897 protein-coding genes, 18 tRNA genes, 2 other RNA genes, 1 pseudogene and 3 riboswitches (2 of these 921 running past the window's edge) are annotated in these 909859 nt (G+C 61.3%); of the genes and pseudogenes, 457 read left to right on the forward strand and 461 right to left on the reverse strand.

What is annotated here, in order from left to right; translation table 11 throughout:
- A protein-coding gene (locus D4A92_RS15555) for an Rne/Rng family ribonuclease (RefSeq protein WP_203015283.1) crosses the window boundary here: on the reverse strand, positions 1 to 1229 show its 5' portion. The gene continues 1693 nt to the left of window position 1, outside the view; the window shows 1229 of its 2922 coding nt (coding positions 1–1229); it begins with the start codon at positions 1227 to 1229; its stop codon lies beyond the left edge, outside the window.
- A gap of 686 nt (positions 1230 to 1915) precedes the next feature.
- On the opposite strand from D4A92_RS15555, the gene D4A92_RS15560 reads away from it, so the two are divergent.
- The 3 genes from D4A92_RS15560 (at position 1916) to prfB (ending at position 7102) form a co-directional block, all read left to right on the forward strand.
- A complete protein-coding gene (locus D4A92_RS15560) occupies positions 1916 to 3172 on the forward strand; it encodes an N-acetylmuramoyl-L-alanine amidase (protein WP_203015285.1) in 1257 nt (418 codons plus the stop codon).
- 242 nt (positions 3173 to 3414) lie between these two features.
- Positions 3415 to 5868 (forward strand): penicillin-binding protein 1A, encoded by a 2454-nt coding sequence (locus tag D4A92_RS15565; RefSeq protein ID WP_203015287.1) that lies wholly within the window; start codon positions 3415 to 3417, stop codon positions 5866 to 5868.
- Between the two features lie 105 nt (positions 5869 to 5973).
- Positions 5974 to 7102, forward strand: a protein-coding gene (gene prfB, locus D4A92_RS15570; protein ID WP_167539704.1) for a peptide chain release factor 2 whose coding sequence is annotated in 2 segments (ribosomal slippage) — positions 5974 to 6042 and positions 6044 to 7102 — 1128 coding nt in all. Because the reading frame shifts where the segments join, the coding sequence is not laid out codon by codon here.
- A 58-nt stretch (positions 7103 to 7160) separates the two neighbouring features.
- Here the strand turns inward: prfB and D4A92_RS15575 are convergent.
- The 3 genes from D4A92_RS15575 to D4A92_RS15585 all read right to left on the reverse strand — a co-directional run bounded on the left by D4A92_RS15575 (position 7161) and on the right by D4A92_RS15585 (position 9231).
- Positions 7161 to 7880, reverse strand: coding sequence for a methyltransferase domain-containing protein (locus tag D4A92_RS15575; RefSeq protein WP_246753958.1), 720 nt, complete (start codon positions 7878 to 7880; stop codon positions 7161 to 7163).
- Positions 7881 to 7972: 92 nt separating this feature from the next.
- Positions 7973 to 8449, reverse strand: a complete 477-nt coding sequence (locus tag D4A92_RS15580) for a hypothetical protein (protein WP_203015289.1) — start codon at positions 8447 to 8449, stop codon at positions 7973 to 7975.
- An 8-nt stretch (positions 8450 to 8457) separates the two neighbouring features.
- On the reverse strand, positions 8458 to 9231 hold the full coding sequence (locus D4A92_RS15585; RefSeq protein WP_203015291.1) for an NAD kinase: 774 nt from the start codon (positions 9229 to 9231) through the stop codon (positions 8458 to 8460).
- A gap of 194 nt (positions 9232 to 9425) precedes the next feature.
- Between D4A92_RS15585 and D4A92_RS15590 the strand changes: the two genes are divergently transcribed.
- Both D4A92_RS15590 and D4A92_RS15595 read left to right on the forward strand, forming a co-directional pair.
- Positions 9426 to 9501: transfer RNA gene (locus D4A92_RS15590), tRNA-Thr, on the forward strand.
- Positions 9502 to 9586: 85 nt separating this feature from the next.
- Complete coding sequence (locus D4A92_RS15595) at positions 9587 to 10561, forward strand: MliC family protein (RefSeq protein ID WP_203015293.1); 975 nt, start codon at positions 9587 to 9589, stop codon at positions 10559 to 10561.
- A 24-nt stretch (positions 10562 to 10585) separates the two neighbouring features.
- On the opposite strand, the gene D4A92_RS15600 is transcribed toward D4A92_RS15595, so the two are convergent.
- From D4A92_RS15600 to rlmB, 3 genes are read right to left on the reverse strand one after another with little or no spacing between them, the layout of a single operon-like run.
- A complete protein-coding gene (locus D4A92_RS15600) occupies positions 10586 to 11800 on the reverse strand; it encodes a glycosyl transferase (RefSeq protein WP_203015295.1) in 1215 nt (404 codons plus the stop codon).
- Between the two features lie 37 nt (positions 11801 to 11837).
- Positions 11838 to 12629 carry an HAD-IIB family hydrolase gene (locus D4A92_RS15605; protein WP_203015296.1) on the reverse strand — a complete coding sequence of 264 codons (792 nt, stop codon included), beginning with the start codon at positions 12627 to 12629 and terminating at the stop codon, positions 11838 to 11840.
- Entirely contained in the window at positions 12629 to 13510 is an 882-nt protein-coding gene (gene rlmB, locus D4A92_RS15610; protein ID WP_203015298.1) for a 23S rRNA (guanosine(2251)-2'-O)-methyltransferase RlmB, read from the reverse strand. Before rlmB ends, D4A92_RS15605 begins: the two co-directional genes overlap by 1 nt.
- A 218-nt stretch (positions 13511 to 13728) precedes the next feature.
- On the opposite strand from rlmB, the gene D4A92_RS15615 reads away from it, so the two are divergent.
- The 4 genes from D4A92_RS15615 to D4A92_RS15630 all read left to right on the forward strand — a co-directional run bounded on the left by D4A92_RS15615 (position 13729) and on the right by D4A92_RS15630 (position 15922).
- A tRNA-Tyr gene (locus tag D4A92_RS15615) sits at positions 13729 to 13813 on the forward strand.
- 21 nt (positions 13814 to 13834) lie between these two features.
- Positions 13835 to 13908: transfer RNA gene (locus D4A92_RS15620), tRNA-Gly, on the forward strand.
- A 224-nt stretch (positions 13909 to 14132) separates the two neighbouring features.
- Entirely contained in the window at positions 14133 to 15308 is a 1176-nt protein-coding gene (tuf, locus tag D4A92_RS15625; RefSeq protein ID WP_203015300.1) for an elongation factor Tu, read from the forward strand.
- Between the two features lie 65 nt (positions 15309 to 15373).
- Entirely contained in the window at positions 15374 to 15922 is a 549-nt protein-coding gene (locus tag D4A92_RS15630) for a hypothetical protein (RefSeq protein WP_203015302.1), read from the forward strand.
- 6 nt (positions 15923 to 15928) lie between these two features.
- Here the strand turns inward: D4A92_RS15630 and D4A92_RS15635 are convergent, their stop codons facing one another.
- Positions 15929 to 16303 (reverse strand): pentapeptide repeat-containing protein, encoded by a 375-nt coding sequence (locus tag D4A92_RS15635; protein WP_006728790.1) that lies wholly within the window; start codon positions 16301 to 16303, stop codon positions 15929 to 15931.
- 234 nt (positions 16304 to 16537) lie between these two features.
- Between D4A92_RS15635 and D4A92_RS15640 the strand changes: the two genes are divergently transcribed.
- The 10 genes from D4A92_RS15640 to rpoC all read left to right on the forward strand — a co-directional run bounded on the left by D4A92_RS15640 (position 16538) and on the right by rpoC (position 29655).
- Positions 16538 to 17167 (forward strand): hypothetical protein, encoded by a 630-nt coding sequence (locus D4A92_RS15640; protein WP_203015304.1) that lies wholly within the window; start codon positions 16538 to 16540, stop codon positions 17165 to 17167.
- Between the two features lie 117 nt (positions 17168 to 17284).
- A tRNA-Trp gene (locus D4A92_RS15645) sits at positions 17285 to 17360 on the forward strand.
- A 179-nt stretch (positions 17361 to 17539) separates the two neighbouring features.
- Positions 17540 to 17740 (forward strand): preprotein translocase subunit SecE, encoded by a 201-nt coding sequence (gene secE, locus D4A92_RS15650; RefSeq protein ID WP_203015306.1) that lies wholly within the window; start codon positions 17540 to 17542, stop codon positions 17738 to 17740.
- A gap of 16 nt (positions 17741 to 17756) precedes the next feature.
- Positions 17757 to 18287 (forward strand): transcription termination/antitermination protein NusG, encoded by a 531-nt coding sequence (gene nusG, locus D4A92_RS15655; protein ID WP_054149597.1) that lies wholly within the window; start codon positions 17757 to 17759, stop codon positions 18285 to 18287.
- A 149-nt stretch (positions 18288 to 18436) separates the two neighbouring features.
- Positions 18437 to 18868 carry a 50S ribosomal protein L11 gene (rplK, locus tag D4A92_RS15660; protein ID WP_006728786.1) on the forward strand — a complete coding sequence of 144 codons (432 nt, stop codon included), beginning with the start codon at positions 18437 to 18439 and terminating at the stop codon, positions 18866 to 18868.
- A 2-nt stretch (positions 18869 to 18870) separates the two neighbouring features.
- Positions 18871 to 19566: a 50S ribosomal protein L1 gene (gene rplA / locus D4A92_RS15665; RefSeq protein WP_006728785.1), complete on the forward strand. Its 696-nt coding sequence runs from the start codon at positions 18871 to 18873 to the stop codon at positions 19564 to 19566.
- A 343-nt stretch (positions 19567 to 19909) separates the two neighbouring features.
- Entirely contained in the window at positions 19910 to 20428 is a 519-nt protein-coding gene (gene rplJ, locus D4A92_RS15670) for a 50S ribosomal protein L10 (RefSeq protein ID WP_203015308.1), read from the forward strand.
- Between the two features lie 61 nt (positions 20429 to 20489).
- Positions 20490 to 20867, forward strand: a complete 378-nt coding sequence (gene rplL / locus D4A92_RS15675) for a 50S ribosomal protein L7/L12 (protein ID WP_203015310.1) — start codon at positions 20490 to 20492, stop codon at positions 20865 to 20867.
- Positions 20868 to 21113: 246 nt separating this feature from the next.
- Positions 21114 to 25247 carry a DNA-directed RNA polymerase subunit beta gene (rpoB, locus tag D4A92_RS15680; protein ID WP_203015312.1) on the forward strand — a complete coding sequence of 1378 codons (4134 nt, stop codon included), beginning with the start codon at positions 21114 to 21116 and terminating at the stop codon, positions 25245 to 25247.
- Positions 25248 to 25443: 196 nt separating this feature from the next.
- On the forward strand, positions 25444 to 29655 hold the full coding sequence (gene rpoC / locus D4A92_RS15685; RefSeq protein WP_203015314.1) for a DNA-directed RNA polymerase subunit beta': 4212 nt from the start codon (positions 25444 to 25446) through the stop codon (positions 29653 to 29655).
- 201 nt (positions 29656 to 29856) lie between these two features.
- Here rpoC and D4A92_RS15690 read toward each other — a convergent pair whose 3' ends face one another.
- Entirely contained in the window at positions 29857 to 30150 is a 294-nt protein-coding gene (locus tag D4A92_RS15690) for a hypothetical protein (RefSeq protein WP_054149591.1), read from the reverse strand.
- Between the two features lie 508 nt (positions 30151 to 30658).
- Here D4A92_RS15690 and rpsL point away from each other — a divergent pair.
- From rpsL to D4A92_RS15850, 32 genes are all read left to right on the forward strand, one after another.
- Positions 30659 to 31030: a 30S ribosomal protein S12 gene (gene rpsL / locus D4A92_RS15695; protein ID WP_003507760.1), complete on the forward strand. Its 372-nt coding sequence runs from the start codon at positions 30659 to 30661 to the stop codon at positions 31028 to 31030.
- 86 nt (positions 31031 to 31116) lie between these two features.
- Positions 31117 to 31587, forward strand: coding sequence for a 30S ribosomal protein S7 (rpsG, locus tag D4A92_RS15700; RefSeq protein ID WP_006728778.1), 471 nt, complete (start codon positions 31117 to 31119; stop codon positions 31585 to 31587).
- Between the two features lie 32 nt (positions 31588 to 31619).
- Entirely contained in the window at positions 31620 to 33719 is a 2100-nt protein-coding gene (gene fusA, locus D4A92_RS15705) for an elongation factor G (RefSeq protein ID WP_203015319.1), read from the forward strand.
- 72 nt (positions 33720 to 33791) lie between these two features.
- Positions 33792 to 34967 carry an elongation factor Tu gene (tuf, locus tag D4A92_RS15710; protein ID WP_203015300.1) on the forward strand — a complete coding sequence of 392 codons (1176 nt, stop codon included), beginning with the start codon at positions 33792 to 33794 and terminating at the stop codon, positions 34965 to 34967.
- Between the two features lie 377 nt (positions 34968 to 35344).
- Positions 35345 to 35653 (forward strand): 30S ribosomal protein S10, encoded by a 309-nt coding sequence (gene rpsJ, locus D4A92_RS15715; protein WP_006728688.1) that lies wholly within the window; start codon positions 35345 to 35347, stop codon positions 35651 to 35653.
- A gap of 173 nt (positions 35654 to 35826) precedes the next feature.
- Positions 35827 to 36465, forward strand: a complete 639-nt coding sequence (rplC, locus tag D4A92_RS15720; protein WP_006728687.1) for a 50S ribosomal protein L3 — start codon at positions 35827 to 35829, stop codon at positions 36463 to 36465.
- A gap of 13 nt (positions 36466 to 36478) precedes the next feature.
- Positions 36479 to 37099 carry a 50S ribosomal protein L4 gene (gene rplD, locus D4A92_RS15725; protein WP_203015324.1) on the forward strand — a complete coding sequence of 207 codons (621 nt, stop codon included), beginning with the start codon at positions 36479 to 36481 and terminating at the stop codon, positions 37097 to 37099.
- Positions 37096 to 37389: a 50S ribosomal protein L23 gene (locus tag D4A92_RS15730; protein ID WP_006728685.1), complete on the forward strand. Its 294-nt coding sequence runs from the start codon at positions 37096 to 37098 to the stop codon at positions 37387 to 37389. Before rplD ends, D4A92_RS15730 begins: the two co-directional genes overlap by 4 nt.
- A 17-nt stretch (positions 37390 to 37406) precedes the next feature.
- Positions 37407 to 38243 carry a 50S ribosomal protein L2 gene (rplB, locus tag D4A92_RS15735; protein ID WP_006728684.1) on the forward strand — a complete coding sequence of 279 codons (837 nt, stop codon included), beginning with the start codon at positions 37407 to 37409 and terminating at the stop codon, positions 38241 to 38243.
- Between the two features lie 15 nt (positions 38244 to 38258).
- The gene (rpsS, locus tag D4A92_RS15740) at positions 38259 to 38537 is read left to right on the forward strand and encodes a 30S ribosomal protein S19 (protein WP_076395920.1); all 279 of its coding nucleotides are present in this window, start codon (positions 38259 to 38261) and stop codon (positions 38535 to 38537) included.
- A 2-nt stretch (positions 38538 to 38539) separates the two neighbouring features.
- Complete coding sequence (gene rplV / locus D4A92_RS15745) at positions 38540 to 38929, forward strand: 50S ribosomal protein L22 (RefSeq protein WP_006728682.1); 390 nt, start codon at positions 38540 to 38542, stop codon at positions 38927 to 38929.
- Positions 38929 to 39660: a 30S ribosomal protein S3 gene (gene rpsC / locus D4A92_RS15750; protein ID WP_203015326.1), complete on the forward strand. Its 732-nt coding sequence runs from the start codon at positions 38929 to 38931 to the stop codon at positions 39658 to 39660. Before rplV ends, rpsC begins: the two co-directional genes overlap by 1 nt.
- Positions 39661 to 39699: 39 nt before the next feature.
- The gene (rplP, locus tag D4A92_RS15755; RefSeq protein ID WP_006728680.1) at positions 39700 to 40113 is read left to right on the forward strand and encodes a 50S ribosomal protein L16; all 414 of its coding nucleotides are present in this window, start codon (positions 39700 to 39702) and stop codon (positions 40111 to 40113) included.
- An 11-nt stretch (positions 40114 to 40124) separates the two neighbouring features.
- The gene (rpmC, locus tag D4A92_RS15760) at positions 40125 to 40325 is read left to right on the forward strand and encodes a 50S ribosomal protein L29 (protein WP_006728679.1); all 201 of its coding nucleotides are present in this window, start codon (positions 40125 to 40127) and stop codon (positions 40323 to 40325) included.
- Positions 40326 to 40337: 12 nt separating this feature from the next.
- A complete protein-coding gene (gene rpsQ, locus D4A92_RS15765; RefSeq protein WP_006728678.1) occupies positions 40338 to 40574 on the forward strand; it encodes a 30S ribosomal protein S17 in 237 nt (78 codons plus the stop codon).
- A gap of 229 nt (positions 40575 to 40803) precedes the next feature.
- Positions 40804 to 41172, forward strand: a complete 369-nt coding sequence (gene rplN, locus D4A92_RS15770) for a 50S ribosomal protein L14 (protein ID WP_006728677.1) — start codon at positions 40804 to 40806, stop codon at positions 41170 to 41172.
- Positions 41173 to 41186: 14 nt separating this feature from the next.
- Complete coding sequence (gene rplX / locus D4A92_RS15775; RefSeq protein ID WP_006728676.1) at positions 41187 to 41495, forward strand: 50S ribosomal protein L24; 309 nt, start codon at positions 41187 to 41189, stop codon at positions 41493 to 41495.
- Positions 41488 to 42045: a 50S ribosomal protein L5 gene (rplE, locus tag D4A92_RS15780; protein WP_203015328.1), complete on the forward strand. Its 558-nt coding sequence runs from the start codon at positions 41488 to 41490 to the stop codon at positions 42043 to 42045. The genes rplX and rplE overlap by 8 nt, the downstream gene beginning before the upstream one ends.
- Before the next feature lie 33 nt (positions 42046 to 42078).
- Complete coding sequence (gene rpsN, locus D4A92_RS15785; RefSeq protein WP_203015345.1) at positions 42079 to 42384, forward strand: 30S ribosomal protein S14; 306 nt, start codon at positions 42079 to 42081, stop codon at positions 42382 to 42384.
- A 12-nt stretch (positions 42385 to 42396) separates the two neighbouring features.
- Entirely contained in the window at positions 42397 to 42795 is a 399-nt protein-coding gene (rpsH, locus tag D4A92_RS15790; protein ID WP_203015347.1) for a 30S ribosomal protein S8, read from the forward strand.
- Positions 42796 to 42838: 43 nt separating this feature from the next.
- Positions 42839 to 43372: a 50S ribosomal protein L6 gene (rplF, locus tag D4A92_RS15795; protein ID WP_006728672.1), complete on the forward strand. Its 534-nt coding sequence runs from the start codon at positions 42839 to 42841 to the stop codon at positions 43370 to 43372.
- Positions 43373 to 43384: 12 nt separating this feature from the next.
- Positions 43385 to 43747, forward strand: a complete 363-nt coding sequence (gene rplR, locus D4A92_RS15800; RefSeq protein WP_113462295.1) for a 50S ribosomal protein L18 — start codon at positions 43385 to 43387, stop codon at positions 43745 to 43747.
- Positions 43748 to 43891: 144 nt separating this feature from the next.
- The gene (gene rpsE, locus D4A92_RS15805; RefSeq protein WP_006728670.1) at positions 43892 to 44461 is read left to right on the forward strand and encodes a 30S ribosomal protein S5; all 570 of its coding nucleotides are present in this window, start codon (positions 43892 to 43894) and stop codon (positions 44459 to 44461) included.
- Between the two features lie 14 nt (positions 44462 to 44475).
- Positions 44476 to 44685: a 50S ribosomal protein L30 gene (gene rpmD / locus D4A92_RS15810; protein ID WP_006728669.1), complete on the forward strand. Its 210-nt coding sequence runs from the start codon at positions 44476 to 44478 to the stop codon at positions 44683 to 44685.
- A gap of 16 nt (positions 44686 to 44701) precedes the next feature.
- Positions 44702 to 45181: a 50S ribosomal protein L15 gene (rplO, locus tag D4A92_RS15815; RefSeq protein ID WP_203015349.1), complete on the forward strand. Its 480-nt coding sequence runs from the start codon at positions 44702 to 44704 to the stop codon at positions 45179 to 45181.
- 238 nt (positions 45182 to 45419) lie between these two features.
- Positions 45420 to 46760, forward strand: a complete 1341-nt coding sequence (gene secY, locus D4A92_RS15820) for a preprotein translocase subunit SecY (protein ID WP_203015351.1) — start codon at positions 45420 to 45422, stop codon at positions 46758 to 46760.
- Positions 46757 to 47407: an adenylate kinase gene (locus tag D4A92_RS15825; protein WP_203015354.1), complete on the forward strand. Its 651-nt coding sequence runs from the start codon at positions 46757 to 46759 to the stop codon at positions 47405 to 47407. The genes secY and D4A92_RS15825 overlap by 4 nt, the downstream gene beginning before the upstream one ends.
- Positions 47408 to 47638: 231 nt before the next feature.
- Positions 47639 to 48007, forward strand: coding sequence for a 30S ribosomal protein S13 (gene rpsM, locus D4A92_RS15830; RefSeq protein ID WP_054150977.1), 369 nt, complete (start codon positions 47639 to 47641; stop codon positions 48005 to 48007).
- A gap of 129 nt (positions 48008 to 48136) precedes the next feature.
- A complete protein-coding gene (rpsK, locus tag D4A92_RS15835) occupies positions 48137 to 48526 on the forward strand; it encodes a 30S ribosomal protein S11 (RefSeq protein WP_006728663.1) in 390 nt (129 codons plus the stop codon).
- A 97-nt stretch (positions 48527 to 48623) separates the two neighbouring features.
- The gene (locus D4A92_RS15840; RefSeq protein ID WP_006728661.1) at positions 48624 to 49634 is read left to right on the forward strand and encodes a DNA-directed RNA polymerase subunit alpha; all 1011 of its coding nucleotides are present in this window, start codon (positions 48624 to 48626) and stop codon (positions 49632 to 49634) included.
- Positions 49635 to 49749: 115 nt separating this feature from the next.
- Positions 49750 to 50172, forward strand: a complete 423-nt coding sequence (gene rplQ, locus D4A92_RS15845; protein WP_006728660.1) for a 50S ribosomal protein L17 — start codon at positions 49750 to 49752, stop codon at positions 50170 to 50172.
- Between the two features lie 209 nt (positions 50173 to 50381).
- Complete coding sequence (locus D4A92_RS15850; protein WP_203015356.1) at positions 50382 to 50960, forward strand: DoxX family protein; 579 nt, start codon at positions 50382 to 50384, stop codon at positions 50958 to 50960.
- A 51-nt stretch (positions 50961 to 51011) separates the two neighbouring features.
- On the opposite strand, the gene D4A92_RS15855 is transcribed toward D4A92_RS15850, so the two are convergent.
- The 4 genes from D4A92_RS15855 to D4A92_RS15870 form a co-directional block, all read right to left on the reverse strand.
- On the reverse strand, positions 51012 to 52397 hold the full coding sequence (locus D4A92_RS15855; RefSeq protein WP_348649884.1) for an RNA polymerase sigma factor: 1386 nt from the start codon (positions 52395 to 52397) through the stop codon (positions 51012 to 51014).
- Positions 52369 to 52797 carry a VOC family protein gene (locus D4A92_RS15860; protein WP_203015364.1) on the reverse strand — a complete coding sequence of 143 codons (429 nt, stop codon included), beginning with the start codon at positions 52795 to 52797 and terminating at the stop codon, positions 52369 to 52371. The genes D4A92_RS15855 and D4A92_RS15860 overlap by 29 nt, the downstream gene beginning before the upstream one ends.
- A gap of 6 nt (positions 52798 to 52803) precedes the next feature.
- The gene (locus D4A92_RS15865) at positions 52804 to 53241 is read right to left on the reverse strand and encodes a YciI family protein (RefSeq protein ID WP_203015366.1); all 438 of its coding nucleotides are present in this window, start codon (positions 53239 to 53241) and stop codon (positions 52804 to 52806) included.
- Positions 53242 to 53353: 112 nt separating this feature from the next.
- A complete protein-coding gene (locus D4A92_RS15870) occupies positions 53354 to 54226 on the reverse strand; it encodes a DUF817 domain-containing protein (RefSeq protein ID WP_203015368.1) in 873 nt (290 codons plus the stop codon).
- A 49-nt stretch (positions 54227 to 54275) separates the two neighbouring features.
- On the opposite strand from D4A92_RS15870, the gene D4A92_RS15875 reads away from it, so the two are divergent.
- Complete coding sequence (locus D4A92_RS15875; RefSeq protein ID WP_203015370.1) at positions 54276 to 54698, forward strand: DUF2809 domain-containing protein; 423 nt, start codon at positions 54276 to 54278, stop codon at positions 54696 to 54698.
- Here D4A92_RS15875 and msrQ read toward each other — a convergent pair.
- The 3 genes from msrQ to D4A92_RS15890 form a co-directional block, all read right to left on the reverse strand.
- Positions 54695 to 55342, reverse strand: a complete 648-nt coding sequence (gene msrQ, locus D4A92_RS15880) for a protein-methionine-sulfoxide reductase heme-binding subunit MsrQ (RefSeq protein ID WP_203019985.1) — start codon at positions 55340 to 55342, stop codon at positions 54695 to 54697. The genes D4A92_RS15875 and msrQ overlap by 4 nt on opposite strands.
- Entirely contained in the window at positions 55339 to 56289 is a 951-nt protein-coding gene (msrP, locus tag D4A92_RS15885; RefSeq protein ID WP_203015397.1) for a protein-methionine-sulfoxide reductase catalytic subunit MsrP, read from the reverse strand. The genes msrQ and msrP overlap by 4 nt, the downstream gene beginning before the upstream one ends.
- Positions 56290 to 56447: 158 nt before the next feature.
- Positions 56448 to 57050 carry a thermonuclease family protein gene (locus tag D4A92_RS15890; RefSeq protein ID WP_203015399.1) on the reverse strand — a complete coding sequence of 201 codons (603 nt, stop codon included), beginning with the start codon at positions 57048 to 57050 and terminating at the stop codon, positions 56448 to 56450.
- A gap of 232 nt (positions 57051 to 57282) precedes the next feature.
- Between D4A92_RS15890 and ilvD the strand changes: the two genes are divergently transcribed.
- Both ilvD and D4A92_RS15900 read left to right on the forward strand, forming a co-directional pair.
- Entirely contained in the window at positions 57283 to 59118 is a 1836-nt protein-coding gene (ilvD, locus tag D4A92_RS15895) for a dihydroxy-acid dehydratase (protein WP_203015401.1), read from the forward strand.
- A gap of 143 nt (positions 59119 to 59261) precedes the next feature.
- The gene (locus D4A92_RS15900; RefSeq protein ID WP_203015405.1) at positions 59262 to 59690 is read left to right on the forward strand and encodes a VOC family protein; all 429 of its coding nucleotides are present in this window, start codon (positions 59262 to 59264) and stop codon (positions 59688 to 59690) included.
- A 9-nt stretch (positions 59691 to 59699) separates the two neighbouring features.
- Here the strand turns inward: D4A92_RS15900 and D4A92_RS15905 are convergent, their stop codons facing one another.
- Both D4A92_RS15905 and D4A92_RS15910 read right to left on the reverse strand, forming a co-directional pair.
- Positions 59700 to 60464, reverse strand: coding sequence for a class II aldolase/adducin family protein (locus tag D4A92_RS15905; RefSeq protein ID WP_203015413.1), 765 nt, complete (start codon positions 60462 to 60464; stop codon positions 59700 to 59702).
- Positions 60461 to 61597, reverse strand: a complete 1137-nt coding sequence (locus D4A92_RS15910; protein WP_203015424.1) for a TauD/TfdA family dioxygenase — start codon at positions 61595 to 61597, stop codon at positions 60461 to 60463. Before D4A92_RS15910 ends, D4A92_RS15905 begins: the two co-directional genes overlap by 4 nt.
- Positions 61598 to 61713: 116 nt before the next feature.
- Here D4A92_RS15910 and D4A92_RS15915 point away from each other — a divergent pair, with 116 nt between their 5' ends.
- Positions 61714 to 62613: a LysR substrate-binding domain-containing protein gene (locus D4A92_RS15915; protein WP_203015432.1), complete on the forward strand. Its 900-nt coding sequence runs from the start codon at positions 61714 to 61716 to the stop codon at positions 62611 to 62613.
- A gap of 38 nt (positions 62614 to 62651) precedes the next feature.
- Here D4A92_RS15915 and D4A92_RS15920 read toward each other — a convergent pair whose 3' ends face one another.
- Positions 62652 to 63758 (reverse strand): polyheme membrane-associated cytochrome C, encoded by a 1107-nt coding sequence (locus D4A92_RS15920; protein WP_246753959.1) that lies wholly within the window; start codon positions 63756 to 63758, stop codon positions 62652 to 62654.
- A gap of 126 nt (positions 63759 to 63884) precedes the next feature.
- Here D4A92_RS15920 and D4A92_RS15925 point away from each other — a divergent pair, with 126 nt between their 5' ends.
- The gene (locus D4A92_RS15925; RefSeq protein ID WP_203015443.1) at positions 63885 to 65369 is read left to right on the forward strand and encodes a ferredoxin reductase family protein; all 1485 of its coding nucleotides are present in this window, start codon (positions 63885 to 63887) and stop codon (positions 65367 to 65369) included.
- 8 nt (positions 65370 to 65377) lie between these two features.
- Here the strand turns inward: D4A92_RS15925 and D4A92_RS15930 are convergent, their stop codons facing one another.
- Positions 65378 to 65776, reverse strand: coding sequence for a lysozyme inhibitor LprI family protein (locus D4A92_RS15930; protein WP_246753960.1), 399 nt, complete (start codon positions 65774 to 65776; stop codon positions 65378 to 65380).
- A 143-nt stretch (positions 65777 to 65919) separates the two neighbouring features.
- Here D4A92_RS15930 and D4A92_RS15935 point away from each other — a divergent pair, with 143 nt between their 5' ends.
- From D4A92_RS15935 to D4A92_RS15950, 4 genes are all read left to right on the forward strand, one after another.
- A complete protein-coding gene (locus D4A92_RS15935; protein WP_203019989.1) occupies positions 65920 to 66999 on the forward strand; it encodes a serine hydrolase domain-containing protein in 1080 nt (359 codons plus the stop codon).
- A 106-nt stretch (positions 67000 to 67105) separates the two neighbouring features.
- Positions 67106 to 68512 carry a DegQ family serine endoprotease gene (locus tag D4A92_RS15940; protein ID WP_203015445.1) on the forward strand — a complete coding sequence of 469 codons (1407 nt, stop codon included), beginning with the start codon at positions 67106 to 67108 and terminating at the stop codon, positions 68510 to 68512.
- Positions 68509 to 69819, forward strand: a complete 1311-nt coding sequence (locus D4A92_RS15945) for a replication-associated recombination protein A (protein ID WP_203015447.1) — start codon at positions 68509 to 68511, stop codon at positions 69817 to 69819. Before D4A92_RS15940 ends, D4A92_RS15945 begins: the two co-directional genes overlap by 4 nt.
- Before the next feature lie 83 nt (positions 69820 to 69902).
- Positions 69903 to 71408: a diguanylate cyclase domain-containing protein gene (locus tag D4A92_RS15950; protein ID WP_203015452.1), complete on the forward strand. Its 1506-nt coding sequence runs from the start codon at positions 69903 to 69905 to the stop codon at positions 71406 to 71408.
- Between the two features lie 206 nt (positions 71409 to 71614).
- Here D4A92_RS15950 and D4A92_RS15955 read toward each other — a convergent pair whose 3' ends face one another.
- Together D4A92_RS15955 and D4A92_RS15960 are read right to left on the reverse strand one after the other, a co-directional pair.
- Positions 71615 to 71926 carry a DUF1883 domain-containing protein gene (locus D4A92_RS15955; protein ID WP_006728636.1) on the reverse strand — a complete coding sequence of 104 codons (312 nt, stop codon included), beginning with the start codon at positions 71924 to 71926 and terminating at the stop codon, positions 71615 to 71617.
- A 222-nt stretch (positions 71927 to 72148) separates the two neighbouring features.
- Entirely contained in the window at positions 72149 to 72388 is a 240-nt protein-coding gene (locus tag D4A92_RS15960; RefSeq protein ID WP_203015454.1) for a DUF378 domain-containing protein, read from the reverse strand.
- Between the two features lie 574 nt (positions 72389 to 72962).
- On the opposite strand from D4A92_RS15960, the gene D4A92_RS15965 reads away from it, so the two are divergent.
- Entirely contained in the window at positions 72963 to 73322 is a 360-nt protein-coding gene (locus D4A92_RS15965) for an endonuclease domain-containing protein (RefSeq protein ID WP_203015456.1), read from the forward strand.
- A 288-nt stretch (positions 73323 to 73610) separates the two neighbouring features.
- Here D4A92_RS15965 and D4A92_RS15970 read toward each other — a convergent pair whose 3' ends face one another.
- A complete protein-coding gene (locus D4A92_RS15970; protein WP_203015458.1) occupies positions 73611 to 77393 on the reverse strand; it encodes a vitamin B12-dependent ribonucleotide reductase in 3783 nt (1260 codons plus the stop codon).
- A gap of 6 nt (positions 77394 to 77399) precedes the next feature.
- Here D4A92_RS15970 and D4A92_RS15975 point away from each other — a divergent pair, with 6 nt between their 5' ends.
- The 3 genes from D4A92_RS15975 (at position 77400) to D4A92_RS15985 (ending at position 80940) form a co-directional block, all read left to right on the forward strand.
- The gene (locus D4A92_RS15975) at positions 77400 to 77684 is read left to right on the forward strand and encodes a hypothetical protein (RefSeq protein ID WP_203015460.1); all 285 of its coding nucleotides are present in this window, start codon (positions 77400 to 77402) and stop codon (positions 77682 to 77684) included.
- Positions 77685 to 78235: 551 nt separating this feature from the next.
- Positions 78236 to 80146 carry a methyl-accepting chemotaxis protein gene (locus D4A92_RS15980; RefSeq protein WP_203015476.1) on the forward strand — a complete coding sequence of 637 codons (1911 nt, stop codon included), beginning with the start codon at positions 78236 to 78238 and terminating at the stop codon, positions 80144 to 80146.
- A gap of 164 nt (positions 80147 to 80310) precedes the next feature.
- On the forward strand, positions 80311 to 80940 hold the full coding sequence (locus D4A92_RS15985; RefSeq protein ID WP_203015478.1) for an NAD-dependent epimerase/dehydratase family protein: 630 nt from the start codon (positions 80311 to 80313) through the stop codon (positions 80938 to 80940).
- A gap of 35 nt (positions 80941 to 80975) precedes the next feature.
- Here the strand turns inward: D4A92_RS15985 and D4A92_RS15990 are convergent, their stop codons facing one another.
- Positions 80976 to 81803 (reverse strand): DUF1206 domain-containing protein, encoded by an 828-nt coding sequence (locus tag D4A92_RS15990; protein ID WP_203015480.1) that lies wholly within the window; start codon positions 81801 to 81803, stop codon positions 80976 to 80978.
- A gap of 385 nt (positions 81804 to 82188) precedes the next feature.
- On the opposite strand from D4A92_RS15990, the gene D4A92_RS15995 reads away from it, so the two are divergent.
- Both D4A92_RS15995 and D4A92_RS16000 read left to right on the forward strand, forming a co-directional pair.
- Complete coding sequence (locus tag D4A92_RS15995) at positions 82189 to 82551, forward strand: ArsR/SmtB family transcription factor (RefSeq protein ID WP_203015482.1); 363 nt, start codon at positions 82189 to 82191, stop codon at positions 82549 to 82551.
- Complete coding sequence (locus D4A92_RS16000; protein ID WP_425957860.1) at positions 82548 to 83087, forward strand: SRPBCC family protein; 540 nt, start codon at positions 82548 to 82550, stop codon at positions 83085 to 83087. The genes D4A92_RS15995 and D4A92_RS16000 overlap by 4 nt, the downstream gene beginning before the upstream one ends.
- 84 nt (positions 83088 to 83171) lie before the next feature.
- Here the strand turns inward: D4A92_RS16000 and D4A92_RS16005 are convergent, their stop codons facing one another.
- The 5 genes from D4A92_RS16005 to D4A92_RS16025 form a co-directional block, all read right to left on the reverse strand.
- Positions 83172 to 84860 carry a PQQ-dependent sugar dehydrogenase gene (locus tag D4A92_RS16005; protein WP_203015488.1) on the reverse strand — a complete coding sequence of 563 codons (1689 nt, stop codon included), beginning with the start codon at positions 84858 to 84860 and terminating at the stop codon, positions 83172 to 83174.
- A complete protein-coding gene (locus tag D4A92_RS16010; protein ID WP_203015490.1) occupies positions 84857 to 85297 on the reverse strand; it encodes a DUF2231 domain-containing protein in 441 nt (146 codons plus the stop codon). Before D4A92_RS16010 ends, D4A92_RS16005 begins: the two co-directional genes overlap by 4 nt.
- Positions 85298 to 85496: 199 nt before the next feature.
- Positions 85497 to 85994, reverse strand: coding sequence for a xanthine phosphoribosyltransferase (gene gpt / locus D4A92_RS16015; protein ID WP_203015492.1), 498 nt, complete (start codon positions 85992 to 85994; stop codon positions 85497 to 85499).
- 225 nt (positions 85995 to 86219) lie between these two features.
- Positions 86220 to 87062 carry a universal stress protein gene (locus tag D4A92_RS16020; RefSeq protein ID WP_203015494.1) on the reverse strand — a complete coding sequence of 281 codons (843 nt, stop codon included), beginning with the start codon at positions 87060 to 87062 and terminating at the stop codon, positions 86220 to 86222.
- Between the two features lie 120 nt (positions 87063 to 87182).
- A complete protein-coding gene (locus D4A92_RS16025; protein ID WP_203015496.1) occupies positions 87183 to 87968 on the reverse strand; it encodes a competence/damage-inducible protein A in 786 nt (261 codons plus the stop codon).
- Between the two features lie 190 nt (positions 87969 to 88158).
- Here D4A92_RS16025 and wrbA point away from each other — a divergent pair, with 190 nt between their 5' ends.
- From wrbA to D4A92_RS16055, 6 genes are all read left to right on the forward strand, one after another.
- Positions 88159 to 88755 (forward strand): NAD(P)H:quinone oxidoreductase, encoded by a 597-nt coding sequence (gene wrbA, locus D4A92_RS16030; protein ID WP_203015498.1) that lies wholly within the window; start codon positions 88159 to 88161, stop codon positions 88753 to 88755.
- Between the two features lie 165 nt (positions 88756 to 88920).
- Positions 88921 to 89184: a PilZ domain-containing protein gene (locus D4A92_RS16035; RefSeq protein WP_006728621.1), complete on the forward strand. Its 264-nt coding sequence runs from the start codon at positions 88921 to 88923 to the stop codon at positions 89182 to 89184.
- Positions 89185 to 89267: 83 nt separating this feature from the next.
- Positions 89268 to 89353, forward strand: a tRNA-Leu gene (locus tag D4A92_RS16040).
- 198 nt (positions 89354 to 89551) lie between these two features.
- Positions 89552 to 90586 carry an ABC transporter substrate-binding protein gene (locus D4A92_RS16045; RefSeq protein ID WP_203015507.1) on the forward strand — a complete coding sequence of 345 codons (1035 nt, stop codon included), beginning with the start codon at positions 89552 to 89554 and terminating at the stop codon, positions 90584 to 90586.
- Positions 90587 to 90727: 141 nt separating this feature from the next.
- Positions 90728 to 91516 (forward strand): ABC transporter ATP-binding protein, encoded by a 789-nt coding sequence (locus D4A92_RS16050; RefSeq protein ID WP_203015509.1) that lies wholly within the window; start codon positions 90728 to 90730, stop codon positions 91514 to 91516.
- Positions 91513 to 92331, forward strand: coding sequence for an ABC transporter permease (locus tag D4A92_RS16055; protein ID WP_203015511.1), 819 nt, complete (start codon positions 91513 to 91515; stop codon positions 92329 to 92331). The genes D4A92_RS16050 and D4A92_RS16055 overlap by 4 nt, the downstream gene beginning before the upstream one ends.
- Before the next feature lie 30 nt (positions 92332 to 92361).
- On the opposite strand, the gene D4A92_RS16060 is transcribed toward D4A92_RS16055, so the two are convergent.
- Positions 92362 to 92961: a hypothetical protein gene (locus tag D4A92_RS16060; RefSeq protein WP_203015513.1), complete on the reverse strand. Its 600-nt coding sequence runs from the start codon at positions 92959 to 92961 to the stop codon at positions 92362 to 92364.
- A 95-nt stretch (positions 92962 to 93056) separates the two neighbouring features.
- On the reverse strand, positions 93057 to 94511 hold the full coding sequence (locus tag D4A92_RS16065) for a TrkH family potassium uptake protein (RefSeq protein WP_203015515.1): 1455 nt from the start codon (positions 94509 to 94511) through the stop codon (positions 93057 to 93059).
- Between the two features lie 132 nt (positions 94512 to 94643).
- On the opposite strand from D4A92_RS16065, the gene ilvA reads away from it, so the two are divergent.
- Positions 94644 to 95858 (forward strand): threonine ammonia-lyase, encoded by a 1215-nt coding sequence (ilvA, locus tag D4A92_RS16070; protein WP_425958084.1) that lies wholly within the window; start codon positions 94644 to 94646, stop codon positions 95856 to 95858.
- Here ilvA and D4A92_RS16075 read toward each other — a convergent pair.
- Positions 95851 to 96840: an alpha/beta hydrolase gene (locus D4A92_RS16075; RefSeq protein ID WP_203015527.1), complete on the reverse strand. Its 990-nt coding sequence runs from the start codon at positions 96838 to 96840 to the stop codon at positions 95851 to 95853. The genes ilvA and D4A92_RS16075 overlap by 8 nt on opposite strands.
- A gap of 112 nt (positions 96841 to 96952) precedes the next feature.
- On the opposite strand from D4A92_RS16075, the gene D4A92_RS16080 reads away from it, so the two are divergent.
- Together D4A92_RS16080 and amt are read left to right on the forward strand one after the other, a co-directional pair.
- On the forward strand, positions 96953 to 97273 hold the full coding sequence (locus D4A92_RS16080; protein WP_203015529.1) for an HlyU family transcriptional regulator: 321 nt from the start codon (positions 96953 to 96955) through the stop codon (positions 97271 to 97273).
- A gap of 159 nt (positions 97274 to 97432) precedes the next feature.
- Positions 97433 to 100612, forward strand: a complete 3180-nt coding sequence (gene amt / locus D4A92_RS16085) for an ammonium transporter (protein ID WP_246753961.1) — start codon at positions 97433 to 97435, stop codon at positions 100610 to 100612.
- Between the two features lie 62 nt (positions 100613 to 100674).
- Here amt and D4A92_RS16090 read toward each other — a convergent pair whose 3' ends face one another.
- Positions 100675 to 101286, reverse strand: a complete 612-nt coding sequence (locus tag D4A92_RS16090) for an FMN-dependent NADH-azoreductase (protein WP_006728611.1) — start codon at positions 101284 to 101286, stop codon at positions 100675 to 100677.
- A gap of 129 nt (positions 101287 to 101415) precedes the next feature.
- On the opposite strand from D4A92_RS16090, the gene D4A92_RS16095 reads away from it, so the two are divergent.
- The gene (locus tag D4A92_RS16095) at positions 101416 to 102357 is read left to right on the forward strand and encodes a LysR family transcriptional regulator (RefSeq protein ID WP_203015532.1); all 942 of its coding nucleotides are present in this window, start codon (positions 101416 to 101418) and stop codon (positions 102355 to 102357) included.
- Between the two features lie 64 nt (positions 102358 to 102421).
- Here the strand turns inward: D4A92_RS16095 and D4A92_RS16100 are convergent, their stop codons facing one another.
- The 4 genes from D4A92_RS16100 to D4A92_RS16115 form a co-directional block, all read right to left on the reverse strand.
- Positions 102422 to 104410: a bifunctional 2',3'-cyclic-nucleotide 2'-phosphodiesterase/3'-nucleotidase gene (locus D4A92_RS16100; RefSeq protein ID WP_203015533.1), complete on the reverse strand. Its 1989-nt coding sequence runs from the start codon at positions 104408 to 104410 to the stop codon at positions 102422 to 102424.
- Positions 104411 to 104514: 104 nt separating this feature from the next.
- Positions 104515 to 104853, reverse strand: coding sequence for a PilZ domain-containing protein (locus D4A92_RS16105; protein ID WP_203015535.1), 339 nt, complete (start codon positions 104851 to 104853; stop codon positions 104515 to 104517).
- A 166-nt stretch (positions 104854 to 105019) separates the two neighbouring features.
- Positions 105020 to 105355, reverse strand: a complete 336-nt coding sequence (locus D4A92_RS16110; protein WP_203015537.1) for a PilZ domain-containing protein — start codon at positions 105353 to 105355, stop codon at positions 105020 to 105022.
- Between the two features lie 95 nt (positions 105356 to 105450).
- On the reverse strand, positions 105451 to 105912 hold the full coding sequence (locus tag D4A92_RS16115; RefSeq protein WP_054150114.1) for an Lrp/AsnC family transcriptional regulator: 462 nt from the start codon (positions 105910 to 105912) through the stop codon (positions 105451 to 105453).
- A gap of 157 nt (positions 105913 to 106069) precedes the next feature.
- Here D4A92_RS16115 and ald point away from each other — a divergent pair, with 157 nt between their 5' ends.
- Positions 106070 to 107188 (forward strand): alanine dehydrogenase, encoded by a 1119-nt coding sequence (gene ald / locus D4A92_RS16120; protein ID WP_203015545.1) that lies wholly within the window; start codon positions 106070 to 106072, stop codon positions 107186 to 107188.
- A 108-nt stretch (positions 107189 to 107296) separates the two neighbouring features.
- On the opposite strand, the gene D4A92_RS16125 is transcribed toward ald, so the two are convergent.
- Together D4A92_RS16125 and D4A92_RS16130 are read right to left on the reverse strand one after the other, a co-directional pair.
- The gene (locus D4A92_RS16125; RefSeq protein WP_203015547.1) at positions 107297 to 108394 is read right to left on the reverse strand and encodes a catalase family protein; all 1098 of its coding nucleotides are present in this window, start codon (positions 108392 to 108394) and stop codon (positions 107297 to 107299) included.
- Positions 108395 to 108517: 123 nt separating this feature from the next.
- A complete protein-coding gene (locus tag D4A92_RS16130; protein WP_203015549.1) occupies positions 108518 to 109069 on the reverse strand; it encodes an OmpA family protein in 552 nt (183 codons plus the stop codon).
- A 249-nt stretch (positions 109070 to 109318) separates the two neighbouring features.
- Here D4A92_RS16130 and D4A92_RS16135 point away from each other — a divergent pair, with 249 nt between their 5' ends.
- Positions 109319 to 110233: a DUF4344 domain-containing metallopeptidase gene (locus D4A92_RS16135; RefSeq protein WP_203015551.1), complete on the forward strand. Its 915-nt coding sequence runs from the start codon at positions 109319 to 109321 to the stop codon at positions 110231 to 110233.
- Positions 110234 to 110242: 9 nt separating this feature from the next.
- On the opposite strand, the gene sseA is transcribed toward D4A92_RS16135, so the two are convergent.
- From sseA to D4A92_RS16180, 9 genes are all read right to left on the reverse strand, one after another.
- A complete protein-coding gene (sseA, locus tag D4A92_RS16140; RefSeq protein ID WP_203015552.1) occupies positions 110243 to 111667 on the reverse strand; it encodes a 3-mercaptopyruvate sulfurtransferase in 1425 nt (474 codons plus the stop codon).
- Positions 111668 to 111693: 26 nt separating this feature from the next.
- Positions 111694 to 112425: an alanyl-tRNA editing protein gene (locus tag D4A92_RS16145; protein ID WP_203015554.1), complete on the reverse strand. Its 732-nt coding sequence runs from the start codon at positions 112423 to 112425 to the stop codon at positions 111694 to 111696.
- A gap of 20 nt (positions 112426 to 112445) precedes the next feature.
- On the reverse strand, positions 112446 to 113483 hold the full coding sequence (locus D4A92_RS16150; protein ID WP_203015556.1) for a cysteine synthase A: 1038 nt from the start codon (positions 113481 to 113483) through the stop codon (positions 112446 to 112448).
- 207 nt (positions 113484 to 113690) lie between these two features.
- A complete protein-coding gene (locus D4A92_RS16155; RefSeq protein ID WP_203015559.1) occupies positions 113691 to 114137 on the reverse strand; it encodes a type II toxin-antitoxin system VapC family toxin in 447 nt (148 codons plus the stop codon).
- Positions 114130 to 114384, reverse strand: a complete 255-nt coding sequence (locus D4A92_RS16160; protein ID WP_076396545.1) for a type II toxin-antitoxin system Phd/YefM family antitoxin — start codon at positions 114382 to 114384, stop codon at positions 114130 to 114132. The genes D4A92_RS16155 and D4A92_RS16160 overlap by 8 nt, the downstream gene beginning before the upstream one ends.
- A gap of 261 nt (positions 114385 to 114645) precedes the next feature.
- On the reverse strand, positions 114646 to 115050 hold the full coding sequence (locus D4A92_RS16165) for a hypothetical protein (protein WP_203015561.1): 405 nt from the start codon (positions 115048 to 115050) through the stop codon (positions 114646 to 114648).
- 234 nt (positions 115051 to 115284) lie between these two features.
- Positions 115285 to 116730 carry a cryptochrome/photolyase family protein gene (locus D4A92_RS16170; protein WP_203015563.1) on the reverse strand — a complete coding sequence of 482 codons (1446 nt, stop codon included), beginning with the start codon at positions 116728 to 116730 and terminating at the stop codon, positions 115285 to 115287.
- A gap of 105 nt (positions 116731 to 116835) precedes the next feature.
- Positions 116836 to 117063, reverse strand: a complete 228-nt coding sequence (locus D4A92_RS16175) for a hypothetical protein (protein ID WP_203015565.1) — start codon at positions 117061 to 117063, stop codon at positions 116836 to 116838.
- A 186-nt stretch (positions 117064 to 117249) separates the two neighbouring features.
- Positions 117250 to 117324: transfer RNA gene (locus D4A92_RS16180), tRNA-Asn, on the reverse strand.
- 164 nt (positions 117325 to 117488) lie between these two features.
- Here D4A92_RS16180 and D4A92_RS16185 point away from each other — a divergent pair.
- The 9 genes from D4A92_RS16185 (at position 117489) to exoR (ending at position 126457) form a co-directional block, all read left to right on the forward strand.
- The gene (locus tag D4A92_RS16185; RefSeq protein WP_203015567.1) at positions 117489 to 117770 is read left to right on the forward strand and encodes a hypothetical protein; all 282 of its coding nucleotides are present in this window, start codon (positions 117489 to 117491) and stop codon (positions 117768 to 117770) included.
- 154 nt (positions 117771 to 117924) lie between these two features.
- Positions 117925 to 118149 carry a hypothetical protein gene (locus tag D4A92_RS16190; protein WP_203015569.1) on the forward strand — a complete coding sequence of 75 codons (225 nt, stop codon included), beginning with the start codon at positions 117925 to 117927 and terminating at the stop codon, positions 118147 to 118149.
- A gap of 129 nt (positions 118150 to 118278) precedes the next feature.
- Positions 118279 to 118352, forward strand: a tRNA-Cys gene (locus D4A92_RS16195).
- A 208-nt stretch (positions 118353 to 118560) separates the two neighbouring features.
- Positions 118561 to 119232: a protein-L-isoaspartate O-methyltransferase family protein gene (locus D4A92_RS16200; protein WP_425957874.1), complete on the forward strand. Its 672-nt coding sequence runs from the start codon at positions 118561 to 118563 to the stop codon at positions 119230 to 119232.
- Positions 119233 to 119425: 193 nt separating this feature from the next.
- Entirely contained in the window at positions 119426 to 120388 is a 963-nt protein-coding gene (locus D4A92_RS16205; protein WP_203015571.1) for a PopZ family protein, read from the forward strand.
- Between the two features lie 114 nt (positions 120389 to 120502).
- Positions 120503 to 123433, forward strand: coding sequence for a valine--tRNA ligase (locus tag D4A92_RS16210; RefSeq protein ID WP_203015579.1), 2931 nt, complete (start codon positions 120503 to 120505; stop codon positions 123431 to 123433).
- A gap of 434 nt (positions 123434 to 123867) precedes the next feature.
- Entirely contained in the window at positions 123868 to 125121 is a 1254-nt protein-coding gene (locus tag D4A92_RS16215) for an OmpP1/FadL family transporter (RefSeq protein WP_203015582.1), read from the forward strand.
- Positions 125122 to 125351: 230 nt separating this feature from the next.
- Positions 125352 to 125633: a hypothetical protein gene (locus D4A92_RS16220; RefSeq protein ID WP_203015590.1), complete on the forward strand. Its 282-nt coding sequence runs from the start codon at positions 125352 to 125354 to the stop codon at positions 125631 to 125633.
- Positions 125634 to 125695: 62 nt separating this feature from the next.
- Positions 125696 to 126457, forward strand: coding sequence for an exopolysaccharide production regulator ExoR (exoR, locus tag D4A92_RS16225; RefSeq protein WP_246754118.1), 762 nt, complete (start codon positions 125696 to 125698; stop codon positions 126455 to 126457).
- Between the two features lie 73 nt (positions 126458 to 126530).
- Here the strand turns inward: exoR and xth are convergent, their stop codons facing one another.
- Both xth and erpA read right to left on the reverse strand, forming a co-directional pair.
- Entirely contained in the window at positions 126531 to 127316 is a 786-nt protein-coding gene (xth, locus tag D4A92_RS16230; RefSeq protein ID WP_203015592.1) for an exodeoxyribonuclease III, read from the reverse strand.
- A 5-nt stretch (positions 127317 to 127321) separates the two neighbouring features.
- Positions 127322 to 127654, reverse strand: coding sequence for an iron-sulfur cluster insertion protein ErpA (erpA, locus tag D4A92_RS16235; RefSeq protein ID WP_203015594.1), 333 nt, complete (start codon positions 127652 to 127654; stop codon positions 127322 to 127324).
- 197 nt (positions 127655 to 127851) lie between these two features.
- On the opposite strand from erpA, the gene D4A92_RS16240 reads away from it, so the two are divergent.
- The 14 genes from D4A92_RS16240 (at position 127852) to D4A92_RS16305 (ending at position 144417) form a co-directional block, all read left to right on the forward strand.
- The gene (locus D4A92_RS16240) at positions 127852 to 129069 is read left to right on the forward strand and encodes a deoxyguanosinetriphosphate triphosphohydrolase (RefSeq protein WP_203015596.1); all 1218 of its coding nucleotides are present in this window, start codon (positions 127852 to 127854) and stop codon (positions 129067 to 129069) included.
- Between the two features lie 60 nt (positions 129070 to 129129).
- Positions 129130 to 130890 carry an arginine--tRNA ligase gene (gene argS / locus D4A92_RS16245; protein WP_203015598.1) on the forward strand — a complete coding sequence of 587 codons (1761 nt, stop codon included), beginning with the start codon at positions 129130 to 129132 and terminating at the stop codon, positions 130888 to 130890.
- A 65-nt stretch (positions 130891 to 130955) separates the two neighbouring features.
- Entirely contained in the window at positions 130956 to 133991 is a 3036-nt protein-coding gene (locus D4A92_RS16250) for an SPOR domain-containing protein (protein ID WP_203015601.1), read from the forward strand.
- Between the two features lie 126 nt (positions 133992 to 134117).
- Positions 134118 to 135146: a beta-N-acetylhexosaminidase gene (gene nagZ / locus D4A92_RS16255; protein ID WP_203015603.1), complete on the forward strand. Its 1029-nt coding sequence runs from the start codon at positions 134118 to 134120 to the stop codon at positions 135144 to 135146.
- A 71-nt stretch (positions 135147 to 135217) separates the two neighbouring features.
- Positions 135218 to 136015 carry a segregation and condensation protein A gene (locus D4A92_RS16260; protein ID WP_203019995.1) on the forward strand — a complete coding sequence of 266 codons (798 nt, stop codon included), beginning with the start codon at positions 135218 to 135220 and terminating at the stop codon, positions 136013 to 136015.
- Between the two features lie 4 nt (positions 136016 to 136019).
- The gene (gene scpB / locus D4A92_RS16265) at positions 136020 to 136754 is read left to right on the forward strand and encodes an SMC-Scp complex subunit ScpB (RefSeq protein ID WP_203015609.1); all 735 of its coding nucleotides are present in this window, start codon (positions 136020 to 136022) and stop codon (positions 136752 to 136754) included.
- Between the two features lie 90 nt (positions 136755 to 136844).
- Positions 136845 to 137972, forward strand: a complete 1128-nt coding sequence (locus D4A92_RS16270) for an ABC transporter ATP-binding protein (RefSeq protein ID WP_203015610.1) — start codon at positions 136845 to 136847, stop codon at positions 137970 to 137972.
- 12 nt (positions 137973 to 137984) lie between these two features.
- Complete coding sequence (locus D4A92_RS16275; RefSeq protein WP_006728579.1) at positions 137985 to 138200, forward strand: twin-arginine translocase TatA/TatE family subunit; 216 nt, start codon at positions 137985 to 137987, stop codon at positions 138198 to 138200.
- A 113-nt stretch (positions 138201 to 138313) separates the two neighbouring features.
- Entirely contained in the window at positions 138314 to 139057 is a 744-nt protein-coding gene (gene tatB / locus D4A92_RS16280; protein ID WP_203015611.1) for a Sec-independent protein translocase protein TatB, read from the forward strand.
- A complete protein-coding gene (tatC, locus tag D4A92_RS16285) occupies positions 139054 to 139875 on the forward strand; it encodes a twin-arginine translocase subunit TatC (RefSeq protein WP_006728577.1) in 822 nt (273 codons plus the stop codon). The genes tatB and tatC overlap by 4 nt, the downstream gene beginning before the upstream one ends.
- 105 nt (positions 139876 to 139980) lie before the next feature.
- A complete protein-coding gene (gene serS, locus D4A92_RS16290) occupies positions 139981 to 141264 on the forward strand; it encodes a serine--tRNA ligase (protein ID WP_203015612.1) in 1284 nt (427 codons plus the stop codon).
- A 22-nt stretch (positions 141265 to 141286) separates the two neighbouring features.
- The gene (gene surE / locus D4A92_RS16295) at positions 141287 to 142057 is read left to right on the forward strand and encodes a 5'/3'-nucleotidase SurE (protein ID WP_203015613.1); all 771 of its coding nucleotides are present in this window, start codon (positions 141287 to 141289) and stop codon (positions 142055 to 142057) included.
- On the forward strand, positions 142054 to 142707 hold the full coding sequence (locus D4A92_RS16300; protein ID WP_203015614.1) for a protein-L-isoaspartate(D-aspartate) O-methyltransferase: 654 nt from the start codon (positions 142054 to 142056) through the stop codon (positions 142705 to 142707). Before surE ends, D4A92_RS16300 begins: the two co-directional genes overlap by 4 nt.
- Positions 142708 to 142887: 180 nt before the next feature.
- Positions 142888 to 144417: a peptidoglycan DD-metalloendopeptidase family protein gene (locus D4A92_RS16305; protein ID WP_203015615.1), complete on the forward strand. Its 1530-nt coding sequence runs from the start codon at positions 142888 to 142890 to the stop codon at positions 144415 to 144417.
- A gap of 73 nt (positions 144418 to 144490) precedes the next feature.
- Here the strand turns inward: D4A92_RS16305 and D4A92_RS16310 are convergent, their stop codons facing one another.
- Positions 144491 to 145363: an ATP-binding protein gene (locus D4A92_RS16310; protein WP_203015616.1), complete on the reverse strand. Its 873-nt coding sequence runs from the start codon at positions 145361 to 145363 to the stop codon at positions 144491 to 144493.
- A 205-nt stretch (positions 145364 to 145568) separates the two neighbouring features.
- Here D4A92_RS16310 and yajC point away from each other — a divergent pair, with 205 nt between their 5' ends.
- The 5 genes from yajC to D4A92_RS16335 all read left to right on the forward strand — a co-directional run bounded on the left by yajC (position 145569) and on the right by D4A92_RS16335 (position 150355).
- A complete protein-coding gene (gene yajC / locus D4A92_RS16315) occupies positions 145569 to 145913 on the forward strand; it encodes a preprotein translocase subunit YajC (RefSeq protein ID WP_203015620.1) in 345 nt (114 codons plus the stop codon).
- A gap of 62 nt (positions 145914 to 145975) precedes the next feature.
- Positions 145976 to 148528 (forward strand): protein translocase subunit SecDF, encoded by a 2553-nt coding sequence (gene secDF / locus D4A92_RS16320; RefSeq protein ID WP_203015622.1) that lies wholly within the window; start codon positions 145976 to 145978, stop codon positions 148526 to 148528.
- 4 nt (positions 148529 to 148532) lie between these two features.
- Entirely contained in the window at positions 148533 to 148931 is a 399-nt protein-coding gene (locus D4A92_RS16325; RefSeq protein ID WP_203015623.1) for an Mth938-like domain-containing protein, read from the forward strand.
- Between the two features lie 20 nt (positions 148932 to 148951).
- Positions 148952 to 149806, forward strand: coding sequence for a phytoene/squalene synthase family protein (locus D4A92_RS16330; RefSeq protein WP_425957885.1), 855 nt, complete (start codon positions 148952 to 148954; stop codon positions 149804 to 149806).
- Between the two features lie 99 nt (positions 149807 to 149905).
- Positions 149906 to 150355 carry a hypothetical protein gene (locus D4A92_RS16335; RefSeq protein WP_203015625.1) on the forward strand — a complete coding sequence of 150 codons (450 nt, stop codon included), beginning with the start codon at positions 149906 to 149908 and terminating at the stop codon, positions 150353 to 150355.
- 15 nt (positions 150356 to 150370) lie between these two features.
- Here the strand turns inward: D4A92_RS16335 and trmFO are convergent, their stop codons facing one another.
- The 3 genes from trmFO to tyrS form a co-directional block, all read right to left on the reverse strand.
- On the reverse strand, positions 150371 to 151780 hold the full coding sequence (trmFO, locus tag D4A92_RS16340) for a methylenetetrahydrofolate--tRNA-(uracil(54)-C(5))-methyltransferase (FADH(2)-oxidizing) TrmFO (protein ID WP_203015626.1): 1410 nt from the start codon (positions 151778 to 151780) through the stop codon (positions 150371 to 150373).
- A gap of 142 nt (positions 151781 to 151922) precedes the next feature.
- Positions 151923 to 152066 (reverse strand): DUF1127 domain-containing protein, encoded by a 144-nt coding sequence (locus D4A92_RS16345; protein ID WP_006728564.1) that lies wholly within the window; start codon positions 152064 to 152066, stop codon positions 151923 to 151925.
- 259 nt (positions 152067 to 152325) lie between these two features.
- Positions 152326 to 153582, reverse strand: a complete 1257-nt coding sequence (tyrS, locus tag D4A92_RS16350) for a tyrosine--tRNA ligase (RefSeq protein ID WP_203015628.1) — start codon at positions 153580 to 153582, stop codon at positions 152326 to 152328.
- A 137-nt stretch (positions 153583 to 153719) separates the two neighbouring features.
- Here tyrS and D4A92_RS16355 point away from each other — a divergent pair, with 137 nt between their 5' ends.
- Positions 153720 to 154856, forward strand: a complete 1137-nt coding sequence (locus tag D4A92_RS16355) for an anhydro-N-acetylmuramic acid kinase (RefSeq protein WP_203015630.1) — start codon at positions 153720 to 153722, stop codon at positions 154854 to 154856.
- Between the two features lie 3 nt (positions 154857 to 154859).
- On the opposite strand, the gene D4A92_RS16360 is transcribed toward D4A92_RS16355, so the two are convergent.
- Genes D4A92_RS16360 through D4A92_RS16375 form a run of 4 tightly spaced genes read right to left on the reverse strand, consistent with a single transcriptional unit; the run spans position 154860 to position 157070 of the window.
- Positions 154860 to 155714 (reverse strand): patatin-like phospholipase family protein, encoded by an 855-nt coding sequence (locus tag D4A92_RS16360; RefSeq protein ID WP_203015632.1) that lies wholly within the window; start codon positions 155712 to 155714, stop codon positions 154860 to 154862.
- A 46-nt stretch (positions 155715 to 155760) separates the two neighbouring features.
- Positions 155761 to 155970 (reverse strand): hypothetical protein, encoded by a 210-nt coding sequence (locus D4A92_RS16365; RefSeq protein WP_203015634.1) that lies wholly within the window; start codon positions 155968 to 155970, stop codon positions 155761 to 155763.
- Entirely contained in the window at positions 155951 to 156391 is a 441-nt protein-coding gene (locus D4A92_RS16370) for a putative toxin-antitoxin system toxin component, PIN family (RefSeq protein WP_203015636.1), read from the reverse strand. Before D4A92_RS16370 ends, D4A92_RS16365 begins: the two co-directional genes overlap by 20 nt.
- Position 156392: 1 nt before the next feature.
- Positions 156393 to 157070: an alpha/beta hydrolase gene (locus tag D4A92_RS16375; RefSeq protein WP_054150164.1), complete on the reverse strand. Its 678-nt coding sequence runs from the start codon at positions 157068 to 157070 to the stop codon at positions 156393 to 156395.
- Positions 157071 to 157275: 205 nt separating this feature from the next.
- Here D4A92_RS16375 and D4A92_RS16380 point away from each other — a divergent pair, with 205 nt between their 5' ends.
- From D4A92_RS16380 to D4A92_RS16405, 6 genes are all read left to right on the forward strand, one after another.
- Complete coding sequence (locus tag D4A92_RS16380; RefSeq protein WP_203015638.1) at positions 157276 to 158442, forward strand: cysteine desulfurase family protein; 1167 nt, start codon at positions 157276 to 157278, stop codon at positions 158440 to 158442.
- Positions 158443 to 158581: 139 nt separating this feature from the next.
- On the forward strand, positions 158582 to 160051 hold the full coding sequence (gene sufB, locus D4A92_RS16385; RefSeq protein ID WP_203015639.1) for a Fe-S cluster assembly protein SufB: 1470 nt from the start codon (positions 158582 to 158584) through the stop codon (positions 160049 to 160051).
- A 68-nt stretch (positions 160052 to 160119) separates the two neighbouring features.
- The gene (gene sufC, locus D4A92_RS16390) at positions 160120 to 160875 is read left to right on the forward strand and encodes a Fe-S cluster assembly ATPase SufC (RefSeq protein ID WP_203015641.1); all 756 of its coding nucleotides are present in this window, start codon (positions 160120 to 160122) and stop codon (positions 160873 to 160875) included.
- 31 nt (positions 160876 to 160906) lie between these two features.
- A complete protein-coding gene (gene sufD / locus D4A92_RS16395) occupies positions 160907 to 162184 on the forward strand; it encodes a Fe-S cluster assembly protein SufD (RefSeq protein WP_203015648.1) in 1278 nt (425 codons plus the stop codon).
- Positions 162177 to 163421 (forward strand): cysteine desulfurase, encoded by a 1245-nt coding sequence (locus D4A92_RS16400; RefSeq protein WP_203015650.1) that lies wholly within the window; start codon positions 162177 to 162179, stop codon positions 163419 to 163421. Before sufD ends, D4A92_RS16400 begins: the two co-directional genes overlap by 8 nt.
- Positions 163422 to 163433: 12 nt before the next feature.
- On the forward strand, positions 163434 to 163808 hold the full coding sequence (locus tag D4A92_RS16405) for an SUF system Fe-S cluster assembly protein (RefSeq protein WP_203015652.1): 375 nt from the start codon (positions 163434 to 163436) through the stop codon (positions 163806 to 163808).
- A 65-nt stretch (positions 163809 to 163873) separates the two neighbouring features.
- Here the strand turns inward: D4A92_RS16405 and D4A92_RS16410 are convergent, their stop codons facing one another.
- The 5 genes from D4A92_RS16410 to rutA all read right to left on the reverse strand — a co-directional run bounded on the left by D4A92_RS16410 (position 163874) and on the right by rutA (position 167643).
- On the reverse strand, positions 163874 to 164398 hold the full coding sequence (locus D4A92_RS16410) for a flavin reductase (protein ID WP_425958087.1): 525 nt from the start codon (positions 164396 to 164398) through the stop codon (positions 163874 to 163876).
- A gap of 14 nt (positions 164399 to 164412) precedes the next feature.
- On the reverse strand, positions 164413 to 165198 hold the full coding sequence (gene rutD, locus D4A92_RS16415) for a pyrimidine utilization protein D (protein ID WP_203015667.1): 786 nt from the start codon (positions 165196 to 165198) through the stop codon (positions 164413 to 164415).
- A gap of 174 nt (positions 165199 to 165372) precedes the next feature.
- Entirely contained in the window at positions 165373 to 165762 is a 390-nt protein-coding gene (rutC, locus tag D4A92_RS16420; RefSeq protein WP_203015668.1) for a pyrimidine utilization protein C, read from the reverse strand.
- Positions 165763 to 165808: 46 nt separating this feature from the next.
- The gene (gene rutB, locus D4A92_RS16425) at positions 165809 to 166555 is read right to left on the reverse strand and encodes a pyrimidine utilization protein B (protein WP_203015669.1); all 747 of its coding nucleotides are present in this window, start codon (positions 166553 to 166555) and stop codon (positions 165809 to 165811) included.
- The gene (gene rutA / locus D4A92_RS16430; RefSeq protein WP_203015670.1) at positions 166552 to 167643 is read right to left on the reverse strand and encodes a pyrimidine utilization protein A; all 1092 of its coding nucleotides are present in this window, start codon (positions 167641 to 167643) and stop codon (positions 166552 to 166554) included. The genes rutB and rutA overlap by 4 nt, the downstream gene beginning before the upstream one ends.
- Before the next feature lie 448 nt (positions 167644 to 168091).
- Between rutA and sufA the strand changes: the two genes are divergently transcribed.
- The 5 genes from sufA to D4A92_RS16455 all read left to right on the forward strand — a co-directional run bounded on the left by sufA (position 168092) and on the right by D4A92_RS16455 (position 171344).
- Positions 168092 to 168478 carry a Fe-S cluster assembly scaffold SufA gene (gene sufA, locus D4A92_RS16435; RefSeq protein WP_203015678.1) on the forward strand — a complete coding sequence of 129 codons (387 nt, stop codon included), beginning with the start codon at positions 168092 to 168094 and terminating at the stop codon, positions 168476 to 168478.
- Between the two features lie 121 nt (positions 168479 to 168599).
- A complete protein-coding gene (locus D4A92_RS16440) occupies positions 168600 to 169049 on the forward strand; it encodes an Lrp/AsnC family transcriptional regulator (protein ID WP_203015680.1) in 450 nt (149 codons plus the stop codon).
- Between the two features lies 1 nt (position 169050).
- A complete protein-coding gene (locus D4A92_RS16445) occupies positions 169051 to 169674 on the forward strand; it encodes a LysE family translocator (protein ID WP_203015688.1) in 624 nt (207 codons plus the stop codon).
- A gap of 155 nt (positions 169675 to 169829) precedes the next feature.
- On the forward strand, positions 169830 to 170570 hold the full coding sequence (locus tag D4A92_RS16450) for a helix-turn-helix transcriptional regulator (RefSeq protein ID WP_203015690.1): 741 nt from the start codon (positions 169830 to 169832) through the stop codon (positions 170568 to 170570).
- A 72-nt stretch (positions 170571 to 170642) separates the two neighbouring features.
- Complete coding sequence (locus D4A92_RS16455; RefSeq protein ID WP_203015693.1) at positions 170643 to 171344, forward strand: acyl-homoserine-lactone synthase; 702 nt, start codon at positions 170643 to 170645, stop codon at positions 171342 to 171344.
- A 217-nt stretch (positions 171345 to 171561) separates the two neighbouring features.
- Here the strand turns inward: D4A92_RS16455 and D4A92_RS16460 are convergent, their stop codons facing one another.
- The 6 genes from D4A92_RS16460 to gcvT all read right to left on the reverse strand — a co-directional run bounded on the left by D4A92_RS16460 (position 171562) and on the right by gcvT (position 177447).
- Positions 171562 to 171864 (reverse strand): hypothetical protein, encoded by a 303-nt coding sequence (locus D4A92_RS16460; RefSeq protein ID WP_203015695.1) that lies wholly within the window; start codon positions 171862 to 171864, stop codon positions 171562 to 171564.
- Between the two features lie 220 nt (positions 171865 to 172084).
- Positions 172085 to 172411, reverse strand: a complete 327-nt coding sequence (locus D4A92_RS16465; RefSeq protein ID WP_203015697.1) for a flagellar basal body protein — start codon at positions 172409 to 172411, stop codon at positions 172085 to 172087.
- A 190-nt stretch (positions 172412 to 172601) separates the two neighbouring features.
- On the reverse strand, positions 172602 to 172931 hold the full coding sequence (locus D4A92_RS16470; protein ID WP_203015699.1) for a DUF1236 domain-containing protein: 330 nt from the start codon (positions 172929 to 172931) through the stop codon (positions 172602 to 172604).
- Positions 172932 to 173066: 135 nt separating this feature from the next.
- Positions 173067 to 175925, reverse strand: coding sequence for an aminomethyl-transferring glycine dehydrogenase (gene gcvP, locus D4A92_RS16475; RefSeq protein WP_203015701.1), 2859 nt, complete (start codon positions 175923 to 175925; stop codon positions 173067 to 173069).
- Positions 175925 to 176287, reverse strand: a complete 363-nt coding sequence (gene gcvH / locus D4A92_RS16480; RefSeq protein ID WP_006728535.1) for a glycine cleavage system protein GcvH — start codon at positions 176285 to 176287, stop codon at positions 175925 to 175927. Before gcvH ends, gcvP begins: the two co-directional genes overlap by 1 nt.
- A gap of 20 nt (positions 176288 to 176307) precedes the next feature.
- Positions 176308 to 177447: a glycine cleavage system aminomethyltransferase GcvT gene (gcvT, locus tag D4A92_RS16485; protein ID WP_203015703.1), complete on the reverse strand. Its 1140-nt coding sequence runs from the start codon at positions 177445 to 177447 to the stop codon at positions 176308 to 176310.
- A gap of 149 nt (positions 177448 to 177596) precedes the next feature.
- Positions 177597 to 177684, reverse strand: a riboswitch (glycine riboswitch).
- Between the two features lie 186 nt (positions 177685 to 177870).
- On the opposite strand from gcvT, the gene D4A92_RS16490 reads away from it, so the two are divergent.
- Positions 177871 to 178242, forward strand: coding sequence for a hypothetical protein (locus D4A92_RS16490; RefSeq protein WP_203015705.1), 372 nt, complete (start codon positions 177871 to 177873; stop codon positions 178240 to 178242).
- A 72-nt stretch (positions 178243 to 178314) separates the two neighbouring features.
- Complete coding sequence (locus D4A92_RS16495; protein ID WP_203015707.1) at positions 178315 to 179394, forward strand: DUF1775 domain-containing protein; 1080 nt, start codon at positions 178315 to 178317, stop codon at positions 179392 to 179394.
- An 82-nt stretch (positions 179395 to 179476) separates the two neighbouring features.
- Here D4A92_RS16495 and D4A92_RS16500 read toward each other — a convergent pair whose 3' ends face one another.
- Positions 179477 to 179752 carry a hypothetical protein gene (locus D4A92_RS16500; protein WP_006728531.1) on the reverse strand — a complete coding sequence of 92 codons (276 nt, stop codon included), beginning with the start codon at positions 179750 to 179752 and terminating at the stop codon, positions 179477 to 179479.
- A gap of 196 nt (positions 179753 to 179948) precedes the next feature.
- On the opposite strand from D4A92_RS16500, the gene D4A92_RS16505 reads away from it, so the two are divergent.
- The 11 genes from D4A92_RS16505 to cobO all read left to right on the forward strand — a co-directional run bounded on the left by D4A92_RS16505 (position 179949) and on the right by cobO (position 191588).
- Positions 179949 to 180485, forward strand: coding sequence for a flavodoxin domain-containing protein (locus tag D4A92_RS16505; protein WP_203015709.1), 537 nt, complete (start codon positions 179949 to 179951; stop codon positions 180483 to 180485).
- Positions 180486 to 180545: 60 nt separating this feature from the next.
- Positions 180546 to 180923 carry a fluoride efflux transporter CrcB gene (gene crcB, locus D4A92_RS16510; RefSeq protein ID WP_203015711.1) on the forward strand — a complete coding sequence of 126 codons (378 nt, stop codon included), beginning with the start codon at positions 180546 to 180548 and terminating at the stop codon, positions 180921 to 180923.
- A gap of 94 nt (positions 180924 to 181017) precedes the next feature.
- A complete protein-coding gene (locus D4A92_RS16515) occupies positions 181018 to 182007 on the forward strand; it encodes an RluA family pseudouridine synthase (protein WP_203015713.1) in 990 nt (329 codons plus the stop codon).
- A complete protein-coding gene (locus tag D4A92_RS16520; protein WP_203015715.1) occupies positions 182004 to 182657 on the forward strand; it encodes an HAD-IA family hydrolase in 654 nt (217 codons plus the stop codon). Before D4A92_RS16515 ends, D4A92_RS16520 begins: the two co-directional genes overlap by 4 nt.
- 9 nt (positions 182658 to 182666) lie before the next feature.
- Positions 182667 to 183473 (forward strand): ATP12 family chaperone protein, encoded by an 807-nt coding sequence (locus D4A92_RS16525; RefSeq protein WP_203015717.1) that lies wholly within the window; start codon positions 182667 to 182669, stop codon positions 183471 to 183473.
- 63 nt (positions 183474 to 183536) lie between these two features.
- Positions 183537 to 184355 carry a hypothetical protein gene (locus tag D4A92_RS16530; RefSeq protein ID WP_203015725.1) on the forward strand — a complete coding sequence of 273 codons (819 nt, stop codon included), beginning with the start codon at positions 183537 to 183539 and terminating at the stop codon, positions 184353 to 184355.
- A 66-nt stretch (positions 184356 to 184421) separates the two neighbouring features.
- A riboswitch (cobalamin riboswitch) is annotated at positions 184422 to 184795 on the forward strand.
- A 185-nt stretch (positions 184796 to 184980) separates the two neighbouring features.
- A complete protein-coding gene (gene cobU / locus D4A92_RS16535; protein ID WP_203015734.1) occupies positions 184981 to 185511 on the forward strand; it encodes a bifunctional adenosylcobinamide kinase/adenosylcobinamide-phosphate guanylyltransferase in 531 nt (176 codons plus the stop codon).
- A gap of 3 nt (positions 185512 to 185514) precedes the next feature.
- On the forward strand, positions 185515 to 186591 hold the full coding sequence (gene cobW / locus D4A92_RS16540) for a cobalamin biosynthesis protein CobW (RefSeq protein WP_203015742.1): 1077 nt from the start codon (positions 185515 to 185517) through the stop codon (positions 186589 to 186591).
- A gap of 3 nt (positions 186592 to 186594) precedes the next feature.
- Entirely contained in the window at positions 186595 to 190455 is a 3861-nt protein-coding gene (cobN, locus tag D4A92_RS16545) for a cobaltochelatase subunit CobN (RefSeq protein ID WP_203015744.1), read from the forward strand.
- Positions 190456 to 190474: 19 nt separating this feature from the next.
- On the forward strand, positions 190475 to 190870 hold the full coding sequence (locus D4A92_RS16550; RefSeq protein WP_246754119.1) for a GFA family protein: 396 nt from the start codon (positions 190475 to 190477) through the stop codon (positions 190868 to 190870).
- Between the two features lie 85 nt (positions 190871 to 190955).
- A complete protein-coding gene (cobO, locus tag D4A92_RS16555; RefSeq protein ID WP_203015754.1) occupies positions 190956 to 191588 on the forward strand; it encodes a cob(I)yrinic acid a,c-diamide adenosyltransferase in 633 nt (210 codons plus the stop codon).
- A 3-nt stretch (positions 191589 to 191591) separates the two neighbouring features.
- Here the strand turns inward: cobO and D4A92_RS16560 are convergent, their stop codons facing one another.
- Positions 191592 to 192377 (reverse strand): TSUP family transporter, encoded by a 786-nt coding sequence (locus D4A92_RS16560; RefSeq protein ID WP_203015762.1) that lies wholly within the window; start codon positions 192375 to 192377, stop codon positions 191592 to 191594.
- A 349-nt stretch (positions 192378 to 192726) separates the two neighbouring features.
- Between D4A92_RS16560 and D4A92_RS16565 the strand changes: the two genes are divergently transcribed.
- From D4A92_RS16565 to D4A92_RS16605, 9 genes are all read left to right on the forward strand, one after another.
- On the forward strand, positions 192727 to 194106 hold the full coding sequence (locus D4A92_RS16565; RefSeq protein ID WP_203015764.1) for a sirohydrochlorin chelatase: 1380 nt from the start codon (positions 192727 to 192729) through the stop codon (positions 194104 to 194106).
- Positions 194106 to 195224: a hypothetical protein gene (locus tag D4A92_RS16570; protein ID WP_203015766.1), complete on the forward strand. Its 1119-nt coding sequence runs from the start codon at positions 194106 to 194108 to the stop codon at positions 195222 to 195224. Before D4A92_RS16565 ends, D4A92_RS16570 begins: the two co-directional genes overlap by 1 nt.
- Complete coding sequence (locus D4A92_RS16575) at positions 195221 to 195865, forward strand: precorrin-8X methylmutase (protein ID WP_203015775.1); 645 nt, start codon at positions 195221 to 195223, stop codon at positions 195863 to 195865. The genes D4A92_RS16570 and D4A92_RS16575 overlap by 4 nt, the downstream gene beginning before the upstream one ends.
- Positions 195858 to 197099, forward strand: a complete 1242-nt coding sequence (gene cbiE / locus D4A92_RS16580) for a precorrin-6y C5,15-methyltransferase (decarboxylating) subunit CbiE (protein ID WP_203015777.1) — start codon at positions 195858 to 195860, stop codon at positions 197097 to 197099. Before D4A92_RS16575 ends, cbiE begins: the two co-directional genes overlap by 8 nt.
- Entirely contained in the window at positions 197096 to 197833 is a 738-nt protein-coding gene (gene cobI / locus D4A92_RS16585; RefSeq protein WP_203015779.1) for a precorrin-2 C(20)-methyltransferase, read from the forward strand. Before cbiE ends, cobI begins: the two co-directional genes overlap by 4 nt.
- Positions 197833 to 199674 (forward strand): precorrin-3B C(17)-methyltransferase, encoded by a 1842-nt coding sequence (gene cobJ, locus D4A92_RS16590; RefSeq protein ID WP_203015797.1) that lies wholly within the window; start codon positions 197833 to 197835, stop codon positions 199672 to 199674. The genes cobI and cobJ overlap by 1 nt, the downstream gene beginning before the upstream one ends.
- On the forward strand, positions 199671 to 200447 hold the full coding sequence (gene cobM, locus D4A92_RS16595) for a precorrin-4 C(11)-methyltransferase (protein WP_203015799.1): 777 nt from the start codon (positions 199671 to 199673) through the stop codon (positions 200445 to 200447). The genes cobJ and cobM overlap by 4 nt, the downstream gene beginning before the upstream one ends.
- Complete coding sequence (locus D4A92_RS16600) at positions 200440 to 200895, forward strand: hypothetical protein (protein WP_203015801.1); 456 nt, start codon at positions 200440 to 200442, stop codon at positions 200893 to 200895. Before cobM ends, D4A92_RS16600 begins: the two co-directional genes overlap by 8 nt.
- Before the next feature lie 121 nt (positions 200896 to 201016).
- Entirely contained in the window at positions 201017 to 201982 is a 966-nt protein-coding gene (locus tag D4A92_RS16605) for a nucleoside hydrolase (RefSeq protein ID WP_203015804.1), read from the forward strand.
- Between the two features lie 84 nt (positions 201983 to 202066).
- Here D4A92_RS16605 and D4A92_RS16610 read toward each other — a convergent pair whose 3' ends face one another.
- Positions 202067 to 202213: a DUF1127 domain-containing protein gene (locus D4A92_RS16610; RefSeq protein WP_006728511.1), complete on the reverse strand. Its 147-nt coding sequence runs from the start codon at positions 202211 to 202213 to the stop codon at positions 202067 to 202069.
- Positions 202214 to 202785: 572 nt separating this feature from the next.
- Here D4A92_RS16610 and D4A92_RS16615 point away from each other — a divergent pair.
- The 5 genes from D4A92_RS16615 to D4A92_RS16635 all read left to right on the forward strand — a co-directional run bounded on the left by D4A92_RS16615 (position 202786) and on the right by D4A92_RS16635 (position 207190).
- Positions 202786 to 203895, forward strand: coding sequence for a DUF2157 domain-containing protein (locus D4A92_RS16615; protein ID WP_203015806.1), 1110 nt, complete (start codon positions 202786 to 202788; stop codon positions 203893 to 203895).
- Positions 203892 to 204467, forward strand: coding sequence for a GDYXXLXY domain-containing protein (locus D4A92_RS16620; RefSeq protein ID WP_203015808.1), 576 nt, complete (start codon positions 203892 to 203894; stop codon positions 204465 to 204467). Before D4A92_RS16615 ends, D4A92_RS16620 begins: the two co-directional genes overlap by 4 nt.
- Positions 204468 to 204616: 149 nt before the next feature.
- A tRNA-Leu gene (locus tag D4A92_RS16625) sits at positions 204617 to 204701 on the forward strand.
- Positions 204702 to 204885: 184 nt separating this feature from the next.
- Positions 204886 to 206364 carry a trigger factor gene (gene tig / locus D4A92_RS16630; RefSeq protein ID WP_203015810.1) on the forward strand — a complete coding sequence of 493 codons (1479 nt, stop codon included), beginning with the start codon at positions 204886 to 204888 and terminating at the stop codon, positions 206362 to 206364.
- Between the two features lie 76 nt (positions 206365 to 206440).
- Entirely contained in the window at positions 206441 to 207190 is a 750-nt protein-coding gene (locus D4A92_RS16635) for an MBL fold metallo-hydrolase (protein WP_203015812.1), read from the forward strand.
- 5 nt (positions 207191 to 207195) lie between these two features.
- Here D4A92_RS16635 and D4A92_RS16640 read toward each other — a convergent pair whose 3' ends face one another.
- The 6 genes from D4A92_RS16640 to D4A92_RS16665 all read right to left on the reverse strand — a co-directional run bounded on the left by D4A92_RS16640 (position 207196) and on the right by D4A92_RS16665 (position 213107).
- Entirely contained in the window at positions 207196 to 208410 is a 1215-nt protein-coding gene (locus D4A92_RS16640; RefSeq protein WP_203015814.1) for an MFS transporter, read from the reverse strand.
- A 155-nt stretch (positions 208411 to 208565) separates the two neighbouring features.
- Entirely contained in the window at positions 208566 to 209990 is a 1425-nt protein-coding gene (sthA, locus tag D4A92_RS16645) for a Si-specific NAD(P)(+) transhydrogenase (RefSeq protein WP_203015816.1), read from the reverse strand.
- A 148-nt stretch (positions 209991 to 210138) separates the two neighbouring features.
- On the reverse strand, positions 210139 to 211005 hold the full coding sequence (radC, locus tag D4A92_RS16650; protein ID WP_203015818.1) for a RadC family protein: 867 nt from the start codon (positions 211003 to 211005) through the stop codon (positions 210139 to 210141).
- A 114-nt stretch (positions 211006 to 211119) separates the two neighbouring features.
- Entirely contained in the window at positions 211120 to 211944 is an 825-nt protein-coding gene (gene map / locus D4A92_RS16655; protein ID WP_203015823.1) for a type I methionyl aminopeptidase, read from the reverse strand.
- Positions 211945 to 211985: 41 nt separating this feature from the next.
- A complete protein-coding gene (gene sfsA, locus D4A92_RS16660; RefSeq protein ID WP_203015825.1) occupies positions 211986 to 212705 on the reverse strand; it encodes a DNA/RNA nuclease SfsA in 720 nt (239 codons plus the stop codon).
- A gap of 18 nt (positions 212706 to 212723) precedes the next feature.
- Positions 212724 to 213107, reverse strand: coding sequence for a winged helix-turn-helix transcriptional regulator (locus tag D4A92_RS16665; protein WP_203015826.1), 384 nt, complete (start codon positions 213105 to 213107; stop codon positions 212724 to 212726).
- A 77-nt stretch (positions 213108 to 213184) separates the two neighbouring features.
- On the opposite strand from D4A92_RS16665, the gene D4A92_RS16670 reads away from it, so the two are divergent.
- Positions 213185 to 213514: a nuclear transport factor 2 family protein gene (locus D4A92_RS16670; RefSeq protein ID WP_203015827.1), complete on the forward strand. Its 330-nt coding sequence runs from the start codon at positions 213185 to 213187 to the stop codon at positions 213512 to 213514.
- A gap of 96 nt (positions 213515 to 213610) precedes the next feature.
- Here D4A92_RS16670 and D4A92_RS16675 read toward each other — a convergent pair whose 3' ends face one another.
- Complete coding sequence (locus D4A92_RS16675; RefSeq protein WP_203015835.1) at positions 213611 to 215443, reverse strand: PHA/PHB synthase family protein; 1833 nt, start codon at positions 215441 to 215443, stop codon at positions 213611 to 213613.
- Between the two features lie 160 nt (positions 215444 to 215603).
- On the opposite strand from D4A92_RS16675, the gene D4A92_RS16680 reads away from it, so the two are divergent.
- The 5 genes from D4A92_RS16680 to recJ all read left to right on the forward strand — a co-directional run bounded on the left by D4A92_RS16680 (position 215604) and on the right by recJ (position 221176).
- Positions 215604 to 216014 carry an SHOCT domain-containing protein gene (locus D4A92_RS16680; protein WP_246753962.1) on the forward strand — a complete coding sequence of 137 codons (411 nt, stop codon included), beginning with the start codon at positions 215604 to 215606 and terminating at the stop codon, positions 216012 to 216014.
- A gap of 230 nt (positions 216015 to 216244) precedes the next feature.
- Positions 216245 to 217462, forward strand: a complete 1218-nt coding sequence (locus tag D4A92_RS16685; RefSeq protein WP_203015839.1) for an LL-diaminopimelate aminotransferase — start codon at positions 216245 to 216247, stop codon at positions 217460 to 217462.
- 71 nt (positions 217463 to 217533) lie between these two features.
- Positions 217534 to 218853, forward strand: coding sequence for a homoserine dehydrogenase (locus tag D4A92_RS16690; protein ID WP_203015841.1), 1320 nt, complete (start codon positions 217534 to 217536; stop codon positions 218851 to 218853).
- Between the two features lie 169 nt (positions 218854 to 219022).
- Positions 219023 to 219232 carry a hypothetical protein gene (locus D4A92_RS16695; protein ID WP_203015842.1) on the forward strand — a complete coding sequence of 70 codons (210 nt, stop codon included), beginning with the start codon at positions 219023 to 219025 and terminating at the stop codon, positions 219230 to 219232.
- Positions 219233 to 219370: 138 nt separating this feature from the next.
- On the forward strand, positions 219371 to 221176 hold the full coding sequence (gene recJ / locus D4A92_RS16700; protein WP_203015844.1) for a single-stranded-DNA-specific exonuclease RecJ: 1806 nt from the start codon (positions 219371 to 219373) through the stop codon (positions 221174 to 221176).
- 36 nt (positions 221177 to 221212) lie between these two features.
- Here recJ and D4A92_RS16705 read toward each other — a convergent pair.
- The 5 genes from D4A92_RS16705 to gloA form a co-directional block, all read right to left on the reverse strand.
- Positions 221213 to 221287, reverse strand: a tRNA-Glu gene (locus D4A92_RS16705).
- Positions 221288 to 221457: 170 nt separating this feature from the next.
- Positions 221458 to 221532, reverse strand: a tRNA-Glu gene (locus tag D4A92_RS16710).
- Between the two features lie 170 nt (positions 221533 to 221702).
- Positions 221703 to 221777: transfer RNA gene (locus tag D4A92_RS16715), tRNA-Glu, on the reverse strand.
- A 160-nt stretch (positions 221778 to 221937) separates the two neighbouring features.
- Complete coding sequence (locus tag D4A92_RS16720; protein WP_203015846.1) at positions 221938 to 222906, reverse strand: hypothetical protein; 969 nt, start codon at positions 222904 to 222906, stop codon at positions 221938 to 221940.
- Between the two features lie 105 nt (positions 222907 to 223011).
- On the reverse strand, positions 223012 to 223452 hold the full coding sequence (gene gloA / locus D4A92_RS16725) for a lactoylglutathione lyase (RefSeq protein WP_203015848.1): 441 nt from the start codon (positions 223450 to 223452) through the stop codon (positions 223012 to 223014).
- A 182-nt stretch (positions 223453 to 223634) separates the two neighbouring features.
- On the opposite strand from gloA, the gene D4A92_RS16730 reads away from it, so the two are divergent.
- From D4A92_RS16730 to D4A92_RS16755, 6 genes are all read left to right on the forward strand, one after another.
- Positions 223635 to 224213, forward strand: a complete 579-nt coding sequence (locus D4A92_RS16730) for a cold-shock protein (protein WP_006728490.1) — start codon at positions 223635 to 223637, stop codon at positions 224211 to 224213.
- A 13-nt stretch (positions 224214 to 224226) separates the two neighbouring features.
- Positions 224227 to 224694, forward strand: a complete 468-nt coding sequence (locus tag D4A92_RS16735; protein ID WP_246753963.1) for a DUF192 domain-containing protein — start codon at positions 224227 to 224229, stop codon at positions 224692 to 224694.
- 104 nt (positions 224695 to 224798) lie between these two features.
- A tRNA-Pro gene (locus D4A92_RS16740) sits at positions 224799 to 224875 on the forward strand.
- An 84-nt stretch (positions 224876 to 224959) separates the two neighbouring features.
- The gene (locus D4A92_RS16745; protein WP_006728488.1) at positions 224960 to 225265 is read left to right on the forward strand and encodes an ETC complex I subunit; all 306 of its coding nucleotides are present in this window, start codon (positions 224960 to 224962) and stop codon (positions 225263 to 225265) included.
- Positions 225266 to 225298: 33 nt separating this feature from the next.
- Positions 225299 to 225375, forward strand: a tRNA-Arg gene (locus D4A92_RS16750).
- 159 nt (positions 225376 to 225534) lie between these two features.
- Positions 225535 to 226266, forward strand: coding sequence for a nuclease (locus tag D4A92_RS16755; protein WP_203015852.1), 732 nt, complete (start codon positions 225535 to 225537; stop codon positions 226264 to 226266).
- Between the two features lie 85 nt (positions 226267 to 226351).
- Here D4A92_RS16755 and D4A92_RS16760 read toward each other — a convergent pair whose 3' ends face one another.
- The 4 genes from D4A92_RS16760 to D4A92_RS16775 all read right to left on the reverse strand — a co-directional run bounded on the left by D4A92_RS16760 (position 226352) and on the right by D4A92_RS16775 (position 230685).
- Positions 226352 to 227125 carry an amino acid ABC transporter ATP-binding protein gene (locus D4A92_RS16760; protein ID WP_203015854.1) on the reverse strand — a complete coding sequence of 258 codons (774 nt, stop codon included), beginning with the start codon at positions 227123 to 227125 and terminating at the stop codon, positions 226352 to 226354.
- Positions 227126 to 227142: 17 nt separating this feature from the next.
- Complete coding sequence (locus tag D4A92_RS16765) at positions 227143 to 228294, reverse strand: amino acid ABC transporter permease (protein WP_203015856.1); 1152 nt, start codon at positions 228292 to 228294, stop codon at positions 227143 to 227145.
- 2 nt (positions 228295 to 228296) lie between these two features.
- Positions 228297 to 229490, reverse strand: coding sequence for an amino acid ABC transporter permease (locus D4A92_RS16770; protein ID WP_203015858.1), 1194 nt, complete (start codon positions 229488 to 229490; stop codon positions 228297 to 228299).
- Between the two features lie 166 nt (positions 229491 to 229656).
- Positions 229657 to 230685, reverse strand: a complete 1029-nt coding sequence (locus tag D4A92_RS16775) for an amino acid ABC transporter substrate-binding protein (protein ID WP_203015860.1) — start codon at positions 230683 to 230685, stop codon at positions 229657 to 229659.
- 356 nt (positions 230686 to 231041) lie between these two features.
- On the opposite strand from D4A92_RS16775, the gene D4A92_RS16780 reads away from it, so the two are divergent.
- Positions 231042 to 232232 (forward strand): cystathionine beta-lyase, encoded by a 1191-nt coding sequence (locus D4A92_RS16780; protein WP_203015862.1) that lies wholly within the window; start codon positions 231042 to 231044, stop codon positions 232230 to 232232.
- Between the two features lie 12 nt (positions 232233 to 232244).
- On the opposite strand, the gene D4A92_RS16785 is transcribed toward D4A92_RS16780, so the two are convergent.
- Positions 232245 to 233408: an FAD-dependent monooxygenase gene (locus D4A92_RS16785; RefSeq protein WP_203015864.1), complete on the reverse strand. Its 1164-nt coding sequence runs from the start codon at positions 233406 to 233408 to the stop codon at positions 232245 to 232247.
- Positions 233409 to 233437: 29 nt separating this feature from the next.
- Entirely contained in the window at positions 233438 to 233683 is a 246-nt protein-coding gene (locus tag D4A92_RS16790) for a zinc-finger domain-containing protein (protein WP_006728480.1), read from the reverse strand.
- Between the two features lie 163 nt (positions 233684 to 233846).
- Between D4A92_RS16790 and D4A92_RS16795 the strand changes: the two genes are divergently transcribed.
- Entirely contained in the window at positions 233847 to 234632 is a 786-nt protein-coding gene (locus D4A92_RS16795; protein WP_203015866.1) for an alpha/beta fold hydrolase, read from the forward strand.
- Between the two features lie 3 nt (positions 234633 to 234635).
- On the opposite strand, the gene D4A92_RS16800 is transcribed toward D4A92_RS16795, so the two are convergent.
- Complete coding sequence (locus D4A92_RS16800; protein WP_203015868.1) at positions 234636 to 235439, reverse strand: enoyl-CoA hydratase-related protein; 804 nt, start codon at positions 235437 to 235439, stop codon at positions 234636 to 234638.
- 71 nt (positions 235440 to 235510) lie between these two features.
- Here D4A92_RS16800 and cysE point away from each other — a divergent pair, with 71 nt between their 5' ends.
- The 8 genes from cysE to D4A92_RS16840 all read left to right on the forward strand — a co-directional run bounded on the left by cysE (position 235511) and on the right by D4A92_RS16840 (position 241761).
- Positions 235511 to 236335, forward strand: coding sequence for a serine O-acetyltransferase (cysE, locus tag D4A92_RS16805; protein WP_203015870.1), 825 nt, complete (start codon positions 235511 to 235513; stop codon positions 236333 to 236335).
- Between the two features lie 127 nt (positions 236336 to 236462).
- Complete coding sequence (locus tag D4A92_RS16810; protein WP_006728476.1) at positions 236463 to 236666, forward strand: DUF3126 family protein; 204 nt, start codon at positions 236463 to 236465, stop codon at positions 236664 to 236666.
- 207 nt (positions 236667 to 236873) lie between these two features.
- Positions 236874 to 237221 carry a phasin family protein gene (locus D4A92_RS16815; RefSeq protein ID WP_203015872.1) on the forward strand — a complete coding sequence of 116 codons (348 nt, stop codon included), beginning with the start codon at positions 236874 to 236876 and terminating at the stop codon, positions 237219 to 237221.
- A 241-nt stretch (positions 237222 to 237462) separates the two neighbouring features.
- A complete protein-coding gene (clpS, locus tag D4A92_RS16820; RefSeq protein WP_054151297.1) occupies positions 237463 to 237810 on the forward strand; it encodes an ATP-dependent Clp protease adapter ClpS in 348 nt (115 codons plus the stop codon).
- Positions 237811 to 237819: 9 nt separating this feature from the next.
- Entirely contained in the window at positions 237820 to 240297 is a 2478-nt protein-coding gene (gene clpA, locus D4A92_RS16825; RefSeq protein WP_203015880.1) for an ATP-dependent Clp protease ATP-binding subunit ClpA, read from the forward strand.
- 73 nt (positions 240298 to 240370) lie between these two features.
- Positions 240371 to 241153, forward strand: coding sequence for an AzlC family ABC transporter permease (locus D4A92_RS16830; protein ID WP_203015882.1), 783 nt, complete (start codon positions 240371 to 240373; stop codon positions 241151 to 241153).
- Entirely contained in the window at positions 241153 to 241482 is a 330-nt protein-coding gene (locus D4A92_RS16835) for an AzlD domain-containing protein (RefSeq protein WP_425957922.1), read from the forward strand. The genes D4A92_RS16830 and D4A92_RS16835 overlap by 1 nt, the downstream gene beginning before the upstream one ends.
- Positions 241483 to 241572: 90 nt before the next feature.
- Positions 241573 to 241761 carry a hypothetical protein gene (locus D4A92_RS16840; protein WP_203015884.1) on the forward strand — a complete coding sequence of 63 codons (189 nt, stop codon included), beginning with the start codon at positions 241573 to 241575 and terminating at the stop codon, positions 241759 to 241761.
- Between the two features lie 28 nt (positions 241762 to 241789).
- On the opposite strand, the gene D4A92_RS16845 is transcribed toward D4A92_RS16840, so the two are convergent.
- The 4 genes from D4A92_RS16845 to D4A92_RS16860 all read right to left on the reverse strand — a co-directional run bounded on the left by D4A92_RS16845 (position 241790) and on the right by D4A92_RS16860 (position 244689).
- Positions 241790 to 242209, reverse strand: a complete 420-nt coding sequence (locus tag D4A92_RS16845; RefSeq protein WP_203015886.1) for an HIT family protein — start codon at positions 242207 to 242209, stop codon at positions 241790 to 241792.
- A 71-nt stretch (positions 242210 to 242280) separates the two neighbouring features.
- On the reverse strand, positions 242281 to 243480 hold the full coding sequence (locus D4A92_RS16850) for a GNAT family N-acetyltransferase (RefSeq protein ID WP_203015888.1): 1200 nt from the start codon (positions 243478 to 243480) through the stop codon (positions 242281 to 242283).
- 10 nt (positions 243481 to 243490) lie between these two features.
- Complete coding sequence (locus tag D4A92_RS16855) at positions 243491 to 244222, reverse strand: glycerophosphodiester phosphodiesterase (RefSeq protein WP_203015890.1); 732 nt, start codon at positions 244220 to 244222, stop codon at positions 243491 to 243493.
- Positions 244219 to 244689, reverse strand: coding sequence for a RidA family protein (locus D4A92_RS16860; protein WP_203015892.1), 471 nt, complete (start codon positions 244687 to 244689; stop codon positions 244219 to 244221). The genes D4A92_RS16855 and D4A92_RS16860 overlap by 4 nt, the downstream gene beginning before the upstream one ends.
- Positions 244690 to 244805: 116 nt before the next feature.
- Here D4A92_RS16860 and D4A92_RS16865 point away from each other — a divergent pair, with 116 nt between their 5' ends.
- The 14 genes from D4A92_RS16865 (at position 244806) to lpxB (ending at position 259053) form a co-directional block, all read left to right on the forward strand.
- Complete coding sequence (locus D4A92_RS16865) at positions 244806 to 245636, forward strand: cell envelope integrity EipB family protein (protein WP_203015894.1); 831 nt, start codon at positions 244806 to 244808, stop codon at positions 245634 to 245636.
- Between the two features lie 189 nt (positions 245637 to 245825).
- Entirely contained in the window at positions 245826 to 246593 is a 768-nt protein-coding gene (rpsB, locus tag D4A92_RS16870; protein WP_203015896.1) for a 30S ribosomal protein S2, read from the forward strand.
- Positions 246594 to 246851: 258 nt separating this feature from the next.
- Positions 246852 to 247778: a translation elongation factor Ts gene (gene tsf / locus D4A92_RS16875; RefSeq protein WP_203015898.1), complete on the forward strand. Its 927-nt coding sequence runs from the start codon at positions 246852 to 246854 to the stop codon at positions 247776 to 247778.
- Between the two features lie 95 nt (positions 247779 to 247873).
- On the forward strand, positions 247874 to 248596 hold the full coding sequence (gene pyrH, locus D4A92_RS16880; RefSeq protein WP_054148019.1) for a UMP kinase: 723 nt from the start codon (positions 247874 to 247876) through the stop codon (positions 248594 to 248596).
- A 59-nt stretch (positions 248597 to 248655) separates the two neighbouring features.
- Entirely contained in the window at positions 248656 to 249216 is a 561-nt protein-coding gene (frr, locus tag D4A92_RS16885; protein ID WP_203015900.1) for a ribosome recycling factor, read from the forward strand.
- 50 nt (positions 249217 to 249266) lie between these two features.
- Positions 249267 to 250010: an isoprenyl transferase gene (locus D4A92_RS16890; RefSeq protein ID WP_203015902.1), complete on the forward strand. Its 744-nt coding sequence runs from the start codon at positions 249267 to 249269 to the stop codon at positions 250008 to 250010.
- Positions 250011 to 250018: 8 nt separating this feature from the next.
- Positions 250019 to 250852: a phosphatidate cytidylyltransferase gene (locus D4A92_RS16895; protein ID WP_203015904.1), complete on the forward strand. Its 834-nt coding sequence runs from the start codon at positions 250019 to 250021 to the stop codon at positions 250850 to 250852.
- 65 nt (positions 250853 to 250917) lie between these two features.
- Positions 250918 to 252051, forward strand: a complete 1134-nt coding sequence (rseP, locus tag D4A92_RS16900) for an RIP metalloprotease RseP (RefSeq protein WP_203015908.1) — start codon at positions 250918 to 250920, stop codon at positions 252049 to 252051.
- A 194-nt stretch (positions 252052 to 252245) separates the two neighbouring features.
- Positions 252246 to 254600, forward strand: a complete 2355-nt coding sequence (gene bamA, locus D4A92_RS16905) for an outer membrane protein assembly factor BamA (protein WP_203015910.1) — start codon at positions 252246 to 252248, stop codon at positions 254598 to 254600.
- A gap of 50 nt (positions 254601 to 254650) precedes the next feature.
- The gene (lpxD, locus tag D4A92_RS16910) at positions 254651 to 255715 is read left to right on the forward strand and encodes a UDP-3-O-(3-hydroxymyristoyl)glucosamine N-acyltransferase (protein ID WP_203015912.1); all 1065 of its coding nucleotides are present in this window, start codon (positions 254651 to 254653) and stop codon (positions 255713 to 255715) included.
- Positions 255708 to 256175, forward strand: coding sequence for a 3-hydroxyacyl-ACP dehydratase FabZ (fabZ, locus tag D4A92_RS16915; RefSeq protein ID WP_006728455.1), 468 nt, complete (start codon positions 255708 to 255710; stop codon positions 256173 to 256175). Before lpxD ends, fabZ begins: the two co-directional genes overlap by 8 nt.
- Positions 256172 to 256987, forward strand: coding sequence for an acyl-ACP--UDP-N-acetylglucosamine O-acyltransferase (gene lpxA, locus D4A92_RS16920; protein ID WP_203015913.1), 816 nt, complete (start codon positions 256172 to 256174; stop codon positions 256985 to 256987). The genes fabZ and lpxA overlap by 4 nt, the downstream gene beginning before the upstream one ends.
- 3 nt (positions 256988 to 256990) lie before the next feature.
- Complete coding sequence (locus tag D4A92_RS16925) at positions 256991 to 257872, forward strand: LpxI family protein (RefSeq protein WP_203015919.1); 882 nt, start codon at positions 256991 to 256993, stop codon at positions 257870 to 257872.
- Positions 257873 to 257877: 5 nt separating this feature from the next.
- Positions 257878 to 259053 (forward strand): lipid-A-disaccharide synthase, encoded by a 1176-nt coding sequence (gene lpxB, locus D4A92_RS16930; protein WP_203015922.1) that lies wholly within the window; start codon positions 257878 to 257880, stop codon positions 259051 to 259053.
- A 1-nt stretch (position 259054) separates the two neighbouring features.
- Here the strand turns inward: lpxB and D4A92_RS16935 are convergent, their stop codons facing one another.
- The gene (locus D4A92_RS16935; RefSeq protein WP_203015924.1) at positions 259055 to 260245 is read right to left on the reverse strand and encodes a GTP-binding protein; all 1191 of its coding nucleotides are present in this window, start codon (positions 260243 to 260245) and stop codon (positions 259055 to 259057) included.
- 92 nt (positions 260246 to 260337) lie between these two features.
- Positions 260338 to 261414 (reverse strand): zinc ABC transporter substrate-binding protein, encoded by a 1077-nt coding sequence (locus D4A92_RS16940; RefSeq protein ID WP_203015928.1) that lies wholly within the window; start codon positions 261412 to 261414, stop codon positions 260338 to 260340.
- Between the two features lie 100 nt (positions 261415 to 261514).
- Between D4A92_RS16940 and D4A92_RS16945 the strand changes: the two genes are divergently transcribed.
- From D4A92_RS16945 to D4A92_RS16955, 3 genes are read left to right on the forward strand one after another with little or no spacing between them, the layout of a single operon-like run.
- Positions 261515 to 262438: an ATP-binding cassette domain-containing protein gene (locus D4A92_RS16945; RefSeq protein ID WP_203015930.1), complete on the forward strand. Its 924-nt coding sequence runs from the start codon at positions 261515 to 261517 to the stop codon at positions 262436 to 262438.
- Positions 262431 to 263246: a metal ABC transporter permease gene (locus D4A92_RS16950; protein ID WP_203015932.1), complete on the forward strand. Its 816-nt coding sequence runs from the start codon at positions 262431 to 262433 to the stop codon at positions 263244 to 263246. The genes D4A92_RS16945 and D4A92_RS16950 overlap by 8 nt, the downstream gene beginning before the upstream one ends.
- 1 nt (position 263247) lies before the next feature.
- Positions 263248 to 263655 carry a Fur family transcriptional regulator gene (locus D4A92_RS16955; protein ID WP_203015933.1) on the forward strand — a complete coding sequence of 136 codons (408 nt, stop codon included), beginning with the start codon at positions 263248 to 263250 and terminating at the stop codon, positions 263653 to 263655.
- A gap of 10 nt (positions 263656 to 263665) precedes the next feature.
- Here D4A92_RS16955 and D4A92_RS16960 read toward each other — a convergent pair whose 3' ends face one another.
- The 6 genes from D4A92_RS16960 to D4A92_RS16985 form a co-directional block, all read right to left on the reverse strand.
- Positions 263666 to 264193, reverse strand: coding sequence for a gamma carbonic anhydrase family protein (locus D4A92_RS16960; RefSeq protein WP_203015935.1), 528 nt, complete (start codon positions 264191 to 264193; stop codon positions 263666 to 263668).
- 16 nt (positions 264194 to 264209) lie between these two features.
- Positions 264210 to 264482 carry a hypothetical protein gene (locus tag D4A92_RS16965; RefSeq protein WP_246753964.1) on the reverse strand — a complete coding sequence of 91 codons (273 nt, stop codon included), beginning with the start codon at positions 264480 to 264482 and terminating at the stop codon, positions 264210 to 264212.
- A 48-nt stretch (positions 264483 to 264530) separates the two neighbouring features.
- Positions 264531 to 265991 carry a D-alanyl-D-alanine carboxypeptidase gene (locus tag D4A92_RS16970; protein WP_425957933.1) on the reverse strand — a complete coding sequence of 487 codons (1461 nt, stop codon included), beginning with the start codon at positions 265989 to 265991 and terminating at the stop codon, positions 264531 to 264533.
- A 97-nt stretch (positions 265992 to 266088) separates the two neighbouring features.
- On the reverse strand, positions 266089 to 266883 hold the full coding sequence (locus D4A92_RS16975; protein WP_203015937.1) for a hypothetical protein: 795 nt from the start codon (positions 266881 to 266883) through the stop codon (positions 266089 to 266091).
- Positions 266884 to 267086: 203 nt separating this feature from the next.
- Positions 267087 to 267695, reverse strand: coding sequence for a transglutaminase-like cysteine peptidase (locus D4A92_RS16980; RefSeq protein WP_006728442.1), 609 nt, complete (start codon positions 267693 to 267695; stop codon positions 267087 to 267089).
- Positions 267696 to 268179: 484 nt separating this feature from the next.
- The gene (locus D4A92_RS16985; protein WP_203015947.1) at positions 268180 to 268791 is read right to left on the reverse strand and encodes a PilZ domain-containing protein; all 612 of its coding nucleotides are present in this window, start codon (positions 268789 to 268791) and stop codon (positions 268180 to 268182) included.
- 313 nt (positions 268792 to 269104) lie between these two features.
- Here D4A92_RS16985 and D4A92_RS16990 point away from each other — a divergent pair, with 313 nt between their 5' ends.
- Entirely contained in the window at positions 269105 to 269881 is a 777-nt protein-coding gene (locus D4A92_RS16990; protein ID WP_203015949.1) for a rhomboid family intramembrane serine protease, read from the forward strand.
- A gap of 102 nt (positions 269882 to 269983) precedes the next feature.
- Positions 269984 to 270418, forward strand: a complete 435-nt coding sequence (locus tag D4A92_RS16995; RefSeq protein WP_203015951.1) for a CBS domain-containing protein — start codon at positions 269984 to 269986, stop codon at positions 270416 to 270418.
- A 48-nt stretch (positions 270419 to 270466) separates the two neighbouring features.
- Here D4A92_RS16995 and D4A92_RS17000 read toward each other — a convergent pair whose 3' ends face one another.
- The 3 genes from D4A92_RS17000 to folE form a co-directional block, all read right to left on the reverse strand.
- Positions 270467 to 271423 carry a patatin-like phospholipase family protein gene (locus D4A92_RS17000; RefSeq protein ID WP_203015953.1) on the reverse strand — a complete coding sequence of 319 codons (957 nt, stop codon included), beginning with the start codon at positions 271421 to 271423 and terminating at the stop codon, positions 270467 to 270469.
- An 81-nt stretch (positions 271424 to 271504) separates the two neighbouring features.
- On the reverse strand, positions 271505 to 271957 hold the full coding sequence (hisI, locus tag D4A92_RS17005; protein WP_203015962.1) for a phosphoribosyl-AMP cyclohydrolase: 453 nt from the start codon (positions 271955 to 271957) through the stop codon (positions 271505 to 271507).
- Positions 271958 to 271971: 14 nt separating this feature from the next.
- A complete protein-coding gene (gene folE, locus D4A92_RS17010) occupies positions 271972 to 272577 on the reverse strand; it encodes a GTP cyclohydrolase I FolE (protein ID WP_203015964.1) in 606 nt (201 codons plus the stop codon).
- A 270-nt stretch (positions 272578 to 272847) separates the two neighbouring features.
- Here folE and D4A92_RS17015 point away from each other — a divergent pair, with 270 nt between their 5' ends.
- The 5 genes from D4A92_RS17015 (at position 272848) to D4A92_RS17035 (ending at position 277218) form a co-directional block, all read left to right on the forward strand.
- A complete protein-coding gene (locus tag D4A92_RS17015) occupies positions 272848 to 273294 on the forward strand; it encodes an iron-sulfur cluster assembly scaffold protein (RefSeq protein ID WP_203015966.1) in 447 nt (148 codons plus the stop codon).
- A gap of 2 nt (positions 273295 to 273296) precedes the next feature.
- Positions 273297 to 273665, forward strand: a complete 369-nt coding sequence (gene yidD / locus D4A92_RS17020) for a membrane protein insertion efficiency factor YidD (protein ID WP_203015970.1) — start codon at positions 273297 to 273299, stop codon at positions 273663 to 273665.
- 66 nt (positions 273666 to 273731) lie between these two features.
- A complete protein-coding gene (locus D4A92_RS17025) occupies positions 273732 to 274160 on the forward strand; it encodes a DUF2267 domain-containing protein (protein WP_203015972.1) in 429 nt (142 codons plus the stop codon).
- Positions 274161 to 274278: 118 nt separating this feature from the next.
- A complete protein-coding gene (gene thrS, locus D4A92_RS17030; RefSeq protein WP_203015979.1) occupies positions 274279 to 276276 on the forward strand; it encodes a threonine--tRNA ligase in 1998 nt (665 codons plus the stop codon).
- Between the two features lie 102 nt (positions 276277 to 276378).
- Positions 276379 to 277218: a lysophospholipid acyltransferase family protein gene (locus tag D4A92_RS17035; RefSeq protein ID WP_203015981.1), complete on the forward strand. Its 840-nt coding sequence runs from the start codon at positions 276379 to 276381 to the stop codon at positions 277216 to 277218.
- A gap of 3 nt (positions 277219 to 277221) precedes the next feature.
- Here the strand turns inward: D4A92_RS17035 and D4A92_RS17040 are convergent, their stop codons facing one another.
- Positions 277222 to 278175: a hypothetical protein gene (locus D4A92_RS17040; protein WP_203015983.1), complete on the reverse strand. Its 954-nt coding sequence runs from the start codon at positions 278173 to 278175 to the stop codon at positions 277222 to 277224.
- Between the two features lie 110 nt (positions 278176 to 278285).
- On the opposite strand from D4A92_RS17040, the gene D4A92_RS17045 reads away from it, so the two are divergent.
- The 3 genes from D4A92_RS17045 to D4A92_RS17055 all read left to right on the forward strand — a co-directional run bounded on the left by D4A92_RS17045 (position 278286) and on the right by D4A92_RS17055 (position 280762).
- The gene (locus D4A92_RS17045) at positions 278286 to 278870 is read left to right on the forward strand and encodes a nitroreductase family protein (RefSeq protein WP_203015985.1); all 585 of its coding nucleotides are present in this window, start codon (positions 278286 to 278288) and stop codon (positions 278868 to 278870) included.
- Positions 278870 to 279478, forward strand: a complete 609-nt coding sequence (locus D4A92_RS17050; RefSeq protein ID WP_203015987.1) for a flavin reductase family protein — start codon at positions 278870 to 278872, stop codon at positions 279476 to 279478. The genes D4A92_RS17045 and D4A92_RS17050 overlap by 1 nt, the downstream gene beginning before the upstream one ends.
- Positions 279479 to 279622: 144 nt before the next feature.
- The gene (locus tag D4A92_RS17055) at positions 279623 to 280762 is read left to right on the forward strand and encodes a DUF2336 domain-containing protein (protein ID WP_203020005.1); all 1140 of its coding nucleotides are present in this window, start codon (positions 279623 to 279625) and stop codon (positions 280760 to 280762) included.
- A 4-nt stretch (positions 280763 to 280766) separates the two neighbouring features.
- Here D4A92_RS17055 and D4A92_RS17060 read toward each other — a convergent pair whose 3' ends face one another.
- The 3 genes from D4A92_RS17060 to parE all read right to left on the reverse strand — a co-directional run bounded on the left by D4A92_RS17060 (position 280767) and on the right by parE (position 284668).
- Complete coding sequence (locus D4A92_RS17060) at positions 280767 to 281180, reverse strand: hypothetical protein (protein WP_203015989.1); 414 nt, start codon at positions 281178 to 281180, stop codon at positions 280767 to 280769.
- Between the two features lie 136 nt (positions 281181 to 281316).
- Complete coding sequence (locus D4A92_RS17065; RefSeq protein ID WP_203015991.1) at positions 281317 to 282555, reverse strand: AI-2E family transporter; 1239 nt, start codon at positions 282553 to 282555, stop codon at positions 281317 to 281319.
- 58 nt (positions 282556 to 282613) lie between these two features.
- Entirely contained in the window at positions 282614 to 284668 is a 2055-nt protein-coding gene (parE, locus tag D4A92_RS17070) for a DNA topoisomerase IV subunit B (RefSeq protein ID WP_203015993.1), read from the reverse strand.
- Between the two features lie 223 nt (positions 284669 to 284891).
- Between parE and D4A92_RS17075 the strand changes: the two genes are divergently transcribed.
- From D4A92_RS17075 to D4A92_RS17095, 5 genes are all read left to right on the forward strand, one after another.
- Positions 284892 to 285767 (forward strand): alpha/beta fold hydrolase, encoded by an 876-nt coding sequence (locus D4A92_RS17075; RefSeq protein WP_203020007.1) that lies wholly within the window; start codon positions 284892 to 284894, stop codon positions 285765 to 285767.
- Between the two features lie 143 nt (positions 285768 to 285910).
- Complete coding sequence (gene tpiA / locus D4A92_RS17080) at positions 285911 to 286681, forward strand: triose-phosphate isomerase (RefSeq protein WP_203015995.1); 771 nt, start codon at positions 285911 to 285913, stop codon at positions 286679 to 286681.
- A 108-nt stretch (positions 286682 to 286789) separates the two neighbouring features.
- A complete protein-coding gene (secG, locus tag D4A92_RS17085; protein ID WP_076396349.1) occupies positions 286790 to 287170 on the forward strand; it encodes a preprotein translocase subunit SecG in 381 nt (126 codons plus the stop codon).
- A 133-nt stretch (positions 287171 to 287303) separates the two neighbouring features.
- Positions 287304 to 288941 carry a CTP synthase gene (locus D4A92_RS17090; protein ID WP_281435252.1) on the forward strand — a complete coding sequence of 546 codons (1638 nt, stop codon included), beginning with the start codon at positions 287304 to 287306 and terminating at the stop codon, positions 288939 to 288941.
- Positions 288942 to 289047: 106 nt separating this feature from the next.
- Positions 289048 to 289488: a hypothetical protein gene (locus D4A92_RS17095; RefSeq protein WP_203016004.1), complete on the forward strand. Its 441-nt coding sequence runs from the start codon at positions 289048 to 289050 to the stop codon at positions 289486 to 289488.
- Positions 289489 to 289500: 12 nt separating this feature from the next.
- Here D4A92_RS17095 and D4A92_RS17100 read toward each other — a convergent pair whose 3' ends face one another.
- The 6 genes from D4A92_RS17100 to gltA all read right to left on the reverse strand — a co-directional run bounded on the left by D4A92_RS17100 (position 289501) and on the right by gltA (position 296481).
- Positions 289501 to 290715 carry a molybdopterin molybdotransferase MoeA gene (locus D4A92_RS17100; protein ID WP_203016006.1) on the reverse strand — a complete coding sequence of 405 codons (1215 nt, stop codon included), beginning with the start codon at positions 290713 to 290715 and terminating at the stop codon, positions 289501 to 289503.
- Positions 290715 to 291212 (reverse strand): cyclic pyranopterin monophosphate synthase MoaC, encoded by a 498-nt coding sequence (moaC, locus tag D4A92_RS17105; RefSeq protein ID WP_203016009.1) that lies wholly within the window; start codon positions 291210 to 291212, stop codon positions 290715 to 290717. The genes D4A92_RS17100 and moaC overlap by 1 nt, the downstream gene beginning before the upstream one ends.
- On the reverse strand, positions 291209 to 292024 hold the full coding sequence (gene trpC, locus D4A92_RS17110; RefSeq protein WP_203016011.1) for an indole-3-glycerol phosphate synthase TrpC: 816 nt from the start codon (positions 292022 to 292024) through the stop codon (positions 291209 to 291211). Before trpC ends, moaC begins: the two co-directional genes overlap by 4 nt.
- 16 nt (positions 292025 to 292040) lie before the next feature.
- The gene (gene trpD, locus D4A92_RS17115) at positions 292041 to 293057 is read right to left on the reverse strand and encodes an anthranilate phosphoribosyltransferase (protein WP_203016013.1); all 1017 of its coding nucleotides are present in this window, start codon (positions 293055 to 293057) and stop codon (positions 292041 to 292043) included.
- 25 nt (positions 293058 to 293082) lie between these two features.
- A complete protein-coding gene (locus tag D4A92_RS17120) occupies positions 293083 to 294972 on the reverse strand; it encodes a peptidylprolyl isomerase (RefSeq protein WP_203016015.1) in 1890 nt (629 codons plus the stop codon).
- A 219-nt stretch (positions 294973 to 295191) separates the two neighbouring features.
- A complete protein-coding gene (gltA, locus tag D4A92_RS17125) occupies positions 295192 to 296481 on the reverse strand; it encodes a citrate synthase (protein ID WP_054148057.1) in 1290 nt (429 codons plus the stop codon).
- Positions 296482 to 296963: 482 nt separating this feature from the next.
- Here gltA and D4A92_RS17130 point away from each other — a divergent pair, with 482 nt between their 5' ends.
- Positions 296964 to 299222 carry a ComEC/Rec2 family competence protein gene (locus tag D4A92_RS17130; RefSeq protein WP_246753966.1) on the forward strand — a complete coding sequence of 753 codons (2259 nt, stop codon included), beginning with the start codon at positions 296964 to 296966 and terminating at the stop codon, positions 299220 to 299222.
- Here D4A92_RS17130 and lexA read toward each other — a convergent pair.
- On the reverse strand, positions 299216 to 299932 hold the full coding sequence (lexA, locus tag D4A92_RS17135; protein ID WP_054148058.1) for a transcriptional repressor LexA: 717 nt from the start codon (positions 299930 to 299932) through the stop codon (positions 299216 to 299218). The two genes, D4A92_RS17130 and lexA, sit on opposite strands and share 7 nt — an antisense overlap.
- Before the next feature lie 208 nt (positions 299933 to 300140).
- Between lexA and D4A92_RS17140 the strand changes: the two genes are divergently transcribed.
- From D4A92_RS17140 to D4A92_RS17210, 15 genes are all read left to right on the forward strand, one after another.
- Positions 300141 to 300689 carry a DUF1003 domain-containing protein gene (locus D4A92_RS17140; protein WP_203016019.1) on the forward strand — a complete coding sequence of 183 codons (549 nt, stop codon included), beginning with the start codon at positions 300141 to 300143 and terminating at the stop codon, positions 300687 to 300689.
- Positions 300690 to 300709: 20 nt separating this feature from the next.
- Positions 300710 to 301603, forward strand: coding sequence for a VOC family protein (locus tag D4A92_RS17145; RefSeq protein WP_203016020.1), 894 nt, complete (start codon positions 300710 to 300712; stop codon positions 301601 to 301603).
- A complete protein-coding gene (gene kdsA, locus D4A92_RS17150) occupies positions 301600 to 302448 on the forward strand; it encodes a 3-deoxy-8-phosphooctulonate synthase (RefSeq protein WP_203016022.1) in 849 nt (282 codons plus the stop codon). Before D4A92_RS17145 ends, kdsA begins: the two co-directional genes overlap by 4 nt.
- Positions 302449 to 302660: 212 nt before the next feature.
- Positions 302661 to 303935 carry a phosphopyruvate hydratase gene (eno, locus tag D4A92_RS17155; RefSeq protein WP_203016024.1) on the forward strand — a complete coding sequence of 425 codons (1275 nt, stop codon included), beginning with the start codon at positions 302661 to 302663 and terminating at the stop codon, positions 303933 to 303935.
- A 138-nt stretch (positions 303936 to 304073) separates the two neighbouring features.
- Positions 304074 to 304391: an FtsB family cell division protein gene (locus D4A92_RS17160; protein ID WP_203016026.1), complete on the forward strand. Its 318-nt coding sequence runs from the start codon at positions 304074 to 304076 to the stop codon at positions 304389 to 304391.
- Between the two features lie 149 nt (positions 304392 to 304540).
- Positions 304541 to 305587 (forward strand): pyruvate dehydrogenase (acetyl-transferring) E1 component subunit alpha, encoded by a 1047-nt coding sequence (pdhA, locus tag D4A92_RS17165; RefSeq protein WP_006728405.1) that lies wholly within the window; start codon positions 304541 to 304543, stop codon positions 305585 to 305587.
- A gap of 15 nt (positions 305588 to 305602) precedes the next feature.
- Complete coding sequence (locus D4A92_RS17170; protein ID WP_203016028.1) at positions 305603 to 307009, forward strand: pyruvate dehydrogenase complex E1 component subunit beta; 1407 nt, start codon at positions 305603 to 305605, stop codon at positions 307007 to 307009.
- A 12-nt stretch (positions 307010 to 307021) separates the two neighbouring features.
- Positions 307022 to 308359: a pyruvate dehydrogenase complex dihydrolipoamide acetyltransferase gene (locus D4A92_RS17175; protein ID WP_203016030.1), complete on the forward strand. Its 1338-nt coding sequence runs from the start codon at positions 307022 to 307024 to the stop codon at positions 308357 to 308359.
- A 17-nt stretch (positions 308360 to 308376) separates the two neighbouring features.
- Complete coding sequence (locus D4A92_RS17180; protein ID WP_203016032.1) at positions 308377 to 309015, forward strand: SGNH/GDSL hydrolase family protein; 639 nt, start codon at positions 308377 to 308379, stop codon at positions 309013 to 309015.
- A 109-nt stretch (positions 309016 to 309124) separates the two neighbouring features.
- Positions 309125 to 309391, forward strand: coding sequence for a YdcH family protein (locus tag D4A92_RS17185; protein ID WP_203016034.1), 267 nt, complete (start codon positions 309125 to 309127; stop codon positions 309389 to 309391).
- A gap of 74 nt (positions 309392 to 309465) precedes the next feature.
- Positions 309466 to 310911 (forward strand): dihydrolipoyl dehydrogenase, encoded by a 1446-nt coding sequence (gene lpdA / locus D4A92_RS17190; protein WP_203016036.1) that lies wholly within the window; start codon positions 309466 to 309468, stop codon positions 310909 to 310911.
- A gap of 76 nt (positions 310912 to 310987) precedes the next feature.
- A complete protein-coding gene (locus tag D4A92_RS17195; RefSeq protein WP_040300877.1) occupies positions 310988 to 311242 on the forward strand; it encodes a GlsB/YeaQ/YmgE family stress response membrane protein in 255 nt (84 codons plus the stop codon).
- 38 nt (positions 311243 to 311280) lie between these two features.
- Positions 311281 to 312273 carry a lipoyl synthase gene (lipA, locus tag D4A92_RS17200; RefSeq protein ID WP_203016046.1) on the forward strand — a complete coding sequence of 331 codons (993 nt, stop codon included), beginning with the start codon at positions 311281 to 311283 and terminating at the stop codon, positions 312271 to 312273.
- A gap of 71 nt (positions 312274 to 312344) precedes the next feature.
- Positions 312345 to 312914 (forward strand): AAA family ATPase, encoded by a 570-nt coding sequence (locus D4A92_RS17205; protein WP_203016048.1) that lies wholly within the window; start codon positions 312345 to 312347, stop codon positions 312912 to 312914.
- Positions 312915 to 312923: 9 nt separating this feature from the next.
- Positions 312924 to 313376 (forward strand): type II toxin-antitoxin system RatA family toxin, encoded by a 453-nt coding sequence (locus D4A92_RS17210; RefSeq protein WP_203016050.1) that lies wholly within the window; start codon positions 312924 to 312926, stop codon positions 313374 to 313376.
- On the opposite strand, the gene D4A92_RS17215 is transcribed toward D4A92_RS17210, so the two are convergent.
- Entirely contained in the window at positions 313361 to 313867 is a 507-nt protein-coding gene (locus D4A92_RS17215) for a CinA family protein (protein WP_203016052.1), read from the reverse strand. The genes D4A92_RS17210 and D4A92_RS17215 overlap by 16 nt on opposite strands.
- Positions 313867 to 315075, reverse strand: a complete 1209-nt coding sequence (locus D4A92_RS17220) for a bifunctional 2-C-methyl-D-erythritol 4-phosphate cytidylyltransferase/2-C-methyl-D-erythritol 2,4-cyclodiphosphate synthase (RefSeq protein ID WP_203016061.1) — start codon at positions 315073 to 315075, stop codon at positions 313867 to 313869. Before D4A92_RS17220 ends, D4A92_RS17215 begins: the two co-directional genes overlap by 1 nt.
- Before the next feature lie 158 nt (positions 315076 to 315233).
- On the opposite strand from D4A92_RS17220, the gene dusB reads away from it, so the two are divergent.
- The 11 genes from dusB to bchJ all read left to right on the forward strand — a co-directional run bounded on the left by dusB (position 315234) and on the right by bchJ (position 329093).
- Complete coding sequence (gene dusB, locus D4A92_RS17225) at positions 315234 to 316250, forward strand: tRNA dihydrouridine synthase DusB (protein ID WP_203020009.1); 1017 nt, start codon at positions 315234 to 315236, stop codon at positions 316248 to 316250.
- Positions 316247 to 317380, forward strand: a complete 1134-nt coding sequence (locus tag D4A92_RS17230) for a two-component system sensor histidine kinase NtrB (RefSeq protein WP_006728392.1) — start codon at positions 316247 to 316249, stop codon at positions 317378 to 317380. The genes dusB and D4A92_RS17230 overlap by 4 nt, the downstream gene beginning before the upstream one ends.
- A complete protein-coding gene (ntrC, locus tag D4A92_RS17235; RefSeq protein ID WP_203016063.1) occupies positions 317380 to 318831 on the forward strand; it encodes a nitrogen regulation protein NR(I) in 1452 nt (483 codons plus the stop codon). The genes D4A92_RS17230 and ntrC overlap by 1 nt, the downstream gene beginning before the upstream one ends.
- Positions 318832 to 319011: 180 nt before the next feature.
- Positions 319012 to 321279: a sensor histidine kinase NtrY-like gene (locus D4A92_RS17240; protein ID WP_203016065.1), complete on the forward strand. Its 2268-nt coding sequence runs from the start codon at positions 319012 to 319014 to the stop codon at positions 321277 to 321279.
- Positions 321269 to 322633 (forward strand): sigma-54-dependent transcriptional regulator, encoded by a 1365-nt coding sequence (locus tag D4A92_RS17245; protein ID WP_203016067.1) that lies wholly within the window; start codon positions 321269 to 321271, stop codon positions 322631 to 322633. Before D4A92_RS17240 ends, D4A92_RS17245 begins: the two co-directional genes overlap by 11 nt.
- A 49-nt stretch (positions 322634 to 322682) precedes the next feature.
- On the forward strand, positions 322683 to 324059 hold the full coding sequence (trkA, locus tag D4A92_RS17250) for a Trk system potassium transporter TrkA (protein WP_203016069.1): 1377 nt from the start codon (positions 322683 to 322685) through the stop codon (positions 324057 to 324059).
- Between the two features lie 13 nt (positions 324060 to 324072).
- Entirely contained in the window at positions 324073 to 324936 is an 864-nt protein-coding gene (locus D4A92_RS17255) for a D-amino-acid transaminase (RefSeq protein ID WP_203016071.1), read from the forward strand.
- Between the two features lie 111 nt (positions 324937 to 325047).
- The gene (gene hfq, locus D4A92_RS17260) at positions 325048 to 325299 is read left to right on the forward strand and encodes an RNA chaperone Hfq (RefSeq protein WP_006728386.1); all 252 of its coding nucleotides are present in this window, start codon (positions 325048 to 325050) and stop codon (positions 325297 to 325299) included.
- A 67-nt stretch (positions 325300 to 325366) separates the two neighbouring features.
- Complete coding sequence (gene hflX, locus D4A92_RS17265) at positions 325367 to 326701, forward strand: GTPase HflX (protein WP_246753967.1); 1335 nt, start codon at positions 325367 to 325369, stop codon at positions 326699 to 326701.
- Positions 326702 to 326785: 84 nt separating this feature from the next.
- Positions 326786 to 328411 (forward strand): magnesium-protoporphyrin IX monomethyl ester anaerobic oxidative cyclase, encoded by a 1626-nt coding sequence (gene bchE / locus D4A92_RS17270; RefSeq protein WP_203016073.1) that lies wholly within the window; start codon positions 326786 to 326788, stop codon positions 328409 to 328411.
- Complete coding sequence (bchJ, locus tag D4A92_RS17275) at positions 328398 to 329093, forward strand: bacteriochlorophyll 4-vinyl reductase (RefSeq protein WP_203016075.1); 696 nt, start codon at positions 328398 to 328400, stop codon at positions 329091 to 329093. Before bchE ends, bchJ begins: the two co-directional genes overlap by 14 nt.
- On the opposite strand, the gene D4A92_RS17280 is transcribed toward bchJ, so the two are convergent.
- From D4A92_RS17280 to D4A92_RS17290, 3 genes are read right to left on the reverse strand one after another with little or no spacing between them, the layout of a single operon-like run.
- A complete protein-coding gene (locus D4A92_RS17280) occupies positions 329059 to 330276 on the reverse strand; it encodes an FAD-dependent oxidoreductase (RefSeq protein WP_203016077.1) in 1218 nt (405 codons plus the stop codon). The two genes, bchJ and D4A92_RS17280, sit on opposite strands and share 35 nt — an antisense overlap.
- A 6-nt stretch (positions 330277 to 330282) precedes the next feature.
- Positions 330283 to 331116: a nucleoside triphosphate pyrophosphohydrolase gene (gene mazG, locus D4A92_RS17285; RefSeq protein ID WP_203016089.1), complete on the reverse strand. Its 834-nt coding sequence runs from the start codon at positions 331114 to 331116 to the stop codon at positions 330283 to 330285.
- Positions 331117 to 331136: 20 nt separating this feature from the next.
- Positions 331137 to 331724 (reverse strand): deaminase, encoded by a 588-nt coding sequence (locus tag D4A92_RS17290; RefSeq protein WP_203016091.1) that lies wholly within the window; start codon positions 331722 to 331724, stop codon positions 331137 to 331139.
- Between the two features lie 269 nt (positions 331725 to 331993).
- On the opposite strand from D4A92_RS17290, the gene cysG reads away from it, so the two are divergent.
- The 5 genes from cysG to D4A92_RS17315 all read left to right on the forward strand — a co-directional run bounded on the left by cysG (position 331994) and on the right by D4A92_RS17315 (position 336951).
- Positions 331994 to 333436, forward strand: coding sequence for a siroheme synthase CysG (cysG, locus tag D4A92_RS17295; protein ID WP_203016093.1), 1443 nt, complete (start codon positions 331994 to 331996; stop codon positions 333434 to 333436).
- Between the two features lies 1 nt (position 333437).
- Positions 333438 to 333752 (forward strand): DUF2849 domain-containing protein, encoded by a 315-nt coding sequence (locus D4A92_RS17300; RefSeq protein ID WP_054158624.1) that lies wholly within the window; start codon positions 333438 to 333440, stop codon positions 333750 to 333752.
- A 15-nt stretch (positions 333753 to 333767) separates the two neighbouring features.
- The gene (locus D4A92_RS17305; RefSeq protein ID WP_203016094.1) at positions 333768 to 335441 is read left to right on the forward strand and encodes a nitrite/sulfite reductase; all 1674 of its coding nucleotides are present in this window, start codon (positions 333768 to 333770) and stop codon (positions 335439 to 335441) included.
- A 13-nt stretch (positions 335442 to 335454) separates the two neighbouring features.
- The gene (locus D4A92_RS17310; RefSeq protein WP_203016095.1) at positions 335455 to 335967 is read left to right on the forward strand and encodes a DUF934 domain-containing protein; all 513 of its coding nucleotides are present in this window, start codon (positions 335455 to 335457) and stop codon (positions 335965 to 335967) included.
- A 171-nt stretch (positions 335968 to 336138) separates the two neighbouring features.
- Positions 336139 to 336951 carry a ferredoxin--NADP reductase gene (locus D4A92_RS17315; RefSeq protein ID WP_203016096.1) on the forward strand — a complete coding sequence of 271 codons (813 nt, stop codon included), beginning with the start codon at positions 336139 to 336141 and terminating at the stop codon, positions 336949 to 336951.
- Between the two features lie 71 nt (positions 336952 to 337022).
- Here D4A92_RS17315 and bmt read toward each other — a convergent pair whose 3' ends face one another.
- The 4 genes from bmt to D4A92_RS17335 all read right to left on the reverse strand — a co-directional run bounded on the left by bmt (position 337023) and on the right by D4A92_RS17335 (position 341348).
- On the reverse strand, positions 337023 to 338042 hold the full coding sequence (gene bmt / locus D4A92_RS17320) for a betaine--homocysteine S-methyltransferase (protein WP_203016098.1): 1020 nt from the start codon (positions 338040 to 338042) through the stop codon (positions 337023 to 337025).
- Positions 338043 to 338166: 124 nt separating this feature from the next.
- Positions 338167 to 339219: a quaternary amine ABC transporter ATP-binding protein gene (locus D4A92_RS17325; protein WP_203016100.1), complete on the reverse strand. Its 1053-nt coding sequence runs from the start codon at positions 339217 to 339219 to the stop codon at positions 338167 to 338169.
- Positions 339212 to 340126 (reverse strand): ABC transporter permease, encoded by a 915-nt coding sequence (locus tag D4A92_RS17330; RefSeq protein ID WP_203016102.1) that lies wholly within the window; start codon positions 340124 to 340126, stop codon positions 339212 to 339214. The genes D4A92_RS17325 and D4A92_RS17330 overlap by 8 nt, the downstream gene beginning before the upstream one ends.
- A gap of 223 nt (positions 340127 to 340349) precedes the next feature.
- Positions 340350 to 341348, reverse strand: coding sequence for an ABC transporter substrate-binding protein (locus D4A92_RS17335; protein WP_203016104.1), 999 nt, complete (start codon positions 341346 to 341348; stop codon positions 340350 to 340352).
- 998 nt (positions 341349 to 342346) lie between these two features.
- Between D4A92_RS17335 and D4A92_RS17340 the strand changes: the two genes are divergently transcribed.
- Positions 342347 to 343801, forward strand: coding sequence for a cobyric acid synthase (locus tag D4A92_RS17340; protein ID WP_203016106.1), 1455 nt, complete (start codon positions 342347 to 342349; stop codon positions 343799 to 343801).
- Positions 343802 to 343839: 38 nt separating this feature from the next.
- Here D4A92_RS17340 and D4A92_RS25245 read toward each other — a convergent pair whose 3' ends face one another.
- From D4A92_RS25245 to D4A92_RS17345, 3 genes are all read right to left on the reverse strand, one after another.
- Positions 343840 to 343965 (reverse strand): hypothetical protein, encoded by a 126-nt coding sequence (locus D4A92_RS25245; protein WP_276307007.1) that lies wholly within the window; start codon positions 343963 to 343965, stop codon positions 343840 to 343842.
- Between the two features lie 135 nt (positions 343966 to 344100).
- Positions 344101 to 344223 carry a hypothetical protein gene (locus tag D4A92_RS25250; RefSeq protein ID WP_276307006.1) on the reverse strand — a complete coding sequence of 41 codons (123 nt, stop codon included), beginning with the start codon at positions 344221 to 344223 and terminating at the stop codon, positions 344101 to 344103.
- 243 nt (positions 344224 to 344466) lie between these two features.
- Positions 344467 to 344556: transfer RNA gene (locus D4A92_RS17345), tRNA-Ser, on the reverse strand.
- A 289-nt stretch (positions 344557 to 344845) separates the two neighbouring features.
- On the opposite strand from D4A92_RS17345, the gene D4A92_RS17350 reads away from it, so the two are divergent.
- From D4A92_RS17350 to D4A92_RS17380, 7 genes are all read left to right on the forward strand, one after another.
- Entirely contained in the window at positions 344846 to 345910 is a 1065-nt protein-coding gene (locus D4A92_RS17350; RefSeq protein WP_203016108.1) for a septal ring lytic transglycosylase RlpA family protein, read from the forward strand.
- Positions 345911 to 345972: 62 nt separating this feature from the next.
- Positions 345973 to 347145 carry a D-alanyl-D-alanine carboxypeptidase family protein gene (locus tag D4A92_RS17355; RefSeq protein WP_203016110.1) on the forward strand — a complete coding sequence of 391 codons (1173 nt, stop codon included), beginning with the start codon at positions 345973 to 345975 and terminating at the stop codon, positions 347143 to 347145.
- 120 nt (positions 347146 to 347265) lie between these two features.
- On the forward strand, positions 347266 to 347961 hold the full coding sequence (tmk, locus tag D4A92_RS17360; protein WP_203016119.1) for a dTMP kinase: 696 nt from the start codon (positions 347266 to 347268) through the stop codon (positions 347959 to 347961).
- Positions 347958 to 348983 (forward strand): DNA polymerase III subunit delta', encoded by a 1026-nt coding sequence (locus D4A92_RS17365; protein ID WP_203016126.1) that lies wholly within the window; start codon positions 347958 to 347960, stop codon positions 348981 to 348983. Before tmk ends, D4A92_RS17365 begins: the two co-directional genes overlap by 4 nt.
- A 186-nt stretch (positions 348984 to 349169) precedes the next feature.
- Complete coding sequence (gene metG / locus D4A92_RS17370; RefSeq protein WP_203016128.1) at positions 349170 to 350723, forward strand: methionine--tRNA ligase; 1554 nt, start codon at positions 349170 to 349172, stop codon at positions 350721 to 350723.
- Positions 350724 to 350727: 4 nt separating this feature from the next.
- Positions 350728 to 351513, forward strand: a complete 786-nt coding sequence (locus tag D4A92_RS17375) for a TatD family hydrolase (protein ID WP_203016130.1) — start codon at positions 350728 to 350730, stop codon at positions 351511 to 351513.
- A gap of 10 nt (positions 351514 to 351523) precedes the next feature.
- Positions 351524 to 352342 carry an MBL fold metallo-hydrolase gene (locus D4A92_RS17380; protein WP_203016132.1) on the forward strand — a complete coding sequence of 273 codons (819 nt, stop codon included), beginning with the start codon at positions 351524 to 351526 and terminating at the stop codon, positions 352340 to 352342.
- A 152-nt stretch (positions 352343 to 352494) separates the two neighbouring features.
- Here the strand turns inward: D4A92_RS17380 and D4A92_RS17385 are convergent, their stop codons facing one another.
- Together D4A92_RS17385 and D4A92_RS17390 are read right to left on the reverse strand one after the other, a co-directional pair.
- Positions 352495 to 353256: a metallophosphoesterase gene (locus D4A92_RS17385; protein WP_246753968.1), complete on the reverse strand. Its 762-nt coding sequence runs from the start codon at positions 353254 to 353256 to the stop codon at positions 352495 to 352497.
- A 104-nt stretch (positions 353257 to 353360) separates the two neighbouring features.
- A complete protein-coding gene (locus D4A92_RS17390; RefSeq protein WP_203016139.1) occupies positions 353361 to 355847 on the reverse strand; it encodes a glycoside hydrolase family 3 C-terminal domain-containing protein in 2487 nt (828 codons plus the stop codon).
- 243 nt (positions 355848 to 356090) lie between these two features.
- Here D4A92_RS17390 and D4A92_RS17395 point away from each other — a divergent pair, with 243 nt between their 5' ends.
- Positions 356091 to 356525: a DUF4864 domain-containing protein gene (locus tag D4A92_RS17395; protein ID WP_246753969.1), complete on the forward strand. Its 435-nt coding sequence runs from the start codon at positions 356091 to 356093 to the stop codon at positions 356523 to 356525.
- Between the two features lie 45 nt (positions 356526 to 356570).
- On the opposite strand, the gene tgt is transcribed toward D4A92_RS17395, so the two are convergent.
- The 5 genes from tgt to coaD all read right to left on the reverse strand — a co-directional run bounded on the left by tgt (position 356571) and on the right by coaD (position 360534).
- Complete coding sequence (gene tgt / locus D4A92_RS17400) at positions 356571 to 357701, reverse strand: tRNA guanosine(34) transglycosylase Tgt (protein WP_203016141.1); 1131 nt, start codon at positions 357699 to 357701, stop codon at positions 356571 to 356573.
- 3 nt (positions 357702 to 357704) lie between these two features.
- Positions 357705 to 358799, reverse strand: a complete 1095-nt coding sequence (queA, locus tag D4A92_RS17405) for a tRNA preQ1(34) S-adenosylmethionine ribosyltransferase-isomerase QueA (RefSeq protein ID WP_203016144.1) — start codon at positions 358797 to 358799, stop codon at positions 357705 to 357707.
- A gap of 93 nt (positions 358800 to 358892) precedes the next feature.
- The gene (locus tag D4A92_RS17410) at positions 358893 to 359402 is read right to left on the reverse strand and encodes a peptidylprolyl isomerase (RefSeq protein WP_203016146.1); all 510 of its coding nucleotides are present in this window, start codon (positions 359400 to 359402) and stop codon (positions 358893 to 358895) included.
- 40 nt (positions 359403 to 359442) lie between these two features.
- Complete coding sequence (locus D4A92_RS17415; RefSeq protein ID WP_203016148.1) at positions 359443 to 360012, reverse strand: peptidylprolyl isomerase; 570 nt, start codon at positions 360010 to 360012, stop codon at positions 359443 to 359445.
- 27 nt (positions 360013 to 360039) lie between these two features.
- Entirely contained in the window at positions 360040 to 360534 is a 495-nt protein-coding gene (coaD, locus tag D4A92_RS17420) for a pantetheine-phosphate adenylyltransferase (protein WP_203016155.1), read from the reverse strand.
- A gap of 210 nt (positions 360535 to 360744) precedes the next feature.
- Between coaD and D4A92_RS17425 the strand changes: the two genes are divergently transcribed.
- The 3 genes from D4A92_RS17425 (at position 360745) to D4A92_RS25255 (ending at position 361333) form a co-directional block, all read left to right on the forward strand.
- Positions 360745 to 360903, forward strand: coding sequence for a hypothetical protein (locus tag D4A92_RS17425; RefSeq protein ID WP_203016157.1), 159 nt, complete (start codon positions 360745 to 360747; stop codon positions 360901 to 360903).
- A gap of 83 nt (positions 360904 to 360986) precedes the next feature.
- Complete coding sequence (locus D4A92_RS17430; protein ID WP_157790736.1) at positions 360987 to 361139, forward strand: hypothetical protein; 153 nt, start codon at positions 360987 to 360989, stop codon at positions 361137 to 361139.
- Positions 361140 to 361198: 59 nt separating this feature from the next.
- Entirely contained in the window at positions 361199 to 361333 is a 135-nt protein-coding gene (locus D4A92_RS25255; RefSeq protein ID WP_006727707.1) for a hypothetical protein, read from the forward strand.
- Between the two features lie 172 nt (positions 361334 to 361505).
- Here the strand turns inward: D4A92_RS25255 and gyrA are convergent, their stop codons facing one another.
- Complete coding sequence (gene gyrA / locus D4A92_RS17435) at positions 361506 to 364325, reverse strand: DNA gyrase subunit A (RefSeq protein ID WP_203016159.1); 2820 nt, start codon at positions 364323 to 364325, stop codon at positions 361506 to 361508.
- Positions 364326 to 364520: 195 nt separating this feature from the next.
- Between gyrA and D4A92_RS17440 the strand changes: the two genes are divergently transcribed.
- A complete protein-coding gene (locus tag D4A92_RS17440) occupies positions 364521 to 365150 on the forward strand; it encodes a MarC family protein (RefSeq protein WP_006727709.1) in 630 nt (209 codons plus the stop codon).
- A gap of 123 nt (positions 365151 to 365273) precedes the next feature.
- Here the strand turns inward: D4A92_RS17440 and D4A92_RS17445 are convergent, their stop codons facing one another.
- Complete coding sequence (locus D4A92_RS17445) at positions 365274 to 365819, reverse strand: single-stranded DNA-binding protein (RefSeq protein ID WP_006727710.1); 546 nt, start codon at positions 365817 to 365819, stop codon at positions 365274 to 365276.
- A gap of 268 nt (positions 365820 to 366087) precedes the next feature.
- Between D4A92_RS17445 and uvrA the strand changes: the two genes are divergently transcribed.
- From uvrA to D4A92_RS17470, 5 genes are all read left to right on the forward strand, one after another.
- Positions 366088 to 369009, forward strand: a complete 2922-nt coding sequence (gene uvrA / locus D4A92_RS17450) for an excinuclease ABC subunit UvrA (protein WP_203016161.1) — start codon at positions 366088 to 366090, stop codon at positions 369007 to 369009.
- A gap of 3 nt (positions 369010 to 369012) precedes the next feature.
- A complete protein-coding gene (locus tag D4A92_RS17455; RefSeq protein WP_203016162.1) occupies positions 369013 to 369339 on the forward strand; it encodes a DUF4258 domain-containing protein in 327 nt (108 codons plus the stop codon).
- A complete protein-coding gene (locus D4A92_RS17460; protein WP_203016163.1) occupies positions 369336 to 369593 on the forward strand; it encodes a hypothetical protein in 258 nt (85 codons plus the stop codon). Before D4A92_RS17455 ends, D4A92_RS17460 begins: the two co-directional genes overlap by 4 nt.
- A complete protein-coding gene (locus D4A92_RS17465) occupies positions 369590 to 370393 on the forward strand; it encodes a DUF72 domain-containing protein (RefSeq protein ID WP_203016164.1) in 804 nt (267 codons plus the stop codon). Before D4A92_RS17460 ends, D4A92_RS17465 begins: the two co-directional genes overlap by 4 nt.
- A gap of 152 nt (positions 370394 to 370545) precedes the next feature.
- Positions 370546 to 372207, forward strand: a complete 1662-nt coding sequence (locus D4A92_RS17470; protein ID WP_203016165.1) for a Na/Pi cotransporter family protein — start codon at positions 370546 to 370548, stop codon at positions 372205 to 372207.
- A gap of 25 nt (positions 372208 to 372232) precedes the next feature.
- Here D4A92_RS17470 and D4A92_RS17475 read toward each other — a convergent pair whose 3' ends face one another.
- Positions 372233 to 373723 (reverse strand): NAD(P)H-hydrate dehydratase, encoded by a 1491-nt coding sequence (locus D4A92_RS17475; RefSeq protein WP_203016166.1) that lies wholly within the window; start codon positions 373721 to 373723, stop codon positions 372233 to 372235.
- Between the two features lie 351 nt (positions 373724 to 374074).
- On the opposite strand from D4A92_RS17475, the gene D4A92_RS17480 reads away from it, so the two are divergent.
- The 4 genes from D4A92_RS17480 to hspQ all read left to right on the forward strand — a co-directional run bounded on the left by D4A92_RS17480 (position 374075) and on the right by hspQ (position 377375).
- Positions 374075 to 374413: a P-II family nitrogen regulator gene (locus tag D4A92_RS17480; RefSeq protein ID WP_006727717.1), complete on the forward strand. Its 339-nt coding sequence runs from the start codon at positions 374075 to 374077 to the stop codon at positions 374411 to 374413.
- A gap of 62 nt (positions 374414 to 374475) precedes the next feature.
- Positions 374476 to 375885: a type I glutamate--ammonia ligase gene (gene glnA / locus D4A92_RS17485; protein WP_006727718.1), complete on the forward strand. Its 1410-nt coding sequence runs from the start codon at positions 374476 to 374478 to the stop codon at positions 375883 to 375885.
- 152 nt (positions 375886 to 376037) lie between these two features.
- The gene (locus tag D4A92_RS17490) at positions 376038 to 376958 is read left to right on the forward strand and encodes a DMT family transporter (protein WP_203016168.1); all 921 of its coding nucleotides are present in this window, start codon (positions 376038 to 376040) and stop codon (positions 376956 to 376958) included.
- Positions 376959 to 377045: 87 nt separating this feature from the next.
- On the forward strand, positions 377046 to 377375 hold the full coding sequence (hspQ, locus tag D4A92_RS17495; protein WP_203016169.1) for a heat shock protein HspQ: 330 nt from the start codon (positions 377046 to 377048) through the stop codon (positions 377373 to 377375).
- Positions 377376 to 377453: 78 nt separating this feature from the next.
- Here hspQ and D4A92_RS17500 read toward each other — a convergent pair whose 3' ends face one another.
- Positions 377454 to 378086, reverse strand: a complete 633-nt coding sequence (locus D4A92_RS17500) for an invasion associated locus B family protein (protein ID WP_006727721.1) — start codon at positions 378084 to 378086, stop codon at positions 377454 to 377456.
- A gap of 212 nt (positions 378087 to 378298) precedes the next feature.
- On the opposite strand from D4A92_RS17500, the gene D4A92_RS17505 reads away from it, so the two are divergent.
- The 3 genes from D4A92_RS17505 (at position 378299) to D4A92_RS17515 (ending at position 381927) form a co-directional block, all read left to right on the forward strand.
- On the forward strand, positions 378299 to 380164 hold the full coding sequence (locus D4A92_RS17505; RefSeq protein ID WP_425957975.1) for an extracellular solute-binding protein: 1866 nt from the start codon (positions 378299 to 378301) through the stop codon (positions 380162 to 380164).
- 98 nt (positions 380165 to 380262) lie between these two features.
- Positions 380263 to 380934 (forward strand): DsbA family oxidoreductase, encoded by a 672-nt coding sequence (locus tag D4A92_RS17510; protein WP_203016171.1) that lies wholly within the window; start codon positions 380263 to 380265, stop codon positions 380932 to 380934.
- Positions 380935 to 380991: 57 nt separating this feature from the next.
- The gene (locus D4A92_RS17515; protein ID WP_203016173.1) at positions 380992 to 381927 is read left to right on the forward strand and encodes a DMT family transporter; all 936 of its coding nucleotides are present in this window, start codon (positions 380992 to 380994) and stop codon (positions 381925 to 381927) included.
- A gap of 30 nt (positions 381928 to 381957) precedes the next feature.
- On the opposite strand, the gene mfd is transcribed toward D4A92_RS17515, so the two are convergent.
- Both mfd and D4A92_RS17525 read right to left on the reverse strand, forming a co-directional pair.
- Positions 381958 to 385464 (reverse strand): transcription-repair coupling factor, encoded by a 3507-nt coding sequence (mfd, locus tag D4A92_RS17520; RefSeq protein ID WP_203016175.1) that lies wholly within the window; start codon positions 385462 to 385464, stop codon positions 381958 to 381960.
- A gap of 5 nt (positions 385465 to 385469) precedes the next feature.
- Positions 385470 to 385784, reverse strand: coding sequence for a succinate dehydrogenase assembly factor 2 (locus D4A92_RS17525; RefSeq protein ID WP_203016177.1), 315 nt, complete (start codon positions 385782 to 385784; stop codon positions 385470 to 385472).
- A gap of 95 nt (positions 385785 to 385879) precedes the next feature.
- Between D4A92_RS17525 and recG the strand changes: the two genes are divergently transcribed.
- Positions 385880 to 387985 (forward strand): ATP-dependent DNA helicase RecG, encoded by a 2106-nt coding sequence (recG, locus tag D4A92_RS17530; protein ID WP_203016178.1) that lies wholly within the window; start codon positions 385880 to 385882, stop codon positions 387983 to 387985.
- A 12-nt stretch (positions 387986 to 387997) separates the two neighbouring features.
- On the opposite strand, the gene D4A92_RS17535 is transcribed toward recG, so the two are convergent.
- The 9 genes from D4A92_RS17535 to pcsA form a co-directional block, all read right to left on the reverse strand.
- Positions 387998 to 388726, reverse strand: a complete 729-nt coding sequence (locus D4A92_RS17535) for a DUF502 domain-containing protein (RefSeq protein ID WP_246753970.1) — start codon at positions 388724 to 388726, stop codon at positions 387998 to 388000.
- Between the two features lie 101 nt (positions 388727 to 388827).
- Positions 388828 to 390654: a glutamine--fructose-6-phosphate transaminase (isomerizing) gene (glmS, locus tag D4A92_RS17540; RefSeq protein ID WP_203016182.1), complete on the reverse strand. Its 1827-nt coding sequence runs from the start codon at positions 390652 to 390654 to the stop codon at positions 388828 to 388830.
- Positions 390655 to 390792: 138 nt separating this feature from the next.
- A complete protein-coding gene (glmU, locus tag D4A92_RS17545; RefSeq protein ID WP_203016184.1) occupies positions 390793 to 392154 on the reverse strand; it encodes a bifunctional UDP-N-acetylglucosamine diphosphorylase/glucosamine-1-phosphate N-acetyltransferase GlmU in 1362 nt (453 codons plus the stop codon).
- Positions 392155 to 392224: 70 nt separating this feature from the next.
- Positions 392225 to 392977 (reverse strand): FadR/GntR family transcriptional regulator, encoded by a 753-nt coding sequence (locus tag D4A92_RS17550; RefSeq protein ID WP_203016186.1) that lies wholly within the window; start codon positions 392975 to 392977, stop codon positions 392225 to 392227.
- Positions 392978 to 393124: 147 nt separating this feature from the next.
- On the reverse strand, positions 393125 to 394198 hold the full coding sequence (locus tag D4A92_RS17555) for a BMP family ABC transporter substrate-binding protein (RefSeq protein WP_203016188.1): 1074 nt from the start codon (positions 394196 to 394198) through the stop codon (positions 393125 to 393127).
- 40 nt (positions 394199 to 394238) lie between these two features.
- Positions 394239 to 395159, reverse strand: a complete 921-nt coding sequence (locus D4A92_RS17560) for an ABC transporter permease (RefSeq protein ID WP_203020015.1) — start codon at positions 395157 to 395159, stop codon at positions 394239 to 394241.
- A complete protein-coding gene (locus D4A92_RS17565; protein ID WP_203016190.1) occupies positions 395156 to 396247 on the reverse strand; it encodes an ABC transporter permease in 1092 nt (363 codons plus the stop codon). The genes D4A92_RS17560 and D4A92_RS17565 overlap by 4 nt, the downstream gene beginning before the upstream one ends.
- Complete coding sequence (locus D4A92_RS17570; protein WP_203020017.1) at positions 396237 to 397832, reverse strand: ABC transporter ATP-binding protein; 1596 nt, start codon at positions 397830 to 397832, stop codon at positions 396237 to 396239. The genes D4A92_RS17565 and D4A92_RS17570 overlap by 11 nt, the downstream gene beginning before the upstream one ends.
- A gap of 116 nt (positions 397833 to 397948) precedes the next feature.
- A complete protein-coding gene (gene pcsA, locus D4A92_RS17575) occupies positions 397949 to 398677 on the reverse strand; it encodes a phosphatidylcholine synthase (protein ID WP_203016194.1) in 729 nt (242 codons plus the stop codon).
- 188 nt (positions 398678 to 398865) lie between these two features.
- Between pcsA and D4A92_RS17580 the strand changes: the two genes are divergently transcribed.
- Complete coding sequence (locus D4A92_RS17580; protein ID WP_203016195.1) at positions 398866 to 400071, forward strand: UbiH/UbiF family hydroxylase; 1206 nt, start codon at positions 398866 to 398868, stop codon at positions 400069 to 400071.
- Here the strand turns inward: D4A92_RS17580 and D4A92_RS17585 are convergent.
- Complete coding sequence (locus tag D4A92_RS17585; RefSeq protein ID WP_203016196.1) at positions 400048 to 401010, reverse strand: AEC family transporter; 963 nt, start codon at positions 401008 to 401010, stop codon at positions 400048 to 400050. The two genes, D4A92_RS17580 and D4A92_RS17585, sit on opposite strands and share 24 nt — an antisense overlap.
- A 41-nt stretch (positions 401011 to 401051) precedes the next feature.
- A complete protein-coding gene (locus D4A92_RS17590; protein WP_054151323.1) occupies positions 401052 to 401798 on the reverse strand; it encodes a cytochrome c biogenesis CcdA family protein in 747 nt (248 codons plus the stop codon).
- A 183-nt stretch (positions 401799 to 401981) separates the two neighbouring features.
- Here D4A92_RS17590 and D4A92_RS17595 point away from each other — a divergent pair.
- From D4A92_RS17595 to D4A92_RS17620, 6 genes are all read left to right on the forward strand, one after another.
- Positions 401982 to 402057: transfer RNA gene (locus D4A92_RS17595), tRNA-Lys, on the forward strand.
- Between the two features lie 86 nt (positions 402058 to 402143).
- Entirely contained in the window at positions 402144 to 402509 is a 366-nt protein-coding gene (locus D4A92_RS17600) for a hypothetical protein (protein ID WP_203016197.1), read from the forward strand.
- A gap of 309 nt (positions 402510 to 402818) precedes the next feature.
- Complete coding sequence (locus D4A92_RS17605) at positions 402819 to 404117, forward strand: efflux RND transporter periplasmic adaptor subunit (RefSeq protein ID WP_203020019.1); 1299 nt, start codon at positions 402819 to 402821, stop codon at positions 404115 to 404117.
- A gap of 8 nt (positions 404118 to 404125) precedes the next feature.
- Positions 404126 to 404842: an ABC transporter ATP-binding protein gene (locus tag D4A92_RS17610; protein ID WP_203016198.1), complete on the forward strand. Its 717-nt coding sequence runs from the start codon at positions 404126 to 404128 to the stop codon at positions 404840 to 404842.
- Complete coding sequence (locus tag D4A92_RS17615; protein WP_203016199.1) at positions 404832 to 406037, forward strand: ABC transporter permease; 1206 nt, start codon at positions 404832 to 404834, stop codon at positions 406035 to 406037. The genes D4A92_RS17610 and D4A92_RS17615 overlap by 11 nt, the downstream gene beginning before the upstream one ends.
- A 121-nt stretch (positions 406038 to 406158) precedes the next feature.
- Positions 406159 to 406500, forward strand: coding sequence for a hypothetical protein (locus D4A92_RS17620; RefSeq protein WP_203016200.1), 342 nt, complete (start codon positions 406159 to 406161; stop codon positions 406498 to 406500).
- Positions 406501 to 406508: 8 nt separating this feature from the next.
- Here the strand turns inward: D4A92_RS17620 and D4A92_RS17625 are convergent, their stop codons facing one another.
- From D4A92_RS17625 to D4A92_RS17635, 3 genes are all read right to left on the reverse strand, one after another.
- A complete protein-coding gene (locus tag D4A92_RS17625; RefSeq protein ID WP_246753972.1) occupies positions 406509 to 407252 on the reverse strand; it encodes a phosphodiester glycosidase family protein in 744 nt (247 codons plus the stop codon).
- A 94-nt stretch (positions 407253 to 407346) separates the two neighbouring features.
- Positions 407347 to 408051 carry a ferredoxin gene (locus D4A92_RS17630; RefSeq protein WP_203016205.1) on the reverse strand — a complete coding sequence of 235 codons (705 nt, stop codon included), beginning with the start codon at positions 408049 to 408051 and terminating at the stop codon, positions 407347 to 407349.
- 98 nt (positions 408052 to 408149) lie between these two features.
- Positions 408150 to 409715 (reverse strand): trimethylamine methyltransferase family protein, encoded by a 1566-nt coding sequence (locus D4A92_RS17635; RefSeq protein ID WP_203016207.1) that lies wholly within the window; start codon positions 409713 to 409715, stop codon positions 408150 to 408152.
- Positions 409716 to 409985: 270 nt separating this feature from the next.
- Between D4A92_RS17635 and D4A92_RS17640 the strand changes: the two genes are divergently transcribed.
- Positions 409986 to 410687, forward strand: coding sequence for a corrinoid protein (locus tag D4A92_RS17640; protein ID WP_203016208.1), 702 nt, complete (start codon positions 409986 to 409988; stop codon positions 410685 to 410687).
- A gap of 26 nt (positions 410688 to 410713) precedes the next feature.
- Here D4A92_RS17640 and D4A92_RS25260 read toward each other — a convergent pair whose 3' ends face one another.
- Both D4A92_RS25260 and D4A92_RS17645 read right to left on the reverse strand, forming a co-directional pair.
- Positions 410714 to 410848, reverse strand: a complete 135-nt coding sequence (locus D4A92_RS25260) for a hypothetical protein (RefSeq protein WP_281435254.1) — start codon at positions 410846 to 410848, stop codon at positions 410714 to 410716.
- 53 nt (positions 410849 to 410901) lie between these two features.
- Positions 410902 to 411063, reverse strand: coding sequence for an entericidin (locus D4A92_RS17645; protein ID WP_203016209.1), 162 nt, complete (start codon positions 411061 to 411063; stop codon positions 410902 to 410904).
- A 38-nt stretch (positions 411064 to 411101) separates the two neighbouring features.
- Between D4A92_RS17645 and D4A92_RS17650 the strand changes: the two genes are divergently transcribed.
- Entirely contained in the window at positions 411102 to 411728 is a 627-nt protein-coding gene (locus D4A92_RS17650; RefSeq protein WP_203016210.1) for a DUF1638 domain-containing protein, read from the forward strand.
- 27 nt (positions 411729 to 411755) lie between these two features.
- On the opposite strand, the gene D4A92_RS17655 is transcribed toward D4A92_RS17650, so the two are convergent.
- Positions 411756 to 411923, reverse strand: a complete 168-nt coding sequence (locus D4A92_RS17655; RefSeq protein ID WP_203016212.1) for an entericidin B signal peptide protein — start codon at positions 411921 to 411923, stop codon at positions 411756 to 411758.
- A gap of 223 nt (positions 411924 to 412146) precedes the next feature.
- On the opposite strand from D4A92_RS17655, the gene D4A92_RS17660 reads away from it, so the two are divergent.
- The 10 genes from D4A92_RS17660 to D4A92_RS17705 all read left to right on the forward strand — a co-directional run bounded on the left by D4A92_RS17660 (position 412147) and on the right by D4A92_RS17705 (position 421920).
- On the forward strand, positions 412147 to 412794 hold the full coding sequence (locus D4A92_RS17660; protein WP_203016214.1) for an exopolysaccharide biosynthesis protein: 648 nt from the start codon (positions 412147 to 412149) through the stop codon (positions 412792 to 412794).
- Positions 412794 to 413579: a formyl transferase gene (locus tag D4A92_RS17665; protein ID WP_203016215.1), complete on the forward strand. Its 786-nt coding sequence runs from the start codon at positions 412794 to 412796 to the stop codon at positions 413577 to 413579. The genes D4A92_RS17660 and D4A92_RS17665 overlap by 1 nt, the downstream gene beginning before the upstream one ends.
- A gap of 108 nt (positions 413580 to 413687) precedes the next feature.
- Positions 413688 to 413990, forward strand: a complete 303-nt coding sequence (locus D4A92_RS17670) for a virulence factor (protein ID WP_006727754.1) — start codon at positions 413688 to 413690, stop codon at positions 413988 to 413990.
- Positions 413983 to 414582, forward strand: a complete 600-nt coding sequence (locus tag D4A92_RS17675) for a methylenetetrahydrofolate reductase C-terminal domain-containing protein (protein ID WP_203016216.1) — start codon at positions 413983 to 413985, stop codon at positions 414580 to 414582. Before D4A92_RS17670 ends, D4A92_RS17675 begins: the two co-directional genes overlap by 8 nt.
- A gap of 4 nt (positions 414583 to 414586) precedes the next feature.
- Positions 414587 to 415684 carry a methylenetetrahydrofolate reductase gene (locus D4A92_RS17680; protein ID WP_006727756.1) on the forward strand — a complete coding sequence of 366 codons (1098 nt, stop codon included), beginning with the start codon at positions 414587 to 414589 and terminating at the stop codon, positions 415682 to 415684.
- Positions 415685 to 415753: 69 nt separating this feature from the next.
- Positions 415754 to 416728, forward strand: coding sequence for a methyltetrahydrofolate cobalamin methyltransferase (locus tag D4A92_RS17685; RefSeq protein WP_203016217.1), 975 nt, complete (start codon positions 415754 to 415756; stop codon positions 416726 to 416728).
- A 127-nt stretch (positions 416729 to 416855) separates the two neighbouring features.
- On the forward strand, positions 416856 to 417071 hold the full coding sequence (locus D4A92_RS17690) for a BrnT family toxin (RefSeq protein ID WP_246754122.1): 216 nt from the start codon (positions 416856 to 416858) through the stop codon (positions 417069 to 417071).
- Positions 417058 to 417318 carry a BrnA antitoxin family protein gene (locus D4A92_RS17695; RefSeq protein ID WP_203016219.1) on the forward strand — a complete coding sequence of 87 codons (261 nt, stop codon included), beginning with the start codon at positions 417058 to 417060 and terminating at the stop codon, positions 417316 to 417318. Before D4A92_RS17690 ends, D4A92_RS17695 begins: the two co-directional genes overlap by 14 nt.
- Before the next feature lie 54 nt (positions 417319 to 417372).
- Positions 417373 to 419406: an ASKHA domain-containing protein gene (locus D4A92_RS17700; protein ID WP_203016220.1), complete on the forward strand. Its 2034-nt coding sequence runs from the start codon at positions 417373 to 417375 to the stop codon at positions 419404 to 419406.
- A 228-nt stretch (positions 419407 to 419634) separates the two neighbouring features.
- Positions 419635 to 421920 (forward strand): KAP family P-loop NTPase fold protein, encoded by a 2286-nt coding sequence (locus D4A92_RS17705; protein WP_203016223.1) that lies wholly within the window; start codon positions 419635 to 419637, stop codon positions 421918 to 421920.
- A gap of 108 nt (positions 421921 to 422028) precedes the next feature.
- Here D4A92_RS17705 and D4A92_RS17710 read toward each other — a convergent pair whose 3' ends face one another.
- Positions 422029 to 422625, reverse strand: coding sequence for an NAD(P)H-dependent oxidoreductase (locus D4A92_RS17710; RefSeq protein WP_203016229.1), 597 nt, complete (start codon positions 422623 to 422625; stop codon positions 422029 to 422031).
- Positions 422626 to 422723: 98 nt separating this feature from the next.
- Here D4A92_RS17710 and D4A92_RS17715 point away from each other — a divergent pair, with 98 nt between their 5' ends.
- A complete protein-coding gene (locus D4A92_RS17715) occupies positions 422724 to 423350 on the forward strand; it encodes a TetR/AcrR family transcriptional regulator (protein ID WP_203016230.1) in 627 nt (208 codons plus the stop codon).
- Here the strand turns inward: D4A92_RS17715 and D4A92_RS17720 are convergent.
- Entirely contained in the window at positions 423288 to 424739 is a 1452-nt protein-coding gene (locus D4A92_RS17720; protein ID WP_425957989.1) for a PLP-dependent aminotransferase family protein, read from the reverse strand. The genes D4A92_RS17715 and D4A92_RS17720 overlap by 63 nt on opposite strands.
- Before the next feature lie 64 nt (positions 424740 to 424803).
- On the opposite strand from D4A92_RS17720, the gene D4A92_RS17725 reads away from it, so the two are divergent.
- Positions 424804 to 425529 carry a pyridoxamine 5'-phosphate oxidase family protein gene (locus D4A92_RS17725; RefSeq protein WP_203016232.1) on the forward strand — a complete coding sequence of 242 codons (726 nt, stop codon included), beginning with the start codon at positions 424804 to 424806 and terminating at the stop codon, positions 425527 to 425529.
- Between the two features lie 46 nt (positions 425530 to 425575).
- Positions 425576 to 426205 carry a histidine phosphatase family protein gene (locus D4A92_RS17730; RefSeq protein ID WP_203016234.1) on the forward strand — a complete coding sequence of 210 codons (630 nt, stop codon included), beginning with the start codon at positions 425576 to 425578 and terminating at the stop codon, positions 426203 to 426205.
- A 4-nt stretch (positions 426206 to 426209) separates the two neighbouring features.
- Here the strand turns inward: D4A92_RS17730 and D4A92_RS17735 are convergent, their stop codons facing one another.
- Positions 426210 to 426644 carry an acyl-CoA thioesterase gene (locus D4A92_RS17735; protein ID WP_203016236.1) on the reverse strand — a complete coding sequence of 145 codons (435 nt, stop codon included), beginning with the start codon at positions 426642 to 426644 and terminating at the stop codon, positions 426210 to 426212.
- A gap of 98 nt (positions 426645 to 426742) precedes the next feature.
- Positions 426743 to 427639 (reverse strand): LysR family transcriptional regulator, encoded by an 897-nt coding sequence (locus tag D4A92_RS17740; RefSeq protein WP_203016238.1) that lies wholly within the window; start codon positions 427637 to 427639, stop codon positions 426743 to 426745.
- Positions 427640 to 427750: 111 nt separating this feature from the next.
- Between D4A92_RS17740 and D4A92_RS17745 the strand changes: the two genes are divergently transcribed.
- The 3 genes from D4A92_RS17745 to D4A92_RS17755 all read left to right on the forward strand — a co-directional run bounded on the left by D4A92_RS17745 (position 427751) and on the right by D4A92_RS17755 (position 429678).
- Positions 427751 to 427951, forward strand: coding sequence for a hypothetical protein (locus D4A92_RS17745; protein ID WP_203016240.1), 201 nt, complete (start codon positions 427751 to 427753; stop codon positions 427949 to 427951).
- Positions 427952 to 428089: 138 nt separating this feature from the next.
- Positions 428090 to 428308: a hypothetical protein gene (locus D4A92_RS17750; RefSeq protein ID WP_203016242.1), complete on the forward strand. Its 219-nt coding sequence runs from the start codon at positions 428090 to 428092 to the stop codon at positions 428306 to 428308.
- A gap of 344 nt (positions 428309 to 428652) precedes the next feature.
- Positions 428653 to 429678, forward strand: coding sequence for a GlxA family transcriptional regulator (locus tag D4A92_RS17755; protein WP_006727769.1), 1026 nt, complete (start codon positions 428653 to 428655; stop codon positions 429676 to 429678).
- 362 nt (positions 429679 to 430040) lie between these two features.
- Here the strand turns inward: D4A92_RS17755 and D4A92_RS17760 are convergent, their stop codons facing one another.
- The 4 genes from D4A92_RS17760 to D4A92_RS17775 all read right to left on the reverse strand — a co-directional run bounded on the left by D4A92_RS17760 (position 430041) and on the right by D4A92_RS17775 (position 435958).
- Positions 430041 to 431894 carry a hypothetical protein gene (locus D4A92_RS17760; RefSeq protein WP_203016244.1) on the reverse strand — a complete coding sequence of 618 codons (1854 nt, stop codon included), beginning with the start codon at positions 431892 to 431894 and terminating at the stop codon, positions 430041 to 430043.
- A gap of 90 nt (positions 431895 to 431984) precedes the next feature.
- Positions 431985 to 432806 carry a sulfite exporter TauE/SafE family protein gene (locus tag D4A92_RS17765; protein ID WP_203016246.1) on the reverse strand — a complete coding sequence of 274 codons (822 nt, stop codon included), beginning with the start codon at positions 432804 to 432806 and terminating at the stop codon, positions 431985 to 431987.
- Between the two features lie 383 nt (positions 432807 to 433189).
- On the reverse strand, positions 433190 to 433990 hold the full coding sequence (locus D4A92_RS17770) for a hypothetical protein (RefSeq protein ID WP_203016248.1): 801 nt from the start codon (positions 433988 to 433990) through the stop codon (positions 433190 to 433192).
- A gap of 153 nt (positions 433991 to 434143) precedes the next feature.
- Positions 434144 to 435958, reverse strand: coding sequence for a methyl-accepting chemotaxis protein (locus D4A92_RS17775; RefSeq protein WP_203016250.1), 1815 nt, complete (start codon positions 435956 to 435958; stop codon positions 434144 to 434146).
- Positions 435959 to 436134: 176 nt separating this feature from the next.
- Here D4A92_RS17775 and D4A92_RS17780 point away from each other — a divergent pair, with 176 nt between their 5' ends.
- On the forward strand, positions 436135 to 436524 hold the full coding sequence (locus D4A92_RS17780; RefSeq protein ID WP_203016251.1) for an acyl-CoA thioesterase: 390 nt from the start codon (positions 436135 to 436137) through the stop codon (positions 436522 to 436524).
- Positions 436525 to 436530: 6 nt separating this feature from the next.
- Here the strand turns inward: D4A92_RS17780 and D4A92_RS17785 are convergent, their stop codons facing one another.
- On the reverse strand, positions 436531 to 437298 hold the full coding sequence (locus D4A92_RS17785) for a helix-turn-helix domain-containing protein (RefSeq protein WP_203016252.1): 768 nt from the start codon (positions 437296 to 437298) through the stop codon (positions 436531 to 436533).
- Positions 437299 to 437447: 149 nt separating this feature from the next.
- Between D4A92_RS17785 and D4A92_RS17790 the strand changes: the two genes are divergently transcribed.
- Positions 437448 to 437885, forward strand: a complete 438-nt coding sequence (locus D4A92_RS17790; RefSeq protein WP_203016253.1) for a hypothetical protein — start codon at positions 437448 to 437450, stop codon at positions 437883 to 437885.
- 61 nt (positions 437886 to 437946) lie between these two features.
- On the opposite strand, the gene D4A92_RS17795 is transcribed toward D4A92_RS17790, so the two are convergent.
- Entirely contained in the window at positions 437947 to 438297 is a 351-nt protein-coding gene (locus D4A92_RS17795) for a DMT family protein (protein WP_006727781.1), read from the reverse strand.
- 358 nt (positions 438298 to 438655) lie between these two features.
- Between D4A92_RS17795 and D4A92_RS17800 the strand changes: the two genes are divergently transcribed.
- Together D4A92_RS17800 and uvrB are read left to right on the forward strand one after the other, a co-directional pair.
- Positions 438656 to 440632 (forward strand): putative bifunctional diguanylate cyclase/phosphodiesterase, encoded by a 1977-nt coding sequence (locus tag D4A92_RS17800; RefSeq protein ID WP_203016254.1) that lies wholly within the window; start codon positions 438656 to 438658, stop codon positions 440630 to 440632.
- A gap of 194 nt (positions 440633 to 440826) precedes the next feature.
- The gene (gene uvrB / locus D4A92_RS17805) at positions 440827 to 443907 is read left to right on the forward strand and encodes an excinuclease ABC subunit UvrB (protein WP_203016259.1); all 3081 of its coding nucleotides are present in this window, start codon (positions 440827 to 440829) and stop codon (positions 443905 to 443907) included.
- A 174-nt stretch (positions 443908 to 444081) separates the two neighbouring features.
- On the opposite strand, the gene D4A92_RS17810 is transcribed toward uvrB, so the two are convergent.
- From D4A92_RS17810 to D4A92_RS17825, 4 genes are read right to left on the reverse strand one after another with little or no spacing between them, the layout of a single operon-like run.
- Positions 444082 to 444756 carry a uracil-DNA glycosylase gene (locus D4A92_RS17810; protein WP_203016261.1) on the reverse strand — a complete coding sequence of 225 codons (675 nt, stop codon included), beginning with the start codon at positions 444754 to 444756 and terminating at the stop codon, positions 444082 to 444084.
- Positions 444741 to 445337, reverse strand: coding sequence for a hypothetical protein (locus tag D4A92_RS17815; RefSeq protein WP_203016263.1), 597 nt, complete (start codon positions 445335 to 445337; stop codon positions 444741 to 444743). Before D4A92_RS17815 ends, D4A92_RS17810 begins: the two co-directional genes overlap by 16 nt.
- The gene (locus D4A92_RS17820; protein ID WP_203016265.1) at positions 445337 to 445729 is read right to left on the reverse strand and encodes a hypothetical protein; all 393 of its coding nucleotides are present in this window, start codon (positions 445727 to 445729) and stop codon (positions 445337 to 445339) included. The genes D4A92_RS17815 and D4A92_RS17820 overlap by 1 nt, the downstream gene beginning before the upstream one ends.
- A gap of 3 nt (positions 445730 to 445732) precedes the next feature.
- The gene (locus D4A92_RS17825) at positions 445733 to 446566 is read right to left on the reverse strand and encodes a nucleoside triphosphate pyrophosphohydrolase family protein (protein ID WP_203016267.1); all 834 of its coding nucleotides are present in this window, start codon (positions 446564 to 446566) and stop codon (positions 445733 to 445735) included.
- A gap of 1087 nt (positions 446567 to 447653) precedes the next feature.
- On the opposite strand from D4A92_RS17825, the gene D4A92_RS17830 reads away from it, so the two are divergent.
- Positions 447654 to 448193: a hypothetical protein gene (locus tag D4A92_RS17830; protein ID WP_203016268.1), complete on the forward strand. Its 540-nt coding sequence runs from the start codon at positions 447654 to 447656 to the stop codon at positions 448191 to 448193.
- Positions 448194 to 448261: 68 nt separating this feature from the next.
- On the opposite strand, the gene D4A92_RS17835 is transcribed toward D4A92_RS17830, so the two are convergent.
- Together D4A92_RS17835 and D4A92_RS17840 are read right to left on the reverse strand one after the other, a co-directional pair.
- Complete coding sequence (locus D4A92_RS17835) at positions 448262 to 448555, reverse strand: DUF6074 family protein (RefSeq protein ID WP_203016270.1); 294 nt, start codon at positions 448553 to 448555, stop codon at positions 448262 to 448264.
- A gap of 297 nt (positions 448556 to 448852) precedes the next feature.
- Positions 448853 to 449479, reverse strand: coding sequence for a J domain-containing protein (locus D4A92_RS17840; protein WP_425958001.1), 627 nt, complete (start codon positions 449477 to 449479; stop codon positions 448853 to 448855).
- Positions 449480 to 449938: 459 nt separating this feature from the next.
- Here D4A92_RS17840 and D4A92_RS17845 point away from each other — a divergent pair, with 459 nt between their 5' ends.
- The gene (locus tag D4A92_RS17845; RefSeq protein ID WP_006724570.1) at positions 449939 to 450151 is read left to right on the forward strand and encodes a cold-shock protein; all 213 of its coding nucleotides are present in this window, start codon (positions 449939 to 449941) and stop codon (positions 450149 to 450151) included.
- Between the two features lie 77 nt (positions 450152 to 450228).
- Here D4A92_RS17845 and dusA read toward each other — a convergent pair whose 3' ends face one another.
- The 3 genes from dusA to D4A92_RS17860 form a co-directional block, all read right to left on the reverse strand.
- Entirely contained in the window at positions 450229 to 451296 is a 1068-nt protein-coding gene (gene dusA / locus D4A92_RS17850) for a tRNA dihydrouridine(20/20a) synthase DusA (protein WP_203016274.1), read from the reverse strand.
- An 81-nt stretch (positions 451297 to 451377) separates the two neighbouring features.
- The gene (locus D4A92_RS17855; RefSeq protein WP_203016275.1) at positions 451378 to 451815 is read right to left on the reverse strand and encodes a DUF1489 family protein; all 438 of its coding nucleotides are present in this window, start codon (positions 451813 to 451815) and stop codon (positions 451378 to 451380) included.
- A gap of 426 nt (positions 451816 to 452241) precedes the next feature.
- The gene (locus D4A92_RS17860) at positions 452242 to 453642 is read right to left on the reverse strand and encodes an L-serine ammonia-lyase (protein WP_203016283.1); all 1401 of its coding nucleotides are present in this window, start codon (positions 453640 to 453642) and stop codon (positions 452242 to 452244) included.
- Positions 453643 to 454239: 597 nt separating this feature from the next.
- Here D4A92_RS17860 and D4A92_RS17865 point away from each other — a divergent pair.
- The 3 genes from D4A92_RS17865 to D4A92_RS17875 all read left to right on the forward strand — a co-directional run bounded on the left by D4A92_RS17865 (position 454240) and on the right by D4A92_RS17875 (position 456508).
- Positions 454240 to 454932, forward strand: a complete 693-nt coding sequence (locus tag D4A92_RS17865) for a DUF599 domain-containing protein (RefSeq protein WP_203016285.1) — start codon at positions 454240 to 454242, stop codon at positions 454930 to 454932.
- 71 nt (positions 454933 to 455003) lie between these two features.
- A complete protein-coding gene (locus D4A92_RS17870; protein ID WP_203016291.1) occupies positions 455004 to 456017 on the forward strand; it encodes a DUF1624 domain-containing protein in 1014 nt (337 codons plus the stop codon).
- Between the two features lie 14 nt (positions 456018 to 456031).
- Positions 456032 to 456508, forward strand: a complete 477-nt coding sequence (locus tag D4A92_RS17875) for a methyltransferase family protein (protein ID WP_203016293.1) — start codon at positions 456032 to 456034, stop codon at positions 456506 to 456508.
- 24 nt (positions 456509 to 456532) lie between these two features.
- Here D4A92_RS17875 and D4A92_RS17880 read toward each other — a convergent pair whose 3' ends face one another.
- Together D4A92_RS17880 and mgtE are read right to left on the reverse strand one after the other, a co-directional pair.
- Positions 456533 to 456925 carry a MerR family transcriptional regulator gene (locus tag D4A92_RS17880; RefSeq protein WP_040299962.1) on the reverse strand — a complete coding sequence of 131 codons (393 nt, stop codon included), beginning with the start codon at positions 456923 to 456925 and terminating at the stop codon, positions 456533 to 456535.
- Between the two features lie 108 nt (positions 456926 to 457033).
- Positions 457034 to 458446, reverse strand: a complete 1413-nt coding sequence (mgtE, locus tag D4A92_RS17885; protein ID WP_203016296.1) for a magnesium transporter — start codon at positions 458444 to 458446, stop codon at positions 457034 to 457036.
- Positions 458447 to 458626: 180 nt separating this feature from the next.
- On the opposite strand from mgtE, the gene D4A92_RS17890 reads away from it, so the two are divergent.
- Both D4A92_RS17890 and D4A92_RS17895 read left to right on the forward strand, forming a co-directional pair.
- Complete coding sequence (locus D4A92_RS17890; protein ID WP_006726218.1) at positions 458627 to 459121, forward strand: peptide deformylase; 495 nt, start codon at positions 458627 to 458629, stop codon at positions 459119 to 459121.
- Positions 459122 to 459187: 66 nt separating this feature from the next.
- A complete protein-coding gene (locus D4A92_RS17895; protein WP_203016298.1) occupies positions 459188 to 459688 on the forward strand; it encodes a BON domain-containing protein in 501 nt (166 codons plus the stop codon).
- 55 nt (positions 459689 to 459743) lie between these two features.
- Here D4A92_RS17895 and D4A92_RS17900 read toward each other — a convergent pair.
- Positions 459744 to 459828: transfer RNA gene (locus tag D4A92_RS17900), tRNA-Leu, on the reverse strand.
- A 214-nt stretch (positions 459829 to 460042) separates the two neighbouring features.
- On the opposite strand from D4A92_RS17900, the gene lipB reads away from it, so the two are divergent.
- The gene (lipB, locus tag D4A92_RS17905) at positions 460043 to 460759 is read left to right on the forward strand and encodes a lipoyl(octanoyl) transferase LipB (protein WP_203016300.1); all 717 of its coding nucleotides are present in this window, start codon (positions 460043 to 460045) and stop codon (positions 460757 to 460759) included.
- Between the two features lie 4 nt (positions 460760 to 460763).
- Here lipB and D4A92_RS17910 read toward each other — a convergent pair whose 3' ends face one another.
- Positions 460764 to 461201 (reverse strand): helix-turn-helix domain-containing protein, encoded by a 438-nt coding sequence (locus tag D4A92_RS17910; RefSeq protein ID WP_006726215.1) that lies wholly within the window; start codon positions 461199 to 461201, stop codon positions 460764 to 460766.
- A 277-nt stretch (positions 461202 to 461478) separates the two neighbouring features.
- On the opposite strand from D4A92_RS17910, the gene D4A92_RS17915 reads away from it, so the two are divergent.
- The 8 genes from D4A92_RS17915 to fghA all read left to right on the forward strand — a co-directional run bounded on the left by D4A92_RS17915 (position 461479) and on the right by fghA (position 467900).
- Positions 461479 to 462411, forward strand: coding sequence for a DMT family transporter (locus tag D4A92_RS17915; protein WP_203016302.1), 933 nt, complete (start codon positions 461479 to 461481; stop codon positions 462409 to 462411).
- 99 nt (positions 462412 to 462510) lie between these two features.
- Complete coding sequence (locus D4A92_RS17920; protein ID WP_203016305.1) at positions 462511 to 463782, forward strand: hypothetical protein; 1272 nt, start codon at positions 462511 to 462513, stop codon at positions 463780 to 463782.
- Positions 463783 to 463839: 57 nt separating this feature from the next.
- A complete protein-coding gene (locus D4A92_RS17925; protein ID WP_203016307.1) occupies positions 463840 to 464457 on the forward strand; it encodes a GNAT family N-acetyltransferase in 618 nt (205 codons plus the stop codon).
- A 100-nt stretch (positions 464458 to 464557) separates the two neighbouring features.
- Positions 464558 to 465685: an S-(hydroxymethyl)glutathione dehydrogenase/class III alcohol dehydrogenase gene (locus D4A92_RS17930; RefSeq protein WP_203016308.1), complete on the forward strand. Its 1128-nt coding sequence runs from the start codon at positions 464558 to 464560 to the stop codon at positions 465683 to 465685.
- Complete coding sequence (locus D4A92_RS17935) at positions 465682 to 466137, forward strand: GNAT family N-acetyltransferase (protein WP_203016309.1); 456 nt, start codon at positions 465682 to 465684, stop codon at positions 466135 to 466137. The genes D4A92_RS17930 and D4A92_RS17935 overlap by 4 nt, the downstream gene beginning before the upstream one ends.
- 348 nt (positions 466138 to 466485) lie before the next feature.
- The gene (locus tag D4A92_RS25335; RefSeq protein WP_203016310.1) at positions 466486 to 466581 is read left to right on the forward strand and encodes a hypothetical protein; all 96 of its coding nucleotides are present in this window, start codon (positions 466486 to 466488) and stop codon (positions 466579 to 466581) included.
- 4 nt (positions 466582 to 466585) lie between these two features.
- The gene (locus tag D4A92_RS17945; protein WP_425958010.1) at positions 466586 to 467032 is read left to right on the forward strand and encodes a YaiI/YqxD family protein; all 447 of its coding nucleotides are present in this window, start codon (positions 466586 to 466588) and stop codon (positions 467030 to 467032) included.
- A 34-nt stretch (positions 467033 to 467066) separates the two neighbouring features.
- Complete coding sequence (gene fghA, locus D4A92_RS17950) at positions 467067 to 467900, forward strand: S-formylglutathione hydrolase (RefSeq protein ID WP_203016312.1); 834 nt, start codon at positions 467067 to 467069, stop codon at positions 467898 to 467900.
- A gap of 121 nt (positions 467901 to 468021) precedes the next feature.
- Here the strand turns inward: fghA and D4A92_RS17955 are convergent, their stop codons facing one another.
- From D4A92_RS17955 to D4A92_RS17995, 9 genes are all read right to left on the reverse strand, one after another.
- On the reverse strand, positions 468022 to 469629 hold the full coding sequence (locus D4A92_RS17955; RefSeq protein WP_203016313.1) for a glycoside hydrolase family 43 protein: 1608 nt from the start codon (positions 469627 to 469629) through the stop codon (positions 468022 to 468024).
- Between the two features lie 244 nt (positions 469630 to 469873).
- Positions 469874 to 470926 carry an L-glyceraldehyde 3-phosphate reductase gene (gene mgrA, locus D4A92_RS17960; RefSeq protein ID WP_203016314.1) on the reverse strand — a complete coding sequence of 351 codons (1053 nt, stop codon included), beginning with the start codon at positions 470924 to 470926 and terminating at the stop codon, positions 469874 to 469876.
- Positions 470927 to 471092: 166 nt separating this feature from the next.
- Positions 471093 to 472226 (reverse strand): Gfo/Idh/MocA family protein, encoded by a 1134-nt coding sequence (locus D4A92_RS17965; RefSeq protein WP_203016315.1) that lies wholly within the window; start codon positions 472224 to 472226, stop codon positions 471093 to 471095.
- A 28-nt stretch (positions 472227 to 472254) separates the two neighbouring features.
- Positions 472255 to 473016 carry a sugar phosphate isomerase/epimerase family protein gene (locus tag D4A92_RS17970; RefSeq protein ID WP_203016318.1) on the reverse strand — a complete coding sequence of 254 codons (762 nt, stop codon included), beginning with the start codon at positions 473014 to 473016 and terminating at the stop codon, positions 472255 to 472257.
- A gap of 59 nt (positions 473017 to 473075) precedes the next feature.
- The gene (locus D4A92_RS17975) at positions 473076 to 475535 is read right to left on the reverse strand and encodes a beta-mannosidase (protein ID WP_203016320.1); all 2460 of its coding nucleotides are present in this window, start codon (positions 475533 to 475535) and stop codon (positions 473076 to 473078) included.
- Positions 475536 to 475598: 63 nt separating this feature from the next.
- Positions 475599 to 476687 carry an ABC transporter ATP-binding protein gene (locus tag D4A92_RS17980; RefSeq protein ID WP_203016321.1) on the reverse strand — a complete coding sequence of 363 codons (1089 nt, stop codon included), beginning with the start codon at positions 476685 to 476687 and terminating at the stop codon, positions 475599 to 475601.
- A gap of 4 nt (positions 476688 to 476691) precedes the next feature.
- Positions 476692 to 477636, reverse strand: a complete 945-nt coding sequence (locus D4A92_RS17985) for a carbohydrate ABC transporter permease (protein WP_203016322.1) — start codon at positions 477634 to 477636, stop codon at positions 476692 to 476694.
- On the reverse strand, positions 477629 to 478531 hold the full coding sequence (locus D4A92_RS17990) for a carbohydrate ABC transporter permease (protein WP_203016323.1): 903 nt from the start codon (positions 478529 to 478531) through the stop codon (positions 477629 to 477631). The genes D4A92_RS17985 and D4A92_RS17990 overlap by 8 nt, the downstream gene beginning before the upstream one ends.
- Before the next feature lie 165 nt (positions 478532 to 478696).
- A complete protein-coding gene (locus D4A92_RS17995; protein WP_203016324.1) occupies positions 478697 to 479932 on the reverse strand; it encodes an ABC transporter substrate-binding protein in 1236 nt (411 codons plus the stop codon).
- 449 nt (positions 479933 to 480381) lie between these two features.
- Here D4A92_RS17995 and D4A92_RS18000 point away from each other — a divergent pair, with 449 nt between their 5' ends.
- Positions 480382 to 481419, forward strand: coding sequence for a LacI family transcriptional regulator (locus tag D4A92_RS18000; RefSeq protein WP_246753973.1), 1038 nt, complete (start codon positions 480382 to 480384; stop codon positions 481417 to 481419).
- A gap of 43 nt (positions 481420 to 481462) precedes the next feature.
- Here D4A92_RS18000 and D4A92_RS18005 read toward each other — a convergent pair whose 3' ends face one another.
- The 11 genes from D4A92_RS18005 to ccoN all read right to left on the reverse strand — a co-directional run bounded on the left by D4A92_RS18005 (position 481463) and on the right by ccoN (position 493333).
- Entirely contained in the window at positions 481463 to 482641 is a 1179-nt protein-coding gene (locus D4A92_RS18005; protein ID WP_203016325.1) for a GGDEF domain-containing protein, read from the reverse strand.
- A gap of 115 nt (positions 482642 to 482756) precedes the next feature.
- Positions 482757 to 483611 (reverse strand): MBL fold metallo-hydrolase, encoded by an 855-nt coding sequence (locus D4A92_RS18010; RefSeq protein WP_203016326.1) that lies wholly within the window; start codon positions 483609 to 483611, stop codon positions 482757 to 482759.
- A 75-nt stretch (positions 483612 to 483686) separates the two neighbouring features.
- Positions 483687 to 485108: an NADP-dependent phosphogluconate dehydrogenase gene (gene gndA / locus D4A92_RS18015; protein WP_203016328.1), complete on the reverse strand. Its 1422-nt coding sequence runs from the start codon at positions 485106 to 485108 to the stop codon at positions 483687 to 483689.
- A gap of 97 nt (positions 485109 to 485205) precedes the next feature.
- Positions 485206 to 485361, reverse strand: coding sequence for a cbb3-type cytochrome oxidase assembly protein CcoS (gene ccoS / locus D4A92_RS18020; protein WP_006726192.1), 156 nt, complete (start codon positions 485359 to 485361; stop codon positions 485206 to 485208).
- A complete protein-coding gene (locus D4A92_RS18025) occupies positions 485358 to 487667 on the reverse strand; it encodes a cation-translocating P-type ATPase (RefSeq protein WP_246753974.1) in 2310 nt (769 codons plus the stop codon). The genes ccoS and D4A92_RS18025 overlap by 4 nt, the downstream gene beginning before the upstream one ends.
- A gap of 2 nt (positions 487668 to 487669) precedes the next feature.
- Positions 487670 to 488158 carry a FixH family protein gene (locus D4A92_RS18030; protein ID WP_203016331.1) on the reverse strand — a complete coding sequence of 163 codons (489 nt, stop codon included), beginning with the start codon at positions 488156 to 488158 and terminating at the stop codon, positions 487670 to 487672.
- Entirely contained in the window at positions 488155 to 489741 is a 1587-nt protein-coding gene (gene ccoG / locus D4A92_RS18035) for a cytochrome c oxidase accessory protein CcoG (RefSeq protein ID WP_203016333.1), read from the reverse strand. Before ccoG ends, D4A92_RS18030 begins: the two co-directional genes overlap by 4 nt.
- Before the next feature lie 169 nt (positions 489742 to 489910).
- Positions 489911 to 490777 carry a cytochrome-c oxidase, cbb3-type subunit III gene (gene ccoP, locus D4A92_RS18040; RefSeq protein ID WP_203016335.1) on the reverse strand — a complete coding sequence of 289 codons (867 nt, stop codon included), beginning with the start codon at positions 490775 to 490777 and terminating at the stop codon, positions 489911 to 489913.
- A gap of 3 nt (positions 490778 to 490780) precedes the next feature.
- Positions 490781 to 490933 (reverse strand): cbb3-type cytochrome c oxidase subunit 3, encoded by a 153-nt coding sequence (locus tag D4A92_RS18045; RefSeq protein WP_203016337.1) that lies wholly within the window; start codon positions 490931 to 490933, stop codon positions 490781 to 490783.
- Between the two features lie 10 nt (positions 490934 to 490943).
- On the reverse strand, positions 490944 to 491675 hold the full coding sequence (gene ccoO / locus D4A92_RS18050) for a cytochrome-c oxidase, cbb3-type subunit II (protein ID WP_203016339.1): 732 nt from the start codon (positions 491673 to 491675) through the stop codon (positions 490944 to 490946).
- 14 nt (positions 491676 to 491689) lie between these two features.
- Positions 491690 to 493333, reverse strand: a complete 1644-nt coding sequence (gene ccoN / locus D4A92_RS18055; protein WP_203016341.1) for a cytochrome-c oxidase, cbb3-type subunit I — start codon at positions 493331 to 493333, stop codon at positions 491690 to 491692.
- 276 nt (positions 493334 to 493609) lie between these two features.
- Here ccoN and D4A92_RS18060 point away from each other — a divergent pair, with 276 nt between their 5' ends.
- Positions 493610 to 494107, forward strand: a complete 498-nt coding sequence (locus tag D4A92_RS18060) for a hemerythrin domain-containing protein (protein ID WP_203016343.1) — start codon at positions 493610 to 493612, stop codon at positions 494105 to 494107.
- 57 nt (positions 494108 to 494164) lie between these two features.
- On the opposite strand, the gene D4A92_RS18065 is transcribed toward D4A92_RS18060, so the two are convergent.
- The 8 genes from D4A92_RS18065 to hemN all read right to left on the reverse strand — a co-directional run bounded on the left by D4A92_RS18065 (position 494165) and on the right by hemN (position 502111).
- Positions 494165 to 494896, reverse strand: a complete 732-nt coding sequence (locus tag D4A92_RS18065) for a PAS domain-containing protein (protein WP_203016345.1) — start codon at positions 494894 to 494896, stop codon at positions 494165 to 494167.
- A gap of 236 nt (positions 494897 to 495132) precedes the next feature.
- Positions 495133 to 496056, reverse strand: coding sequence for a lipid A biosynthesis lauroyl acyltransferase (locus D4A92_RS18070; RefSeq protein ID WP_425958094.1), 924 nt, complete (start codon positions 496054 to 496056; stop codon positions 495133 to 495135).
- 10 nt (positions 496057 to 496066) lie between these two features.
- Positions 496067 to 497095, reverse strand: coding sequence for a zinc-binding dehydrogenase (locus D4A92_RS18075; protein WP_006726181.1), 1029 nt, complete (start codon positions 497093 to 497095; stop codon positions 496067 to 496069).
- A 172-nt stretch (positions 497096 to 497267) separates the two neighbouring features.
- Positions 497268 to 498557 carry a beta-ketoacyl-ACP synthase gene (locus tag D4A92_RS18080; RefSeq protein ID WP_203016349.1) on the reverse strand — a complete coding sequence of 430 codons (1290 nt, stop codon included), beginning with the start codon at positions 498555 to 498557 and terminating at the stop codon, positions 497268 to 497270.
- Positions 498558 to 498569: 12 nt separating this feature from the next.
- Complete coding sequence (locus tag D4A92_RS18085) at positions 498570 to 499775, reverse strand: beta-ketoacyl-ACP synthase (RefSeq protein WP_203016351.1); 1206 nt, start codon at positions 499773 to 499775, stop codon at positions 498570 to 498572.
- A 101-nt stretch (positions 499776 to 499876) separates the two neighbouring features.
- Entirely contained in the window at positions 499877 to 500350 is a 474-nt protein-coding gene (locus tag D4A92_RS18090; RefSeq protein ID WP_102020183.1) for a 3-hydroxyacyl-ACP dehydratase FabZ family protein, read from the reverse strand.
- 27 nt (positions 500351 to 500377) lie between these two features.
- Entirely contained in the window at positions 500378 to 500656 is a 279-nt protein-coding gene (locus tag D4A92_RS18095; RefSeq protein ID WP_003502893.1) for an acyl carrier protein, read from the reverse strand.
- A gap of 105 nt (positions 500657 to 500761) precedes the next feature.
- The gene (hemN, locus tag D4A92_RS18100; RefSeq protein ID WP_203016353.1) at positions 500762 to 502111 is read right to left on the reverse strand and encodes an oxygen-independent coproporphyrinogen III oxidase; all 1350 of its coding nucleotides are present in this window, start codon (positions 502109 to 502111) and stop codon (positions 500762 to 500764) included.
- A 189-nt stretch (positions 502112 to 502300) separates the two neighbouring features.
- Here hemN and D4A92_RS18105 point away from each other — a divergent pair, with 189 nt between their 5' ends.
- Positions 502301 to 503026 carry a Crp/Fnr family transcriptional regulator gene (locus tag D4A92_RS18105; RefSeq protein WP_203016355.1) on the forward strand — a complete coding sequence of 242 codons (726 nt, stop codon included), beginning with the start codon at positions 502301 to 502303 and terminating at the stop codon, positions 503024 to 503026.
- A gap of 60 nt (positions 503027 to 503086) precedes the next feature.
- Here D4A92_RS18105 and cbiB read toward each other — a convergent pair whose 3' ends face one another.
- The 4 genes from cbiB to cobA are packed head-to-tail and all read right to left on the reverse strand — an operon-like array spanning position 503087 to position 507217.
- The gene (gene cbiB / locus D4A92_RS18110) at positions 503087 to 504064 is read right to left on the reverse strand and encodes an adenosylcobinamide-phosphate synthase CbiB (RefSeq protein WP_203016356.1); all 978 of its coding nucleotides are present in this window, start codon (positions 504062 to 504064) and stop codon (positions 503087 to 503089) included.
- Positions 504061 to 505065, reverse strand: coding sequence for a threonine-phosphate decarboxylase CobD (cobD, locus tag D4A92_RS18115; RefSeq protein ID WP_203016357.1), 1005 nt, complete (start codon positions 505063 to 505065; stop codon positions 504061 to 504063). Before cobD ends, cbiB begins: the two co-directional genes overlap by 4 nt.
- Positions 505062 to 506363 carry a cobyrinate a,c-diamide synthase gene (locus tag D4A92_RS18120; protein ID WP_203016358.1) on the reverse strand — a complete coding sequence of 434 codons (1302 nt, stop codon included), beginning with the start codon at positions 506361 to 506363 and terminating at the stop codon, positions 505062 to 505064. Before D4A92_RS18120 ends, cobD begins: the two co-directional genes overlap by 4 nt.
- On the reverse strand, positions 506360 to 507217 hold the full coding sequence (cobA, locus tag D4A92_RS18125) for a uroporphyrinogen-III C-methyltransferase (protein WP_425958025.1): 858 nt from the start codon (positions 507215 to 507217) through the stop codon (positions 506360 to 506362). The genes D4A92_RS18120 and cobA overlap by 4 nt, the downstream gene beginning before the upstream one ends.
- Positions 507218 to 507324: 107 nt before the next feature.
- On the opposite strand from cobA, the gene D4A92_RS18130 reads away from it, so the two are divergent.
- Together D4A92_RS18130 and D4A92_RS18135 are read left to right on the forward strand one after the other, a co-directional pair.
- On the forward strand, positions 507325 to 508461 hold the full coding sequence (locus D4A92_RS18130; RefSeq protein ID WP_203016359.1) for a cobalt-precorrin-5B (C(1))-methyltransferase: 1137 nt from the start codon (positions 507325 to 507327) through the stop codon (positions 508459 to 508461).
- Entirely contained in the window at positions 508451 to 509143 is a 693-nt protein-coding gene (locus D4A92_RS18135; protein WP_203016360.1) for a cobalt-precorrin-6A reductase, read from the forward strand. Before D4A92_RS18130 ends, D4A92_RS18135 begins: the two co-directional genes overlap by 11 nt.
- Positions 509144 to 509155: 12 nt before the next feature.
- Here D4A92_RS18135 and D4A92_RS18140 read toward each other — a convergent pair whose 3' ends face one another.
- Positions 509156 to 512569: a DUF3971 domain-containing protein gene (locus tag D4A92_RS18140; RefSeq protein WP_203016361.1), complete on the reverse strand. Its 3414-nt coding sequence runs from the start codon at positions 512567 to 512569 to the stop codon at positions 509156 to 509158.
- 122 nt (positions 512570 to 512691) lie between these two features.
- Between D4A92_RS18140 and bcp the strand changes: the two genes are divergently transcribed.
- From bcp to D4A92_RS18165, 5 genes are all read left to right on the forward strand, one after another.
- Positions 512692 to 513159, forward strand: coding sequence for a thioredoxin-dependent thiol peroxidase (gene bcp, locus D4A92_RS18145; RefSeq protein WP_203016362.1), 468 nt, complete (start codon positions 512692 to 512694; stop codon positions 513157 to 513159).
- A 1-nt stretch (position 513160) separates the two neighbouring features.
- A complete protein-coding gene (locus D4A92_RS18150; RefSeq protein WP_203016364.1) occupies positions 513161 to 514006 on the forward strand; it encodes a ferritin-like domain-containing protein in 846 nt (281 codons plus the stop codon).
- 132 nt (positions 514007 to 514138) lie between these two features.
- Positions 514139 to 515449 (forward strand): peptidoglycan DD-metalloendopeptidase family protein, encoded by a 1311-nt coding sequence (locus D4A92_RS18155; RefSeq protein WP_203016366.1) that lies wholly within the window; start codon positions 514139 to 514141, stop codon positions 515447 to 515449.
- A gap of 227 nt (positions 515450 to 515676) precedes the next feature.
- Positions 515677 to 517194, forward strand: coding sequence for a DEAD/DEAH box helicase (locus D4A92_RS18160; protein ID WP_203016368.1), 1518 nt, complete (start codon positions 515677 to 515679; stop codon positions 517192 to 517194).
- 5 nt (positions 517195 to 517199) lie between these two features.
- On the forward strand, positions 517200 to 517607 hold the full coding sequence (locus tag D4A92_RS18165; protein WP_203016371.1) for an NUDIX domain-containing protein: 408 nt from the start codon (positions 517200 to 517202) through the stop codon (positions 517605 to 517607).
- Here the strand turns inward: D4A92_RS18165 and D4A92_RS18170 are convergent.
- From D4A92_RS18170 to D4A92_RS18200, 7 genes are read right to left on the reverse strand one after another with little or no spacing between them, the layout of a single operon-like run.
- Positions 517595 to 517936, reverse strand: coding sequence for a TfoX/Sxy family protein (locus D4A92_RS18170; protein WP_203016373.1), 342 nt, complete (start codon positions 517934 to 517936; stop codon positions 517595 to 517597). The two genes, D4A92_RS18165 and D4A92_RS18170, sit on opposite strands and share 13 nt — an antisense overlap.
- Positions 517937 to 517938: 2 nt before the next feature.
- A complete protein-coding gene (locus D4A92_RS18175; RefSeq protein WP_203016375.1) occupies positions 517939 to 519582 on the reverse strand; it encodes an NTP transferase domain-containing protein in 1644 nt (547 codons plus the stop codon).
- Positions 519579 to 520295 (reverse strand): XdhC family protein, encoded by a 717-nt coding sequence (locus D4A92_RS18180; RefSeq protein ID WP_203016377.1) that lies wholly within the window; start codon positions 520293 to 520295, stop codon positions 519579 to 519581. The genes D4A92_RS18175 and D4A92_RS18180 overlap by 4 nt, the downstream gene beginning before the upstream one ends.
- A complete protein-coding gene (locus D4A92_RS18185) occupies positions 520295 to 520624 on the reverse strand; it encodes an XdhC family protein (RefSeq protein ID WP_203016379.1) in 330 nt (109 codons plus the stop codon). The genes D4A92_RS18180 and D4A92_RS18185 overlap by 1 nt, the downstream gene beginning before the upstream one ends.
- Complete coding sequence (locus D4A92_RS18190; RefSeq protein ID WP_246753975.1) at positions 520621 to 521895, reverse strand: vWA domain-containing protein; 1275 nt, start codon at positions 521893 to 521895, stop codon at positions 520621 to 520623. Before D4A92_RS18190 ends, D4A92_RS18185 begins: the two co-directional genes overlap by 4 nt.
- 1 nt (position 521896) lies before the next feature.
- Positions 521897 to 522829 (reverse strand): AAA family ATPase, encoded by a 933-nt coding sequence (locus D4A92_RS18195; protein ID WP_203016381.1) that lies wholly within the window; start codon positions 522827 to 522829, stop codon positions 521897 to 521899.
- 26 nt (positions 522830 to 522855) lie between these two features.
- The gene (locus D4A92_RS18200) at positions 522856 to 523341 is read right to left on the reverse strand and encodes a flavin reductase (protein ID WP_203016382.1); all 486 of its coding nucleotides are present in this window, start codon (positions 523339 to 523341) and stop codon (positions 522856 to 522858) included.
- Positions 523342 to 523504: 163 nt separating this feature from the next.
- On the opposite strand from D4A92_RS18200, the gene D4A92_RS18205 reads away from it, so the two are divergent.
- A complete protein-coding gene (locus tag D4A92_RS18205; protein WP_246753976.1) occupies positions 523505 to 524599 on the forward strand; it encodes a branched-chain amino acid ABC transporter substrate-binding protein in 1095 nt (364 codons plus the stop codon).
- A gap of 6 nt (positions 524600 to 524605) precedes the next feature.
- On the opposite strand, the gene D4A92_RS18210 is transcribed toward D4A92_RS18205, so the two are convergent.
- Entirely contained in the window at positions 524606 to 525370 is a 765-nt protein-coding gene (locus D4A92_RS18210) for an SDR family NAD(P)-dependent oxidoreductase (RefSeq protein WP_203016383.1), read from the reverse strand.
- 210 nt (positions 525371 to 525580) lie between these two features.
- On the opposite strand from D4A92_RS18210, the gene rpe reads away from it, so the two are divergent.
- The 5 genes from rpe (at position 525581) to D4A92_RS18235 (ending at position 529194) form a co-directional block, all read left to right on the forward strand.
- Entirely contained in the window at positions 525581 to 526258 is a 678-nt protein-coding gene (gene rpe, locus D4A92_RS18215; RefSeq protein WP_069043787.1) for a ribulose-phosphate 3-epimerase, read from the forward strand.
- Complete coding sequence (locus tag D4A92_RS18220) at positions 526255 to 526974, forward strand: DUF2259 domain-containing protein (RefSeq protein WP_203016384.1); 720 nt, start codon at positions 526255 to 526257, stop codon at positions 526972 to 526974. Before rpe ends, D4A92_RS18220 begins: the two co-directional genes overlap by 4 nt.
- Positions 526974 to 527453, forward strand: a complete 480-nt coding sequence (locus tag D4A92_RS18225) for a hypothetical protein (RefSeq protein WP_203016385.1) — start codon at positions 526974 to 526976, stop codon at positions 527451 to 527453. Before D4A92_RS18220 ends, D4A92_RS18225 begins: the two co-directional genes overlap by 1 nt.
- A gap of 63 nt (positions 527454 to 527516) precedes the next feature.
- Entirely contained in the window at positions 527517 to 528818 is a 1302-nt protein-coding gene (gene purB, locus D4A92_RS18230) for an adenylosuccinate lyase (RefSeq protein WP_203016386.1), read from the forward strand.
- Between the two features lie 79 nt (positions 528819 to 528897).
- On the forward strand, positions 528898 to 529194 hold the full coding sequence (locus D4A92_RS18235) for a hypothetical protein (protein WP_203016387.1): 297 nt from the start codon (positions 528898 to 528900) through the stop codon (positions 529192 to 529194).
- Between the two features lie 10 nt (positions 529195 to 529204).
- On the opposite strand, the gene D4A92_RS18240 is transcribed toward D4A92_RS18235, so the two are convergent.
- Positions 529205 to 529996 carry a DUF2189 domain-containing protein gene (locus D4A92_RS18240; RefSeq protein WP_203016388.1) on the reverse strand — a complete coding sequence of 264 codons (792 nt, stop codon included), beginning with the start codon at positions 529994 to 529996 and terminating at the stop codon, positions 529205 to 529207.
- A gap of 242 nt (positions 529997 to 530238) precedes the next feature.
- Positions 530239 to 531897 (reverse strand): tannase/feruloyl esterase family alpha/beta hydrolase, encoded by a 1659-nt coding sequence (locus tag D4A92_RS18245; protein ID WP_203016390.1) that lies wholly within the window; start codon positions 531895 to 531897, stop codon positions 530239 to 530241.
- A gap of 167 nt (positions 531898 to 532064) precedes the next feature.
- Here D4A92_RS18245 and D4A92_RS18250 point away from each other — a divergent pair, with 167 nt between their 5' ends.
- A complete protein-coding gene (locus D4A92_RS18250; protein WP_203016392.1) occupies positions 532065 to 532619 on the forward strand; it encodes an RBBP9/YdeN family alpha/beta hydrolase in 555 nt (184 codons plus the stop codon).
- A 133-nt stretch (positions 532620 to 532752) separates the two neighbouring features.
- Entirely contained in the window at positions 532753 to 535266 is a 2514-nt protein-coding gene (locus D4A92_RS18255; protein WP_203016394.1) for a bifunctional diguanylate cyclase/phosphodiesterase, read from the forward strand.
- Positions 535267 to 535304: 38 nt separating this feature from the next.
- Here D4A92_RS18255 and D4A92_RS18260 read toward each other — a convergent pair whose 3' ends face one another.
- Positions 535305 to 535619, reverse strand: coding sequence for a DUF1476 domain-containing protein (locus D4A92_RS18260; protein WP_203016396.1), 315 nt, complete (start codon positions 535617 to 535619; stop codon positions 535305 to 535307).
- A 243-nt stretch (positions 535620 to 535862) separates the two neighbouring features.
- Between D4A92_RS18260 and purC the strand changes: the two genes are divergently transcribed.
- The 5 genes from purC (at position 535863) to D4A92_RS18285 (ending at position 538281) form a co-directional block, all read left to right on the forward strand.
- On the forward strand, positions 535863 to 536627 hold the full coding sequence (purC, locus tag D4A92_RS18265) for a phosphoribosylaminoimidazolesuccinocarboxamide synthase (RefSeq protein WP_006726144.1): 765 nt from the start codon (positions 535863 to 535865) through the stop codon (positions 536625 to 536627).
- Between the two features lie 18 nt (positions 536628 to 536645).
- Entirely contained in the window at positions 536646 to 536888 is a 243-nt protein-coding gene (gene purS, locus D4A92_RS18270; protein WP_069041250.1) for a phosphoribosylformylglycinamidine synthase subunit PurS, read from the forward strand.
- A 19-nt stretch (positions 536889 to 536907) separates the two neighbouring features.
- Positions 536908 to 537165: a hypothetical protein gene (locus tag D4A92_RS18275; RefSeq protein WP_203016398.1), complete on the forward strand. Its 258-nt coding sequence runs from the start codon at positions 536908 to 536910 to the stop codon at positions 537163 to 537165.
- Positions 537162 to 537833, forward strand: a complete 672-nt coding sequence (gene purQ / locus D4A92_RS18280; protein WP_054149748.1) for a phosphoribosylformylglycinamidine synthase subunit PurQ — start codon at positions 537162 to 537164, stop codon at positions 537831 to 537833. Before D4A92_RS18275 ends, purQ begins: the two co-directional genes overlap by 4 nt.
- 61 nt (positions 537834 to 537894) lie before the next feature.
- A complete protein-coding gene (locus D4A92_RS18285; RefSeq protein ID WP_203016400.1) occupies positions 537895 to 538281 on the forward strand; it encodes a hypothetical protein in 387 nt (128 codons plus the stop codon).
- Here D4A92_RS18285 and D4A92_RS18290 read toward each other — a convergent pair whose 3' ends face one another.
- Positions 538282 to 538542 carry a DUF1127 domain-containing protein gene (locus D4A92_RS18290; RefSeq protein ID WP_203016402.1) on the reverse strand — a complete coding sequence of 87 codons (261 nt, stop codon included), beginning with the start codon at positions 538540 to 538542 and terminating at the stop codon, positions 538282 to 538284.
- Between the two features lie 82 nt (positions 538543 to 538624).
- Here D4A92_RS18290 and D4A92_RS18295 point away from each other — a divergent pair, with 82 nt between their 5' ends.
- The 3 genes from D4A92_RS18295 (at position 538625) to D4A92_RS18305 (ending at position 542756) form a co-directional block, all read left to right on the forward strand.
- Positions 538625 to 540040 carry a PLP-dependent aminotransferase family protein gene (locus tag D4A92_RS18295; RefSeq protein WP_203016403.1) on the forward strand — a complete coding sequence of 472 codons (1416 nt, stop codon included), beginning with the start codon at positions 538625 to 538627 and terminating at the stop codon, positions 540038 to 540040.
- A 147-nt stretch (positions 540041 to 540187) separates the two neighbouring features.
- Positions 540188 to 542410, forward strand: a complete 2223-nt coding sequence (purL, locus tag D4A92_RS18300) for a phosphoribosylformylglycinamidine synthase subunit PurL (RefSeq protein ID WP_203016404.1) — start codon at positions 540188 to 540190, stop codon at positions 542408 to 542410.
- 112 nt (positions 542411 to 542522) lie between these two features.
- Positions 542523 to 542756, forward strand: coding sequence for a BolA/IbaG family iron-sulfur metabolism protein (locus tag D4A92_RS18305; RefSeq protein ID WP_054149753.1), 234 nt, complete (start codon positions 542523 to 542525; stop codon positions 542754 to 542756).
- 59 nt (positions 542757 to 542815) lie between these two features.
- On the opposite strand, the gene D4A92_RS18310 is transcribed toward D4A92_RS18305, so the two are convergent.
- Entirely contained in the window at positions 542816 to 543970 is a 1155-nt protein-coding gene (locus D4A92_RS18310) for a hypothetical protein (protein WP_203016405.1), read from the reverse strand.
- 121 nt (positions 543971 to 544091) lie between these two features.
- Here D4A92_RS18310 and D4A92_RS18315 point away from each other — a divergent pair, with 121 nt between their 5' ends.
- From D4A92_RS18315 to D4A92_RS18325, 3 genes are all read left to right on the forward strand, one after another.
- A complete protein-coding gene (locus tag D4A92_RS18315; protein ID WP_203016406.1) occupies positions 544092 to 544322 on the forward strand; it encodes a hypothetical protein in 231 nt (76 codons plus the stop codon).
- 107 nt (positions 544323 to 544429) lie between these two features.
- The gene (gene grxD / locus D4A92_RS18320) at positions 544430 to 544762 is read left to right on the forward strand and encodes a Grx4 family monothiol glutaredoxin (protein ID WP_054149756.1); all 333 of its coding nucleotides are present in this window, start codon (positions 544430 to 544432) and stop codon (positions 544760 to 544762) included.
- Between the two features lie 130 nt (positions 544763 to 544892).
- The gene (locus D4A92_RS18325) at positions 544893 to 546098 is read left to right on the forward strand and encodes a multidrug effflux MFS transporter (RefSeq protein ID WP_203016407.1); all 1206 of its coding nucleotides are present in this window, start codon (positions 544893 to 544895) and stop codon (positions 546096 to 546098) included.
- Between the two features lie 57 nt (positions 546099 to 546155).
- Here D4A92_RS18325 and D4A92_RS18330 read toward each other — a convergent pair whose 3' ends face one another.
- Positions 546156 to 546983, reverse strand: a complete 828-nt coding sequence (locus tag D4A92_RS18330) for an inositol monophosphatase family protein (RefSeq protein WP_203016408.1) — start codon at positions 546981 to 546983, stop codon at positions 546156 to 546158.
- A 177-nt stretch (positions 546984 to 547160) separates the two neighbouring features.
- Between D4A92_RS18330 and D4A92_RS18335 the strand changes: the two genes are divergently transcribed.
- Complete coding sequence (locus D4A92_RS18335) at positions 547161 to 547778, forward strand: thioesterase domain-containing protein (RefSeq protein WP_203016409.1); 618 nt, start codon at positions 547161 to 547163, stop codon at positions 547776 to 547778.
- Positions 547779 to 547783: 5 nt separating this feature from the next.
- Here the strand turns inward: D4A92_RS18335 and D4A92_RS18340 are convergent, their stop codons facing one another.
- From D4A92_RS18340 to rpsD, 5 genes are all read right to left on the reverse strand, one after another.
- Positions 547784 to 548365, reverse strand: coding sequence for a protein-S-isoprenylcysteine O-methyltransferase (locus tag D4A92_RS18340; protein WP_203016411.1), 582 nt, complete (start codon positions 548363 to 548365; stop codon positions 547784 to 547786).
- Positions 548362 to 549567 (reverse strand): alpha/beta fold hydrolase, encoded by a 1206-nt coding sequence (locus tag D4A92_RS18345; protein ID WP_203016413.1) that lies wholly within the window; start codon positions 549565 to 549567, stop codon positions 548362 to 548364. Before D4A92_RS18345 ends, D4A92_RS18340 begins: the two co-directional genes overlap by 4 nt.
- Before the next feature lie 176 nt (positions 549568 to 549743).
- Entirely contained in the window at positions 549744 to 550637 is an 894-nt protein-coding gene (gene ttcA / locus D4A92_RS18350; protein ID WP_203016415.1) for a tRNA 2-thiocytidine(32) synthetase TtcA, read from the reverse strand.
- A gap of 58 nt (positions 550638 to 550695) precedes the next feature.
- Complete coding sequence (locus D4A92_RS18355; protein ID WP_203016417.1) at positions 550696 to 551622, reverse strand: glutaminase; 927 nt, start codon at positions 551620 to 551622, stop codon at positions 550696 to 550698.
- Between the two features lie 113 nt (positions 551623 to 551735).
- Positions 551736 to 552353, reverse strand: coding sequence for a 30S ribosomal protein S4 (gene rpsD / locus D4A92_RS18360; protein ID WP_203016420.1), 618 nt, complete (start codon positions 552351 to 552353; stop codon positions 551736 to 551738).
- Positions 552354 to 552706: 353 nt separating this feature from the next.
- On the opposite strand from rpsD, the gene D4A92_RS18365 reads away from it, so the two are divergent.
- Entirely contained in the window at positions 552707 to 553528 is an 822-nt protein-coding gene (locus D4A92_RS18365; protein WP_203016422.1) for a D-alanyl-D-alanine carboxypeptidase family protein, read from the forward strand.
- A 45-nt stretch (positions 553529 to 553573) separates the two neighbouring features.
- Positions 553574 to 554809 (forward strand): peptidase T, encoded by a 1236-nt coding sequence (pepT, locus tag D4A92_RS18370; protein WP_203016423.1) that lies wholly within the window; start codon positions 553574 to 553576, stop codon positions 554807 to 554809.
- Positions 554810 to 554837: 28 nt separating this feature from the next.
- Here pepT and D4A92_RS18375 read toward each other — a convergent pair whose 3' ends face one another.
- The 8 genes from D4A92_RS18375 to D4A92_RS18410 all read right to left on the reverse strand — a co-directional run bounded on the left by D4A92_RS18375 (position 554838) and on the right by D4A92_RS18410 (position 562567).
- Positions 554838 to 556358 carry an ATP-binding protein gene (locus tag D4A92_RS18375; RefSeq protein WP_203016424.1) on the reverse strand — a complete coding sequence of 507 codons (1521 nt, stop codon included), beginning with the start codon at positions 556356 to 556358 and terminating at the stop codon, positions 554838 to 554840.
- Between the two features lie 100 nt (positions 556359 to 556458).
- Positions 556459 to 557595 (reverse strand): MFS transporter, encoded by a 1137-nt coding sequence (locus tag D4A92_RS18380; protein WP_203016425.1) that lies wholly within the window; start codon positions 557593 to 557595, stop codon positions 556459 to 556461.
- Positions 557596 to 557743: 148 nt separating this feature from the next.
- Positions 557744 to 557992 carry a DUF1127 domain-containing protein gene (locus D4A92_RS18385; protein WP_203016426.1) on the reverse strand — a complete coding sequence of 83 codons (249 nt, stop codon included), beginning with the start codon at positions 557990 to 557992 and terminating at the stop codon, positions 557744 to 557746.
- Between the two features lie 394 nt (positions 557993 to 558386).
- The gene (locus D4A92_RS18390; protein WP_246754124.1) at positions 558387 to 559613 is read right to left on the reverse strand and encodes a hemolysin family protein; all 1227 of its coding nucleotides are present in this window, start codon (positions 559611 to 559613) and stop codon (positions 558387 to 558389) included.
- A gap of 142 nt (positions 559614 to 559755) precedes the next feature.
- Positions 559756 to 560586, reverse strand: coding sequence for a glutamate racemase (gene murI / locus D4A92_RS18395; protein WP_203016428.1), 831 nt, complete (start codon positions 560584 to 560586; stop codon positions 559756 to 559758).
- Positions 560564 to 561397 carry an RNA methyltransferase gene (locus D4A92_RS18400; RefSeq protein WP_203016429.1) on the reverse strand — a complete coding sequence of 278 codons (834 nt, stop codon included), beginning with the start codon at positions 561395 to 561397 and terminating at the stop codon, positions 560564 to 560566. The genes murI and D4A92_RS18400 overlap by 23 nt, the downstream gene beginning before the upstream one ends.
- A 67-nt stretch (positions 561398 to 561464) precedes the next feature.
- Positions 561465 to 562052, reverse strand: a complete 588-nt coding sequence (locus D4A92_RS18405) for a hypothetical protein (protein WP_203016430.1) — start codon at positions 562050 to 562052, stop codon at positions 561465 to 561467.
- Positions 562049 to 562567 carry a hypothetical protein gene (locus tag D4A92_RS18410; protein WP_203016431.1) on the reverse strand — a complete coding sequence of 173 codons (519 nt, stop codon included), beginning with the start codon at positions 562565 to 562567 and terminating at the stop codon, positions 562049 to 562051. The genes D4A92_RS18405 and D4A92_RS18410 overlap by 4 nt, the downstream gene beginning before the upstream one ends.
- A 220-nt stretch (positions 562568 to 562787) precedes the next feature.
- Here D4A92_RS18410 and D4A92_RS18415 point away from each other — a divergent pair, with 220 nt between their 5' ends.
- Positions 562788 to 564002, forward strand: a complete 1215-nt coding sequence (locus tag D4A92_RS18415) for an NADP-dependent isocitrate dehydrogenase (protein WP_203016432.1) — start codon at positions 562788 to 562790, stop codon at positions 564000 to 564002.
- Between the two features lie 33 nt (positions 564003 to 564035).
- Here the strand turns inward: D4A92_RS18415 and D4A92_RS18420 are convergent, their stop codons facing one another.
- Complete coding sequence (locus tag D4A92_RS18420; protein WP_203016434.1) at positions 564036 to 564560, reverse strand: hypothetical protein; 525 nt, start codon at positions 564558 to 564560, stop codon at positions 564036 to 564038.
- A gap of 205 nt (positions 564561 to 564765) precedes the next feature.
- Between D4A92_RS18420 and D4A92_RS18425 the strand changes: the two genes are divergently transcribed.
- On the forward strand, positions 564766 to 566400 hold the full coding sequence (locus D4A92_RS18425; RefSeq protein WP_203020031.1) for a SulP family inorganic anion transporter: 1635 nt from the start codon (positions 564766 to 564768) through the stop codon (positions 566398 to 566400).
- A 5-nt stretch (positions 566401 to 566405) separates the two neighbouring features.
- Here the strand turns inward: D4A92_RS18425 and D4A92_RS18430 are convergent, their stop codons facing one another.
- The 3 genes from D4A92_RS18430 to recA form a co-directional block, all read right to left on the reverse strand.
- Positions 566406 to 567599 (reverse strand): GGDEF domain-containing protein, encoded by a 1194-nt coding sequence (locus tag D4A92_RS18430; protein ID WP_246753977.1) that lies wholly within the window; start codon positions 567597 to 567599, stop codon positions 566406 to 566408.
- 194 nt (positions 567600 to 567793) lie between these two features.
- Positions 567794 to 570451, reverse strand: a complete 2658-nt coding sequence (alaS, locus tag D4A92_RS18435) for an alanine--tRNA ligase (protein WP_203016436.1) — start codon at positions 570449 to 570451, stop codon at positions 567794 to 567796.
- A 151-nt stretch (positions 570452 to 570602) separates the two neighbouring features.
- Positions 570603 to 571691 (reverse strand): recombinase RecA, encoded by a 1089-nt coding sequence (recA, locus tag D4A92_RS18440; RefSeq protein ID WP_006726107.1) that lies wholly within the window; start codon positions 571689 to 571691, stop codon positions 570603 to 570605.
- A 242-nt stretch (positions 571692 to 571933) separates the two neighbouring features.
- On the opposite strand from recA, the gene D4A92_RS18445 reads away from it, so the two are divergent.
- Both D4A92_RS18445 and D4A92_RS18450 read left to right on the forward strand, forming a co-directional pair.
- Positions 571934 to 572878 carry a carbohydrate kinase family protein gene (locus D4A92_RS18445; RefSeq protein ID WP_203016437.1) on the forward strand — a complete coding sequence of 315 codons (945 nt, stop codon included), beginning with the start codon at positions 571934 to 571936 and terminating at the stop codon, positions 572876 to 572878.
- Positions 572879 to 572908: 30 nt separating this feature from the next.
- Positions 572909 to 573835 (forward strand): pseudouridine-5'-phosphate glycosidase, encoded by a 927-nt coding sequence (locus tag D4A92_RS18450; RefSeq protein ID WP_006726105.1) that lies wholly within the window; start codon positions 572909 to 572911, stop codon positions 573833 to 573835.
- Positions 573836 to 573920: 85 nt separating this feature from the next.
- Here the strand turns inward: D4A92_RS18450 and cckA are convergent, their stop codons facing one another.
- The gene (cckA, locus tag D4A92_RS18455) at positions 573921 to 576545 is read right to left on the reverse strand and encodes a cell cycle histidine kinase CckA (RefSeq protein ID WP_203016438.1); all 2625 of its coding nucleotides are present in this window, start codon (positions 576543 to 576545) and stop codon (positions 573921 to 573923) included.
- Between the two features lie 253 nt (positions 576546 to 576798).
- Here cckA and D4A92_RS18460 point away from each other — a divergent pair, with 253 nt between their 5' ends.
- Positions 576799 to 578259: a flagellar biosynthetic protein FliO gene (locus D4A92_RS18460; protein WP_203016439.1), complete on the forward strand. Its 1461-nt coding sequence runs from the start codon at positions 576799 to 576801 to the stop codon at positions 578257 to 578259.
- Positions 578260 to 578356: 97 nt separating this feature from the next.
- Here D4A92_RS18460 and dksA read toward each other — a convergent pair whose 3' ends face one another.
- Positions 578357 to 578776, reverse strand: coding sequence for an RNA polymerase-binding protein DksA (gene dksA / locus D4A92_RS18465; protein ID WP_006726101.1), 420 nt, complete (start codon positions 578774 to 578776; stop codon positions 578357 to 578359).
- Between the two features lie 275 nt (positions 578777 to 579051).
- Here dksA and D4A92_RS18470 point away from each other — a divergent pair, with 275 nt between their 5' ends.
- The 4 genes from D4A92_RS18470 to D4A92_RS18485 all read left to right on the forward strand — a co-directional run bounded on the left by D4A92_RS18470 (position 579052) and on the right by D4A92_RS18485 (position 582930).
- Positions 579052 to 579546 carry a SixA phosphatase family protein gene (locus D4A92_RS18470; RefSeq protein ID WP_203016440.1) on the forward strand — a complete coding sequence of 165 codons (495 nt, stop codon included), beginning with the start codon at positions 579052 to 579054 and terminating at the stop codon, positions 579544 to 579546.
- Between the two features lie 130 nt (positions 579547 to 579676).
- Positions 579677 to 581149, forward strand: coding sequence for a YcjX family protein (locus D4A92_RS18475; RefSeq protein WP_203016441.1), 1473 nt, complete (start codon positions 579677 to 579679; stop codon positions 581147 to 581149).
- Complete coding sequence (locus tag D4A92_RS18480) at positions 581146 to 582246, forward strand: YcjF family protein (protein WP_203016442.1); 1101 nt, start codon at positions 581146 to 581148, stop codon at positions 582244 to 582246. Before D4A92_RS18475 ends, D4A92_RS18480 begins: the two co-directional genes overlap by 4 nt.
- A 141-nt stretch (positions 582247 to 582387) precedes the next feature.
- Positions 582388 to 582930 carry a hypothetical protein gene (locus D4A92_RS18485; protein WP_006726097.1) on the forward strand — a complete coding sequence of 181 codons (543 nt, stop codon included), beginning with the start codon at positions 582388 to 582390 and terminating at the stop codon, positions 582928 to 582930.
- A 27-nt stretch (positions 582931 to 582957) separates the two neighbouring features.
- Here the strand turns inward: D4A92_RS18485 and folK are convergent, their stop codons facing one another.
- From folK to folP, 3 genes are read right to left on the reverse strand one after another with little or no spacing between them, the layout of a single operon-like run.
- Complete coding sequence (gene folK, locus D4A92_RS18490) at positions 582958 to 583482, reverse strand: 2-amino-4-hydroxy-6-hydroxymethyldihydropteridine diphosphokinase (RefSeq protein ID WP_203016443.1); 525 nt, start codon at positions 583480 to 583482, stop codon at positions 582958 to 582960.
- A complete protein-coding gene (folB, locus tag D4A92_RS18495) occupies positions 583463 to 583834 on the reverse strand; it encodes a dihydroneopterin aldolase (RefSeq protein ID WP_203016446.1) in 372 nt (123 codons plus the stop codon). The genes folK and folB overlap by 20 nt, the downstream gene beginning before the upstream one ends.
- A complete protein-coding gene (folP, locus tag D4A92_RS18500; protein WP_425958097.1) occupies positions 583831 to 584631 on the reverse strand; it encodes a dihydropteroate synthase in 801 nt (266 codons plus the stop codon). Before folP ends, folB begins: the two co-directional genes overlap by 4 nt.
- Before the next feature lie 178 nt (positions 584632 to 584809).
- On the opposite strand from folP, the gene D4A92_RS18505 reads away from it, so the two are divergent.
- On the forward strand, positions 584810 to 585436 hold the full coding sequence (locus tag D4A92_RS18505; protein WP_006726093.1) for a DUF922 domain-containing Zn-dependent protease: 627 nt from the start codon (positions 584810 to 584812) through the stop codon (positions 585434 to 585436).
- 293 nt (positions 585437 to 585729) lie between these two features.
- On the opposite strand, the gene D4A92_RS18510 is transcribed toward D4A92_RS18505, so the two are convergent.
- Both D4A92_RS18510 and D4A92_RS18515 read right to left on the reverse strand, forming a co-directional pair.
- A complete protein-coding gene (locus D4A92_RS18510; RefSeq protein WP_006726092.1) occupies positions 585730 to 586050 on the reverse strand; it encodes a 2Fe-2S iron-sulfur cluster-binding protein in 321 nt (106 codons plus the stop codon).
- A 118-nt stretch (positions 586051 to 586168) separates the two neighbouring features.
- Positions 586169 to 586543, reverse strand: a complete 375-nt coding sequence (locus D4A92_RS18515) for an Hpt domain-containing protein (protein WP_203016449.1) — start codon at positions 586541 to 586543, stop codon at positions 586169 to 586171.
- Positions 586544 to 587015: 472 nt separating this feature from the next.
- Between D4A92_RS18515 and D4A92_RS18520 the strand changes: the two genes are divergently transcribed.
- Positions 587016 to 592856, forward strand: coding sequence for a hypothetical protein (locus tag D4A92_RS18520; protein WP_203016450.1), 5841 nt, complete (start codon positions 587016 to 587018; stop codon positions 592854 to 592856).
- A 111-nt stretch (positions 592857 to 592967) separates the two neighbouring features.
- Here the strand turns inward: D4A92_RS18520 and D4A92_RS18525 are convergent, their stop codons facing one another.
- From D4A92_RS18525 to D4A92_RS18545, 5 genes are all read right to left on the reverse strand, one after another.
- Positions 592968 to 593603 (reverse strand): ABC-type transport auxiliary lipoprotein family protein, encoded by a 636-nt coding sequence (locus D4A92_RS18525; protein WP_425958099.1) that lies wholly within the window; start codon positions 593601 to 593603, stop codon positions 592968 to 592970.
- A gap of 26 nt (positions 593604 to 593629) precedes the next feature.
- On the reverse strand, positions 593630 to 595003 hold the full coding sequence (locus tag D4A92_RS18530) for an MlaD family protein (RefSeq protein ID WP_006726088.1): 1374 nt from the start codon (positions 595001 to 595003) through the stop codon (positions 593630 to 593632).
- Positions 595004 to 595006: 3 nt separating this feature from the next.
- Positions 595007 to 595816: an ABC transporter ATP-binding protein gene (locus D4A92_RS18535; protein ID WP_203016451.1), complete on the reverse strand. Its 810-nt coding sequence runs from the start codon at positions 595814 to 595816 to the stop codon at positions 595007 to 595009.
- Positions 595817 to 595827: 11 nt separating this feature from the next.
- Complete coding sequence (locus tag D4A92_RS18540; protein WP_203016452.1) at positions 595828 to 596979, reverse strand: ABC transporter permease; 1152 nt, start codon at positions 596977 to 596979, stop codon at positions 595828 to 595830.
- A gap of 171 nt (positions 596980 to 597150) precedes the next feature.
- On the reverse strand, positions 597151 to 598005 hold the full coding sequence (locus D4A92_RS18545) for a UDP-2,3-diacylglucosamine diphosphatase (protein ID WP_203016453.1): 855 nt from the start codon (positions 598003 to 598005) through the stop codon (positions 597151 to 597153).
- A 201-nt stretch (positions 598006 to 598206) separates the two neighbouring features.
- Here D4A92_RS18545 and D4A92_RS18550 point away from each other — a divergent pair, with 201 nt between their 5' ends.
- The 4 genes from D4A92_RS18550 (at position 598207) to D4A92_RS18565 (ending at position 603292) form a co-directional block, all read left to right on the forward strand.
- Positions 598207 to 600522 (forward strand): NADP-dependent malic enzyme, encoded by a 2316-nt coding sequence (locus D4A92_RS18550; RefSeq protein WP_203016454.1) that lies wholly within the window; start codon positions 598207 to 598209, stop codon positions 600520 to 600522.
- A gap of 115 nt (positions 600523 to 600637) precedes the next feature.
- Positions 600638 to 601348: a helix-turn-helix transcriptional regulator gene (locus tag D4A92_RS18555; RefSeq protein ID WP_203016456.1), complete on the forward strand. Its 711-nt coding sequence runs from the start codon at positions 600638 to 600640 to the stop codon at positions 601346 to 601348.
- A 117-nt stretch (positions 601349 to 601465) separates the two neighbouring features.
- Positions 601466 to 602107, forward strand: a complete 642-nt coding sequence (locus tag D4A92_RS18560) for an acyl-homoserine-lactone synthase (RefSeq protein ID WP_203016458.1) — start codon at positions 601466 to 601468, stop codon at positions 602105 to 602107.
- A gap of 129 nt (positions 602108 to 602236) precedes the next feature.
- Positions 602237 to 603292, forward strand: coding sequence for a DUF2865 domain-containing protein (locus tag D4A92_RS18565; RefSeq protein WP_203016459.1), 1056 nt, complete (start codon positions 602237 to 602239; stop codon positions 603290 to 603292).
- Here the strand turns inward: D4A92_RS18565 and bluB are convergent.
- From bluB to D4A92_RS18585, 4 genes are all read right to left on the reverse strand, one after another.
- Positions 603249 to 603986 (reverse strand): 5,6-dimethylbenzimidazole synthase, encoded by a 738-nt coding sequence (gene bluB, locus D4A92_RS18570; protein ID WP_203016460.1) that lies wholly within the window; start codon positions 603984 to 603986, stop codon positions 603249 to 603251. The two genes, D4A92_RS18565 and bluB, sit on opposite strands and share 44 nt — an antisense overlap.
- A gap of 41 nt (positions 603987 to 604027) precedes the next feature.
- A riboswitch (cobalamin riboswitch) is annotated at positions 604028 to 604217 on the reverse strand.
- Between the two features lie 39 nt (positions 604218 to 604256).
- Positions 604257 to 605093, reverse strand: coding sequence for a TolB family protein (locus D4A92_RS18575; RefSeq protein ID WP_203016462.1), 837 nt, complete (start codon positions 605091 to 605093; stop codon positions 604257 to 604259).
- A gap of 19 nt (positions 605094 to 605112) precedes the next feature.
- Positions 605113 to 605448, reverse strand: a complete 336-nt coding sequence (locus D4A92_RS18580) for a hypothetical protein (RefSeq protein WP_203016464.1) — start codon at positions 605446 to 605448, stop codon at positions 605113 to 605115.
- Between the two features lie 2 nt (positions 605449 to 605450).
- Entirely contained in the window at positions 605451 to 607130 is a 1680-nt protein-coding gene (locus D4A92_RS18585; RefSeq protein ID WP_203016466.1) for an NAD+ synthase, read from the reverse strand.
- Positions 607131 to 607312: 182 nt separating this feature from the next.
- Between D4A92_RS18585 and D4A92_RS18590 the strand changes: the two genes are divergently transcribed.
- Together D4A92_RS18590 and D4A92_RS18595 are read left to right on the forward strand one after the other, a co-directional pair.
- Positions 607313 to 609274: an LTA synthase family protein gene (locus D4A92_RS18590; protein WP_203016468.1), complete on the forward strand. Its 1962-nt coding sequence runs from the start codon at positions 607313 to 607315 to the stop codon at positions 609272 to 609274.
- A 203-nt stretch (positions 609275 to 609477) separates the two neighbouring features.
- Complete coding sequence (locus D4A92_RS18595) at positions 609478 to 610368, forward strand: hypothetical protein (protein WP_203016470.1); 891 nt, start codon at positions 609478 to 609480, stop codon at positions 610366 to 610368.
- 6 nt (positions 610369 to 610374) lie between these two features.
- Here the strand turns inward: D4A92_RS18595 and D4A92_RS18600 are convergent, their stop codons facing one another.
- Together D4A92_RS18600 and D4A92_RS18605 are read right to left on the reverse strand one after the other, a co-directional pair.
- Positions 610375 to 610770 carry a GFA family protein gene (locus D4A92_RS18600; RefSeq protein WP_203016471.1) on the reverse strand — a complete coding sequence of 132 codons (396 nt, stop codon included), beginning with the start codon at positions 610768 to 610770 and terminating at the stop codon, positions 610375 to 610377.
- 81 nt (positions 610771 to 610851) lie between these two features.
- Positions 610852 to 612228 (reverse strand): class II 3-deoxy-7-phosphoheptulonate synthase, encoded by a 1377-nt coding sequence (locus D4A92_RS18605; protein ID WP_203016472.1) that lies wholly within the window; start codon positions 612226 to 612228, stop codon positions 610852 to 610854.
- A gap of 243 nt (positions 612229 to 612471) precedes the next feature.
- On the opposite strand from D4A92_RS18605, the gene D4A92_RS18610 reads away from it, so the two are divergent.
- Entirely contained in the window at positions 612472 to 613329 is an 858-nt protein-coding gene (locus D4A92_RS18610) for an alpha/beta hydrolase family protein (protein ID WP_203016473.1), read from the forward strand.
- Between the two features lie 445 nt (positions 613330 to 613774).
- Here D4A92_RS18610 and gor read toward each other — a convergent pair whose 3' ends face one another.
- From gor to rpiA, 3 genes are all read right to left on the reverse strand, one after another.
- Positions 613775 to 615163, reverse strand: a complete 1389-nt coding sequence (gene gor / locus D4A92_RS18615) for a glutathione-disulfide reductase (protein ID WP_203016474.1) — start codon at positions 615161 to 615163, stop codon at positions 613775 to 613777.
- A gap of 116 nt (positions 615164 to 615279) precedes the next feature.
- Positions 615280 to 615819: a DUF2059 domain-containing protein gene (locus tag D4A92_RS18620; protein ID WP_203016475.1), complete on the reverse strand. Its 540-nt coding sequence runs from the start codon at positions 615817 to 615819 to the stop codon at positions 615280 to 615282.
- Between the two features lie 17 nt (positions 615820 to 615836).
- Positions 615837 to 616538: a ribose-5-phosphate isomerase RpiA gene (gene rpiA, locus D4A92_RS18625; protein ID WP_203016476.1), complete on the reverse strand. Its 702-nt coding sequence runs from the start codon at positions 616536 to 616538 to the stop codon at positions 615837 to 615839.
- Between the two features lie 146 nt (positions 616539 to 616684).
- On the opposite strand from rpiA, the gene D4A92_RS18630 reads away from it, so the two are divergent.
- The gene (locus D4A92_RS18630; protein WP_203016477.1) at positions 616685 to 617356 is read left to right on the forward strand and encodes an HAD family hydrolase; all 672 of its coding nucleotides are present in this window, start codon (positions 616685 to 616687) and stop codon (positions 617354 to 617356) included.
- A gap of 66 nt (positions 617357 to 617422) precedes the next feature.
- On the opposite strand, the gene D4A92_RS18635 is transcribed toward D4A92_RS18630, so the two are convergent.
- On the reverse strand, positions 617423 to 619294 hold the full coding sequence (locus D4A92_RS18635) for a L,D-transpeptidase family protein (RefSeq protein WP_203016478.1): 1872 nt from the start codon (positions 619292 to 619294) through the stop codon (positions 617423 to 617425).
- Positions 619295 to 619741: 447 nt separating this feature from the next.
- Here D4A92_RS18635 and fumC point away from each other — a divergent pair, with 447 nt between their 5' ends.
- A complete protein-coding gene (gene fumC / locus D4A92_RS18640) occupies positions 619742 to 621130 on the forward strand; it encodes a class II fumarate hydratase (protein WP_203016480.1) in 1389 nt (462 codons plus the stop codon).
- A gap of 47 nt (positions 621131 to 621177) precedes the next feature.
- On the opposite strand, the gene D4A92_RS18645 is transcribed toward fumC, so the two are convergent.
- Positions 621178 to 622050 (reverse strand): GGDEF domain-containing protein, encoded by an 873-nt coding sequence (locus tag D4A92_RS18645; protein ID WP_203016482.1) that lies wholly within the window; start codon positions 622048 to 622050, stop codon positions 621178 to 621180.
- A 167-nt stretch (positions 622051 to 622217) separates the two neighbouring features.
- Between D4A92_RS18645 and D4A92_RS18650 the strand changes: the two genes are divergently transcribed.
- A complete protein-coding gene (locus D4A92_RS18650; RefSeq protein ID WP_203016484.1) occupies positions 622218 to 623825 on the forward strand; it encodes a fumarate hydratase in 1608 nt (535 codons plus the stop codon).
- A gap of 216 nt (positions 623826 to 624041) precedes the next feature.
- Entirely contained in the window at positions 624042 to 625106 is a 1065-nt protein-coding gene (locus tag D4A92_RS18655) for a GGDEF domain-containing protein (protein WP_203016486.1), read from the forward strand.
- A gap of 13 nt (positions 625107 to 625119) precedes the next feature.
- On the opposite strand, the gene D4A92_RS18660 is transcribed toward D4A92_RS18655, so the two are convergent.
- Both D4A92_RS18660 and D4A92_RS18665 read right to left on the reverse strand, forming a co-directional pair.
- Positions 625120 to 625728: a pyridoxamine 5'-phosphate oxidase family protein gene (locus D4A92_RS18660; RefSeq protein WP_203016488.1), complete on the reverse strand. Its 609-nt coding sequence runs from the start codon at positions 625726 to 625728 to the stop codon at positions 625120 to 625122.
- A 63-nt stretch (positions 625729 to 625791) separates the two neighbouring features.
- On the reverse strand, positions 625792 to 626718 hold the full coding sequence (locus D4A92_RS18665) for an alpha/beta hydrolase (RefSeq protein ID WP_203016489.1): 927 nt from the start codon (positions 626716 to 626718) through the stop codon (positions 625792 to 625794).
- Positions 626719 to 626766: 48 nt separating this feature from the next.
- On the opposite strand from D4A92_RS18665, the gene D4A92_RS18670 reads away from it, so the two are divergent.
- A complete protein-coding gene (locus D4A92_RS18670) occupies positions 626767 to 627258 on the forward strand; it encodes a MarR family winged helix-turn-helix transcriptional regulator (RefSeq protein ID WP_203016490.1) in 492 nt (163 codons plus the stop codon).
- Here the strand turns inward: D4A92_RS18670 and D4A92_RS18675 are convergent.
- Complete coding sequence (locus D4A92_RS18675) at positions 627239 to 627601, reverse strand: gamma-butyrobetaine hydroxylase-like domain-containing protein (RefSeq protein ID WP_203016491.1); 363 nt, start codon at positions 627599 to 627601, stop codon at positions 627239 to 627241. The genes D4A92_RS18670 and D4A92_RS18675 overlap by 20 nt on opposite strands.
- A 205-nt stretch (positions 627602 to 627806) precedes the next feature.
- On the opposite strand from D4A92_RS18675, the gene moaA reads away from it, so the two are divergent.
- Positions 627807 to 628793 carry a GTP 3',8-cyclase MoaA gene (moaA, locus tag D4A92_RS18680; RefSeq protein WP_246754127.1) on the forward strand — a complete coding sequence of 329 codons (987 nt, stop codon included), beginning with the start codon at positions 627807 to 627809 and terminating at the stop codon, positions 628791 to 628793.
- Positions 628794 to 628817: 24 nt separating this feature from the next.
- On the opposite strand, the gene D4A92_RS18685 is transcribed toward moaA, so the two are convergent.
- Positions 628818 to 631352 carry a methyl-accepting chemotaxis protein gene (locus tag D4A92_RS18685; protein ID WP_203016493.1) on the reverse strand — a complete coding sequence of 845 codons (2535 nt, stop codon included), beginning with the start codon at positions 631350 to 631352 and terminating at the stop codon, positions 628818 to 628820.
- 229 nt (positions 631353 to 631581) lie between these two features.
- Here D4A92_RS18685 and D4A92_RS18690 point away from each other — a divergent pair, with 229 nt between their 5' ends.
- The 4 genes from D4A92_RS18690 to mobB are packed head-to-tail and all read left to right on the forward strand — an operon-like array spanning position 631582 to position 634871.
- A complete protein-coding gene (locus D4A92_RS18690) occupies positions 631582 to 632487 on the forward strand; it encodes a DMT family transporter (RefSeq protein WP_203016494.1) in 906 nt (301 codons plus the stop codon).
- Between the two features lie 29 nt (positions 632488 to 632516).
- Entirely contained in the window at positions 632517 to 633722 is a 1206-nt protein-coding gene (locus D4A92_RS18695) for a multidrug effflux MFS transporter (protein ID WP_203016496.1), read from the forward strand.
- Between the two features lie 4 nt (positions 633723 to 633726).
- The gene (gene mobA, locus D4A92_RS18700) at positions 633727 to 634353 is read left to right on the forward strand and encodes a molybdenum cofactor guanylyltransferase MobA (protein ID WP_203016498.1); all 627 of its coding nucleotides are present in this window, start codon (positions 633727 to 633729) and stop codon (positions 634351 to 634353) included.
- Positions 634350 to 634871, forward strand: a complete 522-nt coding sequence (mobB, locus tag D4A92_RS18705; RefSeq protein WP_203016499.1) for a molybdopterin-guanine dinucleotide biosynthesis protein B — start codon at positions 634350 to 634352, stop codon at positions 634869 to 634871. The genes mobA and mobB overlap by 4 nt, the downstream gene beginning before the upstream one ends.
- Positions 634872 to 634938: 67 nt before the next feature.
- Here the strand turns inward: mobB and D4A92_RS18710 are convergent, their stop codons facing one another.
- A complete protein-coding gene (locus D4A92_RS18710) occupies positions 634939 to 637179 on the reverse strand; it encodes an OmpA family protein (protein ID WP_203016500.1) in 2241 nt (746 codons plus the stop codon).
- Between the two features lie 360 nt (positions 637180 to 637539).
- On the opposite strand from D4A92_RS18710, the gene D4A92_RS18715 reads away from it, so the two are divergent.
- The 4 genes from D4A92_RS18715 to D4A92_RS18730 all read left to right on the forward strand — a co-directional run bounded on the left by D4A92_RS18715 (position 637540) and on the right by D4A92_RS18730 (position 640495).
- Entirely contained in the window at positions 637540 to 638313 is a 774-nt protein-coding gene (locus D4A92_RS18715; protein WP_006726051.1) for an ABC transporter substrate-binding protein, read from the forward strand.
- Positions 638314 to 638425: 112 nt separating this feature from the next.
- Complete coding sequence (locus tag D4A92_RS18720; protein WP_203016501.1) at positions 638426 to 639229, forward strand: ABC transporter permease; 804 nt, start codon at positions 638426 to 638428, stop codon at positions 639227 to 639229.
- Positions 639226 to 640056, forward strand: a complete 831-nt coding sequence (locus D4A92_RS18725) for an ABC transporter permease (RefSeq protein ID WP_203016502.1) — start codon at positions 639226 to 639228, stop codon at positions 640054 to 640056. Before D4A92_RS18720 ends, D4A92_RS18725 begins: the two co-directional genes overlap by 4 nt.
- A 172-nt stretch (positions 640057 to 640228) precedes the next feature.
- Positions 640229 to 640495, forward strand: coding sequence for an usg protein (locus D4A92_RS18730; RefSeq protein ID WP_006726048.1), 267 nt, complete (start codon positions 640229 to 640231; stop codon positions 640493 to 640495).
- 2 nt (positions 640496 to 640497) lie between these two features.
- Here D4A92_RS18730 and D4A92_RS18735 read toward each other — a convergent pair whose 3' ends face one another.
- Positions 640498 to 641235 (reverse strand): DUF2270 domain-containing protein, encoded by a 738-nt coding sequence (locus tag D4A92_RS18735; RefSeq protein ID WP_203020036.1) that lies wholly within the window; start codon positions 641233 to 641235, stop codon positions 640498 to 640500.
- Positions 641236 to 641360: 125 nt separating this feature from the next.
- Between D4A92_RS18735 and D4A92_RS18740 the strand changes: the two genes are divergently transcribed.
- The 4 genes from D4A92_RS18740 (at position 641361) to D4A92_RS18755 (ending at position 645465) form a co-directional block, all read left to right on the forward strand.
- Entirely contained in the window at positions 641361 to 642176 is an 816-nt protein-coding gene (locus D4A92_RS18740; RefSeq protein ID WP_203016503.1) for a methyltransferase domain-containing protein, read from the forward strand.
- A 95-nt stretch (positions 642177 to 642271) separates the two neighbouring features.
- Positions 642272 to 643837, forward strand: a complete 1566-nt coding sequence (locus D4A92_RS18745) for a hypothetical protein (protein ID WP_203016504.1) — start codon at positions 642272 to 642274, stop codon at positions 643835 to 643837.
- Between the two features lie 72 nt (positions 643838 to 643909).
- Positions 643910 to 644782 (forward strand): NAD(P)-dependent oxidoreductase, encoded by an 873-nt coding sequence (locus D4A92_RS18750; RefSeq protein ID WP_203016505.1) that lies wholly within the window; start codon positions 643910 to 643912, stop codon positions 644780 to 644782.
- A complete protein-coding gene (locus D4A92_RS18755; protein WP_203016506.1) occupies positions 644779 to 645465 on the forward strand; it encodes a DNA alkylation repair protein in 687 nt (228 codons plus the stop codon). Before D4A92_RS18750 ends, D4A92_RS18755 begins: the two co-directional genes overlap by 4 nt.
- 12 nt (positions 645466 to 645477) lie before the next feature.
- On the opposite strand, the gene D4A92_RS18760 is transcribed toward D4A92_RS18755, so the two are convergent.
- From D4A92_RS18760 to D4A92_RS18770, 3 genes are all read right to left on the reverse strand, one after another.
- Complete coding sequence (locus D4A92_RS18760; RefSeq protein ID WP_006726042.1) at positions 645478 to 645966, reverse strand: Lrp/AsnC family transcriptional regulator; 489 nt, start codon at positions 645964 to 645966, stop codon at positions 645478 to 645480.
- A 65-nt stretch (positions 645967 to 646031) separates the two neighbouring features.
- Positions 646032 to 646676 (reverse strand): uracil-DNA glycosylase family protein, encoded by a 645-nt coding sequence (locus D4A92_RS18765; protein WP_203020038.1) that lies wholly within the window; start codon positions 646674 to 646676, stop codon positions 646032 to 646034.
- A gap of 19 nt (positions 646677 to 646695) precedes the next feature.
- Positions 646696 to 647286 (reverse strand): thermonuclease family protein, encoded by a 591-nt coding sequence (locus tag D4A92_RS18770; RefSeq protein ID WP_203016507.1) that lies wholly within the window; start codon positions 647284 to 647286, stop codon positions 646696 to 646698.
- A 118-nt stretch (positions 647287 to 647404) separates the two neighbouring features.
- Between D4A92_RS18770 and D4A92_RS18775 the strand changes: the two genes are divergently transcribed.
- A complete protein-coding gene (locus tag D4A92_RS18775) occupies positions 647405 to 648940 on the forward strand; it encodes a sensor histidine kinase (RefSeq protein WP_203016509.1) in 1536 nt (511 codons plus the stop codon).
- Here the strand turns inward: D4A92_RS18775 and D4A92_RS18780 are convergent, their stop codons facing one another.
- Both D4A92_RS18780 and cobT read right to left on the reverse strand, forming a co-directional pair.
- Complete coding sequence (locus D4A92_RS18780; protein WP_203016511.1) at positions 648941 to 649363, reverse strand: diacylglycerol kinase; 423 nt, start codon at positions 649361 to 649363, stop codon at positions 648941 to 648943.
- The gene (gene cobT / locus D4A92_RS18785; protein ID WP_203016512.1) at positions 649356 to 650378 is read right to left on the reverse strand and encodes a nicotinate-nucleotide--dimethylbenzimidazole phosphoribosyltransferase; all 1023 of its coding nucleotides are present in this window, start codon (positions 650376 to 650378) and stop codon (positions 649356 to 649358) included. The genes D4A92_RS18780 and cobT overlap by 8 nt, the downstream gene beginning before the upstream one ends.
- Positions 650379 to 650501: 123 nt before the next feature.
- Here cobT and D4A92_RS18790 point away from each other — a divergent pair, with 123 nt between their 5' ends.
- The 3 genes from D4A92_RS18790 to D4A92_RS18800 are packed head-to-tail and all read left to right on the forward strand — an operon-like array spanning position 650502 to position 652242.
- Positions 650502 to 651287: an adenosylcobinamide-GDP ribazoletransferase gene (locus tag D4A92_RS18790; protein WP_203016513.1), complete on the forward strand. Its 786-nt coding sequence runs from the start codon at positions 650502 to 650504 to the stop codon at positions 651285 to 651287.
- Between the two features lie 35 nt (positions 651288 to 651322).
- Entirely contained in the window at positions 651323 to 651544 is a 222-nt protein-coding gene (locus D4A92_RS18795) for a DUF1289 domain-containing protein (RefSeq protein WP_203016514.1), read from the forward strand.
- Complete coding sequence (locus D4A92_RS18800) at positions 651541 to 652242, forward strand: TIGR02281 family clan AA aspartic protease (RefSeq protein ID WP_203020040.1); 702 nt, start codon at positions 651541 to 651543, stop codon at positions 652240 to 652242. The genes D4A92_RS18795 and D4A92_RS18800 overlap by 4 nt, the downstream gene beginning before the upstream one ends.
- Positions 652243 to 652251: 9 nt before the next feature.
- Here D4A92_RS18800 and D4A92_RS18805 read toward each other — a convergent pair whose 3' ends face one another.
- The 8 genes from D4A92_RS18805 to D4A92_RS18840 all read right to left on the reverse strand — a co-directional run bounded on the left by D4A92_RS18805 (position 652252) and on the right by D4A92_RS18840 (position 660374).
- Complete coding sequence (locus D4A92_RS18805) at positions 652252 to 653013, reverse strand: ABC transporter permease (RefSeq protein WP_203016515.1); 762 nt, start codon at positions 653011 to 653013, stop codon at positions 652252 to 652254.
- Positions 653010 to 653936 (reverse strand): ABC transporter ATP-binding protein, encoded by a 927-nt coding sequence (locus D4A92_RS18810; protein ID WP_203016516.1) that lies wholly within the window; start codon positions 653934 to 653936, stop codon positions 653010 to 653012. The genes D4A92_RS18805 and D4A92_RS18810 overlap by 4 nt, the downstream gene beginning before the upstream one ends.
- Before the next feature lie 78 nt (positions 653937 to 654014).
- Positions 654015 to 655229: a diguanylate cyclase gene (locus D4A92_RS18815; RefSeq protein WP_432445036.1), complete on the reverse strand. Its 1215-nt coding sequence runs from the start codon at positions 655227 to 655229 to the stop codon at positions 654015 to 654017.
- A 193-nt stretch (positions 655230 to 655422) separates the two neighbouring features.
- Complete coding sequence (locus tag D4A92_RS18820) at positions 655423 to 656247, reverse strand: response regulator (RefSeq protein ID WP_203016517.1); 825 nt, start codon at positions 656245 to 656247, stop codon at positions 655423 to 655425.
- A 151-nt stretch (positions 656248 to 656398) separates the two neighbouring features.
- Positions 656399 to 656671 (reverse strand): hypothetical protein, encoded by a 273-nt coding sequence (locus D4A92_RS18825; RefSeq protein WP_203016518.1) that lies wholly within the window; start codon positions 656669 to 656671, stop codon positions 656399 to 656401.
- Positions 656672 to 656781: 110 nt separating this feature from the next.
- Positions 656782 to 659382 (reverse strand): mechanosensitive ion channel family protein, encoded by a 2601-nt coding sequence (locus D4A92_RS18830; RefSeq protein WP_203016520.1) that lies wholly within the window; start codon positions 659380 to 659382, stop codon positions 656782 to 656784.
- Positions 659383 to 659503: 121 nt separating this feature from the next.
- Complete coding sequence (gene hutX, locus D4A92_RS18835) at positions 659504 to 660022, reverse strand: heme utilization cystosolic carrier protein HutX (RefSeq protein ID WP_203016522.1); 519 nt, start codon at positions 660020 to 660022, stop codon at positions 659504 to 659506.
- A 7-nt stretch (positions 660023 to 660029) separates the two neighbouring features.
- A complete protein-coding gene (locus tag D4A92_RS18840) occupies positions 660030 to 660374 on the reverse strand; it encodes an antibiotic biosynthesis monooxygenase family protein (RefSeq protein WP_054151069.1) in 345 nt (114 codons plus the stop codon).
- Positions 660375 to 660621: 247 nt separating this feature from the next.
- Between D4A92_RS18840 and D4A92_RS18845 the strand changes: the two genes are divergently transcribed.
- From D4A92_RS18845 to D4A92_RS18855, 3 genes are read left to right on the forward strand one after another with little or no spacing between them, the layout of a single operon-like run.
- Positions 660622 to 661500: a heme/hemin ABC transporter substrate-binding protein gene (locus D4A92_RS18845; protein ID WP_203016523.1), complete on the forward strand. Its 879-nt coding sequence runs from the start codon at positions 660622 to 660624 to the stop codon at positions 661498 to 661500.
- Between the two features lie 20 nt (positions 661501 to 661520).
- Positions 661521 to 662591, forward strand: coding sequence for a FecCD family ABC transporter permease (locus D4A92_RS18850; RefSeq protein ID WP_425958102.1), 1071 nt, complete (start codon positions 661521 to 661523; stop codon positions 662589 to 662591).
- Complete coding sequence (locus tag D4A92_RS18855) at positions 662591 to 663382, forward strand: heme ABC transporter ATP-binding protein (RefSeq protein WP_203016525.1); 792 nt, start codon at positions 662591 to 662593, stop codon at positions 663380 to 663382. The genes D4A92_RS18850 and D4A92_RS18855 overlap by 1 nt, the downstream gene beginning before the upstream one ends.
- A 319-nt stretch (positions 663383 to 663701) precedes the next feature.
- On the opposite strand, the gene D4A92_RS18860 is transcribed toward D4A92_RS18855, so the two are convergent.
- The 5 genes from D4A92_RS18860 to D4A92_RS18880 form a co-directional block, all read right to left on the reverse strand.
- Positions 663702 to 663777: transfer RNA gene (locus tag D4A92_RS18860), tRNA-Lys, on the reverse strand.
- Positions 663778 to 663926: 149 nt separating this feature from the next.
- The gene (locus D4A92_RS18865) at positions 663927 to 664844 is read right to left on the reverse strand and encodes a PhzF family phenazine biosynthesis protein (protein WP_203016526.1); all 918 of its coding nucleotides are present in this window, start codon (positions 664842 to 664844) and stop codon (positions 663927 to 663929) included.
- 76 nt (positions 664845 to 664920) lie between these two features.
- Positions 664921 to 665658: an NUDIX hydrolase gene (locus D4A92_RS18870; protein WP_203016527.1), complete on the reverse strand. Its 738-nt coding sequence runs from the start codon at positions 665656 to 665658 to the stop codon at positions 664921 to 664923.
- Positions 665655 to 666764, reverse strand: coding sequence for an endonuclease/exonuclease/phosphatase family protein (locus tag D4A92_RS18875; RefSeq protein ID WP_203016528.1), 1110 nt, complete (start codon positions 666762 to 666764; stop codon positions 665655 to 665657). The genes D4A92_RS18870 and D4A92_RS18875 overlap by 4 nt, the downstream gene beginning before the upstream one ends.
- A gap of 108 nt (positions 666765 to 666872) precedes the next feature.
- On the reverse strand, positions 666873 to 668096 hold the full coding sequence (locus D4A92_RS18880) for a PLP-dependent aminotransferase family protein (RefSeq protein ID WP_203016529.1): 1224 nt from the start codon (positions 668094 to 668096) through the stop codon (positions 666873 to 666875).
- Positions 668097 to 668297: 201 nt separating this feature from the next.
- On the opposite strand from D4A92_RS18880, the gene D4A92_RS18885 reads away from it, so the two are divergent.
- Positions 668298 to 669485 (forward strand): GGDEF domain-containing protein, encoded by a 1188-nt coding sequence (locus D4A92_RS18885; RefSeq protein WP_203016531.1) that lies wholly within the window; start codon positions 668298 to 668300, stop codon positions 669483 to 669485.
- Positions 669486 to 669559: 74 nt separating this feature from the next.
- On the opposite strand, the gene ilvC is transcribed toward D4A92_RS18885, so the two are convergent.
- On the reverse strand, positions 669560 to 670579 hold the full coding sequence (gene ilvC / locus D4A92_RS18890) for a ketol-acid reductoisomerase (RefSeq protein WP_054151077.1): 1020 nt from the start codon (positions 670577 to 670579) through the stop codon (positions 669560 to 669562).
- A gap of 23 nt (positions 670580 to 670602) precedes the next feature.
- On the reverse strand, positions 670603 to 671289 hold the full coding sequence (locus D4A92_RS18895) for a TetR/AcrR family transcriptional regulator (RefSeq protein WP_203016533.1): 687 nt from the start codon (positions 671287 to 671289) through the stop codon (positions 670603 to 670605).
- Positions 671290 to 671692: 403 nt separating this feature from the next.
- Here D4A92_RS18895 and D4A92_RS18900 point away from each other — a divergent pair, with 403 nt between their 5' ends.
- From D4A92_RS18900 to D4A92_RS18925, 6 genes are all read left to right on the forward strand, one after another.
- A complete protein-coding gene (locus D4A92_RS18900; protein WP_203016534.1) occupies positions 671693 to 671932 on the forward strand; it encodes a hypothetical protein in 240 nt (79 codons plus the stop codon).
- 102 nt (positions 671933 to 672034) lie between these two features.
- A complete protein-coding gene (locus tag D4A92_RS18905; protein ID WP_203016535.1) occupies positions 672035 to 672283 on the forward strand; it encodes a hypothetical protein in 249 nt (82 codons plus the stop codon).
- A gap of 99 nt (positions 672284 to 672382) precedes the next feature.
- A complete protein-coding gene (locus D4A92_RS18910; RefSeq protein ID WP_203013693.1) occupies positions 672383 to 672631 on the forward strand; it encodes a hypothetical protein in 249 nt (82 codons plus the stop codon).
- 97 nt (positions 672632 to 672728) lie between these two features.
- Positions 672729 to 672977: a hypothetical protein gene (locus tag D4A92_RS18915; protein WP_203016536.1), complete on the forward strand. Its 249-nt coding sequence runs from the start codon at positions 672729 to 672731 to the stop codon at positions 672975 to 672977.
- 109 nt (positions 672978 to 673086) lie between these two features.
- A complete protein-coding gene (locus tag D4A92_RS18920; protein ID WP_136538455.1) occupies positions 673087 to 673335 on the forward strand; it encodes a hypothetical protein in 249 nt (82 codons plus the stop codon).
- 132 nt (positions 673336 to 673467) lie between these two features.
- Positions 673468 to 673854, forward strand: a complete 387-nt coding sequence (locus tag D4A92_RS18925; RefSeq protein ID WP_069041168.1) for a DUF4087 domain-containing protein — start codon at positions 673468 to 673470, stop codon at positions 673852 to 673854.
- Here the strand turns inward: D4A92_RS18925 and D4A92_RS18930 are convergent, their stop codons facing one another.
- A complete protein-coding gene (locus D4A92_RS18930; RefSeq protein ID WP_203016537.1) occupies positions 673855 to 674319 on the reverse strand; it encodes an Lrp/AsnC family transcriptional regulator in 465 nt (154 codons plus the stop codon).
- Positions 674320 to 674483: 164 nt separating this feature from the next.
- On the opposite strand from D4A92_RS18930, the gene D4A92_RS18935 reads away from it, so the two are divergent.
- Positions 674484 to 675197 carry an aspartate/glutamate racemase family protein gene (locus tag D4A92_RS18935; protein ID WP_203016538.1) on the forward strand — a complete coding sequence of 238 codons (714 nt, stop codon included), beginning with the start codon at positions 674484 to 674486 and terminating at the stop codon, positions 675195 to 675197.
- A 16-nt stretch (positions 675198 to 675213) separates the two neighbouring features.
- On the opposite strand, the gene D4A92_RS18940 is transcribed toward D4A92_RS18935, so the two are convergent.
- Positions 675214 to 675966 carry a pyridoxine 5'-phosphate synthase gene (locus D4A92_RS18940; RefSeq protein WP_203016540.1) on the reverse strand — a complete coding sequence of 251 codons (753 nt, stop codon included), beginning with the start codon at positions 675964 to 675966 and terminating at the stop codon, positions 675214 to 675216.
- Positions 675967 to 676209: 243 nt separating this feature from the next.
- On the opposite strand from D4A92_RS18940, the gene D4A92_RS18945 reads away from it, so the two are divergent.
- From D4A92_RS18945 to D4A92_RS18955, 3 genes are all read left to right on the forward strand, one after another.
- The gene (locus D4A92_RS18945) at positions 676210 to 677187 is read left to right on the forward strand and encodes a hypothetical protein (protein ID WP_203016542.1); all 978 of its coding nucleotides are present in this window, start codon (positions 676210 to 676212) and stop codon (positions 677185 to 677187) included.
- A gap of 186 nt (positions 677188 to 677373) precedes the next feature.
- Positions 677374 to 678060 (forward strand): MerR family transcriptional regulator, encoded by a 687-nt coding sequence (locus tag D4A92_RS18950; RefSeq protein ID WP_203016544.1) that lies wholly within the window; start codon positions 677374 to 677376, stop codon positions 678058 to 678060.
- Positions 678061 to 678166: 106 nt separating this feature from the next.
- Positions 678167 to 678679, forward strand: coding sequence for a DUF4405 domain-containing protein (locus D4A92_RS18955; protein ID WP_203016545.1), 513 nt, complete (start codon positions 678167 to 678169; stop codon positions 678677 to 678679).
- A gap of 16 nt (positions 678680 to 678695) precedes the next feature.
- Here the strand turns inward: D4A92_RS18955 and D4A92_RS18960 are convergent, their stop codons facing one another.
- From D4A92_RS18960 to D4A92_RS18980, 5 genes are all read right to left on the reverse strand, one after another.
- Complete coding sequence (locus tag D4A92_RS18960; RefSeq protein WP_203016546.1) at positions 678696 to 679826, reverse strand: ATP-dependent DNA helicase; 1131 nt, start codon at positions 679824 to 679826, stop codon at positions 678696 to 678698.
- A 73-nt stretch (positions 679827 to 679899) separates the two neighbouring features.
- Entirely contained in the window at positions 679900 to 680274 is a 375-nt protein-coding gene (locus tag D4A92_RS18965) for a nitrile hydratase accessory protein (RefSeq protein ID WP_246753980.1), read from the reverse strand.
- Complete coding sequence (gene nthB / locus D4A92_RS18970) at positions 680261 to 680920, reverse strand: nitrile hydratase subunit beta (protein WP_203016548.1); 660 nt, start codon at positions 680918 to 680920, stop codon at positions 680261 to 680263. Before nthB ends, D4A92_RS18965 begins: the two co-directional genes overlap by 14 nt.
- Positions 680917 to 681567 carry a nitrile hydratase subunit alpha gene (nthA, locus tag D4A92_RS18975; RefSeq protein WP_203016549.1) on the reverse strand — a complete coding sequence of 217 codons (651 nt, stop codon included), beginning with the start codon at positions 681565 to 681567 and terminating at the stop codon, positions 680917 to 680919. The genes nthB and nthA overlap by 4 nt, the downstream gene beginning before the upstream one ends.
- A 9-nt stretch (positions 681568 to 681576) precedes the next feature.
- Positions 681577 to 682170: a LysE family translocator gene (locus D4A92_RS18980; protein WP_203016550.1), complete on the reverse strand. Its 594-nt coding sequence runs from the start codon at positions 682168 to 682170 to the stop codon at positions 681577 to 681579.
- 156 nt (positions 682171 to 682326) lie between these two features.
- Between D4A92_RS18980 and D4A92_RS18985 the strand changes: the two genes are divergently transcribed.
- Together D4A92_RS18985 and D4A92_RS25340 are read left to right on the forward strand one after the other, a co-directional pair.
- Positions 682327 to 683172, forward strand: a complete 846-nt coding sequence (locus tag D4A92_RS18985; protein ID WP_203016551.1) for an aldo/keto reductase — start codon at positions 682327 to 682329, stop codon at positions 683170 to 683172.
- 159 nt (positions 683173 to 683331) lie between these two features.
- Positions 683332 to 683868 carry a metalloregulator ArsR/SmtB family transcription factor gene (locus tag D4A92_RS25340; protein WP_203016552.1) on the forward strand — a complete coding sequence of 179 codons (537 nt, stop codon included), beginning with the start codon at positions 683332 to 683334 and terminating at the stop codon, positions 683866 to 683868.
- 68 nt (positions 683869 to 683936) lie between these two features.
- Here D4A92_RS25340 and ilvN read toward each other — a convergent pair whose 3' ends face one another.
- Positions 683937 to 684509, reverse strand: coding sequence for an acetolactate synthase small subunit (gene ilvN, locus D4A92_RS18995; RefSeq protein WP_006725998.1), 573 nt, complete (start codon positions 684507 to 684509; stop codon positions 683937 to 683939).
- Positions 684510 to 684525: 16 nt separating this feature from the next.
- On the reverse strand, positions 684526 to 686283 hold the full coding sequence (locus D4A92_RS19000) for an acetolactate synthase 3 large subunit (RefSeq protein WP_425959333.1): 1758 nt from the start codon (positions 686281 to 686283) through the stop codon (positions 684526 to 684528).
- A gap of 365 nt (positions 686284 to 686648) precedes the next feature.
- On the opposite strand from D4A92_RS19000, the gene D4A92_RS19005 reads away from it, so the two are divergent.
- Positions 686649 to 688778, forward strand: coding sequence for an ATP-binding protein (locus tag D4A92_RS19005; RefSeq protein WP_203016554.1), 2130 nt, complete (start codon positions 686649 to 686651; stop codon positions 688776 to 688778).
- A gap of 3 nt (positions 688779 to 688781) precedes the next feature.
- Here the strand turns inward: D4A92_RS19005 and miaA are convergent, their stop codons facing one another.
- On the reverse strand, positions 688782 to 689696 hold the full coding sequence (miaA, locus tag D4A92_RS19010; RefSeq protein WP_203020051.1) for a tRNA (adenosine(37)-N6)-dimethylallyltransferase MiaA: 915 nt from the start codon (positions 689694 to 689696) through the stop codon (positions 688782 to 688784).
- Here miaA and serB point away from each other — a divergent pair.
- From serB to D4A92_RS19025, 3 genes are read left to right on the forward strand one after another with little or no spacing between them, the layout of a single operon-like run.
- Complete coding sequence (serB, locus tag D4A92_RS19015; protein WP_203016555.1) at positions 689695 to 690585, forward strand: phosphoserine phosphatase SerB; 891 nt, start codon at positions 689695 to 689697, stop codon at positions 690583 to 690585. The genes miaA and serB overlap by 2 nt on opposite strands.
- Before the next feature lie 9 nt (positions 690586 to 690594).
- Positions 690595 to 691158, forward strand: a complete 564-nt coding sequence (locus D4A92_RS19020; protein ID WP_203016556.1) for a GNAT family N-acetyltransferase — start codon at positions 690595 to 690597, stop codon at positions 691156 to 691158.
- A gap of 48 nt (positions 691159 to 691206) precedes the next feature.
- Positions 691207 to 693582, forward strand: coding sequence for a putative bifunctional diguanylate cyclase/phosphodiesterase (locus D4A92_RS19025; protein ID WP_203016557.1), 2376 nt, complete (start codon positions 691207 to 691209; stop codon positions 693580 to 693582).
- Between the two features lies 1 nt (position 693583).
- Here D4A92_RS19025 and D4A92_RS19030 read toward each other — a convergent pair whose 3' ends face one another.
- From D4A92_RS19030 to D4A92_RS19055, 6 genes are all read right to left on the reverse strand, one after another.
- Positions 693584 to 695179, reverse strand: a complete 1596-nt coding sequence (locus tag D4A92_RS19030; protein ID WP_203016558.1) for a Do family serine endopeptidase — start codon at positions 695177 to 695179, stop codon at positions 693584 to 693586.
- Between the two features lie 110 nt (positions 695180 to 695289).
- Positions 695290 to 695475: a DUF2065 domain-containing protein gene (locus D4A92_RS19035; protein WP_203016560.1), complete on the reverse strand. Its 186-nt coding sequence runs from the start codon at positions 695473 to 695475 to the stop codon at positions 695290 to 695292.
- 4 nt (positions 695476 to 695479) lie between these two features.
- On the reverse strand, positions 695480 to 696436 hold the full coding sequence (gene hflC, locus D4A92_RS19040; protein ID WP_203016562.1) for a protease modulator HflC: 957 nt from the start codon (positions 696434 to 696436) through the stop codon (positions 695480 to 695482).
- 1 nt (position 696437) lies between these two features.
- Positions 696438 to 697571, reverse strand: coding sequence for an FtsH protease activity modulator HflK (gene hflK, locus D4A92_RS19045; RefSeq protein WP_203016563.1), 1134 nt, complete (start codon positions 697569 to 697571; stop codon positions 696438 to 696440).
- 152 nt (positions 697572 to 697723) lie between these two features.
- Positions 697724 to 698245 carry a dihydrofolate reductase gene (locus D4A92_RS19050; protein ID WP_203016564.1) on the reverse strand — a complete coding sequence of 174 codons (522 nt, stop codon included), beginning with the start codon at positions 698243 to 698245 and terminating at the stop codon, positions 697724 to 697726.
- A 22-nt stretch (positions 698246 to 698267) separates the two neighbouring features.
- Positions 698268 to 699062, reverse strand: coding sequence for a thymidylate synthase (locus D4A92_RS19055; RefSeq protein ID WP_203016565.1), 795 nt, complete (start codon positions 699060 to 699062; stop codon positions 698268 to 698270).
- A 115-nt stretch (positions 699063 to 699177) separates the two neighbouring features.
- Between D4A92_RS19055 and ssrA the strand changes: the two genes are divergently transcribed.
- The 4 genes from ssrA (at position 699178) to D4A92_RS19075 (ending at position 700776) form a co-directional block, all read left to right on the forward strand.
- Positions 699178 to 699554: a transfer-messenger RNA gene (gene ssrA, locus D4A92_RS19060) on the forward strand.
- A 194-nt stretch (positions 699555 to 699748) separates the two neighbouring features.
- The gene (locus D4A92_RS19065) at positions 699749 to 700252 is read left to right on the forward strand and encodes an SspB family protein (RefSeq protein ID WP_006725985.1); all 504 of its coding nucleotides are present in this window, start codon (positions 699749 to 699751) and stop codon (positions 700250 to 700252) included.
- Positions 700253 to 700302: 50 nt separating this feature from the next.
- Positions 700303 to 700491 (forward strand): DUF4169 family protein, encoded by a 189-nt coding sequence (locus tag D4A92_RS19070; protein ID WP_203016566.1) that lies wholly within the window; start codon positions 700303 to 700305, stop codon positions 700489 to 700491.
- Positions 700492 to 700554: 63 nt separating this feature from the next.
- On the forward strand, positions 700555 to 700776 hold the full coding sequence (locus tag D4A92_RS19075) for a ribbon-helix-helix domain-containing protein (protein WP_203016567.1): 222 nt from the start codon (positions 700555 to 700557) through the stop codon (positions 700774 to 700776).
- 49 nt (positions 700777 to 700825) lie between these two features.
- Here the strand turns inward: D4A92_RS19075 and D4A92_RS19080 are convergent, their stop codons facing one another.
- From D4A92_RS19080 to D4A92_RS19095, 4 genes are all read right to left on the reverse strand, one after another.
- Positions 700826 to 704557 (reverse strand): AsmA family protein, encoded by a 3732-nt coding sequence (locus tag D4A92_RS19080; protein ID WP_203016568.1) that lies wholly within the window; start codon positions 704555 to 704557, stop codon positions 700826 to 700828.
- A gap of 73 nt (positions 704558 to 704630) precedes the next feature.
- Positions 704631 to 706040, reverse strand: a complete 1410-nt coding sequence (locus tag D4A92_RS19085) for an FAD-binding oxidoreductase (protein ID WP_203016570.1) — start codon at positions 706038 to 706040, stop codon at positions 704631 to 704633.
- A 117-nt stretch (positions 706041 to 706157) separates the two neighbouring features.
- A complete protein-coding gene (locus D4A92_RS19090; protein WP_203016572.1) occupies positions 706158 to 709307 on the reverse strand; it encodes an efflux RND transporter permease subunit in 3150 nt (1049 codons plus the stop codon).
- Positions 709304 to 710506, reverse strand: coding sequence for an efflux RND transporter periplasmic adaptor subunit (locus tag D4A92_RS19095; RefSeq protein WP_203016574.1), 1203 nt, complete (start codon positions 710504 to 710506; stop codon positions 709304 to 709306). The genes D4A92_RS19090 and D4A92_RS19095 overlap by 4 nt, the downstream gene beginning before the upstream one ends.
- A 278-nt stretch (positions 710507 to 710784) precedes the next feature.
- Between D4A92_RS19095 and D4A92_RS19100 the strand changes: the two genes are divergently transcribed.
- Together D4A92_RS19100 and D4A92_RS19105 are read left to right on the forward strand one after the other, a co-directional pair.
- On the forward strand, positions 710785 to 713262 hold the full coding sequence (locus D4A92_RS19100; protein WP_203016576.1) for an ATP-dependent helicase: 2478 nt from the start codon (positions 710785 to 710787) through the stop codon (positions 713260 to 713262).
- A 76-nt stretch (positions 713263 to 713338) separates the two neighbouring features.
- Complete coding sequence (locus tag D4A92_RS19105) at positions 713339 to 714121, forward strand: glycosyltransferase family 25 protein (RefSeq protein ID WP_246753981.1); 783 nt, start codon at positions 713339 to 713341, stop codon at positions 714119 to 714121.
- A 12-nt stretch (positions 714122 to 714133) separates the two neighbouring features.
- On the opposite strand, the gene D4A92_RS19110 is transcribed toward D4A92_RS19105, so the two are convergent.
- The 3 genes from D4A92_RS19110 to D4A92_RS19120 all read right to left on the reverse strand — a co-directional run bounded on the left by D4A92_RS19110 (position 714134) and on the right by D4A92_RS19120 (position 717610).
- Positions 714134 to 714733 carry a thymidine kinase gene (locus D4A92_RS19110; protein WP_203016578.1) on the reverse strand — a complete coding sequence of 200 codons (600 nt, stop codon included), beginning with the start codon at positions 714731 to 714733 and terminating at the stop codon, positions 714134 to 714136.
- Between the two features lie 115 nt (positions 714734 to 714848).
- A complete protein-coding gene (locus tag D4A92_RS19115) occupies positions 714849 to 715130 on the reverse strand; it encodes a DUF6074 family protein (RefSeq protein ID WP_054151711.1) in 282 nt (93 codons plus the stop codon).
- Between the two features lie 140 nt (positions 715131 to 715270).
- Positions 715271 to 717610, reverse strand: a complete 2340-nt coding sequence (locus D4A92_RS19120; RefSeq protein ID WP_203016580.1) for a glucose/quinate/shikimate family membrane-bound PQQ-dependent dehydrogenase — start codon at positions 717608 to 717610, stop codon at positions 715271 to 715273.
- A 190-nt stretch (positions 717611 to 717800) separates the two neighbouring features.
- Here D4A92_RS19120 and pncA point away from each other — a divergent pair, with 190 nt between their 5' ends.
- From pncA to D4A92_RS19150, 6 genes are all read left to right on the forward strand, one after another.
- The gene (gene pncA, locus D4A92_RS19125) at positions 717801 to 718427 is read left to right on the forward strand and encodes a bifunctional nicotinamidase/pyrazinamidase (protein ID WP_203016582.1); all 627 of its coding nucleotides are present in this window, start codon (positions 717801 to 717803) and stop codon (positions 718425 to 718427) included.
- A gap of 89 nt (positions 718428 to 718516) precedes the next feature.
- A complete protein-coding gene (gene panC / locus D4A92_RS19130; protein WP_203016583.1) occupies positions 718517 to 719389 on the forward strand; it encodes a pantoate--beta-alanine ligase in 873 nt (290 codons plus the stop codon).
- 1 nt (position 719390) lies between these two features.
- A complete protein-coding gene (gene panB, locus D4A92_RS19135) occupies positions 719391 to 720218 on the forward strand; it encodes a 3-methyl-2-oxobutanoate hydroxymethyltransferase (protein ID WP_203016584.1) in 828 nt (275 codons plus the stop codon).
- 148 nt (positions 720219 to 720366) lie between these two features.
- Positions 720367 to 720708: a hypothetical protein gene (locus D4A92_RS19140; protein WP_203016585.1), complete on the forward strand. Its 342-nt coding sequence runs from the start codon at positions 720367 to 720369 to the stop codon at positions 720706 to 720708.
- Positions 720709 to 720908: 200 nt separating this feature from the next.
- Positions 720909 to 721619: an AzlC family ABC transporter permease gene (locus D4A92_RS19145; RefSeq protein WP_203016586.1), complete on the forward strand. Its 711-nt coding sequence runs from the start codon at positions 720909 to 720911 to the stop codon at positions 721617 to 721619.
- A complete protein-coding gene (locus tag D4A92_RS19150) occupies positions 721616 to 721927 on the forward strand; it encodes an AzlD family protein (RefSeq protein ID WP_006725968.1) in 312 nt (103 codons plus the stop codon). The genes D4A92_RS19145 and D4A92_RS19150 overlap by 4 nt, the downstream gene beginning before the upstream one ends.
- 3 nt (positions 721928 to 721930) lie before the next feature.
- On the opposite strand, the gene D4A92_RS19155 is transcribed toward D4A92_RS19150, so the two are convergent.
- Positions 721931 to 723766 (reverse strand): aminopeptidase P family protein, encoded by a 1836-nt coding sequence (locus D4A92_RS19155; protein WP_203016587.1) that lies wholly within the window; start codon positions 723764 to 723766, stop codon positions 721931 to 721933.
- A gap of 265 nt (positions 723767 to 724031) precedes the next feature.
- Here D4A92_RS19155 and D4A92_RS19160 point away from each other — a divergent pair, with 265 nt between their 5' ends.
- The gene (locus D4A92_RS19160) at positions 724032 to 724205 is read left to right on the forward strand and encodes a hypothetical protein (protein WP_006725966.1); all 174 of its coding nucleotides are present in this window, start codon (positions 724032 to 724034) and stop codon (positions 724203 to 724205) included.
- A 150-nt stretch (positions 724206 to 724355) separates the two neighbouring features.
- Here D4A92_RS19160 and D4A92_RS19165 read toward each other — a convergent pair whose 3' ends face one another.
- From D4A92_RS19165 to D4A92_RS19175, 3 genes are all read right to left on the reverse strand, one after another.
- Entirely contained in the window at positions 724356 to 725240 is an 885-nt protein-coding gene (locus D4A92_RS19165; protein WP_203016588.1) for a 50S ribosomal protein L11 methyltransferase, read from the reverse strand.
- An 87-nt stretch (positions 725241 to 725327) separates the two neighbouring features.
- Positions 725328 to 725927 carry an SCO family protein gene (locus D4A92_RS19170; protein WP_203016590.1) on the reverse strand — a complete coding sequence of 200 codons (600 nt, stop codon included), beginning with the start codon at positions 725925 to 725927 and terminating at the stop codon, positions 725328 to 725330.
- A gap of 119 nt (positions 725928 to 726046) precedes the next feature.
- Positions 726047 to 726280 carry a hypothetical protein gene (locus D4A92_RS19175; protein ID WP_203016592.1) on the reverse strand — a complete coding sequence of 78 codons (234 nt, stop codon included), beginning with the start codon at positions 726278 to 726280 and terminating at the stop codon, positions 726047 to 726049.
- A 60-nt stretch (positions 726281 to 726340) separates the two neighbouring features.
- Between D4A92_RS19175 and D4A92_RS19180 the strand changes: the two genes are divergently transcribed.
- The 4 genes from D4A92_RS19180 (at position 726341) to D4A92_RS19195 (ending at position 730359) form a co-directional block, all read left to right on the forward strand.
- A complete protein-coding gene (locus tag D4A92_RS19180) occupies positions 726341 to 727129 on the forward strand; it encodes a DUF2189 domain-containing protein (RefSeq protein WP_203016594.1) in 789 nt (262 codons plus the stop codon).
- A 194-nt stretch (positions 727130 to 727323) separates the two neighbouring features.
- On the forward strand, positions 727324 to 729291 hold the full coding sequence (locus D4A92_RS19185; protein WP_203016595.1) for a methyl-accepting chemotaxis protein: 1968 nt from the start codon (positions 727324 to 727326) through the stop codon (positions 729289 to 729291).
- Between the two features lie 2 nt (positions 729292 to 729293).
- Positions 729294 to 729758 (forward strand): chemotaxis protein CheW, encoded by a 465-nt coding sequence (locus D4A92_RS19190; RefSeq protein WP_203016596.1) that lies wholly within the window; start codon positions 729294 to 729296, stop codon positions 729756 to 729758.
- 238 nt (positions 729759 to 729996) lie between these two features.
- Positions 729997 to 730359, forward strand: coding sequence for a hypothetical protein (locus D4A92_RS19195; RefSeq protein ID WP_203016597.1), 363 nt, complete (start codon positions 729997 to 729999; stop codon positions 730357 to 730359).
- 208 nt (positions 730360 to 730567) lie between these two features.
- Here the strand turns inward: D4A92_RS19195 and D4A92_RS19200 are convergent, their stop codons facing one another.
- Both D4A92_RS19200 and D4A92_RS19205 read right to left on the reverse strand, forming a co-directional pair.
- Entirely contained in the window at positions 730568 to 731056 is a 489-nt protein-coding gene (locus D4A92_RS19200; protein WP_203016598.1) for a CreA family protein, read from the reverse strand.
- A 43-nt stretch (positions 731057 to 731099) separates the two neighbouring features.
- Positions 731100 to 731741 (reverse strand): 3'-5' exonuclease, encoded by a 642-nt coding sequence (locus tag D4A92_RS19205; RefSeq protein WP_203016599.1) that lies wholly within the window; start codon positions 731739 to 731741, stop codon positions 731100 to 731102.
- Between the two features lie 247 nt (positions 731742 to 731988).
- Between D4A92_RS19205 and D4A92_RS19210 the strand changes: the two genes are divergently transcribed.
- The 5 genes from D4A92_RS19210 (at position 731989) to D4A92_RS19230 (ending at position 737328) form a co-directional block, all read left to right on the forward strand.
- A complete protein-coding gene (locus D4A92_RS19210; protein ID WP_203016600.1) occupies positions 731989 to 732525 on the forward strand; it encodes a GNAT family N-acetyltransferase in 537 nt (178 codons plus the stop codon).
- Between the two features lie 166 nt (positions 732526 to 732691).
- Positions 732692 to 734803, forward strand: coding sequence for a DEAD/DEAH box helicase (locus D4A92_RS19215; protein WP_203016602.1), 2112 nt, complete (start codon positions 732692 to 732694; stop codon positions 734801 to 734803).
- A gap of 141 nt (positions 734804 to 734944) precedes the next feature.
- Positions 734945 to 735808 (forward strand): TIGR02587 family membrane protein, encoded by an 864-nt coding sequence (locus D4A92_RS19220; RefSeq protein ID WP_203016604.1) that lies wholly within the window; start codon positions 734945 to 734947, stop codon positions 735806 to 735808.
- Between the two features lie 11 nt (positions 735809 to 735819).
- Positions 735820 to 736230 (forward strand): hypothetical protein, encoded by a 411-nt coding sequence (locus D4A92_RS19225; RefSeq protein WP_203016605.1) that lies wholly within the window; start codon positions 735820 to 735822, stop codon positions 736228 to 736230.
- Positions 736231 to 736479: 249 nt separating this feature from the next.
- Positions 736480 to 737328, forward strand: coding sequence for a GGDEF domain-containing protein (locus D4A92_RS19230; RefSeq protein ID WP_203016606.1), 849 nt, complete (start codon positions 736480 to 736482; stop codon positions 737326 to 737328).
- A 2-nt stretch (positions 737329 to 737330) separates the two neighbouring features.
- On the opposite strand, the gene ligA is transcribed toward D4A92_RS19230, so the two are convergent.
- The 28 genes from ligA to D4A92_RS19370 all read right to left on the reverse strand — a co-directional run bounded on the left by ligA (position 737331) and on the right by D4A92_RS19370 (position 770291).
- Positions 737331 to 739487: an NAD-dependent DNA ligase LigA gene (gene ligA, locus D4A92_RS19235; RefSeq protein ID WP_203016607.1), complete on the reverse strand. Its 2157-nt coding sequence runs from the start codon at positions 739485 to 739487 to the stop codon at positions 737331 to 737333.
- A 63-nt stretch (positions 739488 to 739550) separates the two neighbouring features.
- Positions 739551 to 740363 carry an endonuclease/exonuclease/phosphatase family protein gene (locus D4A92_RS19240; protein ID WP_203016608.1) on the reverse strand — a complete coding sequence of 271 codons (813 nt, stop codon included), beginning with the start codon at positions 740361 to 740363 and terminating at the stop codon, positions 739551 to 739553.
- Positions 740364 to 740439: 76 nt separating this feature from the next.
- On the reverse strand, positions 740440 to 741888 hold the full coding sequence (cls, locus tag D4A92_RS19245) for a cardiolipin synthase (protein WP_203016609.1): 1449 nt from the start codon (positions 741886 to 741888) through the stop codon (positions 740440 to 740442).
- Between the two features lie 58 nt (positions 741889 to 741946).
- Positions 741947 to 743620 carry a DNA repair protein RecN gene (recN, locus tag D4A92_RS19250; RefSeq protein ID WP_203016610.1) on the reverse strand — a complete coding sequence of 558 codons (1674 nt, stop codon included), beginning with the start codon at positions 743618 to 743620 and terminating at the stop codon, positions 741947 to 741949.
- Between the two features lie 33 nt (positions 743621 to 743653).
- Complete coding sequence (locus D4A92_RS19255; RefSeq protein ID WP_425959331.1) at positions 743654 to 744460, reverse strand: outer membrane protein assembly factor BamD; 807 nt, start codon at positions 744458 to 744460, stop codon at positions 743654 to 743656.
- A gap of 279 nt (positions 744461 to 744739) precedes the next feature.
- Complete coding sequence (gene lpxC, locus D4A92_RS19260; RefSeq protein WP_203016612.1) at positions 744740 to 745696, reverse strand: UDP-3-O-acyl-N-acetylglucosamine deacetylase; 957 nt, start codon at positions 745694 to 745696, stop codon at positions 744740 to 744742.
- Between the two features lie 260 nt (positions 745697 to 745956).
- Positions 745957 to 747708 (reverse strand): cell division protein FtsZ, encoded by a 1752-nt coding sequence (gene ftsZ / locus D4A92_RS19265; protein ID WP_203016614.1) that lies wholly within the window; start codon positions 747706 to 747708, stop codon positions 745957 to 745959.
- A gap of 96 nt (positions 747709 to 747804) precedes the next feature.
- Complete coding sequence (gene ftsA / locus D4A92_RS19270; RefSeq protein WP_203016616.1) at positions 747805 to 749136, reverse strand: cell division protein FtsA; 1332 nt, start codon at positions 749134 to 749136, stop codon at positions 747805 to 747807.
- Positions 749133 to 750065: a cell division protein FtsQ/DivIB gene (locus D4A92_RS19275; protein ID WP_425959303.1), complete on the reverse strand. Its 933-nt coding sequence runs from the start codon at positions 750063 to 750065 to the stop codon at positions 749133 to 749135. Before D4A92_RS19275 ends, ftsA begins: the two co-directional genes overlap by 4 nt.
- Positions 750053 to 750979 carry a D-alanine--D-alanine ligase gene (locus tag D4A92_RS19280; protein ID WP_203016618.1) on the reverse strand — a complete coding sequence of 309 codons (927 nt, stop codon included), beginning with the start codon at positions 750977 to 750979 and terminating at the stop codon, positions 750053 to 750055. Before D4A92_RS19280 ends, D4A92_RS19275 begins: the two co-directional genes overlap by 13 nt.
- Positions 750980 to 751184: 205 nt before the next feature.
- Complete coding sequence (locus D4A92_RS19285; RefSeq protein ID WP_203016620.1) at positions 751185 to 752039, reverse strand: GGDEF domain-containing protein; 855 nt, start codon at positions 752037 to 752039, stop codon at positions 751185 to 751187.
- A gap of 68 nt (positions 752040 to 752107) precedes the next feature.
- Positions 752108 to 753082, reverse strand: coding sequence for a UDP-N-acetylmuramate dehydrogenase (murB, locus tag D4A92_RS19290; RefSeq protein ID WP_203016622.1), 975 nt, complete (start codon positions 753080 to 753082; stop codon positions 752108 to 752110).
- Positions 753083 to 754495, reverse strand: coding sequence for a UDP-N-acetylmuramate--L-alanine ligase (gene murC / locus D4A92_RS19295; RefSeq protein ID WP_203016624.1), 1413 nt, complete (start codon positions 754493 to 754495; stop codon positions 753083 to 753085).
- Entirely contained in the window at positions 754492 to 755613 is a 1122-nt protein-coding gene (gene murG / locus D4A92_RS19300; protein WP_203016626.1) for an undecaprenyldiphospho-muramoylpentapeptide beta-N-acetylglucosaminyltransferase, read from the reverse strand. The genes murC and murG overlap by 4 nt, the downstream gene beginning before the upstream one ends.
- A 6-nt stretch (positions 755614 to 755619) precedes the next feature.
- The gene (gene ftsW / locus D4A92_RS19305) at positions 755620 to 756774 is read right to left on the reverse strand and encodes a putative lipid II flippase FtsW (RefSeq protein WP_203016628.1); all 1155 of its coding nucleotides are present in this window, start codon (positions 756772 to 756774) and stop codon (positions 755620 to 755622) included.
- 1 nt (position 756775) lies between these two features.
- Positions 756776 to 758185 carry a UDP-N-acetylmuramoyl-L-alanine--D-glutamate ligase gene (murD, locus tag D4A92_RS19310; RefSeq protein ID WP_203016630.1) on the reverse strand — a complete coding sequence of 470 codons (1410 nt, stop codon included), beginning with the start codon at positions 758183 to 758185 and terminating at the stop codon, positions 756776 to 756778.
- Positions 758186 to 758192: 7 nt separating this feature from the next.
- Complete coding sequence (gene mraY, locus D4A92_RS19315) at positions 758193 to 759293, reverse strand: phospho-N-acetylmuramoyl-pentapeptide-transferase (protein ID WP_203016632.1); 1101 nt, start codon at positions 759291 to 759293, stop codon at positions 758193 to 758195.
- Positions 759294 to 759317: 24 nt separating this feature from the next.
- Positions 759318 to 760751, reverse strand: coding sequence for a UDP-N-acetylmuramoylalanyl-D-glutamyl-2,6-diaminopimelate--D-alanyl-D-alanine ligase (locus D4A92_RS19320; RefSeq protein WP_203016635.1), 1434 nt, complete (start codon positions 760749 to 760751; stop codon positions 759318 to 759320).
- A complete protein-coding gene (locus D4A92_RS19325; protein ID WP_203016636.1) occupies positions 760748 to 762202 on the reverse strand; it encodes a UDP-N-acetylmuramoyl-L-alanyl-D-glutamate--2,6-diaminopimelate ligase in 1455 nt (484 codons plus the stop codon). The genes D4A92_RS19320 and D4A92_RS19325 overlap by 4 nt, the downstream gene beginning before the upstream one ends.
- Before the next feature lie 59 nt (positions 762203 to 762261).
- On the reverse strand, positions 762262 to 764007 hold the full coding sequence (locus D4A92_RS19330) for a peptidoglycan D,D-transpeptidase FtsI family protein (protein WP_203016637.1): 1746 nt from the start codon (positions 764005 to 764007) through the stop codon (positions 762262 to 762264).
- Positions 764007 to 764393: a cell division protein FtsL gene (gene ftsL, locus D4A92_RS19335; protein WP_006725932.1), complete on the reverse strand. Its 387-nt coding sequence runs from the start codon at positions 764391 to 764393 to the stop codon at positions 764007 to 764009. The genes D4A92_RS19330 and ftsL overlap by 1 nt, the downstream gene beginning before the upstream one ends.
- 2 nt (positions 764394 to 764395) lie before the next feature.
- Positions 764396 to 765421, reverse strand: a complete 1026-nt coding sequence (gene rsmH / locus D4A92_RS19340; RefSeq protein WP_203016638.1) for a 16S rRNA (cytosine(1402)-N(4))-methyltransferase RsmH — start codon at positions 765419 to 765421, stop codon at positions 764396 to 764398.
- A 17-nt stretch (positions 765422 to 765438) separates the two neighbouring features.
- Positions 765439 to 765876, reverse strand: coding sequence for a division/cell wall cluster transcriptional repressor MraZ (gene mraZ / locus D4A92_RS19345; protein ID WP_006725930.1), 438 nt, complete (start codon positions 765874 to 765876; stop codon positions 765439 to 765441).
- A 383-nt stretch (positions 765877 to 766259) separates the two neighbouring features.
- Positions 766260 to 766658: RNase P RNA component class A (gene rnpB / locus D4A92_RS19350), an RNA gene on the reverse strand.
- 79 nt (positions 766659 to 766737) lie between these two features.
- Positions 766738 to 767928 (reverse strand): NAD(P)/FAD-dependent oxidoreductase, encoded by a 1191-nt coding sequence (locus tag D4A92_RS19355; protein WP_203016639.1) that lies wholly within the window; start codon positions 767926 to 767928, stop codon positions 766738 to 766740.
- Positions 767929 to 768013: 85 nt separating this feature from the next.
- Positions 768014 to 768538: a lytic transglycosylase domain-containing protein gene (locus tag D4A92_RS19360; RefSeq protein ID WP_006725928.1), complete on the reverse strand. Its 525-nt coding sequence runs from the start codon at positions 768536 to 768538 to the stop codon at positions 768014 to 768016.
- Positions 768539 to 768795: 257 nt separating this feature from the next.
- Positions 768796 to 769557, reverse strand: coding sequence for an N-acetylmuramoyl-L-alanine amidase (locus tag D4A92_RS19365; protein WP_203016640.1), 762 nt, complete (start codon positions 769555 to 769557; stop codon positions 768796 to 768798).
- Entirely contained in the window at positions 769554 to 770291 is a 738-nt protein-coding gene (locus D4A92_RS19370; RefSeq protein WP_203016642.1) for a J domain-containing protein, read from the reverse strand. The genes D4A92_RS19365 and D4A92_RS19370 overlap by 4 nt, the downstream gene beginning before the upstream one ends.
- A 319-nt stretch (positions 770292 to 770610) precedes the next feature.
- On the opposite strand from D4A92_RS19370, the gene D4A92_RS19375 reads away from it, so the two are divergent.
- The 3 genes from D4A92_RS19375 to D4A92_RS19385 all read left to right on the forward strand — a co-directional run bounded on the left by D4A92_RS19375 (position 770611) and on the right by D4A92_RS19385 (position 773605).
- Entirely contained in the window at positions 770611 to 771825 is a 1215-nt protein-coding gene (locus tag D4A92_RS19375; protein ID WP_203016644.1) for a pyrophosphate--fructose-6-phosphate 1-phosphotransferase, read from the forward strand.
- A gap of 45 nt (positions 771826 to 771870) precedes the next feature.
- Entirely contained in the window at positions 771871 to 772506 is a 636-nt protein-coding gene (locus D4A92_RS19380) for a LysE family translocator (RefSeq protein WP_203016645.1), read from the forward strand.
- Positions 772507 to 772639: 133 nt separating this feature from the next.
- Positions 772640 to 773605 (forward strand): lytic transglycosylase domain-containing protein, encoded by a 966-nt coding sequence (locus D4A92_RS19385; RefSeq protein ID WP_203016646.1) that lies wholly within the window; start codon positions 772640 to 772642, stop codon positions 773603 to 773605.
- Positions 773606 to 773614: 9 nt separating this feature from the next.
- Here D4A92_RS19385 and D4A92_RS19390 read toward each other — a convergent pair whose 3' ends face one another.
- Both D4A92_RS19390 and D4A92_RS19395 read right to left on the reverse strand, forming a co-directional pair.
- Positions 773615 to 774982 carry a serine hydrolase domain-containing protein gene (locus D4A92_RS19390; protein WP_203016647.1) on the reverse strand — a complete coding sequence of 456 codons (1368 nt, stop codon included), beginning with the start codon at positions 774980 to 774982 and terminating at the stop codon, positions 773615 to 773617.
- 90 nt (positions 774983 to 775072) lie between these two features.
- Positions 775073 to 776641 carry a putative bifunctional diguanylate cyclase/phosphodiesterase gene (locus tag D4A92_RS19395; protein WP_203016648.1) on the reverse strand — a complete coding sequence of 523 codons (1569 nt, stop codon included), beginning with the start codon at positions 776639 to 776641 and terminating at the stop codon, positions 775073 to 775075.
- Positions 776642 to 776781: 140 nt separating this feature from the next.
- Between D4A92_RS19395 and D4A92_RS19400 the strand changes: the two genes are divergently transcribed.
- The 4 genes from D4A92_RS19400 (at position 776782) to D4A92_RS19415 (ending at position 780895) form a co-directional block, all read left to right on the forward strand.
- Positions 776782 to 778032: a DUF3419 family protein gene (locus tag D4A92_RS19400; RefSeq protein WP_203016650.1), complete on the forward strand. Its 1251-nt coding sequence runs from the start codon at positions 776782 to 776784 to the stop codon at positions 778030 to 778032.
- Positions 778029 to 778697: a class I SAM-dependent methyltransferase gene (locus D4A92_RS19405; RefSeq protein ID WP_203016652.1), complete on the forward strand. Its 669-nt coding sequence runs from the start codon at positions 778029 to 778031 to the stop codon at positions 778695 to 778697. Before D4A92_RS19400 ends, D4A92_RS19405 begins: the two co-directional genes overlap by 4 nt.
- A gap of 130 nt (positions 778698 to 778827) precedes the next feature.
- Positions 778828 to 779607, forward strand: coding sequence for a glycoside hydrolase family 25 protein (locus D4A92_RS19410; protein WP_203016654.1), 780 nt, complete (start codon positions 778828 to 778830; stop codon positions 779605 to 779607).
- A 100-nt stretch (positions 779608 to 779707) separates the two neighbouring features.
- On the forward strand, positions 779708 to 780895 hold the full coding sequence (locus D4A92_RS19415; RefSeq protein WP_203016656.1) for a lytic murein transglycosylase: 1188 nt from the start codon (positions 779708 to 779710) through the stop codon (positions 780893 to 780895).
- A gap of 508 nt (positions 780896 to 781403) precedes the next feature.
- Here the strand turns inward: D4A92_RS19415 and metF are convergent.
- The 4 genes from metF to ettA all read right to left on the reverse strand — a co-directional run bounded on the left by metF (position 781404) and on the right by ettA (position 787669).
- Complete coding sequence (gene metF, locus D4A92_RS19420) at positions 781404 to 782312, reverse strand: methylenetetrahydrofolate reductase [NAD(P)H] (protein ID WP_203016658.1); 909 nt, start codon at positions 782310 to 782312, stop codon at positions 781404 to 781406.
- Positions 782313 to 783320: an ArsR/SmtB family transcription factor gene (locus D4A92_RS19425; RefSeq protein WP_203016660.1), complete on the reverse strand. Its 1008-nt coding sequence runs from the start codon at positions 783318 to 783320 to the stop codon at positions 782313 to 782315.
- A 168-nt stretch (positions 783321 to 783488) separates the two neighbouring features.
- A complete protein-coding gene (locus D4A92_RS19430) occupies positions 783489 to 785729 on the reverse strand; it encodes a methyl-accepting chemotaxis protein (RefSeq protein ID WP_203020057.1) in 2241 nt (746 codons plus the stop codon).
- A 290-nt stretch (positions 785730 to 786019) separates the two neighbouring features.
- Positions 786020 to 787669, reverse strand: a complete 1650-nt coding sequence (ettA, locus tag D4A92_RS19435; protein ID WP_203016662.1) for an energy-dependent translational throttle protein EttA — start codon at positions 787667 to 787669, stop codon at positions 786020 to 786022.
- A gap of 248 nt (positions 787670 to 787917) precedes the next feature.
- Between ettA and D4A92_RS19440 the strand changes: the two genes are divergently transcribed.
- The 3 genes from D4A92_RS19440 (at position 787918) to D4A92_RS19450 (ending at position 791853) form a co-directional block, all read left to right on the forward strand.
- Complete coding sequence (locus D4A92_RS19440) at positions 787918 to 788844, forward strand: alpha/beta hydrolase (RefSeq protein WP_203016664.1); 927 nt, start codon at positions 787918 to 787920, stop codon at positions 788842 to 788844.
- Between the two features lie 160 nt (positions 788845 to 789004).
- Positions 789005 to 790204, forward strand: a complete 1200-nt coding sequence (locus D4A92_RS19445; protein WP_203016666.1) for a CaiB/BaiF CoA transferase family protein — start codon at positions 789005 to 789007, stop codon at positions 790202 to 790204.
- The gene (locus D4A92_RS19450) at positions 790201 to 791853 is read left to right on the forward strand and encodes a thiamine pyrophosphate-binding protein (protein ID WP_203016667.1); all 1653 of its coding nucleotides are present in this window, start codon (positions 790201 to 790203) and stop codon (positions 791851 to 791853) included. Before D4A92_RS19445 ends, D4A92_RS19450 begins: the two co-directional genes overlap by 4 nt.
- A gap of 85 nt (positions 791854 to 791938) precedes the next feature.
- On the opposite strand, the gene D4A92_RS19455 is transcribed toward D4A92_RS19450, so the two are convergent.
- Complete coding sequence (locus tag D4A92_RS19455; protein ID WP_203016668.1) at positions 791939 to 792523, reverse strand: bifunctional transcriptional activator/DNA repair enzyme AdaA; 585 nt, start codon at positions 792521 to 792523, stop codon at positions 791939 to 791941.
- Between the two features lie 115 nt (positions 792524 to 792638).
- On the opposite strand from D4A92_RS19455, the pseudogene D4A92_RS19460 reads away from it, so the two are divergent.
- Positions 792639 to 793583, forward strand: a pseudogene (locus D4A92_RS19460) (DMT family transporter).
- A gap of 82 nt (positions 793584 to 793665) precedes the next feature.
- Here D4A92_RS19460 and D4A92_RS19465 read toward each other — a convergent pair.
- From D4A92_RS19465 to D4A92_RS19480, 4 genes are all read right to left on the reverse strand, one after another.
- Positions 793666 to 794007: a RidA family protein gene (locus D4A92_RS19465; protein ID WP_203016669.1), complete on the reverse strand. Its 342-nt coding sequence runs from the start codon at positions 794005 to 794007 to the stop codon at positions 793666 to 793668.
- A gap of 82 nt (positions 794008 to 794089) precedes the next feature.
- Positions 794090 to 794428: a TIGR01244 family sulfur transferase gene (locus D4A92_RS19470; protein WP_203016670.1), complete on the reverse strand. Its 339-nt coding sequence runs from the start codon at positions 794426 to 794428 to the stop codon at positions 794090 to 794092.
- An 86-nt stretch (positions 794429 to 794514) separates the two neighbouring features.
- The gene (locus D4A92_RS19475) at positions 794515 to 795342 is read right to left on the reverse strand and encodes a DUF4432 family protein (RefSeq protein ID WP_203016671.1); all 828 of its coding nucleotides are present in this window, start codon (positions 795340 to 795342) and stop codon (positions 794515 to 794517) included.
- Positions 795339 to 795791, reverse strand: a complete 453-nt coding sequence (locus D4A92_RS19480; RefSeq protein WP_246753982.1) for a MarR family winged helix-turn-helix transcriptional regulator — start codon at positions 795789 to 795791, stop codon at positions 795339 to 795341. The genes D4A92_RS19475 and D4A92_RS19480 overlap by 4 nt, the downstream gene beginning before the upstream one ends.
- Positions 795792 to 796002: 211 nt before the next feature.
- Between D4A92_RS19480 and D4A92_RS19485 the strand changes: the two genes are divergently transcribed.
- Entirely contained in the window at positions 796003 to 797328 is a 1326-nt protein-coding gene (locus D4A92_RS19485) for a L,D-transpeptidase (protein ID WP_425959288.1), read from the forward strand.
- Between the two features lie 113 nt (positions 797329 to 797441).
- On the opposite strand, the gene D4A92_RS19490 is transcribed toward D4A92_RS19485, so the two are convergent.
- From D4A92_RS19490 to D4A92_RS19525, 8 genes are all read right to left on the reverse strand, one after another.
- Positions 797442 to 798161, reverse strand: coding sequence for a ParA family protein (locus D4A92_RS19490; protein ID WP_203016676.1), 720 nt, complete (start codon positions 798159 to 798161; stop codon positions 797442 to 797444).
- A 265-nt stretch (positions 798162 to 798426) separates the two neighbouring features.
- A complete protein-coding gene (locus tag D4A92_RS19495; RefSeq protein WP_203016678.1) occupies positions 798427 to 799572 on the reverse strand; it encodes an iron-containing alcohol dehydrogenase in 1146 nt (381 codons plus the stop codon).
- Positions 799569 to 800954, reverse strand: a complete 1386-nt coding sequence (locus tag D4A92_RS19500) for an aldehyde dehydrogenase family protein (RefSeq protein WP_203016680.1) — start codon at positions 800952 to 800954, stop codon at positions 799569 to 799571. The genes D4A92_RS19495 and D4A92_RS19500 overlap by 4 nt, the downstream gene beginning before the upstream one ends.
- Positions 800955 to 801058: 104 nt before the next feature.
- Positions 801059 to 802426 (reverse strand): glutamine synthetase family protein, encoded by a 1368-nt coding sequence (locus D4A92_RS19505; protein WP_203016681.1) that lies wholly within the window; start codon positions 802424 to 802426, stop codon positions 801059 to 801061.
- 85 nt (positions 802427 to 802511) lie between these two features.
- A complete protein-coding gene (locus D4A92_RS19510; protein WP_006728337.1) occupies positions 802512 to 803552 on the reverse strand; it encodes a TRAP transporter substrate-binding protein in 1041 nt (346 codons plus the stop codon).
- A gap of 105 nt (positions 803553 to 803657) precedes the next feature.
- Entirely contained in the window at positions 803658 to 804995 is a 1338-nt protein-coding gene (locus D4A92_RS19515; RefSeq protein WP_203020059.1) for a TRAP transporter large permease, read from the reverse strand.
- Between the two features lie 8 nt (positions 804996 to 805003).
- Positions 805004 to 805513 (reverse strand): TRAP transporter small permease subunit, encoded by a 510-nt coding sequence (locus D4A92_RS19520; RefSeq protein ID WP_203016683.1) that lies wholly within the window; start codon positions 805511 to 805513, stop codon positions 805004 to 805006.
- A 105-nt stretch (positions 805514 to 805618) separates the two neighbouring features.
- Positions 805619 to 806389 (reverse strand): N-formylglutamate amidohydrolase, encoded by a 771-nt coding sequence (locus D4A92_RS19525; RefSeq protein ID WP_203016685.1) that lies wholly within the window; start codon positions 806387 to 806389, stop codon positions 805619 to 805621.
- Positions 806390 to 806573: 184 nt separating this feature from the next.
- Here D4A92_RS19525 and D4A92_RS19530 point away from each other — a divergent pair, with 184 nt between their 5' ends.
- The 8 genes from D4A92_RS19530 to D4A92_RS19565 all read left to right on the forward strand — a co-directional run bounded on the left by D4A92_RS19530 (position 806574) and on the right by D4A92_RS19565 (position 814843).
- Entirely contained in the window at positions 806574 to 807443 is an 870-nt protein-coding gene (locus tag D4A92_RS19530; RefSeq protein WP_425959328.1) for a MurR/RpiR family transcriptional regulator, read from the forward strand.
- Between the two features lie 186 nt (positions 807444 to 807629).
- Positions 807630 to 808688, forward strand: a complete 1059-nt coding sequence (locus D4A92_RS19535; protein WP_425959326.1) for an ABC transporter substrate-binding protein — start codon at positions 807630 to 807632, stop codon at positions 808686 to 808688.
- A gap of 98 nt (positions 808689 to 808786) precedes the next feature.
- Positions 808787 to 809677, forward strand: a complete 891-nt coding sequence (locus D4A92_RS19540) for an ABC transporter permease (protein ID WP_203016691.1) — start codon at positions 808787 to 808789, stop codon at positions 809675 to 809677.
- Positions 809674 to 810456, forward strand: a complete 783-nt coding sequence (locus tag D4A92_RS19545) for an ABC transporter permease (protein WP_203016692.1) — start codon at positions 809674 to 809676, stop codon at positions 810454 to 810456. The genes D4A92_RS19540 and D4A92_RS19545 overlap by 4 nt, the downstream gene beginning before the upstream one ends.
- Before the next feature lie 12 nt (positions 810457 to 810468).
- Entirely contained in the window at positions 810469 to 811521 is a 1053-nt protein-coding gene (locus D4A92_RS19550; RefSeq protein WP_203016693.1) for an ABC transporter ATP-binding protein, read from the forward strand.
- A gap of 74 nt (positions 811522 to 811595) precedes the next feature.
- Positions 811596 to 812639: a zinc-dependent alcohol dehydrogenase family protein gene (locus tag D4A92_RS19555; RefSeq protein ID WP_203016694.1), complete on the forward strand. Its 1044-nt coding sequence runs from the start codon at positions 811596 to 811598 to the stop codon at positions 812637 to 812639.
- A gap of 101 nt (positions 812640 to 812740) precedes the next feature.
- On the forward strand, positions 812741 to 813898 hold the full coding sequence (locus tag D4A92_RS19560) for an ABC transporter substrate-binding protein (protein WP_203016695.1): 1158 nt from the start codon (positions 812741 to 812743) through the stop codon (positions 813896 to 813898).
- Between the two features lie 75 nt (positions 813899 to 813973).
- A complete protein-coding gene (locus D4A92_RS19565) occupies positions 813974 to 814843 on the forward strand; it encodes a hypothetical protein (RefSeq protein ID WP_203016696.1) in 870 nt (289 codons plus the stop codon).
- 225 nt (positions 814844 to 815068) lie between these two features.
- Here D4A92_RS19565 and metH read toward each other — a convergent pair whose 3' ends face one another.
- Positions 815069 to 818830 (reverse strand): methionine synthase, encoded by a 3762-nt coding sequence (metH, locus tag D4A92_RS19570; protein ID WP_203016705.1) that lies wholly within the window; start codon positions 818828 to 818830, stop codon positions 815069 to 815071.
- A gap of 157 nt (positions 818831 to 818987) precedes the next feature.
- On the opposite strand from metH, the gene D4A92_RS19575 reads away from it, so the two are divergent.
- Positions 818988 to 820244 (forward strand): AGE family epimerase/isomerase, encoded by a 1257-nt coding sequence (locus D4A92_RS19575; RefSeq protein WP_203020061.1) that lies wholly within the window; start codon positions 818988 to 818990, stop codon positions 820242 to 820244.
- A gap of 74 nt (positions 820245 to 820318) precedes the next feature.
- Here the strand turns inward: D4A92_RS19575 and D4A92_RS19580 are convergent, their stop codons facing one another.
- A complete protein-coding gene (locus tag D4A92_RS19580) occupies positions 820319 to 821062 on the reverse strand; it encodes an SIMPL domain-containing protein (protein WP_246753983.1) in 744 nt (247 codons plus the stop codon).
- Positions 821063 to 821253: 191 nt separating this feature from the next.
- On the opposite strand from D4A92_RS19580, the gene D4A92_RS19585 reads away from it, so the two are divergent.
- A tRNA-Ile gene (locus tag D4A92_RS19585) sits at positions 821254 to 821329 on the forward strand.
- A 93-nt stretch (positions 821330 to 821422) separates the two neighbouring features.
- Here the strand turns inward: D4A92_RS19585 and D4A92_RS19590 are convergent.
- The 7 genes from D4A92_RS19590 to D4A92_RS19620 form a co-directional block, all read right to left on the reverse strand.
- Positions 821423 to 821719: a hypothetical protein gene (locus D4A92_RS19590; RefSeq protein ID WP_203016707.1), complete on the reverse strand. Its 297-nt coding sequence runs from the start codon at positions 821717 to 821719 to the stop codon at positions 821423 to 821425.
- A 53-nt stretch (positions 821720 to 821772) separates the two neighbouring features.
- On the reverse strand, positions 821773 to 822183 hold the full coding sequence (locus D4A92_RS19595) for a MarR family transcriptional regulator (protein WP_203016708.1): 411 nt from the start codon (positions 822181 to 822183) through the stop codon (positions 821773 to 821775).
- Positions 822184 to 822453: 270 nt separating this feature from the next.
- Positions 822454 to 823347, reverse strand: coding sequence for a Mu-like prophage major head subunit gpT family protein (locus D4A92_RS19600; RefSeq protein ID WP_203016709.1), 894 nt, complete (start codon positions 823345 to 823347; stop codon positions 822454 to 822456).
- The gene (locus D4A92_RS19605; protein ID WP_203016710.1) at positions 823344 to 824309 is read right to left on the reverse strand and encodes a phage protease; all 966 of its coding nucleotides are present in this window, start codon (positions 824307 to 824309) and stop codon (positions 823344 to 823346) included. The genes D4A92_RS19600 and D4A92_RS19605 overlap by 4 nt, the downstream gene beginning before the upstream one ends.
- Positions 824310 to 824984: 675 nt before the next feature.
- Entirely contained in the window at positions 824985 to 826409 is a 1425-nt protein-coding gene (locus tag D4A92_RS19610) for a ParB/RepB/Spo0J family partition protein (RefSeq protein WP_203016711.1), read from the reverse strand.
- Positions 826406 to 826729, reverse strand: coding sequence for a hypothetical protein (locus D4A92_RS19615; protein ID WP_203016712.1), 324 nt, complete (start codon positions 826727 to 826729; stop codon positions 826406 to 826408). Before D4A92_RS19615 ends, D4A92_RS19610 begins: the two co-directional genes overlap by 4 nt.
- The gene (locus D4A92_RS19620; protein WP_203016713.1) at positions 826726 to 827103 is read right to left on the reverse strand and encodes a hypothetical protein; all 378 of its coding nucleotides are present in this window, start codon (positions 827101 to 827103) and stop codon (positions 826726 to 826728) included. The genes D4A92_RS19615 and D4A92_RS19620 overlap by 4 nt, the downstream gene beginning before the upstream one ends.
- A gap of 349 nt (positions 827104 to 827452) precedes the next feature.
- Here D4A92_RS19620 and D4A92_RS19625 point away from each other — a divergent pair, with 349 nt between their 5' ends.
- The 3 genes from D4A92_RS19625 to D4A92_RS19635 all read left to right on the forward strand — a co-directional run bounded on the left by D4A92_RS19625 (position 827453) and on the right by D4A92_RS19635 (position 830160).
- The gene (locus D4A92_RS19625) at positions 827453 to 828127 is read left to right on the forward strand and encodes a hypothetical protein (RefSeq protein ID WP_203016714.1); all 675 of its coding nucleotides are present in this window, start codon (positions 827453 to 827455) and stop codon (positions 828125 to 828127) included.
- Positions 828128 to 828280: 153 nt separating this feature from the next.
- Positions 828281 to 828499, forward strand: a complete 219-nt coding sequence (locus D4A92_RS19630; protein WP_203016716.1) for a hypothetical protein — start codon at positions 828281 to 828283, stop codon at positions 828497 to 828499.
- A gap of 797 nt (positions 828500 to 829296) precedes the next feature.
- The gene (locus D4A92_RS19635) at positions 829297 to 830160 is read left to right on the forward strand and encodes a tyrosine-type recombinase/integrase (RefSeq protein WP_203016718.1); all 864 of its coding nucleotides are present in this window, start codon (positions 829297 to 829299) and stop codon (positions 830158 to 830160) included.
- A gap of 73 nt (positions 830161 to 830233) precedes the next feature.
- Here D4A92_RS19635 and D4A92_RS19640 read toward each other — a convergent pair whose 3' ends face one another.
- The 59 genes from D4A92_RS19640 to D4A92_RS19930 form a co-directional block, all read right to left on the reverse strand.
- Positions 830234 to 831580: a hypothetical protein gene (locus D4A92_RS19640; protein ID WP_203016719.1), complete on the reverse strand. Its 1347-nt coding sequence runs from the start codon at positions 831578 to 831580 to the stop codon at positions 830234 to 830236.
- Positions 831577 to 831870, reverse strand: coding sequence for a hypothetical protein (locus D4A92_RS19645; RefSeq protein ID WP_203016720.1), 294 nt, complete (start codon positions 831868 to 831870; stop codon positions 831577 to 831579). Before D4A92_RS19645 ends, D4A92_RS19640 begins: the two co-directional genes overlap by 4 nt.
- A 126-nt stretch (positions 831871 to 831996) precedes the next feature.
- Positions 831997 to 833144 (reverse strand): IS3 family transposase gene (locus D4A92_RS19650; RefSeq protein WP_203016721.1). Its coding sequence is split into 2 segments (ribosomal slippage): positions 831997 to 832898 and positions 832898 to 833144, totalling 1149 coding nucleotides; the frame shifts between segments, so codons are not numbered across the junction.
- Positions 833145 to 833173: 29 nt separating this feature from the next.
- Positions 833174 to 833377, reverse strand: coding sequence for a hypothetical protein (locus D4A92_RS19655; protein ID WP_203016722.1), 204 nt, complete (start codon positions 833375 to 833377; stop codon positions 833174 to 833176).
- Between the two features lie 31 nt (positions 833378 to 833408).
- Positions 833409 to 834407: a phage late control D family protein gene (locus tag D4A92_RS19660; RefSeq protein ID WP_203016723.1), complete on the reverse strand. Its 999-nt coding sequence runs from the start codon at positions 834405 to 834407 to the stop codon at positions 833409 to 833411.
- Between the two features lie 3 nt (positions 834408 to 834410).
- Positions 834411 to 834632: a tail protein X gene (locus D4A92_RS19665; RefSeq protein ID WP_203016725.1), complete on the reverse strand. Its 222-nt coding sequence runs from the start codon at positions 834630 to 834632 to the stop codon at positions 834411 to 834413.
- Positions 834629 to 835096 carry a phage tail protein gene (locus D4A92_RS19670; RefSeq protein ID WP_203016727.1) on the reverse strand — a complete coding sequence of 156 codons (468 nt, stop codon included), beginning with the start codon at positions 835094 to 835096 and terminating at the stop codon, positions 834629 to 834631. Before D4A92_RS19670 ends, D4A92_RS19665 begins: the two co-directional genes overlap by 4 nt.
- Positions 835093 to 837153, reverse strand: coding sequence for a phage tail tape measure protein (locus tag D4A92_RS19675; RefSeq protein ID WP_203016729.1), 2061 nt, complete (start codon positions 837151 to 837153; stop codon positions 835093 to 835095). Before D4A92_RS19675 ends, D4A92_RS19670 begins: the two co-directional genes overlap by 4 nt.
- 163 nt (positions 837154 to 837316) lie before the next feature.
- Positions 837317 to 837823 carry a hypothetical protein gene (locus D4A92_RS19680; protein WP_203016731.1) on the reverse strand — a complete coding sequence of 169 codons (507 nt, stop codon included), beginning with the start codon at positions 837821 to 837823 and terminating at the stop codon, positions 837317 to 837319.
- Between the two features lie 80 nt (positions 837824 to 837903).
- Positions 837904 to 838449 (reverse strand): phage major tail tube protein, encoded by a 546-nt coding sequence (locus D4A92_RS19685; protein ID WP_203016733.1) that lies wholly within the window; start codon positions 838447 to 838449, stop codon positions 837904 to 837906.
- A gap of 12 nt (positions 838450 to 838461) precedes the next feature.
- A complete protein-coding gene (locus tag D4A92_RS19690) occupies positions 838462 to 839718 on the reverse strand; it encodes a phage tail sheath family protein (protein WP_203016735.1) in 1257 nt (418 codons plus the stop codon).
- Between the two features lie 161 nt (positions 839719 to 839879).
- The gene (locus D4A92_RS19695) at positions 839880 to 840446 is read right to left on the reverse strand and encodes a hypothetical protein (protein ID WP_203016737.1); all 567 of its coding nucleotides are present in this window, start codon (positions 840444 to 840446) and stop codon (positions 839880 to 839882) included.
- Between the two features lie 10 nt (positions 840447 to 840456).
- On the reverse strand, positions 840457 to 841383 hold the full coding sequence (locus D4A92_RS19700; protein ID WP_203016739.1) for a tail fiber protein: 927 nt from the start codon (positions 841381 to 841383) through the stop codon (positions 840457 to 840459).
- 11 nt (positions 841384 to 841394) lie between these two features.
- Positions 841395 to 844583: a DUF4815 domain-containing protein gene (locus D4A92_RS19705; protein WP_203016741.1), complete on the reverse strand. Its 3189-nt coding sequence runs from the start codon at positions 844581 to 844583 to the stop codon at positions 841395 to 841397.
- Position 844584: 1 nt separating this feature from the next.
- Positions 844585 to 845748 (reverse strand): phage tail protein, encoded by a 1164-nt coding sequence (locus D4A92_RS19710; RefSeq protein WP_203016743.1) that lies wholly within the window; start codon positions 845746 to 845748, stop codon positions 844585 to 844587.
- Positions 845745 to 846617: a baseplate J/gp47 family protein gene (locus tag D4A92_RS19715; protein ID WP_203016744.1), complete on the reverse strand. Its 873-nt coding sequence runs from the start codon at positions 846615 to 846617 to the stop codon at positions 845745 to 845747. Before D4A92_RS19715 ends, D4A92_RS19710 begins: the two co-directional genes overlap by 4 nt.
- Entirely contained in the window at positions 846617 to 847015 is a 399-nt protein-coding gene (locus D4A92_RS19720) for a GPW/gp25 family protein (RefSeq protein WP_203016745.1), read from the reverse strand. The genes D4A92_RS19715 and D4A92_RS19720 overlap by 1 nt, the downstream gene beginning before the upstream one ends.
- A 26-nt stretch (positions 847016 to 847041) precedes the next feature.
- On the reverse strand, positions 847042 to 847278 hold the full coding sequence (locus D4A92_RS19725; RefSeq protein WP_203016746.1) for a hypothetical protein: 237 nt from the start codon (positions 847276 to 847278) through the stop codon (positions 847042 to 847044).
- An 11-nt stretch (positions 847279 to 847289) separates the two neighbouring features.
- Positions 847290 to 847823 carry a phage baseplate assembly protein V gene (locus D4A92_RS19730; RefSeq protein WP_203016747.1) on the reverse strand — a complete coding sequence of 178 codons (534 nt, stop codon included), beginning with the start codon at positions 847821 to 847823 and terminating at the stop codon, positions 847290 to 847292.
- A complete protein-coding gene (locus tag D4A92_RS19735) occupies positions 847816 to 848445 on the reverse strand; it encodes a hypothetical protein (protein WP_203016748.1) in 630 nt (209 codons plus the stop codon). Before D4A92_RS19735 ends, D4A92_RS19730 begins: the two co-directional genes overlap by 8 nt.
- Positions 848442 to 848918 carry a phage virion morphogenesis protein gene (locus D4A92_RS19740; protein ID WP_203016749.1) on the reverse strand — a complete coding sequence of 159 codons (477 nt, stop codon included), beginning with the start codon at positions 848916 to 848918 and terminating at the stop codon, positions 848442 to 848444. Before D4A92_RS19740 ends, D4A92_RS19735 begins: the two co-directional genes overlap by 4 nt.
- Positions 848915 to 849379 (reverse strand): gp436 family protein, encoded by a 465-nt coding sequence (locus tag D4A92_RS19745; RefSeq protein WP_203016750.1) that lies wholly within the window; start codon positions 849377 to 849379, stop codon positions 848915 to 848917. Before D4A92_RS19745 ends, D4A92_RS19740 begins: the two co-directional genes overlap by 4 nt.
- Positions 849380 to 849559: 180 nt before the next feature.
- Positions 849560 to 850099, reverse strand: coding sequence for a hypothetical protein (locus tag D4A92_RS19750; protein WP_203016752.1), 540 nt, complete (start codon positions 850097 to 850099; stop codon positions 849560 to 849562).
- Positions 850100 to 850230: 131 nt separating this feature from the next.
- Positions 850231 to 851127: a Mu-like prophage major head subunit gpT family protein gene (locus D4A92_RS19755; protein WP_203016754.1), complete on the reverse strand. Its 897-nt coding sequence runs from the start codon at positions 851125 to 851127 to the stop codon at positions 850231 to 850233.
- Between the two features lie 21 nt (positions 851128 to 851148).
- Positions 851149 to 851553 (reverse strand): hypothetical protein, encoded by a 405-nt coding sequence (locus tag D4A92_RS19760; RefSeq protein ID WP_203016756.1) that lies wholly within the window; start codon positions 851551 to 851553, stop codon positions 851149 to 851151.
- Between the two features lie 25 nt (positions 851554 to 851578).
- Positions 851579 to 852580 carry a phage protease gene (locus D4A92_RS19765; protein WP_203016757.1) on the reverse strand — a complete coding sequence of 334 codons (1002 nt, stop codon included), beginning with the start codon at positions 852578 to 852580 and terminating at the stop codon, positions 851579 to 851581.
- Between the two features lie 232 nt (positions 852581 to 852812).
- On the reverse strand, positions 852813 to 854000 hold the full coding sequence (locus D4A92_RS19770) for a phage head morphogenesis protein (protein WP_203016758.1): 1188 nt from the start codon (positions 853998 to 854000) through the stop codon (positions 852813 to 852815).
- Between the two features lie 2 nt (positions 854001 to 854002).
- Positions 854003 to 855667, reverse strand: coding sequence for a DUF935 domain-containing protein (locus D4A92_RS19775; protein WP_203016759.1), 1665 nt, complete (start codon positions 855665 to 855667; stop codon positions 854003 to 854005).
- On the reverse strand, positions 855661 to 857079 hold the full coding sequence (locus D4A92_RS19780; RefSeq protein ID WP_203016760.1) for a terminase large subunit domain-containing protein: 1419 nt from the start codon (positions 857077 to 857079) through the stop codon (positions 855661 to 855663). The genes D4A92_RS19775 and D4A92_RS19780 overlap by 7 nt, the downstream gene beginning before the upstream one ends.
- Positions 857079 to 857633 carry a phage protein Gp27 family protein gene (locus tag D4A92_RS19785; protein WP_203016761.1) on the reverse strand — a complete coding sequence of 185 codons (555 nt, stop codon included), beginning with the start codon at positions 857631 to 857633 and terminating at the stop codon, positions 857079 to 857081. Before D4A92_RS19785 ends, D4A92_RS19780 begins: the two co-directional genes overlap by 1 nt.
- Before the next feature lie 3 nt (positions 857634 to 857636).
- Positions 857637 to 857936, reverse strand: a complete 300-nt coding sequence (locus tag D4A92_RS19790; protein WP_203016762.1) for a hypothetical protein — start codon at positions 857934 to 857936, stop codon at positions 857637 to 857639.
- Positions 857933 to 858286, reverse strand: coding sequence for a DUF2730 family protein (locus D4A92_RS19795; protein WP_203016763.1), 354 nt, complete (start codon positions 858284 to 858286; stop codon positions 857933 to 857935). Before D4A92_RS19795 ends, D4A92_RS19790 begins: the two co-directional genes overlap by 4 nt.
- Positions 858283 to 858498, reverse strand: a complete 216-nt coding sequence (locus tag D4A92_RS19800) for a TraR/DksA C4-type zinc finger protein (protein ID WP_203016764.1) — start codon at positions 858496 to 858498, stop codon at positions 858283 to 858285. Before D4A92_RS19800 ends, D4A92_RS19795 begins: the two co-directional genes overlap by 4 nt.
- Positions 858488 to 859021: a hypothetical protein gene (locus tag D4A92_RS19805; RefSeq protein ID WP_203016766.1), complete on the reverse strand. Its 534-nt coding sequence runs from the start codon at positions 859019 to 859021 to the stop codon at positions 858488 to 858490. The genes D4A92_RS19800 and D4A92_RS19805 overlap by 11 nt, the downstream gene beginning before the upstream one ends.
- 1 nt (position 859022) lies before the next feature.
- Positions 859023 to 859994 (reverse strand): glycoside hydrolase family protein, encoded by a 972-nt coding sequence (locus D4A92_RS19810; RefSeq protein WP_203016768.1) that lies wholly within the window; start codon positions 859992 to 859994, stop codon positions 859023 to 859025.
- Positions 859995 to 860089: 95 nt separating this feature from the next.
- On the reverse strand, positions 860090 to 860485 hold the full coding sequence (locus D4A92_RS19815; protein WP_203016770.1) for a hypothetical protein: 396 nt from the start codon (positions 860483 to 860485) through the stop codon (positions 860090 to 860092).
- Positions 860482 to 860676, reverse strand: coding sequence for a hypothetical protein (locus D4A92_RS19820; RefSeq protein WP_203016772.1), 195 nt, complete (start codon positions 860674 to 860676; stop codon positions 860482 to 860484). Before D4A92_RS19820 ends, D4A92_RS19815 begins: the two co-directional genes overlap by 4 nt.
- Entirely contained in the window at positions 860676 to 861113 is a 438-nt protein-coding gene (locus D4A92_RS19825) for an ASCH domain-containing protein (protein WP_203016774.1), read from the reverse strand. Before D4A92_RS19825 ends, D4A92_RS19820 begins: the two co-directional genes overlap by 1 nt.
- Entirely contained in the window at positions 861113 to 861751 is a 639-nt protein-coding gene (locus D4A92_RS19830; protein ID WP_203016776.1) for a hypothetical protein, read from the reverse strand. The genes D4A92_RS19825 and D4A92_RS19830 overlap by 1 nt, the downstream gene beginning before the upstream one ends.
- Positions 861748 to 862113 (reverse strand): hypothetical protein, encoded by a 366-nt coding sequence (locus D4A92_RS19835; protein ID WP_203016777.1) that lies wholly within the window; start codon positions 862111 to 862113, stop codon positions 861748 to 861750. The genes D4A92_RS19830 and D4A92_RS19835 overlap by 4 nt, the downstream gene beginning before the upstream one ends.
- Positions 862103 to 862957, reverse strand: a complete 855-nt coding sequence (locus D4A92_RS19840) for a hypothetical protein (RefSeq protein WP_203016778.1) — start codon at positions 862955 to 862957, stop codon at positions 862103 to 862105. The genes D4A92_RS19835 and D4A92_RS19840 overlap by 11 nt, the downstream gene beginning before the upstream one ends.
- The gene (locus tag D4A92_RS19845; protein WP_203016779.1) at positions 862957 to 863277 is read right to left on the reverse strand and encodes a helix-turn-helix domain-containing protein; all 321 of its coding nucleotides are present in this window, start codon (positions 863275 to 863277) and stop codon (positions 862957 to 862959) included. Before D4A92_RS19845 ends, D4A92_RS19840 begins: the two co-directional genes overlap by 1 nt.
- Positions 863277 to 863924 carry a gp16 family protein gene (locus tag D4A92_RS19850; protein ID WP_203016780.1) on the reverse strand — a complete coding sequence of 216 codons (648 nt, stop codon included), beginning with the start codon at positions 863922 to 863924 and terminating at the stop codon, positions 863277 to 863279. Before D4A92_RS19850 ends, D4A92_RS19845 begins: the two co-directional genes overlap by 1 nt.
- Entirely contained in the window at positions 863921 to 864115 is a 195-nt protein-coding gene (locus D4A92_RS19855) for a hypothetical protein (protein WP_203016781.1), read from the reverse strand. The genes D4A92_RS19850 and D4A92_RS19855 overlap by 4 nt, the downstream gene beginning before the upstream one ends.
- Positions 864112 to 864408: a hypothetical protein gene (locus D4A92_RS19860; protein WP_203016782.1), complete on the reverse strand. Its 297-nt coding sequence runs from the start codon at positions 864406 to 864408 to the stop codon at positions 864112 to 864114. The genes D4A92_RS19855 and D4A92_RS19860 overlap by 4 nt, the downstream gene beginning before the upstream one ends.
- Before the next feature lie 11 nt (positions 864409 to 864419).
- Positions 864420 to 865073 (reverse strand): DUF3164 family protein, encoded by a 654-nt coding sequence (locus tag D4A92_RS19865; protein WP_203016784.1) that lies wholly within the window; start codon positions 865071 to 865073, stop codon positions 864420 to 864422.
- Positions 865074 to 865075: 2 nt separating this feature from the next.
- A complete protein-coding gene (locus tag D4A92_RS19870; RefSeq protein ID WP_203016785.1) occupies positions 865076 to 865369 on the reverse strand; it encodes a hypothetical protein in 294 nt (97 codons plus the stop codon).
- On the reverse strand, positions 865366 to 865686 hold the full coding sequence (locus D4A92_RS19875; protein WP_203016786.1) for a hypothetical protein: 321 nt from the start codon (positions 865684 to 865686) through the stop codon (positions 865366 to 865368). The genes D4A92_RS19870 and D4A92_RS19875 overlap by 4 nt, the downstream gene beginning before the upstream one ends.
- Positions 865687 to 865688: 2 nt before the next feature.
- Entirely contained in the window at positions 865689 to 865991 is a 303-nt protein-coding gene (locus D4A92_RS19880) for a hypothetical protein (RefSeq protein WP_203016787.1), read from the reverse strand.
- Positions 865991 to 867136, reverse strand: coding sequence for an AAA family ATPase (locus D4A92_RS19885; RefSeq protein ID WP_203016788.1), 1146 nt, complete (start codon positions 867134 to 867136; stop codon positions 865991 to 865993). The genes D4A92_RS19880 and D4A92_RS19885 overlap by 1 nt, the downstream gene beginning before the upstream one ends.
- A complete protein-coding gene (locus D4A92_RS19890) occupies positions 867102 to 869150 on the reverse strand; it encodes a transposase domain-containing protein (protein WP_203016789.1) in 2049 nt (682 codons plus the stop codon). The genes D4A92_RS19885 and D4A92_RS19890 overlap by 35 nt, the downstream gene beginning before the upstream one ends.
- Complete coding sequence (locus D4A92_RS19895) at positions 869147 to 869374, reverse strand: hypothetical protein (protein WP_203016791.1); 228 nt, start codon at positions 869372 to 869374, stop codon at positions 869147 to 869149. The genes D4A92_RS19890 and D4A92_RS19895 overlap by 4 nt, the downstream gene beginning before the upstream one ends.
- Complete coding sequence (locus D4A92_RS19900) at positions 869374 to 869838, reverse strand: hypothetical protein (protein ID WP_203016792.1); 465 nt, start codon at positions 869836 to 869838, stop codon at positions 869374 to 869376. The genes D4A92_RS19895 and D4A92_RS19900 overlap by 1 nt, the downstream gene beginning before the upstream one ends.
- Positions 869835 to 870659: a ParB N-terminal domain-containing protein gene (locus tag D4A92_RS19905; RefSeq protein ID WP_203016793.1), complete on the reverse strand. Its 825-nt coding sequence runs from the start codon at positions 870657 to 870659 to the stop codon at positions 869835 to 869837. The genes D4A92_RS19900 and D4A92_RS19905 overlap by 4 nt, the downstream gene beginning before the upstream one ends.
- A complete protein-coding gene (locus D4A92_RS19910; protein ID WP_203016794.1) occupies positions 870659 to 871033 on the reverse strand; it encodes a hypothetical protein in 375 nt (124 codons plus the stop codon). The genes D4A92_RS19905 and D4A92_RS19910 overlap by 1 nt, the downstream gene beginning before the upstream one ends.
- Positions 871030 to 871263, reverse strand: a complete 234-nt coding sequence (locus D4A92_RS19915; protein WP_203016795.1) for a hypothetical protein — start codon at positions 871261 to 871263, stop codon at positions 871030 to 871032. Before D4A92_RS19915 ends, D4A92_RS19910 begins: the two co-directional genes overlap by 4 nt.
- A gap of 2 nt (positions 871264 to 871265) precedes the next feature.
- The gene (locus tag D4A92_RS19920) at positions 871266 to 871814 is read right to left on the reverse strand and encodes a hypothetical protein (protein ID WP_203020097.1); all 549 of its coding nucleotides are present in this window, start codon (positions 871812 to 871814) and stop codon (positions 871266 to 871268) included.
- Complete coding sequence (locus tag D4A92_RS19925) at positions 871811 to 872197, reverse strand: hypothetical protein (protein WP_203016796.1); 387 nt, start codon at positions 872195 to 872197, stop codon at positions 871811 to 871813. Before D4A92_RS19925 ends, D4A92_RS19920 begins: the two co-directional genes overlap by 4 nt.
- Positions 872197 to 872514, reverse strand: coding sequence for a helix-turn-helix domain-containing protein (locus D4A92_RS19930; protein WP_203016797.1), 318 nt, complete (start codon positions 872512 to 872514; stop codon positions 872197 to 872199). The genes D4A92_RS19925 and D4A92_RS19930 overlap by 1 nt, the downstream gene beginning before the upstream one ends.
- Before the next feature lie 317 nt (positions 872515 to 872831).
- On the opposite strand from D4A92_RS19930, the gene D4A92_RS19935 reads away from it, so the two are divergent.
- Together D4A92_RS19935 and D4A92_RS19940 are read left to right on the forward strand one after the other, a co-directional pair.
- Positions 872832 to 873167, forward strand: coding sequence for a hypothetical protein (locus D4A92_RS19935; RefSeq protein ID WP_203016798.1), 336 nt, complete (start codon positions 872832 to 872834; stop codon positions 873165 to 873167).
- 632 nt (positions 873168 to 873799) lie between these two features.
- Positions 873800 to 874273 carry a hypothetical protein gene (locus D4A92_RS19940; protein WP_203016799.1) on the forward strand — a complete coding sequence of 158 codons (474 nt, stop codon included), beginning with the start codon at positions 873800 to 873802 and terminating at the stop codon, positions 874271 to 874273.
- Positions 874274 to 874368: 95 nt separating this feature from the next.
- Here D4A92_RS19940 and D4A92_RS19945 read toward each other — a convergent pair whose 3' ends face one another.
- From D4A92_RS19945 to D4A92_RS19970, 6 genes are all read right to left on the reverse strand, one after another.
- Positions 874369 to 875337 (reverse strand): hypothetical protein, encoded by a 969-nt coding sequence (locus tag D4A92_RS19945; protein WP_203016801.1) that lies wholly within the window; start codon positions 875335 to 875337, stop codon positions 874369 to 874371.
- Positions 875338 to 875391: 54 nt separating this feature from the next.
- Positions 875392 to 875763 (reverse strand): hypothetical protein, encoded by a 372-nt coding sequence (locus D4A92_RS19950; RefSeq protein WP_203016803.1) that lies wholly within the window; start codon positions 875761 to 875763, stop codon positions 875392 to 875394.
- 147 nt (positions 875764 to 875910) lie between these two features.
- On the reverse strand, positions 875911 to 876231 hold the full coding sequence (locus D4A92_RS19955) for an ATPase inhibitor subunit zeta (protein WP_203016804.1): 321 nt from the start codon (positions 876229 to 876231) through the stop codon (positions 875911 to 875913).
- 27 nt (positions 876232 to 876258) lie between these two features.
- Entirely contained in the window at positions 876259 to 876561 is a 303-nt protein-coding gene (locus tag D4A92_RS19960; protein WP_203016806.1) for a hypothetical protein, read from the reverse strand.
- 409 nt (positions 876562 to 876970) lie between these two features.
- A complete protein-coding gene (locus tag D4A92_RS19965) occupies positions 876971 to 877339 on the reverse strand; it encodes a hypothetical protein (RefSeq protein ID WP_425958871.1) in 369 nt (122 codons plus the stop codon).
- Positions 877340 to 877493: 154 nt separating this feature from the next.
- Positions 877494 to 877910 carry a secondary thiamine-phosphate synthase enzyme YjbQ gene (locus D4A92_RS19970; protein WP_203016808.1) on the reverse strand — a complete coding sequence of 139 codons (417 nt, stop codon included), beginning with the start codon at positions 877908 to 877910 and terminating at the stop codon, positions 877494 to 877496.
- Positions 877911 to 878014: 104 nt separating this feature from the next.
- Here D4A92_RS19970 and D4A92_RS19975 point away from each other — a divergent pair, with 104 nt between their 5' ends.
- On the forward strand, positions 878015 to 878476 hold the full coding sequence (locus D4A92_RS19975) for a heme-degrading domain-containing protein (protein WP_203016809.1): 462 nt from the start codon (positions 878015 to 878017) through the stop codon (positions 878474 to 878476).
- A 12-nt stretch (positions 878477 to 878488) separates the two neighbouring features.
- Here D4A92_RS19975 and D4A92_RS19980 read toward each other — a convergent pair whose 3' ends face one another.
- Positions 878489 to 878869 (reverse strand): YybH family protein, encoded by a 381-nt coding sequence (locus D4A92_RS19980; RefSeq protein WP_203016811.1) that lies wholly within the window; start codon positions 878867 to 878869, stop codon positions 878489 to 878491.
- A gap of 75 nt (positions 878870 to 878944) precedes the next feature.
- A complete protein-coding gene (locus D4A92_RS19985; protein WP_203016813.1) occupies positions 878945 to 879847 on the reverse strand; it encodes a LysR family transcriptional regulator ArgP in 903 nt (300 codons plus the stop codon).
- Positions 879848 to 879936: 89 nt separating this feature from the next.
- Between D4A92_RS19985 and D4A92_RS19990 the strand changes: the two genes are divergently transcribed.
- Both D4A92_RS19990 and D4A92_RS19995 read left to right on the forward strand, forming a co-directional pair.
- Positions 879937 to 880536 carry a LysE/ArgO family amino acid transporter gene (locus tag D4A92_RS19990; RefSeq protein WP_203016815.1) on the forward strand — a complete coding sequence of 200 codons (600 nt, stop codon included), beginning with the start codon at positions 879937 to 879939 and terminating at the stop codon, positions 880534 to 880536.
- A gap of 75 nt (positions 880537 to 880611) precedes the next feature.
- Positions 880612 to 881760 (forward strand): amidohydrolase, encoded by a 1149-nt coding sequence (locus D4A92_RS19995; RefSeq protein WP_203016816.1) that lies wholly within the window; start codon positions 880612 to 880614, stop codon positions 881758 to 881760.
- Positions 881761 to 881771: 11 nt separating this feature from the next.
- On the opposite strand, the gene D4A92_RS20000 is transcribed toward D4A92_RS19995, so the two are convergent.
- From D4A92_RS20000 to dnaG, 6 genes are all read right to left on the reverse strand, one after another.
- Complete coding sequence (locus tag D4A92_RS20000; protein ID WP_203016819.1) at positions 881772 to 882830, reverse strand: DUF930 domain-containing protein; 1059 nt, start codon at positions 882828 to 882830, stop codon at positions 881772 to 881774.
- 66 nt (positions 882831 to 882896) lie between these two features.
- Positions 882897 to 883295 carry a type II toxin-antitoxin system VapC family toxin gene (locus D4A92_RS20005; protein WP_203016821.1) on the reverse strand — a complete coding sequence of 133 codons (399 nt, stop codon included), beginning with the start codon at positions 883293 to 883295 and terminating at the stop codon, positions 882897 to 882899.
- Entirely contained in the window at positions 883292 to 883567 is a 276-nt protein-coding gene (locus tag D4A92_RS20010; RefSeq protein WP_203016823.1) for an AbrB/MazE/SpoVT family DNA-binding domain-containing protein, read from the reverse strand. The genes D4A92_RS20005 and D4A92_RS20010 overlap by 4 nt, the downstream gene beginning before the upstream one ends.
- A gap of 125 nt (positions 883568 to 883692) precedes the next feature.
- Positions 883693 to 885756, reverse strand: coding sequence for an RNA polymerase sigma factor RpoD (rpoD, locus tag D4A92_RS20015; protein ID WP_203016825.1), 2064 nt, complete (start codon positions 885754 to 885756; stop codon positions 883693 to 883695).
- A 383-nt stretch (positions 885757 to 886139) separates the two neighbouring features.
- Positions 886140 to 887447, reverse strand: coding sequence for an adenylate/guanylate cyclase domain-containing protein (locus tag D4A92_RS20020; protein ID WP_203016826.1), 1308 nt, complete (start codon positions 887445 to 887447; stop codon positions 886140 to 886142).
- Between the two features lie 81 nt (positions 887448 to 887528).
- Entirely contained in the window at positions 887529 to 889526 is a 1998-nt protein-coding gene (gene dnaG / locus D4A92_RS20025) for a DNA primase (RefSeq protein WP_203016828.1), read from the reverse strand.
- Between the two features lie 144 nt (positions 889527 to 889670).
- Here dnaG and D4A92_RS20030 point away from each other — a divergent pair, with 144 nt between their 5' ends.
- Complete coding sequence (locus D4A92_RS20030; RefSeq protein ID WP_203016830.1) at positions 889671 to 889973, forward strand: BrnT family toxin; 303 nt, start codon at positions 889671 to 889673, stop codon at positions 889971 to 889973.
- A complete protein-coding gene (locus tag D4A92_RS20035; protein ID WP_203016832.1) occupies positions 889936 to 890268 on the forward strand; it encodes a BrnA antitoxin family protein in 333 nt (110 codons plus the stop codon). Before D4A92_RS20030 ends, D4A92_RS20035 begins: the two co-directional genes overlap by 38 nt.
- A 51-nt stretch (positions 890269 to 890319) precedes the next feature.
- Here D4A92_RS20035 and D4A92_RS20040 read toward each other — a convergent pair whose 3' ends face one another.
- Positions 890320 to 890772 (reverse strand): GatB/YqeY domain-containing protein, encoded by a 453-nt coding sequence (locus D4A92_RS20040; protein ID WP_203016834.1) that lies wholly within the window; start codon positions 890770 to 890772, stop codon positions 890320 to 890322.
- A 316-nt stretch (positions 890773 to 891088) separates the two neighbouring features.
- On the opposite strand from D4A92_RS20040, the gene carA reads away from it, so the two are divergent.
- The gene (gene carA, locus D4A92_RS20045; RefSeq protein WP_203016836.1) at positions 891089 to 892294 is read left to right on the forward strand and encodes a glutamine-hydrolyzing carbamoyl-phosphate synthase small subunit; all 1206 of its coding nucleotides are present in this window, start codon (positions 891089 to 891091) and stop codon (positions 892292 to 892294) included.
- Between the two features lie 36 nt (positions 892295 to 892330).
- On the opposite strand, the gene D4A92_RS20050 is transcribed toward carA, so the two are convergent.
- Positions 892331 to 893743: an MATE family efflux transporter gene (locus tag D4A92_RS20050; RefSeq protein WP_203016838.1), complete on the reverse strand. Its 1413-nt coding sequence runs from the start codon at positions 893741 to 893743 to the stop codon at positions 892331 to 892333.
- 292 nt (positions 893744 to 894035) lie between these two features.
- On the opposite strand from D4A92_RS20050, the gene D4A92_RS20055 reads away from it, so the two are divergent.
- The gene (locus D4A92_RS20055) at positions 894036 to 894515 is read left to right on the forward strand and encodes a DUF2938 domain-containing protein (protein ID WP_203016840.1); all 480 of its coding nucleotides are present in this window, start codon (positions 894036 to 894038) and stop codon (positions 894513 to 894515) included.
- A gap of 13 nt (positions 894516 to 894528) precedes the next feature.
- Here the strand turns inward: D4A92_RS20055 and ypfJ are convergent, their stop codons facing one another.
- Both ypfJ and D4A92_RS20065 read right to left on the reverse strand, forming a co-directional pair.
- Positions 894529 to 895455 carry a KPN_02809 family neutral zinc metallopeptidase gene (ypfJ, locus tag D4A92_RS20060; protein ID WP_203016842.1) on the reverse strand — a complete coding sequence of 309 codons (927 nt, stop codon included), beginning with the start codon at positions 895453 to 895455 and terminating at the stop codon, positions 894529 to 894531.
- 119 nt (positions 895456 to 895574) lie between these two features.
- Positions 895575 to 896243 carry a glutathione S-transferase family protein gene (locus D4A92_RS20065; RefSeq protein WP_203016844.1) on the reverse strand — a complete coding sequence of 223 codons (669 nt, stop codon included), beginning with the start codon at positions 896241 to 896243 and terminating at the stop codon, positions 895575 to 895577.
- 179 nt (positions 896244 to 896422) lie between these two features.
- Between D4A92_RS20065 and D4A92_RS20070 the strand changes: the two genes are divergently transcribed.
- The gene (locus D4A92_RS20070; protein WP_203016846.1) at positions 896423 to 897448 is read left to right on the forward strand and encodes a zinc-dependent alcohol dehydrogenase family protein; all 1026 of its coding nucleotides are present in this window, start codon (positions 896423 to 896425) and stop codon (positions 897446 to 897448) included.
- A 9-nt stretch (positions 897449 to 897457) separates the two neighbouring features.
- Here the strand turns inward: D4A92_RS20070 and D4A92_RS20075 are convergent, their stop codons facing one another.
- Complete coding sequence (locus tag D4A92_RS20075; protein WP_203016848.1) at positions 897458 to 898945, reverse strand: amidase; 1488 nt, start codon at positions 898943 to 898945, stop codon at positions 897458 to 897460.
- 208 nt (positions 898946 to 899153) lie between these two features.
- Here D4A92_RS20075 and D4A92_RS20080 point away from each other — a divergent pair, with 208 nt between their 5' ends.
- Positions 899154 to 901529 carry a methyl-accepting chemotaxis protein gene (locus D4A92_RS20080; protein WP_203016850.1) on the forward strand — a complete coding sequence of 792 codons (2376 nt, stop codon included), beginning with the start codon at positions 899154 to 899156 and terminating at the stop codon, positions 901527 to 901529.
- A 68-nt stretch (positions 901530 to 901597) separates the two neighbouring features.
- Here the strand turns inward: D4A92_RS20080 and D4A92_RS20085 are convergent, their stop codons facing one another.
- Positions 901598 to 902314, reverse strand: coding sequence for a DUF1868 domain-containing protein (locus tag D4A92_RS20085; RefSeq protein ID WP_203016853.1), 717 nt, complete (start codon positions 902312 to 902314; stop codon positions 901598 to 901600).
- A 256-nt stretch (positions 902315 to 902570) separates the two neighbouring features.
- Between D4A92_RS20085 and carB the strand changes: the two genes are divergently transcribed.
- The 3 genes from carB to D4A92_RS20100 all read left to right on the forward strand — a co-directional run bounded on the left by carB (position 902571) and on the right by D4A92_RS20100 (position 906745).
- Positions 902571 to 906053, forward strand: coding sequence for a carbamoyl-phosphate synthase large subunit (carB, locus tag D4A92_RS20090; RefSeq protein WP_203016855.1), 3483 nt, complete (start codon positions 902571 to 902573; stop codon positions 906051 to 906053).
- A 168-nt stretch (positions 906054 to 906221) separates the two neighbouring features.
- Positions 906222 to 906416, forward strand: coding sequence for a DUF2283 domain-containing protein (locus D4A92_RS20095; RefSeq protein WP_203016857.1), 195 nt, complete (start codon positions 906222 to 906224; stop codon positions 906414 to 906416).
- A 143-nt stretch (positions 906417 to 906559) separates the two neighbouring features.
- Positions 906560 to 906745, forward strand: coding sequence for a hypothetical protein (locus D4A92_RS20100; protein ID WP_076394708.1), 186 nt, complete (start codon positions 906560 to 906562; stop codon positions 906743 to 906745).
- Between the two features lie 21 nt (positions 906746 to 906766).
- Here the strand turns inward: D4A92_RS20100 and D4A92_RS20105 are convergent, their stop codons facing one another.
- Positions 906767 to 907624, reverse strand: a complete 858-nt coding sequence (locus tag D4A92_RS20105; protein ID WP_203016859.1) for a DMT family transporter — start codon at positions 907622 to 907624, stop codon at positions 906767 to 906769.
- Between the two features lie 113 nt (positions 907625 to 907737).
- On the opposite strand from D4A92_RS20105, the gene D4A92_RS20110 reads away from it, so the two are divergent.
- Positions 907738 to 908196, forward strand: coding sequence for an SRPBCC domain-containing protein (locus D4A92_RS20110; protein ID WP_203016861.1), 459 nt, complete (start codon positions 907738 to 907740; stop codon positions 908194 to 908196).
- Positions 908197 to 908276: 80 nt separating this feature from the next.
- Complete coding sequence (locus tag D4A92_RS20115) at positions 908277 to 909821, forward strand: MFS transporter (RefSeq protein WP_203016863.1); 1545 nt, start codon at positions 908277 to 908279, stop codon at positions 909819 to 909821.
- A 9-nt stretch (positions 909822 to 909830) separates the two neighbouring features.
- On the opposite strand, the gene D4A92_RS20120 is transcribed toward D4A92_RS20115, so the two are convergent.
- On the reverse strand, positions 909831 to 909859 hold the final stretch of the coding sequence (locus D4A92_RS20120) for a UdgX family uracil-DNA binding protein (protein ID WP_203016865.1). It continues 1432 nt past the right edge of the window; 29 of the gene's 1461 nt are visible here — the last part of the coding sequence; the start codon falls outside the window, past its right edge; the stop codon is at positions 909831 to 909833.

The following is a 909859-nucleotide window of genomic DNA, read 5'->3' on the forward strand; positions in this document are numbered from 1 at the left end:
ATCTCGGAAATGTCCTTGTTGTAGAGGTCGCGGATCGAGCGCTTGATCAGCGAGCCCTCCTCATAGACCAGGCACGGCGCGGTGGAGGCGAGCGTCAGCGTGCGGACGTTCTCCCACAGGCGCATCAGATATTCGAAGTCGCGCTTGATCTCGACCTTGGTGCGGTTGGCACCGGCGGTGCGCAGGATCACGCCCATGCCCTGCGGCACTTCGAGCCCGCGGGCGATTTCCTTCAACCGCTTGCGGTCGGTCGGCTGGGTGATCTTGCGGGAAATGCCGCCGCCACGTGCCGTGTTCGGCATCAGAACCGAGTAACGACCGGCGAGCGACAGATAGGTGGTGAGAGCAGCACCCTTATTGCCACGCTCTTCCTTGGCGACCTGCACGAGCAGGATCTGCCGGCGCTTGATCACTTCCTGGATGCGATACTGCTTGCGCGGCTTGCGCTGGACGCGATCCGGAACCTCTTCCATGGCGTCTTCGGCGCCAACGGATTCGATCTCTTCCTTTTCTTCGACGTGATCGTCGTCATCATCGTCGCCGTCATCATCGTCACGACGGCCGCCGCGGCGTCCGCCGGCTTCTTCGGAAATCTCGTCCATGTCGACCATGGCAGCGATCGTGCCGCCATCGACGTCGTCGGAGCCTTCGCTGCCATCCTCGGCAGTGGTTTCCTCGGCGGCGGCCTTCTTGGCGCGCGGCTTGCGAACCCGCTTCGGCTTGGCCTTGGCCACAGGCTCTTCGGCAGCGACTTCGCTCTCGCCTTCGACGACGGCTGTTGCGGCGACATCAGCATCGGCTTCAGCCGCCAGTTCGGCTGCCACGTCATCAACGATCGCCGAGGTGACGGAGTTGGTGGTGTTGATACCGATGTCGGGCTGATCTTGCTGGGCAGGGTCGTTGAAGACCTCATCGCCTTCGACGTCGTTTTCCTTGCGGTGTTCTTCGGCTTCCGCACGAAGCAGTGCCTGACGGTCGGCAAGCGGGATCTGGTAGTAGTCGGGGTGGATTTCGGCAAAGGCCAGGAAGCCGTGACGGTTGCCGCCGTAATCGACGAAGGCGGCCTGCAGCGAGGGCTCGACCCTCGTTACTTTTGCCAGATAGATATTGCCGCGTATCTGCTTCTTGTGCTGGGATTCGAAGTCGAATTCTTCAATACGGTTACCGCGAACGACGACAACGCGCGTCTCTTCTTCGTGAGACGCGTCGATTAGCATTTTGTCTGCCATTTAAGCTGTGCTCCTCGGCGCCCTCGGTCGGTGGTCCACCCGCGCGCTGAACTTTAAAGCGGCTGGAACCTAGCGGACTGTGCGCCGGATATAGATGTGGACGCACGGAGGACCGGGTTTGCAACATACGGACGGACAGCGGGACACTTTCTGATCCCGATCCGTTCCTGGTTATGTAAACCTGTTGCAAAGACATCAAAAACCGTACGTCAACGACAATGATATGAACCCTATGGGCCCGATGAATGCTCGATAAAGAGCTGATGGTGGAGAGCCACCGATGATGTGCCGACCTTGTCGGCGTGTTGAACCAGTTTCAGGAAAAAATGCGGCGACGGCAGATGAATGTCCGATTGAACAGGCGCCAATTCCATTGTCTGAGGTTGGCAGCCGTGGGCGGAATTCTATCCCGTTTGCACTTTTATCCCTCGTTTGCCTTGTATGTTTTCTACGTCACAATAGCAAGAGCAAACGGATTTATGCCATAATGGCAGTGAATTAGAGACATTGCCTCTGTGTGCGTGATTCCGAGGGTGAAAGCGGTCCTGAATCGCAATTTCCACGCTCATCGGGCCGGCAGGGCGAGGCATGCGGCGGACAATTGCAGGAAATGGTGAAGCGTGCGGCTTGTGATTTGCATCACAGTTGTGACTTTGCCGCGACGGGGGCAGGATTTGATACGAGCATTGGCGGTACCGGCGGGGCGAAAACATGCGCTTTGGAGCCGAATCGTTCTGGCGGCGCTCGTCTGGCTGGCGCCGATTGCACCTGTTGTCGGCTCAGTTCATGCCGTGACCGCTGAGGCGCCTCTCGGACGTCTCGTGGCCTATGGCGCGCGCATCGCCGGAGATGAGGCGCGGACCCGCATCGTTCTCGACTTCGATCGCGCACCGACGATCGCCACCCGCTACATCGCCAACCCCGATCGTATTGTCGTCGACCTTCCGGCCACGGCCTTTGCCTTCGCGGCAGATGACCTGAAGGCGACCGGCCTGTTCAGCGACATTCGTTACGGCTCAATGGATGCGACTTCCGCCCGTCTGGTCCTGACGGCGGCACGTCCAGCGCGGCTTGCAACCGCCACCGTGATGCCGAACGAGGCTGAAGGCGGCTATCGGCTGGTACTCGATGCCGAACTGGTGCCGGCCCAGGAATTCGCCGCACTTGTCTCGGGTCAGGCCTGGAGCGAACCGCAGGAGGCTGCTTCGCCCACGAGCGCGCTTCCGGTCGCGGCTCCGGCGACCGAGGAGTTTATCATCGCGATCGACGCGGGCCATGGCGGTATCGATGCCGGCGCTACGGGGGCATCCACCAAGACGGCTGAAAAGGACATCACGCTCGCCTTTGCCAAGATCTTGCAAGAGAAGCTGAAGGACCTGCCGGGCATCCGCGCTGTGATGACGCGCGACGCCGACAAGTTCTTGTCGCTCTCCGAGCGCGTGCTGATTGCGCGCCAGAAGGGGGCCGATCTCCTGATCTCGCTGCATGCCGACACGCTGCGCCAGGCCGATATCCGTGGCGCTACGGTCTACACGATTTCGGACAAGGCCTCCGACCACATGGCGGCCCAGCTGGCGGAGCGCGAAAACTTTTCCGACACCATCGGCGGGGTGCAGCTGCCGACGGAAACGGAGCCTGAGGTCGGCGACATCTTGCTCGATCTGACGCGTCGGGAAACGCAGGCCTTCTCGATCGCCATGGCCCAGGCCGTGGTCGGTTCCTTCGAGGGGCAGATCTCGCTGATCAACAATCCCCACCGCCATGCCGGCTTCCGAGTTCTGCAGGCGCCCGATGTGCCCTCCATTCTTCTGGAGCTCGGATTCCTGTCCAACAAGGAAGACGAAAAGCTGCTGCTCGATCCGGTCTGGCGCGACAGGGTGGCCGATCTTCTGGTTGAGGCGATCAAGCGATATCGCGAGCCGCAGTTCGCCAATGGCGGTTAGGCAACATCGTGAAAGGGAAGCTGTGGTCGAGGCGGGTTTCTGCCGCTAACGGCCCTATTTTCCTCACATTGTCTCCGTTACTCCGATGTAGGTTACGCAAAGGTGAGCGATCGCGAATCGCCCGGCCTTACACGTGAAGTCCGCATGTCTTGCCATCCACCGCATGACGTGCAAAACGCCACAGGGTATGCGAAGCTCTAAAGAAGAGCGCGCGAACCTGAAGCAGAGCCGGTAGCGGAAACATGATCAGACTGATTGGATATCTCTTCGGATTGGCGTCCGTGCTTGCGCTCGGCGTCGCGGCGGTCATCGCCGTCTATCTGATAGGTGTAACCAAGGACCTGCCGGACTACGAGGTTCTCGCGAGCTATTCGCCGCCGGTCACGACCCGCATACATGCCGGCAACGGTGCGCTGATGGCGGAATATGCCCGCGAGCGCCGCCTGTTCCTCCCGATCCAGGCGATCCCGGACCGCGTCAAGGCGGCCTTCCTCTCGGCTGAAGACAAGAATTTCTACAACCATCCGGGCGTTGATATCACCGGTCTCGGTCGCGCGATCCTGGTTAACGTCCAGAACCTTGGGTCTGGACGTCGCCCGGTGGGCGCTTCGACGATCACCCAGCAGGTGGCGAAGAACTTCCTCCTGTCGTCCGACCAGACCATGGACCGCAAGATCAAGGAAGCGATCCTGTCCTTCCGCATCGAGCAGGCCTATTCGAAGGACAAGATCCTCGAACTCTATCTGAACGAGATCTTCTTCGGCTTGAATGCCTATGGCATCGCCGGCGCGGCACTCACCTATTTCGACAAATCGGTAACAGAACTGACCATCGCCGAAACCGCCTATCTCGCGGCTCTCCCCAAGGGCCCAAACAACTATCATCCCTTCCGCCGCACCGAAGCCGCGCTCGAGCGCCGCAACTGGGTCATCGACCGCATGGTCGAAAATGGCTTCGTTGTCCGCGAGGAGGGCGAGGAGGCCAAGAAGGAACCGCTCGGCGTCAACCTGCGCCGGACCGGATCCTCGCTCTTCGCCTCGGATTACTTCGCCGAGGAAGTCCGTCGCCAGATCATCGAACGGTATGGCGACCAGGCGCTCTATGAAGGCGGCCTTTCGGTTCGCACCTCGCTCGATCCGAAGATGCAGGTTGCGGCCCGCAAGGCGCTGCAGTCGGCGCTCCTGACATATGATCAGCGTCGCGGCTTCCGCGAACCGATCAAGACCATTTCGCTGGAAGGCGATTGGGGCGTTCCGCTCGCCGAAATCCCCGCGCTTGCCGATGTGCCGGAATGGAAGGTCGCCGTCGTGCTCGACGTCGCCGCCGATGGTGTCGATATCGGCCTGCAGCCGGCCAAGGAAGGCGGCGGTAAGGTCGTCGCCGAGCGCGTTCGCGGTCGCATTGCGCCTGGCGACATGGAATGGGCCTTCCGCTCCGCGAGTGCCGATCGGAAGTCGACCAAGTCGCCCATCGGTGTCCTCAATCCGGGTGACGTCGTCTATGTCGAGGCCAAGGAAGAGGGCTCGAGCGCCTATCGCCTCCGCCAGCTGCCGAAGGTGCAGGGCGGTCTCGTCGCCATGGACCCGCATACCGGCCGCGTGCTGGCACTTGCCGGTGGCTTCTCTTACGCCCAGTCCGAATTCAACCGCGCCACGCAGGCGATGCGTCAGCCCGGTTCGTCCTTCAAGCCCTTTGTCTACGCGGCGGCTCTCGACACGGGTTACACCCCGGCTTCGGTCATCATGGATGCACCCGTCGAATTCGTCTCCGGAGGTCAGGTCTGGCGTCCGCAGAACTACGGCGGCGGCTCGGCCGGTCCGCAGACCCTGCGCCTTGGCATCGAGAAGTCGCGTAACCTGATGACGGTGCGCCTCGCAAACGACATGGGCATGAACCTCGTCGCCGAATATGCCGAACGCTTCGGCATCTACAACAAGATGAACCCGGTGCTCGCGATGTCGCTCGGCTCGGGTGAAACCACCGTGATGCGCATGGTCTCCGCCTATGCCGTCTTCGCCAATGGCGGCAAGCAGATCAAGCCCACGCTGATTGACCGTATCCAGGACCGTCACGGCAAGACCATCTTCCGCCACGAGGACCGCATCTGCGAGGCCTGCAACGCCGAGCGCTTCACCGGCCAGGAAGAGCCTGTCGTCGTCGACAACCGCGAACAGGTTCTCGATCCGATGACAGCCTACCAGATCACCTCGATGATGGAAGGTGTCGTGACGCGTGGTACAGCTGCCGGCAAGATCAAGCTTGACCGCCCCGTCGCTGGCAAGACAGGCACGTCGAATGACGAAAAGGATGCCTGGTTCGTCGGTTACACGCCAGACCTGGTCGCCGGCGTCTATATCGGCTTCGACCAACCGGCGCCCATGGGACGCGGCTCGACCGGCGGTTCGCTTGCAGCCCCCGTCTTCAACGACTTCATGCAGATGGCAACGGCCGACACGCCACCCGGCCAGTTCTTCGTTCCGGCCGGCATGAGCTTCATTCCGGTCAATCGCACCACCGGCATGTTTGCCTATGAGGGCGAGCCCGACACGATCATCGAAGCCTTCAAGCCTGGCACGGGTCCGGCGGATTCGCTGTCGATCATCGGCATGGACGGTTACGCGGCGCCGGAGGAAATCCTGCGTGACTCGCCGCAGGCCAATCAGGCCGTCACCTCCGGTTCCGGCGGTCTGTTCTAATCCAATCCTTTCCATCCGTCGCAGCCCGGCCCTTTACATCAGGGCCGGGCGCAACTATGCGGAAGACCAGATTTTCACCAGTTTTAGAGGTTGAGAACCGAACGCATGCGTAATGAAATCGAGAATGTCGTCGACGAAATCAAGCAGGCCATAAGCCTGCTGAGGAGGCATCTTTGACTGGGACCAGGCGATAAGACGACTGGACTGGTTGAACAACAAGGCCGAGGATCCGAACCTCTGGAACGATGCCCAGGAAGCCCAGAAGCTGATGCGCGAGCGCCAGCAGCTGGATGACAGCATTGCTGGCGTGAAGCGTCTCGAACAGGCGATGAACGACAACATCGAGCTGATCGAGATGGGCGAGGAAGAGGGCGACGAGAGCGTCGTCAAGGACGCCGAGGACCAGCTCAAGGCCCTGAAGACGGAAGCTGCCCGCCGACAGGTCGAGGCCATGCTCTCCGGCGAAGCCGATGGCAACGACACCTATGTGGAAGTCCATTCCGGCGCCGGTGGCACCGAAAGCCAGGACTGGGCCAACATGCTTCTGCGCATGTATACCCGCTGGGCCGAACGCTCTGGCTTCAAGGTGGAAGTCCTGGAAGTGCATGACGGCGAAGAAGCCGGCATCAAGTCCGCGACCATCCTGATCAAGGGTCACAATGCCTATGGCTGGATGAAGACCGAATCGGGCGTGCATCGCCTGGTCCGCATCTCGCCCTACGATTCGAATGCCCGTCGCCACACCTCGTTCTCGTCGATCTGGGTCTACCCGGTCGTCGACGACTCGATCCAGATCGAGATCAACGAAAGCGATTGCCGCATCGACACCTACCGCTCCTCGGGCGCCGGCGGACAGCACGTCAACACGACCGACTCGGCTGTGCGCATCACGCATATCCCGACCGGCATCGCGGTTGCCTGCCAGCAGGAACGCTCGCAGCACAAGAACCGCGCCAAGGCCTGGGACATGCTGCGGGCCCGTCTCTACGAGGTGGAGCTGAAGAAGCGCGAAGAAGCAGCCAATGCCGAAGCCGCCTCCAAGACGGATATCGGCTGGGGTCACCAGATCCGCTCCTACGTGCTGCAGCCCTACCAGCTGGTCAAGGACCTCCGCACCGGTGTTGAAAGCACCGATCCGGATAGCGTCCTGAACGGCGAGCTGAACGAGTTCATGGAAGCAGCCCTTGCTCACCGCATCAGCGGCAAGGCTTCGGAAGTGTCGGATATCGACTGATCGCATCGATCAACGGACATGATCTAGGAAGGCGGAGCACCGGGTGCTCCGCCTTTTTTCATGCCTGCGCCGCAGTTTTCATTCGCGGCGGATCCGCAGTCGTCTCATCTGCCACGGTATGGCGTATCGCCGTGAAGGACTTGGCAAATCCGAGGAACGTCTCCGTGCAGATTGTGGCGTCTGGAAACAGGTGCTGCATCTGGCGGCGGTCGATGAGCGTCGCGTCCTCCAGGGCGCCCATCGCCTCGTCCAGGTTGGCGGCCTTCGGATAGAACCCCGTGCGCATCAGCAAATGCGCCCGATACCGCATCGGGTCCGGCAGCCAGTGTATGAAGGGCAGCCTGGCATGCGGCTCGATCGGGAAGGAGAAGCTCGGTGTCTGGATCGCGTAGGATGGCGCAAGCCGTCTGGCTTCCGATGCGAAAGCCCGCTTCCTGGTCCACGATCCCACATGTTCGATGACCGAATTGGAGAAGACGATATCGAAGGCATTGTCCTTGAACATCGGAAGCGAGCAGGCATCGCCGATGGTGGTCTTCACCCCTGGCAGATCGCTTGTCCCCCGGTCGGGAGAGCCTGAGATGTTGATGCACTCGACTGACGTGCGGGCCAGATCGAGACGCGATTGCCATGTGTTCCAGAATTCAGCTGTGCCTCCGAGATCGACGATGCTGCAAGAACCCTTCATGCGCACGACATCGCCGATCATGCGCCCAAGTTGTTCGATGCGCTTGAGGCGGAATCTGTTGCCGGACGAAGTGGGGGAGATGTTGAACATGGCGGGGATTCCGTAAGCTTCCTGAGAGGCAAGCTTTAAGGAATCTTAACCGCCCTTGTAAACCGCATAGCTAATAAAGGGTTAACGGAAATTCAGTTGCTCGCCCGTTCGACCTTGATGTCGCCAAGCTCGTCGATCAACACCGTCCATTCCTCGACACGTTCGGTCTCCGGCGAGGTCCTCAGATAGACAGTGGCGAAGAATCCAGGCGTTGCGGCAACGCCGGTCATGCTTTCGGGGCGAATGCCCGTGACATAGGGTTTGATGGCCGTGAACTCTTCGAGTTCGACGCTCTCGACAAGCCTGAGCCCGGCTTCGCCTGAGGCGATCATCTGCAGATGGATGCGGGCCGTCCGATCCGCCTGGCGGATGGCGACCAGCTTGTAGTAGCCGCGTTCACCGGCCTCGACCGGCGTATCGACACCCGCAACACCTTCCGGACCCGATTCCCAGTAGCCGCCGCTGATCACGAATGTGGCGGTCACGGGGAGCTCATCGATCTCGTCTGCGATCACCGGAGCGGATAAGAGCAGGGGGACCAGCAGGGCGAAGAGGGCGAGAAGCTTCATGGTGAACCTCAATCGGAAAACTGTTCGGCAATGATTCGGTCGGACCATGAGCGGTCGGGATCCGACAGGATGCGCGCCGTCGTGTCCTCCGACTGCGCGATCTCCACCCGAAGAACCGATTTGACCTCCGTGTGGTCCGCCACCGCGTTGACCGGCCGCTTCTCCGGCTCCAGCACCTCAAGCACCACGGTGACCTTGTCGGGCAGCAACGCCCCGCGCCAGCGCCGCGGACGGAAGGCGCTGACGGGTGTGAGCGCCAGGAGCGGTGCCTCCAGCGGCAGGATAGGCCCATGGGCCGAAAGATTGTAGGCGGTCGAGCCGACCGGCGTCGCCACCATCAGGCCGTCGCAGATCAGCTCCTCCAGCCGGACTTGTCCGTCGATTATGACCCGGAGCTTGGCTGCCTGATAGGACTGCCGCAGCACCGAGACCTCGTTGATCGCCAAAGCGAAGGAGACCGACCCGTCCGCATTGCTCGTCGTCATCTTCAGCGGGTGAAAATCATTCTCGACCGCCGCCGAGATCCGCTCGGTGAGCTCGTCCGTCGAATAATCGTTCATCAGGAAGCCGACGGAGCCGCGGTTCATGCCGTAGATCAGCTTGCCGCTGTTCATCGTGTCATGCAGGGTCTGCAGCATGAAGCCATCGCCGCCGAGTGCCACGATGACGTCGGCCTCGGCCGGCTCGGTATGGCCGTAGCGGCGAATCAGCTCATTGCGCGAAGCCTGGGCTTCGTCCGTATTGGAGGCGATGAAGGCGAGCGACCGGAACGTGCGAGACATGGCGAGCCCTGATGAAATGTCGCCAAGTGGTACATGACATCTACCTGTAACCACAAGCCGTTTTGCCCCGGAATCGGTTCGGCGCACCGGCGGGCGAAGCACTTGGCCTTCGGTCGCTTATTCACCATTTCCGCTAACCCTGGCCCGATTTTTTGCTTTACCGCAAACCGATTTCCGCCTAAACACCCCGCACTGCCCTTGTAGCTCAGTTGGTAGAGCACCTGATTTGTAATCAGGGGGTCGCGGGTTCGAACCCTGCCGGGGGCACCACTTCTCAGCACACATTGTGTTTTTTCCCATTGTCCTGACAGGCACTTCTTTGGCATGGTCTCGGCCGACAGCCGATGGAGACCCGATGCGCGAGACGTTTCATGCCGGCCTGGCTTTGGCCGCCACAGCCCTGTTTCTACTGCCGGCCGAGAGCCGGGCTGCCGACATCAAATATGCGTGTGAAGACGGCACGACCCTGACCGTTGCCTTCAGCGAAGCGCAAGCCGAGGTGACGATCCCAGACGGTTCGAAAGTGTCCCTGCCGCAGCAACCGGCGGCGAGCGGCTTCTGGTATTCGAATGGCCGCTTCGAACTCCGGGGCAAGGGCGAGGAATTGCAGTTTGCAATCGGCCGCATGGCTCCGGTCACTTGCCGCAATGCCGGCGAGGTTACGGGCCAGTTCGATCGTGCCACACGCGCCGAGGTCGAACTCGCCGAAAAGGACACCGGCTTCGACATGAAGGGCAAGCTGACCTGCCTGCGTTATCCCAATTTCACCCTGAAAGAACTCGATCTTGGCGAAAAGGGTGCCGCCGGCCTCTACATCGCCTCGTCCGAGGGTCCCTGCCAGCTCAATCCAACGCTCGACCGCAAGATTGAGGACGACACAGCCGGCTATCTCTGGGGAGCGGTTGGCCCTTACGCCTTCTTCCGCGGTGCCGACGGCTTGAATGGCGGCCTGCCATTCGTGGTCTATGACGCCCGCACGGGTGAGCGACTGTTACAGGACCTGATTGCCGGCGAGTTTGCCGCTCTTTCCCTGGTCGGAGAGGAGCTTACGCTCCGCTATCGCCGCACCTATGCCGCCAATTGTTCCTTGCTCGCAGCTCCGGAGAGCTGTGCTGCGACCATCCGGCAGGAGCTCGGCCTTGCCGCCGATCGTCCGATGCCCGATTGCCGCGCCGCCTATCAGCCGGCGATCGATGCCGATGCCGACGCTGCCGAGGAGATCGAAGCCTGGCCGAGCGTCATCGACTATCCGATCGAGCGCACGCTTTCGGCATCCGGCACATTCTTCGTCGCCGTCGAAGGCGATCTCACCTGCCGCCCTTCCATGTGAAGGACGGCAGCCGGGACTTCGTGCTTATGCCTCAGCATCGAGGCGGACGGCATCCTGTATGTCGCGCAGCAGATCCGGCAGGGCGGCCTGGACGCGGTTCCAGCTCGGCATGAAGGGCGTGGCATTCGGATTGTCGAGATAGACCTGTCCCGCCTCGATCAGGTTCGCCGCGAAGAGCTCGACGGCCTGTTCCTCGCGATGCCGGTCGGTGGTCAGCCCGTTCATCCGGGCATCGTGGTAATAGGTTTCCACCAGGTCCAAGGCTGTCCTGTAGTAGGTGGCCTTCAACGTCCGGAAGGCGTCATTGCCGAAGACCACGCCGTCTGTCGCGAGCTTGCGATAGAGCGCCTTGGTGATATCGATCGACATGCGTGACAGGCCCTTGGCCGCATCCTCGGGCGAGAGCGGCTGGTGCTTGTGGTCATAGGCGTCGGCAATATCGACCTGGCAGATCGACTGGGTGGAGTAGTTGCGCCACATCTCCGAGAGGACCCCGATTTCCAGTCCCCAGTCGGAAGGGATGCGGATGTCGGAGAGGATCTGGGTCTGCATGGCGAACTCGCCGGCGAGCGGATAACGGAACGCCTTGAGGAAGTCGATATAGGGGTGATGCCCGATCACCTTTTCCAGGCTGAGCAGCAGCGGCGTCACAAGCAGTCGCGTCACGCGGCCGTTGAGCGATCGGTCGGCAATGCGCGGATAATAGCCCTTGGAGAAGACGTAAGGGAAACGCGGATGGGCGACGGGATAGACGAGCCGCGCCAGCATGTCGCGCGAATACGTGACGATATCGCAGTCATGCAGGGCAACGACGCCGGCCTGCCGCGCGGCCAGCACATAACCCATGCAGAACCAGACATTCCGCCCCTTGCCCGGCTGGTCGGGCGAAAGCGCCTCTGCTTTGAGCTTCTCATCAAGGGCTCGCAGCCGAGGCCCGTCATGCCAGAGGATCGTATGCTTCTGCGGCAGGCGGGAGAAATATTGCTTCGCGTGCCGGAATTGCTCTTGGTCGGCCTGGTCGAGACCGATGACGATCTCGGAGATATAGGGCGCCTGCGACAGCTCGGAGACGATATGTTCGAGGGCAGGGGCTTCGAGTTCGGAATAGAGCGATGGCAGGATCAGCGTGATCGGTCGTGAGGCGGAAAAGACGCTGAGCTCCTTCTCCATCCGTTCCAGCGATCGTTCCCTGAGATTGTGCAGGGTAGCGACAACGCCGTTCTGATGAAAATCCGCCATGTCTAATCCTTTCGTGATCAAGCCGGTTGCGGCCGACTCAGAGAAACCCCGTGGCAACGAGTTTATGGATCATGATGTTCCAGCCCTTTGGACCGGATTGTTCCGAGCGCAAAATGGCACCCTCTCTCTCCCGTTGCGTGACGGGCAGGGGGCTGTGGGCCGGATTGGCAATGATGATGCCGCAATCGGCAGCTTCCAGCATCGTAAGATCGTTCGGCGCATCACCAAGCGCGACTGTGCGCACCGTCTCAAGTGCGTTGCGCTGATAATGCGCGACGACCTCTGCCATGCGCGCGGCCTTGGAAGTCTTGGGCATGAGCGTGAAGAAGCGCCCGCCCTGGACGGCGGTAAAACCATGCGCCTCGAGCAGCGCGATGAATGCCTGCCTTTGTGCCTCAGTGCCGGTGAAACGCCCCGGTTCGGAAAAGTGCCGTTGGCGAGCACGTTCGGCGGCGGGGAGTGGCAGTCCCGTCTCGGAGGCGACCCGCGCAACGTCCCAGTCACCAAAGCCTTCAAAGCGGGTGGTGAGCTCTTTAGGTAATCCCCTAAGAAGATCCCGTAAGCGACTGTAAGGACTCACCGAACGCATGCCGGCATCCTCGATATCTACGCCAAGACCGACGACGCCCGCGCCGTTTTCGACGATCATCGGATAGCCGATACCGATCGCTTCCGCGATCGGTCGCATCTCGGCTTCCGTCTTGCTGCTGGCAAGAATGACGGGAATGCCGCGTGATGCCAGAAGATCAAGCGCCGGCCGCGCCGCCTCGAAAGAATAGCTGTCGTGATCGAGCAGCGTTCCGTCGAGATCGGTGAAGACGAGCTTCATCAGCCCTTGGCCGCCAGATGCTGGCGCGAGGCATAGAGCGCAATCGCAGCTGCATTGGAGACGTTCAGCGACTTGATGGCGCCGGGCATGTCGAGGCGGGCGAGGGCGGATACGGTTTCCCGCGTCTTCTGCCGCAAGCCCTTGCCCTCGGATCCGAGCACCAGAGCGATCCGCTCACCGCTGAGGGCCTTTTCCATGGGGGCCGGCCCTTCCGAATCGAGACCTACCGAGAAGAAGCCGAGCTTGTGCAGCTCGCCGAGCGCATCCGAAAGGTTGGTGACCTGGATATAGGGGATGAGTTCCAGCGCGCCCGAGGCCGACTTTGCCAGCACGCCCGATTCCGTCGGGCTGTGCCGCTGTGTGGTGATGACGGCACCCGCATTGAAGGCGACCGCGGATCGCATGATCGCACCGACATTATGAGGGTCGGTCACCTGATCGAGCACCAGGATCAGCGGGCTGTCTTTCAGCGCTTCCAGACGGCGGACGGGCAGCGGACGGGTTTCCAGCATCACGCCCTGATGGATCGCTTCGGGACCGAGGATCTTGTCCAGATCCTGTGGTGTCACCGTTTCGAAGGGGATACCGAGGTTTTCCACAGAGGAGATCTCGAGCCTGACGAGTGCATTCTGTGTCGCCGAAAGCTTGATCAGCTTGCGCTCGGGATTGTCGAGGGCAGCGCGCACGGTATGTAGGCCGTAGAGCAGAACCTGCTCGGGCGCGAGCTTTGGTGGCGTCCAGTCGGCATTGCTCTTGCGTGGCTTTTGCGGCCCCGGCGTCGGGATTTCGCCCCGCTCACGCTTGGCATCGCGCACCTGGCGGCGCAGCGTTGCATAATGGGTGTCGCGGGCGGTTTTTTCGGTTTTCGGATCTTTGGCCATGCGCTCTTATAGCGGCGGGCAGGGGGCGGGCATAGACCCAGGCAGAAAATCCCCTGTGGGTCCGGGGATGTGTCTGGCCTCTGAAACTTTTCGGAATTTTTCGTCAAACTTCGTGTTGACATGAGCCGGTTGGGCCGTCATATACCCGCCGCAGATCAGGGGGCGACGCACTCTGGTCTGGACTAGAAAGCTTGGTCGCCAGATCCGGACGAAAGAATGGAGAGATGCCCGAGTGGTTAAAGGGGACGGACTGTAAATCCGTTGGCTCAGCCTACGTTGGTTCAAATCCAACTCTCTCCACCATTCGTCCTCGGATCTGAAAATGCGGGTATAGCTCAATGGTAGAGCAGCAGCCTTCCAAGCTGAATACACGGGTTCGATTCCCGTTACCCGCTCCAGACACATTCCGATCCTAACATCTGAATTTCAAACGGTATTCCGCTACTGCGTCGCCTAGCATGGAGTGCTTTGCGCAGCGTCAGGATTCGGCTGTGGAAACCGTGCATTTCGGCCTCCGGGAGGCTTGTCATTTAACGCTTGCGCATTGCGCATGAAAGCCTTAAACGGCGGGACCAAACCGGTTCGCCGGGGCAACCCCGTTTCGTTCACAGGAAGCATTCAAATGGCAAAGAGTAAGTTTGAGCGCAACAAGCCGCACGTCAACATCGGCACGATCGGCCACGTCGACCACGGCAAGACGTCTCTGACGGCAGCGATCACCAAGTATTTCGGTGAGTTCAAGGCCTATGACCAGATCGACGCCGCTCCGGAAGAAAAGGCGCGCGGCATCACCATCTCGACGGCGCACGTCGAATATGAGACGCCGAACCGCCACTACGCACACGTCGACTGCCCCGGCCACGCCGACTACGTCAAGAACATGATCACCGGTGCAGCGCAGATGGACGGCGCGATCCTGGTTTGCTCGGCAGCCGACGGCCCGATGCCGCAGACCCGCGAGCACATCCTGCTCGCCCGTCAGGTTGGCGTTCCCGCGATCGTCGTCTTCCTCAACAAGGTTGACCAGGTCGACGACGCCGAACTGCTCGAGCTCGTTGAACTCGAAGTTCGCGAACTTCTGTCGTCCTACGACTTCCCGGGCGACGACATCCCGGTCGTCAAGGGCTCGGCTCTGGCCGCTCTCGAAGACTCGAACAAGACGATCGGTGAAGACGCGATCCGCGAGCTGATGGCTCAGGTTGACGCCTACATCCCGACGCCTGAGCGTCCGATCGACCAGCCGTTCCTGATGCCGATCGAAGACGTGTTCTCGATCTCTGGCCGTGGTACGGTTGTGACGGGTCGCGTTGAGCGCGGTATCGTCAAGGTCGGCGAAGAAATCGAAATCGTCGGTATCCGTCCGACGACGAAGACGACCTGCACGGGCGTTGAAATGTTCCGCAAGCTGCTCGATCAGGGCCAGGCTGGCGACAACATCGGCGCACTTCTGCGTGGCGTGACCCGCGATGCGGTTGAGCGTGGCCAGATCCTGTGCAAGCCCGGCTCTGTCAAGCCGCACAAGAAGTTCATGGCAGAAGCCTACATCCTGACGAAGGAAGAAGGCGGTCGTCATACGCCGTTCTTCACCAACTATCGTCCGCAGTTCTACTTCCGCACCACGGACGTGACCGGCATCGTGTCGCTTCCGGAAGGCACGGAAATGGTTATGCCTGGTGATAACGTCACGGTTGAAGTCGAGCTGATCGTTCCGATCGCGATGGAAGAAAAGCTGCGCTTCGCTATCCGCGAAGGCGGCCGTACCGTCGGCGCCGGCATCGTCGCTTCGATCATCGAGTAATCGGTAATCTGATCGATCGATAAGAATAAAGAGGCCTCGCTGGAAACAGCGGGGCCTTTTCCGTTATGGATTATCTTATGCTCGTCACGCCTCAGCAGGCCGATGTGATCCGAAGCTTCCGTCACGAGATGAGGCTGGCTGGGTGCTGGGGTGCGTGTTTCGAGGTTGCTTGCTTTATCGAACATCAGTTTGGCTGGCGCCGCATCGATGGCGTGTATGAGTTGCCCGACGGACGCCCGATCTTTCTGCACTCATGGAACATGATGTCGGACGGCACCCTGGTGGATGGTACCGCAGATCAATTCGGGGAAGGGCGCGACATCGCGATCCATCCGTGCGGCAGCGCTGACCACTTAAGATACAGAGACAGATACACCGCAGCTCACAATCCCTTGAAAACGTCCTGGCTCGCTACGCGGCCTTATAGCGGTGTACCCGATCAGACTTTCTGGGATGATGAGGAAGCTCGCCGAACACTGGCTCCAGGTTGGTGGCTATCGGAGCCTCAGTCCTACGTCGCATGGTTCAAGAGTGGCGCGACCATGTATCCGATGTTCAGGACAATGCGAGAGGGTTACCGCCAGCGTGGCTATGAAATTGCCAGTCTGGAATGAGGGGCATCAAGCCCGCTGCAGCAGCTGCTCTTCGGCAAGCCGCAGGAGATCCGTCACCAGATAGCCGTTGATCGTCAGGCCCGTGAGATCGCATTCGGCAATCGACGTGCCGGCGAGGCTGGCGAATCGGATGGTGCTGCCATTGAGGTCGACATGGGTGAGGCTTGCTGCATGCATCACGACATTTTCCATGACCGCGGCATTCATCGCCACATTGCGGATCACCATCTGCTCGGCATTGGCATCGGTGATCAGGCTCCGGCCGAGGTCCACATTGCTGAAGACGGCTTCCTTGAGCGAGACGTCGCTGAAGCGGGCTTCCGACAGGTCGGCATCGTCGAACTCGGAACCGGGCAGGGCGGCATTGCTGATACGGATCATGGCTGTCCTCCGCGAGGGCGAGGGGTGAGTATCAGTCAAAGCCGAGAACATGGCAAGCGACGCCTGGTGCCTGCCAAAGGCCGCTCGTGTCGGGAAACCCCTGACATTCCCGCTGCATGGCTTCCATGCGCGTCTGCTACTTCTCCTCTGATTCCCGCTCGGTTACTTTTGAAACCATCCTGATTCGCCCTGGGCCCGTCATTGGCTGCGCCCCTTACGCCGGACGAACTGCCGATGGCACGCTCACCTCTCGCTACCTGGCTGCTGATTCTCTTGCCTCTCGTGCCATGGCCAGCTGCGGCGGAGGATAGCGCCTTTCTGTGGGCTGCGACGGGGTCTCCCGACGATCTCGGCCTTCGCACCGGCGTTGCCCTCGATATGCCCGGGCGCCCACGGCTCGGCGCCGAATCGAACCTGCGCCGCGCCACCCCTACCAATTCAGGCACGTCTCATCCGCCGATGCGCCTCTGGGGTGAGGTTGATCTCCGCAGGGCTGCGGCTAATCCGGCCTCCGTCGGTCTCACGGTCGATCTCGTCAGTGGTGCGGCCCGTGCAACACTCCGTCAATCCCGCGCACTGATGGACGAGGGGCCGGCGACCCTGTCTCTCGACCGGGCGCTCGAGGCCGCGCGCCGCACGGACGGCGATGCGGTCTTCACCGCCCGCCAGAATCTCCGGCTTTTCTTTGGCGGGATCGACACCACTGTGACAGGCGGCGTGGTGATGGACAGTGCCGCGCCGTTTCACGCCGAATTCGCCGTGGAGAAGCGCCTGCAGGCCGGCATCAAGCTGCGCGCAGTTATCTCCGATATCGCGTACGAACCTGCCGCGCGGGTCAATGCCCGGTTTGAGCGGCACTGGTGAGCGATGCCATTGGCCGCTCTGTGAAAAGCAGAAAAAAGACACTTGCCAATCCGGCGCGCCCGCCTTAAAGGGTGCTCCATGCCTCGGACGGGAGCGTTCCGGTCCGATGTAAGGCTTAGGGGTATAGCTCAGTTGGTAGAGCGGCGGTCTCCAAAACCGCAGGTCGTCGGTTCAAGCCCGGCTGCCCCTGCCAAGTCGCACGGCGCGCATCATGCTGCGACGAGCATAAGGATCTGGCAAAGCCGAAAGAGTGCTGGAGACGATTTCCTCTTGTGAAAAGGGGAATCGGTCTCTATGTAGGGTTCAAACAGACACGCGGTGCGTGGGGCTGACGAAGGTCGGCTTTACGCGCCGTCGATGCGTGGGCAATAAATGGCATCCAAGGGTAATCCATTCGCGTTTCTGCAGCAGGTACGCTCCGAGACGTCCAAGGTGACGTGGCCCTCGCGCCGCGAAACAGTGATTTCGACGCTCATGGTCCTGGCGATGGTGTTTTTCGCGGCGCTGTTTTTCTTCGGCGCGGACCAGCTGATCAGCTGGTTGCTCGGCCTTGTGCTGAGTGTCGGCAATTAATCGGGCGGAGACGAACATGGCGGCACGTTGGTACATCGTCCACGCGTATTCAAATTTTGAGAAGAAGGTCGCGGAAGACATCGAGAACAAGGCCAAGCAGAAGGGTCTTGATCATCTCTTCGAAAAGATCCTCGTCCCGACCGAAAAGGTCGTCGAGGTTCGTCGCGGCCGCAAGGTGGATAGCGAACGCAAGTTCTTCCCGGGCTACGTCATGGTGCGGGCAAACCTGACGGACGAAGCCTATCACCTGATCAAGAATACCCCGAAGGTCACGGGCTTCCTTGGTTCCGACAACAAGCCGGTTCCGATTCCGGATTTCGAGGCTGAGCGCATCCTGGGCCAGGTCCAGGAAGGCGTCGAGCGTCCGAAGTCCTCCGTGTCCTTCGAAATCGGCGAACAGGTTCGCGTCTCCGACGGTCCTTTCGCCTCCTTCAACGGGATCGTCCAGGACGTGGACGAGGAGCGTTCGCGCCTCAAGGTCGAGGTTTCGATCTTCGGTCGCGCGACCCCCGTCGAGCTCGAATACGGTCAGGTCGAAAAGGTCTGATCGGAAGAGGGGAGGCAACTCCCCGACCCGCGTGGGAGGATGGCGGTCTCTTAAGCCGGACCGTCCAGACGCACCACGCAACCGCAGCCGCCAACGTGATGTTGGCATACTGGATCGGGAAACCGGTCTGAAATGAAAGGCAGAGAGTAATGGCTAAGAAAGTTGCAGGCCAGCTCAAGCTCCAGGTCAAGGCAGGATCGGCTAACCCGTCCCCGCCGATCGGCCCGGCTCTTGGTCAGCGTGGCATTAACATCATGGAATTCTGCAAGGCGTTCAATGCCGCCACGCAGGAAATGGAAAAGGGTATGCCGATCCCGGTCGTCATCACCTATTACCAGGACAAGTCCTTCACCTTCGCAATGAAGCAGCCGCCGGTCACCTACTGGCTGAAGAAGGAAGCAAAGATCACCTCTGGCTCGAAGACTCCGGGCAAGGGTGCGAAGGTCGGTACGATCACCAAGGCGCAGGTCCGTGCAATTGCCGAAGGCAAGATGAAGGATCTGAACGCCGCCGACATCGAAGGCGCAATGCTGATGGTTGAGGGCTCTGCCCGCTCCATGGGCCTGGAAGTGGTAGGTTGATCATGGCCAAGGTAGCAAAGCGTATTCAGAAGATCCGCGAAGGCGTGGACCCGACCAAGCTGGTCGCCCTCTCCGACGCCATCTCGATGGTCAAGGAACGTGCCGTCGCCAAGTTCGACGAAACGATCGAAATCGCCATGAACCTCGGCGTCGACCCGCGCCACGCAGACCAGATGGTCCGCGGCGTGGTCAACCTGCCGAACGGTACGGGCCGTGACGTTCGCGTCGCCGTCTTCGCACGTGGCGCCAAGGCTGACGAAGCCAAGGCTGCTGGTGCAGACATCGTCGGCGCCGAAGACCTGCTCGAAATCGTCCAGGGCGGCAAGATCGACTTCGATCGCTGCATCGCGACCCCGGACATGATGCCGCTCGTCGGCCGTCTCGGTAAGGTTCTCGGCCCGCGTGGCATGATGCCGAACCCGAAGGTCGGTACAGTGACCATGGACGTCGCTGGTGCCGTCAAGGCTTCCAAGGGCGGTGCCGTCGAGTTCCGCGTCGAGAAGGCTGGTATCGTCCACGCCGGCATCGGCAAGGCTTCCTTCGACGCCAAGGCGCTCGAAGAAAACATCAAGGCCTTCGCTGACGCCGTCATCAAGGCAAAGCCGGCTGGCGCCAAGGGCAACTACGTCAAGCGCGTAGCGATCTCCTCGACCATGGGTCCGGGCGTCAAGATCGATCCGTCGACGGTTGCCGTCTGATCATGAATTCGGCCGGAGTGTCATGCTCCGGTCCACCAAGTTTCCGGCCTTTCGGGGCCGGAAATGTCTGGTTCTAAAGACCAGACACTCCTGTCCGAGATTGTGGGTGGCCTCAGGGCCTTAATGATTGCCCTCATGAGACGGGTAAGATCCGTATTTAAACGTCTGATGACGTCTTGAAGTTCGGTTCGAGCCTTATTCGCCTTATGCCTGGAGCGTGCTCCAAGCAGAGGGGACAGGATCCTCAAGCGTCGCTCGGGGTCCGACATGTTTGGATCCCTTGAGGCAAAGGCAAACCCGGTGGGGCCTGCAGGATTGCGGTCCCATCAACTGGAGACAGACAGTGGAAAGAGCGGAAAAGCGCGAATTTGTCACGGAGCTGAACGAAGTCTTCAAGGCTTCCGGTTCGGTTGTCGTGGCCCACTATGCTGGTGTCACAGTTGCGCAGATGAACGATTTTCGTTCGAAGATGCGCGCTGCTGGCGGCACCGTCAAAGTCGCGAAGAACCGTCTGGCCAAGATCGCTCTTCAGGGCACGGAAGCCGAAGGGATGAGCAATCTCTTCAAGGGTCAGACGCTGATCGCATACAGCGAAGACCCGATCGTGGCTCCCAAGGTCGTCATGGATTTCGCCAAGACCAACGACAAGATCGTTGTGCTCGGTGGTTCCATGGGCTCGACCACGCTGAACGCTGAAGCAGTCAAGTCGCTTGCGACCCTGCCTTCGCTGGACGAACTGCGCGCAAAGCTGCTGGGTATGATTCAGACCCCGGCAACCCGCATCGCAGGCGTTGTACAGGCCCCGGCTTCGCAGCTGGCGCGCGTTTTTGCGGCCTACGCAAAGAAGGACGAAGCCGCTTAAGGCGGTTTTTCGCTGTTCAATATTCAAACCAGTTCGAACCGAACTCTAAAGGACTAGTAAAATGGCTGATCTCGCTAAGATCGTAGAAGACCTCTCCTCGCTGACCGTTCTGGAAGCTGCTGAGCTTTCCAAGATGCTCGAAGAAAAGTGGGGCGTTTCGGCTGCTGCTCCCGTAGCTGTTGCTGCTGCTGGTGGCGGCGCTGCTCCGGCTGCTGCTGAAGAAGAAAAGACCGAATTCGACGTTATCCTCGTTGACGCTGGCGCCAACAAGATCAACGTGATCAAGGAAGTCCGCGGCATCACCGGCCTCGGCCTCAAGGAAGCCAAGGACCTCGTCGAAGGCGCTCCGAAGCCGGTCAAGGAAGCCGTTTCGAAGGCTGAAGCTGCCGACCTCAAGAAGAAGCTTGAAGACGCCGGCGCTAAGGTCGACGTTAAGTAATATCGGAATGCGGCGGGGGAAGTTTCTTCTCCCGCCCGTTTCCTCCGAACATATTACCCAGGAACCGTATGAAAACGGTTCCTGGGTAATGGGTTCTCAAGAGGATGGTCTTGACCCGCGCGCCCGGCAAACCGGCCGGCCGTCCGGATCTCGAGACGAGATTGAACGATCCATTTTTTGACGGAGCCGCCTGGCCAGCGGTCACCGTCTGTTGCAGGCCCGGGTGCAAACTGACAAGGAGCGACGATGGCTCAGACCCTTACCTTTAACGGTCGCAGGCGCGTACGCAAGTTTTTCGGAAAAATTCCAGAAGTCGCAGAAATGCCGAACCTCATTGAGGTTCAGAAGGCATCTTATGACCAGTTCCTCATGGTTGACGAGCCCAAGGGTGGCCGTCCCGACGAGGGGCTGAATGCCGTTTTCAAGTCCGTCTTCCCGATCACCGATTTCTCCGGTGCATCGATGCTGGAATTCGTCTCTTACGAATTCGAGCAGCCGAAGTTCGACGTCGACGAATGCCGTCAGCGCGACCTGACCTATGCCGCACCGCTCAAGGTCACGCTTCGGCTGATCGTGTTCGATATTGACGAGGATACGGGCGCACGCTCGATCAAGGACATCAAGGAACAGTCCGTCTACATGGGCGACATGCCTCTGATGACCAACAACGGTACCTTCATCGTCAACGGTACCGAGCGCGTCATCGTCTCCCAGATGCACCGCTCGCCGGGCGTCTTCTTTGACCATGACAAGGGCAAGTCCCACTCGTCTGGCAAGCTGCTGTTCGCTGCGCGCGTCATCCCCTATCGCGGTTCCTGGCTCGACATCGAGTTCGACGCCAAGGACATCGTGCACGCACGTATCGACCGTCGCCGCAAGATCCCCGTGACCTCGCTGCTGATGGCGCTTGGCATGGACGGCGAAGAAATCCTGTCGACCTTCTACTCGAAGTCCGTCTATGAGCGTGACGGCAAGGGCTGGCGCTTCCCGTTCAACCCTGAGACCCTCAAGGGTGCGAAGGCGATCTCCGACCTCATCGACGCCGACAGCGGCGAAGTTGTCGTCGAAGGCGGCAAGAAGCTGACCCCGCGTCTCCTGCGCCAGTTAACCGACAAGGGCTTGAAGTTCCTGAAGGCATCGGACGAAGACCTGTTCGGCAACTACCTTGCCGAAGACCTGGTCAACATGTCGACCGGCGAAATCTACATGGAAGCCGGCGCAGAGATCGACGAGAAGACGCTCCCGCAGATTCTCGACTCGGGCTTCGAAGAGATTCCGGTTCTCGGCATCGACCACATCAATGTAGGCGCCTACATCCGCAACACGCTTGCCGCCGACAAGAACGAGAACCGTCAGGACGCGCTGTTCGACATCTACCGCGTCATGCGTCCGGGTGAGCCGCCGACCATGGACTCGGCGGAAGCCATGTTCCAGTCGCTGTTCTTCGACGCCGAGCGTTACGACCTGTCGGCCGTTGGTCGCGTCAAGATGAACATGCGTCTCGACCTCGACTGCCCGGATACCGTCCGCGTTCTGCGCAAGGACGACATCCTGGCCGTGGTCAAGATGCTGGTCGAACTGCGTGATGGCAAGGGCGAGATCGACGACATCGACAACCTCGGCAACCGTCGCGTTCGCTCCGTCGGCGAGCTGATGGAAAACCAGTACCGTCTCGGCCTGCTCCGCATGGAGCGCGCGATCAAGGAACGCATGTCGTCGATCGAAATCGACACCGTCATGCCGCAGGACCTGATCAACGCCAAGCCGGCTGCTGCTGCTGTCCGCGAATTCTTCGGCTCCTCGCAGCTGTCGCAGTTCATGGACCAGGTGAACCCGCTGTCGGAAATCACCCACAAGCGCCGTCTCTCGGCTCTTGGACCGGGTGGTCTGACCCGCGAGCGTGCAGGCTTCGAAGTCCGCGACGTTCACCCGACCCACTACGGCCGTATCTGCCCGATTGAAACGCCTGAGGGCCCGAACATCGGTCTGATCAACTCGCTCGCCACCTTCGCACGGGTCAACAAGTACGGCTTCATCGAAAGCCCGTACCGCAAGATCATCGACGGTAAGGTGACGATGGACGTGGTCTATCTGTCGGCAATGGAAGAAGCCAAGTACTACGTGGCCCAGGCCAACTCAGAGCTGACGGCCGATGGCCAGTTCGTCGAAGAGTTCGTCGTTTGCCGTCATGCTGGCGAAGTCATGCTGTCCCCGCGCGACACCATTAACCTGATGGACGTCTCGCCGAAGCAGCTGGTTTCGGTCGCGGCCGCTCTCATTCCGTTCCTCGAAAACGACGACGCCAACCGCGCTCTCATGGGCTCGAACATGCAGCGTCAGGCCGTGCCGCTTCTGCGTGCCGAAGCCCCGTTCGTTGGAACCGGCATGGAGCCGATCGTGGCTCGTGACTCCGGCGCTGCCATCGGCGCCCGTCGCGGCGGCGTGGTCGACCAGGTCGACGCGACCCGTATCGTTATCCGCGCCACGGAAGATCTCGATCCGTCCAAGTCGGGCGTCGACATCTACCGTCTGCAGAAGTTCCAGCGCTCGAACCAGAACACCTGCGTCAACCAGCGCCCGCTGGTGACCGTTGGCGACATCGTCAACAAGGGTGACATCATCGCGGACGGTCCGTCGACCGACCTCGGCGATCTGGCACTTGGCCGTAACGCGCTCGTCGCGTTCATGCCCTGGAACGGCTACAACTATGAGGACTCGATCCTCATGTCGGAGCGCATCGTTTCGGAAGATGTCTTCACCTCGATCCACATCGAGGAATTCGAAGTCATGGCCCGCGACACCAAGCTTGGTCCGGAAGAAATCACGCGCGACATTCCGAACGTTTCGGAAGAAGCGCTGAAGAACCTCGACGAAGCCGGTATCGTCTACATCGGTGCCGAAGTTCAGCCGGGCGACATCCTGGTCGGCAAGATCACGCCGAAGGGCGAAAGCCCGATGACGCCGGAAGAAAAGCTTCTGCGCGCCATCTTCGGTGAAAAGGCCTCTGACGTTCGCGACACCTCCATGCGCATGCCGCCCGGCACGTTTGGTACCGTCGTCGAAGTTCGCGTCTTCAATCGCCACGGCGTTGAGAAGGACGAGCGCGCGATGGCCATCGAGCGCGAGGAAATCGAACGCCTCGCCAAGGACCGTGACGACGAACAGGCGATCCTCGACCGTAACGTCTACGGCCGTCTGATCGACATGCTCCGTGGTCAGGTCTCGATCGCAGGTCCCAAGGGCTTCAAGAAGGGCGTCGAACTCACCAACGCCGTCGTCTCCGAATATCCCCGCTCGCAGTGGTGGATGTTTGCAGTCGAAGACGAAAAGGTGCAGGGCGAACTCGAAGCGCTCCGCGGCCAGTACGACGAATCCAAGTCGCGCCTTGAACAGCGCTTCATGGACAAGGTCGAAAAGGTCCAGCGCGGCGACGAAATGCCTCCGGGCGTCATGAAGATGGTCAAGGTCTTCGTTGCTGTGAAGCGCAAGATCCAGCCAGGCGACAAGATGGCGGGCCGTCACGGCAACAAGGGTGTTGTCTCGCGCATCGTACCGGTCGAGGACATGCCGTTCCTCGAAGATGGCACGCATGTCGACATCGTCTTGAACCCGCTCGGCGTTCCCTCGCGTATGAACGTCGGTCAGATCCTTGAAACCCACCTTGCCTGGGCTTGCGCCGGCATGGGTAAGAAGATCGGTCAGATGCTTGAGGACTATCGCAAGCACCTCGACATCACCGATCTGCGCAAGGAACTGACGGAGATCTACGAGTCGGAAGCGCATGACGAAGTGAAGCACTTCGACGACGACGCACTCGTCAAGCTTGCCGAAGAAGCCAAGCGCGGCGTATCCATCGCCACGCCGGTCTTCGACGGTGCGCATGAAAGCGACGTCTCCGAGATGCTGACGCGTGCAGGTCTCAACCCGTCTGGTCAGTCGACCTTGTATGATGGTCGTACCGGTGAAGCCTTCGACCGTCAGGTCACCGTCGGCTACATGTACATGATCAAGCTGAACCACCTTGTCGACGACAAGATCCACGCCCGCTCGATCGGCCCGTACTCGCTCGTCACCCAGCAGCCGCTCGGTGGTAAGGCGCAGTTCGGCGGTCAGCGCTTCGGGGAAATGGAAGTCTGGGCGCTCGAGGCCTACGGTGCTGCATACACCCTGCAGGAAATGCTCACCGTGAAGTCGGACGACGTGGCCGGCCGTACCAAGGTCTACGAGGCGATCGTCCGTGGCGACGACACCTTCGAGGCCGGTATTCCGGAAAGCTTCAACGTTCTCGTCAAGGAAATGCGCTCTCTCGGCCTTTCCGTCGAACTCGAGAACTCGAAGCTTCTGCCGGAAGACGGCCAGCTGCCCGACGCAGCCGAGTAAGTTTGACAAGGCGTGCGTGGCGTAAGATCGCCGCGCACGCCATTCCCGGCTCGCCCCGAAGGCCAATATCGGGACGGGAAGGGGAGTTTCGCCGCATTTCGCGGTTATTGTCATTTCAGGGTCCGGCGCGGCATCCCGGGAATTCGCCGCCACCGCGACCCAATCGAGGGCTCTCTGCCCCATCAAGGAGACAGGCATGAACCAAGAGGTCATGAACCTTTTCAACCCGACAGTGCCGGCCCAGCACTTCGACTCCATCCGGATCTCGATCGCGAGCCCGGAAAAGATCCTTTCCTGGTCTTACGGCGAGATCAAGAAGCCGGAAACCATCAACTACCGTACGTTCAAGCCCGAGCGTGACGGCCTTTTCTGCGCGCGTATCTTTGGACCGATCAAGGACTACGAATGCCTGTGCGGCAAGTACAAGCGCATGAAGTACAAGGGCATTATCTGCGAAAAGTGCGGCGTCGAAGTTACGCTGTCGCGCGTTCGCCGCGAGCGCATGGGCCACATTGAGCTCGCAGCCCCGGTCGCCCACATCTGGTTCCTGAAGTCGCTGCCGTCGCGCATCTCCACGCTCTTGGACATGACGCTGAAGGATGTCGAGCGCGTTCTCTACTTCGAGAACTACATCGTGACCGAGCCGGGCCTGACCTCGCTCAAGGAAAACCAGCTGCTCTCTGAAGAAGAGTACATGATGGCCGTCGACGAGTTCGGCGAAGACCAGTTCACCGCCATGATCGGCGCTGAAGCCATCTACGAGATGCTGGCCTCGATGAACCTCGAGAAGATCGCTGGCGATCTGCGTGCTGATCTGGCTGAGACCACCTCGGATCTCAAGCAGAAGAAGCTGATGAAGCGCCTGAAGATCGTCGAGAACTTCATGGAATCCGGCAACCGTCCGGAATGGATGATCATGAAGGTCGTTCCGGTCATCCCACCGGATCTGCGCCCGCTGGTTCCGCTGGATGGCGGCCGCTTCGCGACGTCTGACCTGAACGATCTCTATCGTCGCGTCATCAACCGTAACAACCGTCTGAAGCGCCTGATCGAACTGCGCGCGCCTGGCATCATCATCCGCAACGAAAAGCGCATGCTGCAGGAATCTGTAGACGCGCTCTTCGACAACGGCCGTCGCGGCCGCGTCATCACCGGCGCCAACAAGCGTCCGCTGAAGTCGCTGTCCGACATGCTCAAGGGCAAGCAGGGCCGCTTCCGCCAGAACCTGCTCGGCAAGCGCGTCGACTATTCCGGTCGTTCGGTCATCGTGACGGGTCCGGAACTGAAGCTGCACCAGTGCGGCCTGCCGAAGAAGATGGCGCTCGAACTGTTCAAGCCGTTCATCTACGCTCGCCTCGACGCTAAGGGTTACTCCTCGACCGTCAAGCAGGCCAAGAAGCTGGTTGAAAAGGAAAAGCCTGAGGTCTGGGATATCCTCGACGAGGTTATCCGCGAGCATCCGGTGCTCTTGAACCGCGCACCGACGCTGCACCGCCTGGGCATCCAGGCCTTCGAACCGATCCTGGTCGAAGGCAAGGCTATCCAGCTGCACCCGCTCGTCTGCACGGCCTTCAACGCCGACTTCGACGGTGACCAGATGGCCGTTCACGTGCCGCTGTCGCTCGAAGCTCAGCTCGAAGCCCGCGTCCTGATGATGTCGACGAACAACATCCTGCACCCGGCTAACGGTCAGCCGATCATCGTTCCTTCGCAGGATATGGTTCTCGGCCTCTACTATCTGTCGATCCAGAACCAGAACGAACCGGGCGAAGGCATGGCTTTCTCCGACATGGGCGAACTGCACCACGCTCTGGAAAACAAGATCGTCACGCTGCACGCCAAGATCCGTGGCCGCTTCAAGACCGTCGACGCCGAGGGCAACCCGGTTTCGAAGATCTATGAAACCACGCCTGGCCGCATGATCATCGGCGAACTTCTTCCGAAGAACGTCAACGTGCCCTTCGACATCTGCAACCAGGAAATGACCAAGAAGAACATCTCCAAGATGATCGACACGGTCTACCGCCATTGCGGCCAGAAGGACACGGTCATCTTCTGCGACCGCATCATGCAGCTCGGCTTCACCCACGCCTGCAAGGCTGGCATTTCGTTCGGCAAGGACGACATGATCATCCCGGAAACCAAGGCGAAGATTGTTGGCGACACCGAAACGCTGGTCAAGGAATACGAGCAGCAGTACAACGACGGCCTGATCACTCAGGGCGAGAAGTACAACAAGGTCGTTGATGCCTGGGGCAAGGCCACCGAAAAGGTTGCCGAAGACATGATGGCCCGCATTAAGGCTGTCGAGTTCGACCCGGAAACCAACCGCCAGAAGCCGATGAACGCCATCTACATGATGTCGCACTCGGGTGCTCGTGGTTCACCGAACCAGATGCGTCAGCTGGGCGGCATGCGCGGCCTCATGGCCAAGCCGTCGGGCGAAATCATCGAGACGCCGATCATCTCGAACTTCAAGGAAGGTCTGACCGTTAACGAGTACTTCAACTCGACCCACGGTGCCCGTAAGGGCCTCGCAGACACCGCTCTGAAGACCGCGAACTCCGGTTACCTGACCCGTCGTCTCGTCGACGTGGCCCAGGATTGCATCGTCAACCTCGTGGATTGCGGCACCGACAAGGGCCTCACCATGACAGCGATCGTTGATGCCGGTCAGGTGGTTGCCTCCATCGGTGCCCGCGTTCTCGGTCGCACGGCCCTCGATGATATCGATCATCCTGTTACGGGTGAGCGCATCGTTGATGCCGGCAAGATGATCCTTGAGCCCGATGTCATCGAGATCGAAAAGGCTGGTATCCAGTCGATCCGCATCCGTTCGGCCCTGACCTGCGAAGTTCAGACCGGCGTTTGCTCGATCTGCTACGGCCGCGACCTAGCACGCGGTACGCCCGTCAACATGGGCGAAGCCGTCGGCGTTATCGCCGCACAGTCGATCGGCGAGCCGGGCACCCAGCTCACCATGCGTACCTTCCACTTGGGCGGTACCGCGACCGTGGTCGACCAGTCGTTCCTTGAAGCCTCGTACGAAGGTACGGTGCAGATCAAGAACCGCAACATGCTGCGCAATTCCGATGGCACCCTGATCGCCATGGGCCGCAGCATGGCCGTGATGATCCTCGACGAACGTGGTGTCGAGCGGTCCTCGCAGCGCGTGGCCTATGGTTCGAAGGTCTTCGTTGACGACGGCGACAAGGTGAAGCGCGGCCAGCGTCTGGCCGAGTGGGATCCATACACGCGCCCGATCATGACGGAAGTCGAGGGTATCGTGCATTTCGAGGACGTCGTCGACGGTATCTCGGTGCTCGAAGCCACCGACGAGTCGACCGGCATCACCAAGCGTCAGGTTATCGACTGGCGTTCGACCCCGCGCGGTACGGACCTCAAGCCGGCAATCGTCATCAAGGATGCCAGCGGCAATGTTCTGAAGGTGGCCCGTGGCGGCGAAGCCCGGTTCCAGCTCTCGGTCGACGCGATCCTGTCCGTCGAGCCTGGTCAGAAGGTCTCCCAGGGTGACGTGCTTGCACGTTCGCCGCTGGAAAGCGCCAAGACCAAGGACATCACCGGTGGTCTGCCGCGCGTTGCCGAACTGTTCGAAGCCCGTCGTCCGAAGGACCATGCCATCATCGCTGAGATCGATGGTACGATCCGCCTCGGCCGCGACTACAAGAACAAGCGTCGCGTCATCATCGAGCCGGCTGAAGACGGTGTCGAGCCTGTCGAATACCTGATCCCGAAGGGCAAGCCCTTCCACCTTCAGGAAGGCGACTATATCGAAAAGGGTGACTACATCCTCGACGGTAACCCGGCTCCGCACGACATCCTGGCGATCAAGGGCGTCGAGGCACTTGCCTCGTATCTGGTCAACGAAATCCAGGAAGTCTACCGTCTGCAGGGCGTTGTGATCAACGACAAGCACATCGAGGTGATCGTTCGCCAGATGCTTCAGAAGGTCGAGATCACCGACGCTGGCGACAGCCACTACATCGTGGGTGACAACGTCGACCGGATCGAACTCGACGACAACAACGACCGGCTGGTCGAAGAGGGCAAGAAGCCGGCATACGGCGATCCGGTCCTTCTCGGCATCACCAAGGCCTCGCTGCAGACGCCGTCGTTCATCTCGGCCGCATCCTTCCAGGAAACCACCAAGGTTCTCACGGAAGCTGCGATCGCCGGCAAGACCGACACGTTGCAGGGCCTGAAGGAAAACGTCATCGTTGGCCGTCTGATCCCGGCCGGTACCGGTGGTACCATGACGCAGATCCGCCGCATCGCCACGTCTCGCGACGACCTCATCCTCGAGGAACGCAAGAAGGGCACCGGCGCAGACGTCGCAACGCCGATGCTGCAGAACCTCGCTGGCGAAAGCGCTCCTGCCGCCGAGTAATCGGGAGCTGGACCGTTCTGAACCGAGAAAGACCGCCCGGAGCCATCTCCGGGCGGTCTTTTCGTTCCGACTCTTAGTGGGGAGGGCGGGCATCTGCCGCGCTTGCGGCTGCCGTCGCCACGAGCATGCGTCTTGAAACACGCAACGAAAAAGGCCGGTCGATGGACCGGCCTCTGGCTCTGCGGCTGTGTGGGTGTAATCTCAGGCGAAACGGATGATCGCGACTTCACCTTCGAGCGCGCCCTGATAGGCTGAGGCATGCGGCTCTTCGTCCGGCGCACCCGTGATCATGCCGATCTGGTCGAGGTCGGCTTCCAGGAAGCCTTCTTCAGAGAGCGCGTTCAGCGTCAGACGCACGGCCGTGTCATCGTCGGGGGCGGTCAGCATGACGTGCAGGTCGATCGGCTGGCCGCCTTCGGTCTCATAGGCCTTGGCGATGACGATGAACACCATCGGCTCGTCGCGATTGTTGTCATTGTCGGGGCTGGTGATCATGGCGCCTGGTCTTCCTGTTGTGCCGGATCGATTCTTTTGCCGCGGCCGATTCGACACACGGTGAGGGCGGTTGACCCTCTGTCTCTACCTATCTAGAAGTTTCGCGGCGCAAGCCAAGCCAAATCGTCTTCGCATCTCCGTTTTCCCATGCCGAAACCGCCAGACTCCCGGCCGGGCAGGGGGCTCAGGGCATTAATTGCGAGATGTGACTTGACGTTAAGGGGGGAAAACAGTAGTACCCCGGCCATCGGAGCCCATGTGAGATCGCATTTTTCGGGACGACTCGTCCTGAAGTTCATCTCAAACAGGTCTCCAAACGCACGTTGACGACACAAATGCTGCTCGCACGACGCACTCTTTCAGTGCGTCCTCTGTCTTTTGTGGTCCATCCGCGAAAACGGGTCGGGCCACATTTTGCGCATGAAGAAAACTGTGCGGCCGCCGCCGGAAACGGCAAACCAACAGGGCCTGAAAGGGCTTGAGACTAGATTTTGCAAGGGATGGGTATATGCCTACCGTAAACCAGCTGATCCGCAAGCCTCGTCAGGCACAGGTAAAGCGCAATAAGGTTCCTGCTCTGCAGGAAAACCCGCAGAAGCGTGGCGTTTGCACCCGCGTCTACACCACGACCCCGAAGAAGCCGAACTCGGCTCTCCGTAAGGTTGCCAAGATCCGCCTGACCAATGGCTTCGAAGTCATCGGCTACATTCCGGGTGAAGGTCACAACCTGCAGGAACACTCTGTCGTCATGATCCGTGGCGGCCGCGTAAAGGACTTGCCGGGTGTTCGTTACCACATCATCCGCGGCGTTCTCGACACCCAGGGCGTCAAGAACCGTAAGCAGCGCCGTTCGAAGTACGGTGCGAAGCGTCCGAAGTAAGCTTCGGTCCTTCATTCACAAGATACCGGCGCTGCGCGAGGTTCTCCGCGTGATAAAGCGTCCCTAACCGTTGAGAGACAAATAGTATGTCCCGTCGCCACAGTGCAGAAAAGCGCGAAATCAATCCGGACCCGAAGTTCGGCGATCTCGTCGTCACCAAGTTCATGAACGCCATCATGCTTCACGGCAAGAAGTCGGTCGCTGAGAGCATCGTCTACGGTGCCTTTGACGTCGTTCAGAACAAGTCCAAGCAGGAACCGATTGCGATCTTCCATCAGGCGCTCGACAACGTCGCGCCGCATGTTGAAGTCCGCTCGCGCCGCGTTGGTGGTGCGACCTACCAGGTCCCGGTCGATGTTCGTCCGGAGCGCCGTCAGGCTCTCGCGATCCGCTGGCTGATCACCGCTGCCCGCAAGCGCAACGAGACCACTATGGTCGACCGCCTTTCCGGCGAGCTGCTCGACGCAGCGAACAACCGCGGTAGCGCCGTCAAGAAGCGCGAAGACACCCACAAGATGGCCGATGCAAACCGCGCCTTCTCGCATTACCGCTGGTAATCAACCGATCGAATATCGAAAGGCAGTCCGTTATGGCTCGCGAATATAAAATCGAAGACTACCGCAACTTCGGCATCATGGCGCACATTGACGCCGGCAAGACCACGACCACCGAGCGTATCCTCTATTACACCGGTAAGTCGCACAAGATCGGCGAAGTTCATGACGGCGCAGCCACCATGGACTGGATGGAGCAGGAGCAGGAGCGTGGCATCACGATCACCTCGGCTGCCACGACGACCTTCTGGAAGGGTCGCGACGGCAAGATGCGCCGCTTCAACATCATCGACACCCCCGGCCACGTTGACTTCACCATCGAAGTCGAGCGTTCGCTGCGCGTTCTCGACGGTGCAGTAGCCCTTCTCGACGCCAATGCTGGCGTTGAGCCGCAGACCGAAACCGTCTGGCGTCAGGCTGAAAAGTACCACGTCCCTCGGATGATCTTCTGCAACAAGATGGACAAGACCGGCGCTGACTTCTACCGCTCGGTAGAAATGATCAAGACCCGTCTCGGCGCCACCGCAGTTGTCATGCAGCTCCCGATCGGCGCTGAGTCCGAGTTCAAGGGCGTTGTCGACCTGATCGAGATGAACGCTCTCGTCTGGCGTGACGAGTCCCTCGGCGCTGCCTGGGACGTTGTCGAAATCCCGGACGATCTGAAGGACAAGGCCGAAGAATATCGCGAAAAGCTGATCGAGACCGTTGTCGAGATCGACGAACAGGCGATGGAAGACTACCTGAACGGCATCATGCCTGATAACGACAAGATCCGTGCCCTGGTTCGCCGCGGCACCATCGACGTCAAGTTCCATCCGATGTTCTGCGGTACCGCCTTCAAGAATAAGGGCGTTCAGCCGCTGCTCGACGCCGTCGTCGAATACCTGCCTTCGCCGCTGGACATCCCGGCGATCAAGGGTATCGACTTCAAGACGGAAGCCGAGATCGAGCGTCATGCTGACGACGCAGAGCCGCTCGCCATGCTCGCGTTCAAGATCATGAACGACCCCTTCGTCGGTTCGCTCACCTTCGCACGCATCTATTCGGGCAAGCTCGAAAAGGGCGTGTCGGTTCTGAACACGGTCAAGGACAAGCGCGAGCGCGTCGGCCGCATGCTGCAGATGCATTCCAACAGCCGTGAAGACATCGAAGAAGCCTTTGCAGGCGACATCGTTGCTCTCGCTGGCCTCAAGGAAACGACGACAGGCGACACGCTCTGCGATCCCCTGAAGCCGGTTATCCTCGAGCGCATGGAATTCCCCGAGCCGGTCATTCAGATCGCGATCGAGCCGAAGACCAAGGGCGACCAGGAAAAGATGGGTCTTGCGCTCAACCGCCTGGCTGCTGAAGATCCGTCGTTCCGCGTCAAGACTGACCAGGAGTCGGGCCAGACCATCATCGCCGGCATGGGCGAGCTTCACCTCGACATTCTCGTTGACCGTATGCGTCGCGAGTTCAAGGTTGAAGCAACCGTTGGTGCTCCGCAGGTTGCTTACCGTGAGACGATCACGCGTCAGCACGAAGAAGACTACACGCACAAGAAGCAGTCTGGTGGTACCGGTCAGTTCGCGCGCGTCAAGCTCGTCTTCGAACCGAACCCGGATGGCGAAGACTTCAAGTTCGAGTCCAAGATCGTCGGTGGTGCAGTTCCGAAGGAATACATCCCGGGCGTTCAGAAGGGTATCGAAAGCGTTCTGTCGTCTGGTCCGCTCGCCGGCTTCCCGATGCTCGGCGTCAAGGCCACCCTCATCGACGGTGCCTTCCACGACGTCGACTCGTCGGTTCTCGCCTTCGAAATCGCATCGCGTGCCTGCTTCCGTGAAGCAGCCAAGAAGGCTGGCGCACAGTTGCTCGAGCCGATGATGAAGGTCGAAGTGGTAACACCTGAAGATTACGTCGGTGACGTGATCGGTGACCTGAACTCGCGTCGCGGTCAGATCCAGGGCCAGGAACAGCGCGGCATCGCGATCGTGATCAATGCTCACGTCCCGCTCGCCAACATGTTCAAGTACGTCGACAACCTGCGCTCCATGTCGCAGGGCCGCGCACAGTACTCGATGACCTTCGATCACTACGCACCGGTCCCGTCGAACGTTGCTGCTGAAATCCAGGCTAAGTATTCCGGTCAGAAGTGACCGGGATACCCCGACCGTCCAATTGAATTTGTGAATTTCCCCTGACGGGGACCAGAAAATGGAGAGCCGAAAATGGCAAAGAGTAAGTTTGAGCGCAACAAGCCGCACGTCAACATCGGCACGATCGGCCACGTCGACCACGGCAAGACGTCTCTGACGGCTGCGATCACCAAGTATTTCGGTGAGTTCAAGGCCTATGACCAGATCGACGCCGCTCCGGAAGAAAAGGCGCGCGGCATCACCATCTCGACGGCACACGTCGAGTATGAGACGCCGAACCGTCACTACGCACACGTCGACTGCCCCGGCCACGCCGACTACGTCAAGAACATGATCACCGGTGCAGCGCAGATGGACGGCGCGATCCTGGTTTGCTCGGCAGCTGACGGCCCGATGCCGCAGACCCGCGAGCACATCCTGCTCGCCCGTCAGGTTGGCGTTCCCGCGATCGTCGTCTTCCTCAACAAGGTTGACCAGGTCGACGACGCCGAACTGCTCGAGCTCGTTGAACTGGAAGTTCGCGAACTTCTGTCGTCCTACGACTTCCCGGGCGACGACATCCCGGTCGTCAAGGGCTCGGCTCTGGCCGCTCTGGAAGACTCGAACAAGACGATCGGTGAAGACGCAATCCGCGAGCTGATGGCTCAGGTTGACGCCTACATCCCGACGCCTGAGCGTCCGATCGACCAGCCGTTCCTGATGCCGATCGAAGACGTGTTCTCGATCTCTGGCCGTGGTACGGTTGTGACGGGTCGCGTTGAGCGCGGTATCGTCAAGGTCGGCGAAGAAATCGAAATCGTCGGCATCCGTCCGACGACGAAGACGACCTGCACGGGCGTTGAAATGTTCCGCAAGCTGCTCGATCAGGGCCAGGCTGGCGACAACATCGGCGCACTTCTGCGTGGCGTGACCCGCGATGCGGTTGAACGTGGCCAGATCCTGTGCAAGCCGGGCTCTGTCAAGCCGCACAAGAAGTTCATGGCAGAAGCCTACATCCTGACGAAGGAAGAAGGCGGCCGTCATACGCCGTTCTTCACCAACTATCGTCCGCAGTTCTACTTCCGCACCACGGACGTGACCGGCATCGTGTCGCTTCCGGAAGGCACGGAAATGGTTATGCCTGGTGATAACGTCACGGTTGAAGTCGAGCTGATCGTTCCGATCGCGATGGAAGAAAAGCTGCGCTTCGCTATCCGCGAAGGCGGCCGTACCGTCGGCGCCGGCATCGTCGCTTCGATCATCGAGTAATTGATTGAATTGGCGGCCCTGGGCCACAAGCCCGGGGCCGCTTTTTGTTTCCGTCTGTTGATTGGTGCAAGCCAGTTATGCAGACAGCGCGCATGTCGCCAATTCGTGCCGTCGGCCGGATTGACGAGAGGCCGTTTGCGGTGTATGTCGCCGGCCACGATCAGAATCGCACGGTGATTTGCACCGGCAGTTCTCAGCGCTGCAGATTTCAGGGCCTGGTGACGGGCTGAGTTCGGCAGGGCTCCTCATGAATGAAGAGAGTGACAGGGGCACCCCGGGGTGCGTCTGTGATTTTTGAAAATTAGGGGCCGGCCAGTCATGGTAATTCACTGTCTCTGCGTATGCGGGACGCAAGAAAAGAAACAAGGACAAGTCGAATGAACGGCCAGAATATCCGCATCCGCCTCAAGGCGTTTGATCACCGGGTTCTCGATGCCTCTACGCGGGAGATCGTCTCGACCGCAAAGCGCACCGGTGCAAGCGTTCGCGGCCCGGTACCGCTCCCGACCCGCATTGAAAAATTTACCGTCAACCGTTCGCCGCACGTCGACAAGAAGAGCCGCGAACAGTTCGAAATGCGCACGCATAAGCGCCTGCTCGACATCGTAGACCCGACCCCGCAGACCGTGGACGCGCTGATGAAGCTCGACCTGGCTGCCGGCGTTGACGTCGAAATCAAGCTCTAAGAAGAAATTCCGGCGAGAGCCGTAATAACAAGGAAGGTACGTGGCAAGACCTGCCAACGACTTCTCGAAACGGGAAACCCGATGGTTCGGAAGGGCCTGAGTGGAATCCTTAAACAAAGAGGAAAGGCCTGGATCACTTTTTCCCGGCCGCGACTCTCAAGAGGAATGAACCAATGCGTTCAGGTGTGATTGCACAGAAAGTGGGAATGACCCGCGTCTATAACGACGCCGGCGAACATATCCCGGTAACAGTTCTGCGTCTGGATAACGTACAGGTCGTGGCTCAGCGCACGGCCGACAAGAACGGCTATGTCGCGCTTCAGCTCGGTGCCGGTACGTCGAAGGTCAAGAACACGTCGAAGGGCCTTCGTGGTCACTTCGCAGCGGCGAGCGTTGAGCCGAAGGCCAAGCTCGTTGAATTCCGCGTATCCGAAGACAACCTCATCGATGTCGGCGCTCAGCTGACCGCGAGCCATTTTGAAGCCGGCCAGCTGGTCGACGTCACGGGCACGACGATCGGTAAGGGTTTTGCCGGTGCCATGAAGCGTCACAACTTCGGTGGTCTTCGTGCGACCCACGGTGTTTCCGTTTCGCACCGCTCGCATGGTTCGACCGGTTCGAACCAGGATCCGGGCAAGGTCTGGAAGGGCAAGCGCATGGCTGGTCACATGGGCCAGACGCGCGTCACCACCCAGAACCTCGAAGTCGTTTCGACCGATGAAGATCGTGGTCTTATCCTTGTGAAGGGCGCTGTTCCCGGTTCCAAGGGTTCCTGGATCATCGTCCGCGACGCCGTCAAGTCGGCGAAGTAAGGGAGCCAAGAACATGGAATTCAACGTCAAGACCCTCGAGGGCAAGGACGCTGGCAAGGTTTCTCTGTCTGAAGAAATCTTCGGCCTTGAGCCCCGCGAAGACCTGATCGCTCGCATGATCCGCTACCAGCTCGCCAAGAAGCGCGCCGGCACGCACAAGATCAAGGGCCGTTCGGAAGTCTCCCGCACCGGCTCCAAGATGTACAAGCAGAAGGGCACCGGTCGTGCTCGTCACCATTCGGCACGCGCTCCGCAGTTCCGCGGCGGTGGTAAGGCTCATGGCCCGGTTGTTCGCAGCCACGCCCATGATCTGCCGAAGAAGGTTCGTGCGCTCGCTCTGCGCCACGCCCTCTCTGCCAAGATGAAGTCGGAAGACGTGATCATCATCGACAACCTGGTTGCGGCAGAAGCCAAGACCAAGCTGCTTGTCGGTAGCTTCGCCTCGCTCGGCCTCACCAACGCTCTCGTCATCGGCGGCGCCGAAATCGACAGCAACTTCAAGCTCGCCGCTTCGAACATCCCGAACATCGATGTTCTGCCGGTTCAGGGCATCAACGTTTATGACATCCTGCGCCGCGGCAAGCTCGTGCTTTCCAAGGCTGCTGTGGAAGCTCTGGAGGAGCGGTTCAAATGACGGATCTTCGCCACTACGACGTGATCGTATCTCCGTCGATCACGGAAAAGTCGACCATGGTGTCTGAGTTCAACCAGGTCGTATTCAACGTCGCCAAGGGTGCAAGCAAGCCGGAAATCAAGGCTGCTGTCGAAGCCCTCTTCGGCGTCAAGGTCACCGCCGTCAATACGCTCGTCCGCAAGGGCAAGACCAAGCGTTTCCGCGGCTTCGCCGGCAAGCAGAAGGACGTCAAGAAAGCCGTCGTGACGCTCGCCGAAGGTCAGTCCATCGACGTGTCGACGGGCGTCTGAGGTAGGGAACAAGAACAATGGCATTGAAAAGCTACAATCCGACGACCCCCAGCCAGCGTCAGCTGGTCATCGTCGACCGCTCGGGCCTCTGGAAGGGCAAGCCGGTCAAGGCGCTGACGGAAGGTCTTTCGAAGAGCGGTGGCCGTAACAACTACGGTCGCATCACCGCTCGCTTCATCGGTGGTGGTCACAAGCGCACCTATCGTCTGGTTGACTTCAAGCGTCGCAAGTTCGACGTCGAAGGCACCGTCGAGCGCCTGGAATACGACCCGAACCGTTCGGCCTTTATCGCTCTCGTCACCTATACCGACGGCGAGCAGGCCTACATCCTTGCCCCGCAGCGCATTGCTGCCGGCGACAAGGTCATCGCATCGGAAAAGGCTGTCGACGTAAAGCCCGGCAACACCATGCCGCTGCAGTACATCCCGGTCGGTTCGATCGTCCACAACGTCGAGATGAAGCCTGGCAAGGGCGGTCAGATTGCACGTTCGGCTGGCACCTATGTCCAGCTCGTCGGCCGCGATGCCGGCATGGCAATCCTGCGCCTGAACTCGGGTGAGCAGCGTCTGGTTCCGGGCTCCTGCCTGGCCACCATCGGCGCTGTTTCCAACCCGGACCACGGCAACACCAACGACGGCAAGGCTGGTCGTACCCGTTGGCGCGGCAAGACCCCGCACAACCGCGGTGTCGTCATGAACCCGGTCGACCACCCGCACGGTGGTGGTGAAGGCCGCACATCCGGTGGTCGTCACCCGGTTTCCCCGTGGGGTAAGCCGACCAAGGGCAAGCGGACTCGCTCGAACAAGTCGACCGACAAGTTCATCATGCGCTCGCGCCACCTGAAGAAGAAGTAAGAGAGGTAGTCTGAAATGGCTCGTTCAGTATGGAAAGGTCCGTTCGTTGACGGCTATCTTCTCAAGAAGGCTGAGAAGGTTCGTGAAGGCGGTCGTAGCGAAGTGATCAAGATGTGGAGCCGTCGCTCCACCATCCTGCCGCAGTTCGTCGGTCTGACTTTCGGCGTTTACAACGGCTCAAAGCATGTGCCCGTCTCGGTCAACGAAGACATGGTCGGCCACAAGTTCGGTGAATTCTCTCCGACCCGGACCTATTACGGTCACGGTGCGGACAAGAAGGCGAAGAGGAAGTAACGATGGGCAAGGCAAAAACCGAACGCCGGCTCAAGGACAACGAAGCGCAGGCAGTCGCCCGCACGATCCGCGTCAGCCCCCAGAAGCTCAACCTGGTTGCCGCGCTTATCCGCGGCAAGAAGGTCGAGCGCGCGCTCGCTGAGCTGGAATTCTCCCGCAAGCGTATCGCCGGAACCGTTCGCAAGACTCTCGAGTCTGCGATCGCCAACGCCGAGAACAACCATGACCTCGACGTCGACCAGCTGGTCGTCGCCGAAGCCTATGTTGGCAAGTCGATCACCATGAAGCGTTTCCACGCTCGTGGCCGCGGCCGCGCATCGCGCATCGAAAAGCCGTTCTCGCACCTGACGATCGTTGTGCGTGAAGTCGAAGCCAAAGGGGAGGCCGCATAATGGGTCAGAAAATCAATCCGATTGGCTTCCGCCTCGGGATCAATCGCACCTGGGATAGCCGTTGGTTCGCCGACAACGCCGAATACGGCAAGCTGCTCCACGAAGACCTGAAGATCCGCAAGTATCTGATGGAAGAGCTGAAGCAGGCCGGCATTGCCAAGGTTGTCATTGAGCGTCCGCACAAGAAGTGCCGCGTCACGATCCATTCGGCTCGCCCGGGTCTGATCATCGGCAAGAAGGGTGCAGACATCGAGAAGCTTCGCAAGAAGATCTCGACGATGACCAACTCGGAAACCCACCTCAACATCGTTGAAGTGCGCAAGCCGGAAGTCGACGCAACCCTGGTTGCTCAGTCGATCACCCAGCAGCTCGAGCGTCGTATTGCATTCCGTCGCGCCATGAAGCGTGCCGTTCAGTCGGCCATGCGTCTTGGTGCCGAAGGCATCAAGATCACCTGCGCCGGCCGTCTCGGTGGTGCCGAAATCGCTCGTACCGAATGGTACCGCGAAGGTCGCGTTCCGCTCCACACCCTGCGTGCAGACATCGATTACGGTACGGCTGAAGCCGAAACCGCATACGGCATCTGCGGCGTGAAGGTCTGGATCTTCAAGGGCGAAATCCTCGAGCACGATCCGATGGCATCGGAACGCCGTGCGATGGAGGGCGATGCCCAGGGTCCCGCAAGCCGTGAACGCGGTGATCGTGGCGACCGTCGCCGCGAGAACGCTTGATTGAACGCTGGCGAAAGATAAGCTCGGAGAAGTAAGAAAATGTTGCAGCCAAAGCGTACAAAGTACCGCAAGCAGTTCAAGGGCCGCATCAAGGGCGTCGCCAAGGGCGGTTTTGATCTGGCATTCGGCGAATTCGGCCTGAAGGCTCTGGAACCGAACCGCGTGAACGCTCGCGAAATTGAAGCAGCCCGTCGTGCGATCACCCGCTATATGAAGCGTGCTGGTCGCGTGTGGATCCGCGTATTCCCTGACGTTCCGGTCACGGCCAAGCCGACCGAAGTTCGTATGGGTAAGGGTAAGGGTTCGGTCGAATACTGGGCGTGCAAGGTCAAGCCCGGCCGTATCATGTTCGAGATCGACGGCGTATCGGAAGAGATCGCGCGCGAGGCTCTTCGCCTCGGTTCCGCCAAGCTCTCTGTCACGACGCGCTTCGTACAGCGCATTGCAGAGTGAGGACCAAGTCGATGAAAGCCGTAGACGTACGCGCCATGAGCGCTGACCAGCTGAACGACGAGCTTGCAAAGCTGAAGAAGGAGCAGTTCAACCTGCGCTTCCAGAAGGCCACCGGCCAGCTCGAGAAGTCTTCCCGTATTCAGGAAGTCCGTCGTGACATCGCACGCGTGAAAACCATTGCCCGCCAGAAGGCGGCAGAAGCCAAGGCCTAAGGACCGAGAAATATGCCGAAACGCATTCTGCAGGGCGTAGTTGTCAGCGACAAGAACGACAAGACTGTCGTTGTTCGCGTTGAGCGTCGATTCGCCCACCCGCTGCTTCAGAAGACCGTTCGCCGGTCGAAGAAGTACAAGGCACATGACGAAGCCAACCAGTACAAGACCGGTGACGTCGTTTCCATCCAGGAATGTGCACCGATCTCCAAGGACAAGCGCTGGACGGTGATTGCCGCCCAGGCTTAATTTACGGACTTACTGCGCAAGGGCTTGCACCTTGCGCAGAAATCTGTATGAAGCAGGCCACTGGCTGAGAACGCTCGGAATCGGGCGTTCTTTTGCTTTGAGCGCACGGAAGGTCCCGTATGGGAAACCACCCTGTATTTTCCTTCCCGCGCACACCAGAAATTTATCATAAGCCGGAATAGGGGGCCTTGGCCCAACCGTTCGGGTTACAACAAGAAGGCGACCTGACATGATTCAGATGCAGACTAACCTCGACGTGGCGGATAATTCCGGCGCACGTCGTGTCATGTGCATCAAGGTGCTGGGCGGCTCCAAGCGCAAGTACGCTTCCATCGGCGACATCATTGTCGTTTCGATCAAGGAAGCGATCCCGCGCGGCCGCGTGAAGAAGGGTGACGTGATGAAGGCGGTTGTGGTTCGCACTGCCAAGGACATCCGTCGCGCCGACGGCAGCGTCATTCGATTCGATAACAACGCAGCCGTTCTTATCGACAACAAGAAAGAGCCTATCGGCACCCGTATCTTCGGACCGGTTCCGCGCGAACTTCGCGCCAAGAACCACATGAAGATCATCTCGCTGGCTCCGGAAGTACTGTAAGGGAGCGACGAGCGATGCAAAAGATTCGTAAGGGCGACAAGGTCGTCGTACTCGCTGGCAAGGACAAGGGCCGTTCGGGCGAAGTCCTCCAGGTCATGCCGAAGGAAGACCGTGCGGTCGTCCGTGGCATCAACGTTGTCAAGCGCCACCAGCGCCAGACGCAGACCGCGGAAGCCGGCATCATCAGCAAGGAAGCTTCGATCCATCTGTCGAACATCGCGATCGTCGACAAGGACGGCAAGCCGACCCGCGTCGGTTTCCAGGTCGTCGACGGCAAGAAGGTTCGTGTGGCCAAGCGTTCGGGAGAAGTGATCGATGGCTGAGTCCAAGTACGAGCCGCGGCTCAAGGCTGAATACGTAAACCGCATCCGCAAGGCTTTGCAGGAGCAGTTCTCCTACGCCAACGAGATGCAGATCCCGAAGCTCGACAAGATCGTCATCAACATGGGCGTGGGTGAGGCAACTGCCGACTCCAAGAAGCCCAGTGTTGCTGCTGCTGATCTTGCTGCGATCGCCGGCCAGAAGCCGGTCATCACCAAGGCCCGCAACTCGATCGCTGGCTTTAAGGTTCGCGAGCACATGCCGATCGGCGCAAAGGTTACCCTGCGCGGCGCCCGGATGTACGAGTTCCTGGATCGCCTGGTCAACATCGCGCTTCCGCGCGTTCGCGACTTCCGCGGCCTGAACCCGAAGTCCTTTGACGGCCGTGGCAACTTCGCCATGGGCATCAAGGAGCACATTGTGTTCCCTGAGATCAACTACGATAAGGTTGATCAGATGTGGGGCATGGACATCATCGTTTGCACGACGGCGACCAACGACGACGAAGCTCGGGCTCTTCTGAAAGAGTTCAACTTCCCGTTCCGTCAGTAACCGTAACGACGAGCGTAGAAGAGGAACTTCCATATGGCGAAGACAAGCGCAGTTGAAAAGAACAAGCGCCGCCGCAAGATCGTCGCGAACCAGGCCGCAAAGCGCGCCGGGCTCAAGGCCATCATCATGAACCAGTCCCTTTCGATTGAAGAGCGGTTCAAGGCAACCCTGAAGCTGGCAGAACTGCCACGTGACGGCTCCAAGACCCGCATTCGCAACCGTTGCGAAGTGACCGGTCGTCCGCGCGCTTTCTATCGGAAGCTCGGGATGTCGCGTATCGCGCTTCGTGAGCTTGGCAATACCGGCAAGGTGCCGGGCATTGTTAAGTCCAGCTGGTAAGGAGACGGTAACATGACGATGACTGATCCGTTGGGCGATATGCTCACCCGTATCCGGAATGGTGCCGCACGCCGCAAGGGCTCCGTTACCACTCCGGCCTCCAAGCTCCGTGCCCGCGTTCTCGACGTTCTGCAGGCCGAAGGCTACATCCGTGGCTACAGCCAGGTCGATTACGACAACGGCAAGTCCGAGATCACGATCGAACTGAAGTACTACGAAGGTTCTTCGGTCATTCGCGAAATCGGTCGCGTATCCAAGCCGGGCCGCCGAGTTTATGTCTCGGTTAAGTCCATCCCGCAGGTCGCGAACGGCCTCGGCATCACCATCCTTTCGACTCCGAAGGGTGTGATGGCCGATCACCAGGCTCGCGAACAGAACGTTGGTGGTGAGGTACTCTGCTCCGTCTTCTAAGACGGGCAGGGGATCTCCATAGCGAACAGACAGGATAAAAACTATGTCTCGTATCGGTAAGAAGCCCGTTCCGGTTCCGGCTGGTGTGACCGCCTCTGTCGAAGGCCAGAAGGTCTCCGTCAAGGGCCCGAAGGGTGAACTTTTCTTCGTCGCAAATGACGAAATCTCCGTGAAGCTCGAAGACAACGCCGTTGTCGTTCAGCCGAACAACGACTCCAAGGACGCTCGTTCGAAGTGGGGCATGTCCCGCACGATGATCGAAAACATCCTGAAGGGTGTTAAGGACGGTTACGAGCGCAAGCTCGAAATCAACGGCGTTGGTTACCGCGCGTCGCTGCAGGGCAAGAACCTGCAGCTGGCACTCGGCTTCAGCCATGATGTCGTCTATGAGCCGCCGGTTGGCATCTCGATTGCTGTTCCGAAGCCGACCGAAATCATCGTGTCCGGCATCAACAAGCAGCAGGTCGGCCAGGTTGCCGCCGAGATCCGCGAATATCGCGGTCCGGAGCCCTACAAGGGCAAGGGCGTCAAGTATGCCGAAGAGCGGATCGTCCGCAAAGAAGGCAAGAAGAAGTAAGGATCGCGCGAAATGGCAAGCAGAAAAGAAGCACTTGTTCGCCGTGCGAACCGCGTACGGCGTCAGATCAAGGCGGTGGCAAATGGCCGTCCGCGTCTGTCGGTACATCGCTCTTCGAAGAACATCTACGCTCAGATCATCGACGACGTCGCTGGCAAGACCCTCGCGGCTGCCTCGACTCTCGATGGCGGCCTGAAGGGCGAGCTCAAGACCGGCGCCGACATCGCAGCAGCAGCTGCCGTTGGCAAGCTGGTCGCCGAGCGTGCCGTCAAGGCTGGCGTCAAGGAAGTCGTCTTCGATCGCGGCGCCTTCATCTATCATGGCCGCATCAAGGCTCTCGCCGAAGCGGCTCGTGAAGGTGGTCTGACCTTCTAATCAAAGAATTTCCACCCGGACTTGCGTCCGGGTGGATTTCCGGCTTTATGCCGGTCACACCGGATTCCACCTTGACCCGACAGGGCAGGGTGGAACTTTGCGTAATCTGCCGATTGCACCCGGAAAAGAAAAAGGAAAAGGACAATGGCACAAGAAAAGCGTGGTTCGCGGGATGACCGTCAGAACCGTGAAGAGCGCGATAGCGAGTTTGTCGACAAGCTGGTCGCCATCAACCGCGTCGCTAAGGTCGTCAAGGGCGGCCGTCGTTTCGGCTTCGCAGCCCTCGTCGTCGTCGGCGACCAGAAGGGCCGTGTAGGTTTCGGTCATGGCAAGGCACGTGAAGTGCCGGAAGCCATCCGCAAGGCCACCGAAGCTGCCAAGCGCGATCTGATCTTCGTTCCCCTGCGTGACGGCCGTACGCTGCATCACGACGTCAATGGCCGCCACGGCGCCGGCAAGGTTCTGCTGCGCTCCGCCAAGGCTGGTACCGGCATCATCGCCGGTGGTCCGATGCGCGCCGTTTTCGAAACGCTCGGCATGTCGGACGTCGTCGCCAAGTCGACCGGTTCCTCGAACCCCTACAACATGGTTCGCGCAACGTTCGACGCCCTGAAGGCTCAGGTGCATCCGAAGGATGTGGCAGCTCAGCGTGGCCTCAAGTACGCTACGCTCCAGGCTCGCCGCGCTGCCTCCGGCAACGCAGCTGAAGAATAAGAGGAGTCTGATCCATGGCCAAGGCTACGAAGAAGACTGAAGCAAAGACGATCACGGTCGAGCAGATCGGTTCGCCTATTCGCCGTCCGGCTGTCCAGCGCGCAACGCTGGTTGGTCTGGGCCTCAACAAGATGCACCGGGTCCGCACCCTGGAAGATACACCTTCCGTTCGTGGCATGATCCGTGCTGTCCAGCATCTCGTTCGCGTCGTCGACGAGAAGTGAGACGGGGGAAGTCATCATGAAACTGAATGAAATCAAAGACAACGAAGGCGCTTCCAAGGAGCGTATTCGCGTAGGTCGCGGTATTGGCTCCGGCAAGGGCAAGACCGGTGGTCGCGGTGTGAAGGGTCAGAAGGCTCGTTCGGGCGTTGCTATCAACGGCTTCGAAGGTGGTCAGATGCCGATCTACCGTCGCCTGCCGAAGCGCGGCTTCAACAACATCTTTGCTTCTGAATACGTCACCGTTTCGCTCGGCCGTATCCAGACCGCGATCGATGCTGGCAAGCTCGACGCCAAGGCAACGGTTGACGCCGCTTCGCTCAAGGCAGCCGGCGTGATCCGCCGCGCCAAGGACGGCGTGCGCGTGCTCTCCGACGGCGAACTGAAGTCCAAGGTCACGATCGAAGTCGCCGGCGCCTCCAAGGCTGCTGTCGAGAAGATCGAAAAGGCCGGTGGTTCCATCAAGCTGCTCGAAGCAGCCAAGGAAGCCGCTGAATAAGTGACAGACAATCGCCCGGGGTGCTTCACACCGGGCGATTTTGCTCCCATATGTGAGCCTCACGATCCCAGGACGGAATGGACGACGTTTCGTCTTCCGGGTCATCTGGAAAACAAGGGTGTGAGGCATGCGGTTGTTCGCAACTTCTCCCGCGCCCTGTTTTCTGAAAAACAGTTTGAACGAATAGCCTCCGGTTTCGACGGATTACCGTCGCCGGTTTAGGTTTGCGGAGAATTCTATGGCTTCTGCAGCGGAACAACTGGCCTCGAACCTCAACTTCTCGACTTTCGCCAAGGCGGAAGATCTGAAGAAGCGTCTGTGGTTCACCCTGGCCGCATTGCTGGTTTATCGCCTCGGCACGCATATTCCGCTGCCCGGCCTCAACCCGGAGGCTTATGCCGCGGCCTTCCAGGGCCAGTCCGGTGGTATCCTCGGTCTTTTCAACATGTTTGCCGGTGGCGCGGTCGAGCGCATGGCGATCTTCGCGCTGGGCATCATGCCCTACATCTCCGCGTCGATCATCGTGCAGCTGATGACGTCGGTCGTGCCGACCCTCGAGCAGCTCAAGAAAGAGGGCGAGCAGGGCCGCAAGATCATCAACCAGTACACCCGCTACGGCACCGTGCTTCTCGGCGCGCTTCAGGCCTACGGCATCGCCGTCGGCCTCGAATCGGGGCAGGGGATCGTTGCCGACCCGGGCTGGTTCTTCCGCATTTCGACCGTTCTGACGCTGCTTGGCGGCACCATGTTCCTGATGTGGCTTGGTGAGCAGATCACCTCGCGTGGCATCGGCAACGGTATCTCGCTGATCATCTTCGCCGGCATCGCTGCCGGTCTGCCGGCCGCTGTCGCCCAAACGCTTGAACTCGGCCGCACGGGCGCGCTGTCCACCTTGCTGATTCTCACCGTCATCGTCGTGGCCATCGCCGTCATCGCGCTGATCGTGTTCGTTGAGCGTGCCCAGCGCCGTCTTCTGATCCAGTATCCGAAGCGCCAGGTTGGCAATCGCATGTTCCAGGGCGACACCTCGCACCTGCCGCTGAAGCTGAACACTGCGGGCGTCATTCCGGCGATCTTTGCATCGTCGCTTCTGCTCCTGCCGGCCACCGCTGCTGGCTTCTCCGGCAATAGCCAGCTTCCGGGCTGGGCGACGACGGTGATCGCCGCTCTGCAGCACGGTCATCCGGTCTATATGCTGCTCTACGGCGCGCTGATTGCCTTCTTCGCCTTCTTCTACACGGCCATCGTCTTCAATCCGAAGGATACGGCCGACAACCTGAAGAAGCATGGCGGGTTCATTCCCGGCATCCGCCCGGGTGATCGCACCGCAGAGTACATCGACTACGTCCTGACCCGCATCACGACGGTCGGCGCGGTCTATCTGGTTTTCGTCTGTGTCCTGCCAGAAATCCTCATCGCACGCACCGGGATCCCATTAGCCCTTGGTGGTACTTCGCTTTTGATTGTTGTCAGCGTGACCCTTGATACTGTAGCACAGGTTCAGGGACATCTGATCGCCCAGCAATATGAGGGCCTGATCAAGAAGTCGAAGTTGCGTGGAGGAAAGAGGGGACGATGAGACTGATTCTGTTAGGACCGCCGGGCGCGGGTAAGGGAACCCAGGCCCAGCGGATCGTGGAGAAGCACGGCATTCCGCAGCTCTCCACCGGTGACATGCTCCGTGCTGCGGTATCCGCGGGCACGGAGGTCGGGAAGCGCGCCAAGGCCGTCATGGATGCTGGCAAGTTGGTTTCCGACGAAATCGTCATCGCCATCGTCTCCGAGCGCATCGATGCGCCCGACTGTGCCAATGGGTTCATTCTCGATGGCTTTCCCCGGACGCTCGTCCAGGCGGATGCCACCGAGGCGATGCTCAAGGGCAAGGACCTTGACCTGTCGGGCGTGATCGAGATCCGCGTCGATGACGAGATCCTCGCGGACCGAATCGCCGGCCGCTACACCTGTGCAAACTGTGGCGCCGGTTATCACGACGAGAACCTGAAGCCGAAGGTGGACGGCGTTTGTGACAAGTGTGGTTCGACCCATTTCAAGCGTCGTCCCGACGATAACAGGGACACGGTCCGCACGCGTTTGCAGGCCTATTACAAGGAAACCTCGCCGCTGATCGGCTATTACCACGCCAAGGGTAAGCTGCATTCGGTCGACGGCATGGGTGAGATCGATGCCGTCACCGGCGAGATCGAGGCCATCCTGGCCAAGCTCTGACAGCCGTCAGTCTTAAGAATCTTCGCGGGGCCGGTTGCTTTTAGCCACCGATTCCGCTAAAGACCGCGCCAACTCGCGACATGACTGCGATCGGCGCGTTCTTCCAAAACGCTGGGAGACCGGGTTCGATCGTTTTGGTTTGTCGAGAACCCGAATTGTAATTGCGGCTCCTATGGGTCGTGTAACGAGACACCACTTGCCGGATGGCAACTGGAAGCAAGGAGAATAGGCGTGGCACGTATCGCTGGCGTCAACATCCCGACTGCGAAGCGCGTTGTTATCGCGCTGACCTACATTCACGGGATTGGACCGAAGTTCGCATCTGAAATCATGGAGAAGGTCGGTCTTCCGGCTGACAAGCGCGTTCACCAGCTGACCGACGCTGAAGTTCTTCAGATCCGCGAAACCATCGACCGCGATTACCAGGTCGAAGGTGACCTGCGTCGCGATACCGCGATGAACATCAAGCGTTTGATGGACCTCGGCTGCTACCGTGGCCTGCGCCACCGTCGTGGTCTGCCGGTTCGCGGTCAGCGCACGCACACCAACGCCCGCACCCGCAAGGGTCCGGCGAAGGCGATCGCTGGTAAGAAGAAGTAATTTTTTCGAGGCAGTTGGCAATAGGCAGTGGGCAGTAGGGATACTACTGGCTACTGCCTAAATCCTGTTGCCTCGATTGGTGTAGCCGCTGGCATTACGGCGGTGCTTAGATCAACTGAAAGGAAGACCATGGCCAAGGAAGCCACACGCGTCCGCCGTCGCGAACGCAAGAATATCTCGTCGGGCGTTGCTCACGTCAACTCGACCTTCAACAACACGATGATCACCATCACCGACGCACAGGGCAACGCAATTGCCTGGTCGTCTGCTGGTGCCAAGGGCTTCAAGGGTTCGCGTAAGTCGACCCCGTTCGCCGCTCAGATCGCTGCTGAAGACTGCGCCAAGAAGGCTCAGGAACACGGCATGAAGACGCTGGAAGTTGAAGTTTGCGGTCCGGGCTCCGGTCGTGAATCCGCTCTGCGCGCCCTCCAGGCTGCCGGCTTCATGATCACGTCCATCCGCGACGTGACCCCGATCCCGCACAATGGCTGCCGTCCGCGCAAGAAGCGTCGCGTCTAATCATTCTTCGTTTTGCCGGGCAGGCGGTTCGCCTTCCCGGTGCTTCTCATATTCGGCCGTCACGATTGAATGGTGATGGCGAACGGAAGGTAAAATCATGATTCAGAAGAATTGGCAGGAACTGATCAAGCCGAACAAGGTGGAATTTTCCTCCTCCGGCCGCACCAAGGCGACCCTCGTCGCCGAGCCGCTTGAGCGTGGCTTCGGCCTGACGCTCGGCAACGCTCTGCGTCGCGTTCTCCTGTCGTCGCTTCGTGGTGCAGCCGTCACGGCTGTCCAGATCGACGGCGTTCTGCACGAGTTCTCGTCTATCCCGGGCGTTCGCGAAGATGTCACCGACATCGTCCTGAACATCAAGGAAATCGCCATCAAGATGGACGGCGACGATGCCAAGCGCATGGTTGTCCGCAAGCAGGGTCCGGGCGTTGTTACCGCCGGTGACATCCAGACGGTCGGCGACATTGAGATCCTGAACCCCAACCACGTGATCTGCACCCTCGACGAAGGTGCTGAAATCCGCATGGAGTTCACGGTCAACAACGGCAAGGGCTATGTTCCTGCCGAGCGCAACCGCGCGGAAGATGCACCGATCGGTCTCATCCCGGTCGACAGCCTCTATTCGCCGGTCAAGAAGGTGTCCTACAAGGTGGAAAACACCCGCGAAGGACAGGTTCTCGACTATGACAAGCTGCTGATGACCATCGAAACCGATGGTTCGGTCACCGGGGAAGATGCAGTCGCTTTCGCGGCTCGTATTCTCCAGGACCAGCTCGGCGTCTTCGTCAACTTCGACGAGCCGCAGAAGGAAGCCGAAGAAGAAGCCGTCACCGAGCTTGCCTTCAACCCGGCGCTGCTCAAGAAGGTCGACGAGCTGGAGCTTTCGGTCCGCTCGGCAAACTGCCTGAAGAACGACAACATCGTTTACATCGGCGATCTGATCCAGAAGACCGAGGCAGAGATGCTGCGCACGCCGAACTTCGGTCGCAAGTCGCTGAACGAAATCAAGGAAGTTCTCGCTTCCATGGGCCTGCACCTCGGTATGGAAGTACCGGCATGGCCGCCTGAGAACATCGAAGATCTCGCCAAGCGCTACGAAGACCAGTACTGAAAAAGATAAAGGCAGGGCCGTCTCTGCCTTTTCCAGTCAAACTGCGGGTGAATGCCCGTATGTGTCAGGAAACGGCAGCCTCTGAGACAGAGCCTGCACTCAAAGGAGAATAGCAATGCGCCACCAGAAAGCCGGCCGCAAGCTGAACCGTACCGCCAGCCACCGTAAGGCGATGTTCGCCAACATGGCTGCTTCGCTCATCACCCATGAGCAGATCGTCACGACGCTCCCGAAGGCGAAGGAAATTCGCCCGATCGTCGAGAAGCTGGTCACCCTCGGCAAGCGCGGCGACCTGCACGCTCGTCGTCAGGCCATCTCGCAGATCAAGGACGTTGATGCCGTCAAGAAGCTCTTCGACGCCATCGCAACGCGCTACGCCACCCGCAACGGCGGCTACCTGCGTATCATGAAGGCCGGTTTCCGCCAGGGCGACAACGCCGCCATGGCTGTCATCGAATTCGTCGAGCGCGACGTTGACGCCAAGGGTGCAGCCGACAAGGCCCGCGTCGCCGCTGAAGCCGAAGCTGAAGCTGCGTAAGTTACTTCCCGCAAGGGAAGGTTCAAAAGGCCGGGTGAGCGATCACCCGGCTTTTTGCGTTCTGGGCCGGACCACAAGAAGGTCGGATGCACACGAAAACTTGACCGGAGCGGTCAAGTCTTTCCCAGACGCTTGATCTGCGTCAACAGCATTTGCTCTGACAGCGCTAACTTCGATCCATCGAATTATCGATGTAAAAGAGGTTCCCAATGGTTGACGCATCCATTTTCAGCAATGACAGATCCCATCTGATCATACCCTCGCTCTCGACCTTCTATGACCGCATCGCCCAGCCCATGGCTTGGTCGATCTTCCGCCTCGCTGTCGGCGGCATGCTGTTGATCGAGGGTTGGCCTAAGATCATGGCACCCTTCGCGCAGGTCGGATTTGTGGAAAAGCTTGGCTTCTATCCGGGCTGGCTCTGGTCACCGACGCTTGCTTTGCTGCAGGTCGGAGGCGGCCTCCTGATCGCGCTCGGCCTCTTCACGAGGCCCGCAGCGCTGGCCAATGGCGTGATGCTGGCTATCACCCTCTATTTCCACATGGCCAACCCGTATGGCGACGCCTTCCTCACCCAGGCCGGCATCGATGCAATGAAGGCTGGCAGCGAATTCTTCACGCCGCAGGCCATGGCACGGCTTGCTGATGGCGGCCATGTCTTCCTACATCAGGTGCAGAGCAAGGCAGAACTCGCTTCGCTCTTCTGGACGGGTGGCGCCTTTCTTTTCGCCGCCTTTGGTGGCGGCTACCTCTCGCTCGACCGGCTGCTGTTCAAGAAGCAGTTCTGATACTTGCGCAGCACAAGGACACCCGGTCGAAAGGCCGGGTGTCGTTTGTTTTCAGTCTTGCGCCTCGGCGCAGCAACGCACCCGACCCATCAGAAACGACCGCTCGGTCTCGTTCCCGCTCAGTTCAGCCGCTCGCTCAAACTCCACGCGCGCCTCCGACATCCGTCCCAGCCGCATCAGAAAATCGCCCTTGGCGGCATAGAGCGCCGCGTAACCCGCCAGCTGCGGCTCCGCCTCGATCTCCGCCAGCAGCGCAAGCCCCGTCTCGGGCCCGAACGCCATCGCATGCGCCACCGCCCGGTTCAGCGCCACGACAGGCGAGGGGACCCGCTCCAGCAACCGGTCATAAAGCGCAGCACTCAGCGCCCAGTCCGTATCCTCAAATCGCGACGCCCGCGCATGCACGGCTGCAAGCGCCGCCTGCAGCGCATAGATCCCGTCTTCGCCTCCAAGGCGCGTCACCGTCACCAGCCCCTCGAGCCCGCGCTGGATCAGCAACCGGTCCCACAGCCGCCGGTTCTGTGTCTCGAGTGTCTGCGCGCTGCCATCCGATCCGATCCGCGCCTTGAAGCGCGAGGCCTGCAACTCCATCAGAGCCAGCAGCCCATGCGCTTCAGGCTCTTCTGGCGCGAGCCCGACCAGAATGCGTCCGAGTCGCATGGCCTCGTCACAAAGCTGCGGCCGCATGAGGTCTTCGCCGCGGCTCGCCGCATAACCCTCGTTGAAGATCAGGTAGATGACCTCCAGCACCGAGGCGAGACGTGCATCGCGTTCCGATCCAATCGGCACCTCGAAGGCGACGTCACCCTCCCGCAGCACCTTCTTCGCCCGCACGATGCGCTGCGCGACTGTCGTTTCCTGCGTGAGAAAGGCCCGGGCGATCTCCACCGTCGTCAGCCCGGCAATGACCTTCAGCGTCAGCGCCGTGCGCTGGTCGCGGGAAAGGAACGGATGGCAGGCGGTGAAGATCAGCGACAGCCGCTCGTCGCCGATCGCGTCGTCGAGGGTCGCCTCGACGGCCTCGAAACCATCCACATGCGCGGTTTCGATGTCGTGCATAAGCGTGGCCTCGTGGCGTGCCATCATCCGGCGACGGCGCCAGAGGTCGACAGCCCGCCGCTTGGCCGTCGTCATCAGCCACCCACCCGGATTGGGCGGTGTGCCGGTTCGCGGCCAGGTTGCCAGCGCCGAAATGAGGGCCTCCTGCGCCAGGTCCTCCGCGAGGGTGAGATCGCCGACATGTCTTGCTAGCCCGGCGACCAGCCGGACTCGCTCGATACGATAGATCCTCTCGATGTCCGCGGCCGCAAGTGTCAGGTTCTTGGCAGCGCCTGCAGCCGGCTGTCCGTCTCGTCTCATGATCACGAGTATGGACGCGGCGTCAGCCCGGTCAACCACGGAGACCGGCTCAGGCGTCGACACCAGTCGTGTCGCCACCGGCAGCCGCCGGGTCCATCCAGAAGATTTCCCAGACGTGACCGTCAGGATCCTCTACCGACCGGCTCCACATGAAGCCGTGATCCTGCGGCGGGTTCGGATCGGCCCGTCCGCCGGCAGCGCTGGCGGCCCCGACAACCCGGTCGACATCCGCATGCGCCTCTACGGTCAATGCCAGAAGCGTCTGGCTCGTCGCCTTCGCATCGGCAATCGGGCGGGACGTGAACGTCCGGTAGAAGTCATGCGTCAGGATCATCACGCCGATCGTGTCCGTCACCATCATGCAAGCCGCATTCTCGTTGGAGAATTGCGGGTTCTTTGTCGCCCCCAGCGCTTGGTAGAAACCGGTCGAGGCAGCAAGGTCTGTCACGGGAAGGTTGATGAAGATCATCTTGCTCATGATGGCTCAGCCCTTCGACTTCTGCTGAGCCGCGAGCCCTTCGGCGGCGCGGTCATGGCTCGCCTGTCCTTCCGGTGATGCGATCTCGGCGAAATCCTCCATCTCGTAGAAGGGCCGGATCTCGATTTCGCTCGGTGCCATCATTGGGTTCGGGCAGCGTTTGACCCAGGCGACCGCCTCGTCCATGTCCTTCACCTCCCAGATCCAGTAGCCGGCGACCAGCTCCCTTGTCTCAGCAAAGGGGCCGTCGATCACCCGCCGATCGGGTCCGTCGAAGGTCACCCGCTTGCCCATCTTCGATGGCTTGAGCCCGTCGCCCGAGAGCATGATGCCCGCCTGCACCAGTTCTTCGTTGAACTTGCCCATGTCCTCGAACAGCTTGGCCGGCGGCATGATGCCTTCTTCACTGTCTTCCGTCGCCTTCACCATCACCATGACACGCATGTCTCATCTCCTCTCGTTGTCAGGACCTCTCTTGCGATCCTGCTCCCCCAACGAATGAGCTAAACCCATTTCGACACGGCATGCGAAAAAAATCTTTCGCAATCGGTTTCGGTCACTTCGGAATATGGATCGTGGCGCGGATATGCTTGAGCGAGGCGACGATCGTAAACGTCATCATCACCAGCAGCGTCCAGGAACTCCACTTGCCCAGATGCACCGTCGACCAAGCGCCCAACTGGTTCGGATAGTGCCAGATCGCAAAAAAGGTCGAGATGTTCTCTGCCACCCAGATGAAGAAGCCGATCAGGATGAAGGCAAGCAGCATCGGCATCTGCCGGTCGCGGTCGAAAGGCCGGTAGATCACGGTGGTGCGGGCGTAGAGCCCGATCGAGAGCGCTGCCAGATACCAGCGATAATCGCCGATGTAGTGGTGGGTGAAGAAGTTGAGATAGATCGCGACAGCCACCCCGATCGCCATCCAGTAGGGCGGGTGATGGCGGATCCTGACATCCAGCAATCGCCAGGCCTGGATGATGTAGCTGCCGACGGCGGCATACATGAAGCCGGAGAATAGGGGCACGCCGAGAAGCTTGGTGTAGGCGAAGTCCTGATAGGTCCAGGATGGATTGGCACCTGCTGTCTTGAAGGCCTCCAGTGCAAAGCCGACCGCGTGGAAGAGGCAGATCGCCTTCAGCTCGTCCATCGTCTCGAGCTTGGTCCAGACCATCCAGATCTGGATGGCGAGCGCGATGATCAGCAGCACGTCGTAGCGTGGAATACCGAAGAGGCCGGTGCGTGGCACCGCAAAGATCGAGATGAAGAACAGGCCGGCAAACAGGCAGGCGCGCGCTTCCTTGATTCCGAACATGACGAATTCGACGACGAATCGCCTGAAGCCGGTGAGCTGCGGATGCGGCGCATTGTCGATCAGTCGCCGGTCCAGCGCACTCAGCAGATCCCTGCGTCCCTCTGCCACCAGTGTCATTTGCCAGCCCCGCTGTTGCATTCCGTTGCAACCTCAGTACTAAGCGCTCATGGACGAAATCAAGGCAACGATGTCACAACGCCTGCGCCGGCTGGGGATGGCCTTTGCCATCATCGCGTGTGGCGTGGCTTTGAGGCTCGGCGGCTATGAGATCGGCCTGCCGTATTTTCTGGTGAAATACGGTGGTTCGACGCTCTGGGGCGCGATGGTCTTTTTCCTCATCGCCATGCTGCTGCCGCGACAGCCGATCGGACGCCTGACGCTCCTCGCCCTGGTAATCGCAGCGCTCACGGAGCTCACCCGCCTCTACCACACGGCCTGGCTCGACGAATTCCGCCTGACATTGGCAGGCGCGCTTCTGCTCGGACGTATCTTCTCCTGGTGGAATATCGTGGCCTATGGCCTCGGCATCGCCCTGGCAGCCTTCATCGAAGCGCGTCGTCTCACGCTTCCCGGCCAGCCGTCAGACTAGCGGGTCGCCCCCGCCATGCGCTTGGCCCGTTTCCGCTCCATGATCTTCGGCCTTGCCAGCCGGTAACCGAGCAGGAGGATCGTGACCGTGATGTAGAAGGCGGCTTCCGGATCGATCACCTTCAGCGACAGTGCATAGTGCAGGATTGCCGCGAGCAGGATCGGATAGGTCAGCTTGTGCAGTCTGTTCCATCGCGGACCGAGCCTTCGGATCGACCACTGATTGGAGGTCAGCGCGAGCGGGATCAGCATCAAGAGTCCTGCCATGCCGAGCATGATGTAGGGACGCTTCAGGATGTCGCCGGCAATCGACGACAGGATCAGGCCCCGATCCAGCGTCAGGTACACGGTAAAGTGCGCCAGCACGTAATAGAATGCCAATAGCCCAAGCGCGCGCCGATAGGCGATGAGATTGATGCCAAACAGGTCCCGCAATGGCGTGACCGCGAGCCCCAGGCAGAGAAAGCGGAAGGCCCAGAGCCCCAGCAGATGCTCGAAGGCGCGCACGGGATCGGCGCCTAGCCCGCCATAGATCCCAAGATAGAAGGCATAAAGCCCCGGCATCAGCCCGATGGCATAAAGCGCCCAGATCGACGCCGGCTTGTAGCGGGCGGGCAGGGCAGGGAGTGCAAGCGCAGCCATCAGTAGAACTTCGTCAGGTCCATGCCGTCATAGAGACTTGCGACCTCGTCGGCATAGCCGTTGAACGGCAGCGTATCGATCCGCGCGCCACCGAAGAGCCCATTCGCTTCGCCGATCCGCCGCTCGGTCGCCTGGCTCCAGCGTGGGTGATCGACCTCGGGATTGACGTTGGCGTAGAACCCGTATTCCGACGGCTGCAACAGGTTCCAGGTCGACGCTGGCTCCTCTTCCGTCAGCGTGATCTTGACGATCGACTTGATGCCCTTGAAGCCGTATTTCCACGGCACGACGAGCCGGATCGGGGCTCCGTTCTGGTTGGGCAGCGTCTCGCCGTAAAGGCCGGTCGCAAGGATGGCCAGCGGATGGCGTGCCTCATCTAGGCGCAGGCCCTCGCGATAGGGCCATTCCAGCGCCTGGAAGATGCCGGCCTGTCCCTGCATCTCCTCGGGTCGGACAAGCGTTTCGAAGGCGACATACTTCGCAGAGCCCAGCGGCTCCACCCGGTCAAGCAAAGCTGAGATCGGGAAGCCGATCCACGGGATCACCATCGACCAGGCTTCCACGCAGCGCATCCGATAGACGCGCTCTTCCATCGGGATCTCGCTCATGATCGTTTCGATGTCGATCACCTGCGGCTTGGCGACCAGTCCGCCCACTTCGATCGTCCACGGCCGCGTCGTCAGCGAGCCCGCATTGCGCGACGGATCTTCCTTGCCGGTGCCGAACTCATAGAAATTGTTGTAGGTCGTCACATCCTCTTTCGAGGTCAGCTTCTCGTCGAGCGTGTAGATGCTCGGCTTGGCGGCAAGCGGTGCGGCCAAAGCCGGAGAGCCGAGCCCGGCCGCGGCGATCCCGCCGGCCGCCACGCCCATGAATTGCCGTCGCTTGAGGTAGAGCGACTTCGGGGTGATCTCGGAACTTGCAATCTTGGGCGGATGGTAGACCGGCATGGCTGACCTCTTGAGGCTCTCTCTGTCTTTCTAAGATAGAAGACGGGAGCATAGAGACCAGAGTTTCATCGTCTGGAAAAGAAGTCCGACAGGAACAATTTCGTGTAGGTCCGTATCGGCCGGCGGGTGTAAGGATTCGCGTCGATTGCCGACACGCGTCAGCCACACCAGCTCTGCTTGTGACCTTCCCAGCGATGCGCAATGCCGCGTGCAATCAGATCGTCGCCGACGGAGCGTCCATCCTGCAGGACTACCCGAAGCTTGCGGCCATATTGGTCCACGTCGCGTCGCTCTCGCCGTTCCATGACAAGGCCGCCGCCATTCAACGCGTCGAGGAGCGCAACCTGTGCCTCGAGCCCGAGGGCGCGTTCCCGCTCGCAGGCAGGGCGCCCGATCTCCGGCGTGTTGATATCAGAGATCCGGTATTTCACCGCCCGGTACCAGAAGGTGTCGCCATCGACGACGCAATTGATCCGCTGCGCCCCGGCGCAGGTCACGAAGCGGCCCTCGATTGGCTCCGAACGGGGGGCGACGGCGCCGGTGATGGCGTAGTCGATCAGCTTGTTCGATGCCGGGACGACCAGATAGGAATAGGGAAGCTTTTCGAAATGAATGACGGCGAGCACAGCAAGACACGCCATCATCAGGATGCGCCGCATCCGGTAGAGTGCTTTGAGCGGGTTCCAGCGCGGCGCAGGCTCGGGATTGAGCTTCTGACGGGCATCTTTCAGCAGGATCACGCGGGCAGGTTTCCGGGTCATCATGACTCCTCCTTCCGCGGTAAACTCTAATAAACACGTCTTGCCGCAGGCTTAACCCGATCACTCAAATGCGAATGAATTCGCCCTCGCCGTGAGCCCAAGGCGTACCGATTTGCCCCTGGATGCTAGTGACAGGGCAGGGGACATGGCTTAGACCAGTTCCAAAATGGCCGCCTTGCCTTGGCGCCGAGGGTGCAGGCATGGCGGCGAACAAGCCATCGAGGTGACACCCATGCCCGTCTATCGTTCGAGAACCACCACCCACGGCCGCAACATGGCCGGTGCCCGCGGCCTCTGGCGCGCGACGGGCATGAAGGACGGCGATTTCGGCAAGCCGATCATCGCGGTCGTCAACTCCTTCACCCAGTTCGTGCCCGGCCACGTCCACCTGAAGGATCTCGGCCAGCTCGTCGCGCGTGAAATCGAAGCCGCCGGCGGCGTCGCCAAGGAGTTCAACACGATCGCCGTCGATGACGGCATCGCCATGGGCCATGACGGCATGCTCTATTCGCTGCCGTCACGCGAGATCATCTCCGACTCGGTCGAATACATGGTCAACGCCCACTGCGCCGATGCCATGGTCTGCATCTCCAACTGCGACAAGATCACGCCCGGCATGTTGTCCGCCGCCATGCGCCTCAACATCCCCGCCGTCTTCGTCTCCGGTGGCCCTATGGAAGCGGGCAAGGCGATCCTGCAGGGCCGCAAGGTGGCGCTCGACCTCGTCGATGCCATGGTTGCCGCCGCCGACGACAGCATCTCCGATGCCGATGTCGATGAGATCGAAAAGGCCGCCTGTCCGACCTGCGGCTCCTGCTCCGGCATGTTTACCGCCAATTCGATGAACTGCCTGACCGAAGCGCTGGGCCTCTCGCTGCCCGGCAACGGGTCGACGCTCGCCACCCATGCAGACCGCAAGCGCCTCTTCGTCGAGGCCGGCCACCTGATCGTCGACATCACCCGCCGTTACTATGAACAGAACGACGAAAGCGTTCTGCCGCGCAACGTCGCCTCCAAGCAGGCTTTTGAAAACGCCATGGCTCTTGACATCGCCATGGGCGGCTCGACCAACACGGTCCTGCACATCCTGGCAGCCGCCCATGAAGGCGGCATCGATTTCACCATGGATGACATCGACCGCCTATCGCGCCGCGTGCCCTGCCTCTCCAAGGTGGCCCCGGCGAAGCAGGACGTGCACATGGAAGACGTCCACCGCGCCGGCGGCATCATGCGCATCCTCGGCGAACTCGACCGCGGCGGCCTGATCAACCGCGATTGCCCGACCGTGCATGCTGAAACCATCGGCCACGCCATCGACCGCTGGGACATCACCCGCACCAATTCGGAAACGGTTCGCGAATTCTTCAAGGCCGCCCCCGGTGGCGTTCGCACCACCCAGGCCTTCTCGCAGGCCTCGCGTTGGGACGATCTCGACACCGACGGCGAAAAGGGCGTCATCCGCTCGGTCGATCATCCGTTCTCCAAGGATGGCGGTCTCGCCGTCCTGAAGGGCAACATCGCGCTCGACGGTTGCATCGTGAAGACGGCGGGCGTCGACGAATCGATCCTGAAGTTCAAGGGCCCGGCCCGTGTGTTCGAAAGCCAGGACGCAGCCGTGAAGGCGATCCTGTCCAACCACATCGTCGCCGGCGACGTCGTCGTCATCCGCTATGAAGGCCCGAAGGGCGGCCCGGGCATGCAGGAAATGCTCTATCCGACGAGCTATCTGAAGTCGAAGGGCCTCGGAAAGGCCTGCGCTTTGGTCACCGACGGCCGCTTCTCCGGTGGCACCTCGGGCCTCTCCATCGGCCACGCCTCGCCGGAAGCAGCCCAGGGCGGCGCGATCGGTCTGGTGCGCGAAGGCGACCTGATCGACATCGACATTCCGAACCGCACGATCAACCTCGTCGTCGATCCCGCCGAACTGGAACGCCGTCGCACGGAACAAGACAAGCTCGGCTGGCAGCCTGCCGAAAAGCGCAAGCGCAACGTCACGACAGCACTCAAGGCTTATGCCGCCTTCGCCTCGTCCGCTGACAAGGGTGCGGTGCGTCAACTGCCGGAATAAGCCTCGAACAGCGCATCAGGAGGCGGCGAGCCGCCTCCTGACTCTCCGCATTTGCCGGAGATCCAGAACCTGCCGGAAGTCCGTCTTCCTGCCGGCTAGCTGGCCAGCCGCCAGCCTGAATTCCCTGACCCTCAGGAGCCGCGATGACCGTCCCCTTCAGCCTCGTCGGCATCGACCACGTCGTCTTCATCGTCGACGACATGGACAAGGCGCTCCGCTTCTATCACGACGTGCTCGGCTGCCGCCCGGGCTACACCTATCCGGCGCTCGGCATGGAGCAGGTCTGGTGCGGTGCAGCCCTGATCGTGCTCTGGGACATCACCCACCCGGGCGGCCAGAAAGCTGCCCCGCCCGTCGCCGGCGGCCGCAATGTCGACCACGTCTGCATCGCAACCGGCCCCTTTGACCACGACGAGCTGAGGGCTCATCTCGCAAGCCACGGTGTGGCGATCGACCGCGAAGCCCTGCACGGCGGCGCGCGCGGCATGGGCCATTCCTTCTACGTGAAGGACCCCTTCGGCAACACGATCGAGATCAAGGGCCCCGCCGAATATCCGGATGGGCGTGGCTGACGCCATGCCTCAATCCCGGTAGCTCGGATCCTCCTTGTCGAGGCACGACTTCAGATAGGCGAAATGCTTCTCCGCCATGCCGCGATACGGAATCCAGCCATCTGACGTGCCTTGCGCAATCTCATCCGACAGCACGGCCAGCGGCCGGCCGGTCGAGAGCGCTAGAACCATGGTTTGCGCCGCTTTCTCGAAGAAGTAGAGGTCCTCAAAGGCATCCGCCACGGTCTCGCCGGCGACCGAGACGCCGTGATTGCCCATGACCAGTACCGCCTTGCCGCGGATCATCTCGGCCAGCCGTTCGCCTTCTTCCTCCGCATCCGCAATCCCGCCGAAGTCTAGGTCATAGCCGATCCGGCCGAAAAACCGCGCCGTGTTGTTGTCGAGCGGCAGAAGCGTCGGATCCTTCAGGCAGGAGAGCGCCACCGCATAGGGCGAATGGCAATGCAGAATGACGCGCGCCTCCGGCAGCATCCGGTGCAGCGTGCCATGCACGGTCCAGGCTGACGGATCGGGCGCATTGGGCCGGTGCATCACATCAGGATCATCGGCATCGAGCAGCAGCAGATCGGTCGCCTTGACCGTGGCAAAATGCTGCCAACGCGGATTGAGCAGGAACTTGCGCCCATTCGCCGAGACCGCTGCGCTGAAATGATTGCCGACCGACTCGCTCCAGCCGAAGCGATGGCAAAGCCTGAAGGCGGCGGCAAGATCCTGACGCAGCGTAGTGAGTGCTGCCTCGTCGAGCATGTCGTTTCCGGAAGCCGCGATATTCATGCCTTGAACCGTCCTTCCGTCGTCAGCGCCCGAAAGGTCGAGCGCATCTCCTCCCGATCAGCATAGCAGCCGCGCAGATAACGATCACCGCTGGTTGCCGAATAGGCCATCCGCCCATGCACGATGCGGTGATTGTCGAACACCATGCAGTCGCCCGCCTTCATCAGGAAGCGCATCATGAACTTGTCGTCCTGCAGCATTTTGCCGAAGCGGCAGAAGGCCGGATAGTAGTCATCGAGCACGGTCTGCGGCAGGTCGAACAGGTCGGCCATGTGCTGGCTGATCGTAAGCCCCGAGACCTCGCCATGTTTGTCGAGCTCGATCACGCGCTGCCGCGAGCGCATGTCATAGGTATCGTGCTCGCAGAAGAACGGAATGTCGATTTCCGACAAGAGCTTGAAGCCTTCAGGATCGATCTCCCGAAAGGCATTCGCCACCGCTACCCCGTCCGAATAGATGCTCATGCCGCCCTCGACGGTGTTCGCCCGGCAATGCAGGAACTGGATGCCCGGGGCGTGTTCCTCGGCCGGCGTGTCGGTATGCAGCTCCAGCGCCTTCGCTGTATAGGCGGTGTTGGTCGGGTTGATATGCGTCTTCACGTCGAAATAGTCGCCAAAGAAGGTCGGCCGTACATGACCCATCAGCTTGACGGTTTCCGTCAGTCCCTCATCGCTGTCGGGCATGTCGGTCACGATCGTCAGCCCCTCGACGATCATCGCCTTGATCCACTCCGCCACCTTGGCCGGATCGCGCATCAACTCCGGCTGCGAGAAACGCGGGATATTGGGATAGTGGTCGCTGAACCACGCCTTGCGCGGCAGGTCGGCCGGATCGGGCCGATGTTTGCCCTCGGTATAGAGCTCAAGCAGCGCCAGCGGAAAACGTGACACATGATTTTCGCCCGCCCAGCGGATGACAAGCGTATCCCCATCCAACTCGGCGCTATCAGCGCGCGGTGCAGCCGACAGATGGAAGATGTCGAAGCTCCGCTCGCGCGTCTTGCTGTCGAAGGAGCTGGGGCAATTGTCACGCAGCCAGTAGTAATTGAAATAGGCCTGTTTTCCCTCCGAAAGCGGCAGGTGAAGGCCTTTGTCGGCGAGTGTCACGGCCCCAGTCGCAACATGCATGTTCATCGTCGGGTTCCTTAAGTCAGGATGGTCGAAAGCGGATCGGATTTGACCATCATCATCCGGCTTTGCAGGAGAAACCAGACCGATTATGCTTATGCTGAGTTAAGCTGGAGGTTAAGTTGAGCCGTCTGCCGCCCCTGCGCCTTCTGACCACTTTCGAGGCCGTCGCCCGCCTCGGCTCGATGCGCGAGGCGGCAAGCGCCCTGAACGTTACTCAGCCCGCCGTGACACAGGCTCTGAAGGCGCTCGAAGATCATGTCGGCGCCGTCCTGATCGATCGCACGACGCGCCCCGCGCGCCTCACTGAACCCGGCCAGCAACTCGCCCGCGCCACCCGCGATGGCCTCGACCTGATCGCCGACACGATCGAGGAAATCCGCACCAGCACCGGCCTCGAAGACCAGCGCTTGACCGTCGCCTGCACCATGGGTTTTGCCACGCATTGGCTGATGCCGCGCCTCAGCGACTTCTACAGCCGAAATCCCGGTCTCTTCGTCAATGTGCAGGTGCCGCCCACCGACCTGGCGCAGATCTGGCCTGGCGCCGATCTCGTGCTGCGCTACGGCCGTGGCACCTGGACTGATGGGGAGACGCTGCGCCTGTTTGACGAGACCGTGTGTCCCGTCGGTCGCCCGGCCCTGGTGGAAAGCCTGCTCGCAAAAGGCGATGGGCTGGATGCCGCACCGCTCATTCATGTTCGCACCGTCGAGGCGCGACACTGGGAAGGTTGGGGCGACTATTTCGCTAGGCGCGGTCTGCCCAAGCCGCGCGGTCAGTCTCATGTCTTCGACAACTATGTTCAGGCAGTCCAAGCGGCGCTAGACAGCCGCGGCCTGATGCTCGGCTGGCGCTCGATCACCGAAAGGCTCGTCGCCGATGGCAGCCTCAAGCCCTGGCCCGATGCCGCGCTTGATCTCGGCACCGCCTATTTTGCAACCGTCGCACCGGAGGCAGCAAGGCGGCCGGCAGTCAGGGCCTTTGTTGCCTGGCTGGGAGAGAAGACGGAGGCGGAAAGTTAACCCGCTGACGCGACATCAGCGGGTTGCCCCTCTCGCCCTCACGGCCGAGAGAGCCGCGCCATGTCGATCTCCACGGCCGATGATAGGCTTTCGAGGCTGTCATACAGCAATTGCAGGAGATAGGCCGGATTGTGGACATAGCCGGCCGGGTCCTTCATCACGACCTGGTAGTTGTAGGCGGCCTTGAGCAGGCGAGGGGTCCAGGCCTTGTAGGCATTGTCGCGCACCGCTTCCTCGTCGCCGATGACCCCGTCTCCATTCGTATCCCCGAAGAAATACGGATGCCGGTCCTTGTGATAGCCAATCGGCGCGCCGAGCACTGCCTCCCCATAGATCTTGATCGCGTCGTAAAGCCGTTCATGCAGGGTGCCGATCTCGCCATGCACGCCTTCCCGGATATCGCCGTCCCCATCGAAGTCGGCATGCCGCATGCGGATCTCGCGGATCGACTCCACGCCCCGGTGACAGCTTGCACAGCTGTCTTCCGCCACCTTCGTCGTGTGCGGATCGTGACAGGCGACACAGCTGTTGGCGCTTGGCACATGCTGGAAGCGTCCTGCATAGGTCTTGCCGGGATAGTGATAGCCGCTTGCCGTATCCGCGCCATGCATGGTCGCGGCGGCCACCGCATAATGGATATTGATGAAGGAAAGCTCGCCCGACACCTCGTCTTCGCTGAGTGTCCCGACGGCCTTGGTGACGGCTGCACCTGACTGCCGACCCTGATGGCAGACGGTGCAGGTCGCGGAGCTTCCCAGTCCACCAATCTCCGTGCCGGATGGGAAGCGCACCGCATCCAGCGCATGCGCCGGCTCGGTATGACAGGAAGCACAGCCGATCGGCGAATTGATCACGCCTGGTTTCTCGATGCTTCCTGCAGCGCTGCCGTCTGCGCCGAGAAAATCGAGGAAGCCCGTCTCGGAGTGGCAGGTGGCGCAAGCCTTCGGCACCTCGCCGTCCTTGTTCCAGTAAGTGAAGGACGGGGAGTGGTAGTTGCCGTGTGGCGAAGTCAGCCAGGCTTCGACCAATTTGCTGATCGGACTGTCGTCGCTCGCCAGCACCGATGGTGCGGCGACCAGAACGGCGGCCCATGCCAGCAGGGTGGTGAAAAGGGTGAAAAGGCGGGTTGGTCGTCGCGGCGTCATGGGATCCTCCTCGGTCTTATGCGTCGTGGCGATGGGAGCATGATGAACGGCAAAGCGACGTTGCGACATGACCGAGATCAATTCCGGACCGTGTTTTTCTGCTAGAAAGGCGTTCAGGAGGACCTCATGACCGAAACCGTGACGCCCGGCATGCCTGCCATGTCGCAACGCTCCACCCGCCGCTTGCCCCGTCTGCCGGCCAGCCTTCTGGCGGCCCTCTATCTCGGGCTATGCACCCTGCCGCTTGCTCTCTCCCTGATGACGGATGTTTCGCCGCACGATCCGCTGGAGCGACTGGCCGCCGGCCTCGGCATGATCGGACTGGCCGGCATGGCCGTGCAATTCGTGACGTCGGGCCGCTTCGAAGTGGTCTCGGGCCGGCTCGGCATCGACAAGATCATGGCCTTTCACAAGCTGGCAGCCTGGTGGATCCTTTTGGCCATCGTGCTCCACCCCCTGGCCTATGTCGCCCCGACCTGGCTTGAGGATCCCGATCTTGGCGCGGAGCGTCTGGTCGCCTACCTGACCCGGCCACATTATCGCTCCGGCGTGATTGCCTGGGCAGCCCTCGTGCTCCTGGTCCTGTCGTCGGCCCTGCGCAATCGTCTGCCCTGGCGCTACGAAGTCTGGCGAGGAACGCATCTCGTTCTCGGGACGGTGGCGATCGCTGGCGGGCTGCACCATGCCATGTCCACCGGCCGATTTGCGGCGAAGGGGCCTCTGGAAGTCTACTGGTTGCTGATCGCCGCCACGATTATTGCAGTACTGGCGATCCTCTATGGCTATCGCTGGCTCAATCTCCATCGCAGGCCATGGCGGCTCCGGTCCGTCACGCGTCGGGCCGATCGTCTTTGGGAACTCGACATCCAGCCCGCCGAAAATACACCGCCGCTCGATTATCACGCCGGCCAGTTTGTCTGGATGACCGAAGGCGGCAGGCGCTTCCCGCTGTTCGATCACCCGTTTTCGATCGCCGACAGCCCGACCCGCCCGGGCTTGAGCCTGATCATCAAGGAGGTCGGCGACTTCACCCGTGGCATCGGCAATCTGCAGCCCGGCACGCCGATCGGCATTGACGGTCCCTATGGTGAATTCGCCCTGGAGGCTCATCCGGGCGAGGCGGTGCTCCTCGTCGCCGGCGGTGTCGGCATTGCGCCGATCATCGGCATGCTGCGCGACCTCATCGCACGGCGCGACAAACGGCCCATCCGGCTCGCCTATGCGGTGGGAACGCCGAGTAATTTCGCCTGTCTGGAGGAAATAGCTGCAGCTCACGCCGCGCTCGACCTGAAAGTCCTTCTGATCAGCGAAGATTCGCCACCTGGCTTCGAGGGTGCTGTCGGCCGGCTAGACCACGCCCGGCTGAAGGACCTTCTTGATGGGATCGAGCCACGCAGCTGTGTCGCCCTGATGTGTGGCCCGGGCGGCATGGTTTCGGCCATCTCCGATACCTTGCTCGATCTCGGCCTTCCCATGAAGAACGTGGTCTATGAGCGGTTCGACTACGCCGGTGGGGCATCCTCGCGCCAGGATCGCCGTCGTAGCCTTGCCTTTGGCGGCGTAGCAGCCCTGCTGGCAACGGCCTTGTCGCTCTATTATTTCGGCAGTTAGAAAATACCCTAATTGACTTGCTCTGTGGGCGGCACGCCCTCAATGAGGCTCAGCACTTCGCCAACCCCGTTGCGCAGCTCTGCCATACGGCTGGCATAGGCGGCGGCCAGGCAGTCGAGATTGGCCTCGCAGGCGCGGCGCTTTTCCAGCCATTCGATTTGCGAGGTTTCCAGCGCGCCACGGCTGCCCATCGGCAAGACTTCGCGCAACAGTTCGAACGTCGTCACCATGCGAACATCCATGTCGTTGAGGTCGATGTTGTGGCAGATCGCCACCTCGTCGGGCGCAAGGCCAGGCGTACGGCAATCGAAACTGGCGGCCTGAAGCGGTTGGGGAAGGGCGATCACCATCGGGCTGGCGAAAGCGATGGCGGCGAGGGTGGATGTCATGAAGCGGGTTCGAGACATGGTCGGTCTCCTTTCCTGATGACGGGGCAACGGTTGCCGAGGTCAGAACGTTCCGCCCGCGGTTTTCTGCGGATCCGTCACGATCCGGTGAGATCATGGCACTTCGGGCTTTTCTCATGCGCAATGCTCACTACCTTGGTCCCATGCACAGACGAACATTCCTTTCCATACTCGGCGCCTCCGGTGCCGTCTCCGTCCTCTCGGGCCGTCAGGTGCTGGCACAAGCCGGCACGCCGGAGGCTACGCCCCCGGTTGAGCCGCCCGCAGCAACCTCCGGGGAGCTCGACGTATTGCGTCCGCGCATCGCCAACCTGCTGGAGGAGGCGCGTCGGCTCGAGACGCTGGAAACGGTGATCGTGACGCGCAATGGGGAGACGCTCGGCGAACGCGCCTATGGCAACAACTCGCTGACTGGTTCGACGAACATCAAGTCGGCGTCGAAATGCGTCGTTTCCGCGCTGGTCGGGATCGCCATCGACAAGGGCCTGCTGGAAGGCGTCGACCAGCGGATCGAGACGGTCTTGCGCTCGGAATTTCCTGCCAATCCCGATCCCCGCCTGTCGCAGATCACGATTGGCCACCTGCTTTCGATGCGCGCAGGTCTCGACCGCATGTCCGGCGCGAACTACGGCCGCTGGGTCTCGAGCCGCAACTGGACCCGTTTCGCACTTACTGCCGATTTCGTCGGAGAGCCCGGCGGCGGCATGCTCTATTCGACCGCTTCAACACATCTGCTCTCCGTCATCCTTACCAAGGTCTCCGGCAAGCCGACGCTCGCTTTGGCCCGCGAATGGTTTGAGCCACTCGACGGTTTCCGCATAGGCTCCTGGGATCGCGACCCCCAGGGCTATTATCTCGGCGGCAATCAGATGGCGATGACGCCGCGGTCGCTGCATGCCTTTGGAGAACTTTATCGACGGGGTGGCGTCACCGAGGACGGTACGCGGCTCATCTCGGAAGACTGGATCCGCGAAAGCTGGATCCGCCGCACGAACTCCGTCTTCAACGGCGATGGCTACGGCTACGCCTGGTTCCTGAAGCAGCTCGGCGGCGAGCAGGTGAACTATGCCTGGGGTTACGGGGGGCAGATGCTCTACATCGCTCCGAACCTCGGTTTGGCGGTCACCATGACCTCGAATGAAAGCGCTCCATCGGCACGCACCGGCTACCGAGACGAGCTTCACGGGCTTATGACGAGGATCATCGAAACCGTCAGCACTTGAGGCCAGCGCGCGTTATCCCCATCTGCGATACGACTTCCTTGGTTCTGCCTATTTGACGGCGCACGAACCGGGTCTAGAACGTCCATATCGCATGAAGGATCATCGCATGCCGCGTTTCGACTGCCTCAAACCTCTTGCTGTCATCATCGCCCTGATCGCGCCGGTCACCACCCCGGCGCTTGCCCAGGATAAGGCGGTGCCGAAAAGCCAGGTCGAAATGCAGCTCTCCTTCGCGCCGCTGGTCAAGCAGGCGCGGGGCGCTGTCGTCAATGTCTATGCCGAGCGTCTGGTCCAGACCCGCCCCAGCCTGTTTGCCGGCGACCCCTTCTTCGAGCAGTTCTTCGGCCAGCGCATGCCGAACCGCACTGAAAAGCAGTCCTCGCTCGGCTCTGGTGTCATCGTCGAGGCGGACGGCGTCGTCGTCACCAACAACCACGTCATCGATGGCGCCGACGACATCAAGGTTGCGCTTGCCGATGGCCGGGAGTTTCCGGTCAAGGTCGTGCTGAAGGACGACCGGCTCGATCTCGCGGTTCTGAAGTTCGAGACCAACGAAGTCATGCCGACGCTTCCGATCGGCAATTCCGATGCAACCGAGGTCGGCGATCTCGTGCTGGCGATCGGCAACCCCTTCGGCGTCGGCCAGACGGTGACCTCGGGCATCGTCTCGGCGCTGGCCAGAAACCAGGTAACGGAAGGCGATTTCGGTTTCTTCATCCAGACCGATGCCGCGATCAATCCCGGCAATTCCGGCGGCGCGCTGGTCAACATGAACGGCGAGCTGATCGGCATCAACACGGCGATCTTCTCGCGCGGCGGCGGCTCGAACGGTGTCGGCTTCGCCATCCCCGCCAATCTCGTCCGCGTATTCCTCGATGCCGCCGACCGCGGTGATGCGTCCTTTGAGCGTCCTTACGTTGGCGCGAGCTTCGAGCCGGTGACCTCTGATGTCGCCGAGGCACTCGGCTTGAAGACCGTGCGCGGCGCGCTCGTCGTGCGTGTCGTCGAGGGTGGGCCGGCCGAAAAGGCGGGCCTCAAGCCGGGGCAGGTGGTGACCGCCGTCAATGGCGTCCCCGTCGAACATCCCGATGCCCTCGGTTATCGGCTGACGACCACAGGTCTCGGCGAAACTGCCGAGCTCAGCGTGCAGCAGGATGGTCGCGAAGAGACGATCGAACTGGCACTTGCCGCCGCTCCGGAAACGCGTCCGCGCGACATTCAGCTCATCGAGGGGCGCAGCCCCTTCGCCGGCATCCGTGCGGGCAATCTTTCGCCCCGCCTTGCTTACGAGTTGAAGATGGCCTCCGAAGTGACCGGCGTCGTCGTGACCGAAGTCGTGCGCGGCTCGCCGGCCGCCCGTCTCGGCTTTGCCCCGCGCGACATCGTTGTGGCCGTGAATGGCGAGCCGATCGCATCCGTCGATGATCTGCAGACCATGGCCGAGAGCGATCCGGGCTTTTGGCGTGTCGAGATCGAGCGCGGCGGTCAGCGCATCCGGCAGATCTTCCGATGAGCGATCTCTTTGCGCCGCAATTGTCGAAGGAAATGGCCGAGCGTCGTCCGCTCGCCGATCGTTTGCGGCCGAAGAACTTGGGCGAGGTGACCGGTCAGGAACACCTGACCGGCGAGGATGGCGTGCTCGCCCGCATGATCGCCTCCGGCTCGCTTGGTTCGATGATCTTCTGGGGCCCGCCGGGTACCGGCAAGACAACCGTCGCCCGGCTCCTGTCCGGCGAGGCGGGGCTTGCCTTCGAGCAGATCTCGGCGATCTTCTCCGGCGTCGCCGACCTCAAGAAAGTCTTCGAGAGCGCGCGCCTGCGCCGCATGGAAGGCCGCCAGACTCTGCTCTTCGTCGACGAGATCCATCGCTTCAACCGCGCCCAGCAGGACAGCTTCCTGCCCGTCATGGAAGATGGCACCGTCATTCTGGTCGGTGCGACGACCGAGAACCCCAGCTTCGAACTCAACGCCGCTCTTTTGTCCCGCGCCCGGGTCCTGACCTTCAAGAGCCACGATGCGGAAAGCATCGAGACGCTTTTGAAGCGCGCCGAGGAAACAGAAGCCAAGCCGCTGCCGCTGGATGACGATGCCCGTCAGGCCCTCATCCGCATGGCCGACGGTGACGGCCGTGCTTCGCTCACCTTGGCCGAGGAAGTCTGGCGCGCCGCCCGTCCGGACGAGGTCTTCGACACCGAGGGCCTCGGCCGCATCGTCCAGCGCCGCGCGCCGGTCTACGACAAGGGGCAGGACGGCCACTACAATCTGATCTCGGCGCTGCACAAGGCGGTGCGCGGTTCGGATCCCGACGCCGCCCTCTACTATCTCTGCCGCATGTTCGATGCCGGGGAAGATCCGCTTTATCTCGGCCGCCGCCTGGTGCGCATGGCGGTCGAGGATATCGGCCTTGCCGATCCGCAGGCGCTTGTCGTCTGCAATGCCGCCAAGGATGCCTATGATTATCTGGGCTCCCCGGAAGGCGAATTGGCGCTGGCGCAGGCTTGCGTCTATCTCGCAACCGCTCCGAAGTCGAACGGCGTCTATGTCGCCTACAAGGCCGCCATGCGCGCCGCCAAGGAGCACGGCTCCCTTCTGCCGCCCAAGCATATCCTGAACGCCCCGACCAAGCTGATGAAGGCGGAAGGCTACAACGAAGGCTATCTCTACGACCATGATCAGCCGGATGCCTTTTCCGGCCAGGATTATTTCCCGGAGAAAATGGGCCGCAAGACCTTCTACGATCCGCCGGAGCGTGGTTTCGAGCGTGAGATCAAGAAGCGCCTCGACTGGTGGGCGAAGCTTCGCCGCGAGCGGGGCGGCTGATAGAGGCTTGCCTATCGTCATTTCAGCTTAAGCCGTCTTTAAGCGCTGTGCCCTAGACTTGCCGGCCGAACAGGGGATCGTGCATGGCGAAAGAGATGGATGGATGGCAGATGCCGGGCATGACCGGCGCGCCGCGCCTTGGCCTGCCGGCCATGGTGAAGCTGTTCTCTATTGTCCTCATCACGCTTTCGGCCTTGTCGCTGCTCTTCATCGGCCACATCGCTTCGCGCAAGGCCGACGACATCGCCGCCGAAAAGCAGATCCTGCTGCTGGAGAATGTGCTGCGCGATCGCCAGAGCCTGCTGGCTCGCGACCAGCTCGGTCTGGCCCGCTGGGATCGCTCGGTGAAATACATCACCCTCAAGTTTCACGCCTCTTATGTCATCGAGGAATTCGTCTCCTCGCTCTGGTACGATTTCGGCCATGAGCGCACCTTCCTGATCGGCCCCGGCGGTCGCGTTCTGATGTCGGCCTGGCAGGACAAGGTGGATCTGACCGCCCGCGACCTGAGGCCCGGCGATGACCTGAAGGCGATTGCCGATCTGGCGCTGACCCGCCACCATGCCCATCGCACAACGATCAAGGGTGGCTTTGGTCAGCACCCGGTGCCGGCATCGCAGGTCCATGCCATCGCGGCCTTCGGCTTTGCCGAAGTCGACGGCGAGGTGATGCTGGCGACCGCCATGGCGATCGTTCCAGATGACGGGGAGGTGGCGCTGCCGGAAGGCGATCCGGTCATCCTGGTCTCCGCCCGTCCGATCGATGCCGATCTGGTGGCCGATCTCAACTCCCAGCTCGAATATGAAAACCTGCAATTCCGTCGCAACGGGGACGGCATGCTGGTGGTGAAGAGCGCTGACGGTCAGGCGCTCGGCAGCTTCGACTTCGGGCTGTTCAAGCCGGGTGCCGATATCTGGACCATCACCGTTCCCGCCGTCGTCCTGCTCTGCGGCCTCATGCTGGCCGCAAGCTTCGTGCTCGGCCGCTATATCGGCCGGCTGTCGGAGCGGCTGGAGGAGAGCGAAAAGCGCAACCGCGAGCTCGCCCATCGGGATGCGCTTTCGGGCCTTGCCAACCGCCTCTGCTTCGACAACGCCCTGAACGAGGCTGCCGAGCGACTGGCTCACGCGCCCTTTGCGGTGATCGCCTGCGATCTCGACCGCTTCAAGGCCGTCAACGATCTCCATGGCCACGCTGCCGGCGACGAGGTCATCCGCGTCGTGGCAGAGCGGCTTCGCGAGGCCGTTGGCGAAAGCGGTCTGGTCGGCCGTGTCGGTGGCGACGAATTCGTCATCCTCGTCCACGCCTTCCGCGACCGGCCGCGCCTGTCGATGCTCGCCCAATCGATCATCGCCTCGGTCTCCCGGCCGATCACGCTATTGAGCGGACCGGAGGTCGATGTCGGCATCAGCCTCGGTCTGGCGATTGCGCCCGAAAACGGTGCGGCCGCGCGGCCGATCATGGCGATCGCCGACCGGGCGCTTTATGCCTCCAAGCAAGGTGGCCGCGGCCGCGCCTTTTTCGCCGAGGATCTGGTTCCGGAGGACGGGGCGGGGGAAACATCAACGACTGGTGTCGACGCGGCCTGATGATCCCGAGGCGAGCCGCCAAGGGCTCTGTCGCTTTCAATGGAGGAGTCAGGCTCCTGCCATCGACTTCAAGCGCCGCCGGCTTGTCTTGCTGCCAGGTGATGACGATGGCCTCGACAGCACGCTCATCCCGCTTTCGGTGAGAGAGCGAGCGGGTCTGCATGGGAACGGGAGGCGATTGCCGGAGGAGGCCGTGCGGAACCTTTTTACGAGGCTCTCTGCTTCGGCTGCACGGCAGGAGCGGCGATCATCTTGACCTTGGATTCGGCCAGTCCGTGATGGCCTTCCATGTCGACGATCAGATGCCAGTGGCCGCTTTCCGGAATGGCGATTTTCAGAGGCGACTTCTTCGCCACGCCACCGAGAAACTTGTAATCGAGCGTTTCCTTGAAACGCTGGAAATTCGTCGGCGTCATCAGGCGCACATTGTTCACGGCCGACAGTGTCACCTCGATGATCGTGCCAGCGCGCTGTTCCTTCAGGTCGTAATGGGTGAAGCGGAAGGTCGGTTTGGACATTTCGCTTGGGTCTCCGTCCGTCTTTTAAGCTATCGTAATGTACCGCAAGGCCGTTAAGGAAGCGTTGGGCGGCCGGGCCTGAAAGAGCGGGCAGGGCGGACTTTTTTGGGACGGCCTGTTCATTCGAACGAAAGGTGCCAGCCGAACGAAAACAGGGCCGGCATGGCCGGCCCTGTGAACTGCAGGCTGCAAAGGCGACCGCAATCTGAAGACGGGTTTCGATCAGCGATGACCGCCGATATTGGCTTCCGCCCGCGTCTCGCCGACCGACATGGCCTTGGCGAAGGGGACAATCTGCCAAAGGGCCGACAGGCCTACCAGAACGTAAACGATCGTGGCAAGCGCCGTATCCTGACCGCCGAACAGGGTGGCGACGAGGTCGAAATTGGCCAGCCCGACGAGCAGCCAGTTGACGCCGCCGACGATGACGAGCAGCAGTGTGATGAGGTTGAGTGCGCGCATGATGTTCTCTCCTTGGCTGTTGTGAAGAGCTAACAGTTTCAATTGCGATTGGTTCCGGTGTCCTGCTTCTCGCCCAATGGGGACTGCGGGCGGTCGAACGCCCTCATGCTGAGGTGCCCGCGTGAAGGGCGGGCCTCGAAGCATCCTGCGCTGATGGCCTCGCCCTTCGAGGCCGACGAGGTCGGGCACTTCAGGGTGAGGGAAAACTAATGCCCGAGCTTCGCCGCCTGTCGGGATCGCTCCCTCCGGGCGGGTTGAAACTTGCCCTCGGGTCAAATCCGAGGGAGCGTAGGACGGGTTACTTTGGCGTGCAGGTCATACCATTGCGTTGCGCGTTGCTGATGCAATCGCTTTTGTTGACGTAGCTCTCGGCCGATGCGCCCACAATTCTGCCGTTTGGTGCCGTCCGTCGCCACCGCCAACCATCGCTCTTATAGATCTCCCAGGTATCACCATTTCGGTCCTTGCAGCTTTCCATTATGTCCTCCCTCCGAAAGCAGCCTTGATACCTATCGGAAGCCTCTTTCCTTCGCCACGAACCAGGTGCAATCTCTGGTGGCTTCGAGGGGCTCGAATGACACATCGCGAGGTTCCACAGCATCACCGCCGTTTTGCCCGCACCATGCGGGCGGATGCCACTTGGGCCGAGAACCGGCTCTGGCAGGTGCTGCGGACAAAACAGCTCGGCTGCTTCAAGTTCCGGCGGCAGGTGCCGCTTGATGGTTACATTCTTGATTTCGTCTGCTTCGAGGCAAGAGTGATCATTGAGGTAGATGGACATCAGCATGCCGAGAGTGAGCGCGATGCCCAGCGGGATGCTTGGTTTCGCTCCCAGGGCTTTCGGGTGCTGCGGGTCTGGAACGGCGAGGTCCAGGACAATCTCGATGGCGTCTGCAGTTTCATTCTGGCGGAGTTGCGGAACTGCGGCGAATGAGGCGAATGAGGCGGCCCTATCTCCCCCCTTGCGGGGGAGAAAGCGATTTCGATGAATTAGTCGTGGCGCAAGCCACGGCTAAACATCTGAAATCGCAAGAGAGGGGCTTGGTCAGGTATTCGCCAACGGAACCGTGCCCCTCTCCAGGAAAATCTGAAGTTTAGGCGGCTTGCGCTCGCCTAAGCCTTCGATTTTCCGTCCTCCCCCGCTTGGGGGGAGGTGGGGTGCCCAAAACCACTTCGGCCCGAGGTTTCCCCCGGGCCGAAATCTCGATCAAATGTCAACCAATCAGCTGCACCCGCTCGTGGCACCGCAAGTATCGCACTTCTCGCAAGTCCCATTCCGCACCATCGTGAAGTTCTGGCATTCCGAGCACATGTTGCCCGTATAGCCCTGCGCGATCGAGCGCATGCGGCGGGAGGCCTCGAGCTTCTTGGCGTCGGCCTTGGCGGCGGCTGCCTCGTCCGCTGCGGCGTCGGAGAAGACGCTTTCGGAGGCGATTTCCTCGGCCAGTTCAACGGCGCGCTCCTCGTAATCGCGCTTGAAGGACACGACTTCGGAGGTGGCAACAGCGGTCGTCACTTCGAGCTTGCGGGCGGTGGCGCCCGAAGACGAGAAGGCGGTGACGGTGGCCGAGGCCTTGGCGGGGGCGGCGGTTGCTGCACCCTTGGGCTCGGCGCTTGCCGCAGCCGGCATATGGCTGGAGACGAGCGTCGGCTTGTAACCGCGGGTCAGGCCCTTGGAGACGACGTCGGCCTTGCCTTCCTTCATGCCGCGGCCAAGTGCCGTGGTGGTGAAGTCCGAGGTGTCGACATGCGCGAGGTCGTGGCGGCCGAGATAGGAGATCGCCAGTTCGCGGAAGACGTAGTCGAGGATCGACGTCGCATTCTTGATCGCGTCGTTGCCGGTGACCATGCCGGCCGGCTCGAACTTGGTGAAGGTGAAGGCGTCGACATATTCCTCGAGCGGCACGCCATACTGCAGGCCGAGCGAGACGGAGATGGCGAAGTTGTTGATGAAGGCGCGAAGGGCCGAGCCTTCCTTGTTCATGTCCAGGAAGATTTCGCCGAGACGGCCGTCGTCATATTCGCCGGTGCGCAGGAAGATGGTGTGACCACCGATCTTGGCCTTCTGGGTATAACCCTTGCGGCGGGTCGGCAGCTTTTCCTGTTCGCGCACGACGCGGTCGACGATGCGCTCGACGATGCGTTCAGTGATGGTGACCGCCTGGGCCGCCATCGGCTGGGCCAACAGTTCGTCGACGCCGTCCTCGTCATCCTCGTCCTCGATCAGCGAGGCGTTGAGCGGCTGGGAGAGCTTCGAGCCATCGCGGTAAAGCGCGTTGGCCTTGAGCGCCAGCTTCCAGGACAGCATGTAGGCGGCGCCGCAATCTTCGACGGTCGCTTCGTTCGGCATGTTGATCGTCTTGGAGATCGCACCCGAGATGAACGGCTGGGCCGCTGCCATCATGCGGATGTGGGATTCTACCGACAGATAACGCTTGCCGATCTTGCCGCAGGGATTGGCGCAATCGAAGACCGGCAGATGTTCGGCCTTGAGGAAGGGCGCGCCTTCGAGCGTCATCGCACCGCAAACGTGGATGTTGGCGGCCTCGATGTCCTTCTTCGAGAAGCCCATGTGGTCGAGCAGGTTGAAGCTCATATCGGCGAGCTGCTCGTCGGAAACCTTCAGGGTGTCCTTCAGGAAGTCGGCGCCGAGCGTCCACTGGTTGAAGACGAACTTGATGTCGAAGGCAGCCTTCAGCGCGCCGTTGACGGCTTCGATCTTCTTGTCGGTGAAGCCCTTGGCCTTGAGCGAGGACGGGTTGATGCCCGGCGCCTGGTTCAGGTTGCCATGGCCGACGGCATAGGCGTCGATCTCGGCGATCTGGCTTTCCGAATAGCCGAGCGAGCGCAGCGCTTCCGGAACGGCAGCGTTGATGATCTTGAAGTAACCGCCACCGGCGAGCTTCTTGAACTTGACGAGCGCGAAGTCGGGCTCGATGCCGGTCGTGTCGCAGTCCATGACGAGACCGATCGTGCCGGTCGGCGCGATGACCGAGACCTGGGCATTGCGGTAGCCATGCTTTTCGCCGAGCTCGAGCGCCTTGTCCCAGGCAGCCGTCGCATGGGCGACCAGGGCCGGATCCGTGCACTCGGCATGGACCAGCGGGACCGGATTGACGGAGAGGCCTTCATAGCCGTCCGACAGACCATGGGCGGCGCGGCGATGGTTGCGGATCACGCGCAGCATGTTGTCGCGGTTCGGTGCAAAGCCCGGGAAGGGGCCAAGTTCCGAAGCGATTTCGGCTGACGTCGCATAGGACACGCCGGTCATGATGGCGGTCAGCGCGCCGGCGATGGCGCGGCCTTCGGCCGAGTCATACGGAATGCCGGAGGACATCAGCAGGCCGCCGATATTGGCGTAGCCGAGGCCGAGCGTGCGGTATTCATAGGAGCGTTCGGCGATCTGGCGCGACGGGAACTGCGCCATCATCACGGAGACTTCGAGAACGACGGTCCACAGACGAACGGCATGTTCGTAGTCGGCGATGTCGATCTTCTTGGTCTTCTGATCCTTGAAGCGGAGCAGGTTCAGCGAAGCCAGGTTGCAGGCCGTGTCGTCGAGGAACATGTATTCCGAGCACGGGTTCGACGCGCGGATCGGGCCCGCTGCCGGCGAGGTGTGCCAGTCGTTCATCGTCGTGTTGAAGTGCAGGCCCGGGTCAGCGGATGCCCAGGCGGCATAGGAGATCTTGTCCCAGAGGTCGCGGGCCTTCAGCGTCTTCATCACCTTGCCGTCCTTACGGGCGGTCAGGTTCCAGTCGCCATCGTTTTCGACGGCGCGCAGGAAGTCGTCCTTCAGGGAGACCGAGTTGTTGGAGTTCTGGCCGGAGACCGTGAGATAGGCTTCCGAATCCCAGTCGGTGTCATAGGTCTTGAAGTCGAGATCCTTGTAGCCCTGCTGGGCGAACTGGATGACGCGCTTGATGTAGTTTTCCGGAACCTGGTCCTTCTTCGCGGCCTTGATTTCGCGCTTGAGGGCAGGGTTCTCGTTCGGGTCGAAGCAGGCGCCGTTGTCGGCCTCGCAGTTGACGCAGGCCTTCATGATCGCCTTCAGATGCTTGGCGACGATCTTGGAGCCGGTGACGAGGGCGGCAACCTTCTGCTCTTCCTTCACCTTCCAGTCGATATAGGCTTCGATATCCGGATGGTCGATGTCGACGACGACCATCTTGGCCGCACGACGGGTGGTGCCGCCGGACTTGATGGCGCCGGCCGCCCGGTCGCCGATCTTCAGGAAGGACATGAGGCCCGACGAACGGCCGCCGCCCGAAAGCTTTTCGCCTTCGCCGCGCAGATAGGAGAAGTTGGAGCCGGTGCCGGAGCCATACTTGAAGAGACGCGCTTCGCGGACCCAGAGATCCATGATGCCGCCTTCGTTGACCAGGTCATCTTCGACGGACTGGATGAAGCAGGCATGCGGCTGCGGATGTTCATAGGCCGACTTGGACTTTACCAGCTTGCCGGTGAAGGGGTCGACATAGAAATGGCCCTGGCCGGGGCCGTCGATGCCATAGGCCCAGTGCAGGCCGGTGTTGAACCACTGCGGAGAATTCGGTGCGACGCGCTGGGTGGCGAGCATATAGGCGAGCTCGTCCTTGAAGGCGGCCGCGTCTTCTTCGGAGGAGAAATACTTGCCCTTCCAGCCCCAATAGGCCCAGGTGCCGGCCAGGCGATCGAAGACCTGGCGTGCATCGGTTTCCGAGCCGTAGCGCTCGTTCTCGGGGAGGGCCGCGAGTGCCTTTTCATCGGCAACCGAGCGCCAGAGGAAGGAAGGAACATCGTTCTCCTCAACCTTCTTCAGCACCTTCGGCACGCCGGCCTTGCGGAAATACTTCTGGGCGAGAATGTCCGCCGCCACCTGGCTGAACTGGGCGGGGACGTCGATGTCGGCAAGACGAAATACGATTGAGCCGTCGGGGTTCTTGATCTCGCTGATGGCCTTGCGGAACTCGATCTCCGCGTAAGCGGACTGTCCCGGTTTGGTGAAGCGACGTTCAATGCGCATCTGCCTGTGTCCCTCGATCTTGGGCGCCGGAAATTCGGCGCGATAAAACATGTCGTCTGCACGCCGAACCGCGCAGCCGTTCACTTGTTCGTCCGTCAGGTGATTCATCCGGAGATGATGACCCTGTATATGGTAGAGATGGTGGCTGCAAACACTAAATATGGTACTAACAGTTTATTGCCGCCAGATCTGAAACCCCCGCCCGGCGGTCAAAAATCGCACAAATTTCCTGGCGCGGAAGGCGTCGTCAGAACGCCGTTCCACTTGCAAGAAAGCCGCTACAATGTTTGATGAAACCCGGCCTCGTTCATGCCCGGTCCAGTCGCCGCCGCAACAGGATCCATTAACATCGTCCCGACTGATTCCGTCAAGGGGTGGTCTGTGAAGGAAATGTTAACGCTATATGTTGTGGTGTTACATTGTGGATAACGGGCAAAAGAGCGAAGTCACGGGAATGAAAGGGCTTTCTCGGTCGATGTGACGCATGCCGCCGCGGATGTCTCTCCGTCAACCAGATGTCACGGGCTATATTTCGTCCCGAAATGACCCGTCTGAGCGAACGGCGCCCCGGATTTGAGGGCTTTCGCGAAAGACCGCGCCTGTTGCTCAAAAACCTGGGGATGACCCGCGCCAAGAATCAGTGCCTTGACATGCGAAATCGGCGACCGCGTCGCGCCTTCCCGGGACCACCTAAAAATCATATGCGTCTTTCCTGTATTTCGTAGCAACGAAATCGCAACATGTCCCACGTATTGAGGGAGGCATACGTATGGAATGAGCTCCATGCCCGGCCGGTCAGGGCCGCCTGCCAGGATGGCGGGTTCGCACGGAGTGAAATTTCCATGAGTATTGCCAATCTTTCCATTCTGAAGAAGGTCAGCCTTGTCGTCGTCCTGATGGGCGTGGCGGCCGCCGCGATCGCGGCTGTGGGCGCAAGCGGCCTGTCCTCGCTGGGCGCCGCCCTCAAGGATACCGGCGCCCGCGAAGAGGTGGCCCGCGAGGCCATGGACCTGCGCGTCGACATCATCGCCATTTCGCGCATGACCTACCAGCTGGCGCTGGCGCCTGAGAAGGCCGCCGACTTTGCCGCCGAGACCGACAAGCGTGCCGCTGAAATGCTGGCACGCCTGCCGAAGATCGCAACCACTGCGAGCCCGGCCGAAGCCCAGATCCTCGAACGCACCAAGCAGGCGCTCGACGCCTACTTCAACCAGATTCGTGAAATGGTGGCCGTCGCTGCCACGCCCGCCGGCCAGGATCTCGCCGTCATGAAGGCCGAGCTTGCCAAGGCGCTCGAGGCGCAGAAGACGGTGACTGCTGTCGTCAAGGAATATTCGACCTCGTCGGCCGAGAGCCTGACGGGTTCGCGTGAAAACGCGCTGGCGGCCTCCGGCTTCACCATGCTGGTCCAGATCGTCACTGCCGCCGTCTGCATTCTCGCAGGCGTCGCGATCAGCTTCCTGCTTGCCCGCCGCGGCATCGTCAACCCGATCCGCAGCCTGACCGCCGTCATGACGGAAATGGCCTCTGGCAAGCTTGGCAGCAGCATTCCGGGCACCGAGCGCAAGGACGAAATCGGCGAAATGGCGCGTGCGCTCGAAGTCTTCCGCACGAACGAAGAGCAGATGCGTGCGATGGAAGCCCAAGAAGCGGCACTGCACGCCCAGAGCAAGGATCTGCAGACCTCGATCAGCGGCATTGTTGCCGCTGCCGCTGCCGGCGACTTCTCAAAGCGCATTGGCAAGACCTATGAGGATGCGGACCTGCAGCGCTTCGCCGCCTCGGTCAACGAGCTGGTCGAAAGCGTCGATCGTGGCGTGACCGAAGTGCGCCGCGTCATTGCAGCGCTCGCCGATGCTGACCTCACGCACGACATGCAGGGCCAGTTCCAGGGCGCCTTTGCCGAACTGCAGGGCAACGTCAACCAGACCATGGCCGTTCTGCGCCAGACCATGCAGAACATCCTGAGCGCTGCTGGCACGATCACCGGCAATTCCGGCGAGCTGTCGTCGGCCGCCAACCAGCTTGCCCGCCGCACCGAGCAGCAGGCCGCTTCGCTCGAAGAGACCGCCGCAGCGCTTGAGGAAATCACCACCACGGTCAAGACCTCGACCCAGCGCGCCAAGGAAGCCTCCCATATGGTCGAAGAGACCAAGTCGAGCGCTGGCAAGTCGGGCGACATCGTCCGCAACGCGATCGACGCCATGGGCCGCATCGAGCAGTCCTCGCAGAAGATCAGCCAGATCATCTCCGTGATCGACGAAATCGCCTTCCAGACCAACCTCTTGGCGCTGAATGCCGGCGTCGAAGCTGCGCGCGCCGGTGAAGCCGGTCGTGGTTTCGCCGTCGTCGCACAAGAGGTTCGCGAACTGGCTCAGCGCTCGGCCAATGCCGCGAAGGAGATCAAGACCCTGATCAACACCTCAGCCGAGGAAGTGAAGGGCGGCGTGTCGCTCGTTCTGTCCACCGGCGAGGCGCTGAAGGAGATCGAATCGCTGGTCAACCGCGTCAATGATCACGTCGTGACGATCGCCCGTGCCGCCGAAGAACAGTCGGCAGCCCTCGGCGAGATCAACACCTCGGTCAACCACATGGACCAGATGACCCAGCAGAACGCCGCCATGGTCGAAGAGACGACGGCCGCCAGCCAGGTTCTCGCTGGCGAAGCCCGCCAGCTGCAGGCGCAGCTTGCCCGCTTCAAGCTGGAAGGTGGCGCATCGGCCGGCTCGGCAGGCTATCGCACGGCCGCCTGAGGAAGTTCGGAAAATCGCTAATTCGCGAACAAGAGAAGCGCCACAGCGATGTGGCGCTTCTTTCGTTTGTGTGATGGAACGGGCAGTCTTGGCATGCATTGAGGCCTGCATCGCGCACTGGCGCTGGCCCTGAGGCGAGACATCGGAATGAAGGAGACGGGATCATGCATCTGTTGCTGTTGGGCGCCACCGGACTTGTCGGCAGTCATGTCCTCAATCTGGCGCTCGCCGACCCACGCGTGTCGACGGTGACCGCCCCGACCCGCCGGCCGTTGCCGGAGCGACCAAGCCTTTCGGCGCCGATCGTCGATTTCGATGATCTTCCTGAGGACCCGTCGATCTGGTCCGCCGATGCCGTGATCTGTGCTCTCGGCACCACGCTGAAAACGGCCGGATCACGCGAGCGCTTCCGTCAGGTCGACCACTACTATCCTCTGGAAATTGCACGGCTTGCAAAAGCTCACGGTGCACGGGCCTTCGTTCTCAACTCTGCGAAGGGGGCCGACGTGAAGTCGCTCTTTTTCTACAGTCGGGTCAAGGGTGAGACGGAGCGTGATATCCTGCAGCTCGGCTTCGATCGAGCCGTGCTGGTCCGCCCCGGGCTTATCTATGGCCCGCGCCAGGAGCCACGGCCGATGGAGCAGTGGGCGGGCAGGGTGCTTTCAATGCTGAATCCGATCCTGCCGTCGTCTCTGAAGGCGAACCCGCCGGAAGCCATCGCCCGCGCCATGCTGGATGCCGCCGTGTCGGCGGCACCGGGGGTGACCATCGTGCCATCGCAGGATCTGCTGTAGTGGCAGGTGACGGCATCGACGGTCGTTCTTATGCGTCAGTTTGCACGGCCGATAGGTAGCTGACGGCGCAGGTCGCCGGCCTCGGGCGCATTGATGCGCCGGTAACGCGCCTCGACGAAATTGTAGAGACCGAAGGCGCCAAGACCGAGCGCGACGACGCCATAGACCACGCTGCCGAAGGGGAGCTGACGGACCCAGGCCAGTGCCTCTGCGGTGCCGCCAGCCTGTTCTGGATTGACCGTGAAGGCCGCATAGACAAAGAAGCCGCCAACGATCGCAAAGACGACGCCGCGGGCGACGAGACCGTAGATGGAGATGAGCACAGCCGGCGAATTGCTGTTGGCATCGAGGTCCAGATATTTACCGAAGCCGCGACGCAGGCCCTTGATGGACGTCACCACGCCACCAGCCACGAAGCCGAGACCGGTCAGCCCGGCGAGATAGCGCCCGAATGGCTGTGACATGATCCAGGCGGCAAGCCCCGCTTCGCCGCCCGACCCGCTGTTCGACCCGTAGGCAAGTGCGAGCGTCAGAGCGGTCATGGCGAGACCGGCGTAGGTGATCGCGCTGCCGAACATCGCGCCACGAATAATGTAGCCCTTGGCGTTTTCGTCATGGCCATCGGCATTGGCCAATGCCTGAGCAAGCCGCCAGACCACGAAGCCGGCGAGCCCCAGACCGATCAGCCCGATCCAGATCCTCCCGAACGGCTGCTGCAGGATGGTTTCGAGAGCCGATTGCGTGTCGGCCTCACCGCCGGCGATGCCTGAAAACAGAGCGAGCCCCGCAATCATCAGAAAAACGATACCCCGCGCGCCATAACCGGCCCGTGCCATCAGATGAAATTTCGACCGCGTATTCATGAAAAGCCTCTCCTTCTGTGCGGATGAAACGGAGCAGGGGAGACAGGGTTCCCTCCAGGGCTATCGGACCGGTCCGGGGACAGCATCGGAACCGAAGCCATGGCGGTGGGTTACCCGCTGAGGTAACGAGACGGGAGGATTTTATGGTGACGGAGCCAAGCGAAAACGGCCAAGGCACTGAGGTGCGACGGTCCACCGAATATTCCGCGCAGTCAGACAGTGGCGCAAAACCCGGATTTGCGCTCTCCGCCTGGTCGCTCATCGTCGGCGGTTGCTTTCTCCTCTTGGTTCTCGGCTGGCTATTTTTCCTCTGAGAAACATGCGCGTAGACCATCATTAAACCACATGGTTGACAATTGACGGGTGATCGTCGATATTCAACCGCATGGTTGATATTTCACACAATTCTTTGGACATGATCTTTCACGCGCTGGGCGATGAGACGCGTCGGCGCATGCTGGCGGCCCTTTCGCAAGGAGAAAGGAGCGTCGGCGAACTGGCCGAGCCTTTCTCTATGTCGCTCGCCGCCGCCTCCAAACACATCAAGGTCCTCGAAGCCGCAGGCCTTATCCGCCGCGAGATCCGAGGCCGTACCCATCTCTGCCGATTGGATCCGGGACCGCTTGCCGGTGCCCACCAGTGGCTGAGCGCCTACGAGCACTTCTGGACCGGCCGGCTGGATGTCCTCGAACGGCTCCTCCGAGCGGAGGATGCCGCATTTCCCCGACAGAAACCTGATGGAGAATGACGATGACGGAAAGACTGGACGTAAATCCTTATGGCCGAGTGACCGAGCCCGCAACGCTGGTGATCGAGCGCCTGTTGCCCGGGCCGGCTTCGCGGATCTGGTCATATCTGACCGATGGCGAGATGCGGCGCAAATGGCTCGCTGCGGGCAGCATGGAGGAGAAGGCGGGTTCGACCTTCGAACTGGTGTGGCGCAACGAGGAGCTGACGGACCCGCCGGGCGCTCGGCCGGAAGGCTTCAGCGAGGAGATGCGAATGACGAGCCGCGTGCTCGAGGTGCAGAAGGAAAAACGGCTCGTCTTCACCTGGGGCGAGAGCGGTGAGGTCGCCTTCGATCTGAAGGCGGACGGGGATGAGGTGCTGCTGACCATCACCCATCGCCGCATTTCCGATCGTGCCAACCTGCTCATGGTCGGTGCGGGCTGGCACATGCATCTCGATATTCTCAGCGCCCATCTGGACGGCCGGCGGGCGGAGCCCTTCTGGGACGGCTGGCTCAAACTCAAGGACGAATACGATCGCCGTTTGCCAGCCTGATCGCGGAGCCTTTGTGACCGAATCGAAAGCCCTCCGTCTGTCTGGCGGAGGGCTTTCTCGTTTTTTCAGAGCCCGATGGGTCGATTAGGGTTGCGCAGGAGCCGGCGTTGCAGGCGTCGCGTCCTGAACGGCACCTTCCGGTCCCGTCGCCGGGACATCCGTCTGGGGCGGTGTCGGAGGCGCAAGCGTGCCATCGCCGGTATTGGCCGGCGCGTCCGGGGTCGGTGCGACGGCCGGATCTTCGGCGGGCGGCGTTGTGGCGTCCGGCGCAGGGCTAGCAGGCGTAGGCGTTTCCGTTGCGGGCGTGCCCTCGGCCGGTGCGGTTGCTGGCGCTGCGCCTTCGACGGCTTCAGCAGCACCGGCCTGTTCCTCAGCGACCGGCGAGCCCGGCGGCATTTCATCCGTGCCGAGCGGTTCGGAAAGGGCGGTCGCATTCTGCGCAGCGACGCGCCAGACCGTATTGCCGGCATCGTCGGCAACCAAGAGCGCGCCGGTTCCATCGAAACCAAGACCGACGGGGCGGCCGCGGGCTTCTTCGTCGGGATTGAGGAAGCCGGTCACCACGTCTCGGGCTTCACCCGACGGCATGCCGTTTTCGAAGGGCACGTAGAGCACCTTGTAGCCATTGAACTGGTCGCGGTTCCAGCTGCCGCGATTGCCGACAAAGGCGCCGTTCGCATACTCCTCGGGCATGGCCATGCCCAAGGAGAAGGCGAGACCCAAAGCGGCCACATGGCTCGAGAGCGCATAATCCGGCTTGATCGCCTGCTCGACCATGTCGGGCCGCGGCGGATGCAGGCGCGGATCGACATGCTGGCCGAAATAGCTCCACGGCCAGCCGTAGAAGCCGCGGTCCTGCACCGAGGTCATATAGTCGGGTACGAGATTGGGGCCGAGCTCGTCTCGTTCGTTGACGACGGTCCAGAGCGCGCCGCTCTCGGGGTTGATCGTCAGGCCGTTTGGGTTGCGCAATCCCGACGCATAGATGCGCGAGGCACCGGTTTCCCGGTCGATCTGCCAGATCGCGGCGCGGCCCTTTTCGGCCTCCAGACCGCGTTCGCCGGCATTCGAGTTCGAGCCGACCGAGGCGTAGAGGAAGCGGCCGTCGGGGCTCAGCGCCAGATCCTTGGTCCAGTGGTGATTGATCGGGCCGCCCGGCAAGGGGGTGAGGACGCGCGGCGGCGTGGTGATCTCGTTCTGCCCGAGCTGATAGTCATATGCGAGGACCGCATCGGCGGCCGCGACATAGAGGGTATCGTCGGCAAAGGCGAGACCGAAGGGGGAGTTGAGATCGGTGAGCAGATCATGTCGCTCGTCCACGGTGCCGTCACGATCCGTGTCGCGCAGCAGCGTGATGAGATTGGTGGGTTTGTCGTTACCGCCGCTGCCGGCCGCAAACGCCATGATGAAATCACGAATAACGTCTTTGGGCCGCTCCACCGGCTTGCCGGGTGGGGCCTTGCTTTGCACCACAAGCACGTCGCCGTTCGGAAGCGTGTGCACGGTACGCGGATTGGCAAGATCGCGGGCGTATGCGGTGATGGTGAAGCCCTCCAGTACGTCGGGGGTCTCGTTTTCCCCCCATCCAACGACTTCCGCGACCTTGAGGTCAGGCAGCAGGGACTGGCGGGGCTCCGGCAGGACCGGGTCGGGGCCGATCTGGCTGGTGATGTCGAAATTGCCGTTGTCGTCGCTGCAGCCGGCAAGCGCCAGCACAAGAACGGCGGTCGAGGCGAGGGCGGCGTGACGGAGCGTCAGGGTAGAGCGGGTCATGGCGTTCTCCAGGCGTCGGCGCTGCGCTGTTCGGCGGTGAGGTAGACACAGGCGATCATGGCAATGACGGTGATCAGGGATGTGGCAAGGCCATAGGGCACAATGGCCGTCCAGCCGTCGCCGGCATGGATGAAGCTGTTGATGAAGGCGAGCACCAGAACCGCGAGATAGGCGATGACCGCCGGCCAGCCGGGGCGAAGAGCACGCGTGGCGGGACGGGCGAGATCGATCAGACCGGCGAGAATGGACAAGGCACCGAAGATCAGGCCGAAGAACAAGAGCCAGTCGGAAAAATTGCTCCACATCAGATGCGAGGTTCGCCAGTAGAGGATGTCTGTGATCAGCGTCAGCGTGAAGCAGACGAAAGGAAATGGGACGAACAGCGCCGACACCGGGTAGGCGTTCGATGCTGTCGGCGGCGAGTGAAGGGTGGCCATCAGTTGCTCTCTACCGTTGGGAGTGGAACATGAGAGCCATACGGCCGAGCGGCCGAATTGTTCCGTCCCATCACCAGCCGTGAGCAATAAGCGAGGCGGCTAGCCGAGAAGTTGGAGAGTAGGAGCGTTTTTGCCGGCCAAGAAAAAACCCGCCTGCGGGTGACAGACGGGTTTGATGAGGATGGCGGCGAGACTTGGATCAGCCCTTGGAGCCCTTGGCGATCGGCTCCTGATAGGTGAAGCCCATGTCCCAGGGGAAATAGATCCAGGTATCCTGGGACACCTCGGTGACGAAGGTGTCGATGGTCGGCACGCCCTTCGGCTTGGCATAGACGCAGGCGAAATGCGCCTTCGGCATCATCTCGCGCACTTCAAGCGCCGTCTTGCCGGTATCGGTGAGGTCGTCGACCACGAGCACACCTTCGCCGCCATTGACCATGAGTTCGGCGGTGATGCCCTTCAGCAGGTTCATTTCGCCCTGGTTGACATAGTCATGATAGGAGGCGACGCAGACCGTCTCGATCAGGCGGATGTTGAGCTCGCGCGAGATGATCGCCGCCGGTACCAGGCCGCCGCGGGTGATGCAGACGATGGCGCGGAATTCCTGACCAAGACCGGCAAGGCGCCAGGCGAGTGCGCGCGCGTCGCGGTGGAACTGATCCCAGGAAACGGGAAAGGCTTTATCGGGGAGAGACATGCACGGGGCTCCGCTGGCTGGATGATATCGTCCGCGCCGGATTGCGGCGCCGTCGACCGGATCCTTTCAGGCGGGCCGCTTTGCACGGGTCCCGAAACGCGTTTCGCGCGGCAGATACCGCGCGAACCTCGTCCCCTCAAAGGGTTCCAGTCTTTGGCCGTTGCTATTAGCGGGAATCCGAAGCCTCTGGCAAGGCCTCGCGTTCCCGCCCGATTAGTCGATCAATCAGCGCGACAGAAGCGTCAGTGCCGTCATCGAATCGAGCAGCGTGCGGGTGACGCCGCCGAACAGCATTTCCCACCAGCGTTTGTTGCCATAGGCGCCCATGACCAGGAGATCGATGGAGCTGTCCGACAGGCGGTTCTCGATGGCGATTGCCGGGTCGAGACCGGTCTTTTCCGACGCCGTGACGGTCACCTTGATCCCGTGGCGGGCAAGCGAAGCGGCGAGCTCGGCGCCGGCGATTGCGCCGGTCTGGGTGGAGGTGTCGGAGGCGTCGACGGTGAAGATCTCGACCTCTTCGGCCGCCATCAGGAAGGGCAGGGCATCGAAGGTGGCGCGGGCCGCCTCACGCGAGCCGTTCCAGGCGACGAGCACCCGGCGGATCGGTTTCGGTGCCTTCAGGATATGCGGGATGAGCAGCACCGGCCGTCCGCTTTCGAACAGGAAGCTCTCGAGTTCGGAACGGGTTTCGGACAGCATGCCCGCCTCGCCCTGAGCGGCGATCACGAGATCGGCGCTGCGCGCGCTGTCGATCAGGGCGGCGGAATTGAAGCCGGAGGATGTGACAAAGCTGCGCCATTCATGCGACAGGCCTTCGCGGTTGCCGATCTCGCGAAAGATCCGCTCCACGCTTTCCGTCTCCTGATGCGCCATGTCCTGCAGCGCCTGCACGGTCGCAGGGTCCGGGATCTCCATCGGCGCGACCAGCGGCACCATGGCCACGGCCTCCGCATGGGCGCCGATCACATGCGACTGAAACTGGTTGGCAATGGCGACGGCGAAATCCGCCACCTGTTGCGTGGTTTTCGGTGTGTCCAATATGGCAAGAAGTGTGCGGTAACCCATGGTCGTCTCCTCTTGCGGTCCTTATTCAACGTCCGCATGAGATAACTATGGGTTCCGTTACGTTGTTCCGCCTTGACCGAGGTCAAGTCAGGAGGGGTTTGAGGCACAAAGGAAAGCGGCTCAGGCCACCTCGCCGGTGCCGAGATCGCGCGTGGCGGCCGCATCCTTCTCGTTTCGGATCGCATCGATCATCGCCTCGACATCGGCGGCGGCCGCATCGACGATCGCCTGGTCGCGTGCCCTGACGATAAGCTCGGTCGAGAAGCGCCGGCCATCGAAATGTGGATAGGAGCCGATCGAGGTTTCCGGATGCGCTTTCTGGATCGCGCCAAGCGCCGTGCCGATATCGCCTTCACCGAAGGGGCAGGCGATCGAGCGCGACAGCACCCGCTGGCCGGCCGGCAGTGTTTCGATCACATGCGCCATCATCGCCTGGAAGACCTGCGGCACGCCGGCCATCACATGCACATTGCCGATGATGAAGCCGGGGGCGGTCGAGACCGGGTTCGGAATATGGCGGCTGCCTTCCGGCATGCGCGCCATGCGCTGGCGGGCCTCGGTGAATTCCAGCCCGCGGCCAGCATACATGTCGCCGAGCAGCTTCATGGCGTCAGGGTCGTGCAGGCAGGGCGCGCCGAAAGCCTTGGATACGGCATCCGCCGTGATGTCGTCATGCGTCGGGCCGATGCCGCCCGAGGTGAAGACATAGGTGTATTTCGACCTGAGCGCATTCAGCGCCTCGACGATCGCATCCTCCTCGTCCGAGACGATGCGGACCTCTTTCAGATCGATGCCGGCAACCGTCAAAAGGTCGGCGAGATGGCCGATATTCTTGTCCTTGGTGCGGCCGGACAGGAGTTCGTCGCCGATGGCGAGCATGGCGGCGGTCTTGATCGTCGAGGTCATGGATGAAGTCCTATGGGAATGGGGCAGGCGGGGACCGAGAGGTTACCGTTTTATGTCCGTGAAGAGAAGTAAAGGCACTCATTGATTGAACACTGCGTTCCCGCAGCCGCGACTGGTTCCCGGCGTGGAATGCGCTACATGTCGCACATCCACAGCGCGGCAGGGCCGCATGTTCAAAGGGAGATACGACATGGCCAAGGTACTGGTTCTCTATTATTCCGCTTACGGTCACATCGAAACCATGGCCTATGCCGTTGCCGGAGGCGCAAAGTCGGCCGGCGCCGACGTCACCGTCAAGCGCGTTCCGGAACTGGTGCCGGAAGATGTCGCCAAGGCTTCCTATTACAAGATGGACCAGCAGGCCCCGATCGCCGACCCCTCCGAGCTTGACCAGTATGACGCCATCATCGTCGGTGCCGGCACCCGGTACGGCACGGTCGCCTCGCAGATGCGCAATTTCTGGGATCAGACCGGCGGCCTCTGGGCCCAGGGCAAGCTGACCGGCAAGCTCGGCTCGATGTTCACCTCGACCGCGACCCAGCATGGCGGCCAGGAAACCACCATCATGGGCTTCATCCCGACCTTCCTGCATCACGGCATGGTCTATGCCGGCCTGCCCTACGCCTTCCAGGGCCAGATGGGTGTTAGCGAAGTCATGGGCAACTCGCCCTACGGCGCCTCCACGATCACGGCCGGCGACGGTTCGCGCCAGCCGTCCGAGATCGAGCTCGAAGGTGCGCGCTATCAGGGCGCCCATGTCGCCAAGCTGGCTGCCAAGCTCGCTTGATAACTGGAATTGACGATCGTCAAAAGGCGGGGCGCAAGCTCCGCCTTTTTTCGTTTCTGCGACAGCTGTGCTGCCCGATCGTTAAAATGCGACCGGTCGATTGAAGCCTTTGTTGAGCGCTTCTGTGCATTCTTACGGTTGTAAGGCCTGAAAGGATGCATGCCCATGGAACAGCCAGATCGTCGTCGTCAGCCCCGCCTTCGGGCGCTTAAAGCCGGCCGCGCCATTCTCCCCGGCGGCCATTCCACCTTCGACTGCATGATTCGCAATCTCTCGCCGCTCGGCGCCAAGGTGAGCTTCGAATCGACCGCCGACATTCCCCCTCAATTCCGCCTGCGCCTCGAGGACGGCACGACCCATGACTGCGCGGTCAAATGGCGCAGCCCCCGCGAGATCGGCGTCGAATTCCTGGATGCACTGGCAAGCTGAGTGATAGATGACACGGGGCGGGCCACAGCATTGGTCCGCCACCCTTGACGCGTCCGCCGATCTGATCGAAACAGGGCCCGCATGCGGACGTGGCGAAACTGGTAGACGCAAGAGACTTAAAATCTCTCGGCCTTAGGTCATGCGGGTTCGATCCCCGCCGTCCGCACCAATATTGCTATTTCTTATTTGACTGTTAGCGCTGACCCGTTCCCTTCGGGGCAGGTCTTTGATGTCGTACATCTCTTTGCATTCAATGCGCCAAATTTGTGCAGATCCATTTTTGACGAAAGTTTGAGCATTTTCCGCTTTGCGGGTTCCGCGTTTCCTGCTTTGATGCGCCCATCAAAAACAAGGGGAGCTCAAATCCATGATCACAAGACGTCTCTTTTCGGCCTCGGTTGTTGCGGCGGGTCTGCTTGCCGGCGTGACGCTGCCGGTCGGTCAGGCGCATGCCGAGACGGCCATCAAGTTCACGCTCGACTGGAAGTTCGAGGGCCCAGCCGCCGGCTTCCTGCTGGCGCAGGACAAGGGATATTTCGCAGCGGAAGGCCTCAATGTGACGATCGATTCGGGCAATGGCTCGGTCGAGGCGATCCCGCGCGTGGCAACCGGCGCCTATCAGATGGGCTTCGGCGACATCAACTCGGTGATCAAGTTCCTGGATGAGGATCCGTCCCAGAAGGTCAAGGCCGTGATGATGGTCTATGACAAGCCGGTCTTCTCGGTCGTCGGCCGCAAGTCGCTCGGCGTGACCGAAGATCCGAAGTCGCTGGAAGGCAAGAAGCTCGGCGCTCCGCCGCCGGATGGCGCGTTTGCGCAGTGGCCGGCCTTCAAGCAGGCCGCCGGAATTGACGACAGCGGCATCACCATCGAATCGATTGGCTTTCCCGTTCGCGAGCCGATGCTCGCCAAGGGCGATGTCGATGCCGTCTTCGGCTTTGCCTTCTCGGTCATCCTGAACCTCAAGGCGCAAGGCATTCCGGCCGACGACATCGCGACCATTCTGATGGCCGATAACGGTCTGAACCTCTATGGCAACAGCGTGCTGGTGAACTCCGACTTCGCCGCTGAAAATCCCGAGGCTGTGAAAGGCTTCCTGAAGGCGCTTGCCAAGGGCTTTGCCGATGCCGTTGCCAATCCGGAAGAGGGTGCTGCCGCTGTCTTGAAGCGAAACGAGACGCTGAATGTCGATATCGAGAAGGAACGTCTGGAAATGGCCAATGCCATGAACATCAAGACGCCCTATGTTGTCGAAAACGGCATGGGCAGCGTCGACATGGCACGCCTTTCCGCCTCGATCGAGACGCTCAAGGTCTCCATGGGCCTGAAGGGCAATGTCACGGCCGAGCAGGTCTTCGACGGAAGCTTCCTGCCGGCCAAGGAAGAGCGGATGTTGCCTTGATGGTCTGACCCTCCTCTTGAGGGGGAGGGTCGAACCGCAGGTTCGAGGTGGGGTGACCTTTGCGAGATCACCCCACCCCTGCTTCGCAGCGACCTCACCCTCAAGGGGAGGTTGGGTAATGCAACATTGACCGGAGCCCCGATGTCCCACCTCGTTTCCATCGACAATGTCGACATGCGCTATGGCGGCGCCGACGGAACGCTTGCCGTAGCCGGCCTCACCATGCGCGTCGACAAGGGCGAATTCTCCGCCGTGGTCGGTCCGTCCGGCTGTGGCAAGTCGACCCTGATGAAGCTCGTGACCGGGCTGCATATCCCGCAATCCGGCGTCGTCATCGTCGCCGGCCAGCAGGTGACCAAGCCGGTCTCGATCGTCGGCATGGCTTTCCAGAACCCGACCATGCTGCCCTGGCGCACGACACTCGAAAACATCCTTCTGCCGCTTGAGATCGTCGAGCGGCATCGCCATCGCCTTCGAGCCAACAAGAAGGAATATGTCGAGAAGGCCGAGAACCTCCTGGAGATCGTCGGCTTGAAGGGCGTCGGCTCGAAATTCCCCTGGCAGCTCTCCGGCGGCATGCAGCAGCGCGCCAATCTCTGCCGGGCGCTGATCCACGAGCCGGAACTGCTGATGCTCGACGAGCCCTTCGGTGCGCTCGACGCCTTCACCCGCGAGGAGCTCTGGTGCGTCATCCGCGATCTGCATGCGGCCCAAGGCGTGACCATCGTGCTCGTCACCCATGACTTGCGCGAGGCGGTCTTCCTTGCGGATCGGATCTTCGTGATGAGTGCCAGACCCGGAAAGGTGGTCAAGGAACACACGGTGCCCTTCGCGCGGCCAAGGGATCTGGAACTGATGTACCAGACCGAGTTCAACGACATGGTGCATGTGCTGCACGGCGAGATCGCAAAGGCGAGGGTGGCGGCATGACGATGACGATCGAGACAGCGCCGACCCGCCCGGTGGTAAAGCCGCTGATGCAGCGTATCAACTGGGTGCGGGCGGCACCCTTCCTCTACACGCTGGCGCTCTTTGCCATCTGGGAACTGACGGTCATCGTACTCGACATGCCGCCGACCATCCTGCCGGCACCATCACGCGTGTTCGAGGCGGTGGTGCAATACTGGTCGCCGATCTGGAAGAACTCGCTGCAGACCCTCTACACGACGACGCTCGGCTTCATGATCGCCGTTGTCGCCGGACTGGGGCTCGGTCTCTTCATCGGCTGGTCGAAGTCCATCTATGCCGGGCTCTACCCCTTGATGATCGGCTTCAATGCGATCCCCAAGGTGGCGCTCGTGCCGATCCTCGTCATCTGGTTCGGCATCGGCACCGTGCCGGCAGTGCTGACCGCCTTCCTGATCTCCTTCTTCCCGATCGTCGTCAATGTGGCGACGGGGCTTGCCACCATCGAACCGGAGACGGAAGACGTGCTGCGGGCGCTGGGCGCCAAGAAGCTCGACATCATGCTGAAGGTCGGCATTCCCCGGTCGATGCCCTATTTCTTCGGTTCGCTGAAGATTGCGATCACGCTCGCCTTCGTCGGCTCTGTTGTCTCGGAGACGGTGGCCTCGAATTACGGCCTCGGCAACATGATGAGCTCGGCCCAGAGCCAGTTCAACGTGCCCCTGGTTTTTGCCGGGCTTCTGGCGCTCGCGGTCGAAGGCATCGCCATGTATGCGCTAATGGCCTGGCTCGAAAAGCGCATGACCGGCTGGGCGCACCGCTCGACCATGGCGAATTGATCCGACACACTGAACGCCCGATATGGGCGTTCAGCTCTTGTCTTTCAGCGTGAAGGCCAGTTCGAAAGGCGTCGAGCGCTCCGCGATCACGTCGTTCACGGTATAGCGCAGCACATAGCTGCCGGGTTTGGCGCCATCCACGTCGAGCGTCAGATGGGTGTAGATCTCGATCGCATCCGAATGGCCGGTGAAGGTGAAGTTGCCGAATTCCTTTTGCAGCGCGAGCGTCTTGCCTTCGTCGTCGGTCAGTTCGAGATCGACGGTGAAATGCGATTGGCGCTGGTTGTTGGGCGCTGGCTGCCATTTGAGCCCGGCCACCTCGACATAGGTGATGAGTTTCTCTCCGGTAGCGAAGACCGGCTCCGCTTTTGCGGTATAGGCCCTGTAGGCCTTCGGGACTTCCGTGATGAAGACGGCGCGTGGGACCGTGAGCGGCAAGCTCTGGCTGAAAGCTGCAAGCCCCGAACGCATCGCCTCGAAGGCACCCTTTGCATCGTTTTGTGCCGCAAGCTTCTCCGCCTCGATCGCGGCATCAAGAAGCGGGCCGGCCGTGACCGGCGCCGCAGAAAGAAGTGCGCCGACAATGGTGACGGCAAGGCCGCGGGCAGGGGCTTGGTATTTCAGAAACACGTGATTCTCCGGCTTTGATTCAGCCGGAGTGTGGGAAGAACCAAGCCCGGGCGTCAAGCGCGGAGCGGTTCTCTGCGATCACGTTGGCCTGATGCTCACGAGCGCCAGAAAATAGGCACCAGCAGCACCATGACGGTCAGCACTTCGAGACGGCCGAGCAGCATGGCGAGCGACAGGATGTAGAGTTCCGGATCGTGCATCGTGGCGAAGTTGCCGGCCGGGCCGATCAGCGACCCGATGCCGGGGCCGACATTCGAGAGCGCCGTGATCACGGCGGACGAGGCGGTGGTGAAATCGTAGCCGGCCAGCGCCATGGCAAGGCTGCCCATCACCCAGATGAAGATATAGGCGCTGAAGAACAGGAACACGGCGCGCTGCGTATCGGCATCGACGATCTGGTTGCCGTAGCGGACGGAATAGACGGCATTCGGGTAGATGAGCCGCTTCAGGCCAGTGACGATGATGTTGAAAATGATGACGAAACGGTAGGCCTTGATGCCGCCGGCCGTCGAGCCGGAGCAGCCGCCCATGAAGGTGGCAAAGAAGGCGGCTGCGACCGCAAACGGCCCCCACATCGTGTAGTCCTCACTGGCATAGCCTGTCGTCGACAGGATCGATGCGAAATTGAAGAGGGAATGCGAGAGTGCCAGCGGCAGGTCCACGCCATTGCGCAGATGGTTGTAGAGCGCGGCAGAGATGGCAAAGGCTGTGAGATAGCCGAGAAAGACCAGAATCTGCGGATCGCGCAGGGCGTCGAGGCGCCCTTTGATAAAGAAGACGATCAGGATCGAGAAGGGCAGGCTACAGACCGTCATGAAGAAGGTTGCGATCCCGCGAAGCGCATAGCTGTCGAAATAACCGAAGGAGGCGTCATGGGTGGAGAAGCCACCGGTGGCGATCGTTGTCAGCGCATGGTTGAGCGCATCGAAATGGCTCATGCCGAAGACATCATAGGCGATCATGCAGATCAGGGTGATCGCGACATAGATGGCGACGAAGGCACTGGTAAAGGTCGCAATGCGTGCGAACGGCTTGTCTGCGATGTCGGAGGATTCCATCTTGAAGAAGGAAACCCCGCCCACTCTGAGGAATGGCAGCACGAACAGGCCGAGCGCCACAATCCCGATCCCGCCCAGCCATTGCAGCAGCGAGCGCCAGACGAGGAGGCCGGGCGCCATGTCGTCCAGTCCGGAAAGAACGGTCGAGCCTGTCGTCGTGATCGCCGAAACCGATTCGAACAGGGCTTGAGCAAAGGTGAGGTCGAGCTGAGAGAAATAGATCGGGATCGCACCGACCAGCGAAAAGGTGGCCCAGAGCACGTTGACGAGGAGAAAGCCCATGCGCTTGGAGAAGGCTGGCGGCGGCCCGCGCGTTGCCATGGCTGCCGTGACCGACAGACCGCCAACCATGGCTGCAGACACCGTAAAGACAGACCAGTGGGGATCGCCATAATAGAGGTCCACCATGGCCGGGATCAGCATGGCCGTCGACAGATAGAGCCCGCACAGGGCTGCGATATAGACGACGGAGCGGAGCAGATTGGTATTCAAGGAATGACTTCCGTCTGTTGCAACGCAAAGAGGCTTTGTCTCTGCCCGATGTCTATGCCATAGCGGGGCTCTGTCCAAAATTCAACGGAGGCTGACGTGACCCCCGATCAGGTCGACCAAGCGCTGGAAGCCATGCGCGGGCTTTTCCCCGAGACGCCGCTGCAGCTCAACGAGCATTTGAGCGCCCGTTACGGCGCCAATGTCTATCTGAAGCGCGAGGACCTGACGCCTGTTCGCTCCTACAAGATCCGGGGCGCCTTCAACTTTTTCCGCAAGATCGTCGCCGACAGCCCCTCCGGCACCACCTTTGTCTGCGCCTCCGCTGGCAATCATGCCCAGGGATTCGCCTATGTCTGCCGCCATTTCGGCGTGCAGGGCGTGGTCTTCATGCCGGTGACGACGCCGCAGCAGAAGATCGACAAGACCCGCATCTTCGGCGGCGAATTCATCACCATTCGCCTGATCGGCGATATCTTCGATCAGTGCTATCAGGCGGCCCGCGAACATGTCGAAGCGATCGGCGGCTATATGGTGCCGCCCTTCGACCATCCCGATATCATCGAGGGCCAGGCGACGGTAGCGGCTGAAGTGATGCAGCAGCTGCCGGAAGGCGTGACGCCTGATCTCGTCATCATGCCGGTCGGCGGCGGCGGGCTCTCGTCGGGCATGACCGGCTATATGGCCGGCAAGGTTTCGCCCGAGGCGATGATCTTCTGCGAACCCCAGGGCGCACCGAGCCTGAAGAAGAGCCTTGAAGCCGGCAAGGTCATCACGCTGCCCAAGGTTGATAATTTCGTCGATGGGGCAGCCGTCGCCCGGATCGGCGACCATAATTTCGGAGCGCTGAAGGCCTTCCGCCCCGACCAGGTGCTGATCGTACCGGAAAACGCGATCTGCGTGACCATGACCGACATGCTGAATGTCGAGGGCGTGGTGCTGGAACCAGCAGGGGCGCTGGCACTGGCGGCCCTGGATCTTCTGCCGCGAGTCGCCTTGAGCGGTCGAACGATCGTCGCCGTCGTCTCCGGCGGCAATTTCGATTTCGAGCGTCTGCCGGACGTCAAGGAACGCGCCATGCGTTACGCCGGCTTGAAGAAATACTTCATCCTGCGTCTGCCGCAGCGCCCAGGCGCGCTGCGCGACTTCCTCAACCTGCTTGGGCCCGAAGACGATATCGCCCGCTTCGAGTACCTCAAGAAGTCGGCACGCAACTTCGGTTCGATCCTGATCGGTATCGAGACGGGCAAGCGCGAGAACTTCGCAGAGCTGTTCGACCGCTTCGATCAGGCAGGCCTTGGCTTCGAGGACATCACCGAAAACGAGATCCTCGCCAACCTGATCATCTGATGCCCTGGCCGGCGAGCCAGTCCAGGATGATCTTCGCAATCGGCTCGGTGGTCTCGGGCGAATAGGTATCGCCGGCAATCACATGGTTGTTGGCGTCGCCGGTCGGACCCGGATCGACGAGCGCGTGATCGGCACCCCAGCGCGCCGCAACCGCCGCCGTCCGTTCCGGCCTGACAACCTTGTCCTCGACAGACTGAAGGAAGAGGGCGGGAACGCGGATCTCCTCTACCGGCGTGTGGCTGGCCAGCCGGACCGATTGCGCCATGGGAATGAGCGCGGTTACTGGATAATTCGTCGTCCAGTTGTGCGCGTTGAGCGGGCTGATCGGGTCGAAGCCCGTGCGCTCGCCGATGATCAGCCGGGCAAGAGAGCCGCCGAACGGACCGGTCAGCAAGAAGCTACCGGAAGCCTGCACGCCATAATTGGGTGAGAGGAAAACCGAAGCTGCGATCTTCCCGGTAAGCGACGGGCGGCCGAGCGCCCAGGTGACGAGCGAAGCACCAGTGGACGTCGAGACAACGACGACGCGGTCGCCCAGACGTTTGCCGATGGCGAGTGCTTCGCCGACATCTGCCGCCCAGTCATCGATCGTCGCAAGGCCCAAGGCGTCGGGATCGTCGAGACCATGACCGGTAAGACGGGTGAGAAAGAGATTGGCGCCGAGTGCTTGTGCGACGCGGTCGGGCAGGGGGCGGACTTCCGCTGGCGAGGCGGAAAAGCCGTGCACATAGATGACCGAGACCGGCGTTTTGCTCTTCCGGGCGGGATCCGCCCAGACGATCTGCTTGGCAAGTCCTTCGCGGATGCGGCCAGCTTCACTCTCGCTGTCGGCGATCAGGACATCAAGCGAATCGAGCGGGGCGTCTGCGCCGATCTTTGCCTCGCGTTCCAGCGTGAGTACCGGTGGTCTGAGATAGAGAAAGACTGTAGCCGCGATGCTGATCAGAACGAGTGCAAGCGACAGGCCCATAACGATCCGCATCCCTCTGTCTCCGGTAGCCTTCCCGACCGAAGCGGACTGTATCACGCCATCATGACGCGGGAAGAAAACTGCCTGCTCTTCCTCGCTGGGCCTTGCTGTGCTAGGTCAGGCCATGTCTATCCTGTCCAGCATCCTCTCGATTTTCACCGGCGGTTCTTCTTCCGAAACTGCCGCCAAGCCAATGGCAGAGCCGCAGACCTACAAGGACTGCGTCATCCATGCCGAGCCCATGCGTGAAGGCAGCCAGTATCGTCTGGCCGGTCGCATCGTAAAGACCGTGGATGGTCGGTCGCTCGAGCGGAAATTCATCCGCGCCGACGTCTTCACCTCGTTCGATGATGCCCTCGACTGCACCTTCCGCAAGGCGCAGCAGATCATCGATCAGAATGGTCCGGCGCTTTTCGGTGACGGCGAGGAAACCCGCATCGTCTGACGATGCACTTCAATATCGCGAAGAAATGTTTCTTCGCGATCACCGAATGTTAATGATGCACCGCAACACTGGACCCTGAAATATTGTCCGGGTTTTCCAGTGATCATTGCGTTTCGCTCTATTTCATCCCTTGCTTTTCACGGCTTGGCAGCGAGCCTCGTGTTGGGCTTTCCCCTTCCGGTTCATGCGGCAGAGGCCGTGACCGCCCAGGCCGCCAAGGCCTCTGCGGATCTCGCCTGGCTAATGGCCGCCGCCGGCATGGTGATGATGATGCAGGTGGGATTCCTGCTTCTTGAAGCCGGCATGGTGCGCTCGAAGAATTCCATCAATGTCGCTCAGAAGAACCTCCTGGATTTTGTCTTCGGCGTCGTCGGCTTTGCGGTCGTTGGTTTCATGCTTGCCTTCGGCCGCTCCGGTTTCCTGCCGGTCGGGCTCGATCCTGACTATTTTCTGCTTCAGGGCCTCGACAGCTGGCTCGCCGGGTTCTTCGTCTTCCAGGTGATGTTCTGCGGCACGGCGGCGACCATCGTCTCCGGTGCCGTCGCCGAGCGCATGACCCTCTCGGCCTATGTGCTCGGGTCGATCATTCTGTCGACGCTGATCTATCCGATTTTCGTGCACTGGGTCTGGGGGACGGCGATCGGACCCAACTCCGGAGCCTTTCTCGCCAATCTCGGCTTTGTCGATTTTGCCGGCTCCACGGTGGTCCACGCCACGGGTGGCTGGATCGCACTTGCTGCCTGCCTGGTGATCGGAGCGAGACGCGGGCGTTTTGATGCCGAGGGACGCCCGGTGCGTCTTGCCGGCAACAATCCCGTTCTGGCGACCACCGGCGGCCTCATCCTGTTTTTCGGCTGGATTGGCTTCAATGGCGGCTCCACCCTGGCAGCCAACGCGGATGTGGCGCCGATCATCCTCAACACGGTTCTCGCTGGCGGCATGGGCACCTGCGTCGGCTATGTGATCGGTGCGAGGCAAGATGGCGTGGTGCTGCCGGAAAAGGCGCTATGTGGCATGCTGGGTGCGCTGGTCGCCGTCACGGCGGGCTGCCACCTGCTTGAGCCGGGTGGCGCCCTCCTCACGGGCGCGCTCGGCGCGATCGTCGCCATCGTCGGCAATCAGTATCTCGAACAGAAGCTCAAGGTCGATGATGCTGTCGGCGCCGTCGGCGTACACGCTTTTGCGGGTGTCGCGGGAACCCTTGCGCTTGCGCTTCTGGCGCCGGTCGATAGCCTGCCCCTCGGCGGACGATTCGATCAGTTCTACATCCAGCTTTTTGGTTCCGCGCTGAACTTCTACTGGGCTTTCGGCCTTGGCTATGCCTTCTTCTGGACGCTCGACAAACTCGTGCCCGTTCGCGTCACGGCCGAGGCCGAAGACATCGGCCTGAACGTCGCCGAACATGGGACGCGGCTGGGTGTCGGCCATGTCGAGGACGCTCTTTCAAAGCTCGTTTCCGGCAAAGCCGACCTTGGCGATCGGCTACAGGTCGATCCGGGCGACGAGGCGGAGAAGCTGACCCGGCTGTTCAACCACCTGATGGACAATATCCAGCAACAAGAACGCAATCGAAGCGCACTCGAATCCCAGGTCCGCGACCAGGAAGAGGCGGATCGGGTGACGGCGCTCGCCAACGCCACCTTTGAAGCGATCGTCATGCACGAAGGCGGCGTGATCATTGACGGCAACGAGCAATTCGAGGTGCTGACGGGTCGCAAGATTGCAGATCTCATCGGAACGTCGATCCTCGATGTTGTCGACCAGACCGGGCGGCGTATGCTGATCGAGGATCCCAATCCGGCGCCCGACGTGTCGCGAGAGTTCCAGATCGTCCGCGCCGACGGCTCAAGCATCCCGATCGAGGCACGGGGCCGCAACATCGAATATCGCGGCCGGCATATCCGGATCAGCTGTCTCGTCGATCTTCGCGAGCGCAAGGCAGTCGAAAGCCGCATGCGCCATCTCGCGCAGCACGATCCGCTGACGGGCCTTGCTAACCGCGCTCTGTTTACCGAGACGCTCGCTGCCCATGTCGAGCAGGCAAACGATGGATGGGGCTGCGGAGTTCTTCTGGTCGATCTCGACCACTTCAAGGACGTCAACGATCTCTACGGGCACCCGGCCGGCGACGAGGTGATCAAAGAGACAGCGCGTCGCCTGACTGCGGCACTCGGCCCTGCCGACATGGCGGCCCGCTTGGGCGGCGACGAGTTCGCGGTCATCCTCGGCAATTGCCATTTCGAGGCCCAGTGCGAGGATTTCGGCCGCCGCCTGGTTGAAGCCTTTCGGCAACCCTTCGACACCGGCCAGGGCGAACGCATCAAATGTGGTGTCAGCATTGGCGGTGCGCTTTGCCCCGAACATGCGGGCGAGCTCGACGAACTGATCGGCCGTGCTGACATCGCTCTCTATCACGCCAAGAAGTCCGGGCGGAACACGTTCCGTTCCTACCGCAAGGGCATGGACGAACTGATCGAGAAGCGACGCGCACTCGAAGCCGATATCGAGCGCGGACTGGAGCGCGGCGAGTTCGAACTCTATCTCCAGCCTCGGGTCTCGGCATTGGATGCTTTGATCGTCGGATACGAGGCTCTCGTGCGCTGGAAACATCCGGAGCGGGGAATGGTGCAGCCGGGTGATTTCATCCCCGTCGCCGAGGTCTCCGGCAAGATCATCGAACTGGGAGAATGGGTGCAGATCGAGGCCTGCCGTCTGGCAACCGGTTTCCCGGAGCATCTGCATATCAGCGTCAACGTCTCGCCGGTGCAGTTCCGCCATCCGCAGTTTCTGGAGCGGATCGAAGCGATCCTGGATGCGTCCGAGGTTTCGCCGCATCAGCTGGAGCTTGAGATCACGGAGAGCGTGCTGATCGATGATGACCAGCGGGCGCGCCTCATTCTCGGCCATTTGAAGACGCTGGGCTTGAGGATTGCGCTCGACGATTTTGGTACCGGCTATTCATCGCTCAGCTATCTGAGCCGCTACCCCTTCGACGTGATCAAGATCGATCGCAGCTTCGTGTCAGCCCTCGGAACCGAGGAGACGGCCGACGCCATCGTCCGCACGATCATCGATCTGGGCAGCGGGCTCGGCATGCGGGTCGTGGCGGAGGGTGTGGAGACGCTGGATCAGGCTCGTTACCTGAGCGTTGCTGGCTGTGACGAGCTCCAGGGCTATCTGCTGGGCCGCCCGCAGCCGGTCGACAGTATCGCATCCGAGGTGAGCGCGGAGATTGTCTCGGAACTGACCAACGTCGCGCGGCTTCAAGCGCGCCGCGACAAGCGCCTGTCCAGGACGGGGAGCGAGACAGGGCTTGCTCTGGCGGCAAACGGCAACTGAAGGACCTTGCCGTTTGCAAAATGAGGGCGGCAGCGCGGCTGCCGCGTTGGAGCGTTGATAGCTCAGGCAGCGCGCGCCAGTTCCTCGACCTTGGCCTTGGCAGAAGCCACGGCCTTTTCGGCGGCTTCCGGACCGTATGCCACGCCTTCGACATAGACAGTCTCGACCAGCTCGATGCCGAGGAAGCCGAGGACCGTCTTGAGATAGGGTTCAGCATGGTTCATCGGGGCGCCTGGGCCGGAGGAGTAGATGCCGCCGGCGGCGAGCACCAGATAGGCCTTCTTGCCCTTGGCGAGGCCGACCGGGCCGTTTTCCGTGTAGCTGAAGGTCAGGCCGGCGCGAGCGATGTGGTCGATCCAGCTCTTCAGCGACGAGTAGATGTTGAAGTTGATGAGGCCGGTGCCGATGACGATCGTGTCGGCGGCCATCAGTTCCGCGACGAGCGCGTCGGACGTGGCGACAGAAGCGGCCTCTTCAGCGGTGCGTGCATCAGCCGGCTTGCGGATCGCGGTGGTGAAGGCGCCGTCGACGTGGTCGAGCTGGGTTTCGACGAGGTCGCGACGGACCAGCGTGCCGGTCTCGCCGGCGAACTTCTCGGCGAGCTCGGTGGCGATCGCGTTCGAGAGGGATTCCGAGCCGCGCGGGCTGGAGGTGACGAGAAGGATGGAAGACATGTGCAATTCCTCGAATGGTGGTGGGCCCTTGGGAGCAGGCCTGCCATGCATCTATGTCCGACCACGCATCAATAAAACTGTGATAATCTAGATCGGTCATATCGAATAACTGGATGGATGCCCGATCGCATGGATGCCAATCCCACTCTCGACCAATTGCAGGTCTTTCTCACCGTGGCTGATACCGGAAGTTTTTCCGCAGCCGCCCGGCAGCTCAATCGCGCGCAATCGGTGGTGAGCTATACGATCGGCAATCTGGAAAGCCAGCTTGGCGTGACGCTGTTCGAGCGGACCGGTACGCGGCAACCCAGACTGACGGACGAGGGCAGGGCCATGTTGACCGACGCCCGACGCATCGTCGGCGATCTGCAGGTCATGCGCGCCAAGGTCCGCAGCATGCATCAGGGCCTGGAGGCGGAACTGTCGGTGGCGATCAGCGTGCTCGTCCCGACCGGCGCCATGCTGGCGGTGCTTCGGGAATTTCAGCAGCAGTTTCCATCCGTCTCGCTGCGACTGGAAGTAGGCGAACTCGGACGATTGGTCGAACTGGTAATGAGCGGCAAGGCGACCATCGGCATCGGCGGAGCGCCGACCCGGCAGGACGACACGCTGATCGTCGACCGGATCGGCCACAATTTTCTCCTGCCGGCGGCAGCGGCCGATCATCCGCTCGCGAGGCGCAAGGCCACGCTGTCGCTGCAGGACGTGCGCGAGGAGACCCAGATCGTCGTCAGCGACGCTTCGGATCTGACGTCGGGGCGTGATTTCAACGTGTTGTCGTTCAAGACCTGGCGGGTCAGCGACATGGCAACGAAACATCAGCTGATTCGTGGCGGCCTCGGCTGGGGTGGGCTGCCGGCCTCGATCATCCGCGAAGACATGGCGAGCGGCCGGATCGTGCATCTCGATCTGCCAGCCTATGAGCAGGGGTCCTACAATCTCTACGCCATCAGGCGGACCGACAATCCGCCTGGGCCTGCCGGCACTTGGCTGATCCGGGCCTTCGAAGAACAGCTGTCGAATTGCCCCATGGATCTGGCATCTTCGCCAGCGCTTGCCACAGCAGTTTAAGGAATCGATTCAACATCTTGAATCGATTCCGTTCTTGTTGAGCGATTGCGCCGTCTGCCGTGGTTCAGAGCGTCAGGCGGAACTTCGCAAATCCTTCCGCTGCTTCGCCGGCATCCTCGATCTGGCCGCCCTTGAAGTCGGCGAGGAAATCGCGTGCCTTCGGGCCGGTCTCGAAGACGACGGTGGTCTCGCCAATCGGTGCGAAGGACCAGTTGCCGTCGGCGGACGGATTGATCGTGCCCTGCTCGACGATGTAGCGGACGATGATGTCGCGGTTGGTGTCCGGTCCGACGAAGATCACCTTGTCGGAGGCGATTTCGGGGAATTTGCCGCCGCCACCGGCACGGTAATTGTTCGTCGCGACCGCGAAGGTCTGGCCAGGATCGATCGGTTTGCCGTCGAACTGCAGGTTGACGATGCGGCTTGCTTCCGGATGCACGACGACGCCGTCCTTGTCGTAGCGGGCGGGCTGCGTCAGGTCGATCTGGTAGGTGACGCCGTCGATCACATCGTAATTGTAGGACGGGAAATCCGGATTGATCAGGGGCGAATCCTTCGCGCCCTTTTCGACGCGATTGAAGATGCCGGCCGACATTTCCAGCCAGTTCTTCACCTGCTCGCCGGTGATCGCCACGGCCTGAATGGTGTTCGGATAAAGATAGAGGTCGGCGACGTTCTTGATCGCGATATCGCCGGCCGGCACGTCGGTGAAATAATCGGCACCGCCGCGACCGCCGGCCTTGAACGGGGCCGCCGCCGACAGCACCGGCAGATCCTTGTGCGGCCCATCCTTCAACATTTCCTTGATGTACCAAGACTGGGCAATCGAAACGATCTGGATCGACGGATCGTCGGCGACCAGCGCAAAATAGGAGTAGAGCGGCGCGGACGTCTTGCCGACCGGCGTGCGCACATAATCGAGTGTCGCCTGGTGTTCGGTCGCGACCGAGGCGATGACCTCGGGCTTGTCCTTGACGTCGGCCACGACCTTGCGGTTGTCGTCTCGGTGGTAGATCGGGCGTGCCTCGCAGGTGAAGTCGACGATCTTCCAGCTCGAGCCGTCTTTTTCGAGAAGCAGGTCGATCAGGCCCATATGCGAGCCCCAGAAGCCAGCCATGACCGCGGGCTTGCCGAGCAGCGTGCCTTTCACGGCATCCGCACCCGGCACGTTCTCGAAATCCTTCGGTCCGGGGAAGACGAGATGCTGGTGTCCGGTGAAGATCGCATCGATACCCTCGACGCCTGCGAGATAAAGCGAGGCGTTTTCCATGCCTTCGCTTTCACCATTCCCGTCGATACCGGAATGGGAGAGCGCAATCACGATGTCGGCGCCATCCTCCTTCATCTGCGGCACCCAGGCGCGGGCCGCCTGCAGGATGTCGCGGCTCATCGCCTTGCCTTCGAGGTTCTTCGCATCCCAGAGCATGATCTGCGGCGGCACGAAGCCGATGAAGCCAACCTTGATCGGGCTGGTTGCCCCCGATCCGTCGCGGATCTGCTTTTCGATGATGTGGTAGGGCTTGAAATAAAGCGGATCCTGCTTGGGATCAGCGGCAAGCTGCCCCTTGGTCAGATTGGCGCAGACGAAGGGAAATGTAGCACCCGCCAGCGTGTTGAACATGAAGTCGAGGCCGTAATTGAACTCGTGATTGCCGAGCGTGCCGCAATCATAGCCGAGCACGTTCATCGCCTTGATCACGGGATGCACGTCGCCAGGCTTCATGCCCTTCTGATAGGCCATGTAGTCGCCCATCGGATTGCCCTGCAGGAAGTCGCCATTGTCGATCAGCATCGAATTGCCGGCTTCGGCGCGGATCGAATCGATCAGGCTTGCGGTGCGCGAAAGGCCCATCGTGTCGTTCGGCTTGTCGGCATAATAGTCGTAAGGCATCACGTTGACGTGGATGTCGGTGGTTTCCATCAGCCTGAGATGCGCCTGGTTGCCATTGGCGCGCGCCGCAAAGGGATGAAGCGTGACGAGAGCCGCCGATGCGGCAATACCGCTCAAGAAGGAGCGGCGGGAAATCGGATGGAGATCGAGCAAAGACGGCATAGGGGCCTCACGAAGAACAGGTTCTGAAAGCGACGCAGGTTAGGTCGCTTTCAAGAGGCTTGCACCTCTAAAATGACAGGGATGAGACGTTGCTCCCTCCTGGGTCAGATCGGAACAAGGTTGCGGGGATCCCGATGGAAGTGGCGGAAGTAGGCGGTGACCTGCGCGACCGCATTGGTGGTCTGCTCGAATTCGAGCCCCATCTTGCCGGCGCGGTACCAGCAGACGGTGCATTCGATGTGGCCGAGTTCGGGGCAACTGACAGTCACTGTCGCGCCGCGCTTGGCTTCGATCCAGCCCTCGAGATGCAGGGCCATGCCGGTTCGGGAAATGTCGAGAATACGGACGTTGAACTTCTGGCCGATGAATTCCAGCGTTCCCCTGATATGACAGCGGATACGGTGGCTGCGGCGGCCGTCCGGGTTGAGTTTGGCAGCAAGCATAAAATTGCGCTCCGTCAAATTGATTGAAAGAAACGCAGGAAACCTCGGCCAGGCGCCTTAACGGCATCTGGCCAAGGTCATTAGAATGCGAGCGACCTCCTCAGGAGATTTTGGGTGTTTTGCCGGTTATGCGGGGTGTTTACCGTTAACTTCCGGTCCGAAGGGCTCAGCCGCGCAGGACCGGCCGGACTTCTTGATGATAGTTGCGGAAATAGGCCGCGACCTTGGCAATCGAATTGCTGTTCGGTCGGAACATGATGCCGATGCGGCCGCCATAGTTCCACCGGACGACGCCTTCGAGATGGCCGATATCCTCGTTTTCGATGATCACCTGACTGCCGGCGGCGGCGGTTAGCTTGGTGGCGAGTTCGAGCGCGAGGCCTGTGCGTGAGATGTTGATCACGCGCGCATCTGCCTGCTGCTGGAAATAATGGATCTTGCTGTCGAGCCGGCAACGGCTGCGGGGTGATTTGCGAACATCCATACCGAGATTATTGCTCATGATGCCGTCCTGAATACAAAAAGGAATGGCATGACCTTACGCAGCATCCGTAAGAACGGCCTAAAACAAATCATTAGGATTTTCAGGATCCTCGATCAAAGACCCACATTGGGACGTTCGATCACTTCGCGAAGCGCAAAACTCGAATTGATCTTCACCACATGCGGAAGCGCCGAGAGCCAGTCGCGGTGGATGCGCTCGTAGTCTTCGAGATCCTTGGCGGCCACACGCAGAATGTAATCGTACTCGCCCGACATCAGATAGCACACAAGCACGTTCGGACAGCGCTTCACGGCGGCCTCGAATTCGGTCAGCGTCTTGGCAAACTGGCCCGACAGCGAGATGTGCACGATCACCATCATCTTGTAGTCGATCGCCTTGTGCGACAGGCGGGCATGATAGCCGCTGATGACGCCGGATTTTTCCAGCATGTCGTGACGCCGCGAGCAGGCGGAGGGCGACAAGCCCACCGTTTCGGCAAGCTCGGCATTGGTCATCCGGCCATTCTCCTGAAGCGCCTTCAGAATGGCACGATCAATGGCATCCAGTTCCGCCATTCGTAGATTCTCCGTTTTGCAGCTGTCTGACGCAAGAAGCTGCGAATTGTCTGATGTCCCAGGCTTCACTTTGCAAGGACATTTTGTGCGGAGAATGTTTGAATTTCCGTATCTGAAACAAAGCAGCGCAGGCTGCGAATAAAAGAGAGGAACGCTTATGCGTGTCGGTTGCCCGAAGGAAATCAAAAACCATGAATACCGTGTGGGTCTGACCCCCGGTGCCGTCAGAGAATATGTGGCACATGGCCATGACGTCCTGATCGAAACGGGAGCAGGCGCCGGGATCGGCGCAGACGACCACGCCTATATCGCCGCTGGCGCGAAGATCGCAGCCTCGGCAAAGGACGTCTTCGAAAAGTCCGACATGATCGTCAAGGTCAAGGAGCCGCAGCCCTCCGAATGGGTGCAACTGCGTGAAGGCCAGATCCTTTATACCTATCTCCACCTCGCGCCGGATCCGGACCAGACCAAGGGCCTGCTCGATTCGGGCGTCACAGCCATTGCCTATGAAACCGTGACCGACGAGCGCGGCGGCCTGCCGCTTTTGGCGCCGATGTCGGAAGTCGCCGGACGCCTGGCGATCCAGGCGGGTGCGACGGCCCTGCAGAAGGCCCATGGCGGCCGCGGCATCCTGCTCGGCGGTGTGCCGGGCGTCTTGCCGGCCAAGGTTACCGTCATCGGTGGCGGCGTTGTCGGCCTGCATGCGGCCAAGATGGCCGTCGGTCTCGGCGCCGACGTCACAATCCTCGATCGCTCGCTGCCGCGTCTACGCCAGCTTGACGACATCTTCGGCGGTCGCGTCCACACCGTCTACTCCACCATCGATGCCCTTGAGCAGGAAACCTTCTCCGCAGATCTCGTCATCGGCGCAGTCCTGATCCCCGGTGCGGCTGCCCCGAAGCTGGTTACCCGCGAGATGCTGTCCGGCATGAAGAAGGGCGCTGTCATCGTTGACGTTGCCATTGACCAGGGCGGCTGCTTCGAGACGTCCCATGCCACGACCCATTCCGACCCGACCTACGAGGTCGATGGCATCGTGCATTATTGCGTCGCCAACATGCCGGGCGCGGTGCCGATCACCTCTGCCCATGCCCTCAACAATGCGACGCTGGTGCATGGCCTCGCGCTCGCCGACCGCGGTCTGCGCGCAATTGCCGAGGATCGTCACCTGCGCAACGGTCTCAACGTTCACAAGGGCCGCATCACCAACAAGCCGGTCGCAGAAGCCCTCGGTTATCCGGCGCATGCACCGGAAGCCGTGCTTAACGTTGCGTAAGGTTGCACTCTCCGGTCGCCTCACGCCGCGTCAGGTCCGCGAATGTAACGCGTAAAGCGGCCGATCCGGGCCGGCCTTCCCATCGGCCGGCCCGTTTTTATTCATCGATCAAGGCAGATCGGGCCTGCTCTTCGGCTCATGCATCGGACAGCCGATCAAGGCGCTGCGTTTGGCGGCTGCGACGGGATAGACTTCCCGGCGGGCGCGCATGACATTGCCGAGAGGTCGATGCTGCTCGATGCCGCGCCATGGACGGAAGGTCAGCCCGTCATCGACGGCGCGCGAGCGACCTTCCGACCAGCCCGTCTGCGGCGCCACGCTGATGGTCGCGATTTCCAGATAGGGGCTGTCTTCCTCGGGCCAGACGACGGAGGCATCCTCGATCGGCTGGGTCTCGAGATTGCGACAGAGCTGCGCGCGCAGGGTCCATTCTCCGCCATCGCGTGCCATGACCTCGGCGACCGCTTCGCGCAAAACATCGGGACCTTCGGATAGATCGATCCTGTCGTCAGTGAGGCGTTTGAAGCTCTCGGACCGCGGCACGAGGTCGAGCTTTGCCACATACTCGCCGAAGCGCAAGGGAACCTGGGTGTAGTAGTGTTCACCAAGCGGATGGGTCTCGGGATAACCGCCCATTGCTTTCAGCGCCCCGGCATCCGCCCCCATGGCCTCCAGTCCCCGGACGATCGGTCTGAGGATCCAGCTGAGCGCGCTCTTGGCCCACTCGACCCTGTCCGTGGTGCGGGCGATCAGTTGGATGTTCTTGGCAAAGCCGGCGGCATCCGGTGCGGCAAAGGCCGGCGCCGAGGCAAACAGAAAGTCCTGCGTCCGATCGCCTTCGCTGCCAGGCAACCGCGTACCCTCGACATCAAAGAGCTTGATTGCAAAGCCGCGGGGAAGTGAAACGCTGTCGCGCAGCGGGTCGCCGGGAATGGTCGAGATGCGGATGATGGCGGGATAGGTCCGCCCCGGTTCGGCGAAAATCCCCTGGCGCAGTTCGGCCGAAAGCTCCGGATGGACGGTGACGGTGGCTTCGAGCAGGGCATGGCTCTTGGCGTGCACGCTGCGTTGCGCATGTCCGAGATCTTCATGCGTCTTGCCGATGATGTAGAGCATGCTGTCCTTGATCTCTTCGATCGCCTCCTTTTCGTCGGCGGACGGGGTTTCAAGATCGGCATGGTAGCGGATGGGGGATTGATGCGGCATCGAGTGCTCCGTGGGGACGTGTTCCGGGGGAGTGAACGCGGGCCGCAGCCGCGTGTTCCTCCCCCGGAAACATCGATCCGTCGACGGGAGGACCAGCGCACTGGCCCTCACTCACGCACAAGATCAGCGGATGAAGTCGTCGATACGGCGGAGCGTGACGCGTCGGTTACGCCATTCCGATCGCTCGGTCGGGATCAGCAGGTAATCTTCGCCATAGCCGACGGTTTCAAGAACACGCGAGGGAATGCCGAATTCGCGGACCAGAACCATCTTGAGCGAGGCAGCCCGGCGCTCCGACAGGACCTGATTGGAATAGGCGGACCCGACCGCATCCGTGTGACCCTCGATCAGGAAGCGAACCGCGCGCCGGCGACGCAGCAGCTGTTCCATGGCGCGGGCGATCTGCTGCACCTTGCGAAATTCCGAACGCGGAATATCCGCTGAGCCTGTTGCGAAGTTGATCGCCTGGATATCGATCGAAGGCGCTTGGCGTCGAAGCTCCGGCCGCCGCTTGAACTCGTCGATGGTGACCCGGTTCCGCGGGGCGATCTGCCGCTGCGGAGCGGCATCCAGCCGCCGCATGATCATGTCTTCCGTGGGGGCTTCCTGTGCGAAGCCAACGACCGGCGACGCTAGAGCGCCCCCCAAGATTGTCAGAAACAGACGTCTGTCCATGGCGTGTCCTCCCTGTCTGGAATGTCGTGAGAGAAGCTTTTGCATGTCGCGGATGAATTTCAACTGAAGTCGGCGGTCAGCAAGCGTTCATCGACCAAGCTGCCGTAAGGCCGCGTATCGTTATGGCTGATGTCATCGACACGGCAGGGCCACGGGATGCGGCCTGTTTTTGTCAGAAATGGTGCTTCTCTCTCGCTTAACCTCTGCTGTAGATAATCGGCGAGCTATCAGGGGTTCGGGGTCTCTCACATGCTGTCAATCAAGTCTGTCGCCGTGGTCACGTTGGCATCCGTTGCCGCATGGCTCTGCCAGCCATTCACAAGTGTTCGGGCCGAGGAGCTGACGGCCGAACAGGTCGAGGAAGGCCAGCGTTTCGTCGTCAACAACGCCATCTTCATTCTCTTCCACGAGGCCGGCCACATGCTGGTCTCTGAGCTCAACCTGCCGGTTCTCGGCCGCGAGGAGGATGCCGTCGATGCACTTTCCTCCGTGCTGCTGCTAGGTGCCGAGGACGAGGACCTCAATACGACCATGCAGGATGCCGCCGATGGCTGGTTCCTGCTGGACGAAGCCAATGAGGACGGCCCCCAGGAAGACGACTTCATGGGCACCCACGGCCTCAACCGGCAGCGTGCCTATGCGATTGTCTGCATGATGACCGGCGCCAATGCCGAGTTCTTCAAGGAGTTTGCCGACTCGCTCGATTTTCCGGAAGAGCGCCGCCAGGAATGCGTTTTCGAATATCAAAGGGCCCGCGACAGCTGGATGAGCCTGCTCGCCGCCAACATGAAGGACGGCGTGAAAACGAGATTCGAGGTCACCTATGAGCCTGCCGGAAACGAGGACCTGCAGGGTTTCGCCGATCTCCTGAAGAGTGCGGGCGCGCTGGAGACCATCGCCACCGTCTTCGGCGAGGGCTACAATCTGAAAGACGGAATCAAGATCACCGGCAAGACCTGCGGCACGGAAAACGCATTCTGGTATGCGGGCGACCGCGAAATCACCTACTGCTACGAGATGGCCGCCTTTCACGCCGGTCTGATCGCCAATTGGTTCGAGAACCAGGCCGCTGGCGAAGAGGATCCGGACGGGGAGAACGTCGCTGACGAGGCTTCCGAGGAAGAAACGGAAGCCACCAGCGTCAAGCTGAAGAGGAAGGAATGAGCGACGGCGTCAGCCGTCGCGCTTGATCAGGGCAAGCAGTTCCTGATCTGTCAGGGGATCAACGAGGGCGTCATAGGTGCCGACGGGCGAGAAGCCGAACTGCTGGTAGAGCTGCAGTGCGCGCGGATGGTCGAGCGAGTTGGTGGTGACGGTGACAGTCTTCGGATTGCTCGCCCAGGCCGCGTAAAGACACTGCAGCAGGAACCATTTGCCGATGCCGAGCCCCAGCGCATGTTCGAAGAGGCCGAAATAGGAAAGCTCGACGAGTTCGTCATTTTCCTGCGACAGCTCGTAGAAGCCGGCCGGTGCGCCATTCACATAAAGAACCGAGATCGACACCTTCGGCGCGTGGATGATCGCCTTCAGCTGCTCGTCGGGCAGACGCAGGCGCTCATACCAATGCCAGCGCGCACCGACCTGGCGGTGCAGGAAGCGGTAGAAGGAAAGCGGGATTTCATGCGTGCGCATGATAGCGGTCTGGATATTGACCGGCACCGGCAAGCTGGATTTTGGCGGCGCCTTCATTTCGAGCCGGGTGACATGGGCGGTCAACGGCCCTGATGTCTTCGAGCCGAGCGGCGAAGCGTCGCCGGTGACGACAGGCGTATCGGTCTTCGACCCCCATTCCGACCAGGAGCCGTCATAGAGCGAATTGTCGGTATGCCCCAGGCTTTCAAGCGCCAGCGTCACGACGGCTGCCGTGACACCTGAGCCGCAAGACGTCACCACCGGATTGTTGAGATCGATACCGGCACTGGTGAAGATCGAGCGCAGCGTAGCGAGATCTTTCAGACGGCCGTTTTCCGACAGCGATGATGCAGGCACGCTGCGGGCACCCGGAATATGGCCGGAGCGCATGCCCTCGCGGGGTTCAGGCTCTTCGCCTGTGAAACGACCGGCAGGACGGGCGTCGGCAATCTGCTTGTCGCCCTCGTCAGCAATCCCGGACATCTGGTCGAAGGATGTGAGCCTTGCTCGGTCGAACTGCGCTTCGAAGGTAACGGGAGCCGGTTCTGGCAGGTCGGTTTCAAGCTTTCGCCCTTCCGCCTTCCAGCCATCGATGCCGCCTTCGAGTACGTAGACGCGGCGTGCGCCCATGACTCGGAACAGCCACCAGACGCGTGGCGCTGAAAAGAAGCCAGGACCATCATAAACGACGATCGTGTCCTCGGCGGAAATGCCGAGCTGGCCGACGGCCTGGGCAAAGAAGGAGGGCGAGGGCAGGGAATGGGGCAGGCCTGTGGTCGTGTCGGCGATCACGTCCTGGTCAAAGAAGACCGCACCTGGAATGTGGCCGGAGGCATATTCCACGGCGCCGTTGCGGTTATGCGCCGGCAGATACCAGGAAGCATCGACGAGCTTGAAGCCGGGAGACCCGAGGTTCTTTTCGACCCAATCCGCCGAAACGACGAAACGGCTTCTTTCACCGGACATGCACTTCTCCCGTACGTTCCTATGGCTTAGGTCTCCGGGGCTCCAAAGCGAATGCGGAACCGGCGGTTCTCCTTGCCCTTCTTTTCGATCTTGGCGATATGAATCGCACCGACCTCCTGGGTCTCGGAAACATGTGTGCCCCCGCAGGGCTGACTGTCAACGGCGGAATGCTCGCCGATACAGACCAAAGACACCCGACCAAGGCCGACGGGCGGGCGGACATTCTTCGACTTGACGATGCCGGGATTGGCCGCGAGCTCCTCGTCGGTGATCCACTGGAGATAAACGGGGTGATTTTCGCCGACGAGCTTCATCAGGTCTGCAGTCACCTGATCCTTGTCGATCGTCTCTGACATGTCGAAATCCACGCGGCTTTCCTCCTCGCCGACGGCAGCCCCCGTGATCGGATAGGAGCAGACAACGGAGAGCAGGTGGCAGGCTGTGTGCATGCGCATCAGCTTGTAGCGGCGTGCCCAGTCAACATGCAGAACGAGCTTTTCGCCTACAGAGGGCAGGGGCTCGCCGTCCAAAGGGCAGTGCAGGATGATGTCCTTGGTGGTGCCGTGGCGCGTTTCGGAAAGCTGGATGCGGCTGCCGTCTTCGCGCTCCAGAAAGCCGGTATCGCCCGGCTGGCCGCCGGATGCCGCATAGAAACAGGTCTGGTCGAGTTCGACCGCGCCGTCTTCATGCACTGATGTCACCACCGCCTCCGCCGTCGAGAGATAGAAATCGTCGCGGTAGAGGGCGATGGTTGTCATGGCTATGCTTTCAATAACAATCAGACAGTTTCGAAAGGAAGATCGAAGGCGGGGCGCTTTTCCAGCCAGGCCGGGACCGGCAGACCCTTCGAGCGCAGGAAATCCGGGTTGTAGAGCTTCGACTGATAGCGGTTACCGTAGTCGCAGAGGATCGTCACGATCGTGTGGCCGGGGCCGAGTTCCTTCGCGAGACGAATGGCGCCGGCAATGTTGATGCCCGAGGAGCCGCCGAGGCAGAGGCCCTCGTTTTCGACGATGTCGAAGACGATGTCGAGCGCTTCGGAATCGGGGATCTGATAGGCGAAATCGGGCGTGAAGCCTTCGAGGTTCGCGGTGATGCGACCCTGGCCGATGCCTTCGGTGATCGAGGATCCTGAAGATTTCAGCTCGCCGTTCTTGTAGTATTCGTAAAGCGCTGCCCCTTCCGGATCGGCGATGCCGATCTTCACCCCGGGCTTCCTGTTGCGAAGGCCAATCCCTGTGCCGGCCAGCGTGCCGCCCGAGCCGACCGCGCAGATGAAGCCATCGACGGCCCCGCCGGTCTGCTCGAAGATTTCCTTCGCGGTCGTCTCGATATGGGCGTCGCGGTTGACCGTGTTGTCGAATTGGTTCGCCCAGATCGCCCCGTTCGGCTCGGTCTTGGCGAGCTGGGCTGCGAGACGCCCCGAGATCTTCACATAATTGTTCGGGTTCTTGTAAGGCACCGCCGGCACTTCGACGAGCTCGGCGCCGAGCAGTTTCAGCGCGTCCTTCTTCTCTTGGCTCTGGGTTTCGGGAATCACGATCACGGTGCGATAGCCGAGCGCCTTGGCAACCAGCGTCAGCCCGATGCCGGTATTGCCGGCCGTGCCCTCGACGATCACGCCGCCCGGACGCAAGAGCCCGCGCCGCTCGGCATCACGGATGATGAAGAGTGCTGCGCGATCCTTCACCGACTGGCCGGGATTGAGGAATTCGGCCTTGCCGAGAATGGTGCAGCCGGTCGCCTGCGAGGCGCCCTTCAGCCGGATGAGGGGCGTATTGCCGATCGCCTCGAGCACGGAGGGGTGAAATGCCATGATGCCTGCCTTTTTTGTCTGACGCGGACACTAGAACCAAATGCGCGGGGAAGAAAACCGGGATGCCACGCAATTTTGTCCTTCTGGACAAGATTATGCGGGCGGCGGTCAGCGCGAAACGTGAACCGGTCTTTTCCGCCTGGGGGCAGGCAAAGGCAAGGAATGGCTTTTCGTGTGGCGGCGGGGAGAAGGAAAATGCGTTCGGGACTAGGATCTGAGGGCTTCCGGAAAATCACAGGCCACGCCAAGAGGCATGAAGTGCTTCAGATTGGCGGTAATCACCGTCAGCCCGTAGGCCTTTGCTGTGGCGGCAATCAGGATGTCGGCGAACCCGGGATGTGCGCCGCTCGCGGTAGCGACATCGTCTAGCCCGCCGGCGATCCGGGCAACGATGGGGTCGACGGGCAAGATTCGGTCGCCGAAGGTTTCAGTGATGGTATCGAGCCAGTCGCTTAAGCGCTGTGACCGCTCGAAGCCGCCGCGACGATGCAATCTGCGCAGGCCTTTCTCGATCTCGGCCAGGGTGATGGCCGACACATAGAGTACTTCGCTCTGTTCCCGGAACCAAACTTTCACGGCTTCGGATGGCGCTTGCTTCCGGTCGGGCGAAAGGAGCGAGATGATGTTGGTGTCGATCAGGAAGCCGCTACTCAAGCTCGACGTCCCGCATGGGGGACGGGTTTCGGTCGAGATCGGCGGGCCCGGGATAAGACATCAGGAACTCGCCGAAGTTTGGCCTGGGCTTTGCCATCACCCTTTTCGCCGCCTCTCCCGCTTCGACGCTGACCAGCATGGCGGCCGGCTTGCCGTGGCGGGTGATCGTCACGAACTCGCCGTTGGCGGCTTCATCCACAAGGCTCGCAAAACCGGCCTTGGCATCGGCAACACTCTTGGTCGACACGTGGAGCTCCAAAAATGACTATTTATAGTCAATTTAGCTTTTCGTGGAGGTTTGAGCAAGCGGGAGCTTGGCAGGTGTCGGGGCCACACGCGACGAGAGCAGCAGCTACGGCTAGACCATCCAGTCAGACTCGAAACTTTGCCACATTATGCTCGGCAAGGTAACTTGAGATATGCCTACGCGTCGGAGTTTGCGACTTTGGACGGCGCCTGATCCGGCGCCTACGCCGCAGGTCGGCGCTCCTACTCATCGAACTCCGCTTTACTCCGCAGAGCACCAGCGGTAATGATCGGTCATTTCGAGATTTTCATTCTCGCGCTTCAGCACGAATTCGCGTTTGTTCAGCACTTCCAGCCGGCTCTTATACTCCGTGACTGTCGTCGGCAAAATGCTCCAGGAGCGGTGGTAATAGGAGCAGCTCTCGTCGAATTGATAGACGTTTCCGGATTGGGTCACGTTGCTCAGCTTGCAGCTGGTCTTGCCGCTCTTCACACTCTTTCCGTCATAGATGAACAGCATTGAACCCTTGGGGTCGCTGCACTCATGCTGGGACTGGACGTAACGTCCCTGATCGATCTGGAGCAACTCGTTGGCGGCGACGGGCGTGGCAAAGGCGATTGCCAGCGACGCCAGGGCGAGGGGCGGGATCATATTGGTGAAATACATGCTTTCAGTCTCTTGTACTCGTAAAGGTCGATTAGAACGCCTGAGCGCTCTATCTCAGTTTGGTAGTTGGGTCGATATTACACAGGCGATATCAACCGGTTACCGGTTGCATCTGATTATGGTGATTTCTTGAATGGCCCAGCCAAAGCTGTCGACGACAGCTGCCGGTTGTTGCCCCAGCCGGCCGGGTCAGTTCCTCCACCGCCAGTGAGAGTGGGGCGCGGGCAAGAGCGTTTACTCCGCCCTCAACCCCTGAAACGCCGCCATCGCCGCATCCCTGGCCTTGCCGTGATCGACGATCGGCAGGGGATAGGTCTTGCCGAGGCTGACGCTCGCCTCTTTCAGAACAGCGAAGGGCGCCTCCGACGGCTTGTGGATAAATTTATCAGGCATGTCCTTCAGCTCCGGCACGAAGCGTCGGACGTATCGCCCCTCGGGGTCGAATTTCTCGCCCTGGCTGGTCGGATTGAAGATGCGGAAGAAGGGGGCGGCGTCGGCGCCGGAACCGGCGACCCATTGCCAACTGGCGGCATTCGAGGCCGGATCGGCATCGACAAGCGTGTCGCGGAACCAGCGCTCGCCTTCCCGCCAGTCGATCAGAAGATCCTTGATCAGGAAGGAAGCAACGATCATGCGCACACGATTGTGCATGAAGCCGGTTTGCCAGAGCTGGCGCATGCCGGCATCGACGATCGGGTAGCCGGTCTGACCCTTTTGCCACTTTTCGAGCAGGTCCGGTTCGTCGCGCCAGGGGAAGGCGTCGAACTTGGCGTTCCAGTTCTTGGTCGCGAGATCCGGAAAATGGAAGAGCAGATGATAGGAGAAATCGCGCCAGACGAGCTCCTTGCGGAAATGGACATAGTCCTCACTCGAATAGGCGTCCGACAGTCCTCGCGTCGCATGCCAGACGGAAGCGGGCGAGATTTCGCCCAGCGCGAGGTGCGGCGAGAGCATCGAGACATGCGCTTCGCCGGGAAAGTCGCGGCGGGTGCGATAGCCCTTGAGGCCGGATGCGATGAAATCGGTGAGGCGCTTCCTGGCACCGTCTTCGCCGGGTTGCCATTCGCTTTCAAAGCCTTTCGCCCAGTTCGGCTTAGTCGGCAGCAGGCCCCAGTCCGAAAGCGTCTCGCTTGTCGGCCAATGCTCAGGTGCGGTGAGCGAGTTTGGGGCCGGGATCGGTTCTGGCGGTTCGCCGGATCCGTCCAGTGCCTTCCAGAAAGGCGTATAGACACGGAAATGCCCGCCGGCCCCGGTCTTCAGCTTCGTCGGTTCGTGCAGGATCTGGCCGGCAAAGGTGCGCACGTCGATGCCATCAGCGATCAGTTTCGCCTTCAAGGCCTTGTCGACTGAGATGCCGGAGGGATCGTAGCGGCGATTCCAGAAGACCGCCGAAGCGCCAGCCTCCTTGATGAGATCCGAGAGCACGGCGTCGGCCGCGCCGCTACGCAACACCAGCTTCGCGCCGAGCGCGTCGAGTGACGCCGACAAGGCTTCGAGCGAATGATGCAGCCACCAGGCTTGCGCAGCACCGAGCGGTCCGGTGCCGGCGTGCTCCGGCTCCATTATATAAAGAGGAACTAAGCGAAACCCCTCGTCCAGCGCTGTTGCGAGCGCGGCGTGGTCGGAGATCCGGAGATCCTTGCGGAACCAGAGGATGAGCGTCTTGGCGGATTGCGGCATGCGTTGTTCTTCTTCGTTGGCTTTCAAAGCCATACGAAGGGTCACCGCGACAAGATCACGCTGCCATCACAAATCTGGGTTTTCGGCCGCGACGGGAAGCGGCGCTCAGGCGGCGGAGCGTGCGGTGGCGACCCGTCGGGCCTGTTCGGTCCGCAGCATGGCCATTATCTGCTGGGCATTTTCGCGGACATAGAGGCGATGCAGCTTTTCGGCGACTGGGGCGGTGGTCAGCAGGCAGGTATAGCCTTCCCGCTCATACCAGCGGAAATCCACCACATTGTCCATGTTGACATAGAAGGGAAAGCCGTCCCCATCGTGAAGCTCAAGCCACATCGGCCGTCCTCCTTGCATTCTTTTCCGTATGAGGAGGGAAATAGCAGCGAAAGGTGAAGAGGGGGTTTCGGAACCATTGCCGGAACGACCACCCAAGATCTTGTAGGTCTAAGGTTTGGCAGGCAGCTGAGGTGTCCGGAATCAAAAAGCCCGCTGCCTTTGTCAGGCGCGGGCTTTGAAATAAGATGGCTCCCCGGGCCGGATTCGAACCGGCGACCTGTCGATTAACAGTCGAATGCTCTACCGCTGAGCTACCAGGGAACAGCCGCTTGGCGCGGTGTGAGCGGGGTAATACTGATGCTCGCTCCGTTTGCCAAGCGGTTTTTCAAAAAAAATGTCATCGTCTTGTTTTTATTTGTGGGCTCACCATCTGGAGGGCGGTGGGAAAGGGGCCCAAAACCGCCGAAACGCAGGGAGTCTCGTGAATGCCAGAACGTCGCTATCGGCTCGACCAGCAGCGAGGTCGCCTTGTGCTCGGCAAGCTCGAAATCCCCGTTCCCCGTTCCAGAGCGGGTCGAATCGTGACAGGAACGGCGCTTGTCGGCGGTGGCTTTCTGGGCTTTCTGCCGATCCTGGGCTTCTGGATGCTGCCGCTTGGCCTGATCGTTCTCTCTCATGACCTACCGGCCGTGCGCCGCCGTCGGCGACGCATGACCGTCTGGTGGACCCGTCGCAAGGACACGCCGCGCCCCGGCCCTGAGGACTGAGGCACGCGAAGGAGCACATGTCATAGTGAAATGACCTGATGGTTCCAACCCGATACGCTGGGTGGACTCAAACGGGATACCGAACACGGCAGTCGCCGTCTGGTTCCCGGAAAGGTCAAACGACATGAGCATATTCATTCAGGCGGAGAGTTCCTTGATTCTGACGCCGAAAGATTTTCACATCATCGATCACGCGATGCGGGCGGCCGAGCCGGCTAAGCCCGCTTACTCCGATGACGGTCATCGGGAAGCGGTGGGCAAGGCGGTGATCCGGCTCTATACATCCGGCATGACCGATCCCGGACGCCTCGCCGAAGCCGCGAGCACCATGGCCGCAACACGCCTGCTCGATCGTCGTCGCTGGCGAGAGGACTCTTAAGGAAAATCGGGCGGGGAAGGGCGCCTTCGGGCATCCACAGGAGCGCCGCGAAATTTGATGAATTTCCCCTTGCGCTCACTCTCGATCCGTTCTAAATGCCGCCCACCACACGCACTTTTCTACTCGGATGGCCTCGTGGCGGAGTGGTGACGCAGAGGACTGCAAATCCTTGTACCCCGGTTCAATTCCGGGCGAGGCCTCCATCCGAACTTTCCCCATAGATACAATCGACTTTATCCTGGCGGCGTCGGCGATGTCGTCTTCGCGCGTCCCGCAAGAGCGACCGCGTCACTCGGCGGCCGCGATATTCTCGTGTGCGAGGAGAAGACCGGCTTGAAAGCGCCTCGCCCTGCAATTAAAGACACGGGTGGAATAAGCCGCTATGGCCGGTCGACACGGGGCGCGAATGAAATGATGGATTACGTAGCAGCACGCACCAAGATGGTGGATAACCAGATCAGGACGACGGACGTCACGTCCCATTCCGTGCTGACCGCCTTTCTTACGGTGCCGCGCGAAGCCTTCGTTGCAGCCGAGCTGAAGCCGCTCGCCTATATCGATGAGGACATGCAGGTGGCACCTGCCGCCAATGGCAATCCGGCCCGTTACATCATGGAGCCGTCGCCGCTCGCAAAGCTTCTGCAGCTGGCCGCCATCACCAAGGATGACCTCGTGCTCGAGGTCGGCTGTGGTGCAGGTTACGCCGCAGCACTTCTGTCGCTGCTCGCCGGTTCCGTCGTGGCGACCGAGAGCGACGAGGCGCTGGTGGCCCGTTCGACCGAAACGCTCTCCGAACTCGGTTATGACAATGTTGCCGTGGTCTCCGCCAGGCTGGAAGATGGTTATGCCGCCGAAGCGCCCTATGACGTGATCTTCGTCAATGGTGCCGTCGAGGAACTGTCGGAAACCCTGCTTGGACAGCTGCGCGAGGGCGGTCGTCTCGTGGCCGTCGTCGGTTACGGTAATGCGGCCCGCGCCCGCCTCTATGTGAAGAACGGCGGCATCACCTCCTATACCGAATATTTCAACGCCGCTGTGAAGCCGCTTCCGGGCTTCCGTAAGGCCGCCGAATTCGTCTTCTGAAGCGCAACGTTTATCGAGTGCATTCAAGGCCCGCCGCGTGCGGGCCTTTTCGTTGATGCGCAACAAAGCTGTGCATCACGGCAATTCATTCTGCGCACGTGATTTTTTTCGAGAGGCGCGTATCCTAGGGTGAGCGCGAATCGGTATGGGGCTTATGTCCCGACTGATATTTCTGAGGACAACGGGGATTAGTATGGCTCAGCCAAGCGTAGCGCGTGAACCGTCCATGGAAGAGATCCTGGCATCCATTCGCCGGATCATCGAGAGCAATGATCCCGTGAACGGTGGAAGCCTGACGGAGGATGCGGCGTCGCTGACCGACGATCAGGGCGAGAGCGACGAGGACATGGGCTATGACGGCGGCGAATTCGTCCCGGCCAACGATGCCGGTTCCGCTTTCCCCCTGTTTCCGCAGCGGGACATGGAGCGCGCCGAAGTCGAGCCGCGTCGTGAGCCGGTCCTCGAGCAGGCTTCGGAAGCGCCCAAAAGCGTGTCGCTCGCCGATCTCGCTGCCCGTGTGCGATCCGCATCCGAGCGCACGGAGCGTCCGAGCCCGCCGCAACTGTCCAACACGACTGCCCAAGTGACGGTCTCGCAGCCGCGTCGCGACAGCGAGTTCTCGACAGACAAGGCGCAGCATGAGGCGCCTGTCATGTCGACACGTCTCTCCGAAATGCGCGACCAGCAGCTGCGCCCAACGATCGCCGCCGAACCGGCTCAGGCACCAGTGCCGCGTGCCGAACAGGAAGCCGAGCGCCCCGCAGAACCGTCGCCGATCGCGCGCATGGCCCATGTTGAGGTTCGCGCTGAACGCAGGGAGCCGGCCTTCCTGGAACCCGAAATGGAGCAGGCAGAGCCGTCGTTCGAGGTGGACATGCAGGTATCTGCGGCTTCCGACGATATGCATCAGAACATAGAAAACGAGGGCCGAGATCTGACTGCGCTAGTTTCTGCCGCAACCGTCGAGCAGGTTTCGCGTTCCTTCTCCGAACTTGCCGCCGCGTTTGACGGCAGCGAGCGCCGTTCGCTCGACGAGGTCGCCGAAGAAATGCTGCGTCCGATGCTGAAAGACTGGCTCGACGACAATCTGCCGACGCTGGTGGAGCGCCTCGTGCGCGAAGAAATCGAACGCGTCGCCCGCGGTCCGCGACGCTGATCGAACTCCCTTTGGGGATCATGGGCCGCTCGCAAGAGCGGCCTTTTTTATTGACTTGGTTTTGTCAGTCCTATTTACCAAGCCACATCCAGAACTCGAAAATCCGGTCGGAAAATGCTCGAAAAGACCTATGATTCAGCCGCCGTCGAACCGAAAATCGCGAAAGCATGGGAAGACGCCGATGCGTTTCGTGCTGGCGCCAACGCGAAGCCCGGCGAGGACACCTTCACCATCGTGATCCCGCCGCCGAACGTCACCGGCTCGCTTCACATGGGTCATGCGCTGAACAACACGCTGCAGGACATCATGGTCCGCTTCGAGCGCATGCGCGGCAAGGATGTGCTGTGGCAGCCGGGCATGGACCATGCCGGCATTGCGACCCAGATGGTTGTCGAGCGCAAACTTGCCGAAAACGGCCAGAACCTTTCGCGCCGCGACATGGGCCGCGAAGCCTTCATCGAAAAGGTCTGGGAGTGGAAGGAAGAATCGGGCGGCCTGATCTTCAATCAGTTGAAGCGCCTCGGCGCCTCCTGTGACTGGTCGCGCGAACGCTTCACCATGGACGAGGGCCTGTCGGCGGCCGTTCTCGAAGTTTTCGTCACGCTCTACAAGGAAGGCCTGATCTATCGCGGCAAGCGACTGGTCAACTGGGATCCGAAGTTCGAAACCGCGATTTCCGACCTTGAGGTCGAGAACAAGGAAGTTGAAGGCCATATGTGGCACTTCAAATATCCGCTCGCCGGTGGCGAGACCTACACCTATGTCGAGAAGGATGAGGATGGCAACGTCACCTTCCAGGAGGAGCGCAACTACATCTCGATCGCAACGACGCGGCCTGAGACCATGCTCGGCGACGGCGCGGTTGCCGTTCATCCTTCGGATGAGCGTTACGCCGCAATCGTCGGAAAACTCTGCGAGATCCCTGTTGGACCCAAGGAGCATCGTCGCCTGATCCCGATCATCACCGACGAATATCCGGATCCGAAGTTTGGTTCGGGTGCGGTGAAGATTACGGGCGCGCATGACTTCAACGACTATCAGGTCGCGCGCCGCAACAAGATCCCGCTCTATCGCCTGATGGACACCCAGGCGAAGATGCGCGACGACGGCGAGGATTATGCCGTTTACGCAGCGCGCGCGCTGGAGATCGCCAAGACCGGCCATCTGCCGAACGAGGCTGAGGTCGACGACATCAATCTGGTGCCGGACGAGTATCGCGGCCTCGACCGCTACGAGGCCCGCAAGCGCATCGTCGATGCGATCAATGCGGAAGGCCTCGCGGTCACCGTCAAGGACGCTGAAGGCAACGACGTGCCCTTCGTCGAGAACAAGAAGATCATGCAGCCCTTCGGTGACCGCTCTGGCGTCGTCATCGAGCCGATGCTGACCGACCAGTGGTTTGCCGATGCCAAGACGCTGGCCGAGCCGGCGATTGCCTCCGTGCGCGAAGGTCGCACCAACTTCGTCCCGAAGAACTGGGAAAAGACCTACTTCGAGTGGATGGAAAACATCGAGCCCTGGTGCATCTCCCGCCAGCTCTGGTGGGGTCACCAGATCCCGGCCTGGTATGGTCCCGACGGTCAGGTCTTCGTTGAGAAGACCGAGGAAGAAGCGCTGCACTCGGCGATCCAGCACTACATCGCCCATGAAGGCCCCTGGAAGGCCTGGGTCGAAGAGAAGCTCGAGAACTTCCAGCCCGGCGAAATCCTGACCCGCGACGAAGACGTGCTCGACACCTGGTTCTCGTCTGCGCTCTGGCCCTTCTCGACGCTGGGCTGGCCGGAGGAGACGCCGGAACTGGCGAAATATTACCAGACCGACGTGCTGGTGACCGGCTTCGACATCATCTTCTTCTGGGTTGCCCGCATGATGATGATGGGCCTGCATTTCATGAAGGACGAGGACGGCAATCCGGTTGAGCCCTTCCACACGGTCTATGTGCATGCACTGGTTCGCGACAAGAACGGCCAGAAGATGTCGAAGTCCAAGGGCAACGTCATCGACCCGCTGGAGCTGATCGACGAATACGGTGCCGACGCGCTGCGCTTTACGCTCGCGATCATGGCGGCCCAGGGTCGCGACGTGAAGCTGGATCCTGCCCGCATCGCTGGCTACCGCAACTTCGGCACCAAGCTGTGGAACGCCACGCGGTTCGCCGAGATGAACGGCGTGAAGGCCGATCCGGCATTTCTGCCGGAGACCACCTCGCTCGCCATCAACCGCTGGATCCTGACGGAGCTTGCCCGCACGGAAGCCGAGGTGACCGAGGCCATTGAGGCCTATCGCTTCAACGACGCCGCCGGCAGCCTCTATCGCTTCGTCTGGAACCAGTTCTGCGACTGGTATCTGGAATTGCTCAAGCCCGTCTTCATGGGCGAGGACGAAAGCGCCAAGACGGAAGCGCAGGCCTGCGCGGCCTATGTGCTCGAGCAGATCTACAAGCTGCTGCATCCCTTCATGCCCTTCATGACGGAAGAGCTCTGGGCCCATACAGCAGGCGAGGGCGTGTCCCGCGACACCCTGCTCTGCCACGCCGACTGGCCGACGCCGGAATTCTCCGATGAGAATTCGGCAGCTGACATCAACTGGCTGATCGATCTGGTCACCGGCATCCGCTCTGCCCGTTCGGAAATGAACGTGCCGCCGGGCGCCACAGCGCCGCTCGTCGTGGTGGGTGCCAATGGCGTGACCCAGGAGCGGTTGATCCGTCATGATGCGGCGATCCAGCGTCTCGCCCGAGTCGAGGCGATTACCGTTGCCGATGTCGCACCGAAGGGCGCCGCCCAGATCATCGTCGGCGAGGCGACCGCCTGCCTTCCACTGGGTGCCTTGATCGATCTCTCTTCAGAGAAGGCCCGTATCGAAAAGGCGATCGCCAAGGTGGACCAGGAACTGGGCCGCATCGCCGGAAAGCTGGGCAACGAGAAATTCGTGGCCAATGCCAATCCGGAGGTGGTGGCTGCCGAGCGCGAACGCCAGCAGGAGCTCGAAGTGCAGAAGGCGAGTCTTCTGACCGCGCTTTCGCGGGTTATCGAAGCAGGTTGATCTGCGAAAGCTTCAGGAATGAAATTCTAAAGGCCGGATTTCACATCCGGCCTTTTCTTTTTGCGTCGCACCATGACCAGACAATTGCTTTGCTATCTTCCATATCGATTCTGACCGTTATCTTGTTGCTAATGCTCGATTTGCCTGCAGCCGCGATGCGAAATGCATAAATTTCGCCCAAATCGATGATCGGCAAAACTGTGGCGTGCATGCAACGCAGGGTGACATCCGTAAAATCGTTTTCTCAAAAACGAGAATCTATGGCAATATTTGAGATTATTTGTCCACGGCTGCGGCATTTTGACGTGCGCGTAAGGAACGTTACGTAAAAATTTCTGCAAGGGAACATTCCTGTGATGCCGATCACCGGATTGCCATCCTGTCGCACATGTCTAGTATGCCAAATCACAGTTTTGCCTGAATTGGGGAGAGATATGGCGAACCATTTGATGAAGACAACGGCCCTCGGCCTGATCGCAGCATGCGCATTCGTGGGAGGCGCGCAGGCAGGCGGTCTTGAACGTGGCGGTTACAACATCGACCTTCTGTTCGATCCGGGCCAGTATGTGTTCGAGAGCGGCGTGACCTATGTTGCGCCGGATCGCACGCTCAAGAATGTGCGGGATACGGATACTTCCAATCCAAATTTGGGAACCGGGGCACCGCAAGGTGGTGGCAATCTAAACTCACGTTCAAACTCGGTTGATGAGACAGAGAGCTACTTCGTTCCTCGAATTGGCTTTAAGGCGAACCTTACCGAAGGTGTAGCCTGCATGGCAGACTACTCCCAGCCTTGGGGTGCTCACACGAAGCCAGGTACAGACTGGGCTGGCGCGAACCAGAATGTTGAGACGAAAGTCAACAGTCATAACTATGCGCTGACATGCTCCTACAAGTTTGACGTCGGCCCGGGTCAGTTGCGGATTATTGGCGGCGGCTTCTATCAGGAGGTCGATGGCTTCAAGGAGCGAGTTGTAGTCGATCCGGCGTTCCTCGCCGGCATAGGTTTGACCGGGAGAACGGGCATCGGTCGCCTCGACCTTGAAGGTGATGGTTATGGCTGGCGTATCGGGGCAGCCTACGAGATCCCTGAATACGCTCTCCGTGCCAGCCTCGTATACAACAGCCAGGTCAAGCTGGATAACATCACGGGCACGCTGGATCTGCGTCAGGTTACATCCACTACCATCGAAAACGTCTACGGTTCGGCTGCCATGCCCGACTCCATCGAAATAAAGCTTCAGTCCGGGATTGCGCCGGATTGGTTGGCCTTCGGCTCGGTGAAGTGGACCGATTGGAGCCAGCTGCAGCGTATCCGCTTCTTTAATTCGACAACGAATGCGGAGCGTACCTCGCTTGACCTGGCCTATCGTGACGGCTGGACGGTCAGTGGCGGCATCGGCCACAAGCTGAACGACCAGTGGAGCGTTGCAGGTTCCGTGACTTGGGATCGTGGCACTTCTCAGGGCTTCGGTGCTCAGAGCGACACATGGATCTTCGGTACTGGTGTGTCCTACACGCCGTCGGAAAATGTTGAGTTCCGTCTCGCAGGTGCCGTCAGCCTGCTGACGTCGGGTAGTTCGGGCCAGATCACCACTGGTGGTGAAACCTATGGCAGCGACGTCTCCTATGACTTCGGCACCGACCTCGCAGCCGCCGTCTCGACGTCGCTCAAGGTTCGCTTCTGATCTCTTCGAAATCAAATCGATCGAAGCCCGGCTTGTCCGGGCTTCTTTCGTTTGGGGCCATGCTGCGGTTTTTCAGCTTTCCGGAATGTGATGATTCTGCAACATCGCGTCTATCGTTCCCGCCGGACCGCGCAACGGGCAAATTTGTCCATTTCCCGCCACAAACAAAGAGCACCGGTGTTTCAAGAAACGGCGGGGGCTGTTTCCGGACATGGTGTTAAGAGTTTCACATGAGCCTCTGGGGCGAAAAATCGGTGCTGATAGCAATGACTTCGGTCGCTTTTGGGGAGCGGCCAGACTGTCTCGAAGGGAAATTGGATGGGGCGCGATCGATCGCCCCGGTCTTGCCGGAAATCGGGTCTAGTCTCTTCTCCATGCAGACGAAAACACAAAAGAACCGTGACGGAAGCTCGGATCGGGCGACCGGTCATGAACCGTCTATTCATCGGTTGGATGTATTCTTCGGATCGGGCGCAGGTGAACTCGCCGCACAAGCGGGGCGAGGTTTCTGATGTCCATCATGACTTGGAAATTGTGCGGACCCATGCGTCTCGGTGACTGGAAGACTTCGGCGATGCTTCTGACGGCAGCTCTTCTGCTGTCGTCCAGCCCGTCCGCTCGCGCTTTCGACATGAATGCCGGCGTGAACAAGGAATCCGGTCCCTTCGATCTCTTCAAGTTTGGCTTCAATGCCTACAAGAAGGGCCAGAAGGAAGAGGCCGTCGAGGCCTATCGCTATGCGGCGGAAAAGGGTCATACCGGATCGCGCTGGGCGCTCGCCAACATGTATGCGGCCGGCGACGGCGTCGTCGAAAACGACTTCGAAGCCTTCAAGATCTATGCGGAGATCGCAAATCAGGGTGTCGAGCCGGGTTCGGCGGATACCGGCTTCTTCGTCAACGCCCTTCTTTCGCTCGCCCGTTATTACCGGCAGGGCATCCCGAACAGCCCCGTTAAGGCGGACCTCGCTCAGGCACGGCAGATCTACTTCCAGGTGGCGTCGACCTTTGGTGTACCGGAAGCGCAGTTCCAGCTGGCGCGTATGATCCTCGCAGGCGAAGGCGGCAGGGTGAATGTCCAGCAGGCCAAGAAGTGGCTGAACCTGGCGCGCAAGAGCGGCCATGCCGGCGCCATGTCGATCTTCGGCAATGTGCTTTTCGAAGAGGGGCAGACGGTACGTGGTCTCGCCTTCCTGACGGCTGCCCTGGAGCGGTGCAATCCGAAGGATTGTCCCTGGATGCAGGATCTGCAGGAGCGGGCTTTCTCTCTGGCCAACGAAGAGGATCGCCGCGTTGCGGTCGCTCTCGCGCCCGAAGTTTTCGAGCAGGCCGACTGAACCATTCAATCCGAACATCATATGAGAATGGGCGCCGCGGCGCCCATTTCTCTGTCTGCGATTCGTCCTGGTCTCAGAAGGCGAAATGCCCGACGACCGGTACGTGGTCGGACGGCTTTTCCCAAGCCCGCACATGTTTTTCGATCGCCGTCGAACGCAGTCGGTCGGATGCCTCGGGCGAGAGCATCAGGTGGTCGATGCGGATGCCATTGTTCTTCTGCCAGGCACCTGCCTGATAGTCCCAGAAGGAAAACAGCGGCGTCTCGTCATTCGTCGCACGCACGGCATCAACGAAGCCAAGATTTTCAAGACGGCGGAATGCAGCCCGTGTCTGCGGCAGGAAGAGTGCATCCGTGACCCACTGGCTCGGGTCCTTGGCATCATGCGGCTCGGGAATGACATTGTAGTCACCGGCAAGGATCAGCGGCTCTTCGAATGCCATGCGATCGCGCGCAAAGGCTTCGAGGCGTGCCATCCAGGCGAGCTTGTAGGGATATTTGACCGGGTCGTCGGACGGATTGCCATTCGGCAGGTAGAGAGAGACGACGCGTACCACGCCGCCATCGACGGAAAATACGCCTTCGATGAAACGCGCCTGCTCGTCGGTCTCGTCACCTGGCAGGCCGCGGTTCACTTCGTCGGGCTTGATCTTCGAAAGCAGCGCAACGCCGTTGAAGCCCTTCTGGCCGTGGGTCTCGACGTGATAGCCGAGCGCCTCGATCTCTCCACGAGGAAAGCCTTCATCGACAGATTTGATTTCCTGAAGGCAGGCGATGTCCGGATCGCTATCCTTCAGCCACTGGCACAGGTTCTCGATACGCGCCTTGACGCCGTTGATGTTCCAGGTGGCTATTTTCATCATGCTCATACAGAAAAGCTGGTGCCGCAGCCGCAGCTCGCCACCGCATTGGGGTTCTTGATCTGGAAAGACTGGCCGAGCAGATTGTCGACGAAGTCGATTTCGGAGCCGGCCATATAGATGATCGACATCGGGTCGATCAGCACGGTGGCGCCGTCACGCTCGATGACGATGTCGTCGCCAGCGGGTTGGCCGTCCAGGTCAAACTTGTAGGAAAAGCCCGAACAGCCGCCGCCTTCGACGGAGACGCGAAGCGCCGACTTCTCGGCATCAGCGGCTACGATTGCGGCGATTCGCTTCGCAGCGGCTTCGGAAAGGGTAACGGTTTCGGTGCTCATTCTGCCTCCTGCCGGGTTCAAGGCCCGGTGAAAACGGTTCTATTCGGCGCAAATCACCACAATGTCACGCAATTGCGCGACTTTTGATCCGGCGAAACGGCCCGAAGACCCTTCGGAACCCGCATCGCCTTGCGGCTTTGTCCGCTATAGGTATGAAGGCACAAGAGTTGCGTCAATGGGGAGCAAGCGGCACGCGCATGACGATCGATCAAGCAGCATTGGGTTTCGGGACCGGAGAGCGGGCAGTCTACGCGACCAATCCCTGGGCGAGCCGTGGCCGTCTCTTCGAAGAAGGGGGAAGCCTCACCCGCTCCGAATTCCAGCGCGACCGTGACCGCATCGTCCATACGACCGCCTTTCGCCGCCTGAAGCACAAGACCCAGGTCTTCATCGGCCCGGATGGCGACCATTACCGCACGCGGTTGACCCATACGATCGAGGTGGCCCAGATCGCACGCGCCTTGGCCCGCGCCCTGAAGCTCGATGAGGACCTGGCGGAAGGGGTCGCGCTCGTTCACGACTTCGGCCACACGCCCTTTGGTCATACGGGCGAGGACGCATTGCACGAGGTGCTGGAGCCCTATGGCGGCTTCGACCACAATGCCCAGTCGCTTCGCATCGTCACCAAGCTCGAACGGCGCTATGCCGATTTCGACGGCCTGAACCTGACATGGGAAGCGCTCGAAGGTCTGGTGAAGCATAACGGGCCGCTGCTGACGAAGGACGGGCAGGGGACACGCGGTCCGGTTCCGCAGCCGATCCTCGATTATTGCGAGATCCATGATCTGGAACTCTCGAGCTTTGCAGGGCTCGAAGCCCAGGTCGCGGCGATTGCCGACGACATCGCCTATGACACCCATGACATCGATGATGGCCTGCGCTCGGGTTACCTGACCTTCGACATGCTTGAGGACGTGCCCTTTCTTGCCGGCCTGATGAAGGAGGTGCGCGACCGTTATCCGCATCTCGATCCTGACAGGTTCACCCACGAGATCATGCGCCGCCAGATCACCCGCATGGTCGAGGACGTGATCAGCGTGGCGCAGGAGCGGCTGAAGACGGTCCAACCGCAGAGCGTCGAGGACGTGAGGGCGGCCTCGATGACCATCGCGACCTTCTCCGATCGCATGGCCGAGACCGACAAGGCAATCAAGAAGCTGTTGTTCAGCCGTATCTACCGCCACCCCGACATAATGCGCATTCGTGCGGCGGCCGCCGAGATCGTCACCGATCTTTTCAACGCCTATATGAACGACCCGAAGCTGATGAAGAGCCACTTCTGGGTGAACCATATTTCCGGCCTGAATGATGGCCAGAAGGCCCGCCATGTCGGGGACTATCTGGCCGGTATGACCGATACCTATGCGGTGCGGACGCATCGCGAGCTGTTTGACCGGACTCCCGAATTGCGATAGGCACCCGACGAAATTCTTTAGAGAACGCCGGGGCTGAGCTCCGGTGCGCAGGGACACGCCATGAACCTTTTCGCCGATTTCGAAATCCGGATCAAAGCAGCGCTCGACGAGATCGAGGCGGTGCGCGAGAAGCGCGACAGCCTCGACTTCAACCGCATCGTTGTCGAGCCGCCGCGCGATCCGAGCCATGGTGATGCCGCGACCAATGCCGCGATGGTGCTCGCCAAGGGCATGGGCATGAACCCGCGCGCGCTCGCTGACCTGATCGGCGAGAAGCTGAAGCAGGATCCCGACATTGCCGAAGTCGGCGTTGCTGGCCCCGGTTTCATCAATATCCGTCTTTCGGTCCCCTATTGGCAGCGTCTGTTGGCGACCATGATCCGTCAGGGAACCGATTTCGGCCGCTCCACGGTCGGCGCCGGCCATAAGGTCAATGTCGAATATGTTTCGGCCAATCCGACCGGCCCGATGCATGTCGGTCACTGCCGTGGCGCCGTCGTTGGCGACACGCTGGCCAACCTGCTCGGTTTTGCCGGCTACGAGGTGACCAAGGAGTACTATATCAACGATGCCGGCGCGCAGATCGACGTGCTCGCTCGCTCGGCCTTCCTGCGCTACCGCGAGGCGCTTGGTGAGGATATCGGCGAAATCCCGGCTGGTCTCTATCCGGGCGACTATCTGGTGCCGGTCGGCAAGGCGCTTGCGGACGAATACGGCACCAAGCTTTACGGCATGCCGGAAGAGGACATGCTGGCCATCGTCAAGGAAAAGTCCATCGATGCGATGATGGTGATGATCCGCGATGATCTCGCCACGCTCAACGTGCATCACGACATCTTCTTTTCCGAGCGCACGCTGCATGCCAACAATGCCGCGAAGATCCGCACCGCCATCAACGACCTGACCTTCAAGGGCCACGTCTATCGCGGCACGCTGCCGCCGCCGAAGGGCCAGCTGCCTGAGGATTGGGAAGACCGCGAGCAGACGCTGTTCCGCTCGACCGAAGTCGGTGACGATATCGACCGTCCGCTGATGAAGTCGGATGGCTCCTACACCTATTTTGCGGCCGACGTCGCCTACTTCAAGGACAAGTTCGATCGCGGCTTCTCCGAGATGATCTATGTGCTCGGCGCTGACCATGGCGGTTATGTGAAGCGGCTCGAGGCCGTCAACCGGGCCGTCTCGGAAGGCAAGTCAAAGCTGACGGTGCTGCTCTGCCAGCTGGTCAAGCTCTACCGCGACGGCGAGCCCGTGAAGATGTCGAAGCGCTCGGGCGACTTCGTGACGCTGCGGGAAGTGGTCGAGGAAGTCGGCCGTGATTCGGTGCGCTTCATGATGCTCTACCGGAAGAATTCCGAGCCGCTCGATTTCGACTTCGCCAAGGTGACCGAGCAGTCGAAGGACAACCCGGTCTTCTACGTGCAGTATGCCCATGCCCGGTGCATGTCGATTCTGCGCCAGGCGAGGGAGGCTTTCCCGGACCTCGACATCGAGCAGCTCGATCTGGCCAGTGCGGTAATGGGACAGATCGAAGATCCGACGGAACTCGCCCTGATTGGCAAGCTTGCCGAATATCCCCGGATCATCGAGGCGGCAGCACTGTCGCAGGAGCCGCATCGACTTGCATTTTACCTGCATGATCTGGCAAGCTCGCTCCATACTCACTGGAACAAGGGCAAGGATTCGCCCGAATTACGCTTTGTTAACGATAAACATAGAGAATTAACCATCGCCAGGCTTGGGCTGGTGCATGCTGTCGCCTCCGTGTTGAAATCGGGACTGGCCATTACTGGCACCGAAGCACCGGTAGAAATGCGATAGTATCGTCACCAATTCCCCACATTGCGCTGGCAGGCGTTGAGTCGCGTGAGTGAGTGGAACAGGTAATGGTACAGAAGCAGGCTGCAAACAGCATTCGATCGCAGGGCGACGGTTTCGCGGATGATGATCCGTTGGCTGAACTCGCCCGCATCGTTGGGTTCGATCAGCCGTTGAAGCGTGAGCCGGTTGTCTCGCTTCCGCAGGTGCCCGACATGGGGTCGGCCGAATTCAATCTCGAAGACGAATTGATGCGCGAGTTCGAGGGCTATGAAGCCTCGCCTGCGCCGGCTGCCTATGCGCCGCCGCTGTCCGCTCCCGAGCCGGTGGTCGCACGCCCGGCGCCAGCCCTTGTCGAGAGCGTCCCTGCGACCCACTATCGCGAGGAGCCCCGATTTGAGCCGGAGCCCATGGCTTCCTATTCTGCGCCGCAGGCCGCCTACGAGTCAGAGCCGGTCGAATACCCGGAGCCGGTCTCCTACGTCGAAGATCCCTATGTTTCCGACATGGACCTGTCCGTCGCAGATGCCCCGGAGCTTGGTCGTGTCGATGATGCGCCTGTCGCGGCGCGGGTCGAGCCGGAGATCGCCTTTGATCTTGCCGACGAGCTGGAATTCGCTGTCGCTGATGCCGATGTGCGTTCGGTAGAGCCGGTTGCGCCTCAGCAGCCGACTCAGGCCGAGGCGCCGCGTCTGCGGCTGCCGCTTGCGAATTTTTCCGCCCAGCCGGTCCGTCGTGCAGAGCCTCAGCTTGCGGTCGAGCCGCCGCGCGAAACCCCAGCATTTGATCTGTCGGACTTTGATGCGCCAACCGCGCCCTCGATTTCCGTCGCGCAGGAGCCGGTGGCGCTCGATTTCGGTAAGGCAAGTTTCGACTGGGGCTCTGGCCCGGTCGAGCCTATTCCGGCAAGCGCTCCGGTAGTGGAGCGGATCGAGCCCGTTGTTGCTCCGGCTATTTCGGCTGGTTTCAATGACTTTGGCTTGGAACCCGAGCCTCGTGCGGCGCAGCCGGTCGCAGCGTCTGCGCCGATTCCGGCGGCGGCTGCTTTGGACCGCGACGATGCCGAGTTCAGCTTCGATTTCCTGAACGAACTGGCGATCGACGAGGATGTCGATGTTGCGCCCCAGGCCTCAGAGCCTGTCGCTCAGCGCGCTGCCCCTGTGGTTGCCGAGGAGGAATTCGATCCCTTCCAGGATCAGGAATTCGATCTGCAGCTTGACGATATCGAACTTGATCTTTCGGAGCTCGATGTAGCGCCGCAGAAGCCTGCGCCTGTCGTCAGTGCCGCTGCATTCGCGGCGGCGCCTGCTGCCCCAGCGTTCGCGCCGGCTCGGGTCGAACCTGCGGTGACAGCGGCACCGTCATACGCTGCTGCGCCTTCTGTGCCTGCCTATGTCGCTGCACCAACCGTTTCGGCTTCCGCCTTCGCTGCGGCCGTCGCTCGTCCTGCGGTGGATAACCACGTCGTCGAGCCAGCTCCGTCAAGCGCGCCCGCGCGCTCTGCAACGCCGATCGATGACAGCTTTGCTTTCGATCCGTCCGAGATCTCCGAGCAGGACGACCTGCTGGAAACCTTGAGCGGCATGGACGTGCCGGACGTTCCGGTGGCCGACGCACGACCCACCCCAGCGACTCAGCCGGACTACGACATCGATATCGATGCGGAGCTCGCGACCTTGTTCGAAGAGCCCGTGGTTCCCGCAGCTCGCCAGCCGGCCCCGGCCGCAGGCAGCCGTGTTGCTGCAGCGGTCGCACCGGCAGCCGCAGTGGGTGTTCGCCCAGCTGCCGCACCACTCGACGATTTCGACGCTTTCGAAAAGGCATTGGAAGAAGATTTCCGCACCTCAATGACCTCCTCGGGCGCTCTGGAGCCAGAAAGCCGTGGTCACATCACCATCTCAGGTGAGGGGCAGGGCTTCCGGTTCCGTCACATCAAGCCCTATTTGATGGCGGGCACAGCCGTGATCGTGTTGCTCGCAGGCGCTGGCGGCCTCTATGCCTGGCTCGGAAGCGGTGCTATCGGCACGCTGAGTGGAGGTGAGCCGCAGGTGATCGCTGCCGACAAGTCGCCGGTGAAGATCGTCCCTGACGATCCGGGCGGCAAGTCCGTCCCGAACCAGGACAAGGCCGTTTATGATCGGGTGGCTGGCAATGGGGTCGAAGATCCCACGCAGCCTAGCTTGATTTCCTCGCAAGAGCAGCCAATCGATGTCGTACAGCGTACCCTGATCCCGGAAACGCTGCCGATGGATGGTGGAAGCGAAGCCCTGGCGACACCGGTCGGAGAAACCGAGGATCCGCGTCTGCTCCCCGATGGCCAGCCGCCGCAGGCCGCCGCCGAAGACCCGGCGACGATCACGCCGCGCAAGGTGCGCACGATGATCGTTCGTCCCGACGGTACGCTGGTTGCACAGGAAGTCCCGGTCGAATCGGCTCCGGCTTCGGTCCAGACGGCGTCCGCGCCTTCGTCTCAGCCGGCAGCCGACGCTCCGCTGCTCGCGCCGCCGAGCGTGCCGAATAGCAATGCCGGTGATGCCGTCAGAACGGTCGACACGCGCGTTGTGAACCCGGACGCTGCGGCGTCGGCGTCGTCGGCGGCTGCGCCTGCTGCGGCGACGACCGCTCCAGCTGAACTGGCCGCAGCCGAGACGTTATCGGCTCCCGCAGATGCGACTACGTCGCGTGCACCGGTTCCGACGACCCGTCCTGCAGACCAGCCGGTCAACGTCGTTGGCACAGTGACGGATCAGGGCAATCTTCGCGCGTCTGCGACGGCAGCGACACAGCCGGCCGCTCAGGCTGAGGTTGCTGCCGCATCTCCGGCCGCTGTAACGCCTGCGCCGGCCTCGACTGCGCCGGCTGGAAGCTTCGGCGTACAGATCGCGTCCTTGCCGTCCGAAGCCGACGCGCAGAAGAGCTACCGCAACCTGTCCTCCAAGTTTGGCAACGTGTTGGGAGGCAAGCCCTGGGAAATCCGTCAGGCGGACATCCCCGGTAAGGGCACCTTCTACCGCGTCCGCATCGTCGCAGACTCCAAGGATGAAGCCGTGGCGCTCTGCGAGCAGTATCGTGCCGCCGGTGGCAGCTGCCTCGTTTCGCGCTGAGGTCGGACCCGATTTTAGAATCTTGAAGAGGCGGAACCGCGTGTTCCGCCTCTTTTCTTGTGTATGAGGGGCTAGGCTCTCTTCCGGTCCCTTCGGCTTTTTCATCCCCATCGATATGGTCTTTCCATGACAGCACAGTCCCGCCCCGCCAAAGCCATGATCCTCGGTTGCCTCGGCCAGCGCTTGAGCGCCGACGAGAAGGCCTTTTATCGCGATGAACAACCTTGGGGTTTCATCCTCTTCGGTCGCAATATCGGCGAGGCCGAGCAGGTCAGGGATCTGGTTGCCGAGATGCGCAAGACCGTCGGTGGCGGAGCAGAAGTGCCGGTCCTGATCGACCAGGAAGGTGGGCGTGTGCAGCGCATCCGCGAGCCGATCGCACCCCGTTATCCCTCCGGCGCCGATCTCGGTGCGCTTTACGATCAGGATGCCGAGAAGGGCTTGCGCGCCGCCTGGCTGATGTCGCGTCTGCATGCCTTCGATCTCTATCGCCTCGGCATCAATGTCGATTGCCTGCCCGTTCTCGACGTGCCGATCCCAGGGGCAAGCAATGTCATCGGCAATCGTGCCTATTCCAACGACCCCTATGTGGTCGCGAAGATGGGGCAGGCGGCAGCGGATGGTCTGAAGGCCGGTGGCGTCCTGCCGGTCATGAAGCACATGCCGGGACACGGTCGCGGTATGGCCGATAGTCACCACGAGCTCCCGGTCGTCACCCTACCTCGCGCCGAACTCGAGGCGCATGACTTCGTGCCCTTCAAGGCGCTGGCCCAGGAGTTGATGGGCATGAGTTGCCATGTCGTGTATACCGACATTGACCCCGATCATCCGGCCTCGACCTCGCGCATCGTCACCGAGGAGATCGTGCGCAAGGCGATCGGCTTCGAGGGGCTGCTGATGTCCGACGATATCTCGATGAACGCGCTGGAAGGCACAATCGGCGAGCGGGCAGTGCGCATCGCCGCTGCCCTCGATGTCGTCCTGCATTGCCATGGCCATATGGACGAGATGAAAGCCGTTGCGGCTGCCGTGTCCGAGCTCTCCGGCAAGGCACGGGAGCGAGCCGATGCTGTGGAAGCGGCCTTTGGCCTTCCCGACAAGGCCGACGAGCAGGCCCTGCGTGACGAATTCGCCAACCTCACGGCGGTGGCCTGATGGTGCGCGGCCCTGTCCAGCCGACGGTTCTGAACCGGCCCTCCCAGGGGGAGACGCCGGTCCCGACGCCGATGGACAGCCTCTGGCAGGACACTGCCGAAGAGAGGGCCGCGAGTGACCCCGCTCTTCTGATCGATGTCGCTGGCTTCGAAGGACCGCTGGATCTCCTGCTCTTCCTCGCCCGCAACCAGAAGGTCGATCTTGCCCGCATTTCGGTGCTGGCATTGGCGGAGCAGTATCTGCTTTTCATCGAGAGCGCCCGGCGCATCCGCATTGAGCTTGCCGCCGACTATCTGGTGATGGCCGCCTGGCTCGCTTATCTGAAGTCCCGCCTTCTGATCCCGCAGCAGCCGAAGGATGATGGACCCTCGGGGGAGGAAATGGCCCAGACGCTTGCCTTCCGCCTGAAGCGGCTGGAAGCGATGCGCGAGGCCGCGAACCGCCTCATCAACCGCAATCGTCTCGGGCGTGATGTCCACCCGCGCGGCGCACCGGAGCATGTGCCCTCGCGCGCAGTGAGTGCCTATGAGGCGTCACTCTACGACCTGTTGACCGCCTATGCCTCACTTCGTCAGCGTCAGGCGATAACGCAGGTCACCATCGAGAAGCGCCGGGTCTGGTCACTCTCGGATGCACGCGGCATTCTGACCCGCATGATCGGCGAGATTTCCGACTGGACGGCGCTCGACCATTTCCTGCTGCGTTATCTGCCGAGCCCGGAAGAGCGGGTGACTGCGATCGCCAGCGCCTTTGCAGCCTCGCTCGAACTGGTGCGCGAGGGACGCCTCGAAATCCGCCAGGACGGCGCCTTTCAGCCGATCTACATGCGCAGCGGCCCTAAGGCCGAGGCACTCAAGGCGGTGGAGTAAGCCCATGGCCGATGTCGAGGACCTTGAGCCGGAAGAGGGTGGGGATGCCGAGGAAAGCGGTCACGCCGCCTCCCTGCGCGCTGAACTCGACCGCCGCGAGGCGTTGCGCATCGCAGAAGCCCTCGTTTTTGCATCGGCCCAGCCGGTCTCGACGACGTTCATCGAGGAGCGCCTGCCGAGCGGCATTTCCGCAACGGATATCCTTCACCAGCTGAAGGAGGACTATGCCGCGCGCGGCGTAAACCTCGTGCAGGTCGATGACCACTGGGCGTTCCGTACAGCGGCCGATCTGTCCTTTGCCATTCGTAACGACGAGGCCGAGGTCAAAAAGCTCTCGCGTGCCGCGCTCGAAGTGCTGGCGATCATTGCCTATCACCAGCCGGTGACCCGAGCCGAAATCGAAGACATCAGAGGTGTCCAAACCTCGAAGGGCACGCTCGACGTGCTGATGGAGGCAGGCTGGGTGCGGTTTCGAGGGCGACGTCGTTCGCCGGGCCGTCCTGTTACGCTCGGCACGACCCGCGATTTTCTCGATCATTTCGGCCTGGAAGAGCTGCGCGATCTGCCGGGTCTCGAAGAGTTGAAGGGGGCAGGGCTGCTCTCTGGCCGCATCCCCGCAAACTTCAATATTCCGCTTCCCATGACCCATGACGATCTGACCGACGAGGAAGATCCGATCACGCAGCTTGACCTCGAAGAACTCGGCCTCTTGACTCCGGGCGGTGAAGCAGAGGAATAGGGTCAGCTTTTTCAACGGTGACCGGTGATGCCGGGTCGTGCGGTTTTAAAGAAACCGCGCCGATCCGGAATGAGCCGCGCGGACAGCAGAATGAACCCAGCGAAGATCCAGCATGGAGACGGCCAGCGCACGGCGGGCGTGACCTTTGCCGCGCGCCTGACCTTCGATGACATTCACCACCGTTACCACGGCAAGGAGACGATCCGTGGCGTCTCGTTGACGGCCGAACCCGGCGAAGTGCTTTGCCTCCTCGGTCCCTCCGGATCGGGCAAGACGACACTGCTGAGGATCGCAGCCGGCATCGAGGCGCAGGCCGCGGGCCGCGTCCTGATCAACGACCGCGAAGTGGCCGGGCCGCAGACCTTCCTGCCGCCAGAGAAGCGCGGGATCGGCCTGATGTTTCAGGACTTCGCGCTCTTTCCCCATATGTGCGTGCTCGACAATGTCCGTTTCGGACTGACCGCCTTGCCGCGCAAAGAGGCTGTGGCCGAAGCCATGGCCGCACTGGAGCGCGTCGGCCTCGCGCATTATGCCGAGAAGTTCCCGCATGCCCTGTCGGGCGGCGAGCAGCAGCGCGTGGCACTTGCGAGAGCGCTCGCTCCCCGGCCGAGCGTGCTTTTGATGGACGAGCCGTTTTCCGGCCTCGATTCGCGGCTGAAAGACACCGTGCGGGCAGATACGCTTGCAATTCTTCGTGAGACCCGCGCGACTGCCGTCGTCGTCACCCATGACGCCGAAGAAGCGATGCGCATGGCAGACAGGATTGCGTTGCTGAAGAATGGTCGGCTCGTTCAGGTCGGCACTTCGGACGATCTCTATCGTCGGCCCAACGACATTTTCGCGGCTGCCTTCTTTTCTGAAATCAACGAGTTTTCCGGAAAAGTGCGTGGCGGTCGTGTCGAGACGCCCTTGGGAGCAGCCGATTCCGGAGACATCGCCGAAGGCGCTGACGTCGAAGTTGCCGTGCGGTTGTCGGGTCTGTCCGTGCGCGACAGTGGCGGTGCCATTCCGGCCCGTATCATCGCGCGCCGCTTCCTCGGCGTCGTTGAACTGCTCGATCTCGCAGTCCCTGGCACCGAGCGGCCGGTTCGCGCGCGGATCCGGGCCGACATCTTGTCGCCTGGTGTGCGCGACGTGACGATTGCGGTTGAGCCCAAAGACATTTTGGTGTTTGAAAAGACACCGGAAAGCCCCTACATCGGGGAAACAAAAATCTAAGGAGTGGCAGGCATGGGTTCGTTTAGCATTTGGCACTGGATCATCGTTCTGGCGATCGTCCTGCTTCTCTTCGGTCGCGGCAAGATCCCGGAACTGATGGGTGACGTGGCCAAGGGCATTAAGAGCTTCAAGAAGGGCATGAGCGACGAGGACGAGAACCAGACGGCCTCGAACGCACAGCCGACCACCACGAAGACGGTCGACCACAAGGCCGACGAGGTAAAGTGATCGGTTAAAGCCGGTCGGACGGGCAGTTTTTCGACTGCCCGTTCTTCGTTGAAATGTTGGAAGACCGGCGCCCGGATTGAGGCGCCATTGCGTGGCATCAGGAGCCCGTTTGCATGCTGGATATTGGCTGGACCGAGCTTTTGGTGGTCGCCGTCATCCTGATCGTCGTGGTGGGGCCGAAGGATCTGCCGCCGATGATCAGGGCCTTTGGCAAGATGACCAAGCGCTTGCGTCAGACGGCGGGCGAATTCCGCGCCCAGTTTGACGAAGCCTTGCGTGAGGCCGAGCTCGATGATCTGAAGAATTCGGTCAACGACATCCGCTCGCTCAACCCTGCGAACACGATCCGCGAGACGCTCAATCCGCTGCGCCAGATGGGGCAGGAGATCAAGTCGGACCTGGAGCGTTCCACGCGCCTCGACACCAAGTCGGCTCCTCTGGATGATGGCTACGAGGACAATTCGATCCTCCCCGATGTGCCGCTCGGCCTTGGAGAACCACCCCAGGAACTGAGGCCCGTGACGCCGCCGCCGGCCGTTGCGACCCCAACCACCCCGTCCACGCCCGCGCCGGTTGCGACAACGGCACCCGCGACATCCGCCCCGGCCGCAGCGCCGGTCGTTGCGAAAAAAACGGCGGTCCGCAAGTCGGCGGCGGGCAAGACCGCATCTGCGGCCAAAACTGCCGTGCCGGCCAAACCTGCAGGCAAAACGGCGAAGCCAGCAGCACCCGCTGCCAAGGCGCCCGCCAAACTGTCTGCAGCTAAGGCCGAGGTCGCCAAGCCTGTCGCCGCGGAGAAGGCGGCTGCCAAGCCGGCGCTCCGGGCACGCAAGACCAAGAGTGAGGACCGCGCATGAGCGGCGATATCGACGACAAGCCCCAGCCGCTGATCGAGCATCTGATCGAGTTGCGTTCCCGACTGATCTGGGCGCTAGGCTCCTTTTTCGTCGCCTTCATCGTCTGCTTCTACTTCGCCAAACCACTCTTCAACATGCTGGTGGTACCGTACAAATGGGCGGTGGCCTGGGCCGGCATGGACCTTAGCAAGGCCGAGCTTATCTACACGGCGCCGCAGGAATTCTTCTTCACCCAGGTGAAGGTTGCCGCCTTTGGCGCCATGGTCATCGCCTTCCCGGTGATCGCGTCGCAGATCTACAAGTTCGTCGCTCCTGGGCTCTACAAGAACGAGCGTGCCGCTTTCCTGCCGTTCCTGGTTGCGTCGCCGCTGCTCTTCCTGCTCGGCGCCTCGCTCGTCTATTTCTTCTTCACGCCCATGGTCATGTGGTTCTTCCTCGCCATGCAGCAGGCGCCGGGTGAGGGCGATGTGGCGATCTCGCTGCTTCCGAAGGTTTCGGAATATCTGAGCCTGATCATGACGCTGGTCTTTTCCTTTGGCCTGGTGTTCCAGCTGCCGGTCATCACGACGCTTCTGGCACGGGTCGGAATTCTCGAAAGCCAGTGGCTGGCCGACAAGCGCAAGTACTTCATCGTCGTTGCCTTTGTCGTCGCAGCCGTGCTGACACCGCCGGATCCGCTCTCCCAGATCGGTCTTGCGCTGCCGACGATCCTTCTCTACGAGGTGGCTATCTATGCAGCGCGACTCGTGGAGAAGAGCCGTGCCAAGTCGGACCAAGAGGCCGCACTTGCCAAGGCGTCTTCGCCAGACGAGGCCTGATCGGCCGACAGCGTCGGCCGCTGCATCTTAACCCATTGAGACATGGGGCCGGACCTGGCCGCCGGCCAATCCGTTCCCGGTCGAAGCTCAAGACCTGGAACGACGATGCTCGATATCAAGTGGATCCGTGACAATCCCGAGGCCCTGGATGCAGCGCTGGCCAAGCGCGGCGCCGAACCGCTGTCTGCCGCGCTGATCGCGCTCGACCAGAAGCGTCGCGCCGTCGCCCAGGCGATGCAGGACATGCAGTCACGCCGCAACAGCGCGTCCAAGGAAATTGGCGCCGCCATGGCGCAGAAGAACATGGAGCTGGCCGAGAAGCTGAAGGCGGAAGTTGCTTCGCTCAAGGACACGCTGCCGGCGGCCGAAGAGGAAGAGCGCCAGCTCACCGCCGAGCTCAACGACGCCCTGTCGCGCATCCCGAACATCCCGCATGACGACGTGCCCGTCGGCAAGGACGAGCACGATAACGTGGTCGCCCGCGTTGTTGGAGAAAAGCCGACCTGGAATCACAAGCCCTTCGAGCACTTTGAAATCGGCGAAAACCTCGGTTACATGGATTTCGAGCGCGCAGCCAAGCTGTCGGGCGCCCGTTTCACCGTGCTGACCAGCCAGCTTGCCCGCCTTGAGCGTGCGCTCGGCCAGTTCATGCTGGATCTGCACACGTCGGAGCATGGCTACACGGAAGTCTCGTCGCCGCTGATGGTGCGTGACGATGCCATGTATGGCACGGGCCAGCTGCCGAAGTTCGCCGAAGACCTGTTCAAGACCACGGATGGCCGCTGGTTGATCCCGACGGCCGAGGTCACCCTGACCAACCTCGTCTCGGGCGAAATCCTCGACCAGGAAAAGCTGCCCCTGCGCTTTACAGCCCTTACGCCATCCTTCCGGTCGGAAGCAGGCTCGGCCGGTCGCGACACCCGCGGCATGCTGCGCCAGCACCAGTTCTGGAAGTGCGAGCTCGTCTCGATTACCGATGCTGAAAGCTCGATGGAAGAGCACGAGCGCATGACGGCCTGCGCGGAAGAGGTGCTGAAGCGCCTCGGCCTGCATTTCCGCACCATGACGCTTTGCACCGGTGACATGGGCTTCGGCGCCCGCAAGACCTACGACCTCGAGGTCTGGCTGCCGGGCCAGAACACCTATCGCGAAATATCGTCCTGCTCGGTCTGTGGCGATTTCCAGGGCCGTCGCATGAATGGCCGCTACCGCAACAAGGACGGCAAGGGCACGACCTTCGTGCACACGCTGAACGGCTCGGGCACGGCCGTCGGCCGCTGCCTGATCGCGGTGATGGAGAACTATCTGAACGAGGACGGTTCGATCACCGTGCCGGACGTGCTGCTGCCCTATATGGGCGGCATCAAGAAAATCGAGAAGGCGGCCTGATCACGCCGCAACCGGAGTGGCCATGCGCATCCTGCTGACGAATGACGACGGTATCCACGCCCCGGGCCTTGCCTCTCTTGAGCGCATTGCCCGAAGCCTTTCCGACGACGTCTGGGTCGTCGCGCCCGAGACCGACCAGAGCGGGCTCGCCCATTCGCTGACGCTGTCCGAACCCTTGCGTCTACGCGAGCTCGACGACAAAAAGTTTGCGCTTCGCGGCACGCCGACCGACTGCGTGATCATGGCAATCCGCAAGGTGCTCGACCGCAAGCCTGATCTCGTGCTGTCCGGCGTCAATGCCGGCGCCAACATGGCCGATGATGTCACCTATTCTGGCACGGTTGCGGGCGCGATCGAGGGAACTGTGCACGGTGTCAGGTCCTTCGCGCTGAGCCAGGCCTATAGCTATGAAACGGGCACCCCTATCCCGTGGCATGTTGCCGAGACGCTGGCGCCTGACCTGATCAAGAAACTGTCCAAGGTCGATCTGCCGCCGGGCACCTTCCTCAATCTGAATTTCCCGAACTGCGAACCCGGCGAAGTGCAGGGCATTGACGTGACCTCCCAAGGCAAACTGGACTTCGGCCTCTCGGTGGAAGAGCGCCAGGATGGTCGCGGCCTTCCCTATTTCTGGCTGCGCTTCGGCGACCGCAAGGGCAACTTCCGAGCCGGAACCGACATTCATGCGCTGCGCGAGAAGAAGATTTCCGTGACGCCGCTGAAGCTCGACATGACCGACTATGCGGTACAGGATAGGGTTGCGGCAGCACTGGTCGATGGGGATGCGGTGTGAGATCGGCTCTGGTCGAGCGCGAGGGCTTTGCGGCTCTGGTCCTGCGGCTGAGGGCTGAAGGCATCACCGATATCGATCTGCTGACGGCCGTCGAGCAGACGCATCGCTCAAGCTTCGTTCCGCCCGAATTTGCCCAGAACGCCTATTCCAGCCGCTCCATCCCGATCGAATGCGGGCAGTTCATGGAGGGGGCTGATCTCGCCGTTCGGCTGCTTTCCATGCTGCAGGTGAAGCCAGGACATCGCGTGCTTGAGATCGGCACCGGCAGTGGTTTCGCGACCGCCGTTCTCGGGCGGCTCGCCGAGCGAGTGATCTCGATCGAGCGATACAAGACCCTGATTGCGAGCGCTCAGCGTCGATTGGAGCAGCTTGCGATTCGCAACGTCATACTGCGTCAGGTAGACGGCTCGAACGGGTTGCCGGGCGAGGGGACCTTCGACCGGATCATCTGTACGGCGGCCTATCCCGTGATGCCCCGGTTCTTTGCTGAACAACTTGTATCCGGCGGCATGCTGCTCGCGCCGATCATGCTGGATGAGGAGCGCTGCGTCATGGTCCGTCTGACCAAGACCGGAAGCCGGTTCGAACGGGAGGATTTGTTCGAGGTGCCCTTCCTGCCGCTGCAGCCGAAGATTGCCCAGCACCTCTGAACTGATATTTTTCGGAACTCTTGAAAACCCTTTGAACGCAGGCGCAAGGGCGCCCGCCTTTGCATAATTTATATGCGCTTCGCTGAATTCGTTCATAACGAATCCACGGGGTTAACTGACCGGTAATACTAACGCGCTTTAATGAACCCACATCAAGTTGTGTCATATGTGGGTCGAGTCATGCGTAAAAGTGTATCGCCGAAAGCTGGATTGCCTGTCGCTCGTTTGTGCGGCGCGCTCCTCCTGGCGGGTACGGCAGCCGGGTGTAGTTCAGACGCCTCGCGCTTCAGCTCGGTCTTCTCCACCGACAGTCTGACAACCGCTTCCATTCCTCGTCAGCAGCGCAATCAGCCGCCGATCCCCACCGAGAATATCGGTGGCGGCGGCATGTATGGGCAGTCTCAGGCCATGGCGCAGCCGATGCCGGCAAGTCCGTCTTACGGGGCGCCGGCATCTGCCCGGGCTGCCAGCACCCCGGCCTCCGTCCAGCGTGCCGAACTTGCTGCGCCGTCTGGCTCTGGCAACAATTCCGACCGTTCTGCTGTCATGGCGCAGCCCTTCCCGTCTGCGCCTCAGCCGCAGACCGGTCAGGTTGCGGCCGTCAATCCAGGTCAGGTTCTGGCCGAGCCGACCTCGACCGGTTCGACGCCCCGCCAGGGCGGTTGGTCCACGGCCGGTGCTGCCCGCGTGACGTTGCGGCCCGGCGAGACCATCGCGACGCTCGCTGATCGCTACGGCGTGCCGCAGAAGGAAATTCTGAAAGCCAATGGTCTGACCCATGTCAGTGACGCGGCTCCCGGCCAGCTGGTGATTATCCCGACTTTTGGCGGCCCGAATGCGGCCCGCGCTGCGGCCGACGCTTCCGGGCTGCCGACCGATGGCCGCAAGCCGGTGCTGCCGGGCGACCAGCAGCAGAACGTCGCTGTCCTGCCGAATGCCCCGAATTCCCGTGAGAAGCAGCAGGTTTCGGCATCGGCCGCCACCGGCAAGTCGGATGCAGGCGCCGGTGCTAGTGCCGGTTCGCACATCGTGAAGCCGGGTGATTCCCTGGCGCGCATTGCCAAGGCAAACGGCGTTACGGTCGATGAACTCAAGAAGGCGAACGGTCTGACGACGGGCAATATCCGCATTGGGCAGGCGCTCGTGGTGCCGGCAAAGAGCAGCGCGGCTCCCGCCGTTGCCCAGGCTCCGGCTGCACCCGCCGCCGACCCGGTCAAGACGGCCTCCGTGCCGGCTGCTGGCCAGCCCGCCGAATATCAGGCCCCGGCCGCCAACAAGTCGGTCACGGAAGTCGCCGCTGCCAAGCCGGAAACGGCCGCCCCGGAAATGACCGGCATCGGCAAGTATCGCTGGCCGGCCCGTGGTGCCGTGATCGCCAATTTCGGCGCCAATATCGATGGCAAGCGCAGCGATGGTATCGCGATTTCCGTGCCGCAGGGCACGCCGATCAAGGCTGCCGAGAATGGTGTTGTCATCTATGCAGGCAACGGCCTGAAGGAACTCGGCAACACGGTTCTCGTCCGTCACGACGATGGCAAGGTCACCGTCTATGGCCATGCCGACAGCCTGTCGGTGCAGCGTGGCCAGAAGGTCCAGCGCGGCCAGACGATCGCGACCTCAGGCATGACCGGCAACGTCAAGCGTCCGATGCTGCACTTCGAAGTCCGCAAGGATGCAGCCCCGGTCAACCCGATCACCTACCTGGAATAGTGTGTTGCGTACCAGGTGGTGAAAAAGCCCGGAGCTCGCGCTCCGGGCTTTTCTGTGTCCAGTGGTGCCTGTTTCAGCGGCGGTCGGTGGAGATCCGCAGACGTCCGGCGAGATCCTGGATGTATTGCCAGGCGACACGGCCCGAGCGGCCGCCTCGGGTGGTCGCCCATTCCAGGGCCTCGTGATGCAACTGCTCGCGGGGAAGCGGCAGCGAAAAATGCGCGGCATAGCCGTCGATCATGGTCAAGTAGTCGTCCTGGCTGCATTTGTGGAAGCCGAGCCAAAGGCCAAAACGGTCGGAGAGCGAGACCTTCTCCTCGACGGCTTCCGACGGGTTGATCGCCGTCGACTGTTCGTTCTCCATCATGTGGCGTGGAAGCAGATGGCGTCGATTGGATGTCGCATAGAAGAGCACATTGTCCGGCCGGCCCTCGACCCCGCCGTCCAGTGCCGCCTTCAGGGACTTGTAGGCGGTGTCGTCATGGTCGAAGGAGAGGTCGTCGCAGAAGACAACGATCCGGTGCGGCGCATCCTTGATGATGTCGAGCAGGGCGGGAAGCGTCGCGATATCCTCCCGATGCACTTCGACGAGCTTCAGCGCGATGCCGTTCGTCTTGATGATGTCGGCATGGACGGCCTTGACCAGCGACGACTTGCCCATGCCGCGCGCGCCCCAGAGCAATACATTGTTGGCGGGAAAGCCTTCGGCGAAGCGCAATGTGTTTTCGTGCAGGATGTCGCGCACATGATCGACGCCGCGGATCAGGTCCAGTTCCACGCGGTTCGGGCGCTTGATTGGCTGTAAGTGGAGCCGTGCCGGAGCCCAGACGAAACAGTCTGCGGCCTCCCAGTCGTTGACGGCGGGCGCCGGCCCTGCCAGCCGTTCAACGGCCTCGGTGAGACGCTTCACTTCCGCCAGAAGTGCGCTCGCGGTCAGGTCGTCCATCGTTGTACTCCTCCTCGTCCGGTCAGGCTGTAGAAGCCTCAGCTCGGGCGGTATCACGCAGAATTGCGGGCATAAAGGGTAGGGCGCCTGAAAATGGTACGCTTCAGCGCTGTTTCTGTTGCATTCATGGGCTCTCTCACTATATTCCGGCGACCTGACGAGGGGGCCGCAGGGCTCTCCAATACGCTTTAATAGGGAGTCTTTCATGTTTATCACCGAGGCCTTTGCCCAGGACGCAGCCGCTCCGAGCGCTATGGGATCCGGACTGGAAATGCTGCTGCTCTTTGCGCCGCTGATGGTGGTCTGGTATTTCTTCCTGATCCGTCCGCAGCGGACGCAGATGAAGAAGCGTGAAGAGACCCTGTCTGCCATTCGTCGTGGCGATCAGGTGATCATGGGTGGCGGCATCGTCGCCAAGGTCACCAAGGTGATCGACGACAAGGAACTCGAACTGGAAATCGCCGACGGCGTGAAGGTTCGTGCGATGCGCCAGTATGTGGCGGAAGTCCGCGTCAAGGGCGAGCCGGTCAAGACCGAAACCGCCGCCTGATCCCGCTGGGCCGGCCTCGTGCCGGCCTTTGCCATTTTCCGATGCCCTGATTCGAGAGTTCCATGCTTTACATCTCCCGCTGGAAGACATTGTTCATCTGGTTGACCGTTGCGCTCGGCGTCTTTGTCGCCCTGCCGAATGCCTTCACGGACGAGGAACTGGAAGCATTTCCCTCGTGGTTCCCCACAAGCAAGGTGACGCTGGGCCTCGACCTTCAGGGCGGCTCGCATATCATGCTGAGGCTCGAGCGCCAGGACATCGTCAAGGAACGCCTGGAGACGATCGTCGGTGACGTCCGGACCCAGCTTCGCGAAGCCGGCATCCGCTACACGGGCCTTTCCGGCGTGGGCCAGCAGATCCAGGTGCGTATCACCGACGCGGACAAGGTGCCGGAAGCGATCGAGGCGTTGCGCTCGCTGACCGATCCCGTCAGCGTTGGCGGCCTGACCGGCGGCTCCGTGACGGAGGTTGCTCTCGAGCAGGCCGAAGGCGGCATGCTGCGCCTGACGCTGACCAATGATGGCATCGACTACCGTGTGTCTTCTGCCCTGACGCAGTCGATGGAAGTCGTTCGCCGCCGTGTCGACGAGCTCGGAACGACCGAACCGCTCATTCAGCGCCAGGGTGATGACCGTATCATCGTCCAGGTGCCGGGTTTGACCGATCCGCAGCGTCTGAAGGCGCTTCTGAACCAGACGGCCAAACTGTCCTTCCACATGGTCGACACGTCGATGCCGGTGATGGAGGCGATCAACACACGTCCGCCGGCACAATCGGAGGTCCTGTATTCGGCTGATGATCCGGCCGTTCCCTACCTCATCGAGCGTCGTGCGCTGATTTCGGGTGAAAACCTCGTTGATGCCCAGGCAGCCTTTGACCAGCGCACAAATGAGCCGGTTGTCAGCTTCCGCTTCGACAGCCGCGGTGCCCAGCGTTTTGCCCAGGCGACGCAGGAAAATGTCGGCAATCCCTTTGCCATCGTCCTCGACCAGCAGGTCATTTCCGCGCCTGTCATCCGCGAGCCAATCCTCGGCGGCTCCGGACAGATCTCCGGCAGTTTCTCGGTCGAAGGCGCAAACGACCTCGCCGTTCTGCTGCGCGCCGGTGCGCTTCCTGCCACGCTGACCGTCGTCGAGGAACGCACCGTCGGCCCCGGCCTCGGCCAGGACTCGATCAATGCCGGCGTGACCGCCAGCATCATCGGCGGTATCGCGGTCGTCGTCTTCATGCTCGCCTTCTACGGCACCTTCGGCGTGATGGCGAACATCGCGCTCGCGGCCAACATCGCCATGATCCTCGCGGCGCTGTCGCTGATCGGGTCGACGCTGACCTTGCCGGGTATTGCCGGTATCGTGCTGACCATGGGTATGGCGGTCGACTCGAACGTTCTGATCTACGAGCGCATCAGAGAGGAAGCCCGAAATGGTCGACCACTGGTGCAAGCGATCGAAGTCGGCTTCAAGAAGGCCTTTGCGACCATTGTCGACGCCAACCTGACGACCTTGATTGCGGCCGTCGTCCTCTTCTTCCTCGGGTCCGGTCCAGTTCGTGGCTTCGCCGTCACGCTGTCGATCGGTATCGTGACGACCGTCTTTACTGCCTTCACCCTGACCTTCTGGTTGATGGCGTTCTGGTACCGCTGGAAGCGCCCGAAACAGATTCCGAAGAGCGTACGCACCGGTTTCTTCGACAACCGCAACATTCGCTTCATGGCGGCCCGCAAGTTCAACTTCGGACTGGCCATGCTCATCTCGGTAGCCTCGCTGGTCGGGTTTGCGACTGTTGGCATGAACCTCGGGATCGACTTCAAGGGCGGCTCCATCATCGAAGTGCAGGCACGTGACGGAACCGCTGATCTCTCCGATATACGCGAGCGTCTGAGCCAGTTGAACCTCGGCGAAGTACAGGCCCAGGGCTTCGGGGACGATGCGAGCGCGCTGATCCGTCTGCAGGCGCAGGATGGTGGCGAGAATGCCGAACAGTCGGCTCTGACCAAGGTGCGTGGTGAACTGGAAGCCGAATACGACTTCCGCCGTGTCGAAGTGGTTGGACCGTCCGTCTCGAGCGATCTGACCTATTCCGCGACTGTCGGCGTTGCCGCCGCCCTGTTCGGTATCCTGATCTATATCTGGTTCCGCTTCGAGTGGCAGTTCGCGCTAGGCGCAATCATCGCGACACTGCATGACGTCGTCTTCACGCTCGGCCTGTTCGTCCTAACCGGCATCGAATTCAACCTGACCAGTATCGCGGCCATCCTGACGATTATCGGTTACTCACTGAACGACACGGTCGTCGTCTATGACCGCATGCGGGAAAACTTGAGGCGCTACAAGAAGATGCCGCTTGAGGTCCTGATCGACGAATCGATCAACCAGACGCTTTCGCGTACGGTGCTGACGGCCGGCAGTACGATCCTCGCACTTGGTGCACTCTATCTGTTCGGCGGCGAAGTCATTGCCTCCTTCACCTTCGCCATGCTGGCAGGCGTTCTGATCGGTACATTCTCGTCGATCTACATCGCCGGTCCGGTGCTGATCGCCTTCAAGCTGCGTCCGGAATCGTTCCAGCAGGACGATAGCGAAGGCGAGAAGATGCCGGCCAAGGCCGGAGCCTGACCCGATGGTCTTTGGCTTCGGAGACAAGGGCGTCACCATCCGTGACGCCCATTTCCCGGGGCGGCCCGGTATAGACAGTTACGGCAATGGCGGTTTCCGCTTCGCCGACATGTCGCATCGTGGGTCGCTTCTCCTGCTTCCCTCAGGCGTCTATGGCTGGGAGCAGACCGAGGAGGAGCCGATCACGCAAGCCTCGCTTGCGCGTGTGTTCTCCGAGGCCGGTATCGAGTTCCTGCTCTTGGGCACAGGTCGGCAATTGCGTCTTGTCGATCCCGATTTGCGGTCCGCGCTGAAGGCGAAGGGCATTGCCACCGATCCCATGGGAACCGGTGCTGCCGTGCGCACGTATAACATCATGCTGGCCGAGCAACGCCCGGTTGCCGCCGCCTTGATTGCCGTCTGATCATCGTCGAAAGGTGCATCGTGAGCGATATCCCGTCAGCCAATGAGGCGCTTTGCCTGCGGGCACTGCAGGAGACGGATCGCGACCGCTACCTGGCAAGCCTCCTGACGCCGGCCGATCGTCGTGCCGCGATCGTTGCGCTTTATGCCTACAATGCCGAGCTCGCCCGGGTGCGCGACCTCGTGCGCGAACCTTTGCCGGGCGAGGTGCGGCTGCAATACTGGCGGGATCTGCTGGAAGGTGCCGCCCATGGCGAGACGGCCGGAAATCCTGTCGCTGCAGAGCTTCTTCGCGCCGTGCAGACGTGGCGCCTGCCGGTGGCGCCGCTTGTCGCCATGGCCGACGCGCGCATCTTCGACCTCTACGACGATCCCATGGAAACGCCCGCGATGTTCGAAGGCTATGCCGGCGAGACGGCGGCGGCGCTCATTCAACTTTCATCTCTGGTTCTCGATGCTGAGGCAGCCGAGGCTGCCTCAGAGATCGCAGGCCATGCGGGTGTGGCACTGGCAGTTGCCGGCGCGATCCTGCTGATGCCGATCCATCGGGCCCGAGGCCAGGTTTACCTCCCCACACAGATCCTTGCTTCCGTGGGGCTCGACCGGGACGGATTTCTGGCCGGGGGCAACGACGAGCGGATGACCGCCGCCATCCAGGCCTTTGCCGGTTTCGGTCTCGATCACCTGCGCAAGGCGCGAGCCGCCGGGAGAATACCGAAGAGCCTGCTTGCCGCCTTCCTGCCTGCGACGCTGGCAGAATCGGTATTCAAGCGGGCGATGAAGATCGGCCATGCCTCTCTCTCGACCGATATTCGCCCGCCGCAATGGCGACGGCAGATGGCGATGATGCGCTTGCTGCTGACGGGTCGGCTCTGACACAGCGGCCACGTCCCGGCTACACCACGTTCACGCAAGGCTCGCCTGTTAGCAGCCATTGCGATAGTATGTGTGCGGGGAAGGACGCGAGATCTAATCATGGTGACTTGGGGTATCGTCTTTGCGCTCGTCCTGGCGCTGGCCTATTTCTCCCTGCGTATGATGCGCCAGGAGGATGAGGGATTTCAGGATGCTGGCCTCGCTATCCTCGAATTCGGCCGCGCCTTTCCGCAAGAGGCGATCCGCAGCCTGCACGCCACGGTCGACGGCAAGGCGGTCTTCGTCCGTCTTCATGACAACAAGGCAGGCTTCATGCGCAGCATGCGCAACCATTTCGCCTGCCATCTGATCGAGCCAGGCACCGTGCGTGTTCGCGCCTTGCCGAACGGCAAGGGCATCGCCGTCGAGTTTCTCGACGCATCCTTCCACAATGGCGAGTTCACTTTTGCGAACCCGGCAATCGCGGCAGAGGTGTCCCTCTGGCTGCTTGGAAACTACGTTGGCCATGCCGACCGGGAACAGGACACCGCCTCCAGCACGACAGGCTGAGGCCTGACGTCGCCGTCAGGCAGCACCCAGCCAGGTCTTGCAGTGTTCGAGTGCCCGTGCGGCGATCAGCTGTCGCTTCATGATCGTCTTGTCCTTGCCGCGGAAGCGCTTGACGCCCTCAGGCTTGATGATCGAACCGGGCTCAAGCTCGGGAAACAATCCGAAATTGATGTTCATCGGCTGGAACGAGCGCTTGCCCGGCTCCTCGTCGGAGACGATGTGTCCGCCGGTGATGTGATTGAGCAGCGAACCGAGGGCTGTCGTCGCCGGCGGAATGCTTGGTGTCTCGCCCTTGCGCTGCGCTGCTGCGAAACGGCCGGCGAGCAGGCCGATCGAGGCGCTTTCCACATACCCCTCGCAGCCTGTGATCTGGCCGGCAAAGCGCAGGCCCGGACGGGCCTTCAGCTGCAAGCTCTGGTCGAGCAGGGTCGGGGAGTGGATATAGGTGTTGCGGTGCAGGCCGCCGAGGCGGGCGAATTCGGCATTCTCCAGGCCCGGGATCATCCGGAAGATTTCCGCCTGGGCGCCGTAGCGCAGTTTCGTCTGGAAACCGACCATGTTGTAGAGCGTGCCCAGCGCATTATCCTGGCGCAGTTGCACGACGGCATAGGGCTTGACGGTCGGGTTGTGGGCATTGGTGAGGCCCATCGGCTTCATAGGCCCGTGGCGCAGTGTCTCGCGGCCGCGCTCGGCCATCACCTCGATCGGCAGGCAACCATCGAAATAGGGCGTGCCTTCCCATTCCTTGAAGCCGACGGCGTCGCCGGCAATCAGGGCGTCGACGAAGGCATTGTACTGGGCCTCATCAAGCGGGCAGTTGATATAGTCCTTGCCAGTGCCGCCGGGCCCGACCTTGTCGTAGCGCGACTGGAACCAGCAGATATCCATGTTGATGCTGTCGGTATGCACGATCGGTGCGATGGCATCGAAGAAGGCGAGCGCGTCCTTGCCTGTCCGTTCGCGGATGGCTTCGGCGAGCGCCGGCGAGGTGAGGGGGCCTGTGGCAATGATGGCGAGATCCCAGTCTTCCGGCGGCAGGCCGGTCACTTCCTCGCGGACGACCGTGATCAGCGGATGCCGCTGGATTTCGGCAGTGACAGCCTCGGAGAAGCCGTCGCGGTCGACCGCGAGTGCGCCACCGGCCGGGACCTGATGCCTGTCGGCGCAGGCCATGATCAACGAGCCGGCGAGCCGCATCTCGGCATGGATGACGCCGACAGCGTTCGACGTTGCGTCATCGGAGCGGAAGGAGTTGGAGCAGACCAGCTCGGCAAGGCCGTCGGTCTTGTGTGCATCCGTGCCGCGCACGCCGCGCATCTCGTGCAGAATGACCGGAACGCCGGATTGCGCGACCTGCCAGGCGGCTTCAGAGCCTGCAAGACCGCCGCCGATGATATGAATGGGGGAGAAGGTGCTGTTCGTCATGGGCGGCTCCATATCACGCCTCGCGGCGCGAGGTCCATCATGTCTGGAGCCATGCAGCGGGCCGGGCGTTCAATTTGATGAAGCCGGAATCAAAAACGGCACCATGCGGTGCCGTTTGACAGGCTGCTTTGCGCAGGTCCGATTAACGGAAAGAGCGCGAAGCGATGTTGCGGATCTCGTAGCGGGTGATGCCGATGTCGTTGAGGGTCTGCGAAGACAGGTTGCCCAGTTCGTTCATCGTGCGGCGGTAGCTGATCCAGTTCTTTGCAATGCGGATCGGGTTCATGGTCGTTTCCTCGTCGAATGTTCGCTGATCCTGCGGTCTTTCCCGCATCGGCGACTGACGTTCTTATACGCCCGTAAAACAATATTGTGCAGTGCAAATAATGTGCGACTGCTATGCATTTGTGCATGAGGTTGCCGTGATATGCGGCAGGGCGGGTAGGCTGGTGAAAAATGCGCCATAGGTTAACGGCTGTTGATCAATGCAGAAAAGCCCGCAATCGCGGGCTTTTCGGGTGTCGTCAGTGTAAGTCTTTAGACGGTCAGACAGGCTTGATGAGAATGTGCTTCTTCTTGCCCAGCGAAAGCTTGATGACGCCATCCGCTGTGACCTCTGCAGTTCCCACAGACATGCGCTCATCAGAGACGCCGGCATCGTTGATTTTGACCGCACCACCCTGGACATGACGACGGGCTTCACCGTTCGAGGCAGCAAGGCCCGCCTTGACGATCAGTCCGAGCAAGCCGATCCCGGCTTCGAGTTCAGCAGACGCGACTTCTACAGTCGGCAGCGTATCGGCAAGCGCCCCTTCCTCGAAGGTCTTGCGGGCCGTCTCTGCAGCCTGCTCAGCGGCTTCCCGGCCATGCAGCAGCGTCGTCACTTCGGTGGCGAGGATCTTCTTGGCTTCGTTGATCTCCGAACCACCAAGCGCTGCCAGACGTGCGATTTCGTCCATCGGCAGGATGGTGAAGAGCTTGAGGAAGCGCACGACATCGGCATCCTCGGTGTTGCGCCAGTACTGCCAGAAGTCATAGACCGGCAGCAGATCGGCATTGAGCCAGACGGCACCCGAGGCCGACTTGCCCATCTTGGCGCCGGAGGAGGTGGTGAGCAGCGGTGCCGTCAGCGCATAGAGCTGCGGTGTGCCCATGCGGTGGCCGAGATCGATGCCGTTGATGATGTTGCCCCATTGGTCGGAGCCGCCCATCTGCAGCCGGCAGCCGTAGCGCTGGTTCAGCTCGACGTAGTCGTATGCCTGGAGGATCATGTAGTTGAATTCCAGGAAGGACAAGGACTGTTCGCGGTCAAGCCGCGTCTTGACGCTGTCGAAGGAGAGCATGCGGTTGACCGAGAAATGCCGACCGACATCGCGCAGGAATTCGAGGTAGTTGAGGCCGCGTAGCCACTCGGCATTATTGACCATCAGGGCGCCGCCCTTCGGGCCCTTGTCATAGTCGAGGTAATGCGAGAAGCAGCGCTTGATCGAGGCGATATTCTCTTCGATCGTCTCGATGGTCATCAACTTGCGGGCTTCCTCCTTGAAGGAGGGGTCGCCGACCATGCCGGTACCGCCGCCCATCAGCGAGATCGGCTGGTGGCCAGTGGTTTGGAACCAGCGCAGCATCATGATCTGCATGAGGTGGCCGACATGCAAGCTGGATGCCGTCGGATCATAGCCGATATAGGCCGTCACGCTTTCCTTGGCGAGCAGATCGTCGAGCCCCGTTTCATCGGACATCTGATGAATGAAGCCGCGCTCGGAGAGGATGCGGAGGAAATCGGACTTGAACTTCGTCATGACGCTGTTGCTTTCGGTTCTCTGGTCTTTCGGTGGTAATCTTGGAAATCCGCGCGGGCTTTAGCATTGTTTTTTGAATTGTGCACCCGTCTCGGTCATGAATGTCCGGCGTGAACGGTAGCCGAATCGGGTGGCAAATGGCGGAAATCAGGACGGCGATCGGGTTGATGAGCGGCACATCGATGGACGGCATCGATGTGGCGCTTGTCCGCACCGATGGCGAGACGGTGGTCGAGCGCGGCCCCTTTCTCTCCGTGCCCTACGAACCGGCCTTTCGCGACCGGCTGAAGCGGGCGCTGGAAGATGCCAAGACGATCAGGCAACGCAACGAGCGGCCGGGTGATCTCTCACCTATGGAGAGGGACCTGACTCTACGTCATGCAGAAGCGGTCGCGCTTTTCCTGCGGCAGCAGCAGCTGAAGCCCGAGCAGATCGACCTCATCGGCTTCCATGGCCAGACGGTGCTGCACCGACCGGATGAGGCGCTCACCGTGCAGCTGGGCGACGGGCCGCTGCTGGCAGCCGAAACCGGCATCGACATTGTCTATGACATGCGCGCCAACGACATGGTCCATGGAGGGCAGGGCGCCCCGCTGGTGCCGGTCTATCACCAGGCTCTGGCGCACCAGATCCCGGCAGGTGACTGGCCGGTCTGTTTCGTCAATATCGGTGGCATTTCGAACCTCACCTTCCTCGACCGCGACGGCATAATCATCGGCTTCGACAGCGGACCGGGCAACACGCTGATCGATCAATGGGTCGAGGCCCATGCCGGCATCCCCTATGACGACGGCGGCCGCATCGCGTCGGAAGGTTCGGTCATTATGGCGCTCGCCGAGCGCTATCTGGACAATCCGTTTTTCACGGCTAGCAAGCGCCGGTCGCTGGACCGCAACGATTTTCGCCCGCCTGAGGGCCACGAGGCGGAGCTGTCCGATGGTGCGCGGACGCTGGCTTACATCTCGGCTGCGGCCGTCTTGAAGTCGGCCGGGCATCTGCCGGCTTTCCCGAAGACCTTCGTCATCTGTGGCGGGGGACGGCTGAACCGCACAATCATGGCCGATCTTGTGCGATTGGCCGCGGAGAGAGGAGCGGAGGTCATGAGCGCAGAACAGGCCGGCTTCGATGGCGACGCGATGGAAGCTGAGGCCTGGGCCTATCTGGCTGTACGATCGGCAAGCGGGCTGCCGCTTACCTTTCCGGGGACGACGGGTGTCGGTCAGCCGGTAAGTGGCGGAGTGCTCGTGGCGGCGTCCCGACAGCCGAGCAGCTGACTTTCACTTGACGGGGTCTGCAGCCGGTCCCTTTTGAGCAAAGGCGAGCCCATCCCGCAAACCCACTTCATAGGCATGGCGGATGCCGGCTGCGTCGCCGACAGAGAACTTGTTGACCGGGATGTCCTCGCTCGGGCCGACGACGATGCGATTGGCGACCGCCGGCGGCGTGCGGCCAAAACGAGTGGAGAGCAGCAGCGTCTTCCAGCCCTTCGCTTCGACCTCGCTCAGCTTCATCAGCGGCGGATTGTCGACGAGCCCGCCATCGAGATAGGCGCGGCCGCGGACCCGTCCGACCGGCATGAAGGGTGGGACCGAGGAGGTCGCCATCAGTGCATCGACCAGCTCACCGGGATAGTCGACATTGTGTGTGGAGAACCAGGTCGGACGCAATTTCATGCGAAGCCCTGCCTTCGAATGGGTGCCATCGGTCAACAGCTTTTCGATTTGGTAGGCGCCGATCGAGCCCAGCGCCCCGAGCGTGCCCGGCATCCAGTCCGGAACGCCTGAGAGCTGGATCAACATCGGCGGCGCAGCCTTCAAGGTGGCGAGTTCTGCCTCGCCGAATTCGCTGGCGAGCAATTGTCGAAACAGAGCACCGACGACCAGCGGCGATTGCCGCCGCCTCAGCGCCCGCCAGTCGATGCCACGATGCCCCTTTTCGGCGAATGCGAAGGCGGATTCGCGCACCCGATCGCCGACACCGGCAAGAAACATCGCGCCGTGATAGGCCCCGGCAGAAACGGACACATAGAAGCGCGGATTGAGTGGCTGATGCTGACTGAAGGCCTTCAAGAAGCCGCTCTGCCAGTAGCAACGGTTTCCGCCACCTGCGAGGCCGACGGCGTCAAATGTCATGGGTGAGGTCATTCAAAGCATCACAGTCTGTAATCGAACACGACGGTCAGTCGCGACGAAGCAAGGCGAGGGCTTCCGCCTCTCTTCCCCTGCCGCGGGCGGCCATCTCCTCGAACAAGCGGTAAGCTTCGTGTTGCTCCACCATTTCCGCTGCCATTTCTGATACCAGGCGTTCAGGAGAGACACCCTTTTCCGCCGCGATCAGATCCACCTTTTCGTGAACCTCTGAACTCAGCTCAACGGTTAAAGCGTTCATGTTCAAGCCTCCGAACGGTCGCTGCTGGTGTCTCGATCTTGATATGCGGAAACCTGAGCTCCGCCTTTTCGAAATCTCGGATGTTCGACGTAACGAGTATATGCGCGTTGGCCGAGATTGCCAATTCGATCAAGTGATTGTCGGCTTCATCGACGAGATTGGGCCGCCATTTGAAATGCGCCGTGCGCCAGTGGCAGCGAGAAACGAAAATTTCCAGCAATGCTAAACGTTCATTGGCGGACAATCGTGCCTGAACAAAAGGCTCGGTCCTGGAGAGAACGTCCCGGTACTCGAGTAGCAATGGACCGGACAGGAAAGGGACAAGGCGTCCGTCCAGGCACGCCTCGATCACTTTCGAGGCTGGGCCGCGGCCGATACAAGCGCTGACGAGAACGTTTGTATCGGCCACGATCCGGATCATCTTACCGGATCCGCTTGGCGGCCGGTTCGGGGACTAGTTCGCCATCGAGGCGACGGTCGAGATAGTCTTCGCATTCGCCCATCAGCGTTTCCACCTGGCCGTTGAAGAAGTGGTTGGCGCCCGGCACCGTCTTGTGGGTGATCAGGATACCCTTCTGGGTCTTCAGCTTGTCGACGAGGCCAAGCACATCCTTTTCAGGGGCCACCTTGTCGCTGTCGCCATTGATGATCAGGCCTGATGACGGGCAGGGGGCGAGGAAGGAGAAGTCGTAGATGTTCGGCTGCGGCGCGATCGACATGAAACCTTCGATCTCGGGGCGACGCATCAGGAGCTGCATGCCGATCCAGGAGCCGAAGGAATAACCGGCAACCCAGCAGCTCTTCGAATCCGGATGCAGGCTCTGCACCCAGTCGAGGGCCGACGCTGCATCCGACAACTCGCCCGCGCCATGGTCGAATTCACCCTGGCTGCGGCCGATGCCGCGGAAGTTGAAGCGAAGCGTGGTGAAGCCGCGCTTCTGGAACATGTAGAATAGCTGGTAGACGATCTGGTTGTTCATCGTTCCGCCGAATTGCGGATGCGGATGAAGGATGATCGCAATCGGTGCGCTCTTTTCCTTGGAGGGTTGATAACGGCCTTCGAGACGACCCGCGGGGCCGTTGAAAATCACTTCGGGCATTAGGTTCCGGTCCCTGACATTTTTGCGGTTCGTCAACACCAAATTAGAAAGCTGACTTGACGGCGTCAGTCAGCTTTTCTAGAACGAAGTTTAGAACCGTTCGAAACTGGATGGCGTCGCATCCGGGGTGAAGGTGTCATAAGGCAAGCCCGGCGGAAATTTCAAGGAAAATGCGCCGCCATGAGTATGGGAGTCTGAAGCAAGGATGGCCGCTGCGCGCATCTATCTCGACTGGAACGCCACCGCACCCCTAATGGGCGCGGCGCGCGAGGCCATGCTCGATGCGCTTTCAATGCCCGGCAATCCGTCTTCCGTTCATGCCGAGGGGCGCGCAGCCCGCGCCTCGATCGAAAAGGCAAGGCGCGAGGTGGCAAACCTCGTCGATGCCGAACCGGCGCATGTGACCTTCACCGCGAGTGCGACCGAAGCCGCCAATCACGTATTGTCGCCCGTCTATCGCATGGGTAAGTCCCGTGTGGCGCTCGGGCGTCTTTATGTTTCCGCTATTGAGCACCCCGCAGTGAGGGCCGGCGGCCGGTTTTCCGCAGATCAGGTGACGGAGGTTCCGGTGACCCGTTCGGGCATACTGGATGTCGATGCGCTGGCCGCTCAACTCGCTTCGCATGATGTGGCAGACGGTCTGCCATTGGTCGCCGTCATGCTCGTAAACAACGAAACAGGTATCATCCAGCCAATCCGGGAGATCTCCGCCACCGTAAAGAAGTTTGGCGGATTGCTGGTGGTCGACGCCGTGCAGGCGGCAGGCCGCATGCCGCTGTCGATCGCCGATCTCGGCGCCGACTTCCTGATCCTCTCTGCCCACAAGCTGGGCGGTCCCAAGGGCGTCGGTGCACTGGTGTCGCGTGGCGAGACCTTGATGCCGGAACCTCTGGTGCGTGGTGGTGGCCAGGAGAAGGGGCATCGCGCCGGGACGGAAAATCTCGCGGCGATCGCCGGCTTCGGGGCTGCCGCCTCGCGGATGTCGAAGGATCTGGTCGAGCGCAACGCGGCAATTGCAGCGTTACGCGACAGGGCCGAAGCCGGCATGCTGGCTGCGGCACCGGAGACTGTCATATACAGCCGGGGCGAAGCGCGGGTAGGCAACACCAGCTTTTTCCATCTGCCGGGGCTGAAGGCTGAAACCGGTCAGATCGCCTTCGATCTGGAAGGTGTCGCATTGTCGGCGGGTGCGGCCTGCTCGTCCGGCAAGGTGGGCGCCAGCCACGTTTTGACCGCGATGGGCGAGGACGCCGCAACCGGAGCGCTGCGCCTGTCGATCGGCCCGACGACAACGGAAACGGACATCGATCGCTTCGTTGCGACCTTTGAGAAGATTGCCGCCCGGCGAAATCCGGCTGGCCAAGCCGCATAAGCGGCGAAAAACCGGCCCGATCCTCGTTTTTCCCTTGCCAAGAGGGTGAAATGGTGGCTCGGGAACCTTAGATATGGCGGGTCACCGCCCAACGTTAACAAGCTGTCGGAATTTGGCCCGGCAAGATTGGAGAACGACCATGGCTGCTGTGCAGGAAACGATCGATCAGGTTCGCCAGATCGATGTGGATCAGTACAAGTATGGTTTTGAAACCACCATCGAAGTCGACAAGGCCCCAAAAGGCCTGTCGGAAGACATCGTTCGCTTCATCTCGGCAAAGAAGAACGAGCCGGAATGGATGCTGGAATGGCGACTAGACGCCTATCGCCGTTGGCTGACGATGGTCGAGCCCACCTGGGCGCGCGTCGATTATCCGAAGATCGACTTCAACGACATCTACTATTATGCCGCGCCGAAGACGGCTGCCGGCCCGAAGTCGCTCGACGAAGTCGATCCCGAACTTCTGAAGGTCTATGAGAAGCTCGGCATTCCCTTGAAAGAGCAGGAAATGCTGGCAGGCGTCCAGACCTCGAAGATCGCCGTCGATGCTGTTTTCGATTCGGTCTCGGTTGTCACGACCTTCAAGGCCGAACTGATGAAGGCCGGCGTGATCTTCATGTCGATCTCGGAAGCCATCCGCGAATATCCGGATCTGGTGAAGAAATATCTCGGATCGGTCGTACCGGTCACGGACAACTATTATGCGACGCTGAACTGCGCCGTCTTCACCGACGGCTCCTTCGTCTACATTCCGAAGGGCGTCCGCTGCCCGATGGAACTGTCGACCTATTTCCGCATCAACGAGAAGAACACCGGCCAATTCGAGCGCACGCTGATCATCGCCGAGGAAGGAGCCTACGTCTCCTATCTCGAAGGCTGCACGGCACCCCAGCGCGACGAAAACCAACTGCATGCAGCCGTGGTCGAACTCGTGGCGCTCGATGATGCCGAGATCAAGTATTCGACCGTCCAGAACTGGTATCCCGGCGACAAGGACGGCAAGGGCGGCATCTACAACTTCGTCACCAAGCGTGGCGATTGCCGTGGCGATCGTTCGAAGATCTCCTGGACCCAGGTCGAAACCGGTTCGGCCATCACCTGGAAATATCCGTCCTGCATTCTGCGCGGCGACGACAGCCAGGGCGAGTTCTACTCGATCGCCGTGTCGAACGGCCATCAGCAGGTCGACAGCGGCACGAAGATGATCCATCTCGGCAAGAACACCAAGAGCCGGATCATCTCCAAGGGCATTTCGGCCGGTGTGTCGCAGAACACCTATCGCGGCCAGGTCTCGATGCACCGCAAGGCGGAAAACGCCCGCAACTTCACCAACTGCGATTCGCTTCTGATCGGTGACACCTGCGGCGCGCATACCGTGCCCTATATCGAGGTGAAGAACTCGACGGCCAAGGTGGAGCACGAGGCGACGACCTCGAAGATCTCCGAGGACCAGAAGTTCTACGCCATGCAGCGCGGCATCCCGGAAGAAGAGGCGATCGCTTTGATCGTCAACGGCTTCGTCCGCGACGTCATCCAGCAGCTCCCGATGGAATTCGCGGTCGAGGCGCAGAAGCTGATCAACATCTCGCTCGAGGGTTCGGTCGGCTAAGGTCGACCACCCGCTCAGTCATTTCTCTGCGCTTCGCGCGTTACCCATTCGTCCGAAAGGATTTGTCTATGCTTGAAATCAGAAATCTCCATGCCCGCATCGCCGAAGACGGCACCGAAATCATCAAGGGTCTGAACCTTACTGTAAAGGCCGGTGAAGTGGCTGCCATCATGGGCCCGAACGGCTCCGGCAAATCAACGTTGTCCTACATTCTGTCGGGCCGCGAAGACTATGAAGTCACCGAAGGCGACATCCTCTATAACGGCGAGAGCATTCTCGAACTCGACCCGGCCGAGCGCGCTGCCAAGGGCATCTTCCTCGCCTTCCAGTATCCGGTCGAAATCCCGGGCGTCGCCACCATGCAGTTCCTCAAGGTTGCGATGAACTCGCAGCGCAAGGCCCGCGGCGAAGCCGAACTGACGACGCCGGAATTCATCCGCCGCGTCAAGGAAGCCGCAGGCGAGTTGAAGATCAACCCTGACATGCTGAAGCGTCCGCTGAACGTCGGTTTCTCCGGCGGTGAAAAGAAGCGCGCCGAAATCCTGCAGATGGCGCTGCTCGAGCCGAAGCTCTGCATCCTCGACGAAACCGATTCCGGCCTCGACATCGATGCGCTGAAGATCGTCGCCGACGGCGTCAACGCGTTGAAGCGTCCGGACCGCGCAACCGTCGTCATCACCCACTACCAGCGCCTGCTCGACTACATCGTGCCGGACAGCGTGCATGTTCTCTACCAGGGCCAGATCATCAAGTCGGGTGACAAGAGCCTGGCGCTGGAACTCGAAGCCAACGGCTATGCCGACATCACCGGTCAGGCAGCCTAAAGGGCTCTCAAGTTTTGAAGGAGTTGCAACGATGACATTGCAAGCGGCCAACCGGCTCACCGTAGCCGAGACCCAGCTCATCGACGCCTATACCAATCAGGTCGGCAGCCTTCCGGGCGATGGCGCCGTGCTTTTGAAGCGCGACGGCCTGTTCGACGCGCTGAAGCGCCAGGGCCTGCCGACGCGCCGCGTCGAGACCTTCCATTATACGGACCTCAAGGCGCTGCTGCGTGCGCTTCCGGCGGATGAGCCGCAGGCTGTTGCCAAGACGGTTGACCCCTTGGTGTCGGGCGCTCATGTGCTCAACGTCCTGCAGGGCGTGGCCCAGCGGCCGTCAGCGCTGCCGGATGGTCTGAGCATCGCACTCTACCGCGACGCGCTCTCCACGGGCGCCGCTGCCGACGGTCTGACAGCCTTCAACGCGGACGACACGATCGGCCGCCTGAACGGTGCCTTCGTGCGCGACGGCTTTACGCTCGAAGTGGCAGAGGACACGGAGATCGAAGCCCCGATCGAGCTGCAGTCGGTTCACGCGGCCGGTCAGCTGCATCTGCGGTTCCCCGCCAGCTTCGGCAAGGGTTCCAAGGCAACCATTATCGAGCGTCATGTCGGCCAGAGCGGTTCGGCCGCACTCGCCTCCGTCGTCGCCGATCTGAAGCTCGGCGAGGGTGCCGAGATCACCTGGGTGATCCTGCAGGGCGAAGGCGATGCCGACACGCATCTCGGCCAGATCCGCGCCGAACTGGGCAAGGATGCGAAGTTCAGGCTCTTCATCGTCAATGCCGGCGGCAAGCTGGTGCGCCAGGAAGTGCATGTGAAGACCGCGGGCGAAGGCTCCGACTTCATGCTACGCGGCGTCAACCTGCTCGGCGGCGAAACCCATACCGATGTCACCATGACACTCGGCCACGACGTACCGAACACCACCTCGACGGAAATCATCCGCAACGTCGTCTTCGATCGCGCCAAGGGCGTTTTCCAGGGCATGATCCGGGTTGCTCCGGATGCCCAGAAAACCGATGCCCGCATGGCCTGCAACACGCTGCTGATGTCGGATGATTGCGAGTTTTCGGTGAAGCCGGAACTCGAAATCTTCGCCGACGACGTGCAGTGCGCCCATGGTGCGACGGTCGCCGACATCCACAAGAGCCATCTCTACTACCTGATGTCGCGTGGCATTCCGGAAAAGAAGGCGCGTGCGCTGTTGATCAATGGCTTCGTTGCCGAGATCGTCGAGGAGCTCGAAAACGAGCCGCTCGTCGAGGCCCTGGAAGAGATCATCACCGACTGGCTGGAGCATCATGGCTGACACGATCGCGGTACGGACAGGATATGACGTCGAAGCCGTCAGGCGGGACTTCCCGATCCTGTCGCGCGAGGTCTACGGCAAGAAGCTGGTCTATCTCGACAACGCCGCCTCGGCTCAGAAGCCGAAGCAGGTAATCGACGCGATTAGCCACGCCTATTCAAACGAATATGCGAATGTGCATCGTGGCCTGCATTTCCTGTCCAATGCCGCGACGGACGCCTATGAAGCGGCGCGCGAAAAGGTGCGCCGCTTCCTGAACGCCCCCTCGATCGACGAAGTCATCTTCACCAAGTCTTCGACCGAGGCGATCAATACTGTCGCCTATGGCTGGGGCATGAAGCATATCGGTGAGGGCGACGAGATCGTGCTCTCGATCATGGAGCATCACTCCAATATCGTGCCCTGGCATTTCCTGCGGGAACGCAAGGGCGCCAAGCTCGTCTGGGCGCCGGTGACCGATGACGGCGCCTTCGATATGGAAGCCTTTGTTGGCTGCCTGACCGAGCGCACCAAGCTGATCGCCATCACCCATATGTCGAACGCGCTTGGCACCGTCGTGCCGATCAAGGAGGTCTGCCGGATCGCCCATGAACGCGGCATCGCCGTGATGGTCGATGGTTCTCAAGGCGCTGTTCACATGCCGGTTGATGTGCAGGATCTCGGCTGCGACTGGTATGCCGTGACCGGCCACAAGCTCTACGGTCCCTCGGGCATCGGCGTGCTCTGGGGCAAGATGGATCGCTTGAAGGATATGGACCCCTTCATAGGCGGCGGCGAGATGATCATCGAAGTCGCCGAAGACCGCGTCACCTATAACGAGCCGCCGCATCGCTTTGAGGCCGGCACGCCGCCGATCGTCCAGGCGATCGGTCTCGGCTATGCGCTCGACTATATGGAAGCGCTTGGCCGTCAGAACATTGCCGCCCATGAGGAGAGCCTGCGCGCCTATGCGCATGAGCGTCTCTCGGCGATCAATTCGCTGCGCATCATCGGCAATGCGCCGGGCAAGGGGGCGATCTTCTCCTTTGAACTGGCCGGCATTCATGCCCATGATGTCTCCACCATGATCGACCGTCGCGGCGTTGCCGTTCGCGCCGGAACCCATTGCGCCCAGCCGCTGCTCGCACGCTTCGGCGTGACCTCCACTTGCCGGGCGTCCTTCGGCCTTTATAACACACGGGAAGAAGTCGATGCGCTGGCGGACGCGCTGGATTACGCCCGCAGCTTCTTCGCCTGAGGAATGAACACCATGAGTGACACCGAAACCAAGCCCGACGTCCGCGAAGGTATCATCAACACGGCGATCCCGCCGGAAGAGGTCGCCCGCCTGTCGGACGATATCATCGCGGCGCTGAAGACCGTCTATGACCCGGAAATTCCCTCCGATATCTTCGAACTCGGCCTGATCTACAAGATCGACATCGAGGACGACCGCACGGTGAAGATCGTCATGACGCTGACCGCCCCCGGTTGCCCGGTCGCCGGCGAAATGCCGGGCTGGGTCGAGAATGCCGTCGGCTCGGTCGAGGGCGTCTCGGGCGTCGAAGTCGAGATGAGCTTCGATCCGCCATGGACGCCGGACCGCATGTCCGAAGAGGCGCAGGTCGCTGTCGGCTGGTACTGAGAGAATTAGGCAATTAACGAAACGGCCCGCATCAAGCGGGCCGTTTTGCGTTTCACTACAGATGTTTAGACGGTACGATAGGCCCTGTCGAAATAGACCAGCGCCTGACCCTCGTCGCGGGTGGTGACGTCGAGAACCTCGCAGAACAACACGTCATGGGTGCTGCCGTCATGCACTTCCGTGACCCGGCATTCGAACGAGACGAGCGCATCGACCAGGCGCGGCGTGCCGGATGCCGTCGTCTCCCAGGTGGCGGCGGCGAAACGTTCATCGACCGGCGTCTTGCCGCCGAAGAGCCGGCTGACAGGCTCGTGTTCTGCCGAGAGAGCATTGACCGTGACGAACCCGTTGGTGCTGACGGCAGGATAGGCGGAAGATCCCTTGTTGAGGCAGACGAGCAGCGTCGGCGGATTGTCGGAGACGCTGGTGACGGCGGTTGCTGCAAAGCCGGCGCGTCCGCCGGGGCCATCGGTTGTGACGATGGTGACGGCGGCGGCAAGCCGAGCCATGCCGTTGCGATAGGTCGCGCTCTTTTCCGGCGAGGTGGCTTCCGGTGCAGATGCGACAGGTGCGATGGTCTTGGTGGCCAGCATGGGCAATTCCTTCAGGCGTGTTCGAGGGTCGACAGAAAGTCGACGACCGCGCTGTTGAATGTTTGCGGATAGGTGACGTTGACGGCATGTCCACCGGCGACGGTGAGCACGAGATTTGCGTTTGGCAGGCCTTCGGCAAGGCGCAGCGACCGGGAATAGGGGACGAGCAGGTCGTCGCGGGTGGCGATGACGAGCGTCGGCGTCTGGATCTCGCCGAGCCTGTCGTCGACATCGAAGGCGCGCAGTGCTGCGATGCGGCGCAGGATGTTGTCGCGGCCCTGGAAATGGGCAAGCGCATGCGCCTCTTCCGCCGCCATCTTCTCCGGGTTTTCCGCCATGTAAATGGCGGGATAGAGGAAGAGCGGCTGTGCCTTGACGAAGGCCTCGACACCGGCGTTTTCCAGGAGCGCGATACGCACGTCGAAGCAACGTCCGGAATGCGGATCGGCCTTGCTCCACGCATTGATCAGCACGAGGCTTTCGATCAGCTCCGGCCGGCGCAGCGCCAGATCCAGCCCGATCAGACCGCCCAGCGCATGGCCCATGAAGTGGAATTTCTCAAGCTTCACTGCGTCGACGATTTCGAGAACGTCGTCGGCCATGGCCGGAATGCCGCCAGTCTCCGGCACTTCGCCACCCGTCTTGCCGCAGCCGCGATGGTCATAGGTGACGACGCGGAAACGCTCCGAAAGGGCAGGGATCTGCGGTGCCCAATACCCGCCCGAGCCGCCGAGGCCTGACGAGAGCAGGAAGGTCGGCGCATCGGGAGAGGTGAGGCCGTGGATGTCGTAATGCATGCGTGTTTGCTCTGGCTTGGCCCCTCACCCTGACCCTCGCCCCGCAGGCAGGGAGAGGGGATGGCCGCCCTTTGTGCAAGGGAAGCCCAGGTGCAGGCGATTGCGATCTGGTCGCTTCTCCCCGCTTGCGGGGAGAAGGTGGCGGCAGCCGGATGAGGGCGGCTTAAAGCCCGATCACTTTTTCCCGATATGCGCGACGGTCGCGATCTCGACCAGTGCATCTGGCTTCACCAGACCGCATTGCACGCAGTAGCGCGCCGGCTTGTCGCCCGGAAAATACTCGGCATAGACCTTATTGACGGCCTGATAGTTGGCCCAGTCGGTGACGAAGATGTGGTTCATGGTGACGTCTTCCATCGTGCCGCCGGCGGTCTCGATGACGGACTTGATGGTTTCCAGCACATGGCGCGTCTGGGCGCCGGCATCGCCGACATGCACGACGTCATTGTTCTTGTCGAAGGGAAGGGTTCCCGAGACATAGAGCATGCCGTCGGCAAGGGCGCCGGGCGAGTAGGGGGCGATCGGCTTCTGGGTGCCTTCCGGAACGACGATGGTCTTGGGCATTCTCACACTCTCCTGGTTTGATGGGGCCTTGTTGGAATGTTGATGATCATTCTCCTGCATCGGCAGGCGCTGCCTGTCCGATCGCGCCGCAGAAGTCGTTGACGTTCGCCACCCAGCCAAAGAACTTTTCGACATTGTAGACGGTCGCCTGCTGGATGAAGTCGGGGCCGAGGTGATGGGTCGCGTCCTCGAGCATCACACCGAAATATTCGAGGTGAAAGGCATCGCGCAGCGAGCTTTCCACGCAGACATTGGTGGCAATGCCGACGAAGACGAGATTGCGGATCCCGCGGGCGCGCAGCACCGAGTCCATATTGGTATTGAAGAAGCCGGAATAGCGGCTCTTCGGCACCAGGATGTCACCGGGCTTCGGCTGCAATTCGTCGACGATCGCGTAGTCCCAGGTGCCCTTGGCGAGCAGTTGCCCCTGCAGTTCGGGCCGTTTGCGCATTGTTTTCAGCGCATTCGACTTGTGCCAGTTGGGCGAGCCGGGGCCGCCAGCCTCGACATAGTCAGGATCCCAGCCGTTCTGGAAATAAACGACCAGAACGCCCGCTTCACGCGCCGCGTCGAGCGTCTTCTTGATATTGGCGATCGTGCCCTTGGCGCCGGATATGTCGAAGCCGGCAAGATCGACATAACCGCCTTCGGTCGAATAGGCATTCTGCATGTCGACAACGACGACCGCCGTTTCTGACGGCTTCAGGGTGATCGGCTCGGGACGGGCCGGAAGCGTGACGCTCTTCGTCAGCTCCGGGCGTGGCTGATAGCCAGCAACAACGGCCTCGCTCATTCGGCTGCCTCCAGCATCTGGGTGACATGGGCGCGGCTCTTCATCAGCGGCTGCACGTATTTGCCGAACTTCTCGATGCCTTCGAGGAAGTCGTCGAAGGTCAGCATGACGCCGCCGGTGCCAGGCACTTCGCTCATCTCGTCGAGCATGGCGGCGACTTCCGCATAGGAGCCGATCAGCGTTCCCATGTTGATGTTGACGGCGGAAACCGGGTTTGCCATGTGCCGCACATTGGTGTCTGAACCTGACTTGGTATCGACGGCGCTCTGCAGGCCGAGCCACTTTATGGCTTCCTCGTCTGCACCTGCCTTGTAGTGCTCCCACTTGGCGAAGGCTTCTTCGGTCGTTTCCTCGGCGATCACCATGGTCAGCACGAAGGAGCGCACATCGCGTCCGGTCTTCTCGGTGGCAGCAAGCAGGCGCTCGTTGGTGGGCGCGAATGCCTTCGGCGTATTGACTCCGACGCCGAAGCAGAAGCTGTAATCGGCGAACTGAGCCGAGAAGGCCATACCGGAATTGGAGGAGCCGGCGCAGATCAGCTTCACATCTCCTTCCGGGATGGGCTTCATCCGGCAATCATCCATCTGGAAATGCTTGCCCTTGAGGTCCGACTGGCCAGTCGTGAGCAGGTCCTTCAAGACGGTCGTGTATTCGGTCAGATATTCGTAGCGGTCGGAGAAATAGTCGTCGCCGGGCCACAAGCCCATCTGGCTGTATTCCGGACGCTGCCAGCCGGTGATCAGGTTGACGCCAAAGCGACCGTTCGAGATCGAATCGATCGTGGTGGCCATGCGTGCAATGATCGCCGGCGGCATGATCAGGGTGGCGGCCGTGCCGAACAGCTTGATCTTCGAGGTGACGGCGGCGAGGCCCGCCATCAGAGTGAAGCTCTCAAGATTGTAGTCCCAGAACTCCGTCTTGCCGCCGAAGCCGCGCAGCTTGATCATCGAAAGCGCGAAGTCGAAGCCGTATTCCTCGGCCTTCAGCGTGATCGCCTTGTTGAGCTCGAAGGTCGGTTTGTATTGCGGGGCATTCTCCGACAAGAGCCAGCCATTGTTGCCGATCGGGATAAAGACGCCGATTTCCATATCTGTTCTCCGCTTCTGGAGGCGCGCCGGGCGCCTTGTTTTGTTTCGCAGAGAATGAAGCAATTGCTGTGCCAGTCTTAAAATAAGAATCTAAACAGTCACTTAGGTATTGGCTGGCAAAATAATTTACCGAATGGTCAAAATTCATCTCGATTTCGAAAGCTTTTGCCCGGGTTTGCATCCGTTTCCGCTGTGCACTGCAATATTTTTGATCGCGATCGAGGGAAGCTTCATGCGAGGGGGCGTTTCAAGCTTCTGATAAAGATCAAGTTTTTTTCGCCTTGCTGTTGTGCACAAGGATTGATCATCATCAGGCGCAGGTCTGTCCGCAAAGCGCTTCCACTGGGGTCGGGAGCCCGCCTAAGCTATTGAACCGACGAGGCGCCTCCCTTACATTGCCAAGAGAAACGCCGGACCTTGAACCCGGTTGTTGATGGAGACTGTGCCGATGGGCTTTCAGGTAATGACCATGAGCGATGCGGCTGCCGCACGCGTCAGGGCGATCGTCGAGAATTCCGGTCCCGATGCCAAGGGCATCCGCGTGGGCATCAAGAAGGGTGGCTGCGCCGGGATGGAATACACCATCGATCTGGTGACCGAACCAAATCCGAGGGATGACCGCATCGAAAAAGACGGCTCCTCCGTCTGGATCGATCCGGCTGCGGTCCTTTACCTGCTGGGTACGGAAATGGGCTTCGAGACCACCACGCTGCGTTCCGGATTCACCTTCCACAACCCGAATCAGACGTCTGCCTGTGGCTGCGGCGAATCCGTGGAGTTGAAGGCGGCCGATCTGTCGGAGCTTGCAAAGCAGCGCCAAGGTGCGCCTGCATGATTTGACCGGCAATCCGGCGCTTGGGGAGTTGCACGCTTTTCATCCCGCGAGAATTCTCTTTTTCGCCGTAATTCGAAGAAATATCTTGCGGAATATCGATATACGCAAATAAACTGCGGCCATGGATACCAGTGACCGCAAAATTATCGATCTCCTGGCTGAAGATGCCCGTCGTTCGCTCGCCAGCATCGGGGATGTGGTAGGGCTTTCTCCGTCCGCCGTCAATGAACGCATCCGTCGCCTGGTCGCGTCGGGTGCCATCAGACGATTCACCCTTGAGGTTGATCCGGCGGCGCTTGGCCTGCCGATCACCGCCTTCATGCTGGTGACCCTGCCACAGGACACCGAACAGGCTGCCTTTCGCGATTATGCAGAAACCCACCCGGCCGTGCTCGAATGTCATCATGTGACTGGCAGCTGGTCCTATATGCTGAAGATCCGGACGGCCGACCTCACGGGCATCGAGACATTCCTCGCCGATTTGAAGGGCGAGCGCCTGATTGCCCGCAGCGAGACGATGATCGCGCTATCGACAGCGAGCGAACGCAGCTACGTGATCGGCACGGAGTGACATGGACGTGCTTCTTTTCGGGAAAGGGCTCGTGCTGGGCGTCGCGATAGCCGCACCACTCGGACCCATAGGGGCGCTCTGCATCAATCGTACGCTGGAGCGTGGCTTCTGGGCCGGCGTTGCCGGAGGGCTGGGCACCGCAATCGCCGACGGCGTCTATGCCGCCCTCGCTGCGGCGGGCTTCACCGCCCTTGGATCCTATCTCGGCTGGATCCAGTTTCCCCTGCAGGTCGCAGGCGGCTTGTTCCTGATCTATCTCGGTATTGCGGGTCTTAAGCCGCGGTCGGAGGTCACCGCAGCCAGGGTCCAGGCCCGAGGCCTGCTGTCGACGATCGCTGCGACCTTCCTGCTCACCATCGCCAATCCCGCGACGATCCTCACCTTCGCGGCGATTTTTGCCGGACTAGGCCTGGCGGCGGGCGAGGGTGGTTGGGAAGGCGTGCAACTGGTGGCGGGTGTCTTCTTCGGCTCGCTTGCCTGGTGGTTCTTCTTGAGCGGTGCCGTCACCGTGGTGCGCACGCGGCTCCCCCAGGGATTTGCAACCCTGGTCAGCCGGGTCTCCGCGTTCATTCTGATCGCCTTTGGCATGATTGCGCTGCTGCATGCCTTGTTGACCGCTATCTGAACCCTTCAACGCATGTCGGCTGATGCCGTCACCCTGCCGGTGAGCACTGTGAATGCTCCATCGATTCTCTTGGAAATCCAATGTTAATCGGATCGGCCGGTCGCGGGCTGTGCTAGAAGTCACAAATGTGACGACTGGCTATCTTGAGGGTGCGGATGTCAGACAGGCAGGCAACAGCCAATGCGATGTTCGATTTTATCACCGAATCGTCGCGAGCCCGCGACAATGAGGAAGTCCTCGCCTGCCTCGGCAAGGTGGCGAGTTCATTTGGCATGGACTGCTATGCAGTGTCCGGCATCCCGCTGCCCGGCGAGCGCATCGATCCCTATTTCATGCTGAATGCCTGGCCGGAAGGCTGGTTCGAGCGTTACGTGGAAGAAAACTATGTGCATGTCGATCCGGTGATCTACCGGACAAAGATGTCGAACGAGGCCTTCGTCTGGTCGGAAGCGCTGGCCGACAAGCCGCTCAGCCGTTCCGCCAAGCGCGTCATGAATGAGGCGACCGAGTTTGGCATGCTGGATGGCTACAGTGTGCCGCTCCATTCCGTTGGCGGCTTTCAGGCCATCGTCACCTTCGGTGCTCAGAAGGTCGAGCTGTCCAACGAGCAGCGGGGTGCCCTGCACATCGTTTCAATCTACGCGCACAACCGGTTGCGTGCTTTCCTCGTCGACAACAGCGAGCGTAGCGCCGCAGTTGCGGCCAAGGTCACGCCGCGCGAGCGCGAGGTTATTCTCTGGTGCTCGGCCGGCAAGACCAATTGGGAGATTGGCCAAATTCTTGGAATCTCGGAGAAAACAGTTCAGCATGAAATCGCGGCGGCAAGCCGCAAGTTGAATTCCGTGAACCGTGCGCAACTGATCGCCGAATCGATTCGGCTCGGAATAATCCGATAAATAGGCAGAACGGCCTATATTGAATTCGGGTCGCTTGTCGCAATCTGGCCCCTGGATTTTTTGGGGATCTGCATGCTTGCGACAATTCTGGGCAGGGACACGCATGACCATGCCGACGTCATGGAGCAGGTCTGGGCGTTTCGCCATCGCCACTTCGTCGATCGATTGGGATGGGAAGCCTGCCGTCGTGCCGACGAGCGGGAGATCGACCAGTTCGACGGCGACGAGGCCATCCATCTTCCGCTCATCGTCGGCGGTAATGTGGTGGGATATAGCCGCCTACTGCCGACCCTGAAGCCGCATCTCCTGTCGGATGTCTATCCGCATCTGATGGACGGTACTGACTGGCCGCGGGGGCCTCGCGTCTATGAATGGACCCGCTGCATTGCCGAAGTCTCCGACAAGACGATCGCGGGCGTGCCGATCTCCAACATCCTGATGACCGGGGTCATGGAATATTGCCTCGTGGCGGGCATCGGTACGCTGGTTGTCGAGACGCATCCCAAGCTCGTCAACCTGCTTCTGACGACCGGTTGGGATGTGATGCCGTTGGCGGCTCCGAGCTTGCTCGACGGCTCACTGATCGTTCCGATCACAGCCAAACCCTCCATGGCAGGGCTGCTGCGGCATCACGAACTCTACGGGATTACCGGCAGCGTCCTCGATCTCGAGCGCGCACCGGGCAATCCCTTCGCCGCGGCGGCCCTTCAACGTCTGGCCTTTGCCGAAGAACTTCACGGACATATAGAATATGCAAGAATTGCAGGAGAATGACATGCCGGATGGCCAACTTCCATCCTCTGAAATCTATGTTCGCTCGATCGTGGAAGAGCAAGTTCGTAGTCTTCGGGAGATCATCAAGGGCGTTTCGCAGAAAGCCCCGTTGAGCGATGACGCGCTCTTCCTCGATCATCTCCTGGAGATGGTGTCGCTTGCTGCCGCCGACGGTCTCGATCGCCGCCGCGCCGGTGGTGGACGAAAGCGCAGTGCCTCAGAAACCGACAGCGGACTGACGGACATCCGGCTCGATGTCGCAAAGATGGAGTTCGTCTCGCAACGCCTCGATCGCGCCCAATAAGTAGTCGCGAAGCTTCACCGGGTCCGTTGACCCGGTGTCGAGTTGTTCGAGCGCCTCGGTAATCTGAAACAGACAGTCCTCGACATAATCATTGGTGTGGATAGATGTGAGCGCTTGGTCGAGACGCTGCTTGATCAGGCCACGGATGCCGGCGGCGTCCCCGACCTGTGCGGAAAGGATCTGTGTCTTCAGGTAGTTGAGTGCGTCGTTATACATGCCATCCTCGATGCAACCTTATGCAACTCCCGACTGTGTCTGGATGTCCGGATCTTTGCAATCGGAGAATTCGCTCCCTAGGCTGCTTTTGCCGGACCGAGCAGCCGTTGGCCTAAAAAAGTCAGTGCTATCCGACCGTTGCGGAGATCGGTTGTGACGAGACGCGTCTTCACGTCACCGTTTTTTAGACGGTGAGCCGCGTGCATGGCGTGGCGAAGAATCAGTCGCGCTTGATGCTGAGCAGAACGTCCCAGATGTCCGCGCCGGTTTCCCAGACCGCAGCATTCGCCTTGAAGCCGATCTCAGCTTCGACGAGCGAGAGCATTTCCGAGGCAAGGTCGACGTTTGACATGTCATCGAGGGCCGGTCCGCCCGACGGGGCGACCGTGGCGGAGACACCGCCCTGGGCGCGACTGGTAAAGCTGGTTTCGAGGCGATCATAGCCGGGTGTCAGGGCATTCGCGACGTTGTCGGCGGTCGCAGCAAGGCGCGTCTGCTGCGCTTGCATGCCCGAAAGCGAGATACCCATGATCGCTGAGATACTCATCGTCTGTCCTGCCGTCGCGGTGGTCGTTGGGGCAGGATAGCGGACAGGTATTAGGACTTTCCGAACGGTCAGGGTTTCCGGCTGGACAAGGTGCTGTGAAGACTTGTTTGAATATGGGACAGTCACGCGGTATCGGAACGAAAAAGAACCCGGCCTGAGCCGGGTTCCGATGGTCTGACCGTCGAACAGGTCACTCGATGATCTGGATGATCTCGCGGGTCCGGGGGTCGACGATTACTCGGCGTTCGTTGACGACCGTGTAGGAGTAATCCTCGTAGCCATCGACCGGATAGAGTTCGACCGGATCTTCGATGACGCGACCGATCAGGACGTCGCCTTCATAAGGCACCGAGCGCACTTCGCGCTGCAGGACATAAGTTTCGACCGGAGCCGGTACAATGATGGTCGATTGCGAGGTGACCGGCGGGGCCTGCTGGATGATGACAGTTTCCTGCGCATTGGCCGACGCCGAGAGCGTCATGAGAGCCGCTGCACCAGCGAGGATAAGAGTATTGCGCATGTCTGTTCTCCTGTGTTGGACAGCGGGAAGAACGGGCTGTGGCCAGATCCGTTCCATCACAGGGTTTGTCAGAGTGTCACCACAAATGAAGAACGCCGCCTCAAGGGCGGCGTTCTCATGGCGAATTTCAGGCTCTTACTCTGCTGCTTCCGCGTAGGCTTCCATCGGCGGGCAGGTGCAGACGAGGTTGCGGTCGCCATAGACATTGTCGACGCGGTTGACCGAGGACCAGTACTTGTCCACCCGGAAGGCGCCCGGCGGGTAGCAGGCCTGTTCGCGGCTATAGGGACGTGTCCATTCGCCGACCAGGTCTTCTACCGTGTGCGGTGCGTTCTTCAGCGGATTGTTGGTCTTGTCCATCCGGCCTTCTTCGATGTCGCGGGCTTCCTCGCGGATCGCCAGCATCGCATCGCAGAAGCGGTCGATCTCGGCCTTGGTCTCGCTTTCCGTCGGCTCGATCATCAGCGTTCCCGCAACCGGCCAGCTCATGGTCGGCGCGTGGAAACCGCAGTCGATCAGACGCTTGGCGACATCGTCGACGGTCACGCCGGCAGAAGCCTGCAGCGGACGGGTGTCGATGATGCATTCATGCGCGACGCGACCCGAGGCCGACGTATAGAGCACGTCATAAGCGCCCTTCAGCCGTGCAGCGATATAGTTGGCGTTGAGGATCGCGACCTTGGTCGCCTGGGTCAGACCTTCGCCACCCATCATCAGGCAGTAGGACCAGCTGATCGGCAGGATCGACGGCGAACCGTAAGGGCCGGCCGAGACTGCACCTGGACGACCGTCGGTGACGACATGGCCGGGCAGGAAGGGAGCGAGATGCGCCTTGACGCCGATCGGCCCCATGCCCGGACCACCGCCGCCATGCGGGATGCAGAAGGTCTTGTGCAGGTTGAGGTGGGATACGTCAGAGCCGATATCGCCGGGACGCGAGACGCCCACCATGGCATTCATGTTGGCCCCGTCGAGATAGACCTGGCCACCGAACTGGTGGGTGATCTCGCAGATCTCGCGCACCGTCTCCTCGAACACGCCATGCGTCGAAGGATAGGTGATCATGCAGCAGGAGAGGTTGTCTGCATGCTGTTCCGCCTTTGCGCGGAAGTCATCGAGATCGACGTCCCCATTGTCCTTCGACTTCACCGGCACCACCGTCATGCCGACCATCTGGGCGGAGGCCGGGTTGGTGCCATGGGCAGACGTCGGGATCAGGCAGACGGTGCGGTGCGTATCGCCCCGCGACAGGTGATAGGCGCGGATCGTGAGCAACCCCGCATATTCCCCTTGAGCCCCCGAATTCGGCTGCATCGAGATCGCGTCGTAACCGGTAACCGCGCAGAGCTTTTCCGAGAGGTCGTCGATCATCTCCTTGTAGCCCAGCGCCTGATCGGCCGGAACGAAGGGATGGATGTCGGAAAATTCCGGCCAGGTGATCGGCAGCATTTCCGCCGTCGCGTTCAGCTTCATCGTGCATGAGCCGAGCGGGATCATGGCGCGGTCGAGCGCGAGATCGCGATCCGACAGCCGGCGGATATAGCGGGTCATCTCGCTTTCCGCGCGGTTCATGTGGAAGATCGGATGCGTCAGATACTCGCTGGTCCGCAGCAGATCTGTCGGGAGGCGGTATTCAGCGGAGAAATCATCAACCTTGAAACTACCGCCGAATGCACGCCAGACGGCCTCGAGCGTCGCCGGCCGCGTGCGTTCGTCGAGCGCAATGCCGACCTTGGTTTCGCCGACCTTGCGCAGGTTGACGCCCTCTGCAACGGCAGCCCGCATGATGAGGCCCTGCATATGGCCGACCTCGACGGTGATCGTGTCGAAGAAGGTCTCAGGTTCCACCGTATAGCCGAGCTTTTCTAGGCCCTTGGCGAGCAGCACCGTCTTGCGGTGCACCTGCTGTGCAATTGCCTTCAGGCCTTGGGGGCCGTGGAAGACCGCATACATGGAGGCCATGACGGCGAGTAGCACCTGCGCGGTGCAGATGTTCGACGTCGCCTTTTCGCGGCGGATATGCTGCTCGCGGGTCTGCAGCGACAGGCGGTAGGCGCGGTTGCCGCGGGCATCGACTGAGACCCCGACGAGACGACCGGGCATCGAGCGCTTGATCGCGTCCTTCACCGACATGTAGGCCGCATGCGGGCCGCCATAACCGACCGGCACACCGAAGCGCTGGGTCGAGCCGATGGCGATATCGGCACCCATTTCGCCGGGCGATTTCAGCAGCAGCAGGGCGAGAATGTCGGCAGCGACAGCGGCGAGCGCACCGGTCTGGTGCAGTCGGGCGATCAGGCCGGAGAAGTCACGGACATGCCCGTGCGTGCCCGGATACTGGAAGATCGCGCCGAAGACTTCCGTCGGGTCGAGATCGGTGAAGGGGTCACCTACGATAACATTCCAGCCGAGCGGCTCGGCGCGGGTCTGGATGACGGCGATGGTCTGCGGGTGGCAATCCTTGTCGACGAAGAAGCCGGTCGCCTTGGTCTTGGCGCTGCGCTGGCAGAGCGCCATGGCTTCCGCGGCAGCCGTTGCTTCATCGAGGAGCGAGGCATTCGCCACGTCGAGACCGGTAAGGTCGGTCACCATGGTCTGGAAGTTGAGGAGCGCCTCGAGGCGGCCCTGGCTAATTTCCGGCTGGTAGGGCGTGTAGGCCGTGTACCAGGCCGGGTTTTCAAGGATGTTGCGCTGGATCACCGGCGGCGTGATGGTGCCATAATAGCCCTGACCGAGGAGCGAGGTCAGGACCTTGTTCTTGTTCGCCGTCTCGCGCAGCTTGTCGAGCGCCTCGCGCTCGGTCATCGCCGCACCCCAGGTGAGCGGCACCTTCTGGCGGATCGAGCCCGGGACGGTCGCGTCGATCATCTCGTCGAGCGAGTGATAGCCGATCACCTTCAGCATCTCGGTCATCTCGGCGGGCGACGGGCCGATATGGCGCCGATTGGCGAAATCGTAAGGATCGTAATCCGTGAACTGGAATTCTGTCGTCATCAGGCGATCAGCTCCTTGTAGGCGGCCTCGTCGAGCAGGGCATCGGCGTCAGAAGGGTTGGCGAGCTTCAGCTTGAAGAACCAGGCCGCACCTTCCGGATCGGAATTGACCAGCGAGGGATCGTCGACAATCGCCTGATTGATCTCGACCACTTCGCCGTCGAGCGGGCAGTAGACGTCGGAGGCGGCCTTGACGCTCTCGACGGTAGCTGCGGTCCCGTCCTTCTTGAAGCTCGATCCTTCTTCCGGCAGTTCGACGAAGACGAGATCGCCGAGCTGGCCGGCGGCATGGGTGGTAATGCCGACGGTGGCAACATCACCCTCGATCTTCAGCCATTCGTGTTCAGCGGTGAATTTCAACATGGTTCTCTCCGGAGATTTTTTCAGCGTTTATAGGTGGGGGTGATGAAGGGAAGGGCAGAGACGGTAAGCGGCATCAGCTTGCCACGCACCTCCGCGAAAACCTGGGTGCCGGGTAGGGCGATCTCGGTCGGCACGTAACCCATGGCGATCGGGCCTTCGGCGCTCGGACCGAAGCCGCCGGAGGAGACGTGGCCGATCTCGGTCTTCCCCTCGGCGTCGGCAAAGAGCCTGGCCGGCGGGCGCACTGGGGCCTTGCCCTCGGGCTTCAACCCGACACGACGGCGGGAGACGCCATTATCAAGCTCAGCGAGAATCCGTTCTGCACCGGGGAAGCCGCCCTGGCGGGCGCCACCGTTCCGGCGCACCTTCTGGATGCCCCATTCGATCGATGCTTCGACCGGCGACGTCGTCGTGTCGATGTCGTTGCCGTAGAGGCAGAGGCCGGCTTCGAGCCGCAGCGAATCGCGGGCACCGAGACCGATGGGCTGACAATCGGGTTGGTCGAGCAAGGCTTTGGCGAGATCTGTGGCGCGGTCTGATGGCACCGAGATCTCGAAGCCGTCTTCGCCGGAATAGCCCGTACGGGAGACGAGGGCAGGGATGTCACCGAGCGAGACGTCTCGCACATCCATGAACTTCATCGATGCGACATCGGCAGACAATGCCGCAAGTACGGCTTCGGCCTTAGGGCCCTGCAGGGCGAGAAGCGCCCGGTCGTCATGCACGAGAACCTGAACACCATCAGGAAGCTTCGCCCGCATATGGGCGATGTCGGCATCCTTGCAGCCGGCATTGACCACGACCAGCAGGCGCTCGCCGAGGCGGGAAATCATAAGGTCATCGAGGATGCCGCCATTGTCATCGGTGAAGAAGCCGTAACGCTGGCGGCCGTCCTTCAGGCCGATGATGTCGACGGGAACGAGGGTTTCCAGCGCCCTGGCCGCGTCTTCATAAGTGCCGGAGGCGGCGACAAGTTCGACCTGGCCCATGTGGGAAACGTCGAAAAGGCCAGCGGCAGCGCGCGTATGCAGGTGTTCCTTCAGTACACCGGCCGGATACTGCACCGGCATGTCGTAGCCGGCAAAGGGCACCATCTTGGCGCCGAGAGATACATGAAAGTCGTAAAGGGGGGTGCGTTTCAGTTGGGTCTGATCGTCCAAGACGTCGCCTCCGGGTTTGAGCGCTCGCGCGCTTGCTCAATTCTGGGCACGGTTGTGCCGCTTCATGAGCCCCCTCTGTCCTTGTGCCTGAGATTGTTATCCCTTCGGCTTGGTCCGCTTTGGAAACGGGCCTCTCTCCAGAGTGCAGTCGACGCCTTGTGGTCCTTTTGCCTGAGAGTTTCCGGGGCGGTTGCTCCTTCGGCTCCGGATCAAACCGGTATCTCCCAACAAGGTCATGGAGGCATTATCTGGCAGTGTGGCGGCTTGGCAAGAGGCTGCGTCGCTCCCGAACAAATAATTGTCGCTGCGGCCTCGTATTTGCGGGGGCGCAAACATCTTGGTGTTTGCTCCGCAGGCGCGGCATCTCGCCACTTGGCTTGTCCCCGGCATCGCGATAAAGGATTTGGCGAAACGGGGGCATCGATGAAACCGAAGGTCAGGCCAGCGACGATCCTATTGCGCATCTTCTGCGCGATGGTCTTCCTGTCTGTCGGTTTTGGCCACCGGGCACCCGCCGCGCTTGCCAACGACATTCAGTCGGTCGCCTACGTGCTGCCCGACGGCTCTTTTGCCGATCTCTGCATCGCCGATATTGGCCAGAAGCATGCGCGCCCTGCCGCGGATTGCGAGGCTTGCCGTCTCGCCGGCGCCATCCTGCTGCCGGAACCTTCCGACCAGTCCTGGCTGCTCGACCGGTTCCCGAGTCTGGGTGAGATTGACCCGGTCGACTCGACCGTCCGCCCCAGCCATCTCCTCGATCGTCCACGCCTGCGCGATCCGCCGCTCTCCGTCTGATTGCCCTCATTCAATCGACGAAGACTTTAGACTGCCGACGGCCAAGAAGGACCGCGGCAAGGAGAGACACCCATGAAGACCAATCTCATTCTTGCAACCACAATTACCACGCTCGCATCGACCACGGCTGTGTTTGCCCACGCGACCTTTGCCAACCAGCCCGCCAAGGTCGGCTCCTATGTCGCCGCTACTCTGCAGGTGCCGCATGGTTGCGACGGCAAGGCGACCAACGAGGTCCAGATCAAGCTTCCGGAAGGCTTCATTTCCGCCAAGCCGATGCCGAAGGCTGGCTGGGACGTTGAGGTCATCACCGGCGACTACCAGAACAGCTACGACAATCACGGCAAGCAGGTGAAATCCGGCCCGGTCGAGATTCGCTTCAGGAATGGTGACCTGCCGGACAATTTCTACGACACCTTCGTCGTTTATGGGAAGATCGCGGCTGGCGACCCGGCGACCGGTCTGGCCTTCCCAACCGTTCAACTCTGCGGCGCTGACGCCAAGGTCGCCTGGGATCAGATCGCAGCACCCGGACAGGATCCGCACGACCTCAATGGTCCGGCACCGGTTCTCAACCTCGTCGCCGCTGAAGGCGGTGACCATGGCCATGGGGCGCATGGTGCACACGGTGCTCATGATGCCCATGCCGGACACGGAGCACCCGCTGAGCAGGCTGCGGCGGATGGCCACGGCGCGCACGGCGCCCATGGTGACCATTTCGGTCACGGCGATCACATGGCGGCCACCGATCCCGGCGGGTTTGAGACGGTGACCGCAGGCGATCTGGAACTGACCGCCGGCTTCACGAGGGCGATGCTGCCAGGCCAGCCTGTCGGTGGCGGTTTCATCACCATCGTCAATAAGGGCGGTGAGGACGACAAGCTGGTTTCCGCCACCTCAGCCCAGGCCGGCGAAGTCCAATTGCATGAGATGGCGATGGAAGGCGAGGTGATGAAGATGCGTCAGCTGACCGACGGCATCGCAATCCCGGCCGGTGAGACGGTTGAGTTGAAGCCGGGCGGCCTGCATCTGATGTTCTTCAAGGTGGCCGAACCCTTTCAGGAAGGCGCGACCGTCAACGTCACGCTGACCTTCGAGAAGGCCGGTGCCGTGGACGTGGCGCTGCCAGTCGGTCCGGCCCGGGGCAAGTGACCCTGATCGCTATGCCCTGAAAATACGAAACCGCGACCGTCACCGGTCGCGGTTTTTCATTGGCCGCAGGGGTCTTGGGAGATCAGGCGACCGAGCTTTTGTAGGCCTCGATCGTTTCCTTCAGTGTCGCCTGCTCGAATTGCTGTTGCGATGAGGTCAGGAAGTAGAGGGCGAGCGCCGGAGGCTGCACGACGTTGACGAGCGCCCGGAGCCGCAGATCTTCGCTCTGTGCTGCCTGCTGTGCCAGCATTCTCGTATGCTCTTCCACGTAGGACGCACGGGAGGCGCGTTGCGGCGGCTTCACCGGTTCCATCGCGTAGGCCGCGGTATGCGCAGAGACTGTGACAACCTGTGTCATGGGCGTTTCCCAGATATTACATAACGACATTAGCATAAACCACGGTTATCTATGCATCTTTAAGTCGAATGAGTGGTTTTGAATAAAAGTGTAATGGTTGCGTCGGCGTCTGAGGATGTCCCGCTTTGCGCCAGATCAAGGCATCATCCATGTCCTTGCAGCACTCTGAGTGCGTCATCAGGGAAGGACCAGAACCATGATTATTCTAGTCGGCTACGCGTCGATTGAGGGGCAGACACGCAAGATCGCGGAAGCGGTCGCGTCGGCGGTCGAGGCCGAAGGCGACCGGGCGCTTCTGTTCGACATAAGCTCCGGCGGCGAATACGCGGTTGGCCATCCGGAAGCGGCTATCCTTTGCGCACCGATTCACGCGGCGCGCTATCCGGCAGCCTTCACCGCCTTTGCCAAGCAGGAGGCGGTCTGGCTGAACAGTGTGCCAACGGCCCTCATCTCTCTTTCGCTGCTGATCCGCAGTGAATTCGAGGAAGAACGTGAGGAGGCCGCGCATTATCCCGACACACTTCTTGAGACCAGCGGCTGGAAGCCCGGCATGATCCATCACGCAGCCGGAGCACTCCGTTATACCGAATATGACTTCTTCAAGCGCTGGATCATCCGGCGTATGGCAGAGCATGAAAACGCTCCGACGGATGTCAGTCGCGACCACGAATTCACCGACTGGAAGGCGCTGTCGGCTTTCGTGGCGGAATTTCTGGCGTCGGCCAAGGCTTGACGCGGTGGCCCGAACCGGCTTGAACGGCGCGCGCAAGAGCCGTTAAAGCCGGAGGCATCCATGTTCCACATCCTGCTCGTCGCGATCGGCGGTGCAACCGGATCGGTAGCCCGCTATCTCACCGGGATTGCCATGACCCGCTGGCTGGGGATGGGCTTCCCCTGGGGCACGATCACCGTCAACATCGTCGGCTCGTTCATCATCGGTCTGTTGACCGAACTGCTGGCGCGTAGGTTCTCCGCCCCTATGGAGATGCAGTTGCTGCTGGTGGTCGGCTTCCTTGGAGGGTTCACCACATTCTCCTCCTTTTCACTCGATACAATGGCGCTCTTCGAACGTGGCGAAAGTCATCTGGCCCTGGCCTATGTCGGAGCGAGCCTTGTCCTGTCCCTCTCGGCCGCTTTCGGTGGTCTCGCCCTCGGCCGCAGCCTGTTCTGACGCCCGAGCCTGCATTTCCGCTTTCCCTTTCCGCCCGAAATCTACTAAAGGCACGGGATAAGTGGGTGGAGAACCCGAGCGAGAAAGTATCCTGATGGCAGGCATCGAACATATCACCGTGGAAGCCGACGAGGCTGGCATGCGGCTCGACCGCTGGTTCAAGATCCATTACCCGGGTCTGGGCTTCGGCGCGTTGCAGAAGCTTCTGCGCTCGGGCCAGGTCCGTGTCGACGGCGGTCGCGTGAAGACAGACGCCCGCGTTCAGCCCGGTCAGGTTGTGCGCGTTCCCCCCATGGATGTCGACGCCAAGAAGACCGGCCCGATCGCCAGCCACGATCTGAAGCACGGCGACGACCACGAACTCCTGTCGCGCATGCTGCTGCATGAAGACGAGAAGGTCTTCGTACTCAACAAGCCCGCCGGCCTTGCCGTGCAGGGCGGTTCTGGTCTCAATCGCCACATCGACAAGATGCTGGAAGCCTGGACGAGCCGGAAGGGCGAAAAGCCGCGCCTGGTGCATCGCCTCGACCGCGACACCTCCGGCGTACTCGTCGTTGCCCGTACGCGCGGCGCCGCCCAGAAGCTGACGGCAGCGTTTCGCGAGCGCGACACAAAGAAGATCTACTGGTCGCTGGTGAAGGGCGTCCCGCGCAAGCACGAGGACAAGATCTCGACCTGGCTCACCAAAGACCAGACCGACGAAGGCGACCGCATGCGAGTCTGCAGGCACGGCGAGGAAGGGGCGGACCACGCCATCACCTACTACCGTGTCATCGATACGGCAGCCCAGAACCTCGCCTGGCTGGAAATGGAGCCCTATACCGGCCGCACGCACCAGCTGCGCGTCCACGCGCTGCATATCGGGCATCCGATCATCGGCGATCCCAAATACTTCATCGACGACCACAACTGGGATTTCCCCGGCGGCGTCCAAAAGCGGCTTCATCTGCATGCCCGCTACATCGACCTGCCGCATCCGAATGGCGGTCGCCTGAAGGTTACGGCACCGCTGCCGCCGCACATGGTCCAGACCTGGAACCTGCTCGGTCTCGACCAGCGCGATGGTGACAGGGACGGCGAATGAAGCTTGTTCTGTTCGATTGCGACGGCACGCTGGTCGACAGCGCCGGCCTGATCCATGAAGTCATGCGCCACACCTTCACCGCCTTCGGCAAGCCGGAGCCCGCTTTGGAGACGACCAAGTCGATTATCGGCCTGACGCTCGACATCGCGATCGCCCGCATGGACGGCAAGCCGCATGCCGATGACGAAGCGGTCGCCATGGCGGCCCACTACAAGGCGATCTTTGCCGATGTCCGCCGTGACTCCGGTTTCGGCGAAACCATGTTCGATGGCATCCGCCAAGTCCTGGACGCGCTGATCGCCCGCGAGGATATCTGGCTCGGCGCCGTCACCGGCAAGTCGCGCCGCGGGCTCGAAACCATCCTTGAAGGTCATGGCCTCAAGCCCCATTTCCTCTTCTGCCGGACAGCAGACGACTGCCCGTCCAAGCCGCATCCGGCCATGGTAACGGAATGCTGTGACGAGGCAGGCATAGCGCCGCGTGAGACCATCGTCATCGGCGACGCGATCTACGACATGCAGATGGCGAAGGCCGCCGGTGCCACCGCGATCGGTGTCGCCTGGGGGTATGCCAAGGCCGACGATCTCTGGAAAGCGGGTGCCGATGCCGTGGTCGAGCGTCCGGCCGACCTTCTGGCCTATATCCACTAGGAGCTCTTGATGCGCGACGAACTCAGCCAGGACATTTTCGGGACCTTCATTCCGGAGCCCAGCCATGAGGATCCGGTGCGCCGGGCGCAGATCCAGATGAAGCGGCCGCTGCCGAAGCGCTTTTATGAGAGCGTCGGGATCGAGACCCGCGACGACGGCTTCTCCATTACGCTGGACGGAAAGTCGGTGAAGACGCCGGCGAAGAACCTCCTGACGCTGCCCACCCGTGAGGCAGCAGAACTCGTGGTCGCCGAATGGGCGGGGCAGGGCGAGTTCATCGATCCCGCGACCATGCCGATCACCAAACTCGCGAATACCGCCATCGACGCCGTTTCGAACAGTCTGGACGAAGTGTTCGACGAGATCGTCCGTTTCGCAGGCACTGATCTTCTCTGCTACCGCGCCGACGGCCCGAAAGAACTGATCGACCGTCAGTCGGCTCGCTGGGACCCACTGCTTGGCTGGATCTCGACCGCGCACGGCGCCCGCTTCATCCTCGTCGAGGGCGTGATGCATCAGGAGCAACCGAAGGAAGCCATTGCTGCTTACGCGCGCGCTCTCGAGCGTTACCGCGATACTTTCCAGATCTCCTGCCTCAACGTGGTAACCACGCTGACGGGCTCGGCTGTGCTGACCCTTGCCTTTGCCGAGGGCGCCTTCGATCTGGACGAAGTCTGGTCGCTTGCCCATCTCGACGAGGACTGGACCATCGAGCATTGGGGTTCTGATGCCGAAGCCGAAGCGCGTCGTGAGGCCCGTTACGGCGAGTTCGCATCGGCAGCGTCACTCTTCGCGACCCTTCAGGCGGCAAGTTAACTCTACACTAACCATAAATGGCGAATTCTCGGGCAGGTTCAGAATCACCTGTCCGGGGTCGTCATGTTCGCTTGCAGCCTTCGCATTGCCGTCGCCATGGGCTTCGCCCTGCTGCTCGCATCCTGCTCTGTCTTCTTCGGGCGCAGCATTGACCGTCCATTGGTCTACTACGTCCGCAACGTGACGGTCATGGCCGATGCGCGCATCCCGCTCGACCTCATCGAAAGCGTCGATCGCCGTGTCTCCGCTGCGATTGCAGCAACGCGTCCTCCTGCGGGTGCCGAGCGCGTCGTCCTGCTGGTCAAGATCGATCGCCTGGGATTTGGCGAGGGCGCCCGTCGGCGTCTCGCCCAGGCGAAGTTCACGGTAACAGCGACATCGGTCGAAACCGGGCAACCGGTCGCCCAGGGCGTATTCACCGTCAACAGCCCAACGGACGACCCGCGTTGGGCGCGTCAGGCGCTGGCGGAAGAGGTCGCAGCCCGGATCCGCTTTGCCTTCTCCCTGACCACGCCGCGTGTCCGCAAGCCCCTGCCGCAGCGAACCATTTCCACGCGGCTCGCTTCGGAACCGCCGCCGATAATTGTGCCGAACGCTCGGGCGGCATCGCCACGCGCTGCCTCGGCAGCGCCGCAGGCGGCGCCGCGTAAGCCTTCTGCTCTGACTACCCAGAATACGGCAGTTCCTCCGCCACCGCGTGAAATGGCGGCACCACCCGTGGCCGAGGTGCAGCCGCCGCAGCCCGCAGCCCCCGCACAACCTGCGCGTCGCGCCGCCGACATCGGCAAGGGTACGCCGGTCGAACAGGGAGCCGTGGGTACCATTCGCCTGCGGCCGGATTGCGACCCAGCCGTCACGCCGGACTGCTCCGCAAGCCCTTGATCGACCCTCGTGCGCAATGACGCAGCTCTCCGCCGCAGCTGTGATTGACTCGGCTTCGACCTCGGCCTAATCCTCGTGCTGGATGGTTTCCGAACGGCAGAGATGTTGTCCGGAGAGCAAAAGGGAATGCGAAGGCGTGGACCCCAACCGGGCACGCCGAACGCAGCCGACCCCGCGACTGTATTGCAGCGAGGGTTCTCCATCCGCTCTGCCGTTTCAAGTGGCAACAGGTCGCAGGGTGCGGCCGGCCGCTGAAAAACGGCAGGACGGAAAAGCCACTGGGGTGGCAACACGATCAGCCGGGGCAGGACGCCTCTTATTCTACGAATCGTCCGCTCTTTCGTGTTGCTAGCTAACCCTGGGAAGGCGAGGAGAACCCGACGGTCCTTTAAAGACCACGACCTGCGAGCCAGGAGACCTGCCATCCACGGGCATGGTGCCCACACTGGGGAGGTCTCCCCGTTGCCAGCACGGAGGTTGTCGTGGCGACACATTGTTTCGACGGGTCCTTGCGGTCCCGTGGATGTCCGTCCGTATCTGCGGGCAGGGCATCTCCTGATATTTCGTGCATGTTTGATGCATGCGCAGCAGGGCATCTGCGCGCGGTTGGGGGCCATGGCACTCCATGACCGCATCCCAATCCCGATCCATCCTGGTTCTCGGTGGCGCACGCTCGGGCAAGTCACGCTTTGCCGAGGGATTAGCGCGCGATACGCGCTTCGACAGGTTTTACCTCGCCACTGGCCGTGCCTGGGACGACGAGATGCGCGCCCGCATCGAGAGCCACAAGGCCGACCGAGCCAATGACGGCTGGACGACGCATGAGGAGCCGCTGGATCTCGTCGGGGTACTGAAGACGCTCGACAAGCCCGAGCGGGTGATCCTCGTCGACTGCCTGACGCTCTGGGTCACCAATCTGATGATGGAGGAAGGCCGTGACGTCGACGCAGACAGCGCGGCACTCGCCGCCAGTCTTGGGGAACTCAAGGCCACCATCATCTTCGTCTCCAATGAAGTCGGCCTCGGCATCGTGCCCGAAAACAAGATGGCCCGCGCCTTCCGCGACCATGCCGGCCGTCTCCACCAAGCCATCGCCGCAGAGGCGGCTGAAGTCTATTTTATCGCGGCGGGCTTGCCGTTGAAAATGAAGGGTTGAACCATGTTGCAGCAAAAGATCCCCGCCACCGTCATCACCGGCTTCCTCGGGGCCGGCAAGACCACCATCATCCGCAACATGCTGATGAATGCCGGCGGCAAGAAGATCGCGCTGATCATCAATGAATTCGGCGATCTCGGCGTCGATGGCGATGTGCTGAAGGGTTGCGGCGCTGACAATTGCACCGAAGACGACATCATCGAACTCACCAATGGCTGCATCTGCTGCACGGTTGCCGACGACTTCGTGCCGACCATGCAGAAGCTGCTCGACCGCGACGTGAAGCCCGACCATATCGTCATCGAGACCTCAGGTCTCGCTTTGCCGCAGCCGCTGGTCGCCGCCTTCAACTGGCCGGATATCCGCACCCGCGTCACTGTCGATGGTGTTGTTACCGTCGTCGACAGCGCGGCTGTTGCCGCCGGTCGTTTCGCCGATGACCACGATGCGGTTGCTGCCCAGCGCGCCGAGGACGACAATCTCGACCACGAAAGCCCGATCGAGGAACTGTTCGAGGACCAGCTGACCTGCGCCGACCTGATCGTCCTCAACAAGACAGATCTGCTGGATGCCGCCGGCATCGCCGCCGTACGCGCCGAGGTGACTGGCCGCACCAGCCGCAAGCCCTCGATGATCGAGGCGAAGAACGGCGAAGTGCCCTCGCTCGTGCTGCTCGGCATTGGCGCCAGCACCGAAGACGACATCGAGAACCGGAAGTCGCATCACGAGCTGGAGCACGAGGCGCTGCATGCCTCGGGCGAAGACCACGATCATCATCACGATCACGACGAATTTGAAAGCTTCGTCCTGAAGCTTGGTGCGATCAAAGACGCGTCCGATTTCATCGATCGCCTGAAGCCTGTGATCGAGAAACACGACATCCTGCGCCTCAAAGGTTTCATCGACGTGCCGGGCAAGCCGATGCGCCTCGTCATCCAGGCCGTCGGCACCCGCATCGAAACCTATTTCGACCGCCCCTGGACATCGGCTGAAAAGCGCGAAACGCGCATCGTCGTCATCGGCCTGCATGAATGGGACTTCGGTTCTGTGGTCGAGGACGTTCAGGCGGCGGCTGGCTGATCCATGCATCTCCTGCTTGCCCAGAAGGGATCGATCAGCGACGGCGACGAGGCGATCGATCTCGGCCAGACGCCAGGGGACGTGCTGTTCCTCTCGGCGGCCGATACGGAGCTGGCTGCGATCGCGGCCGCCGTGCAGGCGAGGGGCGGAGAGGCGGTTCGCTGGCGGCTCGCCAGCCTGATGACGCTCAAGCATCCGATGTCGGTCGATACCTATATCGAGCGCACGGCACGCCATGCGCGGCTGATCGTGGTCAGGGCGCTAGGTGGGGCGAGTTACTTTCACTATGCGCTGGAGGCGCTGCACGCCTCAGCCCGTCGCAGCGGCGCGGTCATCGTCGTGCTGCCGGGTGACGACAAGCCGGATGAGGGACTTTTGCCATTCCAGGCCTGTGCGGAGGACGATCGCCAGGCTCTCTGGACCTACCTGACCGAAGGCGGGGCGGGCAATGCCTCGGCTTTCGTGTCCTATGCCGAGGCTATTCTCGACGATACCGACCGTCCGGAACCGGCGCGTCCGCTGCTGAAGGCCGGCATCTGGTGGTCGGGCAGGGGTGTGATCGGGGTTGAGGAGTGGGAGAGGCTGGCCTCTCCTTCTCCCCGTCTAGGGGGAGAAGGTGCCCGGAGGGCGGATGAGGGGCAAAGCACCGAGCAAGACCAGCCTCTCACCCTGACTCTCTCCTTGGCTGCAGGGATAGGCAAGATTGCTCCCCTCTGCTTCTACCGTGCCCTCGTCCAGAGCGGCGAAACGGCACCCGTCGAAGCCATGGTCGAAGCCTTGAAGTCTGAGGGATTGATCCCGCTTCCTGTCTTCGTCTCGAGCCTCAAGGACCAGGTCTCGGTCGATACACTGCGCGCCGTTTTCACGCGCTTTCCACCAGCAGTCGTCATCAACACCACCGGTTTCGCTGTCTCGACCCCAGGCGCGGAAAAGCCTTCGACGGTGCTCGACGAGACCGGTGCCGTGGTGCTGCAGGCGATCTTCTCCTCCTCGCCGCGCGCCACCTGGGAGAACTCGACACAGGGCCTCAGCGCCCGCGATCTGGCGATGAGCGTCGCCCTGCCGGAAGTCGACGGCCGGGTACTGACCCGCGCCGTCTCGTTCAAGTCCAAGGCGCGCTTCGACGAGCGGGTCGAGGCCAACCTGGTGAGCCACGAGCCGGATGCCGGCCGCATGCGTTTTGTCGCCGAACTCGCCGCCAACTGGGCGAAGCTTCGGTCGGCCGAGCCTGCAGACCGTCGAGTGGCGCTTGTTATGGCCAACTACCCGAACCGCGATGGCCGCCTCGGCAACGGGGTCGGACTGGATACGCCCGCCGGCACGATGGAGGTCATGCGCGCCATGCGCGACGCCGGCTACGACGTCGCTGATCTGCCCGCTGACGGCGATATGTTGATGCAGGCCTTGATGGCCGGGCCGACCAATGCGGCGAATGACGGACGCGTTATTCGCGAACGCCTTTCCGTCAGTAATTACATAAAGTTCTTCGAGGATCTTCCCAAAGAAGTTCAGGAGCGCGTCACCACGCGCTGGGGCGCGCCAGAGAGTGATCCCTTCTATCTCGACGGTGCCTTCGCGCTGCCGCTAATGCGCTTCGGCAAGCTCATGATCGGCATCCAGCCGGCGCGTGGCTACAATATCGATCCCAAGGAAAGCTATCATTCGCCGGACCTCGTGCCGCCGCATGGCTACCTCGCCTTCTACGCCTTCCTCCGGCGGGAATTCGCCGCTCAAGCGGTGATCCACATGGGCAAACACGGTAATCTCGAATGGCTACCGGGCAAGGCGTTGGCGCTGTCGGAAACCTGTTTCCCCGAGGCCGTCTTCGGCCCGTTGCCACATCTCTATCCCTTCATCGTCAACGACCCCGGCGAGGGGACCCAGGCCAAGCGCCGCAGCTCCGCCGTCATTATCGACCACCTGACGCCGCCGCTGACGCGCGCCGAGAGCTACGGCCCGCTGAAGGATCTGGAGGCACTGGTCGACGAGTATTACGAAGCCTCGGGCGGCGACCCGCGCCGTCTGGTGCTGTTAAAGAAGCAGATCCTTGAGCTGATCGCCGACATCGGCCTCGACCAGGATGCCGGCATCGCCAAGGGCGAGGCGGATGACCAGGCGCTCGAAAAGCTCGACGCCTATCTCTGCGACCTCAAGGAAATGCAGATCCGCGACGGCTTGCATATCTTCGGGCTCGCGCCAGAGGGTCGGTTGCTGACCGATCTCGTCATCGCGCTGGCCCGGGTGCCACGCGGCCAAGGCGAGGGCGGTGATGCTAGTTTGCAGCGGGCGATTGCTGGAGATTTGCTCAAGACGAAAGGCTTCGACCCCCTCGATTGCGTCATGTCCGATCCGTGGACCGGGCCACGCCCCACGATCCTGTCCTTCATCACTGACGCCCCCTGGCGCACGGCGGGTGACACCGTCGAGCGTATCGAACTCCTCGCCGCAAAGCTCGTCGCCGGTGACCTCTCTTGCCCAGATGATTGGCTGCGCACCCAAGCCGTCCTCGCCGAGATCGATACCCGCCTGAAACCCGCCGTCGTATCCTCCGGCCCCGCCGAGATCGATGGCCTGCTTAAGGGCCTCGCCGGCCACTTCGTTTCCCCTGGCCCCTCAGGCGCGCCAACGCGCGGTCGACCTGATGTCCTGCCCACGGGACGTAACTTCTACTCTGTCGACAGCCGTGCTGTTCCCACACCGGCGGCTTACGAACTCGGCAAGAAATCCGCCGAGCTTTTGATCCAGCGTTATGTCCAGGATCACGGCGAATGGCCGACATCCTTCGGCATCACCGCCTGGGGCACGTCTAACATGCGGACCGGCGGCGATGATATCGCGCAAGCCTTGGCCCTCATTGGCGTCAAGCCGCTCTGGGACATGGCCTCGCGGCGCGTTACCGGCTTCGAGGTGATCCCGATGGCGATGCTCGGCCGGCCGCGAGTCGACGTCACGCTGCGTATCTCCGGCTTCTTCCGCGATGCCTTCCCAGAGCAGATCGCGCTCTTCGACAAGGCGGTGCGGGCGGTAGCGGCACTTGAAGTAGCGGCACTTGAAGAGGACGAGGAAGATAATCCGATCGCCGCACGTGTGCGGGCCGAAACCGAAAAGCTGAGAGGTGAAGGGCTGGACGAAAAACAGGCCGCGCGCCGCGCCGGCTACCGCGTCTTCGGTTCCAAGCCCGGCGCCTATGGGGCTGGCCTGCAGGCGTTGATCGACGAAAAGGGCTGGGCCGAGCGCGCCGATCTCGCCGAGAGCTATCTCGTCTGGGGTGGCTACGCCTATGGCGCGGGCGAGGAGGGCAAGGCGGAACGTGGTTTGTTCGAGGAGCGTTTACGTTCGGTCCAGGCCGTGGTCCAGAACCAGGACAATCGCGAACACGACCTGCTCGACAGCGACGACTACTACCAGTTCGAGGGCGGTATGACGGCAGCGGTCGAACACGTCGCGGGTGTAAGGCCCAAGGTCTATCACAACGACCATTCGCGGCCGGAAAAGCCCGTGATCCGGAGCCTCGAAGAGGAGATAGGCCGGGTCGTGCGCGCCCGTGTGGTCAATCCGAAGTGGATCGAAGGCGTCATGCGCCATGGTTACAAGGGCGCCTTCGAGATCACCGCAACGGTCGATTACATGTTTGCCTTTGCAGCCACCACGGGTGCCGTACGCGACCACCATTTCGAAGCCGTCTACCAGGCATTTATCCTCGACGAACGGGTGCGCGATTTCATGGCCGAGAAGAATGCCCCGGCCCAGAAGGAGCTCGCCGAGCGGCTGATCGAGGCGATCGAACGGGGCTTGTGGACGCCGAAGAGCAATTCGGCCAAGTTCAGATTGGGCGAAATGGTCGATGGAGAGTTGCATGTCTGACGTTCAGCAGAGTGGCCCGATGGCCTTGCGGGGGCATTGCCTGTGTGGAGGTGTGCGCTTCCGTACCTCTGGACCCGTCCGCAGCTCTGGTCATTGCCATTGCGAGAGCTGCCGCAGGGCTGCCTCTTCACCTGTAACGACCTTCTTCACCGTTCCGCGCGACAGCGCGCGCTTCGAAGGAGACAGTCTGCACTTTTACGCCTCATCCGCGGGTGTGCGGCGCGGCTTCTGCGGCAATTGCGGATCGCCCATGTCATTCGAGACTGAGCGGCGCCCTGATGATATCGATTTCTACGTCGCGAGCCTTGCTGATGGGCTTTCCGTAGCGATCCGCGAGCACTGGCACTGGGACGAGCGCGTCGACTGGCTCAACATAGTGGACGACTTGCCAAAGGGGCGAGGTGGCGTCTCTTGAAGACGGGTAGAGGGCGCGGTCACCGTTGTAGTAAACCGCAACCCATCTGGTTCGCAAAAAAAATCAATAGTTCCGGGAGTATGACATGACTGAGGAAACCATTGCCACCGCCGAGAGCGATCTCGCCCGCCACGCGGAAAAGATGGCCAAGAAGAAGGCTGCGCGCGACAAGATCATGGCGACGAAGACCGGCGAGAAGGGCCTGATCATCGTTCATACCGGCAAGGGCAAGGGCAAGTCGTCTGCTGCCTTCGGCATGATTTTCCGACACATCGCACACGGCAAGAAATGCGCCGTGGTCCAGTTCATCAAGGGCGCCATGTCAACAGGCGAACGGGACATGATCCTCAAGCATTTCTCGGATCTCTGCGACTTCCACACCATGGGTGAAGGCTTCACCTGGGAGACACAGGACAAGGCCCGCGACATAGAAATGGCTCAGGCCGCCTGGGAGAAGGCCAAGGAACTGATCCGCGATCCCTTGAATTCCATGGTGCTGCTCGATGAGGTGAACATCGCCATCCGCTACGACTATATCGATCTCGCCGAAGTGCTGGAATTCCTGGCGACAGAGAAACCGCCGATGACTCATGTCGTCTTGACTGGTCGCAACGCCAAGGACGAGCTGATTGAACTTGCCGATCTCGTGACGGAGATGGAACTGGTAAAGCACCCCTTCCGCTCGGGCATCAAGGCTCAGATCGGCGTGGAGTACTGAACCTCAGGCCCCGAGCCAAACACGGATCGGGTTGGTCGGGTCCGCCAGCAGTCGGATGGCGAGTGCGACGCAGGTAACGACCAGCAGCGGCTTGATGATCTTGGCGCCCTTGCGCATGGCGAAACGCGAACCGGTCTGGGCGCCGAGGAACTGGCCGACGCCCATCAGGAGGCCGACTTTCCAGAGCACCACGCCGCTGGCGACGAAGATCAGGAAGGCGCCGAGATTCGAGCCGAGGTTCAGAAGTTTCGTATGCGCCGTTGCCTTCAGCATGCCGAAGCCGGCAAGCGAGACGAAGGCGAGCATGAAGAACGAGCCGGTGCCGGGGCCGAAGACGCCGTCATAGAGGCCGATCAGCGGCACAAGCGTTACACCGAAGATGAAGGGCGTCATGCGCTGATGGCGGTCTTCGTCGGAAATGTTCGGCTTCAGCGCAAAATAGAGCGCGATGGCGACCAGCAGGAAGGGCATCAGCACCCGCAGCACGTCGCCTGGCACAACGGTTGCGATCAAGGCACCGATGGCGCCACCGATCACTGCCATGACAGCCATCGGCAGCTGCTTTTTCAGATCCACGTGACCTTTGCGCGCATAGGCGAGCGTTGCCGACCCTGCGCCGAACATCGACTGCAGCTTGTTGGTGCCGAGCGTTTCCAGTGGCGGAATGCCCGCGATCAGCATGGCCGGAATGGTGATCAGCCCGCCGCCACCCGCAATCGAATCGATGAAGCCGGCGATGAAGGCGGCAATGAACAGCAGCAGCAGGGCTTGTAAGGCGAGATCGGCCACGGGGAGACTCGTGAAGGGTGAGGGAAGGTGGCGCCGTTGTGGACCAAACGCCCCGGCTGTGCAACCGTGCGAGGCCATGTCGTGCAGGTCGCACAAGGGACATTCTGTGAACTGCCGCTTCCGTCACACAAAGCGCCGCAATCCGGTTTGACCGTTTGATAAGGCTTCGATAAAGCTCGTGGTAATGTGCGACGGCGCCTGTTCGACAGGCTGGAAATAGTCCGGTGCGGCCGACCCAATCAGGGGGCCAATTCCGGAGCTGTCCCAAAGGCCATGGACCACACCTTGCGAGGTGGATGGTTCGGCGCTTCGTACAGGCAGAAAAAACGAAGCAGGGAGGCCTTTGTCTATGGCGGAAAAACTCGGAATCATGGTCTGCGGCCACGGCAGCCGTAACCAGAATGCGGCGAAGGAGTTCGCCGTGATCGCGGAGGCGCTGCGCGCCCGCAATCCCGACATGCCGGTCGAGTACGGCTATCTTGAGTTCTGCAACCCGGTCATTTCGGCCGGTCTCGACAGCCTGCGTGAACAGGGTGTGACCCGCGTGCTGGCCGTTCCCGGCATGCTGTTTGCCGCCGGCCACGCCAAGAACGACATTCCCTCGGTTCTCAACACATACCAGGCGCAAAACCCCGGCATGGTGGTCAATTACGGCCGCGAACTCGGCATCGACTTGAAGATGATCCGTGCTGCTGGAGACCGCATCCAGACGGCCGTCGACGAGGCGAACGAGACATTAGGTTTCGTCGACAAGCACGAGACGCTGTTGACGGTCGTCGGTCGCGGCTCGTCTGATCCTGATGCCAATTCCAATGCCACCAAGGTCATGCGCATGCTCTGGGAAGGCATGGGCTTCGGCTGGGGGGAGACCTGTTACTCCGGCGTCACCTTCCCACTGGTCGAGCCGGGCCTGACCCATGCCGCCAAGCTCGGCTACAAGCGCATCGTCGTGTTCCCGTATTTCCTTTTCACCGGCGTGCTGGTGAAGCGCATCTACAGCTACACCGACGAGGTGGCAGCGCGACATCCCGAGATCCAGTTCGTCAAGGCGAGTTACCTCAATGATCACCCGCTGGTTCTGGATGCCTTCCAGGATCGCGTTCGGGAAATCCTCGAAGGCGCGGCTGTCATGAATTGCCAGATGTGCAAGTACCGCGAACAGGTGCTCGGCTTCGAAGCCGATGTCGGTCAGCGCCAGGAGAGCCACCATCACCATGTCGAGGGTATCGGCGGCGGGCTGGAAAACTGTCCTTGCAAGGGAGATTGTGATGCCTCCTGCCGCGATCCGGATTTCTGTCGCGAACACGGCCTGCCGTGGACGCCGGTGCACAGCCACGCCGAGCCGGCACCGCTGAAACCCGTGCCGGTGGCTGAGGCCTTCGACTATGCAGCGTCCTTCACGCTGGGCGGCAAATACGCAGCTCTCAAGGACAAGACGCCGGACCCCGAGCTGCAGGCCGTGATGGACACCCCATCCTCGGGCAAGGCGGCGCATCACGAGCATGGACCGAACTGTGGCTGTGGCCACCACGACCATGATCATGGGCACGACCACAGTCATGACCATGGGCACGACCATCACCATGATGGCCATGATCACGGCCATCACAATCATGCTCATGGGCACGCACATGAGCATGGCCATTCGCATGGTCACGATCACCACCATGCGGCTTATCCCCATGCCGACCATCCGCTGGGGCCGAAGTCTATGCAGAAGAAAAAGTAATGCCGCTCTTCGATCGCATCCTGATCGTCGACTGGTCCGGTGCCGGACAACCGGTCACCGGCAAGAACTCGCTCTGGGCCTGCCTCGCCCGGCGCGAGGGCGATCGCTGTGAGATCGAGTGGAACGAGAATTTTTCGACCCGTCACGCCTTCATGCAGCGGCTTGATGCGGTGGTCGGCGCAGCCGTTGCCGAAGGCAAACGCCTGCTCTGCGGCTTCGACTTCGCCTTCGGCTATCCGGCCGGCACCGCCGAGCGGCTGACGGGGGTGCCACACTGGCGTGCCCTCTGGCGCAAGATCGCCGATGAAATCGAGGATGCGCCTGACAACCGCAACAACCGCTTCGATCTCGCCTCGCGCTGGAACGCAACGCATTTTGCCGGTGAGCCTCGGTTTTGGGGACGCCCGCACCAGCATGCCTATGCCGATCTCTCCGACAAGAAGCCGCCGGCGCCGACAAAGGCACCGCTTGCCTTTCGCAGATCTGAGCAGTTCGCCAAGGGGGCTAAGTCCGTCTGGCAACTGACCTATAATGGCTCCGTCGGTAGCCAGACACTGCTCGGGATCGCACGGCTGTCGCGCTTCCTCGACGAAAGCAGCTACGCTGAACACGTCGCCGTCTGGCCGTTCGAAACCGACTTTGCCACGGCTTTCGAAAAGCCCGTCGTCTTCGCGGAAATCTACCCCTCGCTCTTCACGCTGGCCTCTCAGGACGAGGTGAAGGATCAGGCGCAGGTCCGCACCGTCGCCGAGGCCTTTCTACGCTTCGATGCGGACGGGCGGCTTCCTAGGCTGCTGGATCGTCCGCCGATGCTGACCGAAGAAGAGGTGTCAACGTCTATTGCCGAGGAGGGCTGGGTGCTCGGGATCGGGCATCGGGAGCTGGAGATCGCGGGTGGGGATACCCCCCTCTGGCCTGCCGGCCATCTCTCCCACAAGGGGGGGGAGCGGACTGCGGTGGCCGCCGATATCGCCGCTGATATCGATAGTCTATCCGCAACCGCCGGGGCTGCCTTGGGCGACCATGTAGCTGTGGCCGAGGCCGCCACACGGCACCACCCACTCTCCCCCCTTGTGGGGGAGATGTCGCGCAGCGACAGAGGGGGGTATCCCCGATGACGTCGCCCCTCGACTACATCCGCGACCCCGCCGAAATCTACCGCCAGTCCTTCGCCACCATCCGCGCGGAAGCCGCACTCGATCGTTTCCCCACGGTCCTCCAGCCACTGGTCATTCGCCTCATCCATGCCTGCGGCATGGTCGATCTCGCCGATGATATCAGATGGTCGGCCGGTGCCTTCGAGGCCGGTGCCGCAGCGCTTGAAAAGGGGGCTCCAGTTCTTGTCGATGTCGAGATGGTCCGCCACGGCGTGATCCGCCGGCTGCTTCCGGCCGAAAACGAGATCCTATGCCTGTTGAATGACGAGCGCGTGCGGCCCAAGGCCGAGGAGATTGGCAATACCCGCTCCGCTGCCCAGGTTGATCTCTGGGACGAACATCTCGGAGGGGCAGTGGTCGCGATCGGCAACGCGCCGACGGCGCTCTTCCGTCTTCTGGAGCGCATCGATGCGGGCGCGCCCAAGCCGGCAATCATCCTCGGTTTGCCCGTCGGCTTCGTTGGTGCCGCTGAAAGCAAGGACGAACTGATCGCCGATTCCAGAGGCATCCCTTACATTGCCGTGCGTGGTCGCCGTGGCGGTTCGGCCATGGCCTCGGCAGCAGTCAACGCCTTGGCGGGAGGGCTCGGCACCAATGTCTGACGCGCAGCACACCCCTTGGCTCACCATCATCGGCATCGGAGACAACGGGCTTGAAAGCCTCACCCCCGAGGCGCAGGCGGTCGTCTGGCAGGCGGAAACGCTTGTTATTGGCGAACGGCTCGATGCCGTCATCGATGGATCGAACCTGCCGGATCTGAAGCGAATCCTGACCTGGGGTGCGGGCTTCCGCGAGACGCTTACGGAAATCCTTAAACTGCGTGGCACGCCCGTAACGATACTGGCCACCGGCGACCCCATGCATTTCGGCATTGGTGCCACACTCCGGCGATATGTGGCGGCAGACGAAATGTTCGTCCTGCCGAGCCCGTCCGCCTTTTCGCTCGCCGCTGCCCGGCTCGGCTGGCCGCTGCAATCGGTGACGCAGATCTCGCTGCATGGCCGCCCGCTCGCCTTCCTCAATCGCCACGTCATGCCGCGCGCACGCATCCTGGCGCTGACCTCCGATGCTTCCACCGCGCAGGCCGCTGCCGTGCTTCTGGCGGAGCGCGGCTTCGGCGCTTCCGTGCTGCAGGTGCTCGAACATATGGGCGGGACGAAAGAGCGTATCTTGCGGATGACGGCGCTGGAAATGGCCGAGACATGCCCGGTCATTTCGGATTTCAACACGCTAGCTATCGATTGTGCCTGGGATGGGCCGCTTCTGGCTCCTGTGCCGGGCCTGCCCGATGACGCCTTCCGTCATGATGGACAGCTGACCAAACGCGAGATCCGCGCGGCGACGCTGGCCCAACTCGCGCCTTTTCCGAATGCTCGTCTCTGGGATGTCGGCGCCGGCTGCGGTTCGATTGCGATTGAATGGATGCGCTCTGGCATGGGCACCAGGGCAATCGCGATCGAGGCGAAACCCGAGAGACTGGCGATGATCCGCGAGAATGCCGAAATCCTCGGCGTGCCTGACCTCGATGTGGTCGAAGGCGAGGCGCCAGCGGTGCTGTCGGGCTTGAAGACCCCGGACGTGATCTTCATCGGCGGCGGCATCAGCGGCGAGGGGCTGTTCGAGGCCTGCTGGGAAGCGCTTGCCCCCGGCGGACGGCTGGTCGCAAATGCCGTGACGATAGAAGGCGAGGCGCGTCTCGTCGATCTCCGCAGCCGCCATGGTGGCGAACTCGCCCGCATCCAGGTGGCACGCGCTGCCCCGGTTGGCCGCTACTGCGGCTGGAAGTCGCTGATGCCGGTGACGATGTGGACGGTTGTAAAGGGAGAGGCTGAATGACCGGGAAACTCTATGGCCTCGGGCTCGGGCCCGGCGATCCGGAACTGCTGACCTTGAAGGCGCATCGCATCCTGACGCAGTGCCCGGTCGTCGCCTATCCCGCGCCCGATACCGGCCCAAGCTTTGCCCGCCAGATCGCGGCTCCCTACCTGACGGCTGCCCAGCTGGAAGTGCCGATCATCGTGCCGATGCGGGTCGAGCGCTTCCCAGCTCAGGACATCTACACCAAGGCTGCCGAGACGCTGTCGCATCATCTGGACGCCGGATCGGATGTCGCTGTCCTTTGCGAGGGCGATCCCTTCTTCTACGGCTCCTTCATGTATCTGTTCGAGCGGCTCGCGGATCGTTACCCGACCGAGGTCGTGCCCGGTGTCTCCTCGATGACGGCAGCGGCCGCCGGCCTGGGCCGACCGCTCGCTGCCCGCAACGATGTGCTGACCGTCCTGCCGGGACCGCTCTCGGATCAAGAGCTCGCCGCCCGTATCGAGGCGTCGGGTGCTGTCGCCATCATCAAGCTCGGCCGGCATTTCGCGCGTATCCGCACGCTGATCGAAAGCCTCGGGCTGACCGCCCAGGCGGGATATGCGGAACGCGTCAGCCTTGCCGAACAGAAGCTGACGCCGCTTGCCGACGTGGCAGAGGACACCGCGCCCTATTTCTCGATGATCCTCATCTACAAGGGTGAGGAGCGCTGGCATCCGGCACTCGCCAAGACGCTGGGAAGCGGGATCTGATGACTGACATCTCCGCATCACCCGCCACACCCGCCGTCGTCATCCTGAGTGCATCAGCCGCGTCCCTTGGCCGCCGCATCGCGGAGCAGATCGGGGGGGAATTGCATGCCGCCGCCGCCCGCGTCGCGGAGGCGGATGTGCGGTTTACCTCTGCGAAGAATCATATCCAGGCGCTGTTTGCCGCCGGCCGGCCGATCGTTGCCGTCATGGCCTCTGGCGCTTTGATCCGGCTGCTCGCCCCTGTGCTGTCAGACAAAAACTCGGAACCGCCGGTGCTCGCGGTGGCGGAAGATGGCTCCTCCGTCGTGCCTTTGCTCGGTGGTCACCACGGCGCCAACGATCTCGCGCGGAAAACTGCCGACCCCCTCGGCGCTCACGCCGCCATCACCACGGCTGGCGATCTCAGGTTCGGGTTAGCGCTCGATCAGCCTCCTCAAAGCTATGTGCTTGCCAATCAGCAGAATGCCAAGGCCGTCATGGCGGAGCTTGTGGCGGGTGCGGGCGTGCGGCTCGGGGGAGCATCCGCCGCCTGGCTCACCCAATCAAGACTTCCATTTGAACAAGAGGCCCGCGTGACGCTCTCCGTGACCGACCAACATAAGACCGCAGGCGAGCTGGAACTCGTCTATCACCCGAAGACGCTGGTGCTCGGTATGGGCTGTGAGCGGCATGCAAAGCCGGAAGAAGCGATCGCACTCGCCGAGGAAGCGCTCGCCAACGGTGGTTTCGCCCCTGCAAGCATCGCTGCCGTCTGCTCGATCGACCTGAAGGCCGACGAAACGGCAATCCACACCGTGGCCGCCCATTTCGGAGTGCCGGCCCGGTTCTTCAGCGCAGCCACGCTCGAAGCCGAGGCGCCTCGCCTGAAGAACCCGTCCGAGGTCGTCTTTGCCGAAGTCGGCTGCCATGGCGTAGCGGAAGGGGCAGCGCTTGCGGCTGTCGGCGCGTCCGGCAACCTCGTTGTCGAGAAGATCAAGTCCAAGGGCGCCACAGCCGCGATTGCGAGGGCCGCTGATATCATCGACCCGAAGACGGTAGGCCGTGCCCGCGGCACGCTTTTCGTCGTCGGCATCGGTCCGGGTTCGGAGGGCTGGCGCTCGCCCGAGGTCTCGCGCATGGTTGCGGCCTCAACCGATCTCGTCGGTTACTCGCTCTATCTCGACCTGCTCGGGCCTCTGGCGGACGGCAAGACCCGCCACGATTTCGATCTCGGCAAGGAAGAGGCGCGCGTCGTGCATGCCATGGAACTGGCCGGGCAGGGTAAGACCGTGGCGCTGGTCTGCTCGGGTGACGCCGGCATCTATGCCATGGCAACGCTGGTGTTCGAGCTCTTCGACAAGGGGGGAATCACCGATGCCGCAAGCCGGATCGAAGTGCAGGTTTCGCCCGGCATTTCCGCACTCCAGGCCGCCGCTGCCCGCATCGGCGCGCCGCTCGGCCATGACTTCTGCACCATCTCGCTCTCGGACCTTCTGACCCCCTGGGAGCATATCCAGCGCCGGGTAAAGGCGGCAGGCGAGGGCGATTTTGTCATCGCCTTCTACAATCCCGTCTCGATGAAGCGCCGCACGCAGCTCGCCTATGCCCGCGATGAATTGTTGAAGTATCGCCCGGCCACGACCCCCGTCATCCTCGCCACCAATCTCGGCCGCGAGGGCGAGAACGTCCGCACTGTGCCGCTTGGAGAATTGAACGTCGACGACGTCGACATGCTGACCGTCGTGGTGGTCGGCTCCTCGGAAAGCCGGACGGTGACGACGGGCGACGGCAAGACCTGGGTCTACACGCCACGCGGATATTCCGGGAAGGCAGACACTGGCATGAAGGGAAGTGAAGCATGACCGTCTATTTCATCGGCGCCGGGCCCGGAGCCCCCGATCTAATCACCGTGCGTGGCCTGCGCCTCATCGAGCGCTGCCCGGTCTGCCTTTATGCCGGCTCGCTGGTGCCGGAGGAGATCGTCGAGGCAGCACCAGAGGATGCCCTCGTCAAGGACACAGCTCCCATGCATCTCGACGAGATCATCGCCGAGATCGAGGCAGCCCATGAACGCGGCGAGGACGTCGCGCGCGTGCATTCCGGTGATCCCTCGATCTACGGCGCGATTGCGGAACAGATGCGCCGGCTCGATGCGGCAGGCATTCCCTATGACGTCGTGCCGGGTGTGCCGGCCTTTGCCGCGACCGCAGCACGGCTCAAGACCGAGCTGACGCTGCCGGAGATCGCCCAGACGGTCATCGTCACCCGCACCGAGATGAAGGCATCCTCGATGCCGGAATTTGAGACCCTGGAGATTTTGGGCAAATCCAGGGCGACGCTCGCGATCCATCTGTCGATCCGCAATCTCACCCATATCCGCGATACGCTGACGCCCTATTATGGCGAGGATTGCCCCGTGGTGATCGCCTATCGCTCGACCTGGCCGGATGAACTCTTCATCCGCACGACGCTCAAGGACATGGCCGAGGAAGTGCGCAAGGCGAAGATCACGCGGACCGCCTTGATCATGGTCGGCAAGGTCTTCGGCCATGTCGAGTTCCGCGACAGCGATCTCTATAATTCCGACTTCAGCCATGTGCTGCGCAATGTCGGGAAGAAGAAGGCTCGTGGCTGAAGCAGTGCGTCGGCGTCACGTAAGTTCGCTCATCGGCCGATATGCCGTCTTTCTCGCCGCATTCCTCGCCGGCTGTATTGTCACAGTGGCCACGGCATTCGTCTATCTCTTGGTCTACATGTCGCAAGGGCCGCTCAGGGAGTTCAGGAGCTATCTCGGCTACAACGTGATCGACAGCGGCACCGCCTGGCAATGGACCTTCAACATCATGTTGTGGGCGCTACCGGCGATTCCGCTCTGCCGCCTGATTCTGGGAGCAATGAGTGGCGTGCGACCGGCATGGTGGCGGATGGGTGTCGGCTACATGGCCCTCGGGCTTGTCATTTACGGTTTCGGCCAGCTTGCCTATGCCACCAACATCGATCGCGTCCTGCTGCGCGTAACCGGTTTGATTGTCATCCTGACAGCTGGCTATTGGTTCACCTGCCGTTGGATGGTCAGGCCGTGACGCCCGGATTCTAGGGCCGCAAGTCTGATCGGCGAATTCGCTGAAGAGCCGCCTTGATCGCTTTCCCGTTCACGGGGATTGGGATATGTAACGCGTTTCCCTGATACAGGACGTCACATTCATGCATAAAGTCATCTTCGATACGGATCCTGGCGTCGACGACGCCATGGCGCTCCTCTTCCTGCACCATCACCCCGACATCGACCTCCTTGGCATCACCACGGTCTTCGGCAATGCCGAGATCGATGTGACCACGCGCAACGCGCTTTATCTGAAGCGTGAATGGAAGATCGATTCACCCGTGTCGCGCGGTGCTGGCGAGACCTTCATCCCGCATCGCGTGAGCCATGCGCCGCCAAAATTCATCCATGGCGATGATGGCCTCGGCAATATCGGCGTGCCTGAGGTGACGGATGTCCATCCCGATCCGCGCCCCGCCCATCGCTTCATCGTTGAAACGGTCCGCGCCAATCCGGGCGAGGTGACCATCGTTGCCGTCGGCCGCATGACGAACCTTGCCAATGCGCTGAAGGAAGACCCCGAGATCGTCAATCTGGTGAAGGAGATCGTCATCATGGGCGGCGCCTTCGACGTCAACGGCAACGTGACGCCGGCCGCCGAAGCTAATATCCACGGTGACCCGGAAGCGGCAGACGTGGTGATGACAGCAAAATGGCCCGTCGTCGTTGTTGGCCTCGACGTCACAATGCAGACGGTGATGACGCGTTCGCAGCTCGCCGACATCCGAGACGCCGCCGGCACCAGCCGCGCACGTCTGCTCTTCGACCTGTCGCAGTTCTACATCGACTTCTACGAGGGCCTGGTCGACGACGGCATGGTCGTTCATGACAGCTGCGCTTGCGTCTATGTCGTGGCACCGGAACTCTTCAAGACCCGCAGCGGCGTCATCCGCGTCGTCTGCGGCGGCATTGCCGACGGCCAGACAATTCAGAAGCCGGATGGCCGTGGATTCGGTCCCTCCGACTGGGATGGCGACCTGCCGAGCCAGAAGATCTGCACCGAGATCGACGCACCGGCGGTTCTGAAGCTCATTCACGATGTTATCGTGTCTGTCCGCGAGGACTGACCGATATCCAGACAAAGAAAAACCCCGGATCTGGGAGGAGATCCGGGGTTTTTCTATTCTGTATCCGACCGAGGTCGGGACCAATCAGCCGTTGACGGCGTGACGGGCAACGCGACGGATGTCTTCGCGGCCAATGCCGAGGTCACGCAGTTCGCGGTCCGACATGCGGCCGAGTTCGGTGATGGTCTGACGATACTTGCGCCAATTGTTGAGCGAGCGAGCGATGTTCATGGGGTCTACCTCTTTGGTGGTTTGGACCCGTCTGTGGGCCCCTTCGAATTTGTTGATGTGAATATATGCTGCGATGCGAAATCATTGAAGACATAATGCGGCAGAGCACCCATGCGTCTTACGCATATCAAACGATTTAACCCATTGTTAACCGATGATTTTTTGTGCGTTTGCCTCAGATCCCATCGTGCATTGTATTTGGGCAGGTCATACGGCAGGCCGCAGTACAAGGCAGTCAGAAGTGGGGAGAAGACAAAAAAATAACGCTCACCGGGGGAGGAGGTCCGGTGAGCGTCATTTTTGCAGACCAACGACTGGGAGGAGGAGTGTCGTTGGCCAATCGATCCCGCTCTGGGAGGAGGAGTGAGCGGGTCGAAGAAGAAGCGCCAGAAGTTCCGTCGCTCTGTTGAGAATGAATATAGGCGACACGTACGACTTTGTGCAGTGCAAAAAGAGCATGGAAGGCATGCGGTTCTTGCATGGGCGGCTGGCTTTAATGCTCTCTGTGCCTTGCTGCTTGTTTTTCTGCCTGTGTCGTTTCAGATTGCCTTCGAATTCAAGGGGGCAGGCAGATGTACAGAGGCAGGTTGAAGCGCGACCTCGACGACTGGGTCAAGCGGGGGCTGATCGACACCGCCACGGCCACAAGGCTGCTCGATGACGTGGATCGCCGCGGCTCGGGCTTCAGCATCGGGTCGATCCTGTCGATGTTCGCAGCCGTCCTGATCGCGGCCTCTCTGTTGATGCTGATCGCCGCCAACTGGGAACTGATTCCCCGGCTGACCAAGGTCGCCGGCATCATCGGTCTGATCTGGATCTTTCATCTGGCGGCGCTGCTTGCAAGAAGCCGCGGCGCCGACCGCATTGCGGCCGCCTCCCTCGTTCTGGGCTCTGCGGCTTTCGGTGGGGCGATTGCGCTGATCGGCCAGTTGTATCACCTCTCGGGCGATACCTTCTCGGCCATGTTCCTGTGGTTTTCGGTGGCCGCCGTTTCGGCAGCCCTCTTCCGGTCGGGCGCGCTGGCCGTGGTGACTGGTGCACTCGCGCTCGTCACTTTCGGCGGCGGGTTCGACAGTTTCGGTTGGGATGTCGGTAGCCATGGCCTCTGGGCCTGGTGGCCGCCATTCGGGGCGGCCTTGGTCTTTGGCCTGTCGCGCTGGACGGCCGCGGACCGGGCCAAACACTTCGGCTACGTGCTTCTCCTCGCATGGATCTGGTGGATGGTCATACTGGAGCGGGGCGAGCTCTACGCCCTTGTCGTGGCCGTCGTCGCGACGCTTCTCTTCCTGGTCCTGACGCTGCCGCGTTCGCCTCTGGCGGACCTGCATCGCAGGCTCGGCGCGTCTGCCAGCTTCTACACCCTGATCATAGCGATGAGCGGCTTCGCCTATGTGCAGGGAAGTGCCATGGATGCGGTGTCGATCGCCGTGCTCGGCATCATCATTTTGGGGCTCTCGATCGCCGCCATCGCCCTGGATGGTCGTGACAATGGAGCGGTGCGTTTGCTTGCCTATGGGGCATTCGCGGCGGAAATTCTCTACCTGTCCTATGAGACGATCGATAGCATCCTTGGCACTTCCGCCTTCTTCCTGCTCTCTGGTCTCGTGGTGGCTGTGCTCGCCTTCGTGGTCGTTCGCCTCGAGAAGCGCTTTTCTCGTCCTGCCGCAGAGGTGAAGTCATGATCGCTGCCAAACCCTTTGCCGCTGTTGCGCTCTTCATCGCTCTCCTCCAGACGGCGATCCTCGGCTACATGATTGAGGGGCGGGCCGGCATCTTGAGGTCGGGAACGGAAGTTCTCTTGAAAACGGCGCCTGTCGATCCGCGTGACCTGCTGCGTGGTTACTACGTGGTGCTGACCTATGACATTTCGTTGGTGTCCATCGACTTGATCAATGGTCCGAGGCCTGAAACCGGGGAGGTGGCCCGACTCCATGTCCGCTTGAAGCCCGGAACGGACGGCTTCTGGAGTGTTGCTGAAGCCTCCTTTGATCCGCTTTCTCCGGAGGATGGCAGTGTGGTGCTGCGCTCCCAGCCCGTCACGATCTATGATTGGCTCTGGCAGAACACCGGAAACCTCACGGTCTCTTATGGCATAGAGCGCTATTACGTGCCTGAAGGCGAAGGCAAGCCGATCGAGGACGGCCGGAACCAGGGACGTGTTTCTGTCGCGGTTCGTGTTTCAGACGAGGGCCAGGCACAGATTCGTGCGCTGATGCTCGATGGCGAACCCCTCTACGAAGAGCCGCTCTACTGAACGGGGCCATTCGCCTGCTGAAATGCCTGTGAAGCATGCCGCGAGCGCCCTGCGACACTGTCATTTTTCCTTTGCGTGGGGGAAAACGGGTGTTATAGAGACGCGCGCTCCGGAGGGGCCATGCGCGAATGCGACATGCGCTTTTGGACGCGGGTATGGTGAAATTGGTAGACACGCCAGATTTAGGTTCTGGTGCCGCAAGGCGTGGGAGTTCAAGTCTCTCTACCCGCACCAGCTAAGCCGCGCGGGATCGACGAGAGAACACCGAGGTGTGGCTCCTGTCAGTCCGGCGCCGTTTTGCTTGGCAGATTGTTGACGAATTGCGACGCAGCCACGTCCGGGAAAATCAATTCCGGCGTCGTGCTCAGGGAAAACACCGGCTGTCCGAGCACGGCCGCCACGACATGAAGGTAAGAACATGCAGGTTATCGAAACGCTCGCTGAAGGGCTGAAGCGCGAAATCAAGGTCGTCATCCCGGCCAAGGACATGGAACAGCGCATGAACGAGCGTCTGGCCGAGGTGAAGGACAAGGTCCGCATCAACGGCTTCCGCCCGGGCAAGGTGCCGACCTCCCATGTCAAGAAGATGTACGGCAAGTCGATCATGGCTGAACTCGTCAACGAGATCATCCGCGACAAGCCGTCGGCGATCCTCTCGGAGCGCGGCGAAAAGTCGGCGACCCAGCCGGAAATCGTCATGACCGAGGACGAGAAGGAAGCGGAAAAGATCCTATCCGCTCAGGCTGACCTCGAGTTCACGCTCTCCTACGAAATCATCCCGGCGATCGAACTGAAGTCGGTCGACGGCATCAAGGTGACCCGCGAAGTCGTGGAAGTCTCCGAAGACGAGATCAACGAGCAGATCGAAAAGATCGCCGAGAGCGCCCGCACCTTCGAAGCCAAGAAGGGCAAGGCTGCTGATGGCGACCGCGTCACCATGGATTACCTCGGCAAGGTCGACGGCGTTCCCTTCGACGGTGGCAAGGACGAAGACGCAGAACTGGTCATCGGTTCGAACCGCTTCATCCCCGGCTTCGAAGAGCAGCTGGTCGGCCTGAAGGCTGGCGACGAAAAGGTCATCACCGTGACCTTCCCGGCTGAATACCCGGCAGCCAACCTCGCCGGCAAGGAAGCCACCTTCGACATCACCGTCAAGGAAGTCGCAAGCCCGGCCAAGACCGAAATCAATGACGAACTGGCCACCAAGCTTGGCGTCGAATCGGTTGAGAAGCTGAAGGAAATCGTTCGCGGCCAGATCGAAAGCCAGTACGGCAACGTCACCCGCCAGAAGGTCAAGCGTCAGATCCTCGACCAGCTCGACGCTCTCTACAAGTTCGAGTCGCCCTCGAAGCTCGTTGATGCCGAGTTCGAAAACATCTGGCGCCAGATCAACACCGATCTCGCCCAGTCCGGCAAGACTTTCGCTGACGAAGACACGACGGAAGAAGCAGCCCGCGAAGAATACCGCGCGCTTGCCGAGCGTCGCGTTCGTCTCGGCCTCGTTCTCTCCGAAATCGGCGAAAAGGCCGGCATCGAAGTGACCGAAGAAGAAATGCAGCGTTCGCTCTTCGCACAGCTGCAGCAGTTCCCGGGCCAGGAAAAGCAGATCCTCGACTTCTTCCGCAACACGCCGGGTGCTTCCGCTTCGCTGCGCGCGCCGATCTTCGAAGAGAAGGTCATCGACAAGCTGCTCGCCGAAGTCTCCGTCACCGACAAGACCGTGAGCAAGGACGAACTGCTCGCTGACGACGCCGAAGAAGGCGACAAGCCGGCAAAGAAGGCCGCTCCGAAGAAGAAGGCTGCCGCCAAGGCTGAAGACGCTGCAGAAGGCGAAGAAGCCGCACCGAAGAAGAAGGCTGCTCCGAAGAAGAAGGCCGCCGAAGGCGACGCCGAGTAATCTTCGTGGCATCATGAATTGAGAGAAAGCCGTCCTTCGGGGCGGCTTTTTCGTGTTTGAGGGATGGATAAAGAGCATGCAGATCAGGCTTATCAGGAGTGCGACGCTCGTCGTCGAAATGGCCGATGTCCGGCTGCTCATCGATCCCTGGCTGGCGAAGAAGGGGGAGGGAAAAAGCTATTCCGGCCGCGCTACCTCGCCGCTCGTCGATTTGCCTCTGTCGGTCGACGAACTGCTGCATGGCATCGATGCGGTCCTGGTTTCGCATCTGCATTCCGACCATTTTGACGATGCGGCTCAGCGGGCCCTGCCGAAATCCATGCCGATCCTCTGCCATGGTCGCGACAAGGTGGCGATTTCACAGATGGGCTTCGAAGACGTCCGGGCGATCGGGCAGGGGCTGACGCTTGGTTCGGTTCGGATCCGGGCAACGGATGGCAAACATGGCCCGCCGGAGGTGCTGGACGACATGGGTGAGGTCTCGGGCTTCCTGATCGAGGCGCCAGGCGAGCCGAGGCTCTATTGGGCGGGCGACACGATCCTGTGCCCGGAGGTGAAGGCCATCCTGGCGGATGAACGACCCGATGTCGTCGTGGTCCACGGCTGTAGCGCGCTCTGGAAGGGCAAGGGGCCATTGGTCATGGATGGTCCAATGGTCCTCGAGACGGTCAGCCTGTCAGGTCATGCAAAGGTTGTTGTCACCCATCTCGATGCGGTTGATCATGCGACGGTCTCGCGCGCCGATTTAAGGCAAATGGCTGCTACCGCCTCAATAGATCAGAGCCGATTGCTGGTGCCCGAAGACGGCGAAATTTTGAGCTTCTAGGCGGATCAGCTTTCAGAACTGGCACGCGCCACGCGTCGTTCCACCGACAAGAGACCGATCACGCCGAGCACGGCCAGCACCAGCCCGAGCCAAGCCGATCCGGAATAGCCAAGGTAATGCGAGCCGACCGCGAAGGCTGCCGCATTGATTCCATTGCCGAGGAAGGAATTGATCGGCAGGAAAGCCGTACCGAGGCCTGGGCGTCCGGGGAAAAGATCCTGGAAATAGCTGAGCGGCAGCGCCAGAAGTGCTGCAGCAAAGGCTGCACCAGGCAGCGCCAGCGCATATATGTGCCACGGTGCCGAAGCGAAGCTGAGGGCTGCCATATAGCCGCCGTAGCCAAGCGCCGCCGTCACGATCATGCCGACGATGCCGTGGCGCTTGAGCAGATGCGCCCAGATCAGCATGAAAGGGATTTCGACTAGTGCCGTCATGCCGGCGATCAGTCCGACATCGGCAGTCTTGCCGCCAAGCTGCAGCGTGAGGATCAGAGGCCAGACTGTGCCGCTAAGCCGCAAGGTCGAGGTAATCGCCGCGATCGAAACCATGCGGATCAGCACGTCGCGAGCGGCGAGTTCCTTGAGTGCCGCGAGAAAGCCGGGCGCCGAGGTGTCCCGGACCGGTCGGCTGGGCGGGGCCTTGAGCACAAAGGTCGCACAGATGAGGATGAACAGGCAAAACAGCGCGGCGAGCCCCCAGGCGCCGAGCATGTTGCCGGACGCCCCAAGTGCCAGCCCGAGGCCCGCTGGCGTCACCACCCAGGCCGCAGAGACGATGGCGCGCAAGGTGCCGTTGATCGAGGCTGCATCCGACGGTTCGATATCGCCGGTTTCCAGCCGCGCGCTGGCAAAGAGCAGGGAACTGGTGGCGTAGAAGAAGGGGACGACCAGCGAGGTCGCGCCAAGGAAGACCGGGACCGAGGGAAACAGGTAGATGGCGCCGTAGCCGATGACCCCCAACGCCGACATCGCCATCAGCATATGGCGCCTGTCACCCAACAGGTCCGAGAGTATGCCGAGCGAAACGCTGATGACGACGGCCGACACCGAGGAGACCAGCACAAGCAGCGAGAAGGCCTGATCGCTCATTCCCAGCGTGCCGATCGCGGTCACGGAAAGATACGGGATCGTTGCCCCGAAGGCCGAGCCCTGGGCGAAGATCATCAAGGACAAGACAAGCAATTGCGGACGGCCGGCAATCTGGCCGAAGGATGAAAACATCAGAAAATCTCTGCTGCAGCCGCAGCGAAAAATCGGCGAGGCGCCGGAAGGTTTAAAGAGAACCATCCTGACATGAGTCGCGCCCCGACGTCAGCCGGTCTCACGCAAGCGAGCAGCCTGCTGTCCGTTATTGGCTGCTTATCGCTGGCTAGGTTCTATTCCGCCGCCCGCCGCTCGATCTTCTCGATTTTCAGCTCGCCCATCCGGTTCCAAGCGTCGAGCCCGGCGATCTTGTAGGCTTCGGCGAGCGTCGGATAGTTGAAGGTGTTCTCGACGAAATATTCGACCGTGCCTTTGAGGTTCAGCACCGCCTGGCCGATGTGCACGAGCTCGGTCGCACCTTCGCCGACGATATGCACGCCGAGAAGACGGCGGGTCTTCAGCGAGAAGATCATCTTCAGCATGCCGCTGTCGAGGCCCATGATATGGCCGCGTGACGTCTCGCGGAAATGCGCAATCCCGGTTTCATAGGGAATGCCGCGCTGAATGACCTCTTCTTCGGTGAGCCCGCAGGTCGAGATTTCCGGCACCGCGTAAATGCCATAGGGAAAGAATTGTGGCGGATCATGAGACGGGGCGCCGACGGCATGGCGAGCAGCAATCCGGCCCTGCTCCATCGAAGTCGAGGCGAGCGACGGGAAGCCAACCACGTCACCAGCCGCATAGATCGTGGGGACGGTGGTCTGGAATGTCTCGGGGTTGACCTTCAACCGACCACGATTGTCGGCTTCGAGCCCTGCGGCTTCCAGGTTCAGCGAATCGACCGCTCCGACGCGACCGGCAGCGAAGAGGACCATTTCGGCGGTCAGAACACGACTGTTCTTGAGAGTGACGCGGCACTTGCCGTCGACTTTTTCCACGCCCTCTACCGTCTGACCGAAGATCAGCTTCATGTTCCGGTCGCGCAGTTGGTAGGTGAAGTCCTCGACAATTTCCTTGTCGATGAAGTCGAGCATTGTGTCGCGTGGCTCGACCACGGTCACGACCGTATCGAGCGCCGAGAAGATCGTCGCATATTCGATGCCGATGACACCTGCACCGATGACGATCATCGAGCGTGGCAGTTCCTTGATCTCGAGAATCTCGTCGCTGTCGATAATGCTTACGCCATCAAATGGAATGTGTGACGGCTTGAAGGGGCGCGTGCCGACGGCGAGCAGGACCGAGGCGGCCTGCACCTGCAGCACTTCGCCATCTTCCTTCGTCACCTCGATCGTATGCGCGTCGATGAATCGCGCCGTGCCGCGCATCTGCTGCACGCGGTTGCGGGAGAACTGATGCTCGAGCACCTCGACCTCGTGGTCGAGCGTGATGAGCAGACGGCGACGCAGGTCGTCCGCGTTGATTTCCTGCTTCACACGGTAGCTGCGGCCATAAAAGCCGCGCTCGCGCCAGCCGGTGAGGTTCAGGGCCGTCTCGCGCAGGGTCTTCGACGGAATGGTGCCGGTATGCACCGAGACGCCGCCGACGCGCGTGCCCTTTTCGATGACGAGAACCTTCTTTTCCAGCTTGGCAGCCTGGATCGCCGCACGGCGTCCGGCCGGTCCGCTACCTATCACGACGAAGTCATACTGGTTCATGAGATGCCTCTGATTCGCCTGCCGCAATGCTGCAGTGCACATTATCAAGAAGCAGTATGACAGGGCAACGTCACCGTTTCGTTATCATGCCGGAGCGGCGAGAGAGTTGAGGCACCCACGATCTGGGGGAGCCTTCAGGACCTGGCCGTCAGATCAGCCGCAGGCCCTTGAGGCTCGCATGGCCATCCTTGCCGATGATGATGTGGTCATGCACGGTGATACCCAGTGGCTTGGCGGTCTCGACGATGGTGCGGGTCATGTCGATGTCCGCTCGCGACGGTGTCGGGTCGCCACTGGGATGGTTATGAACCAGGATAATGGCAGTCGCTGACAGTTCGAGCGCCCGTTTGACCACCTCGCGCGGATAGACCGGCGTGTGATCGACGGTGCCGCGCCCCTGAATCTCGTCGGCAATCAGCACGTTGCGCTTGTCGAGAAAGAGAATGCGGAACTGCTCTGTGGTCTCATAGGCCATGGCGGCGTGACAGTAATCGATCACGGACGACCAGGAAGACAGGACCTGCTTTTCGCGAAGCTCGCTCTTCAGCATGCGCTGGGCGACATTGGCGATCAGCTTCAGATCGAGCGCCACTGTCTCGCCGACGCCCTTCACTTCCTGCAACAGCGCGGGCGGCGCACCGAGCACGCCGGCAAGCGTCTGGAAACGGGCAAGCAGTGCTTTCGCGATTGGCTTGGTGTCCCTGCGCGGAATCAGCCGGAAGAGCAGCAGTTCAAGGATCTCGTAATCTGCAAGTGCCGTCTCGCCTCCCTCGCGAAAGCGACTGCGTAGTCGCTCCCTGTGCCCCAGATAATGGGCCTCCGGCTGCAGTGCGGCGCGCGTCGACGCGGCCTTTGCAAGCGTGTTTTCTCTTGCTGGCTGCTCTGCGAAGAAGCTGCGCTCGTCGACTGCATCATGCGGCAGCTGTCGACCGGAGCCGAAGAGGTCGTTGACCTGTTGCGCGGCTGCGCCTTCAGGGCGCAGGGATTCACCTGAGAACGGAAGCTTGCTCGTCATGCCACCCAATCCTGACCCTCATGGTCGAGCGGCCGATCCGCCGCAAGGATATAGTGACACGACTGCCGCCGTGCGCAAGTTCAAGTTGCGGCAGGTCGTGTTGACGGGCGTCCGTCAGCCGAGGCCTGGACGGTCGAGGCCGGCAGGCGAGAGGGTGAAGATCTCGCAGCCATTGGCGGTCACGCCGACCGTATGCTCGTATTGCGCCGTCAGCGACCGGTCTCGGGTGACGGCGGTCCAGCCATCGGAGAGCACCTTCACATGCGGCTTGCCGAGATTGATCATCGGCTCGATGGTGAAGATCATGCCTTCGCGCAGTTCCGGACCCTCGTTCGCCTTGCCGTAATGCAAGATGTTCGGGCTGTCGTGGAAGAGGCGTCCGACGCCGTGACCGCAGAAGTCGCGTACCACCGAACAGCGTTCAGCCTCGGCATAGGTCTGGATCGCTTCGCCGATGGCACCCGTGCGAGCGCCGGGGCGCACGGCGGCGATGCCGCGCATCAGGCACTCATAGGTGACTTCCATCAGCCGCTCGGCGGCCCGTTTGATCTGGCCGACTGGATACATTCGGCTCGAATCGCCGTGCCAGCCGTCGAGCAGGTAGGTCACGTCGATATTGACGATATCGCCGTCGCGCAGCGGCTTGTCGTCCGGCATGCCGTGACAAACGACATGGTTGATCGAGGTGCAAACCGAATACTTGTAGCCACGATAGTTGAGTGTTGCGGGCAGGGCGCCGTGATCAGCGCCGAACTCGAAGACAAACTTGTCGATGGCAGCCGTCGTCACGCCGGGCTTCACCATCGGCACGAGCGCGTCGAGGCAGCGTGCGGTCAACTGGCAGGCGCGGCGCATGCCTTCAAAGTCCTCGGCGCCGTAAAGACGGATCGCGCCGGTATTCTTGAGCGGCGCCGTCGCCGCGTCGATATAGGTGACCATGGGGTACCTCTAGGAAATTCTAATCTAGGAGCTTTGCCCGTTCATAAAGCACGCAGACCGTCTTCGTCTATCGGGATGAGGCTTTCGGGCACGATTTTGAAGGGATCGAGGCGGCAGCGTACCGCATAGGCTTCGACACCGCAGGAGATGGCGCGGGTAAAGGCGCGGCCATAACCGGGGTCGAGATCGGCGCAGATCCTCAGGCGGTCGCAATCCGCGCGCTGGATGACGAAAAGCATCGCCGCTCGCCGGCCGGTCTCGACCAGGTCGCCCATTTCGTCGAGATGCTTGGCACCGCGTGTCGTGACACTGTCGGGAAACTCCGCGAGACCCGCCTCTCGGATGAAATGCACGTTCTTCACCTCGACATGCACGCTGCCCTTCGTCTCATCTTCGAGCAGGATGTCGATGCGCGAGTTGCGGCCGTAACGCTGCTCGCGCTTCAGGGAGGAAAAGCCTGAAAGTTCCGGTACAAGTCCGGCCAGGATCGCTTCCTCCGCGATGCGGTTCGGCATGGCGGTGTTGACCCCGACCACAATCCCGTCTGCCTCGACAAGTTCGAGGGCGTGAGCATATTTGCGCGTCGCGGCTTCGTGCTGCGAAAGCCAGATCCGTGATCCGGGTTCGGTGAGCCCACGCATCGAGCCCGTGTTCGGGCAGAACCCTGTGATTTCAGTGCCATCTTCCAGAAGCGCATCGAACAGGAAGCGCTTGTAGCGGCGCACGAGCCGGGCAGGGATGAGGGGCGGGGAGAAGATCATGACTGTTTTCGCAGAGGCTCAGGGAGCCTGATCGGCGTCGGGCTTGTTGATGGCCCATGTCAGCAGCGCATCCAGGGCGGGGCAGAGCGCCTGTCCCCACTCCGTCAGGCAATACTCGACCTTGGGCGGCACCTGATGATGAACGATGCGCCGGACTATCCCGTCGCTTTCCATCTGGCGCAACTGCTGGATCAACATTTTCTGCGAGATCCCCGGGATGGCGCGTTCGAGCTCAGAAAAGCGCAGAACGGCACCCCCGAACAGATGAAATAGGATCACCAGCTTCCAGCGACCTTCGAGGATTCGCAGCACGTTTTCCACGCCTTGAGCCCCGTCGGCGGGCGTCAGGAAGGCATCCTTACTTTTTAGTGGGTACCTTACTTTTTTGTCGGTTCTTGTCATTTTTGAAGCGTATCGCCATCTTCGTTTTCGAGCAAGCGCGCCGCTCTTTCGCAACTGAGAACGAAAGATCTGATCCCATGTCGAACACCATGACCGGGCCTCTCGAGGCCTATTTTGAAGGCCGAAATGCGCGCGACCTCGCACGAGCACTTTCTGGATTTTCCGAGACTGCCGTGGTCCACGACGAAAGCCGCATACATCGCGGCCCGCAGGAAATCCGCGCCTGGATGACGGAGACCATCGCGGCCTACGATGACCGTTCCGAACTTCTCGACGTTGAGGCCGATGGTGACACCTTCATTGCCACGGCAAGGGTCTCGGGGAACTTTCCGGGCGGCCCGATCACGCTGCGCTACCGCTTCGCGACCGAGCGCGGCCTGATCTCCAGCCTGGAGATCGCGCCATGACCGTGCAGTTCAGGACCTACTCGACGGAATTCGCCGGCAAGGTGACGACATTGTGAGATAATCGAGCCGAGAGGGGCTCATTGTCCCTCAGCGGCGCTAGACCCTCGCCAAAACGTAACGTCCGGGCGCATCGCCGATCGCATTCAGCGCATCGCCACCCGGCTTACGCGCCGGGACGCGTTCGTCGGCAAGGTTCTCGATCCAGATCTGCCAGTGAGGCCACCAGGAACCGGATGTCTCCTTGGCGTTCGCCATCCAGTCTTCGTAGGTTGCCGCAACCTTGCCATTGGTCCAGTACTGGTACTTCTGCTTGTCCGGCGGATTGACGACGCCGGCGATATGGCCCGAGCCTGAGACGACGAAATCGACCGGACCACCAAAGAGGCTGCTTCCCACGAAGACGGATTTCGCAGGCGCGATATGGTCTTCCTTGGTTGCCAGATTGTAGATCGGGATTTTCACGTCCTTCAGCGACAGCGTCTTGCCGGCGAGCTGCATCTTGCCCTGGCTCAGCGTGTTGTTGAGGTAGCAGTTGCGCAGATAGAAGGAGTGGTTCGCCGCCGCCATCCGGGTCGAATCGGAGTTCCAGTAGAGGAGATCGAAGGGCATTGGATCCTGGCCCTTCAGGTAGTTGTTGACGAAATAGGGCCAGATCAGCTCGGAGGAGCGCAGCATGTTGAAGGCCGCTGCCATTTTCGAACCGTCGAGATAGCCCGTGGACTTCATTTTCTGTTCGAGGCCCGACAGTTGCTCCTCGTCGACGAAGACCTTGAGGTCACCGGCATAGGTGAAGTCGACCTGGGTGGTGAACAGCGTGGCACTGGCGATCCGCTTGTTCTTCTCCTGGGCGTGAAGAGCCAGAGCCGCCGCAAGCAGCGTGCCACCGACGCAGTAGCCGATGGCGTTGACTTCCTTTTCTCCTGTCGCCTTCTCCACCGTGTCCAGCGCAAAATCGACGCCCTCGCGGATATAGGCTTCCCAGTCCTTAGCCGCGTGCCGCTCGTCCGGATTGACCCAGGAGATCACGAAGACCGTATGGCCTTGGTCGACGCACCACTTGATGAAGCTTTTCTGCGGATTGAGATCGAGAATGTAGAACTTGTTGATCCACGGTGGGCAGATGAGGAGAGGGCGCTTCAGCACCGTCTCGGTGGCCGCGTCATACTGGATGATCTCGCATATGTCGCTCTGGGCGATCACCTTGCCCGGCGTGATCGCCATGTTCTCGCCGACGGCAAACTTGCTGGTGTCCGTCTGCCGGATCCTGAGATCTCCGCCCCCGGCCGCGATGTCCTCGGCGAGCATCTGCATGCCCTTCACCAGGTTTGCGCCACTGCTCTGCACCGTCTCCTTGTAGAGTTGCGGATTGGTCGCCACGAAATTGGCGGGCGAGAGTGCGGCTGTGATCTGCCGCATGTAGAAATTGGCCTTGTGCCGCGTATGCTCGTCGAGCCCGCCGGCGTCATTGACCATCTTTTCGGCCCACTGGGTCAAGACGACATAGGTCTGGCGGAGGAAATCGAAGAATGGATTGCGCTCCCAGTCTTCGTCGGAGAAACGCTTGTCCTTGGGCAGGGGATCGGCGAACGCCTGGTCCGGTGTCGCGAATCGCGCCAGCGACCGGCTCCAGACGCCGAAGACGGCATTGAGCAGATGGGTCTGCGCTTCGAGCGTCCGCTTCGGGTCGGACATCCAGTATTCCGCCACCTTGCCCATGGTCTTGACCATTTCGGCAACCGGCTCGGCCATGGGATCGGCGATCTCCCCGGTTTCCCGGGGCTTGAGCCAGACGGATGCGGCCTTGCCGAGATTTTCCAGCGCCTTGGCCGCGTTGACGGTCAAAGCCTGCGGATCCTTGATGATATAGGGTTCGATCAGCTTCGGATCGAACGCGGCGTTCGCTTCGGCCTCTTCGCGCGTCCTGTCCATGCCGTCCTCCCCAGGATTGTTCTGGCGTCTTTTGTGTTTGCCTATCCTGCATGAAAACGACTACAAGTTCCAGCGATTGGCGCATAGTCTTTCGATGAGGATCGACGGTTGCGCCCTTGAGGAATGTTAGTTTTCCGCGCAGATGCGGGCGGTCGGGGCCATGGTGCACAAGAAGTTCAATCTCTCGGGTCATTCTCTGCAGGCGCTCGTGGTCGCCTTGGTCGCACTGATGGCAGGCACCGCGTGCCAGTCTTCTGCACCGGCCACGACGCAAGTCGCAGCCGCACCAACGGCACTTGAAGTTACCGTCGAGGATCCGGACAATCCGGAAGCGCCCCAGGCCCGGGCGACCTATCCAGACGGCTACCCGAATTTTGCCGGCTCGCTGAACGCTGCGAATGTCCAGTTGAGCAATGACGAGGCGACCGCGCTGCAGGCACAGTTGACCTCGCTCGGTGCGGCCCGCCAATCCGGCAGCATCAGTGAAGCGGCCTACCAGGCGAGACTGGCAGAACTGCGCAAGCTCGCAGCACAGCACGGCCCCGAAACGCAGGCTCTGATCGCCAATTAAGGCTTGCGCTGGCGGCGTTTTTTTCGCAAAGCAACCGAGGCGTTTTTGACATAAAATTTCGTCGGCGATTCAGGCCCTGCGTCGGATTTGCGACAAAATTTCCTGCGAGCGCTTTGATTGGGATATCATCACGCGCATCCGGTTTTGCGGTTCGTTGCGGAGCGTGTGGTCACTGGGACAACGAGCGCGCCTGCCGCGGTTTCTGATCCGCGCGGTTTCAGGGGTTGAAGATGGAAGAGTTTCACAAAGTCCGGCGCCTGCCGCCCTACGTTTTCGAACAGGTCAACCGTTTGAAGGCGAGCGCGCGAGCCGGTGGGGCCGACATCATCGACCTCGGCATGGGCAATCCCGATCTTCCGACCCCGCAGGCGATTGTCGACAAGCTGTGCGAAGTCGTCCAGGACCCGCGCACCCATCGTTACTCCTCCTCCAAGGGCATTCCGGGCCTGCGCCGCGCCCAGGCGGCCTATTACGCCCGTCGCTTCAATGTGAAGCTCAATCCCGATACGCAGGTCGTGGCGACGCTCGGCTCGAAAGAAGGCTTCGCCAATATGGCGCAGGCGATCACCGCGCCTGGCGACGTCATCCTTTGCCCGAACCCGACCTATCCGATCCACGCCTTCGGCTTCCTGATGACCGGCGGCGTGATCCGTTCGATCTCGATCGAGCCCGACGAGACCTTCTTCCCGCCGCTCGAGCGCGCCGTGAAGCACTCGATCCCGAAGCCGCTGGCGCTGATCATCAACTATCCATCCAACCCGACGGCACGCGTGGCGAGCCTCGACTTCTACAAGGACGTCATCGCATTCGCGAAGAAGCACGATATCATCGTGCTGTCCGACCTTGCCTATTCGGAAATTTATTTCGACGGCAATCCGCCTCCATCAGTGCTTGAAGTGCCGGGCGCGATGGATTGCACGGTCGAGTTCACCTCGATGTCCAAGACCTTCTCCATGCCTGGCTGGCGCATGGGCTTTGCCGTCGGCAACGAACGCCTGATCTCGGCGCTGACCCGCGTGAAGTCCTATCTCGACTACGGCGCGTTTACGCCGATCCAGGTGGCAGCGACCCACGCGCTGAACGGTGACGGCTCCGACATTGCGGAAGTTCGCAGTGTCTACAAGCGCCGCCGTGACGTGATGGTCGAGAGCTTCGGCAAGGCCGGCTTCGAAGTGCCGCCGCCGGCAGCCACCATGTTCGCCTGGGCCAAGATCCCGGAAAAATTCCGCCACCTCGGCAGCCTCGAATTCTCCAAGCTGCTCGTCGAAAAGGCCGATGTGGCCGTGGCACCTGGTATCGGCTTCGGTGAAATGGGCGACGAATATGTCCGCCTCGCTCTCGTCGAGAACGAGCACCGCATCCGTCAGGCCGCCCGCAACATCAAGAAGTTCCTGTCGACGGCCGACGAGACGATGCACAACGTGATTTCGCTCAACGCTCACCGTTGAGCCCACGTTGATACCCAGGCGGTCCCGTCAGGACCGCCTCACTTCCTTTTCGATGACGTCAGGAATGCCTCATGGCAAATGCCCTTAAAATCGGCGTGGCGGGTCTCGGCACCGTCGGTGCCTCGCTCGTCCGTATCCTCCAGACCCGCGCCAATGCGCTCGCCGTTGCCTGCGGGCGCCCGATTATCGTAACGGCCGTATCAGCCCGTGACGCTTCGAAAGATCGCGGCATCCAAATGGACGGCATCGCCTGGTATGCCGATCCGGTTGAGATGGCGAAGCAGGCCGATATTGAGGTTTTCGTTGAACTCGTCGGTGGCTCTGAAGGGGCGGCAGAAGATTCGGTCCGGGCCGCGCTTGGACGTGGTCTGCATGTCGTGACTGCCAACAAGGCGCTCCTGTCGCGCCATGGTGTTGAACTCGCCAAACTCGCCGAGGAGAAGGGCCGTCTTCTGAACTACGAGGCGGCGGTCGCTGGTGGCATTCCTGTCATCAAGACGCTGCGAGAATCTCTGACCGGCAATAACTTCTCCCGCATCTACGGGATCATGAACGGCACCTGCAATTACATCCTGACCCGGATGGAACGCGAGGGCCTGTCCTTTGCAGATTGCCTGAAAGAGGCTCAGCGCCTCGGTTATGCCGAAGCCGATCCGAGCTTCGACATCGAAGGCAATGATACGGCCCACAAGCTGTCGATCCTGACGACGCTTGCCTTCGGCTGCGAGATCTCGGCCGACCAGATCTATCTCGAAGGTATCACCAACATCTCGATCGAGGATATCCATGCGGCGGCCGACCTCGGCTATCGCATCAAGCTCCTCGGCGTTGCCCAGAAAACCGAAAGCGGCATCGAGCAGCGCGTCCACCCGACCATGGTGCCGCTCGATAGTGTGATTGCCCAGGTCGACGGCGTCACCAATGCGGTGGCGCTCGAATCCGACATTCTCGGGGAGCTGCTGATGGTCGGCCCCGGCGCTGGCGGCAATGCCACTGCCTCTGCCGTGCTCGGTGACATCACCGATATCGCCAAGAGCCGCCCCGGTGCCCAGGAAGTGCCGGTGCTCGGTCGTCCGGCCCACCTGCTGGAACCCTATCGCCAGGCCGCGATGCAGAGCCACGAAGGCGGCTACTTCATCCGCCTCACCGTTCAGGACCGCACCGGCGTATTCGCCAGCATCGCGACGAAGATGGCCGAGAACGCCATTTCGCTCGAATCGATCGTCCAGCATTCCAAGCAGCCGGTCACTCCGGATCGTCCCCAGACGATCATCCTCGTCACTCACGCGACGATGGAAAGCGCAGTCCGCAAGGCCGTGGGTGCCATCAAGGGCGAGGGTTATCTGATCGGCGAGCCGCAGGTGATTCGAATCGAGCGCCCGAAAACCTGAGCTCAATTGCTGCCGTTCGAGGGCCAGTCACGGCCTCCGGACGGTTCAGCACGGTCTGAAACCCCATTAATCTGATGATTTCGGCCCTGCCGGGACTTCCTCTCTCGCCAAAAGTCTAATGCGGGCGTAGTCTCCGCCCACGATCGGGGTCTTGGGGAGGAGTTCGTCGATGGCACTGGGCGAGGGGAGTGCGCGCTGGGACGACGTGGGCAATGGCCCGCTGCCACCAGACCGCAGCGATGAAACTGCCATGCATCAGAGCCAGGTTGAGCACGAAGGTTTGGGGGCCGGGCAGACGAATTCCGGCTGGGGTCCGCTCCTTGCCTTTGCGGCAGTGATGGCCGTTCCCTTCGCGCTGGTTGCCTGGTTGATGTCTTGATCCGGCTGAGACCGGATTGAATGAGGCCTCCTGCCTCTGGTGATTTTTTGCGATCGGTATAGAACGGGAAGGGGCGGTTCCGCCGCCTAAGGCCCTGTAGCGCAGCCACACCTTGGCCGCGCCCCGTAAAGAGCAAGAATGTCGACCGAACCGGTAGATCCCGTCATCCGCGCCTTTCTCGGCGTTGAACAGTCAGCAAGTGGCCAGCGCTGGATGTCGCGCACGGACCAGGCAGGCCAGAACAAGGCGCTGGCCATCAGCCAACTCCACGGCATTCCCGAGCTCGTAGCCCGCGTTCTCGCAGGGCGCGGCGTGGGCGTGGACGAGGCCCCGGCCTTCCTTGATCCGACGATCCGCAACCTGATGCCGGATCCGTCGAAACTCACCGATTGCGATGCCGCCGCTCACCGGATCGTCGAGGCGATCGACCGCAAGGAGCGTGTTGCGATCTTCGGTGACTACGATGTGGACGGCGCCGCCTCCTCGGCATTGATGGCTCGATTCCTGCATCATTTCGGCATCGAGGCCGAGATCTATATTCCCGACCGCATCTTCGAGGGTTATGGCCCGAATGCTGCTGCCATCGATCAGCTGATCGAACGGGGCGCTAATCTTCTCATCACCGTGGACTGTGGCTCGACCAGCGTCGAGGCTCTGGGGGCGGCGGAGCGCCGCGGCGTCGATGTCGTCGTCATCGACCACCACCAGATGGGCCACGAGATGCCGGTCTGCCACGCCCTGGTCAATCCGAACCGGGAAGACGATCTGTCGGGGCAGGGGCATCTCTGCGCGGCAGGCGTGGTCTTCATGGTTCTCGTCGCGACGCTCCGGGTTCTGAGAGAGGCAGGGCATCCGCATGCACGCTCGCTCGACCTGCTCGCCTGGCTGGATCTCGTGGCGCTGGCGACCGTTTGCGATGTCGTACCGCTCAAGGGCCTGAACCGCGCCTATGTGACGAAGGGGCTGATCGCAGCTCGCCATCAGAACAATGCTGGACTCGCTGCCCTCCTGCGGGTGGCCGGCATAGGCGGTCCGGTGACGCCCTATCATTTCGGCTTTCTTCTCGGTCCCAGAATCAATGCCGGTGGCCGAATCGGCGATGCAGCACTCGGCAGTCGTCTGCTGACGCTGGACGACGCAAGTGAGGCGGATCAGATCGCCGCCAAGCTCGACGAGCTCAACCGCGAGCGCCAGGCGATGGAGGCGGTGATGCTGGCCGAGGCCGAAGCCGAGGCCATGGCGGAATATGGAACGGGTGAGGCAGCCTCGGTCATCGTGACCGCCAAGGAGCACTGGCATCCGGGCATCGTCGGGCTGCTGGCGGCCCGGCTGAAGGAGAAGTTCAAGCGCCCCGCCTTCGCGATTGCCTTCGATCCTCTCGGCAAGGGCACCGGTTCGGGGCGCTCCATCAACGGCTTCGACATGGGCCGAATGGTGCGCGCTGCCGTGGACGAGGGGCTTCTGGTCAAAGGGGGCGGTCATGCCATGGCAGCGGGCCTGACGGTCGATCGTGCCAATCTCGGCCGGCTGCGCAGCTTCTTCGAGGAGCAGGCATCTTCGCAGGTCCTGGCGCTTGCGGCCAATCAGACGCTGAAGATCGATGGCGCAATCGGCGCATCAGGCGCGACGCTTGCACTGGTCGATCAGCTGGAAGCCGCCGGTCCCTATGGCTCCGGTCATCCGCAGCCGATCTTTGCCGTACCGCTACACCGCCTGAGGGACGCCCGTCCCGTTGGCACGACTCATATCAAGATCACGCTCGAAGGAATGGATGGCAGTCGACTGGAGGGAATCGCCTTCCGCGCTGCCGAAACCGATCTCGGCCATTTCCTGATGAACAACCGTGGCAGCCAGGTGCATGTCGCGGGTACGTTGAGCGCCGATCACTGGCAGGGCAACAGGCGCGTGCAGTTCCGCGTCATGGATGCTGCCAAGGCGCCCTGAACGGCTGAAAGTCTCTTCATGTCGGGGAGATCGAAGTGGCACGCCCTAGGGGAGTCGAACCCCTCTTCCCAGAATGAAAATCTGGTGTCCTAACCGATAGACGAAGGGCGCGTGCGCTTCGGTGGCGCCCTTATGGCCGGAACTTGGCCCAAGCGCAAGAGGTCTTGTAGCCCGTGTGACGTTTTTATCCACAGGCTTGCCGAGCGACCGTAACATAAAGACAAACAAGGACTTGGATCTTGTCGATCCACAGGTTCTCAGATGTTGGGGAGAGATCGAAGTGGCACGCCCTAGGGGAGTCGAACCCCTCTTCCCAGAATGAAAATCTGGTGTCCTAACCGATAGACGAAGGGCGCGTGCGCTTCGGTGGCGCCCTTATAGTCAGGCCTCCTGACGACCGCAAGCGGAAATTTAAAGATCGCAAGTGGAAAAATTCTGAGTGGGTGAAACCGCAGAATCGCGCCGTAACCGCGTACAGTGATACACCGATCAAGACGTTCATAATGTCTGGGAAAGAGAAACGAAGTGGCACGCCCTAGGGGAGTCGAACCCCTCTTCCCAGAATGAAAATCTGGTGTCCTAACCGATAGACGAAGGGCGCGTCTGCTTCGTGGCGCCCTTATAGTCAGGCTGTTTGAAGACCGCAAGCGGCATTTTCGCCTTTCATGCAAAAAATGTGACAGCGGCAACGAAGGCCCCGGAAATTGCGGATAATCCCTGTCTTTGGAAGGACTTGGCGCCCGCGTCGCTTGCCGGCGAAATCAAGGCTCCGCGGTCGCCGGTGGCGATTTCTTGCCGCCCTTCAAGAGATCCGAAAAGGATGGCAGCCATCCCTTCCTCTTCTTTGCAGTCTCGGCATCCGCCACCAGTTCCTCGGCAGAAAGTGGCTCGGCCGGATCGGCTTCCTCGACGGCACCCATGGCCTGCAACTGGTCTGGCGTCAGCTGAACCCGATCCGGTACCGATCCGGCAGGCTCGCGAAGTGCTAACATCTTTCGCTTTGGACGGGGATCCGAAAGCTTCCTCAAAACGGGTTCGTCGCCCCCAACGGCTGCAGGCTCGGCGAACGGTGCCTGAACTGCGGCTTCCGCGCGCGCCTGTTCCTCCAGTGCCCGCTGTTGCATCATCCTCTGCTGTTCGGGAGACGGGCTGAACAGGCTCTTGCTGACCGCATTGACACCGAGCGTCGGCATTTCGTTCGGCACGAGGCTGCCGCTCGGTACAGGTTCGCCAGCCGCAGCCTGGGCGCTAACTGGCTCCGTCGCCTGCACGGCTGCCGCCTGCTGCCTCTGACCGGCAGAGAACAGGCTGTTGCTCCTCGGCGAGGCATTGGTCGGCTGCATCGTAATGTCGCCGAGATCGGCGGCGGCCTGCCGGGGATCGCCTTGCATCGCCTGTTGCTGCAGGGCGAGAACTTCCGGCGGCGGCTCGGCAATGTCGCTATAGGCGGCGGCCATCGGCATTGGCTTGCGCTTCAGGCGCGCAGGGTCCGTCTCGTTCCGGGACGGCCTAGAGGCCGATGCGTCGGCAATCTGTCCCGAAACGGCACTCACATAGGGATCGCGGAACGCCTTCTTGCCGACAGACTTGCCGGACGCTTCTTCCGCGGGCGTGGCTTCTCCGAGCGAGAGCACTTCGTCCGCGCTCGTCTGGCAAGAGGCGAGCATCACGCCGCTGACGACAGCCAGAATGCCGAATGTCGGTCTGCGGGAATGGGATTTGCTGGTCATGGCAGGTCTCCGTCATCGCTCCCATCGGGGAAGCAGGGAGGGCCGCCGGGGCGGCCCTCGTCTGATGCGGAGACTAGGCGCGCAAACTTGCGCGAAGCGGTGGTCTTACCAGGCGCCGGTGTTCGGCATCGAAGCCCAGGGCTCGGCGGGGGCCAGGCTCTCACCCTTCTGCAGGATCTCGATCGAGATGCCATCCGGCGAGCGGACAAAGGCCATGTGGCCGTCGCGCGGCGGACGGTTGATGGTGACGCCATTGTCCATCAGCTTCTGGCAGATCGCATAGATATCGTCGACCTCATAGGCGAGGTGGCCGAAATTGCGGCCGCCCGTATAGTCTTCGGTATCCCAGTTGTAGGTGAGCTCCAGGCAGGGCGACATGTCGGCCTTGGCCTTGTCGAGATCCTTCTCGGCGGTCAGGAAGACCAGCGTGAAGCGGCCCTTCTCGTTTTCATAGCGGCGGATTTCGGTCAGGCCGAAAAGCTCGCAATAGAAGTGCAGGGAAGCCTCGAGATCCTTCACTCGGACCATGGTGTGTAGGTAGCGCATGGGTGTTCTCCTTTGACCCGGACGATATGGAACAGCAGTCAGCTTCGAGCAAGGCTGTGGTGCAAAAGCAATTGGTGAAATGTAAAACTAGGGCTTGCGCAGATCCGTTGACCAAATGTTAATCTGAATCTCAAGAATCAGTTAACTAAGCAATGTGACGCGTTTTCGAGGGGCTTGGGGAAATGGCGGACAGGATATCATCGAAGGGGCTCGGCGAGTTCGAAGAGCTGTCCGGAGAAGCCGTAGACCTGATCGAGATCACCGGCGTCGTCAAATGGTTCGACGTCGCCAAGGGTTTCGGCTTCATCGTTCCCGACAACGGCATGCAGGATGTCCTCCTGCACGTGACCTGCCTGCGCCGTGACGGCTACCAGACCATTCTCGAAGGCACGCGTATTGTGGCGCTCATCCAGAAGCGCGATCGCGGTTACCAGGCCTTCCGCATACTGTCGATGGACCAGTCGACCGCGATCCATCCGTCGCAGATGCCGCCGGTCCGCACCCATGTTCAGGTCACCCCAACCAGCGGGCTTGAGCGCGCTTTGGTCAAGTGGTTCAACCGTACCAAGGGCTTCGGCTTCTTGACCCGCGGCGAGGGCACGGAAGACATCTTCGTGCATATGGAAACCCTTCGCCGGTTCGGCCTGACCGAACTCCGTCCGGGGCAGACAGTGCTCGTGCGCTTCGGACCCGGAGACAAGGGGCTGATGGCGGCGGAAATCCATCCGGACAATCCCGGCCCCGCAGCGCGGGCGCATTGAGCCCGTGGTGCCTATGCCAAATCTTCTCAGAAGCGCCCTTGCGGCGCTTTTGCTGTTTTTCGCTCCTGTCGCTTCGGCCATGAGCGATGTGACCTTCGAACGCGGTCAGCTCGCCGTCGAAACGACTGCTGGCGGCACCATCACGATCGACGTGGAATGGGCCCTGACGGCCGAACAGCGGGCGAGGGGGCTGATGGAACGGCCGCCGCTTCCCGATCGCACCGGCATGTTGTTCGATTTCGGTGATACCCGCATGGTCACGATGTGGATGGCCAACACGCCATCCTCCCTGGACATGATCTTCATCGACGAAACCGGCCGCATCGTTCGCATCGCAGAGCGCACCACGCCCCTGTCCGAATCGATCGTGTCCTCAGGCGAGCCGGTCCGCTATGCCCTCGAGATTCGCGGCGGTCATGCGGCCGAACTCGGGCTCGATACATCCGCACGCCTGGTCTTGCCGCTCGATCTGCCGAAATGACGAAGTCTCCGCTCTCTGCCGCCTGAAAATTCAGTGCCGGTAAAACCGCTTTTTTACTGTTGCGGGGGCAGGGTGAACCGTGTATTCCGGCAACATTGCTGGAACGGAGTGTAGCGCAGCCTGGTAGCGCATCTGGTTTGGGACCAGAGGGTCGGGAGTTCGAATCTCTCCACTCCGACCAGCAATCAAAGGCCGCCGGCTAACGCGGTCGGGAAGTGTTCGGCAGGCTGCATTGCCGTTGAAGTCTTGGAGATGGATGAGACCCATGTCTGCAAAGATCTACCGCCCCGCGAAAACCGCCATGCAGTCCGGCAAGGCAAAGACCCATCTCTGGGTTCTGGAATTCGACCAGTCCGCGCCGCGCAAGATCGATCCGATGATGGGCTACACCACGTCGGGAGACACCCGCCAGCAGGTCAAGCTGACCTTCGAAACGCTGGAGCAGGCGGAAGCCTATGCCGCGCGCGAGGGTATCGAGTACCGCGTGATCCTGCCGAAGGAAGCCAAGCGCCAGGTCGTCTCCTACACCGACAACTTCCGCTACAATCGTCTGCAGCCCTGGACGCACTGATCCGGGCTCAACCGCTTTCGGCAGTCCCCAGACGGTCCCTTAGCTCAGCTGGATAGAGCAAGTGCCTTCTAAGCACTAGGTCGTAGGTTCGAGCCCTACAGGGATCGCCAAACTCTGCCATCATGTCTGCCGACATCTCAGGCCGCCGAGCATCGATGTCTCCCAGCTCAATTGACCTGTGCAGAAACGAAACAGCGCGACGTTTTTTCATGTCCGCCAACCTTTCGGAAACCCTTGGGCGTCATGATGCCGCTCACGAGAGGTTAACCATGTCCAGTCGCACCGCTTCTTCCCGCCGCGCGCCGGCAAAACGCCGCAAGTCGAGCCGTTCTTCCGCCGGTCAGGGCATGACATCCTGGCTCGCCATCCTCGCGGTGGTAGCCGGTGGTATCGCGCTCTATGACAACAGGGCCGTCGTCATCAAGCAAGTGTCGCCTTTGCTGTCGAAGGAGCGGTCCGTCGCGGCAAACCCGAAGCCAAAATCAGATACAAGCCGAGAGAAGCAGCCCCAGCCCCAGTCCAAGGCGCAAGCGGCGACCGCAAAGACGCCCGTGCCGCCGGCCGCGGTGGGTGTCGTCAAGGCGGCCGTTCCTCCGGTACGTCCAGCCACGGGCGCGACCGAGACGGCTCAGCTGACAGGAGAGAACTTCTCCGGCAAATTCTATTTCTGCGGCACCTCCGGCCTCGACAATTGCGTCATGAGCGGTGACACCTTCTGGTATCGCAAAACGAAGATCGTGCTGGCGGATATTGCCGCCCCACGCACCGATGGCGCCGCCTGCCAGCAGGAGCGCGACCGGGGCTTCGCAGCCAAGGTCCGCCTCAAGGATCTCCTGAGTTCTGGCCGATTTGATCTCGAGACGCTGAAGGTGCAAGCGGCAAGCGCTGCACCCGGGGTGATGCGGGTGGCGACCCGCGACGGTCGCTCGCTGGGCTCCATCCTTGTTTCGGAAGGTCTGGCCAAGCCGCGCATGGCCCGTCAGCAGAGTTGGTGCCCCTGACGGGAGATAGATATCTTTCCCTCGATGCAGAAGAGCCCGCCGCGGTGTCGCGGCGGGCTCTCGTGTTTCGTGGCTGACTGGCAGATCAGTGCAGGATCTGGCTGAGGAACAACCGGGTGCGCTCATGCTGCGGGTTGTCGAAGAACTCGGCGGGCGAGTTCTGTTCGACGATCTGGCCCTGGTCCATGAAGATCACGCGGTCGGCAACCTGGCGGGCAAAGCCCATTTCATGGGTGACGCAGATCATGGTCATGCCTTCTTCGGCAAGGCCGACCATGGTATCGAGCACTTCCTTGACCATTTCCGGGTCGAGTGCTGAGGTCGGCTCGTCGAACAGCATGATCTTCGGCTTCATGCAGAGCGCACGGGCAATCGCCACGCGCTGCTGCTGACCACCGGACAGCTGGCCCGGATACTTGTTGGCCTGTTCCGGGATCTTGACGCGCTGCAGGAAGTGCATCGCCACTTCCTCCGCATCCTTCTTCGGCATCTTGCGCACCCAGATCGGTGCCAGCGTGCAGTTTTCGAGGATGGTCAGATGCGGGAACAGATTGAAGTGCTGGAACACCATGCCGACTTCACGGCGCACTTCGTCGATCTTCTTCAGATCGTTGGTCAGTTCGATATTGTCGACGATGATATTGCCCGTCTGATGTTCTTCCAGGCGGTTGATGCAGCGGATCATCGTGGACTTGCCGGAGCCTGACGGGCCGGCGACGACGATGCGTTCGCCTTTCATCACCTTGAGGTTGATGTCTCGCAGCACGTGGAAATCCCCGTACCACTTGTTCATGTTGATCAGTTCGACCGCCACATCGGTGCCCGACGCGGTCTTTTTTGCGGAGTTGGCTTCAGCCATTGTTGTTCCCCTTGTCTTTATCGCTTGTGGCCGGTGTCGAGGTGCCGCTCCATGAAGGCGGAATAGCGCGACATGCCGAAGCAGAATATCCAGAATACGAAGCCTGCGAAGATCAGACCCGTGAGCGGTGTCACAGGTGTGGCCCAGGTGGCGTCGGTGAAGTTGAGACGGACGATGCCGAGGAGGTCGAACATGCCGATGATCGACACGAGCGAAGTATCCTTGAACAGACCGATGAAGGTGTTGACGATGCCCGGAATGACCAGCTTGACCGCCTGAGGCAGGATGATCAGGCGGGTCTTCTGCCAGTAGGAGAGGCCGAGCGAGTCTGCGCCCTCATACTGACCCTTCGGGATTGCCTGCAGGCCACCGCGCACGACTTCCGCCATATAGGCAGAGGCGAACAGCGACACGCCGACCAGCGCGCGTAGGAAGTTGTCGATCGTCCAGCCCGTCGGCATGAAGAGCGGCAGCATCACATTGGCCATGAACAGCACGGTGATCAGCGGCACGCCGCGCACGACTTCGATGAAGACAACGCAGATCATCTTGATGACAGGCATGTCCGAACGGCGTCCGAGTGCCAGCAGGATGCCGAGCGGTAGCGAGACGGCGATGCCGACAAAGGACAGGATCAGCGTCACCATCAGGCCGCCCCAGAGCGGGGTTTCCACCACTCGCAGGCCGAAGCCGCCATGCAGCAGGAAGAAGGCCACGATCGGGAAGATGATGAACAGCAGAAGGGCGTTGAGGCCCTTGCGCGGCGCCTTCGGGATCAGCATCGGTATCAGAAGGGCCACGAACATGACGCCGACGAGAATGACGCGCCAGCGTTCGTCGAGCGGGTAGCGCCCGAAGATGAACTGCGAGAAGCGGCTCTCGACAAAGGCCCAGCAGGCACCTTTCCAGCCGTCAGGCTGGGTGCCGCCCTGGGCGATCGTCGCGCAGACCGAGCGATCGGTGCCGAACCACGCAGCGTCGAAGAACAGGAAGTTCAGGGCGCCGGGCAGGGTGAGAGCCAGAACGGCAAGCCCGATGATGGTCAGGACGACATCCTTCGGGGTTGCCAGAAGATTCTTTCGAATCCAGCCCACGACGCTCGCTTCCGAGGTCGGCGGGGGCAGAGGGGCCAGCATTTCCTGGCGGACATAAGTATGTTCATACGCCATGATCAACGCTCCACCAGGGCCATTCTTGCATTGAACCAGTTCATGAAGAGCGAGGTCACAATGCTGATGGAGAGATAGACCACGAGCCAGATCGACACGATCTCGATGGCCTGGCCGGTCTGGTTGAGGGTGGTTCCGCCCGTCGAGACCAGTTCGGGAAAGCCGACGGCGACACCGAGAGACGAGTTCTTCGTCAGGTTGAGATACTGGCTGGTGAGCGGCGGAATGATGATGCGCATCGCCTGCGGTACCACCACGAGACGCGTCGTGGTCGACGGCTGCAGGCCAAGCGCGGACGCAGCCTCGGTCTGCCCTTTCGAGACGCCCTTGATGCCGGCGCGGATGATTTCCGCGATGAAGGCCGCCGTGTAGAAGGACAGCGCGAGATAGAGCGCGACGAATTCCGGTGCGATAACGGCGCCGCCGGACATGTTGAAGCGGCTTGCGACCGGATAATCGAAGGTCAACGGCGAGCCGGCCGCCAAAAAGGCGACAAAGGGCAGGCCGACGATCAGGCCGAGGCCGACCCAACCGCTCGGGAAGATCTGCCCGGTCCGCATCTGCCGTGCCTTGGCGAAGCGTGCGATGACGATGGCCAGCACGATGCCGACGAGCAAGGCGATCGGGATCACGCTTGCCCCGTCACCCCAGATCGGCTTCGGGAAGGCGAGGCCACGATTGTTGAGGAAGGTCGAGAACGGCAATTCGAGCGAGTCACGTGGCTGCGGCAGGGTCGCAAGCACGCCCGAATACCAGAAAAAGATCACGAGCAGCGGCGGCAGGTTGCGGAAGGCTTCCACATAGACGGTGCAGAGCTTGGCAATCAGCCAGTTCCGCGACAGGCGGCCGATACCGATGAGAAAGCCGATCACGGTCGCTGTGACGATACCGGTTGCAGCGACCAGCAGAGTGTTCAGCAGGCCAACCAGGATGGCGCGTCCATAGGTCGAGTCTGCACTGTAGTCGATGAGGCTCTGCCCGATATCGAATCCGGCGCGGCCATTCAAGAAGCCGTAGCCCGTTGCAGTGTTGCTACGGGCAAGGTTTGCGATGGTGTTGTTTGCAATGGTCCAGACGATAAACGTCATGACGGCGATCGTAGCGATCTGAAAGAAGATCGATCTTACTTTCGGATCGTAGATCAGCGAGCCAAAGCTCCGCCCTTCGGCGGGCAAACTGGTGGCGTGATCTGTCATGCTGTGCCAAATCCCCGAGGCTTCTGTGAGCCCTCAATGTTATTGTTTTTCGAGACAGCCGGCATTCTATCATAACGCCGCTGACCGCAGCGCGCGTGCCGGTCTGAACACGTAGTCCCGATAAGCGCGAGGCGGCTTTCGCCGCCTCGCAAAGTCCAGCCTGATCTTAGCGGATCGGCGGTGCGTACTGCAGGCCACCGTTGGTCCACAGGGCGTTCACGCCGCGCTCGATCTTGAGCGGGGTGCTGGCGCCGATGTTGCGCTCAAAGACTTCGCCGTAGTTGCCGACGCCCTTGATGATGTTGTAGGCCCAGTCATTGGTGAGGCCGAGGTCAGTGCCGATCTTGGTGTCGGCTTCGGCGCCGAGGAAGCGGCGGATGTCCGGGTTGGTCGTCGAAGACTTGATCTCGTCGACATTGGCCTGGGTGATGCCGAATTCTTCGGCCTGTACCAGGGCGTAATGCGTCCACGAAACGATGTCGAACCACTGGTCGTCACCCTGGCGTACGGCAGGTCCAAGCGGCTCTTTCGAGATGATTTCCGGCAGAACGATGTGGTCGTCCGGGTTGGTCAGCGTCAGGCGGATCGAATAGAGACCCGACTGGTCCGTGGTGTAGACGTCGCAACGACCGGCTGCGTAGGCTGCGTTCACTTCTTCAAGCTTTTCGAAGACAACCGGCCTATATTCGAGGTTGTTGGCCCGGAAGTAGTCTGCGAGGTTCAGTTCGGTTGTCGTGCCGGACTGAACGCAGACGGCGGCGCCCGAGAGCTCGAGAGCGGAGCTTACGTTCAGGCCCTTGGTGACCATGAAGCCCTGGCCGTCATAGTAGTTGACGGTGCGGAAGTTGAAGCCGAGCGCGGTGTCGCGGCTGATGGTCCAGGTGGTGTTGCGTGCGAGCATGTCGACTTCGCCAGACTGCAGTGCCGTGAAACGGCTCTGAGCGGTGGTCGGTGTGTACCTGACCTTGGTGGCATCACCGAAGATGGCGGCGGCAACAGCCTTGCAGTAATCGACGTCGAAACCGGTCCAGTTACCGGCGGCGTCCGGCGAAGCGAAGCCGGCAAGACCCGTGTTCACGCCGCACTGCACGAAACCCTTGGCCTTCACGTCATCAAGCGTCGCGGCGGAAGCTGCGGACGCGCCAAAACCCAGGACCGCAGCGCCGATGGCAGCTGACAGGAACTTGTTGTTCATTTTTCCCAACCTTTTTTCTCTTGTTGTATGCCAGCGACGGCCACCAGCCGAATTCAGCAGCGTACGTCGGCTCGCAGCCTCCCGGTGCGAGCATTCATATTCCATTCGTAAATTCATGCAGGGTCAAGTCTTTATGCCGCAGAACGGCCACAAAAGCGCGAATTTGCCAAATTCGCCCTCCGAATAGGCAAAAATGTGTGGTTTTTAGCCTGAAGTGATGAAAATCTCATCTTTTTGACTGTTCTGATGTGCTCGAACTGCAAGACTTGCGCCGCGGATCACAGAATTGTGCAACTTGACCGCCTCGCAAGGAGGCGCGAAAACCACGGCATCCGAGCCTGAGGAATCGTCAATCCATGAGCAAATCCAAAGACTGGCTGGCGTCTGCCGGCACCGACACGAGACTGTGCCATATCGGCTATGATCCGGCCGACTACCACGGCTTCGTCAATCCACCGGTGGTGCATGCCTCCACAGTCCTGTTTCCCAATGCGCGGGCCATGGAAACGCGGACCCAGCCCTACACCTATGGCACGCGCGGCACACCGACGACGGATGCTCTGTGCAAGGCGATCGATGAGCTGGAAGGGTCTGCCGGAACCATCCTCGTGCCGTCGGGCCTTGCCGCGATCACGGTTCCCTTCCTTGCCTTCCTGTCGGCCGGCGACCATGCGCTGATCGTCGATTCCGTCTATTCGCCCTGCCGCCATTTCTGCGACACGATGCTGATGCGCCTCGGTGTCGAGGTGGAGTATTACGATCCTGAGATCGGATCGGAAATCGAACGCCTTATCCGCCCGAACACCAAGCTTGTGCACACCGAAGCGCCAGGCTCCAACACCATGGAAATGCAGGATATCAGGGCGATTTCCGACGCGGCCCACAAGCATGGCTGTGTCGTTACGATCGACAACACCTGGGCGACGCCGCTCTATTTCCGCGCCCTGGATTTTGGTGCCGACATCTCCATCCACGCCGCCACGAAATATCCATCGGGCCATTCCGACATCCTGATGGGGACAGTCTCGGCCAATGCCAAGCACTGGCCCGTACTCAAGGAAGCGAACATCACGCTCGGCATCTGCGGTGCGCCCGATGACAGCTATCAGATCCTGCGCGGCCTGCGCACGATGGGCCTGCGTCTGGAGCACCATTACAAGAGCGCTCTTTCGGTCGCGCGATGGCTGGAAGGACGAGGCGACGTTGGGCAGGTCCTGCATCCGGCGCTTGAAAGCTTTCCCGGCCACGCCATCTGGAAACGGGATTTTAAGGGCGCGAGTGGCGTCTTCTCCTTCGTCCTTCCGGCAGCCTCCAGGGACAAGATCAAGCCCAAGGCGCATGCCTTCCTCGACGCCTTGCAGCTTTTCGGCCTTGGCTGGTCCTGGGGCGGCTACGAGAGCCTCGCGGTTCTGGTCAATCTCGAAGACCGCAAGATCCGTAAGGGGCCGACCGACGGCGTGGTGATCAGGCTTCAGATCGGCCTGGAGAATGTCGAGGATATCTGCGCTGATCTCGAGCGCGGATTTGCAGCGGCAGCCGCAGTCTGACGACGAAATCGCTCAGCCGTCGATCCGGTGGCCGTAGAGCCAGTCCAGGTCGGCGGCGAGCGTCTCGGGTGAGCGCAGCGACAACACGATGTCGCGCCCGAGCCGGAACGGGCCGCGTGCATGGTAGGCGAAGCGGTTGAATTCGCCGCGGGCCTTGACCCGGGCGGCGCGCGCCTTGCGTTCGGTCGTGAAGGTAGCAAGCGCTGAGGGCAGGGGTGCCCGCGCGACATGGGCCGCCAGCGCAAAGGCATCCTCGATGGCCATGGCTGCACCCTGTGCGGAAAAGGGCATCATCGCATGCGCCGCATCCCCAATCAGGATCGTGTCGCGCCCATTGTGCCAGTTGCCCTCGGAAGCCTGGTAGAGAGGCCAAAAGGTGGGGCGCTCCGCGCCGGCCAGAATGGTTCTGATGTCGCGGTGCCAGCCCGAAAACTGTTCGAGCAGCATGGCGCGCCGCGCCGCATCCGCATCGATCGCCCAGCTCTCGTCGCTCCTCGTTCCGGCAGCAATGGCAACCAGGTTGAAGCCCTCTATCTCGTTCAATGGATAGCTGACGAGATGCGCCTTGGCGCCGAGATAGGCGGTCACACCCGTCCGGGACAGAAAGCCCGGCGCCGCAGCCTGGCTGACGGTGAAGCGCCAGGCGATGTTGCCGGAAAAACTGACGCTCGGCGCACCGACGATCGCATCGCGGGCGACTGACCAGGCGCCATCGGCGCCGATGACCAGATCAGGTTTGCGATGGGTGATCGAGGCCAGGGCATCGCCCCCAACGCCCTGTACCCGATGGCCGAGATGCAGCCGGCAGAGCGGTTGGTTGAGCACCGCCCGCAGAAGTCCTTGCTGAAGGGTCGAACGATGCAGAACGCCGTAAGGATGACCCCAGCGCTTCCTGGCGAATTGTCCGGCGGGAACCGATGCCAGTGGGTGAAGGTCCTTGCCCGAGACGAGGCTGATTGCCGTCGGCTCCACCCAGTGACGCTCGAGTTCGGGGAGTACGCCAAGCGCGTCGAGGACGCGCGTCGCATTGGGCGACAGCTGCAGCCCGGCGCCGACTTCTCCGAGTTGCGGCGCCTGCTCGATGATATCGGAGGAAATGCCCTTGGCGGCGAGCGACAGGGCAGCAGTCAGCCCCGCCACCCCGGCTCCGACGATGGCGGCGTGCTTGATGGACATGGATATCGATGCCGATCGTGACGCCGCGGTCACGCCGCCTTGATGTGGAAGACGCAGCCCGGCGGGTTGGTCTGTTCAGCCTTCAGGCTCGGATTGTAGCGATAGAGCGTCGAGCAATAGGAGCAGACTTTTTCATTGTCGTGTCCCATGTCGATGAAGATGTGCGGATGGTCGAAGGGCACGGACGCGCCGGTGCACATGAATTCCTTCACGCCGACTTCGATCACGCGGTGACCGCCGTCGTTCTGAAAATGGGGAATGGTGTGGCCGGCCATGACTTGCTCCGAATGCTGTGCGAATTTGCGCGGACATTAGCGCCGTCGTCGCCAAATGTGTAGAGCCGGCGGAGCGCAAAAGTCACAGAAAATCTGCCTGCGGCAATTGATGTCATCGTCCCGATGGCTATGGTTGCCCGCCCGTGCACACAAGGACTGATCGATGAATCTCGACGCGCCGCCGTTTTCCTCCTTCCGCAACGATGGCCTCGACCTCGCCTATTTCGACGATGGTGATCCGGCCGGCGACCCGGTGCTGCTGATTCATGGCTTTGCATCCTCGGCAAGCGTCAACTGGGTCTATCCCGGCTGGCTGCGCACGCTGGGCGATGCCGGCTATCGGGTGATCGGCATCGACAATCGCGGCCATGGCGGAAGTGCCAAGCCGCATGATCCGGAAGCCTATCACCCGACCGCGATGGCGGCTGATGCTGCCGCTTTGCTCAGCCATCTCGGGATCCCCGATGCCCATGTCATGGGCTATTCGATGGGGGCCCGAATTTCGGCCTTTCTGGCGATCGAACATCCCGATCGCGTCCGCTCGCTGGTCTTCGGCGGGCTTGGCATCGGCATGTGCGACGGTGTGGGTGACTGGGATCCGATCGCCGATGCGCTGCTTGCGCCGTCGCTCGATGACGTGTCCCACGAGCGGGGCCGGATGTTCCGCGCCTTCGCCGACCAGACCAAGTCGGATCGTCTGGCGCTCGCCGCCTGCATCCGTACGTCACGGGATCTGGTGCGCCGAGATGATATTGCCAGGGTCGACATCCCGACCCTGATCGGAGTCGGCACAAAGGATGACATCGCCGGATCCCCGCATGAACTGGCCGAACTCATGCCGCGGGCCGTGGCGCTCGATATCCCCAATCGCGACCATATGCTGGCGGTTGGAGATCGCGTGTTCAAGAAGGCAGCTCTCGACTTCTATTCGGAGCTGGCCGGAAGCTGACGCTTAGCGGCCGGTGAAAACAGGCCGTCGGCGTTCGGCGAAGGCTGAGCGGCCCTCGCGATAGTCGGCGCTTTCGAAGGTCGTTGCACCAATGATCTCGGCTTCCCGCAGCAGGTCGTCGTCGGCCTGTTCGACGGCGCGCAAGGCGAGCTTCGACGCGCGCAGCGACAGGGGCGCATTGGCGGCGATCGTGTCCGCCAGGATCTGAACACGCTGTTCCAACTCGTCGGGCTCGGTGACTTCGGACAGGAAGCCGCAGCCGATGAGGTCTGAGGCCTTCATGGCCGCGCCGGTGTAGAGCGCGCGTCGCGCCATCTGGCTGCCGAGACCGCGCACGAAATCCTGGACTGCATCGGCCGGGTAGGCGAGGCCAAGTCTCGCGGCCGGGACCGCAAACACCGCATCGGATGCCGCAATCCTCAGATCCGCCGCCGCTGCGAGGCCGAACCCGCCGCCGTAGCAGACGCCCCTAATCGCTGCGATGATCGGAACCGGTGCCTCCCGAATTCCTGCAAACGCGCGGCTGTTCGAGGCCTCATAGACGCGTGCGGTCTGAGCATCCTTGCGTAATTCGGTAAATTCCGAAATGTCTGCGCCTGCGCTGAAGTCCGCAGCGCCGGCCCCGGAAATCACGATCACGCGTGCTTCCGCCTCGACATGCAGCCAATGAATGGCCTCGGGGATTGCCCGCCACATGGCCGCCGTCACGGCATTCTTGCGTTGCGGATTGTCGAGGATCAACAGCCCCGTTCCGGCCTCACGGAAAGCTTTGATAAAGCCATTGGCGAAGCTGATCGACTGTTTCATGCGGCCCCCATTTAAGTTCATCAGGTCTTGGACTATATAATGCGTCTTCACGACGAATGAGGAGACCGGCAATGGTCGCACACAACGACGTCCTCAAGACCGAGACCGTCAAGTCCATGGACCCGATCTGGGACAGCCTGCGGCAGGAAGCCCGCGTGGCCGCCGATCGCGATCCCATGCTGGCGGCCTTCTTCCACTCGACGGTGCTGAGCCACCGTTCGCTGGAAGACTGTGTGATCTACCGGATCTGCGAGCGGCTCGATCACTCCGACGTGCCGGCGATCGTGTTGCGCCAGGCGTTCGAGGCGATGATGGCAGATTGGCCGGAATGGACCGGGATTCTCCGCGTCGACATCCAGGCGGTCTACGACCGTGACCCGGCCTGCACGCGCTTCCTCGAGCCGGTCCTCTATTTCAAGGGATTCCATGCGATCCAGACCCACCGTCTGGCCCATTGGCTGTGGAACAATGGCCGGAAGGACTTTGCGCTTTATCTACAGAGCCGCTCGTCCAACATGTTCCAGACCGACATTAACCCGGCCGCACGGATCGGCAAGGGCATCTTCCTCGACCATGCGACCGGTCTCGTCGTTGGCGAAACCGCACGCATCGGAGACAATGTTTCCATCCTTCATGGTGTTACCCTGGGTGGTACCGGCAAGGAAGGCGCAGATCGACATCCGAAGATCGGTGATGGCGTGATGATCGGGGCAGGGGCCAAGGTTCTCGGCAATATTGAGGTCGGCAGCTGCTCGCGCATAGCCGCAGGCTCGGTTGTTCTGAAGCCCGTGCCGAAATGCACGACGGTCGCCGGCGTTCCCGCACGCGTGGTCGGGGAGGCGGGTTGTGCCGAGCCGGCGCGCTCGATGGACCAGATGATCGCCTCGGACGACTGACGGCACGAGAACGTGAACGGCAAGGTTTGCCCGGGTTCCCTGGGGCAAACTTCACTTCGCGTCTTTACAGGTCCGGAATGCCCGTGCGACAAGCGCGCACCCAAGAAACAGTCCACGGAGACGCAGTGTGAAGCCCGAAGAACTGAAGAAGCTCGACGCCTATTTCAAGCGCACCTTCAACCCGACGATGAGTGTGAAGGCCCGTCCGCGCAAGGACGATTCCGCTGAAGTGTATGTCGGTGACGAGTTCCTTGGCGTTGTCTTCAAGGACGACGAAGACGGTGACCTCTCCTACAACTTCTCCATGGCGATCCTCGACGTCGATCTGTGATAGCAGGAATGGTCGCTGCGGACTGAAGTTCGCCAGCGCTTCAAAAGAAGTATCATGAAGATGGGGCTGCGCCTGTTGGTGTGGCCCCGTTTCCTTATCCGGCTTACAATTGACGATTGTTGTGCGCCGCACAAATTCACTTGACCGTTTTTGTGCGACTGCTATGTTTCGGCTATCTGATATGCCGGACAGAAGGAGGATGCTCGCATGTTCAACATCGATGACGCCAGCAAAAAGAGCAAGGAAGCCATGGACACCATGCTGAAGAATTATTCGGAAGTGACCAAGGGTTTCCAGGCCATCGCCACCGAGGCAACGGACTACTCCAAGAAGTCGTTCCAGGATCTCGCGTCCTTCATGGAAGCCATGACTTCGGTCAAGAGCGTCGAGGCGGCCTTCGAGCTCCAGACGTCCTTCATGAAGTCCTCCTACGAGAGCTTTGTCGCAGAAGCGACCAAGATGGGCGAAATGTATGCCGATCTCGCCAAGATCGCCTACAAGCCTTACGAGGGCACAATCAACAAGGCCATGGCGCCGATGTCGTCGGCTGCCTGATCCAAGCTTGCGTGGAACCTGCGAGACCGGTCGTGCCCTGCACGGCCGGTCTTGTCATTTGTGCCTGCTGGTATAACCTATCCGTTCAATTTCCTCGCTTTTCGGCGCTTCGTGACAAATTGTCGTCACCGCTGTCCGGGGGGCTTAAAATCACCGCATAATGAACTACCTTACTGTGCTGAGTGTTCGTCCGCACCGATGTGTAACGGCAAACCGGCCGGACAACGGAGAATGAACTGAAATGACTGCCAAGCCGGTCTTCATGCAGAGCCAGGGTGACGGGGACAATGCCAATCGCGGCACCTCGGTGATCACCCGCACCAAGCCGAAGACGAAGAAGCCGAACCTGTATCGCGTCCTGCTTCTGAACGACGACTACACCCCGATGGAATTCGTGATCCATATCCTGGAGCGCTTCTTCCAGAAGGACAGGGAAGCCGCCACCCGCATCATGCTGCACGTCCACAATCATGGTGTCGGGGAATGTGGTGTCTTCACCTACGAAGTCGCCGAAACCAAAGTCTCACAGGTGATGGATTTCGCCAGGCAACATGAACATCCGCTTCAATGCGTCATGGAAAAGAAGTGAGGATCAGACGTGCCAACATTTTCACCCAGCCTCGAAAAAGCGCTGCATCAGGCCCTGACCTACGCCAACGAGCGTCACCATGAATATGCGACGCTGGAGCACCTGCTGCTCGCTCTGATCGACGACGCTGATGCCGCCGCCGTGATGGGGGCCTGCAACGTCAACCTCGATGCCTTGCGAAAGACTGTCGCCGATTTCGTCGACAACGATCTCGCCAATCTCATTACCGGCTATGACGAGGATTCTAAGCCGACTTCGAGCTTCCAGCGCGTCATCCAGCGGGCCGTGATCCATGTCCAGTCCTCGGGTCGCGAGGAAGTGACCGGCGCCAATGTGCTTGTTGCGATCTTCGCCGAGCGCGAAAGCAATGCCGCCTATTTTCTGCAGGAGCAGGAGATGACCCGCTACGATGCGGTCAACTACATCTCCCATGGCATCGGCAAGCGTCCGGGCGCGTCCCAGGTCCGCAGCCCGCGCAGCTCGGATGAAGGCGAGCCCGAGGCCAAGCAGGGCCGTGAGCCGGATGAAGCCTCGTCCAAGGGCAAGCAGGAGGCCCTGAAGGCCTATTGCGTCAATCTCAATGAGAAGGCCAAGACCGGTCGCATCGATCCCCTGATCGGTCGCCACGACGAAGTGAACCGCACCATCCAGGTTCTGTGCCGTCGTTCGAAGAACAACCCGCTTTACGTGGGTGATCCCGGCGTCGGCAAGACAGCGATCGCCGAAGGTCTCGCCAAGCGCATCGTCGAAGGTAAGGTGCCGGAAGCGCTCTCAGATGCCACGATCTTCTCGCTCGACATGGGCACGCTGCTCGCCGGCACCCGTTATCGCGGCGACTTCGAGGAGCGCCTGAAGCAGGTAGTCAAGGAACTCGAGGAGTACCCGGGTGCCGTGCTCTTCATCGACGAGATCCACACCGTCATCGGTGCGGGCGCCACTTCGGGCGGCGCCATGGACGCGTCGAACCTCTTGAAGCCGGCATTGTCTTCCGGTGCGATCCGCTGCATCGGCTCGACCACCTACAAGGAATATCGCCAGTTCTTCGAAAAGGACCGGGCGCTCGTCCGCCGCTTCCAGAAGATCGACGTCAACGAGCCGTCCATCGATGATGCGATCGAGATCATGAAGGGCCTGAAGCCCTATTTCGAGGACTATCACAAGCTCCGGTACACGAACGAGGCGATCAAGTCGGCTGTCGAGCTGTCGGCCCGCTACATCTCCGACCGCAAGCTGCCGGACAAGGCGATCGACGTGATCGACGAGACAGGTGCGGCCCAGATGCTGCTGCCGGCCTCGCGTCGGCGCAAGCTGATCACGGAGAGGGAAATCGAGGCTACCATCGCGACGATGGCACGCATTCCCCCGAAGACGGTGTCGAAGGACGACGAGATGGTGCTTGCCAATCTCGAAAAGGAACTGCGGTCCGTCGTCTACGGCCAGGACAAGGCAATCGAAGCCCTGTCGACCTCGATCAAGCTTGCCCGTGCCGGCCTGCGCGAACCTAACAAGCCGATCGGCTCTTACGTCTTCTCCGGCCCGACGGGCGTCGGCAAGACGGAAGTGGCCAAGCAGCTTGCCTCGTCGCTCGGTGTCGAACTCCTGCGCTTCGACATGTCGGAATACATGGAGCGGCACACGGTCTCGCGTCTGCTCGGTGCGCCTCCCGGCTATGTCGGCTTCGACCAGGGCGGCCTGCTGACCGATGGCGTCGACCAGCATCCGCATTCGGTCGTGCTGCTCGATGAAATCGAAAAGGCGCATCCGGACATCTACAACATCCTGCTGCAGGTCATGGACCATGGCCAGCTGACCGACCACAACGGCAAGAAGATCGACTTCCGCAACGTCATCCTGATCATGACGACCAATGCGGGCGCGTCGGAAATGGCGAAATCTGCGATCGGCTTCGGTTCATCCAAGCGGACCGGAGAAGACGAGGAGGCACTCAACCGCCTGTTCACGCCGGAATTCCGCAACCGCCTCGATGCGACGATCCCGTTTGCGCCGCTGCCGACGGAAGTCATCCATCAGGTGGTGCAGAAGTTCGTGATGCAGCTGGAAGCGCAGCTGTCCGAGCGCAACGTCACCTTCGATCTGTCCGAGCCCGCAATCGCCTGGCTGGCGAAGAACGGTTACGACGAGAAGATGGGTGCCCGTCCGCTGGGACGTGTCATCCAGGAGCACATCAAGAAGCCGCTCGCCAACGAGATCCTCTTTGGCAAGCTGAAGAAGGGCGGCGTCGTCAAGGTCGGGATCAAGACCGACGACACCGGCGCCGAAGTGCTCGATCTGGAGTCGATTGCAGAGGTGCCCGCCGTCAAGCCGAAGCCGGAAGCCGAAGTGACCTCGGCCAAGCCTGTCAAGGCGAAGCGCAAGCCGGCGGCCAAGGCGACGGCGATTGTCGATGAAGGCGAGGTCGCCGTCATCGACGAGGCACCGAAGCAGCCGAAGCGCTCAGCTGTGCCGAAGGTGCCGAAAAAGAAGTAAGCACCCAACGCTTTGAGAGACCCGTGCCGGGCGTTCTGCCCGGCACTTTCTTTTTGCCGATCCGGATTTTCAGATGTCTTCGGCCACTTCCGATATTTCCCATACACGGTGGTTTTTCACCGGCATGCGCGGCCTCTTCAGCCTGCCTGCGATCATCCTGATGATTTCATTCGTCGGCTTCTCCGCCTTCGCCCTCGAATCGGGCGTCAGCCGCGCGGAAGCGATGTTCATGACGGTCGCCGTGTGGGCTTTGCCCGCCAAGATGATCCTGATCGGCACCATGACCAGCGGCGCCAATCTGCTGGCGATCTTCCTCGCCGTGTCGCTCTCCTCCATCCGCATGATGCCCATGGTCGCCTCGCTCGTGCCGGAAATGCGCACCGAACGCACGCCGACATGGCTCTTGCTCTTCCTGTCGCATTTCATCGCGATCACCGCCTGGGTCTTTGCCATGGGCAGCTTCAAGACTGTGCCGAGGGAAGGGCGGGTCGCCTATTTCGCCGGCTTCGGCATCACCTTGGTGACGATCAACATGATCCTCGTCGGGGTCTGCTACGGGCTGGTGGCGAAGTTCCCCCCTGTTGTTGCCGGTCTGCTCTTCTTCCTGACGCCGGTCTATTTCATCGCATCGATCTGGGCGACGGGCCGCCAGTCCGTGGTCAAGGTGGGCTTCATCGTCGGTGCGGTATCCGGCCCGCTCCTGGCGCTGGTCATGCCCGGTTTTGACATCCTGGTTGCCGGGCTCGGCGGCGGCACGCTGGCCTACCTCTTCGACCGCTATGTGATCCGGGGAGGACAGAAGCAGGAAACCGTCGCTATCGCCGAGCCGACCGCTCAGACAGACGAGGTGGTCTGATGCAGGACTACTGGCCTTATATCGTCATCATCGTTGCGGGCTGGCTTGCCACGGACATTTGGCGCTGGCTCGGTGTCCTAGCCGGAAACCGGCTGCAGGAGGGATCCGAAGCGCTGAACTGGGTGAGGGCGGTCGCGACGGCTCTGGTGATGGCGGTGACGGCAAAACTCGTCGTCTTCCCGACAGGCACACTCGAAACCTCGCCGCTCTGGCTGAGGCTGGCGGCGGCTGCACTCGGCTTTGCCGCCTTCCTGCTGGCCGGTCAGCGCGTGATCGTCGGAGTCCTGGTTCCCCTGGCGATCCTGGGTGCCGGCCTGCTCTGGCTCTGACATCATGTCCGTTCACAGACACGTGTGATCGCTGGTATTGCCACATTTCGCTTCCCAAATCGGGTGTCCGATCAACCGGAGGATAGCGAAATGTCAAAGGTAGTACGCTTCCGAAAGCTGAAGCACGGGGACCCGCCCCGTTTCAAAGTCTTGCCTGATGATCTGCGCAAGACGGCGTCCCGCGATGGGGGCTGGAGTTCGACGGGCTCGTTCCCCCTGATGGTTCTTGCGCTCATCGGCTTTGCCGCCGTTCTGGTCGTCGGCGGCGTCATCGGCTGATGCGTGGCAAGCGAGGCTGGCGCTCCCCTCAGAGCGCCGCCTTGATCTTCTCGGCCTGGGCCTTCAACATCTCCACATCGGCCATGCCGCCCGCATGCGGCTTGAGCGGCACGCCTTCGTGGCGCGGGATAACATGGAAGTGCAGGTGGAAGACGGTCTGCCCGGCTGCCGGTTCGTTGAACTGGGCGACATAGACGCCATCGGCGTCGAAGGCGTCCTTCGCGGCGTTGGCAAGCTTCTGCACCACCGGAATAAGCTTCGCCAGCACCGCCGGATCGGCGTCGAGCAGGTTGCGCGAGCCGGTCTTCGGGATGACCAACAGATGCCCCGGCGCTTGCGGCATGACATCCATGAAGGCCAGCGTGTCGTCATCCTCGTAGAGTTTCACCGAAGGAATGTCGCCGGCCAGGATCTTGGCGAAGATGTTGTTGGGATCATAGGCGGTCATGGTGCTCTCCTCGATTTCTGCGGCCACTTAACGGCAAGGCAGGCTGCGCTTCAAGCCTGAGCTTGCAGCTCTCAACCGTCGAATTCCTCGCCTTCGCGTGGTTGGCGCTCGCCCTTGCGGAAGGGCGTGTGTTCCCCGAGATACTCGCCGATCTGGGCCACTTCGCGCTGCTCGTGTTCGAGATAGTCGGCGACCGCCCGGCGCAGCCCGGGATGAGCGATGAAGTGGGCTGAATGCGTGGTGACGGGTTCGTAGCCGCGCGCGAGCTTGTGTTCGCCCTGCGCGCCGGCTTCGACACGGGCAAGGCCCCTGTGAAGGGCGAAGTCGATTGCCTGGTGGTAGCAGACTTCGAAATGCAGAAAGGGGTGGTCCTCGGCGCAGCCCCAGTGGCGGCCGTAAAGCGCGTCCGAACCGATGAAGTTGATGGCACCCGCCACATAGCGACCGTCACGCTTTGCCATGACGAGCAGGATGTCGTCCGGCATTCGTTCGCCGACCAGCGAGTAGAACTGGCGTGTCAGGTAAGGCCGGCCCCATTTGCGGCTACCTGTGTCGATGTAGAACCGGAAGAACTGATCCCAGATCTCCTCCGTCAGATCGCTGCCCGTCAGCCAGTCGATGCTGATGCCGTTCTCGAGCGCGTTGCGCCTTTCCTTGCGCAGGTTCTTGCGTTTCGACGAGGAGAGTTCGGCGAGAAATGCCTCGTGATCGGCATAGCCGCGATTGATGAAATGGAACTGTTGGTCCGTGCGCTGCAGAAAGCCGGCTCCCTTAAGGGCAGGGAGCTCACCTTGCGGCAGGAAGGTCACATGCGCTGATGATGTCCCGAGTTCACGGCATACCTGTTCCAGCCCTTGTGCAAGCAGGCTCTGGACCCTTCCCACGTCCTCGCCCTGTCGGACGAGCAGCCGGGGCCCGGTGGCCGGTGTGAAGGGAATAGAAGCCTGAAGCTTGGGGTAATAGCTCCCACCCGCACGGTGAAAGGCGTCCGCCCAGCCGTGGTCGAAGACATATTCGCCCTGGCTGTGGCTCTTCAGGTAGCAGGGAATGGCGCCGATGAGGCGCCCTTCCTCTTCGAGCAGCAGATGGTGGCCCATCCAACCTGTCTCGGCGGTTGCTGAACCCGATTCCTCGACGGACGAGAGAAAGGCAAACGAGGTGAAGGGGTTGTAGCCTGGGGCGGAGCGGGACGCTCCAGTGAGCTCTCCCCATTCGGCGGAAGCGATCTCCTTGAAGGATCGCACTACACGGATCGTCACCTCGTCTGCCATGGATCTCCCGTCAGGCGATCGCCGGCGACTGGCGCGGGTCGAAGCCTTCGAATGTCATCTGGTCTGCATATTTATAGGTCTGTGCCCGCATGATTTCATCCCTGACGGTCCAGGTAATCACGGGTGTGCCCTTGTCACGCAGGCCGCTGACGAAGTCATTCGGCAGATGCGCGACGCAATACGACGTGAAATCGAGGCCGAGATCCATGGCTTCGCGATGCGCCGCAAAGTTTTCGGGCTTCACGCCTTCCGCAGTCAGGCCGACAGGCCAGGGGCATTCGGCGATCTTCAATGCCCGTAGCAGGTGATAGTCGAAGCTCATCAGCGCGACCTTGCCTTCGTAACCCTCGAGCACTTCGAGCACGGCCTCGACGAAACCGTCGTCCTGCTCGGCGTCCAGGCCCTTGAGTTCGATCACAAGCGGCACCTGGCCCTTCACGAGGTCGAGCATCTGGCGAAGCGTCGGGATCTTGTCCTTGGTGCCGCCGATCGACAGCATCCGTAACTCGCCGGCCGTGCGCTCACGCACCTCACCGGTCATGTTGCAGAGCCGCTGCAGGTCGTGGTCGTGGAAGACCATCGGGACGCTGTCGGAGGAGAGCTGGATGTCGCATTCGATGGCAAAGCCTGCCTCGATCGCCCGGCTGAAAGCCGAAAGCGTGTTTTCCCAGATCTCTCTGTTCATGTCGTGATAGCCGCGATGCGCGACGGGCACGTCCTTGATCCAGTCGATATGGCTCACAGGGCAATCTCCAGGATGGCGTCGATTTCGACGGCGGCATTCAGTGGCAGCTGCGCAACGCCCACGGCCGCGCGTGCATGTTTGCCGGCGTCACCCAGCACGTTTGCGATCAGGTTCGAGGCACCGTTGATGACGAGGTGCTGCTCGACGAAGCCGGGTGCCGAAGCGACGAAGCCGTTGAGCTTAACGATGCGGGTGATCCGCGAGAGATCGCCGGCGAGCGCTGCCTTGGCCTGCGCCAGGATATTGATGGCGCAGAGTTCGGCGGCTCGCTGCGCCTCCGGCAGCGCAACGTCACCGCCGACCAGACCGATCACTGCCACTTTTCCGCCTTCAATCGGCAACTGTCCCGAGAGGAACAGCAGGTTTCCGCTGATCACATAGGGCACGTAATTGGCGGCGGGGGCTGCGGCTTCCGGCAGGCTGATGCCCAGCGCTGCAAGGCGGCCGTCGATTGTGTCGGACATGGTCGATTCCCGGTCTGTTGATAAAAGTTGAGAAAGTTGTGGCGACGAAAAGCATGTCTCGCTTTTGCCGGATGTGTTCTTATAACATCGATGACGAGTCCAACAGGAGGGTGTCGATGTTTCCTTTGCGAATGGCGGTCCGTGCGACGCTTTCCCTGGCTGCCTTGAGTGCGACCGGGCAGGTTGCATCCGCGGCGACCGTCGGCCTCGTGCCGCATCGCGCCGTCTACGAGATCGGGCTGAAGGAAGCGTCCGACCGCTCCGGTATCGAATCGGTACGCGGCCGCATGGTCTATGAATTCAGCGGTTCGGCCTGCAAGGGCTTCAACACCCAGTTTCGTTTCGTCACCCGCATCGATGTAGGCGAGGGCGTGCGTGTTACCGACCAGCGTTCTTCCACCTTCGAAGATGTCGCGGCCGGCACATTTCGCTTTGAGAACAAGTCCTTCACCGACGATCAGCTCGACAAGGATGTCAGCGGCGCCGCAGCCGAGGCCGGCGGCAAGGTCAAGATCGAGCTGACAGGCCCCGACAAGCGGGCGCTTGAGCTTGCCGACAGCCGCTTTCCGGCCGAGCACATGCTCGAGGTGATCGCCCGGGCGCGAAAGGGAGAGCAGGTGTTCGAATCGCGGATCTTCGACGGCTCCGAGGATGGCGACCAGACCTACCTGACCACCACCATCGTTGGTGGCCCGACGAAGTCGAGCGACACAGATCCGGAAGCCAAGGCCCTGGAATCGCTCGGGGCCCAGGACTACTGGCCCGTGTCGATCGCCTATTTCGACGAGAAGACCAGGGGCGATCAGGAGCCGATCTACAGTCAGTCTTTCAAGCTGTATGATAACGGCGTCACACGCGACCTGACGCTGGACTATGGCGATTTCGTCCTTGCCGGCAAGCTGACCAAGCTCGAAGTTCTCGGCAAGCCAGACGTTGGTTGCCCGTAAAGCTGCCTGCCCGCCTGGGAATCGTTTGTTTTACCCTTGATTTTTGACCGGCGCCCCTGTATGGCCGGCCTTATTCCACACGTGAGGCTTGGGATTGACAGGGAGAAATCCTGCCGCTTCCGCCCGGTGGCAGGCCGAAAGGTCTGCTGTTTGCTTCACGGGGGTTCAACCGGAAAAGGAGAAAAAGGCATGGCATTGCCTGATTTTAGCATGCGTCAGCTTCTGGAAGCTGGCATTCACTTCGGTCACCAGACGCACCGCTGGAACCCGAAGATGAAGCCGTACATCTTCGGCGATCGTAACAACATCCACATCATCGACCTGGCTCAGACCGTTCCGATGCTGTCGCGCGCCCTTCAGGTCGTGTCCGACACCGTCGCTCGTGGCGGCCGCGTTCTGTTCGTCGGCACCAAGCGTCAGGCTTCGGAAATCATCGCTGACAGCGCCAAGCGTTCGGCCCAGTATTACGTCAACTCCCGCTGGCTCGGCGGCATGATGACCAACTGGAAGACCATTTCGAACTCGATCGCCCGTCTGCGCAAGCTTGACGAGATCCTGGCCTCGGAAGCCTCTGGCTACTCCAAGAAGGAGCGCCTGAACCTCGAGCGCGAACGCGAGAAGCTTGAAAAGGCTCTCGGCGGTATCCGCGACATGGGCGGCACCCCGGACCTGATGTTCATCATCGACACCAACAAGGAAAAGATCGCGATCGACGAAGCCAAGCGCCTCGGTATCCCGGTTGTTGCTGTCATCGACTCGAACTGCGATCCGGACTTGATCGACTATCCGATCCCGGGCAATGACGACGCTTCGCGCGCCATCGCTCTCTACTGCGACCTGATCTCGCGCGCTGCCATCGACGGCATTGCTCGCCAGCAGGGCGCTTCCGGTCGTGACATCGGCGCCTCTGCCGAAGCTCCGATCGAGCCGGCTCTCGAAACCGAAGCCGACGCATAATCGCGTATAGCGGCGGGCTCCCCGCCGCTTTTCCCGTCAAGGGAATGGCCGCCTGTGCGCTCTTCGAGCAGCGGGCGGCCTCCGTTCTTCCGGATGCCGCTTGCCATAGGCGAGAGGGCGTCGAAGACGGCCGATTGTTTCCGTGGTGACCTGCTTCATCACGTTGTCATACATCCGGGTACATTTCGTCCCCAACACAGCGGTCCTCCGTTCGCCCAAAGCCACGGATCGTCCGCCTGAACAGACAAGAGGCACACAATGGCTGAAATCACTGCAGCACTGGTAAAAGAACTGCGCGAAAAGTCCGGCGCAGGCATGATGGATTGCAAGAAGGCTCTGACCGAAAACAACGGTGACATCGAAGCCGCCATCGACTGGCTGCGCGCCAAGGGTATCGCCAAGGCCGACAAGAAGTCGGGCCGCACGGCTGCTGAAGGCCTGATCGGCATCAACGGCGCCGGCACCTCGGCCGTGGTCGTCGAAGTCAACTCCGAAACCGACTTCGTCGCCCGCAACGACGCCTTCCAGGACCTCGTCCGCGGTGTGGCTTCGGTAGCCATCGGCACCGACGGTTCCGTCGAGGCGATCGGCGCGGCCACCTATCCGGCCACCGGCAAGACCGTCACCGACACCATCAAGGATGCGATCGCCCATATCGGCGAGAACATGACGCTGCGCCGCGCCGTCAAGCTCTCGGTCGAAGACGGTGTCGTCGCGACCTACATCCACAATGCCGTTGCTGACGGCCTCGGCAAGCTCGGCGTTCTCGTCGCGCTCAAGTCGACCGGCAACAAGGACGTTCTGGCTGCCATCGGCCGTCAGGTCGCCATGCACATTGCCGCGACGAACCCGCTCGCCATCCGTTCGGAAGAAGTCGACGCCGCTGTTGCCGAGCGCGAGCGCAACGTCTTCATCGAGCAGTCCCGCGCTTCGGGCAAGCCGGACGCCATCATCGAAAAGATGGTTGAAGGCCGCATGCGCAAGTTCTTCGAGGAAGTCGCCCTTCTCTCGCAGGCTTTCGTCATCAACCCGGAAGTGACTGTCGGCGACGCCATCAAGGCTGCCGAAAAGGAAGCCGGCGCTCCGATCGAAGTCACCGGCATGGCTCGCCTGCTGCTCGGCGAAGGCATCGAGAAGGAAGAATCCGACTTCGCTGCCGAAGTCGCAGCCGCTGCCAAGGGCTGATTGCTGTTACCCTTCTTCGAGGGAAAACATCGGGCATCGCGTGACAACGCGATGCCCTTCGTGTATCCGGCACAGAATTGATCTCGGGAGTATTCATGTCAGCCAAGCCATTGTTCAAGCGCGTCCTCCTCAAGGCTTCGGGCGAAGCCCTCATGGGTAGCCAGGGATTCGGGATCGATGTGGCAGTGGCCGACCGGATCGCCGGAGACATCGCCGAAGCCCGCCGCATGGGCGTGGAAGTCGGCGTCGTAGTCGGTGGTGGCAACATCTTCCGTGGCGTGGCTGTCGCGTCGAAGGGTGGCGATCGCGTCACCGGCGACCACATGGGCATGCTGGCAACGGTGATCAACGCGCTCGCTCTCGCTACCTCGCTCCGCAAGCTTGATATCGACACCGTGGTTCTCTCGGCCATCGCCATGCCCGAGATTTGCGAAAGCTTCTCCCAGCGCGCTGCCTTGCACCACCTGGCTCAGGGCAGAGTGGTGATCTTCGCCGGCGGCACAGGCAATCCGTTCTTCACGACCGATTCTGCCGCTGCCTTGCGCGCCGCCGAAATTGGCGCACAGGCCATTTTCAAGGGCACCCAGGTGGACGGCATCTACTCGGCCGACCCCAAGAAGGACCCGGCCGCAACCCGCTTCGACAGCCTGACCCATGACGAAGTCCTGCAGAAGGGACTTGCTGTCATGGACGTCGCCGCCGTTGCGCTCGCACGCGAAAACCATATTCCAATCATCGTCTTCTCGATCCACGAGAAGGGTGGTTTCGGTGAAATCCTCTCCGGCGCCGGCCGTATGACGATCGTTACCGACAACTGATTTCACATGAATGGCGGCGATCTGATGCCGCCGACTGACAGAGCAATGGGAGAACCATGATGACCGCAGGGGTTGATCTCAACGACATCAAGCGCCGCATGGACGGCGCGATCAACGCGTTCAAGCACGACATCGCATCGCTGCGCACCGGCCGGGCCTCCGCCAACGTCCTCGATCCGGTCGTGGTCGAAGCCTATGGTTCGCGCGTGCCGTTGAACCAGGTCGCCAACGTCACGGTGCCGGAGCCGCGAATGCTCGGCGTGTCGATCTGGGACAAGTCGATGGTGGGTGCCGTCGACCGTGCGATCCGCGAAGCCAATCTCGGCCTCAATCCGATCGTTGACGGCCAGAACCTGCGTATTCCGTTGCCTGAGCTCAACGAGGAGCGCCGCAAGTCGCTGGTCAAGGTGGCACACGACTACGCCGAAAAGGCCAAGGTCGCGATCCGGCACGTACGCCGCGACGGCATGGACGGCCTGAAGAAGGCGGAAAAGGACGGCACGATCGGTCAGGATGACAGCCGCAGCCAGTCGGAGCGGGTGCAGAAGATGACCGACGAGACGATTGTCGAAGTCGACCGCTTGCTCGCGGACAAGGAAAAGGAAATCATGCAGGTTTAAGGCAGAGTCGTTTCTTTCGAGCACTCTCAACGCCGCCTGGATCCTCGCCAATGTCGACAGTTCAACATCGCATCGTTCCACAGCATGTTGCGATCATCATGGATGGCAACGGCCGCTGGGCAAACGCCCGGGGGCTTCCCCGGACGTTCGGCCATCGCAAGGGCGTTGAGACTGTCCGTGAGACCGTAAAGGCTGCCGGCGAGGCAGGCGTCGGATTTCTGACGCTTTTTGCCTTTTCCTCGGAGAATTGGCGGCGTCCGGAGTCGGAGATCAACGAGCTGTTTGGCCTGCTCAAGGCGTTCATTCGCCGAGATCTTGCCGATCTGCATAGGGCCGGTATCCGTATTCGGATCATTGGCGATCGTGTCAACCTGCGGGACGACATCCGCTCACTGCTCCTGGAAGCAGAAGAAACCACGACAAACAACACCGGCATGACGCTCGTCATCGCCTTCAACTACGGGTCCCGCGACGAGATCGCACGCGCCGCCGCACGCCTGGCGGCCGACGTGAAGGCTGGCCGGCTTGATCCGTCTCAGATCGATGCAAGCAAGCTCAACGACTGCCTGGATACCGCCGGCATCCCCGATCCCGATCTGGTGATCCGCACCAGCGGAGAGGAGCGTCTATCGAATTTCCTACTCTGGCAGGCAGCCTATGCCGAATTGATGTTCGTGCCCGACTTCTGGCCAGACTTCACGCCGGCACTTTTTGATTCCGTGCTCGAACGATATGCCGCCCGGGACCGCCGGTTCGGCGGCCTTTCGGCCAAAGCCGTGGCCGTCGGCTCATGATGCTCACAATGTCGCGAGAGCTCCAGCTTAGAATCGCATCCGCCATCGTGATGATTGCGGTGGTTCTGGCGGCAACCTGGTTCGGCGGTCTGGCGTTCAAGATCCTGGCTGCCGGTATTGGCCTGTTGATCTATTATGAATGGTCGACGATCACGCGACTCGCGGAAAACAGCATCCGGGCCAATGCCTTCGGCTGGTTCTCGATGGCAGTAATCAGTCTTAACATGTTGTTCGGGCGGGCGGAATTGACCGTGCCGCTGTTTGCGGGCCTGGTCGTCACGGCTGCAATCCCGGCCTTTCTGCGCCGTGTCAGTTGGTGGCAGCCGGGCGGACTGTTTTACGCAGGGCTGAGCGCAATCTCGCTCTCCGCCATTCGCGGCGAAGATTCGCTCGGTTTCATCGCCATGCTCTTCGTGTTCATCGTCGTGTGGTCGACTGACATTCTTGCGTATTTTGTCGGACGAGCGATCGGTGGGCCGAAGCTTGCACCGAAAATCTCTCCCGGCAAGACCTGGTCCGGCGCGATCGGGGGGACTGTGGCCGGCGTAATCGGCGGGCTCCTGATTGCGATGGCGCATTTCCAGGACGTTGGGCTTTGGGTTGCAATCGTTGCCTTCGCCTTGTCGGTCGCGAGCCAGATCGGCGACCTCTTCGAATCGTTCATCAAGCGCCGTTTCGGCGTCAAGGATTCGAGCCGCCTCATACCGGGGCATGGCGGCGTCATGGACCGTGTGGACGGCCTTGTATTTGCCTGTTTTGCCGCGTTCTTCTTGGCGATCGGCAGTTCTGCCGGCGGTGTCGGTACCGTCGTCTCGATGGGCGCCTTCCTCTTCGGTCTCTGAGGCGGGTAGCTGGCGTCAGGTGACGGGTATAAACTCTCGCTGAAGCGAGTGCAGGAAACGGACAGATGGATCACATCAGCGCAGTCTTCGGCTTTCTCGGCGGATACATCCTGCCTTACATTCTCATTCTGTCCCTGCTCGTCTTCATCCATGAGCTGGGCCATTATCTGGCAGGCCGCTGGTCGGGCATTCGAATTCTGGCATTCTCCGTTGGCTTCGGCCCTGAGCTGGTCGGCTACACCGACAAGCACGGCACACGCTGGAAAATCTCGGCGATTCCCTTAGGCGGTTATGTCCGGTTCTTCGGCGATGCTGATGCTGCGAGCCGTCCGGACGGTTCCCTTGCAGAAGAGTTGACCGAAGAAGAGCGCGCCCAGACCCTGAATGGTGCGAAGCTGTGGAAGCGGGCGGTTACCGTCGCCGCGGGTCCCCTTGCAAACTTCCTGCTCGCCATTGTCATCTTCGCCGGCATGTTCGCCTTTATGGGCAAGCCGGTTTCGGATCCCGTCGTTGCGGACATCAAGGCAGGCAGTGCGGCTGAAGAAGCCGGCATCCAGCGCGGCGATGTTCTGCTGGCTCTGGACGGCCGCATGATCGAGACCTTCGACGATGTCGTCCGCTACATCACCATGCGTCCGGAAATCCCGGTGGAAGTCACGGTGCGGCGTGATGGCCAGGAGATCGATTTTGCCCTGACCCCCAAGCGCGCCGTAACCAGCGACCGCTTCGGCAATGAGATGGAAGTCGGGCAGATCGGAATCATCACCGACCAGCAGGCGGGCAATTTCCGAATCGTGGAGCTGTCGCCGGTCCAGGCGGTGTGGGAAGGCGTGCGCCAGACTGGGCACATCATCACCGGGACCTTCGACTATATCGGCAACATGATCGCCGGCCGCATGAATGCCGATCAGCTCGGCGGCCCGGTTCGCGTGGTCCAGGCATCCGGGCAGATGGCGACGCTCGGCGTTATCGCTCTGTTAAATCTGGCAGCGGTTCTCTCCGTTTCCTTGGGGCTTTTGAACTTGTTCCCAGTTCCGGTCCTTGACGGCGGCCATCTCGTTCTCTACGCGATTGAGGCAGTGCGGGGGAAGCCCATGGGGCAGGGCGCACAGGAAATCGCGTTCCGCATCGGTATGGCGATGATCCTGTCTCTGATGGTCTTCGCCACTTGGAATGATATCAGCCGTTTGATTGGCTAAGGCGGGATCCCGCAAGCTGCGAAAGGATTTGTTTACGCTGTTTCAAATTGATAGTGGCGATTGGGCCACGCGTTGAAATGAAGTAAACAGAAATTAACGCGCGCACTTGCTTGTAGGGTAAAACCCGTTAAAACCACACACGGGCCGGAGTCGGGTGCCGACTTTGGGGCAATGGAAGAAGGTATAGTATACACATGAAGGCTGGTTCAAAGTTTTTGAACGCAGTATCGGCGGTCGCGCTGTCTGCTGGTGTCGTGTCTTCGGGCGCAGGTATTGCCGTTCTTGCGTCGGCAATTGCTGCCGAAGCCGCAGTGGTTCAGCGTATCGACGTACGCGGAGCTCAGCGTGTTGGTCCGGAAGCTGTGCGCTCCAACCTTTCGATCCAGCCGGGTCGGACTTTCTCCAATGCCGACATCGATGAATCGGTCAAGCGTCTCTACGCGACCGGCTTCTTCTCCGATGTCCAGATCTCCGTTTCCGGCGGTACGCTGGTGGTCACGGTTGCTGAAAACCAGCTGATCAATCAGGTGGTCTTCAACGGCAACCGCAAGATCAAGGACGACAAGCTCCAGGGCATCGTTCAGACGCAGTCCCAGGGTCCTTACAGCGATAGCCTGATCAGCGCCGACATCCAGCGCATCCGCGAAGCCTATTCCGCCATCGGTCGTTCCGATGTCGAAGTGACGACGCAGGTCGTTCCGGTCGCCGAAGGTCGCGTGAACCTGGCCTTCGTGATCAACGAGGGTGAGCGCACCAAGATCAGCTCGATCAATTTTGTCGGCAACAGGGCTTATTCCGATGGCCGTCTGGCTGCCGTTCTGCAGACCAAGGAATCGGGTATTCTGTCCTTCCTGACCCGTAAGGACGTCTACAACGAGGACAAGCTGCGCGCTGACGAAGAAGCGCTGCGCCAGTTCTACTACAACCACGGTTACGCCGACTTCCGCGTGATCTCGTCCGAAGCTGTCCTCAATGAGACCGGCAACGAATACACGATCAACATCACCGTTGATGAAGGTCAGCGCTATCGCTTCGGCGCAGTCTCGGTCGAATCGACTGTTGACGGCATCGATGGTTCGGAGCTCCAGGGTCTTCTCGAAACCCGCGAAGGTCAGACCTACAGCGCCCGTGACATTCAGAAGTCGATGGAAGCCATTTCTCGTCGCGTGTCGTCGGCCGGCTATCCCTTCGCTCGCGTCGTTCCGCGCGGTGACCGCAACTTCGAAACCAACACCATTGGCGTGACCTATCTGGTTGACCAGGGCGAACGCGCTTATGTCGAGCGCATCGAAGTGCGTGGTAACACCCGTACTCGCGATTACGTCATCCGCCGCGAATTCGATATCTCCGAAGGCGATGCCTTCAACCAGGAGACCATCTCGCGTGCCAAGCGTCGCCTGGAAGCTCTCGGTTTCTTCTCGGCCGTCAATATCTCGACTCAGGCCGGCAGTTCGCCGGACCGTGTGGTTGTGATTGTCGACGTACAGGATCAGCCGACCGGTTCGTTCGGGATCGGTGCCGGTTACTCGGTCGGTGACGGCGGTCTGGTTCTTGAAGCCTCCGTCGAAGAAAAGAACTTCCTTGGTCGTGGTCAGTTCATCCGCGTTGCCGCCGGTGGTGGTTTCGACGAAACGCAGACCTACAACTTCTCCTTCACCGAGCCTTACTTCCTCGGTTATCGCCTGGCTGCCGGCTTCGATCTGTTTAAGAGCTCGACCAGCGCGAATTCTTACTATGACTACGAAGAGCAGGGCGGTACCGTACGCGTCACTGCGCCGATCACCGAAGATCTGGCCACGACGCTGCGTTACACCTACAAGACCCTCGACTATATCAACGACGGCGCCTTTGGTGCGAATGGTGTTGCCGGTGGCGGTGATGACCGTGTGGCTGATCCGTACATCGATGCAATCACGGGCAGCACCTGGAAGCAGTCGATCCTTGGTCACTCGATCGTCTACAACACCGTCGATGACCGCCAGAACCCGCATGAAGGCATCTATGCGAGCTTCACGCATGAATATGCCGGTCTCGGTGGCGATTCCGAATACTACAAGGCCTTTGTCCGTGCTCGCGTCTACCACACGCTGTCGGACGAATTCGACATCGTCGGCTCGCTCGCGGGTTCGGCTGGTCATGTCGTTGCCCTCGGTGACAACCTGAACGTCTTCGATCAGTTCAAGATCGGTGGTAAGGAAATCCGCGGTTTCGACAACAGCGGTATCGGTCCTCGCATCAATGGCGACTCCATCGGCGGCACGACCTATTTCACGGCCTCGGCTGAAGCGACGTTCCCGCTTCCTCTCGTTCCCCAGGACCTCGGTTTCCGCGGCGCAGTATTCGCAGATGCCGGCACGCTCTACGGCAGCGACCTGCGGAGTCAGTCTGGCGTCGTCGGTACCGACATGTCGCTCCGTGCATCGGTCGGTGCAGGCGTGATCTGGAATTCGCCCTTCGGTGCGCTTCGTGTCGACTACGCGGTCCCGGTCGCCAAGGAAGACTTCGACGATACCCAGGAATTCCGTTTCAGCATGGCGAACCAGTTCTAAGACTGGCTGTCCAGAACTGCTGACAGGTTGACGTTCTGGAGCGTTTGCTGATGGACCATAATCATTTCTTTCCGCCCCATGTCGGGGTTGCCCTGGCTGCGCTTGCAGCCCAGACGGGGGCGGAATTGCAGGACGAGAGCCAGGGCGAACGGGTCGTAAGGTCAGTTTCGCCTGTCTCAAGGGCGAAGGAAGGGGATGTCTGCTACATCCTCTCCCGTCGCAACAAGGAAGAGCTGGCGACCTGCCAGGCGGCTGCAATCTTCTGTGAAAAGCCTCTTCTCTCTCTCATTCCCGATCATATTCCCGTTCTTCTCGCCAAGAGCGCGCAGACGGCCTTTGCTCTTGCAGGCGCAATCCTGCATCCGACGGGCTTGAAGCCCATACGGATGACGACCGAGCCGGCTCGAATCTCACCGGCAGCCTATGTCGATCCGACGGCAAAGCTCGAAGATGGCGTCGAAGTCGAGCCCATGGCGGTCATCGGTGCCGATGTCGAAATCGGCAGTGGTACGCGGATCGGTCCGGGTGCGGTGATCGGTCCCGGTGTTCGCATCGGTCGTGACTGTGTGATTGCCGGTGGCGCCACGATCCAGGTCGCCCTTGTCGGCAACAATGTCATCATTCATAACGGCGCGCGCATCGGGCAGGACGGTTTCGGTTACGCACCGGGTCCCCGTGGAATGTTGAAGATTGTCCAGATCGGCCGCGTGATCATTCAGGACCATGTCGAGATCGGCGCCAACACCACGATCGATCGCGGCACGATGGACGATACCGTGATCGGCGAGGGGACGAAGATCGACAACCTCGTGCAGGTCGGCCACAACGTTCGCATCGGCCGCCATTGCGGTATCGTCAGTCAGGTCGGCATCGCCGGCAGCACTGTCATCGGCGACGGCGTGATGATCGGCGGTGCCGCCGGCATCAACGGCCATATCAAGATTGGTGACGGCGCCCAGATCGCCGCCATGAGCGGCGTCCTGGCCGAGGTGCCGCCCGGTGAGAAATACGGCGGCGTTCCAGCCCGCCCGTTGAAAGATTATCTGCGCGAGGTGGCCGATACGCTCAGCCGCTACGATAGCCGCGCCAAGGAAAAAGGAGCCAGCAATGACTGAACTCGCGAAGAGCGAATTGGGATCGGCTGATATCCTCGAGATCATGAAGCTTCTGCCCCACCGCTATCCCTTCCTGCTGGTGGATAAGATCATCGAGATTGACGGCGACAACTCTGCCATCGGCATCAAGAATGTCACGGCGAATGAACCGCATTTCACCGGACACTTCCCGGAAAGCCCGATCATGCCGGGCGTCCTTTTGATCGAAGGCATGGCCCAGACCGCCGGCGCCATCTGTGCTCGGCTTCAGGGCGAGGGTGGCAATCTCGTCTACTTCATGACCATTGATAATGCCCGTTTTCGCAAGCCTGTTGTGCCGGGTGACCGCGTCGAATTCCACGTCGTCAAGCAGAAGCAGCGCGGCAATATCTGGAAGTTCCATTGCGACGCCAAGGTCGACGGTGCACTGGTCGCCGAGGCCGACATTGGTGCCATGATCATGCGCAAGGATCAGAAATGAGCCAGATCGCCGCAAGCGCCGTCATCCATCCGATGGCCGTGGTCGAAGACGGCGCGGTGATCGGCGAGAATGTGAAGATTGGGCCCTTCTGCCGGGTTGGTGCGCGCGTGACGCTGAAAGACGGCGTCGAACTGATTTCGAATGCTGTTGTCACCGGTCTGACCGAAATCGGCGCGGGCACGAAGATCCACCCGATGGCCGTGATCGGCGGTGTCTCGCAAAGCCTGCACGAGGCGGGCGAGGATTCCACGCTGGTTGTCGGTGCAAACTGCACAATGCGCGAAGGCGTGACGATGAACTGCGGCACGGTCGGCGGTGGCGGTATCACCCGCGTCGGCGACAACTGCCTGTTCCTGGCGAATTCCCATGTCGCCCATGACTGCATTCTCGGCAATGACATCATCCTGTCCAACAATGTCATGCTGGCCGGTCATGTTCACGTTGGAGACAAGGCGATTCTCAGCGGTGGCTGCGCCGTGCACCAGTTCACCCGTATCGGCCGTCAGGCATTCATCGGTGGTCTATCCGCCGTTGCCTATGATGTCATTCCCTATGGCATGCTGAACGGCAATCCCGGCATTCTCGGCGGCCTGAACGTGGTCGGCATGACACGCGCCGGGATCGAGCGCTCGGTAATCCACCAGGTCCGTCGCGCCTTCAAGCAGATCTTCGAAAGCGAAGGATCGGCGCGGACGAATGCGGCCGCCATTCGCGACGAATATCTGGACTGCGCGCCGGTGATCGAGATCCTCGACTTCATCGCCGCCGAAAGCGATCGGGCACTGTCCTCGCCCAATCGCGGCAAGAACTGAGTGATGACGGCGGCCGCTCAATCGGACGGCCTGCCACGGACCGGTCGCCTGGCCATTATTGCCGGCAGCGGAAAGCTGCCGCTTTTCCTGGCGGAAGCAGCACGCGCCGCAGGCGAGGATCCCTTTGTTCTCAGGCTGAAGAACGAGGCCGACGATATCTGGCAGGGCTTTGAAAATGCAGTCATCGGTGTCGGCGACATGGCCGGCCTGTCCGCCCTGTTTCGCCAGCATGACATTCGCCGGGTCGTCATGTCCGGTGCGGTCAAGCGCCGCCCGGCTTTCGGCGAAATCCGGGTCAATCTGAAATTCCTGCTGAAGCTGCCGATGGCGCTGAAAACGCTCATGGCCGGCGGCGACGATGCCGTGCTGCGCATGGTGATCGCGCTGATCGAAGCACAGGGCTGCGAAGTGCTGGGCGCCCACGAGATCCTGCCGGGATTGCTGGCGACGGTTGGACCGCTCGGTGCGGTCTCTCCGGATGGCGATGACGAGCGCGACATCGAAAAGGCGGCAGAGGCCGCGGAAGCCCTGGGCCGGCTGGATGTCGGGCAGGGCGCTGTTGCCGTCGGCGGCCGCATCGTGGCGCTGGAGGGCGTCGAGGGCACCGACGCGATGCTCGCCCGCGTCGAGGGCCTGCGTGCCGAAGGACGGATCTCCAGGCGCCGCAGGGGCGTTCTGGTCAAGCTCTGCAAACCCCAGCAGGATCTGCGCGCCGATCTGCCGACCATCGGCGTCTCGACCGTCGAGAATGCCAAGGCCGCCGGGCTTGCCGGGATTGCCGTTGAAGCCGGCCGTGCGCTGGTCGTCGAGCGTGAGGCGATGATTGCGGCGGCCAATGCCGCCGGTCTTTTCGTCGTCGGCCTGGATCGTTCGCGCAAGGAGTAGGCAGCATGTCGGACAAACCCTTGAAGATTGCCGTCATCGCCGGTGAGGTCTCAGGCGATCTCCTGGGGGCAGATCTGATCGCGCATCTGAGGACGATGCATGAAGGGCCTGTCGAACTCGTCGGCGTCGGCGGTGAGGCGCTTGAGGCTCAAGGATTGAAGTCGCTCTTCGACTTCTCCGAGCTCTCGATCATGGGCGTTACCCAGGTTCTGTCGAAGCTGCCGCGGCTGATAAAGCTGATCTCCTGGACAGCCGATTCCATTGTCGCGGCCAGACCGGACTTGCTCCTGATCGTCGATAGTCCCGATTTCACCCATCGCGTGGCTAAGAAGGTTCGACAGAAGCTGCCGGATCTGCCGGTCGTGAACTATGTCTGCCCCAGCGTCTGGGCGTGGAAGGAATACCGCGCCAAGGCGATGCTTGCCTATGTCGATGCCGTTCTCGCTGTCCTGCCCTTCGAGCCGGCGGTGATGCAGCGTCTCGGCGGTCCGGAGACCCATTTCGTAGGTCATCGGCTCGCAAGCAATGCCGACATTCTGCGCGTACGCGAGGCACGCAAGGCGAGGGGCGTGAGAGCGGCGGGCGACAAGCGGACCATCCTCCTCCTGCCCGGTTCGCGCGGTGGCGAAATCACGCAGCTTCTGCCGGTGTTCGGGGAAGCGATGCAGGAATTCGTCGCACGCAATCGCGAAACGCGTTTCGTGCTCCCCACCGTGCCGCGTCAGGAAGCACGCGTCCGTGAAATCACGAAGAGTTGGGCATTGAGACCCGAGATCGTGCTCGGCGACGAGGCGAAGTGGCGCGCCTTCGAAGAGGCAGATGCCGCGATCGCCGCATCCGGAACCGTGATCCTGGAACTGGCACTCGCGCATGTGCCCGTGGTCTCGACCTACAAGGGCGACTGGATCATCAGAATGCTCAGCCACCGTATCAAGATCTGGACCGGTGCGTTGCCGAACCTGATAGCCGACTACGCGGTCATTCCGGAATATTTCAACGATGTCTTGCGCCCCGCAAGCCTCGTCCGTTGGGCGGAACGGCTGTCGGCAGACACGCCGCAGCGGGCTGCCATGCTGCACGGCTACGACGACGTTTGGCAAAGGCTTCAGACGGAAAGGCCGGCCGGCGAAGCCGGCGCGGCCGTGGTTCTGTCGGTGCTTCAAAAGCGCGGCAGGCTCTGACTCAAGCCCATCGCACAAAGGGATCGGCAAGGCTTTCCCAGGCCGATGGCGTGAAGTTCTTTTCCGCCACAAGGCACGCATCGAGCTCGGCTTCGATCCTGCGCTGATCCATGGGATCGGCGCCGATGAAGACGAGTTCCTGTCGGCGGTCGCCCCATTCCGGGTCGAGATAGGGCGCCATCGCATCTAGGAAGCCGGGATCGTCTGGCCAGCGTGACTTCGGCACAGATGCCCACCAAAGCCCCATCTTCGTTGTCCGGACAAGCGGCCCCGCCTGGCTCATCTCGCCGACATGATGCGGACGGGTGGCAAGCCAGAAGAAGCCCTTGGCGCGAATGACGCCCGGCCAGGGGCGATCGAGAAAGGCGCGGAAGCGTGTCGGATCGAACGGTGCTCGTGCCCGGTAGACGAAGGAACGGATGCCATACTCCTCGGTTTCCGGGACATGATCCCGGAAGCCGTGCAACTCCTGGAACCACAGCGGATGGGTCTCCGCCTTGGCGAGGTCGAAGAGCCCGGTTCCAAGGATGTCCTTCGCCGCCACTTCGGCGAAATCGGTTTCGATCACCCGGGCATCGGCATTGAGACCAGCAATGATCTTGCGTGCCGCGTCGAGCTGATCCGGGGTCGCTGTGCCGACCTTGTTGAGGATAATGACATCGGCGAATTCGATCTGCTCGACAAGCAGATCGACGAGCGTCCGGTTGTCGTTGTCGCCAGCCGTTTCTCCACGATCGGCGAGGAAATCGCTGGAGGAATAGTCTCCGATCAGATTGGCGGCATCGACCACGGTCACCATTGTGTCGAGCTGCGCGATATCCGAAAGACTGCGGCCTTCCTCGTCGCGGAAATCGAAGGTGGTGGCGATCGGCAAGGGCTCCGCAATGCCTGTCGCCTCAATCAGCAGATAGTCGAAGCGCCCCTGCTCGGCGAGGCCGCGGACTTCGTTCAAAAGATCATCGCGCAGCGTGCAACAGATGCAGCCATTGCTCATTTCGACCAGTTGTTCCTGCGTCCGCGACAGGGCCGCATCACCGCCGCGCACCAGTGCAGCGTCGATGTTGACCTCGCTCATGTCGTTGACGATGACGGCAACGCGCAACCCATCGCGGTTTGCGAGTACGTGATTGAGCAGCGTCGTTTTTCCGGCGCCGAGAAACCCGGAGAGAACAGTGACAGGTAGCTTTTTCATGAGGCTCCTAGTTAATGTAATAACATAACAGTTGCGGATCTGAAAAAGGCGGAACCGAAGTCCCGCCTTTCTGGCTCGGGGGAGGGATGGGATTACTGAGACAGGCAGGTGCTCATCGACGTCGCCAGATTGCGCATTAGCTGGCCATACAGGGCAGGGCCGGCATCCAGCGCGCCACCTTCGGGATCGAGAACGCCGGACTTGGCTTCGGTGCCCTCCGTCACAACGCCGATCAGCTTCGGTTCGAACTGCGGCTCGGCGAAAACGCAGGCGGCGCCGAGTTCCTTGATCTTGGCCTGGATGGTCGACAGGCGCTCAGCACCCGGCATGGTTTCCGGGCTGACGGTGACCGAACCGGCAACGCGGACTCCGTAGCGGTTCTCGAAATACTGGTAGGCGTCGTGGAACACAATGAACGGCTTGTCGAGGACAGGCTTGAGCTGTGCGGCAATCTCAGTGTCGAGTGCGTCAATCTCTGCATTGACGGCCGTCAGATTGGCTTCGTAGGTCGACGTGTTCGACGGGTCAACTTCGACAAGGCTCTTGGCGATCTCTGTAGCCATGGCTTTCGCATTGGCCGGATCGAGCCAGAGATGCATGTCCGTGCCGCCATGGGCGTGGTCGTCATGATCGTGCTCGTGACCAGCCTCTGCTGCTTTCTCTTCGTGCGCATGTCCGTGGTCATGACCGTGACCGTGACCGTGGTCATGATCATGACCAGCCTCTGCGGTCTCCCCATGACCATGGTCGTCATGTCCATGATCATGGGCCTCTTCACCATCCTCGTCATGGTCATGCGCCTCGAATGCACCGCCTTCACGGAACGGAAGCTTCGTGAGGCCGGGCGCATCTTCGAGCTCGACGACCTTGGCATTCTTCGGCAGCGCTTCGAGCGGCTTCTCGAGGAAGGCTTCGAGCCCGGGACCAACCCAGAAGACCAGGTCAGCGTTTTCGAGTGCCCGAGCATTGGAAGGTTTCAGCGAGTAGGTATGCGGCGATGCTGCACCCTCGACGATCAGCGACGGTTCGCCAATACCCTTCATGATCGAGGCAACAAGCGAATGCACAGGCTTGATCGAGACGACGACATCCGGCGCTGCCGAGGCGAGCGTCGGAGACAGAAAGAGAAACGCCGTCGAGGCAGCCAGTCCGAGGCGATAGCGGGTCATGCACAGCTCCTAACGATAGTTATGTAATACTATTACCTAAGTTGCGTTATGCTATAACGTGTGCCATAGGAGGTGGCAACATCAAAATCTTGAGATTTCCATGAATGCGATGAAATCACTGGAGGCCGCACCGTTGGTGTCCCTCTCCGGCGCCGGTGTCTATCGAAACGGACGCTGGCTGGTCCGCGGTGTCGACTTTTCCGTCCGTCCCGGCGAGATCGTCACCCTGATCGGCCCGAATGGATCGGGTAAGTCGACAAGCGCCAAGATGGCGATCGGCGTGATCAAGGCAGACGAGGGCAGGGTGGAGCGCAAGCCCGGCCTGCGCGTCGGATACGTGCCGCAGCGCCTGAGTGTCGACTGGACCATGCCGCTCACGGTTCGCCGTTTGATGACGCTGACCTCCCCTCTGTCGAATACGCAGGTGGAAGAGGCTCTCGAGGCTGTAGGCATCGCCCACCTCGCACGTGCCGAGGTGCAGCACCTCTCTGGCGGCGAATTCCAGCGTGCTCTGCTGGCGCGTGCCATGGCCCGCAAGCCCGATATCCTTGTTCTCGACGAACCCGTGCAAGGCGTCGATTTCTCCGGCGAGATCGCTCTCTATGACCTGATTACTTCGATCCGCAACTCGACGGGATGTGGCATCCTGCTGATCTCGCATGACCTGCATGTCGTCATGGCCGAAACGGATACGGTGATCTGTCTCAACGGCCATGTCTGCTGTCGCGGGACGCCGGCGGCCGTCAGCCAGAGCCCGGAATATATGCAACTCTTCGGCGCCAAGGCAGCGCGGACGCTCGCCGTCTACAGCCACGACCATGACCACACCCATCTGCCGGACGGGCGCGTGCTGCATGCCGATGGCAGCGTCACCGACCACTGCCACCCGGATGATGGCCATCACGACCACCATGGCCACGATCATAGTCATCACGGGCATGATCACCATCATGATGGCCATGATCATCACGATGGGCACCCTGCCGCAACGTCGGTGAAGGACCGGGAGCACGGCCATGCTTGATGATTTCTTCGTGCGCGCCATCCTCGCCGGCATCGGCCTCGCTTTGACGACGGGCCCGCTCGGCTGCTTCGTGATCTGGCGTCGCATGGCCTATTTCGGCGATACCATGGCCCATTCCGCCTTGCTCGGCGTCGCTCTGTCGCTGTTCTTCTCGCTCAATTTGATGGTCAGCGTTTTCGTCGTCGCTTCAATGGTCTCGCTGATCCTGATCGTCCTGCAAAAGCGTCAGGGACTGTCGGCGGATGCCCTGCTCGGTATCCTTAGCCACGCAACGCTCGCCATAGGCCTCGTGATGGTCGCCTTCATGACCTGGGTGCGCTTCGACCTCATCGCCTTCCTGTTCGGTGACATTCTCGCAGTCACACCGACCGATGTTGCGATCGTCTGGATCGGCGGCCTGTTTGTCGTCTGCGTCATTGCCTGGCTCTGGCGGCCGCTGCTTGCCGGCACCGTCAATGTCGAATTGGCCGAGGCCGAGGGCATGCAGCCCGAACGTGCCCGCCTGATCTTCATGTTGCTGATGGCGCTCGTCATTGCGATTGCCATGAAGATCGTCGGTATCCTGCTGATCACATCCTTGCTGATCATTCCGGCCGCCGCCGCACGCCGTTTCGCCTCGACACCGGAAATCATGGCCGTTCTCGCCTCGCTCATTGGCGCCGTCGCGGTTGTCATGGGGCTCTTCGGCTCACTGACCTACGACACGCCGTCGGGACCGTCGATCGTCGTTGCAGCGCTTCTTCTCTTCCTCGTCAGCCTTCTGCCGCGTCCTGGCAGCAAGGCTCGCGACATCAGCACGAGGGCATGACATGACCAAGACCGATCTCACTCGCAATCAGTCGCTCGTCTTCGATGCGCTCATGCAGTCCGAAGGGCCCCTTTCGGCCTATACCTTGCTCGACAAGTTGCGCGAACACGGCTTTCGTGCCCCCTTGCAGGTCTACCGTGCGCTCGACAAACTGGTCGAGTTCGGCATGGTCCATCGCCTCGAAAGCCTGAACGCCTTCGTCGCCTGCGCCCATCCGCATGACGGTTGCAGCGGCCATGGCACCGTCGCCTTCATGATCTGCAACAAGTGTGGCCATGTGACAGAATTCCACGACCACGAAGTCGATCACCGTCTGGAAACGATTACCCGTGGCCGCAGCTTCAAGCCGGAAAAGACGACGATTGAAATCAGAGGGCTTTGTGCTCAATGCACGGAGATCGCGGCCTAGATCGGCAGTCTCAGAGTGGATGCAGATCGCGTGCAAAGCGGCGCCAGTTGCGCACATAGTTTTCGGCTGACAGCCGAAGCCCCGCAATAGCAGCGGCGTCAAGCTCTCTGATCACCCGTGCTGGGGAGCCGACGATCAGTGAGTTGTCCGGGAAGATCTTGCCCTCGGTAATCAGGGCGTTCGCGCCAACGAGGCAGTTAGCGCCGATGCGCGCGCCATTGAGGACAGTTGCTCCCATGCCGACAAGAGAATTGTTGCCGATCGTGCAGCCGTGAATGATCGCGTGGTGGCCGATCGTACATCCGTCGCCAATCGTGACACCCTTGCCGGGGTCAGTATGCACCATCACACCATCCTGGACATTGGTGCCTGCGCCAATCACGATTGGATCATTGTCGCCGCGCAGGACCGCCCCGAACCAGATGCCGACATCCTCACCCAGATGCACGTCACCGATGACCTGCGCATCGGGTGCCAACCAGAACCGGTCGGCGGAGGGAAGAACGGGTGCCTTGTCTCCGAGGCGATAAAGCGGCATCTCAGGCTCCTTTCCGTCAGCGGAGCCGCAGGATGACGGGGAACCGGCCGGACTGTGCCGAGACGTGCAGATGGATGTTGGCCTCCGGCTGCGAATAGCGCCAGGCGCGCGCGCCATGGCTGAGCAGCAAACCGATCAGATCCTTGGTCTTGGAGCGCTTTTCGCGCAAGCCAAGATCTGCCAGACGGTAGGCAGCTTCGTGGAGAGGATGCAGGACACTGCTGGCGGATGTGAAGCCGCCATTATCCTGATCCTCGACCAAGCCGTAGTGGAAGTCTTTCGATGCCATTTCGTGATCCTCGTAAACAATACAAATCGAGGGTTTCGGGCGATCGCGTTACTGGGCGGCGGCCCAGCAGCCGATTCCCTTCTTCTTGAGCGCGTTACAGGCGTTGACTGCCTCCTTTTGCTCGCCGAAGCCGCCAAATCGTGCGCGGAAAATCTTCTTGGAGCCGTCGCCGTAAGCAACGGTGAAGGGGGTGGCGGAACGCAATACCTGTCCGCCTTTCGCCTGCGCGTCTCGCAGGAGATCCATAGCCATCTGCTGGTCCGGCGATGTGCCGATTTGCACGACCCAACCGCCGGTTGGAACCGTCGAAGCCGTGGTCATGGAGTCGACGTCAGGAGGCGTTGTCGCGGCCGAGGCGACGGAGTGTGCAGCGGTTGCCGGCGCGACTGCGGCACCTTCGTTCGGCAGATAAGCCGGCGCTGGCTGCGGGACCGGAACTGGCGGCGCCGAGGCCGACGGAGCCGCTGCAGGCATGCTGTTGAGCGCTGCACTTGCAGCATTTCCAGCTGGCGCGGCTGCATAGGCCTGGGCAACGCCGGTGTAGCGGACGTCAGGCATGGGGCCTGTCTGCGGCAACTGCGGCAGACCGCCTGTCGTCGCAGTGGCAGAACCTGCAGGCGCCACAGACGTATTATTTTTGGCGATCAGATTGCTGCCGCCGCGCGAACTGGAGGCCGCCGGCATGTAGCGCTGAACCAGGCTGGTCATCTGCGCGTTGCGCCGTGCGCCGGAAGTTGCACCCAGCACAACAGCGACGATGGAGCGGCCGTCCGCCTCGGCAGATGTCGCAAGGTTGTAACCCGCAGCACGGGTGTAGCCGGTCTTGATGCCGTCGACGCCGCGGACCTGGCCAAGCAGACGGTTGTGATTGCCGATCGTCTGCTTGCCGAACTGGAAGCTGCGGGTGGAGAAGTAGCCGTAATACTGCGGGAAGTGCTGGCGGAGTGCGATGCTGAGACGAGCCTGGTCACGCGCCGTGGTCATCTGCGCGGTGTTCGGCAGGCCGTGGGCGTTGCGATAGGTGGTCTTGGTCATGCCGAGGCTGCGAGCCTTGGCCGTCATCATCTGGGCAAATCGCTGCTCGGACCCACCGACATATTCCGCAAGGGCTGTGGCGACGTCATTGGCGGAGCGAGTAACAAGCGCCAGGATCGCCTGCTCGACGGTAATGCTGCGGCCAGTGCCGACGCCGAGTTTTGATGGGGGCTCCTTGGCGGCATTGGCGGAAAACGGCACCTTGCTATTGAGCGAAATGCGACCGGCCTCCAGCGCCTCGAAGACCATGTAGAGCGTCATCATTTTCGTCAGCGAGGCCGGATAGCGCAGGCTGTCGGCGTTTTCGCTGTAAAGAACTTTGCCCGTCTTGGCGTCGATGACGATGCCGGCATATTTGGGATTTGCCTGGGCAGAGCCGACGGCAGCGACACTCGTCACAAAGACCGCAAACGCCGCGATGACAAGCCGACGGATTGCGGCTGCGAAGTTGGAGCTTCCGAAAACTTTATGCACCACGATACTCTTTAAATCTCACCATTGACGACCGGACGCTCTCCCCCAATCGCGACCATCTCGGGTGGACCCTACGGAATTAGCCTTACCAAGAGGTTTATGATGAACGGTCGGTTGACGTTTTGGATTGATTTTTAAGCATCGTGGTTGCCGCCGCAGGACCCGCGCGCCCTGAGACATAGGCGCGAACGGCCTCATCGATCGCCTGCCAGTCACCGAGCATTCGGCTCGAAAACCTGTAGAGAACCGTTAGATCCTCTCCGACATGGATGTCGCGCTGGCAATCGCTGCTCGTGGCCTTGTCTGCGGCCAACGGCAGGAGGCAGCGGATCGCATAGGTCGTTTCGTCAGGCGCTGTGGCCGTGAGCAGGCTTTCGCCCTCGTAGCCCGTTCCAGCCCTGAAGGCCTGGCTTCGCAGCCCGGCGAGTCCTTCAGCGATTTCCGGTTCGAGAAGGCTTCTGTAGATTGGCTCGACGCGCCCGGACATGTCCTTGGACATCGTGCTTTGCGAGATCTGCAGGAAGACAAGCGACTGCGAAACCGCCAGATCGTCGAAACGGCGTCGCTCTGCGCTGGAATAGCCGGTCATTTCCGGCCAGAGTAGATAGAGGTCGACCCGCTCGGCGACGCCGCTGCGGCGCTGGTGCTCGAAGCGGATGGTGTTTGCGGGAAAGGCGAGCCGGTCGCGGCCGATCGTGATGTCGACGATCTCGGTGCTTTCGCTGTGGCCTGCAAGTGATAGTCGCGCGCCATAGGCGCGGCCAAACCAGCTGATGGCGATCGAAGCGGCCGCAAGGATCAGAATGGTGCTCGTGGCGATGATCAGGAAGCGCGTCGAGATGAGCGGTGCACGCTCGTCTTCCGCCTGCAGGCCTTTGCCGTCGCCTCGCATCTCGCCCTGATCCTCTCGACGCGGCCCTGATTGAGTGCGGCCGCGAGATCAGACTTCGGTGAACGTGGTTAAATTCGGGTTAAGGTTTTCCATTGGTGCGGGCAAAAAAAGAGCCGGTCCCGGTTGGACGGGACCGGCTCATTGGCTCCGGTCGGGGGACGGGTAGGCGGGGACAGACCGGGCCAGAAGGCGATGGCAACGCGTTATTGCGAGACGCTGCCGACGTAGCTTGCGCGACCGTCCTGAAGCTTTACCCAGCGTGCCGGGTGGCTCGAAGACTGACGCTTCAAGTAGGTGTATTCGGTCTCGGACCACAGCAGCACCTTGTTGCGCATGTTGTCGAGAATGAAGTCGCCGTGGTCGGTTCGGACGGTGAGCACGGCATGCCCCTCGCCATTCGGCTGCAGGACGACGGTCATCAGGAGGTCTGCGGGATCCAGGCCGCGATCAATCAGCATCTTGCGCTTCAACAGCGCGAAATCTTCGCAATCGCCGACGCTGCGGGGATAGGCCCAGCGTTCTTCGACGCCATAGATCTCCAGGTCGGTCAGCGGCGTGATCGAGCTGTTGACGGTGTAGTTGACGTCGAGGATCGTCTTCCAGAGTTGCTCCGTGAGCAACATCGGTCCGCTATCCGTCTGGCCGCCTGCGCATTCGCCCTGATAGGTCTGGCAGAATTCGTAATGGCCGATCGGCGGATTGGCTTTGCCGACAACCTGCATGTTGGCCGGCATGGCCGAGACTTGAAAGGCCAGTGCGCCAGCGATGACGGCGGCCAGAGTTCCAATACCCAGATTTTTCTTTGTTGTCATTGGTTGTCTCCCGGTAATGGAGATAGCAATGACAGAGAGATTTTGATGGCCCGCGAATATTAGTGCTAAGATATAAGCTTAAGTCGACGAAAAAGAGAATCTATATTGAGTATCATTCGAATTATATTTGAATAAACTTCGTGGCAAATTTGATGAAAATTTGAACTGAATTGTACCTTTTGATGCGGTTCCAAATGCTCTTGTGGTGTAAAAACCTATTTAGATACAATTCGATAGCCGGCAGATGTGATTTCCGGTTGACCGTTCCGATGATTGTATTTCGGCTGCCAAGCGCGGCACACCCAGCCACCCTGGATGCTGCTGCTTCCTCCGGTCGCTGACCTCGAAAGCCGTTTTGGGCCAATTTCTGGCCTAAAATTTCCTGAAAAAAACTGTGCCGGTCTGAGACGATTTTCCTCTCGACATAGAAAAAGGCGCCTTGCGGTGTCCGCAGGCGCCTTGTCGGGGGAGGGATGTTGGGCCCTCACAGGAATTCGGTGAGCGCTTCCTTGGACTGCAGGGTCAGGAACTCGATGGCGACGCCTTCCATGAAGTGGCGAACCACGCGTCCCCGCATGTTGCCGAGGCGCACGGCCGTGCCGATCGGCGGACGAATATCGATATCGACGGCCGCACCCGAAAGCGACAAGTCCATCAGGCGGCAAGGATAGGTCTTGCCGTCTTCGAGCGTCAGTTCGGTTCTGGTCTGGCGCGGCGTCAGGCGATCGTGACGACGATCCTCCGGCAGTCCGAGCTCGTGTTTGTTGGCGATCCAGGTCAGCTGTGCCGCAAGCTTTTCACGCTTTCGAACGGTGGCGTTGATGGAGATGACGAAACCGTCATCGGTCAACTTGACCACGGTGCCCTCGATGCGCCCGAGATGATCGATATAAGCAATCACACGTTCGCCCGGACGCGGCATGCCGGCACATGCGAAGCGCACATCGCCTGGCGACATGTCGATAACCTTGCAGACATACTCCTCATAGCTGGCAAGCATGAGACGACCCTGCAGGCTGACGGCGACGCGCTGAAAGGCGCGTTGCTGTCCCGGCGAAGCGATCGTGTTCGTATGGCTTGCCTGCGTTGAGTACATCTCGGAGATTCTGTCTGTTTCTCTATGGCTCGACATTAGGGGGCGAGCCGTTAATATAGTGTTTGCTTTTGGGTGCGCTTTTTTCAGACGGAACGATATCGCCGCAGGATTAAGGTTAAGGATGGCTTTCGGTTGTGGGCGTCGCTTGCTCATGGCATGAGGGTTCTACCAAACGCGAAGGGCTTCCTTCGGCACCAACTCCAGTCGGCGCGACGATCCGCCTAGCGCCAGCAAGGCCACTCGGTTTCCGGGCGGCCTTTTTTTTATCCGCGGCCTGCATTACCTGATGGTTTCACAACAAAAGGAATTGCAGATGCAGGATGAGACAGGATCTCGAGGCGACGAGCGCCGCAGCAACGACGGGCTTGTGCCCGAGATCGGCGCGCGATCCGAAGAGAACCCGCCCGTTTTCAATCTGCCGACCGGCATCCTTGTGGCGCTCGCCCTGATCTGCGGGATCTATGCGATCCAGCAATTCCTTCTGTCGCCAGCACTCAACCAGTGGGTCGCCGTCGAATTCGGTTTCTCGCCAATCCGCTATCTCTATCCGCTCGACGAACAGTCGTTCGCCTGGCTGTGGACGCCGGTGAGTTATTCGCTGCTGCATGGCAGCTTCGAGCATCTCGCCTTTAACGGTCTTTGGCTTGCCGCATTCGGGACGCCCGTCTGTCGTCGCATCGGCGAGGTCAGATTCCTGTTGCTGTGGGTGGTGTCTTCAGTGGCTGCGGCCGCATTGCATGCATTCGTCAACTGGGGAGAGCCATCCTTGATGGTCGGCGCCTCCGGGGTGATTTCCGCCCTGATGGGGGCCGCGTGCCGATTCGCTTTCGGCGAACGGCAGCGCAGCCTGGCCCGATTGTCCGGATGGCAGCCTCCCTTGCTGTCGGTGGGGCAGGCCCTGGCTGATCGTACCGTCCGTGTCTTCATCATCGTCTGGTTTCTCGGCAATATTGCCATCGCCTTTGGCGTTCCGGTGCTCGGGGGTGGTTCCGCTTCGATTGCCTGGGATGCACATATCGGCGGCTTCCTGCTCGGCTTCTTCGGATTTGCAGCCTTCGATCCCCATACGGGCCGTCACACAAGGGCGTGATGCCGGACTTATTGCATTCTCCTTGAATAAAGGGCACCCTTCGTACTGGCGGTCCAAGGAGGGTTGGGCCGCCGCGCGAGTGTTCTATGCGAGGAGGAACCTATGCCTGCATCAGCCAGAAGCATACTCGAACAGAAGGGCCGCAACGTCATCACCATCAGCCCCAACGTGAGCTTGGGCGAGGCGGCCCGGGTGCTGGAAGAACACAAGATCGGTGCCGTCGTCGTCGTCGGCATGGAAAGCCGCATCGTCGGCATCTTCACCGAACGCGACGTGGTTCGTGCGATCGGGTCAGCCGGTAAGGATGCTTTCGACCAGCCGGTCTCGGCCTTCATGACAGCAAATGTCTATCGTTGCCGCGAAGAGACCGGCGTCAATGAATTGATGGAGATGATGTCCACCCGGCGTTTCCGTCACGTGCCCGTCGAGGATAACGGCAAGCTTTCAGGCATCATCTCGATCGGTGACGTGGTGAAGTCGCGCATCCGCGAGATCGAGCAGGAAGCCGAACACATCAAGGCCTATATCGCCGGCTGATTTCGAAGCTGAGCGAAGGCTCGTCAGAGGGTGCGGCCGAGACCGCTCCTAGCGGAGAACTGCTTCCTGCATGCGGCGGATTTCCGTGACACGGGCCTTTGCTTCCTCATAGCCGCGATCGATCGCCTCGCCGGCCCGATGAAATTCAGAAAGACCTATGTCGTTAAGACGGGGATGCAGGGCGAGGTCCGGCGGGTCACCGGCCAGCCGCGCCCTGGAAATGCGGTCCTGAATGATGTTGAAGGCCTGCACCATCACGCCGGTCAGGCCGACCTTGTTCGGTGCTCTTGCTGTTTCTGCACTCGCCTTGTCCGGCGATGACGCCTTGTGCTTGACCACGGCGGATCGCCCGAAAACGTCGTAATGCAGATTGACCGCCATCACCAGCGGCTGCTCATAGGCCCGGCAGACGGACACCGGCACCGGATTGACCAGCGCACCGTCGATCAGCGTTCGATTGTTGCAGTGAATGGGTTCGAAAATGCCGGGCAGGGCATAGGATGCCCGAAGCGCCGTGATCAGGCTGCCGCCGTCGATCCAGACTTCGTGGCCGCTGTTGAGCTCCGATGCGACCGCAACGAAGGGCTTCGGCAAGTCCTCGACATTCAGCCCTTCGAGGTGCTCCTGCATCCGCTTGGTGAGGCGCATGCCGCCGAGAAGCCCGCCGCCTCCGATGGTCAGGTCCAGCAGGGAGGCAATCCGGCGCATGGTCAGCGACCGGGCGAAGGCTTCCAACTCGTCGAGCTTGCCAGCGAGGTAACAGCCGCCAACCAAGGCCCCGATCGAGGTACCCGCAATCATCCCGACTTCGATGCCTTCCTCGTCGAGCGCTCTCAAGACGCCGATATGCGCCCAGCCTCGAGCCGCGCCGCCGCCAAGGGCAAGCGCCACTTTAGCCTTTGCGCGTTGCTCGGGAACGATTGGAACGGCCGGCAAACTGCCGCCGTCCTTGGCAGGTTGCGAAACAGTCGCGCCGCCGTTCGAAATCATGCTCCAGTTCAGCATCTCCGCTACCCCATAAGCTGAACACTCAGGGCTCCATTAGGACATCGTCTGCTTACGATTTCGTTATGCAGACGCCAGACGTCAATGACCGTAGACGTGATCCGGATCGAAGTGGCGGTGGTCGTCGGCAATCTTGAGAGACGGCTTTCCGTCCGCAAGCTGGGCAGTCCGGTAAAAGCAGGAGCGTCGCCCGGTATGGCAGGTCGCATCATGACCGGCAACCTCAACCTTTAGCCAGATTGCGTCCTGGTCGCAGTCGACCCTGATTTCCTTGACCGTCTGAAGGTTGCCGGAGCTCTCGCCCTTTTTCCAGATCTTGCCCCTGGAGCGGCTGTAATAGTGGCCGATCCCTGTTTCGAGCGTCAGCGCGATGGCTTCGGCGTTCATATGCGCCACCATCAACAGCTCTCCGTCCCGCGCATCTGTGACGACGGCGGTCACAAGCCCATGGTCATCGAACTTGGGGGTGAAGGCGAGACCCTCCTCGAGGATCTTCTTGTCTGCCGAGGGAGCATCGAACACAAAAGCGGACATGGGCACTCGCGGTCTTAGCGGCTCCGAACCATGGACATGAAGCGCGCCTGTTCGGCCGCATTGTCCTTGAAGGCGCCGGTGAAGGTTGTGGTGAGCGTCGTGGAACCCGTCTTTTGGATCCCGCGCATGGCCATGCACATATGCTCGGCCTCGAGGAAAACCGCAACCCCGCGTGGCAGCAGGGTCTCGTCGATTGCCTGGGCAATCTGCGCAGTCATGTTTTCCTGCGTCTGCAGGCGCTTCGCGAAGACGTCGACGATGCGCGCTATCTTCGACAGGCCGAGTACGCGACCCTTCGGGAGATAGGCGACATGCGCCTTGCCCATCACGGGCAGCATGTGATGTTCGCAATGCGAGAAGAAGGAGATATCCCGGACGAGCACCATGTCGTCATAACCGCCGACCTCCTCGAAGGTCCGCCCGAGTACGTCTTCGATATCAGCGCCGTAGCCGGAAAACAGCTCTTCATAGGCCTTTGCCACGCGGGCCGGCGTATCGAGCAGGCCTTCGCGTTCCGGATCGTCACCGGCCCAGAGCAAAAGCGTACGTACGGCCTGTTCAGCCTCTTCGCGCGTCGGCCGCGGGGCTTCTACGGACAGTTTCTTGACGATGGCATCCATGGCCTTGGTCTCCCGGTCCCGCGCGAGGCGGGCCGCTGGTTTGGCTTTGCCGGATTGTAAAGGCGTAATGCGGCTCATAATGCAAGTCCGTTATCGGTGTTTCAGCCGAGAAGATCGTTTCGTCCGTGGCCGGCCTGCGTTTGTCCTGTGCCTGTCGCTTCGATATAGTGTTCTGCGAGAGCGACAAAAAGACGGCCGCTGCGACATGATGAAGGCTGCATTGTAGCAACCACTCCCTATATACGGGAGAGGCGCTGAACCGGATTGACCATGGACGACATCTACAACACCAAGATCCTCGAATTTGCCGGAAATATCGGCCGCATCGGCGTGCTTGCCGACGCGGATGCCGTTTCGGAAAAGCATTCCAAGCTCTGCGGCTCCAAGGTTCGGGTCTATCTGAAGGCTCGCGACGGCGTGGTGACCGACTTCACCCATGAGGTAAAGGCCTGCGCATTGGGTCAGGCCTCGTCGGGAATCATGGCCCGCCATGTGGTCGGAGCAACATCCGCCGAACTGCGGCAAGCGCGGTTGGACATGTTGGCCATGTTGAAGGAAGACGGGGAGGGACCCTCGGGTCGTTTCGAGGACATGCGTTTCCTGAAGCCCGTCAAGGACTACAAGGCCCGCCACGCCTCCACGATGCTGACCTTCGATGCGGTTGTCGACTGTCTGGATCAGATCGAATCGCCGGCTGCCGCAGCCGAGGCAAGCTGATCATGTGCGGCAGCCCCGACTGTGGTCATCAGCCGGCAGGCGGCGGACTGAAGAGCCGCAATTGGCAGGGCCCCTTTCGCAAGACCCCGGGCCGGCTGCTCGGCATGGGCTTTATCCGTTTCTATCAGCTGACCTTTTCCAGCATCGTCGGCAGTTCCTGCCGCCATATGCCGACCTGTTCCGAATATGGCTACGAGGCGGTAGCGCGGCACGGTCTCTGGCGGGGTGGCTGGCTCACCCTCTTTCGCGTCGTCCGCTGCGGTCCAGGCGGCACCTGGGGTCCGGATCCCGTGCCCGAAACTTTGGCTCAGCGCTTTACCTGGTACACCCCTTGGCGCCTCTGGACCTTCGGACGCAAGCAGGCAACCTGATACCAATTCAAAGGCGGCCGGAATTCGCCTTAGGATCGATATGCCGAATCGCTCGGGAGATGACGGATGCCCATGCCCCTCGAATATCGCCAGGCCTCCGCCGACTTTGATGCCTTCATGAAGGATCTGGTCGCGAGCTCGATGCTCACATCGTCTCATCAGGCCTACACGATGTTGCAGGCTGTGCTGCAGGTCTTCCGGCGGCGGCTGACCTTTGCCGAGGCCATATCCTTCGCAAATGTGCTGCCGCCCGTTTTGCGCGCCATCTTCGTCAGCGACTGGGATGTCGATCTGCCCAAGTCACCCTTTGCTGAAAGGGATGAGCTGATGAGAGAAGTCCGCGCCTTCCGCCACGACCATAATTTGTCGACCGAAACCGCGATCGAAGATGTAACGTCAGCGATCAGGCGACATGTCGATCCTGCTGCCTTCGACCGCGTCATGAAAACCTTGTCCGCTAATGCCCGCGGTTTCTGGTCAATGGGATCACCCTAGCAAGATCCTTTACTCATCAGTACTTTCAGCCTATCAAGCGCCGGTTCGTGGCGGGGTTTTTGACCCCCGCAATTTTCACCACCCGCATTCGTTGGCGGGACTGGATCAGGAGACGTTTATGTCCGCTTCCGTAGCTCTCACTTTCCCCGATGGCTCTATCCGCGAATACGCAGCCGGCACGACCGGTGCCGAGGTCGCTGAATCCATTTCCAAGTCGCTGGCCAAGAAGGCCGTCGCCATCGCGCTCGACGGCACGCTCCGCGACCTCTCTGACCCGGTTGTCGGGGGTAAGATCGAGATCGTCACCCGCACCGATCCGCGTGCGCTGGAACTCATCCGCCACGATGCCGCGCACGTCATGGCAGAAGCCGTGCAGGAACTCTGGCCCGGCACCCAGGTGACCATCGGCCCGGTGATCGAGAACGGATTCTACTACGACTTCGCCAAGGACGAACCCTTCACGCCCGAGGATCTGCCGAAGATCGAAAAGCGGATGAAGGAGATCATCCAGCGCAACAAGCCCTTCACCAAGGAAATCTGGCCGCGCAACAAGGCGAAGGAAGTCTTTGCCTCCAAGGGCGAGAAGTACAAGGTCGAACTGGTCGACGCGATCCCGGAAGATCAGGATCTGAAGATCTACTATCAGGGCGACTGGTTCGACCTCTGCCGTGGGCCGCATATGGCGTCCACCGGGCAGATCGGCATGGCCTTCAAGCTGATGAAGGTCGCTGGTGCCTACTGGCGTGGTGACAGCAACAACCCGATGCTGACCCGCATCTACGGCACGGCCTTTGCCGAACAGGAGCAGCTGGACAACTATCTGCACATTCTGGCCGAAGCCGAGAAGCGCGACCACCGCAAGCTCGGCCGCGAAATGGATCTCTTCCATTTCCAGGAAGAAGGCCCCGGCGTCGTCTTCTGGCACGGCAAAGGCTGGCGCATGTTCCAGACGCTGACCTCCTACATGCGCCGTCGTCTCGAAGGCACCTATCAGGAAGTCAACGCGCCGCAGATCCTCGACAAGTCTCTCTGGGAAACCTCGGGACACTGGGGCTGGTATCAGGAAAACATGTTCGCCGTGAAATCGGCCCATGCCTTCATGAACCCCGATGACGAGGAAGCCGACCAGAAGGTCTTCGCCTTGAAGCCGATGAACTGCCCGGGTCACGTGCAGATCTTTAAGCATGGCCTCAAATCTTATCGCGAGCTTCCCGTCCGCCTCGCCGAGTTCGGCACGGTTCATCGCTACGAAGCCTCCGGCGCGCTGCATGGCCTGATGCGTGTCCGCGGCTTTACCCAGGACGACGCCCACGTCTTCTGCACGGAAGAGCAGATGGCGGCCGAATGCCTGCGCATCAACGATCTTATCCTGTCGGTCTACGAGGACTTCGGGTTCAACGAGATCGTCGTGAAGCTCTCGACCCGTCCGGAAAAGCGCGTCGGTTCGGACGACCTTTGGGATCGCGCCGAAAGCGTGATGATGGACGTGCTGAAGCAGATCGAGGAACAATCGGGCGGCCGCATCAAGACCGGCATTCTGCCGGGCGAGGGCGCCTTCTACGGTCCGAAGTTTGAATACACCCTGCGGGACGCCATTGGCCGTGAATGGCAGTGCGGCACGACCCAGGTCGACTTCAACCTGCCGGAACGTTTCGGTGCTTTCTACATCGACCAGAACTCGGAAAAGGTTCAGCCGGTTATGATCCACCGCGCCATCTGCGGCTCGATGGAGCGTTTCCTCGGCATCCTGATCGAGAACTTTGCCGGCCACATGCCGCTCTGGTTCGCGCCGCTGCAGGTCGTCGTGGCCACGATCACCTCGGATGCCGACGACTACGGTCGTGAAGTGGCAGAACAGCTCCGCGATGCAGGCCTGCAGGTCGAGACCGACTTCCGCAACGAGAAGATCAACTACAAGGTCCGCGAGCACTCCGTGACCAAGGTTCCGGTGATCATCGTCTGCGGCAAGCGCGAGGCGGAAGAAAAGACCGTCAACATTCGCCGCCTCGGTTCGCAGGACCAGGTGTCGATGCCGCTGACTGAGGCTGTAGCTGTGCTGGCAGGAGAAGCGACCCCGCCGGACGTCAAGCGCAAGCTGGCGAAACGTAAGGCCTAACCAAAATCGACCGTCTGACAGTGTGTTGCCGCACTGTCAGACGGCTGTCATCGAAACGGCATATGACGGTCCGATGACTTTCCGCATCACCGGAGCCTTTCCGTGAAGTTCAAAGAACTCTCCTACGCCAACGAACGCGACCCGAAGCTCAAGCGCTGGTTCATCCGCTCGATCGAGGGGCTTTCCGGTCGCGACCGTTTTACCCGGCTCTACGAGATCTGGCGCAACGATATCGTCGGCAAGACCGATCGCGTCTTCGGCAAGATGCTGGACCTGATCAATGTCGACCTGAAGGTCGAAGGCACCTGGCCGCCTGAATACATCCCCGAAGGCCCAATCGTCATCGTCGCCAATCATCCCTTCGGCATCGGCGATGGCATCGCTGTCTTGGCTCTCGCTGAACAGCTTGGCCGTCCGTTTCGTGTCCTCAACAACAATGAACTCCTGAAGGTGCCGGAAATGGCGCCTTACTCGTTGCCCGTTTCCTTCGAGGAAACCAAGGAAGCGCTCGCCATCAACATGCAGACCCGGCACGAAGCTTTGCGTCTGTTGAAGGAAGGCGTGACGGTCGTGATTTTCCCGTCAGGCGGCGTCGCGACCGCCAAGAAGGGCTTCGGTCGCGCCGAGGACCTTCCCTGGAAGATGTTTCCGGCCAAGCTTATCCAGGCTGCAAAGGCCAATGTCGTCCCGGTCTTCTTCGAAGGCCAGAACGGGCGTCTCTTTCATCTCGCCAGCAAGATCTCACTGACGTTGCGCGTGTCGCTGCTGATCCGGGAATTCCGCCGCCTGTCCGGCACAACGATCCGGGCACGGGTCGGCGTGATGATTCCCTGGGAAGAGTTGAGCACACATGCGGACCGCAAGGACCTGCTCGCAAAGCTCTTTGGCGCGGTATTCAGTATGGCGCCCGTCGAGCGCCGCAAACTCCGCCGCGCCGCCTAAGAGTCAGGACTGGTTGAGCATCAGCTCGACATCCATGTTGACCCCGGCCTTCACCTCGAAATCCCGCTGGAAGAGCTTGTCCTTGTTGCGTGCAACCGCCGTGTACTGGCCTTCCGCCAATACCATCACCGGGAAGGCGCTGACGCTTTCCGCCACGATGTCTCCGCCTGATGTCAGCACGGACCAGGCGGTATCGGCAATCGCTTCGCCGCCTTCTTCCGAGACGAGCTTGAAGCCGACCTGAGAGGCGCGGTGCTGGATGGTCGCTTCGGTGAGTTCGCCGGCTTCGACCGTAATATCGGCGCGCACCACGGCGTTGATCGAGCCATATTCCGACACGACATGATAGGTTCCGGCGTTCAGGCGGACGATGGTGTTCGGCTTGACATCCGCAAGCACCAGACCGCGCTCTCCATCTTCGCGGACTTCGGAGGCGTAGATGTCGAAACTCAGCTGCTTGTCGGGGATATGGGTGTCGGCGCCGGAGATGGCGCTCAGCGACATGCCGCCGGCATCGAGCACCAGAAGCTGATCGGCAACCTCGCCTTCGACCGGCACGGTGAGCTTTTTGGTGGCGCCAGCGCGGCCGAAGGAGACGTTGATGAAATAGTCGCCGGGCGCAAGCTGAAATGCTGCAGATCCGCCTTCTGCGCTGGCCAGCAGCGGCAGCTTGCCGTCTTCACCAGGGATGGGGCTGAAGACGCGCCAGGACAGCCCATGCTGCATCGGTTCGCCCTTGTCGGTGAGCTTGGCGTCCAGCTTGACGCTGCGCCCTTGCGTCACATTGGCGATCGCGGCTGCACCCGGAGCCGAAAACGCCTTCAGCTTCGGCATCTTGGTAGAGCCGTTCAGCTGTTTGAAGGTTTCAAAGGCTTCCTGAGCAAAGGACGGCGATGTTGCAGCCGAGGCCACAAGGAGCCAGAGCAGCAGCCGGACAAGACCAGATTGGCGGGACATGCGATGCACTGTGTGTTGACTTCCTTCCCAATGCCGGCAACTTCAAACCGAACCGCATGGCAATTTCAAGACCTGCCGCGACCGCAAAGGCCTATGAAGGTAACAAGAAAATGAAAAAAGACATCAAGCTGCTCGATTATCTGGCAGTTCGCCGCTCCGTGCCCGCTTTTCAGATGTGCGAGCCGGGTCCGGACAAGGCGGAAATCGAGTCGATTCTGACATTGGCGGTCCGCGTTCCCGATCACGGCAAGATCGCTCCCTGGCGCTTCATCGTCTACCGGGGCGAGGAACGCGCCCGGATCGGCGAAGAACTGCTGAAGATCGCGCTGGAGAAGAACCCGGGTCTCTCAGAGGAGATGATCCAGGTCGAACGCGCGCGTTTCACCCGGGCACCGGTGGTGATCGCAGTGATCTCGACGGCTGCCCCGCATGTGAAGATCCCGGAATGGGAGCAGGTCATGTCAGCAGGTGCCCTCTGCCTCAACCTGCTGATGGCGGCCAATGCCCATGGCTACGTCTCGAACTGGCTGAGTGAATGGTTCGCCTTCGACGAGCGCGCCCATCCGCTTCTCGGCGTAAAGGCTGGTGAGAAGGTAGCCGGCTTCATCCATATCGGCTCGACCGAGTTTCCGATCGTCGAGCGTCCGCGTCCGGCGCTGGAAGATCTCGTTTCCTGGCAGGGTGGCGAAGACTGATGTTCTATGACACCGAGACGAATGCCCATGGCATGGCACACGATCCCTTCAAGGCGATCGTGGCGCCGAGGCCGATCGGCTGGATCGGCACGAAGGGCAGGGATGGCATCCGCAACCTTTCCCCCTATTCCTTCTTCAACGCCGTCGGCGACCGACCGAAAATGGTCATGTTCTCGTCGAGCGGCCGCAAGGACAGCCTCAGAAACGTCGAGGAAACCGGCGTCTTCACGGCAAGCTTCGTCAGCCGGACATTGATGGACCGGATGAACGAATCGTCGGCCGCCGTTGCCTATGAGACGGATGAATTCGAGCTGGCGGGTCTGACCCCAGCACCCGGGAGAGTCGTCGACGCTCCCTATGTTGGGGAAGCCGTCGCGGCGCTCGAATGCCGGGTGACCAAGATCCTGACCTTGCCCGACATGGACGGGAATGACACCGACAGCCATGCCGTCTTTGGACAGGTCGTCGGCATCCATATTGCGGACGAGGTGATCCGGAACGGACGATTCGATCTGGCTGTTGCCGATCCAATCATGCGCCTGGGCTATATGGACTATGCCGGCATGGGGCCGATCTTCGAGTTGAAGCGGCCGAGCCAGAGAACCTGAGCAAGCCGCGACCCGGTCTTCGCCCTGCTGAACCGGGTCGGGTTTCGTGGTTAATGAACGTGGTGAACGTTTCTTAAACACTTTGATCCTACTGTCGAAACACCGAATGCTTCGGGTTTGTACAGGTGGCGAGTGGGTTCGACTTTGATCGTTGCAGCTTTTCTCAGATGGGTCGAAACGGCAAAGACGCAGGAGCGGGCGCGTGCTGCAAATGCGCTGGCTCGCGCCTATTTGAAATCCGACATGGCGCCCGAAGAACGGCAAGCTGCCCAAATGGCGATGACCTATCTGCTCGATGATCCCGCACCGCAGGTCCGGTTGGCGCTTGCGGACATTCTGGCTGTGGAGGAGCGCGCTCCACGGGCATTGATGGTGTCTCTGGCCGAGGATCAGCCGGAAATCGCTTCGGTCGTCATTCTGTGCTCGCCGGTTCTGTCTGATGCCGATCTGGTCGACATCGCCGGCCGTGGCACCGTCGAAACCCGTGCTCTGATTGCTGCCCGCAAGGAGGTCAGCGTTGGCGTGGCCGCAGCACTTGCTGAGATCGGCGATGCGGCCGAGCTTGAGGTGCTCCTGGAAAATCATGGCGCCCGCATCACTGCCTTTACCTTGCGCCGCATTGCCGAGCGTCACGGACACAACGAGCGAATCCGCGCCCTTCTTCTGGATCGTGACGATCTCACGAGTGGTGTGCGGCAACTCCTCGTCCAGTTCGTCACTGAAGCGCTCGCCGGCTCAGGTTTGGTGATCGGCGCCATCGGCAGCCGTCGCATCGAGCGAATCGCCCGCGAAGCCGGCGACAGCGCCACCATCGCCCTGCTTGCCGACGTTCATGGCGACGAACTCGTGCGTCTGACCGAACAGCTTCGCGTTGCCGGGCGTCTGACGCCCGCCTTCCTGATGCATGCGCTGTGCGCTGGACGGACCGACTTCTTCTCCTGCGCCATCGTTGCGATTTCCGGGCTCGATGAGCGCCGCGTACGCTCTATCCTCGCAACCGGACGCTTCCACGCCGTGCGCGCACTCTTGGAGTCAGCCGGGCTCGGTCGGGATGTCAGCCCGCTTTTCGTCGATGCCGTCATGTTGTGGCGGGGGCTCATCCAGTCGGCGAGCGGCTTCGACCTCGATCATATCGCCCACCGCCTGGTGCAGCGTTATCGCGGGGACAGCAATCTGAGCGAACCCGCAACAGCGCTCGTCGACATGATCGAGCGGCTTGCCATTGCGGAAGAACGTCGTCTGGCCCGGGATTATGCCTCAGGCTTTGCACTCGCTGCCGCCTGAGTTGTCAGGGCACGATCTTTTTCGCCACCCACGAATAGCTTTCCGACACGACGTGGATCGGCTTCTCGAAGATCATCTTGATCGCAGCCTTGCCGGGCAAGACCTCACGGACTGCGTCGACTGCACGGTCCTTCAGCGTCCGCTCCTGTTCCGGCGTCGGTGCCGCAGCCGCTGCAGCACTGTTCTCATTCTCCGCTGATTGAGCAGCCAACGCCTCCGTGATGTCAGGTGGAGGCATCTGGCAGACGGCCACGGCCGTGGGGTAGCCAATATTGCCGTAGCGTCCGAGCACCTGCTCCGACGCAGCGTTGCACAGCTCGATCGACACAAAGCGTTCTGCCGGCGTCTCAACGAACTCGCATTGGCTGACACTGTCGTCGCAGCCGAGGATCGTCATCATGATCAGTGCGGTCTTCATCGCAAGGGGCTCCCGTCGGGGTCGTTGGCGGTCAGACGAAACAGAATGATTGGAGCCGAAGCAAGGCAGGAGGCAGATGGCTCATCGACATAGGCCTCAAGATGCGCGGAGTGACTGCTTGGATCCGCAGCTCGCGCTAGGCAGCCGAGATCCGCTTGGCTTCAAGCTCCGATTCGGTGAAGAGATCGAGTTCCCCTTGTTCCTCCGAGGGAAGGACCTCATCCGAAAGCTCCACTTCGCGGATCCACTCGCGCCAGATGGACACCAGCAACGCCATCAACACCGGACCGATGAAAAGGCCCAGGAAGCCCATGGTTTTCACGCCTCCCACCAGACCGAAGAAGGTCGGCAGGAACGGCAGCTTGATCGGGCCGCCGACGAGGCGGGGACGGACCGTCTTGTCGACGATGAAGAGTTCGACCGAGCCCCAGATGAAGAGAGCGACGCCCTCGATAGTTGCGCCGCTGGCGACGAGATAGATCGAGACCAGCGTGAACGAGAGAGGCGCGCCGCCCGGAATGAGTGCCATGACGCCGGTGATCACCCCGAGGGTGACCGGGGACGGGACGCCTGCCAACCAATAGGCGATGCCGAGAATGATGCCTTCGCCAATCGCGATCAGCGTCATGCCGGTGACGGTGGAGCTGATGGTGGCTGGTACGACACGCGAAATTCGTTCCCAGCGATCAGGAAGAATGCGCTCGCCGAGCAGGTCCAGCTGGCGCGCGAAGCTCTTGCCGTCGCGGTAGACGAAGAAAAGTGCGATCAGCATGAAGAGAAGGGTCAAGACGAGATGGAACAGGCCATCGCCGGCTGCGATCACGGCACGGTAGATATTGCCGATATTGGCGCCGCTGACGATCTGGATCAGTTCGCCGATGGCACCGGGCTGCCCAACATGCTCCGTCCACTTCTGAGCCAGCCAGTCGCCGACGCGCGGCAGTGCGGCAATCCAGGAAGGAGGCGGGGTGCCCGTTGTGTTTGCTTCGACGGCCCAGGTGATCCACTGCCGGATTTCTTCAACGGCGTAAGAAATGGCGATGCCGATCGGCACGATCAGAAATGTCAGAATGAACAACAGTGCCAGCGTTGCGCCAAGCGTGGTGTTGCCGCCGATCTGATCAAGAAGCCGGTGGTAAAGTGGCCAGCTTGCAAAGGCGATGACGAGCGCCGCCAGCACAGGCACGACGAAACCGTGGAAAAAGTAGATCGAGGCAATCCCGATGAGCACCAGCAGCCAGCGTGCCACGGAGATCGGTGTGATCAGGGCGATGCGATTGGCCGTTGCCTGACCGAGCCAACGCGGCCCTTTCGACGGGGTCTGAATTTCAGCCTGACTCACGTTCTGGACTATCCCGTTAAAGCTGCCCAGCATATGGAGCATTCTAGCGCTGGAAACAAGCGGCGGCCCCGGAAGTGATCATCCAGACCCCTCAGATGTCGAGGTTCTCGGCGAAGGCGGCACGCTCCTGGATAAAGCGGAAGCGGGCCTCCGGCTTTGTTCCCATCAAGGCGTCGACCGCGTCCCGCGTGCCCTCGAAATCGACGTCATCGATCCCGACCCTGAGCAGCGTCCGCTTGCTCGGATCCATGGTCGTTTCCTTGAGCTGCGCCGGCATCATTTCACCGAGACCTTTGAAGCGTCCGATCTCGACCTTCTTGCCCTTGAAGACCGTCTCCATCAGCTCGGCCCGGTGGGCGTCGTCGCGGGCATAAACGGTCTTCGCACCCTGTCGAATGACGTAAAGCGGCGGAACGGCGAGATAGAGATGGTTGCCGCGGATGAGTTCGGGCATTTCCTGATAGAAGAAGGTGATCAGCAGCGATGCGATATGCGCGCCGTCGACGTCGGCATCGGTCATCACGATGATGCGTTCGTAGCGAAGGTCTTCCTCGCGATATTTTGTCCGCGTACCGCAGCCGAGCGCCTGAATGAGATCGGCGATCTGCTGGTTGGCCATCAGCTTTTCGCGGCTGGCTGAGCCGACGTTGAGGATCTTACCCCGCAGCGGCAGGATCGCCTGGTTGGCGCGGTTGCGCGCCTGCTTGGCCGAGCCACCGGCCGAGTCACCCTCGACGATGAAGAGTTCGGCGCCTTCGGCCGTGTTCTGGGAGCAGTCGGCAAGCTTGCCCGGCAAACGCAGTTTGCGCACGGCCGTCTTGCGATTGACTTCCTTTTCCTTGCGGCGGCGCAGACGCTCTTCCGCGCGCTCGATCACCCAGTCGAGCAGCTTGGCCGCTTCGTTGGGATTGTCGGCGAGATAATGGTCGAAGGGGTCGCGCAGCACGTTTTCGACAAGACGCTGGGCCTCGACGGTCGCGAGCTTGTCCTTGGTCTGGCCGACGAATTCAGGCTCGCGGATGAAAACCGAAAGCATGCCGACAGCGGAGATCATCACGTCGTCGGTGGTGATTTCCTTGGCGCGCTTGTTCTGCGTCAGTTCGGCATAGTTCTTCAGGCCCTTGGTGAGCGCAATGCGCAGGCCCGCCTCATGCGTGCCACCCTCGGGGGTCGGGATCGTGTTGCAGTAAGAGTGCAAAGCCGGATCGCCACCATACCAAGTGACTGCCCATTCCATCGCTCCATGGCCGCCGGTCTTCTCGGTCTTGCCGGCGAAAATCTCGCGGGTGACGGTGAACTCCTTGCCGAGCGTCGCGGCCAGATAGTCCTTCAAGCCTCCGGGGAAGTGGAAAACGGCCTTTTCCGGTATGTCGCCACCCTCGGGCACCATGCCCGGATCGCAGGACCAGCGGATCTCGACGCCACCGAACAGATAGGCCTTCGAGCGCGCCATTCGGAAAATTCGGCCCGGATCGAACTTCGCATGATCGCCGAAGATCTGCGGATCGGGATGGAAGCGAACCCGCGTGCCGCGACGGTTGTGCACTTCGCCCAGTTCTTCGAGCCCGCCTTGCGGGACGCCGCGCGAGAAGGTCTGGCGATAGAGCTTGCGATTGCGGGCGACTTCGACTTCGAGCAGGTCGGAGAGCGCGTTCACGACGGAGACGCCGACGCCGTGCAGACCGCCTGAAGTCTCATAGGCCTTGCCGTCGAACTTGCCGCCGGCGTGCAGCTTGGTCATGATCACTTCGAGCGTCGACTTGCCCGGTACCTGCGGATGCAGTTCGACCGGGATACCGCGACCGTTATCCGTGACCGTCAGGAAGCCCTGAGTATCCAAATGCACGTCGATAAAGTTGGCGTGGCCGGCCACCGCTTCGTCCATCGAGTTATCGATGACTTCAGCAAACAGGTGGTGCAGCGCCTTTTCGTCCGTGCCGCCGATATACATCCCCGGACGCATACGCACCGGCTCGAGGCCTTCGAGAACACGAATGGAGGACGCACCATATTCCTCGGCACCCGCACTTGAAGCAGGGGCAGTCGGTCGCGCGGCGGGCGCGGGCGCAGGGGTCGGCGTCGTCACGGTTTCCGTCTCGACCTTCTGGGCGAGCGGCATGCCGGAAAAGAGATCGTTGTCGTCCATGGCGTCGTTCGATACTCTGTTGCTGTTCGATGCCGGCTTCGCGGCACCTTCATAAAGCCGCCGCATCAGGCCAGTCGCATCTGCGAATCGGTCGGATTGTGCCAGAAAGGCAGGGCAGGCGCGAAGGACCAGAGAGCCGGCGCATGTTGAATTCGGGCCAGCTTTGCGTGGCGCATTTCGCGAAGGCAAGCGTGAGCCGAGAGGAAACCCATCTTCCATGCAGATGTCCACAGCTCATTTCCGCACTGCGGCGATTTCCTGCGTTCTCTTTCCGTTTCTGTTCCTGTCGAGTGCCAAAGCCAACACCATCGCACCATTCAAGGATGAGCTGTTTTCGAACCAGACGGTCCTGGAAAGTGGAGACAGCGGCGATTTCACCCGCATCGATTATGACGAGATGCGCGACATCAACGGTCGCGACAGTATCCCTGAGCGCCGCGTGAAGGAGCGCTATGTTTCGCTGAAGGTACGCAGGGTCCAGGAGAACCAGACACTGCAGCTCCCGACCGGGCCGATGGAGGTCGGACGGGTCGGCCGTGACCAGGGCCAGGCCTTCACCGTGATCTTCATTCACGGCAGGGGCGGGGACAGACGCCTTGGCCTGAACGACATCAGCTTCGGCGGCAATTTCAATCGCCTGAAGAACCTTGCCGCCGAAAACGGCGGCACCTATTACGCGCCTTCTGTGAGAAGCTTCGACGACAAGGGCGTAAGCGAGATCGCGTCCCTTGTTGGCTACGCCTCGGCCCAATCGGGTGGCAAGCCGGTGGTTCTGGCTTGTGCATCCATGGGCAGCTTCATCTGCTCGGGCCTGTCGCGTGATCCGGCAACCGTGGCGAAGCTCTCAGGCATGGCGATCCTCGGCGGGGCGCCGGATCCGGCGCTGCCGAAGAGTGCTGCAGCCAAGGCCAGGCTGCCGATCTGGTTCACCCATGGCAGCCGCGACAGCGTCTACGCAGCCGAAGGCCAGGTTTCTATTTACAGGAAGCTCCGCGCCGCCGGTCAGCCGGTTCGCTTTACTCTGTTCGAGACCGGATCGCACGGGACTCCGATGCGCATGTCGGATTGGCGCGCACTTCTCAATTGGCTGATCCGTTGAACGGTTGGTCTGCCGGTTATTCGGGCGCCAAAGGTTCACATTTTCACCATGTCGCCCGATAAACGGGCCAATTGGATAGCGCAATCTTTCCTTCCGGGCTCAGATTTGCTACTTCGCACAAGCGAAATAGGGGTTGAGACGATATGACACCGGATGTTCGCCCGCTTGTTGCGGGCAATTGGAAGATGAACGGCACACGAGCCTCGCTCGATCAGATCAAGGCGATTGCTGAAGGTGTCCAGGGACCATTGTCCGAGAAGGTCGAAACCCTGATCTGCCCGCCGGCAACGCTGCTTTATGTCGCGACCGCGCTGTGCACCGACAGTCCTCTGCAGATCGGTGCACAGGATTGCCATCAGAATGCCTCGGGCGCCCATACCGGTGATCTCTCGGCCGAGATGATCGCCGACTGCTTCGGCACGCATGTCATCGTCGGCCACTCCGAGCGCCGCACCGACCATGCCGAAACCGATCATCTTGTGCGCGCCAAGGCTGAAGCCGCCTATGCGGCGGACCTGACAGCCGTGATCTGCATTGGCGAGACGGCAGATGAGCGCAAATCCGGTCAGACGCTCGACATCCTTAAGCGTCAGCTTGCCGGTTCCGTTCCGGATGGCGCTACGGCAGAACGCACTGTGATCGCCTACGAGCCCGTTTGGGCGATCGGGACCGGCCTGACGCCGACCGTTGCCGACGTTGCGGAAGCGCATGCTTTCCTGCGTGCCGAACTCATCAAGCGTTTTGGCGACGTGGGCAAGAAGATGCGCCTTCTCTATGGCGGCTCGGTCAAGCCTTCGAATGCGAAGGAACTGATGGCGGTCGACAATGTCGACGGTGCCCTGATCGGTGGTGCGAGCTTGAAGGCAGCTGATTTCCTCGCCATATACCAGGTCTATGAGGAACTCACCGCCTAAGGGGCAAAGTCCCGAAATGCGGAAGAGGGGCTTTCAATGCCCGTTCCTCTCATGTAAAGAGCCGCCAACCTCATTGATTTTGCCCTTATCGGGCAGGATGGACATTCCATGCAGACCGTATTGCTCGTTATCTATCTCATGGTCGTCGTCGCCCTGATCGGCGTCGTCCTCATCCAGCGCTCCGAAGGCGGCGGCCTCGGTGTCGGCGGCGGCTCGGGCTTCATGTCGGCACGCGGCACGGCCAATGCGCTGACCCGCACCACAGCAATCCTCGCGACGCTGTTCTTCGTGATCTCCTTGGCGCTCGGCATCCTGGCTCGTCATGAATCGCGTCCGACCGACATCCTTGACCGAATCCCGGCAGGCAACGGCACGACCCAGGGCGGCGGCAGCGTACTCGACCAGCTCCCGGGCACCGCACCGGCTCAGTCGACGCCTGCGGCACCTGCAGCTCCTGCAGCAGACCCCAACGCCGTTCCGAACAACTGATCGGAACGACTTCCATCACTCCGGCGGGCTCCAGGGTCCGCCGGTTTTCTTTTGTCCATATTCCGCCGATTCCACGAAAAATGTGGGACAAACCCGATTAGGGCTGGCGGAATCGAATCTGAAACGGTATCCGGTGAAGCCCATGGCGCGATATGTATTCATCACTGGCGGCGTGGTTTCCTCTCTTGGCAAAGGAATTGCGGCCGCGGCACTCGGAGCATTGTTGCAGGCACGCGGTTACCGCGTACGTTTGCGCAAGCTGGACCCTTATCTCAACGTTGACCCGGGCACCATGAGCCCGACTCAACACGGCGAAGTCTTCGTCACCGACGACGGCGCCGAGACCGACCTTGATCTCGGTCACTATGAACGCTTCACGGGGCGGTCGGCCACCAAGACCGACAACATCACCACCGGTCGCATTTACAAGAACATCATCGACAAGGAACGCCGCGGCGATTATCTCGGCGCAACCGTTCAGGTCATTCCGCACGTCACCAACGAGATCAAGGATTTCGTCATTGAAGGCAATGACGAATACGATTTCGTCATCTGCGAGATCGGTGGCACCGTCGGCGACATCGAAGCCATGCCCTTCATGGAAGCGATCCGCCAGCTCGGCAACGACCTGCCGCGCGGCACGGCCGTCTATGTGCACCTGACCCTGATGCCCTATATCCCGGCGGCCGGCGAGTTGAAGACCAAGCCGACCCAGCACTCCGTCAAGGAACTGCAGGCGCTCGGTATCCATCCGGACATTCTGCTGGTACGTGCCGACCGCGAGATCCCGCAGGCCGAGCGCCGCAAGCTCTCGCTGTTCTGCAACGTGCGTGAAAGCGCCGTGATCCAGGCTCTCGATGTCGCCAACATCTATGACGTGCCGATGGCCTATCACAAGGAAGGCCTCGACAACGAGGTTCTGGCGGCCTTCGGTATCGAGCCGGCCCCGAAGCCACGTCTGGATGCCTGGGAAGAGGTCTGCAATCGCATCCGCACACCGGAAGGCGAAGTGACGATTGCAATCGTCGGCAAGTACACCGGCCTCAAGGACGCCTATAAGTCGCTGATTGAGGCGCTTTATCACGGTGGCATCGCCAACCGGGTGAAGGTGAAGCTCGAATGGATCGAGTCGGAAATCTTCGAAAAGGAAGATCCGTCGCCATGGCTCGAAAAGGTCAACGGCATCTTGGTGCCCGGCGGCTTCGGCGAGCGCGGTTCGGAAGGCAAGATCCTCGCGGCTCAGTTCGCCCGAGAGCGCAAGGTGCCTTATTTCGGCATCTGCTTCGGCATGCAGATGGCCGTCGTCGAAGCGGCGCGTCATCTCGCTGGCATCGAGAACGCGTCTTCGACCGAATTCGGCAAGACCGAAGAGCCGGTCGTTGGCCTTATGACCGAATGGATGAAGGGCAACGAGCTTGAAAAGCGTTCGGCTGTCGGCGACCTCGGTGGCACGATGCGTCTCGGCGCCTACAAGGCCTCGCTGAAGAAGGGCACCAAGATCTCCGAGATCTATGGCTCGACCGACATCTCTGAGCGCCATCGCCACCGCTACGAAGTCAATGTCGACTACAAGGACCGGCTGGAAGCCTGCGGTCTGGTCTTCTCGGGCATGTCGCCGGACGGCCTTCTGCCGGAAACCGTCGAATATCCTGACCATCCGTGGTTCATTGGTGTTCAGTACCATCCGGAACTGAAGTCACGCCCGCTCGACCCGCATCCGCTCTTCGCAAGCTTCATCGGTGCGGCCCTCGAGCAGAGCCGCCTCGTCTGACCTTTGCCTTCGATAGTGTTTGAGAAACCCGGCCTAGTGCCGGGTTTTTTTCGTTCAAGGCCTGCGCAAGGAACAACGTCTACTTCAGGTCGAGAAGGAGTTCGCTATGCGCATTTCAGACACAGGGCTTTATGTGCCGACCTACACCACCCGTAGCAAGCCTGCCCAGGAACAACTGCCGACCACAGCGGCCGGGTCCCAAACAACCGCACAACGCACCCTGGAGCGAGATCAATCGGCCTCAGGCCTTGCCTCGAACCTCTGGCAACTCCAGACGGGTGTGTATTCCAGCAAGGACGCCGCAGAGGCTGCCATGAAGCGAAATGATTTGCGTGCCGAATTCCTGGAGGAAAGCGCCAAAACGCCGGCCGAACGGATCCGTGACCTCTATTTGGAGGAGCACGGCCTGACGGAAGAGATGCTCGCCGAGATGCCGGAGGAGGATCGCAAGGCTGTCGAAGAGGAAATCGCAGCCTTGATCAAACGGCAATATGGAATGGAAGATACCACAGCCGAGGAAGGCAAGACGACCGCGACTGGGGTCTGATCTCACGATCCTTCAGAGGCGTAGAAGCATCACTGGCACGGTATCTCCTGCCTCGGCCGCCGGGGCATGGGGCGGCCTGACGATCAGGCAATCGGATTGCGAGAAAATTCGCATCATCGACGAATCCTGCTTGCCGAAGCTTTCGACCAGCGGGATACCGTCGTCCTGTTCCGTCAGCTTTGCGCGTACATAATCCTGCCGTTTGTCATTGGCGGGCAGGGCGGCCTGCAGTCGGGCTTGCGCCATGCGTCGGCGTGGCTTCCTGTGACCAAGCTTGCACAGCAGAGGCTCAAGAAAGAGAAGGCCGCAGACGAGGCTCGACACCGGGTTGCCCGGAAGTCCGAGCACATGCATGTTTTCGAGATGGCCTACCATCAGCGGCTTGCCTGGCCGCATGGCAATCCGCCAGAAGTCGAGTTCCATGCCGGCGGAAACCAGCGTCGATTGCACCAGGTCATGGTCGCCGACGGATGCGCCCCCGAGCGTGACGAGCACGTCGACGCCCAGTGCGCCTGCCTGATCTACGGCTTTTCGCAACAAGTCCCGATCATCAGGCACGATGCCAAGGTCAATCACCTCGGCGCCATTCTCGCGCGCCAGTGCGGCGATCCCGAAGCTGTTCGAACCGATGATCTGGCTGGGTCCAGGCGTTTGTCCGGGCGGCAGTAGTTCGTCGCCCGTCGCAAGGATCGCAATCCGCGGGCGGCGATAGACGGGCAGTGTCGCATGGTTCATCGCGGCGGCCAGCGTCAGGTGGCTGAAGTCCATGTGCAACCCCGCAGACAGCGCGACATCGCCTTCGACGAAATCCTGCCCGCGCGGTCGAATGTGTCGTCCGACTGTGACGGCAAAGGTAGTGCGGATTCTGTTATCGCCAAGCGTTTCGGCATCCTCCTGCAAGAGGATGCTGTCGGCTCCATCCGGAACGGGCGCACCGGTGAAGATCCGCACCGTCTCGCCAGGTCCTACCGTTCCGCCAAAACCATGGCCGGCCGCCGATTCGCCAATGACCGTGAGGATACTGCCGACCTCTGCCGCATCGGCTGCACGCAGAGCATAGCCATCCATGGCGGAGGCATTGAAAGGAGGCTGTGTGAGGCGGGCGAGCAGATTCGTCGCGAGGATGCGCCCGTTGGCCTCGTGAAGCGAGACTTCTTCGACATCGGTGACCGGATGGGCCGCGGCAAGCAGCCTTGCAAGGGCGTCGTCGACCGGCAGCAGCGACATCAGCCGCGCTCCGGGTGGCAGAAATCGCCCGATTTGCCGCCACTCTTCTCCATCACGCGGATCCCACCGATTTCCATCGTCTTGTCCACGGCCTTGGCCATGTCGTAGATCGTCAGGCAGGTGACAGAGACGGCCGTCAACGCCTCCATCTCGACGCCGGTCTTGCCGGTTAGCTTGACGGTCGCCGCGACGCGCAGCCCCGGCAGATCCGGGTCCTCCTCGATATCGACAGTCACCTTGGACAGCATCAGCGGGTGACACAGCGGAATGAGATTGCTCGTCTGTTTGGCCGCCATGATGCCGGCAATGCGGGCGGTGCCGATCACATCGCCCTTCTTGGCATTGCCCTCGCGTATCGTGGAAAGCGTCTCCGGCTTCATCTTCACGAAGCCTTCGGCGACCGCAATGCGAACCGTGTCATCCTTGGCCGAGACATCCACCATATGCGCCTCGCCGGAGGCGCCGATATGCGTCAGACCGCTGGACCCGGAAGTCATTCCGCAGCCAGCGCGCCGGTCTTGCCGGTCAAAAGCAGGCGGGTCGCCTCAGCGACATCGTCCTTGCGCATCAGGCTCTCGCCGACGAGGAAAGTTGTGATGCCCGATTTCTGCAGCCGCTGGCAGTCTTCATAGGTGAAGATGCCGCTCTCACCGACCAAGAGGCGATCGGCCGGAACCATGGCCGCGAGATCTTCGCTGACCGTGAGGCTGACGTCGAAGGTCCGCAGATTGCGGTTGTTGATGCCGACGAGGGGCGACTTGAGCTTCAGCGCCCGCTCCATTTCCTCGGCATCGTGCACTTCGATCAATACATCCATGCCGAGGTCGAAGGCGACGTTTTCCAGTTCCGAGGCCTCTGTATCAGACAGCGAGGCCATGATCAGCAGGATGCAGTCGCCACCCCAGGCGCGGGCCTCGTAGACCTGATAGGCGTCGAACATGAAGTCCTTACGCAGCGCCGGCAGGGAGCAGGCCTTGCGAGCGGCCGTCAGGTATTCGGGCGCCCCTTGAAAGCTCGGTGTATCCGTGAGTACAGAGAGGCAGGCGGCCCCACCGGCCTCATAGGCGGCCGCGAGTGCCGGCGGATCGAAATCCGGACGGATGAGCCCCTTGGAGGGGCTCGCCTTCTTGATCTCGGCAATGAGCCCGAACCGGCCTTCGTCCCGGGCGCTGAGAAGCGAACGGTAAAAGCCGCGCGGCACGTCTTGGCTCGCGATCCGGTCCTTGAGTTCCGACAGCGAGACGGCAGCCTTGGCGGCCGCGATTTCTTCCCGCTTGTAGGTTTCGATGCGCTTCAGGATATCGGTCATGGTTTGAAGATTACCCTCAAGCGGCAGAATTGGAAATGGCGATCAGCGTGTCGAGTGCCCGGGCTGCACTGCCGGTGTCCAGCGACTGGCTGGCGAGATGCATGCCCTCGGTCACGTCCTTGGCCTTGCCGGACACGATCAGCGAGGCAGCGGCGTTGCAGAGGGCCACGTCGCGATAGGCGGTCTTGGCGCCACCCAGTACGTCCCGCAAAGCGGTTGCGTTGACGGTGCCATCACCACCCCTGATCGCGTCGAGAGAAACGGTCTCCACGCCAAAATCGTCCGGTGTCAGCTCGAAGGTCCGGATTTCGCCGTCCTTCAGCTCTGCCACCTGGCTCGGTCCTGTCGTGGTGATTTCGTCCAGCCCACTGCCATGTACGACCCAAGCACTGGTAAGGCCGAGATCGCGCAAGGCTTCCGCCCCGGGAACGAGCCATTCCGGCGAATATACGCCGAACAGCTGCTTCTTGACGCGGGCAGGGCTGGAAAGCGGACCGACGATGTTGAAGATGGTCCGCGCCCCGAGTTCGACGCGGGCGGGGCCCACATGGCGCATGGCCGGATGATGCAGCTGCGCGAACATGAAGCCGATCCCTGCCTCGCGGATGCAGCGCGAGATCATGTCCGGCTCGATGTCGAGTTTGACACCGAGCTGCGATAGCGCATCGGCCGTGCCCGACTTCGAGCTCAGCGCCCGGTTGCCGTGCTTGGCAACGGGCACGCCGGCTCCGGCTACGATCAGGGCTGCCAGCGTCGAGATGTTATAGGTATTCGTCCCGTCACCGCCCGTGCCGACGATGTCGATGGCATCTTCGGGAGCATCGACCGGCACCATCTTCTGGCGCATGATCGACACGGCCCCGGCAATCTCGTCAACGGTTTCGCCGCGGACCCGAAGCCCCATCAGGAAGCCGCCGACCTGCGCCATGCTGGCTTCGCCCGACATCAGGATTTCGAAGGCGTCGCTCGCTTCCTGCCGCGAAAGCGGCTGGCGCGTGGCGATCTTGGCGATGAAGGGCTTCAACCCGGACATTCTCAACTCCCCCTCTGGCCGATGCTTATCGGACGATGGCCTGCTGGGCCAGCGCCTGATTGATCGTCACGCCATATTCCGACTGCAGTTGACCGACCATCTGGTCGAGGATGTCGTCGCCTGCGGAGTTCGCGACCTGAGCGATCTGCTCATCTTCATTGAGCGGCACGCCGCCGGTAGGCTGGTCACGGACGGCCGTGACCGTCAGCAGGATCTGCGTCGAAGGATCACCGCCGGACGCAGTCACCACGATGCCCTGCGGGCCGGAGAACGCGGCGGTCACCGCCGTCGGGCCGAGAACCGCATCTTCAGTACGGCGGGTGATGCCGGCCTTGCTTTCGACCGCAAGGCCCAGTTCGGCGGCGACTTCTTCCAGAGTGCCACCGTCTGCGACGCGCTGGCGCAGGCTCTCCGCCTTCGCACCGAGTGCTATGCGCTGCTGTTCTGCGGTCCAGTCGGCAATCGCCTTTTCACGCACTTCGGCCAGTTCGCGATCGCGCTCGGCCTTGATGTCGGTGACATCGAACCAGATGAAACCGTTATTGCCCATGGTGACCGGCAAGGCCTCGATACCGATTTCGGTGCGGAAGACGTCTGCGAGCAGTTTGTCCCGTTCAGGAATGCCGGCAACTTCCGTTTCGCGACTGTCGAGCCCGCGGCGGTCGATATCGGTGACAGTCACAGTCTGGAGCCTCAACTGGTCGGCCGCTTCCTTGAGTGTCGAGCCACCGGCCCGCAGATCTTCGAACTGGTCGTGGACCGATGTGAGATCGGCGATCGCCGCCTGCTCGGCCAGCGCTTCGCGGATCTCTTCCTTCACCTCGTCGAGGCTCTGGGTGCGGCCTTCCTTGATGTTGGTGACGCGCAGGATGACCGGGCCGAGAGCGCCGTCGACGACATCGGTGGTGCCGCCTTCGGCAGTCACGGCAAAGGCTGCCGCGGCAAGGGCCGGATCAGGCAGGCGGTCGCGGGTGAAGTCGCCGAGCAGCACGTCACTGGCGGTCTTGCCCTGATCGGTGACGAGCTGGTCGAAGCTCGTGCCCTTCTGCAGTTCTTCAACCGCTGCTTCCGCCATTTCGCGGTTTTCGAAGCTCAACTGCTCGATCGTGCGTGTCCCGGCAATCTCGTAGGAGGACTTGCGGCGCTCGTAGTCTTCACGGATCTGTTCGTCGGTGATGGAGGCCTTATCGGCAATGTCGGAGGGTTCCAGCTTCACATAGTTGAAGCTGCGATATTCCGGTGCGCGGTAACCGGATTTCGTCGTCTCGAACCACGCTGCCAGGGTCGCATCATCGGGTGCCTTGATGAGCTCGATATTGGCATTGGTGAGCAGGATGTAGTTGATGTCGCGGTTTTCGTAGCGATAGGCCTTGATCGCGTCGATCAGCACCTTCGGCGCAACGAAGCCGTCGGCTGTGGCGTCAACGATCTGGCTGCGGATGGCGACCTTCGAGCGTTCCTCGATATAGTCGTCTTCGCGAAGACCGGCATTGCGCAGACGGGAGGAAAACAGTGCGCGATCGAAGTTGCCGGCAGAGTTCTTGAAAGCCGGATCATCGGCAATCAGCTGCGCAAGCCGATCCTGGGAAAGACCGAGGTTCATGTCAGCAGCCAGCTGGTCGAGGGCAGCACCGGCGGCAAGCTGCGAGAACACCTGGGATTCGATGCCGAAGGCGCGGGCCTGTTCGGTTGTGAGCTGCATCCCGAACCGGTTGCTCATGTCGGCGACCTGGCGCTGATAGGCAAAGGCGAAGTCGGCCGAAGAGACGCTTTGATCGCCAACCGCAACGACAGTGTCTGACGTGTTGCTGAATAGCGAAGCTGAAACGCCCCAGACGCCAAAGGACAGGACGAGCAGCAGAAGCAAGATCTTGGCGAACAGGGTTCGGGAAGCTTTTCTCAAGAAGACGAGCATCGGGACGCATAAACCTCATTGTAAATCTTCGTCGGGGACGAAGCAGGTTGACTTCCTTAGAACAAAGCTCCGTGGAATTGAAGGCATCGGACGGCGAAATGCGCGACCATCACGGGGAGTTTGATCGCTGCCTTCGATAAGGGACGCAGTCGGCCCGCGCAGAACGAAAGAAGGCCGGACAAAGCCGGCCTTCTCGATACTCGAAGATGGAAGAAAGTCTCAGCGCTCCGAGAGCGCCTTGTAATCGCGCTTCGGCTCACCGGTATAGAGCTGACGCGGACGACCGATGCGCTGCTGCGGATCCTCGATCATCTCGTTCCACTGCGCGATCCAGCCGACGGTGCGCGCGAGCGCGAAAAGAACGGTGAACATGGTCGTCGGGAAGCCGAGCGCACGCAGCGTGATGCCCGAATAGAAGTCGACGTTCGGGTAGAGCTTCTTGTCGATGAAGTAGGGGTCGTTGAGCGCGATCTTTTCGAGCTCGAGTGCTACCTTCATCAGCGGATCATCGGCATGGCCTGTCGCTTCGAGGACTTCGTACATGGTCTTCTGCATGATCTTGGCGCGCGGGTCGTAGTTCTTGTAGACCCGGTGGCCGAAGCCCATCAGACGGAACGGATCGTTCTTGTCCTTGGCCTTGGCGATATATTCCGGAATGCGGTCAACCGAGCCGATTTCCTGCAACATGTTCAAGGCAGCCTCGTTGGCGCCGCCATGGGCAGGGCCCCAAAGGCACGCGATGCCGGCCGCGATGCAGGCGAACGGATTGGCGCCTGAAGAGCCGGCGAGACGCACGGTCGAGGTCGAGGCGTTCTGCTCGTGATCGGCATGGAGGATGAAAATGCGGTCCATGGCGCGCGCCAGAACCGGGTTCACCTGGTACTCTTCGCAGGGCACGGCAAAGCACATGCGCAGGAAGTTAGACGCATAATCGAGATCGTTCTTCGGGTAAACGAAGGGCTGGCCGACGTGATACTTGTAGGCCATGGCCGCGATCGTCGGCATCTTGGCGATCATGCGCAGCGAAGCGACCATGCGCTGATGCGGATCGGTGATGTCGGTCGAGTCGTGGTAGAAGGCGGAGAGCGCGCCGACCGTGCCGACCATGACCGCCATCGGATGGGCGTCACGGCGATAGCCGGAGAAGAACTTGCTCATCTGCTCATGCACCATGGTGTGGTGCGTAACGCGATAGTCGAAGTCCTTCTTCTGCGCAGCCGTCGGCAATTCGCCGTAGAGCAGCAGGTAGCAGACCTCGAGGAAGTCGCCCTTTTCAGCAAGCTGTTCGATCGGGTAGCCGCGATGCAGAAGCGTGCCTTCGTCCCCGTCGATATAGGTGATCTTGGACTCGCAGGATGCCGTGGACGTGAAGCCCGGATCGTAGGTGAACGTGCCCGTGTGCTTGTAAAGGGCGCCGATGTCGATGACGTCAGGGCCGATCGTGCCGGCCTTGACGCTCAGGTCGACCGTCTTGTCACCGAGTTTCAAAGAAGCGCTTTTGTCCGTCATGCTGATCCTCCGGAATTGGCGGGAAGGCGTCTTGAAAAAAGCCGCCATCGGTTAAGCGTGTGATGTAGCTATATGATACCGAAGTTAATGCCAAGCTATCCAAAGGGCAAATTGTGCGTCGCGAAAACAGCAACAATCGAACCGAACGGTTCTAATCGTTTGAAGCCCGAATAGGCGGCAAAAACACGATTCGTTGCACGCATTGATTGCTGACGGATTTCGCTTATTCTGTCGGCATATGGGGGCGATCCGGCCGGGTGTGGCTGATGGGAGAAACTGCGGAAATTCAGGGGGAAGGGCGCCTCCGGTCCGGTGATGTACTGGTCCGGCGAGACTTGCCTCGACCACTCGAAAAACGCGCAACACCCGGTTTATCGACGATCGGCCGTGCTGTCGCCGCTCGCGCTGTTTTGCATCGCATTCTCAGGCAGGTTCGACAGGACGTCTCAGACGAAAGTCGGCACGGGCATTTTTTCCTCTTCGTGCCCGTCTGGCTCGGCGCCGGTGCTGCAATCTGGTTTTCCGTTGGCCAACCACCGCCGGCCTTGGTCCTCGGACTGCTCCTTGCTTGCCTGGCTTTCGCGCTTTCGCGGGCGATACGCGACACCGTGGCGCATGTGGTCCTGTGGAGTTTGTGCCTGATCCTTCTCGGCATGCTGATGGCCGAATGGGAGACAAGGCGAGCGTCCACCGTGATCCTTGATCAGCCACTTGTCACCACGGTCACCGGGCTTGTCGAGCGACGGGAGGAGGGGGCGGGCGGTGAATGGCGTTACGTGTTGCGCGTGATCCAGACCGCAGAGCCGAGCATCCGACGGTCGCCGGCACGCGTGTCCCTTCTGGCCCGAAGCAAGCATGTGCCAGCTGCCATCGGCGAGCAATTGAGCGGTCGCGCCCGTCTCTCACCACCTTCAGGTCCGGCTTTGCCGGGATTGAACGACTTTAGCTTCCAAAGCTACTTCGCCGGCATCGGCGCTGTCGGCTTCTTCCTCGGTCCGCCCCAGGCCAAAACCTCCGCTTCATTGGCGGAGAAAGGTCTGTGGGATCGCTTCGACGCGTCCCTGTTCTCGCTCCGGGATCGCATTTCAAGCCGCATTCGCAGCATACTGCCCGGAGATCCCGGCGCCTTCGCTGCTGCGATCATTACCGGCGAACGCAGATCGATGTCGGAAGAGGCGACGGAGGCGCTGCGCGTCTCGGGCCTCGCCCATATCACCGCGATCTCGGGCCTCAACATGGCGCTTGCCGCCGGCATTTTCTTCGTCGGATTGCGAGGGCTTCTGAGCCTCATGCCGACTTTTGCCCACCGTTATCCGGTGAAGAAGATCGCAGCCGCCGGCGCGCTTCTGGCGACGACCGGCTATGTGCTTATATCCGGCTACCAAGTCACCGCGTTGCGGGCCTATCTGATGACGGCGGTCATGCTCGGAGCCGTCCTCTTCGACCGCCCGGCTGTCAGCCTCCACAATCTGGCACTTGCGGCAACCGCGATCCTCGCGGTCCAGCCCTCGACGGTGATGGGGCCTAGTTTCCAGATGTCTTTCGCGGCGACTGCAGCCCTGATTGCCGGTTACGCGGGGTGGCGGGCGCGACCGCGCGCGATCCTGCCTCGTGCCCGCTCGCTTGCCATGCGGATTGCTGCCGGGTTTGCCAAGTTCGTCGGCGGCACCCTGGCGACATCGTTCATCGGCGGGGTCTCGACCGCCGTCTTTGCCATCAGCCATTTTCACCGGCTGTCGACCCATGGACTCGAGGCAAACCTCGCCGCCATGCCGCTGATCTCGCTGGTCGTGATGCCGTCCGGCTTCATTGCCATGCTGCTCATGCCATTTGGCCTCGACGGCCCATTCTTCTGGATCATGGGTAAGGGCCTGGAAATGGTGCTCATTGTCGCTCACACCGTCTCCGGCTGGGGCGGCGGCTACGTCTTCCCGCGTCTGCCATCATGGTTCATGCCCGGCGCAATCGCCGGCATGCTCTTGCTGATGCTCCTCAGAACCCCGATCAGGCATGTCGGCACGGCTCTCATCGTCGCAACGCTCGCTGCTGCCTTCCTTGCTCCACGTTCCCCGGGTGGCGAACTGATGGTCAGCGAGGACGCACGGTTGGTCGCGATTCGGGTGGCAAGTGGCGACACGTCCATCATTGCCATCAACCGAGCCCGCCCGGCAGCCTTCATCTTCGATCAATGGCGGCCGGTGCTCGGTATCGATGAGCCAAGGCATCCGGTCATGCTCGACACGGTACCCCTGCCACCGGCGCCAGACCGGCGTACTGGGCAAACCCTGTCGGAGGAGCAGAGCAAACTGGCAGAGGCTGTATTTGACAGCCTACTCAAGGCCGCCGGCAGAGAACAGTTCACCTGTGTCAAGCAGGCCTGTGCCATCAGACTGGAGAACGGCAACACGCTGCTGACGCTGGAACGCCCGGATCTCATCGGAACAGCCTGCGACCGCGCTGATATCGTCGTTCTGTCGGCGCGCACACGCGTCAAAGCCTGCCGCTCTGGCGCGCTCCTGATTTCGGAGGCGAGCCAGCGCGCAACCGGCTCCCTCGAGATCGCGGGCCTAGCCGCCACCTCGCAAGCCATGACGGTCAGGTCCGCGCTCGACGGACCCTCCAGGCCATGGACGGCGCACCGTCTCTACGACTGGCGAACAGCCTCTTCCGAAAGCACGCATGAATTTGCGGGTCCAACTGGCACTGTCCGACCAAAGCTGGAGACCGATGCTGATCAGTGATAGCGGCGAATGAGGCCCACCAGCTTGCCCTGGATCTTCACGCGATCCGGAGGGAAGATGCGGGTTTCGTATGCCGGATTGGCGGCTTCCAGTGCAATCGATGCACCGCGGCGGCGGAAGCGTTTGAGTGTCGCCTCCTCGTCGTCGACGAGCGCCACGATGATGTCACCGGGATTGGCGTTAGAGGCATTGCGGATGATGACCGTATCGCCGTCAAGAATACCGGCCTCGATCATCGAATCGCCCTTGACCTCAAGTGCATAGTGATCGCCCGCGCCGATCATCTCAGCCGGTACCGTGATGTCATGAGTGTTGTTCTGAATCGCTGAAATCGGCACACCGGCTGCAATCCGGCCCATGACCGGCACGGAGACAGACGAACCGTTGTCCTCGACCGGCGGCTTGGTCAGCGCTGGCGCCGGTGGCGTCTTGCCGAGACTGCCCTCGATCACGCTCGGTGCAAAGCCGCGGCGCGGCTGGATGCTCGGCGAATAGGCTTCCGGAAGCTTGATGACCTCCAAGGCACGCGCCCGGTTCGGCAAGCGTCGGATGAAGCCGCGCTCCTCGAGCGCAGTGATCAGGCGGTGGATCCCGGATTTCGATGCGAGGTCCAGCGCATCCTTCATCTCGTCGAAGGACGGCGGGACACCCGATTCCTTCATCCGTTCATGGATGAAGAGAAGCAGTTCCTGTTGCTTGCGCGTCAGCATATGCGGTGCCCTCGGAGTGAAACAAATACAGAACAGACACTATATGTTCCAGTTGTGTTCCGCAAGGGTATAAATTTTCGTGAAGAGCCGGTGAGAAAATGCGATAGCCGCCTGCAAGGGTATTGAAACCGTCCGATTTTGACGTGCTGCAGTGCTGAGTGCAGATCTGGTCCGGGATCGGGCAAAACCGCCTTCGAGGGTGCTGTATATGTTGAAGGATATTGAGAAACTCGTTCTGGGGAAGTTGTCATCTGATCTTTCGTCAGCAGAGCAAAAGGTGCTGAAGCGGGCGCGGGAGCGCCGCACGGTGTCGACCAATGCCGGCGAGGACTTTTTGGCCCATGCGACCTTCGGTCAGCGGCTCGCAGACGGCATTGCACGGGTCGGCGGCTCCTGGGGATTCATCATCGGCTTCATGCTGTTTTTGGTCGCCTGGGTCATCCTCAACACGGTGATTCTTGCAACAGGTGCGCTCGATCCCTATCCGTTCATCTTCCTGAACTTGATCCTGTCGATGCTTGCCGCCGTCCAGGCGCCGATCATCATGATGAGCCAGAACCGGCAGGCGGAGCGCGATCGCTTCATGGCGGCGAAGGACTACGAGATCAATCTCAAGGCGGAGATCGAAGTCTTGGCCCTGCATCACAAGATCGACGAGCAGGTGTTAAAGGAACTGCGCGAAACCCGCGAGCAGATCGATGCCTTGCGGCAGGCGGTCGAAGGCCTTTCCATTCAGGCGTCCAATTCTCAGAATTGATGCAGAAACCGAGAGCAAACATGTCCAATTCCATTTCCTCACCCCGCGCTATCGATCATCTCGTATTGCCGATCACCGATCTCGAAACCGCCCGCGAGCGGCTCACTCACCTCGGATTCACCGTCGCGGCGGATGCCCGCCACCCTTTCGGCACCGAGAATGCCTGCGTTTTCTTCGCCGATGACACCTATTTGGAGCCGCTGGCCGTCGGTAGTCGGGAAGACTGTCTGGAGGCTGCGCGCACGGGCAATGTCTTTGTCGCTCGCGATCAGGCCTTCCGCTTTCGGCGCGTCGAGGGGCTCTCCGCCATCGTCGTGAAGACGGAAGATGCATTGGCGGACGATGCGGCCTACCGCGAGGACGGGATGAGCGCTGGCTCTGTGCTCGATTTCGCGCGCCAGTTTCGTTTTCCGGATGGCCAAACCGCGGAGGGGGCTTTCCGACTCGCCTTTGCAGCAGATCTCCGTGCGCCCGATTTCTTCGCCTTCGCCTGCCAGCGCATCAACCCGCTTCCGACCGATCGGGATTCCCTGCTTGTGCATGCCAACGGCGCGACAGGGCTCCGGCGCGTAGTGCTGGTCGAAGAGAACCCGAGCGACTTCCAATATCTCCTGGAAACGGTTGTTGATCAGCGGGATGTCACCGCCCATTCCTTCGGGCTCTCGATTCAGACCGCCAACGTCGCCGTCGACGTGCTGACACCGGAGGGTTTCCGGCTCCACTTCGGCCAGGAATTGCTGGTCTCGGAAAGGGGGCTCGTCGGGGCGGCCGTGGTTATTGCGGTTGATGATCTCGGCGTGACAGAAGCCTGCCTCGCTGCTAAGGGCGTCAGCTATCAAAAAACGGGCGCGCGCCTCGTCGTCGCGCCGGAAAAGGGGCAGGGGGTGACCTTTGCCTTCGAGGAGTTGAAATGAGCGTTTCTCCCAATTCGGAAGTCGTCGTCGGCGAAGGTCCGGCTAAGGCCGTCTTTTCCCAGAAAGGCCGTTTTGCCCTGATTGCCGGTCCCTGCCAGATGGAAAGCCGCGACCATGCCTTCATGATTGCCGGCCAGCTCGTCGAGCTTTGCCGCGAACTCGGCCTCGGCCTCGTCTACAAGTCGTCCTTCGACAAGGCGAACCGGACCTCGCTGTCCGCCGAGCGCGGCATTGGCCTGGAAACGGCGATGGAAGTCTTCGCGGACATCAAGAAGGAATTCGGCGTACCGGTCCTCACCGACATCCATACGGAAGAGCAGTGCGCCGCCGTTGCCCCGACTGTCGACGTCCTGCAGATCCCAGCCTTTCTTTGCCGCCAGACAGACCTTCTGGTGGCTGCGGCGAAGACCGGTTGCGCGATCAACGTCAAGAAGGGCCAGTTCCTGGCGCCCTGGGACATGAAGAATGTCCTGAACAAGATCACCGGTTCCGGCAATCCGAACGTCATGCTCTGCGAGCGCGGGGCCTCCTTCGGCTACAACACGCTGGTCTCCGACATGCGCTCGCTGCCGATCATGGCGGCGATGGGCGCGCCCGTCGTCTTTGATGCCACGCACTCGGTGCAGCAGCCTGGCGGACAGGGCGGCTCCACCGGCGGTCAGCGGGAATTTGTCGAGACGCTTGCCCGTGCGGCTGTTGCTGTCGGTGTCGGTGGCCTCTTCATCGAGACCCATCAGGATCCGGACAACGCCCCGTCGGATGGCCCGAACATGGTGAAGATCACCGACATGCGTCGGCTGCTCGAAAAACTCATCGCCTTCGACGATATTGCCAAGTCATCTTGAAAGCTTCCCGCGGCGCTTCAATCGGTTGAACCGGAAGCGCCGCAGGCAATTGCCGTTTAAATCGATTAGATTTCGTCCCTTCCGCCCCTGATCCGTCATTGTATTTTCCCGATCATCGGATAAGAGAGGATGACTCACAGGCGGGTCCAGCGGCTTATGCCCGGTGATCGGCCTTCGGAGCCTTGTCCAATTTCCGTCTACAGGGAGCGAACATGACCGCCATCACCGACATCATCGGCCGCGAAATTCTCGACAGCCGTGGCAACCCGACCGTCGAAGTCGACGTCTATCTCGAAGATGGCAGCATGGGCCGCGCTGCGGTTCCCTCGGGCGCATCGACCGGCGCGCATGAAGCCGTCGAGCTGCGTGACGGTGGCTCGCGCTATCTCGGCAAGGGCGTCGAAAAGGCGGTCGAAGCCGTCAACGGCGAGATCTATGACGCGATCGGTGGTCACGATGCCGAGAACCAGATCCAGATCGACAATCTGATGATCCAGCTCGACGGCACGCCGAACAAGGCCCGCCTGGGCGCCAACGCCATCCTCGGCGTTTCGCTCGCCGTTGCCAAGGCTGCCGCTCAGTCCTCCGGTCTGCCGCTCTACCGGTACGTTGGTGGCCCGAACGCCCATGTCCTGCCGGTGCCGATGATGAACATCATCAATGGTGGCGCGCATGCCGACAACCCGATCGACTTCCAGGAATTCATGATCGTGCCGGTCGGCGCCGAAACCATCCGCGACGCTGTTCGCATGGGTTCGGAAGTCTTCCACACGCTGAAGAAGCAGCTCGCTGCCGACGGTCACAACACCAATGTCGGTGACGAAGGCGGTTTCGCCCCGGGTCTGGCATCTGCTCCTGCCGCTCTCGACTTCATCATGAAGTCGATCGAAAAGGCCGGCTATCGTCCGGGCGAAGACATGCACATCGCGCTCGACTGCGCCTCGACCGAATTCTTCAAGGACGGCAAGTATGTCCTGGAAGGCGAAGGCCGTACGCTTGAGCCGGAAGCCATGGCCGAATACCTCGCCGAGCTGGCGGCAAAGTACCCGATCTTCTCGATCGAAGACGGTATGGCCGAAGACGACTGGGATGGCTGGAAGGCACTCACCGACAAGGTCGGCAAGAAGGTCCAGCTCGTCGGCGACGATCTCTTTGTCACCAATTCGGCCCGTCTGCGCGACGGCATCAAGATGGGTGTCGCCAACTCGATCCTCGTGAAGGTCAACCAGATCGGTTCGCTGTCTGAAACGCTTGATGCCGTCTCGACCGCCCACCGCGCGGCCTATACCGCCGTGATGTCGCACCGCTCGGGCGAAACCGAGGACTCGACGATCGCCGATCTCGCGGTTGCCACCAACTGCGGTCAGATCAAGACCGGCTCGCTGGCCCGCTCCGACCGTACCGCCAAGTACAACCAGTTGATCCGCATCGAGGAAGAACTGGGGCCGCAGGCCGTCTACGCCGGCGCCTCGATCCTGCGCGGCTGATCTCGGTCGAATTCCTTCGAAGCCCGTGCCGGTTCCCCGGCGCGGGCTTTTTCTTTTGCACTGCGATTAGGGTCAACGGTCGGTTAAGATCTGACGGTTACTCTTGCGACAAGTTTCGCGTTTCAGGGCATTGTCGGCATGTGGACCAGGCATCACAAGAAGAAGAAATACGGCCGTCTCATTCTTCCCGCTATCACCGTCGCTTTCCTGTCCTATTTCGGCTACCATTCCATCCATGGTGATTACGGCCTCAGGGCGGGGCAGGAATTCGAGCGCATCCGGCAAGAGCGTGCATCGGAGCTTGATAGGCTCGTGGCCCAGCGGACCGTCCTTGAAAAGGATGTCAGTCTCTTGAGTGATGGCTCTCTCGATGAGGACATCATAGACGAAAAGGCGCGCTATCAGCTCAACATGTCGCGCCCGGACGAAATCGTAATCTTCAACACCTATTTCTGATTAACCTGAATTCAGTTAATCGTAAATTTTTTAGTCATTACAGTTGCTTGCGGCGAATGATAGCCATGCATTTATGGCATTGCCGCCGTGCTCTTTCTTCCCTATTCTGTGCCCAACTTTGGACCATAATAAACCCATGGGAGGGATGCATGGCGCCTCGCAAGCCAGCAGCTGCGAACGGTCGGAAGTCTTCCGCCAAGTCAGCCGGCAAGGAATTCACCGGAAAAAACACGCCTGAATTTGGTGCAGACGAAGAACTTCACGCCTATCGTGAAATGCTGCTTATCCGCCGTTTCGAAGAAAAGGCCGGCCAGCTTTACGGCATGGGCTTCATCGGCGGCTTCTGTCACCTCTATATCGGCCAGGAAGCGGTCGTTGTCGGCATGCAGATGGCGCAGAAGGAAGGTGATCAGGTTATCACCGCCTATCGCGACCACGGTCACATGCTGGCAGCGGGCCTCAGCGCGCGCGGCGTCATGGCCGAGCTGACGGGTCGCCGCAGCGGCCTGTCGAAGGGCAAGGGCGGCTCAATGCACATGTTCTCGAAAGAGAAGCATTTCTATGGTGGCCACGGCATCGTGGGCGCGCAGGTTTCGCTCGGAACCGGTCTCGCCTTCGCGAACAAGTATCGCGGCAATGACAATGTTGCGGTTGCCTATTTCGGCGACGGGGCTGCAAACCAGGGTCAGGTCTACGAGAGCTTCAACATGGCTGCCCTCTGGCAGCTGCCGATCATCTACATCGTCGAAAACAATCGCTACGCCATGGGCACGTCGACGGCGCGCGCCACGGCGCAGTCGAACTACTCGCTGCGCGGCTCCGGCTTCGGCATCCCCGGCGTCCAGGTTGACGGTATGGATGTGCGCGCGGTGAAGGCTGCCGCCGATGAGGCGCTCGAGCATTGCCGTTCCGGCAAGGGTCCGATCATTCTTGAAATGCTGACCTATCGCTATCGCGGCCACTCGATGTCCGACCCGGCGAAGTATCGCTCCAAGGAAGAAGTGCAGAAGATGCGGTCGGAGCAGGATCCGATCGAACAGGTCAAGGCTCGTCTCCTCGAGAATGGCTGGGCTTCAGAAGACCAGCTCAAGGCGATCGACAAGGACGTGCGCGACATTGTCGCGGACAGTGCCGATTTCGCCCAGGCCGATCCGGAGCCGGATGTTTCCGAGCTCTACACCGACATTCTTCTGTAATCGGGGAGGGAACCCATGCCGATCGAAATTTTGATGCCCGCCCTTTCTCCGACAATGGAAGAAGGCACGCTTTCCAAGTGGATCAAGCAGGAAGGCGACACCGTAAAGTCTGGCGACGTGATCGCCGAGATCGAGACCGACAAGGCGACCATGGAAGTGGAAGCCGTCGATGAAGGCGTGCTCGGAAAGCTGCTGATTGCGGCCGGTACCGAGAACGTCAAGGTCAACACGCCGATCGCCGTTCTGCTTCAGGATGGTGAAAGTGCAGATGCGATGCCCGCGTCCAAGTCAGATGCCGACACGCCGGCTGCCGAAGCCGGTGACGCTGGCGGCAAGGCTCGCGCCGCTGCAGATGAGCCTGCATCCTCCGCAGACAACAAGGTTCCGGCCGCTCCAAAGGTCGAAGTGGCCTCCGATCCGGACGTTCCGGCCGGGACCGAAATGGTGACGATGACGGTGCGTGAAGCGCTGCGCGAAGCCATGGCCGAGGAAATGCGCGCCAACCCGGATGTCTTCATCATGGGTGAGGAAGTCGCCGAATATCAGGGCGCCTACAAGATCACGCAGGGGCTTCTGCAGGAATTCGGCGCCAAGCGCGTTGTCGACACCCCGATCACTGAGCATGGCTTTGCCGGCCTCGGCGTCGGTGCGGCAATGGCCGGCCTGAAGCCGATCGTCGAGTTCATGACCTTCAACTTCGCCATGCAGGCGATCGACCATATCATCAACTCGGCTGCCAAGACGCTCTACATGTCCGGTGGCCAGATGGGCGCGCCGATCGTCTTCCGTGGCCCGAACGGTGCAGCGGCTCGCGTCGGCGCCCAGCACAGCCAGGACTATGCAGCCTGGTACAGCCAGATCCCGGGCCTCAAGGTCGTCATGCCCTACACGGCAGCCGACGCCAAGGGTCTGCTGAAGGCAGCCATCCGCGATCCGAACCCGGTCATCTTCCTGGAAAACGAAATCCTCTACGGTCACTCCTTCGAAGTGCCGAAGATGGATGACTTCGTCCTGCCGATCGGCAAGGCACGCATTCACAAGACCGGCAAGGACGCGACCATCGTCTCCTTCGGCATCGGTATGACCTACTCGGTCAAGGCCGTCGAGGAACTGGCGAAGGAAGGCATCGACGTCGAGCTGATCGACCTCAGAACCATCCGTCCGATGGATCTGCCGACCGTCATCGAATCCGTCAAGAAGACCGGCCGCCTGGTGACCGTCGAGGAAGGCTATCCGCAGTCCTCCGTCGGCACCGAAATTGCGACCCGCGTCATGCAGCAGGCCTTCGACTATCTCGATGCGCCGATCCTGACGATCGCCGGCAAGGATGTGCCGATGCCTTATGCGGCCAACCTTGAAAAGCTGGCGCTGCCGAGCGTTGCCGAAGTCGTTCAGGCGGTCAAAACCGTCTGCTACAAGTAAGGGGGCAAGGTCATGCCGATCAATATCACCATGCCGGCCCTGTCTCCGACGATGGAAGAGGGCAATCTGGCCAAGTGGCTGGTCAAGGAAGGCGACAAGGTCAAGTCCGGCGATGTCATCGCCGAGATCGAAACCGACAAGGCGACCATGGAAGTGGAAGCCGTCGATGAGGGCGTCGTTGCCAAGATCGTCGTTCCCGCCGGCACCGAAGCCGTGAAGGTCAATGCGCTCATCGCGATCCTTGCCGAGGAAGGCGAAGACGTCGCAGCCGCTGCTGCCGGTGGCGGTTCGCCCGCCCCGAAGGCTGAGGCGGCTACTGCCCCTAAGGCGGAAGCAGAACCTGCACCTGCCGCGGCACCAGCTGCAGCGCCGGCTCCCGCAGCCGCATCGGCTTCACCTGCTGCCTCGACCGGTGAGCGCGTCTTTGCTTCGCCGCTCGCGCGTCGCCTGGCCAAGGAAGCCGGTCTCGACCTGAAGGCCGTATCGGGTTCAGGTCCGAAGGGCCGCGTGGTCAAGAGCGACGTCGAAAAGGCCGTCAGCACCGGTGGTGCTAAGGCCGCTCCGGCAGCAGCTGCTTCGACGGCCGCGCCTTCCCCGGTTATGGCCAAGGGTGCGTCGGAAGAAGCCGTTCTCAAGAACTTCGCCGAAGGCTCCTACGAGCTCGTGCCGCATGACGGCATGCGCAAGACGATCGCCAAGCGCCTGCAGGAATCGAAGCAGACCATTCCGCATTTCTACGTGTCCGTGGATTGCGAACTGGATGCCCTTATGGCGCTTCGTGCCCAGCTCAATGCTGCTGCACCTGAAAAGGACGGCAAGCCGGCCTACAAGCTCTCGGTCAATGACATGGTGATCAAGGCGCTGGCTCTCGCACTGCGCGACGTGCCGGATGCCAACGTCTCCTGGACCGACACCAACATGGTCAAGCACAAGCATGCCGATGTCGGCGTGGCTGTCTCGATCCCCGGCGGCCTGATCACACCGATCATTCGCAAGGCCGAGGAGAAGAGCCTGTCCACCATCTCCAACGAGATGAAGGACCTCGGCAAGCGCGCCAAGGACCGCAAGCTGAAGCCCGAAGAATACCAGGGCGGTACGACTGCCGTGTCCAACATGGGCATGATGGGCGTGAAGAGCTTCTCGGCCGTGGTCAACCCGCCGCATGCAACGATCCTTGCGGTCGGCGCCGGAGAAGAGCGGGTCGTGGTGAAAAAGGGCGAGATGAAGGTGGCGAACGTCATGACCGTGACGCTCTCGACCGACCATCGTTGCGTCGATGGCGCGCTCGGTGCCGAACTGCTCGGTGCTTTCAAGCGCTACATCGAAAATCCGATGGGCATGCTGGTCTGATCCGGGGGGCGGTTGAGATGAAGACCGTTCTTGCCTATGGCGACAGCCTGACATGGGGATACGACCCGGTAAATCTGGGTCGGCATGCCTACGAAGACCGTTGGACGAGTGTCTTGCAGAAGGCGCTCGGCCATGGGGTCCGGGTCATCGCCGAAGGCCTGAACGGCCGCACCACGGCCTATGACGACCATCTGGGCGATTGCGAACGTAACGGCACGAAGGTGCTGCCGACGCTTCTCGCGACGCACAAGCCGATCGACCTGGTGATCATCATGCTGGGCACGAATGACCTCAAGCGTGGTATTCAGGGCACGGCCATCGGTGCGACCAGTGGCGTCAAGCGTCTCGTCAAGCAGGTGCAGAAGCACGACTGGGGTTTCGAGTTCGAAGAGCCGGAGATCTTGATCGTTGCGCCACCTGCAATCCGTGAGACGGCCAATTCGGTGTTCGGCGCCATGTTCAACCACTCGGTGGAAGAAGGCGCCATGCTGGCCAGCATGTATCGCGACGCGGCGGACGAGGCCGGATGCGCCTTCTTCGATGCAGGATCGGTCGCAGAAACCACGCCGCTCGACGGAATCCATCTCGACGCTGAACACACCCGTGCCATCGGACGCGGCCTCGAGCCGATCGTCCGCATGATGCTCGGACTTTGAAAAATGCCGTGGCCTGCATCCTCTGACGGGCCGCGTTGATCAAAATCAAGGAGGTCTTGTGCGCTGCGTCTAACTTGAACCCATCAACCCCGACAGAGGAGATGGGATCATGTCGAACACACCGCACGAACTGGCAGTGGAATTCCCGGAACACGTTGCGCTGATGCGTCATCTGAAAGAAACGGATGGCCATTTCGCGAGATTGTTCGAAGCCTATCACGAGGTGAACCGGGCCATCCATCGCGCCGAAACCGATATCGAGCCTGCAGACGACTTCCACATCGTGGAAATGCGCAAGAAGCGGATGCAGCTCAAGGATGAAATCTACGGGATGCTGGTTCGTCACGAACCGGAAGCCGAGACACCCGCAGCCTGAGGGTTTCGCTTCCAGTCCCGAAACGGGCCTCCGTGAAAACGGAGGCTCTGAGGAAACCGAGGAGTGGAAGCCCCATGTCGAATGCTTACGACGTCATTATCATCGGCTCCGGCCCCGGCGGTTATGTCACCGCCATCCGTGCCGCCCAGCTCGGCCTGAAAACCGCGATCGTCGAGCGCGAACATCTGGGTGGCATCTGCCTGAACTGGGGTTGTATCCCCACCAAGGCGCTGCTCCGCTCAGCCGAAATCCTCGACCACGCCAATCACGCCAAGTCTTATGGTCTGACGCTCAACGGCACGATGACCGCCGACGTCAAGGACGTGGTCGCCCGGTCGCGCGGCGTTTCGGCCCGTCTGAACGGCGGCGTTGCCTTCCTGATGAAGAAGAACAAGATCGACGTGATCTGGGGTGAAGCCAAGCTGACGAAGCCAGGCGAAGTCGTCGTCGGCAAGATGACCAAGCCCGTCGTCGAGCCGCAGAACCCGGTTCCGAAGGGTGTCAAGGGCGAGGGCACCTACACCGCCAAGCACATCATCGTTGCGACCGGCGCGCGTCCGCGTGCGCTGCCCGGCATCGAGCCGGATGGCAAGCTGATCTGGACCTATTTCGAGGCGATGAAGCCGGACTTCATGCCGAAGTCTCTCGTCGTCATGGGCTCGGGCGCGATCGGGATCGAATTCGCCTCCTTCTACCGCTCCATGGGCGTCGACGTTACCGTTGTCGAGCTGATGGCCAACATCATGCCGGTCGAAGACGTCGAAATCTCCACATTCGCCCGCAAGCAGCTGGAAAAGCGCGGACTGACGATCATCACCGAAGCCAAGGTTTCCAAGGTCGAAAAGGGTGCAAACTCGATCACCGCCCATGTCGAGACCAAGGACGGCAAGATCCAGACGATCACCGCTGACCGCCTGATCTCCGCCGTCGGCGTCCAGGGCAACATCGAGAACCTCGGCCTCGAAACGCTCGGCGTGAAGACCGATCGCGGCTGCATCGTCATCGACGGCTATGGCAAGACCAATGTGCCGGGCCTTTACGCGATCGGCGACGTCGCCGGCCCGCCGATGCTCGCCCACAAGGCCGAGCATGAAGGTGTCATCTGCATCGAGAAGATCGCTGGTCTGCCGAACGTTCATCCGATGGACAAGGCCAAGATCCCGGGCTGCACCTATTGCAACCCGCAGGTCGCCTCGGTCGGTCTGACGGAAGCCAAGGCGAAAGAACAGGGCCGCGACATCCGCGTCGGCCGCTATTCCTTCGCCGCCAATGGCAAGGCGATCGCGCTTGGCGAAGACCAGGGCATGATCAAGACGATCTTCGACAAGAAGACCGGCGAACTCATCGGCGCCCATATGGTCGGTGCGGAAGTAACCGAACTCATCCAGGGCTTCGTTGTCGCGATGAACCTCGAGACGACGGAAGAGGAGCTGATGCATACGATCTTCCCGCACCCGACGCTCTCCGAAATGATGAAGGAAAGCGTCCTCGACGCCTATGGTCGCGTCCTCAACGCCTAAAGTCAGGTTGTGAAACGGGGCCTTGCCGCCTATATGGGCGGCAGGTTCCAACTGAATGGTCCGAAAGGGGCTCGACATGGCTGGTTTCGAAGTCGGCATCATCGCGACGATATTTTTCGGCGGTCTCGCAGGCTGGCTTGCCGGCAAGCTCATGGATATGCGCTTCGGCGTCTTCATGAACATCGTGATCGGCATCGTCGGTGCCGCGATCGCAGCTGCCATATTCCGCCGCCTTGGCATTTTTGTCGAAGGTGACTGGCTGGGCTATCTGATCACCAGCTTTGTCGGCGCAAGCATCCTCCTTTTCGTCGCCCGGCTCGTCCGGCGATAACCAGAAAGGCCGCGTCAGGCGGCACATAGGGTTTGATTATGGTCACCATTCTCGACAGGACCAATCTTTCGAATGCGGCACCCCTGGTGCCTGCAGACGAGAAGCGCATCCGCCATCCGGAAAAGGCCCACAAGCCCGACACCGAAGTGCTGCGCAAGCCGGAATGGATCCGCGTCAAGGCACCGACCTCGAAGGGCTATCACGAGACCCGCGAGCTCGTGCGTTCCCACAAGCTGGTAACGGTCTGCGAGGAAGCTGGCTGCCCGAATATCGGCGAGTGCTGGGACAAGAAGCACGCGACCTTTATGATCATGGGCGAGATCTGCACCCGCGCCTGCGCCTTCTGCAACGTCGCGACCGGAAAACCGAACCCGCTCGATCTCGATGAGCCGGCCAATGTCGCCAAGGCCGTCCGCCAAATGGGGTTGCAACACGTTGTCATCACCTCCGTCGACCGTGACGATCTCGCCGATGGCGGCGCCGAACACTTCGAAAAGGTGATCTGGGCCATCCGCGAAGCATCACCCGAGACCACGATCGAAATCCTCACGCCTGACTTCCTCAAGAAGCCCGGTGCCCTTGAGCGCGTTGTCGCCGCCAAGCCCGACGTCTTCAACCACAACATGGAAACCGTTCCCGGCAACTATCTGACGGTTCGCCCGGGTGCCCGTTATTTCCACTCCGTCCGTCTTCTGCAGCGGGTGAAGGAACTCGACCCGACCATGTTCACCAAGTCGGGCATCATGGTGGGCCTCGGTGAAGAGCGGAATGAAGTCCTGCAGCTGATGGACGACCTGCGTTCCGCCGACGTCGACTTCCTGACCATCGGCCAGTATCTCCAGCCGACCCGCAAGCATCATAAGGTCGAGCGCTTCGTCACGCCGGAAGAATTCAAGTCCTACGAGGACATCGCCTATACCAAGGGCTTCCTGATGGTCTCGTCGAGCCCGCTGACCCGCTCGTCGCACCATGCCGGCGATGACTTTGCAAGGCTGAAGGCAGCGCGGGAGAAGTTGGTGGCAAAGGTCTGAAGACGTCTCCAAACTTCCAAACGAAGTGAGACGGCGCTAAAGCAACCACACGCAAGGAGTGTGTGGTTGTGATGATGTTCACTAAATCGTTGGAAGATGGAGCCGCGCAATTGCGTCAGGCGCGGCGGATCATGGTCATCGGCTGCTCCGGCGGCGGCAAGTCCACATTGTCCCGCAAGCTCGCCGCCGCACTCGATCTCCCCAACCACTCGATGGATCGCGAAGTCTTCTGGCTTCCCGCATGGGTACAGCGCCCGAGAGCCGAGCAGCGCGCCATCATATCCGACATCGTCGGTCGCGAGCGATGGATCCTTGACGGCACCAATCCCTCGAGCTTCGACATCCGCCTGCATCGCACCGATCTTGTTATCTGGGTGCGGTTGCCGCGTTGGCGTTGTCTGCTTGGTGTTTATCGCCGGGCGGCGAAGTTTGTCGGCAAGCACCGGCCCGAAATGGCCGACGGCTGTGTCGAGAAATGGCCGGACCGCGAATTCCTTTCCTACATCTGGCACTTCGAGCGCCGCTTCTCGCCCCGCATCATCCAGGAAATCGAGCGTCACGGTCCGAACGTGCCCGTAGTCACCCTCAAATCCCACGGCGAAATGGCGCACCTGCTTGATCTTGCCGGGGTTCCTCATTAAGTCGCAGACATGCCACAGTTTGAAACCCGCCGCCTCGTCAAGCACTCGCCCGAACGTATGTATGCCCTCGTCGCCGACGTCGAGCGCTATCCTGAATTTTTGCCGCTCTGCGAAGCGCTAACCATTCGCTCGCGCCGCGAACGCGACGGGAAAGAATTGCTGCTGGCGGACATGACGGTGGGCTACAAGGCGATCCGCGAGACCTTCACGACGCAGGTACTGCTGGCAGCTGCCGAGCGCGCCATTGACGTGAAATACATCGAGGGACCGTTCCGGTATCTCGACAATCGCTGGCGTTTCGAAGAGGCCGGCGAGGGCGCCTGCTCGGTTCATTTCTACATCGACTACGAATTCAAGAACCGCATCCTGGGCGCGCTGATGGGCTCGATGTTCGACCGCGCCTTCCGCATGTTTTCGGAAGCCTTCGAGGCGCGCGCCGACAAGATTTACGCAGGCGTCTGAGCGGCGCCAGCCAGCATGTCGAGTGCTGTCCTAACGGTTGCGAGCCGCACCTGATCGCGGCCGATATCTCCGTAGCGCATCTCCCGGTAATCGATTTCCCCGCTGCGGCTCCGAAGTGCCAGATGCACCAATCCGACAGGCTTGTCAGCCGATCCGCCACCCGGGCCAGCAATGCCGGTCACGGCGACCGCCACATGGGCGTCTGAACGGATCAGTGCGCCTTGCGCCATCTGCAATGCTGTCTCCTTCGAGACGGCCCCGAAAGCTGCAAGCGTTACACTCGAAACGCCGATCAATTCCATCTTTGCCTGGTTCGTATAGGTGACGAAGCCACGATCGACGACCGCTGAAGAGCCGGCAATCTCCGTCAGCGCACCGGCGATCAGGCCACCGGTGCAGGATTCGGCCGTCGCAATCATCCAGCCGAGATCCCGATAGGCCGCGATGACCGTTGCGGCCTGCTGCTCGATATCCGCCGGATATATCCCCATCAGTCCGCTCCCCGGAAGACGACGGTTGCCGTTGCGATTGCGGCGATGCCTTCCCCACGGCCGACAAAGCCGATCTTCTCGTTGGTCGTCGCCTTCACCGAGCAGCGATCAAGCGAGATGTCGAGGATCTCGGCGAGCTTCTCCCGCATCGCCTGACGATGCGGCCCGATCTTAGGCTCTTCGGCAATTAGCGAAATATCCGCATTCATGATCGTGCCGCCGGCACCGCGCACGACCCTTGCTGCGTGTTCAAGGAAGATGCGCGATGGAGCGCCCTTCCATTGCATGTCCGAAGGCGGAAAGTGATCACCGATATCGCCGGCACCGCAGGTGGCAAGCAGTGCGTCTGTCAGGGCATGTAGCGCGACATCGGCATCGGAATGGCCCTTCAACTTCTGATCATGCGGAATGAAGATGCCGCAGAGCGTGACGCCGTCGCCGGGCTCGAGCTGATGCACATCATAGCCGTTTCCAGTGCGAACGTCGGGGAGGGCGCTAGCCTTCAGTTTCTCGTCGGCCATGGCGATATCTTTCTTTACGGTCAGTTTGACATTGTCGATCGAGCCCGCGACGAGCTGGACAGGTATGCCCGCCCATTCGGCGATCGAGGCGTCGTCGGTGAAGTCCACTGCTTGCTCGGTCGCGGCGCGCTCGTGGGCGGCCAGGATAGTCTCGTAGTGGAAGCTCTGTGGTGTCTGCGCCGCGTAAAGATCGTTGCGGGGCACGGTGGCTGTGACGACGCCCGAGGTGTCGCCCCGCTTGATCGTGTCCGAGACGGGTATGGCGGGCAGCACGGCCGGTTTTCCCGCATCGAGTTCGAGTGCGATCCGGTCCAGAAGAGCCTCGTCGACAAAGGGACGCACACCGTCCTGGATCATAACATGCCGAACGCCCCGATCGTGCAGGGCCTGCAACCCGTTGAGCACTGAAGCCTGGCGGGTGGCGCCGCCCTCGACCACGATCAAAGAATCCCGGGAAGAGAGATCGACAATGGCGGCTTCCAGCAACCCATGATCTTCCGGGTGGATGACGAGGACAATAGGACCACTTTTGGGCCAGTCGAGAAAGCGCTTCAGCGTGTGCCAGATGACAGGCTTGCCACCAATGCGCCTGTATTGCTTCGGCCCTTCGACGGAAGCGCCGGCGCGTTCACCTCGGCCAGCGGCAACCACGACGATCCCGATTGTTCCGCTCCGCTCTTGCTCCATCGCCTCGCCTGGTCCATGACACATTTTCTTCGCAACCGTGCTCTATCGGCTCGCCATCGGCTTTTCCAGCATTTGCACGAATTTTTGTCGAACGGTGAGCTTTGCCTCTTGGCAAGCCAGAGAACGCTGGCTAAAAATAGTGCAAATGCGCTCTATGCCTGAAAGATAATCATTTGAATTCCGTCGCGTTGGACACGCCCTTCAGCATTGGCCCGGTTCCCGTTCGGAACCGTGTCGTGCTTGCGCCGATGTCGGGCGTCACGGACCTGCCGTTCCGCCAGCTCGCCTTCCGCTTCGGCGCCGGCCTCGTGGTCACCGAAATGGTGGCGAGCCGCGAACTGGTCTTCAACGCAGCCGAAAGCTGGTCGCGGCTGAAAGGGGCAGGGCTCACCCCGCATATGGTCCAGCTTGCCGGACGTGAGGCGAAATGGCTGGCCGAAGCGGCGGTGATCGCTGAGGCCAATGGTGCCGATATCATCGACATTAACATGGGCTGCCCGGCCAAGAAGGTGATCGGCGGTTATGCTGGCTCGGCCCTGATGCGCGAACCGGACCACGCCCTGTCTCTGATCGAGGCGACCGTCAAGGCAGTGAAGATCCCGGTGACGGTCAAGATGCGCCTCGGTTGGGACGAAACCTCGCTCAATGCGCCCGACATTGCGACCCGAGCCGAGGCCGCCGGTGTGCAGCTGATTACCGTGCATGGCCGCACCCGAATGCAGTTTTACGAGGGCAAGGCGAATTGGGACGCGATCGCCGCCGTCCGTGACGCCATCCGGATTCCGCTGATTGCCAATGGCGACGTCGAAACGGTCGAGGATGCCCAAGAGATCCTGCGACGCTCCGGCGCCGATGCCGTCATGATCGGTCGCGGTTGCCAGGGCCGCCCATGGCATGCCGGCGTTCTCGCGGGGCATGCGGGACCTGCTGCATCCGAGATATCCGACGTCGTCGTCGAGCACTATCGGGCGATGCTCGAACATTATGGTGCCGAAGTCGGCGTGCGCCACGCCCGCAAGCACCTCGGCTGGTATCTCCATCGCCACGCGCCGGAACTCGCACCGGAGGCGAAGGCATCCATCATGACATCGAAGGATCAGGGCTTCGTTGTTGAAGCCTTGCGGCGGGCGCTCTCGGATCACGGTGGCGCCAGCGCCAGACAGGAGGCCGCATGACGGCGAATGACAAGAGCGGTGGCCTCGCCATGGCCGTGCTCAACGCCATCCAGAACCCGGTGGTGATGGTGGATGCCAATGGGCATATCGCTTTCGCCAACTGGGAGGCCGAGGCCTTTTTCGGCGCGAGCGCCACGCATCTCGCCCGCTACCGCATTTCGACATTCATCCCTTTTGGCAGCCCGCTTCTGTCCTTGATCGAACAGGTTCGTGAACGCCGTGCGCCGGTCAATGAATACCGCGTCGACCTCAGCTCGCCGCGTCTCGGCCAGGAAAAGCTGGTCGATCTCTATGTGGCACCGGTCCTCAGCCAGCCCGGCAATGTCGTGGTCGTTTTCCAGGAACGGTCGATGGCGGACAAGATCGACCGCCAGCTGACCCATCGCGCGGCCGCCCGATCCGTCACCGGCCTTGCCTCGATGCTGGCGCATGAAATCAAGAACCCGCTCTCCGGTATCCGCGGTGCTGCGCAGCTGCTCGAGACAGCCGTCACCGATGAAGATCGGGCGCTGACCCGCCTGATCTGCGACGAGACGGATCGCATCGTCTCGTTGGTCGATCGCATGGAGGTCTTTTCCGACGAGCGGCCGGTCGACCGTCAGTCGATCAACATCCATTCGGTGCTCGATCAGGTGAAGGCGGTGGCGAAAGCAGGCTTTGCCCGTAACATCAGGATCACCGAGAATTATGACCCGTCGCTGCCGCCGGTCTACGCAAATAGGGACCAGCTGGTGCAGGTCTTCCTAAACCTGGTGAAGAACGCATCGGAGGCCATCGGCGAGCGCTCCGACGGCGAAATCCAGCTGACAACGGCCTATCGCCCCGGCATTCGCCTCTCGGTCGCCGGCTCCCGCGAAAAGATCTCCCTGCCGCTCGAATTCTGCGTCCATGACAATGGCCCCGGCGTGCCATCCGACCTGCTCCCGCATCTCTTCGACCCCTTCATCACGACGAAGACGAATGGCTCGGGTCTCGGTCTGGCGCTCGTCGCCAAGATCATCGGTGCCCATGGCGGGATCGTCGAATGTGACAGCCAGGCGAGCCGTACCACCTTCCGGGTCCTGATGCCCATGTCGAAAGAGACGGCGCTCGAAGATGCGCCTTTGCCAAAATCCACGGGAACGAACTGATGACAGCGACGATCCTTGTTGCAGATGACGATGCTGCGATCCGCACGGTCCTGAACCAGGCGCTGAGCCGCGCGGGTTACGATGTCAGGATCACCTCCAATGCGGCGACCCTTTGGCGCTGGATTTCTGCGGGCGAGGGCGACCTCGTTGTCACCGATGTCATCATGCCCGACGAAAACGCTTTCGATCTTTTGCCGCGCATCAAGAAGGCGCGGCCGGATCTGCCGGTGCTGGTCATGAGCGCCCAGAACACCTTCATGACCGCGATCAAGGCGTCCGAGAAGGGCGCCTATGATTACCTGCCCAAGCCCTTCGATCTCACCGAACTGATCGCCATCATCGGTCGCGCGCTGTCGGAACCGAAAAAGCGACCCGCCCGTCTCGACGACGACACGCAGGATGGCATGCCGCTGGTCGGTCGTTCGGCAGCCATGCAGGAAATATACCGCGTACTTGCGCGTCTGATGCAGACGGACCTGACGCTGATGATCACCGGCGAATCGGGTACCGGCAAGGAGCTGGTCGCCAAGGCACTGCACGACTACGGCAAGCGCCGGAACGGTCCTTTCGTCGCCATCAATATGGCGGCCATCCCGCGGGACCTGATCGAATCGGAACTCTTCGGCCACGAGAAGGGCGCCTTCACCGGCGCCCAGAACCGCTCCACCGGCCGCTTTGAACAGGCCGAAGGCGGCACGCTCTTCCTCGATGAAATCGGTGATATGCCGATGGATGCTCAGACCCGTCTGCTCCGCGTGCTGCAGCAGGGCGAGTACACGACCGTTGGCGGCCGCACCCCGATACGCACTGATGTCCGTATCGTCGCGGCGACCAACAAGGATCTGAAACAGTCGATCAATCAGGGCCTCTTCCGCGAAGACCTGTATTACCGACTGAATGTCGTGCCGCTGCGCCTGCCGCCGCTTCGCGATCGCGCCGAAGATATCCCCGATCTGGTCCGACATTTCATCCAGCAGGGCGAAAAAGAAGGCCTCGATTCCAAGCGTTTCGACCACGAGGCGTTGGAGGTGATGAAGGCCTATGCCTGGCCCGGCAACGTGCGCGAGCTGGAGAACGTGGTACGCCGCCTGATGGCGCTCTACCCACAGGACGTGATTGCCCGTGAAATCGTCGAGCAGGAACTGCGCGCCGATGTCGCCGACAGCCCGATCGCCAAGGTCGGCATGCCCTCGGGCACGATGACGATTTCCCAGGCCGTCGAAGAGAACATGCGGACCTATTTCGCCTCTTTCGGCGATGCGCTTCCGCCCTCAGGTCTCTACGACCGCGTTCTGACCGAGATGGAGTATCCGCTGATCCTCGCCGCCCTGACCGCCACCCGTGGCAACCAGATCAAGGCGGCCGATCTGCTCGGCCTGAACCGCAACACGTTGCGCAAGAAGATCCGTGAACTCGGTGTGTCGGTCTACCGCAGTTCCCGCTCCGCTTGACAAGGCGCAAGCCGCCGTTGCAATTTCGCCACAATGCGTTGCTCAAAAGCCACGTTGCTTCGTGGCCTGACCCGCTGTTGGCGTGAGCCAGGTTCGTCGGAGTTTTGCAGCATACAATTTGCCGCGATCGAGAGATCGCCGCATTAACGAGATCCGGTTACGCGGATCCGGGGGAAGATGATGGCACGCGTGAGGACTGCCTCCGCAGCGGACGTCGACAGCGCGCTGGCGCAAGATCGGCGCGCATCCTTCGCACTGCCGGGCCTTTTATTGGCTGGCGGCGCGCTCCTGTGTGCGTCTCTGACCTTGCCGATTTTGCTGGGCCTCACGTCGATCGAGCCGACCTCAGAGGTCCTCGTTGCTTCTGCCGTCATCAATTCGCTGTTTATCGTCGGGCTTATGTTCCTGATCGGGCGCGAAGTGATGCGTCTCTTCAAGGCGCGCAACCGAGGCCGTGCCGCTGCGCGTCTGCACGTTCGAATCGTCGCCCTGTTCTCGATCATCGCGATCACGCCGGCGATCCTGGTCGCGATTTTCGCGTCAATCACCCTTAATGTCGGTCTCGACCGTTGGTTTTCGATCAGAACGCAGTCGATCGTCTCCTCGTCGATGAATGTCGCCCAGGCCTATATGTTGGAAAGCGCAAGCTATCTGCAGGGTCAGACGATCTCGATGGCCAACGATCTGGAGCGCAATCGCTCCCTCTTCTATCTTGATCGCCAGGGCTTCGTGGATCTGATGACGCGTCAGGCCCGGGGCCGCGGCATGCTGGGCGCCTTTCTGGTGCGCGAGGACGGATCGGCAATCAGCCAGGCAGATATCGATACGGACAAGCCACTTCCGGCCATTCCGCGCGATGCCCTTGGCAGCGCTGCTTCCGGCCAGCCGACGCTGATCCCGCCTGGCATCACGAACCTCGTCGGCGCCATCATCAAGCTGGACAGTATCTCCGGCACCTTCCTCTATACGATACGCGCCGTCGATCCGAAGGTCATGCAGGCCATGCGCTTGATGGAGGAGAACACCGCCGAATACCAGTCGATGGAAGATGGCCGAACGACGCTGCAGATCGCTTTTGCCATTCTCTATCTCGGCTTTGCGCTGATCGTTCTGCTCGCAGCGATCTGGACGGCAATTGCGGTTGCCGACCGGATCGTAAGACCGATCCGGCTGTTGATCGGCGCGGCCGACAGCATCGCCTCGGGGAACCTCAACGTCATCGTGCCGGTACGCGCCGCCGATGGCGACGTCGGCAGCCTGTCGCGGACCTTCAACAAGATGGTCTCGCAGATCCGCTCGCAGCGTGACGAGATCCTTGAGGCCAAGGACGAGGTCGACGACCGTCGCCGCTTCATCGAGGCCGTATTGTCCGGTGTCACGGCCGCCGTCATCGGCGTCGAGGACGATGGCATCATCACCATCGTCAACCCATCGGCCGAGTATTTCCTGGCATTGCCGGCCGAGCAGTTGATCGGACAGAAACTCGCCCTGGTGGCGCCAGAAGTGGATCGTGTTCTCGCAGAAGCAGCCGTCCGCCATCGCGGTGGTTACCGCGAGCAGATCAACATGATCCGCGGCGGCAAGGAGCGGACGCTCAATGTGCAGGTCACGCGCGAGGAGACACGCGGCTCGGTTGATTCCTATGTCATCACCCTCGACGAAATCACCGATCTGGTCGTGGCCCAGCGTTCGACCGCCTGGGCCGACGTTGCCCGGCGTATCGCACATGAAATCAAGAACCCGCTGACACCGATCCAGCTGTCGGCCGAACGCCTCAAGCGTCGTTACGGCAAGCAGATTGCCGAGGATGACAAGGCCGTCTTCAACCAGTGCACCGATACCATCGTTCGCCAGGTCGAAGACATCGGCCGCATGGTCGACGAGTTCTCGGCCTTTGCCCGCATGCCGAAGCCGACGAAGCAGCGTTCCGACCTGCGCGAAATCCTGACGGACGCCGTCTTCCTGCGCGAAATAGGCAGTGCTGAAATCGAATTCCAGCGTGATTTCGGCGATGAGCCGCTCGAAGGAAACTTTGATGCACGCATGCTGGCGCAGGCGGTCGGCAACATCGTCAAGAACGCCGTGGAAGCGATCGAAGCCGTGCCGAAGGACGAACTTGGCGAGGGCGGCAAGATCCTCGTCAGGTCCGCCTTCGACGGTGACCAGGACCGGTTCATTGTCGATGTCATCGACAACGGCCGTGGGCTGCCGAGCGAGAACCGCCACCGGATTCTCGAACCTTACATGACGATGCGCGAGAAGGGCACCGGCCTCGGCCTCGCCATCGTGAAGAAGATTATTGAAGAGCATGGCGGGCAGCTAGAGCTGCACGACGCACCGGCCGATTTCGACCGGGGCAGGGGCGCGATGATCCGCATCATCCTGCCGCGCGCAGACACTGCCGCCATCGAGACTGAAAGCGATAAGGAAAAGGTCCATGGCCTCTGATATTCTCGTAGTCGACGACGAAGAAGACATTCGCGAGATCGTCTCCGGCATTCTGAGCGACGAAGGGCATGAAACCCGGACGGCGCATGACGCCGATAGCGCGCTGGCCGCCATTTCGGATCGCGTGCCACGGCTGGTCTTCCTCGATATCTGGATGCAGGGCAGCCGCCTCGACGGCCTGTCGCTGCTCGACGAGATCAAGACCCGCCATCCGGAACTGCCGGTCGTGATGATCTCCGGCCACGGCAACATCGAAACCGCCGTCTCCGCCATCAAGCGGGGCGCCTTCGACTTCATAGAGAAGCCCTTCAAGGCCGACCGCCTGATCCTGATCGCCGAGCGCGCGCTGGAGAACTCCAAGCTGAAACGCGAGGTCTCCGAATTGAAGCGCCGCACGGGTGACGCGATCGAACTGATCGGTACTTCAGTCGCCGTCTCGCAATTGCGCCAGACGATCGAAAAGATTGCGCCGACCAACAGCCGCATCATGATCTTCGGCCCTTCCGGTTCGGGCAAGGAACTCGTCGCACGCATGATTCACAAGCGCTCGGCCCGCTCGGGCGGACCGTTCATCTCGCTGAACGCGGCGGCGATCACGCCTGATCGCATGGAGATGGCACTGTTCGGCACCGAGGGCACACCGGGCCAACCGCGCCGGATCGGTGCGCTCGAAGAGGCCCATCGCGGTATTCTCTATCTCGACGAAATCGGCGAAATGCCGCGCGAGACGCAGAACAAGATCCTGCGCGTGCTCGTCGAACAGCAGTTCGAGCGTGTCGGCGGATCCAAGCGCGTCAAGGTCGACGTCCGCATCATCTCGTCGAGCGCCTACAATCTGGAGAGCCTGATCGCCGAGGGTCGGTTCCGAGAGGACCTTTTCCATCGCCTGGCCGTGGTCCCGGTCAAGGTGCCGGCACTCGCCGAGCGCCGCGAGGACATCCCATTCCTGGTCGACATGTTCATGCGGCAGGTTTCCGAACACGCCGGCATCCGCCAGCGCAAGATCGGAGACGACGCAATGGCGGTTCTGCAGGCGAACGACTGGCCGGGCAATATCCGTCAGCTGCGCAACAACATCGAGCGGTTGATGATTCTGGCCCAGGGTGACAGTCCCGATTCGCCGATCAGCGCTGAAATGCTGCCGCAGGATCTCTCCGACATGTTGCCAAAGGTGTCCGCGCGTAACGATACCCACATCATGACGCTGCCGCTGCGCGAAGCGCGCGAGATGTTCGAACGTGACTATCTGATTGCCCAGATCAACCGCTTTGGCGGCAATATTTCACGGACCGCGGAATTCGTCGGCATGGAACGCTCGGCCCTCCATCGCAAACTGAAATCGCTTGGCGTATAAGCGGGCGAAACGAATCCGGTAGACGCGAACCTGGGGCAGGAAGCTTGCCATGAAAGTCATCATCTGCGGCGCGGGCCAGGTCGGTTATGGTATCGCCGAACGCCTCTCCCAGGAAGGCAACGACGTCTCGGTGATCGACACCTCGGCGTCGCTCGTCTCGCACATCACCGAGACCCTCGATGTCAGCGGTTATGTCGGTCACGGCGCCCATCCGGATGTGCTGGCGCGCGCCGGCGCAGACCAGGCCGAAATGCTGATCGCCGTCACGCTTTATGACGAGATCAACATGACGGCGTGTCAGGTCGCGCATTCGCTCTTCAACGTGCCGACCAAGATTGCCCGTATTCGCTCCCAAAACTACCTGCGTCCCGAGTATTCCGACCTTTTCAGTCGCGACAATCTGCCGATCGACGTCACGATCTCGCCCGAGATCGAGGTGGGCAAGATGGTCTTGCGCCGAATTTCCTTCCCTGGTGCCACCGATATCGTCCGGTTCGCAGACGACCATATTGCGATGCTCGCCATCGAGTGTATGGAAGATTGCCCTGTTGTCGACACGCCGCTCAATCAGTTGAGCGAACTTTTTCCCGATCTCATGGCCACCGTCTGCGCCATCTGGCGCAATGGCCGCCTGCATGTCGTTCGCTCGCAGGACCACCTGCAGGTCGGCGACCTCGCATATGTCATCTGCCAGCGGGACCATGCCCGTCGAACCCTTGGCCTCTTTGGCCATGAAGAACAGGAAGCGGCCCGTATCGTCATCGCCGGCGGCGGCAATATCGGCTACTACGTCGCTAAGTCCATCGAGCAGATGCAGCCAAAGACTCGTCTGAAGATCATCGAGAACGACCGCGAGCGCGCGCTGTCCGTATCGGATCAGCTGCAGGACGGCATTGTGCTGCATGGCTCGGCGCTCGACCAGAACATCCTGCAGCAGGCCGACATCCAGGATGCCGATCTGATGGTGACGCTCACCAACAATGATCAGACGAATATCCTGAGTGCTGCGATGGCCAAGCGCCTCGGCTGCAAGTCTGGCATGGCGCTGATCAACAGCCCGTCCTTCCACGATCTTGCCACCTCGATCGGCATCGATGCCCATATCAATCCGCGTGCCGTTACGATTTCGCGCGTGCTACAGCATGTGCGCAAGGGCCGTATCCGCGCCGTCTATGCCGTCCAGAAGGGCAAGGCCGAAGTGATCGAGGCCGAGGCGCTCGAAACCTCGCCGCTCGTCGGCAAACCCTTCCGGGAACTCGAATTGCCGCCCGGACTGCGCGTCGGCGCGATCCTGCGCGACAAGACCGTGATCCGCCCGGATGGCGAAACGAAGATCAAAGCCAAGGATCGCGTGGTCATGTTCGCAGCTGCCGACGCCGTGCGCCATGTCGAGCAACTCTTCCGCGTATCGATCCAGTATTTCTGAAAGAACCAGCCCCATGCCACGCATCGCCTATGTCAATGGCCGTTACCTGCCCCATGCCGACGCGGCGGTGCATATCGAGGATCGGGGATACCAGTTTGCCGATGGGGTCTATGAGGTCTGCGAAATTCGCCATGGGGTGATCGTCGATCTGACACGGCACCTCGACCGTCTTGACCGTTCGTTGTCCGAACTCCAGATGAAGGCCCCGATGAGTCGCGCGGCCCTGACCCAGGTCATTTGTGAAGTAGCGCGCCGTAATCGCGTTAAGAATGGTCTCTTCTATCTCCAGGTTACGCGCGGTGTGGCCCGGCGCGACCATGTCTATCCCTCAGCCGACACACCGCCGAGCCTGGTGATCACAGCCAAGATCACCGATCCCTCTGTCATCGCGAAGAAGAACGAGACGGGACTGAAGGCAATCACTCTGCCGGACAACCGTTGGGATCGCGTCGACATCAAGACTGTCGGCCTTTTGCCAAATGCCATGGCCCGTCAGGCGGCCAAGGAGAAGGGTGCGCAGGAAGCGATCTATGTCGATTCGCGCGGCATGGTGACGGAAGGGGCGGCGACCAATGTCTGGATCGTCGACAAGGATGGGGTGCTCGTCACCCGTCCCGCCGAACACGGCATCCTGCGCGGCATCACGCGCACAGGCCTGATGGACGTAACGGACAGGTTGGGGATCAACGTGCAGGAGCGCGAGTTTTCCCGCGAGGAAATGCTCACCGCGCGCGAGGTCTTCATCACCGCCGCCACCAGCATCTGTTTTCCGATCGTCGAAATCGACGGCCAGCCGATCGGAAACGGTCATCCCGGCGCCATGGCCGAGCGCATCCGTTCGACCTTTTTCGACGTTGCGGAGAAGACGGTGATTTGATACCACGTTTTTTCGGCGAAGGGACGAGGGGCATTTTCTCTGCGCTGATCAGTTAACAAACAATAATCACACCGGTCGCAAAGCACCGGCAAGAAAGAAAGAAGCGGCGCCATGGCGGAACGTTCTCAGAACCTGCAGGATCTCTTCCTCAACACCGTACGAAAGCAGAAGATTTCGCTGACGATCTTCTTGATCAACGGCGTGAAGCTCACCGGTGTTGTGACATCCTTTGACAATTTCTGTGTTCTCCTGCGTCGCGACGGCCATTCCCAGCTGGTCTATAAGCACGCCATCTCGACCATCATGCCCGGCCAGCCGATGACGATGTTCGAGAACGACGAAGCCTCTTCCGGACAGGACTGAGATCATCACAAGCCGAGATACAAAGAACGAATCGATCATCCCGGAGGACGAAAAGCGCCGGGATGACATGCGGGCGCTCGTGCTCGTGCCCGTCCTGAAGCAGGCGAAGGCGCAAGCACTGCCTGAAGGGGCCCCGCCGGCCCCGAGCCGGTCCAACGAAGCACGTCTCGAAGAGGCGATCGGCCTTGCCCGTGCCATCGACCTCACCATCGTTCAGGGTCTGATTGTTCAGGTCAACCAGCCGCGCCCGGCAACGCTGATGGGATCTGGCAAGATCGCCGAAGTGAAGGCACTGCTCGACGAGTTCGACGCGGGTCTCGTCATCGTCGATCACCCGCTCACGCCTGTTCAGCAACGCAATCTCGAAAAGGAATGGGGCGCCAAGGTTATCGACCGTACGGGCCTGATTCTTGAGATCTTCGGCCGCCGCGCCTCCACCAAGGAAGGCACGCTGCAGGTCGAGCTCGCCCATCTGAATTACCAGAAGGGCCGTCTGGTCCGTTCCTGGACCCACCTTGAACGCCAGCGCGGTGGTGCTGGCTTCATGGGTGGTCCGGGTGAAACCCAGATCGAAGCCGACCGCCGCCAGCTGCAGGAGAAGATCATCAAGCTCGAGCGCGAGCTTGAGCAGGTTGTTCGTACCCGCCAGTTGCACCGCGCCAAGCGCCGCAAGGTGCCGCATCCGATCGTGGCCCTGGTTGGCTACACCAATGCCGGCAAGTCGACGTTGTTCAACCGCATCACCGGTGCGGGTGTTCTGGCCGAAGACATGCTGTTTGCAACGCTCGATCCGACGCTGCGACGCATGAAGCTGCCGCATGGTCGAACCGTGATCATGTCGGACACCGTCGGTTTCATCTCCGACCTGCCGACGCACCTCGTTGCCGCCTTCCGCGCGACACTCGAAGAGGTGCTGGAAGCCGATCTGGTGCTGCATGTCCGTGACATGTCGGATCCGGATAACGGCGCCCAGTCGGCAGATGTCCTGCGCATCCTCGACGATCTCGGCATCGACGACAAGGAACGCGCCGAGCGCATCCTCGAAGTCTGGAACAAGATCGATCGTCTCGACCCTGAGAACCACGACGGCCTTCTGCAGAAGGCGGCGGGTCGCGAAAACGTCCTGCCGGTCTCCGCCGTCACGGGCGAGGGCGTCGACACCCTTCTCGACGTCATCTCGCAGCGCCTCTCGGGCGTGCTGACCGAAGCGACAATCACCATTCCCAGCGACAAGCATGCGGTGATTTCCTGGCTCTATGAAAACGGCATCGTCGATGGCCGTGAAGATCACGAGGACGGCTCCGTCAGCCTCGACGTGCGCCTGACCGATCGGCAGGCCAACGAGTTGGAGCGGAAGCTCGGCGGCCTGAAGCCCCCCGTCAGGGAAGACTGGGAGCGCTGAAAGCGCGTCTTCACCGCTTGATCCAGGTCAACTGATCGCTCGACCATGTGTGTCAACTTTTGTTTACACACACGGGAGGTGGTCATGCGCGTCGTCTTCATTCATCCGAACTATCATTCCGGCGGCGCCGAGATTGCCGGCAACTGGCCACCAGCCTGGGTCGCCTATCTCGGCGGCGCGCTGAAGTCCGCAGGCTTCACTGACATCCATTTCCTTGATGCCATGACCAACGACATGACCGAGGATCGGCTGCGCGAGGAATTGCGCAGTCTACAGCCGGATTTGATCGGCTGCACCGCAATTACCCCGTCGATCTACATGGCCGAGCGCTGCCTGGAGATCGCCAAGGAGGTCTGCCCTCAGGCGCTCCGGGTTCTCGGCGGCATCCATGCCACCTTCATGTACCAGCAGGTCTTGACCGAGGCGCCCTATATCGACGTCATCGTCCGTGGCGAGGGCGAGGAGATTATTGTCGAACTTGCCCGCGCCTTTGCCGCTGGAAATTGGAAGGTGGCGAGAGCAGGGATCAAGGGCCTCGCCTATGTCACCGACGACGGCAAGATCATCGCCACGCCCGCAGCCCCCACCGTGAAGAACTTCGATGCCGTCGAGCCGGACTGGACGCTGCTCGAATGGGAGAAATACATCTATGTGCCGCTCGGCGTGCGCGTCGCGATCCCCAACATGGCGCGCGGTTGCCCCTTCACCTGCTCGTTCTGCTCGCAGTGGAAGTTCTGGCGCGATTATCGCATCCGCGATCCGAAGAAGGTGGTCGACGAGATCGAAAAGCTAGTCAACGACCACCAGGTCGGCTTCTTCATCCTGGCCGACGAGGAGCCGACCATCAATCGCAAGAAGTTCATCGCCTTCTGCGAAGAGCTAATTGCCCGCGGCCTGCCGGACAAGGTGAAATGGGGCATCAACACCCGCGTTACCGATATCATCCGCGACGAGGAATATTTGGCCCTCTATCGCAAGGCCGGCCTCGTGCATGTCTCGCTCGGCACGGAAGCCGCCGCCCAGCTGAAGCTCGACCGCTTCAACAAGGAAACCAAGGTCGCTGAGAACAAGAAGGCGATCCGTCTGCTCCGTGAAGCCGACATCTTCACCGAGGCGCAGTTCATCGTCGGGCTTGAGAACGAGACGGCGGAGACGCTGGAAGAGACCTATCGCATGGCGCGCGACTGGAACCCGGATCTCGCCAACTGGGCCATGTACACCCCCTGGCCCTTCTCGCCGCTGTTTCAGGAATTGGGCGACAAGGTCGAGATCTTCGACTTCTCGAAATACAATTTCGTCACGCCGATCATGAAGCCAGATGCCATGGACCGGGCCGAACTGCTCGACCGCGTCATGAACAACTACCGGCGCTTCTACATGATCAAGGCGCTCTTTCATTACCCCTGGCGCGGCAAGGGTTTTCGCCGCCGCTATCTGCTGGGTTGCCTCAAGGCCTTCATGAAGGCTGGCTTCGAGCGCAAGTTCTACGATCTCGGCAAGCACAATTACTGGGGGCCGCAATCGAAGGACAAGGTCGATTTCGGCTTCGACATGAGCCGCAAGATCGCACCAGCCCAGATGGCCGACTGGCAGGCGGCCTCCGACAGAGCCAGCCAGCTGCGCGCCCGCAAGGCTGGTGCCGCGGAAGAAGCGAGGACACCCGTGCTTGCCTGCGGCGGAGGGCCGGAGAGCCACGATGCCCACGTCTGAGGCCCGCCTTTCGGGAAGGGAAGCTGAGGGCTCTGATGGAGAGACGGAACTTGCCCGCAGCGGCACGCCGATCTCTGACGGCAACGGCGCCCGGATCGGGCCTAACAGCCTGATCCAGACGGGACAGGCGCTCGCGGCGCTGTTTGGCGAAGAGACGGCGCGCATGATCTTCGACCGCGCCGGCATCGGCCATCGCTACGCCAATCCACCCGGCACGATGCTGGATGAACGAGAGCCGCAGCGGCTCTTCGCCATGCTTTGCGACACCTTGTCGGATCAGGATGCCACCCACGTCCTGGCGGAAGCCGGACACCGTACCGGCCACTATCTGCTGGCCAATCGCATCCCAAAACCGGCACGCCGCCTGTTGCCACACCTGCCAACCGCCGTCTCTTCTCGCCTGCTTGTCCTTGCCATCTCGGCTCACGCCTGGACGTTTGCCGGGAGCGGCCGGTTCTCAGCCGAGGTCCGTGCCTGGCGCCAACCGGTCATTCACCTGGCGATCAAGAATAACCCCTTGGCAACGCCCGGCTGCCCCTGGCATGGAGCCGTCTTCGAACGCCTCTTCGGAACCTTGACCGCAACCCAAGTTTCGGTGCTACACCCTCGCTGCCAAGCCAAGGGCAACGACTGCTGCGAATGGACGATTACGGCTGCGACCGGGTCACTGCGGCGGGCCTGAATGTCTCCGAGAGCTGCAGCCGACCGACCGGATCGAGAAGATCGCCCGTCACAAGCGTCGAGATGATGGATCGCACGCCCGGCAAGGTCGTCACGGGCGCGATCAGGTGATCGCGAAGCGCAGGCAGGAGACGGCTGTCCGATTGGTAGAAGGGTGTCAGCACCCGACTGAGAAACTGGTAGCTGCGCACATGCATCTGCCTTTGCCGCAAATGCCGCGCGATGGCTTTTTCCACATCCTGTGCGTGAACCAGCGCGGAGACGAGCGACGCAGCGTCGAGCAGCGCCATGTTTGCACCCTGGCCGAGTTGTGGGCTGGTCGCATGCCAGGCATCACCGATCTTCAGCGCATGGCGCCCGATCACCGGCGGACGCGTCTGGTGGCGATAGCGGGCATGAACCGGCTCCGCGACAGCCGCGAGCGGAAGCGCATCAGGCCAGAGCTTGGCCACAGCCTCCAGCCACGCGTCGCGTCCAGCCTTGACCCATTCCGGATGATCAGCGGTGCGCAGGCTCCAGAAGAAGGTCGCCATGGCGGACGCGCCCTCGTGGGCAGTGCCGACCGGCAGCACGCCGGCCATCCGTGAGGCACGGTCGTAGCGTTGTTCGAGCAGGTCCTCCTGGAAAGGCCCGTCATCGGGGAAGGGTACCGTTGCCCAAAGCGCTCCATAGCTGAGTTCGCTGTCCGGGCGACTGCCAATCGGCGAATTGGCACCCATGGCGTCTATGACAAGGTCTGCCGGCAATGAACGAGAACCATCTTGGAAGACGAGACGGGCACGAGGCCCCGGCTCAACGCCGTTGATCCGCGCCGACGCCTCGAAGATCACGCCGGCTGCTCGAGCCGCGTCGAACAAGGTGTCGAACAGCGCCACCCGCTGGACAGCGATCCCGAACTCGCCCGACCGGTAGCGCACGTCGAGCACCGGCTTGCCGCCGTCCTTCAACCGTCCGACCATCCGGTCGATGCGTCGTCCGCGCGCGGCGACTAGATCGAGAAGCCCCATCGCCGAGAGTACCTGAGCCCCCGTCGGCTGCAGCACGAAGCCGGAGCCCACCGGACGTGGCGCATCCATCTGGTCGTAGAGTGTCACAGAGGCGCCGAACCGGGCCAGCATCGTGCCGAGCGCAAGTCCACCTACACCCGCGCCTGCAATGACCACATCGAATCCATGGAGCTTCATGCTGGTTCAGCCGATAGGTCGCGTGAGGCTCTTGGCGGCCTGCCAGAGTTCTTCCATCCGTTCCAGCGAAGCCGCTTCCAGCGTTTCGCCTGATGCATGAAGAGAAGTTTCTATATGTCTGAAACGATTACGGAACTTCGTGTTCGTGCCGCGCAGTGCCTGTTCCGGTTCCGCCCCCACATGCCGGCCGATATTGACCAGTGCGAAGATCAAGTCGCCGAGTTCGTCCTTGACCTTGTCAGGTTTGTTTTCGGCCAGCGCCTCACGCAATTCGCCGATTTCCTCCTCGATCTTGTCGAGGATGGGCGTGGCCTCCGACCAGTCGAACCCGACCTTGGCGGCACGCTCTTGCAGCTTTAACGCTTCTGTGAGCGCCGGAAACGACCGCTGTACCGAGCCGAGATAGCCGGTGTCGGGATCGGCAGCGGATCCACGGGCCGCGCGGCGTGCGAGACGTTCAGCTTTCTCTTCCTGCTTGATCGTGTCCCACTGCGCCTTCACGGCTTCCGGAGTATCGGCATCCGAGCGGGCGAAGACATGCGGATGGCGGCGGATCATCTTTCGGCTGATCGCCTCGACCACGTCGCCGAAAGAGAACAGGCCTTCCTCTTCGGCAATCCGGGCATGAAAGACCACCTGCAGCAACAGATCGCCCAGCTCCTCGCAGAGATCATCAGGATCCTTGCGCTCGATCGCATCGGCCACCTCATAGGCTTCCTCGATCGTATAGGGCTTGATCGTCTCGAAGGTCTGGACGATGTCCCAAGGGCAACCCGTTTCGGGCTGGCGCAGCGCCGCCATGATTTCGAGCAGGCGATCGATGTCGGTGGAGGCTTCCATTTTTATCCCGTATGGCTCGCTCAGTTGAGCGGAATGTCGTTATCGCCCTTGGACGACTGGTAAGTCTCCGACAAAAGGTCATACTGAGCCTTGATACGGCTCACCTGTTCGAAGAGTGCGGGGCGATCGGCATCGCTGGCGGAGGCCACCATTTCGATCATCGCATGGCTCAGCCAGAAGGCGTTCTGCCGCCGATAGCCGCCCGGCTCCAGGCCGAAAACTTCCTTGAGGATCTTCAGGTCATGCGGAATGGCAAAGGCGTCGCGGCTGTCTTCATGGCTGAAGAAATAGTAGAAATTGTCGAAGCCGGCCCAGGTGATTGCCGACATGCACATCGTGCAGGGTTCATGGGTCGAGAGGAAGATCAGATCCCTCGTGTCGGGCCGTTCGCCCTGCTCGTAGAAGCGCTTCAATGTATGCACCTCGCCGTGCCAGAGCGGATTCTCCAGTTCGTTATTGGTCTCGGCAAGCACCAGCGATAGGTCCGACTTCCTGAGGATCGCGGCGCCGAAAACCTTGTTGCCGGCAGCGACGCCTTTGGTAGTCAGCGGCAGGATGTCATGTTCGATCACGTCGAGAAGGCGACGGGTAAGTTCGGGTGTGGTCAAGGTGGCGCGCTCCGCAGTCTTGTGCAATGCAATCTTAGCGCTTGCCGAGCAGCGGCCGAAAGGGAAATGATGCACCCACTTCGGTTTTCCCAGCCATTTAGGCGAGGGCGAGAGCGATCGCGTCAGACTTTGAACACAACGGTGCATTTTGCTCGCAAGGGCGAGGAGACTAGGACAGAAATACCTCAGTGCGGGGGCGAAGGGATTCCTGTTTCTTCAATTCTCAAAGCCGAAACGCGATGATGAGGCTTACTTTGAACGGATGATTCATGGCACAGCAGGACAAACAGCTTTCGGTCTTCCCGGCCTTCTTCAAGGTCGAGGGTAAGGTCGCCGCCGTCTTCGGAAACGGTGACGAGGCCTATGCCAAGGCGCGCCTGCTGAAGAACACCGAAGCCCGCATCATCGCCTATGCTGATGCCCCGGAAGAGGATTACGCTGCCTTTCTGGCTGCAAACGCAATTGAGCAGATCGCCAAGACTTTCGATCCCTCGCAAGTTCAGGTCGCGCGTCTGGTCTTTGCCGCAACGGGGCAGGGCGCTCTCGACCGCGAGATCGTGGCTGCCGCCCGCGCCGCCCGCATCCCGGCCAATGCCGTGGATCAGCCCGACTACTGCGATTTCTACACGCCGGCACTCGTCAACCGTGCCCCCATCGCCGTTGCCATTGGCACCGAAGGTGTGGGCCCGGTTCTCGCCCAAATGATCCGTGCCGACATCGACCGTCTCCTGCCGCGTTCGCTCGGCAAGCTTGGTCGTCTCGCCAATTCCTATCGCCGCGCCGTCGATCGCCTCGTCCCTCGTGGCGCTCCGCGTCGGCTGTTCTGGCGCGATTTCTTCAAGGGCAAGGTCGCCGATCACGTCGAGGCGGACGAGATCAGCCTGGCCCGCCGCGAAGCCACCCGCTTGTTGAAGGGCGTTGCTGCCGATCGCGTTGAAGGTCGCGTTTTCCTCGTCGGTGCAGGCCCGGGTGCGGAAGATCTGCTGACGCTGCGTGCCCATCGCCTGATGATGGAATGCGACGTGATTGTCTATGATGCCTTGGTCCCGCGCGAAGTCGTCGACATGGGCCGCCGCGATGCCGAGCGCATTCCCGTCGGCAAGCGCAAGGGCTGTCATTCGAAGTCGCAAAACGAGATCAACGCGCTCCTCGTCGAACTCGGCCATGCCGGCAAGCGCGTCGTCCGCCTGAAGTCCGGCGATCCGCTGATCTTCGGTCGTGCCGGAGAAGAGATGGCAGCACTTCGCGATGCAGGCATTCCCTACGAGATCGTCCCCGGCGTGACCTCGGCACTTGCTGCCGCTGCCGACTTCGAACTGCCGCTGACCCTGCGCGGCGTATCCTCGTCGCTGGTCTTCACCACCGGCCACGATTTGCAGGGTAACGTCCTGCCGGATTGGGCGCGGCTTGCGCTGTCGGGTGCCACAGTCGCCGTCTATATGGGCCGCACAGTGGCTGCCTCCGTCGCCGAACGCCTGATGGCAGGCGGCCTCGCCGAAGATACGACCGTTGTCGTGGTCGAAAATGCCGGGCGCCGCGACAGCCGCCTGCTGCACGGTACGCTCAAGGAATTGCCAGGCCTAGAGGCTCGCACGGAGCTGACGGGTCCGGTCATGGTTATTATCGGCGACGCCGTCGCCGGCGCCGATTTCAGCCGCTCCGAACCCTTGGGCGCGCGCGTGTCGGCCGAACTGGAAACGCAGAGGAATTGACATGGTAGACAAGGTTCTGACCGCAAACCGCCTGACCGACGGCATCGCCGTCTGGCTCGACGCCAATGGCCAGTGGACCGAGCGTCTGCAGGAAGCCTTCGTTGCCCGCCATGCCGAGGCTGTCGAAGCACTGGAAACCGCCGGCAAGCAGGCCTTTGCCAGCAATCTCGTGGTCGATGTGAACGTCATCGAGATCGAGGAGAAGGATGGCAAGCTGCGTCCTTTGCGTCTGCGGGAACGTATCCGGGCGGAAGGCCCAACCATTGCATATGCCGAAGGGCACGGTTATGCCGACCCGGCATTCATTGCGGCTTGAGGCCTGAGGTAAGACATGTATCGTTATGACGAATTCGACCACGCTTTTGTGTCGGCGCGTGTAGAGCAGTTTCGCGACCAGGTGGCCCGCCGCCTGTCGGGTGAGCTTGCAGAAGACGCATTCAAGCCGCTGCGCCTGATGAACGGCGTCTATCTCCAGCTTCATGCCTATATGCTGCGCGTCGCCATTCCCTATGGAACGTTGAACTCTAGGCAGATGCGCATGCTGGCCCATGTCGCCCGCAAATATGACCGCGGCTATGGTCACTTCACCACGCGCCAGAACATCCAGTACAACTGGCCGAAACTGTCCGACACACCGGCTATTCTTGAGGATCTCGCAAGCGTCGAGATGCACGCCATCCAGACCTCCGGCAACTGCATCCGTAACGTGACCGCCGACCATTTTGCTGGCGCTGCCGCTGACGAAGTCGCCGATCCGCGCCCCTATGCCGAGATCCTGCGTCAGTGGTCCTCGCTGCATCCGGAATTCTCTTTCCTGCCGCGCAAGTTCAAGATCGCTGTCACCGGCGCCGAAAAGGACCGCGCCGCGATCCAGGTGCATGACATCGGCCTGCAGCTGAAGAAGAACGAAGCGGGCGAACTCGGCTTCGCCGTTTATGTCGGCGGTGGCCAGGGCCGCACGCCGCTGATCGCCAAGAAGATCAACGATTTCCTACCGGAAGCCGACCTTCTGACCTACATCACCGCGATCGTGCGCGTGTACAATCTGCACGGCCGTCGCGACAATAAGTACAAGGCGCGCATCAAGATCCTCGTCCACGAGACGGGCGTCGAGGAGCTGACCCGTCAAGTGGAAGCCGAATTTGCCGAGATCCGCGACAGCGAATTGAAACTGCCGGAAGGCGATATCCGCGCGATCGAAACCTATTTTGCCCCGCCGGCGCTGACAGACCGTCCAGATGGCTGGGAAGCACTCGCTCGGGCCCAGAAGGCGGATCCGGCCTTTGCCTCCTGGGTCAAGCAGAATGTTCAGCCGCATCGTCATCCCGATTATGGCATGGTGACGATCTCGCTGAAGCCGATCGGCGGCACGCCGGGTGACGCGTCCGATGCGCAAATGGATCTGGTCGCCGACCTCGCCGAGCGTTACGCCTTCGACGAAATCCGCGTCAGCCACGAGCAGAACCTGATCCTGCCACATGTCGCCAGAGGCGATCTCTATACGCTCTACCAGGCACTCGAAAAGGCAGGCCTTGCCACCGCCAATTCCAACCTGATCACCGACATGATCGCCTGTCCCGGGCTGGACTATTGCGCGCTCGCCAATGCGCGCTCCATTCCGGTCGCGCAGGAAATCTCGACCCGCTTCGGTTCGCTGGAGCGCCAGCAGGAAATCGGCGAACTGAAGATCAAGATCTCAGGCTGCATCAATGCTTGCGGGCACCACCATGTCGGCCATATCGGCCTGCTCGGTGTCGAGAAAAAGGGTGCTGAGCTCTACCAGATCACGCTGGGTGGTTCAGGCGACGAGAACTCTTCGATCGGCGAGATCATCGGGCGCGGTTTCGAGCCGGAAAAGGTCACCGACGCCGTCGAGACCATCGTCGATACCTATCTCGGCCTGCGCCTTGATCCGAAGGAAACCTTCCTCGAAGCCTATCGCCGCGTCGGCCCGAAGCCGTTCAAGGACGCGCTCTACGGCAACGCCTCTGCCGAAGCCGCATGAGACTGGAAAAGTGATGACCAAGATCTGGAAAGAAACCGGTTTCGTCGAGGGCGATATCTGGGTGACAGAAACCGAAGAGCGCAAGGCAGGGGAGGGCGAAAAGGCCATTCTGCCGCTGGACGCCTTCCTCGATGCCGTTGGCGAAACCAACGACATCGGTCTTGGCGTATACATTGCGCCTGCCGATGACGTGAAGAAGCTCGAGCCGCATCTCGATCGCATCGCGCTGATCGCCGTTGCCTTCCCCGCCTTCAACGATGGCCGAGGCTTCAGCCATGCAACGCTGCTGCGCGAACGCCTGGGTTACACCGGCGAACTCCGCGCCGTTGGCGACGTGCTGATCGACCAGGTGCCGCTGATGCTGCGCACCGGCTTCGACAGCTTCGCCGTGACCAATCCGGTCGCCCAGCGCCGGCTTGCCGAAAACTGTCTTACGGGCGTAGCCCAGCGCTACCAGCCGACGGCTCGGGGATCCGAGGCGGTGGGCGGGTTCAGCTGGCGTCGTCTTGGCTCCACTGGCGCCTGAGACATCAAGAAATCGCTATGTGGAGGCGGCGAATTGACCTCGGTCAAGGATGCCGCCTTCGCTTTCATGGATATCTCGGCTGCGAAATCTGCATGCCGGCTGAATTGTGGAATGGGACGGTCTGGATTATAGGCTTGATCCCAATCGACTAAACGATAGGACCGACAGCCTATGAATGCTCCTGTGAAGACCGACAATGCCGAACTGATCGTGCCCGAGGGCGTCTATGCCGAAACGGTTCTGAGCGTTACGCATTACACCGACCATCTTTTCCGCTTCCGCATGACGCGACCGGCCGGCTTCCGGTTCCGTTCGGGCGAATTTGCGATGATCGGCCTGATGGTCGAGGGTAAGCCGATCTACCGCGCCTATTCAATCGCAAGCCCGTCCTGGGACGAGGAACTCGAGTTCTTCTCGATCAAGGTGCCGAACGGCCCGCTCACCCAGCACCTGCAGCGCATCCAGCCGGGTGACAAGGTGCTGATGCGGAAGAAGCCGACCGGCACGCTGGTGCTCGACGCGCTCACTCCCGGCAAACGTCTCTACATGTTCTCGACCGGCACCGGCATCGCGCCTTTCGCCAGCCTGATCCGCGATCCCGAGACCTATGAAAAATTCGAGGAAGTCATCCTCACTCATACCTGCCGCGATGTCGCCGAGCTGAAATACGGCTTCGACCTCGTGGACGAGATCAAGAACCATGAATTCCTCGCCGACCTCGTCGGCGACAAGCTCAAGCACTATGCGACGGTCACCCGTGAAGATTATCCCTTCCAGGGCCGCATCACGGACCTGATCGCAAACGGCAAGATGTTCACCGACCTCGGCGTGCCGCCGCTCGATCCCGCCATCGATCGCGGCATGATCTGCGGCTCGACCGCCATGCTGAAGGATACGAAGGCGCTGCTTGAACAGGCAGGCCTCACCGAAGGCGCCAACAACAAGCCGGCAGAATTCGTCATCGAGCGAGCCTTCGTCGGCTGAACCTCGAATGTATTCCGGAAACAGAAAGGGCGCCACCGGGCGCCCTTTTTCGTTGTTGCTCTCCAGAGAGATCAGTTGCCGCGGCGGCGGGGGCGACGGCTGCTTTCCTGCGCGCCGCTCTCGTCCGCGGTCTTGTTGCGCAGCGGCCCGATGCGATCGACGATGACGTCGAGAGTCGGGCGCGGGCCGGGCGTATAGTCGTCGAGCGCCTTACGCATGGCAGCGAGATGATCGCAGGACGTCCCGCAGCAGCCCCCGATGATCTTCGCACCGGCATCACGGGCGAGGCGGGCGTAGTCGGCCATCAGTGGCGGCGTGCCCGAATAGAAGATCTCGGTTCCGCGGAATTCCGGGATACCGCAATTGCCCTTGACGATCACGGTCGCCTCCGGGTTTGCACCGGTCATGTCGAGCAGGCTCTGCAGGATGTCGGATGCGCCAACGCCGCAATTTGCGCCGACCGCAAGCGGCCCGGAGCCGATATCGCCCGCGACCCCGTGGATGTCCTTCGGGTGCAGGCCCATCATGGTCTTGCCGGCCGTGTCGAAGGACCCGGTGAATGTATAGGGCATGCCGACCTTGACGGCAGCCTCGGCAGCCGCGCGGATTTCATCCGGCGACGACATGGTCTCGATCCAGGCAACGTCGGCACCGCCGGCCTTCAGGCCTTCCATCTGCTCGACGAAGGCCGCGACCGCATCCTCGTAGGACATCGCACCGAGTGGGATCAGCAACTCGCCGGTCGGGCCGACGGATCCAGCAACGATCACCTTGCGCGGGGCCTTGTCGGCAACCGAACGGGCGATCTCCGCAGCCTTTTTGTTCAATTCGTGCACGCGGTCCTGGGCATGGTGCAGCTTCAGGCGATGCCGCGTGCCGCCAAAGGAATTGGTGAGGATGATATCGGCGCCGGCATCGACGAAATCCTGATGAAGCTTGACGATCTTTTCGGGCTGCGCCTCGTTCCAGAGTTCTGGCGCCTCACCGGCCTCGAGTCCCTGGGCGAAGAGATTGGTGCCAGTCGCGCCGTCGGCGAGCAGCACGCCCTTTTCGGCCAGAAGTTCGGAGAGCGGATTGGAAGGGGTTGCCATGGCGGATCCTTTGATTGACATGCCAATCATATAAAGAAATCTTTATATCGTTTCAATCTCGAAAAAGAGAGCGGCCCCGCGAGCGACGGGGCCGTATTGCAGAAGACATCGTTCAGTATCGTCGCTATTCGGCGGCAATCTGGTTGTCTTCGTGACTCTTCGGCGTGACCATGGCGGCAATGATCTGCTGCAGATCGACGCGTCCGATTGGCGTGCCGCCGTCATTGGTGACGACTGCGCTCGATTGCCGCGCATCCGTCATGGTGCGGGCTGCAGCCTCCAGGACCGTTGCGCCCGGCATGGCGAGCCCTTCGGCTGTCCCGGTCAAAGGACCCATGATCGTATCGAGCCGGATGACCCGGCCGCGGTTCACTTCCTTGACGAAGGCCGAGATGTAATCGTCGGCCGGCTGCAGCACGATGTCTTGTCCGGAGCCCTGCTGAATGACTTCGCCATCCCTGAGGATCGCGATCTTGTCACCCAGGCGCAGCGCCTCGTCGAGATCGTGCGTGATGAAGACGACGGTCTTCTTCAGCTCCTGCTGAATGTCGAGCAGGACCGTCTGCATGTCGACGCGGATCAGCGGGTCGAGCGCCGAATAGGCCTCGTCCATCAGCAGGATGTCGGCATCGTTGGAGAGCGCTCGGGCAAGCCCGACACGCTGCTGCATGCCGCCTGAGAGCTGGTTCGGGTAATGCCCCTCGAAGCCCGAGAGCCCGACGCGGTCGATCCAGCGGCGGCCGATTTCCTCGCTCTTCGACCGCGGGATCCCCTGGATGTCGAGGCCGTAGACTGTGTTTTCGAGCACTGTCCGGTGTGGCAGCAATGCGAATTTCTGGAACACCATCGCCGTCTTGTGGCGGCGGAATTCCCGAAGCTCCAACGGGCTCATTTGACAGACGTCAACGCCGTCGTAGAGGACTTCGCCGGAGGTCGGCTCGATCAGCCGGTTGATGTGGCGGATCAGCGTCGATTTGCCGGAGCCCGACAGGCCCATGACGACGGTGATACCACCGCCGGGCATCTCGATGTTGATATCCTTGAGGCCAAGCACATGGCCATGAGTCTCGTTGAGCTCCGACTTCGACATGCCGGCCTTCACCTGGTCGATGAAGGCACCGCCATTGGGGCCGAAGATCTTGTAGAGATTGCGGATCTCGATGTCGTGACTAGCCATGGACCACCTCCGTGTGGCGCTGAAGGCGCTTGCCATAGGCCTGGCTGGCGCGGTCGAAGATGATAGCGATGGCAACGAGCGCGAAACCGTTGAGGAAGCCGATCGTCAGGAACTGGTTGGAGATAGCCTGGAGAACATTCTTGCCGAGGCCACCGACACCGATCATCGAGGCGACGACGACCATGGCAAGCGACATCATGATGGTCTGGTTGATGCCGGCCATGACGGTCGGCAGTGCGAGCGGGATCTGCACGTTGATCAGTTTCTGCCGCGGTGAGGACCCGAAGGCGTCTGCAGCTTCCAGCACTTCGCGATCGACCAGTCGGATGCCGAGATTGGTCAGGCGGATCATCGGCGGAACGGCATAGATGACGACCGCGATGACGCCCGGAACCTTGCCGATTCCGAAGACCATGACGACCGGGATGAGATAGACGAAACTCGGCATGGTCTGCATGACGTCGAGGATCGGATTGATGATGGATTGCGCTCTGTCCGATCGCGCCATCAGGATACCCAATGGGATGCCGATGATGATGGCAAGTAGGGTCGATACGGTGACGATGGCCAGCGTGACCATCGTGTCTTCCCAGAGACCGACGAAGCCAATGAACAACATGCCGATGATCGTCAAAGCCACGATGCGCAAGTTGCGGCTGGCGTAGTACACAATCAGGACCATCACCGCCAGAAAGACGAACCAGGGTGTGCTGACGAACAGCGCCTCAAGCCAGTTCAGGAAGAGCTGTAGTGGATGCGTCACAGCGTCGATGACATTGCCATAGGCACGCACGAAGCCCTTGAAACTGTCGTCGATACTCTTGCGCGCGACACGCATCGTTGTGCCGTCGATCGCCGGAAACTTGCACATGAGTTCCGGCAGGTAATTACATAAAGTCGAAGCCATCTCGTTCCCCTTGTCGACCCCCGCTCGTTGTAACGTCCGAGACGCTGCGATGGGCCTTTACGGCGATGCCATGTTCCCGAGGCAAGAGGCTAGTCGAGTTCCGGAAGGGAATTCATGCCGTCTGCGACGTCGGGAGTCGTTGAATGGCGTGATGCGGCATGCCGCTTCGCAGAAAGCGCGGCGGGCAACAAGGCCCGCCGCATGTTCCCAATGAAAGCTGCGCTCAGAGAGCGGCCTTGATCTTCTCGGCGACGTCCGGAGCGACCCAAGTGGTCCACATTTCCGGATAGGTTTCGAGGAAGTGGCGTGCGCCGTCTTCATTGGTACCCTGGTTGTCTTCCATCCAGGCGAGAACCTTGCCGACGGTTGCGTTGTCCCACTTGCGGGTCTGCACGTAATCCATGGCAACACCGGCCTTTTCGGCAAAGCCCTTGGTGACGACGGTGTAGACGTCGGAAACCGGGTAGGCGTTTACCTTCGGATCCGGGCAATCCGGAACGGCGGTGCAGGCATCCCAGGACGCTTTGTCATGCTCGACGCCGAACGACAGCTTCACCATCTCGTACTTACCGAGGATCGCGGTCGGAGCCCAGTAATAGCCGAGCCAGCCCTTCTTGTTTTCAAAGGCATTGGCGATCGAGCCATCAAGGCCAGCGGCCGAGCCGGTATCAACCAGTTCGAAACCCTTCTCCTTGGCGCCGAGTGCGCGATAGAGATTGGCGGTCGATACCTGGCAGTTCCAGCCCGAGGGGCAATTGGTCACTGCAGCTTTGGTTGCATCTTCCGGCGCCGGGAAAAGTTCCGGACGGGCAAGCGCATCCTCGACCGTCTTGATCTCAGGATGTTCGTCGGCCAGGAACTTCGGGATCCACCAGCCTTCTACACCACCGTCGGAGAGAAGCGGAGCAGCCTGGATCAGACGGCCTTCGGCAATGGCTTCGTCCAGGGCGGTGCGCACGGCATTCACCCAGAACTCCGGTGCCATGTCCGGCTGGCCTTTTTCGTTCATGGAGGCGAAAGTCGGCATGGTATCGCCGGTAACCACGGTCACCTTGCAGCCATAACCGCTTTCCAGGATGATCTTGTCGACATAGGCGGCGACACCGGCCGACGCCCAGTTCATTTCGGCTATCGAGACATCACCGCATTCGGCAGCCTGGGCAGAGCCGGCAACTGCGTAGAGACCCGCGGCGAGAATTGTGGAAGCAATCAGCTTCTTCATGGAGTTAAGACCTCCCAGTCTTATCTTGCAGCGTTCATCGGGACGGGCAGAGGCGGCTACTGCAGACCGCATTGCCAATTTTGTCATCATGCGTATGAGCGCCCGGACGCGTCAGCCCAGTGCGTCATCGAGTGGACCAGGTCTTGTCGTAAGGAGCGTTGCTGCCCTGTCGACCTCGTGTCACGACTATAAGCCTACGTCTTTGGTTCCGAAAATCAACCTCTTGCGACCCCGGCCATGCGCGGCGGCGCTGGACCCAAGCTATTGTTGCGACTGATTTTGCCGCATTTCGGCCTCCGCGCGAGGTCAATGCGCCCAACGGACGAGCAGTTGTATCAGGCGGAACAGAAGCGGCGTTTGGCTGCAATCCAACGTGAGACCTAACGTGTCCCAACTGCGTCAATATGACAGGCGCGAAGGCGCGCTCGTGCAAGCACAAAAAAAATTGAAAAATTGTCGCCCGAGGCGTCGGGCTAACGATCCGGTAACATCTAAAGCGGTAGATGGAAGCACCGACGCGTTACTGTCGGTTGCGCCCCGGATCGAGTATTGCGTCCCGGGGCGTTTTGTTTTCAGGTCCGACTGATAGTTAGAGTGACTTCGCAATAGGCGCAGTCACCGATCGGCCGCATGCTGAGAATCAAGCCTTGCGAAACGAGATGGGATTGCGAATTTCCCAGCGTGCGATGGTCTTGTGCTGCGGCGCACGGCCGTTCCAGGCGATCGCCAGGCTATTGCGGTTCTGCAGGATGTAGAGCATGGGTGTTTCCTAGATTGCCGCGCTCTTGAGGGCGCTGGTTTCGAGCCGCAGATAATCACTGCGAAGTCTCCGCACCAGCGCGCAAACCGTCATTGAATGTCGCAAATGATCAACTGCAGAGCTATCGGCCGCGACAGGCTGCCGCAGTGTCGCATTTGCATCAACCTTGACGGCGAAATCGCTGCAAGATCATGAAAAATAGGCAGACAATGCCGGGGCGGAAACAGGACAGGACACGATGACAAGAGCGATCATGTTGCAGGGGACAGGATCGGATGTCGGAAAGACGATACTGGTGGCCGGTCTCTGCCGTCTGGCTGCGAACAGGGGGCTGAAGGTAGCCCCCTTCAAGCCTCAGAACATGTCCAATAATGCTGCCGTCTCCGACGACGGCGGCGAAATTGGCCGTGCCCAGTGGCTCCAGGCGCTTGCGGCCCGCACGCCGTCCTCCGTGCATATGAATCCGGTGCTGCTCAAGCCCCAGAGCGAAACCGGCAGCCAGATCATCGTGCAGGGCAAGGTCTTCGGCCAGGCCAAAGGACGCGACTACCAGCGGCTGAAGCCGCAGCTGCTGGGCGCCGTCCTCGAGAGTTTCGAGACCGTTTCCGCCGGCAAGGACATCGTCATCGTCGAAGGCGCCGGCTCGCCCGCAGAGATCAACCTGAGGGCGGGCGATATCGCCAATATGGGCTTTGCCACCCGCGCCGGCGTGCCGGTGGTCCTCGTCGGTGATATCGATCGGGGAGGGGTGATTGCCTCGCTGGTGGGCACCCATACGATACTGCCACAGGAGGATCGTGCCCAGATCATCGGCTACATCATCAACAAGTTCCGCGGCGATGTCAGCCTCTTCGATGATGGCCTTTCGGCGATCGGCGCCTTTACCGGCTGGCCCTGCTTCGGCGTCATTCCGTGGCTGAAGGCGGCTGCGCGCCTGCCGGCAGAGGATTCGGTCGTCCTGGAGCGCTTGGTCCAGGGGACCGGCGGCGCCTTGAAGGTTGCTGTCCCAGTCCTCTCGCGCATAGCAAACTTCGACGACCTCGATCCGCTTGCAGCCGAACCGGAGGTCGATCTGGTTTATGTCCGCCCCGGCAACCCGCTGCCTGTCGATGCTGGCCTGGTGATCCTGCCTGGCTCGAAGTCGACGATCGCGGATCTGGAGGAGTTACGGGATCACGGCTGGGACCGCGATCTTGCGATGCATGTGAGACGCGGCGGACGCGTGATCGGAATTTGTGGCGGATATCAGATGCTGGGTCGACAGATCTCAGATCCTCTTGGCCTCGAAGGCTCACTACGCACGGTCGAAGGGCTTGGGCTGCTCGATATCGAAACCGTCATGGCGCCGGAAAAGACCGTTCGCAACAGCGACGCGCATTCTTTAGAATATGACGTGCCGTTGTCGGGCTACGAGATCCATCTCGGGGTGACGCAAGGGCCGGACACGCTTCGGCCACCGATCCGGATTGAGGGTCGCGCTGACGGCGCAGCCTCCGCCGATGGGCGCGTCATCGGCACCTATCTGCATGGTCTGTTTTCAAGTGACGCCTACAGACGCAAGCTCATGGAGAGTTTCGGCGTCTCAGGCGGTGGAACCAACTACCGGGAAAGTGTAGACGCCGGTCTGGACGATCTGGCGACGGAACTGGAAACGCGCCTGTCACGCGAATGGCTGGACACACTGCTCGGCTGACGAAAAGCAGCCGGGCCGACCCGCCGGATGCGCCGCAATCAGGTTTCCTGTGACACGTCCATCGGCGATGCCATCAGTTCGCCGCCGCCGAGCGAATTGTTCGAATATTTGAAGGCGAGTATGCTGAGCACCGAGGCGATCAGCAGGATGAAGATGTATCTCATGGTCTTTGCTCCTGCCTGTGGATCCTCAACGAGATTGCGGCAAAAGCAGTTCCTCCATGGGCGTATTCCGGCCGGAAACCGGAAGGAACTGAAGTATCTGTTGTTGAAAAGCCACAATCTTGGCCATGAGGGCGATCAACCCGCAGCAACATCGCTCGCAGACGCAGTCAGCCGTCCACCGCCAAGAGAGTTGTCGGAATACTTGATCGCCAGGATGCTGAATACCGCTGCGATCATCAGGGCCACCGTCACACGCATGAAACCAATCCTGTCAGCCTGCTCTGGATCAGAATAGGTCACGGGCATTGGTGATCGGCTAAATCAGTCGCTACAATCCGATCGATCTCTCGAAAAACAGGGTTCCGCCCTGGCGCGGCACGCCAAATCTTTCGAGCAGCTCCGCAGGGCAATCGCACTAGGGCATACTTCAGGTTGGGGGGCGGGCACTGGGGATCCGGCGCGTGCGATCACGGATGTTTGCGGAATGGACAATTGTGCTTGTGGCGGATGGGGTGGGATTCGAACCCACGGTACGGTCTCCCGCACGCCGGTTTTCAAGACCGGTTCCTTAAACCACTCGGACACCCATCCGGACGGCTGCGTTATGCGCAAAGCCGCGGGATTTGGCAAGGGTGCGGCTGAGCAAATTGTCCGACAAAAGCGAGGTCCATGCGTGGGCTCGTGACCGGTTCCGACATTGCCGAGCGGCAACCATGCGTTAACCATGTTTGCAGAACTCCGCCGCTGCGATCGTTCAAATTGTGACTTTTCCCATTTTGGCCATTTTTGCACGGCCTAGATTGCGCGCAAGTGAGCAGAGGCATGGGGGCCTCGTAGACAGGGCGCAGATGATCAGCGTCCGCGATCTGAAGTGGGACACATGCATCTGACGACGCGCGGCCTCGTGGCCAATTCCGGGAAGTGGCTGGCGCTTGCGGTGCTCTGTGCCTTCACCGCCTCCTGTTCGACCACAAAGGAAACCGCCGAAAAGCCGAAGCGTTCGAAGGAATATTTCGCCGAGTCGGTCTATGGCGTGAAGGCGAGCCCGAGACTGGTGGCGAGTGGTCCGGTCCCGAAGGGCGGCGGCCGCTACATGGTCGGCAAGCCCTATGTCGTCAAGGGCAAGACCTTTGTTCCCAAGGAAAACCCGCGTTACGACAAGGTAGGCGTCGCCTCCTGGTATGGCGATGCTTTCCATGGCCGACTGACCGCCAATGGCGAGCTCTACGACAAGGAGCATCTGTCGGCGGCCCATCCGACCTTGCCTCTGCCGAGTTATGCGCGCGTCACCAATCTCAAGACCGGCAGCTCGGTCATTGTGCGCATCAACGATCGCGGTCCATTTCACCAGGGGCGCATCATCGATCTCTCGCGCAAGACAGCTGACATGCTCGACATGAAGCGCAGTGGTACCGGCGAGGTCCGCGTCCAGTACATCGGGCCGGCACGCATGGACGGGCATGACATGCCCTATCTGATGGCATCGTATATCAGGAAGGGTGAGCGCGGACCGGTCATCGATCCGGGCGGCCAGATCGCATCAGGCGTCATGGTCGCGTCCAACGATGTCGCAACGCCGCAGTTCCGACCGACCGTCGATCCGGTCTACCAGACGGCACTCAGCGGCTCGACACCGAGCGGAGGTGCAGCACCGCAGACGCTCGATGCACAAGTGCTGATGCAGACGGGCGCAGCCGCCCCGGGTGCCGTCCTCTTGGGCGACAGCTTTGCAGCCCTTCCGGACTTCGGCCCCACGCCGACGCCGCGCCCTCACCATATCGACGGTTACGACGGTTCCGGCTATGCGGCAGCCTATGCACCGGAGCGTGTGGAAGCCGGCGCGCTTGCCTTCGACGCCATTCTCGTGCGCAATGAGGGTCTCACCGAGCGTTCGATTCTCGCCTCGGTCGCAAAGGGCGGCATCACGCTCTCCAGCGGGCGCTGAACCCGCAGCGACCGCGCTGGAACAGGCGTCTCACCGTTGAGCCAGCCAGCCGAAGTGTGAACATGCGTCTTATCCTTTCCGCCGTCCTGCTGCTGGCATTGCTGTCGCCTCATGGCCTGCTTTCGGACACCGCCCGCGCGCAAGCCGTTCCGACACCGCAGCTCATCGAAACCAAGGCGGCGCAGGCCTACCTGATCGAAGCCTCGACCGGCACCGTGCTGCTCTCCAAGAACGAGCGTCAGAGCTTCGCCCCGGCATCGCTTGCCAAGCTGATGACGTTGGAAGTGGTCTTCGACGCCCTGAGGAAGGGCGAAATCACGCCGGACACGATCTACCCGGTTTCGGAATATGCCTGGCGGACAGGCGGGGCGCCGTCGCGGACCTCGACGATGTTTGCGGCCGTGAAAAGCCAGGTGCCGGTCGCGGATCTGATCAAGGGCATCGCGGTGCAGACCGCCAATGATGGCTGCCTCATCATCGCCGAGGGTCTGGCGGGATCGGAGGAGAAGTTCGTCGAGCGGATGAATGCGCGGGCGGCAGAACTCGGACTTGCCGACAGCCGTTTCGGCAATGCGACCGGACTGCCGCATCCCGACAACCGATCGTCTCTTTACGACCTGGTGAAGCTCTCGCGCCATCTGGTCGCGACCTATCCCGATCTCTACCAGACCTTCGGCCTGCCGGAATTTGAGTGGAACAAGATCCTGCAGCGTAACCGCAATCCGCTCCTGTCTTTCGGCGCCGACGGGCTCGGGACCGGCTTTGCCGAAGGCAGCGGCTTTGCCATCGTCGCTTCGATGGAGCGCAACGGGCGGCGGCTGTTTCTCGGGCTGAGCGGCGTAGCAACCGACAAGGAGCGGACCGAAGAGGCGCGGCGTTTGCTGAACTGGGGTTTCGACAGCTTCGAGATGCGTACGCTGTTCAAGGCAGGTGAGGTCATCGGCGAAGCGAGCGTCTATGGCGGCGCGCAATCGAAGGTCCCACTGGTCGCGACCCAGCCGGTCGAAGTCTATGTCCCGATCAACAATCCCGAACGTCTGCAGGCACGCATCGTCTATCGCTGGCCGCTCGATCCACCGGTCGCAGCCGATGCCGAAATCGCCACGCTCAATGTCTTGTCCGGCGAACGGCCGCTGGTCAGCGTACCCTTGAAAAGTGCCGCTGCCGTCGAGGTTGGAACGCTTCGCCAGCGGGCATGGGACGCCTTGATCGAACTCATGTTTTTCTGGATCTGACGGAAAATTTGGAGCTGCTCGGTGATCAACGGTTTCCCGGGGTGCCATCTTGGTTTAGAGCCGTAGGCAAGCCTCAAAGGGCAGGTTCTGAAACGCTTCAGGCGGGAAATAGGCAAGGCATTGGCGACGGCGCGGGGATTGTTCGTAAGTTTCGAGGGAGGCGAGGGGGCCGGGAAGTCGACCCAGATCCGTCTTCTCGCCGAAAACCTGCGCGCCAAGGGGCATACGGTCATCACCACACGCGAGCCGGGCGGATCGCCGGGTGCTGAAGCGCTGCGTCATGTGCTCCTCTCCGGCGCCGCCGAGGCCTTCGGTGTGCGCATGGAGGCGCTGCTGTTTGCCGCCGCGCGCGCCGATCACCTGGATTGCGTGATCCGGCCGGCACTCGCTCGCGGCGATATCGTGCTCTGCGACCGCTTCGTCGATTCCTCCCGCGTCTATCAGGGTGTCACCGGCAATATCGAGCCGCCGCTGATGGCCGCCCTCGAGCGCGTCTCGATCGGCACAACCATGCCTGATGTCACACTCGTTCTTGATCTTCCCGCCGATGTCGGCCTGCAGCGCGCCCGCAGACGGGCAGGGGAAGAGGCAGCAACCGCCGCCCCCGACCGCTTCGAAAAGGAAAAGCTCGAGATCCACGAGAAGCGCAGACAGGGCTTCCTCGATATTGCCGGGCGTGAACCGGAACGCTGCCGCGTCATCGACGCGTCGCTCGACCAGGGACAGATCGCCAGCGATATTCTGTCCAAGGTGGTCGAGGTCATTGGGCGAAAGGCGGCAACTGGCGCCGATGGCGGACAGGCGGCGCACCCATGAGCGAAGAAAGAGCAGGGCTTCTCGACGGGGCGATTCCCCCCGTCAGCAATCCGCATCTCTTCGGTCACGAAGCTGCAGAGGCCTTTCTTGCGCGCAGCTACCGCTCGGGCAAGGGCCACCACGCCATCCTGATCGAGGGGCCTGAAGGTATCGGCAAGGCGACGCTCGCCTTTCGTTTCGCCAACCACATCCTGCGCCATCCGGATCCCACAGGCGCACCGGAGGTCATCTCGGATCCGGTTCCGGAGCATCCTGTGACCCGTCAGCTCGCTTCCGGGGCAAGTCACAATCTCCTGCATCTGTCGCGACCAGTCGATGAAAAGTCCGGACGGGTGAAGACCGCAATTACCGTCGACGAGGTCCGCAAGGCAGGGCACTTCTTCGCCCAGACCTCGGGCACCGGAAACTGGCGCATCGTGATCATCGACCCGGCCGACGATCTCAACCGCAATGCGGCCAACGCGATCCTGAAGATCCTCGAGGAGCCGCCGAAGCGGGCGATGTTCCTGGTGCTCTCCCACGCGCCGGGAAAGCTCTTGCCGACCATTCGCTCGCGTTGCCTGCCGCTCCGGCTGCACGAATTGCCGCCGCAGGCGATGGATCAGACGCTCGGGCAACTGGGTCTAACGATCCCGGCCGAAAAGCGCGAAGCCGTACTGACGCTCGCCAAGGGCAGCGTCGCCCGCGCGCTGAAGCTCGTCAATTACGGCGGCGCCGACATTCTCGATGCCTTCGAGCAGATGCTTGCCGCATCCGGGCCCGCGCAGCGCAAGATGATGTTCAAGATCGCGGATGCGCTCTCGGGCAAGGACAGCGAAGTCGCCTTCGGATTCTTCGTCGAGCATCTCGGCGATCATCTGGCCGAGACCGCGAGAAGCCTCGCGCTCGCGGGCGATCTCTCCGGCGCCGAGCACTATGCGCGCCTCTCGTCCGTCATTAACCAGCAGCTCGGCATTGCCTCGGCCTACAATCTCGATCGAAAGCAGACCATGCTCGACGTGCTTGCAGCGATCGTGCGCTGACCGGCGCGACCACCGTCTTCATGGCACTGCAGCAAAACGGATGTTCCTAAAGCCAGAGGAATGTTTTAAGAGCGTTCGACCCCATTTGTTTTCGCCGTTCATGGCAGGCCGCTCCGCGCCGCCATGGTCAGGCTCCGAGACAACAGCACACGACAATCGCAACCGACGAAAAGACAACAAGAAGCCATGAGCGATCCCTTCTACATCACGACTGCCATCTCCTATCCGAACGGCAAGCCGCATATCGGCCACGCCTATGAGCTGATCGCGACCGACGCCATGGCGCGGTTTCAGCGGCTCGACGGTCGGGACGTGTTCTTTCTGACGGGCACGGACGAACACGGGCAGAAGATGCAGCAGACGGCGCGCGCCGAGGGCATTTCGCCGGAGGAACTTGCCGAGCGGAACTCCAACGAATTCCGCGAGATGGGCAAGCTCCTCAATTCCTCGAACGACGACTTCATCCGCACGACCGAAAAGCGCCATCACGAGACGGTGCAGGAAGTCTGGCGCCGGATGGAGAAGAACGGCGACGTCTACAAGGGCGGTTATGCTGGCTGGTATTCGGTGCGCGACGAAGCCTATTACCAGGAAGAGGAAACCGAGCTGCGTGCTGACGGCGTGCGCTACGGTCCGCAAGGCACGCCGGTCGAATGGGTGGAAGAGGAAAGCTATTTCTTCAAGCTCTCTGCCTATGAAGACAAGCTTCTGAAACTCTACGAGGACCAGCCGGATTTCATCGGCCCGAACGAGCGCCGTAACGAGGTGATCTCCTTCGTCAAGTCGGGCCTCAAGGATCTGTCGATCTCACGCACGACCTTCGACTGGGGCATCAAGGTGCCCGGCGACGACAAGCATGTCATGTATGTCTGGGTCGATGCGCTCACCAATTACATCACCGCGACCGGGTATGTCGAAGATCAGAACGGCCCGCGTGCCAAATACTGGCCGGCTGACGTGCATATCATCGGCAAGGACATCATCCGCTTCCACGCCGTCTACTGGCCGGCCTTCCTGATGTCGGCGGGCCTGCCGCTGCCGAAGCGCGTCTATGCCCATGGCTTCCTGCTCAATAAGGGTGAAAAGATGTCGAAGTCGCTCGGCAATGTCGTCGATCCTGTCAATCTCGTGAACCATTTCGGTCTCGACCAGGTGCGCTATTTCTTCCTGCGCGAAGTCTCCTTCGGCCAGGACGGAAGCTATTCGGAAGATGGCATCGGCACACGTATCAATGCCGACCTCGCAAACGGCATCGGCAATCTCGCCTCGCGCTCCCTGTCGATGATCAACAAGAACTGCGAGGGCAGGGTGCCGACACCCGGTCCGCTCACCGCTGAAGACGAGGCAATCCTGAAGATTGCCGACGAGGCGATCGACATCTGCCGCGAGGAAATGGGTAAGCAGCAGATCCACAAGGCGGTCGCCGCCATCATCAACATCGTCAACGAGGCCGACCGCTATTTCGCAGCACAGGCACCCTGGGTTCTGAAGAAGACCGACGAGGCGCGCATGGGCACGGTGCTCTATGTGACCGCTGATGTCGTGCGCCAGATCGCGATCCTGTTCCAGCCGATCATGCCGGAAACCTCGGCAAAGATCCTCGATCTGGTCGCCGTGGCCGAGGAAAACCGCGTCTTCGCCAAGCTTGGTGCTGCCGGTCGGCTGCAGCCAGGCACGGAACTGCCGGCACCGTCGCCGGTCTATCCGCGTTATGTCGCTCCGGACGCGGGCAAGGCGTGAGACGATGCTGATCGATACCCATTGCCATCTGGACTTCGCCGACTTCGACAGCGAGCGTGACGAGCTTGTCACGCGGGCGCATCAGGCGGGCGTGAAACAGATGGTGACGATCTCCACGCGGGTTCGCAAGCTTCCTACGCTGCTGGCTCTGGCCGAGCGCTATCCGAGCGTCTTCTGCTCAGTCGGTACGCATCCGAACAATGCCGGCGACGAACTGGATGTGACGGCGGACGAGCTGGTCCGGCTGGCGGAAAGCCACGACAAGATCGTGGCGATCGGTGAGGCCGGGCTCGACTACTTCTACGACACCCAGAAGCCCGAAGACCAGAAGACGGGCCTGATCCGCCATATCGAGGCGGCACGGCGCACGGGGCTGCCGCTCGTCATCCATAGCCGCAGTGCCGACGAGGACATGGCTGCCATCCTGACCGAAGAAACAGGGAAGGGCGCCTTCCCCTTTATCCTGCACTGCTTCTCGTCCGGTCAGGCGCTTGCGGATACCGGCGTAGCGCTTGGTGGCTATGTCTCCTTCTCCGGCATCGTCACCTTCCCCAAGTCGGAGGAGCTGCGCGAGATCGCAAAGTCGGTGCCGATGGACCGGTTGCTGGTCGAAACCGACGCGCCTTATCTCGCGCCAAAGCGTTGGCGTGGAAAACGCAACGAACCGTCCTATGTGGTCAACACGGCGGAGGTTCTGGCCGAGGTCAAGAGCGTGAGCTACGCGGAGATGGCAGACGTGACGACAGAGAACGCCTTCCGCTGCTTTTCCAAGATGCCCAGGTTGGGCTGAGGGAACCCTGATGCAGGTCACGCGCCGGTTCACGCTGCTCGGTTGTTCCTCGTCTCCCGGTGTCCCCAGGATCAACGGCGACTGGGGCAATTGCGACCCTGAAAATCCGCGCAACCGGCGGACACGCGCGTCCTTCTTGATCGAACAGATCGGGCCCGATGGCGGCAAGACGACCGTCGTCGTCGACACAGGCCCGGATTTTCGCGAGCAGATGATCCGCGCCAAGGTAGAGCGTCTCGATGCCGTCGTCTACAGCCATGCGCATGCCGACCATCTGCATGGCATCGACGATGTCAGAGGCTATTTCATCACCCAAAAGAACCGGATCCCGATTTATGCGGAACCCGCGACGATGGCCCGTATCGAGGAAGGTTTCGGCTATTGCCTGAAGACCCCGGTCGGCAGCAGCTATCCGCCGATCGTTGCGCCGGTCATTGTCGACGATATGGACCAGCCTATCGTCATAGATGGCGCCGGTGGAGCGATCGAGCTCATGCCGCTCGTACAGCAGCATGGTGACATCATATCGCTTGGGTTTCGCATCGGTAATGTGGCGTATTGTTGCGATGTCTCTGACTTTCCCGAAGAGACGGTCGCCAAGCTATCAGGCCTTGAGCTGCTTTACATCGACGCGCTGCAGTACCGGCCGCATCCGAGCCATCTATCGCTCGAACAGGCACTCGGCTGGATCGAGCGTCTGGCGCCGAAACATGCGGTTCTCACGCATATGCATACGCCGCTCGACTATGAAACCGTGATGGGTGAGACGCCGCCGCATGTCGAGCCAGGCTATGACCAGTTTGCCGTGGAATTTGAATTGGATATCTGAGTTTTCTGAGATGCTGAGTTCGCTGCGAGGCAGCGATATTCAATGCATTGTGGCCAGTCTAAGCCCCGCCACGGCATGTGCTTTAGTTCCATAATCTATCTTATGCGATCTTTGTTTGTAAGGTTGAGGCTCGGTCTGGCTTTCCCCCGCGCTCAGAGATCAGCGACCTGCAGGATGGTCTTTGCCGAGATCTCGGTTTCCTTGGGATAGCCGAAGGCACTGTTGATGTAGGTGACGCCGTCGATCTCCTTGTTGCGGTTCAGATGGCTGTGGCCATAGAAATGCTTCGAGGATCCAAGCGAACGAATGCGGCGCTCCAGGCGGTCTGTGCCGAGCACGGGAAACAGCGCCTTGTGCTTCTCGGGATAACGAGCCGGCATCAGATCGATGCGCGGCACGAAATGAGAGACGCTGTAGACGGCATCGAAGCCCGATGTGTCCGGCATCACATTCATTGCGTCGAAACGGGCCGCGACCTCGGGCGGCTGCAAGCCTTCCCAGTTGCACTTGTAGAAGTCCATCCAGCCGCGGCTGATGGTCGGACCTGGCTCGCCAAAGGAATAATCATACCAGGCGAGCAGCGGCACGATCAGGGTCTTGCCGATGGCGACCGGTCGGGTCTCGATACCGTAGCCGTGGCAGAGGGCATTCAGCGTTTCGAATTTCTCGAAGGACGGCCCCTTCCCGCTTCGCGCTGTCCACAGATCGTGATTGCCGGGGAGAAAGAGAATCTTGGCGTAGCGCGGCACGAGTTCGTCGAAACTGGCTTTGACGAGATCGAGTTCGTCGGAGAGATCGCCGGCGACGATGAGCACGTCATCGGTGAAATCGGCGCGGGACAGCGCTCGCAGCCAGTTGAGGTTGTGACGGTAATCGACGTGAAAATCGGATCCGAGGAAGAGGCGCATACTCATGGGATCCGCTGCGATTTCGAAGACATGATGGCCTTCTAATCGAATTTCACGGCACGGCAAGAGACGGCGGAGCGCTCGATCTCTGCGCCGCATCGCGTGTCGCTTTAGTCGACGACCGCAGGCAGAGGCGGGGCCGACACCCCTTCCCGCCACTCGCTGGCCAATGTCAGCGGCAGCGTGGCGCGGATATCCTCGGCATTGGCGGCAATGACGATTTCGTATTCGCCGGCTTCGGCAATCCAGGCGCGGGCTTGCGGATCGAAGTAAGCGAGGTCGCGGACGGCGACCGAAAGCCTTGCCGTCGCAGTCTCGCCGGCCGGGACATGCAACTTGGCGAAGGCCTTCAGTTCCTTGACCGGACGCAGCAGGCGCGACGCCTTTGGCTTGACGTAAAGCTGGACCAGTTCGGCCCCTGCCCGGTCGCCTGTGTTCGTCACTTCGATTTCGATAGCAACGCCGTCGGCCCCCATATCGACGCTCGAGGCACGCGGCACGGACCAGGCGAATGTCGTGTAGGACAGGCCGTAACCGAATGGGAAGAGCGGCTTTTCGCCATCAGCATCGTGGTGGCGATAGCCGACCGCAAGGCCTTCCGTGTAGGCGACATGGCCGTTTTCACCCGGATACGTTCTGGGATCACCTGTCATGGCGGAATTGTCGGAAAGACGCTGCGGGAAGGTCTGCGGCAGGCGCCCGCCAGGTTCGGCATCGCCAAAGATCACGTCGGCGATCGCGTTGCCGGCCTCCTGGCCCGGATACCAGGCCTGGATGACGGCCGACACCTTGTCGAGCCATGGCATTTCGACCGGGCCGCCGGTCTGGAGGACGACAACGGTGCGCGGATTGACGGCTGCGACCTTCTCGATCAGTTCCTCCTGCCGTCCGGGCAGGCGCATGTTGGGCAGGTCGAGGCCTTCAGTATCCCACTCCCCTTCCCGCCCGACGACGAGGATGGCGACGTCGCAGGCCTTGGCTTGCTCGACGGCTTCTGCGATCGCCGCATCGGACGTCGGGAGTTCAACGCCGAAGCGCAGGGCACGGATCTCGATGCCCTCATGACCCTCGGGCATGGCGCGGTAATCGACGCGGATCTCATAGGTGTCCCCGAAGTCGAGGACCTTCTCGACGCGGACTTCCGAATTGCCGAGACCAAAGAAATTGTCGCCTTTCGCCCAGCCGGTCTCGCCATCCACCACAAGTTCACCGTCGACATAGAGCTTGGCAAAGCCCGCATTGGTCAGGCCGAAGATATGGTTGCCGGTCTCCTCTGGGCGGAAGCGCGTGGTGATGCGCGCCGAGAAATTCCGAGGGTCGAGGGATGCATCCGGCATGTCGAGCCAGAAGAACTGGCTTTCCTCGGCCGTGGAGCGCTGCACGACCGGGCCGGACCAGTCACGGCCATGGTAGAAGTCGACGGACACCTCGCCCCTGATCATCTGCGTTAGGCGATTGTTGCGGCAAGCCTTCAAATGCATGACCCGATTGGTACCCGACAAGGCTGTGCGAATGCCCTCGAGCGGGCTCACCTTGTAATGCGCGTTGATCTGGGCGCTGCCGCCGCCCATGACGCGCGGTTCGGCGGCGTTCGGGCCGAGCACCGCGATATGGTCGAGGGCGGATTTGTCGAGCGGCAGGATGCCGTCATTCTTCAAGAGAACCATGCCCTCGGCGCCAAGTTTGCGGATGAGCGCGCGGTGTTCGGGGCGATCGATGGCCTTCTCTTCTTCCATCTTCGGGTCTTCGAATGCTCCGACGCGCTCAAGCAGCAACAGAACGCGGCGCGCGGCGGCCTTGACGGTTTCGGCCGGCACTATGCCCTCGCGGACGGCAGTCACCAGTTTTTCTCCGCGATCGCGCGTCGGACCGGGCATCTCGAGATCGAGCCCGCCGATAACAGAGGCTTCTGTCGTATGAGAGCCGAACCAGTCGGACATGACGATACCGTCATAGCCCCATTCCTCGCGCAGCAGTTCGGTCAGCAGCCAGTGATTTTCGCTGGTCCAGACACCGTTCAACCGGTTGTAGGAGGACATGATCGCCCAGGCGCCGGCCTTTTTCACAGCCGCCTCGAAGGGCGGCAGGTAGATCTCGCGCAGAGTGCGCTCGTCGAGATCCGACGACATGGTCTGCCGCTCGATCTCGCTTTCATTGGCGACGAAATGCTTGATTGTGGCAGCGATGCCCTGCGACTGCACCCCCTCGATATAGGCGGCCGCCAGCGCCGAGGTCAGCATCGGGTCCTCCGAATAGCATTCGAAGTTGCGGCCATTGAGGCCAGAGCGGTGGATGTTGACGGTCGGCGCGAGAAGGACCCGCGCGCTCTTTGTCTTCGCTTCTTCAGCCAGTGCCACGCCCATTTCGCGCACCAGCTCGGGGTTCCAGCTGGCGCCGATGCCGATGGCTGCGGGGAAGCATGCGGATTTGACGCCGCCGACCAGCGATCCACCACCGCGTGCGCCATTCGGGCCGTCGGTCACCTTGATCTTGGGAATGCTGAGGCGTTCGACAGCAACCGTGGTCCAGAAATCAGCGCCCGCCAGCAGTGCAACCTGCTCTTCGAGTGTCATCTGGTCGAGCAGGTCGTCAATCATCGCAAGGCTCCTCGTCACGCTAAGCAGTCAGTATTGCTCGCGGCCACGTTGCAACCGCGGTTATCTGTTCTGCTTTAAAGCGGTTTTCGGCGTGCCTTGTCCAGCCTTGGGCAGGGTGAACCGTGCGCCTCTACTCACGATATCGCGATAAGCGACATCAAATTGTCATCAGGCCTTTTCGTCCCGGCGAATCGGCCTATCCTTTTATTTCGGACTTCCTGAAACAAGGGGATGATGATGCGCATGCGGATTGGAGTTGCCCTATTTCTCACGGCCGGCCTGCTCGCTGCCCCGGCCATTGCCCAGCAGGATGTGAAAACCGAGGTCGCAGGCCTCGCAAAGGATGTGATCGAGCAGCAGATCGCAGCCTTCCTCAACGATGACGCGACGACCGCCTATTCCTTTGCCTCGCCGGAGATCAAGTCGGTCTTTCCCAATGCCGAACGCTTCTTCGAAATGGTGAAGAAGAGCTATGGCCCCGTCTACCGTCCCGGCAACTACGCCTTTGGCCGTAACCAGGTCTCACCCGACGGCACGGTCGCCTATCAGGAAGTGCTGATCTCGGCGCCTGACGGCAAGGACTGGGCCGTCTATTACGAGTTGAAGCGCCAGCGCGATGGGCAGTTCGCCATCAACGGTGTCCGCATCAAACGCGAAACCAACAGTCAGGGGATCTGATCTGACAGATGGGTGGGCGGCATGACCGCCCTGCCCTGACGTAGATCAGACCGGGTCGATATCGCCGCGTGCCCACATCTCGATAGTCTCCGCCTTGAAGTCCTCGAAGCGGTCTTCCGCGATCGCTTGGCGGATGCCTTGCATCAGTTCCTGATAGTAGCTGAGGTTGTTCCAGGACAAGATCATCCCGCCGAGCGCTTCATTGGAACGCACGAGGTGATGCAGATAGGCGCGCGAGTAGTCGCGGGTCGCCGGGCAGGACGACTGCTCGTCGAGCGGGCGCATGTCTTCAGCGTGGCGGGCATTGCGGATATTGACCTTGCCGCGTCGGGTGAAGGCGAGACCATGGCGGCCGGAGCGGGTCGGCATGACGCAGTCGAACATGTCGATGCCTTCGGCGACCGATTTCAGCATATCGTCGGGCGTTCCGACCCCCATGAGGTAACGCGGCTTTTCGGTGGGAAGCACTGGCAGCGTGATGCGCAGCATGTCGAGCATGACGGCCTGGGGTTCTCCGACGGCAAGACCGCCGATGGAGTAACCCTTCAGATCGAGCTGCTTCAGGCCTTCCGCCGAGCGGATGCGCAGAGCCGGCTGGTCACCGCCCTGGACGATGCCGAACATGGCCTTGCCGGGCTGGTTGCCGAAGGCCACGCGGCAACGTTCGGCCCAGCGCAGCGACAGTTCCATGGCGCGTTCGATCTCGCGCGGCTCATTCGGCAGCGCCACGCATTCGTCGAGCTGCATCTGGATGTCGCTGTCGAGCAGGCCCTGGATCTCGATCGAGCGCTCCGGCGACATGTGGTGTAGCGAACCATCGACATGGCTCTTGAAGGTCACGCCCTGCTCGTCGAGCTTGCGCAGGCCCGACAGCGACATGACCTGGAAACCACCGCTGTCGGTCAGGATCGGGCCGGGCCAGCGGATCAGTTCATGCAGGCCGCCGAGGCGGGCGACGCGTTCCGGGCCGGGGCGCAGCATCAGGTGATAGGTATTGCCGAGGATGATGTCGGCACCGCCTTCCTTCACCTGATCAAGATACATCGCCTTGACCGTGCCGACGGTTCCAACAGGCATGAAGGCCGGCGTGCGGATCGTGCCGCGCGGCATGGTGATCTCGCCGAGGCGCGCCTTGCCACTGGTGGCCTTGAGATTGAAGGTAAAATTCTCGGACATCGGTCAGTCGTCTTTCCGGAAGAGAAGGCTGGAATCGCCATAGGAGTAGAAGCGGTAGCCGGTCTCGATGGCGTGGGCATAAGCCTGGCGCATCGTGTCGAGGCCGGCAAAGGCGGACACCAGCATGAAGAGCGTGGATTTGGGCAGGTGGAAATTGGTCATCAGCAGGTCCACCGCCTTGAAGCGATAGCCGGGCGTGATGAAGATGCCGGTTGCACCCGACCAGGCGGGAATGTGTCCATTGTCTTCGGCGGCACTCTCCAGCAGGCGTAGTGAGGTCGTGCCGACGGCGATGATACGATTACCGCGCGCGCGCACCGCATTCAGGGCCGCGGCCGTCTTCGCGTCGATATGGCCGATTTCCTCGTGCATCTTGTGCTCGGCGGTATCATCAGCCTTGACCGGCAAGAAGGTGCCGGCGCCGACATGCAGCGTCACGAAATGACGTTCGATACCGGCGGCGTCGAGTTTGGCGAAGAGATCCGGTGTGAAATGCAGGCCGGCGGTCGGGGCAGCAACCGCGCCCTCTTCGCGGGCATAGATCGTCTGGTAGTCGGCGCGATCCTTTTCGTCCTCCGGCCGCTTGGCGGCGATATAGGGCGGAAGCGGGATGTGGCCAACCGTCGCGATCGCCTGATCGAGATCCGGGCCCGAGAGATCGAAGGCGAGTTCGATTTCGCCCGCCTCCCCCTTTTCGGCGACGGTTGCGACGAGCGAACCTGTAAGGCAGGCCGCGCTATCGCCCTGCCCCACACCAAAATGGATGCGGTCACCCTGCTTGATACGCTTGCCGGGCTTGGCAAAGGCCTTCCATCTGGAGGCTCCGACCCGCATATGCAGCGTGCAGGAGACGGCGATCTCTTCGGCGCCTTCCCGATGTCGGATGCCCTCGAGCTGGGCCGGAATGACCTTGGTATCGTTAAACACAAGCGCATCACCGGGCCTCAGGAAGGCCGAGAGATCATAGACGTGACGGTCTTCAAGGATCGGGTCGGCATCGGGACGCACCACGAGAAAACGCGCATGATCGCGCGGGCTTGCGGGCCTTAGCGCAATATTGTCGTCCGGCAGGTCGAAATCGAAGAGATCTACACGCATCGCTTTCCATCAGGTCTGGCTTGGCGGGTCTAAACGCGAAAACCCGCCCGGGTGCCGTTGCACCGAGGCGGGCTTGGGGTGGCTTTAAGCCGATCAGGCGTCGGCGGCAACCTTCATCGAGACGATCGAATCGGGATCGGCCACTGGCTCGCCCTTCTTGATCTGGTCGATGACGTCCATGCCTTCAATGACCTGGCCCCAAACGGAGTACTGCTTGTTGAGCCACGGTGCATCGGTGAAGCAGACGAAGAACTGCGAGTTGGCCGAGTTCGGGCTCTGCGAGCGCGCCATGGAGCAGGTGCCGCGAACATGCGGCGTGGCCGAAAATTCGGCCTTCAGGTCCGGCTTGTCCGAGCCGCCCATGCCGGCGCGGCCAGGGTTGAAGTCCGAGCCGCCCTTCTTGCCGAACTTCACGTCGCCGGTCTGCGCCATGAAGTCAGGGATGACGCGGTGGAAGACAACGCCGTCATAGGCGCCTTCACGCGACAGTTCCTTGATGCGGGCGACATGGCCAGGGGCCAGATCCGGGAAGAGCGCGATGACGACCTTACCCTTGGTGGTTTCCATCAGGATGGTGTTTTCCGGATCCTTGATCTCGGCCATGGTGTTTCTCCTTGGATTGGGGCGTTGAGCCCTTTTGATATCAATTGCGGCCGACAGTGACCTTGACCATGCGGTCCGGATCAGTGACTTCGCCGTTGCCGCCTTCGCCGCGCTTGATCTTGTCGACATATTCCATGCCGGACACGACCTTGCCGACGACCGTGTACTGGCCGTTCAGGAAGCCGCCTTCGGCAAACATGATGAAGAACTGCGAATTGGCAGAGTTCGGGTCCTGGCTGCGCGCCATGCCGACCGTGCCGCGCTCGAAGGGAACGCTCGAGAATTCAGCTTCGATGTCGGGCAGGCTCGAACCGCCGGTGCCGGCACGACCAGGCTCGAAGCCGTTTTCCATGTCGCCGAACTGTACGTCACCGGTCTGGGCCATGAAGCCCTCGATCACGCGGTGAAAGGCGACATTGTCGTATTCGCCCTTGGAAGCGAGTTCCTTGATCTGTGCGACATGCTTCGGTGCAACGTCAGGCATCAGCTGGATCACGACCGGGCCGTCCTTCAGCTGGATGGTCAGGAAGTCCTCGTTGGACTGAGCCTGGGCGGAGCCGAAGCCGGCTACAGCCAGGAGAAATGCGGTTGCGAGTTGGACGAGCTTCATGATCACTCCCGTTCTGAAAATTGCGGCTCAGCGGCCGTATCTGGAATTGAGGGCGGCAAGCACCGGCGCGGGTACGAAGGCACTGACATCGCCACCCATTGCGGCGATCTGGCGAACCAATGTGGCCGTTATGGGCCGCGAGGCGGTGGCCGCCGGCAAGAAGACGGTCTGCACGTCGGGCGCCATGGTCGCATTCATGCCGGCAAGCTGCATTTCGTAGTCGAAATCGGTCCCGTCGCGCAGGCCGCGCACCATGATGCGCGCGCCATGCCGGCGGGCGGCATCGACTGCGAGATCCGCAAAGGACACCACCTCGAGGTCCTCTGCCCTGTCAGGCAGAACCGCGGCCAGTGATTCACGGATCAGATCGGCGCGCTCTTCATAGGCGAACAGCGGCGTCTTTCCCGGATGCGTCCCGATCGCGACCACCAGGCGATCGGCGATGTTCAACGCCTGAACGAGTACGTCCAGGTGGCCGTTGGTCATCGGATCGAAAGAGCCAGGATAAAATGCGGTCGCCATGAGAACCCGTCTGTTGGTTTCGCCCGCCTTTTGTCACGGAAGCCGGCTGATCGCAAGCACTCTGAGAGCGGGCCTTTGTCACGCCTTCATCGACCCGGGCACCCGGCCAGACCGCTGAACCGCAGATGAACGCGCCATTCAAGGGCGCTTCAGGCCAATCGCGATAGGTTTGTATCGTCAACCAAACCGAGACAGACCAAGGACGTCCCCATGCTCGCTCTTCTGATCGCTTCCGCCATCGCTGCGTCTCTGCTTATCGAACTTGGACTGATGGTTGCACGGGACTGGATGGAGCAGTCGCCGCTGGATTGCGAAGATGAACGCCAGATGAACAGGACGTTCAAGAGGACTTCAGGCATCGCCCGATAAACCTCTTCCTACACTGTGCGGGAACTATTTCCGCACGCAAGCATTTTACGGCAGCGAATGCCGGCATTCAAAGGACTAAAGCAATGCATGACAAGGTTACCCTGATCAACCTCGTATGGATGATGATGATGACTGCCATGGTTGCCACCTCTGCAACCTTTTACGTCAAGGACAGCAGTGACGCTGCATTCTACGGCCCCCCGATGACGGCCCGTTACCATAGCTTCGGCCATTAATCGGAAGTGAGTTTTCGCCGCTAGAAACGCAACGCCACGCTGAGAAAGAAAGGAATGACATGTTTATCACCCTGTCCGTTCTGGCTGCTTTGATCAGCGGCATGTTCGTAGCCTCAGTCGCCTCTGCGATCACGGCACTGAAGCGCGAAAACGACGATTTCCGGGCCATGATGGAGCGCCGCAAGGCATTCTGAGACCGATCCCAAGCGGTCACAGTCGGTGGATCCACACGCCGGCCCCAAAATAAGACCGCATCGAACTTGATGCAGACCTCCAGCAAAAAGCCCGCTCGGATCCAAGTTCCGGCGGGCTTTTCGTTTGTCGATTGACGAATGGAGAAACCGGCCCTTGCGGGCCGGCTTAACATCATTCCGTCGGGGTCTCGCTACCGCCCTCGCCGCTTGCGTCTTCAGCCGGAGCAATAGTGCTCTCGGCGTCAACCTCGGCGTTCTCTGCCGCCTCAGCGATCTCGTCGTCACTTTCCGGCTCGGTGATCCGCTCGACCGAAACAACCTTCTCATCCTTCGCAGTCGAGAAGATCGTCACGCCCTTGGTGGCGCGGCTGGCGATGCGGATGCCATTGACCGGCACGCGGATCAGCTGTCCGCCATCCGAGACGAGCATAAGCTGGTCTGTCTCCTCGACCGGGAAGGCCGCAACCAATTCGCCGATCTCCGCAGTCTTCGACGTGTCGGTGGCGCGGATGCCCTTGCCGCCACGGCCCGAGGTGCGGAAATCGTAGGACGAGGAGCGCTTGCCATAGCCCTTCTCAGAGACCGTCAGCACGAACTGCTCGCGGGCCTTGAGCTCCTGATAGCGCTCTTCCGACAATTCGCCTTCGGCGCCGACTTCTTCGCCAACCAGAGCGATATCGTCCTCGTCGACGCCCATGGCGCGACGCTCGGCGGCAGAGCGCTTGAGATAGGCCGCACGCTGCCATGGTTCGGCATCGACGTGCGCAAGAATGGTCATCGAGATCAGACGGTCGCCATCGGCCAGCGTCAGGCCGCGCACGCCGATCGAGTTGCGGCCGGCAAAGACGCGCACTTCGTCGACCGGGAAGCGGATCGCCTGGCCAAGGGCCGTCGTCAGCAGCACGTCGTCATGTTCGGTGCAGGTCTCGACGCCGAGGATCTGGTCGCCCTCCTCCTCGAGCTTCATCGCGATCTTGCCGTTGCGGTTGACCTGGATGAAGTCCGAAAGCTTGTTGCGGCGAACCGTGCCACGGGTCGTCGAGAACATGACGTCGAGATTGCCCCAGCTTGCCTCGTCCTCAGGCAGCGGCATGATCGAGGTGATGCGCTCGCCGGGCTCCAGCGGGAACATGTTGATCATCGCCTTGCCGCGCGAGGTAGGCGTGCCGATCGGCAGGCGCCAGACCTTTTCCTTGTACACGATGCCACGCGACGAGAAGAACAGAACCGGCGTATGGGTGTTGGCGACGAACAGGCGGGTCGCGAAATCCTCGTCCTTCATCGCCATACCAGAGCGACCCTTGCCGCCGCGGCGCTGGGCACGGTAGGTCGTGAGAGGCACGCGCTTGATGTAGCCGGCATGCGAAACGGTGACCACCATCTCTTCACGAGCGATCAGATCCTCGTCGTCCATATCGGGACCGCCATCGACGATCTGCGTGCGACGAGGCGTGCCGAATTCATCGCGGATCGCCTTGAATTCATCCTTGACGATCTGCTGGATGCGGACACGCGACGAGAGGATGTCGAGATAATCCGAAATCTCGGCGCCGATCTTGTTCAGCTCTTCATCGATTTCGTCGCGTCCAAGTGCCGTCAGGCGAGCGAGACGCAGTTCGAGAATGGCGCGGGCCTGCTCTTCCGAAAGATTGTAGGTCAGGTCCTCGTTGATCCGGTGACGCGGATCGTCGATCAGGCGGATCAGCGATTCCACGTCATGGGCCGGCCAGCGGCGCGTCATCAGCTGCTCGCGCGCGGTTGCCGGATCCGGCGCCTTGCGGATCAGCGCAATGACTTCATCGATATTGGCGACGGCGATCGCGAGACCGACCAAGACATGCGCGCGTTCGCGGGCCTTGCGCAGCAGGTATTTCGTGCGGCGGCTAACGACTTCCTCGCGGAAGTTGACGAAGGCGCGCAGCATGTCGAGTAGCGTCAGCTGCTCCGGCTTACCACCATTCAGCGCCACCATGTTGCAGCCGAAAGACGTCTGCAGCGGAGTGTAACGATAGAGCTGATTCAGAATGACATCGGCATTGGCGTCGCGCTTCAACTCGATGACGACGCGGTAGCCGTCGCGGTCGGATTCGTCGCGGAGGTCCGAGATGCCCTCAATGCGCTTTTCGCGCACGAGTTCGGCCATCTTCTCGATCATCGTCGACTTGTTCACCTGATACGGAATCTCGGTGATGATGATCTGCTCGCGGTCGCCGCGCATGGGCTCGACGCGGGCGACACCGCGCTGGACCACGGAGCCACGGCCCGTCTCATAAGCAGACCGGATACCCGAACGACCGAGGATCATCGAGCCAGTCGGGAAGTCGGGACCCGGAATGATCTGCATCAGTTCCGGCAGTTCGATCGCCGGGTTGTCGATCAGTGCCGTGCAGCCGTCGAGAACCTCAACCAGGTTGTGCGGCGGGATGTTCGTCGCCATGCCGACGGCGATACCGCCCGCCCCATTGACCAGAAGGTTCGGGAACTTCGCGGGAACGACGACCGGCTCCGACATCGTGCCGTCATAGTTGTCGCGGAAATCGACCGTTTCCTTGTCGAGGTCGTCGAGCAGCGCGTGCGAGACCTTCTGAAGGCGGCATTCCGTGTAACGCTGGGCGGCCGGCGGGTCGCCGTCGACAGAGCCGAAATTGCCCTGGCCGTCGATGAGCGGCATGCGCAGCGACCAGGGCTGCGCCATACGGGCGAGCGCGTCATAGATCGCAGCATCGCCATGCGGGTGATACTTACCCATGACGTCACCGGTGACGCGGGCGCTCTTGACGTATTTCTTGTTCCAGTCGAGGCCGAGCTCGTTCATGCCGTAAAGGATACGGCGGTGCACGGGCTTGAGCCCGTCACGCACATCGGGAAGTGCGCGGCTCACGATGACGCTCATCGCGTAATCGAGATAGGACCGCTGCATTTCCTCCATGATGGAAATAGGCTCGATGCCTTGCGGGAACTTGCCGCCGCCGGGAGTGCTTTGCTCAGTCAAATCAGGTCACGATCTCTGTTCGGAATCACTGGGAAATCTATAGCGGAACATACGCGAAAGCGCCAATTTCGAGCCCGGTTATAAACAGGCTTTTGCGGCTGCGGAAAGGCATTTTCCTCAATATCTTGGGTGCGCCGCTTGCAAGCCTACCAGCGCTTCGGCTTTATGGGCGCTCGAACAGGAGAATGACACGCCATGGCAATGACCGAAACGATGATCAGCGCCTTTACCACCCTGCTGGTCACCGTCGACCCGCCAGGGCTTGCGCCACTCTTTCTCGGCCTCACCCAGGGCATGACCCGCGCCCAGCGCCAGCAGGTGGCCTTGCGCGGCTCCGTGATGGGCTTCGCCATCCTGACGGTGTTTGCGCTGTTCGGCGCCAGCATCCTCAGCGCGCTCGGCATTTCCATGGGCGCCTTCCGCATCGCCGGTGGCCTGATGCTGTTTGCCATCGCCTTCGAGATGATCTTCGAGAAGCGCAACGAGCGGAAAGAAAAGACGACAGGGGACGCGATTACCAAGGATCACATCCACAACCTTGCGGTCTTCCCGCTCGCCATTCCGCTGATCGCCGGCCCCGGAGCCATATCGGCGACGGTGCTGATCTCGGGAACCGTCGAAGGCTGGCTTGGCAAGCTGCAGCTGATTGCCGTCATCGCCGTGGTGCTCGGCCTCGTCCTCGTCTCGCTCTACCTTGCCGAACGCCTCAACAAGTTCCTCGGCGTGACCGGCCGCGCGCTGCTGACGCGTCTGCTGGGCGTGCTGCTGGCCGCGCTTTCGGTCCAGTTCGTCGTCGACGGCATCAAGTCCGCCTTCGCCGGCTGACGAGCCCTGAAGGCAATTCGCCAATTGCCGAACTCCCTTCCGGAAATGAACTGCAAACCAGCGTCGACCGCAAACGATTATGGGGGCCGTAGCCCCCATTTTTCATCAAGTCCGCTCTGGTTCTCAGAACGGAATGTCGTCGTCCAGGTCACGTGAGAAGCCGCCGGAAGGAGCGCTGCCGCCACGGCTTGCGCCGCCCGACGCGCCGCCACGCGAAGGCGCCGGCGAACCGTAACCGCCGTCATAGCCACCACCGCCGCCACCGTAATCGGCACCGCCGAAGTCATTGCCGCCACGCGAGGCTCCGCCGCCATCACCGCGACCGCCGAGCATGGTCAGATTGCCGTTGAAGCCCTGCAGAACGACTTCCGTCGAATAACGGTCGGCGCCGCTCTGGTCCTGCCACTTGCGGGTCTGGAGCTGGCCTTCGATGTAAACGGTCGAGCCCTTCTTCAGATACTGTTCGGCGACCTTGCAGAGACCTTCGTTGAAGATCACGACCGAATGCCATTCGGTCTTTTCCTTGCGTTCGCCGCTGTTCTTGTCGCGCCAGGTTTCCGACGTCGCGATGCGCAGGTTGGCGATCGGCCGGCCGTCCTGGGTCCGGCGAATTTCGGGATCGGCACCGAGATTGCCGATCAGAATGACCTTGTTGACGCTACCAGCCATGACACTCACCTTACTGCCGCGCCGCCGCGGCGTTCAAAATCCAATCAAATGCCACCTTATCCCATCCGCTGCAGCGAGTGGGTGGTAACGGGCTTAAATCCACAGCGAAAATGTTCTTTATTTGTTCTAGTATTTCTCTATGATCCTGTCAACAGAATCGAAATTCCGCAGCCATTGCGCCTTGTGCCTCGACTCAACGGCGCCGTTGCCTACATAAGGACAGTTCTCCCAAGGACAGTCCCCTTCCCTTTGCCGATCAGAGCCTGACATGAGCGAACTCAAGACCATTTCCATCCGTGGTGCGCGCGAGCACAATCTGAAGGGCGTCGACCTCGATCTGCCGCGCAACAGCCTGATCGTGATGACCGGGCTGTCCGGCTCAGGCAAGTCGTCGCTCGCCTTCGACACGATCTATGCAGAGGGCCAGCGGCGTTACGTCGAGAGCCTCTCGGCCTATGCCCGTCAGTTCCTCGAGATGATGCAAAAGCCCGACGTCGACCAGATCGAGGGGCTGTCGCCGGCGATCTCGATTGAGCAGAAGACGACCTCGCGCAATCCGCGCTCGACGGTCGGCACGGTCACCGAAATCTATGACTATATGCGCCTGCTCTTTGCCCGCGTCGGCGTGCCCTATTCGCCTGCAACCGGCCTTCCGATCGAGAGCCAGACCGTTAGTCAGATGGTCGACCGGATCCTCGCCTATGAGGAAGGCACCCGCCTCTACATCCTCGCCCCGATGATCCGCGGGCGAAAAGGCGAATACAAAAAAGAACTCGCCGAGTTGATGAAGAAGGGCTTCCAGCGCGTCAAGATCGACGGGCAGTTCTACGAGATCGCCGAGGCGCCGACGCTCGACAAGAAATACAAGCACGACATCGACGTAGTGGTCGACCGTGTCGTGGTGCGCCCTGACATCGCCAGCCGCCTGGCTGACAGTCTGGAAACCTGCCTCAGGCTCGCCGACGGGTTGGCGGTCGCCGAGTTTGCAGACAAGCCGCTGCCACCGGAGGAAACGTCGGCCGGCGGTTCGGCCAACAAGTCGCTGAACGAAACGCACGAACGCGTCCTGTTCTCCGAGAAATTTGCCTGCCCCGTTTCCGGCTTTACCATTCCGGAAATCGAGCCGCGTCTCTTCTCCTTCAACAATCCCTTCGGCGCCTGCCCGACCTGCGACGGTCTCGGGTCGCAGCAGAAGATCGATGAGGCGCTGATCGTTCCCGAAGTGCATCGCAAGCTGAGCGACGGGGCGATCGCGCCCTGGGCCAAATCCAGCTCGCCCTATTACAACCAGACCTTGGAAGCGCTGGGCAAGGCCTTCGGCTTCAAGCTGACCTCGAAATGGTCTGACCTGTCGGAAGCAGCGCAGAAGGCGATCCTGCACGGCACGGAAGAGAAGATCGACTTCCATTATGCCGACGGCGCACGGTCCTACACGACGACGAAGACCTTCGAAGGCATCGTGCCGAACCTCGAGCGGCGCTGGAAGGAGACCGACAGCGCCTGGGCGCGCGAGGAGATCGAGCGTTTCATGTCGGCCGCCCCCTGCCCGGCCTGCAACGGCTTCCGCCTGAAGCCGGAGGCACTCGCCGTCAAGATCAATGGCTTGCATATCGGCCAGGTAACCGAGATGGCGATCCGCAATGCCGGCTCGTGGTTCGAGGACCTCCCGGCCAAGCTGACCGACAAGCAGAACGAGATCGCCGTACGTATCCTGAAAGAGATCCGCGAGCGCCTGCGCTTCCTCAACGACGTCGGCCTCGACTATCTCTCGATGTCGCGCAATTCCGGCACGCTGTCAGGCGGCGAAAGCCAGCGCATTCGTCTGGCATCGCAGATCGGCTCCGGCCTGACGGGTGTCCTCTATGTGCTGGACGAGCCATCGATCGGCCTCCATCAGCGTGACAATGCGCGACTGCTCGACACGCTGAAGCACCTGCGCGACATCGGCAACACCGTGATCGTCGTCGAGCATGACGAGGATGCGATCCTGACCGCCGATTATGTCGTCGATATCGGCCCGGCAGCCGGCATTCATGGCGGGCAGGTGATCGCTCAGGGCTCGCCGCAGGACGTGATGGCCAATCCGAAATCGCTGACTGGCAAGTACCTCACCGGCGAAATGGGTGTGAGCGTCCCAGCCCAGCGGCGCAAGCCGAAAAAGGGGCAGCAGATCAAGGTCGTCGGCGCCAAAGGCAACAACCTGAAAAACGTCACGGCGGCGATCCCGCTCGGCGTGTTCACGGCAGTCACTGGCGTATCCGGTGGTGGCAAGTCGACCTTCCTGATCGAGACGCTCTACAAGGCAGCGGCCCGTCGCGTCATGGGTGCGCGCGAAAATCCGGCTGAGCACGAGCGCATCGACGGCTTCGAGTTCATCGACAAGGTCATCGACATCGACCAGTCACCGATCGGGCGCACGCCGAGGTCGAACCCGGCCACCTATACGGGCGCCTTCACGCCGATCCGCGACTGGTTCACCGGGCTTCCGGAAGCCAAGGCACGCGGCTATCAGGCCGGGCGCTTCTCGTTCAACGTCAAGGGTGGCCGCTGCGAGGCCTGCCAGGGCGATGGCGTGATCAAGATCGAGATGCACTTCCTGCCGGACGTCTATGTCACTTGCGATGTCTGCCACGGCAAGCGCTACAACCGCGAGACGCTTGACGTCACCTTCAAGGGCAAGTCGATCGCCGACGTGCTGGATATGACGGTCGAGGAAGGTGTCGAGTTCTTCCAGGCGGTGCCGGCGGTGCGCGACAAGCTGCAGGCGCTGTTCGATGTTGGCCTCGGCTACATCAAGGTCGGCCAGCAGGCGAACACGCTGTCCGGCGGCGAGGCGCAACGCGTCAAGCTCGCCAAGGAGCTGTCGAAGCGCTCGACCGGCCGCACGCTCTACATTCTCGACGAGCCGACCACCGGCCTGCATTTCCACGACGTCGCCAAGCTATTGGAGATGCTGCAGGAACTGGTGAACCAGGGCAACAGTGTCGTGGTCATCGAGCACAATCTCGAGGTCATCAAGACGGCCGACTATATCATCGACTTCGGCCCGGAAGGCGGCGATGGCGGCGGCCAGATCGTCGCCCAGGGCACGCCCGAAGAGGTGGTGAAGGTCGAGGCGTCCTATACGGGGCAGTTCCTCAAGGAGCTGCTGGAGCGGCGCCCGATGAAGAAGGTGCAGGCGGCGGAGTAACGGATGAGCGAAACACTTCAGCGCATCGTCAGCCTTGTCGGCGACAGAAAGCTAAGGGTTTCTGCTCATGCGTTACAGAAGCTGATTGCCGATGGTATTTTGATTGAGCCACTGATCGAAGGGATTTCAGAGGCTATCCTCGTCGAGGACTATCATGATTATTTCAAGGGACCTGCTGTGCTGGTCTTGCAGTTCGACACACAGGGAATGCCTATTCATCTGGTTTGGGGCCTCCCGGCAGGCGCTCAAGAGCCTGCCGTTCTGGTGACAGCCTATCGTCCCGATCCGGATCGTTGGACGGATCATTTTTCGCGGAGGATCGTGAGATGACAACGACGGTACAGATGGTGCGGGAGGGAGATTTCGCGGTCGAGGTTTTAGTCACGATGGATGATGCAGCCGGTTCATGGGGGCTGTCTGTTGGCCTTGATGAGATCCGCAAACTCGATCGTGCGAGAGAGGCATTGCGACGTGGGGATCTGCCTGCCGCCGCGCGTGAAGGCCGGGTTTATCGCTTGATCCTTCAAGATGTCGGCCAGACCGCGGGATTTGGCGAAACTGAACAGGATGCATTCAAGCCATGACAAAGTCAGGTACGATCCGCACGGGCATCGGTGGCTGGACCTTCGATCCCTGGGACGACAGCTTTTACCCCTCCGATCTGCCGAAGAAGCGACAGCTCGACTATGCCAGCCGTCAGCTGACCGCGATTGAGGTCAACGGCACCTACTATTCCAGCCAGAAGCCGGCCACCTTCGCCAAATGGGCATCGGAGGTACCGGATGGTTTCGTCTTTTCGCTGAAAGCAAGCCGCTATTGCACCAATCGCAAGGTGCTGGCCGAGGCCGGTCCGTCGATCGAGAAATTCGTGAACCAGGGCATTGCCGAACTCGGGGATTATCTGGGGCCGATCCTCTGGCAGTTCATGGCGACGAAGAAGTTTGAGCCCGAGGATTTCGAGGCATTTCTGGCGCTTCTGCCGAAGACCCTGGAGGGCCGCGCCCTTACCCATGTCGTCGAGCCGCGTCATGCCTCCTTCCAGGTACCGGAATTCATCGAGATGCTGAGGCGCCATGGCGTGGCCGCAGTCTGTGCCGATCATCACGACTATCCGATGTTCGCCGATCCGACCGCCGACTTCGTCTATGCACGGCTGCAAGAGGGCACGGACGAGACCCCTACCTGTTACCCGTCGGCGGAACTCGATGCCTGGGCCGAACGGCTGAAGACCTATGCGGCAGGCGGTGTGCCCGACGATCTCCCGCTGATTGCGAAAGACCAGAAGTCGGAGCAAAAACCTCGCGACGTCTTTGCCTTCTTCATTTCCGGCGGCAAGGTGAATGCACCGCGCGGCGCGATGGAACTGCAAAAGAAGCTCGGTTGAGCACTCCAGCCGACTGACAGTCATCAATTTGTGACAATGGCGAATTTGGATTAGGCTCGGTCGCAGAGTCGCGGACAAGACCACGACCTCGGCCGGCATGCTTCCCGTTTTGGACGTGCGCGTCCACCATTGCGAATTTTCGGGGCACTTTCATGTCGGGCATTGCCGTCTTCATTCATCTCGCCGGCGCCGTTGCGCTGCTTCTCTGGGCGACCCGCATGGTACGCACCGGGATCGAGCGCGCCTATGGCGGCGTTTTGAAGGACAAGCTCCGGCATGCCGTAGGCAACCGCTTTTCGGCGGCCTTCGCAGGCTTCCTGTTCGCGGTGGCGCTGCAAAGTGCAACCGCTGTCGCCCTGATCGTCTCGTCCTTCTCGGCGGCCGGTTATGTGCTGCCGGCCATCGGTGTAGCGACCCTTCTTGGTGCCGACTTCGGCTCAGCCTTCGTCGTGCGCATCCTGCGCTACGATCTCTCGCTGCTCGTTCCGGTGCTGCTTCTTGCGGGCACCGTCGCCTTCCGGACATCCGAGGCGCGCGGCTGGCGGCAGATCGGCCGCATCCTGTTTGGCCTTGGCCTCCTCCTCTTATCGCTGCGTCTGATTGGCGAGGCGTCGGAGCCGCTGCGCGAGAGCCGGATCCTGCCCGTTCTCTTCAACTATCTCGCCAGCGACTGGATCAGCGCCTTTGCGCTCGCGGCCCTGCTCGCCTGGGCCTTCCATTCCAGTGTCGCCGCCGTCCTCCTGGTCGCTTCGCTCGCTGACCAGCATTTGTTGCCGGATGCGCTGATCATTCCGCTGGTGCTCGGCATCAATTTCGGCGCCGCCATTATCGCGGCACTGCTGACCAAGAATGCCGCGCCGAATGCCAGGATCGTGCCGCTCGGCAATGTCGTGATCCGCGGGATGATGACTTTGATCGCGCTCGCGGCCCAGTTTGTGTTTGCGATCAGCCCGACGGTCTTTGCCGCCCTTCCCGGAGATGCCGTCGTCATGGTGCATCTGGCGATGAACGGCGCCGTGCTGGTCCTTGGCCTGCCCTTTGCCGGCCTCGTGGCAAGCCTTCTGGAGCGCATGCTCGCCCGCAGCGAGGAGCGCCCGGCCAATGACGATCGCCTTTCGGCCCTGAACGTTATGGATCTCGGCAATCCGCAGCAGGCGATCTCCAATGCGACCCGCGAGGTTCTGGCCGTCTGCGACAAGACCGAAGTCATGCTGGACGGTATCTTCGATCTCTTCGAGCATTGGGATCCAAAGAAGATGGAGCGGATTGAAACGCTCGACGACCAGATCGACACGATCCATCGCGACATCAAGTTCTACCTCGCCCGCATTTCCGCAACGGCACTCGACCAGACCTCGGCCGCGCAATGCCAGAACCTCCTGGGCGCGACGATCAAGATCGAGCAGGCAGCCGACATCATCTCGCAGAACATGCTGACCCGCGCCCGCAAGAAGAAGGAGCGAAACGTCGCTTTCTCGGCCGAGGGCTGGGCAGAGCTCTGCGCCATGCACAACGAGGTGGTGCAGAACGCCCATCTCGCCTTCAACCTGCTCGTCACCCGCGATCTCGAGCATGCGCGCCAGCTTGTCGCCCGTAAGGAAGCGATCCGCAATCTGGTGAAGATCAGCGAGGAGAGTCATCTGCAGCGCCTGCGTCAGGGCAATGCCGCAAGTTTCGAATCGAGCTCGCTGCATATCGACACCATGCGCGATCTGAAGGAGATCAATTCCCTCTTCGTCTCGATCGCCTATCCTCTTCTCGAGGGCGAAGGCATGTTGCGGCGCAGCCGACTCATGCAGCCGGCCGAGCTCTGAACGCTGAGGTGGGGGTCCTTAACGCCTAGTCAGGCTGGATATGGATGATCAGGTCTTCGGCCGTTAGCGTGCGACCGGCACGGAGCGCTGCCTGACCGTGCTGGTAGACAGCGGCACAGGCCGCCTCGAAAGCCGGCATCCCATTAGCCAGCCTCGCACCAATGATGCCGGCAAGCACGTCACCCGATCCTGCCGTTGCAAGGGTCGCGGGCGCCTTTTCCTCGACGGCTGCGCGCCCATCGGGCGCGGCAATCACGGTATCCGCTCCCTTGTAGATGACTATGCCGCCTAGTGCCCTCGCCGCCGCGAGTGCCTTTTCCACCTTGCCCAGGCTGCGGTCCGCTGCAATCTCCGGAAAAAGACGTGAAAACTCGCCCTCATGCGGCGTGACGACCAGCCGCGGCTCATCGGAACCGAAGATGGCGTTCAACCGTTCGGCAGCACCCACAAAAGCAGTAATTCCGTCGGCATCGAGGACAAGCTTGCGTCCGGCCTCGCCGATCATCTCCGCAAACGCGCGGGCGCGCTGCCGATCACCGAAACCCGGGCCAAGCACGAACGTGGTGCGGCGCGTGTCGGCCAGCCATTCCGACACATCGCCCGCATCGTCGATCGCGCTCAGCATGACCGCCGTCAGGTGGGCGGCATTGGTCGCGAGCGCCTCCGATGGCGACGCAAGCGTCACCAGTCCAGCTCCAGCCAGCAAAGCAGCCTGCGCAGAAAGGCGCCCTGCCCCCGTCGCCGTCTGCGGACCGGAAAACACCGTCACATGGCCACGGCGGTATTTGTGGTCATGCGCCGAACTGTGTCGAGCATGCCCTGTCCAGATCGCAGGACCGTTGATCCAGAGCGAACGAGCTTCAGCCCCGACGATCCTCCGGGGAATGCCGATGTCGAAAACCTCGAGGCTCCCGCAATGAAGTCGCCCGGGCAGCAGCACATGACCGGGCTTCCTGGCCATGAAAGTCACGCTGTGACTTGCCTCGAAGGCTTCGCCCCTGATCTCACCCGTGGCCCCATCGATGCCGGAGGGAAGGTCAACGGCCAGCACGGGCAGTCCCGCCTTGCGGACCTTGCGGATGAGTGCCTGCACGGTAGCAGGAAGATCACGCGCCAGTCCTGCACCGAACAGCGCATCGATGATCACCTCGCCAGCCTTAGGTTCGAACCGCTCGATCGCCATCACCGGAAGCGGACAAGCGGCTTGCGCGCGCGCGGCATCTCCCTTGAGCGCCGCCGTCTCCACCAGACTGTAGACGCAGACCTCGGCACCCGCCCGCGCCAGCGCCGACGCCGCGACATATCCGTCGCCGCCATTGTTTCCCGGCCCGCACAGGATCACGAAACGAAGAGCCCCGGGAAAGTGGCGAAGTGCCGCTGCCGCGACCGCCTCACCCGCACGCAACATCAACCCGAAGCTATCGATCCCCGAGTTTGCGGCCGCCGCGTCGACGCGGGCCATGGCATCCGGTGGCAAGAGGATCTCGGGGTGGAGCTGGGTGCTGGGGCGGGTCATGGGTCAAGGTTAGAGCACAATCCACGCCTTGCGCAACGCTGCACGATTTTAGGCAGAGAAGATTGATGTCTTTCTATGCAAATGCCTATTTTGAAGGCTTGCGCATAACAAATTGCGCAAGGAGGCCAGCGGCTTAGTGATTTCGCTGCGCCCGAAAAAAGATTGGCGAAAATCGATATTTTGTAGGAAACGGGCTGGCTTTTCCGGTCATTTTGCAGGAGATTTGCCCTGTCGGACGGAGGAGGCGTCGGTTTTCGCGCGATTTTCGCGAAAAACTGGCACATTCCCTGCATCCAGCCCGGCGGGCGGGGCTCATCCTGCTTTACTGAGGAAGCGGAGAGAAATTTTCTCATGAAAAAGATCGAAGCGATCATCAAGCCTTTCAAGCTCGACGAAGTGAAGGAAGCCCTTCAGGAAGTCGGCTTGCAGGGTATCACCGTGACGGAAGCCAAGGGTTTCGGTCGCCAGAAGGGCCATACCGAGCTCTATCGCGGCGCCGAATATGTCGTGGACTTCCTGCCCAAGGTGAAGGTCGAAGTTGTACTGGCCGACGAAAACGTGGAGGCCGTCATCGACGCCATCCGCAATGCAGCCCAGACGGGCCGCATCGGCGACGGCAAAATCTTCGTTTCGAACGTCGAAGAAGTCGTCCGCATTCGAACCGGCGAAACCGGTATCGACGCCATCTAATCGGACCCGACACCAAGGGAGGTTGGGTTTAAATCGTCAGCTCACGCGAGGAACATAAGAATATGACGACCGCAAACGATATCCTGAAACAGATCAAGGACAACGACATCAAGTTCGTCGACCTGCGCTTTACCGATCCGAAGGGCAAGCTGCAGCACGTCACGATGGACATTGCCTGCGTCGACGAAGACATGTTCGCCGATGGCGTCATGTTCGACGGTTCCTCGATTGCCGGCTGGAAGGCCATCAACGAGTCCGACATGGTGCTGATGCCGGATCCGGCAACCGTCCACATGGACCCTTTCTTCGCACAGTCGACGATGGTCATCCTTTGCGACATCCTCGATCCGGTTTCGGGCGAAGCCTATAACCGTGACCCGCGCGGCACCGCCAAGAAGGCCGAAGCCTATCTCAAGGCATCGGGCATCGGTGACACCGTGTTCGTCGGTCCGGAAGCCGAATTCTTCGTCTTCGACGACGTGAAGTACAAGGCCGACCCGTACAACACCGGCTTCAAGCTCGATTCGACCGAACTCCCGTCGAACGACGACACCGAATATGAAACCGGCAACCTCGGCCACCGTCCGCGCGTCAAGGGCGGCTACTTCCCGGTTCCGCCGATCGACAGCCTGCAGGACATGCGCTCCGAAATGCTGACGGTCCTCGGCGAAATGGGCGTCGTCGTCGAAAAGCACCACCACGAAGTGGCAGCTGCTCAGCACGAACTCGGCATCAAGTTCGACACCCTGGTGCGCAACGCCGACAAGATGCAGATCTACAAGTATGTCGTGCACCAGGTCGCCAATGCCTATGGTAAGACCGCGACCTTCATGCCGAAGCCGATCTTCGGCGACAACGGCTCGGGCATGCACGTGCACCAGTCGATCTGGAAGGACGGCAAGCCGACCTTCGCCGGCGACGAATATGCCGGCCTGTCCGAGAGCTGCCTCTACTACATCGGCGGCATCATCAAGCATGCCAAGGCACTCAATGCCTTCACCAATCCGTCGACCAACTCCTACAAGCGTCTGGTCCCGGGTTACGAAGCTCCGGTCCTGCTGGCCTATTCGGCCCGCAACCGCTCAGCGTCCTGCCGTATTCCCTTCGGCACCAACCCGAAGGCCAAGCGCGTCGAAGTCCGCTTCCCGGATCCGATGGCGAACCCCTACCTCGCCTTCGCTGCCATGCTGATGGCCGGCCTCGACGGCATCAAGAACAAGATCCATCCGGGCAAGGCCATGGACAAGGATCTCTACGACCTGCCGCCGAAGGAGCTGAAGAAGATCCCGACGGTCTGCGCCAGCTTGCGTGAAGCGCTTGAAAGCCTCGACAAGGATCGTAAGTTCCTGACCGCCGGCGGCGTGTTCGACGACGATCAGATCGATTCCTTCATCGAATTGAAGATGCAGGAAGTCATGCGCTTTGAAATGACCCCGCATCCGGTCGAATACGACATGTACTACTCGGCCTGATCATCAGGTTTTGCCGACCAGAAGCGCCGGCGGAGAGATCCGCCGGCGTTTTTCGTTTGTCTCGGTACCATTTCGAAGAAATGCCGCTTTCGCCCAGGATGGCCGCACGTTAGCACTTGGACAGTCCTTTCCCTCCGCCGATAGCGATCCCCATGCCCGCTCCACACCAGACCACCGATCCGCGCCTTTACGACTGGCTGCTGTTCTTGCTGGCGCCCTTGTTCTTTTCCTCGAACCTGATCTTCGGTCGAGGGATATCAGGCGAGGTCGGGCCATTCACGACTGCGCTGTTGCGGTGGGTCGGAGCCGCGCTCCTGATGTCGCCCTTCATCTGGCGCGAGCGCCAGGCCTGCCTTGCCTTCGTCCGGCAACACACCGCCCTCTGGCTGACGCTTGGCATTCTCGGCATGGGCATTTGCGGCGGCGTGGTCTACTGGGCGCTGACCCTCACCACCGCATCGAACGCAACACTGATCTACACGACCTCGTCGCTCTTCATCATCCTGTTCCAGTGGCTGTTTCAGAAGCGCGCCATCACCGGTCGCGAACTTCTCGGCATGATCATCGCTTTCGGCGGCGTCGTCGCAATCGTCCTGAAGGGGCATCCCGAAGCGCTTCTTGAACTCACCTTCAACATCGGTGATCTCGCAATTCTCGTGGCTGCAATTGCCTTTGCCGCCTACTCCCTCTTGCTGCGGCGCCCTTCCGTCCGCGCGATGCCGCCGCTGCCTCTGTTCGCCTTGCTGGCTTTGTCGGGCGCGGTCGTTCTCATCCCGCCGGGACTGATCGAAATGGCCTCGGGAGCCCCCCTGCCCGACACCTGGATGGAGTTCGCCAAGCTTGCCGGGATCGTCCTCTTTGCGTCCCTTGCCGCCTTCTACTGCTTCCAGCACGCCGTCCAGGTCTTCGGGCCCGGGATCGCCGGAATGACCCTCTACCTCATGCCGCCGATGTCGATCCTGATGGCGGTCGTCTTCCTCGGCGAACGTTTCGAGCACTATCACGCCATCGGCATAGTTCTGGTCACCGGCGGGCTCGTCCTTGCAACAGCACCGGGCCGAAAAACGGCCTAGGTCTGGCAGTTGGCCACACTGTCACACACCATCCCTTGATTTTGCCGGGCTTTCTTCCCAAATATGACAGGGAAAGGAAGTCAAACCATGAAACAACGAAGCGCTAAATTTGGTATCGGGGACGTCGTACGGCACAAGTACTTTCCGTTCCGCGGCGTGATCTTCGATGTTGATCCGGAGTTTGCCAATTCCGAGGAGTGGTGGAATGCAATCCCCGCCGAGGTCCGGCCCCACAAGGACCAGCCCTTCTACCATCTGCTCGCGGAGAATTCCGAAACGGAATACGTCGCTTATGTCTCCGAGCAGAATTTGGAGCGGGATCAGAGCCAGGAGCCCCTGCGTAATCCGCAGATCCAGCAGATCTTCGAACCGCAGCAGACGGGCCGCTATAAGCCGAAGATGAACTTCGCCCACTAAGCCACCTGATACCTCAATGCAAAGAAGCCCGCGTCTGATGACGCGGGCTTCTTGTATCTAGAGCTGATCGCGGGGGGATCAGTTGCCCTGCTTGGCAGCGTTCTGGGCGTCGGTGATCGCCTTGTTACGCTCTTCCTGCTTCTTCTGCATGGCTTCCTGCAGCATGCGCTGGCGCTCTTCGGCCTGCGACTGCGACATAGCCTCGCCATCGAAGGCGCCGGTGAAGCCGGTCAGCGGGATCTTGATCGGGTTCGGCGCGCGGCGGAAGTTGATCGAGGTAAAGACGACCTCGTTACCCTTCTTCAGGCTAGCAATGATCGCGTCCGTCAGCGGGATTTCAGCGGTGCAGCGGTCCGGCAGGCAGACGGCGTAGTCGAGCTTGGTGCCCTTAGCGCCATCGATCTGCATCATCACGCCCGGCGGGATGAGGCGGGCCGAGGGAACCGTGACCTGTAGCAGCTTGCGGTTGACCTTGCCTTCGACCGTGATCAGGCCGACCGCGGTGATCAGCTGACCGTTTGCGGCGACGAGCTGGTTCTGGACGACGCAGACGTCGGACTCTTCCTGCTTGGCGCAGGTCTTGAACCACTTCGCCTCGGAAGGCGCGGCGGCTTCCTGTGCCTGGGCGACGACCGGCATGGCGGTTGCCGCGAAGGACAGTGCGATTGCAGACACAGCCGTCCGCGTTGCGTTGCTAAGTTTGAACATCATACGTATTCCGTCTCCTGAAAACCCCTGTCGCGCGGACTTTTTTGCCGCGTCATTCACCGGTCTTGTCAGCCCCCACCTGTGGTTCAAATGAGGCAAATACATGACCCTGCGATCTGGCTCACCTGTTACATCGCGGCGGCCAGAATATCCAGCGTTTCTTTGACGCCGGATCGACTCACATCTCCTCATTCTCACCCGCTTGTGTTGGTTTTATGGTGAGTGTGCTAGCGTCCCGGCACATTCGAGATTCTAATTCGAGGAGGATCGTCGCCTTGCGCCGTCTCTTGTTTACTCTGCTTCTGCTGCCCTTCGCCTCTGTCGCTGCGGCAGAACCCATGCACGGCATTGCCATGCATGGAGAGCCTGCCCTCTCCGCAGACTACACGCATTTTCCCTACGTGAATCCGGAGGTGAAAAAGGGTGGCAAGGTCAATTACGGCGTGGTCGGCACCTATGATGCGCTGAACCCCTTTGTCCTTAAGGGCATGCGCACGACGGCGCGCGGCGTCTGGGATCCGGAATTCGGCAATTTGCTCTACGAACCGCTGATGACCCGGTCTGCCGACGAGCCCTTCACCCTCTATGCCCTGCTGGCCGAAACCGTCGAATGGGATGCCGACCGCACCTATGTGCAGTTCAATCTCAACCCCAAAGCGCGCTGGCATGACGGCAAGCCGGTCACTCCCGAAGATGTGATCTTCACCTTCGAACTCTTGCGCGACAAGGGACGCCCGCCCTTCAACGGCCGGCTCAACGCGGTCGCCAGCATGGAGAAGGTCGGCGAGCACGGCATCAAGTTCACCTTCAACGAGAAGGCAAACCGCGAGACACCGCTGATCTTCGCCAACTCGACCCCGATCTTGCCGAAACACGCGATCGATCCCGAAACCTTCGATCAGGGCGGACTCGCCATCCCGATCGGTTCGGGCCCCTACAGGATCAAGGAGCTGAAGCCCGGCGAGAAGGTCACCTGGGCACGCGACCCCGACTACTGGGGCAAGGACATTCCTTCAAAGGTCGGCTTCGACAACTACGACGAAATCAGCGTCACCTATTTCCTCCAGGAGGCAACGCTGTTCGAAGCCTTCAAGAAAGGCGAGATCGACATCTATCCGGATGGCGATTCGAACCATTGGCAGCGGGCCTATAATTTCCCGGCTGCGCAGAATGGCGATGTAGTGAAGGAAGCCTTCAAGCCTGGGCTCCCCTCCGGCATGCTGGGATTCGTCTTCAACACCCGCCGCCCGATCTTTGCGGACGTCAAGGTGCGCGAGGCAATCAGCACCGCCTTCGACTTCGAAGCAATGAACAAGACCCTTTTCGGCAACGCCTTCACCCGCACGCAAAGCTACTGGCAAAATTCGGCACTCGGCGCCTTCGGCAATGCCGCAGACGAGAGGGAGCTGGCGCTGCTCGGGTCTGCGAAAGAGAAACTGTCGCCGGAGATCCTCGCTGGCACCTACAGCCAATCGGCCACGGACGGATCCGGCGGTGATCGCAAGGCGCTCGGCACGGCCGTCAGGCTCTTCCAGGAAGCGGGCTACAAGATCCAGGGCGGCAAGATGATCGATGCCGCCGGCAAGCCGCTCGCCTTCGAGGTGATGACCCAGAACGAAGGTCAGGAGAAGATGGCCATCGCGTTTCAGCGGACGCTGAAAATGATCGGCATCGACATGGCGATCCGCACCGTCGATGACGCGCAGTATCAGGCGCGCTCCAACAGCTTCGACTATGACATGATCATCAAGGCTTACACCTCGTCGCTCTCGCCCGGCGCCGAGCAGGTCAATCGTTGGGCATCCGAAGCGAAAGATGCCCAGGGCAGCTTCAACTATGCTGGCGTGGCCGACCCCGACATCGACCGCATGATCGAGGCATTGCTGCAGGCCCGCGACCCGGCCGATTTCCAGGCAGCCGTGCGCGCTTATGACCGGCTCCTGGTTGCCGGACACTACCTCGTGCCTCTCTATCACATCGGCGAGCAATGGGTCGCCCGCTGGAAGCATATCGGACGGCCCGATGCAGCCCCGCTCTATGGCTACCAGCGCTCCACATGGTTCGACGCACGGATGCAATAACCCCCAAGCGTTTGACGCTGTGTTTCCGGGCCGGAGCTTGTCTCCGGCCTGCTTTGCTTTAAGGACGATCGACACGAATGCCAGAAAAGGATGACACCATGGACCGCATCACCATCGACCTCGTATCCGACGTGGTCTGCCCCTGGTGTTATCTTGGCAAGGCGCGGCTTGAGCTTGCGATCGCCGAAGTGCAGGACGAAGTCAGCGTCGACATCAACTGGCGGCCCTACCAGCTCAACCCCGACTATCCGCCTGAAGGCGTCGACCAGCAGGTCGAACTGGCGAAGAAGCTCGGCGGCAAGGACAAAATGGATCAGGCGCATGCGCATCTGAAGTCGCTCGGTGCCGAGGTCGGCATCGCCTTCGATTTCGATGCGATCAAGGTCGGTCCGAACACGCTTGATGCCCACCGACTGATCCACTGGGCCGGCCAGGAAAGCCGGGAGACGCAGACCCGCGTGGTCGACCTGCTGTTCAAGACGAATTTCGAACAGGGCCGCAATATCGGCGATACCGCCGTGCTGCTCGACATCGCGACCGACGCCGGACTGTCGCGGCCGGTGATCGAATCGCTGCTGTCAGGCGATGCCGACGTCAACCATGTGCTGTCCGAGGTCGAAGCCGCCAAGCAGATGGGCGTGAACGGCGTGCCCTTCTTCATCTTCGACCAGCAATATGCGGTCAGCGGTGCCCAGCCGCCGGCGGAACTTGCCAATGCCCTGCGTGAAATCGCCAAGGCGAAGGCCGAGGCGCTGCGCAATCTGAATTGACGGTTGTAACGAACACTCGTATCCCGGTGAGGTAACCTCCTCCCCGGGATCATCACCTTGTCCGCCGACACCACTTTCAAAGGCGTCATCTTCGCCTTCATCTGCTTTGCCGCCTATTCCTTCAGTGATGCTGCCGTGAAAATGGTGGAAGGCCGCGTGCCCGCCTTCGAAGCCGGCTTCATCGGCAGCCTCTTCGGCTTCTTGGCAATCCCCTTCCTGATGAAACGCGGCGACCGCTATACGGATCTGGTGCGCAGCACCAACTGGCCGCTCTGGGGCCTGCGTTTCGTCTGTTCTGCCGTGGGCACGGTCGGCAGCATCATTGCCTTTACCCAGCTCTCCATGGCCGAGGCCTTCTGCCTGATCTTCTTGCTGCCGAGCTTTGCCACCATCATGTCGGTGATCTTCCTCAAGGAAGAGGTGGGCATGAAGCGCTGGGCAGCCGTCCTGATCGGCTTCCTCGGCGTGCTGGTGGTCTTGCGTCCGGGCTTTCGCGATTTGGAAATCGGGCACCTCGCAGCACTGATCTCAGGCTTTGCCGGCGCCGTCACGATCATCATCTTCCGCGCCATGGGCCCGCAGGAGAAGAACATCTCGCTTTACGGTGCGGGTCTGCTCGGCAGCGTCATCATCTGCGCGGCCTTCTCTCTACCGGACTTCCAGGCACCCGACCGTTATGACCTGATGCTGCTTGCCGCCTTCGGCCTGCTCGCAGCCGTCGGTAACATCTTCATGATGCTGGCGTCGTTTTATGCCCCCGCCCCGATCGTCGGACCGATCCAGTACAGCCAGATGCTCTGGGCCATCCTGCTGGGGTATCTCGTCTTCGGCGACAAGGTCGACTGGCCGATGGGCATCGGCATCGTGCTGATCGTCGGATCAGGGCTTCTGACGCTGATCCGCGAGCGCAAGCGCGACACGCCCCTTCCGCCACCGGTGGCCGGCAAGACGGATGCGGCGCTGGCGATCAAGCCGGAACAGACCGACGTCTGAACCCCAGTCGTCAGGCGCCAGTCCCTCGCCTCAACTCGCCTTCGCCAACTCCGCCAGCTGCGTCATCACCACTGCAGCCCCTGCCAGCCGCTTCTCCGGCGTTGGGAGGTCGCGGGTGAGGAACACCGAGTGGTCCGCTCTGATCTTTGCCATGCTGCCCTGCTTGGCGATATAGCCGACCAGCGCTGCCGGATTGGGGAACTGTTTGCTGCGGAACTGAACCACGACACCCTTGGGCCCGGCTTCCAGCTTTTCGACATTGGCCACGCGGCAGAGCGCTTTGATGTAAACCACCTTCAGCAGATGCTGCACTTCGATCGGCATAGGGCCGAAGCGGTCGATCAATTCGGCGCCGAATCCGTCGATCTCTCTGAGGTCGTCGAGCTCGCCGAGGCGGCGATAGAGTGCCATGCGCAGATGCAGATCCGGCACGTAGTTTTCCGGGATCATGACCGAGGTGCCGACCTGGATCTGCGGCGACCAGCCGGTATCGACCACTTCATCGACACCCTTCACCTCGGCGACCGCCTCTTCCAGCATCTGCTGGTAGAGCTCGAAGCCGACTTCCTTGATATGGCCGGACTGTTCCTCGCCGAGCAGATTGCCGGCGCCACGGATATCGAGGTCGTGGCTGGCAAGCTGGAAGCCGGCGCCGAGCGTGTCGAGCGACTGCAGGACCTTCAGGCGCCGTTCGGCACCCGCCGTCAGCACCTTGTTGACCGGGAGCGTCAGGAGCGCGAAGGCGCGGACCTTGGAGCGACCGACACGGCCACGGATCTGGTAGAGCTGGGCGAGGCCAAACATGTCGGCACGGTGGACGATCAGCGTATTGGCTGTCGGCACATCGAGGCCGGATTCGACAATGGTCGTCGAGAGCAGCACGTCATAGCGGCCCTCGTAGAAGGCGTTCATGATGTCTTCGAGCTCGCCGGCAGCCATCTGGCCATGGGCGATCGCCACCTTCAGTTCCGGCACGTTCTCGTCGAGGAAACTTTTCACATCCGCGAGATCGGCAAGGCGCGGGCAGACATAAAAGCTTTGTCCGCCACGATAATGCTCGCGCATCAGCGTCTCGCGGATGACGAGCGGATCGAAGGGCGAAATGAAGGTGCGCACTGCCATGCGGTCGACCGGCGGCGTGGTGATCAGCGAGAGTTCGCGCACCCCGGTCATGGCAAGCTGCAGGGTACGCGGGATGGGCGTGGCCGAAAGCGTCAGGACGTGCACGTCCGACTTCAGCTCCTTCAGCCGCTCCTTGTGCTTGACGCCGAAATGCTGCTCCTCGTCGATGATCAGCAGACCGAGATTGGCGAAATTGACACCGGTGCCGAGCAGCGCATGGGTGCCGACGACGATATCGGTCTTGCCTTCGGCGACTTCCTTCTTGACGAGGTTCAGCTCCTTGGTGCCGACAAGGCGCGAGGCCTGCTGGACGCGGATCGGCAGGCCGCGGAAGCGTTCGGAAAAGGTCTTGAAATGCTGGCGGGCCAGAAGCGTGGTCGGCACGACGACAGCAACCTGGATGCCGTTCATCGCGGCGATGAATGCGGCACGAAGCGCCACTTCCGTCTTGCCGAATCCGACATCGCCGCAGACGAGGCGGTCCATGGGACGGCCGGCGCCGAGGTCCGAGCGGACGGATTCAATCGCGGTCTCCTGATCTTCCGTCTCGTCATAGGGGAAACGGGCGGCGAACTCGTCGTAGAGACCTTCCTGTGTGGTCAATACCGGAGCCGTCCGTGTCATGCGTTCGGCGGCAATGCGTATCAAGGCGCCTGCCATGTCGAGCAGGCGCTTCTTGAGCTTCGCCTTGCGCATCTGCCAGGCGCCACCGCCCAGCTTGTCGAGTTGCACTTCCGTCGCCTCGCCGCCATAGCGGGAGAGCAGATCGATGTTTTCGACCGGCAGGAAGAGCTTGGCCTCATCGGCATATTGCAGTTCGAGGCAGGCATGCGGGGCGCCGGCGGCCTCTATGGTGCGCAAACCGACGAAACGGCCGATGCCATGTTCGGCGTGAACGACGATCGAACCTTCATCGATGCCCGCAACTTCAGAGATGAAATCGGCGGCGCGCTTGCGGCGCTTGGAGCGGCGGACCATGCGGTCGCCGAGAATGTCCTGTTCGCCGATGATGACGAACCCGTTGGTCTCGAAGCCGCCTTCGAGGCTGAGGACGGCGGTGCCCGCCTCGCCCTTCTTCAGCTTGTCGACATCCTTGAGGGCCGCGACCGGCACAAGCCGCTCCAGGCCGTGCTCATTGAGCACCTGCAGCAGGCGATCGAGCGAACCTTCCGACCAGCCGGAGACGACGACCTTGGCGCCAGCAGCGCGCTTGTCGGCGATATAGGTGACCGCCTGGCCAAAGACATTGGCGCGATTGCCGTCTTCGCTGGCTTCGTTGGCACTCTTTGCCCAGCGCGGCGTCGGCCGGGCATCCACCTCGATGACAACACGGCTTTCACCCCCGTGTTCGGCAAAGGGGGTGATCCGGATCGGGTCGAAAGCGTCGAGGTTGGCGCCGAACTCGCTGGCACCGAGATAGAGCCGCTCCGGCGGAACCGGCTTGTACGGCGTGCCTTGGGCGAGATGGCCCTTGCCGGGCGTCGCCGAGTTAAGGCGCGCCTCGTAGTAGTCGCGGATCAGCTTGGCGCGCTCTTCGGCTGCCTCACGCACGGTATGGTCGGTGACCATACGGAAGCCGCGCAGATAATCGAAGGTCGTCTCCAGCTTGTCGTAGAACATGGGCAACCAGTGCTCCATGCCGGCATAGCGGCGCCCCTCGGAGACGGCGGCATAGAGCGCGTCATCGCGGGTGGCGGCGCCGAAGAGCGAGAGATAGTTCTTGCGAAACCGGCTGATGCTCTCCGGCGTCAGTGTCACCTCGCTCATCGGGTTGAGATCAAGCGAACGGACCTGGGCGATCGTGCGCTGGCTTGCCGGATCGAAGGAGCGGATGCTTTCGAGCGTATCGCCAAAGAAGTCGAGACGCACGGGCTCTTCCGCACCGGGCACGAAGACATCGAGAATGCCGCCGCGCACGGCGAATTCACCGACCTCCCGCACAGTCGCAACCCGGTCGAAACCGTTGCGCTCCAGACGTGCGGCAATGTCATCCATGCGCACCTGATTGCCGGGCTTGGCCGAAAAGCCGAGGCTGTCGATCACATCAGCTGGTGCCACCTTCTGCAGCATGGCATTGACCGTCACCAGCACGATGGCAGGATGCGGATTGAGATAGAGCGCAATCAGACCCGACAGTGCCGCCAATCTCCGGGCCGACACATCAGCGGACGGCGAGACGCGGTCGTAAGGCAGACAGTCCCAGGCAGGCAGGCTTAAGACCGGAATGTCGGGCGCAGCAAAGCTCAGTGTCTGCTCGAGGTTCTGCAGCCGCTGTCCGTCGGACACCACATAGGCGACCGGTTTCCCTTCACGCGCCAGCTCGGCCAGGATGAAGGCATCCATGCCGTCGGGCACATGGGAGAGCGTCAGCGCAGATTGTGCGCCGACAATCCGCTTCACATCGATCAGGGGCATATCAGTTACTTTGCAGCGTATTCATCGCCCGTGACCGGTGAGAAATCCGGGCGCAGGGCGGCAATGCGTTCGAAGAGCGGTGTCTGGAGATGGGCGGGCACGGGCTCGGCCCCGGTGATGTAACGGACGAGGTCATTGTCTTCCTCGACCATAATGCGCTCCAACTCGTCGAGCTCCTCATCGGAAAGCTGGCTGATATGGGCCTCGCAGAACTGCCCGAGCATCAGGTCCATTTCCCGGATGCCGCGATGCCAGCAGCGGAACAGGATGCGCCGACGGCGCGGATCGAGGTCGGCACTGCTTTTCACCAGTCCAGTCATCTTGGCATCCTTTTAAATCTTGCGCTTCTATAGAGCAGCGTCCGGCAAATGTCAGCTTGCCAAAGGGGCAAATAACGAGGCATTTTGCGCCCATCATGCGTCCCCATCTTCTCGATCCCCTGTTTGCCTCCGTCGCCTCGCTCAGCGGAGTGGGCCCCAAGCTCGCCCAACTTCTCGCCACACTGCTCGGGCGCGAGGATGCCGAGGATACGCGGGTCGTCGACCTGCTCTTCCTCGCGCCGCACAGGCTGATCGACCGACGCCACCAGCCGGGCATCGCCTATGCACAACAAGGCTCGCTGGTAACGATCACCGGCCGGGTCGACCGCCACATGCCGCCGCCGCCGGGCAAGAGCAACCTGCCCTACCGCGTGATGCTGCATGACGAGACGGGGGAACTGGCGCTCACCTTCTTCCGGGTCAAGGGCAACTGGCTGGAAAAGGCACTGCCGATCGACGAGATCGTCATGGTCTCAGGGAAAGTCGACTGGTTCAATGGCCGCGCCTCGATGGTCCATCCCGACCTGATGGTGAAGGCAAGCGAGGCCGAAAACCTGCCGCTGGTCGAGCCGGTCTATCCGCTGACCGCAGGGCTCGGCCCCAAGGTGCTGCGCAAGGCCGTGGAGGCGGCTGTCGAGCGCATGCCGGATATGCCGGAATGGGCGGATGCGCCGCTTGTGACGAAACAGGGTTTCGCCAGCGTGCGCGAGAGCCTGGTTGCGCTCCACAATCCGCGCGACGAGAAGGACATCGACCCGCAAGCGCCGGCCAGACGCAGGCTCGCCTATGATGAATTCCTCGCCGGCCAGGTGTCGCTCGCCTTGGTGCGGCAGAAGCTGCGCCGGGTGCCGGGCACGCCGATCAAGCCGACGGGCGAGATCAGCGACAAGATCCGCGCCACCCTGCCCTTCACACCGACCAACAGCCAACTGGCAGCAATCGACGACATCCTGAAGGACATGGCCACCGACCAGCGCATGCTGCGGCTGGTGCAGGGCGACGTGGGCGCTGGCAAGACGCTGGTGGCGCTGTTTGCCATGGCAGCAGCCGTCGAGGCAGGCGGACAGGCGGTGCTGATGGCACCGACGGAAATCCTGGCACGACAGCACCATGCAACACTTGCCAAGCTCGGCGCACCCGCAGGCCTCCGGATCGAAGTGCTGACCGGCCGGACAAAGGGCAAGGAGCGAGAAGCCATCCTGGAGCGGATCGCATCCGGCGAGGCGCAGATCGTTATCGGAACCCATGCGCTCTTCCAGGATGCCGTTGTTTACAAGAACCTGACACTCGCCGTCGTCGACGAACAGCACCGCTTCGGCGTGCACCAGCGCTTGCGGCTCACCTCCAAGGGCATCTCGCCGCATATGCTGGTCATGACGGCAACCCCCATCCCGCGCACGCTGGTGCTTGCCGCCTTCGGCGACATGGATGTTTCCAAGCTCACAGAGAAGCCGGCAGGCCGCAAGCCGATCCAGACAGTGACCGTACCGACCGAGCGCGTACCCGATGTCATCGAGCGTCTGCGGGCGGCAATCGCGGAAGGCAAGAAGGCCTACTGGATCTGCCCCCTGGTCGAGGAAACCGAAGAAAGCGAGCTGATGTCGGCCGAGGAGCGGCAGGCGGTGTTGGCGCAGTTCATCAAGGCGCCGATCGGCCTCGTACATGGCCGCATGGCAGGGCCGGAGAAGGACGCCGCGATGCTGGCTTTCAAGAATGGCGAGACGCGGCTGCTGGTTGCCACCACCGTGGTCGAGGTCGGCGTCGATGTGCCCGATGCGACGATCATGGTGATCGAACATGCCGAACGCTTTGGGCTCGCACAGCTGCATCAGCTGCGCGGTCGTGTGGGCCGTGGCGAGGAGGCGTCGAGCTGCATCCTTCTCTACAAGGGGCCGCTCGGCGAAACCGGCAAGGCGCGGCTGTCGATCCTGCGCGATTCGGAAGACGGCTTCCTGATCGCCGAGGAGGACCTGAAGCTCCGAGGCGAAGGGGAGCTTTTGGGGACACGGCAGTCGGGCACGCCGGGCTTCAAGATCGCCAGCCTTGAACATCATGGCGACCTGCTGGAGATCGCCCGCAAGGATGCTGCCTATCTGCTGGATCGAGACCCGGAACTCACTTCGGAGCGGGGAGAAGCTGTCAGAACACTGCTGTATCTCCACCGCCGAGACGAAGCGATCCGCTTCCTGCATGCGGGGTGAGGAAAGACGTATTTAGGAACGGCCGGCACGCTTGGGCGGCTCGACCGGATCATCAGCCGCGAGATCCTGAAACGCCGCCATGGCGTCCGCGACGGTCGGCTTATACTCCGGCGTGACCAGACCCGCCGAGATCAAGAGTTTCACACCCTCTTCCGGGCTCATGTCCAGTAGCATCAGCTTGCTGCGCGGCACGAACATCAGAAAGCCGGCTGTGGGCACAGGGGTCGGCGCTAAGAACACGGCAACCATTTCCTCGCCGTCCTGATTGAGCTTCGCAGCAATCTCGCCCTTCGCGTCCGTCGAAACGAAGACCAGCGCCCAGGTCCCCGAGCGCGGAAATTCGATCAGGCCGACCTTCTTGAAAGAGTTGCCCTGCTCTTTCAGCACGGTCTCGAAGATCTGCTTGGTGCTCTTGTAGACGGTACGCACCAGCGGCATTCGGTTCAGGATGTTCTCGCTGTAGGAGACGATCGAGCGACCGATCAGGTTTCGCCCGAGAAAGCCGACAAGCGTGATGAAGAGAATAGCGATGAGAAGTCCGGTGCCGGGAACAGCAAACTTCAGATAGGCTTCAGGGTTATAGCGATCCGGCAGATAAGGCTTCACCCAGCTGTCTGCCCAATGGATGAAGGTCCAGGTCAGATAGATGGTGATCGCCATCGGCGCACAAATGATGAGACCAGTCAGGAAGTTGTTCCTGAGCCGGGTCGCCATCGAAATCCTGTCAGAACCTTCGGTCATGCCCACCGTCATTGTGCAGTGCCGTAACGCTGCGGACAATGCCGGAGTGACACCTAGGGCGCAAGAGCAAGAATTGGGGCAGCGGACTGCCCCGATCCGGATCACTCGACCGTGACGGACTTGGCGAGATTGCGCGGCTGATCGACGTCGGTGCCCATGAAGACGGCCGTGTGATAGGCGAGAAGCTGGATCGGGATGGAATAGACCATCGGCGAGATGATCTCGGCGACCACGGGCAGCACGATGGTCGCCATGGTCTCAAGCTTGGAGGCGGCGGCGCCCTTGTCGTCGGTGATGAAGATGATCTTACCGCCGCGGGCGGCCACCTCCTGCATGTTCGACACGGTTTTTTCGAAGAAGCGGTCGAAGGGTGCAATGACGATGACGGGCATGTTTTCGTCGATCAAAGCGATCGGGCCGTGCTTCAGCTCGCCAGCGGCATAACCTTCGGCGTGGATATAGGAGATTTCCTTGAGCTTCAGTGCGCCTTCGAGCGCCAGCGGATAGCTGGTGCCACGTCCGAGATAGAGCACATCCTTGAACTTCGAGAGGTCGCGCGACAGGGCCTCGATCTGTGGCTGCACCGCATTCAGCACCTGGCTCATGATGCGCGGCATTTCAGCCAGGCTCTTCACCAGCTGCTTTTCTTCCGTCTCATCAATTGTGCCACGGGCACGGCCGGCAGCGAGCGCCAGCGAGGCAAGGACTGCCAGCTGGCAGGTGAAGGCCTTGGTCGACGCGACCCCGATTTCCGGGCCGGCGAGGATCGGGAAGACGGCATCCGATTCGCGGGCGATCGTCGATTCCTTGACGTTGACCACGGCGCCGATCTTCAGCCCGTTGTCACAGCAGTAGCGCAGCGAGGCGAGCGTGTCGGCCGTTTCACCGGACTGCGAGATGAAAAGGGCCGCCTGATCCTTCGACAGCGGCATTTCGCGGTAGCGGAATTCCGAGGCGACATCGATTTCGACCGGCAGGCGGGCATAACGCTCGAACCAGTATTTGCCGACGAGGCCAGCCAGATAGGCGGTGCCGCAGGCGGAGATGGCAAGGCCACGCAGATTGGCGAAATCGATCTCGTTTGCCGCGTCCCGAACAGTGTGCTCGGCGAAGTCGACATAGTGCGACAGCGCGTGAGAAATCACCTCCGGCTGTTCGTAGATCTCCTTCTCCATGAAGTGGCGATGATTGCCCTTGTCGATCATGTAGGCGGAGGCCGAGGAGATCTGCACCGGACGATCGACCGGATTGCCGTCGATGTCGAAGATATGGGCGCCCTGCTTGCCGATGACCGCCCAGTCGCCGTCATGCAGATAGGCGATGCGGTTGGTGAAGGGCGAGAGCGCAATCGCATCGGACCCAAGGAACATCTCTCCGTCGCCGAAACCGATCGCAAGCGGCGGACCGGAGCGTGCCGCCATGATCGTCGACGGATCGTCCTCAAAGATGACGGCGAGCGCATAGGCGCCGGTCACATGGCGCAGCATCTCGTGCATGGCCTCGCGGCGACCGAGACCCTGCCGGCGATACTTGGCGAGCAACTGCGCGACGACTTCCGTATCAGTCTGCGTGGTGAAGGTGGCGCCTTCGGCCGCCAGTTCTTCCTTGATCTCGGAAAAATTCTCGATGATGCCGTTATGAACGACGGCGACGCCTTCGACGAAATGCGGATGGGCGTTGGTTTCGTTCGGCACGCCATGGGTTGCCCAGCGGGTGTGAGCAATGCCGATGGATCCGGGAAGCGGATCGCCGGCAAGCTTCGTCTCGAGATTGAAGAGCTTGCCTTCAGCGCGGCGGCGATCGAGCTTGCCGTCGTTGATGGTGGCAACACCGGCGGAATCATAGCCGCGATATTCGAGCCGCTTCAGGGCATCCACCAGACGCTCCGCCACGGGCTTGTTACCGACGATGCCGACGATGCCGCACATGAAATTCTCCGTTTCGTATCAACCACGCGGCTTTTCCTAGCGGTTTCATCGCAATAGGCAATTGTGCGTGAGGTCAAATTGCGTTTCGTCTCGTAATGCAACGCAGCATAACAAGCGGTGAAGTCTGAACTGGTCGTATTACTTGCCGGCCTTCTTCGCAGCCTTGATTGCGAGGTTACGTTCGCGGATCACAGCGGCGCGGCCCGGCTTCACCTCCTGGCGAGCACGGCCGAAGGCGAGTGCATCGGCGGGCACGTCCTCGGTGATGACGCTGCCGGACGCGATGAGCGCGCCATCGCCGATCTTCACCGGGGCGACGAGGGACGAATTCGAGCCGATAAAGGCCCCGGCACCGATATGCGTCTCGTGCTTGTTCACGCCGTCATAATTGCAGGTGATGGTGCCGGCACCGATATTGGTCTCGGCGCCAACGACAGCGTCGCCGATATAGGTCAGGTGATTGACCTTGGCGCCACGGCCGATCTCGGCCTTCTTCACTTCGCAGAAATTGCCGACCTTCGAGCCTTCGGCGAGATTTGCACCGGGGCGCAGTCGCGCGAAGGGTCCGACGGTCGCGCCAGCTGACACATGGGCGCCTTCAAGATGCGAGAAGGCATGGATGACAGCGCCGCCCTCGACGGTGACCCCGGGACCAAAGACGACATTGGGCTCGATCAGCGCATCCTGGCCCATAACAGTGTCGTGGCTTAGAAACACCGTCTCCGGGGCAATCATCGTCACGCCCGAGACCATCAGTTCATGACGGCGGCGCTCCTGCCAGAGGCGCTCGATCACGGCAAGCTCGGCGCGATTGTTGCAGCCGGTCAGTTCACTCTCTGGCGCATCGACGGCGACAGCCTTGCCGCCCAGTGAACGGGCTATCTCGACGAGATCGGTCAGGTAGTATTCACCCTTGGCGTTCTGGTTGCCGATCCGGGAGAGCAGATCGAGCGCCTTCTTACCATCGATCGCCATCAGTCCGCTGTTGCACCAGGTGACGGCACGTTCGGCCTCGGTCGCATCCTTTTCCTCGCGGATGGCGACCAGCTCGCCATCTTCGACCAGCAAGCGGCCATAGCCGGTCGGATTGGCCGTATGAAAACCGATGACGGCCACGTCAGCACCGCCGGCGAGTGCTTCGCGGGCAGCTTTCAGCGGTGCGGCAGTGATCAGCGGCACATCGCCATAGGCAACGAGGATCTCGTCATAGCCGCGGGCGATCGCCTCCTTGGCCATCAGAACGGCGTGCCCCGTGCCAAGGCGCTCGGTCTGCAACACGCCTTCGACCGAAAGCCCATCAATCGAGGCTGCCTTTTCGACCTTTTCGGCATCACGACCGAGAACCAGCGCCACATCAGACACACCAGATGCGGCAATCGATGCCATGACATGCGCGATCATCGGACGCCCACCCACGGGATGCAGCACCTTCGACATCGACGACTTCATGCGGGTGCTGTCACCAGCAGCGAGGACGACAGCGAGACAGGTGCGGTTCATGGATGGCTCCGAACTGAGAATGGCGCTTCTCACTAATACCAGCGGGTGCTGCCCGCAAGTGTTGCGAGAACTAGCCGCGCTTCTGGGAACTGTCGACCGCCTTCAACGCTGCGGCACGCCCCTGCTCGATCGCCCGTTCGGTGGCCGATTTCGCAGCCTCGGGATCACGCTGCTCGATCGCATCAACGATCGCCAGATGCAGCTCCGTGATAGCCTCCCCGCGACCAGCGAGCTGCGGATCGAACGCCATGGTGAAGGCACCATCGAGTGAGGCCTTGATGAAACCCACCATGCTTTCGAGAAATGGGTTAGCCCCGACGACGGTCAGAAGGACATGGAAGCGCAGATCCGCCTCAACCTGACTTGGCCAGTCGAGCTCGTTGGAACCAAGCTGCATGGCGTAGTGACGCAATTCGGCACAGTCCTCGGGCGAAGCGCGCAGCGCCGCAAAGGCAGCCGATGCCGGCTCCAGCACCAGGCGGACATCATAGAGATGATCGATAAACTCGCGGGTGACGCCGGTTCGGAAATGCCATCGCAGCACGTCTTCATCGACGAGGTTCCAGTGACAGCGGTCGGTCACCCGTGTGCCGACACGCGATTTGGCAACCACCAGACCCTTGGCGGTCAGGGTCTTCATCGCCTCGCGAAGCACGGACCGCGACACATCGAACTGGGCTTCCAGTTCAGCATCCCCAGGCAAGGCTTCGCCTATGCCAAATCGACCCCCGACGATCGCAAGGCCGAGTTGCTCGACCACCTTCGCGTGGCTTGTCCGAAGATTGGAAACGACCTTCAGTTCCCGAACATCTTCCTTCCGCATCCTGCCTCACACCCCGCCTTAGTTGCTGGGGTTGTTATACGAAAGGCAAACGCGGGTGAAGGCGCTATCTGAGTATTCCTGCAATTTTCGGAACTCTAAAAAAGAAAGAGCGCCCTGAGGCGCTCTCTCCATTTCGCAAATCGCAGATTACTGCGGCAGCTTGTCGTCCACACCTTCGATGTAGAAGTTCATGCCGAGGATGGTGCCGTCGTCAGCCGACTCACCTTCCGCCAACCAGACGGAGCCGTCCTGCTTGTTGAGCGGACCGGTGAAGGGCTTGAGTTCGCCGGACTTGATCTTGGCTTCGGTGTCCATCGCCATGGCCTTCACGTCGTCGGGCATGTTGGTGTAGGGCGCCATCGACAGAATGCCGTCGACAAGACCGTCGAAGGTCTGGGCGGAAGTCCAGGTGCCGTCGATCACAGCCTGGGTGCGCTTGATGTAGTAAGGCGCCCAGGTGTCGACGATGGCGCTCAGCTGCGCAGTCGGGCCGGCGGCGATCATGTCGGAGGCCTGACCGAAAGCCTTGAGGCCACGCTCTTCGGCAACCTGCATCGGAGCCGTGGTGTCGGTATGCTGGGTCAGAACGTCAACGCCCTGGTCGAACAGAGCCTTGGCGGCATCGGCTTCCTTGCCCGGGTCGAACCAGGTGTTGACCCAGATGACCTTCAGCTTGAAGTCCGGATTGACGGTGCGGGCGCCGTGCAGGAAGGCGTTGATGCCAGCGACCACTTCTGGGATCGGGAAGGACGCGATGTAACCGGCGACACCGGTCTTCGACATCTTGCCGGCGATCTGACCGTTGATGAAGCGGCCTTCGTAGAAGCGCGAATTATAGGTCGCGACATTCGCTGCGGTCTTGTAGCCGGTCGCGTGTTCGAACTTCACGTCCGGAAACTTCTCGGCAACCTTGAGGGTCGCATCCATGAAGCCGAAGGAGGTCGTGAAGACCAGGGCGCAGCCGGAACGGGCCATGCGCTCGATGGCGCGCTCGGCATCCGGGCCTTCCGGAACGTTTTCGAGGTAAGGCGTTTCGATCTTGTCGCCGAAATGCTCCTGCAGCTGCTGGCGGCCGATATCGTGCGCCTGGGTCCAGCCGCCGTCGGTCTTCGAGCCGACATGGACGAAGCAGACCTTCGTCTTGTCCTGGGCAGCGGCGGGTGCCGCGACGCCAACGATGGCGGCGGCCGAAGCGGCAAGCGCGAGGAGGATAGTCTTCATGGTGTACCCCTGTCTGGTTAGGTTGAAGCTTTTGTTTTGATTATCTATCCGGCACGAACGGCTTGCCGAGGCAGGCCGGCGTGTTGATCAACGTCGTGCGGCGATTATGGGAGATTATGATCAGCACGACAATGGTCGCCGCATAGGGCAGCGCGGACAGAAACTGCGAGGGCAGGCCGATGCCAAGGGCCTGCGCATGCAGCTGCCCGATGGTGACGGCGCCGAAGAGATAGCCGCCGGCAAGCACCCGCCAGGGACGCCAGGCGGCGAAGACGACGAGGGCGAGCGCGATCCAGCCGCGGCCGGCGGACATGTTCTCGACCCATTGCGGCGTATAGACGAGCGACAGCTGCGCACCGGCAAGACCGGCACAGGCGCCGCCGAACATCACCGCCAGATAGCGTGTCCGGATTACGGGAAGCCCGAGCGTATGGGCCGAGCCATGGCTGTCGCCGATGGCGCGCAGTTTGAGGCCCGAGCGGCTCTTGAACAGATACCAGTTCACCCCGGCGACCAGTGCGATCGACAGGTAGAAGAAGATGTCCTGAGCGAACAGGACGCGCCCAATCAGTGGCAGGTCGGACAAGAGCGGAATGACGATCGGCTGCATCTTCACGCCGGGAACACCGACGACGCTTTCGCCGACCATGCCGGAAACACCGAGACCGAGAATGGTGAGCGCCAAACCTGTCGCCACCTGGTTGGCGACCAGCGTGAGCGTCAGGAACCCGAACAACAGCGAAAAGATCGCGCCGGTCGCGATTCCCGCGAGAACGCCGATATAGGGCGAGCCGGTCATGTTGGTCGCAATGAAGGCGCAGACCGCGCCGATGATCATCATGCCTTCGACACCGAGGTTCAGCACGCCCGAACGCTCGGCCACGAGTTCGCCCATGGCGGCGATCACCAGCGGTGTCGAGGCGGTGATGATGGTGAGAAGGATGGCCTCGAACATGATCAGGCCCCCTTCGTCGCGGCATTGCGGGCACGGTCGAAGACGATCCGCACCTTGTAGAGAATGAGCGTGTCACAGGAGAGCACGAAGAACAGCAAGAGCCCCTGGAAGACGCGGGTCACCTTGTCGGAAACACCGATCGACAGCTGCGCGCCCTCGCCACCGAGATAGGTCAGCGCCAGCACGAAGCCAGACGCGATGATGCCGAGCGGATTGAGACGGCCGAGAAAGGCAACGATGATCGCTGTAAAGCCGTAGCCTGGTGAAATCGTCGGCTGCAGGTGACCGATCGAGCCAGATACTTCCGAAATCCCGGCAAGACCTGCCAGCGCGCCGGAAAACATCATCGAGAACCAGACCATCTTGCGCGAGGAGAAGCCGGCAAAGCGCCCTGCCCGTTCCGATTGCCCGAGTACCACGACCTGAAATCCCTTCAGCGTGTAGCGCATCATGAACCAGACGGCGACGGCCGCAACCAGCGCAAAGATGATGCCGAGATGGGCGCGGCCCGACGACAGGATTTCCGGCAATACGGCCTCCGAGACGAAGGAACGCGACTGCGGAAAATTATAGCCAGCCGGGTCCTTCCAGATGCCGCGCGTCAGCCAATCCAGGAAAAGCTGGGCGATATAGACCAGCATCAGGCTGGTCAGGATTTCGTTCGTGTTGAAGCGGGTCTTCAAGAGCGCCGGAATGGCGCCATAGGCGGCACCGCCGATGGCACCCATGACGATCATCATCGGCAAGAGCAGCGGCGAGGACCATTCGTAAAAGGTGATCGGCAGGATCGAGCCGACGATCGCCCCGACGATGAACTGCCCTTCGGCGCCGATATTCCAGTTGTTCGAGCGATAACAGACCGACAGGCCGACACCGATCAGGATCAGGGGCGCGGCCTTCACCGCAAGCTCGTGCAGCGACCAGACCTCGAGCAGCGGCTCGATGAAGAAGCTGAAGAGTGCCGAGACCGGGTCCTTGCCAAGCATCGCAAACATGATGCCGCCGAAGAAGACGGTTAGCGCCAGCGCCAGTAGAGGCGAGACGATGGCAAACAGGCTGGACTGACGCGACCGGCGTTCAAGTTCAATGCGCATGGGCCGCCTCCGGGGCAGTGGTCAGGCCATGGACGCCACCCATCAGGATACCGATGCGTTCGCGGGTCATGGTCGAGGCGGGATAGGCGTCGGACAGCTTGCCTTCCGAAATGGCGGCAATCGAGGTTGCCACTTCGAAAATCTCGTCGAGATCCTGGCTGATGACGACGACAGCCGAGCCCGACTTGGCGAGATCGACGAGCGCCTGGCGAATGCGGCTTGCAGCGCCTGCATCGACACCCCAGGTGGGCTGGTTGACGACCAGAACAGAAGGCTGGCGGTCGAGTTCACGACCGACGATGAATTTCTGCAGATTGCCACCCGAGAGTGAACCGGCTGCTGGATCCTCACCGCTCTTGCGCACATCCATCATCTCGGAGATGCGGCGCGCCGCCTGCTGCACCAAGCCATGGCGTATAAGGCCAATCTTGCCGCCCGCGAGATAGGCCGAACGGTCGGATGCATTGCGCGACAGAAAGAGGTTTTCCGACAGGCTCATCGCGGGGATCGCCGCATGGCCGTGGCGCTCTTCCGGCACGAAGCCGGCACCGAGCAGCCGGCGTTCGTTGATCCCGAGGCGACCGACGGGCTTGCCGCGCAGGCGGATTGCTTCGGGATTGGGCACCACATACTCGCCGGAAAGCGCATCAAAGAGTTCGCTCTGACCGTTGCCGGCGACCCCGGCAATGGCGAGGATCTCGCCGGCCTTGACGGTCATCGACACATTCTTGAGCGCCATGGCAAACGGTGTCCGAGGACTGACCGAGAGAGCGCTCACCTGCAATTGTACGGCACCATCCGTGGGCGGCTCGACCTTCTCAACACCGGCGACATCGGCGCCCACCATCATGCGGGCAAGCGAAGCCGGCGTTTCCTGTCGCGGGTCGCAGGCGCCCGTCACCTTGCCGTGACGGAGCACGGTGGCGCGATCGCAGATGCGCTGCACTTCCTCAAGGCGATGGCTGATGTAGAGGACCGAACGCCCCTCCGCCTTCAGCTTGAACAGGGTCTCGAACAGCTTGTCGGCTTCCTGCGGCGTAAGCACCGAGGTCGGCTCGTCGAGGATGATCAGTTTGGGGTTCTGCAGGAGCGCGCGGACGATCTCGATGCGCTGGCGCTCACCGACCGAGAGATCGGCGACATGGGCATTCGGATCGAGCGGCAGTCCATAGGCGACGGAAAGCTCGGCCGCCTTCTTGGAAAGCTCGGAGATCGAGATTTTTTCGTCGAGCGACAGCGCGATGTTTTCGGCGACCGTCAGCGCTTCGAAAAGCGAAAAATGCTGGAAGACCATGCCAATGCCGAGACGCCGGGCCGCGGCAGGATTGGGGATGACCTGGTCTTGCCCCTCCCATCCGATCGTGCCGGCGGACGGCGCGAGAATGCCGAACAGCATTTTGACGAGGGTCGATTTGCCGGCACCGTTCTCGCCGAGTAGAGCGTGGATCTCGCCATGGCCGATGTCGAGGTCGATCTCGTCGCAGGCCTTGAAGCTGCCGAACAGCTTCGTCAGCCCCCGCACGGTCAAAAGCGGCTTTTCGCCCTCGGGCGGTTGTTGCGGCACAGGTCCCCCTTGCACTCTCATGCGCATCGGCCAGGTCTTGCGCCCGGTCCATCGCTCAATTCATAACCGGTTTGCGGCAGCGCACAATATATAGGCAAAAGTTTTTTTTGGTTTTGCCCAGCTGCGTCAGGACGACGTCAGCCCCGGCGACCAAGACCGGGGAAAAGCTGCATCACGCCACCGATCACGTAAAGGTAGAGTCCGGAGACAATCATGCCAATGACAACCCATTGCGGCGATTCGAAATGCAGCAGAAGGGCGTAGCCACCAAAGGCGCACCAGAGCAGAAACACGGCCATGTTGAATGGCCGCAGGCGCTGGACGCGCACGGGGTGCAGGAAGTTGATCGGCAAGAAGGTGAGCACGACCGATGCCAGCACCGCGACCAAGGCCGTGGTTGCGCTCGCGTCGATCACGAACAGGGTGAAGATCAGCATGTTCCAGACGACGGGGAAGCCGGAAAAGAAGTATTCGTCCGTCTTCATGCCCATGTCGGCATAATAGATGGCGCTCGACACCACGATCAGTCCGGCGGCAACGAATGACCAGGGCTCGCCGATCATGCCGCTCTGATAGAGTGCAAAGGCCGGCAGAAGCACATAGGTGACATAGTCGATGATGTTGTCGAGCGTATCGCCGGACCAGTTCGGCAGGACTTCCTTGACGCGCATCTTGCGGGCGATCGGACCGTCGATACCGTCCACGAGCAGCGCAAGCCCCAGCCACCAGAACATGTCGACGAAGCGGTGTTCCGCTGCCGCAACGACACCGAGAAAGGCGAGGAAGGATCCGGAAGCGGTGAGCATATGAACCGAAAAGGCACGGATCTCGGCATAGGGCACACGCTTGTAATTGAAGATCTTCATCCCTGCTCCAGTCGGCGGCACTTCGGAGGAAACGGTATCGGACGAAATGACGCGCATTGCAACACAAGTGGCGGTCTATGCCCGGATTTCGCCCGGAACCCGCTTGGCACATGCGCCATTTCGGCCCATGGATTTTACCGTGCGGCGGCTCTAAATAGCGTCACAACATGCCAATTGGGACCTTCACCATGAGCCACGAATTCGACATTGCCGTGATTGGCGCCGGCCCCGCCGGACAGATTGCCGCCCTCGCCATGGCCCGTGGCGGTCGCCGTGTCGTTCTTGTCGGCCCGCAGCCGGACGGCTCTGACAGGCGGACCACCGCGCTCATGGATCAGTCGCTGGCCATGATCGAACGCCTCGGCCTCTGGCAGGATCTGAAGGAAACAGCAGCCGCCCTCACCGTCATGCAGATCATCGACGGCACGCGGCGGCTCCTGCGGGCGCCGACGGTCGCATTCCGGAGTGCGGAAATCGGGCTCGACGCCTTCGGTTACAACATCCCGAATTCCGCGCTGCTCGAAACGCTGGCAAAGGCGGTAGCAAGCGAACCGCTGATCACCCGCCGCGCCTCGTCCGCCGAGAGCATCCATATCGGCGCGGATGCAGTCACCATCGGCATCCAGGGCGAAGAGGCAATCACCGCCGGCTTTGCGATTGGTGCCGATGGTCGCCGCTCCAAGACGCGCCAAAGTGCAAGCGTCGGCGTCAAGACTTGGTCCTACCCGCAGACAGCCGTGGTGATGAACTTCATCCACAGTCTGCCGCACCAGAACATCTCGACAGAGTTCCACACCGAATCGGGCCCCTTCACCCAGGTCCCCCTGCCCGGCCTGCGTTCGAGCCTCGTCTGGGTCCTGCCCCCACAGGAAGCCGACAGGATGATCTCGCTGTCATCCGATCAGCTCTCTGTCGAAGTCGAGCAGCGCATGCAGTCCATGTTGGGCAAGGTTCAGGTGGAGGATGGCGTCCAGGCCTGGCCGCTGTCGGGCATGACGGCCCGTCAGTACGGCAAGGGCCGCGCCGCCTTCATCGGCGAGGCAGGCCATGCCTTCCCGCCCATCGGCGCCCAGGGTCTGAACCTCAGCCTGCGCGACATCGCAGCGTTGGAAGACATTCTCCTCGATCGCAGTTCGGCACCGATTCCCGCAGACGCCGGTGACCGCTTCGACCGCAAGCGCCGCCTCGATATTGCAAGCCGCACAGCAAGCGTCGATCTTCTCAACCGATCGCTGCTCTCGGGCCTTCTGCCGGTTCAGATGATGCGCGCTGCCGGCCTCCAGGTGCTGGCAAGCGTTGCCCCACTGCGAAATCTCGTCATGCAGGAAGGCGTGGCGCCGGGGCGCGGGCTGAAGTCCCTGCCGTCATTGTTACGGGAAAAGGTCCGGCGGTAGATAACCCTGGGTGATGGCAAACAAGAGCGCCGACACCGAGAACACCGAAATGACCGTGGTGATCAGGATTGTGGCGGACGCCCTCTCCTGCCAAACCCCGTATTGCTGACCGATGACGAAGACATTGGTCGCCGTCGGCAGCGAGGCGAGCAGCACCGCCGTATAGACCCACAGCGGGTCGAAGTTTCCGACGAAACTCAGGACGACATAAACCAGGATCGGATGCAGAACGAGCTTGATCGGCACGATGTAGCCGATCTCGGCGGGAATGCGCTTGAGCGGCCGCAGCGCAAGCGTCACGCCCATGGCAAAGAGAGCGCAAGGGGCGGCGGCCTGGGCCAGGTAGTCGATCAGCCGTTGCAGCGCGAGCGGCGGCTCGAAGGCAAAGGCGGCAGCGACGAAACCAACGAGTGTCGCGATAATGAACGGATGCGTCAGGATCTTCCTGGCCACATCGAGCGCCAGTTGCGCCGGCGGCCGCTTGTCGCCACCGGCAAAGGCCATCATGGCCGGGGCAACCATGAAATGGACAGCGTTTTCGAAGCAGAACACCAGCGCGACCGGAACGGCAGCCTTTTCACCGAAGGCGAGCAGCGCCAGGCCCGGCCCCATATAACCGATGTTGCCATAGGCCCCCGCAAGCGCCTGGACGGTCGATTCAGCGATGTTGTTACCGCGAACATAGCGGCCGATCACGAAGACCAGGACAAAGATCGAATAGGTGGCCGCAAGGCAGGCCGCGATGAAGTCGATGCGCGTCAGCTGTTCGATCGGCGTGCGCGAGACGAGCTTGAAGAACAGCGCTGGCAGTGTGACGTAAATGACGAAGAAGTTCAGCCAGCCGAGCGCCTGGGCGGAATGATCGCCGAGCTTCCCCGATACGTAACCGATCAGGATCAGGCCGAAAAACGGCAAGACCAGCGCGATGATATCCGCCATGGCTCACTCCCCCCGAACGCGAATATGCGCTCGAACGGGACTTAGCCGATTTGCGACAGAATTGGAAAGGTCTGCTGGAACCAGATCGCCATGTCGGAGACATAACCGAAGATGAAGGCAAGCCCGGTCAGCACCAGCAGCCCGCCCATGGCTTTTTCCACCACACCGAGATGCCGGCGAAAGCGCGTAAGGAACCGCATGAAGGCGCCCGAGAAGCCGGCCGCGATCCAGAAGGGCACCGCAAGCCCAAGCGAATAGATCGCCAGCAGCAGCGCCCCATCCCCGACCGTCTCCTTCGAGGCCGCCACCCCGAGGATGGCGCCCAACACCGGGCCGATGCAGGGCGTCCAACCAAAGGCGAAAGCCAGACCCATGACATAGGCGCCCGAAAGCGTTGCGGGCTTTCCGCCGCCTGCGAATCGATATTCCGAAGACAGAAGCCCGAGGCGGAAGACGCCGAGGAAATTCAGACCCATGATGATGATGATCACGCCGCCGATCTTGGACAAGAGATCCATGTGCTGGCGCAAAAGCCCGCCAATCGTCGATGCTCCGGCGCCGAGTGCGACAAAGACGGTGGCAAAACCGAGCGTGAAGACAAGCGCCGTCAACATCACCGTCCGGCGGGCGGCCGCATTTTCAGCCTGGGCTCCGTCGCGGAACTGATCGACCGAAATACCGGCCATATAGCAGAGATAGGGCGGCACCAGCGGCAGCACGCAGGGCGAAAGGAACGACAGGGCTCCGGCCAGAAGCGCGCTGAAAAAGGAAATATCGGCAATCGACACTGTGAACTCCGGAACCCGAACCGGCCCTTCCTAATCCCGTAACCCCGTGCTTGCCAATCACCATTGCGTAGCCTGCGACAACAGGACTGAATTTTGCTGCCGAAACTGCATTTTTGCGGTTGACCGACCGGGGTCACCTGCCTATGTTCCGCGCACTTCTTGAGGCGGCGCAAAACCGCACGGGAGAGCGTAGCTCAGCCGGTAGAGCAACTGACTTTTAATCAGTAGGTCCAGGGTTCGAACCCCTGCGCTCTCACCACAAAACACTCAGTATCAGTCAAGAATTTGTGCCGAGAGACCATGTAGGCATAAAGGCGGGATTACTCAGGGCTCCGAAGGAGCGAGATGGCAGACTACAGAGAAATCTCGCAGGCTTACGCTCAAAGCGGTATCAATGCCGGTTTCATTCTAAACGGCGGTGCAGCTGTGGCCTGCCTCAGCCAATTCGCTGATCTGTATCCCTTGGAGCTTCTCGACAAGTTCACAGTCGGCATGCTCGCGTGGGCAGGCGGAGTCTTTCTTGCAGCTTTGGTCTGGGCGATAGCGTTTGTGTCGGCCCGATACGTAGACAAGGCCGACGACGAATCTAACCAGCAGCACATTGAAACTTCGAACAAGTGGATGTTCGCCGGATTGATTCTGGTCTTGATGTCGTACGTATGTTTTGTTGGTGGCGTGATTTCAATCGCACTTCAGTTCGACGCTTTCTGATATGGTTCTCGCGACTAGCTGATGCAGTCAAAGTTGAGCAATAAGACCCAGCTACCTTTCAAATCGCGTTAGTCGGAAAAGGGGTTATGCCTATTCTGTCCAAACGGTCACGGCCAATGATCCCATTTCATGCCGTCGCACTGCCAGGTATCTGCGGCTTTGGTCCTTTCCCTCCCCCCAACCTTACCAATGTTTCACTGTCCTTTCCGCCGCGAAAGTCTATCTGCATAGCCAAGGGAACCATTGTGCCGCTTGACCCCGATCAAGGGTGACGGCCCGGGCTTGGGCCATGGTCCCGGCATGATGAAAATGCAGTGTGAGGGAGCAGACGTGAGCGACGACGTAAAACCGGAGAACTCGGCCGAAGCCGAGGAGCTGAAAGCGCTCCTGGCCAATGCCGCACGGCCAAAGCGACGCTGGGGTCTGCGGCTTCTTGTCCTCGTCGCGCTTGCTGGTCTCGGCTACGGCGCCTATCTCTGGTCGGCCGGCGGCACGACGGTGAGCTATACGACGTCGGAGCTGAAACCTGGCAATCTGACTGTCATTGTCACCGCCACCGGATCGGTCGAACCCACCGTCCAGGTCGACGTGTCCTCGGAACAATCGGGCACCGTGCGGGAGGTACTCGTCGACTACAACAGCGAGGTGAAGAAGGGCGACGTTCTCGCCCGCCTCGACACCGACAAGCTGAATGCCGATCTGAAAGCCAAGGAGGCGGCGCTCGCCTCCTCCCGCGCCGCCGTCTCGAAAGCCCGCGCCGACGAGCAGTCCGCCAAGTCCAGGCTCGACCGGCTGACGACCCTGGTCTCAAGCCGAGTCTCCACCCAGCAGGATCTGGACACCGCCGAGTTCACCTATCAGGCAGCATCCGCTGCCCGCGAAAGCGCCGAAGCCGATGTCATTGCGGCAGAAGCCGCGCTCGAGCAGGCAAAGCTGTCGCTTTCGAAGGCAACCATCGCCTCGCCGATCGACGGAATCGTTCTGTCGCGCAATGTCGATCCCGGCGCAACGGTGGCAGCCTCGCTGGAGGCACCCACACTCTTCACCATCGCCGGCGATCTACGAGAGATGGAACTGCAGGTCTCCATAGACGAGGCCGATGTCGGCCAGGTCGCCGTGGGCCAGACCGCCACCTTCACGGTCGATGCCTTTCCCGAACAGCGTTTCCCGGCCGAGATCACCTCGATCCGCTACGCTGCCGAAACGGTCAACGACGTCGTCACCTACAAGGGCATCCTTTCGGTCTCCAATGACGATTTGCTGCTGCGCCAGGGCATGACTGCGACCGCCGATATCGTCGTCCAGTCGGTCGAAGACGGCCTGCTTATTCCCAATGCCGCCCTGCGCTATGCGCCTCCCTCCGCCCAGACCGAGACCGCCCAAGGCGGCAGCGGCGTCTTCAGCCTGTTTCGCCCACCAAGCATGGCACCCGCCAGCGCGCCTGAGCCGACGGGCAGCGAACGCACCATCTGGCTCTTGCGCGACGGTCAGCCGGTCGCCGTCAACATCGAGATCGGCTCGTCCGACGGACAGAATACCGTGATCGTCAAGGGTGACGTGAAGGAGGGCGACCGGGTGATCACGGATCAGACGGTTCGCAACGGTTGAGGCACAGGATGGCAGCTGCCCCACTCATCGAGTTTCGCCAGATCTCCCGCATCTATGGCCGCGGCGAAGCAACCATCCGTGCGCTGGACAAGGTCGACCTGACGATCAATCGGCATGAATTCGTCGCGATCATGGGACCTTCGGGTTCCGGCAAATCGACCGCCATGAACATCCTCGGCTGCCTGGATGTGCCGACCTCCGGCCAGTACCTCTTTCAGGGCATCGACACGACAGGCTTCGACCGAGCGCAGTACACGTTGCTGCGCCGTCACATGCTGGGCTTTGTCTTCCAGGGTTTCAACCTGCTCGCCCGCACCTCGGCCGTCGAGAATGTCGAACTGCCGCTGGTGTATCGGGGCATGGATGCGCGTGAGCGCCGTGCCCGCGCCTTGACGGCACTGTCGCAGGTCGGCCTGGCCGGTCGCGAGAACCACACGACACAGGAGCTGTCCGGCGGCCAGCAGCAACGCGTGGCCATTGCCCGGGCGATCGTCACCAGCCCATCCGTCCTCCTGGCAGACGAACCGACCGGCAATCTCGACACGAAGACAAGTCGCGAGATCATGGAACTGATCACCGGCCTCAACCGCGACCACGGGATCACGGTCATCATGGTCACCCACGAAGACGATATTGCAGCCTATGCCAAGCGCACGCTGCGTTTCGTCGATGGTCACATCCAGTCCGACAGCCTGACCGCGAAGGAGACGGCCGATGTTCGGTGAAACCCTGAAGCTCGCGCTCCGCGCCATCCGCCGCAACCTCTTGCGCTCCTTCCTGACGGTGCTCGGCGTCGTCATTGGCGTCGCCGCCGTCATCGCCATGGTGACCATCGGCAATGGTACGACGGCTCAGGTGACGACGGAAATCTCCAAGCTTGGCACCAACCTGCTCTTCGTCCGCCCCGGCCAGTTCGGCCCCGGCCGCGCCGCGACGGATGCAAAGAAGTTCACCCTTCGCGACCTTGAGGCGATCCGTGAGCAGATCCCGGGCCTGCGCGCCGTGGCCGGCATCAACCAGTCCAGCCAGACGGTGGTCTTCAGCGGCCAGAGCCGGCAGACCACGATCATCGGCTCGGGTAACGATTATCTCGTGGCCCAGAACTGGGAACTCGCCTCCGGCCGCAGCTTCCTGCCATCCGAAGAGCGTGGTGGACAGGCCGTCTGTCTGATCGGCGAGACTGTGCGTTCCAGGCTCTTCGGCTCCACCCCGGCGGTTGATCAGACCATCCGCGTCGGCAATGTCGCCTGCCAGGTGATCGGCCTTCTCGACAAGAAGGGCCAGAGCGGCATGGGCAGCGACCAGGACGATGTCGTGATGATGCCGCTCAAGGTCTTCCAGCGCCGCATCGGCGGCTCGACGGATATCTCCAGCATCATGCTCTCGGCCGAAGACGGCGTATCCACGGCAAAGGTCCAGGCGGATGTCGAACGCCTGCTGCGCGAGCGCCGCAAGATTATCGCGGGTCGCGACGACGATTTTACCGTCAACGACATGACCCAGATGGCAGCGACACTCACCGGCACCACGACCCTGATGACGGGCCTGCTCGGCGCAGTGGCCGCAGTCTCACTGCTCGTCGGCGGCATTGGCATCATGAACATCATGCTGGTTTCCGTCACCGAGCGAACGCGCGAGATTGGCATCCGGCTGGCGATCGGCGCCGTGGAACGTCAGGTGCTCATGCAGTTTCTCGTCGAAGCGGTGACGCTCTCCGTCTTCGGCGGCGTGGTCGGCATCGCGCTTGGCCTTGGCATCGCCTATACGGCCGTCACGCTGATGTCCGTGCCCTTTGTCGCGAGCCCCTCGATCATCCTGCTCGCCTTCGCCTTTTCTGCGGCAATCGGCATGGTCTTCGGCTATTTCCCCGCCCGCCGCGCCGCGCAGATGAACCCGATCGACGCACTCCGCCACGAGTGACGGCCGGTCCGGAACTACGGGACCAGCTTGGGGCAAACTTGGCATGCTGTAGCTTGATCTAATGGACGCTTGGCCCGGCTATGCGTGCATGAGTAGTTTGACCAGCAGAGGGAGTAAGCCCATGTCCGCCTTTCCGGACCGCGACACCGTCGCCGCCAAGATCGCCTCGATGCAGGAACCCGACCAGGCTTTCCTGAAGCTCCTGTTCGAGAACCCGGCCCAGGACGATGCCTTGCTCGACGGCCTTTATCTCTATCTCGACATCGCCTCCGAAGGGAAATTCTTGAACTCCCTGAAGCTGGAGCGCAATGGCGAGTGGATCGGTGAGCATGCCCCGGCGCGCCTGCAGATCCGCCTGATGGAAGCCGCTCGCTCCAGCCAGCATCCGGCTTTCGCTGCCTTCCGCACCGGTCTCAACCGTTCCGGCGGACTCGAGCGCGCCTATCCCAAAGCGGCCGTCTGACGACCGTCTCACTGCGGGATCGGCATGCTGACCGAGAGGATCGGCCCCATCGGAAAGAGCCGGTCCATCCGCTTCTCCTCGGCGATGAACACGCTTGAAATCGTGCCGTCGAGATAGAGCGCGTTGGCGCAGCCGAGCCTGTCGCGAAACAGTCGGGCGAAGTCGTAAAACCGGACCGGCACCCGCGACACCACCATGTGCACGTGCCCCTCGGCATCGACGCCGACGCCGTTGCGGATCTTGAAGCTGTCGCTATCAGCCAGGAAACGCGGATGCAGTTCTCCGTCAATGACCAGCATCGGTCCGGACTGGGTGCCGAAGTCAGGCGTCAATCCACTGGCGACGAAGGCCTTCGTCTCCATCACCGACGCCTTGCCATCCGTCATCAGGAAAACACCGTTCGGCAGCAGGTGAAAATTCCCCCATCCACCACCGGTAACAGCCGGTTTCAGCACCTTGCCATATTCAGCGAAGTAACCGACCGGCGAGAGGTCGTTGTGATACATGCCGGCATTCATCGCAAATGTCAGGACGCGCCGTTCGGCCCAGAGCTGCTGCCGGAGTTTCGCGAAGCCGCCATAGGCTTTGCCGTCGGGCCCGGACAGATGCAGCCGTATGTCCTCCCGACCCGGATCGAATCGGCAGGCGAGATAACGGGCATCCCCGTCGATGACGTCCGCGCAGGCGGCCTGCGCCAGCGACGGCAGGGTCGAGCCGATCAGCAGACCTAGAATGGAGAGAAATTTTCGCACGCAGGCCCCTTGTTCGTGAGCGCGCTTCTTGGCCGCGATTCCCGGCAATGTGAAGGCCGCTCCCGCGAAAATTCCGAAGACCGGGCCAGACCCGTCAACCCGGCAACATCAGCGCCTGCATGTGAAAGCGCAGCTGAGAATCCGGATAGCGATACCCGACCCCGATCGGACAGGCATTGCGGGCGAGACAGCCTGACACCATGCAACCGCCCTGCCCTTGCGGCGTCGCCAGATGCGCGCGGCACGCCGCGACATCGAACCCATCCAGCGAGATCGCGCCGGCAGGGCACGCCGTCAGACAGGGCTTTTCGACACAGGTCTCGCAGGGATGCAGTGCTGTCACAGCCTGCTCCTCTTGCGCCTCGTCCCAGGTCCGGAACAGCAGTGCCCCGCGATAACTGTGCCAGAGACCGAATCGCGGATGGATCAGGATGCCGAGCGGCGAGGGTTTCAGCCCTTCGGCTCGCATCGCCCAACGCTGAAAGGGTTGGTAAGGCGCCTCTGACGGATAACGGGCTTCAGCCCCGACTTCATTGGCGACCTGATCGATCACCATCTTCGACCAGCGATCGAGCGGATCGGCACCACCGTGATCGGCTTGCGCCATTCGCCAGCGCTCGAAATGCGGCCACATCGTTGCGCCCGCAACGCCGATGAGCACAACGGCGGCGGCTGGCGTGCCGTCCCCCAGCATCGGCGCCTCGGCCGCCACCCCGAACTGAACGAGACCACGACAGAAAAGCCCCTGCTCGGCGAACCGCGCATCGAGTACCGCCACAACGGATGAAGGGCCGCTCATCGCGGCCCCTCGATCTTGTAATGGGGTCGCCAGACCTCCTCCTGGATCATGTCGGCAACCCGGCTGGCTCCGCCTTGCTCCCTGGCAACGGGACCCTTTCAGGTGAAGGCGTCAGGCATCGAGTTCTTGCGGCTGGCGATAAAGGCTAGCAGCGCCTCGTCGATCGAAGGATCGAGTGCCGGGGCTTCATAAGCGTCCAGCCACGAGCGGCAGAGCGCATTGGCACGATCCTCGATCCGCTTGCGACCTTCGATTTCCCACTGCTCGAAGGAGTTGTTGTCGGCGAGTGCCGAGCGATAGAAAGCCGTCTGGAAATTCGCCTGCGTGTGAGCGCAGCCGAGATAATGGGCACCCGGACCCACTTCCCGAATAGCATCCATCGCCTGGCCATCTTCAGTCAGATCGACGCCTTGCGCCATCTTCTGCATCATGCCGAGCTGGTCCTGGTCGATCATGAACTTCTCGTAGCAGGCGGCAAGACCGCCCTCGAGCCAGCCGGCAGCATGCAGGACGAAGTTCGCACCGGCGAGCAGCGTCATGTTGAGCGTATTCGCACTCTCGTGGGCTGCCTGCGCATCCGGAACCTTAGACGCACAGAGCGAGCCGCCGGTACGGAAGGGCAGACCCATGCGTCGCGCGAGCTGTGCGGCCCCATAGGACACCAGCGCCGGCTCCGGCGTACCGAAGGTCGGCGCACCCGACTGCATCGAGATCGAAGCGGCGAATGTGCCGAAAAGAACCGGCGCACCCGGACGGATGAGCTGGGTGAACGAGGCACCCGCCAGCACTTCCGCCAGGATCTGCGTGAGCGTACCCGCAACCGTGACCGGGCTCATGGCACCGGAGAGGATGAAGGGCGAGATGACCGAAGCCTGACCGTGACGGGCATAGACCTTGGCCGCGCCGAGCATCGTCTCGTCGAAGACCATCGGCGAGTTGGCGTTGATCAGGTTCAGCATGACGCAGTTGTTTTCGACGAACTCGTCACCGAAGACGAGCTTGGCCATCGCAACCGAATCTTCCGCCCGCTCCGGCGCGGTCACCGAGCCCATGAAAGGCTTGTCGGAATATTTGATGTGGCTGTAGATCATGTCGAGGTGACGCTTGTTCACCGGAATATCGACCGGTTCGCAGACGGTCCCCCCCGACGAATGCATCGATGGCGCCATATAGGCGAGCTTCACGAAATTGCGGAAATCCTCGATCGTCGCATAGCGGCGGTTTCCGTCGAGGTCGCGCACGAAGGGTGGGCCATAGACCGGTGCGAAGACGGTGGCATTGCCGCCGATCCGCACGCTGCGCTCTGGATTACGCGCATGCCAGGTGAATTCGGAAGGAGCGGACTTTAGCAGTTCGCGGCAAAGTCCCTTGGGGAAATGCACCCGCTCCCCACGCACGTCGGCGCCGGCCTGTCTCCAGAGCTCCAGCGCTTCGGCGTCTTCACGGAATTCGATGCCGATCTCTTCGAGAACCGTATCGGCATTGCGCTCGATCAGCTCGAGGCCTTCTTCGTCCAGCACCTCATAGGTGCGGATCTTGCGGGTGATATAGGGCATGGATGGCCCGGCACCGCCGCCGCTGCGCGATGCTCTGCGGGCCGCAGCCCCCCGTCCTTCGCCGCGTTGGCGGCGGCCTGCGCCCGGTTCTGCCGTGATCTCGTCCATGTCTGCTTCCTCGCTCGAGCGCTCGTCCGCGCTGCTTCTCTCCTCCATTATGCTATTCCAATCCGCATGTGAAACCATCCTTTATGCGCCAACCGCTTGCGTCTCACAGACATCGCATTTCCATCGGCTGGTCTCACACCGTCGCTTTTCAGGGTAGCCACGTCGTAATCGAAAAGAGTTTTTCACGAACTTGAGGTTTAACTTTCGATCGGGCAGTCTCATGTCCGGCGCGACCGGAATCGCGTTTGAAAAGAAGCGGGAAGCACCACCATGGCCGAAGACGACATCATTCTTTCCGAACTCTCCGATGAAGAGCTCGTGCAGCAGATGCATGACGACCTTTATGACGGCCTCAAGGAAGAGATCGAGGAAGCGACACAGATTCTTCTCGAGCGCGGCTGGGCGCCCTATGACATCCTCACCCAGGCGCTCGTCGAAGGCATGCGCATCGTCGGCATCGACTTCCGCGACGGCATCCTCTTCGTGCCGGAAGTGCTGCTGTCCGCCAACGCCATGAAATCAGGCATGACGATCTTGCGCCCACTTCTCGCCGCCACCGGCGCCCCGAAGCAGGGCAAGATGGTGATCGGCACCGTCAAGGGCGACATCCACGACATCGGCAAGAACCTTGTCGGCATGATGATGGAAGGGGCCGGCTTCGATGTCATCGACCTCGGCATCAACAATCCGGTCGAAAACTATCTGGAAGCACTGGAGCGCGAGAAGCCGGACATTCTCGGCATGTCCGCACTTTTGACCACGACCATGCCCTATATGAAGGTCGTCATCGACACGATGAAGGAAAAGGGCATTCGCGACGATTACGTCGTGCTCGTCGGCGGTGCGCCGCTCAACGAGGAGTTCGGCAAGGCCGTCGGTGCCGATGCCTATTGCCGCGATGCGGCGGTGGCCGTCGAAACGGCAAAGGAATTCATCAGCCGCAAGCACAACAGCATGGGCGCCCGCGCCTGAGATGTCTGAAAGCAGCGAAGCCGGCCCTAAAGGCCGGCTTCTATATAGGATGATCCCTGCGGCGCGGTCGCAAGGCTCTGCCAGGCGACATGCCCCCCGGCATACAGGATGGCCGCCATCATGTAGATGGCACTGGCCTTGGCGATCGTGGTGAGCGTCATGCTCCCTCTCCTGTCGAAATTGCGTCCGGTGCGACGTCCCCGCACCCTTAGAATTATCGGGCTGCTGCACCCTCGACGCGGCCAGCCGCATCCTGGGTAGCGTTGACCGTATTGGCGGCATCCTGGCCGACACCGCGGATCGTGTTGCCACACGACGAGAGCGCGAAGACGGTAAGAACGAGGGCTGCGCCGGCTGTCAGTTTTTTCGACATCATGTTGATGTACCTTCTGTCTGGGTGACGAGTGAATTGCGATGGAACAACGCGGCAAATCAAAAAAGGTTCACGTGATTGCGTGCGGAGCGATCGCGCGTGAAATCCTGGCGGTGAAGGCGCTGAATGGCCTCGATCATCTGACGCTGGAATGCCTGCCGGCCATCTGGCATGTGTGGCCTGAACGGATCGCCCCGGCGCTGCGCGAAAAGATCGCGGAAGCCCGGTCAGCCGGCCATGACAACATCTTCATCGGCTATGCCGAATGCGGCACTCAAGGGGAGGTCGACAAGATCTGTCGCGAGGAGGGCATCGAGCGCCTGTCTGGCCCTCACTGTTATGCCTTCTTTACCGGCACCGAAAAATTCCTCGCCGAATGTGAGACTGAATTCACGGCCTTCTACCTCACGGACCTGATCACCCGGCAGTTCGAAGCCTTCGTCATCGAACCGTTGAAGCTAGATCGCCACCCCGAACTGCGCGACATGGTTTTCGGCAATTACACGAAGATCGTCTATCTCGCTCAGACGGAAGACGCCGAACTCCAGGCCAAGGCGAAATGGGCAGCCGACTATCTGAAGCTGGACTACGAATACCGCTTCACCGGCTATGGCGACTTGCAGCCGGAACTGGTTGCGGCAGCACTGAGCGCCGCACCGGGCGCCTGATCATCTCAAATTTGGGCGACCTCTGCGTCAGCGCACTGAATTGGCAACGCTGCGCCCCGCATCCTGCGTCGCGTCGACCGCATTGCCGAGGTCATTGCCAATGCCACGGATCGTGTTGCCGCAGGAGGAAAGGCCAAGCGCCACACTGACCAATATAGCGAAGGCACCCGCAAATCGAAGAAAAGCGACAGTCATCCTGATTCCCCGTCTGATCAAAAACCGTCGGTCTAGGTGGCAAGCGTCTGCGGAGAAATCAAGGCAGCGAATTAAGACGATGGGAGGGTAATCGGGCCAGCTTCTCTTCACCCTCCCTTCACCATTCGCGAAAGCGTGAAAGGCAGCGCTCGCAGCTTTAATCCCCCTGTAACATCCCCGTGCCAACCTCGTGTCAGGTCAACAAAGAACCAAGAGAAAACGAATGACCGACAGGGCGGAAACATGGGTGGCAGGTCTTGCCACCGCGCGTGAACACAATGCTCCCGAAAACCTTTCGGATCTTCTGGTCCGGCTGGCCCGCACGACGGACCGCAAGGTGACGATCCGCGACATCGCGATCGCGCTGCAGGACCGCTCCTTCGGCGCCTTCCTGCTGGTCTTCGCGCTTCCCAATCTGGTGCCGATGCCGCCGGGTGCCACCTTCATCCTCGGGCTACCCTTGATCTTTGTCGCCTGGCAGATGATGGCCTCTCCGGGCGGGCGTGTGTTCTTTCCACGTGTCGTGAGCGATTACGGCGTCGAGCCGCAGACCTTCGAGGCGATCGTCAGGCGTCTCGTACCCTGGATGCGCTGGGCCGAAAAGCTGGTCGTCCCACGCTTCTGGCTGTTCGAGAGCCGCTTCGCCGAACGGCTTATCGGCGTGTTCGCACTGATCCTCGCCATTGTCGTCTTCCTGCCGATCCCGCTCGGCAACTGGCCGCCGGCCTTTGCTCTTGCAGTCCTCGGCTTTGCCCATTCCCAGCGTGACGGTCTCGGCGTCGTCGCCGGCTGTGCGATTGGCGTGCTCTCGCTCGCGGTTGCCGGCTTTGTCGTCTATACCGCCGTGGCCGTCGTCTCGCTCGTGATCTGATGATCAACGCAACCGAACAACCAGACCGCCGCGTGGTCGTCATGACCGCAGGCGGCCTCAACCCCACCCTCGTCGTCCAGCATCTCGCCAAGGCCGGCATGGATGTCCATGTTCTCCTCGAAAACCCGGAGGGTAAGGGCGAGATCACCCGCCGTCGGGCAAGAAAGCTCGGCTGGATCGCAGCACTCGGTCAGCTCGGCACGATGATCGCTGCCCGCTTTCTTCGCCGCCTTGCGGACCGCCGCGTCTCGGAACTGCTGGCCGAACATGATCTCGACCGCACACTGCCCGACACTGTCCCGATCCATCCGGTCACCTCGATCAATACCGCGGAGACAGCAGCTCTCGTCGAGCAGTTGAAGCCCGGCGCCATCCTGCTCGTATCAACCCGCCTGATGTCGGCGCGTCAGCTCGCAGCCATGCCCTGCCCGGTCATCAACTTGCATGCCGGCATCAATCCGAACTATCGCGGCCAGATGGGCGGCTACTGGTCACTGCGTGAAAACGACCCGGAAAACTTCGGCGCTACGCTGCATCTCGTTGATGCAGGTACGGATACCGGCGGCACGCTCTACGAGGTCCGCACGACACCAGCGCCCGCAGACTTCATCTCCACCTATCCGCTGCTGCTGACTCTTGCTGCTCTGGACATCACCCGCCAATCGATCGACGACGCGCTCAGCGGCCGCCTCGCCCCCATCGAGCCGCAAGGTCCCTCCGTCCTCCGCTTCCCGCCGACACTCTGGTCGTGGATCTGGTGCGGCGTGACACGCCGGATCTGGTAAAAGCAGCAGGACTCATGGCAGCGTCGTTTTTGGCGACAAGCGACGTCGTGAAGAGCGCAGTCCGGCGAATGCCCCCCGTGCATTCTGGCACCAAAGGGAGAGAGTGGCATGGCAGACAAGATCGTCGTTTACTGGCGGGATATTCCGGCTCAGGTGATCGTCAAGCAGGGTCGCAAATCGGCCAAGCGTGAGCTCTCCCTGCGTTTCACCGAGGCGATCGATATGGCGGCGATGCGCACAGGCGCTGCTGAAACCGACGCCTACCTCGCCGACTGGCGCAAGGCTGATCCGGTGCCGGTCGGGGATGATCTCGAGGCCGAGGCCGAAACGGCAGCCGCCGAAATCGAAGCCGCTTACGACAAGGCCCGCCTCGTGGCGCTTGTCCATGCCGGAGGCCGCGACAATGGGTGAGCCCGTACTCGTCGATCCCGGCCCGCCGAAAAAGGGCAACGCCGCGCCAGCGGCCAAGGCGAAGACCGGCGCTTTCACGCCGGCCGGCGTCTCGCCCAACCGCCGCGCCCGCCGCTCCTATACGATCCGACTCTGGGCTGTGAGGAATTCCCGTTTCCTCGAATGGTTCTACCGCAACTTCGCCAGCGCCTTCCTCTTCCTCCACCCGGTCTGGAAGAAGCTCGGCTACAACAGGGTCGAAACTCCAGTCACCTTCGTCGAGCGCAATGTGAAGGGCCTGCTCTTCGACTGTCGCATGTGCGGCCAATGCGTCTTGTCCTCGACCGGCATGTCCTGCCCGATGAACTGTCCCAAGCAGTTGCGCAATGGCCCCTGCGGCGGTGTGCGCGCCAATGGCAATTGCGAGGTCGAGCCCGACATGCCCTGCGTCTGGGTCCAGGCCTGGAACGGCTCGCGCAACATGGTCGCTGGCGACGCGATCCTGAAAGTGCAGAAGCCGGTCAACCAGTCGCTGCGCGAGACATCGTCATGGCTGCGCGTGACGGCAGAAGCCGCTGCAGAACGCGAAAAGAACACGGCAAAGGAAGCCTGAGAGCATGGCCCATATCGATGAAAATCCGCTTGGGGTTCACCTTCCGCTCGACCCCCTGCCCGGCCATTCCTCGCTCGGCCGTCTGGAGCGTGTGCTCCGTCGCGGCGAATTCGCCGTCACGGCCGAACTCAACCCGCCCGACAGCGCCGATCCGGAAGACGTCTACGAGCGGGCCAAGATCTTCGACGGCTGGGTCGACGGCATCAACGCGGTCGACGCATCCGGCGCCAACTGCCACATGTCTTCCGTCGGCATCTGCGCGCTGCTCACCCGCATGGGTTATGCCCCGATCATGCAGATCGCCTGCCGCGACAAGAACCGTATTGCCATCCAGGGCGACGTTCTCGGTGCCGCCGCCATGGGTGTCGCCAACATCATGTGCCTGACCGGCGACGGTGTGCAGGCCGGTGACCAGCCGGGTGCAAAGCCCGTCTTCGACCTCGACTGCATGTCGCTTCTGGAAACCGTCCGCACCATGCGCGACGAATCGAAATTCCTCTCCGGCCGCAAACTGACCAGCCCGCCCAAGGTCTTCCTCGGTGCCGCCATCAACCCCTTCGCGCCCCCTTACGACTTCCGCCCATATCGCCTCGGCAAGAAGATCGAAGCCGGCGCGCAATTCGTCCAGAGCCAGTACTGCTTCGACGTGCCGATGTTCCGCGACTACATGGCGAAGGTCCGCGACCTCGGCTTCCACGAGAAATGCTACATCCTCGTCGGCGTCGGCCCGCTCGCCTCGGCCAAGACGGCCAAGTGGATCCGCTCCAACGTGCCGGGCATCCACATTCCCGATCATGTCATTGCCCGCCTGGAAGGCGCTGCCGACCAGAAGAAGGAAGGCAAGCAGCTCTGCATCGACATCATCAACGAGGTGAAGGAGATCGAGGGCGTCTCCGGCGTGCATGTCATGGCCTATCGCCAAGAGGAATATGTCGCCGAAATCGTGCATGAATCCGGCATCCTCAAGGGTCGCCGGCCCTGGAAGCGCGAACATGCCCGCGCCGATGACATCGCTGCCGAGCGCATGCGTGAAATCGGCGCCGATCCGGTTCAGGACCAGCAGACGCTCGCAGGCCTTGCCGCCAACACCCAGACCCATTGATTTTCCCCGGCTTCTGCCGGCACATCCCATTCCCGCCGTGCGAGAGCCGGCATCGACCGGAGGACTGAAATGACCCGCACCATCGTCGCATCCGCCACCAAGGAAATCATCATCGGTTTCGACCAGCCCTTCTGCGTCATCGGCGAGCGCATCAACCCCACGGGTCGCAAGAAGCTCGCAGCCGAAATGATCGAGGGCAATTTCGACACGGTTATCAAGGACGCGCTGGAACAGGTCGCAGCCGGCGCCACCATGCTCGACGTCAATGCCGGCGTCACCTCCGTCAATCCGAACGAGACTGAGCCTGGCCTTCTGGTCAAGACCATGGAAATCGTCCAGGGCCTCGTCGACGTGCCGCTCGCGATCGATAGCTCCGTCACCGCCGCCATCGAGGCGGCGCTCAAGGTCGCCAAGGGCCGCCCGCTGATCAATTCGGTCACCGGTGAGGAAGAAAAGCTCGAAGCCATCCTGCCGCTCTGCGCCAAATACAATGTGCCGGTCGTTGCCATCTCCAACGACGAAACCGGAATTTCCCAGGATCCGGACGTACGCTTTGCCGTCGCCAAGAAGATCGTCGAGCGCGCCATGGATTACGGCATCAAGCCGCATGACATCGTCGTCGACCCGCTGGTCATGCCGATCGGCGCCATCGGCTCGGCCGGCCTGCAGGTCTTCGCCCTCGTCCGCCGTCTCCGCGAAGAGCTGAAGGTCAACACCACCTGCGGCCTCTCCAACATCTCCTTCGGCCTGCCCCATCGCCACGGCATCAATGCCGGCTTCATCCCGATGGTCATCGGTGCAGGCATGACGTCGGCCATCATGAACCCCTGCCGCCCGCAGGAAATGGAAGCCGTCCGCGCCGCCAATGTCCTCAATGGCACCGACGAGAATTGCTACAACTGGATCAAGACCTATCGCGACTACAAGCCCGCCGAAGGCGGCGGCCACGCAGCCCCTGCCGCATCCCCAGCCTCCGCCTCCACCGGCGGCGGCCGCCGCGGCGGCCGTGCTGCGCGTGTCGGTGGCGGTGCTGCGTCGGAGTGATACTTCAACCCCCTGCCGTTTTACATTTGCCTATACAAACGTGTAGTATGCGAGCATGAAGCTAGCGATTTCCGGCTTTGATTGGGACAGCGGCAACTGGCCAAAATGTGCCAGGCATGGCCTGACAATGCAGGAAATCGAGCAGGTGTTCTCGAGAACGCCATCGGTCTACCCCGACCCCACGGTTGGTGAAGACCGGAAGCGCGCCATCGGGACAACTGCGGAAGGCAGATACGTCTTCGTCGTCTTCACCTTGCGCGAAAGCGAGCTCGGAATTCTGATCCGACCGATTAGCGCGCGTTACATGCACGAACGGGAGATTAGGCGTTATGAACAACGGTAAGGGCAAGCAGATGCCGGTCCTGCATTCCGATGAAGAGGCGGAAGCCTTCGTCGAAACTGCAGACCTCTCCGAATACGATCTGTCCGGCTTCAAACCCGTCCAGTTCGAGTTCGAAAAGAAGTCGGCACAACTGAACATGAGACTGCCGGAAGCCCTGCTTTCGGCGATCAAGGCAAAGGCTCAGGAAAGGGGTATTCCCTACACCCGCCTGATCCGCGAAGTGCTCGAAAAGACGGTGGCCAAGTAAGGCCGAAGCAGACAGTCATGCCCCGGGGAATGACCCAGATTTCGAAAGACCAGAATGACCGACGCCGCTGATCCCCTCGTCCTCTTCATGCCCTCGGGCAAACGTGGCCGTTTTCCTGTAGGCACCACGGTGCTCGAAGCGGCGCGATCGCTCGGCGTCTATGTCGAGAGCGTCTGCGGCGGGCGCGCCACCTGTGGCCGCTGCCAGATCGAGGTCCAGGAAGGCCAGTTCGCCAAACACGGCATCACCTCGTCGAACGACCATATCTCGCCGGTCGGCCCGAAGGAGAAGCGCTATGCCGAGGTGCGTACCATCCCGCAAGGCCGCCGCCTCTCCTGCTCGGCCACCATCCAGGGCGACCTCGTCGTCGATGTGCCGCCGGACACCGTCGTCAATGCCCAGGTCATCCGCAAGGCCGCGATCGACCGGCTGATCGCGCGCAATCCCGCCGTCCAGCTGTGTTATGTCGAGGTGGACGAGCCCGACATGCACAAGCCGCTCGGCGATCTCGATCGCCTGAATGTCATGCTGCACAAGGACTGGGGCCTCAGCGACGTCCTGGTCGCCCAGCACCTGCTCCCCGATGTCCAGAAGATCCTGCGCAAGGGCAATTGGGGCGTCACCGCCGCCATCCACCGCGATCTCGAAACCTCGCGCCCCAACCTGATTGCCCTTTGGCCTGGCCTGCACAACGAGGCCTATGGCATCGCCTGTGATATCGGCTCGACCACCATCGCCATGCATCTGGTCTCGCTTCTGTCCGGCCGCGTCGTCGCCTCCTCGGGCGCTGCCAATCCGCAGATCCGCTTCGGCGAAGACCTGATGAGCCGCGTTTCCTATGTCATGATGAACCCCGATGGCCGCGAGGCGATGACCAAGGCTGTGCGCCAGGCGATCAACGAACTCACGGCCAAGGTCTGCGCCGAGGCGGAGATCACGCCGGACAGCATTCTCGACGCCGTCTTCGTCGCCAATCCGATCATGCACCACCTCTTCCTCGGCATCGATCCGACGGAGCTCGGCCAGGCCCCCTTTGCGCTCGCCGTCTCCGGTGCCGTCCACACCTGGTCGCGCGAGATCGATCTTGCCATCAATCGCGGCGCCCGCGTCTATCTGCTCCCCTGCATCGCCGGCCATGTCGGCGCGGATGCCGCCGGCGCGACGCTGTCCGAAGGCCCGCATCGCCAGGACAAGATGATGCTGCTCGTCGATGTCGGCACCAATGCCGAGATCGTGCTCGGTAACCGCACCCGCACGGTTGCCGCCTCGTCGCCGACGGGCCCCGCCTTCGAAGGCGCCGAAATCTCCTGCGGCCAGCGCGCCGCCCCGGGCGCCATCGAGCGCGTCCGCATCGACCCCATTACCCTCGAACCGCGCTTCAAGGTCATCGGCGTCGAGCAATGGTCGGATGAGGAAGGTTTTGCCGAAGCCGCGGAAAAAACCGGCGTCACTGGCATTTGTGGCTCGGCGATCATCGAAGTCGTCGCCGAAATGTATCTCTCCGGCGTCATCTCCGCCGATGGCGTGGTCGATGGCGCAATGGCCGCGAAAAGCCACCGCATTCTCGAAAACGGCCGGACCTTCTCCTACCTCCTGCATGACGGCGCCCAGAAGATCACCGTCACCCAGAACGACGTGCGCGCCATCCAGCTCGCGAAAGCCGCCCTCTATGCCGGCATCAAGCTTCTGATGGAAAAGCTCGGCGTCGAGACCGTCGACACCATCCGCTTCGCCGGCGCCTTCGGCTCCTTCATCGATCCGAAATATGCAATGGTGCTCGGCCTCATCCCCGATTGCGACCTCGATGAAGTCAAGGCCGTCGGCAACGCCGCCGGCACCGGCGCCCTCATGGCCCTCCTCAATCGCGACTACCGCCGCGAAATCGAGGAAACCGTAACCCGTATCGAAAAGATCGAAACGGCCCTGGAGCCGCATTTCCAGCAGCTCTTCATCGACGCCATGGCACTGCCAAACAAGGTCGATCCCTTTCCGAAGCTGGCGAGTGTCGTGACGTTGCCGGAGCGGAAGGTTCTGGCGGATGGGGATGGTGAAGGCGGCGGACGGAGACGGAGGCGGTCGAGGGAGTAGGAGTTTGGATGCGTTTCTGTTTGGAGAGACAGTTTGCGCCGCCATTTTGGACGGTCCGACGATTGTTTGTCGAGCCTGAAATCAGCCCTATTGTTCGGACGCTGACGATCAGCTCGCACCCAAAGATGGCCTCACTGAAAATGTCGTTTGCAGCCTCTCCAAATAAGCGTCAACAATTGCTGCCCGGCCGCGCTTCTGCAGACTGAGAAAGTTCAAGCAAGGTGCCTCATGCCAACCATTGACGCTGATAGACCCATTACCGATCAGCAGACCGATGAATACGGCTTCGCCGAAATGGCGAAGAAACTTGCTCCGTCTATAGCTGAGCTCGCAAACGGCGAGAGCGTCGTTTTCGGCATCGAGGGACCATGGGGTTCTGGTAAGACGAGCTTTCTAAACTTTCTTCGCTCCTCGCTGGAAACTGATCAGAAACCCCATGTGGTGACGCTTGCACCTTGGCTTATCGGCGATAGCCGTGATCTCGTATCAGCCTTGATCGCATCGATGGCCCCAATTCTCGCAGATTTGGAGGCCAAAGACCCAGCTAGAAAATGGTACGCCCGCAAAGCGAAGGTCGCAAAAGCAGCGGATTTGCTGAAAGGCTATGCCGTGATGACCGGACGCGGATTGGGGCCATTGGCGAAGATGGCAGGATTGGCGGTTCCTGGGCTAAGTATCGTCGGAGAGGCGATTGAGTTGGGAACCAGCACAATCGGTGGGCTAAAAGGTCCAAGCGAGACGCAGGTGAAAGAGAGCATTGCCAACAGGATCAGAGAGCTTAATGCTCGCTTCATTGTCCTCATCGATGATCTTGACCGGCTTGAGCCACATCAGGCGGTGGAAGTGGTGCGATTGGTGCGGTCGGTCGCAGATTTTCCGAACGTCGCATACGTACTTTGTTATGATCGAGCTATCTTGGGGCACGCTCTTGAAACCGGGCTGTCGGTAAAGGACGGCGACCTCTTTCTACAAAAAATCGTCCAGCTGACGTTTACGCTGCCCATGCCGGAGCCATTTGATCTTCGGCTCTCGCTCAGAAAAAAACTGATCGCTTTGTTTAAACATGTAGCTGGACGAGACCTGACAGGTGACGAGAGCGACGACCTGATGCGATCGGTGGACCGCGAGGGCACGCGGCTAAGGACGCCGCGGGACGTGAAACTTGTGCTGAATGCGGTTTCGTTCATCTATCCTTCGATCGCGAACGAGGTTTATTTTCCGGACCTTTGCCGGATTCGCCTAATCAAAATCGTCCACCCCCGCCTCCATCAGTGGATTGAAGAGTACCTCGGATCACGGAGCGTGCTGGTATCTGGCGACGCTCGCATCAACAAATCAGAGCGGGCGAGACTCGGCGATCGGTTATTGGAGTTGATGCCTGACGACGACATGGAGTCTCCAAACTCGATTTGGTCGCTGCTAAGTTTCGTACCCGGCCTTGTGAAGACTGACAACAGTGTCGAGCGCGTTTTCAACTCGGTGAGTGACAGAGACATCGAACAGTTAGTCAATGCGCGACGGCTCGGCAGTCCTTTCCATTCTCGGTTCTATTTTGCCCTCAGTGCCCCGAAGGCCATGATCCCAGAAGCGGATATGCGATCGCTTCGCGAAGCGGCTGGGCAGGATGTAACGGCCACTACCAGAATCCTCGACGGATTCATTGAGATCGAGCGGCACTATGGGCAAAGCTGGATTGAGCACTTGCTGATGAGGCTCGACGACGTAGAACTTCGAACCTACTCGATCGACCAGTTGGCCGGTTTAGCAACCGCACTTGCAGTCAGCGCCGGACACGCCATTCGCAAGCATGAGCGGATAGAAGCTCTGGCCGTCTCGCTTTCTACGAAAATTCAATGGGCGGTCGATCTGATTCTAACTAAGATTAAAAGGATTGATGCTGCTCATGTCACGACAGTCACCAGCGACATCTTCCGGCGAGGCGATCTTGCTTGGCTCGTGGGCCGCTATTACCGCCAACAACTCTATGATCATGGCCGCTTGGGAGACAGAGCAAATCCCGCTGACCAGCGTGTCCATACCGACGCCGTAATGGATCAAGGTCGGGCTACGCTCGAGGCACGGCTTTCGGCGGCCACCGATGACTTCCTGGATTTCAAAGATTTCGGTGCTTTCATTTTCGGATGGCGAGACATGTCTGGAGTCGAGACACCGAAAGCATGGGTGACGCAGAGAATTGCGGCGGATGCCGACTTTCTAAAATTCCTTCTTCAAATGCGGAGCTGGGCGGCGAGTGATCGGGTGTACTATCCATTGCGACGTGACGCCGTGGAAATCTTCGTGCCCTGGCGTGACGTAATCACCCGCCTTCAAGAGATTGAACGACACGCGGACGAAGAAACATCGCGGACCTTGAGCAGCATCAAGCTGTCAATCAAGCAGGGACGCGACCACGCGGGAGATGATTTTGATGCCGGCGAAGATTCAACGCAAGGCGAAGACCACCCAGACGAGGCGGCAGCGAACCCTGCCCCTGCTGACGGTGAGGCGAGCTAACACACGTCACCAAGCGGTCAGCACTTGGAAGCTATTTGCCTGCTTATAATCCTCGCTATCCAAAAAGCGGACAGGCCGTACACGACCACCAAAAATCGGTCTTCCCACTTACCCCAAAATCCCCGCCGCATCCTCCACCATCTGCGCCAGCGCCTCGGGCTTGGCCCCGCGCACCGGGCTGAAATACTTGACCTTCAGATCCTTGAAGCCGCAAAAGCCGAGGATCTGCCGGCGCAGCACCTTCACCCAGCCATTGCCGTAAAACCATTTGAGAAAGAAGGTCGGGGTATCCGAGGTGATGACGACGCGGGCCTTGCGCCCTGCCAGCAGCGGCTTCGGGAAGGCCTTGCCCTCGATGTATTGAAAGCCGAAACCGGGCACCAGGACACGATCCAACAGGCCTTTGAGCTGCGCCGGCGCCGATCCCCACCAGAGTGGATGCACGATGACCAGCCGGTCGCACCAGGTCAGGCTATCGGCAAAGGCCTTGATATCCGGCTCCCACTCCATGCGCGCACGGTAGCCCTGTTTCAGATTGGCGTCGAAATCGAGATCCTCCAAATGCACCAGCCGTACCGTCTGGCCGCGCCGCCGCGCCTCGTCGGCGATTTTTTCCGCCATGGCACCGCACAGGGCATCCCTGGCCGGATTGCCGTTCAGGACCAGAACTCTCGAGGGCTGAGCATCGCGCGACAGAAAGGACATGAGGAACACTCGTATTTTTGACCACGGTCATTTTATGAACATGAAATTGACCGTGGTCAACATATATTTGGCGTAGGCTCGACCAAAAGGATTCGCGCATGAAGCTTCGCCAAACCCGCAGCCGTCAGACCAGGGATCAGATCCTGGCCGCCGCGTCAGATCTGTTTTCCCGTCAGGGTTATGAGCAGACCAGCATCGACCAGATCGCCACGGCCGCGAAAGTCGCGAAATCCAGCGTCTTTGCCCATTTCGGCGACAAGACCAATCTCTTGGCGGCCCTCGGCCTCACCGAGATCGAGCAGCTGGCCGAAGCCGGCCGCAAGCGCGTCGGTATCGATTCTGAAACACCGCTCGACACCCAGCTCGTCGCTTTGCTCAGCCCCTGGCTTACCTATTTCTGCCGCGAGCCGGCCTTTGCCGGGCTCTATCTGAGCCAGGCGGCCATCGTCACCGGCCCGTATACGGAAACCTTCATGCGCCTCTGCTTCGAGGTGGAAGACCAGGTTGCCGCCCTCTTCACCCGCGCCTATCCTTCTCTCACCTCAGGCGAAGCGCGCCTCTATGCCCGGGGTGTCCAGGCGCTGTTCCATGAAGTGATCGTCTTCGAAATGTCGGAAGGGCTCAAGCAGTCGCGGCCGAACCCGGCACCACCGCAGCAGCTCTTATCTCAGATGCTGACGATCTGGACCGACGGCGTCGCGCATCGGCAAGCTCTGAAGGCCTGACACGAAACGCCGGGCCGCCTGCGCCAGCACATCGGGCGCAAAACCGGAAAAGCCGATCACCAGTCCGCGCCGTTTCGTCTCGCCATGATAAAGCGGCGACAACGCCTTGACCCCGAAACCGACGGCCCGCGCCTCAGCCGCCAGCGCCACATCGTCTTCCGCACCGTCGAGCTCGGCCACCAGATGCAAGCCCTGTTCCGGCACGCTAACCGTCAGCCGGGCGCATTCCAAAGCCTCCACCAGCGCATCCCGCGCCGCCTTCACCCGCTTGCGCGCCCGCTTGATATGCGCCGAAAAATGCCCGTCGCGCAGGAATTCGGTGAGCGCATCCTCGGCAAGCGTCGAGGGAAAGCGATCGGTTAGCCGGCGAATGGTCAGCACCCGCTCACGTAAATGCCGAGGCACCACGAGATAGCCGAAACGAAAACCCGGCAGCAGCGTCTTGGAAAACGTGCCGAGATAGATCACCCGGCCCTCGCCATCGATACCTTGCAGCGCGCTCAAGGGCGGCCCGGCAAAGCGGAACTCGCTGTCGTAGTCATCCTCGATGATATAGGCGCCCGCCGCCCGCGCCCAGTCGATGAGGGCAAGCCGCCTGGCCATGGAAAGCGTCACACCCAGCGGATATTGATGCGACGGCGTCACATAGACCGCCTTCGCCTCAGGCGCAGCCGCAATCCCGGCCGAAACGTCAATCCCCTCGCCATCGACAGGCACTGGGTTCACGGCAAGCCCCGTGCCGTCAAACAATTCGCGAGCCGCCGCATAACAAGGATCCTCGATCCACACGGGATCGCCAGGCTTCAGAAGCGCCCTGACCGCCAGATCCAGCCCCTGCTGCGTGCCCGCCGTCATGATCACCTGGCCCGGCTCGCAGACCACCCCGCGCGCCGCCTTGAGGTAGGCCGCCACTTCCACCCGGAGCGCATGGCTTCCCGCTGGATCGTTATAATGAAAATGTCGCGCCGATGGCTGCGTCAGATGCCGGTTCATCAGCATGCGGAAGATCCGGAGCGTCGTCTCGTCCGCCGTCGAACAACCGAGCGCCCCGGGCAGCGGCGCAGACACCTCTTGAACCTCGATCACCTTCGGCTCCGGCACCGCCTGCAACAACGGCACAGCCTCGGCCACATAGGTCCCCGCCCCCACCCGCGCCTCGGCGAAACCATCCGCCACCAACATTTCATAGGCCGCAACGGCCGCCCCGCGCGACACGCCGAAACGCTTCGCGATGTCCCGCGTCGTCGGCAGCTTGTCGCCGGGCTTCATCTGACCGCTCTCGATCAGCCCTCGCAGCGAACGATAGAGCGCCAGCCGCCGCGGCCCCTGCGCCGGCAGCATCGGCGTGCTCGCCGACCAGTCAGAATTGGTTCGGATAATTTTGGCCATCATGGATCTTCTTTGGACCAATCACAGCAACTACTCCTGCCGCATCAGCCGTCAGGAGGCAAGCATGAACGACAGACCCGATACGCAATCCTTCCCCGTCACCCCGCGCAACCGGGCAAAGCGCCTGCACGAGCGCGCAGCCTATGACCGAGACGCCGTCTATGCCGTGCTCGATGCCGCCCTCCTCTGCCATGTCGCCTATGTCATCGACGGCCAGCCCTATTGCACGCCGACGATCCACTGGCGCGACGGCGACTGGCTGTTCTGGCACGGCTCGTCCGCCAGCCGCATGCTGAAGAGCCAGAAGGCCGGCATCCCCGTCTGCCTGACCGTTGCCCATCTCGACGGCCTGGTGCTCGCCCGCTCCGGCTTCCACCATTCGGCCAACTACCGCTCCGCCATGTGCTTCGGCACCGCCCACATCATCGACGACCCGGAAGAAAAGGCGGAAGCCTTAGACGCCGTCGTCGACCGCTTCTATCCCGGCCGCACGGAAGTCCTGCGCGAAAACGATCCGCAGGAAGCCAAGGGAACCATGGTCATCGGCATGCGCATCGAGGAGGCCTCGGCCAAGGTCCGCGCCGGCGGCGTGTCCGACGATCCCGCCGATGTCGACGCCCGCGTCTGGGCCGGCGTCATCCCGGTCGAGACACGGCTCGGTACGCCCGAAATCTGCCCCAAGGTGCCGGAAGGCGTGACCTATCCCGACCACCTCGCCCACTTTCAAGCGGGCCGACGCCTCGACGAGGTCTTGACGGAGAGCCAGGGCCTCTACGAAAAGCTGGGGTGAACGTGCCCCCTCTTGCGGGGCGCGCGCAGCGAAAGCGAGGCCCCGCATGCAGACCCTATACGTCGTCACCCATCCGCAATCGATCCACCATGTCGAAGACCGCGTCGGTGGCTGGTACGATACCGGCCTCACCGATCTCGGACAGCGTCAGGCGACAGCGATCGCGACCTGCATCGCCGAACTCTGCGCCGGAAAGACCCCGTCGCTCGTCTCCTCCGACCTCCGCCGTTGCAGCGAGACCGCCGAAATCATCGGCAGACACCTCTCCCTCACGCCCCGCCTGACGCCCGGCCTGCGCGAGATGAGCTATGGCGTGGCGGAAGGAAAGCCACAGGCCTGGCTCGACAGCCGCTGCCTGCCCGTCCCGGATGAAGGCAGCCTCGACGACACCGGCGGCATCGACGGCGCCGAAACCCGCCGCGAGATGGGCACACGTATTTACGGCGCCATGGATGCGCTGCAGGCCGATCCCGCAGATACGCTCGTCATCGTCACCCACGGCTTTGCGCTCACCTTCGTCATCGCCTGGTGGATCGGCATGCCGATCGACTGCCTCGGCCGGGTCAGTTTCCCCGTCACCCCTGGCAGCATCACCCATCTCGCAGAAAACACCCAGTGGAAGAGCCGCGCCGTGGTGACGCTGGGCGAGAGAGATCATCTCGCCGCCATCACCTGACGTCTTACCCCGCCTGCATCCACCCCTCGAGCTTTGCCCGCTGGTCCTCCGAAAACGGATGCGACTTGCGCGTCGTCTGGTCGAAATGCACCACCACCGTCTCGGCCGAGGCACAGAGCCTGCCGTTCTGAAACACGGCCTGCTGCATGGAGACTGACGAGCGGCCGACCCGCGTCACCCGCGTGCCGATCTCAACGGTCCCAGGCCACAAAACCTCGGCGATATAATTGATGTCGAGCTTGGCCAGCACGAAGGAAAACCCATCTTCGAGCAGCGGATCGTCCGGGTTGTAGATCAGCTCCACACGACCCGTTTCCATGAAGGTCGCAAAGACCGCATTGTTGACATGCCCCTGCCGGTCCGTGTCGCCATAACGCAGCTTGTCGTAAGCCTGCCCCGCAAACTCCTCGAGCCGCAGCGCCTTCGTCTCATCATTCATCCCAGCTAAAATCCTACTGTCTGCTACCTACTGGCCGTAACTCAATTCGGCATTTCCCTAATTTCAGAAATCGCCGATTACTTACCAAAGCTGCCCGCTCACGCCGCCATGCCGATCATCTCGGAAAACGCATAACGCACGCTGTCAGCCACCGCTTGGATCGTCTCCGATGTCTCCTTGCCGGTGAGCAAGCGCACCTCGAACGACCCAAGCTCCGGCAGGCCGTGTTTGGCCCCGAGCGCCGTCATGTCGTCGGTGAGATAGCTGCGCGGAAGCGGCGCCACCGCGAGATCGGCGATGACGGCCGCCCGCTGAGCCATCGTATGGGCCGAGAGATAGGCAATCCGATAGGGCCGCTTGTCCTTGTCGAGCCGCGCCAGCGCATCCGCCCGCCAGCAGCAGCCATCCTCCCAGATCGACACGGGCAAGGGATCGCGCATATGCGCCGTGCCGCATTTCGCCCCCGCCCAGACCAACTGCTCCTGGTGGATCACCTCGCCCTCATGCACCACCTGGCCCGGCGCGCAATTGACCAGCGTCAGATCCAGCCGCTGCTCGGCAAGCCGGCGCCGAAGGGCGCCCGATGTGTCGACCGTCAGGTCCACCATGATCAGCGGGTAGAGCTCGGCAAAGCGCCTGAGGATCGTCGGCATGAAACGCTCGCCGATATCATCGGGCGCGCCGAGCCTGACAACCCCCTTCATCTCCGGCATGCGGAAACGCCCCACCGCCTCATTCGACAGCGCCAGCATCCGCCTTGCATAGGGAAGCAGCACCTCGCCGCTTTCCGTCAGCGTCACCGAGCGCGCATCGCGCAGAAACAGCGTCACATTCAGCTGCTCCTCCAGCTTCTTGATCTGCATCGAGACGGCGGATGGCGTGCGATAGACGCGATCGGCGGCCGTGGTGAAACTGCCGGTCTCGGCGATCGCCACGAAGGTCCGGAGGACATCGTTGTCGAGCAGCGGAAGCGGCTGGCGCAGCATGAGTGTCATGGCGATAGACCTTCAACAAAATTGAACTTGAAGACGATACTATTGCGTTTGATTGAATGTCAATCCGCGTGCATCCTTCACCTCATAGACCGCAAATAGGAGGATTGCTGCATGACACAGCTTGGTTTCCAGACCGTCCAGCAGAAGCTTGAGGCACTGCTCAGCAACACCCGCCGCTACGCCGTACGCGAGCAGACTCGGCAAGCACTCGCCATCCTCGGCCCCGCCCTGCGCGACGATCTCGGCCTCACCCGCCACCGTCAATTGATCAGCTTTCAGAATGACAAACATCAGAAACATTCGTTTGATTGATGAAACGAAGGCGAGCAAAACAAAGCCAGGCCCGGGCGACAGAGCGAAAGACGGGCCGCCACCAAGAGGATAACGACCATGACCATGGTTTGCTGCGATACCCCTTTGCCTCGGTCGAGTTCCCGGCCGATTCCGCGAATGATCGCCGGCGCCAAGCGCGCCCGCATCGCCTCCGCCGCCTCGACGCTCGATGAGCGCGCCAGCCGCGCCGCCGATCGCATCGCGACGGCCATGAAAGTCCTCGCACGCGCATTCGCCGATCACCGCCGCCAGCGTCTTGACGCGGCCGCCCTCGAAGCCCTGCCCTTTGACCTGCGGAAGGATCTCGGCTGGCCTGCCGGCGACACAAACGGCTGACGCGCGCCAGGCACCCCGGCGGCAAAATCACCCGCCCCGACACCCCGTTTGCGACGCAGCCGCCCCACAACGTCGCAAACGGGGCAGCGCCCGTTTCCCATCCCAGACCACCCCGCTCTCTGAAATCAAAGCTTTTCAACTGCCTGCGTCCTGCCCACCGCAGTCGCCTGGTCCACGGCGTCGCAGCCTGAAAAAAGTCGGAAAATGTCGTTCTTTAGCAATTGCCGATGCGGTCGCGGCGCGCGATAGGATGACAATGTCGTAAAACGACTATCGCGCCGAACGATTCAGGCGGAGCATGATGGAAAACAAGGGAACGGCAGCAAGGACATCAGGGCATCATCATGAGCAAGATACAGCCGCAAACCAAGAAGCGTTCGATCGTCTTCTTCCTCGTCCCGCATTTCACCCTTCTGCCCTTTGCCGGCGCCATCGAGACGCTGCGCATCGCCAACCGCATGCTGGGTTACGCCGCTTATGAGTGGCGCCTCGCCTCTGTCGATGGCCAGAAGGTCTATTCCTCTTCCGGCATCGGCATTGAGGTGAATTCCTCGCTCGCCGACGAGCGCCGCTTTCTCGGCGGCGAAAACCGCCCGAACATGGCGATCGTCTGTTCCGGCATCTATGTCGAGGAGTTCAACAACAAGTCGGTCAACGCATGGCTGCGCGAAGCCTATAACCGCAATGTCGCCGTCGGCTCGCTCTGTACGGGCGCCCATGTGCTGGCCCAGGCCGGCCTGTTGAACGGCAAGCGCTGCGCCATTCACTGGGAAAACCTGCCCGGCTTTTCCGAAACCTTCCCCCAGGCCGAAGTCTATGCCGACCTCTATGAAGTCGACGGCAATCTCTACACCTGCGCCGGCGGCACCGCCTCGCTCGACATGATGCTGAACCTGATCGGCCAGGATTTTGGCGAAGGCCTCGTCAACCGCGTCTGCGAACAGCACCTGACCGACCGCGTCCGCTCCGCCAACGACCGCCAGCGTCTGCCGCTCAGAGCCCGCCTCGGCGTGCAGAATTCCAAGGTGCTGCAGATCATCGAGTTGATGGAAGCCAATCTCGCAGAACCACTGTCGCTGCTGGAAATCGCCGACGACGCCGGCCTCTCGCGCCGCCAGATCGAGCGTCTCTTCAGACAGGAAATGGGCCGCTCCCCCGCCCGCTACTATCTCGAAATCCGCCTCGACCGCGCCCGCCACCTGCTCGTCCAGTCCTCCATGCCTGTCGTCGAAGTCGCCGTCGCCTGCGGCTTCGTCTCCGCGTCGCATTTCTCAAAGTGTTACCGCGAACTCTACAACCGCTCCCCCCAGCAGGAGCGCGCGGAGCGCAAGCTGACGATGTCGAGCAATAGGACGGGGGTTGTGGTGTAAGACGCCACCCCCACCCGCTCTCCCCCCTTGTGGGGGAGATGGCCGGCAGGCCAGAGGGGGGTATCACACGGCATAACGCTGGCCACACCCAAACATTTACTGAGGCCAGGGCGCCTGCCCAAGCGGCTCTCGAAGCACCGAGGCCAGACCAGCCCCACCCGCTCTCGTAATTCGTGGGTGCTTACGCCCACGCCTCAGGATTAAGGCTGATCTCTGGCTACACCCGATCCGCACGATGTGGAGCGAGGATAAATTGCGCGGCAGAAGCGACCTCAGTCCACAACCTGCAGGCTGGATCATCATCCGAAACCTGAGCGCCAAAGGTACCTCAATAGCGGATAGAGGTGGGAAAACCCGTTCAGCTATGATCGTAAAGTAGCTACCCGGGAGACTTTTGAAAGCAACTGTAGATCCTCGTTTAACTTGCGCGACGGATTGATCGCACTCTCTATGGTATCGAGAAACCTATCCATACTAGGCAGCTTTCGAGCGGTTTCCATGAGTCGTCCAAGCAAAAAAATGCCCGCGAAAAATGGGGGCATATTGACGCCAGCCGCATAGGCACCCAACCCCGACCCAACATCCAGCCATTGGATTGAGCGATCCCGTCGGTCCTTTGCCAATCCATAGTCGAACAGTTCCTGCAGAATTCGCTCTACTTCAACTTGCCGTTCGCTCTCAGGCAAGTTGGCAAGCCTGCCGATAAGCGACCGTGCCTTCCGCCTGTCTGAGGGTAAGGAGGTGTATTCCAATACATCACGTAGGGAGGCGCGCTTATCGAAATCTACTAGAGGAACCGGGGGCAGTACAACTGCTCGCCCCTCGGCTTTTATCCGTTCATTTTCAGCCCAAGCCGCAGCTATCCTGCTGTTAAAGGATCGGTAGAAATTTAAGCGGTCGCCAAACAGCTGCATAGGTCCCAGCCAGCTATTTACATAATCCTTACCAGTCCCGTGAGGAATGTAAGTCGCATTCAACACATGAGCGAAATGTATCGCCTGACCAAATGTATCTGCTTCAATTAACACCTCTTTTCCGCGAATGCGCTTAAAGGTTTCCGCAAAGTGACTACCCTGATTGATGCCCATCAACCCCATGCCCCCAAGTTTCAGGAAGGGGAGAAACGAAGCGCGGCGGAGACAAGTGGGATACAGAATGCTCTGGGCCAACTCATGAATTGGGACGCTCAATTCCTCCGCCATTACGGGGATAATATTACGCAACGACCCAAGGTTTTCTGGGCGACCAAGAATGTATTCGTCCGCAGTTTCAACGGCATCGGCTATGATCAAACCCGCGAGCCTTCGCCTCCCAAACACGGCTGCAGGATTCGCTTCTTGGGCCTCACGAATAAACCCCAGGTCCGAACGTTCTTCTGGTTGGGAAAAAACGAGTCGAAGCCGTCCAGCTTCAATCAGCTGAAGCAATTCTGTGGGGCCAACACTCTGACTTTTCCAAAATTCCTCACCGAGGTCCCGCTCAGCAAACGGCGGCTCTAGGAAAATGGTATCGTAAGCTAAGAGAGCCTGTCTGATATCGATATTTGGGAAAGCCGTTCCATGGATGAAGCAGCTAATGCCGGCGTTTTCTGTCACCGAGAACGAACTGGGAGGTATCCGCCCAGCGTAAATTTCATTGAGATTATCAAACCACCATTGTTCGTCAGACGAAATAAAATCTGGAACTTTACCTCGTTCCTTCAAAGGTCGAATATTCAAAACATCGGACGCTGGGCTGGCGGCTTTCATTCCATAGGTTATGGAGAGTATATAGCCAGGAAACACGCCACCTAGGAACCGCTTCACCGCGTCTGATAGACTCGAGGTTAAAGGTTGTTCGAATTGAATGAGCAATTCGTTATCGCCGCCAGGTCTCGCATCTACGAGAGTTGGCGAAAGTGGAAACTTACCAGCGATAATGGTATCTAGATCTGCAACAGTCAGTGGCAGGCCACTGAACGAAGCCGCAAGATCGCAATCTCTGATAGTGTCGACTTCGCAACTAGATTCCGGAATCGAATTCGTTAGGACCACATTGTCAGTGATCTGACTAACACTGGTATCGAACTCACGTCCATGTAGTTCGACATCCAACTGATCACGCGGCACAAAAATAACATGATCATCGACGGCAAGCTCGAATATTCGAGATTCAATATGGGGGTACTTTACCCGAAGCATCACCTCGGTTCTTTGTATTGAAGCCAGTTGCGGCACCCGACGCCCCCCATCTTAGCGTGCTTGGTCTCGAAGTTGATCACATGAAGATATGAACCTAATAGTTGAGGATCAAGACACCTCGCCCTATCACCCCACCAAACTCCAGAAGAACCGCGCCGACACAAACAGCAGAAACACCGCAAAGCCCAGCTCCAACTGCCGCTTGTTCAGCCGGTGCGCCAGCTGCGCGCCATAGGGCGTGACCAGCATGGCGATCGGGAAGATCACCGCAAAGGCGATCCAGTTGACATAGCCGGTCGAGAAGGGAGGCAGGCCCGCCTTGCCCCAGCCGGCATAGATGAAGCCGAAAAAGGCCGGGATTGAGATCAGAACGCCGACGCCCGACGAGGTCGCAACCGCCTGGTGAATCGGCCGGCCGAAAAGCGTCATGAAGGTGTTGTTGAACACCCCGCCGCCGACCCCCATCAGCCCGGAAAACAGCCCGATCGCCGAGCCGGTGAGAAACCGAAAGGGCTGGCCCGGCAGTTCGGTGCCGAGATGCATCCGGTTGGAGAGAAAGAGCATACGCGCAGCGAGCACCAGACCCATGACCGCGAAGAAGAGCCTCAGACCCGCGCTGGAGACATAGGCCGCAACCACGGTCGCGAGAAGGGCGCCGAGCGGCACCGCGATCAACCAGCCTTTGAGAAGGTCCATATCGACAGCCCCGCGTTTCCGATGCGCCTGGAACGAGCGGAGCGAGGTCGGCACGATCAGCGCCGTCGAGGTACCGACGGCGAGATGCATGATCACCTCTTCGGGGATCCCGGCATAACCGAAGACCTGGTAGAAAACCGGCACCAGCACCGCACCGCCGCCAATGCCGAACACGCCGGCAAGCAACCCCGCCACGGCGCCCGCTGCCGCCAGCAAGGCGGCAAACATCAGGATATCGGCAATCGGCGGCATGGGTTTACTCCGGAGATAGGACCGCCCGACTGGGCGGCGAGGACAGGCGGAAGGATCGGGCACGGGACGCCGCGTGACTGGCCCAGCCTCCTAGGCCCTCCCTGTCCCGCCCGCAAGCCCGCCCTCGCCTGCTCCGGTACGGCTTCCTCACTCAGCCCATCAATTGCAGGCGCATGACAGGACTGCTCGATTGCCAGATTGCGCAGCATCGCGCGACCACGCAGCCAGGTTAAGCTCTCCCCCTTGTGGGGAGGGTTGGGAGGGGCCTTGGTATCACTCCGGAGCAAGTCCCGCAAAGCGCGGCATCGATCCCGGGGACACCGGCCGCCAACCCCGCACAATTCGGCATTTCGCGAATTAGGAACTTAAGCAACCGCGAACCATCAACGGCAGTTCCCCTTGTCGAGATAGAGCGAACAGTCCTTGCCAGCAGGTGCCCGCGCCTTCGAAGCCGCCGCTATCCGCCGGCTCGAAACCGGGACCGGATCATCGATCCCGGAATTGCCGCTATCCACCGAAAGCGGCAGGATGCGGCCCTCCTCCGGCATCTCGGCCACCTGCATTTCCTGTATCCCGGGCTGCTGCGCCCCGCTCGGCCCCGTCACGATCTGCGTCGGCTCATCGAAACCGATGCCGTCGACCACCGGCTGGCTGGTATTGCCTTCGGCAATTGCCATGGCGCCCGCCTCCGTCACCAGTTGCGGCTGCACGCCGACCGGACTCGTCGCATCGGCATAACTCGCATCCGAAATCCCGGGCTCACCGCCGATCCCGAGCGCACCGTCAATGTTGACGCCGCCTTCCGGAATGGCCATGGCGCTCATCGTCCGGCTTTGACCGTCATCGCCGGGCAAAGGCTCGACCGCCGCCAGCACAGGCGCGGCCTGTGGGGCATCGCTGTCGGCGAGGTTGGGGGTGTCGAGATAGTCGAGGCCCTGAGCGCCACCGTTCCGGGCAGTTGGCGGTGCATAGGCCGCAGCCTCCGCTCGTGGGTCGCCGACGCGACCGACAAGCACCCGCCCGTCTTTGCTGCGATCGACCTTGCCGATCAGCTGATCGCCGGCGCGCGGCCCTCCAACGTCAGCGAAAGGAATCCGGTCGCTGCCGGAACAACCGGCGACGAAAAGAACCGAAAGGACGGCAACCGTCAGTCGGCTGCCAAGGGACGAAAACGCAACACTCATTTCACCCTCGATGGTCCCTTATGGGACAACTTCCAACAACATAGGACCGCCCGGCTTAATGCGCCATGAACGAAATGGGGAAGGAATTGAGGGCAAAAACTGAGGGCCGGCAGATTGCTCCGCCGGCCCCCATCTGTTCGTCAAGCCTGACGCTTACGCCGCCCGGCGATGTCCGGCCACGGCCTGCGCAGCATTGACCTTCAGGCGCGAAAGCAGCTGACGCAGGTTGTAGCTCTCTTCCGCCAGCGACTGGCCGGCAGCCGAGGTTTCCTCGACCATGGCCGCATTCTGCTGCGTCATCTGGTCCATGTGGTTCACCGAGGTATTGATCTCGGCCAGGCCCGTGGCCTGTTCCTTGGCAGCGGTCGCGATCGTGTTGACGCTTTCGTTGACGCGGTTGACCAGTGCCTCGATCTCGATCAGTGCCTCGCCGGTGGAGCGCACCAGGCCGACGCCGGTGTCGACTTCGGCAGCCGATGCGCTGATCAGCGTCTTGATTTCCTTCGCCGCATTGGCCGAGCGCTGCGCCAGTTCCCGCACTTCCTGCGCCACGACCGCAAAGCCGCGACCCGCTTCACCCGCACGCGCCGCCTCGACGCCGGCATTCAGAGCAAGGAGATTGGTCTGGAAGGCGATCTCGTCGATGACGGAGATGATCTGGCTGATCTTCTGCGACGAGCCCTCGATCCGGCCCATGGCATCGACAGCGCTGCGCACGATCTCGCCGGAGCGGTTGGCGCTCGACTTGGTCTCGGCCACCATCTGGCGTGCCTCATTGGCGCGTTCAGCTGCCGTGCGAACGGTTGCGGTGATCTCGTCGAGGGCCGCCGCCGTCTCTTCGAGGGCCGCCGCCTGCTGCTCGGTACGCTTCGACAGGTTGTTGGTCGCCTCGCTGATATTGCCGGCCGAGGACGTCACGATGTCGCTCGTCTGGTTGATCGCCGCAATAACGCCGCCGAGCGAATCGACCGCGCGATTGAAGTCGTCGCGCAGCTTTTCATATTCCGAGCCGATCACGCCGATCTGCACGGTGAGGTCACCTTCGGCCAGACGCTCCAGCGCCGAACCCAGCGCATTGATCGCATGGTTCTGCCGCTCGGAAGAGGTGCGCAGATTGAGCTCGTTACGCTCGCGTTCGCCGTTCAGGTTTGCCTGCTGCTCCACTTCGCGGTCGCGCAACTCGATGCGTTCGCGCACGCTGTCGCGCAGCACGACCAGCGTTTTCGCCATTCCGCCGATTTCGTCACGGCGTTCCGTTCCACCGACCTCGATATCAACCCGCTCCTCGGCGATATCGCTCATCGCCGCCTTCAGACGGTTGATGGGCAGCACAACGCTGCGGACCACGAGATAGGCGCACAGCACCATGCCGATTGTCGCAACCAGGATCAGGACGCCATACTGAATGGCCGTCTGGCGGAAGAGGGCCGCCAGGTCGTCCGAATAGACGCCGGTGCCGATGACCCAGCCCCAGGGCTGGAAGCCGATAACATGCGAAAGCTTTTCGACCGGCTCCTCGAAGCCCGGCTTCGGCCAGTAATAGTCGACGAAACCTTCCTCGCCGGCCTTCACGGTATTAACGAATTCCACGAACAGGAACTTGCCGTTCGGATCCTTGTTCTGGCTCAGATCCTTGCCGTTCAGTTCCGGCTTGATCGGATGCATCACCATCGCCGGCTGCATGTCGTTGATCCACATATAGCCATCGGGCTCATAGCGCATCGCGCCGACGACGTCCTTCGCCCGCTCCTGCGCCTCCTCGCGCGTCAGCGTGCCGTCCTGCTCCATCTTGTGATACTTGTTCAGGATCGCGACAGAATTGTCGTTGATCTGCGCCAGCCCCATGCGGCGCTCCTGGACCAGCGTGTCATACGATTGGAACAGGCTGTAGGTCAGTGCGCCCACCAGAACCGCCAGAGCCACTGCGACCAGTGCATAGAGCCGCACTGACAGAGACACCGATTTCATATTTTCCACCCCCATTGTGATTAGATGCTAAATTTTGATATTTATCAGTTCTAAACTCCGTAAATGAGGACCTGTGAAATCTGACAGGTGCATTTTCATCCATTAAAATTAGTAGTGGCGCACTGGTGACTTCACGATCTCTTTTGGGTCGTACACAGAGGAGTTCCGACAGAATCATGACCGCCACCACGCAAACGCCCACCGGAGAACTGACCCTGCGAACGCTCGCCATGCCGGCAGACGCCAATGCGGCAGGCGATATCTTCGGCGGCTGGGTCATGGCCCAGATGGACCTTGCCTGCGGGATCCGTGCGGCCGAGCGTGCCCGTGGCCGCGTCGTCACGGCCGCCGTCCAGGAAATGGCCTTCGCCATGCCGGTCAAGATCGGCGACACGCTCTGCGTCTATACGGAAATCAGCCGCGTCGGCCGTACCTCGATGACGCTCAAGGTCGAGACCTGGGCCCAGCGCTATCTGACCCATGTCATGGAAAAGGTCACCGAAGCGACCTTCGTCATGGTCGCGCTCGACGCTGATGGCAAGCCTACGCCGGTGCCTGAGGCCTGACAGGCCTCAGCCGGCCATGATGCGGAAGAAAGCTTCGCAGGCTTCGTCCGACGGAAAGAACATTTCGATCTTGATATCGGCCAGCGCGATGTCATCCGCCGTGCCGAACTGCGTGATCGTCGAGAACATCGGATAGACCAATCCGCCGAAGCGAAAGCGCACCGCAAGCACCGGCGGCAGGTCGCCACGTCCGCCATGGTCGCCCTCTCCCGCCTCCCAAGACAGCGCCTCGGCTGCGCGCTCCAGCACCGCATCGCCGCCGAGATGAGCGCTTTCCAGTCTGAAGCGGGCCGCTAGATGCCCGGCAACCTCGTGCCAGTTCTCCACCAGTTCGGTGCCCCGTCCGGGCTTCAGCAGGAAGTCGATGAAGCTGTCGCCGGCAGTAAGGCCGAAGCCCGACAGCATGGCATGACCGCTCGCATTGGCATCCAAGACGGTCCAGTGGCGATCAAAGACGAAGGCCGGATAAGGCATGTGCCCGGCAATCATGTGGCTGATCGCCTTGCGGACCGGCGCCATGGTCGCGCTGTCCAGTGGCCGCTTCGCATAGGCAGCGCGATAGCCCGCCGCATCCAGCATCAGGTTGCGCTCGGCCCGAGGCACCTCCAGCGCCTCGCCGAGCCGCAGAACCATGTGCCGGCTCGGCTTCGCCCGTCCCGTCTCAAGAAAGGCGATGTGCCGCGCGGAGACATCGGCAACCAGCGCCAGCTGCAATTGGCTCATCCGTCGCTTGCCGCGCCAGTTGCGCAGCTGACCACCAAAATCACCCGTCATGCCATCCTCCATGCCGCAGCGTCCGAGAAGCCGGAATTGCAGAACTTCTGGCAGATGCAGCGCGCGCCGTCACTTACCTCCCGAGTAATTGCGACACGTCCGGCCGCCCGACATGGTCACGTCATCGCAACTGGAAAGGAAAACTGACCATGTCCCGTGATTTTGCCGCCACCTGGCTGAAACTCACCAGTCTCTTCATCGTGCTGCTGGGCCTGATCGTCGCCCTCGGCGCCCATCCGGCCGTCTCGCTACCGGCAACCCTTCTCGCCGATGCGGTCTTCTGGCCCTTTGACGGCGCCCAGGCCATCGACACCCAGGCCGCCCGCGTGCTCGCCGCCATAGGCGGAGGGGTCATGGTCGGCTGGGGCGTCATGATGTGGCTGATCATCGACCGCCTGCTGCCGTCCGATCCAAAGCTTGCCCGCCTAATGATGATCGAGGCGACATTTGCCTGGTATCTCGTCGATAGCTCCAGCTCCTTTGTATCCGGCGCGAGCGTTAACGTCCTGCTCAACACTCTCCTTTTGGCAGCCATCGTCCTTCCCGCCTGGCGGATCGGCGCAGTCCGCGTCGCCACGGCGGGCTAGACGTTCGCCAGTGAGGAAACAGGGTAGAAGACGGCGCGGCCAGAAATTGGCCGCGCGTTTCTCATCCGCGAAAGACGAAGGCAGCGCCCGCGGCGATCAAGGCAAAGCCGATCGCATGATTGATGGTCAGGCTTTCCTTGAGGAAGAAGACCGAGAATCCGGAAAACACGATCAGCGTGATGACCTCCTGAATGGTCTTCAACTGCGCGGCCGAATAGACCTCCGCGCCAATCCGGTTGGCAGGAACTGCCAGGCAATATTCGAAGAAGGCGATGCCCCAACTCGCGACGATCGCGATCCAGAGGGCGGACGTCTTGTATTTGAGATGCCCGTACCAGGCGAAAGTCATGAAAACGTTCGAGAGCGACAGAAGAAGGATCGGCCAGAGAGCGGCGGGAGAGAGACTCGGCATGGAGAACTCGCGAGATTGAGGGGGAGACGAGAGGCGCCCCGTGAGTCGCCTTCAGGTATCTACATATCAAATTGGCTCGAATATGGGGCGGAGCGTTCTCGACTGCGACCGGAAACCTTCGCTCGCGCACCCTCACAACCTGAAGACGGAATTTCGGCTGAAAAGGCGAAGCCAAAAAGCGCGAAGAAAGTGACGCGAGCTCATATTTTAGCACCGCCAAAAAGTTGCCGATGATTTCTAGTTAAATTGCTTGGAGCCGCGATAACATCCCGTTAAGTCGCTCTTGTTATTGATGTTTTATTGCGATTGGTATGGGTTTTGTTTTATGTGGTTAAACGAGAGCCGAAGCGGCGGAACAGTGCCGGCAGTGCTGCAAGCCCAGGTGGCGGACATCGCCGACGGCTATCGCTCCACACTCGTCCTGAACCTCATTACGCTGACCGTCTGCCTCTTCATCCTGCACCTGCACAATGAGGCCGGCTGGACAAACTTCGCCTGGTATCTCGTCGCGATCACCGTCATCGCCATGCGCGCCTATGCCTTGAACGCTCTTCGCCGACGCGGCAAGCTGATCTCGGCACCGCAGGACAGCCTGACCATTCTTTCACTCGGCGCACTCACGCTGGGGGTGGTCTGGGCCGCCCTGCCATGGACAATCACCGACTTCGAACCGCTCGGCCGGCATGCCCCGCTCTTCCTGCTGATGGGCGGCATGGCGGCGGGCTCGGTTATCAAGCAGATCGGCTACACGCCACTAGCCCTGAGTTATTCCATCCCGATCCTGCTTTCCCTGATGGTCAACCTGATCAGCAATTGGCAGCCCAATGATGTATTGCTTGGCCTCTGCCTCAGCCTGCTGATCTTCGTTTTCATCCGCCGCAGCCTCTGGGCAGAGCGGATGTTCGTCAGCAGCCAGGTCGCCCGCCATGAGGCGACCACACTCGCGGACAGCCTGACCCGTGCCAACAGCGACATTCTTCGTCAGAACTCCCGTCTGGAGGCCCTGGCGAACCGCGACACCCTGACCGGCCTCGCCAACCGCATGTTCTTTCACGGGCGCCTCGCCGGCGACATTGCCAGGGCCGCCGTCGTCAAGGAGCAGGTCGCCCTGCTGATCTTCGACGTCGAGCGCTTCCAGTCGATCAACGACACGCTCGGCCACAGCGCCGGCGACGCCCTGCTGCGTGAGATCGCGAACCGTCTTTCCTCGATCGTCGAGGACGGCAGCCTGATTGCGCGCCTCGGGGGCGATGAATTTGCCGTGGTCGTCAGCGGTCCGGACGCCCTGCATCGCGCCCGTACCCATGCAGCCGCCGTGCTCGAGGCAAGCCGCCGGCCGATCCACTGGCACCAGCGCCAGGCCGTCGTCGGACTGAGCGTCGGCCTCGCCGCCTATCCCGATCACGCATGCAATGCCGAAGAACTGCTCGCCTGCGCAGACATGGCGCTCTACGACGCCAAGCGCACCGATCGCCGCCAGTTGCGGGAGTTCGACCCGGATCTCCGCCGCAATGCCGAGCGCAAGCGCATCATCGAGCAGGACCTCGACCGCGCCATCCAGAGTGGCGCCATCGGCGCCTGGTTCCAGCCCCAGGTCGACCTGACCACACGCCGGATCACCGGCTTCGAGGCGCTGGTCCGCTGGCAGCATCCGCAGCTCGGCTTCGTGTCACCGCCGGAAATCGTCAACGCCGCACGCACGGTGCATCTGTCCGAACAACTGACCGCGAGCATCGCCCGCGATGCCTGCCTGCTCGCCCGCCGCCTGCCCGAATTCGGCCTCGGCGATGTCACGGTGGCGCTGAACGTCTCGCCGCGCGAATTTGCGCTCTATTCCGTGCCTTGCATGCTGCAGCGCGTCACCAGCGCCCATGGCGTGGCGTCGTCGGCACTTGAGATCGAGATCACCGAGGAAGCCATCCTCGATCCCGCCCTGGCAGACGAACAGTTGAAGCAGCTCGAACAGGACGGCTACAAGCTCGCCGTCGACGATTTCGGCATGGGCCACTCGTCCCTCGCCTATCTCATCGGCCTGAAGGTCGATCGCCTGAAGATCGACCGAAGCTTCGTCAAGGACGTCGCCCGCAGCGAGACCAACCAGAAACTGATCTCGGCCATGATCAGCCTCGGCCAGTCCCTGTCCCTCGACATCGTCGTTGAAGGTGTAGAGACACCCGAAGACGCCGCCATCCTCGCCCGCCTCGGCTGCAGCATCGCCCAGGGCTACCTCTTCGCCCGCCCCATGCCTGCAAACGCCCTCGACACCTGGATCGCCGACCACCAGCCGACCGCGCTCAAGCGCAAGACCCGGTCAAAACATCTGTCGGTGGCGTGAGGGGCCGACACCCGGCCCTCATCCATACGCTCGGAACGATCAAGATGCGCGTAAGCCGGCCGCATCGGCGGGACTGACGCCCTTTCCCTCCTGCCACCACGCTGGCAAGAACCGCCTCTCCCCGTTGCGTTTTCGTTCTGATTATCCCGGCCCGGCCCCTTCCCTTTGCCGGCGCGCTTCTCCATATTCCGGCCATGGCCAAGTCTCCCAAATCCTCCACCCCCTCTGATAGTTTCGAGGAAGCCCCGCAGACCGCATTCGAAGGCGCGCCGCTGTCCGGCTCGGTTTCGGATTGGGTCAAGCAATTGGAGGCGGAAGCGGAAGCTTCGACCGTCGAGACCCAGCGCGAACTCGCCTCGAAAGCCGGCAAGCACCGCAAGAAGATCGAGATCGAGGCCCGCCGCCATGCGGAGAAGGTGGCGCTGGAAAAGGCGAAGCCAACAACCGCCAAGAACACCACCTCGACCAAGACCTCTCGCGGCGTCTCGATCGGCGCCTCCTCCGATCCCGCCACCCGCGCCGCCGCCGGCCTCAACCCGGTGGCTGGCATGGACATGTCGCTGGAAGACGCCCAGTCCCTCGCCCCCGGCGCCGTCACGGCAACCGTCGAGGCGCTCTCCGCCCTGATCGAAAGCGGCAATCCGCTGTTCAAGAACGGCGAACTCTGGATGCCGCATCGCCCGGCCCGCCCGGCGAAATCCGAAGGCGGCGTCAAGATCCGCATGGCCTCCGACTTCGAGCCCGCCGGCGACCAGCCGACCGCCATCAAGGACCTCGTCGAGGGCCTCTCGAATGACGACCGCACCCAGGTCCTGCTCGGCGTCACCGGCTCGGGTAAGACCTTCACCATGGCCAAGGTGATCGAGGCCACCCAGCGCCCCGCCGTCATCCTCGCGCCGAACAAGACGCTGGCGGCCCAGCTCTATTCCGAGTTCAAGAACTTCTTCCCCGACAACGCGGTCGAATATTTCGTCTCCTATTACGACTACTACCAGCCGGAAGCCTATGTGCCGCGCTCGGATACCTTCATCGAAAAGGAATCGTCGATCAACGAACAGATCGACCGCATGCGCCACGCCGCCACCCGCGCCATCCTCGAGCGCGACGACTGCATCATCGTCGCCTCCGTCTCCTGCATCTATGGTATCGGCTCGGTCGAAACCTACACCGCCATGACCTTCCAGATGTCGGTCGGCGACCGCATCGACCAGCGCCAGCTCCTGGCCGACCTCGTCGCCCAGCAATACAAGCGCCAGGACATCAACTTCGTCCGCGGCTCCTTCCGCGTCCGTGGCGACACGATCGAACTCTTCCCCGCCCACCTGGAAGATGCCGCCTGGCGCATCACGCTGTTCGGCGACGAGATCGAGAGCATCACCGAATTCGACCCGCTCACCGGCAAGAAGACCGGCGAGATGAAGTCGGTGAAGATCTACGCCAACAGCCACTATGTGACGCCGAGGCCCGCCCTCAACGGCGCGATCAAGTCGATCAAGGAGGAGCTGAAAATGCGCCTCGCCGAGCTGGAAAAGGGCGGTCGCTTGCTCGAAGCCCAGCGCCTGGAACAGCGGACGAAATACGATATCGAAATGCTCGAGGCCACCGGCTCCTGCGCCGGCATCGAGAACTATTCGCGCTATCTCACCGGCCGCAAGCCCGGCGAGCCGCCGCCGACGCTGTTCGAATACATCCCCGACAACGCCCTGCTCTTCATCGACGAAAGCCATGTCTCGGTCTCGCAGATCGGCGGCATGTATCGCGGCGACTTCCGCCGCAAGGCAACGCTTGCCGAATACGGCTTCCGCCTGCCCTCCTGCATGGACAACCGGCCGCTGCGCTTCGAGGAATGGGACGCCATGCGCCCCCAGACCGTCGCCGTCTCCGCCACCCCCGGCAGATGGGAAATGGAAGAATCCGGCGGCGTCTTTGCCGAACAGGTCATCCGCCCCACAGGCCTTATCGACCCGCCGGTCGAAATCCGCCCGGCCAAATCCCAGGTCGACGACGTGCTCGGCGAAATCCGCGAAACGGCGCTCAAGGGCTACCGCACCCTCGTCACCGTGCTCACCAAGCGCATGGCCGAAGACCTCACCGAATACCTGCATGAGCAGGGCGTGCGCGTCCGCTACATGCATTCCGACATCGACACGCTGGAGCGCATCGAGATCATCCGCGATCTGCGCCTCGGCGCCTTCGACGTGCTCGTCGGCATCAACCTGCTGCGCGAAGGCCTCGACATTCCCGAATGCGGCTTCGTCGCCATCCTCGATGCCGACAAGGAAGGCTTCCTCCGCTCCGAAACCTCGCTGGTCCAGACCATCGGCCGCGCCGCGCGAAACGTCGACGGCAAGGTCATCCTCTATGCCGACCAGATCACCGGCTCGATGCAGCGCGCCATGGACGAGACGTCCCGCCGCCGCGAAAAGCAGATGGCCTACAACACCGAACACGGCATCACGCCGGAGTCCGTCAAGGCCCGCATTTCCGACATTCTCGACTCGGTCTACGAGCGCGACCACGTCCGCGCCGATATCTCCGGCGTCTCCGGCAAGGGCTTCGCCGATGGCGGCCACCTCGTCGGCAACAACCTCCAGGCCCATCTCAACGCGCTGGAAAAAGACATGCGCAACGCCGCCGCCGACCTCGACTTCGAAAAGGCCGCCCGCCTGCGCGACGAAATCAAACGCCTCAAGGCCGTCGAACTCGCCGCCATGGACGACCCGATCGCCAGGCAGGAGGCAAAGGCGGTGGAAGGTGGCAAGGGCCGCAACGCCAGCGGCCCACTCTCCCCCCCTGTGGGGGAGATGTCGCCGCAGGCGACAGAGGGGGGTACCCCGAACTCAGCGCCCCCCCGCATCTCCCCCTCCGGCCGCAACAAATCCGGCGCCCCGGAAGGCAAGGGCAGCTATTTCTCCAAACCCAGCCTCGACGACATGGGCCCCGGCACAGACGCCACCGTCCCCATGCCGAAGGGCACCGCCGAGCAGTCTTATTTCCGCAAGAACACCCTCGACGAAATGACCGTCGGCCGCACCGAAAAACCGGTGGCTGGAAAGCTCCCTGAGAAGCCAAAGCCCGACGCCGGCGGCAAGCCACTCTCCCCCCCTGTGGGGGAGATGTCCGGCAGGACAGAGGGGGGCACTTCAAGCTCCAAGGCTTCAGACGACCCCCGCCCCATCATCCGCGCCCGCGCCGGCGCCGGCTCCCACGAGGATCCGGTGGATCAGAAGCGCAAGGGCCGGACGAAGGGCAAGACGGGGAGACCGGGGCGCTGACCTTATCTCCCCCCTTGCGGGGGAGAATGGAATTTCAGCATCTTAGCACAGCTAAGTGCTGGAAATTCCAAGAGAGGGGGCAACTGCGGACACCATGCAAGACCTGGCAACACTGCACTCCGATATCGTCGGCTATGTGACCGCTGGACACCGTAACTCGCTTCCGCATCCTTGTTAGAAGAGTGTCAGTTGTTCTTGGTCGAGCGACGAGATTCCATACAGGCCGTGCATCTGTTCAAGAAACTCGGTCTGCCCACCATAGCTCGGATGACGAACCCTGTGGGTAGTCCGTCCAAGCCGCTCAGCCCATAAAGCAGCGTCATTGCCGATAGCAACTATATTTCTGACATTAACAATATCCGCAATTTCCTCAAGAAAAGAAAAGCCGGTTACTGCCTCCTGCTTCGTATGCTGCCTATTGCTGAACGAATTGCCACGCTCAAATGGATGAAAGGGAAAAACATTCCATGTAAGAATAGACACATTAACAGATGATATTATACGGAATATGTTTGCAGCAGTTCGTTCTTTTACCGGCTCTCCGATTGTGGCGCGATGAAGTTCGGATAAACCAAGATGGTCAGCATAGAGTGATAGCGATCGTTCATCTGTAAGGGCTATTCCGGTCCGACGCCCACCTCGGTAACCTAAGTCACGACCGACCCAAAGGTCCACCGTGGACATCGAGGTGAGGACCTTCAGAATAGAGTATAAGTTTTCTCTTCTGATCTCGGGTGCAAACTCCACGTCGTACGTCGCGCACCTATCTGCATACGGATTGAAGCAGTTGTCAAAACGCACATCGGCTAGTCGCTCGATGAATCCTTCAATCGCTAAAGACCTTGCCATCCTGAAGGTTCCCCCACAAATCCTTGCTCCGCTTCACTTAGAAGCCAATCGACAAATTCAGAAACTGAGCATCCCTGAATTTTTGTTCGATGCCCTCTCCCATGAGGAATGATAGATGCAAATTCGCCTGGGATGGTCACCGCCCGCACGCCGTAATACCCGAATGTGCTCGAGACAAGGATTTTGTTTGTGCTGCCTGTATCGGTCTTAAGGTTTGTTTTGTTAACATCCCCATTTGGCAGGCTATGGAAGGACCAATCCTGCAGCACTTGGCCGTCGCTATCACTATGATATATATTATCTCCAAAATACTTGATGAAACTTCCATTCATAACTGGCTTCTTCTTTTCGAAGCGATGATCCAGCCAGTACTGATCAAAAGACAATATTTCTTCAACCCTCATCCAATAGATTAGGCGCTCACTAATTGATGATGCTGCGGAGCCAAAACCAAGAACAAAATCACCGACTTGCGCAACCCTCCTAATCACCGGTTTGCAGTTTGCCAATGTGCAAACACCATGGAACGGATTGGGAGAAAACCCCATGTCGTGATCAATTACATAGCGATAGATCTTCATCAGCAGTTGCGGTGCTTATTGGTGGTTTTTGAAGCATCTTTACCAGAGGTATCCTGTTGCACAGCGTCAGACCCTTGCAATGCCGCACCAAGACCTCCAGACCCAATTGCCACTTTAGCAGAGCAATACTTTTTCGCCAGGTCACTAATTTCCTGTATTTCTTCCATGTAAACGCACACTATGCGAACGGAAGCACGCACAGCCGCCATTGCTCGTGCAGCTTCAAGGTCTGTACTTGTAGACCTAACAATCAAAATAACTACCTGTGCATCTCCAGGCACAGCAGAAGTGCCGACCGGCCACAATTCCACGGTAACAGAGCTACCCCCACCATTCTCCAACTGAGATAGCTCGCTCTTAGTGACAGTCTCATTTAGAATGTAAGCTTTCATATCTCACCCCACAACGACTGTATTAGTCTGAAGATTTATCTCAACTGTACCACCAAAATTCGCCTCAAGTGCCTTAAATACACGGCACCCGTCGAATATCGCGTTACGCCAGGCAGCAGAACTGCATTTACTTACCTCGAACTTTGAAGTCATCTTCTGGACCAATGAAACAAGATTCAACGGGATTGACTCGGAAGTAGGAAAAAATCCCGCGCTCTCCGCGTGAGTAAATATAATCGCAATTACAGCTTCTTCCACTATTGCCGCGCGCGCGCCGTCTTCATTTACGTCCATCGCTGGAACAGATTTGCGCTTCTTCTTCATAAGTCGACGCATAACCGGCGACCAATGCAGATGAGCCAAGAACGCAAGATGGAATGCGTCATGAAACCGATATTTGTCTTCTTCGTGGGAGTTGTCCGACAAAGCATCGCCTAAATTGGCACCATCATAATGCATCTGCGACTTGTTATCGGCATCTAAAGTGAATTGAACGACCATATAATCGGGAATCTGTTCACTAGGCGGGAATTCGGAATCAAAATTTGGTGCATCTGCTTGCCCAAAAAAAGCGTGCGTTTTGCTCAAGTTTTTTTCAGCAACGTCTTCAAGGTCTATCCCGTTGTTAGTCGCAACAGTGGCCAAATACCACATAATATCGCCAAGTTCTTCGGAAAGCTCATGTCGGTATTGATCGGGGGACGGCTTATCCCTAAGGCGCTTTTTATATACCGTGAACAAGCTGCCTATCTCCCCGGCCAAGCCTAAGAGAGCTATCAGTGGTTGTTTTGATGTATCAGTAGTTGATGCCCGCTTCTGAAATTCCCCGATTTCCATGCGATTCTTCCCTCAAGAATTGTTGTGAAACCGTAGCAAGATTCCCAAGGTTGTAAACACACAAGCAGTTCAACGCGCAACCTGACAAACTCGGGGACGCCCCACCCAAATCCCTGAGCAGAATCAACACCCCACCTAAAAAATCATCCCCGCTTCCCGCTCCCGCCTTACCCTAGTCTCCGTCCCGCCCTCGGATACACCTGACGATGCGATGTCAGGCGAGGCGGGGCCGGCGCCGGGGCGATGTGCTGTCGCAGGCACAAAACCCCGGCCTGCTTGCAACGGTCTCCCTCCGGACGAAGGGCTGGACGAGGGTGATGGGGTCGGATGCTCCAGAACCTGGATACCCTGATCGGAAGGGCGTGCCTCAGAGGCACACAGACAAGGCGCCCGCGCTGCCGCAAACACTCCAGACGGCGGGGCGAAACAAACGGCGGGGATTGGGGGCAGTCGCAAGACAGATCCCATCCCCCGGGCGAGGGTCCCGGTCGGAATGGTGCACCATCCGGCGGGAGCCTCCCGGGCCACCGGCCAGGCTGAAGCGTCATCTCGTATGACGCCGCAGCCGGACCCGCGCCCGGTCGACGTTGGGACATCCGTCTCAGCGCCCGTCGCCGCCTTGCCAGAGAGACGCATGCAGCGGGAAAAAACGCCGAACGAGGCGCCGGAAGGAGCCACATAAAACTACCTAGACAGGTTGCTTCTGGCGCCTCGTCCGAGACAAGCATGACCCACCCGGAGGGAGGTGATCCCGACCGGCGGCGAAGCTTGGGGTTTTTGACAGTTCAGTTCCTGGAGGGTGGAGAGCGGGTCGCAAGCGCGGAGCCCATCTCCCCCCTTGGTGGGGGAGAAAGCGATTTCGATGAATTAGGCGAGCGTAAGCCGCCTAAACATCAGAAATCGCAAGTGAGGGGGTCTGTTCGCCGTGCCACCATCACCGATCCCCTCACCAACAAAATCTGAGGTTTAGCCCTGATCGGGCTAAGCCCTCGATTTTGTAACCTCTCCCACAGGGGGAGAGGTGCAATCCCCGCCCCTTCCGAATTTCCCTATTCGCCAATTCCCTCAACACCGAAAGGAGCCAGACATGCCGAACCGACAAATCGCCGAATCCCCCGCCCCCGAACCGCTGGAACTGCGCCTGTTGCGCGACATCCTCGACGAACACCGAACCCCGCTCCTTTGCCCGCGGCGCCAATGCCGCCGCAGCCGGCACTGCAGCGGCACAGCCCATCGCCCGGCAGATCCGATCAATGCAGACGAATGGCTGCCGCCCTGCGCCCTCCGCGCCGCACCCGAACTGCGCCGGCGGTTCCTGACCTGGGCAGCGGACATTCTGCCTCCGCTTGCCGACCGCACCGCCCCCGGCACCTGGCCGGATGACAGAGAGGCGGCCAACCACCTTCGCCAGGCGCTGGCGATCGTCGAGCGCATCCACACCCGCCTCGGCCCGCATCCGCAAAGCGAACGGACGGCGCTGACCGCCTGGTATGCCACCGACCCCGAGCCCGAAACCACCGCCCTCTGCCGGCGCATGTGGCGAAACACCAAGATGCTCAAACGCCCGCGCACAAATTCGGGCGCCGCGCCATCGTCAGGCATCCCACTGTCTTGCGACAGGACATGACGCGGTCTGCCATCTGCATGGCGGACTGGCCGCAGGGCCATTGTTGTCGCAAGGGGGAGGAAGCGCCGCTAGGTCGCCGCGAGACTGCGCTCGCAGCCATGAGGCTCGTAGAGCAGGAGCAGCTCCCTGTGGACCTCGGCCTGAAAGGCGAGGATCTCCCGGCGCACATCCTCATGGGATTGGCCGGTATCGAGCAGCTCGGTTTTCAGCCGGCTGCAGAGCGATTTCCAGAAATCGGTCGCCGCCTGTCCGTTCAGCTGATCCAGCCGACAGGCGGCGGAGCGAACGAGTTGCCGGCGGTGCGCAAGGGGGAAGTGAATGATCGTCTCGCGCGCCTGCGAGACGAAGCCGTCGCTATGCATTTGTGCCTTCTCCAGTTGTTGGTATCTGGGGACCCCTCCCAGGGTTCACGGATCAGGAGGAGGCAGCGCAAACGCGCGCTGCGCCCGGCGGATCTGATCCATGCCATGCTATGCCATGCCAGTCCTACTGGGGTGACAGTGCCGATACTGCCTTCAACGAGGGCCAGTTCACCGGAGTATGTCGCAACACTAAAAGACGATAGATCACTGTCAACGGGCGTTGACAGCTTCTCCACGACAATTGTGTTTCGTCAGGTTGTCGAACAAAAAATGTCAAACGGAGCTTACGTACCGGCCCTACTCCGCCGCCTTCGGCAGCTCCTCGGCCTCGACTTCCACAGGCAGCGGCTCCATCTCGTAGGAATAGCCCTCAAGCATGGAATAGGCCCGCTCGATCGCACCGATCTGCACTTCTGCGGACTTGATCGCGTCGGTGATCGATTGCGCCCGGGCGCGCAGCATCGAGCCGAGCACATCGGTCTCGGGGCGGCGGCCGAGCCGGTCGAGATGTTTTCGCACCCGCGCCCGGTGGCGCTCGAGCTCGAGAATGTGGAAGCGGCATTTGAGGATGTCGTCGGTGAGCTTGCGGCGCAGTCCTGCGACCGGATCGAACGAGCCCGGCTCGCGCTCGTCGAGGATCATGTCGTTGATCAGCGTCTCCAGCACCATCAACCCCTTGAGGTCGGCGGGCTCGGCCAGCTGCGGATCATAGCCGGTGTCGTCGAAGACGCGACGGCGCACAGGATCCTTCAGCAGTTCGTAGCAGGCGGAGATCTTGGCAAAGGCATCCGTATCGCCGCCGGCATCCGGATGGGCTGTTTTCACCACCTTGCGATAGGCGGCCTTGATGGCGGCCTCGTCGGCATCGCGGGCCACGCCCAGGAGCTCGTAAGGGTCGATCACTGCGGCACCCGTCTTTGCCATACTCATCCACTCCCGTGCCCAGCCACCTCTCCCCTAAACCCGGATGGCGGCTGCTTCAAGACGGAACAAGCCTCTGTCCCCGGTCACGATCCGCACCATCCGCACGTCCCGCCCAAGGGGATCGGGTGCAGCTCGGGCGCATGGGAACGGTACCACACTTTAAATCTCAAGGATTTCAGCCCGTTGCCGCCATTTTGTCGGCCCGACTGTGACTTTTCATACTTGCCAAGATTCCGAAATGTCCCTACCTCTTTGTAGGTTCGGGCACAAATGATCCCGGAGACTGGACTGACTTGTATCGACCGCCCGCGCGGTCATTGGGGGCCTTCTCCCGCCGGTAGACGTTCTTTCCCCGTTATCGCGATCCCTCGACGGTTCCGTTTCGGCGGAACTTCAACCAGCCGCTTCCGGTCAGCCGGCCGCGGCGCAGACGACAACACGGGAATAAGGACTATCCCCATGGCCACCAAGGGCACTGTAAAATTCTTCAACCAGGACAAGGGCTTCGGCTTCATCACCCCGGAAGGCGGCGCGAAGGACGTATTCGTCCACATCTCCGCGCTCCAGGCCTCGGGTCTCCAGACCCTGCAGGACGGCCAGCAGGTCACCTTCGACACCGAGCCGGACCGCATGGGCAAGGGCCCCAAGGCCGTCAACATCCAGGCTGCCTGATCTGACTTTCGAATGGCGTCCCACGGGACGCCATTTTCGATTTCAGACCAAGATTTGCCGAAACGCCGCGCTAGAGATTATTCCGCAGCGGCAGAGGTGCCGGACGCGCCCTGTGTCTTCGGCCCGCCCGCAATATCGACCGCCGCAAAGGCCTTGGCGATCAGCTCCGGCGAGACACCCGGCTTCGTCGCCTCCGACGACAGGATCTGCCGGTAACGCCGGGCCCCCGCATAGCCCTGGAACAGCCCGACCATATGCCGCGTGACATGGTTGAGCCGCCCGCCGGATGCGATCACCCGCTCCGCATAACCGATCATCACATCACGCACCCGATCCCAATCAACCGAAACGGCCGGCTCGCCATAGATGCGGGCATCGACCTCGGTCAGCAGCGTCGCATTGTGATAACTTGCCCGGCCGAGCATCACGCCATCCATGACCGCGAGGTGCTGAACGGCCTGGTCAAGATCGGTGATCCCGCCATTGATGCCGAGGAAAACGCCAGGGTTTTCCCGCTTCATCCGGTAAACCAGCTCGTAATCGAGCGGCGGGATCTCCCGGTTCTCCTTCGGCGACAAGCCCTTCAGCCAGGCCTTGCGGCCATGGATCCAGGTCGCATCCGCCCCCGCTCCGATCATCCGGGCCAGAAAATCGGGAAGCACGTCGGCCGGCTCCTGCTCGTCCACCCCGATCCGGCACTTGACGGTCACCGGCACCGTCGCCACCTTTTTCATGGCCGCGACATAGGCTTCGACCACCTCGGGCGTCTGCATGAGACAAGCCCCGAAGGTCCCCGACTGCACCCGGTCCGACGGGCATCCGACATTCAGATTGATCTCGTCATAGCCGTAATCGGCGGCAATCTGCACCGCCTCGACCAGCTTTGCCGGATCCGACCCGCCAAGCTGCAGCGCCACCGGATGCTCTTGACCGTTGAACGACAAGAGCTTCTCCCGCGGCCCATGGATGATCGCGTCAGCCACCACCATCTCGGTATAGAGCAGCGCCTGGGCCGACAGCTGCCGGTGGAAGAACCGACAATGCCGATCCGTCCAGTCGATCATCGGGGCAACCGCAAACACCGCCCGCCCATAGGGGGCGGGACCGGGAATGGCGCGGGTGAAAAAGGCAGGTTCTGTCGTCATGGCCGCGCCAATAGCATGCTTTGCAGCAGAAGGACACTCAAGGAAAAAGCGCGTGAGAGCCGTTAGGCCAGTCGGCCAAGCTCAGAGCAGCCCGAGTTCCGCGAGTTCCCGCTTCAGATCGTCAGGCATGTCCTCGATATTCGCGCCAGAGGCTGACAGGTCGCGGGGCGCCGCCTCCGCTTCCAGATAGCGCCAGCCCTGGAACGGACGGCGCGGCGCCGGTGCCACCTCGATGACCTCGGGGCCGAGGACCAGCTCACAACGCGTAATCCCGTCGCCGCCGGTGAAGGTCTTGATATCGAGGAGCTTCTGCCGCGCGGACAGTTGCCCCTTGATGATCCAGTAGAGCGATCCGCCATCGAGCAGTTCCTCCATCCGCTTCGGCACCATGCGGGTGACATGCGAAGAATGCGGCTCCAGGCCCGCCGCAACCGCGACGAGACAGCGTTCGGCGACCCAGTCGCGCAGATCATCGATGGAGTCGGCTCCGACGCAGAGCTTGAGGAGATGCAGTGCCATGACATCCGAGATAGACAGTCCCACTGGCGGGTCAAGGGCCCGCGTGTCGCAGGGGTGATGTACTCAACAGTTTCGGTGGAGTGGGGGCCGAAGGGAGAATGTCTCACATGCTGTTGAGAATGAAACCCTGGTAACCAGCACGGATTTGGATCTGGAGTACGATCTCGATTGCTCCTCGGACCGATCTCCAGTTCCTTTACGCAACGCCGGATTGGAGCATTGCCACTTCATTTATTTGGCCTCCCAAACGGATGCAACCTTGCAGTACAACACAACTATGCCAAAAACCACCAAAGCATAATCCAAGGCCACCCTGCAATTCACGCAGTCTTTGAAAATTCTCTTATCAATGAAATGATTCATTTTGCTTATTAAGACAAATATTGCGTGCATTACTGCATCCCGAATAAAATGCGCATTCGCCCATCAACACTCCACGACATTGACCGCCAACCCACCGAGCGAAGTTTCCTTGTATTTCTCGCTCATGTCATTGCCGGTCTGGCGCATGGTTTCGATACAGGCGTCGAGCGGCACGAAATGCTGGCCGTCGCCTTTCAGCGCCAGTGAAGCGGCGGTGACGGCCTTGACGGCGCCAAGGGCGTTGCGCTCGATGCAGGGCACCTGGACGAGACCGGCGACGGGATCGCAGGTCATGCCGAGATGGTGTTCGAGCGCAATTTCGGCAGCGTTTTCAATCTGCTCAGGCGTGCCGCCCATGACGGCGGCGAGGCCGGCGGCGGCCATGGCGGAGGCCGAGCCGACTTCGCCCTGACAGCCGACTTCGGCACCCGAGATCGATGCATTGTGCTTGATGATCCCGCCAATGGCAGCGGCTGTGAGAAGATAGTCGCGGATGCCTTGCTGGTCGGCATCGGGGTGGAAATGCAGGTAGTAGCGGATGGTTGCAGGAACGACGCCGGCTGCCCCATTGGTCGGCGAGGTCACGACACGGCCGCCGGCGGCATTTTCCTCGTTGACGGCCATGGCATAGACGGAGAGCCAGTCATTGGCGAGAACCGGATTGAGACGGTTGGAGCGCCATTCTTCCTGCAGCTGGTCATGAATCGACTTGGCCCGTCGGCGCACCTTCAAGCCACCTGGCAGCTGGCCTTCCTGGCGAAGACCACGATCGATGCAGCTGGACATCGCCTCCCAGAGCCTGTCGAGCCCGGCATCAAGATCTTCGCGCGAGCGGACAGCTTCCTCGTTTGCCCGCTTCATCTGGGCAATCGACAGCCCCGATGACGCGGCCATGGCGAGCATCTCCTTCGCAGAGGCAAAGGGATAAGGCACCTTCTGGCTGGAGGCCTGCTTCTTCTGCTTCTGCATGGCGAGAAGCTCGGTATCGGTGACGACGAAACCGCCGCCGATGGAGTAGTAGATCTGGGTGAGCAACACCCGGCCGTCCTTGTCGAGAGCCGACAGCCGCATGCCGTTGGCATGGCCCGTAAGCGGCGTCTTCTTGTCATAGACAAGATTATCCTTCGGCTGGAAGAAATAGGCCGGATGACCGGGAGGGGTGACGCGGCCCGTACGCTCGACCTCGGCGATGATCGCCTCCATGCGATCCGGATCGACGCTGTCAGGCGCCTCCCCCATCAGACCGATGATCACGGCATTGCCGGTGCCATGCCCGATGCCGGTATAGGCGAGCGAACCATGCAGGCTGGCCTTGAGCGCTGCCACATGCGCGCCGACCGGGCGCGGCCATTGGTCGGAGAGAATGAGGTCGAGGAACCGGTTGGCCGCCGTCATTGGACCCATGGTGTGGGAACTCGAGGGGCCGACGCCGATCTTGAACACATCGAAAACCGAAAGAAACATGGGGCTCCTCGCATGCGGGACTGAAAGCACAAAGGCTAGAGCATCGCGTAACACGAATGCTCCTTGCAATCGACATCGGCTTTCACCGCCGCGACATGACCAGAGATGGGATCGGAACTGCAAAAACACAAACAGCGCGGCCGTGAGGACCGCGCTGTTTGATCAATCGACTGTGTCGGGTGTCAGATCGAACCAAAAAGATAAGCCAGGCACATGAAGCCGGCGAAACCCATCAAGGCACGAAATGTGACACCCCAGCACGACTTATGGAAACTACCTTCCATGAAAACTCCGAGTGAGATCACATTCACAGGGAAAGCCGTCCCCCGACCGCTTTCTGACGCCTGATCTATTAAAATCGGAGCGGGTTCGCAACTGCAAAAATGGCAAAAGGAAGGCTCTTTATGGGAGGCAGGCATGCGCAGCTTGCATGGATGATCGAAAAATCAATGAGATAGCGGACAGACTCTGGCTATCGAGCCGCGCGACCCCTGCCCCAATTTGGGCCAATATCTTTCAGTTGGTTAATTTCCGTTGTGGATGAACCGATCGGCGGGATAATGCGCCAACCGAACTTGCCCCTGGGATTCGCTCGATATGACAGTTGTCGACTACTGCGCCATGGCGCTTTTCCTGCTGCTCTGGCTCGCCTATGCCCGCATCACCGGCGACCAGCAGATCCTGTCGAGAACGAGCCTCACCAAGGCGATGGCCGAGCGACGGCGCGAATGGATCCTGAACTCGATGACGCGCGATCTGAAGATGATCGACACGCAGATCATGGGCGGATTGCAGAACGGAACAGCCTTCTTTGCCTCTACGACGATCTTCGCAATCGGTGGCTGCTTCGCACTTCTTGGTGCGACCGAGCAGGTCGATGCCATCTTGAAGGACATTCCCTACATCGTGCAGGGCGGGCGGGCGACCTTCGAGCTGAAAGTCTGTGGCCTGATCGCGCTGTTTGCCTATTCCTTCTTCAAGTTTGGCTGGTCCTATCGCCTGTTCAACTACTGCACCATTCTCTTCGGTGCGATCCCGATGGCGGACGAGGCGGCGAGGGATCCGGAACGGGCGATGCAGGCGGCCGAGCGGACGATCCGCATGAACATCATCGCGGCAAGCCATTTCAACATGGGCCTTCGGGCGATCTTCTACTCGATCGGCTATCTCGGCTGGTTCGTCAGCCCCTGGGTCTTCATGATCGCCACGGTTCTCGTCTTCATCGTGCTGTTGCGCCGGCAGTTTTTCTCCGAAGCACGCCTTGCCCTGCTCAACGCGAGCGATAGGTGACGGCAGGACATCAGCGGCCGAGGCCTTGAATTCGCCGTCTTTGATGCCGACCCCGCCGAAGCGTAACGGCGATGGCGAGGTCCTTCGTCGAAGAGCTTAAGGAAGAGAAAGTGGCAGATCCGACCGAGCCCCGAACCGTTGCAACCCGACCGCGCCTTTTGGCGCTCGATGCGGCGCGCGGTCTCGCCCTGATCGCCATGGCGACCTATCACTTCAGCTGGGACCTGGAATTCTTCGGCTACCTTGCACCGGGAACATCAACCCAGGGCTTCCTGCGTCTTTATGCCCGCATGATTGCCTCGAGCTTTCTGTTCCTCGCGGGCTTCAGCCTCGTTCTGGCGCATTATCCGAAGCTCAGGCTCGAGCCCTTCCTGCGGCGCCTCGGCGTGATCGTCGCTGCAGCGGTCGCGATTTCGGTTGCCACCTACTGGTTCACGCCTGATAGCTGGATCTTTTTCGGCATCCTGCATGCCATCGCTCTTTCGAGCCTCATTGGTCTCCTATTCCTTAAAGTGCCGCCGCTCGTGACACTGCTTGCGGCTGCGGTAGCGTTCATTCTGCCCGAATTTCTACGCTCTTCGGCCTTCGATTCGGCCTGGTTCTGGTTCCTCGGCATTTCGGAAACCCTGCCCCGGTCCAATGACTATGTGCCGCTCCTGCCCTGGATCGGTGCATTGCTGACCGGCATTGCCGCATCACGGTTTCTCGTTGACGGCAATCGTCTCGGCTGGATCGACCGGCTGCCGGCGGGTCCGAGATGGCTGCGCTGGGGCGGACGCCACTCGCTGACCGTCTATCTGCTGCACCAACCGGTGCTAATCGCCGGTCTCTATCTGGCGAGCTTCATTATCCCGGCGCCCGCCATGGACCCGGTCGCATCCTATATCGGAAGCTGCGAGGCGAGCTGTGCGCAGCAGGGCAACGATGCGGGTCTTTGCGAGCGCTTCTGCAGCTGCACGCTGGAACGCTTGCAGGCAGAAAATCTGCTTGAGCCCCTCCAGTCTGGCGCAAACTTGGACGAGCAGGATGCTCGCATCCAGACGCTGGCCGAGGAATGCACCATCAGGAGTCAGCCAGCGCCGTAAGGGGGAATTCTCCAATGAATGCCTACCGCGCGAAGCCTCTGCGATATCCCTGGCCGCCCGTGCTTTATCTGGCGGGCATCATCGCCGCCATCATGGCCGGCAGGTTGGCGGCCCTGGGGCCGATCCCCTCGCCGCTTCCCTATCTTCTGCCGTCGATCGGCTTCAGCATTGGCCTCTTGGCCGTTACCCTCGACATCTGGGCCGTGCGAACCCTGATGGAGCGACTGACGCCGGTGTTCGACACGGGCTGTGCGCGCCATCTCGTAACCTGCGGACCGTTTCGCTTCAGCCGCAATCCGATCTATCTGGCTTATACGCTATTCACGGTCGCGCTCGGCTTCATCACCGGCAATGTCTGGTTCTTTGTCGCAGCCACCACGGCGCTCATCGTCACACGGCTGCTCGCCATACCGAACGAAGAGCGTCATCTCGAAGCCCGCTTCGGCTTCGACTATGAAAGCTACCGCAAGCGGACGCGGCGCTGGATCTGATTCGGGAAGGTTTTCAGCTGGGTTTCAGGTCCCGACGCCGATTTCCACCAGACGGGTGAGACAGGCCTCCTCGGCCTGATCGAGTTCCGAGAGCGTCTCATCGATATCGCGGCGCTTTTGGCGAAGCTCGTCGCGCTTCTCGTCTATCTTCTTCATCATCAGCTTGAGCTGACCGATTTCGCCCGGCGGCTCCTTGTAGACATGAACGATTTCGCGGATTTCGGCGATCGTGAAGCCAATACGGCGACCGCGCAAAATCTCCTGCAGGAAGCGACGGTCAGCGGCACGGTAGAGGCGGGTCCGGCCACGGCGTTCCGGATGCAGCAGGCCCTCGTCCTCGTAGAAACGCAGGGTGCGCGTCGACACACCGAATTCACGCGTGAGCTCTGTTATGCTATAGTATTTCTTCACGGCCATCCGATCCTGTAGGGATGTCCATGATATTGACTTTTACGTACAAGTCAATTTTTCGGCATTGCCTGGATCGCCTCTTGCGAGATCAGCTCATCTTGCCTGTGTCACCGGTCACATGAACCACCAGGTCGCGAGCCCCAGAAAGGCAAAGAAGCCGGTGATATCAGTCACGGTTGTTACGAAGACCGCCGAGGCGACGGCGGGGTCGGCACCGAAACGATCCAGCGACAGGGGAATGAGGATCCCGGCGATGGCGGCCGCCATCATGTTGATCAGCATGGCCGTTGCAATGATCCCGCCGATATTGGGATCCTGAAACCAAAGCCCCGCCACCGCGCCGATCGAGACGCCGAAGATCAGACCGTTGAGCAGTCCGACACCCGCCTCTCGGCGCACGACGCGAAAGGCGTTGTGAATGTCGAGATTGCGGGTCGCAAGCGCCCGCACCGTGACTGTCATCGTCTGCGAGCCGGCATTGCCGCCCATGCCGGCAACGATCGGCATCAGGACGGCAAGCGCGACGATCTGCTCGATCGTCGCCTCGAAGAGCGAAATGACCGAGGCCGCCATGAAGGCGGTCACCAGATTGACGGCGAGCCACGGCACGCGCGAGCGCGAGGTCTCGGCGATGCTGTCGGACAGTTCTTCGTCGCCGACACCGCCGAGACGCAACAGGTCTTCTTCTGCCTCTTCCTGGATGACGTCGACCACGTCGTCGATCGTGAGAACGCCGACCAGACGATCGTTCTCGTCGACAACGGCGGCCGACAGAAGGTCGTATTGTTCGAAAAGCTGGGCCGCCTCTTCCTGGTCCATCTCGGCCGGGATCGGGTGGTTGGTCGCATGCATGATGGTCTCGATCTTCACCTGGCGCTTGGTGCGCAGGATTGCATCGAGATTGACCGCGCCGAGCAGCTTGAAGGTCGGATCGATGACGAAGATCTGGGTGAAGCTTTCGGGCAGATCCTCCTCGTCGCGCATGTAGTCGATCGTCTGGCCAACCGTCCAGAACGGCGGCACGGCGACGAATTCGGTCTGCATGCGCCGGCCGGCCGAGCTTTCCGGGTAATCGAGCGCGCGACGCAGGCGCACCCGTTCGGTGAACGGCAGTTGAGCAAGGATTTCCTCGCGGTCCTCGTCGTCGAGGTCTTCGAGAATGTAGACGGCATCGTCCGAATCGAGATCGCCGATGGCCGCAGCAATCTGCTCGTTCGGCATCTGATCGACGATCTGCATGCGGATCGTTTCATCGACCTCGGTCAGCGCCGTCATGTCGAAGTCGGCGCCGAGCAGCCGGATCATCGACAGACGCTGGTCGGGCTGGATCGCCTCGATCAGGTCGCCGAGTTCCGATTCGTGCAATCGCGCGACGTTTTGGCGGAGAAACAGCACGTCGCGATCGGCGATCGCCGCCCCGACCATCGTCAGGAAATCGTGACGGACAGACCCTTCGTCGTCATAGATGTCGTCGTGGCTCTCCTCGGCCGCGGGACGGTTGACAAATTCGTCTTCGTTCTCTGTCATCCCGACCTCTCATACGCGACACCATGCCTCGACGCCCCGGAGAATGGCCGCAAAAACCCTCAAGTCAACAAGCAGATAGCGGAAATCGGCGGATGTCTGTGCAAAGCGTCGCTGAGCCTGCTAGCGTGGCCGGACCGCCACAGCCGACAACCGCACCACACCTGAAGACATGAGCCTTTCGTGACCCGCCTCGCCATCCGCCGCTATCCCGATCCCGCCCTGAAAACGCCTGCCGAGCCTGTCAGCGACTTCGGGCCTGAGCTCACCACCCTCGCCGACGATCTCTACGAGACGATGAAGGCAGCGCCCGGTGTCGGCATCACGGCACCCCATTGCGGCATTCTGAAGCGGCTGACGGTGATCGACCTCCCGGAGATCGGCGGGCGGCGCGATTATGTGAACCCGGAAATCCTCTGGGCCTCCGATGAGATGATGACGCATACCGAAGGCAGCGTCTCAATGCCCGGAATGACCGACGAGGTGACACGGCCAAAGGCTGTCAGAATCCGCTACCAGACATTGGACGGGGCGGTCGTCGAGGAGGAGATGGCGGGTTTTGCGGCAATCTGCATGCAGCACGAGATCGACCAGCTCGACGGCATCTTCTGGATCATGAAGCTGTCGCGGCTGAAGCGCGAACGCCTGTTGAAGAAATGGGACAAGGCGACGCGCTGACCGCATCGAACAAAGCCAGTGGCCGGGCGTTATCTCCGTCAGACGAGATGAACAAGGAGCCCTCCCATGGCCAAGGACGACCGCAAGACCGAGTTTTCCCGCGAAGACGATTACCGCGATTACGACCAGCGCAACATCGGCGAAGGCTGGCCCTATGCCGATGGTCCGGGTGCGACGGCGACACCGGTCGAGAATCGAGGCTATGGCGAGACCGGCGCCAATTTCGACCGTGACCGCAACGAGGGCTTCCGGATCGATGCGGTCAATGCCGATGGCTTCGAGCCCGATGTCGCGACACCGGTACTGCCGACGACCGATGGCCGGGAAGATGACGACCAGCTCGAATCCGACATCGCGACCGCCCTCGAGGCCCTAGATGACACCCTGCTCGCCGGTCTCGATATCCATGTAGACGGCCATGTCGTGACGCTGCGCGGTTCGGTCGACACGGCGGAGGAGCGCCGGATGATCGAGTTGAAGGTACTGGGGGTAAAGGGCGTCAGCGACGTGAAGAACTTCGTCACCACACTCGGCGTCGACAGCCACATTCCTGATGATGCCGATTGAGAAGTCATTGAAAAATCGGCAACAAAAAACCCGGCTCGAAGGCCGGGTTCTTTTTTGGTGCGGTCGAGAAGACTCGAACTTCCACGGGTTGCCCCACAGCGACCTCAACGCTGCGCGTCTACCAATTCCGCCACGACCGCATCGTGGTAGGCGCCGAATTGCTCCGGCGGGGCTGCATGTAGCAAAAGCCTTGGGGGTCCACAAGCCCGCCGTGACAGATTTTTGAAAATTCGTCACGGCCGGTGGATAAGCCCCCTACATGGGGGAGGCCGGCGCCCTTGAACTCCGGGGTTTTTCTTGCCAAATACAGGGAAAACAAGGCTTTTCGCCAATCCACAGCCCAAGGCGCTTTTTATGCTTCGCACAGATCTCGACCATGCCATGCACCCTCGTGAAGGCTCACCGGCCGTGCGTTGGCGAGTCTCGGACGGTCTCGTGGGATATGAGGATGCGGTTGCCGAAATGGAGCATCAGGTGGCCCTGATTGCCGACGGAAAGGCCGATGAACTGGTCTGGCTTGTGGAGCACCCTCCCCTTTATACGGCCGGCACCAGCGCTGATTCCAAGGACCTCATCGAGCCCGAACGATTCCCCGTTTTCGCCACCGGCCGCGGCGGCGAATACACCTATCATGGTCCCGGCCAGCGAGTGGCCTATGTGATGCTCGATCTGAAGCGCCGGCGCCAGGATGTGCGCGCCTATGTGGCGGCCCTCGAGGAAGTGGTGATCCGCACGCTCGACAGCATGAACGTCAAGGGCGAGCGCCGCGAGGATCGCGTCGGCGTATGGGTGCGTCGTCCGGAAAAGCCTGTTCTGCCCGATGGCACGATGAGCGAGGACAAGATTGCAGCGCTTGGCATTCGCCTGCGGCGCTGGGTCAGTTTTCACGGCCTGTCGATCAATGTCGATCCGGATCTCTCGCACTTCACCGGGATCGTGCCCTGCGGCATCTCCGCCTATGGTGTGACGAGTCTCGTCGATCTAGGCCTGCCCGTGATGATGGCGGATGTCGACATGCGGCTGCGCGAGGCATTCGAAGACGTCTTCGGCCCGACGGCCAACGAAGGCTGAGACCTCAGGCGCGTCCCATCACGGGACCGTCGAGATCGCCGGCATCACGGCGACGGTCGTGGCGCTCCTCGTAGGTCTCGATCTGTCGGGCAATCTTTTCGATCAGCCGACCGCATTCGAGATGCGCTTCGGTCAGGCGCTGGAGATCGAGCTTGAGGGCTTCAAGCGGCAGATCGCTGGTCTCCTGGATGGGCCCCGAACCAACGCCCGTCATCAACCACATGGGCGAAACACCGAGAATACCTGCGAGATCGATCAGGCTCGACGGCCTCGGTTCGGCACGGTCCGCTTCCCAGGCCAGCAGGCTTTCCCGTTTCACGCCAATGCGGTTTGCAACGTCGGCCAGCGAGAGCCCAGAAGCGTCGCGCGCTGCCGAGAGGCGTCCCCCAAGCGTATCGTCACTCGAATCCGTCATCCGGGGATAGACTTTGCGTGCGGGCATGCGACTTCTCCTGACCGTCGGGGAAGGTCGGACACGGTGCCGACTTTCCTTTCTACTCCGATCTCACATCACTACATTAGACGACATGAAGATCCCGGATCTTTCCGCGGGCGCCACCAACAGGTGCAAACCCGCCACGCGACGACATCCGCAGGATGCGTACAAACGGAGCATAAACGTCGCAAGCCCGTTTTAGTTCCAGACTTTCTTTGCTTGATCCCAAAGAGCGCATCATGCTTGTTCTCTCAAGCCCGCATTCTTCCGGTGAGTCCCGACAATGAGTTCCACGCCCTCCAGTCCCTTTCGCGGCATGGTCCTCATGGCGGGTTGCATGCTCGTGCTGCCGATCATGGATGCCATCGCCAAATACATGGCGACCGTCGAGGGCATGTCTCCGGGACAGGTAACCTTCTATCGCTTCTTCTTCCAGCTGGCATCCGTCCTGCCGGTTCTGATAGCCCTCAACGGTATGGCCGCCTTTTCGGCGAAGCGGCCCTGGATGAACCTGTTGCGCGGTGCAATCCATGGCGCCGCGAGCCTGATGTTCTTCATGGCGGTCAAATACATGCCGCTCGCCGATGTCTTCGCCATCTACTTCGTCGAGCCCTTCATCCTGACCGCCATGTCCGCCGTCTTCCTGAAGGAGAAAGTCGGCTGGCGACGTTGGCTGGCGATCGCGGTAGGCTTCGGTGGCGCGATGATCGTCATCCAGCCGAGCTATGAGGTCTTCGGCCTGACGGCCCTGCTCCCGGTCGCCTGCGCCTTCCTCTACGCGCTCTACATGTTCCTCAATCGCGCGATCGGCGAGGCCGATACGCCCATGACCATGCAAACCATGGCCGGCATCGGCGGCACACTGTTCATGGGCGCCATGCTGATGATCGGCACGGCCGCCGGCGACGGGGATTTCGAGATATCGCTGCCGACGTCGGCGCTGGGGCTAGTACTGCTGATCCTGCTCGGTGCCATCTCGGGCTACATTCATCTGCTGGTCGTCCGGGCCTTCCGCATGGCGACACTCTCCGTGCTTGCGCCCTTCCAGTATTTTGAAATCATCGCCGCCGTCGCCCTGGGGTATTTCCTGTTCGACGAGTTTCCGACACCATCAAAGTGGCTCGGCATCCTGATCATCGTCGCATCGGGTCTCTTCATACTATGGCGGGAGCAAAGACGCGCCACCCCGGCACCGACTGTCTCGGAGGCCGCCTGAATGCCGGCAAATCAGAAGCATTTTAACGAATTCGCTCACGAGATTCTAAGGGTTCTCGCCTAGGTTCGGCTCATCCATCCGCAGCACCGGGAGAGCTTCTTGGCGACGTATCAGGCCGCAGTGTTTCTGGCCGCCTTTAATCTCGGCCTGCTCTGGCTCCTGATGGCCGCACCGCTTGGGCGGCGAACCATCCGGGTGAGCCGGATCATCCGCGAGCGCCCGGAAGAACTGTGGAACATCACCCGCCCCGCCGGCGATCAGACATCCTGGCATCCCAATGTCATTGCCGTCGAACCGGTCGACGGCAAACCGGACCTGGTGGAATTCGCCTATCGGCAAAGCGATCGTCACGGCCATCCGAGCAGACGGACCATGATTGTCGACCGCACCGCGATGACGTCAGCCGGCTGTTTCTCCTGCGAACTGCGGGTGGTCAATGATTCAACGCTCGACCACACCTTCTGGGAAGGCTATCGCGAACGCCGCAAGGTCGAACGTGCCCCCCTCGGCAGCCGGGTAACCTTCGAGCAGACGGACAATTATCGCGGTCTCGCCTTCTATCTCTTCCGGCGCATAGCGCTGGCCCGCGAACTCTCCGCACTGCAAAACCATGTGGAGGAAAGTCCGGCCTCGGGCCTTCTGCATTTCGAACACCCGCTCTGGCAGACCGTGCTCGTGATTCTCTCGACCGTCCTGCTCTGGCCGTTCTTCGGCCTGACAGCGCAGGGCCTGATGATCTCGGTGTTCCTGACCCTCGTCATCCTTCTGCATGAACTCGGTCACATGGTGGCCTATCGTGCCTTCGGGCACCCGACGACACGCATGCTGTTCGTGCCGCTGCTCGGCGGCGTGGCGATCGGCGGTCGGCCGTATAATACTCATTTCGAAGTCGCGACCTGCGCCCTGATGGGGGCTGGTTTCTCGGCGCTGCTTGTCCCGATCCTCGTGGCAGCCCATCAATCGGCGATGGACATTCCCCACTCGTTGGCAATGGATGGCCCGATCCTGGTCTTTCTCGTCATTCTCGGTGCCTTCAACCTTCTCAACCTTCTGCCCACCTACCGTTTCGACGGCGGCCAGGTGCTACGGCAGGTGTTCCAAGGCCCTCGCATTCTCGCGTTCACCAGTTTCCTCGTGACCGGTGTGGTCGCCTGGACCGGCTGGCGAATCGGCCTTGCGGCACCTGTCTTGTTGGTCGGCGTCGCGCTCTTCACCCTGCTCGGCATGATCAGGACGAAATCGGCCAAGCCGCGCGAAGCCTTGGTGCCGATGAACGGTCCGGAACGACTGATGACCGGTTTCGGCTACTATGCGGCGCTCGCCATCCACGTCTACGCGGTAATCTATGCCTGCGACAGACTGTTTCCCTGATCGCGTCGCCGCTCCACCCGCTTGACATGCGGCGACTCTCAAGCTCCAAGAGACCGCATGGATACCGATCAAAAGCTCCTCCCCGCCGGCTATCACGATGTCGCGCCGAACATGCTCGCGACCATCGTCACCTGCCTTGAGATGACGACAAGACCAGCACCTCGCCCCAATCCGCCGACCGATGGGCTGACGGTCGAGCGCTGGAACGCGCCAGCGCTTGAGGATTACCGCGCGCTCTACCGCCGCGTGGGAGAAGATTGGCTCTGGGTCTCCCGCGCCGTGATGGCGGATGACGAGCTGTCGGCGATCATTGAAGATCCCGCCGTCGAGATTTTTGCGCTGATGCGCAACGGCGAAAGGCTCGGACTTCTGGAGCTCGACTTCCGCCAGGCCGGGGAATGCGAACTTGCCTTTTTCGGCCTCGACCAGAGCCTGATCGGATCGGGCGCTGGGCGCATCCTGATGAATGTCGCGATCGACAAGGCATGGGACAAGCCGATATCGCGCTTCTGGGTTCACACCTGCCATCTCGACCATCCGGCGGCACTCGCCTTCTACCAGCGCTCCGGTTTCCGTCCCTATAAGCGCATGGTCGAGATCTTCGAAGACCCCCGCCAAACGGGCAAGCTCCGCGCCGACGCCGCGCCGCATTTCCCCGTTCTGCAGGCGGAATAGACGAGAAGAATCAGACTTTTGAGAAAATCCGGCTCAGCCCTTGAGCCGGATGCTAAAGCCGTGCGAAAGTCGCCACCAACGATTTGTCAGGAGAAAAACCATGGATGTTCGCGCCGCCGTCGCCACCCAGGCTGGAAAGCCGCTCGAGGTCATGACCGTTCAGCTCGAAGGCCCGCGCGCCGGGGAAGTGCTGATCGAGGTGAAGGCCACCGGGATCTGTCACACGGATGATTTCACGCTCTCGGGCGCAGACCCGGAAGGTCTCTTCCCGGCCATTCTCGGCCATGAAGGTGCAGGCATCGTCGTCGATGTCGGCCCGGGTGTCACCTCGGTGAAGAAGGGTGACCATGTCATTCCGCTCTACACGCCGGAATGCCGCGAATGCTATTCCTGCACCTCGCGCAAGACCAATCTCTGCACCTCGATCCGCGCCACCCAGGGCCAGGGCGTGATGCCTGACGGCACGAGCCGCTTCTCGATCGGCAAGGACAAGATCCACCACTACATGGGCTGCTCGACCTTCTCGAACTTTACCGTTCTGCCCGAGATCGCGGTTGCCAAGGTCAACCCGGACGCGCCTTTCGACAAGATCTGCTACATCGGCTGCGGTGTGACGACCGGCATCGGCGCAGTCATCAACACCGCCAAGGTCGAGATCGGCTCGACGGCCATCGTCTTCGGTCTCGGCGGCATTGGTCTCAACGTCCTGCAAGGACTGCGCCTTGCCGGTGCCGACATGATCATCGGCGTCGACATCAACCCGGACCGCAAGGCCTGGGGCGAGAAGTTCGGCATGACGCATTTCGTCAATCCGAAGGAAGTCGGCGACGACATCGTGCCCTATCTCGTCAACATGACCAAGCGCGGCAACGACCTGATCGGCGGTGCCGACTACACCTTCGACTGCACCGGCAACACCAAGGTGATGCGCCAGGCGCTGGAGAGCTCGCATCGCGGCTGGGGCAAGTCCGTCATCATCGGCGTCGCAGGCGCCGGCCAGGAAATCTCGACGCGCCCGTTCCAGCTGGTCACCGGCCGCAACTGGATGGGCACGGCCTTTGGCGGTGCGCGCGGGCGCACCGACGTGCCGAAGATCGTCGACTGGTACATGGAGGGCAAGATCCAGATTGACCCGATGATCACCCACACCATGCCGCTCGAAGACATCAACAAGGGCTTCGACCTGATGCACAAGGGCGAATCGATCCGCGGCGTCGTGGTCTATTGATGTCTGTGCCTTACACAGTCGACGTGCGGAGGCTCGACCGGTTCTCCGCCATCGATCTCTACGCCATGCTGAAGCTGCGCGTCGACGTCTTCGTCGTCGAGCAGCACTGCCCCTATCCGGAACTCGACGGTAACGACAAGGACTGCCTGCATCTGCGGCTGCTGATGGATGGCGAATTGTTGGCCTGTGCAAGGCTCTGGCGTCCGACACCGGAGCATCACCCCCGCATCGGACGCGTTGCGGTCTCGCCCGATCATCGCGGCAAGCGGCTGGGGGATGCGCTGATGCGCGAGGCGATTTCAGAGGTGGAGAAACTCTATCCTGCAGAGCCGATCGAGATTTCGGCACAGAGCCATCTGCAGAAATTCTACGGGTCACTCGGGTTTGAGGTGATCTCGGAGGAGTATCTGGAGGATGGGATTCCGCATGTGGATATGCTGCGGCGAGGATAAGGTCTGAGGTCAAAGTTTTCCGGGAGTTCTCTGGCCTGCTGCAACCGGACAATGATACAATCGGGCTCCGTTAAGATTGGACAGGAGGCCCAAAGATGCCCCGGCATTTCGACAAGGAACTCAGCCTCGGAAGAACTGGCAAACCTGCCCGACGAAGACATCGACACGAGTGAAATTCCAGAGCTGGACAACGATTTCTGGAGCAACGCGGTCCTCCGACAAACAGAGATCGGTCTCGGAAGCAGTGAGGTCACGCCGATGGAGAGTGCAGAAGAACTGATAGCGGCATTCCGGGAACGCCACTAGCGGAGGCTTTTAGGCGTCTGCATCTTCCCCTTCCGCCGCTACTTGATTATCTACCAACCGCTCGATACCGCAGACGACATCGAGCTGATCCGTCTCCTGCACGCGGCACGGGACTATCGCAAATACTTTGACGACTGATCCGATGTCCGAAATCTATGTCGATGCCGATGCCTGTCCGGTGAAGCCGGAGATCCTGAAAGTGGCCGAGCGGCATGATCTGCCCGTCACCTTCGTTGCCAATTCTGGCCTGCGCCCCTCTCGCGATCCGATGGTCAAGAATGTCATCGTATCCGGCGCCTTCGATGCGGCCGACGACTGGATTGCCGAGCACTGCGGCGAGGGTGATATCGTTATCACCGCCGACGTGCCGCTGGCCGGGCGCTGTGTGGCCGCCGGTGCGCTGGTGACCGGACCGACCGGGCGGATCTTCGACACGGCCAATATCGGCATGGCGACGGCGATGCGCGATCTCGGGGCCCATCTGCGCGAGACCAGCGAGAGCAAGGGCTACAACGCCGCCTTTTCGCCCCGCGACCGCTCGGCTTTTCTCGAAACGCTTGACAGGCTCTGCCGGCGGATCAAGAAGTGAGCCCCGCAAGGGCCCGGAATAAGGACAGATCCCCATGAATATCCTCTCCCAGAACACCGCCTTCGGCGGCATGCAGGGCGTCTTCTCGCATCAGTCGGAAGCAACCGGCACCGAGATGACCTTTGCCGTCTTCGTGCCCCCGCAGGCGATCGCCGAAAAACGGCCGGTACTCTGGTATCTCTCCGGGCTCACCTGCACCCATGCCAATGTCATGGAAAAGGGCGAATACCGCCGCATGGCTGCCGAGCTTGGCCTCATCATCGTCTGCCCGGACACGAGCCCGCGCGGCAATGACGTGCCCGACGAGCTGACCAACTGGAAGATGGGCAAGGGTGCGGGCATGTATCTGAATGCCACAGAAAAGCCCTGGGCCGAGCATTACCAGATGTATTCCTACATCACGGAGGAACTGCCGGCGCTGATCGCCGAACAGTTCCGCGCCGACATGGACCGCCAGGGCATTTTCGGCCATTCCATGGGCGGCCATGGCGCCATGACGATTGCGCTGAAGAATCCTGATCGATTCAAGAGCTGCTCGGCCTTCGCCCCCATCGTCAACCCGCTGACCGCCGATTGGACACAGGACGCTTTCGAGAAATATCTGGGGCCTGACAGGGCGAAGTGGCGCGAATACGACGCCTGCGCGCTGGTGGAAGACGGTGCCCGCTTCTCGGAAGTCCTCATCGATCAGGGCAAGGCGGACAGTTTCCTCGAGACGGGCCTTGCGCCCTGGAAATTCGAAGAGGCGGTGAAGGGTACCGATATCGGCCTGACGCTGCGCATGCATGAGCGCTACGACCATTCCTACTACTTCATTTCGACCTTCATGGAAGATCATCTGAAGTGGCATGCGGAGCGGTTGGGGTGAGCTTCAACCTCACGCCGTCATGCTCGGGCTCGTCCCGAGCATCTACGACCGTCGAATCGCGTGTGAAGGCAGTGGATCCTCGGGACAAGCCCGAGGATGACGACGGAAACGATTGTGCCCCTCACGCGCGCCGATAGACGAACCGCTCGAAATCGGCTGGGCGACCCTGCCCCGTGATGTCGAAACAGAACATGCCGGCAAAGGCGCCGGTGAACGAGCCGTGTTCACCGAAGCCGCCTTCGTCGGAGACAACGCCGGCGTCGAGGACGGGGCCGATGGACTGCCACGCGCCTTCGCCTGCGACCCGCCAGAAGAATTGCAGGTCGTTGTCGGTGATCTCCATGGCGAGATCGATGGCGCCGTCTGGGATCGATTGGCCCATGCCGATTGGGAAAGTAAGATTGCCGGAGGGATAATCGCCGGGGCAGGACAGGATGATCAGCGAGCGGCCGAGCTTTTCGTCGATGGACACACCCAGCGCGTGGAATTTATAGCGATTGTAGTAATGGGTGAGGCCCGCGACCTGCTGATAGGTTTCGGGCTTAAATTCAAGACGTGTCTCGGCGCGGAAGCGGTGTTGCTCCTGGCGACGGGCGACCAGCGACTGTTCGAACCAGGAGCCGATGCTTTCGCGACCGAAGAGGCGCAAGCGCCCTGCCCTCTCGGTCAGGCTGAACAGGCGCTCGGGATGCGGCGTTCGCAGCCACTGGAATTCTTTCGGTAAGTCCGCGCTGTCGAAGGTTCTCACAATCTCGACCGGCTCCTCGCGTTTGACGGCACCATGAGGTGCCGGCACCTCGACATCAGGCACAACGCCGCCCTGTTCGAGATAGAGCCAGCCGTCTTCCTTCCAGACGCATTTCTGTAAGGCTGTTTCGCGGCCGAGCGTGCAGCGGCGCTTCGGGCCCATCGGGCGACCGCAGAGATGGGTGTGATAGGCCTCTCCGTCAGCCGTCTCGACATACTGGCCGTGACCGGCGCGCTGCAACACGGCGTCCGGGGCATCCTTCGAGGTGATGAGATGCGTGTTCGGATGCATCTCGTAGGGGCCGTCGATCGCGCGGGAGCGCGCCATCGTGACGACATGGTCGTAGCCGGTGCCGCCCTCGGCGGTCGTCAGGTAATAACAACCATTGCGCTTGAAGAGATGCGGGCCTTCGACCAAGCCCTGTTTGCTGCCCTCGAAAATGTTCTTGATCGGGCCGGTGAGCTTTTGCGTCTTCGGGTCCCATTCCTGAAGCAGGATACCGTCGAATTTCGCATGGCCGATGGTGTTGCGCGCCTCGGGGCGGTGGTTCCACTGCATGTTCAAGAACCACTTCCGGCCGTCATCGTCATGGAAGAGCGAGGGGTCGAAGCCGGACGAATTGACATAGATCGGGTCGGACCAGGGGCCTTCGATCGCGGGGGCCGTAACGATGTAATTATGCGCGTCCTTGAACGAGCCTTCGAAGCGTTTGACGTCGGTATAGACGAGCCAAAAGAGGCCGTCGGCATAAGACAGGCACGGCGCCCAGACGCCGCAGCTGTCAGGATTACCGCGCATGTCGAGCTGGCTGGCGCGGTTGAGCGGGCGGCAGACGAGCCCCCAGGTCGCGAGGTCGCGCGAGTGATGGATCTGCACGCCGGGATACCATTCGAAGGTGGAAGTCGCGATGTAGTAATCGTCGCCCACGCGGCAGATCGACGGATCCGGATTAAAGCCCGGCAGGATGGGGTTGATGATCATGGCGTGTTTTCTCCTCCGCAATTACCTCTCCCCCTGCGGGAGAGGAAGAAAAATCAAAGTCTTAGCTGAAGGCTCAAGCCCTAGATTTTTCAGGAGAGGGATTACCTGACTGACAAACCCCTCTCTTGGGATTTCTAGCACTTAGCTGACGCTAAGCTGCTGAAATCCCGTTCTCCCCCGCAAGGGAGAAGATCCCTCTCTGGCCGCTGTGCCCACCTCCCCCTCAAGGGGAGGGTCTTCCTCTTTACTTCTTCTTCCGCGGCGGGCCCTTGCGCTCAGCAGAGGCCGCCCAGATGTTGATGTCGGCGTCCTTGGCGAAGACGTCGATTTCGGCCAGTTCTTCCGTCGTAAAGTCCGGCGTCTCGATGGCCTTGACGCAATCCTCCACCTGCGAGGGCTTCGACGCGCCAATCAGCGCTGTGGTGATGCGCTTGCCGCGCAGGACCCAGGAGAGCGCCATCTGCGCCAGCGTCTGGCCGCGCTTTTCGGCGATTTTGTTCAAGCCCCGGATGTTTTCGAGATTGCGTTCGCTGAGGAAGCCCGGGTCGAGCGACTTGTCCTGCGTCGCGCGGGTGCCTTCCGGAATACCGTTCAGGTATTTCGAGGTCAGCATGCCCTGGGCGAGTGGCGAGAAGACGATGGAGCCGACGCCGAGCTCTTCCAGCGTGTCGATCAGGCCGTCTTCCTCGATCCAGCGATTGATCATCGAATAGCTGGGCTGGTGGATGAGGAGCGGCGTTCCCAGGCTCTTGAGGATATCGTAGGCTTCGCGGGTACGCTTGGAGTTGTAGGAGGAAATGCCGACATACTGCGCCCTGCCAGAGCGGACGATGTGGTCGAGCGCGCCGCAGGTTTCCTCGAGCGGCGTGTCGGGATCGAAGCGGTGCGAATAGAAGATGTCGACATAATCGAGACCCATGCGCTTCAGGCTCTGATCGCAGGACGCGATCAGATATTTGCGGCTGCCCCATTCGCCGTAAGGACCGGGCCACATGTTGTAGCCGGCCTTGGACGAGATGATCAGCTCGTCGCGGTAACCCCGGAAATCGGTCTTGAGGATTTCGCCGAACGCTTCTTCGGCAGAGCCGGCCGGCGGGCCGTAATTGTTGGCGAGGTCGAAATGGGTGATGCCGAGGTCGAAAGCCCTACGGCAGATCGCCTGCTTGGTGGAATGCGGCGTGTCACTGCCGAAATTGTGCCAGAGGCCGAGCGAGATCGCCGGCAGCTTCAGCCCGCTCTTGCCGCAGCGATTGTAGGTCATCCGCTCATAGCGGTTTTCGGCGGGGGTATAGGTCATGGATGGTTCTCTCCCAGATGCAGACGATTCATACTCGCCCCTCATCCCCCTGCCGGGACCTTCTCCCCGCAAGCGGGGAGAAGGTGGCAAGACGCCGGCCAAACCGGCCTTCTCCCCGTTTACGGGGAGAAGGTGGCGGCAGCCGGATGAGGGGCAGAACTCACCCTTATCTAAGCAGAGCCTGCGCTTCGTCGATACCCAGGGCAGCCGGTTGAGTGCAGGTTGTCGACAAGGTAACGAATTCTCCCGTCTCGCCGGACTTGAGGATCGACACCATGACATCGACGCCGTGCAGGGTTCGGTCGAGCGAGCAGCGGGCATCGCGGCCTTCGAGGATCGCGACTGCCATGTCGGCAAGACCCGCCGTGCGGTAGTTGGCGCGCGGGCCTTGCGGGCTTTCTTGGTTGTTGCGACCGAAGGGATGATCCCAGGCCTCGAGCGGCTGGATGTTCTTGTCGCGACCGGAGGCCTCCACGACCCCGCCGAAGAAGTTCGGATCGGGCACATAGAGCGAGCCATCGGTGCCGTAGAGTTCCATATTGGCGTGGCGGTGGCTCCAGACGTCCCAGCTGGCGGACAGCGTGATCGTGGCGCCATTCTGGAATTCCAAGAGCGCATGAATGTTGGTGGGGGTCTTGACCGGGATCGTCTCACCATTGCGCGGCTGGCTGGTGATCGTGCGGGTCTCGTTGGCCATCGAGGTCAGGGCAGCCACCCGCTTTACAGGACCGATCAGGTTGATCAGGTTGGCGATGTAGTAAGGGCCGAGGTCCAGGACCGGGCCGCCGCCGGGCAGGAAGAAGAAGTCCGGGTTCGGGTGCCACATCTCCATGCCGGGGCTCATCACATGGCAGGTGCCCGACGTGACGCGGCCGATACCGCCCTTGTCGATATAGGCGCGCGCCAGCTGGTGTGCTCCGCCAAGGAAGGTGTCTGGTGCGCAGCCGACCGACAGGCCCTTGGCCTTGGCAATCGTGCGCAGGTCTTCGCCCTGTTCGAGCGAGAGAACCAGCGGCTTTTCCGAATAGACGTGTTTGCCGGCTTCGAGGATGCGCTTGGAGACCGGGTAATGCGCATCCGGGATCGTCAGGTTGACGACGATATCGACCTCGGGATTGGCGAGAAGCTCGTCAATGGTCTGCGCCTTCACGCCGTATTCTTCGGCACGCAGCTGCGCCGCACTCATATTGATGTCGGCGCAAGCGACGACCTTCAGACCGCGAAACAGCGGCGCCAGCGAAAAGTAGGTGGTGGAAATATTGCCGCATCCGATGATGCCGACGCCGAGTTCGCGTGCCATGGGAAATGTCCTGCTTGCTGCGATGAGTTCAATAGGTGTTGAAGGAGGCGATCGAGCGGGTGATCAGCCGGTCGATATCCTTCGGATTGTCGTGTTCGACGACGAAATGCTTGACGCTTGTGCTCTTCAGCGCCGCGATCAGGCCCTTCCAGTCGACTGTGCCATGGCCAACATCGGCCCAGCCGTCTTCGTCTGTATTCTCGCCAGCCGGAGCGATATCCTTCACGTGGACGGCACTGATGCGCTTGCCGTAGCTTTCGATCCAGGCGAAGGGATCAGCCTTGCCGCGGATGACCCAGGCGATATCGGCTTCCCAGTCGAGCTCGGGACCGCCGGCGAAGATCTGCTCCTGCGGGGTCGATCCATCCGCCAATGCCACGAATTCGAAGTCGTGATTGTGCCAGCCGAAGATGAGCCCGGCATCGCGCAGCGGCTTGCCGGCGGACTGGAGGCGCTGACCGAAAGCGAACCAGCCGCTCGCATCCGTTGGGCGCTGATCGGGCATAAGATAGGGGCAGTAAACCGCCTCGATGCCGAGCGTCTTGGCGATCTTGAGCACGCGAGCCGGATCGTTCTCGATCATGTCGAGGCCGAAATGCGCGGTCGGCATGGTCAAGGCGTTGTCATCGAGCTCCTTGCGGAAGGCATCGAGCTCACCATCGGCGAGCGAAGCGTAGAGGGCGCCGTAACCCTCAACTTCACTGTAACCAGCGGCCTGGAGCTTCGGATAGATGCCGCTGAAGGGCTGGAAATTGCGGGCGCTGTAAAGCTGAAAGCCGAGTTTGGTCATGGTAGTCTCCTCCTCGTTTGGTCCTGGATCGGGCGCCCAGGGCCTTGGTATAATGGCTGTCAGTCCGCCGACTGGCAGGTGTAGAGATCGTAGATCCGGAAATTCGGTACGGTGCCGGCGGGCAGAGCGGTCTCGGGCGTGAAGACGATGCGGCGGCTCTCGCCGGCCGAAAGGTCGAAGGCGTTGTCGGAATAGCGACCGGCAGTCGCGCTTTCGAGCATGACGAAGAGTGCAAGCCCATGCGCTGTGACCGTGATTTCGAAGCCACCGTTTGCGGTCGGGGTGACCGTCGTTTCAAGCCGTGACGGTTCGAGATCGAGCGCCTTGTAGGTGCCGTGGACGAAATGCCCCTCCCCGCTCATGCCGTTGGAGGCGATGAAGCTCCAGGCGAGCAGGCCGTCGGCCGGGATCTCGGTGGAATCGAGCGTGACCAGCAGGTCGGCGGCATCCGGGCCGCAATCGCCCTGCACGCTTTTCAGCGGCATGCGCTCACCCGACAGCGTCAGCACGAAGAGATTGGCGTCGATGGTGACCGTATCGAGCGTGTCGTTGACCATGGAGAGCGCAATGCTGCTGCCATCCTCGGACGGAATGGCAGCAACCGCTACCGGCTGGAAGAAGTGGCGCACCATGTAATGCATCGCCTTCCAGCTGCCGCCGTAGTCAAGGCTGGAGCAGGAGGCGACCGGCCAGGTGTCGTTGAGTTGCCAGTAGATCGTGCCCATGCAATGCGGCTTCAGCGACCGCCAGTATTCAACCGCGGTCTTGATCGCCAACCCCTGCTGGATCTGGCTCAGATAGACGAAATTGGCGAAATCCTTGGGGAAGCGGAAATAGCGGAACATGGTACCCGCGATCCGCTCATTGCCGCCCGCATTCTTCTGGTGCAGCTCGATCACGGGCGAGGCGATGTTCATGTCCGCCTTGTCGGCAAAACTCTCGATGACCGGCAGCGAGGTATAGGACTGGAAGCCGAATTCCGAGCAGAAGCGCGGCTTGACAGTTCGGTAATTATCGAAACTCTTGTTCTCGTGCCAGACCGACCAGTAATGCATGTCGCCGGAACCATCGGCATGCCAGGCATCGCCATAGTCGAGATAGCCGGAGGCCGGGCTCGACGGCCACCAGATGCCCTGGGGAAAGGTCTTCTTGACGCCCTGCTCGATGGTGCGATTGAGGCGATCATAGGCGACGAGATAGCGGTCGCGGTTGTCGCGGGATTCCGGGAACCAGGTAAGCGCGCCGACGAGCTCATTGTCACCGCACCAGATGACGATCGAGGCGTGGCTCGACAGGCGCTTGACCTGGTATTCGACCTCGTGGGCGACGTTGTCGAGGAAGTCGTCCGTGCAGGGGTAGAGATTGCAGGCGAACATGAAGTCCTGCCAGACCATCAACCCGAGCCGGTCGCAGACGTCGTAAAACCAGTCGGCCTCGTAGAAGCCGCCGCCCCAGATGCGGATCATGTTCATATGTGCAGCGACGGCGGAATTCAGCAGATCGGTGGTCTTCTCTTCCGAGGAGCGGGAGAACAGCGCATCCGCCGGGATCCAGTTGGCGCCACGGCAGAAGATCTCGCGGCCGTTGACCTTGAGCGCGAAGCGGCTGCCGGCCTCATCCGGATCGGTGATCAGCTCGACGGTACGAAGGCCGATCTGGCGGGCGACGGTTTCGGTCGGCAGGTCGACGGTGAGTGTATAGAGCGCCTGCTCACCGGAACCCGCCGGCCACCAGAGGCGCGGGTTTTCGATCTCGAAGACATGCACGACCTTGGTCTCGCCGGCGGCAATGCCGACGTCCAGGCGCACACGCTCACCGTCGAGGTCGAAATGCACGGGCACGACGGCGGGGTCGATCGAATGGATGGTAGCGGTAACCTTGAGCTCGACGCGACCATCGGCGTGATGGACCTGCTCGGTCTCCACATGCTCGATGCGGGCGGGGTCGAGCTTCTTTAAGCACAGCGTGCCGTAGATCCCGAGCGGCGCGATCGCGATGTTCCAGTCCCAGCCGAAATGGCATTGCGGCTTGCGCAGCATATTGCCGTTGGGAATCGGGGAATTCGCGGTCGAATAGGGAATGTAGAAGGGCTGGCGCGCCTGGCGCTCGGCGCCGGCCGTGATGCTGGAATGGAAGACGATGCGGATGGTGTTTTCGCCCGGCTGCAGCGCCTGGCTCACATCGGGGCGATAACGGCGGAAGCAGTTGTCGGCAGACAGCACCGGCACATCATTGACGAAGACGACGGCCACCGTATCGAGATAGTCGATGTCGAGATACCAGCTGCCAGAAATATCAGGGACGACGACCTGACGTTCGATGACCCAGTCGCGCTCGGCGACCCACTGCACGACTTCCTCGTTGCGGCCGAAATAGGGATCGGGGATCAGGCCTGCGGCATGTAGCGCCGAATGCACATCGCCCGGCAGCGTGATCGCCGCCTGATGGTCGCCGTCGGCGGACGAAAGACGCCATTCGCCGTGGAGATCGATGGCGCCGGTGTGGGCATTCTGGGTCATGACGACAGTCCTGCAGAAGAAAAAGGCGCCCCGGTCACAGGCCGGGACGCAGGGGGGAACGTGTCAGATGCGCTCTTCGGTCTGCGCATCGAAAAGAGAGGCAACTTCCATGTCAAAGCCGAGGCGAACCTTGGCGCCCGGCGCATAACGACGGGTGCCGCCGATGCGGACCGACATTGTGTGGCCGGCATGTTTGAGCCAGAGCAGGTTGTCGGCGCCCATCGGCTCCTCGATGTCGACGACGGCCTCGTGCAACTCGCCGATACCAGCCTCTTCATCGACCTTGATATGCTCCGGACGCACGCCGAGGATGACCTTGCGGCCACCCGTCAGCGGCTCCTCCGAGCGATATCCCTTCATCGAGAAGAGAACGTCATGGGTGCGGAAGAAGACCTCGCCGCCTTCGTTGACGAGGTCGCCATGCAAGAAGTTCATCGACGGAGAACCGATGAAGCCGGCAACGAAGAGGTTTCGCGGCTGGTTGTAGATCGTATTCGGATCCGCGAGCTGCTGGATGACGCCGCTCTTCATGATCGCGATACGGTCGGCAAGCGTCAGCGCCTCGATCTGGTCGTGCGTTACGTAGATCATCGTGTTTTTGAGGCTGTGGTGCAGGCGCTTGATCTCGACGCGTAGCTCCGAGCGCAGCTTGGCGTCGAGGTTGGAAAGCGGCTCGTCGAACAGGAAGACGTCGACGTCGCGCACCAGGGCACGACCGATCGCCACACGCTGACGCTGACCACCGGACAATGCCGACGGCTTGCGGTCGAGCAGAGGCCCGATCTGCAGGATGTCGGCAGCGCGCTGGACGCGCTTTTCGATCTCGTCCTTCGGCATCTTGGCAACCTGCAGGCCGAAGGAGAGGTTCTTCTTCACCGACATCTGCGGGTAGAGCGCGTAGGACTGGAACACCATGCCGATGCCGCGGTCCTTGGGCTCTTCCCAGGTGACGTTCTTGCCCTTGATGAAGATCTGCCCGTCGGTCGGCTCCAGAAGGCCAGCGATGCAGTTCAAAAGCGTGGACTTGCCGCAGCCGGATGAGCCCAGGAGAACGATGAACTCGCCGTCGACGATGTCGAGATTGAGGTTTTCCAGCACCTTGACGGCGCCGAAGCTCAACGAGAGGTCCTTGATCGATACACTATGCGACATGAGCTTAACCCTTGACTGCGCCGGCGGCGATGCCCCGGACGAAGAGGCGTCCGGAAATGAAGTAGACGATGAGCGGCACGGCGCCGGTCAGAAGTGTTGCGGCCATGTTGACGTTGTATTCCTTCACGCCCTGGACCGAATTGACGATGTTGTTGAGCTGGACCGTCATCGGGTAATACTCCGGTCTGGTGAAGACCACGCCGAACAGGAAGTCGTTCCAGATGCCGGTGATCTGCAGGATCATGGCGACGACGAAGATCGGCAGCGACATGGGCAGCATGATCCTCAGATAGATCTGCCAGAACCCTGCCCCGTCGATGCGGGCGGCCTTAAACAGCTCTTCCGGCAGCGAGGTGAAGTAGTTGCGGAAGAGCAGCGTCAAGATCGGCATGCCGAAGATCGTATGCACGACAACGAGGCCGGTCAGCGTACCGTAGATACCGAGTTCGCGCAGCACGATGACGATCGGATAGATCATGACCTGATAGGGAATGAAGGCGCCGATGATCAGGATGGTGAAGAACAGTTCCGCACCCTTGAAACGCCAGTTGGCCAGCGCATAGCCGTTGACCGAGGCAATCAGGATCGAGATGAGCGTCGAAGGCACGGTGATGCGGACGGAATTCCAGAAGCCGCGGGACAGACCATCACAGTTGAGGCCGGTGCAGGCGGTCGCCCAGGCCTTGACCCAAGGCTCGAAGGTGATCTCCATCGGCGGCGAGAAGATATTGCCCAGACGGATCTCCGGCATGCCCTTCAGCGACGTGACGATCATCACGTAGAGCGGGATCAGATAATAGATCGCAAAGAAGATCAGCGATCCGTAGAGCATGATATTGCGACCCGAGAAGGTCCGCTTCGGCTTGGCCCCGCGAGGCCCTGACCCGACATGGTCTGACACGGCGTCGAAACCGGCAGCAGTGGTGTTGAGAGAACCGGGATTAGCCACGCTTCTTTCCTCCGAATTCGAGATAGGCCCAGGGAATGATGACGATCGCGACCGTCAGCAGCATCATGGTCGAGGCGGCGAAGCCCTGACCGAGGTTCTGTGCCTGGAACATGTAATCGTAGACGTACTTGGCCGGCACTTCGGAAGCGATGCCGGGCCCGCCGCTGGTCTGGGCCACCACGAGGTCATAAAGACGGACGATGCCGGAGGTGATGATGACGAGCGTAGTGATAAACACCGGGCGCATCATCGGGATAATGATGAAAAGATAGGTCTTCCACATCGGGATGCCGTCGACGCGCGAGGCCTTCCAGATGTCTTCATCGATGCCACGCAGACCCGCGAGCAGCAGGCACATCACGAGCCCTGTGCCCTGCCAGAGACCGGCGATCAGGATGCCGTAGATGACGATGTCCGAATTGTAGAGCGGGTTGAAGGTAAAGGTCTCCCAGCCCAACGACCGCACGATCGACTGCACCCCGAAATCCGGGTTCAGGATCCATTGCCAGACGAGACCGGTGACGATGAAGGACAGCGCGAAGGGATACAGAAAGATCGTGCGGAACGCGTTTTCGAAACGGATCTTCTGATCCATCAGCGCTGCCAGCAGGAACCCGATCATGATCGAGAAGATCAGCGAGAGTATCCCGTAGATAGCCAGGTTCTGGATCGAAATGATCCATCGCGGCGCATCCCACAGACGTTCATACTGCTCGAAGCCAATGAAGTTGGCACGCGGCAAGAGCCGTGAATTGGTGAAGGAATAGACGACCGTCCAGATGGTCCCTCCAAGGAAGATGACCATCGCGGTCAGCACCATGGGAATGGAAGCGATCTTGGCGTTCAGATTGCGAAACAGCTTATTGGGTCGACCAGCATGCGACGGGCTCGCCATGGGTCAGTCCTCCTCGTCCTGGACACGGGTGTCGCACCAAGGCCGTCACGCTGAAACGCACACGCTTCCCGCACGCAGCCGGCACACGGGCATGACGCCCTACCCCGGGTCAAAAATGGCCTGTGTCCAGCCAGGGTCGCCCCTGGCTGGACAGGTCACCCGCGATTAGTCAGCGGAAGCGATGATGTCGGCGAAGCGCTTCTGCGCATCTTCGACGGTCATGGACGGATTGGCGAAGAACTCGGAGAAGAGGTCTTCCTTCTGCTTCTGGCTGTCTGCCGAAAGCAGTTGGTCGGTGCCCTGAATGACATTGCCCTTGGCGAGAATGTCGAGGCCCTTCTTCATGCAGTCGTTGGCAGCGGCCAGATCAACGTCACCGCGAACCGGCAGCGAACCCTTTTTCAGGTTGAAAGCGACCTGCGTTGCAGGCGCAACCAGGGTGGCTGCGAGAACGTCCTGCGCTGCAGACTTCGCTTCATCGTTGATGACGGGGAAGTAGAAGGCGTCACCACCGGTGGAGATGATCTCGTTCACGCCGAGGCCCGGAAGGCAGGTGTAGTCCTGGCCCGCAACCTGACCGGCGAGTGCAAACTCGCCCTGCGCCCAGTCACCCATAATCTGACCGCCGGCCTTGCCGGTGATCACCAAATTGGTGGCCTGGTTCCAGTCCTGAACGTTGGAACCCTTGGACATGCGGCGGGCATCGTCGGCGGCCTTGAAGACCTTGGCGATCTCGGGGCCGGCTGCGACGTCCGCATCCTTGTCCTTGAACACCTTCTCGAAGGTTTCCTTGCCGGCGATGGCGACCATCAGCACATCGAACGCACCGGCAGACTGCCATGGCTGACCACCGACGGCGAGCGGAATGATGCCCTTGGCTTCAAGCGCAGGTGCTGCTGCGACGAATTCGTCCCAGTTGGTCGGGACGGCAACGCCGGCCTGCTCGAAGGCAGCGTTGGACAGCCACAGCCACTGCCAGGAGTGGATGTTGACCGGGGCGCAGTAGATCTTGCCGTCGATCGTGCAGCTTTCAAGCAGGCTCGCCGGCTTGATGATATCCTTCCAGCCTTCCTTTTCGGCGACGGCCGTCAGATCCTTCATCAGACCGGCTTCAGCCAGTTCCTCGGCCTGCCGGCCATGGTTGAACTGGGTAGCACCCATCGGATCACCGCCGGTGATGCGGCTGATCATGATCGGGCGAGCGGTACCGCCGGAACCGGCGATCGCGCCATCGACCCACTTGTTGCCGGTGGCATCGAAAGCCTTGGCGAGTTCGGCGACGGCCGCGGCTTCACCGCCGGACGTCCACCAATGGGTTACTTCGAGATCGGTTGCCTGCGCTGCCGCAAACGGCATGACGACAGTAGCGGCCAAAGCTGCCGCAAAGCTACGAAAATTCATGAGTCTCCTCCCTCACTGAAACGTTGCCGGAAAAACTTATGTCAAAGATTTTTGGAGCGCAACCTTTCGGATTGCAAATTTTCCATTACATCCAAATTTCAGCGCAGGCGTGCAATTCACGCTTCGCATCCAAAACGCTTTGGTTGAGTTTTATATTGCGCAGCAGCATGAGAAGTATCGTTTCAGTTCCAATGAATTGCCGAAAAACCAGGAATAGATTGCTGCACAGGCGTCCACTGACGTTTCTACAGGCGACGAAAACAGGGATAAATTGCCAACTCCCGCTTCGGTTGCGTTGCTTTGCGATGCAGCATGGAAAAGGGCTCGACAAATCGACTGTATCGTTTCAGATTTTTCATTCACCGCACCGGGAGGAGGTGCCGGTCTCCAGGTTTGCAGGCAGGAAAAAGCCAACTATAAGCGTGGCTTGTGCGAGTGGCGGGGACGACATGACAGATCAGCAAGGGGGCGGCCTCATGGACCGCCCAGTGGCGACGAAGGAGCGACCGACGCTCAAGACGATCGCCTTCATGACCGGCCTCGGCATCACCACGGTGTCGCGAGCCCTGAAAGACGCGCCAGACATAGGCGCCGAAACCAAGGAGCGCGTGCGCATGGTCGCACGACAGCTCGGCTACCAGCCGAACCGCGCAGGCGTGCGCCTCAGAACGGGCAAGACCAATGTGATCGCGCTGGTGCTCGGCATCGACGAGGAAATCCTGGGCTTTTCCAACCAGATGGTCGTCGGCATATCCGAAGTTCTTTCCGGCACGCCCTACCATATCGTGGTGACGCCGCATGCCCATACCAAGGATCCGATGCTGCCGGTGCGCTACATCCTGGAGACCGGCTCGGCCGATGGCGTGATCATTTCGCGCACGGAACCGGATGACGCCCGGGTGCGGCTTCTCACCGAGCAGAACATGCCCTTTGCGACCCACGGCCGTACCGCCATGGGCATCGAGCACCCCTATCACGACTTCGACAACGAAACCTTCGCTTATGAGGCTGTCGAACGGCTGGTGAAGCGCGGCCGCAAGCGCATCGCGCTTCTGCCACCACCGAGCAAGCTCACCTATTACAAGCATACATTCGACGGCTTCATGCGCGGCCTGAAGGCCTTCGGTGCGGAGGAAGTGCCGCTACACATCAACATCGACGCTTCGCTGGGGCAGATCCGCGCGGCGGTCGAGGATCTGATGCGAGGACCGGATGCGCCCGACGGCTTGATCTCCTCCTCTGGCAGCGCCGCCATAGCTGCCAACGCCGGGATCGAAGCGGCAGGCAAGCGAGTCGGCGTAGAGATCGACCTGGTCGCCAAACAGGGCACGCCGATCCTGAACTGGATCCGCCCCGACATCATTGCCGTCTACGAGGATGTGCGGCAATCCGGCCGAGAACTCGCCAAGGCGGTGATCGCCAGGATCGACGGCGTCGACCCCGGACTTCTGCAGAGCATCACCGAGCCGCGTTGGGAACCGTCATAACGACAGTAGACCTACGCCAACTCGCTGGCCATGCTGAGTTTATTCAGGCGTAAGATGGGCGCTGGCCGTCGTCCCAGACGACCACGGAATTGCGGCCGTTGACCTTGGCGGTATGCAGCGCCGCGTCCGCCCGCTTCAAGAGCTCGTCCGCCGTGACCTGCATGGCGCCATGGGCAACGCCGACGCTGACCGTCACCGGCACGAGCTCGCCGCCGAGGAAGAACATCTGCTGCTCGACGCTGTCATGGATGACGTGGCCGAGCTTCTCGGCCTCCTCGACCTTGCAGAAAGGTACATAGGCGGCGAACTCTGCACCCGCCAGACGGCCGAGCAGGGCGTGCTCGGGCAACTCCCGCAGGATGAGTTCAGCGCAGGTCTTCAGGACCTCGTCACCGCCGGAATGCCCGTATTGGTCGTTGATCCGCTTCACATGGTCGACATCGACATAGAGGAAGGCCCCTTCGCCGCGCACCTTGGTCGAGAGCGTCTGCAGCATGTCAAGAAAGGTGAAGCGATTGGCAAGGCCGGTCAGGTTATCGGTCGCTGCCGACCAGCGATGTTCCACCAGCAGGCGGTCGCGCACCAGAAGAAAGATCGACAGCGGCGCGATGACCGCATGCAGGAAAGCCGCGAACGCGACAACGGTCAGCCAGAGAGGGCCGGAGCCGACGACATCAGAGGCGTTGAGCGGCCAGACAAAGGCCACAAGAGCCGCAATGAGCAGGACCACGGACAGGGCTGCAAACCAGAGATAGGCGAAGGGACGGTTGGAAAGTCGCTCTTCGACTTCGGACGCCTTCAGCTCCCAGGCAGCCAATCCGGTATAGATCGCGCCGACAACGGCGGCGACCAGGAATCGGGCCGTCACGTCATCCTGCAGAAGGGGCGCAGACGCAGCGAGTAGGAAAAAGGCGAGCGGCCCCACGGCGGCGAGCTTCAGATCAAGTGCCCGGTGATCGAAGGCCCGCATGCCCTGCCAAGCAAGTGCCGCCCCCGACAGGACAAGCGTCTGGGCGAGGACAACCGTGATCAGCGTATAGCCGCCATCCGAGATGGCCGTGAGCAATGCACCGAGCGCCGCAAGCCCGGATGCCGCGCCAAACAGCAAGAATTCGTTTCGATTCGGCTCCTCGCGCCAATGTCGCGCATAAAGCGCAGCGAAAACCGCCAGAACTGCAAATGCGCCGAGCGCCAGTGTAGATAGATTAACGGATAGCATCATGAATCGCCTGAAATACGCGCGGAATCGTTAACCGCCCCGGCACGCTAGGCGACAGGCGTTAACTCCAGGGTAAACGAAAGCATAGGATTTTACCAAAATCGGCGCGCGGTCGCCGTCATTCACAAGGCAATTGCAGGCCATCGCGACCGATGACGAGCGGTCCGGTCCAATGCGCCGCGACGGCCGCCCGCCAGTCGTCCTCGGTAAAGGCGGGATCATCGGCCGGAATGAGATGATTGAGGACGAGCATGCCGACGCCAGCCTTCGTTGCAATCTGAGCTGCATCCGCAGCAAAACTGTGCGAGGCAACGAGATGCTCGCGCAGACGGGCACCGTTTCCGGTTCGCCTGACAATGCTGTCCAGCCCCTCCGGCAGCATCGCCTCATGCACGAGGATGTCCGCCCCACGAGCGAAGTCGGCAAGCGGCGGGAAGGGCGCGGTATCGGCGGAAAAGACGAGCATCTTATCGGCACCGGAGATCTTCAGCGCAAAACAGTCCGTCACCGGAGGGTGGTCGACGCGCAGTGCCTCAACGACCAGATCCCCCTCTTGGAAGATCTCGCCCGGACCATATTCGACAATTTCGACCAGGTTCGCCAGATCCGGACGTCCCTCGTCGGCGATCCGTGTTTCGATGTCGTAGGCGAGCGAGGCGAGGAATCCCGTCCAGACGTTTCGCGTCCCCTTGGGACCATAGACGCTGACGCAATGGTCCAGCCCCGTAGTCCAGGCGGTGTGGATGAGCGGCCCAAGCTCCAGCACATGGTCGGAATGCAGATGGGTAATGAAGACGAGGTCCAGTTCCTTGAGCGACATGCCCGTCTCGACAAGACCTCTCGATACGCCGAGTCCGCAATCGATGACGATCCGGCGCCCGGACAGGTCAAGCAGCATTGATGTCGGATTGGGCCCGCCGGGACGGATCGCGGGTCCGCCTTTTGTGCCGAGAAGCGTAAGCCTGTCTGTCATGGTCTGCCCCCAAGGAAAAAGAGGCCCGACATCGCGGGATATCGGGCCTCGAACTGCAAGACGTTACGGGATCTCTTAGAACTGACCGGCCCAGGGGCCGTGATGGATGTCCTTGCCGTCGAGCCGATCGAAACCATGCGCGCCGAAGAAATCGCGCTGTGCCTGGATCAGGTTCGCCGTGCCACGGCCGCGACGATAGGTGTCGAAATAGGAGAGCGCCGAAGACAGCGCCGGGACCGGCAGGCCGGAGAGTGCTGCATGCGCCACGACTCGGCGGAGCGCACCATCGGTTTCCTTGACCATCTGGGCGAAGGCCGGGGTGACGACAAGGTTTGCGACATTCGGGTCCTTGGTGAAGGCCGAGGTGATCTCGTCGAGGAACTGCGAGCGGATGATGCAGCCGGCGCGCCAGATCTTGGCGATCGTCGGCATGGGCAGCGACCAGCTGAACTCTTCCGAGGCCGAGGACATCACGGCAAAGCCCTGCGCATAAGCCGCAATCTTGGCAGCGAGCAGTGCATTCTCAAGGTCGGCGATGAAGGCGGCCTTGTCCTTGGGCGCCTCCGGCAGTCCCGGCAGGCCGAAAAGTTTCTCGGCAGCGATACGCTCTTCGCGCAGCGAGGAAAGCACGCGACCGGCAACCGCAGCCTCGATGCCGGATGCGGCGACTGCGAGGTTCTGTGCTTCGATGGCGGACCACTTGCCGGTGCCCTTCTGACCGGCGGCATCGACAATCACATCGACCATCGGCTTGCCGGTTTCCGGATCCGTGGCCTTCAGCACCTTTTCGGTGATTTCGATCAGGTAGGAGTTGAGGCGGCCCTTGTTCCACTGACCGAAGATCTCGCCGATTTCGGCGGCTGACATCTTGAGGCCGTCGCGTAGGATGCCGTAGATCTCGGCGATCATCTGCATGTCGGCATATTCGATGCCGTTGTGGATCGTCTTGACGAAGTGACCCGCGCCATCGGTGCCGAGCCAGGCGACGCAGGGCTCGTCGTTGAACTTGGCGGCGATCGAGGTGAGCACTGGCTCGACGCGATTCCAGCTCTCTTCCGTGCCACCGACCATGATGGAAGGTCCATGACGGGCGCCTTCCTCACCACCGGACACACCCATGCCGATGAAGGTCACGTCGGTTCCGGCGAGCTTTTCGAAGCGTGCAACCGTGTCGCGGAAATTCGCATTGCCGGCATCGATCATGATGTCGTTTTTGGCGAGATGCGGCAGAAGGGCTGCCATCTGCTGGTCGACGGCCTCGCCGGCCTTGATCATGATGATGATCGGGCGCGGCGGGCGGATGGCGGCAACAAACTCTTCGATCGTATGGCAACCGATGATCTGGCCGGCCAGATCGCCGGCTTCCCCGAGGAATTCATCCGTGCGCGCCGGCGTCCGGTTGAAGACCGCGATGCGATTGCCTTTCTCGGCAATGTTGAGCGCCAGATTGGAGCCCATGACTCCGAGACCGATCAGTCCGATTTCCGCCTGCTGCACGATAAAGCCTCCGCATGCAATTTCATGGATGCGGGCTTTCTCGCATTCGCGAAGGGATGCGGCAAGACTGAAATTTGACCGTTCGGTAAACGCTGTATCAAGCGTCCGGCTGGTCGTCCTTCTCGGAGATCACTCGCCAGGCCGCTCCATCGAGGTCTTCGTACTGACCGCTCTTCAGCGACCAGAGGAAGGCGAACAGACCGAGCCCGCCGAGAAAGAGTGCGATCGGGATGAGGTAGATCAGCATGTTCATGCGGCGATCCTCGCATTGTCGGAGGCGCCCGTCGACAGGACGGCGGCCGGACGCTCAGTCAGCGCCCGCTCATCCAGCGACAGTCGATTGAGCCGGAGCGCATTGGCAACCACGATGATCGACGAGGTCGACATGGCGACCGCGGCAATCAGCGGGGTCGCATAGCCGAGCAGCGCGATTGGCACAGCAATGACGTTGTAGCCAATCGCGAGCGCGAAGTTCTCGCGGATCAGACGTCCGGCCCGGCGCGAGGCCTCGATGGCGAAGGGCACAGCTTCGAGCCCATCGCGCATGAAGACGAAATCGGCGGCCTGGCGCCCGACATCGGCAGCTGTCGCCGGCGCCATGGAGACATGCGCAGCAGAAAGCGCAGGCGCGTCGTTGATGCCGTCGCCGACCATCAGCACGCGCTGGCCGTGGGCGGACGCCTCGGCGCAGGCTTCGGCCTTGTCCCGTGGCGTGAGGCCAGCGCGCCAGATGGTGATCCCGAGATCGGCGGCAAGCTTGGCCACCACAGGCGCACGGTCACCCGAGAGGATGCCGAGTTCGAGGCCACCATTCTTCAGCGTCTCGATCGAGGCACGGGCCCGTGGCCGGAGCGTATCTTCGAACAGGAAGGTGGCGCGTTCGATACCGTCGAGAGAGAGGACGACTTCGGAATAGGGCTTGTCGCTGACATCGATCGCCTCGGTCGCACAGGCAAAGCGGCGATTGCCGAGACGCCAGACACCCTCTTGCGTCTCCGCCTCAACGCCAGCGCCCGGCACCTCACGAACGGTGTCGAAGCCGCGCGGCTGGCCGCCATAGGCGGACCACAGCGCCCGCGACAGCGGATGGCGGGAATGGGCGGCAAGACCGGCGGCGACAGCGAAGCCAATCGGCTCGATTTTGGCAACGTCCACCAGCTTCGGGCGCCCCAGTGTCAGCGTGCCGGTCTTGTCGAAGGCGACGGCCTCGATTTCGGCGAGCCGCTCCATGGCGGAACCGTCCTTGACCATGACGCCGGCCTTGAACAGGCGTCCGGCAGCGACGACCTGCACGACCGGGACTGCGAGACCGAGGGCGCAGGGGCAGGTGATGATGAGGACCGCGATCGCGACCATCATCGCGTGTTTCCAGTCGCCGTCATAGAGCCCCCAGCCCATGAAGGCGATGATGGCGAGCAGATGCACGACCGGCGAATAGTACTGAGCCGCCCGGTCCGCAATGCGACGGTAGCGTGCCCTGCCCCCTTCGGCCGCCTCCATCAGATGGATGATCTCTGAGAGGAACGAGTTCTGCGCCGTCGCCGTAGCCTTGACCGTCAGCGAACCGGTCAGGCTGAGTGTACCCGCCTGGACGTCGGAGTCCGGGCGGACCGAAACAGGTGCGCTTTCGCCATTGACGATCGACATGTCGAGATCGCTCTCACCGGCAACGACGACACCGTCGACCGGGATCCGGTCGCCGGCAGCGATGGACACCTGATCGCCGACGCGGATTTCATCGACCGCGCGATACTCCCGCGAGCCATCGTCGGAAAGCACCATGGCACCACGCGGATTAAGGCGGGCAAGCCCGCTGATTGCGGAGCGCGCCCTGTCACGCATGATGTGATCGAGCGTGCGGCCGATCAAAAGGAAGAAGAGAAGCGAGGCCGTCGCGTCGAAATAGGCGTGTTCGCCGTGATGGATGGTCTCCCACAACGAAGCGAAATAGGAGAGCGTGATGCCGATGGCGATCGGCACATCCATGTTGGTGCGCCCATGTTTCAGCGCATTCCAGGCCGATTCGTAGAAGAATCGGCCGGCATAGATCAGCGCAGGGGCCGCGATCATCGCCGAGATCCAGTGGAAGAGATCGCGCGTCGAGGCATCTGCACCCGACCAAACCGACACGGACAGAAGCATGATGTTCGTGGCAGCGAAGCCCGACACGGCAACCGCGCGGACCAGTTGATTGCGCAAGGCGTCAGAGGCCTCTTCTGCGGCTGTGAAGAGATGCGCGGAATAGCCTGTTGTGGCGATGGCGCGCGCGAGGTTCACCGGATCGGTCTCGACCCCGTCGACCGCCTCTTTCCAGACGACGGAAACGCGCTTGGTCGAGAGGTTGACGCGGGCCCGCTCGACTTCCGGCAAGGCTTTGAGCACACCCTCTACTGTCGAGATGCAGGTGCCGCAATGGACCGCGGGCACGCTCATGTCGACCTGCCAGAGGCCGGGTCCGACCGCACGGCTGCAGAGCTTCAGCTCTTCAGCCGACGGCAGGGAGACCCCTGCCCGCTCCATGTCCAGTGCACCTTCGGTCCCTGCCGCGCAGCAACTCATCGTCATTCTCCCGAAACGGTAATCCGCTTCGCCTCATGCATGATCATCTTGCCGTCTTTGATCGCCTGAATCTCGACGATCCAGCTGCCCGCAAGCACGTCCATCTCGGCGAGGTAGAGGCCGTCACCGGCGGGCGTCAGTTGCAGTTCGAAATCCTGGGCAGTGCCGACTGGACGCTTGAAATGGGCGGTGACCGAATCGGCAACGACCGGGGTGTTTTCAGGCAATGTCAGGCGGTAGCGCATGCCCTTGGCATCGACAGAGAGTTCACCCGCAATACCGGTAGCCAGCATCTCGCGGATGGCGGCAGTCTTGCCGTTGAACTGCTGGCTGGCGACATAGGTGTTCTTCACCACCAGGCCGCTCCACGTCGATGTGGCTAGATAGGCCATGGTGAAGTTGACCGTGATGATCGTGCCAAAGAAGGCCAGCATGATCGCCAGCATGTGCCAGCCAGTAAAGGTGAACGGTTTTTTGGCGTAAGTGCTCATTTTCTGGCTCCCGGCCCCATGAAGACTGCATCATAGACGTCCCGCTCGTCGCCGTTGGCATCCTGGGCGATGAACTGGAAATTCTGGTTGGCATCGGTGACCTTGTCACCAGCAAGTGTAACGAAGACCTTGAGTGTCGTTGCTTCATCCGGCTCGACCGAGACCGTGAAGGCACGCGACGGCGGCTGGTTGATGCCGTTGATCTTCATCGTGGCATCCGGCAATCCCTCGATCGACACCTCAATGTCGCGCGGGACGGCGATCATGTTCAGAATGCGCACTGTATAGCCGTTGCGGATCGAACCATCGGATTCGAGCACGAATTGCGGATTGCGGTCGTGCAGGACGTTAACCTCCAGCCGGTCGCGACCAAGAAGCGCAATCAGCATGCCGATACCGACGGCAGTCCAGACTGCCATGTAGAGGAGCGTGCGAGCGCGGAAAATCACGCGCCAGTCGAAATGGCGGATCTTGTCGGAGAAACTGCCATCGGCATTGCGCACCATCTTCGGATCGATCGCAGTTGCGCCGCCATTGGTGGCGAGCGCCATGTTCGACTGGTACTCGTCGAGCGTGGCATAGGCAATCAGTCCGCGCGGCTTGCCGATCTTGTCCATGACGCCGTCACAGGCGTCGATGCACAGCGCGCAGGTGATGCATTCGAGCTGTTGCCCATCCCTGATATCGATGCCCATGGGACAGACGGCGACGCAGGCATTGCAATCGACGCAGTCGCCGACCGACTCGCCCGCGGCAATCGCCTTCTTGGCATGCCGGGTGCGAGGCTCGCCGCGCCAGTCATTGTAGGTGACGACCAGTGAATTCTCGTCGAGCATGGCGGCCTGGATGCGCGGCCACGGGCACATGTAGATGCAGACCTGTTCGCGCATCAGGCCACCGAAGACGTAAGTGGTGGCGGTCAGGATGGCGACGGTGATATAGGCGACCGGAGCAGCGTTGCCGGTGAGAAAATCCATGGCAAGCGAAGGCGCATCGGCGAAATAGAAGATCCAGGCACCACCCGTAAGCACCCCAATCAGGATCCAGGTCGCGTGTTTACTGACACGCTTCCAGATCTTGTCGAAGGTCCAGGGCGCCGATTCAAGTTTGATGCGGGCGTTGCGGTCGCCCTCGATGAAACGCTCGACCACCAGAAAGAGATCGACCCAGACCGTCTGCGGACAGGTATAGCCGCACCAGGCACGGCCGACGGCCGAGGTGACGAGAAACAGGCCGAAACCCGCCATGACGAGCAGGCCTGCGACGAAGAAGAACTCCTGCGGCCAGATCTCGATGAAAAAGAAATAGAAGCGACGATGGGCAATATCGATCAGCACGGCCTGGTCGGGCGCGAATTCGCCACGATCCCAGCGGAGCCAGGGCGTGAGGTAATAGATGCCGAGCGTGATCGCCATGATGATCCACTTGAAGCGGCGGAACGCCCCTTCGGCACGCTTGGGAAAGATTTTCTTGCGAGCTTCATAGAGCGGACCCCGGCTCTTGGCCGACATCACGGCCTCGGCGTCGAGTCTTTCGACCTCGGGCGCGTCCGGTGCTCGGTGTGGCTCGGAAAGTATGTTCATGGGACGAGAACCTTCTTCTGATGCTCGCCTTGTCCCATCTGGCAGACCAGCACGCCTTGACTTAAGTCAAGCAGCGGCGAAGCGTCGCAACACATATTATTTTTACAATATGGAATCAAAAAAGGGCCGCATCACCGGATGCGGCCCAAGCTTTCGGAGGACAGGTCGATTATTCGCCGCCGCCCAACTGATGCACGTAGACGGTCAGCTGCTTGACAGTGGTGTCGCCCAGGCGCTGGGCCCAGCCGGGCATCGCGCCGTGACGCGGCTGACGGATCTGTGCCGCGATCTGCGCTTCGCCATCGACCTTCAGCCAGATGGCGTCAGCGAGGTTCGGCGCGCCGAAATCACGCCCGCCCTTGGCATCTTCGCCATGGCAGGATGCGCAGTTTTCGGCATAAATCTGCTGGCCAGGCTCGACCATCGAGGCATCGAGGGGCGTGCCGGTCAGGCTGACGACGTAAGCCGCCACCTGCTTGATCTGATCAGCGTCGAGAATGTCAGCATAGGCCGGCATTTCAGAGAACCGGGTGTCCGGATCCTGGTCGTAGCGAATGCCGTGGGCGATCGAGGTGTGGATCGACTCGAGATCACCGCCCCAAAGCCAGTCGTCGTCGTTGAGGTTCGGATAACCGGCGCCACCGGCAGCACCCGAACCATGGCAAGGCGAGCAGTTGACCTTGAATGCGGCTGCTCCGCCGGCAACGGCAAACTGGGTCAGTTCCTTGTCGGCGACGATCTCTTCGAGAGGCAGGGTCGCGATCTTGTCCAGATAGACTGCCTGCGAAGACTTCGCCGCCGCCAGTTCCTGAGCGACTTCTGCACGGCTCGAATAGCCGAGCAGACCCTTGGTGTTGTCGGTCAGGAGCGGCCAGGCCGGATACATGATCGTGTAGCCGATCGCCCAGACGATGGTTGCGTAGAAGGTATAGACCCACCAGCGCGGCATCGGGTTGTTCAGCTCGCGAATGCCGTCCCATTCATGGCCGGTGGTCTCGACGCCGCTGATCTCGTCGATGTGTTTTTTGTCTGCCATTGTTCAATCCTCCTTGAGAGGGATGCTGGCCGCGTCGTCGGCAGGCTTCTTGCCGCCCGGGCGGAATGTGAAGAGGACGACGCCGACGAAGAACAGGGTCATGGCAAGCAGAGCCCAGCTGTCAGCGAATTGGCGCATGGCGGTGTAGGTTTCCATGATGTCCTCCTCAGCGGTAGCCGCTTGCGTCGTCATAGGTGGAGAAGTCGACCAGCGTGCCGAGCATCTGCAGATAGGCGACGAGCGCGTCCATCTCTGTCAGCTTGGCAGGATCGCCGTCGAAATCACCGACCTTGGCCTTCGGATAGCGTTCCATGAGGCCCGTCGTATCGGCGTTAGGATCGGCCTGCGCCTTGAGATCTGCTTCGGCCTCGGCAATCATCTCGTCCGTATAGGGGACGGTGACGGTGCGGTTAGCCTGGAGCATCATGCTGATACTCGTGATCTTGAGCGGCGTGTCCTTCAGGAAGGCATAGCCAGGCATGATCGATTCCGGCACCACGTCGCGGGGATTGACGAGATGCTGGACGTGCCACTCGTTGGAATAGCGGTCGCCGACGCGTGCCAGATCAGGCCCGGTTCGCTTCGATCCCCATTGGAACGGATGGTCGTACATCGATTCCGCTGCCAGGCTGTAGTGGCCGTAGCGCTCGACCTCGTCCTTGAACGGCCGGATCATCTGACTGTGACAGACATAGCAGCCTTCACGGATGTAGATGTTGCGGCCGACAAGTTCGAGCGGCGAGTAGGGCCGCATGCCCTCCACCTTTTCGATCGTGTTCTCGAGATAGAAGAGCGGAGCGATTTCAACGATACCGCCGATGGTCACGACCACCAGCGAACCGAGGAAGAGAAGGCTCGCGTTCTTCTCGAGGATTGCGTGTTTATCAAGAATGGACATGTGAGCCTTCCTTCTTATTCAGCAGGCTGCGCGGCAGCCGGCACGACCGTTCCGGCGATCGGTGCTTCCTGGCGCTCGTAGCCGAGAATGGTCATGGCGACGTTGTAGGCCATGATGATGCCGCCCAGGAGATACATGACCCCGCCGATTGTCCGCAGCACGTAGTAGGGATGCATGGCGGCGACCGATTCGGCGAAGGAGTAGACCAGGAAGCCCTGGCTATCGTATTCGCGCCACATCAGACCCTGCTGGATGCCGGCGACCCAGAGCACGGCGGCGTAAACCACGATGCCGAGCGTTGCGAGCCAGAAGTGCCAGTTGACCATGCGCATCGAGTAGAGGCGGTTGCGGTTCCACAGCTTGGGCGTCAGGTAATAGATGGCGCCGAAGGAGATCATGCCGACCCAGCCGAGAGCGCCAGAGTGAACGTGACCGATGGTCCATTCGGTATAGTGGCTGAGCGAGTTGACGGCCTTGATCGACATCATCGGGCCTTCGAAGGTCGACATGCCGTAGAAGGCAATGGCAATCACCATCATGCGGATGATCGGATCGGTGCGGATCTTGTCCCAGGCGCCGGACAGCGTCATCAGGCCGTTGATCATACCACCCCAGGACGGCATCCAGAGCATGATCGAGAACACCATGCCGAGCGTCTGCGCCCAGTCGGGCAGAGCCGTGTAGTGCAGGTGGTGAGGACCCGCCCAGATATACATGAAGATCAGGGCCCAGAAGTGGATGATCGACAGGCGGTAGGAATAGACAGGGCGACCAGCCTGCTTCGGCACGAAGTAATACATCATGCCGAGGAAGCCGGCCGTCAGGAAGAAGCCGACGGCGTTATGGCCATACCACCACTGGGTCAACGCATCCTGCACGCCCGAGAAGGCCGAGTAGCTCTTCACGCCAAGGAAGGAAACCGGCATCGCCAGATTGTTGACGATATGCAGCATCGCAATGGTGACGATGAAGGACAGGTAGAACCAGTTCGCCACATAGATATGCGGCTCCTTACGGTTCAGGATCGTGCCCATGAAGGTGATCAGATAGGCGACCCAGACCACGGTCAACCAGATGTCTACATACCATTCCGGTTCGGCATATTCGCGGCCCTGTGTGATGCCCAGCAGATAGCCGGTGGCCGCCATGACGATAAAGAACTGGTATCCCCAGAAAACGAACCAGCCGAGATTGCCGCCAAACAGGCGTGCACGCGAGGTCCGCTGGACGACGTAGAACGACGTGGCGATCAGCGCATTGCCACCAAAGGCGAAGACGACGGCGGACGTGTGCAGGGGACGAAGCCGGCCGAAGGTGAACCAGGGCTCGATATAGAGCTGGGGATAGGCCATCTGCAGCGCAACGACCACGCCGACCAGGAAGCCGACGACGCCCCAGAAGACGGTGGCAATGACGCCGTAACGCACCACCTCGTCGAAATACTCCGACTGGCTTGCCTTGGACTGGCCGGAAGAGGAGGAGGATGCCGTGGTCGGTGCAAACTGCATCCGGCGCAGCATAATGATCGTGCCCCCCGCGAGCACGAAGAAGGCGACCCACATATGGGCCGCGAAGAGGCTGTCATGGGCGAAAGCCACCCCGAGCAGCGCGGCGAAGGCGAGTACCGCCATCACCAGTGTCTCTAACGTATAGTTCATTGTTGGTATCCCCCAACGGCTTGCTGATCTCATCGCGGGGGCCTCGCCCTCAGGAGATTCCTCCCGCGTCGAATGCACCAATCGCATTGGGGCCGCCCAGCCACCTTGATCCAAGTCAATGCAAGTCTCTCTAAAATTCGCGAGGCTCGAAGCTGCAATCGGGTTTGCGACCTTCGGACACCAAGGCCGGCACATCGCTTGGGCCAAGGCCCGCTCGTGCGTGTCTTGGAGCACTGGGGTTACGCGCGGCGAAAAGCCCCGTTGGAGAAAACGGACATGCTGACGAATATCGAAAACAGCAAGCGGAGCGCTAGCGACACGTGGACGGGCAACCGCCTGCTCGATGCAGGCAAACGCGACCTCGCCTGGCTCTACCGCGCTCACACCGAACAGCTCGCGCTCTGCAGGGAACTGGAAGAGATCGCCGACTCACTGCCTGCAAGCATCAACCGGCAGAAATGCATCTATGCGGCAAAGGCGCTCGGCCCCCTTATCAAGGGCATACATCACTACGAGGAGACGGTGCTGTTTCCGCAGCTACAGTCGAGCCCCGACGCGACGGACGCCTTGGGACCGACGCTTGAACGTCTGAAATTTGAACATTGCGAGGACGAGTGCTTCGCCGAGGAACTGACGGATGCGCTGCTGAAGTTGGGATCCGGAGATCGTGTGAACATGGAGGCCGTCGGCTACATGTTACGCGGCTTCTTCGAGGGTATCAGACGCCACATCGCCTTCGAGCGCGAACATCTGCTTCAGGGCGTCACGGATTGAGAGAAACGGTGCGGCAAGAGCCTCCCGTCCGATCCGCACCATGCGCCTCGGCCTTGATCAGGCGGCGACGCCACCATAGACCGGCTCGCATTCCCCAAGCGTCAGGATGGCACCGCTGATGCTGCCGTCTGCAGACCGAAACGGGCTGAAGCGAGCAGGCATGTCGCCGGTGACGGTTGCGGCCGACATCCGGGCGACAAAGGATCCCGAACGTCCTGCAAAGGCCGAATCGAGCGCATCCTGAAGCCAGTCATGACCGCCGGCCGCAAGGCCGAGATCGAAGACGCTGCGCCCAATCAGCTCGATCTGTCGCATGCCGAGCATTCTGGCCATGGCCGTGTTGGCGAAGAGATAGCGACAGTCGCGGGTGACCACGGCCACACGTTCCGGCAGATTGTTGAGGATCGCCTCGTTCAGCTGCTCATCGTCACCATCACGCGGCTGGCGCGTATCGAAAGCGCGTGGTGCTGGGCTCTGGTCACTGCGTTTCGGACCGAAATAGCGCTCGACGAGCAAGGACAGCATGGAGGCGTGGCGCAGCACGCAGGCACCGTCATCGGCATCTTCCCGCAGCAGCTTCATCAGAAGCCGCATCTGCAAATAGATGTCGTCGAGATCCGTGGCTCGGTAGCTGACGAGCGTGGCGATCAGCGGATCAATCTCGCGATCGAGCATGCGCACGAGATGGTCGTCACCATTGCGGATGGCCTGCTGCAACTGAAGATTCTTCAACGAAACCGCTTCGAACATTGCGCGCAGATTCGAATCACGGAATTCGCCAAAAGACATCAGCAACCTCATCCCTCAGGTGTGACAAAAGAAATGAATACGTCACACCACTTTCGGCGTCCGTAACATGAGGTTGCGTCACCTTCAATCGCTACGGGCACTCACGCGCATCGCAGCCCAAAAAATATCTGCAATATCAGATGAAACGAATAGGCCATAAATGCACATGGGCGATCGGCGGCGGCGCTCGGCGCGCATCCCGATTTATACGTCAAACGAGCCTGAAGCAGAGACTGTCAGATCTTGTCCTTGATCGCCCAGCGATCGTGATACCAGAGCCATTGCTCCGGATATTCCCGAACCCAGGCCTCGACCTTGTCGTTGAGCAGCTGGGCGGTGGCGTTCACGTCCACCTGGCCCCGCTCGTTGCGTGGCACCGTGATGCGCGGCTCGATCTCCAGACGGAAACGATTGCCGGGCAGACGAATGCAGCGCGCCGGATAGACTTCGCATTCGAACTGACGCGTCAACTTGGCGAGCAGCGGATTGGTCTTCACCGGCTGGCCGAAGAACTGGGTCTCGACGCCCTTCCAGAATTTCTGGTCGACGAGCACGCCGACGCCGCCGCCCTGCTCCAGCTGCCGGGCCAGTGCGAAGGAGGACCCAGCATGCGACGGCACAAGCTTGCCCATGCGCTTGCGGCGGAATTCGAAGACCTTCTCGGCGATGTAGGGATTGTTTGGCGGGCGGAACAGCACCGTCACGTACAGACCGAAAGCGGCACCCGCGACCGGCAGCAGCTCGAAATTAGCGGTATGGCCGGTGAAGACGATGAAGGGACGCGGATTGTCGCGCAGGTCGAGAAACTGCTCGACGCCCGAAACCTCTACCCTGCCCTCGCCTGGCTTTTCCGGATCGAAGTCGAACAGACGGTCGAGGAAGACATATTCGGCGGCAAGCCGGCCCATATGGCCCCAGCTTGCCAGCGCGATCTCCTCCCGTTCGGCATCCGACTTCTCGGGAAACGCATTGCGCAGGTTCACCTGCATCAGCCGGTGGCGCTTCGTCTTCGGCCCGACCCAGCGCATCAGCCGGTCGGCAAAGTTGATCGCGGCATCCGCCGGCAGGATCTTCAATGCCGTCAGGAAGCCGAAGGCCGCCTGGGCGACGGACCACTGATAGAACTTACGCAGCGCCAGAACGATGCGGGTGACGAGCATCCGCACGCGGTCAGTCCATCTTCAGGATAATCTTGCCAAAGACCTGGCGGCCTTCCATGCGGGCAAGGGCCTTGTCGATATCGTCGAAGGAGACCTGCGTGTCGATGACGGGGTGCACGAGGCCGCGCGCCATCTTCTGCATGGCATCCGCCATGTTTTCCATGCGGCAGCCGAAGGAGCCGAAGAGCTTGAGCTGCTGCTGGAAAAGCATCATCAGGTTCACTTCGGTCGACACACCAGAGGTGGAGCCGCACGTAACGAGGCGGCCACCGCGCTTCAAGCAGAACATCGAGGCTGCAAAAGTATCCTTTCCGACATGTTCGAAGACGACGTCGACGCCCTTCTTCTTGGTGATCTTGCGGACCATGCCTTCGAAGCGGTCGGTGCGATAGTTGATGACGTGATCGGCACCCAGTGCCTTGGCAGGCTCGATCTTGTCGTCGGAACCGACGGTGGTGATGACGGTGCAGCCTATCTTCTTGGCAAGCTGGATGGCTGCCGTGCCGATACCGGAACCGCCGGCATGGATGAGGATGGTTTCACCCGGCTGGAGCTTGGCATTGTCGAAGAGCATGTGTTCGACCGTGCCGAAGGTGACGGGGGCAAGTGCCGCGGCAACCGCATCGACGCCCGGAGGGGCCGGAACGAGCAGGCGGGCCGGCAGATTGATCTTTTCCTGGGCAAAGCCGTCGAGATGGAAGCCATGCACGCCCGAGACGTTTTCGCAAAGATTGTCACGGCCTTCGCGGCAGGGTTTGCAGAGACCGCAGGTGCGCGCGCCGTAAACGGCGGCGAGTTGGCCCGGCAGGATATTGCCGACGCCAGGACCGATCGCCTCGACGACACCGGAAGCTTCCGCACCGATGACAAGCGGCATCTTGCGCTTGGCGAACGCCATCCCGCGCCAGCCCCAAACGTCGATATGGTTCAGCGCGACAGCCTTGACGCGCAGCGTAACCTCACCCGGCCCCGGAGCATCCGGCTCCGGCAGGTCAACGATTTCTAGCTTGCGGTCTTCGACGAGTTGCAATGCGCGCATGACATGTTCCTTCAGGGCCTATGGGGCGGATGCGGATGAGGCGTCGTCACGCTCTCATCGTCAAACCAGGGGTTACTCCCCGGCATCTGCCGACCTTCGTTGTTCTTGCGAGGTACGTGTGGATCCTCGGCTCGAATGCCAAGGATGACGTCCCGAATTGTTGGCGCAGGCCTTAGACCGGTTCCCGCGTCATGACAAGGCTGGCGTTCTGACCACCAAAGCCGAAGGAATTCGAGAGCACAGCCGAAACCGAGGCCTCCCGCTTCACGTTCGGCACCACGTCGAGCACGATCGAGGGATCGGGGTTCGTGTAGTTGATGGTTGGCGGCACCGTGCTGGTCAGCATGGTCTGGATCGAGAACACCGCCTCGACCGCGCCGGCGGCCGTCAGCGTGTGGCCGATCATCGACTTGTTCGACGAAGCCGGAATAGCATCCTTCAACCGGTCCCCGAAGACCGAGAGCATGGCGCCATATTCCATCTTGTCGTTCTCAGGCGTCGATGTGCCATGAGCGTTGATGTAGCCGATCGCGTCCTCGGACAGGCCAGCATCGACGAGCGCTGCCTTGATCGTCGCGATCGCAGGACCGCCGTCCGGCGACGAGCGCGTGCGGTGGAAATGATCGGCCTTTTCGCCACAGCCCTTGATGATGCCAAGCACCTTGGCGCCACGGGCAATGGCGGATTCCAGAGATTCCAAGACGAGCGTTGCCGCACCCTCGGCGATCACGAAGCCATCGCGTTCCTTGCTGAAGGGCTTCGATGCCTTTTCCGGCGGGTCGTTCTGGGTGGAAAGCGCCGAGAGCAGCGAGAAGCGGATAACCGCTTCCGGGCTGATCGAGCCGTCGGTCGCAACCGTCAGCGCCCGCTCCGTGCGGCCCTGGCGGATCGCCTCGACGCCGAGCTGGATCGCGGTGGCACCCGAGGCGCAGGCGGTAGACAGCGTCACCGGCAGGCCGCGCGTGCCGAACTTGTCGGACAGACGCTCGGAAATAGAACCAAACTGCACGGCTTCGAGGAAGACCGGATCCGGCTGTTCGCGCATGGCCGCGAGAAAGCGGTCATAGGCATCGCCCGGCTGGGTCGAGGCCGGAGCCCGCTCGGCCAGCGCAAAGCGGTCATGCCATTCCGGCTCGACCGGCGGGGCGGCCAGGAAGAGCGGACCGTTGAAATCGCCATTGATGCCGGCCTGGGCCAGTGCCTCGTTGGTCGTCTCACGGGCCAGCGCGTAAGAGCGCTCGACGGCATTGTTGGCGGGCACGGCGATGAAATCGACGGTTCCGCCGATACGCGTAGACATGCCTTCGGTGTCGAAACGCTTGATGTAGTGGATGCCTGATAGTCCCGACGTCAGCTTCGACCAGTTGTCGGAAAGCCCCTGGCCGAGCGAGGTGATGACGCCCATACCGGTGACGGCAATGATCGGGCGGCCGAGATGATCCTTGAAACGGCTGTCGGTCATGGATCTAGTTCCTCACGCATTCGCCGACAGCACGGCGAGGCCTTCGCCCCGCACATAGCCGACGGTGGAGATGATGGCATGTTTCGCAGGACCGGCCTGGGCCGCTTCGTTCGCAGAGTCGAAGGCAGGCACGGTGGCGCCGGCATCGATGGCAAGCGCTGCAAGCGCGAGGCCTGCCGGGAACTGTGCCTCGACGGAATGGCCGATTGAACCGGCATAGCCCCGCACCGGCATGCCGGAGAAACGTTCCGCAAGGTGAGACTTCTCACGTTGCGTAAGGTCAGCCAGACCGGACGCGCCGGAGAAGATGATGGTGTCACTTGCCGACAGAGCAGCCGCCTCCGGCACCATGCCGCCGAGGCGGACTTCGAGCTTGCCCTCGTCGCGATTGCCGCGGTCGCCTTCGACAGCGTCAAGCACGGCATAGATATGCGCACCACGGGCTTCGGCATGTTCGCGCGATTCGAGCACCAGGAAGGCGCCGACCGTGCCGAGGATCATGCCGCCGCCCGAGGAACCATCGCGCGACCAGAGCGGCTGCCAGGGACCGGTCTGATGGGCGCGAATACCCTCGACCAGAAGCAGAATGTCTGGACGTTCCGCGATAAAGGCGCCGCCGACAAGAGTATGCGTCGACTGGCCTGCCTTGATGCGGGCGAAGGCGGTTGCGATCGCCGAGATACCGGCGGCCTCTTCACCCATGAAGGTGCGCGAGGAACCGGTGACCTTGTGGACGATCGAGATATTGCCGGCGAGCAGGTTCGAAAGCTGCGCCAGGAAGAGAGTCGGACGAAGCTCGGTCTTGAGCTTCTCGATCAGGAATTTTTCGCGGTCGTTGCGCTGCAAAGCCTCATCGACGATCAGGCTGTCGACGGCAATGTCACGTTCGCCACCGCCAGCCGCCACGATCAGGTCCATGGTCCCGCACGCGTCCGCATCATCCTTCATGCCGGCGTCGTCGAGCGCAAGGCCAGCTGCAAAGACGCCGAGGCGCTGCCAGTTTTCCATCTGGCGCTGGTCACCACGCTTGGCGATCTGCTGCGACCAGTCGATCTCGGGCAGTTTGTGCACGACGTAGGGCGCGAACTTTTCCGTCTCGAGCACAGGCTCCGGTGCGGTCTTTGCGGAGAGCAACGCGAGATGCGCGTCCTTGCCGGTGCCGTGGCAGGTGACGATCCCAACGCCGGTGATCACCACATCATTCGGTTGTTTGACCATATGCAATCCTCTCGCCGGCAGGCTCACCGGCGTAAAATGCGGGTTTTCCCGAATAAGGCCGCAAGGTCAATAGGAATTGCGCCCTTGCGGCCGAATGCGCCTTAAGCCTGGGCCGCCATCGCGGCCATCAGGCCGACTTCCTCGGCACGTTTGCGCACGATCGGAGCGAGCGGCACCTCGGAGAATGGCATGGTGCGAAGCTTCAGCTGCGCGTCGCAGACCTTCTTGCCGCCGCTCGTGATCTTCGCCTTGGTGACGGCGAAGCCCGATCCGTCATGCTCGAGTTCCGCCTCGATATCGAGAACGGCGCCGGGCTCGACGAAAGTGCGCATCTTGGCGCCATCGACCGACATCAGGAAAGGCATGGCCTCGAAGTCCTTGACGGCAAGCAGTAGCATGCCGGAGGCCTGCGCCATGGTCTCGATCAAAAGGACGCCAGGCACCAGCGGCATGCCGGGAAAATGCCCTTCGAAGACAGGGCTTTCCATCGGCACAGTCGAGGTGGCCTTCAAACGACCAAGGCCGAGATCAACGCTCTCGACCTTGTCAATCATCTGGAAATATTCAAGCAGCATGACGATGTCCGCTCCTTTGGGGGCGGGTCAGCCCTTGGCGGCGCGAAGTTCGTCGATCTTGGCGCAGAGGTTCTTCAGCACGAAGTATTCTTCGGTCGAAACCTTGCCTTCGTTGACTTCCTGCGTCCACTGCTCGAGCGGGATCTTGATGCCGAATTCCTTGTCGATCGCAAAGACGATGTCGAGGAAATCGAGGCTGTCGATGCCAAGGTCATCGATGGTGTGGCTTTCCGGCGTAATCGTTTCGCGGTCGATTTCGCTGGTCTCAGCAATGATGTCGGCAACTTTGTCGAATGTAGCGGTCACGCCAGTACCTCATGTGTCTTAAATTCTGGGTTCCACATAAGGAAAACACGGTCAAATGCCAATGGTGGTTTTGTGCGGCATCCAAATTTGGAGCCGAAGTGTTGCTTAAACAGCAATCGAATGCCGTCCCTTGCCAGTGGCGAGATAGCTGTCGAAGACGGCGGCAATGGTCCGGGCGAAGGGCCGGCCTACATCCGTGATGACGAAGCGATCCCCCTCGATGAGGCAGATCCGGTCCTGGTTTGATTGCGCAAAGCTCTTCGCCTCGGCGGCGATCGCATCGACGGCGCCGCCGAATTCCTGCCGCAACTCGGAGAAGGAGATCGCAAAGCGGCACATGATTTCCTCGATCACCCGACGGCGCAGCCTGTCGTCTTCGCTGACCTCGACGCCACGCACGGCCGCCAGACCGCCGGCGTCGGCCATGCGTTGATACTCGCCGGTGGCCGGCATGTTCTGAACGTAACCTTGCGGCAGCTGCCCGATCGAGGAGGCGCCGAGCCCGATCAGAGCTTCGGCCGCATCGTCGGTATAGCCTTGGAAATTCCGCCTGAGCCGCCCTTCCCGCGCCGCAATCGCCATCCGGTCCTCGGGCAGCGCGAAATGGTCGATGCCGATTGGCTCGTAACCGGCGGCGACCAGCATCGAGGCAGCAAGGTTCATCTGCGCATAGCGTTCCTCAAGGCCTGGCAGCATCTCGTCCTTGATCATCGTCTGGTGCTTCTTCATCCACGGCACATGCGCATAGCCGAACAGCGCGATCCGATCTGGAGCGAGAGACAGGATGTCCTTGACGGTTTCTGCCACCGTCGCCTCCGTCTGATGCGGAAGACCGTAGAGGATGTCGCAATTGACGGAATGCACGCCGCGCGCCCGGACAGCCTCGACCACCGACTTCGTGTGTTCAAATGTCTGGATACGGTTGATCGCCTTCTGCACCTCAGGGTGGAAGTCCTGAACGCCGAGGCTCGCGCGCGTCATCCCGATGGCGGCAAGCGCATCGTAACGCGGCTCGTCGAGGTCGTTCGGATCCATCTCGACGCTGATCTCGACATCCTCGGCGAAGGTGAAGGCCGAGCGGAGTGCTGCCATCAGGCCGATCATGTCGTCCGGCCGGACCATCGTGGGAGACCCCCCACCGAAATGAACCGCCGTCACGGCAGCGTCGCGGCTGACCAACGCACCGACGGCCGCGATCTCCTTCTTCAACGATTCCAGATAGATCGAGATGGGCTCGTATTTCAACGTATGCTTGGTGTGGCAGGCACAGAACCAACAGAGCCGGTCACAATAGGGGACGTGGATGTAGAGCGAAATCCGCTCCTGTGCTGTGATCGCCTTCAACCATTGCGCATATTTGCCGCAGTCGATGCCTTCGTGAAAGTGTGGCGCCGTGGGATAGCTCGTGTAACGAGGGACAGCGCTTGAATACTTGGCCAGGAGGGAATTTTGCATGGTTTTACGCTGCCTTGAGACGTGTCGAGCTACGACCAAAGATAGCGACGTCTATTGTCCCGGCCTTTGACATCGATCAATTTACTGATACATTTCTCACGTAGAGTTTATTTAAACTCAGAAGCCCGAATTGGGCACTGACCGAGGGGCGCATGGCGTCCGGAGACGGTCTGATTGGATGGCACGACCATGGACACTTTCAGAAAACATTTTCCGGAATGTGAGGCTCCTGCCGTCTGTCGATCTTGCGACGCGCGCCATGGCGGCCTGTGCTCCGTCCTGACCTCCGCCCAACTGACCGAACTGAACAAGCATTCGATCCGCCGCCGCATTGATGCTGGCAACGAAGTCATCGGCCAGGGCGAACAGGTTGGAAGTTACAGCAATATTCTGAAGGGCGTGATCAAGCTGTCGAAGATGATGGCGGATGGCCGCCAGCAGATCGTCGGCCTCCAATTTGCGCCGGACTTCCTGGGCCGCCCCTTCCTCGGCGAGAGCACGATCACGGCAGAAGCCGCGACAGATACGGAAATCTGCACCTTCCCGCGCAACATCGTTGACCGCATGGTCGGCGAAGTCCCGGACATGGAGCGCAAGCTGCATGCCCAGTCGCTCAAGGAACTCGATGAAGCGCGCGACTGGATGCTGACCTTGGGCCGCAAGACTGCCCAGGAAAAGGTGGCAAGCTTCCTCTACCTCATCGCGACTCACATCGATCCGGAAAGCGAGGGCACCCAGACCTTCGATCTGCCGCTCTCGCGCGCCGATATCGCCGACTTCCTCGGATTGACGATCGAAACGGTCAGTCGCCAGATGACCAAGCTGCGCAAGGACGGCATTATCGTCATCGAGAACAACCGCCATGTCATCGTGCCGAAGCTCGAACGGCTACAGGACGCGGCGGGGATCGACTGATCAGTTCTGCTGTAAGGGGCGAAACCGGGGCATACCGCGAGCCAGTCTAAGCTCGAAACGTCAGATGATTTTCGAGATGGCCCATATCAGGGCGATTAATCCCGCCATGACGCCGCAGGCTGCGTAGAAAACACCGATTCCCGCAAGGATATCAGCAGGCCCGGCATCGCTGCGGCCGGATGCATGCATCATCGGCTCGCTGACCCTGACGCCGCCATAGACCCGCGGGCCGGCGAGTTTCAGATCGAGGGCGCCCGCCATCGCCGCCTCCGGCCAGCCGGAATTCGGCGAGCGATGCAATCCGCTGTCGCGCAGGGCCGCAGACAACGACCGACGGCCCGCCCCTGCCCCGCGTTTCAAGACTGTAGCGAGGGCAATGAAGCCGGCGGAGAGACGCGCGGCCGGCCAGTTCGCGAAATCATCGAGCTTGGCTGAGGCCCAGCCGAATTGCAGGAACCGCTCATTCTTGTGGCCGATCATCGAATCAGCCGTGTTCAGCATCTTGTAGGCAAGGATGCCGGGAAGGCCGGCAATCGCGTACCAGAAAGCCGGTGCAACGACACCATCGGCAAAGTTTTCGGACAGGCTTTCGATCGCCGCGCGCGAAACACCGGCCTCGTCGAGGGTCTTCGGATCACGCCCGACGATCATCGCAACCGCTTGCCGACCACCCTCGAGACCGTCACGCAAGAGACCGTCGGCCACCGCCTGGACATGGTCGCCAAGGCTCTTCTGGGCAAGGAAGACGGCCACGACGATCAGTTCGAGGATGATGCCGAGGAGGCCGAGTTTACCGAACAGGACAGAAAGCAGCATGCCGAAGACCGCCGAGCCGGCGAGCAGCGCCACGATCGTGAAGACGCCATTCAAGCGTCGACCTTCGGCTGTCAAACTTGTCCTGTTCAGGCGCTTTTCGAACAGATCGATCGCCTTGCCGAAGATCACCACCGGATGCGGCACCCGTTGCCAGAGCCATGGCGGATCGCCGACGACCCGGTCGAGAACGATGGCGGCAAGAAGGAGCAGCAGGTGGTTCATGCCCTCACACTCCGGAAAGTTCTGAGCGCCTCGCGGAGACGCGCATCGCCGGTCTCGTCGGGGGCAAGGCCGAAACGCAGCCAGTCCGACCGGTAGTCGAACTTGCGCGTCAGGATCTGGCGGCTGCAGAGATGCCGGTGCAATTCGCCGGCGCTCGCATCTTCGACGAGCTGGAAGAGATCGGTGCCACCGCGGATTGTGAGGCCGGATTCGGCCAGAATATCCTGAAGTCCAAGCGCGCGGCTTCGGATATGCTGGGCAATGAGGCCGGTATCGGACGACATCAAATGCTCGGCAAGCACGAGCGCCGGGCCGGACACCGCCCAAGGTCCAAGCCACTCGGAAAACCGTGCTGTGACGTCGTCGGCGGCGATGACGAAGCCGAGGCGAATGCCGGCAAGGCCGAAGAATTTTCCGAAGGAGCGGAAGACGATGAGGTTTGCACTGTCATCGCCTGCAAGGCTCTGCTCCGGCAGCATGTCGCCGAAGGCCTCATCGACCACCAGTATGCCACCACGGTTTGCGAGATCGGCGGCCAGCGCTCGAAGCTCGCTCGGTGTGTGAAGCCGTCCGTCCGGATTGTTCGGATTGACCACCACGACAAGACCGTGCGCCGTGCTGACCAGATTGAGATCACTGACCGCATCGACCGTAAGACCGGCAAGCGTGAAGGCGCGCGCATACTCGCCATAGGTCGGCGACATCACGGCAACCCGCGCGCCTGATGGCACCAGCCGCGGCAACAACTGGATGACCGATTGCGTACCCGGCACCGGAAGTGGCAGCCGATGGCCCGCGCGATAGAAGCGCTGCGCCGCCTGCCGGGAAGCCATCTCCCGTTCCTGATCGGGCAAGCGATGCCAGGCCCGCATCGGGATCTCGGGCAGATCAGGCGGACAGGGATTGATGCCGGTCGAGAGGTCGAGCCAGTCTTCGATGCGCCCGCCATAGAGGGCTGAAGCGGCAGCGAGACCGCCACCATGCTGGATCGGCCCGCTCATGCGCCCTCTCCTGCAATGTCGATGAGGTGCATGTAAGACCCCGCAACGGACCCGCGCATCAGCCCGACGGCGCCGAGAGGTTCGCCGAGAGCGTCCTCCGCCTCGAACAAGCGGTCTGCCGCCCCTTCCGAAACGACCGTGGAATAATGGAATTCGTGGCCGGTGTAGTTTCCACCGAACAGATCGGGAGCGAGCGATCTCAGCCGCCGATAACCAAGGTGCCGTTTGCGGTCCGCATAGCTCGTCACCAGCGGCAAGAGGCCGAGCATGGCGTGACGATGGCCGTCAGCGTCAACGAGCCCATCGCCCAGAACCATATAGCCGCCGCATTCCCCATAGATCCGCGCCCCCCGGTCCGCCGCTCCCATCATTAACGAGCGGAAGCCGTCAGCAGAGGCTAATCTCCCGGCATGCAACTCGGGATATCCGCCCGGTAGGTAGATTGCGTCAGCATCTGCCGACGGGCCTTCGTCAGCGAGCGGCGAAAAGAAGGAGAGTGTCGCGCCTTGCGCCCGCCAGCCCTCCAGGAGATGCGGATAAGAAAAGGCGAAGGCGAGATCGCGGGCGACGGCGATGTGCTGACCGAGAGGCGCGATGCCGCGCACCGGCGTGCTTTCTCTGCGAGGCGCGGCCTGGGCGATTGAAAGCAGTGTGCCAATATCGATCCCCGCATCGATGGTATCGGCCGCTCGCTCGATGAAGCTCTCAAGAGCCGCATGTTCGCCGGCCTGCACCAAGCCGAGATGCCGCTCCGGGAGGGAAAGTTGCGGGTCACTCCTGAGGCAACCCAGCACGGGAAGCTCGGTCTTGCTCATTGCGCCGCGCAACATGGCCTCGTGACGATCGCTGCCGACGCGGTTGAGGATGACACCGGCGACCCGCACATCAGCGCGAAATCGGGCAAAGCCCGTTGCGATGGCCGCGACGGACTGCGAGCTACGAGCACAATCGATAACCAATACGACCGCCAGGGCCAGAAGGCTTGCGAGATCCCCTGCACTTCCCCTCCCGTCGGCGGCACCATCGAACAGCCCCATCATCGCCTCGATGACCAGCAAGGCGTCGGGTGATGTCTGAGCGGCCTGTGCGCCAAGAAACGACGGACGCATGGCCCAGGGATCGAAGTTGAAGCAGGGTGTACCACTCGCTGCCGTATGAAAGGCGGGATCGATATAATCAGGACCGGCCTTGCCGGGCGCCACAGCCACGACACGACGCTTCAAGGCTCGCATCAAGCCGAGCGTCACCACTGTCTTGCCCGAACCGGAAGCCGGCGCGGCGATCAGCAATCCGCTCATGCCGTGTCTTTCCGCTCCACGGCAAGGGGATCGGGCAGAAGCTTGCGGCCCGAAAGGGCGCCCAGCCAGTCGAGTGACGGCCTCAGACGCACGACCTCACCGATGACGACGATCGCCGGCGGTTCGATCCCGGCGGCAAGCATGTCCGCTTCGGCGCGTCCGAGTGTGGTTTCGAGCACGGTCTGTTCCGGCGTCGCAGCATTGCAGACGAAGGCCACGGCCTCGCCTGCCCGGCGCCCGGCAGCCATGAGATTGGCGGCGATCTGGCCCATGTGTTTCATCGCCATATACATGACGATGACGGGTGAGCCGCGGCCAATGGCGGCCCAGTCGATTCGATCGGGCACGACGCCGGAGGAGTCATGGCCGGTGAGGAATGTCACGGCATGGTTGACTTCGCGGTGGGTGACCGGGATGCCGGCATAGGCAAGCCCGCCGATCCCCGCCGTGATGCCCGGAACGATGCGGAAGGGCACGCCATGTTCGACAAGCATCAACGCCTCTTCGCCGCCACGCCCGAAAACGAAGGGATCGCCACCTTTCAACCTGAGGACGCGTTGGCCGGCCTTTGCGAGTTCGACAAGGCGCAATGAGATATCGCGCTGCTTGGCCGACGGCTTTCCGCCGCGTTTGCCTGCATATTCGAGGATGGCGCCACTGCGCGCGAGTTTCAAGCAGTCGTCGTTCACCAGAGCGTCGTGCACGATGATATCGGCTTCCGACAGCGCCTTGGCCGCGAGCAGCGTCAGGAGCCCCGGATCGCCGGGGCCGGCGCCGGCCAGCCACACGTGACCGGGCTCGATGGCCGGCAGGCTCGTGGGCAGGGCTAGACGCGTCGTGTCACTCATGGTCATGGTCTAGGCCTCGTGCGGCAAAAATGCAATTCCGCCATGGCTCTTTCCGACCCAAACCTTCGGCCACATGCCTTCCTCAAGGCCGCCGGCTCGCCTATAAGCGAGCCATGAGTGACGTCGAAAGACAGGCTGTAGGAAATGGGGCCGAGGGCCACCGGCTTGAAAAGCCGGAAGGCACCCCCTTGCGCAATGGTTGGACGACGGGGGCCTGTGCGACGGCAGCAACCAAGGCGGCCTTCACGGCTCTGCTGACGCGTAACTTTCCAGACCCGGTCTCGATCACACTGCCGAAAGGCGAAACGCCGGCCTTCGCGCTTGCCCGCGAGGGTTTCGACGGCGAGAGCGCCTATGCGGGCATCGTCAAGGATGCCGGTGATGATCCGGATGTGACCCATGGCGCCACCGTAATCGCGACCGTGACCCGCCTACCCCCCGGAAGCGGCATCCGCTTTGTGGCTGGCGACGGGGTCGGAACCGTCACCAAAGCGGGCCTGCCGATTGTCGTCGGAGAGCCGGCAATCAATCCAGTGCCCCGCGCCATGATGACGGCCGAGATCGAAGCGATTGCTGCAGCTCACCAGGTCAAGCCGGATCTCGAGGTGAAGATTTCCGTTCCCGGCGGCGCACAGATTGCAGAAAGCACCTGGAACCCGAGGCTCGGCATTCTCGGCGGGATCTCCATTCTCGGAACGACGGGGATCGTGCACCCCTTCTCCTGCGCCGCCTGGATTCACTCAATCCACCGCGGGATCGACGTCGCCCGCGCCGAAGGTCTGCCCCATCTGCTCGGCGCGACCGGTTCGACATCGGAAAAAGCGGCCCAGATCTTTCACAACCTGCCGGACGGCGCGCTGATCGATATGGGCGATTTTGCCGGCGGATTGCTCAAATACCTGCGTGCCCACCCTGTCCCGAGGCTGACGATTGCCGGCGGTTTCGCCAAGATGACGAAACTGGCCCAGGGCGCCCTCGATCTGCATTCCTCACGCAGCCAGATTGACAATCACTTCTTTCTTTCAATGCCTTGCACCGATATTCTCACAGACTCTGCCCGGCGAGCCGTCGAAAATGCCAACACTGCGCTCGAAGTGCTTGAGATCATGACGAAAGAGAGGATCGCGATTGCCCCTGCCGTTGCCACGGCGGCAAAGCGGACGGCCGAAAGTGTGTTGCGCGACAGCGGCGTGGCGGTCGACATCATCGTCACCGATCGCAAGGGAACGATCATCGCCCATGCGAGCTGAACCGGAGGATGCGCCTCAGAAAATCCTGATCCTCGGCGGCACGGCCGAGGCCCGTCTTCTGGCGGAAAGGCTCGTGGCCGAAGGCCATGATGTCACCACTTCGCTGGCGGGGCGAACGGTTGACCCGATCCTGCCTGCGGGCACAGTCCGGATCGGAGGCTTCGGAGGGGCGGAAGGTCTGGCAGTCTATCTACGGGCGGTGGGCTTCGACCGGATGATCGACGCCACGCATCCCTTCGCGCGGCGGATCAGCGAAAACGCCATCAAAGCCGCGGCGATATCAGGCGTCCCGCTCGAACAGCGGCTGCGCCCGCGCTGGCAGAAACAGCCGGGAGACCGCTGGAGGAGCGTAGCCACGCTCGAGGCGGCGGCCGAGGTCTTGCCGTCGGGCGCGACGGTGTTCCTCGCCCTTGGCCGGCAATATCTGGACGCCTTCGTCGGGCGCGACGATTGCCGCTTCGTGGTCCGCATGGTCGATGCGCCGGAGATGCCGCTCGCTTTCGCGGATTACACCCTCGTCCTCGGCAAACCGGCAAGCGATCCCGACCGCGAGGCAGACCTCTTCACGGCATACGGGGTCACACATTTGGTCTGTCGCAATTCGGGAGGTCCCGCGGGTTACGCCAAGATCACTGCGGCGCGACGTCTTACCCTGCCGGTCGTGATGCTCGAGCGCGACTGAAGGTCAGCCCGTTCAGCGGAACTCGAAAATTTGGCGGAACACACCCGGCGCGATGATCGACAGGGGGTTGATCACCAGATTGGGCTTCATCGTCGGCCCAGTCAGCTTGAAGGTGATGCCGAGCAGGCCGCGGTCACGCCCATTGCCGAGAATGGCACCGATCACAGGCAATTCGCCGAACAATCGGTTTAGCCCATAGGCTGGCATGAAGGTACCGGTCAGGTCGATGCGTCCGGATTGATCGCGCACGATCCCCTGGAAGGTCGCGCCCACCTGCTCGCCGCGCACGATACCGTTCTCGACGCTGAGCGTGCCGCCGACCAGGGAAAGGCGGGCAAAAGCGCGCTGGAAGCGCGCGGAGCTCACGTCGATATCGCTGCGAACGGCATTGTTGAGGCTGCGTCCGTCGGCACCGGTCGGCGCGGAGACGATCGTCTGGAGCCGCTCTTCGTTTTCAACCTGGAAGTTGCGCAGATCGAGATTGCCGCTCCAGGCGCCGTCGCGGGTTTCCGTCAGGCGCAGGTTGGCAAGACCGCCGCCGAGGCGTTTGTAGGCGTCGAGAAAACGCAAGACGGCACCGGCATCGCTGGTGGTGACGGAAAGTTCTCTCAAGCCTTCAGGCTGACGCAGTTTAGCGACCAGCGCCTGACCGCTTCCCGTGACGCCGGAAAAGTCGACGGCACTGATCCGGCCTTTACTCGCTCCATAGATGATTGAAACACCCGACAACTGCTCGCCGCTGAACCCGACCACGCGGTCGAAGCGCCCTTCGATCTTGAGCGAAGTTCGCGAGGACTTTGTGTCGCCGCTATCGCTGGACGGCCGTTGCAAGGTGGAGATTAGCGAGCGAGCGTCGAAGGCGCGGCCATTGGCCACGACCGAATAGACGCCCTTGCTGAGACGAACGGTCAGCGCCACCTCGTCTTCCGGCGACAGGCGGACGCGAGACAGATTGGCGGCGACAAGCCCGGTATCATCCGCGGTCATGTCGCCGGAGGCGCCGAAGCCCTCACCATCCAGAGCGAACTTGCGGATCAGCGACAGCTTTCCGTCCTTGGCCAACTCGAACTTGGCGGTTGCGCCGATGCCTTGCCCCTTCGACCACCCCACCCAGGGAATGGTCAGCGTCGCGGATCGGAGATCAACGGAGACGGCCTGGGTCGTTTCATTGATCCGGCGAAGTTCCAGCTTGATCGCTCCATTGACGATCTCACCGAGGCCCGGCGCAAGCTTTTCGCGGGCCACATTGTCGAGCGTCGCGGTGACCACCCGTTCCCGGAGAACAGCGCCTTCGCCGCGACGCACCGGCTCGGTGAGGTTCACCTCCATGGGGACGTCATCGATTTTCGCCGATGCAGCGAGCTTGGCCTTGTCGCGATCGACCGACAGGGATCCGGTGACATCGGCGATCAGACGCCCGTCAAAGGGTTTGGCCACATCCACGTCGTCGAGAGCGATTTCCGCCGTCCAGCTCGGTTCGGGTGGCGATTGATCGGGCACCAGACCGAGGCGGATCTTCGCCTTCCCGCGAACCTTGCCGGAAAAGTCCGAAGGCTGGAGGTCCACAACCTTCAGCGCTTCGATCGGCTTGAAGGAAACGAGTTCGGCCACCGCATCCGCAGCACCTGCGATATCGAGGTCGATATCCGCCATCAGAGGCTTTTCATAGGCGTCCTGCAACACCAGGCGACCGCTCTCCAGCTTGACCATGCGGCCTGACGGGAAGAAGGACCCGGCCGAGCGAATGGCGACGTCGACCCGCTCGCCGACCATATCGAAGCGGCCATAGACGTCACGCAGCGGCGGCAGTTCGCCTGTGAGATTGAGACGCGCATCTTCCAGATCAAACCCGATCTTCAGTTCGTCGGCATTGAGCCGCACCGGCGTCGGATCGATCGACAGGCGGTTCTGAGGAATGAAGACATCGATCGTACCCTTGGGGATCATGCCGCCATAGAGGTTTTCGAGAACCCACTGCCGCGGCTTGGAGGCAATCCAGTAGGGCCACAATTGCTTCACCACAGTGGTGCGCATGTTCTCGACCACGGCGTTGAACCGGATCTCCGGCCCCGTTCCACCGAAGCCTACCTGCAGCTTGCCGCGCATGTTGCCCGACGGCGTGGAAACGTCGAGCGTGTCGAGTTGCAGGCGGTTTTCGCCAACCAGGTAGCGACCATAGCCCTTCAGGAAGAAGGGAAACGGTGCTTCGCCAGCGCTCGGCACATTCGCTCGGCCATCGGTGACCACGAGATCGATGCCGAAACCCTTGCCGAAACTGCTGCCTTCCGGCAGCCGGTCGAGATCGATCAGGCCACCGGACAGCGGAAAAATGGTTTGATCGAAACGCGCGGTCGAGTCGGCAAGCTCGATCGTGTCCTTGGCGAAGTCGTAGGAGAGCTTGAGACGGGCATCGGTAATCTCCTGCCGTTGGCCGTCGGAGTAGAAGCCGGCTTTCTGCATGTTGATGCCAAGCGAGACGCTGGCACCCTGATCCGGCGCCTCGCGCCGAGCATTGAGCAGCAATTCGGCCGAACCTTCGATCCCCTGGCGCGCCTCGCCCGTGCTGGAACGTCGCAGCAGGAACGGGGTCACCCGCATATCGGCAACGCGCATCGTCAGCGATTCGGCCCGACCATCGACATTCGTCGTCAGCGCCGTCAGTTCCGTTTGTTGTCCGTTGACCGCGACCGCACCGAAGATCGAAAGCGAACCGTCATCGCCGCGTTCCAGCACGATGTCGTCGATCGCAAGCGTCATCGGTCGGCCGCTCGCACTCGTGGAGGCGATCTCCAGTCCGGCAAGGCGCATGCGGTCGAGACCGCCGCGGGCGATGAAACCCTGCAGCCGGTCGAGTTCGGCAAAGGCATCTGCCAACCGGGCCGGAATATGATCTATCCGCCAATCCGAGATGTCGACAGGCTCCCCCTTCGGCAACACCGTCGCATCGAGATCGATGCCCTCGCTGACGATCTCCCGGATGGAGAACCGACCGCCGAGAAGCGCCAATGGCTCGAGGATGAAACGGACCGAATTCGTCAAGGCAACCCGCTCGCCGCCCGCCTGTTCGTGCAACGTGACGTCCCGCGCCTCGACGGACAATTCCATACCATTGGAGAAGCGCACTTCGGTTCCGCCGATTTTGGCGGTGAACTGCGGTCCGAGCGCATTGTTGAGGACGGCCTGCGCCCGTTGTGCAAGAGCGGCATCGAGAGTGCCGCTTTCGACCACGGCATAGACCGCAAAGAACACGACGACCCAGAGCCCGGCGAAGCCGGCCAGCACCCGCGACAGGCGCCGGAACAGCGATCGCTTCGGCGGCGGACAATGCACGATGAGGGGATCCTCGGCCTGGGCAGACGGAAGAGCATGCAGCGGCACAATGTCCCGCTTGCGAAACCGTAGCTTTTCGCCCCGGATCTCCGACATGTCCTGGTGATTGTCTCCGTCGATCGATGCCGCTAACAAGTCGCTCTGGACGACTGCGGAGCGGACTATATATCGAAGGCGCCCACAATCACCCACAAAACGGGCAAAAGAAAGGTTATCCCATGACGGATTTGACTGCCGGGGACATGGCCCCCGATTTCTCCCTGCCCCGCAATGGCGGCGGCACCGTTTCGCTTTCAGATTTCGCCGGAAAGCCGGTGATACTCTATTTCTATCCCAAGGACGACACGAGCGGTTGCACGACGGAGGCCGTCGACTTCTCGGGCCTGACGGAGGAATTCGCAAAGCTCGGCGCAACCGTCATCGGTGTCTCCCCTGATTCGGTGAAGAGCCACGACAAGTTTGCCGCCAAGCATAACCTCTCGGTGGTGCTGGCATCTGACGAGGAGCACAAGGCACTGGAAGCCTATGCCGTCTGGAAAGAGAAGAGCATGTACGGCAAAACCTATATGGGTGTCGAACGCTCCACCTTCCTGATCGACAAATCCGGCAAGGTTGCCGAGGTCTGGCGCAAGGTGAAGGTTCCCGGCCATGCCGAGGCCGTGCTGAAGGCGACACAGGCCCTCTGACATGCTGGAGACAACGCAGCCCGAGACGGCTTTTCACTCCCTTCGCGGCGCTGCCACCCTCGCAATCCTGAGCGCCGACCTCGACGAGAAGACGGCGCTCGCCCAGACTGCTGCGATCCGCTGGCACGAGCGCCGCCTGTCGCTGCGCTCGCCGCTCGATCCGCCGCTTCCCGATCGTCCGGGCCGCCCGGCAAAACCGGAGCTCGTGCCGCCCAAAGCCGTTGGAAAGCGCTCGCTGCACACCCTGCCCGGCCGCATCGCCCTGCTGCATGCCCTCGCCCATATCGAGCTCAATGCGGTCGATCTCGCCCTCGACATCGTCGCCCGCTTCGCCACCGAACCGGTGCCACATTCCTTCTTCGACGGGTGGATGAAGGTCGCCTACGAGGAGGCCAAGCATTTCCGGCTGGTGCGTGATCGCCTGCGGGAACTGGGCGCCGATTATGGCGACATGCCCGCCCATGACGGGCTTTGGCAGGCGGCTCACTCGACGAAGAACGACCTCACCGCCCGCCTCGCCGTCGTGCCGCTCATCCTCGAAGCCCGCGGGCTCGACGTGACCCCGTCGCTGCAGGACAAGATGCGCGAAACGGGCGACATCGAAAGCGCCGATGTCCTGAAGGTCATCTACGACGACGAAAAAGGCCATGTCGCTGTCGGTGCGAAATGGTTCCGCTTCCTCTGCGCCCGCGAGAAACGCGATCCGGCGAAAGCCTTCCAGGATCTGGTTCGGGCCAATTTTCGCGGTCAGCTCAAGGCCCCTTTCAACGACGTCGCCCGCGCCGAAGCAGGGTTGACGCCGTCCTTCTACCGATCCTTGTCCTCGAAGAACAACTCGTCGGTTTGACAGGCAATTCCAAGCGCCTAACGCTTCATTAACCCTAATTATGCGTAATTGCTAACGGCGGATCGGACAGGCGACTCGCCGCATCGGGCAATCGCGTGACGGCGGCCTGCCCGGCATGAAATGGGGGTCAGCGTGACGACGGGTTCGAACAACCAGGTCTTCGGAAAGCGCCGGGAACAGCACATCATCATTCTGGCGAGCGGCGATCGCATCCGCCACATGACGATCCGTCCGTGGATGGTGGCGCTTACCGTTTGTTTTCTCGGCACCATGGCGATCGGTTATCTCGGCGCCACGACCTACCTCGTCCTGCGCGACAACCTGATTGGCGCCACCATGGCGCGCCAGGCGCGCATGCAGCATGAATATGAAGACCGAATCGCAGCGCTCCGCGCCCAGGTGGACCGCGTCACCTCGCGCCAATTACTCGACCAGCAGGTGGTCGAGGAAAAGGTCGAGAAACTCCTCGAACAGCAGATGGCGCTGACCTCGCGTCACGGTCGGATCGACGCGCTTCTGCAGACGGACAGTGCGCCGGACGCTCTCCCCACTGATGGCCCCATGCCGGCCGAAAAGCCTTTGGTCGAGGGCAAGGACCGAGCTTCCCTCTCGACGGGAACACAAGCCTTTGCCGCCCTGCTCGGTGAAACAGCAGCGCCGTCGAAATCGGAAGTCCCGCAACGTCGCGCGCTCGCGCTTGGTTACGTACCCATGACCGGTGAAAATGTCGCAGACCGCGCCGACCGCCTCTTTTCGCACATGACGCTGTCGCTGAAGGAGATCGAGGCCGAGCAGCTTCAACGAATCGACGAACTGGCGAACGGCGCCTCGCAGACCGCCGACGAGATTGCCGCGATCCTCAGGCGTCAGGGCGTGCCGATCGACGAACAGGCTGCACTGCCGGCAACCGACGCCGTCGGTGGTCCTTATCTGGCGCCGCAGTCAGACCGGGATTTCAACGCTTCTCTGAATGCGCTGGATGTGGCACTAACGCGTCTGGAGACGGTTCGCGAAACGGCCAAGCGTCTGCCCTTTGCCAACCCGGCCCCTGGCCGAGAAATCACCAGCCGATTCGGTAATCGCCCGGATCCATTCTTCGGCGGACTTGCCATGCATGCCGGCATCGATTTCCGTGCACCGACGGGCACGGAAATCCGCTCCACCGGGGCCGGCAAGGTCGTCACGGCAACCTTTTCCGGCGGCTATGGGAACATGGTCGAAATCGATCACGGACTCGGCCTTTCCACCCGCTATGGTCACATGTCCCGCATTCTGGTGAGCGAGGGCGACACGGTCGAAACCGGGCAAATTCTCGGCCTGGCAGGCTCGACGGGACGGTCGACCGGGCCGCATCTGCATTACGAGGTCCGGCGCAACGGCGCCCCTGTCGATCCCATGCGTTTTCTCAATGCCGGAATGAAGCTGACGCCGCTTATCAATTGACGGCGAGGCGACGATACGCAGCAGGTTTTCCGTCAGCAGGGCTCCGGTTTGCGGATCACCATGACGTTGCAAGCCAATTAATCGTGATCATTAAGCCTTTGTAGGGGTAAATCCGCCCGTTTCCTTGACTTTCCGGCAGTTTCCTTCTATTCGCCGCAACCATTGTCGCCCGATCTTCCGGGCTATTGAGCGATGTTCGCGAGAACAGGAACGGAAACTACTTCCCTTTGACCACTTTTGCTGACCTTGGCCTGAGCCAAAAAGTCCTTTCTGCCGTCACCGATGCCGGCTACACCATTCCGACCCCGATCCAGGCAGGCGCAATTCCGCCGGCCCTGCAGCGGCGGGATATTCTCGGCATCGCGCAGACAGGCACCGGCAAGACCGCATCTTTCGTTCTTCCGATGTTGACGCTCTTAGAAAAGGGCCGCGCAAGGGCTCGCATGCCGCGCACGCTCATTCTGGAGCCGACGCGCGAATTGGCAGCCCAGGTCGCCGAGAACTTCGAGAAGTACGGACGGAATCACAAGTTGAACGTGGCGCTGCTGATTGGTGGCGTTTCGTTCGATGAGCAGGATCGCAAACTGGAACGTGGTGCCGACGTCCTGATCTGCACGCCAGGCCGCCTGCTCGACCATTGTGAGCGCGGCAAGCTTCTGATGACTGGCGTCGAGATCCTCGTCATCGACGAAGCCGACCGCATGCTCGACATGGGCTTCATCCCCGATATCGAGCGCATCGCCAAGATGATCCCGTTCACGCGTCAGACGCTGTTCTTCTCAGCCACCATGCCGCCGGAAATCCAGAAACTGGCGGACCGCTTTCTGCAGAACCCGGAACGCATCGAGGTTGCCAAGCCCTCCTCGACCGCACTCACGGTCACGCAGCGTCTCGTTGCCTGCCACAACAAGGACTACGAGAAGCGTGCCAAGCTGCGCGAACTGATCGGCACCCAGAGCGAATTGAAGAACGGCATCATCTTCTGCAACCGCAAGAAGGACGTCGCCGACCTGTACCGTTCGCTGGAGCGTCATGGCTTCTCCGTCGGCGCCCTGCATGGCGACATGGACCAGCGCTCGCGCACCAACATGCTGGCCGGCTTCAAGGACAACCAGATCACGCTTCTGGTCGCCTCGGACGTTGCCGCCCGCGGCCTCGACATCCCGGATGTCAGCCACGTCTTCAATTTCGACGTACCTATCCATGCGGAAGATTATGTCCACCGCATCGGACGCACCGGTCGTGCCGGCCGCTCGGGCGCAGCCTTCACCCTGGTGACGCGCAGCGACACGAAATTCCTCGACGCCATCGAAAAGCTGATCGGTCAGACGATCGAATGGCATGACGGGGACATATCGGCACTTCCGGCGCCGGCTGAGAGCCACGACGAAAGCCGTGGAAAACGCGGTCGCGACAAGGGTCGCGAGAGGCGCGGCGGTCATAAATCCGATACGCGCAGCGAGTATGTGAAGCCCGTCGAGGCAAGCGTCGAACCAGTCAAAGCGGCAGAGGAAGTTCAGGTGATGGAAGCGATCAAGGTGGAGCCGGTGGCGACAGAACGCAAAACGGACAAGCGCCGCGATCAGAACCCGCGCAACAACCGCAACAATCCTTATCCGGCAAACGACGACAATCGTGATCGCCGCCGCAACCGTCATCACGACCATGACGACGGTCCGACGCCGGTTGGCTTCGGCGATGACATCCCGGCCTTCATGCTGATCGTCGCTGCCGCCAAGGCTTGATCCCAGTGGGGCAGCCCGGTATTGATTTCCCCGGTCTCGGGGTTGGTCTTGCCATCCTTCGGGATGGCAAACTGCTTTTGTGCAAGCGCATGAAGGCACCGGAGGCCGGCCACTGGAACATCGTCGGTGGCAAGGTCGACCACATGGAGCGGGCAGAGATCGCCGCGCGCCGTGAGGCCGAGGAAGAGACGGGGCTATCGATCGGTCCGATCCGCTATCTCGGCATGACCGAACAATTGATCGAGGCGGACCGCCAGCACTGGATTTCGCTTCTCTACGTCACCGACGACACGACCGGCGATCCGCAACTGACCGAACCGGACAAGCTTTCGGAAATCGGCTGGTTTGATCTGGATGACCTGCCGCAGCCGCTTTCGGTTTTCACCCAGACGGTTCTGACCTATCTGCGCTGAGCGGCCTCACGCTCGGTGACCCGCATCGCGGCATCGAGCGCGATCCGCACCCATTTTGCCATGATATCCGGGTCGTCGAGCGCTTCATCGGGGATCGTCCAATAGGGCATGGCGACAGGCTTGCCGCTACGGCCCTCATAGCACCAGCGCTTGGCGCCGGCTTCTTCCAGGAGAGGCGCACTCTCCTCATCGCCCTTCAGCATTAGGTCGCCGCGCAATTCGAGCGCAAAAATGATGCCGCGCGCATAGATGCCCTTGCCACCGAACATCCGGCGGATGGTCACCGGTCCGACCGCTTCGAACATTTCCTCGATCGCCGCATTGTCCATGGTCAGTCCTTCAAGATCCCACCGGCCGCCACAATAGCCTCCGGCGTATCCACATCAAGACGGGCAGCCGCGCCGATTTCGACATCGATGACGGCAAGGCCCGCGCTTTCGATCACCGGGCGGGCTCCGATATCACCTTCCAGTGCCTTCAAGGCCTCGAAGGTCGCTGCGGGCAAAATGACGGGATTGCCGCGCTGGCCATCGGACACGGCGCGCACGATCGCCTTGCCACCGGACTTTACATAGGCACGGGCGAGTGCTGCGATATCACCACTGGAGACATCAGGCATGTCGGCAAGCAGCACCATTATGCCAGGCAGCCCCTTCGCCTCGACGGCTGCAAGGCCAGCCTTCAGCGAGCTCGCCATGCCGGAGGCAAACTCTGTGTTCTCGGTAACGTCCGCGGCAAGGGCCGATAGCGCAGCAGTTACTTCGTCGCTCCGGTGCCCGGTGATGACGGTAACCGGACCCACGCCAGCCTCGATCGCCTGACGTACCGAACGTCTCACCAATGGTTCGCCCTCGAACTCGGCAAGCAGCTTGTGGCGACCACCCTCGCCCATCCGGCTTGCCCGACCGGCGGCGAGCACGACGAGGCCAAGGGCCGCCGGATCGACATCCTTCGTGGCGCTTAGACGCGGCAGCGGACGGCTCGGGATCTCCATCAGCAGACCACCGACTCCCCAGCCGGCCATTTCGACACGATTGGGTGGATGACCGGCGAGAATGCCGTTCAGGACCCAGTCGAATCCGTTTTCCTTCGGCGAGCGGGCGCATCCCGGCGCGCCGATGACGGGGACATCGCCTACATGACCGAGAACCAGCAGATTGCCGGGATCAACGGGCAGGCCGACCTGATCGACCACGCCGCCGGCAAGCCGGATGGCCAAGGGTATGACATCATCGGCATCGGCCACGGCCGAGGCACCGAAGACGATGATGAGCGGCGGACCGTCTTCGGCGCCAGCTCTGTCATAAAGCGAGGCGCGGATGGCGTCCGCCACGGCGTCAGCCCGATGCGGGACCCGGTGTTCGGATGCAAGTCGGCTCGCCGAGGGCGCAAGCCGGGCTTCGAGCACGCGGGTCGTCTTGTCCATGACGGACGGCTTCAGGGACGGCAGTTGGGTGGCGACGAGATGCACCCGGTGCCTGCGATAGAGCGCGACCTCGAAGGCGATACCCTCCTGCAGGATGGCAGCAGCCTCCATAACACGCGCACCCGCCACGGCCAGCGGAATGATCTTGACGGTCGCGACGAGATCGCCGGCCCGCACGTCCCGCCGATCGGCGAGACAGGCAAGCGTGATCGCGGGATCGACGGCGTTGAAGCGGTCGACCAAGGTCTTGTTCGCACGAAAGAGACCATTCGCCGAAGCGTAGAAATTCACACGCCCGGTCGATGCCGGACTGCGGGTGAGCCCGCGAAGATCAATCACGGCGCTCAACCGATCGGCCGCTTCATCTTCCATCAGGTCACCGGGTTCCAGCCGGCAGACAATGATGGTGTTTACCTCCTCTGCCTGCAAGCGTGCGAGATCGTCTGCCTGGAGACGGTGTCCCTTGGACAGCTTGCCGGAAGCCAAAGGCTGGGAATGCGCAAGGATCGCACCACCAGCTTCAGGTGTCGGGATTGGCCCGAACTTCACGATGTGGCCTCTCGGGCGCCGGGAAGAGCCCCAACACTGCGCCGGCGCAGCGACTGGATGATATCGGCAAGAATCGCGACCGCGATTTCAGCCGGCGTAGCTGCACCGATATCGAGGCCGATCGGGGCATGAATGCGCAAGATGCTCTCTGCGTCGATACCGGCGGCGGTCAGCCGCTCGATCCGCTTCGCATGCGTCTTGCGCGAGCCGAGCGCGCCGACATAGAAGCAGCCGGCATGGAGAGCCGCGATCAGGCCAGGATCATCGATCTTCGGATCATGGGTCACGGCAACCATGGCCGAGTAGCGGTCGAGCGGCATCGCAGCGAAGACCTCGTCCGGCCAGTCAGCCCGTAGATCGATGCCGGCGAAGCGCTCGGGCGTTGCAAAGGCCGTGCGCGGGTCGATGATGGTCACCGCGAAGCCGGATAGGGCTGCCATGGGCGCCAGTGCCTGGCTGATATGCACGGCACCGACGACCAAGATCCGGGGCGGTGGCAAATGGACGTTGAGAAACAGGCTCTTGCCCTCGATATCAACGATGCCCGATTTGCCCGAGAGAAGACGCGCCCGGATCTCCTGCCCCAGCGCATCGGTAGCAATCTGATCCTCAGTGAACAGTTGCGAGACGCCCGTGTCCAGGTCACTCACCAGCACGGCGCCGAGACGGTCACGTTTCGCGGCGTTCAGAGCCGCAAGCGTCGAAATCTCCATCAGCCGAGCCTCTCGACCTGCACGCGGATGCGGCCGCCGCAGGAGAGGCCAACCCGCCAGGCGGTTTCGTCGGCCACGCCGAATTCGAGCATCTTCGGCATGCCCCTCTCGATCACGTCGAGCGCCTCGGAGATGACGGCCCCTTCGACGCAGCCACCGGAGACCGAGCCTTCGAAATTGCCCTCGCCGTCGATGACAAGATGGCTGCCGACCGGGCGCGGCGCCGAGCCCCAGGTCTCGATTACGGTCGCGATCGCGACGGATCGTCCCTCGGCGAACCAGCTTTCGGCAATCTCAAGCGGATCGCGCAGAACGGCGTCGGTGGTCATGGCAGGCTCCTGTCTGAAGCGAGGTAACGCTTGGGGTCGCAATTCCGATCCGGCGCACCGGATAAAGATTGCACGAGATCCGACAGCGCTTCCAGAGTATGGACTGACCGCAACTCGTCGACATGCGGCAGCATGGCCCGCACGCCTCGCGCGCGCGCTTCGAAACCGGCAAAGCGCAGCAGTGGATTGAGCCAGACGAGGCGTCGGCACGAGCGATGCAGCCGGTCGGTCTCGCGGGCAAGCATATCGACCTCGTCCCGCTCCAGCCCGTCGGTGATCAGGAGCACGACGGCACCCTGCCCCAGCACGCGCCGTCCCCAATGGCGGTTGAAGAGCTTCAGCGTCTCGCCGATCCGCGTACCGCCCGACCAGTCGGCAACGGCGTCCGTGCATTGCGCGATCGCCTCGTCCGGATCTCGATGGCGGAGTTGCCTCGTCACATTAGTGAGCCGCGTTCCGAAAAGGAAGGTATGCACCCGGCGGCGACGTTCGGTCAGCACATGCAGGAAATGCAGGAAGATGCGGGTATACTGGCTCATCGAACCGGAAATGTCGGCAAGGATGACGAGCGGCGGCGGTTGTTGCCGACGCTCCCGGAACTTCGGCAGCATCAGATCGCCACCGGTTCGCAGCGACTGACGCATGCTGGCGCGCGGATCGATGAGGCGCCCGCGCGGAGAGAGCCGGTAGCGGCGCGTTTGAACGAGATCAAGCGGCATAGCCAAACGCTCGATCGCGCGCCGCGCTTCCTTCAACTCGCTGGCTGTCATTTGCCCGAAATCAAGCCGGCGAAACACCTCCTGGCCTGAGACCGTGAGCCGGGCATCGACCTCGACATCCGGCTCTTCGCGTGGCTTCGGCTCGCGGTTCCGATCCGCAAACAGCGCGTCACTCACACGCGCACCGCCGGCCTTCGGCTTCTGTCGCTCACCGATGGCCGCCACCGGCGACATCAAGGCGATCATCTTGCCGACGAGATCGCGCGAGCGCCAGAAGACCGAAAAGGCCTCATCGAAAACGGGCTGATCCTCGTGCCGCTTGACGAAGATCGCCGAAAGCGCAGCATGGAACTCGATGCGCGAACCGATACCGATCGCGTCGACCGCCTCGATGGCATCGATGACGGCACCGGGGCCAGGCTTCAGGCCAGCCTTTCGCAGGACACGCGCGAAATGCACGATATTGTCGGCTAGCTGCCCGTCACCCTTGACCGGCGGCGGCACCACGATGCCGTCGCGTCCACTGGCGGGATGCGGCCCGAAGCTTTCCATCTCAGCCAGCCTTTGCCAGGAGCTCGGCCTTGACCTCCGAGAGCAGCTTTTCGCCTTCGCTGCCCTGGATGCGGGCGATATCCTCCTGGTATTTCAGAAGCGTGCCCAGCGTGTCTGCAATGGTCTCAGGATCAAGCGCCAACCGGTCGAGTTCGGTCAGTGCCGTTGCCCAGTCGATGGTCTCGGCAATGCCGGGGTTCTTGAAGAGGTCGATGGTCCTCAGCTTCTGGACATAGGCGACGATCTGCCGAGACAGCTGCTCGTTGCAGCCCTTCACCTTGCGGCGGATAATCGCCAGTTCATCGGCAGCAGTCGGATAGTCCACCCAGTGATAGAGGCAACGGCGTTTCAGCGCATCATGCACCTCGCGGGTGCGGTTCGACGTGACAATGACGATGGGCGGCTCGGCGGCCTTCACCGTGCCGAATTCGGGGATGGTCACCTGGAAATCCGAGAGCACCTCGAGCAGGAAGGCCTCGAAGGCCTCGTCCGTGCGGTCGAGTTCGTCGATCAGGAAGACCGGCGCGCGTCCCGGCTCGCCTTGCAGCGCCTGCAGAACCGGACGGCGGATCAGATAGCGCTCGGAGAAGATGTCGCCTTCGAGCCGCGTTCGATCCGAGACGCCGGAGGCTTCGGCCATGCGGATTTCCAGCATCTGCGCCGGATAGTTCCATTCGTAGACAGCCGAGGCCACATCGAGGCCCTCGTAACACTGCAAGCGGATCAGCGGGCGGTCGAGCGCCTTGGCGAGCACCTTGGCGACTTCGGTCTTACCAACGCCGGCTTCCCCTTCCAGGAAAAGCGGGCGCTTCATCCTGAGCGCCAGAAACAGCACGGTAGCAAGCGGCCTGCCGGCCAGATAATCCTCAGCCGAAAGCAGATCGATGATGCCATCGATCGTCTCCGGCAGCGCCTTTCCCGAGGTCTCTGCCATGTCTCCTCCCATGTTCGAGGGAAAGTCTATAGCGTGTGATAGCACCGGTCCAGATAGATGAGAGACGGCTCACGCTCACCGAAATGCACCGCCTTCACCTCGCCGAAGAGCACCGTATGGGTATTCGTCACCTTGCGGTCAGTCACGACGCAGTCGAAGGCGACGATCGCATCGACAAGCACCGGCGAGCCGGTCTCCATCACCTGCCATTCGGCCTGGGCGAAACGGTCTTCGGCCGAGAGTTTGCCGAAACCTGCAAAGGCATTCGCCAGATCCTGGTGATGGGCGCCCAGCGTGTTCAACGCGAAATGCCCACTCTCGAAAAGCACGGCATTGCTTGGATTGCTGTTGTTGAGGCAGGCAAGCACCATGGGCGGGCTGTCTGACACCGAGCAGGCGGCAGTGATGGTGACCCCGCGCCGGATGCCTTGATGCTCCGTCGTCACGATCTGCACATGCCCCGCATAACGGCTCATGGCCTCGCGATAGACGACCGGATCCAGAACTTGCATGCTCAAACTCGAAACTCCCCTCGGTATGTTCCCCCGTCGATATCGGAATATGGGCCGCAGCCCTTACCTTTTCCACAACACCATCACGATTTCACAGCGGACCCGTTTCGATAAGCGGAAAGCCAGCATTTCCAATTGCCTGCGCGTCGGCTAGGATCGCGGCATGCCCCAATCGCGCTTGCTCACAACCTGGCTTTCGCTTCCACTGCTCCTGCTGCCGGGCATACCTGGAGCATCGGCAGCGGAGCTGAAACTTGCCTTGGTTGCGCCGAAAACCGGCAGCTTCGCCGTGCTCGGCGATCAGGTGCGAAAGGGCGCAACGCTCGCCGCCGAGGGCCTGTCGATAAACCTCGTCGAGATCGATGAACCCTGCACAGACGGCAGCGGCCAGGCGGTCGCGGAAGCGATCACGGCGGCCGGCGCGACAGCAGCGGTCGGCTTTCTCTGCAGCGAAACACTGAAGGAAGGCCTGCCCGTACTGGCAGACGCCGATCTGCCCGCAGTGACGCTGTCGGTTCGTTGGACGGGATTGATGGAGGATGCGGTAAAGGCTGGCTGGCCGCTTTTCCGTCTCGCACCGAATGGCGATCAGGAATCCGCCAAGCTCTCCGAAGTCATCCTGCGTGATTGGCCAGGCGAGCCCGTGGCGCTGCTGGAAGACGGCACGATCCGCGGCCGTGAACTGACAGAGGCCATCCGAATCACGCTCGAGGAGCGCGGCCTGAAGCCCGCTTTCGTCGACACCTTCCGGCCGGGACAGGAACAGCAACTGACGCTGGTCCGGCGGCTGAAGACGGCCGGCATCACGCACGCCTTCGTCGGTGGCGATCGCAACGATGTCTCGATCATCGCCCGGGATGCCAAAGCGGAGGGCCTGTCGCTGACGCTGCTCGGCGGTGAAGCCATGCGCGCGGCAGACGAACCGGTCCCTCTGGAAGATGGAGTGCTCGCGGTCGGTCTAGTGGAGACACCGCAAGGTCCATCGGCATCGGCGCTGATGAGCGCGTTCGAAGCTGTGGGGATCGCGCCGGAGGGCTATGTTCTGCCGGCCCACGCGGCGGTCACCATGCTCGCGGATTCCTGGGGCATCTCGTCTGCCATGGGCACACCCGTCACGGATGCCCTGATCGGCACGACCTTCGAGACGGCGATCGGTTCGATTACCTTCGGCGAGGGGCATGAGCTGACCGAGAACCCCTATCGCTTACTGCAATGGCAGGGCAAGGCCTTCGTGCCCGTGCCCGAACCATCGCAGTAAGCGCGCTCAGTCGCGGTAGGGCCAGAAGGCCTGGCTGAACACGCCGCCATCCACCCAGATCGTCTGGCCGGTGACGAAAGCCGATTGCGGACCGGCAAGGAAGAGGATCGGCCCTGCGATATCCTCCGGCGTGCCGACACGACGCAGAGGCGTCACATCGCCCCAGGTCTTCGCATAGTCAGGCGCTTCGGCCTGGGTGCGTGCCGTTTCGATAGCACCCGGTGCCACGCAATTGACGCGGATCTGATGCGGCCCGAGCTCGACGGCCGACACTTTGGTCAGCTGCTCGATGCCACCCTTCGACGCGGTGTAGTCGACCAGTTTCGGGAAGGCATGCTTGTTGCAGCCGGAGCCGAGATTGATGATCGAGCCGCCCTTGCCAGCCTCCACCATGCGGCGCGCCACGCGCTGGCTGTTTAGGAAGGTGCCCTTGAGATTGGTGCTGACGACGGCGTCCCAGCGCTCTTCGGAAAGTTCGAGCATTGAGGCCCAGGTCTGGATGCCGGCATTGTTGACGAGCACGTCTGGCACTTGTCCCGCCCAGGCGATGACCTCGTTCAGGAATCCTTCGATGTCAGCGCTGTTGGCCACCTCGCATTCCCGTCCGATCGCGCGCCCACCGAGGGCTGCGACTTCCTTCTCGACCTCCGCTGCGGCATCCGGCTGACCGAGATGGGTAAAGGCGACGTCGTAGCCTTCCCGGACAAAGGCCGATACCAGATGACGGCCGATGCCGGAGCTGCCGCCGGTGATGATTGCAAATTTGGCCATGTCGTCCTCCCGGATGGCTATGCTTTTGCCGAGGGATGCAGCGCCGGGCAGCAATCGTCAAGGCCAGCCATGCCGATGACAGGCGTCTCATCCGAAGGCATGGTTGCCGCTCAAGGGCGCCGATGCTATGCGGACCGCCATCAACAGCTGATGCCCGCGCCTCTCGTCCGCGACGGCATCGATCGATCCCTGGCCCGCGAGGAGCTTCCGATGACCCGTCCTCTCCTGATCTCGCCTTCCATTCTGGCTGCCGACTTCTCCCGCCTCGGAGAAGAAGTGCGCGACGTCGTCGACGCTGGCGCAGAATGGGTGCATCTCGACGTGATGGACGGCCATTTCGTCCCAAACATCTCCTTCGGCCCCGCGATCATCAAGGCGCTGCGCCCCTGGACCAAGGCCGTCTTCGACTGCCATCTGATGATCGCGCCGGCCGATCCCTATCTCGCCGCTTTTGCCGATGCTGGCTGCGATATCATCACCGTGCACGCGGAAGCCGGTCCGCATTTGCACCGCTCGCTGCAGACCATCCGGGCGCTCGGCAAGAAGGCCGGCGTTTCGCTCAATCCGGCGACGCCGCTTTCGGTCCTAGAGCATGTGATGGATGATCTCGACCTGATCCTGATCATGAGCGTCAACCCGGGCTTCGGCGGCCAGAAGTATATCCCCGCGATGACGGACAAGATCGCTAAGGCGAAGGCCCTGATCGGCAACCGCCCGATCGACCTCGAGGTCGATGGCGGCGTCACCGCCGACAATGCCGCCGAGATCGCTAAGGCCGGTGCCAATGCACTGGTTGCGGGCTCCGCGATCTTCAAGGGCAAGGGCGTTGACGACTACCGCAAGACGGTCGACACTCTGCGCAAAGCAGCCGAGGGAGGTCGGGCTTGAAACTGCAGCTATCTGCCATCGCGCTTGCGCTTCTGACGGCCTCTGCGGCCTCAGCCGGAGACGTGGCGGAGATGCGCCCCCTGGGTTTCTCGCCTGACGGCAAGTTCTTCGCCTTCGAGCAATTCGGCGAGCAGGATGGCTCCGGCTTTGCCTATGCCGAAATCCAGGTGATCGACACCGAAACGGACCGGTATGTCCCGGGCACACCTGTCAGCGTCTTGATCAAGCGGGAAGAAGCTTCGGTCGGCGAAGCGCGACGGGAGAGCCTGAAGCAGGCGAAGGACATTCTGGAGGCCCGCAAGATCGGTGATGATCCCGGCTATCTGGTGGCCCTCGCGCCGATCAGCGAGCTCTCCGGCAAGATCGATGAACTACGCTATCAGGCATTTCCCGGCTTCTACGTGGCGGAAGGGGTTTATCGCGTGAGCCTCGAAGAGTTCGACGTCAAGGGCGAGGATCTCTGCGCCAGTATGGATGTGGCGGTTCGCGGCTTTGCTCTTTCGATCGCCGATGACCAAACACCTGAAGCCCGGCGCGAGGTCTACCGCGACAAATCTATTCCCAAGAGCCGCAACTGCCCGAGTGCATATGCGATCGGCGGAGTCGTCACCCCGGGTTACGGCTCGAACGGACCGCACATGATCATGGTTCAGGTGTCATCCCTCGGCTTTGAAGGCAACAATCTGCGCTGGCTCGCCGTGCCAGTGAAGCCCTGATGCCGCGCAGCCCCCTGCCGTCGGTCCTGTTGTGGATGGGCGGGTCGCTTGCCTGGGCGCTGGCCATGGCGGCAAGCTTTCAGCTTTCCGTCCATCTTTTCGGGCGCGCGACGAGCAGCAATGACCTCGCCTTGACCCTGATCTACGCTGCCGGCGGTCTGATCGGCTGGCTCGTCGCCCTGCCCCTCATCTACCTGGTCGAGAGGCGCGGCGGCCCGCAGACCGTCCTGGCGGCCTGGCTCTTGCTGCTCGGCATCGTCACCGTTGGGGCAATCGCCGGGATCTACGTCCTGCAATATCGAACCTTCTATGCCCATTGGCATGCGCCATTCCCCTCGCGCATCTGGGTCTATCAGCAGATTTTCACCACCGCATCTGCCCTCTATCAGTTTGCCGTGCTCGGGCTGCGTCACCTGCTGCCGGTCGGATTGGCAATGCTTCTGGTACTCAGCATGATGATGGCCCGCCGCAGCCGTTGAGCTTGCCGCCCCACTTTGCTAAGGGGGGCCAGCATTTTCCATGTCCAACGAAAGACGAGCCCGATGATCCCGCGTTACTCCCGGCCGGAAATGGTCGCCATCTGGTCCCCCGAAACCAAGTTCCGCATCTGGTTCGAGATCGAGGCCCATGCCTGCGACGCGCTCGCCGATCTCGGCGTGATCCCGAAGGAATCAGCCCGCACCATCTGGGAAAAGGGTGGCCCGGCCGAATTCGACGTCGCCCGCATCGATGAGATCGAGGCCGTCACCAAGCACGACGTCATCGCCTTCCTGACACATCTCGCCGAATTCATCGGCCCGGACTCGCGCTTCGTCCACCAGGGCATGACCTCGTCGGACGTGCTCGACACGACCCTCAACATCCAGCTGGTCCGCGCGGCCGACATCCTGATCGCCGACATGGATCGGGTCCTGGCAGCCCTCAAGGCCCGCGCGTTCGAACACAAGGACACGGTCCGCATCGGTCGCAGCCATGGCATCCATGCCGAACCGACGACGATGGGCCTGACCTTTGCCCGTTTCTATGCCGAAATGGCCCGCAACCGCGACCGCCTCGTCAATGCCCGTGCGGAAGTAGCGACCGGCGCGATCTCCGGCGCCGTCGGCACGTTTGCCAATATCGACCCGCGCGTCGAAGAGCACGTCTGCGCAAAGCTCGGCCTCGTGCCGGAGCCGATCTCGACCCAGGTCATCCCGCGCGACCGTCACGCGATGTTCTTCGCCACCCTCGGCGTCATCGCCTCCTCGATCGAGAACGTCGCGATCGAAATCCGCCACATGCAGCGCACCGAAGTTCTGGAAGCGGAAGAATTCTTCTCGCCGGGCCAGAAGGGCTCGTCGGCCATGCCGCACAAGCGCAACCCGGTTCTGACCGAAAACCTCACCGGCCTTGCCCGCCTCGTGCGCATGTCGGTCGTTCCGGCCATGGAGAACGTGGCGCTGTGGCACGAGCGTGACATCAGCCACTCGAGCGTTGAGCGCGCCATCGGCCCGGACACCACGATCACCCTCGACTTTGCACTCAATCGTCTGGCCGGCGTCATCGAAAAGCTCGTCATCTACCCCGACAACATGTTGAAGAACATGAACAAGTTCAAGGGTCTGGTCATGAGCCAGCGCGTTCTGCTCGCGCTCACGCAAGCCGGTGTTTCGCGCGAGGACAGCTACCGCCTCGTCCAGCGCAACGCGATGAAGGTTTGGGAAAAGGGTGCCGACTTCCTGGAAGAACTGCTGGGTGATGAAGAGGTGCGCGCCGCGCTTTCGGAAGAAGACATTCGCGAAAAGTTCGACCTCGGGTACCATACCAAGCATGTCGACACGATATTTGCCCGCGTCTTCGGCTGATACCCGGCGAGCGGACATGTGACATAACGAGACGGGCGCGGAGACATTCGCGCCCGTTTTGATTGGGGAGGAGTAAAGCATGGCGCGCCTGTCACGCCTCTTTCTTTCGACAACCGCTATCCTTGCCATCTCGGGCATTTTGCTGCTGAGCGGCGATCGTTACGACTGGATGCCGGGGCTTGACCCGACTATCGACTCCTCCGGGATCGAGACGGATGGCAGCCGCGCGCTGGTTCGCACGGTACTGCTTGCGGCCGCTCTGGCTGCATCTGCGACGATCGCCTTGGTCACCAAGGCGCGATTGAGAGGCGAGCGCCTGCTGCCTCTCGTCTTGTCGTTGGCGGCGATCGCCGCCTATGCCGTCGGCGGCGCATAGGGGTCGAGAACTAGACCACCAGCCGGCGATAGAAGTGCCAGGTCGCATGGCCGAGCACCGGCACGATGATCACGAGCCCGACCATCAACGTCGCCATCCCGATCGCCAGCAGTGCGGCCACCATCAGGCCCCACACGGCGACCGGCACCGGATTGGCAAGACTTGCCCGGACCGAGGTCGAAACCGCCGAGGCGGCGCCGCAGTCGCGGTCGAGCAGCATCGGAAAAGCGACGATGCTGATGACGAGCGCGACTAGCGCAAGAACGAAGCCAAACGCGTTGCTCCAGAACAGGAAGGCCAGCGCATTGGGATGGTCGAGAATTCCGCTCGCAAAGGCAAAGAGGCCCGGCGAAGGATAGTCACCGATGAGCGAGAGATAGAGCCCGCGTGACACGACCAGCCAGACCATGAAGAGCGTCAACAGGTAGAGGCTCATCATCAAGAGAGCGGGCAAGGATGGCGACTTGAAGAGGTTGAGCACGTCGGACCAGTCGGCAGGCTGGCCGAGTTCGCGGCGACGGCTGATTTCCATGAGCCCAAGCGCCAGAAGCGGGCCGACAAGCGCAAAGCCGGCCAGGAGCGGATAGACCATCGGCAGCAGTTCGACGCCGGCGCTCCAGCCGATCATGATTGCGCCGGCAATCGGATAAATCAGCGCCACGAAGGCATAGTGGGAAGGCTTTTCGCGAAAATCCTCATAACCTTCGCGCAAGGCTGCGAAGACGTCGGACACGGCGATCTGCCGTACCGCAGGCCTGACAATCGTGCCGGTGGCACCGGTCATCACATGAAATGTCGACATTCTCACTTCCTCCTCGAGCAACAGGGTCTGTAAGCTGCAAAGTGAAATGCGGGCGGCGTCGGGCCGGATCGGTCGCAACAACGCGCCGTCAACAGGGCCGCCGCATGCCTGAAGGAACATGCGACACGCTTTGTCCTGAGCTAATTAGTGTATCAGCTAACATTTGTCATGTCGTGCGCAAGTTACGCACGAAGCCGTGAAAGCCCCGGCAGATCGGCAGTGCCGCTGCCGGGGCCGGACCGTCAACGGCAGATATAGCGGCCCTCGCCTTCGGCGGAGGGATCGTCCGCGGCACGCGTCACGGCGGGATAGGGGCAATAAAGGAAGCGCGTGCCCTCGAGCGTGGCCGCTTCCGCATTATCTTCCGTGATTCCTGCCGCAACGCCGGAGGGCGCATTGCCCTGCTCGACCCAGTCGACGAGTGGCGTGAAGAAATCGAAGTCGTTGAAGCTCGGACCACTGGCCCCATGCGGCATTCCGGGGATGCGGTAGAACTTCACGAAATCCGACGCCTTGCCATCATGGTTGGCATCGAGCTTCTTGTACCAGTCAACCGTATCGACGACCGAGAAGACCGGATCGGAATTGCCGTGGAAGACGAGCATCTTGCTGCCCGCCTCCCGGAAGGCATCGAGCCGCGGATCATCGGCACCGGGCGGCACCATGAAGTCCATGGCCGACTCGGTAAAGGTGTCGTCGGTGGCTGCAATCTTCGCACCGTCGCGCACAACGTCGAAGTCGCGCAGGAAGGCGATCAGCTCGTCCGGCGTGCCACCCACTTCCGTTGGCGGTGTCGTGAAGACCTGGGCCAGCGACGCTGCCCCCATCACCCCGATGATCGGCCTGTTACCCCAGGGTTCGATCGGGCTTTCGAGCTTCCAGGTGCGCCAGTTACCAGAGGCGATGCCGGTATCGAAGATCCAGTGCGTATAGAGCGCCCTGCCCTCGGCGTCTTTGGGACCGGCGACGGATGTCTTGAGCGCCTCGATCTGTTCCGGACGAAGGCAGCCGGTGTTTGCCCCGCTCTCGCAGGCAAGGGTCTCGAACTTGAAAGTCGTTTCGCAAGCGTCGGCATCCGCAACGATGCCGTCCGAGACACCGTCGAGACTGTCGCAGGCGGCCAGCACCCCATCAGCCACGAGCTTCAGGTCATCCCGACCGAACGCCTTTGCGATGTCGGCATCGACCTTTGACCAGGCCTGGATATCGAGCGGATGCTGGATCGCCGCCTTCGGCAAATTGAAACCGGGATAGCCGACCAGCAATCCGTCGAAGACCTCGGGCATACGCTCCGCCGCCATCATGCCGTGCCGGCCGCCATTGGAGCTGCCAATCCCGTAGCGATAGGCGATCGGCTTACCGTAATGCTTTTCGACAATCTCTTCGGCGAGTGGCTGCAGCGTTGCGACAGCACCATAGCCATAGTCACGGCGCGCCTGCGGATCAAAGCCGAAGGCCGCACCGCCAGCCAGACCTCGGTCCGGATTGGCCTTGCCGTCATGACCGGCATCGCTGGATACAACGGCGTAACCGCGCGCCAATGCCGTGTCACTCTTGCGACCTCCAAGAAGAGGACCAAGCGCCGGAACGACAGCGCCGTCATTCCCGCCATTGAACTGGTGGACGAAACGCTCGTTCCATTCGACCGGCAATCGCAACTCGAAGCGGATCGCATAGGTCTTCCCATCGATCCCCTGCCTGTCGGGCGTCTTGCCTCTGACTAGGCAATGGGCGACGGAAACCTCGTCGCCCGGAGGCGTCTCAACAGCCTCGGCGATCGTCACATCGGATGGTTGGTTCTCTGACTTAGCGAGGTCGGCGCAAGCGATGGCCGCCTTCGCGACGGACGGATCAAGGGCGAGCAGCAGCAGTGCCGCCGCCGTCAAATGGACGTGCTTCATGAAATTCCTCCCGGTAACGGCCCTGATCGATCTCCTCCCGATCCGGGCACGACGCGATCGTAACATCGACGCCAAACTCGAACTAGTAAGTGTTGCATATTATTTTTTACGATCCTGCAGGCTGCCCCAATCTTGACGAGGACCATGCGGGACAGCAGATAGGGGCCATGAAAGTTTCAGATGCAGAAATCCTGATCGTTCCCGGCTACACCAATTCCGGCCCCGACCACTGGCAAACCCGGTGGGAGGGCAAGCTGTCGACGGCGCGGCGCGTGGAACAGGCGGAATGGTCGAAGCCCGTGCGCGAAGACTGGGTGGCCCGCGTTGCCGAAGAGGTCAACGCGGCCACCAAGCCGGTGGTACTCGTCGGGCATTCGCTCGGCGTCCCCGCGATTGTGCATGCGATCCCGGAGATGAGGAACAAGGTCGCCGGCGCCTTTCTCGTCGCCCCGCCCGACGTCTCCAATCCTGAAATTCGGCCTAAGCACCTGATGACCTTCGGCCCCTATCCGCGCCTGACCCTGCCCTTTCCGTCGCTCCTGATCGCGAGCCGGAATGATCCCTTCGGCGAATATGCCCATGCCGAGGATATCGCCAATGCCTGGGGCTCGTTCCTGATCGATGCCGGCGAATCGGGCCATATCAACGCCGAATCCGGGCACGGACCGTGGCCGGAAGGAACGATGGTATTCGCGCAGTTTATCGGCCGCCTGCAGGCCTGAGTTCGAGAGCAAGCGTCCGATCCGAAGAGATGCAAACGTTGGGTTAATCCTGGCATCTTCAGGACCAGTTTAAGCCCTTCTTAAGCGGGTACTCATAGACTCCTTGCAATCACGTGAAGCGAGGAGCCTGATTTTGCGCCCACACGCGGCCTCTCCATCTACTCCCGGCGCGGGTGGTATCGACATCGCCTGCCTTCCCTGGCCGGCGGCCTGGCTCGATCCCGACGGCATTATCCGGACGATGAACAAGGCTTTGGGCGCAGTCCTTGGCGAAACCGCCGGGCCCGGCGACAATTTCGCAATCGCAGTACAGACCACCGACGCCGCCAAACTGCTGCTTGCGCTAACCCGACTGATGGACGGAGCACCGTCGACACTCGAAATCTCGCTACAGGGAAGAGATGCACGGCATTTCATTGCCTCCTTGGCCGGTCACAGCACAGTCGGCTCCAAGGACGGCTCCGTGCTTCTCCAGTTGACCGAGGTCACGGAGCTCCGCCGGCAGCTACGGGAGGTGCAGGAGCGCGAAAGCCGCTGGAATCACGCGCTTGTCGGCTCGACCTCCGGCGTTTGGGATCAACGCAGCTCAGGCGATTTCTACTATTCCAGCATCTGGCGGCAGATCCGCGGACTGGGGCCGGATGATCCTTTCCCACCCACCATGGAAGACTGGCTGGAACTCGTGCATCCCCAGGATCGCGAGCGCGTCTTACATTGCATCGAACGGCAGAACGCGGGCGACCCGGATTATAGCGTCTTCCAGTACAGGGAGCTTCACCGGGACGGACACTATGTCTGGATCGAGTGCCGCGGCGCCTGCGTGGAGCGCGACGAAAACGGCAAGCCTAGCCGCATCATCGGCACCGACACCGATATCAGCGCCCGCAAGCAGCAGGAGGAATGGCTGGAGGGTCTCTCCCGTCGCCTGAAGCTCGCCATCGACATTTCGGGTATCGGCATCTTCGAAACGGATTTCGAGGCCGGCACCAGTGAATGGGACGAAGGAATGCGCCGCATCTTCGAGGTCGAAAACGATTGCGAAGTGCAGATCGGCGGCTTTTGGGAGAGCAAGCTTCATCCGGAAGACCGCGCCCGGACGCTGGCTTATGTCGCGAGCAAGATCGCCGAACTGAAACCCTTCACCGACAATTATCGGATCATCGGCCGTGACGGCGGGACCCGCTTTATCCGCTCCAACAGCCTCCCATTCATGGACCACGACGGCCGGCTGAAGATGATCGGCGTAAACTGGGACGTGACCGAAGATCAACGCCTGAGACAGGAACTCGAGCAGCAGAAGATGCTCGCGGAAGCGCGCAATGCGGAACTCGAGCGGACAAGACTGGAGGCCGAGCAGTCGGCCCTGCACGACTACCTCACAGGCTTGCCGAACCGGCGCTACCTGGAGGAAAAGCTCGAAGAATGGCGCGCCGGCAAGGGCACGCTCGGATCAGGCATCGCAATCCTGCACATCGACCTCGACCGCTTCAAGCAGATCAACGACACACTCGGTCACGGCGCCGGCGACGCCATGCTGATGCTGGCGGCCCGGATCCTGCGCGAAAACATCAGGATCACCGACTTTGCCGCGCGAATCGGTGGAGACGAGTTCGTCGTCCTCCTCGACCACGACGGCGCAACCGCCACCCTCTCTGCCATCGCCAGCCGCATCATCGACCAGATGAGGCAACCAGCCTTTTACAACGGCCAGGAATGCCGGTTCGGGGCAAGCATCGGCATCGCGCATACGCTGACCCGCGATATCGATGCGAAGCAATTGCTGCAGAATGCCGATATCGCCCTCTACAAGGCAAAAAATCTCGGTCGCAACCGGTTCGAATTTTACAAGCAGGCAAGCCGGACCTTGCTTGCCGACACCAACCGCCTGTCCAGCGAACTTCTGCGCGCTTTGGAGAACGACGAGATATTCCCGCACTACCAGCTGCAGTTCGACGCGCGCACACGCGCCGTTGTCGGCGCGGAGTGCCTTGCACGCTGGCGTCATCCGACCCGCGGCATCCTGGGGCCCGACAAGTTTCTTCCAATTGCCGAAGAATATGGCGTCCTTGCTCAGATCGACGGCCTGATCCTCGAAAAGGCGCTTCGCAACCTGGAAGTCTGGCGCGAGAAAGGCATTGCTCCCCCGAAGATCTCCGTGAACGTCTCGGCCCGGCGCTTGACGGATCCGGAGCTCGCACGAGGCCTCGCCGATCTCCACATCAAGCCGGGCACGGTGTCATTCGAACTTCTGGAGAGCGTCTTCCTAGATCGTCAGGACGCGGCAGTCATGAGCAACCTCGACATGTTGCGACGTCTCGCGATCGACATCGAGATCGACGACTTCGGCACCGGCCATGCATCGATCGTTGGGCTTTTGAACCTCAAGCCGACCACCCTGAAGATCGATCGGCAGCTGATCGAGGACGTGCCCGACAGCCAGGAGCAGCGCATCCTGGTAAAATCGATCATCCAGATAGCGCGCTCGCTCGGGATCAAGGTGACGGCCGAGGGCGTGGAGACGGAAGAGCATGCCCGCATCCTCGCCCGGCTCGGCTGCGACGTGCTGCAGGGTTACGGCCTTGCCCGCCCGGCCGGCTTCGGTGATGTCTCCGAACGGCTCAGAAACAGAAAATCCGCCCAAGGCTGAGCCCGGGCGGATTGTCGTTGCAGTCGCGGATCGTTTGATCAGCTGTTCTGGATCTGCTCAATGGCCTGGCCGAGGAACTCGATCATTTTAGCGCGCAGTTCTTCGTCGGTGATCGACACGCCACCAGCCGTCAGATCGCCCATGACCTTGCGGATCACATCCTCGTCGCCAGCCTCTTCGAAATCGGCAGCGACGACTTCTTTCGCATAGGCGTCCGGATCGGCCTTGCCGAGCAGGCCGGCCGCCCACAGACCCACCAGCTTGTTGCGGCGGGCTTCCGCCTTGAAGCGAAGCTCCTGGTCGTGTGCGAACTTGTTTTCGAAGGCCTTTTCGCGATCACTCATGCCGCTCATATCGATCTCCCGTTCTGTCCCGTCATAACGCGGTTTGGTTTCCCCATTAATCAAAAGGGAGTACAAAGTGCAATGCAAACTTCCGCGATTCCAGCTGAGTCTCCGATGGCGCGACGTTTTGGCAGGAAGGGGTGATCTGCGCATTGTGAAAACCGAGGTTTTCCGTTAAGGGACCGCTTCAAAGACCGATCCACTGCATCCGCGCAACTGGCGCCGGGATGCCAACAATAGAGAAAACCACCCATGAACCGTCGCCGCCGCGTTTACGAGGGCAAGGCAAAGATCCTCTATGAAGGTCCCGAGCCCGGCACGCTGATCCAGTTCTTCAAGGATGATGCAACGGCATTCAACAAGAAGAAGCATGAAGTCATCGACGGGAAAGGCGTTCTGAACAACCGCATCTCTGAATACGTCTTCACGCATTTGAACAAGATCGGCATTCCGACCCACTTCATTCGCCGCATGAACATGCGCGAACAGCTGATCAAGGAAGTCGAGATCATCCCGCTCGAGATCGTCGTGCGCAATGTCGCCGCCGGCTCGCTCTCGACCCGCCTCGGCATCGAGGAAGGCATCGTTTTGCCGCGCTCGATCATCGAATTCTACTACAAGTCGGACACGCTCGGTGACCCGATGGTCTCTGAAGAGCACATCACCGCCTTCGGCTGGGCGAACCCTGCAGAACTCGACGACATCATGGCGCTTGCCATCCGCGTCAACGACTTCCTCTCCGGCCTCTTCCTCGGCATCGGCATCCAGCTCGTCGACTTCAAGATCGAATGCGGCCGCCTCTATGAAGGCGACATGATGCGCATCATCCTTGCCGACGAGATCTCGCCGGACAGCTGCCGCCTCTGGGACATCGAGACCCGCGAGAAGCTCGACAAGGACCGCTTCCGCCAGGATCTGGGCGGGCTGCTCGAAGCCTATCAGGAAGTCGCCCGCCGGCTCGGCATCATGAATGAAAACGAACCGATCCGTGGCACCGGCCCGGTTCTCGTCAAGTAAGCTTTGGAGAAGAGATCAGTGATCAAGGCACGCGTCACCGTAACCCTGAAAAACGGCGTACTTGACCCTCAGGGCAAGGCCATCGAAGGCGCGCTCGGCGCGCTCGGCTTCGACGGCGTTGGCCAGATCCGCCAGGGTAAGGTCTTCGATCTCGAGCTTGCAGGCGAAGACAAGGCCAAGGCTGAAAGCGACCTGAAGGCGATGTGCGAGAAGCTCCTCGCCAACACGGTCATCGAGAACTATACTATCTCCATCGCCTGAGGGTTGTAGGAGATGCGCGATGGCTGACGTCACCAGCGAATTGATGTTCGAGCTTCTGAAGCGGATTCATGCCGATGTTGCGGACGTAAAGCTGGGGCAGCGGGAGTTGCGCGCCGAGATGAATGCGATACGGGGTGCACTCGTTTCCGTGCATCAGGACATCCACAACATCCACACGACGCTTGCTCGCCAAGAGACGCGTCTCGATCGGATCGAAAATCGCCTGGAACTGCGCGAGTTCCAGGAAGCCCAGATAAGGTTTGAGCCACAGCCATGAAATCAGCCGTCGTCCAGCTCCCAGGCCTCAACCGTGACCGCGACATGATCGCGGCGCTCACCAAGATCTCCGGCCATGCGCCGGTGACGATCTGGCAGACGGAGACCGAGATCCCGGATGTCGACCTGATCGTCATCCCCGGCGGCTTCTCCTATGGCGACTATCTGCGTTGCGGCGCGATCGCCGCACGCATGCCCGTCATGCAGGCGATCAAGGAAAAGGCCGAACAGGGCGTCAAGGTCATCGGCGTCTGCAACGGCTTCCAGATCCTCGTCGAAGCCGGGATGCTGCCAGGCGCCCTGATGCGCAATACCTCGCTCAAATTCGTCTGCAAGGAAATCAAGCTCGAGGTCGTCAACGCCGATACCGACTTCACCCGCGCCTATGCCAAGGGCCAGATCATCCGCTGCCCGGTCGCTCACCACGACGGCAACTATTTCGCCGACGCCGAGACGCTGAAAACGATCGAAGGCAACGGCCAGGTCGTCTTCCGCTATGCCGACGGCACCAATCCGAATGGCTCGATGAACGACATTGCCGGCGTGATCAACGCGAAGGGCAACGTGCTCGGCATGATGCCGCATCCGGAAAACCTGATCGAAGCCGCCCACGGCGGCAACGACGGCCGCGGCATCTTCGCCTCGGCGCTGGACGTCATCGCGGCCTGAGGTAAGCTTCGCTTAACCACAGACCTTTAAGGGAAGGCGGCCATCAGCCGAAAGTTCGCCCATGCGCCGCCTTGCTCTCTCAGCCATTCTCGTCGCAGCAGCCGGCCTCGCGGCCTGCAAGCCTGAGGCTCCGCGCCCTCCTGCGAACGGACAATCGGCCCTCGACATCATGGAAAAGGTCGCCGTCGCCGCGAACACCTGCTGGTTCAAGTCGGGCGACGCCGCATTCAAGGCCTACCAGCTTTCCCCTGAACTCAGCTCCTTCTCCGGTCGCCCACGCATCCTCCTGGTGCGCAAGGGATCACGCGACGACCGCCCCGTACTGGTCGTTCAGGCTGAAGGAAAGCCCCCTCGGCTGGACGCTTTCGGCCCCCTCTTGAACGAGGATGTGGCGCCGCGGATTCGCCAGGACGTCGTTCGCTGGGCCAATGGCAGAAAAGACTGCTGATCAGAACGGCGGCTGGACCGGCCGATCGAGCAGCAAAAGCCGAGATTTCCTTATTTCACGCAAAGCCATCTCAGGCGACAGTCCGACATCGCGCAATTGCTCTTCCGTCAGTTGCGAAAGGTGCGCACGGGTCCTGCGTCCCCGCCACCACAGCTTGAGCATTCGGGCAAGACTGCTCAATGGCGACGATGATTCCTTGCGGACCGGCAAAGCGATGTCGTGACGGGAGTCGTTCGGCGCGATTGTCTCTATTGTCACCATGACGGCAGTTCCTTGCGTTTTTATCTCAACGAAGCCTCTATGAATTGACTCCCCAAGGGTGACAATCTATAGAATTGTCCTCATGACAAATTGGCTTCCTTCACTCGACACCGGCACCGGCCCGCTTTACATCCGCATCGCGGATGATGCCGAAAGCGCTATCAAATCAGGCGCCCTGCCCCATGGAGCAAAGCTCCCGCCGCAGCGCGATCTCGCCTATGATGTTGGGGTGACAATAGGGACAATATCGCGTGCTTACGCATTGCTTCGGGAACGCGGGCTGGTAACCGGCGAGGTTGGCCGCGGCACTTACATTCAGGCAAGTGACGGCAACGAAATCCCGGCCCGCGATCCCGTGACGATCAATTATGGGGGCACCCGGGCGATGGTTCCGCCGCCGGGCAAACTGCGCTTCGACACGACGGCTGCGATCGATGTCGGTCAGGCCGAGACGGTCGGTCGGATCATGGCGGAGATCGCAACGGCTCATCCGGGCGAGATCTCGAGCTATACCAGAACACTCTCTCCCGATTGGCTGGAGGCCGGTCGGCTCTGGCTCGCTTCGGGTAGCTGGCAGCCGGAGGCCGAGCAGGTCCTGCCGCAGCTTGGCGTGCATGCCGGCATCAATGCCGTCGTCGCCGCGGTCAGTGGTGCCGGCGACCGGATCGTCTGCGAGCACCTCACCTATTCCCAGGTGTCGCGCAGCGCCAACCTCATGGGACGCCAGATCGCGCTGGTCGATTCGGATCAGGACGGCATCCTGCCCGAGGACTTCGAACGCGTCTGCGCCCGCGAACATCCGAAAGCGGCCTTCATCATGTCCTCGGGCCAGAACCCGACGCTTGCCTGCCTGCCGCTCTCCCGCCGCAAGGACATCGTCGCCATCGCTCGCAAATACAACGTCTGGCTGATCGAGGACTATCTTTATGGCGGCATGATCGACGACCGCATTCCGCTGCTGGCGGAACTCGCGCCCGATCGCACCTTCCTGCTGAACGGCCTGTCGAAATCGGTCGCAGCCGGCGTGCGCGGCGGCTGGGTCGCCTGTCCGCCCCATATGAGCCAGCGCGTGCGCGTCACCCAGAAGATGGTGAGCGGCGGCTTGCCCTTCCTTCTGGCGGAACTCTCCGCACGGCTGGTGCTGTCAGGCGCTGCGGGTGAAATCAGGAGCAAGGTTCTGACAGAAATCGGCGCGCGCGAAGCAGTCGTCCGCGAGCTTTTCGCCGGCAAGGAATTGCGCGCCCATCCGCGCCTGCCCTTCTTCTGGCTGAAGCTGCCCGAGCCCTGGATGTCCGGCACCTTCAAGCAGGCGGTGCTCGATGCCGACGTGCTGATCGACGACGAGGACGAGTTCAAGCCGGCGCGTTCGTCGCGGGTCTATCATCATGTCCGCGTTGGCTTCAGCGAGGGCCGGGATCGCTCGATTTCCATCGAGGGGCTGAAGACGGTCCGCCGCATCCTCGACCAATCCCCCCTCGGTACCAGCGCCATCGTCTGACCATCGGGAATAGCCAAGGCTTCTTGGGCTGCAAAGCCGCAGGAAAGGCCTGATTGCGCGCATTTTTCAAGTGCGCCGGGCGCGTGCTTGGGTTATAGCCTGCCTCGAAACCGATCTCCCACCGATCTCCATTGCCCTGAGAGCCAGATGACCGTTTCCAACTCCCGTCCCATCACCGCAGAATTGATCGCAAGCCACGGCCTGAAGCCGGACGAATACGATCGCATCCTGAACCTGATCGGACGCGAGCCGACCTTCACCGAGCTCGGCATCTTCTCGGCAATGTGGAACGAGCACTGCTCCTACAAGTCTTCGAAGAAGTGGCTGAAGACGCTGCCGACCAAGGGTCCGCGCGTCATCCAGGGCCCTGGCGAAAACGCAGGCGTCGTTGACATCGATGACGGCGACGTCGTGGTCTTCAAGATGGAGAGCCACAACCACCCGTCCTACATCGAGCCCTATCAGGGCGCGGCAACCGGCGTCGGCGGCATCCTGCGCGACGTCTTCACCATGGGTGCGCGCCCGGTGGCTGCGATGAACGCCCTGCGCTTCGGCGCGCCTGATCATCCGAAGACCAAGCATCTGGTCGCTGGCGTCGTGGCCGGTGTCGGCGGTTACGGCAACTCCTTCGGCGTGCCGACGGTTGGCGGCGAAGTCGAATTCGACGCCCGCTACAACGGCAACATCCTGGTCAACGCCTTTGCCGCAGGTCTCGCCAAGGCGGACGGCATCTTCCTGTCGGAAGCCAAGGGCGTCGGCCTGCCTGTCGTCTATCTCGGCGCCAAGACCGGCCGTGATGGCGTCGGCGGCGCGACCATGGCGTCGGCCGAATTCGACAAGTCGATCGAGGAGAAGCGCCCGACTGTTCAGGTCGGCGACCCCTTCACCGAGAAGTGCCTGCTGGAAGCCTGCCTCGAGCTGATGAAAACAGGCGCTGTCATCGCCATTCAGGACATGGGTGCCGCTGGCCTCACTTGCTCGGCTGTTGAAATGGGCGCCAAGGGTGACCTTGGCATCGAGTTGCATCTCGACAAGGTGCCGGTGCGCGAAGAGCGCATGACGGCCTATGAAATGATGCTGTCGGAAAGCCAGGAGCGCATGCTCATGGTGCTCGAGCCTTCCAAGGAAGAGGTCGCCAAGGCGATTTTCGTCAAATGGGGCCTCGATTTTGCGATCGTCGGCTACACCACCGACGACCTGCGCTTCCGCGTCATTCACCAGGGCGAGGAAGTCGCCAACCTGCCGATCAAGGAACTCGGTGATGAGGCGCCGGAATACGACCGTCCCTGGGTCGAGCCGAAGACGCCTGCCCCGCTCGCCGAAAACGACATCCCGGCCGGCGACGTCGCAGACGCCCTCCTGAAGCTCGTCGGCTCTGCCAACAACTCCTCGCGCCGCTGGGTCTACGAACAGTATGACACGCTGATCCAGGGCAATTCACTGCAGCTTCCCGGCGGCGATGCCGGCGTCATCCGCGTCGAAGGCCACGCAACGAAGGCACTCGCCTTCTCCTCCGACGTCACGCCCCGCTATGTCGAGGCCGACCCGTTTGAAGGCGGCAAGCAGGCTGTTGCCGAATGCTGGCGCAACATCACCGCGACCGGCGCACTTCCGCTCGCCGCGACCGACAACCTGAACTTCGGCAATCCCGAGCGCCCTGAGATCATGGGCCAGTTCGTATTCGCCATCAAAGGCATCGGAGAGGCCTGCAAGGCGCTCGATTTCCCGATCGTCTCGGGCAATGTCTCGCTCTACAACGAGACCAATGGCCAGGGCATCCTGCCGACCCCGACGATTGCCGGCGTTGGCCTGATGAAGGACTGGAAGAAGATGGCCCGCATCCGCTTTGCGGCCCAGGGCGAAGCGATCCTGCTGGCCGGCGCACCGTCCGGCTGGGGCACCCATCTCGGCCAGTCCTGCTACCTGCGCGACATTCATGGCCGCACCGACGGTCCGGCACCGCATGTCGATCTGGCGCATGAAAAGAAGGTCGGCGATTTCGTCCGCGGCCTCATTCAGGATGGTCTGGCGACCGCCGTGCACGACTGCTCGTCGGGTGGTCTGGCCCTTGCCGTCGCCGAAATGGCCATGGCGTCCGGTATCGGCGCGCATATCAACGCCTTGAACGATGCCAACCCGGTCGCAGTCTTCTACGGCGAAGACCAGGGCCGTTACGTCCTGACGGTCAAGGAAGCCGATGTCGACCAGGTGCAGGTCCGCGCTGAAGCAGCTGGCGTCTTCTGCCCGTGGATCGGCCGCACCGGTGGTTCGAACGTGGTTCTCGGCGATGCAAAACCTGTAGCGGTCGAGGACCTCAAGACGGCCCACGAAGGCTGGTTCCCAGCCCTCATGGAAGGCGAGCTTGCCTGAGTTCTTGATCACATGCCTGTGGAGCATGGGGTAGGCGCTGCCTGCCCATTGAAACGCCTCAGCGAATGCACGATAGTTCTCACATTGCTGATTTGCATGAGGGATCCATTACATGCCGATGAAACCAGGCGACATCGAAGACATGATCAAGGCCGGCATTCCGGGAGCGAAGGTCGTCATCCGTGACCTCGCGGGAGACGGCGATCACTACGCCGCCGAGGTCGTCGCCGAAGCCTTCCGCGGCAAGAGCCGGGTCCAGCAGCACCAGATGGTCTACGACGCCTTGAAGGGCAACATGGGTGGCGTTCTGCATGCACTGGCATTGCAGACAAGCATCCCCGACTGACCAAGGACGCACCGATATCCAGACGCGAGAAGGCCTGCCCTATCAGTGGCGGGCCTTTATCATGATGGGGCTTGAAGCTTCGGGGCCGTCGCCGAATCCAGCGTCTTGAACGACAGCGCCGGCAACGGCCCCGCCGTCATCAGCGTGAAGTCGAAACCGCTCGGCTGATCCGGTCCCAGCACATATTGCCGATGCATTCTCAAGAAGTCGCGGCGGTTCTTCTGATAGCGCTCGGCAGACAGCGCATGCTTGAAGCGGATGAAGACGAGCTTCGGTTGCGGCGCGTCTGCGTGTCCCGACAGGGCCGCGGTGTGGCACTTGTAGAGATGGATCGGGTCCGTCAGGCACTGGATATCAAACCAGTCGATGGATGGATGACCCGCAACCGCCCCGATCCGCTGTCTGAGCAGGGATGCAGATGACAGCAGGCTGCACTGCAGGGCGGCACCGCCCAGCGTAACGAAGACGAGCCTTCGTCCCTTGAGCGCGTCCGGTGACTTTTCGAGAAGTCGCGCAATGACGGAAATGGCGAAGTTCGCACCCATGCTGTGCGATGTCACGAGAATCTCGTCGGCAGGACCTTCCAGGGCCGCAGCCGCCTCTCCTGCCGCCCGCTCGATGATGGCATCCACCTCCTGGCGATTTTCCGCAACGGCCACCGCCAGACGCCAATCCGCGAGCAAATGCAGGACGTGGTACCGCTCCGAAAACGGAATGACCCCGTGGCGGAAGACGAGATAGCCGGCAGGCACGGACAGCAGCAACCACCAGGAAGAGAGATCGATCGCAGAGGGAATGGCTGCGATGTTCACCGCCAGTGCAATGCCAGCGGCCAGGAACAGGAAGGGGAAAAGGAAGAAAAGACCAAAGCGCCAGGCATGACGGAAATAGCCCCAGGCACCGCCCTGCCAGACCACGTCGAAGCCCGCCTTGAAGCCTTTCGCAATCTGCATCCAGAGCGGCTCTGACCGCATGGTAGAAATCAGGGCATTGTGGTCGAAGACATGGATCTGCGTCCGGACCGCATAACTGTCCCCATGGGTATTCACCGCGAAATGTGCACCCTGCCCGTCAACCACGAGGTCCCCGACATTAAATCGCGCATGCCAGACGGCCGAGGCTTGCGCTGCCGAACGCTTGTAGCGCTGACGATGGGCTTCGGCGTCGAGCGGTTCGAAGCCCGGAAAATGCAGCACGATGCGGCTTTGGATCATTGAGACTGTCACTTGATAGACGGCAGGCCGCCGCAGGTGGCGCTTGCTAGACGAGAATTGCGCTGATTTAAAGAGCAGAGGGAACAAAACCCTCTGAATTCGAGGGCGTGGGGGAGTAAAGATGGCGGATCTGATCGGCAACATCGTCAAGAACGTCGTGGAAGGCGTGCTGAAGGAGATTCTGAAGAAGTCGACCCGCAAGGGCACCACGCGCAGGCGCAAGCGCCAGGCGCGCTCCGCGACCACGGGCCGTTATATCCGCAAGACGACGAAACGGGTCAAAGCCCCTGCCCGCAAACAAGTGAGCCGTCGCCGCACGGCTGCGAAGCGCAGCCGCCAGCGCAGCCGTTAATTCCGGCGCTGTCGCAAAGTCGCCACTGGCAAAAGTAAAGCCGTGTTGCTATTTCTACGGCAGATCGAAGCTGCCGCCTTGAACGGCATGTGAAAAGGAAGAATGCCATGAGCGCCCACGAATTCATCGACAACGAAGTCAAGACCAACGATGTCGTCCTGTTCATGAAGGGCAGCCCGCAGTTTCCGCAGTGTGGTTTCTCCGGTCAGGTGGTGCAGATCCTCGATTACCTCGGCGTGGACTACAAGGGCGTGAACGTGCTCGCCGACATGGAAATCCGCGAAGGAATCAAGCAGTATTCCAACTGGCCGACCATTCCGCAGCTCTACATCAAGGGCGAGTTCGTCGGCGGTTGTGACATCGTCCGCGAGATGTTCCAGGCGGGCGAACTGCAGAAGCATTTCGAAGATCAGGGCATCGCCGTCCGCGGCGCTGCCTGACAAACTCTGCCGCAAGGCTTTAAAAATCTCCAGGCGATGAAGGCGTTGTCCCAAGCAACGCCTTCATGCCGTTCTAAGGTCATAATTCATGTCAGATTCATTACAGTCCTCTCCCAAGACACTTGGGGGAATGGGACGTGCCGAATTCATCGCAATGATGGCATTCCTTATGGCGCTCAATGCGCTTGCGATCGATATCATGCTGCCGGGTCTGCAGGAAATCGGCGCAGCCCTGAATGTCGAAAACGAAAACCATCGCCAGTATGTCGTTTCCGCCTATCTGATCGGCTTCGGCTTCGCCCAGCTCTTCTACGGCCCAATCGCCGACCGCTTTGGGCGCCGGCTCCCGATGATCTTCGGTCTCGCGATCTATGTCGTCTCCTCACTCGCGGTCGTCTTCGTGCCCTCCTTCGAATCGCTGCTCCTGCTGCGCTTCATCCAGGGCATCGGTTCGGCTGCAACCCGCGTCATCACGGTCTCGATCGTCCGCGACGTCTTCGGTGGTCGCCAGATGGCGGAAGTCATGTCGCTGATCATGATGGTCTTCATGGTCATTCCGGTCGTCGCTCCCGGCACCGGTCAGGTGATCATGCTCTTCGGCGATTGGCACTGGATTTTCGTGTTCATGGCGGTAATCGCAGTGATCGTCGGCGTGTGGATGTATATCCGCCTGCCCGAGACGCTGGCGCCGGCGGATGTCCGTCCCTTCACCGTGAAGGTGATCTTCGACGGCTTCCGTATCGTGCTCACCGACCGTGTGGCCCTGTGTTACACGATCGCCAGCACCTTCATCTTCGGTGCGCTGTTCGGCTTCATCAATTCGGCCCAGCAGGTCTATGTTGGCATCTATCAGCTCGGCGTCTGGTTCCCGGTCGCCTTCGCGGCAGTTGCCCTGTTCATGGCGCTGTCGTCCTTCGTCAATGCCAAGCTGGTCGGCCGCTTCGGGATGCGCAAGCTCTCGCATGGCTCGCTGCTCGGCTTCATCGCGATCAACCTGATCTGGCTGGTCGTGCAGGTGCTCGGGCCTCAGCCGATGCCGTTCTTCCTGTTCATCACGTTCTTCTCGCTAGCGATGTTCCAGTTCGGCTGGATCGGTTCGAACTTCAACTCGCTGGCCATGGAGCCCTTGGGCCATGTGGCAGGCACCGCATCGTCGGTTCTCGGCTTCATGGGCACGATCGGCGGCTCGATCATCGGTGCTGCCATCGGCCAGGCCTTCAATGGCACGGCATTGCCGATGGTCGCCGGCTTCTTCGTAGTCTCGGTGATCGGCCTCGTTTTCGTGCTGATCGGCGAGAAGGGTCGCCTGTTCCAGGCGCACAACAAGCCGGTCTGATCCGAGACAATCCACTGAAATGCGAAAGGCCCGGTCAATGCCGGGCCTTTTTGCTGATCAGTCGACGGTGAAGATGCGTTCGCGCAACTCCTGCCAGGCGTCAGCATCGGAGGCCACGAGCAGGCCGCCCGACGTATGATGCGGCAGATAGGGTGAACCGTCGAAGCGCGCGACATGGGCACCCGCCTCCTGCATCATCAGCGCGCCGGCGAGGTGGTCCCAGGGCATCAGCTTGTTGTACATGGCAAAATCCATATGACCCTGGCCGAGCAGCCGGTATTCATGGGCGGCACAGCGATAGCTGGTGAAGAGACGGACTTCGGCGAGATTGGACAGGATCTTTCTGCGGGTCTCGATATCGAAGAAACCGGTATTGGCGATCCCGATCATCTGTTCGAGCGGGCCGCTGGGCCGTACCTGCATCTGCTCCTGGCTTCCATCCGGCCGATAGATCCATGCACCCGAGCCCTTCTCCACCAGCGCCCAATCATTGCCGATCGGGTCGTAAATGACGCCGCCGATGGTTTCGCCCTTGGAGACAACGGCGAGGATCATGCCGAACAACGTCAGTCCCGATGCGAAGTTGAAGGTACCGTCGATCGGATCGACGACGACGGCAAGCTCGGCGCCTTCAAGACGATCGAGCAGCGCCGGATCGGCCGCGACCGACTCCTCACCGACGAACAGCGCATCGGGCATCAGCGCCTCGATCCCCTTGCGAATGACGCGCTCAGCGGCCTCGTCTGCTTCCGTCACCAGGTCGATAGCCTCGGATTTCATTCTGACATCACCGTCACCGAGATTGCGAAAGCGCGGCAGAATCTCTTCGACGGCAGCCTCCTGCAGGAGATTGGCAAGGGCGGCGATATCGATGGTCGCGGTCATGAGAGGCCTTTCTGTTCCGTGAAAGAGGCGCGAGGACGGGCGCCGTTCGGGATGCGCCCGTTCTAGCCTGTCGACAATGCCGAAGTACAGCGCCAATGGCCCGGCAAGTCGGTTGTCAGGCTCGACAAATCATGCATGAATCCGAAACTACTCCATTTTCGAGGATGTCCTCCCCACATGATTTCCAGGCGCGCCCTCCTCTCCCAGGCATCCCTTTTTCTCGCAGCATCCATACTGCCCGCCGAAGCGGCAAAGCCCCGAAAGCCGCAGCCGCCGAATGGCCAGGTCTACCTGTTTCGCGGCTTTGCCGACATCTTCTCGACGGGCCTGAACACGCTCGGCCAGCAGCTGAAGGCCGATGGGGTGGACGCGCAGGTTATGTCGCTGCCGAATGCCCAGACCTTTGCCCGAAGGATTGCCGAGCGTTACCGCGCATCGAAGGACGCGCGTCCGATCATACTCGTCGGACATTCGTTGGGGGCCGACATGACATTCTCGGTCGCACGTGCCCTGCAACCGATGAGGATCCCGGTGGCACTCATCCTGAGCTTCGATCCGACCGGCAAGGGCCCCGTGCCCGCCAACGTCAAGAAGACGCTGAACTTCTACACCGGCGGAGAGAACCTCTGGTCACCCGTCCTGCCCGCGCCCGGCTTCAAGGGCGAACTCGCCAACATCAACCTGCGCCAGGGCGAAACGGCGATCAGCGGCATCGGCCATTTCAACATCGACAAGAACCCGAAGCTGCACGAGCGGTCGATCAAGGAAATCAAGCAGGCGCTACGTCGTCGCTGAGGCGTTCAGAAGATGCCGGGAACCAGCCGCTTGGTGCGGGCGCAATAGGCTTCGTATTCGGCGCCGAAGGTCTCCCGCATCATCGCCTCCTCGCGCGACTGACGCAAGGCATAGAGTGCAAGGACGGCTATAAGACCGGCGAGGCCTGCAATCCAATTGGGAATGAGCAGCGCCTGGGTCACGCCCCAGAGGAGGAAGGAGGCATACATCGGGTGACGCACATAGGCGTAGACACCGCCGGTGACCAGCTGATGACCTTCGCGCACTTCAAGCGTCACCGACCAGTTCTTGCCGAGATCCTTGTGGCTGCGGCGGAAGAGCCAGAGAAAGGCGATCCCGGAGAGCGTCCCCAGGACGAGGAGCACAATCCCCTGCCCGCGATCGGCCAGTCCTCCAAGGACATCCAGCCGCCAGAGAAGAGGCATCACGACCAGCCCGAACGTGCAGAGGACCAGCAGCGAAATGTCGAGCGGCGTGCGCTTGTCGACCGCCGTCTTCTGACGCCGCGCGCGACGCATGGCCGGATAACGCATGGCGCACCAGGTCACCAGCATCAGGGCCCAGAGGATAAAGGAAATGCGGATCATGAAGTCGCCTCTGCGGTCTTGTCTGCCTCTGCCGAAAGCGGCAGCCTGTCGCCTCTTACGGCCTCGATCGGCCGGGTGCCACAGCAGATCATGAAGAAATCGTAGAAATACCGGCGGCTATTAGCCGAGATAAACTGATAGTGAACGCGGAAGAAGTTCTTCTTCACGCGCTTGTAGGTGTCACGTTCGAGCATGTCGCGAACGCGCACCTGGAACTGACGCGGGAACTGGTCCGTCCGCTGATGTTTGAGGCCAGCCCGAGCATAGGGATCGCATTTGTAGAAGTTGATGATGTCCGTCAGCGCCTGGAACTCCGTCCAGCGAATGCCGGGATGCCGGGCAAGCGTCTCCAGGCGCGCGCGCGCGCGTGATGCTGCCGGGTGCAGCGCAACCTTCAGGGACGTCGATCCGACAGTGACCAGCTGGAAATTGACGGCCCGCCCCTCAGCCGCCAGCCTCTCGGCCAGTTGATGCGCGACGTCGAGGATCAGCGCGCCACCTGTCGAATGCCCGACGAGCAGGACTTCGTCATAGGCCGATTGTGCCACGCGCTGCGAAATCAACGCGGCCCAGGCCTCGATCCGCTCATCCATGCCGGGGCGCCGGCAGTGGAGATGCTCGCGGCTGAACGACCAGAGATCCATGAGGTGGAAAACGAAATAGCGTCGCCCGACGGAGCGACCGAGAGCATAGGTGACAGCAAGGCCGGCAAGTGCCGGCAGAAGCGGGCCACCGGGAAGTCCAATCCAGTCCACGAGACGATAGGTAATCGTGCCAAACCAGACGAACAGTCCCAGCATGACCAGGGGATAGAGGAAATAGAGTGCGAAGCGCCAATTGGTGGCAAAGAAGCGGAACATCGTGCCGGAGACGACGTAGTCGAAAAAGGCGATAAGATAGGCCGCAAGGCGCACGACGAAGGGCCGCGCCCCGTCATGTTTGACGATGTCGTCGAAACTCAAAAAGGTAATCTCGGATCGGCAGACGCCGTCGGGACCTCGATAGTCGGCGACCGCCGTCGTCGCGGAAGCCTCCGCTGCCTCGACCGGTACCCCGAGTGTCGCCTCGACCGACCAGCACTTGCAGAAGCGCTCCATTTCGCGGCCGATTCGCCGAAAAAAGCCGGCAGCATCGTTGCGTTCATATCCCCCGACGAGAAAGACGGCACGCCTCGACACCGAAGGCTGAGCGACCTCAGACATTCCTACTCCCACACAATTCACGGAGCCCGGCAAATCGACCTGCAGGACCCCTAATCCGAGCGCAATGTGCAAGAAGCCTATCGCACAGTCCAGCCTCGCGGCCCGATCTTGGCGCAATGCAGCAATTTTCCTGTGTCTTTACAAGCAAGCCTGAGAGAAACCGGGCGAACCGGGCTTCATTCGCCCCTGGTCGCCATCAGACCGGCGAAATCGAAGAGCTTCGGGTCGAGCAGATGGGAGGGATCGACATGCGCAAGTGCCCTGAGCATCGCATCCTTGCGTCCCGGCATCTTCGCCTCGATTCCGGCCAGCATGTCCTTCATCGCATTGCGCTGCAGACCGTCCTGCGAGCCGCAGAGGTCGCAAGGGATGATCGGGAACTCCATGGCCTGTGCGAAACGCGCCATGTCCTCTTCAGCAGCGTAAGCCAGCGGACGCAGGACGAAGAGATCCTTCTCGTCGTTCAACAGCTTGGCCGGCATGGCCGAGAGCCGGCCGCCATGGAAGAAGTTCATGAAGAAGGTCTCGAGGATATCCTCGCGGTGATGGCCGAGCACCAGCGCATCGCAGCCCTCCTCGCGGGCAATGCGGTAGAGATTGCCGCGACGCAGGCGTGAACAGAGCGAGCAATAGGTGCCGCCACTTGGCACCTTCTCCTTCACGATGGAATAGGTGTCCCGATACTCGATCCGATGTTTCACCCCGATGGAAGCCAGATATTCTGGCAGGACATGTTTCGGAAAATTCGGCTGCCCCTGGTCGAGATTGCAGGCGACCAGCTCCACCGGCAAGAGCCCGCGCCATTGCAGATCGAGCAAGATCGCCAGCAGGCCATAGCTGTCCTTGCCGCCGGAAAGCCCGACCAGCCAGCGCTGCTGGCCTTTCAGCATGTCGAAGTCAGACATTGCCTGGCGCACCTGCCGGATAAGCCGTTTGCGCAGCTTGTTGAACGAGACCGAGCGTGGGGCCCTGGTGAAGACCGGATGAACGGTCGACAGGTCGAGTTCGTCCTCGCCTTCGCCCTCGAGAACGGCGGCATTCTGGCTGTCGATCATGTTGATGAGGTTCATCTTCGGCTCCGGCCTCGGCGGCTGTTCGGCTCTCCAATGCCCTTTGCGACCGGCAAGATCAAGTCCCGAAGACCGACCAGCCCGTGCGGGTGGCGAGCATTTCGAGCGCCACGGAGCCGAGCGCCGAATTGCCGACCTTGTTGAGCCCAGGCGACCAGACGGCGATCGACGCCTTGCCCGGAGCCACCGCGAGAATGCCACCGCCAACGCCCGACTTGCCAGGCAGGCCAACCTGATAGGCGAAATCGCCCGAGCCATCATAGTGGCCGCACATCAGCATCAGCGCGTTGATGCGCCGCGCCCGCTTCGGCGAAACGACCGAAAAGCCGGTCAGCGGATTGGTGCCCCTATTGGCCAGAAACAGGCCTGCATGGGAAAGCTGGACGCAGGAGAGCGCCAGCGCGCATTGGTGGAAATAGACCCCGAGCGTGTGTTCGACCGGGTGCTGCAGATTGCCGAAGCCGCGCATGAAATTGGCGAGCGCAAAATTGCGGTAACCGGTGCGCTGCTCGGACTGGGCCACCTTCTCGTCGATCGAAAGTGTCTCGTCATCGGCGAGATAGCGCATGAAGCGCAGATACTCGCCGATGGCCTCGCGCGGTGCATGGCCCGCAAGCACCATGTCGGTGACGACGATCGCACCGGCATTGATGAAGGGATTGCGCGGGATGCCGTGCTCGTGTTCGAGCTGGACGATGGAATTGAAAGAGGAGCCGGACGGCTCGCGCCCCACCCGCTTCCAGATCGATTCGCCTGCCTTGCCGAGTGCCAGCGTCAGCATGAACACCTTAGAAATGCTCTGGATCGAAAAGGCCGTATCGGCATGGCCGGCCCTGTAGGTCTTGCCGTCGACGGTGGTGATCGCGATGCCGAACTGCTTCGGATCGACACGGGCAAGTTCCGGAATGTAGTCGGCCACCTTGCCTTCGCCGAGGCGCGGCTCGAGCGCGCTGACGATCTCATCGGCGATCAGCTGCAGATCCATGTCATTCCCCTTACCCGCAATCGTGCCCGGTCATCTTTCCCGCTGAACGCTGCACTGCAAACAGAAAAAGCCGCCCCGAAGGGCGGCTTTCCACAAATCCGTCTCGCAAGCAATTAGCGCGAGTAGAATTCGACGACCAGGTTCGGTTCCATGATGACTGCGTACGGAACGTCAGCCAGCGTCGGGACGCGAACGAAGGTGGCAACCATCTTGTTGTGGTCGACTTCGATGTAGTCAGGAACATCACGCTCAGCGAGCGATACCGATTCCAGAACCGTGACCAGCTGCTTCGACTTCTGGCGAACTTCGATGACGTCGCCGGCCTTGCAGCGGTAAGAACCGATGTTGACGCGAACGCCGTTAACGGTGACGTGGCCGTGGTTGACGAACTGGCGGGCAGCAAAGACCGTCGGTACGAACTTGGCGCGGTAGACGATGGCGTCCAGACGCGACTCGAGCAGGCCGATCAGGTTTTCGCCGGTGTCACCCTTGCGACGGTTGGCTTCGTCGTAGGTTGCGCGGAACTGCTTTTCGCGGATGTCGCCGTAGTAGCCCTTCAGTTTCTGCTTGGCGCGCAGCTGCACGCCGAAGTCGGAAAGCTTGCCCTTGCGGCGCTGGCCGTGCTGGCCGGGGCCGTATTCGCGGCGGTTCACCGGGGACTTCGGACGGCCCCAGATGTTTTCGCCCATACGGCGGTCAATTTTGTACTTGGAAGATGCGCGCTTGCTCATCCGTATTTCCTCTCAACAGGTTACAGCGGCTTGTTACCAAACCGCCTTAAGGAAACACGCCCTCCTCTGAGCCTCCGTTTCCGAGGCTCCGACAGGATTCTCACGTCAGCGAACGGAGAAAACCACGGGACATGTCAAAACAAACACCGGGCTTTGTGGCCCGGCGTTGGGGCGTCATTAGTGGGGTGTGTGAGAAAAGTCAACACGTCATCAGGGACGTGTGTGACGAAAGAGTGACTTGAGTATCCGCCATTCTCTGGCGGAAAACCAGGCGATAAGGCCTGCAAAGGCTGACAGACGGGCATAAGTTCGCTATCCCCATACCATCCTCCATGAAAGAAGTCTCTCCTTCGATGATGACAGACCTGTCCCGCCGTATGCTGCTCGCCTTCGCTGTAACGCTCTCAATGTTTGCGCCGGCAGCGGCCGAGATCCAGAAACCCGGCCATGCCCATATCCTGATCGACGCTGGCACCGGCGCAATCCTCGAGGCCGAGAATACCGATATGGTCCTCTATCCGGCATCGCTGACGAAGATGATGACGCTCTATCTCACCTTCGAGGCGCTGCATTCGGGACAATTCAAGTGGGCCCAGCGCCTCGTCATGTCTGAGAATGCAAATGGCAAGGAGCCCTACAAATTCGCAGTCGGCGCCGGCAACACGATCAGCGTGCAGGAAGCTGTCATGGGCATGGTCGTACTGTCGACCAATGACGCAGCGACCGCGGTTGCGGAAACGCTGGCAGGCTCCGAGGAAGCCTTTGGCCGGATGATGACGGCGAAAGCCCGCGAACTCGGCATGACCAGCACGGTCTTCACCAACCCTTCAGGCCTTCCCGATCCACGTCAGGTGACGACCGCCACCGACATGGCGCGTTTGGGTCTGGCGCTGCTGCGGGATTTCCCCGAAGAGTACAAGCTGTTCGCCTCGCGCGGCATGACCTTCCGCAGCATGAAATTTCGCGGTCACAACGCCTTCCTGGTGCAGTATCCGGGCGCCGAAGGGATCAAGACCGGCTTCACCAATGCATCGGGCTACAACATCGTGACCTCAGCAAGCCAGGGTGACCGCCGCCTGATCGGCGTGGTTCTGGGTGCCGAAAGCGCCAATGCCCGCACACAGGAAATGATTACGCTGTTCGACCGTCATTTTGGCACCAAAGTCAGCCAGTGACGGCAGGAAGCCCCAAGAAAGCCCCCCCCCGAGAAAGCCATTGCCATGACCGACACCGTTCTCGACCGCTTCCTCCGCTATGTCGTCATTGACACCCAGTCTGATCCAGCCTCGCAGAGCCAGCCTTCGACGGAGAAGCAGAAGGATCTCGGACGCCTGCTGGTGGCAGAACTTCTGGCGCTTGGCCTTACAGACGCCCATCTCGACGAGCATGGCAACGTCTATGCGACGATCCCATCCAATACGGACAGGGACGTGCCGGTCATCTGCTTCTGCAGCCACATGGACACCGCACCCGACTTCACCGGTACGAACGTCAAGCCGCAGCTGGTGCGCAACTACCAGGGCGGCGACATCACGCTGACCGGCGACACCAGTCAGGTGATCCGTGTCGCCTCCCATCCGGAGCTGAAGAACCAGATTGGCAACGACATCGTCACCACCGACGGCACGACGCTGCTCGGCGCCGACGACAAGGCAGGTGTGGCCGAGATCATGACGGCCGCCGCCCATCTGATGGCGAACCCAGACATCAAGCACGGCACGATCAAGATCCTCTTCACGACGGACGAGGAAATCGGTCGCGGCGCGGACAAGGTGGACCTCGAAAAGCTCGGCGCCCGCTTCGCCTATACGCTCGATGGCTCGACCGTCGGCGAGATCGAGAACGAGACCTTTTCCGCCGATGGTGTCGTGATCGAGATTACCGGCGTCGCCATGCATCCGGGTTATGCCAAGGGCAAGATGGAGAACGCCATCAAGGCCGCAAGCGACATCGTCGCCCGCCTGCCGCGCGACATCGCACCGGAGACCACCGAGGGACGCCAGGGTTTCATCCACCCTGTCGACATGACAGGCAGCATGGAGGCGGCGAAGCTTCAGCTCATCGTCAGAGACTTCACCGAAGCCGGCCTGAAGGAGAAGGAAGAGCTGCTGGAAAAGATCACCCGGGACGTCATGGCGACCTATCCGGGCTCGAGCCACACGCTCAAGGTCAAGCACCAGTATCGCAATATGAAAGAGGTCCTCGATCGCCATCCGGAGATCATGGAGAATCTCGAGGAAGCCGTGCGCCGCGTCGGATTGGAACCCGTCCGCCACAGCATTCGCGGCGGCACCGACGGCTCGCGGCTTTCTTTCATGGGCCTGCCCTGCCCCAACATCTACACTGGCGGCCACGCCTATCACTCGCCGCTCGAATGGGTGAGCGTCCAGGACATGGAAAAGGCCGTCGAGACGATCGTCGCTCTCGTGCGGGTATGGGAAGAGCGGGCAGCGTGATCTGCCCCCTCAGCGGAGGCGAAAAGCCTTACTCGGCAGCCGATGGCGTCTGCTCTTCGGCATCCACCTGGTTCGGATCGCCGGGCTGAGTCTCGGCTTCGAGATCGGGAAAGGCGACAATGCGCTTGCCGGAAAAGTCGGTGTGCACGACGACCAGCCCCTGTTCCTCGAAATAGCCGAGAAGACGCCTGGCACGACGGGCCGAATGGGTGCCATAGGCTCGCGCGATCCGCTGATCTGAGGGGCATTCCTCGTTGCGGAGGGCGGCCTTGGCGAGCAGCAGGAACACGCCCTGCAAATCGTCGGAAACGCGGACGGACAGCGACAGTGCCGTCTGCCAGCCCTCGCTTGCAGCCGTCTCCTCATCGACCCCTGCCCTGGCGATCGCCACCCGGCGCCGGAACTCACCCATCGGCATTGGCGGACCGGAGACGCGGCGCATGCGGGCGCGCACCAGGAACTCCTGGTAGAGCACGCTGTCGGTGCGATAGGCGGCCTGCGGATCGCCGAGGATTTCGGCAAGCACCGCGGACAGCCGGTCCTCCCGCTCCTCGGCCGACATTTCAGCACCACGGCTGGGCGCCTCACTCGAGGAGGGCGCCAGTGAAGCCGGCGTCGAGCGGGAAAGTTCGGCCAGAATATCCGTCGTCGGACGGGGTGCCGGTGGAGCGCGGCGGACGATCGGCCGCGTGAACTCTTCCGGGTCCGGCGTGAAGATCAGGTCTTCGACATCTGGCAGTGCATCCGGCAGCGGCATCAGCATGGGCGACGACGAACGCGCCGACGTTTCGACCGCCCCAATGACGATCGGCAGCGGACGACGCGACATGGCAGGACCCAGCGCCACGAAATTGCCGCGCTGTAAATCGCGGAACATCTCCGCCTGGCGACGGTCCATGCCGAGCAGGTCAGCGGCACGCGCCATGTCGATATCGAGGAAGGTACGGCCCATCAGGAAGTTGGAGGCTTCGGCCGCGACGTTCTTCGCAAGCTTTGCCAAACGCTGCGTCGCGATCACGCCGGCAAGCCCGCGCTTACGGCCACGGCACATCAGGTTGGTCATGGCGCCAAGCGACATCTTGCGCGCATCTTCAGAGACGTCACCGCCGACGGCCGGCGCAAACATCTGCGCTTCGTCAACGACAACAAGCACCGGATACCAGAACTCGCGATCGGCATCGAAGAGACCGTTGAGGAAGGCGCCGGCCGCACGCATCTGCTGTTCGACATCGAGACCTTCCAGCGTCAGCACGCAGGAAACACGGTGGCGGCGGATACGGTCGGCGATACCGGCAAGTTCGGCTTCAGTGCGCTCGCCGTCGACGACGACATGGCCATACTTGTCGGAAAGCGTGACGAAATCACCCTCGGGGTCGATGATGACCTGCTGTACCCACTGGGCAGACTGCTCCAGCAGGCGGCGCAGCAAATGCGATTTTCCCGAGCCCGAATTGCCCTGCACCAGAAGGCGCGTGGCGAGAAGCTCCTCGATATCGAGCTTGGCAGGCTGTCCCCCCTGCACCGTTCCCATATCGATTCCGACCTTCAATGACGGCATCCTCAAATCATGTGTTGATCTCAAGTCCCTAACAGACTTGGACGCTTCGGTGTGGGCTGCCTACGCGAAACCCACAGAGAACTACGCGTTCTCAGGCGCCCCGGCGCTGACGCAACAGTCCGGCAAGCAGGATGCTGAGTAGCAGTGCCGGCAGCAGCGTGGCAAGCCCGCTGCGAAGATCGAGCACCTCGGCAACGAAACCGATCATCGGCGGCCCGACCAAGAAGCCGAGAAGCGCAATGAAGCTCAAGATCGCAACATTCTCCGCCGCCGGACGGTCGCCGAGATCGGCTGCCGCTGTCACCGCAAGCGGAAATCCAACGGAGACGCCGAGCCCGACGCAGGCGAGCCCCAGATAAACAAGCGGCGTGACCGGCGCGAAAACCACGACAACCATACCGGAAAGGGCAAAGACGAGGCAAACCCGGGCAAGCATGACCGACCCGAACCGCTCCTTTGCCGCATCACCGACAAATCGCCCGAGCGAAACCATCATGGCGAAGACGACATAACCCATGCCGGTTGCCATGCCCGACGTCGCAAACACATCCTTGAGGTAGACGGCGGACCAGTCGGCGACCGCTCCTTCCGTCATCGTGATCCCGAAGACGAAGAGGCTGATGCCGAGAATACCGGGGCTTGGGCGCCGCCACGACGAGCGCGGCTGCGCTTCGGTCACGGGAGCCTCGTAGACGGGCAGTGCGCGACAAACCATCACTGAAATCGGGACCAGGAAGAGCGACAGCAGACCGATCGCCACAAAGGGCGATGTCTGAAGCGCAAGGAAACCGGCACCGATGAGGCTGCCCGTCATGATGCCGAGGCTCCAGAAACCGTGGCAACGGTTCATGATCGATGCGGTGCCGCGCTTCTCGATCACGTCCGCCTGGACATTGAGCCCGAGTTCGATCGTCGCGAGGCCGATCCCGAGAAGCACGAGCAGAAAGAACAAGGAGACGAGACCGGGCGCAGCCACAGGCAGCGGCACGAGCGCCAGAAACACCGGAAACCCGAAGATCAAAGTGTTCCGACTGCCGATCCGGCTGACAAGCTGTCCGGCAAAGGGCAGCATCAGCAGGATGCCGGTTGGCAGACCGAGCAATGCCATGGCGAGTTCGGCCGGACCGAGCGACAGCCGCTCCTGAACGCCAGGGATCTGCGGCAACCAGCTGCCGAAAGCGATCGGCTGCAGAAAGAAGGCTGCCATGATGATGAGCTTGGGAGACATGAAAGATCCGGGGGATGGAAGGGAGGAATCAAGCGAAGCCCAAATGTCCCCCAGCCCATACGAGATGGGAAGCAGACCACCGCTTCGAGTGGTCTGCTTCCTGTCGAAATATCCGTGCGGCGCGACTTTTTCCGCGCGCCATCCGCGTTCACTTCCGGATGTGCCACAGGGACATATCCAGTGCCGTCAGGCGACGAGGATAGATCACCTCCTCTTCCGGAAGCCCGATGTCGCGCCGCAGCTGGGGTGACAGATGGGACGCCAGATTGCGGATCTGCCGCCGTCTCCAGTTCGCCCTGACCAGAGCGGCCAGCAACCGCCAGGAGCCGAAACGCTCGAGAAGCTCATCCATCCGCTCGGCCAGCGGCATCTCAACTATAGATTGATTTTTGTGCATGACTTGTCCGTCCCGGAAACGCGAATGCGCCCAGGTCCTTTCGATGATGAAAAGCGACGTGATGCAGGCACGCGAACGCATTCATACGCGCAGGCGGCAAGTCACGTCAGATGGTGGAAAAACGCCGAAAAAGGCAGGGAAAATGACTGATTAGACAGTCATCGGGTGGAGCGGCAGGTCGCGGAAAATCCCACGAAAGCCGATGGCACCGATCCGCCAGAGAGGCGCATGTGAATGAAAAAATGAGTCATCTGTCGCCTCCTGTTGTTCGTGTTGCGGATGATGGGAACATGCCACGGGAAAAAGGGCGCCGCAAGCACGCAATTCGAGATTGCAGAACTTGCAGCGCGCAGTTGCACTTATGCAACAAATTGTCGCAGCGTGTGCGGCGACTTCAGGTCACGACGGCGCGGGAAACGATAAGCTTGTCGATCCGGCGGCCATCGAGGTCCACCACTTCGAAACGCCAGTCGCCCTTGACGAAACTCTCGCCGAGTTCGGGGATCCGCTTCAATTCATCCAGCACGAAGCCGGCAACGGTCGTGTAGTCCGGATCCGGATCGATCGGCACCTTGATGATATCGATAAACTCGTCGACGGGCGTCCAGCCGGCTACCAGATAGGAGCCGTCCTCGCGTCGCACCATCGCCTGCTCTTCCGTCTCGTCCTGACTGAAGGCGCCGGTGATCGCTTCGAGAATATCGCCGGAGGTGATGATACCTTCGAAATGGCCGTATTCGTCATAGACGAGCACCATATGCAGCGAGGTGCGGCGCAAGGATTCGATGATGTCGGTCGCCTTGGCGAGGTCCGAGACGACAGGCACCTCACTGACCAGGTCGGCGAGGTTGAGCGTGCCGCCTTCGGCAATCTGCTCGTAGAGTTTCTTGGTGAAGAGCACCCCGACAATCTCGTCGGAATCGCCACTGCGCACCGGGATGCGCGAATGAGGAATGTCGCGCAGTTTCTGGCGGACTTCCTCCACCGTGTCCTCGACATCGAGGATCTGCACGTCGCGACGCGGCGTCATCAGACCACGCGCCTGCCGATCGGCGAGCCGCATGACGCCAGAGAGCATGGCGGATTCGCGGGGTTCGATGACACCGGCACTGTGCGCCTCGGCAAGCACGGTTCGGATTTCCTCATCCGTCACCTTGCCGCCGCCGACACCACTCTGGCCGAGAAGGGACAGAACCAGCTTGCCCGAACCGTCCAGCAGCCAGACGAGCGGCGCGGCCACCCTCGACAGGACCGACATCGGAAGGGCAACGCGGGCCGCGACACCCTCGGCATTGCGCAGTGCGACCTGTTTGGGGACCAGCTCGCCGACGATCAGCGACAGATAGGTGATGAGAACGACCACCGTGCCAACGCCGAGCGCATCGGATGCGGCGACCGACAACCCCTGCACCTGAAGCCAGCCGGATAGCCGCGCACCGAGTGTGGCACCTGAGAAAGCGCCGGAAAGCACGCCGACAAGCGTGATGCCGATCTGAACGGTGGACAGAAAACGACCGGGGTCACTCTGTAGCTTGAGCGCCGTTTCGGCTCCCCGGCTGCCCTGTTCCGCAAGCACCTTGAGGCGCGCAGGCCGGGCGGAAACAACCGCAAGCTCCGACATGGCGAGAACGCCGTTGAGCACGGTCAGAAAAAGAACAATCGCAATTTCGGTAAACAAGTAAGGGGCTAGGCTCCTCTACACCGGCTAAGCGTCCGGCAGCGCCTCGTAGATAACACGGCGCCCATCAGGTCCCAAAGGGAGATCAGCGGAAAAATGGCGTATCGAGCGACTTCACGGCCAACCCCATGCCGTGCATCAGGCGCCGGGTGGAAAAATCCTGGCTACCGGAGGTGAAGACGGCAAAATCGAAATTGTCGGGATGCTCGGCCCCGTCGACGAGCGGGACAAGCCGCCGCGCCTGACGCGCGATCGCTTCCGCCGGGTCGAGCCAATCCACCGGCCAGGGCGCGAGCCTGCGAAAAACATTGGCGAGGAAGGGATAATGCGTGCAGGCAAGCACGACGATGTCGGTCCGCACACCGTCCTTGTCGACAAAACACGGCGCAATTTCAGCAAGAACCGCCGCGTCATCCAGGGTTTCGCCGCGGATATAGGCTTCCGCCATGCGCGCGAGATTTTCGGAGCCGACGAGGCGCACATGGCATTGCGAGGCAAAGGACTGGATCAGATCGCGCGTATAGGCCCGCTTGACGGTACCTGGCGTCGCCAGAACCGAGACGAGCCCGGATCGCGTGCGTTCGGCAGCCGGCTTGATCGCCGGGACCGTGCCGATAAAGCGCATGTCGGGGAAGCGATGCCTGAGATCGGCGCCGGCAAGTGTAAACGCCGTATTGCAGGCAACGATCACGGCTTCAGGATCGTAACGATCGAACAGCTCTTCGAAGAGACGGGCGATGCGTGCCTTGAGAGGCTCTTCCTCCCAGCCACCATAGGGAAAGCCGGCATCGTCGGCGACATAGATGAAGCCGCGTTCCGGCATCAAGAGTCGCGCCTCACGCAAGACTGTGAGACCGCCAATCCCGGAATCGAAGACGAGGATCGGCTTGAGGTCAGGCATCCCGGTCGTCGTCATGCGTCGCCTCAGCCTCGCTCTCGCTCTTTCCCGCAGGCGGTCTCTGGCCCGGGCGTGCAAAACGGTCGAGCGAACTGATCACACCGCGGACCACATGGATCTCCGGTCCGGTGAAAGCGCGTCTGCTGAACACGGCTCGCAGGTTCTCGATCATCCTCGCCTTTTTATGGGGCGGATGGAAGTAGTTGCGCGCATCGAGCGCTTCTTCCAGATGTTCGAAGAGGCCGATCACCTGCTCCTTGGTCGCGGCCGGCTGATCCGGCGCGTCGAAGGGCACACCATGCACATCCTCCATGCCGGATTTCATCCACTCATAGGACATGAGCAGAACGGCCTGGGCGATGTTCAGCGAGGCGAAGGCCGGATTGACGGGGAAGGTGACAATCTCGTCGGCAAGCGCCACTTCTTCGTTCGAAAGGCCGGACTTTTCGCGACCGAAGAGGATGCCCGTCTTTTCGCCGGTGCGGAACTTGGCGCGGAGCGTCTCCGCCGCCGTCACCGGGGAGCGAACGGGCTTGAAGCCGTCGCGGGAGCGCGCAGTCGTCGCATAGACGAAGTTGAGGTCGGCGATAGCCTCCTCAAGCGTGTCATAAACGACGGTGCCGTCGATGACATGATCCGCCTTGGAGGCAGCAGCACGGGCCTTGTCGGACGGCCAGCCGTCGCGGGGATTGACGAGACGCAGTTCCACAAGGCCGAAATTGGCCATGGCGCGCGCCACCATGCCGATGTTTTCGCCAAGCTGCGGCTCCACCAGAATGATGGCCGGCCCTTCGGCCAGCATGACGCGCTCGCTGTTCGTCCCTGCCATTGCATTTCCTTCAGAGAGATTTTGCGCACCCCTTGGCACAAAATGACCGTCAGGCAAAGAGGAGCGCTTACTCTTTGGGCCAGGATCCCGTCAGCCGGAAATCGAGAAAGGCCTTGGTCATGGCAGCGAATTGCGCCTTGACCGAGCTTTCGACTGCACCCTCGCGGTAGTCCTCGCTCCACAGATTGTCGATGACGTAGCGACCATCTTCCTCGATGACATGGAAGACCGTCTGCGGCTGCGAGAGATCGGGAGAATGGCCGAAGCAGGAGATGGCATCGAAATAGACGTTTACGGGTGTGACGCCATCCTTCTCCGGCCGGGCCTCGAGGCGCACATCCTTCAATTCACAACTGTCCTGCCCGCCGATAACCTCGTCATAGCCGAGCATGTAGCCACTGCCATCCTGCAACGCGTCCGTCTTCTCGGCCAGACGATAGATGTCGGCAAAACTTGCGCTGTAGATCGTCCCGAGCAAGCGATCATCGAAATAGCCGGACGCCTCCACCTTGGGCGCATCCTTGTCTTTCCATCCGGCGACGCTCATCACGATCCGCACAGGCTCGAGCGGATCGGCTGCCCGAATGGCTGTTGCCGGAAAGAATGTGACCATTGCGACAACGGCCGTGATGCCGAGGGAGCGGACGCGGTTCACAGCCCACCCTGCCGTTTCAGGTCCTGCTTGATCGAACTGCCGGATTGCCCATCCTCGACGGGATAGATGTCATCGATAACAGGGCGACCACCCTCCTCGACAACATGGAAGATCAGGACGGTATCGGGGGCATCGGCGCCTCCGAAACAGGAGCGGTTGTCGAAGAGGGCGGTTACCTGCCCGTCGCCGTCATCCTCGATCCTGATGTCTTCAAAGGGGCAACCATCCTGTCCCTGCGCGATCGGATCGTAATCGAAGGGAAAGCCCGTCGTCTCGCCTTCGGGAATATCGTAGGGCGGGTTCTTCGAAGCCGCCTCAAAAGCCGATGCGAAGTCCTTGCTGAACAGGCGAGACAGGCGATCCCTGGAAAAGACCTCCTCTTCCTGCCCGGTGGAGCCCTCGGCCCAATTGCGGGCGGTCGCCTCCACCACTTCGCGTACAGGCGCCGTCACATCCGCTGCCAAGGCGGTGCCCGACAACAGCGTCAGCAGCAATGCGATCCAGGTGCTCTTCATGAAAACTCTCCCGAGGCTCTCTCTGTTGGCGTTCTAGCCGAAAGCGTGCGCGCCATCCGGACCAAGTTTGGGGCGAAAGCGCTCGCCGAAAGTCTGAGCGAGATTTTCCTTCAAGGCGGCCTCTCCTGTTTGCCTTGTAACGAGAGAATGTTATAGGCAGGCCATCGGCAGAGCGCCCTCCCCGCGCCTGCGCGTCAGGCAAAAACTCGTGAGGATATTCATGACCAAGATCAAGGTAGCCAACCCGGTCGTCGATCTCGACGGCGACGAGATGACCCGCATCATCTGGCAGTTCATCAAGGACAAGCTGATCCTCCCCTACCTGGATCTCGACATCGAATATTACGACCTGTCCGTCGAGAACCGCGACGCCACCAACGACCAGGTGACCATCGACGCCGCCCACGCCATCAAGAAGCATGGCGTCGGCATCAAGTGCGCCACCATCACCCCGGACGAAGCCCGCGTGAAGGAATTCAACCTCAAGGAAATGTGGAAGAGCCCGAACGGCACGATCCGCAACATCCTCGGCGGCGTCATCTTCCGCGAGCCGATCATCTGCAAGAACGTGCCGCGCCTCGTTCCCGGCTGGACCAAGCCGATCGTCGTCGGCCGTCACGCCTTCGGCGACCAGTACAAGGCAACCGACTTCAAGTTCCCCGGCAAGGGCAAGCTGACCATCAAGTTCGTCGGTGAAGACGGCGAAGTGATCGAGAAGGAAGTCTACAACGCACCGGGTGCCGGCGTGGCACTCGCCATGTACAACCTCGACGAATCGATCCGCGAATTCGCCCGCGCCTCGATGATGTACGGCCTGATGCGCAAGTGGCCGGTCTACCTGTCGACCAAGAACACCATCCTCAAGGCCTATGACGGCCGCTTCAAGGACATCTTCGAAGAAGTCTATCAGGCCGAATTCAAGGCCAAGTTCGAAGAAGTCGGCATCGTTTACGAACACCGCCTGATCGACGACATGGTCGCCTCGGCTCTGAAGTGGTCCGGCGGTTACGTCTGGGCCTGCAAGAACTATGACGGCGACGTGCAGTCGGATACGGTTGCGCAGGGCTTTGGCTCGCTCGGCCTGATGACCTCGGTTCTGCTGTCGCCCGATGGCCGCACGGTCGAAGCCGAAGCTGCTCACGGTACGGTCACCCGCCATTACCGCCAGCACCAGAAGGGTCAGGAAACCTCGACCAACTCGATCGCCTCGATCTTCGCCTGGACGCGTGGCCTCGCCCACCGTGCCAAGCTGGACGACAATGCTGAACTCGCCAACTTTGCCACGACGCTGGAAAAGGTCTGCATCGACACTGTTGAAGCAGGCTTCATGACAAAGGACCTGGCGCTGCTCATCGGCCCGGACCAGCCGTGGCTCTCCACGACCGCTTTCCTGGACAAGGTCGACGAGAACCTGAAAAAGGCCATGGCCGCCTGATCGGCAGTCAAGGTTTGAACATTCAGAACCCGGTCACGGCAACGTGGCCGGGTTTTCCAATTCTTCGTCTGGAAGATCCTCGCCCTGATCGACCTCGGCAAAGCGCTTGCGGATTTCCGCGCCGAGCCGCCGGCCGGTCATGTGATAGCCCGAAAGCGGGAGCGCATAGGTCTCCAACCGCTCGGGTTCATCCTCGTCAATATGGTCGATATCGATCACCCAGCGCCCGTCGACGCGCCGCTGCGCCAGTTCGACCATGGATGCCCAGGCGATCCGCCGATCGGTGCGATAATCGATCAGCTCTTCATTGTTGAGCTCGACCAAGGGCCGCATCGCCGCCGCGATCCCTTGCCAGCCCTTGCGAAGACCGAACAAGGCAAGTGCCAGAACCGCAAGATACAGGAGCGCCATGGGACTGGCCCAGCCACCACCAAGGACGCTGGCGAGAAGCCCGCCGAAGGCGACGGACAAGACAATGGCGGACGTCGTGGCCCAGAACACGGCTAAGCCCCGGCGCGGATAGACGATCAAGGTGGGATATGAGGTCTCGGTCTTCATTGAAGATCACCATAGGCAAGATTCGCGACCGCGAACAGGGAGGGGGCGGCAGCGCTGTCGGCGACAGCCACTTGCGGACACCTCGGCAAGTCGTCGACACTATCCCTTTGGCCATGTTGTCAAAAGTCGGGACTCAGGGTCCAATGGCATGACAGGTGTGGCGGGAGGAGCCGGCCACGCACCCCACCCGGCAAGCGCGATCACCATGACCGACGTCATCCTGCCCAAAACAGTCAGCGTCTTTCGCGAAGGCTACGGCTTTGGCCGGCTCAAGGCCGATGCACTGGCCGGATTGACGGTGGCCATCGTTGCTCTGCCGCTATCCATGGCCATCGCCATCGCCTCGGGCGTGACCCCTGACCGCGGGCTCTATACGGCGATCATCGGTGGTTTCCTCGTCTCGCTTCTGGGCGGCAGTCGCCACCAGATCGGTGGACCGGCCGGCGCCTTCATCGTTTTGGTCAGCACGACCGTTGCCACCCACGGCATCGACGGCCTGCTGCTCGCAACGGCCATGGCAGGGCTCATGCTGATAGCCTGCGGCATGCTGAGGCTCGGCGACTACATCAAGTTCATACCCTATCCGGTGACCGTCGGATTCACGGCCGGCATTGCCGTTATCATCTTCGCAAGCCAGATCGGCGAACTCTTGGGCCTGTCATTTCCCGATGGTGAACCGGGCCCACTCGCTGACAAACTGGGGGCGATCGTTGCCGCACTGCCGGCGTTTTCACCCCCCGCCGCAGCGATTGCGGCGCTCACCATCGCCATCATCCTTGTCCTCCGCCACCTGCGTCCGACATGGCCGGGTCTGCTGATTGCGGTGATCGCAGCCTCGCTCGCCGCTGCACTGTTGCAGCTGCCGGTCGCCACGATCGGCTCGAAATTCGGCGGCATCCCCTCCGGTCTGCCTTTGCCGTCCCTGCCAAGCATCACCCCCGAGCTTGCGATCGCCGTTCTCCCCGATGCCATCGCCTTTGCGCTTCTCGGCGCGATTGAGTCGCTCCTCTCCGCCGTCGTCGCGGACGGCATGACCGGACGGCGCCATCGATCGAACACGGAATTGCTCGCCCAGGGCGTCGCCAATATCGGCTCGGCCCTGTTTGGGGGCATCTGCGTGACAGGCACGATCGCACGCACCGCGACCAATGTACGGGCCGGCGCCACAAGCCCCGTCTCCGGCATGCTGCATGCGGCCTTCCTGCTTGCCTTCATGATGGTCGCCGCCCCGCTTGCCGCCTATATCCCGCTGGCAGCGCTCGCGGGCGTGCTCGCCGTCGTCTCGTGGAACATGGTGGAGAAGTCGGCGATTGCGGCACTTGTCCGCTCCTCGCGCGGCGAAGCGCTCATCCTCGCCGTCACCTTCCTGCTCGTTGTCTTCCGCGATCTGACCGAAGGCATCGTGGTCGGCTTTTCGCTGGCGGCTCTGCAGTTCATCCACCACATGTCGAAGAACATTCGCGTGACCGCCGAAGGGCCGGAAAAGCCGCTCGACGCAACAGACACGGCGACGGTTACCTATCGCCTGGACGGCGCCTTCTTCTTCGGTGCTGTGGCAGCAGCCGGCGCCGTGCTCGACCGCATCGGCGACGACCATCGCAACCTTGTCCTCGACTGCACCGGGATCCGCTTCGTTGACACCTCAGGTGTCAATCTACTGGCGAGCGTCATCCGCAAGGCAGTTCGTCACGGCGTCGAGGTCTATGTCGTCACGGAACGGAGCGATTTGAGGACGATGTTGCTCCATCAGGAAATCCCTGAAGAGGGTGTCCATTTCATTCGAACACTTGCAGAGGCACGGGACGAACTCGCCCATGGAGCCCCACGCGCCAAAGCGTGAATGGTTCAGGCAGCAGACCTTGATCCTGCGGACGCCAATTCGGAGGGAGCTTCGGTCACATGGGGTTGGTGCTGGCTCTCGCCAACAAGATCCAAACCGCCCCAGGTCACACAATTGCGCCCAGCCTTCTTTGAAGTGTAGAGCGCCTTGTCGGCGCGCGCCAGAGCAAGGGGAAAATCAAGCGGCCCGGCAGGAAGCGACGCTGCACCGATACTGATGGTGATCGCCGGCAGTTGGTCCTCATGCTCGACGAGCATATGGCCGACCCTGATACGCAGATCATCCAGGAGATCAGGCTGGCGCAACACGACACTGGCCGGCAGATAGACGCCGAACTCTTCGCCGCCGAGGCGCCCAACAATGGCGGCCCGAGGCACCTCACGGGTCAAAAGGCGGCCGAGCTCCACCAGAACGGTGTCACCCGCGGCGTGGCCATAGGTATCGTTGACCTGCTTGAAGTGATCCGCATCGACAAGCGCAAGCACCGCACCCGATGCGGCCCCGCCCGCATCGGCACGCGCTCGAGCGATGGCGTCGATGAACGCACGCCGGTTGCGCAGAAGGGTCAGGGCATCGGTTTCGGAAGCGATCTTGTACCGCCGGGTGGCCCGTTCATGCACCATGGCAAAGATCGCCAAGGCAGAAGCCAACCCCTGGAGGAAGAAAGCGAACATCATTGCTCCGTACCAGAGTGGCGCATGCCCCGCGACGAGTTGCACCGGCTCGATGAATTGCATCGGGATACGGATGAGATGGGCAACACCATGGGTACCGAAAGCGACGATCGCAACCATGCGGGCGGGCAGAGGCTCGCGCCGCTGGCCGCGGACCAGCACCGGGATGATCAGCAAGGAGTAGCCCGCGAAGAGTATGGAGGCGGCAAATATGCGTGCGCCAAGGTCCGCCGCAAAAGACGGAAAAGCAAAAAGCGCCAGCCAGACGACACCGCCCGCCGCCGCGACCAATCCGGCTCCCTTTCTGGTCTCGCCCTCGAAAGCCAGGCAGCCGAGCCAGATCAGACCGAGACAGGAGATCCCTAGGCCGTTACCGAGACCGAACGCGACGATCGGCGGAGCCACCTCGCGAACGCTGACGAGCACCATGCCGAGCGCGCCCGCGGAAAAGCCCAGAGACCAGAATGCCAAGGCGCGGTTGTCCCGCTCCTGGGCCCAGAGAAAAGTCAGAAAGCCCGACAGCATGATCAACGTTCCCGCCAGGCAAACGGTGAGTGTAGGAATGTGGAAAACTTGGGCCAAATCGATAACCTCAAAGAGGCTCGTGAGATAGCACACAAGACTGAACAAACTTCAAAAGTAATTGGCAAATCCCGATAACCTCAAACAAAAAAAGGCCGGGCAAAGCCCGGCCTGGATCATCTGAGGATGCAAGCTGATCAGGCGAGTGCCGCCTCGACTGCAGCAATTGCGGCATCAGCCTGGGCGCCATCCGGACCACCGGCCTGGGCCATGTCAGGACGTCCACCGCCGCCCTTGCCGCCGAGCGCGGCAGAGGCCACGCGCACCAGATCGACAGCGCTGAAGCGGTCCGTCAGGTCAGGCGTGACGGAGACCACAGCGCTCGCCTTGCCATCTTCGGCAACCGCGATCAGGACGACGACAGCGGTCGCCATATCGGCCTTCGCCTCATCGGCCATGCCCTTCAAATCCTTGGCGTCGATGCCAGCCAGGATACGGCCGATGAAGTTGATGCCGTTCACCTGCTTTGGTGCCTCGGCACCGCCCGATGCGCCGCCACCCATGGCGAGCTTGCGCTTGGCATCGGCGAGTTCCTTCTCAAGTTTGCGGCGCTCGTCCACGAGGGCCTCCACACGAGCGACGACGTCGGTCGGCTGAACCTTGAGCGTCGAAGCGAGCGTCTTCACGCGCTCGTCCTGCTCGGCGAGATAGGCGCGCGCCGACTCACCCGTCAGCGCCTCGATGCGGCGCACACCGGCGCCGACGGCGCTTTCGCCGACCAGACGAACGAGCCCGATATCGCCGGTCGCCGACACATGCGTACCGCCGCAAAGCTCGGTCGAATAGGACTTGCCGGCCTTCTCGCCACGCAGCGCCGTTCCCATCGAGACGACGCGAACCTCATCGCCATACTTCTCACCAAACAGCGCCATGGCGCCCTCGGCAATCGCATCGTCAACCGCCATCAGGCGGGTGGTGACCGGCGCGTTCTGGATGATGATCTCGTTTGCCATCTCCTCGACCACCTTCAGCTCCTCGGCCGAGATCGGCTTCGGATGCGAAATGTCGAAACGCAGGCGCTCGGGTGCAACAAGCGAACCCTTCTGGGCGACATGGGTGCCGAGCACTTCGCGCAGTGCCTCATGCAGAAGATGGGTAGCGGAATGGTTCGAGCGCAGCCGCGAGCGACGGGCATGATCGACGTTCAACTGAACCGCGCCCCCGGCCTTGACCACCCCGTTCTGGACAGTCGCGACATGCACGAAGACGCCTTCACCCTTCTTCTGGGTATCGTTCACGGCAAGCGAGAAGCCTTCGCCGACGATCTCGCCGGTATCGCCCATCTGGCCACCGGACTCGCCATAGAACGGCGTCTGGTTGACGACGATCTGCACCTCTTCGCCGGCACTTGCCTGCTCGATCACCTTGCCATCCTTGACCACGGCCAGAACCTGACCTTCGGCGGTTTCAGAGCTGTAGCCAAGAAATTCAGTCGCGCCGAACTTTTCCTTCAGCTCGAACCAGACGGTCTCCTGCGCCTTGTCGCCAGATCCCGCCCAGTTGGCACGGGCTTCGGCCTTCTGGCGCTGCATCGCGTCGTTGAAGCCAGTGAGGTCGACGCCGATACCGCGGCCGCGCAACGCATCCTGCGTCAAATCGAGCGGGAAGCCATAGGTGTCGTAGAGCTTGAAGGCGGTCTCGCCGTCGAGGCTGTCGCCCTTGTCGAGCGTTGCAGTTGCATCCGAGAGCAGGGTCAGCCCGCGCTCCAGGGTCTTGCGGAAGCGGGTTTCCTCGAGCTTCAGCGTCTCGGAGATCAGGGATTCAGCCCGGACGAGTTCCGGATAGGCGCGACCCATCTGCTGCACAAGAACCGGCAGCAGCTTGTAGATGACCGGGTCCTTCGCTCCGAGCAGCTGCGCGTGACGCATCGCACGGCGCATGATGCGGCGAAGCACGTAGCCTCGACCTTCATTTGAAGGAAGCACGCCGTCAGCGATCAGGAAGGCCGACGAGCGCAAGTGGTCGGCGATGACGCGATGGCTTGCGCGACGCTCGCCTTCGGCCTTCACGCCGGTCAGATCGACGGAGGCGTCGATCAATGCGCGGAACAGGTCGATGTCGTAGTTGTCGTGTTTGCCCTGCAGGAGGGCCGCAACGCGCTCGAGACCCATGCCGGTGTCGATCGACGGCCGCGGCAGGTCGATGCGCTCTTCCTTGGTCACCTGCTCGTACTGCATGAAGACGAGGTTCCAGATCTCGATGAACCGGTCACCGTCTTCTTCCGGCGAACCCGGAGGGCCGCCCCAGATGTGATCGCCGTGATCGTAGAAGATTTCGGAGCACGGACCGCAGGGGCCAGTGTCACCCATGGCCCAGAAATTGTCGCTGGTCGGGATGCGAATGATCCTGTCGTCCGAGAGGCCGGCGATCTTCTTCCACAGGCCATGCGCCTCGTCGTCCGTGTGATAGACGGTGACCAGCAGGCGGTTGCGGTCGATGCCGAATTCCTTAGTGATCAGGTTCCAGGCAAGCTCGATGGCGCGCTCCTTGAAGTAGTTGCCGAAGGAGAAATTGCCGAGCATCTCAAAGAAGGTGTGGTGGCGCGCGGTGTAGCCGACATTGTCGAGGTCGTTGTGCTTGCCGCCGGCGCGCACACATTTCTGCGCCGTCGCAGCCGTGGTATACGGCCGCTGTTCGAGACCGGTAAAGACGTTCTTGAACTGCACCATGCCGGCATTGGTGAACATCAGCGTTGGGTCGTTGCGCGGCACCAGCGGGCTGGAGGAAACGACCTCGTGACCGTTCGTCTTGAAGTAATCGAGAAAAGTCGACCGGATGTCGTTTACACCGCTCATGTCACGCCCTTCATTCAGGCCGGAACCCGGCCAATTTGCAAAATCAATGGCTTTTATCGCCCGGCTTCATCCCTGTCCAGCAGCCGAAACGAAAACCGGCCGCGTCTCGAAGGAAACGCGGCCGACAAATCAGTCGAAGATGGACGGCAGTTTACGCGTCGTCGGCACCATCAGCGTCATTCGCGTCGGGCCCGCCATTCTGCAGGAACTTCTCGGCGATCAGACCGGCATTCTGGCGCAGTGCCATCTCGATTTCCTGGGAGACGGCAGGATTGTCGCGCAGGAAGAGCTTGGCGTTTTCACGCCCCTGGCCAAGACGCTGGCTGTTGTAGGAGAACCAGGCCCCGGACTTCTCGACGATGCCGGCCTTGACGCCGAGATCGACGAGCTCACCGGTCTTCGAGACGCCTTCGCCATACATGATGTCGAATTCCACCTGCTTGAAGGGCGGTGCCATCTTGTTCTTGACGACCTTGACGCGGGTCTGGTTACCGACGACCTCTTCGCGATCCTTGACCGCGCCGATGCGGCGAATGTCGAGACGCACGGAGGCGTAGAACTTCAGAGCGTTACCGCCGGTCGTCGTTTCCGGCGAGCCGAACATGACGCCGATCTTCATGCGGATCTGGTTGATGAAGATGACCATCGTCTTCGACTTGGAGATCGAGGCGGTCAGCTTGCGCAGCGCCTGGCTCATCAGGCGGGCCTGCATGCCCGGCAGGCTGTCGCCCATTTCGCCTTCGATTTCGGCGCGCGGGGTGAGCGCTGCAACGGAGTCGACAACGAGCACGTCGATCGCGCCCGAGCGCACCAGCGTGTCGGTGATTTCGAGTGCCTGCTCGCCTGTATCCGGCTGCGAGATCAGAAGGTTCTGCAGATCGACGCCGAGCTTGCGGGCATAGACCGGATCAAGGGCATGTTCGGCGTCGACGAAGGCGCAGATGCCGCCCTTCTTCTGCGCTTCGGCAATGGTCTGCAGCGCAAGCGTCGTCTTACCCGAGCTTTCAGGCCCGTAAATTTCAATGATGCGCCCCTTCGGCAGGCCGCCAATGCCGAGCGCGATGTCGAGGCTGAGCGACCCCGTCGAGACCGTCTCGACTTCGACCACGCTCTCGTTCGCGCCGAGTTTCATGATCGAGCCCTTGCCGAACGACCGTTCGATCTGCGAGAGCGCCGCTTCCAATGCCTTGCTTTTATCCACCGATTTGTCCTCTACCAGCCGCAAAGAATTCTGTGCCATTTGATCCACCTTTAGGTTATTGAGGCCGCATAGGCAATGAAGCCGCCGATGGGGAATATGTACTCTTTTTGTTCTAATTTTGCAAGAGCAAGCGAAGCGGTTGAATCTAAACCGTTTTCGAGCCCGTGTTCGAACGATGTTCCGCGCGGCGGTGCGAGCACGTCTGTGAGGGGCGCAGCTCCAAGGCAGACCGTGGCAAGCGTCGGTTCGATTCGTGTTTCGCCAATGCTGGAGGCAGGCCCATGACGACCGAAATTCTGGCGATCGGGGGCGCTCATATCGACCGGCGAGGCCGCATATTCGGTGACACGAAGCCGGGTGCGAGCAATCCCGGGCAATGGTTCGAGGAAGTCGGAGGCGGCGTCTTCAACGCGGCATGCAATCTCTCCCGCCTGGGCCACTCGGTCCGCCTGATTGCACCGCGCGGCGGGGATGCCGCAGGTCAGATGGTGGCGGATGCAGCCGAACGCGCCGGTCTCGACGACCAGCCCGTGATGTTTCTCGATCGCGCCACCCCGAGCTATACGGCCGTCCTCGAGCGAGACGGCAATCTGGTCATCGCCCTCGCCGACATGGCGCTTTACGACGCCTTTTCGGCGCGGCGGATGCGGGCGCGGTCGATGCGCGACAGCCTCACCGAGGCAGATCACGTTCTGGCCGACGCCAACCTGCCGGCGGACACCTTGACCGCTCTGGCGGCAAGTTGTCATGCAGCTGGCAAGGGACTGTCGGCCATCGCGATTTCGCCGGCCAAGGTGGTGAAGTTCGCGCGCGCCCTGCCCTTTCTCACCCATCTTTTCATGAATGGCGCGGAGGCCGAAGCGATTGCCGGCCAGCGCCCCGAGCGGGCTGAGCATTGGCCGCACCTGTTGCGCGCCAAGGGCTTGCGCGGCGGCAGCGTCACGAGCGGCGGTGGTCCCACCGTCGTCTTCGATGAAAAGGACATAGCCCTGATCGTGCCTGAACCGCTCGAGCAGATCGCCGATGTCACCGGGGCCGGCGATGCCTTCGCCGCCGGTTTCCTGCATGCCCGCCTGTCCGGCGCGACACTGGACGTGGCACTGCGCCAGGGCACGGCAAGTGCTGCGATCACCCTCGCCTGCCCCAATGCGACGGATGAAAATCTCTCATGCGAGAAGCTTGCACGTCAAATGGCTCTTGTCCCGCCGCCCCGTTTCCTGTCATGAGACCCTGAATTTCTAACGGAAGATCCCCCCATGACCCGTTCCATATCGCCTCTTCTGCCCATCACCTATTCGAGCGAAGTCAGCGCCGCCAAACAGCGCGGCGCACCGATCGTGGCACTCGAATCCACCATCATCACCCATGGAATGCCGTATCCGGGCAATCTTGAGATGGCCCGCAGCGTCGAGGACATCGTCCGACAGCAGGGCGCCGTGCCCGCCACGATCGCCGTCATCAAGGGCGTGCTGCATATCGGTCTGGAGCCGGCAGAACTTGAGGCGCTGGCGCAGATGGAGCATGTGATGAAGCTGTCGCGCGCCGATCTCGCCTTCGCGATCGCCGAGCGCCGCAACGGCGCGACCACTGTCGCGGCAACGATGATCGCTGCCTACCGTGCCGGCATCCATGTCTTTGCGACCGGCGGCATTGGCGGCGTGCATCGTGGCGCCGAAGAAAGCTTCGACATCTCCGCCGACCTCGAAGAACTGGCGCGCACGGCAGTGATCGTCGTTTCGGCGGGCCCGAAGGCGATCCTCGACATTCCGAAGACCTTGGAAGTGCTGGAAACGCGTGGCGTGCCCGTCGTCACCTATGACAGCGAAGACTTCCCTGCCTTCTGGTCGCGAAGCTCGGGCCTGAAGAGCCTCCTCAACTTGCAGAGCCCGGCCGCGATCGCCAATTTCCAGAAAATGCGCGACCAGCTCGGCATCGATGGCGGCATGCTGATTGCCAACCCGGTTCCGGAAGCCGACGAGATCCCGCGCGAGGAAATGGAAATCTATATCAGCCGGGCGCTTGCCAATGCCGAGCGCGACGAGATCGCCGGCAAGGCAGTGACACCTTATCTGCTCGACAATATCTTCCACCTCACCGGTGGTCGCTCGCTGAAGACCAATATCGCACTGGTCGAGAACAATGCCCGTCTGGCAGCCGAGATCGCCGTCGCCATGAACGGCTGATCGGCCAAACGCACGTCAAACAAAAAAGCCCGCCGGATCGCTCCGGCGGGCTTTTTTGTTTGTTGATGGACAGACACGAAAAGCCTCAGCCTTCGCCGTCCAGCATTTCGCGGACTGCCACAGCCAGTTGCTTCAGCGAGAAGGGCTTGGGCAGGAAGCCGAACTTGGCATCAGCCGGCAGATTGCGGGCAAAGGCGTCCTCGGCATAACCCGAGACGAAGATGAACTTCAGATCCGGATACTTCTTGCGCAGTTCGGTGAGAAGGGTGGGGCCGTCCATCTCCGGCATGACGACGTCGGACACCACGATGTCCACCTCGCCATCCAGCTCTTCCATGATGTCGAGCGCCTCGACGCCGGATCCGGCCTCGTGGACAGTGTAGCCGCGCGTCTCCAGCATACGTTTGCCGCCACGCCGCACCGCCTCTTCGTCTTCGACGAGCAGAACGACGGCAGACTTGCCGGTGAGATCCGGCGTCTCCTGGGCCTCGGCTGCCCCTTGAGCCGGGGCGACCGTGATGGTGTCACCATTGACGGTCGCGTTGACGGCTTGCCCTTCAGCAACCGGCTGCACCTCGGGCACATGGCGCGGCAGGAAGATGCGGAAGGTCGTCCCCTTGCCCACCTCGGACTCGGGATAGATGTAGCCGCCGGACTGCTTGACGATGCCGTAGACCATGGCAAGCCCAAGGCCCGTACCCTTGCCGACTTCCTTCGTCGTGAAGAAGGGCTCGAAGATCTTGTCCATGATCTCGGGCGCAATACCGGTGCCATTGTCGGCAACCTCGACCAGCACCATGTCTTCCGACGGCAGACCGCGATAACCGAAGCCTTCGGCCTGCTCGGCAGTGATGTTGTGGGTCGACACGGTGATCGAACCACCATCGGGCATCGCATCGCGCGCATTGACGCAGAGATTGATGAGCACCTGCTCGAACTGCGACAGGTCTGTTTTCACCGGCCAGAGATCGCGGCCGTAATCGACCTTGAGCTTGACATTCGTGCCCGAAATCAAGCGATCGACCAGCATTCTCAAGTCGCCGATCACGTCGGTGAGGTTCAAGACGCTCGGGCGCATCGTCTGCTTGCGCGAGAAGGCGAGCAATTGCCGCACCAGCACGGCGGCACGATTGGCGTTGCGCTTGATCTCCATGAGGTCGGCAAAGCTCGCATCCGATGGCCGCGCCTGCAGAAGCAGGTGGTCTGAGGACAGAAGGATCGCCGTCAGCACGTTGTTGAAGTCATGCGCGATGCCGCCGGCGAGTGTGCCAACCGCATTCATCTTCTGCGTCTGCGCCATCTGCGCCTCGAGCGCCTTCTGGTCGGTCACATCGACGGCATAGACGATCGCCGCCTCTTCCGGCGCCTCGTCGCTCTGGTCGATGACGGCGTTCACGTAGAAGCGGAAATGCCTGACGTCATTCGTCGGATGACGGCTGTCGATCGGCGAAATGTCGACCTGGCGGTCCATGGCGGCAGCGAGCGCGCCCCGGAAGCCCTCGCGTTCGCTTTCATGCAGCACCACCTCGATCAGCCCGTGCCGTTCGATCTCGTCGCGCGAGATGATGTCGGCAAAGAGCTTCATGAACGGGGCGTTGGTCCTGAGGATCCGGCCTTCGCCGTCGACGGACGCAATCGCCATGGGCGTATTGTTGAAGAAGCGGGTGAACCGCATCGAGGCGACAGAATCGGATTGGTCGCCGTTTTCGCTCTGGGTCCGCGCGAGGACGATCGAACGGCTCTCACCTGGCGCACCGTCGCGGGCAGCGCGGACTCGGTGCACGAGGCGTACGGGCAGGCTCTGGCCGTTCACGCGCCTGAGATCGAGGTCGAGCGTTTCCGTGCGGGCCTGGCCCGGTTCGGCCTGCACCGAATCGATCAGCGCCATGCCTTCCCCGGCCACGAGATCCGAGATTGTCATCGAGCCCGGGTTGAACTGGGTGAGATCGACCCCGAGCCATTCGGCGAGCGTCGCGTTCAGATAGTAGATCTCCCCCTTGCGGCCGGCGGAGAAGAAACCGGCCGGCGCATGGTCGAGATAATCAATGGCGTGCTGCAATTCCTTGAAGAAGCGCTCCTGATCGTCACGCTCGGCGGTGATGTCCGATATCTGCCAGACATGCAGCGGCTTGCCGCGTCCCTCGCCGGGCAACAACCGCGCCTTCAGCCGGTACCAATGGGCACCCGAGCCGTTGACCGTCTGATTGCCGAGCGGCTTCAGCAGCCGGAATTCCTCGTAGCTGTCGCGCCCCTCGCGAAGACCATTGGTCAGGCGGTAGAGCGCCTCGCTCGATTCCCGGTAGCGCGAGAGCAGCGCTTCGAGCGTCTGCACCTCAGTTGCCTTGCGCGCGCCGGTCATCGTGCCATAGGCCACGTTGGCGAAAACAATGCGGCCTTCGCTGTCGGTAATCAGCGTGCCATCCGGCTGGCTTGAGAGAAAACGGCGGGCCAGCGTGTCGCTGTTCGACTGCGGCATCACCTCGATGAAACCGATCACTGCCGAGACGATGAAGAAGATCCCCATCATCGCCAGGATACCTAGAACGCCGAGCACCACCTGATTGTCGAGCTGGTCGCGGAAAAAGATGAAGGCGGCGGATGCGGCGATCAGGGCAAGGGCCAGCAGCAGGATGCGCAACGCCATGCCGACGCCATTACGGCGATCGACCAGCGGGCCGTCTCCATCTTGATCATACTGCTTTCGTGTCATTGATGCCTCTTGCCTAACCGCACGGAAGATCCGACCTAGCGAGAATCGGCGCTTCCACCTGTTTATCAATATGCCGTAGCTGCAAAAAGCAAAGAAAGGGCCAGACGGCCCCGCTCGGCCGCTCCCCCACAGGAATGCCGCAATCCTGACCGATCTTGCCCGACCTTTCGCCCCCGCAACGTGGGCGCGGTCGCACGCAAGATTGCGGAAGGAGCCGTCTTCTGCCAGAAAGCTTGTCAAAAGGAGCACGCACATGCTGGATGAGCTGATCAACGCCTATGGCGACAAGTTTCTCGTGGCGGCACTCGGCGTCAGCCTCGCTTTGCTCTGCCTGTTCATCGTGCTCTGGCTCCTGCGCAACCGGGCGCCCTCGCCTTTCGTGCGCGGCGGTCGCAACCGCCAGCCACGTCTGCAGGTGCTGGATGCTGCTGCCGTCGATACCCGTCGCCGGATCGTGCTGGTGCGCCGCGACAATGTCGAACATCTGGTCATGATCGGCGGCCCGACCGACATCGTGATCGAAAGCGGCATTGGCGATGAGCGCCCCTACCTCAGCGCAAGGCCGATCCAGCCCCAGGCTTTGGCGGAGCAGCAGGATCTGGCTGAGACGACTGTTCGGCCGGCCCTTGCCGCCACCGAACCTGCCTCACCGGCAATCGCATCCGCCGCGGTCGCGTCCCCTGCCATCATGGCCAGCGCACCAGCAGAAGCGCCGGCCAGACGCCCGATGGCCGCGGAAACGCCCCGGCCAGCCGCCGTTTCACCGCAGGTCGATCCTCAGCCCATGCATGCGCCGATCGCCGAGCCACGTCGTCCGCAAGCCGCACAGATGCGTGGCCCAGAACCGGCCATCGAAACCGTGGTGACAGCCGCCCCGGTGGCAGCAGTTGCGACCGCCGCAGCGGCCCCCGTGGCAGCAGCGGCCATGACTGCACGCCCGGAAGTGGCGCCTCAGGTCCGGGTCCAGGCGCCCGCAGTCGAACCGGTCGCGCGTCCCGAACCGCCTGTCGAGCCGTCGCCGGTCCAGCCGACTGCAAGCCTCGAACCCATGATGGTCGCATCAGCGCCGACCGCGACCGCCCCGGTCGACATCGAACCGGTCATGCGCCGCAATGAGCCGATGATCGGCGTGGATGAGAGCCCCATGGAGGCCAAGACGAGCGGCACGCAGCCGATTGAAGCTTTCAGGATCGAGCCTGTCGAGCCGATCATGCGGAACGAGCTCGATGCCCGGAAGATCGAGGAGGTCAGGGTCGAACCACAAGTCGCAACGCCTAGCGTCATCGATGCGCCTGCCGCAGAAGATCTGCTGGAAGCGGCACGCCAACGGGTGCTCGTGCCGGTTCAAGCAACCGCCAGCGCGCGTCTCGTGGAACCGCAACGCATCGACCCGCAGGTGGAAAGCCAGCCCTCAGCCGGGCCGAGCGAACCCGAAGCGCGTGACATGAGCGACTTCGAGCGCGTCCTCGAAGAAGAGATGGCACTGCATCTGGCGACAGACCCGGCGCCGGCGCCGCAGCCTGCGCCTCAGACGCCCCAGATCCTGCCGGAAACCCGTGCCGACCGTCCGCGCCCGCCGATTGCCGCCATTTTGCCGGAAACAAACCGCGCAACGCCGGCTTCGCCTAACGCTTCGCAGCCGGCTCCAGAACCCAATCTGCAGAACGAGATCGCCCGGATCTTTGGCGAGATGTCCGCCAGCCGCAATCCCTGACGGGTCGGGGCACCTGCCGCGACGGCTCGCCGCAAAAAGAAAAGACCCGCCGGGGCGGGTCTGAATTCCTTCGAAATACAGGTCTGAGGTCTCGCCCTCACTCGTCGCGATAGACCTTTTCGCGGCGCTCGTGCCGTTCCTGTGCCTCGATCGACAGCGTCGCAATCGGGCGGGCATCCAGACGCTTCAGACCGATCGGCTCACCGGTCTCTTCGCAGTAGCCGTAAGTCCCGTCATCGATCCGCTGCAGTGCCGCGTCGATCTTGGAAATCAGCTTGCGCTGCCGATCACGGGCTCGCAGTTCGATGGCTCTGTCTGTTTCTGAGGAAGCCCGGTCTGCAAGATCAGGATGATTGGCGCTCTCTTCAGCCAGGTGGTCGAGCGTCTCACGCGCTTCGCGCAGGATGTCGTTTTTCCAGGCGATCAGCTTTGCCCTGAAATAGGCCCGCTGATTGGCGTTCATGAACTCTTCGTCCTCCGAGAGCACATAATTGCTAAGATTGATCTTCTCACTCAACGCGATTCTCCTGAAGAACATCTCAATGGGCGGGTGTATAACCTTTCAAGGCAACCGGTTCAAGCCTTCTGACTGTTTCCAAGCTATTTTTAAATCTGTTACATTTTTCATCTAAACTTCTATTTTTTAAGCATAAATTGCTTTCATCTCGATGGCGGATACATACTCCCCTACCGCGATGGGATGATACTGGCTTCGACGCGGCATGGTTGACGGCAAGGCCTAAGAACCGGTACGTCAGTTCACAAGCTCCATCGCATGTGGATACCTCAAGGATGACGCCCTCCATTCAGCTTCCCCAGCGCATCTATCTGCTGCGTCACGCGAAATCCGGCTGGGCCGAGCCCGGCGGTCGCGATTTCGACCGCAGCCTTTCGGATGCCGGCTTCGCCGAAGCGGAAATCCTGGCGGAAACAGCAGCCGACAGGGGCTATCGCCCCGATCTGGTGATATGTTCGACGGCTAAGCGTTGCAGACAGACGGCGGAGGCGATCAACCGCGTCTTCTCCGGCCTCGTCGAGTTTCGCTATGTCGACGCGCTCTACAACGCACCCGCCGAGGCCTATCTCGAAATCGTCAGCTCGACCCGCGGCGTCGAGGCCCTGATGCTCGTGGGCCATAACCCGGCCATCGAAGAAGTCTTTGCGCGGCTATGCGGAAACGACGTCATGGCCCGCACTGTGCCAGAGGGCTATCCGACATCTGGCCTCGCGGTGATCGACTCCATCAGCGAGGAAGCCTATGCGCTTCGGGACTTTCTGGTCGGCTGACCAGATCAGCCGAGACGCGTAGGTCGCCTCTTTTTTGCGCTGCACGCCCCGCCTATATGTAGAGAAATGGCGTTGACGGCCGCTTGCCGCCGATGAGCCAGACCCGCCACAGTCTCTGCAGGACGATGCCTTGCCCCCATCCCTCACCAGCCTGACCGACGAAGCCGCGATCGCATTCGACAATCTCGCCGACCGCGCCGCCCATCTGGTCAATCCGACCATCCGGCTCGGTGTGACGGGATTGTCGCGGGCGGGCAAGACGGTCTTCATCTCCTCGCTGGTGCACAATCTCCTGCATGGCGGTCGCCTGCCACTGTTCGAGCCGCTCCGTTCCGGGCGTATGGTCGGTGCAGCTCTGCAGGAGCAGCCCGATGACGCTGTGCCGCGCTTCCAGTACGAGGACCACATCCGCGCACTGGTGGAGGAGCGGGTGTGGCCGGACTCGACCCGTGCGATCTCGGAATTGCGGCTGACGATCGAATACAAGAGCGCCAGCACCTGGAACCGGATGCTGTCTTCGGGAAAGCTGTCGATCGACATCGTCGACTATCCCGGTGAATGGCTTCTCGACCTGCCCTTGCTGGGGCAGGACTACAGGACATTTTCCGAAAACACGGTCAACCTCGCCGCCTCCGGCGTTCGCTCGGAACTGGCCCGTGAATGGCTGGCGCTCGCAGCAGCGGTGGATCCCGATGGGCCGGCAGACGAGATGGTGGCAAAACGCCTGGCCGAAGCCTTCACCACCTATCTGCGGCTTTGCAAATCGGATGAGCGCTCCCTGTCGACGCTACCGCCGGGGCGCTTCCTGATGCCGGGCGACCTCGACGGCTCGCCGGCCCTGACCTTTGCTCCCCTTCCCATCCTGCCGGAGGGTCGCGCGCCCAAGGGGTCGCTGCGGGCGATGATGGAGCGTCGCTTCGAGGCCTACAAGTCCGTCGTGGTCAAACCCTTTTTCCGCGAACACTTCGCACGGCTCGATCGCCAGATCGTGCTCGTCGATGCCCTGCAGGCGATCAACCGCGGCCCCGAAGCCGTCCAGGATCTCGAACGGGCGCTCGGCGACGTGCTCGCCTGCTTCCGTGCCGGCTCCACCAATGTGCTGACGGCGCTTGTGCGCCGCCGGATCGACCGGGTTCTGGTTGCCGCCACCAAGGCGGACCATCTGCACCACGAAAGCCATGACAGGCTGGAGATCCTCACCCGACGCCTCGTCAACCGCGCGATCAAGACGATCGGTATGAGCGGTGCCGGCATCGAGGTTATGGCGCTCGCCTCCGTGCGAGCGACCCGCGAAGCCAATGTGAAACAGGATGGCCACGATCTGCCGGTTATCGTCGGAACTCCGATGGCCGGCGAGCGCATCGGCGACGAACTCTTCGACGGCAAGCGCAAGACGGCGGTCTTCCCCGGCGATCTGCCGCGCGATCCGGAAGCCTATTTCCGCTCGATCGACGAAAACGACGCCTCCGCTACCCTGCCGGATCTCAGCATCGTGCGCTTCAGGCCGCCCGAACTCGACGAGAAGCAGGGCATCACTCTGTCCGTGCCGCATATCCGCCTCGACCGGGCGCTGCAATTCCTGCTCGGAGACCGTCTCGCATGAAGAAACCGACCGTACCTCCGACCGGCCCACCTCCATCATCCCACCCTGATCCCCAGAGGCGGCCGGCAGCCTTCACCGTGGAGCCAGAGGCGCCGCGCACCCGCACGGCCGAAAACCGCGCGCCACGCAGCTTTGCCGGCGACGTTGTCATTGTCCCCGACGACCAGGACCCCTTCATCGCCGCAACCGAGGCCCTGCCCGAAGTGCCCGTCGCTGAACCGCGCCGCAGACGTTTCTCCTTCGCCAAGCTTGCGACCGGTGCCTTCGGGCTCCTCCTGTCGCTCGCCTTCGGCCTTTGGGTCGACCGTCTGATCTCGGATCTCTTCGCCCGGGCCGACTGGCTCGGCTACCTCGCGATTGGCGCCCTGGCCATCGGGCTTCTGGCGCTGATGGTCGCGGTCGGGCGCGAGCTCGTCGGGCTCTGGCGCCTCGATACCGTTCAAGACCTCAAGGTTGAGGCGGAAGCAGCGGCCGAGAGCGGCAAGCGGAAGCAGGCGGCCACGGTCGTGAAGAAACTGACCGCACTCGTCGCACATCGTGCCGAGACTGCGCGCGGCCAGAAGACGCTAGCGGCTGTCGAAGACGATATCATCGATGCACCGCAGCTGATCGAGCTTGCCGAACGGGAATTGCTGTCGCCGCTTGATGTAAAGGCACGCGCCCTGATCTTGAATTCGGCGAAGCGGGTTTCGGTCGTCACCGCCGTCAGCCCCCGTGCCGTCGTCGACCTCGCCTATGTCCTCTTCGAGGTGGTGCGCCTCGTCCGCAGCATGGCGGATCTCTATGGCGGGCGCCCCGGATCTCTCGGCATGCTGCGGCTGCTCCGCGATGTCTTTGCCCATCTCGCGGTCACCGGTTCGATTGCCATTGGCGATGGCCTTGCCCAGCAGGTGCTGGGTCATGGCCTTGCGGCGCGGCTGTCCACTCGCCTCGGCGAAGGGGTGATCAACGGCCTGATGACAGCCAGAATCGGCATCGCCGCCATGGACCTCTGCCGCCCCCTGCCATTCCGCGCCGCCAAGCGCCCTGGCATCGGCGACTTCATCGGTGACCTGACGCCGTCGATGAAGGGCAAGGATGGAACAAAGACCGGGTGAGGCAGACGGGTCACACCCGAGAAACCAGTGAGTTTTGCCGATTGCCGATCACCCGATTTGAGGGTATTGGCAAGGATGCATTAACCATTTTTCCGCTAGGGTCTTCGCGGGGTTTCTGGTTTCTCGTACCAAGGCAAATCGATGTTCTCTCGCTCTTCGACATTCGGCCGTTGCGCCGCGATCCTTGCCGTTGCCGCATTGATGCCGGTCACGGTCGCTGATGCTGCTTCGCGCGACAAGCGCTTTTTTGAATCCGTCGCCGGATCCTGGAAGGGACCGGGCGAGATCGTTGCCGGAAAATACAAAGGCACCAAGTTCACCTGCAATCTCATCGGCCTGCCGGCCGAGGGCAAGGAAACCGGCCTGAAGTTGGACGGCACCTGCCGCGTTGGCATGTTCAGCCAGCCGATGTCAGCGGTGATTTCTCAGGCCGGCGGCAGCTACAAGGGCCAGTTCCTGGATGGCGCAGACGGTAAGGGCCTCGACATCGTCTCGGGCCAGGTCACCGGCAACCGTGCGGTCATGGGCATCAATCGCGCCAAGCTGAACGGCGCCATGGTCGCGCGCCTCGAAGAGGGCGATGCGATGAACATCACAATTTCAGTGAAGGTCGAAGACCGGATGATTCCTGTCATCGGCCTCAAGCTGAACCGCCAGGCAACCGCCATGGCCGAGAACGACTGATCTGCCTGTTAACCTTCGGCTAGAAGTTCAACCGCGCCACCAGGCGCGGTTTTCGTTTGCAACGGCAATGCCGGTCCGATCGACCTCCGCGAGCCAGCTAGCGACCGCCCGCCCCTTCACCTGAAGCTGCGGATCGATGTCGGCAAGCGGCATCAGTACAAAGGCGCGCTCCGTCATCCGCGGATGCGGAACCTTCAGATGCTCCGCATCAATGACCCGATCACCGAAGGTCAGGATGTCGATGTCGATGGTCCGCGGGCCCCAACGCTCGACACGAACCCGTTTCATCGTCCGCTCGATCTCCAGACAGGCCGCCAGCAATTCCTGCGGCTCGAGAAGGGTCTCGACCGCCGCACAGGCATTGTAGAAATCGGCCTGATCCGTCTTGCCCCAGGGCGGCGTGCGATAGAGACGCGACACGGAGGTCACGCGACAATCGGACCGCTGGTCGAGACGGCGCAGCGCTTCGGCCATCGCCGTGACGGGATCACCGACATTGCCGCCAAGCCCAAGTGTCGCGGCCTGCCAGCGTTTAGTTTCTGAATTGCTCAATACTCACCTGCACATGGTCTAGGATGCCGGCGATCGGCGCACTCGGCTTGCGCACCGTGATCCGGCAGCGCAGCATTTCGGGGAAACGGTCGATCAGCCCGCGCGCAATCGCGAGCGCCAGCGCCTCGATCAACTGCCGGCGGCTGCCGGTGACGATGTCGCGGATCACCTCGAAGGCGATACCGTAATGCACAGTCCCGTCGAGCGTATCAGTCTCTGCGGCAGCAAGCGCATCAACGTCGAACTCCGCATCGACGAAAAAGCGCTGTCCGAGCACCCCCTCCTCCGGGAACACGCCGTGATGGGCGAAAAAGGCACAGTTCTTCAGGGTGATGGTGAAAACACCGCTCATGCAGTCTTATCCTTCATCGCAGCAATCCGCCGCTCGGTTGCGAGCATAGCATCGGCCATGACCAGGGCATCCCGGTTGATCGCGACATTGTGCACCCGGAAAACGGAGGCCCCCTTCAAGCGAAGTGCTACGGTCGTCGCAGCAGTTGCCACGTCCCGGTCGGCGGCATCCCGACCGGTCAGCGCACCGAGAAATCGTTTGCGCGACGTGCCGGCCAGGAGTGGCAGACCGAAGTCGTGCAATTCCTCGAAGCGCGCGATGAGCTCCATGTTCTCCTCCGGGCTTTCCTTGGCGAAACCGAAACCCGGATCGAGCACGATTGTTTCCAGCGCCACACCGGCCCGCTCGGCGATCGCAAGCGAGCGCTCGAGAAATTGCCGCTGATCGGCAATGGGATCGGCCAGCTTCTCGCGGCCGCGGCCGGTATGCATGATGCAGAGCCCGGAGCGATGCTCGGCCGCGACCTTCGCGATGTCGGGTTCCCGCTGCAGGCCATGCACGTCATTGATAATATGCGCCCCGGCCTCGACGGCTGCCTTCGCTGTGGCCGCTCTATAGGTGTCGATGGAGATCAGCGCGTCGGTTTTCTCACGGAGCGCCGCGATCACCGGGACGACGCGACCGATCTCGTCATCGACGCTCACTTCAGCCGCACCCGGGCGCGTCGATTCACCGCCGATATCGAGGATCTCGGCACCCTGATCGACGCAAGAAAGTGCGTGCCGGACGGCCGCATCGACAGAATTGTGCAGACCGCCGTCGGAAAAGGAATCCGGCGTCACATTGACGATGGCCATCAGTGCGCCACGCGCGGCGAGGTCGAGCGTGCGCCCGTGTCCTACACGCCAAATTGTATGCTCAACTCTGGCCACCAGACCTTCGGACCCCTCGACGGAAAAGCATGAAGCTGCGATAGTGCAGACCGGGTTGGCTATGCCCCAAGGGCGCGGCGAATACAACATTGCGGAAAAAAGAATGAAGCACTCCCGCCGTCTTCGGGCCGCCGTGATCATGGCAGTCCTGACCGGCCTATCCCTGCCGCTTTCGGCCAGCGCGGACGTCGTCGTCCAGAAGTCCATCACCTACTTTCAGATCGGCGGACGCACGGCAGCCGAACTCGATGCGGAACTGTCGCGCAAGGGGCCCTTCACCCAGTCAAGCGGCAGTCGCCATCCTGGTGCCACCCAGATCCGCTTCGGCGGCGACCTCACCTACACACGACGCGGGACCCGTTGCGCGATCGACGACGTGCGCGTCACCGTCGAAACAAAGCTCATCTTGCCGCGCTGGAAGAACCGCAAACGCGCCTCGACCGAGATGGCGCTCTTGTGGGATGCCCTATCGGCCGACATCAAGCGGCATGAAGAGCGTCATGCCGAAATCGCGCGCCAGCATGCAAAACTGCTCGAACAGAGGCTGATGAAGCTGCGGCCGGAGCGCAATTGCGAGATCCTGCAGGATCGGGTCGCAGTCGTCACCGACGAAGTGACAGCAGCCCATGACACGGCGCAGATGCGATTCGATCGTGTAGAGGCGAAGAATTTTCAGGACCGCATGCAGCGGATCCTGCGCTACCGCCGCGAATCCCAGGAAAATCAGTAGAAATCACCCCTGAATTCCGAGGGGAAGTGTTGCTGCGACGCTTCGGCTTGCACGAAGCTTGCGTGATGGCCTGTGAATAACCGGCGATTTCTGGGCGTGGCCCTTGATACAAATCTGAAATATAAGTGTCATCGAATACGTTGCATGAGCGTAACCGATTTCCCCGTTCTCCCGGCGCGTCCTGGTGCCACAGGTGTTTCCTCCCTCGCCTGGTTGGCGATGCGCCCGCTTGCCCCGCTTTCGTGAAAACGAAAGCGGGGCTTTTTTGCGCGGGATAGCGCTGACAGGTGGGCTTAGCCCTGGCGCTCGGGCACGTGGACGACCAGCCCCTCCAGAGCCGCCGTCACCTTGATCTGACAGGAAAGCCGCGAGGTCGGACGGACGTCGACAGCGAAATCCAGCATGTCCTCTTCCATGGCCGACGGCTGGCCGACCTTTTCGGACCATGCATCATCGACATAGACATGACAGGTGGCACAGGCGCAGGCACCGCCACATTCGGCATCGATCCCGGGGACCGAGTTGCGGACGGCGTTTTCCATGACCGTGGAGCCGTCGGCTGCCGCGATGTCGAAACGTGTGCCGTCGAATGCGATGATGCTGATGTTTGCCATGAGTTCCTGTCCAGACTTCGCCTTGTGAAAACCGGCGAAGTCATCTCCCAAATCGGAAAGTCAGTCAACTCACGGCGAAGCGATCATGGGATCGCTACTCGTCGCTATCGTTTCCAGCTCAGCGGGCGAGCTTGAGAATGAAGTGTTCGGCTTCGAGCACGGCAGCCGCAACGGATGCGAGTGCATCTGGATTGGCGCCCTTGGTCTCGAGGAGATCGGCCGCAGCGGCAACGCGCAGCGCACCGACGGCCATGGCGGCATTGCGAAGCCGGTTGGCGGCGGCCTTCACCTCTACCTTGCTCCGATCACCGGTGAGCACCACCAGGCAACCGCGAGCCTGACGCGCGAAGATCTGCAGGATCTCGCTCTCCACGGCCTTGTCGCCCTTGGTCTGGGTCGCCAGATGAACGAGATCGATCGGCCGCTGTTGCGCGGGAGTGAGGCCATGCAGGTTGTCCGGAGCCTCGAATGCGATATTGATTGCTGCTGCCATGCCCTTGATCCTGATTTCTTGCTCTTTGCTGCCGCCAGTTTGCGGCCGCCCTATGGGCATCGCGTTAAAAATGCTGAGGATGGCGGCAAAAAGCTAAAGGTATGGTTAATGGAAATTAAACCCCGGCTGGGATTGGCTTTTCAGCCGCAACCTTGATTGAAATACTGTTAACAAGAGCCACGGGACCAGGCACCGCGAAAGCGCATTAATTGTATCGGATGACCAAATGTGTCAGTACGATACGGTTGATTGGGCAAAAGTGCGTGAACTTTGCCCGCAAGCCAGTCGGTGCTAGATCTTCCGGCGGGAACGCCGGCTGTCAGCGGCCGCACTGTAAAAGAAGGAATTTCGTCTGGCGTGGCGGCAGGCGGGGTTTCAGGTAAACGGTGAGGTCCGGATACGGCATGGCGATGAGCGGCATCGCCGCTTCAGTCCGTCCTCCCGAGAGTAAGCGGTAACGAGGCGTAACCCTATGGCGAACAAGAAGACCGACTCGATTGACGAGAACGCGTTTCAGGCTCTCGAGGCGGCCCTGAGCATCGATTTCGACGGTGAGGAAGCCGCCGCGCCACCCAAGGCACGGTCTCAAGCACGCGCCCCGGAGGCAAATGTGTCCGATAGTATTCCGCGTTCCGCCGCAAAGAAGACGATCGAGCGGCGATCTGCCCGCGCCGGCGAGCTCAATCCTGAACCGGCCCCCAAGGCGCCCGCCTTCGCACCGGCCAATGACGGCTCTCGCCGCACACCGTCTGCCATTCTGAAGTCGCTGGACGGTGCGTCGCTGACCTCTGCTCTGCGCAATGCCGCCGTCGTGTCGGCGCTCTGGGTGGTCGGCGCCCTCGGCCTCACCCAACTTCTGTACGGCGGCACGATCTGGCAGGCTGGATCGATTGCGGACATCGTCGCCATGCCGGGCGTGGTCGCCATCGTCGTCGGCACCTTCCTGCCGATCATGCTGTTCTTCGCCTTTGCGATCATGATGGCCCGCGCCCATGACCTGCGCAATGCAGCCCGCTCGATGGCGGAAGTGGCGCTTCGTCTGGCAGAACCCGAAACGATCGCCTCCGAACGCATCATGACCGTTGGTCAGGCCGTCCGTCGCGAAGTGTCAGCGATGAACGAAGGCATCGAGCGCACCATTGCCCGCGCCACCGAGCTCGAAACACTCGTTCACTCCGAAGTGACCGCGCTCGAGCGCAGCTACACCGACAACGAGCTGCGCGTCCGCGGTCTTGTCCACGAACTCGGCGCCGAGCGTGACGCGATCGTCAATCACGCCGAGCGTATCCGTTCTTCGATCGTTGGCGCCCACGAGCAGCTCAAGGAAGAGCTGTCGCTGGCAACCGAAGAGATTTCCGTACGCCTGCAGACCTCCGGCGAAGCCTTCGCCTCGATGATCGACACCCGCGCGGCAACGATCATGGAGAAGTCCGACGCGGCCGTGACCGCACTCGGCTCTCTGCTCGCGCACAAGACGGAAAGCATGGTCCAGACGCTGGCCGCGTCCGGCATGTCACTGTCGAACGAGTTCGACACGCAGCTGCAGTCGCTGACCTCGACGCTCAGTGAGCGCGGCCGCGAACTCCTTGGTGAATTCGAAACCCGGGCCTCTACCCTCGACGCCAACACGGAAAAGCTGAACGCCGCCCTCAACGAGCGTGCCCGCCAGCTGAACGAAACGCTTGTCGAGCGTACGCGTGATATCGCCGAGACCCTCAAGGGCAGCGAAAGCGCGATCACCTCGTCGCTCGACGACGTGCTCGGACGCCTCAACAGCTCGCTCGACGAGCGTGGCCGCAGCTTCCGCCAGAGCCTGCAGGCAAGCGCCGACGACGCGATCGTCGATCTCGACCTGCGTTCGGGCCTGTTCGAGGATCGCTTCCAGACCACCATCGGCCAGATCAACGCGACCTTCGACCAGCGGGTCGCCGAGTTTGCCAGCGCCTTCGATCAGCGCTCGGGCTCGCTCGACTCCAAGCTGATGGAAAGCCTCGCTCGCATCAATGAGACTGTGAACGGCGGAACGGATTCGATCAGCGGCATCCTGAGTTCGAGCATCGAGCGTCTTGGCTCGACGCTGACCGACCAGTCGCTTGCGCTTGCGATGACGCTGAGCACCAGCCAGGAGATGCTTGACAGCTCGATGTCCGACCGCGCCCAGGAAATCGCGGAAGCGATGTCGGCACGCGCGGCGGCTCTGACCGAGAGCCTGGAAAGCGCCCAGAAGCGGATCGACCAGGTCATGGAAGAGCGCAGTGGCTCGCTCTACAATGCGCTGACCGACAACCAGTCGCGTTTCGAGCAGACGCTCTCGTCCCGCGCCGAGCACATCGTCAACGCGCTTGAAACCAATCAGGACCGTTTCGCCGAGACCCTCGACACCAAGGCCCGGGGCATCGCGAGCCTGGTCGAAGGTCAGAGCGAGCAGCTGATCGACGCTCTCAACACCAAGAGCCTCGAACTCGACCTGACGCTGACCGCCCGTACCCAGGATCTCTCCGAAACGCTGAACGACAGCCAGCGCCGGATCGACGAAACTCTGACCCAGCGCGCCTCCGCGATCATCGAGACGGTCGCCGATGCGGACCGTCGCATCGACGCGGCCTTCAGCGAGAAGGCAGAGACTATCCGCAACGCCTATGGCGAAAACCAGGAGCGGCTGGAACTTTCGCTTGCCAGCCACACCTCCTACCTAACCTCGACGCTGGAAGACGCCACCGGCGACATCGAGCGTAGCCTTGGCCAAGCCTCCGGCCATATCGCGGAAACTGTCGCCAACGGCATCTCCGAGCTCGAAACCCGACTGGGTGCGAGCCAGCAGCAGCTGGATACCCTGCTCACGACCGCCTCGAGCACGATTTCGAATACCGTCGCCGACAATGCGAGCCAGATCGCAGAAACGCTGAAATCCGGCGTCAACGACATCGACGGCCGTATCGCCGAGACCGGCGCCTATCTGCGCTCCAGCCTGGATGCCGCAACCGGCGCACTCGCAACCACACTTGGCGAAAACACCGACCGCATCGCCCAAACGATCGACCAGGGCGTCAACGCGATCGACGACCGTCTGGTCAACACCCATGACCGGATCCGCGCCACGCTCGACGACAGGACACAGGCGATCACGGCGGCCATCGGCGACGCACGCGATGCGCTGGATTTGAGCCTCGGCGAACATGCGACATCGATCGGCGCCTCCGTCGCCGCGAGCGCCGGCATGCTCGAAATGTCGCTCGAAGATCACGAGGAAAGCCTGCGCAAGGCGATCGACGAATCGAGCCGTGCCCTGGACGAGCGCCTGCGTGGCACCGCCGGCGCCTTGACGGAACAGATCCGCGACGCAGCCGACGACATCACCCGTTCGGCGCAGGGCTTCTCGGGCACGGTCGAACAGTCCGTCTCCGGCATGACCAGCCGCCTCGACGAAACCAGCACCCGCATCGAACAGAGCCTCGGCACGCTTGAAGACCGTCTGCGCAACGGCCTCGACGGCGTCGACGCCCGGGTCAACGATGCCGGCGAGAAGTTCGCTGCCCGCCTCGACGACAAGGTCGCGACGATCGAACGTGTCGGCGCAGAAGCCAGCATGCGCGTCGCTCAGGTCCTCGATGAAGGCACCACCCGTGTCGCCGAAACCTTCGACAGCCGCACGCCGGTCATCGAAGAGCGCCTGGCGACCATGGACCGCGCCCTCAATATCGGCCTCGAAAACGTCAATCGCACCATCGAAGGTAAGGCAGCCGGTCTCGCAACCGCACTGCGCAGCGCCGTTACCGACGCTGCCCGCGACCTCGATGCCGAAGCCCAGCGCTCGGTCGATCGCTTGGCGGCCACCACCTCGCAGTTTGCCGAGCAGATCGGCGAACGCAGCGCCGAACTCAACCGCACGGTCGAGGAGCGCTCGGAGGATCTCGCACGGCGCATCACCGACACCCAGAACCGCCTCGCCGGACAGGCTGCGACGATCGCCGAAACCTTCTCGCAGGCCGGCGATGTCATCAGCAACAAGGTGAACCAGGCAGAAGCGCTGGTCAGCGCCCAGGTGGCCAACCTTTCGGGTACGCTTGGCGAAGTCAGCACCACGCTGGAACAACGCGCAGCCGCCATCCGTGACGCGATTTCCGGCAACACACAGGAACTCGCCGCTGCCATGAACGAGGCAGAAAAGGCACTCGAGGCGCGCGGCAACTCCATCCGCGACGCGATTTCAGGCAATACCCAGGAACTCGCCACCACCATGAACGCGGTGGAGAAGGCGCTGGAAGCCCGCGGCAATTCGATCCGCTCGGTGCTCGACGACCGCACCCGCGAGCTGAACTCCATGCTCTCGACACGCTCGGCCGAACTATCGCGCCTCATCGACGAGAAGGCAGCCCCCGTGGTCGCCTCCTATGCCGAGACCGGCCGTGCAGCCGCTGAGCAGATCGCTGCGGCAGCCGAACAGAGCGCAGAGCGCCTGCGCGCCGAAAATGCAGCCCTCGTCGACGCGATCAACCAGCGCACCGACCGCGCTGTCGCGACGCTCGGCAATGCCGAACAGAACCTCGTTGCCAGTGCCTCGCAGCTCATCGAGCGCCTCGGCGACAGCAATGTCGGCCTGTCCACGATGATCGACCAGGCGGTCCAGAGCATCGGCTCGCTCGACAGCCGCCTCGGTGCGACGGCAAACCGTTTCAGCGAAACGGCGAACCAGGCAACCGACATGCTCTCGACCTCGAACCGCCTGCTCGACGACAAGCTCGGCCGCCTGACTGCCGTCTCCGGCGAGACGCTGCAGCAGGTATCGTCGATCGTCAGCCGCTTCGGCGACCACACCCAGGTGCTGGGCAAGGCCTCCGAACTTCTCTCAGCCGCCCAGTCGAACCTCGTGGGCACGCTCGAAGAACGCCAGCAGGCTCTCCGCGATCTCTCGATCGGCCTCGTCAAGCGCTCGGAAGAGATCGAAACGACGATGCAGACCCTCGGCAAGATGGTCGAGACCGCCTTCGATCGCGCCGAAGAGCGCTCAGGCCAGATGGCCGGCAACCTGCGCCAGAGCGTCCAGGCCTCCTTCTCCGATATCGGCCAAATCCTCGGCGAGACAGAGAAGCGCGCCCAGTCGACGGCTGCCACCATGCGTGACAGCGTCCAGGCCTCGTTCTCCGACGTCGGACAGATGCTTGGCGAGACCGAGAAGAAGGCGCAGATCACCGCCGCCAACATGCGCAACGCTCTGCTGTCTGCCGAACAGGAAGCGCAGGTTTCCATCGACAAGACGCTGACCGAGGCCGAGAAGCGTTCCGGCGAACTGGCAAACCGCCTGCGTGGCGGACTGGCAGTCTCGCTCAACGATATCGACCACCTGCTCGGCGAAGCCGGCCGCAAGTCGGAAGGGGCAGCCGCTGCCCTCCGCCAGGCCATGCAGGAAGCCGTCAGCGAGGCCGTTTCCCGCTTCACCGGTGCTACCGACGAGATCCGTCGCTCGGCCGTCGATATCCGCAAGGAACTCGACCTGACCCGCAACGAGCTGAAGCGCGGCGCCTTCGACCTGCCCGAGGAAGCCAAGGAAAGTGCTGCCCAGATGCGCCGCGCCGTGGCCGAGCAGATCAAGGCGCTGCAGGACATCTCCCAGCTCGTCGGCCGTACCAGCCAGACGCTGGAAATCTCCGAGCCGGTCGCCCGCCGCCTGGCCGAAGCCCAGCCTGAACCGGTCCGTCGCCAGCCAGCTGCAGCACCCGCACCGCAGCCACAGCCGCCGGTGCGCCAGACCGAGACCCTCGGCCTGCGCGGCAGCCTGGCAACCGAAGCCTATGGCCAGCAGAGCACGGCCACGACACGCGCCGAAGGCGGTGGCTGGATCAGCGATCTGCTGCGCGGTGCCTCGCGTGAAGAGCCGCAGGAAGCTGCTCCGACCCGCCCGGCCCCTGCTCCGCAGCGCCCGGTCGCCGAAAGCCAGCCGGCCCGCCAGGGTGACACCCGCAATCCGCGTCACATGGTCGAATCGCTGAACTCGCTCTCGGTCGACATCGCCCGTGCCATCGACCACGACGCCTCGGTCGATCTGTGGCGCCGCTACCAGCGCGGTGAGCGCGACATCTTCACCCGTCGCCTCTACACGCTGAAGGGCCAGCAGACCTTCGACGAGATCAAGCGCAAGTACGACCGCGAGCCGGAATTCCGCGTCGCCGTGGACCGCTACATCGCCGATTTCGAGAAGCTGCTTTCGGACGTGGCCCGCACCGACCGCGACAAGTCGATTACCCAGTCCTACCTGACCTCGGACACGGGCAAGGTCTACACCATGCTCGCCCACGCGGCCGGCCGTTTCAGCTGATGACCGGATAGGAGCCGGTTATCCGGCTCTGATGCATAAAACGGAAAAACCCCGGATCAGCTTACTGATCCGGGGTTTTCTTTTGCTCGTCTGAATTGGAATTGCCGTCGGTCAGATCGATTGCAGCGTCCAGGCAACGATGTCGGCCGTCACGCGGGCAAAAGCACGGTCGAGTGCCGCGACGTAAGCCGCATTGTCCGAGCCGGAGGACGGGACTTCGGCGCGGAAGACACGCTGTGCTTTGACGGTGCCATTGCGGTCGTTGAGCAGCTTCGCCGAGATCTCGACGACGCCGCGATCCGTTCCCTCGGCAGAGATTTCGAAGGCACGCACATCGGTGATCAGTTGGAAGTCGATCGCCAGTCCCTGCCCCGGCCGTCCGACGCCACCGAGGCGCCCGGTGTTTTCGAAGGCGACCACGAGTTTGGACTGAACAACGCGCGTGAGGCGGTCGCTCCACTGCGACTGCGACAGATAGCGGATCTCGGCGCCGGATACGCGCACCAGGATCTGCTCGCTGTCGAGCGCCTTGAGCGCCGACGGATCGGCCACCAGAAGCTGCCGGTTGCGGGCGCTGGCAGATGTTGCCACCTCGCTCACGGAAGCAGTCAGATCAAATGTGTCGTTGTTCGCTTTCGAGCCACAGGCCGCAAGGCCAAGGCCCAGGCCCGGCACGAGCACCGAGGCCAGAAGCAGCCGCCGGAACCGTGTCACGCCCGCCACCCGCTTCACGCCGATCCTGTCCATGCTGTCGTCCTTTTCGGTGCTGCTCGTCATCGGCGTGTCCGTCCGTCGAATTCCTTGACCGTATCGCCGCCGAAGAGCAGGCGCTGCGGATCCTGGTCGAAATTGGTGATCGCGTCGTTCAATCCGCGAACGGTGTTGCGCGTATCGTTGACCAGTGTCTGGATATCGCGCAGGCCCGTAGCCGAGAAGCGCTGCAGATTGGCGGCGATCGGTCCGATCTGAGAGTTGAGATTTTCGGCGGTCAATCGGATGGCCTCGAGCGTCTTTCGGGCTTCGACGCTCAGCGAATTTGCGTCCCCGGAGCCAAGGAACGCATCAACCTTCCTAAGGATCCCGTCAACCTGCTCGGACGAGGTGTTCAAGCGGTTCGCAAGCTGCGTGAAATCGTCGATCGCACGGTCGATATCGTCCTTGCGACCGGTGATGCTGGTCGACAGATCCCGGAAGCCGGCAATCGCCTCACGCGCATCAGCCGTTGCAACAGAGACATCGTCGACCACCCGGCCAATCTTCTGGCTATCCACTGCATCGATCAGACTGGAGACCTTTTCAAGCGTCTGATCGGCATTGTTGCCGAAGCGCTGGAAAGTGTCGGCAGTCTCGCGGAAGCTGTCGATCGCAGGTCCGATGCTCTTCGAGGCTTCCGCGAAGCTCGCGGTTGCCTGCTCGGTATTGGTCAGGATCTGATCGATCTTGTCGGAGTTGAGCGCCCTGAACAGATCTTCAGCGGCTGACAATGTCGAGTCGAGACGGCCGGACAGGCCGGAAACGGAATCGGAAAGGGCGCTGACACTCTGCAGGAATTGATCGATACCCTGGGCATTGTCGGCGAGCGACTTCGAAAAGGTCTCGGCGTTGCGCACGGTGTTCGTCAGCGGTGTCCGCGCATCCTCGATAAAGCCCTGCAACTCGGCCACGGCGCCGTCGGCGCGCTGAAGGATGCGGTCGGCCGTGGAGAGAAGATTGGTCACGCTCGACTGGTCGGCGGTCAGAATGGCTGGTTCACCGGTATCGAGCGCCCGCTGCAAGATCGCGTCGCCCGACCCCGGTCCGCCGCCGGAAAGCTCGACATAAGCCGCACCGGTCAAACCCTGAATCTCAAGAACGGCTCGCGTTCCCGAGGTCACAGGTGCATCAGCGCGCACCTCCGTGAAGGCGACCGAGAAGTTCGGATCCTCGTTGTCGATGTAGAGATTGCGCACCGAACCGACGGAGATGCCGTTGAAGCGCACCGGCGAACCGATGCTCAGACCGTTGGCGGAGCCAGGGATACGGATCGCAAGCGGCGCCATTTCTCCGCCCCTTCCATATTCCGCCATCCAATAGACAAACCCGAAGGCGGCCCCGATGACCAGCATCGTGAAAAAACCGACGATCGCGTAATTGGCTTTGGTTTCCATGGCTCACTCTACCGTATGTCCGGCGGATTGCTCCGGCCGGGGAATGGAACGGGCACGCTTGCCCCGGAAATAGGATTGAACCCACGCATCATCGAAGGCGAGCATATCGTCCAGCGTGCCCTCGACCAGAACCTTCTTCTGACCGAGGACTGCGATACGGTCGCAGACGGAGAAGAGGCTGTCGAGATCGTGGGTCACCATATAGACGGTCAATCCGAGCGTATCGCGCAGTTGTGCGATCAGTTCATCAAATTCGGCAGCCCCGATCGGATCGAGGCCGGAGGTCGGCTCGTCGAGAAAGACGAGATCGGGATCAAGTGCCAGCGCACGCGCAAGCGCCGCGCGCTTGATCATGCCGCCGGACAGTTCCGATGGATACTTGTCTGCTGCATCGGGATGAAGGCCGACCAGTTCGATTTTCAGATAAGCGAGCTCATCCATCAGCCATTGCGGCAGGTCCAGATATTCTCGCATCGGCAGCTGGATATTTTCCTTCACGGTCAATGAAGAAAATAGGGCGCCGTGCTGAAAAAGAACCCCTAGGCGCGTATCAAGCGCCATGCGTTGTGCGTCGTCGACCGCATCGTAATCCGCACCGAGGATCTCGATCGTGCCGGAGCGCCGCGGCAGAAGCCGGAGAACGGTGCGCATCAGGACCGACTTGCCGGCACCCGATGCCCCGACGAAGCCGAGGATTTCGCCCCGGTAAATGTCAAGATTGAGCTTGTCGAGAACGATCTTCTCGCCAAAGCCGACGGTGAGATCCTTCACCGACAGGATGGCTTCGCGCTTTTCGGAGGACGTGGAAATCATCTGGCCCTCCCTTAGAAATCGATGGCTGCGTAGAACATGGCAAAGAGCCCGTCCACGAGAATGACGACGAAGATGGATTTGACCACCGAGGCGGTGACATGCCGGCCGAGCGATTCGGCGCTGCCCCCGACCTTCATGCCTTCGACAGCCGCAATGATGCCGATGATCAGCGCCATGAACGGCGCCTTGATCATCCCGGTCGCGAGCGTCGAATAATCGACCGCCTCATGCAGGCGCGTGATGAAGACGTCGAAGGTGATTCCGGAATAGGCCCAGGCAACGACGGCGGCACCATACAGCGCCGAAAAGTTGGCAACGATGGTCAGGAGCGGCAGGGCGATGGTCAGCGCGACGAGCCGCGGAAAGACGAGGACGCCGATCGGATTGAGGCCGATGACCTTTAGCGCGTCGATTTCCTCGCGCATCTTCATCGATCCGATTTCTGCGGTGATCGCACTGCCGGAACGGCCGGCGATCATGATCGCGGTCAGGAGCACGCCGATTTCGCGCAATTGCAGGATGCCGACGAGATCGACGACGAAGACTTCCGCGCCGAAATACCGAAGCTGGAAGGCGCCCTGCTGCGCGATGATCGCGCCGATCAGGAAGGACATGAGGACGATGATCGGCACCGCCCTCACCCCCATGTGGTCGAGCTGGTTGACGACGGAGGCAGGCGACACGCCGGAACCGCGTCCAAGCTTGGTCTGCGCGCCACGCACGGCGGAGCCCAGAACGAACATCATCGCGACCGTATCGCCCCAGAGGCTGACCGTTACGCGTCCGACCGGTTCGAAAACCCGTTCGAAGCGGCTGCGATGGTCGACGGGCTTTTCTGGTGCGGTCACTCTTTCGGGAAGCGCTTCGATCAGCTCGCGCATACCGGGCGTGCCGCCGACGATCTCGACCGAGCCTCCGCCGGCGCGCCGCTCCGTAACGATACGACGGATCAGCCAGGCACCCGCGGTATCCATGTCGGAAACGCCGTCGAGATCGATCGTCTCACGGCCCGTCGCACCGGAATCCACCAGCGGACCGGCCGATTTGATCATCGAGCTCAGGCTGTTGTTTTTCCAGCGACCGGCAAGTCGGATCATCCGACCGTTGCCGTCCGGCTGTTCCTCGATCTCGATACGGGCGTTTTCGGGCTCAACCGGACTCAAAGTGGCGACTACTTCCAAATTCGCGCCGGGATGATCCGGATCCGCAAATCACGTGACAGATGGCTGCACACTATAACCATCGGTGTCCGCGAAGAAATCCTTTGCGAAATGTTAATTGCGTTTTCCCGCCCGATTGCATGCAGTCATGACCGCTTTGCAACAGAGATCGCCTCAGGCGGCGCGCACGCCGTCGTCCTGGGACGGTTCCGCGAGAGGCTTCGGCAAGAGAATCGGCACCAGCTTGCTCGCCCGCTTGCCGGCCGGCGCCTCGCTGACCTTGTGGCTCCACGAAATCAGTTCCAGACGGCCATCCGGGTGCTCGGCAATCGCCGTGCAGCTCTCGACCCAGTCGCCGGTGTTGACGTAGTGGATCCCGTCGATGTCTTCCATGACGGCGTGATGGATGTGGCCGCAGATGACACCATCGACTTCGGCGCGACGGGCCTCGTCGGCCACCACACGCTGGAATTCGCCGATGAAGTTCACCGCATGCTTGACCTGCAGCTTGGCCCAGGCCGAGAACGACCAGTAGGGCATACCGAGCCGGCGGCGGACGGCTGCCAGAATGACATTGATGGCAATTGCCGTGTCATAGGCCCAGTCCCCGAGATAGGCGAGCAGGCGGGCATTGCGCACCACGACGTCAAACTCGTCGCCGTGCAGAACCAAATATTTCTTGCCATCGGCCATCTCGTGCACGATGCGCTGCGCGACTTCGATGCCGCCGAAGTGAATGCCCGGGAAGTCGCGCATGAATTCATCGTGATTGCCGGGGATGTAAACGATACGCGTACCCTTGCGCGCCTTGCGCAGCAGCTTCTGCACCACGTCATTGCAGGACTGCGGCCAGTACCAGCTGCGCTTCAGACGCCAGCCGTCGACGATGTCACCGACCAGAATGATGGTGTCGGCCTCGTGCGTGCGCAGGAAATCCAGGAGAAAGTCGGTCTTGGCGGCTTTCGATCCGAGGTGGACGTCCGAGATAAACAGGGTCCTGAAATGGCGTGTTTCGCTGGCGTCTTCCACGGCACGATCCTCTTCGCTGTCTGACCAGCGCTAAATCAGACTCGTGTTTCAGGAAGATGACATCGGAAGATTTTCGGTGGATCGCCGGTTCGCCCATGCATTCCGCGCGGACAGGGGATCACGGAACTAAAGTCTACCACTCGCGGCCAATTCGTGTATGACGACAAGGAGTAAGTGAAGACAGGAATTGCCGGTGAACCGATGACTTCTCAGGACAAGAACAAGCCGCAAGTTGCAAACCCGACCGCTGATCTCGACGAACAGGCGCTTTTCTATCACCGCTATCCCCGTCCCGGGAAACTGGAGATCCAGGCCACCAAGCCGCTTGGCAACCAACGCGATCTGGCGCTTGCCTATTCGCCCGGCGTCGCCGCCCCCTGTCTCGCCATCAAGGACGATCCCGCAGCCGCCGATGACTATACGGCCCGCTCCAACCTCGTCGCCGTCATCTCCAACGGCACGGCCGTTCTCGGCCTCGGCAATATCGGACCGCTCGCCTCCAAGCCGGTCATGGAAGGCAAGGCCGTTCTCTTCAAGAAGTTTGCCGGTATCGACGTTTTCGACATCGAGATCGATGCTCCCGGTGTCGACCAGATGGTTTCGACCATCTCCGCGCTGGAGCCGACCTTCGGCGGCATCAACCTTGAAGACATCAAGGCACCGGAATGCTTCCAGGTCGAGGATCAGCTTCGCGAGAAGATGAACATTCCGGTCTTCCACGATGACCAGCACGGCACGGCCATCATCGTTGCAGCCGCCATCCTGAACGGCCTTGAACTCGCCGGCAAGCAGATCGAGGACGTCAAGATCGTCGCCTCCGGTGCCGGTGCTGCCGCCCTTGCCTGCCTCAATCTGCTGGTCATCCTCGGTGCCAAGCGCGAGAACATCTGGGTGCACGACATCGAAGGCCTCGTCTACAAGGGCCGCAACGAGCTGATGGACCCCTGGAAGGAAGTCTACGCCCAGCAAACCGACAAGCGTGCGCTGGCCGAAAGCATCGACGATGCCGACGTCTTCCTCGGCCTCTCGGCCGCTGGTGTCCTGAAGCCGGAACTGCTGGCCCGCATGGCGCCGAAGCCGTTGATCATGGCCCTGGCCAACCCGAAGCCCGAGATCATGCCGGAAGAGGCGCGCGCCGCCCGTCCGGACGCAATGATCTGCACCGGCCGCTCGGACTTCCCAAACCAGGTCAACAACGTCCTCTGCTTCCCCTATATCTTCCGCGGCGCACTCGACTGCGGCGCAACCACCATCAACGAAGAAATGAAGATGGCGGCGGTGCGTGCGATTGCAGCCCTTGCTCGCGAAGAAGTCTCGGAAGTCGCGGCAAAGGCCTATACCGGGGAAACGCCGACCTTCGGACCTGACTATCTCATCCCCTCGCCTTTCGATCCCCGCCTCATCTTGCGCATCGCCCCGGCTGTCGCCAAGGCTGCAGCCGACAGCGGCGTCGCCCGCCGCCCGATCGCCGATTTCGACACCTATCTCGACCAGCTGAACCGCTTCGTCTTCCGCTCCGGCTTCGTGATGAAGCCGATCTTCGCGGCAGCGAAGACGGCGACCAAGAAGCGTGTGATCTTCTCCGAAGGTGAAGACGAGCGCGTGCTGCGTGCAGCCCAGGTGCTGCTCGAAGACGGCATCGGCGAACCGATCCTGATCGGCCGCCCGCAGATCATCGAGACGCGCCTCAAGCGCTATGGCTTGCGCATCCGTCCCGGCGTCGATTTCCAGCTGGTCAACCCGGAAGACGATCCGCGCTACCGCGACTATGTCGATGACTACTTCGCCCTTGTCGGCCGCGCCGGCATCAACCCGGAAGCGGCACGCACGATCGTGCGCACCAACACCACCGTGATCGGTGCGCTGGCCGTGAAGCGCGGTGATGCCGATGCGCTGATCTGCGGCGTTGAAGGCCGTTTCGACCGCCACGTGCGCGACGTTCGCCAGATCATCGGAAAGCGCGCCGGCGTGCGCGACTATTCGGGCTTAAGCCTGCTGATCTCGCAGCGCGGCGCGATCTTCTTCACCGACACCTTCGTCACCGACGACCCGAGTGCCGAAGAGATCGCCGAAATGACGATGCTGGCAGCCCAGGAAATCCGTCGCTTCGGCATCGCGCCGAAGGCAGCGCTGCTGTCGCATTCGAACTTCGGCTCCCGGCCGTCCGCCAGCGCCTCGAAGATGCGCCGGGCGCTGGAAATCATCCGCGCTGGCGCGCCTGACCTCGAGGTCGACGGCGAAATGCAGGGCGGTTCGGCGCTGTCGGAAGTTCTGCGCAAGCGCGCCATGCCGGACAGCACGCTGACCGGTGAAGCAAACCTGCTCGTCTTCCCAAACCTCGACGCTGCCAACATTTCGCTCGGCATCGTCCGCATGATGATGGACGCGCTGCATGTCGGCCCGATCCTGCTGGGTGCTGCCCTGCCCGCCCACGTGCTGTCCACCTCGGTGACCTCGCGCGGCGTCGTCAACATGGCGGCGCTTGCCGTCGTCGAGGCTTCGCAGCCGGCGGTCTGACGAAGCTTTTGCGAGCGGCGATCAGGTTCGCCGCTCGCTTTCGCGAAATTTGCCATCTGGACAAGCCAAAGCTGTAGCCCCGACACTGCGCCCCTTGAAATCTCGGGTATTGTTGATGGGGCTCTCAGGCGCGTATTTCGATCTCTTGGAGTTGCTGGATCGGCAGGAGACGCTTGATCCCGGAGACTTCCTGGCAAGGCTTCAGAGCGCTTATCGGACGGGCCGCATCACCTATCTCGGTGGAATGATCGCAAGCGCACGCCTGCGCCCCCACAACATTCACGACAGCCACCGACGAAATTCCCTTCACCTCGCCCGCTCACTCAACCGCAGAGCGGCTTTTGAACAGATCGCCAGCCTCTTGCCAGGGCTTCAGCCTGTCGAGCTCAAGGCATGGCAGCGAAGCGCAAATCGTGACCACCGGATCGTCGGCTACCCTCTGCCGGGACGGCAGAGCTGTCTGCTGGTCGAGTTGAACGCCACTCCGGAGCGCCTGTCGGCCTGGCGCCGCGCCCATGACCGCGACATGCTGAGCCTCGGCACCTTGTTGAACGCGCGCCTGGCCAGAGCATCGACCGATGCACAGCTTGAAGCGGCCCGCGCCCGTCCTCTCACCCGCCGAGAACGCGAAACATTGGCATGGATCGCAGCCGGCAAGAGCTATTGGGAAACGGCCGTCATCCTCGGCATCTCCGAACGAACCATCCGCCATTTCATGGCCAATGCGCGCGAGAAACTCGACGTCGTCAACAATGCACAAGCTGTCGCGGAAGCCGTCTGGCGTGGCCTGATCCCACGGCTCGTGGAGCCAAATTTCCGTGATTAGGGCAAATCGCATCACGATATCATAGATTGTATTCCGCGAAGCTGGCGCCACCGCCAGTTTTAGCGCGTCCCCCTGCAACGCATGCTGCCTGTTCCGTTCTGCAAGAAGGAGCAAAGCATGATCAGGATCATCAACGGCACGCGTCGCAATCAGTTTCCCGCCGATATCGACGCGATGCACAGGTTGAGAAAGCGGGTATTCCATGACTTTTTGGGCTGGGAAGTCCAGGTGCGTGACGCCTGGGAGATCGACGACTACGACCGAGCCAACCCTCTCTATGTCCTGTCCTATGGCGACGAGGGAAGACTGCGTGGGTCATTGCGCCTCCTGCCGACGCTCGGCCCCAACATGCTCGACGACACCTTTCCCATCCTCCTCGGTGATGGACCACAAATCCGCAGCGCCGCAGTTTGGGAATCCAGTCGCTTCTGTATCGATCCGGAGATTTCCCAGGACCGGGCGAGCAACCAGGTGACGATCGCGGCGGCCGAACTGATGTGCGGGGTAGGCGAGCTGGGCCTTGCATCCGGTCTCAGTCACATCGTTACCGTCACCGACGTCTTCCTGGAGCGCATGTTCAAGCGCATGGGCTGCCCGGGCATCCGGATCGGCGAACCTCAGCGGATCGGCGTGGTCCAGGCAGTCGCGGTCTCCTGGGAGGTGTCGCAGGATCTGCTTGAGCGGATGAAGGCGGTGGCCGCCATCGACGGCAGCGTGCTCGAAGCGCCGATGACCCTGACGGCAGCGCAGGCCGCCTGACGCGAGACATGGCGGATGGCCGCTCGTGCTTCCGCCACGTCATCCGTCATTTTCATTTGGCCGTCACTCGGCTATCTTCAGATCACAAGGGTCGTCATATGCCTTGCAAACGACAACTGGGATCCGGATGTGCCGAGCAGGATAGTCAGTTCCATTGCCTTGCTGATCGCCCTCGGCAGCGCGCTGCCGAACGGGGCTGAAGCCTCGGCGCTCTGCGAGCGACTGCGCGACAGGCTGGTTCTGGTCGAACAGGGCGGACAGTCGCCTGAAATCAACAGCTATGCCAGTGCCATAGCCCAGCAGAACCTCGAACTGCGCAAGGCGCGCCAGGATCAGCGGCGGCTGCGCTGCCTGACCTCTTCCATAGTCCAGATCCGCCCGGATGGCGGCAATGACTGCAGCGATCTGGCATCAGCAATCTCCCGGATGGAGGCCAATCGCGACATCCTGGCGGCAAGACTTGCCGATCTCCGCGAGAACCGCGCAGAAGATGCGCGAGCAGCCCTGGTCACAGCACTTGAAGCGAATGGCTGCGGACCGGATCAAGCGGCTTACCCGGAGGACGCCGAACGCATCCCTTACCTCGACACGCTGACGGAACCCTATCGCCCGGACCGGGCAGCCGAAGCCGCCTATTCCGCACCGCCCCCGCAGATCAGCATGATGCCCAGCGGCAATGTGCGCACGCTGTGTGTGCGTACCTGCGATGGCGGTTTCTTCCCGATCTCGTCACAGACCTCGGCGATGAACTTCGCCCGCGATGCGGCGCAATGCCAGCAGATGTGTCCTGGCACGGAGACGGAGCTGTTTTTCCACGCGCCGGAGCGCAGCGAGACCGTGGACATGATCTCGGCAGTCAGCGGTCGCCCCTATCGCGATCTGCCCAACGCCTTCCTCTACCGCAACCGGCGCAGCGATGCGGAACCCGCCTGCGCCTGCAACCTTCAGCAATACTACCAGCGCATGACGCCACGTCCGGCCGTGCCGGACTACCAGTCCTCCGTCATCGAAGTTGCACCGAGAAAAAGAGAGGCTGCGTCGGCGACTGTACCTGCTACGGAGCGCGTACTGGATGAGGCCAGCCTCAACGTCCGCCGCGTTGGCCCTGCCTTCCTCCCTTCCGACAAGGGAACGATCGATCTCAGGAACCCGGCGACATCAGGTCCACAGCCGCTGCAGGAGTGATCGGCCGTTCCGCGATCTGCCCCCAGCTCTCCTCGAAGATCAAATCGTCGAGCGGCATTCGCTTGCGCCATCCCTTTACCTCAAGCTCCGGCGTCGCATAGAGTTCGTCGACATAGCCGAGGCAGAGGTAGCCAATGATCTGGATCCGCTCCGGAATGCCAAGGAGCGCCTTCACCTCCGATTCGTGGAAAATACTGACCCAGCCGAGCCCGACCCCTTCCGCACGGGCGGCAAGCCAGAGATTCTGGATGGCGCAGACAGTCGAGAAAGCGTCCATTCTGGGATCATGGGTCCGTCCAAGCACAACGGGCCCCGCACGATCCGGATCGCAAGTGACGCAGATGTTGAGCGGCGCCTTGCGGATGCCTTCCAGCTTCAGCGATCGATAGGCGTCGCGCTGCTCGACCGGAAACATCGCCTCCGCCTCTTCGTTCGCCCGTCGGAACGCCTGCCAGATCGCCTCGCGCTTTCGAGCAGAGCGGATCAGCAGGAAACTCCATGGCTGCATGAAGCCCACGGAGGGAGCGGCATGCGCCGCCTCAAGCAGTCGTCGTACCAGGTCGTCCGGCAGCGGATCGGAAAGGAACTGGTCGCGGACATCGCGTCGCGTGTGAATGGCCCGGTAGACGGCCTGTTTATCCTGATCGGCGAAAGGCGCCGTCCGGACGAGGAACTCGTTCGGTCTGTCGTGCATCGTAATCCCCACAATGCGCAACCACCCGCCGTCCACGCGGGAAAGGTCTATCTCGCCAGGCCGGTCTTCTGACTGGGCATCATCCAGGATGCGCGCCTTCCCGGATCGCTCCAGTGGCCGGGTTTCCCCTTGCGCATCAAGTCCGCCTCACAGCGTTGGGCACGTGCCGGATTTTCGCCGGCTTCCCGATTCTCTCACCTAACGGCAAGCACCTGACTTAGGATCAATACCGCAAGAACCAGCAGCGGGACAGACCCGAATGCGACAGGCTCAGGCCTCGACCGGGAAGTAGCGGACAAAGGCGAAAGCCGATCCGTCCGGCGCCCAGTTCGGCACATTGATCGAGCCCTGACCGCCGAAGAACTCGATGAGTGTTTCGACATTGCCGCCATCGGCATCCATCAACCGAAGCCGTACCTGCTTGTCGCGCGGATGGCCTTCGACATCGGCATCGTAGGAGAGGAAGAGCACCTTCTTCCCATCCGGAGAGGGATGCGGGAACCAGTCACCATAACCGTCTGAGGTCAGCTGCTGCAGGTCGCTGCCATCGATGCGCATGCGCCAGATCTGCATGGTGCCGGTCCGGCTGGAGTTGAAATAGATCCACTGACCATCAGGCGTATAATCGGGACCATCATTGTGCCCTTCGCCGTTCGTCAGCCGCCGCTCGGCCCCGCCCTTGGTCGAGATGGTATAGATATCGAAGGCGCCGTTGCGCTCGCCGCAATAGGCAAGCTCCTTACCGTCCGGCGACCAGCCGTGCCAGTAGGATGGCATTTTGTCGGTGACCTGGCGCGGCTCGTCGTCACCATCACCCAGCAGATAGATGCAGGACTTGCCGAAGAGCGTATGGTCGGAGAAAGCGATCGAGGCGCCATCCGGCGAGATCCCGTGATCATTGTTGAGACGCACGGCAAAACCCGTGTCGATCAGTTCCGGTTCGGGATCGTCTTCATCGAGCGGCAACGCATAAAGAAGACCATCGCCGTTGATGACCAGAAACTCGCCATCGCGCGACCAGTTGGGCGCCTCGACGAGGTCATCCGTCTGCCAGACGACCTCGCATTCTCGGGTCGTCATATCGTAGATCTCGACCGAACTGCGCATCATGGTCTCCTTGGAAGAATCAATCAGCACCTGAGCGATTTTCCATCGTCTGGCGCAGTTTGGCGAAGATCGCCCGGCCCGTCTGCTCAATGTGAGCATTGCGCCATTCGGTGTAGAAACCCCAGATCAAGCTGACGATCAGCGTGAGGAACCCGATGCCGAGCATCTTGAAGCTCCCGTCCCACAGACCGTAGCAGCCGATCGCCATCGAAGGCAGGAAGTAGGCTGCGCTTGAGAGCGTCCGGTAAACACCGCCATCCTGATTGTCATGCGCTCCGACAGCAAAGATGTAGCTGCGCTCTTCCGCCGTGAAATCAGGCAAAGCAGCCCGGGCGTCGCGGTTCTCTGTCGACACGCCTAACGATCCCGGAACCGGTTCGTGATCGGATAGCGGCGATCGCGTCCGAAATTCTTCTTGGTGATCTTCACGCCCGGTGCCGACTGCCGCCGCTTGTATTCGGCGAGATAGAGCAGATGCTCGACCCGGTGAACGGTCGCAATGTCATGGCCACGCGCGACGATCTCATCGACGCCCATCTCCTTTTCGACAAGGCATTCGAGAATGTCGTCAAGCACCGGATAGGGCGGCAGGGAATCCTGGTCGGTCTGGTTCGGGCGCAGTTCCGCAGACGGTGCCTTCGACAGGATATTGGCCGGGATCACCTCGCCTGACGGGCCAAGCGCACCCGGCGGCACGTTTTCGTTGCGCCAGGCCGAGAGCGCATAGACCTGCATCTTGTAGAGGTCCTTGATCGGATTGAAACCACCATTCATGTCGCCGTAGAGCGTGGCATAACCCACCGACATCTCGGACTTGTTGCCGGTCGTCACGACCATGGAGCCGAACTTGTTGGAGATCGCCATCAGGATCGTGCCGCGCGTCCGGCTCTGCAGGTTCTCTTCGGTAATGCCGCTCTCGGTCCCCTCGAACATGTCGGACAGCGACGAGAGAAACCCTTCGACCGGGTCCTGGATCGGCACGATATCGTAGTGGCAGCCGAGTGCCTTGGCGCAGGCTTCGGCATCGGCAAAGCTTTCCTGAGAAGTATATCGGTAAGGCAGCATGATCGTGCGAACCCGCTCCTCGCCAAGCGCGTCCACCGCGATCGCCGCACAGATGGCGGAATCGATACCACCGGAGAGCCCGAGCACGACGCTCTTGAAGCCGTTCTTGTTGACATAATCCCGGAAGCCCAGAACGCAGGCGCGGTAGTCGGCCTCTTCCTTTTCCGGAATGCGCGACATCGGCCCCTGATCGCAGCGCCAGCCATCCGCGGTCCGCTTCCAGGTCGTGACCGACAGCGTCTCCTCGAACTGGCTCATCTGGAAGGCAAGCGACTTGTCACCGTTGAAGGCAAAGCTCGCACCATCGAAAACGAGTTCGTCCTGACCGCCGAGCTGGTTGGCAAACACAAGAGGAAGGCCTGTCTCGATCACCTGGCGCAGCGCCACCTGATGACGGATATCGACCTTGCCGCGATAATAGGGCGAGCCGTTCGGCACGAGCAGGATTTCGGCGCCCGTCTCGGCAAGCGTCTCGCAGACACCGAGATCGTTCCAGATCTCCTCGCAGATCGGCACGCCAATCCGGACACCGCGGAAATTCACCGGCCCCGGCATCTCGCCTTCGGTAAACACCCGCTTCTCGTCGAATTCGCCGTAGTTCGGCAGATCGATCTTGTCGCGAAAGGCGAGGATCTTGCCACCATCGAGGATCGCGACGGAATTGTGCCGTCCCTTCTCCCCCTCACGCGGAAAGCCGACGATGACGCCCGGACCGCCATCGGCGGTGTCAGCCGCGAGCGCCTCCACGGCCTGCAGGCAGGCTTTCAGGAAGGAGGGCTTCAGGACGAGATCTTCCGGCGGATAGCCGGAAATGAAGAGCTCCGTCAGCAAGAGGAGGTCAGCCCCCTGCCCGGCCGCATCCGCCCGCGCTGCGCGAGCCTTGGCCAGATTGCCGGCGACATCGCCGACGACAGGATTGAACTGTGCCACCGCAATGCGCAGGACGTCGGAGATCTTCTTTGCTTCGCTCATGACACCGATTTAGCGGCTCGCCGGACGGTTCGCAACGCTGCTTCTTCGCGACCCCACCGGCTGGGTGCGCCAGCACGAACCCGAGCACAAACCGAAGCGCAGGAAATGACGGGAACAAAGGCTCATACGCCGCGGTTCATGTAGCATTCATGACGTTTATGTGACACCTATGCGAACCTTTCATGACACCCTCCCATGACCTGGAGTTCGACGTGGTCCAAACCAGCCCGAAATCGCGAATCGCAAATGTCGTTAGCGCCGTCGGCGTCCTGCGCGAGCGCGAAATCGGCAGCTCTTGGATCATCCAATTTGCGATTCAGCTGATAAACACCGGGCTTATTGCCGCCGCCATCGTCTTCCTGAGCGAGATTTTGGCGCGCGGCAGCATGGTCGATGTGGTTGACTACATGACTGCGTCGAACCGGCCGGGTCTGGTGGCAGTCGGCATCGTATTCCTGATACTCGCCTTTGCCGATGCGATCATCGGCAAGGCTTATCAGTCGACACTTCTCATCGCCCCGCTGGCAATCCTGCCCGCCTTTTTCTCCGGCCAGAAGCAGCTTTTCCTGTCGGATCCGCTCTTCCCCAGCGACCTTCTCTTTGGTCGCCAGATCCTGCAGCTCCTGCCGGCCATGGTCGCCGCAGAACCGATGAAGGCAGTCGCACTTGCAATTGGCGGCCTTGTTGCCGTTGCGGCCTTTTTCGCGCTCATCTGGAAGAGCCGGAAGGTCTTCCCGCGCCTCAATCTGACAGGCCGCGGAGTTCGGGTTGCTCTTGCGATTCCGCTGCTCGCCGGCTTCGCGTCGCTGATGGATCCGATGACCTACTCGGCCTTGCGTGATCGGCTGAAAATCGTGCCGATGATGTGGGACCAGAAGGAAAACTATCGCCACAACGGTTTCCTGCTCGCCTTCGCCTTCAACGTGCCGATGGCCAACGTCGCAGCACCCGACGGCTACAGCAAGGTCGCGATTACCGACATGCAGACCGATCTGCTGCCGGCCTCCTTCTTCTCCGGCCGTCAGGCGGATGTCATCGTCGTCATGAGCGAATCCCTCTGGGATCCGACCCGCATGAGCAGCATCCGCTATTCGGCGGATCCGATGCCAACCATCAGGGCGAGCCAGTCCGGCCACGTCTTCTCGCCGGAATTCGGCGGCATGACCGCCAATGTCGAATTCGAGGCCCTGACCGGCTTTTCGAACGCCTTCCTGCCCTATGGCAGCATCCCCTATCAGCAGTATATCCGCCGCCCGGTCCCCTCGCTTGCGACCTTCTTTGAATCCAAGGGCTATGTGACGAAGGCTTTCCATCCCTTCCAGGGCTGGTTCTGGAACCGTAACAATGTCTACCAGTCGCTCGGTTTCCGGCAGTTTCATTCGGAAGAGACCATGCCGGCCATGGACAAACGGGGCATCTTTGCTTCCGACGACGCGCTCACCCGTTACATCATCAAGGAGGCCGACAACACGGACGAGCCCTTCTTCTTCTTCGCCGTCACGCTGCAGGGCCACGGCCCGTACGAGCGCAACCGCTATGTGAAGAATACCATCGGCGTGGATGCCCCCACCCTGTCCGAGCGCAATGTCAGCGCGCTGGAGACCTATACACAGGGCGTGAAGGAAGCCGACGAGAGCCTCAAGGATCTGATGGACTGGGCCAAGAAGCGGCGCCGCGAAACGATCATTGTTCTCTTCGGCGACCATTTACCGCCACTCCACGAGGTCTATACCGAAAGTGGCTATATGGCGAATGTGGTTGCAACCCGCAAAGCCTCGGTCGAGACGATGAAGCGCGAGCATGAGACGCCGCTGGTCGTCTGGTCGTCCAAGCGCGGCGTCCAGAAGGATATCGGCTCGGTCAGCCCATCGCAGTTGCCCTACTATATCGTCCACATGGCCGGTTATCGCCACCCCTATTACACCGGCATGCTCGGTCGTGTGGCAGAACGTTACGCCGTCATCGACCGCCATCAGCTCATCGGCCGCAACAACAAGGCCCAGGCTGACTGGGCGCTGTCCGGCCGGATCGATCCGCTCATCCGTGACTATCGCCTGCTTCAGCATGACGTGATGTTCGGCGAAGGCTACGGAATGGAACGTTTCTTCCCGGAACAATCGGGTAGACTTCAGCCGAGCAGTTGAGCCGGCCGTTACTTGCGATCACAATTATCCATAAAGAGATTTTGACCGGGCGCTGCTATTGCAGCGCCCCACAATTTCGGCCATAGACTTTTTTTGTTCGACAAATCAGAGTTCTTGACAGTATTGCGACCACTGTCATGGCCCGACTGCGTTTGCAGCCGGCCACTCTGTTGGCACTCAAAGTTTAGAGACGAGCCATTGCCATGCCGTTTTTGACGCGCGCCGAAATATTTGCACATCCGCTTTACCCGGCCATCGAAAAACAGATTGCCCAGCACCTGATTGCGATCCACATGCGCACACCGCGCATGTCGCGCCTCAAGGCATCCCATCGCAAGTGGTTGATGACACAGTCGGTCTTTGCGCTGGCACTGCGGCGTACGCCCGATGATCCGCTGTCGGGCCTGACGGCGACCCGCTTCGTCGAAACGGTCATGCGCCTCGGCGCAGCCAGCCGCAACACCGCAACCGGCTACCTCGCCGAGTTGGTCGCCTACAAGTTCCTGCGGGATGTTCCCGAAGTGCCCGACAAGCGCGTGCGCGTCCTCGAGCCCACAGAACTCAGCCTGAATGGGCTTCGAAGCTGGTTCAACGGCCACCTCGCCTGTCTCGATCGCCTCGATGGCGGCAACCGGGAAATGACCTCGCTTGCGGAAGAGCGGATCTTCGTGATCGCCCAGCCCATTGGCGCTGATCTTATGGTGGGCGATCCGATTTGGCGCGATCCGCCAGATACGATCGGCCATTTCCTGTGGTCGGATCTCGGCGGAATCATTCTTCACGACATGATCGCGCGGCTTGATGACGTGAACCGGACGGCCGAGGCGCACTCCTGTGGCCCGGTCAGCCTCACGGACCTCAGCGAGACCTATCAGGTTTCGACCACCAACCTGAAACGCATGTTCAAAAAGGCCGAGACCGAGAACCTGCTGCATTGGGAACAGCCGCGACGCCGGGGCGATCTGATGCTGAGCAGCCGATTTGTCGAGGACTATTTCGCTTGGCAGTCCGCCAAGTTCGCCGCCGTCGATCTCTCCTACGACAAAGCCTTGGCGGAATTGGGTATCAAGACCTCGAACGCAGCTGCAGCCTGACTAAGCTCAGTTGCGGCTCGCGGCATATTGCGGCAGTCCGTCATTGATCTCGTAGAAGTCGCCCTTGTCGGCGCAGAAGATGTGGTAGCCGCCTTCGAACCCCGTCGGGTTCGGGAAAAGGCCGGCCATGAGCGACATCCTGCCCTCTCCATTACCCTTCCAGTAGAGTGCCGAGCCGCACTGGCGGCAAAAAGCACGTTCAGCGTCCGCGCTTGCGCGAAAGGTCCCGATGCTGTCGCGCCCCGTAATCTCGACATCGGAGATCGCGGCATCCGCCGTAGCATAATAGAGCCCGGTCTGCCGACGGCACTGCGAGCAGTGACAATAGCTGACCGGACCGAGTTTTCCCCGAACCGTGATCGTCACCGCGCCGCACAGGCAGCGCCCCGTCTTGTCTTGCATGATGTCACCTCCGAAACGCGAACCGGGCGAGCTTCATGGAAGCCCGCCCGGTCGTCAAACTCGGAAAGCTGAACCTATGTTTCAGCCGTTCGCAACCATCATCCGCTTTTCGTCGCGGCCGCTCTTCATCCGCTCGGCAAGCAGGAAGGCAAGTTCCAGAGCCTGGTCGGCATTGAGACGCGGGTCGCAATGGGTGTGGTAGCGGTCGGCCAGATCGTTGCCGGTAACGGCACGCGCACCGCCGGTGCATTCGGTGACGTCCTTGCCGGTCATCTCGATGTGGATACCACCCGGATGCGAGCCTTCCGCACGGTGGATCTGGAAGAAGCTCTCGACTTCCGACAGGATCCGCTCGAAGGGACGGGTCTTGTAGTTGTTGAGCGTAATCGTGTTGCCATGCATGGGATCGCAGGACCACACGACCTTGCGCCCCTCGCGCTCGACGGCACGGATGAGGCGCGGCAGGTGCTCGGCAACCTTGTCGTGACCGAAGCGGCAGATCAGGGTCAGGCGACCGGCTTCGTTCTGCGGGTTCAGGATGTCGATCAGGTTCAGAAGATCGTCCGCCTGCAGCGACGGGCCGCACTTCAGGCCGATCGGGTTCTTGATGCCACGGCAGTATTCCAGGTGTGCATGATCGGCCTGGCGGGTACGGTCGCCGATCCAGATCATGTGGCCAGACGTGGCATACCAGTCGCCCGAGGTCGAATCGACGCGGGTGAGCGCTTCTTCATAGCCGAGAAGCAGGGCCTCGTGGCTGGTGAAGAAATCGGTCTCGCGCAGGCTCGGATTGTTTTCCGAGGTGATGCCGACAGCCTTCATGAAATCCATGGTTTCGGAAATACGGTCGGCCAGCTTGCGGTAGCGCTCGGCCTGCGGGCTATCCTTGACGAAGCCCAGCATCCACTGATGCACGTTCTCGAGGTTGGCATAGCCACCCATGGCGAAAGCGCGCAGCAGGTTGAGCGTCGCCGCCGACTGGCGATAGGCCATCAGCTGGCGTTCCGGGCTCGGAATGCGCGCGTCCTCGGTGAATTCGATGCCGTTGATGATGTCGCCACGGTAGCTCGGCAGCTCGACGTCGCCAATCTTTTCCATGTCGGACGAGCGCGGCTTGGCAAACTGGCCGGCGATACGACCAACCTTGACCACCGGCAGCTGCGCGCCAAAGGTCAGGACAACGGCCATCTGCAGGAAGGCGCGGAAGAAGTCGCGGATATTGTCGGCGCCATGCTCGGCGAAGCTCTCGGCACAATCGCCGCCCTGCAGCAGGAATGCCTCACCCTCGGCGACCTGGGCAAGCGACTTCTTCAGGCGACGGGCTTCACCCGCAAAGACCAGCGGCGGATAGGTCGAGAGCTGCTGCTCGGCAGCCTTCAATGCATCGAGGTCCGGATAAGCCGGAACCTGCTTGATGGGCTTCTGTCTCCAGCTGCTCGGGGTCCAATTCTGCGCCATGGTCTTCACCTGTCTGAAACTAACTGCGGCAACCATCCCGGCCGCATCGGATGGGGGCTTATAAACGGTTAATCACCGCTTGCAAAGCCGTAGATTAGGGACTTTCGAAGGGTGGGACGCCGGGAGCGGGCACCGTCCACATGGGCGAAAAGTGACCTCACCCGAACGAACCTCGCGCGGTGCTTGATATGACATGAACGTAAACGTAAGATCGGAGTTGGCATCCGGAGCGGGAGGTTCGGCATGACGCAACACGTGATGGAAAAATTCGAGATCCAGTTCGAAACGACGGATCATTTTGCCCTGCACGGCACATTGATGCGCGGCAGCGGTGATGGGCCGCTGGCCCTGATTTCGTCGGCAGCCGCGGTCCCCCGCGGTTTCTATGCCCGCTTTGCCGAGCATCTCGTGACCCAGCACGGTTTCAGAGCGGCACTCATTTACGACTATCGCGGGGTCGCCGGCTCACAGGCTCCGCGCCACTGGAAACGTCCGTTGCTGATGCGCGACTGGGCGCATTTCGACATGCCCGCCGCCCTGCATCGGCTTGAATTGGAAGCGCCAGATCACCCGCTTGTCGGCATCGGCCAATCCTTCGGCGGACAGGTGCTCGCCCTTGGCGGACGCTCGAAGCGCTTCTCCCGCTATCTGATGGTGGCGACAATGACGGGCTACTGGGGCAATACCAAGCCGCGCTTTCGCGTCTTCAGCCAGATGAACCTCGTCGGCGTCCCCCTGGCAACGCTGCTCGGCAAGGTCCCCGGGCGGATCGGCCTCGGCCAGACCCTGCCGGGCACCATCTTCAGGGAATGGGCACGCTGGGGCAGACATCCCGAATATTTCTTCGCCGACCCGACGATGGATGCCGCCCGCCGCTTTGCGGAGGTTGAGACTCCGATCCTGGCGATCGGACTGACGGACGACCCCTGGGGCACGCCGAAAGCGCAGCAGGCGCTGCTCAAATACTACAACCGTGCTCCGACGGAGATCCGCTGGATTTCGCCGGAGGACGCTGGCGGCCGCGTCGGACACCTTGGCTTCTTCCGATCAGCCTTCAAAGACACATTGTGGCAACCTGCGATCGACTGGTTGAAACGCTAGACAACTGCTGCACTGCACCAACGTTACCCACATGATTCACAGGGGCAATCCTGTCGCCGCATCAGCATTTCCTTGCAAAGCAAATCATTGATGCCAGCATGTAATGTCTGAAGGCACTGTGAGTTAAGCAGTCGTTCATGGATCCGGTCCAAGGCAAGCTTCACGCAAGCCTCGACCTCTACCCCGGCCTCCGGGGGCGTAGCGTGGTGTTCGGGAAGTTTCGACTTCCCGCGTTGATCATGAGGATCGTGTGATGGCGTATGATTGGACTGGCGTACAAACCCGAAAGACCCGCAGGCTCCGGATTGTCCTGCTCTCTCTACTGACCCTGGCCGCATTGTCGGCACCCGTCTTGGGCCTGGACCTCATCTCGAAATTCTGAGTGCCGCAGGCGGGCCTTGTCGAGGCCCGCCCTGCCTCGTTCATCGTCGGAAGAAGCGACGGATCAGACCCGTTCGCCGTTCCTGATCCGATAGCTCGGCGCATACATCGTCACAAGTTCTTCCGCCGCCGTCGGATGAACGGCCATGGTCCGGTCGAAGTCGTCCTTGGTGCAGCCAGCCTTCAGCGTGATGCCGAGCAACTGGGCCATCTCGCCGGCGTCGTGTCCGAGTATGTGCGCGCCGACCACCTTGCGATCCGCCGCATTGACGATCAGCTTCATGATCATCTTTTCCGCCCGGCCCGACAGCGTCGCCTTCATCGGGCGGAATTGCGCACGATAGACCTCGATCTCCTCGAACTTCTTGGCGGCGGCTTCTTCGGACAATCCAACCGTGCCAATTTCCGGCTGCGAAAAGACAGCTGTGGCAATCAGGTCATGGTCCGGAGACGTCGGGTTGTTCTTGTACTCCGTCTCGATGAAACACATCGCTTCGTGGATGGCGACGGGGGTCAGTTGGACACGATCGGTGACGTCGCCAAGCGCGAAGATGCTCGGCACATTGGTGCGCGAATAGCTGTCGACCACGATCGCACCGCGCTCGTTGGTCTCCACACCCGCAGCTTCGAGCCCAAGGCCCGTCGTGTTCGGATCGCGGCCGAGCGCCAGCATCACCTGCTCCACGACAAGCCGACCATTGTTGATCGTCTCGACCTCAAGATTGCCGGCCGCCGACTTCGTCACCTTCTGAATGTGGTCCTGGCACACAATACGGATACCCTTGGCGACCATCGCCTCGTGCAAGCCGCGCCGCATGTCCAGGTCAAAGCGGCTGAGGATCTCCGCCCCGCGATAGATCAGCGTCGTCTCGACGCCGAGCCCATGGAAGATGTTGGCAAACTCCACCGCGATATAGCCGCCCCCGGCAATCAGGATCGAACGCGGCAGCGCCTCCAGATGGAACGCCTCGTTGGAGGAAATGCAGAGCTCGTGGCCGGGAAGTGCGGCATGGGGATTGGCGGCACCGCCAACCGCCACGACAATGCGCTCGGCCGTGACTTCCTTGCCGGACTTCACCAGGCGGACACCATGTGGCCCGGTCAGCTCGGCACGCGTCTCCAGGATCTCGACGCCTGCAGTCTCCAGCCCCTTGCGGTAAAGGCCTTCGAGGCGCGCAATCTCCCTATCCTTGGCAGCAATCAGCGACGGCCAGTCGAACCGGCTTTCTCCGACGGTCCAGCCATAACCGGCGGCATCTTCGAAATGTTCATGGAACTGCGACGCATAGACGAACAGCTTCTTCGGCACGCATCCCCTGATGACGCAGGTGCCGCCAAAGCGATATTCTTCGGCGATGGCAACCTTCTTCCCGAGGGAGGCCGCGACCCGCGCACTGCGCACCCCGCCGGAGCCACCACCGATGACGAAGAGGTCATAGTCGAATTGGCTCATGGGGAGATCTCCTGCCCGTTCGGGCTCTGCTTGCAACTGCGCCTGATATAGGAGGCGGGAGCACAAAAAGAAAAGCCCGGGTCTTTGCCCGGGCTTAAAAACCGACGTTGGTCGACTTAGGGCTGCGCTGCTTCGGGCGCAGGCTGTTCCGCCTGAACCTCTGCAAGCAGCGACTCGTTCGCCTGCTGCTCCAGATCGCGTGCGATCCCGGCGGTCCAGATATCCGCGGCCTTCAGCAGTTCGCGGGTGGCGATCGGACCGTCCTTGAGGAGCTTCTTACCGGTTTCGCTGCCGTAAAAAGCAGTGATCTCGTTCAATTCTGCGGCGGTGAAGGCCTTGGCGTAGACGACCGCGGCTTCACGCTCCAGATCGGCGCGACGCGCGGCAAGCTTCAGGGCTTCTTCTTCAACCTTCGCCGAAATGACGTCCTGCAGGTTCGGATAGGCCTGAATGAGCTGAGCAGTCAGGCGGTCGACGATGTTCGGCAGGATGGCGTCGAAGCGATTGGTGACGCCGAGCGCGCTGATCGCCTCGCGAGCAGCCTGCAGATGCTCTGCCGGCACATCCTGCGCCTTGGCGGAGACTGCACCCAGCATGACGCTGCCGGCAATCACGGCGATCGAGGCGAAGCGGCCCATACGCGTAAAGCTGATCATGAAATTCTATGCTCCTGTTAGTTCTTCGGCTCCATCACACGCGCACCTGCCGGTCCGGCGATGATCGCGAGCGATGCCAAGTTTATGAAGAGGCCGTGTTCCACCACGCCGGGGATTTGATTGAGCCGGCTTGCCAGTGCGTCTGCATCAGGAATGCGGCCAAAAGATGCGTCGAGAATGAGGTGTCCGCCATCGGTCATGAACAGGCTCTCGTCCGACCGGGTCCTCAGCTTCATCGATCCGGAAAGCCCCAGTTCGGATGCGAGCCGCTCGATCGCCAGGCGCGTGGAAGCCTGGCCGAACGTGTTGATCTCGATCGGCAGCGGGAACGCGCCGAGCGTCTCGACGAGCTTGGTTTCGTCGGCAATCACGATCATGCGCGTTGAGGCCGCAGCGACGATCTTCTCGCGCAGCAGCGCACCGCCGCCACCCTTGACCAGACGGAACTGCGGATCGATCTCGTCCGCGCCGTCGATGGTCAGATCGAGTTCCGGCAGCTCATCGAGTGACTTCAGGGGAACACCGAGTTCGAGGCAGAGCCGCGCCGTGCGCTCGGAGGTGGGTACGCCCTGCACCTTCAGTCCACCGGCGACCCTCTCGGCCAGCAGGCGAACGAATTCCTCTGCCGTCGAGCCGGTTCCGATCCCGAGGCGCATGCCGTCTTCAACATGCTCCAGCGCCGCAGCTGCGGCCTTGATCTTCATTTCGCGGGCGTCCATGCGCCGAAAGCTCCCGTCCGTTTCGTTGGAAGCTGTTTACACGCCTCCTCGACCGAGCGGAAGCCCTGCATCGCCATGCGACATTGCGTTTTCAAAGGATTTCCCATAACCCGACGACACCTTGGAACTGCCTCGGGAGAACCGGCTTGACCACCACGACCATCGTTTTCGACCTCGACGGCACCCTGATCGACACCGCACCCGATCTCGTGGAAAGCCTGAACCACACGATCGCGGCCCGCGATCTCGCACCCGTGAGCTACGAGGACCTGACGCATCTCGTCGGCCAGGGCGCGCGTGTCATGATCCAGCGCGCCTTTGCGCTGCGCGGCGCACCGATTACAGATGATGAGATCCCTGCCCTGCTCGACCGCTTTATCGCCCACTATGAAGCCGGCATGCCGGGCAAGAGCCGCCCCTATCCCGGGCTGATCGAAGCACTCGAGCGACTGAAGGCTGCCGGCTACATTCTCGCTGTCTGCACCAACAAGATGGAAAGGCTGGCCCTCCCGCTTCTCGAGCGTCTCCATCTGACCGGCTATTTCACCGCGATTGCCGGCGGTGACACCTTCGCCTTTCGCAAGCCGGATCCGGCGCATATCCTCGCAACTGCCGAGCGGGCCGGTGGCAATGCCGGCAAGGTCCTGATGATCGGTGACAGCATCAATGACATCCTCGCCGCCCGAAATGGCAACATCCCCTCGATCGCGGTACCCTTCGGCTATTCCGACGTCGCCGTCGAAGAGCTTGGCGCATCGCACATCATCGGGCATTTCGATGAGCTCACAGTCGAACTCGTCGAGCACCTGGTCGGCTGACACGGCCAAATGCAAATGGCGGACCAAAGGCCCGCCATCCGTCATGTCATCAATCTGATCGCCGACTTAGACCCGCGGCGCCCGTGCATCGGTCGTCGCCTTGAACGCCTTGGCCGTATGGTCATCGCGGCTGTAGACATCATCGAAATATTCGATCACGCCATCCTTGTTCGGCCAGGCCGTAAAGTAAGAGACGTAAACCGGGAGCTTCTGCGGAACCTGCACGGCGCGGTTCTGGCCCGATGCGATCTGCTTGCCAATCTCCTCGACCGTCGTGCCCATGACGGCGGCCGCCATTACGCGCGGCTCGGCCAGACGCACGCAACCATGGCTCAGCGCGCGCATATCCCTGTTAAAGTAGCTCTTCGACGGCGTGTCATGCATGTAGATCGCATGTTCGTTGGGGAAGAGGATCTTCAACTCGCCCAGCGCGTTGTCGCCGCCGGGCGGCTGGCGAACGTCGACGGCATGAGTGGCATTCCAGTTGACCTGGCTCGAGGCCACCTTGCGACCGCCATAGGAAACCTCGTAGCCGAGGCGATCGAGATAGGACGGATCGGCCCTGAGCTTCGGCAGCATTTCGTTGACGATGATCGACTTCGGCACGCCCCAATACGGGTTGAACTCGACGGTCTGGATCTGATCCTGGAAGAAGTAGGTCTGGTTCGCCTTGGAGCCGACGACCACCCGCATCGAGAACTGCTCCTTGCCGTCGTTGACGTAGGTCGCCTCAAAGGCCGGTGCGTTGATGAAGACATAACGCGAACCGAGATCGGCCGGCAGCCAGCGCAGGGCCTCCATGGCGACTTCGAGCTTGGCAATCTTCTCGGCATTGCTATGACCGGTCATCGCACGGATTGTTGCAGGACCGACGACGCCATCCGGCTTCAGGCCCTTTTCTTCCTGGAACTGTTCGACCACAGCGACGAGTTCAGGCGTGTAGTCCGGCGTGCCGGTATAGGCGGTCAGCGTCGCCGAATGCTGCGTGAGCACCGCTTCCGACGCCACCTGCTTCAGGGCACCGATGACCTGAGCCGTCTCCGGCTTGCTCTGTCCAGGCTTCAGCAGTGTGCCGGGCGCAATCGTGATCGCCTGCGTTTCAGCTTCGGCATCCTCTGCCTTCAGCCGCATAAGCTCGTCGCGCAGCGCCACGAATTGCGGGCTCTTTGGATCGCGGTTACGCAGATAGGCCGCAACATCAGGGCTCTTCCGCAGCATGTCGAGCACGGGGGCAATATTCACGCCCTTGCGTTTGAAGTCATAGTAGCCGGAGATCTTATTCGGATCGATACGGCCGCGAACCGTGTCCTGCACGTAAGTGAGGACCTTAGCGGAGAGAGCAACCTCGAAGGCCATGAGTTCGCGCTGACGCTTTTCCGGATCCGCCGGGTCAGCGTTCTCGGTCGGCATCGCCACGAGATAGTCGTCTGGCGACAGACCGACCGTATCGGCGCCTGCGAGCGCCGAGATCATGGCGCGACCACGCTCGGAAATGCCATCCTCGCTGGTCCAGATCAGCGGCTTGTTGGGATCGCCGTAATAGCCCTCGACGGTCTTGGCGACCTCGTCCGTGGCCCGCACGGAAACGTCGGACAGAAAACGGCGGGCGCCAAGCACCTCCGCAGACGGCGCTTCGGTCGATCCGGCCGCGGCGTCCGTCACCGGCAGCTTGATCTTGATCGCGCGCTGCGCCTCGGGCTTGTAGGTATAGTACCGAGGGCCGGCGACTTTCGGCAGTGGCTCGGGATCGCCCATTTCGAGCCCACCGCGTGCCTGACTTTCGAGAGAGGCGGGAGCCGCCTGCTGTTTTGCCTGGCGTCCTGGTCCGCCCCGGAGAAGATCGAGAAGCGTCGTGGCGGCAGCATCGCCCGGAAGAGTTCCGACCGCAGTCGTCGCAGCGAGGAGCGCGGTGACTACGAATTTCCTGTTTCTCGTCATTCTCTGTTCCATTTCCCGGTCCGAGTCACAAACGGACTCGAAGCACGTTTGGTCATGCGCGGATCACTAGCGGATCGGCATTTCATTGAAAAGTTGGACAATGTCATGCGGGCTCACCCGTCGGCCTCAACTTTGCGTGACCCGACCGGCGATGTCCGCCATCGCCTCCGCGCAAACTAAATGGAAATATTCGTTAAATTTTGATTGACGTTAACAAATCCTGCACAGCGACGGTGGGCGAACCGTTTCCAGTCGCGGACAAATAGTCGTGAGACGTGCCGGAAAGGACACAGGCACCCGACACGAGGCGAGCGTCCACGGCGCGAGAAATACTTGACAGAAACTATCGACTTCTGTTCATCGGCTTGTATCGCATGCGTCACTCCCTAAATGCAAAGCACCGCTTCACGACCAGCCACATCCACCATCCCACAGGCAGGAAATCCCATGACCCATCGCACAGAAACCGACACTTTCGGCCCGATCGAGGTCGCCTCCGACCGCTATTGGGGCGCACAGGCTGAGCGGTCGCTCGGCAACTTCAAGATCGGCTGGGAAAAGCAGCCTCTGCCGGTGGTGCGAGCGCTGGGGATCGTGAAGCAGGCCGCCGCCCGCGCCAATATGGCGCTTGGCAAGCTCGATCCGGCACTCGGCGAGGCGATCGTCACGGCCGCCCAGGAGGTGATCGACGGCAAGCTCAACGATCACTTTCCTCTGGTGGTCTGGCAGACGGGCTCTGGCACGCAGTCGAACATGAATGCCAATGAGGTAATCTCGAACCGCGCCATCGAGATGCTGGGCGGGGAGATGGGCTCGAAAAAGCCTGTCCATCCCAACGACCACGTCAACATGAGCCAGTCGTCGAACGATACCTATCCGACGGCCATGCATATCGCGGCGTCAGAGCATGTCGTCCATCATCTGCTCCCGGCCCTGAAGCACCTTCATGCGGCGCTGGATGCCAAGGCGAAAGCCTTCGCACACATCATCAAGATCGGTCGCACGCACACGCAGGATGCGACGCCGCTGACGCTTGGCCAGGAGTTCGGCGGTTATGCCGCTCAGGTTGCCTCATCGATCAAGCGCATCGAAATCACCCTGCCTGGCCTCTACGAACTCGCCCAGGGCGGCACGGCCGTCGGCACCGGCCTCAATGCCCCGGTTGGCTTTGCCGAAAAGGTGGCCGAGGAAATCGCCAAGATCACCGGCTTGCCCTTCATCACCGCGCCGAACAAATTCGAGGCGCTTGCCGCCCACGATGCCATGGTCTTTGCCCATGGCGCCATCAATGCAGCCGCAGCTGCCCTCTTCAAGATCGCCAATGACATCCGCTTCCTTGGCTCCGGTCCCCGCGCCGGCCTTGGCGAACTCGCACTCCCGGAAAACGAGCCCGGCTCGTCGATCATGCCGGGCAAGGTCAACCCGACCCAGTCGGAGGCGCTGACCCAGGTCTGCGCCCATATCTTCGGCAACCAGGCGGCCATCACCTTTGCCGGCAGCCAGGGCCATTTCGAGCTCAATGTCTACAATCCGATGATGGCCTATAATTTCTTGCAGTCCGTCCAGCTCCTGGGCGATGCGGCCGTCTCCTTCACCGACAATTGTGTCGTCGGCATCGAAGCCCGAGAAGATAACATCCGCAAGGGAGTGGAAAATTCGCTGATGCTGGTGACGGCTCTCAACAGCCGCCTGGGCTATGACACCTGCGCCAAGATCGCCAAGACCGCCCACAAGAACGGCACCACCCTGCGTCAGGAGGCTGTCGGCGGCGGCTATCTGACCGATGAGGAATTCGACCAGTATGTCCGGCCGGAACTGATGATCGGACCGCAGTGACGCCTGTCATCAGGTCCGCGCATGCGAGGGGTGCGAGCCCCTCGCCCTCAGGGCTTCAGCGTTTCCAACCCGGTGCGTAGCGTATCCTTGGCCCTGAAAAGCGCCATGTCTGCCCGGTGCAGCAGATCGGCCATCGCTTCGTCGGTCCGACGCGGAGCAAGGCCGAAGGTCAGCCGAAGGCTGCCCGCCGCGAGGGGGCCAACCTCGAGTTGCTCCACGTTTTTTCGGATGGCCTCACAGCAGGAGTGGATGACGGCGATCGGATCATCGGCAAAAAGCAGCATGAAGGTCGTTCCCGACATGCGTGCTGCAATCTGTCGAGGCGCGAAGTGCAGGCGCACCAGATCTCCGACGGCAACGAGCACCATATCGGCCACCTCGCGGCCATGCTTGGCACTTACGGCCTCGATCGTTTCCAACTCGAAAACGGCGACATAGATGTCGATGCCGCCCTCGGCTTGTGCGGGAAGCCTCGGCAACGGCACGCTATAGACGGCGCTGGCGTTCATGAGACCGGTGAGCGGATCAAGTCCCGGCTCTCCGTTCACCCGTTCCGCAAGCGCCGAAATCTCCCCGACCATCCCGCAGACGGCGCGCGTAACCACCGCAATTTCGTCTTCGCCGTATTTGCTCAATTGGTCCTCGCTGAAGGCGCCCCCGGCACGGTACTGGCTGATGGCCTTTGCCAGATTGCGCAGAGGCAGCGTCAGCCACCACATTGTCGCTAGGCAGGCGACAGTACCGATCAGCGTAGCCACCAGAACGACAAGACCGACGGACAGCGGGTTCGAACTGGCTCCCGTACCGAAGTTCAACAGCAAGGCGATCAGCGGGATATGGATGCAGACGAAGCAGACCAGAAAAATCTTGACGACGATCGAGCGGCGCCAGTTCGTTCCCTTCGCCACATTCAAGCTCATGATGCACCTCCGAATCCATCGCACGCAACGCGTGTCCGGACCGGGGTTTTTCAGATACGCCACCACCCTGTCAACGCTTGAGCCTTCGGCTTTCGGCGCATTGAAATCTTAAGGGCTAACGCTTAAACCACCGCAAACTCCAAGCTGATGCCACGAAAGGCCCTGTGATGGCAGACGATCTGTTCCCAATTGGCGAAGACACGACCCCCTACCGCAAGATCACGTCCGATTATGTTTCGGTCGAAACTTTCAAGGGTCAGGAGATCCTGACCGTCGAGCCTGAGGGCCTGCGTCTCCTCGCGGAGACCGCGCTTTCGGACATCAATCACCTGCTGCGTCCCGGCCACTTGAAACAGCTTGCCTCGATCCTCGAAGACCCCGAGGCGACCGACAATGATCGCTTCGTCGCCTTCGACCTCCTGAAGAACGCCAACATCGCCGCCGGCGGCATCCTGCCGATGTGTCAGGACACGGGTACTGCAATCGTCATGGGTAAGAAAGGTCGCCGCGTCTGGACGGATGGTCAGGACTACGCTGCACTGGCCGAAGGCGTGCGCGACGCTTATGAGCGCCGCAATCTGCGTTATTCGCAGCTCGCGCCGATCAAGATGTTCGAGGAAAAGAACACCAAGACCAACCTGCCAGCCCAGATCGACCTCTACGAAGAGGGCGAGGACGCCTACAAGTTTCTGTTCATGGCGAAGGGTGGCGGTTCGGCCAACAAGACCTTCCTCTACCAGGGCACACCCTCGCTTCTGACCCATGACCGGATGATCGACTTCCTCAAGGAGAAGATCCTCACGTTAGGGACGGCAGCCTGTCCTCCCTACCATCTGGCGATCGTCATCGGCGGCCTTTCCGCCGAGATGACGCTGAAGACCGTCAAGCTCGCCTCGGCGCGCTATCTCGACGACCTCCCGACCGAAGGTTCCGAAAGCGGCCACGCCTTCCGGGACATCGAGATGGAAAAGGAGATCCACAAGCTGACCCAGTCGATGGGCGTCGGCGCGCAGTTCGGCGGCAAGTATTTCTGTCATGACGTGCGCGTCATCCGCCTGCCGCGCCACGGCGCATCGCTGCCGATTGGCCTCGGTGTCAGCTGTTCCGCCGACCGCCAGGCCAAGGGCAAGATCACCAAGGACGGCATCTATATCGAGCAGCTGGAAACCGATCCGTCGAAATACATGCCCGAGATCGACGATACCGCCCTGTCGTCTTCGGTGGTCAAGATCGACCTCAACCAGCCGATGAGCGGTATTTTGGCCGAACTCACCAAACACCCGGTCAAGACCCGCCTCTCGCTGACCGGCACGATCATCGTTGCCCGGGACCTCGCCCATTCCAAGATCCGCGATCGCCTGGAAAAGGGCGAAGGCATGCCGGACTACATGAAGAACCATCCGGTCTATTACGCCGGTCCGGCCAAGACACCAACGGGTTATGCCTCAGGCTCCTTCGGACCGACCACCGCCGGCCGTATGGACAGTTATGTCGACCAGTTCCAGTCTTTCGGCGGCTCGATGGTGATGCTGGCCAAGGGCAACCGCTCGCGCGCCGTGCGTGAGGCCTGTAAGACCCATGGCGGCTTCTATCTCGGCTCGATCGGCGGCCCGGCCGCCCGTCTCGCCCAGGATTGCATCAAGAAGGTCGAAGTCTTGGAGTACCCAGAACTGGGAATGGAAGCTGTCTGGAAGATCGAGGTCGAAGACTTCCCGGCCTTCATCGTCACCGACGACAAGGGCAACGATTTCTTCCAGGAATTCAATCTCGGCTGAAACTCGTCGAAATAATGCTCGCACGTTGCGGAGGGAAACCTCCGCAACGGAAAATTACCGCTTGTTTTACAAGAGGTTGCGCAAGTGAGCGCTGAGTGCTCATTTTGCGCCCGTCACTTCTCATGGCGAGAAGATTAAACATTTTCCAATCATTTGCCGCTAATTGAATCTTTGGACCCTTGAATGTCTCGAGTGACGACCATTGGAGTTGGCCGAATGAGCACGGCAACACCGCCAAAGACGCAGGCACCTGACGTCGCGGCACAGATCACATATGCGATGCGCTCGATGGGGGTCGCCCCGATCCCGCGCAATTACGAGCTGTTCTACGAAGCCTATATCGGCTCCAACCCGTCACTCACCCGCGAGCTGGCAGCGCTCGGCAGTCGCGCCAACCAGGACGAACTCGACGCGCTCGGAGAGCAGTATTTCGGCAGCCATCAGGGCCGCGCCATCGAGAATGCCCATTCCAAGCTGATCGGCGAACTGGATGGATTGCTGCGTCTCTTGCAGCAGGAACAGACATCGCTGCAAAGCTACAACCGCCTCCTCGGCGAAACCTATCACCGGATCAGCTCGAAGAGCACGAACAGCGCCGACATCCTGCGCAGCGCCATCAACATCCTGACGGAAGCCACGGGCTCAACCATGGCGCATGGCGAACAAACCGTCGTCAAGATGTCCGAACGGTCGAAAGAGATGGACGAAGTCCGTCGCGAACTCGATGAATACAAGCGGATTGCCAACACCGATTCCCTGACGCGCATTGCCAATCGTCGCGCCTTCGACGAAAAGCTCGCCGCCGTCTACACGAGCGATGCCAGACCGCTGGCGGCTCTCGTGCTCGCCGATATTGATAACTTCAAGAAGGTCAACGACGCCTACGGCCATCCGGTCGGCGACAAGATCCTCGCGACCGTTGCCACCGTGATCCGCAGCAACGTCCGCAAGGACTGCTTCGTCGCCCGCACGGGTGGCGAGGAGTTCGCGATCATCATCGAGGGCAACACCGCAGAAGAAATCTTCCAGACTTGCGAACGAGTGCGCAGTGCGCTTGAAACGACGCCTTTCAAGAACTCCAAGACCGGCGTCAATTACGGCCCGATCACCATATCGCTCGGGTTCGCCATGGCCGCCGATGCGGAAGATGCCGGCGAACTCTACGCGAAGTCCGACATCGCCCTTTACTGCGCCAAGAATGCCGGCAGGAACCGGACGAAGCCCTATGAAGACGGGATGAAGAAGGACTTCACCAAGAGCTGGCTGATCTACAAACGGTGATCCCCTTCCGAGATCACCACATCGTCTTTGCTGCACGCTCCGGCCATTCGCGATCATAGGTTTCGCGATCGAAGTCCTGCTTTGCAGCCTTCAGCATCTCGCCGGGCGTCGGCAGGTCGTTCGCCGCGACCTGTCTTTCAACATTCCAAAGTTCTGCCCGCATCACGGCCCGCGCACACTGGAAGTATGCCTCGTCGATCGTCACCACGACGACGCTTCGCGGATGGTGTCCATCCATAACGAAGCTCTCGATGAGCTCGGGCGCGACCGAAACCACCGCCCGGCCGTTGATCCGCATGACGCTGTTCGAGCCCGGAATGAGGAACATCAGCGCCACGCGGGGGTCGCGCACGATGTTCACTAGCGAATCGATGCGGTTGTTGCCACGCCAATCCGGAAGCGTGATTGTCCGGTCGTCTTCGATGCGCACCACCGCGCCGCGATCACCGCGGGGCGAGCAATCAAGCCCCTCCGGACCGACCGTCGCCAGCGCCACGAAGGGCGAGCGCTCGATCATCGTCCTGTAGGCCGGCGTCAAGAATGCGGTGACCTTGGCGGTCGATGCCTCGCCTGCCTCGCCGTAAATGGCCTTCAGATCCTCGATCGTCGTTATCACTGTCATGCTGACTCCTCACTCCCCCCAAGCCTAGCGGCAGCTCCGGGTTAGGCAAGAGCCATGACGGGACTATGACACCTTGCGGTTCCCGGCCCTCGACGCGCCCTCGGCGCCTGCCAGGAAAGAGGCGACAGCAGAAATCACCTCAGGCGCACTGACGATCCTGCGGTGTCCGTGACCATTCGCCCAGAGATGACGGACATGCGGCGACACGCCGATATAGCGCTGCGCATGGCCGACATTGACCTCCTTGTCGTCTTCCGCGTGCACCACGAGCAGCGGCCGGTCGATACGCCGCGCCACCGCGACGCCATCCAAGTCTTCGACCTGCGCGCCGACCAGATCCATGGCCCGAATGCGCATGGCGCCGACGCTGCCACGTCCAAGCCCCACTATGGAAGCAAAGCCGTTGAACACCTCGCCCATGCTGGAAGGTGAGCCGATCAGTGCGATCCTCGGCGCATTCAAAGGATGCAGTTCCGGAAACACGCGCCCTGCCGCCATCATGACGGCGGCACCACCGAAGGAGTGGCCGACAACACCGTCGAACCGCCCGAAATGGCGCTCGGCGGCCACGATGGCCTCGGCCGCAATCTTGAGGTCGAGCCGACGGCCGCTGGACGCGCCGTGTCCCGGCAGGTCAAGGACCACCACTTCGGCACCCGTTTCACGCAATCCGAGCGCCATTTCGGAGAGATACTCCGCACGCGAGCCCCAGCCGTGGACTACAAGAAACCTTGGGGCAGAACCGCTCCCCTCCTGCGAGCTGAGATGATGGGCTGCCGCCATGCCGCGCGTCAGTGCGAGACGAACGGTCGAAGCCTGTCGCAACCGACTGCGTCCGACGGTGAAGACCTGTTTGGCCTTGTCGCCTTTTGGGCGACGGCTCGGGGTTCGACAGAAAAGCTCGAAGGCAATCCGGCCGGCGACCGTCGGCGAGACCTTCTCCAGCTGCGCGAAAGCCAGGCGGGTGACCTTGAGAGGAAAGGATGGCATAGTCGGAATCCCATCATAATGTTCAATGCTGAACAATAAAGTACAAGAATGAACGAAAAGCAAGCCTTCCCCTGGGACCATCCTCGTTTTCGCAGTTGGATATCGGTAGCGCGCGCCTGTCAGCTCATGCAGCAGGCACTCGCACGCGCGCTGGCACCCCTCGACATCAAGCCGCCGCACCTGGATATCTTGGTCAATCTCTATCGGTTCGAGGGGATTTCCCAGCAGGAACTAGCCCGCAAGCTGCTTGTCGGTCGTTCCAACATGAGCATGCTGCTGCCGCAGATGGAAAGGCGCGGGCTTCTCGAGCGCAGGGCCGACCAACGGGACAAGCGAGTGCTGAGACTTTTCCTGACGGAAGGAGGCCGGAGCCTAAGCGAACAGGCGATGCGCATCCAGACGGAGCTCATCGAGCGGACGCTCTCTGCAACACCGCTCGACGAGTGCCAACACCTCGCCGAGACGATGGACCTCTTGATCCAGCGTATGCTTTCCTCGGACGGGCTCGTCGATCCTGACCTCAGCGAGGATCGCGGCTGAGTTTCTTCTCCGCCAGTTCCTGTTCGTAAGCCGCGAACTTTTCATCGCCGGTCTCGCCGAGTTCGCGCAGGTAGTTCCAGGTGAAGATGCCGGTATCATGGCCGTCGTCAAAGGCGATGCGAACGGCATAATTGCCGGTTGGCACCATCTGCCGGATCGCGACATTGCGCTTGCCTGGAACGGTGACTTTCTGACCTGGACCATGGCCCTGGACTTCTGCCGAGGGCGACAGCACGCGCAACATCTCGGCAGGAAGCACGGCTGCGACACCGTCATTGAAGCTCACGGTCAGCAGGCGCCTGTCCTTGGACACCTTCAGTTCGGTCGGCCAGATCTCGGTCATGCAGTCCTCGCAGTGTTCCAGGCGGTTGGCGCAGACCTAGGTCGAACCCGCGCCGTTTGCAATCCGAATTGATCGCACAGGGCGGTGTCAACTTGACGCCTGCTAGCCTTGGCACCACATTGCTCCAAACACCGGGAGAGTTTTTTTGGATCATAGCCCCGCCGATTGGCGCCATGCAGAACCGCTTGTCGATCGAGCAAGCCCGATGATCGACCCCTTCGGGCGCGCGGTCACCTACCTGCGCGTCTCCGTAACGGATCGATGCGATTTCCGCTGCAGCTATTGCATGGCGGAAAACATGACCTTCCTGCCGAAGAAGGATCTCCTGACGCTGGAAGAGCTCGACCGGCTCTGTTCCGCCTTCATCGCCAAGGGCGTGCGCAAGCTGCGCCTGACAGGTGGCGAACCGCTGGTGCGCAAGAACATCATGCATCTCGTACGCGGCCTCTCCCGCCATCTCGGCAGCGGTCTGGACGAGCTGACCCTGACCACCAACGGCTCGCAACTCGCCCGCCATGCCGCGGAGCTTGCGGATTGCGGCGTTCGCCGCATCAACGTGTCTATCGATACGCTTGACCCTGCAAAGTTCAAGGAAATCACCCGCTGGGGCGAATTGGACAAGGTGCTCGAAGGCATCCGCGCAGCGCAGGCAGCCGGCATCGGCATCAAGCTCAATGCTGTCGCTCTGAAGGATTTCAACGAGCACGAGATACCTGAGCTGCTGCGCTTCGCCCATGGCGAAGGCATGGATCTGACACTGATCGAGACCATGCCCATGGGCGAGACCGGCGAAGATCGCACCGACCAATATCTGCCGCTCTCGCTCGTGCGTCAGAGGCTCGAAGAGCAGTTTACCCTTGATGAAATTCCCTACCGCACCGGCGGCCCAGCCCGTTATGTCGAGGTGAAGGAAACCGGCGGACGCCTCGGCTTCATCACGCCGCTCACGCACAATTTCTGCGAAAGCTGCAATCGCGTCCGCCTGACCTGCACGGGCACGCTCTATATGTGCCTGGGTCAGGATGATGCTGCGGATCTCCGCACCGCACTGCGCGCCTCTGATGACGACGCCTATCTCTCTGCCGCGATTGATGAAGCGATTTCGCGCAAGCCCAAGGGCCACGATTTCATCATCGATCGTAACCACCGCAAACCGGCGGTGGCCCGCCATATGAGCGTCACCGGCGGCTGAGTGCCGCCGGCTAGTTCTTCACGCTTACGCCGACCGGCGATAGACCTGCGGCTGACCGCGCTCAGTGTCGGTACGGAAGCGCGATATCTTGTGCATCAGGATATCGACCCGCTGACGCAGGCCCTGGATCTCGGCATTGTTCTCCTCGACCATGGCGGCATTCTGCTGCGTGATCAGCTCGACGTCACGCACGGCCGACGTCACCTCGCTGATACCGGTCGACTGCTCGCGGGTTGCAGCCGAAATGCGCTCGACCAGCGACTGCACTTCTTCGACCTGATCGATGATCGACTGCAGCGCGACACCGGTGTTCTCGACGAGTTCGACACCCGACTTGACCTGATTGCCGCTGACGGAGATCAGCGTCTTGATCTCCTTCGCCGCATTGGCGCAGCGCTGCGCAAGGTCACGCACTTCCTGGGCGACGACAGCAAAGCCACGACCAGCTTCGCCGGCTCGGGCGGCTTCGACACCCGCATTCAGTGCCAGCAGATTCGTCTGGAAGGCGATCTCGTCGATGACGCCGATGATGGTCGAGATCTTCTCGGAGGAACGGCTGATTTCAGCCATGGCCTCGACCGCCTTCTTGACCACCACGCCGGACTGGCGGGCGTGATCGCGGGCCGACTGCACGGATTGTGCGGTGCGCCCTGCCCCATCGGCTGTCGAGCGTACGACATCGCTCAGATGCGAGAGCGCCCTCACGCTTTCCTCAAGCGCCGCGGCCTGCTGTTCGGTCCGGCGCGCAAGATCATCGGCGGAAACCGCAAGGTTCTCGGTGCCGGCATTGATGTCGACGCTTGCCGCACGAACCTCTTCAAGCGTCGCCCGCAGGGCTTCGACCGCCTGGTTGTATGTCGAGGCCATGGCGACGAAATCGGCCGGCAGGTCGTCACGCATGGAGACGTTGAGCTGGCCGTTGGCAAGTGCCTGAAGCACAGAGGACAGAGCTTCGAGCGCAGACCGCTGGTCGGCCTCGACGCGGGCCCGGTCCTGGGCACGCTGCGCGCTTTCCTGCTCCGAGCGCGTGCGCGCAGCTTCCGCCTCTTCTTCCAGGCGGCGATTTTCGAGCGCCGCATCACGGAAAACGGTGACCGACCGCACCATATCGCCGATTTCGTCGCCGCGATTGCGGCCCTCGATCGGGACGGACAGGTCGCCGCTCGCCAGTCGCGACATCACGCCGGTGATCCGCTTGAGCGGCGCGCGCAGTGTCTCGACCAGCATCAGACCGCCGATGATCGCGAGCAGCGTGCCGACGACCATGGTGATGACGGAGATCGTCGCAGACCGTTCGCTGTCCTCGCGGCCGATTTCCTGCGCTTGGGCGACGAAATTGCGAAGCGATTCCATGGCTGCCGACACGGCCGCATTGGCGGCCAGCCGTTCGTTCTGCCAATTCAACCCTGCGTCCAGCATCGCCTGGGACTTTTCGGTGATCGCGACCACATGCGGCGCAATCTTCTGGGGGAAGTCGCGAAGCGCACTGTTCTTGGCACCGAGCTCGGAGATCCGGCCGGCCAGTGTCTGGAGTGCTTCCATCTCGTTGATGACCACCACACGGCGTGCGTCGTCCAGCGAACCCAGCATCTGCTGCACCCGCAACTCGATGGTAGCAACACCAAGTGCGGCGGCATCGACGAGGGCCATCAGCTCCTTTTGCTCGGCGACGAGCCGGTCAAGGCTGACGAAGCGGTCGGCGGCGACATCGCTGTTCTTGGCGGCCTGCAACGTGATCTTCTGCTCGATCTCGACGAGTTCGGAAAGCACGAGGCCGAGTTCTCGGGCCCTGGCATCAACTGGGCCAGTCTGCCCGAGGATCGTTTCGATCTTGCCGATCGCAGTGCCGACTTCGCCGACCAGAACCCTGCCCTTTTCGGAAGCGATCTCGTTGGCCTTGACCAGATCCTTCTGCATCGGTGCGAGATAGAGTTTTGCTTCGTCCAGCTGTTCTTCGGGAGTGAAAGCCATCTGCACGCCGACACGCAATTTGCCGAGACGGTCAAGCAGCGTCTTGAAGGCAGAGGCGTCGAACAGCAATTCCTTCGCGAAGCGCTCCTTGCCGGCGAGATCGTTGCGGACGAAATCGACCTGCTTGACGATCTGCTGGCTCTCCGCCTGCAAGGCGGCAACGGCCGCATTCAGACCGGAATCCAGTTGTTCTCGCGCGGTCTTGTTGTCCCAAAGCGTCGACGTCTGAACCCGCATCTGCGCCGGCAGCTGCGTCAGCGCCGAAAGATCGGCCGTCTGAGCCTGCTTGGCGAGCACGCCGTTCAGGACGCCGAGCCCCCTGTCCTGGCCGTCGATGGCCGAAAGAAGAGCTGCCCTGCTCTCCTCCGTCGGATCCAGGCTGAACTCCTGCAGGCCCTGCTGCAGCTTTTCCAGATCGCTGATATTGCCGATCGTGGCACGTGTGACGGTCATATGGCCGTTGAGGGTGGTGGCAGTCCAATAGCCCAGGAGGCCGACACCGGCCATGAGCAGAACGAGAGGAACAACAAAAAGCAAAACTTTGGTGACGATCCTGCGACTTTGCAGGAGGCGATCAATAAAACTCATGAGACCCTCGGGAAGGCCGAAATCCCGCGAGCTCATCGCGCAGGATCGAAGGAAAGGAGCCGCCTCATGCAGTTCCATCGGCGAGCTTGTCTTCGGGAGTTTGAACAAAGGTTAACCGGCCACCGCGTTTTTGGCACTGCAGCATCGTTTCAGGGCCACAACAGCGGGAATAAGGTTTCTCGCGCGTGCTCCTTGGTCTAGAACCAGCGGGTACGCACGGGAATCGAGCATGGCATTATCCGAGAACACCCGAGGCGCCCTTCTGATGGCGATCTCGATGGCGGGCTTCACCTTCAACGACGCTCTGACGAAATCGGTTACCGCGGAACTGACCGTGGCGCAGATCATGTTCGTGCGCGGAGCCTTCACCGCCGTTCTGGTCTATATCGTTGCGCGCCGCATGGGCGCGCTCGACCACATCAAGAACATCCTGCAGCCCCTGATCCTGATCCGCATCGCCTTCGAAACGGTCGCAGCCGTCGCCTTCCTAGCCGCGCTCGGCCAGGTGCCGCTCGCCAATGCCTCGGCAATCCTGCAGTCCCTGCCTCTGGCCGTGACCCTTGGCGCCGCGCTCTTCTACAAGGAGCCGGTGGGCTGGCGCCGATGGACGGCGATCGGCCTTGGCTTCATTGGTGTGCTCGTCATCATCCAGCCCGGCCCGGAGGGCTTCACGCTCGCCTCGCTCTACATAGTCTTCTGTGTCATCACGGCAGCCGGCCGTGATCTCGTGACGCGCCGGATCGATCCGAGCATCTCGTCGCTCTCCGTCACGCTTTTCACCGCAGCCTCCATCTCCTTTGCCGGCCTGCTGCTCATTCCCGTCTTTGGCGGCTGGCAACCCATGTCCGGCAGCGCGCTCGGCAAGCTCGCCTTTGCCTCAATCTTCCTGTTTGCCGGTTACCAGGCGATCATCATGGCCATGCGCACCGGCGAGATCTCCTTCATCGCGCCCTTCCGCTACACCAGCCTCCTCTGGGCGGTTCTGCTCGGCATGCTCTTCTTCGGCGAAGTGCCGGATATCTGGATGGTCGTTGGCGCCGCTATTGTCATTGGCTCTGGCCTTTACACATTCTATCGCGAGAGCAAGCGAAAGGCGGCCCTCGCCCGCCGCGCCGATCCGGCCTCCCCGGGCTGATCACGTTTGCAGTGCAAGGACATTTGAGCGTGCAGCAGCAGTCTCGCTTTCTCGACAGGACCACGGCCCCGCATATCGTCAGTCTCGTGGCGGTTGCCGGGCTGTCGGCATTGACGATGAACATCTTTCTGCCGGCGCTGCCGGCCATGGCCCTCGATTTGCGCGTCGACTACGACCGGGTGCAGGTCCTGGTCTCAGGCTATATTGCGATGACCGCCCTGGTACAGCTGGTGATCGGCCCTCTGTCCGACCGCTACGGCCGGCGTCCGGTGATGATTGGCGCTCTGCTGATCCTAATTGTTTCCTCGCTGGTCTGCCTACTGGCAAGCTCGATCGAGATCCTGACCTTCGCCCGGATGATCCAGACGGCCGTGGTCGCCGGCCTCGTTCTCTCCCGCGCCATCATCCGCGACATGGTCCCGATGGACGAAGCCGCCTCGATGATCGGTTATGTCACCATGGGCATGACGCTGATCCCGATGATCGGCCCGACGCTTGGCGGGGTGCTCAGCGACAATTTCGGCTGGCGCTCGAATTTTACAGCCATCCTGATTGCAGCCCTTGCCGTTCTGTTGCTCGTCTATCGCGACCTCGGCGAAACCAACCGGCAAAAGAGCGGCAGTTTTTCCGAGCAGTTCCGGGCCTGGCCGAGACTTCTCGCCTCGCCCCGTTTCTGGGGATACACCATGGCTGGCACCTTTACCTCTGGCGCCTTCTTCGCCTTTCTCGGCGGCGCACCCTTTGTCGGTGGCACGCTGCTGGGCCTGACACCCAGCATGCTCGGCCTGCAGTTCATGTTCATCGCAGCCGGTTATATCGCTGGCAATTATCTCTCCGGACGTTTCGCCCGTCGTGCCGGGATTGATATGATGATGCTGGTCGGTGGCGTGGTCGCCCTGGTCGGCGCCGCCATTCCGATCATCTTGCTTGCCCAAGGATACGTCTCCTATCTGGCCTTCTTCGCCCCGCAGGTCGTCGTCGGCTTCGGCAATGGCCTCTCCCTGCCGAGCACCAATGCCGGCATCGTCAGCGTCCGCCCGGAACTCGCAGGCTCCGCCTCCGGCCTCGGCGGCGCAATCACCATGGGTGGCGGCGCTTTCGTCTCCTGGCTGGCGTCCCGCATACTGTCGGTCGAAACCGGCGCCATGCCCTTGCTGCTCGTCATGCTCGCCTGCTGCCTTCTCGCCCTCGTCGCAGTGGTTTTCCTGCGCTTTGCCCCGGGCGAAGAGCGGTGACCCCATGACGCAGGACACCCGCCCCCCGGCCGTCATTCTCGCTGGCGGCCTGTCGCGCCGAATGGGCCGGGACAAGGCGGAACTGATCCTGGGCACGACGCCGCTTGCCCTGAGGGTTGCCGACCGGTTGCGGCCGCAGACTTCGGCGGTCTACCTCAATGCGTCCGAAGGTCATCCGCTGGCCGCACGCCTTCCCCTCCTCCAGGATACGAGGCCAGACCGACCCGGCCCCCTCGCTGGCGTGCTCGCAGGCGTGAAGCTATTTGCCGAACTACCTGGCGGACCCACACATATTCTGACTACACCGTGCGACAACCCCTTTCTGCCGTGCGACCTGGTAAGGCGCCTGCAAGACGGGGTGAGAGGCGACGCGATCATGCTGGCTGCCTGCAACGGCCGCAACCATCCGATTACGGCGCTCTGGCCGGTCACGCTGGCGGAAGATCTCGACCGCTGGCTAGACGACCCCGATCACCGCCGCGTCTTCGACTTCGTCGCCCGCCACCCAAACGAGACCGTGGAGTTCGCATCCTTCGAAGGACCCTTCGGTCCGGTCGATCCCTTCTTCAACATCAACACGCCCGAGGACCTCGCAATGGCCGAGGCCATCATCGAACAGGGTACAGTATGACGAACGCTCCGCGCATCTTCGGCATTGCCGGCTGGAAGAATTCCGGAAAAACCGGGCTTGCCGTGCGGCTCGTCGAGGAATTCACTCGCCGCGGCTACAAGATTTCGACCATCAAGCACGCCCATCATGACTTCGACATCGACAAGGTCGGCGCCGACAGCTACCGGCACCGGGAGGCCGGCGCCCATGAAGTCGTCATCGTGTCCGGTACCCGTTATGCCATCATGCATGAGCTGCGTGGCGCTCCAGAACCGAGCTTCGAGGAAATCCTCGCCCGCATCGGCCCCTGCGACCTCGTGCTGATCGAAGGCTATAAGCGTGAGCCCGTGCCGAAGATCGAAGCGCGGCGGGAAGCATCCGCAAACCGTGAACACTTGGCGCCATCCGATCCGCACATCCGCGCGATCGCGGCTGATCACCGCGTCGAGGACACCGATCTGCCGGTCTTCGACCTCGATGATACCCTGGCGATTGCCGACTTCATCGCCACGGTCACGGGGCTCCCACCCCGGTCCTGACATCTCCCCAAAAGAAAAGGCCGCCGGATCGCTCCGGCGGCCTTCTTCCATTCGTGAGCGTGGTCGATCAGTTGTTGCTCGACACGTTTGCAGGGCGAACCAGCGTAGTGACGCGGCGGATGGCGACGCGACGGTTTTGCTGTTCGGCGGCTTCCGTGCGGATCTTCAGGAAGCGCTCGCCGTAACCCTGGACCGACATGTTTTCCGGCGGGATGCCGTAGACTTCGGTGAGCAGGTTGGCGACGGTTTCTGCACGCTTGTCCGAAAGGATCAGGTTCGAGCGATCCGAACCGACGGCATCGGTGTGGCCCTCGATCAGGAAGACTTCACCCGGATCGTTTTCAAGCAGCTTTTCCATGGCCTGAGCCACGCGGCGCAGCGTCCTTGCCTGTTCGAGCGGGACTTCAGCCGAACCCGACGGGAAGGTGATCGTATCGAGGTCGATACGACGGACCTTGTCGCGGATTCGAGCCGAGGACTTGACTTCGTCGATCGAGTAGACGCGCTCGACACGCTCGACCGGCGGGCGGGCGAGGAAGTCGTAGTAGTCACGATCGGGCGAACGCGTCGTGCTGACGATATAGTCGTCGACCGGGATGGTCAGACGCATCGGCGGCAGAGACAGACCGACGTCGACATACATCGCGGGACGCTGGCCATCGGCTTCCGGCGAATACATCAGGACATATTCGCGTCCGCCCGGCGAAATCCGCGACCGGATGATGATGTCGCCGTAACGGTTGTAGACCGTTACCAGCTTGCTGCCATCGGCACGTTCGATGGTCTCACGCGTGCGGCCACGCGACAGCTGCTCGTAATAGGTCTGCTGAGCATCGTAGCCTAGGCGCCGGCGATCATCGCCACGCACGACGATCTGGTTGCCGACATTGATGACGGTGCGGTTGTCGATCTGCTCGATGACCCGGACTTCCGTGACCTGATTGACCACGTTGTTCTGGATAACCGTGTTGTTGGTCACGTTGTTGTTCGTGACATTGCTGGTGACGTTGTTGGTCACGGTGCTGTTGGTCACGTTGGTAACCGTGGTCGGCACTTCGAAGGTCGGCGCGGCATCCATGGTGGTGCCTTGCTCGGAGACCGTTGCCTGCAACGTCTGCGGATCGAAGGCCACGGCTTCGGACTGGGCGTCGGCATCCGTCTCCGGCGCAGGAGCCACGTCTTCCTGTGCCCGCAACTCGCTCCGTCGCTGACGGACATTCTCGCCACCGCTGTTGTCGGCATCCTTGTCGCTGTCGAGAACAGCAGCACCGTTGTCGACCGGAAGCACCACGGTTTCAGATGTCTGCGACGGGTCTTCGGCGATAGCCTCCTTTTCCTCGGCGGTCCGGGTATCGGTGATCTGCGGAACCGGCTGATTCTCCGTAGGCTCGACCGCAGGCACGAGAACCTGCTCGCCTTCCGGCTGGGCTTCGGCGGGGACCTCTTCTCCGGTTGCCTGCTCTTCGGTCGGCAGTTCTTCGGTCTGTTCCGGAGCAGCCGAATCCGGCGTCGGCTGCACCTCTTCCGCAGGCTGCTCTTCGGTCTGGGCCGGCTGCTCATCCACCGGCTGTTCTTCCGGCTGGGCAGGTGTTGCGCACTCTGCTTCAGAAGCGGCCTGCGATCCATCGGCGCAGGTAACTGTGGCGGGCTGCTCTTCGACGGCCGGCTCGGCCTGCTGAGCCTCTTCAGCTGCGCGCTGGGCTTCGGCCTCTGCTGCGCGCTGTGCCTCGGCTTCCGCTTCAGCTGCACGCTGCGCCTCGGCTTCAGCCTGCTGCTGGGCTTCGGCTTCGGCCGCACGCTGGGCTTCCGCTTCCGCCTCGGCAGCGCGTTGAGCCTCTGCTTCTGCGGCTGCCTGAGCTTCGGCTTCGGCCTGACGCTGTGCCTCTGCCTCGGCAGCGGCCTGGGCTTCCGCTTCCGCCTGACGCTGAGCTTCTGCTTCGGCGGCTGCCTGGGCTTCTGCTTCAGCCTGACGTTGAGCTTCTGCTTCGGCCGCGGCCTGAGCTTCGGCCTCGGCCTGACGCTGAGCTTCCGCCTCTGCGGCGGCCTGCGCTTCTGCTTCAGCCTGGCGGCGCGCTTCTTCCTCGGCCGCAGCCTGGGCATCGCGCGCAGCACAAGTATCCGCGTCAGGCGCTTCCGATCCGTCATTGCAGGTGACGGCCTGGGCCAGCTGGATCAGCTGTTCTTCAGCCTGTCGCGACTGCGTCTGGCGTTCTGGATGTCCGGTGACAGCCGCAGCGACCGGTTTTGCCAATACCGCGACGGACAGGACCGGGATTGCCACCGTGTTGAGCAATCTCTTGTTGAACATACCTTGCGTTTCCTTCCCTACGCACGGGCCGGTGACAGTGTCATCCGGGTCCGTGCTGTTGAATGCATGCTCGATTGTGCGAACCGAAGCTGCGGCCAAATTAGATTTCGCATAATTAACCGTGCCTGAACGAGTTGGAACGGCTTTTGCTCCACCACACAACAGCGATTGGAACAAAAAAATGTCTTTCATGGCCCCTAGTGGATTTACGGGGGCAAATTTTAGCGATCACGCGGTTTGTTGTTGATTTCGGCTTTAAAAACGGACGAATATTGGGCCCAAGTGTGGTCGACCATTCCACACGATCACGGACAGCCGCCTTACAACAACAAACGGCGTCCACCCAACAGAGAGGATCTCATGCGTATTCCGACACGTTTTCTGGCCGCAGCATCGATCGCTGCGCTGTCGCTCTTTGCCGGCTCGACCATGGCTCAAGAGAAGCTGATCATCGGCACTGAAGGCGCTTACCCGCCCTTCAACAATCTGGAAGCCGATGGCACCCTCGTTGGCTTCGACATCGACATCGCCAATGCGCTATGCGAAGAAATGAAGGTCTCCTGCGAATTCGTCACCCAGGATTGGGATGGCATCATTCCGGCCCTGCAAGCCAAGAAGTTCGACGCGATCATCGCGTCCATGTCGATCACCCCAGAGCGCCTGGAGAAGGTCGACTTCTCGAAGAAGTACTACAACACGCCGCCGGCCGTCGCCGTTCCGAAGGACTCCCCGATCACCGATCTGGCCGGCCTGAAGGGCAAGGCAATTGGCGCGCAGTCCTCCACGACCCATGCCAACTATGCCGAAAAGCACATGGCGGACAGCGAGCTGAAGCTCTACCCTACTGCTGATGAATACAAGCTCGACCTTGAAGGCGGCCGCGTTGACGCCGTCGTCGATGACATCGTCGTGTTGTCGGAATGGCTGAAGTCGGACGCCGGCACCTGCTGCAAGATCCTGACCCCGCTTGAGGTGGATGTCGAGATCAATGGTGAAGGTGCAGGCATTGCAGTGCGAAAGGGTGAAACCGAACTCGCAGACAAGCTCTCCGCTGCGATCGAGGCCATCCGCGCAAACGGCAAATATGCCGAAATCAACAAGAAGTATTTCGATTTCGACGTCTACGGCGAGTGATCCCGGCATAAACCGATAAAACCAAGTGGCGGAAGTCGAACACTTCCGCCATTTTGCATTTGAACTGCAATGACATGAAAAAAGGCGGGAAAAACCGCCAAGGGGGAATGGCATGGGCGGATTGTCTTCCGCGCTCGGCTCGATCTGGGACTGGATCAACTATACGTTCGATCCGCTCTGTGGTCCCGTCGGGCTCTTCCGGCTGTTGGCGACCGATACGCTTGTCGGCTGCGGCGACACCGGCTGGGGCGACGAGATCGCCTTCGGCGTCAAGGTGACGATCTCGCTGGCACTTGCGACCCTGCCCGTGGGCCTTGCCCTCGGCTTTCTGATTGCGCTGGCGCGCCAGTCGGGAGAATGGAGCCTGCGGGCAGCGACCGGCGTCTACACGACCATCTTTCGCGGACTGCCCGAGCTGCTGACCCTCTTCATCGTCTATTTCGGCTTCCAGATTCTCGTTCAGTCCATCTTGTCCTCGCTCGGCATCGACCAGCGCGTCGAGATCAACGCATTTGTTGCGGGCATGATCGCGCTCTCCGTCGTTTTCTCGTCCTATGCCTCGGAAGTTCTGCTCTCGGCGTTCCAGGCCATCCCGCGTGGTCAGTACGAGGCCGGCAGTGCGGTCGGTCTGAGCCGGCGCAAGACCATGTGGCTGATCATCGTGCCGCAACTGATCCGCATCGCGCTTCCGGGCCTCAGCAATCTCTGGCTTGTGCTCCTCAAGGATACGGCGCTCGTCTCGGTCATCGGCCTTGCCGACATCGTGCGGCAGACGGGTGTTGCGGCACGCGTCACCAAGGAAGCCTTCATGTTCTACGGGATCGCCTGCCTTCTCTATCTCGTTCTTGCCACCGTCTCCTCGATCGGCCTCAACGCCATCGCACGCTGGGCGAACCGCGCGGAGGCAAGCCGATGAGCCATGCGCTGGACATGATCCCCGCCCGCCCCGCGCCGCCGACAAAGGCAAGCCGCATCAACCTGGCCCGCGTCGCCGGCTATGCCATCCTCACTCTCTGGGCTGTTCTCGGGCTTGCCCTGGTCTGGTACCTCGCATCGAGCTGGGACCCGGCCAAGATCGAGCGCTATGGCTGGCGGTACCTGGACGGTCTCGCCACGACCTTGATCCTGACCTTCGGGTCGATCACGCTCGGCGCCCTTCTCTCCGTCCCCGTCACATTCGCGCGCATGTCACGCAACCCGATCCTCAACACGATCGCCTATGCCTATGTCTATGTCTTCCGCAGCACGCCGATGCTGCTGCAGATCTTCCTCATCTATTATGGCCTCGGCTCCTTCCGTGCGCAGATCGAGGCGATAGGCCTCTGGTGGTTCTTCCGCGAGGCCTGGTATTGCGCCCTGTTTGCCATGACGCTGAACACGGCCGCCTATCAGGCGGAGATCCTGCGCGGTGCGATCGAAAGCGTACCGCGTGGTCAGACGGAAGGTGCAAAATCCCTTGGCATACCAACCTCGATTACCTTCTGGAAGATCATCCTGCCGCAAGCCCTGATCGTCGCTCTTCGCCCCTATGGCAACGAGATCATCTTCATGATCAAGGGCTCGGCCGTCGTCGCAGTCGTCACCGTTCTCGATCTCATGGGCCAGACCCGCTACGCCTTCTCGCGCACCTTCGACTATCAGACCTACCTCTGGGCAGCGATCTTCTATCTCGCCATCGTCGAGGCGCTGCGTCATACATGGGGTGCGATCGAGGCACGCCTGACCCGTCACCTCAAACGATGACTATCGGGTGGCGACCCGGCCTGGATCGCCCCTCAACTCCATTAGCACTTCCTTCACCAACAGATGTTTCCATCATGTCAGGGCCCGCGTCGGTCGCGGCCCCGGTCGGTCGCGGAAGCGATGACACCGCCCGCGTCGATCCGTCTTCCACGAGAACGGGGAACGCCGGCACATGAACAGCGAAATGGAACTGATGCTGAAGGGTTACGGGCTGACAACCGCCCAGATCCTTTACCGCCTGCCCGATCACCCTTCCCTGCTGCAGACCTATATCTGGCAGCACTACGATCTGGCTCCGGACTTTCCGGAGATGCGTGGCTTCCTGCGCTTCTGGCAGGACAAGATCGAGGGGCCGCTGCACTCTGTGACCTATGTGCACAAGAAGATGATCGCGGCCAGCGAATGGCGCTCGTTAAAAGGCGAGTTCATCCTGCACTGAGCTCAGACATGCACCTCGCCATGGGCAATTTCCCCATCTTTCGGCTTCCGATAGAGGATGGCGAAGAGTAACGCAGCATAGAAGGCGCCGACCAGCGCCAGCACGACGCCGCCATACAGCGGTCCTAGATGGGCGTTCTGAACGATTTGGTACAGACTGCTGACGAACTCGGCGGGGGCTTCGTTCTGTTGCAGCTTCGGGCTTGATATCTTGAGCGCCCAGGCAAGGAGCAGGATGAGATACATCCAAATGTAGTTACGGCGAATGCGACGAAAGAGCGCTTCGCGGTATGCCATCAGGAATACGGGCCGTCGAAGGCTGGAAGCAATTGCTTCCGCCCAATCGGGCTTCAATTCGGCCTGCGGGCAGAGCGCCTGGGAGAAGTAGTGCCGCTCGAGCTGGCGCACCCTTGCCCGGTAGACGTCGAAGAAGCGATAGCGCCGCGCCTCGATCAGAAGAAAGACCGAGACGAGCAGCATGGCGAACAGCACGACACCATGGTGCGACGATGGCGTCGACAGTGACACGGAAAGTAGGCCGGCCACCACCGTCATCGACCAGTTCGTGGTCCGATCTATCCGGTCGCGCCAGCTCGTCATCCGACCGATCTCACCGCGATAATAGTGGATGATCATATTGGCTTTTTCAGCCGAACTGGCTGGCAGCGCCGGCGCGAGGCGCGCGGGCGTTGCGCTCTCCAGCGGTAGTATACCGGCTTTGTCTTGTGCGGTTTGTTCCATGCTTGGCTCCATATCAAGAAAACACCAGGAACCGCCCGCGGTTCCCTTTTCATTGCCAAGCCCGGCCCGACCCGCTAGACGACCGGCAAAGGCCCGATGAGCGGCCAAGAAAACAGGAGCCTCACATGGCCAAGATCGACGAAGAAGCCCTGGCGGAAGCCTATAACCGCGCACTCGCCCTCGAAAAGTCCGGCGATGTAGATGCAGCCGTGAAGGCCTATGAGGAAGTGCTGGCGATCGACCCCGACGACCACGGCGGCGCATCGGTGCGGATTGCCGCACTTGGCCGTGGCGAGGCCCCGCCGAAAGCGCCCGACGCCTATGTCGAGACGCTCTTCGATCAGCACGCTGATGCCTTCGAGGACATTCTCGTCGAACAACTCGGCTACACCGTGCCGATGATGGTCCGCCAGCGTCTGCAAACGCTCGGTCTCGGCCCGTTCAAGCGTCTGCTCGACCTAGGCTGCGGCACCGGCCTCACCGGCGGCGCGCTGCGCGACGTCGTGGACGATATGACGGGCATCGACATTTCCGAAAAGATGGTCGAGATCGCCCATGAGAAGGACCTCTACGAGACGCTCTATGTGGCGGAACTCGAGGACTTCCTCGAAGACAATGACGACGAACCCTTCGATCTCGTCACGGCAACCGACGTGCTGCCCTATCTCGGCGCGCTGGAACCGCTCTTCTTTGGTGCTGCCGAGAACATGACCGACGGCGGCATCTTTGTCTTCTCTTCCGAAACCCGGCCGGAAGACGTCATGGCCGGCCGTCCCTTCATGGTTGGGCCGCACCAGCGCTTCGTGCATGCGGAGACCTATGTGCGTGAACGGCTGGCCGCGACAGGCTTCGAAGTGGTCGAAATCACCGACATCAACGTGCGCATGCAGGACGGTGAGCCCTCTCCTGGTCATCTCGTGGTGGCGAAAAAGACGAAATAGACAATCCTTGATTGAATCTTCAATCATAGATCGCGCCTAATTGGTAGTCAGCTACCATCAAGAGTTTAGGCTTCCCTCAGAAAAAGGGGGAAGCCATGCAAACAGAACTTGCCGCTCAAGCGATCACCGATCCCTCATTGACATGGACGGTGGTCGTCGCCTTCGCCATATCCCTGATTACCGTCTTCGCCTTGATCTTCGGCCGATACGAGATCAGGCTCCGACGGCTCCGTCTCATTCGCGATTACGTGAAAACCTTCCCTGTCATCGACCTGGGAGAGGAAGGCACCAGCCCGTCTTTCGAATTCGTTCGCAGCAAATACGCCGCCGATGTTAGCAGCGATGACGAACGGGAAGTGAGAGCTTCGAGCGGCAACCTCCGATCGGCGGAGGACATCATCAGCGAGATTAATGATACGATCTCTAGGACCCGCGTCTTTCTGAACCGGGGCGACCTGCGGCTGTTGACCGCTGCAATTCCCTATCTTCTCGTCGTCACGACCGGCTTCATCCTCGCCTTCTCGGGTTTCGGTTGTTTCGAGACGGCGGCGACCTGTCTTGATGGAACGACCTTCAACCTGCTGACGGTAGGCGGCATGAAGTTCTCGGATCAAACCGCCGCAGTTGACGTCAGACAACTCGCCGAAAACGTCCTGACGGTCGCGGCCATCACATTCATTGGCGCCTACCTCTCGTCCTTGCGCTATCTCGTCCAGGCGCTCGCCGTCTTCGACCTGAACGGCTATACGATGATAAGGCAGGCGGCAATGATCGTGATTTCGGTGCTGGCCTCGGCCACGCTCTACCGCGCCATTCCCGACTTGAGCGCTCTTCAGGCGGCCGTGAGCATCGACCGGACCACACCGATCGGGGACCTGCCAGCGCTCTGGATCCTTCTCGGCCTCGCCTTTGGTCTGCTGCCGGGCAGTGTCCTGCAGTTCATCCTGGTCAAGATCGGCACCCAGATCAACTGGATCAAGCAGTCGGACAATCGGTTCATCGACATGACCCGGGTCGTCCCTCTGGATGCCATCGATGGTATAGACTTCTTCACCCGCTTCCGCCTTGAAGAATGCGGCATCTCAGACGTTCAGTCGCTCGCCACCTATAATCCGATCATGCTGCATATCGAGACGCCATACGGGATCTATCAGACCGTCGACTGGATCGCCCAGGCACAGCTCTGCTGCGTCGTCGGCCTCGACCGCTTCCTTTTGCTGCGACAATTCAACGTGCGCACGATCTTCGACCTCGAACGTGCCTTGAAGCAAAATCGCAGGGACGACAGTGAGGCTGACAAACAAGCGATCGATGCCTTCGATCGAATCTACGCATCCGTCCTGTTTGCACCGACCGGCCCGATGAAACTCATCCTCGAGAAGAGTACGGCGAAATTTCTCATCCCCGGCGCAGATGGGCAGATCATGGAAGTCGACGCGAAGGACTTCAGCATTTGGGCGCTCACCACCATCAGCGAGACCAAGGCGATGTCCTCCCGGGCTGTCGAGCATCTGATGGACTGGATCGGCGATGACCTCCACGTTCGCCGCCTCCGACGCCTGTGGAACGAGATTTCGGGCCGCCTTGGACAGTTGAGCCTCGAATTGACGCCGGACCACAAGATTGGCGCCAAATCCGATACGCCGGACCCGCCGGATTGAGGGAGCCCGGCCCTTTCACCCTGCCTTGCCATCGATTATGCATGTCTCATACCGCAAGGCAGGAGAGACGAAATGGCAAAGGTCGCATTCATCGGTTTGGGCGTGATGGGTTTTCCCATGGCAGGTCACCTGAAGGTCAAGGGTGGCCACGAGGTGAAGGTCTATAACCGCACGACAGCCAAGGCAGAGGCCTGGGTGGCGAAGTTCGGCGGTAGTCATGGTCTCACTCCTGCGGAGGCGGCCGAGGGCGCAGACTTCGTCTTCACCTGCGTCGGCAATGACGACGACCTGCGTTCTGTCACCACAGGCGAAAACGGCGTGATTGCCGCGATGAAGCCGGGTGCGATCCTGATCGACAACACCACGGCGTCCGCCGAGGTCGCACGTGAACTCGCCGAAGCGACAGCTGCCAAAGGCTGCGGCTTTATCGATGCCCCGGTTTCTGGCGGCCAGGCAGGTGCGGAAAACGGCGTGCTCACCGTGATGTGCGGCGGCGAACCGGACACTTTCGACCGCGCAAAACCCGTGATTGACACCTTTGCCCGCATGGTCGGCCTGATGGGCCCGGCCGGCGCCGGCCAGCTGACCAAGATGGTCAACCAGATCTGCATTGCGGGCCTCGTCCAGGGTCTGGCCGAAGGCGTGCATTTCGGCAAGAAGGCCGGCCTCGACATCGAGAAGGTGATCGAGGTCATCTCCAAGGGAGCGGCTGGCTCCTGGCAGATGGAGAACCGTCACAAGACCATGAACCAGGGCAAATACGACTTCGGCTTTGCCGTCGACTGGATGCGCAAGGATCTGGACATCGTCCTCTCGGAAGCGCGCCGCAACGGCGCGAACCTGCCGGTCACGGCGCTCGTTGATCAGTTCTACGGCGAGGTGCAGAAACTCGGCGGCAACCGCTGGGACACCTCGTCCCTGCTGGCGCGGCTGGAAAAAAAATGATCGGCCCCTCCTCCACCGCAGCCGAGATCATCGCATCTCTGCGCTTAATGCGGTCGGAGGAGAACATTGCCGGCATGGCTCGCTACGGGATTGTCACCGACAATGCCCTTGGCATCGGCAATCCCGCCCTGCGGCAGATCGCCAAGGTGATCGGCCCGAACCATTCGCGTGCCGAAGAGCTCTGGGCATCCGGCATACGCGAAGCGCGCCTGTTGGCGATCTGGACTTTCGTCCCGGCGCTCCTGTCACCGGATGACATCCGGCGGCTCGTTGCCGATTTCAACTCTTGGGAAATCGTCGATGCGGCGGCCGATCTGCTCACCGAGACGCCCTACTGGCGCGCACTGGTGGACGACTTCGCGGCAGATGACCGGGAGTTCGTCCGCCGAGCCGCCTTTGCCATGATCGCAGGCGCGACCGTTCACAACAAGAGTGAGCCGGACGCGACTTTCCTCGAATGGTTGCCGCTGATTGAGCGACACGCGACCGATCCCCGCAACTTCGTCAAGAAGGCCGTGAACTGGGCTCTGCGCAACACGGGCAAGCGCAGCCGCACATGCCACGCAGCTGCTATTCTTCTGGCGGAAAGACTGGCGGGAGAGAGCGATGCAACAGCCCGTTGGATCGGCAAGGATGCCTTGCGTGAACTGCGCGACCCCAGACGGATCGCGAAGCTCAAATGATACCGGCGCGGTTTATTCTTCGCCGGCCTTGTGATTGTCGATCATCATGTAGTCGAGCGGGAGCTCGGTCGTATACTTGATCTGTTCCATGGCAAAGGCAGAGGACACGTCGCGGATCTCGATCTTGGCGATCATCCGCTTGTAGAAGGCATCATAGGCCGCAATGTCCGGCACGACGACACGCAGCAGGTAGTCCACATCACCGCTCATGCGGTAGAACTCGACCACCTCCGGAAACTCGGACACGACCTCGGAGAAGCGCTTCAGCCATTCAATCGAGTGGCTGGATGTGCGGATCGAGACGAAGACCGTCACCTTGGTGTTGACCTTGGCAGGATCGAGCAATGCGACGCGCCGACGGATCACACCGTCCTCTTCCATCTTCTGGATGCGCCGCCAGCAAGGCGTAGTGGACAGCCCGACCTTCTTGGCGAGATCGGCAACGGCAAGCGTGGAATCTTCCTGGAGAATGCGGAGAATTTTGCGATCGAGGCGGTCCATGAAAAACCCTATAAAACTGATTTTTCTTGATATAGCCGATTTCATAAAAATTATGGAAAATCATTTCAAGCTATCAACAAGGAAACCTCTCGCCGCAGCACGGGCAGCACCTCGGCCTCAAACCAGGGGTGCCGTTTCAGCCAGCCGGTATTGCGCCAGCTCGGATGGGGAAGCGGCAAGACGCGCGGCCCCTCGCGATTGGCGAGAAGGAAGTCCCGCCAATGGGTGACCGTCTCGGTCATGGTCTTGCGGCGCAAACGTCCGAGATGCCAGGCCTGTGCGTATTGCCCGATCGCGAGGATGAGCTCGACCTGCGGCATGGCGTCCATCACCGTCTGTCGCCAATGCGGCGCACATTCCCGGCGCGGCGGCAGATCATGTCCGTTTTCGTCATAACCGGGAAAGCAGAAGCCCATCGGTGCGATCGCCAGTTTGCTGCGGTCATAGAAGGTGTCGCGATCGACGCCCAGCCAGTCTCGCAGGCGGTCGCCTGAGGCGTCGTTGAACGGAATACCCGTTTCATGCACCCGAAGCCCCGGCGCCTGCCCGGCAATCAGCACCCGTGCCGTCGAGGAAAGCCAGGCAACCGGCCGAGGCTCATGCGGCATCCGCCGCTCAGGCCCACCGGCCGGACAATCGCGACAGATGCGACAACGCGCAATCGCGCTCGACAAGACGTCGATCGTCGGCGGCAAGTCACCGCGGGGCATGCTCGGCGGCGAAGGATTGTCAGCGGCCATTGTCTCTTTCGTCCTCAAACCAATGTGTCAGCCATCGCGGCAGTAACGCCTCGACCCAACCCGTGAGTTCCGCCTCCTCGATCTGCCGACGACGCCGCCAGTCGGCTGGGCGCTCGAATTCGCCCCGCCAGATCCCCTCGCCCGCCAGCCGGGCCTTGGCCTCGCTTGCAAGATAACGTCCATCGGCAAAGACAGAACCGGTCTTCACCAGCAGATCGCCGAGATCGTCGAGGCCACGTTTGCAGACCACGAGCAGCCGGCCATATCGATCACGGCCGGTGCCGCTGCATTCGAAGTCACGCCCGGACACGAGCGCTGCCAAGGCACGACGCGCCTCCTCGCCGCAGGCATAGGGCGACCCATCCGCCGCCTTGCAGAGCTGAGCAAGCTCGGGTGCATCAATGCCCTCGATCCGCAGCCGTTCGCCGTCTGCGCCGAGCGTGTCGCCATCGATCACCGAGAACGAGCCGGAAAAGCGCAGCGCCTGTTCGTTCTCGAGCTTGGCGATGACAAGCAATGCGAGCGCCACGATGGCGAGCCCTAGCACCAGGTCGCGCAGCCGCCGAACGTGTCTCGTCACATTTCCACCCACTTCAACAACAGATCCTTTTTACACATGGCAAACAAAACCTTCCAAGACAGGATCTTCTTAAGATTTCGCCGCTAGGGTTCACCAAGGCGCGGAAGACTGCAACGCAATGAGTAACGGCGTAGACACATCGGCGGACAAAAACGTTCTCGACCTGACGCGACACAATCGCAACAGGGCAACGAACCGCGCTGTCCGCTCCACCCGTGAACGTCTGCAGACGGGTCCGGGCACCTCCCCCGCCTTCGATGCCGAGATCCTCGCCATGCATGTCGGCGCCTGCCTGCAGGGCGCGGCCGTCATCCCGATCACCATCCTTCTGATTGCCGCCTCCGGCGCCTATTTCACCACCCAGCCACATATTCTCATCTGGGGCCTTTTCGCGCTGACTATGCATGCGATCGGCATCCTGATCGTCAAGCGCGCATCGAAGACCGAAATCACGCCCGAGAACCAGATCAAATGGCGTCGCATCCTGCTGGCCGCACAGGCCGCCATGGGACTGTCCTGGGCGATCTTCGTGCTCCAGGACTGCGCGAGCTGCAATCCGACCGCCTTTACCTTCTACAAGGGCGCGGTGCTGTTGGTGGCGCTTTCCATCACGGCGATGGCAAGCATGCTGTTGCGCCAGGCTGTGCTCTTCGGTTTTCTGCCCACCGTGATTGCACTCACGGCCGTATCCATCTCCGGCCGCAACATCCTCGATATCGGCCTGACGGCTGTCTTCACCACTGCGCTGATCTTCTTCATCTACATCACCAACCGACTGCATCAGGCCAATCTCAAGCTCCCGTCCTTTCAAACGGAAAAGGACGACCTGATCGCGGAACTGGAAGTCGCCAAGTCCCTGTCCGATGAGGCAAGGCGTAGGGCCGAAGAGGCCAATATGGCCAAGTCGCGCTTCCTCGCCTCCATGTCCCACGAGCTTCGCACGCCGCTCAACGCCATCCTGGGCTTTTCCGAAGTCATGGCAACGGAAGTGCTCGGGCCGCTGAACAACCCGCTCTATAAGGAATATGCTGGAGACATCCACCGCTCCGGAAGCCATCTGCTCGAACTGATCAACGAGATCCTCGACCTGTCGCGCATCGAGGCCGGCAAATACGAACTGAGCGAAGAGAGTGTGTCGCTCCTGGAGGTGGCCGAAGACTGCATCGGCATGATCCAGCTGCGCGCCAAATCGAAGAACATCCGCATCGAGCAGCAATTCGAGAAGGCGCTGCCGTCGCTCTGGGCCGACGAAAAGGCTCTGCGCCAGGTGATCCTGAACCTCTTGTCGAATGCAGTGAAATTCACGCCCCAGGGCGGCGAGATCATGGTCAAGGCCGGCTGGACCGCCGGCGGCGGACAATACATCTCGATCCGCGACAATGGCCCGGGCATTCCGGAAAATGAAATCCCCGTGGTCCTATCCGCCTTCGGTCAGGGCTCGATTGCGATCAAGAGTGCCGAACAGGGCACGGGACTTGGCCTTCCGATCGTCCAGGCGATCCTCGCCAAGCATGGCGGGGAATTCAAGCTGAAGTCGAAGCTCCGGGAAGGCACAGAAGTCATCGCCATCCTGCCATCGAGCCGCGTGCTCGAAAGCTTGCCTGCCGTATCGGAAGTCAAAGCCGTCGAGCCCCGCCGTCGGCAGTTCGCCTGATCAGGCAAGGAATAGCCGGCTGATCACGACGTAAGCAGCGAAAGCGCCATTTGCCACGATCAGGCAGAAGACGGCGAAGGATCCGAGATCCTTGGCATTGCGTCCAACCGTCGAGATTTCCGGCGAGATGCGGTCAACCAGTTCCTCGATCGCCGTATTGAGCGCCTCCACAGAAAACATCAGCATCATCAAAACGACGAAGCCGAGGAATTCAAAGAGGCTCGCACCGACCAGACCGAACACGACCAGCCCGCCGACAAAGCCCAGGAGCTCATGCCGGAAGGCAGCTTCCTGGATCAGACGTCGAAATCCCTGGGCCGAATACTGAGCGGCGGCAAACAGATGCGCGATGCCGGTCTTCTTCTTGATGACTGCCGAGGCGAGCGGCTCCGCATCGCCGGGCTTTGATGTGCGATCACTCATGCGACTTGTTGGTTACCCCAGCCTGTTCGAAGGTTGCCATGCCGGAATGGCAGGCCGCCGCCGCCTTGACGATGCCGGCCGCAAGCGCCGCACCGGTGCCTTCACCCAGTCGCATGCCAAGCGCCAGAAGCGGTGTCTTGCCGAGGCGTTCAATTGCACGCAGATGCCCTGGCTCACCGGAGACATGACCGATCAGGCAGTGATCGAGCGCGGAAGGATTGGCCGCCTTCAAGATGGAGGCAGCGGCGGTTGCCACATAGCCGTCGATCAGGACGGGGATTTTTTCCATGCGGGCGGCCAGGATCGCACCAGCCATGGCTGCGATCTCGCGCCCACCGAGGCGGCGCATGACTTCCAGCGGATCGGAGAGATGTTCGCGATGGAATTCAACCGCCTGCTTGACGGCGGCCACCTTGCGCGCCAGCACGTCGCCTTCCGAGCCAGTTCCCGGACCGACCCAGTCCTCCGCCTCGCCGCCATAGAGCGCGAGATTGATCGCAGCTGCGATCGTCGTATTGCCGATACCCATTTCACCGATGCAAAGAAGATCAGTTCCGCCCGCAATCGCCTCCATGCCGAAAGCCATGGTCGCGGCGCAGTCGCGCTCCGACAATGCCGCCTCGCAGGTGATATCGCCCGTCGGATAGTCGAGCGCGAGGTCGAAGATCTTCAGGCCAAGATCATGCGTCACGCAGATCTGGTTGATGGCAGCGCCGCCAGCTGCAAAATTCTCGACCATCTGCTGGGTGACCGACGGCGGGAACGGCGTGATACCATGCTTGGTGACACCATGATTGCCGGCAAAGATCGCGACCAGCGGACGATTGACCGCAGGGGCCCGTCCACTCCAGGCGGCAAGCCACATGGCAATCTCTTCGAGCCGTCCAAGCGCGCCCGGCGGCTTGGTCAGTTGCTTGTCGCGTTCGCGCGCAGCCACGAGCGCCGCAGTGCTGGGTCCCGGCAGGTCACGCAGCAGCGTGCGGAAATCGTCGAATGGCAGGCCGGTAACGCTCATGGGTCTGGCTTCCTTGTATTCTTCCAGCAAATCAGGCTTTGTGGCCTCTCTCATAGAGACCGGACCCGCGCTGCTCAACTCAAAAAAGCGACGCAGTCGGTCGAGGACAAACGGAAAGGACCCATGCAGGTCGTCGAGAACCTCGTCACGGAAACGGCGCGTGCCATTTCCTTCCTGAGCCGCCTGCCGGTCCCGGATCGCTTCTTTGCAGGCCATGACGGAAGCCTCAGCCGGACGGTCGCTGGATTCCCGTTGGCTGGCCTGATCATCGCGCTGCCCGCAGCCCTGACAACTGGCCTCCTGTCGGCCTCCGGTGTCGACCCGGTCCTTGTGGCACTCCTGGGTGTCGGGCTGCAGATCATGCTGACCGGCGCCTTGCACGAGGACGGCCTGTCAGACACGGCGGACGGATTGGGCGGCGGTCGCAGCCGCGAAAAGGTCCTGGCGATCATGAAGGACAGCCGCATCGGCACCTATGGTGCGCTGGCGCTGATCCTGTCGGTCGCGCTCCGCGTCGCGGCGCTCTCCATCCTCATCGGAACTCTGCCACCGCTCGCCACGGCTCTTGCATGGCTGGCAACGGCGATCCTCAGCCGAAGCCTGATGGTCTGGCACTGGTCTGCTCTGCCCTCGGCCAGGCCTGATGGTGTGGCCGGATCGGCCGGTGCCCCCGATCCGGAGGCGACGCGCATGGCCTTGGTTCTCGGTGGCGTATTGACGGCCGGCATCGGCCTCCTCGCTCTTCCGTTTCACGCGTGGTTTGCAGCCGGCCTGATAGCGGCCAGCACGGTGGCTGCTTTCACCCGACATTGCCGCAAGCGCATCGAGGGGCAGACCGGCGACACGATCGGCGCCAGTGAACAACTCTGCGAGATCGCCTTCCTCGTCACCCTTGCCATCATTCTCTGAGCACCCGATATAGGAGCGAAACCAAAGGGCTCGCGATGGAATCTCCCTGCATTCTCGTCTGTTCGATCGATGACAAGACCGGCTACTGTTTCGGCTGCGGCCGCACACGTGAAGAGATCGGCCTGTGGACGAGCTATAGCAGCATCGAGCGCCGCACGATCATGGCCGAACTGCCGGCACGGCTCGAAAATGTCGAGCGCAAGCCCCGCCGCGAGACCCGCCGCACCCGTCTGGTGCGTGAGCGCGAGGGCGGCTGATGCGGTTTGTTATCGGCATCGCCATCCTCGCCATCGGCCTCGTCATTCTCGTGATGAACCATGACAGCGGTCAAAGCTTCGGCTTGGACAACGAAGCCTTCGGCCGCCTTGTCGTGGCGCTGCCGATCCTCCTGATGATCTCGGCCGGCATTCTGGTCGGTCGGCGCAATCTGGTCCAGAGCCTGCGCCAGATGGCGATATGGGTGCTGATCGCTCTCGTGCTTGTCACCGGCTATCTCTATCGCGGCGATTTCCGCAGCGTTGGCGAGCGGGTCCTTGCAGGATTGATCCCGGGACGGGCCATTACGGTCACGACAGCCGATGGTTCCGCCGAAGTGATCCTGCACAAGGCGCTTGGCGGACATTTCGAGACCAGGGTCGAGATCGGAACCGTCTCCGTGCCCATGCTGATCGACACCGGCGCGAGCTCGATCGCGCTGCGTTACGAGGACGCGATGCGGATGGGTATCGATCCCGGCGAACTCAGCTTCACCCGCACGGTGCTTACCGCCAACGGTCGCGCATCGGCCGCCCCCCTGCGCATTCCCGAAATTCGGCTCGGCCCGATCGTGCGCAGAGGCGTGGATGCCGTAGTGCTCGAAGAAGGCCTGCTCGACCAGAGCCTTCTCGGCATGAGTTTCCTCTCGACGCTGAGTTCCATGCAGATGCAAACCGACGAACTCAGGCTGCGTGATTAACGGATCAGTTCAGGGTCGGAGTTTGTAGCCCGTCTTGAAGATCCAGGCGAGGAAACCGAGGCAGGCGGCGAGGAAGATGCCGATCATGCCGAGGCTGATGAGCGGATGCACGTCCGACACCTCGAAGAAGCTCCAGCGGAAGCCGCTCACCAGGTAGAGCACCGGATTGAGATGGCTGACCGCCTGCCAGAAGGGCGGCAGCATGTCGATCGAATAGAATGTGCCGCCCAGGAAGGTGAGCGGCGGGACGACCAGCGATGGCACAAGGCTCAACTGCTCGAAATTCTTCGCCAGGATGCCGATGATGAAACCAGCCAGGCTGAAGGTGATCGATGTCAGCACCATGAAGAACAGCATCAGCGCTGGATGAGCGACCTCCAGATCGACGAAGAACATGGCGGTCGCCAGGATGATCAGGCCAATCATCATGCCCTTCGTGGCGGCAGCGCCGACATAACCGATCAGGATTTCCGTCATCGCCACCGGCGCAGACAGGATCTCATAGATCGTGCCCGTGAACTTCGGGAAATAGATGCCCGCCGAACCATTCGAGACGCATTGGGTGATGAGCGCCAGCATGATCAGGCCAGGCGTGATGAAAGCACCATAGGAGACGCCGCCGATCTCTTCCATGCGCGAGCCAACGGCGGCGCCGAAGACGATAAAATAGAGTGCGGTCGATAGCACCGGCGAGATCACGCTCTGCAGCAGTGTGCGGCGCATCCGTGCCATCTCGTAGACATAGATGGACTTGATCGCTTCGATGTTCATGCAGCCTCTCCGATCAGCGAGACGAAGATGTCTTCCAGAGACGTCTGACGTGTGGAGACATCGCCAAACTTCAGGCCGGCGGCATCGATCGCCGCCAAAAGCCGTGCGATCTCCCCGTCTTCGCTTCCGAGTTCATAGTCGTAGACGAGTTCACGCCCGTCTTCGCCGAGTGCGAGCAAATAGCCGGCAAGCTCTGCCGGTATCGCCTGGATGGGTTCGGTGAGTGTGATCGTCATCTGCTTGCGCCCGAGCTTGCGCATCAGCGTATTCTTCTCTTCGACCAGCAGCAGCTTGCCACGGTTGATGACGCCGACACGATCCGCGATCCCCTGCGCTTCCTCGATGTAGTGGGTGGTGAGGATGATGGTCACGCCCGTCTTGCGCAGCCGTTCGACGAGCTGCCACATGTCCTTGCGCAGCGCCACATCGACGCCGGCTGTGGGCTCGTCGAGAAAGAGGATGCGCGGCTGGTGCGACAGCGCCTTGGCGATCAACACCCGCCGCTTCATGCCACCCGACAATTCGCGAAGCGCATTGTCGCGTTTCTCGTAGAGGCTGAGATCCCTAAGGATCTGGTCGATATAGGCGGGATCGGGCTTCTTGCCGTGCAGGCCCCGCGAGAAACTGACGGTGTTGAACACCGTCTCGAACATGTCGGTCGTCAGTTCCTGCGGCACCAGACCGATCTCGGCCCGGGTCTTGCGAAAGTCCTTGACCACGTCATGCCCCGACACGGTCACCTGACCCCCGGTGGGATTGGTCATGCCGCAGATGATCGAGATCAGCGTCGTCTTGCCAGCGCCATTGGGACCGAGAAGCGCGAGGATCTCGCCTTCTTCAATGTCGAAACTGACACTATCGAGCGCCTTGAAACCGTTGGAATAGGTCTTGGAGAGAGAATTGATGGAAATAATGGGAGCCATTTGACACTCCGGGCTGCGGAAGGTCGCACACATATAGGCACGTGCCAGCGGCACGACCAGAGCGCAATGGATTTCAGGTCAGGAAAGCATGGTCTCGGAATAGACACGGTTCCGGCCGTAGCTCTTCGCGAGGTAAAGCAACTGGTCGGCCGCTGCGAGATAGTTGCTGAAACTCTCCCGTCCGGCGATTTCCGCAAGCCCGATCGAGATGGTCACATTGATATCCTGGTCGTCGAGTGCCACCCGCAGGTTTTCGATCTCGCGCCGCAACGTCTCGCAGAGCGCTGATCCCTTTTCGACATCGAGGCCCAACATCAAGACGCTGAACTCCTCGCCACCGAGCCGGGCCAGAAGGTGTCCGCTGCCGTCGAGCCGGCGCGCGAGCTTGGCACCGACCGCCTGCAGAACCCGGTCGCCGATTTCATGACCATAGGTGTCGTTGAGCTTCTTGAAATGATCGATGTCGAGCATGGCGATACAGCACGGCTCGTCCCGCTCAAGCCGTCCTGCCACTTGCGCTGGTCCCTCATCGAAGAAGTAGCGACGATTGGGCAGGCCCGTGAGATAATCGCTGAAGGCGGCCACGCGGAGCTGCCGAAGCTGCGCAAGTGTTTCGATATTGTGCTGGATACGGCACTGCAGCTCCTCGATGACATAGGGACGATAGACGAAGTCGTTCGCCCCGGCCTTGAGGAAGCTTGCCGACAGTAGGCGGTCGGCGGACGAGGAAATGCCGATGATCCTGAGACGGTCGCTGTTGTGATCGCGACGGATCCGGCGTGTCAGTTCATAGCCGTCCATGTCGGGCATGTTGTAATCGGTGATCACGAGCTCGATATGCGGCTGGCGCGCGAGGATATCCATGGCCTGATATCCGGTGGCCGCCTCGTAGACCTGGAATTTCTGCACACGCAGGAGATCGGCCAGCATCGCCCGGGCTGAAGGCAGGTCGTCGACGACGAGCACGCCGACCTGTCGATTGCCAAGGAGGCGCAGGACGGACGAGACGACAAGATCGATCGCGCCTTCATTATTCTTGACGTGGTAATCGGCGACGCCCTTCTGCAGCAGACGCTCGCGAAGGTCACGATTGAAGTCGGCAGTGAACACGACCGCCGGAATTCCTTGAGCGATCACGGCATCAAGGATTTCGCCGTCCGATGCACCGGGCAGATTGAGATCGACAACGGCGACGTCGAACGTGTCGCCGGCGCGCATCACGTCGCGAAAGACGTCTGCCGAGGCGCATTGGGTCACCTGGCAGAAGAAGTCGTTTTCCAATCGGTGACGCATCACCTGGGAGACCGCGCGGGAATCCTCGATGATCAGGACTCGGCCCTGCTCCGCGCGTTTTGAACCCACGACAGCGGGCTTGGTGTCAAACTGCTCAGAAAAATACATAAAATATCCACCGAATTCCCGAGGTCGCTCAATAAGCGACCTCCTCCCTCGGCAGAACACTAGCGACCTTAATTATAAGTCGCACCTATTTTTTGCGGGCTTGCGCCGCTTTAATCTGAACAAGCGTGTCCAGGTTCTGATTCACGCGGCAGTAGAACTCTTCGTCGATAAACGGACGCAGCATGAAGTCGTTTCCGCCAACCTTCAGGAAGCGGGCCGACAGCAGTCGGTTGGTCGATGACGAGACGCCGATGATTCGCAGCTCATGCGACCCGCGCACTGAACGGATGCGTCGCGTCAGCTCGAAACCGTCGATATCGGGCATGTTGTAGTCGGTGACCACGAGGCCGATATCCGGATTGGCCTTCAGGATCTCGATCGCCTTGGCGCCACTCTCGGCAAGGCTGACGCGGAAATTGTAGCGGCGCAGGCGGCTGGACAGAAGGGCGCGTGCGGTCGGACTGTCGTCGACGATCAGCACGTGGTGACGGTGGTTGGTCAGAAAGCGATAGACCGACTCCGCCAACATTTCGACGGCGAAGACATTGTCCTTGAGGATGTAGTCGACAATGTCCTTGGCGAGCAGCTTTTCGCGCATCTCATCCTGGAACGTGCCCGTGAAGACCACGGTCGGGATGTTGCAGTCGATCAGGTATTCCAGCGCTTCGCCGTTTTCGGCGCCCGGCAGGTTGATGTTCGAGATCGCCAGAACCACCGGCTCCTGCGACAGCTCATTGGCCATCTGCAAGTCCTCGAACGTGCGGCATATCTCGATGTCGACACCCATCAGCTCCTTCAGGCGCTGACTGATCATCTGCGTGAAGACATTGGAGTCCTCACCGAGAACGATCCGAACATCGGGGAACGTCTCTCCCGAATACTGCATTCCAGAAATGCCGAGAACTGCCATGACCAGCCTTCACCGTCTTGTTTATTTGTAAGACATCTAACAAAGGCCGTTTGCGGAAGCGTTAACTCAGGCTCTTCGCCTGCATCAACAATCCCGCATAGTTAAGCATTCAAGAATATCCAAGTACTCCGGCGAGCAGTGCTGGAACCGGTCACTTGATGGTGGCGATACCATCCTTGATTTCGACGGTTTCTTCGCCGGTGAGCCCGATCCGGTCTCCGTTGGGCAGGGTGAGGAAACACCCGGATGCGCAGATCGTGTCGGAGCCCCCGGCATCGAGCGAAATCTCGGTTCGTGTACCCTCTTCAACCACGACGATAACCACGGCGGAGCTGCCGGTGTTCAGCACCGATGCCGCCAGTGTCGGCCCCGCCACCAAGCTACTAACCACCACGACAACCAACTGCGCATAGAACTGCTTCATGCCGATAGCGGAGCCAAAGGCTCCGTCCTCTCAACCGCGCCCGGTACACCTCCGACCGCTCCTGCCCCTCTTGTGCCCCATTTCGCCTGAATGGCTGCTGAATGCGGCGTTCATGGCAGGAGTTTGTCATCATCCGGCGCTGGAGACAATTCCTCTGCGAGTTCGGGACGATCGTCCGCCCGGGTCTTGCGCCGGACAAGAGCTTGCCGGTCATGCTCCTGGATATGCAGCATGACGTCCTGGTGCGGGTAAGGCATGACAATATCGCGGGCGCGGAAACGCCTGAGGATCTCGATACGGACTTCGTTACGCACCCGCAGACCGTTGGCAATGTCAGCGAGATGAAAGCGCAGTTCGAAATCGAGCGAGGATGCACCGAAACGAAGGAACTCCACATGCGGCTCGGGATTGCGCAGGACGTCGGACCGCTCGTTGACCACGGCCAGGAGCACGTCGATCACCTCCTGCGGATCCGCATCGTAGGCCACACTGACCGGCACTTCGGAGCGCTGCATGCGGTTGCGATGCGTCCAGTTGCCGAGCGGCGAGTTGATGAGCTCGGAATTCGGCACGATGATCGACTGCCGCCGGAAGGTCTCGATTTCGGTCGCGCGCACCGAGATCCGCTTGACGATGCCTTCATTGACCCCGGTTATCACGTGGTCGCCGACCTTGAAGGGCCGCTCGACCAGCAGGATCAGGCCGGAGACGAAGTTTGAGACGATGTTCTGCAGGCCAAAGCCGATACCGAGGGAGAGTGCACCGGCAACAAGCGCCAGGCTTGAGAGATCAATACCGGCTGCGGAAATGCCGATGATGCCGGCAATGCCGGTACCGAGATAACCCACACCGGTCTTCACCGAATTGCGCACGCCGCCGTCGATATGGCTGCGCGCCATGACATTGCCGTCCAGCCATTTCTGGAACCAGCGCGTCACGACTAGACCGGCAGCGAACAGCAGGATACCGCCGAGGATTCCGAAGATCGAGATGCGGATTGTGCCGACATTGATCTCGGTGAACAGGTTGAAGAGCCAGAGCTGCAGATCGCGCGGCTGGAAGCCCCAGGACATCAGGATGAGCGGAATGCCGGTCACCAGCGCAAAGGCGTAGATGATCAGACCGGCGCCGATGCCGCTCTGGTCGAGGCCAACGGCCGAGAGGCGGAATCGGCGTCCGATGAACTGGCCGACCCTTGTTTCCCCAAACTGATTGGGCGCGGAGATCGCCTTGCCGGTCAGGATACCGATATACATCGTTGCCAGAACCGCGCCCGTGAGCACGATCTGGGTCGCGAGGAAGCGCGCGAGCCCGACATAGCCGATGGCCGCCGCAAGGATCAGGACGGCACCGACAATCCGAAGCGTGATGGCCACCGCCCGTGGCCAGGGCCGTCCCCGGACTGCGGGATCGCCTGACTCGGCCAGCACCGGCCGCAGGAAGGACATGAAGAAGAGCAGCAGGCCGATGACCACGGAGGAGGCAAAGCTGCGCATCACGGTCAGCACGACCGGCGAGCTGTAGCTCTCGTTCATGACGGACACGACATAGTCGAGGCCGTTGACGAGCGCCATCAGGAAGATTGCGATGCTGAGGTCTCGTGCACCCTTGTTTGAAAGCTTGACCAGCCGCCAATGGGGCGCCGCCGGCGCAAGCACCGCTCTTGAAATCGCCATGACGAAAAAGACAAGACCGATCAAGGCAAAGACCGACGCGATGATCGGAGCGATGTCGGTTCTCAGCACATTGAACGTATCGAGCAGGAAATAGGTGGAAGCCAGAAAGAAGCTGAGTGCCAGGGACGGCAGGATCGTCGAGAAGAAGGCAACCGAGAAACGGCTGAGATAAGAGGGCGATTCGATGGACAGGTCACGCCTGTTGATCCGCCCGAACAGCCGGTACTCGACAAACAAGATCAGCGAAGCGAGCGCCATAGAGAGAAGCACCGCGATGGCCAGCGGCAAGGCCTTGAACTTGAAGACGAAGGTCAGCCAACTCAGGATGCTCCGTTGAACCCGCTCGACATCGGCCGAGAAGGACTGGAGCGCATCCTCAAGCACGCTACCATTGATGTCGGTATGCTCAAGCAGCCGGCTGGTGAAGAGCGCACGGCGTGTGTCAGAGATCCGGTCGGACAGTGTCTTAGCCTCGATCGACAGGTCTTCGGCCTGACCGGTGAGCGCATTCACTTCCGCCCGCGCGGCGTTGAGCCGCGACCTCTCCTCAGCGACGCTCGCGCTTTCGGCCGGCTGCCCCTCGGCGGGCGGCGCGCCCAATTCCGTCAACCGACCCTGAATGGCATCGATCCGCGGACGCAAATCGACGGTAATAGCCAGCGCCTCCCGCACCAGCGCGTCGGCCTTCACCTTCAGGTCTGCAAGGACGCCGTCTTCCTGCAGGTTTTTCTCGACCTGCTCGCGCAGGCCGGTCAGCCGTGTCCGAGCCTCTTCGACGCGCCGCTCGGCAGCGACGATCTGCTCATCGCGTTGTGGCGGCGGTGCGACCGGGGCGGCAGCCGGGGCCGCAGTCGGCGCCAATGTCTCCGGTTGCAGCTGCGGCCCCTCGGGCGCTTCGACCGGAGCCGGCTCAGTCACCGCCGGCGCAGCATCGGTGTTCTGTGCTTGGCCAACGCCTGGCGAAAGCAGGAAAGAAGACCCCGCCGCCAGAAGGCAGAGCGTGACAGCGAAATAAATCGAACGGAATCGGATCAAAACATGGTCCAGTGCGTGGATGAAAGCCGCAGGACAATAGATCCAGTTAAAGGCAAAAGAAAGAAGGGCTTAATGGAAGAACCCGCCGTCCCTGACAGTCCGGCGGGGAAGAGTTTATCCGTCAGGCGACGGTCTGTCGCAAAGCTTCGAAGCGGGCGACCTGATCTTCCAGGAGATTGCGCTCCTTGTCGCGACGGACGAAGACCTTGAACATGGCCTTTCCGTCAGCATTCATGAACCAGACGGAACAAGACCGGCGCCCATGGAAGCCGCGATCGACGAAAGCGATCGAGACACAACGTTCTTTGCGGATGTGACCGCCGATCGGACTGTCGCCATGGATGTTGAACCAGCCATGCCCTTCGCTGCCTTCGGGAAGACTGCCTTCGACCTCGAGCACGATGTCGTCAGTGTGGACGATCATCAGGATCTCGCCCCAGGAGGTTAGGTCCTTCCAGATCGGCTCCCACTTCTCGGAGGGCACCACCACGGCGGCCCCGTCCGGCAGGATGGCGAGCACTTCGGCAGGCGTCACCTCAGCCTTGGCGGCGATCTGTTCGATCACGCCGTCAGGCTTTTCGGCGAGCGCCGCCAGCGACCGCTCGCGTCTGTCACCGTTGCTTTGCGTCAACGTGTCCATCAGAGCCTCACGCGGCTTCGGAAGCCGAGCGCTTGCCCGAGCGGTCTTCATGAATGATGACGTCGAAGCCCTCGAAATGCGGGCCGGAGAGATACTGCACCTTGCTCTCGCCGGCACGTGCATGCGCGGCGCGGAACTGCTCAGACTTCGTCCAGGCGACGAAATGGCCATGGGTCTCCCAGACGGTATGCGAGGCATACAGCGTATGGTCTTCGGCCTTCGGACCCTTCAGCATGTGGAATTCGATGTAACCCGGCATTTCAGCAAGCCGGCCTTCGCGGGCCTTCCACTGGTTCTCAAAGGCTTCCTCGAAGCCCGGGACGACGCGAAAACGGTTCATGGCGATGTACATGGGTCTGCTTCCCTCTTTGCAAGACAAGATCTGATCGTCGCGGTAGGTCATGGGCTCGGCTGACGAGTTTACCCCGAAATCCGGACCACTGGAACAACCGCGATCTGTTGCCTTCCTATTTAAACTTGTGTAGCACAGTCAAGTTAAATGTCGGGAGCTTCCCGCACATGAGCACTCTCATCATCGGCGATCCAGAGCGGCATCGTGCCTGCCTCCGGGCGCCCGGATCATAGGTTCGAGCACATCCATGTTGTCCCTTCGCCCATCCCGCCGCAAGCTCCTCTCCGCCCTCGCCTTCGCCCTGTCCTTGCCGCTCGTTCTGCCACAGACGGCTGTGGCCAAGGATGCCCAGCGGATCGTCGCGATCGGCGGCACTGTGACGGAGATCATCTATGCGCTCGGCGAGGGTGACAGGGTGGTCGCCGTCGACACGACAAGCCTCTATCCGCCGGAAGCAACCGCAAAGCCTGACATCGGCTATGTCCGCCAGGTCTCGGCCGAAGGCGTCCTTTCCCAGAGACCCGATCTGATCATCGCGGAAGCCGGTGCCGGCCCGGTCGACTCGATCAATATCCTCAAGGCGAGCGGCCTCAGCTTCGTCAGCATCCCCTCGCCGCCCGAGACATCGGCGATCCCCGACAAGATCCGCGCTATCGGCCAAGCAATCGGCCGCGCCGAAAAGGCGGAGGCACTGGCGACATCGGTTGAAGCAAGCCTGAAGGCCATCGAAGACAAGGTGAAGGCCTCAACAGGCCCGAAGAAGAAGGTGCTGTTCGCTCTCTCCCTTGCCAATGGCCGCGTCATGGCGGCTGGCAGCGAAAGCTCCGCCGACGCGATGATCCGCCTTGCCGGCGGCGAAAACGCGGTCTCAACCATCTCTGGATACAAGCCGCTGACCGACGAAGCGGTGATCGCCGCAGCCCCCGACGTTATCCTGGTGATGAGCGGCGGCGCACAGCATCTGACGGCCGAAAAGGCCTTTGAGCTCCCTGCCCTTGCAGCAACCCCGGCCGGCGCGAACAAGGCCTTCCTCACCATGGACGGCCTCTATCTCCTCGGTCTCGGACCGCGTGCTGCCGACGCCGCCCGTGACCTGAACGCCATGCTCTATCCGGAAGGGCAGTAACCGTGAACACGCTGGCCCTGATGTCGACCCTCGGCAGACGTGACGGAGATCGCTCTGCTCTCGGGTTTATCGTTCTTGCCCTGCTGGCTGTGTTGCTTGCGATTGCCGTCTTCGTTTCGATCGTGATCGGTCCGACCGGCGTCGGCCTGCCGCATCTGGTCGCCTATCTGACCGGCGATCATGCGAGCATGGATCAGCAGAACCTGATTATCCTCGAAGCCGTGCGCCTTCCACGCACCGGCATGGGCCTCCTGATCGGCGCAGCACTGGGTGTCTCCGGCGCCATGATGCAGGGCCTCTTCCGCAATCCCCTGGCCGACCCCGGCATCGTCGGGGTCACCTCCGGGGCAGCACTTGCCGCCGTGATCGCCATCGTGCTCGGCCCCACCCTCCTCTTTCCGCTGCAGGTCGTCTTCGGCGAACAATTCCTGCCGCTGATGGCTTTCCTCGGTGGCCTCGGCAACACTTTCCTGCTCTACGTCATCGCCACCCGTAACGGCCAGACATCGACGACGGCCCTCATCCTCTCGGGGATTGCGATTGCTGCCATGACTGGGGCTGCCACCGGCCTCCTGATCTTCATCGCCGATGACCGGGCGCTGCGCGACATCACTTTCTGGTCTCTCGGCTCATTGAGCGGCGCGACGACGGACAAGATCATCGCCATCCTGCCCTTTGTTCTCTTCGTGCTGGCGATCATTCCCTTCGTCGCACGCGGATTGGACGCGCTGATCCTCGGCGACGCCGCAGCCTTCCACATGGGCGTGCCCGTGCAGCGGCTGAAGCGCATGACGATCCTCGCCGTGGCAGCCGCCTGCGGTGCCACGGTTGCGGCTGCTGGCTCGATTGGCTTCATCGGCATTGTCGTGCCGCATCTGCTGCGTCTCGCGATCGGACCGTCACATCGCTTCCTGCTGCCGGCTTCCGCGCTCGGCGGGGCAGCCTTGCTGCTTCTCGCTGATACGGTCGCCCGCACCATCGCCGCACCGGCAGAACTGCCGATCGGCATCATCACCGCGATCCTCGGCGCGCCCGTCTTCCTGATGCTTCTACTCGGCAAACAGGGCCGCCAGGCCATGGAGGGATTGTAATGATCCGCGCACACGACATCACGATCAGCCGCGGTGGACGCGTTCTCGTCGACAAGGTCAGCCTGCATCTGGAAGCGGGCAAGGTCACCGTGATCATCGGCCCCAACGGGGCGGGCAAGTCCACCCTCTTGAAGACCCTTTCGGGCGAGATGCGCCCCGACCACGGTGACATCCTATACCAGGACCGGCGTATCGCCTCGCTGAGCCCCGTGGAACTCGCGCGAGAGCGGGCAGTGCTGCCGCAATCCACCGCCCTCTCCTTCCCCTTCACGGCGCTTGAGGTGGTGCGCATGGGCGCCGTTGCGCACGGCAGCCGCGATCCTAATGTTGCGGGCCGCCAGGCGCTTATCCGTGTAGGGCTGGGTGGCTTCGAGGGGCGCAGCTACAACGCGCTATCAGGTGGCGAGCAACAGCGCGTGCAGCTGGCCCGCGTCCTGGCACAGATGCCCGATCCTGTTCTTGATGGTCGTCCACGCGCGATCTTCCTCGACGAGCCGACGGCAAGCCTGGATATCGGTCACCAGATCTCGGTTCTTGAGCTCGCCCGTGACTTTGCCCGACGCGGCGGTGTCGTCCTGGCCATCCTGCACGACCTCAACCTCGCCGCTGAATTCGCCGATCACCTGGCCGTCCTCCACCACGGCAAACTGATCCGTGAAGGTCATCCCAAGGAAACGATCGACGACGAGACGATTGCCCATGTCTACGGCATTGCCGGCAGCGTCGGACGGCTGCCAAGTGCTGCGATCCCTTATGTTCTGCCCCAGGCCCGGTTCAGCGCGACACGCTGAGCCGGCTACCTTAGTTGTCCACAGTTATCCACAGGGCAAGACCGACGAACGCGCACAAAAATCCGCAACAAACCCGGAACATGAGCGACGGCACTGGAGAACGTATGACGAACATCGGCGCCCAGAGCGAAAGATGTCCGCCCATTTCTTTCCGCGACATTTTGATAGCCGGCTAAACTGATGTGTGCCTAGGCCAAGAACGGCTTGCCGAACGACCAATCGGCTCTGTTATCGCCATCCAGCCACGCCCTGAGGACACAACAAACCCGATGCGCGCAGAACTCCGCCGAAGGACCACATATTGTTTTGAAGAATAAAATGGTGGGTGATGTAGGGCTCGAACCTACGACCCGCTGATTAAGAGTCAGCTGCTCTACCAACTGAGCTAATCACCCGCCTGACACCGTTTCCGGTCTCGTCCGCCCCGTTTCTGGTGGCGTGACCGGGCGTATAAACAGGATCTGCGACCTTGTCTAGCGCCGCTGCAAAAATTCTTGGCCCTTTGGTCAAAAAAATTTCAAAAACCGGGAAATATCCAATCTTTTCAAAGGTCGAGCATTCCGACTGCCAATCGGACGGCCTGGCCACCGATCCGCGCCCGCGAGACCGCACCGTCCTTCACATCGATATGCAGGTGAATGTAGGAAGGCCGTCCCATCTCCACTCCCTGCTCGATCATCATCGGGTGATGACCGTCCGGCAGCGCGTCAAAATGATGGATGGCGCCTGAAAGCGCGGCCACCGCAGACCCTGTCGCCGGATCCTCATGAATGCCCATATCGGGCGAAAACATCCGCGCATGGAATTTTGCGGCATGATGCACCCCGCCGCGACAATAGATGTAGGCTGACGTCAGCCGTCCCTCGCTCATCGGCGCCACGCGTTCCCACAGTTGCGGCTCAAATTCGACGCTCTCGATCGTCGCAAGATCGTGCAGAGGCACGAGAAGAAACGGGACGCCGGCACTCCACACCATCGGCACATGGTTTTCAAACCCAATGGCGCTGGCCTTGACCGACAACGCATCGGCAAGCCCTTGCCGATCCAGTTGCAACTCATGGCGGCTCGAGAGGCGCGGCAGGTCGAATTCGGCGAAACTTGCCTCACCCGGCCTGACCCGGACCGCACAGCGCACCGGACCGATGGTCTCCTCCAGCACGGAGACGAGATCCATGTTGGCGGTCTCGCCGCTATAGGCGCGCTCTGCCAGCGCAATCGCGGTACCCACCGTCGGGTGCCCTGCAAAGGGCAGTTCTCGGCCAGGGGTAAAGATCCGGATCCGGGCGGTGTGCGATGCGTGATCAGCGGGCTGGACGAAAACGGTCTCCGAGAGGTTCATCTCTCCGGCAATCGTTTGCATCATCTCGTCGGACAGGCCGGCACCATCGAAGATGACAGCGAGCGGATTTCCCGCCAGTTTGCGGTCGGTGAACACGTCATAGATGGCATACTGTCTCGCCACGGGCCTATCTCCGTTGAAGGTCACGCTCGCGGCACACACTGCCCGAGGCGAAACGGCAAGGCAAGCCGAGCACAGATCATCCTCGATCCTGAAAATACCAGCCGAGTATCGGCAGCATCGCGGCCCCGTAACGCTGCGCTGTTGGATCACCAGAGCGGATCACGACGGCCCGGGAGATTTCCGGCTCCGGACAATCGCGGGCAAAGGCGTCGATCCGATCGGCAAGAGCCTGCGCCGTCTCCGAAAAGGTGAAGACGCGTGCCAAGGTCAGGCGTCGGGACCGATAGCTGGCGTATAGCACCGGATCTGCACGGGTCAGATCGAGATCGAGCCCGGTTTCCTCCATGACCTCGCGCCGCATATTGCCCTCGATATCGCACACCCCGTCCACGACATCGGACAAATCGAGCGACCCCGCGGCAAAATAGACCTGTCCGGGATTGGCGGTATGCGGCGCCATCTCGACCGCGACCAGCGCCCCGTCGGAGGAGACGAGCACGGGATAGCCGAACAGGTGGCAGGCACCGGCAAACTCCGCCTGCCGTCGCCACCAGAGAAAGGTCGCGAAGTTCGAGACATGGCCGAGCGCCTCGAGATGACCATCGCGGTATCGGATCTGGCGCTGCAGGATCATCCGGCCGTTGAAGAGGGCCGGGTTGGCCGCCACCTCACGCTCCCAGTTTTCAAAGATCGCCGCATTTTGCGTGAGGTCCAGAGGATGCGGATCTGGCGACACCCGCAGCACCAGCGAGCGAACCGGATGCAGGCTGCCATCGGCCGGCAGGCCTACCTCGTCAGTCAAGAGATCGCTCATGGCAGATGCAGGGTAATCGCGATCGGGCAATGGTCGGACGCCTTGGGCCTGTCCCAGCCTATGCGCGGATAGCGCTCGACGTCCTGCCCCGGCGGAAAGGGCGTGCGGAAAGGCTGACCGTTGCGGATCACCTCCGGAACTGCCATCGGATTGGCCTGAGCCAGGCCCCTCGACAGCCAGATATAGTCGAGCTGACACAAATGCTGCTCTTCGGGGCCACGCGCGTGATAGAGCGTCCAGCGATCAAGCGCATCCCGTCTCAGCATCGGGTTTTCCGCAAAAGCGTCATGCGAGAACACATCGAGCGCACTCGGCAGATCCGGCCGATGCACATATTCATATCCAGAGCGGCGATCTCCGATGACATCGACGCGCTCCTGGTAGTCATTCATGTCGCCGCAGATCACGAAGTTTCGCCGCGACGCATTATCCGGGCCGAACCTATTCTCGATGATGTGTCGCACAGCCTTCGCCTCGGCTTCGCGGATCGGCATGGTCGAGGTGCGCCCGTCCGTGCCGTCCCGGCCATTGGTCATCGACTTGAAATGCACGACATAGACCGTCAGCGGACGACCTCCGACGCGCAGATCGAGTTCGAGACAGTCACGCTTGAAGATCCGGTCGTCCGGCCGGATCCGCTCCCCGAGGCCCGGATGATAGAGGCCGAGGTCGTGATAGGTGAGTGCGGCATGACTGGTGACGTCGCGTAACTCGATCGGCTGGCCGTCACGGGTTTCTTCCCGCATCAGCACGGCAACATCGATGCCGCGGCTGTCATTGCCCTCGACCAGATATTTCTGCCGATAGCCCGAGCCGATCATGCGGAAGAGATAACCGTATTCGAAGGCCTTCAACGCTTCCATGTTGTCGACCTCCTGCAGGCACAGGATGTCGGCATTGGTGTCGGCGATCGCCAGCGCCGAGAGCTGCCGGGTGTCGTCGGTGGAAGAGACGATCCGGGCGGCCTCGAGCCGCTGATAGTCGGCTTCCGACTTGATCTCGAACAGCTTCAGCACGCGGTCCGATTTCAACTGGTTGCGATAGCCGGTGAAATCGAAACGGGCGATCAGGTTCTCGATATTGAAGGTCGCAATGCGAATGGACATGAGCACCCGGGAATGAGGAGCGGCGCGGGAGGCGGATCATGCGCAGTCAATCACGCCCTCTCCGCCGCCGCAACCCAAAGCGAGGCTGACGACCGCAGCTCACCCACGTCAGGCCGCGCGTGCCAGCGCATGTCCGACGAGCCGGCCGAGACGCCGAATGCCCTCCTCGATCATCGCTTCATTCGCACATGAATAGGAGAGCCGGATCGTATTGGCACCCGAACGATCGGCGAAGAAGGCCTGTCCCGGCACGAAAGCCACCTTTTCCGTCTCGACCGATCGCGCCAGCAATTCTGCGCCGTCCATGCCCTCCGGTAGCGTAACCCAGACGAACATCCCGCCCTCCGGCCGCGTCCATTCGGTACCTTCAGGCATGTATTTTTCGAGCGCTGCCAGCATGGCATCGCGGCGGGCGACGTAAGCTGTCCGTATCTTCGCAATCTCTGCCGGAAAGTGCTTTGCGGCCACCTCGGCCACGACCATTTGGTTGATCGTCGAGGAATGCAGATCCGCGGCCTGCTTCATCAGCACCAGTTTGCGGATGACCGGCTTGGCAGCAACGACATAACCAACGCGCAGACCGGGTGCCAGCGTCTTGGAAAAGCTGCCGCAATAGATGGTCCGGCCGGCGTCGATGCCGCCGCTGCGGGCAATGTCGAGCGCAAGGATGGGCGGAATAGCCTCCCCGGCATAGCGCAGATGCTGATAGGCCGCGTCTTCGATCACCGGAATATCGAGCTCGTCGGCCAAGGCCAGGATCTGGTGCCGCTCCTCAAGGCTAACCGTCTGACCCGTCGGATTGGCGAAATCGGTGGAGAGATAGGCAAACTTCACGGCACTCCCCTGCGCCTCAGCCTCGGCCCTGTAGCTCTCGGGCGTCCGGTTACCGATCGACAGCTGGTCATAGGCAGGCTCATAGGCATTGAAGGCCTGCAACGCGCCGAGATAGGTTGGCCAGGTCACAAGCGCCGTGTCGCCGGGCGACAGAAACAGCTTCCCGAGATAGTCGAGTGCCTGTTGCGAGCCTGACGTGATGAAGATGTTGTCGAGCTCGCAGGCAATGCCCAATCGCCCCATTTCGTCCCGCAGCCATGCGCGCAGGGGCAGATACCCTTCCGAGACTGAATACTGCAGCGCGCCGCCGGCCTTGCCATCGGCAAACAGGCCGGCATAAGCCTCGGCAAACTCCTTTTCGGGAAACAGCGCCGGATCAGGAATACCGCCCGCAAACGAGATGATATCAGGTTTGTCGAGGAGCTTCAGGAGCTCTCGAATTTCAGACGCGCGCATGCGCGACGACCGCGTGGCAAAGACATGATCCCAGTTCAGCATCGGCGTTTCCTCAAGTCTTGTTGTTATCTGAGGCAGCAGACCATGAAAATCTCGATAGGTCAACAATACTGACCTATCGAGGTGAACTCGTGCGCTTTACCGTTTGGCAACCATGTTTCTGCTGTTTCTTCAGGCAAGCCTAAAACGCGAGATGATTCGCTCTATAGTCTCGGTAACAGTGAAAGGACCCACCACTTGCCGGTGCAAAAGCTTACCCTGCCGATGGTCGGCATCGACAATGAAGCGGATCCGCCCTCGGAGCATCTGAGCACTCTCTTCCATATCTTCCCCCACATCGTCGCAGCCATCGCGATCCTGTCGGCCGCCATCCTCCCCTATATGGAGGGTCGGACGTTGGAGGTCTCCATTGTCGCTGCTATCCTGTCGCTGCAAGTGGCCATGCGGGGCATTGCAGACTTCCGTTTTAGGCGACGCAGGTCATCCGACACGGCGCAGAAATGGCTGAAGCGCTTCACGCTCGTCTCTGTTTTGTCAGGGGTCGCCTGGGGGGCTTCGCTTGCCATTCTTTATAGCGGCGGCACTCCGGACACGCAGGTGGTCATCCTCGCCATCGGTTGCGGTATCCTCCAATCGAGCGCGGCGCGCGCCTATATGGCGCCCCGCTCTACCATGCTCGTCATGTTGGTGATGATCGCCTCGGTCAACTTGGTCGCGGTCCGCGAGGGCAACTGGATCATGGTTCCGATCTGCCTCGCCTATGTCGGCTTTCTCGCGAGCTACATGATCCGACTGATCGCCATGGACGAGAGACGCCTGGAGGCGGAGAGGAAGACCCGAACGCTGGTGGCGGCCCTGGCCGAAAGCAACGAGAAACTCACTGATGCCAACGAGCAATTGCGCCGTCATGCCGAGACCGACGCGCTGACGGGCCTTGGCAACAGGCGTGGTTTTGACGCGCAGTTGAGCCATCGTCTCGGTCGATACCGCAATGACCGCGAACCTCTGGCGCTGCTCCTGATCGACATCGACCACTTCAAGCTTTTCAACGACACCCATGGCCACCAGGCCGGGGATGCTGCGCTCCAGGTAGTGGCGGAAGTGATCGCTGCAAGCATGCGGGACATCGACGGCACGGCTGCACGCTATGGCGGAGAAGAATTCGCCGTAGTCCTGCAGGGCAATCGTGCCCTGCAGCCGGCTGTCTTCGCCGAAGACCTGCGCAAAGGCGTCGCTTCCCTGTTCCTGCCGACGGCCGATGGTGGATCAGCGGACCTGACTGTCAGCATCGGCGTGGCAACCGCTGGCCCTGAAGACGATGAGCGCAGCCTGATCGCCCTTGCTGATCGCAGGCTCTACGATGCCAAGGCCTGCGGCAGGAACAGGGTCTGCGACACCGACCATGAGGAAAGGCTCGTCGGCTCCGCCTGAGCACGCCACACGGACACGAAAAAGCCGGAGAAGTTTCCCTCTCCGGCCTCTTGTTCATCTCTGGATGATGACAATCAGTTGCGGGCCTTGTCGACCAGCTGGTTCTTGGCGATCCACGGCATCATGCCACGCAGCTTGGCACCAACTTCTTCGATCTGGTGGCTGTCGTTCATGCGGCGGATACCCTTGAAGCGAGCCGCACCGGCACGGTATTCCTGCATCCAGTCCGAGGTGAACTTGCCGGTCTGGATGTCGTGCAGGACGCGCTTCATTTCAGCCTTGGTTTCAGCCGTGATGATGCGCGGACCGGTGACGTATTCGCCCCACTCGGCCGTGTTCGAGATCGAGTAGTTCATGTTGGCGATGCCGCCTTCATAGATCAGGTCGACGATCAGCTTCACTTCGTGCAGGCACTCGAAATAGGCCATTTCCGGCGCATAGCCGCCTTCGACCAGGGTTTCGAAGCCCGCGCGGATCAGCTCGACGAGACCGCCGCAGAGAACGACCTGTTCGCCGAAGAGGTCGGTTTCGCACTCTTCCTTGAAGGAGGTTTCGATGATGCCCGAACGGCCGCCACCAACGCCACAGGCGTAGGAGAGTGCGAGTTCAAGGGCGTTGCCCGAACCGTTGTGGTGGATTGCGACGAGGCAGGGAACGCCGCCGCCCTTCTGGTATTCGCCGCGAACCGTGTGGCCCGGGCCCTTCGGAGCGATCATGACGACGTCGACGGTCGACTTCGGCTCGATCAGGCCGAAATGGACGTTGAGGCCGTGAGCAAACGCGATGGCGGCGCCGTCACGGATGTTCGGTGCGATGTCGGCCTTGTAGATGTCGGCCTGCAGTTCGTCCGGGGTCGCCATCATCATCAGGTCGGCCCAGGCGGCAGCTTCGGCAACCGTCATGACCTTGAGACCGTCGGCTTCAGCCTTCTTGATGGTCGGCGAACCGGCCTTCAAAGCGACAACCAGGTTCTGTGCGCCGGAATCCTTCAGGTTCAGCGCATGCGCGCGGCCCTGCGAACCGTAGCCGATGATGGCAACCTTCTTCGACTTGATCAGGTTCAAGTCGGCATCACGATCGTAATAGACGCGCATTGTAGTGTCCTTCCCTATGCTTTTCAGTTGTGGTGGATGTTGTTGATCGGAGAGCCGGAACGGGATGCCCCATCCAGGCCCGCCAGTACGCGGTCGGTCCCGTAGAGAGCGAGAAAGGCGGAAACCGCCTTCGTCGCCCGGGCGCCGAATTTGTGGGTCTGCGGCGCCTCGCCGAGCAGCATGCGGACATGCAGATCGCTGACGATCAGGCCGTAAAGGGTACGGTACGCGTCCTCGCCATCGCCGAAACGCAACAGGCCGTCTCGCTGGCCGGCATCGAGCAGCGCCCTTGCCCGGCGATCGATCTGGCGCCGACCACGCTCCAGAAGCAACGTGCCGAGCTTCGAACCGTCACGGCTCGACTGGCCGATGGCCAGCCGGTTGAGGGCGAGCGAAACATCGCCGGCGAGAACCTCGAGCAGATCCTGGGCAAAGACCTCCAGATGATCTGTAAGGGTGGCAACAGTCAGGCGCTCACCCGGCCGCTCAAACGTCCGTACCTTGCTGGCTTGATAGGAAATCATCGCTGACAGCAGACCATCGCGGTCGCCGAACCATTTGTAGAGGCTTTCCTTGGAGCAATTGGCAGCGCGCGCCAGACCGGCCGTGGTGACTGCCTTGTCGCCGCCATCCACGAGCAGACGCAGAGCCTCCGCCAGAACAGCGTTCTGACGCGGCGTAAATTCCGAGGTCTGATTGTCGATGGACATGGCCGGCTCCTGGTACCGTACGGTACGGTTCGCACGCTTTATGTACCGCGGGAGGGCTGAGGTCAAGACAGGTTTTGCGAAAAAAGAATGCAGATGCCTCGGAGAGGAGACGCTGTCTTGGGCATCCGCGGACGCCCCAAGGAGCCCACCAAACTGTCACAAAAGGGTGATGATGACAAAAAATAATCGTTGTATGTCATAGTTAAATGACGGTGTCTTTCCATTCTAACCCGCTGTTTTTCCTCAATCCTTCCTTCAAGTATCCTCCATGATACCGGGTACTTTCACCGAACCAATCAGTTCGATTGTGCGCAAAGGGGTATTGATTTCCCAATCGCAATACGCCAAATACATCTCATCGAACCGAGCAGTTCGATTACGCAAGGTTCTAAAGGCCAACACAATGAAGACCATCGCAGCAGCACTCCTGTCCACCATCGCAGCCGCTTCGGCCGCTTTCGCGATCGAGCCAGTCCCAGGCTCAATCACCTATGGCGGTGCGCAGCCAAGGCTCGAACAGGCACCCGCCGGTTCGAACTTCTTCCACACCTTCCATCTCAACGGCACGGAAGTCCATGAGATCTACAAGGTGAATGCAGACCGGACCGTCTCCCTCGTCTCCCGTTCCATGTCGAACGACTGACAGGACAAGGACGATCCCCATCACGGGTAGATACTACCCATTGCTACAATCTGGAGCTGAATGCCTGAGGCATGGCTCAATCTTAGATAAGGAAACACGACCATGAAGACCATCATCTCTGCAGCCCTCATCACGCTTGCAGCCGGTTCGGCCGCATTTGCTGCCGTCCAGCCGATCCCGGGCTCGATCACCTATGACAACCCGAACGTCCAGCTCGAAAAGGCACCTGCCGGTTCGACCTTCTTCCACACCTTCTCCAACGGTGACGGCCGTGACGTTCGCGAAGTTTACAAGGTCAACGCCGACAAGACGGTGACCCTGGTTAACCGCACTGTTTCCAACGCTTCTTAATCAGCGCGCCTCCCAGGACGCCAAAGACCTCCAGCGGCAGGCTCGGCCCTCTCCACCGCCCCGAGCCCCCGCCCACAAAACGCACAAAGGACCATCACCATGAAGACCATCATCTCTGCAGCCCTCATCTCGCTCGCAGCCGGCTCGGCCGCTTTCGCTTCCGTCCAGCCGATCCCGGGCTCGATCACCTATGACAACCCGAACGCCCAGCTCGAAAAGGCTCCCGCCGGCTCGACCTTCTTCCACACCTTCTCAGACGGCAGCGGCCGTGACGTCAACGAAGTCTACAAGGTCAACGCCGACCAGACGGTGACCCTCGTCACCCGCACGATTTCCAACGCTTCGTAATCAGCGCGCCTCCCAGGACGCACCCTTCGGCGGCAGGCTCGGCCCCTCCCCTCTGACACTGAGCCGCCGCCCACAAAACGCACAAAGGACCATCACCATGAAGACCATCATCTCTGCAGCCCTCATCTCGCTCGCAGCCGGCTCGGCCGCTTTCGCAGCCGTCCAGCCGATCCCGGGCTCGATCACCTATGACAACCCGAACGCCCAGCTCGAAAAGGCTCCCGCCGGTTCGACCTTCTTCCACACCTTCTCAGACGGCAGCGGTCGTGACGTCAACGAAGTCTACAAGGTCAACGCCGACCAGACGGTGACCCTCGTCACCCGCACGATCTCCAACGCTTCGTAATCAGCGCGCCTCCCAGGACGCAACACCCTTCGGCGGCAGGCTCGGTTTCCCCTCCCCCTTCCCCCCAACCGGGCCGCCGCCAACCCAACGCTACACAAGGAACACGATCATGAAGACCATCATCTCTGCAGCCCTCATTTCCCTCGCAGCCGGTTCGGCCGCTTTTGCAGCCGTCCAGCCGATCCCGGGCTCGATCACCTATGACAACGCCAATGTTCAGCTGGAAAAGGCACCCGCCGGTTCGACCTTCTTCCACACCTTCTCCAACGGTGACGGCCGCGACGTTCGCGAAGTCTACAAGGTCAACGCCGACAAGACGGTGACCCTGGTTAACCGCACTGTTTCCAACGCTTCCTGATTCAAGGGTGCGTGGTGGGCCTCGGGGCTTCGGTCCCGGGGCCTTTTTTTTACGTTTGCGGATAGAGTCAGACTTGGACGTTCCCGGCGCTAGGGGCGGTGGCTATGGTGCGGCGAAATCTAGGAAAACACCATGCGCACCAAACACCTCCTCATCTGCCTTGCTCTGACACTTGCCGGAACCTCGGCCCTCTCCGCCAAGGAAAACCGCTGCGGCTGGATCCAGAATCCGACCCCCGGAAATTACTGGCTCGATGATGGCGAAGGCTCTTGGATACTGATGACGCAAGGCTCCGAGATCGAGCCGCTCGGCATGGAGAACATGCCCGATTTCACCACAGGGGATTTCGTCCAGACGAACGGCTACTACGGCTATGCCTGCGGCTGCATTGAAGCTGAGACCGAGCGCAGCAGCGATTTTGGTGACAGCTTCCTCGGCAGGATCTCGGCCATCTACGCCGTGAAGCAGCTGCCGATCAGCCAATGCCGCGCCGACAAGGCCCTGCCATCGCCCGAATAATCAACGCGCGTAGTCGACAGGCACGGCCAGCCCCTGCTTGAGAATTTCCATCGAGATTGATGCCGAAACGTCGAAGAGTTCCACGCGCTTCACCAGCCGGCGATAGACGACGTCGTAATGCTCGACGCGCGGCAGCACCAACTTCAGGATATAGTCGTAATGCCCCGTCAAACGATGGGCTTCGACAATCTCCGAGATATCGCTGATCGCGCGGCGAAACTCCTCGATCCAGTCGTCGGCATGATGGGCTGTCTTCACCAGGGCATAGACCGTGGTCGGCACGCCAATTTTCTCGCGATCGAGGACGACGATGCGCCGGGCGATATAGCCCTGTTCCTCCAGCTTCTGGATCCGCCGCGAGCAGGCAGACGTTGACAAGGCCACGCGCTCAGCGAGATCCGCAACCGCAATGCTCGAATCCTGCTGCAGCAGATCAAGAATCTTCCTGTCTCTTTCGTCGATCACGCCACATCTCCCCGGCCCAAGCGCCTGAACGCGCAAATAATCTGCGCAATCTCCTCATATCCCGCCAACTGTCATGCGCCAAGGGCTGTTCTCGATCCCATCATTGCAACCCAATTGCGCCGGGTTCGCATCATCATCTTCGCATCAAATGACGGAGACGAGACATGAAGACGATTGGCTTGATTGGCGGGATGAGTTTCGAAAGTTCGGCGGTCTATTATCGCCAGGTCAACGAGGCCGTTCGCGCCCGTCTCGGTGGCCTCACTTCGGCAGAGGTCCTGATGCACTCGGTCAACTTTGCGGAGATCGTGGCACTGCAGAAGGCCGGCCGCTGGGACCTTGCCGCGAAGCGTCTGGGCGACGTCGCAACTGGCCTGGAAAAGGCAGGCGCCGACTGCGTTCTCATCTGCACCAACACCATGCATCTCGTCGCCGACGAGGTGCAGGCCAGGATCGACGTACCGCTCATCAACATCATCGATGAAACCGCCCATGCTCTGAAGGCCGGCGGCGCCAAACACCCGCTGCTGCTCGCGACCCGCTACACGATGGAACAGCCGTTTTACGCCGAGCGCATGAAGCGCCATGGCATCGAGATCATGGTGCCGGATGCCGAAGGGCGGACCGTTACCCATGACGTCATCTTCGAAGAGCTTTGCGCAGGCCGCGTTCTGGATGCATCGCGCGGCAAACTGAACGCGATCATCGAACAGGCCAAGGCGGAGGGTGCCGACAGCGTCATTCTTGGCTGCACGGAGATTTGCCTCATCCTCGACCCGACGACACTTCAGCTGCCCGGCTACGACTCGACGACCATCCATGCCGAAGCGGCCGTGACCTTCGCACTGCAAGGCGATCGCGACATGCGGGCTGCCTGATAAGGGTAGCGGTCGGTCAGATCGTCTGGCCACAGGCGCGGCAGAACCGGCGGACGGTTTCGGCCATCCCGTATTCCAGGGCATCGGCGGTCAGGCCGTGACCGATCGAGACTTCGGCAAGATGTGGGATGCGCTTGACCAGGAGCGGCAGGTTGGCAACCGTCAGGTCGTGCCCGGCATTGACGTCGAGCCCCTCGGCGCGGGCGACATCGGCCGTCAGCCCGAGCAGTTCGACCTGACGCAGAGCCTCCTCCAAATTGTCGTAACAACCGCCATAGGGGCCGGTATAGAGCTCGACCCGCTCGGCACCGGTCGCCTTCGCAAGCGCCATCGGTTCGGAGCGTCCATCGCCATCAACGAAGAGCGACACCCGCATCCCCTTGCCGCGAAGCCGTGACACGACACGCTTGAGAAAATCCTGATGCGCGACAAGGTCCCAGCCATGGTCGGACGTCGCCTGCGACGGGTCATCAGGCACCAGGGTGACCTGCTCCGGCTCAGTCACCTCGCAAAGCGCCAGGAAGTCCTCGCTCGGATAACCTTCGATATTGAACTCGGCGCTCGGAAACTCGTCGTCGATCAGCGCCCGCAACACAGGCAGATCGCTGAAGCGGATATGACGCTGGTCTGGCCGGGGATGCACGGTCAGGCCACTGGCACCGGCAGAAAGGGCAATACGGCCCAGATCGGCCACGCTTGGCCAGGGAAGATCCCGGCGGTTGCGAAGCATGGCGATGGCATTGAGGTTGACGGAAAGCTTGGCAGGCATGGCGGCATGATCCGGCGATGAAGAGGTCTGGGGCATCCTTACGGCATCGCGGTATCGAAGGCCAACGAGAATCGCAAATGCTCCGATGCGGGAAATTGATGGATGGCAACCGCGCTCACCCCCTAGACTTTAAGGTATTGACGCCTCGCCCCCATCCTTTAGTCAGGTCTCGATTGTGACGGATCGCACAAACGCGCAGTATCGGATAACGGCGCAGGCCTCCCTGCAGCGGTTGGAGCAAGCATGTTGACGGAAACCGGGATCGATAGCGGGGAGGTTTCGGACGCACTGCAGCGTGTGTTGCGGAGCAGGACATTCGCACGCTCCGAAAAGCTGCGCTCATTCCTCAAATTCATCGTCGAGATGGAGCAGCTCGGCCTGTCGCATCAGTTGAAAGGCTATACGATCGGCATCGATGTTTTCAGCCGCAGCCACGGCTTCGATCCGGGCACAGATCCGCTGGTCCGTGTCCAGGCAGGCAAGTTGCGCAAGCTGCTCAACCAGTTCTATGCCTGCGAGGGCCGCGATGATCCGCTGCGCATTCGCATTCCGCTCGGCGGTTATGTTCCGGTATACGACCGCGTCGCATCGCAAGCCATCGACACCCGTGAGCGCGACATAAAATTCCTCGACACCGAACTCGCCGAAGTCGAAAATCCTGCTCTCGCCGACGACAAGGCCTCACTCCCAAGGCTTTTCATCCGCCGTCCGGACGGCGACGATCTCATCGCCTCGATCTTCGTCAATGCGACCCGGCTCTGGAGCACGAGGCTCTGGGCGGTCTGCATCGCCGGCCCGAGTGAAAAACCCAGTTTCGAAGGCGGAGCACCGCATCCCCTCCATTTCGAATTGAAGGCACAAAGCCTCGGCACCACACTGAAACTAAGCATGCGCCATCTCCGCTCCGGCAGCGAGGTGCCGATCAGCATGGGCGTCTGTGAGACTTCCGGCGACAGTCTGGAAATCGGCGCCTTCGCCAACGGTTTTGCCGGTGCAAACCTGACGCTTCCAGGTTCGATCTATCGCTTCTGCCACAAGAACGATCTGTCGACGGGGCAGATGCAGTGCCTCGACGCCACCTATCGCTATACGCTGGAGCGTTCGGACGCGAGCTACATCAATGCCCGTCAGTCCCAGCAGCAATGGGCCGGCCTGTGTCAAAGCAGCGAGATCATCACCGAGATGACGAGGCTGATCGCCCTTTCCTCCCTGCCACGCTGAACCACGCGTTCCCGGCATGAGGCGCGAAGCCCTTTTGCGAAAACTTATTTTATGAATTTCAAATATACTATAATCTGCAACCAGACAGCGATTCGAGATGCAGCGGGGTCAGCGAGACAGCACAGCAAAAGAGGAGAGAACTTTACGCTTCAGCAGACGCGTTGGCACTGAACATGGAGGGGGTACATGCCGCACGGAACACACCATCTGCAACCGATCACCAGCGTATCCGGTCAGCCTAACAAGGCGTTTCTCTTCCCGGACCTCGTCCAGACAAGAACCCCACCAAAAGAGCCGGTCGCGATTGCCGAAATGGCTGAGTTCTTCGGCGTCACCCACCGAACGCTGCATTTCTATGAGGAAAAGGGCCTTCTCACCGCCCGACGCATGGGCCTCATGCGGGTCTACGGATGCGATGAGATCGCCCGGATGGCCCTGATCAATGTGTGCCGAGAGGTCGGCATGTCAGTCTCGCTCATCCAGGACCTGTTCGAGACACTCTCGACCGCCACCTCGACAAGCGAAGCAAACCTGATCCTTGAGGAAGCCCTGCTCGCCCGTCGCCGTGAACTGGCGTCCAACCTTTCGACGATCCATCGACAGCTCCAGCAACTCAACGCCTTGCTCGACCACGAAGAAGCCGAGGCCGGCCAGTTGAACACGGAACAGAAGGGGCCAGCCCTGACCGAGACGGAAGCCCGCTGCCTGCAGTTGATGGTCGAAGGCTATACTCCGATCAGGATCGCGCGGACGCTCGAAATGAAGACCGAAGAGGTCAGCGCCGTAGAGGCGAGCATCGTTGGAAAACTCAACGCCCAAAACCGCTTCCAGGCCGTGGCGAAAGCCGTTCTTCTCGGCATGGTCGCCAATTGAAGACCCGCCTTGGTCTTGTCCATCATCAATAGTGGAGGAAGTTTAACGGGACAGCGGCTGCAGCCGGAGCTAGGAGCGGGGCATACCCAAAGACTGAGGTCGATCCATGCCCAATCTGCTTTCCCGCTATGCCACTCCATTAACCACGGGCCTGTTTCTGGTCTCGCTGATCTCCGGGATAGCCCTTTTCTTTCACTACGGCACGGCCGCGTTCCGCGAGATGCATGAATGGCTGAGCATGGTGCTGATCCTGCCCTTCGTCCTGCATGTCTGGAAGAACTGGCGGCCGTTTCTTGCCTATTTCAAGCGCCTGCCAATGGCGCTTTCGCTCGGTGTGTGTCTCGTGGCCGGCCTCGCCTTCGCCTGGCCGGCGATCACCGGAACCGCGACCGGTGCAGCCGGCAATCCGGCTTTCGCCATGATCAACTTGGTGGCCGGCGGCACGCCGGCACAGGTGGCACCGCTACTCGGACGAGGGGAAGCGGATGTGATCGCGGCCCTCAAACTCGCCGGTTTCACCGTCGCCGACGCCACGGCACCGTTATCCGAGATTGCCGCGGCATCGGAGAAGGACACGATGGCGCTGATGGCAACGCTTGCCGCCCTGAAGGCGCGATAACTCCAAACAGGAGCGCTCACCGGACGATGGTGAGCGTCTCCGCAGCACGGGTGACAGCCGTGTAGAGCCAGCGCTCGCGGGTATCCCGGAACGCCCAGCTTTCGTCGAACAGCACGACGTCATTCCACTGCGAGCCCTGGGCCTTGTGGACCGTCAGCGCATAGCCGTAGTCGAACTCGTCGTAACGCTTGCGCGTCGACCAGGGGATCTCGGTATCGATCTCCTCGAAGGCCGCCTTCAGCAGTTTGATCTTGGCGGCGCCGCGATCCATGTCGTCGTCTTCGGGCTTGATCAGAAGATTGATGCCAGGCTTCACGGTCTCGCGCGACGAGGTCATCACCTGCCAGAGCGAGCCATTGAGCAGGCCCTTGACCTGATCGTTCCTGAGACACACGAGCTTGTCGCCGGCCTGCGGATAGTCGACGGTAAAGCCTTTCAGCTCGCGCAAGCGCATGTTGTAGCGCCGCCGTGTCTTGTTGGTGCCGACCAGAACCTGATCGGCCCCGAGCACGAGATCCTGCGTCACCTCGTTCTTAGAGATCACCCGGGCCGTCGTGCCATAGTCGCCATACATGATCTCCTTGCCCTCGCGGATATGCATCGCGAGTTGGATGATCGGGTTGTCGCGCGCCTGGCGATGGATATCCGTCAGCAAGTAATCCGGCTCCTGGTCGGTGAAGAAGCCACCACCGGAGACAGGTGGTAGCTGGCCGGGATCGCCGAGCACCAGGATCGGTGTTCCGAAGCTCATCAGGTCGCGGCCGAGCGCCTCGTCGACCATCGAGCATTCGTCGATGATGATGAGCGCCGCCTTGGCGACCGGGCTCTGGCGGTTGATCGAGAACATCGGCGCAATCGAGGTCTTGCCGGTCTCCTCGTCCTCCACCGCCTCTTCGCCGCGCGGGCGGTAGATCAGCGAATGAATGGTCTTGGCATTCGAGGCGCCACGCGAGCGCAGAACCTGCGCCGCCTTGCCGGTGAAGGCCGCGAACAGTACGTCGCCGTCTACGTGCTCGGCGAAATGCTTGGCAAGCGTCGTCTTGCCCGTTCCGGCATAGCCGAATAGCCGGAAGACAGGGGTTTTACCCTCTTTCAGCCATTTCGAAACGGCCTTGAGGGCCTCGTCTTGCTGGGGCGCGAATTGCATGACCTAGGTCATGCGCGGATTCGTTGGCCCGATGCAAGGTCAAAGCCGGAAAAATCAGAACAAATCGTGGACATCAGACCCTGAGCGGGTCGTTTGAAAGCTCGATCGGCGCACCATGCGGCGTCGCCTCCGCCGCCCGCTGCCAGCTTTCGCGCAAGGCCTCAACGGTGTCGCGATCGGCAAGCCCCTTGCCCTCCAGCAGTGCGGCCAAGGCCGCGACCCAGGCATCGAAATAGTCAGATCCGTCCGCGGCCCGCTCTGGGAGATGCAGCTCGGCTGACAGGCTGTCGGCCCATTCCGCCCAGCTGAACACACCGCGCGCTTGGAGATGCACGGTCATCGCGAAAGCCTGTGCCTGCCACGGCTCGGCAAAAACCGGTGCCCCTTCGGACGATCGCGGCAGGCCCGGTGATGCCGCGAGATCGGTCACCGGGTCACACGCGCTCAAGATAACTCTCCCAGGCATCAATGGAGACGGTCAGTGTCGCATCGGCACCCTCGCCCCAGATCTCGTCTCCCGTGAACACGACGGTATAAACCCATTGCGGGTTTTCACCCCGTCCATGGGCGTTATCATCAGGGAAAACGAAACCGCCCTGCACTGCCTCGACGACTCCCGCCTTTGCGCGGGCATAACGCGGCAGGCGCGTATGACCGGTCGGATGGAAGTTCCTCGTGCGCACCCGATCGCCCACGCCAAACTTCGGCTCGGTCTCAACGGGACGATCGCAAGGCCCGCCACGGGCCAGCACACCCTTTACCATCTCGGCCTTCAAGACACGTTTCGGCGCGCGTCCCTGCTCCAGATGATGTCCTGATGCCAGTTCCTCGGCGGTGGCAAAGCCATGCCGCTCAAGCAGCATGTCGACACCCCGGATCCAGACCTCGTAATAGCTTGCCGCCAGATAGCTGGCAGGCGGAATAGTCTCGCGCGCATGCCGGCTCTCGTCGATCGACCAGGCGCCGAAAGCCCCACAGGAGAGCGTGATCCCGAGCGCGCGCTTTTCCCAGTCGGCATGGAAAATTGGCTCGTCCTTCTCCGGCGCGACCGGACCGAAGCCCATCTGCCCGCCGAGATCATGCGGCCCGTTCATCGCGCCCCCTCCGGTGAGAGCGCCAGGCCGGTGCCGATCATCGCGTCGCGTGTGACGAGATCGGCGAGTTGCTCTTCGTTGAAGCCATCCGTACCTGCGGGACGCATGGGGACAACGAGATAGCGCAGTTCCGCCGTCGAATCCCAGACCCGGATGCCCATGCTCTCCGGCAAGGTCACGCCGAATTCGGCCAACACCCCGCGCGGATCAATCACCGCCCGCGAGCGATAGGCCGGCGCCTTGTACCAGACGGGCGGCAGACCGAGCACGGACCAAGGGTAACAGGAGCAGAGCGTGCAGACGACAAGATTGTGGGTGTCGGGCGTGTTGAAGACGGCGCGCATATGCTCGCCCTGCCGGCCGGTATAGCCGAGGCTTGCCATCGCCGCCGTCGCATCGCGCTTCAGCCAATTGGCGAACTCGGGGTCGGCCCAGGCCTTGGCTACCACCCGCGCGCCATTTCTCGGCCCCACCTTCGTCTCATAGGTCTCGACGATGGCATCGATCGTCGCGGGATCGATCAGGCCCTTTTCCGTCAGCAAGGTCTCGAGCGCCCGCACGCGGGCCTCCATATCGGAATACCGGTTGTCGTGGTGGTGATCATGCCCGTGATGATGATCATGATCTTCAGGGTGGTGACCGGACATCGCAGTTTCCTAGTTGAGCATGGGCCAAAGGCTGAGAACCAACAGCACGGCCATGGTGATGTTGAACCATTTGAGCCGCACCGGGACCGACAGCCATTCCCGAAGCGCCGAGCCAAATCCGGCCCAGGTGGAAACGCTGGGAACATTGACGGCCGCGAAGACGAGCGCAACGATCCCGACAGTCAGAGCATAATGATTGGGATTCGGATAGACCGCCATGGCGGTCACGGCCATGACCCAGGCTTTCGGATTGACCCACTGGAAGGCGGCAGCGCCGAAGAACGTCATCGGTCGCGCCTTGGCCTCCCCCTCGGCCATCGTGCGCGAAGAGCCGATTTTCCAGGCGATCCAGAGAAGATAGAGCCCGCCGGCAACCTTGAGTGCGAGGAAGGCCGGCGGATAGGCTTGCAGCACCGCGCCGAGACCGAGGCCGACCGCGATCAACAACGAGAGGAACCCGGCACCAATGCCGAGCATATGCGGAATCGTCCGGCGGAAGCCGAAATTGACCCCCGATGCGAATAGCATCATGTTGTTGGGCCCCGGGGTGATCGAGGTCGCGAAGGCAAAGACCACAAGCGCCAGAAGCGTATCGGCCGACATGGATGTTTCTCCCGGATTTTTATGTCAGCCTAGCTGCCCTTTGGACCAATTCCATCCGTAGTCTTGTTATGGTGACACGAATGAGAGCGACTTTGTCGCTTGCCGCGCGGGACCACCTCGCTATTCTTCGCACAACCCGCCCCGAGGAGCTTCACAATGCACGACGCCATACCGACTGTCACCTTGCCGGGCGGTGCAGAGGTCCCGAGCCTCGGCTTCGGCACCTGGATGATGGGCGAGAATCGATCGACCGCGAAAGCCGAAGTTGATGCCATCAGGCTCGCACTCGACCTCGGCATGACCGTGATCGACACGGCCGAAATGTATGGCGACGGCGGTGCCGAACGCATTGTCGGTGAAGCCTTGAAGGATCGGCGCGAAGACGCCTTTCTCGTTACCAAGATCCTGCCCTGGAATGCGAGTTACGATGGCACAATCAAGGCCTGCCATACCAGCCTCGACCGGCTGGGGACCGACCATCTCGATCTCTATCTTCTGCATTGGCGCGGGGAGCATCCGCTCGACGAGACGGTCGCTGCGATGGAAGAGCTGAAAACAGCCGGCCGCATCCGCGCCTGGGGCGTCTCGAATTTCGATGTCGAGGACATGGAGGAACTGTTCTCCGTGGCCGACGGCAAGAACTGCGCCGTCAACCAAGTGCTCTACAATCTCTCCCGTCGCGGCATCGAATTCGACCTTCTGCCCTGGTGCCAGGAGCACCAGATACCGGTCATGGCCTATTCACCGATCGAGCAGGGACGGATCCTGCACCATCCCGAACTGGTCCACGTCGCCAAGGCCTATCAGGCGACGCCGGCACAGGTGGCGCTCGCCTTTCTACTCGAGCGCGAGGGCGTCATTCCTATCCCCAAGACCTCGAACTTGCGCCGCCTGCAGGAAAACCGTGACGCCGTCGATCTCGACATCTCCGATGAAGACTGGTCACGTCTGGACGCGGCCTTCCCGCCCCCTGCCCGCAAGATGCCGCTGGAAATGCTGTAGGCGCGAGAAGCTTGGGGCCATATGCTCAGCCGCGCATCGGAAAATCACGATCTATCCACAGGCCCTGCATTTCGGTCACTTTACGCCAGCCCCTCAGGAAATTAGGAGATTGCCTAATTCGAGAATTGCGGCGAGAGAGCCGTATTGCTGAGGAACGACATGGCAAAGCGCGGAAAAACCGAAATACATCCGGCAATGGACAAGACCTCGTCCCGCGTCTTCCACGCACTCGCCTCCGATCCACGCCGGATGATGCTGGTGCATCTGTCGCAATCGACCCTGACCGCCGGCGAGATCGCCGCCCGCTTCGACATGGCGAAGCCTTCGATCTCTCAGCATCTCTCGATCCTGGAGAATGCCGAACTCATCGAGGGCGAGAAGAAGGGTCAGTACATCCACTACAGTCTGAGACCCTCAGCCCTGCGTCACGCACTGACTGCCATGCTAACGACGACCGAATTCGATGGCGAGACGGCAGGCGCGTCGGCCGCCGAGGAAACGGTAGGCAAGGCCAAAAAGCCGTCGAAGAAGAAGGTCGATTTGACAGAAGTCGAGGCAAGCTCTGACAAACCGGAGAAGACTTCGAAGGCAAAGGCCAGCGAGAAACCAGTCAAGGAAAAGCCGAAAAAGGTGGAGGCTGATCTGCCCCCGGCACCGCAGCAAATGGGCCTCCTCGATCTCCTCGGCATGAACTGAAGAGACAAGGCAACAAAAAGGGCGACCGCGAGGCCGCCCTTTTTCATTTCGGGATTTTCCCGAACTCCTTACATGCCCTGCGGACCGCGGTTCATCGCGGCAATGCCGGTGCGGCAGATCTCGTTGAGGCCGAGCGGCTTCATGATCGAGACGAACTGGTCGATCTTCGAAGACTTGCCGGTGATCTCGAAGATGAAATGGTCGACCGTCGCATCCACGACCTTGGCCTGGAAGGCATCGGCAAGCCGAAGCGTCTCGGCCCGCATTTCGCCGGTCGATACGACCTTCACCAGGGCCACCTCCCGCTCGATCGGCCGCTCCTGGCCGAGATCCTTGGCACGGACCGTCAGGTCCAGCACCCTGTGCACCGGAACGATGCGCTCGAGCTGCGCCTTGATCTGCTCGAGCACGCCCGGGGTGCCACGCGTGACGATCGTAATGCGTGACAGATGCGCCTCATGCTCCGTCTCGGAGACGGTCAGGCTCTCGATGTTATAGCCGCGGCCGGAGAACAGGCCGATGACCCGGGCAAGAACGCCCGGTTCGTTGTCGACGAGTACCGAGAGCGTATGGCTCTCGATGGCTGAGGTTTCCTTGGCGATGAAATAGGCCGAACCGGTCGGCTGAAGATGAGCGTTCATGATCTTTTCCTCCCGGTCAGACGAGCTGACGGCCCTTGGCATCGATGGCAGTGGCAACCGCTTCGTCGGTCGCCTCGTCCGGCAGCAGCATCTCGTTATGGGCTTTGCCCGAGGGAATCATCGGGAAGCAGTTGGCGAGATTGGCAACGCGGCAGTCGAAGATGACAGGCTTCTTCACCTCGACCATTTCCTGGATCGCGCCGTCCAGATCGTCGGGCTTCTCGCAACGGATGCCGACCGCGCCATAGGCTTCCGCCAGCTTGACGAAGTCAGGCATGGCTTCCGTGTAGGAGCTCGACAGACGGTTTCCATGCAGCAACTGCTGCCACTGGCGCACCATGCCCATGTACTGGTTGTTCAGGATGAAGATCTTGACCGGCAGCTCATACTGGATGGCGCAGGACATTTCCTGAATGCACATCTGGATGGAGGCGTCACCCGCGACATCGATGACCAGCGCGTCGGGATGCGCGACCTGGACGCCGATGGCGGCCGGCAGGCCATAGCCCATCGTGCCGAGGCCGCCTGAGGTCATCCAGCGGTTCGGCTGTTCGAAGCCGATATACTGGGCTGCCCACATCTGGTGCTGGCCGACTTCCGTCGTGATGTAGGTGTCGCGATGCTTGGTCAGTTCATAAAGCCGCTGCAGCGCATATTGCGGCATGATGACGTCCTTGGACGGCGTATAGGCGAAGGAATTGCGGGCGCGCCATTTGGCAATGCTGGCATTCCATTCGGCCGTCTGCGACGCCTCAGGCTTCTTCGGCAGGGCGCGCCAGGCGCGGACCATGTCCTCGAGGACACGGCCGACATCACCGGTGATCGGCACGTCGACGCGGACATTCTTGTTGATCGACGACGGATCGATGTCGATGTGGATCTTCTTCGAGTTCGGCGAAAACGCGTTGAGGCGGCCGGTGATGCGGTCATCGAAACGCGCGCCGATGCAGACCATGACGTCACAGTCATGCATCGCCATGTTCGCCTCGTAGGAGCCGTGCATGCCGAGCATGCCGAGCCAGTTCTTGCCGGACGCCGGATAGCAGCCGAGCCCCATCAGCGTCGATGTGATCGGGAAGTCGGTCAGACCAACCAGTTCGCGCAGCAGCTTGGTGGCTTCCGGACCGGAATTGATCACGCCGCCACCGGAATAGATGATCGGACGGCGGGCAGAGGCCATCAGCTCGACGGCAGCCTGGATGGCGCGCGCGTCACCCGAAACCTTCGGCTGGTAGCTCTTCAGCGCCTTGTGCGCGTCCGGCGGCGTATAGGTGCCGGTGGCGAACTGGATGTCCTTCGGGATATCGACGAGGACCGGACCCGGACGACCCGTCTGGGCGATGCGGAAGGCTTCGTGGATGATCGACGCCAGCTGGTTGACGTCCTTGACCAGCCAGTTGTGCTTGGTGCAGGGGCGCGTGATGCCGACGGTATCGCATTCCTGGAAGGCGTCCGAGCCGATCAGCGAGGTCGGAACCTGGCCGGAGATGCAGACGAGCGGAACGCTGTCCATCAGCGCGTCCTGAAGCGGCGTCACGGCGTTTGTCGCACCGGGGCCTGACGTGACCAGCATGACGCCGACCTTGCCGGTCGAGCGCGCATAGCCTTCAGCCGCGTGGCCGGCACCCTGCTCGTGGCGCACGAGGATGTGCTGGATGTCTTCCTGCTGGAAGATCTCGTCATAGATCGGAAGCACGGCCCCACCGGGATAGCCGAAGATATGCTCGACACCGTTATCCTTGAGCGCGCGCAGGACGATCTCGGCGCCAGTCATCTGATTGTCTTTACCCGTCATGCTGTGTTTCCATCTGCCTTCTTGGTTTTGGGGCTGATAACCCGGTTCAGGGCATAAAAAAAGGCCCCTTGAGGAGCCTGTCATCTAGCGCATGGGTGGCTATCGCCGGATGGTTACACCATCCTGCCCATGCGCCGTCCCACCACGATAAGTGCAACCGAGTTTTTCATGGGTCGAAGTGTTAGCCAGAAAGCCCGCAAGCGTCAACGCATCTTTTGCAAATTTCCGCCCTCCGTCGCGAAAGTTTCTTGCGCGACTGGGTCTGAAACCTCAAGCCCGGCCTAAGACGTTACACGAAATTTTAAGCGCTCCCCCATAAGCTTGCGCAAGCAGGGAGAATGCGCTTGTTGAACGATGATCTTCACAAGTCCGGCGCAGCCGGAGATCAAGACCGCCGCGATGGCATGCGGCCTGGCAACCGGATGCTCGGACGCGTCGTCGCCTGCAACGGCTCGCGCGCGACGATCGCAGCCGTCGCCGAAGACGGTGGCACGGATCTCACGGAGCTGTGGTCCGTCGGCCGTCTGATCTCGATCACCGTTGGCAAGAACCGCGTCGTCGCCCTCGCCTATTCCATGCAGACGGAAGGCAAGGACTGGGGCGAAGGGGCCGACAACCAGTTTCTCATCGAGGTCGAACTGCTCGGCGAAGTCTACGTTCACGAAGACGGCCAGGAACTCTTCTCGACCGGCATTTCGCGCTACCCCTATCTCGGCGCCATCGCCCACCGCATTCGCGCGGCTGATCTTCTGCGCATCTACGACACCCGCCTCGGCGACACTGCAGTCATCGGCAAGCTCACCCAGGACGAAACGATCGACGCGACGATCCATGTCCCGTCTATGCTGTCGAAGCACTTCGCCGTGGTCGGCTCGACCGGCGTTGGCAAATCGACCGCCGTCTCCTTACTTCTGCGCAAGGCCATCGAAAGCGATCCGAAGCTGCGCATTCTCATTCTCGATCCGCACAACGAATTCGCGGCCGCCTTTCCCGAGCTGGCCGTCGTCATCGATACCGACACGCTCGACCTGCCCTTCTGGCTGATGCGCCTGGATGAATTCGCAGAGGTTCTGTTCCGCGGTCGCCCGCCGGTTCCGGAAGAGCTCGACATCCTGCGCGATCTCATGCCAGAAGCCAAACGCGCCTTCCGCGGCAATGAGAGTGCCCTGATGCGGCGCATGGCCGACAAGAGCTCGATGACCGCCGACACACCGGTGCCCTACCGCATCGCCGACCTGCTCGCGCTCATCGACGAGCGCATCGGACGCCTCGAAGGCCGTGGTGAAAAGCCCTATCTGCGCTCGCTGAAGATGCGCATCATGTCGGCGGTCAACGATCCGCGCTATCACTTCATGTTCTCCAACAACACGATCAGCGACACGATCATGGAGACGATCGCGCATATCTTCCGCATACCGGGAGACGACCGCCCGATCTCGACCTTCCAGCTTGCCGGGATACCGTCGGAAGTCGTCAACTCCGTCGCCTCGGTTCTCTGCCGCATGGCCTTCGAGCTGGCGCTCTGGTCGAATGGCGCGATCCACATGCTCGTCGTCTGCGAAGAGGCCCACCGCTATGTGCCGGCCGACCCCACTCTCGGCTTCTTCCCGACGCGCCAGGCCATCGCCCGTATTGCAAAGGAAGGCCGTAAATACGGCGTATCGCTTGGCGTGATCACCCAGCGCCCGGGCGAACTCGACCAGACGATCCTGTCGCAGTGCTCGACGCTGTTTGCCATGCGCCTTGCCAACGACCGCGACCAGGAGATCATCCGCTCGGCCATCCCCGACAGTTCGATCTCGACCACCAGCTTCATTTCCTCGATCGGCAATGGCGAAGCCATCGCCTTCGGCGAGGCGATCGCCGTTCCCATGCGGATGCGCTTCACCCGTGTGGCGGAATCGGCGCTGCCGAAAGCCAATGGCGTCAACGCCAAGCAGACCGAGGAAACGCCTGATACCGTCGATCTGCGTACCATTGTCGGTCGTATGCGCGCCATCGCCGGGCCGGACATCTCGGCCTTTCAGCAGAGCTTCGAGACCGGTTTCGGCGGCACCCCGAGCGCCCCTGATGGAATCTATGACGACGAGGAGTTCGACGACGACGACGGACATTTCGACTCGCTGCGTGCGTCGTTTGCCCCACAGACACCGGCGCGCCCAGCCGCCTCTCCTTTCCCGACGGCATCACCGCCGCCAATGACGCGTCAGCCTTTCGAGACGCCATTGCCGCGACAGACGTTGTCGGTCTCGGAGACACCGCCGATCGAACCCTATCGTCCGGACATGCTGCCGCGCCCTGGTATCGACGAGGCGCCCCGCCCGCGCATGGAAAGCCCGGCGCCGGCTCACTCCATGGCTGGCGAGCCGCCGCCAGCGACCTTCGGCTCCCAGCCCCTGCGCCGTGAGGGCGGCTCATCCTTGCGCGAGAGCATTCTCAAAAAACCGCTGTCGAGCCTCTACAAGCGCGACTGACGGTCAGTCGATCCGGAACACCGCCGGATCGACTCGTTCCCAGCTTTCATCCATCTGGTTGCGGAACCAGGTCATCTGTCGCTTGGCATATTGGCGCGTCGCGGCAGAGGCCCGCTCGACCGCCTCGTGTCGGCTAATCCGGCCCGCAAGCATGTCGGCGATTTGCGCCACGCCGATCGCCTTCATCGCAGGCATCTCCGGCTTCAGGCCAAGCGACAGAAGCGCTTCGACCTCCTCGATCGCCCCCTCGTCCATCATCTGTTGGAAGCGCCTGTTGATCCGGTCGTGCAACACCGTGCGATCCGGCAGGACCACGAGCTTGCAGGCGCGCTCCGGATCGACCAATTGCGGTCCGGACTGCTTTTGAAACTCGGCGATGGACCGCCCTGTCGCTCGGAACACCTCGAGCGCACGCACGATCCTTTGACCATCGGCCGGATTGAGGCGCTGCGCCACGCCCGGATCCAACTCGGCCAATTCCTCGTGCAGCGCTTCGGCCCCCTCGGCTTCAAGCCGGTCGCGGATCTCCGACCGCAGGCCAGCCGGGATCACGGGCATCTCCGAAAGCCCGCCGGTTAGCGCCTTGAAGTAGAGCCCGGTACCGCCGACGAACACCGGAAGACGCTTCTCGTGTTTCAGTCGCGCCAGCAGCGCGCCCGCTTCACGCAACCAGTCGCCAGTCGAATAGGTTTGGCCTGCCGGGACATGGCCATAGAGTTCATGCGGCACCCCGCCCATCTCAGCTTCACCAGGACGGGCGGTGACGACGCGCAGCGTGTCATAGACCTGCATGCTGTCGGCATTGATGACGACGCCGTCATGGCGGTGGGCAAATTGAAGCGCGAGCGCAGACTTGCCGCTGGCGGTCGGCCCGGTTATCAGGATCGCGTCATTGTTCTTGTCAGGATCTTCCATCATGGCCTTGGTTGCCACGCTTGTCGCCAATCCGTCAAACCCTGTTCTGAGCCCCGCCCTCGGTGAGAAGGCTGCGGATGCCGTCGCGTCTTCGCGCCTCTACTGGCTGGCCGACGGGATCGCCTGCGACATTCCCCTTCCCGATGGCACCGATCCGATCAAGGCCGAAGGCGCCCTGCGTCAGGTGCTGGCGGGTCAGCCCGTCGACGTCGCGGTCCAGGATGCCGACACTCGCCGCAAGTCCATCCTGATCGCCGACATGGATTCGACCATGATCGGCCAGGAATGCATTGACGAGCTCGCGGCCGAGGTCGGCCTGAAGGACAAGGTCTCCCAGATCACGGCCCGGGCCATGAACGGCGAGATCGCCTTCGAGCCCGCCCTGCGCGAACGCGTGGCGCTATTAAAGGGTTTGCCGATCTCGGTGGTCGGCGAGGTGATTGCCAAGCGCATCACTCTGACCCCGGGCGGCAAGGAACTGATCGCGACGATGAAGGCAAGAGGCGGCTACACCGCGCTTGTTTCCGGTGGCTTCACCGTCTTCACCGCCCCGATCGCCGCCATGCTCGGTTTCGATGAGAACCGGGCCAATATCTTGATCGAGGAAGACGGCGTCCTGACCGGCGAGGTTGCCGAACCGATCCTCGGCAAGCAGGCCAAGGTGGATTCCCTGCTCGACATCGCAGGCCGCCTTGGCATCAGCCCGAACGAGACGATTGCCGTCGGCGACGGTGCCAATGATCTGGGCATGCTCGGCATTGCCGGCTCCGGTGTCGCCCTGCATGCCAAGCCGGCCGTGGCCGCTGAAGCGAAGATCCGCATCGACCACGGCGACCTCACCGCCCTTCTCTATCTGCAGGGCTACCGCAAGTCGGACTTCGTGACCGCATAAGGGCTGATCATGCTGATCGTCGAAACGGAGCGACTGATCCTGCGCAACTGGCAGGAGGAGGATCGCAACCTCTTCTACGAGATCAACCGCGACGAAAAGGTCATGGAGTTCTTCCCGTTTCGCCGCTCCCATGCGGAATGCGACACCCTGTTCGACCGGAACCGCGACATGATCAGTGAAACGGGTCTTGGATTCTACGCGCTCGCCGATCGGACAACAAACGAAGCAATGGGCTTCTGCGGCCTGTCACCCGTGGACCTTCCCGGTATCCTGCCCGAGGGAGCAATCGAGATCGGCTGGCGTTTGGCCACCCGCTTCTGGGGCCGCGGCTACGTCACCGAAGCGGCATCCCGCCTGATCGAATACGCGCGTGCCGACCTGCGTCTGCCGACAGTCTACGCCTTTGCGGTCGACGGCAATCATCGGTCGACCGCTGTCATGCAAAGGATTGGCATGCAACGTCTGGCTGGCCAGGATTTCGATCATCCCAAGGTGCCTGACACGCATCCGCACCTGAAGCGGCATGTATTGTTCAGGATTCAGTTCGATTCCACCCCGATCCGAACAAGATGATATTCCTAATTTACGCAGACTTAAAATGTATCTGCTACGAACTTCCGTATGCAGAAGATGTTTTCCGCGCATCTCGCGGCACCGATTGCGAACCTGTACGACCGCTTCCTGCGCCTTGGTGAAGGTGACCAGACGGCGGAAGAGGCAGAGCGTATCCGCGCAGTTCGACTGTCGGTCGTCGGCACCAGCACGCCATGGATGATGGCGGCCAACGTCTGCAACGCGGTCCTGACAGTTTTTGCCTTTTACGGCAGCCCGTCCGCGACTGAAGTCTATGTGATCTGCGGCCTCATCCTCACTGTTGCGGTATTTACGACCCTGTCCTGGTGGCGCAATCGCAAACGCGGCATGCGCGAGCGGGCAAGCCTGCGCGGGACAGTTCGCGCGATCATTTATGCCGCGATCCTGAGCGGCCTCTGGGCAGCCCTCGATGTGGCGGCCTATCACATAGCCGACGAAACGCAGCGCATGGTGCTGATTGCGCTCACCGTCGGCATGGCCGGCGGCGGCGGCTTCGCCCTGGCAACCATTCCGCCGGCATCGATCGTCTTCTGCAGCACCGTTGCCGTCGGCGCGGCAATCGCCCTCTCCCGCGATCCCACGATTGTCGGCGCCTACCTCTTCGTCCTCTACCTGATCTTTGCCGCGATCATCATCCGCTCGTCGCTGGCGGTCTGTCGAAGCCTCACGGAGCGCGTCCGGGCCAAGCTTGCCGCCGACGAGCAGCGGGACGTCATCAATCTCCTGCTGAACGACTTCGAAGAGAACGCCGCGGACTGGTTGTGGGGCACCGACGAGAACCTCAACCTGGTTCGTGCCTCCAGCCGCTTCTACGATCAGATGCAGGTGCCAGAAGCCATGGTGATCGGCAAGCCGCTGACCGGGATCATGCCCTTCGCCGAAGTCGGGGTCGAGGGCATGGATTGCAAGGAGAACTTCATCACCTGTCTGGAGGCGCGCCAGTCCTTCCGTGATCAGGACATCTGTGTCGAACTGGGGGGCGAACTGGCGATCTGGTCGCTGACCGCAAAGGCCATCCAGGACGAGACCGGACAGTTCTGCGGCTATCGCGGAGTTGGCCGCGATGTCACCGCAAGCCGTGAAAGCCGGCTGCGGATCGAACACATGGCCCGCCACGATCCGTTGACGGAAGTTGGTAACCGCGTTCTCCTCTCCGAAGATTTCGAACGCGCGGTATCGCGTTATCAACGCTTCGGCGACCCTTTCTCGGTCCTGCTGCTGGATCTTGATCGTTTCAAGCATATCAACGACAATTTCGGCCATGCCGGCGGCGACGAACTGCTGCGCGCTATTGCCAGCATTCTGAGCCAGATCCGCGGCGAGAGCGACACGCTGGCGCGCATTGGCGGTGATGAGTTCGCGATCCTGCATGTGACGGGCGACGATCCGCAGAGCGCCGCGAGCCTCGCCTCCCGCATCATCGAAAGCCTCAGCAAGCCGATCAGCCTCCGCTGCGGCACGGCCCATGTCGGCGTCAGCATCGGCATTGCCTGCGCCCCGATCGATGGCACTGATCCAGACCAGTTGATGCGCAATGCAGATCTTGCCCTTTATCGGGCCAAGACAGACGGACGCAACCGTTACCGCTTCTTCGATAGCTCGCTGGATGCCGCTGCGCGACGCCGCAATCTGATCGAACAGGAACTGGCGCTTGCGGTTGCCCAGGAGAGCCTGACCGTCAACTTCCAGCCGCTCGTCGACGCCCAGAGCCGGCAGGTGGTCTGTGCCGAGGCATTGCTGCGGTGGAACCATCCGACGCTCGGGCCCATCAGCCCCGGCGAATTCATCCCGATCGCCGAAGAATCCGGCCAGATCGGCGCAATCGGCAGCTGGGTACTGCGCCAAGCCTGCAAGCACGCGGTCAACTGGCCGGACCATATCCGCGTCGCCGTCAATCTGTCCTCACGCCAGTTTCTCAGTCCAGGGCTCCTGCCGCTGGTTGAAAGCGCGTTGAAGCAGAACGGTCTGCCCGCTCATCGTCTCGAACTGGAGGTGACGGAAAGCCTGCTGATGGAAAAGGCGATCGGCGTCGAACAAACGCTTGCCTGCCTGTCACGGCTCGGGCTTCGCATCGCGCTCGACGACTTCGGCACGGGCTTCTCCTCCCTGAGCTACCTGCGCCAGTATCGCTTCGACAAACTGAAGATCGACCAGTCCTTCATTTCGGACCTGGAAACGAATGCCGACAGCCGCGCCATCGTTGACGCCGTGATCCGTCTTGCGCGTGACCTGCGCATGAGCGTTGCTGCAGAAGGCGTCGAAACCAGAGGTCAGTTCGACCTGTTGCGGCAAATGGGCTGCGGCGAGATCCAGGGCTTCCTCGTCGGCCGACCGATGCCGGTCGACCAGTTCGAGGAGTATTTGAGACAGAACAGCATCTCGGTCGAGCGGCTCTACGCCTGAACTATTCGAGTGGAACCGCCACGAGACGGAGATTGCCGTCCTTGTCGGCAATCATCAGATAGCCGCTGCGGCGTCCCTCACCCTTGATGTTGGTCAGCTTCTCGGCCACTTGCTGCGGTGTTCTCATGAACTCCTGCGCCACCTCGACGATCACCTCGCCGACCTGCAGCCCCCTGCCTTCAGCCTTGGAGCCGGGAAGCACGCGGGTGATCAGAACCCCTTCAACGCCCTCGGCAATCGAGAAGCTCACACGGTTCGCATCGGTAAGCGCGGTCAGCTCGACGCCGATGAGCCCTTCCGTCACGGGCGCGCTCTGTTCGGCTTGATCAGGCGTGGCCGGAGCCTCACCCTGCTCGTCTCCGTCAGGAGCCTCCTCGCCGGCAGGCGGCTCTGCAGGCCCCTGCTGATCGCCGTCGGGCGCCGTGCCCTCCTCGTCGGGCTCGACCGTGGTTTCTGGATCCGTCTCGTTGCTCGCGACCTCGTCATCATCAAGACGCCCAAGGGTCACCTTCACCGTCTGTTCCTGTCCGTCGCGCAGGATGACTACGTCGAGCGGTTCGCCGATCGGACTTTCGGCCACAATGCGGGTGAGGTCGCGGGTTTCGGAAATCGCACGTCCATTGAAGCGCATGATGATGTCGCCGACTTGGATCGGGCCATTGGCGACAGGGCCACCTTCGACAATACCGCTGATCAGAGCGCCACGGGCGCGGTCGATGTTCAGGCTCTGCGCCACCTCGTCGGAAACCGGCTGGATGCGAACGCCGAGCCAGCCACGACGCGTTTCGCCAAACTCGATCAACTGATTGACGATGTTCTCCGCCAGTTCCGTCGGCACGGCAAAACCGATGCCGATCGATCCGCCGCTCGGCGATATGATCGCCGTGTTGATCCCGATCACCTCGCCGCTCATGTTGAACAGCGGTCCACCGGAATTGCCCTTGTTGATCGCCGCATCCGTCTGGATGAAGTTGTCATAGGGGCCGGCATTGATGTTGCGGCCGCTGGCCGAGATAATTCCGACCGTCACCGAGCCGCCTAGGCCGAACGGATTGCCGATCGCCATGACCCAGTCGCCGATGCGCATCTTCGTCGAATCGCCGAATTTCACCGCCGTCAGCGGCTGTGGCGGCTCGACCTTGAGAACGGACAGATCGGTCTTCGTGTCAGTGCCGATCAGCGTCGCCTTCAGCTTCGAACCGTCGGAGAAAATGACCTCGATATCGTCGGCATTTTCGATCACGTGATTGTTGGTGACGATGAAGCCCGTCGGGTCGATCACAAAGCCGGAGCCAAGCGAGTTCACTTTGTTGCTCGTGCCCCCGCCTTCGCGGTTCCGGTAGAAGTCTTCGAACAACTCCTGGAAGGGCGAGCCCTCCGGAACCTGCGGACGCGGACCCTCGCCCTCTTCGGCGACGCTTTGAGACGTCGAGATATTGACGACGGCGCCGAGCAGGCCACTTGCGAGATCCGCAACTGATTCAGGCCCTTGCTGCGCCACCGCTGGAATGGGCGAGGCCACGGCACCGACGGTCACGGCCGTTCCCGTGAGAAGCGCCGACAGAATCATTCGCGACGCGCGGGCAGGTTTCATCATCGGCTTCCTCACTGGATTGTCTGGAGTCTTGGTGAACATAAGGCGGAATGGGCTGAGGGAAAATCACAATTGCCGGAATAGATCTAACCTCGACTTGCGACCACATCTTGTCAGCCGCGTATCCACCAAACGATTGCAATGCCCGTGGTGATCGCGGTGAGACCGAGGAGCCGCAGTTGATCCTCCGGGATCTCTGGCAGGAGCCGGGCCATGCGCACAAGAAAACGAGGGGCCAGCGCATAGGCCAGCCCCTCGATGATCAGAAATATGGCGATCCCTGCGAGCAGGTCGTCCATGATGTCAGTTGCCGGTAGGTGCCGGCGGTGGGGCCGGTTGCTGGGCGGCAGCAGGTGCAGGTGGCACCGTCGCCGAGTTGCCCGTACCGGCTCCGCTGTTGAAGAAGCGGAAGAAGTCACTGTCAGGCGACAGCACCATCGTCGTGCCCTGATTGCTCATCGAAGCAACATAGGCGCGCATCGAGCGGTAGAACTCGAAGAAGCCCGGATCACGCTGGAAGGCATCGGCGAAGATGCTGTTACGCTCTGCATCGCCTTCACCACGCAGGATTTCCGAATCGCGCTGCGCTCCGGCCTGCAACTCGACGACCTGACGGTCGGCGATCGCCCGGCGACGCTGGCTTTCTTCGTTACCCCGCGCACGGATCAGTTCAGCCTCCGCGAGACGCTCGGCCTTCATACGCTCGAAGGTCTGCTGCGAGACTTCCTGCGTCAGGTCGGTACGACGAATGCGGACGTCGGTGACCTGCAGGCCGAGGCTTTCAGCCGCTGCCTGGAGATCGTTGCGAACGTCGGACATCATCGAGCCACGCTCTTCGGAGAGCGCTGCATCGAAGTTGCGCAGACCGTAGACACGGCGGAGGGCTGCATCGAGACGGGTACGAAGACGCGATTCTGCGGCTACGCGGTCCGCCGAAACCGTTTCACGGAAACGGCGGGCATCGGTGATCCGATAGACCGCGAATGCATCGACTTCATAGAACGCACCGCCACGGACCTGAACACGAATGTCAGGCAGATCGAAACGCAGCGCGCGGTCTTCGACATATTGCACGCGATCGGCGTCGATGAAGGCGAAGGGCAGCTTGAAATAGAGGCCCGGCTCGTTCTTCACGTCCTGAATCTGACCGAAGCGCAGGACGATGGCCTGCTCTCGCTCGTTGACCACAAAAATAGAGGAATAGACGAAGAACAGCGCGACGCCGAGGGCGACGAGGAAATAGGAAAGACGGTTCTGCATGTCAGTTCCCCCCCGTCGTTGACTGGCCGGCGCCCTGGTTGCCCTGCTGACGCATGAGTTCGTTGAGCGGCAGGTACGGTACGACACCCTGCTGTTCGCCGATGATCACCTTGTTCGAATTGCGCAGAACGTTCTCCATGGTCTCCAGGTAGATGCGCTGACGGGTTACGTCGGGCGCCTTTACGTATTCGTCGTAGATCGAGATGAAGCGCTGCGCCTCACCCTCGGCTTCCTTGACGACCTGGTCCTTGTAGGCGGCTGCCTCTTCGCGGATCTGTGCTGCCTGGCCTCGTGCCTGACCGAGACGCTGGTTGGCGTACTGGTTGGCTTCTTCGACAAAGCGGTCTTCGTCCTGCTGGGCGCGCTGCACTTCTTCGAAGGCTTCGGCCACTTCGCGCGGCGGAGCCGCGTCTTCGATCGGAACCGCGTTGATCGCGATGCCGGCACCATAGGTGTCCATGGTGCCCTGGATGATGTCACGAACCTGGGTGGAGATCTGTTCGCGGTTGTCGCGGAAGACATCCTGGGCCGGACGACGACCGACAACTTCACGCATGGCGCTCTCGGACACCTGCTGGAGGGTCTGGGTCGGATCTTCGAGGTTGAAGAGATAGGACTGCGGGTCCGACACGGTGTAGAGCACCGAGAACTGGACGCTGACGATGTTCTGATCGCCGCTGAGCATCAGGCCGGCGCCAGGATTGTTCGAGGTCGGACGGCTGCCGATGTTCTGCTGCTGCTCGGTGACCTTGACGATCTCGACCGATTCGATCGGCCAGAGATGGAAATGCAGGCCCGGCATCGAGATTTCTTCCTTCGGCTTGCCGAAGCGCAGTTCAACGCCGCGCTCGTCCGGCTGAACCGTGTAGATGGCCTGCATCGCCCAGAAGGCGACCAGCACAATACCGACGATCACGAATGCACCGCCGTTGAACCCGCCGGGCACGACATTCTTCAGTCGATCCTGACCTCTGCGGATCAGATCCTCCAGATCCGGGGGCTGGTTGCCGCCGCCGCCACCGCCGTTTCCGCGTGGCCGGTTTGGCCCCTGCCCCCAGGGGCCCTGATTGTTACCGCCGCCGCCGCCGCCGCCCCAAGGACCGCCGCCGCCGCCGTTTTGATTGCTCCAGGGCATCAATACCTCTTTGCTGTAAAAGCTCCCAAGTCCCCCGCCCGCTGGCCGATTGACCAGCATGCATGAGGTTCCAAAGGGTTATAGGTATCGAAGCCCTTGCTTTCAACGCGAAGAGGCCAACTTCTTCTTCGGAAAGGGCAAATTTTGCGTTATCAGGCGGCCCTGCGACGGTATATCGCGTATCGTGTGGGGTAATTGTCCTTGTCGCCGGCCGGAACGCCAATTTCCTGGACGCATTCGAACGATGCGGGATCGATCATCGGAAACGAAGTATCCCCGTCCACAACTGTCTCGACATGGGTGACATGCAGGAGATCGGCAAACGCCAGTGCCTGGCGATAAATCTCGCCACCGCCCACGACGCACACCTCGTTCACACCGAGCTCGGCCGCAATCGCCCTGCCCCGTTCGAGAGCTTCGTCGAGACTCTTCACGGTTTCAACGCCGGACATGTCGAAGGTCTGACTGCGGCTGACAATGATATGTGGCCGACCAGGAAGCGGTTTCGACCCTACAGATTCGAAGGTCTTGCGCCCCATCACCAGCGGCTTGCCCATGCTGAGCGCCTTGAAGCGCTTCAGGTCGGTCGACAGCTTCCACGGCATGTCGCCGTCGCGGCCAATGATCCCGTTCCGCGACACGGCAACGATGATGACGGTCTTGATGTCAGCCATGCCGAACCCGTTCACCGCACCGTCAGACGGCAATCGGCGCCTTGATGCTTGCATCGGCCTCATAGCCGATCAGGGTGAAGTCGTCATACGCGAAGGAAAACAGATCCTTGACGTCGGGATTGAGCTTCATGACCGGCAACGCCTTCGGCGTGCGTGTCAGCTGAAGCTTCGCCTGATCGAAATGATTGGCATAGAGATGGGCGTCGCCCAGCGTATGGACAAAGTCTCCCGGCTCGAGACCGGTCACCTGCGCAATCATCAGGGTCAGCAGCGCGTAAGAGGCGATATTGAAGGGAACGCCGAGGAAGATATCGGCCGAGCGCTGGTAGAGCTGGCAGGATAGGCGGCCATCGGCCACGTAAAACTGGAAGAGGCAGTGGCAGGGCGGAAGTGCCATCTCGTCGACCAGCGCCGGGTTCCAGGCGGTGACGATGTGGCGTCGTGAGTTCGGGTTTGTCTTGATGCTCTCGACGAGCTTCGCCATCTGGTCGATCTGCCCGCCGTCATAATCCGGCCAGGAACGCCACTGCGCACCATAGACGGGACCAAGGTCGCCGTTTTCGTCGGCCCATTCGTCCCAGATGCTGACGCCGTTTTCCTTCAGGTAGCGGATATTCGTATCGCCCTTCAGGAACCAGAGCAGTTCGTGAATGATCGACTTCAGATGCAGTCGTTTCGTCGTGATGACAGGAAAGCCTTCCGCCAGATCGAAGCGCATCTGGTAACCGAACACGGAGCGGGTGCCGGTGCCCGTGCGGTCACCGCGATCGCTGCCGGTCTCCAGAACGTGGCGCAGAAGGTCGTGATACTGGTGCATGGGTCCATCATCGAGTCGTTGTCGGCGCCATCTTATCGCCGGCCGGGCCGCGAACCAATCGGCTTCATGGGTTTTCCCCGGTCCGCGCGGCATAATCCGCGATCCTGTCGGTTAGCCTCTTTTCATCGGGAAAGGAAACACCTATATCAGCCTTGCCGGGGCTTGCTCCGGCTATGGCAATAAACGGTCGGTGTAATAAACCTATTGGACCCGGGGGCGGTACCCGGCGCCTCCACCAAAAACCGGTCGGTAACGAAGACTATTCGGACCGGCTTTTGATGGGGGCGAAATAGGATCGACAAGGGCGTAAAGATCGAACTTTTGCTCGGCATGATACCGCCGTTATCGGGTCACAAGTGTAGTTGCAAACGACAACAACGCTAAGGGTTACGCTCTCGCTGCCTAATGGCGGTGCGGGAAACCCGCTCTAAGTCCTTAGGGTTAGCCCCTTAAGGCGGGGTCCGAAGGCACCTGGCAACAGAAGCCTTCACCTACCTCCTCCTCCCAATTGACCCTCAGTCTTCACTCCCTGTCTTCCGCATGACTTTGCTTCGGATTTCGCTGCTACCAGCAGGCCGAGATTTGATGTACATTGCGCGAACCAGTTTCACGCGTCGGGGCTTTTCCGCGCCGCCGCGTCGTGGCATAAGCCGCTGAAATCGGCATGATAACGAAAGCAGGATCTGATGGGGCACGACCATATTCGCTACGACATTCTGGCCCAGGACGCCCTCCGTGGCGTCATCCGTAAGGTCTTGGCCGAGGTTGCCGCGACGGGGCGCCTGCCGGGTGACCATCATTTCTTCATCACCTTCCTGACCGGTGCGCCAGGCGTTCGCATTTCCCAGCATCTCAAGGCGAAATATGCCGAGCAGATGACCATCGTCGTCCAGCATCAGTTCTGGGACCTGAAGGTCACCGACAGCCTCTTTGAGATCGGCCTCTCCTTCTCCGACACGCCGGAAAAGCTCGTGGTGCCCTTCAACGCCATCCGCGGCTTCTACGACCCCTCGGTGAACTTCGAACTCGAATTCGACGTACCGCTGGCCGACGAGGAAGAAGGCGAAGCCGAGATCACCGCCTATCCGCTGGAGGCCGTCGCCAAGACGGAAGAAGCGGAAGCCGGCAAGACGGAAGAGAAGAAGGAAGGCTCCGTCGTTTCGCTCGACGCCTTCCGCAAGAAGCAGTGACATGACGAACGGCCGGGCCCCTGCCCGGCCTTTTCCGTGGAGTTGAGACCATGGCCGACATCGTCAATCTCCGTCAGTTCCGCAAGGCAAAAGCCCGGGACGAGCGGGAGACCGTGGCCGAACAGAACCGCATCAGCCATGGCAGAACCAAAGCGGAAAAAACGCTGACCAAAGCACGCAACGAAAAGGCGGCCCGGCAGCACGAACAGGGGCGGATCGAGAAGCCCGAGCAGGATTGATCCGAAAAGGTGTCTGGGCGCATCGGCACAGCCATACCTCGAACATTCAAGACGGTGACCGCCATGATCCGCAAGCGCTCGATCACCCTCCACGGACACCGCACCAGTTTTTCGGTCGAAGACGCCTTCCTCGACGAGTTGAAAACCATCGCCAGGAAACGCGGTTTGAGCTTTGCAGCCCTGATCGCCGAAATCGACGAGAGCCGTGCGCTCGACTCGAACCTATCCTCTGCACTTCGCCTGTTCGTCTTGCGCGAACTCAAGCAGGCGGCTGCCTCGATGTAAGACAAGGTCTTGGACAGAACGGCAGAGGCGAACGTCCAACGCAGTTTCCTCAGTTGACCCCAGGCAGTCCCTCGAACCGCATCTCGGGCAAGGGCTGACGGATCACGCGTTCTTCCGGTGCCACTGGAAGAACGGGCGCGACGGGCACCGTTTCGGTCGTCAGGGGCTCCACCGATGTGGCTGGTGGCACCTCCGGTTGAGCATCCAAGGGTTCGGCCTCTTGTGCCGCCCGGGCTTCAGCTTCAGCCTTGAGCCGCGCCTCCTCTTCCAGCCGCAGACGTTCGGCTTCTGCCCGCACCCGCTCTTCGGCACGCGACCGCGCAAGCGCCGCCTCCCGTCTCAGCCTCTGCTTTTCGAGAACGCTTGCTTGCAGCGCCTCGACCCTCCGCCGCTCGGTTTCGAAGGCTCGCAGAGAGGCGAAGTTCGTGAGTTCCGTAACGTCAAGTGACTGACTGGGCGAAAGGGCATCACCTCGGAAGAGGAGCCGGAAATTAGGCTCTCCCCCGTCCATGGCGGCCTCTCCGGCGTTCAGGGCCACACCGATTTCACCCTCGAGCACGGCGGCGCGCAGATCGAGCCGGAGCGCACCGTCGATCTTGGCCGCATCCGTCTGGTGGCTCGCCGCCTGAATGCGCAGCGTCCCGTCCGACAAGGCAAAGGGCAGGATCAACCCCGTCAGTTCCGTTCGACCATTCCCGACCAGCCGCTCGGTGATATCCCGAACCTTGTCCTCACTGATCTCCGTCCCCAGGGCGTCCACCTCGGCAGTCAGTGCCGGCATGATATCGAGATGCAAGCGGTCGAGCGTGAGGCTGCGGAACCGCGCCTCGCCAGAGCCACTGGCCGTGCCGATCAACTCGGCCGGCGTCTTGCCGGCGCCTTCGGCAACCAAAGTCACATCCATGCGTCCGGCGGGTGTTTCGGTCTCCGTCATTCCACGGCCGAGACGCAGCGCATTGATCGTCCTCAGCAGATCGCCATCCTCGAGATCGAGGCGGGCTTGCAGAAAGCCGTTTCCGTCGGTGTTGGCCACCGAGAACCGACCCTTCGCCTTGCCGCCCAGCCAGTCGCCTGCGATGTCATCGAAGCTAAGTTCGCCGGCCCTGTTCCGCAGCCTTCCGGACACATCCGTCATGGCCTCTGCCGCACCGGGCCAGAATTGCTTGACGGTCAGGCCAAGATCGAGATCGAAGGGCAAGCTGGCGGCGCCGAGAGCCGCATCCGACAACGCGCCATCAACCGGATCCGTGAGCGGGCCGACGATGGTCGCCGCCAGCCACTCGAGATCGAGTTCATCGAGGCTCAAAGTACCGGCTAATGAGGGAACGGATCCCGTCAGGGTCACCTGCCCCTCAGCCTCGACCTGTTGTCCACCGATCGTCCCAGTCATGCGTTCGATCGCAAGCTGACCGTCGCCAAGCGAGAATCGGGTCTCCCCCTTTACCGGAAGACCGGCCGCCGCATCGGGTAGGCTGAGACCCAACGTCATCAGATAGGGACCAATGTCCTGGCTGTCGAGCGAGACATCCCACCCGCCATCCAGCATGCCGGGCGTGTCGAAAGCCGTCAGCTGCGCCGTCGCATTGAGCGTGGTCGCAGGCCCCGCAAAGCGCACCATGGCGTCGGCATTTCCCTCGCCCGCGGCGTTCACCGTCAAGGTCAGAACGCCACCGTCGCCGGTTGTCCATGGCAGGGGATCAAAACCGACCTGTCCGAGAAGAACCTGCGCCTCCTCGTTCTCCAGTCGGATGTCGACGCTACGTTTGCCGCCCGCGAGGAACGCGGAGATTGCGTCAGCCTCGGCCGTCACGGCAAGCGCAGTCTGGTCGACGCGACCGGTCAGTCCAAGCGTCACGGCACCCGCCTCCGTCACCTGCAGCCGACCCTTGATGTCAGTCTGCGGATACCACTGCGCACTCCGGGCCAACCGGTCGATGAGAGAGCTGGCGGGCAGCCGCTCCCTGAGGAGCGCAAGGAACGGACCTGGATCCTCAGAGACGAACCCGATCTCCGCCTCACCCGCCGGCGTGGCCAGCGTATCCCGAAGGGTGCCGGTAACCCGGATTGCGCTGCCAGCGACACTGCCGAGGTTGAACCTCTCGATCGAAAGCTGCCCAGCCTCGTATGTGGCAATCGCCTCGACGTCCTCGGCGGTCACACCGAAGGCCCGCAGCGCACCCACCTTCAGACGGGTCGCAACCCGTTCGGCAAGCAGCCGCTGTTCGGCGTCCTCGCCGACGACCAAAGCGGCGATCGCCCGTGCGGCATCGAGATCGAGACCGTCTCCGCTCAGATCGATGGAGAGGCTCGCCGCTTGACCGATCGGCGATTCCCGCTCGATCCGTCCCTTTAGTGGCTCCGCGCCGATCGCAAGCTCCAGATTTTCGAAGCGCTGCAATTCGGGGGCAAGGTTGACCGAGGCTGAGAAACCGGCCGAGGAAAGGCCACGGATCGCCGGGTCGACGCGCCCTGCAATCCAGGTGGCGAGGCCCGAAGGCTGGGTCGACGCAATCAGGACATTGCCCTGGAAGGAGGGCGTGCCCACGAGCACCAGGCGGCCACTTGCCTCGACCTGTGTGCGGCCCGGCAAGAGGCCGACGGCCTTTTCAACGGTCCAGCCGTTGCCCGCGGGGCGCACATCGAGTTGCAGGTCGCGAAACACGGTATCGCCCGCCACGATCGCCGGCAGGCGCAGTGTCGCCCGTCCGGGAACCTTGGGGATCGGGATTTCGGCAGCGGTCGCGAGCAGGAGCGCAAGGCGCTGCTGGACGGACACGGTACCGTTGCGGGAGGTCTTTGCCCGGCTGCCATCGACGGCCAGCCTATTGACGTCGACCTGCTGGCCCTCGGCGGTTAGCAGGAACTCCGGATTTGCACCGGTGTCGAGCTTGCCTTCGCCCGAAATCACGTAAGGATCGACGGCATCGCCGAGTTCGAGGCGATAGCTCGGAACCGTGATGCTGTCATTTGCGAGTTTGAACTCGCCGCGCATCCGAGGCGCTGGCACCGGCGTCTGCCCAGCTTCCAGAGCCTCGGCCGGTCTCGCGATCTTCCAGGTGGACGAGAAGCTGCCGGCGTATTGCGGCTTGCCCTCTTCCAGCGCCAGTTCTCCTTCGAGCATCAGGTCGAAGGGACGCGCTTCCGGATCGATCCGCAAGCGAAGCGGAAGCGAAACGCTCGAAAATTCCGAGGTGGTCAGGCCGAACTGCCCGGCCTCTCCGTCGAGCACCGCCCTGCCCTGGACCGACCAGGGCCCCGCAAGCGTGCGTGCAGACAGAGCAGCGTCGAGCTCGGTGAGCACGCGATTGCGTCCCGACTGCTCGTCGATGAACTCGACCGTGCCGCCGGTAACGGAGACCTTTTCCAGAACGACGGTGCGCGCCGGGATGCTCGGTCTGCTGCCGCGCAACCAGTCCAGCGTCCCGTCGGGCAGAAGCCGGATGCGTGCCTTCGGCTCCTCGATGCGCATGTCGAAGATGCGCGCCTCGCCGGACAGGAAGGGCGCAAGTTCCGCATCGAGCGAGAAGCGGGCGACCCGGACCAGCGGCGTGCCGTCCACATCGGTCCCGACGGTCACATCCTCCATGGTGACGGACGGAAACGGTAGGAGCCGTGCCGAAACCTCACCATTGACCACGACCTTCTTGCCGAGCAACTGGCTCGCCTGATCCTCGAAGTCGCGGCGGAAATTGGTCCAGTCGACAAACAAGGGGGCGAGCAGCGCTGCAAAGAGCGCAACCACCAGAAGGCCGCCAAACGTTACCAGTATGCGTCCGAGCACCGAATGCCACTCCCTTGATTACGGCCCGAAGGTAACGCAATTCACCGCAGGGGCAACCCGCAAGCTCTTGCAGTCACAGGCGAAAGATCTTGCCGGGATTGAAAATATTGTCTGGATCGAGCCCTGCCTTGATCGCACGCATGGCAGGCAGCGCCGATCCCAGTTCCTGCTCGAGATAGCTGATCTTGCCCTGTCCGATACCATGCTCTCCGGTGCAGGTGCCTTCCATGGCAAGCGCCCGCCCGTTCAGCCGCTCCAGGAAGGCTTCAGCCTTCTCGACATCAGCGGCGTCCTTGTCGTTGAACAGCAGCAGGACATGAAAATTGCCGTCACCGGCATGGCCGACAATCGGCGCCAGGAAGCCGTGTTCGCGAATATCCGCCTGCGTCGCGGCCACGCATTCGGCGAGACGCGAAATCGGCACGCAGACATCCGTCGACAGGGCCGAAAGTTCCGGCGCCAGCGCCCGGCTTGCCCAATAGGCGTTGTGGCGCGCTTTCCAGAGCTGGTTCCGCTCTTCCGCGTTGGCGGTATAGGCAAATTCTCCACCGCCGAACTCAGCCGCGATCTCGCCGAACTGTTCTGCCTGAAGCGCCACCGTCTCTTCCGTCCCATGGAACTCGATGAACAAGGTCGGACGCTCGGCATAGGAAAGCTTGGAATAAGCGTTGCAGGCGCGGATCTGCATCTCGTCCAGGAGTTCGATGCGCGCCACCGGGATCCCCAACTGGATCGTCATGATGACCGCATTGCAGGCGTCTTCGAGCGTCGGGAAAGCTACGACGCCGCCGCTGATCTTCGCCGGAATGCCTTGCAGCCTGAGCGTGATCGAGGTGATGACCCCGAGCGTCCCTTCCGAACCGACGAAGAGCCGCGTCAGATCATAGCCAGCCGAGGACTTGCGGGCCCGCTGCGCAGTGCGGATCTCCTCGCCATCGGCCGTCACCACCGTCAGCGCCAGCACATTGTCCTTCATCGTGCCATACCGCACTGCATTGGTACCGGACGCGCGCGTCGCGGTCATGCCGCCGAGCGACGCATTCGCGCCCGGATCGATGGGGAAGAACAGACCGGTGTCGCGCAGATAGGTGTTGAGGTCCTCGCGCGTCACGCCCGGCTCGACCGTGCAGTCCAGATCCTCGGCATTGACCGAGAGGATCCGGTTCATACGGCTGAAATCGATCGATATGCCGCCGCAAGGTGCGTTCACCTGCCCCTCCAGCGAGGAGCCTGTGCCGAAAGGCACGACCGGCACGCGATGCGTGGCGCAAATCCGCACGACCTCTCGAACATCCTCGCTGCTTTCGGCGAAGACGACCCCATCCGGTCGCTGTGAAGGCAGATAGGTGGTGGTGTGGCTGTGCTGGTCGCGGAACGACTGACCTGTCTGGAAGCGCTCTCCGAAACGCTGCTTGAGGAGCGGCAAGGCAAGAGCGATGCCTTCTTCATTGCGTTTGCCGTCGATCACATCCTTGCGGGCCATCCGCGACCTCCCGAATAATAGCCATGGGACGCACCGGGAAAATGGTGCGTCCCTGCTATGGGATAGGGCTCAGAGATTGTCCAGTCGTCAGACAGCCGCAGAGGCGAGCTCTTCCTGTTACTCGGCCGCAACCCTCGGCGGCGCGCCACGATCATTGGCGATCTTCAGCGTGGCATCCTCGAGTTCCGTCTTCAGGCGCGCCTCTTCCTGGGCATGCGGCTTGGAGAAGCGGGCAAGCAGGAGATAGGCGACCGGCGTGACGTAAAGCGTCACCAGGGTGGCAAAGCCGAGACCGCCGACGATCACCCAGCCGAGCGCGATGCGCGCTTCCGCGCCGGCACCTTGCGCCAGCACCAGCGGAACGCCACCGAAAACGGTCGCGATCATCGTCATCATGACGGGACGAAGTCGGATGGTGCAGGCCGTTTCGATCGCCTCGCGAACGGAAAGCCCGCGATCACGCAACTGGTTGGCAAATTCGACGATCAGAATGCCGTTCTTCGCCATAACACCCACAAGCAGAACGAGGCCGATCTGACTGTAGATGTTGAGCGTCGATCCGGTAACGACGAGCGCGAAGACGGCACAGGCAAGACCGAGCGGCACCGTCGCCATGATGATCAGCGAGGAGACCACGCTTTCGAACTGCGCAGCGAGCACCAGGAAGATGATCGCAACCGCGAAGCCGAAGGTCAGCGCCATGCCATAGCTGTTCTCTTCCAGCGTCGCCGCTTCGGCGAGCGGGATCAGGCGCGAACCCGGCGGCAGAAGCGGCTGTGCCAACTGCGTCGCAACTTCGACCGCATCCCCGAGCGCCACGCCATCGGCAAGGCCTGCCGAGAAGGACACAGACGCGAGCTGCTGTTCGCGGTTGAGGGTTGGCGATACGGCCTTCTCTTCCAGCGAAGCGATCGACGACATCGGCACCACCCGGCCATCGGATGTGGTCAGGAAGATGTTTTCGAGGTCCGTCGGATCGTTGATCGGCTGCGTGCTGGAGACCAGCCGCACCGGGATCGAATTGCCGTCAACGAAGACGTCCGTGACCGATCGACCTTCGAGAAGCGCCTGCAGCGAGGTTCCGATCGCACCGATATCGATGCCGAGGTCCGACGCCCGTTCACGATCGATGGTGACAGATATCTGCGCCTGTGTCGGCTCGTTGTCGATTCGCGGCGTCTGGAATTCCGGTCGGTCGCGCATCTGCTCGACCACCGATAGCACAGCTTCGGTCAGGTTCTCATGGCTCGATCCGACCATGGCCATCTGCAGCCCGCTGCCGGCGCCGCGGATCCGCAAGCTGTTCGATTGGAAGACATTACCGCGGAGCGCTGGCACTTTGGCCGTCGCCGCATTGATGTCCTGGGCGATCTGGTCCTGTGTGCGGCTGCGCTCAGACCAAGGCGCGAGCGTCATCACCATGAAGGCGCTGTTCGAAGAGCCCTGTCCAGAAATCGAGAAGACGTTCTGGATTTCCCCGCTATCGCGCAACGGCTGCAGATATTCTTCGACCCGCTGGAGCTGATCACGCGTGTAGGCCAGGCTCGAGCCCTGCGGCGTCGTCAACCGCATCATGACCATCGAGCGATCCTCGCGCGGCGTGATTTCACTGCGGATACCGGTGAAGGAAAGATAGGCCGCGCCTGAGAACACCACTGCGACAATGATGACGATGAGCGGATTGCCGAGGCAGGCCCGAAGCGTGCGCCCATAGAAGCTGGCGAAGCGGCGCCCCACTGAGCCCAGAACGCCATGATCCTCCTCTGCCTCGCGCGACAACATGCGCGACGCCATCATCGGGCAGAGCGTCAGCGCCGTGGCGGACGACAAAAGCACGGCAAAGGCCAGCACGAAGCCGAATTCGCGGAAGAGCCCACCGAGCTGCCCCGGCAGGAAGGACAGCGGAACGAAGACGGCGGCAAGGGTCGCCGTCGTCGCGAGAACGGCAAAGAAAACCTCTTGCGCACCGAGCACCGCCGCAGCGCGAGGACCCAAGCCCTCCCCACGACGGCGCACGATGTTCTCGAGCACGACGATCGCGTCATCGACGACGAGACCCGTGGCGAGAACAATCGCGAGCAGCGTGAGGATGTTGATCGAGAATCCGACGAGATAGATCGCGGCCAGGGTGCCGATCAAGGCAACGGGCATCGTCAGCGCGGGGATCAGCGTTGCGCGCCAGTCTCGCAGGAAAAGAAACAGGACGACCAGCACGATTGCCGCAGACAGGCCAAGGGCGATCTGAACTTCGTGCAACGCCCCTTGGATGAACACCGCGTCGTCACTGGTAACAATGACGCGGGTTCCCTCGGGAAGAGCGTCCTGCATCCCCTCGACTGCCGCATGAACGCCGGCCGAGATGTTGAGCGTATTGGACTGCGCCTGGCGAACGACACCAAGCCCGACGCCTGGCACCCCGTTGGAGCGCAGCGATGTCGAGCCGTCATCGGGGCCGAGCGTCACGGTGGCCACATCGCGCAAGCGGACGCGTTCGCCGATCAAGACGTTTTCGAAGTCCTCGACCGTGGTGAGGTTTGCGGTGGCACGGACGACGATGTCCTGCGTCTGCGATTCAAGCGAACCTGCCGGCACGTCGAGCGAAGCGTTCTGCAGACTGGAAGCCAGATCGGCGACGCTCAAGCCACGGCTGGCGAGTGCCGCCTGGTTGACGTCAACGCGGAAGACCTTTTCCTGGTCGCCATAGATCTGGACGTCGGCCACGCCATCGACAGCGGCCAGCCGGTCGGAGATCTCGTTTTCGACCAGAAGCGTCAGGTCTTCCATGGAAAGCGTGCTGGATGTCACGCCGAGACGCATGATCGGCTGGGAGTCCGCATCCGCCTTGACGATACGCGGCTCGTCGACATCGTCGGGAAGCTGGTTCCGGATTCGACCGAGGGCGTCACGCACGTCATTGGCAGCAACGGCGAGGTCGGCATTGTCGCTGAATTCGAGCGTCGTGCGGCTCTGGCCAAACGAGGATCGCGACGACATGGACTTCAGTCCGCTCACCCGGGCGACGGCGCCCTCAATGGTTCGCGTGACTTCCTGGTCCATGGTCTGCGCAGAGGCACCGTCATAATTGGTGCTGACGGTGATGACTGGCTGGTCCACATCGGGCAGTTCGCGGATTTCGATGCCGGCAAGCGCCGCAAGGCCAGCCACGACCAGCAGCGTGTTCAACACCGCTGCCAGCACCGGGCGGCGAATGAAAAGAGCGGTAAAGCTGCGTCCGGATTGTTCGGAACCGTTCCCCGTAGAACTCATCGCGCGCCGACCTCCTCAGAACCATCCTGCGGTGCCCCGGCGACTTCGACGGTCCCGCCTTCTCGCACCCGCTGCAGTCCTTCAACGGCAACCACATCGCCTTCCTTGAGCGACGCGTCCACCAGGATCTGATCCGAGTTGCGCTGCACAATGGTGACCCGCGTCTTCACGGATTTGTTATCAACGATCTGCCAGACGAAGGAGCCCTCGCCATCCCACTGGACGGCAAGCGGATTGACCGCTGCATATTGATCGCCGGGGAAGCGCATAACGACGTTGAACGACATGCCGGCACGCAATACGTCGTCCGGATTGTCGATTTTCGCGCGGATGCGGATGGTCCGGCTGGCCTGATCGACGCGGCTGTCCACCGCCTCGACGCTCCCCTGAAACACCTGCCCCGGACGGGAAACGGACCGGGCTTCCACGGGCATGCCGGGCGTTACGGCAGCGGCAAAACGCTCGGGCGCCCAGAAATCGACCAGAAGCTGGCTGCGGTTGTCGAGCGATACGATGGGGGTCGAATTGGTGACATTGTCGCCGACGCTCACGCCGACGATCCCGATGATACCGTCAATGGGCGCGATGATGTCGCGGCGTTTCAGATTGAGCTCGGCGGTCGTCAATTGCAGTTGCGCCTGCTCCTCCGCAATCTGCGCGTCGAGGACGTCGAGACGGGAGAAGCTCTGGAGATTGCGGTATGACTCGGCTTTCTCTTTCGCACTGCGAAGCGCAACGGCAGCCTGATCGCGCAGGATGACCTGCTCCTCGCGATCGAGCCGGGCGATAACGTCGCCTTTGCTGACCTTCTGGCCGGAGGACACGAGGATCTCGTCGAGCATGCCCGACGTCTGAGGCATGACGGTGACGGCCTCAACAGCCTCACCGTCGCCGATGGCGCTCAGCCGGTCATTGACAACACCGATCGCGACGGCCTGGGTTGCCACAAGAATGGCCTGGTTGCCGCCGCCGCGCCGATTGCCCTGCCCCTGGCCCTGGGCTCCACCTTGGCCCCCTGACTGGACCCGCTGACCGCCCTGCCCCTCGGCTTCCGGGGTCGCGGCGATCACGCCTACGACAGACTGGGGCACGCCCATGGAGACGAGCGCCTGGCCGGCACCGGGCGAAAAATAGACCCACGAACAGAGGCCGATGAACAAGAGGGCAATACTGATGGCGAGTTGCTTCCAAAGCGGCATGCAAGGCTCCGAAATGTCGAACTGGATGATGTCGGTTAAGTATCGGGCGCAAACCCTCGGTGGCAATGCCAGAACGTCAAGCTTACTGATTTGTAATCTCGCGTCTTTTCACGCCGCCGTGATCCCGCACCTACTGCATGCCGGTCAAAGCTGTCCTTCGGATAGCCTAACATATCCGGCGGCCGAAGCCTCCCGAATTCCGTGCGCAACAAGGCGGTAGGAATAAAACCAGAACGCCGTCACTGGCCTTTCCGACCCGAATCACTACATTGAGCCGCATGAGTAACGGTTTCGACGACATTCCCTTCTTCGACGAAGAACCCGCACCGCGCAAGCCTGCCGCGTCCCCCGCACCCGCTGCTGGCACTCCTGCAGCCGGTGGCCTTGGCATTGCGGCCCGCGCCATGGCAGCCCGCGACCAGGCGAGAGCGCCCGATTATCTCTCCGGCCTCAACCCGGAACAGCGCGAAGCGGTCGAAACCGTCGATGGGCCGGTACTGGTGCTCGCAGGCGCCGGCACCGGCAAGACACGCGTCCTCACCACCCGCATTGCCCATATCCTGGCAACCGGGAAAGCCTTTCCAAGCCAGATCCTGGCGGTGACCTTCACCAACAAGGCTGCCCGCGAGATGAAGGAGCGCATCGGCCATCTCGTTGGTGGCGCCGTCGAAGGCATGCCCTGGCTCGGCACATTCCACTCGATAGGCGTCAAGCTGCTTCGTCGCCATGCCGAACTGGTTGACCTACGCTCCGACTTCACCATCCTGGACACCGATGATGTCGTGCGTCTGATCAAGCAGATCATCCAAGCCGAAGGCCTCGATGACAAACGCTGGCCGGCCAAGCAATTCGCCCAGATGATCGACGGCTGGAAGAACAAGGGGCTGGACCCCGCCCAGATCCCCGAAGGGGATGCCCGCGCCTTCGCCAACGGCAAGGGTCGTGAACTCTACATCGCCTACCAGAACCGCCTGAAGACGCTGAACGCCTGCGATTTCGGCGACTTGCTCCTGCATCCGATCCGGATGTTCAAAGCGAACCCGGACGTGCTGAAGGAATATCATCAGCGCTTCAAATACGTGCTGGTCGACGAATATCAGGACACCAACACCGCCCAATACATGTGGCTGAGGCTGCTGGCCCAGCGGCCGCCGGGCGTGCCGCAAAATGTCTGCTGCGTCGGCGACGACGACCAGTCGATCTATGGCTGGCGCGGCGCGGAGGTGGACAACATCCTGCGCTTCGAGAAGGATTTCCCCGGCGCCAAGGTCATCAAGCTCGAGCGCAATTACCGTTCGACCGAACATATCCTGGGTGCTGCCGGATTTCTGATCGCGCATAATGAGGGCCGCCTCGGCAAGACCCTATTCACCGATCGCGTTGATCCGAATGACGACAAAGTCGTTGTCCATGCCGCCTGGGATTCGGAAGAGGAAGCTCGCGCTGTCGGTGAGGAGATCGAGCAGCTCCAGCGCAATCAGCACCCGCTGAACAACATGGCGATCCTCGTCCGCGCCTCCTTCCAGATGCGCGAATTCGAAGACCGCTTTGTAACGCTCGGCCTGAATTACCGAGTCATCGGCGGCCCGCGCTTCTACGAGCGCCTCGAGATCCGTGATGCCATGGCCTATTTCCGGATGGTCTGCCAGCCGGCCGACGACCTCGCCTTCGAGCGCATCGTCAATACGCCTAAGCGCGGCCTCGGCGACACGACGATCCGCAATCTGCACGACTATGCACGCGCCCGCGACATCCCGATGCTGGCGGCAGCGGCCGACATCATTGAGACCGACGAGCTGAAGCCTAAGGCCCGCAAGGCGCTCTTCGACGTCGTCACGGATTTTCGCCGCTGGCAGTCGCTGCTCGAAACCACGCCGCATACCGAACTCGCCGAACAGATTCTCGACGAGAGCGGCTATACGGCCATGTGGCAGAACGACAAGTCGGCAGAAGCGCCGGGCCGCCTGGAAAACCTGAAGGAACTCATCCGCTCGATGGAGGCCTTCGAGAGCCTACGCGGCTTTCTCGAACACGTGTCCCTGGTCATGGATGCCGAGACCAACGAAAACCTTGATGCCGTCTCGATCATGACGCTGCATTCCGCCAAGGGCCTCGAATTCGAGACCGTCTTCCTGCCCGGCTGGGAAGAAGGTCTGTTTCCCCACCAGCGCGCGCTGGACGAAGGCGGCCGCTCGGGTCTCGAAGAAGAGCGCCGCCTCGCCTATGTCGGCATCACCCGCGCCAAGCGTCGCTGTCACATCTGGTTCGTCTCTAACCGCCGCATTCATGGCCTTTGGCAATCCACCCTGCCGTCGCGCTTCCTCGAAGAGCTACCGCCCGCCCATGTCGAAGTCGCGGAAGCCGAGACCTCCTATGGCGGCTACGGTCGCAACCCCTACGGCCAGTCACGCTTCGACAAGCAGGAGCCCTTCCAGAACAGCTATTCGACACCCGGCTGGAAACGCGCCCAGGCCAACAAGACCGACGCCACCCGCGACAACTGGGGCAACCGCTCAGGTCATGCTGTGGAGCGGATCGGTTATGGCGAAAGCGGCCCGAGGGCGAAGACGATCGACGGCGAACTTGTCGCCAAGTCGACGACATCGGAACCGTCACGCTTTTCCGTCGGCGACCGCGTCTTCCACATGAAGTTCGGCAATGGAAATGTCTCGGCGATCGAGGGCAACAAGCTGACGATCGACTTCGACCGGGCGGGCCAGAAACGCGTGCTTGACGGGTTCGTTGAGAAAGCCTGAACCACCCGGCACTATTGACGGTTTCGTGAAGATTGCGCAGAAGGCTGGGCGCCCGCACGTGTCGATGGAGACCGCCTTGCAAGTCCTGCCGGAAAGCCGCCTCAACCTCGCCGTCTACCTGATCAACATGGATGGCGCGGAAGACCGCATGGAGGTGATGAACCGCGAGACGGCCGCCGCCGGCATCGTCGCCGAGCGTGTCCCAGCGGTGATCGGCCGAAACCTCAATTTCCCGATCCCGGAATTCTCCGAACTCTCCTACAAGCTGCTGCATGGTCGCCGCCTGAAACACGGCGAGGTCGGCTGCTATCTGAGCCATGTGGACTGCGCGCGCCGCTTCCTCGCTTCAGACGCGGATCTCTGTCTCATTCTCGAAGACGATGTGACATTCGAGCCGGACTTTCTCGAAACGATCGACGCGGCAGCGAAAAACGCCGATGCCTGGGATATCCTGCGCCTCACCACGGTCAGCAGTGGCCGGAAGTTTCCCTTTCGCAAGCTGACGAACGCCCGCTCCCTTTCAATCGCCCTGACCCGCGAAAAGGGCTCGGGCGCCTACATGATCAACCGCAAGGCGGCCCGCTGGATCTCCGAAAAACTCGTGCCGATGCGGCTCGCTTACGACATCGCGTTCGATCTCGAATACCTGTCGGGCCTGAAGGGCGCTTTCGTCACTCCCCTGGCGGCAAGCCAGGATTCAGAATTCGAATCGCAGATCCAGGGCAATATCAATGCCCATAAGCTGCCGCGCTGGCGCTATCTCACCGTTCTGCCCTACCGCGCCTATCTGGAAGTGAGCCGGGTTCTCGCGCGCGGCGGACTGCTGCTCTGGCAGAAGCTGGTCAACCGGAACGGCTGACGCTGCAAGCGCTCAGTTGCTGGCGGTCACTTCTTCCGCGGCAAAGGCCAGTTGCCAATGGCGGCGGCAGAGAGAGGTATAGGTCTCGTTTCCGCCAATCAGCACCTGGGCGCCGTCCCGCTGCGCCTTGCCGTCTTCGCCGACGCGAACGACCATGGTCGCCTTGCGGCCACAATGGCAGATGGAACGGGCCTCGGTGAGTTCGTCGGCGATCGCGAGCAACGCTTTCGAGCCGGGGAAGAGTTCGCCGCGGAAATCGGTCCGCAATCCATAAGTCATCACAGGGATGTCAAGGGAATCGACGACACGCGCCAACTGCCAAACCTGTTCGGTGGTGAGGAACTGCGCTTCATCGACGAAGACGCAGGACAGAGGCGAAGCCTCATGATCCGCTTGGATGGCCGTGAAGAGATCAGCCTCGGAGCCGAAAGCAGAAGCCTCGGCCCGCAGGCCGATCCGCGAGCCGATGAAGCCCTTGCCGGCACGATTGTCGAGCGAGCTGATCAGCATCGCCACCCGCATGCCGCGCTCCTGGTAATTATACGCCGCCTGCAAAAGCAGCGTCGACTTACCGGCATTCATGGTGGCGTAGATGTAGTGGAGTTTGGCCAAGGCTGCGCTGCTCGAACTGGAGTGATGCTGCCGCCGTCTTACCGGAGAGGTGAGACGGGGGACAAGCACCGCTCAGCGTTGCCAACAGGAACTATCACGCGTGAGGCCAAAGGGCTCAGCCCTGGGCGGCTTCCTCGCGATGCAGCCACATCAGTTCGACCTGGACGGCCGCCTGGAAGTCCATGATTTCGGCACGCATCTCGTCCTCGGGGCAACCGAGTTCGAGAAGTTCGTTGCCGAGCCGACGGCATGTCGTCTTCCAGAATTCCGTCGCGGCATAGCCATTCAGGCGGTCGAGTTCGATCGCGGAACGGCGCACCAGATCCCGGCGGCTCGCGAGCGGAAAGAAGGCGATGGTCGTCGGGTTGGACTGGCCGTTCATGGCTTGGCTACTCATGCGAAACATCCTCACGTTACGACATGTGTGTAGAATCACATGGTTAACGTTCCGTTTCTCAGCAAGGCCAGACACACGGACGTGTGCCAAAAGTGAACCCGCCCACGTGCAAGGGCGGGTTCAAAGCTAGCGAACGCGTCTCAATCCGGCAGCGTGTAGGCGATCACATAATCGCCCGGGTCGGTGCCGACCGAGCCATGACCGCCAGCGACCATCAGGACATACTGCTTGCCGTTGTCGAGCGCATAGGTCATCGGGGTCGCCTGGCCACCAGCCGGCAGTCGGCTCTCCCACAGCTGCTCGCCCGTCGTCAGGTTATAGGCCCGCAGGTAGTTGTCGACGGCAGCACCGAGGAAGACAACGCCGCCCTTAGTGATCATCGGGCCCCCGATACCGGGCACACCGACCTTGAAGGGCAGCGGCAGTGGCGTCATGTCGTAAACCGTGCCGTTGCGCTTCTGATAGGCGATCTCACCCGAACGCAAGTCGACGCCGGCAATCGTCCCCCATGGCGGCGCCTGGCAGGGAATGCCAAGCGGCGACAGGAACGGCCCCATGATGATCCCGTAGGGTGCACCCTCGTTGCGGTTGAGCCCCTGCTCCGAGCCGGTTTCGCCCTCTTCCTTCGGCGGAATTTCGGAACGCGGCACAAGCTTCGACGTGAAGGCCAGATAGGTCGGCATGCCGAACATCACCTGACGCTCCGGATCGACGGCGACCGAGCCCCAATTGAAGGTACCGAAATTGCCGGGATAAACGAGCGTCCCCTCCAGCGAGGGCGGCGTGTACTGGCCCTCGTATTTCAGCTGATGGAACTGGATGCGGCACATCATCTGGTCGATGATGGTCAGGCCCCACATATTGCTCTCGGTCATGGTCGGCGGACGGAAGGTCAGATCCGAGATCGGCTGGGTCGGCGCGGTGAAATCTTCCGGGATCGCACCACCGGGTGCCGGGAGCTCACGCACCGGAATGATCGGCTCGCCAGTCCGGCGGTCCAGCACATAGATGTCACCCTGCTTGGTCGGCCCGATCAGCGCGGGCGTCACGACACCCTCGGCATTCGTCAGATCCATCAGCACGGGCTGTGCCGGGACGTCCATGTCCCAGAGGTCATGGTGCACCGTCTGCATGACCCAGCGATCCTGTCCGGTATTGACGTCGAGCGCGACGATCGAAGAGGAGTATTTCTCCACACTCTCGCTGCGCCCCATGCCGAGCTGGTCGGGCACCTGATTACCAAGCGGGATATAGACGAGGCCGAGTTCCTCATCGACCGAGAAGATCGACCAGCTGTTGGGCGAATTGGGCATGTAGGTCTCGTCAGAGCCGATCGGCGCCGTTTCCGTCGGGTTACCGCTGTCCCAGTTCCAGACCAGTTCACCGGTGTTCACATCGAAGGCCCGGATGACGCCGGACGGCGACTGGATCGAGTAGTTGTCGTTGACGGCGCCGCCGATAATGATTTTGCCGGCAGCGATGACCGGCGGCGAGGTCGAATAGTAATAGCCGGCCGGATTGTAGGGCATGTTCTGCTCGAGCCTGAGCGTACCGCCGTCGGCAAAATTCTCGCAAATGGCGCCTGTTCCGGCGTCTAGGGCAATCAGCCTGGCATCCGACGTCGGCAGATAGACGCGCTCGGCGCAAACGGTGCCTTCAACGGCTGTCGGATCACGGTAATAGGTGACACCGCGGCAGGTCTGATGCTGGCGATCGGATTCGAGACCGGCATTCGGATCGAACTTCCACTTCTCCTGACCGGTCTCGGCATCCACGGCGATCGCCCAATTGTGCGGCGTGCAGAGATAGAGCGTGTCGTCGATCTTGAGCGGCGTGACCTGATAGGTCGTCTCGGTCACATCCTCCGGCAGTTTCACATCGCCGGTCTGATAGGTCCACGCGATCTTCAGATCTTTAACGTTGTCGGTATTGATCTGGGTCAGTGGGGAATAGCGCTGGCCATAGGGTGTCCGTCCATACTGGTGCCAATCACCGTCAGGAACAGCGCCACCGAGAGCCGGCGCTGCGGCCACCTGTTCGGTCGGCAGAACGCCGTCGCGATCATAGGTTTCGACGAAGAGCGAGATCCCGGCGACGATCACGGCAATCAGAACCGGCACCGCAATCGGCAGGATGGCAGTTGCCGCTCGTTCGCGTCGATCGGCCGGTCCCAGTTTTCGGCGAATGGCCGGCAACATCAGCCACAGGCCGAGGACGATGATCAGCCCGCCGCGCGGACCGAGCTGCCACCAGTCAAGTCCGACTTCAAACAAGGCCCAGGCAAGACTTCCCAAAATGAAGAGGCCATAGACCCAAAGGGCCTCGACCCGCCTCAGGAAAAGCAGGACTGCTGTCGCAAGAAACGCAAGTCCGGCGAGAAGGAAATAGAAGCTGCCCCCCAGGATCAGGAGCTGAATGCCCCCTGCTCCGAGGACAAGCCCCAGAATCCCGAAGACGACGGCGGTAACGGTGAGAAACATGCCGAATCCATTCGATGTTTTGAAAATTGCCGACATGGCCGCCTGCGGTCATGTCGGAGGACGATTTGAACGGAACGATGGAACAAGATGATTGTTCCCTGTTTCGGAACCTCTGAATTCAGGTCCTTTCGGCCTTGATCCCGCGGCTGGCGATTGCCATCTTGCGCCGCACAAGAATGGGAGTGCGATCATGACCAAGGCTCTGCTACTCATCGACATCCAGAACGGCTTCTGCCCGGGTGGCAATCTGCCGGTTGCAGAAGGCGACGCGGTCGTGCCCGTGGCGAACCGTTTGATGGCGCATGGCGCCTATGATCTCGTCGTCGCCTCGCAGGACTGGCACCCGGCAAACCATGGCAGCTTCGCATCCCAGCATCCGGGCAAGAAGCCATTCGACATGGGCGAACTCTCCGGTCAGCCGCAGGTAATGTGGCCGGACCATTGCGTTCAGGGCACGCAGGACGCGGAGTTCCACCCCGATCTCGACACAGACCGCATCGATTACATCCAGCGCAAGGGCGAAAACCCCGCCGTCGACAGCTATTCCGCCTTCCGCGACAATGACAAGGCCGCCCTCACCGGCCTCTCCGACTGGCTGAAGGCCAAGGACGTGACTGACGTCGATATCATGGGCCTTGCGACAGACTACTGCGTAAAGTTTTCGGCTCTCGATGCCGTCGAAATGCTGCCGGGCGTCAAGATCCGCCTGATCACCGATGGTTGCCGTGGCATCGATGCGAAGGGCGTGGAGGACGCGATCGAAGCCATGCGCGAGGCGGGCGTCGAGATCATCGACAGCAGCCGAATCGGTTTCTGAGGAATTTTCTGCAAAGGATTCGTGCGATTGCCTTTTTTGACGGCAAGCGCTAGAGCCGAGCCAGTGAGAAGACAGGGAGGACGCCGGTCATGGAAGTCGTCACCACGATCGCCGCTTTGCGACAGAAGCTCGCGCCCCGCCGCCGCGCCGGCCAGACCATAGGCTTCGTGCCGACCATGGGTTACCTGCATCAGGGGCATCTGAGCCTTGTCGGCCGCGCCAAGTCTGAAAACGACGTGACGGTCGTCTCGATCTTCGTCAATCCGCTTCAGTTCGGCAAGAACGAGGATCTGGAAAAGTATCCGCGCGACCTCGCCCGCGACAGCACCATGCTCGAAGAGGCCGGCGTCGACTATCTCTTCGCCCCCGGCGTTGAAGACATATATCCCGAACCGATGCAGACGGTCGTTGATCTGCCAAAGCTCGGGTCGGAGCTTGAAGGCGAAGCTCGTCCCGGCCATTTCGCAGGCGTCGCGACCGTGGTGACCAAGCTCTTCAACATCGTCCAGCCGGATGCCGCCTATTTCGGCGAGAAGGACTACCAACAGGTCACCATCATCCAGAAGATGGTCGAGGATCTCGCCCAACCTGTGCGCGTCGTACCGGTTCCAACTGTCCGCGAGGCCGACGGCCTCGCCTGCTCCTCGCGCAACGTCTATCTCTCACCCGCCGAACGCGCGGCAGCCGTGATCGTGCCGAAGACCCTCGCCGAAGCCGAAAGGCTTCTGCTGACCGGCATCCGCGACGTCGCGACCCTGGAAGCAAAACTCATTGAATTCCTGCAAACGGAACCGCTCGCAGAGCCGGAAGTCGTTGCTATCCGCCATCCGCGCACGCTGGAGCGCATCGAGACCGTGACGACCACAGCACTCGTTCTTCTCTATGTTCGCTTCGGCAAGACCAAGCTTCTCGACAACCGTATCATCGGCCAAGCGGCCGCCACCGGCATGGAGGCCGCCTGACATGAGCACACCACCCCGGCAGAAACGCCTGACCCCGGCCGACATCACGGCATTGAAGGGCAACCGTCCGATCGTGTCGCTGACGGCCTATACGACACCGATCGCACGGATCCTCGACCGCCACTGCAACCTGCTGCTCGTCGGAGACAGCCTCGGCATGGTGCTCTACGGCATGGACACGACGGTTGGCGTCACCATGGACATGATGGTCGCCCACGGGCAGGCGGTCATGCGCGGCGTATCCCGTGCATGCGTCATCGTCGACCTCCCCTTCGGTTCCTACCAGGAGAGCAAGGAACAGGCTTTCCGAAATGCTGTCCGCCTGATGAAGGAAACCGGCTGTGACGGCGTGAAGCTCGAGGGCGGCGCCGAAATGGCCGAGACCGTCGCGTTTCTCGTCAGCCGCGGCGTGCCCGTCTTCGGCCATATCGGCCTGATGCCGCAGCAGGTGAATACGTCGGGTGGCTATCGCTCGAAGGGGCATAGCGAGGCCGAACAGGACAAGATCCGCCGCGATGCCAAGGCGATCGACGAAGCCGGCGCCTTCGCCATGGTCATCGAGGGGACCGTCGAGCCCCTGGCGCGCGAAATCACGACCACGGTGATGGCAGCGACCATCGGCATCGGCGCTTCGCCGGCCTGCGACGGCCAGATCCTCGTCTCCGATGACATGCTGGGCCTCTTCAACGAGTTCAAACCACGCTTCGTCAAGCACTACAGTGAGCTCGCCGAGGTGATCGAGAAAGCCGCAGGCGACTACGCGACCGAGGTCAAGGAGCGCGTCTTCCCCGGTCAGGAACACACCTTCCAGATCCGGCCGAAGAAGTAGCCAAAATTCCGATGTGTCCCTCAGCTGACCGGAATGGTTTCTCCGACTTAACCGGTAGCTCTACGGAGTTCGATGAAGCGCGGTCGCCGCTGCGGAACGCTTACATCGAGGCTGCGACACGCCCTCATTTGCCAGTCGAGCCGGGACGATGAAAGACTATCGCCCCGACGTGATCTTTGTTGTCAGCGGCGAGGTTTGGTGCGACTTTTGTACGCTGCGTGAGGCATGGGGACACCCTCTGACAGTGGGACTGTCCGAAGAGTGCATCACCTATATCAGAACGGCCATCCGAGCCGGAGACACTGCTAAAGCGGCGCATTGGAGGGCCGTTCGGGATCTTGCCACCCAATATGGCCTATCCTGGATCAGCGCGGTCGAAGTGGATGGAACGCTGATCCAGGAGGAACCTGAACACAGTATTTTCAGGTATCCGCCGCTTTCACAGCGCAAGCGGGTCGTAATTGACGGGCGAAGCCCGGTGACGATCTGACCGCAATCGACAGCCACGTCGATGAAGCCGGAGCCGGGGCAGTCCGTGATCTTCCTTGAATGCGACTTTTCGACAAGACGCCGGCAACGGTCCACGCCAATAGGCCATACATCAATGCCAATGGTCGTTCCATCAGCGGAATTGGTTTGTCCGACAAGCCGACAGCGGCTAGCCAGCAGATAAATGTGAGAAACTGCGCCATGTCCCGATCAGATTTCACCGTGGGTGCATTGAAGGCCCTCCCCGTCATCATCTCGGCCGGCCCCTTCGCTGTGCTGTTTGGCGCCGTGGCAGTCGCAAACGGCCAGACGGTCGCCGAGGCCGCCCTGATGAGCGCGACCGTCTATGCCGGCGCAAGTCAGCTGGTCGGCATCGAGCTCTTCGGCCAGGCAGTACCAATGTGGGTAGTGGTCCTCTCGATTCTTGCGGTGAACTTCCGACACATTCTCTACTCGGCGGCGATCACACCCTTCATGGATCACTTCACGCTGCCTCAGAAAATGCTGAGCTTCTTCCTGCTCACCGATCCGCAATTTGCCGAAACGCTGGCGCGTGGCGAAAGCGGTCGCAGCGTCACTTTCCCCTGGTATCTCGGTTTCGGTGCGATGATTTACGTGCCATGGGTCTCCATGACGGCCGTCGGAGGACTGGTCGGCAAGGCGATGGGCGACCCGGCGGACTGGGGCATCGACGTGCTGCTGCCGATCTATTTTCTCGGCCTGGTGCTCGGCTTCCGCAAGCGCGGCAATTTCCTGCTGATCGTAGCGGTGAGTGCCGTGGTCTCGGTCATCGCCCAGCATCTGATCGGCTCCCCCTGGCATATCAGCGTCGGGGCGCTCGCAGGCGTCCTGCTCGCGGCCTTGTTGCCGCTGCCCGATCAGCGAGCTGAGCGCGAGGAGACGATCCGATGACCACACTCCTGACGCCTTACATGACGCTGCTGATCGCTGCCGCGGCTGCTGCAACCTTCGCAACCCGCATTGGCGGCTACATTTTGGTGAAGCGCCTGAAGCACATGCCGCCCCGACTGGAAGCGGCGCTGAACGCGGTCCCGGCGGCGGTGTTGACGACGCTCGTCGCGCCCGCCTTCTTCTATGGCGAGATCGACGTGAAGGTCGCCATGGCGGCGGCCTTCCTGATCGGCTTGCGCTTCGGTGCCATCCCGATGCTGATCGGCGGCTGGGCCGCCGTCATGGTGATGCGGCAGTTCGTCGGCTGACGCTCAGCGCCCAAAGGGCGCCGTTGCTTGCTCCAGCCACGCCCGGGTCGAAGCGTCCGGGATCAAAGGCAAGAGCTCGGCGCGCGTCTTGGCATGATAGGCATCCAGCCATTGCAGCTCGTCGCGCGTCAGCAGGTCCTCGACGATCAGCGCGCGGTCGATCGGCACGAAGGTGAGCGTCTCGAAGCCGAGCATCGGCTGGTCACCCCCTTCGATCGCCTCGGCCTCGCGCACGTAGATCAGGTTTTCGATTCGGATACCGAAGCTGCCCGGACGGTAATAGCCGGGCTCGTTCGACAGGATCATGCCGGGCAGCAACTCCTGGGTCGAAAGACGTGCAATCCTCTGAGGTCCTTCATGCACCGAGAGATAGGACCCGACGCCATGGCCCGTGCCATGGGCGAAGTCGGCACCGGCCTTCCAGAGCGCGATGCGCGCCAGGGGATCAAGATCGCAGCCTCGCGTGCCTTTCGGGAAACGGGCCGTGCTGATCGCGATCATGCCCTTGAGCGCCAGCGTGAAGAAACGCTTCTGCTCGGCTGGAACTTCGCCGACAGCGAGCGTGCGGGTGATGTCGGTGGTTCCGTTCACATACTGCGCGCCCGAATCGATCAGGAACATCTCTGCCGAGCGGATCTGGCGGTCGCTTTCGGTGGTGACGCGGTAGTGCATGATGGCGGCATTCTCGCCGGCACCGGAGATCGTGTCGAAGGAAATGTCCTTGAGCGGGTTCTGCATGCGCTCGCCAACCGCCGCACGCACGGCTTCGAGCTTCTTCGCCGCCGCAATCTCCGTCAGGCTGCCATGCGGCTGTTCGTTGAACCAGTGAAGGAACTCGACCATCGCCACACCGTCCTGCAGATGTGCGGCCGCCGAGCCGTTGAGCTCGACCATGTTCTTGACTGCCCGGCCGAGTTTTGCCGGGTCGTTGCCCTCGACCACTTCACCACCGCTCTCGCGGATCATCCGCGAAAGTGCGTAAGGCGTGAGGTCGGGGTCGACCAGAATGCGGGCACCGTCCCGCGCAACCCGCTCGATGTGTTCGGAAAGAACTGCCGGATCCACCTGCTCGCAGAGATCGCGCAGATAGCTTTCGACTTCGAGGTTGGTCTTTGCGCTGTCGAGGAAGAGTTCGGCCGAACCATCGGCCTTGATGATCGCACGCGACAGCGGATGCGGCGTATGCGGCACGTCACTGCCACGCAGATTGAAGATCCAGGCAACCGAAGAGGGATCGGCGATCAGAACGGCAGCCAGATTCTTGTCGCTGAGATCGGCGGCAATGGTCTTCAACTTGTCTGCAGCAGAAAGGCCGGCCTGGTTCAGGGCCTGGATCATCACGGCGCCCTTCGGCTCGGCCGGACGGTCGGTCCAGAGGCGATCGACGGGATTGAACGGCAGGAAGACCAGACTGCCGCCCTTGTCGGCCAGCGCCTTTTCCAGCCGCCGGACTTCCGCACCCGTATGGGTCCAAGGATCGATGCCGAGACGGAAACCTTTCGGCGCGCGGTTTTCGATCCACTTGTGCGGCGGCTCGCCGACAAGGTCACCGGGGGTGAAGACAGATGCATCGACCTGCTGGGCAAGCTGTGTGACATAGCGGCCATCGACGAAAACGACGGCGAGCGTTTCAGTTACCATCAACATGCCGGCGGAACCGGTGAAGCCCGTCGCCCAGGCGAGACGCTCGGCAGACTCAGGCACATATTCTCCGAGATACTCATCCGAGCGAGGCACGAGCAGTCCATCGATCTGAAGTTCGGCAAACAGCGCGCGAAGGGCTGCGATCCTGGACTTGCCGTGAAGCGGCGTGGACTTGACCTCAAAGGACTGAAACATGGCATGGCTCGCGATCGGTTTCGGATTCTGTCAGGGCTTATAGCAAGGCCACATCGCCCCCACCACCACCGCCGCACGCTTTCGCAGCATATGCGCGCCCGCTGATATCGTTATGCCGCAAATTCAGGCAGAGTTTATGCTGCTATGCAGCATTCGCAGATCTCCCGTGCTTCAAGCCCTCTGACTGAGCACCGCGGATCAGACTATATCAGGGTCATCGAGGACGTGAGCAACGAAGCGTCCGCAACCGAAAAGGAACCGAGAGATGGCCAAGTCTTTCCTGCGCACCGCCCTCAACAATCTCGTCGAGGCACGCCAGCGCCGCGCCGATCTCTATACGACGGGTGCCCTGCTGTCGCTCGACGACGCATCGCTGGAGGCCATGGGCCTGAAGCGCGAAGAACTGCGCCGTCGCCCGCATCAGCACTCGATCATCTGAACAAACCTTGGTCTGAACGACCGTCCAGTCTAGCATCCGCTTGAGCGCTCCTCCCACGCTCGCGGACCCCGGCGCGGCATGATGCCTGTGCCAAAAAGGCGGCTCCTTGCGGGCCGCCTTTTTCTATTCTGCGGTAGCTGACGTTAGGTGTCAGCCCTTCCCTTGCGTGAAGTGGATTGTCACCCAGCCGTTGCGCCAGATCGTCTTCACATGCGACAGGCCCTGGCCGCTATAGGCCGCAATCACCTTCCAGCGCTGCTCGGCAAGGATACCGGAGAGGATGACGGAGCCACCCGGCGCGAGATGCGCGACCAGCTGCGGTGCCATCTTGATCAGCGGCCTCGCGAGAATGTTGGCAATGACGAGATCGAACGGTCCATGCTCGCGAAAAGCCGTCGAGTGAAACCCGGGCGCCGTGCGGAAGTCGATGCCCTCGACGATCTGGTTGCGACGGGCATTTTCCTTGGCGACACGCACGGCGATCGGATCGATATCCGTCGCGAGAACCGGCACGGGAAGCAGCTTGCGTACGGCGATTGCCAGCACGCCGCTGCCCGTACCCAGGTCCAGCGCATTGCGGACCTTGCGAGAGCGAACGACCTTCTCGATGACTTCCAGGCAGCCTGCCGTCGTGCCGTGATGACCCGTCCCGAAGGCCTGGCCAGCGTCGATCTCGATCGCGACATCATGCGTCTGCACCTTGTCCCGGTCATGGGAACCATGCACCAGGAAGCGACCGGCGCGGACCGGCTTCAAGCCTTCGAGCGATTTGGCGATCCAGTCGATATCGGGGATAACCTCCCGCACAATCGTCGCATCGGCGAACTCCTCGGCGAGCAGGTCCTCCACGCGTGGCCTGACCTCGTCTTCCTGGTCCGCCATCATATAGATGGACGCCTCCCAGATATCCGCCTTCTCATCGAGCTCGGTGGTCGCGATCGCGAAGTCCTCTTCGCCGAAAGCAAAGCTCATCAGATCGAGGATCCGGTTGGCGTTCTTTTCGGTGGTGCTCACATAGAGGCGAATTTCGTTCACGGCAGGTCTTCCTCGGCGGTCTGAACAGTCAGGCGTTGCGGTACAATGCAATCGCCGTCATGGCAACCTCCGCCGAAGGCGCGACCGTCAGCCCTTCATCAGGTTTTCCAGCTTCTTGACGGCCGTATCCGGGTTCTCGCCATAGGCAATCGTGCCCTTGAAGCGCCCCTCGGCGTCGAGCAGGAAAATGGAGGCCGTGTGATCCATGGTATAATCGCCATCGGGCTTAGCCTCGTCGAGCGGGATCTTCTTGGCGTAGACGCGGAAGCCCTTCACGACTTCGGCAACCTTGTCGGGTTCCCCGGCAATCGCCTTCACCCGATCCGTGACGTTGGAGACATAACGGCCGAGGATCTCCGGTGTATCCCGCTCGGGATCGACGGTCACGAAATAGGCCTGCAGACCCTTGGCGTCGGGATCGACCTGCTTCAACCATCCATCCAGCTCGAAAAGCGTTGTCGGGCAGACCTCCGGGCAATGGGTGAAGCCGAAGAACAGCGCCGTCGGCTTGCCGCGGAAAGCCTGTTCGGTGATCGGCTGGCCGTTCTGGTCGACGAGCTCAAACGGCACACCGAAGGGTGCCTCCGCTATCTTCTGATCCGACTGCGTGACTGAATAGGTCAGCCAGCCGAGAACACCCGCCATGACGACCACCGCCGCCCACAAGATGACCCTGACCGTTTTCATGATGGCATTCCCTTGAAATCGAACTTCTCGCCCAGCCGGATAAGCCTCCCGACGAAAGAAGGCAATTCAACTCGCTGTAAATGCTGGAACGAGCGCTGATTTGTCACGGACCACGAAGGCTAGAAGCAATAGGCCAGACCGGATTCTATCAAGCTTAGGAAGATGTCCGAGCCGTAATGCAACCAGCCAAGAAACACAGCCACGGTGAGCAGCGTCCCCGCAAGCATGAGGGCGGTCAAAGGCAACCATTTCTGTGAGCGCGCGAAATCGGACATGGCGCCATGATAGCGCAGTTCGTTCAGGAAGAAACGCGAGAATTTGAACTCCCGGCCTTGCGATTTGACGGATATCAAGGAACACACGTGGTAGTTTCTGACAGATTGTCGCAGCACCGCATGTCTTGGGAGGGACGCATGGAACAGCAGGCACTCGATCGGGGCTCTCTGCCGAAGCTGCAGATCAACCGGCTGCGTATGAGCGATATCCGTGCAGCCTTTTCCGACGGGTGGAGTGACTTTCGCACCTATCCCGCCTACGGCCTGTTCTTCGGTGCGATCTATGCGGCAGGCGGCATCTTCATCGCCGTGATGCTCACTTACTACCACCTACCATGGATGATCATTCCGGTTGCGATCGGCTTCCCGCTGATCGGGCCGTTCATTGCCGTCGGTCTCTACGAGATCAGCCGCCGGCACAGGCTTGGCGAACCTGTCAGTTGGAAGGCGATCCTCGCTGAAGTCTTTCGCCAACGCGAGCGGCAACTGTCCTGGATGGCCTTCGTCGTGCTCTTCATCTTCTGGATCTGGATCTACCAGGTTCGCCTGTTGATGGCGCTGTTCCTCGGCTTTCGCGTTCCCGCGACCCTCGACTCATTCGTCAATGTCGTGCTCACCACCCCGGAAGGTCTGATGTTCCTCGCTGTGGGCACAGTTGTTGGGGCAGTCCTTGCAATGATCCTCTTCAGCGCAACGGTCATCTCGATGCCGCTGCTTCTCGATCACGATGTGGACTTCGTCACCGCGATGCTGACCAGCATGCGCACGGTGATCGAGAATGCAGCCCCCATGCTCGTCTTCGGGCTGATTATCGCCGCCTTGGCTATCCTCGCCATGGTGCCGCTTTTTCTCGGACTGCTGGTCGTATTGCCGGTCGCAGGACACGCAACTTGGCACGTTTATCGTCGCGCAATCACAGCCACCTAACTCGCGAGAAACAAGGAATTCGACCGCTGGCCGCACTATTAGTTCTTGATTAACTAATATTAGAGATTCTGCATCGGCGTTTTGGCTCAAGCGGGCCAAGCGGACATGATCGTCCGCCGGAATACTCCTCTCCGGATTGCGCATGACACGTCACCGGCGTGCAGGAGCAACCGGGACAAGGGCTGGGGAGTTTCATGGTCAATCTCATTACGGGTAAAGACCTGTCAGTCAAACAGCGTCTGATGACGCTGGGCGCCGCGGCAGTGTTGGGCATCGGCTCGATGCTCGCTGTCGGCTGGTACCAGAACGTACGGATATCGACGGCAATCCAGGATTCGATCGAGATCAAGAACGAAGTCGAGCGCATCAACGAGATGCGCATTGCCAATGCCAACATGGTGCTGGCGGCTATGGATACGATCATCGACCGCGGCGAAGGAAGCATCCAGCCGGAGCGCATGGAGATCATCAATGCCGCGGTGACCCTTCTTCGGGATGGGGCGTTCGTGCTGGCATCAGTTGCGGCTGAAGCGGGTGCACCGGGCGAAGTCGGCAGCTATGAGGCCGACCTGAATGCCGTGGCACAAGCCATCCAGGTGGATCTCAAGCACATGGTCGAGACCGGCGCGCCGGAAGCAGATTACGCAGCCATCGACGATGCGATCGACGGTTCGGGGGAGCGCCTCGGTGACGTGCTCAACAACCTCTCGGCACTCGGTGGCAATCTGGTCGAAGACTTCGCAAACGAGGCGACCCGTCGAAGCAATCAGGCGCTGACCTTCCAGCTTGGGCTGGGCAGTATCGCCTTCTTCTCGGTCATCGCACTACAGCTCATTCACGGCAATTCGATCGCCAACGGCATCCGCCACGTTCGCACGAGCATGCAGCGCATCATCGACGGCGACTACCAGACGGAAGTCGCCGGCACAGACCGGCACGACGAAATCGGCGGCATGGCCCGTTCCGCAGACATATTCCGCAAGGCGGCCATCGAAAAGCACGACTTGGAGGAGGCAAGCCGTTCCCAGCGCCGGCAGAACGAAACAGAGCGGGAGAGCCGCACGGCGGCCATGGAAGCCGACACGCGCGCCCTCAAGCTCGCGGTGGATGCGCTCGGCGAAGGACTGACCCGCCTGTCTCAGGGCGATCTCTGCGCCACCATCGCCGGCCCCTTCCCGCAGGATCTCGAGCGGCTCAGGATCGATTTCAACGAAGTGGCATCGAACCTCAAGCGGGTCATGACCGAAATCGCGACCAACAGCAGCTCAATCCGCGCCAACAGCCAGCAGATGAAGAGCGCCGCCGACGATCTTGCGCGCCGCACGGAGCAGCAGGCTGCATCGCTCGAGGAAACCTCGGCCGCCCTTTCAGAGATCACCGAGACCGTCAAGACGGCCACCGACTGGGCCGAAGAAGCCAGCCACATGGTCGACAATGCCAAGGACTATGCCGAGAAATCCGGCGCGGTGGTCAACGACGCCATGTCCGCGATGAACCGCATCGAGGATGCCACCGACGAAATCGGCAAGATCATCAACGTCATTGATGAAATCGCTTTCCAGACCAACCTTCTCGCTCTCAACGCCGGCGTCGAGGCAGCCCGTGCCGGCGAAGCAGGCAAGGGTTTCGCCGTTGTGGCGCAGGAAGTCCGCGCCCTCGCCGGACGCGCGGCCGATGCGGCACGTGACATCAAGACCCTGGTCACCCGTTCCAACGACGAAGTGCGCTCCGGGGTGGAGTTGGTGACGGCGACCGGACGGGCCCTCCACCGGATTGGCGAAGATGTTTTACGAATTAACGAGCACGTTAAGGCAATCGTTACCAGCGCGAGAGAACAATCAGTTGGACTGAGCGAGATCAATTCGGCCGTCAGCCAGATGGACCAGGTCACGCAACAGAATGCCGCGATGGTGGAGCAGACCAATGCGGCGAGCCACACGCTGGCAAGTGACGCGGAAAACCTTTCGCGGCTTGTTGGACAGTTCAAGGTGAACTTGGGCGAGGCTGCTCATGACCAATATCAGGAGGCTGCGCGCGCTGCCTCCCCTCAGAGACCGTCTCCCGCACGGGCGCTGATGAACAAGGTTGCGGGATCGTTCAACCGTACCGCCACGGCAACAGCCTCTGCTGCCGCAGCACAGGAACACTGGGAAGAGTTCTGAACATGAGTAATGCCATCAAACAGTCGGGCGCCTATCTGGAAATCGTATCCTTCCATCTCGGCGACCAGGAATTTTGCATCGACATCATGGCCATCCGCGAAATCCGCGGCTGGGCACCGGTCACCCCGATGCCGCATACCCCCCCTTACGTTCTCGGCCTCATCAACCTGCGCGGCGCCGTCATCCCGGTCATCGACATGGCCTGCCGTCTCGGCATGAAGATGACCGAACCGTCGGAACGCGCAGCGATCATCGTCACCGACATCGCCGGCAAGCTGGTCGGTCTCCTGGTCGAACAGGTCTCGGACATGATGACGATCAAGAGTGAAGACCTGCAGCCGGCACCGGAGATCATCCCGGAAACCCAGCGCGCCTTCTGCCGCGGCATCGTCGCACTCGAGAAGTCGATGGTCTGCTTCCTGAACCTCGACACCGTCATTGCCGACGAGCTTGCTCAGGCAGCTTGAGCCGACTTACCTTCCCAGGAAAATGCTCCGTATCCGCGGGGCATTTTTTCTCCAGCTTCCTTATGAACGCGATCGGCCTCACCGGTGGCGTGTATTTTTGTTTTAAGAAATTATGATGAATATTCGTTATTTTATATAATTAATTTTAACGCTTGCCGGAACCCTCTCCATGGTCCTGCGTTCTCCTGTCAGCTTCCCAAGAAGCAGAAAATTCGAAAAGAAACCAAGGAGAAAGACCATGAATTCTGCAGTAAAGCTTGCGCTCGCCGGTGCCATGTCGATTGCCTCCGTTTCGGGCGTTGCCCTTGCCCAGACCGCTGAACCGATGGTCGACACCACGACCATGACCAATTCCACGACCATGGCCACTGAGGGCGTCAACATCGTTCGCCTCGACAGCCTGGACAACGACCAGAACCGCTCTGAACACACCCGCCTCTCGCAGCTGGCCAACAGCTCGGAGTCGATGACCGAAGCTCAGGCGCTGATTTCGTCTGACCCGGCGGTTGCCCAGGCTCTTGAGGCCGAGAGCGTTCAGGCCACCAACGTCTTCCACGTTGAGGAAGCTGCCAACGGCGGCAAGATCGTCTACGTCAAGTAAGACATCGGTCACCGCATGAAAACGCCCTGGATCCGCAAGGCTCCAGGGCGTCTTTGCGTGGAGAGTTGAACAGGATGCTCTCCGCCCGGCTGCGAAATTGGGGGTGACGCGGTGCCGGTTCAAAATGCATGAACCAGGGCATTGCCCCGTTGAAGTGACAGATGTCACACCCGGCACACCAATCCGAGTTGCCCCCAAAACTGGTCTGTCAGTTCGGCTTGCCAGAAGTCCAGACGACCGTCTGGTTGAACAGCGGCACCGTCGAGATCGCCATCTTGGCCGACCCTTCGACAACCTGTCGTGAATGGGCGAGATAGATCAGAGTATCGTTCTTCTTGTCGTAGATGCGATTGACGACGAGCGACTTCCAGATGATCGACAGCCCTTCCCGGAAGACCTCTTCGCCATCGTCCGATAGATCGATGTCGCCGATTTCGATCGGTCCTGTCTGGCGGCAGGCAATCGAGTTGTTGGAGGGATCCTCGAACCAGTTGCCTTTGGACAGGCGATCAATGATCGAGCGATCGAAATAGGTGACGTGGCAGGTAATGCCCTTCACTTCCGGATCGGTCATCGCTTCGATCACGATGTCATTGCCGACCCAGTCCACGCCGACCTTGCCGACGACTTCGGACGATGCAGGGGTCGCCGTCGAGGCGAGAATGACGGCAGCAGCAGTGGCTTTGCGGATCGACATCGAGTTCACTCCTTCGTGATATCCCTGAAGATAGGATGCCCGGTCACGCTTGCAAGGCGAGCGCCTTCTTCTTCGGCTTGCGGGCAAAGGAGCAGGCATCATAGCCCTGCCGGTGCAGTCGGCCCGGATTGAGCCCGAGCTTCAGGGCGAGATCAAAGAGGTCTTCGACCTCGGCCTCAAGAGCCATGGCAAGGCAGGCTTCGGCGCAAATGCGCGCATCTTCGGCGGCATTGTGGTGCTGGAAGCTGAAGCCGAGATGCGCGGCCAGCACGTTCAGCCGATGCGATCCGAGATCCGGCCAGTGACGTTGCGCGAGCTTCACGCTGCACAGGTAGGACAGCTCCGGATACTCCAGTCCCGAAAAATCGAGGCAGGCCCTGAGCACCGAAAAATCGAAGGAGGCATTGTGCGCGATCATCCGCGCCCCCTCGAAATCGGCGGCGAATTCGAGCATGACGTCGGCAAACTCCGGGGCATGGGCAGTGTGCTCGGGCCGGATGCCGTGAATGGCGATGTTGAACGGCGAGTAGCGGTTCTCCGGTGGCCGGATCAGGCGCTCCTCGACACGCACGACACGGCCGTTCTCGATGAAGGCGAGGCCGATGGAGCAGGCACTCGCGCGCGCCTCGGTCGCGGTCTCGAAGTCGATGGCAATCGTCTTGCCGGAAAATGGAGAGATGGACATGTCAAAGCCTTAAAAGCTGCAGCGGATTCGGACAAGGGTGCAGGCGTCGGACTTGACCGACGCCTGCACCCTCTCCATCATGAGCCCATGCCTGCAGTTCACTCGACCACCGCCATGACCCTACATGCGACCACCCTTAACAAGGGTGTCCGGGTCAGGTCGCGTCTGTAGCACCGATTTATCCCGAACGCCCTGCGGTTGAGCAGGCGTCCGGTTCGCTCTCCCGCCGATCACATGGAGAGCAAGCATGACGCAGTCACACCCTCACCCCTCGCGACACGATCGAGCCTGGCCCAAAGGCCTGACGATCCGTGCGCGATCCCTGACAGACGCTGCAGCAATCGCCGACCTGCACAACCTGCCTGGCTACCGCTGGGGCACCATGCGCCTCCCCTATCACAGCGTCGAGGAAATCAGGCGCGGGATAGAACAGCAGCCCGCCGATGTCCGAAGCCTCGTGGCCGTGCTCGACGGAATGGTGGTCGGCGATATCGCCTTGTTGCCCGCCAAAGGCAGGCGTGCCCATGTCGCCACGCTCGGCATGGGCGTCCATGACAACTATACCCGCCGTGGGATCGGACGCGCGCTCCTCGGCGAAGCGATCGGGATCGCGGATGACTGGCTCAACCTGCGACGCCTTGAATTGACCGTTTACGCGGACAATCATGCAGCCATTGCCCTCTATGAAAGCTTCGGCTTCACCGTGGAGGGGCGGATGGCGGACTATGCCTTTCGGGGCGGAACCTATGTCGAAGCTTTGGCCATGGCGCGGCTCAGCGCGTGACTTTTCTGGATGATGCGAGGCCCCATGGTTCACCATAGCGCAGCGTTTTCGTTCCCTGCCTCTCGACTTTCCGGGTCGAGACGAGTAGGAACAGCCCCAACATACCCGCAATCGGCGGGCGCGGCGCTTTGGCCCGCATCATCCATCACTTTCGAAAGACCACTTCATGACTGATTTCGACGCCATCGTTCCGGCGATCGCTGAGGCCTTGCGCAAGCGCGGCTACGACACCCTGACACCCGTGCAGCAGGCCATGATCGACCCCGAACTGGAAGGTCGCGATGCGCTCGTCTCCGCCCAGACGGGCTCTGGCAAGACGGTTGCCTTCGGTCTCGCCATGGCCCCGACGCTGCTGCCGGAAGGTGGTCGTTTCGAGCGCGCCGGTGCGCCACTCGCCCTTGCGATCGCGCCGACCCGTGAACTGGCCATGCAGGTCATGCGTGAGCTGGAATGGCTCTATGCCGAGACCGGCGCCATTATCGGCTCCTGCGTCGGCGGCATGGACATCCGCAATGAGCGCCGGGCGCTTGAGCGCGGTGCCCATATCATCGTCGGCACACCGGGACGCCTGCGCGACCACATTACCCGCCGCGCGCTCGATCTGTCCCAAATGCGTGTCGTCGTGCTCGACGAGGCCGACGAGATGCTTGATCTCGGCTTCCGCGAAGACCTCGAATTCATTCTGGAAGAATCGCCCGACGATCGCCGCACTCTGATGTTCTCGGCGACCGTACCACGCTCGATCGCCGATCTCGCCAAGAGCTACCAGCGGGATGCGCGCCGCATCGAGGCCGTATCCGAACAGAAGCAGCACGTCGACATCGAATATCGCGCGCTGATGGTCGCCAATCCCGATCGCGAGAATGCCATCATCAATGTGCTGCGCTTCTATGAAGCCCGCAACGCCATTGTCTTCTGCTCCACTCGCGCTGCCGTGAACCATCTGACGGCACGCCTGCACAATCGTGGCTTCTCGGTCGTGGCGCTGTCCGGCGAGCTTTCGCAGAACGAACGCACCCATGCGCTGCAGGCCATGCGCGATGGCCGTGCGCGCGTCTGCATCGCGACCGACGTCGCGGCCCGCGGCATCGACCTCCCCGGTCTGGAACTCGTCATTCATGCCGACCTGCCGACCAATTCCGAAACCCTGCTGCATCGCTCCGGCCGCACAGGCCGCGCCGGCAACAAGGGCGTCTCGGCACTAATCGTGCCGAACAGTGCCCGTCGCAAGGCCGAGCGCCTGCTGGGCGGCGCCAATGTTCGCCCGACCTGGGCGCTCCCGCCCTCCGCCGACGAAGTCCAGGCCCGCGACGATGAACGCCTGATGGGCGATCCCATGCTGACGGAAGTGATCACCGAAGACGAAGCGCCGATGATCGCATCGCTGATCGCGACCCACGGCGCCGAACAGGTGGCTGCGGCCTTCCTGCGTCTGCAGCGCGGCAAGCGTTCAGCACCGGAAGATCTGATCCCGGTCAGCCTCGAAGCCGGAAAGGCTCGCAAGGAGCCGGACTATGCCAACCCGGCGAACTCGGCGACCAAGCCGCGTGGCGATTTTGGCGCCAGCGTCTGGTTCTCCGTATCCGTCGGCCGTCGCCAGCATGCCGAGCCACGCTGGTTGATCCCGATGCTCTGCCGCAACGGCAACATCACCAAGAACGAGATCGGCGCAATCAAGATGCAGCCGGAGGAAACCTTCGTCGAGATCGCCGAAAGCGCGCTCGACACGTTCCTCAGCGCACTTGGTCCGAACAAGGCGCTCGAGCGCGGCATCACCATGGCGCAGCTCCCCGGCATGCCGGACTTTAATGCCGCGCCGAAGGAACGCGCAGCCCGGCCGCCGCGCGAAGATGGCGATCGCAAGCCCTTTGGCGACAAGAAGCCGTATGCCGACAAGAAGCCTTACGGCGAAAAGAAAGCCTATGGCGACAAGGCACCCTATGGTGAAAAGAAGCCGTTCGGGGACAAGAAACCCTATGCCCGCAAGGACGACGGCCCTGCCCGGCCGCCGCGCGACGCCATGGCGGTGACGGATTCGGAAGTCTGGGGCGACGCGCCCAAGCCGAAGCGCACCGACTGGAGCGACGACAAGCCGGGTTTCAAGAAGAAGCCGAAGGGTGCCTCGAATTCCTGGGACAAGCCTGCCAAGCCCGACTGGGCCGGCAAGCCGAAGGGCGACAAGCCCGCCTTTGCCGGCGCTGGAAAGCCCAAGGGCAAGTTCGACGACCGTGGCCCATCGGCAGGTCCAAAGAAGAAGACCTTCAAGCCGAAGGGCTGAGCAGCCCCTGGTCGCAGGGAGGCGCAGCAGCCCTCCTTCAAGACATGAGCCGGTTGCCTTACGGCAGCCGGTCAACCTCCTGCCAGACGGAACAACCACCCCCATTTGCGCATTCCCTGCGCGGCAAGGGACGGTGGAACAATGGCAGAAGTCGCGAATGAAACTCACGAATCGGCACGGGTAAGCCGGTTTCTCGTCGGCCTTGCACGCGGGCTTGCCGGAGCCCTGCTCTTCTCCATCCCCATGCTGATGACGATGGAGATGTGGTTCTTGGGCTTCTACATGGACCGAGAGCGGCTTCTGCTGCTGCTCGTTCTCAATCTTCCTCTCCTCATCGGGCTCTCCCACCGCATCGGTTTCGAACGGACCGCCACCTGGCGCGAGTCGGCCCGAGACGCGATCGTCGCCTATGGCATGGGCGTGGTGGCCAGTGCGTTGATCCTCGTGCTGCTCGGGGTGATCAAGTTCGGCATGGCGCCACGCGAATGGGTCGGCATGGTGGCGCTGCAGGCGGTGCCGGCGAGCATCGGCGCATTGCTCGGCCGAAGCCAGCTCAGCATGCAGGACGAGGAGGACGATGAAGACGACAGCGATCCGAGCCAGGAAGTCAGTACGGGATATCTCACCGAACTTTTCATGATGGCCGTTGGCGCACTTTTCCTGTCGCTCAATCTGGCGCCAACAGAGGAAATGATCCTTCTCGCCTACAAGATGACCATCTGGCATGCGCTTGCCCTCATCGCACTGTCGATGATGCTGATGCATGGTTTCGTCTATGCGCTCGCCTTCAAAGGCAGCCATAGTCTTCAGGAGGACACGCCGGTCTGGCACGCCTTTGTGCGCTTCACGATACCCGGCTATGTCGTCGCCCTCGCCGTCAGCCTCTACAGCCTCTGGACCTTCGGCCGACTGGATGACCTCGGCACCACCGAGGCCGTTTTGACGCTGGTCGTCCTCGGCTTCCCCGCAGCGATCGGCGCGGCTGCCGCCAGACTTATCCTTTGAGGAGGCCCGCCATGACCCGTCATGATGTCAGCAAATCTGCCGATCCGATCCGACCACACTGGGTCGAGTGGCTCACCGGACTTGCATCAACCACAATCGTCGTGGCGATGATCGGCTGGATGGCATTCGAAGCAATGACGAACGCAGACCGCCCACCGGAGCTTGCCGCCCAGATCCTCACCATCGATCCCCTGCCCTCGGGCTGGCGCGTCATGATCGAAGTGCGTAATTCAGGCGATCAGGCCGCTGCAGCGGTCGAGATAAAGGGATCCCTTCTCGACGGCGCCACGGCGATCGAGGAGGCCGGAATGACCTTCGACTACATCGCTGCCGGCTCGACGTCCCGGGGCGGCCTGCTCTTCGTCAACAATCCGTCTCTCCATCAGCTGCAGGTTGTCCCATCCGGCTTCACTGAGCCGTGAACGTCTCGGATCGGCACGCGTACATATGCAATCCAGGGTTTTGGATTCATCGAACCTTAATTTTTAGGGGATTAATACTAGTAGAAATGAAAATGAACTCTTTACGGCTAGGGTTGCATTCGGCACCTTGACGTAAAGCGGTCGCAATGTTTGCGAGCAACCATATTTCATGACAGCAGACGGCGACAGATAAGCTCTCGCGTCGACTGATCGATTTTCGTTTCAAGTCTTTCTGTGTGGTCAAAATCTATGTTGAAGCAACGGATTGAAGCGTGGGTCATCCGCGATATTGGGCTCACAGAATTCGACAACTGGGATGCGGTGATCCGCTTTGCGACCAGACTGTCGATCCGTAATTCGATCATCGCCTGCTTCATGGTCGCAGGCATCTTGCTTGTCCTGCATACCTTCGATGTCTTGCTCAACCCGTTGTTGCGCGATCTAGCAATCGGCTGCGGCATCGCCATGATTGTATCCTTCGTCCTGACGATGCTCTGCTCGCTCTACATGGGTTATGCGGTCATCCACCTCGCCAGAACCAGGCTCGAATTCCGCCAGTTGAGCCGCACCGACATGCTGTCGGGCCTGCTCAACCGCCGCGCCTTCATCGACGATCTCTCTCAGGTTGAGCGCGGGCATTTGCTGATCCTGGACATCGACCGTTTCAAGCAGATCAATGATCGCTATGGCCATCTGGCCGGGGACGACGTGATTGTCTCGGTGGCGAGAACGCTCTGCGAGATCACCGGACCCGCCCATCTCGTCGCGCGGATCGGCGGAGAAGAGTTCGCCATCCTCTTTCGGGATGCCGAGTTTGCCGATGTCATCGCGATGGCGGAAAAGCTACGGCGAACCATTGCCAACCGTCTGGTCGAGTCCGTCCACCAGTCGATCGCCGTTACCATATCCGGCGGCTTGGCCGACATCACGCCGCTTCGCGATTTCACGGCCGTCTACGCCGCAGCCGATCAGGCGCTTTATCTCGCGAAGTCGTCCGGCCGCAACAGGATCGTGCTCGAACGCGACCTGCCGCGCACGCCCCATCAGCCGGAACCCGTTCGCCTCGACCTTGCGGAAACAGCAATTACCGCAGCCTGACCTCAGCCCCCGATCAGCGTCAGCCATTCGTCTTCGGTCATCACCTGGACGCCGAGTTCACGTGCCTTGTCGAGCTTGGAGCCGGCACCCGGACCCGCCACCACATAGTCTGTCTTTTTCGATACGGAGCCCGCGACCTTTGCCCCGAGCCCTTCGGCCCGTGCCTTGGCCTCGTCCCGCGTGAAGCGCTCCAGCGATCCGGTGAAGACGACGGTCTTGCCAGCCACAGGACTGTTGCTTGCGACCGGCGCCTCTGCGTCCAGTGGCGTCACTTCGCTCAACAGGCGTTGGACGACTTCGAGATTGCGCGGCTCCTTGAAAAATTCGACGATCGAGGCTGCGACGACCTCGCCGATCCCCTCAATGCTGTTCAATTCGCTCCACGCATCGCCGAACTTTGGCGCTGCCGCCTGCATGGCTTCCGCAAAGGCCGCATAGCTGCCGTAGGACCGCGCCAGGAGCTTGGCCGTCGTCTCGCCGACATGGCGGATGCCAAGCGCAAAGATCAAACGGTGGAGCGCGATCTCGCGCCGCGCATCGATCGCCTCGAACAGCTTGCGCACACTGATACGACCAAAGCCTTCGATATTCTCGAGCTTGGTCAGCGATTGGTCCTGCCGCGCCTTCAGCGTGAAGATGTCGGGCGCGGTGCGGATCATCAGCGCCGGATCGTCGCTCTCGAAGAAGAAGTCGACCTGCTTGGTCCCGAGCCCTTCGATGTCGAAGGCATTGCGTGACACAAAATGCTTGATGTGTTCCACGGCCTGGGCCCGGCAGACGAAACCGCCGGTGCAGCGCGTAACCGAATCGAGCTTGCCCGTCTTTTCGTTCTTCTCCCGCACCGCATGGCTGCCACAAACCGGGCAGGTCTTCGGGAAAACATACGGCGCCGAGTCCTCTGGCCGCTTCTCCAGGACCACGTCGAGCACCTGCGGGATGACGTCGCCAGCGCGCTGGACGATCACCGTGTCACCGATGCGGATATCGTGGTCGTCAGGCCGGATGCGGTCGCCGGAATTGCCGATGCCCCTGATGTAGTCCTCGTTGTGCAGCGTCGCATTGGTGACGACCACGCCGCCGACGGTGATCGGCGTGAGACGCGCAACCGGCGTCAGCGCCCCCGTGCGGCCGACCTGGATGTCGATGGCTTCAACCGTGGTGAAAGCCTGCTCGGCCGGGAACTTGTGCGCCGTCGCCCAGCGCGGCGACCGGGACCGGAAACCGAGGCGTGCCTGAAGATCGAGCCGGTCGACCTTGTAGACGACACCGTCGATGTCATAGTCGAGATCAGGCCGCTGCAGCCCGATCTCATGGTAATGGTCGAGGATCGCCGAAACCGAGGTCAGACGTTGGGTGAGCGGGTTGATCGGGAAGCCCCAGCGGCCGAAAACCTGCACCATCTCCCATTGCGTTTCCGCCGGCATCTGGCTCATCTCGCCCCAGGCATAGGCAAAAAAGCGCAGCTTGCGGTTCGCCGTCACCTTCGGATCGAGCTGGCGCAGCGAGCCGGAAGCCGTGTTGCGCGGATTGACGTAGGTCTGCTTGCCCTCAGCCTCCATCTGCGCGTTGAGCGCCAGGAAGTCGGACTTCGCCATATAGACTTCGCCGCGCACCTCGACCACGTCAGGGGCATCGGCCGGAAGCTCGGTTGGGATTTCCTTGATCGTGCGGATGTTCGCCGTGACATTCTCACCCGTCGTACCGTCGCCGCGGGTCGCGGCCGTGACCAGCCTGCGGTTTTCGTAACGCAGCGACATCGACAGTCCGTCGATCTTGGGCTCGGCCGTGAAGGCGATGGAATCGTCCGGCAGCTGGCCAAGGAAGCGATAGACCGAGGATACGAAGTCCTGGACGTCCTCATCCGAAAAGGTGTTGTCGAGCGACAGCATCGGGCGGGCGTGAACGACCTGCGCGAAGATACCGGCTGGGGCCGCGCCGACGCGCTGGGAGGGACTGTCGGTGCGCACCAGCTCCGGAAACTGCGCTTCGATCGCATCATTGCGCAGCTTCAGCGCATCATAATCCGCGTCCGAGATCTCCGGCTTGTCCTTGCCGTGGTAAAGCGCGTCGTGATGGGCGATTTCGGTTGCCAGCCGCTGCAGTTCGGCCTTCGCCTGGTCCTCGGTCAAGGTCTCGACAGGAATGGTCTCAACAGCCATGGCAACCTCCGCATTTCGTCAGTCGGGTTTAGCGGAAAATCGGCGAATGAAAAGAGCGTGCGCTCACTCCTCCACCTTGCTGAGATCAAGCCTTGCCGTCAGCGGCAGATGATCGGAAGCAAGGCGTGCAAGCGGCGTATCATGCGCCGTCAGATCGGCGATCAGACCGGACCGGTTCGCCATGATCCGGTCGAGAGAAAGAACAGGCATACGAGCCGGAAAACTCGGGACAGGTGGCGGCAGAGGTCCGAAAACCGGCTCCAGCCGTGTGAGCGCGGAGCCGGGGCCCAGCCGCCACTCGTTGAAATCCCCCATCAAGAGCGTGGCCCGCTCGGCGCGGTTCTGCAAGAGATCGAGAATGACATCCGCCTGCTGGCGGCGCGCCCAGCGCAACAAGCCGAGATGCGCGGCAATGACCCGAAGACCTGCCCGGCCTTCAATGTCGATTTCGGCCACCAGAGCGCCCCGCGGCTCGAGCCCGGGCAGTGCCACCTGATGCACGTCCCGCACAATCCCTTCGCGAAACAGCAGGACATTGCCCCGCCATCCATGCGACTTCGGCCCGGTTAAAACCGGTACCGGCAAAAGGCCAGTCTCCAACCGCAGCCGGTTGAGATCGAGAAGCCCGGAGCGCTCGCCGAAACGCTGGTCCGCCTCCTGCAGCGCGATCACGTCGGGGCCGATTTCCCGGATAACGTCGATGATCCGTTCGGGATCGAACTTGCCGTCCGTGCCGACGCATTTGTGCACATTGTAGGAGGCGACCGTCAGCGCACCGTCGACCTGTGTCTTGACCATCCCCTCGGCCGGACGCCATCTGCGATTTCGGATGGAGGTCACCATCGTGCGGGCGAGGCTAGGTTTGGTCTTCTTCATCACACCTGTAGCATCCGTCGTCGGTTGGGCCGGTGGCCGGTTGCGGTTGAGGCCGCGCTGAAAACGCCCGCCCCGATTAAAGATAGGGCGATCCGAGCCAGAACAAGCGATCAATCATCCGATTGGGCAGAGATCGTGCCCTGAGTGTATCGAGCGTGACCTGTCTCGCGCTGGACAGACTGCGGTCGATCCGGTCTTCGATCTGCGCGGCAAGACCGCGGTCATAGACTTCGAGATCGATCTCGAAATTCAATCGAAGCGAGCGCGAATCGAGATTGGACGAGCCGATGAAGCACCATTGCCGGTCGATGACCATGAGCTTCGAATGATCGAAGGCACCTGTCGACAGATGCACGCGGCAGCCTTCCCGCAGGATCTGGTCGAACTGCCCCATCATTGCACGCGCAACGATCGCCAGATTGTTCTGCGACGGCACGATCACGTCCACCTGAACGCCCCGACGCGCAGCGGTGTTCAGCGCCGCAATGAAGGTCGTATCGGGCAGAAAGTAGGGTGAGACGATGCGGATCGACCGTTCGGCCACGGAAAACGCGCCGAGCAAGAGCCGGTGATTCGTCTCGATACGGGTGTCCGGCCCGGATACCACCGCACGCACAGCCGTCCCTGCCCCAGCCACGGCGTCATCGAGCCGGACGCCCCATTCCGGCCCGAGCAGCACCTCGCCGGTCTCGAAGTGCCAGTCCTCGGCGGCAACCGCCAAGATATCGGCGACAACAGGTCCGGTGGCACGAAAATGGGTGTCGCGCGCGCCATCCGGCCCGGTAAAGCCCGCACGGATATTCATGCCGCCGACAAAAGCGGTGGTCCCGTCCGTCACCAGGATTTTCCGGTGCGTGCGCAGATTGGCGTAAGGCAGCCGCAGCCCCATGATGACCTGCCCGTTGAAGACGGCGACCGGGACGCCCCCCTCTTCGAGATAGCCGATAATGCTGGGGACGCTGTAGCGGGCCCCGACGGCGTCGACGATCACCCGGACGGCGACACCCCGCTGATGCGCGGCGATCAGGCAGTCGGCCACGCGCCGGCCGACCACATCGCGATCGAAGATATAGGTTTCGAGGATGATGCTGTGTTGCGCGGCATCGATTGCCTGGCACATGGCATCGAAGGTCTCCTCACCGGAAGAGAGCATTTCGATCCGGTTACCCGACGACAGAGGATGCCGAGTTACCCTGTCGCCGAGCAGTTTCATCGGTCCGAATCGGTCGCCGAACTGGGCAGCCACGGTTTCGCGGTCGATGCTGTAGAGCGAGAGACTGCGCCAGATCTCGTCGAGCTCAAGCGCGCGTCGCGAAATCAGCGTTGCGCGACGGATGCGGTTGATCCCAGCGACCGCGTAGATCATGGCTCCCACCAGCGGCGACAGGATGATGATGCCGACCCAGCCCAGCGCCGAGCGCACCTCGCGTTTCGTCATCGCGGCATGGGTGGCCGCCACCGTGCCGAAAACGACGGACAGAACGGCAAGGGTCTCGGCCCAGTAGGTCTGGATCAGGTCCATCATGATGCGGCAAGGAAACAGGTTTCAGGGTGGAAGGCAACCACGGCCGGATGGATGTGGCTCACTCGCCGGCGGCAAGCAGTTTGGCGGCTGCCGCACGCGCCTCATCGGTGACGGAAGCGCCCGCAAGCATGCGCGCGATCTCTTCCTTGCGATGCTCCGGCTCCATGATGGCAACCCGGGTCGCGATCTTGTCCCCCACATCACCCGTCGGTCCCTTGGAGATGAGGAAATGCGCCGACGCGCGAGCTGCAACCTGCGGCGCGTGAGTGACGGACAGCACCTGAACCTTGGCCGAGAGGCGCTTCAGCCGCTGACCGATGGCATCGGCCACCGCACCGCCGACACCCGTGTCGATCTCGTCGAACACGAGCGTGGGCGCGGACCCTCGATCCGCAAGCGCCACCTTGAGTGCCAGCAGGAAGCGGGACAACTCGCCACCCGAAGCCACCTTCATGATCGGGCCAGGTCGCGTGCCGGGATTGGTCTGAACGTGGAATTCGACCGTGTCGATGCCATCGACGGTCGCATTCTCGGCGTCCGCTGAAACCTCGACCATGAAACGCGCCCGCTCCAGCTTCAAGGCCGGCAGTTCCTGCATGACGGCATCGGCGAGCGCCTGGGCGGCGTTCTGCCGTTTGCCGGACAGCTGCAGCGCTAGGTGGTCGTAATGCGCCCGGGTCTCGACGACGGCTGCCTCCAGCTGTCCAAGCCGCTCTTCGCCGGCATCGAGATCGGCAAGATCGGCCACCATCTTTTCGGCAAGCGCCGGGAGATCTGCGACGGGGACCGAGTATTTCCGGCCTGCCGCACGAAGCGCAAACAGTCGCTCCTCGACCCGCTCTAGCTCGCGCGGATCGAACTCGGTGCGGCGCAAGGCAGCTTCCACCTCCATCTGCGCGGCAGACAGGGTGTCGAGAGCCGTGCCAAGCAGCTGTACGGTCTCTTCCAGCAGTCCGGGAGCCTCATGGCTCTTGCGTTCCAGTCGGCGCATCAGGGATGCAATATGCGGCACTGGCGACGCATTGCCATTGAGGAATTCTGAAGCTTCAGCGATGTCACCGGCGATGCGTTCGGATTTTTGCATGGCGGAACGTCGCTCGGCGAGCTCATCCTCCTCACCATCAAGCGGTGAAAGGCCCTCCAACTCCTCGACGGAGGCCCGCAGATAATCGGCTTCGCGTGCGGCCGCCTCGACCTTCGCCTTGTGGGTCTTGTAGGCCCGCTCGGCCTCCCGCCAGCGGCGATAGCTTTCCCCGAGATCCAGCGCTTCGTCGGTCAGCCCGGCAAAGGCGTCGAGCAGCATGCGGTGGGCATTGGTATCGATCAGCGCACGATCGTCGTGCTGGCCATGGATCTCGACCAGCAACTGGCCAACCTGGCGCATCAGCTGCACGCTGACGGGCTGATCATTGATATAGGCCCGGGTGCGGCCATCGGCGGATTGCACGCGACGGAAGATCAGATCGCCGTCATCGTCAACGCCATTGCCCTTCAAAAGCGTACGGGCCGGATGGCTGCCGCCGACATCGAACACGGCCGTGACCTGCCCCTTGTCCTCGCCATGGCGGACCAGCGAGCCATCGCCCCGGCCACCAAGGGCCAGCGACAGGCTGTCGAGAAGGATGGATTTGCCGGCCCCGGTTTCGCCGGTCAGCACGGATAGGCCGGTCTCGAAGGCAAGATCCAGCCGCTCGATCAGAACGATATCGCGGATCGACAGCTGGACCAGCATAGGCTCAGTTTCTCACTTCGTGACTTAAGACCGTCAGGTCCCGATCAGCAGCCTGCGACCGGCGCGGGTGATCCACGAACCGGAATTCTCACGCGGTTCAAGACCGCCTCTCTGCAGCAGCGCATAGCTGTCGGCATACCACTGGCTGTCGGGATAGTTGTGACCGAGCACAGCCGCTGCAGCCTGGGCCTCCGAGACGACGCCCATCGCGTAGTAGGACTCGACCAGACGCGCCAGAGCCTCTTCGATCTGGTTGGTGTTCGGATACTGCTCGACAACGACGCGGAAGCGCGAGACGGCTGCGAGGTACTCCTTACGCTCCAGATAGTAGCGTCCGACCTGCATTTCCTTGCCGGCGAGCTGGTCACGCGCGAAGCGGATCTTCGCCTGTGCGTCATCGACATACTCCGAATCGGGGAAGTCGTTGACGACGCGCTCCATCGCTTCGATCGTCTTGACCGAGTTGCGCTGGTCCTGCGTGACGTTTGAAATCTGCTTCCAGTATGCCAGACCGACGAGATACTGCGCGTAAGCGGCATCCTCGGACTTCGGATACAGGTTCATATAGCGGTTGCCGGTCGCGATCGCGTCGGCATAGCGGCCGAGGCGATACTTCGTGAAGGTGCTCATCACGAGCGCCTTGCGCGACCACTCCGAGAACGGGTTCTGCGCATCGACCGCGTCGAACTTGCGGGACGCCTCGGCCATATTGCCGGCCTTGATGTTGGCAAGGCCCTGATTATAGAGCACTTCCGGCGGCTCGGTCTCGGCGGCGAGCTTGCTGATGTCGATATCCGGGTCGCTCTGGCAGCCCGCGAGCACGGCACCGAAAGACAACATGACGCTCAGGCCCGCAATACGCACGGCATTCTTCACAACGACCGATCCCACTTGATTCATTCGAAAGATCCCGATTGCAGCGCCGCTTGAAAACCGTCGCCTTCAACTGGCGTTTCTAGCCACAAAAGCGGCACTAGGGCAACGCAGTGATGCGACTTTAACGCATTTTTGTGGCAGGGCACCCAGAAAGTGCCATTCTGCCCTTATCCTTTTCTGCTCAGCAAAACGCCGGCCTTCTTGAAGAAGCCGGCGCTGAACTTTGCCTGATCTGTCTTGTACTTACGCCGACCAGGGCGCAAATTCCGAAACCTGAACCGGAACGAATTCCCGGGCGCGGACCTGATGGCTGCGGCTCGGTGCTTCGACGACCTCATAGGCGGTCGGGTCGCTGAGCAGCGCCTTCAGCGCATTCGCATTCATCTTGTGACCGCCGCGATAGGAGCGGTAGCAACCGATGAACTGCGCACCGGCGAGCGCCAGATCGCCGACGGCGTCGAGCGTCTTGTGACGGACGAACTCGTCCTTTTCGTAACGCAAGCCTTCGACATTGATCACGGTATCGTCGTCCGAGATGACGACGGAATTTTCAAGCGAAGAGCCAAGAGCAAAGCCAGCAGCCCAGAGGCGCTCGACATCGCGCATGAAGCCAAAGGTGCGTGCGCGCGACAATTCGGTCTTGAAGGTTTCAGCCGTCAGGTCGCCTTCCCACTTCTGCCGGCCGATCAGCTTGCTGTCGAAATCGATTTCGACCTCGAAGCGCGTGCCGTCATAGGGGCGGAACTCGGACCAGGAACCACCGGCCTCGATGCGAACCGGCTTGGTGACGCGGATGTAACGGCGCTTGACGCCGAGATTGGTGATACCGACCTGTTCGATCGCATCGATGAAGACTTCCGAACTGCCATCCATGATCGGCATTTCGGCGCCATCGACTTCGACGACGACATTGTCCAGACCGAGCGCATAAAATGCGGCCATGACGTGTTCGATCGTGGCGACGGAACGCGCCGGATTGGTGCCGAGCACGGTGCAGAGATCGGTGTTGCCGACATGTGCAGACACTGCGCGATATTCGCTAGTCGAACCGTCGTCATGCTGGCGCACAAAGACGACACCGGTTCCTGCTTCCGCTGGCTGGAGAGTGATGGAGACCTCGCGGCCGGAATGAACCCCGATACCCGTCAGCGTGAGAGGCGCTGCGATCGTGGTTTGAAATCCGAGCAAAGCAATTGCCATTCCGATAGCCTTAAAATGAAGCGACGAGGCGGTGGATCTTGTGTTCCCGTCGCAATCTCTTGTCGAAGGGCCATAAGACCCTGTTTCTGATCACATACATACGTGTGACCGGGACGTGAGCCAAATCACTGATTCTTTCGCTTTGTAACGAAGCCAACCCCTTGATTATCATCAAGAATTCGACGTCTCGTAACAGAGCGTGAAACGCAAGAAACCCGGGCCTCTCGACCCGGGTCTCCAAAGCTGAGTCTCGACTTCCCTTAGCTCGTCTGGCGACGCAGGAAGGCAGGAATTTCAAGCTGATCGTCTTCGCTGGTGGCACGGGCCGGCGTGGCACGGCCGTGATCGTCGAGCTGGCCACGACGCGGAGCGTAGAGGCTGGCTTCGGCCGACAGCGGACGACGCTGCTGCGATGCAGCGGCCGGAGCCGAACCGGTCATGTCACCCATGACAGGCTCTTCGTCAGCCTGGCGACCGAGCGAATTGGTGATTCGCTTCAAGAGCCCCATCGGTCCGCGCTCGTCCTGGGCAGCGGGTGCTGCCGGCTGGGCGCGATGATCGATCTCGGCACGCAGCACCGGCGGGAAGTCTTCCACCTTCGGCATACGAACGGGCTCAGCAGCTGCCATGCGCGGCTCTGCCATGACAGGTGCCGGAGCGACCGGCGCCTGCATGACAGGTGCGGGCTGCTGCATCACCGGAGCCGGCTGGCTCATGATTGGCGCAGGCGCGACCGGCTGCATCATCTGCGGAGCCGGAGCAGCTTCCGGAGCCGGCGAAGCGAACAGACGGCTTGCCGGACGGAATTCCTGCTGCGGAGCAGGCTGCGGCTGGCTCATCACCGGCTGGCGGGCGGTTGCGATTTCGAGTTCGCGTTCCATTGCGGCTTCAGCCGAACGGATGGTGTCTGCGACCGGATCCATGGTCGGCTTGGGGGCCTGCGTCATTGCAGGCTGATATGCGGCCGGTGCCGGAGCAACGGCCGCGGAGGGACGCATAGCGGGCTTTGCGAGCGGAGCGGCTTCGAAGCCCTTGGAGGCAAGTGCTGCACGGTCGATGCCGGTGGCAACGACAGACACGCGGATGATGCCTTCGAGCGCTTCGTCGAAGGTGGCGCCCAAGATGATATTGGCGTCCGGGTCGACTTCTTCGCGAATACGGGTCGCAGCTTCGTCGACTTCGAAGAGGGTCAGATCACGACCGCCAGTGATGGAGATCAGGAGGCCCTGGGCGCCCTTCATCGAGGTTTCGTCGAGCAGCGGGTTTGCGATGGCAGCTTCTGCAGCCTGCATCGCACGGCCTTCGCCCGAAGCTTCGCCGGTACCCATCATGGCGCGACCCATTTCGCGCATCACGGAGCGAACGTCCGCGAAGTCGAGGTTGATCAGGCCTTCCTTGACCATCAGGTCGGTGATGCAGGCAACGCCGGAATACAGAACCTGGTCGGCCATCGCGAAGGCGTCGGCAAAGGTGGTGCGATCGTTGGCGATGCGGAACAGGTTCTGGTTCGGGATGACGATCAGCGTGTCGACCGACTTCTGCAGTTCCTCGATGCCCTGCTCGGCAAGCCGCATGCGGCGCGCACCTTCGAAGTGGAACGGCTTGGTAACGACACCAACGGTCAGGATACCCTTGTTGCGGGCAGCCTGGGCGACGACCGGAGCAGCACCGGTACCGGTACCACCGCCCATGCCAGCGGTGACGAAGCACATGTGGGTACCATTGAGATGGTCGATGATCTCGTCGATGCATTCTTCAGCGGCAGCGCGACCGACTTCCGGCTGGGAGCCGGCGCCGAGGCCTTCCGTGACATTGACGCCGAGCTGGATGATGCGCTCGGCCTTGGTCATGGTCAGCGCCTGGGCATCCGTGTTGGCAACGACGAAATCGACGCCCTGCAGACCAGCGGTGATCATGTTGTTGACGGCATTGCCGCCACCGCCACCGACACCGAAGACGGTGATGCGGGGCTTCAGCTCAGTAATATCTGGCTTCTGCAGCTTGATGGTCATGGTACCCGTTCCTTCTTTTTCCGGCCGCATCGCCAAGCCGGCCATGTCATTTCAACAGATTTCCCTTGGCCGAACCTTGTGTCCGACCGGGTAAACTCAAAAACTCTCTTTCAGCCATTGGCCCATGCGGGCGAAGCGGCTGTTTCCGTTGCCGAAGGGCGAGAACAACCCGCCCTGCCCGGCATGTGTTTCCTGATCCGCCATCTGCGGATAGATCGTCAGCCCGACGGCCGTCGAAAAGGCCGGTCCCTTGGCTGCCGCCGGCAGACCCGAGACACCCATCGGACGACCGATACGCACGTTCCGGGCCAGAATGCGGCGGGCCGCTTCCGGCATACCCGTGAGCTGGCAGGCACCACCGGTCAGAACCACGCGCTTGCCAACCACCGGCGAGAAGCCCGACTTCTGGATCCGGTCGCGCAGCATTTCGAGGGTCTCCTCGATCCGCGCGCTGATGATCCGAGTCAGAAGCGCCTTCGACACCTGCGTCGGCTGATCGCGATCGTCCTCGCCGATCGGCGGAACGGACACGACCTCACGATCGTCGGCGCCGTTGGCGACAGCCGAACCGTGAACGACCTTCAGACGTTCTGCATCCTCGATACGGGTCGAAAGCCCGCGCGCCAGATCGGTCGTCACATGGTGACCACCAATCCCGATGGCGTCCGTATGGATCAGCTTGCCTTCGGCGAAGACAGAGATGGTGGTCATGCCACCGCCCATGTCGATCGCCGCGCAACCGAGCTCCACCTCGTCGTCGACCAAGGCTGCAAGGCCGCTGGCATAAGGCGTGGCAACCACACCTTCGACGGTCAGATGGGCGCGGTTGATGCAGAGCTCCAGATTGCGAAGCGCTGCACGTTCGGCCGTGACCACATGCATGTCGACGCCGAGAACGTCGCCATACATTCCAAGGGGATCACGGATTCCCCGCTCTCCGTCAAGAGAAAAGCCTGTCGGCAGCGAATGCAGCACGGCGCGGTCACTGCCCTGGGACTGCTGTCCGGCCGCAATCAAAACCTTGCGCAGGTCACCGGATTCGACTTCCTGACCACCGAGATCGATGGAGGCGGTATAGACATCAGAGCCGATACGGCCGGCCGATACGTTGACGATCAGGCTCTCGACGGTGAGGCCCGCCATGCGTTCGGCAGCATCGACGGCAAGGCGCACGACATTTTCTACAGCATCCAGATCGGCGATCACACCCGACTTGATGCCATGCGAGCGCTGGTGACCAAGACCGATAACCTCGACATTGTGCGTGCGACCCGGCAGGACAGCCGACTCGCGGCGCGGCGTCAGGCGAGCGATGATGCAAACCACCTTGGTCGAGCCGATGTCGAGCACCGAAACGACATGTGCGCGCTTCGACGAGAGCGGCTTGGTGCGCGGAAAACCAAAGGAAGAGCCACCGAAGATGCTCATATCTTCCGCTCCAATTTCTTGAGGGCCTTGCGACGCTCTTCGAGTGCTGCCGTACGGCGCTCCTGCGCACCGGCAGTCAGGCGAATGGCGACACGATCCGGCAGACGGAGATCGACGACCGCGACGTCACGCGAAAGGACCTGCTGCTCTCCGTCGAAACGGTTAAGCAGAGCGAGAGCACCCGGCACATTTTCTTCCGGAAGACGAACGACAATGCCGTTCTCCATGTGAACGTCCCAGCGGCGACCGCCGACACGCACAAAGGCCTTCACCCGCGAGGCAATCGACGGCCACTTTGAAAACTCCTCATCGATGGCCGCAGCTGCGGTCTCGGCATCGCGCCCAACGAAGAGCGGAAGCGAGGCGAATTTGTTGTCGCGAAGGGGCGCAATGACCGAACCGGACCGCTCGATCAGCGAAAGGTCACTGCCATGCTGCCAGATACCGTAGGCCTGACGCTCGCGCAGAACCACTTCGACGGTCGACGGATAAACCTTGCGAACCTCTGCCGATTCGACCCATGGCAGCTCGGAGAGCGCCTTGCGGGCCGTAGCAATATCGAGACCAAGCAGGCTGGTCGAGCCATCAAGCCCGAGCAACTGCAGAATATCGATCTCCGACGTATGCTGATTGCCGGAGACGCGAACATCTTCGACAGCAAACCCGGCCGATGCCGTTACCTTTTGCACCACAACGGGACCATGACCACCGACGACCACGCCATGCAGACTGACCAAACCATAGAAAGTCGCAAGACTGACCTTCCCGAGATGGCGCGGGAGCGCGATACGGCCCGAGCACAAGGCAAGGACAAAGCGCACCAGGCGGCGCAGCGGACGCGGCAGCACCTTCGCCTCACCCGAGGCAGTCGGCGCAGCCGGATAAGCTCCGGACTCACCCACCAATTTGTTGCCGCTCAACGAGAACAAGAAGCGTCCTCCACCATCCAACGTACAAATTCACCAAAGCTGTAGCCCGCAAGGGCAGCCATTTCCGGCAGCAACGAGGTGGGGGTCATGCCCGGCTGGTTATTGAGCTCCAGCCAAATCAGATCACCATCCTCGGAGAAGCGATCGTCGTAGCGGAAGTCGGACCGACTCACTCCGCGACACCCGAGCGCCTGATGTGCCTTCAGCGCTAATGATTGTATTTTTTGGTAAATTTTCGGTGAAATTTGCGCAGGAAGCACGTGCTCCGAACCACCCGCCGCATACTTGGAGTCGTAATCGTAGAAGCTGTTGCCGAGCGGCACGATCTCGGTCACGCCGAGCACCTTGCCATCCATCACACCGCACGTCAGTTCCCGACCCGCGACATAACGTTCGACCATCACGAGATCGCCGTAACGCCATTCGCTCGACGTCAGGATCTGCGGCGGGTGCGCCATGTCCTCACGGACGATAACGACGCCGAAGCTCGAACCCTCACGAACCGGCTTGACGACATAGGGCGGCGCCATTGGATGCGCATTGCCGACGTCGAAGCGGTTGATGACCATGGCTTCGGCGACAGGAATACCGGCCTGGGCGGCCACGATCTTCGCCTGCTTCTTGTCCATGGCTAGCGCCGAAGCAAGCACGCCGGAATGGGTATAGGGGATTTCGAGATATTCAAGCACGCCCTGAATGGTGCCATCTTCGCCATAGGGACCATGCAGCGCATTGAAGGCGACATCCGGCTTCAGATCCTCAAGGACACGACCGATATCGCGACCGACATCGACGCGCGTGACCTTGAAGCCCTCACCTTCGAGAGCCGAAGCGCAGGCGTCACCAGAGGACAAGCTCACAGGCCGCTCGGAGGACAATCCACCCATCAAAACCGCGACATGCTTGCCACTCATCTACGCCTCGCAAAATCTAAAATTCGACCGGCAATCGCACCGACTGCTCCGGCTTTGTCAGATCAGTTGAACAACATTAAGGTTAATGAACCGTTTACTTTCGTTAACTTGCTCGCGAAAGCGCCTGCCCTGCAAGCCAAACAAAGACTTGAGGTTATGGCAAGAAGCCGATGAAAATACTGTAGAAGTTAACGGATGATCCGGATCATGCGCTCAATCGGCCGAGCTCGATGCCAACTTGACCGTCGTCAGGAATGGATGCGCTGAGAGGCATTCCCGGGAGCTCTTTTGCATGCACGATTCGATTCCGACCGCTGGCCTTGGCGAGATAAAGGGCGCGGTCGGCCCCTGAAAAAAGCTCGCTGAAGCCGAGCTCGGCCACGCCTTCGGCAACCCCGGCAGATACCGAAATCGAAACGGGCCGCCCTGAGATTTCAAGACGCATCCCTTCCACAGATGCGCGGATCGCTTCTGCGATCTCCATCGCCTGCTCCGTCCCCTGCGCGGTCAAGAGCACGGCAAACTCCTCGCCGCCGATCCGGGCTATGGCCTCATCCGGGCCGAGCACATTCGTCAGGCAGTTCGCCGTTTCCACGATAACGTCGTCGCCGGCTTTGTGACCGAGAGTGTCATTGACCGACTTGAAACGATCGATATCGAGCAGGATCAGAGCCACCGGCCCACGCGCGGCCTCGAACGCGTCGAGGAATGCCCGGCGGTTCATCAGACCGGACAGCATGTCGGTTCGACTCAACGTCTCGAAACGCTGGCGCGATACGCCAAGGTCATAGATCGCAAGGCCGACAACCGAATAGGCGATCACGGCGACAATGAAGGAGACGGGCGGCGTCAGCATGGTCGCGACGACAAGCGCCGGCCCCAGAGGATAAGGCAGCAGCCCGAGACCGACGAGAATGAAGTGACTGATGACATTGAGGCCGTAGGCAAACACTGCGATCTTAGCTGCCATGGCCATAGCCTTCCACAGCACCGCCTGCCGCGAGGAAAACTCGCCAAGCGTGAGCTGCCGGATTACCCAGACATGCACCAGATCAAACATGAAGCTCCCCGAACCTCCGGGGAGCCTAATCGAGCGACGTTAAAACTTCGTAGGAAAAGGGCGCAGTATCAGGCCTCGACAACACCCATGAACGGCTTCACCTCGCGGCCGGGCATGAAGATGCCGAGGCGCTTGATTTCCCATTCGAGCTTGATGCCTGAGGTCTCGAAAACCCGCTGACGCACGGTCTCGCCCAGGTATTCGAGATCGTAGCCCGTCGCATGGCCGACATTGATCATGAAATTGCAATGGAGCGACGACATCTGCGCCCCGCCGATCATCAGACCGCGGCAGCCTGCCTCGTCGATCAACTCCCAGGCGGAATGCCCCTCCGGGTTCTTGAACGTCGAGCCACCGGTCTTTTCCTTGACCGGCTGCACCGTCTCACGATGGTGACGGACCGCGTCCATGTCGGCGCGGATCTTCGCCTTCTCTTCCGGATAGCCTTCGAAAAGCGCACTGGTAAAGATCAGACCGTCCGGTGCTGCCGAGTGGCGATAGCTGTAGCCCATGTCGGCATTCGACAGGACGTGGACATTGCCCTTGCGATCGACGGCCTCGACCTCGATCAACCTGCCGGCCGTGTCACCGCCATTGGCGCCCGCATTCATGCGGATCGCACCACCGATCGAACCGGGAATGCCGTAGTAGAAGTGGAATCCGCCGATATTGTTGTCCATCGCCATGGCGGCAATGTGCTTGTCCGGGCAGATCGCGCCGGCTCGAATCCGATTTTCGCCCGCAAGCTCCACCTGACCGAACCCCTTGGCAGACAGACGGATGACCACACCGGGGATCCCGCCGTCACGCACGAGCAGGTTCGATCCGACGCCGACGACCGTCAGCGGCACTTCTTCCGGCAGAAGCTTCAGGAAACTGGTGAGGTCCTCGACGTCATGCGGCTGGAACATCAGCTCCGCGAGCCCGCCTGCCTGGAACCAGGTGACCCGGTCCATCGGCGCATCAGGCGTCAGCCGCCCCTTGAGATCATTAACTTCAGGGCCGAGCGACGCCAGAAGCTTTTCCCCATCCACCTGTTTCATTCAAGACTTTCCCGCAATTGCATCTAGTTCCGTCGGCAAGGCAGCAGCCCACTGGGTAATGTTGCCAGCCCCCAACAGGACCACGAAATCACCCGGTTGTGCAATGCCCGCGACGAGAGAGGCGAGTTGATCCGGCGCGGCTAAGTAGCGCGCATCGCGATGACCGCCGGATTTTATGCGCGACACCAGCACCTCCGAATCGATCCCCTCGATCGGATCTTCGCCCGCAGCGTAAACCGGCGAGAGGAAGATCGTGTCCGCATCGTTGAAGCAGTTGGCGAAGTCGTCGAAAAGGCTGGCGAGGCGTGAAAAGCGATGAGGCTGATGCACCGCGATGATTCGCCCCTGACAGGCTTCGCGCGCCGCTCTGAGCACAGCCTTGATCTCCACCGGGTGATGGCCGTAGTCATCGAAGACCTGCACGCCATTGGACTGCCCGGTCAACGTGAAGCGCCGCTTGACGCCACCGAAGCCGGCAAGCCCCTTGCGAATCCCCTCTTCCGAAATGTCGAGCCGGTTCGCGACAGCGATTGCGGCGCAGGCATTGGAGATATTGTGCCGCCCGGGCATTGGCAGCACCAGATCCTTGAAGGTGAAGACGCGCCCCGTTCGGCGACGGCGGATCTCAACGTCGAAAATCGAGCGCGTGCCATCGAGGCGCACATTCGAGAAGCGCACGTCGGCCTGCGGGTTCTCGCCATAGGTGATGACTTTGCGGTCCTCGATCTTGCTGACCAGCGCCTGCACTTCCGGATGGTCGAGGCACATCACACCGAAACCATAGAACGGCACATTCTCGACGAACTGGCGGAAAGCCGCTCGCGCATTGTCGAAGGTACCGTAATGGTCGAGATGTTCAGGGTCGATATTGGTAACAACAGCGACATCAGCCGGAAGCTTCAGGAACGTGCCGTCGGATTCGTCCGCCTCGACCACCATCCATTCGCCCTCGCCCATGCGGGCATTGGTGCCATAGGCATTGATGATGCCGCCATTGATGACGGTCGGGTCGAGATTGCCGGCTTCGAGGAGAGCGGCAACCATCGAGGTGGTCGTCGTCTTGCCATGCGTGCCGCCGATCGCGATCGCATTGCGGAAGCGCATGAGCTCGGCGAGCATCTCGGCGCGCCGCACGATCGGCAGGAGCTTCTCACGCGCGGCGATCAGTTCCGGGTTGTTCTTCTTGATCGCGGTCGAGACAACAACGACTTCGGCGTCACCGAGGTTCTCGGCTTTGTGACCGACAAAGACTTCGATGCCCTTGGCGCGCAACCGCTGGACATTGGCGCTCTCGGCCTGGTCTGACCCTTGCACCTTGTGTCCGAGATTGTGCAGCACCTCGGCGATACCGCTCATCCCGATGCCGCCGATCCCGATGAAATGGACGAGGCCGATGGTTTTCGGCATTTTCATTGTGTGGCTCCCTTCGACTGGGCAATGCCCTTGCCGGCGGCAATAGCCTCTACGAGGTCTGCGAGCAAGCCGGCAGCATCGGGCTTGCCCGTGCTTTTCGCAGCGGCTGCCATGGTTGCGAGCCGCTCCGGCCCTTCGATCGCTGTCGTCAGAAGGTCGGCAATGCGCTCTGCGGAGAGATCCGCCTGGGCAATCACCTGCGCCCCGCCCTGCGCCGCGAGTGCTGCGGCATTCGCCGCCTGGTCGTGGTCCAGTGCATGCGGATAGGGCACGAGCAGGCTCGGGCGACCGATCACCGCGAGTTCGGAGACCGTCGAAGCGCCGGAGCGGCAGATCACGAGATGGGCGGCTGCCAGCCGCTCCGCCATGTCGGTAAAGAATGGTGCCACATCGGCGCGAATGCCGAGCGTCGCATAGCTGTCGATCACCTTCTGGCGGTCTTCCGGCCGCGCCTGCTGGGTTACCACGAGCCGCTGACGCAGCGCATCGGGCAGAAGCCGGATGGCGCCGGGAATTGCGTCGGAGAAGAACTGAGCGCCCTGGCTTCCACCGAAGACCACGAGGTTGAAGGCTTCGGCGGCGCCGGACGCCACATAGGGCTGGGCTGCGGCCACGATGACGGCCGGCCTGACCGGATTGCCGGTCAGCACCATCTTGGCCTTGTGTTCGCCGTCGGGCGACAGAAAACCACCCGCGATTGCCCGTACCCGTGACGCGAGCAGCTTGTTCGCCCGTCCCATGACGGCATTCTGCTCATGCACCGCTGTCGGCACACCAAGACCGGCGGCCGCGAAAAGCGGCGGAACGGTCGGATAGCCACCAAAGCCGATGACGGCCTTCGGCTTCAGACGGGAAACAAGTGCCCGCGCCTCGCGATAACCACGCCACAGCGAAAGAAACGCCTTGACTACGGCGACCGGGTTCTTTGAGCCGATCGTCGCTGACGAAACGGTGTGAATCTCATCAGCCGGGAAGCTCCCGGCAAAGCGTTCGGCACGCCGGTCGGTCACCAGATGCACGCCATAGCCCCGCGCTTTCAATTCATGCGCCAGCGCCTCGGCCGGAAAGAGATGTCCGCCGGTGCCACCGGCGGCGAGCAGGACGATACCTTTGGTCATACGCAATTACTCCGCGGGTACGCCCGCAACCGAACGGAACAGGCTGCGCTCCTGGGCGCGCTTTTCCGGACGGCGGCGGGTCAGCGCCAGGATGAAGCCGGCCGTGACACAGATCGCCGTCATCGACGATCCGCCATAGGAGATGAGCGGCAGCGTCATGCCCTTGGCCGGCAGAAGTTCGAGATTGACACCGATATTGATCATCGACTGAACGCCGAGCAGCAGCACGAGACCGGACACGGCGAGACGGTTGAAGTCGTTGCGCTCCTTGTAGGCATGGCTGAGGCCGCGCAGGACAAGGAAGGCGAAGATCGCGACGAGCACCATGCAGAAGACGATGCCGAATTCTTCGGCCGCGACCGAGAAAATGAAGTCGGTATGGCTGTCGGGAATGATGCGCTTGACGATACCCTCGCCCGGCCCCTGGCCGAACCAGTCGCCGCGAATGATGGCCTCGCGGGCGGTATCGACCTGGAAGGTGTCCCCCTCGCCGGTCAGGAACCGGTCGATTCGGCCGGCAACGTGCGGCAGGGTCATATAGGCCCCGAAGAAGCCAGCACCGCCGAGCGCGCCGAGGACCACGATCCACAGCCAGGGCATGCCGGCCATGAAGAACATCGCGCCCCAGACGCTGCCGATCAGGATGGTCTGACCGAGGTCAGGCTGGGCAATCAGGAGGGCGGCCGCGATGCCAAACAGCAGGATGGCAAAGAGATTGCCTGGAATTTCAGGCTGGCGGGCATGTTCGGCGAACAACCAGGCGCAGATCACGACGAAGGCCGGCTTCATGAATTCCGAAGGCTGGATCGACATGGAGCCCAAAGACAGCCAGCGCCGTCCGCCCTTGACCTCGAGACCGATGAAAAGCACCAGCACCATCATGATCAGCGAGGCTGCCAGAATCAGCATGGCCATGCGACGGACCTGACGCGGCGACAGAAAGGACAGGCCGATCATCACCCCGAGTGCCGGCAGCATGAAAAAGGCGTGGCGCTTGACGAAGTGGAAGCTGTCGAGATTAAGGCGTTCTGCAACCGCCGGTGAGGCCGCAAAAGAGAGCATCAGCCCGATCCCCATCAGGAGAACGAAGGTGATCAGGAACAGACGGTCGATCGTCCAGAACCAGTCTGCGACCGGCCCTCTCTCTACGCGGCTTACCATCTCAATTGCCTCCTGTCGGCAGGTCGATCAGCATCGTCACTCCGTCCAGATCTGCGACATGCGCAACAAAGGCGTCGCCGCGGACCTCGAAATTCTTGTACTGGTCGAAGCTTGCGCAAGCCGGTGAAAGCATCACGGCCGAAGCTTCGCCATCCCGATCGGCATCATCAGCGGCATGCGCCACGGCGCGCTCCAGGTGGTCCGAGATCTCGTAAGCCACGCGGTCGCCGAGCTGCGCTGCAAAGGCCGAAGCAGCCTCGCCGATCAGATAGGCCTTCACGATGCGCGGGAAGAGTGGTGCGAGGCTTGCGATACCACCTTCCTTGGGCAGGCCACCGGCAATCCAGTAGATCCGCTCGTAGCTGGAAAGGGCTGGCGCTGCGGCCTCGGCATTGGTCGCCTTGCTGTCGTTGACGAAAACGACGTCGCCGCGACGCGCCACCGGCTGCATGCGATGCTTGAGGCCGGGAAAGCTCTGCAGGCCCTTGCGGATCTCGGCTTCGGAGACGCCGACCGCAAGGCAAGCCGCGACCGCGGCACAGGCGTTCTGCGCATTGTGGCTGCCGCGCAGCGTCTGGATCCCGTCGAGATCGACCAGAGGCGCCGACGCTCCGTTCTCGGCCCGCATGATGCACGAACCCTCGGCATAGAGGCCGTCGGCGAGCGGCTGCCGCTTCGAGATCCTGGTGACCTTGGTCCCGGCGCGTTCGACACGATCGCCGATCAGCTCGCAGTGGCTGTCGTCGGTGCCGATGATCGCGGTCTTGGCACCGGCGACCAGCCGTTCCTTCACATCGGCATAGTGCTGCATCGTACCGTGACGATCGAGATGATCGGGCGTCAGGTTGAGCAGGATGCCGGCGGTGGGATTGAGCGTCGGGGCAAGATCAATCTGATAGGACGAGCACTCGACGACGAAGAAGCGGCCATCCCGGGGCGAATCGAGCGTCAGCACGGCACGGCCGATATTGCCGCCAAGCTGCGTGTCGCGACCGCTGGCCTGTAGAATATGGGCAATCAGCGCCGTCGTGGTGGACTTGCCGTTCGTACCAGTGATCGCGATAAACGGGCAATCCGGCGCCATTGCACGACGTTCGCGCACGAAGATCTCGACATCGCCGATGATCTCCACGCCAGCATTTCGGGCAAAACCGACCGTCCAGTGCGGCTTCGGATGCGTGAGCGGGACGCCGGGCGAAAGCACAAAGGATGCGACCAACGACCAGTCGATCTCGCGCAAGTCCCGGGTCGGTACGCCTTCGGCTTCTGCCCGCGCAACGCTGTCGGGATTGTCGTCCCAGGCAATCACATTTGCGCCGCCGGCCTGAAGCGCCTTTGCGGTCGCAAGCCCCGAACCGCCGAGCCCGAACAGCGCGACGGTCTTGCCCTTGAAGGTGTTGGCCGCGATCATCGCCGCCTCACCGCAGCTTCAGGGTGGAGAGGCCGAGCATGGCAAGGCCAACCGCGATGATCCAGAACCGGATGACCACTTGGCTTTCGGTCCAGCCGAGCTTTTCGAAATGATGGTGGATCGGCGCCATGAGGAAGACGCGCCTGCCGGTAAGCTTGAAGTAACCGACCTGGATGATGACCGAAAGCGTCTCCATGACGAAGAGACCGCCGATGATCGCCATGACGATCTCGTGCTTGGTGGCAACAGCCACCGAGCCGATCAGGCCACCGAGGGCGAGCGAACCCGTATCACCCATGAAAATGGCAGCCGGCGGCGCGTTAAACCAGAGGAAGCCAAGGCCGGCCCCGATCACGGCGCCCAACACCACTGCGAGCTCGCCCGTACCCGGCGTGAAATTGATCTGGAGATAGTTGGAAAACACCGCATTGCCGGCGAGATAGGCGATCACGCCGAAGGAGGCCGCTGCGATCATCACAGGCACGATGGCAAGCCCATCAAGGCCGTCCGTCAGGTTGACCGCATTGCCGGCACCGACGATGACGAAGCCACCGAAGAGCACGAAAAAGATGCCGAGATCGATCAGGAAGTCCTTGAAGAAGGGGAAGGCGATCGAGGAGCCGAAGGTCGAGCCTTGCGGCCCGGAACTCAGCGCTGTCGACATCATGAAATAGACGGCGATGCCGGCGATCAGGAATTCGATCCCGAGACGCGCCTTGCCGGAGAAGCCCTTCTCCGTCTGCTTGGTCACCTTGAGGTAGTCGTCATAAAAGCCGATGGCACCAAAACCGAGCGTCACCAGCAGCGTCGCGACGACGTAGACATTGGAGAGATCGGCCCAGAGCAGCGACGACACCACGATACCAGCGAGGATCATCAAGCCGCCCATCGTCGGCGTTCCCGCCTTCTTGAAATGGGTTTGCGGTCCGTCGGCGCGGATCGGCTGTCCCTTGCCCTGGCGCAAGCGCAAAGACGAGATGATGGCCGGGCCGAACAGGAAAACCACCAGCGCCGAGGTGAAGAGAGCAGCCCCGGTGCGGAAGGTGATGTAACGGAAGAGATTGAAAAACTGAAGGTTATCCGCCAGTTCCACAAGCCAGATCAGCATTGGAGCCCTTTCCAAAAGCCCGGATTAAAAGTGGCGCTCCGTGTCGGTGAATGCCGGATGCTTGTCAAGCAGAGCCGAAACGATCTTGCCGAAACCGATGCCGAGAGAAGATTTGACCATCACGACATCGCCCGCGCGGACCTCGGCGGTAACGAAATTCACGAGCTCCTCCGTGGTCTCGAGATAGACGACGTGAACCGTTTCCGGCAGGGCGTCGCGCAGCGCCACCATTTCCGGGCCCGCGAGCCAGACATGTTCGATACCGGCCGCCAGGAGAGGGCCAGCGAGCTCGGCATGAACGCTGGGGGCAAAATCACCCATTTCCAACATGTCGCCGAGCACGGCGATCCGCCGCCCCTCGCCCGTCGGCTGGGCCGATGCAAGCACGGCGATCGCCGCGCGCATCGAGGCCGGATTGGCATTATAGCTTTCGTCGATCAGCGTCAGGATGCCATCGGGCATCTGCAGACGGTGGCGTTCACCGCGCCCCTTGACGGGAGCGAGATTCGCCAGGGCGTCGATTGCGGCATCAATATCTGCGCCGACCAGTGAGACGGCTGCAAGAACCGCCATGGCATTCTCGGCAAGATGCCGCCCCGGCGCGCCGATCGTCACTTCGCGCGTCTCGCCACCGAAGGAGACCCAGACGGTGGAAAGCTCGGCAGCGCCATCGAATTCCGCCAAACGGAACTCCGCCTTGGCGTGCTGACCGAAACTGTGGATGTTTTCGATACCCTGGGCGAGTGCCGCCTGCTCGAGGCGTTCGTAATAGGGATTGTCGCGGTTGAGGATCGCATCGCCACCATTGACGACGCCCTCGAAGATCTCGGCCTTGGCGTCCGCGATCTCGTCGACGCTGGCGAAATTGCCGAGATGTGCCGGTGCGATCGTCGTGATGACCGCCACATCGGGACGCACCATCCGCGACAGTGGCCCGAGCTCGCCGGAATGATTCATGCCCAGCTCGAACACGCCGTAACGGGTGTCGATAGGCATGCGGGCGAGCGTCAGCGGCACGCCCCAATGGTTGTTGAAGGAGGCGACGGACGCATGCACCTTGCCGGACGGCGCAAGTGTTGCGCGCAGCATCTCCTTGGTGGTCGTCTTGCCGACGGAGCCGGTGACCGCAATGACCGTCGCAGGCGTGCGGTCGCGGGCGGCCATGCCGAGCTTCTGCAGGCCGACGAGAACGTCTTCGACGACGATCATCGGGATTGTCAGCCGACCGAGCGCCGGCAATTTGGCCTCGCTGACAACGAGCAGGGCAGCCCCGTTGGCGATGGCAATGCTGGCATAGTTGTGACCATCGACGCGGTCGCCCTTGATGGCGAAGAAAGCTTCGCCGGGGGTAATCGTCCGACTGTCGATCGAAATGCCGGTGACACCTTCCGGCAGATTGCCAAAGGGTCTGCCGCCCATGGCGACGACCATTTCACGCGCGGTCCAGAGCAGGGTCAACGGTCAAACTCCTCCAAGGCTTTGCGGACTTCCTGATGGTCCGAAAACGGATGCGTCTCGGCTCCGACCGTCTGTCCTTCCTCATGCCCCTTGCCCGCAACGATCAGCGTGTCCCCGGTCGACATCATCGCGACACCCGCCCGGATGGCCTGGGCACGGTCGCCGATCTCGATACCCTTGGGCGTTGCCGCCATGATCTCGGAACGGATGGTCGCCGGCACTTCGGAGCGCGGATTGTCGTCTGTGACGATGGTGATGTCTGCGAGCCGCGAGGCGATCTCGCCCATGATCGGTCGCTTGCCCTTGTCGCGGTCTCCGCCACAGCCGAACACGACGATCACACGACCAGTCGTGAAAGGGCGAACCGAAGTCAGCACGTTTTCAAGGGCTTCCGGCTTGTGCGCGTAGTCGACATAGGCGAGCGCACCGGCCTTGGTCTGGCCGACCAGCTCGAGGCGGCCGGAGGCACCCTTCAGATGTTCCAGCGCCTTCAACGCCACGGCCGGTGAAACGCCGGTGGAGATTGCAAGGCCGGCGGACACAAGCGCATTGGCGATCTGGAAATCGCCGGCGAGCGGAATGTGAACCTCATAGATGTCACCGCCATGATGCACTTCGGCGACCTGCTTGTGGCGGAAATGCTCGACCCGCTTGAGACTGAGGAAATCACCCTTGCGGCCGACGGTTCGCACTTCGTGGCCGCAGGCGTTGGCGGCCCGGATCGCTTCGTCCGACCAGGCGTCGTCTGCAAAGATCACCGCAGGCGCGCCCTTCGGCAGCAGCGTATCGAAGAGCCGCATCTTCGCCGCCATGTAATCTTCCATGGTCGGATGATAGTCCATGTGGTCGCGGCCGAGATTGGTAAAGCCGGCAGCCGACAGGGCGACGCCGTCGAGTCGGCTCTGGTCAAGGCCATGGCTGGAGGCTTCCATCGCAGCATGGGTGACGCCCTCATCGGCAAGTTCGCCAAGAAGCGTGTGAAGGGCCAGCGGATCAGGCGTGGTCAGCGAACCGTAATCGTTGCGCTTCGGCGAAATTACGCCCGTCGTTCCGATCTGGGCGGCGGCTTGGCCGGCTTCGGCCCAGATCTGGCGGGTAAACGAGGCAACGGAAGTCTTTCCTGCGGTGCCGGTCACCGCAACCATGGTCTTCGGCTGGCGCCCGACGAGGCGGGCTGCTGCAAGCGCAAGGAAGCGACGCGGGTGATCGACGATGACGACCGGTACAGTCGCGTCGAGCGCATGCGATGCCACGACAGCAACAGCGCCCTTCTCAACCGCCTGGGCGACATAGGCCGAACCATCTGCCTTAGAACCCGACAGGGCAAAGAACACGGTGCCCGGTTCGACCCTGCGGCTATCGGCGGAAAGTCCGCGAACCTCGACGTCTGCAGCGCCACTGGCTGCCACCTGTTCCCCAAACTCCTCGCCAGCCAGTCCACCCAAAAGCATTTTGCAGTCCATCCTTCCGGGGCAAGTTGCGCGAATCGCCCCGCCTGTAGTCGATCTGATCAATAAGAGACGAGCAACGCTGAGCCGTCTTCCCCGTATTTGGGTTCTACACCAAGAATTGCGGCGCTTCTGCGGATGATCTCGCCGACGATGGGTGCGGCCGTCAGACCGGCGGTCCGACCACCACCCTCGCCCGTCTTCGGCGCGTCGATGAAGCTCAGGACCAGATATTTCGGATCATCCATCGGGAAGGCGCCGACATAGGAGTTGAAGTTCTGGTCGCTCGAATAGCGTCCATTCACCACCTTTTCCGCCGTGCCGGTCTTGCCGCCAACATCGAAGCCGTCGACGAGGGCATGCCTGCCGGATCCGCTCTTGCCGTTCAGCCAGAAAAGGTGACGGATATCGTCGCTCGTCTGCTTCTTGATCACGACCTGCGCAATTTCTTCAGCCTGTTCGCGCGAACGGGTCAGGAAGGTCGGAGAAATCAGCTTGCCACCATTGACCAGGGCAGCCGCCGAGACGGCCGTCTGCAATGGCGTGGTAGACACGCCGTGGCCGAAGGAGATGGTGATCGAATTGATCTGCTTCCATTCGCGCGGCTGCGACGGCGTCTTTACCTCCGGCAGCTCGGTTTCCAGCTTGGTCAACAGCCCGATCCGCGTCAGGAATTCCTGATGCGCCGTCGTGCCGACCACTTCGGCCATGCGGGCTGTGCCGATATTGGACGAATACTGGAAGATTTCCGGAACGGTCAGGACGCGGTGCTTGCCGTGAAAATCCCTGATCGTGAATCTGCCGATTCGGATCGGATAGCGCGCGTCAAAGCTGTCCTTCATCGACACCTTGCCCGAATCGAGCGCCATGGCCGTCGTGAAGGTCTTGAAGGTAGAACCCATTTCGAACGTACCGTTCGTCATCCGGTTCATCCAGCCCTCCTGCGCGCCCTCCTGAGGCCGATTCGGGTCGAAATCGGGGATCGAAGACATCGCCACGACTTCACCGGTATGCACGTCGAGCACCACGGCCCCGGCCGCAATCGCCTCATACTTGGTGACCGCCGTGACCAGCGCATCACGCAGGATATTCTGAACCCGGATGTCGACCGACAGCTGAACGGGTTCCAAAGGCGTGTCGCTGGTCATGCCGAGCGCCCGCAGATCCGCCATGCCCTGGTTGTCGATATAACGCTCCATTCCGGCCATGCCGCGATTGTCGATATTGACGTAGCCGACGATATGCGAGGCGGTCGCACCGCCCGGATAAAAGCGCCGCTTCTCCGGACGGAAGCCAATGCCGGGGATACCGAGCGCAAGGATCTGGCTCTGCTGCTTCGGGGTCAGCTGACGGCGCAACCACTGGAAACGCGAATTCGACGAAAGCTTGCGATACGTGTCCCGGACATCGAGATCCTTCAAAACGGTCGCCAGACGTTCGACCGCCTCGTCCGCATCGACGATCTTGTGCGGTTCGGCAAACAGCGAAACGGTGCGAATGTCGGTCGCGAGCACTTCGCCATTGCGGTCGAGGATATCAGGGCGCGAGGCCATCAGGCGGTCGGCCGGCAGGATGCTGGACACGGTTTCCGGCTGCGCATGACCATATTGCACGAGACGTCCGCCGATGACGGCATAGGCGACGCAGAAGGTCGCGATCATCAGCCCGACGCGGGTCTTGGCCATTTCTGACTTGCGCTTGCCGGTACCCTTGAAGGTCGCGCCGCTCACGACGGCACCGCCGCGCTGCACATCGGTCGAGAAATGCGCCTGGCTCTTCAACAACATGATTCGCGAAAGAAAAGTCATCAGCGGTCCACCGATCCTGTCGTGATGAGGTCCTTGATGGGATCAGAGGGCGCTTCAGCGCTCACCGGCCCCTCTTCGCCTTCCGGCACAGGCAACTGATCCTTGAGCATGGGAAGCTCCATCGGCCGCGCCAACTGGCTGGGCTCCGTCGGCACAAGCTGCAGCTCGGCGGCGTAGGCCTGAACCAGGCGCTCGAGCCTGTTCGGCTGGGTGAGCAGCGCCTTGTCGGCCTTGAGGAGGTCGATCGTATCCTTCTCCAGCTTGATTTCGGCCTCGAGGCGGCGGACTTCGGCCGCCTTGTTATCCGTGTTGTGTTTGATCTGGTAGGTCACGGTGGCTGCGGCCAGCATGGCTCCGATCATCAGGAAGTCGAAGGTTCTCAGCACTGTCAGCCTCCGATCTTTTCGAGAGTGGCAAGGTCAGGCAGATCGAAGATCGACATGTCGGCCCGCTCGGCTGGTGCCGAGGTGCGGATGCCGGCGCGCAGCTTCGCGGAACGGGCGCGGGGGTTCATCTCCGCCTCTTCCTCGCTTGCTGCGACCATGCCCTTGCCGACCGGTTCGAAGGTTGCCGGTCGCGCTTCGACCATGGGAAGATGGCGCGAGCCTGACGCCTTGCCGGACCGTTCGGAGAAGAATTTCTTGACGATGCGATCCTCCAGCGAGTGGAAGGTCACGACAACAAGGCGACCGCCGGGCTTGAGCGACCGCTCGGCCGCAAACAGCGCCTGCGCCAGTTCCCCGAGCTCGTCGTTGACGTAGATGCGAAGCGCCTGGAAGACGCGCGTTGCAGGATGGATCTTGTCCTTCACCTTGCGCGGATTGACGGTCTCGATGAGGTTGGCAAGTTCGCGGGTTGTCTGGAAAGGCTCGACAGCGCGGCGCTTCTCGATGGCGCGGGCGATACGCCCTGCATGCTTCTCTTCGCCGAGAAAGCCGAAGATCCGGATCAGATCGGACACCTTGGCGCGATTGACGACATCGGCAGCCGAAACGCCGGAGACGGCCATGCGCATGTCGAGCGGGCCGTTGCGCTGGAACGAGAAGCCGCGCTCGGCCTCGTCGATCTGCATCGAGGACACGCCGATATCGAGCACGACGCCATCGAGACCGCCTTCCGGCGCGAACTCGGCGAGATTGGAGAATTCCGTGTGATGGAGGACGAGCCGACCACCGCTCGATTCGACCAGATCCTTGCCGCCGGCAATGGCGTTGGGATCGCGGTCGAGCGCAATGACATCGGCACCTTTGCCGAGGATGGCCGAGGTGTAACCACCCGCGCCGAAGGTACCGTCGAGAATGACTTTGCCGGGCTCGGGGTCAAGCGACTGCAGGACCTCCGAAAGAAGAACCGGAATGTGACGAACCGGTCCGCCATCGGCATCGGAAAAACCTTCGCCAAAGTTCGCCGCCATTCCGTTTCCCCGTCTTTCTAGGTGCGCAGGCCCCGCTGCCTGACCACCTCTCTGGCTCGCGCCTGCGCCTCGTGAAACGCCTGCGGTTGCCACACCTGAAAATGATCCGAACGACCGACGAAACAGACCTCCGAGGAAATCCCCGTGAAATCCCGGATAAAATCCGTCACCGCCAATCGCCCTTCGGCATCGAGTCGCGCAAAGACGCCGCCACCATGAAGCAGTAGCGACATCTCGTTTGCCTCCAACGCGAAGGGATCTTCGGCCGCCATCTTCCGCTCGTACCGTTCGAGCAGATCCGGACCACCGATGTTGACCGCCGGATAGACGAAATCCTGAAGACAATAAAGCTCCTGGATTCCGCGCTGCACCAGCACGGCGCGAAACGCCGCAGGGACGGAAACCCGCCCCTTCGCATCGATCCTGTTTGTCGCGTTGGACAGGAAGCGGCTCATCACTGACAACCGACCTCCCCTTGGATGCAGGGCCGATCAGAGACCCTGGAACACACCTGATTACGCCAACCGTCGAACCCGCGACACACCCGCCTGAAAAGCGAGAGGAAGCACCTGCTTCACGAGATTTCGGGGATGAAACGACCCCCGCAACGGCATGCAATTGGGATACCATGGGACAATATGGGCGTCAATGGGAACGGTCGGGATGAACCTCTTCCGCGATTCAAACATTGATAGGCGGTTAAGCTTAACGAATGGTTAGAAACCGCTGTTTTCCCGACGCCTTTTCGCAGCCGGCTGCCGTGAACGTGATCCACGACGCAGAATAGCGAACCACCTGAAATTTCAGGTGGTTCGCCGAAAAGTCGAAAAAGGGGAAATTTGCCAGTTGGCCTGTAAGCCGGGTTCTGTATGGCTCCGGTTTCCCGGAACGTGGCAGCCATTCATCTGGGACAGCGTTTACACGCTGCCTCGCGCAACCCACCCGGATGACCGGCCCGGAAACAGGCTGTAGCAGTGCTTACGCACCACCCGTGTCATCCCTATTCGGTCTTGCTCCCGGTGGGGTTTGCCGTGCCGTCCCTGTTGCCAGCGACGCGGTGGGCTCTTACCCCACCCTTTCACCCTGACCTCGCAAGCGAGGCGGTTTGCTTTCTGTGGCACTTTCCCTGAGGTCGCCCTCGCCGGACGTTATCCGGCACCGTGTTTCCGTGGAGCCCGGACTTTCCTCACCCTACCGCCTTTCGGCATTGGTAAAGCGCGGCTGCCCGGCCAACTGGCAAGGGGTCCTTAACCGACCCTTGCCCCGAATGCCAACGAAAACCGTGCGCGGATGGCCACTTGGCCGCTTTTGGTGAATCAGTCTCTGAACACTGGCCGGAAGACGGCGCCATAGACATCGTCGACGATTCGGCCGTGTTGAATAAGCTCGGCACCGAGCCGTCCAATCTCGTCGGAACTCTTGGCCGCTGCACCGCAGCCGCCGGTCAGAACCGCGATGCGCTCACTCGCAAAGCCGATGGCCGGATAATTTTCCGGCGTGAACGACGTGACGCAGGCCGCCATGGAAAGCGGCGCATCTGCAAGCGACGGCACGAGACGCGTGATGATCCGATGCAGGTGATCGCGCGTCGTGAGACGACCGCCACGCCGGAACCAGGCGCGGATTTCCGGTTCGGCCTCCAACTGCAAATCATCCGGATCGCCGCCGATCTTCAGATAGGTCTTGCCATCGGGATAGCGCACCGGCGGCAGAAGATAGATGTGATCGACGGGATTTTCCGGCTGATGGATTAGCGACGGCATGCCGCGATAGGCTTCCAGCTCATCATCAGGGATTTCGAAGAAGGCCACAGTCCGCCCGAAGACCTTGAGATCGAGCGGTCGCGGGAGGAGGTTCTCGTTGATCGAGAAGCCGCCTGCGGCCACCAGCACGCGCTCGGCCGAATAGACAGCGCCATCATCGGTGGTGACAATGGCGAAACCGTCTTCTTCCCTGACGGAGACCGCCGTCCGGCGGATAACCCTGGCGCCAGCCTTTTCGGCAAGCAGGCTCTGAGCCTCGACCAGCCGGCGCGGATTGACGTAGCCGGCATTGTTTTGCTCGTAGACACCCTCGCAATCGGAGCCGAAATCGAAATAGCGGAACCGGGCCTTGAGTGCTGTATCCGACAGCATCTCGATGGACACGCCGAGCTGCCTTGCGGCATTCTCGACCTGAGAGACATAGGGATCCGCCCCACCCCGCTCCGGCCCGACGATCAGGCAACCGACCTCCTCGTAAAAGTCGATCCCGCTTTCGGCAGCGATCTCGCCGTAGCGCGCGATGGACCGGTTTGCGAGCCTCGCCCAGACAGGGTTCGCATCGATCGTCCGGGTGATCCGCGCCTCGTCGTAATGGCTGGCAAATACGCCGTGATGGTTCGCCCAGTCCTTCGGCTCGTCGGGTCCGATGACGGCGACGCCATCCCCTTGAAGCGCGAGATACCGGGCAGCAGCAGCCCCCATCATGCCTCGACCAACGACTATCGACTTGAACCGCTCAATCATGCGTCACCATCCTTACGTTGCGTCCGGTGATAGCATGACGAGCCCTCGTGTCCAGTCACAGGAACGGCAAGGGCACAGCTCTTTCTCAGTTTCCAATCAAGGCGATAACCTTGCCGCAATAGCGCTTGGAGATCGGGTTCATGCGCTTGGCGCCATGGCCGGCATTGTAGCGCAGGATGGTGCCGCAGGTCTCGCCGCCACCCAGTTCATGGGCCATCGAGAGATACTTCATGCCGTAGCGGATGTTGGTCTCGGGATCGTAGAGACCCTTGGTATTGCCGCGATAGCCCATGGCCCGCGCCGTCGCCGGCTTGATCTGCATCAGACCCACTTCGCCGGCACTGCCGCGCGCCTTGGGATTGAAATTGCTCTCGACGCGAACGACGGCATGGGCCAGATCGACCGGGACCCCGTAGCTCTTCGCATATTTCGTGATGATCGCGCTGTAGGGGCTTTTCGAGAAGGAGGGTGCGGCCGGATAACCGGCATCGCGGGTAATCGTCTTGAGGGGCTTTTTGAAGCGGCGCTCCTCGCTACCGGCAAGCGCGGACTGGGCGTGAGTCAACAGAAGGGCAATGCATGCCGCGGCAGCAACAAGTCGTCGTGTCATGAGAAGGTTCAGTCTCCAATCGAGCCACCGGAATCCACGCGCGTCAAAGCGGGCGCAGTTCAGCGCCGCGAGCCCTCGTCAGGCCGCCAGTCCGGGTCTCTCAAGTTGATGTTTGCGCCAGGTCCGTCTGCGAACCTCAAGCGCCGTTCAGCCCGTCCCTTAGAGCGGCCCAATGAGGAATTCCTGTGGCACCGCAACAAATCGCCCTCCGGCGCGTTGATTTCGTTGGTCCGAAAACAGCACAGGATGTAGCTAAATCAGGCGAAACGCGGCAGGGTGGTCAGGAGCTTGTGTAGGGTCTCGATGGTCGAGCTATCGGCAACACCGTCAACCTTGGCTTGCCGGAAATGCCGTTGAAACGCGGCGACAACACCTTCGGTCTGGGGGCTGAATTCACCAGAAATCTCAAGACCGTACCCGTAGAGCGACAGCATCGATTGCAGGGCCTCGACGGGCTGCCCGCGGTCGCCGCGCTGGAAGAAGCGTCCGCCGCCGATCGGAGCCGGTTCGACCCAGTGCCCGACCCCTGCCCGATGCAGCCGATCCCAGGGGAAATTTTCACCGGGATCGACCTTGCGAATGGGGGCTACATCGGAGTGGGCAAGCACCCTTTCGGGGGCAATATCGTGCCGTTTGACGCATTCGAGACACAATTCGATGACGGTTTCGATCTGACGATCCGGGTAATCCGGAAGCCCGGCGGGATGGCCGGCATTGGCGATCTCGATCCCGATCGACCGGGAGTTGATGTCGGTCTCTCCGCCCCAGACACTCTTGCCGGCATGCCAGGCCCGTCGATCTTCCGGCACCATCTGCACGACACGACCGTCCTCATGCACGATGTAATGGCTCGACACCTGGCTTTCGGGATTGCAGAGCCAGGCCTGAGCACCCTCGGCCGACGGCATGCCTGTGTAGTGGAGAAGCAGGATATCCGGACGGTCGACGCCCACCCGTTCGTTGTGGTTGGGCGACGCTGAGACCTCCGCACCGCGATAATCGGCCTGGAAGGACGTCATGCGGCGCGGCGCGCCTTTTCGATCGCCGAATAGGCGGCGTTGAACTTCGCCATGCGGTGATGGGCAACGGCATGAAACTCGGTGGGCACGCCACGGGCATGCAGCCGGTCCGGATGATTTTCGGCAGCCAGAGCACGGTAGCGCTTCCGGATCGTCGCGAAATCGTCCGATGGCTTTACGCCAAGCACGCCATAGGGATCGCCGTCCTGATGGATGTGCCGCTCGGTGATCGCCTCGAACCGCTCTTCCGAGAGGCCAAAGATCTCCGCGATACGAGCGAGGAAGTCGAGCTCCTTCTCATGCACAAGGCCGTCAGCCTTGGCGATATGGAACAGGGCATCGATGATATCCTCGAGCACCGGGCAGAAATCATCGCAAGTCCGGCACATGCCAGCGAGGTTTTTCGCATAGGTCTCAAAACCGGCGACGTCCTGGCGGGCGAGATTGTAAAGCCGGGCCACGTTGCGGGCCTCTTCCGGCGGGAATTCGAAAATCTTCCGGAAGGCCTCGACTTCGGCATTCGACACGACGCCATCGGCTTTCGCCATCTTCGCCGAAAGAGCGATGATCGCCACGGAGAAGGAAACGCGCCGGCGTGTTTCCGGGTCGCCTTCGAACATCGTCCGCACGGCCTCGACAATGCTGCCGATGACGTTGCCGGCCGCATCACCGACTGCGCCGAGCAAACGGTCCCAGAATGACGATATTTGTTCACAAGCGAAATCGAAGATCATGTTGAAAGCTTGACCAAATATACCCAGAAAAAGCAAGGAGTCGGGCCCGAAAGCGAGGATTAAAGTTTCTTCATCTTGAATCGGTTTCGCTGAACTCGCACTGCCCCGACGCCCGGCACGGGCTCCAATCGCTTATCCACAGAAGCCATCCCGTCACCCGGCCGCGATTGAAACGATTATATTCGGATTTGAAGCTCGCATGGCTGCGAAATGCCCGATTTCCTTGATTTTTTGGCTTTACAGGCCGCCGCGCCTATCGCATCCATTTGCCACCTGAACACTGAAGTGACACGGGCGATGAAGCGTCCGAGGAGGATCGATGGCCAAGCAGAAAGTCGCGATGTTGACCGCCGGGGGCCTCGCGCCCTGCCTCTCGTCCGCCGTTGGCGGATTGATCGAGCGATACACCGACATCGCACCGGAAGTGGAGATCGTTGCCTATAAGTCAGGCTTTCGCGGCCTGCTGATGGACTACAAGATCGAGATCACCAGGGAGATGCGAGAGAAGGCGCATGTGCTGCATCGCTATGGAGGCTCGCCGATCGGCAACAGCCGCGTGAAACTCACCAATGTCGCCGATTGCGTAAAGCGCGGCCTCGTCAAGGAAAACGAGAATCCGCTCCGGGTCGCCGCCGAGCGCCTGGCGGCCGACGGCATCACCATCCTTCACACCATCGGCGGTGACGACACCAACACCACGGCCGCCGATCTGGCCGCCTATCTCGGCGCCAACGGCTACGACCTGACCGTCGTCGGCATGCCGAAGACCGTCGACAACGACGTCTATCCGATCAAGCAGACGCTCGGCGCCTGGACGGCCGCCGAAGTCGGCGCGCGATTCTTCGACCATGTCTCCAACGAACAGAGCGCCTCGCCGCGCACGCTTGTCATTCACGAGGTCATGGGCCGCCACTGCGGCTGGCTGACGGCAGCCACCGCCCGCGCCTACATGCAGCGCACGCAGCACAATGAATACATCGAAGGCTTCATGATGAATCAGGAGCTGAAGAACATCGATGGCCTCTATCTGCCCGAGACCCATTTCGACATGGAAGGCGAAGCGACCCGACTCAAGGACATTATGGATCGGACCGGTTTCGTGACCCTCTTCGTATCGGAGGGCGCCTGCATGGACGAGATTGTCGCCGACCGGGAGGCGGCCGGCGAGGAAATCAAGCGTGACGCCTTCGGTCATGTGAAGCTCGACACGATCAACGTCGGCAACTGGTTCCAGAAGCACTTTGCCAAGCTTCTCGATGCCGATCGCTCGATGGTGCAGAAATCAGGCTACTATGCTCGCTCTGCCCCCGCCAATTACGAAGACCTCCGCCTGATCCAGAGCATGGTCGATCTCGCGGTCGAAAGCGGTCTGAACAAGGTGTCGGGCGTCACCGGACATGACGAGGACCAGGGAGGACGCCTGCGGACCATCGAGTTCCCGCGGATCAAGGGCGGCAAGCCGTTCGACCTCGGCACGCCGTGGTTCAAAGAAGTGATGGACTATCTCGGGCAGAAGTACCGCCCCATCCATTGACCTGACCGCCGAAAGCTGGCTTGCTCTTCTGGAGGAGTGAGTGTCATGCCCCATTCTACCTGGATCCTGTTCGCAGTCGTCGCCGCGGCCCTTCTGGTCGTGCCCGGCCGGTCCAAGCGCATGGTTTTGTCCTATGCGCTGGCCCATGGCCGCAAAAGCGTCTTCGCCACGGGCACGGGCGTGGCACTCGGAACCGCAGTTTCGGTTGCAGCGACGCTCGCCGTCTCCTGGCTGCTGATCTCGCTGTCGGCGCTGACATTCTCGATCTTCCAGTGGATCGGCTTGTTCTGGCTGTTGCTCTTCGGACTAGGCCTCGCGCGTGCGCCGGCCGGCATCGAACCGGTGGCCGACAACGACAACCTGCCGGAGGAGAAGCCGCTGCGCGTAATCGCGCACTGCTTTGAAAGCGAATCCCGTGACCCGCGCAGCGCCCTGCTCGTCGCCGCACTTCTGCCGCAATTCCTGACGCCGGCGGCTCCGTTCGTGCCGCAGGCGATCGCGCTTGGCGCGACCTTCGTCGCCCTCTCCGCAGTATCCTGCCTCGTCTATGCACTCTCCCCCGAGCGTATCAGGAAAATCGTGAGAAAACATGCAGTTCGCCGCAATGTGAACCGTTCTGGCCGCACCGTCCTGATCGCGGCGAAGGCGGTTACGGCCGGCTATCGAAAGATCGCGGCCTGAGCCGCTGGACGCATCTGCGAAATGCCCCCAAGGTCGCAAGCTTGCCGCAATGCTGGGCATAGATTAAGAAATGGAAACGAACAGTCGGCTGATTTGCCGGTGACCTCGCGTGCATCTCGTAACGGATAGTGGCATGAACGTCAGAACTGACCGCGGCATCGCTCTCTGCATGGCTGCTTCACTGTTGGCTGGACTGGGTGGATGCACCGCGATCGATGAGAGCGTGAAGGCAGATCTTGCCGCCGCGCCGGTTGCCAATCCGAAGTCTCCGGAAATGCAGGCTGCCATGGCGGCCGAAGCCGCAACGAATGGCACAGCTGCGCCCGAGGCGGCAGCGGCGACACAGGCCGAGCTTGCAGCCGCAAACCCCGGTCCCGCGCCGATCATTCCCGGTACGGAAACTGCAGCGCCGATCCCGGCCCTCAAGGCCTCTGCCCTTTCCCCCACCACGCCGCAGACGGCAGCCACGGATGCGCTGGCCATGGTGACGACGCCGGCGACCACAGAGAGCCAGCAGATGGCCGTGGCAGCGGCATCCACCGAGGCAACACTCAGCCCACCCGCAGCAAGTGCGGCTCCCGCATCCGCCGCGACGGCTACTGCGGAGCCTGCAGCGGCGAAGCCGCCCGTCGTTCTTGCTTACGCTGCCCCGCTGCGCGCAACGGCACTTACAAGTTTCGGCGATCCCTTCGACGTCTCGCCCCCGGGCGAACCGCCGGCACCCAACGCGGGACGCAAGCCGGATACGGTTGGCCCGACGCGGCTTAATGCGCTCATCGAGAAATATTCCAAGCTCTACGAGATCCCGACCGATCTCGTCCATCGCGTCGTTCATCGCGAGAGCCGCTATAATCCCGCCGCCTACAGCAAGGGCAATTACGGCCTGATGCAGATCCGCTACAACACGGCCAAGGCCATGGGTTACAACGGCCCCGCCGATGGCCTCTTCGACGCCGAAACCAACATCAAGTACGCGGTGAAGTATTTGAAGGGTGCCTGGGTGGTCGCGGACAATGATCACGATCAGGCTGTCCGCCTGTATTCCCGTGGCTATTACTACGATGCCAAGCGCAAGGGCCTGCTGCACCTGACGCGTTGACCTCCGGGATCAGCGCAGTGCGTCTCGTACCGCCTGCAACAGCCTCTGCGGCCTGTAGTCGAGCCTACGCGGCGTAAGACCAAGCCTCACGACCACCAAGTTCTCCGACGGAATGATGGCAATCGACTGGCCGTCATGGCCGAGCATCCAGAGCGTCTCCTCGGGCAGCGAAAAGCTGCTGTCCTTGTCTCCCGGACCATTCTGCCAGGCCTGCCCTCTCGTATAGGCGCCATTGGAAACGGCAGCCGGTTCGAAGATGCGTGCCATCACGGACGGATCGACGAGCTGTCGGCCAGACCAGCGTCCGTTCTCCGCAATCAGAAGACCGAAGCGTGCCCAGTCCCGGGCCGTTGCGTAGAGATAGGAACTGCCGACAAAGATGCCGTTTGGATCCGCCTCGAGCACTGCGCTGCCCATGCCGATCACGTCGAACAGGGCCTCACGCGGATAGGCGAGCGCCGCCGCGCGGTCCGAGAAGCGCGACATCCAATAGCGCGAGATCAGCACCGTTTCGCCGGAAGAGTAGTTGAACCTCGTTCCCGGCTCTGAAGCTGGAGGCAGCGACGCCGCATAGGCGCCCATATCGCCTTCGAGATAGAGCATGCGCGTCACGTCGGTCACGTCGCCATAGCTCTCGTTGAAGCTGAGGCCGCTTTCCATGGCAAGCAAATCCGAAAGCGAGATTTCGGCGCGGCTATCGCCATTCCATTCCGGAAACAGCTTCGTCGCACTCTCGTCGATCCGGCCCTCCCCCTTGAGGATGCCGATGAGCGCGGCCGTCACCGTCTTTGTCATCGACCAACCCAGAAGCGGTGTGTCCGCATTGAAACCCGGGCCATAGGCCTCACCGACGATCCGGCCGTCCTTGACGACGACGACTGCTCGGGCACTCGGTCCGAGAAGGTCGGCATCAGAGAGTATGGCCTGCAGCCGAGGATCGTTCTCCGGCACTGCGTCACCCTCCGGCCAAGCCGCAGCCATGTCCACCGAGGCGGCTTCGGCCGGCGGAGCAGACCGACCCCTCGCCGCCTCGATCGCAGAAATGCTCAAGGTCGCGCAGCCGAGGCCGGTTCGATGCAGCGCGGTCGATGGTGCGACAAAGCCCAGCAGGGCAGTTTTCACCAGGCCCTGTTCGAGATCGACCTCCGCGCGCACGAGTTTCAGCAGCGGGTGTCCGGGGGCCTGCACATCATCGCGCAGCACCTCGTCGGCGTCGCGACCGGCGATGAAGACATTCGAGCAGACGATCTTCGCGGCATAGCCGGTGCCGACCCTGAGCAGTTCGGGCGGATACACAACGACCCAGGCTGCGGCCACCGCAATGATGCCGACCAGAGCCACCGCCACCCGAACGCCCCACGTCATCAGTTTCCGCATCAACCACTCCTCCTGTTGCCACTATCGAAGCAGGAATGGATGACAGGCGAAAGATGAGGATGTCGGATGCCTTAAGTTATCCCGCGACTTTCAACCGACAGGCGCTGCACGCTGCGCCAGGCGGGCCTGCAGATAGCTCAAGGCCTCCGCCGCAGCGAAGGGGCGCGAAAACAGGAACCCTTGAGCCTCGCCGATACCCAGACGCTTGATGAAGTCCAACTGGTTCTTGGTCTCAATCCCTTCGATGGTGGTCCGGATCTGGAAGGTTTCCGACAGCTTGTGCATGAGGTCGACGAGTTTCGCCCCCTGGCTTGTCTCGAGCATCTGGTTCGCGAAGGAGCGGTCGATCTTCAGTTCATCGAGCGGGAAGAGCCGGAGATTGTTGATCGACGAAAAGCCGGTGCCGAAATCGTCAAGCGCGATGCGCACGCCGCTCGACCTGAGCTCGGCGAGACTGCGGCAAACAAGATCAATGTCGACGGAAAACACCGCTTCGGTCACTTCGATCGTCAGCCGCTCGGGCGAGAGCCCTGTTTCCACCAGACAATCAAGGATATGCGTGACGAAGTTCGGATCCTTGAACTGATCGCCCGACACGTTGACGCTGACCCCAGTCGGTGCCGGCCAGGTTGCAGCTGCAGCGCATGCCTGCTGCACGACCCATTTGCCGATCACCTGGATGATGCCGGTCTTTTCTGCGAGCGGGATAAAGATGTCGGGTGTGATCAGTCCCCTCTTCGGATGGCGCCAGCGCAGCAGCGCCTCCAGCGAACGCACATCGCCATTCTCCACAGCGACGATCGGCTGGTATTCGAGATAGAACTCCCCGTCGACAAAGCCGCGCGAAAGGTCGCGTTCGAGCTCAAGCCCTTCCTTCACTTCGCGGGCGAGACCTTCATCGTAGAAGGCATGGGCAGGCCCGAAGACCTCCTTGGCGCGGTAGAGGGCAAGATCAGCCCGCTGCAAGACGGCTGCGACCTCCCTGTCCTCGGCCGACATGAGGGTTGCACCGATACTGACACCGGCCATCACGCGGCCCTGCTCCAGTATGAAGGGTTCGGCGAGCGCGGCTTCGATCGCCAGGCAGACGAACTCCGCCACGGGGCGGCGTAGCGCTTGCGGCAGGATGACGGCGAACTCGTCGGCCCCGAGACGAAAGAGCTGCGCCCCCTCGCCCGAAGCCTGACGCAAACGATCGGCCACGCCGACCAGCAGTACATCGCCAGCCGCATGTCCGAGCGTATCGTTGACATATTTGAACCGGTCGAGATCGATGAGCAGAAGCGTCCCGCGCGAAGGACCTCGTGCCACCATCACGGCTTCAAGTGCTTCATTCAGCGCCTGGCGGTTACCGAGGCCGGTCAGTCCATCGAAACGCGAGGCCGCTTCGAGCGCCGTCGCACCGCACTCGAGGTGGCGGATACGCTCTTGCAACCTCGCCTCCCAGGACGCGATTCGCCATCCGACCGCGGTACCGACAAGCGGCAGACTAATGGCCGCAAGCGAGGTCCATTCACTCAGAAAAGCTGTGGAAAAAGCATCAAATCCGGACTGCGCCACAACGGGCAGAGCCATGGCGGCCGGCGCTGCAGCACCACCCAGAAATCCGGCAAGTCCGTAACGCAGTCGCCTCCCAAACGGGATTTCACTTAACATCATGTTAAACACCCCTAAAATAACTGAGGACAATTTGTATAAAATGCATTGAAATTCGGTTACCGCCCTCCCGTCAACCACGTCATCAAACTGTAGCACCCGACCGCTACACGCCGTGAAACCCAACAGGACGGCGGATCGACATGACTGAGCTTGCACCCGATGCCGGATTTCGTGGAAACGAGAAGCTGAAGGGTGCATTGCTGCAGCATGCCGCTCTTTCACCTGCGGGCCTGTCTGAAAGACTGTTCGGCCTGCTGTTCTCCGGCCTCGTCTATGCGCAGATCTGGGAAGACCCCGAGGTCGACATGCAGGCCATGGAACTTGCCGAAGGCCATCGCATCGTCACCATCGGTTCCGGCGGCTGCAACATGCTCGCCTATCTCAGCCGCCGCCCGGCCTCGATCGATGTGGTCGACCTGAACCCGAACCATATCGCGCTCAATCGCCTGAAGCTTGCCGCCTTCCGCCACCTGCCAGACCATGCCTCGGTCCGTCGCCTGCTCGGCGAACAGGGCGTCAGCACGAATGTCCGGATGTATGAACGCCACATCGCGCCCAATCTGGACACGGCGACACGGCGCCACTGGGAGGCTCGCGGCGTGACGGGGCGTCGCCGCATCTCCGTCTTCAATGGCAACATCTACCGCACAGGCCTTCTCGGGCGGTTCATCACCATCGGCCACCTGATCGCCCGCAGCCATGGCGTTCGCCTGGAGGAGATCGCCGAAACCCGCTCCTTGCGCGAACAGCGCATGTTCTTCGACAGCCGCATTGCACCCTTGTTCGACAAGCCGCTCATTCGCTGGCTGACCCGCCGCAAGAGTTCGCTCTTCGGCCTCGGCATCCCGCCACAGCAATATGACGAGCTCGCATCGCTGGCCAGTGACGGGACCATTGCCCCCGTCCTGCGCCATCGCCTGGAAAAGCTCTGCTGCCATTTCCTGCTGCGCGACAACTACTTCGCCTGGCAGGCCTTCCTCCGCCGCTATCCGAAGGCGGAAGAAGGTGTCCTGCCGACCTATCTGCAGGAACAGCACTATCATGCCATCAGGGAGACGACGGATCGCGTGACCGTTCACCACGCCAACTTCACCGAACTCCTGGCGAGAAAGCCCGCCGGCAGCGTCGATCGCTACGTCCTCCTCGACGCACAGGACTGGATGAACGAGCGACAGCTGAACGACCTGTGGACCGAGATCACCCGCACCGCCTCGGACGGCGCCCGCGTCATCTTCCGTACCGCCGCGGAAGACAGCATCCTGAACGGAAAGCTCGCACCCGACCTTCTCGCCCAGTGGCATTATCTGGCCGAACGCTCGCATGCCCTCAACACGCAGGACCGCTCCGCCATCTATGGTGGCTTCCACATCTATGAGAAGCGGCCCACATGAGCGAGAGCCCTGCCGCCCTCGCTGCGACCGAAAGCCGGGACCATGCAGACCGCATGGACCACATGTATCGTTATCAGCGGCATATCTATGACCTGACGCGGAAATACTACCTGCTCGGTCGAGACCACATGATCGCAGGGCTGGATCTGCAAGACGGCGGCTCACTCCTGGAAATCGGCTGCGGCACGGGGCGCAACCTCGTCCTTGCGCAGCGGCACTTTCCGCATGCCAAACTCTTCGGCCTCGACATCTCGGCCGAGATGCTCGCAACAGCCCATGCCAGGTTCGAGGACAAGGCATCACGTCCAAGGCTCGAGGTCGCCGATGCCACGACTTTTCGCGCTTCGGATTGCGGACAGCCGCATTTTGATCGGGTGATGATCTCCTATGCCCTTTCGATGATTCCCGATTGGCAAAGTGCCATCGACCGGGGCATAGAGGCGATCGGTCCAGAGGGATCCCTGCACATCGTCGACTTCGGTCAGCAGGAGCGCCTGCCCCGCTGGTTTCAAAGGGGTCTGCAGGCCTGGCTTGCCCGCTTCCACGTCACCCCGCGCCCGGATCTGAAAAGCGTCCTGGAAGAGCGGGCGGCCTCACAGAGCCTGCGGCTGACATTCGAGCCCCTCTGGCGTGGCTATGCCTGGCATGCGGTCCTCACACGCTGACGGCCTCGCGCAAGCAAGATTGCATCTAATCCGAAATTGACGATGATGGGCGACGATGGTCGTCTTCCAAACGTGTCGTTGTTGCACCTTGTGGGGCATCTTCCCCTAATGATGAGATCACGGACCCTCGATGCGGTGGCTTCCCCCATTCCTTCTCCCCCTTTGCCTTGCAGTCACGGGCTGTACCTCGGGCTCCTATGACCTCCTGGAGACAGCCTCTCTCTCGCCGCGCTTCCAGGACAACGACCCCCAGCATTTCGACGGCAAGACACCGCATCGTCACGAAGTGCACGGCATCGACGTCTCCAAGTGGAACGGCGATGTCGATTGGCGCCAGGTGAAGAAGTCGGGCGTGTCCTTCGTCTTCATCAAGGCGACCGAAGGCAAGGACATGCTTGATCCGCGCTTCCATGAATACTGGAAGGGCGCAAGCGACGCCGGGATCCCGCACGCGGCTTACCACTTCTATTACTTCTGCTCGACGGCCGACGAGCAGGCCGACTGGTTCATCAAGAACGTGCCGCGCGATGCCAACCTGCTGCCACCGGTGCTCGACGTCGAATGGAACCCGACCTCCCCGACCTGCCGTCTGCGGCCGGATCCCGCAACGGTGCGCGGCGAAATGCAGCGCTTCATGCAGCGCATAGAGGCCCATTTCGGCAAGCGTCCGATCATATACACCTCCGTCGACTTCCACCGCGACAACCTCGAAGGCGCGTTCAGGGATCATCACTTCTGGGTCAGGGCCGTGGCGCAGCATCCAAGCATGATCTATCCGGAACGGCGTTGGTCCTTCTGGCAATACACGTCGACAGGCGTCATTCCCGGCATTCGCGGCGAAACCGATATCAACGTTTTCGCTGGCACCCAGAAGAACTGGCAGAACTGGGTCGCCGCCGTCTCGAAATGATCGCAAACGGAGCCTAGAGGCTCTGAGAAACAAACTCAAGCCATCCGCATGCCGCGCGTAAACACGGCCTGCACCGGCATGCAACCCAAAGGACTGATCGATGAACAAAGCCCTGCGTCATGCGCTCCCTGTTGCCCTCATTCTTGCCTCTGCCGGTTTCGCCCAGGCGCAACAGCAATGCGGCGGCGATCTCGCGACCTTCCTCGAAGGCGTGAAGGCGGAAGCCATTGCCGCAGGCACGCCGGCCGAAATTGCCGACAAGGCGCTTGCGGGTGCCGCCATCGACCAGAAGGTTCTGTCCCGCGACCGCTCGCAGGGTGTCTTCCGCCAGACCTTCCTGGAATTCTCGAGCCGCACCGGCAGTCAGGCGCGCCTCGACACCGGCCTGCAAAAAATCCGGGAATATTCCGAGGTATTCGCGCGTGCCGAACAGGAATATGGCGTACCGGCCGGCGTCATCGCTGCCTTCTGGGCCAAGGAAACGGACTTCGGCGCGGTACAGGGTGATTTCAACACACGCAATGCGCTGGTCACGCTTGCCCATGATTGCCGCCGCCCGGAACTCTTCCGTCCGCAACTTCTGGCGCTCATCAAGATGGTCGAGCATGGCGATCTGGACCCTGCCACCAACACCGGAGCCTGGGCCGGCGAAATTGGCCAGGTGCAGATGCTCCCCCAAGACATCATCGCTTTCGGCGTGGATGGCGATGGCGACAACCATGTGAACGTCAAGCAGAGCAGCCCTGACGCCCTTCTCACGGCTGCACGCTTCATTCAGCACCTCGGCTTCAAGCGCGGAGAACCCTGGATCCAGGAAGTCAGCATTCCGGAGAACCTGCCCTTCGAGAAGTCCGGCCTTGGAGGCACGATGACGGCAGGAGAGTGGTTCGCGCTCGGCGTTCAGCCCCGCGACGGCGAGACGGCTTTCTCCGCCCTGCCCGCCTCGCTGATTCTGCCGCAGGGTCGCAAGGGACCGGCCTTCATCACCTATCCGAACTTCAACATCTATCTCGAATGGAATCAATCCTTCATCTACACGACCTCGGCAGCCTACTTCGCCACGCGCTTTGGCGGGGCGCCTGCCTACCAGAAGGGCAATCCGGAACCGGGCCTCGACACCGACCAGATGATGGCGCTGCAGACCAAGCTGCAGGGCCTTGGCCATGACGTCGGCAAGATCGACGGCATCCTCGGTGCCGGCACACGCGTCGCGGTGCAGAAGGAGCAGCAGCGAGTGGGCCTACCCGCCGATGGCTGGCCGACACCGGCACTGCTGGCCGCGCTCTGATATCAGCATCTGAGACCGCATGATCGAGCCGGGGCGCCTCCACGCCCCGGCTTTTTTGTTTGCGCGATTGTCGGCCGGAGGAGCAGTGAGCAATTCAGCCCTCGAAATCGATGGGTAAACGCTCACGGAAATTAAACTTCATTAACAGCGCGAGAGCGGCAGCAACCCATTGATTGAAATAGCTTATCGCATGTTATGGATATCTTTTTCAGTGCTTATTGACGCAGCGCAGCACAGATTGGCCCTTGCGCCGACACAAATCAGACATAATATCTAACGGTCAACGCAAGGAGGCACACATGGGACTGACCAATTCAATTAATGTCCTGATCGTCGGTGCAGCGTTTGTTTTCATCGCAACGATGCTGTTTATCTGACACGGGTCTAAACAACTGAAACCCATGAGTTGGCCAGGTTAGGCCTCTCTCCAGCAGATACGATTTCAAAACAAGTAAGAGGCGCAGGACACTTAAGTCCTGCGCCTCTTTTTATGCCGTGACGACGGAAATCAGGCGGCCGCGTTGGAGACCTTGTCGACCTTAGCGGCGATGCCGAGGCGCTCCAGCGTTGCGATGGTCAGTGGCGCCCGGTTCATCGTGTAGATGTGAAACTCCTCGATGCCGCGCCGCGAGAGATCGGCGATCTGCTCTGCCGCAATGTCGGCCGCAACCGCGGCACGCGCTTGAGCATCGCCTTCCGTCCCCTCGAAACGCTCGTCGAGGAATGACGGGGTGCTGGCGCCGCACATCGAGGCGAAGCGCTTTAGCTGCGTCAGGTTCTGGATCGGCATGATGCCCGGCACGATCGGGATGCTGATCCCCGCCGCCCGCACCCGTTCCAGGTAACGCTCGAAGATATCGTTGTCGAAGAAGAATTGCGTCAGAGCGCGCGTTGCCCCGGCATCGACCTTCTGCTTGAGCATATCCAGATCGACATCGTCGTTTTCGCTTTCCGGGTGGCGTTCGGGATAGGCCGAGACGGAAATCTCGAAATCGCCCAGGTCACGCAGACCGGAAACGAGGTCGGCAGCGTTGACGAAGCCGCCCGGATGCGGCGCATAACGGCTGCCCATGCCGCCTTGTGGATCGCCACGCAGCGCCACGAAGTGACGAACGCCGGCTGCTTGGAACTCTTCGACCACCGCACGCACCTCGTCACGCGTTGCCCCCACACAGGTGAGATGGGACGCGGTGGCGAGTGGGGTGTCGGCAATCAACCGCTTGACTGTCGCAAGGGTCGGCTCGCGTGTCGTCCCACCGGCACCATAGGTCACCGAAACGAAATCGGGCTGGTAAGGCTGCAAGGCCTGCACCGTCTGCCAGAGCTGATCCTCCATGTCGGGCGACTTGGGTGGGAAGAACTCGAAGGAGATCCGTACATCGGGGGTCTTGGCGATCGGCCGTTCGGGCTTCGTCATTTATCTGCTCCCGGTCAAGGCAAGGGGTTGTTCAGAAGCGGCATGCGCCACAGCACGTCCGCGCCGGGCAAGCCAGATGGTCACGGTGAGCCCGCGCCCCGCGGCAGTTTCCGGCGGCAGGTCGATGACGTCCTCGACGGCCAATCCCTGGCGGTCGAGCCATTCGGCCATGACAGCATGGGAGAAGCCGAGCCGTACATGGGCGTGCTCGTCTCGGAGATACTCGTGGGCATGAGGTGCCAGATCGATGATGGCGAGCCGACCGCCCGGCTTCAGCATGCGTGCGGCTTCGGCGAGCGCCAGCTCCGGCTCTTCCAGGAAGTGCAAGACCTGATGGATCGTCACGAGATCGTAGTCGCCGGCATCGAGCGGCAGGTTCAGGATGTCGCCGTGACGCACGCTCGCCGACAGGATACCTTCCTTGTCGAGGTTCGAGCGAGCGACCGCCAGCATGTCCCGGCTGGCATCGATGCCGATTGCCCGACGGTAACGCGGCGAAAGCAGTTGCAGGATGCGGCCGGTGCCTGTGCCGAGGTCGAGCATGGATTCGACCGCGTCGGTTCCGACGATCCGCAGCAGTGCCGCTTCCACATCGGCATCGTTGACATGCAGGCGGCGAAGCTCGTCCCATTCGGATGCGTTGCGGCTGAAATAGGCCTGGGCCTTCTCCGCCCTCGCCCGCTTCACGCCAGCCAAGCGATCCCGGTCACGCTGAAGCACCGGATCACTGTCCTCGGCCGCATCCAGCAGCAGCCGGACCAGTGCCGCGCCGGAGCCATCCTGTTTCAATCGAAAATAGGCCCAGGCGCCCTCCTGATAGCGGTCAATCAGGTCGGCTTCCGCGAGCAGTTTGAGATGACGCGAGATTCGCGGCTGCGACTGGCCGAGAATTTCTGTAAGGTCGGTGACCGTGAGATCGCCCGCCGACAGAAGCGTCAGAAGACGCAGGCGGGTTGGCTCGCCCGCCGCCTTCAGCAATTCCACAAGAGTATCGACGCCGAGTCTCATTCACACCACCGCAATAACGACATAAAGATATCTTTATGTCCGTTTTTGACGCGATGCAAGCCTTAATCCGCGACCAATGCCGGCTTGAGGTCGAAATGAAGAACGGCCGCCTCTTCAGGCGGCCGTCAGGGTCTCAGTGAGACAGTCGTTCAGCGATGGGCTGAAGCCTCAGAACTCTTCCCAGCTCTCAGCTGCGAGAGCGGTGTTACCAGACACAGCCGACGTCAAACGACGCGGAGCAGCCTGCTGTGTTGCCGGTACAGCAACGCGTGCTGGCGGCGGCGATGCAGGAGCCGCCGAACGGGTCTGACGCGAAGCCTGGCCAGCCGAGGCACCCGTGCTGCCCTGTCCCGTCCGGAAACGCTGCAACAGTTCCGCAAGGCTCCCGGCCTCCTGTGCGAGACCCGCGGATGCCGCGTTCATCTCCTCCACCATGGCCGCATTCTTCTGGGTCGCCTGGTCCATGTGGTTGACGGCCTGGTTGACCTCACCGAGACCGACCGACTGTTCCTGCGCAGCAGAGGCGATGGCGTCCATATGCTCGTTGATCGCCTGCACGAGACCCGCGATCGCCGTCAGGCCGTCGCCGGTCTCGTTGACCAGCTTCACGCCTTCGCTGACAGCGACTTCGGAATTGCCGATCAGCGCCTTGATTTCCTTCGCCGCATTTGCCGAACGCTGCGCGAGCTCGCGAACCTCCTGCGCGACAACCGCAAAGCCCTTGCCCGCCTCACCTGCACGCGCGGCCTCGACACCGGCATTGAGCGCCAGAAGGTTGGTCTGGAAAGCGATCTCGTCGATCACGCCGATGATCTGGCTGATCTGCTTGGAAGCGTGTTCGATCCGCTCCATGGCGGTCACGGCATTGCCGACCACCACACCGGACTGTTCTGCACGGCTGCGGGTATTGCGTACGATGTCGCGCGCCTCGCCGGTGCGGCGCGACGTGGCCGTCACATTGGAGGTGATCTCTTCGAGCGCCGCTGCGGTCTCCTCGAGCGAGGCCGCCTGCTGTTCAGTGCGCTTGGCCAGATCGTCGGATGCATGCGAGATTTCGCCCGAGCCGCCGCTGACGGCATGGGCCGAGCGGCCGACGGAGACCAGCACGCCGCGCAGCTGCTGCACCGAAGTGTTGAAGTCGTGACGCAAAGCTTCGAACTGCGGAGCAAATTCTTCCTCGATCTCGCAAAGCAGATCGCCCGATGCCAGCCGCTTGAGCCCTGCGGCCAGCGTGCCCGTTGCCTTGGTCAGGCGTTCTTCGGCATCCGCTTCCGCCCGCGCCTGCATCTCGGCACGCTCGCGCTCGGTGCGAATTCGGCTTTCCGACGCCTCGGCTTCCAGTTCGGCGTTGCGAATGGCAGCCTCGCGGAAAACCTCGACGGAGCGAGCCATCGCCCCGATCTCATCGGTGCGCTCGGTGAACGGGATGGACTGCCGCGTATCGCCATTGGCCAGTCCGATCATCGAGCCGCTGACCCGCCCAATGGAGCGGGATAGCGTGCGGGTGACGGAGACGCTGAAGGCCACGACCAGCAGGATAAAGCCGGAAAGAGCGACGATCGCCGAAATCATGCCGAAGCGCGCATCTGCCAGACGCTCATTGATCGAATCCAGGAACGCCGTCGCGTTGTCACGGATGATCGCCGCCGCAAAGTCACGGCGCTTCGCCATGCTGTCGGTGAAGGGCTTTGCATCTCGCGGCCCCGTGTAGTCCTCAAGGCTCTCCATGGCCTGGAGCGTCTCGCTGATCTGCTTGCCCTCTGCCGTATCGAAGAAGGAATAGAAACGGCTGATCACATCCGGCCGTGCAAGCTCACGGAAGGGACCATCAAAAGTCCGCAACTGGCTCTGCAGAGCGCTGAACCGGACAAGCTCGGCTTTGCCGAAAGCGCCGTTCTCGATGTAGAACTGGCCCATGCGATTGAGACCGAGATAGGCTTCGTTCACCTTCATCAGCGCATGATGGGCACGGATGTCGGACGAGAGCGTCAGGTCCTCGGTGAGGCTTGCCGTTCTGAGCGTCAGGTCAAGGCCGGCTGCAGCGACCGGCTGGGCGTAGCGCAGCGGCAGGATCGGGTCCTTGTCGCCGGCATCGATTTTCTGGCGATACTCCGGCATCCGGGCATACATCTTCTCCAGATTGGCCCGGAGCTGCAGCGTGATCGGATCACCATATCCCATCCGGTCGAGCTCGGCCATCTGATCCATCATGGCCTGATAGATGGCATCCGATTGCTTGCGGATCTCCATGCGATTCGGCGCCGTCTCCAGCGGCATGATCATCATCAGCTCGCCGCCTTGATAGGCAAGCTCTGCGAGCGCTGCGGCGCGCGTGAGCTTCTGATACTCCAGATAGCTGTTATAGCCCGCCGCGCCACCGAGACCGGTGACGGCAAGCAACGGCACCAACGCAATCAGGGTCAGTGCTTTTTGAAATGAAATTCTTCCCAGGATAGACACCTGTCAGTTCCCTCCAGACAGAGAAGGCGGACCTGATGTCGTCTCCTGCCAATTCCCACTGCGCCTGATGCGCAGCCCCTCGCAATTGGTATGACACACAAACTGTTTACAGTCAGTTTATAGCAATAAGCAGATATATTGACGCAAGTCGTTTCGAGTATCCCAAACGCAATGTGGCTCGCAAACATTGCGAGCCACATTGATCATGCTTCGAAGTTAACCAGATAACCCGTTCGGGTTTAGCGCGTCAGGCGCTTGTAGGCCTGGCTGCCCGGGTTCAGCGCATCGGGGCCGAGACGACGGATCTTGTCCTGTTCGTAGTCTTCGAAGTTGCCTTCGAACCATTCGACATGCCCGTCGCCTTCAAAGGCGAGGATATGGGTCGCCAGACGGTCGAGGAACATGCGATCGTGAGAGATGATGATCGCGCAACCGGCGAAGTTTTCGAGCGCAGTTTCAAGAGCACCGAGCGTTTCCGTATCAAGGTCGTTGGTCGGTTCGTCGAGCAGAAGAACGTTGCCGCCGGCCTTCAGCATCTTGGCCAGGTGAACGCGGTTGCGCTGACCGCCGGAAAGATTGCCGACCTTCTGCTGCTGGTCGCCGCCCTTGAAGTTGAAGGCGCCGCAATAGGCGCGGGAGTTCATGTCGAACTTGCCGAGCTTGATGACTTCGGCGCCGCCGGAGATCTCTTCCCATACCGTCTTGTTGGGATCGAGCGAGTCGCGGCTCTGGTCGACATAACCGAGATGCACGGTGTCACCGATACGGATCGAACCCGCATCCGGCTTTTCCTGACCGGTGATCATCTTGAACAGCGTCGACTTGCCGGCGCCGTTCGGACCGATAATGCCGACGATGCCACCAGGCGGCAGCTTGATCGACAGATCGTTGATCAGCGTACGCCCCTCGAAGCCCTTGGTGATACCGTCGAGCTCGATGACGACATTGCCGAGACGCTCGGAGACCGGAATGATGATCTGCGCATCGCCGGGACGAATGCCTTCGGCGGCATCCACCAACTGCTCATAGGCCTTGATACGGGCCTTGGACTTGGCCTGACGCGCCTTCGGGCTGGATGCGATCCATTCCTGTTCGCGCGAAATCGCCTTCTGGCGACCGGCCTCTTCGCGGTTTTCCTGAAGCATGCGCTTGGCCTTCGCCTGCAGGTAAGCCGAATAGTTGCCTTCGTAGGGAATGCCACGGCCGCGGTCGAGTTCGAGGATCCAGCCGGTGACGTTGTCGAGGAAGTAGCGATCGTGGGTGATCATCATCACGGCGCCCGGATAGTCGCGCAGGTGCTTTTCAAGCCAGGCGATCGTCTCGGCGTCCAAGTGGTTGGTCGGTTCGTCGAGCAAGAGCAGGTCAGGCTGTGAGAGCAGCAGACGGCAAAGCGCGATACGACGGCGCTCACCACCCGAAAGAAGCGTGACGTCTGCGTCCTTCGGCGGGCAGCGCAGCGCTTCCATCGCCATTTCGACCTGCTGTTCGAGGTCCCAGAGGTTCTGGCTGTCGATGATGTCCTGAAGCTTGGAGCCCTCTTCCGCCGTCTCGTCGGAATAGTTCATCATCAGCTCGTTGTAGCGATCGAGCACGGCCTGCTTGTCGGCCACGCCTTCCATAACGTTCTCGAAGGCGTTCTTCGCGGGATCGAGATGCGGTTCCTGCTCGAGATAACCCACGGTCGCACCTTCGGCGAGCCAGGCTTCACCCGTGTACTCCTTGTCCTGACCGGCGATGATGCGCAGCACGGTCGACTTACCCGCACCGTTCGGGCCGAGGATACCGATCTTGGCATCGGGATAGAACGAGAGATGGATGTTCTCGAGAATCTTCTTTGCGCCGTAGGACTTGCTAAGTCCCGACATGTGATAGATGAACTGGCGTGCCATGGGGTCTTGCTCCGGCGGGAATGGGAATTGGCCCGCTATGTAGGCGAATTGCGTCCTTGGGGCAATGCGGCGCACAAAAAACTGCCGAGAAATACAGCAGTTCTCGCAAGCTTCAGATCATTGCGCACTCCCCGCCTCGTCGGCCGGGTTCGTTCTTCGCCGGCTTGTTCGCGCATCCGGGGTCAAGCCATTGACGCTATTGCGCATGGCAGAGAAATGACCTCCTATCGCGCCATCGGGGGAACCAAATGTTTTCAGATCTTGCCTTACACCAATCACCATCAGGCGCGCGACTGGCCTATCACCACCAGCCATCGACGACCGTGCCTCGCGGTATCGTCGTTATCTGCCACGGCCTGGCGGAACATTCGCGGCGCTACGAGGAATTCGCCTCGGCTCTCGCCGCCCAAGGCTACCACGTCTTTGCCCATGATCACCGGGGACACGGCGAGACGACGGCACCGGACGCTCAACTCGGATTGTTCGCGCGCCGCGACGGCGTCGCAAAGGTCATCGCCGACGTCATGGCCATGCGCGAGCTTGCCGTCGAAACCCATCCCGGGCTCCCGGTCATCCTCTTCGGTCACTCCATGGGCGGCCTGATCGCGCTCAACGTCGCGACGGAGCACCCACAAGCCTTTCATGCCCTGACGATCTGGAATTCCAACTTCAATCCCGGCCTTGCCGGACGGGTTGCCCAGGGCGTGCTTTCTCTCGAACAGATGTTGAAGGGCTCGGACGTCCCCTCCCTCATCCTGCCGAAGGCCACCTTTGCCGCCTGGGGCCGCGCCATCAAGGGCCACCGCACCCCCTTCGACTGGCTGTCGCATGACGCCCGCGAGGTCGACGCCTATATCGCCGATCCGCTCTGCGGCTTCGATGCCAGCGTCTCGATGTGGCGCGATATCTTTCGCCTGACTTTCGCAGGCGCCGCCCCCGAACGTCTCGAGCGCCTGCCGCCACGCCTCCCCGTCTATCTGGTCGGCGGCGCTGAGGACCCCGCGACCAATATGGGCCGCGAGATCCGCTGGCTTGGCCAACGCATGCTCGATGTCGGCATGACGGATGTCGAAACCACCGTCTATGACGGCATGCGCCATGAGACGCTGAACGAGATCGGTCGCGAAAAACCGATTGCCGATTTTCTCGCTTGGCTCGTCAATCTCGGCCCCTGATCCGGCCAGATCTTGCCGAAACGGAATGATGCCATGAGAGAATATCAGGTGCGAATGGCAAAATGGGGCGATATAGCTCTGTCGATAGCAGTTCTTGTCATGGCAGGAGATCCAATTTTGTCGGATCGCCTGATCTGACGACGCCGCACAGGATCGCGCAATGACGCCCAAGCCCACCGCCCCTGCCCCGCTCACCGGCATCCGTGTGATCGAACTCGCCCGTGTACTCGCAGGCCCCTGGGCAGGCCAGATGCTCGCCGATCTCGGCGCCGACGTCATCAAGGTCGAGAACCCTGATGGTGGCGATGACACCCGTGCCTGGGGCCCACCCTTCGTCGAGGGCGCAGATGGCGAGAACCTCTCGGCCGCCTATTACCATTCTACCAATCGCAACAAGCGTTCGATATCGGTCGATCTGAAGACACCCGAAGGTCAGGAAATTGTCCGCCGCCTCTGCGCTTCTGCCGATGTGGTCATCGAAAACTTCAAGCGCGGTGGCCTTGAGAAATACGGCCTCGACTACGCGAGCCTGAAAGCGATCAACCCCAAGCTCGTCTACTGCTCGATCACCGGCTTCGGCCAGAACGGCCCCTATGCCGATTTCGCCGGCTATGACTACATCGTCCAGGGCATGTCCGGCTTCATGTCGATCACGGGCGAAAAGGACGGCGAGCCGATGAAGGCAGGCGTTGCCATCGCGGACATCTTCACCGGCATCTATGCCGTGACCGCGATCCAGGCCGCCCTGATCCACGTCATGAAAACCGGCAAGGGCCAGTTCGTCGACATGGCCCTGCTCGACGTCATGTCGGCGGTGCTCGCCAACCAGAACATGAACTACCTGATCTCCGGAAAGCCCCCAACCCGGCTCGGCAATGCCCATCCGAACATCAGCCCCTATGAAGTCGTGCCGACAGCAGACGGCCATCTGATCCTCGCCGTCGGCAATGACGGCCAATTCAAGCGCCTCTGCACCATCCTCGGCATTCCTGCCATCGCCGATGACGAACGCTTCGCCACCAACAAGGCCCGCGTCGCCAACAAGGTCGAGGTTCGCCGCATCGTCACGGCAGAGACCATGAAGTGGCAGAAGCGCGACCTGCTGTCCGCCTGCGAGGCCAATGCCGTGCCGGCCGGGCCGATCAACTCGATCGAGGAAATGTTCGCCGACCCGCAGGTCCAGGCGCGCGGGTTGAAGATCGACCTCACCGACGGCAAGGGCACCGTGATCCCGAGCGTGCGCACGCCGATCGTGCTCTCCGAGACACCCCTGCGTTACGAGCGCCCGAGCCCGCGCATCGGCGAGCACGGAAACGAAATTCTGGCCGAACTGGCCGAGCTGGAAAGGAAGACGAAATGAAGAGAACCGGCGGTGAACTGATCGTCGAGGCGCTGAAGGCCAACGGCGTCGAGCGCGTCTCGTGCGTTCCCGGCGAAAGCTATCTGGCCGTGCTCGACGCGCTGAAGGACAGCGGCATCGAAACGCTGGTCTGCCGCCAGGAAGGCGGAGCCGCAATGATGGCCGATACCTGGGGCCGCCTCACCGGCAAGCCCGGCATCTGCATGGTGACCCGTGGCCCTGGTGCGACCAACGCTTCTGCCGGCCTGCATGTCGCCAAGCAGGATTCGATCCCGATGATCCTCTTTATCGGCCAGATCGGTCGCGACATGAAGGAGCGCGAAGCCTTCCAGGAGGTCGAATACCGCCGCGCCTTCACCGAATTCGCCAAATGGGTCGGCGAGATCGACGACGCCCGCCGCATCCCGGAATTCGTTACACGCGCCTTTGCCGTCGCAACTTCTGGTCGCCCCGGCCCGGTCGTGCTGACGCTGCCGGAAGACATGCTGCTTGACGAAGTCGACGCGCCGGAAGCGAAGCCCTACACGCCCGTCGAGGCCCATCCCGGCCCAAGCCAGATCGCCGCCCTCGGCGAAATGTTGAAGACTGCCAAGCGCCCGATGGTTGTTCTCGGCGGCACCCGCTGGAGCGAAACCTCGGTCGCAGGCATCCAGACTTTTGCGGAAAGGTTCAAGCTGCCGGTCGGCTGCTCCTTCCGCCGCCAGATGCTCTTCGATCACCTGCACCCGTCTTATGCCGGCGACGTCGGCATTGGCATCAACCCAGCGCTGGCGAAGGAAGTGAAGGAGGCCGATCTCCTGATCCTGCTCGGCGGCCGCTTCTCGGAAATGCCCTCCTCCTCCTACACGCTGATGGACATCCCCTACCCGGCGCAAAAACTGGTCCACATCCACCCGGACCCGTCCGAACTCGGCCGCGTCTACCGCGCCGACCTCGCCATCTGTGCCGCACCTGAGGAATTCATCTACGCGCTTGTTTCGCTAGAGGCACCAGCCGCCCCTGTATGGGCCGAGCGCACGCAGACGATGCACGCCGCCTATCTCGCCTGGTCGACGCCGCCCAAGGCCGGCCCCGGCGCCGTGCAGATGGGGCCGATCATGGAATGGATCGAAGCAAACACCCCGAAGGACGCAATCTTTACCAATGGCGCCGGCAACTATGCCACCTGGCTGCATCGCTTCCACCGCTTCCAGGCCTTCAACACCCAGGCCGCCCCGACCTCCGGCTCCATGGGCTATGGCCTTCCGGCAGCCGTCGCTGCCAAGCAACTCTTCCCTGAGCGTGAGGTCATCTGCTTTGCCGGAGACGGCTGTTTCATGATGCATGGCCAGGAGTTTGCCACCGCCATTCGCTACAACCTGCCGATCATCACGCTTGTCATCAATAACGGCATGTATGGCACGATCCGCATGCACCAGGAGCGTGAATATCCGGGCCGCGTCAGCGCCACAGATCTGACCAACCCCGATTTCGCAGCTTTGGCCAAAGCCTATGGCGGCCACGGCGAAACCGTCGAAAAGACGGAGGATTTCGCCCCCGCCTTCCTGCGCGCCCGTGCAAGCGGACAGCCGGCGATCATCGAGATCAAGCTCGATCCGGAGGCGATCACGCCGACAAGGACGCTGACTCAAATTCGCAACAAGGCCTGACAGGCCGTTGAATCAAAACAGAATGGCCGGCTCATCCCCGGCCATTTTTGTGTTTGCGCAGAGGTCTCCGCGCAACAAGGGGCAATCACGATGGCCGTGTCGACGAACTACGTTTGATCGCCGTCGGCGGTCGTTTGTAGACCTCCTGAAAAACGGCATTGAACCGCCTGACGCTTCCAAAACCCGCCTGCAACGCAATCTCGGTGATCGGCATATCCGTGCCGGTCAGCAAGCGCTTGGCGCGTTGCACCCGCGCCGTTTTCGCCACCTGGAGCGGGCTTGCGCCGAGATGCTTCTGAAACAGCCGCGAGAGATGCCGCCCGCCGACCCCGACGCGGGCCGCAAGCGCCTCCACGGTCGCATCCGGCGCATCGAGTGCGCCTTCGTCGCGGATCAGTCTTGCTGCCCTTTCCACGATTGCCGCACTGCCCTTCCATGCTGGACTGAAAGGCGCCGTTTCCGGACGGCAGCGCAGACAAGGCCGATAGCCGGCAAGTTCGGCCGCTGCCGCACTCGGGAGGAACTCGATATTGCAGCGAAAGGGCTGGCGCACCGGACAGACGCAGCGGCAATAGATCCCGGTTGTTCGAACGCCAATGAAGAATCGGCCGTCAAACTGCGGATCACGCGCAAGCCATGCCTGCTCACATTGGTGGATATCCAAGCTCATGATGCGAGATTACACCAGCGTTCGGAGCGTCAAAAGGACAGAGTCCGAATCCGGCGAGCAAACCTTGGCCCGGCGGGCCACACATGGCCAACCGATCCACGACGGAACCTTTCGGATGCAGCAGAACCAATCCATGAGCCTTACCGGCTGGGCTCTACTCTTGGCACTGTCCGTTCTGTGGGGCGGCTCCTTCTTCTTTTCCAAAGTCGCTCTCTCTGAGCTTCCGCCGCTCACGGTGGTCCTGGCCCGCGTGGCGATCGCGACATTGGCTCTGCTTGTCTATTTGCGCATCCGCCGCCAGCCCATCCCCACAGACGCGGCCACCTGGACTGCCTTCTTCGGCATGGGGCTCCTCAACAACCTCATACCCTTCACGCTTCTATCCTGAGGGCAGACCCAGATTGCCAGCGGTCTGGCCTCGATCCTCAACGCGACCACGCCGATCTTCTCCATCCTCGTCGCGCATTTTCTGACAGCAGACGAAGGCATGACTCGCAACAAGCTCGTGGGCATCGCGCTTGAATTTTCGGGTGTGGCGGTACTGATGGCCGGAAACGGCGTAAAGACCGAGGGCATTCCGCTTATGCCCGTCCTCGCCTGCCTCGGTGCGGCCCTGTCCTATGGCTTTGCCAGTGTCTTCGGGCGGCGCTTCCGGCGCATGGGCATCTCGCCGGCCACCAGTGCATTCGGCCAGGTGTTGGCGACAACGCTGCTGATGATACCCGTAGTTACGCTGATCGACATGCCCTGGCATCTGCCAATGCCGGGAGTGACCACCATCGCAGCACTTCTTGGCCTAGGGCTGCTCTCCACGGCGCTCGCCTATATCCTGTTCTTCCACATCCTCTCGGTCGGCGGCGCGATCAACAGCTCCCTTGTTACGTTGCTGATCCCGGTCAGCGCTATCCTGCTTGGCTATCTGTTCCTCGGCGAAATACTGGCATCCAACCATTTTGCCGGCATGGTCCTCATAGCGCTTGGACTGCTCTCGATAGACGGACGCCTGTATCGCTGGCTTCTTGGCCGGCGACGCAAGTCCGGCACGACCGCGAAACCGTGAACCCGGAGCAAGCGCTTGAGAAAACAACAAAAAGGCCGGGATCGCTCCCGGCCTTTTGCATTCCAGACATTGCCCTGAAAGATCAGACAGCAGCCGTGACGATGAATTCGACCAGATAGTCCGGGGTCGCAAGCGGCGCACCGCTTGTTGCGCGGGCCGGCGGGTTGGCCGGGTCGATCCAGGCTTCCCAGACGGCGTTCATTTCGCCGAAGGTCGACATGTCCGAGAGATAGATGATCGTCTGCAGGATCTTCGACTTGTCCGAACCGGCGGCAGCCAGCAGGCGGTCGACCTCGGCGAGTGCCGACTTCGACTGCTCGGCAACGGTCGAGCCTTCGCCAACCTGGCCGGCGAGATAGACGGTGTTGCCGTGAACGACGGCGCCGCTCATGCGCTTGCCGGGCTCGATACGCTTGATGCTCATGGGGATACTCCTGCTTGAGACTGGTGAACGAAGACAGACGGCCGGAACGAGATCGTCCGGCCGCAAAAACGGAAACGGGAAATCAGCCGCGCTGGCGCTGCGCGTGTTCGTAGGTCGCCGTCGAGCGGGCGCCGGAACGGCAATAGCCGAGCATCGGGCGCTCGAACTCTTCAAGCGCATCGACCATGTCGGCGACGGCGTCAGGCGTGACACCCATTGGCCCGACGGGCACATGCTTGATCTTGAGGCCCAGTTCTTCGGCGCGTTTGGCAACGGCTGCGAATTCCGGCTGGCCGAACTCCTCGCCATCGGGGCGATGGCAAACGATGGACTTGAAGCCCAGCGCCTTGATCTCATCGACCTCGTCGACCGTGATCTGGCCGCTGACCGAATATTCCTCGTTGATCTCACGGATGTTCATCGGGGCTCCTCGTCAGTTTCCTTGGGGCCAAACATCTACGACGGGCGTTCCTGAGCGTCAATCGCGGGGGGATAACCGATCGGTATTCAGACGAAGGAAAATGCAAACCCATAGTCGCGGCTTTCGCCCGGCTGCAGGATGTTGAATTCGCCGGCGGCCTCGAGCTCGGCACGCCCGACCCAGCGATGCGACACGGGCTCGATGCCGAGCACATGCGCAGGCGCCTTCTGGTTTCGCCACACCTGCAGATGCGGCAGCGTATCGGTTCGAAAGCGGACCTTCAGCCGCTTGCCGCCAATCGCGGCGATCGGTCCCAGACGCAGTTCCGCCCAGCCGCCATGGCCCGCGGGCACGCAGAAGATGCCACCCTCCGCTTCGCCGAAGGTCCAAGGAAAGCCGCCGCCGTCAAGCATCGCCCCTTCGAGCTGCGTTTCGTCGTCGAAGTGCTTGGCGCCCAGGTTTATGTGATACATCAGAAAGGTCGGAAAGGCGGTTTCGCCGACATTCACGACTGTATCGGAAAGCTGCACCTCGCCGCTCTCCGCTTTCAGCCGCCATTGCCGCCGCAAATGCGCATGGCCGCCAGCCGCAAGCGTCACATCGACCACGGCCCGCGCAACGAGATCCTCCCCCTCGACCGTCATCTCGATCGAATGCGCCTGGCTGGCGGAGAATGAGCCGTGCAGAGGAAAGTGCCGGTCCGTGCCCGCGATCGGCTCTCGATGACGGATATGGTCGGGACCGCAGGTGAACAGGAACCCTTCCAGGGAATGATCGATTCGCGGATCGCCGTCATCGGGGATCGCCCGGCCGGGTGACAGATCGACGCCCTCGACGACGCAGGAGCCGATATCGAATACCGAGCTCTCGTCGAGCGCCAGACGCGGTCCCTTGGGACCGGAAAAAGTGATCATGCAAGAGGTTCCTCGGCCTGCCGATGCGGAGCCCTGAGGTGACCGGTGGAAATGAGATCCTCCAAGCCGACGAGCCCGCTGTCGAGCGAGGAGAGATAGGCGATGTTGACGCTGCGCTCAAGCCACCGCTGGAAGGCACCCGCTTCGTCGGCAAGGCGCTCGAACCTGTGCTGCCCCTTCTGCGTTAGAGACAGAAGTTCAAAGCGCCGGTCCGATCGATCCTTCTTGCGAATGAGATAACCCTTGTCCTCCAGCACTTTCACGGCACGGCTGATTTTGGTCTTGGACAGACCCGAATGGGAGGAGATGGCCTTCGCCGTCGTCGGCGTGTGTTCACCCAGCGACCAGAGAACCTGCCATTCGGACCAGGACAGCTCGTCTTCCGGGCCGCAGAATTGCGTGAAGCCGTGGTCAACGCTTTCGGCCACGCGCAAAAGCCGGAAGGGCATGAATGCCTCCATCCTCAGTCTATCCTGCATTATCCCCCCTCAACCCGGCACTGCGACCCTGCATCCAGCCCGGTTATCTCTTCCGCCCCCACAGCGAGTTAACTCTCAATTCATTATGAATTCACCTTTTCCACATTAGTGTCAAATTTATCGCGTTTGTCGCCGGCTCAGACGAGGAAACCGAATCGTGTTCGACTTCAGGAAATCTAGCTTGATACTTGCGGTTTTGGCCGCCGCCTCCCTCACCTCGGTGAGCACTGCATCGGCACAATCGGTGTATGACGATCGCCACTCCCAGATGCTGCTCGTCTCGCCGGAAGGCGATATCCTCGACTATGTCCCGGAGGTCGGCGAAGTCATGATCAGCCGCGACCGGATGGGCCGCACTGTGCTGATTGACCGCAGAGGCAATCTCGTCGCGACTGAGATCCCGGCTGAAAGCTATTATCCTCCTCGCCAGCGGGGTGGAAACCGTGGCCTGCCCGGCGTCTACGATCCCTATGCCGAGCCGGCGCCGCGAGGCTGGGACGACGACGTCACGACCGCCTCCATTCCCGACATCGACCCGCGTGACAGTCTGCCACTCGAGGGCATGCCCCAGGACATGCCGTATGGCGGCCCGGACCTTCCCGCACCCGCCGACACAGCCCCGGCACGCACGGTGACGCCGGAAATCCCGGTCAAGAGCAATCTGTCCCGCCTGGAGATCACCGCCCTGCAGGTGTTCCTCGACCGCGAAGGCATTTCGCCCGGCGTCATCGACGGCAAGATGGGCCAGAACGTCAACAAGGCGATCGTCGCCTGGGAGCAGATGACCGGCGAGACACTCGACCCGAACAATGCCGATGACATCCTGGAACGCCTGCGCCTCTCCGGCGGCCTGGCGATCAAGAGCTATACGATCACTGCCGGCGATGCGGCCGGCCCGTTCGTTGCGTCGATCCCCGACGACTACGCCCACAAGGCACAGCTTCCGGCCATGTCCTACACCTCGACGGCCGAGATGCTCGCCGAGCGCTTCCACATGGACGAGGGCTATCTGCGCGAACTCAACCCCGGCGTCGATTTTTCGATCCCGGGCACGACGATCAAGGTGGTCGAGCCCGGCCCGTACAAGAAAGGCAACGTCACACGCATCGTCGCCAACAAGGGCCTGAAGCAGGTCTTTGCCTATGGCGAAGATGGCGGCCTCATTGCCGCCTATCCGGCCAGCATCGGCTCCGCAGACACCCCTTCCCCGTCCGGCACGGTCACGATCGAAAGAATCGCTCTCAATCCGGGCTACACCTACAATCCGAAGATCAATTTCCAGCAGGGCAACAACACCCAGATCCTGCAGATCCCGCCTGGCCCGAACGGCCCTGTCGGAACGGTCTGGCTGGCGCTCTCCAAGCCCACCTACGGCATTCACGGCACGCCCGAGCCTTCCAAGATCGGCCGCACCCAGAGCCATGGCTGTATTCGCCTGACCAACTGGGACGCCACGGAACTGGCCAAGATGGTGAAGCCGGGCGTAACGGTGGAATTTGTCGAGTAAGGCGCCAAGCCTTCGAGACGCGCTTGCGCAATGACAGACTCAGATCTGAATACGAAGAGACCGCCGGCAGCACCGGCGGTCTCTTCGTTTTTGGAGTTTTGGACGCGAACGGCTCAGGCGGCGGAACGAACCAGACGGAACAGACGGCGCGGCTCGCTGGAGCGGATCACCTTGACCGGCAGCAGGCGCATGACCTCGGTGGCGAAGGCCTTGGCATTGTCCTGAGCCTTGTCGAGATTGCTGATCTTCGCCGTATCCATCGAATACAGCGTGCCACCACAGTCGAAGATCTCGCGATAGGCGCTGCGCTCGGCAATCGGCGTGTTGATGACATTGACGCCGCGGGCAGCCAGCAGCCCCTTGATGGTCAGAAGCGCGCGCGTCGTCACCATGGAGGTGACGCGTGTGAGAACGACCGAATGCGGAATGACGAGGTTGCCCGCATCTTCCATCAGCTTGATCAGGTCGAGGATCTGGGCGCCACCCTTGGCATCCATGGCGCAGCCCTGGACCGGGATCATCACGTGATCGGAGAGACCGATCGCGGTTGTTACCATGGCATCACGCGCACCGGCCAGATCCATGATGATGTAGTCGTTGCTGCGCGACAGCTCGCGGATATGGCCCTGGACGGAAGCGACCGTAACCTCGGAGACCACCTCGATGTTGCGCTGCGGACCCGAGATCTCGTGCCACTGGGTGATCCAGCGCTGCGGATCGGCATCAAGGATGGCGACGCGATATCCTTGATGGGCCAGCTCGGTGGCGAGTAGAAGGGCTGCGGTGGTCTTGCCGGCACCACCCTTGGCATTGGCAAAAGAAATGACTGGCATGCTGTTTCCTTGGGAGGTCGGATCCGAGCGGCTCATCGCTCTTTGGCAACCTGCGTCATCGGCGCCACATGCATCATCATGGCCCAAACATGGTTAACAAACTGGAAACGAGCACCAGCTCCCCCTCCCCCTTAATGGGGAGAAGCGACGGAAAACCCTAGTATATTCGCAGATAGGAATGGGCAGGCAGAAGCTCGGCCCGACAGAATGACTCGAAAGGCCCCGGCACAACATGCCGGGACCTTTCAGCGAGCGGCGCTTGAGATCAGAAGCAGTCAGCGAAGAGCTGCTTGGTGTTTTCGAGAGTCATCTTCACCGGATTGCCGCCGGCGCTAGGATCCTCGATCGCCATGGCGGAGAGTTCGTCGATCCGGTCATTGGCAATGCCCATGGCCGTCAGGTTTTCCGGCACGTGCAGTTCGGCGCGCAGTGCGAGCACGTAGTCATAGAAGCCGTCGAAACCACCCGCGATGCCGAGATAGGCGGCCGCCCGCTCGATGCGATCCTCGATCACGTGACGGTTGAACTTCAGCACCGGCGGCATGACGACGGCATTCGTCATGCCATGATGGGTGTTGTAAACGGCACCGATCGGATGCGACAGCGCATGAATGGCGCCGAGCCCCTTCTGGAACGCCGTGGCGCCCATGGCAGCCGCCGACATCATGTTGGTGCGGGCCTCGATATCGGTGCCCTCGTGATAGGCGCGCGGCAGGAATTCCTTGACCAACCGCATGCCTTCGAGCGCGATGCCCTGGCTCATCGGATGATAGAAGGGCGAGGAATAGGCCTCCAGGCAATGCGCGAAGGCATCCATGCCCGTGCCCGCCGTAATCATCTTCGGCATGCCGACGGTCAGCTCCGGGTCGCAGATGACGACGCCGGGCAGAAACTTCGGATGGAAGATGATCTTCTTCACATGGGTGACGGAGTTCGTGATGACAGAGGCGCGACCAACTTCCGAACCGGTGCCAGCCGTGGTCGGCACGGCGACGATCGGGGCGATGGCATCGGAATTGGCACGCGTCCACCAGTCGCCGATATCCTCGAAGTCCCAGACCGGACGGGTCTGGCCGGCCATGAAGGCCACGCACTTGCCGAGGTCCAGACCCGAGCCGCCGCCGAAGGCGACAACGCCGTCGTGACCGCCATCCTTGTAAGCCTTGATGCCGGCTTCGAGATTCTTCTCATTCGGGTTCGGATCGACATCGGCAAAGAGCGCGCGACCGAGACCGGCCTCTTCCAGCACGTCGAGCGCAGTCTGGGTGATCGCCATCGGTGCGAGGCCCCTGTCGGTAATCAGCAACGGCTTCTTCATGCCGAGTGATTTGCAGGCGTCCGCCAGTTCCTTGATGCGGCCACGTCCCATCTTGATGGCGGTGGGATAGCTCCAATTGGCGACGATGTTCATTTCGTGACTTTCTTCAGGTGATAGGATTTCGGACGGGTGAGGTTCTGGAAGCCGAGCACGGAGAGCGAGCCGCCCTTGCCGGTTTCCTTGACGCCGGTCCAGCACAGCGCCGGGTCGAGGTAATCGGCGCGGTTCATGAAGACGGTGCCGGTCTCGATATCGCGGCCGATCCGCGCGGCGCGCTCCGGATCCTGCGTCCAGAGCGAGGCAGTGAGGCCATAGGGGCTGTCATTCATCAGTTCGAGCGCCTCATCGTCGCTCTTCACCTTCATGATGCCAACGGCCGGGCCAAAGGTCTCGTCCTTCATGAAGGCCATGGAATGATCGACCTTCACGAGGATCTGCGGCATGATATAGGCGCCGCCGTCATCGGCCGGGAAGAGCTTGGGATCGACCAATGCCTTGGCACCCTTCGACACGGCATCGGCTATCTGCTCGCGCACGACCTTGGCGAAGCGCTTGTTGGCCATAGGCCCAAGCGATGTTTCCGGATCGAGCGGATTGCCGAGCTTGTAATTCGACACCCAGGCAACCGACTTCTCGACGAAGGCGTCGTAGAGGCTCTCATGAACATAAATGCGCTCGATACCGCAGCAGCACTGGCCGGAATTGTAGGTGGCGCCATCCATCAGCGTATCGACGGCGGCATCCAGGTCTGCGTCTTCCATGACGTAGCCCGGATCCTTGCCGCCGAGTTCGAGCCCGAGTCCGGCAAACGTGCCCGCAGCCGCGCGCTCGATCGAACGCCCGCCTTCGACCGAACCGGTGAAATTGATGAAGTTGAAATTGCCCGCCGCAATCAACGCCGACGTCGTAGCGTGGTCGAGGAAGAGGTTGATGAAGACGTCATCGGGAACACCCGCCTCGACAAAGGCGCGCACCATGCGCTCGCCAACGAGAAGCGTCTGGGTCGCATGCTTGATGACGACGGTGTTGCCCGCCATCAGCGCCGGCGCGATCGTGTTGATCGCGGTCATGTAAGGATAGTTCCACGGCGCGATGACGAAGACGACGCCATGCGGCTCGCGCTCGATGCGACGCTCGAACGTGTCACTTGCTTCCACGACCAGTGGCGCAAGCGAGTCGGCAGCAATCGCCGCGACATAGTTGGAGCGCTCGTTGAAGCCCTTGTATTCGCCGCCGTAGCGCACCGGACGGCCCATCATATGGGCCAGTTCCGGCACCACTTCGTCCGCCATCTCGTTGAGGCGGGCAACGCCCTTCAGCACCAGCTGAACGCGGTCCTCAAGCGGCCGGCGCGCCCAGGCCTTCTGCGCCTTGCGGGCGCGGGTCACAGCCTCGGTCGCCGCTTCCAGCGACATGGCCGGACGTTCCGCGTAAACCGATCCATCGATCGGCGAAATGCATTGGATCATGGTCATGATCGTCTTCCTGTTGTTCTAGAACGAGATGACAGCGGCCGCAGCCGCTGTCCTTGTTTCCACCCTTACGCCGGGGATGGTGGCGGGCTCAAGGCCGCCTTTGGTCACGCGCGCTCGAAGCCGCGCGCCACCTCCCAGTCCGTGATCCGGCGATCGTATTCTTCCTGCTCCCACTCTGCAGCACGAACGTAGTGATCGACAACGTCATCCCCGAAAGCAGCCCGCAGCATGGCCGAGCCACGAAGCGTTTCCGCTGCCGCCCGCAGCGTCCTCGGGATCTCGCGAGCTTCCTTCGCACCATAGGCATCACCTGAGAATTCCGGCTCCAGCGCCATCTTCTTCTCGATACCGTCGATGCCGGCTGCCAGCAGGGCTGCCATGGCAAGATAGGGGTTGAGGTCGGAACCACCCACGCGGCATTCGACGCGGATGCCCTTGCTCGCCTCGCCGCACAAGCGGTAGCCGGCAGTGCGGTTGTCCTTTGACCAGATCGCCTTGGTCGGCGCGAAGGTTCCGGCGACGAAGCGCTTGTAGGAATTGATATAGGGCGCGAGGAAGTAGGTGAAATCGCTGGCATGGGCAAGCAACCCGGCCATGTAGTGCTTCATGGTCTCGGACATGCCGTATTCGCCATTCTTATCGAAGAACAGCGGCGTCTTGCCATCGGCAGACCAGAGAGACTGGTGGATATGCGAGGAAGACCCGGCAGCATTGTAATGCCACTTGGCGAGGAAGGTGATGGCCTTGCCCTTCGACCAGGCAATCTCCTTGCAGCCGTTCTTGATGATCACGTGGCGGTCGGCCATGGTGAGCACGTCGGCATAACGGACATTAATCTCTTCCTGGCCGGCAGACGCCTCGCCCTTGGAATTTTCGACCGGGATACCCGCCCCCTGCAGACCCTTACGGATCGCCCGCATCACGTCCTCTTCCTTGGTCGTCTGGAAGATGTGGTAGTCCTCGTTATAGCCCGAGACCGTCTTCAGGTCGCGATAACCGGAGAGCCGCGCCTCGTCATAGGTCTGGTCAAAGAGGAAGAATTCGAGTTCGGTTGCCATGAAGGCCTTCATGCCCATGGCCTCCAGCCGGGCCACCTGCTTCTTCAGGATGGCGCGCGGCGAATGCGGCACTTCGGCATGGGTGGCGTGGTCGAGCATGTCGCAGAGAACCAGCGCTGTGCCTTCGAGCCAGGGAATGCGGCGAAGGGTCGAAAGATCCGGCTTCATCGTGTAGTCGCCGTAACCCTTTTCCCAGCTGGTCGCCTTGTAGCCGGAGACAGTTTCCATCTCCATGTCGGTGGCGAGCAGGTAGTTGCAGCTATGGGTTTCCTTGTAAGCGCTCTCGACGAAGAACTCCGCCTGGAACCGCTTGCCCATCAATCGGCCCTGCATGTCCACCTGACACGCCAGAACCGTGTCGATGCGCCCGTCTGCGACGTCTTTTTTCAATTCTTCGAATGTGTAAGTGGTCATGTCGGTGTTCCCAGGGCAGCGATTGGCTCATGCCGTCTTGTTTTGTGAAGGCGACCCGGCCGAAACCGGATCGCCAGATCGTGTATCAGCCGTAGCGGTAAGGCTTACCGGCCTTTTCCATATCGGAATTGTACTTCTTCAGGATCTCGACGACCTTGCCGGTGCGCTCGGTCTGCTTGGCGACTTCGTCCCAGAAAACGAGGGCCGCATCTTCGACCGACTTCCATTCGGCATCCGGGATGCTGGTGAGTTCCAGACGGCCACCCTCGGCGCGGAGGCGGGCTTCGCCACCCCAGTACCAGTGGAGACGCTTGTAGTGGGAGGAATCCATGCACATCTGCCACAGGGTCTGGAGGTGCGGAGGGACCTCGTTCCAGCGATCGGCATTGGCAAAGAACGAGCCGCACCAGCCACCCGACACATTGTTGGTCAGGAAGTACTTGGTGACATCGACCCAGCCTGAGGTGAAGACCTCGGTGATGCCAGACCAGGCGATCGCGTCGATTTCACCCGTCTGCATGGCAACCGGCACGTCTTCGAACGGAATGGTGACAGGCACGACGCCGAACTGCGACAGGAACTGGCCGGCTGTCGGGAAGGTGAAGACGCGCAGGCCCTTCAGGTCGTCGAGCTTGGTGATCGGCTTGTTGGTGGCAAAGTTGCACGGATCCCAGGCGCCGGCGGAGAGCCACTTCACGCCCACTTCCGAATAGGCCTGATCCCAGATTTCGGCGAGGCCATATTCGTAGAACAGCGTCGGCACATCGAGGCTGTAGCGCGAGGCGAACGGGAAATAACCACCGAAGACCTTGATATCAACAGGCGAGTTCATCGAGTCGTCGTCCGACTGGACCGCGTCGATGGTGCCGGCCTGCATGGCGCGGAACAGTTCGCCCGTCGGCACGAGCTGGTCGGCCGTGAAGAGCTGGATTTCCATTTCGCCATTGGCCGCCTTGTTGAAGGCGTCTACCGCAGGCCGGATGACGAATTCGGCGAGTGCAGCGCCGGCATAGGTCTGCAGGCGCCAGGTGATCTTGGCGTTCTGCGCCTTGACGTAAGGGGCTGCCAGAACGGCAGGGGTGGCCATGGCGGCCGTCTTCAGGAATGAACGTCTGCTGTTGGTCATTTCGTTTCCCTCTGTTCTTCGTTTCTTTTGAAGCCCGCAGAACCTTGTATCCGGCGGGTAGTCCTGGTGCCGGGCCCGTTTGCCGGGCCTCTTGTCATTCGAACGCTAACCTCTGAGATAGATCTGGCTCGGCAGCCATGTCGCGATCTGCGGGAAGATCATGATGATCACCATGCCGAGCATCATGATCAGAACGAACGGGATCACCGACCGATAGATGTCGATCAGCCTGAATTCGGGTGGTGCCATCGCCTTCATCAGGAAGAGATTGTAGCCGAAGGGCGGGGTCATGTAGGCGATCTGGCAGGTGATCGTGTAGAGCACGCCGTACCAGATGAGTGCGTTGTCGATGCCGAGATCGAGCTTGCCGACGAGCGGAATGTAGAGCGGCGCGACGATGACCAGCATCGCCGTGTCGTCGAGGAATGCTCCCATCACCAGGAACGACAGCTGCATGATGATCAGGATCTGCCATGGTGTGAGGCCGATATCACGCACCAGCAGCGTTTCGATTGCCCTGACGGCACCCAGCCCATCGAAGACGGCGCCAAAGCAGAGAGCGGCGAGGATGATCCACATGAACATGCAGGAAATGCCAAGCGTTTGCTCGAGCACACGGTTCCACACGGCCTTGGAAAGCCGCCCCTTGTACCACGCAGCAAACAGGGCGCCGAGCGCACCGACTGCCGAGCTTTCCACCAGACTGGTGATGCCCATCAGGAACAGGCCCATCATCAGGAAGAAGATGAGGAACGGCAGGATGCCGGCCCTGAGCAGCTTCAGCTTTTCAACCATCGGCATGTCACGCTCTTCCTTGGGAAGGGCCGGACCCAGCGCCGGATTGAGACGGCAGCGGATGATGATGTAGAGGCAGAACATCGTCGCAAGCATCAGTCCGGGGAAGACGCCTGCAAGCCAGAGTTGGCTGACCGGCTGGCGCGCGATCATGCCATAGAGCACCAGCACAACGCTCGGCGGGATCAGGATCCCAAGCGAACTGCCGGCCTGGATGACGCCGGAGACCATGATCTTGTCATAACCCCGGCGCAGCAGTTCCGGCAGCGCGATCGACGCTCCGATTGCCATGCCAGCGACGGAAAGACCATTCATCGCGGAAATCACGACCATCAACCCGATCGTGCCGACGGCAAGACCACCCGGCATGCCGCCAAACCAGACGTGGAAGGCCTTGTAGAGGTCTTCGGCGATACCCGATTCCGACAGCATGTAACCCATGTAGATGAAGAGCGGCAGCGTCAGCAGCGGATACCACTTCATCAGCTTCATGCCGGCGGAGAAGCCCATCTCGAAGCCGCCATTGCCCCAGAGTACGGCGGCCGCGACGACGCCGACGAAGCCGATCGTCGCAAACACGCGCTGCCCGGTCAGCATCGACATCATCATCGACGAAAACATGAGCAGCGCGATCATTTCATAGCTCAGATAGTCGCTCATGCGATCGGCCTCCCCATCGCGACTGCAAGGTCTTTGATGAAGATCGACGTCGCCTGCAGGAAGGTAAGGAAAATACCGACGACCATGACGATCTTGACCGGAGCCATGTAGGGCGACCAGGAGGAGTAGCTGGTTTCGCTGTATTGCAGGGCATAGGATGTGCTCGATACGCCGCCCCAGAGCAGGAAGAACAGATAGACGAAGAGCATCATGATCGTGATCACATCCACGACAGCTTTCGTCTTCGGCGACCAGCGACCGTAGAGCAGATCCATGCGTACGTGACTGTCGAGTTGCAGCGAATAGGCTCCGCCGAGCAAATAATAGCCCGCCATGACGAACTGCGCCATTTCGAGCGTCCAGTGAGCCGGCAGGAACAGGCCTTTAGAAATGGAAGAATAGAGCAGGATGCCCATCAAGACGAAGACGCCATACATGACGATCCGTCCGACGCGTCGATTGAAAGCATCGACGACACGCACATAGGTTTGCAGGGCCTGCGGCATCAATCCACCGCCAGCCCGGACCGCCAGAGCGGTCCTCGTCTCTTCATCTCGTATGCCGGCATCCGTTCCCTCATTGATTTTTGGTTTGCTCAGCGTTTCGAATAGTTATGCGACCCTTTCGAGCGCGCCTGAAATCAAGTCCGCGAGATAGGTGGAGATGGCCTTGAGGCCTGCTTCGTCGCGAACCAGGTCGTTGCGCACCTCGATCATCACATTGGCGAAGCCTTGCGGCAGCGCATGCAGACGCAGCGTATGCGTGACGCCGTCTTCTGGCCCATACGGCGAGTTGCGCTCAACACGGTAAGGACCACCGGCTGCGGCCTCAAGCATGGCATCCGCCAGACGACTGTCCGTATCGTGCAGGATGCCGATCTCGACCTCGCGCGGCTTGCCGAAATAAACCGGCGTAAACGTATGCACGGTGACGATGACGGGCTTGCCGCCCTCCCCGGCGATCCGCGCAATCTCGGCAGCAATCCGGTCGTGGAAGGGAACGTAAAGTGCCGCAGTCCGCGCATAACGCTCAGCCGGACTGAGGTTCAAATTGCCCGGGATCGTGTAGATCTCGCTCTTTTCCGGCATGGCGGCCGGCGACTCCGGCGGACGATTGCAATCATAGACCAGCCTTGAAAAACGCTGATGGACGAGCAGTCCGTCGAGTGCAGTTGAAAGGCGGCGGGCGATCTCAAGAGCACCCGGATCCCAGGCGATATGGCTGGATAGAGCATCCGGCGAAAGACCCAGGTCACCTGCCGATGGCGGCAACACGGCAGATGCGTGCTCGCAGACGAAGACGAGACCGCTCGCCGCTGCCGCATTGTCGACTGCAACCACATCACCGTCCAACGCTGTCAGGATCCCCGACCTCAAGAGCATGCTGATTGTTCCCCGGGGCTCGTTGGCCCAACTTATTTTCGAAGAGAATTCTTCACGGTTAAGCGTCTGTCAATCCGCCACTGAAAAATTCTCTTCAAGGGCCAGTTGACTCAATTGTGACAGCGAGGCTTAATCCTGAAAAAGCCGGCGACAGACTGGCTTGAGGGGAGTCAATCAGTTCTTGATGAATGCGTCGACCACGGTGTCGGACGTGATCCATGCCCATTTCGATGGGCTGACGCGTGCCGAACGGCAGCTGGCAGAAAGCCTGCTGCAGAACTACCCCGTCTCCGGACTGGGCAGCATCACCACCGTTGCCGAAAATGCCCGGGTGTCGACACCGACAGTCGCCCGCATGGTGCAGAAGCTCGGCTACAAGGGCTATCCCGAGTTCCAGGCGCATCTCCACCAGGAACTTGAGGCGACGATCTCAAACCCGATCGCCAAGCACGACCGATGGGCCGCCAACGCTCCCAACCGGCACATCCTCAACCGGTTTGCTGAAGCCGTCATGGCCAATCTGCGCAACTCGCTGGGAGAACTGCGCACGGCGACCTTCGATGAAGCCGCTCGTCTGATCGGGGACCGCCATCGCAGCATTTATTTCGTCGGCGGACGCATCACGGGTGCGCTTGCCGAATACTTCTTCACCCATATGCAGGTCATCCGTCCCCGGACGACCTTGATGTCCTCGAATGCCAGTTCATGGCCGCAGCACGTCCTCAATATGCAGGATGGCGACGTGCTCGTGATCTTCGACATCAGGCGCTACGAGGCGGATCTGACGACGCTCGCGGAGGTCGCGCGCGCCAACGGCGTACAGATTATTGTCTTTACGGACCAGTGGATGTCGCCGGTGGCACAGCATGCGCGCCACTGTTTCAAGCTCCATATCGAGGCACCGTCGGCATGGGACAGCTCCGTCGTGACGCTGTTCGTCGTCGAAGCCCTGATCGAGGCCGTGCAGAGCTCGTCCTGGGACGAGACGCGCGAGCGCATGAACACCCTCGAAGGACTTTTCGAACAGGCACGCCTGTTTAGAAAGCCCCGATGACGCAGACAGACGAAACCGGAGGACATTCAGGATACAGGCCCATACCGATAGACCACGCAAGGCCGATATCCGTCACATAACCATAACAAAGGCCACATAAGTGAACCGCATCGCTTCCAACACAAGAGGAGAACTACAGTGACCACCAATCTTCGCAAATTCCTGTCGCTCACGACCGCGCTGGTCATGACAAGCTCGGCCGTTGCCTATGCCGAGCCGAGCGCCGAGCTGATCGAAGCCGCCAAGAAGGAAGGCATGCTGACCACCATCGCCCTGCCCCACGACTGGTGCGGCTACGGCGAAGTCATCGCCGCCTTCAAGGCGAAGTATCCGGAAATCACCGTCAACGAATTGAACCCGGATGCCGGCTCAGCCGACGAAGTTGAAGCCATCAAGGCCAACAAGGACAACAAGGGCCCGCAGGCTCCTGACGTCGTCGACGTCGGTCTCGCCTTCGGCCCGCAGATGAAGGCTGAAGGCCTTCTGCAGCCCTACAAGGTCTCCACCTGGGACGAAATCCCGGACAACATCAAGGACGCCGAAGGCTACTGGTACGGCGACTACTACGGCGTCATGTCCTTCCTGGTGAACAAGGACCTCGTCGAAAACACCCCGAAGGACTGGGCTGACCTCCTGAAGCCGGAATATGCCGGTCAGGTCGCTCTCGCCGGTGACCCGCGCGCCTCCAACCAGGCCATCCTCGGCGTTCTCGCAGCCGGCATGGCAACGGGCGCAGCTGCTGGCAAGGACGCCGGAGAAGCTGGCCTCAACTACTTCGCCGAAATGAACAAGGCCGGCAACTTCGTGCCTGTTATCGGCAAGTCCGGCACGCTCGCTCAGGGCGCGACCCCGATCGTCGTCATGTGGGACTACAACGCGCTCGCTGCTCGTGACACGCTCGCCGGCAACCCGCCGGTCGAAGTCGTCGTTCCGGACAAGGGCGTTCTCGCTGGCGTCTACGTTCAGGGCATCTCGGCCTATGCACCGCACCCGAATGCAGCGAAGCTCTGGATGGAGCACCTGTACTCCGACGAAGGTCAGCTCGGCTGGCTGAAGGGTTACTGCCACCCGGCCCGCTTCAACGCGATGGTCAAGGCCGGCAAGGTTCCGCAGGACCTGCTCGACGCCCTGCCGCCGGCTGAATCCTATGAAAAGGCCTACTTCCCGACGCTCGAAGAAGTCGACGCAAACAAGGCTGCCGTCACGGCTGGCTGGGACAGCGTCGTCGGCGCCAACGTTCAGTAAGTTGAGACCTTGATGTGCCGCCCCGATCTTTTCTAAGGTCGGGGCGGCGCTCGCATTTTAAGAAGATCCGTCGAAACGCGGACAGAGGGGCAGATCGAATGTCGACAGAGGCGGTGAGCCCGGGCCATCAGGCACGGCCACGAACGAAACTTCCACTTCACTGGCTCGGGGTCTTGCCCTTTGCAGCCTTCGTGATTCTCTTCCTGATCATGCCGACGATGAAGATCGTCATCGGCGCCTTTCAGCGTCCGGACGGCTCGTTCACCTTCGACAATGTGCTTGGCCTGTTCACCCCTTCGATCATGGCCGCCTACTGGATCTCCATCAAGATCAGCCTCGCCTCGGCCATTCTCGGCTGCCTGATCGGCTTCGGCGTGGCCGCCGCCGTCATCCTCGGCGGACTGCCTGCCTGGATCCGCAGCCCGCTGCTGACATTTTCCGGTGTTGCCTCCAACTTCGCCGGCGTGCCGCTTGCCTTCGCCTTCCTTGCAACGCTCGGCCCCGTCGGCATGTTGACCGTCTTCCTCAAGACCCAGCTCGGCATCGATCTGCGCCTTCTCGGCTTCAATCTCCTGTCGTTCTGGGGACTGACGATCACCTATCTCTTCTTCCAGATCCCGCTGATGATCCTGATCATCGCGCCGGCACTCGACGGCCTGAAGCGCGAATGGCGTGAGGCGGCCTCGATCCTCGGCGCGACCAATGCACAATACTGGCGGCTCGTGGCATTCCCGATCCTTTTGCCCTCGATCCTTGGCACTGTGGCCCTGCTTTTCGCAAATGCGTTCGGCGCCGTCGCAACCGCGATCGCACTGACCGGCTCTTCGCTGAATATCGTGCCGATCCTGCTCTTCGCCCAGATCCGCGGCGACGTGCTGGGCGACCCCCATCTCGGCTACGCGCTCGCCTTTGGCATGATCGTCGTCACCGGAATTGCCAATGGCCTCTACATCTGGCTGCGCGCCCGCAGCGAAAGGTGGATGAAATGAAACGTCTCTGGGCTTGGGCCGCGCTGATCTTCGGCCTTCTCTATTTCATCCTGCCCCTCATTGGCATGACGAACTTCTCCCTGAAGATGCGTCGCGGCGAGTATTCCTTCGATGCCTACGCCAAGGTTCTGGCCGATCCGCGCTTCCAGGAGACCTTTAGCTATTCTGTGACGATGGCGCTGACGACCATCATCTTCGGGGTATTCCTGATCGTTCCGACGGCCTACTGGGTGCGGCTGAAAATGCCGGGCCTTCGCCCCTACATCGAATTCGTCACGCTGCTGCCGCTCGTCATCCCGGCGATCGTCGTCGTCTTCGGCTATATCAGGCTCTACAACACCTCAAGCTGGCTACCGCTGACCGGCTCCTCGATGGGCACGAACATGCTGCTGATGTTCGGTTATGCCACGCTCGGTCTGCCCTACATGTACCGGGCAGTTGATACGGGCTTGAGAACCATCGACGTCGCCACCCTGACGGAGGCAGCCCAAAGCCTCGGCGCGGGCTGGGCCACGATCATCGGCCGTATCATCCTGCCGAATGTCTCTGTCGCCGTCATGTCGGGCGCCTTCGTCACCTTCGCCATCGTCATGGGCGAATTCACGATGGCCGCCCTTCTGAACAAGCCGGCCTTCGGACCCTACATGCAGCTGCTCGGCGCCAACCGCGCCTATGAGCCGGCCGCCCTCGCCGTGATCGCCTTCGGCATCACCTGGGCATGCCTCGGCCTGATGCAGCTCGTCTCCCGCCTCCAGAAAACAGCCCCCCGCCAGGCTTGAGGACATCAATTCATGAGCTTTCTAACCCTGAACCACCTCAAGAAATCCTTCGGCGCAACCCAGGTCGTGCACGACTTCAACATGGCGATCGACAAGGGCGAGTTCATCTCCTTCCTTGGGCCCTCCGGCTGCGGCAAGACCACCGTGCTGCGCATGGTGGCCGGTTTCGAGACCCCGTCGGCCGGCTCCATCGTCGTTGATGGCAAGGACCAGACCAACTTGAAGCCGAACCAGCGCAATATTGGCATGGTCTTTCAGGCCTATGCGCTGTTTCCCAACATGAATGTCTTCGACAACGTCGCCTTTGGCCTGAAGATTGCCGGCATGTCGAAAGCCGATATCGAAACACGCGTGAAGGAGATGCTCTCCCTCATTCACCTCGAACATCTGGCTGAGCGCTATCCCTACCAGCTGTCGGGCGGACAGCAGCAGCGCGTCGCACTCGCCCGCGCGCTTGCCCCCAAACCCCAGGTCCTGCTCCTCGACGAACCGCTTTCGGCGCTCGACGCCAAGATCCGTGTTTCACTGCGCGAAGAGATCCGCCAGATCCAGCAGAAGCTTGGCATCACCACCGTCTTCGTTACCCATGACCAGGAAGAGGCGCTGTCGATCTCTGACCGGATCGTCGTCATGAATGCAGGCAAGGCCGACCAGATCGGCACGCCCTTCGAGATCTACAACCGTCCCACGACCCGCTTCGTCGCCTCCTTCGTCGGCACGCTCAACGTGCTCGACGCCGTCGTTGCAGATCAGGGCGCCGGCTTGGTCAAGATCGGCGACAAGATGCTCACCATCAAGGAGGCGATTTCGTCCGCGAACGGCCAGACAATCCAGCTCGCCATGCGACCGGAAGCCGGCACGCTCTCAGGCGCGGATGAAGCCACGGTGCATGGGCAGGTGACATCGAGCCAGTTCCTCGGCTCCGTCATCCGCACACGCATCGATGTCGCCGGAAAGACGCTCTCCTTCGACACCTTCAACGACCCCGGCATTAAACCGCCTGTTGTCGGCGATACCGTCGGCGTGAAAATCGACCCCTCCGCCTTGATCGTGCTCGCCGACTGAGGCAAACCACGTCCAAAGGCAAACGTGTCGGAATGCCGTCCGCAAGGGCGGCATTCGCATCTGAAGGATATCCCATGCGGGCGATGTATTTTGAAGCATTCGGTGCAACACCGGAGATCCGCACGCTACCCGATCCGACGCCGACCAATGCCGGCGTCGTCATCTCCGTGAAGGCAACGGGCCTCTGCCGCAGCGACTGGCACGGCTGGATGGGCCACGATCCCGATATCCGACTTCCCCACGTCCCCGGCCATGAACTGGCCGGCACGATCGCGGCTGTCGGCCGTGACGTGCGCCGCTTCAAGGTCGGCGATCGTGTAACGGTGCCCTTCGTTTCCGGCTGCGGCCACTGCATGGAATGCCGCTCCGGCAACCAGCAGGTTTGCGAAGAGCAATTCCAGCCCGGCTTTACCCATTGGGGCTCGTTCGCCGAATATGTGGCCATCGACTATGCCGACCAGAACCTCGTGCATCTGCCGACTGAGATCAGCTACGAGACGGCGGCCAGCCTTGGCTGCCGCTTTGCCACCTCCTTCCGGGCGGTGGTCGACCAGGGACGTCTGCAGGGCGGTGAATGGCTGGCAGTCCATGGTTGCGGCGGTGTCGGCCTCTCGGCGATCATGATCGGTGCTGCGCTCGGCGCCAATGTCGTCGCCATCGACATCGCCGAGGACAAGCTGGCGCTGGCCAAGGCGCTGGGAGCATCCGTTGCCATCGACAGCCGTTCGGTCGCCGATGTCTCCGAAGCAGTGCGTGACGTGACCGGTGGCGGTGCGCATGTCTCGGTCGATGCGCTCGGCCATCCCCAGACCTGCTGCAACTCGATCCTCAACCTTCGCCGGCGCGGCCGCCATGTTCAGGTCGGCCTGATGCTCGCCGAGCATGCGACGCCGGCGATCCCCATGGCACGCGTCATTGCCCACGAGCTCGAAATCTATGGCAGCCACGGCATGCAGTCCTGGCGTTACGATGCCATGCTCCGCATGATCCTGTCGGGCAAGCTCTCTCCGGACCGCCTGATCGGCCGCCGCATCACCCTCACGGAAGCGGCACCGGCGCTCGCAACCATGGACAGCTTCCGCGAAAACGGCATCAGCATCATCGACCGCATGGTTTGAGGACTGCCCGCGCAATCACGTTTCGCCATATGGTGTGATAGCGTTAACCCGTTTGTGGTGAACTTCGGCTGCACGAAACCGGCAACGGATCGAGAGCAGCCATGGTCAGGAAGAAGACATCAACGGAGATTGACGCCAAGGGTTTCATGGCCGAATTCATGCGGCTGAAACGCGGCTCCGTCACGCGTCGTCATTTTCTCTCTGTCACCGGGCTCGGAATGGCAGCCCTCGTCATCGGAGGAAGCAGCAGGACAAGCGTGGCGACTTCGGAAGGTTCGCCGCTCGGCAAGAAGGTCTCGCTCGCAACCTGGCCGAACTATCATGATCCCAAGACCTTCGAGGACTTCACCGCCCGCTATGGCGTAGAGGTCGACGTCTCGATCATCGGTTCCAACGAGGGCACTTTGCTCGCCCTTGAACGAGGCAGGGTCTGGGACATCATCATCCCCACCCAGTATGCGATCGCGCCCTATGTGAAGCGCGACATGCTCGAGCCCCTCGAACTCCGACGCCTGCCGAATTTCGATCTTGCCGCCCATGCCGACCGCTTCCTGAAGCCCGGCGTCCGGGCAGGCGCGATCTTTGCGGTGCCGAAAAACGCCGGCACGACCGGCATCGCATACAACAGCCGCCAACTGAAGCCAGTCGAGACCTGGCGCGACTTCTTCGATGTCGCCATGACGAAGGCGACGGGTAGGACTATCGTGCATGACTACCAGCTGACCGCCATCGGCGGCGCTCTGGTGGCGCTTGGCCACGACTTCAACTCCCTGGATCCGACGGAACTGCAACACGCCGAAGACCTGCTCATGCGGGTCAGGCCGCACCTCTTGGCCGTCGACAGCGACTACCAGCCTGCAATGCGCACCGGGGAAGCCTGGATGACCATGTGCTGGAGCAATGACGCCTCGCAGATGCACCGCGACGTGCCCGAGATCGCCTATGCCATTGCGACCGATGGCGGAGAGATCTGGACGGATTATTACGCGATCCCTGCCAAGGCCCATAATAAACCGGGCGCCCATGCCCTGATCAACCACCTGCTCGACCCCGAGATCGCCGCCCGCGAGCACATCGTCCATGGCGGCACGGTCACCGACAGCCGCGTCCGCGCACTTCTGCCCGAAGAGATCCTCGCGGACGAAATCATTTATCCCGACGAAGCAAAGCTGACACCGCTGGAGTTCGGATTGGCCGTCGCAATGACGGACCCGACCCGCGCCGAGATCATGAACCGCTTTCGTGCCGCCCGCGGCTGACGCCGCTCTTCCCGCGTGATAGGCAAGGCACGTGCCCGGGAGGCTCCGGCACGATCGATCAAGCACGGGATTGCCATGCCGCAGATTTCCATCATCGACACCATTTCAGACCCCGGCAAAGACACGAGACCAAACGAGGATCGCCTCGGCTACAACAGCCACGCCGCTTTCGTCATCGACGGCGCAACCGGCCTTGGCGACCGCCAGTTCATGGATGGCTTCGGCTCGGACGCCGCCTGGATCGCGGAATTCGCAGCGCTGCGTTTTGCCGAGCGGCTCGACAGCAGTTCAGATCCCAAGGCGGTGCTGAGAGCCGTGTCCGAAGAGGGGCGCGACGCCTTCCTGGCGACGGCGGGCGAACAGCCGCGCTACACTTGGCCGCTCTGCAGCCTGACTGCCCTGCAGGCAACGTCATCAGGTTTCCGCTGGTTCGGCCTTGGCGACAGCTGCATGTATATCATGCATGACGACGGCCAGTCCGACTTCGTCATCCCGATCCCCGGTGCCTATGAATGGGAGCAACACCGGGCGGCAGAGCACATCGCCCGCGTCGGCGGCATCGGCGCGGCAGGTGTCGCCAATGACGACCCGCAGACGCTGGAAGATCTGCGTCGTGGCCGGGCATTGCAGAACACATCAGGTGGCTCGACCTGGACCTTCGGCATCGTCCCCGAAGCCGCCGATTACCTCGCCATGGTGGATGTCCCCGTCTACGGCGGCGGCGCCACAGCCCTCCTCTGCTCCGACGGCCTCGCCGATCTGGTCGCGCTCTACAAGCTCTACACCCCCGCCACGCTGATCCAGCACGCTGCGACGACGGGGCTGAAGTCACTGGTCTCAGAGCTTCGCCACATGGAGCGGGAGGTCGATCCGGATGGCTTGAAATATCCGCGCTACAAGCAGAGCGACGACACGACGGCGATCCTGCTGAGGCTGGAGGCGTGAAGGCAATTAGGAATCTGCCTCAATAGCTTACTAGCGAATTCAGAATCGATTTGTGAGCGGCCTAATGGAAAGGTGGAACGCCCAGTTGGGCCCCTCATCCGCCCTTCGGGCACCTTCTCCCCGCAAGCGGGGAGAAGGCCGTGTGGCTGGCGTTTTGCCGCCTTCTCCCCGTTCACGGGGAGAAGGTCCCGGCAGGGGGATGAGGGGCAATTGCCCGCCAGCCGATTACTCCGCGGCCACCGCCTTCGGCACATAATTCAACACCGGCCCAAGCCAACGTTCCACTTCGCGCACATCCATAGCCTTGCGCGCCGCATAGTCCTCGACCTGGTCACGCTCGACCTTGGCGACGCCGAAGTAATAGCTGTCGGGATGGCCGATATAGAGACCGGAGACGGACGAGCCCGGCCACATGGCATAGCTCTCCGTCAGCGTCACACCGGTCGCCTTGGTCGCGTCGAGCAGCGAGAACAGCGTCACCTTTTCCGTATGGTCGGGCTGCGCCGGATAGCCAGGCGCCGGCCGGATGCCGGCATAGGTTTCCGAGATCAGCTCCTCGGGCGTTAGGGCCTCATCCGAAGCATAGCCCCAGAACTCCTTGCGTACCTGTTCATGCATGCGCTCGGCAAAGGCCTCGGCGAAACGGTCAGCCAAAGCCTTCACCAGGATCGAAGAGTAATCGTCATTCGCCCGCTCGAAGCGTTCGGCGATCGCCACCTCTTCGATACCGGCCGTCACAACGAACCCGCCGACATAATCCGGAAGGCCCGTCTCCAGAGGTGCTACGAAATCCGACAAGGCGACATTCGCCCGTCCCTCGCGCTTGGCGATCTGCTGACGCAGCGTGAAGAAGGTTGCGAGTTCCTCCTTCCGGCTGTCATCCTTGAACAGCCGGATGTCATCACCCACAGCATTGGCCGGCCAGAAGCCGATGACTGCACGCGGCCGGAACCAGTTCTCCTCGATGATCTTCTTGAGCATCGCCTGCGCATCGGCAAACAGCTGTCGCGCCGCCTCGCCCTGCTTCTCGTCTTCCAGGATCGCCGGATAGCGACCCTTCAGCTCCCAGGTCTGGAAGAAGGGCGTCCAGTCGATATAGCGGGCAAGCTCGGCAAGATCATAGGTCTCGAACACCTTGGTGCCGGTAAAGCTCGGCTTCGTCGGTTTGTAGGCGCTCCAGTCGACTTTGACCGCATTCTCCCGGGCCGACGCCAGCGGCTGACGCTGCTTTTCGGCTTCCGCCCGCGCATGGGCCTCTGCCACCTTGGCATATTCGCCCTTGATGCCCTCGACATAGGTCTCGTTGCCATCTTCGGCCAGCAATGCGGAAACGACGCCGACGGCACGGCTGGCATCGGTCACATAGATCGCCTGCCCCGCCTTGTATTGCGGATGGATCTTGACGGCCGTGTGTACCCGGCTCGTTGTCGCCCCGCCGATCAGGAGTGGTATGCTAAAGCCCTGTCGCTGCATTTCGGAGGCCACATGCACCATCTCGTCCAGCGACGGCGTGATCAGGCCGGAGAGCCCGATGACATCGACATTCTCTGCTTTCGCCACTTCGAGGATCTTGGTGGCCGGCACCATGACGCCGAGATCGATGATCTCGTAATTGTTGCAGGCAAGCACGACACCGACGATGTTCTTGCCGATGTCGTGCACATCGCCCTTCACCGTCGCCATCAGTACCTTGCCGGCTGCCTGGCGATCGCCGGTACCGCCATTCAGCCGCTTCTCTTCTTCCATGTAAGGAAGAAGCACGGCCACCGCCTGCTTCATCACGCGGGCCGATTTCACCACCTGCGGCAGGAACATCTTGCCGGCGCCGAAGAGGTCGCCGACGACATTCATGCCCGCCATCAGCGGCCCTTCGATGACGTGAAGCGGACGGTCGGCCTTTTGGCGCGCCTCTTCCGTATCGATATCGATGAACTCGGTGATGCCGTTGACCAGCGCATGCTCCAGCCGCTTTTCGACCGGCCATTCGCGCCACGTCATGTCCTGCGTGCGGGTCTTCGCCTCGCCAGTGCCACGATAGCGCTCAGCAATCTCCAGCAGCAGCTCGGTGCCGTCGCGGCGCCGGTTCAGCACGACGTCTTCGCAGGCCTCGCGCAGGTCAGGATCGATGCTTTCATAGACCGCCAGCTGGCCGGCATTGACGATGCCCATATCCATGCCCGCCTGGATGGCGTGATAAAGGAAAACCGCATGCATGGCCTCCCGCACCGGCTCATTGCCACGGAAGGAGAATGAGAGGTTCGAAACACCGCCCGAGATATGCACCAGCGGCATTTCCTGCCGGATCGTCCGCGTCGCCTCGATGAAGTCGACACCGTAATTGTCGTGCTCCTCGATGCCGGTCGCGACCGCAAAGACGTTCGGATCGAAGATGATGTCTTCGGGCGCAAAGCCCGCCTCTTCCGTCAGGATGCGATAAGCGCGGCGGCAGATCTCGACCTTTCGCTCATAGGTATCGGCCTGGCCCTTCTCGTCGAAGGCCATGACGACGACGGCAGCACCATACTTGCGGATGAGCTTCGCCTGGGCGACGAAATTCTCCTCGCCCTCCTTGAGCGAGATGGAATTCACCACCGCTTTGCCCTGCACGCATTTGAGGCCCGCTTCGATGATCGGGAACTTCGACGAGTCGATCATCACGGGCACGCGGGCGATGTCGGGCTCGGCGGCGATCAGGTTCAGGAATTCGACCATGGCCTTCTCGGAATCGATGAGGCCCTCGTCCATGTTGATGTCGATGATCTGCGCGCCGTTCTCCACCTGGTCGCGCGCAACGACAAGCGCTGCGGAATAGTCGCCAGCGGTGATCAGCTTGCGGAACTTGGCCGAGCCCGTGACATTGGTGCGCTCGCCAACATTGACGAAGGGAATGTCCTTGGTGAGCTCAAAGGGCTCGAGGCCGGAGAGGGACATGAACGGGCGGTGTTCGGCGGGCAGCCGCGGCGCCCTGCCCTTCACGGCCTCGGCAATGGCCGCGATATGCGCGGGCGTCGAGCCGCAGCAACCGCCAACGACATTGACGATACCCTCTTCGGCAAAACCGGCAACGAGCTCCGCCATCTCCTCCGGGCTCTGGTCATACTGGCCGAATTCATTCGGCAACCCGGCATTCGGATAAGCGGAAATGAATGTGTCGGCGACACCCGACAGCTCCTGCAAATGCGGGCGCATGGCGTCTGCCCCGAGCGCGCAGTTCAAACCGACGGCAAACGGCTTCGCATGGCGGATCGAGTTCCAGAAGGCCGTCGGCGTCTGGCCGGACAGCGTGCGGCCCGAAAGGTCTGTGATCGTTCCCGAAATCATCACCGGCAGGCGAATGCCCTTGGCAAGGAAACGCTCCTCACAGGCAAAGATCGCCGCCTTGGCATTCAGCGTATCGAAGATCGTCTCGATCAGGATGAGATCGGCACCGCCGTCGATCAACCCGTCGATCTGCTCGCCATAGGCGGCGCGCAAGTCATCGAAGGAAACAGCGCGGTACCCCGGATTGTTGACGTCAGGCGAAATCGACGCCGTGCGGTTTGTCGGCCCGATGGCACCGGCGACGAAACGTCGCTTGCCGTCCTCGCGTTCGGCCCGGAAGGCCGCCCGGCGCACGAGTTCGGCGCCATGGCGATTGAGGTCATAGACCGCCCCTTCCATCTCGTAATCGGCTTGCGCAATGCGTGTCGACGAAAAGGTGTTGGTCTCGAGAATGTCGGCCCCCGCCATCGCATAGCGGAAATGGATGTCCTCGATGGCATCAGGCTGCGTCAGGATCAGCAGGTCGTTATTGCCCTGCTGGTGACAGGCGCAGCCAAGGAAACGTTCGCCGCGAAAATCGTCTTCCGTCAGGCCGAGGCCTTGGATTTCCGTACCCATGGCGCCATCGAGGATCAGGATGCGTTCGCGCGCCGCCTCTTGCAGCGCCTTCAGGATCTCCGCCCCGTCACGGTTTGCGCCCTCGCGGCCGAACAGTTGATCGAGCATCTGCGAACTCTCCTATTGCGTATGCGACACGCCCAAATCACATAAAGATATCTTTATGTCAACATTTGATCCATCTGTGCGTGACAAAGGTCAGGCGGTGGAAGCGACGTCGGCGATCGGCTATAGAAACGGCTACGATGCGTCCAGGGAGGAAGAAATGTCGGAAAATCAATCACAGCCGCTGCCATCCACCCCCTGGAGCGCCCGCCCCTATCATCGCAAATGGCTGCTGGCACGCGCCGACGAACTCTTCGATTTCTTCTCCGGCCCGGCCATCAACCCGAAGGGCGGCTTCTACGACCTGTCGCGCGATGGCAAGCCGCTGTCGACCGACAACCCCGCGCGTGGCATCCATGCCAGCGCCCGCATGGTGCATTGCTACGCCATCGGCCACCTGCTCGGCCGGCCAGGTTCTGCCGACATCGTCGATCACGGCATGCGTTATCTCTGGGATCGCCACCGCGATGAGAAGAACGGCGGTTATTTCTGGCAGGCTGATAACACAGGTCCTGCCGACGACTCGAAACAGGGCTACGGCCACGCCTTCGTCCTGCTCGCGGCCTCCTCGGCCAAATGCGCCGGCCACCCGCTCGCCGACGCCATGCTCGCCGATATCACCGAGGTGATCGAGCAAAAATTCTGGGAAGAAGAGCACGGCGCAATCGCCGAGGAATTCTCCGCCGACTGGCAGCCGGTCCCAGGCTATCGCGGCCAGAACTCCAACATGCACCTGACCGAAAGCCTGATGGCCGCTTATGAGGCGACCGGCGAACGGCACTATCTCACAAAGGCCGAGCGCATCGCCGACCTGATCATCAACCGCCGCGCCCGCGAGGAAGCCTTCCGCGTCGCCGAGCATTTCGATGAAAACTGGGTGGTCGACCGCAAATACTATCACCCGAACGAAATGTTCCGCCCGGCCGGCACCACACCGGGCCACTGGCTGGAATGGGCAAGGCTTCTCTTGCAGCTCTGGGTGCTCGGCGGCAAGCGCCAGGCCTGGATGCCGGATGCGGCACGCGGCCTCTTCTTCCAGTCCATGGCGCTCGGCTGGGACAAAGAGAAGGGCGGCTTCTTCTACACGCTCGACTGGGAAAACGCCCCCGACAAGCGCGCCAAACTCTGGTGGCCGCTTTGCGAGGGTGCCGCTGCCGCGCATTTTCTCAGCCAGCACCAGGAAAGCGACTTCCACGAAGAGAGCTACCGCAAGATCTGGAACTACATCGCGAACAACAATCTCGACCGCGAGTTCGGCGGCTGGCACGAGGAACTGACCGAAGACGGCATCCCGTCCAACATCCTCTTCCCCGGCAAGGGCGACATCTACCACGCGCTTCAGGCCTGCCTGATCCCGCTCTTCCCGGCAGACGGAAGCCTGACGAAGATGATCGCCGAGCATCCGCTCGACGTTTGAACGTCGTCGAGATAACTGAACACAAAAAGGGCCGGAAAACCGGCCCTTTCTCATACTCGCAACGGTGGGCGCGCTTACTGTTCGATGGCGTAGGTGATGTTGACGGTCACCGAATAGCGGTTTTCGCCGGATGCGATCGGCACCGACTCGTCCGCCATCTTTGCCATCGGCGCTGCGGCATACATTTGCGGCATCGGCCGGGCGAAGTTTTCCGAGATCTCGACGATACGACCGATCCTCACGCCGGCGGCCTCCGTCAGCGTCTTTGCCTTGGCGGCAGCCTTCTCGACCGCCTGCTTGCGCGCAGCTTCGATAGCCGTCTCCGGATCGTCATTGGTGAACGTGATGCCACCGCCCTGGTTGACGCCGAGCGTCACCGACCGATCGATGATCTCACCCAGCTTGGCAAGGTCGCGAACCCGAACGGTCAAGCCGTTGCTGACCGTGTAGCCGACGATCACAGGCGCCTCATAGGTGCCATCGGTTCTGTTTTCCTGCTTGTATTTCGGCTGGATCGAAAAATCCGTGGTCTGCACGTCCTTCTCGGCGATGCCCTGCTCCTTGAGGGCGGCAAGCACTTCACGCATGGCGGCACTGTTGGCCGACAGCGCCTCGCCAGCAGTCTCTGCATCGCGAACGACGGAGAGCGAAATGACCGCCATATCGGGCGCGATCGCCGCCTCCCCCTCGCCCGAGACCATGATCGTCGCTTCGCGAAGCTGGCCTTCAGCCGCCACGGCTTGCGCAACAAAACCGGTCGAGAGAACCGAACCCGACAGAGCCGTGGCCATGACGAGCGCGCGTGTAATTTTCAGCATGGAATATGTCCTTTGTCCCGCAATGCCGGCGGAGCTCTTCGTCTCACCCGGCACAATGCCCTTCCGGCATCTGTGATGACGCGTGATTGTGAAGCCAATGCGGCAGAGGCTTGTCGCATACCGGAAATTGCGTTAGAGCCCGTGACCGGTGCGGGGTGACCATAACCCGCCCGACGGCTTTGCGCCGGGCTGGGCCTGTAGCTCAATGGTTAGAGCCGGCGGCTCATAACCGCTTGGTTGGGGGTTCGAGTCCCTCCGGGCCCACCAAAAACCCATTGCCCCGTCCGGCTGCCTGAATATCGTTGTAGCTTGACACGCAAATCCGGAAATTTGACACGCAAATCCGGAAAAACCATTTTTTCAATTTGTCTCTTCAGCCGCACGAATGACGGCTTCCCGGCGGAGACGCGTCCAGTAGCGATAGATAGCCTGTCGCGACGGTGTCCGCGATCCGCCAAACTGTCTCCGAACCGTTTTTTCAATCTCTCGTACTGTCAGATGGCCGAGCTTCATGGAGATGAAGACTGCAACCTCTGGGTCCCGTTCAATGGTGCTTCGACGGGGCTTCGAAAGCTGTTTGAAGCTAATGCCGCTTTGCTCTAAATCGAGCCTTGCTTTCAGCAGCGCCTGGTAGTCTGTCAGAGGGATCGTCACCAATCCCGGATAGCCCGCTTTTTTGAAGCGGGCAGCCCTTCGGACATTGGGCCGGGTTATGCGACATTCGAGGTGACCTTTGTAGGTCTGGGCATCCGGCTCACTAGCCCCTGATCCCTGAGCCGCTTCACGTGGCGTTCAACACCGGACTCGGTGATGCGCAGGAGCATCGCGATTTCGCGATTCTTGAGCCCCTGCTCATAGTACCTCTGGACAAGAAACGAGCGCGCCAGAGGCATCTTGATGTAGCCTCCCGGCATCTCGCTGCCCAGCTTCCTGACGCTGTCCCGCGAAATCGCTTTGAGGAGTGTCAGGTTCTCGCGTTCGGCATTCGCCGGAATGTAGCAGCGGAGACCGCCGAAATGCACAAAGAGACTATGCGCCTCATCGTCTCCGATCAGGTCGCGGATTTGGTTAACGTTGAGCGATTCATGGAAATGGCCGTCGATATCGTCATCATGAAACATGATCGCTCCTGGAAATTTTGCCCCGGCAGTGAGGAAAGCGGCGGACTCACTGCCGGGGCTTAGACGTCGCACCACACGAGGAAATGGCGCGACGATCTGGCTAGTTCACGCTGCGGTCTGACATGGCTCTTCCATCTAAAGGGTGCGTCCAGGCGGCTGACGGTCGCCTGGACGCTTGAGGACGTTGGACCCATGGATATCGCCCAACGCATGCTTGCCGGGAAACCACTCCGGCGATCAGTGCCCGCCAGCAGGGAACGGGCACCGAATTCAGGCGACGTGCGCCGTAACGATCAGCTCGACGGAATTTGCCCAGATGTTGCTTTCGCCGCCGCTGATGAGCGTGGAACTGATCAGCCTGCGAGCTACGCCCTCAAGCGCCGGGGGAACCACCATGTGCGTTGCCATGATACTGAGGGGCTTGCCGCTGGGGCGGCGCAGGGTCGCCATCGCGGTTCGAGCGGCTTCGTAGCTTGCTTCGTTCAGGGTTGCGCCGGAGCAATAGGCAAGCTGCCACAAACCGTAGCCTGCATTGCAGCGGCCATCGGTGCCGTAGATGTACTTGTTCTGGAAGAACACGTTGTCATCGTTCGGTGCCGTCTTCGAAGTGAAATCGAACGGTCGGCGCTCCTGGTAGATCATCGGCTTCAGGGGCTGACTGCAATCGAAGAGATACCATTTCGGACCAGCGCCGGCGACGTAGTTGGATGCAGCGACCTGGTCGCCCTGTTCATCGAAGCCGACGTGATCGGTGTCGAAGAAGTACTGCCCGTCGAAGCACTTGGTCACGGTGCCGTCCTTGATCAAGTCGAAGACCAGGCTGTCAGGAAACTGCGCGACATCGAAGCCAAGCTTCTCCAGGCGCGGCCCGAAAATGCCGTAGGTGTCGTCTTCGATGTTCTCGCGGGGAACCGACACCGTCTCTTCGAAGGTCCGGTTCTTGATCCGGTACTGCGCGCCCGAAAGATCGTGAATGATACGGTCGCCCAGCCATTCGCGAATGCCCGGCGTGTCTTCAAGCCAGCCGTAGTTTTCGGCGGCATGGCTGGAGCTGACCTTCATCGCGATCTTCAACCAGTGCGACGTGGCGCTGCTCAAGCCCTTGTTAAACGACGTGTTGAACCCGTCGTACAGTGACTTCATGGTGCTCGGGTTGATGTTCATTTGTCGGCCTTTCCGCCATAGGCTTTGACATCTTCAGCCGAGAGGCCGAGGTTGCGATGCACGTCCGTCACCTCCGAGCTTCCGCTCTGGTCACGCTCGCGCTGTTTCGAAAAATCGTGGGAGGATTGCAGACTGGAGATGAATTCACCCACTGGCTTGCCGGAGCCGGTGAGGAAGTCATCAAACGCTGCCTTGTTGACCTGGCACAGGCTCACGGCCCAATCGCGCATGAACGGCAGGAGTTTTCCGCCCTTGATGTGACCGTCCACTTCCACTTCCGCCGCCTGGAGCGAGATGCCGGAGCGCAGTTTGTGCAGTTCCGCAACGGTCTGCTGGAACATGTCAATCGGCACGAACTGCGCCGGATCGGCGCTGTTCATGCTCTTGCTGGTCTTGACCGTCTGAAGGATCGCGTCGGCATCCGCAGTCGCAGGAAGTCCGAGCGCCGTCCGCAGATCGCTCATGAATTTCTCGTAGTCCATGGAAAGGCCTTTCTCAGCCGCATTGAGAGACTTCAGGGTGAGGTTCGGGTTGTTGGTCAGCGAGGCGCGGGCAATCGCGAGGACCTTGAAATCCTTGGTGTGGAAAAGCACCGGAGACAGGAACCGAAATTCCTTGTCCTTCACCTGCTGCGCCGCCTTCGGGGTCCACTCGACAAGGCCCCAGATGCCATCAGCCCGCGCTTCCATCTGGGAAATCCAGCCAGCGGCAGGCGCTGGCAACCCTTGAGGCGCAAGCTTGTCGATTGCGTGCTCATAGTCGATGGGCAGCTTGTCGGTGCTGATGTTCTGGAATGAACGGCTGATGACGGCCTTCGCATCGTCAACCACGTAGGGGCCGCGACCGTCCACGGTCTTCATCGAGCCGAGCGTGACGAGCTGGACCCATTGTTGCCGTTCTCCCTGTTCGGAAGAGGCAAGACTGACGGCCTGGGCAGTCGATGATTGAAGAGAGAGGTCCATGGGGCTTTCCGGTGGTTAGCCCCGAAATTGCCCGGAAAAACGCCAGAAAACCATGCCCGCCTAAGCGGGCACGGTCTCGGAAAGACGCCAAACTGAGAGTTTTCTAGCGGAAAATCACTGTGGAACTAATGCCCGCCGTGGCGGAAAGTTCATCGAGTGGCTCCACTCCTCTAGCTCTCCTCATCTTCGCCCTGAGAAGAGCGTCAAGGGCGATTCCGGCCCGTCGCTCGTGCCAGGCCGTCAAATCGCGCCCACGGGCTTTGAAGGGGCCTCGAAATCGATTTTAGGCTGAAGCGATAGTGATTCCTCTTCCCGTTCGCGCTCGACGCGCCAAGGAATGTCCTCAACGCTGTGGTCATTAGCAAGATGGCAGGCCACCCAGAACTGCCCCTTTGCGTCCAGCTTCCGGCAGAATTCCACGGCCCAATGCTTGATACCAACCTCTTCTCGTTCCAGAAGGTTTGTCACCAGCTCGGGGATGAACCATTTCGTGAATGCTCGCGCTGCGAAGAGATCTCACATTTTAGCGCGATCCACAAGCGCACCGCTTGCCTTCTGTGGTTGCCCCTCGGCCGCAGTCGTGAAGCGCGCCCAAGGGCTTCAAAAGTGCTTCAAAATCGATTCTGCGAGCGTTCTTTCGAGATCGGCGCAGCCTTCAGCACCGAGATTGCCATTCTATTCGGTCGCGGATCGCCCATTGCGCTTCTCCTCTTCCAGTTCCCTCGCCTCGTCTTCACGCCATCGCTCGACCTTCCAGGGAATGTCATCAACCCGATGGCCGTTACCGAGGTGGCATGCTACCCAATACTGTTCCTTCGCATTCAGCTTCCGGCAGTATTTTGCGGCCCAATGAGCAATGCCCACTTCCTCACGTTCGAGCAGATTGGTCGTAAGTTCGGGAATGAACCACTTCTGAAACGCCTTTTGCCGCTTCATTTCGGGTGTGTGGGCTGGACGGCCGCGCTTTGCTTTCCGCGCTTTCGCGGCCTTAGCTTTCGCGACGACCTGGTCGTGTTTTGGCCGGTTCGCCTTCTCCTGGGCATTCACCTTTTCGGAAACCCCAAGGGCTAGCCGCCATGCTCGCTGGTCTTCTTCCTTTTGCTCCTTCCGCGCAGCCACAATCTCCGCATAAGTGGGCGCGACATAAAGTGTCCCGTACGGGTCGCGCATCATCTCCCACAGCGGTGACTTGTTGCCCGGTGAAGGCAGCGGAGGCGGAGGCGGGAAGTCTGTCGGCCACGGATCGAGCGGCTTGGCAACCGCGCCGATCTTCTCCAGGGCGGCGGAGCGGCGGTCTCGCGGCATTCCCTCCCAGGCTTCCACAAACTGCTGTTCGCGCCAGTCACCCGTCTCCATGCGGCCGACAATCCTGTGGCCCGCCTGTATAGCGTCTATGCGCAATACCGCGTCAAGGTCTGGATTGATGGCGAGACTGGTGGCTATGCGGCCCTGCATCACAAAAATGGGCTCTAGTTTGCCTGGGTAGGGCTTTATCAGCTTCCGCAGGCAAGTCTGATCCTTGGCATATTTCGTGCCCCGTAGGGCAGAACGCAAGGAAGGATGCATGTTTCCTATCTTAAGCAATCGCCAAGCGGTACTCTTTGAAATGCCGAACTTGTCCGTTAAGTCTTTGTAAAATCCTGATTTTTCCAGAAAATCAAATTCACGTTTCAAGGTTTCCGTGTGAAACCTTGATCGTCGGTCGCCGCCGTGGGAAATCGGCCCATTCATCTCGGTCCACAATTGAGCGAATCGTGCGACGTGTTCACCCTGCTCCAAAACATCCAACGTCGGCAAGGCCAGATTGTCGTCAATAGAGAGCAAAAGAGCTTCCGCCTTGGTGCGCAAAACCGCCTCAATTTCACTTCGACCAAGGATCGCCATCGCCCGAAGCCGACGCGCTCCATAGATCAGAGTATAGGGCTTTTCTCCGCCCTGCCTGGCCGAACTGCGGTAAACTGCAATCGGCGTCTTCTGCCCCTCGGTGTCAATCAGTCGCGCCAGCCGCTGCGCTTCCGCCTCATCCAACGGACGCACATAATCGTCCGGCACGTGGACCTGATCAACCCGAACCGAAAAGGTCTTGGAAATGTCGCTCAACACTGCGCATCCCCGATCATCGTCAACCGACTACTCACGATAGACGCGAGAAGCACAGAAACGCTCGTTCCTCTCTTTTTGGCGGCTTCCTTGAGCTTTTGCCTAACGGCAATGGGAAGCCTCACGCTGATAGGCACGCCCAGTTCCTGCGGCACGTCGTTGGGTAGGTCGCTCTTGTCAAGCGCCGCGATCACGACCGGCCGCAACATCGAACTGACGCTCTGTCCGCGCTTCTTGGCAAGGTCAAAGATCCGCGCCCGCAATTCGAGGCTGATCAACGCGCTGGTCGGTATTGCCGTTTGCAGGTCCGCGTCCGTCAAAGCGCCGCCTCCATCCGTTCATAGCTCGCCGCAAACATCGGGCTTTCCAGCCGCCCGTTCACGGTCTGGAGCGCAAAGTGAATCGAGGTGCGTTGCCGCCCTTGAAGCCGGGCGATCTGTCGCTGCTCCATGCTCAAACAGTTGACCATCAGGTGAACGGCGATCTGCCGCGCCAGCTTCGCGTCCAGCATCGTGCGCGGCGGCTTCCGCACCTGGTCGATAGACAACCACTGGAATTCCGATTGAACAGCCCGGTAAGCCCGTTCGGCCCTTGCGACCGCGTCGGGGCCGTAATGCGCAGCACTCGGCTTGCCGGAATAGCGGCGATGCTTATGTTCGCGGCGCTGGGCCTGAGAAGCGATCATGTGCGTCATTTCGAGAGGTAGCCCCTCTCTTTCAGATAGTCTGACAACAATTTCTCTATGAGAGACGTAAGGGACCGCTGATCGTCAGCTGCTGCGCGATCCGCAGCAGCCTTCATCTCCGGCTTGATGCGGATGTTCAACTGGGCTGATTTGTTTCTCGGATTATCTGCCATGTATAGCCTAAGGCTGTTGCCAATCACATTCATTATGTGTATAGCCTTAGGAGTCACAAATCAAGCGGCCCGCTGAATGAGTTCGCACCTCATCCAACAGGCCTAACCCAACGGCAAAAGGAGAACCCCTCATGCCACAGGCTGCTTTCGCAGATAGCACAACTGCGCGCTCGTTTCAGCACATCTTGCAGGTCGATTTCGACGTTTTTGGCGACACGATCGATGAGATCGAAGCGCTGGCCCATATGCTCGACGCCACCTTGCGTGAACCGGGGACGCTGCATCCCGATATCGTCTCCGGTATAACCGGTCTTTTTCGGGGGCGCATTTCGGACCTGCGGGACATCTGTGAGAAAGCCTTGGAAGAACGGCAGCGCTGGAGGGGATGGGCAGGGCCTCAGGAAGCGAGGGGAACCCCGGTGCGGCCCGAAATCCTCGCTCTGGTTTTCGAGGTCGTGTCCGACAAGATGCGCGACGTGGGCTTCTACATGCCTCCTGACAACGTACTGGAGTGGGACAGCGCCGCGAAGGATCGCGCTTGGCGTCTCGCGACACAGATTTTCAACGAACTGTGCAACAGGCTCCCCGATTCGGGCGACTTTATCGACGCTGCGAAGCAGATCCGATGGATCGAAGATCGGGTGATGGAGGAACTGGGCGAAGGTCCGGCCCAACCCGAGAAATCCAAGCAGCGGCCTACCTCCCTATCCATGCGCGAGCAATTCATTGCCCAGGCGCATGCGGATGGATACTCCTCCGCCGACATTTCGATGGCGCTAGGCCTGCGCCAGACAGCTGTGAGAAGGGCGATCCGGAAGATACTGGGTGTGAAGCCTGAGGATGAGGCCAAGACCGCCTAGTCTCGCGTTCGGTTTTGGCCCAATGGGGGCGGTTCGGCATCCACCGGACCGCCCTTTTTGCTGTCTAATCCACCAAGCGCTTTCGGCATTCACAGCGGGCCGATTTCCAAACACCTTCGAAGCCACTTCAACACCAGCTCGAAGGTTGTTCCCATGCGTTCTATTGCCCGTGCCGCTCGCCAGAAATACCCTCGCAACAACATCGTCCCCTTTTGGTTGCTCTGCTACTGGAAGTTGGTGCGAACCGAAGCCGAAGGCGACTTTGCAAAGGCGTGGAAAATGCTGCCGCGTCGCTTGCCGGCCGGCGTCCAATGCCCGACAATTGAGGTACTGGCGGTGGCCCTCGTGGATCACGGCTTGGCGGACAGATGAGGGGTTCGCGTGCAAATCTTCTTGGCATGTTTTTTCAATAATTCGGTCGATGTTTTGCGCCTGTAAGTCTTTGTTCGATATGGACTTTCAGCAACGCTGATTTGGCTATAGTTTGAGGTTCCACCGAAACGCAAAACTTAAAATTAGGAATTCGCCCCACAAAGGCCGTCATTGGCCGATTTCGCGGGAAATCTCTGAAGGCCGCTCACGCGTTGAATTTCAATGGTTTGAAGAAGCTCTGAAGAAAAACAGGCGGTTTTTGAAGCCCTTTTCGAAGTCTGCCCCAATCTATGGGAAACTTCCGTCTTTCGGCGCGAATTTCCGATTTTGCGTGTCAAAAAGTTGGTGCTGCGATAGCCCGGCTCTCACTGCCAAGTGACTGACATTGTTTCGTATTGTCTTGTTTGGACGCACAATGGCACGTTTAGCCATAAATTCCGGAAATGGGTGTCAAACAACAATCGTGCAGCCCCTTTCTCGCTCCGGGGCACATCGCGGATTGCCTCGCAGCGGCGGCAAAACCGATGTAGCCGGACGCGCAAATCCGGAAATTTGACACGCAAATCCGGAAAAATGAATTTTCCACCGGTCGTGTCAAAAACGCTCTTCAAGGCCTAATCGAAGACCCGTCACGCAGCCTTTGAATAGAATGCCACGGATTTCCTCAATCACTCGGTAATAATACCTTACGTTTCCAGTTAGCCGCTCATTGACCCTCTGGCTCGTCCGCCTCTACCGTTGGCCATCGGAGCTGCTGGCCCATCTCCGCTTCCCCAAAATTCATATTGGAGCATCCGATGGACATTACGTCTCTCGGGGGAGAACGGGCCGCCCCTTTCGAACCCACTTTCGCCAGCGCTGCCGAGAGCTACCTGAAGCATGGAGGCGAGGAGCGCTATCTCGCACCGATCGTCGCATATTTCGGTGATCGGCCATTGAAGACGATCTACCCGTTCGACATCAAGGCGATGGCCGAAGCCCTCTACCCCTCGCAAAGCAATGCCACGCGCAACAGGCAGGCCGTCACGCCGGCTCGGGCAGTTCTGATGCACGGCTATGACCGAGGTTGGTGCAATTTCATCCGAGTTCGACGGTTCAAAGAGGAGAAGCCGAAAAGGCGGAAACCGGCAACTGCTGTCTGGCTCCACGCGTTTTCTCGCCAGTGCGACAAGGATGGTTTAGAGCACCTGGCTGCGATCGTCCTGTTCATGGCTTCGACGGGAGCGAGAATCAGCGAAGCGATTGCCCTCCGTTGGGACGAGGTAGATCTGACCGCGAGAACGGCGCTCCTGTTGAAGACAAAAACCAGTACGAACTCCATGCGCTATCTGACAGATGAGGTCGCCAGAAGGCTGCGAGGCCTGAAGGAGGGAAACAGCTCAACCGATCGCGTTTTCAGGTACAGCAACAGGCACTCTGTCAACGAGCGGATCCGTGCAGTCTGCGACCGCGCGGACATTCCCTACAAGCCCCCTCATACATGCGGACGACACACCTTCGCATCTACAGCCATCGAGCTTGGCATGGATGTGAAGACGACGATGATTGCGGGAGACTGGCGCAGCTCGTCGGTATTCCTGGAGACCTACGTCACGCCCAGGGGAACACCTGGGCGGGTCGTTGCTGATCGCATGAACGTCCACGATTTTGGCGATATCTAGCGGTTAACGATGTCAAAGAACGGCCCGCCTTTGAGGCGGGCCTTCCACGCCCTTCGGTGATGGGGTGGTGGGGTTAAAGCGGAAGCTTCTGCAAGAATATGCTTCCGATACGGCATCTGTCAGCGCTCGCCGCAGCCCGCGCCTGCCGGAGCAAAAGTCTCACGGGATCGCCGGAAACATCAGATATGGTGAAGTCGAAAGACCCGGATGAAACGACATTGCCCATGAAGCCAGTCGCAATTGGCGTAGGAGTTACGTTAGATCCGTTTGTCGCCTTGGTAATGAAGACGTCAGTGCCGCCATTGGGATTTCCGGCGAGCGACACATCGCCAAACAGCAGGCGATAGTCACCAGGCTCAGAGATACCCAAGATAAGAGAGACGCGATTGAATGGCGCACCAGTTCCGTCACCGTTAAGCAGAAGCGTGTCGGGCGTAGTCGCCGTGTCAATTGACGCTGTTCCGGCGTGTATCGTGACGCCGGAAAGCCCATCGTCCTCTGCAACGTAATTGAGAGGCGGGGTTGGATCTGGATCTGTTCGCCAGAACTTGGTCTGACGGTTTACAGTTGCGATAGAAAGAGGCGAAGACGTTGCCGGGTCAAACTCTGCGTAGAACTTAATGCGGCTCTGGCCTGTGTGCTGCCTGACGTAGTAGCGCATAAAGTTCGACTGTTCGTGGGCATCGCATGTTATCTGCGCCTGTATCCCGCTCGTCGGGTTTCGCAGTATGACCCCGCTATCAACCGTAATTTTGTCGTTGACTACGATTTGCTCAAATGTCTCGCCCCCGTCAGTGCTGTACTGCGAGGCGTTCGACAAGATCTCGTGTGATACAAGCACCTCGCTCCAGACCTGATCACTGGAAACAAAGGACATCGCGTCCCTGAAAATGCCATTCGGCAAGATCTGGCATTCAAACTCGGCGTCAACCTGCGCCGCTCCGGTCACGCCGACAGAGGAACGAGTCAGGCGGAATGTGCCGCGCTGCTCGCCGCTTGTGGAAACATCGGGGATATGAAGCTCAGATGTTGTCTCGCCGCCGTGGAAACTCATCACCCATTTAGACTCTGCGTTGCTGTAGAACGCATAATCGCGAGCGCCGAGGTCGAACTCGGACGCGATAATGACACGGTTCACATTATCGTCGTGAGGGCTTTCAACGGAGGGCAGCCCGTAAATTCCGACCCGCCGCCAAGCATCCCAAGGAGATCCGGTGTCAGTCGCGCCTGAGCCCCCATCATCTTTTATGAACTGGTAAGCGATTGCTCCGGAGACGCCTAAATCGGCAACAGCAACCTTTACCCAAAACTCATCGTCGCTGACATACTCGACAGCATACACACCACCCTTGTTTGGGGCGAGGCCGAGCTTCATTCCGCCAAGACAGAGATTTCCATTCCCCAAAACAAGAGTGTTCATTCTGAAATGACCTCGAACGTAAGAGCGCCCTCACCAGACGGATAAGCGTAGACGTTGATGGGGCTGAACTCGCCGACCGACAGCGAGATTGGCTGGCCGCTTTTCACAGTGATGAAATCAAGTGCGTTACCGGTGCCTGACGGATTGGGCGCAGTACCAGGCGTAGAGGCGCCTGTCTTGATGTAGGCGACGCCAGGCGACCTGAGCGAAGCCAGAAAGTTGACAACACTTGTTGCGATCGGCGTCCACTGGCCGGCGGGGCAAACAACCCCTTTTGTGGTTACAGGCATGGTTGCTTCCTCTCTTAGAAATTGCTCCAGGCCTTCGCAGCAGAACCGCCTTTGTTCTCGCGAACGGCAATCTTCACGAAGGGCAACTTGGCGAAGTGGCCTGCTGCCGGTTTTTCGGACACCGAGTTAGGCTAATCCCACTTTGTTTTCAAATTCCATAGGGCTGAGGTAGCCCAGTGTCGAATGGCGACGCTTTGGATTGTAGAAGCGCTCGATGTAATCGAACACGTCCGCCTTTGCATCGTCCCTGGTCCTGTAGACCTTGCGAGCTGTCCTTTCCGTTTTGAGTGATGAGAAGAAGCTTTCCATCGCGGCATTGTCCCAGACATTGCCGGATCGGCTCATCGAGCATGTGATGCCGTGGTCGGCCATGAGACGCTGGAACTGCTCGCTTGTGTATTGGCTACCCTGGTCCGAATGGTGGAGGAGCGCATCTGGCTTGCCTCTGCGCCAGATGGCCATGATCAACGCATCTGTAACGAGCTGGGCTGTCATATTGGTGCTCATCGACCAGCCAACAACACGTCGCGAGAACAGGTCGATGACGACGGCCACATAGAGCCAGCCCTCAGCCGTCCATAGATAGGTAAAATCGGCCACCCACTTCTGGTTCGGTCTTGCTGCCGCGAACTGTCGGTCTAGCACATTCGGCATGATGACAGGGCGCTCACCGTCGTCTTTCGGCAAGCCACGCCGTCTCGGCCTTGCTCTCAATGCATTTTCCCGCATGAGACGCTCGACGCGATGCAGGCCACAGGAGAGGCCTTCGGCGAGGAGGTCGTGCCAGACACGCCGCGCGCCATAGGTGCGGTCGCTATCCTTGAAGCTGTCCTTGATCTTGTCGAGCAGAGCCTCGTCATACCGGGCATGCTGGCTCGGAGACCGGTTTAACCAGGCATGAAAGCCGGAACGCGATACACCCAGCGCTTCGCAGAGCCATGCCACCGGCCAGATCGAACGGTGCTTTGCAATGAACGCGAACTTCATATCACGTCCTTCGCAAAGTAGGCGGCGGCCTTTTTTAAGATGTCACGCTCCGCCTTCAGCTTGGCCACTTCTTTCCGAAGCCTCTCGATCTCAAGCTGCTCAGGCTTCATCTGTCCCTGACCAGGAAACGCCTGTGCTGGGTCCGAACCATATTCCCTGACCCACTTGCGCAGGACATTCTCATGAACATCCAGATCGCGGGATGCCTGCGCAACGCCGACCCCACGCTCTCGAACCAATCTCACCGCCTCAAGCTTGTACTCGCGGCTGAACTTCCTTCGTTGCATTAATGCACTCCAGTTTCATTGGAAGCACCTTAACTCGGTGTCCAAGAAACCGGCAGCAGGCCAAAGCGCTCGAACTTCTTTTCGGGTTTGATGGTGGCTACAAGCATCCAGTCAGCAGCCCCATCAACCCGGCCCAGCACATCAAAGAGAGCCCCGCTATGATCCGCCTTCACCTGGATGATGAAATCATCGGCGGGCGACCATCCCACACCTTCACCAGTCACCGTGGTCACATCTAGTCTCGTTGGCATTTCATGTCCCCTCTCAGGTCTTTGCGGCGCATTCGAATGACATCAGCCATCCGCCGCTCTCATCAAAAGTGAAGGTGTGAACGAGCGTTGGCGCGACCAGCTCGAAGCCAGCCCATCCACCGAAGCCCGAAAGGATGACAGGGGCGCCCGCCATAGCCTCGGGCCGCCCCTCGATGGTGATGCCGCCGCTCACCGTTGCCCTTGCCAGATCGAGCGCCTCGGCACGGCTTCGCTGCCTTGCTTCGCTTGCGGACGGTGCCGGATGAAGGCCTAAAAAGCGCGCGGCCTGGCCGAGGCCGGGAACGGCCTCCAGGAACGAGATGCCAAGCCCTTCATCAAACCAGCTCGACTGCACCTCACCGAATTCCGGACGGCCTTCCGTCGTCAGGTCGCAATCGATCACCTCATCCATCGAGACGGTAATCGGCGGCAGGGTCGAACCGTTCGCCGTTTCGCCGCTGTTTTTCATGGTGATCAACCATTCACCGTTTGCCAGCTTAAGGGTCGCCCCGAGTTCATCGGCCAGCGTCTGGGCAAAGCCCACGGCCGATTGCTGATAACGCAGGCGGTACGGGATCTCGATCGCTTCGACGGACGGATGCACCTTGGCGTTCTTGCCAACGCCGGCCGCAAGCCGCTTGAAGATTTGTCCTGCCGTGGCCTCTTCAAAGCTCTCAAGATCTGCGGCTTTGTCAGCATCGACGAAGTCTGCCGATCGGCAGGTAATTGTCATGATCCAGCCGCTCTCGGCGTCAAAGGTCAGGCCGGCGCTCTGGAAGGTGAAGAGGCCCGCGTCTTTCAGTCCTTGCCCTGTCCAGCCATAGATGAGCCGATACTGTGTGCCCTTGGCCGGCGCAGCCTGAAGCGGCGTAGAAACCGAGAACTGCATATTGATCTCGTCCGCATCTCCGCCCTCATTGTCGGTGAAGGACAACGACATCAGCGAGCTGCCCCATCCGGGAACGAGGTCCGCTCCGGACTGACCGATTACCTGGACCAATGGCTTCCTCATCAATCACTCCCAGGCCAGCGCAAAGCGCCTGCCGGCGCTCTTCGGTGAAAACTCTGCTGGCAGGCGGATGACTGTGCCTGCCGGCACAACGCCCGACTGCATCAGACCGGCAAGACCGGGATTGGCGTCGAGGAGTGCCTCGACGGTGCCCTCCAGTTCGGTCTGCATCAGCTTCTTGGCGATGCGGTCGAGGCGCTCGCCTCCATGGGCCACGGTGTAGCTCATCTGATGATGCCTCCGAGGCTGACAATCTTCGCGCCACCGTTCAACGCAGACGTGGCCGGCAGCATCAGAAGCCCCAGCGAAACGTCAACTTGGCGACCGACGCCATCAAACGGGTGCAGCCGCTCTTCATCTGTGTCGATCGTCTCGATAACGCAAAGCCCACCCGACTCCCCGAGATAGTTCCCGCGCAACCGGATGTAGGGCACGACCGCCTGGGAGCGATGAAGGGCTCTGAGGATTGCATAGGAATCGAGCCCGCCAACGACATGGGGAAAGGTCTGGGCCTCGATCGTCACGCGCTCCGGGTCAACGCCAGTTGCCTGAGTGCGAAAACCTGCCTGCACCGGATGGATGGGAAAGCGCGCAGTCGATGAGTAGCTGATCCTCTGCGGGTTGAGCCCCACCGTGTAGAGGATGGCGCCGCCGATGGAGATCAATGCACCGTTGGGACGAAGAGCACTCATGCGAGCCTCCTGCCGGTGTCATAGAGTGTCCGTGCCTGCGCCCTCTGGATCTCGCGAGCAGCATGCCGACCGGCGTGCTTGGCATTCGGCGAGGTGATCGTCTGGTTGATGTTGCCCGGAGAAAGAGAGGACTGCTTGCCGGGCGCTGGAGATGCCGGCGCTCCGGTTGGTGGCACATAGGTAGGCGCGATGACGGGCGACACAGTGAAGCCGAGAAGCGCCTTGATCCGATCGGCAATCGATTGGGCTTCCTGCTCTGCCTTTGCGCCTTCCTCGGCAAGCCCCTCACGATAGCCCTCCATGGAGGTCTGCGCCGACGGCTTCAAACTGATCCCGAAGTGCTCTTTTGAATTGAACTCCGGATCAGCGGCGCTTCCCCAGAGCAAGCGGTCGACTGCAGAAGGCTCCTTGCGTCCGGATGAAGTGTGTTCGAGCCAGAGCCTCAGACCCTCCTGAAGCATGCCGCCGTTCGGCATCATCGAAACGGGGTTATTCTGCTGCTGCTCTCGCGCTTGTTCCATCGCCTCGGACATGGCCCGAGCAGCACCGGTGAGAAAGGGAAGCAAGGGCGCCGCGACGTCCTTTATGTTTTGCCCGACGTTCGAGCTGAGCCTTGAACCCTGCGAGTTCAAGTTGTCAGTCGCGTTTTGGTATTGGCCGTCGACGGTCCCGCTGGCCTCGTCCATCTTGGCCATCAGAGCCTCGACCGCTTCGAGATCATCGAAGATTGCAGACAGTCCTTTGAAGCTCTCATCGTTTCGGAAGAGATCGCGCATCTTCCTCTGATCGCCACCTACGGCTTTACGGTAGGCCTTGATGAGCGCGAGAACCGGATCCTGACCTTCCTTTGCCGCAGCCTCCTGTACCGCGAAAGCATCAAGGCCGTAGTCCTTCTTTGCTCTTTCGGTCACCTCGGGCGCCAGCATGTCACGAAGCATCGCCTCAAACGACGTCTTGGTCTGGTCAGATGATCCAGAACGCTCTCGAATGGTCTGTGCCATGGAGGCTGCCAGGCTAACGCCCTTGCCGCCTGTCGAACCCTGTACTGCCATCGCCGCAAGCATCGATGGGAAGTTGCGAGCCATGTCACCGACTTCGAACATGCCGGCATTGCCGCCGACGATGATCGAATCGTAGACGCCCGAGAGATCCTTGGGATCAATCTTCATATTGTTGCGTAACGCCGTCGCCATGCTGGCAGCATCGCCGACGCCCGAATCCGAAGCCTTGGCGAACTTCAACACGCCCTCGGTCATCGCGGCCGCGTCGCCGTGCGTGAGCCCGCCTGCGAGGAGAGACCCGAAGGCGTCCATGGCGCCCGTCTTGCCTACACCATACTTAGGCCCGATGGCGCCAAGCATCTGATCATATCGCCGCTTCTCCTCATCGGTGAAGCCACCAATATTCTGGATCTGGTCGAGCCTGAACTCATCATTCCCGGCGGCACGAACCGCAGCGCCTGCCGCAACGGCCGCACCCGCCGGCACTGCGCCGGCCAGGTAGGCGCCGCCGGCACCCAATGCCAAGGGAACGCCGAACTGGTCGAGGGCTCCCTCGGCCGAGGACATCATTCCGCCAGCTGGTCGCCAGTGCCCGTCAGCAATCAGACGCCCTCCGCCGGTCGTCATGGTGGAGTATCCAGGCCTGATCTGCCGGATTTTGTTCTGGGCGACGTCGGCTGCCTGACCGATCTCGGCAATTGCAGCCTTTGCGCTGGCGGCATCAGACTTCAGGCCTGCAAACGCGCCGTTGTCGATACTGGCGACAGCCTGACGTGCCTGGTCGGCCTCGGTCTTGATCCGGCCGACTGCGCTGGCGGCTTCCTTTGCTTCACCTGCGACACCGTTGAAGCTCGTGCCGATCGCAGAGATCTTTTGCTTGGCGTCATCGGCGGATCGTCCAATTGCACGGATATCCTGGTTGAGCTGATCACCGCCCCGCGACCGGCCGATCTGGTCGGCTGCCTGTTTGATGTCCTTCAGGTCGCGTTCGGCTTCATCAGCTCCACGCTTCTGATAATCAAGGCGAAGCCTGAGGGCGACATCGATATTGGTCATCGGCCTCGACCCCATGTCTCCGCATAGACGGATTGCGCTTCAGGATACCAAAGCAGCGCCTCGTCCCAAGGCATGCGCGAAAGCGCGTCCAGAGGAGTAGAGAAGCTGTTTGAAATTCGGGCCATCACGGAACGCCACCTCGCCAGATCAATGATGACGCGGTTCAGTCCCTGGGGACCGGCCGCAACAACGGGGGCAAAAAATCGAAACACACTCCGGTAACTCGCTCACCATCCTTGGCCTCCAGGCCGCGCAGCACATCGGCCTCCAGACCGGTCATGATGGCGTAGATGTCGAACATGTCAGGCGACTTCGGATCTCGCCGATCCAGAATGTCGCCCATCTGGCCGACCGTCAGCCTGTTCACCGCAACGGTTTCAACGACTCCCAGCGCCGGATGCTCGAACGGGAAGTCGAGAGCGACGGATTGGCTCATGTCCTTGAGGAATTTGAGGGCTGCGATCGGCCGATCAGCCGGAGCCAGAGCCAGAGCGACCGCCTTCACTACCGGCGTCTCAGCTTCCACCTTGCCCTTCGCCTTGCCACTATTGTCCAGCTCCTCCCACATCTCCGGAGGCGGCAACGGGATCTCCTCAACCTTCACGTCGGCAGGATTGTTCTTCGACTGAGGGGTGGAGACGAGAGCGGTGTGAGGGCGGTTCGAAGTCATTTTGAAGCCTCTTCAAAAGGAAGGCCGGCCGCGTCATTTCGCGGCCAGCACAGAAGGGATCAGACGCTCGGGGTCCGAGGTCAGGCCGCGATAATGCGATTGTGCTCGGCCGTGTAGTTCACACCGTCGATGATCAGCGTGTTGTTCTGGATGTCGAACTTATGCACGGTCCGGCCGTTGAAGATGTCGTGGTAGAGCACGATCGACGACCAGCGCAGCCGGGTGGCGCCGCTCGACTTCTGACCCTTCACACCGCCCTGGGCATACTCGTTGAGCAGCCCCTTCATGAACACGACACGACCCGTGAGCTGCGGCTGCCCGCCGCCCTCGACCTCGCCTGTCGAATTGTTCGGGAAGACGTTCAGAAGGTTCTCGTAATAGGTGACCGTCGTCCAGTCGCCCGGCTCGCGGCCGAAGCGCGACTTCAGATCCTCGTGTACGCCGTTGACCGACATTTCGCAGGAGAGCGGCTGGATCTCGGCCGGCAGCTCCATCGCGAAATAACCGCCGCCCATGACGAAGCTCATCATTTCGCGGGTCAGTGCCGGCAACGTGGTTTCGTCGGCCCGCAGACGCTGGTTGATCTCGTTGCAGTACCAGTTTCCGCCTCGGATAATGCGATCCATATTCGGTCTCCTTTAAGCCGTGACGCGGATGTTCGAGAGGCCGAGCTGTGAGAGCGAAGACGCAATCGCGGCTTCCAGCAGGTCGAAGGCCTCCGGCATGGGTTCGTCGTAAAGCTGCAGATCGACCAGATCAGGCGTCTCCGCCCAGCGCATCTTGACGCGAAGGCCACCGGCTTCGAGCAGCGTTGCCGGGTTTTGGGCCTTCGACCAGATCAGCTCGTAGCTGATCAGCGCGCCAAGCGTCACAAGGTCAGACAGGAACTGGTCGGCTGCGCGATAGATTAGCGAGACGACGTGGGGCGTCATGTCCTCGGCTGCATATTGGCGCATCGGGCGCAGCATGGCCTTGGAGGCGGCAAGGCGCGTGCGGATCTTCTTGATCGAGCGCCAGCTTTTCACGGTCGGGTCGGTCGCCGTGGTGAACGGTGCCCATAGAAGATTGCCTTCGATGATCGAACCGACGCCGGCCTGGGCAAGCTGGTTGGCTTCCGAGCTGACATCGCCGTCGGTGTAGCCGACCGGCACCGATGGAGCGAGCACGCCCTGAAGCGCACGGTTCCAGAAGGCCTTGTAAGGCCCACTCGTTTCCTTGTCCCGGCGCACCATGGCAGCGGCAACATGGGCTGAGAGCGGACGCGTGACATTCCCGGCCCCCAGATTGACGACGCCACCGGGATACATGCCGATGACGTTGAGCGCGGTCGCGAAGTCCTCAGCCCATTCGATCGAATTGGCAATCGAGGACGAAGGCGTGTCGGCGATGACCATGCAGTCGATGATGCGGTCGGCCACCGTGCGAGATGCCGCCACGATCGGGTTTGCAGCACCGCCCAGGCGGTGGGACATGTAGCCAGGCGCAATGATGCAGCCGGGTTCAAGCTTGATATGGCTCTTGGCATCGAGCAGCGCCCAGACACCCGTCTTTGCGCCGGCGCTGCCGACAATGCCGTTCACTTCCGCTTCAAGCTTCTGGGCGGGATCAGACAGCGTCGAATGCGGCGTGCGAACGAAGGCGACGTCGCCAACGATGCCTTCGGACAACATCTGATCGACCGCGTCGCGGGCCATGCTGGCGCCGAGCAGTTCAAGCTGTTCGGGATTGTCGAGCGAAAGAACCGTAGGCTCGTCGATCGGGAAGGCCGTATTGTCGGCAAGTGGCGCCGGCAGCGCCATGCCGATCACGGTCGAATTGCGCGTATCGATCCTGGCAACAGTGCTGCGGAGATTGGAAGACCGGCGTACGCCGACGAAATCCGTGGTGCCTGACATCGGTCATCCCTGCCTTGTGTTTCGAAGCTTGGATGACGTTAGGCACTACGTGCCAAAATGGCCGGCTGACAGGTGTCAGCCGGCGAGTTGCCATTTGTTTTGAAGCGGGGATGGCCGGAGAATGATCGCTCCGGACTGCAAATGCAAGCCCGCTTGGCGGCCTATGGCCAATAGCTGTCGTCGGCGTAGTCCCGCGGGATCTGGGCCATGGCCTGAAGGTTGAAACTCGCCGCGAAGATTGGCTGGCGATGGGCTCCGGCAGCCAGCAGAACGGACTGCCATTCCATCGCAGTCACCGATACGGCCCCCGTGTTGGTCGTGATGTGGATAGCGTGGTCAGGCATGCCGGAGTTGATAGCCGCCTGCGCAAGCTTGGTGACCTCATCCCATCCGTACATGTCGGCAGGCGTAGTGCCGATGAGATGCTGCCCGCGCTCATCACCGAAGTCATAGGCAAACCCGGATGAAAGCCGCATCTGGCGTTCCGCAATAACCATCAACTCCGTCACGACGGGGTCAGGTGTCGGCTCGACATCAGGCTCCTCGATCGGCGCATAGCCCCATTCACCATTGACGAAGCGGCGGATGAAGCCCTCCTGATGGGCCGGCGGGACAATCGTGGTGGCATATGCCGGAACAAGGATTACGCCTGGCTCAAGCGGGCTTTCATCTGCTGGCGATGGCCCGAGATATTCGCCGGTCTCTGGTTGGTAGTTGAAAACGAACATGGGCGTATCCTCAGAAAGCGCGTATTATCTTGAGCTTGGCGATGTTTTTCATGCGAGCTTCGGGACCGCCAGAGGACTGGATGCTGATGCCGGTTGTTGCTGCGGAGGTAAGGGAAGCCCCGTAGTAGAGCCCCGGCCCGGTCGCGATGATCAGGCTACTGCCGCCAAAGCCAGTGTGCGGGTGCGCGTGTCCAGGATCATTGACGCCGTGCGTGTGTGGAGCGTTCGCATCTGCCTGATAAGACCCGAGTGTTCGGCCAGCATCGAGCCCACGACCGTCATCAAGACCGCGCGCCACCACGCCTCGACTGTCAGGCACATTAAAGGTCGTTGATCCGTCCCCTGCGCCGAATGTGGTCCCGATCGTCTGGAACAGGGTGTTGTAAGTGCTCCTTGAGATTGCAGCCCCGTTCTCCTTGAGGAACCCGGTTGGTAGGGTCAGGCTGTTCCACTCGATCGTCTGACCGATCTTGATCCCACCGGCCGATATAAGGGCGTCTACTTCAGAGCGGGTGTAGACAGCGGACGCATCGGCCTTCGCGGCTAGTGCCTGGAGCAGGCCAACGATCTGGGCAATCGAATGCTCATGATTGCCCAATGCCGCCAATGGTGAGCTTGGCAGCCACTGCCCGTTTGCCGCCTTGACCAGCACATAGCCGATAGCGGCAAGACCGGCCCCATTAACATCGCTCAAGCTGTCCAGCGAAAACGCCTGGTTGGCGTTCATCTTGCCCGCGAGTGCGGATAAAAGTCCTTCGATCTGCGCCATGGTGTGGGGGTGGGATACTGGGGCTCTCGTGTCCACGGCATCCGAAATCAACTTCATGACGGCATCGATCGTGTCGAAAGCCTCTGCCAACTTTCCGACATCAAGAGAGATGTCGTTTGCCGGGTTAGGCTTGGCAATGCCGAAGTTGGCTGTAACTGGATTGGTCATCAGTCCACTCCTCACATGATGCCTGCACCGAGGTCTCCGATGACCAGCCGTGAGGCTGGACCGCCGGTCCCTGTGATTTTCAGTCGGACAAGATCAGCCGTCTGGCCGGTCAGCTCATACTTGCGCTCCGTCCACTGCGGGAACGGAAGCTGCTCTACCTCATCAAGCGGCATATCCACCCAGGCTCCACCATCCTTGGAGATCTCCACAGTCAGGGCAGATCCGCCGGGCAGGAACGCCTTGAAATAGGTCGCGATGCGAACCGCCTCGCCAAGCTCAAAGGCGCGGGAGACATAAGTGAATTCCTGGGCAATCTCGCCGGCTATAAGCTCAACCGGTGCATACAGGATCGGGGAGAGCTTGTTGGTCCCGCGAAGGACGGCACGAAGCTCAACAGTTTCCGTGATGTACTCGGTCAGCTGCAGCACCTGGAATGGCGCCAGCCGGTAGATGGTCCCGTTCGGACGCTCAATTTCGAACTCGACAGAGCACCCGGCAGATGGAAGCTCAACCGCCGCCCTGACCTGAAGGTCCGAGCAATTCAAAAGATCAAAAGAGCCAAGCTCAACTGTCTTTGTCGTCACCGGGAACACAGCAGCGACAGTCCGGAATGCCATGGCCTCGTCCTGGTGTGCCGTCCAGGTGGACGCATTGAGGGAAGAAAAACGGGGCGACACCACATACGGATGACGGCTGACCTTTTGCTGCTCAGCGACATCGATGCCGCCAAGCTTTGCAAATGAGATCGAATGCTCGGCATCGTCTGTCTTGATCACGTGCGCATGCAGCACCTGCGGCGACGTGGTCACCGGCAGCGTGTAGCGTGCCTGCTTCCAGCCCGCCGTCGCACCGACCATCGAGAGCAAGGCTTCCGCCCGGATATTCGTGGTCGGATAGCCATTTTCCATGGTGACCTGGTTGACGATGATATTGTTCGTCTCATCACCAATGGCGCAGAGGTGGAAGTCGATTCCGACGATCTGGCGAAGTTCCGGAACGGCAAAGCCTTGAGCCTGCGGATCGGAGGCGCGTTCCCCGCCGCCTGAGCGAAACTCGGTCACGATTTGCGGCGTCCAGGAGTTGATTGTGGTCACCTGTCGCATGACATTGACCTCGATCGTTCCCTGCCCCGCGAAGAGCGCCGTGGCCTCTGTGTCGGCCATCGACCTGGCATAGACGATCTTGGTGCCTGCTGTGACATTGGCCGGGATCGTGAATGTGCCGGTGATTATGCCTTGTGCATTCGCCGTCTGCGTTCCTGCCGGCTTCACATCGACGCCGTCAAAGGTCAGCTCTTCCAGGATCTCGCCTTCCAGGAAGCCGGCAATCTCGAAGGCAACCGGGATCTGGCGGAGGAATTCAATCTGCTGGACCCTGCGGTCCACCAGCTGATTGTCCGTCGAGGTCGTTCGAAGCGGCCCGCCATCGGCACGGGTGCCCCGATTGAACTCCTGTGTGACGCCTGATGTCCACTGTGTCTGGCGCTCGGTCCAGAAGTCTGCGGCTGGCGTCAGACGAAGCTGTCCCGGCAAAAAGGTGAAATTTGCGTATGGATTGATCTCTTCGCAGAAGGTTCGAAGCTCCTGGGAGATTATGACCTCTTCCGTCCAATCCAGCATGACTGGCGCCGAGAGTGTGGCAGTGAAGAATGTCGGCTCAATCGCCAGCATCAACATGCCGTCCGCAATAGCCCCGCTCTGCGCGGTGCCCGCATCGCGGTAAGTGTCGTCAATGAACGGATCGACGAAGATGCCCTTCTTGGCCACCGGCTCACGAAAGTCGATGTCATACTTCAACCGGTCGAGCTGGATGAACCGCTGCACATCAATGATGAAGTCGAAATACCGCTCCATGTCATCACGGGTCCGGAAGATCGTCCCGTCATTGACAACCTTGGGCGCACCGATCCAGTCATTCTCGATGGTGGCCAGCTTCAGCAGTGTCGGCGATATGAGGGGCGCACGCGGGTTTCTCGCTGCCGATATGCCTTTCACATAGACCGGCGCACCTTCTTCGTTGAGGCAGAGGCGGTCGATGCGAGGAAGCTTGCGGGTATAGGCAAAGATAGCATCACCGTTTGCAGCACCACCAGCCAGTGTGATTGTGAAAGCCGTCGAGGCAACAGGTGTCACGCTGTCCCGGTAGCGGTAGACAACTGTGTAGGTTGAACCCGCCGCAGGCTCGGCCCCGGCACGCGCCCAATCGACCGTGTTGTTCACCCGGTCGAAGTCGACACCGGCCACATAGGTGGTCCCACCTTGCGTGACCGACACAATCGAAACGATAGAGTTGTTCGGTAACGCGTCGGCACCATTGGCGACGGCACCACGGGTGATGTTCGCCGTGACTTCCTTTGTCAACAGTATGGAGTTGATGACCCCGATAGGCCCTTCGGCCACCGTGAAGGTATGCTGTGCTCCACCCGGATAGATCTGTGTTTCGCCGGGTATGGCAAGCTCGTCCCAATCTTCCGGCTCGGCGTGGCGAAGAGCCGCGAAAGCAGTCCGCTTCATGCCGTTGATGTTGGCCTCGCCCTCGGAGATCGTGAACAGCTGGTTGCCGCCATTGGTACCAAGGGCCGTAACCTTTCTGCCCCTGACGATGTAATTGCCGTTCGGCTCATCATATTCCTTGATAAGCTGGAATGCAGGAGCAAGAACACTCGGGCCAACCTGATCAAGAATGGTGCCGTTCTGCAGAGTGTAAACCGAGTAGAACTCACCGGCTCCGCCATCTCCGGCCCAGGCCCAGGTCGCAAAGCCTACCTCGCGCGCGGCACCCGGCTCGCCTTCGGACGGTTCGCCTGCTACGAGGCCCTTCAGGGCAGGCTCATCCTCATCCGTGAGGTAGCTCACGACAAGACGAATGCCGACCTCGACGCGGCCAACCATCGGGACCAACGTCAGGACACGCTCCGGCACGTCCCAGATATCGCCATCAGCGGCAACAACACCTGCAGTCAGCGTGACGGTCCCGGCAGCCGTGTCGACAATGGCTTCGCCGCGCTCGATCCGGTCGCCGTCACTGAAGATCAAGCGACCAAACCGCGCACTGCGGGCTCGCTGGATTGTCTGTGATTCAATCAGTTCCGCACCCTGGATGAACTTGCGTTTCCCGTAATGGACAACGCTTCGCCAGTGAGCGCGACCTTCGGCGCGATCGTAGGCATCTGGCAGTCCACTCTTGTGCTCGTAAGCCATCTCAGAACCTCACAAGGAATTTGAAGCGCTCACGGACCGTTCTCCGAAGCGGCAATGTTATTGTTCGGTAGGCAAAGGACGGAAAGTCAGCCGCTCCCATCCAGAACCGGCCGGACGGAAACGACGCCTGCTTGACTACCTCGTCTGGCCGGATGAGCGCCTTACCCGGCTTGACCCCGTGGGCCAGTACGACATCACTCACGATCTCGACCGCCGCAAGTTCGACACCGTCGAAGTCGTCGAAGTCGGTCATGAACTCAACATAGGCGACCTGACCATCTGGCGACTTGGAGTATTTCTCGCCGCCAAACACAAACAGGCCATCGAAGCTTGGCGAGACTGCATGGCTGGACTTGACCCGGCGATATCCGAGCACATTGCCGTTGCCATCCATCAGCTTCAGGTACAAAAGCCGCCCATTGAACCAGGAGGCCATGAGCTTCCTTCGCTGGGCATCGGGATTGTCTGACCAGGCAAAGGTTGCGGTCGACCAGGGATAAGTCATTTCCGACCAAGAGAGACCGCCATTCTCCGGCAGGTCGACCCAGTTGCCGATCGCATCTCCCTCGCCACGATCAAGTGTGTGCTCGAACTCATTGCTGCGGCCAAATGACCAGACAGCAGTGCCACCCGGCAGACGGATGCCGCTCTCGCAGTCAAGCAGGCTGCCATCAAGCCGGGTATGGTCACCCTCCGCAGCCGGGATGTCGTACTCGTGAACGCCACGCCGGAAGTCCTGCCGGAACGGCAGCGAGAGTTGCATGATCCCCTCGATCCGCCCCAGCAAGGGGCTATCGTCGGCCGGCAGATCGGGGAAGCGCAGCTGCGTCGAGTTCCACCAGGCGCGGCGGTGATCTGCCGCTTCCGTGGTCGCTGTCAGGCCAAGGAACGCAAGTCCGCGCTCAACGGCTTCATAGGTGCCGCGCTTGCCCATCCAGTCCCGGCCACGTCCGTCGAGCAGATCATAGACATTGGCGACGAAGGGCGTGAGCATGCCAAGCCCGTCCTCAAAGACCAGGAAAGGCAGAACGCCTGGAGCAGGCGACACCCGCTTACCTGTGCGAACGGCAGGCACCGCAGCTCGAAGCATTGCCCAGCGCTGCTCGCGCGACTGTTCGACCACACGTTCATAGATGTCGGCGCTGTCTGGCTGGAAGGAAATCAATAGGCCCTCCCTCGCAATGCAAGGGTGATGCTCCCAATCGAAATTGCTTCGGTTGGAGCGGCAACGACATCGACAGTCGAATCCAGCTCAACTTTCTGGACGCCAGAGATCATCAGTTTCGACAAACGCCAGGCATACGTCAGGTCACGTCCAAGCTTGCGCTCGGCCTCCCATGCGGACTTCAGGTTCTGCTCGGCGCGGGCAACTGTTGCCTCCTCTGCATCCGGCAACAACCAGATGTCGCCTCTCACGTCGACGACCTTGCGCACAGCCGGCTGCACGATGATCGTGTCGCCGACCAGCTGCGCGCCGGCTTGCGTCAATGCAGCCTGGACGATTGCCAAGAGATTGGCACTGGGCACGCCGTCAGGCTCGGTCGAGAAAATAGCCACATAGATGAGCGGGCTTCGCTCTATGCGGTAAGGCTCCGCCCAGGCAACACGTGGATCCGCTTGCATGGCTATTGCCTGGTAGCGTTCCTTTGGCCCACCGGTGGAGCGCCCCATGACTGCCAGCAGCACACGGTCCAACAGGCGGCTGTCCTCTTCGCCGGGCATGCGGGCCACGTCATAAAAGGCTGCCAGATGGTCAAGGTTACCGCCCCTTGCGAAGTAAAGGAGCGTTGCCCGGAAAACATCGTTGATCTCGGCTCGCAGCAGGACTTCGCGATAGCTCTCGGCCTCGTTGTCGATCGCGAACGGATCGCTTTGAAGCATTTCGACTGTGTATTCCGGCAGGTCCGGATAGGTAACGCGCTTCTCGTTCCAAAGCGTCACGAAGAGCTGCTTCTGGCGCTCGACGATCGCCTGGTGATCCAGCTCCTGGATCACGGTCGGCTTTGGCAAGATTGACAGGTCAATAGTGGCCATCAGACACCCAGCGCGGTTGGTGTGGTGGATCGAAGGCCGAGATCGACAGCCACGTCATAGTTTCCAAAACGACCTTCGGGAAAGTAGATGCCACCGTCGCGGATCCCGAGTGTGCCGGTATCTCTCAGTGTCACGAGCTGGAGCTGTGTGATCAGATATTCAGGCTCCCAGCGCGCGGCAGAAGCCACCATCTCATTGTAGATGAGGAGCGCGATGGCAGGCGTCAGGTCCTCGGAAAGCAGCGAGCGCAGATCAGCACCGAAGGCGAGCAGCATAACGCGGCTGTCGAGGCGTGTGCGCCAGATCTTTGAGAGGGATTGGGCAAGATGTGCCGGCCCGGTCAGGATCTGGCCTGTCCGTGCATCGATGCCTGTCCTGTACCGGATCTCGCCTGCCATGGTTTCAAAGGCCCTTCAAAATGTCTTTACGCATCGTTCGAGGCCGGCGGCTCGACGGCTTCTGGTCGGATGTGAAGCGCGAGCAGCTCGGCGCGCGCCTGGTCATCGGTGAGCGTGATGGTGTCGCCGGCCTTCACGCGCTTGCCCGCGACTCGAGGTGGAGCCGTCTCTGTGACGACATACGTCTTGGCGCCAGTTTCCACGGGTGCGCCGACGGCTGCTGTTTCGGCTGGACTGCTCTTTGCTCTGCTGGCCTTGGCCATAGGTCTCTCCTTCAGACGGGTTCGCCGGGAATGCCCGGAGGTGCGGATATGTGGCCGTGGGTGTCGCCCACGTTCTTTTCGTTGTGGCGGAAGCTGCCGTCGCGCGCCTGGAAGTCGCCCTTGATCTCGACCGGGCCTTCAAAGAGGAAGCCGTCAGGTGCGACCAGGTGGAACTTGCCGGACTGGCGCTTCATCACGGTCTCGTCGCTGGCAGCCGAAGGCGACGGGTTGTCCTGGTCGAAGGCCGCCGGGATCGCAATCGAGCCGGCGCCGACCGTGCCTGACGTCGAAAGCATCAGCATCTGCTCGCCCTCGGCCGGCTCGCTATGGATCGAGAGCGCGCCGACGCCGGCCTCCTGCCAGCGGATCCACGGGCCAAGCACGTCTTCACCCTTTGAGTTCTTGCCGAGCTTCAGCCGCAGCCGGCGCTTGTCGCCATCGACGCGGCCGACCTTGCCGGTGATCACCAACATGGACATGCGGCGCTCGGCCGCTTCAAGCCGCGCCATCTGCCGGCGGAACTCCAGGGCGACGGGATCACGCATCATCCGCCTCCTCGACAGCCGGGATCCAGGGGCCGAGCTCGTTGATCATCCGGCCTTCTTCGTAGTCGATCAGGCCAGTCTCTTCGTTGTAGCGGCCCACATGCTCGGGGAAGACGCTTGCGCCCTGGTCAGCCATGATCTGGGTCCAGGTGACAGTGTAGTAAGCCACGCCCTGTGACTGATCCTTGATCGTGAACAGCGGCTTCAGTTCTGCCGGAGGCGTAGTCTCGGGTGGCAGCACGCCGGTGCGGCCCCAGAGAGAGGTCTGAAGGTCAGCCAGGATCTCCAGCACCCGACCGCCGATCGCGAGACCGACAGCCTCCTTCTCGATGCGGCGATTGCCGACCACCTTGGCTTCGGCAACAACATAGGCGACCCATTCGATCGCCAGCCAGAAATGACCCTCGGCCTGCTGGCCGGTCTTGATCTTCGAGAAGCCGATCCCGAGACCAGGCGCTTTGACCACTGTCTTGTTCACCAGCTCGGAGATATCGACCTTGCCCGGATGAGCGACGACGGTCACGCCCGGGTTGAGCGTGGCAAGCGTCGAGACGATCGCAGCCTGGAGCGGCCCGAGTGCATCGGTGGCAAGAAGCTGATCGAGGGGCTTCGGCGCAATCATTGCATCACTCCGAAGTGGTCAGTGACAACGTCGATGATCTCCTTGATGTTGTCATCGGACAGGCCAACGAAAGGACGCGGCGGGATCGTGACCTCCTTGGCGAAAATTGTGTTTCCGCCGAGCGCAAAGACCAGCGCCTTGCCGTTCTTCGGCACGATCGTCATGCCGTCCTGGTGAACATGGGCATATTCCCAGGTGGCGCCCCATTCAGCCTGGTCGGCCGACGCCGTCCAGACCAGCGACGACAGCAGGTGCTGCCCGGTTTCCATGAGGATCGAGGTGCCCTTCGTGTTGGGCTTCCACGGCGTACCATCGGGCGCGGTCTTTTCCTCTTCGATGCGCCGACGTGTCTGGCTTTCGCCCAGCGCGCCGATCGCCGTCATCAGCTCGGTCGGTTCAAACTCGAAGATGGGACGAAGGCGAAGGAAAGCTTCGTCCAGGTCGGTGACATCGATGATGATCGAGGTGCTCATATGCTGCCCAACCGACCACGAGTAAACACGCGCTCCGGCGCCTGCAGTACGACTTCATTCTGACCGATCTCGCCGACATCGCCACCGCCGTCGCCACCGGCTGGCGGCATGGTCGTGGTCAGCGCACCCTTGCCGGCCGCGATCTGTTCCAGCCGCTTGATGGTCTGGTCGTAGCGTTCCTTGATGTTCTCGCTCGACCGCGAGAAATCGAGCGCGATCCGGTAGAAGGCGACGTCGATGCAATAGAGCCGCAGCAGCGAAAGCGAGTCGGCATCGAGGCTAGCAAGCTCAGCCGGCGAATAGCGGCCGGCAAGTATGCCGCGGATCTCGATCGAGGCGTCGAGGAGCCCCTTCTCGATGCGCAGATCATCGCGCAAGCCGGTCTGTTCGTCAGCAGCCACCAGCGTGAGCTGATCGCGGAACCGGGCTTCGATGTCTGCGATGGTGGCGTAGGGCTGCATGGTGTCCTCTTGAATTTTGGTTGCCGGTCTCTCCCGACTGTCACGTCCATTGTCAGACGTTGCAGGCACCGTGCGCGCGGGCCTCGCCTACTCGCATCTCCCGTCATCAGATCCGCCGTTTCAGTTCTTCAGCGGGTGGCCTGACCGTTGTCGCCGGATGCTTTCGCTCGGTATTCCTGATCAGTCCTCGTCTGCCGGGCGCTCTTCGAAGCGTCCGTCGATCTTCAGCAACGGATCGCCGCGCAACAGTTCCAAGACCACAGCCGGATCATCGCCCAGATCCTCCGCGCGGAGTTCCACCGGGACCGGACCGAAGCTGAAGCCGGCGCGACGGCGCGGGCCACCAGGTGCGGAGACGATCAGCACCTGTTCGGCAACCATCATCTCGAATTCCTGCGGCTCCTCTGGATCTGCCAGCAGGGCTCCGGTCGAGGGATCGACCAGCTTGCCCTTGATTTCTTCCGGCAGCGCGTCCGCAGCGTGGGCAGCCTTGATGTCTGCGATGACAGTGTTCAGCCGTTCATCACGATCGACTTCGGAAAGCGCGTTCCAGGCATCGACGGCGAGACCAGACAGCGTGTGAGCCACGCCCACGACCGAGCCCAGCTGGAGCGCCTGGCCCTCGGCAATCTCAATGAGCGCCGGCAGCGTGTTCGAGCCGTTCAAGGTTTCTTCTTCGGTCGACTTGGCGACCTTCTTTGCCTGGGGACGCTTCGACATGAGGTTCTCCTGATCTTTGCACTTCGGGTTCTCGGGAAAGGGGCAACCCCTGCCGCTTTCCGGAAAACCCGGTGGCCCGCAAACTACTCGGGCCACCGGATCGCTCGCCGCACCCCCCAAGGGTCCGTGGATTAGCCGAGACGCGGCGCGTGCATGATCTGCACGAGGTTCTGGTTGGTGTTGGTGGTGCCGTTGATCTCCTTGGAGAGCAGGACATCACGCGCCTTGAAGTGATTGGTGTTGCCGACGATCAGATGAGTTGGCGCGATGTTGAGCTTGCGCCCCTCGTCGTCAGTGAACTCCGTCATGGCGACGTAAGCCGCGCGCAGGTTCGCTTCGTTCAGCTCGGCCTTGGAGCCGAAAGCCATCTGCCAGAAACCAAAACCGGCCGCGACGCGCGCATCAACGCCGTAGATGTATTCGTCACGCATGAACACATGGTCGGACGTTGCACCGTCTTCCTTGGTCGTGAAGGCGTAGTCACGGCGCTTCTGGAAGACGAAGGGTTTCAGCGGACGGGAGAGGTCCGCGAGGATCCACATCTCGCCGGAGCCGGCCTGCATGTTCGAAACGGAAACCTGGGCGCCTTCCTTGCCGACCGGGTGATCGGTGTCGAAGAAGTTCTGTCCATCGTAGCAGAGCGACGTGAAACCCGAGTTGATCAGGTCGAAGACAATTTCATCCGGATGCTGTGCCGCCGACTGCCCCATCATCTCGAAGCGTGGTGTGTAGAGGCCGAGGCGGTCATCCTCGATGTCGTCACGAGCAACGGTCACCGTGCCCTCGAACTTGCGATTGACGATGCTGTAGCTGTGCGTCTTCATCGTCTGGAACTGGCGATCGCCAATCCACTCGCGCATCTTCGGGAAGTCTCCGAGCCAGCCGTAAACCTCCTCACGCGTATTCGAGTTGATGATCGTCGCGACCGAGGCATACATGCTGGGCGTGCTGCTGAACGCCCCCTGGAAGGCAGTCTTGAAGCCGCGCTGTGCGGCGGCGAGGATGGCGGCTGTAATCACGCGGGCCATGGTCAGTCCTTTCTGGAGAGCTTAGGAACCGACGCGAACGAAGACACGCCCGCTGTCGAGTTCGATGATTTTGCCCGCGATCGAGCGGGTGTTGCCGCCGGAAGTCTTGGCCACCGTCTGGTCATCAACGATGAAACAATCCTTGCCGATATCAGCCTCGGTCACGGCATCCGCGCCGTGATTGGCAAAGTCGAAGGTACCGCGCTCGACAGGAACCTTCGTCGCACCGTCAGCGCCGGAGTTGACCACGGTCTCCTGTGCGATGCCGAGAGCGATCAGGCCGACAGCCGTGCGGCCGGGAACGGCGAGACCTGTGTCCATCACGACAAGGGCGCCCTGGTGGATGGTGGTTGCGCCCTTGACGGGCGGGTTGGACTGGCGGCCCTCGGTGCGGATCACGCGGCGGGCCTGGCTCAATGCGGTCATGTCACTCTCCAGATCTTGGGGCTTTTCAGGCAGCCGTCAGGCCGTTGTGTTTGCGATAGTCCTCCTCGGAGAGACCCATCATCCGCATGACCTCGCGGTCCTCGGCCGTCAGTGTGGCGGTCTTTTCGCCGGGCCGCTTGTCGTCGAGACCGGAGGCACTGAGCGTCGCGGTCAGGGTGGCAAACAGCGCCGTGACCTGGACGAGGCCTTCAGGGGTCGCGCAGAGGGCGGCGTACTGATCACGCTGCGCCGGCACGATCCTCTTTTCCTTCAGCGCGCCGTCGAGCAGCGCATCGACCTTGGCCTGGTGGTCGGCCGCGTTGCGGGCGTCGAGATCAGCCGACAGCGTCTTCACCTGGTCGAGTGCGGCCTGGTGAACCGCAGGATCGATGCGGGCCTTCAGATTGGTGACGGCAGAAAGGCACGAGGCCTCGGACGCGTCCTCGGAAAGGCCGAGGGCTGCAGCAATGGCTTTCAGCATGGTGGGTTCCTTGAGAGTTGAAAGGTCAGCCGATGCGACGGCCGCCATCGAAGCAGCCGGCGCAGCGACGAGCGCGGCCGAATGCAGCCAGTAGGCCTTGCCGTTCTCGTCGTGTTTAAGGGTGGGAGAAATGTAGCGGTGGGTCCGCGCCGCGAGCACGGCCAGACCATCGGCCAGCCACTCGACCTTGCCGTAGAGGCCATCGGCGCGGGCTTCGAGCTTCGAGATCCAGCCGACAGCCGGGGCCGCCTCTCCGAACATGGCCTTCTTCACCGTCGCATGATCGATATCGACAGGCAGATCGACGCCGTCCTGGACGAAGCGCGCGGCCAGCAGCTCGGGGTCCACATCGAAGACGCGGCCATCGCGGGCGGTGAACTTTCCGCGCGGGGTGAGCTTGATCCATTCCGGGCCAACCTGCTTGGCAGCGGCGGTCGGATCGGCAAGATAGGCATCGAGGACGGTCAGGCCGGTCATGGCCTCGGCAATGCCGGGGACAGCAGGAGCGAGCGTCGATAGGGTGAGTGTCGGCGATTTCGTGAACATGGCGGCAAACTGCCACCGTTCTTTGCCGCCTTGAGGCTGACATCTGTCAGCCTGTCATGAGGAGGCCCGCTGAAGGGGCGATCACCTCACATGCGCGCATCTAACCCTGACCGGGGGATAGGATCAAGCCCCGATCCGTTTTCGAAGCCTCTTCAAAGCCCGTGGGCGCGTTTTCAGGGTCAGCTGCGGCCCACCGCCCGTCCGAGGGGCGTCAAGCGCGTCTGTGGCCTTCCTATTTGTCGCCCTGTTCAAGCCGTTCGATGCGCATCAGGCCGCCCTGGGCAAGCCGAAGAATGCTCCGCCAGATCACCGATCCCAGGCGGGCGATGATCTCGATCTCCGGACGTTCGTCTGTCGGGTAGCTTTTCACCGCTGTCGAGGAAAGCACATCGGGCAGAACAGAGAGATCGTCGATGTCGAGACCGGCGCCGAGCAACGTCCCGATCGCCTCCCCCGTGATCGAGATGACTGGCGATGAAGCACCAAGCTCAGCCGCGACGCCGGTATTGTGACCGGCCGGCAAGGCGAATGCCTGGGGAAGTCGCGGCGCAATCCTCAGGTATGGATCCGACCAGAGATCCTTGAGCACACGGTTTGCATCCTCGGGCGCAGCCGCTGCAAGTTTGGTGTCCAGGTTCTGCACGAGCGTCGAAGCGCGCGCCAGACCGGGGTTTGTCTGCCAGCCAGGATCAATCCCCGGCGGCACGATCGAGATCTCACCGGTGCGCCGGTTGCGGTACTGAAGGTCAGGTCCGAGATCTGGCACCTGATCGGTGTAGCGGATCTTGATGTCATTGCCGTCCGAATCCTGACCGATGACGCGCTCGGTACCGAGGATGCGATCGCGCTCGCGGGCGGAGATCATTCGCACCTGGCATTTGCACTGCCAGCCGTTCGGCGGCCAGTGGGTTGTCCAGAACGGGTCGTCGATCGGTAGAATGAGGCCGACCCATTGCAGATGCTCGACGCGCGGGTCACCAGACGTGGTCCGGACGTAGAGCACATAGGGGAGCACTCGCTTCGAGCGCTGCGCCCGCTCCCACTGGCCGGCAGCGCGCGCCGAGTTCATGTTCGCCCAGAATGTTGTCTTCAGCCGGCGATCGCTCGCGAAGTTCACCATCCGGTCGGGCTGGACACCGGTCGGATCGGTGACCATGCGCGGTCCCCACCAGCCGAGCCTGGTCAGCTCTTTCTCGATCTGCGGCTTCCAGCGCTCAAAGCCTTGACCCTCTGAGATCGCGGTCGAGATCGTCGATCGGAAGGCGTTCAGCACGTCGAGCTCGACGGCCTTGGCAACCGTGAACTTGTAGGCATGCTCCTCCGCCCAGACATCGGCCCAGGAGAAGGCCGGCGTAGAGACCTTGCCGTCGAAGTAGCCGGTGACCTCGGCAGGAACTGCGAACTTCTTGCGCTCTGCCATCGTCAGTCCACGATATCGCCGACGCCGCGCGCGATCGCGGTGAGCCGGCCGAGCCGATCGGCGAGCTTCGAAGCGTCCGGGAAGCGCGTTTGAAGCATGCTTGTCGCCTCTTCAAAGCTTCCCGCCTTCTCGATGATCTCGGCGATCGGTGCGATGATCGGGCTGGCCATTGCCTCCCAATCGTCCATGGCAGACGCGAACAGTGCCTCTACCTGGTCAAGCGCCTCCGGCTCTCCGGCCTCCGCTGCGAGCAGTGAGGTGCAGGCACCGCAGCGGCAGGCGCGCTTGTGGTCAGAGACAATGGCCGACAGCGCCGCGACCTTCGCCTTTACATCCTCGGCCGGTTTTTCCTTCTCCTGCTTAGCCTCCGGTGCGGGTTTTTGCTCTGGCGCCGTCTTGTCGGCTTCGGGTGCCGCTGCCTTCGGTGCCGGTGCGACCAGGAGTTCGTCGTCATCAGCTGGATCAGAAAGACCGAGCTTCTCGCGGATCTCGGTCTGCTTCACCCGTAAACCGAGCGGCACCAACGTGCCGAGGCTGTCGGCCAGCGCCTTTACGTCTTCGGGATCTGGTACCGGCAGCTCGACGAGCGGATACTTGTCCTGGACGCCGAAGTTCATATCGACGAAGGGCTTGATCAGGTCGCGGTTGATCGTGGCCGCGACCTGCTTGCAGTCGGCCCGGAGGATATCGAGGCGGACCTCGTTGTGGATCTTGGCCTGGCCAAGCGAAGAACCATCGTCGCTGGTCATGGTCTGGCCGACGATCAGCTTGGAGATTTGCTTGTCGACATAGTCGAGCAGGCCGGAGAAGACGGCAGCGCCATTCGTGCCGTTCACTTCGTGGAACTCGATGTCCATGCCCTGGGGAATGATGGCGGCGGCATCATTGGCGATCGAGGCGACGGCCTTCAGCAGCGTCCGCTTGTCGGCGGGGCTTGCGCTGGCATTGTATTTGCCGACCCGGAGAGGCATGCCGTAGACCTCGGAGAAGGCAGCCCAATCCTGCAGGGTGAACTGCTGGATGAGGTAGGCCCAGGCGGCAGGCCGCGCCATGCCTCGGCGCAAGGGCAGACCGAGCTTCGTGCGCGGCATATGTCGGATAAACTTCGCCTCGGGCAGCTGCTCGCCTTCGAACGAGCCGTCGACGGCCAGGCGCAGACTGCGCAGCGTCATGCGATCGAGTTGGAAGAAGCGCGGATCCCGATCTATGTACTGGACAGGTCGAAGCGCCTTGCGCTCGTATTCCCACATCATCTCGACGACGGCGTAGCCCTTCGAGATACCGTCGGGCAGATGACCGCGCGCCTCATTGAAGCCGTCGTCGTGGATCAGCTCCGTCACTGCATCGACGATCTTGGAGGAGACGCCGTCCGACTCGATCGTGAAGTCGACACTCTCGATCGCCAGACGCCGGGTCTGAAGCTGGGAGGCGTAGTGGAGATAGCGCTCCTCCATCTCCTCGGCGAGGGTGAGATAGGAACGAGCATTGCCCTCGGCCGCATCGCGCAGGATGGTGCCGAGCCGCTCCGGGGTTAGCCCGGCCGCGACCCGCTCTTCATGGGTGCGGCGAACGCCCGCGATCGTCGGTGTCGCGACTTCCTGGGACAGAGTGCGAATGACGATCGGATTGCCGTCCGGCCCGAGGATGGATGATTTGCGCTCTACCAATGCCGTCTCCCGAATTCTGTGTCGTCATCGTCGTCGTCTGTCGCTCGGCTGGCGCGGGGCTGGTCCTTGACGGACTGATATGCATATTCGCCATGAGAACCCTTAGCGGCCTCCAAGGCTAGGGCCAGAGCCCAGAAACGGTCCGCGTGACCGTCTGGTGTTCGTTCCGCCGTGAACCGTACATTACCGGCGGCGGTAACCTGCTTGGTGACCGATCGCAGATCTGCCCGGATCTCACGATCATAGGGAATGCGAAGGGTGCGTTCCTCCATGTAAGACCGGACAGGGTAGGCAAGCGCCTCTTTCACCTTCGTGGTGAAGGTCACGGCCTCCACGGCATAGCTGCCGAACTTCGCCTGGGCGTCGTCCGCCCAGCCAATCCCCAGGCCGGTCGCATCGATGCAGCTGCGCACGCACTTCTCAAGCCAGGGCCACAGGATCTTCTCCTGGTTCGGCTTGCTCATGTTCTTCATAGTTTCGATGTGCCGCGTGTAGACGACGTCACCCAGAACCTCGACAACCCAGAGCACCGTCAGGTCATGCTTGCGGCCAATATCGACGCCGGCAAACAGATTGCGGCCTTCGATCGTCTGCCAGTCCATTCGTTCAGGGTATTCACTGGCAGCGATCAGGTCGTATTCCAGGAACGCCGCGTCGTCGTCTGCCGGCTGGCACATGTATTCCTGGAGAAAGCTCTCCTCGTCGGCAGCACCGGATTTGACCCAGTCGAAGTATTGCGCCTCGGTCATCTCCTGGCGTTCATCATCGTCTGGCAGCGACTGTTGAAGCTTGTAGAGAAAGCCGTCGTTCAAGGCGTCTTCAAGGGTGACGCGGTGCAGGCTGATCCTCTTAGGGTTTCCCTTTTCTCGGGCCTCACGAACAAGGCCGTTGAAGAAATTGTGGCTGCCGCGATGGGTAGAGATGACCTCCATCGAGCCGCCCCAGGTGATACCAGGATAGGCGATCGTCCAGAGCTTGCGCGGATCGGGATGTAGTGCGAACTCGTCGAGAACGCGGCCGCCACGCTTACCGGCTTGAGCGTCCGGATTGGAAGACATGGAATTGATCCGCTTGCCGTTGGCAAAACGCAGCGTGTAAGCCGTGTGCTTGCCCTCTTCGTCCAGGGCGACTTCGCCCATGTCGCGAGCGGCGAGATCAAGATTTCCGGACCACAGCTTGCAGTCTTCGAGGAAGAGCCGCGCCTGAATATCATCACGGGAAGACACCCATTGATCATGGCGGGCCGAAATCAGCGAAGTCCGCGAAACCGTGGCATAAGCCGTCGACCAGGAGAGGCCGATCTGTCGCCCCTTCTCCATCAGCTTCAGCCGCGAATTGTCGGTGATCCATCTGCTTTGATAGGGCAGAAAGATCGCCTTCGGGTTCTCAGGGATGATTAGCGCGCGACCCATCAGACAATGCCCAGGCGACGGTTGATCTCGTCCATGGTTTCGTCGGAGACGCCGGCCTTGCGCACAACGTCGGTGACCTCGGTTACGGCCTTCTTCAGCTTCGCGTTGGCTCTGGCTTCGGCCTTCTCCTGCAGCTCGGCCGAGTGCCGCTGCGCCATCACCGTATCCTTGTAGGCGCGGGCAAGCTCCATCGCACCCTTGGTCCCGATACCGTCCTCATCGAGCAGCTCGTCGAGAAGCGTTTTCAGGAACTCGCCGAGAACCAGATCTGCATTGCCGATCTCTTCCGGGGTCAGCCGCTCGGCAATGCCGGCATAGATGTGACGGCGCTCTTCGAGTTGCATCGATCGCTTCGCCAGGCGCATGGCTTTGCGGTTGAACGCCGAGCGCGAGATGGTCTCGATGCCCTTCGCTTCCAGACGGTCGTTCAGTTCAAAGTGGATATCGGCTTGCGTGCGTTCGCGCTTGTTCAGCTCGGCGATTGCCCAGAGGACATCGTCGCGCGCTTCTTCAGGCAAAAGGTCGAGATTGGAGAGACGCCCACGGCCTGCCATCACTTACTCCGGCCGTGCGCTGGTCGGCATGACGCCGGGAATATTGATAAGGCCCGTCAAATGATGCTGGCCTCGCGCCTCAAGGCGAGCAATCTTGACAGTGTCACGCGACACAACGGATACGGCACCCATATCCTTGAGATATTGGTACTGAGCCTCAACCCATTCGCGCGGCTTGTCGATCAGAAAGCCCGTCAGCAGAAAGCCCTGCATCCGGGCCGACGACATGGCCTTGTTGTCCTCTTTGGCCAGCTCCTTCAGGATGGCCAGCCGCGCTTCCTCTTCCATCGAAATCCTCATCATGACTTGTTAGCCTGCTCCAGCATGAATTCCTGAAGGCGGATGCTGACCTGCGCGATCGGTCGCAGTCGCTCCTCAAGGGCGGCGAATTTCCCGTTCATCTCGGCTAGCTGCAGCTCCATCCGGTGCTGTGCTTCCCGGTCGGGGAGATGCTTCATCTCGCCTTCGATCGTCTGGATACGCCGGGCCTGGCCGACCAGCTCGTTCTGGCAATCTTCGACCTCTTCCCTGAGGGCTGCCACGTCCTTGGAGAGCTGTTTTTCACCGGATGAGAAGTAGCCCTTGGCATGTCCAAGAAGGGCAATGATTGCGAGCGCCAGCCCGAGGTATTGAGAGATTTCGGCTGGGGTCATCTTAAGTATGCTTCCTTCTCGGCAATCTGCTGGCATTCCAGGCAACGGGTGGCGGATGGGTAGACACGGCGGCGCGCGGCGGAGATGGTTGCGCCGCAGTCGCACTCTTCGCGGCCTTCGGCTTTCAGTGCGGCGCTGGCTGCCCTGATGCGCGCCTGGCGCTCCTGCTCGACACGCTCCTCGCCGATCTCACGGTCAAAATCACTGTACATGCGGACCCCGCCAGGTCTTGACCGCTTCGACCGCCTGGCGACCGATCTCCTTCACGGTATGGCCGCCCATGTAGAGGCTGATGAACCAGCCAGTGAGCGTCATGAGGGTGGCGCTGTCGATCGGGTCGAGCGCGATGCCGAAGGCCTTCAGCACCGGGAAAAGCAGGAAGGCGCAGACCCAGAGGAATGCGAGCAGATACATCCAGCCCCAGCGCCAGGCGCTCTGCCAGAACCCCTCCTGCAGCTCGGCCTGAAGCAGCTCGAACTGTCCCTTCAAACCCGCTTCATAGAGCGCGACCATTTCGGGCGCCTGCGCCTCGACCTGGCGCACGGCCTCCTCGATCTTGCTGACGGGTGCCGCCGATAGCTGATCGGGTGCGACACCAGCCCTCTCGGCGACGGCGTCGACGACGGCGCCGGCCAGATCGCCGCTCACGCCGCCAATCTTCTTTTCGATGATGCTTTTGATGAACGGAGCCCCGATCTTGGCGGCTATGCCGAGGATAACTGCGGATGCAGACATGTCAGAAGCTCCGGAGGAAAGCGGTGAGACGAGGAGCCTTGTCGCCGATGCGCGCCGCGATCACGTCGCGGTAGCGATAAGCCTGCCAGGCGAGATAGACGACGGAGACGGCTGCGATGCCGAGGCCGACGATGGTGGCCATCTGATCGGGGGCCACGGCCGTGGGATCGACCGGCGCCGGCCCGGTGACAGCTCCTGCCACCTGGTCACCGCCGACAACACCAGCGCCGCCGGCTGTTGCGAAGGAGCCTTGAGTGGCCTTCGAGCGGGCGTCGAGTTCGCGTTGAAGGGTGGCGAGCGTGGCCATGCCGACCTTGCCGTCGACGGTCAGGTCATGCGCCTTCTGGAACATCTCGACGGCCGTACGATCGATGGCACCGGTTGGCGCGCTGGCATTGTAGCCCAGCTTCACCAGCGCCTTCTTGGCCTCCTCGATCTCGGCCGTCGTCAGCGAGATCACGATTGCGGCGTAGGAGTCGGCTGCCGTCTGGATGCCGATCACCGATCGCTCGATTTCGACCGGGAAGCGGCCGCTGAGCAGAAGCGTCGCCTCTTCGCCGCGTCTACGTGTCAGGCCGGGCAGAACCTTGCCGTTCCCTTTGTTCCACATCAGCAAGCGGCGGCGGGTATCGACAGGATCATTGGCAAGGAAGGATTTGACCCAGGAGGCCGAGTGGATCTTGCCGGTGTTGTAATCAAAGCTCGTGCCCGCATCGAGCGCGTGCTGGCTACAGCTATTACCCAGCGCTTTCAGAACGCGCGGCAAATAGTTGCGCTTCAGGGCGAGATCGACCAGGCGATCATTCTCGGCCTCGGTGATGACCATGCCAGGCTTGACGGTAATCACGCCCGACGACGTGGTCAGGCCAGCGCCGATCGTCCAGATCCCGGCCGGACACCGATAGGCCTTCTTCACCACGCCCTCGTGAGCGTAGAGGAACTTGCGCCCTTTCGGGCTCACGGATCTTGTCATGATGGGCTCCAGAAGCGCGAACGGCCGGCTGGCCGTGATCTGGAGCGACTATGCAATCTGTGGGGGATTTGGAGGGCTGACAGCTGTCAGCCGGATCAGAAGAGACTGCCTTGGCCGTCGTCTTCCTTAGCTTTCATGCGCCAAATCGTGCGCTCATGCAAGCCTGCGATACGCGCCGCCTCGCGGGCGCTCTTGCCCTCGTCTAGCGCTTCCTGGGCGCGTCGGCGGGCGGCTGTCAGGATCGCGGCCGGCCCACGCGGAATGATCTCATTCTGGACACCACGGAGCTTTCCATCCGGATCGAGCGTCGCAAGACCCTGGCAGATCTTGTCGGCCGTCTCAAACCCGAGCAGCTCCGTCAGCCAATGGCCTTGGACTGCGCGAGGCGGAATCGAAACCCTCGTGCCGCCGTGGCTTCGCGCCACTTCATAGGCCGCGTCGATGCCAGCGATATCCGCGATGTCGGCAAGGATGCCTTGAAGAGTGCTCATCTCTTCCCCGCTATTCCGAGGCGAAGCTCGATCTCGATCTGTCGGGCGGTAAGCACGCGCAGCTGCTCTTCCCGGTGAATGCGCGTGCGAGCTTCCACACCGCCGCGTTGAAGCTTGCGCTGCAGCTCAAGGCGCTCGCGCCGGATCTTGTCCAGCTCCATGGCGTCGAAGAGCGGCAGCGCACGGGCCATCAGGGTCGGACCTCCCAACGGATGATCACGCCCTGGAAGATCGAGCCGGGGTTTTCGGCTGCCCAGAAGCGGCCCATGGTTTCGCGAGCGGTGGACCCGATCAGCTTGGCCGGTGCGATGCCATTCAGGCGGGCTGGATCGAAACCGTCGGACACGGCAAAGGCCTCGATCTCATCCCGGTGCAGCGGCGTCCCGTCGACCTCAATGTAAGCGATGCCTGCCTCTATCAGGTCCGACGACATGATCACGACCGGCAGGACAGCGATGCAGATCGGGTCCGGGATGATCTTCCGGCAATGGCGGGTGCGCAGGCCGGTGAAAAGCTGTACCGGCTCGCCGACATGGGCGTGGCGGCGACGATGGCCCCGGATGGTGTGGACCTTGGCTCCGTCCTCGATCTGCGAGGCAAAGTATGCCTTGAAGCCGTAGGCGACCATCACAACACCTCCCTCGATTGGGGCGATGGGTTCTTGGTCAGTTCAGCGTATCTGGCAAGGAACGCCTCGGCCGCTTGTTCTGGCGACCATGGCGAAATGTGAAAATCATAGGGCTCAATGTCGGTCAGAGACCATTTCTCACCCCGCCACAGCAGCAGGTCGCGCCGCTCAGTCGCCAGCATTCGAACGTCAGCCTGCTTGAGCGCCACGCGGTCGGTCATGGTGATCCCGAACCTCTTGAGGATTGCCGCTTCGCACCGCTTCTCGATCGCCTTGAAGGATGGGTTCAAGGACTTGAGCGGCGCAGTCATGTCGCCGCAGACCGCTTCGCCCACCTCGTGCATCAGTGCCTGGAGTTGAAGCTCCGGCGGCACCATCAGGCTCATCAGGACGCAATGCTGCGCCACAGAATAGAACACGCGCCGCTGCAGTAGCCGACTGAAGCACTGGCCCGCGCACCGACCTTCGAAGGCCAGTCCATAGGCGATGTCCTCGATGGTGATCTCGCTGCTCTCCGGATCTTCGAAATCGAAGTATGTGCCAGAGCCGAGCAGTATTGTGGGGCCGATAGCCTTGCGGATCACGCTCGCGCGCATCGTCTCAATGGCTGCCTCTTCGTGTGTGACAGTTTTCGTCATGCTCTTCCGGCCTCCTTGGCGCGAAGGTGCGATTTCATCTTCACGTATTCGATGAAGGACAGGCTGCTGTCGTAGTTCAGCCAGTCCTGATAGTTTTGCTGGCTGCGGGTGAGCTTTGGCGGAGATGGGCTGTGTTCAGCGACTGCGGCCTTGCCGGCGTCGGTCACCCGAAACACCTCATCGCCGCCGCTCAAGGCGTTGCCAGTCCGGACGGTCATTAGGCCAACCCTGACGAGGGCCATGCAGTCCGCGTGGTCTTTGCTGCCTTCACCGGTCACGAAATGGTTCCGGTAGAACGTGCCGCGTCCGTACTCGTCGAGGCCAAGCGAGTGCTGCAGGATGTGGAGCTGCTTAGCGTCCATCGGTCGCGCCCTCCATGGTGGAGAGGGCGGCTTTGATGCTCGGCATATCCTCACCGAGGCTTTCGAACGAATAGCCCGTGCCGAGATTTGAGAAGTGAGCGGCCATGTGCTCGATGTGGTCGATCGCCAGTTTCAGTGCTCGGCGAAGCTGCCCGTGTTGGCTTTTGATAAGGTCGACGCTCTCCCAGGCGGCGTAAGGATCTTCCGGCTCGCCGATGTCGCTGGCGATCTTGATCATCTCGCAAGCCAGCGCCGTAACCTGCTCTTGCGTCGTGTGGCCTTTGCCTTCGCAGATGCCGCAAAGTAGGGAGGGATAGCCAATGGGGCAGTCTTCGTCCTGCTCGATCAACGTGCAGGGGCAAGGCACCAAATTCGATACGGGCGCGGGGGCGTTGTCGCCCCACTCCTGATCGCGGCCGGTCTTCTCAGCGTCGTGAAGTAGGTTGAGCGTTTCGAAGCGATCAACGATGCGCCGGATCATGGAAGTCGCATCAGGCGTATGGCGTTCGTCATCAACGCCGCCACCCACCAGCATTGAGACGCGGTATTCGCCGTCGCCCCCGGTTAGCTGGTCGATCTCCTGCACGGCCTTTTCGTAGCCGTCGCGCTCTGCGATCTCGCACATTTCATCGCATTCCGCCTGGGTGTAAGTCACCGCCACATGTGATAAGGGCGTGAGGGCCGAAGCCGCGGCAAGAGCATCGCTGATTGCTCTTCGTAATTCTTCTTCAGCCTTCTGAGCTGTGCCGTCTTCGTCGTCATGGTCTCGTTGATCTCGTCCCTGCTCGTAAGCAGCATGCCAAAACAAATCCAAGGCTGTCTCAATCTGTTCGCTCAACTTCATCACGCCACCGCCTTTCCAGCCACAAGACGCTCCAGGCGGTAGCCGTGGCCCTTCTGGACACGGATGGTCCAGCCTGCTTTCTCAAGTTTCTTGCGGGCGTGGCAGATGTGTGTGCGGATTCCTTCAGCGGCGCTGAGAGGCCCGCCATTCGGGCAGTGGCCCCACACCTTCTCGATGAGAACATCGATCGACGTCAGACGATGGTTCGCCTCAACCAACGCCTCGACGATCAGCACCTCGTTGCGGGTGAGATTGGCAACGTCGATCTTGGAGAAATCGCCCATGGGCTGGCCGCAGTGGGTGCAACGAAGCTTCGCCATCACGCACCGCCTTTCGCCGCACGCACTTGGCTGCCGAGAGCGTTCATCACCCGCTGCCAGTCGCTGTCCACGAGGTGGCTCAGCACCTGAGCATCAGCCCGGCCTGAAAGCCGGATGGCTTCCTGGTCGAAGCCCTGGCGGGTGATGAGGCCCGCACCTGGATAAAGAATGCGCCACTGCGCCCAGGCGATCTTTGCACCGTCGCGCTGCAGCCAATCGTATCCGTTGGTATTGCCGAAACCGACGCCGGCCTCCCGCTTCAGCCAGCCCTTCAGCGCCTCGATCGCGGCCCGGCCGTCGTCTGCGTAGTGCAGGAACCGAGTGTGATCGAGGCCAGTCTGCCGCTTGACGAAAGCGAGCAGAGCCGCGTCCCGACGGTCCTTGACGACTCCGAGATTGTAGCCGGCGATCCAGAGAGCTTGGAGCTTCTTGGCATATTTGCCTGACAGCCCCTTGGCCTTCTCTTTCCCTTCAGCCGGCTTGAAGCCGTCGTTCCGGAGAACGGTCAGGACGCGCTGCCGCTCCTGCTCGGTCATGTCCTTCACCGACGACTTGCCGGTGATGTTGGTGAGTTTGGCCCGGTAGGTATCTTCGTCCAGGCCGAGTTGCTTCTTGGCAACGTGGATGGCGGCGATCGAGGAGGTCATTTCAGCCTCCTGTCGATCTGGCTCGCCAGCGTATCGAGATTGATCTCGAGAAGGATGATGGTGCAGCTGCCGGCCTTCGCGACCAAGCGGGCATAGGTCTCGCCTTCATGGACCGCCAGTTGATGGCCATCGTCTTTAAAATACTCGATTGCGGCGGCGAGGATATGCTCCCTGCGGGTGAGTTCGGTCATGCCGCACCTGCCACTGCGTTGGCTGCAACAAGCCAGCCGCTCATGAGCTGCTCATAGGCAGTACGACCAACGACGGCGACGCCAGCGATCTCCAGCCGGTGGTTGCCGATATCGCCCGTATACTTGCCGCCGCCCGATTGCTCGATCGCATCGAGCATCAACTGGCGTGACGCTTTGCGACGGCGGGCAAAGCTTTCCTCCCAGGCACTCACGCCCCGATCATCGACGTAGGGCGGCAGCGCCTGCAGGCCGCCTTCGATGAGCTTCGCGGTATCCATTACAGTGCTGTTCATCGGAGCCTCCTTCAGGCGTTAGCGAGGTCGATGGTGATCGGCATCCATCTGTCCTCGACTTTTTCGCGATAGTGAAAACGGACGTATTCCTTGGAGCCAGTGACCCGCATGGAGGCGCGGATCGCGTCCATGGCTCGGTTCCAGCGATCGTCAGGGATGTCGAGGCGGAGCAGCATGAACAGCTCGCTCTTGTTGATCTTGCCTTCTTGGTCGGTGTTGAAGGCGCGGGTGACGATCGCCTGGATTTCTGGGCGGCTGTCAGCGGACCATTCGTTCAGGCACTCGTCGATGAGGGTCTTGGCGATCTGAAGCTGCGGTCCAAACGTGATCTGATCAGCCACCTGAAGGGTGACCCGCATCAGCCCGTCAAAGCTGTGGTAGGTCTTGTTGCCCTTACGCCCGCCTTTGAACACGCCGTACTCCTGCGCCAGGAGCGCGTCGAAGCTGTTCATGTCGCCGATCGTATGGTCCCTGAACCGCGCGATCTGAGCGCTCAGCTCCTTGGCATAGCCGATGATCTTGCGAACGGTTTCGTCTTCCAGCTTGTCCTGGGCAGACACGTTCGCAAGCGGGACCAGACGTCCCTTCGCATCGGTCATGAACTCGCGACCGTTCATGACGATCACGCCGGTCTCTGGCTTTTCTTCAACGATGACGGCTTCCATGATCAGGACACCTTGTGCTTGAGGTAGGACGTGCGCAGCCGCAGAAGGGCTTCATGCAGGCGCTGGCGGGCTTCCTTCTCGCCAGCGGTACCGCTGGCGAGCTGTTGTTGATCGAAAGCAGCTACGACCTGTTCGACGCGCTGCATGACGAAGAAGGTGCGGCTCTTCTTGGTGCCGCTCTTCGGGTTGGTGCTGGCGCCGACCAGGGTGCTGGAGACACCGGCTCCGACTTGATCGACGATGCGATCAAGCGGGATGCGGATCTCAGCGAGGACGAGGATGTGATCGTCACTCATGCCGCGTCACCTCCATCCGGGCCGTGCTCGATGACACGGATCCGTGTCGGCAGGCGGTAGACATTGCCGCCGATCTGAGTGTCGACACGATCGGTGGCGAGACGGGGGCGCAGTTCAGACGGCGTAAATGAAAGTTTGCGCAACTCCATCTGGATCACCAGCTCCTGCTCATATTCGCGAGCAAGCTCCTCGATTGTCCGCAAGTTCCTGATGAGTGTGTCCACGGCCTTTGGTGCGAGGATCATCCCGGTTTCGCGGTGTGGCCGGAACGCCTGGATGACGTTGCGGATAAGGTCTGAGGCGAAGGGGCTCGTCATAATCACTTGCCTCCCTTCCCGAACTCGGGACGGATGATCTTGCCGTCAGGATCAATCACCAGTGCTTCGAACTGTTCTGTTGCCAACTTCTCGACAGCAGCCCTGCCGTGGCGGGAGGCCTCGGCAAGCCTTAGAGCCCCCGCCTCCCGCTCAAGGTTTTCTGCCATCTTGCGAATGTTGATCAGCATGCTAACAAGCATGTCGAAAGAAGCGCCTGGGAGCGTCACTTCCTCGCTCCCGATGTGCGGACGAAGCTGGCGGACGATCCGATCCAGCTCCTTGCTGGGCTTTGGGAGTGGACGCATCAAACATCCTCCACATCGCGATTGCGCCATGCAGCTTCGATGTGCTTTTTCTCAAGCTCTCCGGGAGGACGTTTCGCAGCAAGGCAAGCGATCTTGATTGTCCGGTCGATCTGGCGCAGTGCGCCGCCCTTCATGCCGAGCCCCGTCAGAAACCGCACACAAGAAGCATCGGTCACGCCCCAGGCTTCGATGAAGGTGCGAACATCCTCGGCCTTGCCTGGGTCGCGCTTCAGGTTTTTATCGATACGGCTGACAATCTGGTCGCGACTGGCCGCGTTCGGCCCCTCCTGATTGATGCGGCGACGGATATCGGCATTGCCGACAAGGGCAACACCCGTCTTGTAGCGATCGGAGAAATGGCGGAACTGGTTGACAGCGCGCCGGTCCGCATGCTGTGCCTCATCGACGATCAGAAGCGAGTTGCCAGAGCGCTTCAGCTTTTCACCGACGATCTCGACCACTTCGCCCTGATTGAACACCCGCACACCCATCTGGCGCGCAAGCATGTTGATTGCTCCAGTAACAGTGCTTGCCTTCTCGTGCAGCGTCACCATGTGGACGGTCGGCTTGTCGCGCGCAAACTCCTCGCATGCCACCGTCTTGCCTCGGCCTGCATCGAGAGTAACAGTCACGAAACCCGGCAAGGTCTGTGCCAATGTCAGAGTGCGGTGGATTTCAGCGGCCGCATAGGTCATCAGGAAACCCGGCGACTGAGGCAGAACAGAAACAATCCCTGCACTGTCTTCCAACCCGTCGAGCCACCGCATAACCGGCGTGTTGGTGTTTTCGAGGATGCCCTCCAGGGTACCCGAAATCCATTGGGAGAAGGTGCTCTCCTTGATCCCCATGCGCCGCCCGGTTTCGCTCTTCGTCCAGCCGGACTTGGCGGCAATATCCACCACGCGAGAACGCAGATCGCGCCAGACCGCGACCTCTTCAGGGGAGTGCTTGGCGAGGAACCTCTGGGAAGGCTCCGGTTCGTGCCACCTGCTATTGGGGCTTGCGCCCATCATGTCATTCATTACAGTGGTCCCTTGTGTATGGCCCTCGGGCCTGTTTGTTGGCCGGGGCATCACCCCGGCCGCTTTTTTTTGATGGGAACCGTACGCACTATTTTTCGGTTCTGCGGTTGCGGCCGGACGCAATACCTCCCGGCCTATTCCCAGTCGGGAATGGAATGATCGAGCCGTCGCCCGAAAGACTGGAGAGCGCGTCGGCAAGACCCGCCTCGAATTCATCATCGCTGAAGACATCGCTCTGGGCCTTCACAGCCAGATTGCCGGTAAAGGCCCGCGTCACGGCAGAGCGGACTGGCTTCTTCTGCTTGGGCTCTGCTGGCTCCCCGGCGCTGTAGACATCGGCCAACTGGTCCGCTGACAGGACACGATGCAGATCGGCCCGTGCCTTCTGCAGCTTCAGGAAGGCCTTGCGATTGCGGTTGTGGATATTGGCGGCTTCGACATCGTTGAACCGGCCCTTCTGCGTGCACGCGGCCTCGCAGATCAGCTTTCCGTTCGGCGCATAGACCTTCACCGGCTCATGCAGTTTGTCCGGATCGAAGCGGATCTTGACCTTCTTGCCACACCATGCGGTGAGGTCAGCTGACCAGTAGATGTTGTTGAGGTAGTGGACCTCGCCGCGGTTCTTCCGCACCTGGACAATCTTTTCGGCCAGAAGCCAGAAATCGCGCTGGGCCGCTGTCGCCCGCGTCACGATCGTTGCGGGATGCGCCATGCTCTCTTCAAACGTCTGGTCAAAACTGCGGCCCTTGGCGGTGTCCGACTTCCGGCCCGTGCGCGCATTGTGCTCGGCAATCCGCTCGGCCACATGCGCCTGCAGGACATCGAGTGGAATAGCGCGCTTGCGATAGTTCTCGGGCTTGGCGTCTGGCTTGTTGCCCGTATAGGCGCCAGACATCGCGGGGTGCTTTGATATCTCCTCGGCCAGGTCTTTCCAGGCCCGCTCGATCGGCTTCGACTGGCCGGCATAAGGCCTTGTGAAGTGCGGATCGACGCCGAAATTCTTCAGGATACCGCCGACCTCTTCTTCGTCGATGCTGAAGCGGTTGACCTTCGCCTTGCGGAACCTGTTGCGGTGCTTCGCTCCGCCAGAAATCGCCTGGCTCGCGAAGGCGCGGCCATTGTCCATGTAGAAGTGTTTCGGGATGCCGAAATCTTCGATCATGTCGCCGATGCAGGCTCTGACCACGTCCCATGTCTCGGCCTCGGAAAGCCGCCATGACAGGATCTTGCCCGAGAAGATGTCCTGAATGCCGAGCAGGATCAGCCGCACCGGTTTCAGGGGCTTCCACGGCACTTTCACAAATAGGTCGATCTGGTGTCCGTCCGTATTCACCAGCTCCATCGCATGCAGGTGATCCTTGGTGCGAACCTGCGGCGGATAGAGCGCCTCGGCCTTCTTTGCGCCCTCGCGGGCATAGGCCTGCACAACCTTGTCGACTTCGCTGTCCATGCGACGGCGCAACGCCCGCTCTGATGGAAGCCGACCCCATCCATGCTTTTTCGCAGCAGCCTCGACACGTCGGTAGCAGGCCGAAAATCCCGGCTTTTCAGGCCTGAGAAAGTCGGATTTCAAGGCAGCCCAGGCATCGGGATGAATGTCTGCCTTGGGTCCGCGCACCTCGCCGGTGGCGAAGTATTTGGGAGCAAGAGCAGGCAGCCAGTCTTCCGAATCGACATCGTGCAAAGCTTTGCGCCAGTCGTAATAGGTGCTGAACGATACGCCGAAGGGTTCGAGCTCCCGCGCAAGCGTTTCTTCGACCGTCTCGACACGCCCGATGGCGCGATTGAGGGCAAAAGCCTCATCGACTGTGCGGATGACATGGAGACGCGCATGGCAAATCTGCCGCTGGTCATCCGTCATCGCATCCCAGTGTGTCCAGTAGAGAGCCTTGCGCCTCTCGCGGCTCTCTTCCCGCGCAGTGTCAACGGATGTGATAGCCGCGAGCTTCACCTGGGCACGATGCGGCAGAAGCGACATATGAAACTCCAGACCGCCGCCCCGGCGCTCTCGCTTGCGGCAAAGCGATCCACCGCGCCAGTTCTGGCGAATGGCCATATCGTGGATGCCGCGCTCTGTTTTCGGCATGTCTGGCAGCATCAGCTCCGCCAGCTCGGGCACTGTGAACCACTCCCTCATCCCCGGCGAACCTCCGCCCTTGACGCCATGAAGGCACGGATATCGGCCTCATGCTCGCGGCAGAACATCAGCGTGGCCCGGATGGCGAGCGCCCGCTCCATCAGCATCTCGGCCTCTGCCTGGCGCATCTTGCCGGTGCGAACCCGCTCGGGATAAACGCGCTCCCGCATGGCGATCTCTCGCTCGATTTCGGCAATCTGGCCGATAATGGAGATCTTCTTCATCAGCGCTTGCCCCGCGAGGAAATGCCGATCGGCCGTGAGGTCAAAGCTCGAAGCTCCGCAGCAAGTCGCCTCTGCTCCTGCTGGCGATAGGCGATTTCGGCAAGCAGTGCTTCCTCGCCGATCAGCATGGTCACACCCTGCATCCGCGCCGCTTCGTCCCATAGCCACACAGCGCCGGTTGCATGCACAAAGGCTGCAAATCGGGGGAGAGTGATGTCGTGGCCGGTCTTGCTTTCCGCCGTATAGGCATCGATCACCGACTTGCTGATCGAGCCGAGGCCGAGATATTGGGCCATGCGTGCTGCAATCGTCGGTCGGTCATAGGGGCATTCGCGGATCGCCCGCGCCATCGCGCGCTTCATTTGCGCCCGGTAGCGGTCGAGATCGAGCCGGCCATGCGCCTGGCGAACGGGGAACAGCGGCTCGTGAAAGAAGTCCAGCTGGCAGGGGTCGATCTTTGTCATGCCGCACTCTCCAGAAATGAGAGATCGCGGCTCTCGCCGATATGGTCGAGAATGCGTTGCAGGGTGGCGTCATCGGCCCCTTGAAGCAGCTTCACAACCTTGTCGAAGATCGCGTCCTGCGGATCGGCTTTCACCTTTTCCGGCTTCAGAATGTCCAGTGCCTTGTAGATGTCGGGCTCGACCTTCAGCGCGCCGACAATGCCCGCCTGCTCGGTTTCCGGCAGCGAAGCAAGTTTCAGCAGCAGGTTCTGGTCGTCCTCCGCAGGCGTGCCCCGCACCGCAGCGCGGAGAGCGGGTGTGAGTTTCAGGCCGATGCTGGTGGCGCGCTGATACGTTTTCGGACCAATTCCGAGTCGCTCCTGCACGCGCTCAGAAAGGTGTTTCCCGGGCGCAAAGATCAAAGGGTCACCGTGACCCTTTGATTTCCGATCGCCGCCACGTGCGATTTTCCCGTGCTTCTCCTCGAATATCTCGCGGAACTTGACGACGAAAATACCCCGGTCGAGCGCGGATAGCTCGTTGCGAAACAGGTTCTCCGAGATCTCGATAAGCTGCGCTTCCGCAACATCGGTTGAAACCACGAGAACATCGATCTCGTCCCAGCCGTTAAGCTCGGCGGCCCGCAGCCGATGTCCGCCGGCAACCAGTGTGTAGGGTGTTGCGCCGCCATTGGCAGCCGGTGTGGACCGCACCGTGATCGGATTGATCAGGCCGCGATCGACCATCGATCCGGCAATTGCAAGCGCATGATCTTCGTCAACCGGACGGGCGCGTTCGCCCACATGGATCTGGCTGATCAGAATGGTCTTGAGCGTAGCCATCAGGCAACCTCGCTGTAATCGATTGAAGATGTGCCGTGGATCAGGCCGTGAAGGAGCGTCTGCGCGCGCTCGGCCATGTCGAGATAGTGACCGGCAAAGCGGTCGTTGCGCATGCGCTGATCGATGGTTCTGAGCGCACGGTTGATGGCCTCGCGGGAGCGCTCTTCCATCGCCACCACGCGCCGTTTCGGCCAGGAGAATTCCCGGATGATGAGATGCATGACGATCTGCCGGGCAAGAGCGGCATCAAACCAGTCATGCGGCGGGTCGATGATGTCGCGTATGGTCAGATGCGGAAAACCTTCCTGCACCGCGACAAGGCAGACCTGCACCGTCGCCTCATAAATCGCTTCCTGGTCGCAGACGTCGATCACCGGATTTTCTCCTCAATAAGGAATGCGGTGAACGCCTGTCGGGCACCCGACAGAAGCTCCTCGAAGACGCCGGCCACGGCATCATAGGAGCGATCCTCGCCGATCCGCAGGTCAATCGAGATTGATCCTATGACGAGGGTCCGCCCTTCTGAAGTCGCGAGAACTTCTCCCTCGTACTTCTCCTGCAGCGCCACGCATTCGAGCGGTGGATGGCTATGCTTGGCCGTCATGGTCAGCCTCCGATCTGCCGCAGCACCACCGCTCCAGCGGCCACCAGGCCGAACAGCACGACGCTGAACAAAAGCGCTGCATCGGCCAGGCGGCACACCGGGGAGAGGCTGGGAATGAAGGGGTTCCGATTGTCTATTTTTCGCTGCTCTTTAGGCATTGGCAGCAACCTGAAAATGCGGAACCCTGCAAGCGTATTCAGATCACGGAGGTTTGTGATGATCAGAAGAAGAAATCGGAAGGCGAAACGCCTCACTGAATTGAGGCTGGCGGAGCTGGAGCGGCAAATGTCCCACTTGGAAGATTTGACGGGCATACACACGGACGAGGAACTGCCAGATGTGGAAGAACCCACATTGACCGAAGCGCTGGTGGCACAAGAACGGATCATCAAGCACCTGTTGATCACGCTCGAAGTTCTTTTGCCGAGCTTTTCAATTGATGGATTCAGAAAGGCGATGCCGCGCCTGGACGAAAGCTTGACCGCGCAAGGCGAGACTGTGTGTCCCTCGATCGACCGTGAGAGGCTTTTGCAGATCATGGAAAGCATCATTCCTGCCCCCCTTCTCCAGCCGCAGCCTGATGAACCCCGTAGATTTCGGCCAGTTCTTGTTTCGAAAGAGAGCGAACAGGAGGGAGATCTGGGTCGACCTCAGGTTCCTGATCGGTAAGTGGTTCCTCAGAGGGAGTGGGGCGTTGAGCATAGCTTGAGTGTTTGAGATGCCTCCGCCCTGAAGAACGTCGGCTGACACAAGCGATACTCGCCTCTGCGAGATCGATAGCAGCCTTCGCTTGCCCGGAATCAAGCACCCGCCTCGCGCCCAGATAAGCAGACATGAGCGCAATCTCAGCTTTGGATCGCTTTTCAGTTTTGCGGTCGATCTCTTCGGCAACTTCGCCAAGAAAGTCACTGATGGACTGTTGGTTTTCATCCATCACGCGGCCTCCATCTGCGGGCTCGGGCGTCGCCCGTAGCGATAGTTCTCCGCAGGCTGCGGGCTCCGTCTCTGCCCGTCTGCATGGTAGCGCGAGCGCCACAGCATCTCCGGGCGCGTCTTGAGCGCAGCCGCAATGGCGCGCTCGCCTGCGAGATGCGGCTCGTGAACGGCATTACCCGCCGTCCCGGCGGGTAGCCCATAGGCCTTGTCGATTTGCGAAAGCGTCAGCTTGGCAAGGATGAGCCGGGACTTGATCCGGGCCACCTCTTCCAGCCGTCGACGCTGTGTCTTGTCTGCGGAAGCATCGCGATGCATAAACAATTCCTTCGAGACCAAGTGGGAGGCCCTGGCCGGCCTCCTTTTTTGGAGTGGTGAAATCTGCGAACACAGAAAGGGATATCACAATTTGGTAGATAGTAAATACCGTTTTGTGAGATCGACGAATTTTGGGAAAGAAACCGAAGCCTTCAAAGACGCCACTGGGTGAGCGACTACTTGAGGTCCGTGAAAGGTTGGGATTTGCTAATCGGAGAGCGGCGTTTGCTGAAACCGTGAGCCTGACTGAGCCAATGTTGGGCTATTATGAGAGGGGCGATCGGACGCCTGACGCTCTAGCGCTGTCGGAATATCGGATGCGCCACGGCGTAAGCCTATCTTGGCTCATCACAGGCGAGGGAGAGCCGTTCGACGATCCGTCGCAAGCGCCGCCGCCAAGCACGGCCATTGACCCCTGGGCCATGGCGCGCGCCTGGGCAGTGACTGAGCGGATCTGCAAGGAAATTGGCCGGCCAGCAACTGGCAGCCAGATCGCCGAGGAAGCCTCGATACTCTACAGCGCCCTTCTCACTCGGATCGTCGACCTGCGCGACCGACCCATGGTCGAGGCGGCTCTGGCCGTGCTGGCCGAAGAGCACAAACAGCGCATCCTCAACGTCGTGCCCGGTACCGGCAAACGCTCGGCTTCATGATTGTAACAAACCCAGCGGATACATGAGCGCAAAACTACGGTTGAGGATCAACTCCCCGCAACCAGAGTTTGAGCGTTAGAGTTATCAATTAAGGTTGATGGAGATCCGCCGAAGGGATGTCGAAACGCCGGTCGTCTCCGCTAATGCTTCATTCTTGAATTCGCCGAAAACGGGCGCTAACCTGTTGTAAAATATCTGTTTTCATCCAAGAATGAACTAACTTCATTCTTAAAATTGGATTTCGCACCAGTTTCGTCGCCCGAAAGCGGCGCATGAAGAATGCCTCTGAAGAAACGAGTTCGTTATTTTTCAAGCCTTTGAAGACGCCTTAAAGCCATTTCGACAATTTCTGAAGCCGCGCTTGAAGGTCGAGTTCCAATCTGGCAGAACGAAGCAGGATGACACAGTATTGCGCCTCCTTCTGTCAAATCGCGTCGATCGCGGATCCCGCGCCGTATAGCGAAACACACTGTAATTGCAGCGCTTTTCACCTTATCCCAGATCTTCCCGGATATTCCCGGTTTTCCAGTATCTAGTGACAAACAACAACCGAGCACTGTCTAAAATTGTAACTGTCAGTTTGACCTGAAGTTCAGCGCTCTGTGTCCAAAGTGTCTTCAACGGAGGCACCTATGACCATTTCGAAATTCAGCCTGACACTGACCGCGGTCGCTCTCTCTCTGTCGGCTTTCAACGCCAACGCTGTGCCGCGCACGGGCAATGAGCATGTGATCCGTCACGACCGCGGCGGCTACGTGATCGACTATGCGATCGATATGCTGAAAATGGAAAAGTCTCGGCGTCTGGTAAAGTTCGCTGGGCGCTGTGATTCCGCCTGCACCATCTACCTCGGGCTCAACAAAGCCCAGACATGCATTACCACTGCAGCCAAGTTCGGGTTCCACCTGCCGTTCGGCAGCGATCGACGAGGCAACCAGGTTGCGGCGAACTTCATGATGAAGAAATACCCCAAATGGGTGCATAAGTGGCTGGAAGCCAATGGCGGTCTGAGTGCCAAGCTGAAGGTGATGCCTTACTCATATGCAAGTCAGTATATCAAACCTTGCGATGGCCGCTCGAACATGGCGCAGCAGGCAAGTTTCTGAGCGAACATGCCAACGCCCGTCCAGCGACATGAGTTCGAAAAAAAGGCCGGGGTGTCCGTTCCCCGGCCCAAAAGCTCGAAACTCAAAGACTGATATCAGTCCTTTTTAGGTCCGTTCCCGTTTCCACCGGCATTCTCGCTTTTGCCGTTGTTACCGCTGTTGTTATTGCCGTTGTCGTTGGAGTCACTCTTGTCGGCCTGACCTTCGCTGGCAACTCCATTGCCGCCGCCATTGCCGCCGCCGACACCCCGATTGCCATCGCTGGGGGCGTTGTCGCTTTTGGCGGCATTGCCTTCATTAGCAGTCCCATTGCCACCGCCATTGCCACCGCCGTTGCCGCGGTTGCCGCCGCGGGCATTGCCACCGCCGTCGGGTCCGCTTTCGGTGCCGCCACCCGTGCCAGTGTCTGCGCCAGCGTCACCGTCATTTGGGCCGCCAGTACTGTCATCGGTCGCCTGCCCGCCGCTGGAATTGTCAGCGACCTCCGTGGCACCAGAACCGCTGCCAGAGTTGACCGCGGCACCTCCGCCAAAGCCACCAAAGACAGCCTCGACAAATGACCTTTCGCTGCGAGCGCCGCCTTCGGAAGAACCGGTACGGGAAGCGGGTGCTGCGGCTGTGGATGCGCGAGCGGAACAGGCGGTAACGACCGATTTGTATTCTTTCCGGACCTTTTCCAGCGCCGCAAGGTCACCAGACATGAGTGCTGCTTCGCAGGCACTGTTCGCCATGGAAACCAATTGAGCGCGTGTCTGCTTAGCCACTGCTTCCGAATTCAAGCCGAAGAGAACCGTCACTGCCGCAGCAGCGAACAACGCTTTATTACCATACATAAGGGGAACCTCTGAGAATGCGGCAGCAGCCATCCGCGCCGTTAACGGTCTGTTAGTCACAAATGCATCTATGCGCAAGATCTTTTTAGAGATGCATAATTTAACGTTAACGAGCAAACGGAAGCGGCAATGCAGCAGGCGGCCGAGGCAAGCCCCATGCTGTTGCTCGACACCTCCAATGTATTGGTGAGTGGCACACAGAAGGAGTTGCCGACCGCGCAAGGTCGGCAACCGTCAGAGATCGTAGCCCGGCCAAACAGACGATCCGTCTAGTGACCGCAATCTTCAGGCGTCCGCCGTCTCGCGAACGTCGTCGAGCAGGAAATGCACCACGACATAGTGTGTCGAGTAGGGACGGCCGCCGTCGGAGACGCTTTCGACCGTGCCGCCGTCGGCGGGGTGCCATTGACCATAGTGGGGATTGTTGACGATCAGGGTGATTGCTTTGCCGCTCCGCTGGCCCTGCAGGCGGTAGCGCGCTTCCGCAAGTGGCCAGATTCGCTCGAAGTCGGCCTGCGTCAGGCGCACCTTGAGTGCCTGGCGACGGATCGCTTCACTATGCGCACCATCCTCACGGGTTCGTGCCGGACTGGTCAGTGTGACCTCCTCCGCACCATCGAGAAGTGAACTGAATTCCTCCGGCCACATACGTCTCATGACAGTGCTCCTCCCCGAGCGCGTTGATGGTGACAGGGGGAGTGTAGCGTGTCTTGCGCCGGAAACAACGCCAGATCGGGCAATCATCGAACGACGCCTGAGCGGCGCCACGCGATTGCCCATCTGGACAGGCTTTAGACCGACCGCTTATTCCGTGCAGCCGGTGTCCTTCAGCGCCTGGGCGTGGAAACGGCGCAGTGCCGCCTCGATATCGGTCTTGCTCAACGAGTGCCCGGCGGTCGCCAGATCCCGCGACAGCCGCGCGATCACGTCGCCGTCGCCTGTCACCACGTGATCGACGGCGTGTAGATCGCGAGCATAGCGGCCGAGGTCGTCGCCGGTGAAGCCGATCAGCGAGCCGGCCCAGTAGCCGGCAAGGAGATTGCGGCGGGCACGGATGCTGCCGAGGCCATCGTCCTCATGCGGGTGAGCGGATTGGGCGACGGTCTTCACAATGGTCAGCGTCATGGATCGATTTTCCTCCTCGGTCATGAATCAGGCTTCCGCTTCTGCGGAGATGAGATAGTTGGCGACAGGCGCGCAGGCCGCATTGTTGGCATCGAGCAATTCTGCCGGGCTTGTAAGCCCGGTCGTCACCGATATTGCCGTTGTCGCGGCCCACCACAGATCACCGCTCGCGCGATCGACGAGCGCAGGGCCGGTCGTGCGAAGACAGTCACCCACCTGGGCAACGACCTGGACGGGCGCCTGCATCTCCTCGAGCCTCTGGCGGATATCTGCTTCGACAGGATCGATGACAAATGCGGCAAAAAGCGATGCGATCCAGTCACCGATCATCGGAAGGTCTCCGACCTCGCCGACATCAGACCATGCGGAATCGGCTGGCGAATACGCGGCTTCGGCATGCCTGGGCGAGGATGGGCAGCGTCATGGGCCGGGAAACGCCCCGGTGAAATCAGGATGGAGTGGTGGTGTCTCATGGACTGGTCCTTGGACCGGCAGCGGTGTCGAAAAAGGTCCGACATCGCAAGAGCGCCGGAGGCTCTTGCCAGAGGGGCCCGGACCAGCGGGTTGACGCTGATATGACAATCGATTCGGGCGTCTTCAAGGCATCGGGATCAACCGATATGAAAAAGTCGGGCCATGCAGCCGGGGTCTTGTCTGGCCCCTTGTTGCATGGCCCGGGCTGCGGGCGATCAAGGCTCACGCGTTCGGGCGAAAGCCGATCGGCTCCGCAGCCATGGCGTCAGTGGCGAATGACCGGGCAGCCGCGGACATTGGCGAAGACCATCCGGTCGCGACCGCCGTGACGCACACCGGCCACCACCACGCGCCGCGGCGTCACATCGGCGACGAAGGCGCGGCGCAAACCGTTCCAGCGCGCCTTTTCCACGGCCTGATGCGGACGGCATTCACCGCGACGGGGCCCATCCCAGCCCGGACGGTCCCAACCCGGGCGGTGGCCGGGGCGATCCCAGCCGGGGCCGCCATGGCGGGGACCTTCGATATAGACACCCCAGCCGAAGCTGTCGGCCGAAGCCGTGCCGGCAAGGCCCGTGGTCGCCATGACCGAGACGATGGCTGCGAGACCGATTTTGCGAAGCATGCCGATCATTTTCTCTCTCCTAGGACTGGCGCATCCCGGCGCCTTGGTTTCCATCCCGCCGTTACGAGCGATTGAGGAGAGAGTAGATGCGCCTCACTGAACGCAGTCCGAATCCGTCATTCAGGCACGGTTCACCTTGCCATGGCAGATGCACCGCGACCCCTCAGACATGAAGGATGACCTCTCGGCGATGCGGGCTGTCGCGGTGTTCGAAGAGATAGATGCCCTGCCATGTTCCGAGCAACAGGCGCCCCTCGGAAAAGGGAACGGAGAGTGACACCGGCAGAAGAGCCGCCTTGATATGCGCCGGCATGTCATCCGGCCCCTCGTCGCGATGGGTGATGTAGTTCATCGCCGGATCCGTCGTCGGTGGCACGAGGCGGCGGAAAAAGGCCTTGAGATCGACCTGAACGGAGGGATCGGCGTTTTCCTGGATCAGAAGCGAACAAGAGGTGTGGCGCACGAAGATCGTCAGGACACCCTCGTCAGCGCCGCTGTCCGCAAGAAATCTGCGGGCGCCATCCGTGAACTCGTAAAGCCCCTGTCCGCGCGTGGCGATCACCAGTCGCTGCATTGCCATTTCAAATATCCCTTTATGCTTCGGCGGGGAGAACCGGGCGCCACCCCTAGCCTATCCGGACCACCCTCTGTAGTCTCGCGCCGACAAACGGAGGACCGTCCATCATGAGCCTGATCGAAACCATCGAGAGACAGGAAAGCCTGCTCGTTTTCAAGAGCTTCGACGAAAACGTGGCGCTCGATATCGGTCAGCGTCTCGTAGACCTGGCACTATCGCAGAAGGCGCCCGTGGTCATCGATATCCGCACCTCCGACCGCACGCTGTTTCACGCCGCCCTGCCCGGCGCCTCGCCGGACAATGACCACTGGGCGCGCCGCAAGAGCAATGTGACGCTGCGCATGCACAAGGCCTCCCTTCGGGTCGGCGAACTCAATCGCGCCCGTGGCCGCAGTGTATCAGCGGATATCGGGCTCGATCCCATGGACTATGCCGATCACGGCGGCAGCTTTCCGGTCCGTGTGGAAGGCACCGGCGTCGTCGCGGCCATCACCGTCTCCGGCCTGAAGTCGGAAGAGGATCATGCGATGATCGTGACTGTCTTGGAAGCCTATCTCGGCACCGGCTGAAGAGCGCCTCGCTTAAGGACGCGTTCCCGCATAGAGGCTGAGCCGAAGGAACAGATCGCTCTCGCGCTCTAGCACAAGGACGGCTGGCAGGGCATATGGCCCCTCATCGGCCTCGGCGCCGCCCTCGGCGTCGCGCCGGTCCGAACCGTTCAGCGTACATTCCACCGCAACGCGAAAGCCTGCGGCATCCGTCATCACGACATGATCCGACAGCGTGATGCCATGGCGCAGAACATAAGCGGCCAGCGTGTCCCGGAAGGAGGCATGGCCGATCACCCGGATCCCATCCGGCAGGTCGAGCACCGCCTCCTCCTCGAACATTGCGAGAAGCCTATCGAAGTCATGCCGATTGAGGGCATCGATGACGGCAAGTGTCTGTTCTTTCAGGGACATGGGCCTCTCCTTCTTCTCAGACAAGATAGGCCTGTCAGCGCGGGAAGCAAGATGCCGCCCCCGGGCGCCCAGGCGTCACGGAATTGGACGCAACACGCGGGCGGATGCACGGATCACGGCTTCGGTGATCGGTTTCATCGCGCCGGCCACGGAGCGGCTGACATGCCAGTAGAGCGGCACGTCGAGCGGCTTTCCCGGCACAACTTCCCGCAGACGTCCATCGGAAAGAGCGGCACCGGCAAGCAGTTCGGGGTTCATGCCCCAGCCAAGGCCGGCAATGGCCGCATCGACAAAGGCGTGGCTGGAGGGCAGCCAATGCGACGGACCAGTTGTTGCGACACCCAGCACCTCCTCCGCCCAGCGGACCTGAAGCCGGTCCTTGGAGTTGAAGGTGATGACGGGAGCCCGGCCGAGGCTGGCCGCAGTCACCCTGTCACCCTCGAACCATTGCGCCATGAACCGAGGGCTTGCGGTCGCCAGATAGCGCAGCGTTCCGAGTGGTCGGCAATCGCATCCCTGGACCGGTTTGGCCGAGCCGCTGATCGCAGCCCGCACCTCGCCGCGCTTCAACCAATCGGCACTGTGATCCTGATCGTCGATGACGAGATCGAACAAGACACCCTCGATATCCTGCATGGCAGCCACGAACCAGGTTGCCAGGCTGTCGGCATTGACGGCAAGCCGCAGCGTCGGGAAGCCGGCAGCGTCGCCGCCTGTGTGCGCAGAAAGCCCGAGATCACGGCGCACCCCCTGTTCCAGGAGACGCACCTCTTCGGCATGACGAAACAGGCGCTCCCCGGCCTCGGTCGCCCGGCATGGCTGGGAGCGGATGACGAGCGATGTGCCGACCTGCTCCTCGAGCTGGCGCAGACGCTGTGAAATCGCCGATTGGGTCACATGCAGCATCTGGGCGGCACGCTCGAAACTGCCCGCGCGAAGAACGGCAGACAGGGCGGCGAGCTGAGCGGGATCAAACATCAGAAACCCTTATCCTGCATTAGACTTATTAGCTGTTCTAATTTGACTAGGGCGACTAGTCAAAGCGGCATCGTCAACGGGAGTTCGCCATGTTCACTGCCGCCACCGCCGGGTTCCTGCTCGGTCTCAGCCTCATTGTCGCGATCGGCGCGCAGAACGCCTTCATCTTGCGTCAGGGTCTGCGGCGGGAACATGTCCTGCCGCTCGTACTCACCTGCGCGATCTCCGATGCGATCCTCATCGCTTTGGGTGTCGCGGGTTTTGCAACGATTCTGTCACGCCTCGACTGGCTGGAACCGGTGATGCGCTATGGCGGGGCCGCTTTCCTCACCGTCTATGCGCTACGCAGTGCCCATTCAGCATGGAGCGGGGTTGCAAGCCTGCGGGCGGGCGAAACCACCGCAACGAGCCTCAAAGCCGCCTTTCTCACCTGCCTTGCCTTCACCTGGCTCAATCCGCATGTCTATCTCGATACGGTCGTACTGCTGGGTTCGATATCGACCCGCTATGCCGGACAGGAGACGGCCTTTGCGCTGGGTGCGATGACCGCATCCTTCACCTTCTTCTTCAGCCTGGGTTATGGCGCACGCCTGCTTGCCCCCTTGTTCGCGAGACCCGTCGCCTGGCGTATTCTCGATGGCCTGATTGCCCTCGTCATGGCAGCCATCGCCATTAAGCTGATCCTGTGAACTTGAGCCCGCTTCGACTTGGGCGACGGCCTGCGGTGGTATAGACCGGATGCAGGATGTCATGAGGAGGGGCCGATGTTTCTGACCAACCGCGATGTGATCGAGCTTCAGGCTTTTCGGCACGAGCTGCACCGTTATCCGGAAGTGTCGGGCGAAGAGCGGGAAACCGCCCGGCGCGTGGTCGAGGCCTTGCGGCCACTCGGACCCTCCCGGATCGTCACGGATCTCGGCGGTCATGGCGTTGCGGCCGTCTTTGACAGCGGACTGACGGGCCCCACGCTTCTCATTCGCGCCGAACTAGATGCCCTGCCGATCGAGGAAAAGTCGCAATCCGCTCATCGTTCGACGATTGCAGGCAAGGGCCATCTTTGCGGCCACGACGGTCACTCGACCATCCTTCTGGCGCTGGCCCGGGGCCTGTCCCGGCAACCCATCGGCAAGGGACGCGTGGTGCTGCTGTGGCAACCGGCAGAAGAAGACGGAAGCGGGGCCGCTGCCGTGCTCGCCGATCCGCGTTTCGAGGAAATCCGCCCGGATTTCGCCTATTCCCTGCACAACATGCCGGGCCTTGCCTTTGGCACAGTTGCGCTGAAGAGTGGCCCGGTGAACTGCGCCTCGCGCGGCATGAAAATCAGGCTTTCGGGCAAGACCGCCCACGCCTCCCAGCCGGAAACCGGCATTTCGCCGATGGCGGCCATCTCCCGTCTGATGCCGGAGCTCACAGCCCTCTCGCATGGCGCACCGCCGTCGACGGACTTCACGCTGGCAACTGTCACCCACGCTTGGCTCGGCGAACAGGCCTTCGGGATTGCGCCGGGTGATGCGGAAATCTGGGTAACACTCAGAACCCTGGTCGACGACCGGATGGCCCATCTCTGCGAAAGGGCGGAAACACTCGTGATGGAGGCCTCGCGGACCGCCGGGCTGCAACACGACATCAGCTATCACGACATCTTCTTCCACTGCGAGAATGCGCAGGAAGCCGTTGATCATCTGGAGGCGGCACTGCAGGCGGAAGGGATCCGCTTCGATGAAGGCAACCTGCCCATGCGGGCATCGGAAGATTTCGGCCGTCTGCGCGCCGTCTGCCCCTCGGCCATGTTCTTCCTCGGCGCCGGCGAGAGCCACCCTGCCCTCCACAATCCCGACTACGACTATCCAGATGACCTGACCGCAATCGGCGCCCGCATCTTCATGGCGGTCATCCGCAAGGCGCTCGGCTAACGGCTTCGGCCTCAGCTGTCGGGAAAGCCGCGCTCCGCCCATTCGGAGCGCGGAACAGCCTTGCCCACCGACAGCGAGAAGCGCACGACCTCGGTCGCATTGTCGTCAACCTCGCAGCGCACGGCAATGTTGATCCAGGAGCCGTTGACATCTCGGAAGGCCGCGAGCGGCACGTCGACCACGTTACCCTCCCGCAGCCGCAGGATGGGCAGGAAATACGGCACATAGGCAGGTGTGCCGTTGCGAAGCTGCTGGCTCAGCTCGGTCCCGCACAGCTGGTCCCCGCGCTCCTGACGCGTCAGCCCGGCCATGGCCGTCATCGCCGCCCGATCGCCTGAAATGGCCGAGGAGAAGAGTTCCGTCACCTCACGCGGTTCAAGCCGCGCTTCGGAGATAGCCGCGACGACGGCGGGGTCCGTCGGCTCTTCCCGAGCAGAGGCCTCGGCCTCGCCTTCCCCGTCATTGGTCTCCGCGGCAGCCTCCGGCAGCACTCCGTCGAGTGGCGGAGCTTCGGGCAGCGTGATCTCGGGCTGTGCCAGTGTCGGCGCAGCATCGGCGACTTCATCCGCCTCTTCCTGCATCTGAGCCTCCTCGGCGGTCTCGACCTCGGCCTCTGTCCCGCGAGAAAGCTCCGGTCCGCTGTCTCGCTCACCAAAGCGCACCACCGGCCGCAGCACGGGAATTGGGGCAGATGCTGCGTCGGGCAGCTCTGGTTCGGGCACCGGTGGTTGCTCGACGGGTTCCGGCTGCACTTCAGGTTCGGGTTCCGCGACCGGTTCTGGTGCCGGCGGCTCGGGCTCGGGTGCTGGCGGCTCGGCCTCTGCGGTTTCTTCGGGCGGAGGCTCCGATGCCTCAGGCTCTGGCTCTGGTGCAGCCTCCGGCTCGACCTCAGGCTCCGGTTCAGGCGGTGGCGCAACCAGCGTCACCTCGACTGCCTGCTCCTCCGGCGGAAGCTCAATCGGAGTATCGAAACTCAACAGAAAGACGGCCACTGCAAGCCCGTGCAGCAGCAGAGAAAGGGTCAGCCCTCCCCCGAAGCGCCGCCAGCCTGTCGTCTTGGTATCCTTCATGATCCGATCCATAGCGACGATTGCGGCAAAAAGGGAGGTGGAAGCTGCAAAGAGGACATCCAGGCGTCAGGAAAGCAATCGTGCCGCGTTACCACCGTCTTCGACGATCCGCACTGCTTTGCGGTCGAACGAAACGAAAGCCTCCCCGCCCATCATCCGCCCGGAGAAAGCGATGACGCCATCAGCGAAATCACCACCCTGTTCGAGGACATTAAGCCCGTGCTGCGCCAGAGCACGGTCCACGACGACGTTGCTCGTTTCAAGCAGACTGCGAACCACTCGGGCGATATCGACCTTCTGGACGCCATAGCTCCGATCCAGAACCCAGACAAGCTCGCAAAGTGCCTGAGGGGAAATGGCAACCAGACCGGCTTTCGTCAACATATCGAGTGCGACCTTCGACTGCTCTACATCGTCGCCGACGATGGCGCGCAGCAAGACATTCGTGTCAGCTATGATTTTCATGGCACACGATCCGAACCTTTGCCGGCAAGGGCACCGGCAGACGCGATCGCCTCATTCAATTCATCGACGGACAGGCTCCTGCCGTTGGTGCGCCCTTCAAGCATCTGGGCGAGATCACCAAAGGTCCTCTCGGATCGCACCGCAGACAGCGCTGCACGACCATCAGGCAAGAGGTCGACTGCGACTTTGTCTCCCGGCCGCAATCCGAGATGTTGAAGAACCTCCTTCCGGAGGGTGACCTGCCCCTTGGCTGTGATGCTGAGCTTTGTCATGACCCGCTCCTTCTTCACTAAGAGTAAGGCGAAAGAGCCTTACCGACAAGCTCCAGTGCGTTGCTGGCGCAAAAAACCCGCCGGATCGCTCCGACGGGTCCTGATGTCAAACATCCATGTCCAGCTCAGCTATCCAGGAAGCTCCGAAGCTTCCTCGACCGGCTCGGGTGCTTCAGCTTCCGGAGCGCCTTCGCTTCGATCTGACGGATACGTTCACGGGTAACCGAGAACTGCTGACCGACTTCTTCGAGCGTGTGGTCGGTGTTCATGCCGATGCCGAAGCGCATGCGCAGGACGCGTTCTTCACGCGGTGTGAGCGATGCGAGAACGCGGGTGGTCGTCTCACGCAGGTTCGCCTGAATGGCAGCGTCGATCGGCAACAGCGCGTTCTTGTCCTCGATGAAGTCGCCGAGATGCGAATCCTCTTCGTCACCCACGGGGGTTTCGAGCGAGATCGGCTCCTTGGCGATCTTCAGAACCTTGCGGACCTTTTCGAGCGGCATGGCAAGCTTTTCGGCCAGTTCTTCCGGCGTCGGCTCGCGGCCGATTTCGTGCAGCATCTGGCGCGAGGTGCGGACGATCTTGTTGATCGTCTCGATCATGTGCACCGGAATACGGATCGTGCGGGCCTGGTCGGCGATCGAGCGGGTGATCGCCTGACGAATCCACCAGGTCGCATAGGTCGAGAACTTGTAGCCGCGGCGATACTCGAACTTGTCGACCGCCTTCATCAGGCCGATATTGCCTTCCTGAATGAGGTCGAGGAACTGCAGGCCGCGGTTCGTGTACTTCTTGGCGATCGAAATGACGAGACGCAGGTTCGCCTCGACCATTTCCTTCTTGGCGATACGTGCTTCACGCTCGCCCTTCTGGACCATCGACACGATGCGACGGAACTCGGCGATCGAGATGCCGGTTTCGGTGGCAAGGTTCTGGATTTCGCCACGGATATCGCGGATCGTCTGGTTTTCCTCGCGGGCGAAATCCTTCCAGCCACGCGCCGAAAGATTGGCGATCGACTTCATCCAGTTCGGATCGAGTTCTGCACCCTGGTACTGTTCGAGGAACGAGTCACGCTTGACGCCGTAGCTTTCAGCGAGACGCAGCAGGCGGCCCTCATTCTGCATCAGGCGCTTGGAGATGTCGTAGAGCTGCTCGACGAGGCTGTCGATTCGGTTCTGGTTGAGCGACAGCGACTTGACCGCCGTGACCAACTGATCCTTCAGCTCCTTGTAGCGACGCTCCTGGCCGGATGACAGCGTGCCGGCACAGGCAAGACGCGCCTCCACCTGCTGGTCCTGCAGCTTGCGCAGCTTCTTGTAGGTGTCGGCGATCAGGTCGAGGGTCTCCATGACCTGCGGACGCAGTTCCGATTCCATCGCAGCCAGCGAAAGGTTCGATTCGTCCTCGTCCTCTTCCTCTTCTTCCGGCGGCATGCCTTCGCCGCCGATGGCCGTGATGTCGTCGTCGTCACCGGAGGCGGCCTGCGGACGGCGCTTGGCGCGCTCCTTTTCCTTCTCTTCGGCGGCCTTGCGGTCGGCCTCGATCTTTTCCGGGCTCTGGAACTGCGGAGCAGCCTTGGCTTCCGGACCGGAATAGGTGGTTTCGAGATCGATGATCTCACGCAAAAGCGTCGTGCCTTCGTTGAGTTCGTCGCGCCAGATGATCAGCGCCTGGAAGGTCAGCGGGCTCTCACAGAGGCCGGAGATCATCGTCTCGCGGCCAGCCTCGATGCGCTTCGCGATCGCGATTTCGCCTTCACGCGACAGAAGCTCGACGGAGCCCATTTCGCGCAGATACATGCGCACCGGATCGTCGGTGCGGTCGGTCGGCTCTTTCTTCTTGGCGGTCGCGACAGCCGTGCCGGCCGTCGGCGCCAGTTCGCCGCCTTCGCTTTCGCCTTCTTCCTCGGCGTCGTCTTCCCCGCTCTGAGCTTCATCCACGTCTTCGTCTTCGATGACGTTGATACCCATGTCGGAAAGCATGGCCATGGTGTCCTCGATCTGCTCGGAGGTCACTTCCTCCGACGGCAGAACCGAGTTCAATTCATCCATGGTGACATAGCCGCGTTTTTTCGCGGCCTTGATCATCTTTTTGACCGCGTCATCGGAAAGATCGAGAAGCGGGCCGTCCGTCGCGCCGTCGCGTTCGCCTTCGGCTTCTTCGTTTTCTTTGACTTTCGATGCCATCTATCTTGTCGCTTTCCCTGACGTCTGATCATGCGGCTTGCCGCCGGAGGAATGGGAGACGAACCACTCACCCGGGCGGATAGCTGTCACTGACCTAACGGAGTGTTGCTTAATTCCTGCTTAACTATGGGCATTGCGGTCGCAGCGCCGAAAATTCGTTTGTCTGCATGACCGGTCATCATACCAGAGATCCGTCCGAACCCACTTCACCCTTGTGTGCTTAGATTGGTGATTCCCACAATTTTTCCTGGCGTCAAGCCTTTCTGGCGGCCGGACAGGGAAAATCAACAAAACAAGCCGTTCAACGGCGTCTTTATCACCGATCTTCGCAGATGTAGGACATCGGGCCCGAGAAACAAGAGGCAAAACCCGCAAGAGCCGAGTCATGTCGGGGTGAGAGACTCACTCTTGACACCCGTCAAGAACCAGACCCGCATCAGCCCCTTGCCCTTGACGTCGATCTCACCACGCAGTTCGAAATCGAAACGACTCTCCAGGCGCTGCTTCAGGCAGTCGGCGACCTGAATACGACCGGCAACGCCATGGGATTCCATATGGGCTGCCGTATTCACAGTATCGCCCCAGACATCGTAAAGGAGCTTGTTGGGGCCGATCACGCCGGCGACGACCGGGCCGGTGTCGAGGCCGATGCGAACCTCGACCACCTCTCCCACCTGTTCCGAAATCTTGCGACAGCAGGCGATGATATCGAGTGCCATCAGGGCGACCGCTGTCTCGTGATCCGGCTTCGGTTCGGGAAGGCCGCCGGCCACCATGTAGGCATCGCCAATCGTCTTGATTTTCTCCAGCCCATGCGCGGTCGCGATCGCATCGAAGTGCGAGAAGACTCGCCCAAGGAAGGCGATGACTTGTTGCGGCTGCCAGCGTGCCGCCCTCGGCGTGAAATCGACGATATCGGCAAACAGGATGGTGGCAGAGGGAATCTGATCAGCAACGACCTGCGTCCTTTGATCACGAAGTCGGCTTGCCACGGCCTGTGGCAGAATATTCTGCAGCAACCGCTCTGAAAACTCATGCTCGGATTCCAGCGCCATCTCTGCCTGGGCCGCTTCCTTGAAGGCGAAGAAGGAGGTGGTGAAGATCAGCAGAAAGGCAAAGGGGACCGTCAGGTAGTAGAGCGTATTTAGAAAAACAGGCTCGACCCGGATGAAGTCGAGCGGCGCCACAAAGAGGATCTCGGTCGCAAGAAAGGCAGCCAGACCGACGATGGTGACAAAGGCGGAAAGCAGCAGGCGCTCTGCTCCAAAGACGAGCATGGAGGCCGCCGCCCCGGGCAGAAAATAGAAATGCAGCCCCGAGTCCCGGCCGAAGAACATGCAGTAGCCGATCCCGAAGATCAGCCAGATCGTGCACAGGTAAAGCGCCCCAGAAATCGGTCCGTAACGGTGAAAATAAGGGGTGAGCGCGTAGAAGATCACCTGCGGAGAAAAGGCGATGATCGCCGGCAGCAGGCCATACCAGTCATAGGCCACGTAGAGCAGCACGTAGGGAACGGTCATCAGGCTGACCATCGCGGCGATAATGTTGGTAACCGCGAGCCTGCGACGAATACGCGGCGGATAACCGGCGGTTCCGATCCTTGCCACCCACCAGACGGCATTCGGCAGGCGCCAGAACGAGCGGAGCTTACGCCCGTTTCGGGCTATGAAATCGAACTCGTGCTGCGCCACTCTTGTTTCCGGTAACAATGGAACAGGACCTGAATCCCCCATTTGCCGCCGCAGTGCAACAGGTTTATGCAAACGATTACATCAGCCGTGCCCGGTCGCTGGTCCCTTGACGCGTCCAGACATCACGCCAAAGCCATCGATGATCGCTTCCTGGTTTTCCATGCGCGTCACTTCGAGCTGCACCTCATGCAAGGCGCTGATCACCTGCTCGATGCGCGCGCCGTCGTCCGTTTCGGTCGCCTCGGCAATCTCCCGCTCCAACTCCATGCGCTGACGCTTCAAGGCCCTTGCCCGCTTGTAAAGCGCAAGCGCCTGGCGATAGCCCTCACGGGCATCCTCCGACGCAGCAATTTCCGTGGCGATCCAGAGCCTCGCATTGCGGATCTGCTGATCGAGACTACGCAGCAGCGTGCCGTGACCGTGGGCCTCAAGCTTCTGGATCAGGATTTCGCGGCTCAGCAACGGACCGGCTTCCGCAACAGCCGTCAGCAGCGACGACCACAGTTTCTGCAATCCCGCATGCTCGTAATCGATCGCGGCAACCTCATCATACTCGCCCTCCAACAACTGCGGATGGTTGACGATGGTCAGCGCCAGCACGCTTTCCCTGAGCGTCGGCTGATCGAGCGCGCCGCGCACGAGGCCTGATCGCGCCAGCCGGTCCGAAATCGTGCCACGGCTTGAGGCAACGGGACCGGGAGGACGCCCGCCGCCATTTCGGCCATCCTGCCCCTGTCCGCGGCCGCCGCCCTGGAAATTGCCACGTTCTCCGCGGCCGGGCTGACTGCCCTTAAAGAAGGCATAGAGGCGGTCACGCACATCCTGCTGATAGTGGCGACGCACGTTCTCGTCGGCAATAACGTTGACGATCTGCTTGAGCTTCGCTTCGAGTTCGGCGCGCTTTTCCGGCGTATCGAAGCCGCCGGCCTGCGTTTCGCGCATCCAAACCATTTCGGCGAGCGGACGAGCCTCCGACAGCACACGGTCGAAAGGCTGGCGCCCATCGCGCTTGACGAGATCATCCGGATCCTTGCCATCAGGCAGCATGGCAAAGCGGAGCGACTGGCCCGGCTTGATGTGCGGCAAAGCCAGATCGACGGCGCGAAACGCCGCCCGCTGCCCCGCTCCATCGCCGTCGAAGCAAAGCACCGGCACCGGCGTCGTCTTCCACATCAGCTGCAACTGGTTTTCGGTTAGCGCCGTGCCGAGCGGCGCGACAGCATTCTCGATCCCGGCCTGATAGAGCGCGATCACGTCCATGTAGCCTTCGACCGCAATCAGGGTATCGGCGCCGTCAGCCCCCTGCATCGCCCGGCGAGCGCGGGAGAAATTGTAAAGAACATTGCCCTTGTGAAAGAGCTCGGTCTCGTTGGAATTGAGATACTTCGCCATCGCATCGGCCGCCATGGCGCGCCCGCCAAAGGCGATGACCTTGTCGCGCGACGACAGGATCGGGAACATGATACGATCGCGGAAGCGATCATAGGAGACCGGGATATCAGGGCCATGCACGACGAGCCCGCAGGCCTCGATCTGCTCCTTTGGGACGCCCTTGGAGGCCAGATATTCTTTCAGCGCATTGCGACTTTCGGGCGCATAACCAAGCCTGAACGTCTCGATGGTCCGCCCCGAGAGACCACGCTCTCGTAAGTAAGCCCTCGCTCGCGCGCCACTCGCCGTCTGCAGCTGATCCTGGAAGAACTGCGTCGCCATCTCCATGACGTCCTGCAGTGTCGTGCGCTCCCGCTCGCGCCGCTCCGCCTGCGGATCAGGCTGCGGCATGGCAATCCCGGCCATATCAGCGACCTGCTGAACGGCTTCGACGAAGCTCAGGCCTTCAAGATCGGTCAGGAAACGGAAGTGATCGCCGGACACGCCACAGCCGAAGCAATGATAGCGGCCCTTGCGATCCTCGCAGTGAAAGCTCGGGCTCTTTTCGCCATGGAAGGGGCAGCAGGCCCAGTAGTCCTGCCGCGACACATTGGTCTTCTTGCGATCCCAGGTCACGCGGCGGCCCACCACGGCCGAAATCGGCACGCGGTCACGGATCTCGTCGAGGAATTCGCTGGAAAAACGCATCTGTATCCCTGGGAAGCTGATCTTCCATATAGGCGCCCACTGGCCAGAGCGCCAAGGCTTTCGCGCGGAGTGCCCGTTATTCACAGCGCTTGTACATCAAGACGTTTGTATATACACTCAAAGGACAAGCACCCGAGAGCCGCCATGCGAAGCCTGGACGACATTCCGCAGGAAGAATGGGCCTTCGAGTGGGACGAGGCGAAACGGATCAGCAATCGCCACAAGCATGGGATTGATTTCGATGACGTTGTCTTAGCGCTGGCTGGACCTCGTCTTGAGACACAGACCATGGCCAACGGTGAGTTGCGGGTTCTTGCGACATGCCCGGAAAGCGCCCGGTTGATTACCGCCGTCTACACCATGAGAGGAAACGTCTGTCGGATCATATCCGCCCGCGTTGCGAGAAGAAATGAGCGAAGAGAATATCACGCGCACTACCATAGCTGAGATTTTGGAAAAGCGGGCGCGCGGTGAAAAAAGCCAGACCGACTGGGCCCGCGTCGACGCCATGACCGACGAGGATATCGAGCGCGCCATGCGTGACGATCCCGACTGGAAGGACCACATGGACATCGACTGGTCCAAGGCCAGGATGGTCATCCCCGACAAGAAGAAGGCGATCTCGATCCGCCTCGATCACGACATCATCGATTTCTTTCAGGCGACCGGCAAGGGCTATCAGACCCGCATCAACGCGGTCCTGCGCCATTTCGTCGACGAGCAGAAGCGCTCGAAACCCTGAAACGCAAGACGCCGCCCGGAGGCGGCGTCAAACATCTTAGGATCAGGCCTCTTACTTCAAGAGATCCTTGACCACACCCGAGGCCTTGCCGAAGTCCATCTGGCCGGCATAGCGTTCCTTCAGCGCACTGATGCACTTGCCCATGTCGCGCAAGCCTTGCGCCCCGGTTTCGTTGATCACCGCAGCGCAGAGTTCACGCACCTTCTCTTCCGAGAGCTGCTCGGGCATGAAGGACTTGATGATGACGATTTCCTCGCGCTCCTGCGCGGCAAGTTCCGGCCGATCGTTTTCGGCATAGATCTTGGCGGATTCGTCCCGCTGCTTGATCATCTTCATCAAGATCTGCATGATCTCGTCGTCGCTGACCGGATCCTTGCCGGCACCGCGATGCGCAATGTCGCGGTCCTTGATCGCGGTCTGGATCAGGCGCACGGTCGACGTCCTGCGGACATCCTTGGCCTTCAAGGCTTCTTTCAGCGAGTTGGCGAGCGTGTCGCGTATCATTTTCTTCTCCGGGGAGCGGCCCCTTCGCTCTTGGCGATTGTGGCTTTTCCGTGTTTGTTGAGTGGTTCTCATAGCCAGACATTTGCTGCGGCGCAAACGAATTGAGCAAACCCTTGAAACGGCTTGGGAGAAATCCGCCCCGGAAACAACTCCGGAATTGACCTCTCCCTGCGATGCGTCTATTGCTCGGCACCTGCACGCAAATTGTCATCAGGGCCGAAAACGCGCGACTTCGCGCGCCCTCGATCTGCAACATAAATGGTCCTGCGAAACCCCTCCGACAAGGGGCCGGTACGCGGGCGAACAAGGAACAACCATGACCGCGACAGCCCCCTGGACGACCCGCAAGCCGACCGCCCTCCTCGTTCTCGCCGACGGCACCGTCATCGAAGGCCATGGAATCGGCGCGACCGGCAAGGTCCAGGCCGAGGTCTGCTTCAATACGGCACTGACCGGATACGAGGAAATCCTCACCGATCCCTCCTATCTCGGCCAGATCGTCACCTTCACCTTCCCCCATATCGGCAATGTCGGCACCAATGACGAAGACATCGAAGACCTGACGCCGGCAGCACGCCACGGCGCGGTCGGAACGATCTTCAAGGCCGACATCACGGAGCCTTCAAATTATCGTGCCGCAAGCCATCTCGACGCCTGGCTGAAGGCCCGTGGCATTATCGGCCTGTCTGGCGTCGACACCCGGGCGCTGACAGCCTGGATCCGCGAAAACGGCGCCCCGAACGCCGTCATCGCCCATGATCCGAATGGCGTCTTCGACATCGAGGCGCTGAAGGCTGAAGCCAAGGCTTGGAGCGGTCTCGAAGGGCTCGATCTCGCCAAGGTCGCGACCTCGGGCCAGTCCTCCGTCTGGAACGAGAAAGCCTGGTCCTGGACAGAAGGGCACACGACGCTCGGAGCGGAAGACGCCAAGTACCACATCGTCTGCGTCGACTTCGGCGTGAAGCGCAACATCCTGCGTCTCTTTGCAGGCCTCGACTGCAAGGTCACGGTCGTGCCCGCCACCACTTCGGCGGAAGACATCATGGCGCTCAACCCGGATGGCGTCTTCCTGTCGAATGGTCCGGGAGATCCGGCAGCAACCGGCGAATATGCCGTGCCTGTGATCCAGAACCTCATCAAGACGGACAAGCCGGTCTTCGGCATCTGCCTCGGCCACCAGATGCTGGGCCTGGCGCTTGGCGGCCAGACCGAGAAGATGCACCAGGGCCATCACGGCGCAAACCATCCGGTAAAGGACTTCACCACCGGCAAGGTCGAGATCGTCTCGATGAACCATGGCTTCGCAGTCGACTCCAAGTCGCTGCCGGAAACTGTTGAAGAGACTCACGTTTCGCTGTTTGACGGCACCAATTGCGGCCTGCGCCTCAAGGGCAAGCCGGTCTTCTCCGTGCAGCACCACCCGGAAGCCTCACCCGGCCCACAGGACAGCCACTACCTCTTCCGCCGCTTCATCAACTTGGTGCGCGAAACGAAGGGCGAACCGGCACTCGCCGAGCGCTGAGACGCTTCAATCTAATTGGAAACTGGCGGCCCGGGCTTATCCCCGGGCCGTTTGCATTTCATGCCGGACCTTCAGGTAGAAGCGAAGGCTCAGCATGACGGCAGCGCTCGCGAGCCCGAGGCAGAAGCCGTACCAGATGCCGATACCACCAATCCCAAGCGGGAAGGCCATGAGCCAGGCAAGGAAGAAGCCGATCGGCCAGTAGGAAACGAGCGCCAGGATCATCGGCACGCGCGCATCTTTCAGCCCGCGCAAGAGCCCAGCCGCAATTGCCTGCAGCCCGTCAACCAGCTGGAACAGACCCGCGACCATGACGAGCGGCCCCGCATAGGCCAGCACCTCGGCAGCGGCCGGGGCATTCTCATTGATGAACGCGGCAGACAGTTGGTTCGGCACGAGCAGGAACAGGATAGCGCCTGACAGGGACATGAGAGCGGCGATGCCAAGCACCGTGATCGATGCCCGCACCAGCTCCGGATAATTGCCCCGTCCATGCGCAAGGCCGATCCGAACGGTTGCGGCTTGCGCCAATCCAAGCGGCAGCATGAAGGCAATCGAGGCGAGCTGCAGCGCGATTCCATGAGCCGCGAGTTCGATCGTCCCGATCCGCCCCATCAGCAGCGAGGCCGCGCTGAACAGGCTGACTTCGGCAAGTACTGTGACGCTGATCGGCATCCCCAGATGCAGCACTTCGCGAAACGCCTGCCAGTCGGGCCGCCAGAAGCGCACGAAGAGTTCGTAGCGCCGCGTCTCGTCGCGGGTCTGGATGTAGATCACCATGGCGACGAAGCTCACCCATTGCACGATGACAGCAACGATCGCCGCCCCGGTCATACCGAGCGCCGGCAGCCCGAAATGCCCGAGCACCAGCGCATAGGCGAGGATCGCATTGAGGACCAGGATGCCGAGCGTCACCCAGAGCACGATCCGGGCCCGGCCGGTCGCGCTGACCAGCGCACGCAAGACGGCAAAGAGCAGTGCCGGAAGCAGGCCGAGCTGGATGATGAAGACATAGTTTGCCGAAAGCGCTGCGACTTCAGGCTTTTGCCCAAGCGCAAGCAGGATCGCCTCCGCATTGAAGAACAGCGGCATCGTCAGGATCACGTAGAGGATCGAGACCCACATGCCCATACGGATCGAGCGACGGACGGAAACGATGTCACCGCGTCCGTAGGCTTGGGCGACCATGGGCATGACAGCCATGGAGAAACCGGATCCGAAGATGAAGATCGTGAAGAAGAACTGCCCGGCCAGCACCATGGCTGCGAGCGGCACCGCGCCCAGCTGACCGACGATGACCACATCCGTCGTGTGGATGCCGAGTTGCGCCAGCTGCGCGCCGATCAGCGGGATCCCGAGCGAAAGGGTGGCGCGGATATGAGACGTCCAGCTGCCGGCACCCACCGGTGCATTACTGTGTGTGTCAAGCGGAGCGACGTCGATGTGCATGGCGATGATCTCAACGAAAAAAGCCGCTTCCAGAGCGTACTGGTGAGCGGCATGTCACATCGGGATAAGCGGCAACCTGCAATCCAGCAAGACGAAATCGACAACCTGCAAAATTATTGCGAGATACATCAGCAAGATTGATGAAAATCAGGGCTGAAACATCAGATCCGAACCGAAATCCTCTCGAAAAACAGGGGAAGTTGCCTGTTGCCGCGCAAAACGGCCTTTCTCACGGCCGGAAACCGCCCATAGGTTCAATTCTCTATTTCCCAATCACAAGGGCGGATGAAGCATGTGGGAACTGATCTGGCGCGGCTCCATCATTGGGTTCGGCGCGACGCTTGCCATGGACCTCTGGGCCATATGTCTGACGCTCGCCTTCCGCCAGCCGAAGGCCAACTGGGCCCCGGTAGGACGATGGTTCTACCATCTGAAAGCCGGCACGGTGTTTCATCACACGATCGCAGACGCTGCGCCCTACCGCCACGAACAGGCTCTCGGCTGGATCGCGCATTACGCCGTCGGCATTGCCTACGGCATCATCCTCGTCCTTGCGCTCGGCTCAAGCTGGCTTGCCCAGCCGACCCTACTGCCGGCCTGGATCTGGGCCATTGTCACCGTTGCCGCCGGCTGGTTCCTGCTGCAGCCAGGCCTTGGGCTCGGCTGGGCCGCCGCAAAGACCCCGAACCCGAACAAGGTCCGCACCCTCAATCTCTTGGCCCATACAGTGTTCGGTCTCGGCCTCTGGCTGACCGCATTGGTGATCCGCTGAAAGGACCGGCGCGTCAGATCGCGCCGGAGAAGGTGTCGCAAGACCCGACATTGCCGCTGTCATAGCCGCGCTTGAACCACTTCATCCGCTGCGCAGACGTGCCGTGATTGAAGGCGTCGGGCACGACATAGCCCTGGCTGCGCTTCTGCAGCGTATCGTCGCCGATCTGCTGCGCGGCATTCAACGCTTCCTCCAGGTCGCCGTCCGACAGGATGCCCTCCTTGTCGGCCGATTTCGCCCAGATCCCGGCATAGCAGTCCGCCTGAAGCTCGACGCGCACAGACATCTGGTTTGCCTCGCGCTGCCCCATCGAGCGCCGCTGGCGGTTGAACTCCGGCAGAACACCGGTGAGGTTCTGCACATGATGCCCGACCTCATGCGCGATCACGTAAGCCTGGGCGAAATCGCCGGCCGCATCGAACTTCTGCTCGAGCTGGTCGAAGAACTCCGTATCGAGATAGACCTTGCTGTCGGCAGGGCAATAGAACGGCCCCGTGGCCGAAGAGGCCTGACCGCAGGGCGATGATGTCGAACCGGCAAACAGAACAAGGGTCGGCTCCCGATAGTTTTCGCCGGAAGCGGCAAAGATTGTGTTCCAAGTGGTCTCGGTCTCGGCCAGAACCGTGCGCACGAAAGCTGTGGTGTCGTCGCTGGACTGTCCTGAAGGACGCTGACCGATCGACTGCTCGTAGCCGGATCCGGCGCCGCCGACATTGCCTTCGCCCAACACCTGCAGCATGTCGATGCCCATGGCCTTCAGCACGAAGTAGATGACGACAAGAAAAATGATGGTGCCGAAGCTCAAGCCGCCGCCGCGCCGCCCGCCCATCGGGATTTGAATGCCCGAGCGACCGAAGGGATTGCGTCCCAGGCCGCCACCGGAGGATTGCCCACGCCGGTCCTCGATATTGTTCGACTGCCGCCGCCCTCGCCATTCCATGGTGCTACCTCTCTCCGCTGTCGCAGCTTAATGAGAAGATAGCCGAACTGTTCCACGACACCAGTGAGCCAACGACATTCTTCTGGCGAAAGGCAAGCGAAGAGCCGACCGAATGTCTATCAGCTCTTGGCGTAACCGTAATCTCCGCCACGCGACAGCGCCCGTTGATAGGCCGGTCGTGCGCGGATGCGTTCGATCCAGCCCTTCAGCACGCTCACATCCTTGCCACCGGAGATCCGGGTCAGACCGGCCTCGACCGGAAAGCTCATGGCGATATCGGCGGCCGAAAACTCCCGGCCGGCGAACCAGCCGTCCTTGCCGACTTCGTTGATCCAGAGGTCGAGATGGTCGGAGAGCTGCGGGTCAAGCAGCTTGCGCGAGACACCCTGGCTGATCATCTTGGCCACCGGCCGAATGAAGAAGGGCACCTGCCCAGGAATGCGCGCAAAGATCAGCTTCATAACCAGAAGTGGCATGGCCGATCCCTCGGCATAATGCATCCAGTAGCGATAGCGCAGCCGCTCCTCGGTGCCGGCTGCGGGGCGCAAGCCCTCCCCGCCATATGTCTCGATAAGATATTCCATGATCGCGCCGCTTTCCGCGACAACGCGCCCGGCATCCTCAATGACCGGCGACTTGCCGAGCGGATGCACCGCCTTCAGCTCCCTCGGCGCCAGGTATTCCTTCGTCCGATGATAGACCTTGACCTGATAGTCGAGCCCGAGCTCCTCGAGCAGCCAGAGAATCCGGTGGGCGCGCGAGTTGTCGAGATAGTGCACAGTGATCATCAAAAACGGCCCTTCGATTGTCGTTGCTTGAACATCTAGCGACGACCCCGACCGCCGTCGAGGCTGAGACCGCAACTTTGTCGACGACCGGACACCAGATCGCCCGCAACGACGACTTGGCAGCCCTCCTCCTGCATGCAAATCTGCAAGGACAGACAGTGCTTTGGGAGGAGTGACGAATGAAGGCGATGCGACTAGAAGCGACGGGCCAGCTTTTCACACGGGAGGTGAAAAAGCCGGAAGCAGGACCGGACGATCTGTTGGTGCGCGTCGAAGCCTGCGGCGTCTGCGGCACCGACCGGCATCTCTACCACGGTGAATTTCCCTGCACGCCACCGGTCACCCTCGGCCACGAATTCAGCGGCATCGTAGAGGCCGTGGGAACCGCCGTCACAGGCTTTGCGATCGGCGACCGGATCACGGGCGACCCCAATATCGCCTGCGGCCGCTGCAGCCACTGCGTCAACGGCCGGGTCAATCTCTGCCGCAACCTCAGAGCCATCGGCATTCATCGCGATGGCGGGTTCGCAGACTATGTGGTCGTTCCCCAGAAACAGGCCTTCCTGCTCCCGGCAGATCTCGACCCGATGTATGGCGCCTTTTGTGAACCGCTTGCCTGCTGCCTGCACGGCATCGATCTCGCCGAAATCAAGGCCGGCTCTTCGGTCGTCGTGCTCGGCGGTGGTGTCATCGGCTTGCTCACGGTGCAGCTCGCCCGCCTGGCGGGTGCCGCGACCGTCATCCTCGTGACCCGTCAGGCCGCCCGCCGCAAGCTTGCCGAGGAACTCGGCGCGACGGCGAGCGTCGATCCTGCCGCAGGTGACGTCGTGACGCAGATCTCCGGCGAGACTGGTCTCCTTCCCGGCGGCGTCGACGTCGTCCTCGAATGCGCAGGCGTTGGTGAAACGGTCATTCAGGCGACGAAGCTCGTCCGTCCAGGAGGCACCGCCGTCATTCTCGGCGTGATGGCGCAGGGCGAAAAGGTAGCGATCGAGCCCTTCGACCTGCTCTTCCGCGAGGTCAAGCTGGTCACCTCCTTCTTGAACCCCTTCACCCACCGTCGCGCAGCAGATCTGATCGCCTCGGGCAAAATCGAGGTCGAGAAGCTGATCTCGCGCAAGGTATCGCTCGACGACGCCCCCGGCGTGGTCAGCAATCAGCCGCAACCGGGCGAGGTGAAGGTGCTCGTCGTGCCCGGCCTGTAAGCGGGGCTGTCAGAGCGGCGGGCGCCTGTCCTTCCAAGGCAGCGCCTGCTCAAGCTGGCCTGCCAGCGAAAACAGCGTGTCCTCCCCGGCAAACCGCCCGACGAACTGCATGCCGATCGGCAAGCCCTCGGGCGACCAGCCTATCGGAACCGACATGGCTGGCTGGCCAGTGACGTTGAATATGGGTGTCCAGGGAATGAACTCGAAGGTCTGGGCCGCAAGCTGCTCGGCAATCCCAAGCTTCTTCAACAGCCTGCCGCCGCCGACATAGCCGAGTAGCGTCAAGAGCTTCTTCTCGATGGCGCTCGGCTGCAAGGCGCCGATCTTGACGGGCAGGGTTGATAGCACTGGCGTCATCAGCACATCGACATCCTCGAAGAAACCGAGGATGGAGCGGGCCGACAGCGTGAGATAGCGATGGGCGGTGATCAAGTCGGAGGCGGTGAAACCCTCGCCCAGGAGCCCCATGCCGAAGGAGGAGGCATCATAGTCACCGGGACGGATCTTTACCCCGAAGGTCTTTGCCGTGAACTCGATATCGGCTCGAAGCTCCCCGGCAAGAGCCGTCAGGAAGGCCATGGAAAAGGCCTCGCGCTCCACAGGAGGCGCCGCCTCGATCACCTCGTGACCGAGATCGGCCAAAAGCTTCACCGTATCATTGAAGGCAGCCACGACTTCCGGCGCCACGGCCTTGCCGAGCATCGGCTGGCGCGACACCGCGATCTTCAGCTTTCCAGGCACCCGCTGGCAGGCATCGAGGAATGTGCCTTCCTGCGGCGGCAGCGGATGAGGCGAACCGCGATCCGCTCCATGCGCTGCGTCAAGGACGGCGGCACTGTCGCGCACCGAGCGCGTCAGCACATGCTCGATGGCGAACCCGGACCAGGCCTCGCCGATAAAGGGTCCGGCCGGTGTTCGCCCGCGGGTCGGCTTCATCCCGAAGACGCCACAGGCAGACGCCGGGATGCGGATGGACCCGCCGCCGTCACCGCCGGAGGCGATCGGTACCATGCCGGACGCGACGGCAGCACCAGATCCGCCGGAAGAGCCGCCGGGGGTCCGCGTGAGATCCCATGGATTGCGTGTCGGACCACTGGCGCCCGGTTCGGTATAGGGCGTCAGCCCGAACTCAGGCGTGTTTGTGCGCCCGGCGATGACGAGGCCGGACATCTCCCATCGGCTCACCAATTCGCTGTTGCCCTGTGCGACCCGCGTTGCCCAGAGGCGATTGCCATTACCCGTCGGCACACCGTCAATCTGCGCCAGCAGATCCTTCACCAAGAACGGAACACCGGAAAACGGGCCGTCCGGCAATCCCTTCGCGACCCGCTGCCGCGCCCGATCGAAGAGCGGTCGGATCACTGCGTTCAGCTTGGGATTGACCGCCTCGATCCGTGTGATCGCCGCCTCCAGCACTTCGCCAGCGGACACCTCTTTGCGCCTGATCAGATCGGCCAGCGCCAATCCGTCGAAATCAGCATACTCCTTGAACACCATCACTCCCCCCACGGCCGACTCGGTCGATTGTCCTCACCTTCCGGTCAATCCACACCTCGATCAAGCGCCATCGGACTTAGCGGCTCACCCGAATATAAACACCTACTTAACCATGGAGGACTAAAGTCTGCCTCAACGGCCGGCACAACACCGGCGCGGCGGACGCTGTCTGCCGCAACGCAGTCATAGGCTAATGAGGGAACGGCCCATGTTATTCAAATCCGCAACCAGCCGGAACATCTTCTCGACGGTGGCACTCGGCGTCGTGACGACCATCGGCGTGGCCGCGACAGTGGTTGGCATCAGCTATGGTGCAATCCGCGGTGCCGGCATCGACAAGATGCAGACGGCAGCCTCTGAAGCCGCCGCCGAGGTCAATCGCACGCTGAGCGTGGCCCATGAAATGGTCGCAGGCCTCGACTACTCGGTCTCGGCACTCAGGCAGCAAGGAATAGCCGACCGCGAACTCGTCATGGCGGTTCTGACGAAGACGCTCGAAGGCTTTCCGGGAGCCATCGGCCTCTCCACAGGCTGGGAACCCAATGCCTTCGATGGCAAGGATTCTGAATTCGTTGGCAAACCCGTCCACGATCAGACCGGCCGCTTCGTGCCCTACATCTATCGTGCCGGCGGCGTGATCAAGACCGACGTGCTGGTCGACTATGACACGCCCGGCGCCGGCGACTATTATCAACTGCCAGTCAAGACCGGGAAGACGGTCCTGCTCGAGCCTTATGTCTATCCGGTGGACGGCAAGGACGTCCTGATGACGACGATCTCGATCCCGGTGATGGAGAATGGCAAGGCACTCGGCTATGTCGGCGCCGATATCGACCTCGACAAGACGGCTGCCGATCTCGCGGCAAAGCGCCCTCTTGGCGACGGTTACATCGCCCTCCTCTCCTCCGCCAACGCCTTTGTCAGCCATCCGGACAAGGCGGCCATGGGCAAGGCGCTGAAGGACAGCGGTCTCGATGCCGCCGCCTGGGAAGGCCTGCTGAAATCACCCGGTACGGTCGGCACCATGATCGACAAGAACGGCGTCGAGCGCATGGCCATTGCTGTCCCGATCGAGCCCTTCCCGGGTGCCGTCTGGAATGTCGTGGTCGCTGTCCCGAGCGCAACCGTGCTCGGCGTCCTGACGGAGACCGTCTGGACCTCTGCCCTCATCATCGCCGGCGCCACCATCATTCTCATCGTCGTCGGCTGGCTTCTCGCCCGCCGCTTCATCGGCCGCATCAACCGGGTCATCGGCCAGACCACCGACATCGCCGCCGGTCGCCTCGATGTCGAACTGACAGACAAGGACCGTTCGGACGAGTTGGGCGACCTCTCCCGCTCGCTCGCCGTCCTACTCGATAGCAACCGCAAGAAGGTCGCGCTCGAGAAGGAGGCGGAAGCCCGTTACGAGCAGGAAGAGATCGAACGCGTCGAACGCTCCAAGGGACACAAGGCCCGCGAAGAAGAAATCCGCTTCGTCGTCGACGAACTGCGCGCTGGCCTCGCCCGCCTGTCGGACGGCGACATGACTGTCCGGCTCGAAAAGCCCTTCTCGCCGGCGCTCGACGAAATCCGCGGCAACTTCAACGATTCGATCGAGAAGCTGCGCGCAGCGATGATCTCGTTCCGCGACAACGCGACCACCATCGAGAACGGCTCGAACGAAATCCGCTCGGCAGCCGACGATCTGGCGCGCCGCACCGAACAGCAGGCGGCCTCGGTCGAACAGACGTCAGCCGCCCTTTCGCAGATCACCCGTTCCGTCAAGGAATCGACCCAGCGCGCCGAAGAAGCCGGCCAGCAGGTCAGCCGCACCAAGGAAAGCGCCGAACGCTCCGGTGAGGTCGTGCGCTCCGCGATCGATGCGATGAGCGCCATCGAACAGTCATCGCAGTCGATCTCCAACATTATCGGCGTGATCGACGAGATCGCCTTCCAGACCAATCTGCTGGCGCTCAATGCTGGGGTCGAGGCCGCCCGCGCGGGCGAAGCCGGCAAGGGTTTTGCTGTCGTCGCCCAGGAAGTCCGAGAACTCGCGCAGCGCTCGGCCAATGCCGCAAAGGAAATCAAGACCCTGATCACCGCATCTGGCGAGCAGGTCAAACACGGGGTTTCGCTCGTCGATGAGACGGGAGAGGCCCTCTCGGCGATCGTCGCCGAAGTGCAGCAGATCAACACCAACGTCCATGCAATCGTCGAAGCGGCCCGCGAGCAGTCGACCGGCCTTCACGAGATCAACTCGGCCGTCAACATCATGGACCAGGGCACCCAGAAAAACGCCGCCATGGTCGAGGAGACGAATGCCGCCTCGCACACCCTTGTGTCGGAAGTCCAGGCCCTCTCGGCACGCCTCGCCCAGTTCAATCTCGGCGCGGCCTCACATGCATCGGCAACGACGCATTCGGCGCGGACCCACAGCGCTCCGGCATCCATCGTCACGCGACCCGCATCCCCTGCCCGTCCGTCGGCCGTAAGCGAAGCTGCCCGCCCGGTCCCCTCCCCGGCCCGCACACTGGCCGGCAAGATCGCCTCGGCCATGGGCGCAAAGCCCGCCCCGAGTGGCGGCGAGTGGGAAGAATTCTGATCGTAGAGACGATTTCTGATGCTTGGGATGGCGGGCTCGGCCCGCCATTTTCGTTTTCGCTTTGCAGCTCACTTCGGCTCGAAGACAAGAAGCTCTTCGAAGTGGTTCATGTCGTCAAAGGCACAGAAGGCCGGGGGTCGAAGCGTGATGACCGGAGCACGCGCACGAATATCCTTGGCCATGTCATCAAGGAACGGCACCCAGGCGGCCATGGTCCGATCGTCGAATCGCTCGATCATGTAGGCGAAGGTGATGTGGAAGACGTAGGTCTCGTGATCCGGATGCCGGTAGCCGAGCAGATCCGCCAGGCGGTTCCGCCAGTCTTTCAGGATTGCCCGGTCGCGCTCCGTCACACCATCGAGCGTGAGGCCATTTGGGGTGGCATGCGTCACCTCCATCGCGAAGGCGTCGCCCGGCTCGAATCGCGCCAGGCGATCAATGAAGAGCCCCGTCATGTCGTCGATCGGAGTCTCCAGCGGCACGTCGGAAGGCCAGTAGGGCAACTCCCGCCGCGTCTCGATGATGCCCTGAAAGAGCGTCATGTGCAGGCTGGAGGCGGCCGTGAAGGCGAGCTTGTCGGCACCGGGCATCTGCGTGAACCGCGAACGCGCGTCGTTGATCGCAGCCGCCGCTTCGGACCCCTCAACGAGATGGCACACGACGGTGTTGCCGCGTTCCGTCAGAAAAGTGCCCGAGGTGTCGTAGCGCCGCCCGAGATGCGGGATCGGGCCGGGGTTGTGGCTGAGGGCGGCAGATTTAAGGTGGTCGGGTAAGTCCGGGGTCATAGAGTATCGTCCCTCTGAGTAGGAAGGACCTGCGGTACGCGCCGAGTGCGAAGCACATATGACATTGCGCGCCCGTCGCGGCAGCATTTCAGCGCTCCCCAACTTTCCTGTCGGACGGTGCAAATATGGGGTTCCTTCCCAGCCAACATTTCCCTATAAGCCGCTTCTAGCCTGAAAAGACCATCTCTCTGCGCCCGGCCGGTGACCTCCCTCACCCAGGCCGGTTTTTCGCGCAGGTCAAAGAACGGATAGAGCCATGCCCAAGCGCCAAGACATCAAGTCCATCCTCATCATCGGCGCGGGGCCGATCGTCATCGGCCAGGCATGTGAATTCGACTATTCCGGCACCCAGGCCGTGAAGGCGCTGAAGGAAGAAGGCTACCGGGTCATCCTGGTCAATTCCAACCCGGCCACCATCATGACAGATCCGGGTCTTGCCGACGCGACCTATGTCGAGCCGATCACGCCGGAAGTCGTCGCCAAGATCATCGCCAAGGAACGCCCGGACGCGTTGCTCCCGACCATGGGTGGCCAGACGGCGCTGAATACGGCGCTTTCGTTGAAGCGCATGGGCGTGCTTGACCGCTACAATGTCGAGATGATCGGTGCGAAACCCGCTGCCATCGACAAGGCAGAAGACCGTGCCCTCTTCCGCGAAGCCATGACCAAGATCGGCCTCGAAACGCCGAAGTCGATGCTGGCCAACGCGACCGAGATCAAGGATGCCGACCGCAAGACCCATGAGGCTGCCCGCGCTGAACTGAAGGCAAAACTGTCAGGCGCCGAACTCGACAAGGCGCTCGATGAGCTGGAAAACCAGTGGAATCTCGGCGAGACCGACCGCAAGCAGCGCTACATGAGCCATGCAATGGCGATTGCCGCACAGGCGCTCGACGTCGTCGGCCTACCCGCCATCATCCGCCCCTCCTTCACCATGGGCGGCACCGGCGGCGGCATCGCCTATAACCGCTCAGAATTCTACGAGATCATCAATTCCGGCCTCGATGCCTCTCCGACCACCGAAGTCCTGATCGAAGAATCGGTGCTCGGCTGGAAGGAGTATGAAATGGAGGTCGTCCGCGACAAGGCGGACAACTGCATCATCGTCTGCTCAATCGAGAACATCGATCCGATGGGTGTCCACACCGGTGACTCAATCACCGTTGCGCCGGCGCTGACGCTGACGGACAAGGAATACCAGATCATGCGCAACGCCTCGATCGCGGTTCTCCGCGAGATCGGCGTTGAGACGGGCGGCTCGAACGTCCAGTTCGCCGTCAACCCGGCCGATGGCCGCCTTGTCGTCATCGAAATGAACCCGCGCGTCTCGCGCTCGTCGGCCCTCGCCTCGAAGGCAACCGGCTTCCCGATTGCCAAGATCGCTGCCAAGCTCGCCGTGGGCTACACGCTCGACGAACTCGAAAACGACATCACCGGTGGGGCAACGCCCGCCTCCTTCGAGCCGTCGATCGACTACGTCGTCACCAAGATCCCGCGTTTTGCCTTCGAAAAGTTCCCCGGCGCCGAACCGACGCTGACCACCGCGATGAAGTCGGTCGGCGAAGTCATGGCCATCGGCCGTACCTTTGCCGAATCGCTGCAGAAGGCTCTGCGTGGTCTCGAAACCGGCCTCACCGGCCTCGACGAGATCGAGATCCCCGGCCTCGGCCAGGGTGACGACAAGAATGCCATTCGTGCCGCCATCGGCACCCCGACCCCCGATCGCCTGCGCATGGTTGCCCAGGCGCTTCGCCTCGGCATGTCGCCGGAAGAAGTCCACGAGGGCTGCAAGATCGATCCGTGGTTCATCGCCCAGTTCAAGGCGATCACCGACATGGAAGCCCGTGTTCGTGAACACGGCTTGCCGCAGGATGCTGAAAACCTGCGCATGCTCAAAGCCATGGGCTTCTCCGATGCCCGCCTCGCTTCGCTCTCCGGCAAGCGCCCGAAGGAAGTCGCTGAACTCCGCAACGGTCTCGGCGTCCGCCCGGTCTTCAAGCGCATCGACACCTGCGCTGCCGAATTCGCCTCGCCGACGGCCTACATGTACTCGACCTATGAGACGCCTTTCGTCGGCGCGCTCCGCTCGGAAGCTCAGGTCTCCGACCGCAAGAAGGTGGTCATCCTCGGTGGTGGTCCGAACCGCATCGGCCAGGGCATCGAGTTCGACTATTGCTGCTGCCATGCCGCCTTCGCGCTGAAGGATGCCGGCTTCGAAGCCATCATGGTCAACTGCAACCCCGAAACCGTGTCGACCGACTACGACACCTCCGACCGCCTCTATTTCGAGCCGTTGACGGCCGAAGACGTGATTGAGATCCTGCGCGCTGAGCAGGAAAAGGGTGAAGTCGTCGGTGTCATCGTGCAGTTCGGTGGTCAGACACCGCTGAAGCTCGCTGAAGCACTCGAAAAGAACGGCATCCCGATCCTCGGCACCGCGCCCGACATGATCGACCTTGCCGAAGACCGCGACCGCTTCCAGAAGCTCCTGATGAAGCTCGACCTGACGCAGCCGAACAATGGCATCGCCTATTCCGTCGAGCAGGCCCGCCTGGTCGCCAGCGAGATCGGCTTCCCGCTGGTCGTACGTCCCTCCTATGTTCTGGGTGGCCGCGCCATGCAGATCATCCATTCGGAATCGATGCTGCAGTCCTATCTGCTCGACACGGTTCCGGGCCTGGTCCCCGAGGATATCAAGCAGCGCTACCCGAACGACAAGACCGGCCAGATCAACACGCTGCTTGGCAAGAACCCGCTGCTTTTCGATAGCTACCTGACCAACGCCATTGAAGTGGATGTCGACGCGCTCTGCGACGGCGAGACAGTCTTCGTCTCCGGCATCATGGAGCATATCGAGGAGGCCGGTATCCATTCGGGCGATAGCGCCTGCTCGCTCCCCTCGCGTTCGCTCTCCAAGGCGATGCTCGACGAGTTGGAACGCCAGACGGCCGCCATGGCGAAGGCGCTCAATGTCGGCGGCCTGATGAACGTCCAGTACGCCATCAAGGACGATGTGATCTACGTTCTCGAAGTCAACCCGCGCGCCTCGCGCACGGTGCCCTTTGTGGCCAAGACCATCGGCGCACCGATTGCCAAGATCGCCGCCCGCATCATGACCGGCGAAAAGCTCGACGACGCGATTGCCGCCTATGGCGCAAAGCCGGATCCGCGCAACCTGAAGCACATCGCCGTCAAGGAAGCCGTCTTCCCGTTTGCTCGCTTCCCCGGCGTCGACACGCTGCTCGGTCCGGAAATGCGCTCGACCGGCGAAGTCATCGGCCTCGACACCGACTTTGCCCTGGCCTTCGCCAAGAGCCAGCTCGGCGCATCCGTCGAACTGCCGCGTGACGGAACGGTCTTCGTCTCGGTCCGTGACGAGGACAAGGTCCGCGTCCTGCCGGCAATCCTCATCCTGTCGGAAATCGGCTTCAAGGTCATGGCAACGGGTGGCACCCAGCGATTCCTCGCCGAAAACGGCATCGAGGCGATCAAGATCAACAAGGTGCTCGAGGGACGTCCGCATATCGAGGACGCGATCCGCAACCGTCAGGTCCAGCTGGTCATCAACACGACCGACGGCAACAAGGCGATCTCGGACTCCAAGTCGCTCCGCCGCGCCGCGCTGATGCAGAAGGTGCCCTACTACACGACGATGGCAGGAGCCCTCGCCGCCGCCGAAGCCATCCGGGCACTCAAGGGCGGCCAGCTCGAAGTCCGCCCGCTGCAGAGCTACTTCTGAGTTGGCAACGGTTTGGCCACTCTACGCGTGGCTCCGGCAAGCACTAACAAGACATTTTCGCCGCGTCCTCGGATGCGGCGATTTTTGTTTGTGGGCAAGGTGTATTGAGGCAACGGCTGAAGTGGCTATCCTGGAGCCGTTCTTCGATCGGAACGCACGGATGCCGCAATGAAGCCAAAGGTCGAATACGATGCTGCAGCCAACGCTGCCTATATCCGTTTCTCCACCGAGGCGGTGCAGGAAACCGAAGAGGTCTCTGAAGGCGTAATGTTCGACTATGATCGCGATGGCCGAATCGTCGGCCTGGAAGTCCTGAACGCGCGTGCCAACCTGCCGGCGGCAGCACTTGAAGATACCGCCTAGGCCGCACTCCGTTTCGCGCGACCACTAGCCCATTAAAGCCAAACACCGGCGCCGATTGACAGTCCCAGGTGGAAATCTGTTCCCCCTGCCTATGTTATGAGGATCGATCCTCACCGACCGGCAGACGAGACAGGTCAACCGTCATGTTTCTCGATCTCAAGAATTATACGCCGCCGCCAGAGCCACCACCGAGCCGGGGGCCGGAGCCTCTGACGCCGCGCCAGCAGAAGGCGCTGGCCTGGATCGTCGGCTTGAACATCATCCTGCTGTTCATCGCACCCATCGGCGGCGCAACGGTCATTTCGGGATTGCTGGAATTCTTCAACTGACCAAGTCGAAACTCGGTGCCTTCAGGCCTGCCGCTTCTGCTTGGCGAGGATGGCAAAGGCGATGCCGCCAATGACGAAAGCGGCCGCCACGACAAAATGCAGGGTCAGCCGCTCATTGAGGAAGAGGATAGCCCCGAGCGCCGCAATCACCGGGACGGAAAGCTGAATGAGCGCCGCCTGGAACGTGGTGAGCCCGCGCAGCGCCCTGTACCAGACGGAGTAGCCAAGCCCGGAGGCAACGATGCCAGAGCCGAGGGCCAGGAGCACGCCCGCAAGCGTCGCCGTCTCGTAAAGCAGCGCGAAAATCACAAGCGGCAGGCAGAAGAAGGAGGCCCGGACGAAATTGCCCGCCGTCTCGCCGATCGGATCTCGCGAGCCTCGACCGCGCAGCGTATAGACGGCCCAGGCGATGCCCGAGGCGATCATCAGCAAACTGCCGCCGAGATCCGGTCGCCCCACACCGGGCAGGATCAGATAGACGAAGGCCGCAAACGCGATCGCAAAGCCAATCATTTCCCGCAGGCTCGGCCGATCACCCTTGAAAAGTCCGAAGGCCAGCATGCTTGCCTGGACGGAGGAAAAGAGGATCAGCGCGCCGGTCGCAGCGCCAAGCGAAAGATAAGCTGCGGAGAATGCGATGGCATAGACGAAAAGAGCCGCAGCCGCCCACCAGTCCCCCGGCAGGCTTCTCTCGAGCGATGCAGACTGAAGCTGCCCGCGCCGCATCAGGCTGTAAAGGACCAGCGCCCCGGAGACGATACGGACGGCGGTGTAGCCCGCAGCCTCGATCGACACGGTGCCGAGCGCTTCTCGCGCCAAGAGCGAATTGGCGGCGAAGGCCAGCATGGCGATGGCGGTCAGTACGAATGTCGAATGCAACTGAATTACCCCTCCCAAACCCTGCCGTGTCGCGAGACTATCCGGCCGGGTCTGCCACGTGTTAAACGCGAAGCCTCCCACCTTGGCAAGCTGTGATCGTTTGGAGGTTTTTGATGGAAAAGCTGCACATTGTCACCGAACGGATCTTCGACGTTCAGGCCGAAACCCTCTTCGCCGCCTTTGCCGATCCGGCGACCCTTGCCCGCTGGTGGGGACCGCACGGCTTCACCAACGAGATCACCCATTTCGACTTTTCGCCCGGCGGTGACTGGCGCGTCACCATGACCAATTCCGACGGCACCGATTTTGCCAATCGCTGGACTTTTCAGGCGATCGAGCCGCCGTCCCGGATCCTGGCGCTCCACCATGAGCCGATGCATGTCTTCACGCTCGAGGTGACCTTCGCCACCGAAGCCAAGGGAACACGCATGACCTGGCGTATGCAGTTTGACGACACGCCTGATAACCGCGAGATCGAGCGCTTCATTGCTGTTGCCAACGAGCAGAATTTCGATCGGCTCGGGGCTGAGCTCGGCGCCCAGAGCCACCCATCGATTGATCAGTTGGCCTGACAGATCCCATCAAAATTTGACATTTGTCGAAAGACATCGGCTGCGGCACTCTTCTTTGGTTTGAAGTGAGAGATTGCCCGATGTCCGTCACTGTTGCCGATGGCGCCGCAAAGGCGACGCGCCGCGAGTGGATCGGCTTGCTGATCCTGTCCATTGCCTGCCTTATCTATTCGATGGACCTCTCGGTCCTCTTCCTCGCCATGCCGGCGATCGTCGCTGATCTGGATCCGTCGGCCACCCAACTGCTGTGGATCAACGACATCTATGGCTTCATGGTGGCCGGCTTCTTGGTGACCATGGGCACGCTCGGCGACCGCATCGGCCGTCGCAAGGTGCTGCTGATCGGCGCCTTCTTCTTTGGCGCCGCTTCCGTCTTCGCCGCTTTTGCCAACACTGCCTCGATGCTAATCGTCGCCCGCGCTTTGCTCGGCATTGCCGGTGCCACGATCGCGCCCTCGACGCTTTCGCTGGTGGTCAACCTCTTCCGCGACGAGCACGAGCGTAACCGCGCAATCAGCGTCTGGGGCACCGCCTTTGCGCTCGGCGGCCTGATCGGCCCGCTGATCGGAGGCCTGCTGCTGCAATATTTCCACTGGGGCTCTGTCTTCTTGATCAATGTTCCGATCATGGCAGCACTTCTCGCCAGCGCTCCTTTCCTGCTGCCCGAATACAAGGATGAAAATGCCGGGCGCCTCGATCTCTTCAGTGTCCTGCTCTCGCTCCTGACCGTGCTTCCGGTCGTCTATGGCTTCAAGAAGATGGCAGCCGAAGGCTTTGAACCGATCCAGCTCGTTCCCGTGCTCTTCGGCCTTGCCGTCGGCGCGATTTTCGTCAGGCGTCAGAAGGTGCTGGAGCATCCGATGATCGATCTTGCCTTGTTCAGGATCCCGGCGTTCACAGCCTCGCTGATGGTCAATCTCGCCGGCGTCTTCTTCATCTTCGGCATCTTCCTGTTCCAGAACCTCTTCCTGCAGCTGGTCATCGGCCTGACGCCGCTGAAGGCAGCCCTCTGGTCGATCCCTTCCTCGCTGGTCTTCACCGTCATGTCCTTCCAGGCATGGCGCGTAACCAACCGCCTCGGCCCCGTTCGAACGGTGCTGCTGGGACTGGTCGTCAATGCGCTTGGCACCGGCCTGATGGCGATCGCCGCCTGGCATTCGAGCCTTGTCGGTGTCCTCGGTGCAAGCATGATCATGGGCCTCGGCTTCGTCCCGGTGATCCTGACGACAACAGGCCTGATCGTCGGCACGGCACCGCCGGAGCGCGCAGGATCTGCTTCCGCCATCTCCGAAACCAGCGCCGAATTCGGCGGCGCGCTCGGCGTTGCCGTCCTCGGCAGCCTTGGCACGCTCTTCTACCGTTTCGGGATGCAGGACGCCGACCTGACCGGCCTTTCCGGTAGCGACCAGACCTCCGTCACCTCGGCACTCGGCACCGCTCTGGAGGTCGCCTGCAACACCGGCAACGACGCCGCGCCGTGGATCGATCTGGCAAAGGCGAGCTATGCGGGCGGCTTTGCCCTCTGCTGCGCACTGGCGACCCTGACCCTGCTGCTTCTCGCCGCCATCGCTGCGCGGGTTTATGCGCGCACCGAGCTGGACGAAAGCCGCATCGGCGGCCACTAACGACGGAAATCAGGACGCAGCCAGTGTCTCATGCAGCC

It is taken from the genome of Rhizobium rosettiformans (assembly GCF_016806065.1).
Lineage (GTDB): Bacteria > Pseudomonadota > Alphaproteobacteria > Rhizobiales > Rhizobiaceae > Allorhizobium.

Coding starts and splice junctions, on each gene's coding strand:
- D4A92_RS15565 (WP_203015287.1), top strand. CDS start 3,415: ATGATCAGACTGATTGGATATCTCTTCGGATTGGCGTCCGTGCTTGCG.
- D4A92_RS15575 (WP_246753958.1), bottom strand. CDS start 7,880: ATGTTCAACATCTCCCCCACTTCGTCCGGCAACAGATTCCGCCTCAAG.
- D4A92_RS15580 (WP_203015289.1), bottom strand. CDS start 8,449: ATGAAGCTTCTCGCCCTCTTCGCCCTGCTGGTCCCCCTGCTCTTATCC.
- D4A92_RS15585 (WP_203015291.1), bottom strand. CDS start 9,231: ATGTCTCGCACGTTCCGGTCGCTCGCCTTCATCGCCTCCAATACGGAC.
- D4A92_RS15595 (WP_203015293.1), top strand. CDS start 9,587: ATGCGCGAGACGTTTCATGCCGGCCTGGCTTTGGCCGCCACAGCCCTG.
- D4A92_RS15600 (WP_203015295.1), bottom strand. CDS start 11,800: ATGGCGGATTTTCATCAGAACGGCGTTGTCGCTACCCTGCACAATCTC.
- D4A92_RS15605 (WP_203015296.1), bottom strand. CDS start 12,629: ATGAAGCTCGTCTTCACCGATCTCGACGGAACGCTGCTCGATCACGAC.
- rlmB (WP_203015298.1), bottom strand. CDS start 13,510: ATGGCCAAAGATCCGAAAACCGAAAAAACCGCCCGCGACACCCATTAT.
- tuf (WP_203015300.1), top strand. CDS start 14,133: ATGGCAAAGAGTAAGTTTGAGCGCAACAAGCCGCACGTCAACATCGGC.
- D4A92_RS15630 (WP_203015302.1), top strand. CDS start 15,374: ATGGATTATCTTATGCTCGTCACGCCTCAGCAGGCCGATGTGATCCGA.
- D4A92_RS15635 (WP_006728790.1), bottom strand. CDS start 16,303: ATGATCCGTATCAGCAATGCCGCCCTGCCCGGTTCCGAGTTCGACGAT.
- D4A92_RS15640 (WP_203015304.1), top strand. CDS start 16,538: ATGGCACGCTCACCTCTCGCTACCTGGCTGCTGATTCTCTTGCCTCTC.
- secE (WP_203015306.1), top strand. CDS start 17,540: ATGGCATCCAAGGGTAATCCATTCGCGTTTCTGCAGCAGGTACGCTCC.
- nusG (WP_054149597.1), top strand. CDS start 17,757: ATGGCGGCACGTTGGTACATCGTCCACGCGTATTCAAATTTTGAGAAG.
- rplK (WP_006728786.1), top strand. CDS start 18,437: ATGGCTAAGAAAGTTGCAGGCCAGCTCAAGCTCCAGGTCAAGGCAGGA.
- rplA (WP_006728785.1), top strand. CDS start 18,871: ATGGCCAAGGTAGCAAAGCGTATTCAGAAGATCCGCGAAGGCGTGGAC.
- rplL (WP_203015310.1), top strand. CDS start 20,490: ATGGCTGATCTCGCTAAGATCGTAGAAGACCTCTCCTCGCTGACCGTT.
- rpoB (WP_203015312.1), top strand. CDS start 21,114: ATGGCTCAGACCCTTACCTTTAACGGTCGCAGGCGCGTACGCAAGTTT.
- rpoC (WP_203015314.1), top strand. CDS start 25,444: ATGAACCAAGAGGTCATGAACCTTTTCAACCCGACAGTGCCGGCCCAG.
- D4A92_RS15690 (WP_054149591.1), bottom strand. CDS start 30,150: ATGATCACCAGCCCCGACAATGACAACAATCGCGACGAGCCGATGGTG.
- rpsL (WP_003507760.1), top strand. CDS start 30,659: ATGCCTACCGTAAACCAGCTGATCCGCAAGCCTCGTCAGGCACAGGTA.
- rpsG (WP_006728778.1), top strand. CDS start 31,117: ATGTCCCGTCGCCACAGTGCAGAAAAGCGCGAAATCAATCCGGACCCG.
- fusA (WP_203015319.1), top strand. CDS start 31,620: ATGGCTCGCGAATATAAAATCGAAGACTACCGCAACTTCGGCATCATG.
- tuf (WP_203015300.1), top strand. CDS start 33,792: ATGGCAAAGAGTAAGTTTGAGCGCAACAAGCCGCACGTCAACATCGGC.
- rpsJ (WP_006728688.1), top strand. CDS start 35,345: ATGAACGGCCAGAATATCCGCATCCGCCTCAAGGCGTTTGATCACCGG.
- rplC (WP_006728687.1), top strand. CDS start 35,827: ATGCGTTCAGGTGTGATTGCACAGAAAGTGGGAATGACCCGCGTCTAT.
- rplD (WP_203015324.1), top strand. CDS start 36,479: ATGGAATTCAACGTCAAGACCCTCGAGGGCAAGGACGCTGGCAAGGTT.
- D4A92_RS15730 (WP_006728685.1), top strand. CDS start 37,096: ATGACGGATCTTCGCCACTACGACGTGATCGTATCTCCGTCGATCACG.
- rplB (WP_006728684.1), top strand. CDS start 37,407: ATGGCATTGAAAAGCTACAATCCGACGACCCCCAGCCAGCGTCAGCTG.
- rpsS (WP_076395920.1), top strand. CDS start 38,259: ATGGCTCGTTCAGTATGGAAAGGTCCGTTCGTTGACGGCTATCTTCTC.
- rplV (WP_006728682.1), top strand. CDS start 38,540: ATGGGCAAGGCAAAAACCGAACGCCGGCTCAAGGACAACGAAGCGCAG.
- rpsC (WP_203015326.1), top strand. CDS start 38,929: ATGGGTCAGAAAATCAATCCGATTGGCTTCCGCCTCGGGATCAATCGC.
- rplP (WP_006728680.1), top strand. CDS start 39,700: ATGTTGCAGCCAAAGCGTACAAAGTACCGCAAGCAGTTCAAGGGCCGC.
- rpmC (WP_006728679.1), top strand. CDS start 40,125: ATGAAAGCCGTAGACGTACGCGCCATGAGCGCTGACCAGCTGAACGAC.
- rpsQ (WP_006728678.1), top strand. CDS start 40,338: ATGCCGAAACGCATTCTGCAGGGCGTAGTTGTCAGCGACAAGAACGAC.
- rplN (WP_006728677.1), top strand. CDS start 40,804: ATGATTCAGATGCAGACTAACCTCGACGTGGCGGATAATTCCGGCGCA.
- rplX (WP_006728676.1), top strand. CDS start 41,187: ATGCAAAAGATTCGTAAGGGCGACAAGGTCGTCGTACTCGCTGGCAAG.
- rplE (WP_203015328.1), top strand. CDS start 41,488: ATGGCTGAGTCCAAGTACGAGCCGCGGCTCAAGGCTGAATACGTAAAC.
- rpsN (WP_203015345.1), top strand. CDS start 42,079: ATGGCGAAGACAAGCGCAGTTGAAAAGAACAAGCGCCGCCGCAAGATC.
- rpsH (WP_203015347.1), top strand. CDS start 42,397: ATGACGATGACTGATCCGTTGGGCGATATGCTCACCCGTATCCGGAAT.
- rplF (WP_006728672.1), top strand. CDS start 42,839: ATGTCTCGTATCGGTAAGAAGCCCGTTCCGGTTCCGGCTGGTGTGACC.
- rplR (WP_113462295.1), top strand. CDS start 43,385: ATGGCAAGCAGAAAAGAAGCACTTGTTCGCCGTGCGAACCGCGTACGG.
- rpsE (WP_006728670.1), top strand. CDS start 43,892: ATGGCACAAGAAAAGCGTGGTTCGCGGGATGACCGTCAGAACCGTGAA.
- rpmD (WP_006728669.1), top strand. CDS start 44,476: ATGGCCAAGGCTACGAAGAAGACTGAAGCAAAGACGATCACGGTCGAG.
- rplO (WP_203015349.1), top strand. CDS start 44,702: ATGAAACTGAATGAAATCAAAGACAACGAAGGCGCTTCCAAGGAGCGT.
- secY (WP_203015351.1), top strand. CDS start 45,420: ATGGCTTCTGCAGCGGAACAACTGGCCTCGAACCTCAACTTCTCGACT.
- D4A92_RS15825 (WP_203015354.1), top strand. CDS start 46,757: ATGAGACTGATTCTGTTAGGACCGCCGGGCGCGGGTAAGGGAACCCAG.
- rpsK (WP_006728663.1), top strand. CDS start 48,137: ATGGCCAAGGAAGCCACACGCGTCCGCCGTCGCGAACGCAAGAATATC.
- D4A92_RS15840 (WP_006728661.1), top strand. CDS start 48,624: ATGATTCAGAAGAATTGGCAGGAACTGATCAAGCCGAACAAGGTGGAA.
- rplQ (WP_006728660.1), top strand. CDS start 49,750: ATGCGCCACCAGAAAGCCGGCCGCAAGCTGAACCGTACCGCCAGCCAC.
- D4A92_RS15850 (WP_203015356.1), top strand. CDS start 50,382: ATGGTTGACGCATCCATTTTCAGCAATGACAGATCCCATCTGATCATA.
- D4A92_RS15860 (WP_203015364.1), bottom strand. CDS start 52,797: ATGAGCAAGATGATCTTCATCAACCTTCCCGTGACAGACCTTGCTGCC.
- D4A92_RS15865 (WP_203015366.1), bottom strand. CDS start 53,241: ATGCGTGTCATGGTGATGGTGAAGGCGACGGAAGACAGTGAAGAAGGC.
- D4A92_RS15870 (WP_203015368.1), bottom strand. CDS start 54,226: ATGACACTGGTGGCAGAGGGACGCAGGGATCTGCTGAGTGCGCTGGAC.
- D4A92_RS15875 (WP_203015370.1), top strand. CDS start 54,276: ATGGACGAAATCAAGGCAACGATGTCACAACGCCTGCGCCGGCTGGGG.
- msrP (WP_203015397.1), bottom strand. CDS start 56,289: ATGCCGGTCTACCATCCGCCCAAGATTGCAAGTTCCGAGATCACCCCG.
- D4A92_RS15890 (WP_203015399.1), bottom strand. CDS start 57,050: ATGACCCGGAAACCTGCCCGCGTGATCCTGCTGAAAGATGCCCGTCAG.
- ilvD (WP_203015401.1), top strand. CDS start 57,283: ATGCCCGTCTATCGTTCGAGAACCACCACCCACGGCCGCAACATGGCC.
- D4A92_RS15900 (WP_203015405.1), top strand. CDS start 59,262: ATGACCGTCCCCTTCAGCCTCGTCGGCATCGACCACGTCGTCTTCATC.
- D4A92_RS15905 (WP_203015413.1), bottom strand. CDS start 60,464: ATGAATATCGCGGCTTCCGGAAACGACATGCTCGACGAGGCAGCACTC.
- D4A92_RS15910 (WP_203015424.1), bottom strand. CDS start 61,597: ATGAACATGCATGTTGCGACTGGGGCCGTGACACTCGCCGACAAAGGC.
- D4A92_RS15920 (WP_246753959.1), bottom strand. CDS start 63,758: ATGACGCCGCGACGACCAACCCGCCTTTTCACCCTTTTCACCACCCTG.
- D4A92_RS15925 (WP_203015443.1), top strand. CDS start 63,885: ATGACCGAAACCGTGACGCCCGGCATGCCTGCCATGTCGCAACGCTCC.
- D4A92_RS15930 (WP_246753960.1), bottom strand. CDS start 65,776: ATGTCTCGAACCCGCTTCATGACATCCACCCTCGCCGCCATCGCTTTC.
- D4A92_RS15935 (WP_203019989.1), top strand. CDS start 65,920: ATGCACAGACGAACATTCCTTTCCATACTCGGCGCCTCCGGTGCCGTC.
- D4A92_RS15940 (WP_203015445.1), top strand. CDS start 67,106: ATGCCGCGTTTCGACTGCCTCAAACCTCTTGCTGTCATCATCGCCCTG.
- D4A92_RS15945 (WP_203015447.1), top strand. CDS start 68,509: ATGAGCGATCTCTTTGCGCCGCAATTGTCGAAGGAAATGGCCGAGCGT.
- D4A92_RS15950 (WP_203015452.1), top strand. CDS start 69,903: ATGGCGAAAGAGATGGATGGATGGCAGATGCCGGGCATGACCGGCGCG.
- D4A92_RS15955 (WP_006728636.1), bottom strand. CDS start 71,926: ATGTCCAAACCGACCTTCCGCTTCACCCATTACGACCTGAAGGAACAG.
- D4A92_RS15960 (WP_203015454.1), bottom strand. CDS start 72,388: ATGCGCGCACTCAACCTCATCACACTGCTGCTCGTCATCGTCGGCGGC.
- D4A92_RS15965 (WP_203015456.1), top strand. CDS start 72,963: ATGACACATCGCGAGGTTCCACAGCATCACCGCCGTTTTGCCCGCACC.
- D4A92_RS15970 (WP_203015458.1), bottom strand. CDS start 77,393: ATGCGCATTGAACGTCGCTTCACCAAACCGGGACAGTCCGCTTACGCG.
- D4A92_RS15980 (WP_203015476.1), top strand. CDS start 78,236: ATGAGTATTGCCAATCTTTCCATTCTGAAGAAGGTCAGCCTTGTCGTC.
- D4A92_RS15985 (WP_203015478.1), top strand. CDS start 80,311: ATGCATCTGTTGCTGTTGGGCGCCACCGGACTTGTCGGCAGTCATGTC.
- D4A92_RS15990 (WP_203015480.1), bottom strand. CDS start 81,803: ATGAATACGCGGTCGAAATTTCATCTGATGGCACGGGCCGGTTATGGC.
- D4A92_RS15995 (WP_203015482.1), top strand. CDS start 82,189: ATGGTTGATATTTCACACAATTCTTTGGACATGATCTTTCACGCGCTG.
- D4A92_RS16000 (WP_425957860.1), top strand. CDS start 82,548: ATGACGATGACGGAAAGACTGGACGTAAATCCTTATGGCCGAGTGACC.
- D4A92_RS16005 (WP_203015488.1), bottom strand. CDS start 84,860: ATGACCCGCTCTACCCTGACGCTCCGTCACGCCGCCCTCGCCTCGACC.
- D4A92_RS16010 (WP_203015490.1), bottom strand. CDS start 85,297: ATGGCCACCCTTCACTCGCCGCCGACAGCATCGAACGCCTACCCGGTG.
- gpt (WP_203015492.1), bottom strand. CDS start 85,994: ATGTCTCTCCCCGATAAAGCCTTTCCCGTTTCCTGGGATCAGTTCCAC.
- D4A92_RS16020 (WP_203015494.1), bottom strand. CDS start 87,062: ATGGGTTACCGCACACTTCTTGCCATATTGGACACACCGAAAACCACG.
- D4A92_RS16025 (WP_203015496.1), bottom strand. CDS start 87,968: ATGACCTCGACGATCAAGACCGCCGCCATGCTCGCCATCGGCGACGAA.
- wrbA (WP_203015498.1), top strand. CDS start 88,159: ATGGCCAAGGTACTGGTTCTCTATTATTCCGCTTACGGTCACATCGAA.
- D4A92_RS16035 (WP_006728621.1), top strand. CDS start 88,921: ATGGAACAGCCAGATCGTCGTCGTCAGCCCCGCCTTCGGGCGCTTAAA.
- D4A92_RS16045 (WP_203015507.1), top strand. CDS start 89,552: ATGATCACAAGACGTCTCTTTTCGGCCTCGGTTGTTGCGGCGGGTCTG.
- D4A92_RS16050 (WP_203015509.1), top strand. CDS start 90,728: ATGTCCCACCTCGTTTCCATCGACAATGTCGACATGCGCTATGGCGGC.
- D4A92_RS16055 (WP_203015511.1), top strand. CDS start 91,513: ATGACGATGACGATCGAGACAGCGCCGACCCGCCCGGTGGTAAAGCCG.
- ilvA (WP_425958084.1), top strand. CDS start 94,644: ATGCGCGGGCTTTTCCCCGAGACGCCGCTGCAGCTCAACGAGCATTTG.
- D4A92_RS16075 (WP_203015527.1), bottom strand. CDS start 96,840: ATGCGGATCGTTATGGGCCTGTCGCTTGCACTCGTTCTGATCAGCATC.
- D4A92_RS16080 (WP_203015529.1), top strand. CDS start 96,953: ATGTCTATCCTGTCCAGCATCCTCTCGATTTTCACCGGCGGTTCTTCT.
- D4A92_RS16090 (WP_006728611.1), bottom strand. CDS start 101,286: ATGTCTTCCATCCTTCTCGTCACCTCCAGCCCGCGCGGCTCGGAATCC.
- D4A92_RS16095 (WP_203015532.1), top strand. CDS start 101,416: ATGGATGCCAATCCCACTCTCGACCAATTGCAGGTCTTTCTCACCGTG.
- D4A92_RS16100 (WP_203015533.1), bottom strand. CDS start 104,410: ATGCCGTCTTTGCTCGATCTCCATCCGATTTCCCGCCGCTCCTTCTTG.
- D4A92_RS16105 (WP_203015535.1), bottom strand. CDS start 104,853: ATGCTTGCTGCCAAACTCAACCCGGACGGCCGCCGCAGCCACCGTATC.
- D4A92_RS16110 (WP_203015537.1), bottom strand. CDS start 105,355: ATGAGCAATAATCTCGGTATGGATGTTCGCAAATCACCCCGCAGCCGT.
- D4A92_RS16115 (WP_054150114.1), bottom strand. CDS start 105,912: ATGGCGGAACTGGATGCCATTGATCGTGCCATTCTGAAGGCGCTTCAG.
- ald (WP_203015545.1), top strand. CDS start 106,070: ATGCGTGTCGGTTGCCCGAAGGAAATCAAAAACCATGAATACCGTGTG.
- D4A92_RS16125 (WP_203015547.1), bottom strand. CDS start 108,394: ATGCCGCATCAATCCCCCATCCGCTACCATGCCGATCTTGAAACCCCG.
- D4A92_RS16130 (WP_203015549.1), bottom strand. CDS start 109,069: ATGGACAGACGTCTGTTTCTGACAATCTTGGGGGGCGCTCTAGCGTCG.
- D4A92_RS16135 (WP_203015551.1), top strand. CDS start 109,319: ATGCTGTCAATCAAGTCTGTCGCCGTGGTCACGTTGGCATCCGTTGCC.
- sseA (WP_203015552.1), bottom strand. CDS start 111,667: ATGTCCGGTGAAAGAAGCCGTTTCGTCGTTTCGGCGGATTGGGTCGAA.
- D4A92_RS16145 (WP_203015554.1), bottom strand. CDS start 112,425: ATGACAACCATCGCCCTCTACCGCGACGATTTCTATCTCTCGACGGCG.
- D4A92_RS16150 (WP_203015556.1), bottom strand. CDS start 113,483: ATGGCATTTCACCCCTCCGTGCTCGAGGCGATCGGCAATACGCCCCTC.
- D4A92_RS16165 (WP_203015561.1), bottom strand. CDS start 115,050: ATGTATTTCACCAATATGATCCCGCCCCTCGCCCTGGCGTCGCTGGCA.
- D4A92_RS16170 (WP_203015563.1), bottom strand. CDS start 116,730: ATGCCGCAATCCGCCAAGACGCTCATCCTCTGGTTCCGCAAGGATCTC.
- D4A92_RS16175 (WP_203015565.1), bottom strand. CDS start 117,063: ATGTGGCTTGAGCTTCACGATGGGGACGGCTTTCCCTTCTATGTCAAC.
- D4A92_RS16185 (WP_203015567.1), top strand. CDS start 117,489: ATGCCAGAACGTCGCTATCGGCTCGACCAGCAGCGAGGTCGCCTTGTG.
- D4A92_RS16200 (WP_425957874.1), top strand. CDS start 118,561: ATGATGGATTACGTAGCAGCACGCACCAAGATGGTGGATAACCAGATC.
- D4A92_RS16205 (WP_203015571.1), top strand. CDS start 119,426: ATGGCTCAGCCAAGCGTAGCGCGTGAACCGTCCATGGAAGAGATCCTG.
- D4A92_RS16210 (WP_203015579.1), top strand. CDS start 120,503: ATGCTCGAAAAGACCTATGATTCAGCCGCCGTCGAACCGAAAATCGCG.
- D4A92_RS16215 (WP_203015582.1), top strand. CDS start 123,868: ATGGCGAACCATTTGATGAAGACAACGGCCCTCGGCCTGATCGCAGCA.
- D4A92_RS16220 (WP_203015590.1), top strand. CDS start 125,352: ATGAGCCTCTGGGGCGAAAAATCGGTGCTGATAGCAATGACTTCGGTC.
- exoR (WP_246754118.1), top strand. CDS start 125,696: ATGCTTCTGACGGCAGCTCTTCTGCTGTCGTCCAGCCCGTCCGCTCGC.
- xth (WP_203015592.1), bottom strand. CDS start 127,316: ATGAAAATAGCCACCTGGAACATCAACGGCGTCAAGGCGCGTATCGAG.
- erpA (WP_203015594.1), bottom strand. CDS start 127,654: ATGAGCACCGAAACCGTTACCCTTTCCGAAGCCGCTGCGAAGCGAATC.
- D4A92_RS16240 (WP_203015596.1), top strand. CDS start 127,852: ATGACGATCGATCAAGCAGCATTGGGTTTCGGGACCGGAGAGCGGGCA.
- argS (WP_203015598.1), top strand. CDS start 129,130: ATGAACCTTTTCGCCGATTTCGAAATCCGGATCAAAGCAGCGCTCGAC.
- D4A92_RS16250 (WP_203015601.1), top strand. CDS start 130,956: ATGGTACAGAAGCAGGCTGCAAACAGCATTCGATCGCAGGGCGACGGT.
- nagZ (WP_203015603.1), top strand. CDS start 134,118: ATGACAGCACAGTCCCGCCCCGCCAAAGCCATGATCCTCGGTTGCCTC.
- D4A92_RS16260 (WP_203019995.1), top strand. CDS start 135,218: ATGGACAGCCTCTGGCAGGACACTGCCGAAGAGAGGGCCGCGAGTGAC.
- scpB (WP_203015609.1), top strand. CDS start 136,020: ATGGCCGATGTCGAGGACCTTGAGCCGGAAGAGGGTGGGGATGCCGAG.
- D4A92_RS16270 (WP_203015610.1), top strand. CDS start 136,845: ATGAACCCAGCGAAGATCCAGCATGGAGACGGCCAGCGCACGGCGGGC.
- D4A92_RS16275 (WP_006728579.1), top strand. CDS start 137,985: ATGGGTTCGTTTAGCATTTGGCACTGGATCATCGTTCTGGCGATCGTC.
- tatB (WP_203015611.1), top strand. CDS start 138,314: ATGCTGGATATTGGCTGGACCGAGCTTTTGGTGGTCGCCGTCATCCTG.
- tatC (WP_006728577.1), top strand. CDS start 139,054: ATGAGCGGCGATATCGACGACAAGCCCCAGCCGCTGATCGAGCATCTG.
- serS (WP_203015612.1), top strand. CDS start 139,981: ATGCTCGATATCAAGTGGATCCGTGACAATCCCGAGGCCCTGGATGCA.
- surE (WP_203015613.1), top strand. CDS start 141,287: ATGCGCATCCTGCTGACGAATGACGACGGTATCCACGCCCCGGGCCTT.
- D4A92_RS16305 (WP_203015615.1), top strand. CDS start 142,888: ATGCGTAAAAGTGTATCGCCGAAAGCTGGATTGCCTGTCGCTCGTTTG.
- D4A92_RS16310 (WP_203015616.1), bottom strand. CDS start 145,363: ATGGACGACCTGACCGCGAGCGCACTTCTGGCGGAAGTGAAGCGTCTC.
- yajC (WP_203015620.1), top strand. CDS start 145,569: ATGTTTATCACCGAGGCCTTTGCCCAGGACGCAGCCGCTCCGAGCGCT.
- secDF (WP_203015622.1), top strand. CDS start 145,976: ATGCTTTACATCTCCCGCTGGAAGACATTGTTCATCTGGTTGACCGTT.
- D4A92_RS16325 (WP_203015623.1), top strand. CDS start 148,533: ATGGTCTTTGGCTTCGGAGACAAGGGCGTCACCATCCGTGACGCCCAT.
- D4A92_RS16335 (WP_203015625.1), top strand. CDS start 149,906: ATGGTGACTTGGGGTATCGTCTTTGCGCTCGTCCTGGCGCTGGCCTAT.
- trmFO (WP_203015626.1), bottom strand. CDS start 151,780: ATGACGAACAGCACCTTCTCCCCCATTCATATCATCGGCGGCGGTCTT.
- D4A92_RS16345 (WP_006728564.1), bottom strand. CDS start 152,066: ATGAACCCGATCCGCATTGCAAAGAACTGGATCAGCTACCGCCGCACG.
- tyrS (WP_203015628.1), bottom strand. CDS start 153,582: ATGACGAAGTTCAAGTCCGATTTCCTCCGCATCCTCTCCGAGCGCGGC.
- D4A92_RS16355 (WP_203015630.1), top strand. CDS start 153,720: ATGGCGGAAATCAGGACGGCGATCGGGTTGATGAGCGGCACATCGATG.
- D4A92_RS16360 (WP_203015632.1), bottom strand. CDS start 155,714: ATGACATTTGACGCCGTCGGCCTCGCAGGTGGCGGAAACCGTTGCTAC.
- D4A92_RS16365 (WP_203015634.1), bottom strand. CDS start 155,970: ATGAACGCTTTAACCGTTGAGCTGAGTTCAGAGGTTCACGAAAAGGTG.
- D4A92_RS16370 (WP_203015636.1), bottom strand. CDS start 156,391: ATGATCCGGATCGTGGCCGATACAAACGTTCTCGTCAGCGCTTGTATC.
- D4A92_RS16375 (WP_054150164.1), bottom strand. CDS start 157,070: ATGCCCGAAGTGATTTTCAACGGCCCCGCGGGTCGTCTCGAAGGCCGT.
- D4A92_RS16380 (WP_203015638.1), top strand. CDS start 157,276: ATGGCCGCTGCGCGCATCTATCTCGACTGGAACGCCACCGCACCCCTA.
- sufB (WP_203015639.1), top strand. CDS start 158,582: ATGGCTGCTGTGCAGGAAACGATCGATCAGGTTCGCCAGATCGATGTG.
- sufC (WP_203015641.1), top strand. CDS start 160,120: ATGCTTGAAATCAGAAATCTCCATGCCCGCATCGCCGAAGACGGCACC.
- sufD (WP_203015648.1), top strand. CDS start 160,907: ATGACATTGCAAGCGGCCAACCGGCTCACCGTAGCCGAGACCCAGCTC.
- D4A92_RS16400 (WP_203015650.1), top strand. CDS start 162,177: ATGGCTGACACGATCGCGGTACGGACAGGATATGACGTCGAAGCCGTC.
- D4A92_RS16405 (WP_203015652.1), top strand. CDS start 163,434: ATGAGTGACACCGAAACCAAGCCCGACGTCCGCGAAGGTATCATCAAC.
- rutD (WP_203015667.1), bottom strand. CDS start 165,198: ATGCATTACGACATCCACGGCCTCACCTCTCCCGATGCGCCGACCTTC.
- rutC (WP_203015668.1), bottom strand. CDS start 165,762: ATGCCCAAGACCATCGTCGTTCCGGAAGGCACCCAGAAGCCGATCGCC.
- rutB (WP_203015669.1), bottom strand. CDS start 166,555: ATGAGCGAGGCCGTTGTTGCTGGCTATCAGCCACGCCCGGAGCTGACG.
- rutA (WP_203015670.1), bottom strand. CDS start 167,643: ATGGAAATCGGCGTCTTTATCCCGATCGGCAACAATGGCTGGCTCTTG.
- sufA (WP_203015678.1), top strand. CDS start 168,092: ATGGGCTTTCAGGTAATGACCATGAGCGATGCGGCTGCCGCACGCGTC.
- D4A92_RS16440 (WP_203015680.1), top strand. CDS start 168,600: ATGGATACCAGTGACCGCAAAATTATCGATCTCCTGGCTGAAGATGCC.
- D4A92_RS16445 (WP_203015688.1), top strand. CDS start 169,051: ATGGACGTGCTTCTTTTCGGGAAAGGGCTCGTGCTGGGCGTCGCGATA.
- D4A92_RS16450 (WP_203015690.1), top strand. CDS start 169,830: ATGTCAGACAGGCAGGCAACAGCCAATGCGATGTTCGATTTTATCACC.
- D4A92_RS16455 (WP_203015693.1), top strand. CDS start 170,643: ATGCTTGCGACAATTCTGGGCAGGGACACGCATGACCATGCCGACGTC.
- D4A92_RS16460 (WP_203015695.1), bottom strand. CDS start 171,864: ATGTATAACGACGCACTCAACTACCTGAAGACACAGATCCTTTCCGCA.
- D4A92_RS16465 (WP_203015697.1), bottom strand. CDS start 172,411: ATGAGTATCTCAGCGATCATGGGTATCTCGCTTTCGGGCATGCAAGCG.
- D4A92_RS16470 (WP_203015699.1), bottom strand. CDS start 172,931: ATGCGCAATACTCTTATCCTCGCTGGTGCAGCGGCTCTCATGACGCTC.
- gcvP (WP_203015701.1), bottom strand. CDS start 175,925: ATGACGACAGAATTCCAGTTCACGGATTACGATCCTTACGATTTCGCC.
- gcvH (WP_006728535.1), bottom strand. CDS start 176,287: ATGTTGAAATTCACCGCTGAACACGAATGGCTGAAGATCGAGGGTGAT.
- D4A92_RS16490 (WP_203015705.1), top strand. CDS start 177,871: ATGAAACCGAAGGTCAGGCCAGCGACGATCCTATTGCGCATCTTCTGC.
- D4A92_RS16495 (WP_203015707.1), top strand. CDS start 178,315: ATGAAGACCAATCTCATTCTTGCAACCACAATTACCACGCTCGCATCG.
- D4A92_RS16500 (WP_006728531.1), bottom strand. CDS start 179,752: ATGACACAGGTTGTCACAGTCTCTGCGCATACCGCGGCCTACGCGATG.
- D4A92_RS16505 (WP_203015709.1), top strand. CDS start 179,949: ATGATTATTCTAGTCGGCTACGCGTCGATTGAGGGGCAGACACGCAAG.
- crcB (WP_203015711.1), top strand. CDS start 180,546: ATGTTCCACATCCTGCTCGTCGCGATCGGCGGTGCAACCGGATCGGTA.
- D4A92_RS16515 (WP_203015713.1), top strand. CDS start 181,018: ATGGCAGGCATCGAACATATCACCGTGGAAGCCGACGAGGCTGGCATG.
- D4A92_RS16520 (WP_203015715.1), top strand. CDS start 182,004: ATGAAGCTTGTTCTGTTCGATTGCGACGGCACGCTGGTCGACAGCGCC.
- D4A92_RS16525 (WP_203015717.1), top strand. CDS start 182,667: ATGCGCGACGAACTCAGCCAGGACATTTTCGGGACCTTCATTCCGGAG.
- D4A92_RS16530 (WP_203015725.1), top strand. CDS start 183,537: ATGTTCGCTTGCAGCCTTCGCATTGCCGTCGCCATGGGCTTCGCCCTG.
- cobU (WP_203015734.1), top strand. CDS start 184,981: ATGACCGCATCCCAATCCCGATCCATCCTGGTTCTCGGTGGCGCACGC.
- cobW (WP_203015742.1), top strand. CDS start 185,515: ATGTTGCAGCAAAAGATCCCCGCCACCGTCATCACCGGCTTCCTCGGG.
- cobN (WP_203015744.1), top strand. CDS start 186,595: ATGCATCTCCTGCTTGCCCAGAAGGGATCGATCAGCGACGGCGACGAG.
- D4A92_RS16550 (WP_246754119.1), top strand. CDS start 190,475: ATGGCCTTGCGGGGGCATTGCCTGTGTGGAGGTGTGCGCTTCCGTACC.
- cobO (WP_203015754.1), top strand. CDS start 190,956: ATGACTGAGGAAACCATTGCCACCGCCGAGAGCGATCTCGCCCGCCAC.
- D4A92_RS16565 (WP_203015764.1), top strand. CDS start 192,727: ATGGCGGAAAAACTCGGAATCATGGTCTGCGGCCACGGCAGCCGTAAC.
- D4A92_RS16570 (WP_203015766.1), top strand. CDS start 194,106: ATGCCGCTCTTCGATCGCATCCTGATCGTCGACTGGTCCGGTGCCGGA.
- D4A92_RS16575 (WP_203015775.1), top strand. CDS start 195,221: ATGACGTCGCCCCTCGACTACATCCGCGACCCCGCCGAAATCTACCGC.
- cbiE (WP_203015777.1), top strand. CDS start 195,858: ATGTCTGACGCGCAGCACACCCCTTGGCTCACCATCATCGGCATCGGA.
- cobI (WP_203015779.1), top strand. CDS start 197,096: ATGACCGGGAAACTCTATGGCCTCGGGCTCGGGCCCGGCGATCCGGAA.
- cobJ (WP_203015797.1), top strand. CDS start 197,833: ATGACTGACATCTCCGCATCACCCGCCACACCCGCCGTCGTCATCCTG.
- cobM (WP_203015799.1), top strand. CDS start 199,671: ATGACCGTCTATTTCATCGGCGCCGGGCCCGGAGCCCCCGATCTAATC.
- D4A92_RS16605 (WP_203015804.1), top strand. CDS start 201,017: ATGCATAAAGTCATCTTCGATACGGATCCTGGCGTCGACGACGCCATG.
- D4A92_RS16610 (WP_006728511.1), bottom strand. CDS start 202,213: ATGAACATCGCTCGCTCGCTCAACAATTGGCGCAAGTATCGTCAGACC.
- D4A92_RS16615 (WP_203015806.1), top strand. CDS start 202,786: ATGTACAGAGGCAGGTTGAAGCGCGACCTCGACGACTGGGTCAAGCGG.
- D4A92_RS16620 (WP_203015808.1), top strand. CDS start 203,892: ATGATCGCTGCCAAACCCTTTGCCGCTGTTGCGCTCTTCATCGCTCTC.
- tig (WP_203015810.1), top strand. CDS start 204,886: ATGCAGGTTATCGAAACGCTCGCTGAAGGGCTGAAGCGCGAAATCAAG.
- D4A92_RS16635 (WP_203015812.1), top strand. CDS start 206,441: ATGCAGATCAGGCTTATCAGGAGTGCGACGCTCGTCGTCGAAATGGCC.
- D4A92_RS16640 (WP_203015814.1), bottom strand. CDS start 208,410: ATGTTTTCATCCTTCGGCCAGATTGCCGGCCGTCCGCAATTGCTTGTC.
- sthA (WP_203015816.1), bottom strand. CDS start 209,990: ATGAACCAGTATGACTTCGTCGTGATAGGTAGCGGACCGGCCGGACGC.
- radC (WP_203015818.1), bottom strand. CDS start 211,005: ATGACGAGCAAGCTTCCGTTCTCAGGTGAATCCCTGCGCCCTGAAGGC.
- map (WP_203015823.1), bottom strand. CDS start 211,944: ATGGTCACCTATATCGACGCGGCGACGGCGCCGCTCAAGAATACCGGC.
- sfsA (WP_203015825.1), bottom strand. CDS start 212,705: ATGATCTTCTCCCCGCCCCTCATCCCTGCCCGGCTCGTGCGCCGCTAC.
- D4A92_RS16665 (WP_203015826.1), bottom strand. CDS start 213,107: ATGACAAGAACCGACAAAAAAGTAAGGTACCCACTAAAAAGTAAGGAT.
- D4A92_RS16670 (WP_203015827.1), top strand. CDS start 213,185: ATGTCGAACACCATGACCGGGCCTCTCGAGGCCTATTTTGAAGGCCGA.
- D4A92_RS16675 (WP_203015835.1), bottom strand. CDS start 215,443: ATGGACAGGACGCGCGAAGAGGCCGAAGCGAACGCCGCGTTCGATCCG.
- D4A92_RS16680 (WP_246753962.1), top strand. CDS start 215,604: ATGGTGCACAAGAAGTTCAATCTCTCGGGTCATTCTCTGCAGGCGCTC.
- D4A92_RS16685 (WP_203015839.1), top strand. CDS start 216,245: ATGGAAGAGTTTCACAAAGTCCGGCGCCTGCCGCCCTACGTTTTCGAA.
- D4A92_RS16690 (WP_203015841.1), top strand. CDS start 217,534: ATGGCAAATGCCCTTAAAATCGGCGTGGCGGGTCTCGGCACCGTCGGT.
- D4A92_RS16695 (WP_203015842.1), top strand. CDS start 219,023: ATGGCACTGGGCGAGGGGAGTGCGCGCTGGGACGACGTGGGCAATGGC.
- recJ (WP_203015844.1), top strand. CDS start 219,371: ATGTCGACCGAACCGGTAGATCCCGTCATCCGCGCCTTTCTCGGCGTT.
- D4A92_RS16720 (WP_203015846.1), bottom strand. CDS start 222,906: ATGACCAGCAAATCCCATTCCCGCAGACCGACATTCGGCATTCTGGCT.
- gloA (WP_203015848.1), bottom strand. CDS start 223,452: ATGCGCTACCTACACACCATGGTCCGAGTGAAGGATCTCGAGGCTTCC.
- D4A92_RS16730 (WP_006728490.1), top strand. CDS start 223,635: ATGGCGGACAGGATATCATCGAAGGGGCTCGGCGAGTTCGAAGAGCTG.
- D4A92_RS16735 (WP_246753963.1), top strand. CDS start 224,227: ATGCCAAATCTTCTCAGAAGCGCCCTTGCGGCGCTTTTGCTGTTTTTC.
- D4A92_RS16745 (WP_006728488.1), top strand. CDS start 224,960: ATGTCTGCAAAGATCTACCGCCCCGCGAAAACCGCCATGCAGTCCGGC.
- D4A92_RS16755 (WP_203015852.1), top strand. CDS start 225,535: ATGTCCAGTCGCACCGCTTCTTCCCGCCGCGCGCCGGCAAAACGCCGC.
- D4A92_RS16760 (WP_203015854.1), bottom strand. CDS start 227,125: ATGGCTGAAGCCAACTCCGCAAAAAAGACCGCGTCGGGCACCGATGTG.
- D4A92_RS16765 (WP_203015856.1), bottom strand. CDS start 228,294: ATGGCGTATGAACATACTTATGTCCGCCAGGAAATGCTGGCCCCTCTG.
- D4A92_RS16770 (WP_203015858.1), bottom strand. CDS start 229,490: ATGACAGATCACGCCACCAGTTTGCCCGCCGAAGGGCGGAGCTTTGGC.
- D4A92_RS16775 (WP_203015860.1), bottom strand. CDS start 230,685: ATGAACAACAAGTTCCTGTCAGCTGCCATCGGCGCTGCGGTCCTGGGT.
- D4A92_RS16780 (WP_203015862.1), top strand. CDS start 231,042: ATGAGCAAATCCAAAGACTGGCTGGCGTCTGCCGGCACCGACACGAGA.
- D4A92_RS16785 (WP_203015864.1), bottom strand. CDS start 233,408: ATGTCCATCAAGCACGCCGCCATCGTCGGAGCCGGGGTGGCGGGGCTG.
- D4A92_RS16790 (WP_006728480.1), bottom strand. CDS start 233,683: ATGGCCGGCCACACCATTCCCCATTTTCAGAACGACGGCGGTCACCGC.
- D4A92_RS16795 (WP_203015866.1), top strand. CDS start 233,847: ATGAATCTCGACGCGCCGCCGTTTTCCTCCTTCCGCAACGATGGCCTC.
- D4A92_RS16800 (WP_203015868.1), bottom strand. CDS start 235,439: ATGAAACAGTCGATCAGCTTCGCCAATGGCTTTATCAAAGCTTTCCGT.
- cysE (WP_203015870.1), top strand. CDS start 235,511: ATGGTCGCACACAACGACGTCCTCAAGACCGAGACCGTCAAGTCCATG.
- D4A92_RS16815 (WP_203015872.1), top strand. CDS start 236,874: ATGTTCAACATCGATGACGCCAGCAAAAAGAGCAAGGAAGCCATGGAC.
- clpS (WP_054151297.1), top strand. CDS start 237,463: ATGACTGCCAAGCCGGTCTTCATGCAGAGCCAGGGTGACGGGGACAAT.
- D4A92_RS16830 (WP_203015882.1), top strand. CDS start 240,371: ATGTCTTCGGCCACTTCCGATATTTCCCATACACGGTGGTTTTTCACC.
- D4A92_RS16835 (WP_425957922.1), top strand. CDS start 241,153: ATGCAGGACTACTGGCCTTATATCGTCATCATCGTTGCGGGCTGGCTT.
- D4A92_RS16840 (WP_203015884.1), top strand. CDS start 241,573: ATGTCAAAGGTAGTACGCTTCCGAAAGCTGAAGCACGGGGACCCGCCC.
- D4A92_RS16845 (WP_203015886.1), bottom strand. CDS start 242,209: ATGACCGCCTATGATCCCAACAACATCTTCGCCAAGATCCTGGCCGGC.
- D4A92_RS16850 (WP_203015888.1), bottom strand. CDS start 243,480: ATGGCAGACGAGGTGACGATCCGTGTAGTGCGATCCTTCAAGGAGATC.
- D4A92_RS16860 (WP_203015892.1), bottom strand. CDS start 244,689: ATGTCCGACACAATCGACGGCCGCCTTGCAGCGCTGGGCATCAGCCTG.
- D4A92_RS16865 (WP_203015894.1), top strand. CDS start 244,806: ATGTTTCCTTTGCGAATGGCGGTCCGTGCGACGCTTTCCCTGGCTGCC.
- rpsB (WP_203015896.1), top strand. CDS start 245,826: ATGGCATTGCCTGATTTTAGCATGCGTCAGCTTCTGGAAGCTGGCATT.
- tsf (WP_203015898.1), top strand. CDS start 246,852: ATGGCTGAAATCACTGCAGCACTGGTAAAAGAACTGCGCGAAAAGTCC.
- pyrH (WP_054148019.1), top strand. CDS start 247,874: ATGTCAGCCAAGCCATTGTTCAAGCGCGTCCTCCTCAAGGCTTCGGGC.
- frr (WP_203015900.1), top strand. CDS start 248,656: ATGACCGCAGGGGTTGATCTCAACGACATCAAGCGCCGCATGGACGGC.
- D4A92_RS16890 (WP_203015902.1), top strand. CDS start 249,267: ATGTCGACAGTTCAACATCGCATCGTTCCACAGCATGTTGCGATCATC.
- D4A92_RS16895 (WP_203015904.1), top strand. CDS start 250,019: ATGTCGCGAGAGCTCCAGCTTAGAATCGCATCCGCCATCGTGATGATT.
- rseP (WP_203015908.1), top strand. CDS start 250,918: ATGGATCACATCAGCGCAGTCTTCGGCTTTCTCGGCGGATACATCCTG.
- bamA (WP_203015910.1), top strand. CDS start 252,246: ATGAAGGCTGGTTCAAAGTTTTTGAACGCAGTATCGGCGGTCGCGCTG.
- lpxD (WP_203015912.1), top strand. CDS start 254,651: ATGGACCATAATCATTTCTTTCCGCCCCATGTCGGGGTTGCCCTGGCT.
- fabZ (WP_006728455.1), top strand. CDS start 255,708: ATGACTGAACTCGCGAAGAGCGAATTGGGATCGGCTGATATCCTCGAG.
- lpxA (WP_203015913.1), top strand. CDS start 256,172: ATGAGCCAGATCGCCGCAAGCGCCGTCATCCATCCGATGGCCGTGGTC.
- D4A92_RS16925 (WP_203015919.1), top strand. CDS start 256,991: ATGACGGCGGCCGCTCAATCGGACGGCCTGCCACGGACCGGTCGCCTG.
- lpxB (WP_203015922.1), top strand. CDS start 257,878: ATGTCGGACAAACCCTTGAAGATTGCCGTCATCGCCGGTGAGGTCTCA.
- D4A92_RS16935 (WP_203015924.1), bottom strand. CDS start 260,245: ATGAAAAAGCTACCTGTCACTGTTCTCTCCGGGTTTCTCGGCGCCGGA.
- D4A92_RS16940 (WP_203015928.1), bottom strand. CDS start 261,414: ATGACCCGCTATCGCCTCGGACTGGCTGCCTCGACGGCGTTTCTCTTT.
- D4A92_RS16945 (WP_203015930.1), top strand. CDS start 261,515: ATGAATGCGATGAAATCACTGGAGGCCGCACCGTTGGTGTCCCTCTCC.
- D4A92_RS16950 (WP_203015932.1), top strand. CDS start 262,431: ATGCTTGATGATTTCTTCGTGCGCGCCATCCTCGCCGGCATCGGCCTC.
- D4A92_RS16955 (WP_203015933.1), top strand. CDS start 263,248: ATGACCAAGACCGATCTCACTCGCAATCAGTCGCTCGTCTTCGATGCG.
- D4A92_RS16960 (WP_203015935.1), bottom strand. CDS start 264,193: ATGCCGCTTTATCGCCTCGGAGACAAGGCACCCGTTCTTCCCTCCGCC.
- D4A92_RS16965 (WP_246753964.1), bottom strand. CDS start 264,482: ATGGCATCGAAAGACTTCCACTACGGCTTGGTCGAGGATCAGGATAAT.
- D4A92_RS16975 (WP_203015937.1), bottom strand. CDS start 266,883: ATGCGAGGCGACGGCAAAGGCCTGCAGGCGGAAGACGAGCGTGCACCG.
- D4A92_RS16980 (WP_006728442.1), bottom strand. CDS start 267,695: ATGACAACAAAGAAAAATCTGGGTATTGGAACTCTGGCCGCCGTCATC.
- D4A92_RS16985 (WP_203015947.1), bottom strand. CDS start 268,791: ATGTACTCAACGCAGGCAAGCCATACGAACACGATCGCTTCGCCGGGA.
- D4A92_RS16990 (WP_203015949.1), top strand. CDS start 269,105: ATGCAGGATGAGACAGGATCTCGAGGCGACGAGCGCCGCAGCAACGAC.
- D4A92_RS16995 (WP_203015951.1), top strand. CDS start 269,984: ATGCCTGCATCAGCCAGAAGCATACTCGAACAGAAGGGCCGCAACGTC.
- D4A92_RS17000 (WP_203015953.1), bottom strand. CDS start 271,423: ATGCTGAACTGGAGCATGATTTCGAACGGCGGCGCGACTGTTTCGCAA.
- hisI (WP_203015962.1), bottom strand. CDS start 271,957: ATGTCCGCTTTTGTGTTCGATGCTCCCTCGGCAGACAAGAAGATCCTC.
- folE (WP_203015964.1), bottom strand. CDS start 272,577: ATGGATGCCATCGTCAAGAAACTGTCCGTAGAAGCCCCGCGGCCGACG.
- D4A92_RS17015 (WP_203015966.1), top strand. CDS start 272,848: ATGGACGACATCTACAACACCAAGATCCTCGAATTTGCCGGAAATATC.
- yidD (WP_203015970.1), top strand. CDS start 273,297: ATGTGCGGCAGCCCCGACTGTGGTCATCAGCCGGCAGGCGGCGGACTG.
- D4A92_RS17025 (WP_203015972.1), top strand. CDS start 273,732: ATGCCCATGCCCCTCGAATATCGCCAGGCCTCCGCCGACTTTGATGCC.
- thrS (WP_203015979.1), top strand. CDS start 274,279: ATGTCCGCTTCCGTAGCTCTCACTTTCCCCGATGGCTCTATCCGCGAA.
- D4A92_RS17040 (WP_203015983.1), bottom strand. CDS start 278,175: ATGTCCCGCCAATCTGGTCTTGTCCGGCTGCTGCTCTGGCTCCTTGTG.
- D4A92_RS17045 (WP_203015985.1), top strand. CDS start 278,286: ATGAAAAAAGACATCAAGCTGCTCGATTATCTGGCAGTTCGCCGCTCC.
- D4A92_RS17050 (WP_203015987.1), top strand. CDS start 278,870: ATGTTCTATGACACCGAGACGAATGCCCATGGCATGGCACACGATCCC.
- D4A92_RS17060 (WP_203015989.1), bottom strand. CDS start 281,180: ATGAAGACCGCACTGATCATGATGACGATCCTCGGCTGCGACGACAGT.
- D4A92_RS17065 (WP_203015991.1), bottom strand. CDS start 282,555: ATGCTGGGCAGCTTTAACGGGATAGTCCAGAACGTGAGTCAGGCTGAA.
- parE (WP_203015993.1), bottom strand. CDS start 284,668: ATGGACGACAACGATCTCTTTTCCGGCATGCCGCTCGCCCAGAAGGTC.
- D4A92_RS17075 (WP_203020007.1), top strand. CDS start 284,892: ATGTCCACAGCTCATTTCCGCACTGCGGCGATTTCCTGCGTTCTCTTT.
- tpiA (WP_203015995.1), top strand. CDS start 285,911: ATGACACCGGATGTTCGCCCGCTTGTTGCGGGCAATTGGAAGATGAAC.
- secG (WP_076396349.1), top strand. CDS start 286,790: ATGCAGACCGTATTGCTCGTTATCTATCTCATGGTCGTCGTCGCCCTG.
- D4A92_RS17095 (WP_203016004.1), top strand. CDS start 289,048: ATGCGCATTTCAGACACAGGGCTTTATGTGCCGACCTACACCACCCGT.
- D4A92_RS17100 (WP_203016006.1), bottom strand. CDS start 290,715: ATGTCGCTGCTGCCGGTCGACGACGCCCTTGCAAGGCTGCTTGCCGCG.
- moaC (WP_203016009.1), bottom strand. CDS start 291,212: ATGACTTCCGGGTCCAGCGGTCTGACGCATATCGGCGCCTCCGGCGAG.
- trpC (WP_203016011.1), bottom strand. CDS start 292,024: ATGACCGATATCCTGAAGCGCATCGAAACCTACAAGCGGGAAGAAATC.
- trpD (WP_203016013.1), bottom strand. CDS start 293,057: ATGTCCGGGTTGAAGCCCTTCATCGCCAAGATCGCCACGCGCCAGCCG.
- D4A92_RS17120 (WP_203016015.1), bottom strand. CDS start 294,972: ATGCTCGTCTTCTTGAGAAAAGCTTCCCGAACCCTGTTCGCCAAGATC.
- gltA (WP_054148057.1), bottom strand. CDS start 296,481: ATGACGGACAAAAGCGCTTCTTTGAAACTCGGTGACAAGACGGTCGAC.
- lexA (WP_054148058.1), bottom strand. CDS start 299,932: ATGCTGACGCGCAAGCAACAGGAACTGCTTCTCTTCATCCATGAACGG.
- D4A92_RS17140 (WP_203016019.1), top strand. CDS start 300,141: ATGTTGAAGGATATTGAGAAACTCGTTCTGGGGAAGTTGTCATCTGAT.
- D4A92_RS17145 (WP_203016020.1), top strand. CDS start 300,710: ATGTCCAATTCCATTTCCTCACCCCGCGCTATCGATCATCTCGTATTG.
- kdsA (WP_203016022.1), top strand. CDS start 301,600: ATGAGCGTTTCTCCCAATTCGGAAGTCGTCGTCGGCGAAGGTCCGGCT.
- eno (WP_203016024.1), top strand. CDS start 302,661: ATGACCGCCATCACCGACATCATCGGCCGCGAAATTCTCGACAGCCGT.
- D4A92_RS17160 (WP_203016026.1), top strand. CDS start 304,074: ATGTGGACCAGGCATCACAAGAAGAAGAAATACGGCCGTCTCATTCTT.
- pdhA (WP_006728405.1), top strand. CDS start 304,541: ATGGCGCCTCGCAAGCCAGCAGCTGCGAACGGTCGGAAGTCTTCCGCC.
- D4A92_RS17170 (WP_203016028.1), top strand. CDS start 305,603: ATGCCGATCGAAATTTTGATGCCCGCCCTTTCTCCGACAATGGAAGAA.
- D4A92_RS17175 (WP_203016030.1), top strand. CDS start 307,022: ATGCCGATCAATATCACCATGCCGGCCCTGTCTCCGACGATGGAAGAG.
- D4A92_RS17180 (WP_203016032.1), top strand. CDS start 308,377: ATGAAGACCGTTCTTGCCTATGGCGACAGCCTGACATGGGGATACGAC.
- D4A92_RS17185 (WP_203016034.1), top strand. CDS start 309,125: ATGTCGAACACACCGCACGAACTGGCAGTGGAATTCCCGGAACACGTT.
- lpdA (WP_203016036.1), top strand. CDS start 309,466: ATGTCGAATGCTTACGACGTCATTATCATCGGCTCCGGCCCCGGCGGT.
- D4A92_RS17195 (WP_040300877.1), top strand. CDS start 310,988: ATGGCTGGTTTCGAAGTCGGCATCATCGCGACGATATTTTTCGGCGGT.
- lipA (WP_203016046.1), top strand. CDS start 311,281: ATGGTCACCATTCTCGACAGGACCAATCTTTCGAATGCGGCACCCCTG.
- D4A92_RS17205 (WP_203016048.1), top strand. CDS start 312,345: ATGATGTTCACTAAATCGTTGGAAGATGGAGCCGCGCAATTGCGTCAG.
- D4A92_RS17210 (WP_203016050.1), top strand. CDS start 312,924: ATGCCACAGTTTGAAACCCGCCGCCTCGTCAAGCACTCGCCCGAACGT.
- D4A92_RS17215 (WP_203016052.1), bottom strand. CDS start 313,867: ATGGGGATATATCCGGCGGATATCGAGCAGCAGGCCGCAACGGTCATC.
- D4A92_RS17220 (WP_203016061.1), bottom strand. CDS start 315,075: ATGGAGCAAGAGCGGAGCGGAACAATCGGGATCGTCGTGGTTGCCGCT.
- D4A92_RS17230 (WP_006728392.1), top strand. CDS start 316,247: ATGACGGCGAATGACAAGAGCGGTGGCCTCGCCATGGCCGTGCTCAAC.
- ntrC (WP_203016063.1), top strand. CDS start 317,380: ATGACAGCGACGATCCTTGTTGCAGATGACGATGCTGCGATCCGCACG.
- D4A92_RS17240 (WP_203016065.1), top strand. CDS start 319,012: ATGGCACGCGTGAGGACTGCCTCCGCAGCGGACGTCGACAGCGCGCTG.
- D4A92_RS17245 (WP_203016067.1), top strand. CDS start 321,269: ATGGCCTCTGATATTCTCGTAGTCGACGACGAAGAAGACATTCGCGAG.
- trkA (WP_203016069.1), top strand. CDS start 322,683: ATGAAAGTCATCATCTGCGGCGCGGGCCAGGTCGGTTATGGTATCGCC.
- D4A92_RS17255 (WP_203016071.1), top strand. CDS start 324,073: ATGCCACGCATCGCCTATGTCAATGGCCGTTACCTGCCCCATGCCGAC.
- hfq (WP_006728386.1), top strand. CDS start 325,048: ATGGCGGAACGTTCTCAGAACCTGCAGGATCTCTTCCTCAACACCGTA.
- hflX (WP_246753967.1), top strand. CDS start 325,367: ATGCGGGCGCTCGTGCTCGTGCCCGTCCTGAAGCAGGCGAAGGCGCAA.
- bchE (WP_203016073.1), top strand. CDS start 326,786: ATGCGCGTCGTCTTCATTCATCCGAACTATCATTCCGGCGGCGCCGAG.
- bchJ (WP_203016075.1), top strand. CDS start 328,398: ATGCCCACGTCTGAGGCCCGCCTTTCGGGAAGGGAAGCTGAGGGCTCT.
- D4A92_RS17280 (WP_203016077.1), bottom strand. CDS start 330,276: ATGAAGCTCCATGGATTCGATGTGGTCATTGCAGGCGCGGGTGTAGGT.
- mazG (WP_203016089.1), bottom strand. CDS start 331,116: ATGGAAGCCTCCACCGACATCGATCGCCTGCTCGAAATCATGGCGGCG.
- cysG (WP_203016093.1), top strand. CDS start 331,994: ATGGCACAGCAGGACAAACAGCTTTCGGTCTTCCCGGCCTTCTTCAAG.
- D4A92_RS17300 (WP_054158624.1), top strand. CDS start 333,438: ATGGTAGACAAGGTTCTGACCGCAAACCGCCTGACCGACGGCATCGCC.
- D4A92_RS17305 (WP_203016094.1), top strand. CDS start 333,768: ATGTATCGTTATGACGAATTCGACCACGCTTTTGTGTCGGCGCGTGTA.
- D4A92_RS17310 (WP_203016095.1), top strand. CDS start 335,455: ATGACCAAGATCTGGAAAGAAACCGGTTTCGTCGAGGGCGATATCTGG.
- D4A92_RS17315 (WP_203016096.1), top strand. CDS start 336,139: ATGAATGCTCCTGTGAAGACCGACAATGCCGAACTGATCGTGCCCGAG.
- bmt (WP_203016098.1), bottom strand. CDS start 338,042: ATGGCAACCCCTTCCAATCCGCTCTCCGAACTTCTGGCCGAAAAGGGC.
- D4A92_RS17325 (WP_203016100.1), bottom strand. CDS start 339,219: ATGGCTAGTCACGACATCGAGATCCGCAATCTCTACAAGATCTTCGGC.
- D4A92_RS17330 (WP_203016102.1), bottom strand. CDS start 340,126: ATGGCTTCGACTTTATGTAATTACCTGCCGGAACTCATGTGCAAGTTT.
- D4A92_RS17335 (WP_203016104.1), bottom strand. CDS start 341,348: ATGAAGAAGCTGATTGCTTCCACAATTCTCGCCGCGGGTCTCTACGCA.
- D4A92_RS17340 (WP_203016106.1), top strand. CDS start 342,347: ATGACAAGAGCGATCATGTTGCAGGGGACAGGATCGGATGTCGGAAAG.
- D4A92_RS25245 (WP_276307007.1), bottom strand. CDS start 343,965: ATGAGATACATCTTCATCCTGCTGATCGCCTCGGTGCTCAGCATACTC.
- D4A92_RS25250 (WP_276307006.1), bottom strand. CDS start 344,223: ATGCGTGTGACGGTGGCCCTGATGATCGCAGCGGTATTCAGCATCCTG.
- D4A92_RS17350 (WP_203016108.1), top strand. CDS start 344,846: ATGCATCTGACGACGCGCGGCCTCGTGGCCAATTCCGGGAAGTGGCTG.
- D4A92_RS17355 (WP_203016110.1), top strand. CDS start 345,973: ATGCGTCTTATCCTTTCCGCCGTCCTGCTGCTGGCATTGCTGTCGCCT.
- D4A92_RS17365 (WP_203016126.1), top strand. CDS start 347,958: ATGAGCGAAGAAAGAGCAGGGCTTCTCGACGGGGCGATTCCCCCCGTC.
- metG (WP_203016128.1), top strand. CDS start 349,170: ATGAGCGATCCCTTCTACATCACGACTGCCATCTCCTATCCGAACGGC.
- D4A92_RS17375 (WP_203016130.1), top strand. CDS start 350,728: ATGCTGATCGATACCCATTGCCATCTGGACTTCGCCGACTTCGACAGC.
- D4A92_RS17380 (WP_203016132.1), top strand. CDS start 351,524: ATGCAGGTCACGCGCCGGTTCACGCTGCTCGGTTGTTCCTCGTCTCCC.
- D4A92_RS17385 (WP_246753968.1), bottom strand. CDS start 353,256: ATGAGTATGCGCCTCTTCCTCGGATCCGATTTTCACGTCGATTACCGT.
- D4A92_RS17390 (WP_203016139.1), bottom strand. CDS start 355,847: ATGATTGACGACCTGCTCGACCAGATGACACTCGAAGAGCAGGTTGCA.
- D4A92_RS17395 (WP_246753969.1), top strand. CDS start 356,091: ATGCGGATTGGAGTTGCCCTATTTCTCACGGCCGGCCTGCTCGCTGCC.
- tgt (WP_203016141.1), bottom strand. CDS start 357,701: ATGTCCGAGAATTTTACCTTCAATCTCAAGGCCACCAGTGGCAAGGCG.
- queA (WP_203016144.1), bottom strand. CDS start 358,799: ATGCGTGTAGATCTCTTCGATTTCGACCTGCCGGACGACAATATTGCG.
- D4A92_RS17410 (WP_203016146.1), bottom strand. CDS start 359,402: ATGGCCGAGATCAAGGATCCGGAAAACACCATCCTGATGGAAACCACC.
- D4A92_RS17415 (WP_203016148.1), bottom strand. CDS start 360,012: ATGAAGCTCGTCCAACTCGCAACCGCATTTCTCCTGGCTGTAGCCGGC.
- coaD (WP_203016155.1), bottom strand. CDS start 360,534: ATGGCGACCGCATTTTATCCTGGCTCTTTCGATCCGATGACCAACGGC.
- D4A92_RS17425 (WP_203016157.1), top strand. CDS start 360,745: ATGCTCGCTCTTCTGATCGCTTCCGCCATCGCTGCGTCTCTGCTTATC.
- D4A92_RS17430 (WP_157790736.1), top strand. CDS start 360,987: ATGCATGACAAGGTTACCCTGATCAACCTCGTATGGATGATGATGATG.
- D4A92_RS25255 (WP_006727707.1), top strand. CDS start 361,199: ATGTTTATCACCCTGTCCGTTCTGGCTGCTTTGATCAGCGGCATGTTC.
- D4A92_RS17440 (WP_006727709.1), top strand. CDS start 364,521: ATGGCAATGACCGAAACGATGATCAGCGCCTTTACCACCCTGCTGGTC.
- D4A92_RS17445 (WP_006727710.1), bottom strand. CDS start 365,819: ATGGCTGGTAGCGTCAACAAGGTCATTCTGATCGGCAATCTCGGTGCC.
- uvrA (WP_203016161.1), top strand. CDS start 366,088: ATGAGCGAACTCAAGACCATTTCCATCCGTGGTGCGCGCGAGCACAAT.
- D4A92_RS17455 (WP_203016162.1), top strand. CDS start 369,013: ATGAGCGAAACACTTCAGCGCATCGTCAGCCTTGTCGGCGACAGAAAG.
- D4A92_RS17460 (WP_203016163.1), top strand. CDS start 369,336: ATGACAACGACGGTACAGATGGTGCGGGAGGGAGATTTCGCGGTCGAG.
- D4A92_RS17465 (WP_203016164.1), top strand. CDS start 369,590: ATGACAAAGTCAGGTACGATCCGCACGGGCATCGGTGGCTGGACCTTC.
- D4A92_RS17470 (WP_203016165.1), top strand. CDS start 370,546: ATGTCGGGCATTGCCGTCTTCATTCATCTCGCCGGCGCCGTTGCGCTG.
- D4A92_RS17475 (WP_203016166.1), bottom strand. CDS start 373,723: ATGACCCGCCCCAGCACCCAGCTCCACCCCGAGATCCTCTTGCCACCG.
- D4A92_RS17480 (WP_006727717.1), top strand. CDS start 374,075: ATGAAAAAGATCGAAGCGATCATCAAGCCTTTCAAGCTCGACGAAGTG.
- glnA (WP_006727718.1), top strand. CDS start 374,476: ATGACGACCGCAAACGATATCCTGAAACAGATCAAGGACAACGACATC.
- D4A92_RS17490 (WP_203016168.1), top strand. CDS start 376,038: ATGCCCGCTCCACACCAGACCACCGATCCGCGCCTTTACGACTGGCTG.
- hspQ (WP_203016169.1), top strand. CDS start 377,046: ATGAAACAACGAAGCGCTAAATTTGGTATCGGGGACGTCGTACGGCAC.
- D4A92_RS17500 (WP_006727721.1), bottom strand. CDS start 378,086: ATGATGTTCAAACTTAGCAACGCAACGCGGACGGCTGTGTCTGCAATC.
- D4A92_RS17505 (WP_425957975.1), top strand. CDS start 378,299: ATGGTGAGTGTGCTAGCGTCCCGGCACATTCGAGATTCTAATTCGAGG.
- D4A92_RS17510 (WP_203016171.1), top strand. CDS start 380,263: ATGGACCGCATCACCATCGACCTCGTATCCGACGTGGTCTGCCCCTGG.
- mfd (WP_203016175.1), bottom strand. CDS start 385,464: ATGCCCCTGATCGATGTGAAGCGGATTGTCGGCGCACAATCTGCGCTG.
- D4A92_RS17525 (WP_203016177.1), bottom strand. CDS start 385,784: ATGACTGGACTGGTGAAAAGCAGTGCCGACCTCGATCCGCGCCGTCGG.
- recG (WP_203016178.1), top strand. CDS start 385,880: ATGCGTCCCCATCTTCTCGATCCCCTGTTTGCCTCCGTCGCCTCGCTC.
- D4A92_RS17535 (WP_246753970.1), bottom strand. CDS start 388,726: ATGACCGAAGGTTCTGACAGGATTTCGATGGCGACCCGGCTCAGGAAC.
- glmS (WP_203016182.1), bottom strand. CDS start 390,654: ATGTGCGGCATCGTCGGCATCGTCGGTAACAAGCCCGTGGCGGAGCGT.
- glmU (WP_203016184.1), bottom strand. CDS start 392,154: ATGAACCGCACCTGTCTCGCTGTCGTCCTCGCTGCTGGTGACAGCACC.
- D4A92_RS17550 (WP_203016186.1), bottom strand. CDS start 392,977: ATGCGGAAGGAAGATGTTCGGGAACTGAAGGTCGTTTCCAATCTTCGG.
- D4A92_RS17555 (WP_203016188.1), bottom strand. CDS start 394,198: ATGAAGACTATCCTCCTCGCGCTTGCCGCTTCGGCCGCCGCCATCGTT.
- D4A92_RS17565 (WP_203016190.1), bottom strand. CDS start 396,247: ATGCGCATTGAACTTGAACGCCGGTCGCGTCAGTCCAGCCTGTTTGCC.
- D4A92_RS17570 (WP_203020017.1), bottom strand. CDS start 397,832: ATGAGAGTGCAAGGGGGACCTGTGCCGCAACAACCGCCCGAGGGCGAA.
- pcsA (WP_203016194.1), bottom strand. CDS start 398,677: ATGAAGATCTTCAATTACAAGCGTGTGCCCTATGCCGAGATCCGTGCC.
- D4A92_RS17580 (WP_203016195.1), top strand. CDS start 398,866: ATGAGCCACGAATTCGACATTGCCGTGATTGGCGCCGGCCCCGCCGGA.
- D4A92_RS17585 (WP_203016196.1), bottom strand. CDS start 401,010: ATGGCGGATATCATCGCGCTGGTCTTGCCGTTTTTCGGCCTGATCCTG.
- D4A92_RS17600 (WP_203016197.1), top strand. CDS start 402,144: ATGGCAGACTACAGAGAAATCTCGCAGGCTTACGCTCAAAGCGGTATC.
- D4A92_RS17605 (WP_203020019.1), top strand. CDS start 402,819: ATGCAGTGTGAGGGAGCAGACGTGAGCGACGACGTAAAACCGGAGAAC.
- D4A92_RS17610 (WP_203016198.1), top strand. CDS start 404,126: ATGGCAGCTGCCCCACTCATCGAGTTTCGCCAGATCTCCCGCATCTAT.
- D4A92_RS17615 (WP_203016199.1), top strand. CDS start 404,832: ATGTTCGGTGAAACCCTGAAGCTCGCGCTCCGCGCCATCCGCCGCAAC.
- D4A92_RS17620 (WP_203016200.1), top strand. CDS start 406,159: ATGTCCGCCTTTCCGGACCGCGACACCGTCGCCGCCAAGATCGCCTCG.
- D4A92_RS17630 (WP_203016205.1), bottom strand. CDS start 408,051: ATGAGCGGCCCTTCATCCGTTGTGGCGGTACTCGATGCGCGGTTCGCC.
- D4A92_RS17635 (WP_203016207.1), bottom strand. CDS start 409,715: ATGGACGAGATCACGGCAGAACCGGGCGCAGGCCGCCGCCAACGCGGC.
- D4A92_RS17640 (WP_203016208.1), top strand. CDS start 409,986: ATGGCCGAAGACGACATCATTCTTTCCGAACTCTCCGATGAAGAGCTC.
- D4A92_RS25260 (WP_281435254.1), bottom strand. CDS start 410,848: ATGACGCTCACCACGATCGCCAAGGCCAGTGCCATCTACATGATGGCG.
- D4A92_RS17645 (WP_203016209.1), bottom strand. CDS start 411,063: ATGATGTCGAAAAAACTGACAGCCGGCGCAGCCCTCGTTCTTACCGTC.
- D4A92_RS17650 (WP_203016210.1), top strand. CDS start 411,102: ATGGAACAACGCGGCAAATCAAAAAAGGTTCACGTGATTGCGTGCGGA.
- D4A92_RS17655 (WP_203016212.1), bottom strand. CDS start 411,923: ATGACTGTCGCTTTTCTTCGATTTGCGGGTGCCTTCGCTATATTGGTC.
- D4A92_RS17660 (WP_203016214.1), top strand. CDS start 412,147: ATGACCGACAGGGCGGAAACATGGGTGGCAGGTCTTGCCACCGCGCGT.
- D4A92_RS17665 (WP_203016215.1), top strand. CDS start 412,794: ATGATCAACGCAACCGAACAACCAGACCGCCGCGTGGTCGTCATGACC.
- D4A92_RS17670 (WP_006727754.1), top strand. CDS start 413,688: ATGGCAGACAAGATCGTCGTTTACTGGCGGGATATTCCGGCTCAGGTG.
- D4A92_RS17675 (WP_203016216.1), top strand. CDS start 413,983: ATGGGTGAGCCCGTACTCGTCGATCCCGGCCCGCCGAAAAAGGGCAAC.
- D4A92_RS17680 (WP_006727756.1), top strand. CDS start 414,587: ATGGCCCATATCGATGAAAATCCGCTTGGGGTTCACCTTCCGCTCGAC.
- D4A92_RS17685 (WP_203016217.1), top strand. CDS start 415,754: ATGACCCGCACCATCGTCGCATCCGCCACCAAGGAAATCATCATCGGT.
- D4A92_RS17690 (WP_246754122.1), top strand. CDS start 416,856: ATGCAGGAAATCGAGCAGGTGTTCTCGAGAACGCCATCGGTCTACCCC.
- D4A92_RS17695 (WP_203016219.1), top strand. CDS start 417,058: ATGAACAACGGTAAGGGCAAGCAGATGCCGGTCCTGCATTCCGATGAA.
- D4A92_RS17700 (WP_203016220.1), top strand. CDS start 417,373: ATGACCGACGCCGCTGATCCCCTCGTCCTCTTCATGCCCTCGGGCAAA.
- D4A92_RS17705 (WP_203016223.1), top strand. CDS start 419,635: ATGCCAACCATTGACGCTGATAGACCCATTACCGATCAGCAGACCGAT.
- D4A92_RS17710 (WP_203016229.1), bottom strand. CDS start 422,625: ATGTCCTTTCTGTCGCGCGATGCTCAGCCCTCGAGAGTTCTGGTCCTG.
- D4A92_RS17715 (WP_203016230.1), top strand. CDS start 422,724: ATGAAGCTTCGCCAAACCCGCAGCCGTCAGACCAGGGATCAGATCCTG.
- D4A92_RS17720 (WP_425957989.1), bottom strand. CDS start 424,739: ATGGCCAAAATTATCCGAACCAATTCTGACTGGTCGGCGAGCACGCCG.
- D4A92_RS17725 (WP_203016232.1), top strand. CDS start 424,804: ATGAACGACAGACCCGATACGCAATCCTTCCCCGTCACCCCGCGCAAC.
- D4A92_RS17730 (WP_203016234.1), top strand. CDS start 425,576: ATGCAGACCCTATACGTCGTCACCCATCCGCAATCGATCCACCATGTC.
- D4A92_RS17735 (WP_203016236.1), bottom strand. CDS start 426,644: ATGAATGATGAGACGAAGGCGCTGCGGCTCGAGGAGTTTGCGGGGCAG.
- D4A92_RS17740 (WP_203016238.1), bottom strand. CDS start 427,639: ATGACACTCATGCTGCGCCAGCCGCTTCCGCTGCTCGACAACGATGTC.
- D4A92_RS17745 (WP_203016240.1), top strand. CDS start 427,751: ATGACACAGCTTGGTTTCCAGACCGTCCAGCAGAAGCTTGAGGCACTG.
- D4A92_RS17750 (WP_203016242.1), top strand. CDS start 428,090: ATGATCGCCGGCGCCAAGCGCGCCCGCATCGCCTCCGCCGCCTCGACG.
- D4A92_RS17755 (WP_006727769.1), top strand. CDS start 428,653: ATGAGCAAGATACAGCCGCAAACCAAGAAGCGTTCGATCGTCTTCTTC.
- D4A92_RS17765 (WP_203016246.1), bottom strand. CDS start 432,806: ATGCCGCCGATTGCCGATATCCTGATGTTTGCCGCCTTGCTGGCGGCA.
- D4A92_RS17770 (WP_203016248.1), bottom strand. CDS start 433,990: ATGAGTGTTGCGTTTTCGTCCCTTGGCAGCCGACTGACGGTTGCCGTC.
- D4A92_RS17775 (WP_203016250.1), bottom strand. CDS start 435,958: ATGAAATCGGTGTCTCTGTCAGTGCGGCTCTATGCACTGGTCGCAGTG.
- D4A92_RS17780 (WP_203016251.1), top strand. CDS start 436,135: ATGACCGCCACCACGCAAACGCCCACCGGAGAACTGACCCTGCGAACG.
- D4A92_RS17785 (WP_203016252.1), bottom strand. CDS start 437,298: ATGACGGGTGATTTTGGTGGTCAGCTGCGCAACTGGCGCGGCAAGCGA.
- D4A92_RS17790 (WP_203016253.1), top strand. CDS start 437,448: ATGTCCCGTGATTTTGCCGCCACCTGGCTGAAACTCACCAGTCTCTTC.
- D4A92_RS17795 (WP_006727781.1), bottom strand. CDS start 438,297: ATGCCGAGTCTCTCTCCCGCCGCTCTCTGGCCGATCCTTCTTCTGTCG.
- uvrB (WP_203016259.1), top strand. CDS start 440,827: ATGGCCAAGTCTCCCAAATCCTCCACCCCCTCTGATAGTTTCGAGGAA.
- D4A92_RS17810 (WP_203016261.1), bottom strand. CDS start 444,756: ATGGCAAGGTCTTTAGCGATTGAAGGATTCATCGAGCGACTAGCCGAT.
- D4A92_RS17815 (WP_203016263.1), bottom strand. CDS start 445,337: ATGAAGATCTATCGCTATGTAATTGATCACGACATGGGGTTTTCTCCC.
- D4A92_RS17820 (WP_203016265.1), bottom strand. CDS start 445,729: ATGAAAGCTTACATTCTAAATGAGACTGTCACTAAGAGCGAGCTATCT.
- D4A92_RS17825 (WP_203016267.1), bottom strand. CDS start 446,566: ATGGAAATCGGGGAATTTCAGAAGCGGGCATCAACTACTGATACATCA.
- D4A92_RS17830 (WP_203016268.1), top strand. CDS start 447,654: ATGCCGAACCGACAAATCGCCGAATCCCCCGCCCCCGAACCGCTGGAA.
- D4A92_RS17835 (WP_203016270.1), bottom strand. CDS start 448,555: ATGCATAGCGACGGCTTCGTCTCGCAGGCGCGCGAGACGATCATTCAC.
- D4A92_RS17840 (WP_425958001.1), bottom strand. CDS start 449,479: ATGGCAAAGACGGGTGCCGCAGTGATCGACCCTTACGAGCTCCTGGGC.
- D4A92_RS17845 (WP_006724570.1), top strand. CDS start 449,939: ATGGCCACCAAGGGCACTGTAAAATTCTTCAACCAGGACAAGGGCTTC.
- dusA (WP_203016274.1), bottom strand. CDS start 451,296: ATGACGACAGAACCTGCCTTTTTCACCCGCGCCATTCCCGGTCCCGCC.
- D4A92_RS17855 (WP_203016275.1), bottom strand. CDS start 451,815: ATGGCACTGCATCTCCTCAAGCTCTGCGTCGGAGCCGACTCCATCGAT.
- D4A92_RS17860 (WP_203016283.1), bottom strand. CDS start 453,642: ATGTTTCTTTCGGTTTTCGATGTGTTCAAGATCGGCGTCGGCCCCTCG.
- D4A92_RS17865 (WP_203016285.1), top strand. CDS start 454,240: ATGACAGTTGTCGACTACTGCGCCATGGCGCTTTTCCTGCTGCTCTGG.
- D4A92_RS17870 (WP_203016291.1), top strand. CDS start 455,004: ATGGCGAGGTCCTTCGTCGAAGAGCTTAAGGAAGAGAAAGTGGCAGAT.
- D4A92_RS17875 (WP_203016293.1), top strand. CDS start 456,032: ATGAATGCCTACCGCGCGAAGCCTCTGCGATATCCCTGGCCGCCCGTG.
- D4A92_RS17880 (WP_040299962.1), bottom strand. CDS start 456,925: ATGGCCGTGAAGAAATACTATAGCATAACAGAGCTCACGCGTGAATTC.
- mgtE (WP_203016296.1), bottom strand. CDS start 458,446: ATGACAGAGAACGAAGACGAATTTGTCAACCGTCCCGCGGCCGAGGAG.
- D4A92_RS17895 (WP_203016298.1), top strand. CDS start 459,188: ATGGCCAAGGACGACCGCAAGACCGAGTTTTCCCGCGAAGACGATTAC.
- lipB (WP_203016300.1), top strand. CDS start 460,043: ATGCTTCGCACAGATCTCGACCATGCCATGCACCCTCGTGAAGGCTCA.
- D4A92_RS17910 (WP_006726215.1), bottom strand. CDS start 461,201: ATGCCCGCACGCAAAGTCTATCCCCGGATGACGGATTCGAGTGACGAT.
- D4A92_RS17915 (WP_203016302.1), top strand. CDS start 461,479: ATGAGTTCCACGCCCTCCAGTCCCTTTCGCGGCATGGTCCTCATGGCG.
- D4A92_RS17925 (WP_203016307.1), top strand. CDS start 463,840: ATGGATACCGATCAAAAGCTCCTCCCCGCCGGCTATCACGATGTCGCG.
- D4A92_RS17930 (WP_203016308.1), top strand. CDS start 464,558: ATGGATGTTCGCGCCGCCGTCGCCACCCAGGCTGGAAAGCCGCTCGAG.
- D4A92_RS17945 (WP_425958010.1), top strand. CDS start 466,586: ATGTCCGAAATCTATGTCGATGCCGATGCCTGTCCGGTGAAGCCGGAG.
- fghA (WP_203016312.1), top strand. CDS start 467,067: ATGAATATCCTCTCCCAGAACACCGCCTTCGGCGGCATGCAGGGCGTC.
- D4A92_RS17955 (WP_203016313.1), bottom strand. CDS start 469,629: ATGATCATCAACCCCATCCTGCCGGGCTTTAATCCGGATCCGTCGATC.
- mgrA (WP_203016314.1), bottom strand. CDS start 470,926: ATGACCTATACCCCCGCCGAAAACCGCTATGAGCGGATGACCTACAAT.
- D4A92_RS17965 (WP_203016315.1), bottom strand. CDS start 472,226: ATGGCACGCGAACTCGGCGTCGGCATCATCGGATGCGGCAATATTTCC.
- D4A92_RS17970 (WP_203016318.1), bottom strand. CDS start 473,016: ATGACCAAACTCGGCTTTCAGCTTTACAGCGCCCGCAATTTCCAGCCC.
- D4A92_RS17975 (WP_203016320.1), bottom strand. CDS start 475,535: ATGACCCAGAATGCCCACACCGGCGCCATCGATCTCCACGGCGAATGG.
- D4A92_RS17980 (WP_203016321.1), bottom strand. CDS start 476,687: ATGTCGCATAGTGTATCGATCAAGGACCTCTCGTTGAGCTTCGGCGCC.
- D4A92_RS17990 (WP_203016323.1), bottom strand. CDS start 478,531: ATGGCGAGCCCGTCGCATGCTGGTCGACCCAATAAGCTGTTTCGCAAT.
- D4A92_RS17995 (WP_203016324.1), bottom strand. CDS start 479,932: ATGAATTTTCGTAGCTTTGCGGCAGCTTTGGCCGCTACTGTCGTCATG.
- D4A92_RS18000 (WP_246753973.1), top strand. CDS start 480,382: ATGACAGATCAGCAAGGGGGCGGCCTCATGGACCGCCCAGTGGCGACG.
- D4A92_RS18005 (WP_203016325.1), bottom strand. CDS start 482,641: ATGATGCTATCCGTTAATCTATCTACACTGGCGCTCGGCGCATTTGCA.
- D4A92_RS18010 (WP_203016326.1), bottom strand. CDS start 483,611: ATGACAGACAGGCTTACGCTTCTCGGCACAAAAGGCGGACCCGCGATC.
- ccoS (WP_006726192.1), bottom strand. CDS start 485,361: ATGAACATGCTGATCTACCTCATCCCGATCGCACTCTTTCTCGGCGGG.
- D4A92_RS18025 (WP_246753974.1), bottom strand. CDS start 487,667: ATGAGTTGCTGCGCGGCAGGGACCGAAGGTGCACTGGACATGGAGCGG.
- D4A92_RS18030 (WP_203016331.1), bottom strand. CDS start 488,158: ATGAGCACTTACGCCAAAAAACCGTTCACCTTTACTGGCTGGCACATG.
- ccoG (WP_203016333.1), bottom strand. CDS start 489,741: ATGAACATACTTTCCGAGCCACACCGAGCACCGGACGCGCCCGAGGTC.
- ccoP (WP_203016335.1), bottom strand. CDS start 490,777: ATGGCAGACAAAAAACACATCGACGAGATCAGCGGCGTCGAGACCACC.
- D4A92_RS18045 (WP_203016337.1), bottom strand. CDS start 490,933: ATGGAAACCTACACCGCCATGCGCCAATTCGCTGACAGCTGGGCTCTG.
- ccoO (WP_203016339.1), bottom strand. CDS start 491,675: ATGTCCATTCTTGATAAACACGCAATCCTCGAGAAGAACGCGAGCCTT.
- ccoN (WP_203016341.1), bottom strand. CDS start 493,333: ATGAACTATACGTTAGAGACACTGGTGATGGCGGTACTCGCCTTCGCC.
- D4A92_RS18060 (WP_203016343.1), top strand. CDS start 493,610: ATGCTGACGAATATCGAAAACAGCAAGCGGAGCGCTAGCGACACGTGG.
- D4A92_RS18065 (WP_203016345.1), bottom strand. CDS start 494,896: ATGTCTTTTGGCGAATTCCGTGATTCGAATCTGCGCGCAATGTTCGAA.
- D4A92_RS18070 (WP_425958094.1), bottom strand. CDS start 496,056: ATGCTCGTCACCCGCATCGTTCTGGCGCTGCGTAAGTTCTATCAGTGG.
- D4A92_RS18075 (WP_006726181.1), bottom strand. CDS start 497,095: ATGCGCGCATTGCAACTCGTCGAAGACCGCAAGCTAGAAATCGTTGAC.
- D4A92_RS18080 (WP_203016349.1), bottom strand. CDS start 498,557: ATGACCGACAGCCGTTTCAAGGATCATCTCGGCCGCCCGATCATTGCC.
- D4A92_RS18085 (WP_203016351.1), bottom strand. CDS start 499,775: ATGGTCAAACAACCGAATGATGTGGTGATCACCGGCGTTGGGATCGTC.
- D4A92_RS18090 (WP_102020183.1), bottom strand. CDS start 500,350: ATGCTGCTTGAATATTTCCAGATGATTGACAAGGTCGAGAGCGTTGAT.
- hemN (WP_203016353.1), bottom strand. CDS start 502,111: ATGCAAAATTCCCTCCTGGCCAAGTATTCAAGCGCTGTCCCTCGTTAC.
- D4A92_RS18105 (WP_203016355.1), top strand. CDS start 502,301: ATGGACACTTTCAGAAAACATTTTCCGGAATGTGAGGCTCCTGCCGTC.
- cbiB (WP_203016356.1), bottom strand. CDS start 504,064: ATGAACCACCTGCTGCTCCTTCTTGCCGCCATCGTTCTCGACCGGGTC.
- cobD (WP_203016357.1), bottom strand. CDS start 505,065: ATGAGCGGGCCGATCCAGCATGGTGGCGGTCTCGCTGCCGCTTCAGCC.
- D4A92_RS18120 (WP_203016358.1), bottom strand. CDS start 506,363: ATGAGCGGATTGCTGATCGCCGCGCCGGCTTCCGGTTCGGGCAAGACA.
- cobA (WP_425958025.1), bottom strand. CDS start 507,217: ATGACCATGAGTGACACGACGCGTCTAGCCCTGCCCACGAGCCTGCCG.
- D4A92_RS18130 (WP_203016359.1), top strand. CDS start 507,325: ATGAGTGACGTCGAAAGACAGGCTGTAGGAAATGGGGCCGAGGGCCAC.
- D4A92_RS18135 (WP_203016360.1), top strand. CDS start 508,451: ATGCGAGCTGAACCGGAGGATGCGCCTCAGAAAATCCTGATCCTCGGC.
- D4A92_RS18140 (WP_203016361.1), bottom strand. CDS start 512,569: ATGTCGGAGATCCGGGGCGAAAAGCTACGGTTTCGCAAGCGGGACATT.
- bcp (WP_203016362.1), top strand. CDS start 512,692: ATGACGGATTTGACTGCCGGGGACATGGCCCCCGATTTCTCCCTGCCC.
- D4A92_RS18150 (WP_203016364.1), top strand. CDS start 513,161: ATGCTGGAGACAACGCAGCCCGAGACGGCTTTTCACTCCCTTCGCGGC.
- D4A92_RS18170 (WP_203016373.1), bottom strand. CDS start 517,936: ATGGACAATGCGGCGATCGAGGAAATGTTCGAAGCGGTCGGACCGGTG.
- D4A92_RS18180 (WP_203016377.1), bottom strand. CDS start 520,295: ATGGAGATTTCGACGCTTGCGGCTCTGAACGCCGCGAAACGTGACCGT.
- D4A92_RS18185 (WP_203016379.1), bottom strand. CDS start 520,624: ATGACCACCGACGCCGTTCTGCGCGATCCGCTTGAGATTGCCGAAAGC.
- D4A92_RS18190 (WP_246753975.1), bottom strand. CDS start 521,895: ATGGAAAGCTTCGGGCCGCATCCCGCCAGTGGACGCGACGGCATCGTG.
- D4A92_RS18195 (WP_203016381.1), bottom strand. CDS start 522,829: ATGGCAGAGACCTCGGGAAAGGCGCTGCCGGAGACGATCGATGGCATC.
- D4A92_RS18200 (WP_203016382.1), bottom strand. CDS start 523,341: ATGCAAGTTCTGGATCCGGTCGTCTATCGCGAGGCCATGAGCCGTTAT.
- D4A92_RS18205 (WP_246753976.1), top strand. CDS start 523,505: ATGCCCCAATCGCGCTTGCTCACAACCTGGCTTTCGCTTCCACTGCTC.
- D4A92_RS18210 (WP_203016383.1), bottom strand. CDS start 525,370: ATGGCCAAATTTGCAATCATCACCGGCGGCAGCTCCGGCATCGGCCGT.
- rpe (WP_069043787.1), top strand. CDS start 525,581: ATGACCCGTCCTCTCCTGATCTCGCCTTCCATTCTGGCTGCCGACTTC.
- D4A92_RS18225 (WP_203016385.1), top strand. CDS start 526,974: ATGCCGCGCAGCCCCCTGCCGTCGGTCCTGTTGTGGATGGGCGGGTCG.
- purB (WP_203016386.1), top strand. CDS start 527,517: ATGATCCCGCGTTACTCCCGGCCGGAAATGGTCGCCATCTGGTCCCCC.
- D4A92_RS18235 (WP_203016387.1), top strand. CDS start 528,898: ATGGCGCGCCTGTCACGCCTCTTTCTTTCGACAACCGCTATCCTTGCC.
- D4A92_RS18240 (WP_203016388.1), bottom strand. CDS start 529,996: ATGTCGACATTTCATGTGATGACCGGTGCCACCGGCACGATTGTCAGG.
- D4A92_RS18245 (WP_203016390.1), bottom strand. CDS start 531,897: ATGAAGCACGTCCATTTGACGGCGGCGGCACTGCTGCTGCTCGCCCTT.
- D4A92_RS18250 (WP_203016392.1), top strand. CDS start 532,065: ATGAAAGTTTCAGATGCAGAAATCCTGATCGTTCCCGGCTACACCAAT.
- D4A92_RS18260 (WP_203016396.1), bottom strand. CDS start 535,619: ATGAGCGGCATGAGTGATCGCGAAAAGGCCTTCGAAAACAAGTTCGCA.
- purC (WP_006726144.1), top strand. CDS start 535,863: ATGAACCGTCGCCGCCGCGTTTACGAGGGCAAGGCAAAGATCCTCTAT.
- D4A92_RS18275 (WP_203016398.1), top strand. CDS start 536,908: ATGGCTGACGTCACCAGCGAATTGATGTTCGAGCTTCTGAAGCGGATT.
- purQ (WP_054149748.1), top strand. CDS start 537,162: ATGAAATCAGCCGTCGTCCAGCTCCCAGGCCTCAACCGTGACCGCGAC.
- D4A92_RS18285 (WP_203016400.1), top strand. CDS start 537,895: ATGCGCCGCCTTGCTCTCTCAGCCATTCTCGTCGCAGCAGCCGGCCTC.
- D4A92_RS18290 (WP_203016402.1), bottom strand. CDS start 538,542: ATGGTGACAATAGAGACAATCGCGCCGAACGACTCCCGTCACGACATC.
- D4A92_RS18295 (WP_203016403.1), top strand. CDS start 538,625: ATGACAAATTGGCTTCCTTCACTCGACACCGGCACCGGCCCGCTTTAC.
- purL (WP_203016404.1), top strand. CDS start 540,188: ATGACCGTTTCCAACTCCCGTCCCATCACCGCAGAATTGATCGCAAGC.
- D4A92_RS18305 (WP_054149753.1), top strand. CDS start 542,523: ATGCCGATGAAACCAGGCGACATCGAAGACATGATCAAGGCCGGCATT.
- D4A92_RS18310 (WP_203016405.1), bottom strand. CDS start 543,970: ATGATCCAAAGCCGCATCGTGCTGCATTTTCCGGGCTTCGAACCGCTC.
- D4A92_RS18315 (WP_203016406.1), top strand. CDS start 544,092: ATGGCGGATCTGATCGGCAACATCGTCAAGAACGTCGTGGAAGGCGTG.
- grxD (WP_054149756.1), top strand. CDS start 544,430: ATGAGCGCCCACGAATTCATCGACAACGAAGTCAAGACCAACGATGTC.
- D4A92_RS18325 (WP_203016407.1), top strand. CDS start 544,893: ATGGGACGTGCCGAATTCATCGCAATGATGGCATTCCTTATGGCGCTC.
- D4A92_RS18330 (WP_203016408.1), bottom strand. CDS start 546,983: ATGACCGCGACCATCGATATCGCCGCCCTTGCCAATCTCCTGCAGGAG.
- D4A92_RS18335 (WP_203016409.1), top strand. CDS start 547,161: ATGATTTCCAGGCGCGCCCTCCTCTCCCAGGCATCCCTTTTTCTCGCA.
- D4A92_RS18340 (WP_203016411.1), bottom strand. CDS start 548,365: ATGATCCGCATTTCCTTTATCCTCTGGGCCCTGATGCTGGTGACCTGG.
- D4A92_RS18345 (WP_203016413.1), bottom strand. CDS start 549,567: ATGTCTGAGGTCGCTCAGCCTTCGGTGTCGAGGCGTGCCGTCTTTCTC.
- ttcA (WP_203016415.1), bottom strand. CDS start 550,637: ATGAACCTCATCAACATGATCGACAGCCAGAATGCCGCCGTTCTCGAG.
- D4A92_RS18355 (WP_203016417.1), bottom strand. CDS start 551,622: ATGGATCTGCAGCTGATCGCCGATGAGATCGTCAGCGCGCTCGAGCCG.
- rpsD (WP_203016420.1), bottom strand. CDS start 552,353: ATGAGCAAGCGCGCATCTTCCAAGTACAAAATTGACCGCCGTATGGGC.
- D4A92_RS18365 (WP_203016422.1), top strand. CDS start 552,707: ATGATGACAGACCTGTCCCGCCGTATGCTGCTCGCCTTCGCTGTAACG.
- pepT (WP_203016423.1), top strand. CDS start 553,574: ATGACCGACACCGTTCTCGACCGCTTCCTCCGCTATGTCGTCATTGAC.
- D4A92_RS18380 (WP_203016425.1), bottom strand. CDS start 557,595: ATGTCTCCCAAGCTCATCATCATGGCAGCCTTCTTTCTGCAGCCGATC.
- D4A92_RS18385 (WP_203016426.1), bottom strand. CDS start 557,992: ATGCACAAAAATCAATCTATAGTTGAGATGCCGCTGGCCGAGCGGATG.
- D4A92_RS18390 (WP_246754124.1), bottom strand. CDS start 559,613: ATGTCGGAGCTTGCGGTTGTTTCCGCCCGGCCTGCGCGCCTCAAGGTG.
- murI (WP_203016428.1), bottom strand. CDS start 560,586: ATGACGACGACCGGGATGCCTGACCTCAAGCCGATCCTCGTCTTCGAT.
- D4A92_RS18400 (WP_203016429.1), bottom strand. CDS start 561,397: ATGGCAGGGACGAACAGCGAGCGCGTCATGCTGGCCGAAGGGCCGGCC.
- D4A92_RS18410 (WP_203016431.1), bottom strand. CDS start 562,567: ATGAAGAGCACCTGGATCGCATTGCTGCTGACGCTGTTGTCGGGCACC.
- D4A92_RS18415 (WP_203016432.1), top strand. CDS start 562,788: ATGACCAAGATCAAGGTAGCCAACCCGGTCGTCGATCTCGACGGCGAC.
- D4A92_RS18420 (WP_203016434.1), bottom strand. CDS start 564,560: ATGAAGACCGAGACCTCATATCCCACCTTGATCGTCTATCCGCGCCGG.
- D4A92_RS18425 (WP_203020031.1), top strand. CDS start 564,766: ATGACCGACGTCATCCTGCCCAAAACAGTCAGCGTCTTTCGCGAAGGC.
- D4A92_RS18430 (WP_246753977.1), bottom strand. CDS start 567,599: ATGCTGTCGGGCTTTCTGACTTTTCTCTGGGCCCAGGAGCGGGACAAC.
- alaS (WP_203016436.1), bottom strand. CDS start 570,451: ATGAGCGGTGTAAACGACATCCGGTCGACTTTTCTCGATTACTTCAAG.
- recA (WP_006726107.1), bottom strand. CDS start 571,691: ATGGCACAGAATTCTTTGCGGCTGGTAGAGGACAAATCGGTGGATAAA.
- D4A92_RS18445 (WP_203016437.1), top strand. CDS start 571,934: ATGACGACCGAAATTCTGGCGATCGGGGGCGCTCATATCGACCGGCGA.
- D4A92_RS18450 (WP_006726105.1), top strand. CDS start 572,909: ATGACCCGTTCCATATCGCCTCTTCTGCCCATCACCTATTCGAGCGAA.
- cckA (WP_203016438.1), bottom strand. CDS start 576,545: ATGACACGAAAGCAGTATGATCAAGATGGAGACGGCCCGCTGGTCGAT.
- D4A92_RS18460 (WP_203016439.1), top strand. CDS start 576,799: ATGCTGGATGAGCTGATCAACGCCTATGGCGACAAGTTTCTCGTGGCG.
- D4A92_RS18470 (WP_203016440.1), top strand. CDS start 579,052: ATGACGCCCTCCATTCAGCTTCCCCAGCGCATCTATCTGCTGCGTCAC.
- D4A92_RS18480 (WP_203016442.1), top strand. CDS start 581,146: ATGAAGAAACCGACCGTACCTCCGACCGGCCCACCTCCATCATCCCAC.
- D4A92_RS18485 (WP_006726097.1), top strand. CDS start 582,388: ATGTTCTCTCGCTCTTCGACATTCGGCCGTTGCGCCGCGATCCTTGCC.
- folB (WP_203016446.1), bottom strand. CDS start 583,834: ATGAGCGGTGTTTTCACCATCACCCTGAAGAACTGTGCCTTTTTCGCC.
- folP (WP_425958097.1), bottom strand. CDS start 584,631: ATGGCCATCGTCAATGTGACGCCGGATTCCTTTTCCGACGGCGGTCTG.
- D4A92_RS18505 (WP_006726093.1), top strand. CDS start 584,810: ATGAAGCACTCCCGCCGTCTTCGGGCCGCCGTGATCATGGCAGTCCTG.
- D4A92_RS18510 (WP_006726092.1), bottom strand. CDS start 586,050: ATGGCAAACATCAGCATCATCGCATTCGACGGCACACGTTTCGACATC.
- D4A92_RS18515 (WP_203016449.1), bottom strand. CDS start 586,543: ATGGCAGCAGCAATCAATATCGCATTCGAGGCTCCGGACAACCTGCAT.
- D4A92_RS18520 (WP_203016450.1), top strand. CDS start 587,016: ATGGCGAACAAGAAGACCGACTCGATTGACGAGAACGCGTTTCAGGCT.
- D4A92_RS18525 (WP_425958099.1), bottom strand. CDS start 593,603: ATGGACAGGATCGGCGTGAAGCGGGTGGCGGGCGTGACACGGTTCCGG.
- D4A92_RS18530 (WP_006726088.1), bottom strand. CDS start 595,003: ATGGAAACCAAAGCCAATTACGCGATCGTCGGTTTTTTCACGATGCTG.
- D4A92_RS18535 (WP_203016451.1), bottom strand. CDS start 595,816: ATGATTTCCACGTCCTCCGAAAAGCGCGAAGCCATCCTGTCGGTGAAG.
- D4A92_RS18550 (WP_203016454.1), top strand. CDS start 598,207: ATGACTTCTCAGGACAAGAACAAGCCGCAAGTTGCAAACCCGACCGCT.
- D4A92_RS18555 (WP_203016456.1), top strand. CDS start 600,638: ATGGGGCTCTCAGGCGCGTATTTCGATCTCTTGGAGTTGCTGGATCGG.
- D4A92_RS18560 (WP_203016458.1), top strand. CDS start 601,466: ATGATCAGGATCATCAACGGCACGCGTCGCAATCAGTTTCCCGCCGAT.
- bluB (WP_203016460.1), bottom strand. CDS start 603,986: ATGCACGACAGACCGAACGAGTTCCTCGTCCGGACGGCGCCTTTCGCC.
- D4A92_RS18575 (WP_203016462.1), bottom strand. CDS start 605,093: ATGCGCAGTTCGGTCGAGATCTACGATATGACGACCCGAGAATGCGAG.
- D4A92_RS18585 (WP_203016466.1), bottom strand. CDS start 607,130: ATGAGCGAAGCAAAGAAGATCTCCGACGTCCTGCGCATTGCGGTGGCA.
- D4A92_RS18590 (WP_203016468.1), top strand. CDS start 607,313: ATGACACCCTCCCATGACCTGGAGTTCGACGTGGTCCAAACCAGCCCG.
- D4A92_RS18595 (WP_203016470.1), top strand. CDS start 609,478: ATGCCGTTTTTGACGCGCGCCGAAATATTTGCACATCCGCTTTACCCG.
- D4A92_RS18600 (WP_203016471.1), bottom strand. CDS start 610,770: ATGCAAGACAAGACGGGGCGCTGCCTGTGCGGCGCGGTGACGATCACG.
- D4A92_RS18605 (WP_203016472.1), bottom strand. CDS start 612,228: ATGGCGCAGAATTGGACCCCGAGCAGCTGGAGACAGAAGCCCATCAAG.
- D4A92_RS18610 (WP_203016473.1), top strand. CDS start 612,472: ATGACGCAACACGTGATGGAAAAATTCGAGATCCAGTTCGAAACGACG.
- gor (WP_203016474.1), bottom strand. CDS start 615,163: ATGAGCCAATTCGACTATGACCTCTTCGTCATCGGTGGTGGCTCCGGC.
- D4A92_RS18620 (WP_203016475.1), bottom strand. CDS start 615,819: ATGATCAGCTTTACGCGTATGGGCCGCTTCGCCTCGATCGCCGTGATT.
- rpiA (WP_203016476.1), bottom strand. CDS start 616,538: ATGGACGCCCGCGAAATGAAGATCAAGGCCGCAGCTGCGGCGCTGGAG.
- D4A92_RS18635 (WP_203016478.1), bottom strand. CDS start 619,294: ATGACGAGAAACAGGAAATTCGTAGTCACCGCGCTCCTCGCTGCGACG.
- fumC (WP_203016480.1), top strand. CDS start 619,742: ATGACCCATCGCACAGAAACCGACACTTTCGGCCCGATCGAGGTCGCC.
- D4A92_RS18645 (WP_203016482.1), bottom strand. CDS start 622,050: ATGAGCTTGAATGTGGCGAAGGGAACGAACTGGCGCCGCTCGATCGTC.
- D4A92_RS18650 (WP_203016484.1), top strand. CDS start 622,218: ATGGCAGACGATCTGTTCCCAATTGGCGAAGACACGACCCCCTACCGC.
- D4A92_RS18655 (WP_203016486.1), top strand. CDS start 624,042: ATGAGCACGGCAACACCGCCAAAGACGCAGGCACCTGACGTCGCGGCA.
- D4A92_RS18660 (WP_203016488.1), bottom strand. CDS start 625,728: ATGACAGTGATAACGACGATCGAGGATCTGAAGGCCATTTACGGCGAG.
- D4A92_RS18665 (WP_203016489.1), bottom strand. CDS start 626,718: ATGCCATCCTTTCCTCTCAAGGTCACCCGCCTGGCTTTCGCGCAGCTG.
- D4A92_RS18670 (WP_203016490.1), top strand. CDS start 626,767: ATGAACGAAAAGCAAGCCTTCCCCTGGGACCATCCTCGTTTTCGCAGT.
- D4A92_RS18675 (WP_203016491.1), bottom strand. CDS start 627,601: ATGACCGAGATCTGGCCGACCGAACTGAAGGTGTCCAAGGACAGGCGC.
- moaA (WP_246754127.1), top strand. CDS start 627,807: ATGATCGACCCCTTCGGGCGCGCGGTCACCTACCTGCGCGTCTCCGTA.
- D4A92_RS18685 (WP_203016493.1), bottom strand. CDS start 631,352: ATGAGTTTTATTGATCGCCTCCTGCAAAGTCGCAGGATCGTCACCAAA.
- D4A92_RS18690 (WP_203016494.1), top strand. CDS start 631,582: ATGGCATTATCCGAGAACACCCGAGGCGCCCTTCTGATGGCGATCTCG.
- mobA (WP_203016498.1), top strand. CDS start 633,727: ATGACGCAGGACACCCGCCCCCCGGCCGTCATTCTCGCTGGCGGCCTG.
- mobB (WP_203016499.1), top strand. CDS start 634,350: ATGACGAACGCTCCGCGCATCTTCGGCATTGCCGGCTGGAAGAATTCC.
- D4A92_RS18710 (WP_203016500.1), bottom strand. CDS start 637,179: ATGTTCAACAAGAGATTGCTCAACACGGTGGCAATCCCGGTCCTGTCC.
- D4A92_RS18715 (WP_006726051.1), top strand. CDS start 637,540: ATGCGTATTCCGACACGTTTTCTGGCCGCAGCATCGATCGCTGCGCTG.
- D4A92_RS18720 (WP_203016501.1), top strand. CDS start 638,426: ATGGGCGGATTGTCTTCCGCGCTCGGCTCGATCTGGGACTGGATCAAC.
- D4A92_RS18725 (WP_203016502.1), top strand. CDS start 639,226: ATGAGCCATGCGCTGGACATGATCCCCGCCCGCCCCGCGCCGCCGACA.
- D4A92_RS18730 (WP_006726048.1), top strand. CDS start 640,229: ATGAACAGCGAAATGGAACTGATGCTGAAGGGTTACGGGCTGACAACC.
- D4A92_RS18735 (WP_203020036.1), bottom strand. CDS start 641,235: ATGGAACAAACCGCACAAGACAAAGCCGGTATACTACCGCTGGAGAGC.
- D4A92_RS18740 (WP_203016503.1), top strand. CDS start 641,361: ATGGCCAAGATCGACGAAGAAGCCCTGGCGGAAGCCTATAACCGCGCA.
- D4A92_RS18745 (WP_203016504.1), top strand. CDS start 642,272: ATGCAAACAGAACTTGCCGCTCAAGCGATCACCGATCCCTCATTGACA.
- D4A92_RS18750 (WP_203016505.1), top strand. CDS start 643,910: ATGGCAAAGGTCGCATTCATCGGTTTGGGCGTGATGGGTTTTCCCATG.
- D4A92_RS18755 (WP_203016506.1), top strand. CDS start 644,779: ATGATCGGCCCCTCCTCCACCGCAGCCGAGATCATCGCATCTCTGCGC.
- D4A92_RS18760 (WP_006726042.1), bottom strand. CDS start 645,966: ATGGACCGCCTCGATCGCAAAATTCTCCGCATTCTCCAGGAAGATTCC.
- D4A92_RS18765 (WP_203020038.1), bottom strand. CDS start 646,676: ATGCCCCGCGGTGACTTGCCGCCGACGATCGACGTCTTGTCGAGCGCG.
- D4A92_RS18775 (WP_203016509.1), top strand. CDS start 647,405: ATGAGTAACGGCGTAGACACATCGGCGGACAAAAACGTTCTCGACCTG.
- D4A92_RS18780 (WP_203016511.1), bottom strand. CDS start 649,363: ATGAGTGATCGCACATCAAAGCCCGGCGATGCGGAGCCGCTCGCCTCG.
- cobT (WP_203016512.1), bottom strand. CDS start 650,378: ATGAGCGTTACCGGCCTGCCATTCGACGATTTCCGCACGCTGCTGCGT.
- D4A92_RS18790 (WP_203016513.1), top strand. CDS start 650,502: ATGCAGGTCGTCGAGAACCTCGTCACGGAAACGGCGCGTGCCATTTCC.
- D4A92_RS18795 (WP_203016514.1), top strand. CDS start 651,323: ATGGAATCTCCCTGCATTCTCGTCTGTTCGATCGATGACAAGACCGGC.
- D4A92_RS18805 (WP_203016515.1), bottom strand. CDS start 653,013: ATGAACATCGAAGCGATCAAGTCCATCTATGTCTACGAGATGGCACGG.
- D4A92_RS18810 (WP_203016516.1), bottom strand. CDS start 653,936: ATGGCTCCCATTATTTCCATCAATTCTCTCTCCAAGACCTATTCCAAC.
- D4A92_RS18815 (WP_432445036.1), bottom strand. CDS start 655,229: ATGCGTCACCGATTGGAAAACGACTTCTTCTGCCAGGTGACCCAATGC.
- D4A92_RS18820 (WP_203016517.1), bottom strand. CDS start 656,247: ATGGCAGTTCTCGGCATTTCTGGAATGCAGTATTCGGGAGAGACGTTC.
- D4A92_RS18825 (WP_203016518.1), bottom strand. CDS start 656,671: ATGAAGCAGTTCTATGCGCAGTTGGTTGTCGTGGTGGTTAGTAGCTTG.
- hutX (WP_203016522.1), bottom strand. CDS start 660,022: ATGGACACGTTGACGCAAAGCAACGGTGACAGACGCGAGCGGTCGCTG.
- D4A92_RS18840 (WP_054151069.1), bottom strand. CDS start 660,374: ATGTACATCGCCATGAACCGTTTTCGCGTCGTCCCGGGCTTCGAGGAA.
- D4A92_RS18845 (WP_203016523.1), top strand. CDS start 660,622: ATGTTGTCCCTTCGCCCATCCCGCCGCAAGCTCCTCTCCGCCCTCGCC.
- D4A92_RS18850 (WP_425958102.1), top strand. CDS start 661,521: ATGTCGACCCTCGGCAGACGTGACGGAGATCGCTCTGCTCTCGGGTTT.
- D4A92_RS18855 (WP_203016525.1), top strand. CDS start 662,591: ATGATCCGCGCACACGACATCACGATCAGCCGCGGTGGACGCGTTCTC.
- D4A92_RS18870 (WP_203016527.1), bottom strand. CDS start 665,658: ATGAGCGATCTCTTGACTGACGAGGTAGGCCTGCCGGCCGATGGCAGC.
- D4A92_RS18875 (WP_203016528.1), bottom strand. CDS start 666,764: ATGTCCATTCGCATTGCGACCTTCAATATCGAGAACCTGATCGCCCGT.
- D4A92_RS18880 (WP_203016529.1), bottom strand. CDS start 668,096: ATGCTGAACTGGGATCATGTCTTTGCCACGCGGTCGTCGCGCATGCGC.
- ilvC (WP_054151077.1), bottom strand. CDS start 670,579: ATGCGCGTCTATTACGATCGTGATGCCGACTTGAACCTGATCAAGTCG.
- D4A92_RS18895 (WP_203016533.1), bottom strand. CDS start 671,289: ATGTCCATCGACAATCAGACCTCGGAATTTACGCCGCGTCAGAACGCT.
- D4A92_RS18900 (WP_203016534.1), top strand. CDS start 671,693: ATGAAGACCATCGCAGCAGCACTCCTGTCCACCATCGCAGCCGCTTCG.
- D4A92_RS18905 (WP_203016535.1), top strand. CDS start 672,035: ATGAAGACCATCATCTCTGCAGCCCTCATCACGCTTGCAGCCGGTTCG.
- D4A92_RS18910 (WP_203013693.1), top strand. CDS start 672,383: ATGAAGACCATCATCTCTGCAGCCCTCATCTCGCTCGCAGCCGGCTCG.
- D4A92_RS18915 (WP_203016536.1), top strand. CDS start 672,729: ATGAAGACCATCATCTCTGCAGCCCTCATCTCGCTCGCAGCCGGCTCG.
- D4A92_RS18920 (WP_136538455.1), top strand. CDS start 673,087: ATGAAGACCATCATCTCTGCAGCCCTCATTTCCCTCGCAGCCGGTTCG.
- D4A92_RS18925 (WP_069041168.1), top strand. CDS start 673,468: ATGCGCACCAAACACCTCCTCATCTGCCTTGCTCTGACACTTGCCGGA.
- D4A92_RS18935 (WP_203016538.1), top strand. CDS start 674,484: ATGAAGACGATTGGCTTGATTGGCGGGATGAGTTTCGAAAGTTCGGCG.
- D4A92_RS18940 (WP_203016540.1), bottom strand. CDS start 675,966: ATGCCTGCCAAGCTTTCCGTCAACCTCAATGCCATCGCCATGCTTCGC.
- D4A92_RS18945 (WP_203016542.1), top strand. CDS start 676,210: ATGTTGACGGAAACCGGGATCGATAGCGGGGAGGTTTCGGACGCACTG.
- D4A92_RS18950 (WP_203016544.1), top strand. CDS start 677,374: ATGCCGCACGGAACACACCATCTGCAACCGATCACCAGCGTATCCGGT.
- D4A92_RS18955 (WP_203016545.1), top strand. CDS start 678,167: ATGCCCAATCTGCTTTCCCGCTATGCCACTCCATTAACCACGGGCCTG.
- D4A92_RS18960 (WP_203016546.1), bottom strand. CDS start 679,826: ATGCAATTCGCGCCCCAGCAAGACGAGGCCCTCAAGGCCGTTTCGAAA.
- nthB (WP_203016548.1), bottom strand. CDS start 680,920: ATGAACGGGCCGCATGATCTCGGCGGGCAGATGGGCTTCGGTCCGGTC.
- nthA (WP_203016549.1), bottom strand. CDS start 681,567: ATGTCCGGTCACCACCCTGAAGATCATGATCATCATCACGGGCATGAT.
- D4A92_RS18980 (WP_203016550.1), bottom strand. CDS start 682,170: ATGTCGGCCGATACGCTTCTGGCGCTTGTGGTCTTTGCCTTCGCGACC.
- D4A92_RS18985 (WP_203016551.1), top strand. CDS start 682,327: ATGCACGACGCCATACCGACTGTCACCTTGCCGGGCGGTGCAGAGGTC.
- D4A92_RS25340 (WP_203016552.1), top strand. CDS start 683,332: ATGGCAAAGCGCGGAAAAACCGAAATACATCCGGCAATGGACAAGACC.
- ilvN (WP_006725998.1), bottom strand. CDS start 684,509: ATGAACGCTCATCTTCAGCCGACCGGTTCGGCCTATTTCATCGCCAAG.
- D4A92_RS19000 (WP_425959333.1), bottom strand. CDS start 686,283: ATGACTGGCGCCGAGATCGTCCTGCGCGCGCTCAAGGATAACGGTGTC.
- serB (WP_203016555.1), top strand. CDS start 689,695: ATGGCCTTGGTTGCCACGCTTGTCGCCAATCCGTCAAACCCTGTTCTG.
- miaA (WP_203020051.1), bottom strand. CDS start 689,696: ATGATGGAAGATCCTGACAAGAACAATGACGCGATCCTGATAACCGGG.
- D4A92_RS19020 (WP_203016556.1), top strand. CDS start 690,595: ATGCTGATCGTCGAAACGGAGCGACTGATCCTGCGCAACTGGCAGGAG.
- D4A92_RS19025 (WP_203016557.1), top strand. CDS start 691,207: ATGCAGAAGATGTTTTCCGCGCATCTCGCGGCACCGATTGCGAACCTG.
- D4A92_RS19030 (WP_203016558.1), bottom strand. CDS start 695,179: ATGATGAAACCTGCCCGCGCGTCGCGAATGATTCTGTCGGCGCTTCTC.
- D4A92_RS19035 (WP_203016560.1), bottom strand. CDS start 695,475: ATGGACGACCTGCTCGCAGGGATCGCCATATTTCTGATCATCGAGGGG.
- hflC (WP_203016562.1), bottom strand. CDS start 696,436: ATGCAGAACCGTCTTTCCTATTTCCTCGTCGCCCTCGGCGTCGCGCTG.
- hflK (WP_203016563.1), bottom strand. CDS start 697,571: ATGCCCTGGAGCAATCAAAACGGCGGCGGCGGCGGTCCTTGGGGCGGC.
- D4A92_RS19050 (WP_203016564.1), bottom strand. CDS start 698,245: ATGGCTGACATCAAGACCGTCATCATCGTTGCCGTGTCGCGGAACGGG.
- D4A92_RS19055 (WP_203016565.1), bottom strand. CDS start 699,062: ATGCACCAGTATCACGACCTTCTGCGCCACGTTCTGGAGACCGGCAGC.
- D4A92_RS19065 (WP_006725985.1), top strand. CDS start 699,749: ATGGGGCACGACCATATTCGCTACGACATTCTGGCCCAGGACGCCCTC.
- D4A92_RS19070 (WP_203016566.1), top strand. CDS start 700,303: ATGGCCGACATCGTCAATCTCCGTCAGTTCCGCAAGGCAAAAGCCCGG.
- D4A92_RS19075 (WP_203016567.1), top strand. CDS start 700,555: ATGATCCGCAAGCGCTCGATCACCCTCCACGGACACCGCACCAGTTTT.
- D4A92_RS19085 (WP_203016570.1), bottom strand. CDS start 706,040: ATGGCCCGCAAGGATGTGATCGACGGCAAACGCAATGAAGAAGGCATC.
- D4A92_RS19090 (WP_203016572.1), bottom strand. CDS start 709,307: ATGAGTTCTACGGGGAACGGTTCCGAACAATCCGGACGCAGCTTTACC.
- D4A92_RS19095 (WP_203016574.1), bottom strand. CDS start 710,506: ATGCCGCTTTGGAAGCAACTCGCCATCAGTATTGCCCTCTTGTTCATC.
- D4A92_RS19100 (WP_203016576.1), top strand. CDS start 710,785: ATGAGTAACGGTTTCGACGACATTCCCTTCTTCGACGAAGAACCCGCA.
- D4A92_RS19115 (WP_054151711.1), bottom strand. CDS start 715,130: ATGAGTAGCCAAGCCATGAACGGCCAGTCCAACCCGACGACCATCGCC.
- D4A92_RS19120 (WP_203016580.1), bottom strand. CDS start 717,610: ATGTTTCTCACCGTTACCGCCGTCGTCTTCGGGATTCTGGGGCTTGTC.
- pncA (WP_203016582.1), top strand. CDS start 717,801: ATGACCAAGGCTCTGCTACTCATCGACATCCAGAACGGCTTCTGCCCG.
- panC (WP_203016583.1), top strand. CDS start 718,517: ATGGAAGTCGTCACCACGATCGCCGCTTTGCGACAGAAGCTCGCGCCC.
- panB (WP_203016584.1), top strand. CDS start 719,391: ATGAGCACACCACCCCGGCAGAAACGCCTGACCCCGGCCGACATCACG.
- D4A92_RS19140 (WP_203016585.1), top strand. CDS start 720,367: ATGAAAGACTATCGCCCCGACGTGATCTTTGTTGTCAGCGGCGAGGTT.
- D4A92_RS19145 (WP_203016586.1), top strand. CDS start 720,909: ATGTCCCGATCAGATTTCACCGTGGGTGCATTGAAGGCCCTCCCCGTC.
- D4A92_RS19150 (WP_006725968.1), top strand. CDS start 721,616: ATGACCACACTCCTGACGCCTTACATGACGCTGCTGATCGCTGCCGCG.
- D4A92_RS19155 (WP_203016587.1), bottom strand. CDS start 723,766: ATGTTTCAGTCCTTTGAGGTCAAGTCCACGCCGCTTCACGGCAAGTCC.
- D4A92_RS19160 (WP_006725966.1), top strand. CDS start 724,032: ATGGCCAAGTCTTTCCTGCGCACCGCCCTCAACAATCTCGTCGAGGCA.
- D4A92_RS19170 (WP_203016590.1), bottom strand. CDS start 725,927: ATGAAAACGGTCAGGGTCATCTTGTGGGCGGCGGTGGTCGTCATGGCG.
- D4A92_RS19180 (WP_203016594.1), top strand. CDS start 726,341: ATGGAACAGCAGGCACTCGATCGGGGCTCTCTGCCGAAGCTGCAGATC.
- D4A92_RS19185 (WP_203016595.1), top strand. CDS start 727,324: ATGGTCAATCTCATTACGGGTAAAGACCTGTCAGTCAAACAGCGTCTG.
- D4A92_RS19190 (WP_203016596.1), top strand. CDS start 729,294: ATGAGTAATGCCATCAAACAGTCGGGCGCCTATCTGGAAATCGTATCC.
- D4A92_RS19195 (WP_203016597.1), top strand. CDS start 729,997: ATGAATTCTGCAGTAAAGCTTGCGCTCGCCGGTGCCATGTCGATTGCC.
- D4A92_RS19200 (WP_203016598.1), bottom strand. CDS start 731,056: ATGTCGATCCGCAAAGCCACTGCTGCTGCCGTCATTCTCGCCTCGACG.
- D4A92_RS19205 (WP_203016599.1), bottom strand. CDS start 731,741: ATGTCCATCTCTCCATTTTCCGGCAAGACGATTGCCATCGACTTCGAG.
- D4A92_RS19210 (WP_203016600.1), top strand. CDS start 731,989: ATGACGCAGTCACACCCTCACCCCTCGCGACACGATCGAGCCTGGCCC.
- D4A92_RS19215 (WP_203016602.1), top strand. CDS start 732,692: ATGACTGATTTCGACGCCATCGTTCCGGCGATCGCTGAGGCCTTGCGC.
- D4A92_RS19220 (WP_203016604.1), top strand. CDS start 734,945: ATGGCAGAAGTCGCGAATGAAACTCACGAATCGGCACGGGTAAGCCGG.
- D4A92_RS19225 (WP_203016605.1), top strand. CDS start 735,820: ATGACCCGTCATGATGTCAGCAAATCTGCCGATCCGATCCGACCACAC.
- D4A92_RS19230 (WP_203016606.1), top strand. CDS start 736,480: ATGTTGAAGCAACGGATTGAAGCGTGGGTCATCCGCGATATTGGGCTC.
- ligA (WP_203016607.1), bottom strand. CDS start 739,487: ATGGCTGTTGAGACCATTCCTGTCGAGACCTTGACCGAGGACCAGGCG.
- D4A92_RS19240 (WP_203016608.1), bottom strand. CDS start 740,363: ATGAAGAAGACCAAACCTAGCCTCGCCCGCACGATGGTGACCTCCATC.
- cls (WP_203016609.1), bottom strand. CDS start 741,888: ATGATGGACCTGATCCAGACCTACTGGGCCGAGACCCTTGCCGTTCTG.
- recN (WP_203016610.1), bottom strand. CDS start 743,620: ATGCTGGTCCAGCTGTCGATCCGCGATATCGTTCTGATCGAGCGGCTG.
- D4A92_RS19255 (WP_425959331.1), bottom strand. CDS start 744,460: ATGTTGTCTTTCGGTGCCGTGCTCGCGGGCTGCCAGAGCGACCCGGAT.
- lpxC (WP_203016612.1), bottom strand. CDS start 745,696: ATGGCAATTGCTTTGCTCGGATTTCAAACCACGATCGCAGCGCCTCTC.
- ftsZ (WP_203016614.1), bottom strand. CDS start 747,708: ATGACCATCAAGCTGCAGAAGCCAGATATTACTGAGCTGAAGCCCCGC.
- ftsA (WP_203016616.1), bottom strand. CDS start 749,136: ATGAGCATCTTCGGTGGCTCTTCCTTTGGTTTTCCGCGCACCAAGCCG.
- D4A92_RS19280 (WP_203016618.1), bottom strand. CDS start 750,979: ATGAGTGGCAAGCATGTCGCGGTTTTGATGGGTGGATTGTCCTCCGAG.
- D4A92_RS19285 (WP_203016620.1), bottom strand. CDS start 752,039: ATGTTTGATCTGGTGCATGTCTGGGTAATCCGGCAGCTCACGCTTGGC.
- murB (WP_203016622.1), bottom strand. CDS start 753,082: ATGAAACAGGTGGATGGGGAAAAGCTTCTGGCGTCGCTCGGCCCTGAA.
- murC (WP_203016624.1), bottom strand. CDS start 754,495: ATGAAAATGCCGAAAACCATCGGCCTCGTCCATTTCATCGGGATCGGC.
- murG (WP_203016626.1), bottom strand. CDS start 755,613: ATGACCAAAGGTATCGTCCTGCTCGCCGCCGGTGGCACCGGCGGACAT.
- ftsW (WP_203016628.1), bottom strand. CDS start 756,774: ATGGTAAGCCGCGTAGAGAGAGGGCCGGTCGCAGACTGGTTCTGGACG.
- murD (WP_203016630.1), bottom strand. CDS start 758,185: ATGATCGCGGCCAACACCTTCAAGGGCAAGACCGTCGCGCTGTTCGGG.
- mraY (WP_203016632.1), bottom strand. CDS start 759,293: ATGCTGATCTGGCTTGTGGAACTGGCGGATAACCTTCAGTTTTTCAAT.
- D4A92_RS19325 (WP_203016636.1), bottom strand. CDS start 762,202: ATGCTTTTGGGTGGACTGGCTGGCGAGGAGTTTGGGGAACAGGTGGCA.
- D4A92_RS19330 (WP_203016637.1), bottom strand. CDS start 764,007: ATGACTTTTCTTTCGCGAATCATGTTGTTGAAGAGCCAGGCGCATTTC.
- rsmH (WP_203016638.1), bottom strand. CDS start 765,421: ATGGCGGCGAACTTTGGCGAAGGTTTTTCCGATGCCGATGGCGGACCG.
- mraZ (WP_006725930.1), bottom strand. CDS start 765,876: ATGAGCCGCTTCCTGTCCAACGCGACAAACAGGATCGATGCGAAGGGG.
- D4A92_RS19355 (WP_203016639.1), bottom strand. CDS start 767,928: ATGATTGAGCGGTTCAAGTCGATAGTCGTTGGTCGAGGCATGATGGGG.
- D4A92_RS19360 (WP_006725928.1), bottom strand. CDS start 768,538: ATGACACGACGACTTGTTGCTGCCGCGGCATGCATTGCCCTTCTGTTG.
- D4A92_RS19365 (WP_203016640.1), bottom strand. CDS start 769,557: ATGACGTCCTTCCAGGCCGATTATCGCGGTGCGGAGGTCTCAGCGTCG.
- D4A92_RS19370 (WP_203016642.1), bottom strand. CDS start 770,291: ATGATCTTCGATTTCGCTTGTGAACAAATATCGTCATTCTGGGACCGT.
- D4A92_RS19375 (WP_203016644.1), top strand. CDS start 770,611: ATGGCCAAGCAGAAAGTCGCGATGTTGACCGCCGGGGGCCTCGCGCCC.
- D4A92_RS19380 (WP_203016645.1), top strand. CDS start 771,871: ATGCCCCATTCTACCTGGATCCTGTTCGCAGTCGTCGCCGCGGCCCTT.
- D4A92_RS19385 (WP_203016646.1), top strand. CDS start 772,640: ATGAACGTCAGAACTGACCGCGGCATCGCTCTCTGCATGGCTGCTTCA.
- D4A92_RS19390 (WP_203016647.1), bottom strand. CDS start 774,982: ATGCGGAAACTGATGACGTGGGGCGTTCGGGTGGCGGTGGCTCTGGTC.
- D4A92_RS19395 (WP_203016648.1), bottom strand. CDS start 776,641: ATGATGTTAAGTGAAATCCCGTTTGGGAGGCGACTGCGTTACGGACTT.
- D4A92_RS19400 (WP_203016650.1), top strand. CDS start 776,782: ATGACTGAGCTTGCACCCGATGCCGGATTTCGTGGAAACGAGAAGCTG.
- D4A92_RS19405 (WP_203016652.1), top strand. CDS start 778,029: ATGAGCGAGAGCCCTGCCGCCCTCGCTGCGACCGAAAGCCGGGACCAT.
- D4A92_RS19410 (WP_203016654.1), top strand. CDS start 778,828: ATGCGGTGGCTTCCCCCATTCCTTCTCCCCCTTTGCCTTGCAGTCACG.
- D4A92_RS19415 (WP_203016656.1), top strand. CDS start 779,708: ATGAACAAAGCCCTGCGTCATGCGCTCCCTGTTGCCCTCATTCTTGCC.
- metF (WP_203016658.1), bottom strand. CDS start 782,312: ATGACGAAGCCCGAACGGCCGATCGCCAAGACCCCCGATGTACGGATC.
- D4A92_RS19425 (WP_203016660.1), bottom strand. CDS start 783,320: ATGAGACTCGGCGTCGATACTCTTGTGGAATTGCTGAAGGCGGCGGGC.
- ettA (WP_203016662.1), bottom strand. CDS start 787,669: ATGGCACGCCAGTTCATCTATCACATGTCGGGACTTAGCAAGTCCTAC.
- D4A92_RS19440 (WP_203016664.1), top strand. CDS start 787,918: ATGTTTTCAGATCTTGCCTTACACCAATCACCATCAGGCGCGCGACTG.
- D4A92_RS19445 (WP_203016666.1), top strand. CDS start 789,005: ATGACGCCCAAGCCCACCGCCCCTGCCCCGCTCACCGGCATCCGTGTG.
- D4A92_RS19450 (WP_203016667.1), top strand. CDS start 790,201: ATGAAGAGAACCGGCGGTGAACTGATCGTCGAGGCGCTGAAGGCCAAC.
- D4A92_RS19455 (WP_203016668.1), bottom strand. CDS start 792,523: ATGAGCTTGGATATCCACCAATGTGAGCAGGCATGGCTTGCGCGTGAT.
- D4A92_RS19465 (WP_203016669.1), bottom strand. CDS start 794,007: ATGAGCATCAAGCGTATCGAGCCCGGCAAGCGCATGAGCGGCGCCGTC.
- D4A92_RS19470 (WP_203016670.1), bottom strand. CDS start 794,428: ATGAACATCCGTGAGATCAACGAGGAATATTCGGTCAGCGGCCAGATC.
- D4A92_RS19475 (WP_203016671.1), bottom strand. CDS start 795,342: ATGATCACTTTTTCCGGTCCCAAGGGACCGCGTCTGGCGCTCGACGAG.
- D4A92_RS19480 (WP_246753982.1), bottom strand. CDS start 795,791: ATGCCCTTCCGGCTTTTGCGCGTGGCCGAAAGCGTTGACCACGGCTTC.
- D4A92_RS19490 (WP_203016676.1), bottom strand. CDS start 798,161: ATGCCAGTCATTTCTTTTGCCAATGCCAAGGGTGGTGCCGGCAAGACC.
- D4A92_RS19495 (WP_203016678.1), bottom strand. CDS start 799,572: ATGAACATCGTCGCCAATTGGAGCTATCCCACCGCCATCAAGATGGGA.
- D4A92_RS19500 (WP_203016680.1), bottom strand. CDS start 800,954: ATGACCATGATCCAATGCATTTCGCCGATCGATGGATCGGTTTACGCG.
- D4A92_RS19505 (WP_203016681.1), bottom strand. CDS start 802,426: ATGACCACTTACACATTCGAAGAATTGAAAAAAGACGTCGCAGACGGG.
- D4A92_RS19510 (WP_006728337.1), bottom strand. CDS start 803,552: ATGACCAACAGCAGACGTTCATTCCTGAAGACGGCCGCCATGGCCACC.
- D4A92_RS19520 (WP_203016683.1), bottom strand. CDS start 805,513: ATGCCGCAGGCCCTGCAAACCTATGTGCGTGTCGTCGATGCTTTCAAT.
- D4A92_RS19525 (WP_203016685.1), bottom strand. CDS start 806,389: ATGCTCTTGAGGTCGGGGATCCTGACAGCGTTGGACGGTGATGTGGTT.
- D4A92_RS19530 (WP_425959328.1), top strand. CDS start 806,574: ATGAATGCGTCGACCACGGTGTCGGACGTGATCCATGCCCATTTCGAT.
- D4A92_RS19535 (WP_425959326.1), top strand. CDS start 807,630: ATGACAAGCTCGGCCGTTGCCTATGCCGAGCCGAGCGCCGAGCTGATC.
- D4A92_RS19540 (WP_203016691.1), top strand. CDS start 808,787: ATGTCGACAGAGGCGGTGAGCCCGGGCCATCAGGCACGGCCACGAACG.
- D4A92_RS19545 (WP_203016692.1), top strand. CDS start 809,674: ATGAAACGTCTCTGGGCTTGGGCCGCGCTGATCTTCGGCCTTCTCTAT.
- D4A92_RS19550 (WP_203016693.1), top strand. CDS start 810,469: ATGAGCTTTCTAACCCTGAACCACCTCAAGAAATCCTTCGGCGCAACC.
- D4A92_RS19555 (WP_203016694.1), top strand. CDS start 811,596: ATGCGGGCGATGTATTTTGAAGCATTCGGTGCAACACCGGAGATCCGC.
- D4A92_RS19560 (WP_203016695.1), top strand. CDS start 812,741: ATGGTCAGGAAGAAGACATCAACGGAGATTGACGCCAAGGGTTTCATG.
- D4A92_RS19565 (WP_203016696.1), top strand. CDS start 813,974: ATGCCGCAGATTTCCATCATCGACACCATTTCAGACCCCGGCAAAGAC.
- metH (WP_203016705.1), bottom strand. CDS start 818,830: ATGCTCGATCAACTGTTCGGCCGCGAGGGCGCAAACCGTGACGGGGCG.
- D4A92_RS19575 (WP_203020061.1), top strand. CDS start 818,988: ATGTCGGAAAATCAATCACAGCCGCTGCCATCCACCCCCTGGAGCGCC.
- D4A92_RS19580 (WP_246753983.1), bottom strand. CDS start 821,062: ATGCTGAAAATTACACGCGCGCTCGTCATGGCCACGGCTCTGTCGGGT.
- D4A92_RS19595 (WP_203016708.1), bottom strand. CDS start 822,183: ATGTTTCATGATGACGATATCGACGGCCATTTCCATGAATCGCTCAAC.
- D4A92_RS19600 (WP_203016709.1), bottom strand. CDS start 823,347: ATGAACATCAACCCGAGCACCATGAAGTCACTGTACGACGGGTTCAAC.
- D4A92_RS19605 (WP_203016710.1), bottom strand. CDS start 824,309: ATGGACCTCTCTCTTCAATCATCGACTGCCCAGGCCGTCAGTCTTGCC.
- D4A92_RS19620 (WP_203016713.1), bottom strand. CDS start 827,103: ATGACGCACATGATCGCTTCTCAGGCCCAGCGCCGCGAACATAAGCAT.
- D4A92_RS19630 (WP_203016716.1), top strand. CDS start 828,281: ATGCGTTCTATTGCCCGTGCCGCTCGCCAGAAATACCCTCGCAACAAC.
- D4A92_RS19635 (WP_203016718.1), top strand. CDS start 829,297: ATGGACATTACGTCTCTCGGGGGAGAACGGGCCGCCCCTTTCGAACCC.
- D4A92_RS19640 (WP_203016719.1), bottom strand. CDS start 831,580: ATGAACACTCTTGTTTTGGGGAATGGAAATCTCTGTCTTGGCGGAATG.
- D4A92_RS19645 (WP_203016720.1), bottom strand. CDS start 831,870: ATGCCTGTAACCACAAAAGGGGTTGTTTGCCCCGCCGGCCAGTGGACG.
- D4A92_RS19660 (WP_203016723.1), bottom strand. CDS start 834,407: ATGAGGAAGCCATTGGTCCAGGTAATCGGTCAGTCCGGAGCGGACCTC.
- D4A92_RS19665 (WP_203016725.1), bottom strand. CDS start 834,632: ATGAGCTACACCGTGGCCCATGGAGGCGAGCGCCTCGACCGCATCGCC.
- D4A92_RS19670 (WP_203016727.1), bottom strand. CDS start 835,096: ATGAGTGCTCTTCGTCCCAACGGTGCATTGATCTCCATCGGCGGCGCC.
- D4A92_RS19675 (WP_203016729.1), bottom strand. CDS start 837,153: ATGACCAATATCGATGTCGCCCTCAGGCTTCGCCTTGATTATCAGAAG.
- D4A92_RS19680 (WP_203016731.1), bottom strand. CDS start 837,823: ATGACTTCGAACCGCCCTCACACCGCTCTCGTCTCCACCCCTCAGTCG.
- D4A92_RS19685 (WP_203016733.1), bottom strand. CDS start 838,449: ATGGATCGCATTATCCGAGGCGGAAACTGGTACTGCAACGAGATCAAC.
- D4A92_RS19690 (WP_203016735.1), bottom strand. CDS start 839,718: ATGTCAGGCACCACGGATTTCGTCGGCGTACGCCGGTCTTCCAATCTC.
- D4A92_RS19695 (WP_203016737.1), bottom strand. CDS start 840,446: ATGTTCGTTTTCAACTACCAACCAGAGACCGGCGAATATCTCGGGCCA.
- D4A92_RS19700 (WP_203016739.1), bottom strand. CDS start 841,383: ATGACCAATCCAGTTACAGCCAACTTCGGCATTGCCAAGCCTAACCCG.
- D4A92_RS19705 (WP_203016741.1), bottom strand. CDS start 844,583: ATGGCTTACGAGCACAAGAGTGGACTGCCAGATGCCTACGATCGCGCC.
- D4A92_RS19715 (WP_203016744.1), bottom strand. CDS start 846,617: ATGGCCACTATTGACCTGTCAATCTTGCCAAAGCCGACCGTGATCCAG.
- D4A92_RS19720 (WP_203016745.1), bottom strand. CDS start 847,015: ATGGCAGGCGAGATCCGGTACAGGACAGGCATCGATGCACGGACAGGC.
- D4A92_RS19725 (WP_203016746.1), bottom strand. CDS start 847,278: ATGGCCAAGGCCAGCAGAGCAAAGAGCAGTCCAGCCGAAACAGCAGCC.
- D4A92_RS19730 (WP_203016747.1), bottom strand. CDS start 847,823: ATGCGTGATCCCGTCGCCCTGGAGTTCCGCCGGCAGATGGCGCGGCTT.
- D4A92_RS19735 (WP_203016748.1), bottom strand. CDS start 848,445: ATGATTGCGCCGAAGCCCCTCGATCAGCTTCTTGCCACCGATGCACTC.
- D4A92_RS19740 (WP_203016749.1), bottom strand. CDS start 848,918: ATGAGCACCTCGATCATCATCGATGTCACCGACCTGGACGAAGCTTTC.
- D4A92_RS19745 (WP_203016750.1), bottom strand. CDS start 849,379: ATGCAGCCCTACGCCACCATCGCAGACATCGAAGCCCGGTTCCGCGAT.
- D4A92_RS19750 (WP_203016752.1), bottom strand. CDS start 850,099: ATGTCGAAGCGTCCCCAGGCAAAGAAGGTCGCCAAGTCGACCGAAGAA.
- D4A92_RS19755 (WP_203016754.1), bottom strand. CDS start 851,127: ATGGCCCGCGTGATTACAGCCGCCATCCTCGCCGCCGCACAGCGCGGC.
- D4A92_RS19760 (WP_203016756.1), bottom strand. CDS start 851,553: ATGACCGCATTGAGCCAGGCCCGCCGCGTGATCCGCACCGAGGGCCGC.
- D4A92_RS19765 (WP_203016757.1), bottom strand. CDS start 852,580: ATGTTCACGAAATCGCCGACACTCACCCTATCGACGCTCGCTCCTGCT.
- D4A92_RS19770 (WP_203016758.1), bottom strand. CDS start 854,000: ATGGCAGAGCGCAAGAAGTTCGCAGTTCCTGCCGAGGTCACCGGCTAC.
- D4A92_RS19780 (WP_203016760.1), bottom strand. CDS start 857,079: ATGGGTCGCGCGCTAATCATCCCTGAGAACCCGAAGGCGATCTTTCTG.
- D4A92_RS19785 (WP_203016761.1), bottom strand. CDS start 857,633: ATGGCAGGCCGTGGGCGTCTCTCCAATCTCGACCTTTTGCCTGAAGAA.
- D4A92_RS19790 (WP_203016762.1), bottom strand. CDS start 857,936: ATGATGAGGATTTCGATGGAAGAGGAAGCGCGGCTGGCCATCCTGAAG.
- D4A92_RS19795 (WP_203016763.1), bottom strand. CDS start 858,286: ATGACCCCAGCCGAAATCTCTCAATACCTCGGGCTGGCGCTCGCAATC.
- D4A92_RS19800 (WP_203016764.1), bottom strand. CDS start 858,498: ATGTACAGTGATTTTGACCGTGAGATCGGCGAGGAGCGTGTCGAGCAG.
- D4A92_RS19805 (WP_203016766.1), bottom strand. CDS start 859,021: ATGTCTGCATCCGCAGTTATCCTCGGCATAGCCGCCAAGATCGGGGCT.
- D4A92_RS19810 (WP_203016768.1), bottom strand. CDS start 859,994: ATGACAAGATCCGTGAGCCCGAAAGGGCGCAAGTTCCTCTACGCTCAC.
- D4A92_RS19815 (WP_203016770.1), bottom strand. CDS start 860,485: ATGAGCACTCTTCAAGGCATCCTTGCCGACATCGCGGATATCGCTGGC.
- D4A92_RS19820 (WP_203016772.1), bottom strand. CDS start 860,676: ATGGCCCGTGCGCTGCCGCTCTTCGACGCCATGGAGCTGGACAAGATC.
- D4A92_RS19825 (WP_203016774.1), bottom strand. CDS start 861,113: ATGGTCGCCTACGGCTTCAAGGCATACTTTGCCTCGCAGATCGAGGAC.
- D4A92_RS19830 (WP_203016776.1), bottom strand. CDS start 861,751: ATGACGAAAACTGTCACACACGAAGAGGCAGCCATTGAGACGATGCGC.
- D4A92_RS19835 (WP_203016777.1), bottom strand. CDS start 862,113: ATGGACGCTAAGCAGCTCCACATCCTGCAGCACTCGCTTGGCCTCGAC.
- D4A92_RS19840 (WP_203016778.1), bottom strand. CDS start 862,957: ATGAAGTTGAGCGAACAGATTGAGACAGCCTTGGATTTGTTTTGGCAT.
- D4A92_RS19845 (WP_203016779.1), bottom strand. CDS start 863,277: ATGGCGAAGCTTCGTTGCACCCACTGCGGCCAGCCCATGGGCGATTTC.
- D4A92_RS19850 (WP_203016780.1), bottom strand. CDS start 863,924: ATGACCTCCTCGATCGCCGCCATCCACGTTGCCAAGAAGCAACTCGGC.
- D4A92_RS19855 (WP_203016781.1), bottom strand. CDS start 864,115: ATGACCGAACTCACCCGCAGGGAGCATATCCTCGCCGCCGCAATCGAG.
- D4A92_RS19860 (WP_203016782.1), bottom strand. CDS start 864,408: ATGAACAGCACTGTAATGGATACCGCGAAGCTCATCGAAGGCGGCCTG.
- D4A92_RS19865 (WP_203016784.1), bottom strand. CDS start 865,073: ATGGAAGCCGTCATCGTTGAAGAAAAGCCAGAGACCGGCGTGATCGTC.
- D4A92_RS19870 (WP_203016785.1), bottom strand. CDS start 865,369: ATGAGTGACGATCACATCCTCGTCCTCGCTGAGATCCGCATCCCGCTT.
- D4A92_RS19875 (WP_203016786.1), bottom strand. CDS start 865,686: ATGACGAGCCCCTTCGCCTCAGACCTTATCCGCAACGTCATCCAGGCG.
- D4A92_RS19880 (WP_203016787.1), bottom strand. CDS start 865,991: ATGCGTCCACTCCCAAAGCCCAGCAAGGAGCTGGATCGGATCGTCCGC.
- D4A92_RS19890 (WP_203016789.1), bottom strand. CDS start 869,150: ATGAGGGAGTGGTTCACAGTGCCCGAGCTGGCGGAGCTGATGCTGCCA.
- D4A92_RS19895 (WP_203016791.1), bottom strand. CDS start 869,374: ATGAAGAAGATCTCCATTATCGGCCAGATTGCCGAAATCGAGCGAGAG.
- D4A92_RS19900 (WP_203016792.1), bottom strand. CDS start 869,838: ATGACAAAGATCGACCCCTGCCAGCTGGACTTCTTTCACGAGCCGCTG.
- D4A92_RS19905 (WP_203016793.1), bottom strand. CDS start 870,659: ATGGCTACGCTCAAGACCATTCTGATCAGCCAGATCCATGTGGGCGAA.
- D4A92_RS19915 (WP_203016795.1), bottom strand. CDS start 871,263: ATGACGGCCAAGCATAGCCATCCACCGCTCGAATGCGTGGCGCTGCAG.
- D4A92_RS19920 (WP_203020097.1), bottom strand. CDS start 871,814: ATGATGCTTTCCATGATCTGCAAAAGCCTCTCACGGTCGATCGAGGGA.
- D4A92_RS19925 (WP_203016796.1), bottom strand. CDS start 872,197: ATGGATGAAAACCAACAGTCCATCAGTGACTTTCTTGGCGAAGTTGCC.
- D4A92_RS19930 (WP_203016797.1), bottom strand. CDS start 872,514: ATGCATCGCGATGCTTCCGCAGACAAGACACAGCGTCGACGGCTGGAA.
- D4A92_RS19935 (WP_203016798.1), top strand. CDS start 872,832: ATGCGCCACGGCGTAAGCCTATCTTGGCTCATCACAGGCGAGGGAGAG.
- D4A92_RS19940 (WP_203016799.1), top strand. CDS start 873,800: ATGACCATTTCGAAATTCAGCCTGACACTGACCGCGGTCGCTCTCTCT.
- D4A92_RS19950 (WP_203016803.1), bottom strand. CDS start 875,763: ATGAGACGTATGTGGCCGGAGGAATTCAGTTCACTTCTCGATGGTGCG.
- D4A92_RS19955 (WP_203016804.1), bottom strand. CDS start 876,231: ATGACGCTGACCATTGTGAAGACCGTCGCCCAATCCGCTCACCCGCAT.
- D4A92_RS19960 (WP_203016806.1), bottom strand. CDS start 876,561: ATGATCGGTGACTGGATCGCATCGCTTTTTGCCGCATTTGTCATCGAT.
- D4A92_RS19965 (WP_425958871.1), bottom strand. CDS start 877,339: ATGATCGGCATGCTTCGCAAAATCGGTCTCGCAGCCATCGTCTCGGTC.
- D4A92_RS19970 (WP_203016808.1), bottom strand. CDS start 877,910: ATGGCAATGCAGCGACTGGTGATCGCCACGCGCGGACAGGGGCTTTAC.
- D4A92_RS19975 (WP_203016809.1), top strand. CDS start 878,015: ATGAGCCTGATCGAAACCATCGAGAGACAGGAAAGCCTGCTCGTTTTC.
- D4A92_RS19980 (WP_203016811.1), bottom strand. CDS start 878,869: ATGTCCCTGAAAGAACAGACACTTGCCGTCATCGATGCCCTCAATCGG.
- D4A92_RS19985 (WP_203016813.1), bottom strand. CDS start 879,847: ATGTTTGATCCCGCTCAGCTCGCCGCCCTGTCTGCCGTTCTTCGCGCG.
- D4A92_RS19990 (WP_203016815.1), top strand. CDS start 879,937: ATGTTCACTGCCGCCACCGCCGGGTTCCTGCTCGGTCTCAGCCTCATT.
- D4A92_RS19995 (WP_203016816.1), top strand. CDS start 880,612: ATGTTTCTGACCAACCGCGATGTGATCGAGCTTCAGGCTTTTCGGCAC.
- D4A92_RS20000 (WP_203016819.1), bottom strand. CDS start 882,830: ATGAAGGATACCAAGACGACAGGCTGGCGGCGCTTCGGGGGAGGGCTG.
- D4A92_RS20005 (WP_203016821.1), bottom strand. CDS start 883,295: ATGAAAATCATAGCTGACACGAATGTCTTGCTGCGCGCCATCGTCGGC.
- D4A92_RS20010 (WP_203016823.1), bottom strand. CDS start 883,567: ATGACAAAGCTCAGCATCACAGCCAAGGGGCAGGTCACCCTCCGGAAG.
- rpoD (WP_203016825.1), bottom strand. CDS start 885,756: ATGGCATCGAAAGTCAAAGAAAACGAAGAAGCCGAAGGCGAACGCGAC.
- dnaG (WP_203016828.1), bottom strand. CDS start 889,526: ATGCGTTTTTCCAGCGAATTCCTCGACGAGATCCGTGACCGCGTGCCG.
- D4A92_RS20030 (WP_203016830.1), top strand. CDS start 889,671: ATGCGAAGCCTGGACGACATTCCGCAGGAAGAATGGGCCTTCGAGTGG.
- D4A92_RS20035 (WP_203016832.1), top strand. CDS start 889,936: ATGAGCGAAGAGAATATCACGCGCACTACCATAGCTGAGATTTTGGAA.
- D4A92_RS20040 (WP_203016834.1), bottom strand. CDS start 890,772: ATGATACGCGACACGCTCGCCAACTCGCTGAAAGAAGCCTTGAAGGCC.
- carA (WP_203016836.1), top strand. CDS start 891,089: ATGACCGCGACAGCCCCCTGGACGACCCGCAAGCCGACCGCCCTCCTC.
- D4A92_RS20050 (WP_203016838.1), bottom strand. CDS start 893,743: ATGCACATCGACGTCGCTCCGCTTGACACACACAGTAATGCACCGGTG.
- D4A92_RS20055 (WP_203016840.1), top strand. CDS start 894,036: ATGTGGGAACTGATCTGGCGCGGCTCCATCATTGGGTTCGGCGCGACG.
- ypfJ (WP_203016842.1), bottom strand. CDS start 895,455: ATGGAATGGCGAGGGCGGCGGCAGTCGAACAATATCGAGGACCGGCGT.
- D4A92_RS20065 (WP_203016844.1), bottom strand. CDS start 896,243: ATGATCACTGTGCACTATCTCGACAACTCGCGCGCCCACCGGATTCTC.
- D4A92_RS20070 (WP_203016846.1), top strand. CDS start 896,423: ATGAAGGCGATGCGACTAGAAGCGACGGGCCAGCTTTTCACACGGGAG.
- D4A92_RS20075 (WP_203016848.1), bottom strand. CDS start 898,945: ATGGTGTTCAAGGAGTATGCTGATTTCGACGGATTGGCGCTGGCCGAT.
- D4A92_RS20080 (WP_203016850.1), top strand. CDS start 899,154: ATGTTATTCAAATCCGCAACCAGCCGGAACATCTTCTCGACGGTGGCA.
- D4A92_RS20085 (WP_203016853.1), bottom strand. CDS start 902,314: ATGACCCCGGACTTACCCGACCACCTTAAATCTGCCGCCCTCAGCCAC.
- carB (WP_203016855.1), top strand. CDS start 902,571: ATGCCCAAGCGCCAAGACATCAAGTCCATCCTCATCATCGGCGCGGGG.
- D4A92_RS20095 (WP_203016857.1), top strand. CDS start 906,222: ATGAAGCCAAAGGTCGAATACGATGCTGCAGCCAACGCTGCCTATATC.
- D4A92_RS20100 (WP_076394708.1), top strand. CDS start 906,560: ATGTTTCTCGATCTCAAGAATTATACGCCGCCGCCAGAGCCACCACCG.
- D4A92_RS20110 (WP_203016861.1), top strand. CDS start 907,738: ATGGAAAAGCTGCACATTGTCACCGAACGGATCTTCGACGTTCAGGCC.
- D4A92_RS20115 (WP_203016863.1), top strand. CDS start 908,277: ATGTCCGTCACTGTTGCCGATGGCGCCGCAAAGGCGACGCGCCGCGAG.